The 914,903-nt window shown below is 66.6% G+C and carries 816 protein-coding genes, 6 tRNA genes, 1 other RNA gene, 4 pseudogenes and 4 riboswitches (2 of these 831 cut by a window edge); of the genes and pseudogenes, 477 read left to right on the top strand and 350 right to left on the bottom strand.

Features of this window, described 5'->3' with window-relative positions:
• Nucleotides 1–460, top strand: the 3' portion of a protein-coding gene (locus AB1281_RS18715) for an SCO family protein (RefSeq protein ID WP_164114987.1). 221 nt of this gene lie to the left of the window's left edge; only the last 460 of its 681 coding nucleotides appear in the window; its start codon lies off the left edge, out of view; the stop codon is at nt 458–460.
• 130 nt (nt 461–590) lie between these two features.
• Here the strand turns inward: AB1281_RS18715 and AB1281_RS18710 are convergent, their stop codons facing one another.
• Nucleotides 591–1,169, bottom strand: a complete 579-nt coding sequence (locus AB1281_RS18710) for a DNA breaking-rejoining protein (RefSeq protein WP_430346659.1) — start codon at nt 1,167–1,169, stop codon at nt 591–593.
• Nucleotides 1,169–2,935: a S8 family serine peptidase gene (locus AB1281_RS18705; protein WP_430346658.1), complete on the bottom strand. Its 1,767-nt coding sequence runs from the start codon at nt 2,933–2,935 to the stop codon at nt 1,169–1,171. The genes AB1281_RS18710 and AB1281_RS18705 overlap by 1 nt, the downstream gene beginning before the upstream one ends.
• A 241-nt stretch (nt 2,936–3,176) precedes the next feature.
• Here AB1281_RS18705 and AB1281_RS18700 point away from each other — a divergent pair, with 241 nt between their 5' ends.
• The 4 genes from AB1281_RS18700 to AB1281_RS18685 all read left to right on the top strand — a co-directional run bounded on the left by AB1281_RS18700 (nt 3,177) and on the right by AB1281_RS18685 (nt 5,777).
• Nucleotides 3,177–3,536, top strand: a complete 360-nt coding sequence (locus AB1281_RS18700; RefSeq protein WP_110714013.1) for a DUF7668 domain-containing protein — start codon at nt 3,177–3,179, stop codon at nt 3,534–3,536.
• 9 nt (nt 3,537–3,545) lie between these two features.
• Nucleotides 3,546–3,872 (top strand): DUF2185 domain-containing protein, encoded by a 327-nt coding sequence (locus AB1281_RS18695; protein WP_164114983.1) that lies wholly within the window; start codon nt 3,546–3,548, stop codon nt 3,870–3,872.
• A gap of 161 nt (nt 3,873–4,033) precedes the next feature.
• Nucleotides 4,034–4,474: a DUF2231 domain-containing protein gene (locus AB1281_RS18690; RefSeq protein WP_430346657.1), complete on the top strand. Its 441-nt coding sequence runs from the start codon at nt 4,034–4,036 to the stop codon at nt 4,472–4,474.
• A complete protein-coding gene (locus tag AB1281_RS18685) occupies nt 4,467–5,777 on the top strand; it encodes a PQQ-dependent sugar dehydrogenase (protein ID WP_430346656.1) in 1,311 nt (436 codons plus the stop codon). The genes AB1281_RS18690 and AB1281_RS18685 overlap by 8 nt, the downstream gene beginning before the upstream one ends.
• A gap of 140 nt (nt 5,778–5,917) precedes the next feature.
• Here the strand turns inward: AB1281_RS18685 and AB1281_RS18680 are convergent, their stop codons facing one another.
• Nucleotides 5,918–6,580 carry an exopolysaccharide biosynthesis protein gene (locus tag AB1281_RS18680; protein ID WP_014038795.1) on the bottom strand — a complete coding sequence of 221 codons (663 nt, stop codon included), beginning with the start codon at nt 6,578–6,580 and terminating at the stop codon, nt 5,918–5,920.
• Nucleotides 6,581–6,729: 149 nt separating this feature from the next.
• Between AB1281_RS18680 and yidA the strand changes: the two genes are divergently transcribed.
• The 3 genes from yidA (at nt 6,730) to AB1281_RS18665 (ending at nt 10,748) form a co-directional block, all read left to right on the top strand.
• Nucleotides 6,730–7,563 (top strand): sugar-phosphatase, encoded by an 834-nt coding sequence (yidA, locus tag AB1281_RS18675; protein WP_075675948.1) that lies wholly within the window; start codon nt 6,730–6,732, stop codon nt 7,561–7,563.
• A gap of 360 nt (nt 7,564–7,923) precedes the next feature.
• A complete protein-coding gene (locus AB1281_RS18670) occupies nt 7,924–10,242 on the top strand; it encodes a TonB-dependent receptor (RefSeq protein ID WP_430346655.1) in 2,319 nt (772 codons plus the stop codon).
• A 119-nt stretch (nt 10,243–10,361) separates the two neighbouring features.
• Nucleotides 10,362–10,748, top strand: coding sequence for a hypothetical protein (locus AB1281_RS18665; RefSeq protein WP_049444080.1), 387 nt, complete (start codon nt 10,362–10,364; stop codon nt 10,746–10,748).
• A 240-nt stretch (nt 10,749–10,988) separates the two neighbouring features.
• Here AB1281_RS18665 and AB1281_RS18660 read toward each other — a convergent pair.
• From AB1281_RS18660 to AB1281_RS18630, 7 genes and pseudogenes are all read right to left on the bottom strand, one after another.
• Nucleotides 10,989–11,588: pseudogene (locus tag AB1281_RS18660) on the bottom strand (ATP-binding protein); the annotation flags it as partial.
• Nucleotides 11,589–11,645: 57 nt separating this feature from the next.
• Nucleotides 11,646–11,831, bottom strand: coding sequence for a hypothetical protein (locus AB1281_RS18655; RefSeq protein WP_430346654.1), 186 nt, complete (start codon nt 11,829–11,831; stop codon nt 11,646–11,648).
• A gap of 463 nt (nt 11,832–12,294) precedes the next feature.
• Entirely contained in the window at nt 12,295–13,785 is a 1,491-nt protein-coding gene (locus tag AB1281_RS18650) for a hypothetical protein (RefSeq protein ID WP_430346653.1), read from the bottom strand.
• Nucleotides 13,769–14,806: a nucleoid-associated protein gene (locus AB1281_RS18645; protein ID WP_430346652.1), complete on the bottom strand. Its 1,038-nt coding sequence runs from the start codon at nt 14,804–14,806 to the stop codon at nt 13,769–13,771. The genes AB1281_RS18650 and AB1281_RS18645 overlap by 17 nt, the downstream gene beginning before the upstream one ends.
• 1,063 nt (nt 14,807–15,869) lie before the next feature.
• Nucleotides 15,870–16,643, bottom strand: a complete 774-nt coding sequence (locus AB1281_RS18640) for an SDR family oxidoreductase (protein ID WP_430346651.1) — start codon at nt 16,641–16,643, stop codon at nt 15,870–15,872.
• Nucleotides 16,644–16,771: 128 nt separating this feature from the next.
• Nucleotides 16,772–17,803 (bottom strand): LysR substrate-binding domain-containing protein, encoded by a 1,032-nt coding sequence (locus AB1281_RS18635; protein ID WP_430346650.1) that lies wholly within the window; start codon nt 17,801–17,803, stop codon nt 16,772–16,774.
• A complete protein-coding gene (locus tag AB1281_RS18630) occupies nt 17,803–18,054 on the bottom strand; it encodes a sigma factor-like helix-turn-helix DNA-binding protein (protein ID WP_430346649.1) in 252 nt (83 codons plus the stop codon). The genes AB1281_RS18635 and AB1281_RS18630 overlap by 1 nt, the downstream gene beginning before the upstream one ends.
• Nucleotides 18,055–18,199: 145 nt before the next feature.
• Between AB1281_RS18630 and AB1281_RS18625 the strand changes: the two genes are divergently transcribed.
• From AB1281_RS18625 to AB1281_RS18615, 3 genes are all read left to right on the top strand, one after another.
• Nucleotides 18,200–18,679, top strand: coding sequence for a carboxymuconolactone decarboxylase family protein (locus AB1281_RS18625; RefSeq protein WP_430346648.1), 480 nt, complete (start codon nt 18,200–18,202; stop codon nt 18,677–18,679).
• A gap of 54 nt (nt 18,680–18,733) precedes the next feature.
• Entirely contained in the window at nt 18,734–19,141 is a 408-nt protein-coding gene (locus AB1281_RS18620) for a cupin domain-containing protein (protein ID WP_430346647.1), read from the top strand.
• Between the two features lie 74 nt (nt 19,142–19,215).
• Entirely contained in the window at nt 19,216–20,097 is an 882-nt protein-coding gene (locus AB1281_RS18615; RefSeq protein WP_430346646.1) for an RNA polymerase sigma-70 factor, read from the top strand.
• A 62-nt stretch (nt 20,098–20,159) separates the two neighbouring features.
• Here the strand turns inward: AB1281_RS18615 and AB1281_RS18610 are convergent, their stop codons facing one another.
• From AB1281_RS18610 to AB1281_RS18570, 9 genes are all read right to left on the bottom strand, one after another.
• Nucleotides 20,160–21,065, bottom strand: a complete 906-nt coding sequence (locus AB1281_RS18610) for a bestrophin family ion channel (RefSeq protein ID WP_430346645.1) — start codon at nt 21,063–21,065, stop codon at nt 20,160–20,162.
• A gap of 67 nt (nt 21,066–21,132) precedes the next feature.
• Nucleotides 21,133–22,086 carry an alpha/beta fold hydrolase gene (locus tag AB1281_RS18605; RefSeq protein WP_430346644.1) on the bottom strand — a complete coding sequence of 318 codons (954 nt, stop codon included), beginning with the start codon at nt 22,084–22,086 and terminating at the stop codon, nt 21,133–21,135.
• Between the two features lie 92 nt (nt 22,087–22,178).
• A complete protein-coding gene (locus AB1281_RS18600; RefSeq protein WP_430346643.1) occupies nt 22,179–23,099 on the bottom strand; it encodes an MBL fold metallo-hydrolase in 921 nt (306 codons plus the stop codon).
• Between the two features lie 814 nt (nt 23,100–23,913).
• Complete coding sequence (locus AB1281_RS18595; RefSeq protein WP_430346642.1) at nt 23,914–24,411, bottom strand: Ohr family peroxiredoxin; 498 nt, start codon at nt 24,409–24,411, stop codon at nt 23,914–23,916.
• Between the two features lie 893 nt (nt 24,412–25,304).
• Nucleotides 25,305–27,512 (bottom strand): TonB-dependent siderophore receptor, encoded by a 2,208-nt coding sequence (locus tag AB1281_RS18590; protein ID WP_430346641.1) that lies wholly within the window; start codon nt 27,510–27,512, stop codon nt 25,305–25,307.
• Between the two features lie 17 nt (nt 27,513–27,529).
• Nucleotides 27,530–27,829, bottom strand: coding sequence for a DUF3325 domain-containing protein (locus AB1281_RS18585; RefSeq protein WP_430346640.1), 300 nt, complete (start codon nt 27,827–27,829; stop codon nt 27,530–27,532).
• The gene (locus AB1281_RS18580; RefSeq protein WP_430346639.1) at nt 27,826–29,400 is read right to left on the bottom strand and encodes a PepSY-associated TM helix domain-containing protein; all 1,575 of its coding nucleotides are present in this window, start codon (nt 29,398–29,400) and stop codon (nt 27,826–27,828) included. The genes AB1281_RS18585 and AB1281_RS18580 overlap by 4 nt, the downstream gene beginning before the upstream one ends.
• Entirely contained in the window at nt 29,397–29,669 is a 273-nt protein-coding gene (locus AB1281_RS18575) for a hypothetical protein (protein ID WP_430346638.1), read from the bottom strand. Before AB1281_RS18575 ends, AB1281_RS18580 begins: the two co-directional genes overlap by 4 nt.
• 1,172 nt (nt 29,670–30,841) lie before the next feature.
• The gene (locus AB1281_RS18570; protein ID WP_430347016.1) at nt 30,842–31,249 is read right to left on the bottom strand and encodes a nucleotide triphosphate diphosphatase NUDT15; all 408 of its coding nucleotides are present in this window, start codon (nt 31,247–31,249) and stop codon (nt 30,842–30,844) included.
• Nucleotides 31,250–31,755: 506 nt separating this feature from the next.
• Here AB1281_RS18570 and AB1281_RS18565 point away from each other — a divergent pair.
• From AB1281_RS18565 to AB1281_RS18555, 3 genes are all read left to right on the top strand, one after another.
• On the top strand, nt 31,756–32,712 hold the full coding sequence (locus AB1281_RS18565) for an SDR family NAD(P)-dependent oxidoreductase (protein WP_430346637.1): 957 nt from the start codon (nt 31,756–31,758) through the stop codon (nt 32,710–32,712).
• Between the two features lie 72 nt (nt 32,713–32,784).
• Complete coding sequence (locus tag AB1281_RS18560; protein ID WP_430346636.1) at nt 32,785–32,961, top strand: transposase; 177 nt, start codon at nt 32,785–32,787, stop codon at nt 32,959–32,961.
• Between the two features lie 273 nt (nt 32,962–33,234).
• Entirely contained in the window at nt 33,235–33,483 is a 249-nt protein-coding gene (locus tag AB1281_RS18555; RefSeq protein WP_430346635.1) for an integrase core domain-containing protein, read from the top strand.
• A 206-nt stretch (nt 33,484–33,689) separates the two neighbouring features.
• Here the strand turns inward: AB1281_RS18555 and AB1281_RS18550 are convergent, their stop codons facing one another.
• The 3 genes from AB1281_RS18550 to AB1281_RS18540 form a co-directional block, all read right to left on the bottom strand.
• A complete protein-coding gene (locus tag AB1281_RS18550) occupies nt 33,690–35,900 on the bottom strand; it encodes an AAA family ATPase (RefSeq protein ID WP_430346634.1) in 2,211 nt (736 codons plus the stop codon).
• Nucleotides 35,901–36,134: 234 nt separating this feature from the next.
• Complete coding sequence (locus AB1281_RS18545) at nt 36,135–36,326, bottom strand: antitoxin Xre/MbcA/ParS toxin-binding domain-containing protein (protein WP_430347015.1); 192 nt, start codon at nt 36,324–36,326, stop codon at nt 36,135–36,137.
• Between the two features lie 41 nt (nt 36,327–36,367).
• A complete protein-coding gene (locus AB1281_RS18540; protein ID WP_430346633.1) occupies nt 36,368–36,553 on the bottom strand; it encodes a hypothetical protein in 186 nt (61 codons plus the stop codon).
• 406 nt (nt 36,554–36,959) lie between these two features.
• Between AB1281_RS18540 and AB1281_RS18535 the strand changes: the two genes are divergently transcribed.
• From AB1281_RS18535 to AB1281_RS18525, 3 genes are all read left to right on the top strand, one after another.
• Nucleotides 36,960–37,430 carry an NIF family HAD-type phosphatase gene (locus AB1281_RS18535; RefSeq protein WP_430346632.1) on the top strand — a complete coding sequence of 157 codons (471 nt, stop codon included), beginning with the start codon at nt 36,960–36,962 and terminating at the stop codon, nt 37,428–37,430.
• An 87-nt stretch (nt 37,431–37,517) separates the two neighbouring features.
• Nucleotides 37,518–37,862 (top strand): helix-turn-helix transcriptional regulator, encoded by a 345-nt coding sequence (locus AB1281_RS18530; RefSeq protein ID WP_430346631.1) that lies wholly within the window; start codon nt 37,518–37,520, stop codon nt 37,860–37,862.
• A 685-nt stretch (nt 37,863–38,547) separates the two neighbouring features.
• Complete coding sequence (locus AB1281_RS18525; protein ID WP_430346630.1) at nt 38,548–38,844, top strand: hypothetical protein; 297 nt, start codon at nt 38,548–38,550, stop codon at nt 38,842–38,844.
• Nucleotides 38,845–39,039: 195 nt separating this feature from the next.
• Here AB1281_RS18525 and AB1281_RS18520 read toward each other — a convergent pair whose 3' ends face one another.
• On the bottom strand, nt 39,040–39,363 hold the full coding sequence (locus AB1281_RS18520; protein WP_430346629.1) for a hypothetical protein: 324 nt from the start codon (nt 39,361–39,363) through the stop codon (nt 39,040–39,042).
• Between the two features lie 124 nt (nt 39,364–39,487).
• Between AB1281_RS18520 and AB1281_RS18515 the strand changes: the two genes are divergently transcribed.
• Nucleotides 39,488–39,712: a helix-turn-helix domain-containing protein gene (locus tag AB1281_RS18515; RefSeq protein WP_430346628.1), complete on the top strand. Its 225-nt coding sequence runs from the start codon at nt 39,488–39,490 to the stop codon at nt 39,710–39,712.
• A gap of 35 nt (nt 39,713–39,747) precedes the next feature.
• Here the strand turns inward: AB1281_RS18515 and AB1281_RS18510 are convergent, their stop codons facing one another.
• The 4 genes and pseudogenes from AB1281_RS18510 to AB1281_RS18495 all read right to left on the bottom strand — a co-directional run.
• Nucleotides 39,748–40,878, bottom strand: coding sequence for a tyrosine-type recombinase/integrase (locus AB1281_RS18510; RefSeq protein WP_430346627.1), 1,131 nt, complete (start codon nt 40,876–40,878; stop codon nt 39,748–39,750).
• Nucleotides 40,879–41,729: 851 nt separating this feature from the next.
• Entirely contained in the window at nt 41,730–43,694 is a 1,965-nt protein-coding gene (locus AB1281_RS18505) for a hypothetical protein (protein ID WP_430346626.1), read from the bottom strand.
• A gap of 97 nt (nt 43,695–43,791) precedes the next feature.
• Entirely contained in the window at nt 43,792–46,032 is a 2,241-nt protein-coding gene (locus AB1281_RS18500; RefSeq protein ID WP_430346625.1) for a hypothetical protein, read from the bottom strand.
• A gap of 88 nt (nt 46,033–46,120) precedes the next feature.
• A pseudogene (locus tag AB1281_RS18495) lies at nt 46,121–47,026 on the bottom strand (YifB family Mg chelatase-like AAA ATPase); the annotation flags it as partial.
• An 812-nt stretch (nt 47,027–47,838) separates the two neighbouring features.
• Here AB1281_RS18495 and AB1281_RS18490 point away from each other — a divergent pair.
• From AB1281_RS18490 to AB1281_RS18460, 7 genes are all read left to right on the top strand, one after another.
• Nucleotides 47,839–49,350: a serine hydrolase domain-containing protein gene (locus tag AB1281_RS18490; protein ID WP_430346624.1), complete on the top strand. Its 1,512-nt coding sequence runs from the start codon at nt 47,839–47,841 to the stop codon at nt 49,348–49,350.
• A gap of 717 nt (nt 49,351–50,067) precedes the next feature.
• Nucleotides 50,068–50,682, top strand: coding sequence for a hypothetical protein (locus AB1281_RS18485; protein WP_430346623.1), 615 nt, complete (start codon nt 50,068–50,070; stop codon nt 50,680–50,682).
• 76 nt (nt 50,683–50,758) lie between these two features.
• The gene (locus tag AB1281_RS18480) at nt 50,759–51,157 is read left to right on the top strand and encodes an Imm10 family immunity protein (RefSeq protein WP_430346622.1); all 399 of its coding nucleotides are present in this window, start codon (nt 50,759–50,761) and stop codon (nt 51,155–51,157) included.
• Nucleotides 51,158–51,267: 110 nt separating this feature from the next.
• Nucleotides 51,268–51,606, top strand: a complete 339-nt coding sequence (locus AB1281_RS18475; protein WP_430346621.1) for a hypothetical protein — start codon at nt 51,268–51,270, stop codon at nt 51,604–51,606.
• Nucleotides 51,607–51,648: 42 nt separating this feature from the next.
• On the top strand, nt 51,649–52,089 hold the full coding sequence (locus AB1281_RS18470; protein WP_430346620.1) for a hypothetical protein: 441 nt from the start codon (nt 51,649–51,651) through the stop codon (nt 52,087–52,089).
• A 61-nt stretch (nt 52,090–52,150) separates the two neighbouring features.
• Complete coding sequence (locus AB1281_RS18465; protein ID WP_241884483.1) at nt 52,151–52,522, top strand: hypothetical protein; 372 nt, start codon at nt 52,151–52,153, stop codon at nt 52,520–52,522.
• A gap of 84 nt (nt 52,523–52,606) precedes the next feature.
• Entirely contained in the window at nt 52,607–53,164 is a 558-nt protein-coding gene (locus tag AB1281_RS18460; protein WP_430346619.1) for a hypothetical protein, read from the top strand.
• 52 nt (nt 53,165–53,216) lie between these two features.
• Here the strand turns inward: AB1281_RS18460 and AB1281_RS18455 are convergent, their stop codons facing one another.
• A complete protein-coding gene (locus tag AB1281_RS18455; protein WP_430346618.1) occupies nt 53,217–53,747 on the bottom strand; it encodes a cold-shock protein in 531 nt (176 codons plus the stop codon).
• Between the two features lie 45 nt (nt 53,748–53,792).
• Complete coding sequence (locus AB1281_RS18450; RefSeq protein WP_049444003.1) at nt 53,793–54,149, bottom strand: hypothetical protein; 357 nt, start codon at nt 54,147–54,149, stop codon at nt 53,793–53,795.
• 670 nt (nt 54,150–54,819) lie between these two features.
• Here AB1281_RS18450 and AB1281_RS18445 point away from each other — a divergent pair.
• Together AB1281_RS18445 and AB1281_RS18440 are read left to right on the top strand one after the other, a co-directional pair.
• Entirely contained in the window at nt 54,820–55,422 is a 603-nt protein-coding gene (locus AB1281_RS18445; protein WP_401745673.1) for a DUF998 domain-containing protein, read from the top strand.
• 56 nt (nt 55,423–55,478) lie between these two features.
• A complete protein-coding gene (locus AB1281_RS18440) occupies nt 55,479–55,844 on the top strand; it encodes a hypothetical protein (protein ID WP_430346617.1) in 366 nt (121 codons plus the stop codon).
• Nucleotides 55,845–56,151: 307 nt separating this feature from the next.
• Here the strand turns inward: AB1281_RS18440 and avs3b are convergent, their stop codons facing one another.
• Together avs3b and AB1281_RS18430 are read right to left on the bottom strand one after the other, a co-directional pair.
• Nucleotides 56,152–56,838, bottom strand: coding sequence for an AVAST type 3 anti-phage proein Avs3b (avs3b, locus tag AB1281_RS18435; RefSeq protein ID WP_430346616.1), 687 nt, complete (start codon nt 56,836–56,838; stop codon nt 56,152–56,154).
• Nucleotides 56,819–62,989, bottom strand: a complete 6,171-nt coding sequence (locus tag AB1281_RS18430) for an NACHT domain-containing protein (protein WP_430346615.1) — start codon at nt 62,987–62,989, stop codon at nt 56,819–56,821. Before AB1281_RS18430 ends, avs3b begins: the two co-directional genes overlap by 20 nt.
• Nucleotides 62,990–63,338: 349 nt before the next feature.
• On the opposite strand from AB1281_RS18430, the gene AB1281_RS18425 reads away from it, so the two are divergent.
• Nucleotides 63,339–63,785 carry a DUF4279 domain-containing protein gene (locus AB1281_RS18425; RefSeq protein WP_430346614.1) on the top strand — a complete coding sequence of 149 codons (447 nt, stop codon included), beginning with the start codon at nt 63,339–63,341 and terminating at the stop codon, nt 63,783–63,785.
• Here the strand turns inward: AB1281_RS18425 and arr are convergent.
• Together arr and ubiK are read right to left on the bottom strand one after the other, a co-directional pair.
• Nucleotides 63,778–64,212, bottom strand: a complete 435-nt coding sequence (arr, locus tag AB1281_RS18420; RefSeq protein ID WP_430346613.1) for an NAD(+)--rifampin ADP-ribosyltransferase — start codon at nt 64,210–64,212, stop codon at nt 63,778–63,780. The genes AB1281_RS18425 and arr overlap by 8 nt on opposite strands.
• Nucleotides 64,213–64,337: 125 nt before the next feature.
• Entirely contained in the window at nt 64,338–64,589 is a 252-nt protein-coding gene (ubiK, locus tag AB1281_RS18415) for a ubiquinone biosynthesis accessory factor UbiK (RefSeq protein ID WP_005419983.1), read from the bottom strand.
• Nucleotides 64,590–64,745: 156 nt separating this feature from the next.
• Here ubiK and AB1281_RS18410 point away from each other — a divergent pair, with 156 nt between their 5' ends.
• Entirely contained in the window at nt 64,746–65,084 is a 339-nt protein-coding gene (locus AB1281_RS18410) for a P-II family nitrogen regulator (RefSeq protein ID WP_005411374.1), read from the top strand.
• An 89-nt stretch (nt 65,085–65,173) separates the two neighbouring features.
• Here AB1281_RS18410 and AB1281_RS18405 read toward each other — a convergent pair whose 3' ends face one another.
• Nucleotides 65,174–65,833: an RIO1 family regulatory kinase/ATPase gene (locus tag AB1281_RS18405; protein ID WP_014038781.1), complete on the bottom strand. Its 660-nt coding sequence runs from the start codon at nt 65,831–65,833 to the stop codon at nt 65,174–65,176.
• A 436-nt stretch (nt 65,834–66,269) separates the two neighbouring features.
• Here AB1281_RS18405 and AB1281_RS18400 point away from each other — a divergent pair, with 436 nt between their 5' ends.
• Nucleotides 66,270–67,175 carry an aspartyl/asparaginyl beta-hydroxylase domain-containing protein gene (locus tag AB1281_RS18400; protein ID WP_024957655.1) on the top strand — a complete coding sequence of 302 codons (906 nt, stop codon included), beginning with the start codon at nt 66,270–66,272 and terminating at the stop codon, nt 67,173–67,175.
• A 118-nt stretch (nt 67,176–67,293) separates the two neighbouring features.
• On the opposite strand, the gene speE is transcribed toward AB1281_RS18400, so the two are convergent.
• Nucleotides 67,294–68,145: a polyamine aminopropyltransferase gene (speE, locus tag AB1281_RS18395; RefSeq protein ID WP_032127130.1), complete on the bottom strand. Its 852-nt coding sequence runs from the start codon at nt 68,143–68,145 to the stop codon at nt 67,294–67,296.
• 191 nt (nt 68,146–68,336) lie between these two features.
• On the opposite strand from speE, the gene speA reads away from it, so the two are divergent.
• The gene (gene speA, locus AB1281_RS18390; protein ID WP_197587319.1) at nt 68,337–70,226 is read left to right on the top strand and encodes an arginine decarboxylase; all 1,890 of its coding nucleotides are present in this window, start codon (nt 68,337–68,339) and stop codon (nt 70,224–70,226) included.
• A gap of 44 nt (nt 70,227–70,270) precedes the next feature.
• A complete protein-coding gene (locus tag AB1281_RS18385; RefSeq protein WP_430346612.1) occupies nt 70,271–70,591 on the top strand; it encodes a DUF6122 family protein in 321 nt (106 codons plus the stop codon).
• A 304-nt stretch (nt 70,592–70,895) separates the two neighbouring features.
• Here AB1281_RS18385 and AB1281_RS18380 read toward each other — a convergent pair whose 3' ends face one another.
• The 3 genes from AB1281_RS18380 to AB1281_RS18370 are packed head-to-tail and all read right to left on the bottom strand — an operon-like array spanning nt 70,896 to nt 73,161.
• Complete coding sequence (locus AB1281_RS18380) at nt 70,896–72,215, bottom strand: sensor histidine kinase (protein ID WP_430346611.1); 1,320 nt, start codon at nt 72,213–72,215, stop codon at nt 70,896–70,898.
• The gene (locus AB1281_RS18375) at nt 72,212–72,871 is read right to left on the bottom strand and encodes a response regulator transcription factor (protein WP_430346610.1); all 660 of its coding nucleotides are present in this window, start codon (nt 72,869–72,871) and stop codon (nt 72,212–72,214) included. Before AB1281_RS18375 ends, AB1281_RS18380 begins: the two co-directional genes overlap by 4 nt.
• Entirely contained in the window at nt 72,871–73,161 is a 291-nt protein-coding gene (locus tag AB1281_RS18370; RefSeq protein ID WP_049403791.1) for a PepSY domain-containing protein, read from the bottom strand. The genes AB1281_RS18375 and AB1281_RS18370 overlap by 1 nt, the downstream gene beginning before the upstream one ends.
• Before the next feature lie 145 nt (nt 73,162–73,306).
• Between AB1281_RS18370 and AB1281_RS18365 the strand changes: the two genes are divergently transcribed.
• The gene (locus AB1281_RS18365) at nt 73,307–73,741 is read left to right on the top strand and encodes a PepSY domain-containing protein (RefSeq protein ID WP_065178854.1); all 435 of its coding nucleotides are present in this window, start codon (nt 73,307–73,309) and stop codon (nt 73,739–73,741) included.
• Nucleotides 73,742–73,868: 127 nt separating this feature from the next.
• On the opposite strand, the gene AB1281_RS18360 is transcribed toward AB1281_RS18365, so the two are convergent.
• The 4 genes from AB1281_RS18360 to AB1281_RS18345 form a co-directional block, all read right to left on the bottom strand.
• Nucleotides 73,869–74,348, bottom strand: coding sequence for a hypothetical protein (locus tag AB1281_RS18360; RefSeq protein WP_014038776.1), 480 nt, complete (start codon nt 74,346–74,348; stop codon nt 73,869–73,871).
• A 126-nt stretch (nt 74,349–74,474) separates the two neighbouring features.
• Nucleotides 74,475–75,683, bottom strand: a complete 1,209-nt coding sequence (locus AB1281_RS18355; RefSeq protein ID WP_430346609.1) for an NAD(P)/FAD-dependent oxidoreductase — start codon at nt 75,681–75,683, stop codon at nt 74,475–74,477.
• A gap of 3 nt (nt 75,684–75,686) precedes the next feature.
• Nucleotides 75,687–76,115: an SMI1/KNR4 family protein gene (locus AB1281_RS18350; RefSeq protein ID WP_430346608.1), complete on the bottom strand. Its 429-nt coding sequence runs from the start codon at nt 76,113–76,115 to the stop codon at nt 75,687–75,689.
• A 121-nt stretch (nt 76,116–76,236) separates the two neighbouring features.
• Nucleotides 76,237–76,731, bottom strand: coding sequence for a lipocalin family protein (locus AB1281_RS18345; protein ID WP_053497449.1), 495 nt, complete (start codon nt 76,729–76,731; stop codon nt 76,237–76,239).
• Between the two features lie 182 nt (nt 76,732–76,913).
• Between AB1281_RS18345 and AB1281_RS18340 the strand changes: the two genes are divergently transcribed.
• Both AB1281_RS18340 and AB1281_RS18335 read left to right on the top strand, forming a co-directional pair.
• On the top strand, nt 76,914–77,162 hold the full coding sequence (locus tag AB1281_RS18340; RefSeq protein WP_006399378.1) for a hypothetical protein: 249 nt from the start codon (nt 76,914–76,916) through the stop codon (nt 77,160–77,162).
• A 95-nt stretch (nt 77,163–77,257) separates the two neighbouring features.
• Nucleotides 77,258–79,678 carry a DUF3772 domain-containing protein gene (locus tag AB1281_RS18335; protein ID WP_430346607.1) on the top strand — a complete coding sequence of 807 codons (2,421 nt, stop codon included), beginning with the start codon at nt 77,258–77,260 and terminating at the stop codon, nt 79,676–79,678.
• A 533-nt stretch (nt 79,679–80,211) separates the two neighbouring features.
• On the opposite strand, the gene AB1281_RS18330 is transcribed toward AB1281_RS18335, so the two are convergent.
• A complete protein-coding gene (locus AB1281_RS18330) occupies nt 80,212–82,317 on the bottom strand; it encodes a phosphoglycerol transferase I (RefSeq protein ID WP_430346606.1) in 2,106 nt (701 codons plus the stop codon).
• A gap of 244 nt (nt 82,318–82,561) precedes the next feature.
• Nucleotides 82,562–84,208: pseudogene (locus AB1281_RS18325) on the bottom strand (ABC1 kinase family protein); the annotation flags it as partial.
• 208 nt (nt 84,209–84,416) lie between these two features.
• Here AB1281_RS18325 and AB1281_RS18320 point away from each other — a divergent pair.
• The gene (locus tag AB1281_RS18320) at nt 84,417–85,343 is read left to right on the top strand and encodes a DUF808 domain-containing protein (protein ID WP_430346605.1); all 927 of its coding nucleotides are present in this window, start codon (nt 84,417–84,419) and stop codon (nt 85,341–85,343) included.
• A gap of 64 nt (nt 85,344–85,407) precedes the next feature.
• On the opposite strand, the gene AB1281_RS18315 is transcribed toward AB1281_RS18320, so the two are convergent.
• A complete protein-coding gene (locus AB1281_RS18315; protein ID WP_049440020.1) occupies nt 85,408–86,946 on the bottom strand; it encodes a GGDEF domain-containing protein in 1,539 nt (512 codons plus the stop codon).
• 105 nt (nt 86,947–87,051) lie between these two features.
• On the opposite strand from AB1281_RS18315, the gene AB1281_RS18310 reads away from it, so the two are divergent.
• The 3 genes from AB1281_RS18310 (at nt 87,052) to AB1281_RS18300 (ending at nt 89,024) form a co-directional block, all read left to right on the top strand.
• Nucleotides 87,052–87,687 carry an NAD-dependent dehydratase gene (locus AB1281_RS18310; protein WP_430346604.1) on the top strand — a complete coding sequence of 212 codons (636 nt, stop codon included), beginning with the start codon at nt 87,052–87,054 and terminating at the stop codon, nt 87,685–87,687.
• Nucleotides 87,687–88,394: a helix-turn-helix transcriptional regulator gene (locus AB1281_RS18305; RefSeq protein ID WP_430346603.1), complete on the top strand. Its 708-nt coding sequence runs from the start codon at nt 87,687–87,689 to the stop codon at nt 88,392–88,394. The genes AB1281_RS18310 and AB1281_RS18305 overlap by 1 nt, the downstream gene beginning before the upstream one ends.
• A 243-nt stretch (nt 88,395–88,637) precedes the next feature.
• Complete coding sequence (locus AB1281_RS18300; protein WP_430346602.1) at nt 88,638–89,024, top strand: VOC family protein; 387 nt, start codon at nt 88,638–88,640, stop codon at nt 89,022–89,024.
• A gap of 113 nt (nt 89,025–89,137) precedes the next feature.
• Here the strand turns inward: AB1281_RS18300 and AB1281_RS18295 are convergent, their stop codons facing one another.
• From AB1281_RS18295 to pdhA, 4 genes are read right to left on the bottom strand one after another with little or no spacing between them, the layout of a single operon-like run.
• Nucleotides 89,138–90,526: a dihydrolipoamide acetyltransferase family protein gene (locus tag AB1281_RS18295; RefSeq protein WP_430346601.1), complete on the bottom strand. Its 1,389-nt coding sequence runs from the start codon at nt 90,524–90,526 to the stop codon at nt 89,138–89,140.
• The gene (locus AB1281_RS18290) at nt 90,523–90,876 is read right to left on the bottom strand and encodes an SH3 domain-containing protein (RefSeq protein WP_005411349.1); all 354 of its coding nucleotides are present in this window, start codon (nt 90,874–90,876) and stop codon (nt 90,523–90,525) included. Before AB1281_RS18290 ends, AB1281_RS18295 begins: the two co-directional genes overlap by 4 nt.
• A 1-nt stretch (nt 90,877) precedes the next feature.
• Nucleotides 90,878–91,945 (bottom strand): alpha-ketoacid dehydrogenase subunit beta, encoded by a 1,068-nt coding sequence (locus AB1281_RS18285; RefSeq protein WP_019338598.1) that lies wholly within the window; start codon nt 91,943–91,945, stop codon nt 90,878–90,880.
• Entirely contained in the window at nt 91,938–93,020 is a 1,083-nt protein-coding gene (gene pdhA / locus AB1281_RS18280) for a pyruvate dehydrogenase (acetyl-transferring) E1 component subunit alpha (protein WP_430346600.1), read from the bottom strand. The genes AB1281_RS18285 and pdhA overlap by 8 nt, the downstream gene beginning before the upstream one ends.
• A gap of 335 nt (nt 93,021–93,355) precedes the next feature.
• On the opposite strand from pdhA, the gene AB1281_RS18275 reads away from it, so the two are divergent.
• The 4 genes from AB1281_RS18275 (at nt 93,356) to AB1281_RS18260 (ending at nt 97,893) form a co-directional block, all read left to right on the top strand.
• The gene (locus AB1281_RS18275; protein ID WP_430346599.1) at nt 93,356–94,231 is read left to right on the top strand and encodes a tryptophan 2,3-dioxygenase; all 876 of its coding nucleotides are present in this window, start codon (nt 93,356–93,358) and stop codon (nt 94,229–94,231) included.
• Between the two features lie 181 nt (nt 94,232–94,412).
• Entirely contained in the window at nt 94,413–95,912 is a 1,500-nt protein-coding gene (locus tag AB1281_RS18270; RefSeq protein ID WP_087923848.1) for a peptide MFS transporter, read from the top strand.
• Nucleotides 95,913–95,931: 19 nt separating this feature from the next.
• Nucleotides 95,932–96,531, top strand: coding sequence for a thioredoxin family protein (locus AB1281_RS18265; protein ID WP_430346598.1), 600 nt, complete (start codon nt 95,932–95,934; stop codon nt 96,529–96,531).
• Between the two features lie 222 nt (nt 96,532–96,753).
• Nucleotides 96,754–97,893, top strand: a complete 1,140-nt coding sequence (locus tag AB1281_RS18260) for a hypothetical protein (protein ID WP_430346597.1) — start codon at nt 96,754–96,756, stop codon at nt 97,891–97,893.
• Nucleotides 97,894–97,973: 80 nt separating this feature from the next.
• Here AB1281_RS18260 and AB1281_RS18255 read toward each other — a convergent pair whose 3' ends face one another.
• Nucleotides 97,974–98,468, bottom strand: coding sequence for a MarR family winged helix-turn-helix transcriptional regulator (locus AB1281_RS18255; protein WP_042359011.1), 495 nt, complete (start codon nt 98,466–98,468; stop codon nt 97,974–97,976).
• Nucleotides 98,469–98,597: 129 nt separating this feature from the next.
• On the opposite strand from AB1281_RS18255, the gene hppD reads away from it, so the two are divergent.
• Together hppD and hmgA are read left to right on the top strand one after the other, a co-directional pair.
• On the top strand, nt 98,598–99,710 hold the full coding sequence (gene hppD, locus AB1281_RS18250; protein ID WP_014038757.1) for a 4-hydroxyphenylpyruvate dioxygenase: 1,113 nt from the start codon (nt 98,598–98,600) through the stop codon (nt 99,708–99,710).
• Nucleotides 99,711–99,813: 103 nt separating this feature from the next.
• Nucleotides 99,814–101,112 (top strand): homogentisate 1,2-dioxygenase, encoded by a 1,299-nt coding sequence (hmgA, locus tag AB1281_RS18245; protein WP_430346596.1) that lies wholly within the window; start codon nt 99,814–99,816, stop codon nt 101,110–101,112.
• An 83-nt stretch (nt 101,113–101,195) separates the two neighbouring features.
• On the opposite strand, the gene AB1281_RS18240 is transcribed toward hmgA, so the two are convergent.
• Nucleotides 101,196–101,744, bottom strand: a complete 549-nt coding sequence (locus AB1281_RS18240) for a hypothetical protein (protein WP_430346595.1) — start codon at nt 101,742–101,744, stop codon at nt 101,196–101,198.
• A 125-nt stretch (nt 101,745–101,869) separates the two neighbouring features.
• Between AB1281_RS18240 and AB1281_RS18235 the strand changes: the two genes are divergently transcribed.
• Nucleotides 101,870–102,484, top strand: a complete 615-nt coding sequence (locus AB1281_RS18235) for a hypothetical protein (protein WP_430346594.1) — start codon at nt 101,870–101,872, stop codon at nt 102,482–102,484.
• A 73-nt stretch (nt 102,485–102,557) separates the two neighbouring features.
• Entirely contained in the window at nt 102,558–103,523 is a 966-nt protein-coding gene (locus AB1281_RS18230; RefSeq protein ID WP_430346593.1) for a sodium:calcium antiporter, read from the top strand.
• An 87-nt stretch (nt 103,524–103,610) separates the two neighbouring features.
• On the opposite strand, the gene AB1281_RS18225 is transcribed toward AB1281_RS18230, so the two are convergent.
• From AB1281_RS18225 to AB1281_RS18190, 8 genes are all read right to left on the bottom strand, one after another.
• Nucleotides 103,611–104,000: a Na+/H+ antiporter subunit G gene (locus AB1281_RS18225; protein ID WP_049443927.1), complete on the bottom strand. Its 390-nt coding sequence runs from the start codon at nt 103,998–104,000 to the stop codon at nt 103,611–103,613.
• Nucleotides 103,997–104,281: a K+/H+ antiporter subunit F gene (locus tag AB1281_RS18220; protein ID WP_006399171.1), complete on the bottom strand. Its 285-nt coding sequence runs from the start codon at nt 104,279–104,281 to the stop codon at nt 103,997–103,999. The genes AB1281_RS18225 and AB1281_RS18220 overlap by 4 nt, the downstream gene beginning before the upstream one ends.
• Nucleotides 104,278–104,784, bottom strand: a complete 507-nt coding sequence (locus tag AB1281_RS18215; protein ID WP_014038751.1) for a Na+/H+ antiporter subunit E — start codon at nt 104,782–104,784, stop codon at nt 104,278–104,280. Before AB1281_RS18215 ends, AB1281_RS18220 begins: the two co-directional genes overlap by 4 nt.
• A complete protein-coding gene (locus tag AB1281_RS18210; RefSeq protein WP_430346592.1) occupies nt 104,781–106,316 on the bottom strand; it encodes a monovalent cation/H+ antiporter subunit D in 1,536 nt (511 codons plus the stop codon). The genes AB1281_RS18215 and AB1281_RS18210 overlap by 4 nt, the downstream gene beginning before the upstream one ends.
• Nucleotides 106,313–106,705, bottom strand: a complete 393-nt coding sequence (locus tag AB1281_RS18205; protein WP_430346591.1) for a Na+/H+ antiporter subunit C — start codon at nt 106,703–106,705, stop codon at nt 106,313–106,315. Before AB1281_RS18205 ends, AB1281_RS18210 begins: the two co-directional genes overlap by 4 nt.
• A complete protein-coding gene (locus tag AB1281_RS18200) occupies nt 106,705–109,536 on the bottom strand; it encodes a monovalent cation/H+ antiporter subunit A (protein WP_430346590.1) in 2,832 nt (943 codons plus the stop codon). Before AB1281_RS18200 ends, AB1281_RS18205 begins: the two co-directional genes overlap by 1 nt.
• A 333-nt stretch (nt 109,537–109,869) precedes the next feature.
• Nucleotides 109,870–110,355, bottom strand: coding sequence for a DUF962 domain-containing protein (locus AB1281_RS18195; protein WP_014038747.1), 486 nt, complete (start codon nt 110,353–110,355; stop codon nt 109,870–109,872).
• A 216-nt stretch (nt 110,356–110,571) separates the two neighbouring features.
• Nucleotides 110,572–111,498: a phosphoribosylaminoimidazolesuccinocarboxamide synthase gene (locus AB1281_RS18190; protein ID WP_014648673.1), complete on the bottom strand. Its 927-nt coding sequence runs from the start codon at nt 111,496–111,498 to the stop codon at nt 110,572–110,574.
• Between the two features lie 144 nt (nt 111,499–111,642).
• On the opposite strand from AB1281_RS18190, the gene AB1281_RS18185 reads away from it, so the two are divergent.
• From AB1281_RS18185 to AB1281_RS18140, 10 genes are all read left to right on the top strand, one after another.
• Nucleotides 111,643–111,972, top strand: coding sequence for a J domain-containing protein (locus tag AB1281_RS18185; RefSeq protein WP_014038745.1), 330 nt, complete (start codon nt 111,643–111,645; stop codon nt 111,970–111,972).
• A gap of 57 nt (nt 111,973–112,029) precedes the next feature.
• Nucleotides 112,030–112,704, top strand: coding sequence for a ribulose-phosphate 3-epimerase (gene rpe, locus AB1281_RS18180; protein WP_014038744.1), 675 nt, complete (start codon nt 112,030–112,032; stop codon nt 112,702–112,704).
• A gap of 58 nt (nt 112,705–112,762) precedes the next feature.
• On the top strand, nt 112,763–113,245 hold the full coding sequence (locus tag AB1281_RS18175) for an N-acetyltransferase family protein (protein ID WP_430346589.1): 483 nt from the start codon (nt 112,763–112,765) through the stop codon (nt 113,243–113,245).
• A gap of 203 nt (nt 113,246–113,448) precedes the next feature.
• Nucleotides 113,449–114,402: a lipid kinase YegS gene (yegS, locus tag AB1281_RS18170; RefSeq protein WP_430346588.1), complete on the top strand. Its 954-nt coding sequence runs from the start codon at nt 113,449–113,451 to the stop codon at nt 114,400–114,402.
• Nucleotides 114,403–114,599: 197 nt separating this feature from the next.
• Nucleotides 114,600–116,075 (top strand): anthranilate synthase component I, encoded by a 1,476-nt coding sequence (gene trpE / locus AB1281_RS18165; protein WP_430346587.1) that lies wholly within the window; start codon nt 114,600–114,602, stop codon nt 116,073–116,075.
• A 67-nt stretch (nt 116,076–116,142) separates the two neighbouring features.
• Nucleotides 116,143–116,922 carry an SIMPL domain-containing protein gene (locus AB1281_RS18160; protein ID WP_101766199.1) on the top strand — a complete coding sequence of 260 codons (780 nt, stop codon included), beginning with the start codon at nt 116,143–116,145 and terminating at the stop codon, nt 116,920–116,922.
• A gap of 2 nt (nt 116,923–116,924) precedes the next feature.
• A complete protein-coding gene (locus AB1281_RS18155) occupies nt 116,925–117,512 on the top strand; it encodes an anthranilate synthase component II (RefSeq protein ID WP_014038739.1) in 588 nt (195 codons plus the stop codon).
• A gap of 16 nt (nt 117,513–117,528) precedes the next feature.
• Nucleotides 117,529–118,560: an anthranilate phosphoribosyltransferase gene (gene trpD / locus AB1281_RS18150; RefSeq protein ID WP_014038738.1), complete on the top strand. Its 1,032-nt coding sequence runs from the start codon at nt 117,529–117,531 to the stop codon at nt 118,558–118,560.
• A 74-nt stretch (nt 118,561–118,634) separates the two neighbouring features.
• Entirely contained in the window at nt 118,635–119,429 is a 795-nt protein-coding gene (gene trpC / locus AB1281_RS18145; protein WP_014038737.1) for an indole-3-glycerol phosphate synthase TrpC, read from the top strand.
• Nucleotides 119,426–120,142, top strand: coding sequence for a haloacid dehalogenase-like hydrolase (locus AB1281_RS18140; protein WP_430346586.1), 717 nt, complete (start codon nt 119,426–119,428; stop codon nt 120,140–120,142). Before trpC ends, AB1281_RS18140 begins: the two co-directional genes overlap by 4 nt.
• A gap of 160 nt (nt 120,143–120,302) precedes the next feature.
• Here AB1281_RS18140 and AB1281_RS18135 read toward each other — a convergent pair whose 3' ends face one another.
• Together AB1281_RS18135 and crp are read right to left on the bottom strand one after the other, a co-directional pair.
• The gene (locus AB1281_RS18135; RefSeq protein WP_014038735.1) at nt 120,303–121,064 is read right to left on the bottom strand and encodes a sulfite exporter TauE/SafE family protein; all 762 of its coding nucleotides are present in this window, start codon (nt 121,062–121,064) and stop codon (nt 120,303–120,305) included.
• A 62-nt stretch (nt 121,065–121,126) separates the two neighbouring features.
• Nucleotides 121,127–121,816 (bottom strand): cAMP-activated global transcriptional regulator CRP, encoded by a 690-nt coding sequence (crp, locus tag AB1281_RS18130; protein ID WP_010482649.1) that lies wholly within the window; start codon nt 121,814–121,816, stop codon nt 121,127–121,129.
• A 149-nt stretch (nt 121,817–121,965) separates the two neighbouring features.
• Between crp and speD the strand changes: the two genes are divergently transcribed.
• Both speD and AB1281_RS18120 read left to right on the top strand, forming a co-directional pair.
• Entirely contained in the window at nt 121,966–122,760 is a 795-nt protein-coding gene (speD, locus tag AB1281_RS18125; protein ID WP_006473908.1) for an adenosylmethionine decarboxylase, read from the top strand.
• Between the two features lie 167 nt (nt 122,761–122,927).
• Nucleotides 122,928–123,248 (top strand): DMT family transporter, encoded by a 321-nt coding sequence (locus AB1281_RS18120; RefSeq protein ID WP_005419816.1) that lies wholly within the window; start codon nt 122,928–122,930, stop codon nt 123,246–123,248.
• A gap of 87 nt (nt 123,249–123,335) precedes the next feature.
• On the opposite strand, the gene coq7 is transcribed toward AB1281_RS18120, so the two are convergent.
• Complete coding sequence (coq7, locus tag AB1281_RS18115; protein ID WP_430346585.1) at nt 123,336–123,980, bottom strand: 2-polyprenyl-3-methyl-6-methoxy-1,4-benzoquinone monooxygenase; 645 nt, start codon at nt 123,978–123,980, stop codon at nt 123,336–123,338.
• A 196-nt stretch (nt 123,981–124,176) separates the two neighbouring features.
• On the opposite strand from coq7, the gene rplM reads away from it, so the two are divergent.
• Both rplM and rpsI read left to right on the top strand, forming a co-directional pair.
• On the top strand, nt 124,177–124,605 hold the full coding sequence (gene rplM, locus AB1281_RS18110; protein ID WP_005414692.1) for a 50S ribosomal protein L13: 429 nt from the start codon (nt 124,177–124,179) through the stop codon (nt 124,603–124,605).
• Nucleotides 124,606–124,607: 2 nt separating this feature from the next.
• Entirely contained in the window at nt 124,608–125,000 is a 393-nt protein-coding gene (gene rpsI / locus AB1281_RS18105; RefSeq protein WP_005411311.1) for a 30S ribosomal protein S9, read from the top strand.
• Nucleotides 125,001–125,311: 311 nt separating this feature from the next.
• On the opposite strand, the gene AB1281_RS18100 is transcribed toward rpsI, so the two are convergent.
• Nucleotides 125,312–125,386 (bottom strand) — tRNA-Gln (locus AB1281_RS18100).
• A gap of 55 nt (nt 125,387–125,441) precedes the next feature.
• Nucleotides 125,442–125,518: transfer RNA gene (locus tag AB1281_RS18095), tRNA-Met, on the bottom strand.
• 120 nt (nt 125,519–125,638) lie between these two features.
• Here AB1281_RS18095 and AB1281_RS18090 point away from each other — a divergent pair.
• From AB1281_RS18090 to bfr, 3 genes are all read left to right on the top strand, one after another.
• Nucleotides 125,639–126,259, top strand: coding sequence for an RNA pyrophosphohydrolase (locus AB1281_RS18090; protein WP_430346584.1), 621 nt, complete (start codon nt 125,639–125,641; stop codon nt 126,257–126,259).
• A 108-nt stretch (nt 126,260–126,367) separates the two neighbouring features.
• On the top strand, nt 126,368–126,577 hold the full coding sequence (locus AB1281_RS18085) for a (2Fe-2S)-binding protein (protein WP_005411309.1): 210 nt from the start codon (nt 126,368–126,370) through the stop codon (nt 126,575–126,577).
• Nucleotides 126,578–126,719: 142 nt separating this feature from the next.
• Entirely contained in the window at nt 126,720–127,190 is a 471-nt protein-coding gene (bfr, locus tag AB1281_RS18080) for a bacterioferritin (protein WP_005419804.1), read from the top strand.
• 1 nt (nt 127,191) lies between these two features.
• Here bfr and AB1281_RS18075 read toward each other — a convergent pair whose 3' ends face one another.
• Genes AB1281_RS18075 through AB1281_RS18065 form a run of 3 tightly spaced genes read right to left on the bottom strand, consistent with a single transcriptional unit; the run spans nt 127,192 to nt 131,976 of the window.
• Complete coding sequence (locus AB1281_RS18075) at nt 127,192–129,423, bottom strand: ATP-binding protein (protein WP_430346583.1); 2,232 nt, start codon at nt 129,421–129,423, stop codon at nt 127,192–127,194.
• A 1-nt stretch (nt 129,424) separates the two neighbouring features.
• The gene (locus AB1281_RS18070; RefSeq protein WP_430346582.1) at nt 129,425–131,314 is read right to left on the bottom strand and encodes an EAL domain-containing protein; all 1,890 of its coding nucleotides are present in this window, start codon (nt 131,312–131,314) and stop codon (nt 129,425–129,427) included.
• 44 nt (nt 131,315–131,358) lie between these two features.
• On the bottom strand, nt 131,359–131,976 hold the full coding sequence (locus AB1281_RS18065; RefSeq protein ID WP_430346581.1) for a DUF4126 domain-containing protein: 618 nt from the start codon (nt 131,974–131,976) through the stop codon (nt 131,359–131,361).
• A 179-nt stretch (nt 131,977–132,155) separates the two neighbouring features.
• Between AB1281_RS18065 and AB1281_RS18060 the strand changes: the two genes are divergently transcribed.
• The 5 genes from AB1281_RS18060 to ampE all read left to right on the top strand — a co-directional run bounded on the left by AB1281_RS18060 (nt 132,156) and on the right by ampE (nt 135,836).
• Nucleotides 132,156–132,899: a DUF6776 family protein gene (locus AB1281_RS18060; RefSeq protein ID WP_430346580.1), complete on the top strand. Its 744-nt coding sequence runs from the start codon at nt 132,156–132,158 to the stop codon at nt 132,897–132,899.
• Between the two features lie 4 nt (nt 132,900–132,903).
• Nucleotides 132,904–133,368, top strand: a complete 465-nt coding sequence (locus tag AB1281_RS18055; protein ID WP_014038728.1) for a bactofilin family protein — start codon at nt 132,904–132,906, stop codon at nt 133,366–133,368.
• Nucleotides 133,369–133,399: 31 nt separating this feature from the next.
• Entirely contained in the window at nt 133,400–133,792 is a 393-nt protein-coding gene (gene erpA, locus AB1281_RS18050; protein WP_005419789.1) for an iron-sulfur cluster insertion protein ErpA, read from the top strand.
• 116 nt (nt 133,793–133,908) lie between these two features.
• Nucleotides 133,909–134,814 carry an NAD(+) diphosphatase gene (nudC, locus tag AB1281_RS18045; RefSeq protein ID WP_430346579.1) on the top strand — a complete coding sequence of 302 codons (906 nt, stop codon included), beginning with the start codon at nt 133,909–133,911 and terminating at the stop codon, nt 134,812–134,814.
• 134 nt (nt 134,815–134,948) lie between these two features.
• Nucleotides 134,949–135,836 (top strand): regulatory signaling modulator protein AmpE, encoded by an 888-nt coding sequence (ampE, locus tag AB1281_RS18040; RefSeq protein ID WP_430346578.1) that lies wholly within the window; start codon nt 134,949–134,951, stop codon nt 135,834–135,836.
• 514 nt (nt 135,837–136,350) lie between these two features.
• Here the strand turns inward: ampE and AB1281_RS18035 are convergent.
• The 9 genes from AB1281_RS18035 to AB1281_RS17995 form a co-directional block, all read right to left on the bottom strand.
• On the bottom strand, nt 136,351–136,776 hold the full coding sequence (locus tag AB1281_RS18035; protein ID WP_430346577.1) for a DUF2752 domain-containing protein: 426 nt from the start codon (nt 136,774–136,776) through the stop codon (nt 136,351–136,353).
• A 44-nt stretch (nt 136,777–136,820) separates the two neighbouring features.
• On the bottom strand, nt 136,821–137,099 hold the full coding sequence (locus AB1281_RS18030) for a CD225/dispanin family protein (protein ID WP_014648653.1): 279 nt from the start codon (nt 137,097–137,099) through the stop codon (nt 136,821–136,823).
• Nucleotides 137,100–137,133: 34 nt separating this feature from the next.
• Nucleotides 137,134–137,421 carry a CD225/dispanin family protein gene (locus AB1281_RS18025; protein ID WP_005419784.1) on the bottom strand — a complete coding sequence of 96 codons (288 nt, stop codon included), beginning with the start codon at nt 137,419–137,421 and terminating at the stop codon, nt 137,134–137,136.
• 181 nt (nt 137,422–137,602) lie between these two features.
• Nucleotides 137,603–139,501, bottom strand: a complete 1,899-nt coding sequence (locus tag AB1281_RS18020) for an MFS transporter (protein WP_430346576.1) — start codon at nt 139,499–139,501, stop codon at nt 137,603–137,605.
• A gap of 185 nt (nt 139,502–139,686) precedes the next feature.
• Nucleotides 139,687–140,481, bottom strand: a complete 795-nt coding sequence (locus tag AB1281_RS18015) for an SDR family NAD(P)-dependent oxidoreductase (protein ID WP_430346575.1) — start codon at nt 140,479–140,481, stop codon at nt 139,687–139,689.
• Nucleotides 140,482–140,623: 142 nt separating this feature from the next.
• Nucleotides 140,624–142,801: a YccS family putative transporter gene (gene yccS / locus AB1281_RS18010; protein ID WP_430346574.1), complete on the bottom strand. Its 2,178-nt coding sequence runs from the start codon at nt 142,799–142,801 to the stop codon at nt 140,624–140,626.
• Nucleotides 142,802–142,940: 139 nt separating this feature from the next.
• Nucleotides 142,941–146,063: an efflux RND transporter permease subunit gene (locus AB1281_RS18005; protein ID WP_014038720.1), complete on the bottom strand. Its 3,123-nt coding sequence runs from the start codon at nt 146,061–146,063 to the stop codon at nt 142,941–142,943.
• Nucleotides 146,064–146,094: 31 nt separating this feature from the next.
• Nucleotides 146,095–149,328, bottom strand: coding sequence for an efflux RND transporter permease subunit (locus tag AB1281_RS18000; protein WP_430346573.1), 3,234 nt, complete (start codon nt 149,326–149,328; stop codon nt 146,095–146,097).
• Nucleotides 149,329–149,402: 74 nt separating this feature from the next.
• Nucleotides 149,403–150,647 carry an efflux RND transporter periplasmic adaptor subunit gene (locus tag AB1281_RS17995; RefSeq protein WP_014038718.1) on the bottom strand — a complete coding sequence of 415 codons (1,245 nt, stop codon included), beginning with the start codon at nt 150,645–150,647 and terminating at the stop codon, nt 149,403–149,405.
• A 186-nt stretch (nt 150,648–150,833) separates the two neighbouring features.
• On the opposite strand from AB1281_RS17995, the gene AB1281_RS17990 reads away from it, so the two are divergent.
• From AB1281_RS17990 to AB1281_RS17950, 9 genes are all read left to right on the top strand, one after another.
• Nucleotides 150,834–152,153: a M20 family metallopeptidase gene (locus AB1281_RS17990; protein WP_430346572.1), complete on the top strand. Its 1,320-nt coding sequence runs from the start codon at nt 150,834–150,836 to the stop codon at nt 152,151–152,153.
• Nucleotides 152,154–152,703: 550 nt separating this feature from the next.
• The gene (gene queF, locus AB1281_RS17985; RefSeq protein WP_430346571.1) at nt 152,704–153,522 is read left to right on the top strand and encodes an NADPH-dependent 7-cyano-7-deazaguanine reductase QueF; all 819 of its coding nucleotides are present in this window, start codon (nt 152,704–152,706) and stop codon (nt 153,520–153,522) included.
• Nucleotides 153,523–153,740: 218 nt separating this feature from the next.
• Nucleotides 153,741–154,034: a LysM peptidoglycan-binding domain-containing protein gene (locus AB1281_RS17980; protein WP_005419771.1), complete on the top strand. Its 294-nt coding sequence runs from the start codon at nt 153,741–153,743 to the stop codon at nt 154,032–154,034.
• Between the two features lie 45 nt (nt 154,035–154,079).
• Entirely contained in the window at nt 154,080–154,592 is a 513-nt protein-coding gene (locus tag AB1281_RS17975) for a hypothetical protein (RefSeq protein WP_430346570.1), read from the top strand.
• A 361-nt stretch (nt 154,593–154,953) separates the two neighbouring features.
• Nucleotides 154,954–157,176 carry an NADP-dependent isocitrate dehydrogenase gene (locus AB1281_RS17970; protein ID WP_430346569.1) on the top strand — a complete coding sequence of 741 codons (2,223 nt, stop codon included), beginning with the start codon at nt 154,954–154,956 and terminating at the stop codon, nt 157,174–157,176.
• A gap of 313 nt (nt 157,177–157,489) precedes the next feature.
• A complete protein-coding gene (locus AB1281_RS17965) occupies nt 157,490–158,455 on the top strand; it encodes a hypothetical protein (RefSeq protein WP_430346568.1) in 966 nt (321 codons plus the stop codon).
• Nucleotides 158,448–158,996 (top strand): GTP-binding protein, encoded by a 549-nt coding sequence (locus AB1281_RS17960; RefSeq protein ID WP_164118781.1) that lies wholly within the window; start codon nt 158,448–158,450, stop codon nt 158,994–158,996. The genes AB1281_RS17965 and AB1281_RS17960 overlap by 8 nt, the downstream gene beginning before the upstream one ends.
• Entirely contained in the window at nt 158,989–159,405 is a 417-nt protein-coding gene (locus tag AB1281_RS17955) for a roadblock/LC7 domain-containing protein (protein WP_019336717.1), read from the top strand. Before AB1281_RS17960 ends, AB1281_RS17955 begins: the two co-directional genes overlap by 8 nt.
• 53 nt (nt 159,406–159,458) lie before the next feature.
• On the top strand, nt 159,459–159,818 hold the full coding sequence (locus tag AB1281_RS17950) for a hypothetical protein (protein WP_005419760.1): 360 nt from the start codon (nt 159,459–159,461) through the stop codon (nt 159,816–159,818).
• A gap of 111 nt (nt 159,819–159,929) precedes the next feature.
• Here AB1281_RS17950 and AB1281_RS17945 read toward each other — a convergent pair whose 3' ends face one another.
• Nucleotides 159,930–160,667 (bottom strand): KilA-N domain-containing protein, encoded by a 738-nt coding sequence (locus AB1281_RS17945; protein WP_430346567.1) that lies wholly within the window; start codon nt 160,665–160,667, stop codon nt 159,930–159,932.
• Nucleotides 160,668–160,831: 164 nt separating this feature from the next.
• On the opposite strand from AB1281_RS17945, the gene aceK reads away from it, so the two are divergent.
• Together aceK and AB1281_RS17935 are read left to right on the top strand one after the other, a co-directional pair.
• A complete protein-coding gene (gene aceK / locus AB1281_RS17940; protein WP_430346566.1) occupies nt 160,832–162,562 on the top strand; it encodes a bifunctional isocitrate dehydrogenase kinase/phosphatase in 1,731 nt (576 codons plus the stop codon).
• An 80-nt stretch (nt 162,563–162,642) separates the two neighbouring features.
• Entirely contained in the window at nt 162,643–163,533 is an 891-nt protein-coding gene (locus AB1281_RS17935; protein WP_075676021.1) for an energy transducer TonB, read from the top strand.
• A 39-nt stretch (nt 163,534–163,572) separates the two neighbouring features.
• Here AB1281_RS17935 and AB1281_RS17930 read toward each other — a convergent pair whose 3' ends face one another.
• The 3 genes from AB1281_RS17930 to trxA all read right to left on the bottom strand — a co-directional run bounded on the left by AB1281_RS17930 (nt 163,573) and on the right by trxA (nt 167,659).
• Nucleotides 163,573–165,147, bottom strand: coding sequence for a sensor domain-containing diguanylate cyclase (locus AB1281_RS17930; RefSeq protein ID WP_075676022.1), 1,575 nt, complete (start codon nt 165,145–165,147; stop codon nt 163,573–163,575).
• Between the two features lie 209 nt (nt 165,148–165,356).
• Nucleotides 165,357–167,102 (bottom strand): transcription termination factor Rho, encoded by a 1,746-nt coding sequence (gene rho / locus AB1281_RS17925; RefSeq protein WP_119006834.1) that lies wholly within the window; start codon nt 167,100–167,102, stop codon nt 165,357–165,359.
• A gap of 227 nt (nt 167,103–167,329) precedes the next feature.
• Entirely contained in the window at nt 167,330–167,659 is a 330-nt protein-coding gene (gene trxA / locus AB1281_RS17920; protein WP_005411275.1) for a thioredoxin, read from the bottom strand.
• A gap of 509 nt (nt 167,660–168,168) precedes the next feature.
• Here trxA and rhlB point away from each other — a divergent pair.
• From rhlB to AB1281_RS17875, 9 genes are all read left to right on the top strand, one after another.
• Nucleotides 168,169–169,890, top strand: coding sequence for an ATP-dependent RNA helicase RhlB (gene rhlB, locus AB1281_RS17915; RefSeq protein ID WP_053461559.1), 1,722 nt, complete (start codon nt 168,169–168,171; stop codon nt 169,888–169,890).
• Nucleotides 169,891–170,218: 328 nt separating this feature from the next.
• A complete protein-coding gene (locus AB1281_RS17910) occupies nt 170,219–170,962 on the top strand; it encodes a class I SAM-dependent methyltransferase (protein WP_430346565.1) in 744 nt (247 codons plus the stop codon).
• Nucleotides 170,963–171,061: 99 nt separating this feature from the next.
• Nucleotides 171,062–171,748, top strand: a complete 687-nt coding sequence (gene ftsE, locus AB1281_RS17905) for a cell division ATP-binding protein FtsE (RefSeq protein ID WP_014038704.1) — start codon at nt 171,062–171,064, stop codon at nt 171,746–171,748.
• A 2-nt stretch (nt 171,749–171,750) separates the two neighbouring features.
• Nucleotides 171,751–172,698, top strand: coding sequence for a permease-like cell division protein FtsX (ftsX, locus tag AB1281_RS17900; protein ID WP_430346564.1), 948 nt, complete (start codon nt 171,751–171,753; stop codon nt 172,696–172,698).
• A 7-nt stretch (nt 172,699–172,705) separates the two neighbouring features.
• Nucleotides 172,706–173,548: a response regulator gene (locus AB1281_RS17895; RefSeq protein ID WP_049424094.1), complete on the top strand. Its 843-nt coding sequence runs from the start codon at nt 172,706–172,708 to the stop codon at nt 173,546–173,548.
• The gene (gene ung / locus AB1281_RS17890) at nt 173,545–174,258 is read left to right on the top strand and encodes a uracil-DNA glycosylase (RefSeq protein WP_430346563.1); all 714 of its coding nucleotides are present in this window, start codon (nt 173,545–173,547) and stop codon (nt 174,256–174,258) included. The genes AB1281_RS17895 and ung overlap by 4 nt, the downstream gene beginning before the upstream one ends.
• Before the next feature lie 278 nt (nt 174,259–174,536).
• Nucleotides 174,537–175,412 (top strand): RNA polymerase sigma factor RpoH, encoded by an 876-nt coding sequence (gene rpoH / locus AB1281_RS17885; protein ID WP_006473441.1) that lies wholly within the window; start codon nt 174,537–174,539, stop codon nt 175,410–175,412.
• Between the two features lie 171 nt (nt 175,413–175,583).
• Nucleotides 175,584–175,973: a type II toxin-antitoxin system RelE/ParE family toxin gene (locus tag AB1281_RS17880; RefSeq protein WP_430346562.1), complete on the top strand. Its 390-nt coding sequence runs from the start codon at nt 175,584–175,586 to the stop codon at nt 175,971–175,973.
• Entirely contained in the window at nt 175,957–176,289 is a 333-nt protein-coding gene (locus AB1281_RS17875) for a helix-turn-helix domain-containing protein (protein WP_014038700.1), read from the top strand. Before AB1281_RS17880 ends, AB1281_RS17875 begins: the two co-directional genes overlap by 17 nt.
• A 123-nt stretch (nt 176,290–176,412) precedes the next feature.
• On the opposite strand, the gene purD is transcribed toward AB1281_RS17875, so the two are convergent.
• From purD to purH, 3 genes are read right to left on the bottom strand one after another with little or no spacing between them, the layout of a single operon-like run.
• Nucleotides 176,413–177,696 (bottom strand): phosphoribosylamine--glycine ligase, encoded by a 1,284-nt coding sequence (gene purD / locus AB1281_RS17870; protein WP_430346561.1) that lies wholly within the window; start codon nt 177,694–177,696, stop codon nt 176,413–176,415.
• 58 nt (nt 177,697–177,754) lie between these two features.
• Nucleotides 177,755–178,633: a hypothetical protein gene (locus tag AB1281_RS17865; RefSeq protein WP_430346560.1), complete on the bottom strand. Its 879-nt coding sequence runs from the start codon at nt 178,631–178,633 to the stop codon at nt 177,755–177,757.
• Between the two features lie 16 nt (nt 178,634–178,649).
• Entirely contained in the window at nt 178,650–180,233 is a 1,584-nt protein-coding gene (gene purH / locus AB1281_RS17860) for a bifunctional phosphoribosylaminoimidazolecarboxamide formyltransferase/IMP cyclohydrolase (protein ID WP_430346559.1), read from the bottom strand.
• Nucleotides 180,234–180,442: 209 nt separating this feature from the next.
• Between purH and AB1281_RS17855 the strand changes: the two genes are divergently transcribed.
• Genes AB1281_RS17855 through AB1281_RS17830 form a run of 6 tightly spaced genes read left to right on the top strand, consistent with a single transcriptional unit; the run spans nt 180,443 to nt 186,243 of the window.
• Nucleotides 180,443–181,060 carry a CDP-alcohol phosphatidyltransferase family protein gene (locus tag AB1281_RS17855; RefSeq protein ID WP_430346558.1) on the top strand — a complete coding sequence of 206 codons (618 nt, stop codon included), beginning with the start codon at nt 180,443–180,445 and terminating at the stop codon, nt 181,058–181,060.
• A 34-nt stretch (nt 181,061–181,094) separates the two neighbouring features.
• Entirely contained in the window at nt 181,095–182,846 is a 1,752-nt protein-coding gene (locus AB1281_RS17850; protein WP_430346557.1) for a bifunctional alpha/beta hydrolase/class I SAM-dependent methyltransferase, read from the top strand.
• Nucleotides 182,846–184,174 (top strand): phosphatase PAP2/dual specificity phosphatase family protein, encoded by a 1,329-nt coding sequence (locus AB1281_RS17845; protein ID WP_430346556.1) that lies wholly within the window; start codon nt 182,846–182,848, stop codon nt 184,172–184,174. The genes AB1281_RS17850 and AB1281_RS17845 overlap by 1 nt, the downstream gene beginning before the upstream one ends.
• Entirely contained in the window at nt 184,171–184,608 is a 438-nt protein-coding gene (locus tag AB1281_RS17840) for a hypothetical protein (RefSeq protein ID WP_430346555.1), read from the top strand. The genes AB1281_RS17845 and AB1281_RS17840 overlap by 4 nt, the downstream gene beginning before the upstream one ends.
• 13 nt (nt 184,609–184,621) lie before the next feature.
• Entirely contained in the window at nt 184,622–185,251 is a 630-nt protein-coding gene (locus AB1281_RS17835; RefSeq protein ID WP_014038692.1) for a lysophospholipid acyltransferase family protein, read from the top strand.
• Nucleotides 185,248–186,243, top strand: a complete 996-nt coding sequence (locus AB1281_RS17830) for a phosphatidate cytidylyltransferase (RefSeq protein WP_430346554.1) — start codon at nt 185,248–185,250, stop codon at nt 186,241–186,243. Before AB1281_RS17835 ends, AB1281_RS17830 begins: the two co-directional genes overlap by 4 nt.
• 299 nt (nt 186,244–186,542) lie before the next feature.
• Here AB1281_RS17830 and fis read toward each other — a convergent pair whose 3' ends face one another.
• The 3 genes from fis to prmA form a co-directional block, all read right to left on the bottom strand.
• On the bottom strand, nt 186,543–186,818 hold the full coding sequence (fis, locus tag AB1281_RS17825) for a DNA-binding transcriptional regulator Fis (RefSeq protein WP_005419706.1): 276 nt from the start codon (nt 186,816–186,818) through the stop codon (nt 186,543–186,545).
• Between the two features lie 115 nt (nt 186,819–186,933).
• Complete coding sequence (locus tag AB1281_RS17820) at nt 186,934–187,701, bottom strand: DUF3426 domain-containing protein (protein ID WP_430346553.1); 768 nt, start codon at nt 187,699–187,701, stop codon at nt 186,934–186,936.
• Between the two features lie 42 nt (nt 187,702–187,743).
• Entirely contained in the window at nt 187,744–188,664 is a 921-nt protein-coding gene (gene prmA, locus AB1281_RS17815; protein WP_075676036.1) for a 50S ribosomal protein L11 methyltransferase, read from the bottom strand.
• 164 nt (nt 188,665–188,828) lie between these two features.
• Between prmA and AB1281_RS17810 the strand changes: the two genes are divergently transcribed.
• Nucleotides 188,829–189,800, top strand: coding sequence for a hypothetical protein (locus tag AB1281_RS17810; protein ID WP_430346552.1), 972 nt, complete (start codon nt 188,829–188,831; stop codon nt 189,798–189,800).
• On the top strand, nt 189,797–190,171 hold the full coding sequence (locus tag AB1281_RS17805; protein ID WP_014038687.1) for a hypothetical protein: 375 nt from the start codon (nt 189,797–189,799) through the stop codon (nt 190,169–190,171). Before AB1281_RS17810 ends, AB1281_RS17805 begins: the two co-directional genes overlap by 4 nt.
• Before the next feature lie 128 nt (nt 190,172–190,299).
• Here AB1281_RS17805 and accC read toward each other — a convergent pair whose 3' ends face one another.
• The 5 genes from accC to AB1281_RS17780 form a co-directional block, all read right to left on the bottom strand.
• Complete coding sequence (gene accC, locus AB1281_RS17800) at nt 190,300–191,667, bottom strand: acetyl-CoA carboxylase biotin carboxylase subunit (RefSeq protein WP_006473295.1); 1,368 nt, start codon at nt 191,665–191,667, stop codon at nt 190,300–190,302.
• 10 nt (nt 191,668–191,677) lie between these two features.
• Entirely contained in the window at nt 191,678–192,157 is a 480-nt protein-coding gene (gene accB / locus AB1281_RS17795) for an acetyl-CoA carboxylase biotin carboxyl carrier protein (protein WP_049443248.1), read from the bottom strand.
• 54 nt (nt 192,158–192,211) lie between these two features.
• Nucleotides 192,212–192,637 (bottom strand): lysozyme inhibitor LprI family protein, encoded by a 426-nt coding sequence (locus AB1281_RS17790; protein WP_430346551.1) that lies wholly within the window; start codon nt 192,635–192,637, stop codon nt 192,212–192,214.
• Nucleotides 192,634–193,083 carry a type II 3-dehydroquinate dehydratase gene (aroQ, locus tag AB1281_RS17785; protein ID WP_164118801.1) on the bottom strand — a complete coding sequence of 150 codons (450 nt, stop codon included), beginning with the start codon at nt 193,081–193,083 and terminating at the stop codon, nt 192,634–192,636. Before aroQ ends, AB1281_RS17790 begins: the two co-directional genes overlap by 4 nt.
• 351 nt (nt 193,084–193,434) lie before the next feature.
• Nucleotides 193,435–194,163 (bottom strand): DOPA 4,5-dioxygenase family protein, encoded by a 729-nt coding sequence (locus AB1281_RS17780; protein WP_430346550.1) that lies wholly within the window; start codon nt 194,161–194,163, stop codon nt 193,435–193,437.
• Between the two features lie 166 nt (nt 194,164–194,329).
• On the opposite strand from AB1281_RS17780, the gene AB1281_RS17775 reads away from it, so the two are divergent.
• On the top strand, nt 194,330–195,157 hold the full coding sequence (locus AB1281_RS17775; protein ID WP_430346549.1) for an isocitrate lyase/PEP mutase family protein: 828 nt from the start codon (nt 194,330–194,332) through the stop codon (nt 195,155–195,157).
• 73 nt (nt 195,158–195,230) lie between these two features.
• Here AB1281_RS17775 and AB1281_RS17770 read toward each other — a convergent pair whose 3' ends face one another.
• Nucleotides 195,231–195,764 (bottom strand): hypothetical protein, encoded by a 534-nt coding sequence (locus AB1281_RS17770; protein ID WP_430346548.1) that lies wholly within the window; start codon nt 195,762–195,764, stop codon nt 195,231–195,233.
• 125 nt (nt 195,765–195,889) lie between these two features.
• Here AB1281_RS17770 and AB1281_RS17765 point away from each other — a divergent pair, with 125 nt between their 5' ends.
• Together AB1281_RS17765 and AB1281_RS17760 are read left to right on the top strand one after the other, a co-directional pair.
• Complete coding sequence (locus tag AB1281_RS17765) at nt 195,890–196,486, top strand: NAD(P)H-dependent oxidoreductase (protein WP_430346547.1); 597 nt, start codon at nt 195,890–195,892, stop codon at nt 196,484–196,486.
• A gap of 16 nt (nt 196,487–196,502) precedes the next feature.
• Nucleotides 196,503–197,096 carry a TetR/AcrR family transcriptional regulator gene (locus tag AB1281_RS17760; RefSeq protein ID WP_430346546.1) on the top strand — a complete coding sequence of 198 codons (594 nt, stop codon included), beginning with the start codon at nt 196,503–196,505 and terminating at the stop codon, nt 197,094–197,096.
• A 5-nt stretch (nt 197,097–197,101) separates the two neighbouring features.
• Here AB1281_RS17760 and AB1281_RS17755 read toward each other — a convergent pair whose 3' ends face one another.
• Nucleotides 197,102–197,887 carry a D-alanyl-D-alanine carboxypeptidase family protein gene (locus AB1281_RS17755; protein ID WP_430346545.1) on the bottom strand — a complete coding sequence of 262 codons (786 nt, stop codon included), beginning with the start codon at nt 197,885–197,887 and terminating at the stop codon, nt 197,102–197,104.
• Nucleotides 197,888–198,062: 175 nt separating this feature from the next.
• Here AB1281_RS17755 and AB1281_RS17750 point away from each other — a divergent pair, with 175 nt between their 5' ends.
• Nucleotides 198,063–198,812, top strand: a complete 750-nt coding sequence (locus AB1281_RS17750; RefSeq protein WP_430346544.1) for a hypothetical protein — start codon at nt 198,063–198,065, stop codon at nt 198,810–198,812.
• Between the two features lie 136 nt (nt 198,813–198,948).
• A complete protein-coding gene (locus tag AB1281_RS17745) occupies nt 198,949–200,496 on the top strand; it encodes an alkaline phosphatase (RefSeq protein ID WP_430346543.1) in 1,548 nt (515 codons plus the stop codon).
• Here AB1281_RS17745 and AB1281_RS17740 read toward each other — a convergent pair.
• Entirely contained in the window at nt 200,493–200,672 is a 180-nt protein-coding gene (locus AB1281_RS17740; RefSeq protein WP_075676046.1) for a hypothetical protein, read from the bottom strand. The genes AB1281_RS17745 and AB1281_RS17740 overlap by 4 nt on opposite strands.
• A 98-nt stretch (nt 200,673–200,770) precedes the next feature.
• On the opposite strand from AB1281_RS17740, the gene AB1281_RS17735 reads away from it, so the two are divergent.
• The gene (locus tag AB1281_RS17735) at nt 200,771–201,670 is read left to right on the top strand and encodes a LysR substrate-binding domain-containing protein (RefSeq protein WP_014038675.1); all 900 of its coding nucleotides are present in this window, start codon (nt 200,771–200,773) and stop codon (nt 201,668–201,670) included.
• 34 nt (nt 201,671–201,704) lie between these two features.
• Here AB1281_RS17735 and AB1281_RS17730 read toward each other — a convergent pair whose 3' ends face one another.
• A complete protein-coding gene (locus tag AB1281_RS17730; protein ID WP_430346542.1) occupies nt 201,705–202,421 on the bottom strand; it encodes a transporter substrate-binding domain-containing protein in 717 nt (238 codons plus the stop codon).
• 82 nt (nt 202,422–202,503) lie between these two features.
• Between AB1281_RS17730 and AB1281_RS17725 the strand changes: the two genes are divergently transcribed.
• Nucleotides 202,504–202,875: a VOC family protein gene (locus tag AB1281_RS17725; RefSeq protein ID WP_430346541.1), complete on the top strand. Its 372-nt coding sequence runs from the start codon at nt 202,504–202,506 to the stop codon at nt 202,873–202,875.
• Between the two features lie 128 nt (nt 202,876–203,003).
• Here AB1281_RS17725 and AB1281_RS17720 read toward each other — a convergent pair whose 3' ends face one another.
• A complete protein-coding gene (locus AB1281_RS17720) occupies nt 203,004–203,846 on the bottom strand; it encodes an arylamine N-acetyltransferase family protein (protein WP_430346540.1) in 843 nt (280 codons plus the stop codon).
• 203 nt (nt 203,847–204,049) lie between these two features.
• Here AB1281_RS17720 and AB1281_RS17715 point away from each other — a divergent pair, with 203 nt between their 5' ends.
• Nucleotides 204,050–206,587: a methyl-accepting chemotaxis protein gene (locus AB1281_RS17715; protein WP_430346539.1), complete on the top strand. Its 2,538-nt coding sequence runs from the start codon at nt 204,050–204,052 to the stop codon at nt 206,585–206,587.
• Between the two features lie 46 nt (nt 206,588–206,633).
• Here AB1281_RS17715 and AB1281_RS17710 read toward each other — a convergent pair whose 3' ends face one another.
• The 5 genes from AB1281_RS17710 to AB1281_RS17690 form a co-directional block, all read right to left on the bottom strand.
• Entirely contained in the window at nt 206,634–209,156 is a 2,523-nt protein-coding gene (locus AB1281_RS17710) for a PepSY domain-containing protein (protein ID WP_430346538.1), read from the bottom strand.
• 661 nt (nt 209,157–209,817) lie between these two features.
• Nucleotides 209,818–210,381: a TlpA family protein disulfide reductase gene (locus AB1281_RS17705; RefSeq protein ID WP_075676059.1), complete on the bottom strand. Its 564-nt coding sequence runs from the start codon at nt 210,379–210,381 to the stop codon at nt 209,818–209,820.
• The gene (locus AB1281_RS17700; protein ID WP_430346537.1) at nt 210,378–212,759 is read right to left on the bottom strand and encodes a protein-disulfide reductase DsbD domain-containing protein; all 2,382 of its coding nucleotides are present in this window, start codon (nt 212,757–212,759) and stop codon (nt 210,378–210,380) included. Before AB1281_RS17700 ends, AB1281_RS17705 begins: the two co-directional genes overlap by 4 nt.
• The gene (cutA, locus tag AB1281_RS17695; protein WP_010481118.1) at nt 212,756–213,094 is read right to left on the bottom strand and encodes a divalent-cation tolerance protein CutA; all 339 of its coding nucleotides are present in this window, start codon (nt 213,092–213,094) and stop codon (nt 212,756–212,758) included. Before cutA ends, AB1281_RS17700 begins: the two co-directional genes overlap by 4 nt.
• A gap of 68 nt (nt 213,095–213,162) precedes the next feature.
• Nucleotides 213,163–214,953 carry an endonuclease gene (locus tag AB1281_RS17690; RefSeq protein ID WP_014038667.1) on the bottom strand — a complete coding sequence of 597 codons (1,791 nt, stop codon included), beginning with the start codon at nt 214,951–214,953 and terminating at the stop codon, nt 213,163–213,165.
• Nucleotides 214,954–215,310: 357 nt separating this feature from the next.
• Here AB1281_RS17690 and AB1281_RS17685 point away from each other — a divergent pair, with 357 nt between their 5' ends.
• The 3 genes from AB1281_RS17685 (at nt 215,311) to AB1281_RS17675 (ending at nt 218,073) form a co-directional block, all read left to right on the top strand.
• The gene (locus tag AB1281_RS17685) at nt 215,311–215,598 is read left to right on the top strand and encodes a co-chaperone GroES (RefSeq protein WP_006396661.1); all 288 of its coding nucleotides are present in this window, start codon (nt 215,311–215,313) and stop codon (nt 215,596–215,598) included.
• 81 nt (nt 215,599–215,679) lie between these two features.
• Nucleotides 215,680–217,329 carry a chaperonin GroEL gene (gene groL, locus AB1281_RS17680; protein ID WP_014038666.1) on the top strand — a complete coding sequence of 550 codons (1,650 nt, stop codon included), beginning with the start codon at nt 215,680–215,682 and terminating at the stop codon, nt 217,327–217,329.
• Between the two features lie 132 nt (nt 217,330–217,461).
• Nucleotides 217,462–218,073: a DUF6445 family protein gene (locus AB1281_RS17675; RefSeq protein ID WP_430346536.1), complete on the top strand. Its 612-nt coding sequence runs from the start codon at nt 217,462–217,464 to the stop codon at nt 218,071–218,073.
• A 49-nt stretch (nt 218,074–218,122) separates the two neighbouring features.
• Here the strand turns inward: AB1281_RS17675 and AB1281_RS17670 are convergent, their stop codons facing one another.
• On the bottom strand, nt 218,123–219,286 hold the full coding sequence (locus AB1281_RS17670; RefSeq protein ID WP_430346535.1) for a serine hydrolase domain-containing protein: 1,164 nt from the start codon (nt 219,284–219,286) through the stop codon (nt 218,123–218,125).
• A 32-nt stretch (nt 219,287–219,318) separates the two neighbouring features.
• Nucleotides 219,319–220,284 (bottom strand): aspartyl protease family protein, encoded by a 966-nt coding sequence (locus AB1281_RS17665; protein ID WP_430346534.1) that lies wholly within the window; start codon nt 220,282–220,284, stop codon nt 219,319–219,321.
• A gap of 106 nt (nt 220,285–220,390) precedes the next feature.
• Between AB1281_RS17665 and AB1281_RS17660 the strand changes: the two genes are divergently transcribed.
• The 7 genes from AB1281_RS17660 to AB1281_RS17630 all read left to right on the top strand — a co-directional run bounded on the left by AB1281_RS17660 (nt 220,391) and on the right by AB1281_RS17630 (nt 225,871).
• Nucleotides 220,391–221,098 carry a response regulator gene (locus AB1281_RS17660; protein ID WP_430346533.1) on the top strand — a complete coding sequence of 236 codons (708 nt, stop codon included), beginning with the start codon at nt 220,391–220,393 and terminating at the stop codon, nt 221,096–221,098.
• A 32-nt stretch (nt 221,099–221,130) separates the two neighbouring features.
• Nucleotides 221,131–222,429, top strand: a complete 1,299-nt coding sequence (locus AB1281_RS17655) for a sensor histidine kinase (protein WP_430346532.1) — start codon at nt 221,131–221,133, stop codon at nt 222,427–222,429.
• A 71-nt stretch (nt 222,430–222,500) separates the two neighbouring features.
• A complete protein-coding gene (locus AB1281_RS17650; RefSeq protein WP_430346531.1) occupies nt 222,501–223,001 on the top strand; it encodes a MarR family winged helix-turn-helix transcriptional regulator in 501 nt (166 codons plus the stop codon).
• Nucleotides 222,998–223,738 carry a DNA alkylation repair protein gene (locus AB1281_RS17645; RefSeq protein WP_430346530.1) on the top strand — a complete coding sequence of 247 codons (741 nt, stop codon included), beginning with the start codon at nt 222,998–223,000 and terminating at the stop codon, nt 223,736–223,738. The genes AB1281_RS17650 and AB1281_RS17645 overlap by 4 nt, the downstream gene beginning before the upstream one ends.
• 55 nt (nt 223,739–223,793) lie before the next feature.
• Complete coding sequence (locus AB1281_RS17640) at nt 223,794–224,132, top strand: DUF6616 family protein (protein ID WP_430346529.1); 339 nt, start codon at nt 223,794–223,796, stop codon at nt 224,130–224,132.
• A gap of 112 nt (nt 224,133–224,244) precedes the next feature.
• Nucleotides 224,245–224,502 (top strand): hypothetical protein, encoded by a 258-nt coding sequence (locus tag AB1281_RS17635; protein WP_430346528.1) that lies wholly within the window; start codon nt 224,245–224,247, stop codon nt 224,500–224,502.
• A gap of 295 nt (nt 224,503–224,797) precedes the next feature.
• Complete coding sequence (locus tag AB1281_RS17630) at nt 224,798–225,871, top strand: 3-deoxy-7-phosphoheptulonate synthase (RefSeq protein WP_430346527.1); 1,074 nt, start codon at nt 224,798–224,800, stop codon at nt 225,869–225,871.
• 248 nt (nt 225,872–226,119) lie between these two features.
• Here the strand turns inward: AB1281_RS17630 and AB1281_RS17625 are convergent, their stop codons facing one another.
• Complete coding sequence (locus tag AB1281_RS17625) at nt 226,120–226,737, bottom strand: trimeric intracellular cation channel family protein (protein ID WP_005411215.1); 618 nt, start codon at nt 226,735–226,737, stop codon at nt 226,120–226,122.
• Nucleotides 226,738–226,821: 84 nt separating this feature from the next.
• Nucleotides 226,822–226,925, bottom strand: a riboswitch (glycine riboswitch).
• A gap of 13 nt (nt 226,926–226,938) precedes the next feature.
• Nucleotides 226,939–227,028, bottom strand: a riboswitch (glycine riboswitch).
• A gap of 40 nt (nt 227,029–227,068) precedes the next feature.
• Here AB1281_RS17625 and AB1281_RS17620 point away from each other — a divergent pair.
• From AB1281_RS17620 to AB1281_RS17610, 3 genes are all read left to right on the top strand, one after another.
• On the top strand, nt 227,069–227,344 hold the full coding sequence (locus AB1281_RS17620) for a GIY-YIG nuclease family protein (protein ID WP_430346526.1): 276 nt from the start codon (nt 227,069–227,071) through the stop codon (nt 227,342–227,344).
• Nucleotides 227,345–227,464: 120 nt separating this feature from the next.
• Nucleotides 227,465–227,896 (top strand): nuclear transport factor 2 family protein, encoded by a 432-nt coding sequence (locus tag AB1281_RS17615; RefSeq protein ID WP_197583009.1) that lies wholly within the window; start codon nt 227,465–227,467, stop codon nt 227,894–227,896.
• A 3-nt stretch (nt 227,897–227,899) separates the two neighbouring features.
• Nucleotides 227,900–228,355, top strand: coding sequence for a hypothetical protein (locus AB1281_RS17610; protein WP_430346525.1), 456 nt, complete (start codon nt 227,900–227,902; stop codon nt 228,353–228,355).
• An 81-nt stretch (nt 228,356–228,436) separates the two neighbouring features.
• On the opposite strand, the gene AB1281_RS17605 is transcribed toward AB1281_RS17610, so the two are convergent.
• Nucleotides 228,437–229,717, bottom strand: a complete 1,281-nt coding sequence (locus tag AB1281_RS17605) for an NAD(P)/FAD-dependent oxidoreductase (protein ID WP_164115603.1) — start codon at nt 229,715–229,717, stop codon at nt 228,437–228,439.
• A 123-nt stretch (nt 229,718–229,840) separates the two neighbouring features.
• Here AB1281_RS17605 and AB1281_RS17600 point away from each other — a divergent pair, with 123 nt between their 5' ends.
• Nucleotides 229,841–230,620, top strand: coding sequence for an NYN domain-containing protein (locus AB1281_RS17600; RefSeq protein WP_075676070.1), 780 nt, complete (start codon nt 229,841–229,843; stop codon nt 230,618–230,620).
• Nucleotides 230,621–230,762: 142 nt separating this feature from the next.
• Nucleotides 230,763–231,383 (top strand): glutathione S-transferase family protein, encoded by a 621-nt coding sequence (locus AB1281_RS17595; protein WP_014038651.1) that lies wholly within the window; start codon nt 230,763–230,765, stop codon nt 231,381–231,383.
• Nucleotides 231,384–231,480: 97 nt separating this feature from the next.
• Here the strand turns inward: AB1281_RS17595 and AB1281_RS17590 are convergent, their stop codons facing one another.
• Nucleotides 231,481–233,658, bottom strand: a complete 2,178-nt coding sequence (locus AB1281_RS17590) for a primosomal protein N' (RefSeq protein ID WP_430347014.1) — start codon at nt 233,656–233,658, stop codon at nt 231,481–231,483.
• 412 nt (nt 233,659–234,070) lie between these two features.
• Here AB1281_RS17590 and AB1281_RS17585 point away from each other — a divergent pair, with 412 nt between their 5' ends.
• From AB1281_RS17585 to sppA, 4 genes are all read left to right on the top strand, one after another.
• Nucleotides 234,071–235,075, top strand: a complete 1,005-nt coding sequence (locus tag AB1281_RS17585; RefSeq protein ID WP_430346524.1) for a hypothetical protein — start codon at nt 234,071–234,073, stop codon at nt 235,073–235,075.
• A complete protein-coding gene (locus AB1281_RS17580; RefSeq protein ID WP_430346523.1) occupies nt 235,068–235,649 on the top strand; it encodes a DUF3106 domain-containing protein in 582 nt (193 codons plus the stop codon). Before AB1281_RS17585 ends, AB1281_RS17580 begins: the two co-directional genes overlap by 8 nt.
• Nucleotides 235,650–235,856: 207 nt before the next feature.
• Nucleotides 235,857–237,221 carry an MATE family efflux transporter gene (locus AB1281_RS17575; RefSeq protein ID WP_014038646.1) on the top strand — a complete coding sequence of 455 codons (1,365 nt, stop codon included), beginning with the start codon at nt 235,857–235,859 and terminating at the stop codon, nt 237,219–237,221.
• Between the two features lie 115 nt (nt 237,222–237,336).
• A complete protein-coding gene (gene sppA, locus AB1281_RS17570; RefSeq protein WP_075676073.1) occupies nt 237,337–239,259 on the top strand; it encodes a signal peptide peptidase SppA in 1,923 nt (640 codons plus the stop codon).
• Nucleotides 239,260–239,357: 98 nt separating this feature from the next.
• On the opposite strand, the gene AB1281_RS17565 is transcribed toward sppA, so the two are convergent.
• A complete protein-coding gene (locus AB1281_RS17565; protein WP_014038644.1) occupies nt 239,358–239,570 on the bottom strand; it encodes a hypothetical protein in 213 nt (70 codons plus the stop codon).
• 112 nt (nt 239,571–239,682) lie between these two features.
• On the opposite strand from AB1281_RS17565, the gene AB1281_RS17560 reads away from it, so the two are divergent.
• Entirely contained in the window at nt 239,683–240,459 is a 777-nt protein-coding gene (locus AB1281_RS17560; protein WP_014038643.1) for an SDR family oxidoreductase, read from the top strand.
• Between the two features lie 92 nt (nt 240,460–240,551).
• On the opposite strand, the gene AB1281_RS17555 is transcribed toward AB1281_RS17560, so the two are convergent.
• The 9 genes from AB1281_RS17555 to AB1281_RS17515 all read right to left on the bottom strand — a co-directional run bounded on the left by AB1281_RS17555 (nt 240,552) and on the right by AB1281_RS17515 (nt 250,097).
• Nucleotides 240,552–241,271: a hypothetical protein gene (locus tag AB1281_RS17555; protein WP_075676742.1), complete on the bottom strand. Its 720-nt coding sequence runs from the start codon at nt 241,269–241,271 to the stop codon at nt 240,552–240,554.
• Nucleotides 241,272–241,305: 34 nt separating this feature from the next.
• Nucleotides 241,306–241,995, bottom strand: coding sequence for a DUF4124 domain-containing protein (locus AB1281_RS17550; protein WP_430346522.1), 690 nt, complete (start codon nt 241,993–241,995; stop codon nt 241,306–241,308).
• A 43-nt stretch (nt 241,996–242,038) separates the two neighbouring features.
• Nucleotides 242,039–242,629, bottom strand: coding sequence for a Sua5/YciO/YrdC/YwlC family protein (locus AB1281_RS17545; protein WP_430346521.1), 591 nt, complete (start codon nt 242,627–242,629; stop codon nt 242,039–242,041).
• Nucleotides 242,630–242,726: 97 nt separating this feature from the next.
• The gene (locus tag AB1281_RS17540) at nt 242,727–245,213 is read right to left on the bottom strand and encodes a DNA topoisomerase I (RefSeq protein WP_430346520.1); all 2,487 of its coding nucleotides are present in this window, start codon (nt 245,211–245,213) and stop codon (nt 242,727–242,729) included.
• 193 nt (nt 245,214–245,406) lie between these two features.
• Nucleotides 245,407–246,336: an RDD family protein gene (locus AB1281_RS17535; RefSeq protein ID WP_430346519.1), complete on the bottom strand. Its 930-nt coding sequence runs from the start codon at nt 246,334–246,336 to the stop codon at nt 245,407–245,409.
• Between the two features lie 49 nt (nt 246,337–246,385).
• Nucleotides 246,386–247,150, bottom strand: a complete 765-nt coding sequence (locus AB1281_RS17530; protein ID WP_075676079.1) for a pilin — start codon at nt 247,148–247,150, stop codon at nt 246,386–246,388.
• 39 nt (nt 247,151–247,189) lie between these two features.
• Nucleotides 247,190–247,663, bottom strand: coding sequence for a DUF494 family protein (locus AB1281_RS17525; protein ID WP_005419622.1), 474 nt, complete (start codon nt 247,661–247,663; stop codon nt 247,190–247,192).
• A gap of 43 nt (nt 247,664–247,706) precedes the next feature.
• A complete protein-coding gene (gene dprA / locus AB1281_RS17520; protein WP_430346518.1) occupies nt 247,707–248,834 on the bottom strand; it encodes a DNA-processing protein DprA in 1,128 nt (375 codons plus the stop codon).
• A 132-nt stretch (nt 248,835–248,966) separates the two neighbouring features.
• A complete protein-coding gene (locus AB1281_RS17515; RefSeq protein ID WP_014038635.1) occupies nt 248,967–250,097 on the bottom strand; it encodes a LysM peptidoglycan-binding domain-containing protein in 1,131 nt (376 codons plus the stop codon).
• A 126-nt stretch (nt 250,098–250,223) separates the two neighbouring features.
• Between AB1281_RS17515 and def the strand changes: the two genes are divergently transcribed.
• From def to AB1281_RS17490, 5 genes are all read left to right on the top strand, one after another.
• A complete protein-coding gene (gene def / locus AB1281_RS17510) occupies nt 250,224–250,736 on the top strand; it encodes a peptide deformylase (RefSeq protein ID WP_008267110.1) in 513 nt (170 codons plus the stop codon).
• A gap of 120 nt (nt 250,737–250,856) precedes the next feature.
• A complete protein-coding gene (gene fmt, locus AB1281_RS17505; RefSeq protein WP_075676082.1) occupies nt 250,857–251,780 on the top strand; it encodes a methionyl-tRNA formyltransferase in 924 nt (307 codons plus the stop codon).
• Between the two features lie 3 nt (nt 251,781–251,783).
• Nucleotides 251,784–253,115: a 16S rRNA (cytosine(967)-C(5))-methyltransferase RsmB gene (rsmB, locus tag AB1281_RS17500; protein ID WP_049443285.1), complete on the top strand. Its 1,332-nt coding sequence runs from the start codon at nt 251,784–251,786 to the stop codon at nt 253,113–253,115.
• Between the two features lie 23 nt (nt 253,116–253,138).
• A complete protein-coding gene (locus AB1281_RS17495) occupies nt 253,139–254,848 on the top strand; it encodes an ArnT family glycosyltransferase (protein ID WP_014038632.1) in 1,710 nt (569 codons plus the stop codon).
• A gap of 152 nt (nt 254,849–255,000) precedes the next feature.
• The gene (locus AB1281_RS17490; protein WP_075676084.1) at nt 255,001–256,257 is read left to right on the top strand and encodes an O-antigen ligase family protein; all 1,257 of its coding nucleotides are present in this window, start codon (nt 255,001–255,003) and stop codon (nt 256,255–256,257) included.
• Nucleotides 256,258–256,287: 30 nt separating this feature from the next.
• On the opposite strand, the gene AB1281_RS17485 is transcribed toward AB1281_RS17490, so the two are convergent.
• The gene (locus AB1281_RS17485; protein WP_014038630.1) at nt 256,288–257,094 is read right to left on the bottom strand and encodes a glycosyltransferase family 2 protein; all 807 of its coding nucleotides are present in this window, start codon (nt 257,092–257,094) and stop codon (nt 256,288–256,290) included.
• Here AB1281_RS17485 and AB1281_RS17480 point away from each other — a divergent pair.
• Nucleotides 257,093–258,151 (top strand): CDP-glycerol glycerophosphotransferase family protein, encoded by a 1,059-nt coding sequence (locus AB1281_RS17480; RefSeq protein WP_430346517.1) that lies wholly within the window; start codon nt 257,093–257,095, stop codon nt 258,149–258,151. The two genes, AB1281_RS17485 and AB1281_RS17480, sit on opposite strands and share 2 nt — an antisense overlap.
• Before the next feature lie 125 nt (nt 258,152–258,276).
• On the opposite strand, the gene AB1281_RS17475 is transcribed toward AB1281_RS17480, so the two are convergent.
• From AB1281_RS17475 to AB1281_RS17460, 4 genes are all read right to left on the bottom strand, one after another.
• The gene (locus tag AB1281_RS17475) at nt 258,277–259,815 is read right to left on the bottom strand and encodes a PH domain-containing protein (protein ID WP_430346516.1); all 1,539 of its coding nucleotides are present in this window, start codon (nt 259,813–259,815) and stop codon (nt 258,277–258,279) included.
• Nucleotides 259,812–260,312, bottom strand: a complete 501-nt coding sequence (locus AB1281_RS17470) for a PH domain-containing protein (protein ID WP_430346515.1) — start codon at nt 260,310–260,312, stop codon at nt 259,812–259,814. The genes AB1281_RS17475 and AB1281_RS17470 overlap by 4 nt, the downstream gene beginning before the upstream one ends.
• Before the next feature lie 75 nt (nt 260,313–260,387).
• A complete protein-coding gene (gene ribA / locus AB1281_RS17465) occupies nt 260,388–261,524 on the bottom strand; it encodes a GTP cyclohydrolase II RibA (protein ID WP_164115634.1) in 1,137 nt (378 codons plus the stop codon).
• A 73-nt stretch (nt 261,525–261,597) separates the two neighbouring features.
• Complete coding sequence (locus AB1281_RS17460) at nt 261,598–262,518, bottom strand: lauroyl acyltransferase (protein ID WP_430346514.1); 921 nt, start codon at nt 262,516–262,518, stop codon at nt 261,598–261,600.
• Between the two features lie 61 nt (nt 262,519–262,579).
• Here AB1281_RS17460 and dtd point away from each other — a divergent pair, with 61 nt between their 5' ends.
• The 4 genes from dtd to AB1281_RS17440 all read left to right on the top strand — a co-directional run bounded on the left by dtd (nt 262,580) and on the right by AB1281_RS17440 (nt 265,915).
• Nucleotides 262,580–263,020, top strand: coding sequence for a D-aminoacyl-tRNA deacylase (gene dtd / locus AB1281_RS17455; protein WP_075676091.1), 441 nt, complete (start codon nt 262,580–262,582; stop codon nt 263,018–263,020).
• 90 nt (nt 263,021–263,110) lie between these two features.
• On the top strand, nt 263,111–264,964 hold the full coding sequence (gene rpoD / locus AB1281_RS17450; protein ID WP_032128565.1) for an RNA polymerase sigma factor RpoD: 1,854 nt from the start codon (nt 263,111–263,113) through the stop codon (nt 264,962–264,964).
• Nucleotides 264,965–265,100: 136 nt separating this feature from the next.
• A complete protein-coding gene (locus AB1281_RS17445; protein ID WP_430346513.1) occupies nt 265,101–265,769 on the top strand; it encodes a hypothetical protein in 669 nt (222 codons plus the stop codon).
• Nucleotides 265,770–265,839: 70 nt separating this feature from the next.
• Nucleotides 265,840–265,915: transfer RNA gene (locus AB1281_RS17440), tRNA-Ile, on the top strand.
• Nucleotides 265,916–266,727: 812 nt separating this feature from the next.
• On the opposite strand, the gene AB1281_RS17435 is transcribed toward AB1281_RS17440, so the two are convergent.
• Nucleotides 266,728–267,630, bottom strand: coding sequence for a hypothetical protein (locus tag AB1281_RS17435; RefSeq protein ID WP_430346512.1), 903 nt, complete (start codon nt 267,628–267,630; stop codon nt 266,728–266,730).
• Nucleotides 267,631–268,439: 809 nt separating this feature from the next.
• Between AB1281_RS17435 and AB1281_RS17430 the strand changes: the two genes are divergently transcribed.
• Nucleotides 268,440–269,000, top strand: coding sequence for an AAA family ATPase (locus tag AB1281_RS17430; protein ID WP_430346511.1), 561 nt, complete (start codon nt 268,440–268,442; stop codon nt 268,998–269,000).
• Between the two features lie 145 nt (nt 269,001–269,145).
• Here the strand turns inward: AB1281_RS17430 and AB1281_RS17425 are convergent, their stop codons facing one another.
• The 3 genes from AB1281_RS17425 to AB1281_RS17415 all read right to left on the bottom strand — a co-directional run bounded on the left by AB1281_RS17425 (nt 269,146) and on the right by AB1281_RS17415 (nt 270,473).
• Nucleotides 269,146–269,706 (bottom strand): fasciclin domain-containing protein, encoded by a 561-nt coding sequence (locus tag AB1281_RS17425; RefSeq protein ID WP_430346510.1) that lies wholly within the window; start codon nt 269,704–269,706, stop codon nt 269,146–269,148.
• Nucleotides 269,707–269,883: 177 nt separating this feature from the next.
• Nucleotides 269,884–270,135, bottom strand: a complete 252-nt coding sequence (locus AB1281_RS17420) for a hypothetical protein (RefSeq protein WP_430346509.1) — start codon at nt 270,133–270,135, stop codon at nt 269,884–269,886.
• Between the two features lie 92 nt (nt 270,136–270,227).
• Complete coding sequence (locus AB1281_RS17415) at nt 270,228–270,473, bottom strand: hypothetical protein (protein ID WP_030002866.1); 246 nt, start codon at nt 270,471–270,473, stop codon at nt 270,228–270,230.
• A gap of 180 nt (nt 270,474–270,653) precedes the next feature.
• Between AB1281_RS17415 and AB1281_RS17410 the strand changes: the two genes are divergently transcribed.
• Nucleotides 270,654–271,085: a BLUF domain-containing protein gene (locus AB1281_RS17410; protein WP_430346508.1), complete on the top strand. Its 432-nt coding sequence runs from the start codon at nt 270,654–270,656 to the stop codon at nt 271,083–271,085.
• A 319-nt stretch (nt 271,086–271,404) separates the two neighbouring features.
• Nucleotides 271,405–272,094 (top strand): hypothetical protein, encoded by a 690-nt coding sequence (locus AB1281_RS17405; RefSeq protein WP_430346507.1) that lies wholly within the window; start codon nt 271,405–271,407, stop codon nt 272,092–272,094.
• A 24-nt stretch (nt 272,095–272,118) separates the two neighbouring features.
• Here the strand turns inward: AB1281_RS17405 and AB1281_RS17400 are convergent, their stop codons facing one another.
• Nucleotides 272,119–272,511: a DoxX family protein gene (locus AB1281_RS17400; protein WP_430346506.1), complete on the bottom strand. Its 393-nt coding sequence runs from the start codon at nt 272,509–272,511 to the stop codon at nt 272,119–272,121.
• Nucleotides 272,512–272,629: 118 nt separating this feature from the next.
• Here AB1281_RS17400 and AB1281_RS17395 point away from each other — a divergent pair, with 118 nt between their 5' ends.
• Together AB1281_RS17395 and AB1281_RS17390 are read left to right on the top strand one after the other, a co-directional pair.
• Nucleotides 272,630–273,049, top strand: a complete 420-nt coding sequence (locus tag AB1281_RS17395; RefSeq protein ID WP_014038614.1) for an H-NS family nucleoid-associated regulatory protein — start codon at nt 272,630–272,632, stop codon at nt 273,047–273,049.
• Between the two features lie 49 nt (nt 273,050–273,098).
• On the top strand, nt 273,099–273,506 hold the full coding sequence (locus AB1281_RS17390; RefSeq protein WP_430346505.1) for a hypothetical protein: 408 nt from the start codon (nt 273,099–273,101) through the stop codon (nt 273,504–273,506).
• A 22-nt stretch (nt 273,507–273,528) separates the two neighbouring features.
• On the opposite strand, the gene AB1281_RS17385 is transcribed toward AB1281_RS17390, so the two are convergent.
• Nucleotides 273,529–274,170, bottom strand: coding sequence for a glutathione S-transferase family protein (locus AB1281_RS17385; RefSeq protein WP_430346504.1), 642 nt, complete (start codon nt 274,168–274,170; stop codon nt 273,529–273,531).
• 86 nt (nt 274,171–274,256) lie between these two features.
• Here AB1281_RS17385 and AB1281_RS17380 point away from each other — a divergent pair, with 86 nt between their 5' ends.
• The gene (locus tag AB1281_RS17380) at nt 274,257–274,595 is read left to right on the top strand and encodes a hypothetical protein (protein WP_430346503.1); all 339 of its coding nucleotides are present in this window, start codon (nt 274,257–274,259) and stop codon (nt 274,593–274,595) included.
• Nucleotides 274,596–274,603: 8 nt separating this feature from the next.
• On the opposite strand, the gene AB1281_RS17375 is transcribed toward AB1281_RS17380, so the two are convergent.
• Entirely contained in the window at nt 274,604–275,407 is an 804-nt protein-coding gene (locus AB1281_RS17375) for an AraC family transcriptional regulator (protein ID WP_164115715.1), read from the bottom strand.
• Between the two features lie 7 nt (nt 275,408–275,414).
• Here AB1281_RS17375 and AB1281_RS17370 point away from each other — a divergent pair, with 7 nt between their 5' ends.
• Nucleotides 275,415–276,365, top strand: a complete 951-nt coding sequence (locus AB1281_RS17370) for a DMT family transporter (protein ID WP_430346502.1) — start codon at nt 275,415–275,417, stop codon at nt 276,363–276,365.
• 413 nt (nt 276,366–276,778) lie between these two features.
• Nucleotides 276,779–277,231 (top strand): PA2169 family four-helix-bundle protein, encoded by a 453-nt coding sequence (locus tag AB1281_RS17365; protein ID WP_430346501.1) that lies wholly within the window; start codon nt 276,779–276,781, stop codon nt 277,229–277,231.
• A 91-nt stretch (nt 277,232–277,322) separates the two neighbouring features.
• Here the strand turns inward: AB1281_RS17365 and AB1281_RS17360 are convergent, their stop codons facing one another.
• Both AB1281_RS17360 and AB1281_RS17355 read right to left on the bottom strand, forming a co-directional pair.
• A complete protein-coding gene (locus AB1281_RS17360; RefSeq protein WP_075676156.1) occupies nt 277,323–277,994 on the bottom strand; it encodes a response regulator transcription factor in 672 nt (223 codons plus the stop codon).
• A 315-nt stretch (nt 277,995–278,309) separates the two neighbouring features.
• Complete coding sequence (locus tag AB1281_RS17355) at nt 278,310–278,411, bottom strand: class III lanthipeptide (protein WP_206120592.1); 102 nt, start codon at nt 278,409–278,411, stop codon at nt 278,310–278,312.
• A 377-nt stretch (nt 278,412–278,788) separates the two neighbouring features.
• Here AB1281_RS17355 and lanKC point away from each other — a divergent pair, with 377 nt between their 5' ends.
• From lanKC to AB1281_RS17330, 5 genes are read left to right on the top strand one after another with little or no spacing between them, the layout of a single operon-like run.
• Nucleotides 278,789–281,575 carry a class III lanthionine synthetase LanKC gene (lanKC, locus tag AB1281_RS17350; protein WP_430346500.1) on the top strand — a complete coding sequence of 929 codons (2,787 nt, stop codon included), beginning with the start codon at nt 278,789–278,791 and terminating at the stop codon, nt 281,573–281,575.
• Entirely contained in the window at nt 281,572–283,215 is a 1,644-nt protein-coding gene (locus tag AB1281_RS17345; RefSeq protein WP_430346499.1) for an ABC transporter transmembrane domain-containing protein, read from the top strand. The genes lanKC and AB1281_RS17345 overlap by 4 nt, the downstream gene beginning before the upstream one ends.
• Nucleotide 283,216: 1 nt before the next feature.
• Nucleotides 283,217–284,578: an ABC transporter permease gene (locus tag AB1281_RS17340; RefSeq protein ID WP_430346498.1), complete on the top strand. Its 1,362-nt coding sequence runs from the start codon at nt 283,217–283,219 to the stop codon at nt 284,576–284,578.
• A 10-nt stretch (nt 284,579–284,588) separates the two neighbouring features.
• The gene (locus AB1281_RS17335) at nt 284,589–285,803 is read left to right on the top strand and encodes an FtsX-like permease family protein (RefSeq protein ID WP_014038601.1); all 1,215 of its coding nucleotides are present in this window, start codon (nt 284,589–284,591) and stop codon (nt 285,801–285,803) included.
• Between the two features lie 53 nt (nt 285,804–285,856).
• Nucleotides 285,857–286,552, top strand: coding sequence for an ABC transporter ATP-binding protein (locus tag AB1281_RS17330; protein WP_430346497.1), 696 nt, complete (start codon nt 285,857–285,859; stop codon nt 286,550–286,552).
• A 79-nt stretch (nt 286,553–286,631) separates the two neighbouring features.
• On the opposite strand, the gene AB1281_RS17325 is transcribed toward AB1281_RS17330, so the two are convergent.
• Entirely contained in the window at nt 286,632–289,982 is a 3,351-nt protein-coding gene (locus tag AB1281_RS17325) for an autotransporter domain-containing protein (protein WP_430346496.1), read from the bottom strand.
• 174 nt (nt 289,983–290,156) lie between these two features.
• Between AB1281_RS17325 and AB1281_RS17320 the strand changes: the two genes are divergently transcribed.
• From AB1281_RS17320 to AB1281_RS17310, 3 genes are all read left to right on the top strand, one after another.
• Nucleotides 290,157–290,675 carry a Rossmann fold nucleotide-binding protein gene (locus AB1281_RS17320; protein WP_430346495.1) on the top strand — a complete coding sequence of 173 codons (519 nt, stop codon included), beginning with the start codon at nt 290,157–290,159 and terminating at the stop codon, nt 290,673–290,675.
• Between the two features lie 91 nt (nt 290,676–290,766).
• Entirely contained in the window at nt 290,767–290,967 is a 201-nt protein-coding gene (locus AB1281_RS17315) for a hypothetical protein (protein WP_430347013.1), read from the top strand.
• 104 nt (nt 290,968–291,071) lie between these two features.
• A complete protein-coding gene (locus tag AB1281_RS17310) occupies nt 291,072–291,422 on the top strand; it encodes a VOC family protein (RefSeq protein WP_164118236.1) in 351 nt (116 codons plus the stop codon).
• Nucleotides 291,423–291,437: 15 nt separating this feature from the next.
• Here AB1281_RS17310 and AB1281_RS17305 read toward each other — a convergent pair whose 3' ends face one another.
• Nucleotides 291,438–292,067 (bottom strand): TetR/AcrR family transcriptional regulator, encoded by a 630-nt coding sequence (locus tag AB1281_RS17305; RefSeq protein WP_430346494.1) that lies wholly within the window; start codon nt 292,065–292,067, stop codon nt 291,438–291,440.
• Nucleotides 292,068–292,191: 124 nt separating this feature from the next.
• Between AB1281_RS17305 and AB1281_RS17300 the strand changes: the two genes are divergently transcribed.
• Nucleotides 292,192–293,664 (top strand): MFS transporter, encoded by a 1,473-nt coding sequence (locus AB1281_RS17300; RefSeq protein ID WP_430346493.1) that lies wholly within the window; start codon nt 292,192–292,194, stop codon nt 293,662–293,664.
• An 11-nt stretch (nt 293,665–293,675) separates the two neighbouring features.
• On the opposite strand, the gene AB1281_RS17295 is transcribed toward AB1281_RS17300, so the two are convergent.
• Nucleotides 293,676–293,987, bottom strand: coding sequence for a KGG domain-containing protein (locus AB1281_RS17295; protein ID WP_430346492.1), 312 nt, complete (start codon nt 293,985–293,987; stop codon nt 293,676–293,678).
• Nucleotides 293,988–294,181: 194 nt separating this feature from the next.
• Here AB1281_RS17295 and AB1281_RS17290 point away from each other — a divergent pair, with 194 nt between their 5' ends.
• Nucleotides 294,182–295,666: a DUF4434 domain-containing protein gene (locus AB1281_RS17290; protein ID WP_430346491.1), complete on the top strand. Its 1,485-nt coding sequence runs from the start codon at nt 294,182–294,184 to the stop codon at nt 295,664–295,666.
• Nucleotides 295,667–295,670: 4 nt separating this feature from the next.
• Here AB1281_RS17290 and AB1281_RS17285 read toward each other — a convergent pair whose 3' ends face one another.
• Nucleotides 295,671–296,135, bottom strand: a complete 465-nt coding sequence (locus tag AB1281_RS17285; protein ID WP_430346490.1) for a MarR family winged helix-turn-helix transcriptional regulator — start codon at nt 296,133–296,135, stop codon at nt 295,671–295,673.
• 49 nt (nt 296,136–296,184) lie between these two features.
• Between AB1281_RS17285 and AB1281_RS17280 the strand changes: the two genes are divergently transcribed.
• From AB1281_RS17280 to AB1281_RS17270, 3 genes are all read left to right on the top strand, one after another.
• On the top strand, nt 296,185–297,096 hold the full coding sequence (locus AB1281_RS17280) for a S41 family peptidase (RefSeq protein WP_430347012.1): 912 nt from the start codon (nt 296,185–296,187) through the stop codon (nt 297,094–297,096).
• A 98-nt stretch (nt 297,097–297,194) separates the two neighbouring features.
• A complete protein-coding gene (locus tag AB1281_RS17275; RefSeq protein ID WP_430346489.1) occupies nt 297,195–298,088 on the top strand; it encodes an NAD-dependent epimerase/dehydratase family protein in 894 nt (297 codons plus the stop codon).
• 213 nt (nt 298,089–298,301) lie between these two features.
• A complete protein-coding gene (locus AB1281_RS17270; RefSeq protein WP_430346488.1) occupies nt 298,302–300,833 on the top strand; it encodes a methyl-accepting chemotaxis protein in 2,532 nt (843 codons plus the stop codon).
• A 90-nt stretch (nt 300,834–300,923) separates the two neighbouring features.
• Here AB1281_RS17270 and AB1281_RS17265 read toward each other — a convergent pair whose 3' ends face one another.
• Nucleotides 300,924–301,310, bottom strand: a complete 387-nt coding sequence (locus AB1281_RS17265) for a DUF2628 domain-containing protein (protein WP_088027308.1) — start codon at nt 301,308–301,310, stop codon at nt 300,924–300,926.
• A 216-nt stretch (nt 301,311–301,526) separates the two neighbouring features.
• On the opposite strand from AB1281_RS17265, the gene AB1281_RS17260 reads away from it, so the two are divergent.
• Nucleotides 301,527–301,697 (top strand): hypothetical protein, encoded by a 171-nt coding sequence (locus tag AB1281_RS17260; RefSeq protein WP_005419553.1) that lies wholly within the window; start codon nt 301,527–301,529, stop codon nt 301,695–301,697.
• 60 nt (nt 301,698–301,757) lie between these two features.
• Here the strand turns inward: AB1281_RS17260 and AB1281_RS17255 are convergent, their stop codons facing one another.
• On the bottom strand, nt 301,758–303,803 hold the full coding sequence (locus tag AB1281_RS17255) for a TonB-dependent receptor domain-containing protein (protein WP_430346487.1): 2,046 nt from the start codon (nt 303,801–303,803) through the stop codon (nt 301,758–301,760).
• 495 nt (nt 303,804–304,298) lie between these two features.
• Here AB1281_RS17255 and mdoH point away from each other — a divergent pair, with 495 nt between their 5' ends.
• From mdoH to hemC, 5 genes are all read left to right on the top strand, one after another.
• On the top strand, nt 304,299–306,224 hold the full coding sequence (gene mdoH / locus AB1281_RS17250) for a glucans biosynthesis glucosyltransferase MdoH (protein WP_430346486.1): 1,926 nt from the start codon (nt 304,299–304,301) through the stop codon (nt 306,222–306,224).
• Between the two features lie 50 nt (nt 306,225–306,274).
• Entirely contained in the window at nt 306,275–306,934 is a 660-nt protein-coding gene (locus tag AB1281_RS17245) for an alpha/beta hydrolase (RefSeq protein WP_430346485.1), read from the top strand.
• A 3-nt stretch (nt 306,935–306,937) separates the two neighbouring features.
• On the top strand, nt 306,938–307,981 hold the full coding sequence (locus tag AB1281_RS17240) for a sensor histidine kinase (RefSeq protein ID WP_049443311.1): 1,044 nt from the start codon (nt 306,938–306,940) through the stop codon (nt 307,979–307,981).
• Between the two features lie 10 nt (nt 307,982–307,991).
• Nucleotides 307,992–308,723, top strand: a complete 732-nt coding sequence (locus AB1281_RS17235) for a LytR/AlgR family response regulator transcription factor (protein WP_049443312.1) — start codon at nt 307,992–307,994, stop codon at nt 308,721–308,723.
• A gap of 565 nt (nt 308,724–309,288) precedes the next feature.
• Nucleotides 309,289–310,200 (top strand): hydroxymethylbilane synthase, encoded by a 912-nt coding sequence (hemC, locus tag AB1281_RS17230; protein ID WP_075676175.1) that lies wholly within the window; start codon nt 309,289–309,291, stop codon nt 310,198–310,200.
• A 116-nt stretch (nt 310,201–310,316) separates the two neighbouring features.
• Here hemC and AB1281_RS17225 read toward each other — a convergent pair whose 3' ends face one another.
• Both AB1281_RS17225 and AB1281_RS17220 read right to left on the bottom strand, forming a co-directional pair.
• On the bottom strand, nt 310,317–311,093 hold the full coding sequence (locus AB1281_RS17225) for a DUF481 domain-containing protein (protein ID WP_049445907.1): 777 nt from the start codon (nt 311,091–311,093) through the stop codon (nt 310,317–310,319).
• 106 nt (nt 311,094–311,199) lie between these two features.
• Entirely contained in the window at nt 311,200–311,802 is a 603-nt protein-coding gene (locus AB1281_RS17220; protein WP_430346484.1) for a LolA family protein, read from the bottom strand.
• An 81-nt stretch (nt 311,803–311,883) separates the two neighbouring features.
• On the opposite strand from AB1281_RS17220, the gene AB1281_RS17215 reads away from it, so the two are divergent.
• Together AB1281_RS17215 and AB1281_RS17210 are read left to right on the top strand one after the other, a co-directional pair.
• Entirely contained in the window at nt 311,884–312,855 is a 972-nt protein-coding gene (locus tag AB1281_RS17215) for a helix-turn-helix transcriptional regulator (protein WP_014038578.1), read from the top strand.
• Between the two features lie 26 nt (nt 312,856–312,881).
• Nucleotides 312,882–313,676, top strand: coding sequence for a MetQ/NlpA family ABC transporter substrate-binding protein (locus AB1281_RS17210; protein WP_014038577.1), 795 nt, complete (start codon nt 312,882–312,884; stop codon nt 313,674–313,676).
• A 97-nt stretch (nt 313,677–313,773) separates the two neighbouring features.
• Here AB1281_RS17210 and glpK read toward each other — a convergent pair whose 3' ends face one another.
• From glpK to AB1281_RS17195, 3 genes are all read right to left on the bottom strand, one after another.
• Entirely contained in the window at nt 313,774–315,273 is a 1,500-nt protein-coding gene (glpK, locus tag AB1281_RS17205; RefSeq protein ID WP_164116908.1) for a glycerol kinase GlpK, read from the bottom strand.
• Between the two features lie 102 nt (nt 315,274–315,375).
• Nucleotides 315,376–316,863 (bottom strand): glycerol-3-phosphate dehydrogenase, encoded by a 1,488-nt coding sequence (glpD, locus tag AB1281_RS17200; RefSeq protein ID WP_430346483.1) that lies wholly within the window; start codon nt 316,861–316,863, stop codon nt 315,376–315,378.
• 216 nt (nt 316,864–317,079) lie between these two features.
• Entirely contained in the window at nt 317,080–317,715 is a 636-nt protein-coding gene (locus AB1281_RS17195; RefSeq protein WP_014038574.1) for an OmpW/AlkL family protein, read from the bottom strand.
• A gap of 186 nt (nt 317,716–317,901) precedes the next feature.
• Between AB1281_RS17195 and AB1281_RS17190 the strand changes: the two genes are divergently transcribed.
• The 3 genes from AB1281_RS17190 to lpdA all read left to right on the top strand — a co-directional run bounded on the left by AB1281_RS17190 (nt 317,902) and on the right by lpdA (nt 322,198).
• The gene (locus tag AB1281_RS17190; RefSeq protein WP_075676179.1) at nt 317,902–318,417 is read left to right on the top strand and encodes a DNA-deoxyinosine glycosylase; all 516 of its coding nucleotides are present in this window, start codon (nt 317,902–317,904) and stop codon (nt 318,415–318,417) included.
• A 167-nt stretch (nt 318,418–318,584) separates the two neighbouring features.
• Nucleotides 318,585–320,288 carry a dihydrolipoyllysine-residue acetyltransferase gene (aceF, locus tag AB1281_RS17185; RefSeq protein WP_430346482.1) on the top strand — a complete coding sequence of 568 codons (1,704 nt, stop codon included), beginning with the start codon at nt 318,585–318,587 and terminating at the stop codon, nt 320,286–320,288.
• A 107-nt stretch (nt 320,289–320,395) separates the two neighbouring features.
• On the top strand, nt 320,396–322,198 hold the full coding sequence (gene lpdA / locus AB1281_RS17180; RefSeq protein ID WP_430346481.1) for a dihydrolipoyl dehydrogenase: 1,803 nt from the start codon (nt 320,396–320,398) through the stop codon (nt 322,196–322,198).
• Between the two features lie 458 nt (nt 322,199–322,656).
• Here the strand turns inward: lpdA and AB1281_RS17175 are convergent, their stop codons facing one another.
• A complete protein-coding gene (locus AB1281_RS17175; protein ID WP_049445989.1) occupies nt 322,657–323,475 on the bottom strand; it encodes a hypothetical protein in 819 nt (272 codons plus the stop codon).
• A gap of 458 nt (nt 323,476–323,933) precedes the next feature.
• Here AB1281_RS17175 and AB1281_RS17170 point away from each other — a divergent pair, with 458 nt between their 5' ends.
• The 9 genes from AB1281_RS17170 (at nt 323,934) to AB1281_RS17130 (ending at nt 331,151) form a co-directional block, all read left to right on the top strand.
• Complete coding sequence (locus AB1281_RS17170; protein ID WP_014648497.1) at nt 323,934–324,299, top strand: hypothetical protein; 366 nt, start codon at nt 323,934–323,936, stop codon at nt 324,297–324,299.
• Nucleotides 324,300–324,330: 31 nt separating this feature from the next.
• A complete protein-coding gene (gene atpB / locus AB1281_RS17165) occupies nt 324,331–325,131 on the top strand; it encodes a F0F1 ATP synthase subunit A (RefSeq protein WP_014038569.1) in 801 nt (266 codons plus the stop codon).
• Nucleotides 325,132–325,204: 73 nt separating this feature from the next.
• Nucleotides 325,205–325,510, top strand: a complete 306-nt coding sequence (atpE, locus tag AB1281_RS17160; protein ID WP_005411133.1) for a F0F1 ATP synthase subunit C — start codon at nt 325,205–325,207, stop codon at nt 325,508–325,510.
• A gap of 106 nt (nt 325,511–325,616) precedes the next feature.
• The gene (locus tag AB1281_RS17155) at nt 325,617–326,087 is read left to right on the top strand and encodes a F0F1 ATP synthase subunit B (RefSeq protein WP_430347011.1); all 471 of its coding nucleotides are present in this window, start codon (nt 325,617–325,619) and stop codon (nt 326,085–326,087) included.
• 2 nt (nt 326,088–326,089) lie between these two features.
• Nucleotides 326,090–326,617 (top strand): F0F1 ATP synthase subunit delta, encoded by a 528-nt coding sequence (locus AB1281_RS17150; RefSeq protein ID WP_075676182.1) that lies wholly within the window; start codon nt 326,090–326,092, stop codon nt 326,615–326,617.
• A gap of 44 nt (nt 326,618–326,661) precedes the next feature.
• Nucleotides 326,662–328,209, top strand: coding sequence for a F0F1 ATP synthase subunit alpha (gene atpA, locus AB1281_RS17145; protein ID WP_014038567.1), 1,548 nt, complete (start codon nt 326,662–326,664; stop codon nt 328,207–328,209).
• A gap of 97 nt (nt 328,210–328,306) precedes the next feature.
• The gene (atpG, locus tag AB1281_RS17140; RefSeq protein WP_049435859.1) at nt 328,307–329,170 is read left to right on the top strand and encodes a F0F1 ATP synthase subunit gamma; all 864 of its coding nucleotides are present in this window, start codon (nt 328,307–328,309) and stop codon (nt 329,168–329,170) included.
• A 38-nt stretch (nt 329,171–329,208) separates the two neighbouring features.
• Nucleotides 329,209–330,615, top strand: a complete 1,407-nt coding sequence (gene atpD / locus AB1281_RS17135) for a F0F1 ATP synthase subunit beta (protein WP_430346480.1) — start codon at nt 329,209–329,211, stop codon at nt 330,613–330,615.
• 113 nt (nt 330,616–330,728) lie between these two features.
• Nucleotides 330,729–331,151: a F0F1 ATP synthase subunit epsilon gene (locus AB1281_RS17130; protein ID WP_005419509.1), complete on the top strand. Its 423-nt coding sequence runs from the start codon at nt 330,729–330,731 to the stop codon at nt 331,149–331,151.
• A 124-nt stretch (nt 331,152–331,275) separates the two neighbouring features.
• Here the strand turns inward: AB1281_RS17130 and AB1281_RS17125 are convergent, their stop codons facing one another.
• The gene (locus AB1281_RS17125) at nt 331,276–331,659 is read right to left on the bottom strand and encodes a GtrA family protein (protein ID WP_101766119.1); all 384 of its coding nucleotides are present in this window, start codon (nt 331,657–331,659) and stop codon (nt 331,276–331,278) included.
• 83 nt (nt 331,660–331,742) lie between these two features.
• On the opposite strand from AB1281_RS17125, the gene glmU reads away from it, so the two are divergent.
• Both glmU and AB1281_RS17115 read left to right on the top strand, forming a co-directional pair.
• A complete protein-coding gene (gene glmU / locus AB1281_RS17120; RefSeq protein ID WP_430346479.1) occupies nt 331,743–333,110 on the top strand; it encodes a bifunctional UDP-N-acetylglucosamine diphosphorylase/glucosamine-1-phosphate N-acetyltransferase GlmU in 1,368 nt (455 codons plus the stop codon).
• Nucleotides 333,079–333,612: a GNAT family N-acetyltransferase gene (locus tag AB1281_RS17115; RefSeq protein ID WP_075676185.1), complete on the top strand. Its 534-nt coding sequence runs from the start codon at nt 333,079–333,081 to the stop codon at nt 333,610–333,612. The genes glmU and AB1281_RS17115 overlap by 32 nt, the downstream gene beginning before the upstream one ends.
• A 56-nt stretch (nt 333,613–333,668) precedes the next feature.
• Here AB1281_RS17115 and AB1281_RS17110 read toward each other — a convergent pair whose 3' ends face one another.
• The 7 genes from AB1281_RS17110 to AB1281_RS17080 form a co-directional block, all read right to left on the bottom strand.
• A complete protein-coding gene (locus AB1281_RS17110) occupies nt 333,669–335,021 on the bottom strand; it encodes a sensor histidine kinase (RefSeq protein WP_014648489.1) in 1,353 nt (450 codons plus the stop codon).
• On the bottom strand, nt 335,018–336,364 hold the full coding sequence (locus AB1281_RS17105) for a sigma-54-dependent transcriptional regulator (protein ID WP_430346478.1): 1,347 nt from the start codon (nt 336,362–336,364) through the stop codon (nt 335,018–335,020). The genes AB1281_RS17110 and AB1281_RS17105 overlap by 4 nt, the downstream gene beginning before the upstream one ends.
• Nucleotides 336,365–336,485: 121 nt before the next feature.
• On the bottom strand, nt 336,486–336,857 hold the full coding sequence (locus AB1281_RS17100; protein ID WP_430347010.1) for a PDZ domain-containing protein: 372 nt from the start codon (nt 336,855–336,857) through the stop codon (nt 336,486–336,488).
• 16 nt (nt 336,858–336,873) lie between these two features.
• The gene (locus tag AB1281_RS17095) at nt 336,874–338,091 is read right to left on the bottom strand and encodes an ABC transporter permease (RefSeq protein WP_430346477.1); all 1,218 of its coding nucleotides are present in this window, start codon (nt 338,089–338,091) and stop codon (nt 336,874–336,876) included.
• A 20-nt stretch (nt 338,092–338,111) separates the two neighbouring features.
• The gene (locus tag AB1281_RS17090; RefSeq protein WP_430346476.1) at nt 338,112–339,410 is read right to left on the bottom strand and encodes an ABC transporter permease; all 1,299 of its coding nucleotides are present in this window, start codon (nt 339,408–339,410) and stop codon (nt 338,112–338,114) included.
• Nucleotides 339,411–339,420: 10 nt separating this feature from the next.
• Nucleotides 339,421–340,146 (bottom strand): ABC transporter ATP-binding protein, encoded by a 726-nt coding sequence (locus AB1281_RS17085; protein WP_014038558.1) that lies wholly within the window; start codon nt 340,144–340,146, stop codon nt 339,421–339,423.
• Nucleotides 340,147–340,181: 35 nt separating this feature from the next.
• A complete protein-coding gene (locus AB1281_RS17080) occupies nt 340,182–341,459 on the bottom strand; it encodes an efflux RND transporter periplasmic adaptor subunit (protein ID WP_430346475.1) in 1,278 nt (425 codons plus the stop codon).
• 203 nt (nt 341,460–341,662) lie between these two features.
• Here AB1281_RS17080 and glmS point away from each other — a divergent pair, with 203 nt between their 5' ends.
• Together glmS and AB1281_RS17070 are read left to right on the top strand one after the other, a co-directional pair.
• The gene (gene glmS, locus AB1281_RS17075; RefSeq protein ID WP_430346474.1) at nt 341,663–343,501 is read left to right on the top strand and encodes a glutamine--fructose-6-phosphate transaminase (isomerizing); all 1,839 of its coding nucleotides are present in this window, start codon (nt 341,663–341,665) and stop codon (nt 343,499–343,501) included.
• A 446-nt stretch (nt 343,502–343,947) separates the two neighbouring features.
• Nucleotides 343,948–344,379, top strand: coding sequence for a CBS domain-containing protein (locus tag AB1281_RS17070; RefSeq protein ID WP_005411115.1), 432 nt, complete (start codon nt 343,948–343,950; stop codon nt 344,377–344,379).
• A 67-nt stretch (nt 344,380–344,446) separates the two neighbouring features.
• Here the strand turns inward: AB1281_RS17070 and AB1281_RS17065 are convergent, their stop codons facing one another.
• Together AB1281_RS17065 and gloA are read right to left on the bottom strand one after the other, a co-directional pair.
• Nucleotides 344,447–344,875: a VOC family protein gene (locus AB1281_RS17065; protein ID WP_100440047.1), complete on the bottom strand. Its 429-nt coding sequence runs from the start codon at nt 344,873–344,875 to the stop codon at nt 344,447–344,449.
• Between the two features lie 91 nt (nt 344,876–344,966).
• On the bottom strand, nt 344,967–345,482 hold the full coding sequence (gloA, locus tag AB1281_RS17060) for a lactoylglutathione lyase (protein WP_430346473.1): 516 nt from the start codon (nt 345,480–345,482) through the stop codon (nt 344,967–344,969).
• A 125-nt stretch (nt 345,483–345,607) separates the two neighbouring features.
• Here gloA and AB1281_RS17055 point away from each other — a divergent pair, with 125 nt between their 5' ends.
• Complete coding sequence (locus AB1281_RS17055; protein ID WP_075676195.1) at nt 345,608–346,720, top strand: PLP-dependent cysteine synthase family protein; 1,113 nt, start codon at nt 345,608–345,610, stop codon at nt 346,718–346,720.
• Between the two features lie 69 nt (nt 346,721–346,789).
• Here AB1281_RS17055 and AB1281_RS17050 read toward each other — a convergent pair whose 3' ends face one another.
• Nucleotides 346,790–347,194, bottom strand: coding sequence for a hypothetical protein (locus tag AB1281_RS17050; RefSeq protein ID WP_014038551.1), 405 nt, complete (start codon nt 347,192–347,194; stop codon nt 346,790–346,792).
• Between the two features lie 165 nt (nt 347,195–347,359).
• Here AB1281_RS17050 and AB1281_RS17045 point away from each other — a divergent pair, with 165 nt between their 5' ends.
• Nucleotides 347,360–349,390 carry a M3 family metallopeptidase gene (locus AB1281_RS17045; RefSeq protein ID WP_430346472.1) on the top strand — a complete coding sequence of 677 codons (2,031 nt, stop codon included), beginning with the start codon at nt 347,360–347,362 and terminating at the stop codon, nt 349,388–349,390.
• 71 nt (nt 349,391–349,461) lie between these two features.
• Here AB1281_RS17045 and AB1281_RS17040 read toward each other — a convergent pair whose 3' ends face one another.
• The 3 genes from AB1281_RS17040 to AB1281_RS17030 all read right to left on the bottom strand — a co-directional run bounded on the left by AB1281_RS17040 (nt 349,462) and on the right by AB1281_RS17030 (nt 351,412).
• Complete coding sequence (locus AB1281_RS17040) at nt 349,462–350,265, bottom strand: SDR family oxidoreductase (RefSeq protein ID WP_430346471.1); 804 nt, start codon at nt 350,263–350,265, stop codon at nt 349,462–349,464.
• Nucleotides 350,262–350,828, bottom strand: coding sequence for a DUF1415 domain-containing protein (locus AB1281_RS17035; RefSeq protein ID WP_032129027.1), 567 nt, complete (start codon nt 350,826–350,828; stop codon nt 350,262–350,264). The genes AB1281_RS17040 and AB1281_RS17035 overlap by 4 nt, the downstream gene beginning before the upstream one ends.
• A gap of 101 nt (nt 350,829–350,929) precedes the next feature.
• Complete coding sequence (locus tag AB1281_RS17030) at nt 350,930–351,412, bottom strand: YajQ family cyclic di-GMP-binding protein (protein WP_014038547.1); 483 nt, start codon at nt 351,410–351,412, stop codon at nt 350,930–350,932.
• Nucleotides 351,413–351,597: 185 nt separating this feature from the next.
• Between AB1281_RS17030 and AB1281_RS17025 the strand changes: the two genes are divergently transcribed.
• From AB1281_RS17025 to AB1281_RS17015, 3 genes are all read left to right on the top strand, one after another.
• The gene (locus tag AB1281_RS17025) at nt 351,598–352,494 is read left to right on the top strand and encodes a DMT family transporter (protein ID WP_049444938.1); all 897 of its coding nucleotides are present in this window, start codon (nt 351,598–351,600) and stop codon (nt 352,492–352,494) included.
• Nucleotides 352,495–352,704: 210 nt separating this feature from the next.
• Nucleotides 352,705–353,712: a methionine ABC transporter ATP-binding protein gene (locus AB1281_RS17020; RefSeq protein WP_430346470.1), complete on the top strand. Its 1,008-nt coding sequence runs from the start codon at nt 352,705–352,707 to the stop codon at nt 353,710–353,712.
• Complete coding sequence (locus AB1281_RS17015) at nt 353,709–354,398, top strand: methionine ABC transporter permease (RefSeq protein ID WP_014038544.1); 690 nt, start codon at nt 353,709–353,711, stop codon at nt 354,396–354,398. The genes AB1281_RS17020 and AB1281_RS17015 overlap by 4 nt, the downstream gene beginning before the upstream one ends.
• Nucleotides 354,399–354,467: 69 nt before the next feature.
• Here AB1281_RS17015 and AB1281_RS17010 read toward each other — a convergent pair whose 3' ends face one another.
• Nucleotides 354,468–355,070 (bottom strand): lipocalin family protein, encoded by a 603-nt coding sequence (locus AB1281_RS17010; protein ID WP_014038542.1) that lies wholly within the window; start codon nt 355,068–355,070, stop codon nt 354,468–354,470.
• A 127-nt stretch (nt 355,071–355,197) separates the two neighbouring features.
• Between AB1281_RS17010 and AB1281_RS17005 the strand changes: the two genes are divergently transcribed.
• Together AB1281_RS17005 and AB1281_RS17000 are read left to right on the top strand one after the other, a co-directional pair.
• Entirely contained in the window at nt 355,198–355,521 is a 324-nt protein-coding gene (locus AB1281_RS17005; protein WP_164116866.1) for a hypothetical protein, read from the top strand.
• Between the two features lie 69 nt (nt 355,522–355,590).
• Nucleotides 355,591–357,687, top strand: a complete 2,097-nt coding sequence (locus AB1281_RS17000; protein ID WP_430346469.1) for a prolyl oligopeptidase family serine peptidase — start codon at nt 355,591–355,593, stop codon at nt 357,685–357,687.
• Between the two features lie 165 nt (nt 357,688–357,852).
• Here the strand turns inward: AB1281_RS17000 and AB1281_RS16995 are convergent, their stop codons facing one another.
• Nucleotides 357,853–359,040 carry a pyridoxal phosphate-dependent aminotransferase gene (locus AB1281_RS16995; protein WP_430346468.1) on the bottom strand — a complete coding sequence of 396 codons (1,188 nt, stop codon included), beginning with the start codon at nt 359,038–359,040 and terminating at the stop codon, nt 357,853–357,855.
• A 196-nt stretch (nt 359,041–359,236) separates the two neighbouring features.
• On the opposite strand from AB1281_RS16995, the gene AB1281_RS16990 reads away from it, so the two are divergent.
• From AB1281_RS16990 to hslU, 9 genes are all read left to right on the top strand, one after another.
• Nucleotides 359,237–361,348 carry a S9 family peptidase gene (locus AB1281_RS16990; RefSeq protein WP_430346467.1) on the top strand — a complete coding sequence of 704 codons (2,112 nt, stop codon included), beginning with the start codon at nt 359,237–359,239 and terminating at the stop codon, nt 361,346–361,348.
• A 54-nt stretch (nt 361,349–361,402) separates the two neighbouring features.
• On the top strand, nt 361,403–361,828 hold the full coding sequence (locus AB1281_RS16985) for a YbaN family protein (protein ID WP_087923676.1): 426 nt from the start codon (nt 361,403–361,405) through the stop codon (nt 361,826–361,828).
• An 82-nt stretch (nt 361,829–361,910) separates the two neighbouring features.
• The gene (gene lptM, locus AB1281_RS16980) at nt 361,911–362,177 is read left to right on the top strand and encodes an LPS translocon maturation chaperone LptM (protein ID WP_430346466.1); all 267 of its coding nucleotides are present in this window, start codon (nt 361,911–361,913) and stop codon (nt 362,175–362,177) included.
• The gene (gene dapF, locus AB1281_RS16975) at nt 362,170–363,021 is read left to right on the top strand and encodes a diaminopimelate epimerase (RefSeq protein ID WP_075676208.1); all 852 of its coding nucleotides are present in this window, start codon (nt 362,170–362,172) and stop codon (nt 363,019–363,021) included. The genes lptM and dapF overlap by 8 nt, the downstream gene beginning before the upstream one ends.
• On the top strand, nt 363,018–363,692 hold the full coding sequence (locus AB1281_RS16970) for a DUF484 family protein (protein WP_049443709.1): 675 nt from the start codon (nt 363,018–363,020) through the stop codon (nt 363,690–363,692). Before dapF ends, AB1281_RS16970 begins: the two co-directional genes overlap by 4 nt.
• A 16-nt stretch (nt 363,693–363,708) precedes the next feature.
• Nucleotides 363,709–364,599: a tyrosine recombinase XerC gene (gene xerC / locus AB1281_RS16965; RefSeq protein ID WP_014038533.1), complete on the top strand. Its 891-nt coding sequence runs from the start codon at nt 363,709–363,711 to the stop codon at nt 364,597–364,599.
• A 77-nt stretch (nt 364,600–364,676) separates the two neighbouring features.
• Complete coding sequence (locus AB1281_RS16960) at nt 364,677–364,877, top strand: DUF3079 domain-containing protein (protein WP_049421394.1); 201 nt, start codon at nt 364,677–364,679, stop codon at nt 364,875–364,877.
• 172 nt (nt 364,878–365,049) lie between these two features.
• Nucleotides 365,050–365,601 carry an ATP-dependent protease subunit HslV gene (hslV, locus tag AB1281_RS16955; protein ID WP_005411093.1) on the top strand — a complete coding sequence of 184 codons (552 nt, stop codon included), beginning with the start codon at nt 365,050–365,052 and terminating at the stop codon, nt 365,599–365,601.
• Nucleotides 365,602–365,704: 103 nt separating this feature from the next.
• Complete coding sequence (hslU, locus tag AB1281_RS16950) at nt 365,705–367,078, top strand: ATP-dependent protease ATPase subunit HslU (protein WP_014038532.1); 1,374 nt, start codon at nt 365,705–365,707, stop codon at nt 367,076–367,078.
• A 95-nt stretch (nt 367,079–367,173) separates the two neighbouring features.
• Here the strand turns inward: hslU and AB1281_RS16945 are convergent, their stop codons facing one another.
• The 3 genes from AB1281_RS16945 to smeT are packed head-to-tail and all read right to left on the bottom strand — an operon-like array spanning nt 367,174 to nt 369,367.
• Entirely contained in the window at nt 367,174–368,166 is a 993-nt protein-coding gene (locus AB1281_RS16945) for a Gfo/Idh/MocA family protein (protein WP_430346465.1), read from the bottom strand.
• A 35-nt stretch (nt 368,167–368,201) separates the two neighbouring features.
• Nucleotides 368,202–368,711, bottom strand: coding sequence for a MepB family protein (locus tag AB1281_RS16940; RefSeq protein ID WP_430346464.1), 510 nt, complete (start codon nt 368,709–368,711; stop codon nt 368,202–368,204).
• Nucleotides 368,708–369,367, bottom strand: a complete 660-nt coding sequence (gene smeT, locus AB1281_RS16935; RefSeq protein WP_005419430.1) for an efflux transporter SmeDEF transcriptional repressor SmeT — start codon at nt 369,365–369,367, stop codon at nt 368,708–368,710. The genes AB1281_RS16940 and smeT overlap by 4 nt, the downstream gene beginning before the upstream one ends.
• 227 nt (nt 369,368–369,594) lie before the next feature.
• Between smeT and smeD the strand changes: the two genes are divergently transcribed.
• Genes smeD through smeF form a run of 3 tightly spaced genes read left to right on the top strand, consistent with a single transcriptional unit; the run spans nt 369,595 to nt 375,372 of the window.
• Nucleotides 369,595–370,779 (top strand): multidrug efflux RND transporter periplasmic adaptor subunit SmeD, encoded by a 1,185-nt coding sequence (gene smeD, locus AB1281_RS16930; RefSeq protein WP_135967709.1) that lies wholly within the window; start codon nt 369,595–369,597, stop codon nt 370,777–370,779.
• Nucleotides 370,780–370,791: 12 nt separating this feature from the next.
• Entirely contained in the window at nt 370,792–373,914 is a 3,123-nt protein-coding gene (smeE, locus tag AB1281_RS16925; RefSeq protein WP_049443696.1) for a multidrug efflux RND transporter permease subunit SmeE, read from the top strand.
• A gap of 57 nt (nt 373,915–373,971) precedes the next feature.
• A complete protein-coding gene (gene smeF, locus AB1281_RS16920; RefSeq protein ID WP_430346463.1) occupies nt 373,972–375,372 on the top strand; it encodes a multidrug efflux RND transporter outer membrane subunit SmeF in 1,401 nt (466 codons plus the stop codon).
• A gap of 83 nt (nt 375,373–375,455) precedes the next feature.
• On the opposite strand, the gene AB1281_RS16915 is transcribed toward smeF, so the two are convergent.
• The 4 genes from AB1281_RS16915 to AB1281_RS16900 form a co-directional block, all read right to left on the bottom strand.
• Nucleotides 375,456–375,878 carry a low affinity iron permease family protein gene (locus tag AB1281_RS16915; RefSeq protein ID WP_014038527.1) on the bottom strand — a complete coding sequence of 141 codons (423 nt, stop codon included), beginning with the start codon at nt 375,876–375,878 and terminating at the stop codon, nt 375,456–375,458.
• 76 nt (nt 375,879–375,954) lie between these two features.
• Entirely contained in the window at nt 375,955–376,281 is a 327-nt protein-coding gene (locus AB1281_RS16910; RefSeq protein WP_014038526.1) for a hypothetical protein, read from the bottom strand.
• 74 nt (nt 376,282–376,355) lie between these two features.
• Entirely contained in the window at nt 376,356–376,616 is a 261-nt protein-coding gene (locus AB1281_RS16905; RefSeq protein WP_430346462.1) for a hypothetical protein, read from the bottom strand.
• Nucleotides 376,617–376,815: 199 nt separating this feature from the next.
• Nucleotides 376,816–377,268, bottom strand: coding sequence for a nucleoside deaminase (locus AB1281_RS16900; protein ID WP_005419409.1), 453 nt, complete (start codon nt 377,266–377,268; stop codon nt 376,816–376,818).
• A gap of 81 nt (nt 377,269–377,349) precedes the next feature.
• Here AB1281_RS16900 and ubiE point away from each other — a divergent pair, with 81 nt between their 5' ends.
• The 4 genes from ubiE to AB1281_RS16880 all read left to right on the top strand — a co-directional run bounded on the left by ubiE (nt 377,350) and on the right by AB1281_RS16880 (nt 381,790).
• Nucleotides 377,350–378,111, top strand: a complete 762-nt coding sequence (gene ubiE, locus AB1281_RS16895) for a bifunctional demethylmenaquinone methyltransferase/2-methoxy-6-polyprenyl-1,4-benzoquinol methylase UbiE (protein WP_006471026.1) — start codon at nt 377,350–377,352, stop codon at nt 378,109–378,111.
• A 272-nt stretch (nt 378,112–378,383) separates the two neighbouring features.
• Nucleotides 378,384–380,312, top strand: a complete 1,929-nt coding sequence (locus AB1281_RS16890) for a M1 family metallopeptidase (protein WP_014038524.1) — start codon at nt 378,384–378,386, stop codon at nt 380,310–380,312.
• A gap of 123 nt (nt 380,313–380,435) precedes the next feature.
• Nucleotides 380,436–381,167, top strand: coding sequence for a hypothetical protein (locus AB1281_RS16885; protein ID WP_164119388.1), 732 nt, complete (start codon nt 380,436–380,438; stop codon nt 381,165–381,167).
• Nucleotides 381,167–381,790 carry an HAD family hydrolase gene (locus AB1281_RS16880; protein WP_430346461.1) on the top strand — a complete coding sequence of 208 codons (624 nt, stop codon included), beginning with the start codon at nt 381,167–381,169 and terminating at the stop codon, nt 381,788–381,790. The genes AB1281_RS16885 and AB1281_RS16880 overlap by 1 nt, the downstream gene beginning before the upstream one ends.
• Before the next feature lie 102 nt (nt 381,791–381,892).
• On the opposite strand, the gene AB1281_RS16875 is transcribed toward AB1281_RS16880, so the two are convergent.
• On the bottom strand, nt 381,893–382,831 hold the full coding sequence (locus AB1281_RS16875) for a carbohydrate kinase family protein (RefSeq protein WP_014038522.1): 939 nt from the start codon (nt 382,829–382,831) through the stop codon (nt 381,893–381,895).
• Nucleotides 382,832–383,114: 283 nt separating this feature from the next.
• On the opposite strand from AB1281_RS16875, the gene AB1281_RS16870 reads away from it, so the two are divergent.
• The 9 genes from AB1281_RS16870 to AB1281_RS16830 all read left to right on the top strand — a co-directional run bounded on the left by AB1281_RS16870 (nt 383,115) and on the right by AB1281_RS16830 (nt 395,155).
• Nucleotides 383,115–384,161, top strand: coding sequence for a rod shape-determining protein (locus tag AB1281_RS16870; RefSeq protein WP_005419402.1), 1,047 nt, complete (start codon nt 383,115–383,117; stop codon nt 384,159–384,161).
• Between the two features lie 121 nt (nt 384,162–384,282).
• Nucleotides 384,283–385,446, top strand: a complete 1,164-nt coding sequence (mreC, locus tag AB1281_RS16865; protein WP_430346460.1) for a rod shape-determining protein MreC — start codon at nt 384,283–384,285, stop codon at nt 385,444–385,446.
• On the top strand, nt 385,443–385,928 hold the full coding sequence (gene mreD / locus AB1281_RS16860) for a rod shape-determining protein MreD (RefSeq protein ID WP_005419400.1): 486 nt from the start codon (nt 385,443–385,445) through the stop codon (nt 385,926–385,928). The genes mreC and mreD overlap by 4 nt, the downstream gene beginning before the upstream one ends.
• 3 nt (nt 385,929–385,931) lie before the next feature.
• The gene (gene mrdA / locus AB1281_RS16855; RefSeq protein ID WP_430346459.1) at nt 385,932–388,007 is read left to right on the top strand and encodes a penicillin-binding protein 2; all 2,076 of its coding nucleotides are present in this window, start codon (nt 385,932–385,934) and stop codon (nt 388,005–388,007) included.
• Entirely contained in the window at nt 388,004–389,116 is a 1,113-nt protein-coding gene (rodA, locus tag AB1281_RS16850; protein ID WP_014038519.1) for a rod shape-determining protein RodA, read from the top strand. The genes mrdA and rodA (AB1281_RS16850) overlap by 4 nt, the downstream gene beginning before the upstream one ends.
• 141 nt (nt 389,117–389,257) lie before the next feature.
• Nucleotides 389,258–390,352, top strand: a complete 1,095-nt coding sequence (gene rodA / locus AB1281_RS16845; protein ID WP_170871752.1) for a rod shape-determining protein RodA — start codon at nt 389,258–389,260, stop codon at nt 390,350–390,352.
• Nucleotides 390,353–391,420: 1,068 nt separating this feature from the next.
• A complete protein-coding gene (gene mltB, locus AB1281_RS16840; RefSeq protein ID WP_049480366.1) occupies nt 391,421–392,566 on the top strand; it encodes a lytic murein transglycosylase B in 1,146 nt (381 codons plus the stop codon).
• On the top strand, nt 392,563–393,834 hold the full coding sequence (locus tag AB1281_RS16835; protein ID WP_430346458.1) for a septal ring lytic transglycosylase RlpA family protein: 1,272 nt from the start codon (nt 392,563–392,565) through the stop codon (nt 393,832–393,834). Before mltB ends, AB1281_RS16835 begins: the two co-directional genes overlap by 4 nt.
• A 100-nt stretch (nt 393,835–393,934) precedes the next feature.
• Complete coding sequence (locus tag AB1281_RS16830) at nt 393,935–395,155, top strand: D-alanyl-D-alanine carboxypeptidase family protein (RefSeq protein ID WP_049447834.1); 1,221 nt, start codon at nt 393,935–393,937, stop codon at nt 395,153–395,155.
• A gap of 178 nt (nt 395,156–395,333) precedes the next feature.
• On the opposite strand, the gene AB1281_RS16825 is transcribed toward AB1281_RS16830, so the two are convergent.
• A complete protein-coding gene (locus tag AB1281_RS16825) occupies nt 395,334–396,392 on the bottom strand; it encodes a lipid A deacylase LpxR family protein (RefSeq protein WP_197622230.1) in 1,059 nt (352 codons plus the stop codon).
• A 351-nt stretch (nt 396,393–396,743) separates the two neighbouring features.
• Between AB1281_RS16825 and AB1281_RS16820 the strand changes: the two genes are divergently transcribed.
• From AB1281_RS16820 to gnd, 7 genes are all read left to right on the top strand, one after another.
• Complete coding sequence (locus tag AB1281_RS16820; RefSeq protein WP_005411067.1) at nt 396,744–397,022, top strand: YbeD family protein; 279 nt, start codon at nt 396,744–396,746, stop codon at nt 397,020–397,022.
• Nucleotides 397,010–397,720 (top strand): lipoyl(octanoyl) transferase LipB, encoded by a 711-nt coding sequence (lipB, locus tag AB1281_RS16815; RefSeq protein WP_014038512.1) that lies wholly within the window; start codon nt 397,010–397,012, stop codon nt 397,718–397,720. The genes AB1281_RS16820 and lipB overlap by 13 nt, the downstream gene beginning before the upstream one ends.
• An 18-nt stretch (nt 397,721–397,738) precedes the next feature.
• The gene (lipA, locus tag AB1281_RS16810; protein WP_014038511.1) at nt 397,739–398,749 is read left to right on the top strand and encodes a lipoyl synthase; all 1,011 of its coding nucleotides are present in this window, start codon (nt 397,739–397,741) and stop codon (nt 398,747–398,749) included.
• Nucleotides 398,750–399,043: 294 nt separating this feature from the next.
• On the top strand, nt 399,044–401,221 hold the full coding sequence (locus tag AB1281_RS16805) for a carboxy terminal-processing peptidase (RefSeq protein ID WP_430346457.1): 2,178 nt from the start codon (nt 399,044–399,046) through the stop codon (nt 401,219–401,221).
• 225 nt (nt 401,222–401,446) lie between these two features.
• A complete protein-coding gene (locus AB1281_RS16800) occupies nt 401,447–402,055 on the top strand; it encodes a DUF2242 domain-containing protein (protein WP_430346456.1) in 609 nt (202 codons plus the stop codon).
• Between the two features lie 23 nt (nt 402,056–402,078).
• Nucleotides 402,079–403,311, top strand: a complete 1,233-nt coding sequence (locus AB1281_RS16795; RefSeq protein WP_430346455.1) for a hypothetical protein — start codon at nt 402,079–402,081, stop codon at nt 403,309–403,311.
• A gap of 10 nt (nt 403,312–403,321) precedes the next feature.
• On the top strand, nt 403,322–404,227 hold the full coding sequence (gene gnd / locus AB1281_RS16790; RefSeq protein ID WP_006470430.1) for a phosphogluconate dehydrogenase (NAD(+)-dependent, decarboxylating): 906 nt from the start codon (nt 403,322–403,324) through the stop codon (nt 404,225–404,227).
• Between the two features lie 434 nt (nt 404,228–404,661).
• Here gnd and AB1281_RS16785 read toward each other — a convergent pair whose 3' ends face one another.
• On the bottom strand, nt 404,662–405,705 hold the full coding sequence (locus AB1281_RS16785; RefSeq protein WP_430346454.1) for an oxidoreductase: 1,044 nt from the start codon (nt 405,703–405,705) through the stop codon (nt 404,662–404,664).
• Nucleotides 405,706–405,875: 170 nt separating this feature from the next.
• Between AB1281_RS16785 and AB1281_RS16780 the strand changes: the two genes are divergently transcribed.
• The 6 genes from AB1281_RS16780 to AB1281_RS16755 all read left to right on the top strand — a co-directional run bounded on the left by AB1281_RS16780 (nt 405,876) and on the right by AB1281_RS16755 (nt 410,568).
• Nucleotides 405,876–406,259: a BON domain-containing protein gene (locus AB1281_RS16780; protein WP_430346453.1), complete on the top strand. Its 384-nt coding sequence runs from the start codon at nt 405,876–405,878 to the stop codon at nt 406,257–406,259.
• 200 nt (nt 406,260–406,459) lie between these two features.
• On the top strand, nt 406,460–408,277 hold the full coding sequence (locus tag AB1281_RS16775) for a sensor histidine kinase (RefSeq protein WP_075676233.1): 1,818 nt from the start codon (nt 406,460–406,462) through the stop codon (nt 408,275–408,277).
• Entirely contained in the window at nt 408,274–408,714 is a 441-nt protein-coding gene (locus AB1281_RS16770; protein WP_005411057.1) for a response regulator, read from the top strand. Before AB1281_RS16775 ends, AB1281_RS16770 begins: the two co-directional genes overlap by 4 nt.
• Before the next feature lie 4 nt (nt 408,715–408,718).
• Nucleotides 408,719–410,230 carry a hybrid sensor histidine kinase/response regulator gene (locus tag AB1281_RS16765; protein WP_075676234.1) on the top strand — a complete coding sequence of 504 codons (1,512 nt, stop codon included), beginning with the start codon at nt 408,719–408,721 and terminating at the stop codon, nt 410,228–410,230.
• A gap of 40 nt (nt 410,231–410,270) precedes the next feature.
• Nucleotides 410,271–410,399, top strand: coding sequence for a hypothetical protein (locus AB1281_RS16760; protein ID WP_430346452.1), 129 nt, complete (start codon nt 410,271–410,273; stop codon nt 410,397–410,399).
• Nucleotides 410,400–410,439: 40 nt separating this feature from the next.
• Nucleotides 410,440–410,568, top strand: coding sequence for a hypothetical protein (locus AB1281_RS16755; RefSeq protein ID WP_430346451.1), 129 nt, complete (start codon nt 410,440–410,442; stop codon nt 410,566–410,568).
• A 244-nt stretch (nt 410,569–410,812) separates the two neighbouring features.
• Here AB1281_RS16755 and AB1281_RS16750 read toward each other — a convergent pair whose 3' ends face one another.
• Nucleotides 410,813–411,556 (bottom strand): 20S proteasome subunits A and B, encoded by a 744-nt coding sequence (locus AB1281_RS16750; protein WP_014038503.1) that lies wholly within the window; start codon nt 411,554–411,556, stop codon nt 410,813–410,815.
• A gap of 89 nt (nt 411,557–411,645) precedes the next feature.
• On the opposite strand from AB1281_RS16750, the gene folK reads away from it, so the two are divergent.
• A complete protein-coding gene (gene folK / locus AB1281_RS16745) occupies nt 411,646–412,131 on the top strand; it encodes a 2-amino-4-hydroxy-6-hydroxymethyldihydropteridine diphosphokinase (RefSeq protein ID WP_075676236.1) in 486 nt (161 codons plus the stop codon).
• A gap of 31 nt (nt 412,132–412,162) precedes the next feature.
• Here folK and AB1281_RS16740 read toward each other — a convergent pair whose 3' ends face one another.
• Entirely contained in the window at nt 412,163–412,900 is a 738-nt protein-coding gene (locus tag AB1281_RS16740; RefSeq protein WP_430346450.1) for a pteridine reductase, read from the bottom strand.
• 59 nt (nt 412,901–412,959) lie between these two features.
• On the opposite strand from AB1281_RS16740, the gene AB1281_RS16735 reads away from it, so the two are divergent.
• A complete protein-coding gene (locus tag AB1281_RS16735; protein ID WP_049442845.1) occupies nt 412,960–414,144 on the top strand; it encodes a class I SAM-dependent methyltransferase in 1,185 nt (394 codons plus the stop codon).
• A complete protein-coding gene (locus AB1281_RS16730) occupies nt 414,141–414,533 on the top strand; it encodes a VanZ family protein (protein WP_430346449.1) in 393 nt (130 codons plus the stop codon). Before AB1281_RS16735 ends, AB1281_RS16730 begins: the two co-directional genes overlap by 4 nt.
• Nucleotides 414,534–414,668: 135 nt before the next feature.
• On the opposite strand, the gene AB1281_RS16725 is transcribed toward AB1281_RS16730, so the two are convergent.
• The 3 genes from AB1281_RS16725 to AB1281_RS16715 all read right to left on the bottom strand — a co-directional run bounded on the left by AB1281_RS16725 (nt 414,669) and on the right by AB1281_RS16715 (nt 420,985).
• Nucleotides 414,669–417,026 carry a beta-N-acetylhexosaminidase gene (locus AB1281_RS16725; RefSeq protein WP_430346448.1) on the bottom strand — a complete coding sequence of 786 codons (2,358 nt, stop codon included), beginning with the start codon at nt 417,024–417,026 and terminating at the stop codon, nt 414,669–414,671.
• Nucleotides 417,027–417,137: 111 nt separating this feature from the next.
• Nucleotides 417,138–419,825 (bottom strand): TonB-dependent receptor, encoded by a 2,688-nt coding sequence (locus AB1281_RS16720; protein ID WP_430346447.1) that lies wholly within the window; start codon nt 419,823–419,825, stop codon nt 417,138–417,140.
• A 143-nt stretch (nt 419,826–419,968) separates the two neighbouring features.
• Complete coding sequence (locus tag AB1281_RS16715) at nt 419,969–420,985, bottom strand: glucokinase family protein (protein WP_014038497.1); 1,017 nt, start codon at nt 420,983–420,985, stop codon at nt 419,969–419,971.
• 376 nt (nt 420,986–421,361) lie between these two features.
• Between AB1281_RS16715 and AB1281_RS16710 the strand changes: the two genes are divergently transcribed.
• Genes AB1281_RS16710 through AB1281_RS16690 form a run of 5 tightly spaced genes read left to right on the top strand, consistent with a single transcriptional unit; the run spans nt 421,362 to nt 427,024 of the window.
• Nucleotides 421,362–422,651: a sugar MFS transporter gene (locus AB1281_RS16710; RefSeq protein WP_430346446.1), complete on the top strand. Its 1,290-nt coding sequence runs from the start codon at nt 421,362–421,364 to the stop codon at nt 422,649–422,651.
• Between the two features lie 39 nt (nt 422,652–422,690).
• A complete protein-coding gene (locus AB1281_RS16705; protein ID WP_006391719.1) occupies nt 422,691–423,758 on the top strand; it encodes a LacI family DNA-binding transcriptional regulator in 1,068 nt (355 codons plus the stop codon).
• Nucleotides 423,759–423,765: 7 nt separating this feature from the next.
• Entirely contained in the window at nt 423,766–424,794 is a 1,029-nt protein-coding gene (locus tag AB1281_RS16700) for an SIS domain-containing protein (RefSeq protein ID WP_430346445.1), read from the top strand.
• A complete protein-coding gene (gene nagA, locus AB1281_RS16695) occupies nt 424,794–425,942 on the top strand; it encodes an N-acetylglucosamine-6-phosphate deacetylase (protein ID WP_430346444.1) in 1,149 nt (382 codons plus the stop codon). The genes AB1281_RS16700 and nagA overlap by 1 nt, the downstream gene beginning before the upstream one ends.
• On the top strand, nt 425,942–427,024 hold the full coding sequence (locus AB1281_RS16690; protein ID WP_430346443.1) for an acyltransferase family protein: 1,083 nt from the start codon (nt 425,942–425,944) through the stop codon (nt 427,022–427,024). Before nagA ends, AB1281_RS16690 begins: the two co-directional genes overlap by 1 nt.
• Here AB1281_RS16690 and AB1281_RS16685 read toward each other — a convergent pair.
• On the bottom strand, nt 427,009–427,434 hold the full coding sequence (locus AB1281_RS16685) for a hypothetical protein (RefSeq protein WP_430346442.1): 426 nt from the start codon (nt 427,432–427,434) through the stop codon (nt 427,009–427,011). The two genes, AB1281_RS16690 and AB1281_RS16685, sit on opposite strands and share 16 nt — an antisense overlap.
• Nucleotides 427,435–427,518: 84 nt before the next feature.
• Between AB1281_RS16685 and AB1281_RS16680 the strand changes: the two genes are divergently transcribed.
• Nucleotides 427,519–430,545 (top strand): autotransporter outer membrane beta-barrel domain-containing protein, encoded by a 3,027-nt coding sequence (locus AB1281_RS16680; RefSeq protein WP_430346441.1) that lies wholly within the window; start codon nt 427,519–427,521, stop codon nt 430,543–430,545.
• Between the two features lie 105 nt (nt 430,546–430,650).
• Here the strand turns inward: AB1281_RS16680 and AB1281_RS16675 are convergent, their stop codons facing one another.
• Nucleotides 430,651–431,082: a hypothetical protein gene (locus tag AB1281_RS16675; RefSeq protein ID WP_430346440.1), complete on the bottom strand. Its 432-nt coding sequence runs from the start codon at nt 431,080–431,082 to the stop codon at nt 430,651–430,653.
• A gap of 414 nt (nt 431,083–431,496) precedes the next feature.
• On the opposite strand from AB1281_RS16675, the gene AB1281_RS16670 reads away from it, so the two are divergent.
• The 6 genes from AB1281_RS16670 to AB1281_RS16645 all read left to right on the top strand — a co-directional run bounded on the left by AB1281_RS16670 (nt 431,497) and on the right by AB1281_RS16645 (nt 434,405).
• Nucleotides 431,497–432,540: a S41 family peptidase gene (locus tag AB1281_RS16670; protein WP_430346439.1), complete on the top strand. Its 1,044-nt coding sequence runs from the start codon at nt 431,497–431,499 to the stop codon at nt 432,538–432,540.
• A complete protein-coding gene (locus AB1281_RS16665) occupies nt 432,537–432,875 on the top strand; it encodes a hypothetical protein (protein ID WP_097048883.1) in 339 nt (112 codons plus the stop codon). Before AB1281_RS16670 ends, AB1281_RS16665 begins: the two co-directional genes overlap by 4 nt.
• Nucleotides 432,876–432,924: 49 nt before the next feature.
• A complete protein-coding gene (locus AB1281_RS16660) occupies nt 432,925–433,227 on the top strand; it encodes a type II toxin-antitoxin system HigB family toxin (RefSeq protein WP_065178056.1) in 303 nt (100 codons plus the stop codon).
• Complete coding sequence (locus AB1281_RS16655; protein ID WP_097048884.1) at nt 433,224–433,583, top strand: helix-turn-helix domain-containing protein; 360 nt, start codon at nt 433,224–433,226, stop codon at nt 433,581–433,583. The genes AB1281_RS16660 and AB1281_RS16655 overlap by 4 nt, the downstream gene beginning before the upstream one ends.
• 87 nt (nt 433,584–433,670) lie before the next feature.
• A complete protein-coding gene (locus AB1281_RS16650) occupies nt 433,671–434,105 on the top strand; it encodes an SseB family protein (RefSeq protein WP_005419309.1) in 435 nt (144 codons plus the stop codon).
• A 102-nt stretch (nt 434,106–434,207) separates the two neighbouring features.
• The gene (locus AB1281_RS16645; RefSeq protein WP_430346438.1) at nt 434,208–434,405 is read left to right on the top strand and encodes a hypothetical protein; all 198 of its coding nucleotides are present in this window, start codon (nt 434,208–434,210) and stop codon (nt 434,403–434,405) included.
• A 47-nt stretch (nt 434,406–434,452) separates the two neighbouring features.
• Here the strand turns inward: AB1281_RS16645 and AB1281_RS16640 are convergent, their stop codons facing one another.
• The 3 genes from AB1281_RS16640 to AB1281_RS16630 form a co-directional block, all read right to left on the bottom strand.
• Nucleotides 434,453–435,673: a multifunctional CCA addition/repair protein gene (locus AB1281_RS16640; protein WP_075676247.1), complete on the bottom strand. Its 1,221-nt coding sequence runs from the start codon at nt 435,671–435,673 to the stop codon at nt 434,453–434,455.
• A 113-nt stretch (nt 435,674–435,786) separates the two neighbouring features.
• A complete protein-coding gene (locus AB1281_RS16635) occupies nt 435,787–436,023 on the bottom strand; it encodes a hypothetical protein (RefSeq protein ID WP_008267778.1) in 237 nt (78 codons plus the stop codon).
• 67 nt (nt 436,024–436,090) lie between these two features.
• The gene (locus tag AB1281_RS16630; protein WP_197587849.1) at nt 436,091–438,076 is read right to left on the bottom strand and encodes a transglycosylase SLT domain-containing protein; all 1,986 of its coding nucleotides are present in this window, start codon (nt 438,074–438,076) and stop codon (nt 436,091–436,093) included.
• A gap of 151 nt (nt 438,077–438,227) precedes the next feature.
• Here AB1281_RS16630 and AB1281_RS16625 point away from each other — a divergent pair, with 151 nt between their 5' ends.
• Nucleotides 438,228–438,635 (top strand): ExbD/TolR family protein, encoded by a 408-nt coding sequence (locus tag AB1281_RS16625; protein ID WP_014038483.1) that lies wholly within the window; start codon nt 438,228–438,230, stop codon nt 438,633–438,635.
• Nucleotides 438,636–438,691: 56 nt separating this feature from the next.
• Here the strand turns inward: AB1281_RS16625 and AB1281_RS16620 are convergent, their stop codons facing one another.
• Nucleotides 438,692–439,579 carry a hypothetical protein gene (locus tag AB1281_RS16620; RefSeq protein WP_430346437.1) on the bottom strand — a complete coding sequence of 296 codons (888 nt, stop codon included), beginning with the start codon at nt 439,577–439,579 and terminating at the stop codon, nt 438,692–438,694.
• A 134-nt stretch (nt 439,580–439,713) separates the two neighbouring features.
• Between AB1281_RS16620 and AB1281_RS16615 the strand changes: the two genes are divergently transcribed.
• Complete coding sequence (locus tag AB1281_RS16615; protein ID WP_087923620.1) at nt 439,714–439,905, top strand: hypothetical protein; 192 nt, start codon at nt 439,714–439,716, stop codon at nt 439,903–439,905.
• Nucleotides 439,906–440,130: 225 nt separating this feature from the next.
• Complete coding sequence (locus AB1281_RS16610; RefSeq protein WP_430346436.1) at nt 440,131–442,992, top strand: TonB-dependent receptor; 2,862 nt, start codon at nt 440,131–440,133, stop codon at nt 442,990–442,992.
• A gap of 49 nt (nt 442,993–443,041) precedes the next feature.
• Here AB1281_RS16610 and AB1281_RS16605 read toward each other — a convergent pair whose 3' ends face one another.
• The 4 genes from AB1281_RS16605 to AB1281_RS16590 all read right to left on the bottom strand — a co-directional run bounded on the left by AB1281_RS16605 (nt 443,042) and on the right by AB1281_RS16590 (nt 447,103).
• Complete coding sequence (locus AB1281_RS16605; protein WP_430346435.1) at nt 443,042–443,491, bottom strand: hypothetical protein; 450 nt, start codon at nt 443,489–443,491, stop codon at nt 443,042–443,044.
• A gap of 143 nt (nt 443,492–443,634) precedes the next feature.
• The gene (gene fhuE, locus AB1281_RS16600; RefSeq protein ID WP_430346434.1) at nt 443,635–445,794 is read right to left on the bottom strand and encodes a ferric-rhodotorulic acid/ferric-coprogen receptor FhuE; all 2,160 of its coding nucleotides are present in this window, start codon (nt 445,792–445,794) and stop codon (nt 443,635–443,637) included.
• Between the two features lie 197 nt (nt 445,795–445,991).
• Nucleotides 445,992–446,543, bottom strand: a complete 552-nt coding sequence (locus tag AB1281_RS16595) for a M23 family metallopeptidase (protein ID WP_430346433.1) — start codon at nt 446,541–446,543, stop codon at nt 445,992–445,994.
• A gap of 77 nt (nt 446,544–446,620) precedes the next feature.
• The gene (locus AB1281_RS16590; protein ID WP_014038477.1) at nt 446,621–447,103 is read right to left on the bottom strand and encodes an Lrp/AsnC family transcriptional regulator; all 483 of its coding nucleotides are present in this window, start codon (nt 447,101–447,103) and stop codon (nt 446,621–446,623) included.
• 72 nt (nt 447,104–447,175) lie between these two features.
• Here AB1281_RS16590 and AB1281_RS16585 point away from each other — a divergent pair, with 72 nt between their 5' ends.
• Nucleotides 447,176–448,045 (top strand): EamA family transporter, encoded by an 870-nt coding sequence (locus tag AB1281_RS16585; RefSeq protein WP_430346432.1) that lies wholly within the window; start codon nt 447,176–447,178, stop codon nt 448,043–448,045.
• A 68-nt stretch (nt 448,046–448,113) separates the two neighbouring features.
• Here the strand turns inward: AB1281_RS16585 and AB1281_RS16580 are convergent, their stop codons facing one another.
• From AB1281_RS16580 to AB1281_RS16565, 4 genes are all read right to left on the bottom strand, one after another.
• Nucleotides 448,114–448,851, bottom strand: a complete 738-nt coding sequence (locus tag AB1281_RS16580; RefSeq protein ID WP_170871753.1) for an endonuclease/exonuclease/phosphatase family protein — start codon at nt 448,849–448,851, stop codon at nt 448,114–448,116.
• 53 nt (nt 448,852–448,904) lie between these two features.
• Complete coding sequence (locus tag AB1281_RS16575) at nt 448,905–449,741, bottom strand: thiol:disulfide interchange protein DsbA/DsbL (protein WP_430346431.1); 837 nt, start codon at nt 449,739–449,741, stop codon at nt 448,905–448,907.
• 106 nt (nt 449,742–449,847) lie between these two features.
• Nucleotides 449,848–450,498 (bottom strand): thiol:disulfide interchange protein DsbA/DsbL, encoded by a 651-nt coding sequence (locus AB1281_RS16570; RefSeq protein ID WP_097048895.1) that lies wholly within the window; start codon nt 450,496–450,498, stop codon nt 449,848–449,850.
• 106 nt (nt 450,499–450,604) lie between these two features.
• Nucleotides 450,605–451,405 carry a c-type cytochrome gene (locus AB1281_RS16565; RefSeq protein WP_430346430.1) on the bottom strand — a complete coding sequence of 267 codons (801 nt, stop codon included), beginning with the start codon at nt 451,403–451,405 and terminating at the stop codon, nt 450,605–450,607.
• A gap of 156 nt (nt 451,406–451,561) precedes the next feature.
• On the opposite strand from AB1281_RS16565, the gene yihA reads away from it, so the two are divergent.
• Together yihA and AB1281_RS16555 are read left to right on the top strand one after the other, a co-directional pair.
• Nucleotides 451,562–452,164 (top strand): ribosome biogenesis GTP-binding protein YihA/YsxC, encoded by a 603-nt coding sequence (yihA, locus tag AB1281_RS16560; RefSeq protein ID WP_041864681.1) that lies wholly within the window; start codon nt 451,562–451,564, stop codon nt 452,162–452,164.
• A 40-nt stretch (nt 452,165–452,204) separates the two neighbouring features.
• Nucleotides 452,205–452,636, top strand: a complete 432-nt coding sequence (locus tag AB1281_RS16555; RefSeq protein ID WP_065724691.1) for a hypothetical protein — start codon at nt 452,205–452,207, stop codon at nt 452,634–452,636.
• 65 nt (nt 452,637–452,701) lie between these two features.
• Here the strand turns inward: AB1281_RS16555 and AB1281_RS16550 are convergent, their stop codons facing one another.
• From AB1281_RS16550 to AB1281_RS16540, 3 genes are all read right to left on the bottom strand, one after another.
• Nucleotides 452,702–453,676: an MBL fold metallo-hydrolase gene (locus tag AB1281_RS16550; protein WP_430346429.1), complete on the bottom strand. Its 975-nt coding sequence runs from the start codon at nt 453,674–453,676 to the stop codon at nt 452,702–452,704.
• A 622-nt stretch (nt 453,677–454,298) separates the two neighbouring features.
• Nucleotides 454,299–455,123, bottom strand: coding sequence for a helix-turn-helix transcriptional regulator (locus AB1281_RS16545; protein WP_080011119.1), 825 nt, complete (start codon nt 455,121–455,123; stop codon nt 454,299–454,301).
• Entirely contained in the window at nt 455,120–455,824 is a 705-nt protein-coding gene (locus tag AB1281_RS16540) for a VIT1/CCC1 transporter family protein (protein ID WP_430346428.1), read from the bottom strand. The genes AB1281_RS16545 and AB1281_RS16540 overlap by 4 nt, the downstream gene beginning before the upstream one ends.
• A 152-nt stretch (nt 455,825–455,976) precedes the next feature.
• Between AB1281_RS16540 and AB1281_RS16535 the strand changes: the two genes are divergently transcribed.
• Nucleotides 455,977–457,341 carry a glutamate--cysteine ligase gene (locus AB1281_RS16535; RefSeq protein ID WP_014038468.1) on the top strand — a complete coding sequence of 455 codons (1,365 nt, stop codon included), beginning with the start codon at nt 455,977–455,979 and terminating at the stop codon, nt 457,339–457,341.
• 91 nt (nt 457,342–457,432) lie between these two features.
• Here AB1281_RS16535 and AB1281_RS16530 read toward each other — a convergent pair whose 3' ends face one another.
• Nucleotides 457,433–458,491 carry an NAD(P)-dependent alcohol dehydrogenase gene (locus AB1281_RS16530; protein WP_005419275.1) on the bottom strand — a complete coding sequence of 353 codons (1,059 nt, stop codon included), beginning with the start codon at nt 458,489–458,491 and terminating at the stop codon, nt 457,433–457,435.
• 107 nt (nt 458,492–458,598) lie between these two features.
• On the opposite strand from AB1281_RS16530, the gene AB1281_RS16525 reads away from it, so the two are divergent.
• On the top strand, nt 458,599–459,483 hold the full coding sequence (locus AB1281_RS16525) for a LysR family transcriptional regulator (RefSeq protein ID WP_014038466.1): 885 nt from the start codon (nt 458,599–458,601) through the stop codon (nt 459,481–459,483).
• A gap of 109 nt (nt 459,484–459,592) precedes the next feature.
• Here the strand turns inward: AB1281_RS16525 and AB1281_RS16520 are convergent, their stop codons facing one another.
• Nucleotides 459,593–460,255, bottom strand: coding sequence for a TetR/AcrR family transcriptional regulator (locus AB1281_RS16520; RefSeq protein WP_075676262.1), 663 nt, complete (start codon nt 460,253–460,255; stop codon nt 459,593–459,595).
• A gap of 77 nt (nt 460,256–460,332) precedes the next feature.
• On the opposite strand from AB1281_RS16520, the gene AB1281_RS16515 reads away from it, so the two are divergent.
• Nucleotides 460,333–461,028, top strand: coding sequence for a DAPG hydrolase family protein (locus AB1281_RS16515; protein WP_101766066.1), 696 nt, complete (start codon nt 460,333–460,335; stop codon nt 461,026–461,028).
• Nucleotides 461,029–461,040: 12 nt separating this feature from the next.
• Here the strand turns inward: AB1281_RS16515 and AB1281_RS16510 are convergent, their stop codons facing one another.
• Both AB1281_RS16510 and AB1281_RS16505 read right to left on the bottom strand, forming a co-directional pair.
• Nucleotides 461,041–461,457 carry a VOC family protein gene (locus AB1281_RS16510; protein WP_075676264.1) on the bottom strand — a complete coding sequence of 139 codons (417 nt, stop codon included), beginning with the start codon at nt 461,455–461,457 and terminating at the stop codon, nt 461,041–461,043.
• Between the two features lie 59 nt (nt 461,458–461,516).
• Nucleotides 461,517–462,620: an alkene reductase gene (locus AB1281_RS16505; RefSeq protein WP_430346427.1), complete on the bottom strand. Its 1,104-nt coding sequence runs from the start codon at nt 462,618–462,620 to the stop codon at nt 461,517–461,519.
• A 130-nt stretch (nt 462,621–462,750) separates the two neighbouring features.
• On the opposite strand from AB1281_RS16505, the gene AB1281_RS16500 reads away from it, so the two are divergent.
• From AB1281_RS16500 to AB1281_RS16480, 5 genes are all read left to right on the top strand, one after another.
• On the top strand, nt 462,751–463,656 hold the full coding sequence (locus AB1281_RS16500; RefSeq protein ID WP_430347009.1) for a LysR family transcriptional regulator: 906 nt from the start codon (nt 462,751–462,753) through the stop codon (nt 463,654–463,656).
• Between the two features lie 71 nt (nt 463,657–463,727).
• On the top strand, nt 463,728–464,003 hold the full coding sequence (gene frmR / locus AB1281_RS16495; RefSeq protein ID WP_005411009.1) for a formaldehyde-responsive transcriptional repressor FrmR: 276 nt from the start codon (nt 463,728–463,730) through the stop codon (nt 464,001–464,003).
• 58 nt (nt 464,004–464,061) lie between these two features.
• Nucleotides 464,062–465,171, top strand: coding sequence for an S-(hydroxymethyl)glutathione dehydrogenase/class III alcohol dehydrogenase (locus AB1281_RS16490; RefSeq protein WP_180854357.1), 1,110 nt, complete (start codon nt 464,062–464,064; stop codon nt 465,169–465,171).
• Nucleotides 465,172–465,220: 49 nt separating this feature from the next.
• Complete coding sequence (gene fghA / locus AB1281_RS16485) at nt 465,221–466,051, top strand: S-formylglutathione hydrolase (RefSeq protein ID WP_430346426.1); 831 nt, start codon at nt 465,221–465,223, stop codon at nt 466,049–466,051.
• Between the two features lie 146 nt (nt 466,052–466,197).
• Entirely contained in the window at nt 466,198–467,643 is a 1,446-nt protein-coding gene (locus tag AB1281_RS16480; protein ID WP_014038456.1) for a GGDEF domain-containing protein, read from the top strand.
• Between the two features lie 53 nt (nt 467,644–467,696).
• Here AB1281_RS16480 and AB1281_RS16475 read toward each other — a convergent pair whose 3' ends face one another.
• Together AB1281_RS16475 and AB1281_RS16470 are read right to left on the bottom strand one after the other, a co-directional pair.
• Nucleotides 467,697–468,167 carry a hypothetical protein gene (locus AB1281_RS16475; RefSeq protein ID WP_075676269.1) on the bottom strand — a complete coding sequence of 157 codons (471 nt, stop codon included), beginning with the start codon at nt 468,165–468,167 and terminating at the stop codon, nt 467,697–467,699.
• Nucleotides 468,168–468,172: 5 nt separating this feature from the next.
• Nucleotides 468,173–468,619: a universal stress protein gene (locus AB1281_RS16470; RefSeq protein ID WP_188485952.1), complete on the bottom strand. Its 447-nt coding sequence runs from the start codon at nt 468,617–468,619 to the stop codon at nt 468,173–468,175.
• 156 nt (nt 468,620–468,775) lie between these two features.
• Here AB1281_RS16470 and AB1281_RS16465 point away from each other — a divergent pair, with 156 nt between their 5' ends.
• The 4 genes from AB1281_RS16465 (at nt 468,776) to AB1281_RS16450 (ending at nt 473,888) form a co-directional block, all read left to right on the top strand.
• Nucleotides 468,776–469,693 (top strand): LysR family transcriptional regulator, encoded by a 918-nt coding sequence (locus tag AB1281_RS16465; RefSeq protein ID WP_430346425.1) that lies wholly within the window; start codon nt 468,776–468,778, stop codon nt 469,691–469,693.
• Nucleotides 469,694–469,845: 152 nt separating this feature from the next.
• Complete coding sequence (locus AB1281_RS16460) at nt 469,846–471,375, top strand: MFS transporter (RefSeq protein ID WP_430346424.1); 1,530 nt, start codon at nt 469,846–469,848, stop codon at nt 471,373–471,375.
• Between the two features lie 21 nt (nt 471,376–471,396).
• Nucleotides 471,397–472,479 (top strand): HlyD family secretion protein, encoded by a 1,083-nt coding sequence (locus tag AB1281_RS16455; RefSeq protein ID WP_430346423.1) that lies wholly within the window; start codon nt 471,397–471,399, stop codon nt 472,477–472,479.
• On the top strand, nt 472,476–473,888 hold the full coding sequence (locus AB1281_RS16450) for an efflux transporter outer membrane subunit (RefSeq protein ID WP_430346422.1): 1,413 nt from the start codon (nt 472,476–472,478) through the stop codon (nt 473,886–473,888). The genes AB1281_RS16455 and AB1281_RS16450 overlap by 4 nt, the downstream gene beginning before the upstream one ends.
• A 216-nt stretch (nt 473,889–474,104) precedes the next feature.
• Here AB1281_RS16450 and AB1281_RS16445 read toward each other — a convergent pair whose 3' ends face one another.
• The 5 genes from AB1281_RS16445 to AB1281_RS16425 form a co-directional block, all read right to left on the bottom strand.
• Nucleotides 474,105–474,443: a hypothetical protein gene (locus tag AB1281_RS16445; protein WP_430346421.1), complete on the bottom strand. Its 339-nt coding sequence runs from the start codon at nt 474,441–474,443 to the stop codon at nt 474,105–474,107.
• A 77-nt stretch (nt 474,444–474,520) separates the two neighbouring features.
• Nucleotides 474,521–475,462 carry a DegV family protein gene (locus AB1281_RS16440; RefSeq protein WP_049442888.1) on the bottom strand — a complete coding sequence of 314 codons (942 nt, stop codon included), beginning with the start codon at nt 475,460–475,462 and terminating at the stop codon, nt 474,521–474,523.
• 95 nt (nt 475,463–475,557) lie between these two features.
• Entirely contained in the window at nt 475,558–476,190 is a 633-nt protein-coding gene (locus AB1281_RS16435; RefSeq protein WP_430346420.1) for a 2-hydroxychromene-2-carboxylate isomerase, read from the bottom strand.
• Between the two features lie 20 nt (nt 476,191–476,210).
• Entirely contained in the window at nt 476,211–477,473 is a 1,263-nt protein-coding gene (locus AB1281_RS16430; protein ID WP_430346419.1) for an amidohydrolase family protein, read from the bottom strand.
• Nucleotides 477,473–478,882 (bottom strand): amidohydrolase, encoded by a 1,410-nt coding sequence (locus tag AB1281_RS16425; RefSeq protein WP_164118459.1) that lies wholly within the window; start codon nt 478,880–478,882, stop codon nt 477,473–477,475. The genes AB1281_RS16430 and AB1281_RS16425 overlap by 1 nt, the downstream gene beginning before the upstream one ends.
• A gap of 158 nt (nt 478,883–479,040) precedes the next feature.
• On the opposite strand from AB1281_RS16425, the gene AB1281_RS16420 reads away from it, so the two are divergent.
• Nucleotides 479,041–479,817, top strand: coding sequence for an AMP nucleosidase (locus AB1281_RS16420; RefSeq protein ID WP_005414446.1), 777 nt, complete (start codon nt 479,041–479,043; stop codon nt 479,815–479,817).
• Nucleotides 479,818–479,860: 43 nt separating this feature from the next.
• The gene (locus AB1281_RS16415; protein WP_014038444.1) at nt 479,861–480,400 is read left to right on the top strand and encodes a DUF924 family protein; all 540 of its coding nucleotides are present in this window, start codon (nt 479,861–479,863) and stop codon (nt 480,398–480,400) included.
• Nucleotides 480,401–480,477: 77 nt separating this feature from the next.
• Here the strand turns inward: AB1281_RS16415 and grxD are convergent, their stop codons facing one another.
• Nucleotides 480,478–481,404, bottom strand: coding sequence for a Grx4 family monothiol glutaredoxin (grxD, locus tag AB1281_RS16410; protein WP_042358958.1), 927 nt, complete (start codon nt 481,402–481,404; stop codon nt 480,478–480,480).
• A 59-nt stretch (nt 481,405–481,463) separates the two neighbouring features.
• Between grxD and AB1281_RS16405 the strand changes: the two genes are divergently transcribed.
• Nucleotides 481,464–482,243 (top strand): polysaccharide deacetylase family protein, encoded by a 780-nt coding sequence (locus AB1281_RS16405; RefSeq protein WP_430346418.1) that lies wholly within the window; start codon nt 481,464–481,466, stop codon nt 482,241–482,243.
• Between the two features lie 163 nt (nt 482,244–482,406).
• On the opposite strand, the gene AB1281_RS16400 is transcribed toward AB1281_RS16405, so the two are convergent.
• The 3 genes from AB1281_RS16400 to AB1281_RS16390 are packed head-to-tail and all read right to left on the bottom strand — an operon-like array spanning nt 482,407 to nt 485,026.
• The gene (locus AB1281_RS16400; RefSeq protein WP_430346417.1) at nt 482,407–483,126 is read right to left on the bottom strand and encodes a class I SAM-dependent methyltransferase; all 720 of its coding nucleotides are present in this window, start codon (nt 483,124–483,126) and stop codon (nt 482,407–482,409) included.
• A 4-nt stretch (nt 483,127–483,130) separates the two neighbouring features.
• Complete coding sequence (locus AB1281_RS16395; RefSeq protein WP_430346416.1) at nt 483,131–483,748, bottom strand: SGNH/GDSL hydrolase family protein; 618 nt, start codon at nt 483,746–483,748, stop codon at nt 483,131–483,133.
• Between the two features lie 3 nt (nt 483,749–483,751).
• The gene (locus tag AB1281_RS16390) at nt 483,752–485,026 is read right to left on the bottom strand and encodes a pyridoxal phosphate-dependent aminotransferase (protein ID WP_032956570.1); all 1,275 of its coding nucleotides are present in this window, start codon (nt 485,024–485,026) and stop codon (nt 483,752–483,754) included.
• 114 nt (nt 485,027–485,140) lie between these two features.
• Between AB1281_RS16390 and rsgA the strand changes: the two genes are divergently transcribed.
• Nucleotides 485,141–486,250, top strand: a complete 1,110-nt coding sequence (gene rsgA, locus AB1281_RS16385) for a ribosome small subunit-dependent GTPase A (protein WP_049442897.1) — start codon at nt 485,141–485,143, stop codon at nt 486,248–486,250.
• A 212-nt stretch (nt 486,251–486,462) separates the two neighbouring features.
• Entirely contained in the window at nt 486,463–487,716 is a 1,254-nt protein-coding gene (locus AB1281_RS16380) for a flavohemoglobin expression-modulating QEGLA motif protein (protein ID WP_430346415.1), read from the top strand.
• A gap of 317 nt (nt 487,717–488,033) precedes the next feature.
• Here AB1281_RS16380 and AB1281_RS16375 read toward each other — a convergent pair whose 3' ends face one another.
• The 4 genes from AB1281_RS16375 to AB1281_RS16360 form a co-directional block, all read right to left on the bottom strand.
• Nucleotides 488,034–490,331 (bottom strand): TonB-dependent receptor, encoded by a 2,298-nt coding sequence (locus AB1281_RS16375; protein WP_430346414.1) that lies wholly within the window; start codon nt 490,329–490,331, stop codon nt 488,034–488,036.
• A gap of 227 nt (nt 490,332–490,558) precedes the next feature.
• On the bottom strand, nt 490,559–491,299 hold the full coding sequence (gene phbB / locus AB1281_RS16370; protein WP_005419193.1) for an acetoacetyl-CoA reductase: 741 nt from the start codon (nt 491,297–491,299) through the stop codon (nt 490,559–490,561).
• A gap of 23 nt (nt 491,300–491,322) precedes the next feature.
• On the bottom strand, nt 491,323–492,651 hold the full coding sequence (locus AB1281_RS16365) for a CitMHS family transporter (RefSeq protein WP_032130486.1): 1,329 nt from the start codon (nt 492,649–492,651) through the stop codon (nt 491,323–491,325).
• 75 nt (nt 492,652–492,726) lie between these two features.
• Nucleotides 492,727–493,866, bottom strand: a complete 1,140-nt coding sequence (locus AB1281_RS16360) for an OprO/OprP family phosphate-selective porin (RefSeq protein WP_097048922.1) — start codon at nt 493,864–493,866, stop codon at nt 492,727–492,729.
• Nucleotides 493,867–494,108: 242 nt separating this feature from the next.
• Here AB1281_RS16360 and AB1281_RS16355 point away from each other — a divergent pair, with 242 nt between their 5' ends.
• From AB1281_RS16355 to AB1281_RS16340, 4 genes are read left to right on the top strand one after another with little or no spacing between them, the layout of a single operon-like run.
• Complete coding sequence (locus AB1281_RS16355) at nt 494,109–494,798, top strand: response regulator transcription factor (RefSeq protein ID WP_014038433.1); 690 nt, start codon at nt 494,109–494,111, stop codon at nt 494,796–494,798.
• The gene (locus AB1281_RS16350; protein ID WP_430346413.1) at nt 494,791–496,182 is read left to right on the top strand and encodes a sensor histidine kinase N-terminal domain-containing protein; all 1,392 of its coding nucleotides are present in this window, start codon (nt 494,791–494,793) and stop codon (nt 496,180–496,182) included. Before AB1281_RS16355 ends, AB1281_RS16350 begins: the two co-directional genes overlap by 8 nt.
• Complete coding sequence (locus AB1281_RS16345; RefSeq protein ID WP_014038431.1) at nt 496,179–497,234, top strand: ABC transporter substrate-binding protein; 1,056 nt, start codon at nt 496,179–496,181, stop codon at nt 497,232–497,234. Before AB1281_RS16350 ends, AB1281_RS16345 begins: the two co-directional genes overlap by 4 nt.
• Nucleotides 497,235–497,262: 28 nt before the next feature.
• Nucleotides 497,263–497,919, top strand: a complete 657-nt coding sequence (locus AB1281_RS16340) for a response regulator (RefSeq protein WP_430346412.1) — start codon at nt 497,263–497,265, stop codon at nt 497,917–497,919.
• 45 nt (nt 497,920–497,964) lie between these two features.
• On the opposite strand, the gene AB1281_RS16335 is transcribed toward AB1281_RS16340, so the two are convergent.
• From AB1281_RS16335 to AB1281_RS16320, 4 genes are all read right to left on the bottom strand, one after another.
• Nucleotides 497,965–499,323, bottom strand: a complete 1,359-nt coding sequence (locus tag AB1281_RS16335) for a GlcNAc-transferase family protein (protein WP_430346411.1) — start codon at nt 499,321–499,323, stop codon at nt 497,965–497,967.
• 58 nt (nt 499,324–499,381) lie between these two features.
• Nucleotides 499,382–500,044, bottom strand: a complete 663-nt coding sequence (locus AB1281_RS16330; protein ID WP_197587812.1) for a hypothetical protein — start codon at nt 500,042–500,044, stop codon at nt 499,382–499,384.
• A 513-nt stretch (nt 500,045–500,557) separates the two neighbouring features.
• A complete protein-coding gene (locus AB1281_RS16325; RefSeq protein WP_430346410.1) occupies nt 500,558–503,206 on the bottom strand; it encodes a hybrid sensor histidine kinase/response regulator in 2,649 nt (882 codons plus the stop codon).
• Nucleotides 503,207–503,272: 66 nt separating this feature from the next.
• Nucleotides 503,273–504,442 (bottom strand): OprO/OprP family phosphate-selective porin, encoded by a 1,170-nt coding sequence (locus tag AB1281_RS16320; RefSeq protein WP_075676289.1) that lies wholly within the window; start codon nt 504,440–504,442, stop codon nt 503,273–503,275.
• 332 nt (nt 504,443–504,774) lie between these two features.
• On the opposite strand from AB1281_RS16320, the gene AB1281_RS16315 reads away from it, so the two are divergent.
• Together AB1281_RS16315 and AB1281_RS16310 are read left to right on the top strand one after the other, a co-directional pair.
• The gene (locus AB1281_RS16315; RefSeq protein WP_014038427.1) at nt 504,775–506,118 is read left to right on the top strand and encodes a dicarboxylate/amino acid:cation symporter; all 1,344 of its coding nucleotides are present in this window, start codon (nt 504,775–504,777) and stop codon (nt 506,116–506,118) included.
• A gap of 230 nt (nt 506,119–506,348) precedes the next feature.
• The gene (locus tag AB1281_RS16310) at nt 506,349–508,640 is read left to right on the top strand and encodes an NADP-dependent malic enzyme (RefSeq protein WP_014038426.1); all 2,292 of its coding nucleotides are present in this window, start codon (nt 506,349–506,351) and stop codon (nt 508,638–508,640) included.
• A gap of 425 nt (nt 508,641–509,065) precedes the next feature.
• Here the strand turns inward: AB1281_RS16310 and AB1281_RS16305 are convergent, their stop codons facing one another.
• Entirely contained in the window at nt 509,066–509,809 is a 744-nt protein-coding gene (locus AB1281_RS16305) for a basic secretory protein-like protein (RefSeq protein WP_049442907.1), read from the bottom strand.
• Nucleotides 509,806–513,150, bottom strand: coding sequence for a GH92 family glycosyl hydrolase (locus tag AB1281_RS16300; RefSeq protein WP_430346409.1), 3,345 nt, complete (start codon nt 513,148–513,150; stop codon nt 509,806–509,808). Before AB1281_RS16300 ends, AB1281_RS16305 begins: the two co-directional genes overlap by 4 nt.
• A 420-nt stretch (nt 513,151–513,570) precedes the next feature.
• On the opposite strand from AB1281_RS16300, the gene AB1281_RS16295 reads away from it, so the two are divergent.
• From AB1281_RS16295 to AB1281_RS16280, 4 genes are all read left to right on the top strand, one after another.
• Nucleotides 513,571–513,768: a zinc-finger domain-containing protein gene (locus AB1281_RS16295; protein WP_005410967.1), complete on the top strand. Its 198-nt coding sequence runs from the start codon at nt 513,571–513,573 to the stop codon at nt 513,766–513,768.
• 15 nt (nt 513,769–513,783) lie between these two features.
• Nucleotides 513,784–514,899 carry a glycosyltransferase gene (locus AB1281_RS16290; protein WP_430346408.1) on the top strand — a complete coding sequence of 372 codons (1,116 nt, stop codon included), beginning with the start codon at nt 513,784–513,786 and terminating at the stop codon, nt 514,897–514,899.
• Entirely contained in the window at nt 514,880–516,211 is a 1,332-nt protein-coding gene (locus tag AB1281_RS16285) for an O-antigen ligase family protein (RefSeq protein ID WP_430346407.1), read from the top strand. The genes AB1281_RS16290 and AB1281_RS16285 overlap by 20 nt, the downstream gene beginning before the upstream one ends.
• 137 nt (nt 516,212–516,348) lie before the next feature.
• Nucleotides 516,349–516,798 (top strand): REP-associated tyrosine transposase, encoded by a 450-nt coding sequence (locus AB1281_RS16280; protein ID WP_049442911.1) that lies wholly within the window; start codon nt 516,349–516,351, stop codon nt 516,796–516,798.
• Between the two features lie 147 nt (nt 516,799–516,945).
• Here the strand turns inward: AB1281_RS16280 and AB1281_RS16275 are convergent, their stop codons facing one another.
• Nucleotides 516,946–517,863, bottom strand: coding sequence for an LpxL/LpxP family Kdo(2)-lipid IV(A) lauroyl/palmitoleoyl acyltransferase (locus AB1281_RS16275; RefSeq protein WP_049442912.1), 918 nt, complete (start codon nt 517,861–517,863; stop codon nt 516,946–516,948).
• A gap of 60 nt (nt 517,864–517,923) precedes the next feature.
• Between AB1281_RS16275 and waaA the strand changes: the two genes are divergently transcribed.
• Together waaA and AB1281_RS16265 are read left to right on the top strand one after the other, a co-directional pair.
• On the top strand, nt 517,924–519,222 hold the full coding sequence (waaA, locus tag AB1281_RS16270) for a lipid IV(A) 3-deoxy-D-manno-octulosonic acid transferase (protein ID WP_049442913.1): 1,299 nt from the start codon (nt 517,924–517,926) through the stop codon (nt 519,220–519,222).
• Between the two features lie 223 nt (nt 519,223–519,445).
• On the top strand, nt 519,446–520,690 hold the full coding sequence (locus tag AB1281_RS16265) for an amino acid transporter (protein WP_430346406.1): 1,245 nt from the start codon (nt 519,446–519,448) through the stop codon (nt 520,688–520,690).
• 100 nt (nt 520,691–520,790) lie between these two features.
• Here AB1281_RS16265 and AB1281_RS16260 read toward each other — a convergent pair whose 3' ends face one another.
• The 3 genes from AB1281_RS16260 to AB1281_RS16250 all read right to left on the bottom strand — a co-directional run bounded on the left by AB1281_RS16260 (nt 520,791) and on the right by AB1281_RS16250 (nt 523,630).
• Nucleotides 520,791–522,149 (bottom strand): TolC family outer membrane protein, encoded by a 1,359-nt coding sequence (locus tag AB1281_RS16260; RefSeq protein WP_014038417.1) that lies wholly within the window; start codon nt 522,147–522,149, stop codon nt 520,791–520,793.
• Nucleotides 522,150–522,165: 16 nt separating this feature from the next.
• Nucleotides 522,166–522,813 carry a protein-L-isoaspartate O-methyltransferase family protein gene (locus AB1281_RS16255; RefSeq protein WP_006390984.1) on the bottom strand — a complete coding sequence of 216 codons (648 nt, stop codon included), beginning with the start codon at nt 522,811–522,813 and terminating at the stop codon, nt 522,166–522,168.
• 136 nt (nt 522,814–522,949) lie between these two features.
• Nucleotides 522,950–523,630: a TetR/AcrR family transcriptional regulator gene (locus AB1281_RS16250; RefSeq protein ID WP_014038415.1), complete on the bottom strand. Its 681-nt coding sequence runs from the start codon at nt 523,628–523,630 to the stop codon at nt 522,950–522,952.
• Between the two features lie 119 nt (nt 523,631–523,749).
• Here AB1281_RS16250 and AB1281_RS16245 point away from each other — a divergent pair, with 119 nt between their 5' ends.
• A complete protein-coding gene (locus AB1281_RS16245) occupies nt 523,750–524,880 on the top strand; it encodes an efflux RND transporter periplasmic adaptor subunit (RefSeq protein ID WP_430346405.1) in 1,131 nt (376 codons plus the stop codon).
• 4 nt (nt 524,881–524,884) lie between these two features.
• Nucleotides 524,885–528,046, top strand: coding sequence for an efflux RND transporter permease subunit (locus AB1281_RS16240; RefSeq protein WP_430346404.1), 3,162 nt, complete (start codon nt 524,885–524,887; stop codon nt 528,044–528,046).
• Between the two features lie 164 nt (nt 528,047–528,210).
• Here the strand turns inward: AB1281_RS16240 and AB1281_RS16235 are convergent, their stop codons facing one another.
• Entirely contained in the window at nt 528,211–529,116 is a 906-nt protein-coding gene (locus tag AB1281_RS16235; RefSeq protein WP_430346403.1) for a LysR family transcriptional regulator, read from the bottom strand.
• Between the two features lie 117 nt (nt 529,117–529,233).
• Here AB1281_RS16235 and AB1281_RS16230 point away from each other — a divergent pair, with 117 nt between their 5' ends.
• On the top strand, nt 529,234–530,007 hold the full coding sequence (locus AB1281_RS16230; protein WP_430346402.1) for an SDR family oxidoreductase: 774 nt from the start codon (nt 529,234–529,236) through the stop codon (nt 530,005–530,007).
• Nucleotides 530,008–530,113: 106 nt separating this feature from the next.
• Here AB1281_RS16230 and leuB read toward each other — a convergent pair whose 3' ends face one another.
• From leuB to ilvC, 9 genes are all read right to left on the bottom strand, one after another.
• On the bottom strand, nt 530,114–531,175 hold the full coding sequence (gene leuB, locus AB1281_RS16225; protein WP_197612217.1) for a 3-isopropylmalate dehydrogenase: 1,062 nt from the start codon (nt 531,173–531,175) through the stop codon (nt 530,114–530,116).
• Nucleotides 531,165–531,743 carry a 3-isopropylmalate dehydratase small subunit gene (gene leuD, locus AB1281_RS16220; protein WP_075676301.1) on the bottom strand — a complete coding sequence of 193 codons (579 nt, stop codon included), beginning with the start codon at nt 531,741–531,743 and terminating at the stop codon, nt 531,165–531,167. Before leuD ends, leuB begins: the two co-directional genes overlap by 11 nt.
• Nucleotides 531,743–533,161 carry a 3-isopropylmalate dehydratase large subunit gene (gene leuC, locus AB1281_RS16215; RefSeq protein ID WP_430346401.1) on the bottom strand — a complete coding sequence of 473 codons (1,419 nt, stop codon included), beginning with the start codon at nt 533,159–533,161 and terminating at the stop codon, nt 531,743–531,745. The genes leuD and leuC overlap by 1 nt, the downstream gene beginning before the upstream one ends.
• A 60-nt stretch (nt 533,162–533,221) precedes the next feature.
• Complete coding sequence (locus AB1281_RS16210) at nt 533,222–534,001, bottom strand: class I SAM-dependent methyltransferase (protein ID WP_430346400.1); 780 nt, start codon at nt 533,999–534,001, stop codon at nt 533,222–533,224.
• Nucleotides 534,002–534,011: 10 nt separating this feature from the next.
• On the bottom strand, nt 534,012–535,598 hold the full coding sequence (locus AB1281_RS16205; RefSeq protein ID WP_075676302.1) for a 2-isopropylmalate synthase: 1,587 nt from the start codon (nt 535,596–535,598) through the stop codon (nt 534,012–534,014).
• Nucleotides 535,595–536,686: a threonine dehydratase gene (locus AB1281_RS16200; protein WP_430346399.1), complete on the bottom strand. Its 1,092-nt coding sequence runs from the start codon at nt 536,684–536,686 to the stop codon at nt 535,595–535,597. The genes AB1281_RS16205 and AB1281_RS16200 overlap by 4 nt, the downstream gene beginning before the upstream one ends.
• A gap of 96 nt (nt 536,687–536,782) precedes the next feature.
• Complete coding sequence (locus AB1281_RS16195) at nt 536,783–537,034, bottom strand: ACT domain-containing protein (protein WP_014038403.1); 252 nt, start codon at nt 537,032–537,034, stop codon at nt 536,783–536,785.
• Nucleotides 537,018–538,754: an acetolactate synthase 2 catalytic subunit gene (ilvG, locus tag AB1281_RS16190; protein ID WP_430346398.1), complete on the bottom strand. Its 1,737-nt coding sequence runs from the start codon at nt 538,752–538,754 to the stop codon at nt 537,018–537,020. Before ilvG ends, AB1281_RS16195 begins: the two co-directional genes overlap by 17 nt.
• 38 nt (nt 538,755–538,792) lie before the next feature.
• The gene (gene ilvC / locus AB1281_RS16185) at nt 538,793–539,767 is read right to left on the bottom strand and encodes a ketol-acid reductoisomerase (protein ID WP_014038401.1); all 975 of its coding nucleotides are present in this window, start codon (nt 539,765–539,767) and stop codon (nt 538,793–538,795) included.
• Nucleotides 539,768–540,379: 612 nt separating this feature from the next.
• Here ilvC and ggt point away from each other — a divergent pair.
• Complete coding sequence (ggt, locus tag AB1281_RS16180) at nt 540,380–542,173, top strand: gamma-glutamyltransferase (RefSeq protein ID WP_430346397.1); 1,794 nt, start codon at nt 540,380–540,382, stop codon at nt 542,171–542,173.
• 632 nt (nt 542,174–542,805) lie between these two features.
• On the opposite strand, the gene AB1281_RS16175 is transcribed toward ggt, so the two are convergent.
• Nucleotides 542,806–544,383 (bottom strand): BCCT family transporter, encoded by a 1,578-nt coding sequence (locus AB1281_RS16175; protein ID WP_014038399.1) that lies wholly within the window; start codon nt 544,381–544,383, stop codon nt 542,806–542,808.
• A 246-nt stretch (nt 544,384–544,629) separates the two neighbouring features.
• Nucleotides 544,630–544,731, top strand: a riboswitch (TPP riboswitch).
• Nucleotides 544,732–544,813: 82 nt separating this feature from the next.
• Between AB1281_RS16175 and thiC the strand changes: the two genes are divergently transcribed.
• From thiC to AB1281_RS16145, 6 genes are all read left to right on the top strand, one after another.
• A complete protein-coding gene (thiC, locus tag AB1281_RS16170) occupies nt 544,814–546,658 on the top strand; it encodes a phosphomethylpyrimidine synthase ThiC (protein WP_430346396.1) in 1,845 nt (614 codons plus the stop codon).
• Nucleotides 546,659–546,751: 93 nt separating this feature from the next.
• Nucleotides 546,752–547,423, top strand: coding sequence for an ion channel (locus AB1281_RS16165; RefSeq protein WP_014038397.1), 672 nt, complete (start codon nt 546,752–546,754; stop codon nt 547,421–547,423).
• 259 nt (nt 547,424–547,682) lie between these two features.
• Nucleotides 547,683–550,007, top strand: coding sequence for a winged helix-turn-helix domain-containing protein (locus AB1281_RS16160; RefSeq protein WP_430346395.1), 2,325 nt, complete (start codon nt 547,683–547,685; stop codon nt 550,005–550,007).
• Nucleotides 550,008–550,122: 115 nt separating this feature from the next.
• The gene (locus tag AB1281_RS16155) at nt 550,123–551,022 is read left to right on the top strand and encodes a helix-turn-helix transcriptional regulator (protein ID WP_049446610.1); all 900 of its coding nucleotides are present in this window, start codon (nt 550,123–550,125) and stop codon (nt 551,020–551,022) included.
• Between the two features lie 49 nt (nt 551,023–551,071).
• Nucleotides 551,072–553,918 carry a TonB-dependent receptor gene (locus tag AB1281_RS16150; RefSeq protein ID WP_430346394.1) on the top strand — a complete coding sequence of 949 codons (2,847 nt, stop codon included), beginning with the start codon at nt 551,072–551,074 and terminating at the stop codon, nt 553,916–553,918.
• Between the two features lie 170 nt (nt 553,919–554,088).
• Entirely contained in the window at nt 554,089–554,298 is a 210-nt protein-coding gene (locus AB1281_RS16145) for a hypothetical protein (protein WP_430346393.1), read from the top strand.
• 59 nt (nt 554,299–554,357) lie between these two features.
• Here the strand turns inward: AB1281_RS16145 and AB1281_RS16140 are convergent, their stop codons facing one another.
• On the bottom strand, nt 554,358–555,479 hold the full coding sequence (locus AB1281_RS16140) for an HDOD domain-containing protein (protein WP_014038392.1): 1,122 nt from the start codon (nt 555,477–555,479) through the stop codon (nt 554,358–554,360).
• Nucleotides 555,480–555,631: 152 nt separating this feature from the next.
• The gene (gene ppa / locus AB1281_RS16135) at nt 555,632–556,168 is read right to left on the bottom strand and encodes an inorganic diphosphatase (protein WP_005410935.1); all 537 of its coding nucleotides are present in this window, start codon (nt 556,166–556,168) and stop codon (nt 555,632–555,634) included.
• A 184-nt stretch (nt 556,169–556,352) separates the two neighbouring features.
• Here ppa and AB1281_RS16130 point away from each other — a divergent pair, with 184 nt between their 5' ends.
• From AB1281_RS16130 to AB1281_RS16110, 5 genes are all read left to right on the top strand, one after another.
• The gene (locus AB1281_RS16130; protein ID WP_430346392.1) at nt 556,353–556,844 is read left to right on the top strand and encodes a hypothetical protein; all 492 of its coding nucleotides are present in this window, start codon (nt 556,353–556,355) and stop codon (nt 556,842–556,844) included.
• Nucleotides 556,844–557,320: a hypothetical protein gene (locus tag AB1281_RS16125; protein WP_430346391.1), complete on the top strand. Its 477-nt coding sequence runs from the start codon at nt 556,844–556,846 to the stop codon at nt 557,318–557,320. Before AB1281_RS16130 ends, AB1281_RS16125 begins: the two co-directional genes overlap by 1 nt.
• 84 nt (nt 557,321–557,404) lie before the next feature.
• Nucleotides 557,405–557,905 carry an RNA polymerase sigma factor gene (locus AB1281_RS16120; RefSeq protein WP_430346390.1) on the top strand — a complete coding sequence of 167 codons (501 nt, stop codon included), beginning with the start codon at nt 557,405–557,407 and terminating at the stop codon, nt 557,903–557,905.
• Nucleotides 557,906–558,009: 104 nt separating this feature from the next.
• Nucleotides 558,010–558,945 carry a FecR family protein gene (locus tag AB1281_RS16115; RefSeq protein WP_430346389.1) on the top strand — a complete coding sequence of 312 codons (936 nt, stop codon included), beginning with the start codon at nt 558,010–558,012 and terminating at the stop codon, nt 558,943–558,945.
• A gap of 290 nt (nt 558,946–559,235) precedes the next feature.
• Nucleotides 559,236–562,154 carry a TonB-dependent receptor domain-containing protein gene (locus tag AB1281_RS16110; protein WP_430346388.1) on the top strand — a complete coding sequence of 973 codons (2,919 nt, stop codon included), beginning with the start codon at nt 559,236–559,238 and terminating at the stop codon, nt 562,152–562,154.
• A gap of 78 nt (nt 562,155–562,232) precedes the next feature.
• Here AB1281_RS16110 and AB1281_RS16105 read toward each other — a convergent pair whose 3' ends face one another.
• On the bottom strand, nt 562,233–562,490 hold the full coding sequence (locus AB1281_RS16105) for a DUF2789 domain-containing protein (RefSeq protein ID WP_010483993.1): 258 nt from the start codon (nt 562,488–562,490) through the stop codon (nt 562,233–562,235).
• A gap of 106 nt (nt 562,491–562,596) precedes the next feature.
• On the opposite strand from AB1281_RS16105, the gene AB1281_RS16100 reads away from it, so the two are divergent.
• The 5 genes from AB1281_RS16100 to AB1281_RS16080 are packed head-to-tail and all read left to right on the top strand — an operon-like array spanning nt 562,597 to nt 565,549.
• Nucleotides 562,597–563,184 (top strand): biliverdin-producing heme oxygenase, encoded by a 588-nt coding sequence (locus AB1281_RS16100; RefSeq protein ID WP_049400694.1) that lies wholly within the window; start codon nt 562,597–562,599, stop codon nt 563,182–563,184.
• A 31-nt stretch (nt 563,185–563,215) separates the two neighbouring features.
• On the top strand, nt 563,216–563,683 hold the full coding sequence (locus AB1281_RS16095; RefSeq protein WP_430346387.1) for a YbaN family protein: 468 nt from the start codon (nt 563,216–563,218) through the stop codon (nt 563,681–563,683).
• Nucleotides 563,670–564,398: a tonB-system energizer ExbB gene (gene exbB / locus AB1281_RS16090; protein WP_430346386.1), complete on the top strand. Its 729-nt coding sequence runs from the start codon at nt 563,670–563,672 to the stop codon at nt 564,396–564,398. Before AB1281_RS16095 ends, exbB begins: the two co-directional genes overlap by 14 nt.
• A 9-nt stretch (nt 564,399–564,407) precedes the next feature.
• Complete coding sequence (gene exbD / locus AB1281_RS16085; protein WP_188485848.1) at nt 564,408–564,833, top strand: TonB system transport protein ExbD; 426 nt, start codon at nt 564,408–564,410, stop codon at nt 564,831–564,833.
• Complete coding sequence (locus AB1281_RS16080) at nt 564,830–565,549, top strand: TonB family protein (RefSeq protein ID WP_430346385.1); 720 nt, start codon at nt 564,830–564,832, stop codon at nt 565,547–565,549. The genes exbD and AB1281_RS16080 overlap by 4 nt, the downstream gene beginning before the upstream one ends.
• A gap of 78 nt (nt 565,550–565,627) precedes the next feature.
• Here the strand turns inward: AB1281_RS16080 and AB1281_RS16075 are convergent, their stop codons facing one another.
• Nucleotides 565,628–567,655 carry a sodium-translocating pyrophosphatase gene (locus AB1281_RS16075; RefSeq protein ID WP_100440196.1) on the bottom strand — a complete coding sequence of 676 codons (2,028 nt, stop codon included), beginning with the start codon at nt 567,653–567,655 and terminating at the stop codon, nt 565,628–565,630.
• Between the two features lie 381 nt (nt 567,656–568,036).
• Between AB1281_RS16075 and AB1281_RS16070 the strand changes: the two genes are divergently transcribed.
• Nucleotides 568,037–568,540 carry a hypothetical protein gene (locus tag AB1281_RS16070; RefSeq protein ID WP_430346384.1) on the top strand — a complete coding sequence of 168 codons (504 nt, stop codon included), beginning with the start codon at nt 568,037–568,039 and terminating at the stop codon, nt 568,538–568,540.
• 100 nt (nt 568,541–568,640) lie between these two features.
• On the opposite strand, the gene AB1281_RS16065 is transcribed toward AB1281_RS16070, so the two are convergent.
• The 3 genes from AB1281_RS16065 to AB1281_RS16055 form a co-directional block, all read right to left on the bottom strand.
• Entirely contained in the window at nt 568,641–569,030 is a 390-nt protein-coding gene (locus AB1281_RS16065; RefSeq protein ID WP_430346383.1) for a DUF488 domain-containing protein, read from the bottom strand.
• Nucleotides 569,031–569,151: 121 nt separating this feature from the next.
• Nucleotides 569,152–569,946 (bottom strand): hypothetical protein, encoded by a 795-nt coding sequence (locus AB1281_RS16060; RefSeq protein ID WP_430346382.1) that lies wholly within the window; start codon nt 569,944–569,946, stop codon nt 569,152–569,154.
• A 165-nt stretch (nt 569,947–570,111) separates the two neighbouring features.
• The gene (locus AB1281_RS16055) at nt 570,112–571,368 is read right to left on the bottom strand and encodes a 6-phosphofructokinase (protein WP_100473828.1); all 1,257 of its coding nucleotides are present in this window, start codon (nt 571,366–571,368) and stop codon (nt 570,112–570,114) included.
• A gap of 136 nt (nt 571,369–571,504) precedes the next feature.
• Here AB1281_RS16055 and AB1281_RS16050 point away from each other — a divergent pair, with 136 nt between their 5' ends.
• From AB1281_RS16050 to AB1281_RS16040, 3 genes are all read left to right on the top strand, one after another.
• On the top strand, nt 571,505–572,068 hold the full coding sequence (locus tag AB1281_RS16050; RefSeq protein ID WP_014038375.1) for an adenylate kinase: 564 nt from the start codon (nt 571,505–571,507) through the stop codon (nt 572,066–572,068).
• A gap of 329 nt (nt 572,069–572,397) precedes the next feature.
• Nucleotides 572,398–573,762 carry a UDP-N-acetylmuramate:L-alanyl-gamma-D-glutamyl-meso-diaminopimelate ligase gene (mpl, locus tag AB1281_RS16045; protein ID WP_430346381.1) on the top strand — a complete coding sequence of 455 codons (1,365 nt, stop codon included), beginning with the start codon at nt 572,398–572,400 and terminating at the stop codon, nt 573,760–573,762.
• Nucleotides 573,759–574,337 carry an LON peptidase substrate-binding domain-containing protein gene (locus AB1281_RS16040; RefSeq protein WP_430346380.1) on the top strand — a complete coding sequence of 193 codons (579 nt, stop codon included), beginning with the start codon at nt 573,759–573,761 and terminating at the stop codon, nt 574,335–574,337. The genes mpl and AB1281_RS16040 overlap by 4 nt, the downstream gene beginning before the upstream one ends.
• Nucleotides 574,338–574,484: 147 nt before the next feature.
• Here the strand turns inward: AB1281_RS16040 and AB1281_RS16035 are convergent, their stop codons facing one another.
• Entirely contained in the window at nt 574,485–576,482 is a 1,998-nt protein-coding gene (locus tag AB1281_RS16035) for a VTT domain-containing protein (RefSeq protein WP_430346379.1), read from the bottom strand.
• Between the two features lie 85 nt (nt 576,483–576,567).
• Here AB1281_RS16035 and AB1281_RS16030 point away from each other — a divergent pair, with 85 nt between their 5' ends.
• Together AB1281_RS16030 and AB1281_RS16025 are read left to right on the top strand one after the other, a co-directional pair.
• On the top strand, nt 576,568–577,230 hold the full coding sequence (locus tag AB1281_RS16030) for a serine/threonine-protein kinase (RefSeq protein WP_032956028.1): 663 nt from the start codon (nt 576,568–576,570) through the stop codon (nt 577,228–577,230).
• On the top strand, nt 577,227–577,733 hold the full coding sequence (locus AB1281_RS16025; RefSeq protein WP_430346378.1) for a DUF2867 domain-containing protein: 507 nt from the start codon (nt 577,227–577,229) through the stop codon (nt 577,731–577,733). The genes AB1281_RS16030 and AB1281_RS16025 overlap by 4 nt, the downstream gene beginning before the upstream one ends.
• Nucleotides 577,734–577,813: 80 nt before the next feature.
• Here the strand turns inward: AB1281_RS16025 and AB1281_RS16020 are convergent, their stop codons facing one another.
• Entirely contained in the window at nt 577,814–578,497 is a 684-nt protein-coding gene (locus AB1281_RS16020; RefSeq protein WP_430346377.1) for a hypothetical protein, read from the bottom strand.
• A 108-nt stretch (nt 578,498–578,605) separates the two neighbouring features.
• On the opposite strand from AB1281_RS16020, the gene AB1281_RS16015 reads away from it, so the two are divergent.
• The 3 genes from AB1281_RS16015 to AB1281_RS16005 all read left to right on the top strand — a co-directional run bounded on the left by AB1281_RS16015 (nt 578,606) and on the right by AB1281_RS16005 (nt 581,612).
• Entirely contained in the window at nt 578,606–579,424 is an 819-nt protein-coding gene (locus tag AB1281_RS16015; protein ID WP_430346376.1) for an SDR family oxidoreductase, read from the top strand.
• 92 nt (nt 579,425–579,516) lie between these two features.
• Nucleotides 579,517–580,509 carry a YiiG family protein gene (locus AB1281_RS16010; RefSeq protein ID WP_430346375.1) on the top strand — a complete coding sequence of 331 codons (993 nt, stop codon included), beginning with the start codon at nt 579,517–579,519 and terminating at the stop codon, nt 580,507–580,509.
• A 161-nt stretch (nt 580,510–580,670) separates the two neighbouring features.
• Nucleotides 580,671–581,612 carry a YiiG family protein gene (locus AB1281_RS16005; RefSeq protein ID WP_430346374.1) on the top strand — a complete coding sequence of 314 codons (942 nt, stop codon included), beginning with the start codon at nt 580,671–580,673 and terminating at the stop codon, nt 581,610–581,612.
• 62 nt (nt 581,613–581,674) lie between these two features.
• Here AB1281_RS16005 and AB1281_RS16000 read toward each other — a convergent pair whose 3' ends face one another.
• Nucleotides 581,675–582,547: an ion transporter gene (locus AB1281_RS16000; RefSeq protein ID WP_197587777.1), complete on the bottom strand. Its 873-nt coding sequence runs from the start codon at nt 582,545–582,547 to the stop codon at nt 581,675–581,677.
• Nucleotides 582,548–582,610: 63 nt separating this feature from the next.
• Between AB1281_RS16000 and AB1281_RS15995 the strand changes: the two genes are divergently transcribed.
• A complete protein-coding gene (locus tag AB1281_RS15995) occupies nt 582,611–583,837 on the top strand; it encodes an acetylornithine transaminase (protein ID WP_006467246.1) in 1,227 nt (408 codons plus the stop codon).
• 53 nt (nt 583,838–583,890) lie between these two features.
• Here the strand turns inward: AB1281_RS15995 and AB1281_RS15990 are convergent, their stop codons facing one another.
• A complete protein-coding gene (locus AB1281_RS15990) occupies nt 583,891–584,493 on the bottom strand; it encodes an HAD-IA family hydrolase (protein ID WP_430346373.1) in 603 nt (200 codons plus the stop codon).
• Nucleotides 584,494–584,616: 123 nt separating this feature from the next.
• Between AB1281_RS15990 and azu the strand changes: the two genes are divergently transcribed.
• Nucleotides 584,617–585,066, top strand: a complete 450-nt coding sequence (gene azu, locus AB1281_RS15985) for an azurin (protein ID WP_142806678.1) — start codon at nt 584,617–584,619, stop codon at nt 585,064–585,066.
• A 152-nt stretch (nt 585,067–585,218) separates the two neighbouring features.
• On the opposite strand, the gene hemL is transcribed toward azu, so the two are convergent.
• Both hemL and thiE read right to left on the bottom strand, forming a co-directional pair.
• Nucleotides 585,219–586,508 carry a glutamate-1-semialdehyde 2,1-aminomutase gene (hemL, locus tag AB1281_RS15980; RefSeq protein WP_164115865.1) on the bottom strand — a complete coding sequence of 430 codons (1,290 nt, stop codon included), beginning with the start codon at nt 586,506–586,508 and terminating at the stop codon, nt 585,219–585,221.
• Nucleotides 586,509–586,524: 16 nt separating this feature from the next.
• Entirely contained in the window at nt 586,525–587,151 is a 627-nt protein-coding gene (gene thiE / locus AB1281_RS15975) for a thiamine phosphate synthase (protein ID WP_430346372.1), read from the bottom strand.
• A 34-nt stretch (nt 587,152–587,185) separates the two neighbouring features.
• Here thiE and AB1281_RS15970 point away from each other — a divergent pair, with 34 nt between their 5' ends.
• The gene (locus AB1281_RS15970) at nt 587,186–587,410 is read left to right on the top strand and encodes a rubredoxin (protein ID WP_014038358.1); all 225 of its coding nucleotides are present in this window, start codon (nt 587,186–587,188) and stop codon (nt 587,408–587,410) included.
• Nucleotides 587,411–587,500: 90 nt separating this feature from the next.
• On the opposite strand, the gene AB1281_RS15965 is transcribed toward AB1281_RS15970, so the two are convergent.
• From AB1281_RS15965 to AB1281_RS15930, 8 genes are all read right to left on the bottom strand, one after another.
• Complete coding sequence (locus AB1281_RS15965) at nt 587,501–588,346, bottom strand: SirB1 family protein (protein WP_430346371.1); 846 nt, start codon at nt 588,344–588,346, stop codon at nt 587,501–587,503.
• A 163-nt stretch (nt 588,347–588,509) separates the two neighbouring features.
• Nucleotides 588,510–588,953, bottom strand: a complete 444-nt coding sequence (locus tag AB1281_RS15960) for a DUF192 domain-containing protein (RefSeq protein ID WP_014038356.1) — start codon at nt 588,951–588,953, stop codon at nt 588,510–588,512.
• A 21-nt stretch (nt 588,954–588,974) separates the two neighbouring features.
• Entirely contained in the window at nt 588,975–589,622 is a 648-nt protein-coding gene (rpiA, locus tag AB1281_RS15955; RefSeq protein WP_014038355.1) for a ribose-5-phosphate isomerase RpiA, read from the bottom strand.
• Between the two features lie 22 nt (nt 589,623–589,644).
• Entirely contained in the window at nt 589,645–590,124 is a 480-nt protein-coding gene (locus AB1281_RS15950; protein WP_014038354.1) for an EVE domain-containing protein, read from the bottom strand.
• Nucleotides 590,121–590,714 carry a 5-formyltetrahydrofolate cyclo-ligase gene (locus AB1281_RS15945; protein WP_430346370.1) on the bottom strand — a complete coding sequence of 198 codons (594 nt, stop codon included), beginning with the start codon at nt 590,712–590,714 and terminating at the stop codon, nt 590,121–590,123. The genes AB1281_RS15950 and AB1281_RS15945 overlap by 4 nt, the downstream gene beginning before the upstream one ends.
• An 83-nt stretch (nt 590,715–590,797) precedes the next feature.
• Nucleotides 590,798–590,983, bottom strand: a non-coding RNA gene (gene ssrS, locus AB1281_RS15940) — 6S RNA.
• A 153-nt stretch (nt 590,984–591,136) separates the two neighbouring features.
• Nucleotides 591,137–591,433 carry a cell division protein ZapA gene (locus AB1281_RS15935; RefSeq protein ID WP_006467013.1) on the bottom strand — a complete coding sequence of 99 codons (297 nt, stop codon included), beginning with the start codon at nt 591,431–591,433 and terminating at the stop codon, nt 591,137–591,139.
• Nucleotides 591,430–591,651 (bottom strand): TIGR02449 family protein, encoded by a 222-nt coding sequence (locus AB1281_RS15930; protein WP_005410898.1) that lies wholly within the window; start codon nt 591,649–591,651, stop codon nt 591,430–591,432. The genes AB1281_RS15935 and AB1281_RS15930 overlap by 4 nt, the downstream gene beginning before the upstream one ends.
• A gap of 153 nt (nt 591,652–591,804) precedes the next feature.
• Here AB1281_RS15930 and AB1281_RS15925 point away from each other — a divergent pair, with 153 nt between their 5' ends.
• The gene (locus tag AB1281_RS15925) at nt 591,805–592,353 is read left to right on the top strand and encodes a YecA family protein (RefSeq protein WP_430346369.1); all 549 of its coding nucleotides are present in this window, start codon (nt 591,805–591,807) and stop codon (nt 592,351–592,353) included.
• 5 nt (nt 592,354–592,358) lie between these two features.
• On the top strand, nt 592,359–593,681 hold the full coding sequence (locus AB1281_RS15920; protein WP_430347008.1) for an aminopeptidase P N-terminal domain-containing protein: 1,323 nt from the start codon (nt 592,359–592,361) through the stop codon (nt 593,679–593,681).
• A 581-nt stretch (nt 593,682–594,262) separates the two neighbouring features.
• Here the strand turns inward: AB1281_RS15920 and pepQ are convergent.
• The 7 genes from pepQ to rph all read right to left on the bottom strand — a co-directional run bounded on the left by pepQ (nt 594,263) and on the right by rph (nt 601,509).
• Complete coding sequence (gene pepQ / locus AB1281_RS15915) at nt 594,263–595,594, bottom strand: Xaa-Pro dipeptidase (RefSeq protein ID WP_430346368.1); 1,332 nt, start codon at nt 595,592–595,594, stop codon at nt 594,263–594,265.
• A 75-nt stretch (nt 595,595–595,669) separates the two neighbouring features.
• Nucleotides 595,670–596,044, bottom strand: a complete 375-nt coding sequence (locus AB1281_RS15910; RefSeq protein WP_014038349.1) for a PilZ domain-containing protein — start codon at nt 596,042–596,044, stop codon at nt 595,670–595,672.
• Nucleotides 596,041–598,320, bottom strand: coding sequence for a DUF1631 family protein (locus AB1281_RS15905; protein ID WP_430346367.1), 2,280 nt, complete (start codon nt 598,318–598,320; stop codon nt 596,041–596,043). Before AB1281_RS15905 ends, AB1281_RS15910 begins: the two co-directional genes overlap by 4 nt.
• Nucleotides 598,321–598,521: 201 nt before the next feature.
• Complete coding sequence (gene hemW, locus AB1281_RS15900; RefSeq protein ID WP_164115852.1) at nt 598,522–599,748, bottom strand: radical SAM family heme chaperone HemW; 1,227 nt, start codon at nt 599,746–599,748, stop codon at nt 598,522–598,524.
• Between the two features lie 56 nt (nt 599,749–599,804).
• The gene (gene rdgB, locus AB1281_RS15895) at nt 599,805–600,401 is read right to left on the bottom strand and encodes an RdgB/HAM1 family non-canonical purine NTP pyrophosphatase (RefSeq protein ID WP_197587771.1); all 597 of its coding nucleotides are present in this window, start codon (nt 600,399–600,401) and stop codon (nt 599,805–599,807) included.
• Nucleotides 600,398–600,787 (bottom strand): VOC family protein, encoded by a 390-nt coding sequence (locus tag AB1281_RS15890; protein ID WP_049400723.1) that lies wholly within the window; start codon nt 600,785–600,787, stop codon nt 600,398–600,400. The genes rdgB and AB1281_RS15890 overlap by 4 nt, the downstream gene beginning before the upstream one ends.
• Entirely contained in the window at nt 600,784–601,509 is a 726-nt protein-coding gene (rph, locus tag AB1281_RS15885) for a ribonuclease PH (RefSeq protein WP_012512000.1), read from the bottom strand. Before rph ends, AB1281_RS15890 begins: the two co-directional genes overlap by 4 nt.
• Nucleotides 601,510–601,633: 124 nt before the next feature.
• Here rph and AB1281_RS15880 point away from each other — a divergent pair, with 124 nt between their 5' ends.
• Entirely contained in the window at nt 601,634–602,494 is an 861-nt protein-coding gene (locus AB1281_RS15880) for a YicC/YloC family endoribonuclease (RefSeq protein WP_019661992.1), read from the top strand.
• Nucleotides 602,495–602,551: 57 nt separating this feature from the next.
• On the opposite strand, the gene selD is transcribed toward AB1281_RS15880, so the two are convergent.
• From selD to fdnG, 8 genes are all read right to left on the bottom strand, one after another.
• Nucleotides 602,552–603,631 (bottom strand): selenide, water dikinase SelD, encoded by a 1,080-nt coding sequence (selD, locus tag AB1281_RS15875; protein ID WP_430346366.1) that lies wholly within the window; start codon nt 603,629–603,631, stop codon nt 602,552–602,554.
• Between the two features lie 26 nt (nt 603,632–603,657).
• A tRNA-Sec gene (locus AB1281_RS15870) sits at nt 603,658–603,753 on the bottom strand.
• 24 nt (nt 603,754–603,777) lie between these two features.
• Complete coding sequence (selB, locus tag AB1281_RS15865; RefSeq protein WP_430346365.1) at nt 603,778–605,709, bottom strand: selenocysteine-specific translation elongation factor; 1,932 nt, start codon at nt 605,707–605,709, stop codon at nt 603,778–603,780.
• Complete coding sequence (gene selA, locus AB1281_RS15860; protein ID WP_430346364.1) at nt 605,706–607,130, bottom strand: L-seryl-tRNA(Sec) selenium transferase; 1,425 nt, start codon at nt 607,128–607,130, stop codon at nt 605,706–605,708. The genes selB and selA overlap by 4 nt, the downstream gene beginning before the upstream one ends.
• A gap of 4 nt (nt 607,131–607,134) precedes the next feature.
• Nucleotides 607,135–608,118, bottom strand: coding sequence for a formate dehydrogenase accessory protein FdhE (gene fdhE / locus AB1281_RS15855; RefSeq protein WP_430346363.1), 984 nt, complete (start codon nt 608,116–608,118; stop codon nt 607,135–607,137).
• A gap of 347 nt (nt 608,119–608,465) precedes the next feature.
• A complete protein-coding gene (locus AB1281_RS15850; RefSeq protein ID WP_164119395.1) occupies nt 608,466–609,113 on the bottom strand; it encodes a formate dehydrogenase subunit gamma in 648 nt (215 codons plus the stop codon).
• Nucleotides 609,110–610,024 carry a formate dehydrogenase subunit beta gene (gene fdxH / locus AB1281_RS15845; protein WP_412704440.1) on the bottom strand — a complete coding sequence of 305 codons (915 nt, stop codon included), beginning with the start codon at nt 610,022–610,024 and terminating at the stop codon, nt 609,110–609,112. The genes AB1281_RS15850 and fdxH overlap by 4 nt, the downstream gene beginning before the upstream one ends.
• 10 nt (nt 610,025–610,034) lie before the next feature.
• A complete protein-coding gene (gene fdnG, locus AB1281_RS15840; RefSeq protein WP_430346362.1) occupies nt 610,035–613,103 on the bottom strand; it encodes a formate dehydrogenase-N subunit alpha in 3,069 nt (1,022 codons plus the stop codon).
• A 290-nt stretch (nt 613,104–613,393) separates the two neighbouring features.
• Between fdnG and gmk the strand changes: the two genes are divergently transcribed.
• The 8 genes from gmk (at nt 613,394) to AB1281_RS15800 (ending at nt 622,697) form a co-directional block, all read left to right on the top strand.
• Nucleotides 613,394–614,059, top strand: a complete 666-nt coding sequence (gene gmk, locus AB1281_RS15835; RefSeq protein ID WP_014038334.1) for a guanylate kinase — start codon at nt 613,394–613,396, stop codon at nt 614,057–614,059.
• 110 nt (nt 614,060–614,169) lie between these two features.
• Nucleotides 614,170–614,469 carry a DNA-directed RNA polymerase subunit omega gene (gene rpoZ, locus AB1281_RS15830; protein WP_005410877.1) on the top strand — a complete coding sequence of 100 codons (300 nt, stop codon included), beginning with the start codon at nt 614,170–614,172 and terminating at the stop codon, nt 614,467–614,469.
• A 106-nt stretch (nt 614,470–614,575) separates the two neighbouring features.
• On the top strand, nt 614,576–616,738 hold the full coding sequence (locus tag AB1281_RS15825) for a RelA/SpoT family protein (protein ID WP_075676355.1): 2,163 nt from the start codon (nt 614,576–614,578) through the stop codon (nt 616,736–616,738).
• Between the two features lie 142 nt (nt 616,739–616,880).
• Nucleotides 616,881–617,267, top strand: a complete 387-nt coding sequence (locus tag AB1281_RS15820; protein WP_005410875.1) for a RidA family protein — start codon at nt 616,881–616,883, stop codon at nt 617,265–617,267.
• A gap of 7 nt (nt 617,268–617,274) precedes the next feature.
• The gene (recG, locus tag AB1281_RS15815; protein WP_430346361.1) at nt 617,275–619,386 is read left to right on the top strand and encodes an ATP-dependent DNA helicase RecG; all 2,112 of its coding nucleotides are present in this window, start codon (nt 617,275–617,277) and stop codon (nt 619,384–619,386) included.
• A gap of 467 nt (nt 619,387–619,853) precedes the next feature.
• The gene (locus AB1281_RS15810) at nt 619,854–620,792 is read left to right on the top strand and encodes a nucleoside hydrolase (RefSeq protein WP_014038332.1); all 939 of its coding nucleotides are present in this window, start codon (nt 619,854–619,856) and stop codon (nt 620,790–620,792) included.
• Between the two features lie 88 nt (nt 620,793–620,880).
• Complete coding sequence (locus AB1281_RS15805) at nt 620,881–621,123, top strand: type B 50S ribosomal protein L31 (RefSeq protein WP_010484049.1); 243 nt, start codon at nt 620,881–620,883, stop codon at nt 621,121–621,123.
• Nucleotides 621,124–621,419: 296 nt separating this feature from the next.
• Complete coding sequence (locus AB1281_RS15800; protein WP_014038331.1) at nt 621,420–622,697, top strand: citrate synthase; 1,278 nt, start codon at nt 621,420–621,422, stop codon at nt 622,695–622,697.
• A 175-nt stretch (nt 622,698–622,872) separates the two neighbouring features.
• Here AB1281_RS15800 and AB1281_RS15795 read toward each other — a convergent pair whose 3' ends face one another.
• Nucleotides 622,873–623,646 carry an AraC family transcriptional regulator gene (locus AB1281_RS15795; RefSeq protein ID WP_430346360.1) on the bottom strand — a complete coding sequence of 258 codons (774 nt, stop codon included), beginning with the start codon at nt 623,644–623,646 and terminating at the stop codon, nt 622,873–622,875.
• A gap of 93 nt (nt 623,647–623,739) precedes the next feature.
• On the opposite strand from AB1281_RS15795, the gene AB1281_RS15790 reads away from it, so the two are divergent.
• From AB1281_RS15790 to AB1281_RS15760, 7 genes are all read left to right on the top strand, one after another.
• On the top strand, nt 623,740–624,504 hold the full coding sequence (locus AB1281_RS15790; protein WP_430346359.1) for an alpha/beta fold hydrolase: 765 nt from the start codon (nt 623,740–623,742) through the stop codon (nt 624,502–624,504).
• A 330-nt stretch (nt 624,505–624,834) separates the two neighbouring features.
• Nucleotides 624,835–625,335 (top strand): CS1 type fimbrial major subunit, encoded by a 501-nt coding sequence (locus tag AB1281_RS15785; protein ID WP_087923508.1) that lies wholly within the window; start codon nt 624,835–624,837, stop codon nt 625,333–625,335.
• A 61-nt stretch (nt 625,336–625,396) separates the two neighbouring features.
• Nucleotides 625,397–628,129 (top strand): TcfC E-set like domain-containing protein, encoded by a 2,733-nt coding sequence (locus AB1281_RS15780; protein WP_430346358.1) that lies wholly within the window; start codon nt 625,397–625,399, stop codon nt 628,127–628,129.
• Nucleotides 628,126–629,271 (top strand): CfaE/CblD family pilus tip adhesin, encoded by a 1,146-nt coding sequence (locus tag AB1281_RS15775; protein WP_430346357.1) that lies wholly within the window; start codon nt 628,126–628,128, stop codon nt 629,269–629,271. Before AB1281_RS15780 ends, AB1281_RS15775 begins: the two co-directional genes overlap by 4 nt.
• Nucleotides 629,272–629,289: 18 nt before the next feature.
• Complete coding sequence (locus AB1281_RS15770) at nt 629,290–629,997, top strand: pilus assembly protein (protein WP_430346356.1); 708 nt, start codon at nt 629,290–629,292, stop codon at nt 629,995–629,997.
• Nucleotides 629,998–630,055: 58 nt separating this feature from the next.
• Nucleotides 630,056–634,531, top strand: a complete 4,476-nt coding sequence (locus AB1281_RS15765; RefSeq protein WP_430346355.1) for an ESPR-type extended signal peptide-containing protein — start codon at nt 630,056–630,058, stop codon at nt 634,529–634,531.
• 69 nt (nt 634,532–634,600) lie between these two features.
• On the top strand, nt 634,601–635,344 hold the full coding sequence (locus AB1281_RS15760) for a hypothetical protein (RefSeq protein WP_430346354.1): 744 nt from the start codon (nt 634,601–634,603) through the stop codon (nt 635,342–635,344).
• A gap of 310 nt (nt 635,345–635,654) precedes the next feature.
• On the opposite strand, the gene AB1281_RS15755 is transcribed toward AB1281_RS15760, so the two are convergent.
• Together AB1281_RS15755 and AB1281_RS15750 are read right to left on the bottom strand one after the other, a co-directional pair.
• A complete protein-coding gene (locus AB1281_RS15755) occupies nt 635,655–636,299 on the bottom strand; it encodes a hypothetical protein (protein WP_012511978.1) in 645 nt (214 codons plus the stop codon).
• 184 nt (nt 636,300–636,483) lie between these two features.
• Nucleotides 636,484–638,907 (bottom strand): penicillin-binding protein 1A, encoded by a 2,424-nt coding sequence (locus tag AB1281_RS15750; protein WP_119006729.1) that lies wholly within the window; start codon nt 638,905–638,907, stop codon nt 636,484–636,486.
• A 219-nt stretch (nt 638,908–639,126) separates the two neighbouring features.
• Between AB1281_RS15750 and AB1281_RS15745 the strand changes: the two genes are divergently transcribed.
• From AB1281_RS15745 to AB1281_RS15675, 15 genes are all read left to right on the top strand, one after another.
• Complete coding sequence (locus tag AB1281_RS15745) at nt 639,127–640,185, top strand: pilus assembly protein PilM (protein ID WP_014038321.1); 1,059 nt, start codon at nt 639,127–639,129, stop codon at nt 640,183–640,185.
• The gene (locus tag AB1281_RS15740; RefSeq protein ID WP_014038320.1) at nt 640,185–641,078 is read left to right on the top strand and encodes a PilN domain-containing protein; all 894 of its coding nucleotides are present in this window, start codon (nt 640,185–640,187) and stop codon (nt 641,076–641,078) included. The genes AB1281_RS15745 and AB1281_RS15740 overlap by 1 nt, the downstream gene beginning before the upstream one ends.
• A complete protein-coding gene (locus tag AB1281_RS15735) occupies nt 641,075–641,731 on the top strand; it encodes a type 4a pilus biogenesis protein PilO (protein WP_005418916.1) in 657 nt (218 codons plus the stop codon). The genes AB1281_RS15740 and AB1281_RS15735 overlap by 4 nt, the downstream gene beginning before the upstream one ends.
• Nucleotides 641,731–642,264, top strand: coding sequence for a pilus assembly protein PilP (locus tag AB1281_RS15730; protein ID WP_005418914.1), 534 nt, complete (start codon nt 641,731–641,733; stop codon nt 642,262–642,264). The genes AB1281_RS15735 and AB1281_RS15730 overlap by 1 nt, the downstream gene beginning before the upstream one ends.
• 21 nt (nt 642,265–642,285) lie before the next feature.
• Entirely contained in the window at nt 642,286–644,256 is a 1,971-nt protein-coding gene (locus tag AB1281_RS15725; RefSeq protein WP_430346353.1) for a type IV pilus secretin PilQ, read from the top strand.
• Between the two features lie 186 nt (nt 644,257–644,442).
• Nucleotides 644,443–645,468: an AAA family ATPase gene (locus tag AB1281_RS15720; RefSeq protein WP_430346352.1), complete on the top strand. Its 1,026-nt coding sequence runs from the start codon at nt 644,443–644,445 to the stop codon at nt 645,466–645,468.
• Nucleotides 645,469–645,476: 8 nt separating this feature from the next.
• Nucleotides 645,477–646,406, top strand: a complete 930-nt coding sequence (locus AB1281_RS15715; protein ID WP_430346351.1) for a DUF58 domain-containing protein — start codon at nt 645,477–645,479, stop codon at nt 646,404–646,406.
• Complete coding sequence (locus tag AB1281_RS15710) at nt 646,403–646,852, top strand: DUF4381 family protein (RefSeq protein ID WP_430346350.1); 450 nt, start codon at nt 646,403–646,405, stop codon at nt 646,850–646,852. The genes AB1281_RS15715 and AB1281_RS15710 overlap by 4 nt, the downstream gene beginning before the upstream one ends.
• On the top strand, nt 646,849–647,853 hold the full coding sequence (locus AB1281_RS15705) for a vWA domain-containing protein (RefSeq protein WP_430346349.1): 1,005 nt from the start codon (nt 646,849–646,851) through the stop codon (nt 647,851–647,853). Before AB1281_RS15710 ends, AB1281_RS15705 begins: the two co-directional genes overlap by 4 nt.
• On the top strand, nt 647,850–649,688 hold the full coding sequence (locus tag AB1281_RS15700; RefSeq protein WP_430346348.1) for a VWA domain-containing protein: 1,839 nt from the start codon (nt 647,850–647,852) through the stop codon (nt 649,686–649,688). The genes AB1281_RS15705 and AB1281_RS15700 overlap by 4 nt, the downstream gene beginning before the upstream one ends.
• Nucleotides 649,685–651,400, top strand: a complete 1,716-nt coding sequence (locus tag AB1281_RS15695) for a BatD family protein (protein ID WP_430346347.1) — start codon at nt 649,685–649,687, stop codon at nt 651,398–651,400. Before AB1281_RS15700 ends, AB1281_RS15695 begins: the two co-directional genes overlap by 4 nt.
• A 57-nt stretch (nt 651,401–651,457) precedes the next feature.
• Nucleotides 651,458–652,777, top strand: a complete 1,320-nt coding sequence (locus AB1281_RS15690; RefSeq protein WP_430346346.1) for a dicarboxylate/amino acid:cation symporter — start codon at nt 651,458–651,460, stop codon at nt 652,775–652,777.
• Nucleotides 652,778–652,991: 214 nt separating this feature from the next.
• Nucleotides 652,992–654,989 (top strand): transketolase, encoded by a 1,998-nt coding sequence (tkt, locus tag AB1281_RS15685; protein ID WP_032127859.1) that lies wholly within the window; start codon nt 652,992–652,994, stop codon nt 654,987–654,989.
• Between the two features lie 315 nt (nt 654,990–655,304).
• Entirely contained in the window at nt 655,305–655,583 is a 279-nt protein-coding gene (locus AB1281_RS15680; RefSeq protein WP_430346345.1) for a type II toxin-antitoxin system RelE/ParE family toxin, read from the top strand.
• 11 nt (nt 655,584–655,594) lie between these two features.
• On the top strand, nt 655,595–655,900 hold the full coding sequence (locus AB1281_RS15675; RefSeq protein WP_075676379.1) for a HigA family addiction module antitoxin: 306 nt from the start codon (nt 655,595–655,597) through the stop codon (nt 655,898–655,900).
• Between the two features lie 89 nt (nt 655,901–655,989).
• Here AB1281_RS15675 and AB1281_RS15670 read toward each other — a convergent pair whose 3' ends face one another.
• Nucleotides 655,990–657,942, bottom strand: a complete 1,953-nt coding sequence (locus tag AB1281_RS15670) for an acetyl-CoA hydrolase/transferase C-terminal domain-containing protein (RefSeq protein ID WP_430346344.1) — start codon at nt 657,940–657,942, stop codon at nt 655,990–655,992.
• Between the two features lie 34 nt (nt 657,943–657,976).
• Complete coding sequence (locus tag AB1281_RS15665; protein ID WP_430346343.1) at nt 657,977–658,534, bottom strand: flavin reductase family protein; 558 nt, start codon at nt 658,532–658,534, stop codon at nt 657,977–657,979.
• Nucleotides 658,535–658,654: 120 nt separating this feature from the next.
• Here AB1281_RS15665 and AB1281_RS15660 point away from each other — a divergent pair, with 120 nt between their 5' ends.
• Genes AB1281_RS15660 through AB1281_RS15650 form a run of 3 tightly spaced genes read left to right on the top strand, consistent with a single transcriptional unit; the run spans nt 658,655 to nt 660,814 of the window.
• Nucleotides 658,655–659,020 carry a BlaI/MecI/CopY family transcriptional regulator gene (locus AB1281_RS15660; RefSeq protein WP_012481135.1) on the top strand — a complete coding sequence of 122 codons (366 nt, stop codon included), beginning with the start codon at nt 658,655–658,657 and terminating at the stop codon, nt 659,018–659,020.
• The gene (locus AB1281_RS15655) at nt 659,013–660,254 is read left to right on the top strand and encodes a M56 family metallopeptidase (protein WP_430346342.1); all 1,242 of its coding nucleotides are present in this window, start codon (nt 659,013–659,015) and stop codon (nt 660,252–660,254) included. The genes AB1281_RS15660 and AB1281_RS15655 overlap by 8 nt, the downstream gene beginning before the upstream one ends.
• Nucleotides 660,251–660,814 (top strand): hypothetical protein, encoded by a 564-nt coding sequence (locus AB1281_RS15650; protein WP_430346341.1) that lies wholly within the window; start codon nt 660,251–660,253, stop codon nt 660,812–660,814. The genes AB1281_RS15655 and AB1281_RS15650 overlap by 4 nt, the downstream gene beginning before the upstream one ends.
• Nucleotides 660,815–660,879: 65 nt before the next feature.
• Here AB1281_RS15650 and AB1281_RS15645 read toward each other — a convergent pair whose 3' ends face one another.
• The 3 genes from AB1281_RS15645 to AB1281_RS15635 form a co-directional block, all read right to left on the bottom strand.
• Nucleotides 660,880–661,680: an MBL fold metallo-hydrolase gene (locus tag AB1281_RS15645; RefSeq protein ID WP_430346340.1), complete on the bottom strand. Its 801-nt coding sequence runs from the start codon at nt 661,678–661,680 to the stop codon at nt 660,880–660,882.
• 11 nt (nt 661,681–661,691) lie between these two features.
• Nucleotides 661,692–662,510, bottom strand: coding sequence for a S1/P1 nuclease (locus AB1281_RS15640; RefSeq protein ID WP_430346339.1), 819 nt, complete (start codon nt 662,508–662,510; stop codon nt 661,692–661,694).
• A gap of 564 nt (nt 662,511–663,074) precedes the next feature.
• On the bottom strand, nt 663,075–663,704 hold the full coding sequence (locus AB1281_RS15635; protein ID WP_014038302.1) for an OmpW/AlkL family protein: 630 nt from the start codon (nt 663,702–663,704) through the stop codon (nt 663,075–663,077).
• 193 nt (nt 663,705–663,897) lie between these two features.
• On the opposite strand from AB1281_RS15635, the gene gap reads away from it, so the two are divergent.
• From gap to AB1281_RS15595, 8 genes are all read left to right on the top strand, one after another.
• A complete protein-coding gene (gene gap / locus AB1281_RS15630; RefSeq protein ID WP_005414333.1) occupies nt 663,898–664,902 on the top strand; it encodes a type I glyceraldehyde-3-phosphate dehydrogenase in 1,005 nt (334 codons plus the stop codon).
• 125 nt (nt 664,903–665,027) lie between these two features.
• Nucleotides 665,028–667,706 carry a DUF2339 domain-containing protein gene (locus tag AB1281_RS15625; RefSeq protein WP_430346338.1) on the top strand — a complete coding sequence of 893 codons (2,679 nt, stop codon included), beginning with the start codon at nt 665,028–665,030 and terminating at the stop codon, nt 667,704–667,706.
• On the top strand, nt 667,703–669,079 hold the full coding sequence (locus tag AB1281_RS15620; protein ID WP_430346337.1) for a DUF3999 domain-containing protein: 1,377 nt from the start codon (nt 667,703–667,705) through the stop codon (nt 669,077–669,079). Before AB1281_RS15625 ends, AB1281_RS15620 begins: the two co-directional genes overlap by 4 nt.
• A gap of 691 nt (nt 669,080–669,770) precedes the next feature.
• On the top strand, nt 669,771–670,946 hold the full coding sequence (locus AB1281_RS15615) for a phosphoglycerate kinase (protein ID WP_014038299.1): 1,176 nt from the start codon (nt 669,771–669,773) through the stop codon (nt 670,944–670,946).
• Nucleotides 670,943–671,596, top strand: a complete 654-nt coding sequence (locus AB1281_RS15610; RefSeq protein WP_014038298.1) for an HAD hydrolase-like protein — start codon at nt 670,943–670,945, stop codon at nt 671,594–671,596. The genes AB1281_RS15615 and AB1281_RS15610 overlap by 4 nt, the downstream gene beginning before the upstream one ends.
• A gap of 174 nt (nt 671,597–671,770) precedes the next feature.
• Nucleotides 671,771–673,237 carry a pyruvate kinase gene (gene pyk, locus AB1281_RS15605; RefSeq protein ID WP_014038297.1) on the top strand — a complete coding sequence of 489 codons (1,467 nt, stop codon included), beginning with the start codon at nt 671,771–671,773 and terminating at the stop codon, nt 673,235–673,237.
• 167 nt (nt 673,238–673,404) lie between these two features.
• A complete protein-coding gene (locus AB1281_RS15600) occupies nt 673,405–674,409 on the top strand; it encodes a class I fructose-bisphosphate aldolase (RefSeq protein ID WP_006465625.1) in 1,005 nt (334 codons plus the stop codon).
• A 129-nt stretch (nt 674,410–674,538) separates the two neighbouring features.
• The gene (locus AB1281_RS15595) at nt 674,539–675,660 is read left to right on the top strand and encodes an ABC transporter substrate-binding protein (RefSeq protein WP_430346336.1); all 1,122 of its coding nucleotides are present in this window, start codon (nt 674,539–674,541) and stop codon (nt 675,658–675,660) included.
• A gap of 92 nt (nt 675,661–675,752) precedes the next feature.
• On the opposite strand, the gene AB1281_RS15590 is transcribed toward AB1281_RS15595, so the two are convergent.
• Both AB1281_RS15590 and cysK read right to left on the bottom strand, forming a co-directional pair.
• Complete coding sequence (locus tag AB1281_RS15590; protein WP_430346335.1) at nt 675,753–676,352, bottom strand: O-acetyl-ADP-ribose deacetylase; 600 nt, start codon at nt 676,350–676,352, stop codon at nt 675,753–675,755.
• Between the two features lie 210 nt (nt 676,353–676,562).
• Nucleotides 676,563–677,522 carry a cysteine synthase A gene (gene cysK, locus AB1281_RS15585; RefSeq protein WP_014038293.1) on the bottom strand — a complete coding sequence of 320 codons (960 nt, stop codon included), beginning with the start codon at nt 677,520–677,522 and terminating at the stop codon, nt 676,563–676,565.
• A 207-nt stretch (nt 677,523–677,729) separates the two neighbouring features.
• Here cysK and AB1281_RS15580 point away from each other — a divergent pair, with 207 nt between their 5' ends.
• The 10 genes from AB1281_RS15580 (at nt 677,730) to AB1281_RS15535 (ending at nt 692,273) form a co-directional block, all read left to right on the top strand.
• The gene (locus tag AB1281_RS15580; protein ID WP_010481448.1) at nt 677,730–678,713 is read left to right on the top strand and encodes a LysR family transcriptional regulator; all 984 of its coding nucleotides are present in this window, start codon (nt 677,730–677,732) and stop codon (nt 678,711–678,713) included.
• 643 nt (nt 678,714–679,356) lie between these two features.
• A complete protein-coding gene (locus tag AB1281_RS15575) occupies nt 679,357–679,764 on the top strand; it encodes a DUF2946 domain-containing protein (RefSeq protein ID WP_430346334.1) in 408 nt (135 codons plus the stop codon).
• Nucleotides 679,765–679,836: 72 nt separating this feature from the next.
• Nucleotides 679,837–681,900, top strand: coding sequence for a TonB-dependent copper receptor (locus AB1281_RS15570; protein ID WP_430346333.1), 2,064 nt, complete (start codon nt 679,837–679,839; stop codon nt 681,898–681,900).
• A gap of 271 nt (nt 681,901–682,171) precedes the next feature.
• A complete protein-coding gene (locus AB1281_RS15565; RefSeq protein ID WP_188485713.1) occupies nt 682,172–683,278 on the top strand; it encodes an efflux RND transporter periplasmic adaptor subunit in 1,107 nt (368 codons plus the stop codon).
• Nucleotides 683,275–686,400 (top strand): efflux RND transporter permease subunit, encoded by a 3,126-nt coding sequence (locus AB1281_RS15560; protein ID WP_430346332.1) that lies wholly within the window; start codon nt 683,275–683,277, stop codon nt 686,398–686,400. The genes AB1281_RS15565 and AB1281_RS15560 overlap by 4 nt, the downstream gene beginning before the upstream one ends.
• Entirely contained in the window at nt 686,393–686,989 is a 597-nt protein-coding gene (locus AB1281_RS15555) for a GNAT family N-acetyltransferase (protein ID WP_430346331.1), read from the top strand. Before AB1281_RS15560 ends, AB1281_RS15555 begins: the two co-directional genes overlap by 8 nt.
• A gap of 225 nt (nt 686,990–687,214) precedes the next feature.
• Entirely contained in the window at nt 687,215–688,726 is a 1,512-nt protein-coding gene (locus AB1281_RS15550) for an alanine/glycine:cation symporter family protein (protein ID WP_430346330.1), read from the top strand.
• Nucleotides 688,727–689,563, top strand: coding sequence for a TrmH family RNA methyltransferase (locus AB1281_RS15545; protein WP_430346329.1), 837 nt, complete (start codon nt 688,727–688,729; stop codon nt 689,561–689,563).
• Between the two features lie 255 nt (nt 689,564–689,818).
• Nucleotides 689,819–690,811, top strand: coding sequence for a hypothetical protein (locus AB1281_RS15540; protein WP_430346328.1), 993 nt, complete (start codon nt 689,819–689,821; stop codon nt 690,809–690,811).
• 10 nt (nt 690,812–690,821) lie between these two features.
• Complete coding sequence (locus tag AB1281_RS15535) at nt 690,822–692,273, top strand: alanine/glycine:cation symporter family protein (protein ID WP_430346327.1); 1,452 nt, start codon at nt 690,822–690,824, stop codon at nt 692,271–692,273.
• 60 nt (nt 692,274–692,333) lie between these two features.
• On the opposite strand, the gene AB1281_RS15530 is transcribed toward AB1281_RS15535, so the two are convergent.
• The 4 genes from AB1281_RS15530 to AB1281_RS15515 all read right to left on the bottom strand — a co-directional run bounded on the left by AB1281_RS15530 (nt 692,334) and on the right by AB1281_RS15515 (nt 695,514).
• Nucleotides 692,334–693,755, bottom strand: coding sequence for a M28 family peptidase (locus AB1281_RS15530; protein WP_075676401.1), 1,422 nt, complete (start codon nt 693,753–693,755; stop codon nt 692,334–692,336).
• 225 nt (nt 693,756–693,980) lie between these two features.
• A complete protein-coding gene (mscL, locus tag AB1281_RS15525; protein ID WP_014038282.1) occupies nt 693,981–694,385 on the bottom strand; it encodes a large-conductance mechanosensitive channel protein MscL in 405 nt (134 codons plus the stop codon).
• Between the two features lie 55 nt (nt 694,386–694,440).
• Nucleotides 694,441–695,157 carry a fumarylacetoacetate hydrolase family protein gene (locus tag AB1281_RS15520; protein ID WP_430346326.1) on the bottom strand — a complete coding sequence of 239 codons (717 nt, stop codon included), beginning with the start codon at nt 695,155–695,157 and terminating at the stop codon, nt 694,441–694,443.
• A 75-nt stretch (nt 695,158–695,232) separates the two neighbouring features.
• Nucleotides 695,233–695,514, bottom strand: a complete 282-nt coding sequence (locus AB1281_RS15515; protein WP_005410817.1) for a hypothetical protein — start codon at nt 695,512–695,514, stop codon at nt 695,233–695,235.
• A gap of 178 nt (nt 695,515–695,692) precedes the next feature.
• On the opposite strand from AB1281_RS15515, the gene AB1281_RS15510 reads away from it, so the two are divergent.
• Nucleotides 695,693–696,028, top strand: a complete 336-nt coding sequence (locus tag AB1281_RS15510) for a Rieske (2Fe-2S) protein (protein WP_012511947.1) — start codon at nt 695,693–695,695, stop codon at nt 696,026–696,028.
• Between the two features lie 318 nt (nt 696,029–696,346).
• Here the strand turns inward: AB1281_RS15510 and AB1281_RS15505 are convergent, their stop codons facing one another.
• From AB1281_RS15505 to thiS, 4 genes are all read right to left on the bottom strand, one after another.
• Nucleotides 696,347–698,194 (bottom strand): SLC13 family permease, encoded by a 1,848-nt coding sequence (locus AB1281_RS15505; protein WP_430346325.1) that lies wholly within the window; start codon nt 698,192–698,194, stop codon nt 696,347–696,349.
• A 27-nt stretch (nt 698,195–698,221) separates the two neighbouring features.
• A complete protein-coding gene (gene trmB / locus AB1281_RS15500) occupies nt 698,222–698,956 on the bottom strand; it encodes a tRNA (guanosine(46)-N7)-methyltransferase TrmB (protein ID WP_008268324.1) in 735 nt (244 codons plus the stop codon).
• Nucleotides 698,956–699,750 carry a thiazole synthase gene (locus AB1281_RS15495; RefSeq protein WP_005418798.1) on the bottom strand — a complete coding sequence of 265 codons (795 nt, stop codon included), beginning with the start codon at nt 699,748–699,750 and terminating at the stop codon, nt 698,956–698,958. The genes trmB and AB1281_RS15495 overlap by 1 nt, the downstream gene beginning before the upstream one ends.
• 118 nt (nt 699,751–699,868) lie before the next feature.
• Nucleotides 699,869–700,069 carry a sulfur carrier protein ThiS gene (thiS, locus tag AB1281_RS15490; RefSeq protein ID WP_430346324.1) on the bottom strand — a complete coding sequence of 67 codons (201 nt, stop codon included), beginning with the start codon at nt 700,067–700,069 and terminating at the stop codon, nt 699,869–699,871.
• Between the two features lie 207 nt (nt 700,070–700,276).
• Here thiS and AB1281_RS15485 point away from each other — a divergent pair, with 207 nt between their 5' ends.
• From AB1281_RS15485 to AB1281_RS15475, 3 genes are all read left to right on the top strand, one after another.
• Nucleotides 700,277–702,112, top strand: coding sequence for an autotransporter outer membrane beta-barrel domain-containing protein (locus AB1281_RS15485; RefSeq protein WP_135967214.1), 1,836 nt, complete (start codon nt 700,277–700,279; stop codon nt 702,110–702,112).
• A 115-nt stretch (nt 702,113–702,227) separates the two neighbouring features.
• Nucleotides 702,228–702,301 (top strand) — tRNA-Gly (locus tag AB1281_RS15480).
• Nucleotides 702,302–702,544: 243 nt separating this feature from the next.
• Nucleotides 702,545–702,925: a DUF805 domain-containing protein gene (locus AB1281_RS15475; RefSeq protein ID WP_430346323.1), complete on the top strand. Its 381-nt coding sequence runs from the start codon at nt 702,545–702,547 to the stop codon at nt 702,923–702,925.
• Nucleotides 702,926–702,957: 32 nt separating this feature from the next.
• Here AB1281_RS15475 and AB1281_RS15470 read toward each other — a convergent pair whose 3' ends face one another.
• A complete protein-coding gene (locus AB1281_RS15470; protein ID WP_430346322.1) occupies nt 702,958–703,176 on the bottom strand; it encodes a hypothetical protein in 219 nt (72 codons plus the stop codon).
• A 3-nt stretch (nt 703,177–703,179) separates the two neighbouring features.
• On the bottom strand, nt 703,180–703,776 hold the full coding sequence (locus tag AB1281_RS15465) for an ArsR/SmtB family transcription factor (protein WP_430346321.1): 597 nt from the start codon (nt 703,774–703,776) through the stop codon (nt 703,180–703,182).
• A 43-nt stretch (nt 703,777–703,819) separates the two neighbouring features.
• Between AB1281_RS15465 and AB1281_RS15460 the strand changes: the two genes are divergently transcribed.
• From AB1281_RS15460 to AB1281_RS15420, 9 genes are all read left to right on the top strand, one after another.
• Complete coding sequence (locus tag AB1281_RS15460) at nt 703,820–705,298, top strand: serine hydrolase domain-containing protein (RefSeq protein WP_430346320.1); 1,479 nt, start codon at nt 703,820–703,822, stop codon at nt 705,296–705,298.
• A gap of 136 nt (nt 705,299–705,434) precedes the next feature.
• Nucleotides 705,435–705,653 carry a hypothetical protein gene (locus AB1281_RS15455; RefSeq protein WP_041863763.1) on the top strand — a complete coding sequence of 73 codons (219 nt, stop codon included), beginning with the start codon at nt 705,435–705,437 and terminating at the stop codon, nt 705,651–705,653.
• Between the two features lie 177 nt (nt 705,654–705,830).
• Complete coding sequence (gene rimK, locus AB1281_RS15450) at nt 705,831–706,709, top strand: 30S ribosomal protein S6--L-glutamate ligase (protein ID WP_005418651.1); 879 nt, start codon at nt 705,831–705,833, stop codon at nt 706,707–706,709.
• 258 nt (nt 706,710–706,967) lie between these two features.
• A complete protein-coding gene (locus AB1281_RS15445) occupies nt 706,968–707,447 on the top strand; it encodes a hypothetical protein (protein WP_430346319.1) in 480 nt (159 codons plus the stop codon).
• Nucleotides 707,448–707,542: 95 nt separating this feature from the next.
• Nucleotides 707,543–708,013 carry a hypothetical protein gene (locus AB1281_RS15440; RefSeq protein WP_430346318.1) on the top strand — a complete coding sequence of 157 codons (471 nt, stop codon included), beginning with the start codon at nt 707,543–707,545 and terminating at the stop codon, nt 708,011–708,013.
• Between the two features lie 115 nt (nt 708,014–708,128).
• Nucleotides 708,129–708,590: a hypothetical protein gene (locus tag AB1281_RS15435; protein ID WP_430346317.1), complete on the top strand. Its 462-nt coding sequence runs from the start codon at nt 708,129–708,131 to the stop codon at nt 708,588–708,590.
• A 163-nt stretch (nt 708,591–708,753) separates the two neighbouring features.
• Nucleotides 708,754–709,431 (top strand): response regulator transcription factor, encoded by a 678-nt coding sequence (locus AB1281_RS15430; protein ID WP_005410804.1) that lies wholly within the window; start codon nt 708,754–708,756, stop codon nt 709,429–709,431.
• Nucleotides 709,394–710,764, top strand: coding sequence for a sensor histidine kinase (locus tag AB1281_RS15425; RefSeq protein WP_032957212.1), 1,371 nt, complete (start codon nt 709,394–709,396; stop codon nt 710,762–710,764). The genes AB1281_RS15430 and AB1281_RS15425 overlap by 38 nt, the downstream gene beginning before the upstream one ends.
• 492 nt (nt 710,765–711,256) lie before the next feature.
• Nucleotides 711,257–711,643 carry a hypothetical protein gene (locus AB1281_RS15420; RefSeq protein WP_430346316.1) on the top strand — a complete coding sequence of 129 codons (387 nt, stop codon included), beginning with the start codon at nt 711,257–711,259 and terminating at the stop codon, nt 711,641–711,643.
• Between the two features lie 58 nt (nt 711,644–711,701).
• Here AB1281_RS15420 and AB1281_RS15415 read toward each other — a convergent pair.
• Nucleotides 711,702–711,830: pseudogene (locus tag AB1281_RS15415) on the bottom strand (dephospho-CoA kinase); the annotation flags it as partial.
• A 556-nt stretch (nt 711,831–712,386) separates the two neighbouring features.
• Here AB1281_RS15415 and AB1281_RS15410 point away from each other — a divergent pair.
• The 4 genes from AB1281_RS15410 (at nt 712,387) to AB1281_RS15395 (ending at nt 719,846) form a co-directional block, all read left to right on the top strand.
• Nucleotides 712,387–716,781 carry an RHS repeat-associated core domain-containing protein gene (locus AB1281_RS15410; RefSeq protein WP_430347007.1) on the top strand — a complete coding sequence of 1,465 codons (4,395 nt, stop codon included), beginning with the start codon at nt 712,387–712,389 and terminating at the stop codon, nt 716,779–716,781.
• Entirely contained in the window at nt 716,768–717,157 is a 390-nt protein-coding gene (locus AB1281_RS15405) for an ankyrin repeat domain-containing protein (RefSeq protein ID WP_430346315.1), read from the top strand. Before AB1281_RS15410 ends, AB1281_RS15405 begins: the two co-directional genes overlap by 14 nt.
• A 1,008-nt stretch (nt 717,158–718,165) precedes the next feature.
• Nucleotides 718,166–718,810: a hypothetical protein gene (locus AB1281_RS15400; RefSeq protein ID WP_430346314.1), complete on the top strand. Its 645-nt coding sequence runs from the start codon at nt 718,166–718,168 to the stop codon at nt 718,808–718,810.
• 748 nt (nt 718,811–719,558) lie between these two features.
• The gene (locus tag AB1281_RS15395) at nt 719,559–719,846 is read left to right on the top strand and encodes a hypothetical protein (protein ID WP_430346313.1); all 288 of its coding nucleotides are present in this window, start codon (nt 719,559–719,561) and stop codon (nt 719,844–719,846) included.
• 1,299 nt (nt 719,847–721,145) lie between these two features.
• Here the strand turns inward: AB1281_RS15395 and coaE are convergent.
• Genes coaE through AB1281_RS15380 form a run of 3 tightly spaced genes read right to left on the bottom strand, consistent with a single transcriptional unit; the run spans nt 721,146 to nt 723,899 of the window.
• Nucleotides 721,146–721,757 carry a dephospho-CoA kinase gene (coaE, locus tag AB1281_RS15390; protein ID WP_430346312.1) on the bottom strand — a complete coding sequence of 204 codons (612 nt, stop codon included), beginning with the start codon at nt 721,755–721,757 and terminating at the stop codon, nt 721,146–721,148.
• A gap of 11 nt (nt 721,758–721,768) precedes the next feature.
• On the bottom strand, nt 721,769–722,632 hold the full coding sequence (locus AB1281_RS15385) for a prepilin peptidase (RefSeq protein ID WP_005418626.1): 864 nt from the start codon (nt 722,630–722,632) through the stop codon (nt 721,769–721,771).
• Nucleotides 722,633–722,639: 7 nt separating this feature from the next.
• Nucleotides 722,640–723,899: a type II secretion system F family protein gene (locus AB1281_RS15380; protein WP_134970879.1), complete on the bottom strand. Its 1,260-nt coding sequence runs from the start codon at nt 723,897–723,899 to the stop codon at nt 722,640–722,642.
• 355 nt (nt 723,900–724,254) lie between these two features.
• Between AB1281_RS15380 and AB1281_RS15375 the strand changes: the two genes are divergently transcribed.
• The 3 genes from AB1281_RS15375 to pilB all read left to right on the top strand — a co-directional run bounded on the left by AB1281_RS15375 (nt 724,255) and on the right by pilB (nt 727,150).
• Nucleotides 724,255–724,671, top strand: a complete 417-nt coding sequence (locus tag AB1281_RS15375; RefSeq protein WP_134970873.1) for a pilin — start codon at nt 724,255–724,257, stop codon at nt 724,669–724,671.
• A 116-nt stretch (nt 724,672–724,787) separates the two neighbouring features.
• Nucleotides 724,788–725,195 carry a pilin gene (locus AB1281_RS15370; RefSeq protein WP_430347006.1) on the top strand — a complete coding sequence of 136 codons (408 nt, stop codon included), beginning with the start codon at nt 724,788–724,790 and terminating at the stop codon, nt 725,193–725,195.
• A 224-nt stretch (nt 725,196–725,419) separates the two neighbouring features.
• A complete protein-coding gene (pilB, locus tag AB1281_RS15365; protein WP_430346311.1) occupies nt 725,420–727,150 on the top strand; it encodes a type IV-A pilus assembly ATPase PilB in 1,731 nt (576 codons plus the stop codon).
• Between the two features lie 199 nt (nt 727,151–727,349).
• Here the strand turns inward: pilB and AB1281_RS15360 are convergent, their stop codons facing one another.
• Together AB1281_RS15360 and AB1281_RS15355 are read right to left on the bottom strand one after the other, a co-directional pair.
• Nucleotides 727,350–728,723, bottom strand: coding sequence for a sigma-54-dependent transcriptional regulator (locus tag AB1281_RS15360; protein ID WP_014038262.1), 1,374 nt, complete (start codon nt 728,721–728,723; stop codon nt 727,350–727,352).
• Between the two features lie 60 nt (nt 728,724–728,783).
• Complete coding sequence (locus AB1281_RS15355) at nt 728,784–730,397, bottom strand: sensor histidine kinase (protein ID WP_049444876.1); 1,614 nt, start codon at nt 730,395–730,397, stop codon at nt 728,784–728,786.
• Between the two features lie 405 nt (nt 730,398–730,802).
• Between AB1281_RS15355 and sucC the strand changes: the two genes are divergently transcribed.
• From sucC to AB1281_RS15340, 3 genes are all read left to right on the top strand, one after another.
• A complete protein-coding gene (gene sucC, locus AB1281_RS15350) occupies nt 730,803–731,972 on the top strand; it encodes an ADP-forming succinate--CoA ligase subunit beta (protein WP_004154430.1) in 1,170 nt (389 codons plus the stop codon).
• Nucleotides 731,973–731,992: 20 nt separating this feature from the next.
• Nucleotides 731,993–732,868 carry a succinate--CoA ligase subunit alpha gene (gene sucD, locus AB1281_RS15345; protein WP_005410793.1) on the top strand — a complete coding sequence of 292 codons (876 nt, stop codon included), beginning with the start codon at nt 731,993–731,995 and terminating at the stop codon, nt 732,866–732,868.
• A 209-nt stretch (nt 732,869–733,077) separates the two neighbouring features.
• On the top strand, nt 733,078–734,712 hold the full coding sequence (locus AB1281_RS15340; protein WP_430346310.1) for an NAD+ synthase: 1,635 nt from the start codon (nt 733,078–733,080) through the stop codon (nt 734,710–734,712).
• Between the two features lie 283 nt (nt 734,713–734,995).
• On the opposite strand, the gene AB1281_RS15335 is transcribed toward AB1281_RS15340, so the two are convergent.
• Complete coding sequence (locus AB1281_RS15335) at nt 734,996–736,198, bottom strand: lipase family protein (protein ID WP_430346309.1); 1,203 nt, start codon at nt 736,196–736,198, stop codon at nt 734,996–734,998.
• Between the two features lie 206 nt (nt 736,199–736,404).
• On the bottom strand, nt 736,405–737,292 hold the full coding sequence (locus AB1281_RS15330) for an outer membrane protein assembly factor BamD (protein ID WP_042358918.1): 888 nt from the start codon (nt 737,290–737,292) through the stop codon (nt 736,405–736,407).
• Nucleotides 737,293–737,405: 113 nt separating this feature from the next.
• Here AB1281_RS15330 and rluD point away from each other — a divergent pair, with 113 nt between their 5' ends.
• Genes rluD through AB1281_RS15310 form a run of 4 tightly spaced genes read left to right on the top strand, consistent with a single transcriptional unit; the run spans nt 737,406 to nt 740,104 of the window.
• Complete coding sequence (gene rluD / locus AB1281_RS15325; protein ID WP_014038257.1) at nt 737,406–738,395, top strand: 23S rRNA pseudouridine(1911/1915/1917) synthase RluD; 990 nt, start codon at nt 737,406–737,408, stop codon at nt 738,393–738,395.
• A complete protein-coding gene (gene pgeF, locus AB1281_RS15320; RefSeq protein ID WP_430346308.1) occupies nt 738,395–739,165 on the top strand; it encodes a peptidoglycan editing factor PgeF in 771 nt (256 codons plus the stop codon). Before rluD ends, pgeF begins: the two co-directional genes overlap by 1 nt.
• Before the next feature lie 20 nt (nt 739,166–739,185).
• Nucleotides 739,186–739,692, top strand: a complete 507-nt coding sequence (locus AB1281_RS15315; protein WP_430346307.1) for a DUF4166 domain-containing protein — start codon at nt 739,186–739,188, stop codon at nt 739,690–739,692.
• Nucleotides 739,667–740,104: a thiol-disulfide oxidoreductase DCC family protein gene (locus AB1281_RS15310; protein ID WP_430346306.1), complete on the top strand. Its 438-nt coding sequence runs from the start codon at nt 739,667–739,669 to the stop codon at nt 740,102–740,104. The genes AB1281_RS15315 and AB1281_RS15310 overlap by 26 nt, the downstream gene beginning before the upstream one ends.
• A 70-nt stretch (nt 740,105–740,174) precedes the next feature.
• Here AB1281_RS15310 and otsA read toward each other — a convergent pair whose 3' ends face one another.
• The 4 genes from otsA to AB1281_RS15290 form a co-directional block, all read right to left on the bottom strand.
• Nucleotides 740,175–741,539, bottom strand: coding sequence for an alpha,alpha-trehalose-phosphate synthase (UDP-forming) (gene otsA, locus AB1281_RS15305; RefSeq protein ID WP_430346305.1), 1,365 nt, complete (start codon nt 741,537–741,539; stop codon nt 740,175–740,177).
• On the bottom strand, nt 741,536–743,317 hold the full coding sequence (locus AB1281_RS15300) for a glycoside hydrolase family 15 protein (protein WP_164116290.1): 1,782 nt from the start codon (nt 743,315–743,317) through the stop codon (nt 741,536–741,538). Before AB1281_RS15300 ends, otsA begins: the two co-directional genes overlap by 4 nt.
• 41 nt (nt 743,318–743,358) lie before the next feature.
• The gene (gene otsB / locus AB1281_RS15295) at nt 743,359–744,117 is read right to left on the bottom strand and encodes a trehalose-phosphatase (RefSeq protein ID WP_101765975.1); all 759 of its coding nucleotides are present in this window, start codon (nt 744,115–744,117) and stop codon (nt 743,359–743,361) included.
• Between the two features lie 248 nt (nt 744,118–744,365).
• Nucleotides 744,366–746,801, bottom strand: coding sequence for a TonB-dependent receptor plug domain-containing protein (locus AB1281_RS15290; protein WP_135967235.1), 2,436 nt, complete (start codon nt 746,799–746,801; stop codon nt 744,366–744,368).
• A gap of 214 nt (nt 746,802–747,015) precedes the next feature.
• Between AB1281_RS15290 and AB1281_RS15285 the strand changes: the two genes are divergently transcribed.
• The 4 genes from AB1281_RS15285 (at nt 747,016) to AB1281_RS15270 (ending at nt 752,493) form a co-directional block, all read left to right on the top strand.
• Nucleotides 747,016–747,498: a DUF3574 domain-containing protein gene (locus tag AB1281_RS15285; RefSeq protein WP_430346304.1), complete on the top strand. Its 483-nt coding sequence runs from the start codon at nt 747,016–747,018 to the stop codon at nt 747,496–747,498.
• Between the two features lie 36 nt (nt 747,499–747,534).
• Nucleotides 747,535–748,392: an XAC2610-related protein gene (locus AB1281_RS15280; protein ID WP_430346303.1), complete on the top strand. Its 858-nt coding sequence runs from the start codon at nt 747,535–747,537 to the stop codon at nt 748,390–748,392.
• A 134-nt stretch (nt 748,393–748,526) separates the two neighbouring features.
• Entirely contained in the window at nt 748,527–750,245 is a 1,719-nt protein-coding gene (locus tag AB1281_RS15275) for a thiamine pyrophosphate-dependent enzyme (protein WP_430346302.1), read from the top strand.
• A gap of 643 nt (nt 750,246–750,888) precedes the next feature.
• The gene (locus tag AB1281_RS15270; RefSeq protein ID WP_075676438.1) at nt 750,889–752,493 is read left to right on the top strand and encodes a hypothetical protein; all 1,605 of its coding nucleotides are present in this window, start codon (nt 750,889–750,891) and stop codon (nt 752,491–752,493) included.
• A 79-nt stretch (nt 752,494–752,572) separates the two neighbouring features.
• Here AB1281_RS15270 and AB1281_RS15265 read toward each other — a convergent pair whose 3' ends face one another.
• Complete coding sequence (locus AB1281_RS15265; protein ID WP_101765969.1) at nt 752,573–753,283, bottom strand: glutathione S-transferase; 711 nt, start codon at nt 753,281–753,283, stop codon at nt 752,573–752,575.
• A gap of 170 nt (nt 753,284–753,453) precedes the next feature.
• Here AB1281_RS15265 and AB1281_RS15260 point away from each other — a divergent pair, with 170 nt between their 5' ends.
• A complete protein-coding gene (locus AB1281_RS15260) occupies nt 753,454–754,275 on the top strand; it encodes a DUF3014 domain-containing protein (protein WP_430346301.1) in 822 nt (273 codons plus the stop codon).
• A 181-nt stretch (nt 754,276–754,456) separates the two neighbouring features.
• Nucleotides 754,457–757,042 carry an ATP-dependent chaperone ClpB gene (gene clpB / locus AB1281_RS15255; protein WP_430346300.1) on the top strand — a complete coding sequence of 862 codons (2,586 nt, stop codon included), beginning with the start codon at nt 754,457–754,459 and terminating at the stop codon, nt 757,040–757,042.
• A 72-nt stretch (nt 757,043–757,114) separates the two neighbouring features.
• On the opposite strand, the gene AB1281_RS15250 is transcribed toward clpB, so the two are convergent.
• The 3 genes from AB1281_RS15250 to AB1281_RS15240 all read right to left on the bottom strand — a co-directional run bounded on the left by AB1281_RS15250 (nt 757,115) and on the right by AB1281_RS15240 (nt 760,079).
• Nucleotides 757,115–757,915 carry a MipA/OmpV family protein gene (locus tag AB1281_RS15250; protein WP_164116304.1) on the bottom strand — a complete coding sequence of 267 codons (801 nt, stop codon included), beginning with the start codon at nt 757,913–757,915 and terminating at the stop codon, nt 757,115–757,117.
• 140 nt (nt 757,916–758,055) lie between these two features.
• On the bottom strand, nt 758,056–759,345 hold the full coding sequence (locus AB1281_RS15245; protein ID WP_430346299.1) for an ATP-binding protein: 1,290 nt from the start codon (nt 759,343–759,345) through the stop codon (nt 758,056–758,058).
• Nucleotides 759,342–760,079, bottom strand: a complete 738-nt coding sequence (locus tag AB1281_RS15240) for a response regulator transcription factor (protein ID WP_075676450.1) — start codon at nt 760,077–760,079, stop codon at nt 759,342–759,344. The genes AB1281_RS15245 and AB1281_RS15240 overlap by 4 nt, the downstream gene beginning before the upstream one ends.
• 180 nt (nt 760,080–760,259) lie before the next feature.
• On the opposite strand from AB1281_RS15240, the gene AB1281_RS15235 reads away from it, so the two are divergent.
• On the top strand, nt 760,260–761,546 hold the full coding sequence (locus tag AB1281_RS15235) for an O-acetylhomoserine aminocarboxypropyltransferase/cysteine synthase family protein (RefSeq protein ID WP_430346298.1): 1,287 nt from the start codon (nt 760,260–760,262) through the stop codon (nt 761,544–761,546).
• Nucleotides 761,547–762,020: 474 nt separating this feature from the next.
• On the opposite strand, the gene ybaL is transcribed toward AB1281_RS15235, so the two are convergent.
• Both ybaL and AB1281_RS15225 read right to left on the bottom strand, forming a co-directional pair.
• Nucleotides 762,021–763,718, bottom strand: coding sequence for a YbaL family putative K(+) efflux transporter (ybaL, locus tag AB1281_RS15230; RefSeq protein ID WP_049443065.1), 1,698 nt, complete (start codon nt 763,716–763,718; stop codon nt 762,021–762,023).
• Nucleotides 763,719–763,870: 152 nt separating this feature from the next.
• Entirely contained in the window at nt 763,871–766,258 is a 2,388-nt protein-coding gene (locus tag AB1281_RS15225; RefSeq protein ID WP_075676454.1) for a TonB-dependent receptor plug domain-containing protein, read from the bottom strand.
• A 335-nt stretch (nt 766,259–766,593) separates the two neighbouring features.
• On the opposite strand from AB1281_RS15225, the gene AB1281_RS15220 reads away from it, so the two are divergent.
• A complete protein-coding gene (locus AB1281_RS15220) occupies nt 766,594–768,459 on the top strand; it encodes an ABC-F family ATP-binding cassette domain-containing protein (protein ID WP_075676456.1) in 1,866 nt (621 codons plus the stop codon).
• Between the two features lie 74 nt (nt 768,460–768,533).
• Here the strand turns inward: AB1281_RS15220 and ampR are convergent, their stop codons facing one another.
• Nucleotides 768,534–769,400, bottom strand: a complete 867-nt coding sequence (gene ampR, locus AB1281_RS15215; RefSeq protein ID WP_049465574.1) for a LysR family transcriptional regulator AmpR — start codon at nt 769,398–769,400, stop codon at nt 768,534–768,536.
• Nucleotides 769,401–769,575: 175 nt separating this feature from the next.
• On the opposite strand from ampR, the gene blaL2 reads away from it, so the two are divergent.
• The 4 genes from blaL2 (at nt 769,576) to AB1281_RS15195 (ending at nt 774,145) form a co-directional block, all read left to right on the top strand.
• Nucleotides 769,576–770,481: a L2 family extended-spectrum class A beta-lactamase gene (blaL2, locus tag AB1281_RS15210; RefSeq protein WP_430346297.1), complete on the top strand. Its 906-nt coding sequence runs from the start codon at nt 769,576–769,578 to the stop codon at nt 770,479–770,481.
• A gap of 85 nt (nt 770,482–770,566) precedes the next feature.
• Complete coding sequence (locus tag AB1281_RS15205) at nt 770,567–771,796, top strand: cation:proton antiporter (RefSeq protein ID WP_101765961.1); 1,230 nt, start codon at nt 770,567–770,569, stop codon at nt 771,794–771,796.
• A 91-nt stretch (nt 771,797–771,887) separates the two neighbouring features.
• The gene (locus tag AB1281_RS15200) at nt 771,888–773,444 is read left to right on the top strand and encodes an ArnT family glycosyltransferase (RefSeq protein ID WP_430346296.1); all 1,557 of its coding nucleotides are present in this window, start codon (nt 771,888–771,890) and stop codon (nt 773,442–773,444) included.
• Between the two features lie 59 nt (nt 773,445–773,503).
• Entirely contained in the window at nt 773,504–774,145 is a 642-nt protein-coding gene (locus AB1281_RS15195) for a hypothetical protein (RefSeq protein WP_430346295.1), read from the top strand.
• Between the two features lie 133 nt (nt 774,146–774,278).
• Here AB1281_RS15195 and AB1281_RS15190 read toward each other — a convergent pair whose 3' ends face one another.
• Complete coding sequence (locus AB1281_RS15190; protein WP_430346294.1) at nt 774,279–775,025, bottom strand: DUF3011 domain-containing protein; 747 nt, start codon at nt 775,023–775,025, stop codon at nt 774,279–774,281.
• Nucleotides 775,026–775,182: 157 nt separating this feature from the next.
• Between AB1281_RS15190 and aspS the strand changes: the two genes are divergently transcribed.
• The 18 genes from aspS to queC all read left to right on the top strand — a co-directional run bounded on the left by aspS (nt 775,183) and on the right by queC (nt 791,500).
• Nucleotides 775,183–776,934 carry an aspartate--tRNA ligase gene (gene aspS / locus AB1281_RS15185; protein ID WP_049442644.1) on the top strand — a complete coding sequence of 584 codons (1,752 nt, stop codon included), beginning with the start codon at nt 775,183–775,185 and terminating at the stop codon, nt 776,932–776,934.
• Nucleotides 776,935–776,950: 16 nt separating this feature from the next.
• Nucleotides 776,951–777,271: a hypothetical protein gene (locus tag AB1281_RS15180; RefSeq protein ID WP_014038230.1), complete on the top strand. Its 321-nt coding sequence runs from the start codon at nt 776,951–776,953 to the stop codon at nt 777,269–777,271.
• A gap of 31 nt (nt 777,272–777,302) precedes the next feature.
• A complete protein-coding gene (locus AB1281_RS15175; RefSeq protein WP_014038229.1) occupies nt 777,303–777,824 on the top strand; it encodes a GNAT family N-acetyltransferase in 522 nt (173 codons plus the stop codon).
• Nucleotides 777,825–777,899: 75 nt separating this feature from the next.
• On the top strand, nt 777,900–778,532 hold the full coding sequence (locus AB1281_RS15170; protein ID WP_014038228.1) for an esterase/lipase family protein: 633 nt from the start codon (nt 777,900–777,902) through the stop codon (nt 778,530–778,532).
• A 162-nt stretch (nt 778,533–778,694) separates the two neighbouring features.
• On the top strand, nt 778,695–779,426 hold the full coding sequence (locus tag AB1281_RS15165) for a YebC/PmpR family DNA-binding transcriptional regulator (RefSeq protein WP_135967256.1): 732 nt from the start codon (nt 778,695–778,697) through the stop codon (nt 779,424–779,426).
• A 105-nt stretch (nt 779,427–779,531) separates the two neighbouring features.
• Nucleotides 779,532–780,053 carry a crossover junction endodeoxyribonuclease RuvC gene (gene ruvC, locus AB1281_RS15160; RefSeq protein WP_008268142.1) on the top strand — a complete coding sequence of 174 codons (522 nt, stop codon included), beginning with the start codon at nt 779,532–779,534 and terminating at the stop codon, nt 780,051–780,053.
• A 13-nt stretch (nt 780,054–780,066) separates the two neighbouring features.
• Nucleotides 780,067–780,660: a Holliday junction branch migration protein RuvA gene (ruvA, locus tag AB1281_RS15155; protein ID WP_005410756.1), complete on the top strand. Its 594-nt coding sequence runs from the start codon at nt 780,067–780,069 to the stop codon at nt 780,658–780,660.
• Nucleotides 780,661–780,709: 49 nt separating this feature from the next.
• Complete coding sequence (locus tag AB1281_RS15150) at nt 780,710–782,629, top strand: potassium transporter Kup (RefSeq protein ID WP_006438676.1); 1,920 nt, start codon at nt 780,710–780,712, stop codon at nt 782,627–782,629.
• Between the two features lie 370 nt (nt 782,630–782,999).
• Nucleotides 783,000–784,040: a Holliday junction branch migration DNA helicase RuvB gene (gene ruvB, locus AB1281_RS15145; protein ID WP_014038223.1), complete on the top strand. Its 1,041-nt coding sequence runs from the start codon at nt 783,000–783,002 to the stop codon at nt 784,038–784,040.
• Nucleotides 784,030–784,461 (top strand): tol-pal system-associated acyl-CoA thioesterase, encoded by a 432-nt coding sequence (gene ybgC / locus AB1281_RS15140; protein WP_014038222.1) that lies wholly within the window; start codon nt 784,030–784,032, stop codon nt 784,459–784,461. Before ruvB ends, ybgC begins: the two co-directional genes overlap by 11 nt.
• 10 nt (nt 784,462–784,471) lie before the next feature.
• The gene (tolQ, locus tag AB1281_RS15135; protein WP_006438802.1) at nt 784,472–785,251 is read left to right on the top strand and encodes a protein TolQ; all 780 of its coding nucleotides are present in this window, start codon (nt 784,472–784,474) and stop codon (nt 785,249–785,251) included.
• Between the two features lie 24 nt (nt 785,252–785,275).
• Complete coding sequence (tolR, locus tag AB1281_RS15130) at nt 785,276–785,704, top strand: protein TolR (RefSeq protein ID WP_006438804.1); 429 nt, start codon at nt 785,276–785,278, stop codon at nt 785,702–785,704.
• On the top strand, nt 785,694–786,746 hold the full coding sequence (tolA, locus tag AB1281_RS15125) for a cell envelope integrity protein TolA (protein ID WP_075676472.1): 1,053 nt from the start codon (nt 785,694–785,696) through the stop codon (nt 786,744–786,746). Before tolR ends, tolA begins: the two co-directional genes overlap by 11 nt.
• Before the next feature lie 283 nt (nt 786,747–787,029).
• The gene (tolB, locus tag AB1281_RS15120) at nt 787,030–788,349 is read left to right on the top strand and encodes a Tol-Pal system beta propeller repeat protein TolB (protein WP_014038220.1); all 1,320 of its coding nucleotides are present in this window, start codon (nt 787,030–787,032) and stop codon (nt 788,347–788,349) included.
• A 64-nt stretch (nt 788,350–788,413) separates the two neighbouring features.
• The gene (pal, locus tag AB1281_RS15115; protein WP_005410748.1) at nt 788,414–788,932 is read left to right on the top strand and encodes a peptidoglycan-associated lipoprotein Pal; all 519 of its coding nucleotides are present in this window, start codon (nt 788,414–788,416) and stop codon (nt 788,930–788,932) included.
• Between the two features lie 3 nt (nt 788,933–788,935).
• Nucleotides 788,936–789,754 carry a tol-pal system protein YbgF gene (gene ybgF, locus AB1281_RS15110; protein WP_430346293.1) on the top strand — a complete coding sequence of 273 codons (819 nt, stop codon included), beginning with the start codon at nt 788,936–788,938 and terminating at the stop codon, nt 789,752–789,754.
• A 300-nt stretch (nt 789,755–790,054) separates the two neighbouring features.
• Complete coding sequence (gene queE / locus AB1281_RS15105) at nt 790,055–790,756, top strand: 7-carboxy-7-deazaguanine synthase QueE (protein ID WP_014038217.1); 702 nt, start codon at nt 790,055–790,057, stop codon at nt 790,754–790,756.
• 78 nt (nt 790,757–790,834) lie between these two features.
• Nucleotides 790,835–791,500, top strand: coding sequence for a 7-cyano-7-deazaguanine synthase QueC (gene queC / locus AB1281_RS15100; protein WP_014038216.1), 666 nt, complete (start codon nt 790,835–790,837; stop codon nt 791,498–791,500).
• Nucleotides 791,501–791,590: 90 nt separating this feature from the next.
• On the opposite strand, the gene AB1281_RS15095 is transcribed toward queC, so the two are convergent.
• A complete protein-coding gene (locus AB1281_RS15095; RefSeq protein WP_430346292.1) occupies nt 791,591–792,547 on the bottom strand; it encodes a DUF2268 domain-containing putative Zn-dependent protease in 957 nt (318 codons plus the stop codon).
• A gap of 178 nt (nt 792,548–792,725) precedes the next feature.
• Between AB1281_RS15095 and AB1281_RS15090 the strand changes: the two genes are divergently transcribed.
• Nucleotides 792,726–792,801: transfer RNA gene (locus AB1281_RS15090), tRNA-Lys, on the top strand.
• Nucleotides 792,802–793,112: 311 nt separating this feature from the next.
• On the opposite strand, the gene AB1281_RS15085 is transcribed toward AB1281_RS15090, so the two are convergent.
• Both AB1281_RS15085 and AB1281_RS15080 read right to left on the bottom strand, forming a co-directional pair.
• Nucleotides 793,113–793,346 carry a hypothetical protein gene (locus tag AB1281_RS15085; RefSeq protein WP_032958956.1) on the bottom strand — a complete coding sequence of 78 codons (234 nt, stop codon included), beginning with the start codon at nt 793,344–793,346 and terminating at the stop codon, nt 793,113–793,115.
• An 88-nt stretch (nt 793,347–793,434) separates the two neighbouring features.
• A complete protein-coding gene (locus AB1281_RS15080) occupies nt 793,435–793,941 on the bottom strand; it encodes a hypothetical protein (protein WP_014038213.1) in 507 nt (168 codons plus the stop codon).
• Nucleotides 793,942–794,026: 85 nt separating this feature from the next.
• Between AB1281_RS15080 and AB1281_RS15075 the strand changes: the two genes are divergently transcribed.
• The 7 genes from AB1281_RS15075 to AB1281_RS15045 all read left to right on the top strand — a co-directional run bounded on the left by AB1281_RS15075 (nt 794,027) and on the right by AB1281_RS15045 (nt 797,965).
• Nucleotides 794,027–794,287, top strand: a complete 261-nt coding sequence (locus AB1281_RS15075) for a YdaS family helix-turn-helix protein (RefSeq protein ID WP_075676490.1) — start codon at nt 794,027–794,029, stop codon at nt 794,285–794,287.
• Nucleotides 794,277–794,705 (top strand): hypothetical protein, encoded by a 429-nt coding sequence (locus AB1281_RS15070; protein ID WP_430346291.1) that lies wholly within the window; start codon nt 794,277–794,279, stop codon nt 794,703–794,705. The genes AB1281_RS15075 and AB1281_RS15070 overlap by 11 nt, the downstream gene beginning before the upstream one ends.
• Nucleotides 794,706–794,830: 125 nt before the next feature.
• Nucleotides 794,831–795,028 carry a hypothetical protein gene (locus AB1281_RS15065; RefSeq protein ID WP_014038210.1) on the top strand — a complete coding sequence of 66 codons (198 nt, stop codon included), beginning with the start codon at nt 794,831–794,833 and terminating at the stop codon, nt 795,026–795,028.
• Nucleotides 795,025–795,561 (top strand): glycoside hydrolase family protein, encoded by a 537-nt coding sequence (locus AB1281_RS15060; RefSeq protein WP_430346290.1) that lies wholly within the window; start codon nt 795,025–795,027, stop codon nt 795,559–795,561. Before AB1281_RS15065 ends, AB1281_RS15060 begins: the two co-directional genes overlap by 4 nt.
• Before the next feature lie 24 nt (nt 795,562–795,585).
• A complete protein-coding gene (locus tag AB1281_RS15055; RefSeq protein WP_430346289.1) occupies nt 795,586–796,029 on the top strand; it encodes a lysozyme in 444 nt (147 codons plus the stop codon).
• A gap of 49 nt (nt 796,030–796,078) precedes the next feature.
• Nucleotides 796,079–796,942 (top strand): alpha/beta hydrolase, encoded by an 864-nt coding sequence (locus AB1281_RS15050; RefSeq protein WP_430346288.1) that lies wholly within the window; start codon nt 796,079–796,081, stop codon nt 796,940–796,942.
• A gap of 84 nt (nt 796,943–797,026) precedes the next feature.
• Nucleotides 797,027–797,965: an alpha/beta hydrolase gene (locus AB1281_RS15045; protein WP_430346287.1), complete on the top strand. Its 939-nt coding sequence runs from the start codon at nt 797,027–797,029 to the stop codon at nt 797,963–797,965.
• Between the two features lie 49 nt (nt 797,966–798,014).
• Here the strand turns inward: AB1281_RS15045 and AB1281_RS15040 are convergent, their stop codons facing one another.
• A complete protein-coding gene (locus AB1281_RS15040) occupies nt 798,015–798,440 on the bottom strand; it encodes a response regulator (protein WP_014038205.1) in 426 nt (141 codons plus the stop codon).
• Nucleotides 798,441–798,534: 94 nt separating this feature from the next.
• Entirely contained in the window at nt 798,535–799,302 is a 768-nt protein-coding gene (locus tag AB1281_RS15035; RefSeq protein WP_430346286.1) for a CPBP family glutamic-type intramembrane protease, read from the bottom strand.
• A gap of 149 nt (nt 799,303–799,451) precedes the next feature.
• Between AB1281_RS15035 and AB1281_RS15030 the strand changes: the two genes are divergently transcribed.
• Nucleotides 799,452–799,760, top strand: a complete 309-nt coding sequence (locus tag AB1281_RS15030; protein ID WP_014038203.1) for a zf-TFIIB domain-containing protein — start codon at nt 799,452–799,454, stop codon at nt 799,758–799,760.
• A 112-nt stretch (nt 799,761–799,872) separates the two neighbouring features.
• Here the strand turns inward: AB1281_RS15030 and AB1281_RS15025 are convergent, their stop codons facing one another.
• The 6 genes from AB1281_RS15025 to AB1281_RS15000 form a co-directional block, all read right to left on the bottom strand.
• A complete protein-coding gene (locus AB1281_RS15025) occupies nt 799,873–800,385 on the bottom strand; it encodes an N-acetyltransferase family protein (protein WP_430346285.1) in 513 nt (170 codons plus the stop codon).
• 81 nt (nt 800,386–800,466) lie between these two features.
• On the bottom strand, nt 800,467–801,432 hold the full coding sequence (locus AB1281_RS15020) for a copper resistance protein B (RefSeq protein ID WP_430346284.1): 966 nt from the start codon (nt 801,430–801,432) through the stop codon (nt 800,467–800,469).
• Nucleotides 801,429–803,255 (bottom strand): copper resistance system multicopper oxidase, encoded by a 1,827-nt coding sequence (locus tag AB1281_RS15015; RefSeq protein ID WP_014038200.1) that lies wholly within the window; start codon nt 803,253–803,255, stop codon nt 801,429–801,431. Before AB1281_RS15015 ends, AB1281_RS15020 begins: the two co-directional genes overlap by 4 nt.
• A gap of 75 nt (nt 803,256–803,330) precedes the next feature.
• Complete coding sequence (locus AB1281_RS15010; protein WP_049442964.1) at nt 803,331–803,714, bottom strand: CopL family metal-binding regulatory protein; 384 nt, start codon at nt 803,712–803,714, stop codon at nt 803,331–803,333.
• Nucleotides 803,715–803,868: 154 nt separating this feature from the next.
• Nucleotides 803,869–805,674 (bottom strand): DNA helicase RecQ, encoded by a 1,806-nt coding sequence (gene recQ, locus AB1281_RS15005; RefSeq protein WP_430346283.1) that lies wholly within the window; start codon nt 805,672–805,674, stop codon nt 803,869–803,871.
• Nucleotides 805,675–806,183: 509 nt separating this feature from the next.
• Nucleotides 806,184–806,732, bottom strand: a complete 549-nt coding sequence (locus AB1281_RS15000; RefSeq protein ID WP_006439098.1) for a Dps family protein — start codon at nt 806,730–806,732, stop codon at nt 806,184–806,186.
• A gap of 86 nt (nt 806,733–806,818) precedes the next feature.
• On the opposite strand from AB1281_RS15000, the gene hrpA reads away from it, so the two are divergent.
• On the top strand, nt 806,819–810,901 hold the full coding sequence (hrpA, locus tag AB1281_RS14995) for an ATP-dependent RNA helicase HrpA (protein WP_430346282.1): 4,083 nt from the start codon (nt 806,819–806,821) through the stop codon (nt 810,899–810,901).
• 75 nt (nt 810,902–810,976) lie between these two features.
• On the opposite strand, the gene AB1281_RS14990 is transcribed toward hrpA, so the two are convergent.
• Entirely contained in the window at nt 810,977–811,501 is a 525-nt protein-coding gene (locus AB1281_RS14990; RefSeq protein ID WP_430346281.1) for a hypothetical protein, read from the bottom strand.
• A 130-nt stretch (nt 811,502–811,631) separates the two neighbouring features.
• Between AB1281_RS14990 and AB1281_RS14985 the strand changes: the two genes are divergently transcribed.
• Nucleotides 811,632–813,788 (top strand): RelA/SpoT family protein, encoded by a 2,157-nt coding sequence (locus AB1281_RS14985; protein WP_075676820.1) that lies wholly within the window; start codon nt 811,632–811,634, stop codon nt 813,786–813,788.
• Nucleotides 813,789–813,818: 30 nt separating this feature from the next.
• Nucleotides 813,819–815,384, top strand: a complete 1,566-nt coding sequence (locus AB1281_RS14980) for a hypothetical protein (protein ID WP_430346280.1) — start codon at nt 813,819–813,821, stop codon at nt 815,382–815,384.
• Here the strand turns inward: AB1281_RS14980 and AB1281_RS14975 are convergent.
• Nucleotides 815,381–817,480 (bottom strand): glycosyltransferase, encoded by a 2,100-nt coding sequence (locus AB1281_RS14975; RefSeq protein ID WP_430346279.1) that lies wholly within the window; start codon nt 817,478–817,480, stop codon nt 815,381–815,383. The genes AB1281_RS14980 and AB1281_RS14975 overlap by 4 nt on opposite strands.
• Nucleotides 817,481–817,576: 96 nt before the next feature.
• On the opposite strand from AB1281_RS14975, the gene mrcB reads away from it, so the two are divergent.
• The 4 genes from mrcB (at nt 817,577) to tsaB (ending at nt 823,881) form a co-directional block, all read left to right on the top strand.
• On the top strand, nt 817,577–820,018 hold the full coding sequence (gene mrcB / locus AB1281_RS14970) for a penicillin-binding protein 1B (RefSeq protein ID WP_075676826.1): 2,442 nt from the start codon (nt 817,577–817,579) through the stop codon (nt 820,016–820,018).
• Nucleotides 820,015–820,551 carry a hypothetical protein gene (locus AB1281_RS14965; RefSeq protein WP_042358910.1) on the top strand — a complete coding sequence of 179 codons (537 nt, stop codon included), beginning with the start codon at nt 820,015–820,017 and terminating at the stop codon, nt 820,549–820,551. The genes mrcB and AB1281_RS14965 overlap by 4 nt, the downstream gene beginning before the upstream one ends.
• 558 nt (nt 820,552–821,109) lie before the next feature.
• Complete coding sequence (locus AB1281_RS14960; RefSeq protein ID WP_430346278.1) at nt 821,110–823,158, top strand: ATP-dependent DNA helicase; 2,049 nt, start codon at nt 821,110–821,112, stop codon at nt 823,156–823,158.
• Between the two features lie 9 nt (nt 823,159–823,167).
• The gene (gene tsaB / locus AB1281_RS14955) at nt 823,168–823,881 is read left to right on the top strand and encodes a tRNA (adenosine(37)-N6)-threonylcarbamoyltransferase complex dimerization subunit type 1 TsaB (protein ID WP_430346277.1); all 714 of its coding nucleotides are present in this window, start codon (nt 823,168–823,170) and stop codon (nt 823,879–823,881) included.
• Between the two features lie 576 nt (nt 823,882–824,457).
• Here tsaB and AB1281_RS14950 read toward each other — a convergent pair.
• Nucleotides 824,458–825,342, bottom strand: a complete 885-nt coding sequence (locus AB1281_RS14950) for an energy transducer TonB (RefSeq protein ID WP_075676830.1) — start codon at nt 825,340–825,342, stop codon at nt 824,458–824,460.
• A complete protein-coding gene (gene gshB / locus AB1281_RS14945) occupies nt 825,342–826,289 on the bottom strand; it encodes a glutathione synthase (RefSeq protein ID WP_014038187.1) in 948 nt (315 codons plus the stop codon). Before gshB ends, AB1281_RS14950 begins: the two co-directional genes overlap by 1 nt.
• 240 nt (nt 826,290–826,529) lie before the next feature.
• Here gshB and pilG point away from each other — a divergent pair, with 240 nt between their 5' ends.
• The 7 genes from pilG to AB1281_RS14910 all read left to right on the top strand — a co-directional run bounded on the left by pilG (nt 826,530) and on the right by AB1281_RS14910 (nt 838,537).
• Complete coding sequence (gene pilG / locus AB1281_RS14940) at nt 826,530–826,931, top strand: twitching motility response regulator PilG (RefSeq protein WP_005418455.1); 402 nt, start codon at nt 826,530–826,532, stop codon at nt 826,929–826,931.
• An 18-nt stretch (nt 826,932–826,949) separates the two neighbouring features.
• Nucleotides 826,950–827,312, top strand: a complete 363-nt coding sequence (locus tag AB1281_RS14935) for a response regulator (RefSeq protein ID WP_005410717.1) — start codon at nt 826,950–826,952, stop codon at nt 827,310–827,312.
• Nucleotides 827,312–827,842 (top strand): chemotaxis protein CheW, encoded by a 531-nt coding sequence (locus AB1281_RS14930; protein ID WP_430346276.1) that lies wholly within the window; start codon nt 827,312–827,314, stop codon nt 827,840–827,842. The genes AB1281_RS14935 and AB1281_RS14930 overlap by 1 nt, the downstream gene beginning before the upstream one ends.
• A gap of 41 nt (nt 827,843–827,883) precedes the next feature.
• The gene (locus AB1281_RS14925) at nt 827,884–829,920 is read left to right on the top strand and encodes a methyl-accepting chemotaxis protein (protein WP_014038185.1); all 2,037 of its coding nucleotides are present in this window, start codon (nt 827,884–827,886) and stop codon (nt 829,918–829,920) included.
• A 100-nt stretch (nt 829,921–830,020) separates the two neighbouring features.
• Nucleotides 830,021–836,749, top strand: coding sequence for an Hpt domain-containing protein (locus tag AB1281_RS14920; protein WP_430346275.1), 6,729 nt, complete (start codon nt 830,021–830,023; stop codon nt 836,747–836,749).
• Nucleotides 836,736–838,076, top strand: coding sequence for a chemotaxis protein CheB (locus AB1281_RS14915; protein WP_430346274.1), 1,341 nt, complete (start codon nt 836,736–836,738; stop codon nt 838,074–838,076). The genes AB1281_RS14920 and AB1281_RS14915 overlap by 14 nt, the downstream gene beginning before the upstream one ends.
• The gene (locus tag AB1281_RS14910; RefSeq protein ID WP_014648089.1) at nt 838,073–838,537 is read left to right on the top strand and encodes a chemotaxis protein CheW; all 465 of its coding nucleotides are present in this window, start codon (nt 838,073–838,075) and stop codon (nt 838,535–838,537) included. Before AB1281_RS14915 ends, AB1281_RS14910 begins: the two co-directional genes overlap by 4 nt.
• 102 nt (nt 838,538–838,639) lie before the next feature.
• On the opposite strand, the gene AB1281_RS14905 is transcribed toward AB1281_RS14910, so the two are convergent.
• Nucleotides 838,640–839,377 (bottom strand): 16S rRNA (uracil(1498)-N(3))-methyltransferase, encoded by a 738-nt coding sequence (locus tag AB1281_RS14905; RefSeq protein WP_430346273.1) that lies wholly within the window; start codon nt 839,375–839,377, stop codon nt 838,640–838,642.
• Entirely contained in the window at nt 839,368–840,759 is a 1,392-nt protein-coding gene (gene bioA / locus AB1281_RS14900) for an adenosylmethionine--8-amino-7-oxononanoate transaminase (RefSeq protein ID WP_430346272.1), read from the bottom strand. Before bioA ends, AB1281_RS14905 begins: the two co-directional genes overlap by 10 nt.
• A gap of 77 nt (nt 840,760–840,836) precedes the next feature.
• Here bioA and nudE point away from each other — a divergent pair, with 77 nt between their 5' ends.
• The 9 genes from nudE (at nt 840,837) to gcvH (ending at nt 847,109) form a co-directional block, all read left to right on the top strand.
• Complete coding sequence (gene nudE / locus AB1281_RS14895) at nt 840,837–841,400, top strand: ADP compounds hydrolase NudE (RefSeq protein WP_005418435.1); 564 nt, start codon at nt 840,837–840,839, stop codon at nt 841,398–841,400.
• Nucleotides 841,397–842,200 carry a 3'(2'),5'-bisphosphate nucleotidase CysQ gene (cysQ, locus tag AB1281_RS14890; RefSeq protein WP_014038179.1) on the top strand — a complete coding sequence of 268 codons (804 nt, stop codon included), beginning with the start codon at nt 841,397–841,399 and terminating at the stop codon, nt 842,198–842,200. Before nudE ends, cysQ begins: the two co-directional genes overlap by 4 nt.
• A gap of 13 nt (nt 842,201–842,213) precedes the next feature.
• Nucleotides 842,214–843,053, top strand: coding sequence for a nucleoside triphosphate pyrophosphohydrolase (gene mazG, locus AB1281_RS14885; RefSeq protein WP_164119052.1), 840 nt, complete (start codon nt 842,214–842,216; stop codon nt 843,051–843,053).
• Nucleotides 843,050–843,379: a YnfA family protein gene (locus AB1281_RS14880; protein ID WP_075676844.1), complete on the top strand. Its 330-nt coding sequence runs from the start codon at nt 843,050–843,052 to the stop codon at nt 843,377–843,379. Before mazG ends, AB1281_RS14880 begins: the two co-directional genes overlap by 4 nt.
• Before the next feature lie 210 nt (nt 843,380–843,589).
• Nucleotides 843,590–843,892 carry a DUF962 domain-containing protein gene (locus tag AB1281_RS14875; RefSeq protein WP_164119056.1) on the top strand — a complete coding sequence of 101 codons (303 nt, stop codon included), beginning with the start codon at nt 843,590–843,592 and terminating at the stop codon, nt 843,890–843,892.
• A 66-nt stretch (nt 843,893–843,958) separates the two neighbouring features.
• Complete coding sequence (locus tag AB1281_RS14870) at nt 843,959–844,918, top strand: SPFH domain-containing protein (RefSeq protein WP_430346271.1); 960 nt, start codon at nt 843,959–843,961, stop codon at nt 844,916–844,918.
• Between the two features lies 1 nt (nt 844,919).
• Nucleotides 844,920–845,363 (top strand): NfeD family protein, encoded by a 444-nt coding sequence (locus AB1281_RS14865; RefSeq protein WP_164119060.1) that lies wholly within the window; start codon nt 844,920–844,922, stop codon nt 845,361–845,363.
• A 144-nt stretch (nt 845,364–845,507) separates the two neighbouring features.
• Nucleotides 845,508–846,620 carry a glycine cleavage system aminomethyltransferase GcvT gene (gene gcvT, locus AB1281_RS14860; RefSeq protein ID WP_014038175.1) on the top strand — a complete coding sequence of 371 codons (1,113 nt, stop codon included), beginning with the start codon at nt 845,508–845,510 and terminating at the stop codon, nt 846,618–846,620.
• A 93-nt stretch (nt 846,621–846,713) separates the two neighbouring features.
• Entirely contained in the window at nt 846,714–847,109 is a 396-nt protein-coding gene (gcvH, locus tag AB1281_RS14855; protein WP_006464497.1) for a glycine cleavage system protein GcvH, read from the top strand.
• Between the two features lie 292 nt (nt 847,110–847,401).
• Here the strand turns inward: gcvH and AB1281_RS14850 are convergent, their stop codons facing one another.
• On the bottom strand, nt 847,402–847,701 hold the full coding sequence (locus tag AB1281_RS14850) for a hypothetical protein (RefSeq protein WP_430346270.1): 300 nt from the start codon (nt 847,699–847,701) through the stop codon (nt 847,402–847,404).
• Nucleotides 847,702–847,884: 183 nt separating this feature from the next.
• On the opposite strand from AB1281_RS14850, the gene AB1281_RS14845 reads away from it, so the two are divergent.
• Entirely contained in the window at nt 847,885–848,403 is a 519-nt protein-coding gene (locus AB1281_RS14845) for a hypothetical protein (protein ID WP_032130057.1), read from the top strand.
• 119 nt (nt 848,404–848,522) lie between these two features.
• On the opposite strand, the gene AB1281_RS14840 is transcribed toward AB1281_RS14845, so the two are convergent.
• Nucleotides 848,523–849,416 (bottom strand): LysR family transcriptional regulator, encoded by an 894-nt coding sequence (locus tag AB1281_RS14840; protein ID WP_075676846.1) that lies wholly within the window; start codon nt 849,414–849,416, stop codon nt 848,523–848,525.
• A gap of 111 nt (nt 849,417–849,527) precedes the next feature.
• Between AB1281_RS14840 and AB1281_RS14835 the strand changes: the two genes are divergently transcribed.
• Nucleotides 849,528–850,286, top strand: coding sequence for an SDR family NAD(P)-dependent oxidoreductase (locus AB1281_RS14835; RefSeq protein WP_430346269.1), 759 nt, complete (start codon nt 849,528–849,530; stop codon nt 850,284–850,286).
• 167 nt (nt 850,287–850,453) lie between these two features.
• On the opposite strand, the gene AB1281_RS14830 is transcribed toward AB1281_RS14835, so the two are convergent.
• A complete protein-coding gene (locus AB1281_RS14830; protein ID WP_075676850.1) occupies nt 850,454–851,854 on the bottom strand; it encodes a serine hydrolase domain-containing protein in 1,401 nt (466 codons plus the stop codon).
• 284 nt (nt 851,855–852,138) lie between these two features.
• Here AB1281_RS14830 and AB1281_RS14825 point away from each other — a divergent pair, with 284 nt between their 5' ends.
• Together AB1281_RS14825 and AB1281_RS14820 are read left to right on the top strand one after the other, a co-directional pair.
• Nucleotides 852,139–853,467, top strand: a complete 1,329-nt coding sequence (locus tag AB1281_RS14825; protein ID WP_430346268.1) for an NTP/NDP exchange transporter — start codon at nt 852,139–852,141, stop codon at nt 853,465–853,467.
• Between the two features lie 79 nt (nt 853,468–853,546).
• On the top strand, nt 853,547–853,897 hold the full coding sequence (locus AB1281_RS14820; RefSeq protein ID WP_422347608.1) for a DUF1304 domain-containing protein: 351 nt from the start codon (nt 853,547–853,549) through the stop codon (nt 853,895–853,897).
• A gap of 498 nt (nt 853,898–854,395) precedes the next feature.
• Here AB1281_RS14820 and AB1281_RS14815 read toward each other — a convergent pair whose 3' ends face one another.
• The 3 genes from AB1281_RS14815 to AB1281_RS14805 all read right to left on the bottom strand — a co-directional run bounded on the left by AB1281_RS14815 (nt 854,396) and on the right by AB1281_RS14805 (nt 858,330).
• The gene (locus AB1281_RS14815; RefSeq protein WP_412704191.1) at nt 854,396–854,863 is read right to left on the bottom strand and encodes a hotdog fold domain-containing protein; all 468 of its coding nucleotides are present in this window, start codon (nt 854,861–854,863) and stop codon (nt 854,396–854,398) included.
• 75 nt (nt 854,864–854,938) lie between these two features.
• On the bottom strand, nt 854,939–857,416 hold the full coding sequence (locus tag AB1281_RS14810) for an acyl-CoA dehydrogenase (protein WP_014038165.1): 2,478 nt from the start codon (nt 857,414–857,416) through the stop codon (nt 854,939–854,941).
• Entirely contained in the window at nt 857,413–858,330 is a 918-nt protein-coding gene (locus AB1281_RS14805) for an alpha/beta fold hydrolase (protein ID WP_014038164.1), read from the bottom strand. Before AB1281_RS14805 ends, AB1281_RS14810 begins: the two co-directional genes overlap by 4 nt.
• A 153-nt stretch (nt 858,331–858,483) precedes the next feature.
• On the opposite strand from AB1281_RS14805, the gene AB1281_RS14800 reads away from it, so the two are divergent.
• Complete coding sequence (locus AB1281_RS14800; RefSeq protein ID WP_005418411.1) at nt 858,484–859,086, top strand: TetR/AcrR family transcriptional regulator; 603 nt, start codon at nt 858,484–858,486, stop codon at nt 859,084–859,086.
• 138 nt (nt 859,087–859,224) lie between these two features.
• Here the strand turns inward: AB1281_RS14800 and AB1281_RS14795 are convergent, their stop codons facing one another.
• From AB1281_RS14795 to AB1281_RS14785, 3 genes are all read right to left on the bottom strand, one after another.
• Nucleotides 859,225–862,101 (bottom strand): TonB-dependent receptor plug domain-containing protein, encoded by a 2,877-nt coding sequence (locus tag AB1281_RS14795; protein WP_430346267.1) that lies wholly within the window; start codon nt 862,099–862,101, stop codon nt 859,225–859,227.
• A gap of 383 nt (nt 862,102–862,484) precedes the next feature.
• Nucleotides 862,485–863,333, bottom strand: coding sequence for a hypothetical protein (locus AB1281_RS14790; protein ID WP_014038162.1), 849 nt, complete (start codon nt 863,331–863,333; stop codon nt 862,485–862,487).
• A gap of 116 nt (nt 863,334–863,449) precedes the next feature.
• The gene (locus AB1281_RS14785; RefSeq protein WP_430346266.1) at nt 863,450–864,343 is read right to left on the bottom strand and encodes an Hsp33 family molecular chaperone HslO; all 894 of its coding nucleotides are present in this window, start codon (nt 864,341–864,343) and stop codon (nt 863,450–863,452) included.
• Between the two features lie 77 nt (nt 864,344–864,420).
• Here AB1281_RS14785 and mtgA point away from each other — a divergent pair, with 77 nt between their 5' ends.
• The 3 genes from mtgA (at nt 864,421) to AB1281_RS14770 (ending at nt 866,645) form a co-directional block, all read left to right on the top strand.
• Entirely contained in the window at nt 864,421–865,170 is a 750-nt protein-coding gene (mtgA, locus tag AB1281_RS14780; RefSeq protein ID WP_430346265.1) for a monofunctional biosynthetic peptidoglycan transglycosylase, read from the top strand.
• Nucleotides 865,171–865,234: 64 nt separating this feature from the next.
• On the top strand, nt 865,235–866,254 hold the full coding sequence (locus AB1281_RS14775; RefSeq protein ID WP_075676864.1) for a glycosyltransferase family 2 protein: 1,020 nt from the start codon (nt 865,235–865,237) through the stop codon (nt 866,252–866,254).
• Nucleotides 866,214–866,645 carry a CBS domain-containing protein gene (locus AB1281_RS14770; RefSeq protein ID WP_014038158.1) on the top strand — a complete coding sequence of 144 codons (432 nt, stop codon included), beginning with the start codon at nt 866,214–866,216 and terminating at the stop codon, nt 866,643–866,645. The genes AB1281_RS14775 and AB1281_RS14770 overlap by 41 nt, the downstream gene beginning before the upstream one ends.
• Nucleotides 866,646–867,127: 482 nt before the next feature.
• On the opposite strand, the gene AB1281_RS14765 is transcribed toward AB1281_RS14770, so the two are convergent.
• The 4 genes from AB1281_RS14765 to AB1281_RS14750 form a co-directional block, all read right to left on the bottom strand.
• The gene (locus tag AB1281_RS14765) at nt 867,128–869,101 is read right to left on the bottom strand and encodes an AsmA family protein (protein ID WP_430346264.1); all 1,974 of its coding nucleotides are present in this window, start codon (nt 869,099–869,101) and stop codon (nt 867,128–867,130) included.
• A gap of 82 nt (nt 869,102–869,183) precedes the next feature.
• Nucleotides 869,184–869,822, bottom strand: coding sequence for a PAQR family membrane homeostasis protein TrhA (gene trhA, locus AB1281_RS14760; RefSeq protein ID WP_014038156.1), 639 nt, complete (start codon nt 869,820–869,822; stop codon nt 869,184–869,186).
• Between the two features lie 177 nt (nt 869,823–869,999).
• Nucleotides 870,000–871,604 carry a peptide chain release factor 3 gene (locus AB1281_RS14755; RefSeq protein WP_014038155.1) on the bottom strand — a complete coding sequence of 535 codons (1,605 nt, stop codon included), beginning with the start codon at nt 871,602–871,604 and terminating at the stop codon, nt 870,000–870,002.
• Between the two features lie 66 nt (nt 871,605–871,670).
• Nucleotides 871,671–872,555, bottom strand: coding sequence for a M23 family metallopeptidase (locus AB1281_RS14750; protein ID WP_430346263.1), 885 nt, complete (start codon nt 872,553–872,555; stop codon nt 871,671–871,673).
• 148 nt (nt 872,556–872,703) lie between these two features.
• Nucleotides 872,704–872,822: riboswitch (SAM riboswitch) on the top strand.
• Nucleotides 872,823–872,899: 77 nt separating this feature from the next.
• Between AB1281_RS14750 and metX the strand changes: the two genes are divergently transcribed.
• From metX to AB1281_RS14735, 3 genes are read left to right on the top strand one after another with little or no spacing between them, the layout of a single operon-like run.
• A complete protein-coding gene (gene metX / locus AB1281_RS14745) occupies nt 872,900–873,931 on the top strand; it encodes a homoserine O-succinyltransferase MetX (RefSeq protein WP_430346262.1) in 1,032 nt (343 codons plus the stop codon).
• Complete coding sequence (locus tag AB1281_RS14740) at nt 873,928–875,163, top strand: O-succinylhomoserine (thiol)-lyase (RefSeq protein WP_430346261.1); 1,236 nt, start codon at nt 873,928–873,930, stop codon at nt 875,161–875,163. Before metX ends, AB1281_RS14740 begins: the two co-directional genes overlap by 4 nt.
• Complete coding sequence (locus AB1281_RS14735) at nt 875,160–876,227, top strand: homoserine dehydrogenase (RefSeq protein ID WP_430346260.1); 1,068 nt, start codon at nt 875,160–875,162, stop codon at nt 876,225–876,227. The genes AB1281_RS14740 and AB1281_RS14735 overlap by 4 nt, the downstream gene beginning before the upstream one ends.
• A 56-nt stretch (nt 876,228–876,283) precedes the next feature.
• Here the strand turns inward: AB1281_RS14735 and AB1281_RS14730 are convergent, their stop codons facing one another.
• Nucleotides 876,284–877,279: an alpha/beta fold hydrolase gene (locus tag AB1281_RS14730; RefSeq protein ID WP_430346259.1), complete on the bottom strand. Its 996-nt coding sequence runs from the start codon at nt 877,277–877,279 to the stop codon at nt 876,284–876,286.
• Nucleotides 877,280–877,406: 127 nt separating this feature from the next.
• Complete coding sequence (locus AB1281_RS14725; protein ID WP_049456519.1) at nt 877,407–878,789, bottom strand: L-serine ammonia-lyase; 1,383 nt, start codon at nt 878,787–878,789, stop codon at nt 877,407–877,409.
• 99 nt (nt 878,790–878,888) lie between these two features.
• Between AB1281_RS14725 and AB1281_RS14720 the strand changes: the two genes are divergently transcribed.
• Nucleotides 878,889–879,161 carry a glutaredoxin family protein gene (locus tag AB1281_RS14720; protein ID WP_083663126.1) on the top strand — a complete coding sequence of 91 codons (273 nt, stop codon included), beginning with the start codon at nt 878,889–878,891 and terminating at the stop codon, nt 879,159–879,161.
• A 33-nt stretch (nt 879,162–879,194) separates the two neighbouring features.
• Here the strand turns inward: AB1281_RS14720 and AB1281_RS14715 are convergent, their stop codons facing one another.
• From AB1281_RS14715 to AB1281_RS14705, 3 genes are read right to left on the bottom strand one after another with little or no spacing between them, the layout of a single operon-like run.
• Nucleotides 879,195–879,767: a YceI family protein gene (locus AB1281_RS14715; protein WP_014038147.1), complete on the bottom strand. Its 573-nt coding sequence runs from the start codon at nt 879,765–879,767 to the stop codon at nt 879,195–879,197.
• Nucleotides 879,768–879,770: 3 nt separating this feature from the next.
• A complete protein-coding gene (locus tag AB1281_RS14710) occupies nt 879,771–880,343 on the bottom strand; it encodes a cytochrome b (protein ID WP_430346258.1) in 573 nt (190 codons plus the stop codon).
• Nucleotides 880,340–880,984: a YceI family protein gene (locus AB1281_RS14705; RefSeq protein ID WP_014038146.1), complete on the bottom strand. Its 645-nt coding sequence runs from the start codon at nt 880,982–880,984 to the stop codon at nt 880,340–880,342. Before AB1281_RS14705 ends, AB1281_RS14710 begins: the two co-directional genes overlap by 4 nt.
• A gap of 164 nt (nt 880,985–881,148) precedes the next feature.
• On the opposite strand from AB1281_RS14705, the gene AB1281_RS14700 reads away from it, so the two are divergent.
• Both AB1281_RS14700 and AB1281_RS14695 read left to right on the top strand, forming a co-directional pair.
• The gene (locus tag AB1281_RS14700; protein ID WP_164118839.1) at nt 881,149–884,691 is read left to right on the top strand and encodes a sensor histidine kinase; all 3,543 of its coding nucleotides are present in this window, start codon (nt 881,149–881,151) and stop codon (nt 884,689–884,691) included.
• Between the two features lie 96 nt (nt 884,692–884,787).
• Nucleotides 884,788–888,315: an ATP-binding protein gene (locus tag AB1281_RS14695; RefSeq protein ID WP_430346257.1), complete on the top strand. Its 3,528-nt coding sequence runs from the start codon at nt 884,788–884,790 to the stop codon at nt 888,313–888,315.
• A 598-nt stretch (nt 888,316–888,913) separates the two neighbouring features.
• Here the strand turns inward: AB1281_RS14695 and mdtD are convergent.
• The 5 genes from mdtD to AB1281_RS14670 form a co-directional block, all read right to left on the bottom strand.
• Complete coding sequence (gene mdtD, locus AB1281_RS14690; protein WP_101766438.1) at nt 888,914–890,323, bottom strand: multidrug transporter subunit MdtD; 1,410 nt, start codon at nt 890,321–890,323, stop codon at nt 888,914–888,916.
• A gap of 92 nt (nt 890,324–890,415) precedes the next feature.
• The gene (hemE, locus tag AB1281_RS14685) at nt 890,416–891,498 is read right to left on the bottom strand and encodes a uroporphyrinogen decarboxylase (protein ID WP_049443006.1); all 1,083 of its coding nucleotides are present in this window, start codon (nt 891,496–891,498) and stop codon (nt 890,416–890,418) included.
• Between the two features lie 25 nt (nt 891,499–891,523).
• On the bottom strand, nt 891,524–891,763 hold the full coding sequence (locus tag AB1281_RS14680; protein ID WP_014038141.1) for a WGR domain-containing protein: 240 nt from the start codon (nt 891,761–891,763) through the stop codon (nt 891,524–891,526).
• Nucleotides 891,764–891,865: 102 nt separating this feature from the next.
• Nucleotides 891,866–892,978, bottom strand: coding sequence for a 3-dehydroquinate synthase (gene aroB, locus AB1281_RS14675; RefSeq protein WP_430346256.1), 1,113 nt, complete (start codon nt 892,976–892,978; stop codon nt 891,866–891,868).
• Nucleotides 892,975–893,517 carry a shikimate kinase gene (locus AB1281_RS14670; RefSeq protein WP_430346255.1) on the bottom strand — a complete coding sequence of 181 codons (543 nt, stop codon included), beginning with the start codon at nt 893,515–893,517 and terminating at the stop codon, nt 892,975–892,977. The genes aroB and AB1281_RS14670 overlap by 4 nt, the downstream gene beginning before the upstream one ends.
• A 98-nt stretch (nt 893,518–893,615) precedes the next feature.
• Here AB1281_RS14670 and AB1281_RS14665 point away from each other — a divergent pair, with 98 nt between their 5' ends.
• Complete coding sequence (locus AB1281_RS14665; protein ID WP_005410663.1) at nt 893,616–893,819, top strand: dodecin family protein; 204 nt, start codon at nt 893,616–893,618, stop codon at nt 893,817–893,819.
• A 6-nt stretch (nt 893,820–893,825) separates the two neighbouring features.
• Here AB1281_RS14665 and AB1281_RS14660 read toward each other — a convergent pair whose 3' ends face one another.
• The gene (locus tag AB1281_RS14660; protein ID WP_430346254.1) at nt 893,826–894,653 is read right to left on the bottom strand and encodes a kinase; all 828 of its coding nucleotides are present in this window, start codon (nt 894,651–894,653) and stop codon (nt 893,826–893,828) included.
• A gap of 40 nt (nt 894,654–894,693) precedes the next feature.
• Between AB1281_RS14660 and pdxH the strand changes: the two genes are divergently transcribed.
• The 3 genes from pdxH to AB1281_RS14645 all read left to right on the top strand — a co-directional run bounded on the left by pdxH (nt 894,694) and on the right by AB1281_RS14645 (nt 896,298).
• Nucleotides 894,694–895,293 carry a pyridoxamine 5'-phosphate oxidase gene (gene pdxH, locus AB1281_RS14655; RefSeq protein WP_180847988.1) on the top strand — a complete coding sequence of 200 codons (600 nt, stop codon included), beginning with the start codon at nt 894,694–894,696 and terminating at the stop codon, nt 895,291–895,293.
• 9 nt (nt 895,294–895,302) lie between these two features.
• Nucleotides 895,303–895,662, top strand: a complete 360-nt coding sequence (locus AB1281_RS14650) for a hypothetical protein (RefSeq protein ID WP_430346253.1) — start codon at nt 895,303–895,305, stop codon at nt 895,660–895,662.
• A gap of 162 nt (nt 895,663–895,824) precedes the next feature.
• Nucleotides 895,825–896,298 (top strand): DoxX family protein, encoded by a 474-nt coding sequence (locus AB1281_RS14645; RefSeq protein WP_430346252.1) that lies wholly within the window; start codon nt 895,825–895,827, stop codon nt 896,296–896,298.
• Between the two features lie 47 nt (nt 896,299–896,345).
• Here the strand turns inward: AB1281_RS14645 and prpR are convergent, their stop codons facing one another.
• Complete coding sequence (gene prpR, locus AB1281_RS14640) at nt 896,346–897,929, bottom strand: propionate catabolism operon regulatory protein PrpR (protein ID WP_430346251.1); 1,584 nt, start codon at nt 897,927–897,929, stop codon at nt 896,346–896,348.
• A gap of 154 nt (nt 897,930–898,083) precedes the next feature.
• On the opposite strand from prpR, the gene prpB reads away from it, so the two are divergent.
• The 9 genes from prpB (at nt 898,084) to pbpC (ending at nt 913,951) form a co-directional block, all read left to right on the top strand.
• The gene (gene prpB / locus AB1281_RS14635; protein ID WP_005418360.1) at nt 898,084–898,977 is read left to right on the top strand and encodes a methylisocitrate lyase; all 894 of its coding nucleotides are present in this window, start codon (nt 898,084–898,086) and stop codon (nt 898,975–898,977) included.
• Between the two features lie 36 nt (nt 898,978–899,013).
• Nucleotides 899,014–900,171 carry a bifunctional 2-methylcitrate synthase/citrate synthase gene (gene prpC / locus AB1281_RS14630; RefSeq protein ID WP_014038133.1) on the top strand — a complete coding sequence of 386 codons (1,158 nt, stop codon included), beginning with the start codon at nt 899,014–899,016 and terminating at the stop codon, nt 900,169–900,171.
• A 97-nt stretch (nt 900,172–900,268) separates the two neighbouring features.
• Nucleotides 900,269–902,887, top strand: coding sequence for a Fe/S-dependent 2-methylisocitrate dehydratase AcnD (gene acnD, locus AB1281_RS14625; protein WP_430346250.1), 2,619 nt, complete (start codon nt 900,269–900,271; stop codon nt 902,885–902,887).
• A 100-nt stretch (nt 902,888–902,987) separates the two neighbouring features.
• On the top strand, nt 902,988–903,245 hold the full coding sequence (locus AB1281_RS14620) for a type II toxin-antitoxin system ParD family antitoxin (protein ID WP_032127809.1): 258 nt from the start codon (nt 902,988–902,990) through the stop codon (nt 903,243–903,245).
• Nucleotides 903,232–903,558: a type II toxin-antitoxin system RelE/ParE family toxin gene (locus AB1281_RS14615; RefSeq protein WP_049443014.1), complete on the top strand. Its 327-nt coding sequence runs from the start codon at nt 903,232–903,234 to the stop codon at nt 903,556–903,558. Before AB1281_RS14620 ends, AB1281_RS14615 begins: the two co-directional genes overlap by 14 nt.
• A 23-nt stretch (nt 903,559–903,581) precedes the next feature.
• Nucleotides 903,582–904,760, top strand: coding sequence for a 2-methylaconitate cis-trans isomerase PrpF (gene prpF / locus AB1281_RS14610; protein ID WP_430346249.1), 1,179 nt, complete (start codon nt 903,582–903,584; stop codon nt 904,758–904,760).
• Between the two features lie 152 nt (nt 904,761–904,912).
• Nucleotides 904,913–906,373, top strand: coding sequence for a bifunctional 2-methylcitrate dehydratase/aconitate hydratase (locus tag AB1281_RS14605; protein ID WP_430346248.1), 1,461 nt, complete (start codon nt 904,913–904,915; stop codon nt 906,371–906,373).
• Nucleotides 906,374–906,597: 224 nt separating this feature from the next.
• Complete coding sequence (locus AB1281_RS14600; RefSeq protein WP_430346247.1) at nt 906,598–911,505, top strand: alpha-2-macroglobulin family protein; 4,908 nt, start codon at nt 906,598–906,600, stop codon at nt 911,503–911,505.
• A gap of 64 nt (nt 911,506–911,569) precedes the next feature.
• The gene (pbpC, locus tag AB1281_RS14595) at nt 911,570–913,951 is read left to right on the top strand and encodes a penicillin-binding protein 1C (protein ID WP_430346246.1); all 2,382 of its coding nucleotides are present in this window, start codon (nt 911,570–911,572) and stop codon (nt 913,949–913,951) included.
• A gap of 84 nt (nt 913,952–914,035) precedes the next feature.
• Here the strand turns inward: pbpC and AB1281_RS14590 are convergent, their stop codons facing one another.
• Both AB1281_RS14590 and AB1281_RS14585 read right to left on the bottom strand, forming a co-directional pair.
• Nucleotides 914,036–914,611: a ferritin-like domain-containing protein gene (locus AB1281_RS14590; RefSeq protein WP_164117788.1), complete on the bottom strand. Its 576-nt coding sequence runs from the start codon at nt 914,609–914,611 to the stop codon at nt 914,036–914,038.
• Nucleotides 914,612–914,640: 29 nt separating this feature from the next.
• Nucleotides 914,641–914,903 carry the 3' portion of a peroxiredoxin gene (locus AB1281_RS14585; RefSeq protein WP_032127816.1) on the bottom strand. It continues 220 nt past the right edge of the window, so only the last 263 of its 483 coding nucleotides appear in the window; its start codon lies beyond the right edge, outside the window; the stop codon is at nt 914,641–914,643.

The following is a 914,903-nucleotide window of genomic DNA, read 5'->3' as shown; positions in this document are numbered from 1 at the left end:
CAGCTGCCCGGACGTGTGCCCGACCACGATGGTCGAGCTGAGCCAGGTGAAGCACCTGATGGGCAAGGATGCCGATCAGCTGCAGGTGGTGTTCGTCAGCGTCGACCCGGCCCGCGACACGCCGGAGGTCGCGCGCACCTATGTGGAAGCGTTCGACCCCAAGGCGATCGCGCTGGTCGGCAACGAAGCACAGCTGGCAGCGATGGCCAGCGACTTCAAGGCGTTCTACGAGAAAGAGCCCGGCCAGGTGCCGGATACCTACACCATGAGCCACATCGCCGGCGGCTACGTGTTTGACCGCCAGGGCCGCCTGCGCCTGTTCGCGCCATACGGCATGCCAGTGGACAAGCTGTTCTCGGACGTGCAGCGCCTGCTGCTCGAACCCGGCCACCCGGCCGCCGGCAACGGTCCGCTGGCCAGCTGCAGCCCAAGGCACAGCGACACACTCGCCGCCCGGTGACGCCACCTCTGCCCCGGTGGGGGCCGACATAGGAAAACTGGTGGGTGCCGACCGTTGGTCGGCACACCCCCACATACCAATCCCCCGGCCGGCCAGGAGAGCCAACCGGCCAGGGGCACCACTCAACGCCTTACTTGGTCTCTTCCCACTGCACCACGTCCGGCTCGGTGGCGCGGATACCGGCGGTGGACAGCAGCTTGGTGCTCGCATCCAGCGCCGCGTTCACCGACGGGTACTCCACGATGGCCTGGCCCGAAGCCTTCGACACCTTCACCACGGTGCCACCGGTGGCGGTTGCCGCGCGCTGGGCCGAGGCTGCATCGGTGAAGAACACCTTGACCCGCGACGTCGCTACCACCGGCGCTCCGTCACGGGAGACCGCCGCCGCGAACTTGCCGGCACCGGCATCAGCAGGCGCGGCCGCCGCACTATCCAGCGAACGCTTGGTACGCGAGCTGGTGGTCGCCGCCGCCTGCGGGGTGATCGTGAACTGGCCGCCGCTGGCCTGCTTCACCGTGGTCGAGGGGGACAGCTGGAAGCGCGTGCCGCCCACATCGAACGAGCGGCCGGTAGCGGACGCCCTCAGTTCCTGCGCATCCACGGTCGACAGGGTCCTGGCCGGAGGAGTCTGCCCCGAGCTCTGTGCCCAGGCAGGGGAGGTCATCGCCGCGAAGGCGAGCGTGCTCAACAGAATGGTCGTCTTCATCATCAGTGCCCCAGAACGCGGATCTTGAAGAATTCGAGGTTGCCGCGCGATGCAGCGGTCGCGGCCTGCCCCATGTCGGTCACTTCCAGCGTCCAGGTGCCGCTGGCATTCTCATCCAGGAAGGCATTGCTGGACAGCAGGTCCCAGCTGGTGAAGTTGCTCTGCGCGCCACCCGTGCCCGAACCGATCGCGGTGAACGCCGGCTGCACCACGCTGCGGGTACCGCTGGGCGACACCAGCACGAACTGCAGCTGGCGCGTGTTGCGGTGGTTGACCCGGAAGCCCAGCTGCACGCTTTCGATGTTGCGCGCGCCGTTGGCCAACTGGAAGGTCAGGCGTGCGGCGGCAGCCGAGGTGTTGCCGATGGCCACGGTACGCGTCGTGTTGCGCCAGCCACTGTCGACCAGCGGTCCCAGCGACTGGAAGTTCTCGGCGACCTGCACTGCACGCGCAGCATTGACCACACCGAAGCCGTACCAGTTGCTGTAGGCACGGTTGGCTGCATTCACCGTCCAGCCCGGCACCAGCGTGCGCCCGTCGGCCAGCGTCACCGCCGGCTGGTTCGGGTGGTTGCGGGTGGCGGTGGTGGCCAGGATGTACTTCACATCGCGATAGGACAGGTTCGGATTGGCTTCCAGCACCAGTGCCGCCACGCCCGAGACCATCGGCGCCGACGCCGAGGTGCCGTTCATCTTGGCGGTGTAGTTGCAGGTGCTGTCGATGGCCGACAGGTTGCTGTCCAGCGTGTTCTGGCGGTTGGTGTTCTTGTTGCTGCCCTGCGCGCACCCGGTCACGTCGGTGGTGACGATGGCCGGGTCGTAGGCGCGTGCCACCAGGCCGGGGGCGTACTGCGCCTGCAGGCCGTACTCGCCGCCAAAGGCCGACACCCACAGGGCCGAGCCGGTGGAGGAGTACGACGAGCGCACGCCATCGGCGCGCACCGCGCCTACGGTGATCACGTTGAACAGGTTGTTGCGCGGATCGCGGCCGGCCGGCACGCAGCCGGTGTTGCGGTTCTTGGTGTCGGTGGTGCAGACATCCTGGGTCTGGCTGATCGAGGCATTGTTGAAGTTGTTGCCGGCCGACTTCACGTAGATGCCGCCGCGGCCACCACGCGTGCCCGACAGGGCCTGCTCATACGAACGAATCGTGTTTTCGCTGTACGCCAGCGGCAGGTTCGGATTGCCCGGGCCGGCGCCCCAGCTGTTGTTGAACACCTGCACGTCGGCCGATTCCGCGCCATCCCACCAGGCGTACTCGATGTTGCTCTGCTGGTTGCCCAGGGCTGAGCGCGAAATCGGATTGAAGCCCTTCAGCGTCGCCGCCGGAGCCACGCCGCGCACGCCCAGGTTGTTGGCGCCCACCGCACCGGCGATGCCGCCGACCATGGTGCCGTGGTTGTCGACATCCGGGTTGGTGGGAGTGGGGTTGTTCGAACCGTTGGTGAAGTTCTTGCCGGCCACCGCCGCCACGTTGGCCGCCAGGTCCGGATGCGCGATCTGCAGGCCGTCATCGACGATGGCGATGGTGACGCCCTGGCCGCGGATGCCGTTGCGGAACAGGCCATCTACGTTCAGATCGTTGCCGGCCACCGGCAGCGTGTCGGCCGGTACCGTCTGCCCGGTGTTGAGCAGGTGCCACTGGATGCCCGCCAGTGGATCGGCCTGTTGGGCCTGGGCGCTGGCGGCCAGGCTGCCCAGCACCAGGGCAGTGGCAAGGGCCAGGCGCGCGGAGCGCGGTGGCGCGGAGCGTTGCGTGTGTCGCTTCATACACGAATCCTTCTGTTGTGAATCGGCATGGCAGGACGGCGGGGCGGGACTGCCCCATCGCAACGAGCCAAACGCGACACAACGAACAACCCCCTACCTCTTCACACAGGCAATCTGCAGATGTGCCAATTGCGTCACAAACGCTTATGCCGCCGAGGAATAAAAGCCGGCGGTCGCGGCCCTCCTGCCCGTGCCATCATCGTTGGGCCGTCTCTCGCGGCCCCTTGCACAAGGAAGACCGATGGTCAGGAAAGGCCCGGACACCGAAACCCCCGTGGACGAGGCCTTCCGTCCCACCCTGGCCTGGATGGCAAACGAGATCGCGGCCGGCCGTGCGCCCCACGCAGTGAACGTGCCCGCGTGCAGCGCCGACACCTGGGATGTCATCACTGGCATCATCGCGGACTATGGGGAAACCCTGGTGCAGCTCCCCGAGGCCAGCTGGGAAACTTCGGTCAGCCAGTGGCATGGCGAGCGCTGGAAGGTCCTGGTCGACCTGTACACGGCTGTGGAAGGGCGAAGTGATCTGGTAATGGATGTGGATATCGCCGAAACCGAAACCGGCTTCGAATACAGTCTGCACTTGGTCTACGTTCCCTGAGGAGGCACGATGAAGCCGAAGCAATTCCGTCTCACCGCCGAGCAGATCAAGCCTCTGCTGGAGGGCTATGGCGGATGCATCGCCACCGATCGCATCACCGTTGATGGCCAGCCCGTGGGCTACTGCTACCGCGAGGCGCCCGACAACGAGTTGGACAGTGGCTGGCGATTTCTTGCCGGTGACGAAACCGAAGATTACCTGGACGAGCCGGGAAACTCCGGCGTGTACGACGTGAACACCATCGCCAACTGCGATCATGCCGTCCTGGCAGTGGTGGACGCGCCGGCGGGTACCGAGTTCGAACGCACTGAAGACGGCAGGTTGCTGCCCGTCTGATCGGTGATGCCACGTGTTCGGCGGCATCCATCCTGGTGGGTGCCGACCGTTGGTCGGCACATCCATCCAAGCTTGCCGTCACTCCCACCGGTCATCATCGCGCGCCCTCACATCCGGCTGTGCTACTACAGCCCGTGCACCCTTCCGCACGGAGCACGATGATGGTCAATCCGCTCGCCCAGGCCCATCGCGGCCTCGGCACCACGCTGTTCAGCCTGTTGAACCCGATACCCTTCGGCTTCTTCGTCGGTGCCCTGATCTTCGACGCGATCTACCTCAACAGCGCCGAGGTGATGTGGGGCAAGGCCGCCGCCTGGCTGATCACCTTCGGTCTGCTGATCGCCATCATTCCGCGCCTGATCAACCTGTTCGCGGTCTGGCGCCGCAACGGCACCGGCACCCGCATCGACCGCATCGACTTCTTCCTCAACCTGGTCGCGGTCGTGCTGGCCATCTGGAACGCCTTCGTGCACAGCCGCGATGCCTATGCCGTCGCGGTGCCGGGCACGATCCTGTCCGCGCTGACCGTGGCCCTGATCGCACTGGGCCTGATCCTGCTGTCGATGCAGCCGCCGGTGCTGCAGGGAGGTCGTCATGGCTAGGCACATCCTGCCCACCGTGGGCGCCCTGGCGCTGGCCGTGATGCTGTCGGCCTGTGCCGGCAAGGCCGAATACCATCCCGCTGACCAGTCCGGTGCACAACCGCCGTTGCCGGCACCGAAGAACTTCCTGATGCCGCCGATGCAGGTGCCCACGGGCGTCGGCTGGGCCGAGGGGCAGTCGCCCACGGTGGCCGAGGGCCTGAAGATCGAGCGCATCGCCGCCAACCTGCTGCATCCACGGCGCCTGTTGACCCTGCCCAATGGCGATGTGCTGGTGGTGGAAGGCAACGGCCCCGGTGAAGAACCGGTCACCACGCCCAAGCAGTGGATCGCCGGCAAGGTGAAGGCGCGCTCGGGCAAGGCCGGCAAGGGCGGCAACCGGGTCACCCTGCTGCGCCGCTCGCCGGGAACGAACACCTGGACCCAGCATGTCTACATCGAGGGCCTGCATTCGCCGTTCGGCATCCAGCTGATCGGCGACACGCTGTACGTGGCCAACACCGGCAACATCGTGCAGTACCACTACGTGCCCGGTGAAACCCGCATGTCCGACAAGGGCCGCGAGTTCACCGACCTGCCCAGCACCATCAACCACCACTGGACCAAGGAACTGCTGGCCAGCCGTGATGGCAGCAAGCTGTATGTGGGCGTGGGCTCCAACAGCAACATCACCGAGAACGGCCTGGCCGTCGAATACCGCCGCGCGGTGGTGCTGGAAGTGGACGTGGCCACGCGTGGCAGCCGCATCTTTGCGTCGGGCATCCGCAACCCGACCGGGCTGGACTGGGAGCCGAGTACCGGGAAGCTGTGGGCGGTGGCAAACGAGCGCGACGAGATCGGTGCCGACCTGGTGCCGGACTACCTCACCTCGGTGAAGGAGGATGGCTTCTACGGCTGGCCCTACAGCTACTACGGCCAGCACGTGGACGAGCGCGTGCAGCCGCAGCGGCCGGACCTGGTGGCCAAGGCCATCGTGCCCGACTACGCCATCGGCTCGCACGTGGCACCGTTGGGCCTGCTGTTCTACACCGGCCAGGCATTGCCTGCGCAGTACCACGGCGGCGCCTTCATCGGCGAGCACGGCAGCTGGGACCGCTCGCCGCTGAGCGGCTACGAAGTGGTCTACGTGCCGTTCAAGGACGGCAAGCCGACCGGGCGGCCGCAGACTGTGGTCAGCGGCTTCGCCTCGAAGGACGAGAAGACCCTGATGGGTGCGCCGGTGGGCATGGCGATGGACGCCGAAGGCGCGCTGCTGGTCGCCGACGACGTGGGCGACGTGGTGTGGCGGGTGTCTGCGAAATAGCTTTGTAGCGTCGAGCCACGCTCGACTGCTGTGGGTCCGGCCTTTGTAGAGTCGAGCCATGCTCGACTGCTTTTGCCAGCAGCAGTCGAGCATGGCTCGACTCTACAAAAGGCCGGAAGCAGCCGAGCATGGGCTCGGCGCTACACTTCCGAAGGCGCCGCGCGCAGCCCGCTGAACACCGATTCCGCAGCAAACCCCACGCCACCCAGCAGCACGCCGAAATACACCACCGTGGCCACCACGAAACCGTAACCGGCGGCCACCGCCGCGCCATCGCGCTGGATGAAGCCAATCGCAAAGGACATCAGCGCCAGCGCCGGCAGCGTATTGCTGAACGGAATCGGCCCGGCCGGCGCCATCAGCAGCAGGGTCGCGAACACCAGCATCAGGTTGTTCAGGCGCATCATCTTCCTCGAGCGCACCATCACCGCCAGCCGCATCGGCCGCGACAACCGCTCCATGCGGTGCACCCACTTCAGCGCACGACCCAGGTTGGCCTTCAGCTTGTCGGTGGCGATCTCGCGGCGCGCCAGCTTCTGCGGCACCCACAGCGGGCGGTTGCGCACCCGGCTCAGGCCGATCAGCAGGATAGAGGCACCAAACACCGTACTCAGCCCGGGAATCGACACCGGGATGATGAAGATGGCCGAGAGCAGGATCACGATCAGCAGCAGGCCCTCATCGCCCAGCGCGCTGAGCAGGGTGCCGACGCTCACCTGGTCGCCGGGCAGCTCGTCGATCATCTGCTCGATCTGCTGGGCCAGGGGCGCGCTGTCGTTGGTTTCGGGGGCACGGTAGGTCATGCGTCGCAAGGTTCTCCAGGGAAGGGCGGTCAATGGGCCGTCCTGCGGTGGGGGACGCACAGGCTCCCGCAGTATCCCGGCCAACGTGGGCAAAGAGGTGAACCGGGCATGAGGGGTTAAACTGGCATGCCCCGCACGAGTTGAACGCAATGGACATGGGCCGCAGGCAATCGACCATCGAACTGGTCGCCATCGACATGGATGGCACCCTGCTGGACCCCACCCACACGCTCACCGCGCGGGCCAAGCAGGCCATCGCGCAGGCGCGCGCGCTGGGCGTGCACATCGTGCTGACCAGTGGCCGCCCGGTTCCCGGCCTGGCACCGTTCCTGCACGAGCTGGGCATCACCGGCGACGACGACTACTGCATCGCCTGCAATGGCGGCCTGGTGCAGCGCATCGGCACACGCGAAACCGTGGTCGAGTATCCGCTCAGCTTCGACGACTTCCTGTTCTGCGAGCAGGTGGCCCGCGACCTGGGCGTGCACTTCCAGGCACTGGACAGCCAGCGCATGTACACGCCCAACCAGGACATCAGCTACTACACCGTGGCCGACTCGCATCTTTCGCGGATGCCGCTGTCCTACCGCCGCGTGGCCGACATGGACCCGTCCATGTCCTTCATCAAGCTGATGATGATCGACGCGCCCGACGTGCTGGATGCCGCCATCGCGCGCCTGCCCGCCGAACTGACCGAGCGCTTCGCGGTGCTGAAGAGCGCACCGTTCTTCCTGGAAGTGTTCGATCATCGCGCCGGCAAGGGGCCAAGCCTGCAGAAGCTGGCCGAGCACCTCGGCATCGACCGCACCAACGTGATGGCCATCGGTGACCAGGAGAACGACCTGACCATGCTGCAGTACGCCGGTACCAGTGTGGCGATGGGCAATGCCATTGACGCGGTGAAGGCGGTGGCGCGGTTTGAAACCACCAGCAACGCCGACGAAGGCGTGGCGCGCGCCATTGAGCGTTTCGTCCTGCAGTAACCGCGCGCCCATCCGCCCCGGTAGGTGCCAACCTTGGTTGGCACACGCAAACGGCAAGCGCGGGCCAAGGTCAGCCTCCACCACGCCGGGGCTATACCTACGTATAGCCCGCCCATCCCCATCGCCATCGGCGCTGTACCACGGCGCAATGGCGAATGCGGCAGTGCGATGCAAGAATTTCGCACGTCGAAATCACCCCACCGAATCCCACGGCAGATGATCGCCTTCGTCTGCTGACCGGCGCGCACCGCGCCGTCACTCCTTCAACGCAATCGCATCGCCAGCCAGGGCGCCGATACCGGTGCTGCAACGCGCTGGGCGTGTGCCTGCGCCGCTCTCTCCCTGCACCTGGATCTGCCGATGAACACCCCACCCACGACGCGCCTCGCCCTGGCCATCATCACGGCCATCACCGCACCTGTGTACGCCGCCGAGACTCACGACGCAGCACATGACACCCCCACCACCTTGAACGCCCTGCAGGTCATCGCCACCCCGCGCGGTGCGGCCGTTGCGCCCACCCAGGTGGTCGGTCCAAACCGCTACATCATCAAGGCCGAAGACCTCGACGCGATGGTCACCGGCAACAATGGCCTGGCCATGCTGAAGCAGGTGCCGGGCGCCAGCTACACCGCCACCGACGGGCTTGGCCTGGATATCTCCGCCACCAGCCTGTTCGTGCGCGGCTTCCGCATGAACGAAATGGGCATCACCTTCGAGGGCGTGCCGCTGAACGACAACGGCTTCCTCTCGCTGACCGGCACCAGCGTGGTGAACGTAGGCGTGCCCGATGGCATCGGCGCGATCACGGTCAGCCCCGGCGGCGCACCGGTCAGCGTGTTCTCCAGCAGCGTCAACGGCGGCAGCCTGGAATACCGTCTGCGCGAGCTGCAGGAAACGCCCAACCTGCGCGTGAAGCAGGGCGTGGGCAGCAACAACACGCTGGTCACCACCGTATCCGGGCAGAGCGGCCAGCTCGGTGAGCACGGCCCGAAGGTGCTGGTCGACCTGCAGCGCGTGTCCGCCGACAAGTACCAGGGCGAGGGCACCCAGAACTTCCTGCGCGGCGACCTGAAGCTGCAGCAGGACGTTGCCTGGGGCGACTTCACCGTGTTCCTGTCCGACAGCAAGGCCAAGGTCTGGGGTTACAACAACATTTCCTTCGACATGATCCGCAAGCTGGGCTGGAAGGCCGACATCTTCTATCCCGATTATGCGTGGGCGTGGTACGTGGCCTCGCCGGAGAATGCGGACAAGTCCTGCGGCGCCTACACCTGCGGTGAGCTGTCCGAACTGATCCCGTACGACACCGGCCAGATCACCCGCGATCGCGTGTCCTCGATCAACCATCGCTTCCAGATCACCCCGGCGCTGAGCGGCAACGTGCAGCTGTACAACGCCAACAGCCACACCCAGGCCACGCTCACCGACCCGACCGTGCCGTCGCCCAACGGCGCGCCGTTCTCCGAACAGGTGCAGACGCCGCGTGTGAATCGGCTGGGCGGCATGCTCAACCTGCAGTTCGAGACCGGCGCGCACACCTTCACCGCCGGCTTCTGGCAGGAGAAGAGCAAGGCCGCAGCCAAGACCGAGTGGTACCAGCAGCCGCTGCTGGGCGAGGGCCCGCCGCTGAAGGCCACCGGTCCGTTCGATGTGTACGGTCCCGCGTTCAAGACCGACAACGCATCGAGCTGGGTGACCCGCTCGCGCCAGTTCTACCTGCAGGACGACATCGTGTTGAACGACACGCTGAAGCTGGGCGTCGGTTTCAAGGCCGTGGACTTCCGCACCAGCGGCGGCGGCCTCGGTGACGCCAAGGACCGGCCGGTGAACGGCACGCTGCGCGCGAAGAGCAACTTCCTGCCGCATGTCTCCCTGTTCTGGAGCCCGACCGAATCCACCGATGCCTTCTTCGACCTGGCCAATACCATGAACGGCTACCGCGTGGCCCAGCGCGGCAACATCGGCTACACCGCCTCGGCGTGGACCATCACCGACCAGGAAGAGTTCGACCGCGTGGCCGGCACGCTGCGCCCGGAGAAGAACTGGAATCTGACCGTGGGCGCGTCGCATCGCTTCGACCGGCTGACGATCACCGGCGACGTGTTCTACAACGACATCCGCAATCGCCTGCTATCGGCCGCCATCGGCACCCAGTTCGCACAGATCAATACCGTGCGGTTGATGCCGAAGATGCACGTGATTGGTGCCGACCTGGGCATCACCGCCGACCTGACCGACCACCTGCAGTTCTACCAGGGCGTGGCCGTGGCCCGTTCGTACTACGACAGTGATTTCGTGGTGGGCGACACGGTGTACCCGATCAAGGGCAACGCGCAGCCGGGCTATCCGCAGATCTCGCTGGTCAGTGACCTGTCGGCGCATTTCGGTGACTGGCGCTTCGGTGCCACCAGTACCTCCTACCTGCGCCAGCCTTTCACCTACGAGAATGACATCCGCGTGCCGACCTTCTGGCAGGTCAACACCTATGCCGCCTACCGCTTCGGTGCGGACAGCGCCGTGCCCGGCCTGGAGCTGCGGCTGGACGTGAGCAACCTGTTCAACCGCCACAACATCGGCACCGCCACCATCGCCGGCTCGTCGTTCTCGGGGGACTACCAGACCCTGCAGCGCAGCGCGCCCCGGCAGCTGATGTTCAGTACCTCGATGACCTTTTAAGTAGATCCACGCCATGCGTGGATGCACTTGGCGGTCCCCAAGCAGGTGCCCAGATCCGTCCAGAAACCCGCCTTGCGCAAACAACAGGGGTTTTCTGGCAGCGACGCAAGGTTCCCACAATGTTGCTGGGTCATGCTGTCGGCATGGCACAGCACAACCCGCGAACCCCGCTGTTCGGCATCCGGGGCCCAGGACGGCCCCGGCAGGCGCTGTCCGTGGCGCCTGCAATCGACCTGCGGGCCGAGTACCAGTTCTGGCAGGTCTACGAACGCGTGGTCCGCCCGCTGCCCGGTGGTGGGCTGCCGCAGGCGTGGCTGGTGTGCCAGAAGGTCTATCGCGACCGCTGGCAGCACCCGGAGGACAGCGAGGCGGCGGGGCTGTCGCGGGTGCTGTTCGGCGACAACATGACGGCTGGCCGGGCGTCGGAGCTGGCGGAGCTGCACGCGCTGGTCAGCCGTCGGGTGGCGTTGCTGGCGAAGCGGGGGCGGGTGGATTCCGCAGCGTGATGCGCGCCCTTGGTGGGGTCGACTGTCAGTCGACCCCTCTTCGTGCCCAACTGTAGGTAGAAGGCCGTGCGTGGTAGATGTACCTGCCGCATCCACTGCGGCGGATTGCAATGCTTGTCTCCCGTGCGGTAGCGTGGTCAGGTACACCCCGGTACCGTCTCTGTCCTTCTGGGCATGCGGCCGGGGTATTTTTTTGATTGTTGCTGCTCGCGTGCAGACGAGGGCTCCCGGCAATCAGGCTCATGCATTTCCCCGATCCAACTGCCGGTAACCAATCGCCTCAGCCAGATGCGCCGTCTGGATCACCTCGCAACCCGCCAGATCCGCAATCGTGCGCGCCACGCGCAGAATCCGGTGCATCGCCCGCGCAGAAAGCTGCAGCCGTTCGATGGCCTGCTCCAACAGATCCTGATCGGCCTCGCTCAGTTTCGTACAGGCACGCAGCGCCGCCGGTGGCAGATGGGCATTCAGCCCGCCACGCGCCTGCTGCCGGGTATGCGCGGCTTCCACCCGTGCACGTACCGCAGCACTGGGCTCACCCAGCGGCGTACTCTCCCGCAGCTCCACCGCGTCCATACGCGCCACACTGATATGTAGGTCGATGCGGTCCAGCAATGGGCCGGACACCCGCGCGCGATAGCGGTTGATACGTTCGTCGCTGCACAGGCAGCGGTTGCTACGGTCCCCGGCCCAGCCACACGGGCAAGGGTTCATCGCTGCCACCAGTTGGAACCGTGCGGGATACTGCACGCTCCGCGCCGCACGGGCGATGCGGATGTGGCCGGACTCCAGCGGCTCGCGCAGGGTTTCCAACGCGCTGCGGTTCCACTCCGGAATTTTGCACTATGCACCCACGATATCGTCAAAATTTCCCTTTGGGCCTTTCCATCCCAGCGTTCAGAAGGAGTAGACGCTCCAAGGGAGCGATGCCGCCTTGCCCGCGTACTCCTGATCGACAAAGGCCAACATCAGGGTCAGACCCCTGCCGCGCTGGACTTTCTTCGCCAGAGCGTCGACCTGGGCACGCACCTGCCCATTTGCCATCGCCACCTGTACGGCCAACAGGTGACCGAGCGTGTCCATGGCCATGTGCTCCTTGCCCCACTTCTTCCGCTTGTAGCCATCGTAGCCACAGCGCGGGCCACTTTTGTACCGCTTTTCAGGGTGAAGATTCGTGCGGCATCAATCGTCAAGCGGCATCCAACACAGTGCACTGGACATCAAGCGCAAATCGCCTTGGGCTTTCGTGCTCCAGGATCCATCAAGGTCAGATACGTTGTAGCAAACATCCATTCCTCATCGGTCACGACTGTTCGGTAAGGACGGTGCGCTGTCATCCCACTACGGTAGCGGGACTACGCCAGAGTTCGTAACACGCTCTAGGTATCAGCGCATAGCGCGCTCATACGGCAGGTCATACTTAGTCTGTGGACGGACGTCAGTCTCCACGGCAATGCTGAGATTAGCCCGAACACCTCTACGGGCTGGCTAGTCATGTCACTTGCGCAGGTCGTTTAGGCTGCCAAATAAATTGAATTTTGTACGCCTATTGCTTAAGGCTGCGAGCGTCAGATTCGACCTTGATCGTCTCAGACTTTTCCTGACCAAGTCCTGTGAGTTTACAGGGCTCATTGATGCCGCATTCATGATTGATATCTCTTGGCAAGCGGCGATCAGGTTCGTTACTGGAGGTTGAACTCACCTCTTGTTTGGGCTTGGTCACTACGTCATTCTGCGGCGAGAGAGCAAACCATGCGCATGCCAGACTTAGAATCATGACGGCAGCTCCACCTAGGTAGGCTGTCATTCGGAAGGAGCTCTCAGCCTGCTTCGTGGGCGCAGTCACCAGTGTGGTGTACTCACTGGCAGGTAGAAAGCGATATAGACGGTGCTGCCATTCGCCACGCAAGGAACTTTGCAACCTCATGTAGCGCAGTCCGGAGAAGATGATCATGGCTATGTAGACGAGTACAACGCCGATGACCGCCATGATCAGAAGTGTGGGCGCGTTTGCAGCCACACGCGCTGCGATCAAACCGATGCCAGTCGCTACTGCTGCAGAAACCGCGCCGGTCAACTGACGGCTCATATCGGCAATCTTTGCTGTCTCATCTGAGACCGTTCTTCGTAGCTCTCCAAGGATCTTCATTGTGTCGCGACCAGTCTCCGAGAGCGTCATCTGATAAGCGATCTCGGCACTCTCTAAAGAATGTTCCAGATGGGTGCGCAAGAACACGACAACATCTTCGCTGGATGGGCCGGACCGGGCTAGCTCGCCAGCAAGAAGAGTGTGCTTTAGCTCTGCTTCACGCTCATTCTCGAAGGTCCATCTCAGTGCTTTTACCAAACTATTAAAAAGTGCACGCTCCACCGCAACTTCGGCTGGTCGGAACCGGCTAAGCTCTAGTCTGGGTGGGCCTCGGAACTTCAGCGTCCCCTCATCCGGATCAATTTCGTTGGGAATACAAGCTGTGAGTGCCGCCATGGCAGACTGAACCCAAATTTGCGCCACTGGCTGATTGAATGTTGCTTCGTCCAGCTCCGTCGGAAGCCACAAACGAAGGTCAATTGGAACCTTCCGAGCCTGCGTGTACTCGCGAACCAGGCGACGCGGTGACTTCGTTGGCGGCTCTTCCTTTGGGGGTGTCGCGTCATCCCAACCTTGAAGTGCACGCAAGCCTGTCACGATCCGACCAGTGAAGCCAGCAATTGCCCAAATCGGTGCTTGAGCTTCATCTCGCAGGGCATTGCGGAAACCTGAAAGCGTGAGGAGACGGAGTACGCCACCCTCTGCCTCCGGCTTCTTCACTTGTAACCGATATGGTCCCAGCCCTTCAGGGGTCGGCTGGACGCCGTCGACTTGCTCGCCGGCAGCATCCAACACTACATACTCCCACTTGAGCTCCCTGCAGAGTGCCCGCAAAGCATCCGTATCGCGCTCGCCAAGGCCCGACACCATTGCACTGTCGGCAACTTCCCGCACGTACACCCCGCCCGCATCAACGAGGTGATCAATGGCGTCAGCGAGAGCCTTCACGGACAATAGTCTCCTCAACGATCCTATCGGTGGTGATAGTGATGACCTCCCCCGGACCATCTTCGCGCTGCACGCGGGCAACCATTACGCCGTCTGGATAAGTGACGGTCACGCCCTCGGTGGTACGCAGCTTGCGCAGCGGAGGTCGGCGAAGCACCTGTCGATCAGGTGGGAAGGCCAATCCCGTGAGGCGTTGTGACTGGAGTTTGCGAGTAGTTCGATGACGCAGTACGAGTTGCACTTCCTCATTTGGGTGCCCTGCTGCCGCAAAGACAGACTCGATGATTGCCTCCTGGTCGATCTGCTGCCTATCGCGCAAGTGGGCCTTGGCGGCACTTAGCGCGGCGGCGGCATCGTTGTTAGGGAGATAATCGGTCGAAGCAACCATGACTTGGCGCAATGCCTCCAGAAGTGCACGATTTAGCTCTTCGTCACTACGGGCACGATCCACCTCCAGAAAGGCGGAAAAGTAGTCGGCAATGTCTGGCGACGTCTTGGTTCGATCCCGTGCAGACACCTGCGACTCTGCAGCGCCGCTCGTAATGCGAATGAGTGCCGACTTTTGAATTGCCTTCTTGTCATCAATGAAGGCGTGGACGATCTGACGCAGGCGCTGCTGCCCATCCTCCTCCACTGCCTGCTCTATCGCTTCGCGGTAGTCGTACTTGATGAGGCTGTAGATCCGGACGGCCGGATCGTCAACTCGTAGCTCAAAAATAAAGAAGGCACCGTCGCGAGCGGTGTTACGATGCTGCCCAGAGAATGAATCCGAAATCGCTTGAGCCCCTGCCTCAAATTCGACCGCGCCAACTGCAATTTCCGCCAGTGCATCACGGGTTCTGGACCGTTGCCGGAACTCGTGTACCGCAGCAGCATCAGTATCCCGAATACGCGACAGGAAAAACGGCGCGTGTTCGACTGCCCGTGCGGGTTGCGGCTCAAACTCACCGTCACCGACCACATGCAGAATCATATTGTGGATACGCAGCTGCTGACGTTCATCTTCAGTGAAAAATCCCATCTTGCTAACTCCCTGTTCCCCTGGTCCTTTCCGCGCGTCTGAGCAAGAGATGGATTTACATTAGACTCAGCGCGTCGCACTGGCAGAGACTACCCTGTTTTACACAGCCATAGTGTCTCGGGCAGGCGCCCTCCATTGGGCTGGCTCCGCCTGGCTTGGCACCTTCCGTCCGCTTCCTGGGCCCTTTGGGAGCCGAACACGACCTAGCAGCATGCTGCACGTCGAGTTTAGTCCGCAGTGCCAGGCCAATTGCGCGCAAAGAAGCCGCTCCAAGGCTCCGCGCAGGGTCTATGGTGGTCAATCCATCCCCTCCGAAAGCGGCCCTTCCAATAGCTGTCCAGTCAAAGCTTGTGCCAACCGGGCCAATCGGCTGTGTGAGTGAGCTTACGGAGCTCTTCCGCTTGGCACCTGCAAACGTCAACAAAAGACAACGTCCCCACCATTCGACGGACGCAAGAACTCCTTCAAAGCTCAATGTTGGAATGGCCATCCTTTCCCTACAGAAGCGAAACCTGCTGGCGGGTGGCAGAGCGTTTCATGAGCGATCTTCAGCAGCCCCTGAAGACTACCCCTACTTGTCGCAGTGGCAAGAGAGGACAGCCATAGGTGATATGGCCCTGGGGCGCATTCCCGAGAGCTTCACGTGAGTAGTGGTCGGGGTAGCCCATGCTCGCCGGCGTACGCTTCTAGCTTGAAGAGGAGATAGGGGCAGTCATCGACCCAACACACGTTAATCTGCGTGCTTAGGGCAGTGGGACTGGGCTAGAAGCCAGGCTTGAACCTCCATGTAGCGGCAGTTGGCCCTATGACCATATTCAAAGCCAGATGATTGTGCGATGCATCTGGCTGGCGAACTCTGAACTACGCGCTTGAGTAGAGGCATATGTGCTCGATGGTCGCGCCTCGAAACTATCGTCGCCGAACCAAGTAGCCTGATTCGCAAGCCGTTTACCCGCCAACGCGTGCCCAAATTGCTCGGGGCACGCCTTAGGGCGAACTTCCGCTTAGCCCCGCACCGCTCCCCGCACCCCTCACAAAGTGCTCATGAGGGCAGCAACGCGATTCACTGCTCAGTTGGCTCTACAGGCATCAAGCCCGACTGCTGCAGCCAAGCATCGAAGCCGATGCTACCCGTCCAAGCACGCCCAGCCGGGACCAGCGTGTCCACATGGAGTGGTGCACCAAAGTAGAGCGACTGTGCGTCGCCCACCACTCGCCTTGAGTCGCCGGTCAGGGACAGGAAGCGATTGGCGAGCTCGGCCATCGGTACGCGCTCAGGGCCAGCGATTTCCACCACGCCATTGGCCGGCGGCTGCTGAGCGATGCGGGCCACCGCATCGGCCACGTCCTCGGCAGCGATCGGCTGCACATCCGCCGCGGGCAGCTTCAGTGTGGGGCCATCGCCAGCGGACTGGATGATACCGGGCAGGAACTCGAAGAACTGGGTAGAGTGAATGATTGTGTACGGCAGCCCAGAATCGCGGATCAGACGTTCCTGGGCGATCTTGCCGCGGAAGTAGCCACTGGCGACCAGCTTGTCGGTTCCGACCACCGACAGGGCGACATGGTGGCCTACGCCGGCGCGGCTTGCTGCAGCAAGAATATTGTGACCGGCAGTCACGAAGAACGACAGCACTGCGGCGTCTTCAAACGACGGTGAATTGGCCAGATCCACCACCACATCAGTACCTGCCATTGCCGTGTCCAAGCCTTCACCGGTCAGCACATCGATGCCAGTGGATGGCGCGGCCACCACGATGTCATGGCCTGCCGTACGTAGGCGCTCTACCACCTTGCTGCCGATGCGGCCGGTACCACCGATGACGAGGATTTTCATGGCATGTCTCCTTGAATGTGGAAGGGGCACCCTGGCCTACCGGGTACTGTCGAAGCTTAGAGAGGCCACGTTCACCATGGTAGGCGCACGCGGGGACGTACGCTGTTGCTGGCCACGCATCAATCTGTTCAGACCTTGACCGGCGTGCCTGGCGAATCTTGTGCAGCGACCTGGTGACTCGCCTCCCAATGCGAAAGGATATCCAGATCCATTGCGCGTATCCGCTGCGTGCTGAAGTCGATGAATGCCCGCACCCGCTTGGGTAACTGCCGCCGGCTGAGGTAACACAGGTAATGGCCGCGATCGAATGGCGCATAGCGATCCAGGCATGTCACCACTCTGCCTGTGCGCAGTGCCTCGCGTAGTTGGTAGCTGGGCAACTGGGCGATGCCCAAACCATCGATGACGGCCTGCAGCGCCAGATCGGTATCATTGAACATCAACGCAGTTTCCGGCTGCAGATGCACTTCACCACCATCGACGCGGAACTCCCAGCGCTGCATGCGCCCACCCGGCAAGCGCCTGCCGATGCAGGCATGGTCGGCCAGTGCCTCAACGGTTGCTGGCTGGCCGTGCGCCTGCACGTATGACGGTGACGCGCAGACGACCAATTGCATCGGCACCAGCTGTTTGGCAACTACCTGGCTGTCTTCCAGCACACCATCGCGGAAGGCCACGTCGATACGATCGGCCACCAGGTTTGGCACCTGCTCGTCCAGAAGCAGTTCCACCGAGACCTGGGGATATTCGGCTCGGAACGCCGACAGCAGCCGTGCAATCACGCAACGCCCGAAACCATGACTGGCGCTTATGCGCAGGTGGCCACGTGGCGGCCCTTCACGCAGGTCGCGCATCTCTTCCAGCGCCCGCTGAATGCATGCTACACCCGGTTGGCAGCCCTCAAGGAACAGCTCGCCCTCGCGGGTCAGCGAAGTCGAACGCGTGGTACGCAGGAACAAGCGCACGCCGAGCTGTGATTCCAGCTTCTGCACGCTGCGGCTGACCGCCGAACGACCCACGCCGAGCCGATCCGCTGCACGGGCGAAGCTGCCCTCTGCGGCAACCGCGATGAAGGCGAGCACTCCGGCATAGCTGGTTGAGAAAGACGCATTGATCGCATCATGACCATCATTGGCCGGGCAGGACGGCGTGGCATTCATTAGTCTTTACGCTCCAAAGTGCTTTGTCGTGCAAGCAGGTGGGCTCGAGCCAGGTCCAAGCGCTGTAGACACGTCGATACGTCCAGTCCCAGCAGTGGCACGATGTCTTCAAAGCCAGCGCCCAACACGTCGTGCAGCAGCAGGATGGCGCGTGCATCCGGCGGCAGCTCATTGAGCCCGGCAAGAAAGGCCTGCCAGACCTGCTCGCTGGCAGAGTGGTTTGCGGCAAGCGGATCCGTGGGAGTGTCCATGCCCGGAAGACGGCTGAGCCGCTTCGGCTGTGACAGTTCATTGGTGATTTTCCTTCAACACCGTGCGGCCCGATTCCGGCCTACCTGCGTCGATAGTCAGAACGTAGGCTCGCTTCGTCCCCAATGCTTCCGAAGGAGCACCGCAATGACCGCCCGCCTGGATTACGCCGCACAGTCGCCGGACCTGTTCAAAAAGCTCGGCCTGTTCTCGCACGCCGCCCACACCGCGTCGATCGAAGCCGGCATCATCGATCTGGTCAACATCCGCGCCTCGCAGCTCAATGGCTGCGGCTTCTGCCTGGACATGCACGTGAAGGAAGCCACGATCCACGGCGAGCGTGCGCTGCGCCTCCACCACCTGGCCGCATGGCGCGAATCGACGCTGTTCAGCCCGCGTGAACGCGCCTGCCTGGCCTGGACCGAAGTGCTGACCCAGCTGCCGACGCAGGGTGTACCCGATGACGTCTACGAGCGCGTACGCGGCCAGTTGTCCGAACAGGAAATCGTCGACCTGACCTACGCCGTGATGGCGATCAACGCCTGGAACCGCGCCAACGTCGCCTTCCGTACCCCCCCCGGCACTCTGGACAAGGCCTTCGGCCTGGACAAGGCCAACCTGGCCTGAGCGCCCAGCGCTGCTGCCTCGCGGGGGCGTCCCGCATCCGTACAGGAGACCTGCATGCGTTCCCTTCCCACCCTGGCCCTGCTCGCCCTGCTGCCTCTGGGCAGCACCGCTGCCGCACCGGCCGCTGCAGCGCCCGAACCCATCGTGCGCGAAGTCATGACCCGCGCCTTGCCGGATCAGCCCGGCAAGGAAGCGTTGATTCTCACCGTGGAATACCCACCCGGCGGTGCCGATCCGGTACACCGCCACGACGCGCATGGCTTCGTCTATGTACTGGAAGGGCAGATCGTGATGGGCGTGGCCGGCGGGCCCGAAGTCACCCTCGGCCCCGGCGAGGCCTTCCATGAAGGCCCGGATGACCTGCATACGGTCGGCCGCAACGCCAGCAGCACCAAGCCGGCGAAATTCGTGGTCTTCCTGATCAAAGACATCGGCAAACCGGCCGTACTGCCTCCGCACTGATCGCAACCCGCCGCCAGCTCCCTGGATGGGTCTCCGGATGTCACAATCCGGAGACCTGTCCCGTCTACGCTGGCATGGACGATTCGACCGCCCTGTTCACCCGCCTCCGCCCACGCCTATTCGGCGTGGCTTATCGCATGCTCGGTTCTTCACACGAGGCGGAAGACGTCGTTCAGGACGTATGGCTGCGCTGGCATGGTGCCAACCAGGCGCAGATCGAGAATCCAGAAGCCTGGCTGGTGGCCACCACGACCCGGCGCGCCATCGATGCCCTACGCCTGGCCCGCCATGCACGAGAACACTATGTCGGCATGTGGCTGCCCGAACCTTTGCTGACCGACGACAGCAGCACACCCGAGTATGTACTGGAAACTGCCAGCGACCTCTCGCTGGCCTTTCTCAACGTTCTCGAACGACTGGCCCCGGACGCACGTGCGGCTTTCCTGCTGCACGATGTGTTCGACCAGGATTATGACGTGGTGGCCCGGACGCTGGACAAGACCGAGGCGGCCTGTCGCCAGATCGTACATCGTGCACGCCTGCAGTTGCGCCAGGAGCGACCACGCTACAACGTGCCTCAGGAGGTGCATCAGAAACTGATGCGCCGCTTCGCCGAGGCCGCATCCAGCGGTGATCTCAAGGCAATGAAGGCGTTGATGGCCGAGTCAGCCGTGCTGATCGGCGATGGCGGGGGGATCGTTACCAGCTTCCCGAAGCCGATGGTGGGTGGGGCACGCATCGCACAGCTCCTGTATGCCCCACACCTGAGACGCAGAGAACAACTGCGGATGGTGCCCACCATGCTCAACGGACGGCTGGGGCTTCTGCGCTATTTCGAAGACGTATTGGAGTCAGCCATGGCCTTCGATACTGATGGCGAACGAATCATCGAGATCCTGGTACAGCGCAACCCGCACAAGCTTCTCGGCCTTGGCCAGCCCACTTCCATCCAGTAGATGGATTCTGCACGTGATTGCAGCTGAGGCGACCGGCGACGCGCATCCAGTGGCGCGCGGATCTACTCCATCGCCTCATCGAACAGACGGCCGCTGAATTGCGCCACCCAGGCCAGTCCGCAGAACGCGGCAACGAGTAAAGCCGACAGTGGCACGATGATCCAGCACGCCAGCATACCCACCATGTGGTCGTCGAACAGTACCAGCGGTCCCATCGCATCCAGCAGCCCGAAAGGCAGCAGCAACGCGAACAGGCACAGCAGCACCCCTTCGGCCAACACCTGGGCACGGGTGTCGGGCCCCACTCTCATGCGCTCAGCCTGTGCCTGCAGGCCCCGCAGTTCATGCAGCAGGCGATGAAGTTGCAGGAACGCCGCCGGGTGCAGCTGGTCAGCCAGCAACAGTGACTTCAATGCCTCGCCCTGCAGTGCCAGCACCTCGTTCCCCGGGCTATCGGCAGCCAGAATGCGAGCCAGTTCGCCTGCATCTACATACCGGGCCAGCGCGTGGCGGAACAGCGTTGGCTTCTCTGGAGGCTGGTAACTCAATCCATATTCCAGACTGCGGTTGCGATCATGCCTGCGCTGTTCCCATGCCTCATCGAAATACAGCTGGTAGCGCAATGCCATCTGCCACGCCAGGTGTCGCTGGCCCAGCTGCTGCGCGGCAGGCCTATCATTCAGCGCGGTATCTCCGAGCAAGAGCCAACTGCGACTGGCCGCAGTGATAGCCGCCTGCAGTCGCCGCACCTCACCAGTGCGTTCAGCACTGCGCGCCGCCTTGAAGCCAAAGGTGATGGCCAAGGCCGCACCGAGCAGTACCAGAAGACTGGCCGGCAGTCGGATCCATGCGCCGTCGGTCCAGCGATACAGGGCGATGATCGCCGCTGAATAGGCAATGACCTGCACCACAGGGCGTCTAATGCCGTATATCAATCCGTGGACCGCGTGAAGTGTTCCGCTGTTCATGGCCACCTCCTTCCCGCCTGCCGGCGGTCATGGCAGAGGCCCCGGTGCGTCACCGGGGCCCTTGCGTTTACTTCTGCTGCAGGAAGGCCAACAGGTCCTGGTTGACCTTGTCCTTGTGCGTTTCGGTCAGGCCATGCGGCGCACCCGGGTAGACGATCAGCTTGGCACCCTTGATCAGCTTGGCCGACATGCGACCAGCAACGTCGATCGGTACGATCTGATCATCGTCGCCATGGATCACCAGCGTCGGCACGTCGAACTTCGCCAGGTCCTGGCGGAAATCGGTCGCCGAGAACGCGGCGATCGAATCGTAGGTATTCTTGTGGCCACCCAGCATGCCCTGCGCCCACCAAGCGTCGATCATGGCCTGGGACATCTTCGCACCCGGGCGGTTGAAGCCATAGAACGGCCCGGAGGGAATGTCCCGGTACAGCTGCGAACGATTTTCCAGCTGTGCCTTGCGGATGCCATCGAACACCTCGATCGGCACGCCACCGGGGTTGTCGGCGGTCTTGAGCATGAACGGCGGCACCGAGCTGATCAGCACGGCCTTCTTCACCCGGCCAGTGCCGTGGCGGCCGATGTAGCGCGCCACTTCGCCACCGCCGGTGGAGAAGCCCACCAGGGTCACGTCGTGCAGATCCAGAGTGCTGATCACCGTGGCGAGGTCATCGGCATAGTGGTCCATGTCGTTGCCTTCCCACGGCTGGCTGGAGCGCCCGTGGCCACGGCGGTCATGCGCAATCACGCGGTAGCCATGGTTTGCCAGGAAGATCATCTGTGATTCCCAGCTGTCCGAGTCCAGCGGCCACCCGTGGCTGAAGGTAACCACCGGGCCATCCTTCGGGCCCCAATCTTTGTAGTAGAGCTGCACGCCATCGGCAGTAGTGATGATGCTGGCAGTGTGGGCAATGCTGGTGACGGCGACCTGACGCGCCGGCTCGGCCGCCTGCGCCGAAATGCCAGCCTGAGAGCTCAGGGCCAACGCAGTGGCAGCCAGGGTACGGGTTACGGTGTTCATGGTGGAACCTCCTATGGAGTGAATGGGTTTCGACACGGCTACTGTGCGCCCTTGCGGAGGACGATAAGCAACACGGAGTACTGGAAACTTGATCAGAAATCCCAATAGACCGGAACCCACCGGAAAGCCTCCCCATCCCGAGACACGCGACCAACCGAGGGAAATGGCAGATGGGTGGCGACCAACATCTCTCCGGTGCCGGCGAGCTGGCTCAGCAGTTCAATACGCACCCGCGCGGAGTCCTCCGGGTCATGCTCGAAGCCGTTGTGCCAGTTCGGCTGATCGAATCCCACCGTGAAGACCGCATCACCGGCAAAGGTCAGTGCCTGCCCTTGGGATGCCACACGCACCACGCAGTGGCCAGGGGTATGCCCTCCAGTGCGGCGAGCGACCACACCCGGTGCGATCTCATGCTCGTCTTCAAAGGTGCGCACGTACCCGCTGTATTCGCCCCAGAAATGCTTGGCCGTCGCACGCAGCGCATCCGGGAAGCCTTGCGGCATGTTGGTCTGGCTGAAATCCGGCGACTTCCAGAACTCTACTTCCGCCGCAGCCACATGGATCTTCAGGTCAGGCCGCAACTGCTCCTTAACCCCTTCCACCAGCAAGCCACCGATATGGTCCATGTGCATGTGGGTGATCACCACGTCGGTGATCTCGCCCAGTTCGATACCGGCCGCACCCAGACGGCGGATCAGTTGGCCGGCGCGCGGCAACTGCAGGTCCGGGTCCATGCCCAGGCCAGCATCGATGAGGATGGTGCGGTCGCCACTGTGCACCACCATCACGTTCAACGCCCAGTCGAACGCGTCCTGCGGCAGGTACATTTCTTCGAACCATTCAGCACGTTCCGATGCCGGCACGTTATGGCCGAGCATCTGCGTCGGCAATGGCAGAACGCCATCACTGATCACGAGGACCTCGACATCACCTACCTTCAGGGCATAACGCGAGGGCACCAGCTCGTCGCGTGCTGGGGCAACGGGAACAGTAGTACTTTCAAGGCTGAACATGAGGGAATCTCCACGATAGGTTGGCTGGCGGACAGCAATACGAGGCTGGCGCGAGAATCCGGGCGCTTTCGCACAGCGCAAGGCATTGCGTTGCCACGGCGGAACTGTCCGACAGGACAACACTGCTTGCTTCGCTCAAAGGCGAAGATCACTACCCGGAACACGGCATTGGCCGTGTGATTGCAGCCTAGGCATTACTTTGCGCGGGCAGTAGGCCCTCGCGCGGAGATGTAATGTTGCCTGTTTGGAAGCAGTCGAACCGCTAGTTCACAAGCTACGCAAGGTGCTACTTGGAACAACATCCACGCACCAAGTGGCGCCCGATTGCGCATCGCGCAATTGATAATTTATTCGCCAAAGCGAGTTGCCCAAGCTCGCTCGCACGGTCTGCCAGGCGAGCGGGCGGTATCGCGACTTCCACTCCTTGAAGATCATCGCCCTGTACTCAAGAACATTCCAAGAGAATTTCTAAGCGCGCGACTCGGCGCGCTCTCTCCTTCGTGTTCTCGAACCAGGAGCGCGCAGAGCCCTCCCGGTCAACTAGCAGCAAGGAGATCGCTGATATGCAAGAGAGGTCTATTGAAAGCCTGATCATCGCCGCATTAGCTCAGCGGAAGGCTGGGCATCAGTACGCAATCTGCCCTCATCGAGGGAGGGGCAACGAAGGCCTTAAGGTTGAGGGGCTGGACATAAGAATCATCCCAAAAATATCGGGAAACTCGGACGAGCGGGGGAGTAGCTGGCAGACTCCATCATCCGGCGCAGTCCCTCAACAGCGAGCCACGGCCACAGCTAATGCAATCGCCTCCAGCGATCACTCAACGACCACCCGAACCCCATGCCCGATGCCGCGATGAAACATCTTCGCATACGGGCACACGCGCTCAGTATTACGTACCAATTCTTCAGCCTGAACAGGATCCATCCCAGGCAATGACACAACGATCTGTGCCTGCAGCAAGTAGAGTCCATCGACTGGATCGCGAGCAAAAGTGACCGCAACATCAACACACGGGTTCGGAAGTTCCAAGCCCGCCCGCGCAGCAACGAGCACCAAAGCGCCGTGAAAACAGCCCGCATAACCTGCAGCTAGCAGCTGTTCCGGGTTCGTCCCTCCGCCCGGACCTCCAAGATCAGGTGGCAGGCGCAAGTCCAGCGCTAACTCCCCATCGTCCGATCGCACAACGCCGGAAGCTCGCCCGTGCTTGCTCACACCTCCGCTAACCCGTACGCGCCCGGTGTACAAAGGCTGCGCCTCATCTCCATAGTATTTATCCAGAACTGCAAGCGAAGGTCGATTAATTTCGCTCATAGAAGCTCCAAAAAACGTGTGATGACAAATGCCAGCTAACTCGCCTAGGGTGAGGCACCGTAGTGTCCTGCAGCTACAGCACCGCCCTGCACCAATCCCTTCAGGATCAACTACACGAAGCCGATCGCGCACCTGTCACCGGTGCATGCGGTCTACGATCACTTGGCAGACCCATAGCAACTTCGACCATGCCTGCGCGATTGCCAACATATTCAAGAACTCTACATGCGCAGCACAAGGATACAAAGAAGAACGCGAATTCAGTACGCTGGGGTTGGGACTCACTCCGTTTCCTCACCCACATCAATTGGTCAAACCGGCTGCATACTCTAACTAAGCACCGAAACTAAGCGAGAATCACGGCGGGGCAGCATGACTATTTTCCTATGGCGAGGCTTGAAGCATCTGCTTGCCCTTGAATCGGGCTACTTAGCGGGAAAGTGCACCTGACTGAGGTGTTCGAAAATATCAGGGATACCTATACGCCACAGCGCCAACGCTTACGTTGAACACAGTGGGCATGGGTCACAAAGCCCGGCTGTAAGTCTTCGATAGTCAGCGGCCAGAAGGATCTCTGCCCCCCCCCATATCTGGCCTGGTTCGACACACTTGAACCGACAGCGCATTCTGAATGACGGCGCGATATCCGGATTAGAGCACGCGTAGTCGATGACCTCTTGTACCGTTCTCCTTGCAGTCGCGAGCGCTCACCACAATCCTCGCTATACAGCCCGCTCCCCGAATGAGCGGACCACCAAGGAGGTCAATAGAATGAACGGCGCAGTCACCATTTTTCCATTGGTATGTGGCGATCCTTTAGCGAGCGCATCGGTAACGCGTAGCGAAGCGGTGTACCTTCATTCCTTTCGGCGCTATTACAAAACCTCGTCAGCTCAGAAGGTCGCGCGCAGGTTGAACAGCACGCGGCGCGGTTCGCCCCAATAGCCGGAGTTGAAGAAGCCGACGTTCCGGTAGTAGACCTTGTCAAACAGGTTGGTGACCGTCACGCCCACGCTCAGGTTGTCGTTGATGCGGTAGCGGCCCATCAGATCGAACAGCACATAGCCGCCCTGGCTCATCCGGCCGGTGGCCGTGACCGGCGTGCCGTTGGCATTGAAGCGACCGGTGGGAATGGGCTGCATCTGGTAGATCCCGCTCTGCACGCTGACACCGCCGCCCAGCGTCCACTGGCCATGGGTCCAGGTGGTATTGAAGCGGGCCAGGTGCATCGGGCTGGTGCTGGCGAAGCGGCTGCCATCGGGGTTGCTGCTGTAGCTGTAGGTGTAGCCGCCGGTCATGCTCAAGTGGTCGTTGATCGAACCGGAGACTTCGAACTCGCCACCCTTTGTGGTGATGCCGCGGCTGGCGATGTACGGCGAACTGCCATCAGGCAGCTTGATCTCACCGCCGTTCGGGTCCAGCTCTGCCACGTTGTCCTGCTTCATGTAGAAGCCGTTCAATGCGGCGTACAGGCGGCCGCCGAAGAAGTCGGCCTTCAGTCCGTACTCGTAGTTGCCACCGGTGGTCGGGTCCAGCAGCTGGTTGTTGATGTCGCGCCGGGCGGTGGCCTGGAACACGTCCGAATAGCTGGCAAAGGCGGTGATGCTGCTGCTCAGGTCGTACAGCACGCCCACGTAAGGGGTCAGCTCATGGGCGGTGGTGCGCGCGCTGCGGCTGGTGAACACGCCGTCGGTGTTGTAGTTGTCGGTGGTGGTGCGGTAATCGGAATAGCGCGCGCCGGCGATGATCTTCAGCGGGTCGATCGGGTTCAGGCGCACGGCGGCGTAGTAGCCGGTCTCGGTGGTGTTCACCGTGCTGGACGGAATGCCGTCGTTGTAGGTGGTCGGTCTGCCGATGTTGCCGTCCCAGCTGTAGATGCTGGGGAAGGCGGCCACGTTGTACGGGCGCGAGGTGATGCCGGCGCGGATGGTGTCCAGGTCACGATCGTAATGATTGATGCCCACCACCAGCTCGTGCGAACGACCGAACAGCTGGAATGGACCGGACGCGTACAGGTCGAAGGCATCTTCGCGGGTTTCCGACACCGAATAGGTATCGGCAATGCGCAGACCCAGGCCGGTGACCGGGTCGGCCCAGTTGCCGGTGTTGGATCCGGCCAGCAGCAACGAATCGGTATCGGTGGCGCGGTGGTTGTAGGCCAGGCGCCCACTCCAGCCGGCGCCGAACTGCTGTTCCAGGGTGGCGAAGTAGTTGGTGCTTTGGCGGTTCCATTCGTTCCAGCGCGCTGCCGCGCTGTAGGAACGCGGCATCTGCGCGCGGCTGCCATCGCGGAAGTACAGCGGCGAGGCGCTCCAGGCGCCGCCATCGGAACCGGTCTTCAGGTAATCGATGCCCGCGCGCAGGCGGGTGCTGTCGGTCAGGTCCGCTTCGATCACCCCGTACAGGCTGGGGGACTTGTCATGCTGGAAGCGCACCCAGCTTTCCTTGTCGGTGTAGGCGCCGACGAAGCGACCCCGTACGCGGCCACTCTTGCTGAGCGGGCCGGACACATCCAGTTCGGCCCGCTTGTAATCCCACGACCCGGCGCTGAGGCTGGTGCTGGCCTGGAAGGTTTCGGTCGGGCGCTTGCGCACCATGTTCACCGTGGCCGACGGGTTGCCCGAGCCGGTGACCAGGCCGCTGGCACCGCGCACCACTTCAATGCGCTCATAGATGGAGGTGTCGCTGAGGATCGAGTTGCCGCCGGCACCGGTGGTGTAGTTGGTGGGAATGCCATCGAACATGAAGTTGTTGATGGCAAAGCCACGCGCGTTGAACAGCGTGCGGTTGCTGTCATACGACTGGATGGTCACGCCGGGCGTCTGCTGCAGCACCTCGGAGATCGTGATGAGGTTGAAATCCTCGATGCGCTGGCGGGTGAACACGGTCAGCGACTGCGGGGTTTCGCGCAGGGTCAGCGGCAGCTTGGTGGCGGTGTTGGTGCCATAGACCTGGTAGCCCTCGGTGCGCTGGGTCACCATCACCCGATCCAGTTCGGTGGTGGTCGGCGTACTGTCCTGGGCGAATGCCGGCGCGGCGGCGCAGGCGAGCGACAAGGCGAGGGCGTTCCGGCGCAGGGCGCCAGAGTGCGTGTGCTTCATGGAATGACCTTTCTAGTTCAGGAACGGGAAGACGGGCGTGGCGCCGGCTTGGCCGGGCTGCGGAAACTGAGCCAGAGCACCATCGCCCCGGCACCGGCGGCGAGCACGCCGCACCAACCAACAAAACCCTGTGCAATGCCCCAGGCAGCGATGCTGGCCAGCAGGCTGGCGAGCAGCCCGAGCACGCCCAGCCCCTGCAGCAGGCGACGGCGCGGCGTCGGTGGCGCATGGCCGACCACATCGCGGTGGTGGCGTTCCATTGCCATGGCCAGGCAGGCGGAGGCGGCGGCCGCCAACAGCAGTGCGAGCACGCTCATGCGCCCGCCTCGGCCGGCGTGGTGGTGCGTGCGGCGCGGGGCTTGCGCTGCGCCGGCACGAAACGGTGCACCTTGCGCGCGGCCCACAGCAGGCCGGCGCCGATCAGCAGCAGGCCGATGTCGATGCCGGCCTTGGCGCCATCCCCGGCAGCAAGCGCGGACAGCGCGCCACCGTGCCAGGCCACCAGGTTGTACAGCGGCAGGCCCAGCGCCAATACGCCGGCCAATGCCAGCTGTTCCACCCAGCCGCGACGGGCGGGGCGCAGCAGCGCGTGCAGAAGGCAGGCCGCCCATGCGTAGAAGAACACCTTCACTTCGGCATCGCTGCGGTTGGCCAGTTCCACCGGCAGCAGGCGGTTGCCCCACAGGAAGGCCAGCATGGCCACCGGCAGGCCACTGACGAAGCCGATGTTCAGGCGTTCCACGATGCGGAAACCCAGATGCGGACGCGCAGGATCGGGCAGCTGGGTGCGACGCTTCACCGTCCACAGTACCAGCCCGGTGGCGACCATCAGCGTGCCGCCCACGCCGGACAGGAAGAATAGCCAGCGCATGAGGGTGGGCGCAAAGCGCGCTGCATGGAGACCGATCATACCGTCGCGCGCGATGACCACGGGCGAACGTGGCACAGTTGCCTGCAGCAGACCCCCTTCTGCATCGAACACGAGCAGGCCAGGGGAGCTGGCGATCCTATCGCCCTGATCTTGGCTCAGAACAATCCGCATCGCGGCATCGGCGGGATGGTCGATCCGCAATGACATGGCACGGCCACCATCCCACTGCGATTCAGCATAATGCAGCAATTCAGCGAGCTCCGGCGGCTTTGCAAAGATCCCACTAGGCGAGACTTTCTCTACCCTCGGAGAGATTTCGGCGAAGAGTGCGCTACGTCCCCCGGGATAGCCAGCCATAACCGCCCAAGGCATGTACAACGTCATCAGGGTGATCAGACCGGTGTAGGTGATCATCAGGTGGAACGGCAGTGAAAGAACGGCCAGCGCGTTGTGACCATCCAGCCAGGTGCGTTGACCCTTGCCGCGGCGGAAGGTGAAGAAGTCTATGAAGATCTTCTTGTGGGTGATGACTCCGCTGATGATCGCCACCAGCATCAGCATGGAGCAGGCACTGATGAACCAGCGTGCCCAAAGCGCCGGAACGTAGTGCAGATCGAAATGCAGTCGGTAAAAGAAGTCGCCGCCACGTGTTTCGCGTACCTGCACAGGCGTACCGTTGGCATCCAGCGTAGCCTGGTTGAGATTGCGTTGGCCCCGGGGGCGTTCCTTTTCGCCCTTCGGCTGCCAATTGACGGTGGTGGCGCTGCTGCGCGAATCGGGCAGCTCGATGCTCCAGCGCAGCGCGTCGGGTGCGGTGCGCGCCAGGAACTGCTGGGCCTGTTTCGCTGCGGTGGTGGCATCGGCGGGCAGGCCGACTTCCGGCTGCATCCAGCGGGTCAGTTCTTCTCTCCAGTATGCCGCCGTACCGGCAATGAAAATCAGGAATAGCACCCAGCCGACTATCAGACCCGACCACGTGTGCAGAATCCTTTGAGAGTCGCGAAATCCACCCATCATTGCGCGGAAATCCAAATAATCACGCCGGCCATGCCTGAAGTCAGGATCAACATCAGCAGTACGCGGACCAAATTACACGCGGCAAACGCGTAGACCGCGGTTGCAGCATGGATTGGAAAGGAAGCCATCGTTGCAAAGAGCGACGCATCGACGGCGCTCCAGGGCAAAATACGAGCAACCGCTGCAGAACAAACTCCTGCCACCGCATAGCCACCCAGCAAGGCGACAAAACCGCGCACGACCACCCCACGCTCCAGTTTCGGCTTCACTTTTCCTCTCCCGTAAGCGCCGCGCCAATCGCTATAGGGACGGACACCAAGTCAGCACCAAATACAAATGGCAATCATTCCCGTTAGTCTCAATCATAGACGCCAGAGTGGTATGTGTCGGTACAGAACGAGGAACTTCACCGTTTCTGATAAGGAACCAATTCGCATCACAACAAGGCGAGTCCCTAGCGATCAATGTCAGGCCCCCCAATGGCCTGAGCACCAGCATTGAACCCAACCCAAACGGCACACAAAGACGGTCTAACGGGCCGCCCCTTGGGCGGAGACAAGCGACGACGGAAATCTGCCGTCGCTAGTTCACACAGGCGCTCGAAATAGCCCTCGAAGGAGATTCTGACCATAAGGCTGAGCGCAATCGAAGCGACACGCTCATGTATGCGCAAGAAGCGCGGATCTCCGGCCTGGTCGCCAACGAAACAGCTTCAGGGAATTAAAATATTCACTCCCGCGCGGAGGCGGAAGGCTAGATACTGAGAACGTCGGCCTCAGTTCTGCTGACGTGCGCTAACCAGGTGAGGCCTGCGGTAAGAAGAACAAGGATTTGTAGGATCACATGGACTACTAACGTCGCCTGAGGCCTCGCCGCGGCCGGGTCACGACGATTGCACTGAATCATCTGGATCGCAATTCAACGTGCCGCGCCAAAGTGCAGTAGGTCGACGAAATCAGAGATATCCCCATGCGCGCGAGCTGGTCGTGCCTTACGTTGGTGTTGACATCGCGCTCTCGCCAGACGCTGGATTGGTCTAGGCACGGGCGGAGCATGTCAATTGAGTGCTGCAGGTAATTTGGCGATACCGCAGCAGCGGAAGCCAGGTCAACGGCGTCGAGTGCAGGACCTTCCCGAGGGATCCGAGGCCATCCGCAGCATTACATGGAGCTGCAATTGTTGTGACAGCGCACTAGCGGAGGGCTTGGGCAGTTGCTCAAACGCATGCGGATCAGGGGAAAGACCAATCTAACTGGGAACGCAGCGCATAACGCCACGCTCGACCTCATCGAGCTACTCAATAGCCCCAAACACTGTCGCTGACAGAGACGGATCTCCAACGAAATGGGAATAGCGCTTTAAATTCAGGATCAAAAGTGCGCATGAAAACCAAGGCAGCTCAATACGCAGCTCGTTCATAGCTCGCACCACGTTTCTTCAATCAAGGGCGAAATCCACCGAGAACAAAGCTCCGGAAAGGGGCAAAGAGAGGCTCCGGAAGATCATCCCAACTGAACCAACGCCATTCAGAACACTTGTCCCGCTCCATGAGCGTGACCTCACCCTCAAAGCGACGCGCGATCAAAAACAACGTGACATAGTGCCGTTCGATGTCGGCAAGGACATCGTTTGTATATGGACCAGACTCGATCGACAGCAACCTCAATCCGGTTTCCTCTTCAACTTCGCGCATCGCACACGAAACAACATCCTCTCCATACTCTAGGTGGCCACCGGGTGGCCCCCATTCACCAGAGCCATGCGAACCGCGACGCAGCCCCAGTAGGACATTGTGGCCCCTGCAGACAAGTACCCCGACGCCCACTTGAACCTGCCTCTCATCAGTCATAAAACTACTCCAAATAACCAACACAAAACCTATATCAATCATTGTCAAGCAAGCCGAAGCGCTTGCGATAGCTCATGATCATACTCGCACTGGATCGCGCCAGCGGCCAGCATTGATCAACACTTTGCTTCACAAAACGCACGCCACGCACCCATGGCGCATGAACTATAACTAGACACTCTTTCGATAAGGCCATGCCGCTACACGACAAAGGGATGGATAGCCAAACTCGGCGCGGCACCAAAGACAACTGCACTGCAGAGTCCGACGCAGCACCTAACGCTCAACGTACGCGCAGCTGAGCTTTGGCAATGGAAAGGGCTTCAACAGGAAGAGCTCGGATGCCTCAAAGGACGATCTCAAATAGTTCCCATATTTTTGATCGGCCGCCCAAGACCCAAGAGTACATCTAGGCGCGCCATAGGGGCGGGCCATCAATACGAGATTAACAAGTGATAACAGCACAGGAACCTTTAAATTCTGGCTACAACGCGCATAGCACATCTATGGATGTTGCTAGAGGCATCGACCTCACCGGCAAGCTGGCAATCGTGACTGGTGGCTACGCAGGCCTCGGGCTCGAGACCGCCCGAACGCTGGCTTCAGCTGGCGCACGAGTAATAGTTCCTGCGCGCGACATCTCCAAAGCGAAGCGAGCCATTGCTAACGTTGGCGCATGCATTGAGGTACAGTCGATGGATCTAACCGACCCAGATTCCATTCGAAATTTTTCGAGAAATATGGTGCGGTCAGGCCTTGCGCTCCACATCCTCATCAACAATGCGGGGATAATGGCATCCCCTGACCTCGAGCGAGACAGCAGGGGAAACGAGCTTCAGCTCTCAACAAACCACCTTGGCCACTTCCAGCTTACTCTGGGGCTATGGCAAGCACTGCGGCGTGCAGAGGGTGCGCGAGTAGTATCAGTGTCATCCATGGGCCATCGACTGGCCGACATTGACTATGACGACATCAACTTTATCCGCCGTGAATACGATGGCTGGATAGCCTATGGGCAATCCAAGACGGCAAATATACTCTTCGCGACTGAACTTGATAGAAGAGGAATTCAGTTTGGAATCCGAGCTTTCTCATTACACCCCGGCGGAATTGTCACAGGTCTTGCGAAGCACATCCCGACGGAGCAGTTGATCGCGTCAGGAAACATTACTTCCGACGGCGCCCCTGTTATTGATCCGGGCCGAGATATGAAGTCCATACCACAGGGTGCCGCAACCCATGTATGGTGCGCTGCGCACCCCACTCTTTCCGGAAGAGGAGGGGTGTTTTGTGTAAACTCCGATATTGCGGAGGTCGAGATCACCTCAAGCGATACGACTAACCCCGGTCCCAGTCGGAAGAACTACGGCGTCGCTCCATACGCCATTGACAGCAGCTCAGCACAACGGCTGTGGGCATTGAGCGAAGAGCTTACATGCACCCAGGCTCAGGATAGCCTCTAGGACAAGAGGATTGAGACTTTCTGCATTCCTCATTTCCAGTGATTAGATACTTCGTGTCTTACGGTCGGTGAGGTGTGCTGCAAGATGGGCATTGCGGAGGCGACGATCCACGTATGGCGCAAGAAGTACGGCGGGTGTGGGGCGTCCGAGCTCAAGCGGTTGCGATTGCTGGAGGAGGAAAATCGCAAGCTCAAGCAGTTGGTGGCTGAGCTGAGCCTGGACAAGGCGATGGTCACAAGAAAGCTCTGAGGTCTGCCCAGAAGCGCGCCTGGGTGGGTCGACTGCAAGAGCGATTTGGTAACAGTGAGCGGCATGTGCTGCGGATCGTGTCCATGTCGCGCTCGGCGTTCTCGTACATGCCCAAGGCGCGTGACAGTCGTGGATCAGTCCTTGCACGCGGACGATGTGGCCGACGCGGTGGCACATTTGGTCGCTCAATGGGGCACGCCGGATGCGATTAAGGTGGGCAACGGCAGTGAGTTTGCCAGCAGGGTCATGGGCCGTTGGGCCTATTAAAGCGGCGTGGAGTTGAATTTCTTCCGACGCGGAATGCCGACGGACAACGCGACGGAGGAAAGCTTCAATGGTTGGCTTCGGCAGGAATGCATGAACGAGTATTGGTTCTTGTTGTTGGCCGATGCGAGGAGCAAAATCGAAGCGTGGCGGGCGTTCTATTACGGGGAGCGCCTCCACCGTGAACTAGCATGGAACGCCCCTGCGGGATCCGCACGAGAACACGGGACTCAAGCGAATTTCCAGTCGCCAGAATGAGGGCGAAATCTATGTCCTACCGGCTGATTGCCCTGCTATCGGGGGAGGGGCAGGCTCACTGTCGCTACTGGCGATCGGCTGACTGTGTAGGTGGGCGATGCTCGCAGATCGCAGTTCCCATGGGATCTCTAGGAAGCTTCAAGGGCCGCCTGGTGAAATCTGAAGTCGATGTCAGGCCGTAGCGGGAGGCTGCACTGTCTACTACGCTACGCCTCCGGCAGTCCTGCCATGAGACGATGGTGTTCTGGGAAGCCTAGTTCATCAAAGACCGCTTTGAACTTCATGAGGCAGTAGCTGACATCGTACTCGCCGAAGTCAGTCAACGTATTGGCATCACCGTGAGAGTGGTGGGCGAGGTAGCGGCTCAGGGCAAGGAATGAGCGATCCTGCGCTGCAAGCTTATCCATCACAGTTCTGAACGACTCCTGCCGCTTCGTGAAGTAGAAGAACCGTTCCAGGATGCACCGCATTGCATTCGCGACAGTGGCAGTACTCACTTGGTCCTGATACGCATCCTTGACCACCTGCCACCAGGATTCGTAGTCATTCCTAAGGTCTTCGATTTTCATCGGCGCAATCGCCGTGTAACGCTTTTTGATGACGCGCTGCAGTTGCGGGGGATCTGCCTTTGTGCCGACCTTGATGAGTTCATTGAGGAAGAAGAGGCTGTGTGTAAGCACAATCACCTGCTTCACCCCCCTATTGTGCGCGTTCTTCAGGCCAATGATGTCTCTAGAGATCGTGGCGGCAATGTCGTATACAAAATTGTGCGAAAGACTAGAGATCGGATCATCAATAACAACAATCTTCCGTTCCAAGGGGGACGACGTATTTGAAACGAACGATCCAGTGATTAGCTCTACGAAGTAGAGAAATGTGATGAGCGTCTTCTCTCCCTCACTCAATGATCCGTACGTATCCGGCCCCTTACCCGGGCGCACCAGGTGGTACAGATCACCCTCACCGCGCTCGATCTTGAAAGAGTCGACACCCAGCGACTGCAGCCTGGCGTTGATCGCAACAACGGCCTCTTCTGTACCACCGCTAGTCGCGCGAAGCTCAACAAGGCGCAGCTCAGCTAGACTAATCTGCCGACGAAGGTTGGCCTTCGACTCGCGGATGGCCTCAAGTGCGTCGGCTGTGCTCTTTAATGTTGTCTTGTAAAGGGTTAGGACGCCCTCATTGTTCGCGCAAAGACGCATCCAGAAGCCGTTCTCGATTCGCGTAAGCTCGGACTGCCGTCGGCTCAGGCGTCGATTGTGTTCATCGACACGTCTGGACACCTCATCGATCGCATCATCAAGCAGGGCCATCAACGCCTTGGTGGAGTGCAATTCTATGATCCTCTGGGGCGATCCGGATTTGGTGGCCATGCGCTGAGCGTTCTCGCTTAGAAGATGACTTATGTTTGCCCAGGCGAGACGGATTGCACTGGTTTCTGAAGCGTACGGTTCCGTCTCAAGAAGGTTGTTGATCGCCTGTTCAAGGCTAGTAACGTCGGAGGCATAGGAGGACGCGAGCAATCTTGCTCGTTCCACGCGCCTTTCAAAGCTTGCATCGAATAGCTTGGCAAGCTCCTGGGGGAACGCCGGGGGAAGACTCTGCTGGCAGAACGGACAGAGATCGTGGCTTCGCTCAACGTACGGTCGCCCTTGACTGACCCAGTCGAAGTTTTCGATGTCCTTGATAAGCGCCGAAAGAGCACTGTCGCTTGAGCCAATGATCGGGTCGGGCCAGATCTCATCGTGTTCGATGCGATCGAAATTGGGAAAGTCGACAACAACCCGAGGCTTGGGCATCGAATGGCTGTCGCCAAGCTCGGTGAGCAGCTGCTCAAGCTTCTCCAGTTCCGGCGGTTCCCCCTCATAGGTAAGCCTCGACCTGGCTTGGAGCGCGTCAAAGAAGCGCTGTTTGGAATTCCCGTATGGCAACCAGCGCTTGAACGGGCCATCCTTCAGCAACGCGTAGCTTTTCCACACTCCCCTGATCGCACTATCATGGGCACTGTCTGCCTCGATCTGGCGCAGCTGCTCTTGCTCTGCCAGGCTTTCATGTTGATCACGCCAAGTAGCGATCTCGTGCTCCAAGCCCTCAGCAGCTTCCAAAGCAGACGATTCAGGGTCACCAATGGTGAAGATCCCTGGCATATCGCCCCGGTTGCGAAAATTGGCTTCGACGAATTGGTCGTTGTAAACCAGATAATCATACTTTGCGTCCTGCGGAAATACGCTCAGTACGCAATTGGGTATGGGATTCTGGCCCATCCCATAGCCCTGGATGACCTGGCCGATCGCAGACTTCCCCGTGCCATTGAGGCCATAGAAGTAGGCGACACGCTTACTTGGCTCGAAAGAAATTGCAGTGCTCGATGCTGGATCGAAGCTGCGGAAACCCTGAATGCTGATGGTTCGTATCATGCCTCTCCCCCAGAGGTCGCCCTTCCCATGGCTGACGCACAGCGGTAGCCACCGCCAGCGTTCTTTACGTAGGCGCCTACATTACAACGGGAAGGCGCACCATGCATGTCAGCTATAGTTATGCGGACTAATCCACGCGCATTCACACTTCTGGCCGAGCCGATTCGCTCCGGGCTGGCTCAACACCAGTATGGTTAAGGCGGTATCAGCCCAGGCCGCAGCTGCTACGCGCGCCTAAGCATCGACTGTTCCACCAGCCTCCAGGTACTGTCGTACCGTAGAGAGTCCAGCGACTCCCCCGCTGCACATCAGGGCTACTGCGGTGTCTCCTTTGAAGGGTGCGGCAGCGTTGGCTCGACGAATCCATGCGTTTGCCTGTTGCCGATTGGGAAAGATGGTGCGTAGCGCGCGATAGATGCCAATCACGTAGCTGATTCGCTCAAGCAATTGGGGGGGGGCGCCGAAGGTCACAGCGTCCAACGAGCATGGCGTCCCCCGATAGGCAGTCCAAGAATGGAAAGCTGCTCGTGGATGGTAAGTGACCAAGCCTCAGCGATTTCCACAAAGGCCTTCAGTGCCGGCTCCACGAGGCGCGGATCGCTATCGAAGAATTGGATGCTCATGACTTGATACCCTGACAGCGTCTGGCTCATCCTGTTCCCTAATACAACGTGGGACGCTGCGGGTTAGGAACATGGCTCAACGAGTTGATCCAGCCCGTCCTTCGGAAGCTTGCCTAGTTGCACCGCCTCAAAGTCCAATCTGCGTAGGCGGGAGCCTACAAGTGTGGCTGTCCGTCGCGCGCCAAGAGTACGATCATCATGGAAGATCACGGTCCATGGGGCAGGATGTATGCTTACCTCTAACCGAACTGGCTAGTTCATGCAGCCGTTCGTGCCACTTGCGCGGGTATAGGGCACGCTCAATGCGCTGTACAAGCTTGCCGCATTGCCAGCCCATCCGGCCACCCCATTAGCGGCGTACCAGTAGGCTCACGGGATGGACAGATGCCTGGCCGCGGCGCAAGGTAGTGGCTCGTAGTAGCAGCCGAGACCCTATATGAAGCCAACCATTTTGGCGCTGGACCTAGAGGGAACGCTGATCTCCAACGCAATCAGTCAGATCCCCAGGCCGGGTTTGTACTCGTTCCTCACAGGCGTGCAATCGCAGTTCGATCAGTTGGTTCTCTTCACGACGGTCCCTGAGGGCCGGGTGCGCAGCATTGCTGAGCTTTTGGTTCGCGAAGGCAGCGCTCCAGTTTGGTTCGCAGAGCTTCTGTACGTTCGTTGGTCTGGTGGGACCAAAGACCTGGCTTTCGTTTCTCCGCGAATTGGGGAGGCTTTGCTGGTAGACGACCATGGCCCCTACGTGAAATCTGGGCAGGAACATCTCTGGGTTGAGGTTCCGCTGTATTGCTCTCCTTACCCTCCTGAAGACGATGGTCTGAAGGTCGCATATCGAAGATTGACCGAGCGCGTGGCCGCTCTAGCCGGCGGGGACGGATCGGCAGCTACGACGGGACCGATGTAGACACCAGGTTCCGGTCTTCTTCGAGCGAATGGCGGGGCCTAGTGCCCAGTGCTTCGGACTTAGTCTGTCCATTTCTAATGTGCAGATATGCGCACACAACGGGCCGGAAAGCCGGCTAGTGAGCGTATTTCCGCTCACAAGAAACATATGATCATTCACTCACCATCAGAGCTCTTAGAAATGCTGGGATCTCGGATACGAGACCGCAGACTCGCCGCCAACATTTCCCAAGCCACGCTAGCGGACAAGGCAGGGATTTCTCGACGCGCGTTGATTGAGCTAGAGGCAGGGCGCGGCTCGACATTACTTACGCTGGCTTCCGTTCTTAAGGCACTGGGGCTTCAGGATGAACTGATTCGGCTTGTTCCCGTGCCTTCAGTGAGCCCAATGGCGATGCTGAAGCTCAAGACGCCTAGAAAGCGTGCTCGCTAGAGCAGCAATGAGTTTTGACCTAGCCGCGCTACCTTAGTGGGATGATAGCGCGCCGTTCTTAACCGACAGGTGTGTCCGTTGAGGAATGGGTGTTTGCTGCAGCGTATCTGACCCCGGTGGATCCTGAAGCACGACAACGCAAGGCGATTTGCGTTTGATGTTCAATGCCCTGTGTTGCATGTCGCGAGCGGGGGCTCCTTGACGATGGATCCTGCACGAATGTCTGCGATGGAAAGCGGTGTATCAGTTAGCGCAGCGCTGGCTGCAGTGTGTAGTCCTGGGTGTGCGCAGGCTGCAGTCGACGTGCGAAAGCGGCCCGCGCGCCGGCTACGACGGCTGAAGCGGAAGAGGGGGCAAGGTGCACATGGCCGTGGACACGCTCGGTCGCCTGTTAGCGGCGCAGGTGACGCCGGCAGATGGGCAGGAGCGTGCCCAAGTGGGCGCTCTGGCGAGGTAAATCCGGCACGTCATGGGGCAGACCAGGATGTTGGCCTTTGTCGATCGGGGGGTATACGGGTAAGAATCCTCCTGTGGCTGCTCTTGAAGAAGGTATCGAGCTGCATGTGGTCGTGCTGTCGAGAGCGAAGAGGGGCTATTGTGCTGCTTCCGTGCCGCTGGGTGGTTGAGCGTAGCTCCGGTCGGCTCAACTGCTTCTCCGCCGAGTGGTTTGCCGGATCTCGCGGTGGTGGCGTACCTCCAGAAGAACGGATACAGCGCCGCCATTACTGAAAGCGGTGAGCAGACGGTGGATGCTTGCACCTATGATTCCGCCCTGCCGTCTTCGCCAATGCGCTCCAACCAGTTCACCGCGGAGTCGGACCGAGTCGGGCGACTGTACCGATCCGCAATTCCATTGCCCACGTGGGAGAACGACCTGCTGGACGGCCTGAGGTTCACCAGGCCCCTGCGTGATCAGTACTTCGGTGAACTGGAAGCCGGCCACTACGCCTCGATGATCAAGGGGCGGCATCCGCGGTCGTGAGGCGTGCTGTCTTGGCTCACCACGTGAAACGATGCCCGCACACTTGCAGAATGGGGCAAGCCCGGATTGGGTACCGACATCATCATGGCTTGGCCCGAATCCCCTGAACCAACGGATCGATGCCTCAGAGGTTGCGACAATGTGAGATCTGGTCGCAAATGGGGAAATGACGGCGCACAGCTAAGGACAACATGGCTAGCCGCCAGACTTTCCTCGCGATGCAATGAAGATGTGCATCGTGTGCCTGGATTCCAAAGCTTCTTCTGGCAGGGCGATCTTCAATCGGTAGCAGATGGAGCGCGCGTAGGCGATCTGCGCCTTGGTGGGTCTCTTTACGTCCCAATCCAGCATCTCAGGCACCAGGCGAGAAAGCTCCATGGCGAGTCGCCTAGATAGACTGGAGCCGTCGGCGCCGCTCTGGAGCTTCTCGATCTGGCGGCGGAGGTCGACTGCGGTCTCGGGGCTAAGAGTGAGCTCAAGGGTGAACTCGGAGTCAGCGTCTACCAAGAAGAAGCTCATCATCATCACCTTGGAGGGAATGCAATCTCAGCTCTACGGGAAAGAAGGGCTGGCAAGGCCAGCGGGGCGAATGCTACCGTAAGTACTGTAGACCCAAAGTACTACAGAGCGAAAGCTTTGGAGTGTGAACACTCCTCTGCCCCAGCAAGCTCTCGGTGCCGCCATCAAGGCCGCACGGCAGACGCTTGGGGTCTCGCAGGAGGACTTTGCGGACCGTCTGGGCATGCATCGCACCCAGCTCGGACACATCGAGCAAGGGAGAAAGGATTGTCGGCTAAGTACCTTGGTGCGACTAGCGGAAGCCTTGGGGATTCCGCTCTCGAGTTTGCTTAAGTCGGCCAAACTCTAGTAAGCGGGATACTGACCTTACAGTAGAAGATGTGGCTAGTCGGCAGACATCGCGTCAACGAGTTCGCGGTGCAGGGTGCCAACAACCTCCAGCAAGACCGATGATTTGGAGCCGGTGATCCCATCTTTCGGCAGTTCCATCATCAAAGTCTTCACTTGCCTGAGGGTTGATTCAACGGCTAGGCGAAGTCGTGCCGCAGCATTCCTATCAACAGCCGATGGGCCTTCATCGAAGCCAAGATCAATGTATCCAGCAAAAGACTCTCGATCCTTATGGCCGGTCCATTGCATGAGGTGGACGAGAAGTGTTCCAGAATCCATGATCGTCCGCCGGAAGGCACTTCTATTCTGCGTAATGTTCCGATCTACGATCAGTTGGACGGCCTTCGTAATGAACCTATGTCTGAATAGATGCGGGCAGCACTGCGTTTCCAAATTCGCGGCCTTCGCAATGAAGCCGATCTCATTTGTGATTGTGTTCGCCTTTAGGCCTTTTCCCGTAGTGGCGCTAATCAATAGATGATTTTCATCTTGGGCGGCAACGCCAAGGTTGGCAAGTAGAGGGCGCCTGTTCTTCTCGATGTACTCGATGATGAGTCGAAGATCCGAGGCTGACACTGGCACCTCTCGTGCAGCATTCTGGTCGGATTTGAGCGTCTTGAGACGCAACATTGGATCTCGCATTGCGGCCGCAGCATAGATATCGCGGCAGCACAGCAATTCTATTTCTCCTCGTCGGGCGCCGGTCATCTCCAAAAGCCGGAGCATCACAAGTCGGCGCTTGCGAAGAAATGAGCTGGTAGACACGCGCACGGTTGCTTCGCGCAGCTTCTCTATGTCACTTGATGATATTGGTTTGCGAGACTTCTTGGCGCTCGGTTTAGGCAGGCAGCTGTGCGTCCAGTGCATCGAAACTTTTGGGTTGCCCCCCTTCTTCCTCGGCATCCGGACAGATCGGTGCTCGACGATATTAATCCGCCCTCCAGGGCCAATCAAACCTGGGTCACTGGTGGATTCCGCTACGCACTTCAAAAATCCTATTGCCGTGCGCGCGATATCCAGAACACTGCTATTGCTACGATTGACAGCAGATCGGCTTGAGCTGAAACGATCTTCTTCGCATGTCTTTAGTGAGGCGACGAACGCCCTGAATTCGTTGTCAGTCAACTCCCCGAAACCTAGTGCGTGCGAATAGCAGAATCGAATCAGGTGCGATAAGTGGGCGGCGTAAGTTGACAGAGTGCCGCCGCGCTGACGCCTCGACTTGCCACGCTCAAACAACGCGAGCATGTAGTCGTTCGCATGGTGGCACCACCGTCCGTCAGGCCAACGAATCATGGGTATGAACGCTGCCTCTCGGGTCTTTAGCGTGCCGTCACTCTCGACGTAGAGCGGCAGCTCAAAGTCAGGTCTGGTCAAAATTCGGGCAGATGATGTCATAGTCCGGCTTCGATAGGGTGCACGTTGGGTGCGCGATTCGCCTCGGCTACAAGATCCTGCCTTGAGGCCAAACTGAGGCCGAGATCCGACTGGCGTTGTTCAGCGTCGCATCGAGCTACGATGGAGGGGTTGTTCGACTCCAGTGCATACGAGCGCGCTTGCTTGCAACGAATTCGGTAGGCGCGCTGCAGCAGAAGCAGGTCCTGAAGCGCAATCTGCAGTTCCTTCCGAACAGCTTGGATCTGCGCTTGAAGGGCAACTCTAGCAGTGGAAGTCCGCTTGGGTGCGATGGCGTGCTGGCTTAGCTGTATTGCCTGGTAGGCCTTTATTCGTGCCATGTTCACTGTATCGAATCCGCCATCCAAAAGAAATTTGGCTGTTGACTTCATCGTGTTTAGTGAGCAAGCGCTTATGCCTCGATTCGGGTCGTCGAATCGGGCCAGATCTCCTTGAGTCTCCAAATGAGAGGCTATCGAGTCATTTACGTGGCGTGAAGGTTCGGAAACGCACTCATACAGAAGCGCTAGGAGTGCCTGGAGAGAAGCTGAGCGTTGCTGCATCGTGGGCCTTGGCATGCACTACTTCCTTCGAACAAGAAAAACCACTTCATAGCTTGTGCCATCCTCGCTTGTCGCGAAGTCCGGCTCGATGCTAACCCGGTCGTCTTCTTGAAGGTAATCGAGGTATGCGACGAGTTCGTCCTTTGCAAGGACTGAAACATCTCGCGTAGCGTACTTCTCCTCGATAAGATCAATGAACGCTGGGTAGGCGGACGCATTGTCAAAGGTGGTCTCAACAATGAACTGAGATTTCACGCTCCTAAGTACAGTACCTGGTGTTGCTTCTGTGATGTAGTGATAGACGTGCTCAACATCAGTATGGCCTAGGAACCATCGAAGTACATCAAGGTTGCCGAGCCCCGATGACCAAAAGAAGAGCATGGCAAAGGCTCGTCTGAAACAGTGCTGCCTCAGATAGTAGCGCCGCCCTTGCTCGTCGGTAGGTGCTTGGAAGTAGTCAGCGAACAGATCAAGTCCTCGATGGGCTGCTGCGGTGAATGATCTTGACGACGTCGATCCATTCATTCCTGGAGTCTTTAGAAGGGGGAAATAGTCGGAGACGATTCCTTCCGCTATAAGGCTGTCCTGGAACTTCCGAACCTGCTCGATCAAGCGAATTGCTATGGGAGGCAAGGGCCGTTCGACGACTTCTCTCCTGTCACCCATGCCGCTCTTGCCTTGTTTGAATCGAAGGGACGTGCCATCTGCGCCGACACAGTTTTGCGGATAAAGTGCCTGCAACTCAGCTTGGCGCCTAGCGGCCAAGACGCCGATGACGATCTGGAGGCTGGCGAAGTAGATGCGCAGAAGCTCATAGAGAGATGCGTTACTACGAAGTTTTGAGGTAAACTCCGCGACACTTATTTTCTCCCTTCCTGTAGGTGCGATACGCCATCGCGTAACTCCCAACTGCAGCAGCGACTGGGGCAGCACATGCTTTATGCCTACCCTATCTATGTACCGTGAAGCGCGCATGCCCCGCGCCTTTGCTGCGGTGATGAGCCGCGTATAGGCATTGAGAAGGTCCTCACCGTAGGTCAGTGTGAACTCTAAGGCGTGGCGGAGGTAAAACAGAACTACGGGGTAGGGAATCGTCGCAAACCTGCCTGACGGTCGGTAAGGGCCGGCTGGCTGGTGTTCTGCGAGATCTATCATGGCGCTTGGTGACGGGGTGTTGAACCCCGCGTCATTCAGCAGGAGAAGCTGCCCTAGCTTGCCGGTATACTTACTGACTCTTCTCTTTAAGATCCCGTCGTCAGTATCCGAGTAGATAGGTGCTCGTGCGAGCTCTACGTCACCACCGATATCTGTGTGTAACCTGAACTCGTCAAGCCTCTGCAGCGTTCTCTTCCTTCGGAGGAGGTTTGGGTAAACGGCCGCAAACAGAGCGCCCACTTGAAGTCTAGGAATGCCATAGATAGTTGGGCTGGAGATGAAGCCGTTCTGTTGGAGCCAAGCCCGTGCCATTATGACTTCTTCAGTTGAAAGTCCTAGTGTCCATGAGTCTTGGTCCAACAGTACTGTGCTTAAGGATGGAGTTGAATCGAGCGTTTCATCCGCTACAAAGGTGGGTGCTGAAATTTTCTCCCGCAGGAACGCAGCCAGAACTATTGGCCAGTTGTACAGGCTCGAACCGATGTGCTCTTCAGAACTAATCTGGTGTATTGCTTTTACAAGGTCCTCTTTTGTCACCGCTTCGAGCCCGTACTCGCATAGTTTGAAATCTTCTGCATTGAGTAGGAAGAAATCAATCAGCTGCAGAACTTCCCTCACAGAGTTTGCAATGGTTAGAGAGGCGGGAGCACTGCCTCCGGTGACATCCACATGTGTCTGAATACAGATCCATGACTTGAATGTCTCGCAGACAGCGATGTGTTTGGGGGACGCGAGGCTGTGACCGTCCGAAAGCACTACATCGAAGTCGACCTCAATCCGGTCGCCGTTTGGCAGCTCCAAGGACCATCGGGAACTCTTATAGTCCACACCGAGATGCCTCGACTGGCGATATGACTCGCCTCTGTCTTGCATGTATGGTGCTAGGAATGAAAGCTCCTCATGCAGTGGATCTGTGTGTGATCGCCTACTCACGGCCTAGCTCCGGGTCGTTTTTACAAAGAATTTCTATCAGGTCAGGCCTATCTTTCATCCCGAGCACCACTGACTTCAGTTTTGCGTAGAAGGCTGCCCATGCAATCAAGATTCCCGGTGATTCTGGTCTGTTCGCCTCGACCCGGCTCTCAATGCTGGAGAGAACCCGTACGACCTCGGGTGAGATGCAAACAAGAGCTTCTGAGTCATTCTTTGCTCCGGAGGGATCGATTGACGGTTTCCCGGTGGGGATGTTTAGCGCGTGATTGTTCAAGAACTCATCAAGTTGGCCTAGATCCGATAGACCACTCGCTTCGAGCAACAAGGGGCTCTCCCGCATGGCTTCAATAATGATTCCCGTCTGGAAGATCCTTATCCACCTCATCCGCAGAAAGTCGTGAAGCGGCTCAGGGACGTAGTAATCCATGAGCTTTGGCAGCGGGGCCTTATGACCTATGGCCTCTGCAGTCTGCTCCAGGCTTCCGGTATCTCGAAGATGTAGCACTGCCATCGTGGCCCGGACAGAGCGCACGCTCAGGAGCTTGGCGAGTCTTTCTGCCCGCGATGCATCGACCCCGGTTCTACGTGCTATATCCCGAGCAATTCCGGGCGTATTGAAGCTGGCAATCGACGCGAATCCGACTGCGCTAGGCAAGCTTCTTATCGTCTTAGAGCGATGAGCAAGAAAAAGGCGCCGACCGTGTGCGCCTCCGTTTAGGTTGGCAATTTCCCTGAGTGGGGTGGTGAGAGATATGACGTCCTCGACGAGCTCGAGGCTTGTAGAGTTGAGCTTGACCCTTTGCTCTGCGTGTATAGCGCCTCGCCGCATCTTGTAGCCTGTGAGATAGCTTCCCCCATCGAGGTGGGCAAGTCCCGTCAGGTTTCCATTCTTGTCATACAACTCAAGATCGTCTAGAAACACCTTGGTGATATTGGGGTGCTCAATCGTGATCAGGATGGCAAATGGAAGGAGTGCTAGGCCGCTAACTATCCCAAGTCTCTGAGGGTGTTCACGGCAGTATCCTGCAGCTCTTCTTGGGGGGTTCCCGCTCTCTACGAACTTCTCATACTGATATGCCGTGCGCGCCAAAAAAGTATCTTCATCCAGAAAGTCCTTGCTAAGATGGCGAGAGGCGAGATCGCGCCGCCAATTTTGCAGCCTGACAATCTCATCCTTTGCTGACAGCGCCCATGACCTTATTACTTCCAAGTCGGATTCGAGCTGCTTGAAAATTACTTCTGCAGCCTCTACGTCGGTGAGGTTCAGAGGGACTTCTGTAATTAGGTTCGCCTTGACCTCATCTTCTCGACCTGGCTGGAGAGACTTTCTGATCCTAGTCTTTCTGCCGTCAGTTGCGCTGGCAATCGGTATGGGAAGCGGAACTTCTGGCGCTGCGATTAGTCCAGATGGAAAGATGTGGCCCTCCAGGAAGCGGACGAAGTTTCGCCAGCTAGACTTGAGATATCTGATAGAGACGCCATCGGTGTGACGATCGATGAAGTAGTCGCGCATGAAGCTCACGATTAGCTTCTGCGAGAAATAGCTGTTGCTCAACCGTTGTAGGAGTTGCGGCTCTGAGTCGTTCGCCAGGTAGTTCGCAAAACGGCCATAGATGTTGCTGGTATACGTGGACCTGGATGTTGAGTATTCATCATTCACTGCCTTGCAGTAGGCTCTCGCGAATGCTGCACCCAGGCGTGTATGCAGGGAATACAGATCCATTGCTGAAACACGCCCCGATTGGGACTTCACGGGCCAGCCGGCCCACATGTCGATTACATCGAGATTGAGTTCCAGATCATTAGATGAAGCAGCGAGTTCGGTTGCGCTCTGTTCAACTTTAATGCCGAGGCCACGCCTAGCGTTACGCGCGATGTCCATCAGCATCGGGTCACCAAAAACCCCATAGAGCGCGGAGAACATGGGCATCAAGTACTGATAGGCGCTGTCGGAGGTGTCCAGCTTCAGTAGCCGTCCTGATTTGAAAGTCGCTACGAAGTGGACTAGCAAATCGAGCTCGCCCTCGGTAATGACGTCCGAGGGAGCAAATCGCTGATCTGTCACCTGCAGATAGCATTCGAGCACCTGCAGAGCCTTATCTAGCGCGGGGCCATGCCAGCTCGGGGCCTTGGGCATTCCTTCCCGCTCTTGACGAAGCCTTCCCTCAAGAGCTGCAGAGATCCTCGTCCTGGGAATGCAGCGAACTAGGTGTAGGGATTTGATAATTGTCATCTATGACCCTAGGTCCGAAAGACAATAAATCACTGGTACGAAAGGCATATTCAGTCACTTTGACGACTGGCGTCAAGGGCTAAACCAGGAGCTCGTCCAGGAACAGCACGCCGTGATGGGCCAGCGAGATCTCGCCGGGGCAGGGCGGATTGCCGCCACCCACCAGCGCCGCCGCACTGGCACTGTGATGTGGGGATCGGAAAGGCCGTTGCCGCCAGCGCCGTGGGTCCAGCCCTTCACCACTCACCGAGGCAATCGCGGCCAGCTGCAACGCCTCGGCTTCCTCGGTGTCCGGCAGCAGGCTGGGCAGGCGCGAAGCCAACAGCGTCTTGCCGCAACCAGGGCTACCGATCAGTAATAGGTGGTGTCCACCCGCAGCGGCGACCTCCAACGCGCGCCGTGCATGCGCCTGGCCGCGCACATCGGCCAGATCCGGCAGCGGCAACGGCGTCGTGTCCACACGCTCTACTGGCGGCAGCAAGCGTGGGTTCCCCAACCCAGCGCAGCACTCCAGCAACGTACGCGCTACCCGCACATCAGCGTGCTCGGCCAGCGCAGCCTCGGCGGCATTGCCCGGCGGCACCACCAGGATGCGCCCGGCTTCGGCCGCCGCAATCGCCGCCGGCAGCGCGCCAGCCACCGGGCGCAGCTCGCCGGTCAGGCCCAGCTCACCCAGAAATTCGTACTGCAGCAGCGACTGTGGATCGACCTGGCCGCTGGCCGCCAGAATGCCCAGTGCGATCGCCAGGTCGTAACGCCCACCTTCTTTGGGCAGGTCGGCGGGCGCGAGGTTCAGGGTGATGCGCCGCTGCGGAAAGTCGAAGCGCGCGCAGAGCAGGGCGGCACGCACGCGCTCGCGCGATTCGCGCACGCTGGTCTCGGCCAGGCCGACAATCTGGGTGGCAGGCAGGCCGCCAGAGAGGTGCACTTCCACCCGCACCAGCGGGGCGTCGACCCCGGCGCGGGCACGGCTGTGGACCAGCGCCAGGCTCATGTGTGGATTCCTGCAGAAAGACGCCTGATGGTGCGGCAGGTAATCTGCGTGGGACTATCGGGGTTTGCCGGCAATGCGTCTCGGGGTATTTCTGCCTGCAAAGGGTGCAGCGTGCGCATCGAGGGCAAATGATCTTTGCAGCGCGGCTCTGGGATGGCGGTCTCGCAGGTCTTGCGTCAGACAAGGTGTACTACAGGGCAGTGAAGGAAAGGAGCGCGCTGAAATGCAGTGCATTCGAGTACTGATGGCCCTCTCGCTCGCCATGGGCCTGCCGGGGTGCCGGGATGAGGTGGAGAGTTCAACGTATCCCATTGGCCAGACGGGAGAGACGTGCACAGCCTACAAGGGCTTCGAGCGCCAGCCTCCTGGAGTCGTTGTGGCCGAGCTTGCCAAGCGAGGGTTGGATAGCAGCCGTTTGGTGCATAGGACAGTCTGCGGCCCGATCACAAGTTGGGACATTCTCCCCGCAGGGGCGTCGATCGATCGGATACCTCCGCCAGACGCATATGTAAGCGTCCACCTGCTGGAAGACGGCTCGGTTTCCGTCAGTACAGACCGCCCCTGACGTTGGCGCCGCCCTTGATGATCGAGCGGCGGGCGAACAGACAAAAGTACGGATGGGCTCGCAGGCGGGGCGTGTGGCGCCCAGTCAACGCCATGGACTCGCCCCAATACCGTGGCAGAATCGGCGCTGGCCGACCCCGTGCCCATCTACGGCGCCAGGCAGACCCACAACGCGACGCAGTGTCCTCCGCCGTCAGTGCCCAGGAGATCCCGTGCGATATTCGATACGACTCGTTGCTGCGTGCGTCATGTCCGTGGTGGCCTCCGGCTACGCAGGCATTCCCGATGCAGCGGCGCAGGAAACCTACTGGCCGACGCAGGAATGGCGCCATTCCTCCCCGGAAGCGCAAGGGATGGATTCGGAGGTACTGGCCAACGCCTTCGACTACGTGCGCGAGCACCGGACGCCCATCCACAGCCTGACCATCATCCGCAATGGCCATGTGGTGGTGGATGCCTATTTCTGGCCGTTCCAGAAAGGGCAGTACCACGATGTTGCGTCGGTGACGAAGAGTGTCACCACCACGCTGGCGGGCATCGCGATCGGCAAGCACGCGCTGGAACTGCACCAGCCGCTGACGTCGGTCTTCGGCGCCCAGGGCATCGCGAATCTGGACGAGCGGAAGAAGCACGTGACCCTCGAGCATCTGATGACGATGTCCTCGGGGTTGGACTGCGATGCCAGCCAGGGCGAAATCACGTTGTCGCGGATGAGGCAGAGCAGCGATTGGAGCCGGTTCATGCTGGACCTGCCGATGCGCGACGAGCCCGGGAGCCATTTCGAATATTGCTCCGGCGGCATGCATCTGCTCTCTGCGGCGATCACCAAGGCGACCGGCCAGAGTGCGTTCGACTTCGCCCGTCGCGAGTTGTTTGGCCCACTTGGAATCAACCATGCGGCCTGGCCAGCCGATAGCCACGGGGTTTCGTATGGGTGGGGCGATCTGCACCTTGAGCCCCTGGACATGGCGAAGCTGGGCTACCTCTGGTTGAACGATGGCCGTTGGGAAGGCCGGCAACTCGTCCCCGCAGCATGGATGCGTGCTGCGGTTCGGCCGCAGGCACAGCTGGAAGCCAGCGACGAGAAGTACGGGTACGGTCTATGGTTGCAGCCGAACAGGAAGCCGTCGCTGTTCGAGGCCAATGGCCGCGGTGGACAACGTATCAGTGTAAGTCCAGAGAAGAATATCGTCGTCGTGTTCACCGGCGGGACGTTCGAACCCGGCGATATCGGGACCTTCATTCTTGCATCGCTCACGTCTGACCAACCCTTGCCGGAGAATCCATCGGCGGTGGCGCGGTTGGAGGCCGCTGTGAGCGACGCGGCAGCTCCACCTCCGCCGGTATCGTTCATGCCGCCACTGGCACGCACGGTGTCAGGCAAGCGGTACGTGCTGGGGGAGAACCCGCTTGGCGCGAAGTCGTTGATGCTCACGTTCTCGGGTGCAGAAGTGGCGCAGCTTCAGCTTGAATTGGACAGCCGCCACGAACCATCCCGGCCGGTTGGGTTGGATGGCACTCCGCGCGTGTCGGGCAACGGCAATTTTGGTTTGCCTGTAGCAGTAGGTGGAAGGTGGGAGAGCAGCAACACCTTTGTCTTCGACTACAACGAGATCGGAAACATCAACGCGTACCGGTTCCGGCTGACGTTCTCAGGTGACGACATCGTTGTGGACCTGAGCGAGCGATCACAGGTGATTCAACCTACGCGATTCCGCGGCACGTCGGGTAACCGGGTGGCGCCTGCGCAGGTTCACTGATGGAAGGCTGGCATGGAGAAGGGGAGATAAGAGGAGTGGTAATGGTTCCTGTATCTATCTCGAGTGTTACCCGGTACGGGGCCGATTCTCGGACACGGAGCGGTTCCATACGTGCTGCTGTATGCGTCGCCCTCGCTGTTTGGCTTGGCCTGGTTGGCCCGGTCAGTGCGAGTAGCGACGACGGTGATGGTCACAGGATCGAGGCTGGTTCTGCTTCGACCTCGGCCATTCGCCAAGTGAGGGGATGCGATCTTGATGTTGGTCACGTGGATGTGGACCGGCATGTCGTCCAGCAGGTTCGCGAGCTGAAAGCACAGCCGAATGCGGATCGAAGGGCCCTGGCCATGAGAGCCTTGCTTGAATGTCTGTCGAGTCTCGGGAAACGACAGCTTGATGAAGCCAGTCCTTCCAGCGTGCGAGAGATCGCCTCTCTGTTGGAGATAGATGGGGATGTGGGCCGGTTCTACGCCTCCAGGATGCTGGCGATCCTGAGGTGTCGAGCTCGTCCAGTGCTGCCACTTTTTCATGATGCGCTGGACAAGACGGCGCCCATTGAATCCAACCTCGGCCCAATGGTCCTGTCGCCAGCAGTAAGCCCCCGCGAAGAAGTGGCAAGGGCGATCAGAGCGATTGAAACTGCGCATCCGTGTAGAACGCAGTGGGAATGATGTGCTGGCGTCGTCTGCTGGGCCGCTGCTTCCTTCGAGAGATCAACGCATGAGCGAACGTATCACCGCCTCACAGCTGATGGACAGGCTGATGTCCGATCCGGAGTTCGTACGGCGTGAGCAGGAAAGAGAGGCACAACGGATGAAAGCCGCCGGGATCCTCGCGGAAGCGGAGGCCGGACTGGTCCGGGAGCTTCGCGGGTCCGGAATGAATGTCGATTCCGTATGGGACCTTGTGGGCTGGAAGGGTGACAACGATGCGGCCCTGCGTGTGCTTCTCGCGCATGCACTGATCCCGTATCCAGAGCGCGTGCGCGAGGGAATTCTGCGCGCCCTGGCTACACCCGGCGCGCGAACGTGGTGGCCATACCTGGTTGAAATGTATGAAAGTGACACGCTGGCGCTACCGCCACAGATCGACTATCTGACCGCTGGCATCCTGTCCGCTGCAGCCGACGACACCGTCATTGATGATGTCATCAGGCTGGCGAGTGATCCCAACGCTGGTTCCAAGCGTGTGCTACTGCTGCTCGCCCTGAAGAAGTCCCGCAGCCCCAGGGCGAAGATGCTGCTGAACGAGCTGCGATCCGACCCTGTGATAGGCAGGGAAGTAAAGCGGATGCGGCGGCTGGAGCGACTGCAACATCGGTCGGATGGTCAGTGACGGGCAACCTGAGAGCTGCACCACGACAGCGGCAGAGTAGACATCGATTTTTCCACATATCGGGAGTACCCGGGGAATGTACAGATTCACGGCCGAAGTCGTTTCCATAGAGGAAGATGACTACTGCATCGTAGTTGGCTTGGCCGACAGCTCAACGAATCCGTCTCGTTACGTGATACTGCAGAGCGCGAAGGCGTATGACGATCAGGACGAAGAGCTGGGCATGGCGCACGCCCATATCGAGGTCGGTGGAGGTCTTGAGCCTTGCTATGGCGGTCTGGTGCATATCTCTCTGCAGCGCATGGAATTTGAGCTATCTCTCTCCGAAGGTGCACAGAGGAAGCTTGGGATCACTGGTGGGATTGCAGTGACACTGAAAACGTTGGACAACGGCAGCAAGCTGGAGGCGGCGTTGCGGAAAATCTGTGTTGCGGAGAGTATTCCGTTTGATCTGAACTCGTCTGGGCGGGATTGAGTTCATGCTGTGCCGCACTGCCTGCGAGAGCCGGGCTGAGCAGGGACAAGAGGCAGCAGGTCCGGACAGGCGAATGTGTTCTGGCTCATTTTCAAAGCCGAGGGAGTGGCATGAAAGCTGACGAATTTGTATCCGCTATCCAGCGCTATGTGCTTGAGTCATCCGTGGAAAGCACGATCTCGAACCTGGCGCATCCACCGGGCCGTCGGGTGGCCCCAGACCTGTTGGCACGGTCTGAATGGTTCAGCAGCTTGTCCGCTGTGGAAGCCGACATGTTGCGCGACGTTGCCGGTGAAGCTGCCCGTTCGGCGGTCTTCGGGTTTCTGGCGGTGCTTGATGGCACCCGTGTCATCGATTCAGAGAAAGGCACCTTCGAGCTTCACCATGTGGGTCGCGAGAAGCGCCTGGTGAATCCGTCTGGCATCGATCTGCACGACCTGCTCGAATAGGTGCGGGATGCGCGCGCAGCACTGACATGGAGCGTGGGACTGATGAAACTGAACTTCGTGGCGGACTGCGACTGGGAGTCGCATGTTGGCAGGATCAAGAGTCATTACGTAGAGCGCTCCGCCACATTCGAGTCCAGGAGCTACGGGAACGAAGTGGCTTGCGTGGCATTGCTTTTCGTCTGTCGAGATCCCGAGCTGGATTTCAAGCGAAGAGTGCAGTTTCGACGAAAGAAGGCGGAGTTCTATACCGATGTAATGCTTGACCTGCCGACCATCGTTCCGCTCTCGATGAAAGAGAAGATGCGGTATGTATCCCGCGAATTGCGTGAGCAGTTGGCCGAGCAACTGGGCAGGGTGAAGTTCAAGGACTTCGACCATGCAAGGTTTCTGCTGGATCTGAAGGTATGGCTGGAGGACATCGATAGCCGTTACGACGGCCAATCGTCGGGTGCATGGCACTATGCCTCGGGCGAGGCGTCCTAGTCGCTCCGGAAGTCACCGATGCTTGTTGGCTGGTCAGTTTTCTCAACGGAATGGGGGGCCATTGCAGCGCTATCTTTGTGTTCTGGATGTAACAGGCAATCTTTCGGCGGGCCGCGATGTCGAGCAGCTGCTCCCCGATCGATATGAGTTGGATCAGCGTGTGATTCGCTTTGTCTCCATTGAGCAGGCCAATCTGAACGCCTGGAGGGTTCGTCTTTGCGAAGTGTTTGACAATGGAGCGCCTGGCTTCATCGACGTGTACGAGTTCGAGGCGGTGGATCCGGATCATCCCTTTGGTACCGAGTGGACGTTTGATTCGGTTGACGGTGCCTTGAGGTTCGCGCGGGACGTGCTGAGGACCAGTCAGGGGCGCTATGTGAACCAAGGACTGATTCAAGACGAGTACAAGGACTGCTATCACCCGGAATGGTGATACGCCTCTGGAACGAATGGGCTATCCGCGCATGAGTCACCAATGTCCTGTGATCATTCCTTCAGATGGATGGACGAAGTTGTCATGAAGACACGCAGATTCATTTTGATTGCGCTGGGTATGTTGCCTGCAGCTGCAGGCTTTCCCGCAGGAAGTCCACGTGTGGACTTTGTATCGAAAGCCTTCCGCGATGGAAGTTTCATCCCGCATGTCTACAGCGAGCGGGATGTCCTGCGCCGCTATGGTGATGGCGAGATGGTCGTGGACACGGCAGGACTGATGCGGCGCAGGTACCTGGATCCCACCACCCGATGGGAGGTGCTGATGACCTCCAACCCTGACGTCGCTCCGGGGTTCCGAACCATCGATGAGATCCGCGTTTCATCGATCAGCGCGGGGCAACCCGCTGCAGGCAGAACCGAGAGCTTGCGCGGCGTGAAGCTGAAAGGCGTTGCCATGGGTGACCCGGCGTCCAAGGCTGCCAGCGCAGCAGGCGGGTATGGCCCGAGGGACACAGAGCAGGCAACGCTGGGGGGCTTCAAGGTCGAGCGCACCTGTGGGTTCTCGGAAGGTGGATCGAGCATTTGCTTCTACGTCCGGGATGGAAAAGTGGTTGCGATGGCACTGGGGTTTGGCCCTTGACCAGTTGCTGCGCCCCTTGCGGTGCAGGCACAGCGCAACTGTGAGCGTCAGCCTACGATGGCACTTCAGCGCTGAAGTAGTTGGTGGGATCGGGCTGGCGGCGGCCTGGGGCCCCAAGCAGGCACCGCTGCTCATCCAGCACCAACCCATTGAAGCGCCCAAACCGCGTCTCAACCCACGAAGGCCCCGCACTTTCCACCAGCAACCGCCCCTGGCTCTGGTGCAGATCCAGCCAGCGCTCGAAGCTGATGCGCAGACGTTCGATATCCGGTGCCCGCCAGTGGGCATCGGCAGGCATGCGGATCAGCACGCGCGAGGGTGCGTTCTCCACGTCCATCACCAGCACGCCCTTGCACCGGATCTCGAAGGACGTCGCTCCGGCATGGCGCGCATACAGTTCAAAGCCCTCGTATGCCTTCGCGGTAACGAAGCCGAGCGCATCACTGTGCAGCAGGCGGTAATCGGCCGGCCGCAGCTTCTGGTACGCCCAGACCTGATCGCCCGCTGGCTCGGGCCACTCCACCCACATCGCGCCGATCACCGCGATGCACACCACCGCAGCGGCAAGGCCGTGCATCTTCATTCGTCACCCCGCACACAGGCAGAAAGGTCCGCGCCATAAGCGCGCTCAGTCCTTGGGTCGCATCCGCTCGTGGATGAAGGCAGTCAGCGCGAGATCGGCCATCACCAGCCCCTCCATCACCCGGTCGCCCACGTACTGCTCCGGCTCGCCGTTCTGGCGCGTGCGCTCGGCCGCCAGCAGGATCTCCTGCACGATGCGCTGGCCGGTGAGTGCGCAGTCGGCGTCGGATAGCGCCATCTGCCGGCTGCGTAGATGGTGCCGCTCGGGCCAGGGCTGGCCGTCGGCCGCAGCGCCCGCGCCGATGGCGTGCAGGATGGCGATGAGGCTGTTGGGGTCCGGGGCCGGAGCGGTCGAGGGCGCTTCCTGGATGGGGCGCGGGGGCGGGGAGTGCGGTGTGGTCATGGCGGGCTCCGTGCATGCAGGCGGACGCCGCCACCGATAAAGGTGGCGGGCAGAGCGTGGCTCGAAAACCGGGCTACTAGGAAGAAACCGGCGGGCACGAGGCCCCCACGCCCCGCCCGCCATAGCCGGCAGACGGAATGCCAGCCGGCACCACGCAAGGTGATGCCGGCTGGCAAGTGCAAACAACATCCTAATAGCTCGGGTTTTCGAGGCCCGGCCACCCGTTTTCGGTGGCGATACCAGAGTTGCCTGACGTAGTTGGGAATGCCAAGGGGGAGGGGTCAATGCCGCCAAAACCCGAGACGCTTTTGGCATTGTCGCATAGCGTTGGAAGAGGCGAGAGCCTTGGCGTGCTAGGCGGAGCGGCACTTCTGGGACGGAGTCGACAGAACATTCCGTCAGAGATGCAGGGCGCGGCAAATGCGACAGCACTCGCCCATCGGACATGTGTGATCGCTCATGCAACCGAACCGCTGCGACGGCCGTTGATGGATGCCGTGTACTTCGCCTCTATGCGTGAGTGACTTTCTGCCTATTGACCCCGTGGGGCGTCACGCAGAATCTGACTACCGCTGTAGTCATACGGAGCTGTCCTGCCCACAACAGGAAGGTTCTGCGGCGCTTGAACGGATTCCACCCACTGGCGCAGGCCAAACAAGGACCACTATACGTGTCACACCGCAGCCGACTGCTTCTCTGTGCGGGTCTGGTCCCGCTTCCGTGGTTCCTGTTCTGGACCAGCGTTGCCGCCCTGTTCGCGCCGGGCTACAACCCGCTTGCGCAGCACGCCAGCGAGCTGCTGCAGGCGCCAACGCTCGCAAGCATCTGCGGCAGGATCGCGGCTATCGGCTCAGGTATGGGCTTTGTGGCGTTCTCCATCGGGGTATGGCGGGAGTCCGGCCGCCGGATTGCCGTAGGCGCGATCTGCTGGTTGGTATTTGGCATCTCCATGCTGACCAACGGGCTCTGGCCCATGGGCCATCCGATGCACGGCTTCTACACCATCGGCATCGCAAACATCATTGCACCGGCGATGTCGCACATCGAATTGAGCGCGTGGTCTGCCAACCGAAGGGCGTATGCCGTGACCGCTGTGGTGAGCATCGCGAGCATCGTCTATCTCTGGTTGAACGTGGTGGGAGCGGATCCGGAGGGGTTCAGGGGGCTGACACAGCGTTTGTTCTCGTCGATCAACTCGTTGTGGCCATTCCTGGTGGCGCTGTATCTGCTGCGCAGGGGTTCCACTGGGTTGAAGACGCTTTCCGCGCATTGATCGGTGAGTACGACAGAGACATGGCTGGTCGTCGAGCGTGTGGAGCTGAGAATGTGATGAAGATCTTTCGCCGTCAGCTGATCTACGTTCGAGTGCACCAGGACCACTTCATTGCGCGCGTGGTGGGTGGAGACAAGACCATCCGTCGCCAGTGTCATGCCCTTGGCAATCGCGCGGGTCCGATCAAGGACTTCTCTACCCTCCAGCCCCAGCTCAAGGCGATCTTCTCGGAACTCCTGCCTGGGTTCTCACTCCAAAAGCCATGGGCGATTCTGCACTTTGATCCGGTTGAGTATCCGATCACGAAGGAGGAACTCGCCGGGTTTCAAAAGGCTGCCATGCAAAGCGGCGTGAGCTTCTGCTTTCTCTCCACGTGGGAGCAGCGGCATGAAGACAAGGATCTGTTGGAGATGTTCAAGTAGGGTTCGGCCCGAAACTTCGTTCTAGGTCACACAGATTCTTGGGCCGGTTCGAGGCACTGTGAGAGTCCGCTCTTGGCCGGTAGCGGACATTGGAGGGCAGGGGCCGGAGGTGTCTATCGCGGGTAGGGAGGCGCAGCTCTCGCCCCAAAGCGGGCATTAGCTTGCCCGGATTTCTCAATACTCTGACCGCGCGCTCGGCCCGGCCACTTCTGATTCACGGTGTTTTACACGGCAGGCGGCAGCTTCCTGACACCGAACTGCTTACACAAAATATGGAACACACTCCTCCGACAGCTTGCTAGCTTTGCTAAATTGGTTCGTTCTCTACGTCATCCAATACTGATAGGCGAACGCGCAACTCATCAGCAATCACGGTTGCAAGTCTCATGAACTCTTCAAGCTTGGCGAGTTTGTCTTTAATTTTATTAATCGCTAAATATGATTCCGAATCAATCCGCTCATCCGGATCAAGAACGAATCTGATCAAGGGTTCTTCGACATCTTCTTGTATGCCTGCCTCTTGCGCCAGAGTAACCCATGGAATAGCGTTGGTTGCTGCCGTCGCGGCGGCCTCCCGTAGGGAAAATGCAATTAATATTCGGGCGGTGTGATCAAGGCCGATCGCGAGAGAAAGCCATGTGCGCGCAGGTTCGTCGGGTTCAATATCTTCGGCCGCGCGAAGATGGTTGGGAAAGTAGAGGCTTTCCTTTCGATCAATATCCAGCGAGGCCAGAGTGCGGAGAGCGGGCTCCAGCTCCCTGAATGGCCGAAATCTTCTTGGCAGTGATTCGCGATACTCCCACAGCATTAGGATAGCCTTGGCGCATGCCGTTTCGGCAGCCGTCTTGGCCTTGCCTTTCGCGGTCTCGGTGGCAGCGATCTTCTCCGCGATGTCGTGTGCCATCCAGGAGGCTAGGAGGTCCTCGTCCGTACTCAGTTCCGCGACCAAGCGCTTGCCGAGCTCCACAATTGCATCAGAGCGAGTGAGCGACACCGTCTTCTCCCATTAAGTAGTAGCGGCTGTACGGGGCATAGTGGAACTGTTCGCTTTCCCAATCATCGTGGTCCCGCTTGGGGTGGCGGCGGACCTCGACACTCAGAATAAGCAGCATCCCGCAGTTGGCTTTGAGTAGCTCGCGGATGAATGCCAGATTGCAACTCATGCGCCAGCCGGCCTCGCTCTCCTTGTTGTCGCCATAACCGGTCGTGTCCGACCATGTTTCAGTGTGTAGAACTCCACCCGCAGGGGCAACCCATCGGCGACTGTCCGGAGAACCAGCCAGACCTAACCCCTCAACAACGCTGTCGAACGGCGCTGGCCCCGGAAAGCGGAGGCCCTCACCCCAAGGATCGGCCTCATCGAGTCGGAGTGGCGTGCTGTGCTCAGTGATCCAGCCAATTAGCTTCTTTGTACCGACGTCTATATCACGTTCCTCATCCTCGCCGGCCAATCTGAACCTGCCAAGTTCGGGCGCTGTCTGCAGGGCAGACACCAATGCTTCGGCTCCGTCCTTTGTTACGAGGGCACTACGGATGGATACGTCCTCCTTGGCTCTGATGATGCGTCCAGTCCAGTTTCCGGAAACTACTGTCATTCCGTTTTCCGCTGTAAGCTGCTGATCTAGGTAGTCCGCGGTGACGCTCCAGCACCATTCCCCTTCTGTGTATTCACTAGGGACTGCTAGTTCTCCAATCGGCCGGGGATCCCGACGGTCAGACACCCATCTTCCCGATGGATCGGTAAGTTGATATTTGGATATCCATTCCTCGAATTCGTTTGTCGGCGAATCGGGGTCTCGCAGAATAGGCTTCTCGCGGAGAAGTTCCGCAGCCGAGAACATCAAGGCGTGGAACGCATGATATGCACGCAGATCATCGGTATCCGGACTGCCGCCGTGGGAATGGTATGTCTCTCTGTCGCGGAACACCTTTCGGACATGCCTAGCGTCATGGCTCCAGTCGCTGTTCTTCGTCCATCGCATATGTTGTCGTATCGCGCGTAGCGCGCGCTTCTCGACCGACTCCTCCGACAGTCTGAACGCCCTTCCGAGAGGGGCGAGCCAATAGGGGCCAATGTCAATTCCGAAGTAATATCTATCTTCATCATCCGAGGCCCGGGCATCGGGCTCATCGTCTTCTTCATCTCGGCCTCCCCATTTGCCTGTGATGATCTCCGGCAGCTTTGGTTGGTTGACTTCCATGACCGACTCCAGGAACTCTTCGCCTACGATCTGCGCATGGACTAGCGACCGGAGCGTACGTGCGGCGAAGTCCCGGATGAGCACGTGATCCATTTCCAGGCAATCTCGAATGCCAATGGCAAAGGGTCGTAGGCTCTCCGGATTCTCCATTGCGCCACGGGCGACTCCAATCAGGAACCAGAGCCGGGCATGCCATCCGTAGAACTCGAGTCCGCGATCGGTGAATGGAACGGCATCCGTTCGCTTTAGCCACGCAAACAACAGTTCGAGGAGTTCGGTCCACCCTAGCTCAACTAGCGAGCGGACAACATGGGCATACTCCCACCGCTTAGCGGTTTCCGGGGATGCAAGTCCCGCCCAGATGAAGCCCGCGAAGGCGCCGATGACCGACTCGGGAGGGGCCAGATCGGCTTGCCACGGGCCGTCTCCGTCGTCCGGCCTGAGTATATCGTCCAGTAGCTTCAGGCCGTAATTGAGAACCTCATCGGCTTCCTCAGGTGTGATTGATAGGGAAAGCGGCTCCAGCATCTGGAACAGATCGCTCGCATCCATCGAATCCGCGTACGCCGTGAATCCCTCGAGTGCAGCCTTAATGACGTCGCCATCTGACACGATGCCCGCTTCATGGAGCTCGTGGAAGTCGATACTTGATCCCCAGCGGCCCCACCTAACGCGGGTCGGATCATTCCGACAGGCTACCAGCACCGCCGACCGCAGGGCTGCACGTAGGGACTGTAACGTCGGGAAGGGTCGGCCGACTGCATTTAAGAGGTAACTTAATTCGAACAACCCAAAGTCCGGCCACTTTACGACCGCGTTGATGAAGTCGGGTCGATGACCCACCTTGATTCTGGAGAGTCCTTCTCGAAAGAACCTCTCTAGCTCGAGTGGTGGATCGAAGTCGCGAAGGTCGGCATAGGCAAGCCTGAGCGCATCTGGATCGGTCAAATCGACACCTTGGAAGTAGGTGTTCCAATTCGGACGATGTCTCGTATCTGTCGCCTCATTGGGCGGCGATCCCAAGTACGCTCGACTAGCGCGCTTTTTCAAGGCTTCTTGAAGCGCCTCGTCCCTTTCACTCTTGGCAAGGAGTCGTTCGAGATCAGGGAAATCGAGGTCGTATTCCTTCGCGATCTCACCAAGTTTAGACCAGGACCTGGCTTTTCGGCCTCTCAGGCGAATGTAGCGATAGGAAACGCCCGCGATTCGTTGCCGTACCTCGGGGCGACCTTCCTGACCAAGCGCGCGCAGAAGGTCTTTGCGCCTGCGCCAATAGGCGTCCACTCCCGAAAGCGCGATGGAGGCGATGGAAGGCATTTGATCGCTATCCATCAATCGATAAACCACTTCGGGCAGCAGGCGGCTCATGTCACCGAACCCTCTGTCGCGCCAGCGACTTAATATCGCGAATGCAGAGGGCGGGCAAAGATCAGTCAGTGCCTGGACCGTGTTATCCCAGGCGAAATGCTTGTCGCGAGCGACGTATTCGTACGTCAGTTCCGCCGCCCGCGATAAGTGATATGCCGTTTCTGGCCGTCGTGTGGTACCGGATCCTGCCGATTGGGCCAGATTGAGCAAGGCATCCCACCTGTACAGGTTCTCCTCGCCGATTCGATTGGAGATTTCGATCGCCTGGTTGAAGCAGGCGCTAGCCTCCGCTGGACTGACGTTCAGTATGGAGCGCGCCAGGCTCACATAGGACGCGGCGCGCGTTTCCGCATGGTCCCGTGACCCGTCAAGGTCTCGGTACACACTACCGGCAAGATAGAGAGCAAAGTCGTCAAATCCCTCGATGTGACCCGCCAGACGGCAAAGCGAAATAAGCGTGTCGGTCCAAAGCGGTTGCTCAAGCTTGGAAATCCACTCCCTCAGGGCAGTGGGGTCTGGGGGGGCGCTGGCAGACAGGTCCCGCAGGATGCACAGCCATTCGATAGCAGCCGTCTGCCGCAGCGTGTGCTCCTGTCCGTATACCCGTGCTTCAGCACGACTCGTCGCCATGCACGCCTCGTCGATTGCCTCATCCACATTTGCGGGCCTGCGACCACACGCTATGTCTGCGGCAAGAACGAACCAAGGAAGGAGACCTCCAACTTCCCGGTCGAAGACCTCCCGCTCCTGACTTTTTCTGTGCGCGCTCTTCTCTTCGCTGTTCTTGTCGATGGAAGGCGGTAACAGGCGATCCAAGGTCACGATCTCGCCTCGAAGCGCTGCCTCGAGGGCATAGGCACGCAAGAGCTGCGATCGCCCATTGTTGAATCTGCTGGTCAGGTCATTGGGTGGAGTGGCTGGCAGGTATCGGCGGATTGTTCTGGCCCATTTCTCATGCTCCGCTGGCAGTATCTTGATGGCGATCTCGATGGTGGAGCAGACCGCTCGCAGGATGGGCCAAGGGTCGTTCCATTGGCTGTCCAGTCCATCCAGCTTAATGCGCCGGTCGGTAAGTAGGCGGAGCGCCCTTGCAATCGGCTCTGCCGGGAGCAGGTGGCCAATCTCCCGCGCTTCAATTGCCAGGCCTAGAACCAGCCAGACGTTCCTCGATGCCGCCATGCAGAATGAATCGAGTTGGTCCAATCGACCGATATCGGCAAGGCCACGAGCGATGCGCCTTCCTGCGGCAAGGGCATGTGGTCGCCATGTCCAACGCCTGAGGAACCATACGGCCTCGGCAGGGCTTTTGATCCTGAGGGTTGCTAGTGCAAATTCGGCTCGGTCGGCATCCGTGACCATTTCATATTGCCGCTCCTCTTCCGGAAGGGAAGCCCAGGTCTTCAGCCATTCGGTTGCCATCCGGAGCTTGCTCGCTGCCTCCGCATTGAATTCCTCACGTGCGGAAAGAAAGCCCGCGTCGTACACGTGGTGCGATCCCATCCAGGTTGACCCGAAGACCCGCCTGGATACGATCTCCTCGATTCGATCGGCCGCCATGATGGCGCCGGCAATATCGGTGTTCTCCTGGATAAGCTTGTACTGTCGGTCTTCGCCGGCGCACTCGCCACCGGCCTTCAGTGCCAGCTTGGCAGCGGCGACGTTGTTGCCTTGCATCAAGCACGCTTTCAAAGCAAATGTGAGCCTCTGGGTCTCAACGTCGCGTCTTTCAATGGGATTGTCGGCCGGCAGGCTCTTTCCGGACAATGCTAGCTCGACAAGCTCTTTCAAAAGACCTGCCTGAAGCATCAACTGCGGCAGTGCAGAAGCGGCATATGAGCTATGCGCGGCGATTGGTTGTAGCCGATCTAGAAACTGCCTGAAGCCCGTGGCATCGGGTCTGAAACGTTCCTGAAACCACGTTTCGGCAGGTTCGTCCAGGAAGTGGACACCGTTGCCTTTGATGACCAAGGGTCGTCCGAGATCGGTGACGAAGCTGCGGATCGCGCCTTCGGGCGATCCGGAGAGTGTGGCCAGCACCGATATCGGCACCAGCGGGCGGAGCACGGCAAGCGCTTGGCAGATCGCCTCGATCTGGGATGCTTCGACCGTGCCGACCCTGTCCCGCAAGCGAACGATGGCCTTCTCAAGCACTTCGCCAAGTGCCGTTTGTACGGTACTCGGGTTAGGTCCAAGCTCCTTCAGCATCTTGGGTAATGGAAGGGCCTGGGATAGCGCCAATGCCTGCAGGCGCGGATTGGAGCTGCTCAGGAATGCAAATTCCTTGACTTCGCTTTCTGTCGCCTTTGGATAAACGCTCCTGAGGTGTCGGGCCGTTTCATCCTCGGAGAATGGGAGAAGTTCGATCAGCTTCGCGTGCGGGGGCGCGTTCAGTCTGGACAGCCGATGCGTACGGCAGGTCATGACCAGTCTGACACCAGGGGGCAGGCTGGTCCGAATAAGGTCTCGCACGAAACTAGAAGGCTCTCCTTGCTCCTCGGCAGCCATTTCGGCGTTGTCTGCGGCATCAATGATGATGCACAGGCTCGAATCGGGATCCCGCGCGCGAAGCAAGTCGACGGCTTGGGAGAGCCTGCTGACGAAGGCCCTCATGTACGCCTTTCCGTCCGCCCGGGTACTTGGGATAAGTGGGTAACAGAGGCCGCGCGCGGCCAGCTCGTTGGCAATTTGGACGAGCGCATCCCGGAACCGATGTCGGAAATGCAGGACGGATCGACCAAGTCCTTCGCCATAGCAGTCGTAAAGCACGGCCTCCGATCCGGGGGGAATCAGGTGCGATATGCGGGAGGCGATTACCGACTTCCCGACGCCTCCATCGGCATGGATCACGAAAGGCACATCTGTCGTTCGGACCGTCGACAGAATCTCGGGTTCCTGTCTCCGGGGAAACATTCCCGACGTGTCAGGGATATGCGATTCGGCTGGACGTAGATCCTCCTCGGAGGTCTTCAGTGCCCGCAGGACATCCCGACGGCGAATTGCGGGGTCTCGCTCGAACTCTGCCGTGGCCTTGCGGGTCACGAGTTCCTTCAGCTGAACGGGTGCATCCATGTCGGCGTCTGGCAGGAATGCGCAGACATCTTGGGTCAATAGGTTTCGCTGGACCCAGAGATCGTCTTCGTTAGGCTGGAGCCTGAAAAGCTGGAAGAATTCTTGTATTTGTGCCTCGTCCAGTGCCGCGCCGCCAACAAGCGTTTTCCTGACGGCCGGATGGCGATCCTTTGCGCCATTAGCTAGGTCGTCGAGCGCTTCCATTACCTTTGAATCAGCGGGTCTGGTCGCAATGAATTCGAAACTTAACTTGTTCGCGAGGTCGTCGACAGAGAAATGGGAGAGAAGTCCAACGTACTTGGCGATGAAACCGGCGATGGTTCCCTTCAGGTCGCTGGCCTTCAGTTCCCTGTCGCCGCGCTTCGTCGAATGCTTCAACTGGATGTAATGGACCCGGCGGGATGCCGGGATATCCTCGCTTCCAAAGTACAAGGCAACGTCGATGACCTCGTCACCATCAGGAGAAGCGTCCGTGGCTTCCTGATTCGAGGCGCCTTCGATAGTCACCGCGACTAGGTCTGTAGCTCCAGGAAGGAGTTTCAAGCATTGGCGCGCAGCCCAGTGGTAGTGAAACTGGTCGCCACTCCTGCTGGGTCGCACAGAGCTGTTCCCGGCCATTCCATACACCCCCAATCCTTTTGATTCGCTAGAGTAGCGTCAATCCACATGTCCAGTCTCCCCGCCTAGTACGGGATGCAAGAAGTAGCGGAGTAATGTGCTGGCAGCTATCCGAGAGATTGGGATGGTGCCGATGTTGAAGGCTAGCTCACCTGGAGAACGTCTGCTCATGACCGCTAGCTGACATCGAAGAGGTTTGCAGAATGAAAGAGATTCCCAAAGGCGAAACTGAGTTCCAATGGCCGCATTCGATGATTCCCTAGTGACCCTCCAATTCTTCGGGGACGACCTTCTGCCCGAAGAAGTCAGTGCCTTGCTCGGAGCGACCCCGACCGCATCGCATCACAAGGGCCAGCAACTCAAGGGCAGCCAATCCGGCGCCGTGCGTATCGCCAAGATCGGAAGCTGGCGGCTCAGTGCGGCTCGGCGTGAGCCTGAAGATCTGGAAGCGCAGATCTTCGAGATCCTCGATCAACTCACCGGCGATCTCGCCGTATGGCAGTCACTGGCACGCTTTCGGCCTGATCTGTTCTGCGGCCTTTTCATGGGCAGCAGCAACGATGGTGTCTCGCTTTCGCCGCGTGCGCTGCTTGCCTTGGGGCAGCGCGGCATCGAGCTGGGGCTGGATATCTACGATGCCGACGAAGAAGAGCGCAACGCTCCGCGCCCGGAGGCCATCAGTTGATGATCTCCCCACTCCCCGAAGCAACAAACGCCTTCAACTGCCGAACGAACTCCGCGTCGTAGGCTTCCCACTCCCTAATCTCCCCAACCACCCGCAACGGCTGCGCACTCCGATACGAGCGCGTCGGGTTCCCGGGAAACTTCTTGTTGGTCACGTTCGGGTCGTCTTCAAACGGCCCGGTCGGCTCCACCACATACACGCGCGGTCGCCCCTCACCCCGGGCCATCTCCGCAGCCAGCCCGGCGCCCTTGGCAATGGTGGTGAAGTAGATGTGGTTCATCACCACGTTGTCGCGATAGTTGGAGCGGAAGCCCGCGCTTAGCAGCTCGCCCACCGCGAGGTCAGCGCGGGTGCCGTGATAGAACGGCCCGGCGACCTGGTCGCAGGTGTCATGCGAAACGGGTGTCCATTCGGTGTCCTGCGCCATCGGCACTGCCCCTGCGTGTCCTGCCGGATCGACAGGCCGGCGAGTCTAGGGCGCCCGGTGGGCCTTGCTGCAAGGCCCCATCCGGGGAATACTCTGTAGTGGGAGGCGCGGTGCGCCTCCTTTTTTCATTCTGCGGCGCCGCGCCCTTCCAGCTCGCGCACGGCGGTTTCCAGCGCGTCCAGCTTCTGGCGGGTCTTCAGCAGCACGGCGCGCTGCACTTCGAACTCCTCGCGGGTGACCAGGTCGAGCTTGGCCAGGCCGGCCTGCAGCGCGCTCTTGAAGGTGGCCTGCAGTTCCTCGCGCGATTCGCGCAGGCCCGGCGGCACCAGGTCGCTGAGGCGACGGGCGAGGTCATCGATTTGATTCAGGTCGATCATGGGGTGCTCCGTGGGGGTAGGGCCCGTGCATCCGGCGCGGGCAGGCCGATCGGGCACAAGGATACTGCTGGCACCCATCGCCCGGACAGGCGGCAGCGGCTTCGCACGGGCCGCGTTCAGGCGCTATCCTCCACGCCGGAAGACAGGAGATAGACGATGAAGATGGTCATGGCGGTGATCAAGCCGTTCAAGCTCGACGACGTGCGCGAAGCGCTGGCCGAGCGTGGGGTCACCGGGATCACGGTGACGGAAGTGAAGGGCTTTGGTCGCCAGAAGGGCCACACCGAGCTGTACCGTGGCGCCGAGTATGTGGTCGATTTCCTGCCGAAGGTGAAGCTGGAAGTGGCGGTGACCGATGACCAGGTTGAGGCCGTGGTTGAGGCCATCGTGAAGGCGGCCGGCACCGGCAAGATTGGCGACGGCAAGGTGTTCGTATACGACCTGGGCAGCGTGGTGCGTATTCGTACCGGGGAACTGGACGCGGACGCGTTGTAATCTGGTTTTTGTAGAGTCGAGCCATGCTCGACTGCGTTTCGCGCGATGCTGGAAGAGCAGTCGAGCATGGCTCGACTCTACAAAAGCAGTTACCGGCGCTTCGCCCACTTATAGAACCGCTTCCAGCCCTGGCGCACGGCGGCGACCCAGCCCGGGTCGGCCACCAGTGCGGCCTGCGCGGCACTCGGGGCCTGGCCAGTCACGCGCTGGCGGATCTTCAGCAGGTTCTTCATGTCGCTGCGGCGCATCTGCCGGCTCAGCGGGCCGCGCCGCAGCCAGCGGGGTACGCGCCAGGCGGAGGTGAAGTCCAGCAGCACCGGCACGCCACCGCTGACCACCACGTTGGTGCCATGCAGGTCGTTGTGGGTGATGCCGGCGGCGTGCAGGCGGCTGAGCGCGTGCTGCAGCTGCTCGAACACGTCGTTGCCGACGGCCTGCGCGGTGCTCAGGGTCTGGCCGGGGATGAATTCCATGCCCAGCGCCAGGCCACCGAGGGTGCCGAGCAGTGCGGGGGCATGCTTCCAGCCGCCGAGGCGCTGCAGCATGCGGGCTTCACGGCGCACCATCAGCCGCGCGATCAGCGAAACGGGGGTGCCGCGGTAGCGGGAGTAGTCCTTGATGACCGCCTCGCGCCCGTCCAGGCAGGTGCGGTAGACGTCGGGGGCCAGGAAACGCTCGCCGCGCTTGAGCAGCAGCGGGGAGGCGGCGTCATTGCCGCAGGAGGAGGGGGGAAGAGCAGGAAGATACATGTCGGGGTCTCGGACGACCCGGTGGGTGGCGCAAAGCGTCAAGCGAACCGGTGTTACAGGGAGTTACTAAGTTTTCGTTAATTTTAGTACTCGCCAGTTCGCTATTCCACGATTTGTCGGAGAAATGTCGGGGTCGTGGCTGGAACAGTTCGTCATGCAGAATCGGACAATTCCGTCTCACTTATGAGGCTCGCCCTGCTGGATCAAGGAGTTGGGCGCGCTTCCGGCCCATTCATCGGCGCCGCGCTGAACGCCACGCACGTCCGGCTTGACCCCGGCGCACGCCCTGCCGACCATAAGCTGTTAACCCGCGACATCGGCGGCCGCCCCCCTCCGGCACGTCCCCGTCCCCTGCCGCGTTCCCAACCGGTGCTGGCCGCCAGGCCGTGCATCGCCCCGTTTCCCGTTCCGGCTGCGGCTGGAGGAAAGTGCTTTGATCATCAAAATCGTCATTGCAGCGCTGTTCGTGGCCTGCGTGCTGTACATCCACTTCCGTGGCAAGGTGCGCGCGCGCTGGTCGCGCCAGCTGCTGGACCACTCCAGTTTCATGGCCCCGATCAACGTGGTCATGTACATGTTCTCGAAGGTGCCGACCACGCCGTTCCTGGACCCGGCCAAGGAGTTCCCGCAGCTGGAGCCGCTGCGCCAGAACTGGCAGATGATCCGCGACGAGGCGCTGGCGCTGCGCGATGCACAGAAGATCGCTGCGTCCAGCACGTTCAACGACGCCGGCTTCAACTCGTTCTTCCGCCGTGGCTGGAAGCGCTTCTACCTGAAGTGGTACGGCCCGTCGCACCCGTCGGCGAAGGCGATGTGCCCGAAGACCACGGCGCTGCTGGAGTCGCTGCCGGATGTGCGCGCGGCGATGTTCGCCCAGCTGCCGTCGGGCAGCGAACTGCGCCCGCACCGCGACCCGTTCGCCGGTTCGCTGCGCCTGCACCTGGGCCTGGCCACGCCCAACAATGACGGCTGCTACATCGAAGTGGACGGCATCAAGAAGAGCTGGCGCGACGGCGAGTGGATGATGTTCGACGAGACCTACATCCACCATGCGCACAACGAGACGCCCGATGACCGGGTGATCCTGTTCTGCGACATCGCCCGCCCGCTGCGCTTCGGCCTGCCGGGGCTGTTCAACCGCGCGGTGGCGGCCACGCTGCTGGCCGGTGGTGCCTCGCCGAACCTGCCGGGTGACCCGACCGGTGGCGTCAACAAGGCGTTCGGCAGCGTCTACAAGGTGCGCCTGAAGGCCAAGGCGCTGCGCGAGCGCAGCGTGGTGGCCTACCAGCTGATCAAGTGGGGCCTGGTGGTGGCGGTGATCGCCGGTATCTGGGCGCTTTGATCGTTACATGCGGTTGCCGGCCAGCGGCCGGCACTACCGGAACATGAAAAAACCCGCGCTGGCGACAGCGCGGGTTTTTCTTTTGCATGGATGGGTGCCGACCGTTGGTCGGCACGCCTTACTTCAGCGCCGCCTGCACGAACGGCGGGGTCACCAGCACGCCGGTGTGCAGCGCGGCGGTGTAGTACAGGGTGTTGAAGGTCTTGGCGGCCGAGTCGGCCTGGCGGAAGTCGAAGCTGCTGTCGCCCTTGCGCGCCATGGTCACGCTCCACCAGCCGGTGGGGTAGCACGGCTGCGGGAACGGCAGGGTCTTGAACGAACCGAAGCCGGCCTTGCCCATCTCGGTGCGCATTTCGTTGATCAGGTCCAGCTGCATCAGCGGCGATTCGGACTGCTGCACCAGGATGCCGTCGTCCTTCAGGGCCTTGAAGCAGCTCTCGTAGAAGGCCTTGTTGAACAGGCCTTCGCCGGGGCCGACCGGGTCGGTCGAATCGACGATCACCACGTCCACGCTGCCCGCCGGGCAGTTGGCCATGTAGGCCACGCCGTCGTCGAACAGCAGCTCGGCGCGGGCGTCATCGTTGGAATCGCACAGTTCCGGGAAGTGCTTGCGCGCCATCACGGTGACCTGCTCGTCGATATCGCACTGGGTCACGCTCTCCACGCCGGTGTGCTTGAGCACTTCCCGCAGGGTGCCGCAGTCGCCGCCACCGATGATCACCACGCGCTTGGGTGCGGCGTGGGTGAACAGCACCGGGTGGCTGATCATCTCGTGGTAGAAGAAGTTGTCCTTGCTGGTCAGCATGATGGCCCCGTCGATGGTCATCAGGTTGCCCCAGTCGGTGGTCTGGAAGATCTCGATCTTCTGGAACGGCGACTGCACCTCGTCCAGCTTGCCGGTGATGCGGTAGCCGATGGCCGAGCCGGTGCGCTCGAAGTGTTCGATGTACCAGTTGTTGCTGTCAGTCATTGGAAAACAGTCCTGTTCGGAGGGGTGGAGCCGGGCTGGCGGGCGGGGCCGCGTGGCACAGATGCCACATCCGGACGGATCGGCCCGTTCAGGTTGAAACCTGTCACGGGCGCGGGCGCGCATGATAACGAACCTGTGGGCATATAGGCGTTATCATGCCCCCCCTTTTATTGCCAACAAGGCCGACTGAAATGACCGATTGGTCCCTCGACCAAGCCCGCAAGACCTACTCGATCCCGCATTGGGCGGACGGTTACTTCGACGTGGATCAGGCCGGGCACATGGTGGTGAGACCGACCGGGGCGGACGGCCCGGTGGTGTCGCTGCCCAAGGTGGTGGACGCGGCCCGTGCGGCCGGCGCCAAGCTGCCGCTGCTGGTGCGCTTCCCGGACATCCTCGGCCAGCGCCTGGGCAAGCTGCAGGCGGCCTTCGGGCAGGCCCAGCAGGACTGGGAGTACAGCGGCGGCTACACCGCCGTGTACCCGATCAAGGTCAACCAGACCCGCGGCGTGGCCGGCACCCTGGCCAGCCACCACGGCGAGGGCTTCGGCCTGGAAGCGGGCAGCAAGCCCGAGCTGATGGCGGTGCTGGCGCTGTCGCGCCCGGGTGGCCTGATCGTCTGCAACGGCTACAAGGACCGCGAGTACATCCGCCTGGCCCTGATCGGCCGCAAGCTGGGCCTGCAGACCTTCATCGTCATCGAGAAGCCGTCCGAGCTGAAGCTGGTGCTGGAAGAGTCCAAGGCGCTGGACGTGAAGCCGGGCCTGGGCGTGCGCATGCGCCTGGCCTCGCTGGGCGCCGGCAAGTGGCAGAACAGCGGTGGCGACAAGGCCAAGTTCGGCCTGTCCCCGCGCCAGCTGCTGGACCTGTGGAAGTCGCTGCGTGACACCGAGTACGCCGACTGCCTGAACCTGCTGCACTTCCACATGGGCTCGCAGATCTCCAACGTGCGCGACATCGCCAACGGCATGCGCGAAGCCACCCGCTACTTCGTGGAACTGTCGCGCCTGGGCGCGAAGATCACCCACGTCGATGTGGGCGGTGGCCTGGGCGTGGACTATGAAGGCACCCGTTCGCGCAGCTTCTGCTCGATCAACTACGGCCTGCACTCCTATGCCAGCAACATCGTGCAGCCGCTGGCCAATGCCTGCGAAGAATTCGGCCTGACCCCGCCGCGCATCGTCACCGAGTGCGGCCGCGCGATGACCGCGCACCACGCGGTGCTGATCGCCAACGTGTCGGAAGTGGAAGAAGCGCAGGAAGGCCGCGTGCCGGACCAGCACGACGACGAGCCGGCCGCGATCCGCCACCTACGCGAGATCCACGACGAGCTGGACGTGCGCCCGGCGGTGGAGCTGTTCCAGGAAGCACAGCACTTCCACGCCGAAGGCCTGGCCAGCTACGCGCTGGGCCAGATCGATCTGCCGCAGCGTGCGCGCATCGACGATCTGTTCTACGCCATCGCCCACGGCGTGCGTGCGCGCCTGAGCTACGACGAGAAGAGCCATCGCCCGGTGCTGGACGAACTGAACGAGCGCCTGGTCGACAAGTATTTCGTCAACTTCAGCGTGTTCGAATCGATCCCGGACGTGTGGGCGATCGACCAGGTGTTCCCGATCGTGCCGATCGAGCGCCTGGACGAAACCCCGGACCGTCGCGGCATCATCGCCGACATGACCTGCGACTCGGACGGCATGGTGGAAACCTATGTCGAGAACGAGAGCCTGGACAGCTCGCTGCCGCTGCACAAGATGAAGCCGGGTGAGAGCTATCGCATCGGCTTCTTCATGGTCGGCGCCTACCAGGAAATCCTGGGCGACATCCACAACCTGTTCGGCGATACCGACGCGGTGGAAGTGCTGGCCGATGCCGATGGCTACGCCATCACCCAGCAGCGCCGTGGTGACACCACCGACGTGATGCTGGATTACGTGGGTTACCGCCTGGACGAACTGCGCGCGACCTATGCGCAGCGCGTGGCCGAGGCCCAGCTGTCGCCGGAACGCGCGCGGGAGCTGTCGGAGGCGCTGGAAGCCGGCCTGACCGGTTACACCTACCTGTCCGACGAACCGCTGGTCTGAGGTAAACGGGAACGCCGGGCATAGGCCCGGCGCTACCGGCCCCGATGAGCGCGCGCGCGATCTTCCACCTGTTCCTGCATGCCGCCGTGCCAGCGCTGCTGGCATGGCTGTTCTGGCGTAAGCGCTTCGCCTCGGCGTGGGTGCTGATGCTGCTGGGCTGGATCATTGATCTGGACCACCTGCTGGCGGATCCGATCTACGCACCGAACCGCTGCAGCATCGGTTTTCATCCGCTGCACACCGCACCGGCCATCGCGGTCTACGCGGGGCTGTGCGTGCCGAAGAAGACGCGGTTGGTAGGCATCGGTTTGATGATCCACATCGTGCTGGACGCGATTGATTGCTGGTGGATGCATCACCGTTGATGCTGGGTGCGTGTCGACCAAGGTCGACACCTACCGGGGGCACGGCGACCGGCTGGGTTGCCGCTTGGTAGAGCCGGCCGCTGGCCGGCTTTCGCAGGGTGTTCCCGATGACCGCGTGGTTGCCGGCCAGCGGCCGGCACTACCGACCGTTAGGCTGGCCGAGGTCGACAGCTACCGGGTGCACGGCGACCGGTCGGATTACCGCTCGGTAGAGCCGGCCGCTGGCCGGCTTCCGCAGGGTGTTCCCGGTGACCACTTGGTTGCCGGCCAGCGGCCGGCACTACCCACCGTTGGGTTGGCCGCTTCACGCCACCGGCAACCACAACGTCGCACGCAGGCCGGGCTGCGCATTTTCCAGCGCCACGCGTCCGCCATAACTGGCGGCGATATCACCTACGATCGCCAACCCCAATCCACTGCTGCCCTCGCGCTCATCCAGCCGCACACCACGCTGGGTGACCCGTTCCAGCGCGTCTGCAGCCAGGCCGGGGCCGTCGTCGCGCACTTCGATGCGCAGCTGCCCTTCGCTGCTTTCCGCTTCGACAGTGACCTGCTGTTGCGCCCAGCGCCCGGCATTGTCCAGCAGGTTGCCCAGCATCTCCTCCAGGTCCGCACTGGCGCCGGCGAACTGCAGCGCCGGATCGATGCCTGCCGCCGTGAACGTGATGCCACGTTCGCCATGCACGCGTGCCATCAGCCGGCACATCGCCTGTGCGACGGCCGCCACGTCGGTGCGCTGGCGATGGTCGGCGGCCAGTCCTGCAGCCAGGTAACGGTCGACACTGGCCTGCATGCGCGCACTCTGCTCGCGCACGGTGGCACGCCAGTGCGTACCGTCGCTGTCGGCCTCGGTGGCCAATACGCTCAGCGGGGTCTTCAGCGCGTGCGCCAGATCCTGTGCACTGGTGCGCGCGCGCGCGACCATGCGTTGCTGGTGGTCCAGCAGCGCGTTGAGTTCCTCACCCAGTGGTGCGACTTCCGCTCCCAGTTCCTGTGTGTCGATGCGCTGCGCATCGCCGCGACGTACCCGTTCCAGCTGCGCACCGAGGCGATGCAGCGGGCGCAGGCCGAAGTGCACCTGGCTGGCCAGCACCGCCAGCCACGCCGCGACCAGCACGCCCAGTGCGATGGCGGTGCGCTTGCGGAACGCGGCAACATCCGCATCCAGCGCGCTGCGGTCGGTGGCGACCACGGCCACGAACGGTTCGCTGGCGCGTGGCAGGCGCACCTGCTGCACGCGTGCACGCAGGGATTGCTGCAGCGGTCCGGGCAGATCGCGCGTGGCCGGCCCGGCAGCCGGCGCCGGCAGGGTTTCATCCCACAGCGAGCGCGACTGCAGCAGCACGCGGCCATCGGCACCGGCGATCTGCCAATAGGCCCCGGAGAACACGCGCTGGAAGCGCGCGTCATTCGGTTCCTGGCGCAGGCGCAGCTGCCCCTCCGGGTCCACTTCGGCCTGTGCCAGCAGGGTCAGCATGTCCTGCTGCAGTTCGTGATCGAGGCGGTCGCGCGCGCTGCGCTTGAACAGCTCGCCCAGCAGTGCGCTGGCCAGCAGCGAGACCAGCAGCAGGCCAACGCCCCCGGCCAGCAGCAGGCGCCGCCGCAGCGACGGTTGCCGGTTCATGGCTCGGCCAGCCGCCAGCCCTGGCCGCGCACGGTCTGGATCAGGTCGATGCCGAGCTTGCGGCGCACGCGCCCCAGCAGCACGTCCAGTGCATTGGAGTCCGGGTCATGGCCGCCGTCGAACACCTGTTCGCCCAGCCGGTCGCGGCCGATCACCTGACCGCTGTGGTGGATGAAGTAGCTGAGCAGGCGGAACTCCTGCGGGCTCAGCGCCAGCGCCTGCCCATCCAGTTCGAAGCGGCCGGCGTTGACGTCCAGCTGCAGCGGGCCGCAGTGCAGGCGCGGGCTGGCGTGGCCGTGGCTGCGTCGGATCAGGGCGCGCAGGCGCAGCACCAGTTCGTCGGCCTGGAACGGTTTGGTGAGGTAATCGTCGGCACCGGCATCGAAGCCGGCCAGCTTGTCGTGCCAGCGCCCGCGCGCGGTCAGTACCAGCACCGGGAAGCTGCGGCCGTTGCCGCGCCAGCGCTCGATCACGCTCAGTCCGTCCAATCCGGGCAGGCCGAGATCGACGATGGCGGCCTGCAGGTCTTCGATCTGGCCGATCTCTTCGGCCTCGCGGCCATCGGCGACCACGTGCACCACATAGCCGGCCTGTTCCAGCAGGGGCACCAGGCGCTGTGCCAGTGCGGCATCGTCTTCGGCCAACAGGATGCGCATCAGTCGTCGAGCTCCGTCTTCAGCAGCTTTCCGCTGCGCGCATCATAGTCCAGCTCCACCACTACGCCGTCGCCGCGCAGGATCTCCACTTCGTAGACGCCGTCGTCCAGCTCCACTTCCAGCAGCTGGCCCGGGTAGCGCTTGAGCGCATCGCGCACCACGCTCTCCAGCGGCACGTAGCGGCCCTGCTGCACGGCGCGACGCGCGACCTGCTGCGCCGGGTCCTGCAGGGGCGCGGCGGCGGTCGGGGCGTTGGCCAGGGCCAGCAGCAGGGGCAGGGTGGCGAGCATGCGGGTAAGGAAAGAGAGAGGGGTACAGGCGCGAGTGTGGCGGGGATGACTAACAGCCGGCTAACAGCCACGGCTAAGGCGCTGTTAACCGGGCCATGCATCGTGGCGTTGCCGGGATGGTCCGGCCACGAACAGGAGAACCCCCATGTTGAAGTCGCTCACCCTCGCCACTGTTGCCCTGCTTGCCGTCGCGCCGGCCGTACAGGCCGCGCCGCTGGGCATGGCCCAGGTTGAACAGACCCTGCGCAAGGCCGGCTACACCCAGATCCATGAGATCGAACGCGATGATGGCCTGTGGGAAGCTGACGTGAGCCGCGCCGATGGCCGCTTCAGCGAGGTCTACGTGGACCCGAAGACCGGCGAGATCTTCGATGAGCACAGCGGCCGCGCGCTGCTGACCACCGAGCAGGTGCTGGCACGGGCGCAGTCGCACGGCCTGCGCGAGATCCACTCGCTGGAACGCGATGGTGCGACCTGGTCGCTGGAAGCGCGCAATGCCCGCAACCAGAAGGTGGAAGTGCGCCTGAGCGGCTATGACGGCCGCATCCTGCACAGCGAGCGCGATGGCTGGCTGGATTGACCTGCTGGTAGTGCCGGCCGCTGGCCGGCAACCCATGATCGCTTCCAGCCCCGCGAGTCGCCGGCCAGCGGCCGGCGCTACCGCGCGGTTACCAACCGGGCATGGACTCGGCTCTACGGGAGCGGCGTTACCAGCCGTACGGCGGCGGGTAATCCCAGCCCGGGCCACGCCCGTAGTAGCCGCCATACGGGCCGAAGAAGCCCGGGCCCTTGCCTTCACTCACGTGGATGTTGAGGTTGACCCCGTGGGTCTTGCCTTCATCGGTGGTGTAGTTCTTGCTCAGGTTCAGCGTGGCCGCGTTGTAGTGGCTGTTGCCGCCGTTCTTCGAATAGCCGATGCCGGTGGTGAAGCTGCCGGACACCTTGACCTTGTCGTCGGTCACGTCGGCGATCTTGGCGTCGTCGTGCACGCGCGGGCCGCTCTTGTCACCGTAATAGGTGCCGGGCGGGTCCTGCTGCAGGGCCGGGTCGTTGAGGTAGCGCATCGGCGCCTGCGGCAGCGTCAGGTCCAGGCCGGCAGCCTGCGGCGCGGTGGCGCCAGCGGCGGACTGGGCCAGCACGGTTCCCGGCAGGGCCAGGCACAGCAGCAGGGTCAGGGGGCGGATCATGACGGCGCTCCAGCGGACAGGTGGCCGCGCAACACGCGGCGGTACAGGCCGACGCTAGCAGGGGTTGCTTGAATGATGCCTGTCGGCGCCGGATTGGGGTAGAGCCAAGCCATGCCTGGCTGCAGGTCACAACCGGCCGAACCCGAACAGCCCTTCCAGCGCATGCCTGCGCCGCTCGATCCGGGCCCGCAGCAGCTGGGCGCCGATCATCGAATAGGTGATGCCGTTGCCGCCGTAGGCCATGGCGAAATGCACCCGCGGGCCCCACTGCGCGTGGGGGCCGAAGAACGGCAGGCCGTCGGCGGTTTCGGCGAAGGTCCCGGCCCAGGAGAAGGCGGGTACCGGGTCCAGCCGCGGGAACCAATGCAGCAGCTGTTTCATCAGCTGGTCGGCCTTGCGCTGCACGCGCCGGTCGCGGCGGGCGGGGATATCGATGGCGTCGTCCAACCCGCCCACCAGCAGGCGGCGGTCGCCGGTGGCGCGCAGGTACAGGTAGGGGCGTGCGCTCTCCCACACCATCGTGTTGCGCAGCCGGCCCAGCACGTCCGCATCGATGGGATCGGTGATGAAGGCATAGCTGCTGCGGTTGCGTGCGACCCGCTGCTGAAGCCACGCCTGGTTGGCATAGCCCATTGCCAGCACCACGTGGCGGGCGTGGATGCTGGCGCCGCCCTCGGTGACCGCGCTCACGCCGCGCGCGGTGGGTGTCAGCGTGTGCAGCACCGTGCGGTCATGCACATTGCCACCGCGCCGGCGCACGCGTTGCAGCAGCGCATAGGTCAGGCGGTAGGGATCGACCCGCGCGGCCTGCCGGGTCAGCAGGGCACCCCCACCGTCCACATCGAAGCGCTCCTGCAGTGCCTCCGGGCCCAGCCAGCGGGCATCCAGGCCGATGCTGCGCCGCGCCTCGCCCTCGGCCATCAGGCGCGGCACGTCGCGATGGCGGCTGGCCAGGTACAGGCTGTCCATGCGCTGGAAGTCCACGTCCTTCACCCCGCGCGCCACCTCGGCCAGTGCCGGGATTGCCTCCGCACAGGCCCGGTACGCCAGTGCAGCGGCGTCCTGCCCGTAGCGCTCGGTCAGTTCCAGCAGATGGGTATCGATCTCGTACTGCAGCAGGGCGGTGCTGGCAGCGGTGCTGCCCCAGCCGATGTCACGCTGTTCGATCACTGCAACGTCGTGGCCGTGATGGGACAGCTCGTCGGCGATCAGCGCACCGGTGATGCCGCCGCCGACCACCAGCACGTCGCAGCGCAGGTCCCTTTCCAGCGGTGGGAAGGCGTGGACCAGGCCGTTGCGCACCGCCCACCACGGGTAGCCACTCTTCAGGTCCATGCGTCAATTCGCCGGATCGATTTCATGCTCGTCCGCAGGCTGATCTACAAGCAATCGAGCGAACAGGTCGGGAAGGTCACTCGCTACCGGGATGGCGTACTGACGTTCCATGCCAATGAATGGAATCCGCACTACCGGCATTGCTGCGTCCAGTGTGTCGAATCCATAGCCCTCCCCGCCGCCGTCCGAAGCGAACAGGAATATGCCCGGCGCGTATGATTCAACCTCATACTCGCGATTGAAGTCGATGACCTCTTCTGCTTCCCAGAAGACAATGTAGTTGTCGCCAATAAATCCTTCGCCACCGTTGTGCACCCTAAGGAATTCAAGGTAACTCTCGGGAAGTGCCACTCCCACGCGGGCTGACAGACCAGCAATGGCCGACATTTCAGCCGGGCCATTGAGCTGTCCCGCTGTCAGTTGATATTCCATGGCTGCTCTTCCATGTCTCTCGGGGACTGGTTAAACCAGAAGTTTGCCTGCTGCTGATGAATGTCGCGATGGGCGATAACGTCATTGGCGGAGTCGGTTGGCGTCCACCATTGCCCGTAGATCAGGCCGTGGGCTGGCCGGTATGTGGGGTCTGGATCAGTTCGGACAGATCGAAGCCCTGCAGGCGGGCCGCCGCCAGATAATGGTCCTGCACGGTCGCGTCCAGGCGCGGCTCGCGCGCCAGCAGCCACAGGTACTTGCGGTCCGGGCTGCCGACCAGCGACACGCTGTAGTCCGGGGCAACCTGGATCACCCAGTAGTCGCCCTTGGCGAACGGCAACCAGCGCAGGCCCTTGGGCAGGAAACTCACCTCCAGGCGCGCGCTGTCGTTGTCGACGGCGCAGGCCTCGCCGGTGGCTTCCTCGATCTCGCCGTCCATGCGGCAGCGGTTGGTGACGCCGACGTTGCCGTTGTCGAGCAGGGTGTAGTGCGCCGACACGTCGGTGCAGCCCTCCGGCTCGTGGCGCATCGGCAGGCGCGCGATCTCGTACCAGGTGCCCAGGTAGCGGGGCAGCTTGAGGTCGGCGACGGTCTTCAGCGGCGGGTGCTCGGTCATCGGTCATCGTGGCAGGGGTGGGCCTCCACGATGCCGATGGCCTTGCCATGGGCGGGTGAAGCCGGGGCGATGGCCGTGTCCAGAACGTTCCGTCGCCCCGGCGGAGCGCCCGTTGTCACCGGCGTGGCGGTATCCTGCCGCCAGCGCCGTGTTTTCCTGATCCAACCGAGGTGGAGGTGCCGATGTACCAGGTGATCCTGTTGAAGAGTGAATCCGCGTTCGCGCGCGAGCAGTGGCCGCAGGTCGACGACCTGGTCGACTACGAGGGCGTGGCCTACAGCCTGCGTGCCGGCCCGCGGCAGCCGCTACCGACCGACCACGACTGGCACCCGGTGGCGGTGTACGCGCCCGATGAGATCACCGAGGAAGAGTTCCAGGACTGGTACGCGCTGCAGCAGCCGACGGTGGAAGAGCTGCGCCTGAAGTACTGATGCGCGGCGCTGGCGGGGTCGCCCATCCGGCCTTGACCGGCTCTGCCGTATAGTCGCGCGCAGGCGCGGTGGTCCGCGCGAACCGGTGTGGCTGCGTGTCTTCTTTCCTGCAATCGATCCGTGCACGGGGCCCTTGGCTGGTCCTGCTGCTGTGCAGCGTCTTCCTGCTGTCCGCGCCGGTGCTGGCACAGGATGAGGACCCCACGCCCAAGCAGCAGCTGGCGGATATCGATGCGAAGCTGAAGGAGGTCGATCGCAAGCGGGGTGATGCGGCCGCCATCGAGACGCTGGCGATGCTGTCCGAGAATGCCTCGCAGGCACGGCGCGATGCCGAGGCGCTGGAAAAGGCGCTGCAGCCACAGCTGGATCGACTCAACGAACAGCTGGCGCAGCTGGGGACGCCTGCCGAGGGCACCACCGAGCCGCCCGAACTGGCGGCACAACGGCGCACCATCAACAAGCAGCGCGACGGCCTGGCCGCGTCCGTAGCGCAGGCCAAGACGAGTGCCGTGCGTGCCCAGCAGCTGGCAGCCGACATCGACCAGCAGCGCACTGCGCAACGCGCCGAAGACATGGGGAAGAAGGTCGCCTCGCCGTTGTCTCCGGCACTGTGGAGCAAGGTTGCCGAACGCCTGCCGATCGATATCGCGCGGGTTGCGCCGTTGGCCGAGCAGGGCCGCGATGCGCTGGTCACCGGTATCCGCACGAATGGCTGGGGCACGCCGTTGCTGGGCCTGGTGGCCGCGCTGGTGATGATGTTCCCGCTGCGGCTGTGGCTGCGCAGGCTGGGACGCCGCTTTGCCGCGTCCGAGCGCGCGCCCGATGGTCGCCTGCGCCGGTCCGGCCTGGCCATGTGGCTGCTGCTGGTGGGCACGCTGCTGCCGGGCTATGCGGTGGTGGTGTTCATTGCCTCGCTCAACGCCGTCGATGCGATCGCCCCGCGCCTGCAGAACGTGGCCGACGGCGTGCAGCAGGCGACCTTCGCCGCTGCGTTCATCGCCGCGCTCAGCGCCTGCCTGCTGGTGCCCAATCGCCCGTCGTGGCGGTTGTTGAACCTGGATGACACCGCCGCGCTGAAGCTGCGCAAATATGCGTGGGGCGCCGCAGCGCTGGCCTGGTTGAGCACGGTGCTGGTCGCCCTCGACCAGGCCACGCGCACCAGCGATGTGACCACCGTGGCGCTGGACGGAGTGATCGCGCTGACCTACCTGGGTCTGATCATGGCGATGCTGGTGACGCTGGCGCGCCTGCACCGACGGCAGACCGCCGAGGCCGAGGCCAAGCTGGAGGCACAGGCCGACGGGCTGACGGCGAGCACGCCGGTGCGGCGCAGCAGCTGGCTGGTGCTGGCGCGCGTGGCGGGCAACATCGCGGTGGTGGCTGCGATCATCGCCACCCTGCTGGGCTACGTGAATTTCGCCAAGTTCGTGAACCAGCAGCTCATCGGCGGCAGCATTGTGGTGATGGCCGCGATGCTGTTGTTCAAGTTCGTCGATGACTTCAGCACGTGGCTGCTCAACGCGGACAGCAAGGTCGGCCAGACCATCCTGCTCAGCACTGGCCTGAGCGTGTCGAGGCTGGAGCAGGCGGGTGTTCTGCTGTCTGCGATGTTGCGTACACTGGTGGTGCTGGTCGCGCTGCTGGCCCTGGCCGCACCGTTCGGCAACGTCGGCACGATCGTCGAACGCGTCGCCTCGCTGGCCAACGGCATCGAGATCAACAAGGACCTGACGCTACAACCCGGCCGTATCGTCACCGGCGTGCTGGTGCTGCTGGTGGGCATGGGGCTGACCCAGCTGTTGCAGCGCTGGCTGACCGACACCTATCTGCCCAAGACCGAGCTGGATCTCGGCGCCCGCAACTCGATCAGCACGATTGCCGGCTACGTCGGCATCATCCTGGTGGGGCTGTGGGCGCTGACCGCGATGGGCCTGAACCTGAAGAACCTTGCGCTGCTGGTCAGCGCGTTGTCAGTGGGTATCGGTTTCGGCCTGCAGGCGATCATCCAGAACTTCGTATCGGGCCTGATCCTGCTGGCAGAGCGTCCGGTGAAGATCGGCGACTGGGTGAAGCTGGGTGACCAGGAAGGCGACATCCGCCGCATCAACGTGCGTTCGACCGAGATCCAGGTCGGCGACAAGTCGACCCTGATCGTGCCCAACTCCGAGCTGATCACCAAGACCATCCGCAACATGACGATGGGCAACAACCAGGGCCGCATCCAGATCCAGTTCGCGGTACCGCCCAGCACCGATGTCGGCAACCTGCGGCAGGCGCTGCTGGATGCGTACACCGCGCACACCAACGTGCTGCAGCAGCCGGCGCCAACGGTCTACATCGACAGCATTGCCGGCGGGCAGATCACCATCAACAGTTTCGCGTACGTGGCCAGCCCGCGGCAGGTGTACGGAACCCGCAGCGATCTGTACTTCAGCCTGTTGCAGATCCTGGCGGAGCGGAACATCCCGCTGTCGACCCCGACCGACATCCACATCACCCGCGATCCGCAGGAGTAGGAGTGTTCTGCAGGGCTGCGCCCTGCACCCGCAGAGGCCAAGGCAACAGCAACGGCAACGGCAACGGCAAAAGCTGATTTCCTGTGGGATGGCGGGGTGGGTCCGGTTGCGGGAGACGCCGTAAACCCGTCCCTGGGGGCTTGGCCGCGGCATCCATGCCGCGGACACTCCCGCAACCGGACCCACCCCGCCTTCGACAGATTTCCGTGATCTGCTGGACATGCTCTTGGGGTCAGATCCGTTTTCCGGAGGAAAACGGATCTGACCCCGGAAATTCATTCGATATCTGACAGATGTGTCGACCAAGGTCGACACCTACCGGCGGCCGCAGGAATCTGTCAGAGGTGGGGCGGTGTCGGAGTGCGGGGTGTCAGCCGCATGGATGCGGCTGCCAAGCCCCCAGGGATGGGTTCACGGCGTCCCCGCACTCCGACACCGCCCCACCAAACCACAGAATGCACGCTGTTGCTTCTGAGGTTGCCGGCCAGCGGCCGGCACTACCGCGGGTGCAGGGCGCAGCCCTGCAAAGAACCCTATCCTCGTGGTCGGCTGCGCGACGGCACCAGTGCGAACGTGTCCACCGCCAGCTTCTCGGCGTGGTTCAACCACGCGCGGATCTCCAGATCATCCACTTCGTGGTCCAGCCCGAACGACACGTTGATCTTGCCGTTGGCATCGGGCTGCACCCACTGCTGGGCCAGCACCACCTTGCGCTGCGAGGACACCGCCTCGATCCAGAAACCACGATCCGGTCGCGTGCTCGCCACCAGCTGCAGCATGTACTGGCCGGCACGGGTGCGGCGGCCCTTCTGGGTGATCATGTGTGCCTGGCGCACGCTCGGGCGCGGGCCCTGGAACGCATCCAGCGGTGCATCCACCGCGATGCCGCCGCGCAGGTCGTTGTCGCGGTACAGCTTGATGCCGTTGTCGCGGTTGACGAGGAGGGCGCACCAGTCGCCGTCGGCCGAGCCATCCTCGAATGCGGTGCAGCGGTCGACGTAGGCCAGGGTGTTGTCCGGATTGGCATCATCGAACTGGCGCGAGGTGTTCTCCAGGTACACCGACTTCAACCCCCAGTCCTTGTCGTACTCCAGCAGTACCGGTGGCTGCACGTGCTGCAGGCCGACCACCACCTGGTCATCACCATCGATCTTCAGCTCGCGGGTCGGTTCGCCCAGCCACAGTGAACGCGCGAAGGCCAGGTACTGCGGATAGTCACGGCCACCATCGCGCTGGGTTGCCACGCTGGCGCTGGGCGCGCGCTGGCTGTCGATCAGCGAACGGCCGAAGCCCATCGTCTTCAGGTTCGGGTCCAGCAGGCTGAGCAGGGTCGCACCCGAATCCAGGGTGGTGCCGGCGTCGGCGCTGAGCTGCTGCGGGGCAATGCCATCGCCGAGGAACAGCAGCAGGTTCTCGCGCTTCTGCCGGGTCAGGATGTGGGTCAGATCGTTGGGCATCGCCAGGTGGTCGGAGGCGATCACGATCAGCGTGTCCTTGCCGTACGGGCTGGCCTGGATGCGCTGCACCAGCTGCGAGATCAGCCGGTCGCTGCACTTGAGCGCGTTGAGCATGTTGATGTTGCCGTACTGGCTCTGGTAGCGCTCGCCCTTGCACGACACCGGCAGGTGGCCGGCCGGATGGTGGGTGTCCATGGTCAACGTGGTGAGCATGAACGGTGAGCCCGCACGCGAGAGCTGTTCGAAGCGCTGGTAGGCGGTGTCCAGCAGCACGTCGTCGTGCACGCCCCAGGCCGAGTAGTGGATGCGGCCGATCTTCTTCTGCTGCTTGAACCACGCCAGGTCATGCACTTCATCGAAACCATGGCTGGCCAGGAACTGGCCCTTGCCGGCGAACTGGCCGTTGGCACCACCCAGATAGTGGTTGGTGTAGCCCTGCTGCTTGAGGTAGTCGCCCAGGCAGACCGCCTTGGGCAGGAAGCTGCCCATGCGGTCCATGCTGTTCTCATCGCCCTGCGAGGTGGTCAGCGGCACGCCGCACATCGACGAGACCAGCCCGGCGATGGTCCAGCCGCTGCCCTCGGCCGAAGCCAGGCCACGTACGTCCAGCGACTTGGACGCCAGGCGGTTGAGGTTGGGCATCAGGCCGGGAAACACGGCCTCGTCCAGATAGGTGCGTTCCAGGCTTTCGCCGTAGATCCAGACGATGTTGCGCGGGCGCTGTAGCGGCTGCGTCGGCACCTCGTACTCAGGGGCAATGCGGGCGAAGTCGACCGGGCGCAGCTGCTGGTACAGGCGTTGGCCGTCGCGGGCCAGCGGGCTGATCAGGATCGTGGCCACCCACACGGCCGCGAAACCGGCGAACAACGCGCCACCGTGGCCGGGCCGGCGCCAGCGCTTCACCCGTGTGGCGAACAGCGGCAGCAGCGAGACCAGCGCCAGTACGATGAAGCCGGCGATATAGCCCTTGAAATCGGAGACACCGGCGCCTTCCATGTCGGCGCCCAGGTGGTACAGGGTGGCGGCATTGAGCCCATCACCGGAGAGCTTGTCGATCAGCCACCACGCGCTGAGCATCAGCAGCAGCAGCGAGAACGCACCGGCCTTCCACCACACCCACTTGTCGGACGCGAGGAACAACCAGCACAGCAGCAACAACGACAGCAGCAGTATCCAGAGCATAGGCAGCTTCGGCAGTGACGGGGTGGTGGTGATGGACGTCGTACCGACGCGTGTCGATCCGACCGGCGCTGCCACAAGCACATGCACATGACAGGCCGATGACCTGATAGTGCATGCACGAACCTGACTGAAATGTTTGTTGAAATGACGCGCGCGCAATCGCGCTCAGAAGGTAAAACGAGCGTGAAAGGCTTCGTTGGATTGCATTAAAAACCGCATGAATACGGGTGTTTTCGTCGATGTGCTAGCGATGTCCGCGTTCTTCGCGTGCCCGCGCACGACGGTCGAACAGCAAGGCACTGGTCACGATGCCCAGGCCGAGCACCACGCCGATGAACAGCAGTATCAGGGCGATGAGCGGGTAGCCGAACAGGTGCCAGCCGGTGTCGATCTTCATCATCATCGCGGCGGCCATGATCAATGCGGCGCTGATGATGCCGGCCGCCACGCGGTTGGCAATCTTCTGCAGGTTCTCCATCAACCGTGATTCTTCCAGGCCGGTGACCTTCATCTGCAGGCGGTTTTCGGCCAGCAGCGCCATGATGTCCGACAGCTTGCGCGGCCCATCGCGCAGCAGCTGCTGCAGCTCCATCGCCTCGCTGGCGATGTTGGCGGCCGACAGCGATTTCTTCAGGCGTGCGCGCATCACGTGCTGCAGCTGGCGCTCGACGATGCGGCGGGTTTCCAGCTCGGGTGCAAGCAGCCGGCACACGGTTTCCAGGTTGAGCAGGGCCTTGCCCAGCAGGCTCAGTTCCGGCGGCGTGCGCAGGCCACAGGCGGTGGCGATGCGCACCATGTCCAGCACCACGCGGCCTTCGGAGAAACTGCCGCTGGCGGCGTAGCGCGCGATCAGCTGGCCGGTCTCGCGCAGGTAGCGCTCTTCATCGAACGCCTCCAGCCGCGTGCTGATGCTGATCAGGTCGTCGGCCACTTCTTCGCCGCGGCCATCGACGGCAGCGAACAGGATCTTCAGCAGGCGCTCGCGCAGGCGCGGCGGCATGTGCGCGACCATGCCCAGGTCGAAGATCGCCAGCCGTCCATCGGGCATCACCCGCAGGTTGCCGGGGTGCGGGTCGGCATGGATCTCGCCATGCACGAAGATCTGGTCCAGGTAGCCCCGGATCAGCGCCGCCGCCAGCGGGTCCATCGATTGCTCGGTGCGGCGCACATCGGGAATCGCATCCACGCGCACGCCGGTGGCCAGTTCCATGGTCAGCACGCGCTGGCTGCTGTAATCCCACAGCGGCTGCGGAATCCACAGCCGCCGGAACGGCTTCAGGTGCCGGCCGAAACGGGCCAGGTTCTCGGCCTCGGCGTGATAGTCCAGCTCCTGCATCAGGGTCTTGGCGAACTCGTTGAGCCAGTCGCGCAGGCGCACGCGTCGACCGACCTGGGTCAGGTGGTCGGCGGCCAGGGCGAAGCTGCGCAGCGCCTCCAGGTCCGAACGCAGTTGCGCGGCGACCTCGGGCTTCTGCACTTTCACCGCCACCTGGCGGCCATCGTGCAGCACCGCGCGATGCACCTGCGCGATCGAGGCACAGCCCAGCGGCTCGGGATCGAACGCAGCGAACAGCTTGTTCACCGGCGCGCCCAGTTCCTGCTCGACGATGGCGTGGATGCGCTCGACCGGGATCTCGGCCACCTTTTCCTGCATGCGCTCCAGCGCGGTGGCGAACTCCACCGGCACCATGTCCGGGCGGGTGGACAGCATCTGGCCCAGCTTGACGAAGGTCGGCCCCAGCGCTTCCAGGTCGCTGACGAACTGTTCCGGGTTGCCATCGGCGGGCACGTCGGCCTGGTTGCTGGCCGCGTCCAGGTTCATGCCCGAGAACACGCCCGAATGGCGGTAGCGCATCAGCAGGCGCAGGATCTGGCTGCGCCGGTTCATGCCTTTGACCAGCGGAGGGTTGCCATTGGCGGTGGGCGGATTGCTCAAGCGACACTCCCATGCGACGAATACAGGTAGTGCCGGCCGCTGGCCGGCAATGTCCGGATTACGCAGTGTCGCCGGGGGGCGGTAGGCACGCGGTGAATCCGACCGCTTCCGCAGCTGCCCCGCTATCGGTCAGAATCCGCTCATTCCCTTTCTTGGACGCCCCATGGCCGGTGCCAGCCTGTTTGCCCTGCTCGACGATATCGCCTCCCTGCTCGACGATGTCTCGGTGCTGACCAAGGTCGCCGCGAAGAAGACCGCCGGCGTGCTCGGCGACGATCTGGCGCTGAACGCGCAGCAGGTGACCGGGGTCAACGCCAACCGCGAGCTGCCGGTGGTGTGGGCGGTGGCCAAGGGCTCGCTGGTCAACAAGGTGATCCTGGTGCCGGCGGCCCTGGCGATCAGTGCGCTGGAAGCCTGGCTGCACAGCCGCGGCTGGAACGTGCCGCTGATCGTGCCGCTGATGATGATCGGTGGTGCCTTCCTCTGCTTCGAGGGCGTAGAGAAGCTGGCGCACCGCTTCCTGCATTCGGCTGACGACGATGCCGAGCGCCTGGCCGAGCGTCGCAAGGCGCTGGCCGACGGGCAGGTGGACATGGTCGCGTGGGAGAAGGACAAGGTGAAGGGTGCGATCCGCACCGACTTCATCCTCTCGGCCGAGATCATCGTGCTGACCCTGGGCGTGGTCGCCACCGCACCGTTCGCCAACCAGGTGATTACCCTGGCGGTGGTGGCGCTGGCGATGACGGTCTTCGTCTACGGACTGGTGGCGGGCATCGTCAAGCTCGATGACGTGGGCCTGTACCTGTCGCGCAAGGGTGGGGCCATCGCCGCCTTCGGTCGCGGCCTGGTCGCCTCGGCACCGTGGCTGATGAAGTTCCTGTCGGTGGCCGGCACCATCGCCATGTTCCTGGTCGGTGGCGGCATCCTGGTGCACAACGTACCGGCGCTGCACCACGCGGTGCAGGCGCTGGGCGGCGAGGGGCAGTGGGGTTGGCTGATCAGCGCCGTGGCCAACATGGTGGTGGGCATCATCGCCGGTGCCATCGTGCTGGCGGCGGTGACTGGATTCCAGAAGCTGCGCGGGAAGTAATCTCGCTGATCGTCGGGGTCAGATCCCTTTTCCTGTGGAAAAGGGATCTGACCCCACGCCACGATCAGCCCGCCTGCACCCGGTTCTTGCCCTGCCGCTTGGCCGCATACAGCGCATCATCCGCGCGACGCAGCAGGGCCTCGGTATCGTCGCCGGGCTGCCATTGCGCCAACCCGGCACTGAAGTGCACCGGCACGCGCCGGTCCTGCACGGTCAGCACGCGATGCGCCAGTGAACGCTGCAGGCGCTGCACGGTGGCCATGCTGTCGGCGCCCTGGGTCTCCGGCAGCACCAGCACGAACTCGTCGCCACCCAGCCGCGCGATGCCGTCGGTGGCGCGCAGCAGCAGCTTGCAGACGGCCACCAGGTGCTGCAGCAGTGCATCACCACCGGCATGGCCGTGTGCATCGTTGGTCTGGTGGAAATCATCCAGATCGATCACTGCCACGCCCAGCGGCGAGTTGTTGCGTGCGGCACGGGCCAGCTCGCGTTGCAGCAGTTCGTCCAGGCCGCGGCGGTTCAGCGCTTGGGTCAGCGGGTCGATGCGCGCCAGGTCACCGGCCGCGCGCAGTTCCTGCTCCAGCTCGGCGATGCGCTGCTCTGCACGCTCCACTTCCTGGCGCGCGTTGGCCAGGTGATCGCGCGCCTGTGCAGCCTGTTGCTGCACCTTGCCGGTGTCGCGCATCACGTCCTGCAGCAGTTGATTGAGGTCGGCGATGCTGCGTGCCTCGCGCAGCTGCAGCGCGTAGCTGCCGATGCGGTCGTGGTACTCACCGGTGCTGGTGGCCATGCCATCCATGCGCTCGATGAACTCGCCCATCAGCCCGCGCATCGCCGCCTTCGAATCGTCGATGCCCTGGCGCAGCAACCCCTGCTTGTAGATCACTTCGCGCAATTCGGCACGGGTGCGCTCGACCGCTTCAGCTTCCAGCGGCCCGTCCAGCAGCTGACGCACCGCGGCGATCTGGCCCTGCAGCCAGCTGCGGTCATCCAGCAGCTCGCTCACGTTCTCCAGCAGCAACGCAAAAAGTTCCAGCAGCAATGCCTGCTGCTCCTGCCAGCTCTCGGCACGCACGCCGACCTGGTGGCCGAGTTCGCGCACGCCCTGTTCGATCGGTTCCAGCGCCGTACCCGGCTGCCACTGGCGCAGGTGCATGGCCAGTGCCTGTGCCTGTTCGCGCAGATCGGGGTCGTGCTGCAGCAGGGCCACCACCGCGCCGCCCAGCAGCAGCCGCAGCTGCTCGGACAGGCGCAGGCTTTCCGGCTGCCCATCCGGCGAATGCTGTTCGATGGTGCGGATGTACTTGTCGATCAGCTGCCGCATTGCGCGCCCATAGCGCGGCCAATCGGCGCTGGCCTGCGCCGACTGCAGGCGGTCGCCCATGTCGCCCAGTTCGCCGGGCAGGGTGGCCATGCCATTGGCGAACGCGGCCAGCAGCGGCTCCGGTGCGTCGGCCCCGGCGAACAGCTGCTGCAGGGCCACGCCACCGCCACCCTGCAGCACCACGCGGTCGCCCAGCCCATCGTCCACCACCGCGCGCACGCGTGCCGGCGGCCCAAGGGCGGTACCGGGGGCAGGGCGGTGGTCGGGCTGGTCCGTCATGGAGCAAATCCTGGGGCTGGCAGGGACTGGTTCCAGCATATCGGCGCGGCCGCCGACGGCTTGAACGGCTAGGATGGGCGACAGGATGCCGCAGTGGAGGTGGTGATGCGCGTGATGTTGCTGGGGGCGACCGGGCTGGTCGGCGGGCTGACCCTGTCCAGGCTGCTGGACGACCCGCGCTGCAGCGCCGTGATCGCGCCGACCCGCCGCCCGTTGGCTGTGGCCCACGCCAAGCTGGAGAACCCGGTGCTGGCCTTCGATGCGCTGTCTGCCTCGCCCGAGTGGACGCGCGTGGACGCGGTCATCTGCGCGCTCGGCAGCACCATTGCCCAAGCCGGCAGCCGCGAGGCCTTCCACCGTATCGACCATGACTACCCGCTGGCGTTCGCCCGCCTGGCGCAGGCGCAGGGTGCGCAGACCTATGTGCTGAATTCCGCAGCCGGCGCCAACCCGCAGTCGTCGATCTTCTACAGCCGGGTGAAGGGCGAGCTGGAGCGTGATCTGCGCGCGTTGGGCTTCGCCTCCTTGACGCTGGTTCGCCCGGGGCTGATCGGGGGTGAGCGCAACGAGGTGCGACGTGGTGAGCGCCTGGCCCTGACGGTGCTTGGTGCGCTGGGGCCGGTGTTGCCACGCGCGTGGCGGATCAATCCGGCCAGCGAGATCGCCAAAGCACTGGTCGAAGCCGCGCTGGCCCCGCAACCGGGCGAGCACGTGGTGACTTCCAGCGCACTGGTCGGCTGATGTCGCGTGCGCTGCGCCTGACCCAGCTTCAACAGTTGCTGCGCCGCCATCGGCGGCCGGTCGCGGGGCAGGTGCTGGCCGAAGCGCTGGGCATCAGCCTGCGCACGCTGTACCGCGATATCGAGACCCTGCGCGAGCAAGGCGCCGACCTGCGTGGTGAGGCCGGCGTCGGCTACCAGCTGGCACCGAGCGATACCCTGCCGCCGATGACCCTGCCACCCGCCGAGATCGATGCGCTGGTGCTGGGCCTGCGCTGGGTTGCGGCGCGCACCGAGCCTGCGCTGGCCGAGGCCGCGCGTGATGCCCTGGCGCGCATCGCGCATGTATTGCCTGCCGCGCGGCGCGAGGCATTGCGTGACAGTGGCCTGCGCGTGGGTCCCTCGCGTGCGGCAGCCAAGGTGCCGCCTGCACGCCTGCAGGCCGTGCGCGAAGCGGTGAGCGCGCAACAACGATTGCAGTTCGGCTACCAGGATGCGCAGGGCCAACGTACCGAGCGCATTGTCTGGCCGTTCGCGCTGGGCTACTTCGATGAAGTGCCGATGCTGGCGGCGTGGTGCGAGAGCCGCGAGGATTTCCGTCATTTCCGCCTGGATCGCATCCGCCAGGTGCGTGTGCTGGAGGATCACTACCTCGTGCCACGCGCCACCCTTCTGCGGCGCTGGCAGAAGGCGCAGGGCATCGCACCGGACTGGCTGGACCGTTCTTAGCGTCGAGCTTGCTCGACTGCTTCTGTGCTTCGCTTCCTGCTTCTGGGGGAGGGCGGCCTTCGCTCTTTGCTCCTGGTAGGGGGCGAGTTTGCTCGACCGCCTTTGATCTTCGCAAACAGCAGTCGAGCAAGCTCGACCTCTACCAAGGCAGGGGCAACAGCAGTCGATCACGCTCGAGGCTACTGACAGAATCTGTCAGCAGGGCCGTACCACCATGAACGCTCCCAACAACGGAGGTTCCCCATGTTCACGCCCAGCACCCTGCTGCAGTACGTGCGCGACGTCGCCACCAGCGCCACTTTCTACAGTGGCATTCTCGGCAAGCCACCGGTCGAGCAGTCGCCCGGCTTTGCCTTGTTCCTGCTCGGCGATGGCGCCGCACTGGGCCTGTGGCAACGCGACGACGTGCAGCCGCCGGTGTCCGCACAGGCCGGTGCCGCCGAACTGGCGATGGTGGTCGCCAACCCGGAGACCGTGCAGCAGATGCACGATGCGTGGCGCGGCCTCGGCGTGCAGATTCTGCAGGCACCGGTGACACTGGAGTTCGGCCACACCTTCGTCGGTGCCGACCCTGATGGTCACCGCCTGCGCGTGTACAGCCGCGCCGAGGGCATGGTCGCGCGCGATTGATCGCCTACATTGTGTAGATCCACGCCATGCGTGGATGCAGGCATAAAAAAACGCCGGGCAGTGCCCGGCGTTCTTTTCAATTCATGTGCCAACCAAGGTTGGCACCCACCTGATCAGCTGGCCAGCGCCAGGTCGTCCATCATCGCGCGCAGGAAGCGTGCGGCTTCGCCGCCGGTGGCTGCGCGGTGGTCGAAGGTGACCGACAGCGGGATCACCTTGTGCGCTTCCACGCCGCCCATCACCGGGGTCATCTGGTGGCGGGCACGGCCGGCACCGACGATGGCCACGCATGGCGGCACCACGACCGGGGTCGCGTAGCGGCCGGCGAACATGCCGAAGTTGGACAGCGAGATGGTGTAGCCGCTCAGTTCCGAGGCGGCGATCGAACGCGATTCCACCTGCTCGCGCAGGCGGTTGACGCCTTCGCGGATGCCGCGTGCGTCGAGCATGTCGGCGTTGCGCAGTGCCGGCACGAACAGGCCGTCGTCGGTGTCCACGGCGATGCCGATGTCCACCTGCGCGTGCAGGGTACGGGTCAGCGCCTCACCGTCGAACCAGGCGTTCATCGCCGGCACCTTCTGCGCGGCGACCACGATCGAGCGCACCAGGCGCGCGGTGACGTCGTTGCCCGGCAGCCAGGCGTGGATGTCGGCGTCGTCGTTCAGCGTGGTCGGCACGACCTTGCTGTGCGCATCGGCCATCACGCGCGCCATGTTGCGGCGCACGCCCTTCAGCGGTTCCGGCTGGCCCTTGGCGACCACGCCCGGTGGCTGGGTGCGCATCGGCTTGCCGGCGGCAGACAGCGGGGTGCGCGCTTCGCTCTGCACCGGGGCCGACACCTGCACCGGGGCCGGCGCGGCATACGCAGCAGCGGCAACCGGTGCCGGCGCGGCGCCGAGCTTGGCGGTGCCGTTGGCGGCGGCCTGCTTGACGTCGGCCATGGTGACCGCGCCATCGGTACCGGTAGCGGCCACGCGGCTCAGGTCCACGCCCAGCTTGCGCGCCATCGCACGCACGGCCGGCACGGCCTTGACGCCACCGACGGCCAGCGCCTGTTCGGCGTGCACGGCATTGGAGCTCTGCATCGCGCCGACCACGGTACCGGCGTCATCACGCTCGGCAGCGGCCGGCTTGGCGGCTTCGGCGGCCACCGGTGCAGCGGCGGCCGGCAGCGGCGGCGGGGTCGGTGCGGCCGCCGGTGCAGCGTGGCCATGGCTGTGGCCGGTGTCCTGGCCATCGGCTCGCTGCGGCAGGTTCGGGTCCAGCGCGAAGCTGGCCAGCACCGAGCCGGTCGGGATGATGTCGCCTGCGGCGCCGGACAGCTTCAGCACCTTGCCGGAGAACGGCGAGGGCACTTCGACGACGGCCTTGGCGGTCTCCATCGAGACCAGCGGCTCGTCCAGCTTGATCACATCGCCTTCCTTGACGAACCACTCGACGATGGTCGCGTCCGGCAGGCCTTCGCCCAGGTCGGGCAGGTTGAAGTTCTTGGTCTGGCTCATTTGCAGTTCTCTTCCAGCAGTTCCAGTTCGCGGGCCGGCAGCCAACCCGTCGCGCCATTGGCGCGCTCGGACCACCACCACCCGCCGTGTTCGTGATGAAGCTTCACCATCTCGCCGCTTTCCACATCCAGCTCGCGGGCGTCGTAGTCGCACAGCGCTTCGGCGCGACCCTCGTCCAGCAGCTGCAACCAGGCGATGGGCGCCCATCCAGCGCGCCCATCGTTGGTGCGTACCCAGGCAAACGCCGGCCATTCCTCGTCACGGACACCTACTTCGACGATCTGGCCGGTGTGGAACCGGAGCGGGTTGGGATACTGGCTGCGGTAAGCCCCCAGAAGGCGGGCCCGCATGTCAGCCGGCCGCCACCGCGCGCTTGGCCGCAGCCACGATCCGCTCAACGCTCGGCAGGTACTTCATTTCCAGGCGGAACAGCGGAATGTGGGTGTCGTAGCCAGTGACGCGCTCGACCGGGGCCAGCAGGTCGTAGATCGATTCCTCGGCCAGGCGCGCGGCGATCTCGGCGCCGAAGCCCGCGGTCTTCGGGGCCTCCTGCACGATCACGCAGCGGCCGGTCTTGGCCACCGATTCGGCGATGGTGGCGAAGTCCAGCGGACGCAGCGTGGCCACGTCGATGACTTCGGCACTGATGCCTTCGCCGGCCAGCTTGTCGGCCGCTTCCAGCGCTTCCTTCACCTGCGCGCCCCAGGTCACCAGGGTCACGTCGGTGCCGTCGCGCAGCACGAAGCAGACGTCCAGCGGCAAGGCTTCGCCGTCGTTGACCACCACTTCCTTGTACTGGCGGTAGATGCGCTTGGGCTCCATGTAGATCACCGGATCCGGCTCGCGGATCGCGGCCAGCAGCAGGCCGTAGGCGCGCTGCGGCGACGACGGCAGCACCACGCGCAGGCCCGGCACGTTGGTGAAGATCGCCTCGTTGGCTTCGCTGTGGTGTTCCGGCGCGCGGATGCCACCGCCCCACGGCACGCGCAGCACCATCGGGCAGTGCAGGCGGCCACGCGTGCGGTAACGCAGGCGTGCGGCGTGGCAGACGATATGGTCGACCATCGGGTACATGAAACCGTCGAACTGGGCCTCGGCCACCGGCTTCATGCCCTGCGCGGCCAGGCCGATGGTCAGGCCGGCGATGGTGGTTTCATCCAGCGGGGTGTCGAGGATGCGTTCGGAGCCGAAGCGCTGCTGCAGGCCGGCGGTGGCGCGGAACACGCCGCCGTTGACGCCCACGTCCTCGCCCAGCACCAGCACCGACGGGTCGTGCTCCAGCTCCCAGGCCAGTGCCTGGGTGATGGCTTCGATCAGGGTGATGGGGGTGGTGGTCATGCTCTCTTCTCCGCGCGCGACGGCGGCGCTGTCGGCGGCGTTGGTGTGCGCGCCGGGCGCGCCGTTCTTGATCTCATCCATGGCGCTTCTCCAGGGCGATCGCCTGGGCACGCTGGGCCAGCAGGTCCGGCGGCGGATCGGCATACAGGAAGTCGAACATCGCCTCGACCGGCTGCACCGGCGTGTTGAGGTACAGGTTCACTTCCTCGTCCACGCGCGCGCCGCACTCGGCGGTCCAGGCGCCTTCTTCTTCCTCGCTCCACACGCCGGCGTTGATCAGGTACTTGCGCAGGCGCAGCATCGGCTCGCGCTGCCAGGCATCCTTCACTTCGGCGTCGTCGCGGTAGCGGCGTGCGTCATCGGCGGTGGTGTGGTCGGACAGGCGGTAGGTCATCAGTTCCAGCACGGTGCCGCCGTCGCCGGCCAGCGCACGTTCGCGCGCCTGCTCCATGGCGGCCAGCACCGCGATCAGGTCGTTGCCGTCCACCTGCAGGCAATGCAGGCCGCCGGCCAGGCCCTTCTGCGCCAGCGTCTCGGCGCCGGTCTGGGCCGAACGCGGAACCGAGATGGCCCAGCCGTTGTTGACGATGCACAGGATCAGCGGCAGCTTGTAGGCGCCGGCCGAATTCAGTGCCGCGTAGAAGTCGGTCTTGGAGCTGCCGCCGTCGCCGCACACCGCCACGGCGATCTGCGGTTCCTTGTTGAGCTTGAACTTCAGCGCGGCGCCTGCGGCATGCAGGCACTGGGTGGAGATCGGCACGCAGAACGGGAAGTCCTTGGCCGCGTTGCCACCGTAGTCGTTGCCGCGCTCGTCGCCGCCCCAGTACATCAGCACGTCGTGCGGGCGCACGCCACGCATGAACATCGCGCCATACTCGCGGTACGAAGGCGCGAATACGTCGTCCTTCTGCATCGCAGCGCCGATACCCACGTGCGCGGCTTCATGGCCCAGGCAGGCGGCATAGGTGCCCAGCTTGCCGGTGCGCTGCAGCGCAATGGATTTGCTGTCGAACGTACGTACGAACAGCATCTGCTTGAACAGCGGTACCAGGACCTTGGGGTCGCGCAGCGACGCGGGCAGGTCATCGCGGACGAGCTTGCCGTCCGCGTCCAGGTACTGCAGGTATTCGATCTTGAATTCAGCGGCAACCGTCATTGCGTACTGCACCTTCGACAGAGAAGTTACAAATGATATGAATCGCCATGTTAAGGAACGCGTACGGAATAGCCTTCCTGCGCCGCAACACGGCGATTCCCCGTTTTACCCCTGCCGGCGGGTGGGGGGCCAATAACAACAACGTATTCAGTCGTTGCTGCAAAGCATCAGAATACGCCTCTGGCTGACCGCCAGTACAACGGCCTGGACGGTTCCACGCGCAGGCCCGGCATCGGCCGATGCTCCACGACCAACCGCACGCCCCGGTATGGACCCGGCGGCTGCCAGCGCGGCGGCAACGCGCTACCCTTGCCGCCCCCGATCTGGTCCCGCCCATGTCCGTCGACAACAACCAACGCGATCTCGAAGCCGGCATCCACACCGACCTGCAGGGACGCCTGACCTACGGCGGCTACCTGCGGCTGGACCAGCTGCTCAGCGCGCAGCAGCCGCTGTCCAGCCCGCCGCACCACGACGAGATGCTCTTCATCATCCAGCACCAGACCTCGGAGCTGTGGCTGAAGCTGCTCGGCCACGAACTGCGCGCGGCGATCGGCTTCCTGCAGCGCGATGAAGTCTGGCAGTGCCGCAAGGTGCTGGCGCGCAGCAAGCAGGTGCTGCGCCAGCTCACCGAGCAGTGGTCGGTGCTGGAAACGCTGACCCCGTCCGAATACATGGGTTTCCGCGACGTGCTGGGCCCGTCTTCGGGCTTCCAGTCGCTGCAGTACCGCTACATCGAGTTCCTGCTGGGCAACAAGAACGCGCAGATGCTGCAGGTGTTCGAGCATGACCCGGCCGGGCAGGCGCAGCTGCGCATCGTGCTGGAAGCGCCCAGCCTGTACGAGGAATTCCTGAAGTACCTGGCCCGCTTCGGCCATGCCGTGCCGGCGGTGTACGAATCCCACGACTGGACCCAGCCGCATGTGGCCGACGACGCACTGCAGCCGGTCTTCGAGCGCATCTACCAGGACACCGACCGCTACTGGCGCGAGTATTCGCTGTGCGAGGACCTGGTGGACCTGGAGACCGCCTTCCAGCTGTGGCGATTCCGACACATGCGCACGGTGATGCGGGTGATCGGCTTCAAGCGCGGGACCGGTGGCTCATCCGGCGTGGGCTTCCTGGCCAAGGCGCTGGAGCTGACCTTCTTCCCCGAACTGTTCCAGGTGCGCACCAGCCTGCAGGCAGCGCCCCCGGCAGATCTGGGCTGACCCCCATTCAGCTTTGACCCCGGCGATTGGCTGGATCGTTTCAGATGCAAGTTCAGCGAGCAGGCCGTGACCTGCCTCAAACGGCGTGTATTTGACGTGAACGCCAGAAGTCGGTGATCCTCGCGCGTTGCTCCAACTGCACATCGGACGTGCTCGTCATCCACCGAACCAGGAAATCCGCATGAGCGTAAACGCCACTGCGAACACCCCAGAGCCGGCGCTGCCGGACTTCAAGACCACGCTGGGCCACCCGCGCCCGTTGTGGATGCTGTTCATGACCGAGTTCTGGGAGCGCTTTGCGTTCTACGGCATCCGCTGGGCCTTGGTGCTGTACATCGTCGCCCAGTTCTACAACGGCAGCGCTGCCGGTGAAGGCGACGCCAGCCGCATCTATGGCGCCTACCTGGCCCTGGTGTACGCCGCGGCGATCTTCGGTGGCTACGTGGCCGACCGGGTACTGGGTTACCAGCGCTCGATCCTGACCGGCGCGATCATCATGGCCGCCGGCCTGTTCATGATCTCGCTGCCGCAGGAGCACATCTTCAAGCTCGGCCTGGCCACGATCATCGTCGGCAACGGCCTGTTCAAGCCCAACATCTCGACCATGGTCGGCAAGCTGTACGGCCTGAAGGATGAGCGCCGCGACTCGGGCTTCACCATCTTCTACATGGGCATCAACATCGGCGCGATGATCGCACCGGTGCTGACCGAGTACCTGGCCCGCAAGGTCTTCGGTACCGACGCGATGCCGTCCTACAAGGTCGTGTTCATCGCTTCGGGCGTGGGCATGCTGATCTCGCTGGTGTGGTTCTACATCGGTCGTGCCGGCCTGAAGGGCATCGGTGCACCGCCGGCCGGCGCTGAAGGCTTCGGCCGCATCATCATGGTGCTGGCCGGTGCCGTGGTCGCCATCCCGGTTGCGTACTTCCTGCTGGCTACCGGCGCCACCGCGCTGGCCTGGATCCTGGGTGCGATGTTCACCGCCCTGGCCATCCTGCTGCTGGTCGAGGGCGTCCGCGAGGGCAAGGTACAGCGCGACCGCGTGATCGCCATGCTGATCATCTTCGCCTTCAACGTGATGTTCTGGATGTTCTTCGAACAGGCCGGCAGCTCGTTCACCTTCCTGGCCGAGAACATCGTCAACCGCCAGTTCGGTGACTGGACCTTCCCGACCGCGTGGTTCCAGTCGGTCAACTCGGTGGCCATCATCACCCTGGCGCCGATCATCGCCTGGATCTGGGTGGCCATGGGCCGCGCCAATCCGTCCATTCCGCGCAAGTTCGGCCTGGGCCTGCTGTTCAACGGCGCTGCCTTCGCGCTGCTGATGTTCGCCCTGTCGCAGATGGTCGTGGACGGCAAGATCCCGTTCTGGACCCTGTTCATGGTCTACGTCATCCAGTCCGTGGGTGAGCTGTGCCTGTCGCCGATCGGCCTGTCGATGGTGACCAAGCTGGCCCCGGTGCGCCTGGTCGGCTTCGGCATGGGTGGCTGGTTCCTGTCCACCGGCATCGGCAACAACCTGTCGGGCATCTTCGCTGGCGTGGTCAGTGGTGAAGGCGGCATGACGGTCGAGTCGGCCCTGAAGGGGTATACCTTCGGGTTCTGGGCCCTGATCGGCTCCGGCGTGGTGCTGTTCCTGGTCGCCCCGCTGATCAACAAGCTGATGCACGGCGTCAAATGATGATGAGAGGGTAGAAGGCATGCGTAGCAAGCTCGGTAGTGCAGTGGTGGTGGTCTGTGCGGCGCTGATCGGCGCCTGTTCCCAACCGCAACCGCCTGCCGCTGCCGAGCCTACGCAGCCCCTGGATACCCGACCCACCGAGCCACCGGTCGCTGACCCCAGCGAACCGGTGGCCTCGGGCAACACCCCGGTGGCGGCGGACATCGCCGCCATCGCCGGGCTCGGCGCGCAGTTCGACCCGGCCCGCGACCCCGCCGACGATCTGGCCACCGCCAAGGTGGAAGCCCAGCGCGGCAAGAAGCGCATCCTGCTGGAGGTCGGCAACGCCGCCTGTGATCGCTGCCAGGCGCTGGACGAGATGGTGGAAGGCAACGGCGACCTGCGCCGCTTCCGCGATGCCCACTACGTGTGGGTGAAGGTCAACGCCAGCGACGAACAGCCCAACGCCGCCTTCTTCGGCCAGTACCCGGTGATGGAACGCGACTACCCGTACCTGCTGGTGCTCGACGCCGATGGCGGCCTGCTGGTGTCGCAGGCGACCAGCGAGCTGCGCAAGGGCGAAGCCTTCCAGGCCGCACGGGTGACCGCCTTCCTCAAGCAGTGGGCGCCTGACCGGTAGTGCCGGCCGCTGGCCGGCAACCTCGATGGGTGCCGCCTGCTGGTCAGCATGCTCTGGTGGGTGCCGACCGTTGGTCGGCACTGAGGCACATCCGCGCATGGCGTGGCTCTACTGCGCGCGCCGTCACACTCTCTGAATCGGCGTCTCAACTTCACCGTGAGCACGCCGTTACCGGCAAGGACCTCAGTCGACGCCCCGTCGACGCAACCTACCGGAACGCCCATGCACAGCGACCACGCCGAACGATTGCCCGAACCTGCCAGCGACCTGGCCGAGGGTGGGGCAGGCGAGGGCGTGACCCTGCCGCCGCAGGAGGCGCTGCTGGATGACGCCGGTACCGGCGAGGACACCGTCGAACTGGCGCCGCCGCGTCACCGCCTGCCGCAGATCGCGCTGCCCGACAACGTGGTGCTGAAGGGCGCGGTGCAGAAGCTGGTCGAGCAGAAATCGAGGCTCGATGCATTGGCTGCCGAAGGCCAGCTGGCCGGGTTGCTGCCGCCGGAATGGCAGGGGCATGGCGTACGCGCGATCGAACTGTCCACCTTCATCCAGGGCGTGTTGCCGTTCCTGCAGCCGGGCGAGCGTGGTGAGACCGCACCGGCGCGGCTGCCGGTACGCCACGTGCTCGGTGACGACAGCCGCTGGGGCCTGGACGATGTCGCCGAACCGAAATCGCTGGCGTGGTACCTGGCCAGTGACGAACGCGCCACTGCCGGCAGCAAGGACGTCGCAGAAGCCTACCTGGTGGGTGCACTCGGCCTGGCGTGGATGCAGGAAGGGCGCAGCCGCCCCGGCTTCCTGCGTGAGATGGGCCAGGACAGCCTGGCCGCGCGGGTGACCATGCTCGGCTACCCGCCGGCCAACGAACTGGCGCTGTACAGCGTCACTGCGCACGGCCAGGCGCAGATCTGGTGCGTGCACGGTCGCCGCCGCATGCGCCCGCTGGTGGCGCCGTGGCTGAGCGTGCCGCTGCTGACCGCCTACGGCGTGCCGGCGCCGGCCGCGTGGCCATCCAGCTTCCCGCCGGTGGAGGCGGTTGCGGAGCTGCTGGCGACCGCTCGCCTGGGACGCGCGCTGCCGGAAGTGGACCTGGGCAAGGTCGTGGCGAAGATCGCCGAAGATGCCGCGTCGGATGCCTGGCAACCGGTCAGTCTGCTGCAGCTCAACACCTGGTCACCGCGCTGGCATTTCTTCCTGGGCACCTTCGTCGGCCTGCCGTCGCTGCTACTGGTGGCTGCCGCGCTGGCGCTGCCGGGGGCGGTCGAAGCCGCCACCGTCGCGGCCTCGCTCGGCTTCGCCGGCGGTGCCATCGCCGCGCTGGCGGTGCCGTGGATCCATGCGCGGCGCAAGCACCTGAGCTGAAAAAAGGGACGGAGGGGATTAAGTCGTATCAGGCACACATGTGCTGATTGCGACTTAATCCCCTCCGTCCCCTTTTTCCTTCAGACCCCTTCGCCCATCCGCTCCAGGCCTTCGCCGGCCAGGCGCAGGATCAGCTTCTCCAGTACCTGCTCTTCCTCGTCGCTCAGCACCGACATCAGCTTGCGGGTGATCTCGATCACCATCGGCGCGATGGTCTCGTACACCTCGAAACCGGCCGCCGACAGCGCCAGCACCGAGCGGCGGCGGTCGTCGCCGTGGGTCTCGCGCTTGATGAAACCGCGTTCCAGCAGGCGGGCCACGGCGCGGCTGACCGCCACCTTGTCCATCGCCGTGCGGTCGGAGACCTCGCTGGCCGAGGAGCCCGGGTACAGCGCCAGGATGGTGATCACCCGCCACTCGGGGATCGCCAGACCGTAACGATCGCCGTATAGCTTGGCGATGTTGCCGCTGACCCGGTTGGACAGCACGCTCAGCCGGTACGGCAGGAACTGTTCCAGGTCGAGCAGGACGTGCGAGGCACGCAGGCGGGTCGAAACGGGATCGGCGGGGCTCATGTTGCGGTGCACCTTGCTGGTGGTTTCAAGTGTAACTATAAGGGGTGGGTCCAGACCCTGCATTCTCGCCGGGTCCCTACCTGCCCGCACCTGGTTTGTACCGATGCGGTACCGATTCGGAGCCACGCCATGAATACCGCAGTCCCGACCGCCTCGCACCCCAACCCCGGCATGCAGGTCACCACCTTCGAGAACCCGATGGGCATCGACGGCTTCGAGTTCGTCGAATTCGCCGCCCCGGCCGGCCGTGGCCAGGAGCTGCACGAGTACTTCCGGAAGATGGGCTTCAGCGCGGTGCTCAAGCACAAGCAGCGTCCGATTACCGTCTATCGCCAGGGCGACGTCAACTTCCTGGTCAATGAAGACCCCGATTCGTTCGCCTCGGACTTCGCCGAAAAGCATGGCCCGTGCGCCTGCGGCTTTGCCATCCGCTTCAAGAAGCCGGGCGCGGAGGTCTACCAGACCGCGCTGGGCAACGGCGCCGAAGCCATCGCCTTCAAGCCGGACAGCAAGGCGGTCAGCGCGCCGGTCATCAAGGGCATCGGCGACTGCATGCTGTACCTGGTCGATCGCTATGGCAGCGCCGGCAGCATCTTCGACGGCGACTACGAGCCGATCGCCGGCGCCGACCTGCACCCGGTGGGCTTCGGCCTGACCTTCATCGACCACCTGACCCACAACCTGTACTTCGGCAACATGCAGCAGTGGTCGGATTACTACGAGCGTCTGTTCAACTTCCGCGAGATCCGCTACTTCGACATCAAGGGCCTGAAGACCGGCCTGGTGTCCAAGGCGATGACCGCACCGGACGGCATCGTGCGCATTCCGCTGAACGAATCGTCTGACCCGAAGAGCCAGATCAACGAGTACCTGGACGCATACAAGGGCGAGGGCATCCAGCACATCGCCTGCTTCACCGAGAACATCTACGAGACCGTCGAAGCGATGCGCGCGCAGGGCGTGGACTTCCTCGACACGCCGGAAACCTACTTCGACGTGATCGACCAGCGCGTGCCGAACCACGGTGAAGACGTGGCGCGCCTGGCGAAGAACAAGATCCTGATCGACGCCGATCCGGAAACCCACCAGCGCAAGCTGCTGCAGATCTTCACCCAGAACTGCATCGGCCCGATCTTCTTCGAGATCATCCAGCGCAAGGGCAACGAAGGCTTCGGCGAAGGCAACTTCACCGCGCTGTTCGAAAGCATCGAGCGCGACCAGATCCGCCGCGGCGTGCTGTAACGTTCAACGGTAGCGCCGGGTCATGCCCGGCGCCTGCTCATCTGTAGAGCCGAGCCATGCTCGGCTGCTTTCCGTTCCGGTCTCGCCGTACCCAGGAGCCCCCATGTCAACCGCCATCACCGCCCGCGGCTACCAGTCCGGTTTCGGCAACGAATTCGCCACCGAGGCCGTCGCCGGCGCGCTGCCGGTCGGGCAGAACTCGCCACAGAAGGTGGCCCACGGCCTGTACGCCGAACAGTTGACCGGCACCGCCTTCACCGCGCCGCGTGGCAGCAATCGCCGCAGCTGGCTGTACCGGATCCGTCCGGCGGTGACCCATGGTGAGTTCACCCCGTTCGCGCAGTCGCAGCTGCAGTGTGATTTCGGCGCACAGCCGGCCTCGCCGAACCAGCTGCGCTGGAGCCCGCTGCCGCTGCCGGAGCTGCCGACCGACTTCGTCGAGGGCCTGTACACGATGGGCGGCAACGGCTCGCCCGACGCGCATGCCGGCGTGGGCATCCACCTCTACGCGGCCAACCGCGACATGGTCGGCCGCTACTTCTACGACGCCGACGGTGAACTGCTGATCGTGCCGCAGCTGGGCGCGCTGCGCCTGCTGACCGAGCTGGGCGTGATCGAGATCGAACCGCAGCAGATCGCGGTGATCCCGCGCGGCGTGCGCTTCCGCGTCGAACTGCCCGATGGCCCGAGCCGCGGCTACATCTGCGAGAACTACGGCGCGCTGCTGAAGCTGCCCGACCTCGGCCCGATCGGTTCCAACGGCCTGGCCAACCCGCGCGACTTCGAGACCCCGCATGCGGCGTTCGAGGATGTCGATGGCGATTTCGAACTGATCGCCAAGTTCGAGGGCCGCCTGTGGCGTGCGCCGATCGACCATTCGCCGCTGGACGTGGTGGCCTGGCACGGCAATTACGCGCCGTACCGCTACGACCTGCGCCGCTTCAACACCATCGGTTCGATCAGCTACGACCATCCGGACCCATCGATCTTCCTGGTGCTGCATTCGCCCAGCGACACGCCTGGCACCAGCAACATGGACTTCGCGATTTTCCCACCGCGCTGGCTGGTGGCGCAGAACACGTTCCGCCCGCCGTGGTTCCACCGCAACATCGCCAGCGAGTTCATGGGCCTGGTGCATGGTGCGTATGACGCCAAGGCAGAGGGCTTCGTGCCGGGTGGCGCATCGCTGCACAACTGCATGAGCGGCCACGGCCCGGATGCGCCCACGTTCGACAAGGCGTCCAATGCGGACCTGTCAAAGGCGGACGTGATCAAGGACACGATGGCCTTCATGTTCGAGACCCGTGCGGTGATCCGTCCGACCGCGCAGGCGTTGGCCGCTGGCCATCGCCAGGGCGATTACCAGCAGTGCTGGAACGGCCTGCGCAACAACTTCCGCTGACCCGAAAAAGGGGACGGAGGGGATTAAGTCGCAATCAGCACACGTGTGCTGATTGCGACTTAATCCCCTCCGTCCCTTTTTCTTCAGGCGGCTTCGGCGAACGCGTCGCAATGCTCCAGCGGCAGCGCTTCCAGCAGGCGTTGGCGCACGCGCTGGCAATAGCCCTCCGAGGTCAGCCCGGGCAGCATCTGCATCGCCGAGTGCAGCACCTGCAGTACTTCACTTTCGGCGCGTGCCTGCTGCAGGTCGCGGAACAGCGCCGCCGCCTGCGGATGGCGCTGCATTTCCAGGATGCCCAGCACGTAGATGCGCGCAGCTACCAGCGAGCGGCGGCGCTCCACTGCGGTGGCCGGGGTTGCCGCAGGTGCCGGGGATGGTGGTGCGGGCGGAACCGGCGCTGCCGCGGGTGCCGGCGACGGCGGTGGGGCCGCGGCGGCGGTACCGGTGCTCAGGTAGCCGGCCTGCACCAGCTGGATGACCATGGCCGGCGCGTCCTGGCCGAGCAGGCCGGTCAGGTCGGCAATGCTGCGCTGGCCGTCGCACAGGATCAGCAACCGGCGCTGGCGCATGTCCAGCGGCGCGCGGTGGGCCTGCAGCGCGGTTCGGGCGAGATCGGTCTTGCGCGGTTGCATGGAAGGGACAGCCAAGTCGGTGCACGCCGAGCCTGAACGAGGGCGATGAAACGGCGATGACAATGCAGCATCTGCACGTGTGCTGCGCTAGCGTGCAGCTACCTTCGTGCCAGGGAACCGCACCGATGAAGCACCTTCCGATTGCCGGTCTTTTGCTGCTGTCGCTCACCGCCTGCAACCGCAGTGCCGAGGCCCCGTCGCCGACCACCGCTGCCCCTGGTACGGGCACCGCAGCCACGTCTGCGCCGATGGCCCCGGCCGCCGAGCAGGGCCCGGCACGCCTGGACGGATTCGCCGGCGCAACGCTGGGCGCCGGTATCGCCGAGGTCCGCAGTGGTTTTGGCACGCCGCTGCAGGGCCTGGGCACCGACGCCAGTGGCAAGCCGTTGCCGGCCGACGACGGTAACGACGGCTGTTACTTCCTGCGCCCGCAGGATGCCGAAGACCCGCGCCTGATGATCGAAGGCCGCAAGCTGGTGCGCTACGACGTGCGCAGCGCGGCCATCGCCGCACCGGGCGGCGGCAAGGTCGGCATGACCCTGGGCGAGCTGCAGGTGCTGTACCCCGAGCGCGGTGACGTCGGCCCCGACAAGTACGACGAGAAGGCCCAGCACCTGCGCGTGCGTCCGGCGCAGGAGGGTGGGGCGGTGATCGACTTCGCGCTCGGTGCCGATGGCCGGGTCAATGCCTGGCGCGTCGGGCAGACCCCGCAGGTCGATTATGTGGAAGGCTGTGGCTGATCCTTGATCCACGGCCCAGCCATGCGCGCGGGGCCAGCGTAGAATCGCGCCACCACTGCTGGGGGAGTGCTCGATGATCGCCATTGCCATTGCCTGGTTCCTGCTCGGCCTGCTGTTGCTGGCGCTGGGCGGGGACTCCATCGTCAAGGCCGTGTCCGGCCTGGCCCAGCGCTTCGGGGCCAGCCCGTTCACTGCCGGGCTGCTGCTGCTCGGGGTGACCACCTCGTTGCCGGAACTGGCGGTCAACGCGCGCGCGTTGGCGGTCGGCCAACCCGAGCTGGCGCTGGGCAATGCCGTCGGCAGCAGCATCGTCAACCTGGGCTTGACCCTGGCGCTGGCGGCGATTGCCGCGCCGCTGCTGCTGCGCGCGCGCCTGCAGACGGTGCTGTGGTGGTCGCTGCTGGCAGCCGGCGGCGTGCTGATCCTGTTCGGGCTGGATGGTCGCCTGGCGCGCTGGGAAGGCGGCGTGCTGGTGGCAGGCTTCATCGTCGTGCAGGTACTGCTGCTGCGTCGTGGCCGCAGCGAGAGCGCCGTGGTGCAGGCGGCCATCGCCGAATCCGCGCTGAGCCGCACCAGCCTGCCGTTGAACGTGCTGCGGGTGCTGATTGCGGCGCTGACGCTGTACTGGGGCGCGCGCCTGGTGGTGGGTGCGGCAGCGGACTTCGGTGCCGCGTTGGGCTGGACGCCGCTGCTGGTCGGCCTGCTGCCGGTGGCAATCGGCACCGCATTGCCGGAGGTCGCCACCGCCATCGCCGCCGCGCGTCGCGGTCACGGCGACATGGTGCTGGGCCACGTGCTGGGCTCAAGCGTAGTCAACCTGCTGCTGGTGATCGGTGCGATGGCGATGCTGCAGCCGTTGGCGTTGCCGGCCTCGTTCGTGCGCCTGGAACTGCCGGCGCTGCTGGCGTTCGCGCTGGTGCTGTACCCGATGCTGCGTGGCGACCTGAAGATCAGCCGCAGCGAAGGCGGAATCCTGCTGGTCGCCTTCGTCGGCTGGTTCGTGCTGGAACTGCTGCTGGTGGGCGCACCGGCGTTGTAGATCCATGCCATGCGTGGATGCGGTCGATTTCGTGCCGACCAACGGTCGGCACCCACCGGGCGTCACCCTGCCGGCCAGCGGCCGGCCCTACCGGTTCTGCGCGTGCTCTTCTTCCCGCACCGGTTCCGGCGGCGGCAGCTGCTCTTCGGCGGCCGGTTCGTTGCCCGGCAGGCTGGGGCGGGTTTCCATCAGCAGCGACAGCGCGGCCTTGGCCATCATGTGGGCGCTGATCGGCGCGGTGATGAACAGGAACACGGTGATCAGCAGCTCGCGCGGCTGCGGGTCCTGGCCGAGGAAGATGTGGTAGCACACCGAACACACCAGCACGCAGCCCACGCCCAGCGTGCTGGCCTTGGTCGGTGCATGCAGGCGCTTGAAGAAGGTGGACAGCTTCACCAGCCCCAGTGCGCCGACCAGGATGAAGAAGCAGCCGAACAGCAGCAGGATCGACAGGCCGATCTGGATCGCGGTGATCATTCGACGATATCCCGGCGCAGCACGAATTTGCTCAGCACCACGGTGCTGCCGAAGCCGAGCATGGCGATGACCAGTGCGGCTTCGAAGTAGATCGCGGAGTTGAGGTACATGCCGAACAGCATCAGCTCGGCGATGGCGGTCACCGACAGGGTGTCCAGTGCGAGGATGCGGTCGGGCACGGTCGGCCCGCGCAGCAGGCGCCAGGTGGCCAGCAGCATGGCCAGGCCGACCACGTGCATGCACACCACCAGCGTGGTCTGGATGATCTGGAATCCAGTCATGGGAAGATCTCCATCAACGGCGCCTCGTAGCGGCGCTTGATCGTATCGATCAGGTCCTGTGGGTCCTCCAGGTGCAGCACGTGCACCAGCAGGAACTTCCGGTCGTCGCTGAGCGCGGCCGAGACCGTGCCCGGGGTCAGGGTGATCATGCTGGTCAGCGCGGCGATGCCGTGGATGTTGGCGATGTCCAGCGGCAGCCAGATGAAACCCGGGTGGATGTTCTTCTCAGGGCCCAGTACCTGGATCGCCACGCGGATGTTGGACATCAGGATGTCCCACAGGGTCACGCACAGCAGTTTCGGCAACGGGCGCAGGGTGCCGATGCGGGCGAACTCGCGGTCGAGGCGTGCGGCGAACAGCGGCACTACCACGCCCAGCAGCAGGCCCAGCACGATCTGGCCGAGGGTGAAGCTGTCGGACATCAGCAGCCAGAACGCCACCACCATGATGCTGAGCATCGGCGAGGGAATCAGGCGACGGAACAGGGAGCGCTGGGCGGTCATGGCTGGCGGATCTCCGGTGCGGTCGCGCGCAGCTGCTGCACGTACTCGCTGGGTTGCAGCAGCTGTGCAGCGGTGGCGTCGGTGTAGCGCATCAGCGGCGCGGCGGCGAGGGTCATGCCGATACCGTAGGCCAGCAGGACGCAGGCGGCGTACAGCTCGACCCGGCGCAGGCGTGCCTTGCGCGGCTTCGGTGCATCGGCCTCGACCGGCGGAACGCGCCAGAACAGGCGGATGCCGCCGCGTGTCAGGCCCATGATCACCAGCAGGCTGCTGACCAGCACCGCGGTCCACACCGGCCCGGTGTACTGCGCCGGCATGCCGGCCAGCAGCGCGGCCTTGGCCAGGAAGCCGGACAGCGGCGGCAGGCCAGCCACCGACACCGCGCCGATCAGGAACAGCACCGCCGGGGTTTCCTTGCCCGGCATCGGTGCCACCACTTCCTTGCGGTCGCTGGCGCCACCGCGGCGGCGGCGGATCAGGTCGGCAATCAGGAACAGCGCGGCGGCGACGAAGCTGCTGTGCGGCAGGTAGTACAGGCCGGCCGAGAGCACCTTGGGCGTACCCACCGAGAAGGCGATGAACAGCGTGGCCGCCGACACGATCACCAGGTACGAGATCAGCACGCGCAGGCGGGTCGCGGCCAGAGCGCCGAGGCCACCCAGCACCAGCGTCGCCACGCCGGCCCACAGCAGCCAGTCGCGGCCGTAGCCGGCCATCGCGCCGGCGTCGTCGCCGAACCACAGCATCTGGATGCGCAGCACCGAATACAGGCCGACCTTGGTCATGATCGCGAACAGCGCGGCCACGGCCGCCGGTGCACGCGAATAGGCCTCCGGCAGCCACAGGTACAGCGGCATCAGTGCGGCCTTGGCGCAGAACACCAGCAGCAACAGGCCCATCGTCGCCTTCACCAGGGTCAGCTGCGCCGGCGGCACTTCGGCGATGCGCTGCGACAGCTCGGCCATGTTCAGCGAACCCAGCGAGGCGTACAGCAGGCCCAGCGCGATCAGGAACAACGTCGAGGCGGTGACGTTGAACACCACGTAATGCAGGCCGATGCGCATGCGCAGGCCGCGGCCACCACTGAGCAGCAGGCCGTAGGAGGCGATCAGCATCACCTCGAAGAACACGAACAGGTTGAAGATGTCGCCGGTCAGGAACGCACCGTTGAGGCCGACCAGCTGGAACTGGAACAGTGCATGGAAGTGCGGCGCGCGGCGGTCCCAGCCAGAGCAGGCATGCAGCAGGCAGGGAATGGCCAGCAGCAGGGTGGTCAGCAGCATCCATGCCGACAGCCGGTCGGCCACCAGCGCGATGCCCAGCCGCGACGGCCAGTCGCCCAGCAGGTAGACGCTGATGTCACCGCTGGCGGTGGTGGCGAACAGCAGGCTCACCGCCAGCGCCAGCGCCGACAGCGAGGTCCAGGCCACCGCGCGCTGCACCCTGGGGCCATAGCGGCGGTGTTCGACGAACAGCGACAGCGCAGCACCCAGCAGCGGAATCAGGATCGGCAGGATCACCAGGTGGTTCATGCGCGGTCCTCGCCCTGGCGCGGCGGCACACCCTCATCCTGCAGGTCGTCATCCGGCTCGTGGGCGTCCACGTGGTCGCTGTGGTTGTCGCTGCGGCTGCGCATGGCCAGCACGATGCTCACGGCGGTCATCGCGAAGGCGATCACGATCGCGGTCAGCACCAGCGCCTGCGGCAGCGGATCGGTGTAGTTGCCCAGGTGGCTGTCCACGCCCTCCTGCAGCACGGGTGCCTTGCCCAGCACCACGCGGCCACCGGCGAAGATCAGCAGGTTGGTCGCATAGGACAGGAAGGTCATGCCGAGGATCACATCGAAGCTGCGCGCACGCAGCAGCAGGTAGATGCCGATGGCGGTCAGCACGCCGATCGCGGAGGCCAGGGCCAGTTCCATCAGTGCATCTCCCCGGTACGTGCCGAGCGGCGTTGCAGGTCGATCTCGCCCTTGCGTGCGGTGCGGGTACGAGAGGGTTTCACGGTGGCCATCATCGACAGCATCAGCATCGCGCCACCGAACACCACCAGATACACGCCGATATCGAAGCCGATCGCGCTGGCCAGCGGCACGTCGCCGATCAGCGGCAGGTACAGGTCGAGGTGGCCGCTGGTCAGGAACGGCACGCCGAACAGCATCGAGGCGCTGCCGCTGAGGATGGCGATCAGCAGGCCCATGCCGATGCAGCGGATGTAGTCGAAGCCGAAGCGCGATTCCACCGACGCGGTGCCCTGGATCACGTACTGGATCAGCAGCGGCACCGCCAGCACCAGGCCGGCGATGAAGCCACCGCCCGGCGCGTTGTGGCCGCGCAGGAACAGGAAGATCGACACGGTCAGGGTCAGCGGGAACATGATCTGCGCCAGGTCGGCCGGCACCGGCAGCTTGATCGGCGGGCCGGGCATGATCTGCTCCGGTGCCATCCGCGTGCGCCGCAGCAGTGCGTGTACCACCAGCGCGGCAATGCCGAACACGGTGATCTCGCCGAAGGTATCGAAGCCGCGGAAGTCGACCAGGATCACGTTGACCACGTTCTGGCCGTAGGCCTCGGGCAGCGCCCGGCCCAGCAGCTCGCCGGCCATCGTGTTCGGCGGCAGGGTCATCGCGGAATAGGCCAGCGCGCCAAGGCCGGCACCGGCGATGATCGCGATCACTGCGTCACGGCGCTTGCGCCAGCGCGGCCGCTCCGGCCCGGACTGCGCAGGCAGGTAGTTCATGCCCAGCAGCATCAGCACCAGGGTCACCATCTCCACCAGCAGCTGGGTCAGCGCCAGGTCCGGCGCGGACAGGAACACGAAGGTCAGCGCCACCATCAGGCCGACGCCACCGACCAGCAGCACCGCCAGCAGGCGCTGCTTGTAGACGCGCAGCGTGGCGACCGCGCAGGCCATCATCACCAGCCACAGTGCCCAGCCCAGCAGCGGAATCGGCTGCGGCGCGGTCCAGTTCGGCGACGCCGGGTTGGCCACGAACGGCGCGGCGGCGACCACGATCGCCACCAGCACCAGGCCCAGCAGCATGCGCTGCAGGCTGCCGTTGGCGATGCCATTGGTCAGGCGCATGGCCAGCGCGGAGATCGCATCCAGCTGCGCATGGAACACGTTGCGGCCGGTAGTGCGGGTTTCCACGCCGTGCAGGTTGATCAGCTTGCGCAGGCCGAAGTACAGCGCCACGCCGCCCACCACGCCGATCGCGCTCATCGCCAGCGGCAGGTTGAAGCCGTGCCACACCGCCAGGCTGTACTCGGGCATGGCATTGCCGAGGATCGAGGCCGCGGCGGCATGCAGTACCGGCGCCACGGTCAGCGCCGGGGCCACGCCCACCGCAATGCAGATCACCACCAGCAGTTCCACCGGCACCTTCATCCAGCGCGGCGGCTCATGCGGCACGCGGTCGAGGTCGTGCGGGCCGGGGCCGAAGAAGGTGTCGTGCACGAAGCGCAGGCTGTAGGCCACGCCGAACACACCGGCCAGCAGCGCCGCGATCGATACGGCCGTGCGCATCGCGCCCGGGCCGCCGCCGGCGGTCAGCGCTTCGGCGAACAGCATTTCCTTGGACAGGAAACCGTTGAGCAACGGGATGCCGGCCATCGCCAGCGAGGCGATGATCGCCAGCGCGCTGGTGAACGGCATCAGCCTGCGCAGGCCCCCCAGCTTGCGCATGTCACGGGTGCCGGTCTCGTGGTCGATGATGCCGGCGGCCATGAACAGCGAGGCCTTGAAGGTGGCGTGGTTGAGGATGTGGAACACGCCGGCCACGACTGCCATCGGCGTGGACAGGCCGAACAGCAGGGTGATCAGGCCCAGATGGGAAATGGTCGAGTACGCCAGCAGGCCTTTCAGGTCGTGCTGGAAGATCGCGTTCCAGGCACCGATCAGCAGGGTCAGCGCGCCGATGCCGCTGACCGTGTAGAAGAACAGGTCGCTGCCCGCCAGTGCCGGATGCAGGCGCGCCAGCAGGAACACGCCGGCCTTCACCATGGTGGCCGAGTGCAGGTAGGCCGAGACCGGGGTCGGCGCCGCCATCGCGTGCGGCAGCCAGAAGTGGAACGGGAACTGCGCGCTCTTGGTGAAGATGCCGGCCAGCACCAGGAACAGCGCGTAGGGGTACAGCGCGCTGGCGCGGATCTGCTCGCCGGCGGCCAGCACCACGTCCAGGTCGAAGCTGCCGACGATGCGGCCGATCAGCAGCACGCCACCGAGCAGGGCCAGGCCGCCGCCACCGGTGATCACCAGCGCCATGCGCGCGCCTTCGCGGGCGTCCTGGCGGTGCGACCAGAAGCCGATCAGCAGGAACGAGCTGATGCTGGTCATTTCCCAGAAGATCATCAGCAACAGCAGGTTGCCCGACAGCACCATGCCCAGCATGGCGCCCATGAACAGCAGCAGGTAGCAGTAGAAGCGGTGCGCGTTGTCCTGCTGGCTCAGGTAGTAGCGCGCATACAGCACCACCAGCGCGCCGATGCCGAGCACCAGCCCGGCGAACATCCAGGCCAGTCCGTCCAGGCGCAGGGTGAAGTCCAGGCCGATCTGCGGCAGCCAGGGCACCAGGGTGCGGACCACCTGGCCATCGAGTACCGACGGGGTCAGCCAGCCGAGGATGGCGAGCCCGCCCAACGGCGCCAGCGCCGCCAGCCAGGCAGCAGTCGAGCGCGAACTACGGGGGAAGGCCGCAACAGCCGCTGCCATCAGGAACGGCAGGGCCAGCAGCAGGGGCAGGCTGGGGAGCATGCAGGGAATCCATGATTCACGAGCAGGTCAGGGAGGATAACAGGCTGCGAAATGTCGCCGAAACCCATCGAACAGCGATCAATTGCATGTAACGTTCGCTGATTCATTTTTTCTGCGGCGCAACATTGCGTTCCTGCATCACTTCCCTGGTTGCCCTCGGGGGACACCCTACGCCCACGCAGGGAGACCGCAGGCCCTGTCGCACAGGGGCTGCCGTCGACGGGCGGGCGATGGGGAGCGGATCACCGGCGCAGGCTGGCAGGGCTCCCGTGGACTACGGGTGACGGAATCCGCCCGTTCAGGAAACGACGGCCGCTGTCGGCCGCCGCCAGGTCAGTAGCGCCAGTCGAGCTTGCGGTAGAACTTGGCCATCACCCAGGCCGGTCCGATCAGCAGATAGGTCAGGTCGGTCAGGAAGCTGGGCTTGCGGCCCTCGAACTTGTGGCCGATGAACTGCGCGATCCAGGCCACCACGAACACGCCCACTGCCAGCCAGCGCAGGGCTTGGATGCCGATCTCGGCCTCCAGCAGCCGGCACAGGCAGCCGAACACGAAGAACTGGATGAGCATGCCGATGCCCAGCGGGCGCGACAGTTTGTTGTAGAAGCACCAGGCGCTGAACATCGCGAATGCCGACCAGATGCCGTACTGGAACCAGGTGATCAGCGGCGGCAGGCACCACAGCAGAGCCACCACCGACCACAGGATCGCCGGGACCGCCACCACGTGGATGCGCTGGTTGATCACATTGCGGTGGTCGTCGGAGTAGCTGGCGAAATAGCGGTCGATCGGCCGCGCAAGCTCGGTGGATGTCTGCATGCGGCCAGCATACTCCCGCCGGAGCCGTCAGTAGAGCCAGGCCATGCCTGGCTGCAGGTTCGCGAGGTTGCCGGCCAGCGGCCGGCACTACCCCCAGGCAACCTGTAGTAGAGCCAGGCCATGCCTGGCTGCAGGCAACCGCGAGGTTGCCGGCCAGCGGCCGGCACTACCGCATTCAGAACGCCCCCCGCCTTTCCGGCTGGGGGGCGCAGGGGATCAGTCGACGCTGATCCCGGCCAGGCGCTGCAGCGCCTCGGCGTACTTGGCGCGGGTGCGCTCGATGATCTCGGCCGGGATGCTCGGGCCCGGGGCGGTCTTGCCCCAGTCCAGCGTCTCCAGGTAATCACGCACGAACTGCTTGTCGTAGCTCGGTGGGCTGGTGCCCACTTCGTACTCGTCGGCCGGCCAGTAACGCGAGGAATCCGGCGTCAGCATCTCGTCCATGATGTACAGGCGGCCATCGGCATCGGTACCGAATTCGAACTTGGTATCGGCCAGGATGATGCCGCGCTCGCGGGCGTAATCGGCGGCGAACTTGTAGATGCGCAGGGTGGCGTCGCGCACGCGCTCGGCCAGCTCGGCACCGACCTGCTTCACCATCGCATCGAAATCGATGTTCTCGTCATGGTCGCCGACGGCGGCCTTGGTCGAGGGGGTGAAGATCGGCTCCGGCAGCTGCTCGGCCTGGCGCAGGCCATCGGGCAGGTCGATGCCGCTGACCTTGCCGGTGCGCTGGTAGTCCTTCCAGCCGCTGCCGATCAGGTAGCCGCGGGCGATCGCTTCCACCGGCACCGGCTTCAGCTTGCGGGTGACCACCGCGCGCTTGGCGTACAGGGCCGGGTCCACGCCTTCGGGCAGCACGCTGGCCACGTCGATGCCGGTCAGGTGGTTGGGCATCAGGTGCGCGGTCTTGGCGAACCAGAAGTTGGAGACCTGGCAGAGCATCTCGCCCTTGCCCGGGATCGGGTCGGGCAGGACCACGTCGAACGCCGACAGGCGATCGGTGGCCACCATCAGCAGGTACTCGCCCGGCGGGGTTCCGGCTGGCAGCCGCTCGCGCGGGATATCGAACACATCACGCACCTTGCCGCGATGGCGCAAGGGCAGGCCGGGGAGATCGGATTGCAACAGCGTGGTTGGCACGGGCACTCCTAGGGCGTTGTCGATACGGCTGCTGCCCAACGGACCCGGCGGGCCCGCTGACCAGCGGGCGGCCTAGTGTAAAGCGGTCCGGGCCCGCTGTGACGTAAAATGAGCGTCCATTTCGTCGGTCGACCCCGGAGCGCCATGCGCTGGTACGGAAAACTGCTCGGATTCATTGCCGGCGCCCTGCTGTTCCGGCCCAATCCGCTGTTCGGCGCGGTGGTCGGCCTGTTGATCGGCCACGCCTTCGATTCGGACTGGTTCCGCCTGAACAAGGAGAACCCGTACCGGGAGCTGGGGCTGACCTCCGAGGCCACCGATGCCGAGGTCGAGCGCGCCTACCGCAGGCTGATCTCGCAGTACCACCCCGACAAGCTTGGCGGCGCCGCCCCCGAGCTTCAGCAGCAGGCCGAGCAGAAGTCGCGGCGGATCAATGCCGCCTACGACCGCATCAAGACCCTGCGCAAGCGCTGATTCCAGAGTCCCGCCTGCGGGCGGGAGAACCTTTTCCCCGTTCCGAAGGCCCCGGCCATGTCCAACTGCCTCATCGCCCCGTCCATCCTGTCCGCCAACTTCGCCCGCCTCGGCGAGGAAGTCGACAACGTCCTCGCCGCCGGCGCGGACTGGGTCCACTTCGACGTGATGGACAACCACTACGTGCCGAACCTGACCATCGGCCCGATGGTCTGCCAGGCGCTGCGCAAGCACGGCGTCACCGCGCCGATCGACGTGCACCTGATGGTCGAGCCGGTGGACCGCATCATCCCGGACTTCGCCGAAGCCGGTGCCACCTACATCAGCTTCCACCCGGAAGCGAGCCGCCACGTGCACCGCACCATCCAGCTGATCCGCTCGCTGGGCTGCAAGCCGGGCATCGTGCTCAATCCGGCCACCCCGGTGGACATCCTCGACTGGGTGCTGGATGACCTGGACCTGGTGCTGCTGATGTCGGTCAACCCGGGCTTCGGCGGCCAGGCCTTCATTCCCTCGGCGCTGGACAAGCTGAAGGTGGTGCGCAAGATGATCGATGCCAGCGGCAAGGACATCCGCCTGGAGATCGACGGCGGCGTGAAGGCCGACAACATCGGCGAGATCGCCGCTGCCGGCGCCGACACCTTCGTCGCCGGTTCGGCCATCTTCAACGCCAAGACCAGCTACCAGGATGTGATCGCGCAGATGCGCGCCAACGTCGCCGCGGCACGCTGACAAAAAGGGGGCGGAGGGGATTAAGCTCGCTTGGTCCCCTCCGTCCCCTTTCTTGCCCATGGCTCTGTTGAATATCCGCCCGGCCACCGTCGCCGATGCGGGCCTGATCCTGCATTTCATCCGCGAGCTGGCCATCTACGAGAAGGCCGAGCATTCGGTGCAGACCGACGAGATCGGCATCGCCGAAAGCCTGTTCGGTGCCGATGCCACGGCGCGCGCGCTGATCTGCGAAGCCGACGGCGAGGCCATTGGTTATGCCGTGTATTTCTACAACTACTCGACCTGGCTGGGCCGCAAGGGTATCTACCTGGAAGACCTGTATGTCAGCCAGGAAAAGCGTGGTGTGGGCGCTGGAAAGGCGCTGCTGAAGTACATCGCACGCCAGGCCGTGGCCGAAGGTTGCGGTCGTTTCGAATGGTCGGTGCTGGACTGGAATACCCCGGCCATCGAGTTCTACACCGCCGCTGGCGCCACGCCGCAGGACGAGTGGACCGTGTACCGGTTGCAGGGCCAGGCGCTGCACGAGTTCGCCAACGGTTGAGGCGCACTCCCAGCACACCGCAAAAAAAAGCCACGCCAATCACTGGCGTGGCCTCGCTGCATGCGTGGGAGGCTGATCCTGCCTCCATCCGTCGTCCCTGCTATGGCCTTCCATTCTCCAGCAGCTGAATGACACCTGCGTGACATTCACTGCGGACAAACAGCGCATTGCTAGCCTGTGCCGCCCCCTCCTGGAAGCTCCGCATGACCGCACCGCGCTGGCGCCTGATCCTCAATGGCAAATCCGCAGGCAACGAGGAACTGCGCGAGGCTGTCGGCCATTGGCGCGGGCAGGGCGTGCAGCTGGAGGTGCGGGTGACCTGGGAGGACGGTGACGCCGAGCGCTACGTCGCTGAGGCCATCGATCACGGCGTGGACGTGATCGTTGCCGCCGGTGGTGACGGCACGCTCAGCGCGGTGGCCGAAACCCTGGCGCATCGTGAGGAAGCGGCGGATGCGCTGCCCTCGCTGGCGCTGATCCCGATGGGGACCGCCAACGATTTCGCCACGGCTGCGGGTATTCCGACCGAGCCGAAGGCGGCCTTTGCGTTGATCGGACAGGCCACGCCGCATGCCATCGATCTGCTGCGCGTGGACGCTGATGGCACGCCCTGGTGGTGCGCCAATCTCGCCAGCGGTGGCTTCGGCACGCAGGTGACGGTGGAGACCGATGCCGGCCTGAAGAAGATGCTGGGCGGGCTGGCCTACGTGATTACCGGCATCGCCAAGCTGGGGCGGATCGAGCCGATCCATGCACGCCTGTCGGGTCCGGATTTCGCATGGGAAGGCGACTTCATCGCGCTCGGCATCGGCAATGGCCGGCAGGCCGGCGGTGGCCAGCAGCTGTGCCCGCAGGCACTGATCGACGATGGGCTGCTGGATGTAACCGTGCTCCCGGAGCTGGAAGGTGAGGTCACCGCTACCCTCGGCCAGATGCTGAAGTCCGGCACCCAGGCGGCGCTCGAACAGCTGGCCACGCGCGCGCGGTTGCCGTGGCTGCAGGTGGAATCCGAGCGCCCGTTGACGCTCAACCTGGACGGCGAACCGGTACAGGCCCGCCAGTTCCGCATCGCGTGCGTGCCGGGCAGGGTGCGGATGCATCTGCCGGCCAGCTGTCCGCTGCTGGGTGGGGTCTCCGCTGCGAACGCCCCGGTGTAGCGCCGGTCTCTGCGGCCGCCCCGGACGTGCCGTGGTTCAGTTTGGCGGGGTTCCCCTCCCGCCCCGGCTGCGATACAGTCAAGGGGTGTCCAGCCTGACGACCCCGCATACCCTTTCTTCCGCACGCCGTTGGTGGCGATGGTGGCCCGTTGCCGTCGTCCGCCCCCATAACGCTGTGTCCCGGAAGGAAAGTCGTCTTGAACTCGCACGCTCAGTTTCAGCTGCAGGCCGCTGAAGGCCACACCCATATTCCCGTCGTCCGTGAAGTGCTGTCCGACCTGGACACGCCGCTTTCGGTCTATCTGAAGCTCGCCGACGGCCCCAATACCTACCTGTTTGAATCCGTCGAAGGCGGCGAGCGCTTTGGTCGTTACTCGATCATCGGCCTGCCGGCGCGCCGCGTGTATGCCTTCCATGGCCACACGCTGACCGTGCGCGAAGACGGCCAGGTGGTGGACACCCGCGAGGTGGCCGACCCGTTCGCCGAAGTCGAGGCGCTGCGCAGCGCCCACTCGGTGCCCAAGCTGGAAGGCCTGCCGGGCTTCACCGGTGGCCTGGTCGGCTGGTTCGGTTTCGAGTGCATCGGCTACATCGAACCGCGCCTGGCACCGCCGGCCGGCCGCGATGAACTGGGCACGCCGGACATCCTGCTGCTGGACTCCAACGAACTGGCGGTGTTCGACAATCTCAAGGGCCGGCTGTACCTGATCGTGCATGCCGACCCGCGTGTCGAGGGGGCGTTCCAGCAGGCCCAGGCACGCCTGGATGCGTTGACCGCCAAGCTGCGCGCACCGGGGGCCGGCTATCCGGCACCGCTCAACAGCGACGTGCTGGACGAGTCCGATTTCGTCTCCGGGTTCACCCGCGAAGGCTTCGTCGATGCGGTCCAGCGCAGCAAGGAATACATCCGTGCCGGCGACATCTTCCAGGTGGTGCTCAGCCAGCGCCTGAGCGTGCCGTTCAAGGCGCGCCCGGTGGATGTGTACCGCGCGCTGCGCGCATTGAATCCCTCGCCGTACATGTATTTCCTCGATGTCGGCGACCTGCAGGTGGTCGGTTCCTCGCCGGAAATCCTGGTGCGCCTGCAGGATGGCGAAGTCACCGTGCGCCCGATCGCCGGCACGCGTCCGCGCGGTGCCACCGTCGAGCAGGACCTGGCGCTGGAAGCCGAGCTGCTGGCCGATCCGAAGGAGCGCGCCGAGCATCTGATGCTGATCGACCTCGGCCGCAACGACGCCGGTCGCGTATCGAAGGCCGGCACCGTGGAAGTGGGCGAGCAGTTCGTGATCGAACGCTACAGCCACGTCATGCACATCGTCAGCGAAGTGACCGGGCAGCTGCAGCCCGGCCTGAGCTATGCCGATGTGCTGCGTGCCACGTTCCCGGCCGGCACCGTCAGCGGCGCGCCGAAGATCCGCGCGCTGGAAGTGATCCGCGAGCTGGAACCGATCAAGCGCAATGTCTACGCCGGCAGCATCGGCTACATCGGCTGGCACGGCGATGCCGATACCGCGATCGCGATCCGCACTGCGGTGATCAAGGACGGCCGCCTGTACGTGCAGGCCGGCGCCGGCATCGTCTACGACTCGGACCCGGACAAGGAATGGGACGAGACGATGAACAAGGGCCGCGCGCTGTTCCGCGCCGTCGCCCAGGCCGCCAAGGGCCTGTGAAGTTCCCCGTGCCGTGGCCTGCGCCGCGGCACCCTCCGCTGTTCCCATTCAAGACAAGGAGTACCGCATGAAGCTGCTGAGCGCATTGCTGTGGTCGTCACTGCTGGCCACGATGGCCCCGTCTGCGTGGGCGCAGGCCAACACCATTCCCTCGCAGCCGCATCTGCTGGTGAAGGGCGAGGCGCGCCGCGAGGTGATGCCTGACCGGTTCGGCCTGCAGTTGAACATCGAAGAGACCGACATGGACGCAGATGCGGCGCGGCGCCGCGTGCAGGACAACGTTGCCCGCGCGCTGGCGCTGTTCAAGCAGAACAAGGCGGTGGAGGGCAGCGTGCGTGCGGACAACCTGCGGATCGGCCCGGCGACGCGCTATGAGCAGAACCGGCAGGTCTTCATCGGCACCCGCGTGTCGCGCCAGTTGCGTGCCAGCTTCGCCAGCGTGAAGGCGATGCAGGACGTGCTGGGCGCGCTGAAGGCCAACGAGAACGTGCAGGTCAGCAGCGTGGCCCCGATCTACTCGGGTGAAGTGGCGCTGCGACGTGAACTCAAGGGCGAGGCCGCGGCCAAGACCCGCGAGTCCGCGCAGGGGCTGGCCAAGGCCTATGGAACGAAAGTGCGTGGCCTGTACAGCATCTCCGACGTGGCGCCGGACTTCGCCTACGGCATCCAGGCCGGGCAATGGCCGCAGCCGGGCGAGGATGGTGAGTATCTGGACAGGATCTCGGTGACCGGCAGCTATGCACCGGCCTCGGCACCTGCGCCCGGTGCACCGGAGTCCATCGAAGCCGGCCCCATCACCTACACCGAAAACGTATACGCCATTTTCCTGATAAGCGACGGAACCTGACCATGTTGTGGATGATCGACAACTACGACAGCTTCACCTACAACCTCGTGCAGTACCTGCAGACGCTGGGCGCCGAGGTGAAGGTGGTGCGCAACGATGCGATGAGCGTGGACGAGATCGCCGCGCAGAAGCCCGAGCGCATCGTCATTTCGCCCGGCCCGTGCACGCCCAACGAAGCGGGCGTGTCGCTGGAGCTGATCCAGCGCCTGGGCCCGACCACGCCGATCCTCGGCGTCTGTCTGGGCCACCAGGGCATCGGCCAGGTCTACGGCGGCACCGTGATCCGTGCCGGCAACATCATGCACGGCAAGACCTCGCCCATCCGCCATGAAGGCAAGGGCGTGTTCGCGGGCCTGCCGGACCGTTACCAGGCCACCCGCTACCACTCGCTGGTGGTGGACAAGAACAGCCTGCCCGATGTGCTGGAAGTGACCGCCTGGACCGAGAACGACGACGGCTCGATCGAAGAGATCATGGGCCTGCGCCACCGCCAGTTCCCGGTGGAAGGCGTGCAGTTCCATCCCGAATCCATCCTCACCGAACACGGCCACGCCCTGCTGCGCAATTTCCTGCAGCGCCCGGCGGCCTGATCCAAGGAGCATTCCCATGAGCTTCTCCCCCCAGGAAGCCCTGCAACGCACCATCGAGCACCGCGAAATCTTCTTCGACGAAATGGTCGACCTGATGCGGCAGATCATGCGCGGCGATGTATCGCCGATGATGACCGCCGCCATCCTCACCGGCCTGCGCGTGAAGAAGGAAACCATCGACGAGATCGCTGCGGCGGCCACGGTCATGCGCGAATTCGCGCTGGCGGTGCCGGTGGCCGACAGCACCCACCTGGTCGACATCGTCGGCACCGGTGGCGATGGCTCGCACACCTTCAACATCTCCACCTGCGCGATGTTCGTCGCCGCCGCAGCCGGTGCGCGCGTGGCCAAGCATGGCAACCGCAGCGTGTCGTCCAAGTCCGGCAGTGCCGATGCGGTGGAAGCACTGGGCGCGGCCATCGAGCTGCAGCCGGCACAGGTGGCCGCGGCGATCGAACAGACTGGCATCGGCTTCATGTTCGCGCCGATCCATCATCCGTCGATGAAGGTGGTCGCGCCTGTACGCCGCGAGATGGGCGTGCGCACCATCTTCAACATCCTCGGCCCGCTGACCAACCCGGCCAGCGCGCCGTCGGTGCTGATGGGCGTGTTCCATCCCGATCTGGTGGGCATCCAGGCGCGCGTGCTGCGCGAACTGGGCACCGAGCGCGCCATGGTGGTCTGGGGCCGCGACAACATGGACGAGATCTCGCTGGGTGCCGGCACGCTGGTCGGCGAGCTGCGCGACGGCAAGGTGCGCGAGTACGAGATCCACCCGGAGGACTTCGGCATCGCCATGTCGGCCAGCCGCAACCTGCGCGTGGACAGCCCGGAGCAGTCCATCGCGATGCTGCGCGCGGTGCTGGACAACGAGCCCGGCCCGGCGCTGGACATTGTGGCCCTGAACGCCGGTGCCGCGCTGTACGTGGCCGGCGTGGCCAGCGACATCGGCGACGGCCTGGCCCGCGCCCGTGCCGCCATCGCCAACGGCAGCGCCCGCCAGCGCCTGCAGCAGTATGTGGAGACCACCCGCGCGCTGGTTGCCTGAGCGCGCGGTTCAGCCTGACCCCCTTGATGGCCGATAATGGCCGTCCTCACCGCCCCCGCACTGAACCGAAGACGATGAGCGACATCCTGCAGACGATCCTGGCCCGCAAGGCCGAAGAAGTAGCCCAGCGCCGCGCCCAGCGCCCGCTCGAGGAGCTGCAGGCCGCCCTGGCCAGTGCCCCGCCGGTACGTGGCTTCGTGCGCGCCTTGCAGGCGGCGGTAGCCAACGGCGACCCGGCGGTGATCGCCGAGGTGAAGAAGGCCAGCCCGTCCAAGGGCGTCATCCGCCCCGACTTCCGCCCGGCCGACATCGCGGTCAGCTACGAGTTCGGTGGCGCCAGCTGCCTGTCGGTGCTGACCGACGTGGACTTCTTCCAGGGCGCCGACGCCTACCTGCAGCAGGCGCGCGAGGCGTGCACGCTGCCGGTGCTGCGCAAGGACTTCGTCATCGACGCCTACCAGGTGTACGAGGCACGCGTGCTGGGCGCCGACTGCATCCTGCTGATCGTCGCTGCGCTGGACGACACCCAGCTGGCCACGCTGTCCGAACTGGCGCTGTCGCTGGGCATGGACGTGCTGGTGGAAGTGCACGACATCGATGAACTGGAGCGCGCGCTGCAGGTGCCGGCGCCGATGATCGGCATCAACAACCGCAACCTGCGCACGTTCGAGGTGTCGCTGCAGACCACGTTGGACATGCAGAACGCCGTGCCGCGTGACCGCCTGCTGGTCACCGAGAGCGGCATCCTCGGCCCGCAGGACGTGGCGCTGATGCGTGACGCCGGCATCCATGCGTTCCTGGTGGGCGAGGCCTTCATGCGCGTGGAAGAGCCGGGCGAGGGCCTGCGTCAGCTATTCTTCGCGGCATGACAACGCACTATCCAACGCCGCGCGAGGATGCGCAGCTGGTGGTCTTCGACTTCGACCACACCCTCTACGACGGCGATTCAGGCACCCACCTGTTCGCCTCGCTGATCAAGCGCAACCCGCTGCGGATGCTGGCGGCGCTGCTGGTCACGCCGATTGCCGGGCCGATGGTGGCGATGCTGCCGACCCGTCGCGCGGGCATCTCGGTCTATGTGTGGATCGGCAGCTTCGGCCTGCACCGTGCGCGTGACTTCAACAAGGTGATCGACGCCTACGTGCTGCGCAACCAGGCGCAGATGCGCGCCAAGCTGCTGCCGCAGGCGCTGGAAGTGTTCGCCGCGCACCGCGCCAAGGGCGACCGCGTGGTGGTTGCCACGGGTGCGCCGCCGGAGCTGGCGCGCGCGATCCTGGCTTTCGTCGCCCACCAGGACGTGCCGGTGATCGGCACCGAGGTCGGCCCGCGGCTGGGCGGCGTCGGCCCGACCCGGCACTGCCACAACGAAGAGAAGATGCGCATGCTGCGCGAGCGCGGCTACGGCGATATCGATATCGCGTATTCCGACAGTACTGCCGACCTGCCGCTGCTGCTGGCCGCCAAGGCGCCGGTGGTGGTTAACCCGAAGCCGGGGCGCGTGGACTTCTTCCGCCGCGTGCTGCCGGCCGGCACCCGCATCCTCAACTGGGGCTGCGTGGACCGCGGCGGCGACAAGGCGTAACGCGCGGAATCCGCCGGGCATGGGATGACGGAGTGCCCGGCTGCGACCCGGTAGTGCCGGCCGCTGGCCGGCAACTTCATGATCTGCGGAAGGGCATGTGGGATTGCCGGCCAGCGGCCGGCACTACCGAGCGTAGCGAAGGGCCATGCCCCGCAAACGCTCAGCGCGCCAGATACCCGGTCAGTGCGTGGCCGATCTGGAACAGGCTGATGCCCAGTACCAGCACGCCGACGGCCACCAGTACCCAACGCTCCTTCAGGCGCTTCACCAGCAGGGCGGCCACCGGTGCGGCCATCATGCCGCCGATCAGCAGGCCGGCCACGATCTGCAGGTGATGCAGCCCCATCGACAGCAGGAACGTTGCTGAAACCGTCAGGGTGACCACGAACTCGGCCGCGTTCACCGTGCCGATGGTGGTGCGCGCCTGGCCGCCGCGGGCGAGCAGGGTGGAGGTGGCCACCGGCCCCCAGCCGCCCCCGCCGCTGGCATCCAGGAAGCCGGCCACGAAGCCCAGCACGGGCACCCGCTTGACCTCGCCCTTGGGCATCAGGCGCCCGGCGGCACGTGCCAGGATGATGATGGCCAGCACCAGCAGGTAGAGATAGATGAGCGGGCGGATCACCTCGCCGGGCAGCTGGGTCAGGCCGTAGGCACCTACGGCGCCGCCCACAGCGCCGGGCAGCGCCAGGCGCAGGAACAAGCGCTTATCGACATTGCCGGCGACCAGATGCGACACGCCGGAGGCGCCGGTGGTGAACACCTCGGCGGTGTGGATGGCGGCGCTGGCCTGCGCGGGCGGAATGCCCATGGCCAGCATCACCGACGACGACACCAGGCCGAACGCCATGCCCAGCGCGCCGTCGACCAGCTGGGCGCCGAGGCCGATGAGGATGAACCACCAGAATGCGCTGCTCAGTTCCATGTACCGAGCCTAGCGCGCGAAGGAGTGCGGACCAAGGTCCGCACCCACCGGGTGCTCAACGGTCAACGGGTGCCGTACAGCACCACGGTCTTGCCGCGGGCATGCAGCAGGCCGTCGGTCTGCAGCTTCTTCAGCACACGGCCGGCCATTTCACGCGAGCAGCCGACCAGGCGTGCCAGCTCCTGGCGAGAGACGCGCAACTGGCTGCCCTGCGGATGGCTCATCGCCTCCGGTTCCTGCGCCAGGTCGTGCAGGGTGCGCACGATCCGGTCGGTAACGTCCAGGAATGCCAGGCGGCTGGCCTTGCGGCTGGTGTCGAGCAGGCGCTTGGAGATCTGCTGGCCCAGCGCGTACAGCAGGCGCGGGGCATCGGCCGACAGCGGGCCGAGGAACAGCTGATGCAGGCGCTCGTAGCTGATTTCAGCCAGCTCGCAGGCGGTACGGGTCCGCAGGATCACCTCGCGGCGGTCCGATTCGACGAACAGGCCCATCTCGCCGACGAACTCGCCGGCACCGAAGTAGCCCAGCACAAGCTCGCGATCGTCATCTTCCTCGGCCATGATCGAAACCGAGCCGCTGATGACGTAATACAGGGTTCCCGCCGGGTCACCGGGTCGGAAGACGTCGGTACGGGTGGGATATCGCCGCCTGTGGCTGTGCGCCAGGAAACGATCGATTGTGGCGATATCCAGGGCCAGTGGACTGCTAGCTAGGCGCACGGTTGACACGATAGGGGCGCTCCCTCTGCGCATGAACGGATTCACGGGGTCGATAGCGGAGCTTAACCAGCGCAATTGTTAAGGGCAAACAGTGTGCCAGAACTCTTGCGTCTTCACGTTCCCCCCGAGGGCAGTTTGCCCCATAATTCCTCCTTTCCCTTCTTACACAGGAATCGACCGCCGTGGTCAAGCCGTTGCCTCGCCTGAGGCTGCAGGGTTTCAACAACCTCACCAAGGCGCTGAGCTTCAACATCTATGACGTGTGTTACGCGCGCACCGAAGAGGAGCGTCAGCGTTACATTGAATACATCGATGAAGAGTACAACGCCGACAGGCTGACTCAAATCTTGACCGATGTCGCCGAGATCATCGGCGCCAACATCCTGAACGTGGCCCGCCAGGACTACGACCCGCAGGGTGCCTCGGTGACCATCCTGATCTCCGAAGAACCGGTGATCGACAAGAAGCAGGCCGGCAAGGAGCTGATCTCCGACGCCGTGGTCGCGCACATGGACAAGAGCCACATCACCGTCCATACCTACCCGGAAACCCATCCGCAGGAAGGTATCGCGACGTTCCGCGCGGACATCGACGTGGCCACCTGTGGCGTCATTTCGCCGCTGAAGGCCCTGAACTACCTGATCGAGAGCCTGGAATCGGACATCGTGATCATGGACTACCGTGTCCGTGGTTTCACCCGCGATGTGAAGGGCAAGAAGCACTATATCGATCACAAGATCAACTCGATCCAGAACTTCCTGGCCAAGAACATCAAGTCGCGCTACGAGATGTTCGACGTCAACGTCTACCAGGAAAACATCTTCCACACGAAGATGCACCTGAAGGACTTCGACCTGGACCAGTACCTGTTCGAGGAAAAGGCCAAGAACCTGTCGTTCAAGGAACGCATGAAGATCGAAGCGCTGCTCAAGCGCGAGATCGAAGAGCTGTTCCACGGCCGGAACCTGTCCGAGTAAGCCCCATGCGCGATGCCCGCAGGCATCGCCGCCCAGGCGGGACGACCCGCCCCGTGGAACCAGTGCCCCGCACGCGTTACAGTTCCACGGTGATGTACCGACCCACGGCCCGGTGTGAAAACACCGGGCCGTTTCGTTTTTTCAAAAAAGGTAAGGAGCCCCCACCCATGCCCTGGATCTACCTGCTGCTGGCCGGCCTGTTCGAGATCGGTTTCGCCCTTGGAATGAAGTACTCCGAAGGCTTCAGCAAACCCCTGCCCACCGTTGCCACGGTGGTGTCCGCCCTGATCAGCCTGTACCTGATGAGCCAGGCGATGAAGAGCATCCCGGTCGGCACCGCCTATGCGATCTGGACCGGTATCGGCGCCATGGGCGTGGCGGTGCTGGGCATCTACCTGTTCAACGACAGTGCGTCGCCGGCCCGCCTGGCCTGCGTGGGCCTGATCGTGGCCGGCGTGATCGGCCTGAAGCTGGTCTCGCCCAATTAATCGGTAGTGCCGGCCGCTGGCCGGCAACCCCGCAGGCACTGCCGAAGATCAGGAGGTTGCCGGCCAGCGGCCGGCACTACCTGGCGGTCACAGCCGGTAGGCGATGGCCTTCATGACCTTGGAGGCCAGCGCCATCGCGCCCGGGATCGGGAACGGCAGGCGGCGTGCGCCGGCCTGCTCGGCGTGCTCCGCGTGGCGGGCCTCGTCTTCCTTCATCACCTGGATGACCGCGCGGCTGCGCAGGTCGCCGGCCGGCAGGTCGACCAGGTGCTCGTCCAGGTGGGCTTCCACCTGGCGCTCGGTTTCGACCACGAAGCCCAGGTTCCAGCCGTCGCCGCGCAGCCCGGCCAGGGTGCCGATGGTGTAACTGCCGGCGTACCACAGCGGGTTGAACAGGCTGGGGCGGCTGTCCAGTTCACCCAGCCGGGTGGCGCACCAGGCCAGGTGGTCGGTCTCCTCCTGGGCCGCTTCCAGCAGGTGTTCACGGGTGGCCGGGTCGCGGGCCACGGCCGCCTGGCCGAAGTACAGGCCCTGTGCGCAGACTTCGCCGACGTGGTTGATCCGCATCAGGCCCGCCGCGTGGCGGCGCTCGGCGCTGTCCATGCCCGGCTCGCCGGTGTCCGCGGCCGGGTAGGGGCGGGCCGCCGGTGGGTTGCCGAACACCGTGTCCAGGGCGCGCTGCGCCTCGGTCAGCAGGTGGTCCAGCGGGGTGATCTGGCGGAGCACGGTCATGGCGGTACGCGGTGGGGCGGAAGACCCGCCGATTCTCGCCCGCCCCCGTCCCCCTGCCAACCCGGGGCAGGGCCAGCTTGCACCGGGGGCTTGACCTGCGTACAATCCCGCCTCTTACGCTTCACCTTTCACAACGCGTGGCAGAGTTCCGGCGAGTCGTTCGCCGCAATGAGCCCGACCTAACCTAGAGTTCTTCATGAGCACTTTCACTGCCAAGAACGAGACCGTCCAGCGCGACTGGTACCTCGTCGACGCCGAGGGCAAGACCCTGGGCCGTCTCGCCACCGAGCTGGCCCGCCGTCTGCGCGGCAAGCACAAGCCGGTCTACACCCCCCACGTTGATACCGGCGACTACCTGGTCGTCATCAATGCAGAAAAGATTGCCGTCACCGGCAAGAAGCTGCAGGACAAGATGTATCACCGTTTCACCGGCTACATCGGCAACCTGAAGACCGAGTCCCTGGCACAGGCGCTGGAGCGCCACCCGGAGCGCGTGATCGAGATCGCCGTCAAGGGCATGCTGCCGAAGGGCCCGCTGGGTCGCCAGATGTACCGCAAGCTCAAGGTCTACGCCGGCACTGAGCATCCGCACGCCGCACAGCAGCCGCAGGTTCTGGATATCTAATCATGGCTATCACTCAAAACTACGGCACTGGCCGCCGCAAGTCCTCCACCGCTCGCGTGTTCCTGCGCAAGGGTTCGGGCAACATCACCGTCAATGGTCGTCCGCTGGACGAGTTCTTCGGTCGTGAGACCGCGCGCATGATCGTGCGCCAGCCGCTCGAGCTGACCAAGAACACCGAAAGCTTCGACATCCTGGTCACCGCCGCTGGCGGCGGCACCACCGGCCAGGCCGGTGCGATCCGTCTGGGCATCGCCCGTGCTCTGGTCGAGTACGACGAAACCCTGAAGTCCGAGCTGCGCAAGGCTGGCTTCATGACCCGTGACGCCCGTGAAGTCGAGCGTAAGAAGGTCGGTCTGCACAAGGCCCGCCGCGCCACCCAGTTCTCCAAGCGCTGATTCACCGCGCCTGGTTGGGCTCCTTCGGGAGCCCGCTGGTTGGAAAAGCAAAAGCCCGGCTTCGGCCGGGCTTTTGTCGTTTCGGGGTGGGGCATTTCCGGATTGCCGGCCAGCGGCCGGCACTACCCGGGGCGTCGCATGTCAGCAGGGTGGGGTCGTGCAGAAAAGGATCCGACCCACGGCTCCTCTCTGGAGAAGAGCCCCCTTGATGTTCAAGGGGGTGCGCCGACAGGCGCGGGGATAAGGTGGAATGCGCGACCAAATTAAAAGCAAAAGGCCAGATCTTTCGATCTGGCCTTTTGCTTTTAATTTGGCTGCCCCGGATGGATTCGAACCACCGAATGCCTGAGTCAGAGTCAGGTGCCTTACCGCTTGGCGACGGGGCAAAACGTGCAACTATTTTCTCACTTTTCACACTGAAAAACAACTTGATTTTCAGTGTGGTGGCTATGGGTGGACTCGAACCACCGACCCCAGCATTATGAGTGCTGTGCTCTAACCGGCTGAGCTACATAGCCTTGGTGAGCCCGCTATTCTGCGGATGTGTATCGCCCCTGTCAACACTTTTGTGTCGTGCTTGTGGGCCGACAGAGGGCATGGGATAGTCCCGACCAGTAGATTTTTTAGGAGTCCGCATCGTGATCGATCCGGACGGCTATCGACCGAACGTCGGCATCGTGCTGATGCGGCAGGATGGTCAGGTGTTCTGGGCACGACGCGTGCGCCGGGACGGCTGGCAGTTCCCGCAGGGTGGCATGAATACTGACGAGACGCCTGTCGAGGCCATGTATCGTGAACTGCAGGAAGAGACCGGCCTGCTGCCTGAGCATGTGGAAGTGCTCGGGGCGACACCCGGCTGGCTGCGCTACAAGCTGCCGGCGCGGGCCATCCGCCGCAACGAGCGGCAGGTCTGCATCGGCCAGAAGCAGGTCTGGTTCCTGCTGCGCCTGACCGGCGACGAATCCTACGTGAAGCTGGACCACACCGACTCGCCCGAGTTCGACCACTGGCGCTGGGTGGACTTTTGGTACCCGGTAGAGCACGTGGTGATGTTCAAACGCGGCGTCTATGCGCGTGCCCTGCGACACCTGGCGCCACTGGCGCGCGGTGTGGCCGGGCAGGGCGTCACCGCCATGCCCAAGAGCGCCGCCGAGGCCTGGATGCCGGGCCACACGGCCGGGCACGACCGCCCGCGCAAGCGCCCGCGGACCCGGGGCTACTGGCCGAAGAAGGCCACGGGCGACGGCCCGGCCAGCTGACCGGCTGAACGGTATCGAGAATGGTTCAGGTCTCTGATTGACAACCATTCTCGTTTCCATTGGAATAGCCAACAGGCCACTTCTGGCCTGTCAGCCCGGTTCCCGCCTGTGTACGTCTGCATCTGCAACGGAGTCACCGACCACCAGATCCGCGAAGCCGCCAGCCATGGCGTCAGCACGGTGGCCGAACTAACCATGCGTACCGGTTGTGGTGCCACCTGCGGTTCCTGCCTGGACATGGCCGGCGACCTGCTGGCCAAGGCACGTGCGACCCATGATCTGCCGCTGCCGGTATTGGGCCTGGCCCAGGTCGCCTGATCGCCTTTTCGCGGCGCGTTGACGCCGCGCTTTCGCATTCTTCACGTGCGGCCGCGCAGGCCAATGCGCACGATTCGCGTTCCTTCACGACTGCACGCAAGGCGCTAAAGTGCCTGCGTTTTCAGCGTGCAGGAGCACCCCCATGAAGGGCGACACCAAAGTCATCGAATTCCTCAACAAGGTCCTCTACAACGAGCTGACCGCGATCAACCAGTACTTCCTGCACGCCAAGATGCTGAAGAACTGGGGCATCAAGGAACTGGCCGAACACGAGTACAAGGAATCGATCGACGAGATGAAGCATGCCGACATGCTCGCCGACCGCATCCTGTTCCTTGAAGGCCTGCCGAATTTCCAGGCGCTGGGCAAGCTGCGCATCGGCGAGAACCCGACCGAGATCCTGCAGTGCGACCTGTCGCTGGAACGCGATGGCGTGGTCACCCTGCGCGAGGCGGTGGCCTATTCCGATTCGGTTGGCGACTACGTCAGCCGCCAGCTGTTCGTGAAGATCCTCGACTCGGAAGAAGAGCACATCGACTGGCTGGAAACCCAGCTGGACCTGATCGAGCGCATCGGCGAGCCGAAGTACCTGCTGAGCAAGCTGGAAGAGTGAGTCAGCCGCCCTGGCCGGCGCGATGCTGTGCCAGGTAGCCCGTCAGCGCCACGCGCGCGCGGGCGAATTCCGCAACCAGCAGCGCCACTGCCACGGCGGGGCGCTGCAGGCTGCCGCTGCGGGCTTCATGCTCGATCCGCTGCGCGATCGCCGACAGCGACAACGCACCCACGTTCGCACTCGATGACTTCAGGCTGTGCGCAGTGGCCTGCAAGCGTGGCTCATCGCCGTTCTGCGCGGCCAGCTGCAACTGCTGCACCATCACCGGCGCATCTTCAAGAAAGACCATGACGATCTGGGTGGCAGCGTCGCCGATCACGGCGTGCAGTTCATCCAGCACGTCGCGGTCGAGCACCGGTTTCGGCATCGCGCCGACCCGGCTGTCATCGCCTGGTAGAGCCGAGCCATGCTCGGCTGGCAGGACCCGACGGGCCACGGGTGTGTCGCCATCGAGCAAGCGCGATGCTGCGACATCGCGCGATCGCTGCACCCAACGCTGCAACAGCGCATGCAACGTGGCGCGCGCGATCGGCTTGGACAGGTAATCGTCCATGCCCGCCTGCAGGCAGCGCTCGCGGTCACCGGCCATGGCGTTGGCGGTCATTGCGATGATCGGCAGCCGCGCGCGCCCGTTCTCTGCTTCTTCGGCGCGCCAGCGACGCGTGGCGGCATAGCCGTCCAGCACCGGCATCTGGCAATCCATCAGCACGATGTCCACGTCGCCTTCGCGGAGCGCGGCCAGTGCCTGCTCGCCATCGGCGGCGTTGCGCACTTCGCACTGGAACACGCGCAGCAGCTGTTCGGCCACCATCCGGTTGACCGTATTGTCCTCCACCAGCAGCACACGCAGATGCAACGGCGGCAGCGTGGCAGCCGGTTGCTCGTTGTCCGCGCTGGCCAGCAGCGCAGCGGGGCGGGCGGGGGCAACCGGTGCAGCCAGCAGTGCATGCAGGGCCGCATCGTCGAAGTGCGGGGGCAGCTGGCGCTGGCGCGGGCGTTGCGGAAGTGCGCCCTCCTGCAGCCAGAGCACCTGCAGTGCATCGTCGTCACCGCGATCATTCAGCGCCAGCTGCAGCGTGGCTTCACCGTTGCGGCGTGCGCGGGCATCGACCAGCAACCATGCCGGTGCCGGTTGCCCGGGCCGCGCGGGAGCGCGCAGGCGCTCGACCACGGCATCCAGCTGCGCCAGCACCTGCACCTGCAGCCCATGGTGGGCGGCGATGCGCTCGATACGTGCCTGCAGCGTTGCGTCGGCACTGAACAGCAGCAGTGGTGCCGGCGCGCGCGCCATCGCCGGCAGGTCGCCAGGGACCTTCAGCAGCGGGATCTCGAACCAGAAGGTCGCGCCCTGGCCCGGCGTGGACTGCACGCCGATGTGCCCGTGCATCAGGTCGATGATGCGCTTGCAGATGGCCAGGCCCAGGCCGGTGCCGCCATAGAGGCGGGTGGTGGATGCGTCGGCCTGGCTGAAGGACTGGAACAGGCGTGCCTGCAGCGCGTCGTCGATGCCGATGCCGGTATCGATGATCTCGAAGCGCAGCTGGTGCTGCGCGGCACCTTCGCCCAGGCGCAGCACGCGCAGCTGCACCTGGCCGCGGGCGGTGAACTTGATGGCGTTGGCCAGCAGGTTGCTCAGCACCTGGCGCAGGCGCACCGGGTCGCCGCGCACCGGCAGGCGCACCGATGGATCCAGTTGCAGGCCCAGGGCCAGGCCCTTGGCGTCGGCGGCCCGCTGCATCAGCTGCACCACGCCGTCGAGCAGGTCGCGCAGGTTGAAGCTGGTGATCTCCAGCTCAAGTGCCTGCGCTTCCAGCCGGGAGTAGTCGAGGATGTCGTCGACGATGCGCAGCAGCTGCTGCGAGCTGGCCGAAGCGGTGGCCAGCATCTGCCGCTGGTCTTCGCCCAGCGGTCCGCGCGCGATCAGCTCCAGCATCGGCAGGATGCCGTTGAGCGGGGTGCGGATCTCGTGGCTCATCGTGGCCAGAAACTCGCCCTTGGCCAGCACGGCCGCCTCGGCGGCCTGCTTGGCCTGCAGCAGTTGCTGTTCCAGCTGGCCCTGGCGTTCAGTGGTACGGCGAAGCTGGTCGCGTTCGGCGGCCAGCGCAGTGTGCGTGCGCTGCAGCTGGGCCAGTGCATGGTTGCGCGCGCGCAGGCGCAGGCCCAACACGATCAGCGCGATCAGCGCGATAGCGGCCGCGGCAAGGGCAACCAGCAGCACGCCCCCCAGCGGCACGTCAGAGCACCGCGTTGTGGAAGTCGAAGTTCAGGTCGCTGCCGGCCGATTGCACCATGTTGCCCTGGATGTAGTCGACGCCGCCGACCCACATCGCGGCTGCAGCCTGCGGATCCTCGATCTGCTGGCCGATGATCTGCAGCCCGGCGGCATGGGCCTGTTCGATCGCCTTGCGCAGCTCCTCGCGCGTGGCCGGATTGGAATGGCTGCTGGAGAAGCGCGCAGCCATGCGCACGAACGACAGCGGCAGCTGGGTCAGCAGTGCATCGGCCTCGCCGCTGGGTTCGAACTGGCTCAGGCAGAAGCGCACCCCGGCACTGGCCATGCGCTGGCAGAACTGCTGCAGCGGCACGGTGTGGATCAGTGCGTCGGGCAGGCGCACGTCGATCACCAGCGCACTGCCGGGCAGGTCACGCTGCTGCAGTGATTCCAGCAGCCAGTCGGCGAAGGCATCGCGCTGCAAGGTACGCAGCGACTGCGAGACGAACAGGTTCAGCGGCTGCGTCGCGTGCCGGTACAGATCCAGCAGGCCCAGTGCGTGGTCCATCACCTGCTGGTCGAGGTCGGCAATGCGTCCGGCGGCTTCCGCGGCCGGGATCACCTGGCCGGCCGCCAGCACCGTGCCATCGGCCTGGCGCAGGCGCAGCAGCAGCTGGTATTGCGCGGTGTTGCCACCTGCCACGGCGACGATCGGCTGGTAGGCCAGTTCCAGCTGGCCTTCCAGCAGCGCCAGGTGTTCCTGTTCGGTGACCGCCTGGCGATGCACGTGGCCCGCCACGCCGGCGCTGAGCAGGCGTGCCTGCAGGGTGGTGCGCTCAACCGCCTCCAGCGCACTGTTGGCATCCTCGAAACCCGGCGACAGCGGCGCATAGCCGACTACGCCGCGCAGGTGCACGGATTCGTCGTCGCGGATCACGAAGGCGCGTGCCGACAGCTGCTCGCGCAGGGTGGCGGCGATGCCTTCGAGGGCGTCCTCGTCGGCGTTGCGGGCCAGCAGCAGGAAGCTGTTGTCGTTCAGGCGAGCCAGCAGGTGCGGATGGCCGGCTTCGGCCAGGCGCTGCCCGGCCTGCACCATCAGCCGTTCAAATGCGGCGTAGCCATAGCGTTCGCGCAGGCCCAGCGCACTGGCCACTTCGATGAAGAACACGCCGCCCTGATCGCGGTGGGCGAGTGCGGTGTTGAGCTGCTGCAGCACGTGGTGGCGCGTCGGCAGGCCGGTTTCCGGATTGCTGGTGGCCGGTGCGCCGGTAGCGCCCGGCAGGGTCGCGGCCTGGGCACGTGCGCGGCGGATGCGGTTGGCCACCGCTGCGATCAGGTGGCGGGGCCGGATCGGCTTGCTCAGGTAGTCGTCGGCGCCGCTGTCGAGCACCTCGAACTGCCGTTCCGGATCCGGATCGCCGCTGAGGAACACGATCGGCAGCAGCTGCAGACCAGGCTGCTGGCGGATCAGCGCGGTCAGGCGCATGCCGTCCAGCCCGGGCAGGTGCAGGTCCATCAGGATCAGGTCGGGGCGATGCTCCTTGATCGCCTGCAGCGCGGCATCGGCATCGCTGTGCACGATTGCCTGCATGCCGGCGCCGTGCAGCACGCTCTGCGCGAACAGCGCCTGCGCGCGATCGTCTTCAACGATCAGCACGCGGTAGGGCGAGTCCGATGGCGGTGGGGCCAGATCGTTGTTGCCGGCTTCGGCCAGTGCGATCGGGCCGGGCAGCGGCGGCGGTGCGCTGTTGATCGGCGCAGGCGCAGCGGCCGCGACCGGCGATGGCATCGCAACCATCGGTGCAGCCGCGACGGGGGCTGCTGCCTCGGCGGTCCAGCGTTGCCAATGATCGGCCGGAGGGGTTTCAGCGCGTCCCGGGCGGGCGCCCGCGGGGGATTCGTTTGCGGCCATCGGTGCTCCTGGTGTTCGCGTCCATTATGCGACAAGCCCGGTGCTCAACCGGTACCGGTGTGCCCCGGCGGCGGTGCCGATGCACCGCGCGCCAGCCAGCGCACGCCCTTCCAGAGTGCGCGCCAGACCAGCCACACCAGCAGTGCGCCGGCCAGGCTGCAGGCCAGCACCACCACCAGCGCGATCCACGGATGCGCCAGGGCCAGCGCCAGTCCGCCGATCACTACGGTGTCTTCGGCGGCGGAGGCGACCCAGTTGCTGGCCGGTTCCGGCGAGGTGTTGAGCAGGGCGCGGGTACCGGCCTTCAGGCCATGGCTGGCCAGGGCGACGCCGGCACCGGCGGCGAGCGCACCGGTGCCCAGCTGGCCATCCGGCGACAGCGTGGCCGCCGCGAGGAATGCGCCGGCGGGTACGCGTGCGAGGGTCTGCACCAGGTCCCAGACCGAGTCCACGCCGGGGATCTTGTCGGCGAAGAACTCGGCAACGGCCAGCGCCGCCGATGTGCCCAGCACCCACCACGATTCAGTGGCCTGCAGGGCGGGCGGCAGGTCGACCCAGCCGAGCAGGCCGGCCAGGCCGACGCCGAACACGGTGAGGTAGACGCGGATGCCGGCCAGCCAGGCCAGCAGGATGCCGATCACGAACAGGTGGGCTTCGGTCATGGCGGTGCTCCGGCGACGGAACTGTGCAGGGGGCCACACTATCGACGATGGCGTGCCTGAACGCCACAGACCGTGGCCGGCCACTGCGCAGGAAACCCACCCGTCCTGTCATACACTAGCCCGTCGTTTGCCACAGGGGCCGTACCGGTGTCGCCCTCGCGATACCCCGGAAACCACCCATGACCAACCGTCCTCCCATGCGCGTGCAGGTCCGCCTGCCCGGCGCGCCGCAACCGCCTGCCGACCGCCGCCGCCTGCTGGTGATCGGCGGCATCTGGCTGCTCAGCCTGGTGCTGGCGGTGCTCGGCGGCTGCTGGATGGCCACGCCGCGCGATGCCCAGGGCCAGCGCCTGCAGGCCGCCGAGAAGCGTGCCGGGACGCTGCAGGCGCAGCTGACCGAACTGCGCCAGAAGCAGGCCACGCTGGAAGCCTCCGACCGCATCAGCCGCGCCGCCAACACCGAGGTGCAATCCTCGCTGGCCGAGCGCGATGAGGAAATCGCCGGCCTGCGCGCCGACGTCGCCTTCTATGAGCGCCTGGTCGGTTCGACCAGCCAGCGCAAGGGCCTGAACACCCACTCGATCGAGTTCAGCCCGGAAGCGGCCGGCACCTGGCAGTACACCGCCGTGCTGACCCAGAACCTCAACCGTGGTGCCATCAGCCAGGGGCAGATGCGCTTCACCGTGGAAGGCGTGAAGAACGGCAAGCTGGCCACGATCAGCTGGGATGATCTGCACCAGCGCAGCAAGGTACCGGGACAGGATTATTCGTTCCGGTACTTCCAGCAGATCACCGGCAGCGTGATGCTGCCGGCTGACTTCACCCCGCAACGCGTGCGGGTGACATTGGGGAGTGGTACGGGGGGTACCACCCAGGTATTCGACTGGAAACAGGCCGGCGCGCCGGCCAGCAAAGGGGAGTAGGCAGATGTTCGGAAGCAGCAAATCCAACCGTGAAGGCCAGCTGGTGGTGGATGCCCTGATCGGCAACCAGGTGGTGATCCGCGGTGATGTGGAATTCAGTGGGGGCCTGTATGTGGAAGGCCGCATCCACGGCAAGGTGATTGCCGCCGAAGGCGCCAGTGGCGCGACCCTGACGGTCGCCGAGCATGGCGTGATCGAGGGTGAGATCCGCGCCCAGGTGGTGGTCATCAGTGGCCGCCTGGACGGCGACGTGCACGCCACCGAGAAGGTCGAGCTGACCCCGAGCGCACGGGTCAATGGCAACGTCCACTACCAGGTGGTGGAGATGAATGCGGGTGCCCAGCTGAACGGCCGCCTGATCCATGCCAGCGCGCCGATGGCGGCCCTGCCAGCGCCGGAAGGCGACGACGCCAATGATGGCAAGGGCGACACCGCTGCACGCCGCAAGCTGGCCGAGGCGATGGCTTGAAAGCCATCGTCGGCACCCCCATGCTGACACCATGAGCACGCTAGTCTCCCTGCCCGGCGCCACCCCGGTTGCCGCGCCCGATTACCAGTCGCTGGAGCGCCCGCTGAACTTCACCGAGTCGGCGGCCGCCAAGGTCAAATCCCTGATCCAGGAAGAGGGCAACCCCGACCTGGCCCTGCGTGTGTACATCGAGGGAGGCGGCTGTTCGGGCTTCCAGTACGGGTTCGAGTTCGACGAGAACCGTGCCGAGGACGACCTGGCGGTACAGACCAGCGGGGTGACCCTGCTGGTCGACCCGCTGAGCCTGCAGTACCTGATGGGCGCCGAGGTGGACTACACCGAGAGCCTGACCGGTGCCCAGTTCGTGATCCGCAACCCGAACGCGAAGACCACCTGCGGCTGCGGCAGCAGCTTCAGCATGTAGTAGATCCACGCCATGCGTGGATGCGTGGTGCCCGCAACCTCGCCCGTGGAGCACACGGGCAAACTGCGCACAGCGCCGACCTTGCCACCCGCATCGATTGGCGGCACGCTTGCCGGATGCCCAATACTCCTTCGCCGCTTTCCGGTTTCGCCTTCGTTGGCGAACCGCTGGAGCGCGCCGATGCCCTGCGCGAAGATGCCGATGCACTGGCGCGCCTGTGGCCGGGTGCGCGCATTCTCGTGCTCGATCATGACGGCAGCGCCTTCACCGGCGATGACGATCAGCCACTGACGCTGACAGGTGCCGACATTGGCGGTGGTCCCGGTGCCGCGATCTTCCTCGGCCTGCGCGGGGAGCAGGCGTGGTTCTCGGTTGAAGCCGCCAACGTCACCATCAGCGCACCACGCCGGCTTGATCTGCGCCAGGCCGCACTGCTGTGGTCGATGGCCGATGCGACCGCTTTCAGCTATGCCCGCGGCATGTCGTACTGGCATTCGCGCACCCGCTTCTGCGGCGTGTGCGGCGGCGCCGTGGCGTTTGCTCGTGGTGGCTTCGTCGGCCGCTGCGGGCAATGCGCCACCGAGCACTATCCGCGTGTCGATCCCGCCGTGATCGTGGCCGTGGAGAACCAGGGCCGGTTGCTGCTGGGCCGGCAGTCGAACTGGGCACCGCGTCGCTACTCGGTGCTGGCCGGCTTCGTCGAACCGGGCGAGACCTTCGAGCAGACCGTGGTGCGCGAAGTCCATGAGGAGAGCAAAGTGCGGGTGACCGCCTGCCAGTACCTCGGTTCGCAGCCGTGGCCGTTCCCCGGCGCGCTGATGGTCGGCTTCCGTGCACAGGCGCAGGATGACCTGCCGACCGTGGATGGCGAGCTGGAGGATGCGCGCTGGTTCAGTGCCGAAGAGGTGGGCGCTGCGTTGGCACGTGATGTCGAGGACGATGGCCAGGGCATCCGCCTGTCGCCGCCGATCTCGATTTCGCGGGGCCTGATCGAACACTGGTACCGCCAGCACAAGGGCTGAGGCCGGCCGGCTGCGGCGCCTGTATTGCCGCCACCTGAACACGGCCCGGGTTACAGTGCGGGTCATCGCGGAGGGCGCCGCTGCGACAGGTAAGGTAGCGGCGCCGAGCGTTCTGTTTCGTAGGGAGACCTGCCATGTTCACCACTCTGGCCGCCGTGCTGGTGGCACTGGCCCTGGGCCATGTTGCCCCGGCCGCTGCCGCCTCGCTGCGCCGTTTCGACGGCTTCCGGCGATGGCTGGGCTGGCTGGACGCGCATGGCGGCAAGGCCTGGCAGGGCGCGGCAGGCGTGGCGCTGGCGCTGTTGCCGCCGTTGCTGCTGATGGGGGTGTTGGCGTGGCTGCTGCGCGGAGTGCTGTTCGGCCTGCCGTCGCTGCTGCTGGGCGTGGCGGTGCTGGCCTGGTGCTGGGGGCCGCGCGACCTGGATCGTGATATCGAAGCGATCATCGATGCGGACGACGCCGCGACGCGGCAGGCCGCCGTGCGCAACCTGCAGGCCGCCGGTGGCAGCCTGCGCGAGGACGTGCCGTCGCTGGTCGAGGCGACCGTGCTCAACGCGCTGCGTCGCTGGTTCGCGGTGCTGTTCTGGTTCCTGCTGCTGGGCCCGGCCGGTGCGCTGGGTTACCGGCTGCTGGCGCTGATGGCGGAGAGCCCGATGCGCGCACGCGTGCCGGTGGAGCCGCTGGCGCTGGCGCAGCGCCTGCTGGGCTGGATCGAGTGGCCGGTGGCGCAGCTGATGGCATTCTCGATGGCGCTGGTGGGCAATTTCGATACGGCGTGGAAGGCTTGGCGCCAGGCCCATGGCGAACGCCTGGCGGGCGGCATCGGTTTCCTCGGCGCGGTGGCGCGGGCCAGTGTCAACGCCGAGCTGCGCGAGGATGCGCACGATTACACCGAGGCCGGGTTGCTGCCGGTGTGGCAGCGGCTGCCGGACCTGCGTGATGCGATGAGCCTGGTGTGGCGGATGCTGCTGCTGTGGCTGGCGATCCTGGCCCTGCTGGTGATTGCAGGCTGGGTGACGTAGTTGTATTGCAGGGCTTGCAGCCCTGCACCTGCAGAAGCAACGGCAACGGCAACGGCAGCTCTGGATTGCTGATGGTTGGGCGGGGCGGTGTGGGGCTGCAGGACACGCCGTAAACCCGTCCTTGGGGGCTCGATGGCGCCATCCATGGCGCCAACGGTCCTGCAGCCCCACACCGCCCCACCCCGACAGTTTCCCGGTGACGGTGGGTGAACTGCGATTGCCGGTAGGTGTCGACCTTGGTCGACACCGTAGATCCACGCCATGCGTGGATGCAGAGCGAAGCGATCCGCTTCCGCTTTTGATCTTCTCTTTCTTTTCCGTGGTGGACGCACACGGAAACTGTCCGTGGCCGGGCGGGATGGGTTTGCGGGGGTGTCCGCGGCATGGATGCCGCGGCCAAGCCTCCACGGACGGATTCACGGCGTCCCCCGCAAACCCATCCCGCCCGGCCAACCCCAGGGCTTCTGCTTTCAAACGCCGCCCACCACGAGGGGCTGCGCCGTTGGCTGGAAACCTAGATCGGTGCCAGTGCGGTGAACGGTGCCCACGGCAGGTTGCGCAGCAGCGCATACCCGGGCAGCACCCAGAGCCAGAACGTGGGATTGGCCAGTACCCGCATCAGCGGGTCGAGCACGCGCGGACGGATGCCGGCGACGTTCAGCAGCATCAGCAGCAGGAAGGGCAGGCTGATGACCAGCAGCGGGTTCATTGCCATCGCGCCGGGCAGGTCGAAATGGACCAGCGAATACAGGCAGCGGGTGCTGCCACAGCCCGGGCAGTACAGGCCGGTCAGCGCGTACAGCGGGCAGCTCGGCAAGGGATTGCCGGCGACATACGGATTGACGTTGCGCAGCACCACCGCGGCACCGGCGGCCAGTCCGGTGGCGGCCAGCAGCGGTGCCCAGCGGGCGAGTCGGGAGCGGGCGGGAAGTGCGGACATTGCAGCAACGGATCCGGCGCGGGCGCCGGATCCGTCCACGCGGATCAGTAGCCGCTGTTGTTCATTGCACCCATGCCGCCGACAGCGACGATCAGGATGCCGTACAGCACGCCGACCACGACGGCGGCGATGGCCGACCAGATGGCCCACTTCTTGGCCTTGGCGGCGGAGTCCTGGGCACCGGCGATGTCGCCAGCGGCCAGCTTGCCGTTGACCTGGGCGGCGTAGACGATCGACACGATGCCGGCCGGCAGGCAGCAGAACAGGGTGCTCAGGATGGCCCAGACCAGATTGTTCGGGACCTGCGGAGTGGCGGTGTTCATGGGTTCAAGCTCCTTGATGGGTGGTGGTGGTGAATCATTGGTCGGAAAGAGCGCCCAGTACGGCCAAGCCGCCGAACAGCCCGAACCACAACAGCAACAGGACCGGCAGGGCCACGGCCGAAGCCACCGCCCACCAGCCCGCCTTGCGCGACGCGCTGTAGGCCCCCGGCAGGTCGCCGGCCGCGCGGCGGCCATCGACCTGGGAGGCATAGACGATCGACACCACGCCCAACGGCAGGCAGCAGAACAGCGTCGTCAGGATCGCCCAGACCAGATGGTTGGGGATGTAGACCGGACGGCTGAGCGGTGGCGGTTGATTCAAAGCGAGACTCCATTCCTTGGTGGCCGGCCATGTTGAAACGGCCGAACCTCCCCCCTGTGGGTGCGTAATCTACCTCAACCCGCGTTGCATGTATGCGTTTACAGCCACGGCATGCCGTGTTCGCCACTGGACGCTGGCGTATGTGGAGAGGTCACCCGGCCCGCCGGACGGGCCGGTTCTGTCAGGCGTGATCACCACGCAGGGCCCGCACCTGGGCCTCCAGCACCGGGGCGCTGGTGGTGTGGCCATCCACGGCCGGTGCCGCCACGACCTCGACCGTGGCGCGGAACCGGCGCGGTACGCGCATGCGGCCGAGGCGGCTGTCGCGGCGGCTCCACATGCTCGACCACATGCCGCGCAGCGCCATCGGCACCACCGGCACCACCGGCACCGGCCGCCGCTCGAGGATCTTCTCGACGCCGGACTTGAACGGCGCCATCTGCCCGTCGCGGGTCAGGGCGCCCTCGGGGAAGATGCAGACCAGTTCGCCTTCGGCCAGCGCGGCGTCGATCTCATCGAACGCGCGCTGCATCAGCGCTGGGTCTTCGCGCGCCCCGGCAATCGGGATCGCCTTGGCGGTCCGGAAGATCCAGCGCATCACCGGGATGTTGAAGATCTTGTAGTACATGACGAAGCGCACCGGGCGCGGGATGGTCGCCGACAGGATCAGCGCGTCCATGTAGCTGACGTGGTTGCAGACCAGCAACGCGGCGCCTTCGTCCGGCACGTTGGCCTCGATGCCATGCGGGCGCAGCCGGTACAGGGTGCGCACCATCAGCCAGCTGAGGAAGCGCATCAGGAATTCGGGGACGATGGTGAAGATGTAGATCGCCACCAGTGCGTTGGCGATGGCCAGCGCCAGGAACTGCTGCGGGATGGTCCAGTGCAGCAGCTTGTGGGCGGCCAGCGACAGCAGCGCCGCAGCGACGATGAAGCCCGAGTTCTGGATGTTCAGTGCGGCGAACACGCGCGACATCTGCGCCTTCGGGGTGCGGCTCTGGATCAGCGCGAACAGTGGCACCACGAAGATGCCGGTGAACAGGCCGATGCCGATCAGGTCGATGACGATGCGGATGCTGCCGGGCTGCTGCAGGAAGGGTCCTATGGTCAGCCCATGGACCGTCGCTTCGCCGCTGCGGGCAAAGTACAGGTCGAGCAGGAATGCGGTCATGCCGAACGCGCCCAGCGGTACCAGGCCGATTTCCACCGTACGGGCCGACAGCTTCTCGCACAGCAGCGAGCCGACGCCGGTGCCGACCGAGAACAGGGCCAGCGCGAAGATGTACAGGGTCGGCTCACCGCCGAGGTTGGTCACCGCGTAGGCCGGCAACTGCGAGGTCAGCACGGTGCCAACGAACCAGAACCAGGACACGCCCAGGATCGAGTTGCGTACGGCTTTCTGCTGGCGCGCCATGCGCAGTACCGCCAGCGATTCCGGCAACGGGTTCCAGTTGATCTTCAGGTTCGGGTCGCCGGCATCGACCTTGGGAATCAGGCGGGCGGCGATGTTGCCGCAGATCGCCAGGGCGATGATCGCGCACGCCGCCACCACCGTGCCGTGGCTGCCGGCCACGGTGAACACCAGGCCGCCGACGATCATGCCGGAGAGGATCGACATCGAGGTGCCCATCTCGACCAGGCCATTGCCACCGGTCAGCTCTTCGGGCCTGAGCACCGACGGCAGCACCGAATACTTCACCGGCCCGAACAGGGTTGACTGCATGCCGGTACAGAACAGTGCGACCAGCAGCACCGGCAGGCTCTGGGTGAGGAAGCCGGTGGCCGCCAGCGACATGATCACGATCTCCATGGTGGTGGTGATCACGATCAGCCGCGATTTTTCCAGCTTGTCGGCGATCTGCCCGGCCAGCGCCGAGAACAGGAAGTACGGCAGGATGAAGATGGCCGGTGCCAACGTGGCATACAGCCCCAGTTCTTCCTCCGGCACGGCCATGAACAGCAACATGCTGATGATCGCCTGCCGGTACACGTTGTCGTTGAACGCACCGAGCGCCTGGACCACGAAGAACGGCAGGAAACGGCGCTGGCGCAGCAGGGCGAACTGGTTGTGACCGGACATGGAACCTCCTTGACCGGCGCAGCCTAGCATTCCTGCCCACCCGTCGGGACCATGGCGGGATGCATCCACGCATGGCGTGGATCTACTGAAGCCCCACGACTGTGGGTGCGGACCTGTGGGTGCGGACCGATGTGGGTGCGGACCGATGTGGGTGCGGACCGTTGGTCCGCACACCTCCAGCCGCCTCAGACGATATCGTCGACCACGCCGCCATCCACGCGCAGCGCGGCACCCGAGGTCGCCGAGGCCTGCGGCGAGGCCAGGTACACCACCATGTTGGCCACTTCTTCGACTGTGGCAGTACGCTGGATCACCGAGGAAGGCCGGTGCGCCATCACGAACTCACGGCCGATCTGCTCCAGCGGCTTGCCGCTGCGCTGGCGTTCATCCTCGAACATCGCCGCGAAACCATCGGAGAGGGTCGGGCCGGGCAGCACCGCGTTGACGGTGACGCCACTGCCGGCCACGCGCTTGGCCAGGCCGCGCGACAACGACAGCTGCGCGGTCTTGCTGACCCCGTAATGGATCATGTCGGCGGGGATGTTGCGCGCCGATTCGGAGGAAATGAACAGCACGCGGCCCCAGCCAGCATCGACCATCGCCGGCAGCAGCGCACGCGACAGGCGCACGCCGGACATCACATTGGTCTGCCAGTAGCGCTCCCAGGTCGCGTCATCGGTCTCGAAGAAGTCCTGTGGGCCGAAGATGCCGGCGTTGTTGACCAGGATGTCGACCTTGGGCAGGCCGGCCAACAGTGCTTCGACACCGGCCGCATCAGAGAGGTCGGCGGCGACGCCGAGCACGTCGGCTCCAGGCACGGTGGCGAGCAGGTGCTGGCGGGCGCGCTCGACGCTGTTGGTGCTGCGGCCATTGAGAATGACGCGCGCGCCTGCGGCGGCCAGGCCCTGGGCGATGGCCAGGCCGATGCCGGCGGTGGAGGCGGTCACCAGCGCGGTGCGGTCGCTGAGTTCGATTTTCATGGCGATGATCCGGAGCGGGGGATTGCCCAGTATCCGCGTGGCCGCGTGATCGAACTGCAGCGCTGGATGCAACGCGCCGTTGCACACGGCGCAGCGGATCCACGCCACGCGCGGATGGCGTGCCTGATTCAGCGGTGAGGGATCAGGTCAGGCTGGTTACCGCTTCATTGGCCGCTGCCCGCACCTTCGGCAGCAGGCGCAGCACCAGCGCCATCTGCGTACGGATCAGCTGCAGTTTCGGCGGCATTGCCTCGTCGATCTGCTCCAGCTCGGCCGCCACCGCGCGGTCGGCGTCGTTGTCATCTTCCGCGACCGGCTGCCGCGCGGTCAGGGCCGAGGCCAGCTGCTGCAGTGCCTTGCGCACGCGCTCACCGGCCGCCAATGCCAGTGGGTCGCCAGCATAGCTGTCCACCTGGTCGCGATGCGCGCCCAGCGCCGACAGATGGCCGAGCAGCGTGTTGGACAGCGCCAGGAAGTGGAAGCCAGCATCCAGATTGCGGCGCACATGGCCGGGTTCACGCAGCATGTTCGACAGTGCGGTGGATAGCGCGGCATCGGCGTTGTGCATGTCGCGCCGCGCGATGCGGTAGGCCAGGTCGTCGCGCATGCCGCTGCGGTACTGGTCCAGCACCGAATCCAGGTAGCGAGCGGCAGTGTCCAGCACGCGTGCCAGGACGAGATGCAGCTGCCGGCCCTGCCAGTCAGGCAGGATCAGGAATGCTGCCGCCGCTGCGATCGCGCAGCCCAGCACGGTGTCGACCATGCGCGGCACGATCAGCACGAAGCCATCGCCGATCAGGTTGAAGCAGGTCAGTGCCATCACCGTGATCGCCGCCGACGCCACCAGGTAGCGGTCGGTGCGGGTGAAGAAGAACAGCAGCGCAGAGAGCAGGGCGATCAGCAGCTGCACGTGCAGCTGCGGGAACAGCTGCAGCAGTGCCCAGGTCAGTACCAGGCCGGCCAAGGTGCCGACAATACGCTGGGCAAGGCGCTGGCGGGTGGCGCCGAAGTTGGGCCGGCACACGAACACGATGGTCAGCAGCACCCACGAACCGTTCTGCGCATTGAACAGGCGGATCGCTGCAAAGCCGGCGATCAGCGCCAGCGCCATGCGCAGGCCATGCCGGAACAGCACCGAGCCGGGCGTGAGCTGCTGGCGGATGCGCACGCCCATCTCGCGCAGGGTGTGTGGGTTGCTGTCGCGCAGGCGGGTATCGACGTTGTCCAGGCTCGCTTCGGAGCGTTCAGCATCCAGCAGGCGCCGTTCGATGCTGCGCAGGTTGTGCACCAGCAGGTCCAACGAGCCCAGCAGGCGCTGCCATTGCGGCCGCTGCTGGTCGCGCAGGTAGGCCAGCGCATCGGCCAGGTCGCGCCCGGCCTGCTGGTTGCTTTCGCCGTATACGAACGGACGGCGCAGGCGGATCGCTTCGCCCAGGCGGGCACAGGCCTGGCCCTGCAGGTCGAGCAGGCGCTGGCAGCGGTACAGCACATCGCTGTGGAAGAACGCGTCCACCAGCGCGCCATACGGGTAGTGCGAGGAACTGGCACGCTCGTGGAAATCCTGCGCCATGTAGTACAGGCGCAGGTAAAGGCCGGAGTTCACCCCGGGGCGTCCGGAGCGGCCGAAGCGGGCCAGGATCGCGGTCTTGGCTTCGTTCAGTGCACCGACCACGCGGCGGTTCTGTTCGGCCAGGTCGAGCTGGCGACGTTGCAGGTCGGCTTCGCGCACCGGTTCGAACAGCGCGGCCTTCAGCTGCAGGTAGCGGCCCAGTTCCTGGTAGAGCCGTGCCACGCGCTCACGTACCGGCCGGTTGGCGAACAGCGCGGTCCACAGGATCGACAGCAGGCCGTACCAGACTGCGCCGGCCAGCAGGTGGCTGACCGCTTCCAGCGCGCTGTGCAGGTCGCTGGCACCGTGCTGTTCCAGGCCGATCATGGTGTAGATCGCCAGGGTCACCGTGGCCTGGGCAATGGACGCATAGCGCTCGCCGAGCGCACCGAGCAGGGTCAGGCCGAAGGTGGACAGCGCCAGCGCGCCGATGAAGATCCACGGCCACGGGAACAGCCAGATCACCGAGGCCGCAGCAATGCAGAAGCACAGCAGCGACAGCGCCACGGCCTTGGTCCGGCCCCACCAGTTGTCGTCGGTCTCAGCGATGGCGCTGGCGATGATGCCCAGGAACACACCGGGCAGGGCGGTCAGCGCATCGAACTGCCAGCACACGGCAACGGCCGTGGCCAGCGCGATGAACACGCGCAGGCCGTAGCTGGCCTTCTCGTGGGCCCAGAGGCGGCTGAGGCGGGATTGTCGGGCGGGCATGCAGGCTCGGTGGAAGGATCTGCCACCATTATTGCGGGGCGCGCGTGAAATATGGAGGGCGGACCACCACGGTAGTGCCGGCCGCTGGCCGGCAGATTCGTTGTACGGAGGAAGCCGGCCAGCGGCCGGCTCTACCGAGCTAGGCCCGCTGCGCGCGCTTGAGCAGCTTCGCCTCGCGCCTGCGTGCGCGGCGTGCCCGCCAGCGTTCGGCCAGGCACGAGAAGATCACGTACAGCGCCGGCGTGCTGAGCAGGGTCAGGCTCTGCGAGAACAGCAGGCCGCCGATCATCGCGATGCCCAGCGGTCGGCGCAGTTCGGACCCTTCACCCAGGCCGATCGCCAGCGGCACCGCCGCCAGGATGGCCACCATCGTGGTCATCATGATCGGGCGGAAGCGCACGATGCTGGCCTCGCGCGCAGCGTCGCGCGGTGCCAGCCCATGCTCGCGCTGCGCCACCAGCGCGAAGTCGATCATCATGATCGCGTTCTTCTTGACGATGCCGATCAGCAGTACCAGCGCGATCATCGAGATCACCGACAGCTCGGTGTTGGTGCCGAACAGCGCCAGCAGCGCACCGACGCCCGCCGCCGGCAGCGTGGACAGGATGGTGACCGGGTGGATCAGGCTCTCGTAGAGCATGCCCAGCACCAGGTACACGGTCAGGATCGCGGCCAGCACCAGGATCAGCATGTCGCTGGGATCGGAATTGAAGCCGAAGCCCGCATCGTCGGCCAGGCGGATGTCGCCGGGCATGCGCATGCCGGCAACGGTGGCATCGATGATCGCCTTGGCCTCACCCATGCTCACGTTCGGAGCCAGGTTGTAGCTGAGGTCCATCGTCGTGTACTGGTTTTCGTGGGTGATCTGCGACGGCGCCAGGCCGGGCATCTGCGTGGCCACCGCGGTGATCGGTACCATGTCGCCGTTGCGCGCACGCACGTACACCTCATCCAGCGCCGCCGGGGTGGCGGTCTGCGAGGGCAGTGCATTGACCACCACGCTGTACTGGTTGATGTCCGAATAGATGGTGGAGATCTGGCGCTGGCCGAACGCACCGTACAGCGCGCCATCGATGGCACCCACGGTGATGCCCAGGCGCGCGGCCTTGGCGCGGTCGATCTGGATGTTCTGGCGCAGCCCGGCATTGTCCACGTCGGTGCCGACGTCGCGCAGCTTCGGGTTCTTCTTCAGTTCCGCCTGCAGCTTGGGCAGCCATTCCTGCAGTGCGGCCAGGTCGTTGCCCTGCAGGGAAATGCGGTACTGCGCGCCCTGGCTGGAACCGCCGCCATCGTTGCTGGGCAGGTCCTGGATCGCGCGCAGGCGCAGCTGCAGGTCCGGGTAGCGGTCGGCCTTGGCACTGAGTCGCGCCAACGCATGTGCGGTGGTTTCGCGGCGGCCGTCGCTGCGCGACTTCAGCTCGATGTTGAACTGTGCGCTGGAGCCCTGGCGGCCGCTGCCCAGGCGCACACCCACGGTCTTCACGGCCGGGTCGGCCATCAGCATGTCGGTGATGCGGCGCTGGCGGGCGACCATGTCCTCGAAGGACACCGTGGCGCTGGAGTTGGCGCGGCCCCAGATCAGGCCGGTGTCCTGCGGCGGGAACGCACCCTTCTTCACCGCCCCGAACAGGAACACGGTGACGCCGATCAGGATCAACGGGGTCAGCGACATCAGCAGCGCGTGGCGCAGCGAGAAGTCGAGGAACACGGTGTAGATGCGCAGCATGCGCTCGTGGCCTGCATCCAGCCAGCGACCGAAGCGCGACGGCGGCGCGCTGTGGTCGTGCGCACTGAGGAAGCGGCTGCACAGCGCCGGGGTCAGCGTCAGCGAGACGATCATCGAGACCACGATGGCCGCGACCAGGGTGACGGTGAACTCGCGGAAGAACGCGCCCATCATGCCGCTGGCGAACAGCAGCGGGATGAACACCGCCACCAGCGAGGCAGTGATCGAGACGATGGTGAAGCCGATCTCGCGGGCACCGGTCAGCGCCGCCTGCATGCGCGGCATGCCCTCGTCGAGGTGGCGCATGATGTTCTCGATCACCACGATCGCATCGTCGACCACGAAGCCGATCGCGATCACCAGCGCCAGCAGGCTCAGGTTGTTCAGGGTGAAGCCCATCACGTACATCACCAGCGCGGCGCCGGCCAGCGACAGCGGCACGGTCACTGCGGCGATCAGCGTCGGTGCCAGCCGGCGCAGGAACAGCGCCATGGTCAGCACCACCATCGCCAGGCTGATCAGCAGGGTGATCTGTACTTCATGCAGCGACGAACGGATGGTCGGCGTACGGTCGAAGTACGGCGTCATCGTGGTGCCCGGCTGCAGGTAGTCGCGCAGGGTCGGGATCTGTGCCTTGACCCGGTCCACGGTCTCCACGATGTTGGCGCCGGCACGGGTGAACACGTACATCACCACCGCCGGTTTGTGGTCGAACCACGCGGCCTGGTAGGCATCCTGCTGGCCGTCGTAGACGTTGGCGATGTCCTTCAGGCGGATCACCCGGCCGTCGCCCTGGGTCTTGACCACCAGGTCGGCGAAGTCGGCGGCACGCGCGACCGAGTCGTTGGCGATGATCGCAGTGGTGGTGTTGCCATCGCTGAGGAAGCCGGTGGGCGAGGTCACGTTGGCCGCGCGCACGGCGTTGCGCAGGTCATCGGCGGTCAGGCCCAGCGCGTTCATCAGGCGCAGGTTGACGTCCACGCGCACCGCCGGCGTCGAAGCGCCAGCGATGTCGACCGAAGCAACGCCGCTGATCTGGCGGATGCGCTGCGCCAGCAGCGAATCGGCGACGTTGTACAGCTCGTCGGCCGACTGCGTCTGCGAGGTCAGCGCGATGGCGATCACCGGGTCGTCGTTCGGGTTCGCCTTCTGGTACATCGGCGAGCCCATGCCCGAGGGCAGGTCGGCCTGTGCCGAGTTGATCGCGGTCTGTACGTCCAGCGCCGCCGAATCGATGTTGTGGCCGCTCTGGAAGATCATGAACACCAGCGAGCTGCCTTCCGAGCTCGACGAGCGCATGCGGTCGATGCCCGGCAGCTGGCCGAGATGGCGTTCCAGCGGCGCGGTGACCGTGGAGGCCATGGTCGCCGCGTCGGCGCCGGACTGGCTGGCATGCACGAAGATCACCGGGATCTCGATGTTCGGCAATGCCGACACGCCCAGCCGCAGGTAGCAGATCAGGCCGACCATGAACAGGCCGATGGCCAGCAGCGCGGTGCCGATCGGGCGGCGGATGAAGGGGCCGGACAGGTTCATCGTGCGGCCCCCCGCAGCAGCGGGGCGTGGATCATGCCTGCGGCTCCTGCAGCGAACCGTTGCGCAGCGCACGCTGTTCGCGGCGGCGGGCAAGCCACTCGGAGAAGCGCTCCATGTACAGGTAGATCACCGGCGTGGTGTACAGGGTCACCAGCTGCGACAGCAGCAGGCCACCGACGATGGCGATGCCCAGCGGGCGACGCAGTTCCGAGCCGATGCCGGTGCCCAGCGCCAGCGGCAGCGCGCCCAGCATGGCCGCGGCGGTGGTCATCATGATCGGGCGGAAGCGCAGCAGGCAGGCACGGCGGATCGCTTCATGCGCGTTGGCACCGGCGCGGCGCGCCTCGATCGCGAAGTCGACCATCATGATGCCGTTCTTCTTGACGATGCCGATCAGCAGCACGATGCCGACGATGCCGTCCACCGACAGGCTCAGGCCGCACAGCATCAGCGCCAGCAGCGCGCCGACACCGGCCGGCGGCAGCGTGGAGATGATCGTGATCGGGTGGATGTAGCTCTCGTACAGCACGCCCAGCACGATGTAGATCACCACCAGCGAGGCCAGCAGCAGCCACACCACATCGGTCTGGCTGCCGGTGAATTCGGCGGCCTTGCCGATGAACTCGGCATGCAGGTGGGTCGGCATGTCCAGGCTGTCCTTGGTTTCCTGGATCGCACGCACGGCTTCGGACAGCGAATAGCCCGGTGCCACGTTGAACGACACCGTCACCGCCGGCAGCTGCTGCTGGTGGCTGACCACCAGCGGCGCGCTGCTGACCTTGCCTTCGGCCAGCGCCGACAGCGGGATGATGTTGCCGGCGCCGACAGTGATGCCGGTGTTCTGCGCGCCGATGCCGGTGGCGGTCGACGAGTTCGACGAGGTGACCTGGCCGAAGCTGGTGGCGTTGGTGCCGGTCAGTGCGCCGGCACCGTTGGAGGCCACGGCCAGCTGCTCCATCAGGGCGGTGCTGGTGCGGAACTCCGGCGCCACTTCCAGCACGACCCTGTACTGGTTGAGCTCGGTGAAGATGGTCGAGATCTGGCGCTGGCCGAACGCATCGTAGAGCGTGTCATCGATGGTCTGCATCGGCACGCCCAGCACGCTGGCCTTGTCGCGGTCGATGTTCAGCTCCAGGGCGCGGCCCTGGTTGGACAGGTTGTTGTCGACGTCCGCCAGTTCCGGACGCTTGCGCAGCGCTTCGGTCAGGCGCGTGGCCTGGGTCGCCACCGTCGCCGAATCCACGTCGGACAGCGAGTACTGGTACTCGGTGGCGGCCACGCGGGTATCCAGGGTCACGTCCTGCACTGGCTTCAGGTACAGCGCCACGCCCGGAATGCCGGCCACCGCCTTCTGCAGGCGCGGCAGGATCGCGTCCAGGCCATCGCGCTGGCTGCGCTCCTTCAGCACGATCGACAGCTGGCCCTGGTTGAGCGTGGGGTTCATGCTGCCGGCACCGATGAACGCCGACACGCCGGTCACATCCGGATCGTGCCGCAGTGCCTCGGCGACCTGCTTGGTGCGCTGCTCCATCTGCGGGAAGGCGATGTTCTGGTCGGCCTGCACCACGCCGGTGATCAGGCCGGTGTCCTGCTCGGGCAGCAGGCCCTTGGGAATCAGCACGTACAGCAGCACGGTCAGCACCAGTGCGCCGCCGGCCACGGCCAGGGTCAGGCGCTGGTGGCCCAGCACCCAGTCCAGGCTGTGTTCGTACAGGCCGACGGTGCGCGTCCACAGGTTCTGCTTGCCGGCGGCTGCCGCGCGCTCATGCGCGTCCTCGCCCTCGGGCAGGGCGTCAGGCTTGAGCAGGTAGGCGCACATCATCGGGGTGAGCGTCAGCGAGATCAGCATCGACAGCACCACGGCGATGCTCAGCACCCACGCGAACTCGTGGAACAGGCGGCCGGTGACGCCGGGCATCAGCAGCAGCGGCAGGAACACCGCCACCAGCGAGACCGTCAGCGACAGCACGGTGAAGCCGATCTGGCGCGCGCCGATCTCGGCCGCTTCCTTGCCACTCTTGCCCTGCTCGATGTAGCGCACGATGTTCTCGATCATCACGATCGCATCGTCGACCACGAAGCCGGTGGCCACCACCAGCGCCATCAGCGAGAGGTTGTCCAGCGACATGCCGGCGAAGGCCATCACCGCGAAGGTGCCGGCCAGCGACAAAGGCACAGCCACCGACGGGATGATCGTGGCCCACAACCGGCGCAGGAACACGAAGATCACCGCCACCACCAGGCCGATGGTCAGGATCAGGGTGAACTGCACTTCATGCACCGAGGCGCGGATGGTCTCGGTGCGGTCGTTGAAGATCTCCAGGTGCACGTCGGCCGGCAGCACGCCCTGCAGCTGCGGCAGGATCGCGCGGATGCGCTCGACGGTCTGCACGATGTTGGCACCGGGCTGGCGGCGCACTTCCAGCAGTACCGCCGGCTTGCCGTCGGCCCAGGCGGCAAGCTGGTCGTTCTCCACGCCATCGATCACCTCGGCCACGTCCGACAGCCGCACCGGGCGGCCGTTCTTGTAGCTGATGATGGTGTCGCGGTACTCGGCGGCGCTGGCCAGCTGGTCGTTGGTGCCGATGCTGTAGGACTGCGTCTTGCCGTTCAACGAGCCCTTCGGCGCATTGACGTTGGCCTGGGTCAGCGCGCTGCGCAGCTGCTCCAGGGTCAGGCCCATGTTCGACAGCTGCGCCGGATTGACCTGGATGCGCACGGCCGGGCGCACATTGCCGGCGATCGAAACCAGACCGACGCCCTGCACCTGCGACAGGCGCTGGGCCAGGATGGAATCGGCGTAATTGTTGACGTCGCGCAGCGGGCGCGTGTCAGAGGTCAGTTTCAGGGTGACGATGGCCGCGTCGGCCGGGTTCACCCGGTTGTAGACCGGCTGGTAGGGCAGCGACGAGGGCAGGGTGGCCTGGCGGATCGCCGCCTGCACGTCCTGCGCGGCGATGTCGATGTCGCGGTCCATCGAGAACTGCAGGATGATCGTCGACAACCCGGCCGACGAGTCGGAGGTCATCAGCTCCAGCCCGGAAATCTGCCCGAACTGGCGCTCCAGCGGGGTGGTGACCAGCGACGCCATGGTGGTGGCGTTGGCGCCGGGGTACTGGGTGGTGACCACCAGGCTGGGCGCATCGATTTCCGGCAGCGCCGACACCGGCAGCTTGCGGTAACCGAGGATGCCGAGCAGCAACAGGCCCGCCATCAACAGCGAGGTGGCGATCGGGCGGCGGATGAAGATCGTCGAAAAGCCCACGGACTGATCCTTGCTGGCACTTCAATGTCGGCGCCGGCAGGGTCGCCGGCGCGAGGGAGATCAGTGGCCTGCGCTCAGCGCGGGCCACCACCGCGACGGCCACCGCCGCCCGCGTTTTTCTGCTCGGCCGCCTTCAGTTCGGCCTCGGTCGGTGCGGCCGGGGTCTCGCCCGGCTTCAGCGCGGTGACCTTGCTGCCTGGCTTCAGGCGGAACTGGCCTTCACTGACCACCCGCTCGCCGCCCTTCAGGCCTTCGGCGATCTGCACCTGGCTGTCGCCCACTTCCACGCCGCTGCGCACGGTCTGCATCTTTACCGTGTTGTCGCCCTGCACGATGTAGACGTACTCGCCGTCCGGGCCACGCAGCACGGCCTGGGTGGGGATGACCACTCCGCCGGCAATCGTGCGCAGCTGCATGCGCACATTGACGAACTGGCCCGGCCACAGGCCGTTGTCGGTGTTGTCGAACAGGGCACGCGCCTTGAACGTGCCGCTGTCGGCACTGATCAGGTTGTCGACCACGTCGAGCTTGCCGTCGCCGGACAACACGTGCGAATCGGCACGGTCCAGCGCGGCCACCGGCACCGTGCCGGCGGCCTGCGCCTGGCGCACGTCGCCGAGCTGGCGCTCGGGCAGGTTGAACAGCACGTGGATCGGATGGATCTGGGTCAGCGTGACCAGCGCGGTGCCGGCGTTGACCACGTTGCCAGCATCGACCGCGCGGATGCCGGCGATGCCGGTGATCGGTGCGGTGACCTTGGTGTACTGCAGCTGCACCTGCGCCGAGCGCATGCTGGCCTCGTTCGCTGCGACCGCGCTTTCGTACTGTGCCACTTGGTTTCGCTGTGTATCCAAATCGGTCTTGGCGACGTACTGGCGATACTCCGGCGCGTTCGAACGCTGGAAGTTGGAGCGCGCGGTGGCCAGCAGGGCTTCGTTCTGGCGCTTGGCCGCAGCGGCCTGGTCATAGCTGGCCTGGGCCGTGCGCGGATCAATCACCGCCAGCACATCACCCTGCTTCACTTCCTGGCCTTCGCGGAAATTCAGGCTCATCAGCTGGCCGCCGACCTGCGGGCTGACGGTAACGGTGTTCATCGCGGTCACCGTGCCCAGCGCGCTGGCATACACCGGCACGTCCTGGCGCGTGGCATCCACCACGGTCACCGGTACTGGACCGGCATTCGGATCCTCGCCGCCCTGGCGCGCGCCCGCCGCTGCGCCACCGGCCTTGTCCTTGCCCCCGCCCATGACGCGCAGGCCGACCACGGCCAGCACCAGCACTGCCACGACCAGCAGCACGATCTTCCAAACACGTGACATTACGAGGACTCCGAGAGGGCTGGACCAGGCGGGACGCCGGGGCAATGCGCAAAGCATACCTGTGCCACATCACGTTTCCTGCATGACGGATGGGACGGGCGCTAAGACCGGATCCAGCGCCGGAGGTTCCCGTGGCGGCGGTGTTGCCCTACATTCAGCTGGAACCCTTCTGCTGTGGAGATTGCGATGCGCCGTTCGCTGCTGCTGTCCGCCCTGCTGCTGGCCCTGCCGGCCCTTGCCCACGCCCAGGACGGGCAGCGCCCGGAGGTGACCGCCGCCGCGCAGCGGCTGCAGGCCAAGGTGGTCGAATGGCGCCGCGACTTCCACCAGCATCCGGAGTTGTCCAACCGCGAGGCACGCACCTCGGCCGAGGTCGCCAAGCGCCTTCGTGCGATGGGCCTGAAGCCGAAGACCGGCATCGCCCATCACGGCGTGGTGGCGATCATCGAAGGCGGCAAGCCAGGTCCGAAGATCGCGCTGCGCGCGGACATGGACGCGTTGCCGGTGACCGAGCAGACCGGCCTGCCGTTCGCCTCCAAGGCCACGGACCAGTACCGCGGACAGACGGTGGGCGTGATGCATGCCTGCGGCCATGACGCGCATACCGCCACCCTGCTCGGCGTGGCCGAAGCACTGGTCGCGATGAAGAAGGACCTGCCGGGCCAGGTGATGCTGATCTTCCAGCCGGCCGAGGAGGGCGCACCGCCGCCGGAAGAGGGTGGCGCCGCGCTGATGCTGAAGGAAGGCCTGTTCGCCGATTTCAAGCCGGAAGCGGTGTTCGGCCTGCACGTGTTCTCCAGCGTGCAGGTGGGGCAGATCGCCGTGCGCGGCGGCCCGTTGATGGCCGCCTCGGACCGGTTCGGGATCAAGGTGATCGGGCGCCAGACGCACGGTTCGGCGCCGTGGAACGGTGTCGATCCGATCGTCGCCACCGCTGATCTGGTCGGCACCGCGCAGACCATCGTCAGCCGCCGCGCCAACCTGTCCAAGCAGCCGGCGGTGCTGACCTTCGGCGCGATCAACGGTGGCATCCGCTACAACATCATTCCCGATGAAGTGGAGATGGTCGGTACCATCCGCACCTTCGACGAAGGCATGCGCCAGCAGATCTTCGCCGATCTGCGCAACGTGGCCGAGCACACAGCTGCCGCGCACGGCGCGAAGGCGGTAACCGAGATCTACGAGGCCGATGGCAACCCGGCCACGGTGAACAATCCGGCACTGACCGCGAAGATGCTGCCGAGCCTGCAGGCGGTGGTGGGCAAGGACAATGTGTACGAGCCGCCGTTGCAGATGGGTGCGGAGGATTTCTCGCTGTACGCGAAGGAAGTGCCGGGCATGTTCTTCTTCGTGGGTTCGACCAGCGTGGGCATCGACCCCGCAACGGCGCCGGCCAACCATTCGCCGAAGTTCCTGCTGGATGAGAAGGCGCTGGATGTTGGATTCCGCGCGCTGCTGCAGGTGAGCCTGGATTACTTGAACGGTGCGGGCACCCCCGCTGGCTGAGGGTTTCAGGCAGGGCTTGCAGCCCTGCACCCACCGAAGCAACGGCAACGGCAACGTCAAAAGCGGGCATTCCGTGGGATGGCGGGGTGGGTCCGGTTGAGGGGGGCGCCGTAAACCCGTCCCTGGGGGCTTGGCCGCGGCATCCATGCCGCGGACACCCCCTCAACCGGACCCACCCCGCCTTCAACAGTTGTCCGCGGCTGTTGGTGCCCGCTGCTGTTGGTGGGTGCCGACCGTTGGTCGGCACGGCGGACGTCATGAACGTCTGAAGGATCGGATTCTGATTTTGATTTTCTGATCTTTCCCGTGGTGGCGGCCGCGCGTAGGGAACTGTCAGGGGCCGGGTGGGTAGGCGGGGCGTGGGTGTCCGCGGCATGGATGCCGCGGCCAAGCCCCCAAGGACGGGTTTACGGCGTCCCCCGACCCGCCTACCCACCCGGCCAAGCCGATAGACCGCCTTCCGCGACCAACCAACACACCCACCACGGAGGGGCTCCGCCGTTGGCCGGCCCGGCCGAAGGCCCGCTTCTGGCGCGATACAATGACCCCCATGAACACCCCACAGGATTCCAGCCTCGGTCGCGAGGTCAGTTACCCGTCGCAGTACGATCCCGGCCTGCTGTTTCCCATCCCGCGCATCGGCGCCCGCGCCGAGATCGGCCTCGATGACGCTGCGCTGCCGTTCGTCGGCCATGACCGCTGGCATGCCTTCGAGCTGAGCTGGCTCGACCCGCGTGGCAAGCCGCAGGTCGCCGTCGCCACCGTGCAGGTGCCGTGCACCTCGCCGCGGCTGATCGAGTCGAAGTCGTTCAAGCTGTACCTCAACTCCCTCAACAGCACCCGCATCGACAGCGCCCAGGCACTGCGCGAGCGCCTGGTGGCTGACCTGTCAGCCTGCGCCGGTGCGCCGGTCCAGGTCGAGTTCGGCCTGCCGGGCCTGCGTGAGACGCCGCTCGGCGAATCCATCGACGGGCTGGACGTGGAGATCGACTGCTACGGTCCGCCGCAGGCGGACTTCCTCGCGGCCGACACTGGCGAGGTGGTGGAGGAGACCCTGGTCTCGGCGCTGCTGAAGTCCAACTGCCCGGTCACCGGCCAGCCGGACTGGGCGACCGTCAGCCTGCGTTACCGCGGGCCGAAGATCGACCGCGCGGGCCTGCTGCGCTACCTGGTCAGCTACCGCGAGCACGCCGAGTTCCACGAGCAGTGCGTTGAGCGGATCTTCAGCGAAGTGTCCGCGCGCTGCCAGCCGCAGTGGCTGGAAGTGGAGGCCCGCTATACCCGCCGTGGTGGCCTGGATATCAATCCCTGGCGGGCCAGCCCCGGCATCGCTGCCCCGGCCGCGACCTACCGCGAACTGCGGCAATAACCGCCGCAGGCGATTACGGGTAGTGCCGGCCGCTGGCCGGCAACCGCAAGGAACCCGCGTCCAGGCCAGGGCAGGCCGGCCAGCGGCCGGCACTACCGGGCACCGGCTCTCCCGATTGTTCAGCCGCCCCCGGGGGCGGCTTCACATCTGCACCATCCCCATTTAACAACCGCCATGGCAACGTGCGAACCACGTAGTCATGCAGACGGGAGTTGTGGATGAGTACCGAGAAGAAAGCCGATTTCTCCGGCGTCAGTGGCAGCGTCGACAGTACCGCCGAGCAGGTGCCGAAGGCGGACTTCTCCGGCGTCAGCGCTTCGGTGGACAGCACCGCCGACGTTGTGAGCGGCGGCACCTACACCGTGCAGAAGGGTGACTCGCTGTCGAAGATCGCCAAGCAGCATCTGGGCGACGCCAATGCCTGGAAGAAGATCTTCGAAGCCAACCGCGATGTGCTTGATGACCCGGACAAGATCTTCCCGGGCCAGACCCTGAAACTGCCGCCGAAGTAAGCCGGCGATCGAACGCCGTCCGACAATCCCTGGGAGGAACCCCGAATGATCAAGACCACCCCGCTCCAGACCGCCCTGATCGCCGCCCTGCTGGGCAGCGTTGCCTTGGTCGGTTGCAAGAAGAAGGAAGAGTCGACCGACAGCAACGCCGCACCGGCAGCCACTGCCCCGGCCGAGCCGGCGGCACCGGCCCCGATGACCGGCGCACCGCCGCCGATGGCCGAAGCCGCTGCGGTCAGCGTGTCCGCTGTCACCGTGGGCAAGACCGCCGCCGCCGACAAGTCGGTTGCACCGGCGGCACTGTTCGCACCGAAGGATGACGTCATCGTCTCGGTCAAGACCGACGGCGCCGCCAACAATGTCAACGTCGGTGCCAAGCTGACCTTCCAGGACGGCCAGGTGGCCGGCGAACAGAACGCGACCCTGAACACCAGCGGCGCGGAAACCACCAACGTCACGTTCAAGAATGCAAAGGGCTGGCCGGCCGGCAAGTACCGCGCCGAGGTCACCGTCGATGGCAAGGCGGCTGGAACGCCGCAGGAGTTCGAGGTCAAGTAAGTCCTGCCGACTCTCTCCCGGCAGGGCTCACGATGGACGCAGCCGCGAGGCTGCGTCCTTTTTTATTGGGTGGCGGTTGGCCCCATCACGCATGGCGTGGATCTAGTTACAACCGGGCCGCGCTTCATCCACACCGGGCGTGGATGGATCACAGCGTTGCCGGCATGCAGTACCGCCGCGTATGGCACGGCTTTGCCCCGCGCGGCTGAAAACGCGACAATACAGCGGTTTCCCCGCCGCGCGCCCACCCTGACGGCGACGGGGAAAGCGCGGGGCCCGGCCCCGCGCGCGACACGGTTGCACGTGGCCCGGCGCTGGCGCCGGCCTTCCCCTGAGCATTGCTACAGAGTCCAAGTCCCCCATGTCCAAGATCCTCTACACGCTGACCGACGAAGCACCGTTCCTGGCCACCCAGTCGCTGCTGCCGATCGTTGGTGCCTACACCGCCACTGCCGGCATCGTGGTGGAAACCCGTGACATCTCGCTGTCCGGCCGCATCCTGTCACTGTTCCCGGAACTGCTCAGCGACGCGCAGAAGGTCAGCGACGACCTGGCTGAGCTGGGCCAGCTGGCGACCACCCCGGACGCCAACATCATCAAGCTGCCGAACATCTCCGCTTCGGTGCCGCAGCTGAAGGCGGCCATCAAGGAACTGCAGGACCAGGGCTATCCGCTGCCGGATTACCCGGAAACCCCGGCCGACGACCAGCAGCGCGACTACAAGGCGCGCTATGACAAGGTCAAGGGCAGCGCGGTGAACCCGGTGCTGCGCGAAGGCAACTCCGACCGCCGCGCACCGCTGTCGGTGAAGAACTATGCGCGCAAGCACCCGCACCGCATGGGCGCCTGGGCGTCGGATTCGAAGTCGCACGTCGCGCACATGGCCGCCGGTGATTTCTACGGCAGCGAAAAGTCGGCCACCCTGGCCAACGCCGGTTCGCTGAAGATCACCTTCCACGGCAAGGACGGCAGCACCGTCGTGCTGAAGGAAAAGACCGCGGTCAAGGCCGGCGAAATCGTCGACGCCGCCGTCATGAGCCGCAAGGCGCTGGCCGCGTTCATCGCTGAGCAGATCGCCGATGCCAAGGCCCAGGGCGTGCTGTTCTCGCTGCACCTGAAGGCGACCATGATGAAGGTCTCCGACCCGATCATGTTCGGCGTGGCGGTCAACGAGTTCTACAAGGACGTGCTGGCCAAGCACGCCGACGTGCTCAAGCAGGCGGGTTTCGATGCCAACAACGGCATCGGTGACCTGGCTGTGCGCCTGCCGTCGCTACCTGAAGCCACCCGTGCTGCGATCGAAGCCGACCTGGCGGCCGAGTACGCGCAGCGCCCGGGCGTGGCCATGGTCAACTCGGACAAGGGCATCACCAACCTGCACGTGCCGAGCGACGTGATCGTCGACGCCTCGATGCCGGCGATGATCCGCGACTCCGGCAAGATGTGGAACGCCGAAGGCAAGCTGCAGGACACCAAGGCGGTCATTCCGGACCGCTGCTACGCCGGCGTGTACCAGGCCGTCATCGACGACTGCAAGGCGCACGGCGCCTTCGACCCGGCCACCATGGGTTCGGTGCCGAATGTCGGCCTGATGGCGCAGAAGGCCGAAGAGTACGGCTCGCACGACAAGACCTTCCAGATCGCCGCCGATGGCGTGGTCAAGGTCACCGACGATGCCGGCACGGTTGTGTTCGAGCACGCTGTGGAAGCGGGTGATATCTGGCGCATGTGCCAGACCAAGGACGCGCCGATCCAGGACTGGGTCAAGCTGGCCGTCGAACGCGCCCGCCTGAGCAGCACCCCGGCCGTGTTCTGGCTGGACGCCGCCCGCGCCCACGACGCGCAGGTCATCGCCAAGGTCGAAACCTACCTGAAGAACCATGACACCAATGGCCTGGATATCCGCATCCTGCCGCCGGTGGAAGCCACCGCATTCTCGCTGGACCGCATCCGCAAGGGCGAGGACACCATCTCGGTGACCGGCAATGTGCTGCGCGATTACCTCACCGACCTGTTCCCGATCATGGAGCTGGGCACCAGCGCCAAGATGCTGTCGATCGTGCCGCTGATGGCCGGTGGTGGCCTGTTCGAGACCGGCGCCGGTGGTTCGGCCCCGAAGCACGTGCAGCAGTTCGTCGAAGAGGACTACCTGCGCTGGGATTCGCTGGGCGAATTCCTGGCCCTGGCCGCGTCGCTGGAACACCTGGGCAACCGCTACGACAACGCCGCAGCCCGCGTGCTGGCCAAGGCACTGGACGAAGCCAACGGCCAGTTCCTGGACAACGACAAGTCGCCGTCGCGCAAGCTGGGTGGCATCGACAACCGCGGCAGCCACTTCTACATCGCGCTGTACTGGGCCCAGGCCCTGGCCGCGCAGAATGAAGATGCCGCGCTGAAGGCACGCTTCGCCCCGCTGGCCAAGGCGCTGACCGACAACGAGCAGAAGATCGTTGAAGAACTGATCGCGGTGCAGGGCAAGGCCGTGGACATCGGCGGCTACTACCGCCCAGACGTGGCCAAGGCCAGCAAGGCGATGCGCCCGAGCGCGACCTTCAACGCCGCGCTGGAGCAGCTGCGCGGCTGATCCAGCGCAGCTCGGCCGTGACACCGGAACCCGCGCTTCGGCGCGGGTTTCTTTTTTTGCGGCCTCGGGGGTCAGATCCCTGTTGCCATGCAAAAGGGATCTGACCCCCAAGCGATGAAACCGTGACATCCGTCGGCTGTCGGAATGTCGTCAAAGGGGCATGAAACTTGCCCGCGATGGCCGTCGCAGAACGGATAGGAGACAGTCTGCAGCCGCCCTCAATCTGAGCAGTCGATCACGACGGCCTCCGTCGGCAATGCCCTAGCCTTGGCGACGCGAGACCACCGGGGAGGTGGTCGCTCGGGGAACACGGATGGCACGCGTGCTGGTAGTGGGAACCGATATCCAGGGCGAGCAGGCCCTGCTGCAACGGCTGCGCCTGGCCTCGGCACTGCCGGATGGCCAGGTCCGGCGCAGCCAGGATCTGGACGATTGCGATCTGCTGGTCATCCGCGATACCCCAGCGCTGCGCAACGCCGCCCAGCGCATGCGACAGCAACGACCGCGCCTGCAGTGCTGGATCGAGGACATCGGCGGCCAGCTGCGTGATGGCGACGGGCATCAGGACTTGCTTGATGACGGTGCCATCGGTCGCGCGCTGCGCCGCATGCAGTTGGCACCGGAGCCCCTGGCCATGCAGACACCTGCACCGATCCGCCTGGCAGATGGCGCACACGCCATCACCCGCCTGCTGCGCGAGCGGCTGCCGCTGCGACAGGGCCAGGCACTGCTGGGTGATGCGGGCGAGCCTCTGCTGCTGATGGATCTGGAGCACGATCAGGCCGTGCTGTTGCAGGAACCGGCTGCGGCGCTGGTGGAGCGCCTGGCCGATGCCTTTGAGCGCCTGCAGCTGGATGCGCTGACACCCGCGCGCCTGCAGGCCCTGGCCGGCGAGCGGCCACGCCAGCCGCTGCGGCCGCTGTTGTGGCAATGGGCGCAACGCAGCCGCCATTGGCAGGCGCTGGACGAACGCCTGCGCGGCGCCTCGGTGAAGCTGCTGCGCTGGCCGGATTTCCGCGTGCTGGGCCATGACCACGATGGCTTCCGCCTGTGCTCGTTGCTGCTCAAGCGTGCGTGCACGGTTGAAGAATGCGCGATGCTGCTCGAACTACCGGCGGCGGCCGTTCGCGATTTCATCCATGCCGCCTACCTGTGTGGCTACGCGCAGCTGCAGGCCGCCCCGGCGACGCCGATGATGGCGACAGGCGGCACCCGCACCGACAACGGATTGCTTGCCCGCCTGTGGCGGCACCTGCGCGGGAGCGAGCGCAATGCGTGAGCACAAGGTGGTCGTGCTGGGCGGCATGGGCAGCGGCAAGTCGACCCTGGTACGCAGCATCGCGACTGGCGCGGTGGTCGACACGGATGTGGCCAACAGTGATCGCTTCGGCGCCGACAAGGCCTCCACCACCGTAGCGCTGGACTACGCAGACATCGACCTGCCCAACGGCGAACGCCTGCGTCTCTACGGCACACCCGGCCAGCAGCGTTTCGACTTCCTGTGGCCGATCCTGCTGCAGGGCGCGCGTGGCGCGGTGCTGCTGCTGGATGCGCGCCGCGCCGGTCTGGCCAGCGAGCTGGAAGGCTACCTGCAGGTGCTGCAGCCGTTCGCTTCATCCCTGGCACTGGTCGTGGCGGTCACCCACCTGGACCAGGCACCGCAGGCCGCACTGGACGACTGGGCCGCCCGTGCCTGCCTTGACGACCAGCCGCTACCGCTGCTGGCCGTGGATGCCCGTGACCGCGAACAGGGACTGCTGCTGATGGATGTACTGATGAGCGAAATGGAAGCGCACGCACTGGTAGCTGCACATGGCTGACGGGCAGATGGCGGTACTGCCCGATGCCGGTCAGCGTGAGCGCCTGCAGCCCCTGCTGCAGGACCTGCAGCAGCGGGTCGAAGGCGTGCGCACGGTAGTGCTGGCCAGCGTCGATGGCTTTGCCCTGGTCAGCGCCGGCGCCGAAGGGCGCGGCGAGCGGCTGGCGGCGATGACCAGCGCGATGCTGGCGTTGGCTGCGGCGGTCGGGCGCGAACTGGTACTGGGCGATCTGCAGACACTGATGCTGGAAGCGGCGGGCGGCAAGGTGCTGATGCTGGCGATCCAGGCCGAAGGGCGCGCACCGCTGCTGCTGATGGCGGCCTGCGACCAGCGCAGCGTGATCGGCCAGGTGCTGTGGCAGAGCAGGGAATGTGGCCAGGCGATCCTGGCCGAACTCGGCGGATCGTGAGCCCGGCCGCAGGGGAACGAGGGGCTCGAACCAACATCGACAAGAGGTGCGACGTGGCTGGATTGAATGAATCGTTGAACGCACTGATGGGCATCGACGGCGCGCAGGCAGTGGCGCTGGTCGACTATGAAAGCGGCATGCTGCTGGGCGAAGCCGGTGCCGGCATGGACATGGAAGTGGCCGCCGCCGGCAACACCGAAGTGATCCGCGCCAAGATGAAAACCGCCGCGTCGTTGAACCTCAACGACAGCATCGAGGACATCCTGATCTCGCTGGGCAAGGCGTACCACATCATGCGCCCGGTGGCGAAGAAGAAGGGCCTGTTCTTCTACATCGTGCTGGACCGTACCAAGTCCAACCTGGCATTGGCCCGGCGCAAGGTACAGGACGTGGAGGCTGAACTGGCGATCTGAGCCACCGGCTCCTGTAGAGCCGAGCCATGCTCGGCTGCTCATTGCCACTGTAGAGCCGAGCCATGCTCGGCTGCTTTCGGCCGAAGCAGCCGAGCACGTTCGGCGCTGCTTTCACTGCGGTGGAAGCAGCAGCGTGGTCACGAACGAAAGCGCTTTGCTGTCGCGCTTGGCGAAGTAGGTGTGCGCCTTCTGGGGCAGCCACACTTCGTTGAAATGACGGCGGAAGTCCTCGTAGAACTCGTTGGGATACAGCTTGGCCTGCACCGTGCGGCCGTCCGGGTAGGTGTGGTCATACGTGGGCAGTGCATCGGTGTCGACGCCGCGATGATCCCTCAGCCATTTGCAGAACAGGCGGCCTTCGGAGATGTCCGGAACCAGCGCCTGCGGAAGCGTGTATCCGGCCTGCTCAAGCGGTGCGATCAGGTTCAGGGTCAGCTCGTTGAGCATCGAGAAATGGGTGTACGGCACCTTGGCACGGTTCTGCATGTAGCGATCGATGTGCACGGGCAGCAACGCATTGGCGCGACCCTGCTGCCATTCCACCACCCACTGCGAGACCTTCACTGCGAACTTGCGCGACAGCCACTGGCCGAGGTGGATGGCGAGGTACGGGTGGATCCAGGTGCCCTGCATCGCCGGGTTTCCACCGGATACCACGTGGATCAGCTCATTCTCGGACAGCTTCGTCTGCGCCATGAGCTCCTGCAGGAACTCCTCCGTCGATTTCAGCGCCCGGTAATCGGACCAGCGCTTGCCGACGGACTGGCAGAGGGCGGTGGCGCTGATGTAGCCGTCGCGGGCGCGCTGCGGGATTACGTTGCCTTCCTCCACGCGTGGGATAAAGGTCATTTGCTGCATGCGTCACCTCGTGCCGTTGTTGGGTCTGAAAGGGTAGGCAGCGGGGAGGCATCGGGTCTGTAGGAATCGTTGCGTTTGTCACGGCGCGCGGTGGCGCTACACAAGCCACCCCATGCCAGCGTATGGTGAGGCCGGTCCTCCCGGGTGAGCCCTGCATGTCCGAGCCTGACATCGCTGCCGAGCTGGCGTCGCGCATCGCCGGCGCCATCCACGCCGGCTTCGAGCAGTATCACGCCCGCTTTGCGGCGATCACCGCCCGTGCGCGGCAGCGCTTCGAGCAGCGCGACTGGGCGGGCGCGCGCCAGGATGCAGTCGAACGCATCGCGTTGTACGACCTGTGCATCGCCGAACAGATGGATGCGCTGCGGCGCCTTGCCGGCGAAGCGATCGGGGAGCGCGCGCTGTGGCTGCAGGTGCATGCGCGTTACAGCGCACTGCTGCGGGGGCTGATCGACGCCGAGCTGTACAAGACCTTCTACAACACGCTGTCGCGGCGCTTGTTCTCCACCCGTGGCGTGGACCCGGAACTGGAGTTCATCGCCTTCGATGTCGAGCCGTCCGATGCGATCACCCACCCGGTCGCACGGCATACCTATGCGGTCTCGCCGACGCGGCCGGTGGAGGCCCTGCAGCGCGTGCTGGCCGATTACCGCTTCGACATTCCCTATGCGCACCAGCTGCGCTGCGCGGCGGCCATCGCCGTGCGCCTGCAGGATGATCTGGCCCACTGGGGCGATACGCCGGTGCGCAGCATCGAGCTGCTCGACACCGTGTTCTATCGCGAGCGCCGCGCCTACCTGGTGGGTCGCGTGTTCGGCGAGCATCGCTTCTCACCGTGCGTGATCGCACTGGTCAACGATGGGCAGGGCCTGCGTGCCGATGCGGTGCTGACCCGGCGCCGCGACGTCGCCCACCTGTTCGGCGTGTCGCGCAGCTATTTCCAGGCCGACCTCGCGACGGTGGGCGATGCGGTGGTGTTCCTGCGCAGCCTGTTGCCAGGCAAGCCCATCGATGAGATCTACACCGTTCTGGGCCGGGCCAAGCAAGGCAAGACCGAGCGCTACCGCACCTTCTTCCGCCACTTCAACGAACATCCGCAGGAGCGGCTGGTGCCCGCCGAAGGTACGCCGGGCATGGTCATGGCGGTGTTCACCCTGCCCAGCTATCCGCTGGTATTCAAGCTGATCCGCGACCGCTTCGTGTGGCCGAAGTCGATGTCGCGCCAGCAGGTGGAAGAGAAGTACGCGCTGGTGTTCAACCTCGACCGTGTCGGTCGCCTGCTTGATGCGCAGCCGTACCGCCATCTGCGTTTCCCGCGCGACCGCTTCGCACCGGCCTTGCTGGAAGAGCTGCTCGAGCAGTGCGCGCAGAGCGTGCGCGTCGATGGCGACCAGGTGGAAGTTGCACTGTGCTACGTGCAGCGTCGCTTCCGTCCATTGAACCTGTACCTGCGCGAGCAGGGCGGCGATGCGGTGCGTGCGGCGGTCCTTGACTACGCACAGGCGATCACCGACATGGCGCGCAACAACATCTTCCCAGGCGACATGCTGCCGAAGAACTTCGGCGTATCGCGGCATGGCCGGGCCGTGTTCTACGACTATGACGAGCTGTGCCTGGTCAGCGACTGCGTGTTCCGCGCCTGGCCGCAGCCGCGTACGCCGGAGGAAGCCATGGCCGACGAACCCTGGTTCCATGTCGGGCCACGCGATGTGTTTCCCGAGCGCTTCGGCCCGTTCATGGGCCTGCCGGCGGGCGAGCTGGCCGCGGTGCGCGAACAGTACCGGCACCTGTTCGACCCCGCGTGGTGGCAGGGCCTGCAGGCGCGCTTCGCCGGCGGTGACTATCCGGATACGCCGCCCTACGCGGTGGCCCATCGCCTGGCCTGAACGGATTGGCGTGAATCGCCTGCCGGTCCCGTCCAGACTGGGGTACGCTCGGGGTTCACCTCATCACCATGGATCCGGCAATGATGCGCTCCCCCCTGTTCCTTGCCCTGGCCCTGGCGTTCACCGCCGGTGCTCCCCTGCTGCCGGCCGATGCCGTTGCCCAGAACGCGCGCGCCGTGCGCGCCACTGCCGAGATGAGCATGGCGCTGTCGGGCAGTATCGATGTGGCGGCCGACGGATCGGTCAGCAAGCTGACCCTGGACCAGCAGGCGATGCTCGCACCGGGCATCGCATCGTTCGTGGAAGGCACCATCCGTGGCTGGCAGTTCGAGCCGACGCTGCGCGACGGCAAGCCGGTGGCCACCCACGCGCCGCTGCGGGTGCGGCTGCGTGGCAAGGAGCAGGACGACGGCAGCTACCAGATCAGCATGACCAGTGTCGATTTCAGTGAATATGATCCGAAGGCTACCGATTCGGTCACCCAGAAGCGCATGCCGCCACCGCGCTACCCCGAGGATGCCTTCCGCAATGGTGGGCAGGGTGACGTGCTGCTGCTGGTCCGGGTTGCGCGCGATGGCACCGTCGCCGATGTCGTTGCCGAACAGGTGAACATGACGGTGGTCGCACCGGAACGGACCATGTCCAAGATGCGCGACATCCTCGCCAAGGCCAGTATCAGTGCGGCCCGCAAGTGGACCTTCGTGCCGCCGACCACCGGCGAGGACAGTACGCGTGACTCCTGGACCGTGCGCGTGCCGGTCACCTTCGCCCTGAACAACAGCGACAACGGCCAGCCGGAACGCTATGGCCGCTGGCGTGCCTTCATCCCCGGCCCGCGCCAGGCCGCACCGTGGCGCAAGCCGGATGCTGCCGAGCAGGCAGGCAGTGATCTGCTGCCCGCCGGCGGTGTGTACATGGTCGACGGCACCCAGCGTGGCCTGCGCCTGCTGACGCCGCTGGCCCAGCGCTGAGCCTGGCGCGGTGAAGCGGTCGGCCAGGCTGGCCGCTTCTCAGTCCGCGTACGGGTAGACCACCACCCGGTTGCGGCCCTGTTCCTTGGCCATGTACAGAGCCTTGTCGGCCAGCCGCAGGGCCTGCTCGGCATCGACATGGAAGCTGGGGAAGTGGGCCACGCCCAGCGACACGGTGATGGTGCCCACCGGCTCGAATGGATGATCGGCGATGTGCTGGCGCAGGCGCTCGCCGGCCTGGCGTGCCGAGTCGGTACTGATGCCCGGCAACAGCAGCAGGAATTCCTCGCCACCGGCGCGGCAGAGGATGTCGCTGTCACGCGAGTAGCGGCGCATCTGGTCGGCGATATGGACGATGGCGGCGTCGCCGACGTCATGGCCGTGGCTGTCGTTGATCGATTTGAAGCGATCGATGTCCAGCGCCAGGATCGCGAACGGAATGCCCTGCACCTGCAGCGCATCCAGCGCCTGCTGCAGGCCGCGGCGATTGAGCAGGCCGGTCAGCGGGTCGGTGCGGTTGGCGCGGTTGAGCGTACCGATGCGGTCCTGCAGGGCGTTGAAGCTGTGCAGGACCGCCTGCTTCAGCTGGGCAACCTCGAAGTACCACGCGCGGATGCCGCTGACGTGGTTGATCGCGTTGCCGGTGTCCTCGCCGCCCTGCACGTTGCGCGCCAGCTGCCACAGCGGCATCGAGATGCGCCGGGCGAACCACCAGGTGATCAGCAGTGACAGCAGGCCGAGCGGGATCGCGTTCCAGATCACCGCGGTCATCAACCGCGACAACGGCTGCAACGTGGCCTCGGTCGGCCGCTGGGCGATGATGCCCCAGCCGGTGGCCGGTACCGGCGCATAACCGGCCAGCATCGACACGCCCAGGTTGTTGCGGACCTGCTGCGCGCCGCGTTCGCCGCGCACCACCGCTTTCACCGCCGGGTTGCCGACCACGTAGTCGCCGACCCGCTTGCCGTCGGCGTGGTACAGCAGGCGGCCATGGCGGTCGACTACGTACAGGTAGGAGCCGTCGCGATAGTAGTGCTTGCCCAGCAGCGTATGCAGCGCGCTGCGCTGGCGCAGGTACAGGGTGCCGCTGACGTAGCCGCGATAGCGGCCCTGGCGGTCGAAGATCGGGTGCGACAGCGAGACCAGCAGCTTGCCCGTGGCCGACTGGTAGGGATCGCTGATCATCGGCTGGCGCGCGGCCAGCGCGGCGTTGTTGCCGACGCTGTGCAGGATCTCGCCCTGCAGTTGCAGGGTCTGCGGCGAGGTGGCGATCACCAGGCCGTCGGCGTCGACCACCAGCGAGGAGTTGAAGCTGTTGGTCTGCAGCTGCAGGCGGCTGGCTTCATCCTGGGCCTGCTTCGGATCCAGGTCGCTCTGGCCGAGCCGGGTGGCGGCGTAGGCCAGCTCCTGCTGTGCGGCCAGCAGGAAGTTCTGGGTGGTCTCGGCCAGCTTGGTGGCATAGACGCGGTTGGCTTCCAGGGTATTGCCGACCAGCTGGTCGCGCTGCACGCGGTAGCTGGCCAGCAGGGTATTGGCCAGGGCGATGATGGCGCTGAGCAGGGCCAGGGCGAGGATCAGCTTGCCCAGGTTGAGGCGGGGAGACAGCGTTCGCATGCGTCGACGGATCCGGCAGGAGGCTGGACCCGACCGGTTCTCCGGAAGGGGCGACAGCGGGAATCGGTGGCCACGCCCGCAGGGCCGGGCAGGGTATCGGGCGAATTATCGCCAAAAGTCGGCGGCGGCAAAGTGAAGTGGGTCGCCCTGCAGGCAAAAAAAAACCTGCCGCAGCGAGCGGCAGGTTCTTTTCGATGCAATGCCGTGGATCAGCGCTTCATCGAACCGAAGAACTCGTCGTTGGACTTGGTGTTCTTCATCTTGTCCAGCAGGAACTCCATCGCGGCCATTTCATCCATCGGATGCAGCAGCTTGCGCAGGATCCAGATCTTCTGCAGCAGCTCCGGCTCGATCAGCAGGTCTTCGCGGCGGGTGCCGGAACGGTTGATGTCGATGGCCGGGAACACGCGCTTTTCAGCGATACGACGGCTCAGGTGCACTTCGCTGTTGCCGGTGCCCTTGAACTCTTCGTAGATCACCTCGTCCATCTTCGAGCCGGTGTCGACCAGCGCGGTGGCGATGATGGTCAGGCTGCCGCCTTCTTCCACGTTGCGCGCGGCACCGAAGAAGCGCTTCGGGCGGTGCAGGGCGTTGGCGTCCACACCACCGGTCAGCACCTTGCCCGAGCTCGGCACCACGTTGTTGTAGGCGCGGGCCAGGCGGGTGATCGAATCGAGCAGGATCACCACGTCCTTCTTGTGCTCGACCAGGCGCTTGGCGCGCTCGATGACCATTTCGGCCACCTGCACGTGGCGCGCGGCGGGCTCGTCGAAGGTCGAGCTGATGACCTCGCCGCGCACGGTGCGCTGCATTTCGGTCACTTCTTCCGGGCGCTCATCGATCAGCAGCACGATCAGGTGCACGTCCGGGTGGTTGGTGGTGATGGCCGTGGCGACCTGCTGCATCATCATCGTCTTGCCGGCCTTCGGCTGCGACACGATGAGCGAACGCTGGCCCTTGCCCTGCGGCGCCATCAGATCGAGGATGCGGCCGGTGATGTCTTCCGACGAACCGTTGCCACGCTCCAGGGTGAAGCGGCGGCGCGGGAACAGCGCGGTCAGGTTCTCGAACAGCACCTTGTTCTTCGACGCTTCGATCGGCTCGCCGTTGATGGTGTCGACGATGTTCAGCGCGAAGTAGCGCTCGCCGTCCTTCGGGAAGCGGATGCGGCCGGAGATGTGGTCGCCGGTGCGCAGGTTGAAGCGGCGGATCTGGCTGGGCGAGATGTAGGTGTCGTCCGGGCCGGCCAGGTAGCTGGCTTCGGCCGCGCGCAGGAAGCCGAAGCCGTCCGGCAGGATTTCCAGCACGCCATCGGCGGCAACGCCGTCGCCGTGGCGGGTCAGCACCTTCAGCAGGGCGAAGATCACGTCCTGCTTGCGGGCACGGGCCACGCCTTCGGAGATCTGCAGCTGCTCGGCGATTTCCAGCAGCTTCTGTGCCGGCATGCGCTTGAGGTCGCTCAGCGAGTAGACCGGGAAGCCTTCCGGCACGTTGGCGTGCGGGCGCGGCACGAAGGGCTGCTGCTCGCCGCCGTCCTGCGGCATGCCGTCATCACGGCCACCGCGGTTGCGGTCACGGTCGCGACGATTGCGGAAACGGTCGCGGCGATTGCCCTGGCCCTGCTGGCCGTTCTGGTTGTACGGGTTGTTGTTCTGACCCTGGCCCTGGTTCTGGCCACCGCCCTGGTGGTTCTGCTGGCGCTGTCCGGATTCGCGGCCTTCGCCACCCTCACCGCCGCCGGAGGCGGGGGCTTCAGTGGCAGGCGCGCTCGGCGCGGGGGCGGCTGCAGCCGGTGCCGGCGCTTCGGGCGCGGCTGCCAGCGGCAGGGTCGGTTGCGCCGGAGCGGCGCTGGTTTCGGCGGCTGCCGGAGCGGCGGCCTTGCTCACGCGGGGCTTGCGCACGCGCTTTTCGGCGGGCGCATCGGCGCTGCCGGTTTCGGAAGTGTTATCGGACAAGAGCGTTATTCCTCGCTTGAAGGTGCGAGCGCCCGGCTGGGGCGGCGAACGTTGGGAATGGGTCTGGAAGAAACTGCGTCCAGAGGGTGCGGCACGCGAACGCGGCCGGATATGCCGACACTATCATCGGCCTGCGGCGGCTTGCAAGGGTCGCCGGGAACAGCATTCATGATGGACGCTGGGCGCCCGCCGGCAGCCGCGGGCGGCGGCTGCCGGGAACAACGGGATCAGGCCAGGGCCTTGTCCAGCAGGCCGGCCAGCTGGGCCTTGCCCACCGCACCGATCTGCTCGCCAACCTTCTCGCCGTCCTTGAACACGACCAGGTACGGAATCGAACGCACGTGGTACTTGGCGGCCAGCGCGCGGTTGTGGTCGACGTTGACCTTGGCGATCTTGGCGCGGCCCTGGTAGGCATCGGCCAGTTCGTCCAGCGCCGGGGCGATCATCTTGCAGGGGCCACACCACTCGGCCCAGAAATCGACCAGCACCGGTTCCTTGGAATTCAGCACTGCGCTATCAAAGTCGGCGTCGCCGACATGTACAACCTTGTCGCTCATCTTGGTTTCTCGTCTTGGATTGCACCCGGCCATGCCGGAGGTGGGTGAACTGGGCCATGCCCGGTGGCGCGACCCTCGTCGTTGCCTCGCGGCGCACTGCCGCGGTGCGTTCGGCGGGATGCCTGGACGCTCACGGCCGGCAGTGTACCCCTATCGCAGGGCAGGGACAGGCGCCGGCTGGAACCCAGCGTATCGTGATCGCTTCGATGGCCGGTATGTGTCGGATTTCACTGTCTTCCTGTACATGGGGCTGGCAGTGGGCGACACCAGCGACCCCGGGCGGGCCGTTCAAGTCCGGTGTGGCTGGGTGAAGGCGGTGTCTCCCGGGGCTGTGAGACGACGCATTCCGGTTTGCCTGCCCGAGTGCGTTAAACTGGGGCATTGTGCGGCGCGCGGACCAGGTGGTCCCAGCCTGCCAACCCGCCGCAGGGGCCGCAGTTTGCGACGGTGCCCCTAGACGATGAAGTGCCAGCCGCCCCACGGGCCGGCGGCCATACCAAGACGGACTCATGAGCGACAAACCGCTGACCGATTTGACCTTCTCCTCCTTCGAGCTGCATCCGGCCCTGCAGGCCGGCCTTGAAGGAGCCGGATTCACCCGCTGCACCCCGATCCAGGCGCTGACCCTGCCGGTCGCGCTGCCCGGTGGTGATGTTGCCGGCCAGGCCCAGACCGGCACCGGCAAGACCCTGGCGTTCCTGGTCGCTGTCGTGAACCGCCTGCTGACCCGCCCGGCCCTGGCCGACCGCAAGCCGGAAGATCCGCGCGCGCTGATCCTTGCCCCGACCCGCGAACTGGCCATCCAGATCCACAAGGATGCGGTGAAGTTCGGTTCCGACCTGGGCCTGCGTTTCGCGCTGGTCTACGGCGGCGTGGATTACGACAAGCAGCGGGAGCTGCTGCAGCAGGGCGTGGACGTGATCATCGCCACCCCGGGCCGCCTGATCGACTACGTCAAGCAGCACAAGGTGGTTTCGCTGCACGCCTGCGAGATCTGCGTGCTGGACGAAGCCGACCGCATGTTCGATCTGGGCTTCATCAAGGACATCCGCTTCCTGCTGCGCCGCATGCCGGAACGCACCATCCGCCAGACCCTGCTGTTCAGCGCCACCCTCAGCCATCGCGTGCTGGAGCTGGCCTACGAGCACATGAACGAGCCGCAGAAGCTGGTGGTCGAAGCCGAGACCATCACCGCCGCCCGCGTGCGCCAGCGCATCTACTTCCCGGCCGACGACGAGAAGATCCCGCTGCTGCTGGGCCTGCTGTCGCGCAGCGAAGGCGCGCGCACCATGGTGTTCGTCAATACCAAGGTGTTCGTCGAGCGCGTCGCCCGTTCGCTGGAAAAGGCCGGCTACCGCGTCGGCGTGCTGTCCGGCGACGTGCCGCAGAAGAAGCGCGAGAGCCTGCTCAACCGCTTCCAGAAGGGCCAGCTGGAGATCCTGGTGGCCACCGACGTCGCCGCGCGCGGCCTGCATATCGACGGCATCAAGTACGTCTACAACTACGACCTGCCGTTCGACGCCGAAGACTACGTGCACCGCATCGGTCGTACCGCGCGCCTGGGCGAAGAGGGTGATGCGATCAGCTTCGCCTGCGAACGCTACGCCATGGGCCTGCCGGACATCGAGGCCTACATCGAGCAGAAGATCCCGTCCGAGCCGGTCACCAAGGAACTGCTGACCCCGCTGCCGCGCCCGGAACGCCCGGCCCCGGCCGCTGGCGAGGAAGGTGAGGAGAACGAGAGCGTCGGCCAGATCTTCCGTGAAGCGCGCGAAGCCCGCGCCGCCGAAGAAGAGCGTCGTGGTGGTGGTCGCAGTGGCGGCCGCTCCGGCGGTGGCCGTGGCGAGCGTCGCGACGGTGAGCGCAGCGGCGAGCGCCGTTCGCGTGGCCCGCGCAAGCCGCGCGTGGAAGGCGAGCAGGCCGCAGCTGCCCCGGCCGAAGGTGCCGAAGCCGCTGTCGCCCAGGCCCCGCGTCCGCCGCGCCCGCCGCGTGCCGAGGGTGCACCGGAAGGTGCCGTGGATGGCGAGCGCAAGCCGCGCAAGCGCCGTCGTCGTCGCCACGGCCGTCCGGTCGAGGGTGGCGAGGGCGTGCAGGCCAACGCCGGCAATGGCGCCAGCCCGGTGACCCCGGTGCAGGTGGTGGCCAAGCCGGTCCGTACCGCGGCCGATACCGGTGATTCGTTCCTGACCCGCATCGGCCGCAAGATCCGCCGGATGCTGTCGGGCAGCTGATCGGTACTGCCGATCAGCGGGTAGCACCCGACCGTTGGTCGGGTGGCATTGAAAGGTGTGCCGACCAACGGTCGGCACCCACCAAGCCGGACCGGTAGCGCCCGACCGTTGGTCGGGCGACATCAGGGGTGTGCCGACCAACGGTCGGCACCCACCAAGCCGGGCCGGTAGCACCCGACCGTTGGTCGGGTGGCTTTGAAGGGTAGTGCCGGCCGCTGGCCGGCATGCCGCGCAGCCGCCGGCCACGCAACCCTGTCGCATCTGACTCTGGCCGCGCCTGACGGCCTCCAGCCAAGCTGATGCCTCCCGCATCCGGAGGCGTCACGCGATGGCATCCGTCCCCTGTTACGACGCATTCGATCTGCATTACGCGCAGCACGTGGCGGCTTCTGCATCGCGTCCGCTGGAACGCCGGACACTGCTGGAACTGGCCGGCCCACTGCAGGGGCGGGATGTGATCGATCTCGCCTGCGGCTCCGGCGATTTCGGCCGCCACCTTCTGTTGCACGGGGCACGTAGTGCCCTCGGTGTCGATCTGTCCGCCGCGATGATCGAGCAGGCGCGCCGGCTTTCCGGGCAAGGCGGTGACGCCATGCAGTTCCTGCACGGCGACGCGACCCGCCTGGACCTGCCGGCCCGCTTCGATATTGCCGTGGCGGTCTGGCTGTTCAACCACGCCGATACGCTGCAGGAACTGGAGCGCATGTACCGGGCGGCAGCCCACGTCCTCAGGCCGGGCGGACGGCTGCTGGGGATCGTCACCCATCCGGCCTTCCGCTTGGCCCGGGGCGACTTCTCGCGCTACGGCGCACGCATCGTCCGGCAGCAGGCGCTGGAGGATCATCACTTGGTGGAGGTCGCGTTCGCCGAGGCCGCCGTGGCCCGCGTCACCGACCATCAATGGCGCGCGGACCAGCATGAGCAGGCGGCCGCCCGCGCGGGGCTGCCCGGGCTGCAGTGGCAGGTGCCGGCGCCGACAGCGGCGGAGTGCGAGGGCCGGCCTGCCGGCTTCTGGGATGAATACCGCGACAACAACGCGCTGGTGGTCCTGCACGCCCGCAGGGAAGGGTAGCGCCCCGGCAGACACGGCGGGCACAGCCGCGGATCGAAGATTCCGCCGGGCAGGGCCGGGCGCTACCGATCGGTGGCGCCGCTCCTGCATAATCGGGGCATGAGTGTCCTGCGCTTCGACAATGTCAGCAAACAGTACGCCGGTGGCCACGAGGCGCTGATCGATGTCAGCTTCGAGGTCGCGCCGGGCGAAATGCTGTTCGTCACCGGCCATTCCGGTGCGGGCAAGAGTACCCTGCTCAAGTTGATCCACCTCGATGAGCGGCCCAGTCGCGGCGCGGTGATGTTCGACGAGCGCAACCTGCTGAAGGTGCGCGGCGGCGACGTGCCCCGCCACCGACGTGCGGTGGGCGCGGTCTACCAGGACCACCGCTTGCTGATGGACCGCTCGATCGCCGAGAACGTGGCGCTGCCGCTGATCCTGCGTGGCACCCGCCGTGGCGACATCAGCAAGCGCGTGCGCTCGGTGCTGGAACGGATGGGCCTGGGCCATCGCGAGAAGGCGCTGCCCTCGCAGCTGTCGGCCGGCGAGCAGCAGCGCGTCGGCATCGCCCGCGCGATCGTCGGTGAGCCCAAGCTGCTGGTGGCCGATGAGCCGACCGGCAACCTCGACCCGACCCTGGCGGCGGAGATCATGGCCCTGTTCGCTGAGCTGCCTTCGCGCGGCACCAGCGTGCTGGTGGTCAGCCATGACCTGCCGCTGCTGCGCCGCATGCGCAAGCGCGTGCTGATCCTCGACCACGGCCGGCTGGTGGATGACATCTCGCCGCAGGACCTGGCGGAGTAACCATGGCGAAGAACGAAAACAGCGAAGCCGCCGCCCCCTCGCGCGTGGGTGTGTGGTTCCAGCACCACGTGCACAGCGTGGTGTTCAGCCTTGGCCGCGCCTGCCGCAAGCCGTGGGCGACCCTGCTGACGGTGATGGTCATGGCACTGGCGCTGGCGTTGCCTCTGGGCCTGTCGATCGCGCTGGACAACCTCAAGCAGTTCGCCGGCAGCGTGCAGCAGTCGCGCGACATCAACGTGTTCCTGAAGAGCAACGTCGATGGTCCCGGCGCGCTGCGCCTGGCGGGCCAGCTGCGCGACCGCGACGACGTGGCCGAAGTGAACGTGCGCACGCCCGAGCAGGGCCTGCAGGAACTGCGCGATGCCGGCCTCGGTGAGGCGATCGACGCACTCAACGACAATCCGCTGCCCTCGCTGCTGGTGATCACCCCCGGCCAGGGCAAGGATGACGCACGCCTGGCGCGCGCGCTGGAAAGCCTGCCCGAGGCCGACCTGGTGCAGCACGATGCGCTGTGGCGCCAGCGCCTGGATGCCTGGCTGGCCTTCGGCGCGCGGCTGGTGCAGGTGCTGTCGGTACTGCTCGGCGTGGGTGCCGCGCTGGTGGTCGGCAACACGGTACGCCTGGACATCCAGGCCCGCCGCGAAGAGATCGGCGTGCTGCAGCTGCTCGGCGCCAGCGATGGCTTCATCCGCCGCCCGTTCCTGTACCTGGGCGCGTGGTACGGCCTGGGCGCCGGCGCGGTGGCGCTGGCCCTGATCGGCGCCGCCGGTGCCGCCCTGCGCATGCCGCTGGCCGAACTCTCGCGCAGCTACGGCAGCCCGTTCGTACTGCACGGCCTGGACCTGCTGCATGGCGGCCTGGTCCTGCTCGGCACGCTGCTGCTGGGTTGGCTGGGCGCCTGGCTGGTCACCGGCCACTTCCTCCGCCAGACCCGCCCGACCGACACCTGAGACCGGCATGCAACCGCAAGCGCTGAAGCACCTTGAAGGGCCCGCGACGCGGGTGATGGTGGTCGATGGTTCGAAGCTGGTGCGCAAGCTGATCGCCGACGTCCTGCAGCGTGACCTGCCGGGCGTGGAGGTGATCGGCTGCGACAGCATCGAGGATGCGCAGCAGGCGCTGGCGCAGGGCCCGGTGGACCTGGTGACGACCTCGCTGACCCTGCGCGATGGCGACGGCCTGGCGCTGGCGCGGATGGTGCGCGAAGCGGCCGGCCAGGCCTATGTGCCGGTGATCGTGGTCTCCGGCGATGCCCAGCAGCACCTGGAGCAGCGCCGCTTCACCGAATACGTCACCGACTATTTCGACAAGGCGCTGGGCCACGAGGCACTGGCGACCTTCATCCGCGGCTACGTGCAGCCGCAGACCATTCCCGGCGCCACCATCCTCTATATCGAGGACAGCCGCGTGGTGGCCGAGGCCACCAAACGCATGCTCGAGCGCCAGCAGTTGAACGTGCTGCACGTGGTCAGCGCCGAAGAAGCGTTCACCCTGCTCACCGCCGAGTCGCTGGGCCGCAGTCGCCACCGCATCGACCTGGTGCTGACCGACGTCACCCTGAAGGGCGAACTGAGCGGTCGCGACGTGGTGCAGCGCGTGCGCGTGGACTTCGGTTACGGCAAGCGCCGCCTGCCGGTGCTGGTGATGACCGGTGATGGCAATCCGCACAACCAGACCGGGCTGCTGCAGTCCGGTGCCAACGACCTGGTGCTCAAGCCGATCGAAGAACGGCTGCTGGTCACCAAGGTGCTGTTCCAGCTGCGGCTGGCCCGATTGAACGATGGACCCCTGTTGCGATGATGGATGAAGTAGCCGACACCCCGACGATCCAGCTGGAACCGAGCTGGAAGCAGCATGTCGGCGATTACCTGTTGCAGCCGCAGATGCGCGAGCTGTCCAGCTTCCTGCGCCAGCGCAAGGCCAGTGGCGCGGCGGTGTTCCCGCCCGGCCCGCAGATCTTCGCCGCGTTCGACGCCACGCCGTTCGAGCAGGTGAAGGTGGTCATCCTCGGGCAGGACCCGTACCACGGCCGCGGGCAGGCGCATGGCCTGAGTTTTTCGGTTCCGCCGGGCGTGCCGATGCCACCGTCGCTGCTGAACATCTACAAGGAGATCGAGAGCGATCTCGGTATCCCGCGCCCGGACCACGGCTGCCTGATCCCGTGGGCGCAGCGTGGCGTGCTGCTGCTCAATGCGGTGCTGACGGTGGAGGAGGGCAAGGCCGGTGCGCACCAGGGGCGTGGCTGGGAAGGCTTCACCGACCACGTGGTGGACGTGCTCAACCGCGAGCGCGAAGGGCTGGTGTTCATGCTCTGGGGCGCCTATGCGCAGCAGAAGGGCAAGGTCATCGATACCCGCCGCCATCGCGTGCTGAAGTCGCCGCATCCGTCGCCGCTGTCGGCCCACCGTGGCTTCCTCGGCTGCCGGCATTTCTCGATGGCCAACGAGTACCTGCAGCGCCGCAGCCAGGCCCCGATCGACTGGTCGCTGCCACCACGCTCGGCGCTCTGACCGCCGGCGGGTGACCGGGGCTGAACGCCGGGCAACGTTTTCGGGCCTGAATGGGTCCTGCGGACGGCCCGTTCAGCTCCGCTTGACCGGAATCGGCCGGTTTCCAGTAGGTAATTGCTTGAATTCCAAGGGATTGTGAATCCCGAAAAGCATGCTCGCCACTGTCATCAAATCGCGCTACGGTAGGGCTCTGTTTGGGACCAGTGTTGCATCAATGGGACGCTGGAACTTTTTCCTCCTTTAGCAGTCCAAATGCCGGACTGCTAAGATGGGTGCCTATGAGCCAGAACACCTCTACTGCCCTTGTGGCAAACAATCTCCCGATTCCCAGTGCGCTCGGTTCGCTGGACGCCTACATCGGTGCCGTGCACCAGATCCCGGTGCTGTCGGTCGATGACGAACAGGACCTGGCCCGTCGCTTCCGCGACGGCAACGATCTGGACGCCGCCCGCGAGCTGGTGCATTCGCACCTGCGCTTCGTGGTGCACGTGGCCCGCGGCTACAACGGCTACGGCCTTGCGCTGGGCGATCTGATCCAGGAAGGCAACATCGGCCTGATGAAGGCGGTCAAGCGTTTCGACCCGGACATGGGCGTGCGCCTGGTCTCCTTCGCCGTGCACTGGATCCGTGCCGAGATGCACGAGTTCATCCTGAAGAACTGGCGCATCGTGAAGGTCGCCACCACCAAGGCGCAGCGCAAGCTGTTCTTCAACCTGCGCAAGTCGAAGACGCGCCTGGGCTGGATGAACGCGGCTGAAGTGAGCGCGGTGGCCAAGGACCTGAACGTGTCCGAGCGCGAGGTCATGGAAATGGAGTCGCGCCTGTCCGGTCGCGATATCGGTTTCGATGCGCCGACCGACGAGGACAACGAGCACGCGCCGCCGTCGCCGGCCGCGTTCCTTGTCGCCAACGACGAAGACCCGTCGATGGCGTATGAGCGTGCTGACAGCGAAGACAACCAGATGCAGCTGCTGCGCGAAGGCCTGGCCGAGCTGGACGCCCGCTCGCGCGACATCATCCGCCGTCGCTGGCTGGACGCGGACAGCAAGGTGACGCTGCAGGAGCTGGCCGATGAGTACGGCGTGTCGGCCGAGCGCATCCGCCAGGTTGAAGCGAATGCGCTGAAGAAGATGAAGGCGCTGTTCACCGCGTAAGCGGGGTGGCGTTGAAGCGATGAAAAGGCCCGGCACTGCCGGGCTTTTTCTTTTTGGTGGCGTTCTCATCTACGCATGGCGTGGCTCTACTCTGACGCCAGGGCGGTGATTGCGCCGACCGGATCATGTGCTGGATGCTGATGTTCACGCCGTACCACGCAGTGGCACGGTATGATCATGCCACGCGTCTTCCGCACACGAAGTTTCAATCGCAGCATGCGCAGGACCACCCTGTCCGACGCTGCGCTGTACCGGTCGGTACGTGAAATGGAAGCGGGTCTGGTGGATGCTGATCTTGGCGGCGGAATCTTCAAGAAGCGCGTTGCCTTGCCGGGGCGAGGAAAGCGTGGGAGCGTCCGAACCATCGTCGCCACACAGCGAGGCGGGCATTGGTTCTTCCTTTTCGGCTACGAGAAGAATGAACGTGCTGCAATCACGAATGCGGAACGCGATGCGCTGCAGCTGTACGCATCGGAGTTCTTGAAAATGAGTACGGCGCAGCTGAATCGTGCCGTGCAGTACGGGGATCTACAGGAGATCAGCCATGACGAAGACCCCTGAGCGACGGCGCGCGAAAAGTGCGCTTCTTGAGGCGGTGCATGATGCGGCTGTGAGTCTGCACGCACATGGCTTCATCGATAAACGTCGGTTGAGCAGCTACGAAGCGCTTTGCCTTGAGCCGGTCCCTGAATACAGCAGTGCCCAGATCCGTGCCCTGCGTGCGTCATTACAGCTCAGTCAGCCGGTCTTTGCTGGAGTTCTCAATACCAGCGTTTCCACCGTACGCAGCTGGGAACAGGGCGAGAAGAAGCCCAGCGGACCATCACTGAAGTTGCTGAACCTGATTGATCGGAAGGGACTCGAAGCAGTCCTGTAAAGCAAAGGCCCGGTTCTGCCGGGCCTTTGCTTTTCCGAGGTGTTCAATCCACGCATGGCGTGGATCTACCCAAGCTGTGCAGTATCAGTAGAGCCACGCCATGCGTGGCGGCGGCGCCGGACCTCAGCCCTCGCGTGCGATCGCGCGCCAGCCGATGTCGTTGCGGTGGAACTCGTTGGCCCAGCTGACCTTGGCCACGCCGGCATAGGCGTTGGCCTGCGCGTCGCGCACGCTGTTGCCCAGCGCCGCCACGCACAGCACGCGACCACCCGCACTGAGCACCTGGCCCTGCGCGTCCAGCGCGGTGCCGGCATGGAACACCTTGGCACTGGCCGGCACGTCGTCCAGGCCGGAAATCACGTCGCCGGTGATCGGCGATTCCGGGTATGGCCTGGCGGCCAGCACCACGCCCAGCGACGGACGCGCATCCCACTGTGCTTCCACCTGGTCCAGGCGGCCGTCGATGGCGGCTTCCACCAGCTCGACCAGGTCCGACTGCAGGCGCAGCATCACCGGCTGGGTTTCCGGGTCGCCGAAGCGCACGTTGAACTCGATCACCTTCGGCGCGCCGCTGGCGTCGATCATCAGGCCGGCATAGAGGAAGCCGGTGAAGGGGATGCCGTCGGCGATCATGCCCTGCACGGTGGGGTTCACCACCTCACGCATCACGCGTGCATGCACCTCCGGGGTCACCACCGGCGCCGGCGAATAGGCGCCCATGCCGCCGGTGTTCGGGCCGGTATCGCCGTCGCCGACGCGCTTGTGGTCCTGCGAGGTGGCCATCGGCAGCGCATGCACACCGTCCACCATCGAAATGAAGCTGGCTTCCTCGCCGTCGAGGAATTCCTCGATCACCACGCGTGCGCCGGCATCGCCGAACGCGTTGCCGGAGAGCATGTCTCGCACCGCGTCTTCGGCTTCGGTCAACGTCATTGCGACGATCACGCCCTTGCCGGCGGCGAGGCCATCGGCCTTGACCACGATCGGTGCGCCCTTCTCGCGCACGTAGGCCAGCGCAGCGTCCACGTCGCTGTGCACGGCGTAGAACGCGGTAGGGATGTTGTGGCGGGCCAGAAAGTCCTTGGCGTAGGCCTTGCTGCCTTCCAGCTGCGCGGCAGCGGCGGTCGGCCCGAAGATGCGCAGGCCGGCGGCGCGGAAGCGGTCGACCACGCCGGCCACCAGCGGTACTTCCGGGCCGACCACGGTCAGTGCCACGCCTTCTGCCTGGGCCAGCGCCAGCAGACCGTCGATATCGGTGACCTTGACCGCCACGTTGCGGCACTTGTCTTCGCTGGCGGTGCCGGCGTTGCCGGGCGCCACGATCACTTCAGTGACACGGGAGGACTGGGCCAGCTTCCATGCCAGGGCGTGTTCGCGGCCGCCAGAGCCGATGACAAGTACGTTCATCACGAGATTCCAGATTGCGTGGGAAGGGAAGATCGATATCCCCGGCGGCGCGCGTGGTTCACTCGCAGCCTTCGCGTCGCAGCGATTCGGGGAAGGAGTAGGCCCAGGTCTTCGGGTCCAGGGTAAAGCGGTGTTCCTGCCGGACCTGCTTGCCGCCACAGGTGGTTCCGGTTTCGTCGATCAGCAGCGGCCAGACGCGCGCGCTGCGGTCGCTGTCGTCGAAACGCAGGGCGAAGTCGATGCTGAAGCGGCGGGTGCGGCAGTCGTTGGTCGTGTCGGGGTCGGTGCTGGCATCGACCGTGTCGCACTCGTACTGCGCGTCATTGTCGATATGGCTGCGCACGCTGCCACTGGCCACCAGGCCGTTCGGGCCCGGCAGGATCAGCGACTGCGAGAGCAGCGAGAAGCCCTGCCCGAACCAGCCGTCCTCGACGCGGAAACCATAGAAGTCGCTGCCGGCGCGGATGATACTGGCGGTGCCGGGCTGGCCACCACTGCCGAAGCGCTCGCCGGTCAGTTCGCTGGTCACCTCGAAGCCATCGCCTTTGGGGCGCAGCACGAAGAACTCGATGGTGCCCGGGTCGATGTGCGCGCCATCGACCAGCGCACCGCACACGGCCAGCAGCTGTTGCCAGCTGTCACCGCTCACCACCGGTTGTTCCGCGCAGACCTGCCAGTCCATCGCATGGGTGTCGCCATCGTCGGTCCAGCTGCCGCGCCATTCACCGGAGAGCCTGGCGTTGCTGCCGTAGCGCTGGACCAGGAACGCCTGCAGCCGCGCGGTGCGGCTGACGTGCTGTGCCGGTGAGGCGGGGGCCACCGCCGGCGCTTCTGCCTTCGGGCCCGCGCTGGGCTCGGCAGCAGGCTTGCAGCCTGCCAGTACGGCCGCACCCGCGAGGGCGAGGGCGGCCAGCGATTTCATTGAAACTGTGGACATCCGTGTCGCTCCAGGATCAGTGGCGGAAGTGGCGCACGCCGGTGAACACCATGGCCAGGCCATGTTCGTCGGCGGCGGCGATCACTTCGGAATCGCGCATCGAACCGCCCGGCTGGATGACCGCCTTGATGCCGGCGGCAGCGGCGGCGTCGATGCCGTCGCGGAACGGGAAGAACGCGTCGGAGGCCATCACCGAGCCCTCGACCACCAGGTTCGCATCGGCGGCCTTGATGCCGGCGATGCGGGCCGAGTACACGCGGCTCATCTGGCCGGCACCGACACCGATGGTGCGGTTGTCCTTGGCATAGACGATCGCGTTGGACTTCACGAACTTGGCCACCTTCCAGGCGAACAGCAGGTCGGTGAACTGCTTGTCGGTCGGCGCCAGCTTGCTGACCACCTTCAGTTCATCACGGGTCATGCCGCGGTTGTCCGACGACTGCAGCAGCAGGCCCGAGCCGACGCGCTTGCTGTCGAAGTTGTTCAGGCCGTCGCCGTGCGGGATGCGCAGTACGCGCACGTTGGCCTTCTTCTGCGCGTACTCCAGCGCGGCCGGCTCGTAGTCCGGGGCGATCAGCACTTCGACGAACTGGCGGTCCAGGATCACCTTGGCGGTGGCGGCGTCCAGCGGTTTGTTGAAGGCGATGATGCCGCCGAAGGCGCTGGTCGGGTCGGTGGCGTAGGCCAGCTCGTAGGCATCGCCGTTGCCGGCACCGACCGCAACGCCGCACGGGTTGGCGTGCTTGACGATGACGCAGGCCGGCGCGTCGAACTGGCGCACGCACTCCCACGCCGCATCGGCATCGGCCAGGTTGTTGTAGCTCAGCTCCTTGCCCTGCAGCTGCTGGAAGGTGGCCAGCGTGCCCGGCACCGGGTACAGGTCGCGGTAGAACGCGCCGCTCTGGTGCGGGTTCTCGCCGTAGCGCAGGTCCATCACCTTCACGAAGGTGGAATTCATCTGCGCCGGGTACTCGGCACGGGCCGGCACCGCGGCGTCGGTGGCGGTGACCGCCGACAGGTAGTTGCTGATCGCCGCATCGTACTGGGCGACGCGGTTGAACGCGGCCACCGAGAACGCGAAGCGGGTGGCAGCCGTCAGCTGGCCGTTGTTGGCCTCCAGCGAGGCCAGCAGCTCGGCGTACTGCGACGGGTCGGTGGCCACTGCCACGCGGGCAAAGTTCTTGGCCGCCGAGCGCAGCATGGCCGGGCCGCCGATGTCGATGTTCTCGACCGCGTCGGCCAGGGTGCAGTCGGCCTTGGCGGTGACCGACTCGAACGGGTACAGGTTCAGCACCAGCAGGTCGATGGCACCGATGCCGTGCTCGGCCATCACTGCATCATCCAGGCCCGAACGGCCCAGCAGGCCGCCGTGCACCATCGGGTGCAGGGTCTTGACCCGGCCGTCCATCATTTCCGGGAAGCCGGTGACGTCGGCCACGTCCTTCACGGCCAGGCCCGCATCGCGGATCGCCTTGGCAGTGCCGCCGGTGGACAGCAGCTCCACGCCGCGTGCCGCCAGCGCAGTGGCCAGCTCGACCAGACCGGTCTTGTCGGAAACGGAGAGGAGGGCCCGGCGGACGGGCAACAGATCAGCAGTCATGGGACAGAATCGGCAGCGGAGCGGGGCCGATATTGTAGGCGGTGGGGGCCGGTGGCGGGCGCCGACGGGAAAAATCGACCCGCACCGATGGCCCTGCGGCCGCCTTCAGCACAGCCTGGCCGGGGGCGGTCCGCAAGCAATTCGATGGGGCGCGCTGCCCCAATCGGGTAGGCTGTGCCGGAACTGCCAAGGATCAGCGGGTTCGGATCGTGTCGATCTATGCATTGAAAGGACGTTTTCAGGACCTGTTGCGTCCGGCCGTACGCGGTCTGTACCGCATGGGAATCACCGCCAACGCGGTGACCGTGGCCGCCGCCGTGGTCTCGCTGCTGGTGGCCGCCGCCGTCTGGTGCTGCGCGCCCGCCCAGCCCCTGCTGTACCTGCTGCTGCCGCTGTGGATGCTGCTGCGCATGGCGCTCAACGCCGTGGACGGCATGCTGGCCCGCGAGTTCGGCCAGCAGTCGCGGCTGGGCGCCTACCTGAACGAGCTGTGCGATGTGATCGCCGACGCGGCGCTGTACCTGAGCCTGCTCAGCGTGCCGGGCGTGCGTCCGGAAGTGCTGTGGCTGCTGGCCTGGACGGCGGCGCTGAGCGAGTACGCCGGGGTGCTGGGGCTGATGGTCGGTGCCAGCCGCCGCTACGACGGCCCGATGGGCAAGAGCGACCGCGCGTTCGTGATCGGTGCGCTGGGCCTGCTGCTGGCGCTTGAGTGGGGTGGCGCAATGACGGTCACTGGCGTGGCCGCGGCCATGGCGGCGCTGTGCATGCTGACCATGATCAACCGCGTCCGTCGCGGACTGCGGGAAGCGGCGGTTTCGCCGAATTAATCAAGCAGATACAAAAAGACAATCAGGAGATTGCATGCGTCAGGCGCAGGAACGGGAATTCCACAGCTTCGACCAGGTACCGCTGTTCTACCGGTACTGGGCGGGCACCACCGCAACGCCGGCCACCAAGGCCATCGTGCTGCTGCACCGCGGCCACGAGCACTCCGGGCGTGTCACCCACCTGGTCGATGAGCTGGACCTGCCCGACACCGCCTTCTTCGCCTGGGATGCGCGCGGCAATGGCCGTTCGCCGGGTGCGCGTGGCGATGCACCAGGCTTCCCGGCGCTGGTGCGCGATCTGGACAGCTTCATCGCCCATATCGGCGCCGAGCACGGCATCGCGGTGCAGGACATCGTGGTGATCGCACAGAGCGTGGGGGCGGTGGTCGCCGCGACCTGGGTGCACGACTACGCACCACGCCTGCGCGCGCTGGTGATGGCTTCGCCGGCGTTCAAGGTGAAGCTGTACGTGCCGTTCGCGCGGCCGGGCCTGGCCTTGATGCAGAAGCTGCGTGGCAATTTCTTCGTCAACAGCTACGTCAAGCCGCAGTGGCTGACCCATGACCCGGCGCGGGTGGAGAGCTACCGCACCGATCCGTTGATCACCCGGCCGATCTCGGTGCGCGTGCTGCTGGGCCTGTACGAAGCGGCCGACCGCATCGTGGCCGATGCGCAGGCGATCAGTGTGCCGGTGCAGCTGCTGGTGTCCGGCTCCGACTTCGTCGTGCATCGTGGCCCGCAGGACCGCTTCTACGAGCACCTGTCCAGCCCGATCAAGGAGCGCGTGCACCTGCCGGGCTTCTTCCACGACACGCTGGGCGAGCGCGATCGGGCGCCTGCGCTGGCACGCATCCGCAGTTTCATCCAGGCGCGTTTCGCCGAGCCGCTGCGCGAGCTGTCACGGCGCGACGCGCATCGCCATGGGCCGACCTTCGAGGAATCGGAGATCCTGGCGTGGCCACCGGAGCGTAACAGCCTGGCCGACCTGCGCTGGCGCGTGGTACGTGGCGGCCTGCGTTTCGGCGGAACGTTGTCCGAAGGCATCGCGCTGGGACTTCAGACCGGTTTCGATTCCGGCAGCACGCTGGACTACATCTACCGCGACGAAGCGCGTGGCAAGGGCCCGCTGGGTCGGATGGTCGACCGCAACTATCTGGATGCGATCGGTTGGCGCGGCATCCGCGTGCGTGGCCAGCACCTGCAGGAACTGCTGCGCGACGCTGCCCAGCGCCTGCGCGGGCAGGGCACGCCGGTGCGCGTGCTGGACGTGGCCGCCGGCCATGGTCGCTACGTGCTGGAAGCGCTGGGCCAGGGCGAACAGCGCGCCGAGCGCATCGTGCTGCGCGACTTCAGCGATCTGAACGTCACCCAGGGCCAGGCACTGATCGAGCGCCTGGGGGCGGCTGACATCGCCCGCTTCGAACAGGGCGATGCGTTCGATCCCTCGCAGCTGGCAGCGGTGGACCCTGCACCGACGCTGGCGGTGGTATCCGGCCTGTACGAACTGTTCCCCGACAACGATGCGGTGCTGCGTTCGCTGCAGGGCATTGCCGCGACGGTGCCGGTAGGCGGCTACCTGGCCTATACCGGCCAGCCCTGGCACCCGCAGCTGGAGTTCATCGCACGCGCACTGACCAGCCACCGGGGGGGCGCAGCGTGGGTGATGCGCCGCCGTACCCAGCAGGAAATGGACGAGCTGGTGCGCCTGGCCGGGTTCGAGAAGGTGGCGCAGCGTATCGACGACTTCGGCATTTTCACCGTGTCGCTGGCGCGCCGGACCGCGTGATGGCGACGCTCGCCGCATCCCCGCTGGCCGCAGAGGGGCGCCCCTGGCGGCGCGCCCTGTTGTGGCTGGCCCTGCTGGGCCCGTTCTTCTTCGCCAGCTATGGCTTCGCCAACTGGATGGCTGGCCGCCATGCCGAACTGCCGGTGATGGCGTTCGGATGGGAAACGCAGATTCCGTTCGTGCCGTGGACGATCGTGCCGTACTGGTCGATCGACCTGTTCTACGCGATCTCGTTCTTCCTGTGCCGGCGTCGGCTGGAACTGGACCGGCACGCGCTGCGGCTGTTCAGTGCACAGCTGATCGCCGTGAGCTGCTTCCTGCTGTGGCCGCTGCGCTTCAGCTTCGAGCGGCCGGAGATCGGCGGCGTGTTCGGCTGGCTGTTCGACGTGCTGCTGGGCTTCGACAAGCCGTTCAACCAGGCGCCGTCTCTGCACATCGTGCTGCTGATCGTGCTGTGGGTGAAGTTCGCGCAGTACCTGCACGGTGTGTGGCGCTGGGTGCTGCACGTGTGGGCGCTGCTGATCGGCGTCTCGGTGCTGACCACGTTCCAGCACCACTTCATCGATATCCCGACCGGCTTGCTGGCCGGCTGGCTGTGCGTCTGGCTGTGGCCGGAGCAGGGCACGCCACCGCTGCGTGCATGGCGCACGGCACGTGATGCCAAGCGCTGGCGCCTGGCGGGGTTGTACCTGCTGGGGGCCGCTGTGCTGCTGGTGCCGGTGATCCTGCTGCGGGGGGCGGCGTTGTGGCTGCTGTGGCCGGTGGTGTCGTTGCTGCTGGTGGCGCTGGCCTATGCCGGGCTGGGCACGGCGGTGTTCCAGAAGCGCGCTGATGGGCGCCTGACCATGGCGGCGCGCTGGTTGCTGGCGCCGTACCTGGGCGCGGCCTGGATCAATTCGCGGCTGTGGACGCGGCGTGCGCCGCAGCCGGTGCCGGTGATGGATGGCGTGTGGCTGGGGCGTATTCCCGGTGCTGCGTTGCCAACACCCCTGGTCGGCGTGGTCGATACCTGTGCTGAACTGTCCGGTCGTGCACCGGGCGCGACTTATGCCAGCGTGCCGATGCTGGACCTGGCGGTGCCCACGCCGGAACAGCTGCGCGAGGCGACCGAGGCGATCGAGCGCCTGCGCATGCAGGGGCCGCTGCTGGTGTGTTGCGCGCTGGGCTATTCGCGCAGTGCCGCCAGTGTGGCGGCCTGGCTGTTGCGCAGTGGACGCGCCGCCGATACCGATGCCGCGGTGGCGATCGTGCGCGCGGCACGTCCCGGCATCGTGCTGGGCGCGGCGCATCTGCATGCCATCACCGCTGCAGCGGGAGCACGCACGTGAGTACGGTTCCCGATCTGGCGACCATGCAGCTGCTGCTGCGGCAGGGCCGTTGGCCGGCGTTGCTGTCGCTGGGCCTGTTGCTGGTGGCGTTGCTGCTGCTTGGCACCGAGCCGGGCCTGGCGATGGTTGCTGCCGGCCTGCTGCTGGCCAGCGTCGTCGCCGGGCTCGCACAGGCCTACCACGCATGGCGGGTCGGGCTGGATGCCAGCCTGCTGCAGCTGCTGCGCGATGAAGGCCTGGAGGGTGACGCCGCTGCGCGCCGTACCGACCAGCTGCTGCACGACAGTGGCCTGCGCCGCGCAGCGCCCGACGCGTCGTTGCGCGGCTGGGACCTGCGCTGGGCCGGCATGCGCCGCCTGCTGCTGCGCCAGTACCTGCTGACAGCGGTGCAGGTGGTGCTGCTGGTGCTGGCCGTGGTGTGGCCGCAGACGTGAACGGGAGGAGCCGATGTTCGCCGAACTGATTGCCCGCGCCTGCAGTGGCGCGATCCACGTGGTGACCGGTGCACGCGCGCTGTGGATCGGCTGTGCGCCGTCCAGCGAGCGCCGCGTGTATTACGGCAACCACGCCAGCCATGGTGACTTCGTGCTGATCTGGTCGTCGATGCCACCGGCATTGCGGCGCCAGGTGCGCCCGGTTGCCGCAGCCGAGTACTGGCAGCGCGACGGCCTGCGCCGCTACCTGATCGATGCGGTGTTCAACGGTGTGCTGGTCGAGCGCGAGGCCGGCCATCGCCAGCAGGACCCGTTGCAGGTACTGCGCGATGCCGTGGATGAAGACTGCTCGCTGATCCTGTTCCCGGAAGGCACGCGCAACGTCGGCGATGAACCGCTGTTGCCGTTCAAGAGCGGCATCTACCACCTCGCGCGGCAACGGCCGGAGCTGGAGTTCGTACCGGTGTGGATCGACAACCTGAAGCGGGTGATGCCGAAGGGCCGGTTCCTGCCATTGCCGCTGCTGTGCACGGCCACCTTCGGCACGCCGCTGCGTTTGCAGGCTGACGAGGACAAGGCGGCGTTCCTGGCGCGCAGCCGGCAGGCGCTGCTGGACCTGGCGCCGAATGGAGGGCGCGCATGAGTTACCTGATGGATGTGTCCGGCGACCTGGCCGCGCGCAGCGTGGGCCAGCAGACCGGCCTGCTGTTCGCTGGCGTGGGCGCGGTGCTGGTGCTGGCCACGCTGGTGGCCGAGACCCTGCGCTGGCGCCAGCGCGGTCGGCCCAGCGCGGTGATCGCCAACCTCGTGTCGCGCATCCGCGCGTGGTGGGTGATGGCGATCGTGGTCGGGCTGGCGCTGTTCTTCGGCCGTGCCGGGGTGATCGTGCTGTTCGCGATCATCTCGCTGTTCGCGCTGCGTGAGTTCATCACCCTGGCGCCGACCCGTTCCGGCGACTACTACGCGCTGCTGGCCGCGTTCTACATCGTGCTGCCCTGGCAGTACTACCTGGTGTGGATCGACTGGTACGGCATGTACACGCTGCTGATCCCGGTCTATGCGTTCCTGTTCCTGCCGATCCTGTCGACCATCGGTGGCGATACCACGCACTACCTGGAGCGCACGGCGAAGGTGCAGTGGGGGTTGATGATCTGCGTGTTCTGCATCTCGCACGTGCCGTTGCTGCTGAACCTGCACGTGCCCGGTCTTGATCCGTCGCGCAACGTGCTGCTGTTCGCCTTCCTGGTGATCGTGGTGCAGTCCTCGGACGTGCTGCAGTACATCTGGGGCAAGCTGCTGGGAAGGCACCTGATCGCGCCGAAGCTGTCGCCGTCGAAGACGGTGGAGGGCTTCGTGGGTGGCGTGCTGAGCGCCAGCGCGCTGGGGGCGGCGCTGTGGTGGATCACCCCGTTCACGCCGCTGCAGGCATTCGGCCTGTCGCTGCTGATCAACCTGATGGGATTCTGGGGCGGCCTGGTGATGTCGGCGATCAAGCGCGACCGCGGCATCAAGGACTGGGGCCACATGATCGAGGGGCATGGCGGCATGCTCGACCGGCTCGATTCGGTGTGCTTCGCCGCGCCGGTGTTCTTCCATGTGGTGCGGTACTACTGGAAGGCGGGCGGCGGCGGCTGATTCCGCGGGGACGGCATCCACGCATGGCGTGGATCTACTGGACGGGGCGGGGCGGTTGATCGCCGGGGCTTCGTCCACGCATGGCGTGGATCTACTGGACGGGGCGGGGCGGTTGATCGCTGGGGCTTCATCCACGCATGGCGTGGATCTACTGGACGGGGCGGGGCGGTTGATCGCTGGGGCTTCATCCACGCATGGCGTGGATCTACCGGTAGTGCCGGCCGCTGGCCGGCAACGGCAACATCCTGCCATCGTTCATGGGGTTGCCGGCCAGCGGCCGGCACTACCCACGCGCGCGCTTATGCGCTGATGCCGTATTCCTTCAGCTTCTTGCGCAGGGTGGCGCGGTGGATGCCCAGCATCGCGGCGGCTCGGCTCTGGTTGCCTTCGCAGTGGTTGAGCACTTCCACGAACAACGGGATTTCCATCTCGCGCAGCACGATCTCGTAGACATCGTCCGCGTCGCAGCCATCGAGGTCACGCAGGTAGCGGCGCACGGACTGGGCGACGTGTTCACGCAGCGGTGGCCGGGGAGCGCCACGACTGTTGTCAGGACGAGAGAGGACAGCGTTCAAGGGGGTTCCCGATCTGGTTGGCCCGTGCGCGCGGAGCGCGCGGCCGGACGAGGTGGTGGCGGCCAGTCTAGCGCGAGCGTGCCCGACCTGCCACGGCTGGTCGCCTCTACCCTGGTCAGAGGAAGTCGAAGGTGAATGCGACGGTGGACGCGGCAGGCTCCTGCACGCGGAACGCGATGCGCGCACTCTGGCCCGGTTCCAGCAGGGCGGCGCCGGGGGCTTCGCCGAGATACTGCGCCGGTGCGAACACGCCGCTGCCGATCACCCGGCCATCGGCATCGGACAGCGACAGGCGCAGGTCCGGCCAGGCCTGTGCCCAGCGCGCATCGTTGCGGATGCTGGCCTGCACCTGCAGTACGCCGGCCTGGCCCGGCAGCGGACGGATCTCACGGCTGGTCATGGTGAACGCGGTGGGCTCGTGCCAGGCCGGCAGGCTGCAGCGCAGTGCGCCGCACAACGCGCCCAGCCAGGCGCGGTTGCCGGCGTCGGCGGCCAGCCGCGCACGATCGGCCAGCACGCTCTGCAGTACCAGCAACAGTGCCAGCCCGGCGACCAGCACCCAGTGCCAGCGCGGCGTCGGCAGCGTGCGCGGCCGCGAAGTGCCCAGGAAGCTCGGCGCATCCCCGGCCACGGCCTGCGCGGCCGGGACGGCAAGGACGGGTTCGGTCATGGCCGCTTCGTCGAGGATGACGGTGTCATCGCTCTGTCGCGCCTCCGCCATCGGCGGCAACGTCGCGTCGATCGAGTCGCCGGCCTCCGCGGCAGGGATGTCACGCACCGCCGGGTCGGGCGTGCGCGCATCGGTTGCAGGTGCGGCCTCGCCTTCCGACGCGGGGCGCAGGAAGGTGGCCAAAGGGCGGCGCGGCGGGTTCGGCTCGGACATGCTCAGGGCGCGGGCTCGGATCCAGCGGTCATTCAATCACGATCAGGCGCGGCGTACGCCGGTGATGCGCATCCAGTCGCCATCCTGGGTGGCCTGCAGATCGTCGAACCACGCGGCATAGCGCTGCAGCAGTTCGCCTTCCTGGCCATGCAGGATGCCCGACAGGGCGATGCGACCGCCGGCGGCGACGCGTGCGGCCAGCAGCTCGGCCAGCGCATCCAGCGCCGAGGCAAGGATGTTGGCGACCACGATCGGATAGGTGGCGACCGGTTCGTCCTGCGGCAGGTACACATGCATGCGGGCCTGCTCGCCATTGCGCTCGGCATTGTCGGCGGTGGCGACCAACGCCTGCGGATCGTTGTCCACGCCGATCGCTTCGGCGGCGCCCAGCTTCAGCGCGGCCAGCGCGAGGATGCCCGAGCCGCAGCCGAAGTCGAGCACGCGCTGGCCTTGCAGTTGGCCGTCCACGGCCAGCTGGTCCAGCCAGCGCAGGCACAGAGCGGTGGTCGGGTGGGTGCCCGAGCCGAACGCCAGGCCCGGGTCCAGCCGCACCACGGCGGCATCGGCGGCCTGTGCAGCGTCCGGCAGTTCATGGTTCCACGGCACGATCCAGGTACGGCTGCCGAAATCCATCGGCTGGAACTGGTCCAGCCAGGCGCGTTCCCAGTCTTCGTCTTCGACCGCGCGGAAGCTGCCATTGCTCCAGTCCAGCTCCGGGTCGAACGATTCCAGTGCGGCCAGCAGCAGCAGCGCATTGCTGTCGGCGGGGAACAGCGCGCTCAGCACCAGGGTGTCCCACAGCGGCGTTTCACCCACGCCGGGTTCGAGGATGGCCTGTTCGTTGCTGGTGTCGGCTTCGGCATCGAGCAGGGTCACGGCCAGTGCGCCGACGTCCTCCAGCGCATTTTCATAGCGGGGCTGGGTGGCTTCGGTGCAGCGCAGGGTCAGTTCCAGGAACGGCATGGCGGTGGGGGCAATCGCGGGAAAGGGGGCCATGCTAGACCATCGGGGCGTCTCCGTATTGCCTGAGATGCCGCCTTGAGCTGAACGGGGGCAGTTCAGACAGGCCTGTCAGGCCTTGCTAAACTCCGCGCTTTCCTGTGTGCCGTGAACGCTCACACCCGCCTATGGCCTTCGCTCCGACCCTGAAAACCTGGTTGCTCGTGCTGCCGGCGGTGGCCGTGCTGGGCGTGGCCGGGTATCGGGCCAGCGGCCATGCTGCGGGCGTGGGATCGCCGTCGGCGTCGCCGGACCTGCCGCTGGCCGTGGCCAGCCGTGACAGCGGAGCGCCGCTGCCGGTGGTGCCGGAAGCACTGGCGCGACGGCTGGCGGCCTTCGAGCGCGGCAACATGCTGCCGTCGGGCCTGCCGCTGGACCTGCGCGCCGACATCGAAGACGCCAGCGACCTGTATGCCTACGCCCAGCGCCTGCGCGCACAGGCCGACAACGGCAATCACGAGGCGCGCTGGATGCTCAGCCGCGTCTATGACTATTGCGCGCAGTACGCACTCGATCCGGGCGGCTACCGCCTGGACAACAACGTGCTGAGCGGGTTGGGCCTGACGGCGGCGCCGGCGATGATCGAGGCGCGCGAGCGCGTGGCGCAGCGCTGCGGCGGATTCGTGCCGGGCGACAAGCTGGGTGCGGCGCTGGTGCTGTCCGAGCGCCGCAAAGCGGCCGCACAGGGCAACCTGGCCGCGGAAGCAGCGCTGTTCGCCGAAGGTGAGCCGCTGCACGACAGTGCCGAGTACCGCCGCGACCTGGTCGAGCGCGTGCGCACCTCGCGCGACCCGGAAGCCTACATGGCCATCGCGCCGGGCATGGGCGTGCGTGCTGCCGGTGACCGCGCGCTTGACGGGCTGGTGGCGGGCGAGCAGCTCAGTGAACTTGCATGGCGGCTTGCGGCCTGTGAACTCGGTCTAGCCTGTGGAGCGGACAGCGTGCTGGTCAACAATTTTTGTGCGAACGGAGGGATCTGTTCGCAGGATGGAGCGCAGGATTTCCGGGATTTCGTGTATGACGCTGCGGTATCGCGGCAAGGTGCTGGGAAAATGAAGGAATGGATCAAGCGATTGGTTGGAAAGAGGGACGGGCGATGAATTACCGTCGATTCCTGCATGGGGCCAAGTTCTGGTTCTGGGTGGCGCTGTTCGTGGCCTACTCGGCCGGCGCGGTCGGCCTGTTGATGATCGATACCTACGAGGACCGCTACCGGCATCTGTCGAAGGTGGAGCTGACCACGGTGAAGGCGCAGGAAGACGTGCGCCGCGCCGGTGCCAGCCAGGTCGCTGCGGTCTATCGCGCGCAGAGTGGCATGCCATTCGCTTCACTGCCGGCCGGCAGCACCTTCCAGGTGGTGTGGCCCGATGGTTCCACCGAAACCATGGTGATCGTCGACCCGACCTCGCCCAATGGCGTGCGGCCGCTGGCCAACTCGCAGATCCCGGCGACGGCGGCGGACGCGCGCTGAGCCTGCCTGGGTAGAGCCGGGCAGGCCCCGGCTGTGCTTTCCGGCAAGCCGGGCATGGGCTCGGCTCTACAGAAACAGAAAAGGGCGGGGAGATCCCCGCCCTTTTCATGTCCAGCACCTGGCGCCGATCAGGTCAGTGCGATCGGCTTGTTCTTGCGCTCGGCAAGGCGCTTTTCCAGGTAGTGGATGTTCTGGCCACCGGCCTGGAAGCCCTTGTCACGCATGATCCGCTGCTGCAGGGCGATGTTGGTCTTGATGCCATCGACCACCATTTCGCTCAGCGCCACCCGCATGCGGGCGATGGCGGTTTCGCGGTCCGGGCCGTGCACGATCAGCTTGCCGATCATCGAGTCGTAGTTCGACGGCACGCGGTAGCCACTGTAGATGTGGGTGTCCACGCGCACGCCGGGGCCACCCGGCGGATGGAAGCCGGTGATGGTGCCCGGGCTCGGCACGAAGGTCTCGGCGTCTTCGGCGTTGATGCGGCATTCGATGGCATGGCCGGTCAGCACCACGTCGCTCTGCTTGATCGACAGCTTCTGGCCGGCGGCGATCTTCAGCTGCTCGGCCACCAGGTCGATGCCGGTGACCATCTCGGTGACCGGATGCTCCACCTGGATGCGGGTGTTCATTTCGATGAAGTAGAAGCGGCCGTCCTCGTACAGGAACTCGAACGTGCCGGCACCGCGGTAGCCGATGCGCACGCAGGCTTCGGTGCACACCTTGCCGATCTGCTCGCGCTGCTCGGCGCTGATGCCCGGTGCCGGTGCTTCTTCCACCACCTTCTGGTGGCGGCGCTGCATCGAGCAGTCGCGCTCACCCAGGTGGATGGCGTTGCCCTGGCCGTCGGCCAGCACCTGGATCTCCACGTGGCGCGGATTCTCCAGGAACTTCTCCATGTAGACCTCGCCATTGCCGAACGCGGCCTTGGCCTCGCTCTTGGTGGTTTCGATCGAGGTTTTCAGCGAGGCTTCGGCGTGCACGACGCGCATGCCGCGGCCACCGCCGCCACCGGCCGCCTTGATGATGACCGGGTAGCCGATCTCACGGGCGATCTTGGTGTTGGCGACGATGTCCTCGCCCAGCGGGCCGCCCGAGCCGGGCACGCACGGCACGCCGGCGGACTTCATCGCGCGGATGGCTTCGACCTTGTCACCCATCATGCGGATGGTGTCGGCCTTGGGGCCGATGAAGATGAAGCCGGACTCTTCCACGCGTTCGGCGAAGTCGGCGTTCTCCGACAGGAAGCCGTAACCCGGGTGGATGGCCTGGGCGTCGGTGACTTCCGCCGCGGCGATCAGCGCCGGGATGTTGAGGTAGCTCTGCGGCGACGGCGCCGGACCGATGCAGACCGACTCGTCGGCCATGGCCACGTGCTTGAGGTTGCGGTCGACCGTGGAGTGCACGGCCACCGTGCGGATGCCGAGGGTATGGCACGCGCGCAGGATGCGCAGCGCGATCTCCCCTCGGTTGGCGATGACGACTTTGTCGAGCATGGCGTGCCCCTCAGCCGATCACGAACAGCGGCTGGTCGAATTCCACCGGCTGGCCGTTCTCGCCGAGGATGGCGACGATGGTGCCGGACTTGTCGGCTTCGATCGGGTTGAACATCTTCATCGCTTCGATGATGGCCAGGGTTTCGCCTTCCTTGACCTGCTGGCCAACGGTGACGAAGGCCGGCTTGTCCGGGGCGGACGAGGCGTAGAAGGTGCCGACCATCGGCGAGCGCAGCACGTGGCCTTCCGGCAGCGCCGGGCCCGGCTTGGCGGTGCCGCCGGTGGAGGCTTCGGTCGGCGACTGCATCGGCATCGCCTGCGGCGCCGGAGCGGCCGGAGCGGCGTACACCGGGGCTGCAATCGGGGCGGCATAGCCGGCCACCGGGGCGCGCGACAGGCGCACCGACTCTTCGCCTTCCTTGATTTCGATTTCAGCCAGGTTCGACTCTTCCAGCAGGTCGATCAGCTTCTTGATTTTGCGGAGATCCATGGTGGCCTCTTTGCTCTTGATGTCAGTGTGGTGGGGAGTGCGGTTGCACTCGGGTCAAAGCAGTTCGTAGAACTCGCGCAGCTGCCGCGTACGGTCGCGCGTCTGGGTGATCAGGCACTGCATCTTCGCGGGATTGCGCGAGGTGCCGTCTGCGTTGAAGGCGTACACCGCCTCGCAGTCTGCATCGCGCAGGGTGATCCAGATGCGCTGGGCCTTCACCAGCTGCTGTTCGGCCTCTGCGCAGCGGCTGCAGCTGCCATCGGCCGCCTGTGCCTTCAGTTCGCCGCGCGCCTGGATGTAGATGGCGTTCAATGCGCTGTCGGCATCATCCAGGCGATCGGAATCGCACATGTCGCGCTCGTAGCCGCCGGTGGCCTGCGCGCAGTCAATGCCTGCGGCCGCGCGCTCGGCGGCGACGCTGGCGCCGCAGATGGCGGCCCACAGCACGATGCTGGCCAGCACTCTTGGCAGCATCTTCACGCGCTGGCCGCCTGCACGCGCAGCAGTGCCGCGTCCATCGCGTAGCGGTAGCTGTCGGCACCGAAGCCGCATACCACGCCCACTGCCTTGTCACTGAAGTAGCTGTGCTGGCGGAACGGCTCGCGGGTATGCGGGTTGGACAGGTGGATCTCGATGAACGGCACCGCCACCGCCGCCAGCGCATCGCGCAGGGCGACCGAGGTGTGGGTGAAGGCGGCGGGGTTGATCAGGATGAAAGCGGTTCCGTCACTGCGCGCGGCCTGCACGCGGTCCACCAGCACATGCTCGGCGTTGGACTGGAGGCTTTGCACGGTGTGCCCGGCGGCCGATGCCTGGGCGGCCAGGGCCTGGTCGATGTCGGCCAGCGTGGTGTGGCCGTAGACCTCCGGCTCGCGGGTGCCGAGCAGGTTGAGGTTGGGGCCGTGCAGGACCAGCAGCTTCGCCATGGGATCCGGAAGACGGGAAAGGGCGGCAGTCTGGCGGAACCGGCGGATGCTGTCCAGTTCGGCGAAGTTTGCAGCGTTTCAATCGATTGTTTGAAATCTGCCGGAGTGCCTGTGGCCGTATGGCGGGCGCTGGATCAAGGCGCGCTGAACGTGGTGCTGGCCGGGGATGCTGGCACGTAGGCCGACGATGCCGGCAAGGCCGGGCGATGACCGACCCCGCAACGGGCCGTGATGCGGTAGATCCACGCCATGCGTGGATGAAGGAAGTTCGGTGCGCAGCAAGCTACGCACCCACCGAGGGGCGGCCCAAGGTGCGCTGCACGCCACCCACCGCCCCCGCCACGCACCCGCTCAGGTCTCCAGCGGCACCGTCGGCACCACGTTCGGGAACACCTCCTCCAGCGGCTCCCGTTCCCCCGGCTTCGGCGCCGGCCAGTTGTAGGCATTCACCGGCTGCGCGCGATTCACCCACAACGCGTAATGCAGATGGTCGGCGCGGCCATCGCCGGTATTGGGGTGGATCAGGATGGTCAGGCCCAGGCTGTTGAGCTGCAGCCAGGGCACCAGCACCGGCAGCAGGTCGTTGGTGAAGCCGAAATAGAACGACGGGGTGACGTGTGGTCCGCGCGGCTCAAGGTTCCAGTTGCCCAGCTCCACCGGGAAGCGCTCGGCGGCCCAGCGCCGCAGCAGCGCGGCCTTCTCGAAGCTGTCCTCATCGAAGTAGATGTGCGCGTGATAGCTCTTGATGGCGGTGTAGGCGCGTGGCCGGGTGGGCAGCGTGGCCTCGCCGGGGCGCACGCTGGCCGGGCGCGGGGTGGGTTCGCTGGCCGTGGCCTGGCCCCAGGGGCTGCGGCCCTCGGGCGCTGGCGGAACGATGGCGCGGAAGCCGGGCCGCCCGGGTTCGGTGATGTTCACGCCGCTGTCGCTGCGTACGGCCGCGGTGGCGGTCGAGGCACTGGCCAGGCCACCGGCGGCCAGTCCGGCCGACGCGATCAGGCGTCGGCGGGTGGGTGAGAGCAGGTCGGCCCAGTGGGCGTCATCGTCGCCGGCGTCGACGAGGGGCTGCGGGTCCGGGTGCATGGAGGGCTCCGTGGCGGCACTGTGTGGGCAGGCAAGCACGCTCGGGCAGCGCGCACGGTGGTGTCCAATAAGCAGCCGGTATCACCTCATGCACGGCCGCCTTCATCGCCATTGAGTGCGACCGGGTGGCGGGCTAGGGTGCAGGTCTGCCGCCCCGGAGCCCGCCATGACCTCGCCCGATGCCGATACCCAACGCAAGCGCGCGGCCTTCCGCCAGCTGCATGCAGCAGGGTGCTTCGTACTGCCCAATCCGTGGGACGTGGGCAGTGCCCGCTACCTGCAGCGGCAGGGCTTCCAGGCACTGGCCACGACCAGTGCCGGCTGCGCCTGGAGTGAAGGGCGGCCGGATGGGGCGGTTTCGCTGCAGGCCACGCTGGAACATCTGCGGCTGATGGCGGCAGCGACACCGCTGCCGTTGAACGCCGATTTCGGTGATGGCTTCGGTGATACGCCGCAGGCGGTGCAGGAGGCGGTGGCGGCGGCGATCGATACCGGCATCGCGGCGTTGTCGATCGAGGATGCCAGTGGCGTAGCCGATGCGCCGCTGCGGCCGATCGGGCAGGCGGTCGAGCGACTGCGTGCGGCACGTGCGGCCATCGACCACGCGGGGGGCGATGTGCTGCTGGTCGGGCGGGCCGAGAATTTCTTCGTTGGCGTACCGGATCTGCAGGACACCCTGCAGCGCCTGCGCGCCTATGCCGAGGCCGGCGCCGATGTGCTGTATGCACCGGGCATCAGCACGCGCGAACAGATCAGCGCGGTGGTCGCCGCTGCGGGGCCGAAGCCGGTGAACCTGCTGGTCGGTGGACCGACACCGCTGAGCCTGCAGGACATCGCCGCACTCGGCGTGCGCCGGGTCAGCCTGGGCGGTGCGCTGGCGCGCGCGGCGTGGGGTGGGCTGATGCAGGCGACCCAGCCGATCCTGCAGGACGGCCGCTTCGATGGCCTGCAGCAGGCGGCTTCCGGGGCCGCGTTGAACGCGCTGTTCCGCTGAGGGAAACCCCGGTGCGGACTCTGGCCAGCAGGGACAGTGGATCCACGCCATGCGTGGATGGATGCGCCTGCGGCTACAGCGCCTCCGTCTCACTCTCGGGCAGGACCACGTCCGGTTCCAGGTCGGGCAGCAGCAACTGCAACAGCCCGGGGTTGTCCGGCAGCGCGGCGCCATCCAGATAGCGCCATTGCGTGGTACCGACGCGCCGCACAGCGACCATGAATGACGTGCTGCGCATCGGCGCTTCGCGCACGCGCAGCAGTGACTGGCGCGGTACGAAGCAGACTTCCTCGTCACCGGCCGCATAGGTGCGGCCCGGTACGCCCGCCTCGTCGCTGATGATGGTGACGCCGGCCTTGCGCAGTTCCTTTACCGTGTCGCGGGTCGCCCGCGCATAGGCCTCGTCGCCGCCGGCCAGCTGCTTCAGGCTGGGATGGGTGCGCGCGATGATCAGCTCGGTATCGCCCCGGGCGAAGGCGTCCATCATCGCCTGCACCTCCTTGCGCAATGCGGCCGAGTCTTCCGGACTGAGCTCACCGGCCAGCGCGGGCGCAACGGCCATTGCCATGGGCAGGGCCAGCAGAAGGGCAAGCAGATATCGGTGCATCGTCGGGTATCTCAGCGGGAACCGCCGCACTATACGGTGGATGCGGAAACAGCGTCCCACGCATGGAGCTGGTATCCCGGGCGTCGCTACTTACTATTGGTAGGTAGTGAATTCCGGACATCCCCATGCACACCCTCATCGTTACCGCCCATCCTGAATCCGCCGCGTTGACCCATGCCATCGCCAGGCGCATCGGCGAAGCCATCACCGCGTCGGACGCCGCCAACCGCGTGACCCACGCCGATCTGATGGCCGAAGGCTTCGATCCGCGCTTCAACATGCAGGACCAGGCGCTGTTTCGTGGCACCGGCGCAACGCCGGCCGACGTCGCCGCCGAGCAGGCGCGGCTGGAGGCTGCCGACACGTTGGTACTGGTCTACCCGTTGTACTGGTGGTCGTTCCCCGCGCTGCTGAAGGGCTGGATCGATCGTGTGTTCACCCAGGGCTGGGCCTACCAGGACGGTGCCGATGGCAAGGTGCAGAAAAAGCTGCAGCGGTTGCGCGTGCACCTGGTCGGCATCGGCGGGGCCGGCGCGGACATGATCGAACGGCGCGGCTACGGTGCGGCGATGAAGACCCAGATCGACATGGGCATCTTCGACTACTGCGGCGCGCGCGTGCTGTCGTCCCACCTGCTGCTGGACGCCGATTCCGGTACAGCCGAAGCGCATCTGCAGACCGCGCTGGCGATCGGCCGTAAAATCGGTACTCCGATGCGCTGACCGCCGTGCTCCACCGATGCCTGCCAACGCCGCACCCACGCGCCGCCGATTGACCCGTGAGCAACGCGCCCGCCAGTTGCTGGACGTGGCCTGGGCGCTGGTCGGCGACGAAGGTACCGATGCGCTGACGCTGGGGCGGCTGGCCGAGGCTGCGGGTGTGACCAAGCCGGTGGCCTACGATCACTTCGTGACCCGCAATGGGCTGCTGGCCGCGCTCTACGATGACTACGACGGCCGCCAGACGATGGTCTTCAACGAGCGCATCGGCCGCGCGCGGGCGCAGTTGGCCGATCGTGCGGCGGCAATCGCCTCCGGCTACATCGACTGCATCCTCAGCCAGGGCAGTGAAGTGCAGGGCATCCTTGCCGCGTTGGTCGGTGCACCTGAACTGCACGAGGTGCGGCGGCGCTACCAGCAGGACTTCATCGACAACTGCGACACCTGGCTGGGCCCATTTGTGGCCGATGGCACGGTGCCACTGGCCGGACGCTGGGCGATTCTCGGTGCGGCCGAGGCCCTGTCCGAAGCCGTGGCGGCAGGCGCGCTGGACAAGACCGGCGCCGAGGCAGAGCTGCAGCGCTTGATCGTGGCGACGGTCAAGCGGCGCTGAGCCGCTCAGGCGTCGGCAGTGTTGCCGGCCAGCGCCGCGAACCCGGCGGCCAGACGCTCGCGCACAAGGGCATCGCGTGCGTCGCGGCTTTCAGAACCCAGCACCACGGTGATCAGGCGAACCGGCTGATCCCGCCCGGGCACCGACCGGCATGCGGTGGCGGCCAGGCAGAAGCCTGCTGCCTGGGTGTAGCCGGTCTTCAATCCATCCACGCCGTTTTCGCCAAGCAGGGCGTTCTGGTTGCTGCGGCTGAAGCTGCCATGCGCGAACGCGCGCTGCGCGGTGATTGCCAGTATCTGCGGGTGGTCATTCAGCAGGCAGGCGGCGAGCACGGCCATGTCGCGCGCGCTGGACGCATGGTGCGCGGTGGTGATGCCGGACACGCTGGCGAACCACGTGCTGCGCAGGCCAAGCTGGCGCGCGTGCCGGTTCATGCGGTCCAGGAACGCAGGCTGTGATCCGTCCAGATGGCGCGCGATGGCCAGCGCCGCATCATTGCCGGAGACGATCATCAGCCCTTCCAGCAGGCGTGCCAGGCTGACCGTTTCGCCGGGCACCAGGCCCATGCGCGTTTCATCATCGGCCACCGCATGCACATCTTCGGCGACGATGGTGACCACTTCGTCCCACGCACGAGCGTTCTCTTCGACGCATTCGTAAGCGGCGTAGGCGGCCATCAGCTTGGTCAGCGAGGCCGGCTGCCGCGCGATGTCCGCGTTGTGCTGGTGGATCACCGCGAAGGTGCTGGCTTCGATGGTGATGGAGGAGTGCGCAGTCGGCGATGGCGACATGTCGGGAAGGCTGTGCTGGGATGCCGCACGAGGATAGCGGATCGCGGGTGTGCGGACCGGCTTCCGGCATGAATCTTGCCTCTGCATCGACCCGTACGAATGTGCCGGCAAGTACGCTAACGTTGCGCCTCCGCCGGGCCGGAAAGCCCGATTTTTCAGTAGCGAAGGGACATCCATGAAGAAGCGTCTGATCGTCACCGGCCTGGCCTGCTTGATGCTGGTGGCATGCGCCAACCCGAAGAACACCGTGATTCCGCAGGACGTGGACCAGTTGGCCACGATCAAGCCCGAGCTGGAGAAGCTCACCCCTGAAGAACAGCAGTTGGCTGCCGCCTACATCGTGCGTGTGACCCTGACGTCGAAGATGGCCGGCGTGTTCGGTGGCAAGGAAGGCCAGGGCATTCCGCCGGGCATGACGCTGGGCAAGGCCGTGGAAGAGCAGCGCCGCTTTGTCGAAGAGCGGAAGGCCGAGGAAGCGCGCCAGGCCGCGTTGAAGGCGGAACTTGAAGCGCGTCGCGAAGCGGCGATGAAGCCGCTGCGCGAGGCGGTCACCGTCACCGTGGTGTCCAAGGACATCGAAGTGCAGCGTTCGCACGGCATCACCACCGACGAATTGCTGGTCGTGGATTTTGGGTACCAGAACAACACCGGCAAGGACATCGCCGGCGTGAAGGGCTATGTGTCGGTACGCGATCTGTTTGGCGAGGAGATTTCTGGATTCGCCATCACCAATGACGTGACCATTCCGGCTGGCCAGAGCGTGATCTGGCAGGGTAGTCGCTCGGTGCGCTTCTCGCAGACCAAGAGCAATGACCGCAAGCTGGCCAGCCTGGATGAGAGCAAGTACACGGTGGTGTGGACGCCGGAAGCCGTGGTGTTCGTTGATGGCAGCTCGCTGACCTTGCCGCAGGACGCGGCGTCCTGAGGCCGTCGGCCGGACCTGATGGCGGGTCCGGCCCCTTGGGCGCTGCCGCGGTGGCGCCCGCACACTCCTGCAATATAGCAATGCTATAACGTTGCAAAAGCGGCGCGATCCGCCGCTGAGCCGTCTGCAGGAGCCCATGACCCGACCCGTTGCGCGACGTTGGCTGTGCCCGTCGATCCTGGCCGTACTGGCCGCGCTGAGCGGCTGCCAGCCGAATCTGCGCACCGATGCTGTTCCCATCGCCGAAGCGCGCCCGCACAACGTGATCGTGATGATCAACGACGGTGCCGGTTGGGGCACCTGGGATGCCGCCGCCTACTGGCAATACGGCAGCCGCGAAGGCGCGCCGTATGCGGATTTCCCGCAGCGCCTGGCGGTAACCACCTTCCCGTTGAACGCCAGCAGCCAGCCGACCCGCGACAACGCGCAGACCCTGGGCTACGACGCAGGCAAGGCCTGGGACAGCGAACCGGTGCCGGCGCAGGACCTGCCGTTCGTCGGCTACCAGTACCTGGCGGCAGTCGCGACCGACAGTGCTGCGGCCGGTACGGCGTTGTCCTCGGGCATCAAGACCTACAACAACGCCATCAATTACAACAACGATGGCAATCCGGTCGAGTTCAATACGCTGCGCGCCAAGCGGCTGGGCATGGCGACCGGTGTGGTGACCTCGGTGCCGTTCGCGCACGCCACGCCGGCAGCGTTCGCGGCGCAGAACGAGTCGCGCAACAACTATCACGCGATTGCGCACCAGATGCTGGCGCAGGGCCACATGGACCTGGTGATGGGCACCGGAGGTCCCGGCTACAGCGTTGATGGTCGCGCCTGTGACGAAGGTGCCGGCGCGGCGAAGGCCGAGGGCTGCGCGAACCCGTGGGAATGGGTCTCCCCGCAGGACTGGCAGCAGCTGGAAGCGGGCAGCACCATTGCCGGCAATCCATCGGGGCCGTGGCGCCTGATCCGCAGCAAGGAGGCGTTCGCCGCGCTGGCGCAGGGACGGCTGCCGGCCGACCGGCCGCTGATCGGCGTGCCGCGCGTGGCCAATACGCTCCAGCAGGCGCGCCAGCTGCAGGTGCTGGGCAAGGATGCGGCCACGCCTTCCGGGGTAAGGAAGATCGACAGCGTGCCCGATCTTGCGACCATGACGCGTGGCGCGCTGCAGTTCCTGCAGCAGCGTTCGGCCAAGGGCCTGTTCCTGATGGTGGAAGGCGGCGCCACCGACTGGGCCGCGCATACCAGCGCCTGCGGCACCGAGTGGCACTACGGCCAATGCAGCGACCAGCCGCAGTACGGCCGCCTGATCGAGGAAACCGTTGAGTTCAACGACGCAGTGGCGGCAGTGGTTGAATGGATCGAGCGCAACGGTGGTTGGGAGCGCAACCTGCTGATCGTCACCACCGACCACGACAACAGCATGCCGATGGGCCCGGATGCACAGAACGTTGCCTTCGCGCCGGTACGCAACAACGGCCGCGGACGCATGCCGGGGATGAGCTTCCGGCCCACCGGCAACCACTCCAATGCGCTGGTGCCGCTGTGGGCCAAGGGCGCAGGTGCGGAGCTGCTTGGAAAGCGCGTGCGGGGTGTCGATGCCGGTTACCGCCAGCACGTGCGCTGGAATGACGGCAGCTACATCGACAACACCGACGTGGCTGCGGCGGTGCAGGAGGCGCTGCAGCGCTAGGGGCGTGCCGGCCAGCGGCCGGCCGCTGCAGGCTGCCCGGTTGGCGAGGTTGCTGGCCAACGGCCGGCGCTACCGGGAGTGCTGCTGGGCGGCGGGACCGGACTGGCCAGCTGCCGTGCCAGCTCGGCGTTGGCCACGTGGCCGTGCAGGAACAACAGGCTGCCGTAGATGTTCATGAGCGTGCCTCCACTTGAGTGGATTGCACGATACGGGCAGCATGGACGGGCAAAAAGCGACATTTCCGCAAGCATGCCTTGAGAGGAATTCAAGCCTCATGTCCCGTCCGCCCCTCCATGCCCTGCAGGGCTTCGTGGCTGCCGCCCGGCTCGGCAACCTGTCACGCGCAGCGGCGTCGATGAGCCTGACCGTCAGTGCGCTCAGCCATCAGATGCGCCAGTTGGAAGAGCGGCTGGGGCAGCCGCTGCTGGTCCGCCAGCCGCGTGGCGTCACCCTCACCCTGGAAGGGCAGCGCCTGCTCGACCAGGTCGGCCCGCATCTGGATGCGATCAACGAAGCCTTCCAACCCTATGCGGCACGCGCCGAGCACGTGCTGACGATCAGCGCGGTACCGTCGATGGCGTCGGCGTGGCTGGTGCCGCGGCTGGGGCATTTCGTGGCTGAGCACCCGCAGATCGAGATCAACCTGCAGTCGAGTGAGCGCCTGGTTGATTTCGAGCGGCAGCGCCAGTTCGATGCCGCGCTGCGGCTGGGCAGCGGGCAGTGGCCGGGCCTGGTGGTGGAGCCGCTGTTCGACGAGTGGCTGCTGCCGATGGCCAGCCCGGCGTTGATCGAACGCATGGGAGGGATCGACCGCGTGCCGCTGAACCAGTGGCCGCTGCTGGGGGATCCCGACGGTGCGTGGGGTGCCTGGTTCGCGCTGAGTGGACAGAACCCGCCGCCGCGCTTCGTGGCGGTGCTGGATGATTCGGAGGCGCACCACCGCGCGGCGCTGGACGGGGTAGGCGTGGCGCTGGGACGGGTGACGCGGGCGCGCCTGCTGCTGGATTCCGGCCAACTGGTGGCGCTGTCCAGCCTGCGACTGAAAACCGCCTGGCCGCATTGGCTGGTCTACCCGCAGCGCTCGGCTCGCCATCGCGGCTTCCTGGCCTTCCGCGACTGGCTGCACGCTCAGGCCGCCGAGCACGTTCGGCACATGGCAGACGCGCATTTGTAGCGTCGAGCCATGCTCGACTGCGTGTGCGCGGCATTCACCGTACCAACGTAACCGCCTGCCCGGCACGGGCGAAGGCTTCGCCCAGCAACGAGCCTGCCTTGATCGCCTCCACGTCCTCGAACAGCGCCTGCAATGCATCGGCCGGGCGTGAGGCCGGCGCCGCGACCGCCTGCTGGATCGCGGTGAAGCGGTCGGCCAGTACGCGGTGGCCGGGATGGACCTGTGCCCATGCCGCCAACGGTTGGCGCACGCCGGCGGCGGCATCCAGGCGCTGCTGCTCGAACAGGGTGATCGCCGCCGCCGACGTCTCGGCCCGCTCGATCTTGGCGTGGCGCAGTTCGCGGCTGAGGAACAGGTCGTAGGCCGCGCCACGACCGACCGCGATGCGCAGGCCATCGCGGTCCAGGTCGGCCACCTGCTGCGCAGGGCTGTCCTCGCGCACCAGGTAGGTGCCTTCGATCTCCACATAGGGGGCGCTGAAGGCGATGCGGTCGGTGCGCGCCGGATCGATGGCCAGGAAGGCCAGGTCCCAGGCATCCTCGCTGGCCGCAGCGACTACCGAGGCCGCGGCGTCGTGGCAGGTGAAGCGTGCCTGCACGCCCATGCGCTGCGCCAATGCCGTGGCCAGTTCCAGCGACGGCCCGCGCGGTGAGCGCGCGTCCCCCTGCGCCAGTACCGGATTGCCCAGGTTGATGGCCACGCGCAGGAAGCCCAGCGGTGCCAGCGCACTACGATGATCGGCCAGGGACATGCAGGACTCCGCGGGGAAAGGGCGGTCCAGCATGCCAGTGCCGCCCTGCAAGGCCGTGTCAGTATCCGGTTATCCTGCGGACATGAACCCCATCCTGCACGTTGAGATACCGGTCACTGACCTGGCCCGGGCCATCACGTTCTACCAGCAATGGCTGCAGGTGGCGGTGGACGAACCGATCCTGCTGCACGACTGCAGGATGGCGTACCTGCCGTTTGCCGATGAGGCCGCCGGCGCCAGCATGTCGCTGGTGCAGGGTGCGGACTACCGGCCCTCCGAACAGGGCGCGCGCATCTATATCGGCGTCGATGACCTGGATGCCAGCCTCGAGCGTGCGCTGCAGGCCGGGGCCGAGCTGCGCTTCGGCCCGGCCGATGCCGGCGACTGGCGCGTGGCCGAGATCCGCGACAGCGAAGGCAACCGGATCGCATTGCAGGCGCGCGGGGTTCTGTAGCGTCGAGCCATGCTCGGCTGCTGTTGATTTCGCTGTCAATGCACCAGTCGAGCATGGCTCGACTCTACAAATGCACCAGTCGAGCATGGCTCGACTCTACAAAGGCGTCAGTCGAGCATGGCTCGACGCTACACGTGGGTCGCGGCACGCGAGCGCTGCAGCCAGTCGTTGATCGCTGGATCCAGCCGTGGGTCGTCCGGCAACTGCATGCCGAAGCGTTGCTGCAATACCTCGCGCACGTCGCCAACATCATGCAGCGGGCGCTTGTCCGGTGCCTGGCCGGGGCGGTACTCGGTGTAGTTGCCGCTGCCGATGGTGCGTCGCCAGTCCGGCCCGGTCAGTGACGCGCGCAGCTGGCCGGGGAAGCTGGAATCGGGATGGGTGCACACGTACCAGTTGCCCACCACGTTGTCGATCGGTGCCGGCGCGTGCAGGTCGAAGCGATACATCGCCCGCCAGCCATCGCTGGACTCGGCGGACAGCACGAAATCCGCCTCGCCGGGCAGGCGCTGCAGCAGGAAGCGCTCGTGAGGCGTGGCCTGCGGCTGTGGATCATGCAGGCGCAGCGGCACGGTCGGGGTCAGGCTGCCGAAACCGGCATCCACCAGCCAGTCATCGCCGTCCACCTGCACGCGCAGCAGCAGGTGGGTCCGTGCGGTCAGTTCGCCGTCCTGGGCGGCCAGCAGCACGCGCGCGCTCAACGGCTGCGCATCGAAGCCCAGCGCCTGCAGCAGCGCCAGCAGGCCGCCATTGAGTTCGAAGCAGTAGCCGCCACGGCGGTCGTCGAGCAGCTTGCGCTGCACGCTGTCCAGGTCGATCGGCACTGCATCGCGCAGCAGGCAGCTGAGGGTTTCGAACGGCAGCAGTGCGTTGTGGCGCTGCTGCAGCAGGGTCAGGCCCGCCAGCGTCAGCGGTGGCGGCGCATCCAGCTGCAGGCGTTGCAGGTAGCGGGGGACATCGAGCGTCGTCATGGGGGCACCGGGCGGGGGAGGGAGGTCCACTGTGCTCCCCCAACCGGGGTTGAGGTCAAGCACTGCGCGGGTGTCATCCCCCCGTCGCCTGTGCCGGGTACAAAGGCCGCGTCCGCCAGCAATCGGTGGGACTGAACCAAGAACGCCCTAAAGTTGCTCCATTTCCAGCCGATACAGGTGCGTCCTTCCGCCTGGAGCCTGTCATGTCGGCCGTTGTCCCCCACCTCCGGTCCCTGCGCATGCGGTTTGCCGCGCTGCGCTCGGCGTCCCCCGGCCTGCTGCTGTGGCTGCAGCCGCACCGGCTCAGCGTAGCCAACAAGCTCAAGGCGACCCTGTGGGTCTGTGGCCTGGGCCTGATCGCGATCGCTGCCGTCTACGCCTGGACCGGCCATGCCAGCACGCAGGCGGCGCGCAGCCAGGCCAGCTACCAGCACGGCCGCGATCTGGCCGCGAGCCTGGCCACGCGGGTGGCCGAGGCGCGTCGCCTGCAGACCCAGTATGCACGCAGTTTCGACGATGCCGACCGCGCGCAGCTGCTGGCGACGCAGAAGGCGCTGCAGGCCGATCTTCAGGCGCTGCGCGCGATACCGATGGATGCCGGCCGGCGCAAGGCGCTGCAGGCGCTGACCGAAGCCGCCGGTGCATTCTCGCAGGGGGTGGCCGCCCTGTTCGAACGCGTCGATGAGATGGGTCGTGGCGATGCCGGCCTCGCCGCGCAGCTGCAGCAGGCCGCCGACACCCTGCAGGTGCAGGTGGATGCGCTGCAGCGGCCCTCGTTGGCACTGTCCCTGCAGAAGATGCGCCGACAGGAGGCGCTGCTGCTGCTCGATGGCGATTCCACCCATGCCGACCGTGCGAGCGAAGAGAAACTGCCGTTCGATCTCGCGCTGGTGGGCCTGCCGACCGATGCGCAGGATGCCCTTCGCAACGGCATGGAGGCCTATCAGGTCGCCCTGCTGGGTTACACCGCCGCCCGCGTCGGCCTGGACGTGGAAGCGCAGTCGCTGCTGGATACCGCCGCGGGCGTAGCGCCGGCGCTGGCTGCCTTCCAGCAGGCCCAGGTAGAGGCGCTGGCCAAGGCACAGGCCCGCCAGCAGGCCGGCGCACGCACCATGAGCGTGCTGTTCGCAGTGACCCTGCTGCTGGTCGCCGGCGTGTTGATCACCAGCCTGGTGCTGGTGCGGCGTGCGGTGCGCCAGCCGATCCAGGACACCCTGCGTTTCGCCAGCGACATCGCCGACGATCGCCTCGACACTACCCTGCGCGTGTACAACGCCAACGACGAGATCGGCCAGCTGGCACAGCGCCTGGTCGACATGCAGCAGCGCCTGCGTGCGCGCATCGAGACCGAGCGTGCCGTTGCGCGCGGCAATACCCGCGTGCGCCAGGCGCTGGACAGCGCGCAGACCGGGCTGATGGTGATCGATGCCGAGGGCCAGGTGGCCTACGTCAATCCGGCACTGCTGCAGCAGCTCGAACGCCAGCTCGAAGACCTGGTGGGCAGCGATGCGGTGCGCCTGCATCCGGCGCTGGCCAGCCTGGCCGGCGTGCGACAACGCGAAGAACGCGAGATCGGTCATGCCGGTGTGCGCTACCAGCTGATTGCCAACCCCATCATCGACGAAGGGCAGTTCCTCGGCGTAGCGGTGGAATGGCGCAGTCGTGCGCTGGAGACGCTGCTGGAAACCGAAGTGGCTGCCCTGGTCGATGCGGCGGCACAGGGTGACCTGCATGGCCGTATCGCGCTGGAGGGCAAGCAGGGCTTCGTGCGCACGTTGTCGACCAGCATCAATCGCCTGCTGGCCACCTTTGAAACCAACCTCGGTGACCTGCAGGCACTGCTGGCCGCGCTGGCCCGCGGCGACCTCAGCGTGCGCATGGAGGGGGACCTGCAGGGCGTGTTCGCGCGCATGCGTGATGATGCCAATGCGACCGTCGCGCAGCTGGGCCGCATCGTCACCCGCATCCAGCAGGCCACGTCCAGCCTCGATACCGGTGTCGGTGAGATCGTTGCCGGCCATCACGATCTGTCGCAGCGCACCGAGCAACAGGCCGCCAACCTGGAAGAGACCGCAGCGTCGATGCATGAGCTGACCGACACCGTTGGCCGCAACGCCGATGCCGCCGGTCGCGCCGATGCCCTGGTGCAGGGTGCGGCAGCAGTGGCCCAGCGCGGAGGCGAGGCAGTCGGCCAGGTGGTGGCAACCATGCATGGCATCAGTGAAGCGTCACGGCGGATCGGTGACATCACCCAGCTGATCGATGGCATCGCCTTCCAGACCAACATCCTTGCGCTCAACGCGGCGGTGGAAGCGGCGCGCGCCGGCGAGCAGGGCCGCAGCTTCGCCGTGGTGGCTGCCGAAGTGCGCCTGCTGGCGCAGCGCAGTGCCGAGGCGGCCAAGCAGATCAAGGGCCTGATCGAGGATTCGGTGGCGCGCGTCGGGCAGGGCAACCGGCAGGCCGAGCAGGCCGGCACCACGATGGGCGAGATCGTTGGCAGCGTGCAGCAGCTGGCCGACCTGCTGGCTGGCATCCGCAGTGCGTCGCAGGACCAGCATGCCGGCATCGCCCAGGTGAACCAGACCATCGTGCAGATGGAAGCCAGCACCCAGCGCAATGCGAGCCTGGTGGAAGAGGCCGGTGCCTCGACTGCGCAGATGCAGGCGCAGGTACATGCCCTGGCCGAAGCGGTGGGCGCGTTCCGTCTGCAGTCGATGCCGCAGGCGCGCGCAGCAGCCTGAAGCTGCTCCGGTAGTGCCGGCCGCTGGCCGGCACCACTCTTGTGGCTCAATACACGTCGCGGCGGTAGCGCCCGTTTTCCAGCAGCGTTTCCACCACTTCATCGCCCAGCGCGGTACGCAGCACCTGGTCCACGCCCTCGGCCATGCCCTGCAGCGAGCCGCAGACATGGATCACCGCACCGCGCTGCATCCACTCGCGCAGCACATCGGTGGCCACCCGCAGGCAATCCTGCACGTAACCACCCTCGCCATCGCGCGAGAACGCCAGGTCCACCCGTGCAAGATGGCCGGCGGCCTGCCAGGCCTCGATCTCGTCGGCGAACAGGAAGTCGTGTGCGCGCTGGCGCTCACCGAACAGCAGCCAGTGCCCGTGCTCGCCTGCGTGGGCGGCTTCGCGCAGCAGGCTGCGCAGCCCGGCGATGCCGGTGCCGTTGCCGATCAGCACCATCGGGGCGCCACTGACACGATGGAAACCGGGGTTGCGATGCACACGGGCGACGATGCTGGCACCGATCGGCGCATGCAGCGACAGCCAGCCCGAGCCCAGCCCGGCTCGACCGGAGGCGTCATGCACCAGCCGCACCACCAGCTCCACCACGCCATCATCCGTGCAGGAAGCGATCGAATACTCGCGGCTGGGCAGCAGCGGCAGCCCGGCCAGCCACAGGCAGGCATCCTGCACCGCCAGCGCAGCATCGGCGTCGGGCAGCTCGCGTTCGCTGGCCAGCGCCAGCAGCGTGCGCGGATGGCCATCGACCAGCAGTGGCTGCAGCGGGTCCAGCCCATGTGCCTTCAACACGGCACCGGCATGCCGCGCGCTGTGGCGGGGCGCGATGTGCAGGATGTCACCCGCCTGCCACTGCACGTCGGCCGGTGCGGCAAGACGGATACGCCAGATGGCTCCGCCGACGCTGCCCGGGTTGAGGCGCTCGCGGCCGAGCAGGCGCCACTCATGCATCTGCGTCGCCGCAGGCAGCACGCTGTCATCGGTGGTGATGCCGGTCAGCGCACCCAGCTGCTGCTGCCACTGGCGCAGCGCCGGCACCGAAGCAGCATCGACATCGATGTGCTCGAACAGCGGACGCGCGCCGTTGCCGATCAGCCAGCCATCGAACTGGCGGCCGAAGCCGCAGTAGTGCGGATACTGGCGGTCACCCAGCGCGAGCAGGCCGAACTGCAGATGCGACAGGTTCAGGCGTTGCGCGAGCAGCAGCCGCGCCGCGCGGCGCGCCGCATCCGGCGGCTCGCCATCGCCGAACGTGCTCAACACGAGCAGGGCCTGGGAGGTGGCCTGCAGCTTCGCGGCATCGACGCGGGCCAGCGGCAGCACCTGCACCGCATGACCGGACGCCTGCAGCTGCGCGGCCGCACGCCACGCCAGTTGTTCGCCCAGTCCGCTCTGGCTGGCATGCACCACCAGCCACGGCGAACCACCGCCATCGGTGGTCGTTGTCGGCAGCGACCGGCGCAGCCCTCGCGCTGCACGCTGGCTGCGGCGGCGGTCCAGGTACAGCATCCAGCCGGTGATGAAGAACAGGCTCATGCCCAGGCTGCTGAGCATCACCACCACGCGCCCGGGCACACCGAAGTAGCTGCCCGAATGCAGCGCGAACACGCTGGTGGCCAGCTGTCCGCCCGCGCCCTGGCGTGCGTACGGGCGGGCATCGAGAATCGCACCGCTGGCCGGGTCGAGCTGCAGCAGGTCATGCGCACGATCGTGGTGGCCGCCGCGCTGCGACGGATCGCCGGCCATCACCCGCACGTTCAGCGCCTGCCCCGGCTTCTCCGGCAGGCGCAGGTCGATGAAGCCGGTGCGCACGCCGGGCAGCGCGTACAGCGTGGCCTCGATGCGATCGAGGTCCAGTGCCGCGTCGGCGGCCACCTTGTGCTTTGCCGCCGGCGCCACGCCCAGCAGCGTGTTGGCCGCGTTGCGGTACCAGTCGAACGACCACCACAGGCCGGTCAGTGCACTCATCAGGTAGATCAGCAGCACCCAGGTGCCGATCACCGAGTGCAGGCTCCACAGGAAGCCACGGCCGCTGCGCGTCCACTCCACCGCCAGCCAGCTGCGCCAGTGCCACCAGCGTCGTGGCCAGCGCAGGTAAAGACCGGACAGGGTGAAGAACAGCAGCGCGATCGCACAGCTGCCGGTGATCCACTTGCCGCGCTCACCGGCGGCGAGGTGGCGATGCAGGTCTTCGACGAAGTCGAAGAATGCCTGCCCGCGCAGGGCGCTGAAGCGCTCGCCGCTGTACGGATCGAAGTACACCCAGTGGTCCTTGCCGCCGGCAAAGCGCGCCACCGACGGCCGCTGTCCGGTGGCATCCACGCGCAGGCGTTGCAGGGGGCGCTCGCTGCCGGCCTGCAGCAACGGCACCAGTTCACTGAGTGCAAGGGGATGCTGGCCGTCCGCATGGTGCTCGGCGATTTCGGCGAAGCCGGGATTGGCCGCGCGCAGCAGTTCGTCCTCGAAGGACAGCACGGCGCCGCTGAGGCCCATCACGGCCAGGACGGCACCGGCGGTAATGCCCAGCAGCCAATGCAGTTGGAACAGGACGTTCTTGAACATCGAAGGAGAGGGGCCCGGGAGGCTGCCGCCCGCATCCTGCGCAACAGCAAATGAGAATTAGTCGCGGAATTCTCCGTGGCGCCCTGCCTGCGGTCAAGCGGAGGGATCGGCCGGGCGGCGCCCGGCACCCGCCGAGGCAACGTCAACGTCAAAAGCGGGCTATCCGTGGGTTGGCGGGGTGGGTCCGGTTGAGGGGGCGCTGCAAGTACGTCCATGTAAGCTCGGTCGCCGCATCCATGCGGCTCACGCCCCCTCAACCGGACCCACCCCGGCTTCGACAGATTCTCGCGACCTGCCGTAGATCCACGCCATGCGTGGATGCTTTTCGTTCAATTGTCGAAATGTTTGATTTCGATGGAGATTCATCCCCAACAGCCGCCGGAATCTGTCGGAGGTGGGGCGGTGTGGATGGGCAGGACCGTTGGCGCCATGGATGGCGCCATCGAGCCCCCATGGGTGAGGGCGCTTTGCTTGCGAAGCACTGCTTCGCAAGCGCCCGAACGTACAGCCGCCAGCGGCTGGGCCGGACCGCGGAGCGGGGTTTACGGCGTGTCCTGACCACCCACAGTGCCCCGCCATCCCACGGAATGCCCGCTTTTGCTTTGGCTGTTGCCGTTGCATTGAGCAGGGTGCAGGGCTGCAAGCCCTGCAAAAAACACCCTCACTTCACCCAGCCGTCGATCTCGCCGTGCGCGAACGGCCCCAGCTTTGCCTTCATCAGCCGGCCCTGCGCATCGAACAGCACGCTGTAGGGCAGCAGGCCCTGCGTATTGCCCAACTGCACGCTGGCATCGCGTGGCCCCGGCGTCTCGACCACGATCGGGTAGTCCACTGGCACCCGCAGCAGGAAAGCGCGCACGTCGTCCGGGGTATCCAGCGCAATGCCCAGCACCTGCACGCCGTTGTCGCCCTGGGCATCGGCGAAGCGCGCCAGTTCGGGCATCTCTTCCACACAGGGCGCACACCAGCTGGCCCAGACGTTGATCAGCAGCGGGCGGCCGGCGAAGCGAGCGCGCAGGTCCAGCGGCTGTCCCGCCAGGTCCGGCAGCGTCAGCGCCGGCAAGGGATCACCCACCTGCAGCGTGGGCGTCACGGCCGTCGCTGTGGAAGCCGTCGCTGGTGCGGCCGGTGCAGACGGGCCGGGTGACAATCGATGCCCGGCCCACAGGCCGAGGCCGGCGGCCAGCACCGCTGTCCACAGCAGCGCTGGCCGTTGCCACTTCATCGTGCGGTGCGCAGCAGCGCTTCCTCGACCACCGCCTGGGTCAGCAGGGTCGGCAGCACGGTCGGTGGCGCGCCGGGTCCGTACACCACGTACAGCGGCACGCCCACGGCCTTGTGTTCTTCCAGGAACGTGGTGATCTGCGGGTCGACATTGGTGTAGTCACCACGCATGTACACCGCGTTGGTGCGCTTGAGCAGTTCCTTGAACTCCGGCCGCGACAGCACGGCGCGTTCATTGGCCTTGCAGCTCACGCACCAGTCGGCGGTCATGTTGACGAACACCACGCGATTGTCGGCGCGCAGGCGGTCCAGCAACTGCGGCGAATACTCGACCACGTTCTCGCTGGCCGCCTGTGCGGCCCGTGCCGGCGGTGCCAGCTGGGTCACGCCCCAGGCAGGAACCAACGCACCAATCGCCAGCAGCACGCCGAGCAGGGTCACCGCACGCGAGCCGGTCCAGCGGTTGCGCTCGAACAGCCAAAGGCCGAAGGCGAACAGCAGCAGGCCGCCCAGCACCAGCGCCATGCCGTCCACGCCGCGCTGCTTGCCCAGCACCCACAGCAGCCACAGCGCGGTGGCATACATCGGGAAGGCCAGCACGTGCTTGAGCGTTTCCATCCACGGGCCGGGCTTGGGCAGGCGGCGTGCCAGCGCCGGCACGAAGCCGATCAGCAGGAACGGCAGCGCCAGGCCCAGGCCGAGGAACAGGAACACGGTCATCGCCTTCAGCGGCGGGGCAATGAAGGCATAGGCAATCGCCCCGCCCATGAACGGGCCGACACACGCGCTGCCGACCAGGCAGGCCAGCGCACCGGTGAAGAAATCACCGGCCGGGCCGCTGCGGCTGGCCAGCGACTGGCCGAGGTTGCCGATGCCACCGCCGAGGGTGAACACGCCGGACAGGCTCAGGCCCACCGCGAACATGATGTACGCCAGCGCGGCCACCACGCCCGGGTGCTGCAGCTGGAAGCCGATGCCGACCGCGTTGCCGATCGCGCGCAGGCCCACCATCAGCGCGCCGATCACCGCGAAGGCGACCAGCACGCCCAGCGTGTACCAGAGGGCATGGCTGCGCGCACGCTCGGGGCTTTCGCCACTCTGCGCCAGGCTCAGCACCTTCAGCGACAGGATCGGCAGCACGCAGGGCATCAGGTTCAGCACCAGGCCACCGGCCAGCGCCAGCAGCAGCACCCAGACGAACGAGCGGTCCGGATTCGGTGTGGTCACCGGTGGCCGCGTGCGCAGGGCGTTGCCATCGCGCGCGTCGGCGGCGAACTCATTGCGCGCGCCCTCACTGCCGCTGGCGGCGGGAGTGGCGTTGCCGTCGTTGGGCACGGTCGGCAGCAGGCGCAGCGGTGCGCCGTTGGCGGATTCACGTGGCGCGCCGGCGGCGCGCAGCGGGCTGATCACCTCGTTGCGCGCTGGCGCCTGGTCAGTGCTGGCGGAGAGCTTGCCCGCCGGAATCGACAGCTTCACCCGGCGGGTCATCGGCGGGTAGCAGATGCCATCGGTCTGGCAGCCCTGGAAGGTCACCACCAGGGTGCTGTCGACCGCATCAGTGACAGTGCGGCGCAGCGGCAGCGGCACTTCCACCTGGTTGAAGTAGACCGAGACATCGCCGAAGTGCTCGTCGCGATGCGATTGCGCGGCCGGCCAGCGTGGCTTGTCGGCCAGCACGCCGGCGCTGCCTTCCAGCTTCAGCGAGGTGCGGTCGCGATACAGGTAATAGCCGGGCGCTGGGCTGAAGCGCAGCAGCAGGGTGTTGCCGTCACTGGCGATCGCATCGAAGCCGAACGCCTGTTCCGACGGCAGCGGCAGGGCCTGGCTGTTGTTGGCCGTGCCCGGCAGGCGCAGGCCACCGCTGTTGCCGGCACCGGCCAGCGGGTTGTTGAACGGGCTGGCCGCACCCGCACGCGCGGCAGGCGGCGCGGACGCCGCACCGGCGCCCGGCAGGGTGACCTGCACCACGCGCTTCTGCGGCGGGTAGCAGACACCGGCATCGGCGCAGCCCTGGTAACGCACTTCCAGGCTGATGGTGCCGGCGGCCTCGGTCGGCGTGCCGGGCAGGGTCGCCTGCAGGCGCTCGCGATAGGTCTCGACCTCGCCGAAGAAATCGTCGTGGTGCCTGTCGCCCTTGGGCATCTGCAGCGCGCCGGCATTGAAGGCCGGGTCGGCCTTGACGCTGGTGCGGTGGCGATACAGGTAATAGCCCGGTGCGATCTTGAACTGCAGTTGCACCTGGCCCCGTTCGGGGGCACTGGCGGTCAGCGCGAACGCCTGGTCCACCGGCAGCAGGTCCTTCTCATCCAGCGCGAAGGCCGGCAGCGAGAGCCACAACAGGGCGCACAAGGCGGCGCCGCGCGCAAACAGAGTCTTCAATCAGTGTCCTCCCGGGTCTGTGCCCGGATCCAGTCCAGATACGCCGGCAGGCCGGCCCGGGTTTCGACCGCGATGCACTCCGGGAGTTCATACGGATGCAGTTCGACGATCCGGGCAATCGCGTCATCGACGCGGCTCGCGGTGGTTTTCACCAGCAGCTGCAGTTCGGCGTCGGTGGTCACCTCGCCCTGCCAGCGGTAGGTCGACTGCGCGCCATCGAGGCGGGTCACGCACGCGGCCAGGCGCTCGCCGACCAGCGCGTGCGCGATGCGCTCGGCACTGGCCCGGTCCGGGCAGGTGGTCAACAGCAGCAGGACGGGATCGACGGTCGACATGACCGTCGAGTATAGGGCCGCCGCCGGGTCAGGGCCCGGCGGCGGCGGTGGACCGCTGCGTTGCGCGGTCAGTTGGCCAGCTGGCAGGTGGCCGGCTTGGCCGAGGTGAACAGGGCCGGGGTTGCCCACTCGGGGTGGTCGACGAACGGGTTGCGGTTGCCCTGGAAGCTGTAGACCACGTCATTGCGCGCACGCTCGGCATCATCCGGCGGATCGGACAGGTGCCAGTCGATCAGCGTCGACAGCAGGCCCATGTAGGCCGGCGAACTGCTGGTCTTGACGATCTTGCTGCGGTCGTCGGTCAGCTCCAGGTCCGGCTCGGACTGTCCGGTGGCCGCATCCTTGCCGCCCTCGTAGCGGATCGCCATGTACATCACCGCACGCGCCATGTCGCCCTTGCGCTTGCCCCACACCTCGAAGGTGCCGGTGTTGCCGTCCGGCGTGCGCACCCAGTTGGAGTTGCCCGGATAGCCACCGCTGCCGCCGCCCTGGCCGTTGTTGGCCTCGGTGGCGCGCTCGCCGCAGTTGGCGTCGCACTTGCCGAACGGCTTGTTGCCACGGTCGGCGTTCCACTGCGCGTCGGTCAGGTACAGCATGTGGGTGTCGGTATACGGCGCGTACGGCAGGCCCTTGTCACCGGTGGTGCTGGCAAAGCCCAGCGAGTTCGGCCAGGTGTGCTCGCGGTTGTACTTCAGGCCACTGCCGCTGCCGGCGCGATCGGTCACCTTGGCGTAGCTGTGGTTGCGATACGCATCCAGGATCCTGCCGGAATTGTTCGGATCCTCGTCGGCGATTTCCAGGATGGTCCAGGTACTGGTGCCCGAGCCACTGTACGGATAGGCGGTGTGGCCCTTGATGGTGGCGTGCAGCGAGCAGCGCAGCTGGCTGGGGCTGCTGGTGTTCACCTTGGAGTAGTAGCCGGCCGGCACGCCCGGGTTGCCCGGGTCCGGATTGCCGCCGGTGCTGGCCACGGTGAAGGCGATGCGGCTGTCGGCGGCCGGGTGCGCGCCCTGCAGGTCGGTGATGCGCGCGGCGCGGATGTCGAAGCGGCAGGCTTCACCCGCCACCAGCGCGGTGTTGGTGGACAGCTTCACGCTGCGGCCGCTGGCCGGGAACGTCAGCGGCACGCTGCCGGAGGTGCCGCAGCTCAGGGCGAAGGCGCCACTGGCCAGGTTCACCGTCTCGCTGAACACCACTTCCAGGTCGGCGGCGGCCGGGAAGGTGCTGCTGCCCTGCGCCGGGGTGGTGGTGGAGACCGACGGCGGCGTGTTCGGGCCCGGGGTGCCACCGCCGCTGAAGGTCTGGCCGTTGTTGCAGCTGCCAAACGTCTGCTTGGCCGATTCGGCCCAGGTGAAGTGGGCGTACTGGCTGCCGCTGCCGGTCAGCTGCAGCGAGGTGCCCGGCGCCGTGCTGTTGGTCTCGGCCACCGGGATGTTCTGGCTGGTCATGCCGGCGGCAGGGCCGCCGGAGGCGGTGATGGCGCCCTCGTAGCTGAGGAACTGGACCACCTTGCCGCTGGCATCGACCAGGGCGATGCCGTCGTTGGGGCCGTTCTGGATGCCGTTGGTCGGGTAGTTGACCACGGCGATGGTCGCGCTGCCGCAGCCGGCGGCGCTGCCAGCCGGCACCGGCTTGTTGTCGTAGACCACGGCGGCCGAGGCGTTGGCGCCGTTGTACAGGTACAGGCGGTAGCCGGACAGGTCCTCACCGGCGGTGGCCACGACCTCGATCGCTTCGCCGACGTCACCGGCGGCGGTGCTGTCGTCGTAGTGCAGTTCGTTGATGAAGACCTCGGCCTGGGCCGGCGCGGCGGCCAGGGCCAGCAGGCAGGCGGCGGCAAGCGGGGACAGCAATCGCATCGACTACTCCTTGTGATTGGGAATGCGCGGCCGAGCCTAAGGCCGATCCAGTGACACTTTGTCGTAAATGAACGTCAGATATCTGACAGTGCGACGCGGGTCACCAAATGTCGAGGGTTTGGGACACGGGGTTGTCGCGCTGCACCGGCCTGAATGCCTTCACGCAGGGCGGGAATCCGCGCATCCGGGGCGGCGAAAATTTTTCCTCGCCCGGCCTTGAAAGGTCCGGGCGCAGCTCCATCTCTGTCCTGCTCCCGATTCATCGGGCTTTTTCGCGAGCAATGCTGGCAGTCACCTGGGGTGAGTGCTAACATCGCCAGACTTTTTCAGACCAATCAATAACTTAAGAGGTCTCTCATGAGCATCAAGCCGCTGCACGACCGCGTTGTGGTCAAGCCGATCGAAGCCGACGAAATCTCCGCCGGTGGCATCGTCATTCCGGATTCGGCCAAGGAAAAGTCCACCAAGGGTGAAGTCGTGGCCGTCGGCCCGGGCAAGCCGCTGGACAACGGCAGCGTGCGCGCTCCGTCGCTGAAGGTCGGCGACAAGGTCATCTACGGCCAGTACGCCGGCAGCTCGTACAAGAGCGAAGGCGTCGAGTACAAGGTCCTGCGCGAAGACGACGTGCTCGCCGTCATCGGCTGAGCCCCGGCGCGACCTGTTTCAACCTGATCCCCAAATCCCAGCCGCCGGGCCTCGTCCGGCGCTACCAATGAGGTAAATGCAATGGCTGCCAAGGATATTCGTTTCGGTGAAGACGCCCGTTCGCGCATGGTGCGCGGCGTCAACGTTCTCGCCAATGCCGTCAAGGCCACCCTGGGCCCGAAGGGCCGCAACGTCGTGCTGGAAAAGAGCTTCGGCGCGCCGACCATCACCAAGGACGGCGTCTCCGTCGCCAAGGAAATCGAACTGGCTGACAAGTTCGAGAACATGGGCGCGCAGATGGTGAAGGAAGTTGCTTCGCGCACCAACGATGACGCAGGCGACGGCACCACCACCGCCACCGTGCTGGCCCAGGCCCTGATCCGCGAAGGCGCCAAGGCGGTTGCCGCCGGCATGAACCCGATGGACCTGAAGCGTGGTATCGACAAGGCCGTCGTGGCCGCCGTTGCCGAGCTGAAGACCATCTCCAAGCCGACCGCTGACGACAAGGCGATTGCCCAGGTCGGCACCATCTCGGCCAACTCGGACGAGTCGATCGGCCAGATCATCGCTGACGCGATGAAGGAAGTCGGCAAGGAAGGCGTGATCACCGTTGAAGAAGGCTCGGGCCTGGACAACGAGCTGGACGTGGTCAAGGGCATGCAGTTCGACCGCGGCTACCTGTCCCCGTACTTCATCAACAACCAGCAGTCGCAGACCGCTGACCTGGATGACCCGTTCATCCTGCTGCACGACAAGAAGATCTCCAACGTCCGTGACCTGCTGCCGGTGCTGGAAGGCGTCGCCAAGGCCGGCAAGCCGCTGCTGATCGTGGCCGAGGAAGTCGAAGGCGAAGCGCTGGCGACCCTGGTGGTCAACACCATCCGTGGCATCGTCAAGGTCGTGGCCGTCAAGGCGCCGGGCTTCGGCGACCGTCGCAAGGCGATGCTGGAAGACATGGCCGTGCTGACCGGCGGCACCGTGATCTCCGAAGAAGTCGGCCTGTCGCTGGAAAAGGCCACCATCAAGGACCTGGGCCGCGCCAAGAAGGTGCAGGTTTCCAAGGAAAACACCACCATCATCGATGGCGTGGGTGACAAGGCTGCCGTCGATGCACGCGTCGGCCAGATCAAGACCCAGATCCAGGACACCTCCTCGGATTACGACCGCGAGAAGCTGCAGGAACGCGTGGCCAAGCTGGCCGGCGGCGTTGCCGTGATCAAGGTCGGCGCGTCGACCGAAATCGAAATGAAGGAAAAGAAGGATCGCGTCGACGACGCCCTGCACGCGACCCGTGCAGCCGTTGAAGAAGGCGTGGTCCCGGGCGGCGGCGTCGCCCTGGTCCGTGCGGTCACCGCACTGGCCGGCCTGAAGGGTGCCAACGAAGACCAGAACCACGGCATCCAGATCGCCCTGCGCGCGATGGAAGCCCCGCTGCGCGAAATCGTGGCCAACGCCGGTGAAGAGCCGTCGGTCATCATCAACAAGGTCAAGGAAGGCACCGGCAGCTTCGGCTACAACGCCGCCACCGGCGAGTTCGGCGACATGCTGCAGTTCGGCATCCTGGACCCGACCAAGGTGACCCGTTCGGCGCTGCAGAACGCCGCTTCGATTGCTGGCCTGATGATCACCACCGAAGCCATGGTTGCCGAAGCTCCGAAGAAGGACGAGCCGGCCATGGGTGGCGCCGGTGGCATGGGCGGCATGGGTGGCATGGGCGGCATGGACTTCTAAGTCCACGTCCCCGGCGGTCGTTGCCGACCCTGGTCGGCACGCCTTCCCGATGCAAAGAAGAACCCCGCCGCAAGGCGGGGTTTTTCGTTGCCCGGTTGCCGCCGCCGCAGCGCATCGCTACGCTCGGTGGCCATGCCTACCTCGTTCATCATCGTCGACGACTTCCTTTCTCCTGCCGATGCGCAGGGGTTGCGCCAGGCGGCGCTGGGCCTGACCTATCCCGTGCAGGAAGGCGCGTTCCCAGGGCGCAATTCGCAGCAGCGGCTGGATCTGGATGGACTGTCGGGCGCGGTCTCGCGGCTGGTCAACGAACCGCTGCGGCCGGTCAACCCGCTGCAGTCGCACGGCAAGTTCCGGATCACCCTGGCCGGTGATACCGGCCGCGCCAAGGTGCATGCCGATCACTCGCACTGGTCGGGCATCCTCTACCTGAGTGCACCGGAGCACTGCGAGGGCGGCACCGAGTTCTTCCGCCACCGCCGCACCGGCACCGAGCGCATGGCCCTGGATGCAGCGGAGCTGGCCGCATTGGGCTATGCCAACGGCGGCGACATGCATCGCGACATCATCGAGCGCGACAGCAACGACGACAGCCAGTGGGAAATGACCATGCGCATCCCGATGCGCTTCAACCGGCTGGTGCTGCTGCGGCCCTGGTTCTGGCACACCGCCGGGCCCGCGTTCGGCGACCGCCTGGGAAATGGCCGGCTGGTGTACCTGATGTTCTTCGAACAGGCGCGATAAGCGGGGCAGCCATCCGCGCCGCACTCGCCACGCAGGCGTCATCGCACCGTCATTCGACGAATGCCTTCGCCGCGCCGTATTCCCACTGCCATGGCACGCCGGTATCGCCCAGCACGAACGCCACCAGAGCGGGGAACGTGGCCTCCGCCCGCACGTCGTTGCCCAGGATCACCACGCAGCGTTTGTACCGCTCGATGCACACCAGCGTGTTGCCGACCGCATCATCGTGGCCGCCCTTGTAGAAGCCTGCGCCCTGCGAGCCGCGGAAGGTCACCACGCCCAGGCCCGCGGCCAGATCCCTGCGTTGCTGCGCCGCGGGCAGCTCCGGTTGCAGCGTGGGGAACTGGCTGGCGGTGGTGATCGGCAGCTGCGGCCGCACCAGCTCTTTGCGCATTGAAGCCGGTAGTCCTTCGCCGCGCACATAGCCGGCCGCGAAGCGGGCCATGTCGGCGATGGTGGTATCCATCGATCCTGCTGCACGTACCCGGCTGCGCTCGTCGTGCGGCTCGGCCGTGCCGTCCGCAGTCCAGCCATCGGCCAGGTTGCCGGCAAAATCGCTACGCCACGTCATGCTGGTCCGCGCCATGCCGAAGCGATCGAACACGCGCTGCTGCATCAAGGTGCCCACGTTCTGGCCCGGCCGCCCGCGTTCAATCACGAACTGCAGCAGGATCAGCCCATCACCGGAGTATGCGTAGCGGCTGCCGGGGTCGAAGTGGAACTTCAAGCGGCCATCCGGTTCGAGAAAGCCGAAGTTGGCGAAGCCGCTGGCGTGGTTCAGCAGCCGTCGCGGCGTGAGTTGGCGCCAGCGCGCATCACTGGCCAGCACGCTGTAGTCGGCGTACTTCTTCGGCTCGGGCGGGTAGTCCGGCAGCGGCATGTCCAGTGCGGCGGCGATGCTGGCATCCAGATCGATCACCCCGGCCTGGGCGAGCTGTGCGACCAGGTGGCCGAACGCCATCTTGGTCAGCGATGCGGCGTACATCACGGTGTCGGTGCGCAGGGGCTCGCCTGCGGCGTTGCGTTCACCGTAGGCGGCCACGTGCACCACCTTGCCGTCGTCGATCACCGCCAGCGCCATGCCGCGCACATGGGCCGCCTGCATCAGGCGCCGCGCTTCGGCATCGATGCGGGCGGGCGAGGGCACGGGAGGCGGTGCGGCCAGGACCGCCATCGGGAACAGGATCAGCAGGAACAGGGCAGCACGGCGCATGCGTGGAACTCCTGGCTGGACGTGGCGCGATGCTACGCCAGCCCGTTGCCGGCGTCATGGCCCACGGGTTGGCTGGGCACCGGCGGGCGCAGGCAGATCCGTGCGGCCCCCGTACCGATGTCCACCTGGCTGTCCCGCATGGCATCGGCACCGAGGATCAGCGCCGGCCGCGCCTCCAGGCCGATCGCCTTGAACACCGGCAGTTCGCTGATCCGGACCTCCATCGGCGGGTGCTGCCAGCCGCTGCCGGTCATCCCGGGCAGGGTGTACAGCCAGGTGGCCTGCGCGCCGCCGCCCAGCCCCTCGGTGCCCTTTTCGCGCATGCGTACCCGGGCGTCGCTGCCGTCGGTACGCAACCCCAGTGCGCGGGCCGCTGCGGCGTTGAGAACAGTCTGCGCCGCGCCGGTGTCGACTACGGCAATAGCCTCCACACCCGGCGTGCCCAGTGCCAGTGTGATGAAGCCGAACTGGCGCAGGCTGGCAGTGCGCTCGGGCAGCGCATTGGGCTGGCAACCCGGTCCTTCCAGGTTCAATCGGCCAGGCGTCCATAGCGCCAGGCGATTGCCGCCGAAGTCCCAGCGCGTGTCCCAGCGTCCGGTCAGGTCATTGCCGATCAAACCGTCGATGGCCGGATCATCGTCCTTGGCCAGCGAAGACAGGTCGACCTGCATGCCACGGGCCTGCAGCTGCCAGCTGCCCAGCTGCCAGGACGTGCTGCGGGTGCGCTGCAACCGCGCCGCCTTCGCACTTGCGCCCTGGGCGTGCGATACCGCCGCATCCGCATCCTCCAGGCCATAGCGCCTCGCCACGCGGGCATCGACCAGCGTTGCCCCGGCGGCACTGTCGACCACGAAGCGCAGCGGTTCGGCGCGTCCGTCCAGCAGGACGGCCACCGCCGGATGACCACCCTGCGTCCACATCGGCAGCACGTGTTCGGGGGCACCAGACGCCAGCGCAGGCAGCGGCGCAGCAAGCAGGGACAGGAGGATGAGGCGCAAGGGAAATCTCCGCAGTGATCATGGGCACCCATTGGCGCGCAGCGGCGTATCGCGGGAACATCGCTGTTGATACCGTCCTGATACAGACCGGCCCGATACTGCCCGCATGACGACTCCCGCCCGTGTCATCGTTGTCGATGACGACGCCAGCATCCGCGATGCCATCGCTGATTGCCTGCTGCTGCATGGCTTCCTGGTGCGGGTCGCGGCGGACGCGAGGGCGCTCGACGTGGTGCTGCAGAGTGAACGGCCCGACCTGATCATCCTCGACTGGATGATGCCCGGCGAGGACGGGCTTTCGGTCTGCCGCCGGCTTCAGGCACGGGCCATCCCGATCCTGATGCTGTCGGCGATGGGCAGCGCGCCGGATCGGGTGATCGGACTGGAGATGGGGGCGGACGACTACCTGGCCAAGCCGTTCGATCCGCGGGAACTGCTGGCACGGGTACGCGCTCTGCTGCGCCGCCAGCACAAGCTGCGCGCGCAGGTGGCCAGCGAACTGCGCTTTGCTGGTTGGCGGCTGCTGCCTGATCAACGTCGCCTGTTCGCGCCGGACGGAAACGAACTGATGCTCAGCCGCGGTGAGTTCAGCCTGCTGCTGGCGCTGGCCGAACGTCCCGGGCGGGTGCTGGGGCGTGAGCAGCTGCTGCAGCTGAGCCGCGGTGAACCCACCGACAGCGTCGATCGTGCGGTCGACCTGGCGATCAGCCGGCTGCGACGCAAGCTGGGGCAGGCCTCATCCGGTGCTGAAGCCCTGGTGCAGACCTTGCGCGGTGAAGGCTACCGCTTCGACGCCGGGGTACAGGTGCTGTGAGCAGCCGGTGGCCGACCGCGCGCTGGATTGCGATGCTGGCCCTGGCCAGCCTGTTGTTGGCGACCCTGGTCAGCGTGGCCGTGGTTGGCTGGATGCCCCGGCCCGCGCCTCCGCCGATGCGGTTGGACCAGGCCGTGCAGGTGCTGCGCGGGGAGCAGGCCGCAGCGCCATTGGGCCTGCATCTGGCGACACAGGACGCACCACCACAGGGCAGCGCCAGCGACTGGCTCACGCAGTTGGCGGCGCTGCAGATGGGTTTGCCGGCGAAGGAGGTACGCCTGGTCTGGAGTGGGCAGGGCAAGGCGCCGGACGTGCAGGTCATCGAGGGGGGTACCGTGCTCGATGCCACGGCGCGGGCCGGTGTACTGAAGGCGCAGGCGGCAGTACTGACCGCCATGCAATGGCCGCCGTTTGAACTGGGCGTACGCCAGGCCGATGGCCGTTGGCAGGTAGTCGGCAGCGATCACAGCGATCTGGCGGCCTGGCGCCGCCAGGTGGTGCTTGCCCTGCTGGGTGGTGCGGTCCTGCTGGCGCCGCTGGCGGCGTGGGCATCGATCCGGCTGGGACGCCCGCTGCAACGTCTGGCCGAAGCCAGCGCACGGGTGGACCTGCAGGCCGCAGCGCCCTTGCCGGATGACGGCCCACGCGAGGTGCAGATGCTGGCCGCTGCGATCAGCACCGGTCGCGATCGCCTGCATGCGCAGGCACAGGACATGACCCACATGCTGGCCGCCGTAGCGCATGACCTGCGCACGCCATTGACCGGGCTGCGCCTGCGCGCCGAGTTCGCCCCCGCGCCCCAGGCGGCGCGGATGGTGGCGGACATCGAGCGCATGGATACGATGATCGAGCAGGTGCTGGACTACGCACGCGGTGAACTGCAGCCGTTGCAGATGCGCAGTCTGGATCTGGCCGCACTGCTGGAGGACTGCGTGCAGGCGGCGCTGCTGCGCGGAGTCGGCATCTCCATCCAGGGGCCGGACACGCTGCGCTGGAACGGCGATGCGCTGCTGATCCGGCGCGCGGTCGACAATCTCATCGACAACGCCGAGCGCTACGCCGGGACTGTGGAGCTGCAGCTCGCCATGGCCGGCCACAGGGTGCAGCTGGATGTGATGGACCGCGGCCCGGGCATCGCCGAGGCCGACCGTGCACGCCTGCTGCAACCGTTCCAGCGCAGCGAGAGCTCGCGCAGCCGCGCCACCGGTGGCGCCGGGTTGGGGTTGGCTGTGGCCGCCAATGTAGCCAGGCGGCACGCAGGCGAACTGCAGCTGCTGCACCGTGAGGGCGGCGGGCTGATCGCGCGCCTGTTGCTGGGGACGTTCTCCTGAAAATCGGCGTGGTTCATGGATTATGTGTTTTTGTAATATGATTAGGCGGCTAATCACATTGCAGGGGCGCCATGATCGAAACCAAGCACCAGGCGTTGCTGGAGGAAGCGCAACGACGCGGTCACGCCAACATCGCGCAGCTGCGCCTGTGTTTCCAGCTGCTCTCGCTGGCCTCGTCGATCGATCGCGACTGCGCTGCCCGGCTTGCACCGCAAGGGCTCAGCGAGGGTCGCTTCATCGTACTGTTCCTGCTGCATGGCGCCGATGGCTCGCTGCCGCCCCATGAACTGGCAGAGCGTGCCGGCGTGACCCGCGCCACCATCAGCGGCCTGCTCGACGGCCTGCAGCGCGAAGGCCTGCTGCAGCGTCGCAGCGATGCCGAGGATGGCCGTCGCCTGCAGATCGTGTTGACCGCAAAGGGGGCGCGCCTGGCCGATGCGCTGTTCGAGCAGCACACACAGTGGATCGGCGGCCTGTTCAACGGCCTGGATGCGGATGAACAGCAGCAGCTGTCACGGCTGCTGCACAAGGTCTGGCAGCACACGGACGCCGGGCGGAAATCCGCAGCATGAGCACGCCCATTCCAGCGGAGCGGCGGCGTGCACTCAACAGCGGCAACGCCGCCGCCACTCATCTGGCCGAATGCCTGGCAGTGGATTTCGCCGAGCTGTTGCAAGGGGTAGCGCCAGCGCTTGAACCGGAAGCGCTGCAACGCATGCACGAAGCCTCAGGCCAGGGCATCACCCAGCGCATGGCCCTGGCCGCGCAGTTGCTGCGTAAGGCGGGGCAGGGCGCGCCTGCGCTCTGGCAGCATCACAGCTCCGATACCGTGCGCGGCTGGGCCTGTTATCTGATCGGCAGCGATGCTCGCGCAACGTTGGCAGAGAAGCTGCAGCAGATGCGCACGCTGGCCGATGACCCACACTTCGGAGTGCGCGAATGGGCGTGGCTGGCGCTACGCACGGACATTGTTTCCGCGCCGGAGCAGGCGCTCGGGTACCTGCAACCGTGGACACAGGAAGCATCGCCGTACCTGCGCCGCTTCGCCTGCGAAGCACTGCGCCCACGTGGTGTCTGGGCCACGCACATCGCCCTGTTCAAGCAACATCCGGAACATGCAGTGGCGCTGCTGGAAGCACTGGCCGATGACCCGGAGCGCTATGTGCAGGATTCCGTCGGCAACTGGCTCAATGATGCCGGCAAGACACAGCCGCAGTGGCTGCGCGAACTCTGCGTGCGCTGGCAGCGCGAGCACGACAGCACCGCCAACGCCTACATCCGCAAACGCGCGATGCGCTCGCTCCGGTAGTGCCGGCCGCTGGCCGGCAACCTCGCAGCCTCGTCAACCTCAAGGAAGAATCACCATGTCCCACACCTTCATCGAGCTCTATACCGCCACGTCTGCCTGGACCACACTCTCGCCCGAACAGCGCGCGGCCTTCTTCGCCCGGATCGGTGCCGGCATGCAGCAGTTCGATCCGGCCCGCATTGCCCCACTGGCGATGGGCCGCATCGCCACGGAGGTGCCGCACGGCAGCGGCGAGCAGTTCTATGCGGTCTGGCACTGCGCCAGCCGCGATGAGGCTGATGCGCTGGCGGCTGGCATTGCTGCTACCGGCTGGCATGCGTATTTCACCACCACCCATGCCATCGGTGCGGTGGACAGCATGGTCCAGCACTTGGCCGACCTGGCCGCGTTGTAGCGCTGCTGCGGAGGTGCCCAGACACCCGGCCAGCAGCAGGGCGGCACATGCGCCTGTCACCCGGACGCGGTAAACAGTGCATTGCCCATGTCCATCCGCAGGGAAGTTGATCATGCAGAGCACGCTCCAGGTCACGCTGTTCGGCCCGCTTGGCGACAGCCCGGCATTGCAGTTGCCGGGGCTGGAAGGGCCGTCGGTGGCCATCCCGGAAGCGGCCCTGCGGCTGTTGGTCTCCGACCTCTACACCGCCCGTTCCCTGCTCAACCCCGAGCAGCTGGACGAGGCCAGGCAGGAGCTGGATCGCGTGCTGGAGCGCTGGGCCGACATCCATGAAGGCCTGCTGCTGGATGTGGAAGTGCATGGCAAATGAGCGACTCTGCGTGGCTGCTGCCACATAGGCAGCGCTGGCGCGCACCTCGCTGAACCGGGTCCCCAGTTGCGGATGAAACATTTTGCACTGCGCAAAAGCTGTGCTATCAATACACCCCATGAACGCAGCCGCCACCCGCTTTTACTGGTATTACTTTCCGAAGCCACTGGCGGAGGAAGGACTGCGCTCACCCTGAAGAAAGCTTCAGACGCATTCCCGAAAGCCGCCAGCGAACCTGGCGGCTTTTTTCATGCCGCCACGCTGGGGACCCCCAACGTTCCGGAGATCTCCTGCAATGCCCCCGCACACCGACGACCTGCGTATCCGCACCATCGAACCGCTGACACCGCCCGCCCAGCTGCTGGCGATGCTGCCCTGTGACGATGAAGCCTCCGACACCGTCAGCGCCTCGCGCGCGGCCCTGCACCAGATCCTGCATGGCCGTGACGATCGCCTTGCGGTGGTGGTGGGCCCGTGCTCGATCCACGACCCGAAGGCCGCCATCGAGTACGCCCAGCGCCTGAAGCCGCTGCGCGATGCGCTGGCCGGCGAACTGGAAATCGTCATGCGCGTGTACTTCGAGAAGCCGCGCACCACGGTGGGCTGGAAAGGCCTGATCAACGATCCGGACCTGGATGGCAGCTTCAGGATCGACAAGGGCCTGCGCATCGCCCGCGGCCTGCTGCGCGACATCAACAAGCTCGGCCTGCCGGCCGGTGTCGAATTCCTCGATGTGATCTCGCCGCAGTACATCGCCGATCTGGTGGCATGGGGCGCGATCGGTGCACGCACCACCGAAAGCCAGGTGCATCGTGAGCTGGCGTCGGGGCTGTCGTGCCCGGTCGGCTTCAAGAACGGCACCGATGGCAACGTGAAGATCGCCGCTGACGCGGTGGGTGCAGCGTCCAATCCGCACCACTTCCTGTCGGTCACCAAGCAGGGTGGTACCGCCATCGTATCGACCACCGGCAATCCGGATTGCCATGTGATCCTGCGCGGCGGCAAGCAGCCGAACTACGACGCAGGCAGCGTCGCCGATGCCTGCCAGGTGCTGGCCAAGGCCAGGCTGCCGACGCGCCTGATGATCGACGCCAGCCATGCCAACAGCTTGAAGAACCCGGAAAACCAGCCGAAGGTGATCGAGGACATCGCCGTTCAGTTGGAAGACGGCGAACAGCGCATCGTTGGTGTGATGATCGAGAGCCATCTGGTTGGTGGCCGCCAGGAACTGGTGGAAGGCCAGTCGCTGGTCTACGGGCAGAGCATCACCGATGGCTGCATCGACTGGGACACCACCGTGACGGTGCTGGAGCGACTGGCTGCGGCCGTGCGCGCCCGTCGCGACGTGAAGGTGTCCGAAGCCGCCTGAGTGCGGCACGTGTGTGGATGGCGGCCAGCGCCTGCGGGGGTGCGGCCGCGATCAGGGCCGGCCGGAGTTGGAGACCGGCCCATCTGCACCGGCGATGCGCCTGGCGCTGCGCATGAGCGACAGCGCCAGGTACATCGCCGGGGTGGTGATGCCGGTTTTTGCAGCGTCGAGCCATGCTCGACGTGCGCGCGACGCGCGTTGGTTTCCTGCAAAGCGCAGTCGAGCATGGCTCGACGCTACGAAGAGGCTCAATGCACTTCGTCGTGGTACACGAACTTCGGCATTTCCCAGCGGTAGTGGATCGCCAGCAGGCGCAACGCGAAGCCGCCGCCCAGGCAGCACAGGATCGCGGTGGCGTCGGCCACGCCCCAATGCAGCAGCAACAGATACGCCGCGCCGGTCAGCAGCGCGATGATCGCGTACAGCTCCTTCTGGAAGATCAGCGGTACCTCGTTGCAGAGGATGTCGCGCAGCACGCCGCCGAACGCACCAGTCAGCATGCCGGCGATCAGCACGATCGGCATCGCATGGCCGGCCTCGCGCGCGATCGAGCAGCCGATCAGGGTGAAGGCGATCAGGCCCAGGCCATCGAGCACCAGGAAGGTGCGGCGGAAGTGGTGCATCCAGCGCGCCACCCAGGTGGCGATCAGCGCCGCGCACACGGTGAAACCCAGGTACTCGGGATGCTTCACCCAGCCCAGCGGGTAATGGCCGAGCAGGATGTCGCGCAGCGAGCCGCCGCCGAGGGCGGTGACGCAGGCGATCATGACCACGCCGAACAGGTCCATGCGGCGGCGGCCGGCGGACAGCGCGCCGGTCATGGCCTCGGCGGAAATGGCAATCAGGTAGATGATGGACAGCAGCATGGGACAGGCTCCGGGCGCGGTGGGGCCGGCCATGCGCGTACACCGCCACTGCCTGCGCAATGACGGGATGACGATGACCGGTGCCGCTCCCGCTGTCCTTTTGCCTGAGAGTTCAGCGGCGTAGGCCGCGTGCCCCTTCGGCGGATCGTCCCGGGCGTGCCCGGTGACCTCTCTCCAGCTCGGCGAGTCGAATGCATGGTTGGTGGGATTCCAGCCCACCGGCCTGAGCGATCATGGGAGCCTGCGCCTTCGGCGGGCGCCAGCGCGGCGCCTCTCTCCTGCATTCGGGCGCCAGTATATCCGCTGCAGTGCAGCACGGCATAATCCGGGCATGGCCCCGTCCCTCCGCCCGTGGTTCCTGTACCTGCTCGAATGCCGCGATGGCAGCTATTACGCCGGCATCAGCACCGACGTGGACGCGCGTTTCGCCGCCCACCAGGCCGGCAAGGGCGCGCGCTACACCCGGGCCCGGCCGCCGCTGCGGGTGCTGGCCGTGCGCGAGTACCCGGACCGGGCCGCCGCCTCACGCGCCGAGTGGCAGCTCAAGCAGCAGCCCCGCGAACGCAAGCTGGCCTGGCTGCGGGCACCGGCCGAGACGCTTCTGTAGATCCACGCCAGGCTCGGCTTCGGCCTGCCGACATCGCCGGTCCCAGTAGATCCACGCCATGCGTGGATGGGTTCTCCGGCCCATGCGATGATCGCCCCGCGCCCAGCCCTGGAGACCCGGATGTCCGCGATTGCCCTGCTGTTCGCTCTTTCCGCATCAACAAGTCCCGCCGCCGACCCGGCCACCATCGCGGCCATCGAAGCCACCTGCCACGACTACGTCGACGGCCAGCTGGAGGCCGACCCGCAGCGCGTCGCCCGCTCCCTGCACCCGGACCTGGCCAAGCGCGCGGTGCTCGGCGATACACCCGACGAGCGCCTGGGCCTGCGCCGCATGTCGAAGGAAGAGCTGGTCTCGTTGACGAAGCAGGGCGCGCTGAAGACCCCGAAGGACCAATGGGACCGCCGCTGCACGGTGCTGGACGTGACCGGCAACGCCGCCTCGGTGCGGCTGGAAACCCCGTGGTTCGTCGATTACTTCCACATGGGGCGCTTCGACCAGCGCTGGGTCATCGTCAACGCACTGTGGTACCCGAAACCAAAGGCGAAGTGAGCGATGGGTGCCGCAGGGAAAGCGTGGCTGTCAGTCATCGTGTTGGTCGCCGCCATCGCACTGCTGCCTGGCCTGCTGTACCTGCTCGGACTGGCGCTGGTGGAAGGCCGGCCGAAGCCGGCGGACCGCGCGCCCAGTGGTGTGGCTGCGTGCAGCAGTGAACCACGGGCGGGATACCAGCCGATGAACCCCTGGCGCTTCGCCGCGCAGTTCTTCGACAAGGACGTGATGCAGAAGAAGGTGCCGGAAGTGGAGCGGGAGGCTTACTGGATTGCCCGACGCCACCTGTGGCGGCAGCCTCGGCACGGCATGCTGCGCTGGCATCTGAGCAGCACCGCGTTGACGATCTGGATCACCCGGCATTGGAGTAGCACGCAGATTGCCGACACCGCGAGGAAGGAGGATTTCTGCCGCACCTGGTCGAAACGGCGGGTGCCCGGTGGTCCGATGAACCGGTAGATCCACGCCATGCGTGGAGGGTGTTGACGGGGTCAGAGCCCTTTCCTGCGGAAAGGGATCCGACCCCTTTGCAGGCCTTCCCTAGCGCTTCGGCCGCCGGTCATCCTGATCATCACCGAAGATGATGCGCGCGCTGCGCTGGTAGCTCCAGTACGCGACCGCCCAGTTCAGCAGCACCACGATGCGGTTGCGGAAGCCGATCAGGAAGAACACGTGCGCGGCCAGCCAGAACCACCAGGCCAGGATGCCCGACAACTGCAGCCGGCCCAGGTGCACGATCGCGGCCATGCGGCCGATGGTGGCGAGGTTGCCGTAGTCGGCGTACTTGAACGGCCCCGGTGCCGCCTTGCCATGCAGGCGCGCGCGGATCACCTCGGCCACGTACTTGCCCATCTGCTTGGCGGCAGGCGCTACGCCGGGCACCGGCTTGCCGTTGGCCTGGTTCAGTGCGGCCAGATCGCCAGCCACGAACAGCTCCGGGTGATCGGGCAGGGTCAGGTCCGGCTGCACCTGCACGCGCCCGGCGCGGTCCAACGGCACGTCCAGCGTGCGCGCCAGTGGTGAGGCGGCCACGCCGGCGGCCCAGACTACGGTGCGGGCCGGCACGAACTGCTCACCGAGCTTGAAGCCCTGGCTGTCGATGTCGCTCACCGGAGTACCCGTCAGCACTTCCACGCCCAGCTTTTCCAGCTGCCGGCGTGCCTTCAGCGAAAGCACTTCCGGGAACGAGGACAGCACGCGCGGGCCGGCCTCGACCAGCCGCACCTTGGCGCTGGCCGGGTCGATGTGGCGGAATTCGTTGCGCAGCGTATGCCGCGCGATCTCGGCCAGGGTGCCGGCCAGTTCAACACCGGTGGGACCGCCGCCGACCACCGCGAAGCTCAGCCATGCCGCCTTCTTCGCCGGGTCCGGTTCGGCCTCGGCGCGCTCGAATGCCAGCAGCAGCTTGCGGCGCAGCGCGATGGCATCGTCCAGCGTCTTCAGACCGGGTGCATCATCGGCCCACTGGTCGTTGCCGAAGTAGGCGTGGGTGGCGCCGGTGGCCAGCAGCAGGCTGTCGTAGTCCAGCGTGCTGCCATCGGCCATGCGGATCTGCCGGGCCTGTTTGTCGATGGCGACCACTTCGCCCAGGCGGACTTCCACGTTGCGCTGGTGGCCGAGAATGTGGCGCAGCGGCGCGGCGATATCCGGCGCGGACAGGCCGGCGGTGGCCACCTGGTACAGCAGCGGCTGGAACAGGTGATGGTTGCGGCGGTCGACCAGGGTGATGCGTATGCGCTCGCGGGCCAGGGCACGGGTGGCCCAGAGGCCGGCAAAACCGCCGCCGACAACAACCAGGTGGGGAACGCGCTCGCGACTCATCGACTCACTCCAGTGGGGGCATTGGGGGAAGCGCCTGGCATCTTCGCACGGCGGCTGCCTGTCACGTCAGCGCCCGCGTGGATCGGCGATACTCGGGTTCAGGCAACGGCACCTGAGGAGCCCATGAGCGAACCGGAAAAGCGCATCGCCCTGTTGATCGACGCCGACAACGCGCCGGCCTCGAAGATCGACGAGGTCCTGGCCGAAGTCGCCCGCTACGGCGTGGCCAACGTGCGCCGTGCCTATGGCAACTGGAAGAGCCCGCGGTTGAAGGGCTGGGAAGCGGTGCTGCACGAATATGCGATCCGCCCGATCCAGCAGTTCGCCTACAGCAAGGGCAAGAATGCCTCCGACATGGCGATGGTGATCGATGCCATGGACCTGCTGTACGCGCGCAATCTTGATGGGTTCGCCATCGTGTCCAGCGATGCCGATTTCACCCCGATGGTGATGCGCCTGCTGACCGATGGCGTGAAGGTGTATGGCTTCGGCGAAAAGAAGACGCCCGAACCGTTCGTCAACGCGTGCTCGAAGTTCACCTACCTGGAAGCGCTGGGCCAGACCCATGCCAGCGTGCCGGATGCCGAGCAGGCATCGAGCGAGCAGGCGTCGAGCGAGCCCGTCGCCAATGATGATGCACGCCCGCGCAAGAGCGGGGCGGAGATGCGCAGCGATACGCGGCTGGTGAAGATGCTGCGCCGCGCGGTGTCCTCGGCCGAGGGCGAGGATGGCTGGTCGCACCTGGGGCCGGTCGGCAGCCAGATCGGCAACCAGGCCTCGTTCGATCCGCGCAACTACGGCTACGGCAAGCTCAGTGATCTGCTGGCAGCAATCGGGCTGTTCGAGCTGAAGAAGGACGGCAAGTCGTCCTACGTGCGCGCGCTGCCAAAGAAGAACAGGTAGTGCCGGCCGCTGGCCAGAAAGAACCGGTAGTGCCGGCCGCTGGCCGGCAAGCCCCGGATGCCACATCCCGCATCCGGCACGCACATCTCCACTCCGATCAGGCGTATCGTTGCCGCTCGCATTGCCAGCAGGGAAAACCCGCATGTTGAAGATCTGGGGCCGCCGCAATTCCAGCAACGTCCGCAAGGTACTGTGGTGCGCCGAGGAGATCGGCCTGCCGTATGAATCCATCGAAGTCGGTGGCAGCCACGGCGGCACGCAGACGCCGGAGTACCAGGCGATGAATCCCAACAGCCTGGTGCCGGTGATCGAAGACCACGGCCTGCCGCTGTGGGAATCGAATGCCATCGTGCGCTACCTCAGTGCGCGCTACGCGCTGGGTACCCTGTACGCCGAAGATCCGATGGAACGCGCCCAGGCCGAGAAGTGGATGGACTGGAGCACGTCGCGGATGGCGCCGCTGTACAGCGACCTGGTCTGGGGCATCATGCGCACCGCGCCGGCCGACCGCGACGAAGCGCGCATCAGCGCCGCCATCGTCCGCGCCGGTGACTACCTGGCAATGGCCGATGCCACCCTGGCGAAACAGCCGTGGCTGTCGGGCGAGAAATTCGCGATGGGTGACATTCCACTGGGCTCGCTGATCTACGCCTGGTTCGAACTGCCGATCCAGCGCCCGGAGCTGCCGCATCTGGCTGACTGGTATGCGCGGCTGCGGGAGCGGCCGGCCTACCAGCGCGGCGTGATGTCGCCGTTGACGTAATCGGTGGCGTTCGGGGTCAGAGCCCTTTTCTGCGAAAAGGGATCCGACCCCCTGGCCATCGGGGTCGGATCCCACCCAGCGGGTGGGCTCCGACCCCTCAATACAGATCCGTCGGATCCACATCCAGCGACCAGCGCACCTTGCGTGCTTCCGGCAGTGCATACAGCTGCGGCACCAACTGCGAAAGCACACCATGCAGCGGCGGCCGCTGCATGGCCGACAGCAGCAGCTGCGTGCGCTGGTAGCCAGCACGCCGTGGCATCGGCGCCGGCATCGGGCCGTAGGCTTCGACCACGTTCTGCTCGCCCAGCAACTGCCGAGCGGCCAGCAGGAACGCGTTGGCATGCTCCACCTGCTGCGCTTCGGCGCGCATCAGCGCCAGATGCGCGAACGGCGGGAATCCGGCCGCCTGGCGCTGGTTCAATTCGGCCTGCGCGAACGGGTGGTAGCCACCGCTCACCAGGGTTTCCAGCAGCGGGTGCCCGGGGTGATGGGTCTGCAGCCAGACCTCGCCGGGGTCACGTGCACGTCCGGCGCGACCGGCCACCTGGATCAGCTGCTGGGCCAGTTTCTCGCTGGCGCGGAAGTCGGCGGAGAACAGACCTTCGTCGATGCCGACCACCACCACCAGCGTCAGCTTGGGCAGGTCGTGGCCCTTGGCCAGGATCTGCGTGCCGACCAGGATGCCGGGCTGGTCGCCCAGTTTCGCCAGCTGCTGTTCCAGCGCATCGCGGCGCGATGTGGTGCCGCGATCGATGCGCACCACCGGAAAGTCGGCGAAGGCGGCGGTGAGGTGTTCTTCCAGGCGTTCGGTGCCGATGCCCTGCGGCTGCAGCGCCAGGCTGCCGCAGGCCGGGCACGCCAGCGGCGCCGGTTGCCGCGCACCGCAGTGGTGGCACTGCAGGCGACGACCGCCACCATGCACCGTCATCGGCGCATCGCAGCGCTGGCATGGCGCGGTCCAGCCGCAGTCGTGGCAAAGCAGCACCGGCGCATAGCCGCGGCGGTTCTTGAAGACCAGTACCTGCTGGCCGCGCTGCAGGTGCTCGCCGATGCCGGCCAGCACATCGGCGGAGAGACCGTCATGCAGCGGGCGCTTGCGTACGTCCAGGATGCGCACGCGCGGTGGCCGCGCATCGCCGGCGCGCTGTTTCAGGCGCAGGTGGGTGTAACGCCCGGCGTAGGCGTTGTGCAGGGTTTCCAGCGAGGGCGTGGCACTGCCCAGTAGAACCGGAATGCCCAGCGACTTGGCCCGGACCAGGGCGAAATCGCGCGCGTGGTAACGGATGCCGTCCTGCTGCTTGTAGCTGCCGTCGTGTTCCTCGTCGACGATCAGCAGGCCGGCCTGGGGCAGCGGCGTGAACACTGCCGAGCGGGTGCCGACGATGACGCGTGCTTCGCCGCGTGAGGCCGCTGCCCAGACGCGCGCGCGCTCGTTGTCGTTCAACCCCGAATGCAGCGCATGCACGGCGATGCCGAGGCGGCCGCGGAAGCGTGCCAGGGTCTGCGGGGTCAGGCCGATTTCCGGCACCAGCACCAGCGCCTGCTTGCCCTGCGCCAGGCAATGGATGATCGCCTGCAGATAGACCTCGGTCTTGCCGCTGCCGGTCACGCCATCCAGCAGGAACGACTGGAAGCCGTCGGCGGCGTTGATCGCGGCCACGGCCTCGGCCTGGTCCGGGTTGAGCGTGGGGCCGGGCAGTGGCTGCGCGTGTTGGGGGGCCACGCTCAGCGCAACGCGCTCGGCCAGCCCGCGCTTGGCCAGGCTGCGTGCGGCGGTGCGCCAGTCCTCCATGCGTTCGCCCAGCACGTCCTCATCCACGATGGCTTCGGCCAGCAGTTCGGCCAGTTGCCGTGGGCGGCTGCCGGCGCGCAGCCTGTCGCGCTGATCGCGGCCTTCCGGGGTCAGCTGCCAGCCCCAGTGGTGGGTGTCCGGCAGGGCCTCGCCATGGCGCAGCGGGCCGGGAAGAGCGGTGCTCAGCACCTCGCCCAGGGGGGCGTGGGTGTAGCGCGCCAGCCATTGCAGGCTCTGCCACAGCTCACCCTGCAGCAGCGGCTGCGGGTCGCACCAGGCCAGGGCCTGGCGCAGTCCCTGGCCGTCGTCGGTCTGGCCGTGCCCCACCACCACACCGACCAGCTCCCGGTTGCCGAACGGCACCTTCAGGCGGCAGCCGACCGCGACCGCCGGGCCATCGCCCTCCGGCGACAGGTAGTCGAACAGGCGAGGCAGGGGGACGGGCAGGGCGACCTGCAGGGTCGGAATCGGTGAAAGCATCGGGCCAGTGTAACGGGCCATGCGCGCGCGAATGGCAGCAGAGGGAGCGGCCGGGCGGCGCCCGTTGAATCATAAATGTCACCTAAATATCGGTGTCCATTGGAGATTCAGTCTTATCCACATGTTCTGTGGATAACGTTGTGCGTTAACGGTCAGCGGAAACGCAGAAGGCCGATGGCGACGGCCTCACGCTTGGGTTGGTCAAAAAATCGCCACATAGTAAAAGCATTCAAAATCAACAAGTTAAGTGTGAAACAATGCTGAAACAGAGTGAATTCAGCTGGATGCCCCAGTTTTCCGCTGCGGGGGCGTGGTGCTGTGCACAACCTGCAGCACGAAGTGCCTGTGGGCGCAAGTCCTACGGGCGTCGATGGCCTGCCGCTATCATGCCGGCAGACCTTTGGAGTGACCGATGACGGCTGTGCCCGCCCCTGTTTCCTCGACCGCGGCCGGCGCGCTGTCGGCGTTCCTGCGTGGCGTCGAGCGCCGTGCCCTGGTGGTCGCTGAACTGCAGTGCGGCGATGCCGCGCGCGCCGAGCAGACCCTGGTGGCGGTGATGCGCGCCTTTGCCGCCGTTGCCAGCGATCTGCCGATGGCGCAGTGGCCGACCCGCTTCTGGACCCTGCTGGGCCAGCGCCAGGCGTTGCGCGAGCCGGCGGGCGGGCAGTGGGGGCCGCCGTTGGCCGCGCTGGGCGCGATGCCGCCGCTGCCGCGCCTGGCATTGCTGCTGCGGGTGGGCGGCAGCCTGGATGAGGGCATCGCCATGCGCGTGCTCGACCAGGACGAGGCCGGCTACCAGCATCTGCTGGCCGACGCCTGCCCGCGTGATGCCCACGGCCAGCCGGACGCCTCGGCCTGGCGCCAGTTGGCCGAACAGGTGCAGGCGCGCATCCGTGAGCTGCCGGCCGCGCGCCTGCAACAGCTGCAGCAACCCGCCGCACCGGCCGCCCACAACGAAGCCCCGACCTCGAGCTGGCGCGCACCGCAGCGCGATGAGCGTGCGGCCGCCCATGGCAAGCGCCGTCGCACGAACGCCAAGCCGCGCTGGCGCGGTCCGCTGATCCTGCTGGTCACCGTGGCGGTGCTGCTGGCCGCAGCGCTGGGCTGGCGCTACTGGCAGGGGCATTCCTTAGGCAGTGATGCACCGCTGCCGGAGGGTGTGGTGGGCGAAGCCGGTCCGGTGACGGTGGAAGCCCTGCCACCAAGCAAGGTCAACGCCACCCCGGATGCGACCACGGCCCAGGCCACGGACGACGCCACGATGCTGGCCGACCGCGACTACCCGCTGGTGGCCGATGCCGACCTGTACGCGTGGACTGCCGCGGGCGGTCCGCTGCCGGTAGACGAATCGCAATCCAAGCCGAGCCGGCCGGAGCCGGCCAGCGCCACGCTGGAAACCGCTGCTGCCGATGAATAAGTCCTGGTTCGCCAGCCTGTTGCTGGCCCTGCCGTTGTCGCTGTCCGCGGCACCGCAATCGTTGAACGTGCCGTTGCCGCCACCGTCGTCGCCGGCCACGCCGATGGCTTCGCCGGCATCGACGACGGCAGCACCCTCTGCCTTCGCCCAGCTCGATGCGCAGCAGCAGCGCCAGCGCCGCGCCGACTACGCCGCCTGGCGCGCGTTGCCTGAAGGAGAGCGCGAGCGTATCCGCCAGGCGGCTGCGCGATTCAATGCGCTGCCCGCGGACCAGCAGCAGCGCCTGCGCCAACAGTTCCGCGACCAGGACCAGGCGTTCCGCGACGGGTGGCGGCTGGGCCCGCAACTGGGCCTGGAATTCCCCAAACTGCATGGCCTGTTCGGCTTCGTGCCGCCGGAACAGCGCGAGACCGCGCTGGCCGTACTGCGCCAGCTCAGCCCGGCGCAGCTGGTCCAGCTGACCCTGGTCGCGCAGCGCACGCCACCGCAGGAACGCGACACCGTGCGCAGCGCCTTCCTCGCCGTGCCCGCCGCCGAGCGCGACAGCTGGCTCAAGCGCCAGGCCGGCCAGTAAAAAAAGGGGACGGAGGGGATTAAGTCGTTTCAGGCCCGCTAGTGCCGGATGCGACTTAATCCCCTCCGTCCCCTTTTTGTGTGGGGCGGCTGAAACCCAGCATTCACGCCATGTCATGGGAATGCACGCGCCGCCCGCGTAAGATGGGCGCCCGCAACCCGGTGCCTGTGCCCTTCGCGCGCAACCGCAGTTCGCGTCAAGCACCTTATGTCTACTGCAACCTCCACGCCGCGCTTCAGCAAGGAAGTCGGCGCCACCGGTCTGCTCGCCCTGCCGCTCGTGCTGGGTCATGTGTCCACCGGTCTGATCTCCTTCGTCGACAACGTGATTGCCGGCCACCACGCCACGGCCACACTGGCCGCCGTCACCATCGGTACGGCGCTGCTGTGGCTGCCGATGCTGATTCCGATCGGCACCCTGATCTCGCTCACCGCCTCGGTGTCGCAGCTGCATGGCGCCGGCCGCGAGCGCGAGATCGGCCCGCTGTTCCGCCAGGCACTGTGGCTGGCGCTGGGGCTGGGCCTGATCATGTTCACCTTCCTCACGGTGGTGCCGCCGCTGCTGCCGGCATTCGGCATCGCGCCGGACATCGTGCCGGGGGCCACCGCGTTCCTGCATGCGGTGCGCTGGGGCGGACCTGCGCTGACCCTGTATTTCTGCATGCGCTATCTCAGCGAGGGCATGCACTGGACGCTGCCGACCATGCTGCTCGGCTTCGGTGGCCTGCTGGTGCTGGCACCGATGGGCTATGTGCTGGCCAACGGCAAGCTCGGCTTCCCGGAAATGGGCGCCGAAGGCCTGGGCATCGCCTCGGCGGTGATGATGTGGCTGCAGGCGATCGCCTTCGCCACCTACCTGTGGTTCACCAAGCGCTTCGCCCACCTGCAGCTGTTCTCGCACTTCGAAGGACCGCGCTGGAAGGCGATCTGGGAGCTGCTGCGCACCGGCCTGCCGATCGGCATCACCGTGCTGATGGAAGGCGGCCTGTTCATCGTCACCGCGCTGCTGATCGGCCGCCTCGGTGCCAATGAAGCCGCAGCGCACCAGATCGCGATCAATGTCGCCCAGCTGTGCTTCATGATCCCGATGGGCGTGGCCGAGGCCACCACCGTGCGCGTCGGCCATGCGGTCGGCCGTGGTGACGGCTTCGGCGTGCGGCGCGCGGCCTGGGCCGGTTACGCGATCATCATGGGCACGCAGACGTTGTCGGCGGCGGTGCTGCTGTTCGGCCACGATGCCATCGTCGGTGTGTACACCAACGACCTGGCGGTGGCCGGCCTTGCCTCGACCCTGCTGCTGTACGCGGCCACCTTCCAGTTCCCGGACGGCATCCAGGTGCTGTCGGCCGGCGCGCTGCGCGGGCTGAAGGACACCCGCGTGCCGATGTTCATCGCCATGTTCGCGTACTGGGGCCTGGGCATGCCGCTCGGCGCCGGCCTCGGCCTGGGGCTGGGCATGGGTCCGCAGGGCATGTGGATCGGCCTGATCGTCGGCCTGACCGCCGCTGCCATCCTGATGGGCTGGCGCCTGCGCCGCAGCAGCCTGCGCATCGGCCAGTCGATGTTGTCCTGATCGTCCCGCCCGCCCTGCCGACCCATGGCGGGCGATCCCCTGACTTGTGTCCGATGCCGCATCACGCGGCACCGGCTATGCTGGTACCACGGCAAGAAGCCATCCGGAGCGTTCCATGAATCAACCCGTGCCCCCGTTGCCCCCGGCGCGTCGCAATCCCGTCGCCAGCTTCTTCATCGGGCTGTGGGACGTCATGAACTTCACCCGCCGGTTGATCCTCAACCTGGTGTTCTTCGGCCTGCTGTTCCTGCTGCTGGTGATGTTCGTCATCGCCGCCGGCATGGGCGCCGGTGCCAGCAAGTCGCTGCAGGACCGCACGACGCTCGTGATCGCGCCGGAAGGCCGCCTGGTCGAGCAGTTCAGTGCCGATCCGGTCAGCCGCGCGCTGGCCAAGGCGGTGGGTGACAACGGTGCCGAAGAGATCCAGCTGCGCGACCTGCTGCGGGTGATCGAGTCGGCCAAGGAAGACAAGAAGATCGAACGCGTGGTGCTGGAACTGGACAAGCTGCAGCCGTCCGGCTTCGCCTCGCTGCGTGAAGTGGCCGCCGCGCTGCAGGATCTGCGCGCGTCCGGCAAGCAGCTGGTGGCCTACAGCGAGAGCATGGGCCAGTCGCAGTACCTGCTGGCCGCGCAGGCCGACGAGGTCTACCTGGACCCGATGGGTTCGGTCGTGCTCGAAGGCCTCGGCCGCTACCGCCAGTACTTCCGCACCGGCCTGCAGGACAAGCTGGGCGTGGACGTGCACCTGTTCAAGGTGGGCGAGTACAAGTCCGCGGCCGAGCCGTACGTGCTCGACGCTGCGTCGCCGGCCTCCAAGGAAGCCGACCTGTTCTGGATGAACGATGTGTGGCAGCGCTACCTGGGCGACATCGCCAAGGCCCGCCGCCTGGATCCGGCACAGCTGGCCGCCGGCATCGACACGCTGCCGGAAGGCATCGCTGCCGCCGGTGGCGACCTGGCCAAGTTCGCCCTGCAGCAGAAGCTGGTGACCGCGCTGAAGACCCGCGAGGAATTCGAGGATCTGATGATCGAGCGCGGCGTGGCCGACGAGGATGCCGATGGCGGTTTCCGCAACGTCGACTTCGGCCGCTACCTGGCCCTGCTCGACGCGCGCCGCAACCCGGTGGACTCGCGTCCGCAGGTGGCCGTCGTGGTGGCCGCCGGCGAAATCAGTGGCGGTGACCTGCCGGCCGGTCGCATCGGTGGCGAGTCGACCTCGGCGCTGCTGCGCGCCGCGCGCGACGACGACAACGTGAAGGCAGTGGTGCTGCGCGTCGATTCGCCGGGTGGCGAAGTGTTCGCCTCCGAGCAGATCCGCCGCGAAGTGGTGGCACTGCAGGCCGCCGGCAAGCCGGTGGTGGTGTCGATGGGTGACCTGGCCGCCTCCGGTGGCTACTGGATCAGCATGAATGCCGATCGCATCTACGCCGATCCGTCGACCATCACCGGTTCGATCGGCATCTTCGGCATGGTGCCGAACTTCAGCCGCGCGCTGGACAAGATCGGCGTGCACACCGACGGCGTCGGCACCACCCGTTTCGCCGGTGCCTTCGACGTCACCCGCCCGATGGATCCGGCCGTGGGCCAGGTCATCCAGACGGTGATCAACAAGGGCTACGCCGACTTCACCGGTCGCGTCGCCGACGCCCGCAAGAAGCCGGTCGAGGCCGTGGACGAGGTCGCCCGCGGCCGCGTGTGGAGCGGTGCACAGGCCAAGGAACGCGGCCTGGTCGATGCCTTCGGTGGCCTGAAGGATGCGGTGGCCGATGCGGCCAGCCGCGCCAAGCTGGGCAAGGCCGATGCCTATCGCGTGCGCTACATCGAGAAGGCAGCCACGCCGTTCGCACAGTTCGTCAGCGGTTTCGCTGGCAGCCGCGCCGGTGCCTGGATGCTGTCCGATTCGGGCATGGCGCGGATGATGCTGGCGCGCACGATGCCGGAAGTGGATACGCAGCTGCGCTTCGTCGAGAACGCGGCCCGCGAGAAGGGCAATGGCGCACCGGTGAAGGCGCTGGCGTACTGCTTCTGCGGGTTCTGACCAGCAACGGTATCGAATGAAAACGCCCGGCTCAGGCCGGGCGTTTTCGTTCATGGGATCGGATCCCTTTGCAGCGCAAAGGGCTCTGGCCCCACCGGTCATTGCGTTGCGTCAGCCTCGGCCTTGCGCTCACGCGCCGCGGCATCATCGACGGTTTTCTGCACGTCCTTGGCGCGGTCCAGCGGTTCGTTGATCGCACGCGACATCGCTCGTGGCACCGGTGGCTTCTCCGGGTTCGGCGTGGGCGGCCGCTGGCAGGCCGCCAGCAGCAGGCTGGCCAGCAGCGACGTGGACAGGATCAGGATGCGCATGGCGGCTCTCCGCGGTGGGCGTATGGGCAAGTGTCGCATCCCCGGCCGAGCGCCGCCGTGAGCGCGTATCCTTGCGGCATCGAAATGCAGTGGGCGCGGCCCCGGAGGACACATGACCCAGCAACGGTGGCGCCTGGACGGCCAGACGGCCCTGATCACCGGCGCCAGCGCCGGCATCGGCCTGGCCATCGCGCATGAACTGGCGGGGCTCGGCGCCGATCTGATGATCGTCGGCCGCGATATCGACATGCTGGAGACCGCGCGCGACGAACTGCTGGATGTGTATCCGCAGCACCAGGTGCACGCGCTGGCCGCCGACGTCTCCGATGACGAGGACCGCCGCCAGATCCTGGACTGGGTGGAAGACCACAGCGATGGCCTGCACATCCTGGTCAACAATGCCGGTGGCAACGTCACCAAGGCAGCCACGGAGTATTCCGAGGACGAGTGGCGCAAGATCTTCGAGACCAACCTGTTCTCGGCCTTCGAGCTGTCGCGCTACGCGCATCCGCTGCTGGCCCGGCACGCGTCGTCGTCGATCGTCAATGTCGGCAGCGTGTCCGGGCTGACCCACGTGCGCAGCGGCGTGGTCTACGGCATGACCAAGGCGGCGATGCACCAGATGACCCGCAACCTGGCCGTCGAGTGGGCCGAGGATGGCATCCGGGTCAACGCGGTGGCGCCCTGGTACATCCGCACGCGGCGCACGTCCGGTCCATTGTCGGACCCGGACTACTACGAGGAAGTGATCAACCGCACGCCGATGCGCCGCATCGGCGAGCCGGAGGAAGTGGCCGCGGCCGTGGGCTTCCTGTGCCTGCCGGCGGCCAGCTATGTCACCGGCGAATGCATCGCAGTGGATGGCGGTTTCCTGCGTTACGGCTTCTGATCATGCGGTGGTAGTGCCGGCCGCTGGCCGGCAACCACAGGATCTTCAGATGATTGCAGTTGCCGGCCAGCGGCCGGCACTACCGGTGGGTGTCACCCCGGTACCGGGCAGTTGCTGGCCTCCAGCACGCCCTGCAGCCGTTCGCGTTCCCCACGGGCGTTGTCGCGGTTTTCCGGCGAGGCGAACCGTTCACGGCCGCGCGCGTCGCGGAAGCGTTGCTGCCAGCTGCTGCAGCGCTGCGCCTCCGGCAGTTCCTCGCAGCGGTCGCGCACCACTTCGCAGCCGGCGGCGTTGACCGGGGTGGCGCCGCCCAGACCCTGCACGGTCATCAGTTCGCAGCGGCCGGGAGCAGCTTCGTATTCGTGCAGATAGCCCCCGCCCTGGCTGTCGGTGCACTGGAAGATCGGTGGCAGCGGCGGTTTCGGCGGCGCATTGCTGTCCGGCGCGGCATCGGCCTGGCGTGGCAACGATGCACTGTCGAGTATCAGATCGCCGCCTTCGCGTTCGACCATGCCGGCTTCCATGATCGTGCGTCCTTCGCCCGGGCGGCGGGGGCTGGGCGTCGAAGCGGGCGGTGTACTCGCGGTCGCCGGTTCGGGCGGCGGCGGCGCAGGTGCTGCTGTGGCCGGCGCAGGTGGCGCGCTGGCGGCCGCCGGAATCCGCACCACCTGCTGCTTGCTGCCGGCAGGGCAGGGCGTACGTTGCAGGGTGGGCACATCGCTGCTGCTGGAAGTACAGCGGTAGATCACCCCGTCGTCGGCCAATGCATTGCCGGCGAACAGGCCCAGGGCCAGCCAGATCGGATTCTTCATGCGCACAGCGTACATGCCACGGCAGGTGCTGCGCTCAGCGTTCGCAGTCCCGCGACAGGCGTGCGTCGATGCCACGCTGTTCGTTGCTGATGGCAGTGCGCTCGCTCTGCAGCGCACTGTTGTAGCGGCGGTCCAGTTCCCAGCGGCGGTCGCGCAGGCGCGCGCAGACTTCCTGCGGCGGCAGCGCATGGCAGCTGTCGCGGACCAGCACGCTGCCGGCCGGAACCTGCACACCGACACCCACCGCAGGCGGCCGGTAGCCGGTTCCTTCACCGATGGGAGTGCCGACCGGCGTGCCGAAGGCGGGGCGTGGGCCAGGATGGACCGGGCCGTGGTGCCCGTGCGGGAGCCAGACGCTGGTCCACAACGGTACCCAGCGCGGATTGCCCTCGTTGTTGTCGCTGGTGTAGCGGCGACCGTCGTCGCTCACGCATTCGTACAACGGCTGTGGGGGCTGGATGTAGACGTGGCGGACTTCGCGATCGCGCATCACCGGAACCTCGTCGGGAGGCGCGGGCGTCGCATCGCTGCGTACCACCCGAGGCGCCGGGTCGCGCGGGCGCTGCAGGTCGCGCACTTCCTGCCGGCCGCTGCTGCAGGGCCTGTCCTGCAGGGCCACGGCGCCGTTGCTGGCGACGCAGCGATAGACGCGCACGTCCTTGGCGGCCGGTGCGGTCCATGGCAGCAGCAGGCACAGGCCCAGGGCGGTGCGCAGCAGGTTCATGGCGGCAGGGTGCGTGATTGTGCGTGGCAGTGCAATCGTCCGCTCAGGAGCGCAGCACGTTGCCGCTGAGCGCGTCGCGGATCGGGGTTGGTTGGGCCAGGCCGCCGGTCTCGCCATCGAGCAGGCCATCGAGCAGGCGCAGCAGGCGCGGATCCAGCTCGGCGCGACTGCGTGCCGGCGGTTCACCGGCCAGGTTGGCGCTGGTGGAGACCAGCGGGCCGCCCCAGGCGCGGCACAGCGCGGCGACCAGTGGGTGGGCGCTGATGCGTACGGCGATGCCGCTGTGCTCACCGGTGACCCACGATTTGGCGCGCGGACCGGCCGGCAGGATCCAGGTGTTGGCGCCCGGCCAGCTGGCCAGCACCGCGCGCTGGCGGGCGTCGGGCAGCGCCTGCAGGCGCACCCAGCCCTCCAGCTGCGACAGTTCGGCGGCGACCAGGATCATGCCCTTCTCGATCGGGCGCTGCTTCAGCCGCAGCACCATGTGCACCGCGGCTTCATGCGAGGGATCGCAGCCCAGGCCCCAGACCGCTTCGGTCGGATAGGCGATCACGCCGCCGGCGCGGAGCGTGGCGACAGCAGAGTCCAGGGTGAGTTCTTTCATGGCGGCGACCGGCCCGACGTGGGGCTTCATTATCCCCCTGCCGCGTGCAGAAGGGGTGGTGGGTGCGGATGGTAGGTGCGGACCGTTGGTCCGCACACCTTGACCCTCATCCACGCATGGCGTGGATCTACTTTTTGGCAGCGGCCTTCTTCGCCGGGGCCTTCTTCGCGGCCGCCTTCTTTACTGCTTTCTTGGCCGGGGCCTTCTTGGCAGGCGCTTTCTTTGCGGCGGCCTTCTTCGGCGCGGCTTCCTTCTTCACCGCAGCCTTCTTGGCCGGTGCCTTCTTCGCAGCGGCCTTCTTGGCGCCGAAGCCCTTGCGCACCGGCTTGCCGGTTTCTTCCATCAGCTGCTGCACTTCGGCCAGGGTCAGCGATGCCGGCTCGCGATCCTTGGGGATCTTGCCGTTCATCCTGCCGTCGCTGATGTACGGGCCGAAGCGGCCGTTCAGCACCTGGATGTCGCTGCCCTCGAACTCCTTGATGATCCGGTTGCGCGCGATCTCTTCCTTCTCTTCGATCAGGAACACGGCGCGGGCCAGGTCGATGGTGTACGGGTCGTCTTCCTTCTTCAGCGAGGCATAGGTGCTGCCGCGCTTGGCGAACGGGCCGAAGCGGCCGATGCCGACGCTGACCGGCTCGCCGTTGTCCTCGCCCAGCGCGCGTGGCATCAGGAACAGTTCCAGCGCGTCTTCCAGCGAGATGGTGTGCATCGATTGGCCGGGGCGCAGCGAGGCGAACTTCGGCTTCTCCTCGGCGTCCTCGGCGGTGCTGCCGATGGCGGCGTAAGGCCCGAAGCGGCCCAGCCGCACGCTGACCGGCTTGCCGGTCTTCGGGTCGGTGCCGAGCTCGCGCGCGCCACTGGCCTCGGCACGGTCAACCGATTCCTTCTTGTCTTCCACCAGCTCCTTGAACGGCTCCCAGAAGCGGGCCATCAGCGGGATCCACTCTTCTTCGCCACGCGAGACGGCGTCGAGCTCGTCTTCGAGCTTGGCGGTGAAGTCGTAGTCCACGTACCGGGTGAAGTGGCTGGACAGGAACTTGGACACCGCGCGGCCGACGTCGGACGGGCGGAAGCTGCGGCCTTCCATTTCCACGTACTTGCGGAACAGCAGGGTCTGGATGATCGAGGCGTAGGTCGAGGGACGGCCGATGCCGTACTCTTCCAGCGCCTTCACCAGCGCCGCTTCGGTGTAGCGCGGCGGCGGCTGGGTGAAATGCTGCTCGGCCTGGATGCGTTCCAGCGGCACGCGGTCGCCAGGCTTCATCGCCGGCAGCTTGCGGCCTTCGTCTTCGTCATCGGCGCTCTTGCTGTCCTTGCCTTCCTCGTACACGGCCAGGAAGCCGGGCACCACCACGGTGGTGCCGCTGGCACGGAACACGTGCTCGCTGCCAGCCGACAGGTCGACGCTGACCGTGTTGAGCGTGGCCGGAATCATCTGGCAGGCGACTGCGCGCTTCCAGATCAGTTCGTACAGGCGGCGCTCGTCGTCGGTCAGGAAGCGCGCCACCTGGGCCGGGGTGCGCAGGGCCGAGGTCGGGCGCACCGCTTCGTGCGCTTCCTGGGCGTTCTTCGACTTGGTCTGGTAGGTGTTCGGCTGGTCCGGCAGCGAGGCGATGCCGTAATCACGGGCGATCACGTCGCGGATTTCGGCCAGCGCGTCCTGCGACAGGTTCACCGAGTCGGTACGCATGTACGAGATCAGGCCGACAGTGCCTTCGTCACCGATCGCCACGCCTTCATACAGCTTCTGCGCCACCTGCATGGTCTTGCGGGTGGTGAAACCGAGCTTGCGCGAGGCTTCCTGCTGCAGGGTGGAGGTGGTGAACGGCGGCGCCGGGCGGCGCTTGCGCTCCTTGCTGGCCACGTCGGTGACATGCAGCGAGCCCTGCGCGGCCTGCTGGATGCGCAGGCGGGCGGCTTCGGCGGTGTCGCCGTCGGTGATGGTGAACTGTTCGAACTTCTGCCCGTCCAGCTTGATCAGCTTGGCGTTGAAGTGCTGCGACGGGTGTGCGCACTCGGCGGCGATCGACCAGTACTCGCGGGCGATGAAGGCTTCGATCTCTTCCTCGCGCTCGACGATCATGCGCAGCGCCGGGCTCTGCACGCGGCCGGCGGACAGGCCGCGCTGGACCTTGCGCCACAGCACCGGCGACAGGTTGAAGCCGACCAGGTAGTCCAGCGCGCGGCGCGCCTGCTGGGCATCGACCAGGTCGCTGGCGATCGCGCGCGGCTGGCTGATCGCTTCCTTGATGGCGCGCGGGGTGATCTCGGTGAACACCACGCGCTGCATCGGCTTGTCCTTGACCAGCCCGCGTTCCTTCAGGATCTCGGCGATGTGCCAGCTGATCGCTTCACCCTCGCGATCCGGGTCGGTCGCCAGCAGGATGTCGTCGGCGCCCTTGGCGGCCTTGGCGATCGCGTCGACATGCTTTTCGTTCTTGTCGATCACGTCGTAGTGCATGGCGAACCCGTTGTCCGGGTCGACCGCGCCTTCCTTCGGAATCAGGTCACGCACATGCCCATACGAGGCCAGGACGGTGTAGTCCTTGCCGAGGTATTTGTTGATCGTCTTGGCCTTGGCCGGCGATTCGACGATGAGCAGGTGCTTGGGCATGGCAGCAGTGTCTGTGGGGCGAGCCGCAGGGGAGGGGCCGCTAGGGTGGAGCAAACGGCCGCATTAGTGAAGCGGCCACGGACAAATCAATACGCTGAACGCCCGGTAGTGTGCCGGGCGTTCAGGTTTCACCTTATTAGAGGAATCACGCCCGGCCAGCCCCTGTCAAGCAGCCAGACGTGAGGATGGCCGTTCATGAGGCCATCTTGGCGATGAAGCCGACCGCGGCCACCAGCAGCACCAGGCCCGCCAGCGACAGCAGGCCGGTCAGCACCAGGATCACGATGGTGACCGTGCCCAGCTCATGGCGCTGCAGGTGCGGCTGGTCGGTGTAGGCCCAGCGGTCGACCACCAGGGTGTCGCAGATCATGTCGTGCAGGCCCTGCTTGCGCTCGGTGAAGGCGGCCATCAGGAAGCCGATGCCGAGGGTGAAGCTGCTCAGCAGCATGGCCCAGTAGCGACCGAAGGCGCGGCCCTTGGTCAGGCGGTCACCGTTGCTGCGCACGACCTTGATGCCGACCGCCATCTTGCCCAGCGTGGCGCCACCCTGCGAGGAATGGAACCAGGTGTAGTAGGCAACGCCGATGGCCATGTTGATCAGCGCGCTGGCCACCTGCGCGACGATTTCGATGGAGGTCTCGCCACTGCCCACCGCGCCCATGCTGGCGCCAAGCACCACGCCGATGATGGCGCCGATGATGCCGCCCGGAATGGCCAGCACGAAGTAGTCGATCATGTACGCCGCGACGCGCTTCCAGAAGCCGGCATAGACCACCTCGCCGCCGACCACCGGCTGCGGACCGCCGACACCGGCAGCGGCCGGCGCGCTGTAGGGCGAGCTGCTGAGCGCACCCGTGCCAGGCAGTGGTGCAGTGCCGTTGTCGATGGCGGCGTAGTCGTTGCGCAGGTCGAAGCCGCCACTGGCGGTGGCCGTGCTGGCGTCAGCCAGCGTCTGCAGGCCGAGCTCATCGACCACCTGGCGCAGTGCGGCCCACTGGGCCATGCCTTCGCGCCAGACCAGGGTGTCCAGGTTCAGTTCGCCGCGCTGGAAGCGCTGGCGGATCTCCTGGACCGGCAGCGGGCCCTGGCGTTGCTGTCCTTCGGCGTAGTACCACTCAGTCATTGCATGTTCCCTGTTGGATCGTCCTTGGAGGTGCTGCCGTGCGCGTGGCTCAGCCGCGGCACGACGGCGGCAGGTACTTGTCGTCGCTTTCACCGCTGCATTCCCAGCGGCCGCTGTCGCGATCATATTCCAGCCACAGCAGGTCGCCGTCGAGGCTCTTGCCGGGCACGGCCAGCGTTGCTTCGATGCCACAGTGGCCGTTGTTGAAGCGGCCGATGTTCACCGCCGACAGGCCAGCCTGGGTGAAGTCACCCGGGGCCGGGAAACCGGCATCGTTGGCACCGGGGCAGCGGCCTTCGTCGTCGGCGAAGTGCTGCACCTGCTGTTTCAGCGGCTGCAGGGCATTGACCGCGGTGGCGACCTTGGCACGCACGGTGTAGTCGTTATAGGCGGGCAGGGCGATCGCCGCGAGGATGGCCATGATCGGCACCAGCACCAGCAGCAGGCCGCCGCCGATGATCGCGGTCAGGGCGCAACCGGAGAGCTTCTTTTTCGGCGGCGGCAGCACCCCGGCCGGGGTCTGCGTGGCATAGGGCGTGGACGGTGGCAGCACCGGTGGCTGCGGCGGAGGTGGCGCCACCGGTTCCGGTTCGGGTTCCGGCTCGGGTTCCACGGCCGGCGCAGCGACGTCCAGCGCCGGCACGATCAGACCCAGCTCGTCGACGACGCTGCGCAACGGCTGCCATTGCGGCAGGCCGTCGCGCCAGACCAGGGTGTCCAGGGAGATCTGGTTGTTGCGGAACAACTCGACCAACTGTTCCGCCGGCAGCGGGCCTTGCTGCCGGTTGCCTTCTGCATGGAACCACTCGCTCACGGGGACGCTCCTGAATGCGCTATGCCCCCAAGTGTACGGTCAGTGCAGGGGTTCTGGCTCGTCCATGAACATCTGCGTCTCCATCCAGGCATAGGCCGCTTCGGAGCCGGGCTGGTTGAACAGCACCATCAGCACGACCCACTTCAGGTCGTCCAGGTCCAGTTCGTCCTGGTCCAGGGCCATCGCCCGGTCCAGCACCAGCTCGCGCTGGTCGGCGTCGAGGATGCCGTGCTGTTCCAGATACAGCAGGAAGCCGCGGCATTCCACGTCCAGTTTGTCCAGCTCGGGGCCATGGTAGATGCGCACGGGGCCATCGACCCGCGCCTGGGCCACGCTCGGCCGCTGCGCGGCCAGGGCATCGAGCCAGTCGAACGCCTTGTTGATCTCGGTGGGGCTGAAACCGGCCTGGATCAGGCCGTTCTGGAGCGAATCGCGGTCACGGATCAGGTCCGCATCTTCGCTGAAATAGTGTTCAAACAGGTACAGCAGTACATCCAGGATGCTCTCTTTCATTGCCCCTCGGCCTGCGTCGCGCGACGCTGTGGAGGTGAAGAAACTAGGGAGTTCGACAGTAGCGGCCGTGTACGCACACCACGATTCCCGCCAGTTCCATGGCCAGCAGCATGGAGGACACCTGTGACGCCGTCAATCCACAGCGCGTGATCAGTGAATCCATACCGCTTGGGTTGTGGTCCAGGGCCCGCCACAAGCACTGGTAGTCAGGGTCGTCGGCCCAGCGCGCCGGCAGGAGCGCCGGCGGTGCCTGTTCAGTGGGGGTGGCCAACCGCGATTGCAAGCCCGGCAGCTGCTGGCGAAGGGCGGGGGCGAGCAGTTCCAGGACCTCCTCGGGGCGCTCGACCAGCGCCGCGCCTTCACGGATCAGGCGGTGGCAGCCGGCCGCACGCGGGTTGAGCACCGACCCGGGCAGGGCACAGACCTCGCGGCCGGCCTCGGCGGCAAGGCGCGCGGTGATCAGCGCGCCCGAGCGCTGGGCGGCCTCGACCACCACCGTGGCCAGCGCCAGCCCGGCCACCAGCCGGTTGCGCGCGGGGAAGTGGCCGGGGCGGGCAGCAGTGCCCGGCAGGTACTCGCTGAGCACCACGCCTTCGGCGGCGATCCGCGCCTGTAGCCGGGCGTGGCTGTCCGGATAGGCCCGGTCAGGGCCGGTGCCGATCACTGCCACGGTGCAGCCGCCGGCCTCCAGCGTGGCCTGGTGTGCGGCCGCATCGATGCCTGCGGCCAGGCCACTGGTCACCGCCAGGCCTGCCTCGACGAAGCAGCCGGCAAAACGTGCGGCCAGTGCGCGCCCGCCCGGGGTGGGTGAGCGGCTGCCGACCAGCGCCACCGAGGGGCGCCAGGCCAGGCTCGGGTCGCCGGCCACGAACAGGGCCAGCGGCGGATTGGGTACCTCCAGCAGTGATGGCGGAAAGGCCGGATCGGTGCAGGGCAGCAGGTGATGGTTGTCCTGTTCCAGCCAGCGCCGGGCGGCTGTCCAGGCCCGGGTCTCGGGGCGTTCCAGGGCGGCGCACTGCTCCGGCGTGCAACCGTGCGCGCGCCAGGTCGCAGTGCCTTGCGCGATGGCGGCTTCCGCACCCCCCGCGGCCTGCAGCAGGGCCCGTCGGGGCGCCAGTGCGCCTCCCGCCATCAGCAGGCGCAGCAGCGCCTCATATGCATGCGTGGTCATCCCCCACTATCGGCCGCACGCAACAAAGGCGCCCTAGGGCGCCTTCGCGTGTGGCTGTCAGGTTTTGCCGGAGGGGCCTGCCGGCCCGCGGCCGGCACTCCCTGCGGTGGCCGGGGCAGCCCCCGACAACCGTTACTTCGCGTCCGGGTGCAGCGCGTTGTAGCCCACCCGCACCGGCTTCACGCCCTGCATCACCAGCGCGTAGCTGACGTTGTCGAAGGTGCGGAACACCATCGCATGCGCGGCGTATTCGTCCGGCAACGAGACCCGGCCCGCGCCGGTGCTGAGCGAGTCATCCATGCGCGAGGAGGTCGGGTACTTCATGCGGTGCGCCACATGGCGGCCCGGGCGCCACAGCGAGAACACGGTGCCGTTGTCCACGCCCTGGGCACGGCCGGCCGAGATCGCGATCACGTCGCGCGGGCCGCCGGCGGTGAACATGTCGGTGACCGCCAGCACGCGCACGTCCACGCCCTCGACACCCGCGGCGGGCACGTGGGGCACGAACTGCAGGTCGTACGGCCTGGCTTCGACCGGCACCAGGCGGTCGCCGGCGCGCACTTCGCGGCCGCCGACGTTCTTGTCCAGCACCAGCGTGGAGGCCTCGACCTTGCCGCCGGCGATCTGGGTGATCGTGCCGGTGGCGACCTGGGCCAGCTCGTAGCCGAGCACGCCACGGCGGGCGTTGGGCGCGTTGTAGGCCTTCCACAGGTTGCCGCTGCCCGGAGTGACATCGCCATTGGCGGTCAGGTCCTCGGTCGGCTTGGGCTGGGCGTAACGCACGGTCGGGCGTACCACGGCCCAGCGCTGGCCCACCTGGGCATCAGCCAGGCGCACGTAGACGGTGTCGCCGCCGGACACGCGCAGGCGGCTGTCCTCCAGGCCGACCACGTAGGGCAGCTGCTTGACGCTGTCGACAACGCTCAGCTGCTTCAGGAACGGCTCGACCTGGGCCAGCGGAATGGCGTCGATCGGGGCCTCCTGGCGCGGACCGGCCTGGGACACGGTCACCCGGTCCAGGTAGGCCAGGCTCAGCACGTCACCTGGATAGATCAGGTGCGGGTTGGCGATCTGCGGATTGGCTTGCCAGATCTCCGGCCACAGCCAAGGCTTCTGCAGGAAACGTGCGGCGATATCCCACAACGTATCCCCTTTTCGGACCACATAGGTGTCCGGGTGCCCGCCATTCACTTCCACGGCGGTAGCATAGGCAGCCACGGTCAGCATCGCCGCGGCGACGACCGTACGAAAACGAAGCAACATAGGTGTGAAGCCCTGATTCCCCAACAGGTCCGCGCACTATAGTCCAGAAACCGGGGCGCAAGGCAAGCGTTGGAGCTAGAATCTGCGACGTATGCCGGCGTGCCGGCCCCCTATCCGGAAACAGCCATGGCCCTTCTCCCCATTCTCGAGTTCCCCGATCCGCGCCTGCGTACCAAGGCTGCGTTGATCGAAGCCGCCGAAGTCACCACGCCGGCCTTCCAGGAACTGATCGACAACATGTTCCTGACCATGTACGACGCCCCGGGCATCGGCCTGGCCGCCACCCAGGTGGACGTGCACAAGCGCTTCATGGTCATCGATGTCAGCGAAGAGAAGAATGAACCGCATGTGTTCATCAACCCGGAAATCGTCGCCAAGGACGGGGGCCGGGTGTACCAGGAGGGCTGCCTGTCGGTCCCGGGCATCTTCGCCGACGTGACCCGCGCCGACACCATCACCGTGAAGTACCTGGACCGCAACGGCCAGGAGCAGCAGCTGGAGGCCGGCGAAGTGCTGGCCACCTGCATCCAGCACGAGATGGACCACCTGGACGGCAAGCTGTTCATCGACTATCTGTCGCCGCTGAAGCGCGAGATGGTCCGCAAGAAGCTGGCCAAGCAGCGCAAGCACGTGGCGTGATCGCCAATCCGGGCCGCCCTTCGGGGGGCCCGTGCCTGCGCGACGCGCGCGGGCTGTACGGCGCCGGCCGACGGCGCCGTTTTCTTTCCTGCACGAATCCATCCTGCAAGTGGGGTAGCCATGAGGATTGTCTTTGCCGGTACGCCGGAATTCGCGGTGTCGTCGCTGCGCGCTGCGGCGCGCCACCACGAGGTCGTGGCCGTCTATACCCAGCCTGATCGCCCGGCCGGCCGCGGCCGTGGCTTGGCGCCGTCGCCGGTCAAGCTGGAGGCCGTGGCCCGTGGCATTCCGGTCTACCAGCCCGAATCGCTGAAGGATGAGGCTGCCCAGCAGCAGCTGCGCGACCTGCAGCCGGACCTGATGGTGGTGGTCGCCTACGGCCTGATCCTGCCCAAGGCGGTACTGGCGATCCCGACCCACGGCTGCTGGAACGTGCATGCCTCGCTGCTGCCGCGCTGGCGCGGTGCCGCGCCGATCCAGCGCGCGATCCAGGCCGGTGACGCAAAGACCGGCGTGTGCCTGATGCAGATGGAAGCCGGCCTGGATACCGGCCCGGTGCTGCTGCACCAGGAGCTGCCGATCGCGGCCACCGATACCGGCGGCCAGCTGCATGACAAGCTGGCCGAATTGGGCGCACAGGTGCTGTCCGACGGCCTGGGCCTGCTGCGTGCCGGCATCAAGCCGATCGCGCGGCCGCAGCCCGAGCAGGGCGTGACCTACGCGCACAAGCTGGACAAGGCCGAAGCCCGCCTGGACTGGGCGCAGGACGCCGATGCACTGGCGCGCACCGTGCGTGCCTTCAATCCGTGGCCGATCGCCGAGGCCACGCTGGCCGGCGAGCGCGTGCGCATCCACGGCGCGGTCGCCCTTGACCTGGCCCATGGCCAGGCGCCGGGGACGGTGCTGGCGGCCAGCCGCGATGGCATCGACATCGCCTGCGGCCAGGGCGCGCTGCGCCTGCGTACGCTGCAGCGCGAAGGCGGCAAGGCGATCACCGCCGCCGACTACCTCAATGCCCGCCGCGACCTGCACGTGGGGGCATAAGCGGTGTCGAAGCAGAATGATTTCTCCGTCGCCAAGGCGGCGCCGGGCGCGGCCACCCGCATGCTGGCCGCACGCGTGCTGGCGCAGGTGTTCACCCGTGGCCGCTCGCTGAAGGCGGAACTGGCCTGGGCGCTGCCCAAGCTGGCCGACAGCCGCGATCGTGCGCTGCTGGAAGCGCTGTGCTTTGCAGTCCTGCGCCGCCGCAGTACCTATGACGCGGCCTTGCAGTCGTGGATGCAGAAGCCGCTGTCGGCACGCGACGCCGACCTGCGCACCCTGTTGATGGTGGGCTTCGCCCAGCTGGACGTGCTGGAACTGCCGGCGCATGCGGCGCTGTCGGCCACGGTCGACGCCGCCCGCGCGCTGGGCCGTGAGCGCCAGGCCGGCTTGGTCAACGCGATCCTGCGCCGCGCGCAGCGCGAGGGGTTCCCGGAACAGCCGGCGCGCGATGCCTTCCCGGAGTGGCTGGCCGATGCCGTCGAGCGCGACTGGCCGGCCCAGGCCGAGGCGATCTTCGCCGCCAGCCTGCAGCCGGCGCCGTTGTGGCTGCGGGCCAACCGCCAACAGGGGGGCCGTGACAAGGCGCTGGCCACGCTGGCCGAGGCCGGCATCGCCGCCGAAGCCAGCCCGCTCAGCGCCGACGCGCTGCGCCTGGCGGCGCCCATCGCAGTGAACCAGCTGCCGGGGTTCGCCGACGGTGCGCTGTCGGTGCAGGACCTGTCGGCGCAATGTGCGGCGGACGCGCTGGCCCCGGCGTCCGGCGCCCGCGTGCTGGACGCCTGCGCGGCACCGGGTGGCAAGTCGGCGCACCTGCTGGAACGTGACCCGAGCCTGCGCCTGCTGGCGCTGGATATCGATGCGCGCCGCCTGGCGCGTGCCCGCGATACCTACACCCGCACCGGTGTGGGTGACGGCGCGCAGACCCGGGTGGCCGATGCCAGCGACCCCGGTGCCTGGTGGGATGGCACCCCGTTCGACGCCATCCTCCTGGATGCGCCGTGTTCGGCCACCGGCGTGATCCGCCGCCAGCCGGACGTGATGTTCCATCGCCGCGCCGAGGACATCGATGCGCTGGTCGGCGTGCAGGCCCGCCTGCTGGAGGCCTGCTGGTCGATGCTGCGCCCGGGCGGCGTGCTGTTGTACGCCACCTGTTCGATCCTGCGCGCCGAGAACGTCGATCAGGTGCGGGCCTTCCTGAAGTGGCATCCGGATGCGGTGGCACAGCCTCTGGATGACACATTCGGCCTGGACTGCGAGGGGATCGCACGCCAGCGACTGCCGGGTGACAGCGATGCTGACGGTTTCTTTTACGCGCGTCTGCTAAAAACAGCCTGACCCCCGCTGACGTTCCGAGTCCCATGCTGAAATCCCGCGCGTCGCGCGAGACGTGGTTGTTCGTGGTGATGGCCCTGCTGGTGCTGGGGGCCGGGCTGGGCCTTCGTGATCCGTGGCCGTCGGACGAACCGCGCTTCGCGCTGGTGGCCAAGCAGATGTTCGACAGCGGCCACTGGCTGTTCCCGCACCGCGGGACCGAGCTGTACTCGGACAAGCCGCCGATGCTGATGTGGTGGCAGGCCACGCTGTACAGCCTGATCGGGCAGTGGCGCGTGGCCTTCCTGCTGCCGTCGCTGCTGGCGGCACTGGGCACGCTGTGGTGCGTGGTCGACCTGGGCCGGCGCCTGTGGACGCGGCGGGTGGGGCTGTATGCCGGCTGGGCGCTGCTGTTCGCGCTGCAGTTCACCTTCCAGGCGAAGAAGGCGCAGATCGATCCGCTGCTGCTGCTGTTCATCACCCTGGCCAACTACGGCCTGCTGCGCCACCTGCTGCTGGGGCCTGCCTGGCGCTGGTGGTGGCTGGGCTGGTTCTTCGCCGGCATCGGCGTGATCACCAAGGGCGTGGGCATGCTGGCGCTGCTGATGATCGTGCCCGCGGCAATCGCCGCGGCGCTGCAGTGGCCACGGGTGGGCCTGCACGCGCGCGACGCACGCTTCTGGCTGGCGCCGCTGGCCTTCCTGCTGGCGGTGTCGTTGTGGCTGGCGCCGATGCTGCTGGCCGGCTTTGCCACCGGCTCGGACGAGTACCGCGCCTACATGGACGACATCCTGTTCCAGCAGACGGCGCGACGCTACACCCATTCCTGGGACCACCACCAGCCCGCCTGGTACTTCCTGGCGACGATGCCGCTGATGTGGATCCCGGCGTTCCTGGCCCTGCCCTGGGCGATTCCAGCCTGGCGCCGCCGGCTGCAACGCCGCGACCCGCGCTATCTGCTGCCGCTGGCCTGGTGGCTGATGGTGGTGCTGTTCTTCTCGATTCCCGCTGGCAAGCGCGACGTCTACATCCTGCCGGCGCTGCCGATGTTCTGCCTGGTGCTGGCACCGCTGTTGCCAGGGTTGCTGAAGCGGCGCGATGTGCAGGCCGTGGTGGGGCTGTTCACCGGCCTGCTGTCACTGGGCCTGGCAGTGGCTGGCGCGATGGCGGTGCTGGGCGACCCGGCCTTCGAGCTGCGCCTGACCCACAGCCGCGGGCTCGCCCCCGGGGCCGTCGACGCGCTGGCGTGGACGATCCTGGCGATGGGCTTGTGGGGCGGATTGAGCCTGCTGGCCTGCGGCCGTCGCCGGCAGCTTGCGCTGGTGTCGACCCTGGCGATGGTCTGGGTGCTGTACAGCCTGGTCGGCTACCCGCTGCTGAACGATTCCAGTTCCGCCCGTGGCCTGATGCGCACGGTCGGTACCCGTCTGGGCCCCGATGCCGAGCTGGGGCTGGTGGCCTGGAAGGAGCAGCATCTGCTGCTGGCCGACCGTCCCGCGGCGACCTTCGGTTTCGAGACTGACTGGGACGAGCAGCTGGTGGCGGCCACGCGCTGGCAGCGGCTGGCGCCCGGACGCCGTTGGCTGCTGGTCCACGAGTACGCGATGCTGTCGTGCGTCGACCGCAACCGCTCTGAACTGGCCGGCGTGGCCAACCGGCGGCGCTGGTGGCTGGTGCCGGCGGCGGCGGTGACGGTGCCCTGCGTGGTCACTGCCGAGGAGCGGGAACGTGAACGGCGTTTGCAGGAACATGACTAGCCAGCACGATTTCCGCTTGTCCAGTCTGCCCAAGCGCGCCCAAAGGCAGTAAAACAGCAGGCTGGGACGGCCCCCGTTGGCCCGTCCCGTTCTTCCAGCAGATTGCAGCGATACTTCCCGACGTGCCAGCTTCACCGGACAACCTGAACCCCATGGCCGGCGACCCGCTGGGCGTTCCCGTCGGTGGGCGCCACGGGGTCGCGCATGCGCTGGCCCAGCTGGGCCTGTTCTGCCTGCCGGCACTGGTGCTGACCGTGCCGATCAACCTGTTGCCGTACGGTCTCCTGCTGCTGCTCAGCACCCTGCTGGCGCCGGAGCTGCTGTGGCGCGCGCGCGGCATGGCCGGCCAGCCGGTGAAAGTGCTGGCCTGGCTGATGCTGGCGGTGCTGGCGCTCGGCGTATTGTCGGTGGTGCTGTTCGAACAGGGCCTGCGTGACGTCGACAACCGTTCGCGGTTCGTGGTGATCCCATGGATCGCGCTGTGGGTCTGCGCGCTGCGTCCCAACCTGCGGTGGCTCTGGTACGGGTCTTTGGCCGGCCTGCTCGCCACCTTTGCGATGTCGCTGTGGCAGGTGCTGGGCGGCGCCCCGCGCGCGGAGCTGTTCACCAACGCCATCGTGCTGGCCGACATCGTGATGGTGTTGATGGTCCTGCTGGTGTTCTGTCGCCCATCGCGGCGCTGGTCGCTGGTGATCCTGGGCATGGCCGCCGGCTGCGGCACCATCGTGCTGACCGGCAGCCGCGGTGTGTTCGCCGCCTTGCTGGCGCTGCTGGTGGTGCTGGCGCTGAGCCTGCGCTGGCGCACCGGTGCGGCGCGCCTGTCGGTGCTGGCCGGCATGCTGGCGATTGGTGCGACGCTGCTGCTGTCGGTACCGGAGCTGCGCCACCAGGTCCGCCTGAGCGAGCTGCACAGCGACGTGCAGCGGATGGAGCTGGGCGACAGTGATTCTTCCGCCGGTGCCCGCGTCGAACGCCTGCAGGTGGCCTGGCAGACCTTCCTCGATCATCCGCTGGTGGGTGTTGGCATCGGTCATTTCGACAGTGCGATGCAGCGCGTGCCGGTCTGCCGGGAGAACCCGGAAGAATTGCGCTGCCACCTGGGGCATGCGCACAACGACGTGGCCGAATGGGCGGCGACCCAGGGCGTACCGGGCCTGCTGCTGTTGCTGGCGGTGTATGGCATCCCGCTGTGGTTGTTCGTGCGCCTGCATCGCCGCAGTGGACGGGCGACCTTCCGGGGGCCGGCCGCAGCCGGCGTCATGCTGGTGATCACCTACGCGCTGTGCGGGCTGACCCAATCGATGTTCGCGCACCAGATGACGGCCAGTTTCTACGTGACCCTGGTCGGCCTGCTGACCGGCCTGTCGATCGTCGAAGGCGCGCGCCACCGGGCGATCACCGGGTCGTGATGCCGCGTCGCGCCGGGCAGGGCCCGGCGATCAGGGGTTCGGTGGGTCGGCCACGGCCTGGCCGTTGCCCAGCATCCACAGCATGATGGTCTTCTGGCGCACGTAGTTGGCGCGCACATAGGCGTAGACCAGGCCGTGCCAGCCGTCGCGGAAGCCGCCACGGAACACGAAGCCGCGCCAGAACCGCCAGGCCGGGGCCAGCACCAGCTTGCCCAGCGTGGCCCGCTTGCCGCGTGCGAACTCGTGCTCGGCCATCATCCGCGCGTACTTCTCGGTCTTGGCCAGCTGCTGCTGCAGGGAGCGGTAGGGATAGTGGACCAGGTCACCGCGCAGGGTGCCGACACTGCCGTCGACGCTGGCCGCCTCGTGGATCTCGCGCTTGCCGCGCCAGCCGCCGCGGCGGCGGTCGAACAGGCGCATCACCCGGTCCGGGTAGGCATTGCCATGGCGCAGGAACTTGCCGAAGTACTCCGACAGGCGCGCGAAGCGATAGCCGGCATGGCCGGCGAAGCCACCGTCGCGGGCCTGTTCGATGGCCGCGCGCAGTTCCGGGCTGATCCGCTCATCGGCATCCAGGCACAGCACCCAGTCGTGGCGGGCCTGCTCGACGCAGTAGGCCTTCTGGCTGCGGAAACCATCGAACGCGCGCTGCAGCACGCGGGCGCCTGCAGCCTCGGCGATGGCCACGGTGGCATCGGTGGAGTACGAGTCCACGACGATGATCTCGTCGCAGAAGGCCAGCGATGCCAGGCAGTCGCCGATGCGGCCGGCCTCGTTGAACGCGATAATGCAGGCCGAGATGCGAGGCCGTTCGATGGGAGCGGTCGTGGAGGACATGATGGCCGGGTACCTGTTGTTTGCGACGGAGCGCTATGCGCTGCCTATTCTCGCCCCGTTGGTGCAGGCCTTGCACGCCTCCGGGCAGGAGGTGGCGGCCTGGTTCGAGGACGGCGCGGCCGGCAGCAGCCTGCCGGGCGTGCCCAACATCGGCCTGAAACAGGCCCTGGCGATGCGGCCGCGTGCCGTGTTCAGCGCCGCCAACTGGGTGCCGACCTTCCTGTCCGGCGCCAAGGTGCAGCTGTTCCATGGCTTCAACGTGGAGAAGCGGGACAGTGCGCGCGGCCACTTCCGGGTGCGCGGCATGTTCGACCTGTACTGCACGCAGGGGCCGGCCACCACCGGGCCGTTCCGTGAGATCGCCGCCCTGCAGGGCCACTTCGCGGTGGCCGAGACCGGCTGGCCGAAGCTGGACCCGTTGTTCCGCGACGACGGTGGCGAGAGCGCCGCGTTGCGCGCAGCGGCGGGCGGGCGTCCGGTGATCCTGTTCGGTTCGACCTTCACCGAGCGCCTGAGTGCAGCGCCACACCTGCATGCGCAGATCGCCGCCGACATCGCCGAGGGCAACCGCTACTGGCTGCTGACCCTGCACCCGAAGTGCCCACCGGAACTGTTCGAGCGCTACCGCGCGCTGGCCGGTGCCAATGCCCGCTTCATCGAGCCGGAGCAGGTGATGGCCGCGCAACGCGCCGCCGATGTGCTGGTGTCGGACACTTCGTCGATCGTTTCGGAGTTCATCGTCCAGCACAAGCCGGTGGTGACCTTCCGCAACCGCGTGCCCAAGCCGCACATGATCGACTTCGACGACCCGGCGCAGCTGCCGGCGATGCTGCAGCGTGCGCTGCATCCGGACGCTGCGCTGCAGGCGGAGATCGTGCGCTACGCCGACGCCATCCATCCATACCGCGATGGCCTGTCCAGCGAGCGGGTGATCGCGGCCACCGAGGATTTCCTGTCCGGTGAAATGGGTGTGTTGCGGCGCAAGCCATTCGGCAGCTGGGTGCGCGACATGCAGATCCGCAAGGACCTGGGGTACTGGGGCCCGTCGCAGCGCTGATCGGGTTGATGTGGATCCACGCCATGCGTGGATGCACGGCCCCGCTCGCGGTAGTGCCGGCCGCTGGCCGGCAACCTCGGGAATGTCTGCGGCTGCCGGCCAGCGGCCGGCACTACCTGTAATGCTTACCAGCGCAGCTTGCGCCGTGCCAGCGCCGCCGCCAGCTGCTCCATCACGTGTTGCGCCTGCGCCCGCGGCAGGTAGTGCAGGGTCAACGCCACATCACCGTGTGCACCCGCGGTATCCAGCTGCAGGCTGCTGGTGCCGAGCAGCTTGTCCAGCGGTGAACGCTGCAGGCGCAGGCCCTGCACCTTGTCCAGTTCGGCCCAGCGCCACCATCGCTTCCACCAGCCGCCGCGCACGGCCACGTAGTGGTCATCCAGGTACCAGCCCATGCGCGCCATCTGCCGATGTGCCACCAGCAGCGCCACCGGCAGCCAGGCCAGCACGACCAGCCCCCATGATCCCCAGCGCCAGTACGCGGCTGCTGCCAGCAACGGCACCAGCACCAGCGCGCCCAGGCACAGCCGCCACCAGCCACGCTGCGGAATGGACTGCCATCGCGCCGGCGGCCACTGCAGTTGTGGCAGCAGGTGCTGCACCAGCTGCGTGCAGCGCTCCTGGGTTGCCAGCGGCGCCAGCTCGCGCAGGGCGCGGTCCTCATCGCGCGAAGGGCCGCCGGCTGCGCTGTCGATCCGCAGCTGGCGCAGCCCGAACCAGCGATGCAGGGTGCTTTCGCGCAGCGTCCAGGCCTGGATGCGGCGACGCGCCACACTGCTGCGGGTGCGGCTGAGCAGGCCGGCCGACACGGTCAAGCGGCGATCCTGCTCGCTGAGCGTGAAGCCGTGATAGCGCAGCAGGGTCAGCACCACCGACAGCGCTCGCAGCGCCAGCCAGCCCAGCAGCAGTGCGGCAGCCAGCAGCAGGAAGGCGCCGGCCACGCCGGGATGCAGGTGGCTGGCATAGCCGAAGGCTTCCTGGCCGCCACGCTGGATGGCAGCGTCCATCACCGGCCGCGGCACGGTCTGGAACAGCACACCGAAGGCGGCGATCGCCAGTGCCCAACCGCGGTTGGAGAGCAGGCCCATGCGCACCACGTCCCAGCTCGACAGGCGCAACAGCACCTGTTCGGCGTCGGCCCCGGTGAGCGAGGGGGCGGCGACAGTGTCAGCGGCCTGCGGTGCCTGCCCACGCTGGCGCACCAGTCGTTCCAGCGCCAGCGCCTGGTCCAGCTTCAGCACGCGCATCTCCGCTTCCGGGCGCACGCCGCCGGCCGATTCCAGGCGCAGTTCGGCCACGCCGAACAGACGGTGCAGCGGGTTCTGCCGCACTTCCACGTTGTGGATGCGGGCGAACGGGATCTCGCGGCGGTTGCGCGCCAGCAGCCCGCTGCGCACGGTGATCGCATCGCTGCCGATGCGGTAGCGGTAGCTGAGGTACTGCAGAACCGAGACCAGCACCAGCGCGGCAATCGCAGACAGCGGAATCAGCTGCGCCCACATCGGGTCGCGGTCGCCGCGCTGGCCGAACACCAGCAGCGCGACCAGCGGCAGGAAGTAGTGGCGCAGCTGCATCAGCAGCACGAACAACCACGACCACGGGTGCAGGCGATGGTCCTCGCCACCGGCAGGCAGCGATGTGGGCAGGGGTGGCGGCAGGCTCACAGGGCGTCGGCGTCCTGGTCGAGCTGATGGGACAGGGTGTCACGCAGGCGCTCGGCGTCGGCCTCGTCCAGGCCGCTTACGGTCACTGCGCTCATGCGGGTCCCGGCGGTGTGCACGATCAGCGTGGCCAGGCCGGCACGGCGTTCCAGCGGGCCGCGACGCAGGTCCAGGTGCTGCACACGCGAAATGGGGATGCGCGTTTCCAGCTGCCACATCAGGTCGCGGCGCAGGCCCAGGCCCTGGGCATCCAGCCGCCAGCGGGTGCGGGTCAAGCGCCGGCGGCCGAGCCAGGCGCCGAAGACGATGCCGATCAGCAGCCCAAGGGCGGCCGTCCACAGGCCGCCGGGCAGATCGAAGAACCACGCGGCCGCGGCCAACGGAAGGCCCGGCACGAACAGGCCGCCGAAGGCGCCTTCCAGTGCAGCGAGGCGGGCAGAGCGTTGCGGCAGCGACTGCCAGGCATCGGTGGGCGGGGAGGGCAGGGGGACGTCGGTCACGCGGGCTCCGTCAGGCGGCAGGGCGGGCGATGGCGGCCGAGACCGCACCGCGCAGACGGTAGCAGGTCGGCTGCGTTACTGGGCAGCCTGGATCAGCGCATCCACATCCAGCATGTGGCCTGCACGATCGGCCTTGGTGCGCAGGTAATGCTCGTTCTCGGCGGTGATCTCGCCGGTGACCGGAATGCAGTCCAGCACCTCGATGCCAGCATTGCGCAGTCGCTGCGCCTTGGTCGGGTTGTTGCTGAGCAGGGCGACGCGCGAAATGCCCAGGCCATGCAGCATCGCCACCGCGCTGCCGTAGCGGCGCTCGTCGGCACCGAAGCCCAGCTGTGCATCGGCATCGATGGTGTCCAGACCGTCGTGCTGGTAGCCGTAGGCGCGCATCTTGGCGGCGATGCCGGTGCCGCGGCCTTCCTGGTCCAGGTACAGCAGCACACCGCCGCCCAGTTCCTTCAGCTTGCGCAGGCCGCGCCGCAGCTGGTCGCCGCAGTCGCACTTGAGTGAGCCGAACAGGTCGCCGGTCAGGCACGAGGAGTGCACGCGCACAGGCACCACCGCCGACAGGTCCGGTTCGCCGACGATGATCGCGACCTGGTCGCGCTGGGCCACGCCGCCGCGGAACACCGCGAAGGTGGTCATGCCGACGTCGCGCAGCGGCACCGGCGAGCGCGCCACCAGTTCGTAGTCGTGGGCGGCGTGGGCCGCGCCCTCGGCCAGATCGCAAAGCGCCACTTCGGCAGCGCCATTGAAGGTGCTGTCATCTGCATCCAGGCGCACGGCCACCATTGCCGGCAGCAGCAGGCCCAGGCGGGCCAGCTCCACCGCGCCGGCATCGAAGGCGTCACCAGCGCTCCAGCCGTCCGGCATCGGGCCGGGCTCGCGCAGGTAGCCCAGCGAGGGCAGGGCATCGAAGGCGACACCGGCCAGCGGCAGGCGCGCGCCTTCCGGGGCCTCCACGCCGAGCACGCGGGCGCGGGTGGCGGTCAGGAACAGGTAGTGGCGTTCGCGCGCGGCAGCGGCGAAGGCAGCGAAGCTGCTGGCGGTGGCGCTGTCCAGGGCGATCACCGCCAGGCGCTGGCCCTGGCCATCGTGGAGCAGCACCGGGCGGCCGGCACGCAGTTCGGCCACCGCGCGTTCGCAGCGGATCGCGGCGGGATCGCCGAACAGGGAAGAGGCAGCAGGCATGGCAGGACCGGGGGAGGCGGACATCGCAGTCTCTATGGGGGCGCCGGCGTCGTATTCAACGTGGTGCGGCCGCCGGTCGCAGGTGACCGGACAGCCGTCAGTGCGGATGCTCTTCGGTCGCGTACGGGTCTTCCTCGCCGCTGCCCGGTGGCCGCAGCGTATAGCGCTTGTAGGTCCACTGGTACTGCGTCGGGTCGCGGCGGGCGATGCGCTCGATGCCAGCATTGAGCGCGGTGGCCGCCACCTGCGGGTCCGGATCAGCAACAGTCGGGTCGGTCGGCTCGATGTGCAGGGCGAATTCCATGTCCGGCCCGATGCGCTCGCACCAGCCGTACAGCACGGTGGCGCCGGTACGCTCGGCCAGCCGGTTGACCAGGGTCATGGTCAGCGCCTGCACGCCGAAGAACGGCACGAACACGCCATCGCCGGCCTTGGGCTGCTGGTCGGGCAGGATGCCGGTGGCGCCGCCGTCCTTGAGTACCTTGAACAACTGGCGCACGGCCGGACCCTCGGCGCGCACCTGCTGCACGTTCTGGCCGCCCCGCACCAGCTGCAGGAAGGCATCGCTGGCCTCGTCTTCCGGTGGCTTGTAGACGATGGCGATCTGCCCGCGCGAGGCCAGCCACTGGTTCAGCAGCTCCCAGTTGCCGAAGTGCGGCGCGGCCACGATCACGCCCTTGCCGCTGGCCAGGGCCGCGTCGTACAGGGCTTCGCCGTGGCGCTGCTTCAGGTGCAGGCGAAGGTTGTCGGCCGGTTGCTGGCTCCACAGGCGTAGGGTCTCGATGGCCTGCAGCGCGGTGGAGCGCAGCAGTTCGCGGTGCAGGCGGTCGCGTGCAGGACCGTCCAGCTCCGGGTAGGCCAGTTCGAGGTTACGCCGGGTGACGCGGCTCTCACGAGCGTTGAGACGGACCCACGTCCACGCCAGGGCGTGCGCGAACCCCCGCAGCAGCGGCCAGGGCAGGCGGGCGAACAGGGTGGTGGCGCGGTAGACCAGCCGGGCTTTGCGTTGCGGATTCATCGGCGCCAGTTTAGCCAAGGGCGCTGCTATCGTGGCCGGCCCCGTTCATTGGAAGCCCACGATGCTCGTCCTGATCCAGCGTGTCAGCCAGGCCGCCGTCCATGTCGATGATGAAGCGGTGGGCCAGATCGGCCCCGGCCTGCTGGCCCTGGTCGGCATGGAACCGGGCGATACCGAGGCCCAGCTGCAGCGGATGGCCGAGCGCCTGCTGGGCTACCGGGTGTTCGCCGACGAGGCCGGAAAGATGAACCGGTCGCTGCGCGACACCGGCGGCGGCCTGCTGCTGGTCAGCCAGTTCACCCTGGCGGCCGATACCCGTTCGGGCATGCGGCCCAGCTTCACCAGCGCCGCGCCGCCGGACGAGGCTGAACGCGGGTTCAATCGATTTGTCGACATCTGCCGTGAAAATCACGCGCCAGGGGTGGAAACGGGCCGGTTTGGTGCCCATATGGTCGTCAGCCTGGTCAATGACGGTCCCGTGACCTTCCTTCTCAGGCCCTGAGCCTGCGGGACCACCGCCCGGCAGGCAGGGCCCCGGGCTGGTATAATGCTACGTTCCCTATTTCTCCCTAGCCGGTGGCGCGAGCACTACATGGCCAACGAACGTCCTGCCCAATCCGAAATCAAGCAACTGATCAGCAAGGGCCTGGAACAGGGCTACCTGACCTACGCCGAAGTCAATGACCATCTGCCGGACGACATGGTCGACCCGGAACAGATCGAAGACATCATCGGCATGATCAACGGCATGGGCATCGATGTCCATGAAGTTGCGCCGGATGTGGAAACCCTGCTTCTCAACGACGGCAACACCGGTAACCGCGAAGTCGATGACACCGCGGCCGAAGAAGCCGCCGCCGCGCTGAGCGCGCTCGACACCGAAGGTGGCCGTACCACCGACCCGGTGCGCATGTACATGCGCGAAATGGGCACCGTCGAGCTGCTGACCCGCGAAGGCGAAATCGCTATCGCCAAGCGCATCGAGGAAGGCCTTTCGCAGGTCCAGGCCGCCCTCGGCCAGTTCCCGGTTTCGGTCGAGTCGCTGCTGACCGATTACGAAGCCCACAAGGAAGGCAAGAAGCGCCTGGCCGAAGTGATCGTCGGCTTCAACGACCTGGCCGACGAAGTGCCTGCGCCGGCCGCTGCCGCGTCCGATGACAGCGACGATGCCGACGCCGAAGGCGACGAGGACGAGGACGATGATGTCGAGGGTGGCGAGGAAGAAGCCGCACCGACCGGTCCGGATCCGGAGGAAGTCGCTGCGCGCATGCAGGCGCTGAGCGATGCCTTCAATGCCTTCAAGAAGGCGGCGACCAAGGGCGACAAGAAGAACCTGCCGCGCCTGCGCGAAGAGATGTCGGCGGTGTTCGTCACCCTGAAGCTGCCGCTGCCGCTGACCGACGTGCTGACCAAGCAGCTGCGCGACACCATGGCGTCGATCAAGGCCCATGAGCGCCGCGTGCTGAACCTGGCGACCGTTACCGCCCGCATGCCGCGCAAGGACTTCATCCGCTCCTGGGAAGGCAACCAGACCAACCTGGAGTGGGTGGAAGACGCACTGAAGCGCAAGCAGAAGTGGTCTTCGGCCCTGCGCGAAGTGAAGGACCAGATCATCGCCGAACAGCAGGCGACGATCGACATCGAGAAGCTGACCCAGCTGGACCTGGAGGAGCTGAAGGAAATCAGCCGTGCCATGGCCTACGGTGAAGCCAAGGCGCGCAAGGCCAAGAAGGAAATGGTCGAGGCCAACCTGCGCCTGGTGATCTCGATCGCCAAGAAGTACACCAACCGTGGCCTGCAGTTCCTCGACCTGATCCAGGAAGGCAACATCGGCCTGATGAAGGCCGTGGACAAGTTCGAGTACCGCCGCGGTTACAAGTTCTCGACCTACGCCACCTGGTGGATCCGCCAGGCGATCACCCGCTCGATCGCCGACCAGGCGCGCACCATCCGTATTCCGGTGCACATGATCGAGACGATCAACAAGTTGAACCGCATTTCCCGCCAGATGCTCCAGCAGTACGGCCGCGAGGCTACGCCGGAGGAGCTGGCCAAGGAAATGGACATGCCGGAAGACAAGATCCGCAAGGTGATGAAGATCGCCAAGGAGCCGATCTCGATGGAAACCCCGATCGGCGACGACGAGGATTCCCATCTGGGCGACTTCATCGAGGACACCAACGTGGAGTCCCCGATCGAGAACACCACCAACATCAACCTGTCTGAAACCGTGCGCGACGTGCTGGCTGGCCTCACCCCGAGGGAAGCCAAGGTGCTGCGCATGCGCTTCGGCATCGACATGAACACCGACCACACGCTGGAAGAAGTCGGCAAGCAGTTCGACGTGACCCGCGAGCGCATCCGCCAGATCGAAGCGAAGGCCCTGCGCAAGCTGCGTCACCCGAGCCGCTCGGAGCAGCTGCGCAGCTTCCTGGATATCGATTGACGCGTATCCGCTGCACATGAAGCACCTGACAGACCCCGCGCAAGCGGGGTTTGTTTTTTTCTGCCTGCGATCATCCGCGTTGCAGGCGACGGGATAGGATACGTGTCCTGTTTTCGCCCTGGTCAATGGAATGCCGATGAAACTGCCGATCCTGCTGCTCTCGCTGTCACCGCTGGTTGCCTGGGCGGATACTCCGCAACCACCACCATGCAATGCCGAGAGTTTCTTCAGCAGCCAGTTCGACTATGCCGTGGGCCGCGTGGTCGATGCCGGGCAGGTGCTGCTGCTGGGCGAGGCAGAAGGCTGCCTGGACGAGGAGCGGGATGGGTGCCGCAGTGGCGAGGAGATGGAGCCGGGCACCGGCCTGGTGATCGGTGACCGCTGGAACAGCTACTACTGCGTGAAAGCACGTCCGCCGAGCAAGGAAGTGGTGGGCTGGGCGCCGGAGTCGCGCGTGATGAAAACCAGCAGCTACGTCGAGACCAGCCTGACCGACTGGGTCGCCCATTGGGAACGCAGCGACGGAAATGCCATCGACATCGCAGCCAAGGGGGACGCATTCGAGTTGAGCGTGCCCGGTAGCGACGAGGGGGCGGCGCCGCGGGTTCTGGGCCATGCTGCACCAGGGGAGGATGAGGACGTGCTGCATCTAGATCAGGGGCGCTGCACGACGCGAGTACTGCTGCGCGGCACCGACCTGGTGGTGGCCGACAACGGGCAGTGCGACGAGCGCGAACGCAGCCTGCGCGGGGAATACTACAACCGTGCGCCGTTGGAGCGGTTGATGCAGCGCCTGGGGCAATAGTGGCGTGAGGGCCCGGGGTGGCGCGCAGTGGAAACCCGATGGCGGCCTCACTACACTGTGAGGCTGCGCAGGGCCTATAGCTCAACGGTTAGAGCAGGGGACTCATAATCCCTTGGTTCCAGGTTCGAATCCTGGTGGGCCCACCAACTCATCCAATGGCTTACATCATTTCAAAGGCACCGCTATGCGGTGCCTTTTGCGTTCGATGTCTATGCGGTGTCTACATTTCAGTTGGTACCGATGCCGGTGCCTGGGAAGGGTCATTCGTTGCGCATCCTCTGCTGCACATCCGGGGCGCCTCGATGCGGAATCCGGTCGTCGCGCTTCCACTACTTCTCGCTGTTGCAGGATGAATGGTGATGTTCATGCAAGCGGGAGGTGCTGTTCCCGCTTGCATGACCTGTTCTGCGCTTCCAATGCTACTTCGGGCGAATAGGAGTAATCGGTTTGATCGTTACCTTTCCGCTGCCGCTGCCTCCGCAGTTGCCGTGGCAGCCTCCACCCAGACTGGCTCCGCCCGTGCCACCACTACCTCCTCCGCTGCCGCCGCCAGCGCCGCCGCGACTGGAGGGCGGACGCGTGATGGGCTCCTGGTTGGTTCCATTCCAGTCATTGCTGTCTGTCAACTCGTAGGTGGCGCAGTGCGTCGCGTTGCAGACGATGACTTTGGAGCCTGCCTGAATTGAGAATTCGAATCCCCCCTTTCTCTGCTCGTTTGTTACATCTCTATATCTATTCAGGAATGCCTTCGTGGCGTTGTCTGGAATTCGAGCCTGCAACTGACACGTACTACAGTTGACTGGGCCAAAGACGGTGGGGGCAGGATCAAAGGGCCAAATCGCATAAGCCATGGGGAGGGCTGCAATTGCGACGACCAGGGGAGTTGCAATCAACCATTTCTTCGAAATCATTGCTTTCATCGTGTGCCATGTTGGGTGAGCAGGAAATTTCTGTTGGATTACAAGCAGCAGGATCTGTATATAGCCTCAGACATTTCGTTGGATCGCTCTATCTGGTTGGGCTGTAACAGTTTGGAGAGCCTCGCAATGGACGCCGCCGATTGGCTGTTGGGTTGCGCGCGCTGATATGCGAGCCAGTATGCAAGGCTCTTTTCGGGGGATTTATCGGCAATGATCCCTCGGTCATGGATGTCAGCAAGGGCTTCAATCGAGTCAACGCTTCCCAGGGATACCGACTCATTAAGATAATCAATCGCATCCCTTCGATAATTGGTTATTCGCTCCGGATCCTTGAGTGCCTCAGTCAAGTCGCCAATGATGGCTTTCGGGTCCTTGGCGAAAATCAGTCTCGCTTCGACCGATCCTTGGGCGGCAGCAAGAGAGAGCCAATTCTCATCTCCGAGTTCCGTTCGCCCTATCAGCCCTTGGCACTGGTCAATCTCCTGTTCGATTTTCCTTGAGTACTGCTCCCCCAGGCCCACTGATGCGTAGGCCTTGTACTCATCGGCATCACCTGAGTTAAGCGCCCGCTTGCAACTGGCAATGCGGTTGTGGATCTCATAGCTCGACCGGGCATCGCCCGTCCGTGCAGCCGCGATGCGCCTGTCAATGTATTCCGATGCATCGCCTTCGTAGTGAGGTGCTTCGATCTTGAGCAGAAATGCCTTGCCACCCAAAGCTACTTTTGATTCGATGGATTGGGGTGGAGAACGCAAGGATTGATGAATGCTTGATTCAGATGCGACATCCGTTGGCGAAGTGCTTTTTTCACTGCGAGGAGCCTCATCTCCTTTGCTTCCTGTGACATCGGATGGCCTGCAGGCCAACCAGGAAATGGTTGCGACTGCGCCGATGACGACCATTCCATATACGAGACTTCTACTCATCTTCACCTGATTCATTTCCCTTGTCGTGGCAGAGGATTGCGATGGACTGGACCTCGGGCCGTGGTGATAACAGATTTTGGCGCTGATCCCCTGCCTCTCGATTCCCGGGGTTTCATATTGCGGGTTGATATTCACTGTCAACCAGAAATTTGTTGTGGCTGGCTACACTTGCTTCTTGCGTGTTCTCAGTCACGCATCACTGGACGTAAAGCGACAAATGCCCTTCTTCAGGAGGCAAGCGCATGAGTGGCAAAATGGCCATTCCGTGCCGCAGTAGCAATTGGCTTCGTTCGCTCGTTCGCCCGCCGGCGGCCGCCGCAGTTGCGATCTCATCGCGAAGGTTTCACCCTTCCTCCTGGTGCGGCCGCGACGCGATCGCGTTGGCCGTTGGCCTTGGTGTATCTGTAGCGGAACTTCAGCCCACCACGGGCGAGCTTCCGCACATCCGGGCAGCCCACACCATGCGACGCTGGATCCGAGGCCCATTTGACGATCGGCAAGGTGGCCAGTCCGTTCTCTCTGAGCATTCCCTTCATTGCGCCCATTGGCGACCGCTCGACACCTTTGGTCAGCGGAAGGAGGTGGACAATGATGAGCGAAGATGGTCGCGCGGCCTTGGAAAATTAGCCGCTTGGTTTACAGTCGGAACGTCTGTGGTGACGCGCGGAAGCCCTGTAGAATCCTCAAAATGCTTTGGTTCCAGGTTCCAATCCTGGTGCGACCAAAAAGGGAGGCACTAGGGCTTCGGTCTCAGTGCCTTTTTTGTGCCGCCGGCAGAATTCACGTGGGGCAGAAGCGCATGGCTGCCCGCGGTGTAGTCGAACATGATCGTCGATAACGCCATGAGGAATGGCTCAACCACTATGGCAAAGATTCGCCTGGTCGAAGGGCCCGTCGGTGCGGGCAAATCCACGTTTGTTGCCGAGCTGCGAAGTCTGCACACGGCGGCAGGATTCATTCTGGACGCGTGGTTCGTACGGCTGTACAGCCCGGACCGTCCCGCCGCCAACCTGATGGAATGGTATGCCGCAAGGAAGGCGCGTTGCATGGCGCAGATATGGATCACAGCCTGCGAAGTGCTCGATACGGGTCGCGACGTTGTACTCGAGCTGGGTCTGGTGGAGAGAGCCAGCCGCGAGAGCTTCTACGCGCAGGTCAGGGAGGCAGGCCACGATCTGGCCGTGTATCTCCTGGATGCCCCACGTGACGTTCGTCGTGATCGCGTCCGCCAGCGCAATCGGGAGAAAGGCCCAACGTTTTCCATGGATGTGCCGGATGCCTTCTTTGAGCTGGCGAGCGATCATTGGGAGCCCATGGACCAGACCGAGTGCGAGATCTACGACGTCCAGGTAATCACCTGGAATCCAGGGTCTGCTTCTGACTGACACGGGATACCAAGGACGCTGCACGCTCCTGGTGCATGAGGTGGCGCGTCATCTGCCCCGCAACCGCGATTCTGGTTCAAGCGGGGTGGCAACAGCGGCAGCCGCTATGCGACTGCCGCTCATGTGGAGGTCCTGCTGCATGCAACTACTTCGGCATCAACACGGTGTCGATCACGTGGATCACGCCATTGGACTGGCTGACGTCGGCAATGCTGATTCCCGCCTTGCCGCCCTTGGCATCGATGACCCACAGCTTGCCATCGTGCAGAGCGACGGTGAGGGATTCACCTTCAACGGTCTTCAGCATGGCCTTGCCGCCGTGCTTTCTGGCATCGGCCATCAGCTGCGCGGAACTGTAGTTGCCCGGCACCACGTGGTAGGTCAGGATTTTGGTCAGTTGTGCCTTGTTTTCAGGCTTCACCAGCGTATCGACCGTGCCGGCAGGCAGCTTGTTGAAGGCCGCATTGGTGGGCGCGAAAACGGTGAAGGGGCCGGCTCCATTGAGCGTATCGACCAGGCCTGCGGCCTTGACCGCCGCGACCAGGGTCGTGTGGTCCTTGGAGTTGATGGCGTTCTGGACGATGGTCCTGGTGGGATACATCTCCGCTCCGCCGACCATCACGGTGTTGGCGGCGAAGCTGGCTGAAGTGGCTGAAACGAGTACGGCGAAGCTTACGGTGGCGGCTATCCGCTGAAGAGCTTTCACGGCGCGTTCCTCTGTGGGATGCCCGCAAGGCGCGGGCATCCTACATACGCGCTGGCGCGGCCCTTGGATGCAGGGAGATGCATCGGGATGCTCCTTGGCCTGACGTTGCGGCGCGTTGTAAAAGCCGAGTGAACGACTGCTCCTGCCGGCGGTTACGCAGTACGAACTGCGCGTCAATCAGCGTCGCGGATGGCGGATGTCGGATGCGCAGCCAGAAAGGCGCGCGTTGCTGATGGCTTGGCGGACACCACAGGTGCGGCATGAGAGCACGGTTCCACCGGCGACGTGTTCCATCTCATGCTCGCCCCAGATGCTCGTGGATCCGCACGCGGTGCAGGTGGCGACGATCTGCAGTGCGCGGGCCAGCGTGCCCTGCTCTCCAGCCGTGTAGGTGAGATCGGTGATCTGAAAAATGCCGGTATGACTCATGGGAATGCCGGGATGGTGCCTGTTGACGAACGATAGAGCGAACCAGGTATCGGTCGTGTTGGTGCCGCGTTGATGGATGGTTGAAGTGCAGGCTATTCGTCGTTGCGTCGGTTGAGCTCTTCAAGCCGTGCGCGGCTGACTGACTGGTGATTGCCGCAGGTGGGGCAGCTGAGGGCCGCCGCACCGTCGAGATCGACCAGGCCATGGTTGGGAATGGCCCTGAACTGCCAGGAACACTTGATGCAGGAGCAATCGATCCGGGTGACCTGCAGCAGGGTGCCGTCTGCCCGCGTCACTCCCTCGACGCTGATTACGTAGAACTGTCCGATGTCACGCATGAAGATGAACGAAACCCCTGAATCCGTAGGGCGCCCATCATGCTGTTTTAAGGGCCATCTGGGACAAAGGTAGTTTGATCGAATTCTGAAGAGTTAAGAATTCGAGTGACGGTGCGGACTTGTTCCCGGTGCTAGGGTATGAATAGGTGCCGTCCCGGCACATCCTTCAAGGCAGAAGCCATGCCCCTTCGGGCTGTTGTTTACGCAAGTCAGGTTGCTGCGGATCTCTCCGCGGAAGGTTTGGAGTCGTTGGTAGCAGATGCCGCCAGGTTCAACAGGATGGCCGGGGTTACCGGTGTCCTGCTGCACGACGGCGATCGATTCGTGCAGTACTTCGAAGGGCCTGATGACGGCGTTGCGCGTGTCTACGAACGTGTGATGCAGTCGACGAGTCACACCGACATCGTTGAGCTGGCGCGAGGTCGCGTGTCTTCGCGGCAGTTTCCCTATTGGGCGATGCATCGGCTACCGGCAGATCAACTGCTGGTGGGGAAGCTGGCGAGGGCGGATTGGTCGCGCTTCAAGAAGAGCGGGCCAGACGACATCGTCGGGTCGATGTGGGGAATCGACGTGCTGGCCGTTGCAGTAGCGCCGTATGTTGAAGCTGCGTAGGGACTGACCTGGTTCCAGAAATGGGAGGGCCCACATTGCAGTTGGGCAAGTAGTCCAACGTCGCCCGAGTGAGAGTTGGGATTCCACGACTGAGTGCCTTCTAGAAGGCGTTCCAGGGCATTGTCCGCATGTCCCTGTCCACATGCCGGGATTTTTTCCGTACCCGGCGGCGTGCAAGGAGTGAATACCGACCGCGCGGGTGCGTGGTTGACGGGATGGTGTCGATCCGTCGCCAGCATGCTCGTGTCACCGCGCGGGGTCGTGGACCACAGGTATGCTGGGCGTGCAGATGTTGATTCCGATCCCGACAGGAGACCGCATGATGCGCAGTACTTGTACGTTCTTCGTTCTGGCTGCATTGCAATGCATTCCGGCATTCGCGTCCGACACTGGCGAATCACCCAGGCGCCCGTCTGTTGAAACCCTGCAACGCCTGATTGTCGACAAGGCACCGAAGACGCGCGTGCAGACACCGGACCATGAGCGGATCACTGCACGGCGCATCGACATCGTCGATGACACGGGCGTGATCCGCATGACGCTGTCCGGCAAGACGCCGGCGCCGATCATCGATGGCCTGCAGTACAAGCGCGCCTTCAACGTGGCCGGCATGGTGCTGTATGACGATAAGGGCAGCGAGCGCGGTGGTTTCGGTACTGCCGATGTTGACGGTGGGATGGCGGTGCTGGCACTGGATCATCCGGCGATGGATGCGATCGGCTGGCGGGTATCACCGGACGGCGCGGTGAGCTTTTCGATCAATCAGGCGCCGAAGCTGATCCGCGAGCCTGCACTGGGTAACAAGCTGATTCCCGGCGTACAGGCACCGACCCGGATCGGCCTGGTGGTCGGCTCTGACGGTACGCCGGCCATCGCGTTGAATGACAAGGCCGACCGTACGCGGTTGCGGCTGACCGTCACTACGGAAGGTTATGGTGCGATCGAGTTTCTGGATGCGCAGGGCAAGGTGATCCACACGCTGGCGCCAGAGGCCGAACTTCGCCGCTAGCGCGTGCACAGTACGGATCGAGGCTTACCCGCGCCGACCGCGCCCATCAATGCTGTAGCGCCCAGCCCCGGTACAGGCCAGCAGCAGGAACCCACCGGCCAGCCCCAGGTTCTTCAGGAACATGATCTGCTGGGTCTGATCGGCGAGGTTGTGGTGGAAGATGAAAGCCGTGACCAGGCTGAAACCCACCAGCACGACCGACACCAGCCGGGTCTGGAAGCCCAGCAGGATGCACAGGCCACTGCCGATCTCGAAGGCGATGGTCGGCCACAGCAGGATGCCGGGCACGCCCATCGCTTCCATGTAGGTCTGGGTGCCACTGAGATCGCCGAGCTTGCCCAGCCCGGACACCAGGAACAGCGCCATCAGCAGCACGCGTGCAAGCAGGTAGGCGAGCGAATGCGATGAGGTGCTCACAGGGATGTCCTCGGGGATGGCCGACGAAGGCGATCGGAGCCCACCGGCAGTGAAGCCCGTGTCTACGCCGGGGGCAGGCCGCCTTGACAGGCGCCGCGCGGCAGTAGACCTTTCCAGCATGACGATCGATATTGAATCGCTCAGCCTGCGGGAGCTGGGCGCCTTGGTGGTTGCCGCTGAACAGCGGAAGCAGCTGATTTCCAACCGCCGTCCTGCCAGCGCGGTGCGGCGGATGCTGAAGGCCGCCGCGGCCGAAGCGGGGTATACCCTCGAAGAGCTGTTCGGTGGAGAGGCCATCGAAGCGGACGCACCCAGCCGGAAACCGGCACGGCGCAGAACCGGGAAAGTAGCCGCCAAATACCGTGATCCGGAGTACAAGCGACTGACCTGGTCCGGCCGCGGGCGCATGCCGCGTTGGCTGGCCTCCAAGGTCCAGAAGGGCCACAAGGTCACCGACTTCCTGATTCCCGGCCTGGCCCGGCCCACGGCGCGCAAGAGCAGTCCGATCGGCAAGCGCACGGTCTTCAAGAAGGATTGAGCCTGCCACGCTGCTACCCTGCCGGGGTCTTTGAACGAAGGAGCGCGGGATGGCACACGATGGCAGCATGATGGTCTCGCCCAGAGTCCTCTACATCGCGGCAGGCGCTGCGGTGCTGGTCAGCGTGCTGGCCTGGGCGGTGGAATGGAGCGGCATGGCCTACGTCTGCCCGTACTGCCGCGTGCAGCGCACGGTCATCGGCGTGCTGGGTCTGCTGACGCTGTTCGCACGCCCGGGCGGTCTCATCGTGCCCTGGTTGTCGTACACCGCAGGTGGCTTCGCGTTCGTGGTCGCGGCGATGCAGCACTTCAACGGCTGGAAGCGCATTTCCGCCGGCGACTTCAGCTTCAACACACAGTGGTACATCGATCCGTGGTTGCTGTCAGGTTGCGCGATGCTGATCCTGGTGGCACAGCTGATGCTGGTGCAGGCCGCCTGCCGGCGCGGTCTGCGCTGATGCCTGCCCACGGGGCGTGGCGTCAGGCGTTCTGGAACACCGCCAGCTGCGCGGCGAAGGCGCGCTGGTAGGCAGGCCGCTGTGTCGCCTGGTTCATATAGGCGACCACGCGTGGATACGCGTCGAGCAGGCCACTGCTCTTCAGGCGCAGCAGTACCGAGACCATCATCAGGTCGCCCACGCTGAACTCGCCGTCCAGCCATTCCGCCTTGGCCAGCCACGTTGACAGTTGCGCCAGCCGCGTCCGGACCCGCTCATCGAGCATCGGCAGCCGTTGCGCGTACCACGGCTGCTCGCGCTCCAGCACCCAGGCCATGGAGCGTTCGACGATGGGGGGCTCTACCGTGTTCAGTGCAGCGAACAGCCACATGATCGCGCGCATGCGGGCGTCCGGGTCGCTGGGCAGCAGGCCGCGATGCTGTTCAGCCAGATGCAGGACGATGGCGCCGGATTCGAACAGGGTCCGGTCGCCCTCCTGCCAGGTGGGAATCTGCCCGAACGGATTCCGTGCCAGGTGCGCGGGCTGCTTCAGCTCGGCGAAGCTGAGCAGTTGCACGTCATAGGCTACGGCCAGTTCCTCCAGCGCCCAGCGCACGCGCATGTCGCGGGCCAGGCCCTGGCCGCGGTCGGGGGAAGTCGCGAAGGCGGTGAGGATCGGGGGCATTGGAGCGCTCCTGCAGGCCGGAGGGCCTGCTTTTCCTGTTCCGACGAACAACGGGGCGGGAATTCGACACTCGAGTCTGTGCCCGTGTGCAGGTCACGCCTACAATTGCCAGCTTCCTTCACCGGCAGGATGCCATGCGCGGTCATTCTCGTTTACCACCCTTCTGGATGCTGGCCTCGGCGCAACTGCTGATCGCGGTGATCCTGGCCTCATCGTGGTTCTACGTGAATGCGAAGGCTGTCCTGGCGGGTCCGCCGAACCCCGATCAGTACGTGAACACCTGGGACTTTCAGATGACGGTGTTCCTGTTCTACTGGCTACCCGCATTGCTTCTTTTCATGGGCATTCTGCTGGGCATCGAACGGTTGGCGCTGGCGCCTCGGTATGCACGCCAGAAGGCTGCTGCCAAGCAGGATGCCAACTGATGCCACCTCTACCCGGCCCGATGCTGCTTTCGGTACTGATCGGGCGTGCACTGCGCGTGCCGCTTGAACATTTCGGCAAACGCGCTGACGCCTGAGTAGCCCAGCTCCTCGGCGATGCGGCCGATCGGCTTGCGTGTGCACAGCGCCTCGGTGGCGCGCACGAACTTCACCCGCCCACGCCAGTCGCCGAGTGACATGCCCAGTTCACTGCGCGCCATGCGCTCAAGCTTGCGCACGCTCATGTGATGCCGCTGCGCGATCTCGGCCACGGATTCGGCCGTGGACAGGTGTTTCTCCACGTATGCCATCACCTGCTTCAACGCATCGCTGCTGGCGATCGGAAGGAAGCTGGGCAGCACGTCGGCGTTGACGATCTGGTCGATGACTACGGCCGCCATGCGGCGTTGCGCTGGTGATTGCGGATCGGTCACGCCCTGGCGCGCCAGCTCGTGCAGCAGTTCACGCAGCAGCGGGCTGACTTCCAGTGCACGGCAGCGATCGGGCAACCGGCGTGACAAGGCCGGCGACAGGTAGGCCGATCGATAGGCCAGCACCGAGCGGTTGCGCGAGTAGTGGGCCACGCCAGGCGGAATCCAGAGCGCATAGTGCGGCGGGGACACCATCCACTCGCCCTCGATCTTCATTTCCATTACGCCCTGCGCAACGAAGTTGAATTGTCCCCACGGATGGCTGTGCGTGCCCCAGTCGGTGGGTTCCATCGCACCCTGCCGGAAGTAGATCGGGCCGGGCAGCTGGCGGAAGGTGGGGATGGGCTCCATCGGTTGCCGCAAGCCCGGGTCGGAGTGGCGCATTTTCAGGATGTCCTTGATATGCGCCAAGCGTACGCTGGCCGTTCCCCTGCGTACACCTGCCGTCGTGAACTATCTCTTCCCGATCCTCGCCTGCCTGCTGTGGGGCGCCAACACCATTGTCACCAAGCTCGCCTCCGGCTCGGTCGGCCCCATCGACATCGGCTTCTTCCGCTGGCTGGTGGCCGCGATCATCCTGCTGCCCTTCGCGTGGCCACGGCTGCGCGGCCATTTGCCGATCGTGCGCGCCAATCTGGGGCGCCTCCTGGTGCTGGGCTGCCTGGGCGGGGTGATGTACCAGTGCCTGGCGTACTATGCGGCGCACTTCACCTCGGCCACCAACATGGGCGTGATCCAGGCGCTGATTCCGTTGATCGCGCTGGCGCTGTCACGCCTGTTCATGGGCCATCCGGTGCGTGGCACCGCCATCGTCGGTGCGGTGGTCTCCACGGTCGGTGTGGTGGCGGTGGTATCGCAGGGCGATCTGGCGCGGCTGGCCGCGCACGGCCTGAACCGCGGTGATGCGATCATGCTGGTCGGTGCGTTGGCATTTGCCGCCTACAACGTGCTGATGCAACGTTGGAAGATTCCGCTGTCGGTGCTGGAGTCGCTGTTCCTGCAGGCCATGGCGGCGTCGCTGATCCTGCTGCCAGTGCAGCTGCTGGTCGGCACCGGGGTGAACAACCTGACCGCGGTGGGCTGTATCGGTTTCGCTGCGGTGTGTGCGTCGATCCTTGCGCCCCTGACCTGGATGACCGGTCTTTCGCGGTTGGGCGCGGCGCGTGTTTCGGGCTTCTTCAACCTGGTGCCGATCGTGACGGCCGCACTGGCGGTGCTGCTGCTGGGCGAGTCACTCAGTGGATGGGTGCTGGGTGGCGGCCTGCTGGCGGTGTCGGGTGTGGTATTTGCCGAGTTCAGCGCCAGGCGCGCGACGGTGGTGCGCGAGGCCGAACCGGCCTGATGTCCCAGCATGTTCTGCACGAGGTGTGCACCTCGCGTCGACGTTCTCCCATGTCGTTGCGCTTCAGTCTGGCAGTTCCCTTCCCCGTCTGCACAGGAGGCCACCGATGAATACGCCTGGAAAGCCGAAACCCACCTGGAAGCAATGGCATGTGCTGTTGGCGATCCTGGTAATTGCGCTGGTGATCACCCTGATCATCGTCATCGCACCGTGGTGACCGGTGCATCGCACGCTCAGATTCCGTGAAGGCCGACGATGCTCGAAATGAAGAAGTCAGCACGTGTTCCGCATGGTGAGGCGTGCATCAATTCGTACTCACCTGGTTGGCACACGTGATTGCCCACAGTGGGGTCGAAGGCAATGCAGATGCACTGCCATTCTCCACTGACTTTCGAGCACACAGGAGCGACGCCATGAGCACCCAGTCCACCATCGAACATCGCCTCAACGACCTGATCGAAATCGCCCGCGATGGCAAGTCCTTCTATGAAGAAGCCGCCACCAAGGTCAAGGATGCCGAGCTGTCGGCATTGTTCACCCGCATTGCTGGCGTCAAGGGCCGCATCGTGGCGGCGCTGAGCGGCTCGGTGGCCGCCAGCGGTGGCAAGCCGGCCGAACATGGCACCGTGGTTGGTTCGATGCAGCAGTTCTACGGCAAGGTGCGTGCAGCCTTTGGTGATACCAACTATGGCTATGTGGCCGAGCTGGAAGAATCCGAAGACCGCCTGCTGGGCGCGTTCAAGGACGTGCTGAAGGACAACGAGCTGCCGCCCGCCGTGCGCCAGGAAGTGACCCAGCTGCTGACGGAAGTGCAGGAGTGCCACAACGTCATGCGGGCGCGCAAGCATGCGATGAAGGCCGCCTGATCGCATCAGCTGGCCCGATCAGCAGGATTCGCAGCCGGGGTGGTCTGCCGCCCCGGCTGTTTCATTTCCGGCGCGTGCCGATAGCCTGGGATCAGGCCGCGTCGTCGTTCAGCATGTAGCCCAGTCCACGCTTCGACTCGATGCTGACACTGGCCGAGCGCAGAGCACGGCGCAGGCGTGATACGTGCGGATCCAACACCGCGGTGCCGCCGTCGGCGCCGGCCAGGTGCACGGCAGCACTCAGCACTTCATGCCGGACGATCCGGCCTTGGCGGGCGCAGAGGGCTTCCAGCAGCAGGAGCTGGCTGCGCGGCAGGCTCAGGGGCGCACCGCCTACCAACGCCATGCGGTTGGAAAAATCGAACGTGAAATTGCCGATTCTCAGGATGTGGCCGGCATCAGCATCGAGGCGGCGGGTAATCGCGCGCAGTCGCGCGGCCAGCTCGTCGAACTCGAACGGCGTGGGCAGGTAGTCATCGGCGCCGGCATCCAGGCATGCGATGCAGTCGGCAGCGTGGTTGTGGCGCCCCAACAGCAGAATGGGCAGCCAGGTACGCAAGCCGCGCGCGATCTGCACCAGCTTCAGTGAATCGCCTTCGGGCAGCCAGCGGTCGAGAATGAGGGCGCGGTACTCCACAGCCTGTACTGCGGCCTTGGCCAGCGACCAGGTTGCCACAAGGTCCACCAGCATGTTGCGGCTCTGCAATACGTTGCGAAGCGCCTGTGCAAGTTCGGCGTCGTCCATGGCCACGAGGATGCGCATGCTGCGTCTTTTCCTGATTGCTGGATCCGGCGGGCGTGCAGGCGCACTGCGTAGCGTCCGTCATGGTGGTGAGGTCGCAGTGGGGTCGAGCAATGGTCACGGCTGCAGCACGTGCTGCAGCTGGCGGATCATCCCCCCCCCCGGGATGCCCGTCCTGGCATTGGCAGATGCAGGACGCGCAGCGCAGGCAGCGGACGGCTACCTGTCAAGCGATCTCTACGTCGTATGGAGGCTTGCCACGTGGCGGTGCATCACGCTCGTGGCAGTTGTCGAGGTGGTGGGCGCGCACCACCACCTCAGGCAAGCCGGAGAGGCTTAGCCGTTGCAGCAGTCGTGGTCGGAGCTGCTGCAGCTGTTGCCCAGGTTTTCCTGCTGGTTTTCGATCATCAGGCGCTGCAGATTCAGGACGCGATTCATATCAACTCTCCTTAGTCGTACATGGGATCGGGAGGCATGCGTGCCTCCCACGCGTTACGCAATGAAACGATTCACTGCGTGATTGCACCACGCAATCTCAAAGCCCTGTTGCAGTTGTTGAAGAACCCCGGTCTATACGTGGCGGATGGAAAATGGCATTGCCGATTGGAATGAGTCAAGTCAATTGTGGAATGAGAATCGCCTGCGCAATGTAGCGGCAAGGTACGGTGGCAATCATCGATCTGCAGGGACATTCCGGTTGACTGCATCGCAGTGATATCCGGCGATTTTCACGCCGTGCTTACGAATGAAGCGGGCGGGGAATCCGCATTCCGCGATGCCTGCAGGCCGGAGCGCCCGCAATGCATCCATCGCGCATGTGCGAGGCGTTCGCGGATGTGTGCACCGGGCAAACGAGCCGTGGAACCGACCAGGGAGAGACGATGTCAGCGCGTCAACGATCATTGCGTGAAGCACGCCACATGGACAAGGCCGCCTATGTGGGGGGCGACGAGCGGTTCTACGAATTTAGCTACAACCAGTACAGGCCCAGCGAGGATTTCCGCAATATCGTCGAAGCGGAGATCGAGGCGGCCGGCATAGCGTGGAAGATCCATCGCATAGGCGTCTGGTCGCACCTGACGACGCATGGCGACCCGGTCGCCGGCAACCTGCCGCCGCAAGGCTGGAAGATCCACGTTTCAGCCACGCAGGAGAGCTGCCAGCGAGTGCTGCGCACCGTCACCCGGATGGCCTTGGCCGAGCGCGTGAAGTTCAAGTTCGCCAATGACATGAACACGATGCGCATGATGAGCTCCAAGCGTTGGCCGCGGGGTGGCTCGGGCAAGTTCATCACGCTCTATCCGCTGGACCTTGCGGTCTTCACGCGCTTCATCGAGCAGCTGCATGGGGCGCTGAAGGACGAAGATGGCTCGTACATCCTGTCCGATCGACGCTACAAGGACTGCCGCTGCCTGTATTACCGCTATGGCGGCATGCGCCAGGTGTACCGGCTTGATTTCATCGGCCAGAAGGTGCCGATGCTGGTCGCGCCCGACGGCAGCCATGTTCCCGACCTGCGCAATCCCTATTTCGAGGTGCCTGCCTGGGAAACCGACCCGTTCCCCAGCGAGGATGATCCCGGCGAGATGACGTTGAAGGAGGGCCGCTATCAGGTGCAGGCCGCGCTTGGGTTCTCCAACACGGGCGGGGTCTACCTGGCGTTGGATCAGGTCACCGGGGAGGAAGTGGTCATCAAGGAAGCGCGGCCCCATGTGGAAATGCACGGGGAAGGGCTCGACGCCACCAGCCGCCTGGCACGCGAACGACGCAATCTGGAGTTGCTGGGCCCGGTGGGCGCCTCGCCGCGCTGCCTGGATGCATTCACCGATTGGGAAAACAGCTATCTGGTGGAAGAGCGTCTGGATGCATTCGATCTTCGCGAGCTGATGCTCAAGCATTCGCCGCTGATGAAGGCCCGTCCCAGCGCACGCGATGGTAGTGACTACTACGGGATGTGCGTGACCATCTTCACCGGTCTGCTGCGCGCGGTCGACCGCGCACACAAGGTGGGAGTGGTGATCGGTGATATCTCGCCGTCCAACATCATGGTCGACCGCAGCGACATGCGTGTGCGCCTGATCGATCTGGAGGCGGCATTCCTGGACGGCAGCGATGAATGGGATGACATCCACACGCCCGGATTCCGCCGGATCATGAAGGGTCGCAAGCGCGCCAGCTGTTTCAGGGATGACCGTTACGCGACCGCAGTGGTGATGTTCTACTGCCTGTTCCCGCTGATGGCCATGGCCTACATCCGCACCGACCTGTTCCAGAAGGTGCTGCCGGTGATGATGGAGGACATCGGCTGGCAGCACACACCAATGGCCGAGGTCATCCAGGCACTGGTGGACGACCGTATCGGCCTGGAGGAGGCTGCACAGTTGCTGCAGCAACCGGCGACCCTGCAGGCGCCGTTCTCGGCGCCGCAGCGCCCGTTGCCGGCGCCGCGCCAGTGCATCCGCCGGCTGCTCGCGTTCATGGACGCACACAGCCGCCTGCAGCCGGAGCGGACGCTGTTCCCTCTTGATCCATTCTCGCACTCCACCAACACGATGAGCCTCGGTCTGGGAGCCACCGGTGTGATCCACGCCTTCCACGCGGTGGGTCATCAGCCGCCATCGGCGGTGATGGAGCGCTATGCGCAGGAGCTGCAGGCCCTGGATCGCACGACGCTGCCACCGGGGTTCCTCACCGGCCTGGCCGGCATCGCCTGGTCGGCGCTGCTGCGTGGCGAGGTGGAACTGGCCCGCAGCCTGCTCGACAGCGCTGACAGCAGTAGCCTGCTGCATGCGCATCACTCGCTGTATCACGGCATGGCGGGTATCGGAATGGCGCACCTGGCCATGCATCACGCGACCGGCCTGCCCGGGCATCTCGACAAGGCGCTGTCGTTGGCGCGGCGGCTTGCAGAAACCGTCCACCATGGAGAGCGGGGCGCCTACTGGCAGGACGAAGGTGGTGTGCGCATTGGCATGGGCTACGGTCAGGCAGGCGTGGCGCTGTTCCTGCTGAGGCTGTCGCAGCTCAGTGGTGATCCGGCATGGCGCGTGCTTGGCGAGCAGGCACTGCGCCACGATCTCTCCTACGGCTTCGAGCTGGAGACCGGGGTGACCACCTTCCCCAGCTCACCGGAAGAGGTCAACACCTACGAACCCTATCTGGAGCAGGGAACCGCGGGCATTGCCAAAGTCGCGATCCGCTACGGCCTGTGGCAGGACGTGAATCGGCTGGTGGATGACTTCCATCGCAAGTATTCCGGCTTCTGCGGCCTGTTGTATGGCCTGTCGGGCATGCTGGATGTGTTCGTCGACGCCCATCTCTACTCCGGCGATGCGACGTACCTGCGGATGGCGGAACGACCGTACCAGGGCATCGTGGATCTGTATCTGTTCGAGGAGGAGGAGGGAATGGCGGCGGTGCCGGGCGAGAATCTGTTCCGCATTTCCTTCGACCACGGTACCGGCATCGCCGGGGTGATCCGCGCCCTGCACCGGTACGACACGCTGGCGCCGGATGAGTTCTTCCTGGATGCACTCGATGTGCATGGCCCGGTGGCACGGAAGGTGGACGGAGCCGGGGTGGGGCAGGTGGCGGTTGCATGAATGCGCACCCGCAGCCAGCCGGACAGCCACTTCAACGCGAGGAGACCGCGCAGCGGCACAGTGTGCGCGCCATCCTCGCCAGCTTTGCGATCCTGCTCGGCCCACTCCGTGGGCGCTACCTTGCGGTGGCCGCCACCACCGCGATGTTCGGCGGACTGGGCGGGCTGCTGCATCCGCTGCTGATCCGCGCGATCTTCGACGAGGCCGCCAGCCGCCAGGATTTCAACCGGTTCCTGCTGCTTACCGGTGCGTATCTGCTGCTGTGCCTGGTGACCAACCTGGGTAGCTACAGCTGCGCACTGTGGCAGCAGCGCGTGGACAACCGCATCGTGGAGCGGATCGGGACCTCGTTGCTGACCGCCTACTATGGCCGCAGTTATGACGAGGTGGTGCAGAAGGGGGCCGGCTACTATGTGGCGCGGATCCGCTCGGACGTGAAGGATGGCGTGGTGCCGATGCTCTCGGTCGCACGCACCACCCTGACCCAGGCGGTGACATTCGTCGCCTTGATCGCAGCCCTGCTGATCATCTCCTGGCGTGCGTTCCTGGTGCTGATGGCCATCATCCCCATCGCCACCACGGTCAGCGTGCTGGTCGGCCGACGCATCCGCGAGCTGACCGTGGTGGAGCGTGACCGCGAGGCCGAACTGGTTTCTTTGCTGACCCGGGCCGTGGCTGCCTTCAAGATGGTCTGTACGTTCGGCCTGGGCCCCAGGACGGTGCAGGCCCATGACCGCAGCCTGCGCGAGGTGCTGGATTCGACCTACCAGCGCTTCAGGGTGGTGAGGACCCTGCAGGGTGCGAGCGACCTGACGATGGTGATCTCGGATGTCTGCTCGATCTTCGTCGGCGCACTCTTCGTGTTCCGCCAACAGATGACACTGGGTTCGTTCATCGCCTTCATGAACGCCTTCTGGCGCTCAGCCACGACGCTCATCGGCATCTTCAAGAACATTGCCGAGATGCACAGCCATGGTGTGGTGGTGGTGCGGGTGGCGGAGTTCATGACCGCACCGGCAACCGCGGCGCCGGCCACGCACATTGATGGTGGTCTGCTGGCGACGTCGATCGGCTACGGGTATGGCGCCGCTCCGGTGTTCTCGGATTTCACCCTGGCCCTTTCACCCGGTGAACGTGCACTGGTGATTGGCGACAATGGCAGCGGCAAGACGACCCTGGCCAACGTCCTGGCCGGGTACTTCCAGCCCGTCGCCGGCCAGCTGCTGCGACCGGCGCGTATCCGCGCCATCACGCTTCCTCTGCAGTTCCCTCCGCTGAAGGTGCGCGAACTCGGAGCCGATCCGGTGCTGCTGGCGCGACTGGGGATGGACGGCGACGGGATCGCCGACAGCCTGCCGGAAACCCTGTCGGCAGGGCAGCAGCAGAAGATCGCCCTGGCGATGGTGCTGGGCGAGGACGCCGACCTCTACATCCTTGATGAGCCGGTCGCCAACCTCGATACCGCCAGCCGCGAGATTGCGATGGACGCGATCTTCGCACGCAGCCATGGCCGAATGCTGGTGATGATCATGCACGGCGCCGAGGCCTACCGCGCCCGATTCGATCACGTACACGAACTTGGCAGGTCCATGTGGCAACCGGCACGGGTCACGCCCGTGCACGTCCGGGGAGAGGCATGACATGAAGTCGATACAGGGTGCAGAAAAGGGTGCGGGCATGCGCAGGCTGGTCTACTGCGCGCAGGTGGCGCTGCACAATACACTGCGGAGCAAGGCCATCACCGCCCTGATGGTGCTGGCCATCGCGGTGGGAATTGGAGCCAGCATGACCACCTTGACCGTGGTCTACCTGCTGTCCGGTGATCCCTTGCCTGGGCGCAGCGGTGATCTCTACTACCCCCAGCTTGATGCCAATCCGAACTCGAAGGGCCGCGAGCCATACGACGTGCTGGACTATCGCTCGGCCTTCGACCTGTGGTCGTCCGGGCGCGCGGACCAGCAGACACTGGTGGTCACCAATCCGGTCAAGCTGCGGCCCGATCAGGGCAGCGCGCCACCGGTCATCCGCTCATCGATCTCCACCACCACCGACTTCGCGACGATGTTCGCGGTGCCGCTGGCGCATGGACGCTGGTGGTCGCGTGAGGAAGATGACGCGCGCGCACGTGTGGTGGTGATCTCGTCGGAGCTCAACGAGCAGATGTTCGGTGGGGGCGACAGTGTGGGGCAGACGCTGCGGGTCAAGGACACCGCGATGCGGATCGTGGGCGTGCTCGCACCCTGGCGGCCCTCGCCGCTGTTCTACAAGGTGCGAGGCGGCCGCTTCAGCGGCGGCAACACGTCGGGCTTCTTCGCCTCGGCCGATGACCTGTTCATGCCGCTGACCTCCAGCCTGGAGATCAACGACGGTGACTTCGTGCCGTTCACCTGCTGGTCCACGCCGGAGGAGCGCGGCCGGCTGCAGACCGCGCCGTGTGTCTGGGTACACCTGTGGGTCAAGCTGGACAGCGCAGCGAAGGTGGCCGCCTATCAGCGGTTCCTGCAGAACTATGCCGCTGAGCAGAAGGCCCTCGGCCGGATCAGCCACGCCGACAACACGCGGCTGCGCTCATTGATGCAATGGCTCGACTTCAACCAGGTGGTGCCCAGCGACGTGAAGCTGCAGGCCATCCTGGCCTTCGCCTTCCTCGGCATCTGCATTGCCAATGTGGTCGGTCTGCTGCTGGCGAAGTTCCTTCGCTACAGCGGCGAGATCGGCTTGCGCCGTGCGCTGGGCGCAAGCCGCGCTGCGATCTTCCTGCAATGCGTGGTCGAGGCCGCGCTGGTGGGTGCACTCGGTGGCGCGCTGGGCCTGTTGCTGACCTGGCTCGGCCTGAGCGCGGTGCGCAGCCAGCCGGTGGCCTATGCGGACCTGGCGCGGCTTGATACCACCATGTTGCTGTTCACCCTGGCGCTGTCGGTGCTGGCCAGCCTGCTGGCGAGCCTGATTCCCGCGATCCGTGCCAGTGCGGTCCAGCCCATCGCCCAACTGAAGCTTCTGTAGAGGAACCACCATGCAGATCGGCATCGTACTTTCGGCCCTGCGCCGGCACCGCCTGGCGACCTTCCTCATCGCGATGGAGATCGCATTGGCCTGCGCCGTGTTGTGCAACGCGATCTTCCTGATGATCGAGCGGAACGCTGCAATGCAGCTGGTCAGCGGCCTGGACGAGTCACGCCTGGGGGTCATCCAGCTCGACGGCATCGACGCCGAGCGCGCCAACGATGTCAACGCGCGGGTCGTTGGCGCATTGCGGGGGCTGAGTGGCGTGACGGCGGCCGGGCTGGTCAGTGCCATGCCGTTCGGCAGCCCGGGCGTGCGCGCCGGCGTCAACCTGGACGAGGACCAGCAGGTGCCCGGCGGCGTTCTGGATTTCTACCTGGCCGATGCCGTGGCCCTGGACGCGCTGCAGCTGCACCTGGTGGGGGGGCGCATGCCCGGTGCGGACGAGTTCGCACCGACCGATGAACTGGTGCCGGCCAATCCCCCGGCGCTGGTCACCCAGGAGCTGGCGCAACGTTACTGGCCCGGCGAAAGCGCCGTGGGCAAGAGCCTGTGGGCGATGGATACCCGGCTGCGGGTGATCGGCGTGGTCGAGCACATGGCTGTGTCCCGCCCCGGCCGCGGTGAAGCCAAGGGCTCGGACTGGTCGGTGATCGTGCCCGCATCGCAGGGCCCGCGCCTGACCGGCCGCTATCTGGTGCGCGCCGAGGCCGGCGACATGAACCGCGTGATGCGCGATGCGCAGCAGGCAATCCGCCGTGTCGCGCCGGACGTGGTGTTCGATGTCGAAGGCAGCCGGCGCATCTCCGAACTGCGCGAGCGCCATTTCGAAGGTGACCGGGTCATGATGGGGCTGCTGGGCGGTGTCATCATCGCGCTGCTGGCCGCCACCGCCCTGGGTATTGTTGGATTGGCCAGCTACTGGGTGGAACAACGACGCAAGCAGATCGGCATCCGCCGCGCGCTGGGGGCCACACGCACCGATGTGATGCGCTATTTCCAGATCGAGAACCTGCTGATCGTTTCCATCGGCATCGCCGCTGGGGCTCTGCTGGCCTACGCGATGAACCTGACCCTGATGCGTTTCTACGAACTGCCGCGCCTGCCACTGCTGTACCTGCCGGTCAGTGCGGTGATCCTGCTGCTGCTGGGTCAGGCAGCGGTACTGGTGCCGGCGCTGCGCGCCGCAGCCATCGCACCGGTGGCGGCCATCCGTTCGTTGTGAGTCCTGCAGCGGCCGTCACCGGTCGCTGCTTCCATCTGCAAGCGAGAATTCCCATGCTCAGGATGCAAGGCGTCAGCAAAGTGTTCCAGGTGGGTGAGGTCATGACCCATGCATTGCGCTCCATCGACCTGTCGGTGCAGGAGGGCGATTTCCTGTCGATTACCGGCCCTTCCGGCTCCGGCAAGTCCACACTGCTGAACATCCTCGGTCTGCTCGAGGGCTTTTCCGGCGGCCACTACGCGATCGGCGGCGTGGATGTTGGCGGCATGCGCGACGCGTCGCTCAGCGCGCTGCGCAACGAGAAGATCGGATTCGTGTTCCAGGCGTTCAACCTGATTCCGGACCTGACCATCCAGGCCAATGTGGAGGTACCGCTGCGCTACCGTGGCATGGCGGCCGCCGAATGCAGGCAGCGCGTGGTCTCGGCACTGGCCCAGGTCGGACTGGGCAGCCGCATGTCGCACTATCCCGGCGAACTGTCAGGTGGGCAGCAGCAGCGCGTGGCGATCGCCCGCGCCATTGCGGGTACTCCGGCCCTGCTGCTGGCCGACGAGCCGACCGGCAACCTGGACTCGCAGATGTCGCAGGGGGTCATGGAGATTCTGCGTGAGCTCAACCAGGGCGGCATGACCATCATCATGGTGACGCACGACAAGGAGCTGGCGGCGTGCGCTGGTCGCAGCGTCCACATCGTGGATGGGCAGATCGTCGAGGTCACGGCGCAGGCCATGCAGGCGCTGTGCGCCTGAGCTGAAAGGGAATCACCCGCAAGCAGAAGGGGCGGCCGAACGGCCGCCCCTTCTGGTTTCATCGCACGGCAGGCACAGGTCAGAAACGTACGGACCAGCGTGCATTCGCACCATGGTCACGACTCTCGCTGCCGAACTGGCCGCTGTAGCCCAGTTCCAGCTGCTGTCGTGGGGTCAGCCAGGCCGAAAGGCCCAGTTCGGCCACCACCGCGTTGTCGGCAATCGGTGCGCCGTTGACCGCGAACGTGGAGCTGCCGTTGGCAAAGGCAAGGTTGGCGACCTGGCTGCGATCCCCCGAGGCACGGCGATAGCCGACGCCACCGCGCAGGTGCAGCCAGCTCTCCTGCTGGAACGAAGCCTTCAGCCCCTTGTCGAAGCGCACGCCGGCGGTGGCGATCGTGGTTCCGGTGTCATCCACCTTGCCCTGCAGCGCCGCTGCTCCACCGCGTTCGTTGATGCGCTTGAGGTCCACTTCCACGCGCGCCACCTGCAGGTACGGTTCCAGCCCTGCTTCCGGGCCACCGAAGCGGTAACCGGCTTCGATGAAGGCTTGGCGGGTACGGGCGTCGTAGCGTGCGCTCAGGCTGTCACTGAAACCTGCGAAGGCAACATCACGCGTACTCTTCACCTCATGCTTGCTCCACGCCACACCACCGCGCAGGCCGAAACCGCCCCAGGTGTGGCTGGCATAGGCACCGAAGTGCGTGTTGTCGATCTTCGACTTGGCGCGGCGGTCCTGCTGCTTCACGTCGGTACGGCCGGTGCCGGCCAGCACGCCAACCTGCCAGCCGGAGAACTCGCGATCGATGCCGACCAGCAGGCCGTTGCTGTTGGCTTCGGTACGGGCGGTGTTGAAATCACCGTCCAGCTTGCTGTTGCCGCCGATGGCCTGCACCCATGCACCCGTCGCATCACCCGCGTCGGTGCCGGGGGCCGCAGCGCCGGCACGGCGTGACAATGCGGCATCGCGCACGTAGCGGCTGCCCTCGACCAGGGCGATGGCCGTGGCCGGATGCAGCTCGCCGCTGAGACCGTCGAGCACGCCACCCACCTGCTGCGGGAACAGCTGGGTCAGCGGTTTGGGCAGGCCCTGGGCGATCGGCAGCAGGTCGGCCGCCGCCGCCACTGCACGCTGGTTGGGGGTGTTGGCAGCGGTGGTCAGCGAGGCACCACGGGCGACATCGATACGCGTGCCATTGGCCCCGTAGGCCAGGCTGAACTGCAGGAAGGGCGAGAACGCGCTGAAGTCGGTCTTGGCGAACTGGCCGCTGATGCCACCGTCGGCACGCAGGAAGTTGAACTGTTCGCCGAGGTAGTACACGCCCGGTTCCGGCAGCGCGACCAGGGTGCCGCCGAGAGTGGCGGTGCCGGTCACATGCAGCTGGTCACTACGGCCACCCGGTGCCAGCTCCGCTGCATAGACGCCGGTAGCGCCCTGCACGTAGTTGCCGTTGATGGTCAGCGTGCCGATCGAGTTGCCCGGCGCGATGATGCCGTCCACGCGGGTGTTGCCGAGCGTGCCGACGCCCTTCAGCAGGCCATTGGCGCCGACCGTGGTGGTGCCACCGGTCTGCGTGCCGTTGAAGGACACCACGCCTCCGTTGACCACCAGGTTGCTGTTGTTCAGTACGCCGCTGGCGCTGACCGTGCTGACGCCACCGGTGGTGGTCAGGGCGGTGGAGACCAGGCTGCCGTTGAGCAGGAACTGGCCACCCTGGACCTCGACCGCCGACGTGAGCGTGTTGGTGCCGTTCAACTCCAGCATGCCGTCCTGCACCACGGCGCCGTTGAAGCTGTTGTTGCCGCTCAAGCGCAGCCAGCCGATGCCGGATTTGGTCAGTTTGCCGGGGCCGCCGATGTCGTTGGTCCAGTTGTCCCAGGCATCGCCTTCCCAGACCTTCAGGCCGCCGGCCTTCTGGTTCATCACAACGTTGGTATCCACGCGCAGCGAACCATAGCCTTCGATGGCCTTGCGCAGGTCGACCATGCCCCAGCCGTAGATCGCGTCGATACCCGGCGCGCCGAGATCGCGTGCGGTGGTCAGCAGCACGTCGCGGACCTGGGCGTTGTCCAGGTACGGGAAGCGCTCCATCAGCAGGCCAAGAGCGCCCGTGATGTGCGGCGCGGCCATCGACGTGCCGGTCTTGGTGCCGTAGACGTAGTTGGTTTTCTCGCTGTCGATGATCAGCCGCACGTAGGCGGAGGTGTTCTCGATGCGGCCCTGGATATCGCCGGAGACGATGGTGCTGAGGATGTCGGTGCCGGGGGCCGAGATGCACCAGTTGGCGGCAACGCCACAGATGCTGGAACTGCCATCGATCACGTAGTCGGTTTCACCTGCGGCGGCATTGGGCCGGCGGACATTGGCGACCGCCAGCCAGTACGGTTCCAGTTCGGGCTTCCAGCGCGGCATCGACGCGGTGATGCCGGCAACCGCACCGCTGCCGTTGCCGGCCGACCACACCTGGATGAGGGTGGAACCCGGGGTATCGCCGTTGCTGGTGTAGATGCTGCCGTACACGCCGTAGTCGGCACCGATGCTGGCGTACTGCTGGTCCAGCGCGGCGGCGGTCATGTTGCGGGTGGAAATGCCCCAGCTGTGGTTGATGGCGCGTACACCCTGCGCCTGGATCTGCGCATACATGTCCAGCGTGGCGGCATCATCCGGATCGGTGCGGTACACCGCGCGCGGCCGATAGAAATTGTCGGGGTCCAGGCGCCACTCGTAGTAGGTGTCACCGAACACGCGGGCGGCGGTGAGGTCCGCACCAAAGGCCACGCCATGCATGCCGGTGCCATTGCGGTTGGCGCCGATGGTGCCAAGCACATGTGTTCCGTGGTCGGCGTAGCTGAAGCCATAGGGCTGGCCGGCGGCGATCAGGCGTGCCGCCAGTGAGGCCGGAACGCCGGCGCCGAGGCCGTAGTAGTTGTAGCCCGGCTGTTCGCCGCGGGTCTGCCCGCAGGCGCCGGTACCGGCGACGACACCCGGCGTCGCGCAGTCGGCACCGATGGTGATGCTGGAGGTATTGCGTCCTGCAAACTCTGGATGCGCCAGTGCGGAGCCCGAGTCGAACAGCGCCAGGCGCACGCCCTTGCCGGTCAGGCCGCGTGCATAGGCGTAGTCGGCGCCCATCGCACCCAGGCCCCAATCGGCGTTGAATTCATCGCTGCGCCAGCTGGCCGGATCGCCCGGGTTGCCGAGAACGGCGGTGCTGCTGGCGGCAGGTGCAGTGGCCGTGGCTGCAGGTGCCGTGCTGGCAGCGGGCTGCGCCCACGCAGCCTGCAGCTGGCGCTGCTGCTGCCAGGCATCAAGTGATTCGCTGGCCATGGCCGGCAATGTGGCGGCCAGCAGCAGCGAACTGGCGACGGCAAGCGCCAGCGGGCGGTGCAACAGGGAGCGGGACGAACGGCCGTACAGCGGGTGATTCATCGGACAACTTCCTTGGTTGACGGACATCAAGGCCGTTAACGCCAAGGCGTGGCGATATCCCCCAGTAATGTGAAGGGATTTTTATGAACGTGTTAATGTTTTGTGATCGGTGCGTGGCGTGGCTCCGTCATACAGAGCACCGTGATCTTTCCTTCCGAGGCCTTGGAACCGTCCATGCGTACCGCATTCCGTAAACCACAGTTGGCGATATTGGGTAGTGCCGATCCTGGCAGTGACGCGTTCGAGCGCGCAGCTGAAGCAGGGCGTTTCCTGGCCATCCAGGGCATCACGGTGGTCAGTGGCTGCGGCAGCGCCGCTACGCGGGTAGCTGCCGAGCAGGCGATCGCCGCCGGTGGCCAGGTGCTCAGCGTCATCCCGGAAGGCAGCATGCCGCCGGACGATTGGCCGGCCACGGTGGTGGTGCCCTGTGGCATGGGGGATGCGCGCAACCTGATCATGGCCCTGGCCGGTGATGCCTGCATCGTCATCGGCGGGCGCGCCGGCACGATCTCGGAGGTTTGCCTGGCGTGGCTGCACAAGCGACCGCTGCTGCCGCTTGTGGGGGCGGGTGGCTGGTCCGACGCGCTGCCTGACAACCCGCCGGACGAGCGCGGCAATTCGCCGATCCTGCCATGGCGCAACATTGATGAACTGGCCGAGCAACTGCGTGTCCTGGGGATGCTGCAACACTGAGTCCAACCGCATCCGCCTTCACCCAACGTCCCGTGTGCAGCGCTAAGGTGGCCCGGCCTGGGCTCACCAGGCTTATCAAGGAGTGATGTCGATGCGTACTTTCAGGAAAGTGATCGCCGGTGCTGTGTTCGCGTTGGCCTGCAGCGGCTCGGTGGCCGTGGCCGGACCGGTCCAGCCCTGCGATTTTCCCTGCTGGAAGGCCTATCAGGCGTGTGTATCCGGCGGTGGTGATGCCATGGAATGCCAGTACGAATACGATCGATGCGTCATGGAGCGCTGCGGCGCGGTGTAAGCCCAGCCATGATCGGCTGATGACGGGCCCCGTCAGTGACGGGGCTCTTCTGTTTGTGCGCAGGGTCGAGCACTCTCGACGCATTCTTCCTGGTGGAGTGGAACATGGCCGTCAAGCGTGTCGTCGCCAACATCGCCACCCCCGATCCCGCGCGTGCCGCTGCGTTCTATGGCGAACTGCTCGGCATGCCGGTGGTGATGGACCATGGCTGGATCGTCACCCATGGCGGGCAGGGCAGTGCGCTGGCGCAGGTCAGCTTCGCCAGCGAAGGAGGTTCCGGCACACCGGTGCCGGACCTGTCGATCGAAGTGGACAACCTGCAGGAGGTGCTGGAGCGCATGCGCGCGGCCGGCATTGCGCTGGAATATGGCCCGGCCGACGAGCCCTGGGGCGTGCGGCGCTTCTTCGTCCGCGACCCGTTCGGTCGGTTGTTGAACATCCTCGCCCACGCCTGAGCGACGGCCAGCGCGTCAGCGACGCGTGCCGCCACGCTTCGGGGACGGCGACACGCCGACCATGCGCAGGCAATCGGCCACCACCGCCGCAATGAAGGTGTCGGCGTCCTGTGCCGGTGCCGCGATCAGATCGTCGGTGGCGCCGTGCACGCCGGCATAGATCAGCGAGGCCGTGACCTGCGGTGCCGGCAGCTGCCACAGGCCTGCACGGGTGCCCGCCTCGAGGATGTCGAGCAGCTGCTGCTGGATGGCGTTGCGCTCGGCATTGCCGCGCTGGAGGTGGTGATGGTTGGCGTAGACGACGTCGTGCAGCGCGTGCGTGCGCACATAGGTCTCGATGTTGGCGCGGATCCAGGCGCGCAGGCGCGCCACGACATCGTGGGCAGGCTGCTGCTGCACGGCGTGGTCGACCTCGGCCATGAACTGCTGCGTGTAGCGCTGTGCCAGCGCCTGCAGGATCTCGGTGCGCGAGGCGAAGTAGGTATAGAACGTGCCTTTGGCCACGTCGGCGGCGGCCACGATGTCGCTGATGGTGGTCGCTTCCACGCCCTGTGACAGGAACAGCGCCTGCGCGGCGTCCATCAGCTCTTCCTGGCGGGTTTCAGCGGGTTTGGTACGGGGCCTGGCGGCAGCGGGGATCTGCATGGGGCGGGGTCCGGGTGCGACGGTGCTTATTCTAGCCGTCCTCCCGCATTGACTGACCGCCAGTCATTGACCGACGGTCAGTCAGTCGGCTACGATTCGCCCACATCCTCCCCAGGATCCGTACATGCAACGCTTCCGACGGCCGGCTTTGGTGCTGGCGGCCTATCTGGGCACCTTCCTTGCCTCGCTGGACATCAGCATCGTCAACGTCGCGCTGCCGACACTGCAGCAGGCACTGCACACCGACATGGCGGGGCTGCAGTGGGTGATCAATGCGTATGCCATCGCCCTGTCGGCGCTGATGCTGTCGGCGGGACCGCTGGGTGACCGCTACGGCCATCGACGGATGTGGTTGCTCAGCGTGGCGACCTTCACCGTGGGCTCGCTGCTCTGCGCCTGCGCAGGCAGCCTGCCGGCACTGGTGGCGGGGCGGGCGGTGCAGGGTGTGGCCGGTGCCCTGCTGATTCCCAGTGCGATGCCGATTCTCAGTCATGCATTCCCTGATCCGCACCAGCGCGCGCGGGCGATCGGTGGCTGGTCGGCGTTCAGTGCGTTGGCCCTGGTGCTTGGGCCGTTGCTGGGCGGGGTGCTGGTACAGCGCGCTGGCTGGCCGAGCATCTTCCTGATCAACCTGCCGCTGGGCCTGCTGGCGCTCATGCTCGGTGCCTGGGGGATTCCCGAGCGGCGGCATCCAGAGCATGCCGCGCTGGATCCTGCCGGGCAGCTTCTCAGCATTTTCGCGCTGGGTACGCTGAGCTACGGCCTGATCGCGATCGGTGAGCACGGCCTACTGGCGCCACTGACCCTGTCGGTCATGGGCATCGCGGGCGCTGGCCTGATCCTGTTCGGTATCGTCGAACGCCGGGTAGCACGCCCACTGCTGCCGCTGGACCTGTTTGCCGATCGCCGCTTCGGCATGCTCAATCTGGCATCGTTCGTGCTGGGCTTCACCGCCTACGCGAGCCTGTTCTTCCTGTCACTGTTCTTCCAGCAGGCGCAGGGGCATAGCGCAGCCCTGGCAGGCGCACAGTTGGTTCCGCAGTTCCTGTTGATGGGCGTGGTCTCGTTGCTGTTCGGGCGCTTGGTGGTGCGCGTGGGGCTGCAGGCTGCGCTGGTCTCGGGCTATGGGCTGGCCGGCGTGGCGCTCTGTGCGATGGCCGCGTTTGAGCCGCTGACCTCGCGCGGATATGCCAGCGGCTTGCTGATGCTGCTCGGCGTTGGAATGGGGCTCGCGGTTCCCGCGACTGGTATGGCGGTCATGGCCAGCGTGCCGGCCGAGCGCGCAGGTATCGCTTCAGCCACGATGAATGCATTGCGCCAGGCGGGCATGAGCCTGGGCATCGCGCTGCTGGGCAGCCTGATGGGCCTGCGCGCGGTGCGGCAGTTCGCTGCGACCGCGCAGGCGGCAGGGCAACCCGCAGTGGCCGCACAGGCGCGCGCGTTGATCCTGCAGCCGTCGGCCTTGCTGCCAGGCGCGCAGACGCTGGCCTGGTACCGCGGCGCCATGGCCAGCGGTTTCGGCTGGGCGATGGCCGTCGCCGGCGTGCTGGCCCTGCTGGCGGCGCTGGGTCTGTACCGCCAGCGCCAGCGCGCTTGAGTGCGCTGCAGTCAGCCCTGCTGGCGTCGCAGCGCCTCCTCGGTGGTTGGCGAAGGCTCGGCCGCGTGCTGCTGTTGCTGCTGCCGTGCATTGGCGTGGCGCGCGTGCCCGCCTTCGCGGCCGATCGCTGCCATGTGCTGGCGATTGCGGCTGATCGCCTCGCCGCCCTTGCGGCCTGCCACGCGTGCCTCGGCCGGGCTGAACTCATGTGCATTACCGGACGCATGCGCGGCGCGTCCACCCTTTGCGGCGATCGCGCGCTGCTTGTCCTGGTCCATCGAAGCGAAGCCGCGATGGGAGGTGCCGTGATGCTGGTCAGCCATGTGAAGGCTCCCGGTGCATGGAAAGGAAGCTCATCCTTGCGCGTGCCCGGCTAAGGGAGTGTCCGCGCCGGCGGCGTGGTCTTCACGCCACACCGCACTGCCTTTCACGGCGCAGCTACGCTGCTGCGCGGCGGGCGTGGCTTGGCTAGGATGGGCCGGCATGCCGGACGGCAACCCAGACAGGAAAGGACACCATGAACAGATTCGGATGGCTCGCACTGCTGGCCTGCGCTGCGCCGGCCCATGCGGACAACGCATTGCTGAGCGGTAGTTTCGTGCACTTCGGTTACTCGTCCACCGATGAGCAGTTGCCGGCGGCACAGCTGCCGATGTTCCTCGATGAACTGCAGGACCTGGGCAATGACACGCTCATCATCGGCCAGACCCGCGCCACGCGTGCCGGCGTGGGCTGCGCCAGCAGCGCGCAGGATTTCGAATGGATCGCCGGCTTCCCGGCCAAGCTGGGAACGGTACTGGATGTCGCCGCGGCGCGCGGGATGAAGGTCGTGGTCGGCATCACCTACAGTTCGGGCCAGTGCGCGACGTTCTGGCAGGGGGCGAACGCCGCAGCGGTGGCGCAGGATGCAGCGCAGTCGATGGCGCTGCTGGCCCAGCACTACGCAGCGCATCCGGCATTCGGCGGCTGGTACATCACCGATGAGCCCGCGCAGGTGCCGGCGGACCGTGCGTCCTTCTACCGCGCGATCGTCTCCACACTGAAAACGGCGACGCCGTCCAGGCCGGTGATGGTGGCGCCCTACCTGGCGTCGTCCAGCGTCGATCCGGCCAGCGTGGCCAGTGCTGCGCTACGGTTCCGCTCCGCCACGGGGGTCGACGTGCAGATCTGGCAGGACGGCATCGGTGCGGCGTCGCACGCGAAACTGTTCCAGTGGGATCGACCGGGCTACTCCACCGAGCAGTACTACCAGGCGCTGTCGGCGCAGCTGGGCGCCAGCGCTGTGTGGGCCGACATCGAGCTGTTCAACCATGGCAGCCCGCTGTTCCTGGACACCGGCAACGGCCTGTCCGGTGCATACCGGTCGGCGTCGGTGCAGCGCATCAACCAGCAGTTGTGGAGCGCGCGTTCGGCTGGCAAACGCGTTGCCTGGCTCAACCAGTACCACATGTCCGAAGTGGTCGGCCCCGGCCAGGGCTACGGCGAGGCGCCGCGGATGATGAACACCTATCGCGGGTTGTACGGGTTGGGTGCCTCGTACCTCGTCGATCCGGCGCAGACCACCTATCACTACAGCGTGGCGCCGGCGGCCAGCTATCCCGACAGCAGCGGCCATGAGTTGTTCGACCGCCGTGTAGGTGACCCGCGCAATCCGATGGACGCGGGCTGGGTAGGCGTGCACGGCAACGTCAGCATCACCATCGACCTCGGCCAGCGCCGACGGGTGGACTGGATCGGCCTGCACACGATGACCCGCCCGGCCTGGGGCATCGTCACGCCGACGTCGGTGCAGGTGATGTGCGCCGAGCCGGGAACGACCGCCGTCCCGATCGGCACGCTGTCGGCACCCTTCACCCAGTCTGGCGTGATGGGCTCGACCGAAGAGGAGTACGTGCTCGGCAATGCAGCCCCCCTGGCTGCCCAATGCCGCACGCTGGAGCTGCGCGTGGCCAACGGCAGCTGGACCTTCCTCAGCGAGATCGAGATGGCCGCAGAGCAGTAGCGCTTCAGCGACGGCGGGCGTCCTGCAGGCGCTGTGCGAAGGGCCGTTGTTCGAGCGCCACCAGTGCTTCGCGTAGCACCTGCTCCAGCGACTGGCCCAGATCGGCATCGAGGCTGCGTGCCGCCACAGCGGTGGCCTGCCATTGCGCCTGCAACACTGGCATCGCGCGCTGCGCGCGTGGGCTCAACTGCAGGATGCGTTCGCGCCCGTCGTCACCGTTGGCTGTGTGCAGCCAACCATCGCGCACCATCGCTGCCACGGTCTGGCTGAGCGCCGAATGGCTGAGCCCGCAGGCCAGCGCGAGGTCCTTGATCCGGCAAGGGCCCTGCGCCATCAGCGTGCGCAGCACCGGCGTGTAGCGCGGCCGGTAGTCCAGTTGCAGATCCTGGTAGGCCTGCTCGACGGCCGGGTCCAGCTGGTCGAGCAGGGCGCGCAGCAGGGTACCCAGCGTGGCGTGTTGGAGATCCATGATCGGGATGATATATAAGCGCTTACATATCTTCAATGCGGGGTGGATGATGGCGGTCTCCTGGATGCTCGGCGCGTTGCTGGCGGCGGCCTGCCCCGCGCAGGACGGGGTCCTGCAGGCGGCCGCCAGCGCCGTGCAGGCGCAGTACCTGGACGAGGCGGAGGGCGCCCGCATCGCCGCCGCCCTGCGCAGCTGGTCGACGCAGCAGCGCTATGCGGACAGCTGCGCGGATCCTGCTGCATTCAGCGCACGCCTGAACCAGGACCTGGACATGTTCGATGGCCACTTCCACGTTGAACGCGTGGACGCCGCGGCCGGCCAGGACGACTGGTTGATGGCCTGGCGTGCCGATGCCCGCAGCAATGGTGCGGGCGTGCGCGAGGTACGGGTGCTGGAAGGCAACGTCGGCTACCTGCGGCTGAGTACGTTCTATCCGCTGGATCTGGCGCGGCCGAAGTTCGCTGCGGCCTTCACGCTGCTGGCCGACACCGATGGCCTGGTGCTGGACCTGCGCCAGAACGGCGGCGGCGACGATGCAAGTGCCGATCTGCTGGTACGGACGCTGCTGGACGCGAAGATCGGCACGGTGCAGCAGCTGGACCAGCGCGGCCGGCGCACGCCGGTACCGTTGCCGCCGGCGAGCCTGCCCGCCTACCTGAAACCGCTGGTGGTGCTGATCGACCGCCGCACCGGTTCGGCCGCCGAGTTCGTCGCCTATTCGCTGCAGGCACTGGGCCGCGCGCGCATTGTCGGCACGCGCAGCGGCGGCGCAGCGCATATGTTTGGTGATCCTGTGCTGCTGCCCGATGGCTATCAGATCAGCATTCCCGACCGGCAACCGATCAACCTGCGCACCGGCGGCAACTGGGAAGGCACCGGCGTGAGGCCTGATTTGGCCGGCGGCGACGATCCGCTGTTCATCGCGCGGCAACTGCTGGCGCCCGTGAAGTCGTCAAGATGAACGCACGATTGCATGGCTGTCCTATCGCAGATGCGCGAATGCATGCCTAGAATCGAAGCATCCCGGTAGTTCCCGGGCGCTTCGAGTGAATGGACTCAATGAAGATTCTGTTGACCGGCAGTTCCGGGCGCATCGGGCGCGCGATCTTCGGTGCGTTGGCGGCCGCCCACGAAGTGGTGGGGCTGGACCGCAGCCCGTTCGCCACTACGCGCATCATTGCCGATGTCACCGACCGCCAGGCCGTCGCACGTGCGGTAAAGGGCGTGGACGCGGTCATCCATACCGCGGCCCTGCATGCTCCGCATGTCGGCCTGGTGCCGGACGCGGTGTTCCAGCAGATCAACGTGGAGGCAACCGCGCACCTGCTGCAGGCCGCACGCGAAGCCGGCGCACGGCGTTTCGTGCTGACCAGTACCACGGCGCTGTACGGCCATGCCGTGGTAGCCGGTGGCTGCCGTTGGATCGACGAAGACACCGAGCCGCTGCCGCGCACGATCTACCATCGCACCAAGCTGCAGGCCGAGACCCTGGCTGAAGCTGCCGCCACGCCGGGCTTCAGCGTTCGCGTGCTGCGCATGGGCCGGTGCTTCCCGGAACCGCCCGAACGGATGGCGATGTTCCGCCTGCATCGCGGCATCGACGCCCGCGATGTGGCCAGCGCACATGCTGCACTGCTGCTCGACGAAGGCGCCCGTTTCGCCCGCTACCTCGCCTGCGCACCGACGCCGTTCCGGCGCGAGGACTGCCTGGAACTGGCCACCCACCCGCGCAGCGTGCTGGCGCGCCGCGCGCCGCAGCTGCTGGCCGAGTTCGAACGCCGTGGCTGGCCGCTGCCATTGAGCATCGACCGTGTCTACGACAGTGCCCGCCTGCGCAGCGAGCTGGGCTGGCAACCGTGCTTCGGGCCGGACGACGTGCTGCAGCAGTATGCCGTCGGCAGCATCGAGGTACTGCCGCGCGCGCAGTGGGTCAAGGACCGCGTGGCCGAGTGAGGCCATCGCGGGGGGGCGGGTAGCTGAGCCGACCCTGAGCGGATTCAGGAATGTGTAGGCGGGTCGCCTCAACCTCGTTGGCGGGCGGCCGCTAACCCGGTGCGCTTCCAGCGCCGGGACCACCCCGGCGGCCGGCGGCCTGCGCGACGGATCGCGCGCCTGCGCGGTGCCCTCGTGGTGCCGGTCGTCCTGAACTGCCTTGCGGACCCTCCCATGCCTTCTTCCCGCTCCGCCGCTGCCCGCCGCCCGGGCAGCATCGCCCACAAGCTGATGCTGGGCACCGCCGCGATCGCGCTGCTGTGCTTCGGCCTGACCGCGTTCCTGATCTACCGACAGGCCAGCGCCAGCCTGATCAGCGCCTCGCGCCAGACCATGACCAGCGAAGCCAACGCCGAAGCACGCCAGGTCTCGGCCGATCTGGGTACTGCCTTCGCCAGCAATGACGCCATGGTCGAGACCGTGCTGGCCCAGCGCGCCCGTGGCGATGTGCCCGATCGCGCCAGCCTGGCCGCCGTGCTGGGTGAGCAGCTGCGCACCCATCCGGAATGGCTGGGCAAGAGCACCATGTGGGAGGCCGACGCCTTCGACGGCAAGGATGCGGCGTTCGTCAATACCGAAGCGCACGACGCCACCGGCCGCTACATGAGCTACTGGGCCTGGCATGACGGCAAGCCGCAGCAGTCGGTCATGACCGACTACACCGAGACTGCCAGCGGTTCCGGTGACTGGTACATCGTGCCCAGCCGCGACAAGCTCCCCAAGGTCAGCGAGCCCTATGCCTATGACATCGCCGGGCAGCAGGTGCTGATGAGTACGCTGAGCACGCCGATCATCGAGAACGACAGGTTCCTCGGTGTATTCACCGTCGACTTCTCGCTGGCGGCACTGCAGAAGCACCTGGCCACGTTGAAGCCGATGGGCGCCGGCCGCGTCGAACTGCTGTCGCCGAAGGGCGTGGTGTTGGCCTCGGCCAACGCCGCCGAGATCGGCAAGCCGCGCAACGATGCACTGACCCGCAGCATGCTCGCCGAGATCGCCGCCGACCGTCCGTTCGAGGCCTTCAGCCCCGACGCGGCCGGCAACGTGCGCGTGTATGTGCCACTGCGCGTGGGCGATGCCCCGCAGCGCTTCGCGCTGGGCGTGGTGATGCCGCATGCGGTGATCGTGGCCGAAGCGCGCCAGCTGCTGTGGCTGACCCTGCTGGTCGGCGTGATCGCCGCGCTGACCCTCAGCGCCGGTGTCTATGTACTGCTGCGCCGCCTGGCGATCCGACCGCTGGCCGAAGCGGTGCGCGTGGCCGGTGACGTCGCCGCCGGCAAGCTGGACAGCACGCTGCCGGCGCGCAGCAACGACGAAGTGGGGCGCCTGCTGGACGCGATGCAGGGCATGCGCGGCCAGCTGCAAGCGGTGATGGCCGCGCAGGCCGAAATGGCGCGCCGCCACGATGCCGGTGAACTCAGCTACCGCATGGACGCCGCGGCGTTCCCGGGCGAGTACGGCCGCATGGTGGCCGACAGCAACCAGCTGGTGGCCTCCAGCAACGCGGTCACCCAGCGCCTGGTGGAAGTGATGCAGCGTTATGCCGTCGGCGACCTCAGCGTGGACATGGAAGCACTGCCGGGCGAGAAGGCGGTATTCACCGCTGCGATGGCGACCACCAAGAGCAACCTGGCCGCGATCAACGAGCAGATCCAGCAGCTGGCCGCCGCTGCCGCCGCCGGTGATTTCGCCGTGCGCGGTGATGCACTGCGCTTCGACCACGATTTCCGCCGCATGGTGGAGACCCTGAACACCATGATGCAGGTCAGCGACCGCAACCTGGCTGCACTGTCGACGCTGCTGCGCGCGATTGCCGCCGGTGACCTCAGCGCGCGCATGCAGGGCGACTTCCACGGGGTCTTCGCGGTGATGCGCGACGATGCCAACAGCACCGTGCAGCAGCTGACCCAGATCGTCGGCCAGATCCAGCAGTCGGCGGCCAGCATCCGCCTGGCCGCCGGCGAGATCGCCGCCGGCAACAGCGATCTGTCGCGGCGCACCGAACAGCAGGCCGCCAACCTGGAAGAGACGGCCGCGTCGATGGAAGAACTGACCTCCACCGTGCGCCAGAATGCCGACCATGCGCTGCAGGCCAACACGCTGGCCGGTTCCGCGGCGGGCGTGGCCAGCGAAGGCGGCCAGGTGGTCAGCCAGGTGGTGCACACCATGGAGCAGATCGAGGCGTCGTCGCAGCGCATCGCCGAGATCATCTCGGTGATCGATGGCATCGCGTTCCAGACCAACATCCTGGCGCTGAACGCGGCAGTGGAAGCGGCGCGCGCCGGTGAGCAGGGCCGCGGCTTCGCCGTGGTCGCCAGCGAAGTGCGCGCACTGGCGCAGCGCTCGGCCGGTGCGGCCAAGGAGATCAAGGAGCTGATCGACGCCTCGGTGGCGCAGGTGGGTGCCGGTGCGCAGCTGGTGCACGGTGCGGGCCGCACCATGCAGGAGATCGTCGGCCAGGTCGGCCGGGTCAACGAGATCATGGCCGAGATCTCGGCGGCCTCGCGCGAGCAGTCGGCCGGCATCGAGCAGGTCAACCAGACCGTGGTGCAGATGGACGAAACCACCCAGCAGAACGCCGCGCTGGTGGAGGAAGCCAGCGCCGCCGCGCGGGCGATGGAAGAGCAGGCCGAGCAGTTGGCGGTGGCGGTGTCGCGCTTCCGCCTGCAGGCCGAGCCGCAGGTGCCGTCACGCCGCGCAGCTTGAGGCACTGCATGAACGAGAACGCCCGGCCAGGGCCGGGCGTCATCGTTGCTCTCGCTGGTGCACCGGACCGGGTCCGGTGACTGCGGTGGCTTAGAACATGCCTTCGAACGGGTTCCAGCTGGCCTTGCCCTTCACCTGCTCCAGGTAGTAGCTGTAGTTGGTGCTGGAGGCGACCAGGAAGTTCATGGCGATGAAGACGGCACGGGCCACAACGTCTGGCAGGAACAGGGTGACGATGCCCAGCGCGATGTTGATGCCGAGCACCACCAGCGCCTTGCGCCACATGCCCAGGATGAGCAGGTAGATGAAGCCGAAGAAGAAGGCGAAGAAATTGATGTTGACCTTCAGCCGGTCGCCGAAGGACAGCGCCTTCCAGGCCTGCTTGAAGCCCGGCTCCTTGGGAGCGCCGTGCTGCTGGAAGAAGTTGAAGCGGAACTGCCACTTCGGGCTGAAGCGGGAGAGGTCGACTGCGTTCATTGACGAATACGTCCTTGTAGGAAAACGTTTACATGATACGGGGCGAACGGTTCAGGAAACCAGCCTCGGGCGTCAAAAATGTGACGGGTGGGGCGGTGTGGCGCTGCGGCCGGGCGCCGCACCGTCACCCGCCCGCCTTGTTTTTAGGATAGGGTGCGCAGTTCCGCTGCCGCCCCGGTTGGACCCGTGCGGCGGCGGGATGTCCATGGAGGTTGCATGACCACACCTGCTACACCGGAAAACGCACCGGGACCGGTGCTCCTGCCGACACCTGAAGTGGTGCAGGCACAACAACTGCTCGCACGCCAGCAACTGGCGGTGGCGATGGACCGTGCACGCACGGCCGCCACGCGGGACGCGGCACCGGCCGCGCTGGAAAGCGAGTAACCCGCAACACCGTCGATCGCGCTGGCATGTCGCCAGCGCGATCACGGCGCGCGCCGTCGGTCAGAACCGCGCGGTCATGCTGAGGAAGTAGCTGCGCCCGGCGACGAAGTAGTCGGTGGAGCCTTCGGCATACAGCTTCTTGTCGGCCAGGTTGCTGACCCCGCCGCGCAGGGTCAGCACCTCGTTGACGTTCCATGCGGCGGTCAGGTCATACAGCGTGTAGGCCTTGAGGAAGGTCGTGGCGGTGCCGGTCTGCTTGCCGGTGTACTGCGCCGACAGGCTGCTGGAGAACACCGTGTTCGGCGTCCAGTCCAGTGACGAGTAGCCGGAGAATTCCGGCGTATCGATCAGGTTGCGGCCGGTGGTCAGGTTCTTGGCTTCCTTCATCCAGGTGGCCGAGGTGCGCCAGCGCCACTGCTCGCCGAAACGGACATTGAAGTTGCCTTCCATGCCGCTGGTGCGCGCGCGCTGCACGTTGCTCATGCGCGTCCACCAGATGCCGTTGAACCGGCCCAGTGGTGCGTACTCGATCTTGTTCCGGAAGTCGGTGTGGAAATAGGTCACGCCGACATCGATCAGGTCATTGTCGAAGCTGATGCCGATCTCGCGGTTGGTGCTGGTTTCCGGATCCAGGTCCGGGTTGCCGGCCATGTAGCAGCCGCCGCGCGTATAGCCCAGCGGGATCAGCGAGGTGCAGCCGCGGCCGCCGGACTGGGTGGCAGCGGTGGCCGAATTCTCGGTCAGGCTGGGCGCCCGGAAGCCCTTGGAGACGCCACCGCGGATCGTCCACTGTTCGGCCGGATGCCAGACCAGGTACGCACGCGGGCTGACGTGGCCGCCGAACTTCTCATGGTGGTCCAGGCGCGCGCCCACGGTCAGGGCCAGGGTGCGGTGCAGCTTCAGTTCGTCTTCGACGAACAGCGCCCACGTATCCACTTCCAGGTTGGAGCCGCTGACGGCGTTGCCGGCGTAGTCGATCGGCGCGCGGCCGATGGTGTCGGTGTTGGTCAGCTCCTGGCGCTTCCATTGCCCACCCACGGCGAACTGGTGTTCAACGCCCAGTGTGAACGGCGTGGTCAGGCTGCCTTCGATGATCGTGTCGGTGGCCTCGGAGCGGCCGGTGGCACCGATGTCGTTCTTGTATTCGGTCCAGTACGCGCTGAGCTTGGAGGTGCCGAAGCTCCACGTGCCATCGTGGTTGAGCGCCAGCGAGCTGCGCTTGAGCTCACTGGCGCCCCAGGCGCCTTCGTCCTGCTTTTCCAGTGACGCATCGATGAAGGCCTGCTGCACGCCATGGCCGGCTTCCAGCGACAGTTCCTGTGCATCGCTCAGCTTCCACTGCAGCAGCGCATCGACATTGCGGTCCTTCTCGCCGGCGTAGGCATTGCCGTAGACACCGTTATTGGACTGGTCCGAATCACGGCGCATGCTGTTGGCACCGATGCGCAGGCCGAAGCGTTCGCCAAGCGGGCCAGAGAAGGTGGCGCCGATCTGCTGGGTATCGCCGCGCTTGCCATCACCGGGACGGGTGTAGCTGTGGGTGGCGCTGCCATTCCATTCGTCGCCGATGCGCCGGGTAATGATGTTGATCACGCCGCCCATCGCGTCAGAGCCGTACAGCGACGACATCGGGCCGCGCACCACTTCGATGCGTTCGATCTGGTCGGGCGAGATCCAGTTCAGGTCCTGGCGGCCGAGGTCGGGGCGATAGTTGGTCGCGGCCGAGCTGCCCATGCGCTTGCCGTCCACCAGCACCAGCGTGTAGTTGGACGGCATGCCGCGCAGCTTGATCTTGGACTGTTCGCCGACCGCGCTGAGACCGCCGGTCACGCCCGGCACGCGGCTGAGCAGGGTGGCCAGGTCGGGCACCGGCTGGCGCTCGATGTCCTCACGGCTGATCACGCTGATGCTGGCCGGGGCATCCTTGATCCATTGCTGGCTGCCCGAGGCGGTGACCACCACGGTATCCAGGTCCTTGGTGGAGGCATCGGCGCTGGCCTCTGCAGCGGCCAGGCCGGGCAGGGCCAGCAGGCAGGCGGAGGCCAGGGCGTGGGCCAGGCGGGTGCGCGGCAGGCGCGCGGAACGGTAACGGGACGACAGGGACATGACGGCTTCCATGGGAGGTGGGGAGACCCTGTGGAAGCAGCAGGCGCAGGCAGACAGCAGGCAGCCACCCTTCCGTGGGTCGTCGGGCGCGCGGTGTGGACCGGCGCAGCTGGGTGGGTCGCGGCCGTGCGGAAGACGGTGACCTGCCTGGTTAATGAAATGATAACCGTTCGCGTTTGTTACGATCCAGTACCGGGGGCGATGTAATGACATCTGGCCATTCCCCGGCGTGATCGCCTGCTATTTGCTGAATGGGGATAAATCCCGGCGTAGACCTTCGCGCGCGGCTTACATTCGGCGCCCTAGACTGGGCCGCATTTTCGATTCCGCCCCGTTGGAGATCGTGTGGGTTCCGGTAGTGACAGACATCGACTGTGCGGCCTGAGGCCGACACAGCCAGGACAAGTGCGGGCGCCGGGAAAGCGCGCCGGGAACCTTGGTGCATGCAGCCCGGCCGGGATGGCCGGCCGTGCCGACGGCGCGGAGTAGGCGGCGATGGGGGTGCAGACCATCCATGCGGAAGCAGAAACGCCCCGGCTCGATGCCGGCTGGGCGCTGCTGCCCGCTGAATCTCCGTTGCAGATGCCCGAACAGACCCTGCGCGAAGGCGCGCTGAAGGTCCGGCGGCACCGCACGTCGCCGCGCCTGATCGGCCTGCGCCGGCTGTACATCTTCGGTGGCACGCTCGGCATGACCGCCGTGGCCACGCGGATGATGTGGCGGGTGCTGTCGGCCAATGGCATCAGCGTGCTTGAAGCCTGCCTGCTGGTACTGTTCGTCGGCCTGTTTGCCTGGATCGCGCTGTCTTTCGCCAGCGCCCTGGCCGGCTTCCTGACCGCCGTGTTCGACCGTGGCTACCGCCTCGGCATCGACCCGGACAAGCCGCTGCCGACCGTGCACAGCCGCACCGCACTTCTGATGCCGACCTACAACGAAGACCCGCGCCGCCTGCTGGCGGGCCTGCAGGCGATCTACGAGTCGGTGGCGGCCACCGGCCAGCTCGACCGCTTCGATTTCTTCGTGCTCAGCGATACCCGTCGCGAGGATATCGCCGCTGCCGAGGAGCAGGTGTTCGCCGAGCTGCGCGAGCAGGTGCCGGACGGGCAGACCCGCCTGTTCTACCGTCGCCGTGGTGACAACAGCGGGCGCAAGGCCGGCAACATCGCCGACTGGGTCCGCCGCTTCGGCGGTGCCTACCCGCAGATGCTGATCCTCGACGCCGACAGCCTGATGACCGGCGACAGCATCGTGCGCCTGGTGGCCGGCATGGAGCACAACGCCGACGTCGGCCTGATCCAGACCCTGCCGTCGGTGATCGGCGGCCGCACCCTGTTCGCGCGCATGCAGCAGTTCGGCGGCCGCGTGTACGGGCCGGTGATTGCCCGTGGCGTGGCCTGGTGGCATGGCGCCGAGAGCAACTACTGGGGCCACAACGCCATCATCCGCACCCGCGCCTTCGCCGACCACGCCGGCCTGCCGGCGCTGCCGGGTCGCAAGCCGTTCGGCGGCCACGTGCTCAGCCATGACTTTGTCGAAGCGGCGTTGATGCGGCGTGGCGGCTGGGCCGCGCACATGGTGCCCTACCTCGGTGGCAGCTATGAAGAGGGCCCGCCGACGCTGACCGACCTGCTGGTGCGCGACCGTCGCTGGTGCCAGGGCAACCTGCAGCACGGCAAGGTCGTGGGCAGCCGCGGCCTGCACTGGATCAGCCGCACGCACATGCTGATCGGCATCGGCCACTATTTCACCGCACCGATGTGGGCAATGCTGATGCTGATCGGCATCGCCATCCCGCTGTTCCAGGAGGGCATCGATTTCAACGCCCTGCTGCACCTGTCGCCCAGCGTTTACTGGCGCGCACAGGACGAAGAGCAGGTGGTGCGCCTGTTCGCCGCCACCATGGCGGTGCTGCTGCTGCCCAAGGTGCTCGGTTACCTGGCGATGCTGCTGGACCCGGTCGACCGCCGTGGCTGCGGCGGTGCGATCCGTGCCTTCGTGTCGATGCTGGTGGAAACCGTGCTGGCCGCACTGATGGCGCCGGTGGTGATGTACGTGCAGTCGCGGGGCGTGGCCGAAGTGTTGTCCGGCCGCGATTCCGGCTGGGACGCGCAGCAGCGTGACGACGGTGGGATCTCGTGGCTGGCACTGATCCGCGGCTACGGTGGCCTGGGTGTGTTCGGCGCCTTCATGGGCGTGCTGGCCTGGGCAGTGTCGCCGTCGCTGGCGGCGTGGATGGCGCCGGTGGTGATCGGCATGGTGCTCGCCGTTCCGGTGGTGGCGTTGACGTCCTCGCGTGGCCCCGGCGCCTTCCTGCACCGTCTTGGCCTGCTCGATATCCCCGAGGAGAACATCCCGCCGCCGGTGCTGGTACGCGCCGCGCAGCTGCGCCGGGAAGCGGCCGCGCAACCGCCGCTGTACTGATTGCCCCGCGCCAGCGGCATAATGCGGCTCGAACTTGAAGGAGCCGCATCATGCTGCAAACGGTGGAACAGGAAACCGGCGCCTCGCCGCAGTGGTCGGTGATCTGGCTGCACGGCCTCGGCGCCGATGGCCATGATTTCGCGCCGATCGTGCCGGAGCTGGTGCGGCCGCATTGGCCGGCGCTGCGCTTCGTGTTCCCGCACGCACCGGTGCGGCCGATCACGATCAACAACGGCGTGCCGATGCGCGGCTGGTACGACATCGTCGGCATGGACTTCCGTTCGCGCGCCGACATGGCCGGCGTGCGGGAATCGGTGGTGCAGCTGGACGCGCTGATCGCGCGTGAGATCGAACGCGGCATCCCGGCGGAGAAGATCTTCCTGGCCGGCTTCTCGCAGGGTGGCGCGGTCATCCTGACCGCTGCGCTGTCGCGCACCGCGCCGCTGGCCGGCCTGATCGCGCTGTCCACCTACCTGCCCGAAGCGGAAAGTGCCACGCGTGTTGACGGTGCCGTGCAGGTGCCGGTGTTCATGGCCCATGGCAGCAGCGACCCGGTGATTCCGCAGGCGGTGGCCGTACACAGCGCGCAGGCGCTGCAGGCGCTGGGGCTGGAGGTGGAATGGCACAGCTACCCGATGGCCCACCAGGTCTGTGCCGAAGAGATCCAGGCACTGGGTGACTGGCTGCAGGAACGCCTGGGCGCGGGCTGAGTAATGTCCCCGGCCAGCACGCCGCCATGGATGCCGGAACTGTGCCGCCTGCCGCGGCTGGCGGCGATGCTGGGCCTGGCCGAGCTGGTGGTGGTGGTGCTGGCCCTGGCCCCGGATGGCAGCCGCCACTGGACCTTCGGCGAACTGCTGTCGGCCAGCGGATTCGCGCTGTGGCTGGCGTTGGCGGTGACCGCTTGCCTGTGCCTGCTGCGGCAGGCGCTGTCCAGGCTGCCGCAGGTGCTGGGGGCGGTCGCTGCCATCGCACTGGCGACCCTGATCGCGGTGGTCTGTGCCGGCATCGTGCACGCCTTGTACGCGGTGCTGGGTGACAGCTTCGCCAGCGGCATCAGCTTCTGGCGCTTCACCCTTGGGAGTGCAGCAACCACGGCGCTGATCACCGCGCTGGCGCTGCGCTACTTCTATGTCAGCGACCGCTGGGCCGCGCAGGTGCAGGCCAATGCACGCGCCCAGGCCGACGCGCTGCAGGCGCGGATCCGCCCGCACTTCCTGTTCAACAGCATGAACCTGATCGCCAGCCTGCTGCATCGCGATCCCGCGGTGGCCGAACGTGCCGTGCTCGATCTGTCCGATCTGTTCCGTGCTGCGCTCGGTGCAGGCGAGGGTGATTCCACCCTGCGCGACGAATGCGAGCTGGCCGAGCGCTACCTGTCGATCGAATCGCTGCGCCTGGGCGAACGCCTGCAGGTGCGCTGGCAGCGCGACGAGCCGCTGCCATGGGACCTGCCATTGCCGAGGCTGGTACTGCAGCCGCTGGTGGAAAACGCCGTGCTGCACGGCATCTCGCGCCTGCCCGACGGCGGCACCATCGAGCTGCAGCTGCTGTGCGAGGGCAACGAGCTGCAGATCCGCGTGCGCAATCCCGCGCCTGATCCGCAGGCGCCCGGGCTGGCCTTGGCGCGGGGGGCTGGCCATGCCCAGCACAGCATCGGCCATCGGCTGGCCTGGCGCTTCGGCAGCGCCGCGCGGATGACGGCTGGCTGGAGCGAAGGCTACTATGCCTGCCAGGTGACAGTGCCGATCCAGTGAGGGAACGATCGTGAGGGTAGTCATCGCCGATGACGAACCACTGGCGCGCGAGCGCCTGCGCAGCCTGTTGGCGGCGCAGGACGGCGTGGACGTGGTGGCCGAGGCCGGCAACGGCGAGCAGGCCCTGCATGCGTGCGCGGAGCTGCAGCCCGACCTGGTCCTGCTGGATATCGCGATGCCCGGGTTGGATGGCCTGGAAGCAGCCCGCCACCTGGCCAGCTTCGAACCGCGTCCGGCTGTGGTGTTCTGCACTGCCTACGATGCGCATGCGCTGTCGGCGTTCGAGGCCGCAGCGATCGACTACCTGATGAAGCCGGTGCGCGCAGAGCGCCTGGCCGCCGCGATCGCACGCGCACGCACGTTTCTGGCCGGCCGCGACGGCCAGCCGCAGGAACATGGCGGGCAGCAGGCACGCAGCGTGCTGTGTGCACGCCTGCGCGGCAGCCTGCGGCTGATTCCGCTGGACGATATCCACTACCTGCAGGCAGAGGAGAAGTACGTAGTGGTGCACCACGCGCGCGGCGAGGACCTGATCGAGGAATCGCTGAAGTCGCTGGAAGAAGAGTTCGCCAGCCGTTTCATCCGCATCCATCGCAACTGCCTGGTGGCGCGTCACGAGCTGGTGGAACTGCGCCGCGGCTCGGGCGGGCAGGTGCAGGCGGTGCTGCGGCATGGCAGGCAGCCGCTGGAAGTCAGCCGCCGCTGCGTGGCGACGCTGAAGCAGGAACTGCGGCATCTGTGAGGGTTCCGCGCGGCCTGCGGCCGCGACTGCTTCGAAATCAACAGCAACAGCAACAGCCGGCTGGTCGGCTCATTGTTCTTACCTGCTGGGTCGGGCCGGGGTGGGGTGACGGGACACGCCGTAAACCCATCCATGGGGGCTCGATGGCGCCATCCATGGCGCCAACGGTCCCGTCACCCCACCCCGGCCCAACCCTCTCGCTCTTCACTGCATCGGACAGCAAGAGCATTGGTGTTATCGGCTTGGAAAGAGGGGTCAGATCCCTTTTCCTGCGGAAAAGGGATCTGACCCCGGAAGCCCTGGGCTGTTGCTTTTGCTTCTGCTTTTTTCTTTTGATCTTCCGTGGCTGACGCGCACGGAAACTGTCAGAGGTCGGGCGGGATGGGCTGCGCAGGGGCGTGAGCCGCATGGATGCGGCGACCGAGCTTACATGGACGTACTTGCAGCGGCCCCTGCGCAGTCCATGCCGCCCGGCCAAGCACGGCTGTTGCTTTCACGCCCCCCAGCCAGCCACGAGGGGCTCCGCCGTTGGCCGTATCCCGCCGATAGGCGCGATAATGACCGGATGGAAACCGTCCGCATCGCCACCCGCAAGAGCCCGCTCGCCCTCTGGCAGAGCGAACACGTCGCCGACCGCCTGCGCCAGGCCCATCCCGGCCTGCATGTGGAACTGGTGCCGATGAGCACCCGCGGTGACGAGGTGCTGGACCGCTCGCTGGCCGCCATCGGTGGCAAGGGCCTGTTCCTGAAGGAACTGGAGCTGGCCATGCTGCGCGGTGAGGCCGACTGCGCCGTGCACTCGCTGAAGGATGTGCCGATGGAACTGGACGAACCCTTCGCGCTGCCGGCGATGCTGACCCGCCACGATCCGGCCGATGGTTTCGTCTCCAACCTGTACGCCTCGCTGGATGCGCTGCCGATCGGCGCGCGGGTCGGCACCTCGTCGCTGCGCCGCCAGGCCCAGTTGCGCGCGCTGCGCCCGGATCTGGAATTGCTGGACCTGCGCGGCAACGTCAACACCCGCCTGGCCAAGCTCGACAATGGTGGCTACGACGCCATCGTGCTGGCCGTGGCCGGCCTGGAGCGTCTGGGCCTGGGCGAGCGCATCGTCGCGCGCCTGCAACCGCCGCAGTGGCTGCCGGCACCGGCCCAGGGCGCGGTGGCGGTGGAGTGCGACGGTGGCAATACGCGCCTGATGGCGCTGTTCGCCACGCTTGATGACGCAGCTACGCGCGCCTGCGTGGAAGCCGAGCGGGCGATGAACCGTGCGTTGCATGGCAGCTGCCACGTGCCGGTGGCCGCCATCGCGCAGTGGCAGGGCGACGACCTGCACCTGCAGGGCCTGGTCGGCAGTGCCAGCGATGGTCGTGCGGTGCGCGCCGAGGCGCTGGGCCCGGCCCGGGATCCGGAGGCGCTGGGCCAGCGCGTGGCGAAGATGCTGCTGGATGCCGGTGCCGGCGAACTGCTGAACGTCTGAACCATCGCAGGTAGTGCCGGCCGCTGGCCGGCAACCTCGTGCCCCAGTTGAATGCAGTTGCCGGCCAGCGGCCGGCACTACCGGAAGAAGAACGGGCGCCTCGGCGCCCGTTCTGCTTATTTGAACTTGTAGACCACGTTCATCGTGGTCAGCGTATCGGTCTTGCGCTTGTCCACAGCAACGTCACTGTTGTAACGCGCCTGCCAGCCGGCCTTCAGTGCCAGGTGCTCGTTCATGCTCACCGAGACACCGAAGTCGTTCTGGCCGAAGGTGTTGTACGAACCGGATTCGACCAGCAGCGTGTTGACCAGGTCGGTGTTGTCGGTCAGCGAGTACTTCATGTCGAACAGGCCACGGCCGATCAGGCCGGTGCGGGTGCGGTCGTCCTCGGTGCTGTGGGTGCGGCGCACACCGGGGCCGATCTGCGCGTCGAACGAGAAGCGCTCGGTGTTCCACAGGCGGGTGCCGTAACCCAGACCGAACGAGCTCTGGCGGTCGTAGGTGGCGAAGTCGTCGCGCTCGGTACGCACCGTGGCGGTCAGCTGGCGGTGTTCGCCCAGCTGCAGCGCGCTGCCGGCACTGCCGGTGTAGCGGTTGGCGGTGGTGTTGTTGCGGCGGGTGGTGGTGCCGTCGTCGTTGGTTTCGGTCACCTTGGAGCTGGAACGCAGGCCGAACAGGTCCATGCTGTGCACCCAGTCGCCGTCGGTGTAGCGCAGGCGCAGGCGGCCGTTGAAGCTCTCGGTGCTGCTGTTGCCGCGTGCCGAGGCAAAGCCGAGCTCGCCACCGCTGCCGCTCCACGGCGAGGACATCGCCGCCAGCTCGGAGGCATCCTGTGCGTATGCGAGCGGCGCACACAGCAGCAGGGGGATCAGCAGGGACACGCGCAGGGACATCGAGGCTTCTCCGAAACGGTTAACAGCCGGTGATGATACTGGAAGCGTGATGGCGGTCCGAATCGATCCAATGCGCGCTTCAGCGAACGTTGCCGCGATCGCCTATTCAGGGCAGATCGACACGCAGTGCGGGGTCGTTGAAGCGCGAATAGCGCAGGCGCAGCTGGAAGCTGCGGCCATTGCTGCTGCCGCTGCGCACGATCTGGCGTGGCAGGCCCTGGGCATCCACCCAGTACTCCAGGCGTTCGCCGGGCTGGGCACCACGCAGCCGGTAGTGCCGGGTCTCGACCCCGTCCAGCGCCTGGCTGCCGAGGTCTTCGGCCTTCAGGTCGGCGGGCAGGGCATCGGCCGGCAGCGGGTTGCGCCACTGCTCGAGCAGGCCGGGCGGGGTCGGCACCTGGCGGATCGCGCCGTCGGCCTGCAGGAACATGGTGTCGCCGATGATGGTCTGGGGCCCCGCCGGCGTCTCCACCCGGAAACGATCGGGCGCGACGAAGTCCATGGCGCTGCGCACCGGCTGCGGTGCGCCCAGCACCTCCAGTTCGGCGTGGAAGCTGCGCAGGGCCGCGAAACGCTGGCTGGCGCCCAGCACCGCCTGCGCCGGATCGGCGACGGGTACCGGGGCGCCGGTGCTGGCCGGCGCCGGCGCGCGATCACAGGCGGCCAGCAGCAGGCAGGCCAGCAGGGACAGGGCAGGCAACCGGCGCATCGGGCATTCCATGGGGGTGGGGGCGACCACGATAGCCCAAACGTCCCACACAAGACCCGCGACTCGGACATAATCGGGGGTATGGACCGATACGAACGCATCACCGCCCTGCATCGTCTGCTCAAGTCCGCGCGCTATCCGGTGACGGTGGCGACCCTGCAGGACAAGCTCGGTTGTTCCCGCGCCACCGTCTATCGCGACCTGGCCTTCCTGCGCGATGCGCTGATGGCACCGATCGAGGGCGACGGCGAGGCGGGCTTCCGCTACCAGGCTGACGAGAGCGACCGTTTCGAGCTGCCCGGCCTGTGGCTCAGCTCGGAGGAGCTGCATGCCCTGCTGGCCTCGCAGCACCTGCTGGCGCGGACCGGCGGTGGTGTGCTGTCGTCGGTGCTGGCACCGCTGCAGCAACGCATCGAGAGCCTGCTGGCGGCCCAGGCCGGCGTGTCCAGCTGGCCGGTCGACCGCGTGCGGGTGATTCCGCACCGTGGCCGCAAGTTCGACGAAGGCAGCTTCCGCAGCGTCGCGTCGGCCGTGCTGGAGCGCCGCCAGCTGGCGTTCGAGTACCGCGCCCGTTCCACCGACGAGCCGACCAAGCGCACCGTCTCACCGCAGCGCCTGACCCACTATCGCGACAACTGGTACCTGGATGCCTGGGACCATGACCGCGACGCCCTGCGCAGTTTCGCGGTGGACCGCATCCACAAGGCGCGGGTGGTCGACAGCACCGCGCGCGATGTCGCCGACAGCGAGCTGGACGAGCAGCTCGGCGCCAGCTACGGCATCTTCTCTGGCGCGCCGAAGGGGTGGGCGACCATCCTGTTCAGCGCCAAGGCCGCGCGCTGGGTGGCCGACGAGCACTGGCATTCCAAGCAGCAGGGCCGCTTCCTGGCCGACGGCCGCTATGAGCTGAAGGTGCCGTACAGCGTCTCGCGCGAGCTGCTGATGGATGTGCTGCATTACGGCTCGGATGCCGAGATCGTCGAGCCGATGATGCTGCGCGAGCAGGCCAAGGCATTGCTTGAGCTGGCCCTGAGCAACTACGAAAAATCCTGACACTCCCCCCGAGAATCCAATCCCCCATGAAGAAGACCCTGTTGCTGCCCCTGCTCGCCGCTGCGCTGGCCCTGACCGCCTGCGGCAAGTCCGGCGAGCCCTCGCAGAAGCTGGTGGTGGCCGCCACGGCCGTGCCGCATGCCGAGATCCTCGAGGTGGTCAAGCCGATCCTCAAGCAGGAAGGCGTGGACCTGGACGTGCGCGTGTTCAATGACTACGTGCAGCCCAACGACCAGCTGGTGCAGAAGCAGGTGGATGCCAACTACTTCCAGACCGAGCCGTACCTGGATGCCTACAACCGTGACCGCAAGACCGACCTGGTGAAGGTGATCGGCGTGCACATCGAGCCGTTCGGTGCGTACTCGCGCAAGGTCAAGTCGCTGGCCGAGCTGCGCGAAGGCGCCGACGTGGTGATCCCGAACGACCCCAGCAACAACAGCCGCGCGCTGATCCTGCTGCACAAGGCCGGCGTGATCGAGCTGAAGGACCCGACCAACGCACTGTCGACCCAGCGCGACATCATCGCCAACCCGAAGAACCTGAAGTTCCGCGAGCTGGACTCGGCGATGCTGCCGCGCGTGCTGGACCAGGTCGATCTGGCCCTGATCAATACCAACTACGCGCTGGACGCCGGCCTCAACCCGACCAAGGATGCGCTGGCGATCGAGAGCAAGGACTCGCCGTACGTGAACTTCCTGGTCGCGCGCCCGGACAACAAGGACGATGCCCGCGTGCAGAAGCTGGCCAAGGCCCTGACCAGCCCGCAGGTGAAGGCCTTCATCGAGACCAAGTACAAGGGCGCGGTGCTGCCGGCGTTCTGACGGCCACTGGCCATGTGGTAGTGCCGGCCGCTGGCCGGCAATCTCCAGGCGCTCCCCCAGACATCATGGGGTTGCCGGCCAGCGGCCGGCACTACCCTCAGTCGACGTGGAAGGCGAGGGTGGCGGCCACCGCCTGCTGCCATCCCGCATACAGCTTCTCGCGCCGCGCCACCTCCATCTGTGGCTCGAAGCGCCGGTCCAGGCCCCACTGCGCGGCGATCTGTTCGCGGCTGGTCCAGAACCCCACCGCCAGGCCGGCCAGGTAGGCCGCACCCAGCGCGGTGGTCTCGGTTAGTCGCGGCCGCAGCAGCGGCACACCGAGGATGTCGGCCTGGAAACCGGCCAGGAAGTCATTGCCGATCGCACCGCCATCGGCGCGCAGCTCGGTCAGCGCGATACCGGCATCGGACTGCATCGCATCAAGCACGTCGCGGGTCTGGTAGGCCATCGCTTCCAGCGCAGCGCGCACGAAGTGCGCCTTGCGGGTGCCGCGGGTCAACCCGAACATCGCACCGCGTACGTCACTGCGCCAATAGGGCGCGCCGAGGCCGACAAATGCCGGCACCAGGTAAGCGCCGCCACTGTCGGGCACCTGCGCGGCCAGTGCCTGGCTGTCACTTGCGCGTTCGATCATGCGCAGCCCATCACGCAGCCACTGCACCACCGAGCCGGCGATGAAGATCGAGCCCTCCAGCGCGTACTCCACGCGCCCGTCCAGGCCCCAGGCAATGGTGGTCAGCAGGCCGTTGCGCGACCGCACCGCCTGCGCACCGGTATGCATCAGCATGAAACAGCCGGTGCCATAGGTGTTCTTGACCATGCCCGGCTGGAAGCAGGCCTGGCCGAACAGCGCTGCCTGCTGGTCACCGGCGATGCCAGCGATCGGGATCGGGTGGTCGAAGAAGAACTGCGGCCGGGTATGCGCGTATACCGCGCTGGAGTCGCGCACCTGCGGCAGCATCGCGCGTGGGATGTCGAGCAGGGCCAGCAGCTCGTCATCCCAGTCCAGCGTGTGGATGTTGAACAGCAGCGTGCGCGCCGCGTTGCTGTAGTCGGTCACATGCGCTTGGCCACCGCTCAGGTTCCACACCAGCCAGCTGTCGATGGTGCCGAACAGCAGCTCGCCACGTTCGGCGCGCTGCTGCGCGCCCTCCACGTGGTCGAGGATCCAGCGCACCTTGGTGGCGGAGAAATAGGCGTCGATCAGCAGGCCGGTCCGCTCGCGGATCAGCGCTTCATGCCCTTCCGATTTCAGCCGCTCGCAGATGGCGTGGCTCTGCCGCGATTGCCAGACGATGGCATTGTGGATCGGCTGGCCGGTGGCACGGTCCCAGACCACGGTGGTTTCGCGCTGGTTGGTGATGCCCAGTGCGGCGATATGACGCGGGTCGATCTGCCCGCGGCTGAGCAGTTCGGTCAACGTGGCATAGACGCTGGTAAGGATCTCGCGCGGGTCATGCTCGACCCAGCCGGGGTGCGGGAAGATCTGCGCGAACTCGCGCTGCGCGCTGCCGACGATGTCGCCGGCACGGTCGAACAGGATCGCGCGCGAACTGGTGGTGCCCTGGTCGATGGCCAGCACGTAGCGGGGCGTCATGCAGCGTCTCCGGTAGAGCAGTCAGGGTAACTTACCTTTCTCTCAGTGGAGCCGAGGCATGCTCGGCTGCATTTGCACAACGCAGCCGAGCATGGCTCGGCTCTACAGAGTGGAGTGTTCGATCCACGCCTGCAGCCGTGCCACCTGTGCAGCATCCAGCCGCAACCCCAGCTTGCTCCGGCGCCACAGGATATCGTCGCTGTCGCACGCCCACTCGCGTTCGCGCAGGAAGTCCACTTCGCGCGCATGCAGGCCGCCGCCAAAGTCCTCGCCCAGATCGTGCAGGCCCTGTACACCCTGCAGCAGTTCCGCGCTGCGACTGCCATAGGCCCCGGCCCAGCGTCGCGCGATACCTGCGGGCAACCACGGTGCCAGCGCCAGCAGGTGCGAGCCTGCCTGCGCGGCGTCGCCCCAGTCGCTGCCCGGCAGCGGGTCTCCGCGCGCCGTCCAGGCTGGTCCCATCTGTGGCAGGGCAGGGCGCAGCAGCTCCAGTGCCTCCTCGGCCAGCACCCGGTAGGTGGTCAGCTTGCCGCCCAGTACATGCAACGCCGGCGCCGGGTCCGCCTGCACCTGCAGGCGGTAGTCGCGGCTCAGCTTCGCTGCGCGTGGATCCGGGGCAGCCAGCAATGGACGGACACCGGCGAACGCCCAGACCACCTCCTCGGGGGCGATGGGGTCACGCAGGTAGCGATTGGCCGCTTCGCACAGGTAGGTCACCTCGGAAGGCAGCACGCTGCAGCGCGCCGGGTCACCGCGATAGTCGGTATCGGTGGTGCCCACCAGCAGGTGGTCGTGGGCGAAGGGCAGCAGGAACACCACGCGTCCGTCGGGCTGCTGCAGCAGGCAGGCGCTGTCATCGGGCCAGGGCCGGCGCAGCACGATGTGGCTGCCCTGCACCAGACGCAGCGCGGGGCCGCCGCTGCGCGCCTGCATCCGTTCCAGCAGGCCCCCTGCCCACGGGCCCGCCGCGTTGACCACGGCGCGGGCATTCACGGGGTGCGGCTGGCCATCGGCGGATTCCAGAACGGCCCGCCACCGGCCCTGCACGGGGTGCAGGTCGGTGCAGCGACTGCGCACCCGCACCTGTGCGCCCCGCTGCGCGGCATCCAGGGCGTTGAGCAGTACCAGTCGCGCGTCATCGACCTGTGCATCGGCGTAGCTGAAGGCCTGCCGCAGCGTCGGGGAGAGCCACTGGCCGAGCGGATCGCGTTGCAGCTCCAGTGCGCGTGACGCGGGGAGGGCGGGGCCGCGCCGGCCCAGATGGTCGTACAGCCACAGCCCCACGCGCAGCATCCAGCGCGGGCGCAGGTGCGGTTCCCACGGCAGCACGAAGCGCAGCGGATGGACCAGATGGGGCGCCTGCCGGCGGACCACCTCACGTTCGCCCAGCGCCTTGCGCACCAGGCCGAACTCGCCCTGTTCCAGGTAGCGCAGGCCGCCGTGGATCAGTTTGCTGCTGGCACTGGAGGTGTGCGCGGCCAGGTCGTGCTGTTCGCACAGCATCACGCGCAGGCCACGGCCACTGGCGTCACGGGCGATGCCGGCGCCATTGATGCCGCCACCGATCACCAGCAGGTCGACGTCGTCCATCGTGTCTCCGCATCCCGTGTCTGTAGAGTCGAGCCGCGCTCAACTCACTTTCCCAATAGTCGAGCATGGCTCGACTCTACAAAAAGCAGTCGGGCATGGCTCGACTCTACAAAAAGCAGTCGGGCATGGCTCGACTCTACAGAACGCAGGTGACGGAAACGACGACGGGCCCCGAAGGGCCCGTCGCGTTGCATCAGTGAAGCGGTGCTGCCTGGATCAGAAGCGGGCGCCGATGCCGAAGCCGACGGTCCACGGATCCATCTTGGCTTCGCCGATCTTCTCGCCGCCAACCTTGATGTCCGGGCGGGCACGCATGTAGCGGGCGTCAGCACGGGCGAACCAGGTGGAGTTGATGTTCATGTCGACGCCGACGGTGCCGATCACGCCCTTGGCATCCTTGAAGCGGATGTCGGTGTCAGCGCCGTTGCCCAGCTTCTCGTTGCTGAAGCTCGACTGGTAGTAGCCGACGCCCACGAACGGGCGGAACACGTTGTCAGCCTGGCCGAAGTGGTACTGGCCGCTCAGCGCGACCGGCTGCTGCTCGACCGAGCCCAGGCGGGCGTTGTTCGGGCCCTTGAACTTGTTGTCGAACTTGTCGGCAGCGCCCCACAGCTCAACGGCCCAGTTGTCGTTGATGTAGTAGCTGAAGCTGACGGTCGGCGCCGGGCCACCGTCGGTCTTCTTCACGCCGGTGATCGGGTCGTTCTTCGGCTGCAGCAGCGAGATGCCGCCAACAACGGCAAAATGCTTGCCCGAAGCGGTATCGGTGGTGCTGCTGTCCTGTGCGAAAGCGGCCGGTGCGAAGGCGGCGGAGGTCAGCAGGGCGAGACTCAGGATACGGATGGAGCGCATGGGGGTATCTCCTAATGTTTCTTGTTTTGGGCCCCCGGTTGCGGGGCGAGCACACCGTAGTCGCCCCAACATGAATCGAATCCGACGCACGTTAAAAAATAGTTTTCCTTGTTCAGCGACGGGTGCGGAATGCCTGTATTCATGGGGTTTTTGGCCGTCGCTGACATTCATGCAGTTGGAGAAGATGTGAGCACAGCAACGTTGTGCATTGGCCTGCAAGCGCAGGTGAACGTGGCATGCCGGGTACTGCTGCTGGGCTCGATGCCAGGCGTGGCATCCCTGCAGGAGCAGCGCTACTACGCGCATCCGCGCAACCGCTTCTGGCCGCTGATGGCCGATATCTGCGGTTTCGACGCGGGTCTGCCCTATGCGCAACGGCTGCAGGCGTTGAACGCCGCGGGCATCGGCCTGTGGGATGTGATCGGGCGCTGCGAGCGGCGCGGCAGCCTGGATGCCGACATCGTGCGTGGCACGGAAGTGGCCAATGCACTGCCGGAACTGATCGCCACGCTGCCTGAGCTGACGCTGATCGGCTGCAATGGTGGTGCGTCACTGCAGGCATTCCAGCGCTGGGTGCTGCCACGGCTGGAGGCTCCACCGAAGGTGGTCGCACTGCCGTCGACCAGCCCGGCCAATGCGGCGTGGTCGTTGCCGCGCCTGCGCCAGGCCTGGCAGCCGGTGGCCGACGCGCGGGCGACATGAAGCGGACATCGTCCGGACAATACGCTACCGACTGGTCGCAGCCGCGACCCATGGGCAACAGCCTGTCCCGGCTGCGTGCGTACTGAAAACACCTGTAACGGTTGGCGCTGGACCCCGCTGGCCGCACAATAGACGTTTCCCTACACCAGATTGCCGGAGTTATCCCCATGGCCGAAATCAAGGAAGCACTTGTCCCCGATATCGGTGACTACAGCGATATCCCGGTAATCGAGGTGCTTGTCGCCGTCGGCGACACGGTCAAGAAGGACCAGGGCCTGGTGACGCTGGAAAGCGACAAGGCGACCATGGAAGTGCCGTCCTCGGTGGCTGGCGTGGTCAAGGAGCTCAAGGTCAAGGTGGGCGACAGCCTGTCCGAAGGCAAGGTCGTGGCCCTGATCGAAGTGGCCGAAGGCGAAGCCGAAGCTGCCAAGCCGGCCGCTGCCGCACCGGCACCGGCCAAGGCCGCTGCACCGGCTGCCGCCACCCAGAGCGCGCCGGCCCCGGCCGCAGCTGCGCCGGCCGCCCCGGCTGCCAGCGGTGGCGCGGTTGAAGCGCTGGTGCCGGACATCGGCGACTACGCCGGCATTCCGGTCATCGAAGTGCTGGTCGCCGTGGGCGACACGGTCAAGAAGGACCAGGGCCTGGTCACGCTGGAAAGCGACAAGGCGACCATGGAAGTGCCGTCCTCGGTGGCAGGCGTGGTCAAGGAGATCAAGGTCAAGGTCGGCGACAACCTGTCGCAGGGCAACGTGGTTGCCATCATCGAAGCCGAGGGCGCTGCCGCGCCAGCACCGGCCAAGGCCGCTGCGCCGGCCCCGGCGGTTGCAGCCCAGGCCCCGCAGGCCGCTGCTCCGGTTGCCGCCGCCGCTCCGGTTGCTGCCGCGCCGTCGGCCGGTACTCCGGCCAGCCCGCCGGTGCAGTTCAATGCCGATGGCGTGCTGCCGGCCAAGGTGCCGTACGCCACCCCGGCGGTACGCGTGTTCGCCCGCGAGCTGGGCGTGGACCTGCTGCAGATCAACGGCACCGAGAAGGGTGGCCGCATCACCAAGGGTGACGTGCAGAAGTTCGTCAAGGCCGCGCTCAGCGGTGGCGTGCCGGCAGCTGCCGGTGGCGCCGTCGCCGCCGGTGGTGGCCTGAACCTGCTGCCGTGGCCGAAGGTCGACTTCAGCAAGTTCGGCGAAACCGAAGTCCAGCCGCTGTCGCGCATCAAGAAGATCTCGGGCGCGAACCTGGCCCGCAACTGGGCCATGATCCCGCACGTCACCCAGTTCGAGCAGGCCGACATCACCGACCTGGAAGGCCTGCGCGTGGCACTGAACAAGGAAAACGAGAAGGCCGGCATCAAGCTGACCATGCTTGCCTTCCTGATCAAGGCCAGCGCCGCGGCGCTGAAGAAGTTCCCGGAATTCAACGCCTCGCTCGATGCCAGCGGTGAAAACCTGACCCTGAAGAAGTACTTCCACATCGGCTTCGCCGCCGACACGCCGAACGGCCTGGTCGTGCCGGTCATCCGCGACGTGGACAAGAAGGGCGTGGTGCAGATCGCGCAGGAAACCGGCGAACTGGCCAAGAAGGCACGCGACGGCAAGCTGGGCCCGGCCGACATGAGCGGCGGCTGCTTCTCGATCAGCTCGCTGGGCGGCATCGGCGGCACCGCGTTCACCCCGATCGTCAACGCACCGGAAGTAGCGATCCTCGGCGTCTCCAAGTCGTCCATCCAGCCGGTCTGGAACGGCAAGGAATTCGCACCGAAGCTGATGCTGCCGCTGTCGCTGAGCTACGACCATCGCGTCATCGACGGCGCCCTGGCCGCACGCTTCACCACGTACCTGTCGCAGGTACTGGCCGACATGCGCCGCGTGCTGCTGTAAGGCACCGCTTCGCCCCCACCGTGCGGCCGCAGCCCCTGGCGCGGCCGCGTGAACAGATGCAGTGACAGCCCACCGGCACCGCCGGGCGGGCACGAGGAAAACCCACCATGGCCACGATTGAAGTCAAGGTTCCCGACATCGGCGATTACAGCGATGTGCCGGTGATCGAAGTGTTGGTCGCCGTCGGCGATACGGTGAAGAAGGATCAGGGTCTGGTGACCCTGGAGTCGGACAAGGCCACTCTGGAAGTGCCGTCCTCGGCCGCCGGTGTGGTCAAGGAAATCAAGGTCAAGCTGGGCGACACCCTGTCCGAAGGCGCCGTGGTCGTGGTGCTGGACGCTGAAGGCGCCGCCGAAGCCCCGGCCAAGGCCGCCGCGCCGGCTCCGGCCGCCCCGGCCAGCAAGCCGCCGGTGACCCCGTCGCACCGCGCCCCGGCCGAACCGGCTGCGCCGAAGCCGGCGCTGTCCAGTGGCAAGCCGGCCGACATCGAATGCGAGATGGTCGTGCTGGGCTCCGGCCCGGGCGGCTACACCGCCGCCTTCCGCGCCGCCGACGTCGGCCTGGATACGGTGCTGGTCGAGCGCTACGCCAGCCTCGGCGGCGTCTGCCTAAATGTCGGCTGCATTCCGTCCAAGGCGCTGCTGCACGCCGCCGCGGTGATCGACGAAGTGGCCCACGCCGGTGATTTCGGCGTCGAGTTCGGCAAGCCGACCATCACCCTGGACAAGCTGCGCGAGTACAAGGAAAAGGTCGTCAACCAGCTGACCAAGGGCCTGGCCGGCATGGCCAAGCAGCGCAAGGTCCGCAGCGTGCAGGGCGTCGGCAGGTTTGTTTCGGCCAACGAGCTGGAAATCACCGCGGCTGACGGCAGCACCCAGCTGCTGCGCTTCCAGAAGTGCATCATCGCCGCCGGTTCGCAGGCGGTGAAGCTGCCGAACTTCCCATGGGACGACAAGCGCGTGATGGATTCCACCGACGCGCTGGAGCTGGCCGAAGTGCCGGGCTCGCTGCTGGTCGTCGGCGGCGGCATCATCGGCCTGGAAATGGCCACCGTGTACAGCGCGCTGGGCAGCAAGGTCACCGTGGTCGAGTTCATGGACCAGCTGATGCCGGGCGCCGACAAGGACCTGGTCAAGCCGCTGGCCGACCGCCTGAAGAAGCAGGGCATCGAAGTGCACCTGAAGACCAAGGCCTCGGGCGTCACTGCCGATGCCAAGGGCATCACCGTGACCTTCGACGCTGCTGAGGAGGGCCAGACGCCTGCGCTGGCGCAGGGCACCTTCGACCGCGTGCTGGTGGCCGTGGGTCGCTCGCCGAACGGCAGGAAGATCGATGCAGAAAAGGCCGGCGTGCAGGTCACCGAGCGTGGCTTCATCCCGGTTGATCGCCAGATGCGCACCAACGTGCCGCACATCTTTGCCATCGGCGATATCGTCGGCAACCCGATGCTGGCCCACAAGGCCACGCACGAGGGCAAGCTGGCGGCTGAAGTGGCGGCCGGCCACAAGAAGGAATGGGTGGCCCGCGTGATTCCGTCGGTGGCCTACACCAACCCGGAAATCGCCTGGGTTGGCGTGACCGAGACCGAAGCCAAGGCCAAGGGCCTGAAGGTCGGGGTGGCCAAGTTCCCGTGGGCTGCCAGCGGCCGCGCGATCGGCATCGGTCGCACCGAGGGCTTCACCAAGCTGATCTTCGACGAAGAGACCCACCGCATCATCGGTGGTGCGATCGTCGGCGTGCATGCAGGCGACCTGCTGGCCGAGATCGGCCTGGCCATCGAGATGGGTGCGGAAGCCGAGGACATCGGCCACACCATCCACGCTCACCCGACGCTGAGCGAATCGGTGGCGATGGCCTCGGAAATCTACGACGGCACGATCACCGATCTGTACATGCCGAAGAAGAAGTAAGGCGCCCGCGCCGTTCCGAACGAAAAGCCCCGGCCTCTGCCGGGGTTTTTTGTTGGCTGTGGGGACGCCTTCGGCAGCACATCGCGAGGGTCTGGGCCGCTGCGCGGGTGGCAGGCGTTTGGACAAATGTCCCCCGTCGTCCGCCTGCGGCGGTCGCCTCCTCCTTTACTTTGTCCAAACGCCTGCCACCCGCGCAGCGGCTCTGCTTGCGGACAGTCGAGAGCCATTGCCTGGGCCGCCGTGATGCCTGACACGCGGAGGGAGCGGGGGTTGCGTGCGAAGTAAAGGAGGAGGTGCCGGCCGCAGGCCGGCGCCGGGGGACATTCGCACGCAGCCCCCGCTCCCTCCAGCGCTCGACCAACCCGCTTCTGCTCTCCTGTCAGGAACCCACAAAAAACGCGGCCCCGATGTTCCGGAGGCCGCGCCAGGAGAGAGGGTGCCGTGGAAGGGGCGGGGGATCAGAACACGAAGCTGATACCGGCCACCGGGCCCTTGAATTCCTGCTTCAGGCCGACAGTGCCGTCGCTGCCCTTCTTGTCCACGTCCAGCTTGAACCAGTCGTAGCCGGCGAACACGCCGAAGTTCTTGGTGAAGCGGTAATCGACGATGGCATTGGCGCGGCTCAGGTCGCCCTTGTAGTCATCGAAGCTGCCCCAACGCGTGTTCAGGTACTGGCCCTGCAGCGTGATCATCCAGCGCTCGCCCGGGGTGAAGGTCATGCGCGCACCCACCACCGGCGCGATGCCGTCGGCCTTCTCGTTGAGGAACTGGCCTTCGTACACGGTGCCCAGGTCGGCGTAGCCCTTGGTGCTGACCTTGGCGTACTCGCCACCGATCTGCAGGCCGAGGTCGAAGGTGTCGGTATCGACGACCGAGTAATCGTAGACCAGGCTGGCCACCTGGTACTTCAGTTCACCCTTCACGAAGCTGCCGGCCGGCACGTTCTCGCCGCCGAAGGAAATGCCCTGGTCGAGGGTCTCGCGGCGGTCCTTGTCGTACTTGAAGTAGTTGAACAGCAGGCGCTGGCGATTGCTGATGCGGAACATGCCATCGATGCGCGGCTCCCATTCCTTGCCCCCCAGCTTGAAGTCCTGGTTCAGGGAGACATCCTGGCCAGCCACATTGGTCTTGCCGCGGATCGTGTTGTCCGAATCGATGTTCATCGCACCCAGGCGGATGGCGAAGCGGTCATCGCCTTCGGCGGCATGGGCGGCAGTGGCGAACGAAGCACCGGCGGCGAGCAGGGAGAGGGCGAGCAGGGTGGGTACGGAGCGCATCGAAGAGTCCTTGCAGTGGTTCATCAGAATGAAAACCACTGTGCCGGACAGGCACGTCCACCATCCGTGAACGTATGGTCCACGAGGTGTGCACGGTTCAGCGCTGTCGCGACGATGCAAAAAGATGGCCCCGGAGCCGGGCTTCGGGGCCATCGTGGGACCTGCGGGGCGGAGCGTCGACGAGGTTGCTGCAGGCAGGTCGCAGGATCGGACCGGCGCATCCTGCGAAAGTTCCGCGCCTGCGACCAAAGTTCAATACTGCGGTGCAGCATCACGCGGACGTCATTGTCCCCTGGGTGGCACGCAAAAATGTAACCGTTACCGCAACTTGCGGCTTCCCGGGATGAACAGGGAGCGGTTGTCTCGCAAATTGTCCCATTGCTATAATTTGGCGGCTCGATGAGGCCCCCCTGCTGTAGCCGCCTCAGCCCTCCACTTGCAACCACGCGGGACGTCCTGTGCTGAACTCCGTTGATGCGGGTCGGCGACTGATGCTGCGCGCCGCGGTCTACCCGCTGGCCGCGGTCGCTGTCCTGGCCCTGGCCTTCCTGCTGGTGGGTCCGAAATATGCCCTCGGCGCGCTGGCGTCCGGTGTGGCCATTTCGGCCGGTGGCTGGGTTGCGGCACGGATGGCACTGGGTGGTGGCGCGGTGGCTGCAGGATCGGCGATGGCTCGCCTGATCATTGCGATCGTAGCCAAGTGGGTCGTGGTTTTCGGCGTCCTGCTGGTGGGGTTCCTGGTCTTCAAGCTGCCTGCATTGGCGCTGTTGGCCGGTATCGCCGTCGGCTTGATGTTCCAGGTCCTGGCGATGGCCAGGCGTTGACAGAATTCAATTAACTGAAGGTTCCGGACACATGGCGGGCGAGGCTCTAACCCCTACCAGCTACATCCAGCATCACCTGCACAACCTGACCGCACCGGTCGGCAAGGGTGAGGGTATGTTCTGGCATATCCACGTCGATACCTTCCTCACCGCCGTCCTGATGGGCCTGGTGATCGTTGTCGCGTTCTGGCTGGGGACCCGCAAGGCCACCGCCGGCGTGCCGGGCAAGTGGCAGGCCTTCGTCGAGATCTGCCTGGAGTTCGTCGACCGCCAGGCCAAGGACACCTACCACGGCAAGAGCAAGCTGGTCACGCCGATCGCCATCACGATCTTCTTCTGGATCCTGTTGATGAATCTGCTGAAGATGATCCCGGCCGATTTCATCGCCAAGCCGCTGGAATGGGTGGGCGTTCACTACTGGAAGCCGGTCCCGACCGCTGACGTCAATGCCACCCTCGGCATGGCCATCAGCGTGTTCTTCCTGATGCTGTTCTTCGCGCTCAAGTCCAAGGGCCTGGTCGGCTTTGTCAAGGAATTCCTGACGGCCCCGTTCGGCAAGTGGATGATGCCGTTCAACCTGATCCTCAACATCGTCGAGTGGCTGAGCAAGCCGATCTCGCTGGCGATGCGACTGTTCGGCAACATGTTCGGCGGCGAAATCGTGTTCCTGCTGATCTGGGTGCTGGGTGGTGCCGGTTTCTTCGGTGCCATCGCAGGTGGTGTGTTCGGCCTTGGCTGGATGCTGTTCCACCTGCTGGTGATCCCGCTGCAGGCCTTCATCTTCATGATGCTGTCGATCGTGTACCTGAGCCTGTCGGAAGACGCTCACTGAGTTTCAAGCTTCAACGCGTTTCAACCTTCATCCGTTTCATCACCCTTAGCAACTTAAGTTCCTGGAGATAACCATGTACTTCGCCGTCCTGACCAACTTCGCGCAGATTCAGAGCTCCACCGCCCTTGCCGTCGGCATCATGATCGGCCTGGCCGCGCTGGGCGCCGGTCTGGGTCTGGCCATCATGGCTGGTAAGTTCCTGGAGTCGGCCGCCCGCCAGCCGGAACTGATCCCGGTCCTGCAGGTCCGCATGTTCATCACCGCCGGCCTGATCGACGCCGCGTTCATCATCTCGGTCGCCGTTGGCCTGCTGCTGGCCTTCGCCAACCCGCTGTCGGCTGCCTTTGCTGGCGCCGTCACCAAGGCTCTGGCCGGCTGATACAGCGGTTTGAGACGACCGGGTGCTGATGCACCCGGTTTCGGATGAAGGCCGGATGCGCCGCTACGGCGGCGCGTCCACCCCGAAACCAGCGATCGAGCTAACCATGAATATCAATTTCACCCTTCTTGCGCAGGCGCTGGCCTTCGCTGGTCTGATCTGGATCATCGCGACCAAGATCTGGCCGCCGCTGATGAACGCGATCGAAGAGCGCCAGCAGAAGATTGCTGAAGGCCTCGCTGCTGCCGACCGCAGCCAGAAAGATCTGGCCCAGGCGCAGGAGAAGGTCAACGAAGCGCTGAAGGAAGCCCGCACCAAGGCCAACGAGATCATCGATCAGGCCCACGCGCGTGCCAACCAGATCGTTGATGCTGCCCGTAACGAAGCGATCACCGAAGCCACCCGTCACAAGGAACTGGCCCAGGCTGAAATCGACGCCGCCGCCAACCGTGCCCGTGAAGATCTGCGCAAGCAGGTGTCCGCGCTGGCCGTGACCGGTGCCGAAAAGCTGCTCAAGCGCGAAATCGACGTCAACGCCCACAAGGCGCTGCTCGACGAGCTGGCCTCGGAGATCTAAGGATGAGCCAGGCCCTCACGCTTGCCCGCCCGTACGCCCGCGCCGCGTTCGCGACCGCGCGCGACGAAGGCGCGTTCGCGCCGTGGTCGGACGCCCTGGCGTTCTCCGCCCACGTCGCCGCCGACCCGCGCGTGGCGGCCCTGCTCGCCAACCCGGAGCTGGGTCGTGACGACGCCGTCGCCCTGCTGGCGCCGGTGTCCCACGGCGAGACCTACTCGCGCTTCCTGGCCATCCTGGCCGAATCGCATCGTCTGCCGCTGCTGCCGGAAATCTCCGGCATGTTCGACGCCCTGCGCGCCGAAGCCGAGCACGTGGTCAAGGCCACGGTGACCTCGGCGGCCGAACTGTCGGCCGGCGAGCTGGACGCGATCAAGGCTGCGCTGCGCAAGCGCTTCAACCGCGAGGTCGAAGTGACCACCGCGGTGGATGCCTCGCTGATCGGCGGCGCCGTGATCGACGCCGGCGACGTGGTCATCGATGGTTCGCTGAAGGGCAAGCTGGCCCGTCTGCAGACCGCGCTCGCTAACTGAATTCATTTAACGTCCGGCCCCGCTGCCGGCACTAGGACTTGACGATGGCAACCACGCTCAACCCCTCCGAAATCAGCGAACTGATCAAGAACCGCATCGAGAAGGTCAAGCTGGCCGCGGAATCGCGCAACGAAGGCACCGTGACCAGCGTGTCCGACGGCATCGTGCGCATCTTCGGTCTGGCCGACGTGATGCAGGGCGAAATGATCGAACTGCCGAACAACACCTTCGCCCTGGCCCTGAACCTGGAGCGCGACTCGGTCGGCGCCGTGGTCCTGGGTGACTACGAGAACCTGCGCGAAGGCGACGTCGCCAAGACCACCGGCCGCATCCTGGAAGTGCCGGTCGGCCCGGAACTGCTGGGCCGCGTCGTGAACGCGCTGGGCGAGCCGATCGACGGCAAGGGCCCGCTGGGCACCGACCTGACCGCTCCGGTGGAGCGCGTTGCTCCGGGCGTGATCTGGCGCAAGTCGGTCGACCAGCCGGTGCAGACCGGTTACAAGTCGGTCGACTCGATGATCCCGATCGGCCGTGGCCAGCGCGAGCTGATCATCGGTGACCGCCAGACCGGCAAGACCGCCATGGCGATCGATGCGGTGATCAACCAGAAGGGCACCGGCATCAAGTGCGTGTACGTTGCGATCGGCCAGAAGGCTTCGACCATCGCCAACATCGTGCGCAAGCTGGAAGAGAACGGCGCGCTGGCCCACACCATCGTGGTGGCCGCGACCGCTTCCGAATCGGCTGCCATGCAGTACATCAGCGCCTACTCGGGCTGCACCATGGGTGAGTACTTCATGGACCGCGGCGAAGACGCGCTGATCGTGTACGACGATCTGTCCAAGCAGGCTGTCGCCTACCGCCAGATCTCGCTGCTGCTGAAGCGCCCGCCGGGCCGCGAAGCCTACCCGGGTGACGTGTTCTACCTGCACTCCCGTCTGCTCGAGCGCGCTGCCCGCGTGTCCGAGGAATACGTCGAGAAGTTCACCGAAGGCAAGGTCACCGGCAAGACCGGTTCGCTGACCGCGCTGCCGATCATCGAAACCCAGGCCGGCGACGTGTCCGCCTTCGTTCCGACCAACGTGATCTCGATCACCGACGGCCAGATCTTCCTGGAAACCGACCTGTTCAACGCCGGCATCCGCCCGGCCGTGAACGCCGGTATCTCGGTGTCGCGCGTCGGTGGCTCGGCCCAGACCAAGATCATCAAGAAGCTGTCGGGCGGCATCCGTATCTCGCTGGCCCAGTACCGCGAGCTGGCTGCGTTCGCGCAGTTCGCCTCGGACCTGGACGAAGCGACCCGCAAGCAGCTGGAGCGTGGCCAGCGCGTTACCGAGCTGATGAAGCAGAAGCAGTACGCGCCGATGTCGATCGCCAACCAGGCGCTGTCGATCTACGCCGTCAACGAGGGTTACCTCGACGACGTGCCGGTCAACAAGCTGCTGGCGTTCGAAGAAGGCCTGCACGCCCACTTCGCCAACACCCAGGGCGAGCTGATCAGCAAGGTCAACGCCACCGGCGGTTGGGACAACGACATCGAAGGTGCCTTCAAGAAGGGCATCGCCGAGTTCAAGACCACCGGCAGCTGGTAATCGCGGTCCTGTAGAGCGGAGCCGCTGGCTCCGCTGGACCAGATGACAAACGGTTGAACAACGCGGGGCATCAGCCCCGCGCCACGGGAAACAAGAGATGGCAAGCGGACGCGAAATCAAAACCAAGATCAAGAGCGTGCAGAACACCCGCAAGGTGACGCGCGCCCTGGAAATGGTCTCGGCCTCCAAGATCCGCAAGGCGCAGGATCGGATGAAGACCTCGCGTCCGTACGCGCAGGCGATGAAGCAGGTGATCGGCCACCTGGCCCAGGCCAGTACCGATTACCAGCATCCGTTCCTGGTCGAGCGCGAGCAGGTCAAGCGGGTCGGCTTCATCGTGATCTCCTCCGATCGCGGCCTGGCCGGCGGCCTGAACAACAACCTGTTCCGCAAGATGCTGGGCGAAGCCAAGGCATGGCAGGACAAGGGTGCCGAAGTGGACCTGGTGACCATCGGCCAGAAGGCATCGACCTTCTTCCGCCGCGTGAAGGTCAACATGGTCGGCAGCGTGACCCACATCGGCGACGTGCCGAAGCTGGAATCGCTGATCGGTGTGATCAAGGTCATGCTCGACGCCTTCACCGAAGGCAAGGTCGACCGCGTGTACCTGGTCTACAACCGCTTCGTGAACACCATGACGCAGAAGGCCAGCTTCGATCAGCTGCTGCCGCTGCCGCCGGCTGAGAAGCAGGTCGCTCACCACGACTGGGATTACCTGTACGAACCCGATGCCGCGACCGTGCTCGAGCACGTGATGACGCGTTACATCGAGTCGCTGGTGTACCAGGCACTGCTGGAAAACGTCGCCTCCGAGCATGCCGCACGCATGGTTGCGATGAAGGCGGCGAGCGACAACGCCAACAAGCTGATCGGCGAACTGCAGCTCGTCTACAACAAGGCGCGCCAGGCAGCGATCACCCAGGAAATCTCCGAAATCGTCGGCGGCGCGGCAGCAGTCTGACCGCGTTCGTTCAAAGCACACATTTAGAGGATGCAGCAATGAGTCAGGGCAAGATCGTTCAGATCATCGGCGCGGTCGTCGACGTCGAATTCCCGCGTGAGGCGGTGCCGAAGGTGTACGACGCACTGAAGGTCGACAACACCGAAATCACCCTCGAAGTCCAGCAGCAGCTGGGCGACGGCGTGGTGCGTACCATCGCCCTCGGTTCCACCGACGGCCTGAAGCGCAACCTGGTTGCCACCAACACCAACCGCGGCATCTCCGTGCCGGTCGGTGCTGGCACCCTGGGCCGCATCATGGACGTGCTCGGCCGTCCGATCGACGAAGCCGGCCCGGTGGCCGCCAGCGACAGCTGGGAAATCCACCGTGCGGCCCCGTCGTACGAAGACCAGTCCCCGGCCACCGAGCTGCTGGAAACCGGCATCAAGGTCATCGACCTGATGTGCCCGTTCGCCAAGGGCGGCAAGGTCGGCCTGTTCGGCGGCGCCGGCGTCGGCAAGACCGTCAACATGATGGAACTGATCAACAACATCGCCAAGGCGCACAGCGGTCTGTCCGTGTTCGCCGGCGTGGGTGAGCGTACCCGTGAGGGCAACGACTTCTACCACGAAATGAAGGACTCCAACGTCCTCGACAAGGTGGCGATGGTGTACGGCCAGATGAACGAGCCGCCGGGCAACCGTCTGCGCGTCGCCCTGACCGGCCTGACCATGGCCGAGTACTTCCGCGACGAGAAGGACGAAAACGGCAAGGGTAAGGACGTCCTGCTGTTCGTCGACAACATCTACCGCTACACCCTGGCCGGTACCGAAGTGTCGGCACTGCTGGGCCGCATGCCGTCCGCCGTGGGTTACCAGCCGACCCTGGCCGAGGAAATGGGCGTCCTGCAGGAGCGCATCACCTCGACCAAGAACGGTTCGATCACCTCGATCCAGGCCGTCTACGTTCCCGCGGACGATCTGACCGACCCGTCGCCGGCGACCACCTTCGCCCACCTGGACTCGACCGTCACCCTGTCGCGTTCGATCGCCTCGCTGGGTATCTACCCGGCCGTCGATCCGCTGGACTCCACCAGCCGCCAGATGGATCCGCTGGTCATCGGCCACGAGCACTACGACACCGCCCAGCGCGTCCAGCAGACCCTGCAGAAGTACAAGGAACTGAAGGACATCATCGCGATCCTGGGCATGGACGAGCTGTCCGAAGAGGACAAGCAGGCCGTGTCGCGCGCCCGTAAGATCGAGCGCTTCTTCAGCCAGCCGTTCCACGTGGCCGAAGTGTTCACCGGTTCGCCGGGCAAGTACGTGCCGCTGAAGGACACCATCCGTGGCTTCAAGGCCATCGTCGATGGCGAGTACGACCACCTGCCGGAGCAGGCGTTCTACATGGTCGGCGGCATCGAAGAAGCGGTCGAGAAGGCCAAGAAGATGGCCGAGAAGGCCTGATCCGGGACGGGCGGGAGCGATCCTGCCCGACCTGACGCCGGCGCCGGGCAACTGCCCGCGCCGGTGGACCCCCACGGTGGCATTGCGCCGCCGCGAACAGCGAAGAGATTTGCATGAGCACGATCCGTTGCGACATCGTCAGCGCCGAGCAGGAAATCTTCCGTGGCGAAGCGACCCTGGTCGTGGCCACCGGTGAGCTGGGCGAACTGGGCATCGCGCCCAAGCACGCGCCGCTGATCACCCGCCTGAAGCCGGGCAAGGTGGTGGTGACCACGCCGAACGGCGAGCAGCTGGATTTCGCCATTTCCGGCGGCATCCTGGAAGTGCAGCCGCAGGTGGTGACCGTGCTGGCCGACACCGCGATCCGCGCGCAGGACATCGACGAAGCCTCGGTCCGCAAGGCCAAGGAAGAAGCCGAGCGCATCCTGGCCAACCGCGGCGAAGCGATGGAAGTGGCTGAAGCCCAGCAGAAGCTGGCCGAAGCCGTCGTCCAGCTGCAGGCGCTGGAGCGCCTGCGCAAGAATCTCAAGCACTGAGGTTCGCGCTGCACCCACGAGAACGCCGGCCCTGTGCCGGCGTTTTTGTTTGGGGAGTGTGGCTGGGCCGATCGGGTAGCGTCGACTGTCAGCCGACGCTACCGATCCCGATCCCGACGTCGTTTCAGCGATACACCACGTAGCGCATCAACAGGAACGACACGCACGCCAGCCCGCCTTCCACCAGCGGCTTGGCCAGCCAGGTGTACTGCAGGCCCAGCGCATGGTCGACCAGGCTCACCAGCAATGTGCTTGCCGCGGTCAGCAGCAGCCACAGCCCGAAGAAGCGTGCGAAACGCCTCCAGCCCAGCTTGTGCGTGCCGGCCTCGGCAAAGGTGTAGCGGCCGTTGAGCCAGAAGCCCAGCAGCATGCCGGCCAGGCGTCCGGCGACGTTGGCCGGTGCGACCGGCATGCCCAGCGCGGTGGCGACCACGAACACCAGCCAGTCGACCAGCAGCTGCACGAGCCCGATGACGAGATAGGCGCTTCCCTGGCGGACAAGGCTCATCGGCATGGTGAAGGAGGAGGGATGCCCATGTTAACGGCCCACGCTCTAGAATCACCGGCAACGAACCACGGACTGCCGCTCCCATGACCCAAGCCCTGCACGTCATCATCCTCGCCGCCGGCGCTGGCAAGCGCATGAAGTCGGTGCTGCCGAAGGTGCTGCAGCCGATCGCCGGCCAACCGATGCTGGCGCACGTGATCGATGCAGCCCGCGAACTGCAGCCGGCGGCCATCCATGTGGTCTACGGCCATGGCGGTGAGGCAGTGCGGCAGCAGTTCGCCGACCAGCCCGACCTGCAGTGGGCTGAACAGGCCCAGCAGTTGGGTACTGGCCACGCGGTGGCACAGGCGATGCCGCAGGTGCCGGATGCCGCGCAGGTGCTGGTGCTGTATGGCGATGTACCGCTGATCCGCGCGCAGACCCTGCGCGATCTGCTGGCGCAGCCGGGGCGGTTGGCGGTGCTGGTCGCCGAGGTTGATGACCCGACCGGTTACGGCCGCGTGCTGCGCGATGCCGAAGGCAAGGTGGGAGCGATCGTCGAACAGAAGGATGCCACCGACGACCAGCTGCGCGTGCGCACGATCAACACCGGCATCATCGCCGCGGAGTCGACCGCGCTGCGCCGCTGGCTGTCGCAGCTCTCCAATCGCAATGCACAGGGCGAGTACTACCTGACCGACGTGTTCGCGTTTGCCGCGCATGAGTACACCCCGGCCGAAATGGCGCTGGTGGCCGACGCGCAGGAAGCCGAGGGGGCAAACGATCCCTGGCAGCTGTCGCAGCTGGAGCGCGCCTGGCAGCGCCGTGCGGTGCGTGCGCTGTGCGCACAGGGCGCACGCGTGCGCGACCCGGCACGACTCGACATCCGTGGCACCGTCACCGTGGGCAGTGACGTGCTGATCGATGTCGATGTCGTCCTTGAAGGCAACATCGTGCTCGGCGACGGCGTCACCATTGGTCCGTTCAACCGGCTGAAGGACGTCACTCTCGGCCCGGGCACCGAAGTGCGCGCACATTGTGATCTGGAAGGCGTGGTCACCGAAGGCGCGGCACTGGTCGGTCCGTTCGCGCGCCTGCGCCCAGGTACCGTGCTGGCCGATGGCGTGCACGTCGGCAACTTCGTCGAGACCAAGAAGGTCACCCTCGGTGTCGGCAGCAAGGCCAATCACCTCACCTATCTGGGTGATGCGGTGATCGGCAGCAGGGTGAACATCGGTGCCGGTACCATCACCTGCAACTACGACGGCGTGAACAAGTCGACCACCACCATCGGCGACAACGCGTTCATCGGTTCCAACAGCTCGCTGGTGGCGCCGCTGACGATCGGCGAAGGCGCAACCATCGCCGCCGGTTCGGTCATCACCCGCACCGCCCCGGACGGCAAGCTGACACTGGCCCGTGCACGACAGGAAACCATCGATGGCTGGAAGCGCCCGGTCAAGAAATCCTGAGCCACGCTTTCCGCACGCCGACGAACTCGGCGCGCTGCCGGCAATTGAACAACGTGCCGGCGAACTGCTGAAGGGCCACGAAGCCTATCCGGTGTTTGCCGGCCACGGCCTGGATCTGCCGACACTGCAGGACGGCCTTCAGCGTGGTCAGCTGTGGGTGGTCGATGCCGCTGAGGGCGGTATTGCGGGTTACCTGCTGGGCGGCGAGCTGAGTGGCGAGTTCCATGTCCTGCAGATGGATGTGGACCCGGCGCATGCGCGTCGTGGCCACGGCCGTGCATTGCTGCGCCATGCCTTGGCGCAGGCCAGGGCCGCCGGCTTTGCTGCAGCGGTGCTGACCACCTTGAGCGATGTGCCGTGGAATGCAGCCTTCTATGCCAGCGAAGGGTTCGACGTAGTGCCTGAGGCGGAGTGGAACGACGGCCTGCGCGCAGTCATGGCCGAAGAGGCCGCGCTCGGGTTTCCGATGCACCTGCGGGTAGTGATGCGGCGGGTCTGGTAGGTGCCGACCTTGGTCGGCGCATCCACGCATGGCGTGGATCTACGCGATCGGCCCGCTCAACCCACCGGCAACAGGATCGACACGCACAACCCGCCATCACCGCGGTTCTGCAGCGACACGCGGCCACCGTGCGCTTCCACGATCTCGCGGGTCAGCGCCAGTCCCAGACCGGTGCCGTTGCGCTTGGTCGAATAGAACGGCATCAAGGCGTTCTGCAGCACCTGCTCGTTCATGCCCTTGCCGCGGTCCAGTACATCCAGGCGCAGCCACTGCGGCAGCCGCGTCAGTTGCACCTGTACGTCATCATTGGGCGGATCGGCTTCGGCGCAGGCTTCATGCGCGTTCTTCAGAAGATTCAACAGTGCCTGCCCGAACTGCGCGATGTCGATGCGGCTGCTCAGGTCCTCGTCCGGCTCGCGTTCCATGGTGAACGGGATCTGCTGGCGCAGGCTGGACAGGAACGGCGCCCAGTGCACGGTCTGCAGTTGCGGCTGCGGCAGCTTGGCGAAGCGTGCATAGCCGCGGATGAAGCCTTCCAGGTGGCGTGCGCGGTCCTCGATGGTGGTGAAGATCTCCGGCAGCCGGTCGAAGCGTTCGCGCTGCACCAGCACGCCGCCGGAGTGGGCCAGCGAGGCGATCGGTGCCAGCGAATTGTTGAGCTCGTGGCTGATCACCCGGATCACCTTCTTCCACGTCTGCACTTCCTGGCGGCGCAGTTCGGCGGTGAGCAGGCGTACCAGCAGCAGGTCGTGCGGACGGCCGTTGAGCTGGAATGCGCGGCGCGACAGGTGGTAGACCTGCTCGTCATCCTCGTCGCCGTCCTCGCCCTCGGCATGCACCGCGAACAGGCTGTCGCCACCACGGGCGATGGCATCGCGCAGCTCCACCGGCACCTGTTCCAGCACCTCTTCCAGACGCTGGCCTTCCAGCTTCCAGCCGCCATGCAGCAGCTTGCGCGCAGCCAGGTTGGAGAACACCACGCGGGCGATGCCATCGCCGCCGGAGGCAATCAGCAGCATGGCCACCGGTGTGTTCTGCACCATGGTGTCCAGCAGCAGTTCGCGCTGCACCAGGCCCTGGCGCTGCTCGCGCAGCACATCGCCCAGTTCGCGGTGCGCCTGCACCAGGTCACCCAGTTCGTCATTGCCTGGCCAGTACACGCCGAAGTTGTACTCGCCGTCGCGGTAGCTGCTGGTGGTGCCGGACAGGGCGCGCATCAGCGAGCGTACCGGTGCGGTGGCACGGCGCAGTGTCCACCACATCAGCGCCAGCAGGATCACGGCCGACGCCGTGGTCACCACCCAGCCATGGTTCATCCAGTACGCCAGCAACCACGGCAGCGCAGCGGCCAGCGCCAGCACCGGCAGCAGGCGCAGGAACAGGCGGAAGGTGAACGAGCGCCGTTTCATTCGCGTGGGATGCCGTGGCGGTCCATGCGCCGGTACAGGGCCTGGCGGCTCAGGCCGAGTTCGGCGGCCGCCTGGGCGATGACGCCGTGGTTGCGTGCCAGCACGTCCTCGATGCGCTCGCGGTCGGGATCGTTGCCAGCGCTTGGTGCGGGTCGCGGCGCAGGTGCGGTACGCGGCAGGTTCAGGTCGGCCACCTCGATGCGGTTGCCGGTCGCCAGCAGTTCGGCTCGCTGGATCACGTTGCGCAGTTCGCGCACGTTGCCCGGCCACGGGTGCCGTTGCAGGGCGGCGCTGGCGGCGCTGGACAGTGGCTTGCCGGCCGTCAGGAAACGCTCGGCCAGTGGCACGATGTCGCCCGCGCGCTCGGCCAACGGCGGCAGCACCAGTTCCACCGTATTGAGGCGGTAATAGAGATCTTCGCGGAACGTGCCGTCGCGGATCATCGCCGGCAGGTCGGCATTGGTCGCGCTGACCACGCGGACTTTGACCTGGCGTTCGCGGTTGGAACCCAGGCGCTCGAAGCGGCCGGTTTCCAGCACGCGCAACAGCTTCATCTGCCCGCCCAGCGACAGGTTGCCGATCTCATCCAGGAACAGCGTGCCTCCGTCGGCGGCTTCGAACTTGCCCTCGCGCGCCTTGTTGGCGCCGGTGTAGGCGCCGGCCTCGGCACCGAACAGTTCGGCCTCGATCAGCTCCGACGGCAACGCGCCGCAGTTGACCGTGATGAACGGGCCTTTGGCCACCAGTGAATTGGCCTGGATGATCTGCGCGATCTTTTCCTTGCCGGCACCATTGGGGCCGGTGATCAGCACCGGCAGCTCGGAGCGCGCGACCTGGCAGGCCAGGGCGATGACGCGCTCGCTGGCCGGATCGGCGAACACTGCACCGCACAGGTCGTACTTTTCTTCCAGCGCATTGCGCTGGCGCAGCTCACGGCTGCGGCGGCGCTCCAATTCGCGCCGCGCCTCGGACAATTCCAGCAGGTTGTTGACCGTGGTCAGCAGCTTGCGGTCGTCCCAGGGCTTGGCCAGGTAGTCGGCGGCGCCGGCCTTGACCAGGTCCACCGCGCTGCTCAGGTGGGTCCAGGCGGTCAGCAGGATTACCGGCAGGTCCGGGTGGCGCGCGCGGATCTGTGCGAACAGGTCTTCGCCTTCCTCGCCAGAGGTGGTGTCCTCGCTGAAGTTCATGTCCTGGATCACCAGGTCGACCGGCTGCGACTCGAGCAATGCCAGCCCCTCGGCCGGGCTCTGCGCCTGCAGGGTGTCGATGTCGTGCAGGGAGAACAGCACGTCCAGTGCGGTGCCCACACTGGCGTTGTCGTCGATGATCAGGATCGAAGGCATCAAGCGGTTCTGCAGAAAGGGATGGGCGGCGCCGATGGAGCCGTGTTCGTGTCCATACGCCGGGAGAGCCCGGCGCCACCCATCAAGCATAGCCAAACCCGTAGCCGTCGGGGCGGCGGGCTCAGCGTCGGGACGGCGGCGGTGGTGGTGCTGGCGGCGGCGGAGCGACCAGCGCCATGCGCCAGGCAGCGGCATCCACCGGGACCGTCAGTTCCCGCCTGTCGCGCCGCAGCAGGAGATAGGCCTTGGTGGCGCTTGAACGCCGCAGGGCCTCAGCAAGATGCTCGATCCTGCGCACGGCCGTGTCATCCACCCGCAGGATGCGATCACCGCTGCGCACGCCGAAGCGGGCTTCCGGGCTGGCGGCTTCCACGCGCACCTGGCCTTCGGTCGAACGCAACGCCAGGCGTGCATCGTCCTGGCGCCACTCCAGAGTCTGCGAGCTGCCACCGCCGGCCAGTGCCGGCAGTGGCAGGAGCATCATCAGCAGCATCCAGCGGATGCGCATCTCACGCGCCCCGCGTGGCAACCGCGGGCGCTACTGCTGCTGCGCGCCGGGCCGGCCCGAACACCGCGATCTGGCCGAGCACCCAAAGCAGCAGCGCGCCCAGCGGCAGGTAGTGCAGCGGCATGCGCGGCAGCTCGTACATGTTCATCAGTGCGAGGTTGATCGCATAGGCGGCCAGCATGCCGAGCACGATACCCAGCGTGGCCAGCAGGAAGTTCTCGGTCTGGAAGTAGCGCAGGATCTGCCCGCGGGTGGCACCCAGTGCGCGGCGGATGCCGATCTGCTTGCTGCGCTGCTGCACCCAGAAGCTGGCCAGGCCGATGATGCCCAGCGCGGTGACCACCAGCAGCGAGATGCTGACGGTGATCAGCAGGCCAACCATCGCGCGGTCGTTCTTGAAGAAGTCCTTGCGCTGGTCTTCATAGGTGAGCTTGTCGCGCATCAGGCGGTTGGGATCGTTGCGCTCCAGCGCGGCGGCACCGGCGTCGAGCACGTCCTGGCGACGTTCCGGCGAGGTCCGCAGCACATACGTGCCACCCTTGTCGAAGGTGGTGCGGATCGGCAGCAGCATCGAGTTGGTCCAGTTATCACTCCAGCCATTGGGCGTGCTGAGGGTGTCGACGATGCCGACCACATGCAGCGACTGCTTGCCCATGTAGTAGGTCTTGCCCAGTGCGCTGCCGTTGGGCTCCATCTTGGCGGCAGTGGCCTGGGTGAAGATGACCGGGATGGCCTTCTCCTTGGCGCCGCCCTTGCTGACGTCTTCGAAGTTCTGGTACTCGTCGGGCAGGAAATCGCGGCCTGCGATCAGGTTGATGCCCATCGTCGCCAGCCCGTTCTCGGACAGGGTGTACATCGAGGCGTTGGTGGTCGGCCGTTCCTGGTCGATCACGCGCGAGATGCTGCTGCTGGAGGAGCCGTTGCGGAAGGGGACCTGGTTGATGATGGTGGCGTTGCTGACGCCGGGGATGGCGCGCAGTGATGCCAGGTCCTCGCGGGTGCGGGCCAGGGCGTCGGTCTGCTTGCCGATGCCACTGACGCGCAGCATCACCAGTTCGTTCTCGGCGATGCCGCTGGGCATGCTGATCTTCTCCACGCGCTGGCTGACCAGGAACAGCGCGTTGCAGACGATGGCGCAGGTCAGTGCGACTTCCAGCACGATCAGGGCAGCGGCGGTCTTGTGCCGGCGCAGCGTGCTGAGGATGGGGCGGATGTCCATGGTAGTCCTCGTTCTCGTGCTTACTGCGACTTGAGCTGGATGGCCGGAGTGACCTGCATCGCACGCCAGGCGGGCAGGAAACCTGCGGCGAGGCTGGCGAACAGGGTCAGACCCAATGCGAGCAGCAGCATGTTGCCGTCCAGGTGGGCGAGCTTGGCGTACTCCACTGGTTGCTGGCGCACCGCGAACAGGCCGAGCAGGGCCAGGCCGATGCCCAGCACGCCACCGACCACACCAACCGCGCCGGCCTCGACCAGGCACTGCAGGAAGATCTGGCCGCGGCTGGCACCGAGGGCGCGGCGCACGCCGATTTCACCGCTGCGGCGCAGGAACTTGGCCAGCAGCAGGCCCACCGTGTTGACCAGGCAGACGCCGAGGAAGCCCAGTGCCAGCCACAGCTGCAGGCGTACATCGCTGGGTACTGCGCCGTTGAAGTCCAGCCATTCCATCACGGTGCGCAGGCGCACGTTCGGCGGATGCTTGAAGCGGCCGGCCTCGCGCTGCTGGGTCGAATAGTTCTCCAGGTAGCGGCGGTAGTCGCCGGCCTTGGCCGGGTCCAACTCCACCCAGTACTGCAGCCACGCGCACGGTGCATTGAGCGAGTAGCTGTTGCCGTCGGGATTCTCGCCGAAGCAGTTCATGTTGCCGTTGTTGCCGAGCTTCAGGTCGAACGAGGTGGAGATTGGCAGCAGCAGGTCTTCGTTCTTGCCGTAGCTGCCGGTGGTGAGGTCATAGAAGTGAGGTTCGGGGCTCCATTCCTTCATCACGCCGACGATGCGGTAGCTCTGGCCTTCCATGCGCAGGTCGCGGCCGACGCTGTTGGCGCCCTGGTACAGCTTGTCGTTGAGGGCCTTGGAGATGACCACCACGCGTGCGCGGCCTTCATCGTCCTCCCGCGTCCACGGACGCCCGTACTGCATGGGCACCTCGAACATCGGGAAGAAGTCGGCCGAGGTCCAGCGGGTGTCGATGCTGAAGGGCTTGAGGGTGCTGTTGTCCGGCTCGATGGTGCCGCCGCCGCCGCTCATCAGTGCCTGGCGCTCGCCCTTGGCTTCGCGCAGCAGGGCTTCACCGTCGAAGCGGGTCAACTGGGTTTCCGGCTCTTCGCCGGCGACATAGGCGCCGGTCGCGGCGTCGAGCTGCACGTAGAACAGGCGGTCACTCTTGCCGGGAATCGGGTCGCCGGACAGCACGTGGAACACCGTCAGCGTGGTCATCGAGGCACCGATGCCGAGCGCGATGGCGACCACCATCAGTGCGGTCAGTACCTTGTTGCGGCGGAAGCTGCGCGCCGCCAATCGGGCGTAGTAGGCGAACATGGTCGGGCCCTCACTCGTTGACGGCGACGATGTGGCGCGGCGGGGTGGCCAGCACTGGTTCGCGCACCAGGTCGGTCACCTGGCCATCGACGATGTGCACGTTGCGCTGCGCGCGTGCGGCCAGTTCCGGGTCGTGGGTGACCATCACGATGGTGGTGCCGGCGGCATTGATCTCCTCCAGCAGTTCCATCACGCCGCGGGCCATCTGCGTATCCAGGTTGCCGGTCGGTTCGTCGGCCAGCAGCAGGCGCGGGCTGCCGGCCAGCGCACGCGCGATCGCCGCGCGCTGCTGCTGGCCACCGGACAGTTCATTCGGGTAGTGCTTCATGCGCGAACCGAGGCCGACCTGGGTCAGTGCCTTCTCGATGCGTTCGCGGCGCTCGTTGGCGCTCATCTTGCGGTAGCGCAGCGGCACGTCGACGTTGTCGAACAGGTTCAGGTCGGGGATCAGGTTGAAGCCCTGGAAGATGAAGCCGATCTTCTGGTTGCGCAGGCGGCTGCGGGCGTCATCGCCCAGCGTGCTCACGTCCTGGCCGTCCAGCATGTAGGTGCCGCTGGTGAAGGTTTCCAGCAGGCCGGCGATGTTGAGGAAGGTGGTCTTGCCGGAGCCGGACGGGCCGGTGACGGCGACGAACTCGCCTTCCTTGACCTGCAGTTCCAGCGAGCGCAACGCGTGGGTTTCCACCTGTTCGGTGCGGAAGACCTTGGCGACCGAACGCATTTCGAGCATGTACATGGGGTGTCCTCTCTCCAGGATTCAGGTATCAGGTATCAGTTGACGGAGACGCGTTCGGCGTCCTTGAACAGGTCGCTGCCGGAGACCACGATGCGGTCGCCTGGCTGCACACCCGACTTGATTTCCACTTCGCCCAGGCTGCTGACGCCCAGTTCCACCGGACGCCGCACCGCAGTGCGGCCATCCATCACGTAGGCGATGCCGTTGCCCTGTTCGACGAAGGGGCCGCGCTCGACCTTCAGCACGTCCTTGCGGGTATCGAGCAGCACGCGCACCGACATCCGCTGGCTCTGGCGCAGGCCTTCCGGCTGTTCACTGGCGAAGCGCACGCGGGCGTTGACCTCGCCGTTGACCACTTCCGGCGACACCGCGCTGATCTCGCCCGGGAACGGCTTGCCGTTGCCGCCGGTCAGCTGCGCCGGCATGCCGATTGCCAGGTCGCGGGCGAAGCTTTCCGGCACCTTGATCTCGACCTCGAACTTGGACAGGTCGACCACGCCCAGTACCGGCGCGTTGGCGGCCAGGTTGGTGGACTGGATCGCCTGCACCTGGCCGACCTGGCCGTCGAAGGGTGCGCGCAGGGTCAGTGCATCGACCTGGCGCTGTACTTCAGCCACCACGGCCTTTTGGCGGTCGGCCAGCAGGCGCTTGTTGCGGGCATCCAGGTCCGCGCCCTGGCTCTGCAGGCGCGCATCGGTGGTGGCGTTGGCCAGGGTGATGTCGGCCTTCTTCAGCGAGTCCTTGGCCTTGGCCAGGTCGATCTGCGGTACCGCACCGCCGTCGTAGCCACGCTGGTAGCGCTGCAGGTCGCGGTCGGCGGCCTGGCGCTCGATGGTGGCCTGGTCGGTTTCCTTGCGCGACTTGGCGCGGGCCAGGGTGGCGTCCAGCGCGGCGCGGCTGGCCTCGGCTTCCAGGCCGGCCAGGGTGGCCTGTTCCTGGGCGAGCTTGCTGCGCAGTTCCGGGCTGTCGATGACCGCCAGTTCCTGGCCCTTCTTGACTACGTCGCCGGCGACCACCTTCAGGTCCACGGTACCGGCCGAGATGGCGTACAGGATCGGGCTGTTGGCGGCGATCACCCGGCCGTCGGCGGCGATGTCGCGGACCAGGTCGCCACGCTTCACTTCGGCGATGCGCACGCGGCTGCTGTCGAAGGAGCGGCTGGCGTTGGACCAGGCATGCACGGCCCAGCCGATGCCGGCGAGCAGCACGATGGCGCCCACTGCCGGCCAGCGGTAACGCTGCCAGTTGGGGCGGGTGGCGCCGGCCGGGGCGGAGGAAACGATCTGGTCCTGTGCGGAAGTGTCGCGGATCATCGGGTGCGTGCCTGACGGTGGTAGCCAGTACCAAGCACGTAGCGTGCCAACTTTATTTTCTTTAACTTCAATAGGTTGGGCGGGCCGCTGGAGTGTCCGGGTGTCCGCGGACACCTTTCCGGACACTTTCATTAAGCGGACAGGAGGGGGAAACCGGACACGCAGGCTAGAATGCGCCGATCGTCTTCAAGGAAACGCGTGACATGTGTGGAATCGTGGGTGCAATCGCCGATCGCGACGTGGTGCCGGTACTGATCGAGGGCCTGAAGCGGCTTGAGTACCGTGGTTACGACTCATCGGGCATCGCGGTGATCGACCACGGCGAGCGCCCCGAGGTACGTCGTGTCCGTCGCACCGGTCGCGTGTCGGAAATGGCCACGGCGGCCGAGGCCGAAGGCTTCAATGCGGTGCTGGGCATCGGCCATACCCGCTGGGCCACCCATGGCGGCGTCACCGAGGCCAACGCGCATCCGCACATCAGCCAGGGCGTCGCGCTGGTGCACAACGGCATCATCGAGAACCACGAAGAGCAGCGCGAGAAGCTGCGTGCGATGGGCTACACCTTCGAGTCGCAGACCGATACCGAAGTCATCGCCCACCTCATCCATCACCATCTGAAGAGCGGTGACGATCTGCTGGTGGCGTTGCAGCACACGGTGAAGGAGCTGACCGGCGCCTACGCGCTGGCCGTGGTCAGCCGCGCCGAGCCGGAGCGCTTCGTCTGCGCGCGCATGGGTTGCCCGCTGCTGATCGGCCTGGGCGACGGCGAGAACTTCGTCGCCTCCGACGTGTCGGCGGTGATCTCGGCCACCCGCAAGGTGATCTTCCTGGAAGAGGGCGACACCGCCGAGATCCGCCGCGACGGCGTGCGCATCTTCGATGAGCATGACCAGCCGATCGAGCGTGACGTGCACCTGTCCGACGTGTCGCTGGCATCGCTGGAGCTGGGCCCGTACCGCCACTTCATGCAGAAGGAAATCCACGAGCAGCCGCGCGCGCTGGGCGACACCATCGAGGCGGCGATCGATGCCGGTGGTTTCCCGGCCGAACTGTTCGGCAAGAATGCCGAAGCGGTGCTGTCCGGCATCGAAGGCGTGCAGATCATCGCCTGCGGTACCAGCTATTACGCCGGCCTGACCGCGCGCTACTGGATCGAAGCCATCGCCGGGCTGCCGTGCAGCGTGGAGATCGCCAGCGAGTACCGCTACCGCGCCGCGTATGCCAACCCGAAGCACCTGATCGTCACCATTTCCCAGTCCGGCGAAACGCTGGATACGATGGAAGCGCTGAAGTACGCCAAGTCGCTTGGCCACAAGCACACGCTGTCGATCTGCAACGTGCCGGAAAGCGCGATTCCGCGCGCCAGCGAGCTAGTCTGCTACACCCGTGCCGGCGCCGAGATCGGCGTGGCGTCGACCAAGGCCTTCACCACCCAGCTGGCCGCACTGTTCCAGCTGACCGTGGTGCTGGGCAAGCTGCATGGCCGCATCGACGCGGCGCAGGAAGCGGACTACCTGGAGCAGCTGCGCTTCCTGCCGGGCAGCGTGCAGCACGCGCTGAACATGGAACCGCAGATCGCCGCCTGGGCCGAGCGTTTCGCGCGCAAGAGCAGCGCGCTGTTCCTCGGCCGCGGTCTGCATTACCCGATCGCGCTGGAAGGCTCGCTCAAGCTCAAGGAAATCTCCTACATCCACGCTGAGGCCTATCCGGCAGGCGAGCTGAAGCACGGCCCGCTGGCGCTGGTGGACGAGGACATGCCGGTGGTGGTGATCGCCCCCAACGACAGCCTGCTGGAGAAGGTGAAGTCGAACATGCAGGAAGTGCGCGCCCGTGGTGGCGAGCTGTTCGTGTTCGCCGACCAGGACAGCAACTTCAACGAGTCCGAGGGCGTGCACGTGATCCGCACGCCGCGCCATGCCGGCGTGCTCAGCCCGATCGTGCACACCATCCCGGTGCAGCTGCTGGCGTACCACACCGCACTGGCACGCGGCACCGACGTGGACAAACCGCGCAACCTGGCCAAGAGCGTGACGGTGGAGTAAGCCCGCCGTATCCATTGGATGCTGCATGCGAAGGGGCCCCACGTGGGCCCCTTTCGTTTGCGCCGGTAGCCGTGGCAAGTGGGACAGCGACCGGGTGTTCTGTCCGCCGGCGGCAGCAGGCAATCAATCTTTAACGCGCGGCATCGGCTGTATTCAGCGGCGGTTTCAGCCGCGGTGCCATTCTCTGGATCGTCAGTTGGTTCCCACGACGAACTGTCCTATCGATGCCGGTAGTGACCGATGGTCGCAGTCGTAGAATCGATTTGACCGAGGTCCGGGTTGAGCGGTTGAGCCCACCTCGTTCGCGTTGCAGCACGTCGTCTGCCGATCCATTCCACGCGGCAGCCGGGTGCGCCAGACGTGCGCTGAAAGGTCTGTTCCCGGGGAGGGGGCGTATCGGAAGAGCACACTTTTTTGACTTCAGTGACCTGCACCAGGAAACAAGAATGAACGTCCGCGAACTCCTGCAATCCAAGAAAGAAGCTGTCATCACCATCGACGCCGAAGACACCATCGGTGCCGCCGCCCACAAGATGAGCGCGAACAGGATCGCTGCGCTGGTGGTGATGAAGGACGATGCCCCGGTCGGCATCATTTCCGAGAAGGACATCGTGCGCACCCTGGCCGACGACGGCCCGCAGGCCGGCCGCCGGGTGATTTCCAGCCTGCCGTCCACCGGCCTGGAAGGCATTGCGCCGGAAGCGACCCTGAAGCAGGCCATGTCGTTGATGACGTACTCGCGGCGCCGTCATCTGATGGTCACCGAGGGCACCCGCCTGGTCGGCATCCTCAGCCTGGGCGATATCGTGAAGAACCTGCTGGGCGAGCTGGAACTGGAAAAGGCCGTGCTTCAGGACATCTACATGGCCGCCCACTGAGGGCTGCAGCGCTGGAAGCAGAGAAGCCGGGCATTGCCCGGCTTCTTCGTTCACGGCATCGGTGAAATCAGAAAGTGACCTTCACCGAGTCGGCGCTGTAGCGGGCCGGACCGTGATAGACCACTTCGATGTTGTTGCCGTCCGGATCGAGCACGAAGGCGCCGTAGTAGCCCGGATGGTAGGGGCGTTCGCCAGGAGCGCCGTTGTCGGTGCCGCCGGCGGCGATCGCGGCGGTATGGAAGGCATCGACGGTGGCGCTGTCGCGGGCCTGGAAGGCCAGATGGTGGCGGCCGGTCAGCTGGCCGGCGGCGGCCTCGCTGCTGGCGCTGGAAATGAACAGCTCGTCGGCCCAGAAGAAGTCCGGTCCCTCGCCGCCCAGCGGCACGCCGATGGTGTCGAACACCGCCTGGTAGAAGCGGCGGCTGGCGGCGAGGTCGCGTACGACCAGCTGGAGGTGGTCGATCAGTCGCCCGCGGTGCAGTTCCATCGTTTCCATACGAACCTCGCAAAAAAGGGGACGGAGGGGATTAAGTCGCTTCCGGCCCAATAGTGCCAGAAACGACTTAATCCCCTCCGTCCCCTTTTTGTCAGTTGGCGATGATCTCGACCCAGTAGCCGTCCGGGTCCTTGATGAAGGCCAGGTTCTTCATGCGGCCGTCGGTCAGGCGCTTCTGGAAGGCCACGCCGAGGTCTTCGAAGCGCTGGCAGGCGGCTTCGATGTCCGGCACCGACACGCAGATGTGGCCGAAACCGCGCGGGTCGCTGTTGCCGTCGTGGTAGACCGCGCCATCCTGGGCCTCGGTGCCATGGTTGTGGGTCAGTTCCAGCACGCCCGGCAGGCCGGCCATCCACGCGCGGCGCTGGGCATCGTCTTCCGGCACCACCGCGCCGGCCGGCACGTAGGCCAGGAAGTACAGGCTGAACTGGGCGTCCGGGAAGTCGCGCTTGTCGATCAGCTGGTAGCCGAGCACGCGGGTGTAGAAGTCCAGCGAGGCGGTGATGTCCTTCACCCGCAGCATGGTGTGGTTGAACACGAAGCCGCTGGTTTCGGCCGGGGCCTGGGCGGCGACGCCGGGGACATCGCGCAGGGCGGGAATGGTCATGGGGGAGGTCCTTCAGACGGGGCCGTTGCCGGCCGGATGGCTTCATTCTACCGGCCCGCACCTGACGGCACCGCGACGTACAATGGCCGGATCGCACCGTTCCGTCCTGATAACGATTGCCCGCCATGTCGCAGCGTGAATGGGTGGCCGCCGCCATCCGCAAGATCGAAGCCGATTTCAACCGTTCCGCCGATACCCACCTGATCCCGCTGGCGCTGCCCGGGTTCGAGGGCATCGACCTGTACCTGAAGGACGAGTCGAGCCATCCCACCGGCAGCCTCAAGCACCGGCTGGCGCGCTCGCTGTTCCTGTATGCGTTGACCAACGGCTGGTTGCGCGAGGGGCGGCCGGTGATCGAGGCCTCCAGTGGATCGACCGCCGTCTCTGAAGCCTATTTCGCCCGCCTGCTGGGCCTGCCGTTCATTGCGGTGATCCCGGCGACCACCTCGCCGGAAAAGATCGCCGCGATCGAGTTCCACGGGGGCCGCTGCCACCTGGTCGAGCGCGCCTGCGATCTCAACTGTGATTCGGAAAAGCTGGCCCGCGAAACCGGCGGTCACTTCATGGACCAGTTCACCTATGCCGAGCGCGCTACCGACTGGCGCGCCAACAACAACATCGCCGAATCCATCTTCAAGCAGATGGCCGAAGAGCCCAGCCCGGTTCCGGAGTGGATCGTCTGCAGCCCCGGCACCGGCGGTACCGCTGCCACGCTGGGGCGTTATGTCAGCTACCGCCGGCATGACACCCGCATCCTGTGCGCGGACCCGGAAGTGTCGGTGTTCTTCGACGGCTACAAGGCTGCCGTGGCCGGTGAACAGGACTGGCGCGGACTGACCTGCAGTGGTGGCTCGCGCGTGGAAGGCATCGGCCGGCCACGGGTGGAGCCGAGTTTCATCCCGACCAGCGTCGATGCGATGGTGAAGGTGCCCGACGCGCTGAGCCTGGCCGCGATGCGCCATGTCAGCCGCCAGCTCGGCCGCCGTGTCGGTGGCTCCACCGGCACCAATTTCATCGGCGTGCTGCAGGCGGCGCAATGGATGCGCGAGGCGGGCCACCAGGGCAGCATCGTCAGCATCCTGTGCGACAGCGGCGAGCGCTACGCGCAGAGCTATTACGACCCGGCGTGGTATGGGCGGCAGGGCATCGATGTCGACGGCGCCGATGCGCAGTTGGCAGCGGCGGTGGCCGGGCAGGGCTTGCCCGAACTGCCGTGGTGCAGCCTGGAAGCGTTGTAGCGCCCTTGTAGCGTCGAGCCATGCTCGACTCCCGGAAAGAGCCGTCGAGCATGGCTCGACGCTAGAGATTCAATACCCCGCCGCGGTGAACGCATCCAGCACCGCGTCGCGCAGCGCATCTGGCAAGGCCTCGATGTCCATCGCGCGGTCATCCAGGTGCAGGCTGGGGTCCAGGATGCTGGCACGGCCCTGGGCCAATGCCTGCAGCCACAGCAGCACGCAGATCACGAACTCGCGCTCGTGGCCCAGCTGCAGCTGGCTGGCGCCGCGCTCGACCACTTCGAACGGGTACCACTCCTGGGCGTCGTTGAAGGTGCCGCCCTGCTGCAGCACCGCCTGCAGCTGTTGCAGGTGGCGCGGGGCGTCATCGCCGGCGTCGCACAGCGCGGCGATCCAGGTCAGTTCGGCCGGGCTGGCAGACAGCGCCAGCGACCGCGCCGGTGAGGTGGATGCAACTGCAGCCAGACCTTCCATGTGGGGCCTCGTTTGGTACCTACCGCTGCGGACTCCCCCGCAGCCAGAGCTTCGGTGCGTGACCGTAAGGCCGATGTGAATGCCGCGCCCCCTTGTCAGCCACGCCTGCCAGCGCCATATCTACCGGGCTGCCCGCCCGCCGGGCCCGTTCCCTGGAGATCTGCCGTGACCGTTGCCAACCCCCTGCTCGATGTTTCCGGCCTGCCGCGCTTCGAGGCGATCCGCCCCGAGCACGTCGCACCGGCGCTGGATGTGCTGCTGGCCGAGGCCGAAGCTGCCGTCAGCAAGGCCGAGCAGGTGCAGCCGGTGCGCTGGGAGACCTTCGTCGCCCCGCTGGACGATGCCACCGAGCGCCTGTGGCGCGCCTGGGGCCTGGTCGGCCACCTGCAGGGCGTGGTCAACACCCCGGAACTGCGTGAGGCCTACAACAGCAACCTGCCGCGGGTGACCCGCTTCGCCAGCGCGCTGGGCCAGAACCTGGCGCTGTACCGCCAGTACCAGGCACTGGCCGCCAGCCCGGAGGCCGCGCACTTCGACGAGGCCCAGCGCAAGGTGCTGGACAACACGCTGCGTGATTTCCGCCTGGGGGGGGCCGAGCTGGCGCCCGAGGCGCAGCAGCGTTTTGCTGCGATCAAGGAAGAACTGTCGGCGCTGTCGGCGAAGTTCTCGCAGAACGTGCTCGATGCCACCGATGCGTGGTCGCTGATCATCGAGGACGAAGCGCGACTGAACGGCTTGCCGGAGGACGTGAAGGCCGCCGCGCACGCTGCGGCGGAAAAGGAGGGCAAGTCCGGCTGGAAGCTGACCCTGCAGATGCCGTGTTACCTGCCGGTGCAGACCTGGGCCGAAGACCGCGACCTGCGCGAGATCCTGTACCGCGCCAGCGCGCAGCGTGCATCCGAATTCGGTGATGACGCGCTGGACAACAGCAGCAACATCGACCGCATTCTCGCCCTGCGCGCGGAGCTGGCCGCGCTGCTCGGCTTCGCTTCGTACGGCGATTATTCGGTGGCGACCAAGATGGCGCAGGACCCGGCCGAAGTGCTGGGCTTCCTGCGCGACCTGGCCGCACGCGCCAAGCCGTTCGCCGCCAAGGATCGCGCCGAGCTGGAGCAGTTCGCGCGCGAACAGTTGGGCATCGAGACACTGCAGGCCTGGGACCTGGCATTCGCCGCCGACCGCCTGAAGCAGGCGCGCTACAGCTATTCCGAGCAGGAGGTGAAGCAGTACTTCACCGAACCGAAGGTGCTGGGCGGCCTGTTCTCGGTGATCGAGCAGCTGTACGGCCTGCAGGTGCAGGAGGACAGTGCGCCGGTCTGGCATGAAGACGTGCGCTTCTTCCGCCTGGTCGATGCACAGGGCGCGCTGGTGGGCCAGTTCTACCTGGACCTGTACGCACGCGAAGGCAAGCGCGGCGGTGCGTGGATGGACGATTGCCGCAACCGCCGCGAGCGTGCCGACGGCAGCGTGCAGACCCCGCTGGTCTACCTGGTGTGCAACTTCGGCCGTGGTGCCAACGGCAAGCCGGCCACCTTCAGCCACAACGAAGTGACCACGCTGTTCCATGAGATGGGCCACGGCCTGCACCAGTTGCTGACCCGCATCGGTGAGCTGGGCGTGGCCGGCATCAACGGCGTGGAATGGGACGCGGTGGAGCTGCCCAGCCAGTTCATGGAGAACTTCTGCTGGGAATGGGACCACCTGCAGGGCATGACCGCGCACGTGGACAGTGGCGAGCCGCTGCCGCGCGCGCTGTACGAGCGCATGCTGGCCGCGCGCAATTTCCACAGCGGCATGGCCACGGTGCGCCAGCTGGAGTTCGGCCTGTTCGACATGCTGCTGCACAGCCAGTTCGAACCGGCGCAGGACAGCGTGCTGGCACTGCTGGACCGCGTGCGCGCGGAAGTGGCCGTGAACCACCCGCCGGTCTGGAATCGCTTCCCGCACCAGTTCAGCCATATCTTCGCCGGTGGTTACGCCGCGGGTTACTACAGCTACAAGTGGGCCGAAGTGCTCAGCGCCGATGCCTACGCCGCGTTCGAGGAAGCGCCGCAGGCACTGGCTGAAACCGGTGCACGCTTCCGCGATGAGATCCTGTCGCGTGGTGGCAGCCGCCCGGCGGCGGAGAATTTCAAGGCCTTCCGCGGCCGCGCGCCGCAGATCGACGCGCTGCTGCGCCACTCGGGCATGGCGTAAGCGCAAAAAAGGGGACGGAGGGGATTAAGTCGTTTGTGCACAAACGACTTAATCCCCTCCGTCCCCTTTTTCTATTCGGCGTAGATCATCTTCCGGGTCATGCCGCCGTCGACGATGAAATCCTGGCCGGTGCTGAAACCGGACAGTGATGACAGCAGGTACACCGCCAGCGCGCCGATGTCCTCGGGACGGCCGACCCGGCCGACCGGGTGCTGCGCCTGGTCGATGGCCGAGTACTCCGGCGCGTGTCGGCGCGAGGGGGCCTGCCAGGCGGTGGTGCCGATCCAGCCCGGACTGATGCTGTTGACCCGCACCGCTGGGCCGGCACTGATCGCCAGTGCATGGGTGAACGCCACCAGCCCACCTTTGGCCGCAGCGTAGGCCTCGCTGTGCGCTTCGGATTGCCAGGCGCGGGTCGAGGCGATGTTGATGATCGCGCCGGCAGCACTGGCCGTCAGTGCCGGTAGTGCATGCTTGCTGCACAGAAAGGCACCGTGCAGCGAGGACAGGCGACGCTGCCACTCGTGCCAGTCCATGTCCTGCAGCAGCGTGCCATGCGGTCCGGCGATGCCCGCGTTGTTGACCAGCCCGTCGATGCGGCCGAAACGCTGCAAGGCGACGGCGATGAAGTCGCGCACGCTGGCTTCGTCGGTGATGTCCAGGCGCTGGAATGCGGCGTCGTCACCGCGCTGCCATTCCGCCAGACACGCATCGCCGGCCTCCACGTCCAGGTCGCCGATCAGCACGCGTCCGCCGGCACCGAGCACGGCCTGGGCGATGCCACGGCCGATGCCGTTGGCGCCGCCGGTGACCAGCACCACCTTGCCCGACAGCGGCGCGGCCGGCCATGCGGCAATCGGCGGCACCGTGCTCACGTCAGGTCTTCGCCACGCAGGCGGCGATGCCAGCCGTCCACGCCGATGCGGTCCAGGGTCTGGATGTTGCGCTCGACGATCACGTCCGGGTCCGGATAGACATCCACCGCGCGCGCCACGCTGTCTTCGCGCAGCAGGTGCAGGGTGGGGAAGGGCGCGCGATTGGTGTAGTTGCTGGCGTCGTCCGCTGCCACGCCGTCGAACTGGTAGTCCGGGTGGAAGCTGGCCACCTGCAGGATGCCCTGCAGGTCCAGCGCCTCGATCGCCGCGTCGGCGTTGTCGAGGAAATCGTTGTAGTCGAGGAAGTCGGTCAGCACCTGCGGATGCACGATCAGCGTGGTATCGATCTGCTCGGCCGGCGTATCGCGCAGCAGCACCAGTTCCTCGGCCAGCTGCTCAACCAGGGCTTCCGGCGTGGTCGCATCGCTGAGCACGATGCGGACCTGGTCCTTCACATACACCGCCTTGGCGAACGGGCACAGGTTCAGGCCGATGACGATGCGCTCCAGCCACAGGCGGGTGGCGGCGATCGGATCATCGGTGGGCAGGTGGGAATCGGTCATGGCGGGCACGTCGGCTGGCGGGGCCGCCATTGTAGGCGCGTCGCTGGCAACGCGCCGTCGTACCTGCCGCTGGCAGCGCCGGGCCATGCCCGGCGGATGCCTCAGTCGCGGAAGTTGTTGAACTGCAGCGGCAGCTCGAACTTGCCGGCCTTGAGCACGGCGATGGCGTCCTGCAGGTCGTCGCGCTTCTTGCCCTGCACGCGCAGCTTGTCGCCGTTGATCTGGCTTTCCACTTTCAGCTTGGCATCCTTCAGCGCTGCGGCGATCTTCTTGGCGATCTTCTGCTCGATCCCCTGCTTGACGGTGATCTTCTGCCGGGCTTGGGCCAGGTTGGTCTCGATGTCGCCGAACTCCAGGCTGAGCACGTCGATGCCGCGTGCGGCCAGGCGTGCGCGCAGGATGTCGTTCATCTGCTTGAGCTGGAACTCGGTCGGCGCGGTCTGGTTGATCACATCGCCGTCGCGCTCGAACTTGGCGTCCACGCCCTTGAAGTCGAAGCGGGTGCTCAGTTCGCGGTTGGCCTGGTCGATGGCGTTGGTCAGCTCGTGGGTGTCGACTTCGGACACGACGTCGAAGGAAGGCATGGGCGATGCTCCGCAGGATTCAGTGGTGGCCATTCTATCGCGAGGGCCCGCATGACTGCCTTCTGTAGAGTCGAGCCATGCTCGACCGCTGTGTGAAGAACAGTCGAGCATGGCTCGACTCTACAGAAGGGCGGCAGTCGAGCAAGCTCGACTCTACAATCCGGTGTGGTCGGCGATAATGGGCCATGAACGTGCAACGCTCCCCCTCGCGTGCGGTGGCCTGGATGGTCGCGGCAGTCGCCTGTTTCTCGCTGATGGACGCTGGCATGAAGCAGCTGTCGGCCAGCTATCCGACGCTGGAAGTGACCTTCCTGCGCGGCGCGGCCTCGTTGCCGTTCGTGCTGGTCTGGGTGCTGGCCAGCGCCGGGCCGCGCTCGCTGGTGCCGCGTCGCTGGGGCCTGCACCTGCTGCGTGGCGCGCTGGGCATGGCGATGATCGGCTGCTTCGTGTTCGCCCTGCGCGACCTGCCGCTGTCCACCGCCTACACCATCTATTTCGTCGCCCCGCTGCTGATCGCCGCACTGTCGGTGCCGCTGCTGGGCGAACGGGTCGGGCCGCGGCGCTGGGTCGCCATCGGCATTGGCCTGGTCGGCGTGCTGGTGGTGCTGCGGCCGGGCGTGGACGGTTTCATCTCGGTGCCCGGCCTGATGGTGCTGGCCGCGGCCACTGCCTATGCCGTGGCGGCGATCACGGTCAGCCTGCTGACCCGCACCGATACCTCGCAGTCGATGGTGGTCTGGTTCCTGGTGATCATGGCCATCGGCGCCGGCCTGCTGTCCCTTCCCGGCTGGGTGCCGCTGCAGCTGGCGCATGCGCCGCTGATCGCCGGCATGGGCCTGGCCGGGGCGCTGGGCCAGATCGCCCTGACCAAGGCGTTCCAGCTGGGCGAGGCTTCGATGATCGCGCCCTTGGAGTACAGCGGGCTGGTCTGGGTGATCGGCTGGGACCTGGCCTTCTGGGGCCAGCTGCCCGATGGCTATACCTGGGTGGGCGCGGCGATCATCGTCGCCTCTGGCCTGTACCTGCTGCACCGCGAGCGGGTGAACCGGCAGGAACCGCCGAAGCCGCTGGATCATCCCTGAGTCGGTTGGGCCAGGGAATGGGGTCAGAGCCCCTGCGGGGATCCGACCCCGGGGTCGGATCCCCGCAGGGGCTCTGACCCCAGCCAACGCGCCGGTGCGGGCGGCTTAGAACCAAAAGGAATAACATTCTGGCCCATGGCGCGGGCGCGCGACCGCCTGCGCTGGTAGGCTGCACGCCCCCTTCCGTCACCCAGCCGGTGAGCCACGCCCGTGATCGAGTTCCAGCGCCTGCACAAATCCTATGCCGTTGCCGGCCGCGAAGTCAGCGCGCTGCAACCGCTGGACCTGACCATCGAGGCCGGTGAGGTATTCGGCATCATCGGCCATTCCGGCGCTGGCAAGTCGACCCTGATCCGCATGATCAACCGCCTGGAAGAACCCAGCGGCGGCCGGCTGCTGATCGGTGGCGAGGATGTCACCGCACTGGACGCGGACGGCCTGCGCACGCTGCGCCGGCGCATCGGCATGATCTTCCAGCACTTCAACCTGCTGTCGTCGCGCACGGTGGCCGGGAATGTCGCCTTCCCGCTGGAGCTGGCCGGCACGCCGAAGGCGGAGATCGACGCGCGCGTGGCCGAGCTGTTGCAGACCGTGGGCCTGGAAGCGCACGCGCAGAAGTATCCGGCGCAGCTGTCCGGTGGCCAGAAGCAGCGTGTCGGCATCGCCCGTGCGCTGGCGACCCGCCCGCAGATCCTGCTGTGCGATGAGGCCACCAGCGCGCTGGATCCGCAGACCACGGCCTCGGTGTTGTCGCTGCTGTCGAAGATCAACCGCGAGCTGGGCCTGACCATCGTGCTGATCACCCACGAGATGGACGTGATCCGCCGTGTCTGCGACCGCGTTGCCGTGCTCGATGCCGGCCAGATGGTCGAGACCGGACCGGTCACCCGGGTCTTCCTGCACCCGCAGCACCCGACCACGCGTCGTTTCGTCAGCGAATCGGAGCACGTGGACGAAGGGTCGTTGCACCGCGATTTCGACGTGGTGGGCGGGCGCATCGTGCGCCTGACCTTCCTCGGTGGCGACACCTACGAACCCCTGCTCGGCAGCGTCGCGCGCCAGACCGGGGTCGACTACAACATCCTGTCCGGCCGTATCGACCGGATCAAGGACACCCCCTATGGCCAGCTGGTGGTCGCCCTGGTGGGCGGTGACCAGTCCGCCGCGCAGGCCGCCTTCGTGGCTGCCGGCGTGCATGTCGAGGAGCTGCGTCGATGATCATCGCCACTGCCGGCGGTTTCTTCCGCCACCTGGATGCGGGCAAGTGGGCCGACATCGGCCAGGCCACCATCGACACCCTGCTGATGCTGCTCGGTTCGCTGCCGCTGACCCTGGCCATCGGCCTGCCGCTGGGCGTGCTGCTGTACCTGTTCGGTGCGCCGCAGATGAAGCGCCGGCCGTTTGCCTATGGCGTGCTGGCGCTGGTGGTGAACCTGCTGCGCTCGGTGCCCTTCATCATCCTGATGATCGTGCTGATTCCGGTCACGCTGTTCCTGATGGGGACGTCGCTGGGCGTGCGCGGCGCGATCGTGCCACTGGTGATCGGCGCAGCGCCGTTCTACGCGCGCCTGGTCGAGACCGCGCTGCGCGAAGTGGACCGTGGCGTGATCGAGGCGACCCAGGCGATGGGCGCCACCACCTGGCAGCTGGTCACCCGCGTGCTGCTGCCGGAAGCGCGTCCTGGCCTGATTGCCGGTGCGACGGTCACCACCGTGGCCCTGATCGGCTTCACCGCGATGGGCGGTGCGATCGGTTCCGGCGGCCTTGGTGACCTGGCGTTCCGCGATGGCTACCAGCGTTCGCACACCGACGTGGCCCTGGTTACCGTGGTCCTGCTGCTGGTGCTGGTGCAGCTGCTGCAGATGCTCGGCGACCGCCTGGTCGCGCATTACAGCCGCAAGTAACGGGGCGCCGGGCGGCGCCCGGCATCGCTCGGGTAGTGCCGGCCGCTGGCCGGCAATCCCACGACCCGATCAACGCGCATTCGGCACTTCGTAGCCCAGCTTGCCGACCTGTTCCGGATGCTGCGGCACGCGCTTGAGCTTGTCGGTGTTCACGCCGTACTCGTCGCGCAGGCGCTCGGCCAGCTCCTTGTACAGGGCTTTGTCCATGTCCGGCTTGCGCGCGAAGATCCAGGCCATCTCGCGGCCCGGATAGCCGATCAGTGCCCATGAATAGTCCGGGGCGACTTCCAGTACCCGCGAATGGGTTGGCACCACGCGATAGAACCAGGTTCGCCAGCCATGGTTGCCGCTGTCGGGATCGACGCTGGCACGTGCGCGTATTTCCTGCAGCGGTTCGCCGAAGCCATCACGGTAGCGGTAGGTGATGCCGACCTTGTGCTCGTCGCGCAGCTCGTACTCGTTGACGCTGGCGACATGCCCGCGTTCGATGAAGTTCGGCACGCGGCCGATCACATACCAGGTGCCCATGAAGCGCTTCAGGTCGATCGGCGCCCCCGGGTCGGCCGCGTCGGTGGCGCTGGCGCGGGGCGACGGCGGCTCACTGGCGGCCATGGCAGGACCTGCCAGGGACAGAGCCAGCAGCACGGCGCAGAACGGGCGGATCGAAGTCATGCGGGAGCGGGCTCCAGTGGGCTTGCACGCGCATGGTCGACTGTGTGCACGCGATCCGTCAATGGTGTCGCATCCTGTGAGAAGGGGCTTGCCCAAGCTGTGTTGCATTGTCTACCGGAGAAGCCCCATGAACGCTCGTTCCGTCCGTCGTCCTGCAACTGAACGCGTCATCGAACGCGCCGACCCGCGCCTGCTGCGCGGCGTGCGGCAGCTGGCCCTGGCCGGGCTGGCGCTGGTACTGGTCTGGCCGGCGGCACGTGGCAGCAACGCGTGGTTGGGCTGGCTGCCGATGTGGCTGGTGGGCATGCCGCTCGCGGCCTGGTGGGCGCTGCTGCGCTTTCCGCTGCCGCGCCTGTCATGGCGGCGGCTGGCGCGGCGTACCGGTGGACAGGCGCGCCGTCGGCCGGCTCCCGCCGCACGCGGCAGGCGCAGTCCGGCGGCCACGGCCTGACCTTCGACACGGGGGAGGCTGCGACATTCCGTGCTAGCGTTCCACGGCTTATGACTGCCTGGAGCTGCAATGTCACGACTCGCTTCCGCCTGCCTGTTGGCCGGCATGATGACCGCTGCCTCGGTGGGGACCGCCGTGGCCGCTGAAGACACCGATCGCTACGCCTGGCTGGAGGACGTCACCGGCGACAAGCCGCTGTCCTGGGTCAAGGAACAGAATGCCAAGTCCGAGGCGCGCCTGGCGCAGACCCCGGCCTTCAAGCAGATGGAGACCAGCATCCGCGAGGTGCTCGACTCCGATGCCAAGATTCCCGGCGTGCAGAAGATCGGCGACTACTACTACAACTTCTGGAAGGATCAGCAGCACGAGCGCGGCCTGTGGCGCCGCACCACCCTGGCCGAGTACCGCAAGGCCTCGCCGCAGTGGGAGACCGTGCTCGACCTGGATGCATTGAACAAGGCCGAGGGTGAGAACTGGGTCTGGCACGGCGCCGATTGCCTGCGCCCGGATTACAGCCGCTGCCTGATCGCGCTGTCGCGCGGCGGCGCCGACGCCGACGTCACCCGGGAGTTCGACCTGGCCAACAAGACCTGGATCAAGGACGGCTTCTTCCGTCCGGAGTCGAAGGGTGGCCTCAACTGGGTCGACCGCGACACCGTGTTCGTCTACACCGACTTCGGTGCCGGCTCGATGACCACGTCCGGTTATCCGCGCGTGGCCAAGCTGTGGAAGCGTGGCACGCCGATGGCCTCGGCCACCGTGGTGTACGAAGGCAAGCCGGAAGACATGTACATCGCGGCGATGCACGATGACACTCCGGGCTTCGAGCGCAACCTGGTCAGCCGCACGCTGGCGTTCTACAACAACGAACTCTACCTGCGTGGCGACGACGGCACGCTGACCAAGATCGACGCGCCGAACTCGGCCGAGAAGGGCCTGCACAAGCAGTGGCTGACCCTGGAACTGCGCGATCCGTGGACCGTGGGCGGCAAGACGTACGCGTCCGGTTCGCTGCTGGCGACGAAGCTGGACGACTTCCTGGCCGGCAAGCGCGACTTCGAGGTGCTGTTCACCCCGACCGCGACCACCTCGCTGGCCAGCGCCACCTGGACCAAAAGCCACCTGGTGCTGAACGTGCTGGACGACGTCAAGAACCGCCTGTCGGTGCTGACCCCGGGCGCCACTGGCTGGCAGACCAGCCGCTTCGTCGGCGCGCCGGCCTTCGGCACGCTGGGCGTGGCTGCAGTGGACAGCAATGACAGCGACGCGGTGTGGCTGACCGCCACTGACTACCTGACCCCGACCACGCTGGCCTTGGCCGAGATCGGCCAGGCACCGGAAACGCTGAAGACCATGCCGGCCTTCTTCGATGCCAAGGGCAAGGTGATCGAGCAGCACTTCGCCACCAGCAAGGACGGCACCCGCGTGCCGTACTTCGTGGTGCACGACAGGGCGATGAAGCTCGATGGCTCCAATCCGACCCTGCTGTACGGCTACGGTGGTTTCGAGATCTCGCTGACCCCGAGCTATTCCGGTGGCATGGGTCGCGCCTGGCTGGAGAAGGGCGGCGTGTACGTGGTCGCCAACATCCGTGGCGGCGGCGAGTACGGCCCGCGCTGGCACCAGGCGGCGCTGAAGCAGAACCGCCACAAGGCCTATGAAGACATGGCCGCGGTGGCACGGGACCTGGTGAAGCGCAAGATCACCTCCGCCAAGCACCTGGGCGTGCAGGGCGGCAGCAACGGTGGCCTGCTGACCGGCAACATGCTGACCCAGTACCCGGAACTGTTCGGTGCGGTGGTGGTGCAGGTGCCGCTGCTGGACATGAAGCGCTACAGCCACCTGTTGGCCGGCGCCTCGTGGATGGCCGAGTACGGCAACCCGGATACCAGCGACTGGGAGTTCATCAAGACCTTCTCGCCGTACCACCTGTTCAACGCGAAGAAGAACTACCCGCCGGTGCTGTTCACCACCTCCACCCGCGATGACCGCGTGCACCCGGGCCACGCCCGCAAGATGGCGGCGAAGATGATCGACGCCGGCAAGGACGTGACCTACTACGAGAACATCGAAGGTGGCCACGGCGGCGCAGCCAACAACGCGCAGGCCGCGCATATGTCCGCGCTGGCCTACAGCTTCCTGTGGGAGCGGTTGGGCGGCAAATAAGCAGAACGGAAAACGCCGCCCCAGGGCGGCGTTTTTCTTTGGGGCCACATATCCACGCATGGCGTGGATCTACCCATGAACGTCACGCATGGCGTGGATCTACCTATGTACCGTGCGCTGGAACAGTAGATCCACGCCATGCGTGGATGCCGTTCGCGCGGACGATCAGCCGCTCCAGCGCTTCAACCCACGCGCGATCCGTGCCACGGCTTCCTGCAGCCGCGGTACTTCCTGGGTGTACGCCAGCCGCACATGCTGGTTGGCGCGGTGGAAGCCGAAGTCCAGGCCGGGGGTGAACGCCACGTGCTCGGTTTCCAGGAAGTGCGCGCAGAACGCCTGCGCGTCGTCGGTGAACGCGCTGACATCGGCGTACAGGTAGAACGCGCCCTGCGGCTCGACTTCAATGCGGAAGCCAAGCTCACGCAACGCGGGCAGCAGGAAGTCACGGCGCTGTCGGAACGCCTCGCGACGCTGTTCGAAGATCGCCATCGATTCCTCGCTGAAGCAGGCCAGTGCGGCGTGCTGGGCAATGCTCGACGCGCTGATGTACAGGTTCTGCGCCAGCTTCTCCAGATCGGGTACCGCTGACGGCGGTGCCACCAGCCAGCCCAGCCGCCAGCCGGTCATGCCGAAGTACTTGGAGAAGCTGTTCAGCACGAACGCGCTGTCGTCCACCTGCAGCACGCTGGGCGCGTCCAGGCCGTAGGTGAGGCCGTGGTAGATCTCGTCCACCACCAGATGGCCGCCGCGCGCGTGCAGGGTCTGCGACAGGGCGGCCAGTTCGTCGGCGGACAGCACGGTGCCGGTCGGGTTGGCTGGGGACGCGACCAGCGCGCCGACGCTGTCGGCATTCCAGTGCTGTTGCACCAGCGACGGGGTCAGCTGGTAGGCGGTGTCCGGGCCGACCGGCACCAGTTGTGCGCTGCCTTCGACGAGGCGAAGGAAGTGGCGGTTGCAGGGGTAGCCGGGGTCGGCCAGCAGCCAGTGGCGGCCGGGATCGACCAGCAGGCTGCTGGCCAGCAGCAACGCACCGGACCCACCCGGGGTGACCAGGATGCGTTCGGGATCGATATCCAGCCCATAGTGGCTGCGGTAGAAGCCGCTGATCGCCTGGCGCAGCGCCGGCAGGCCACGCGCGGCGGTGTAGCGGGTGTGGCCGGCGGCCAGTGCGGCCTGGCCGGCACGCACGACGGGTTCGGCGGTAGTGAAGTCCGGTTCGCCGATTTCCAGGTGGATCACATCGTGGCCCGCCTGTTCCAGCGCCTGCGCGCGGGCCAGCAGGGACATCACGTGGAACGGAGCGATTTCATGGCTGCGCCGGCTGTAGCCCGGCGTGTGGGGCAGGGTACTCATGTGCCCATGGTACGCCGCGCGCGGGGAGCATGCGTTCGGGTAGTGCCGGCCGCTGGCCGGCATTCCGACCCATTCCGGAGTTCATGAGGTTGCCGGCCAGCGGCCGGCACTACCGGCAGGGTTGCCGGCAGTCCTTCCGCGACCCAGACTCGGACACAAGGACGCCATTGCATTGCCGCTCAAGGAGCCTTATCTCATGAAATCCACCCTCTGCCTGTTACTCGCCAGCCTGATGACCACGACTGCTACCGCCGCCACGCCGCCCGTTCCGCCGGATGCCGCCAAGCATCCGCATGTGGTCAAGGCGCCGTTCGGCGCGACCCGCAACGATGACTATTACTGGCTGCGCGACGACAAGCGCGAGAACAAGGAGATGCTGGCCTACCTGCAGGCCGAGAATGCCTACGCCGACCAGCTGCTGGCACCACTGAAGCCGCTGGAAGACACCCTGTACAAGGAGATCGTCGGCCGCATCAAGCAGGACGATTCCAGCGTGCCGGCGCGCGAGCGCGGCTACTGGTACTACAGCCGCTTCGAGACCGGCCAGGACTACCCGATCCACGCGCGCCGCAAGGGCAGCATGGAGGCGGCCGAGGAAATCCTGCTGGACGTCAACGCGATGGCAGCCGGCAAGGGCTACTTCAGCGTCGGCTCGATGGAAGTGAGCCAGGACAACCAGCTGCTGGCCTGGGCCGATGACGATGTCGGCCGCCGCCAGTACACGATCCGCTTCAAGGACCTGGCCACCGGCCAGGTGCTGCCCGATGTGATCACCGGCAGTTCCGGCGACCTGGTCTGGGCCGACGACAACCGCACCGTGCTGTACGTCGAGAACGATCCGGAAACGCTGCTGACCGTGCGCGTGAAGAAGCATGTGCTGGGCACCCCGGCCAGCGCCGACACCATCGTTTATGAAGAGAAGGACGACAGCTTCTACATGGGCATCGGCCGCACCCGCGACGATCGCTTCATCACCATCGGCGTGCACAGCACCGTGTCTTCGGAAGAGCGCTACGCGCCGGCCAGCGACCCGACCACCTTCACCGTGCTGGCGCCGCGCCAGCGTGATGTCGAGTACGACGCCGACCACTACGACGGCCGCTGGGTGATCCGCACCAACGACGGTGCGAAGAACTTCAAGCTGGTTACCGCACCGACCGATGCGACCTCGCGTGCGCAATGGAAGGACTGGATCGCGCACGACGATGCGGTGTTCATCGAAGGCTTCGAACTGTTCGATGCGTATACCGCCATTGCCGAACGTTCCGAGGGCCTGGAGCGCATCCGCCTGCTGTTCAAGGATGGCCGCAGCGACTACGTGAAGGCCGATGAGCCGGCGTATTCGATGGGCCTGGGCGACAACACCGAGGCCGATACGCCGTGGCTGCGCTACGTCTACACCTCGATGACGACCCCGACCACGGTGTTCGAGCTGAACACCGCCACCGGCGAGCGTCGCCAGCTGAAGCAGCAGCCGGTGATCGGCTATGACGCCTCGAAGTACGAGACCGACCGCGTCTGGATCACCGCACGCGATGGCGTGAAGGTGCCGGTGTCGCTGGTCTACCGCAAGGGTTACCAGAAGGACGGCAAGGGCGCGCTGTTCCAGTACGCCTACGGCAGCTACGGAATGTCGATGGATCCGTACTTCAACCAGACTGCGGTAAGCCTGCTCGATCGTGGCGTGGTGTATGCCATCGCCCACATCCGTGGCGGCCAGGAGATGGGCCGCGACTGGTATGAGAACGGCAAGCTGCTGCACAAGCAGAACACCTTCAACGACTTCGTCGACGTCACCCGTGGCCTGGTGGCGCAGGGCTGGGCGGCGAAGGATCGCGTGGCCGCGTCCGGCGGCAGCGCCGGTGGCCTGCTGATGGGCGCGGTGGCCAACCAGGCCCCGCAGGATTACCGGGTGATGGTGGCGCAGGTGCCGTTCGTCGACGTGGTCACCACCATGCTCGACCCGACCATTCCGCTGACCACCAACGAATACGACGAGTGGGGCAACCCGGAGCAGAAGCAGTACTACGACTACATGCTGTCCTACTCGCCCTACGACAACGTGAAGCAGCAGGCCTACCCGGCGCTGTTCGTGGGCACCGGCCTGTGGGATTCGCAGGTGCAGTACTGGGAGCCGGCCAAGTGGGTGGCCAAGCTGCGTGATGACAACACCGGCCACTACCCGATCCTGTTCCGCACCAACATGGAAGCCGGCCACGGCGGCAAGTCGGGGCGCTTCCAGCGCTACCGCGAACTGTCCGAGTCGTACGCGTTCGTGCTGCAGCAGCTGGGCATCGCCCAGCCGTAACGGCAAAGGGGTGCCGGGCGCTGCCGGGCACCCCGAACCGGTATCCTTGCGGCCATGAGCCTGCCCGAGCCATCTGCACCCCGCGATACCGCCACGCCGCCGCGCGTGGTGCGTTTCCGTTGGGCGTGGTGGCTGCTGGCGTACGTCAGCCTCGGCACCGGCATCGTCGGCATCTTCGTTCCGGGCCTGCCGACCACCGTATTCATCCTGATCTCGGCCTGGGCTGCATCACGTGGGTCCGAACGCCTGCACAACTGGCTGCTGCAGCATCCGCGTTTCGGCCCGGCCATCGCCAACTGGCAGGCGCACGGTGCGGTCAGCCGCTACGGCAAGTGGATGGCCACGATCACCATGGCGGTGTGCGCCGCCATCATGCTGTGGTGCGTGCCGATTGCCTGGGTGAAGTGGTTCTCGATCGGCAGCATGACCGTGGTGGCGATCTGGCTGTGGACGCGGCCGCTGCCACCGCCCGCGGATTGAGCGCCTGCGGGAGTGCCGGCCGCTGGCCGGCAACCCGATCCCCTGCACGAACCGCTCAGCCGCCAATGGCTATACTCGGGGCATGAAGATCCCCCATCGAAACGCCATCCTGATTCCGCTGGCAGCGGCCTCGCTGCTGCTCCTCGCCGCCTGCGGCAACAAGGGCCCGCTGGTACTGCCGCAGAAGCCGGTGCCGGTGGAAGAAACCGTCGAACCCGCTGCCGAGCCCGCCACCGAGGCGACCCCGGCGCAGACCCAGGGCAGCGGCACCCCGGCCACGACCGTGGACCCGGCCGCACCGACCACCCAGCCGGTGCCTGCGAAGAAGGCGGGCAGCGGGAATGAGTAAGGCCGGTTCCAAGGCCCTGCGCTTCAGCAAGATGCATGGCGCGGGCAATGATTTCGTAGTGATCGACCTGCGTGACGGCAGTGCGCCGCCCACGCCCGAGCTGGCCGCGCGCCTGGCCGACCGCCACACCGGCGTTGGCTGCGACCAGATCCTGACCATCGAGGCGCCGCGTGCGGACGGTTCGGTGGCCTCGTATCGCATCTGGAATGCCGACGGTTCCAACTCCGAACAGTGCGGCAACGGCGCGCGCTGCATCGCCGCCTGGCTGGTGCGCGAGGGCAGTGCGCAGGGCGATGCATTCGTCATCGACAGTCCGCTGGCCAGCCATGAAGTGAAGGTGCTGGGCGAGGGGCAGTTTGCGGTGACGATGGGCGTGCCCGCCTTCGAGCCGGCCAACGTGCCGCTGATGGGGTTTGCGCACCCGCGCGAGGAATACCTGTTGCCGCTGCAGGGCGAGAGCGTACGCTTCGCCGCGGTGTCGATGGGCAACCCGCATGCGGTGATCGAAGTGGGCCTGATCGATGCTGCACCGGTCGAGCGCGTCGGTGCGCTGCTGCAGCAGCATGCGTCGTTCCCGCGCTCGGTGAACGTGGGCTTCGCCCAGGTGATGAGCCCGGCGCACGCCCGCCTGCGCGTGTTCGAGCGCGGCGTCGGCGAAACCCTGGCCTGCGGCAGTGGTGCCTGTGCCGCCGCGGTGACCCTGATGCAGCGTGGCCGCCTGCAGCGCGATGCGCGCATCAGCCTGCCCGGTGGCGACCTGCGCATCCAGTGGCCGGGCGATGGCCAGCCGGTGGTGATGGCCGGCCCGACCGCATTCGTCTTCGAAGGGGAGTGGATCGCATGACCGAAACCGTCGACAAGCTCGGGGCCCATGAAGTCGCTGCCTGGTTGCGGCGTCATCCCGGCTTCCTCAAGCAGTTCCCGGACCTGGCCCTGACCCTGGTGGTGCCGCGCGACGACGGCCCGACCGCGTCGTTGGCCAGCTACCAGCTGGAAGTGCTGCGCGAGAAGAACCGCGAGCTGGCACGACGGTTGGCCGATCTGGGCGCGACAGCCCAGGTCAATGAACGCCTGGCGGTGCGCACGCACCAGCTGACCCTTGCGCTGATGAAGCAGGACAACGCCGCCGACACCCTGCGTGCGATGGCCGCATCGCTGCAGGAAGACTTCGCCGGTGACCTGGTGCGGCTGGTGGTGCACGCGCCGGTGGCCGGGCTGGAGCAGGCCGACTGGCTGCAGGTGATTGCCGCTGACGATCCGCAGCTGGGCCCGTTCCGCGATTGCCTGAACGACGGCGAGCCGATCTGTGGCCGCCTGCAGCCGGAAAAGAATGCCGTGCTGTATGGCGTGCGCAGCGAAGAAGTGCAGACCACCGCGCTGCTGCCGCTGCCGGGCGTCGGCCTGATCGCGGTCGGCAGCCACGACCCGAACCGCTTCTACCCGGGCATGGGGACGTTGTTCCTGCGCATGATGGGCGACGCGCTGGTCACTGGCCTGAAGCGCTTCCCCGGCTGAGCAGGGCACGTCGACGATGAGCGCGGTACAGGCCTTCCTGCAGCACCTGCAGGTGGAGCGGCGGATGTCGGCCCATACGCTCGACGCCTACCGCCGCGACCTGGACGCGCTGTCGGTCTGGGCCGAGCCGCGTGGCATGGCAGTGGAGGCACTGGATGCCGACGCGGTGCGCCAGTTCGTCGCCGACGAGCACCGGCGCGGCCTGTCGGCCAAGAGCCTGCAACGCCGCTTGTCGGCCTGCCGCAGTTTCTACGCCTGGCTGCTCAAGCACGGGCGTATCGAGGTCAGTCCGGCAGCGACGCTGAAGGCACCGCGCGCGCCGCGCCGCTTGCCCCAGGTGCTTGATGCGGACGAAGCCGTGCAGCTGGTTGAGCTGGAGCCGGAAGGTGAACTCGGCCGCCGTGACCGCGCGCTGCTGGAATTGTTCTATTCCTCCGGCCTGCGCCTGAGCGAAGTCTGCGCGCTGACCTGGCGTGACCTGGATTTCGACAGTGGCCTGGTCAACGTGCTGGGCAAGGGCAACCGCCAGCGTCGGGTGCCGTTCGGCCGGCCCGCTCGCGAGGCGCTGCAGGCCTGGCGTGCGGAAAGTGGCGGCGGTCCGGCCTCGCCGGTGTTCCCCGGCCGCAACGGGCCGATCAGCCAACGCGCGGTGCAGATCCGCATCCGCCAGCTGGCGCAGCGCCAGGGCCTGTTCAAGCACGTGCACCCGCACATGCTGCGGCACAGTTTCGCCAGCCACATCCTGGAATCCTCCGGCGACCTGCGCGGTGTGCAGGAGCTGCTGGGCCACGCCGACATCGCCACCACGCAGATCTACACCCACCTCGATTTCCAGCACCTGGCCAAGGTCTACGACGCCGCGCATCCGCGCGCCAAGCGCCGCAGCAAGGACGACAAGGCTGAATAGCCCGCCCTTGATCTGGATCAGGGCAGGTCGGATGCAACTGGCGCACCGTGGCCGCAGGCCACGAGGACACCGCTGCCATGGCGAAGCCCATACCGTTGCATCCCAGACACCCCGAGCGCATCTGCTGGGGCTGCGACCGCTACTGCGCGGCCGACGCGCTGGCCTGCGGCAATGGCTCCGGCCGCACCCAGCATCCGATCGAGACGCAGGGTGAAGACTGGTACCTCGCCTGGGGCATCGAGCCGAATCCGGACCGGCCGTCGCAGGCCAAGCGCTGAACGGCAGGCGTTCCACGTTCGGGCGGCGGGGTCCGCGCGCATTGCGATGCGCTCGTTAAAAGGGCGCCCTCTTCCCATGGGGCGCCACCAAGCGCTGAACGGCAGCCATCCGCGCAGGCTTGATCGCACCCGGCGCTGTCCCCATGTCCCGTGAACAGCTATCGGAGGCCGCATGGACCCCAGTCAGAACCCCAACGTTTTCCACGCCACCACCATCGTCTGCGTCCGTCGCGGCGAGCACGTGGCCATTGCCGGCGACGGCCAGGTCACGCTGGGCCACACCGTGATGAAGGGCAATGCGCGCAAGGTGCGCCGCCTCGGCCGTGACGGCCAGGTACTGGCCGGCTTCGCCGGTGCCGCCGCCGATGCCTTCACCCTGTTCGAACTGTTCGAGGCCAAGCTGGAAAAGCACGGCCAGCTGCAGCGCGCTGCGGTCGAGCTGGCCAAGGATTGGCGCACCGAGCGTCGCCTCGGCAAGCTTGAGGCCCTGCTGGCGGTGGCCGACAAGGAAACCTCGCTGATCATCAGCGGCACCGGTGATGTGATCGAGCCGGAGGACGGCATCATCGCCATCGGTTCCGGTGGTTCCTACGCACTCTCGGCCGCGCGCGCACTGATGGCGCACACCGAACTGGATGCGCGCACCATCGCCAGCGAAGCGATCGGCATCGCCGGCGACATCTGCATCTACACCAACCGCAACGTGGTGGTCGAGGAGCTGTGAGGGTCGTGCTGGCCGCTGGCCGGCAACCTCATGAGCCCGGACACACGTGCCTGGTTGCCGGCCAGCGGCCGGCACGACCGACAACGCATTCGTGAGCACATCCATGTCGAAGATCGAAGTTTCCTCCGCCACCATGACCCCGCGCGAGATCGTGCAGGAACTGGACCGGCACATCGTCGGCCAGCACGACGCCAAGCGCGCCGTGGCGATCGCCCTGCGCAACCGCTGGCGCCGCATGCAGCTGGTGCCTGAGCTGCGCAATGAAGTGATGCCGAAGAACATCCTGATGATCGGCCCGACCGGCGTCGGCAAGACCGAGATCGCACGTCGCCTGGCCACGCTGGCCAACGCGCCGTTCGTGAAGGTCGAAGCGACCCGCTTCACCGAAGTCGGCTACGTCGGCAAGGACGTCGAGCAGATCATCCGCGACCTCGCCGATACCGCGGTCAAGCTGTACCGCGAGCAGGCCAAGGTGCGCGTGCGTACCCAGGCCGAAGAGCGTGCCGAAGACCGCATCCTCGATGCGCTGCTGCCGCGCCGCAGTGGTGGCATCGGTTTCGATCCGGAGGTTGCGCGCAACGAACCGTCGGCGCAGGACAACGAGACCCGCATCAAGTTCCGCAAGATGCTGCGCAATGGCGAGCTGGACGAGCGTGAGATCGAGCTCGACCTGGCTGCCAACGTCAGCATGGACATCATGACCCCGCCGGGCATGGAGGAAATGGGCCAGCAGCTGAAGTCGATGTTCGCCAACCTCGGCGGCGGCGCCAAGGCGCACAAGCGCACGCTGACCATCAAGGCTGCACGTCCGCTGCTGATCGAGGAAGAAGCCGGCAAGCTGGTCAACGAGGACGACATCCGCACCGCCGCGATCGAGGCCTGCGAGCAGCACGGCATCGTCTTCATCGACGAGATCGACAAGGTTGCCAAGCGTGGTGACAACGTGGGTGGTGGCGACGTGTCGCGCGAAGGCGTGCAGCGCGACCTGCTGCCGCTGGTGGAAGGCTCCAACGTGTCGACCAAGTACGGCACGATCAAGACCGACCACATCCTGTTCATTGCTTCGGGCGCGTTCCACCTGGCCAAGCCCAGCGACCTGATTCCGGAGCTGCAGGGCCGCTTTCCGATCCGCGTTGAACTGGGTGCGCTGAGCAAGGGGGATTTCGTGCGCATCCTGACCGAGCCGAAGGCCGCGCTGACCAAGCAGTACGAAGCACTGCTGGCCACCGAAGGCGTCAAGGTCAGCTTCACCGCCGACGCCATCGATCGCCTGGCCGAGATCGCCTTCCAGGTGAACGAGCGCCAGGAAAATATCGGTGCCCGTCGCCTGCATACGGTGCTGGAGCGCCTGCTGGATTCGCTCAGCTACGAAGCGCCGGACCGCGACGGCGAAACCCTGGCCATCGACAGCGCCTACGTCGATGCCCACCTGGGTGAGCTGGTGCAGGACCCGGACCTGAGCCGCTACATCCTGTAACGCCCGATGGGGTCGGATCCCTCTCCGTGGCGAGGGCTCTGACCCCGCTCGCTGCAACAGAAAAGGCCGCCGCAAGGCGGCCTTTTCTTGTGCGGTCAGCGCGATTGCCGCGTGCGGTAGGCCTGCAGCACCTGGTCGATCACCGCACTGGTGCGGGCGGCGCTGATGCCGTTCGAGGGCGAGCGCCCGTTGCCGCGCAGTTCGTCCACGAGGGAGGCAATCAACGGTTGCTGGATCGATGGCGGGTTCGGGATGTCGAACCTCTGCACGCCGGCTTCGGTTTCCAGCTCCACCGGAACGTCCTCGAAGGTGGCAAAGCGCAGCTGCCCACGGTCGCCGGTGATCTCGATCTCATCCTGGCGGCGAAACGCGCAGAAGCTCCATTGCGCGATGCCGTGCGCACCCGTCCCGGTGCGGAAGCACATCGAGACGCTGTCCTCGGCGGCGTAGGCGCCGGTCAACGAACTGGCCAGGCCACGCACATCGCTCAGCGGCCCCAGCAGATGGTCGAGCAGGTCCAGGGTGTGCGAGCCCAGATCGACGAACAGCCCGCCGCCGGCGATCGCCGGATTGGTCCGCCAGAAGTCCGGCGATGCGGCATTCGCCGAATGCGGCCGATGCAGGGTCGCGCGCACGCTGCGCGGCGTGCCGATCGCGCCGCTGTCCAGCAGCTGCTTCACCTGTGCGAAGCGGGGCAGGGCGCGGCGGTAGTAGGCCACGAACACCGGCACGCCGCTGCGGGCGCTGGCTTCAATGATGCGCTGGCACTCGCCGTGGTCCACGGCCATCGGCTTTTCGATATAGACCGGCTTGCCCGCGGCAATCGCCTGCAATGCGTACTGCATGTGCGTGGAGGGCGGTGTTGCGACGTACACCGCGTTCACCTCCGGATCGGCGATGAGTGCATCGGCGTCCGCGTACCAGCGGGGAATCGCATGGCGCCGCGCATAATCCTCGGCCAATGCCGCATTGCGGCGCATGACCGCCGCCACCCGTGAGCCCGGCGTGTTGGCCAGGGCCGGCCCGCTCTTCTTCTCGGTGACGCTGCCACAGCCGATGAAGCCCCACACCACGTTGTCCAGGATCATCACGATGCGTCCAGAAAAGGGAAGGTCCGCCGGGTTCAACCCAACAGTGAGCGTAATCGATCACCGGTGGAGGCGGAGACATCAGCACCGGTGGGCAGGAAGCAACGAAGCTGCCACTGCCGGGTCCGGATCGCGTCCTTTGCGGTCGGCGTGCTCCACGGCGGATAGACACGGAGGGCGCGCTTTCCGCCCTCGCCATCGCGCGACATCACGCCGCGCTCGATCAGCAGGTCACGACTGAAGATGAACTGCCCGCGCTGTGTTCCGTCGAAGACCGCGATCACCACGAAGTGCACAGCATCGGCTGCATCCAATGGAGCGATATCAGAACCGGGGGCGGGGCGCTTCCACAGGGTTACGAACTGGCCGGTCTTGGTGGGGGTGATCTTCGCGACGCGGAACACGATGCTGTGACCCTCAAGGGCAAAGCGGCAGGCACCGTACTCTGCGCTTTCCGCTTCCGCCACGATCGGTCCGGTCAACTGCAGCCCTACGGGCAGGTAGAGATCGTGCAGTGCCGCAGTGGCGGCAGCAATGCCGCTCATGCTTCCGGCAGCGGCTCGGGCACCGTTCCGGGAACGAACACACCGTCCTTCACGTAGGCGGCCAGGGTCATGTCCAGCGCGAGCATGCCGTCGCGCTTGAGGTCCATCAGTTCCGGTTCGACCATCGCGCCATGCAGTACGCCCAGCACGGTGGCGTGCAGCATGCGCGCGGCGATCTTGGGGTCGGCGCCTTCGCGCAGCTGGCCCAGATCGCGGGCGCGGCGCAGGGCGCGCTCCATCCGGTCCAGCGCATCGCGGAATCCGGCCTGCTGCATCTCGGTCAGCACCTTGGTATCGGCCGACGCATCGCTGCGCAGCATGATCTCCATGGTCTTGCGCAGGCGCTCGTCCTCGGACAGCTCGATGAACGAGTGGATCATCACCGCGCGCAGGTCGTGCACCGGGGTATCGCGCTGGTCGGTGGAGGTGCGCTCCAGTTCCTGCATGAAGGGCAGGTGCACGCGCTCGACGATCGCAGCCAGCACCTCGCTCTTGTTCTTGAAGTGCCAGTAGACCGCGCCACGGGTGTAGCCGGCGCGGGCACCGATCATCTCCAGCGTGGTACGGGCCACGCCGTGTTCATGGAAGCAGGCTTCGGCGGCGTCAAGGATGCCTTCCCGGGTTGCCTGGGTGTCCTCTTTGGTCTTGCGGGCCATGGGTGTGGGTACGAGTGCGGGTGAAACGTGGCTGAATTGTACCGGTTTACAAACAAACAAGCATGTATGTATATTTCGCACCCATCATTCCCGTCGTGTGCGTGGCAGGCCGGTCCGGCTCCCACTCCACCCGGGTGGGCGCGATCTGCGGGGCTTTCACCGGAACAAGGGGAAGTCCGTCGGTATCAGTCCTATCTGAGATTCCTTCCTCCAAGAGCCTTTCCGTCATGTTGCTGAGCCGAATCCGACCCTTTGCACTGTCGCTGGCAATCGCCGCGACCGTGGCTGCCTGCGGCGGCCAACCCCAGGCCCCCGAACAGGGCCCGGGTGACGTCACCGTGGTCACGCTGAAGTCCGAGACCGTGGGCCTGACCCGCGAACTGCCGGGCCGTACCAATGCCTTCCTGGTCGCCGAAGTGCGCCCGCAGGTCAACGGCATCGTCGCCAAGCGCCTGTTCACCGAGGGCGGCATGGTCAAGGCCGGCGAGCCGCTGTACCAGCTCGACGACGCCAGCTACCGGGCCCAGGCCAACAACGCGCGCGCCCAGCTGGCCCGCGCCGAAGCCACTGCCAATGCCGCCCGCCTGAGTGCCAAGCGCATCACCGAGCTGGCCAAGGTCGATGCGGTCAGCCAGCAGGATCTGGAAAACGCCGTGGCGGCGCAGAAGCAGGCCGAGGCTGACGTCGGGGCCGCCAAGGCTTCGCTGGATGCGGCCAACGTCACCCTGGGCTACGCCCGCATCACCGCGCCGATCAGCGGCCGCATCGGCAAGTCCAGCGTCACCCAGGGTGCGCTGGTCAGCGCCGGCCAGGCCAATGCGCTGGCCACCGTGCAGCAGCTGGACCCGATCTATGTCGACCTGACCCAGTCCTCGGCCGAGCTGCTGCAGCTGCGCCGCGAACTGGCCGCCGGCCGCCTGCAGGACAACCAGACCCTGCCGGTCAGCATCCTGATGGAAGACGGCAGCACCTTCGAGCACAAGGGCACGCTGGAGTTCTCCGAGGTCAGCGTCGATCCGACCACCGGCAGCTTCGGCCTGCGCGTGAAGGTGGACAACCCGGACGGCCTGCTGATGCCGGGCATGTACGTGCGTGCGGTGATCGGCGGCGGCGTGCGCAGCGACGCGGTGCTGGTGCCGATGCAGGGCATCGCCCGCGATCCGAAGGGCGACACCACGGCGATGGTGGTCGACAAGGACAACAAGGTCGAAGTGCGCCCGGTCAAGGTCAGCCGCACGGTCGGCGACAAGTGGCTGGTCGAGGACGGTCTGAAGGCCGGCGACAAGGTCATCGTCGAAGGCCTGCAGAAGATCGGCCCCGGCATGCCGGTCAAGGCCACCGAGAAGGGCGCTGCTCCGGCCAAGCCGGCAGCGGCCGCCCAGCCTGCCGCCCCGGCCGGCGACGCGAAGTAAGCGGAGAACCCCATGGCACGCTTTTTCATCGATCGACCCATCTTCGCGTGGGTGATCGCCATCATCATCATGCTCGCCGGCGGCCTGGCCCTGTTCAAGCTGCCGGTCTCGATGTACCCCAACGTCGCACCGCCGGCGGTGGAAATCAGCGCCACCTACCCGGGTGCATCGGCCAAGGTGGTCGAGGACTCGGTGACGCAGATCATCGAGCAGAACATGAAGGGCCTTGATGGCCTGATCTACTTCTCCTCCAACAGCTCGTCCAACGGCCAGGCCACCATCACCCTGACCTTCGAGAGCGGCACCAACCCGGACATCGCCCAGGTGCAGGTGCAGAACAAGCTGCAGCTGGCCATGCCGCTGCTGCCGCAGGAAGTGCAGCGGCAGGGCATCAACGTGGCCAAGTCCAGCTCGGGCTTCCTGAACGTCATCGCGTTCGTGTCCGAGAACGGCAGCATGGACGCCAACGACATCGCCGACTACGTCGGTTCCAATGTCGTCGACCGTCTGAGCCGCGTGCCGGGCGTGGGCAACATCCAGGTGTTCGGTGGCAAGTACGCCATGCGCATCTGGCTGGACCCGAACAAGCTGCACACCTATGGCCTGTCGGTGCCGGAAGTGACCGCCGCGATCAAGGCGCAGAACGCCCAGGTGGCGATCGGCCAGCTCGGCGGTGCGCCGTCGGTGAAGGGCCAGCAGCTCAACGCCACGATCAACGCGCAGTCGCGCCTGCAGACCCCGGAACAGTTCCGCAACATCATCGTGCGCGGTGCGCAGGACGGTGCCGAACTGCGCCTGGGCGATGTCGCCCGCGTCGAGCTGGGTGCCGAGTCCTACGATTTCGTCACCCGCTACAACGGCCAGCCGGCCAGCGGCCTGGCGGTCACCCTGGCCACCGGCGCCAACGCGCTGGATACCGCAGCCGGCGTGGATGCCGCGCTGCAGGACATGAAGAGCTTCTTCCCGGCCGGCCTGAAGGCCGAGATCCCATACGACACCACCCCGTTCGTGCGCGTGTCGATCAAGGGCGTGGTGCAGACCCTGATCGAAGCGATCGTGCTGGTGTTCGTGGTGATGTACCTGTTCCTGCAGAACTTCCGCGCCACCCTGATCCCGACCATCGCCGTGCCGGTGGTGCTGCTGGGTACCTTCGGCGTGCTGGCGATGCTGGGCTTCTCGGTGAACATGCTGACCATGTTCGCGATGGTGTTGGCGATCGGCCTGCTGGTGGACGATGCCATCGTGGTGGTGGAGAACGTCGAGCGCATCATGTCCGAGGAAGGGCTGTCGCCGCTCGAAGCGACCCGCAAGTCGATGGGCCAGATCACCGGTGCACTGGTGGGTATCGGCCTGGTGCTGTCGGCGGTGTTCGTGCCGATGGCCTTCATGAGCGGCTCCACCGGCGTGATCTATCGCCAGTTCTCGGCCACGATTGTCTCTGCGATGGCCTTGTCGGTGCTGGTGGCGATCGTGCTGACCCCGGCGCTGTGCGCGACCATGCTCAAGCCGCTGAAGAAGGGTGAGCACCACGTCGCACACAAGGGCTGGTCCGGTCGTTTCTTCAATGGCTTCAACCGCGGCTTCGACCGCACCAGCGAAAGCTACCAGCGCGGCGTGCGCGGCATCATCCACCGTCCGTGGCGCTTCATGGGCATCGTGGCGGCGCTGTTCGTGCTGATGGGCGTGCTGTTCGTGCGCCTGCCCAGCTCGTTCCTGCCCAATGAAGACCAGGGCGTGCTGATGGCGCTGGTGCAGGCCCCGGTCGGCGCCACCCAGGAACGTACGCTGGAATCGATCGCGGCACTGGAAAACCACTTCCTGCAGAACGAGAAGGATGCGGTGGACTCGGTGTTCTCGGTGCAGGGCTTCAGCTTCGCCGGCATGGGCCAGAACGCCGGCATGGCCTTCGTCAAGCTGAAGGACTGGAGCGAGCGTGATGCCAACAATGGCGTGATGCCGATCACCGGTCGCGCCATGGCGGCACTGGGCCAGATCAAGGATGCCTTCATCTTTGCCTTCCCGCCGCCGGCCATTCCGGAACTGGGTACCGCTTCGGGCTACACCTTCTTCCTGAAGGACAACAGCGGCCAGGGCCACGAGGCACTGGTCGCCGCGCGCAACCAGCTGCTGGGCCTCGCCGCCGGCAGCAAGAAGCTGGCCAACGTGCGCCCGAACGGCCAGGAAGACACGCCGCAGTTCCGCATCGATATCGACGCGGCCAAGGCGACCTCGCTGGGGCTGTCGATCGACCAGATCAACGGCACGCTGGCCGCCGCGTGGGGCAGCTCGTACATCGATGACTTCGTCGATCGCGGCCGCGTCAAGCGTGTGTTCGTGCAGGCCGACCAGGCGTTCCGCATGGTGCCGGAGGACTTCGATCTCTGGTCCGTGAAGAACGACAAGGGCGAGATGGTGCCGTTCAGTGCCTTCGCCACCAAGCACTGGGACTACGGCTCGCCGCGCCTGGAACGCTACAACGGCGTGTCGGCGATGGAAATCCAGGGCGAACCGGCCCCGGGTGTGGCCTCCGGTGATGCCATGGCCGAGATCGAACAGCTGGCCAAGCAGCTGCCGCAGGGCTTCGGCATCGAGTGGACGGCGATGTCCTACCAGGAACGCCAGGCCGGCTCGCAGACGCCGCTGCTGTACACGCTGTCGCTGATGATCGTGTTCCTGTGCCTGGCCGCGATGTACGAAAGCTGGAGCGTGCCGACCGCGGTGCTGCTGGCGGCCCCGCTGGGTATCCTCGGCGCGGTGCTGGCCAACACCTTCAAGGGCCTGGAGCGCGACATCTACTTCCAGGTGGCGATGCTGACCACGGTGGGCCTGACCAGCAAGAACGCGATCCTGATCGTCGAGTTCGCCAAGGAAAACCTGGAGAAGGGCGCCAGCCTGATCGAGTCGATCATGCACGCCGTGCGCGACCGCCTGCGCCCGATCGTGATGACCTCGCTGGCCTTCGGCATGGGCGTGGTACCGCTGGCGATCTCCACCGGTGCCGGCTCCGGCGCCAAGCAGGCGATCGGCACCGGCGTGCTCGGCGGCATGATCGTCGGCACCGTGCTCGGCGTGTTCTTCGTACCGCTGTTCTTCGTGGTGGTGCAGCGCCTGTTCAAGCGCAAATCCTCGACGTAAGCGAAACGGTCGTGCCGGCCGCTGGCCGGCACGACCTCCTGCCATCCGGCAGTACCGATGGAAGTCATTCCCATGAAAAGTGCATCCCTGTTCCTTTCCATCGCCGCCGCGCTCGCGCTGGGCGGCTGCTCCACCCTGGCACCGAAGGACACCGCCGTCGCTCCGGCCATTCCGGCGCAGTGGCCGGCCGAGGCCACGCAGGGCCAGGTGGCCGATGTTGCCGCCGTTGGCTGGCGCGACTTCTTCACCGACGCGCGCCTGCAGCAGGTGATCGACCAGTCGCTGCAGAACAACCGTGACCTGCGCGTGGCCGTGCTCAACGTTGAGCGCGCGCGCGGCCAGTACCGCGTGCAGCGCGCCGACCGCGTGCCCGGCGTGGCCGTCACCGGCCAGATGCAGCGCCAGGGCACCGACGCTGGCGTCACCGAGCAGTTCACTGTGGGTGTGGGCGTGGCCGAGTTCGAGCTCGACCTGTTCGGCCGCGTGCGCAACCTCAGCGAAGCAGCACTGCAGCAGTACTTCGCCGTGGCCGCCAACCGCCGCAACGCGCAGCTGAGCCTGGTGGCCGAGACCGCGACGGCGTGGCTGACCTATGGCGCTGATGCGCAGCGGCTGAAGATCGCCGATGCCACGCTGAAGACCTACGAGGATTCGCTGCGCCTGGCCGAGGCCCGCCATGAGCGTGGTGGCAGTTCGGCGCTGGAACTGACCCAGACCCGTACCCTGGTCGAGACCGCGCGCACCGATGCCGCGCGCCTGCGCGGGCAGCTGGCCCAGGACCGCAACGCGCTGGCGCTGCTGGCCGGTGGCCAGCTGGATCCGGCGCTGCTGCCGGACAGTATCGAGCCGCAGCTGCTGGCGCTGGCACCGCCGCCGGCCGGCCTGCCCAGCGACGTGCTGCTGCAGCGCCCGGACATCATGGCCGCCGAGCACCAGCTGCTGGCCGCCAATGCCAACATCGGCGCGGCACGTGCGGCGTTCTTCCCGAGCATCTCGCTGACCGGCAGTATCGGCAGCGGCTCGAGCGAACTGTCCAACCTGTTCGACAGCGGCACCCGCGTGTGGAGCTTCCTGCCGAAGATCACCCTGCCGATCTTCCAGGGTGGCAAGCTGCGCGCCAACCTGGCCATCGCCAACGCGGACCGTGACATCGCGCTGGCGCAGTACGAGAAGTCGATCCAGGTGGGCTTCCGCGAAACGGCCGATGCGCTGGCATTGAATGTCAGCCTGGATGAGCAGGTGAGTTCACAGCAGCGCCTGGTGGAAGCGGCCGAACAGGCCAACCGCCTGTCGCAGGCACGCTACGACGCGGGCCTGGACAGCTTCGTGACCCTGCTTGATGCGCGGCGTACCGCCTACAACGCGCAGCAGACCCAGCTGCAGGCGCAGCTGGCGCAGCAGGCCAACCGCATCACCCTGTACAAGGTGCTGGGCGGCGGCTGGCACGAGCGCGGGTGAAAGAAAGCCGGCCAGCGGCCGGCTCTACCTTGATGATCGATGGTAGTGCCGGCCGCTGGCCGGCATTGTCATTCCAGGGCCAGCTACACCGCTTCATCGTCGCGCCGCGCCACATGGCACGCGCGCACCCGTGCCAGTGCATCGCCGGCTTCGCGCGCCATCTGCTCGTACTCGCGGCGGATCTCTTCCAGCCGCTCTTCGTCCAGTTCTTCCAGATCCAACAGTTCGTTGTTGGCCTCTGCGGTGGCACGGATCAGCTCGTCGAGCTTGATCTGCATCGCGGCGGTATCCGCGTTCTGCGTGTGCTGGATCAGGAACACCATCAGGAAGGTGATGATGGTGGTACCGGTGTTGATCACCAGCTGCCAGGTGTCGTTGAAACCGAACACCGGACCGCTGATGCCCCAGATCACCACGATCGCTACCGCAGCCAGGAAGGTCCACGGCGAACCGGTGGCGGCCGCAGCCTTCTTGGCGATCGTATTGAACAGATTGCGTGCTTTCATCGTCGTCGTCCCACTCAGGTGACGAGGATGATCGGCAGTGGTTCGTGCAGGGGCCGTGCAGCCGTCGCGACGCAGCTCAGGCGCGCAGGCGCGGCGCGTCCTGCAGGCGCACCGGGCTGGTCTGGTAGACGTGCTGCCAGCAACGGTCGACGAATTCACGGGCCTGGGCTTCGCTCAGGCGCGGCATGATCTGCAGCGCGTACTGGGTCTGGAACATCTCGTCGCGCTGCGCATTGCTGGCGCGCGGCTGGGTGATCAGCGAATCGCAGGCAAACTTGATCCATGGCACGTACGAGCCGAACGAGTTGTGCGGCAGTGCGCCGTCGGCATGCTGGCGGCGCCAGTGGTCAAGCTCGGCGTCAACGTTGATGACCGGGGGAATGGTGGGGACTTCGGCGTGCATGTCGATCCAATCGGTTGAAGTGGATGGGAGTGGGGGTTCATCGCAGTGTGGCGTATGCGCCGGTGCAAGCCGTGTCAGCGCGGCGTGGAGCCGGCGTTGCGATTGCCTATCAATTGCGCATGCTCGACCGCACCGAGGTCTTCGGCGATGTCGGCCATCGCGTTGCACAGGCGCTCATGGTCGAGCGGATGGCCACGCACCAGCTCCAGCTGCAGGCCCTGGTAGGCGGTCCAGAACAGCGCGCCGCGCTGGTGCAGCGCGTACTGCTGCTGCAGGCGCTCGCGGATGGCATCGAGAATCGGGTCGGGCGTGGGGCGGACGGCGCGCGCGCACATGGCTGGCTCCGCCGGGGAGGGAAGGCCCCGGTAACCCCACCCTAGGCGCGTCGCCCGGGTGGGGTGTTACCGCAGTGTATGCACGCACCGCAGCTGACTGTGCACGGGTTCACGGCAATGGCCGCAAACGCTGCCGGCACAAGGGTGTGCCGGCACTGAAGCGTTCATTAAGCGGGTTCAACAGTATGCTGCGTGGTGCTCATTCACCAATGTCTTCGTTCCAGATGTCCGGATGGCGGCTGATGAAATCGCCGAGCAGGTCGACGCATTCCTGGTTGTCGAGGTCGATCACGTTGACGCCATTCTCGCGCAGCCAGTCGATGCCGCCCTGGAAGGTGCGCGATTCGCCCACCACCACGGTGCCGATGTTGAACTGGCGGACCAGGCCCGAGCAGTACCAGCACGGGGCCAGGGTGGTGACCATGATGGTGTCCTGGTAGCGGCGCTGGCGGCCGGCCTTGCGGAAGGCGTCGGTCTCGCCGTGCACCGACGGGTCGCCTTCCTGCACGCGGCGGTTGTGGCCACAGCCGAGCAGGCGGCCATCGTTGTGGTACAGCGCCGCGCCGATCGGCACGCCGCCTTCGGCCAGGCCCTGGCGGGCTTCGGCGATGGCGGTCTGCAGCAGGGCCTGGTAGTCGGGCGTGGTGATCATGCGGGGGCTCCGGTAAGTCGTGGCCCGCCATGATACGGGCAGGGGGTGCCGCTGGCCCCCGGCGGTGCGATAATCGGGGCCATGAGCGAATCCCCCTACAAAGCCGGTACCACCCATTTCGGGTTCCGCGACGTCGCCGCCAAGGACAAGCAGAAGCTGGTCGGCCAGGTGTTCACCTCGGTCGCGCGCAACTACGACCTGATGAACGACCTGATGAGCCTGGGCGTGCACCGGGCGTGGAAGCGCTACTACGTGGCGACCGCGCAGGTGAAGCCGGGCGACCGCGTGCTCGACCTGGCCGGCGGCACCGGCGACATCGCCGCCCTGCTGAAGGAGCGCGTCGGCGCCGAGGGCTCGGTGGTGCTGGGCGACATCAACGCTGGCATGCTGTCGGTCGGCCGTGACCGCCTGACCAACCGCGGCCTGGTGCTCGGCCTGGACTACGTGCAGTGCAACGCCGAAGCCCTGCCGTTCCCGGACAACAGCTTCGACCTGGTCACGATTGCCTTTGGCCTGCGCAACGTGACCGACAAGGACGCTGGCCTGCGCGAGATGTACCGCGTGCTGAAGGTGGGCGGCCAGGCTCGCGTGCTGGAGTTCTCCGAAGTCACTGCCGACTGGTTCAAGCCGATCTACGACTTCCACTCGTTCAGGATCCTGCCCAAGCTGGGTAAGCTGTTCGCCAATGATTCGGACAGCTACCAGTACCTGGCCGAAAGCATCCGCAAGCACCCGCCGCAGGACGAGCTGAAGGCGATGATGGGGCAGGCCGGTTTCGAGCGCTGCCACTACAAGAACCTGACCGGCGGCATCGTTTCGATCCACTCCGGCTACAAGCTCTAAGCCCTGCCTTGGTAGGTGCCAACCTTGGTTGGCACGCCCCGGCCGCGGTCATCCGCTCTGATAGGTGCCGACCTTGGTCGGCACGGGCCTGCTGCGAGCGATGAAGGATCCGTGCCAACCAAGGTTGGCACCTACCTGTAGAAGCGAACCTTGGTTGGCATGCGCCGGAGGCGCAGGATCGGCCCCGCACGCCATTACCCCGCACCGCGCAACGCCCGCGGGGCCGCAGGGAGGTACCATTGGCGGTCTGATCCCCGTAACGGTCCCGATTCATGCGTAATCCGCTGATGCTCCTTCCGCTGGCCGTGGCCCTGGCCGCCGGCTGCTCCCAGGAGGCGGCCGCGCCCGCCGCCGCCCCGACTGCCGCAAAGGCCCCCGCCGCCCCCGTGAACGCCGAGAACCGCAGCCACGACGAAAGCTCGTACGCCGAGCCGGACAAGGTCGTCATCAAGGACATCGCGCTGGATCTGAAGCTGGACTTCGACCAGAAGCAGATCGGTGGCACCGCCACCTACACCCTGGAATGGAAGCAGAAGGATGCCAAGCAGCTGGTGCTCGACACCCGCGAGCTGACCGTGTCCAAGGTCGAGGCCGTCGCCGCCGATGGCGCGCGCAGTGCGCTGAAGTTCGAGCTGGCCCCGGTCGACAAGGTGTTCGGCAGCAAGCTGACCATCGAGGCCCCGGAACAGCCGGCCAAGGTGGAAGTGACCTACCACACCGCACCGACCGCTTCGGGCCTGCAGTGGCTGGCGCCGTCGATGACCGAGGGCAAGAAGCTGCCCTTCATGTTCAGCCAGTCGCAGGCCATCCACGCCCGTTCCTGGGTGCCGCTGCAGGACACCCCGAGCGTGCGCTTCACCTACAGCGCGCACGTGGTCTCGCGCCCGGACGTGATGGTGCTGATGAGCGCCGACAACGATCCGAAGGCCGCGCGTGACGGTGACTACACCTTCAAGATGCCGCAGCCGATTCCGTCGTACCTGCTGGCCATCGCCGCCGGTGACCTGGTGTTCGAGCCGATCTCCGGCCGCTCCGGCGTCTGGGCCGAGCCGACCATGGTCAACAAGGCCGCCAAGGAATTCGAAGACACCGAGAAGATGATCGGTGCCGCCGAGAAGCTGTACGGCGAATACCGCTGGGGCCGCTACGACATGCTGGTGCTGCCGCCGTCGTTCCCGTTCGGCGGCATGGAGAACCCGCGCCTGACCTTCGCCACCCCGACCGTGATCGTCGGCGACAAGTCGCTGGTCTCGCTGGTCGCCCACGAACTGGCGCACAGCTGGTCGGGCAACCTGGTGACCAACGCCAGCTGGAAGGACATCTGGCTCAATGAAGGCTTCACCACCTACGTCCAGGGCCGCATCACCGAAGCCCTGTACGGCAAGGAGATGGCCGAGATGGAGAAGCAGATCGACCAGACCGACCTGCTGGCCGAAGTGAAGGACATGAGCCCGGCCGACCAGGCGCTGGCGCTGCCGCCGCTGAACGAGCGTGACCCCGACGAAGCCCTCAGCCAGGTGGCCTACGTCAAGGGCTCGTGGTTCCTGGAATTCCTGGAACAGCGCTTCGGCCGCGAGACCTTCGATCCGTTCCTGCGCGGCTGGTTCGATGACCACGCCTTCCAGAGCGCGAACACCGACCAGTTCGTCGAGTACATGAAGAAGAACCTGCTGCCGAAGAATCCGTCGGCAGTGACCGAGGCCGAACTGAAGGCGTGGCTGGACGAGCCGGGTATTCCGGCGTTCGCGGCCAAGGCGCAGTCGCGCAACTTCAGCAGCGTCGATACCGCGCGCATTGCCTTTGCCAGCGCCGGCACCGTGCCGAGCAGCCAGGTCATCGCCGACTGGAGCACGCAGGAATGGGTGCGCTTCATCGACGGCCTGGGCGCGACCCAGCCGCTGGACAAGCTGGCCACGCTGGACAAGGCGTTCCACTTCACCGGCACCCCGAATGGCGAGATCGCCATGCGCTGGTACCCGCTGGCGATCCGCAGCGGTTACGAGCAGGCCAATGAAGGTGCAGCCGCGTTCATCGAGCGCGTCGGTCGTCGCAAGCTGATCATGCCGATCTACGCCGAACTGGTGAAGACCCCGAAGGGGCTGGAGCTGGCCAAGCAGGCCTTCGAGAAGGCCAAGCCGGGCTACCACCCGATCACCACCGCCTCGGTCCAGGACATGTTGGCCAAGGCCGAAGCCAAGTAAGAAAACGCGCCGGGTATCCCCCGGCGCTTTTTTGTAGAGTCGAGCCATGCTCGACTGGCTCTTCAACAGCAGTCGAGCATGGCTCGACTCTACAAGAATGCGAAAACACCAAGGACCTCCGCCATGAAACGACTGATCCTGCTCACCGCCTGCACGCTGGCCCTGGCCGCCTGCAGCAACCCCGAGGAAGAGCGCAAGGCGCAGGAAGCCGCCGCGGCCGCCGTGCAGGCGCAGAAGGAAGCCAAGGCCGAGGACGTCGCCAAGCAGTACGACATGGCCGTGGCCGCGCAGGACTGGGAGCGTGCGCGCCTGCATGGCGCCTCGCTGCTGGACCAGTACAAGGACACCGCCGCCGCCGAGCGCATCGCCGCCGGCTTCGACGAGGTCAAGGCCAAGGGCGATGCCGCGCGCGACCTGCGCCGCATGCAGGCGCTGTGGCAGTACAACCAGATCCCGGTGGGCAGCAAGGGCAACCAGGTCTCGGCGCAGATCTACAGCAAGGAGCGGGTGGACGTGGATGGCAGCGGCGCCAAGCCGGTGCAGCTGGTGTTCCGCGATCACCCGGAATGGAAGCGGCACGCTTACCTGGTGCTGCAGGCCGGTGATTTCCGCTGCCCGCAGTGCACGGTGAAGGTGACCGTGGACGACGGCAAGCCGATTTCCATGGCGGCGTGGCGCCCGAAGACCGATGAAGCCATTGCCCTGTTCATCACCGACCAGAAGGCGCTGTGGAAGCTGGCGCGCAAGGGCAAGTCGATCAGCATCGAGTTCCCGGTCAAGGCTGGCGGCACGCGCACGGCGGTGTTCGAAACCGGCGGTGTCGACGCCAGCCGCATGCCGCAGTGGTGGCAGTGATGATCGCGACGGGCAGCGCAGTGCACGCGTTGTCCGCGATCCGGCACTGGGTGTTCGACATGGACGGCACGCTGACGGTAGCCGTGCATGATTTCGCCGCGATCCGCCGCGCACTGCAGATCGCCGCGGAGGAAGACATCCTCGACCATATCGCAGCGCTGCCGGACGCGCCGGCGCAGGCCAAGCGTGAGTGGCTGCTGGATCACGAACGCGCGCTGGCCGAGGACGCGCTGCCGGCGCCGGGGGCGGTGAAGCTGCTGCGTGCGCTGGCGGCCGACGGTTGCCGGCTGGGCATCCTGACCCGCAACGATCATGCGCTGGCGAAGCTGACGCTGGACGCGATCGGGGTCGGGGAACTGTTCGACGATGCCGACATCATCGGCCGCGATGAAGCGGTGCCCAAGCCCTCGCCGGATGGCCTGCAGCAGCACCTGCGGCGTTGGGGCATCGTGCCGGCAGAGGCGGTGATGGTGGGAGACCACGCTTACGACCTGGAGTGCGGCCGCGCCGCGGGCACCCACACTGTGCTGGTCAACCTGCCGGAGAACCCGTGGCCGGACCACGCCGACTGGCATTTCGCCGATTGCCGCGACCTGTTGGCCGCCTGGCAGCAGAAGGGGTAGTGCCGGCCGCTGGCCGGCAGTGTCGACCAAGGTCGACACCTACCAAGGCACAGGGTGTCGACCAAGGTCGACACCCACCGAGCGGGTGCGCGGGCAGTTCGTTTACGCGCCCAGCGCGTAACCGAACTGCTGCTTGAACTGCTCGTTGAACTCATCAAAGGTGAAGCGCTGGTTCTGCGTGCCCGGGTGCTCGACCTTCAGCGCGCCCATCAGGTTGCCCATGCGGCCGATGGTCAGCCAGTCGTAGCCCTTCTGGATGCCGTAGATCAGGCCGGCGCGGAAGGCGTCACCACAGCCGGTCGGGTCGACCACGCGGCGCTCGTGCGCCGGCGGGATGTCGTAGCTCTTTTCCGGGGTGTGGATGACCGCGCCCTTCGGGCCGCGGGTGGTGATGTAGGCCTTCACCCGGCTGACGATCTCCTTCTCGTCCCAGCCGGTGCGTTCCTGCAGCAGGTTCGACTCGTAGTCGTTGACCACCACGTAGTCGGCCTGCTCGATGAAGGCGCGCAGCTCCGGGCCGTTGAACAGCGGCATGGCCTGGCCCGGGTCGAAGATGAACGGGATACCGTCTTCGTGGAATTCCTGTGCGTTCTGGATCATGCCTTCGCGACCGTCCGGACCGACCAGGCCGAGGGTCACGCCCGGCACGCCACGCACGTGGTTCTCGTAGGAACGCATCATCGCGCCCGGGTGGAAGGCGGTGATCTGGTTGTTGTCGTGGTCGGTGGTGATGAACGCCTGCGGGGTGAACAGCTCATCGATCACGCGCACGCGCGACAGGTCGATGCCCAGGCCGTCGAAGTATTCGCGGTACGGGCCGAAGTCCGAACCCACGGTGCCCATCGGGATCGGCTGGCCGCCCAGCAGGTGCAGGTTGTAGGCGATGTTGCCGGCGCAGCCGCCGAACTCGCGGCGCATGCGCGGCACCAGGAAGGACACGTTCAGGATGTGCACCTTGTCCGGCAGGATGTGATTCTTGAACTGGTCCGGGAACACCATGATGGTGTCGAAGGCAAGAGAACCACAGATCAGAGCGGACATCGATGTAAGCCTATGCGGTGAATTTTGGGGTGGGCCGGCCCGGTTCGGCGGGCAAGCAAACGGCGCCCTTGGGCGCCCGACGGCGCAAAGGTTACCCGCTGGTGCCGCTCAGGGCCAGAACCGGGTGAGACCCGATCAGGCCGAAAGCCTGTGAAGACGCGGGTTCAGCTAGTTTTTTCCTTGCTCGGCGGCAGGCGGGTTGCTAGGCTTGTCGGCCTCGATTTCTGCCCATTTTTTCGCCATCCCGCGGCGGGCACGACACCCCTCAGGACTCCTTCCTCAGATGTTCAAGAAACTCCGTGGCATGTTCTCCAACGACCTGTCCATCGACCTGGGCACGGCCAACACCCTCATCTACGTGCGCGGGCAGGGGATCGTGCTGAACGAGCCGTCGGTCGTGGCCGTGCGCCAGGACCGTGCCATCGGTGGCACCCGCTCGGTGGCAGCCGTGGGCGCCGAAGCCAAGCAGATGCTGGGCCGTACCCCGGGCCACATCACCACCATCCGCCCGATGAAGGACGGCGTCATCGCCGACTTCACCTACACCGAGGCGATGCTCAAGCACTTCATCAAGAAGGTGCACAAGTCGCGCGTGCTGCGCCCGAGCCCGCGCGTGCTGGTCTGCGTGCCGGCCGGCTCGACCCAGGTCGAGCGCCGCGCGATCAAGGAATCGGCCGAGGAAGCCGGTGCCCGTGACGTGTTCCTGATCGAAGAGCCGATGGCGGCCGCGATCGGCGCCGGCATGCCGGTCACCGAAGCCCGTGGCTCGATGGTCATCGACATCGGTGGCGGCACCACCGAAGTGGCGGTGATCTCGCTCAACGGCATCGTCTATTCGGCCTCGGTCCGCATCGGCGGCGACCGCTTCGACGAGTCGATCACCAACTACGTGCGCCGCAACCACGGCATGCTGATCGGTGAAGCCACCGCCGAGCGCATCAAGGTCGAGCTGGGCTGCGCCTACCCGCAGGCGGAAGTGATCGAGATGGAAATCTCCGGCCGCAACCTCGCCGAGGGCGTGCCGAAGATGATCAAGATCAGCTCCAACGAAGTGCTCGAGGCCCTGCACGAGCCGCTGTCGGGCATCGTCAGCGCGGTCAAGCTGGCGCTGGAGCAGACCCCGCCGGAACTGTGCGCCGACGTCGCCGAGCGCGGCATCGTGCTGACCGGTGGTGGCGCCCTGCTGCGCGACCTGGACCGCCTGATCTCCGAGGAAACCGGCCTGCACGTGCAGGTGGCCGACGATCCGTTGACCTGCGTGGCCCGCGGTGGCGGCCGTGCGCTGGAGCTGGTGGACATGCACGGCAACGAGTTCTTTGCGCCGGAATAAGCCGTCTCGGCCGTTCCTGCCCGCCGCGCCCTTCCGGGGTGCGGCCCGCCGCGATGGCGGGCCGGCACCGGCGGGGCGCCCGCGTGTTTCCCTTCCGCCTTCTGCCAGTTGAATCGTTGCCGTGCCGCCCTACGCCGGTCCTCCCGTTGCCTCCCGATCCGGTGATGCCGCCAGCCCCCTGAGGTTGCTGGCTTACCTCGCATTGGCCATCACCCTGATCGTGCTCGACGACCAGGCCGGCTGGCTGGCGCGCCTGCGCGAGCAGGCCAACAGCCTGGTGCAGCCGGTATGGGCGCTGGCTGGCCTGCCCGGCAAGCTTGGCAACCAGGTCAAGGATTCCGCCGCCAGCCACACCCAGCTGGTGACCGAGAACCGCGAACTGCGCAACCAGCTGCTGCTGGCCAATGCGCGCCTGACCCGCCTGCAGACCGCCGCGCTGGACAACGCCCAGCTGCGCGAACTGCTGAACGTGGCCGAGCGCAGTGGCCTGGACGTGCAGCTGGCGCCGATCCTGGACATCGACCTGGACCCGGTGAAGCAGCGGCTGGTGCTTGATGCCGGCACCCGCGAGGGCGTGCATGTCGGCCAGGCGGTGATCGACGCCGGCGGCTTGATGGGGCAGGTGATCAGCGTTACCGGCGGCACCTCCACCGTGCTGCTGCTGACCGACCCCGACCACGCGGTGCCGGTCACCGTGGCCCGCAACGGCGTGCGCCTGATCGTCTACGGCCGCGGCGACAAGCTGGAGCTGCGCGACATTCCGCTAAGCGCCGGCGTGGAGGTGGGCGATGAGATCGTCACCTCCGGTCTCGGTGGGCGCTTCCCGGCCGGCTTCCCGGTCGGCACCATCACCGGCCTGCGCCCGGACGACACCCATGCCTTCCTGGTCGGCGAACTCAAGCCCGCGGCCCAGCTCGACCGCGGCCGCGACGTGCTGCTGCTGCGCCCGGGCGCGGCAATTCGCTTGCCTGTGGCCAGCGAATTGCTTCAGCCAAGTTTGCCTTCGGCAAACCAGGCTGCCGGGGGGGCATCCCACCTTACCCCCGCGCCTTCGGCGCGCCCCCCTCAACAAGAGGTGGGCTCTCCCCCAGCCGGGTCCACGGTAGTGCCGGCCGCTGGCCGGCAACAGCCCTCGTCGCAAACGAGGACTGTTGCTCCCGCATCCTCCCTTACTCCCGCGCCGTCGGCGCGCCCCCCTCAACAAGAGGGGGGCTCTCCCCCGGCCAGCTCCACGGTAGTGCCGGCCGCTGGCCGGCAACCGACCACGCCGGAGGCCCAGCGATGAGCCGCCTGCGCGACAACCCGTGGGTGCTGCCGGCCAGCCTGGTGGTGGCGCTGCTGCTGGGCCTGCTGCCGTTGCCGGCGCTGCTGCAGCCGCTGCGCCCGTACTGGCTGGCGCTGGTGCTGGCGTACTGGGTCATCGAAGCCCCCGAGCGTGTCGGCCTGGGCATCGCCTTCGCAAGCGGCGTGGTGGCCGACCTGCTGTACGGCGGCGTGCTGGGCGAACAGGCGCTGCGGCTGGTGATGCTGGCCTTCATCCTGCAGCGCTTCCGCGCCCGCATCCGCTTCTTCCCGATGTCGCAGCAGATGCTGGCCATCGGCGGCCTGCTGTTCAACGACCGCATCGTCAGCGCGCTGGTCCACATCGTGGTGGATGAGCCGACCCTGCCGTGGTCGTACTGGTGGGCACCGCTGCTGGGCATGGGCCTGTGGCCGCTGGTGTTCGTGCTGCTGGACGCGGTGCGTTTCGGCAAGCGCGGGCGCTGAGCCATGATCCCGCGCCGCCAGGTCAAGAATCCGCACGCCGAAGCCGAACAGTTCCGCCGTCGCGCGGCGCTGGGCTTCCTGGGCGTGCTGGTCTGCCTGCTGAGCCTGGGCGGCTGGTACTTCAAGCTGCAGGTGCTGGACCACGACGTCTACGCCACGCGCTCGGAAGCCAACCGCATCAAGCCGCGGCCGGTGGTGCCCGGGCGCGGCATGATCTACGACCGCAATGGCCGCCTGCTGGCCGAGAACGTGCCGGCGTTCCGCCTGGACGTCACCCCGGACAAGGTCAAGGACATGGACGCCACCCTGGAAGGGCTGGCGAAGATCATCAACATCAGCCCGGAAGAGCTGGAAGCGTTCAACAAGTCGCGCAAGGCGCGCCGCAGGTTCCTGCCGGTCACGCTGAAGCTGCGCATGAGCGACGAGGAAATGGCGCGCTTCGCGGTCGACCGCTGGCGCTTTCCCGGCGTCGAGCTGGAGCCCTACCTGACCCGCCGCTATCCCTACGGCGATCTGTTCGCGCACATCATCGGCTACGTTGGCCGCGTCGATGACAAGGACCTGGAGATCCTCGGCGAAGGCAATGCCGCGCTGACCCACATCGGCAAGTCCGGCCTGGAGCGCTATTACGAGCAGCAGCTGCGCGGCAAGGTCGGCTACGAGCAGGTCGAGACCAACGTGCAGGGGCGTGCGATCCGCACCATCGGCCGCGTCGCCGCGCAGTCCGGCGCCGACCTGCGGCTGTCGATCGACGCCGACCTGCAGCGTGCGATGGTCGCCGCCTTCGGTGACCAGGAAGGCTCGGCGGTGGCGATGGACCCGCGCACCGGCGAAGTGCTGGCGATGGTCAGCCTGCCGTCCTACGACCCCAACCTGTTCGTCAACGGCATCTCGCATGCCGACTTCAAGGCGCTGAACGAAAACCCGTCGCGGCCGCAGTTCAACCGCCTGGTGCTCGGTGGCGTCGCCCCCGGTTCCACGCTGAAGCCGCTGATCGGCCTGGCCGGCCTGGATTCGGGCGTGCGCCGCCCGGAAGACAAGGTGCTGTCCACCGGCATGTTCTACCTGCCGGGCACCTCGCGCGGCTGGGGTGACGCCCACCGTGGCGGCCATGGCTGGACCGACCTGCGCAAGTCCATCGCCGAGTCGGTCAACACCTACTACTACAAGCTGGCGCTGGACCTGGGCATCGAGCGCTTCGACCATTACATGGAGTACTACGGCTTCGGCCAGCCGACCGGCATCGACCTCACCGGCGAGATCGGCGGCATCCTGCCGTCGCCGGCCTACAAGCGGAAGAGCCGCAAGGAAGCCTGGTACCCCGGTGATACGGTCAACATCAGCATCGGCCAGGGCGACTGGAAGGTCACCCCGCTGCAGCTGGCGCGCGGCGTCAGCGCACTGGCTGACGGCCAGCTGCGCACCCCACACCTGGTGATCCAGCAGCGCGACGGTTTCGACAGCGACTGGTCGGCGATGCCGGCTGGCGAGAGCAAGCCGGTCAGCCCCAACCCCAACAACGTGCAGGCCGTGCGCGAGGGCATGATGGCGACCATGCGGCCCGGCGGCAGTGGCTGGCGCGTGGCGGTCGGTGCGCCGTACGTGATGGCCGGCAAGACCGGTACCGCGCAGGTCATCAGCCGAAAGGGCACGGCGGCGGTGAATCCCAAGAGCCTGCCGATGCACCTGCGCCACCGCGCGCTGTTCGTCGGCTTCGCGCCGGTCGAGAACCCGGTGATCGCGATCGCGGTGGCCGTGGAAGGCGGCGGCTACGGTGGTTCGGCGGCCGCGCCGATCGCGCGCAAGGTGTTCGACGCCTACCTGCTGGGCAAGATGCCCGAAGGCATGCAGCCGCTGGACAGCGAGCGCGGCACCACCGCCATCGGCGCCACCGCGTTCGACAACGAAGACGCCGGCGCGCGCCAGGCCGGCGACCTTGCCGCTGCACAGGTGGGAGAACATCCGGTGCTGGTCGGCGTGCCTGCGCCGGAACCGGCGCCTGTACCGCAGCCGGGTACGCCGGCCGCCGCCGCGCTGCCTGCCACGCCGCGCCCGACCCCCGCGGAGCCCGCACGATGAGAGTGTTCCTGCGCTGGGCCGGCGACATGCTGCGCCGCTTCTTCAGCACGCTGGACTGGGTGCTGTGCCTGGCCCTGGGCGCGCTGATGGTGATTGGCCTGGCCACACTGAAGAGCGCCGGTGGCGACGGCCTGGTGATGGCCCAGGGCGCACGTTTCGCGGTGGGCATGGCCGCACTGTGGGGTATCTCGCGGGTGCCGATCCTGCGCATCCGCTCGGCCACGCCGATGATCTACGCGATCTCGATGATCCCGTTGCTGGCGGTGTTCGTGCTGGGCACCGGCAAATACGGCCGGCAGTGGCTGGACCTGAAGTTCTTCTACCTGCAGCCGGCCGAGCTGCTGAAGGTCAGCCTGCCGATGATGGTGGCCTGGTACCTGCACAAGATGCCGTTGCCGCCGCGCTTCAGCACCGTGCTGACCGCGCTGGTCATCATCGGCGTGCCGACCGGCCTGGTGATGCTGCAGCCGGACTTCGGTACCGGCGTGCTGATCGCCGCCAGCGGCGTGTTCGTACTGCTGCTGGCGGGCCTGCCGTGGTGGTGGGTCGGCCTGGGCGTGGGCGGCGTGGCCGCGGTCGCGCCGGTGGCCTGGTTCTGGCTGCTGCGGCCGTACCAGAAGGACCGCATCATGATGTTCCTGGACCCGGAGATGGACGCACTGGGTGCCGGCTGGAACATCATCCAGTCGAAGATCGCGATCGGTTCCGGCGGCTTCGACGGCAAGGGCTGGGGCGAGGGCTCGCAGTCGCACCTGAACTTCATTCCCGAACAGACCACCGACTTCGCGTTCTCGGTGCTGAGCGAGGAGTTCGGCTGGATCGGCGTGGCCACCGTGCTGGCGCTGTACCTGGTGGTGATCGGGCGCTGCCTGTGGATCGCCAGCCAGTCGCGCGACTCCTATTCACGCCTGCTGGCCGGCGCCACCGGCTTGGCGTTCTTCGTCTACGTGCTGGTCAACGGCGGGATGATTTCCGGCCTGCTGCCGGTGGTGGGCGTGCCGATGCCGCTGATCAGCTACGGTGGTACCTCGGCAGTCTCGCTGCTGGCCGGCTTCGGCCTGGTGATGGCGGTGCGCAGCCACAATCCAGTGCACGGCGGCTACGGGTAACTCATGCCCGCGCTCTTCCGTAGAGTCGAGCCATGCTCGACTGCTTCTGCTGCATGAAATGCAGTCGAGCATGGCTCGACGCTACAAACGCAGGAGCACCCTGACAGCTTCACGCAAGCGCCCGTTGCTACCGTGGCCAGCGTGGAATGGAAACGACTGCTTGGCGGCTGCCGTGAGGTGGTGCGCACCATCGATCTGCCTTTGCTGGCCGCCTTGTTGATCCTGATGGGCGCGGGCCTGGCGGTGCTGCACAGCGTGTCCGGGCCGGTGGGTGGCCAGGCAGCGCGCTTTGCCGGTGGGCTGCTGGCCATGTGGCTGCTGTCGCGCGTGTCGCTGCTGCGCCTGCGTGCATGGACACCGGCGTTGTATGCGCTGTCGATGTTGCCGCTGATGGCGGTGTACGTGATCGGCACCGGCAAGTACGGGCAGCGCTGGCTCAACCTGGGCGTGTTCTACCTGCAGCCGTCCGAGCTGCTCAAGCTCAGCCTGCCGTTGATGATGGCGTGGTACCTGCACCGGCAACCACTGCCGCCGTCGCCGCGCACGGTACTGACCGCCGCAGTGCTGATCGGCGTGCCGGCGGTGCTGATCCTGATGCAGCCCAACCTCGGCACCGCCACCTTGGTCACCGCCAGCGGCGTGTTTGCATTGTTGCTGGCTGGACTGCACTGGGGCTGGGTGGCGACGGGTGCGGCAGGGCTGGCGGTGGCTGCACCCCTGGCCTGGTTCGGCCTGCTGCGGCAGTACCAGAAGGATCGCGTGCTGACCTTCCTCGACCCGGCGGCAGACCCGCTCGGCACCGGCTGGAACATCCTGCAGTCGCGCATCGCGATCGGTTCCGGTGGCTGGGAGGGGCGTGGCTGGGGGCAGGGCACCCAGGCCACGCTGGATTTTCTGCCCGAGTACACCACCGACTTCGCATTTTCGGTGCTGGCCGAAGAGTTCGGCTGGATCGGCGTGGCGACGCTGTTTGCGCTGTACCTGTTCGTGGTCGGGCGTTGCCTGTGGATCGCAGTGCACGCGCGCGACACGCATGCACGGTTGCTGGCCGGCAGCCTGGGGCTGGCGTTCTTCGTCTATGTGCTGGTGAACGGTGGAATGATTTCCGGCCTGCTGCCGGTGGTGGGCATTCCGATGCCGCTGATCAGCTACGGCGGGACATCGGCGGTCTCGCTGTTGGCAGGCATCGGGTTGGTGATGGCGGTACGCGGGCACCGGCCCGTGCACGGGGGATAGGGTTTCCAGCCAACGGCGCAGCCCCTCGTGGGTGGAGTTGGTCGCTGAAAGCCGGATTGCTGAGGGCTGGCCGGGTGGGTGGGCAGTGCGGGGACGCCGTGAACCCATCCATGGGGGCTTGGCCGCGGCATCCATGCCGCGGACACCCCGCACTGCCCACCCACCAGGCCGCTGGCAGATTCCGTGTTCGTCTACCCACGGAAAAGAAAAAGAAGATCAAAAGCAAAAGCAGCTTGGCCGCCCGCTTCATTGCTTGCTGTAGAGCCGAAGGCAGCGGCAGGAGCCGCTGCCAACGTCGCCCATGGCGACGGCCCGAAGGGTGCCGGTCAGGACGACCGGCATAGCCATGCTCGGCTCACGAGCAAGCGCAGCGTCGCGATCCGCTTTTGATCTTCTTTTTCTTCTCCGTGGGTGGCAGACCTCCGAAATCTGTCAGAGGCCGGTCGGGTTGGGTACGCGGGGGTGTCAGCCGCATGGATGCGGCTGCCAAGCCTCCAGGGACGGATTCACGGCGTCCCCCGCGTACCCAACCCGACCGGCCCACCCGCGACTTCTGCTTTCAGCGACCAACTCCACCCACGAGGGGCTGCGCCGTTGGCTGGAACCTTCCTGACTCTGCGCAACGTCCGTTGTGGAATCGTTCTCACAACGACGCACAGCAGCACGCGCTCTGACCAATTTCCAGAAAAAATGCTAGCTGGTTCACACTTTTACAGCGCGTTGATCTTGATCAATGGACTTGTCGTAATCGGCCTGCACAATGGCGGCCCGTTCGGCACGGCGCGCCGTCAATCGATGCAGCGCGAGGGGGCGTCGGGCGGGAAGCAGTACTGATCCAACGGGTACAGGGAGCGCGGGGTACTGCCACTGGGGAGCGGCAGCCGCGCAGGTACCGACCGGATCCGGTCGCCGGTTGCGTCTGCGGGGATGGGGACGCAACCGGCAACCTCTATCTGAATGGGGAAGGGTGATCACGACGTCTTCACATTTCCCGCTGAACGCGGGCAAATCGTTGTGATTCATGGTGTTAGGGGTTTTAATTCATCCATGACCTGCTAACCTGCGACGATGATTCGACGCACTCTGGCCTGCATGCTCACCCTCGGCCTGGTCGCCTGCGCGACCCAGCCGAAGTCCCCACCGTCTTCGCCCCAGGCCAGCAGTACGCCGCGCCAACCCGCCGCCAAGGCCCATGGCCCGGCCGAGGCTGCGCCCGAAGCCACCGCTGCCACCGCGCCGCCGGTCGATCTCACCCCGGTGCCGTTCGAGGTCGCGCGGGCCCGCTTCATTGCCGATACCGCCAAGCGCTATGGCCTGAAGCCGGAGCAGATCAGCAGCGTGCTCGACCAGGCGCAGGTGCGCCAGCCGATCATCGCCGCGATGTCGCGCCCGGCCGAGCGGGTGAAGCCGTGGAACGAATACCGGCCGATGTTCATCAGCAAGGCGCGCATCGATGGCGGCCGCGCGTTCCTGGCCCAGCACCGCGCCGAACTGGATCGCGTGCAGCAGCGCACCGGCGTGCCGGCCGAAGTGATCGTGGCGATCATCGGCGTGGAAACCAGCTACGGCAAGAATGCCGGCAGCCATCGCGTGCTCGATGCGCTGTACACGCTGGCGTTCTATTACCCGCGCAGCGGCGACCCGGCCAAGCTGGAACGCGAAGTGCGCCGCGAGCTGTTCTTCCGCGATGAGCTGGCCAAGCTGTTCGAGCTGGGCCGCGAAGAGAACCTGGACATCACCACGCTCAAGGGCAGCTATGCCGGCGCGATGGGCATGGGCCAGTTCATGCCGTCCAGCTATCTGGATTACGCCGTGGACGGAAACGGTGATGGCCGCCGCGACCTGTTCACCAGCTACGACGACGTGTTCTCGTCCATCGCCAACTACTTCGTGAAGAAGGGCGGCTGGGTACGCGGCGGGCAGGTGGCCGTGCCGGCCACGCTGGCGCCGGGACGCGAGGAGTTCAACCCGACCGAATGGATGCCGACCTGGTCGATGGCCGACCTGGCGCAGCGCGGCTACCAGCCGAGCGCGCCGGTACAGCCGGGCGCCACCGCCACGCCGATCACGCTTGAAGGCAGCACCGGCAAGCAGTACTGGCTGGGCTTCCAGAACTACTACGCGATCACCCGCTACAACCTCTCGAAGATGTACGCGATGGCCGTGTTCCAGTTGTCCCAGGCCATCGCCGGACAGGAGCTGCCCCCGGCATGAACATCAGATGGCTGGTCCCAGGCTTGATCGTCCTCGCGTTGGCTGCCTGCAGCAGCGCGCCGAAGAAGCCGGCCACGGCCGGCCATGGTGGCAAGTCCAGCGGCACCCTGGTGCAGGGGCGCGGCTCGCGGCCGGCACACTGCCCGGAAGGCTCGCCGTACGCGGCGGCCAAGGAAGACCTGAGCACCCGTGGCAACTACACCGCCGGTGGCCTGTACAAGCCGGGCGTGCGTGACAGCACGCCGGACTACATTCCCAACGTGGCCTGCATTCCCGAGCCGGAAGTGACCGCCGAGGAGCGCTCGGCGATCGGCAACAAGTCGCCGTACGTGGTGCTGGGCAAGTCCTACAAGGTGCTCGACGACACCCGCAACTATGTCGAGCGCGGCACCGCGTCGTACTACGGCGCCAAGTTCCATGGCCGCCTGACCTCCAACCGCGAGGTCTACGACATGTACCAGTTCACCGCCGCGCACAAGACGCTGCCGCTGCCCAGCTTCGCCCGCGTGACCAACCTCGACAACGGCGAGTCGGTGATCGTGCGCGTCAACGACCGGGGGCCGTTCCATGATGGCCGCGTGGTTGATCTGAGCTATGCCGCCGCCGTGCGCCTGGGCATCACCCAGCGCGGCACCGGCAACGTCGAAGTGCGCGCGCTGCAGCCGGGCGAGAGCAACCTGCTGGCGCAGAAGCCGTCGCGCCGCGAGCGTCGTGCCGCCGAAGCGGCAGCCGCGGTGGCCAGTGCGCGCCCGGCACCGACCGCACGCGCAACCGCCGACAGCGATATCGATCGCTTGGTCAAGGGCCTGCCGGCCGATGGCATGCCGGCGCGTGGCCAGCCGGCCACCACCCAGGGCGTGGCCAGCACCGTGCCGGACGTGGCGGTCAGCAGCCTGCCGCCGAGTGCGCCGCCGGTGCGCAGCACTGCACCGGCAACGGTCGCCACCGCCAGCACCGCGCCGCGTGCCGTCGCACCGGCACCCGTGCGTACCGTCGCCGCCACGCCGGCGGCACCCAGCCTGTCGCAGCAGGTGGTGGGCGCGGTGATGGTGCAGGTCGCCAGCTTCTCCAGCCGCGACAACGCCAACCGCGCGATGGGCCAGCTCAATGCCGCCGGCATCGTCGGCGCGACCATCAGCGATATCGCCGCCGGTGGCCGCACGCTGTTCCGCCTGCGCGTTCCCGCCAACGACCATGCCAGTGCCGCGGAACTTGTCGGCCGCATCGCCGGTCTGGGCCTGGGTTCGCCGCAGATCGTCAAGGATTGATCCGCCCGGGCCGGTGCTGCCGGCCCATGCTCCCCCGGCCTTACAATGGCCGTTACGTTCCACCCTCCATTCCCGGCCGTCCCCTGGAGCCTGCTGTCCCATGAATTTCCGTTCCGCCGCCACCGCCCTGGCCGCCACCCTGGTGGTGGGCCTGGCTTCCGCCCAGACGCCGCTGCCGACCCCGGCCACGCCGGCGCCTGCCGCCGCTGCCGCTGCCCCGGCCACCGTCGCCACTCCGCCGGCCCCGGCGCCGAGCGTGTCCAAGGCCTGGGTCCTGATGGATTACGCCACCGGCCAGGTGCTGGCCGGCGAGAACGTCCACGAGCAGCTGGCCCCGGCCAGCATCACCAAGGTGATGACGTCCTACGTGATCGCCGCCGAGGTCAAGAACGGCAAGGTCCGTGCGGATGACCAGGTGATGATGAGCGAGCGCGCCTGGCGCGAAGGTGGCGCCGGCACCGACGGCAGCTACAGCGGCTTCCCGGTCAACCAGACCGCACGCCTGGAAGACATGGAAAAGGGCATGGCGATCCAGTCCGGCAATGACGCCGCGATTGCCCTGGCCGAGCACGTGGCCGGCAGCGAAGAAGCCTTTGCGTCGCTGATGAACAGCTACGCCGCCAAGATCGGCATGAAGGACTCGCACTTCGTCAACGCCCACGGCCTGACCGCACAGGGCCACCACAGCACCGCCTACGACCTGGCGCTGCTGGGCCGCGCGATGGTGCGTGATTACCCGGAAACCTACGCGTACAACAAGATCAAGGAATTCCAGGTCGGCAACATCAAGCAGCCGAACCGCAACCTGCTGCTGTGGCGCGATGGCAGCGTGGACGGCATCAAGACCGGCCACACTTCCGAAGCCGGCTACTGCCTGATGAGCTCGGCCCAGCGTGGCGACCAGCGCCTGATCGCCGTGGTGCTGGGTGGCGCGTCGGAGAAGCAGCGTGCCGACGACAGCCTGGCCCTGCTGAACTGGGGCTTCCGCTTCTTTGAGACCCACCGCCTGTACGAACCGGGCAAGGCCGTGGCCGAGCACAAGGTCTGGAAGGGCACCACCGACAAGGTGCAGCTGGGCGTGGCCCAGCCGATGCTGGTGAGCGTGCCGCGCGGCCGCTACAACGACCTGAAGCCGAGCATCGACGTGCCCAAGACCCTGGAAGCACCGTTCACCGCCGGCCAGCAGATCGGCACCGTGAAGGTCACCCTGGATGGCAAGGTCATCGCCGAGGCACCGCTGGTGGCCGTGGCCGCCGTCGAGCAGGCCGGCTTCTTCAAGCGCCTGTGGGACAGCTTCTGGATGTGGTGGGAATCGGAATGATCCACGCCCCGGCGTGGTGAACGAAAAGGCCGGCGAATGCCGGCCTTTTCTGTTTCGGGATGCCGCTTGCGCATGAATCCCGCCGGATGTGGGTAGTGCCGGCCGCTGGCCGGCTCCTCATGAACCCATCCGGATATGCCGGCAGCCGGCCAGGGGTGTGCCGACCAACGGTCGGCACCTACAGCGAGCGGCTGATGGTGAAGCTGCCGAACACCGGCGACTGGCGCTGGCCATCGAATTCGCGGGTGCTGTGGTAGCGCGCGACTGCGAATTTCCAGCGCCCACGCATCACCGCGATGCCGTAGCCGCCCTGGGCCACGACGTGGCGCTTGTCAACGCTGTGGCTGCTGCGGAACGTGTTGCCGTCCAGGGTGATGTCGCGGATCATCCACGCCGCGTCGGTGGTCACGAACAGGTGCCATGACCAGCCGTTGGGACGACCACCACGGGTCGGTGCGGTGTTCTCGCCGGCCGGACGCAACGGTGTGCTGCCGAAATCATCGGGCAGCTTCCAGCCGAAACGCACTTCGCCACCGGCATTGGCCTTGGTTTCCAGGTTGCCGATCGCACCACCGTAGTGGCTGATCGCATCCCAGCCCCAGCCGCCGGCATTGACGCTGGCATCGGCCGGCCAGCGGCGCATGCGCTCGTGGGTCAGCATGAACACCGGTTCGTTGTGCAGCTGGTTGTCCCAGCCCTCGAACTTCTTGTCGCCCAGGAGGTTGTGCACCGCGTCCTGCACCTGCTTGCCCTGTGCCCACGGGCCGACCACGCCCAGCGTCAGCTGGGTGGTCTGCAGGCGGTCGCCACTGCGCGCGTTGAAGCCGAAGCTGGCGATCAGCACGCCGGCATACGGGCGGTCATCCTTGATCAGATCGCGGCGGGCCGGGTCGGTCGGGGTGAAGATGCCCTGGCCGATGCTGAAGATCATGTTCTGCTGTTCGAACCTGCCGGGGTGCAGGCCTTCCAGGTACTGGTTCACCCAGCGCGCCATGCGCGGCAGGCAGGGGTCGTCGGTGTAGTCGACCAGGTTCGGCGAGACCAGGGTCAGCTGCGCGCCGTTGGTGTAGCCCTGGTCCTGGTGGCGGCCACCGAACAGGTCGTTGTCGACGCGGAAATTGATCTGCGGCGGGTGGTCGCGCATGGCGTCCGGGCCACATTGTTCGGCCGCCTGGGCGGCAAGGGGAAGGGTAGCGGCCAGCAGGCCGGCCAGCCCGAGGGCTGCGACACTACGCATGGGTGGAATGCTCATGGGGAAGGGGGCGGTTTTCTGTCGTTTTCTGCAACGCCACGGTACTCGCGCCCGCGCGCCAGAACGAGCGCGTTGGGATCACTTGTCTGTTCCGAAAACAACATTGTCCGGCGGACACAATTTGTTACTCGATCAGGCGCCGGTACCGTTCCACGCAGGCGCCGCAGTTCGCCTTGCGGGTGCTGTGGCCCGGCCGCAGCGGGGGATTGCAGTCAGCTGCCGTTGGGCCTCGGGCCCGGGCGGCTGGGCCGCCTGCAACGCAGCAGGCCGCCCGTGCTGTCTTTGACGTTGATGAATACTCTTGGGTTTGTTGCCCTGCGGCCCGATAATGGGGCCATGGAAATCAAGTCCGACAACCCCGACCACGGCTTCCAGTTCCCCGGCCAGTTCGAGCTCAGCGCCATGGGCCCGGCCAACCGCGGCCTGGAGCATGAGCTTCCCCGTCTGCTGCTGGCTGCCGGCATCGATGTGGTGAACGAACGCATCAGCTGGAAGCATTCGTCCAACGGCAAGTACGTGTCCGTCCGCATCGTGTTCAAGGCCGAGAGCCGCGAGCAGTACGACCTGGCGCACCAGGCACTGCGTGACCACCCGGAAGTGAAGTGGACGCTGTAGCCGACAGCTGCCCGGCCGAAGCCGCCCCGGAAGACCGCGCGCCGCGTCCGGCGGTGGTCCGTGACCTCGGCCGCCAGGCCTATGAACCGGTGTGGCGCGCCATGCAGCGCTTCACCGACCAGCGCAGCGACGCCGATGCCGACGAGCTGTGGGTGGTGGAGCACGACCCGGTGTTCACCTTGGGCCAGGCCGGCAAGGACGAGCATGTGCTGGCGCCGGGCGATATCCCCGTGCTGCACGTGGACCGCGGCGGCCAGGTGACCTATCACGGCCCCGGCCAGATCGTGGTCTATCCGTTGCTGCGCCTGCCGCGGCTGGGCATCGGCGTGCGCGACTACGTGTGCCGCATCGAGCAGGCGCTCATCGATACCCTGGCCGAGTGGAACATCGGCGCCGAACGCCGCGAGGGCGCCCCGGGCGTCTACGTCGGTGGCGCCAAGATCGCCGCGCTCGGCATCCGCGTGCGCCGCGGCTGCACCTTCCATGGCCTGGCCTTCAACGTGGCCATGGACCTGGAACCCTTCCACCGCATCAACCCCTGTGGCTATCAGGGGTTGCAGGTGACCTCGGTGGTAGACTTGGGCGGCCCCTCCGGGATGGATGCCGTCAAGCCGGTGCTGCTGGACCACCTGGCCCGCCAGTTCGGCCTGCTGCTGCAGCACACGCCGGAACTGCCCGATCTTTCTGCGGCCGCCTGACCGCCCCCCGGAACTGCCATGACTGAAACCACCGCCCGTTCCATTCCCCTGCAGATCGTGCAGGGCGACTCTCCGTCCGCCGCGCCGTTGCAGGCCGGGGTCAAGCAGCTGGGCGGTGACAAGATCAACCGTTCGCCGGTGCAGTTCGCCGACGCGCCGGTGCTGCGCAAGCCGTCCTGGATCCGCGTGCGCATTCCCTCGGGCAATGCCGTGCAGAACCTGAAGGCCAAGCTGCGCGAGAACCGCCTGGTGACGGTGTGCGAGGAAGCCAGCTGCCCGAACATCCACGAGTGCTTCGGCCATGGCACGGCAACGTTCATGATCCTCGGCGAGGTCTGTACCCGTCGCTGCTCGTTCTGCGACGTGGCCCACGGCCGCCCGAAGCCGCCGGATGCCAACGAGCCGGCCAGCCTTGGCCAGACCGTGGCCGACATGGGCCTGAAGTACGTGGTGGTGACCAGCGTCGACCGCGATGACCTGCGCGATGGCGGTGCCCAGCACTTCGTCGACTGCATCACCGCCATCCGCGCGAAGTCGCCGGGTACCCGCATCGAAGTGCTGACCCCGGACTTCCGCGGCAAGGGCCGCATGGAGCGCGCGCTGGAGATCCTGGCGCAGAACCCGCCGGACGTGTTCAACCACAACATCGAAACCGTGCCGGACCTGTACCGCAACGTGCGTCCGGGTGCGGACTACCAGTGGTCGCTGAACCTGCTGAAGAACTTCAAGGCGCAGCACCCGGACGTGCCGACCAAGAGCGGCATCATGCTGGGCCTGGGCGAAGAGTTCGAACAGATCAAGGCCACCATGCGCGACCTGCGCGCGCATGACGTGGACATGATCACCATCGGCCAGTACCTGCAGCCGACCGCGCACCACCACCCGGTGCTGAAGTACTGGACCCCCGAGGACTACAAGGCGCTGGAAGACTACGGCTACGAGCTGGGCTTCAGCCACGTGGCCTCCGGCCCGATGGTGCGCTCGTCGTACCACGCCGACGTCCAAGCCAAGGGCGCGGGCGTCTCCTGACACCCTGCCGGTGGGTGGGAGCTACTTCTCCTGTGGGTGCGGACCGTTGGTCCGCACACCTCCGCACACCTCTGCCTGCTGTAGAGCCGAGCCCATGCTCGGCTGCTTGCTGGCGGCCTGCCGAGCAAGGGCTCGGCCACGCCTTCGCCTGCATTCACAATTTGCTACACCGGCCCCGCTAGGCTGGTTTTCCACCGAGCGCGGCCGGGTGACAAACCCGGCAACTTTCGGCACTGTCGTGGTGTCTGAACACCCTGCAGTCTCCCCCTTGGCAAGGCGCCTTCGAGCACGTCAATGAAATTCAAAGCCCCCGCATTCCTGATGGCCCTGGCGCTGGTCGCGCCGCTGGCGCTGGCGGCCAAGGCCGACTCGCCCGCATTGCCCGCGGCGGCCACCGCCGATCAGGTGACCACCTCCAAGCTGGTGTACGGCCTGTTGTCCGACAGCCGCTACGCCTACCGTCCGCGTGCGCTGGACGAGGCCACCTCCAAGGACGTGTTCAAGCGCTACCTGGAGACCCTGGACGGCGGCAAGCAGTACTTCACCCAGGCCGACGTGGCGCGCTTCGCGCCGTTCGAAGCCAATATTTCCTCGGCCATCCGTGGCGGCGAGCTGGAGCCGGCGTTCCAGGTGTTCGCGGTCTACAAGCAGCGCGTCGGCGAGCGCGTGGCCTATGCGCGCAAGCTGCTCAAGCAGGAGCCGGACTTCACCACCGACGAGCGTTTTGAGTACGACCGCAAGAAGGTGCCGTGGGCGGCCAGCAGCGCCGAGCTGGACGAGCTGTGGCGCAAGTCGGTGAAGAACGACTGGCTGCGCCTGAAGCTGGCCGGCAAGAAGCCGGATGACATCCGCAAGACGCTGGACAAGCGCTACGCGACGCTGGAGAAGTCGGTCAACGAGCTGAAGGGCGAAGACGTCTTCCAGTTCTTCATGAACTCGTACACCAGCGCGGTTGATCCGCACACCGATTACTTCACGCCGCGCACCGCCGAGAACTTCAACCAGGCGATGTCGCTGTCGCTGGAAGGCATCGGTGCGCAGCTGCAGCGCCAGGACGACGTGGTGGTGATCCGCGAGATCATCGCCGGTGGTCCGGCCGCGGTGGACGGCACGCTGAAGCCGGGTGACCGCATCGTCGGCGTTGGCCAGGGCAAGTCCGGCCTTGTCGAGGACGTGATCGGCTGGCGCATCGACGATGTCGTGGCCAAGATCCGCGGCGCCAAGGACACCCAGGTCAAGCTGGAATTCATTCCGGCCGCTGAAGGTGCCGACGGCAAGCACCACACCCTGCTGCTGACCCGGCAGAAGGTGCGCCTGGCCGAACAGGCCGCCAAGGGCGAGACCATGACCATTCCGGCCGCCAACGGCGAGCCGGCACGGAAGATCGGCGTGATCAAGCTGCCGACCTTCTACCAGGACTTCGAAGGCCGCCGCCGCAATGCCGCCGACTATGCCTCGGCCACCCGCGACGTGGCCAAGCTGCTGGCCGGTTTCAAGAACGACAAGCTGGACGGCGTGGTGCTGGACCTGCGCAACAACGGTGGTGGCTCGCTGGATGAAGCGATCGAACTGACTGGCCTGTTCATCGAGCAGGGCCCGGTGGTGCAGGTGCGCGAGTCCGGTGGCCGCGTCACCGTCAACAGCGACCGCAACCAGGGCGTGGCGTGGGACGGCCCGCTGGCGGTGCTGATCAACCGTGGTTCGGCCTCGGCCTCGGAGATCTTCGCCGGTGCCATCCAGGATTACGGTCGTGGCCTGGTGATCGGTGAGACCAGCTTCGGCAAGGGCACCGTGCAGAACATCGTCGACCTCGACCGTTGGCCGAGCGGCGAGACCCAGCGCTTCGGCCAGGTCAAGCTGACCATCGCCCAGTTCTTCCGCATCAGCGGCAGCAGCACCCAGCACAAGGGTGTGGTGCCGGACCTGGCCTTCCCGGCCAGCGTCGATGCCACCGAATTCGGCGAAAGCACCTACGACAACGCGCTGCCGTGGACCCGCATCGCTGCCGTGCCGCACACCCAGTACGGCAACTTCGCGCCGCTGCTGCCGAAACTGGAGACCCGTCACGACGCGCGTATCGCCACCGACAAGGAATTCCAGTGGTGGAACGAGGACGTGCAGCAGTTCCGCACCGAGGCCGCGAAGAAGTACATCTCGCTCAACGAGGCCACCCGTCGCGCCGAGCGTGAGCGCCAGGACACCCAGCGCAAGGAGCGCCAGGTGCAGCGCAAGGAACTGGGCCTGGCCCTGGACCCGCTGGCCGATGACAGCAGCGACGATGGCCTGACCGGCAACGAGCGCGACATCGTGAAGGATGCCGCCCGCGAGAAGGCTGCCGAAAAGCGTCCGGACCCGCTGCTGCGCGAGTCGGCCTCGATCCTGGCTGATGCAGTGAACCTGCTGGCCAACGACCGCCCGCTGTCGGCGCAGGTGCTGCCGCAGTCCACCGGCGCCGGCCGCTGGGCGGACTGAGCGGAGACGGCATGTGATACCCGAGGGGCCGGCATTGCCGGCCCCTCTGCGTAAAAGGGGACCGCAAAAGGGGACGGAGGGAATTAAGTCGTTTGTGGCACAAACGACTTAATTCCCTCCGTCCCCTTTTCGTGCATGAACCGGGAGCAACGTGGGGGGGCATGTCGACCTGCCGCACACGGGGGCGGGACTACCCTTGGTGCTTCCGTTCTCGCAGGAGTACCCATGCGGGCCTCCCGTCTTTCCAGCGCTGCCGTGGCGCTCACCAGCGCCCTGATCCTCTCGGCCTGTGGGGGCCGTGCCGCCGACAGCACCGTGCTGCGCGAGTCCTTCGATTCCGGCGATACCTTTTCGCGCACCGTTGAGGGACGCCCAGGCGACGCCTGCGAGGCGGCGCGCCGCACCCTGCTCAGCCAGGGCTATGCCATCGCCCGTTCCGATGATGCACAGGTGGAGGGCAACAAGAATTTCCAGCCGCGCGAGGATGACCATGAGCAACTGGTGCTGCGCATCTCCTGCGCCCCGCGTGGCAGCCAGACGCTGGTGTTCGTCAGCGCCGTGCAGGATCGCTACGCGCTGAAGAAGAGCCCGACCTCGGCCAGTGTCGGTGTGGGCGCGCTGGGCTCGGTGTCGCTGCCGTTCGGCAGCAACGACGACTCGCTGGTGAAGGTGGCCAGCAGCACGGTCACCGACGCTGAGTTCTATCGTCGCTTCTTCCAGCGCCTGCAGCAGTACCTGCCGGCTGCGGCGGGTAAATCTGCGCCATCGCCATCGCCATCGCCATCGCCGGCAGCGGCGCCGGAGCCCGCACCGGCGGTCACGGACCAGGGCTGAGCGTGCGCGGCAAGTGGCTGGGTATGGCCCTGCTGCTGGTGCCAGCGTGGGGCGCCACAGCGTCATCCGTGGACTGTGCGCAGGGCCTGCTGCAACGGCTGGGGTGGCGCTTCGAGGACGCGGATCTTCGTGCGCCGCAGGTACACAAGGGGCCGGTGTGTACGCGTGCCTCGCTCGCCGCGGCGCAGGCAGCCGGTGATCTGCGCGTACGCTGGCCCGCGGATCTGCCTGCAGGCGAACGACAGGCACTGCTGCAGCAGCTGCTGGAAGACCCTGCCACGGTCTGCGCCTATGCCTTCGAGCTTGGGGCGGCCACGCGGCGCGCGACCTCGGCATTGCAGGGCAATGCCACGTTCCGTTTCTCCGGCCCGCAGCTGGGCTGGATCGGCTTCGGTCTGGGTGGCGCATCGGCACAAGGCTGGCAGCGTACGCGCAGTTTCGGTCGTGGTTTCGTGCCCAGTGCGGGCAACAGCCATGCGCTGCAGACGTTCTACAGCGGTAGCGTGCGTGCCGAATGCGGTGTCGGCCGCCAGGTCGCGCAGCTGGCCACCCAGCGCGAGCTGTATGGCGATGCCGCGTTCGATACGGAGTTCGCAGCAGATGAACTGTCGATTGGCACCTTCCTCGCGCTGCACGATACCGACAGCATCCTGCTCGGCGCACATGCTGGCGATTTCTTCGCCGACGGCAAGGCGGTGCGCACGTCGGTGATGGGGCGGCAGGCGTTCGTCGGCGTGCCTGGTTTCATCGAACATGTGTACGACAAGGGCATGCTGGACGACCTGAGCAACCAGGCCGAGAACTTCGTGGTGGTCGAGGTGGGTGAGGGCGCTGCGCAGGCGTTACAGCTGCACGGCGGCCTGGCCTGGTACGACCAGCGCAATGCTGAGCTGTGGAAACTGGCGCAGGACATCCCGCGCATCGGCCAGCGCTACTTCGAGCGCCTGCTGTTCGAGCGCGATCCACACCTGCGCGCACGGCTGGCGCCGCGCTACCACAACACGCTGGCACGCATGGACCAGCTGCTGGACGATCCGTTCTACCAGCAGTTCGTGATCTATGTGCATCCGCGCGGTATACGTCCCATCGGCTACCACATCGCCCGCCTGCTCGATCGTAATCCGCGCACGCCGTTTTCGATCGACCTGGCGGTGCACAATCTGCATACCACGCTCTACCGGCGTTGGCGCGAGGCGCAGCTGCGCCACTGCGCGGCTACCGGCAGGCCAGGCAGCCTGACCCTAGACCCCAACTGAAGGTGAAACAATGGACATTGCAATGATCGGCCTCGGCCGCATGGGCGCCAACATGGCCCAGCGCCTGCATCGCGGCGGCCACCGCGTGGTCGGCTACGACCCGGGCGAAGGCGCCCGCCAGCGCGCCGCCGAGGCCGGCCTGGAGGTGGTTGATTCGCTGGCCGCCGCCGTGGCCGCGCTGCCGGTACCGCGCGTGGTGTGGCTGATGGTGCCGGCCGGCGAAACCGTCGACCAGACGCTGGGCCAGCTGACTCCGCACCTGGCCGAGGGGGACATCGTCATCGACGGCGGCAACTCCAACTACCAGGACTCGATCCGCCGCGCCAAGGCGCTGGCCGAGGACGACCTGGGCTACGTCGACTGCGGCACCAGCGGTGGCGTGTGGGGCCTGCAGGAAGGCTACAGCCTGATGGTCGGTGGCGAAGCATCGGTGGTGGAGCAGATCGCACCGCTGCTGCGCACGCTGGCCCCGGCCGAAGACCGCGGCTGGGCGCGTGTCGGCCCGTCCGGCGCCGGCCATTTCACCAAGATGGTCCACAACGGCATCGAGTACGGAATGATGCAGGCCTATGCCGAAGGCTTCGCGCTGATGGAGCGCAAGCAGGAGATGGAGCTGGACCTGGCGCAGGTGGCCGAGGTGTGGCGCCACGGCAGCGTGGTGCGTTCCTGGCTGCTGGACCTGAGTACCGAAGCCCTCAAGCGCAATCCCTCGCTGGATGGCATCGCGCCGTACGTGGAGGACTCCGGTGAAGGCCGCTGGACCGTCGCCGAAGCCATCGCGCTGGACGTGCCGGCGCCGGTGATCACGCTGTCGCTGCTGGAACGCCTGCGTTCGCGTGAATCGAATTCGTTCACCGATCGCCTGCTGTCGGCGATGCGCAATGAATTCGGCGGCCACGCCATCAAGAAGTCGTAAGCACTGCGGTGGGGTCGGATCCCTTTCCGCAGGAAAGGGCTCTGACCCCATGCAGCCAGTCGAGCATGGCTCGACTCTACAAAAGCATTCTCCGATCGTTGCCACGTCATCCACGCATGGCGTGGATGTGTCGACCAAGGTCGACACCTACCGTCGGGCGCGGGAATCTGTCGAAGGCGGGGTGGGTCCGGTTGCGGGGGCGTGAGCGCCATGGGCCCGAGGCATGCCTCGGGCGGGTTGGGCAGGACGCCCAACCCCGGTCTTGCCGTGTGCGCAGGACAGCGCACACGAGCAAGGCGCGACCGAGCCTACAGGGACGCATTTTCGGCGTCCCCCGCAACCGGGCCCACCCCGCCGTCTCACGGACAGCTTGCTTTTGACGTTGGCGTTGACGTTGCCGTCGATTCGGCAGGTGCAGGGCGCAGCCCTGCCGGTCATCCCAACTGCACCCGCCGTCCTTCGCGTGCGCTGTCCATGCCGGCCTGCAGCAACCGCATCAGCTGCAGCGCCTGCACCGGGCTGACTGTCGCTTCGCCATCGCCGTGCATTGCCGCCGCGAACTGTGCATACAACCGCCGGTAGTCGCCCGGCAGGTTGTCGACCGTCGTGCGCTGCACGTTGTCCTCGGCGTCGCAGCGCAACAGCTCGCCATGCCGCGGATCAATGCCCCAGCCCGGCGCGCCTGGCGCCACACCCCGGCGCAGCTGCGCTTCCTGCACATCCAGTCCGTGCTTGATCCAGCTGCCATCGCGGCCATGCACTGCGAAGTGCGGCGTGGGCGCCGCCACCAGTGAACCGGCGTGCACGATCGCGCGGTGTCGCGGGTAGTGCAGCACCGCGTGGAAGTAATCGATGCCGCTGCCGCCTTCGCGCTGCACGGCCAGATCGGCATCGATCGCCTCGGGCCAGCCGAACAGCACCAGCATCTGGTCGAGCAGGTGCGGGCCGAGGTCGTACCACAGGCCACTACCCGGCCCGTCCTGCTCGCGCCAGCGGTCGCGCACCTGCGGGCGGTAACGATCAAAGTGTGCATGGCACTCGGCCACGTCACCGAGCGCGCCTTCGGCCAGCAGCGCCTGCAGGGTGAGGAAGTCGGCATCGAAGCGCCGGTTCTGGAACACGGTCGCGATGCGTCCGGCATCGCGCGCCGCAGCCAGCACCGTTTCCGCTTCGGCCACATCCAGCGCGAACGGCTTGTCGACCAGCACGTGCTTGCCTGCCGCCAGCGCGGCGATCGCCAGCGGCGCGTGCTGTTCGTTCGGCGTGGCGATCACCACCGCATCCACCGCTGGATCGTCGAATACATCCTGCGGCGTGGTGCGCACGTGCACGTCGCTGAACGCGCGCAGCAGGGTGTCGCGTTGCGAACTGACGATGCTGTGCAGCACCAGCCCGGGCGTGTGCTGGATCAGTGGCGCATGGAAGACGCGGCCGGCGAGGCCGTAGCCGATCAGGGCCAGTTGCAGGTCGGGGCGCATGGCAGGGCTCCGGCAGTGGGAAGGGCAGGGTAAACGACGGGTGCTGGCCGTCCAAAACTGAACCGTTGCCTTTGGAAACGTTTCGATTCACGGCGGCATGACCGCAACGCCACGCCTGCTCTACGGTGGCTTGTCCAGACTGGCAGCACATCCCGAAGGAGTACGACACGATGAGCAGTACCACCCGCACGCTGATTGCTTCCGCCCTGACCCTGGGCCTGGCGCTGTCCTCCTCGGCCGCATTCGCCAAGGACCCGGCCGCGAAGAGCCCGCCGACCAGCACCCATCCGACGACCCATGCCGATCGCCATGACTCCAACGAGCCGGTGACCGATACCTGGATCACCACCAAAGTGAAGGCCGATCTGCTGGCCAGCAGCAACGTTCCGGGCACTGAAATCAAGGTGGAAACCGTGAATGGCGTGGTCAGCCTGAGCGGTGCCGTGGCCACCCAGGCCGAGAAGGACAAGGCGGTCACCACCGCCAAGGGCATCAAGGGCGTGACCCGCGTCGATGCCGCCGCATTGAAGGTCAGCGCCGCTGCCAAGCGCTGACCCCGGTGGGCGCCCCGGCATGGGGCGCCCGCTGCTGTGTAGCGCCGAGCGTGGGCTCGGCGCTACAGCACCGGATTCCGAACCCGTTCAGGCAACGCCGCTGGAAACCCCAGAGTTGTGACCGCCTGCGCTATATTGCCGGTTCCGCCGCAGCCGGGCTCGCCCCGGACCACGCTTCGCGGCTGTGCTGACGAGGAACTATGGCGCTGGTTTTCAGTGACGACATCTGGGACCGCTGGCGGTTGCCGGCCCTGGCGCTGGCCGCTGCCGCGATCATCGTGGTGCCGTGGTTGACCCTGCGAAAACTGCAGCAGGACAGCGAACAGGCGATGGCGTGGGTCAACCACACCCAGGCCGTCGGCGTGGCGCTGCAGCAACTGCAGGCCGACGTGCGCGATGTCGAATCGGCAGCGTTGACCTTGTCCAAGGGTGTGGATGCCCCCGGCCTGCGCGAGCGCATGGCCAAGGCCAACGAGATTCCCGGGCGCCTGGCCGAACTGGGCCGGATGACCCGCGACAATCCGGATCAGCTGATCCGCATCGGCCGCATCGAATCGATGCTGGACGGACGCTTGGCCGTGGCCCGCGAGCTGGCCAGGTCCGAACCGAACTCCGACCAGCGTGAGCTGGTACAGGATCTGAGCACGCGTTATCCGATCCGCGGCCTGGTGGAAGAGCTGCAGGCCAGCGAGCAGAAGCTGCTGGCGCTGCGTGCCGAGCAGGCCGCGCGCCAGCGCAAGCAGACCGAACTGGTGTCGTGGAGTTCGCTGCTGATCCAGCTGGCGCTGCTCGGCCTGGTGCTGTGGCTGCTGCAGCGGCAGATCGGCCGCCGCCTGCATGCGGAGCGGCAATCGCTGCGCTCGGCTGCACGCGCGGCGTCGGTGCTGCAGACCGTACGCGAACCAATCGTGCTGCTCGACCGCGACCTGCGCGTGCAGCTGCACAACCCGGCATTCGCCGAACTGTACGGCCTGCAGGACGAGCGCGCCGATGGCCTGCTGCTGGAGACGGTCGGCGACAACGCCTGGCAGGATCCGGTGGTGCGGCAGCGCCTGTCCGACGTGCTGTCGCGCGGTCGCGAACTCTGGGACTTCGAGCACGAGCAGCGCACCGCCGATGGCATGGTGCGCTACATGCTGCTCAACGCACGGCGCATGCCGCTGCCCGACACCGATGACGAAGTGGTGCTGCTGACCATCAGCGACGTCACCATGCAGCGCGCAGTGCAGCTGCGCGTGGAAGAGCTGAACCGGCAGCTGGAAGGCAAGGTCGCGCAGGTGTCCGAGGTCAACCGCGAGCTGGAGGCCTTCAGCTACTCGGTTTCGCACGACCTGCGTGCGCCGCTTCGCCACGTCGCCGGATTCTCCGACAAGCTGTCGCGCCACCTCGGCGACGCCGCCGATGACAAGAGCCGCCATTACCTGGAGGTGATCTCCAGTTCGGCCCGGCGCATGGCGGCGCTGATCGACGACCTGCTGGTCTACTCGCGGCTGGGCCGCGCGGCGATGCGGCAGCAGGCGGTGGACATGCAGTCGCTGGTGGCCGATACCCGCGCCATGCTCGATTCCAACCTGCAGGCCGAGGCCGAGAGCAGCGGCCATGCGCACCAGGTGGAGTGGAGCATCGCGCCGCTACCGATCGTGGTGGGCGACGAGAACATGATCCGCCAGGTCTGGCTGAACCTGCTCGGCAACGCGGTGAAGTACTCGGGCAACCGCGAGCCGGCGAAGATCCGCGTGGATTACCAGCAGCAGCCTGATGGCGGCCATCAGTTCACGGTCAGCGACAATGGTGCAGGCTTTGACATGGCCTACGCCGGCAAGCTGTTTGGTGTGTTCCAGCGCCTGCACAAGGCCAGTGACTACCCGGGTACCGGCATCGGCCTGGCCAGCGTGCGTCGCGTGCTGACCCGTCATGGCGGCCGTATCTGGGCCGAGGCCGAACCGGACGTCGGCGCCACCTTCCACTTCTACCTGCCTCCCGCTATCGACGCGGACAAACAAGGGCCTTCTGCATGACCACTCTGCGCACCATTCTTCTCGCCGAAGACAGCCCGGCTGATGCCGAAATGGCGATCGACGCCCTGGAAGAGGCGCGTCTGGCCAATCCCATCGTGCACGTCGAAGACGGCGTGGAAGTGATGGACTACCTGCTGCGCCGCGGCGCCTTCGCCAATCGCGAGGAAGGCCTGCCGGCGGTGCTGCTGCTGGACATCAAGATGCCGCGCATGGATGGCCTGGAAGTGCTGCGGCAGATCCGCGAGCACGAAGAACTCAAGCGCCTGCCGGTGGTGATCCTGTCGTCCTCGCGCGAGGAAAGCGATCTGGCCCGCAGCTGGGACATGGGCGTGAACGCCTACGTGGTCAAGCCGGTGGACGTGGACCAGTTCTTCGGCGCGGTGCAGACCCTGGGCAAGTTCTGGGCGTTGATCAACCAGGCACCGGAACTCGAGTGAGCCCATGCCCCTGACCGGTCCCGCCCTGGGGGCGCTGCGCATCCTGCTGGTGGAAGACTCACCGGAAGATGCCGAGCTGATGTCCGAACAGATGCTCGACGCGGGCCTGGAAGCCCGCTTCGAGCGTGTCGAGAGCGAGGCGGAACTGCGCCAGGCACTGGCTGCGTTCCAGCCGGACATTGTGCTGTCCGACCTGAGCATGCCGGGGTTCTCCGGTGATGACGCGCTGCGCATCGTGCGCGAGACCTCGCCGGAAGTGCCCTTCATCTTCGTCTCCGGCACCATGGGTGAGGAGAACGCGGTGGCGGCGCTGCAGAAGGGCGCCAATGACTACATCATCAAGCATCTGCCGGCGCGCCTGCCGTCGGCGGTGGCGCGTGCGATCCGCGATGCACGCAGCGCGGTGGAGCGTGCACGGGTGGAAACCGAACTGATGCGCGCGCAGCGCCTGGAAAGCCTGTCGCTGCTTGCCGCCGGCCTCAGCCACGACCTGCGCAACATCCTGCAGCCATTGCTGATCATGCCGGACCTGCTGAAGGCCCGCACCGACGATCCGCAGCTGCACCACCTGGCCGACGTCATCGCCGAGTGCGGCCGCCGTGGCCACGAGATGGCCGAATCGATGCTGTCGTTCGTGCGCGGTTCGCGCAAGCCGAGCGAGCGCATCGAGATCGATGGCCTGTTCGATGCGGTGGCACTGCTGTTGCGCAGCAACGTGCCCGATGCCGTGCGCCTGGAACTGCAGGTGCAGGACGAAGGACTGGTGGTCGATGCCAACTACACCGAGTTGCAGCAGGTGATGTTGAACCTGGCGCTCAACGCGATCCAGGCGATGCCCAACGGCGGCCGACTGAGCCTGACCGCCAGCCATGCCGGCGAGCGCGATGGCGTGGACTGGATGCAGATCTGCGTGGCCGATGAAGGCATCGGCATGGATGCGGACACGCTGTCGCACCTGTTCAATCCGTTCTTCACCACCAAGGCCGATGGCACCGGCCTGGGCCTGATTTCCTGCAAGCGCATCGTCGAAGGTGCCGGTGGCAGCATCCATGTCAGCAGCCAGCCGGGGCAGGGCACCTGCTTCGAACTGCGACTGCCGATGCATGAGGCCATTGATGGCAGCGAGCCGGTCGAGCAGCTGGTGGCCCTGGGCAGTGGCCAGTCGATCCTGGTGGTCGACGGCGAGGCCACGCGCCTGTCGCTGCTTGGCAATGCGCTCTCCAGCCAGGGGTATCAGCTGCAGCTGGCCTCCGATGGCCCGGCGGCGCTGCGCTGGATGCAGCAGGAGGCCTTGCCGGCACTGGTGATCGCCGATGCCGGTTCCAAGCTGCTGCCGGCCAGCCAGCTGCTGGGCGAAATGGCCACGCTGGGCTATCGCGGCCCGGCGCTGGTGCTGGAGGACGCAACGGTGGATGTATCGGCCGATGCATTCCCCGCTGGCGTGGAAGTGCACGTGCTGCGCAAGCCGCTGCAGATGCAGCAGGTGTTCCGCGCGGTGGCCGAAGCGCTGGGCTGACGCCGCGGTAGTGCCGGCCGCTGGCCGGCATCGCCGTGCGGTGGGATCACTGCGGTTGCCGGCCAGCGGCCGGCACTACCGGTCCCCGGTTTCCCTGGCGATGCGTGGCTGGTATTGGCCGCTGCCGATGCAGCAGGTGTTCCGCGCGGTGGCTGAAGCGCTGGGCTGATGCCGCGGTAGTGCCGGCCGCTGGCCGGCATCGCCGTGCGATGGGATCACTGCGGTTGCCGGCCAGCGGCCGGCACTACCGGTCCCCGGTTTCCCTGGCGATGCGTGGCTGGTGTTGGCCGCTGCAGATGCAGCAGGTGTTCCGCGCGGTGGCCGAAGCGCTGGGCTGATGCTGCGGTAGTGCCGGCCGCTGGCCGGCATCCGCGTGCGGTGGGATCACTGCGGTTGCCGGCCAGCGGCCGGCACTACCGGTCCCCGGCTTCCCTGGAGATGCGTGGCTGGTGTTGGCCGCTGCAGATGCAGCAGGTGTTCCGCGCGGTGGCCGAAGCGCTGGGCTGATGCTGCGGTAGTGCCGGCCGCTGGCCGGCATCCGCGTGCGGTGGGATCACTGCGGTTGCCGGCCAGCGGCCGGCACTACCGTTCGGTGGTTTCCCACGGGAAGCGCGGCAGGGCGTCCACCGCCTGTTCCAGCCGCCGTGACCAGTTCTGGTGGATGTCCGCATACAGCGCTGAATCCGCGCCCAGCCGCAGCTGCTGGCCGATGCGCAGTTCACCGTCGCGCAGCAGCGCGAGGTCGATCGGCAGGCCCACCGACAGGTTGGAACGGATGGTGGAGTCCAACGAGACGATGGCGGTGCGCGCCGCATCTTCCAGGTGCGTGGCCGGGCTGAGGATGCGGTCGAGGATCGGCTTGCCGTACTTGGACTCACCGATCTGCAGGTACGGCGTCTCCGGCGAGGCGGCGATGGCGTTGCCGAGCGGGTAGATCATGTACAGCCCGGGGCGCTCGCCGGCGATCTGGCCGCCGAAGATCAGCGTGGCCTGGGTATTGACCCCGTCATGGCCATGTTCGCTGTGGTTGCTGTGTACCTGGCTGTCCACCAGCAGCTGGCCGACGTACTCGGCGGCTTCGAACAGGTGGGTCATGTCGCGCAGGTTGGGCGCGCGCCGTTCGTCGGCATCGCGCCCCAGGCGCGACACCAGCAGCTGGGTGGTGGCCAGGTTGCCAGCCGCCATCAGCACGTAGGCTGCCTGGCCGGGATACTCGAACACGTGCAGCTTGCGGTGCACGCGCACATCGTCCAGCGAGGCATTGGTCCGGGTGTCGGCAGCGAAGACCAGGCCCTCGTCCACCTCGATTCCAACGCAATAGGTCATGTCGGTGCCCTATCATGTGCGTCCCGGATTGTAGGCAGGCCGCCGTGACGACGGCATGTCCACGCCCCCATCGCTGCCACCTGAACCGCATGACGACCGTGCTCCTGAGCTTGGGCAGCAATGTCCAGCCCCGCCGCTACCTCCACGCCGCGGTGGCGGCCCTGCGCGAGCGCTTCGGCGCGCTGCAGGTATCGCCGGCCTACCGTACCGCCGCGGTCGGCTTCGACGGCCCGGCCTTCCTCAACAATGCGGTGGCGATCGAGACCGATCTGCCGCTGCAGGAGCTGGACGACTGGCTGCATGCGCTGGAAGACGCGCACGGCCGCGACCGCAGCGGGCCGCGCTTCTCCGACAGGACCCTGGACATCGACGTGGTGTTCTACGGCGACCTGGTGGTGGAAGGCCCCGGCCACCTGCGCATTCCGCGCCCGGAGCTGAAGCATGCCTTCGTGCTGAAGCCGCTGGCTGACATCGCGCCGGGCTTCATCGACCCGGTCAGCGGGCTGGACCTGGCTACGCTGTGGCGCGCGCATAAGCAGTTTGGCGAGGCGTTCGAGGTGGTGGACCTCGGATGACGGAGGTTGCCGGCCAGCGGCCGGCACTACCTCAACTGACCGTACGCCCGCCATCCACGCGCAGGGTGTGGCCGGTGACGAAACTGGCTTCGGCCACCAGCCAGTACACCGCCTCGGCGATCTCCTCGATGGTGCCGATCCGCGCCAGCGGCGTGCGTGCCAGCAGCGCCTCGCGGGCGAAATCGTCCTTGCCCTGTTCCGGCCACAGGATCGCACCGGGCGCCACCGCATTGACCCGCACCTTCGGCGCCAGCTCCAGCGCCAGCGAGCGCGTGGCCATCTCCAGCGCGGCCTTGGCCATGGTGTAGGCGATGTGGTCGCGCATCGGGTCGGTGCCGTGCAGGTCGGTCAGGTTGACGATGCAGCCCTGCTGGCGGCGCAGGTAGGGCGCCGCCGCCTGTGACAGCAGCAGCGGCGCGCGTGCATTGACCGCATACAGCTCGTCCATCGCTTCGGCGGTGACCTGGCCGAGCGGGGTGGGGAAGAAGTTGGAGGCGTTGTTGACCAGCGCATCCAGCCGGCCGAAGTGGGTGACGGCCTGTTCCACCAGGTCGGGCAGGGCGTCGGCGTCACGCAGGTCGGCCTGCAGGGCCAGCACGCTGCCGGGGCGCACGTTGTCGAAATCGAACGCGGCCTGCTGCAGCTCGGCGCTGGAGGTGTTGGCATGCAGCACCACCGACCAGCCGCAGGCGTGGAACTGGCGGGCAATGGCCGCACCGATCCGGCGCGCGCTGCCGGTGATCAGGACCACGGGGTGGGTGTCGCTCATCGAGGGTCCTCCAAGGCTCGGCTATCCTGTGCACCATTGTCACCGCATTCGAAGACGCCATGCAGCCCACCTTCCCCCTGCCCGAAGCCGATGCCCTGGCTCACAGCGACCAGCTGGCGGCCGCCCTGCGCGCCGAAATCCTTGCGCAGGGCGGGGCGATGCCGTTCTCCCGCTTCATGGAGCTGTGCCTGTACACCCCCGGCTGGGGCTATTACAGCGCCGGCGCCAGCAAGTTTGGTGGCAGCGGTGACTTCACCACCGCACCCGAGCTCGGCAGCCTGTTCGCCGGCAGCGTGGCCAATGCGCTGGCCCCGGTGTTCGCCCAGTTGGGTGCGCAGGCGCGGATGCTGGAACTGGGCGGGGGTACCGGCGCCTTCGCCGAAGCCGTGCTGCTGCGCCTGGCCGAGCTCGACGCACTGCCGTCGCGGTACGCGATCCTCGAACCCAGCGCCGACCTGCGTGAGCGCCAGCAGCAGCGCCTGCAGCAGAACCTGCCGGCCGAGCTGGCCGCACGCGTGGACTGGGTCGACCGCCCGTTCGAAGAGGACTGGGAGGGCGTGGTGTTCGCCAACGAGGTGATCGACGCATTGCCGACCCCGCGCTTCCTGATCCGGGATGGCGAGGTCTACGAGGAAACCGTGGAGCTGGATGCCGAAGGCAACTTCATCCGCGGCGCGCAGCCGGCCGACATCCTGCTCAACGGCGCAGTGCGGCATATCGAGCGCTACCTGGAAAAACCCTTCGCCGAGGGCTACCGTTCCGAGGTGCTGCCGCAGCTGCCGTACTGGCTGCAGGCGGTGGCTGGCGGCCTGCAGCGCGGCGCGATGCTGTTCGTCGATTACGGCTACAACCGCGGCGAGTTCTACCAGCACGACCGCGATGATGGCACCGTGCGCGCCTTCTACCGCCATCACGTGCACAACGACGTGCATCGTTGGCCGGGGCTGCAGGACATCACCGCGTCGGTGGATTTCACCGCGATGGCCGAGGCCGGCGCGCACGGTGGTTTTGAACTGGCCGGCTACTGCAGCCAGGCCAGTTTCCTGCTCGGCAACGGCCTGGACCAGGTGCTGCTGCTGGCCGAGGAACGCACCGACGAGGTCGGCCGCATCCAGCTGCGCGACCAGGTGAAGAAGCTGACCCTGCCGACCGAAATGGGCGAGCGCTTCCAGGCGATCGGCCTGCAGCGTGGCGTCGACTTCGAGCCGGCCTTCGAGCTGGGTGACCTGAGCTGGCGCCTGTGAACCACGCGTTGCCGGTGATCAAGCCGCTGCGTCGGCCGCGGTTGTGGACCGTACTGTGGGCGACGGCGGTGCTGCTGGTGATCGTGGTCTGCCTGATTCCGCCGCCGCCGATTCCGCTGCCGGAAAACAGCGACAAGGGCGAGCACTTCCTCGCCTACTTCATCCTGGCGGGCAGCGCGGTGCAGCTGTTCCGGCGCGGACGTCCGCTGCTGTGGGTGGGCGTGGGTCTGGTGCTGATGGGGATCGGCATCGAGTTCGCGCAGGGCGCGCTGACCAGCAACCGCACTGCTGACCCGATGGATGCGCTGGCCAACACGATCGGCGTGCTGGCCGGCATGGCCACGGCACTGACCCCGCTGCGCGACCTGCTGCTGCGCTGGCGCGGGTAAAGGCATGCCAACCAAGGTTGGCACCTACCGGTAGATCCACGCCGCGCGTGGATGGAATCAGTAGATCCACGCCATGCGTGGATGAACTGCCCGAGGTGCCGACCAAGGTCGACACCCACCAGGACAGACCTGCCGTCATTTCCCCAGCGTGACCTCATCCAGCACCCACATCGCCGGGCGCGTATCGCCGGTGAAGTTGATGCACAGGTCACTGGTGCCCTGGGTGCCCTTCGGCAACGTCGCACGCAGGGTCACGAAGCCATCGGCATCCGGCTTGGCCGGCAGCGGCACTTCGGCCAGCACCTTGCCGCTGCAGTCGCCGCGCCGCACCAGCATCTCGCCATGCGCGCGCTTGGCCTTCTCGAAACGGCGCTTGGGTTCGTCGTGGGCCAACTGGAAGTAGTACGGGATGCGACCTGCACGCACTTCCACGCTGCCGATGCCGTCCAGCTGCGCCTGCGGCCAGCGCCAGCACGGCTGGAAGATGTCCACGTTGAACACTGCACGGGCGCCCTCGCGCGGGCCATCGTCTTCCAGGCGCAGCACCAGCCCCTTCTTGCCTACGCAGCTGAGCAGTTCATCACTGCGGCGGCTGAGCAGCGATTGCGCAGTGAAGTCTGCGACCGTCGGCTTCGCGGCCAGCATCTGGCCCTGGTAGAACGCGGCGGCCTGCACGGCGGCGGGCAGCTGCGCCGTCAGCGGCTGCTGGTACAGCGCGGACTGCGCGGTCACCGGCTGGCCATCGGTGCTGTAGCGCACTTCATAGCCCAGCGGATTGGCCAGCGACACGGTCACGGTGTTCTTCGCGCGATCATCGGTGTAGTCCACGCCTACTTCGAACGGGGTCTGCGCATAGGCCAGGCCCCAGGCACGGTAGCGCTGCAGCTGTGCCGGCAGGCGTGCGAGGAAATCGCGGAAATCGCGGTGTTCCGGCGTGCTCCAGCCGGTCTCGGCCACGGCGGCCAGGCGCGGGAACAGGTTGTGCTGCAGGCGTGCATAGCTGCGCGTGTGTTCGGTGAACATGTTGGCCTGCAGGCCGAGGATGTGCCCCCGCTTGTCGGCGGCCAGTTCGGCCGGCACCGGCTCGAAGTTGTAGAGCTTGCCGAGATTGACCTGGGTCGGACGGCCCGGCGGTTCGTTCGGTGAGGCCGTCTGCAGGTAGTCCAGGTACAGGTAGCCGACCGGCGACATGATCACGTCATGCCCGGCGCTGGCCGCAGCCAGGCCGCCTTCGGTGCCCTGCCACGACATCACCGTGGCCTGCGGCGGCAGGCCCCCTTCGAGGATTTCATCCCAGCCGATCAGGCGCCGGTCGTGTTCCTCCAGGAACGTCTCCAGGCGCTTGATGATGTGGCTCTGCATGGCCATTTCATCCTTGATGCCCAGTGCACGCATGCGCTGCTGCACCTGCCTGGAGGCTTCCCACTGGTCCTTCACCGCCTCGTCGCCACCCACGTGCACGTACTTGGCCGGGAACAGCTCGATCACTTCCTCCAGCACGTTCTCGAGGAAGGTGACGGTGCTGTCTTCCACGTTGAACAGGTTCGGGAACACGCCCCATTCGCTGATCGGCTTCAGCGGGGTGTTGATCGAACCCAGTTCCGGATACGCGGCGATCGCTGCGGTCGCGTGCCCCGGCACATCGATTTCCGGAATCACCTGGATATGCAGCTTCGCGGCATAGGCGATCACTTCGCGGATCTGGTCCTGCGTGTAGAAACCGCAGTACGGATGCTCCTGGCCGCTGGCCGGATCGATGCCGCCATCGCCGGCCGGCAGGCGGCAGCTGCCCACTTCGGTCAGCTTCGGGTAGCGCTTGATCTCCATGCGCCAGCCCTGGTCATCGGTGAGGTGCCAATGGAAGGTGTTGAGCTTGTGCGCAGCCATTGCGTCGAGCACGCGCTTGATCTCGTCCAGGCTCTGGAAATGCCGTGCCGAGTCGAGCATGAAACCGCGCCAGCTGAAGCGCGGCGCATCCTGGATCTGCACCGCTGGCAGTACCCCGTTGCTGCCGCCGGTGGCGAGCTGGGCGAGCGTGGTCGCGCCATAGAACAGGCCGGTTTCGTTGCCGGCCTGCACCAGCACGCCCTGCGCGGTGCTTTCCAGCGTGTAGCTTTCGCCGCTGTCGCGGAAGGTCGGGACGATCTCAAAACGGATGCCGCCGCTCCTGGATGCGGCCTTGCCCTTGGCCAGTGCCAGTCGCGGGCCACCGCTGCGGGCCAGCAGATCGGCGAACTGGGTGGCGACCCGCTGTGCGGCCTCGCCTTCGGCGCGCAGCACGGTATCGGCGCGCACGGTGATGCCGCTGCCCTGGCCGGGCTGCACCGTGGCCGGGGCGGGAATCAGCATCAGGCTGCCGGCACGCAGCTGCGGACCGGGTGCTTCGGCGGCGGGCGTGGGATCGGCGGCGAGCGCCGGCATCGCCGGCAGCAGGGCGAGCAGGCTGCCCAGCAGCACTGCGCTGCGCATCCGGGCGCGGGAAGGCTTGACCATCGGAACGACTCCTTGGAACGGTGCGATGAACGCTATACATGAAAAACGCCGGGCCCGGAATGACCCAGGCCCGGCGTGCGTGCACGACTCGGCGATGTTGCCGCCGCTGGATCAGTACTTGAAGCGGAAGTTGAGGTAGTACTGGCGACCGTTGCTGTAGAACGAGGTCGGGATGGCCGCGGTCTGGTAGTACTTGTAGGTCGGGTTGTTGAGGTTCAGGCCATCCAGGGTGATGCTCAGCCAGTCGGTGGCCTTGTAGCTCAGCGAGGCCGACAGCGTGCCGAAGTCATCCTGGTAGTACGGGTTGGTGCCCGACAGGCTGATCAGGAACGAGGAACGGCGGGTGTAGCTGACGCGGGCACCAAAGCGCTCGTTCTCGAAGTAGGCACCCACGTTGTAGGTGTTCTTCGAGGTGCCCAGCAGGTTGTGCGAACCATCCGACCAGGTGTGCGAGGTGGTGCCGTTGGCGTAGGTGTAGTTGGCATTGATGCCGAAGTACTCGCCGATCGGCTGCTCGTAGGCCACTTCCACGCCGGTGACCTTGCCGTCGGCATTGATCGGGGTGGAGATCTGGTAGGTCTCAAGCTGGTTGGTCAGTTCGCTGTACAGCTGGCGCGAGACCACGTCGAAGGCGATGTAGTCCTTCAGGTTCATGTGGTACGCGCCCACCGACAGCAGGCCGCGCGGCATGAAGTACCACTCCAGGTTGGCATCCAGGTTGGTCGACAGGGTCGGCTTGAGGTTCGGATTGCCACCGCCGCCGGTGCGGTTCAGGTCCGAACCGTACGAGGAGGCGCCCAGTGCCGAGTAGTCCGGCAGGGTCTGGGTCTGCGAGGCGGCGACGCGCAGCACCAGCGAGTCGTCCAGGTCGAACTTGATGTTGGCGCTGGGCAGCACACGGTTGCGCTTGTTCTGGAAGGCCAGGCGCTCCCACATGCCGAACAGGCTGCTGACATCGGCGTCGGCAGCCTTGCTGACGGCGTTGTAGGTGTCGATGTCCTGCTTGATGTTGACGTAGCGCAGGCCGACGTTGCCGCTCCACCAGTCGCCGCGGAAGTTGGCCTGCACGTAGCCGGCGAAGTTCTTTTCCTTCACCTTCCACTCGGCGCCATAGTTGTGGCGACCGGTCGGGCCATCATTGCCGGCCAGCCAGGTGGAGTTGTTGGTCACGGCGTCCTTCAGCGCACCCGGAGTGAAGTACCAGAGGTTGCGCGGGAAGGTGCCGCCGATGTCACCGGCAAAGCCACTCGGATAGTTGGCCGTGGCACCGTTCTTCAGCGCGCTCCAGATGTCACCCGGGGTTGCACCTTCCGGCGACAGCGCTTCGCGCTTGTGGTCGGCGAAACGCAGGCCGAAGTCGATCGAGCTCAGCACGCCGCCATCATTGAAGTACTGGTTGAAGTCGAGCGTGGCCCACTTCTCCTTGTCTTCAGCCGTGACCTGCTGGTTGCCCCAGGTGCCGAAGCTGGTCACGCCGTTGGGCGAGATATCGCCGCCGACATTCCAGTCGATCGGCGAGCCATTGCCGTGGGTGGTCCAGCCGACGCCGCCGCCGTTGCCCAGGGTGACCTCGGCGATGTACTGGCGCGGCGTCTCGCCGGTGCCCTTGGTGCTGCCGGCCTGGAACTTGGCGGTCAGGCTGTCGTTGATCTGCCAGTCGGCATCGAAGGTGACATAGCTCGACTTGGCCTTCGACTCGCGGTAGATCATGTCGTACACCGCATAGTCGGTGCCCGGCACGCCCTTGTAGGTGGCGTTGGTCAGCACGCCATCCTTGATCACATAGCCCGGATCCGGCGCCTGCGACTTGGCGAAGCTGTTGCCGAACATCATGAAGTTGCGGTTGTAGTTGTTCGCCTTCAGCTCGGAACTGAAACCGTTCAGGCCGAGGGTGAGATTGTCGCTCGGCTTGAACTGCAGCGAGACCAGGCCACCCTTGCGCTCGCGGGTCTGCTCGAACAGGGTCGAGCCCAGCAGGCCGGGAACTTCCACGCCATTGAGATCGGGATGCGGCGCAACGCCCTTTGCCGCGTTGCCCTTCACCACGTCGTCGTTCGGGCCGAGGGTGAAGAAGCCACCCGGGATTTCCTGCGCTTCACGGCGCAGTTCGCGCTTCTGGCTGAAGCCCTGCACCATCACGCCGAAGGTGCCTTCGTCGTTCTTGTAGTTGAACAGTGCCGAGTACTGCGGGTCGTTCGACTTGGCCTGGTCCGAACGCACCATGCCGATCGAGCCTTCAGCGGTGAACTGCTTGGAGAATTCCAGCGGCTTGCGGGTGATGATGTTGACGGTACCGGTGGTGCCGCCGTCCTGCAGCTTGGCCTGCGAGGACTTGTTCACTTCCACCGAGCTGACCAGTTCCGACGGCAGCAGCGAGTAGCTGACGCTGCGGCCGACGTTGTTGCCCTGGCTGAGCACGAACCAGTCGGCCGAGCCCACGGTGTGGCCGTTGATCAGGGTCTGGGTCAGGCTCGGGCTGGTGCCGCGCAGGCTGACACGGTCGGCTTCGTCGAAGCCGCCTTCATCGGCGCTGGACGAGCTGATGTTGACGCCCGGCAGGCGCTGCAGGGTGTCGGCGACGTTGTGCGCCGGCAGCTTGCCCACGTCCTCGGCGGTGACCACTTCCACGCGCGCATTGGCTTCGCGCTTGGTGTCCAGCGACTTTTCCATCGAGCCACGGATACCGGTAACCGTCACGGTGTCCAGGTCGGTGGCGGTCGGGGCGGCCTGCTGCGCGTGCGCACTGAAGGCGATGCAGCTGACGATGGCGGCCGAAAGCAGGGTCTTGCGGGTGTTCATGATGTCTCTCCTCATCACTCGATTGGATGCCGGCGGCGGTGTTCGGTTACGGTTGCGAAGACATGCGCGGGGCGGCGGCGAAGTCCCGTGCGTTGGCGTGCCACGTACAGCGTGCTGCGATTGCGTTGAAGCCTGTTGCGGTGTCAGGCGGCCGACTGCTGCAGATACCAGCTGGCAGCGCCGACCACGCCCAGCTGGCCGTGCTCGACGACCTTCACCGGGATGCGTGCCAGCGCTTCGCCCATCGGCCCCTTCTGCAGGTAGCGTTCGACGAAGGTGCTGGCGTGCAGGTATTCGCGGATCTGCGGCAGGATGCCGCCGGCCAGGTAGACGCCACCGTGGGCGCCATAGAACAGCGCCATGTCGCCGATGGTGCTGCCGAGCAGGCCGCAGAACACATCCAGCGCCTGGCGCGCGTGCGCATCGGTATCGGCCATGGCAGCGGCGGTGACCGCGTCGGGGCTGGCCAGCGTCGGTGCCTGGCCCTGCAGCGCACACACTGCGCGGTACAGGTTCATCAGGCCCGGGCCGGAGATCGCATGCTCGATCGACACGTGGGCGCGGTCGCGCTGCATGTGGCGGACGATGGCCATTTCCAGTTCGGTGCTGGCCGCCAGGGTCGGCTGGCCGGCTTCGGTCGGCAGGACCACCGGACCATGCGCGGTGGGAATCCACAGCGCGGCGCCGAGACCGGTGCCAGGGCCGACCACCAGGGTCGGGCCACGCGCGGCGGTGTCCGGCCCGCACAGGTGCAGCACGCCGCTGGCGTCCACCTGGGCGGCGGCATAGGCCACCGCTTCGAAGTCGTTGACGATGTAGACCCGCTGCAGGCCGACGTCCGCTTCCACCTGGCGTGCCGACAGCGGCCACGGCAGGTTGGCGGTGATCACCGTGCCGTCCTCGCGGGCGTAGCCGGCGCTGGCAACCACGCAATGCGTGGGCCGCGGGCCTTCGCCAAGGAAGTCGGACAGGATCGCGCTGAGGCCGGCATGGTCGGCATTGCGGTACTTGCGGTACTCCAGCACCTGCACCGGGTGGGCGGCATCACCGCTGGCCTGGACCCGGGCCACGCGCACATGGGTGCCACCGACGTCGGCGGCCAGGAACGAGGGCGCGACTCGGGACAGGACATGGGCCGGGGCGGGGTGGCTGGCGGTCACGCGGGCTCCTGCTGCAGGTGAGGCCGGCCCCGGGATCGGGGGCGGCGATTGGGGCGGAGTCTGTAACCGTGCTGACAACGATGTCAACGAGTTCGTGACACTTTCGTTGCTGCGCCGCAACGAATGCGGCAGGCGGTAAACGTTTACATGACGTGAGTGCTGGATTCACACGGGAACCGTTGCAGCACGGGGCTCAAGGCCAATGGCGCATTCAGCGCGGTGCACAGCAATCGGCTTGCGCAGTGCAGCATGAGGTTCACAAGGGCGTGCATGGAAGTTGACAAACCGCCGTTGTCCATCGAAAGAATGTGACAACGTTGTTCCCAGCCACTCTCCGACGCCGCGTTCTGCGGCCGTCGCCGCAGGAGCCCTCCTGATGTCCGCCGTCCCCGCTGCAAGCGCGCGCCCGAACGTGGCCACCTCCATCGCCATCGTTGGCGTGTTGTTCTTCCTGATCGGCTTCTTCACCTGGCTCAACGGCCCGCTGATCACCTTCGTCAAGTTGGCCTTCGAACTCAGCGAGGTCGGCGCCTTCCTGGTGCTGATGGTGTTCTACCTGTCCTACTTCTTCCTGGCCCTGCCGGCGTCGTGGATCCTGCGCCGCACCGGCATGAAGAAGGGCCTCAGCCTGAGCCTGCTGGTGATGGCCGGTGGTGCCGCGTTGTTCGGTGAATTCGCCACCCAGCGCTGGTACCCGGGTGCGCTCGGCGGCCTGTTCGTGATCGGCAGCGGCCTGGCGCTGCTGCAGACCGCGATCAACCCCTACATCTCCATCCTCGGCCCGATCGAGACGGCGGCACGCCGCATCGCGCTGATGGGCATCTGCAACAAGATCGCTGGCATGCTGGCGCCGGTGCTGATCGGCACCGTAGTGCTGCACGGCATCGGCGATCTCTCGGCCACGGTGGCCGCTGCGGATGAAGCCACCAAGGCGCAGTTGTTGAACGAATTCGCCGCCAAGATCCATGCGCCGTACCTGGCGATGGCCGGCCTGCTGGTGCTGCTGGCGGTGGCCGTGCTGTTCTCGCCGCTGCCGGAAATCAAGTCGTCCGAAGCCAACGCCACGCCGGTCGCGGCCGGTGCCGCCGAACGCCGCAGCATCTTCCAGTTCCCGCACCTGTGGCTGGGCGTGCTGTGCCTGTTCGTCTACGTGGGTGTGGAGGTGATGGCCGGTGATGCGATCGGTACCTACGGCCATGGTTTCGACCTGCCGCTGGACCAGACCAAGATGTTCACCTCGCTCACCCTGGGCGCGATGCTGGTCGGCTACGTGGTCGGCCTGCTGGTGATTCCCACCGTGGTGTCGCAGTCGCGCTACCTGACCTTCTCGGCGGTGCTGGGCGTGGTGTTCTGCCTCGGCGCCTGGGCTACCCACGGCTACGTATCGGTGGCCTTCGTGGCCCTGCTGGGCTTCGCCAACGCCATGATGTGGCCGGCGATCTTCCCGCTGGCCATCCGCGGCCTGGGCCGCTTCACCGAGACTGGCTCGGCCCTGCTGGTGATGGGCATCGCCGGCGGCGCGATCATTCCGCAGCTGTTCGCCGTGCTCAAGCAGCACATCGACTTCCAGCTGGTGTTCGTGCTGCTGATGGTGCCCTGCTACCTGTACATCCTGTTCTACTCGGTGATCGGCCACCGCGCCGGCCTGCCGCAGGACAAGGCCTGATCGGCGATGATGGACGGCAGCCAACCCCAGGGAAAACCCATGCGCAGAGCGACCATCAAGGACGTTGCGGAGAAGGCCAAGGTCTCGCTGAAGACGGTCTCGCGGGTGATCAACAACGAGCCCTCGGTCATGCAGGCCACCCGTGCGCGGGTGCTGCGTGCCATCGCCGAGCTCGACTACGAACCCGATCCGTCGGCGCGCAACCTGCGCAGCGGCACCACCTTCGTGATCGGGCTGGTCTACGACAACCCGAATCCGTACCACATCATCGGCGTGCAGAACGGCGTGCTGGCCGCCTGCCGCGAGACCGGCTTCGGCCTGCAGATCCATCCCTGTGATTCCAGCTCGCCGCTGCTGGCCGATGAACTGGCCGACTGGGTGCAGCGTTCGCGCCTGGCCGGGCTGGTGCTGACGGCGCCGATGTCCGAACGCCGCGACCTGATCCAGGCGTTGACCGCGCGTGGCATCAAGCTCGTGCGCATCATCGCCGCCACCGAAGACCCGGCCGACGGTGCCTGCGTGTTCGTCGACGACCGCGAGGCGGCCTACGAGATCACCGAGCACCTGATCCAGCTGGGCCACCAGCGCATCGGCTTCCTCTGGGGCGGCATTTCGCACCGATCCTCGGGCGAGCGCTATGCCGGTTACGAAGCCGCGCTGAAGGACTACGGCATGACCGTGGACAAGCACCTGGTGGTGCAGGGCGACTACACCTTCGACGATGGCTTCCGCGGTGCACGCCGCCTGCTGGCGCTGCGCGAACCGCCCACCGCCATCTTCGGTTCCAACGACGAAATAGCCGCCGGTGTGCTGGCCGCCGCGAAGTCAGCCGGCATGAACGTGCCGTACGACCTGTCCATCGCCGGTTTCGAGGACAGCCCGTTCTCGCGCCAGTCGTGGCCGCCGCTGACCACCGCCAAGCAGGCCACCGAAGACATCGCTCGCCATGCCGCGCGCCTGCTGATCGCGCAGCTGCGCAGCGACGCCTATGACGACGCGCCCGCGCCGCTGCACAACCAGGGCTTCGTGCCGCAGCTGGTGGTGCGCGGTTCGACCGCGCCGATGCGCCCGGCCGGCGCACGCCCCCTTCCTTCCGATCCTGCCTGAGCCTGCCATGTCGCTGTCAGACCCCACGTCCACCCTGATGTTCGCCGAGGCCGCGGAAGCGGCCGACGTGGTCGCGCGCCAGTTCTCGCGCAACCACGCCACCATGGAAACCCTGGCCGCCAGCCTGCGCGCCGCGCCGCCGCCGTTCGTGGTCACCTGCGCACGCGGCAGCTCCGATCATGCCGCCACCTATGGCAAATACCTGCTGGAAACCCAGCTGGGCCTGGTGGTCGCATCGGCTTCGCCGTCGGTGGGCTCGGTCTATGCCGCGCCGCTTCAGTTGCGCGGTGCGCTGTTCATCGTCATTTCGCAGTCGGGCAAGAGCCCGGACCTGCTGCGCAACGCGGAAGCTGCCAAGGCCGCCGGTGCGCGCGTGATCGCGCTGGTCAACGTCGAGGATTCGCCGCTGGCGCAGCTGGCCGACACGGTCATTCCGCTGCATGCCGGTGCCGAAAAGAGCGTGGCGGCCACCAAGAGCTACCTGGCCTCGCTGGCCGCACTGCTGCAGCTGGCCGCGTACTGGAAGCAGGACAGCAGCCTGCGTGCGGCGCTGGACCTGCTGCCGGACGCGATGCGCGAGGCCTGGCAGTGCGACTGGAGCGTGGTGACCGAAGGCCTGGTCGATGCCACCAACCTGTTCGTGCTCGGCCGTGGCCTGGGCCTGGGCGCGGCGCAGGAAGCGGCGCTGAAGTTCAAGGAAACCTGCAGCCTGCACGCCGAAGCCTACAGCTCGGCCGAGGTCAAGCATGGCCCGATGGCGCTGGTCGGCCGTGGTTTCCCGGTGCTGGCCTTCGCCCAGCCGGACGAAACTGGTGCCGGAACCCGTGCGGTGGTCGATGAGTTCACCACGCGCGGCGCGCAGGTGTGGATGGCCGGTGCCGGTGGCAACCTGCCGGTGGCCGCCGCGCCGCACCCGCTGTGCGCACCACTGCTGACCGTGCAGAGCTTCTATCGCGCGATCAACGCGTTGGCGCTGCGTCGTGGCTTCAACCCGGACCTGCCGCCGCATCTGAACAAGGTTACGGAGACGGTGTGATGGCAACGGTGCTGCGCAACGCCCGCATTCTTGCCGGCGATGAGTTCCGCGACGATCTGGCGGTCGTGATCGAGGACGGTCGCATCAGCGCGCTGCTGCCTGACGCTGCGCCGCAGCTCGGCCAGGCCGCCGAGCAGGTGGACCTGGGCGGGGGCTGGCTGTTGCCCGGTTTCATCGATGTGCAGGTCAACGGTGGTGGCGGTGCGCTGTTCAACAACACGCCGGACGTGGCGGCACTGCGCACCATCGCGCAGGCGCACCGTCGTTTCGGTACCACCGCGATGCTGCCGACGCTGATCAGCGATGACGTGGGCGTGATGCGTGAGGCGATCAGTGCGATGCGCGAGGCAATCGCGCAGGGCGTGCCGGGCGTGATCGGCATCCATCTGGAAGGCCCGTACATCGCGCCGGCGCGCAAGGGCACGCACGATGCCAGCAAGTTCCGCGTGCCGGACGAAGAAGAGATCGCGCTGGCCGCATCGCTGGACAACGGCGTGACCCTGCTGACCCTGGCGCCGGAACGCGTGCCGCTGGAGACCATCCGTGCGCTGGTCGAGCGCGGCGTGATCGTCGCTGCTGGGCACACCGCAGGCACCTATGAAGAGATCCGCGCCGGCCTGGATGCCGGTGTGCGTGGCTTCACCCATCTGTACAACGCGATGTCGCCGCTGCAGGGCCGTGAGCCCGGCGCGGTGGGCGCTGCGCTGGAAGACCGCGACAGCTGGATCGGCATCATCGTCGATGGCGTGCATGTGCATCCGGCCAGCCTGCGCGTGGCGCTGGCGGCCAAGCCGCGCGGCCGCCTGCTGCTGGTGACCGATGCGATGCCGCCGGTCGGCGCCGACGATCCCAGCTACGTGCTGTATGGCGAAATCATCACCGCCATCGATGGCGTGGTGCGCAATGCCGCCGGTTCGCTGGCCGGTTCGGCGCTGGACATGGCCACCGCCGTGCGCAATACCGTGCAGCTGCTCGGCCAACCGCTGGCCGAAGCGGCGCGCATGGCCTCGACCTATCCGGCGCAGTTCCTCAACGTCGACGACCGCCTCGGCCACATCGCCGAGGGCTACCAGGCCGACCTAGTCCTGCTGGATGACGCCCTGCAGGTGCGTGGTACCTGGATTGCCGGACAGTACGAGGCCGCCTGATGGCCGATCCCTTGAAGGGAAGCATGCCGCCGCGCCGCCTGGGCTCGATCGATGCCCTGCGCGGCATCACCGTGGCGGCAATGCTGCTGGTCAACAACCCGGGTGACTGGAGCGCGGTGTTCGCACCGCTGCGCCATTCGGAATGGCATGGCTGCACGCCCACCGATCTGGTGTTCCCGTTCTTCCTGTTCCTGATCGGCGTGTCGATGGCCTTCAGCGTGGCACCGCGCGCGCGGGATGCGGCGGCGCGACCGGCATTGGCGCGCGGCGTGCTGGAACGCGCGCTGCGCATCCTGGTGGCCGGTGCGCTGCTGCACCTGCTGATCTGGTGGGCGCTGCATACCCCTCACTTCCGCATCTGGGGCGTGCTGCAGCGGATTGCCGTATGTGCGGCGCTGGTGGGGGTGTTGGCCGTGTATGCGCGGCCGCGCATGCAGGCCGGCGTGCTGGTCGCGCTGTTGGTGGGCTACACCGTGCTGTTGCTGGGCATCGGCGACCTGGCGCCGTGGACCAACCCGGCCAGCCGCCTGGATACCACGCTGTTCGCACCGTGGATCTACCAGTGGCACGCCGATACCGGGCTCGGACATGACCCGGAAGGATTGCTGAGCACGCTGGGCGCGCTGGCCAGCACGGTGCTCGGCCTGATTGCCGGTGGCCTGCTGCGCAACGGGCGTTCGGCGGCATTGGCCGGCCTGGGTGTGGCAACCGCCGTGCTGGGCCTGCTGCTGGCTACGGTGCTGCCGCTGAACAAGCAGCTGTGGACGCCCAGCTATGTGCTGTGGACCGGCGGGCTGGCCGCGCTGGCGCTGTGGCTGGGCCACGTGCTGATCGACCAGAAGGGCTGGCCGGCGCTGGGCCGGCGCTTCGGGGTCAACGCGATCACCGCGTACCTGGGGGCATCGGTGATGTCGGTGGCGCTGATGGCGACCGGCGCCTGGGGCTGGATCGGGCAGCAGCTGGCCAATGCGATGCCGCAGGCGCTGGAACTGGCGTCGATGCTGCAGGCGCTGGTGTTCGTCGCGCTGTGGTGGGGCGTGGCGTGGTGGCTGGACCGGCGGAAGATCTATCTGAAGATCTGACCCCCGGCGGCGCGCCACATCCACGCATGGCGTGGATCTACTGGCGTATCGGGGTTCATCCACGCATGGCGTGGATCTACTGGCGTATCGGGGTTCATCCACGCATGGCGTGGATCTACTGGCGTATCGGGGTTCATCCACGCATGGCGTGGATCTACTGGCGTATCGGGGTTCATCCACGCATGGCGTGGATCTACTGGCGTATCGGGGTTCATCCACGCATGGCGTGGATCTACTGGCCAATCCGCCTCCATCGCGTTCGCCCCTCGCCCGGTAGATCCACGCCATGCGTGGATGCTCTCCGCGTGGCGCGCGATCACCGCCATGATGAACGGTTTCAGCCACGTAGAGGCGAGGTGATGCCCGATCAAGTTCGCATCTGAACTGTGATAACCGGCACGCAATTTCACCTATCGAAACCATTCACCACGCGGCAGACTGCCTTCGCAGTACCGCATGCCCGCAGTTCCTGATCCCCTGTCCAGGAGTGCTGTATGTCCCGTGCCGCCCCGCGCGCTTTCCGTCCCCGCCGCCTCACTGTTTCCGTGTTGCAGGCCTTGGCTGTCCCGTCCGTCATGCTGTTGACCGCCAGTGTCGCCTGGGCCGGCTGTGACAATGCCGCCCCGGCCGCAGGCCAGACGGTCACCTGCGATGCCAGCGCGCCGAATCCGCAGACCGTTCCCATCGCTGCCACTGGTGCGGCGGGTATCACCGTCAATGTCGCCAGCACGGCACAACTGCAACAGAGCGGTGGTGGCAGTGCGATTTCGCTGGTCGGGGCCGGCGGGCACCTGCTGTCCAACCTCGGCACGATCAGTTCGGTGGGGGGCGTGGCTGTCCAGCTTGGCGGTGGCAGCCGCGTCGAAAACGCCGGCAGCATCAGCACCGGCAACAACACGGCCCTGCAGTTCGTTGGCGCCGGCGACAGCGTGCTGGTCAACAGCGGAACGATCAGCGGGCGCACCGGCGTGCAGTTCGGCGCCGGCAATGATCGCCTGGAAATGCAGGCCGGCAGCATCACCGGCGGCGTCCTGCAGGGCGACGGCAACGACGTGCTGCTGCTGAGCAATGGCACCATCGACAGCGTCGACCAGGGCAGCGGCGATGACCAGATGACCGTCACGGGCGGCACTGTCACCGGCGTGGTGGCGCAGGGCAGTGGCCGCGATGATTTCGTCATGAGTGGCGGCACGATCGGCGCGCTGCAGCAGGGCGACAACATCGATACGTTCCGCATGAGCGGTGGCCGCATCATCGGCGCGTTCGAGGATGGCGACCAGGCGTGGATGACCGGTGGTCGCATCGGCCGCGTCAACATGAAGCTGGACAAGAACCTGTGGGACCAGTCCGGCGGCACCGTGGACGGCAACGTGGTGACCGGCTTCGACACCGACACCATCATCATCTCGGGTACGGCCTACATCGGTGGCAACATCAGCGTCAGCGGCGGCAATGACAGCGTGACCATCAGCGATGGCACCGTGCGTGGCCAGGTGCTGCTCAGTACCGGCAATGACACCTTCAACTGGAACGGCGGCGGCATCGTCTACGGCGCGATCGACATGGGGCCGGACAACGACGTGGCCAACCTCAGCAACCTCAACCAGGGCAACCTCGGTGCGGTACCGCTGTTCGATGGCGGCAGCGGCATCGACCAGCTCAACCTCAGCAACGTCAAGACCGCGGGCGTGGGCCGCTTCCAGAACTGGGAGACGATCAGCCTGGCCAACAGCACAGAGCTGACCTTCGATGGTGATCTGGTGCTGGGCGACAGCGGGACCGGCACCGGCACGCTCACGGTGGATGACACCAGTACCGTCTACGCGGGCAGTGGGGGGCATGCCATCCGCCCGTTCAACAGTGGTGCACTGGTGGAGATGGTCAATGCCGGGCGCATCGACCTGACCGGTACCGGTGCTGGCGACGTGTTCACCGTGCGTGGCAACTACCGCGGTGACGGCGGTGGCCTGTACCTGCGTACCGTGCTCGGCGCGGACAATTCCACCAGCGACCGCCTGGTGATAGATGGCGGCACTGCCACCGGCACCACCGGCATCGGCGTGCTCAATGCCGGCGGCAGCGGCGCGGCCACGCTGGCCGATGGCATCCTGGTGGTGCAGGCATTGAATGGTGGCCGTACCGCGCCGGGCGCGTTCTCGCTGTTCGCACCGGTCGCGGCCGGTGCCTACGAGTACTTCCTGTTCAAGGGCGGCGTCAGTGCCGGTACCAGCGAAAACTGGTACCTGCGCTCGACGCTGGTGACCGGGCCGACGCCAGCACCCAACGGCGGCGGCAGTGCCACGCCACCGCCACTGACGCCGCCTGTGGCACCGCCACCACCGATCACCCCGGCGCCGCCACCGCCGCCGGAAGGCGCTACCGATCCGGACCTGACCGCGGGCGAGACCGCGCCGCCACCGCCGCCACCGGAACCGACGCCGGTGGCACCGCCCAGCGATCCGGCGGTGCCGGACGTGCCGGTGGCCGGTGGTGCATTGCCCGGTACCGGTGCGCCGCCGACGCCGGGTGCACGCCCGGCCGAAGGGGCGGTGGTACCGCTGTACCGCGTGGAGACCGCCGCCTACGCCGTGGTGCCGCCGCTGCTGCGCGAGACCTCGCTGGCCAGCCTCGGCACGTTCCATGAGCGGCAGGGCGAGCAGCGCCTGCTGTACAACCAGGGTGCGTTCCGCACCGCGTGGGGCCGGTTGGTGGGACAGAGCAGCGAGATCCACTGGAAGGGGGATGCGCAGCCGGGCTTCGATGGCGATGTGATGGGCCTGCAGGCCGGTCTGGATGTGTGGGCCGCAGCGTCTGACAATCATCGCAACCAGATCGGCGTATTCGTCGGCCGCACCCGCGCGCAGGGCAAGACCACCGGCCTGGCGCTGGGCTGGGAGAATGTGCAGGTGGGCCAGAACCGCCTGGATGACAAGCACGTGGGCCTGTACTGGACGTTCACCGACAGCACGGGCGGCTATATCGACGCCGTGGCGATGCAGAGCCGCTACGACGGCCGTGTACGTTCCTCGCGCGGGCTTGGCTTCGGCATCAAGGGCGATGGCACCAGCGTATCGGTGGAAGCCGGCAAGCCGCTGCTGCACTTCGGTCAATCCGCTTGGTGGCTGGAACCGCAGGTGCAGGTGATCTGGCAGCGCACCTCCCTGGACGACCGGCGCGATGAAGTGTCGAGCGTGCGTTTCGACAACGACAATGCCTGGACCGGCCGCATCGGCCTGCGCCTGGCCGGCGACTACCAGTTGGCCGACAACGGCTGGCAGCCGTATTTCAAGCTCAATTACTGGCATGGCCGTTCCGGCGAGGATCGCATCGGCTTCGACGATGACGTGATCGTCAACTCGCAGCGCTCGCGCGCACTGGAAGCCGGCGTGGGTGTGGTCGGGCGCTTCAATCGCACCATCAGCGCCTATGCCGTGGCCGACTACACGCGCGAACTGGGTGGCGACCGCAACGAGAAGCGCCGCATCATTGAAGGCAACATCGGCCTGCGCGCGGATTGGTGACAACCGCAGGCTTGGGTAGGTGCCGACCTGGGTCGGCACTCATCCCGTCACGGCCACGATCCGCTCTGGTAGGTGTCGACCTTGGTCGACACGAATCCAACGACGTCACGCTCCCGCGCCTGCACCCGGCGCCACCAATCCACCCGCGTGATCGGCCAGCACCACCACCGCATGCAGCAACCCTTCCTCCACCTGCGGCGGGCACTGCGCCGCCGCATCGTCCATCTCGCGTGCCGACTGTGCGGCCAGCAACACACCCCCACACGCAGACAACGCCGCCAGACAGCGCGTGGCCTCGGCCAGTTCCCGACCGCGCGCCTCGCTGAGTTGCCGCTCGCGCCACGGCTGCTCATCGGCCGCTTGGTTGTGCGCAATACCACGCAACCGCGCGAAGAATGCCGATGGCGGCGCCTGTTCGTGGACTTCGGCGAGCGCATCTTCCAACGCTTCGGCGGCGGTAGTGGACAGCTGCAGGCCGGGCAATGCTGCGCCGAGCAGTGCCTGCAGGCGTGGATAGGTGGGGTAGGGCGTGTTCATGGCGGCAACCTCACAAGGCAAGGCCACCTGCGGGATGCGAGGTGGCGGGCGGTGCGGGTTGGCGTGCCGGTGAAGCTCTTCACGAGGAATGACGCCGGCGGATCCGGGGATCCCCACGCACCGCCCGCCGCAGAACGACGGACGGTGCATTGTTCGGGCCGGCAACGACGTTGCAAGCCCGCTCGTGAAAAGCTTCCTTCAGGACGCCAATCCCGGCCAGCGCAGGAGGCGCCGACGGGGCCACCTTGGCGCGTTGTACGCCGCGATGACATGGGCAAAGTTGCAGTGTTCTGATCGCCTGGCGCCTGCTTTACCGCAGGTCGCGGCAGGGTCAGATACGACAGTTCGCGCGTGGCGAAAGCGCTCCTCTCCCGGTTATCCTGCGCGCCTGACCCAACGACAAGGAAACGTCGCATGCAGGTTCGCAAGGGAGTGCGTCGCATCGGCGCGCTGATGCTCGTATTGCTGGCGACCGGCGCCATGGCCGATACGCCAAGCGCGGTCGAGATACCCTCGCCGGAGGCCCAGGCCGAGATCCTCAACCTGCTTGAACGGCAGGCGCTGTATCGCGACCGGGTGGACTGGCCTGCCACCCGCACACGACTGCAATCGGTGCAGGGTGACCCCGCGCAACGGCTGGCCGTTCTGCGCGAAGCCATTGCGCTCAGCACCGGCCACCATGGTGCATGGACCACGCCCCAGCGCCAGCGCGAATCCCTTGCGCGTGCGCAGCAGGCCGGCGCTGCCGCCGTGGACCGGGCCAGGGCCGCCGATGCGGTGGATGCGCGTATCGGCTGGGTGGTCGTCGAGGGCTATGCCTCCACGCCCGGTGCGACGCCGCAGGAAAAATTCCGTCAGGACATCCAGCGTGCCGCGCGCTGGCAGCAGGTCATCCGCAGCAAGGACGATGGCGCGCGCTGTGGCTGGATCGTCGACCTGCGGGATAACGGCGGTGGCGCCATGTGGCCGATGCTGCTGGGCATGGCCCCGCTGCTGCGTACCTCGGTGGTGAACAACGAGGACGTGGGCTCGTTCGAAACCGCGCACGGGCCGCAGCGCTGGACGTTGACGGCGACCGCCGTGCAGCTGGCGGGCAAGCCATTGCTGGATTTCGGCCAGTCCGGCCATGTGCTGCGGCAGCCCGGCGCACCGGTGGCGGTGCTGTTCGGGCCCCGCACCGGCAGTTCGGGCGAGGCCGCGGTGCTGGCGTGGCGTGGCCGCCCGCAGGCGCGGAGTTTCGGCCAGCCGACCGCGGGTGTCTCCACCGGCAATGTCGCGCACACCCTTGCCGATGGCAGTCGCCTGCTGCTGACCACCAGCGTGATGCGGGACCGCAATGATCGTGGCGATGGGTTGAGGATCGAACCCGACCAGCGCGTCCAGGGTGACGCCGCCACCGTCGCCGCCGCCCAGGCCTGGCTGCTGGCCCAGCCCGCTTGCCAAGGCAACCGGACATGATCCTGATCGGCCAACAGGAACGGGTGGTGATCGTCGGCCCCACCGAAGCGCATCACTGCCTGCGCTGCCAGACGGAAACCGAGTTCGCCCCGCAGCTGCGCTACAAGATGGCGCGCATCGACCTGCTGTTTGGCTTCACCTACCAGCGCCGCTACGAACTGGCCTGCACCCGGTGCGAGCACGGCTGGGTGCTGGATACCGAGTCCATGGACCAGCAGCTGGGCGGGGTACCGATCCCGTGGCGGCACCGCTTTGGCCTGCCGTTGATGCTGGTGGGGGTGGCCGGGCTGGCCGCGCTTGGCTGGCTGTGGCGGCACGGGTACATCGGCCGCTGATGAAGATGAAACTGTTGCTTATGTCCCATATTGGGACTAGGATGTCCGAATGAAAGTGGTTGCTTTGGCGACGCTGAAACGATTCTGGGAACGCCACCCTGATTCGGAAGCAGCGCTGAGGTCCTGGTACGACGAAGTCAGGCACGCCGTATGGGACACGCCGCACGACGTACGCCAACGTTATGCAAGCGCAAGTTTCGTGGCGAACAGTCGTGTGGTGTTCAACATAAAGGGCAACAGCTACAGGCTCATCGTCGCTGTGGGTTACAGGTTTCAAGTGGTCTACATCAAGTTCATTGGCACCCACGCCGAATACGACCGGATCGACGCCGACACTGTGGAGCTTCTATGAACATCCAGCCCATCCGTACGGAAAGCGACTACGAGAACGCTCTGCGCGAGATTTCGGCCTATGTAGACAACGAGCCGGAGCCGGGAAGCGAGGATGGCGATCGATTCGAAATTCTCGTAACGCTGGTTGAAGCCTACGAAGCGAAGCACTACCCGATCGAACCGCCAGATCCCATCGACGCAATCCGCTTCCGCATGGAGCAGGGCGGTCTGACAGTGAAGGATCTGGTGCCGTCCATCGGCCAGCTCAACCGTGTCTATGAGGTGTTGAATCGCAAGCGCGGCCTGACTCTGGAAATGATCCGGAAGCTCCACCGCAACCTGGGCATTCCCGCGGAAAGTCTCATCGGCCGCTGAAGCCCTGCGAGTCCCTGCCGATGCGCTGCCGTGCCTCACCCCCGGCCTGCTAAAGTTGCAGCCTGCAATCACGTACCGGAACCGACCATGGACCACGACACCCCGTTCGAACCCCTCAACGACCTCGAGGTGCGCCTGCTGCAGGCCCAGGACGGCACGCTGACCGCAGCGCAGTTCCTCGACGGCCTGCTGACCTCGACGGCGTTCGTGCTGCTGGACAAGGCCATTGGTGAAGATGGCGCCTGGGACGAGAGCATCTCGCCGCTGGTGCTGACCAGCGAGAGCGGCGAGCCGATGTTCGCGGTGTTCACCGCCCCCGAACGCGCGGGCCTGTGGCACGAGCAGCTGCCGCAGTTTGCCCATGCCATGCCGATCGCGGTGCACGCGCTGCTGGCCGGTATCGGCGACGGCGTCGGCCTGGTGCTGAACCCGGGCCTGGACGTGGGCATGGAGATGATTCCCGATGCCGTGGCCCAGCTGAAGCAGCGTGCGGCGGCGATCACCCGCGGCATGGCGCACTGAATCCAGGGAGTGTCTGGTTGCCGGCCAGCGGCCGGCACTACCCGTGGTGCCGGACGGCCGCGATGGCTTGCAAGTGCGTCCTGTTCAATGGAGAGGAGCATCGTGGGCAAGCGTTCCAACCGATCGCTGTGGGTCCATGAGATCGGCCTTCTTGCGGGTTTGGCACTGGCAGCTGCGTTCATCACCCGGTTCAATCCGGTGGAGACGCTCCGGTTGGGTGGATGGCTGTTCCTCTTGATGCAACCCGTCTTGTTGGGTGCTCATGCTGTCGACCACTTCTCGCGCAAGCGCCGTCGATAGACGGGCGACGTGAAGCTGCCGGCCAGCGGCCGGCACTACCAGGTGCTTCAGCGGGCGGCGGCGATGGCTTTCACCCGCGCCTTGGCCAGTGCTTCACCTATGGCCGGGCCCTTCAGATGCGTGGTATCCAGATCCCGCGCCTGCACTGACAGCGCCGCCTGGTGCAGGCGCTTGAGCGTTTCGCCCTGTGGGTAGTCGGCGTCCTCGAAGCCGAGCCGGCCGCGCTTGTCGGCCTCGCAGCACAGTGCGATGCGCGCCACGCGTTCTGGCCTGCGCAATGCATCACAGCGGCCCAGCAGTTCCAGCACAGTGGCATCGCGCAGTTCGTCGATGCGGTGCACGTTCAAGTGCTCGCGGCAGACCGCTTCGGCCAGCTGCTGGTGCTCGGTGGGAATCTTCAACCGCGCGCACAGTGCCTTCAGCGGCTTGATGCCGCGCTGCTCGTGCATGATGTGGCGCGGCCATTCCTCCGGCGGGGTCAGGCCCTTGCCGAGATCGTGGGTGAGGGCAGCGAAGCCGACCAGGTCATCACCCGGCGCCAGTTTCGCGGCCATGTCGCTGACCATTTCCTGATGGATGCCGGTGTCGACTTCCGGGTGGAATTCGGCACGCTGCGGTACGCCATACAGCGCTTCCAGTTCGGGCAGGATCGGGCCCAGTGCCTGCGCATCGTGCAGCGTGCGCAGGAAGGCGGAGGGCCGTTCACTGACCAGCGCCTTGCGCAGTTCCTGCCAGACGCGTTCCGGCACCAGCGCGTCCAGCTCGCCACTGGCGGCGACCTCGCGCATCAGCGCCATGGTCTCTTCGGCGACGGTGAATCCCAGTGGCGCGAAGCGCGCCATGAAGCGCGCCGCGCGCAGCACGCGCAGTGGATCTTCCACGAACGCAGGGCCGACGTGGCGCAGCACGCGCTGCTCAAGATCGCGAACGCCACCGTAAGGATCGACCAGCGTGCCGGTCTCCTCATCGCAGGCGATCGCGTTGATGGTGAAGTCGCGGCGCTGCAGATCCTCTTCCAGCGTCACCGCCGGATCGGCATCGACCACGAAGCCGCGATAGCCGCGGCCGGATTTGCGCTCGGTGCGCGCCAGCGCGTATTCCTCGCCGGTCTTCGGGTGCAGGAACACCGGGAAATCGCGGCCGACGGCGGTGTAGCCCTGCGCTTCCATCTGCGCGGGCGTGGCACCGACCACCACCCAGTCACGGTCGCCGGCAGGGCGCTGCAGCAGGCGGTCGCGTACGGCGCCGCCGACAAGATAGATCTTCATGGGGGGATGATCGCATGCCCGGCGCAGATGCACCGGTAGTGCCGGCCGCTGGCCGGCAACCGCAGTCACCCCGAAGCTGCCGGCCAGCGGCCGGCACTACCGATGCAGTGGCGTTACGGCAAACCGCGCCACTCCGGCACGAACAGGCCGGCGAGGAACCACAGGCCGTAGACGATCCACAGGCAGAGAAAGTAGAGCTTGATCTGCGCTTCGTCCCACAGGCTGCCCCAGCTGTCGACGAAGGCCAGCGACTTCCAGCCTTCCATCCAGGCCGCGCCACCCCAGCGCAGCACCCAGGTGGCGAACAGGCTCCAGGCGGCGAACATCCCGATCCAGGCCAGCAGGCTCATTGCGTTCCCTCCCCAGGGAATGGATACCGGGTCGTGCCGGCCAGCGGCCGGCACGACCGTGGTGCGATCAATCGCCGCCCTGGTCAGCGTTGGCGGCGCAGCTGAAGCTCTTGCGCTTGTCCACCAGGCGGCCCATCAGGCGGTCGCTCAGCGGCAGCGCATCACCATTGAGGCGCCAGTCGTAGATCACGCTGAAGGCCAGCACGCGGGCGACGTACTCGCGGGTTTCCTTGTAGCTGATGGTCTCGATCCACAGGTCCGGATCAAAGCCCGGGCGCTGGCCCTGCCAACGCGCGGTCGGGGTCGGGCCGGCGTTGTAGGCGGCGATGGTCACGTACGGCAGACCGTCGTACTTGTTCATCAGCTGGCGCAGGTAGGCGGTACCGATGGCGATGTTGGTGTCCGGGTCGTACAGGCTGTCGGCACCGCCGTAGCCGGTCAGGCCGATCGACTTGGCCACGCCGGCACCGGTGGCCGGCAGCACCTGCATCAGGCCCATGGCGTTGGCAGGCGAGCGCGCGCGCGGGGTGAAGGTGCTCTCGGCGCGGATCTCCGCGGCCACCCAGGCCGGATCGATCGCGTTGCGCGCCGATTCGCGGCGGATGGTGGCGTCGTGGTGCAGCGGGAAGCGCAGGTCGTACAGGCGCTGCTCCTGCGGCTGCTTGCCGAGCGCGAACACGGCGCGGTCGAACCAGCCGTTGTCCTGCGCCACGCGCACGGCGAGGCGGCGCTGGGTGTCATCGAAGCGGGACAGCGCGCTGTTCCATTCGGCCACGGCCCAGCCAGCGCGATCGATCTGGTACAGCGCCATCGCACGCTGGATGGCCGGATCGCGCGCGATCACCGCCTGCGCCTGCGCGCTGTCATTCGGCTTCCAGGGGCAGAGGGTATAGCCCTGCTGCAGCTTGTCGGCGGCCAGGAAGCCGTGGAAGGTGGGTGCACGTGCCGCATCGCGGAACAGCGGCTGCGCCTGCTGGGCCTGGCCGGTCTTCTCCAGCATGCGGCCTTCGAAGTAGCGCCAGCGCGGGTCGCTGCGCTGCTTGCTGCCCATCTTGCGGATCGCGGCCAGCGCCGCCGGCCAGTCACCGCGCGACATCGCTTCGCGTACGCGCCATTCGTGCAGGCGCTCGTCATACGCCGATTCGGGTACCGCGTTGAGGCGGCGCGCCGAATCGGGCAGGTAGGACGCTACCGTCCACAATGCGATCTGGTACAGCACCTGGCCCTGCTGGTCGGCACTCAGGCCCAGTGCCTGCGCATATTGCGGCAGCTGCTGTTCGGTGGCGCCGGGATCGGCCTTGGCCAGCTTGGCCAGGCCATCGGTGGCGATGCGCCGGCTGCGCTCGTTGCGCGGCCAGTTCAACGCGCTGGCGTTGGGCTTGTCGACAAAGGCAGCGTAATTGTTGGCCAGTGCCAGGTCGGTGGCGGGCAGGCCGCGTGCGGCGCTGCGCATCACTGCCGGCTGTTGCGCGTCGGCGGCGGCATCGATGCGTTCCCAGCGCAGGGCGTCGCTCAGCCCACCCTGGGCCTGCAGTACGGCGAAAACGGCATCACAGCCGTCCGGCAGCGACTTGCCGTTCTTGCGCCACAGATCCTGCGCTTCACTGATCCACTGCGGATCAACCTTGCCCGTCACCTGGCGCGCGGTCAGCTGCGCACAGCGCAGGCCGGCGTTGTCGGTGGGCACCCAGTTGGCGAGCAGGGTCGGCCAGTCCTGGCGGCGTGCGACCGAGGGCAGCCACACGCTGCGGAAGGTATTGGCCACCGCCTGGCCGTCATAGCGCTTGAGGAAAGCCTGGGCCTGCGCGGTATCGACGGTGTCGATGTTGCGGCGCAGGTTGGCGTACTCCAGCCAGCCATAAGCCGGATGGCGGCTGAGTGCAGCGGCCTGGCCGGGATCGAACTGGCCGCGCTCGGCGGCTGCGATCGCGGCCTTGAGCTGCGCGTTCTGGGCATCGAGGGACTGGGCATTGGCGCAGCCGATCAGCAGCGTGGTGGCCAAGGGCAGCAGGGACAGGGCGGTCGAAGAGCGTCGGGTCATGGCGGGCAGCATAGCGGGCAATGGCTGAATTCAGTTTCGCACTGCGTGCACGCCGGGCGTCGGCAACGACAGCTGAATGAACCCGCGCAGGCCACTGCCGCAGGTGATCGCAAGCGTCGTAACGTCGGCCTTGGGCGAACGGCCCGGCTGCAGGGAGCGGCACATGGCGTTCAGTAGCGCAGGAAGAAGCGGCCCGCTGGCGGACATCAATGTCACGCCACTGGTGGATGTGATGCTGGTGCTGTTGATCATCTTCATCGTGACCGCGCCGATCGTGGCCCGGCCGATTGCCGTGCAGTTGCCACAGGCCACCGATCGCACGATCGATCGCCCCGAACCGCCGCCACCGATCGAGCTGCGCCTGGATGCGTCGAACCAGCTGAGCTGGGATGGCCAGCCGATGGCCATCGGCGATCTGCAGGCGCGCCTGCAGGCGCAGGCCGGCGAGCATGCCGGCAACCTGCCGGAGCTGCGCATCGCCACCGATCCGTCGGCCGAGTACGAAGGCATGGCGCGGATCCTGGCTGCGGCCGAGGCCACCGGCATGGAACGCATCGCCTTCGTGCGGTAGCGCTACCCGAACTGCCGCTCATGCAGGCCATTGCGACATGAGCGGCGGATGAGGGGTCAATATTGCTGGCAGTAGACCGTGCGACCATCCCAACTGCACGAGATGCGGCTGCTGCCTCCGCGCTGGACGGGAACTCCATACATCTGGGCGGATCTGACCCAGTTGTCCAGGTCGCCATGCTGGCCGAAGTAATACTGCCCGGCGTATGAAGGCGCGGAGATCGGGTCGGCGATGGATTCGTCAGGAACCTTGTTGCCTGTGCTGTCGCGACTTTCGCCCTTCTGATACTTGGCTTCGGCGACATTGTCCGGTGTTACCCGATAAAGCGTCCTTGACCCGTCACGCCAAGTGATCATTATTGTTATCGATCCACCGCCCTTGAGGCCTGCCCAGTTCAGGGCTGCTTGTTGAATCGAAAGCGCAATGCCGTTCCACGTTGGGCTTCCCGTATTGGCTCCTGCCAGTTCTGTGGCCAGATACTGGCCAAGTCGGGTTCTCAGCGTGGCTGATGCGACGATGTCAAAGGTATTGGAGGACGTGTAGGATTCGGGGAACCTTATTCCATTGGAGTTTCCAGGATTATCGGGATGCAGTGCGACCACTGATCCGCCTCCTTGCATTGCGTGGGCGTCTTCATGTGGCCCGCGAAAGGCTGACGTCGCATCCAGAACCCGTAGGAAGGCCATTTGAATCTGTGCGGGAACCGGCGTTGAAAGTGCGCGCCACTTTCTGATTTCGCGATCATATTCGACGTCGAAGGCGCTCAGTCGGGCTCTCTCGAAGTCCATTACAACCGCCAATCCGGAGCCCGACAGCAGGGCTGCATCCTTCGGAGACGCGCAGTTGTTGCATTCGATCAGGCCAGCCGCTTTCGATTCGTTTGTCCAGAGCAGAAACAATGCCGTGATAATCGCAGCATGAATCATGACGGTGATTGTTTTCACAATTGAGCCTCATGAGAACGACTGGGCTGTCAGTCTCGCCTTGGCGGCCTCCGGAAATTCGTCCGAATGGGCAGTTTTCAAACCATTCCTAAGCGTGGTCTGGAGTTGCTTCGTGAACCAATGCAAATCGATGCATGGAACTCCGCTACCGCAAGGGTGCCTTGCTGTGGGTTGAGCGCTGCCAGCGTATGAAATCCCGGCTCGATAACGATCTGTTCGGCATCAGCAAGCTGACCGCGGTGGAGACCATCATGGTGCTGATGGCGCAGGCGTATGGTCCCTGGACGGACCGGAAAGAGTGCTTGCTCAACGGCATAACGCTGTGAGATCGACGTCGCAATCGGCATCAAGCTTGCTTGCGGTGAACAGTACCGTCCGGTCTTGTTTCGCTCCCATCTGACGTAAATCGCCGTCAATCGCGTCAATTCCGCGTGAAAGAGTGTCGATCATCACGCCGTGATTTTTACCGCTTGTTTACAAAGGAGACGCTGCCGCCATGCAGGGGGGAGCGCGGCAGCCCATGTCCCGACATTCCTTTGGAGAGAGAGCGAATGAAGCACCTGCACCACCGCCCGTTGGCGGTTGCCGTCACGCTGTGCGTGATGGCCTTGGCACCCCTGGGTGCCGCTGCACAATCCACCACCAACCTGGATGCGGTGGAAGTCACCGGTACCCGCATCAAGCGCGCTGAAGTCGAGGGCCAGGTCCCGATCCAGACGCTGACCCGCGGCGACATCGAACGCACCGGCCTGAACTCGATCAGCGAGGTGCTGCAGCAGCTCACCGGTTCCGGTTCGGCGCTCAATGCCAAGTTCAATTCATCCGGCAACTTCGGCTTCCCGCCGGATGGCAGCGGCGTGGGTGCGGGTTCGGCACAGGTCGACCTGCGCCACCTCGGTGCCAAGCGCGTGCTGGTGCTGGTCGATGGCATCCGCTGGGTCAACGAGTCGTCCGCATCGGGCGTGGGTGCGGCTACCGATCTCAACACCATTCCGCTGGCCATCGTCGAGCGTATCGAGGTGCTGGAAGACGGCGCGTCGTCGCTGTACGGCTCCGACGCCATCGCCGGCGTGGTCAACATCATCACCCGCCGCGACTTCGATGGCGGCCAGGTGACCCTGAACTACGGCGAATACAGCAAGGGCGACGGCACGCAGAAGGGCGTGGACCTGGCGTGGGGCAAGAGTGGCGATCGCTACAGCCTGTTCCTGGGCGCCAGCTGGACCAAGCAGGACCCGGTGTTCGCCCGCGACCGCGAGCAGTCGCGCTTCCCGATTCCGGGCACCGGCCTGGCCTTTGGTAGTGGCGGCATTCCGCAGGGCCGCTTCGCCTTCGTCGACCCCAACACCGGCGCCGAGCAGGACATCGTGCCCAATACCGGCGTGAGCAGCCCGCGCTACGACGGCAGCGCCGGCTGCAACCGCACCGACGACTACCACTGCTTCACCAGCGCCGACCGCTTCAACTTCGCCGAATACAACATGGTGCTGACCCCGTCCGAGCGTAAGGGCCTGTTCGGCCAGTTCCGCTTCGACATCACCGACAACGTGCAGTGGTACATCAAGGCGCTGGGCAACCGCCGCGAGTCGACCAACCAGGCCGGCCCCGAGCCGCTGTTCTTCGGCCCCGATGGTGCGACCGGCAACCCGCTGGCCGACAACATCGTGGTCTCGCGCCTGAACCCGTACAACCCGTTCGGCTTCGATCTGGTGTCCTCGGGCAACATGAGCCTGATCGGCCGCCGCCCGGTGGAAGGTGGCGCGCGCGTGTTCAAGCAGGAGGTCAACACGACCTACGTGGCCACCGGCCTGGTCGGCAACTTCCATGCCGCCGACCGCAGCTGGTACTGGGACGTCAACGGCATGTACAGCAAGAACAAGGCCGAACAGACCAACTACGGCAGCTACAACATCTACAACGTCAACATGGCGCTGGGTGATCCGGCGGTGTGCGCGGCAACGCCGGGCTGCGTGCCGCTGAACATCTTCGGCGGCGTCGGCTCGATCACCCCGGACATGCTGAAGTGGATCCAGCCGGTGGTGCGCGACCGCAGCCAGAACGAGCTGAGCCTGTTCACCGCCAACCTCTCCAGCGACCTGTTCACCCTGCCGGCCGGTCCGGTGTCGTTCGCCAGCGGCTACGAGTACCGCAAGTACAAGGGCTGGTACCAGCCTGATCCGCTGACGGTGATCGGCCACTACAACGGCGTGCCATCACAGCCGACGTCCGGCTCGTATGATGTCAACGAAGCGTACCTGGAGTTGAGCGTCCCGATCTTCGCCGACTCGCCGCTGGGCAAGAAGCTGGACCTGAGCCTGGCCGGCCGCTACTCGGACTACTCCACTTTCGGTGGCGAGTTCACGCCCAAGTACGGCCTGCGCTGGCAGGTGACCGACGACTTCGTGCTGCGCACCACCTATGCCGAAGGCTTCCGTGCGCCGTCGATCGGCGAACTGTACGGCTCAGCCGCGCGCGCCGACCTGCAGCTGTTCGACCCGTGCTCGGTGGGCCTGGGCGGTACGCCGCCGCGTGGCAGCGCCGCCAACTGTGCCGCGCTGGGCGTGCCGGCCGGCTTCCAGCAGGCCAATTCGCAGATCTCGGTGACCACCGGCGGCAACCGCGAGCTGGAACCTGAGCGCTCGCGCAGCTTCAGCGCCGGCTTCGTGTGGAGCCCGTGGTTCGGTAACAACGCATCGTGGTCGGAGCGCTTCGACGTGGAAGTGACCTTCTACCGCCACGCCATCGATGGTGCGATCCAGGCCATCAACGCGCAGACCCAGCTGGACCTGTGCGTGGACACGCTCGACCCGGTGTACTGCGATGGCATCACCCGCGCCAGCACCGGCGCGGTCAGCAGCTTCAACAACCGCCTCACCAACCTGGGCTCGATCAAGACCGACGGCTGGGACGTGGACCTGTTCTGGACGTTGCCGCAGAGCTCCATCGGCCAGTTCAAGCTGGCCTGGAAGAACACCTTCGTCGGCCGTTACGAAGCCACCGGCGCGGCGGGGCAGAAGCAGCCGCAGAAGCCGGGCGTGGAAGTGGCCGACAGCTCCATTCCGGAGTGGACCAGCAACGCCAGCATCGCCTGGACGATGGACCGCTGGAGCGCGAACTGGACGGTGCGGCACATCTCCGAGCTGACCGAGAACTGCGGCGATGCCGTTGCATTCCCGGTGTGCAGCAACCAGGCCGCCGGCACCAACACGCTCTCGGCCACCACCTTCCACGACATGCAGGTGGGCTACAAGATCGACTGGATGAAGGGGCTGCAGCTGACCGCGGGCCTGAACAACGTGTTCGACAAGGATCCGCCGATCTGCCTGTCGTGCTCGTTGAACGGCTACGACGCGTCGACCTACGACATCCCGCGTGGCCGATACTGGTACCTGCGCGCGGACCTGCGCTTCTGATGCAAGCGGCCGGTGCCGGGATGTTCCCGGCACCGGTCATCATCGGCAGTCAATCCGGAATGTCCTGGTCCGGAGCCTCCTGTTCGACACTGTCATGCTGGGGCGCCACGCGGCGAAACGCGGTGCGGGCCCAACCCAGCCCAATCACGATCATCATCGGACCGACTGCGAACCCGGGCAGTGACGGAACGCGGAAGTGCGGCAGGGATTCGATCAACAGGTTGTACAGGATCCAGATCACCAGGATCAGGCCGATTCCCGCGCACGACAGCCCGAACAGCACCTGCGGAACGCCCATTGCCAGGCCCAGCGCCCGCTCAGCGCGGCTGGGTGCGGGGAGGGCCCGCAGTTCCCGGCCGAGGTCGAACCAGAACAGGATCGCGGCAGGTAGTCCGACCAACAGCAGCAGGATGAAATAGCCATTGCCCGTGATGATCATCAGGGGCAGCGACAGGAACAGTGCCGTGAGCGAGAGACCGAGTTTCGTGCCGGTACGCATGGCCGGTCGTCCTTGAGGGTGGAAGCGCGTCATGTGTCCGCATGGCACGGGGCAGGACTGCGAGCCACCGTGTGCGCGAAGCTACACCCGCAAGGTCGCCGCCGCAACGCGATGGCGCCGGGGCAGGCCCGGCGCCATTTCCATCAGAACGCCCAGGTGAACGTCAGCGAGCCGTTGCGGCCATCACCGAACGCACCGTAGCCGTTGATCTGCGACAGGTACTTCTTGTCCAGCAGGTTGTTGAGGTTGGCCTGCACGCTGAACTCCGGCGAGATGCGGTAGCGCACGAAGGCGCTGACCAGTGCGTAGCCGCTCTGCTCGATGCGGCCGTAGGCCGGTACCGGGTAGTAGATGCGGTTCTGCCAGTTGGCACCGCCACCGACGGTCAGTTCCTGCAGCGACTGCGGGGTGTAGCTGGTGAACAGCTTCAGTGCGGTCTGTGGCAGGTTGGTGTTGATGTCGGCGCCGTTGATGTCCTTGGCCACATAGCGCGAAGCACCGAAAGTCGCGTTCCAGCCCGGTGCCAGCTCGCCGTTCAGCTCGAACTCGAAGCCACGGCTGACCGTGCCACGCGCGGCGCGATAGGCGAACTCGTTCTGGCTGCCCTGTACGGGTTCCCCCGTGGCCTGGCCGACGTTGTCCTGTTCGATGCGGAACACGGCCAGCGAGGCGTTCAGGCGATTGTCGAACCATGCGCCCTTGACGCCCACTTCGTAGCTCTTGCCATCGACCGGATCGAGGTAGCTGCCGTTGCGGTCCTTCAGCGTCTGCGGCTGGAAGATCTCGGTGTAGCTGGCATAGGTGGAGTACGTGCCGTTGATGTCGAACACCAGGCCGGCGTAGGGCGTGGTGACCTTGTGCGCGCGGTCGGCGCCTTCGCCCTCGCTCTTCCAGTCGGTGTAGCGGGCGCCGATGATCAGCTTCAGCGGGTCGGCCAGTGACAGGCGTGCGGCCGCGTAGCCGGCCTTCTGGGTGATGGTGCCCTCGCTGGCCAGTGCCAGCGGGTTCCAGTTCGGTTCGCTGATGTTCCCCGTCCAGTTCAGATAGCTGGCGAACGGGTCCCAGGTCTGGCCCGCGCCACCGACCTGGTAGTCGCCGTAGTTGGCGTACTCGCGCTTGTTGTAGCTCAGGCCGGCCATGAACTGGTGCTCGCGGCCGAACAGCTGGAACGGACCATCAACGTAGCCGTCGACGCCGGTGACCTTGCGCTCGGTGTTGTAGAAACCCGCGGACGGCGAGATGCCCGTGCCGGTGGCCTTGTCGAAGTTCGATGCGCCCGTGGTCCAGTCGTTGTAGGCCGGGTAGAACAGCTTGTCGTCGGCCTTGGTCTCATCGTGCGTGGCACCCACCTTGAACTTCCAGCCGTTGCTGAAGGCGTGCTGCAGGGTGGCGAAGGCACGCTTGCTGGTGGTATCCCAGTAGGTCCAGTTCGGGCTGGCGTTGAACGATTCGTCGTAGCCCGTGCGCGAGCCATCGGAGTACAGCATCGGGAAGCCGCCCCAGGTCGCGCCATTGGCGCGCTTCTGCTGGTAGTCGTAGCCCACGCTCAGCTGGGTATCCGGGGTCAGGTCGGCGTCGATGACGGCGTAGCCCAGCGTCTTGCGCTGGTTGTAGCGGTCCATCTGGCCGTCGGTGTCCAGGTAGCTGCCGATCACGCGGCCGCGCACCGTGCCACTGGCGTTCAGTGCGCTGCCCACGTCCACCGTGGTGCGGGTGCGGCCCCAGCTGCCCACGTTCACCGAGACGCTGCCGGCCAGCTCGGCGCTGTCGGCATGCTTGCGCACCAGGTTCACCGATGCCGACGGATTGCCGGCACCGCTGAGCAGGCCGGTGGCGCCACGCACCACTTCCACGCGGTCGTACAGGGCCAGATCGAGGCCGGAGTCACCGTAGCTCCAGTTCTGCACCATCTGCGTGGGCAGGCCATCGAACTGGTAGGCGTCGATGTAGAACCCGCGCGCGTAGAACTCGGTGCGCTCGCTGTCGGACTGGGTGCTGGTCACGCCGGTGGTGTTGGCCAGCACGTCGATGATGTCGTCCAGGTTCTGATCTTCGATGCGCTGGTGGCTGATGATGCTGATCGACTGCGGGATCTCGCGCGGCGCCAGGTCGAAGCGGGTACCGGCCGAGGTGCGGCGCACCGAATAGCCTTCGGCGCGTTCGCCCTTGACCACCACCTTGTCGAGCGTCGTCGGGTCGGCGGCGGTGTCGGCGAAGGCGGCCGGGGCCAGGGCGCAGAGTGCAACGAGCACGGCAACGGACAGCCGCTGCGGCTGCGGGGTACGGATGGCGGAACGGGTCATGGGGGTCCTGGACGAGCACGCGCGCTCGGCCGGCATCCAGAAGGCGAGGCGCTACGGGTGGGAAACGGGCGGGCAGGCCGTCCTGGCACCACCGGAAACGAAAGAAATGGTAATACGAACTATTTCTATTTACAAATCGTGAACGAATGGGCCCGCTGCCCAGGGGTATCGAGCTGGATTGACGCTACAAACCGGGTTCAGTGCAGCAGCGGCAGTGGATCGCGCGCGCCGTCGGCGCCGTAGATGCCCCAGTGCAGGTGCGGCGGCGTGCCCTTGGCGTTGCCGCTGTCGCCGACGTTGCCAAGCAGGTCGCCGGCCTGGACCACCTGGCCGCGTGACAGGCCCTCGGCCCAGTCCTCCAGATGCGCGTAGTAGTAGCGTTCGCGCCCGGGCCCGATCACCCACACCTGGCGGCCACCGAGGCCGCGGTCGCTGACATCCACGACGACGCCGGCCGTGGCACTGCGCACCGGGGTACCGCGCTTGGCGAAGATGTCGATGCCGGCGTGGGAACGGTCACGGCCACGCGGCGCGCCGAAGGTATCGGCGATCTGGCGGGGGCGCACGCCGTCCACCGGCACCGGCAGCTGCGTGGCGGCCGGCATCCGCGAGAGTGTCCACAGCAGCTTCGGTACAGCGGCCCATGGGCTGTTCCACAGCATCAACGCGGCGACGATGGCGATGGCCAGCCATAGGCCACGCAGCAGCCAGCGGCGCAGGCGACGGGCGGGGGAGGGCGATGTGTTCATGGTCTCCGACTGTAGCGTCGAGCCCTGCTCGACGGCTGTTGCTTTGCGGTCAAAAAGCAGTCGAGCATGGCTCGACGCTACAGAACCGGCAGCAGCGGCACTTCGAAACTGCGTTTCAACGTGCCCAGCGCGACCGACGTTCTGAAGCGTTCGATGTTGTCATCGCCACCGAACAACCGCTCTGTGATCGCCTCGTATTCCTCCATCGACGCCGCCGAAAGCAGCAGCAGGAAATCGCCGTCACCGGTGATCGAGTAGCACTGCTGCACGGCAGGATCGTCCTGCACGCGGCGCTTGAACGGCGCCACGCGCTCGCGCTGCTCGCTGACCACGCGCACCTCGACGATGATGGTCAGCGGCCGGCCGATCTTTGCGGCATCGATCACTGCCACATTGGCGGCGATCACGCCGCTGTCCTGTAGCCGCTTGATGCGGCGCTGCACGGCCGGGGTGGACAGGTGCACGGCCTCGGCAATTTCGCGCTGCGGCAGGGTGTTGTCCCGCTGCAGCAGGTCGAGGATGGCGCGGTCGAAGCTGTCGAGCACGGGGGCGGTGGCCATGGCGAGCAGAAATTGCACGAACGGGCTGTCAATTGAGCCAAGTGCTCGGCGCTGGCGCAATAGACTTTGCCCATGCAGACCTCACGACTTGCGCCGATGTTGCCGGCGCTGGCGGTGCTTGGCTCGGTCACCTCGCTGGCCATCGGCACCTCCTACGCAAAACACCTGTTCCCGCTGATCGGCGCCCAGGGCACCAGCGCGCTGCGCGTGGGCTTCTCGGCGCTGTTGCTGCTGCTGTTCTGGCGGCCGTGGCGCTGGAAGACCAGCCGCGTGGATGCGATCACCATCCTGCGCTACGGGCTCACCCTGGGCCTGATGAACCTGCTGTTCTACATGGCCCTGCGCACGATTCCCTTCGGCATCGCGGTGGCCATCGAGTTCACAGGGCCGCTGACGGTGGCGATGCTGTCGTCACGACGACCGATCGACTTCGTCTGGGTGGGCTGTGCGGTGGTGGGGCTGTTGCTGCTGCTGCCGCTGGGCGGCGGCCCCGCGTTGGACCCGGCCGGCGTGCTGTATGCGATCGGCGCAGCGGCGTGCTGGGGCCTGTACATCGTATTCGGCAAGCGCGCCGGCCACCTGCACGCCGGCCATTCGGTGTCGCTGGGGTTGCTGGCGGCCTCGCTGGTGGTGGTGCCGGTGGGCGTGGTGCATGCCGGCGCCGCGCTGCTCGACCCGAAGATCCTGGCGGCCGGCCTGCTGGTGGCGCTGGTGTCCAGTGCGATCCCGATGTCGCTGGAGATGATGGCGCTCAAGCGCCTGCCGAAGGAGACCTTCGGCATCCTGATCAGCATGGAGCCGGCGGTGGCCGCACTGTGGGCGATGCTGCTGCTGCACGAGCACCTGCACGGGCTGCAGTGGCTGGCGATCGGCTGCACGGTGCTGGCCTCGGTGGGCAGCACGATGACCGCGCGGCGGTTGAAGGTACCGGTCACCGCATGAAAAAGGGGACGGAGGGGATTAAGTCGTTTATGCATAAACGACTTAATCCCCTCCGTCCCCTTTTGGGTTCAGCGCAGGGCGTTGGCCGGGACGTCGATCGCCATCGCCAGCGCGAGGTGATCGGAGAACGCGGCCGGTACGGCTTCCACGGTGCGGGTCTGCAGGCCGCTGCTGACCAGGATATGGTCGATGGCGCGGTCGGGGCGCCAGCTGGGGAAGGTCGGCACGATGCAGCCGGGGGGCTGCAGCCGGGTCTTCTGGTACAGCACCTGCATTTCCGGGCGTTCGGCCAGGCAGTTGAAGTCGCCCATCAACACGGCGTTGGGATGGTCGGACAGCAGCTCGGCGATGAAACCCAGCTGCGACATCCGCGATCCTGCGCCCAGCGACAGATGGGCCACCGCCACCGCCAGGCCATCGGCACCGTCGCCGAACTTGGCCAGCAGCACGCCGCGCCCGCCGATGCGGCCGGGCAGGGCGTGGTCCTGCACTTCCACCGGTTCCAGCTTGCTCAGCAGGCCATTGGCGCTGGAGGCGACCCCGCCCATGCGCCGGTTCGGCTGATGGCTCCAGTAGTTGAAGCCGGCGCGCTGGGCCAGGTAGTGGGTCTGGTTGGTGAAGCCCGAGCGCAGGCTGCCCGGGTCGGCCTCCTGCAGGCCGACGATGTCATGTTCGCGCGCCAGGGTGGCGATCGCGTCCAGGCTGCTGCGCTTGCGACCCGCCGGCAGCGCATGTGACCAGCTGCGGGTCACATAGTCGCTGTAGCGGCGGGTACTTGAGCCGGCCTGGATGTTGGCCGTCAGCAAGCGCAGGGTCCGTGTACGGGGGGAATTCACGGCCGGGAAACGCTTCTCTTGGATCAGTGAGCCTGGGCCGCACCGCGTTCGCGGGCGATCAGGTGGTCGGCGATGCGCAGCATGTCCGGGAAGCTCTTGCCCTTCACCAGGTACTTGCCGTTGACGATGATCGACGGGGTGCCGCTGATCTGGCTGCGCTGGGCGAACTGCTTGGCCGAGTTGGTCTTGGCGTTCACCGCGAAGCTGCCCATGGTGGCGGCGAACTGCTTCGGATCCACGCCGTAGGCGGTGTAGAACTTGGCGATGTCTTCCACCGAGTCACGGCCGCGCTCGCCCTTCAGGGTCTTCTGCGAGTGGATGGCGGCGTACAGCGCTTCGTGGGTCTTTTCCTGCACGCCCAGGGTCTGCGCGGCGTAGAAGGCACGGGCGTAGTCATCCCAGGTGCCGCCGAACATGGCCGGCACGTAGACGAAGTTCACGTCGCTCGGCAGGCCGGCCTTCCACGGGCCGACCAGCGGCTGGAACGCGGCGCAGGCCGGGCAGACGTAGCCGAAGATCTCGGTCACTTCGATCTTGCCGGCAGCCGGCTGGAACGGCTGGCCGTTCGGGATCACCTGGTAATCGGCGCCTTCCACCGGGGCCGGGCCGGTCAGCGCGGCGGTGGTCGGGGCCGGCGCCGCGGCGGGGGCGGCTTCGGCCGGGGCCTTCTCGCCTTCGGCGGCAGCCGGCGCGGCGCCTTCACTGCCCGCAGCCGGTGCAGCGGCCGGTTCAGTGGTGGCGGCCGGGGTCGCTGCCGGTTCGGCCGGAGCCGTAGTGGTGTTGGTGCTGCCGTCGTCGGCCTTGCAGGCGGCCAGGATCGGCAGCAGCGCTGCGAGGGCGAGGGCGTAACGGATCTTCATGGAAACGTCTCCAGCATCTGGAATGGTGGGGCCGGCGGCAGGCGCCGGCCAGAGGGAAATGATGACACGCGGCGGCGACAGCGCCGTGTCGGTGGTGGGGCTGGGTTCAGCGGCCGCGGGCTGCGCGGGCCTGGGCGATCAGCGCCGAGGCGATGCGCAGCTGGTCGTCGAAGCTGTTGCCACGCACCAGGTACTGGCCGTTGATGATGATGGCCGGGGTGCCCGGAATCTTGGTGCGCTGGGCGAACGCGCGGGCGGCATCGACCTTCTTCTGCACGGCATCGCCGCGCAGGGCCTGCAGATAACGGTCCGGGGTCACGCCGTAGGCCTTGTAGAAGGTGGCGAGCTCATCGGCCGAGACGTTCTGCATCGGCAGCGAGCCCTGTTCGTGCAGGGCCTTGAACACGGCGGCATGGCTGCGCTTGGCCACGCCGACTTCGTCGGCGGCGTAGTAGGCCAGTGCCCAGGCATCCCAGGCGCCGCCGAAGGCCGCCGGCACCGGGGTGAAGCGCACGTCGGCCGGCAGCTTGGCCGCCCAGGCTTCCAGCTGCGGTTCGAAATGGGCGCAGTGCGGGCAGGTGTAGCCGAAGACCTCGACCACCTCGATCTTGCCGGCCAGCGGCTGGAACGGGCCCGGCTGGGCGATGCGCTCGTAGTCTTTGCCCTCGACCAGCGGGGCATTGGCGGGGGTGGCGGCGCAGGCTACCAGCGGCAGCAGTACCAGCACGGACAACAGCAGGCGGGAAATCAACCTCATCGACACGCATCTCCGTTGAAAAAAGCAACGCCGGCGCAGCCGCCGGCGTGAAGGAAACATACCGCAGCCGCGGGCCGAGGTGGCGGCCCGGGCCGACCAGTGGTGGTCAGGGGGCGGCAGCCGGTTGCGTCGGCGTGGCTGCAGTGGCCACATCGTCGGCCTTGTTGTGCAGGCCCTGCAGGTAGCTGGACAGCGCCTGCACCTCCTGCTCGCTGAGCTTCTGCGCGACCGTGGCCATGATCTGGAAGTGCGCCTTGTCGGTCTCGCTGGTCTGGCCGGCCTGGTACTCCTGCAGGCGGCGCGCGACATAACTGGCGTGCTGCCCACCGAGGTGCGGATAGGCCGGGCCCGGATTGCCGGCGCCACTGGGGCCGTGGCAGGCCATGCAGGCCGGCAGGCCGCGCTTGGCGTCGCCGCCACGGTACAGCTGCTGGCCGATCTCGTAGAACTTTATGCCCTTGTAGGGGCCCTCGGTCACCGCCGTGTCATCGGCGATACCAGCGGTGGCTTTCTGCGTGGCGAAGAACGCGCCGATGTCGCGCATGTCCTGCGGGGTGAGGTTCTGCACGAACGGCACCATCGCCACCGCCGCGCCGGAACTGCGCTGGCCGTTGGCGATCAGGGCCATCTGCTGGGCCACGTAGCGTTCGCTCTGGCCGGCGATGGACGGGTACATCTCCACCGTGGAATTGCCGTCGGCACCATGGCAGGCCGCGCAGGCCGTCGCCTTGGTCTGGCCGGCCTTGGCATCGCCCCAGTGGGTCTTGCTGAAATCCACCTCCAGCGAGGCGGTACGGATCGGCCCGTTGTCGGGTAGCGGGGTCAACGTGGTCTGCGCGAACGCAGCAGCGGCAACGACTACAGCAGTGGCAAGGGCGGATACGGCAAGAACGCGAGCGTGGCGCATGCTAAAGCTCCGTATGGACCGGGCCGGGCGGTGGCCGCCGGCATCGCCCGGATTATCAACGCCGTTTCCGCGCACGGTCAACGCAGCAGTGCAGCATTTTCCCGGCAGAGGGCCCTGGGCCGGGCGCGCGGTGCCGCAACATGCGATCCTATGCACATGTCATTGCTCATCGAACGCGCTCAATACCACCTCTCTGCCCACAACATGGGGCAGCTGCCGCCCGATGAGGGGGCCGAAGTGGCCTTTGCGGGCCGCTCCAACGCCGGCAAGTCCAGTGCTCTCAACGCATTGACCCGCCAGAACAGCCTGGCCCGGGTCTCCAAGACCCCCGGCCGCACCCAGCAGCTGGTGTTCTTCCAGGTGACCCCGGAAGCCCATCTGGTCGATCTGCCCGGTTACGGCTACGCCAAGGTGCCGCTGGACCTGCAGGCGCACTGGCAGGCCTTCATCGACCGCTACTTCCGCACCCGCAATGCGCTGAGGGGCCTGGTGGTGGTGATGGATATCCGCCACCCGCTGAAGGACTACGACCGGCAGATGCTGGCCTATGCCGTGCAGCGTGGCCTGCCGGCGCATGCGTTGCTGACCAAGGCCGACAAGCTGAGCCGCAGCCAGCAGATGCAGACCCTGCAGAAGGTGCGCAAGGAACTGCACTCCTCCTTCGGTGATACGGTCAGCGTGCAGGTGTTCTCCGGCGCCGCCCGCACCGGTGTGGACGAAGCCCGCGGCATCATCGGCGGCTGGCTGGGGCTGGAATAAGGCGGCCAGCGGTCGCCTGCCTTTTCATCGGGGTGTACGGATGGAAGGATTTGCAGCAACGTTCTGGCAATGGCACGGGGCGGGTGACGGTGCCCGCGTCGAAGCGGCCTGCACCTTGCTCTCTGCCCTCGATTTCCTCCAGCAGGACGCATTGGGCCAAGCGGCAAAGCTGCCGCAGTGTCTTGCCTGTGAGGTCCAGTCGTCGGTCCTGATGCCTCTGGTGGCCGTCATGGACGGTCTGGCCGATCAGGTGCCGCCATTGGGCCAGCAGGCGCTGCTGAGGCTTCGCGCATCCTGCGCTGAGCTTGATGCGACCTCGCTCAGCTGTTCTGATGACGGGATCTTCGAACACGCGCAGTGGCAGGCGATCCGGATGGACGCGCGGCAAGCGGGTTTGTACTTGGCGCTGCAGGAACTGTTGCCGTACCTGGACGAACTACGGGACGCGCAGCGCTCGGCACCCGGCCGGTAGGGCCGGGCATGGCCCGGCGCGACCGGTCTGCTTCCGGGTAGTACCGGCCGCTGGTCGGCGATACCTCATTTCAACGGCGAATACTCCGCCGGCACCCACGCATAGGCCTTGCCCTCGCCACGCACATGGCCCAGACCGGGGAACGGCAGGTGCGCACCGGCCACCCACCAACCGTTGGCGGTGGCCTGCTGCAGCAGGCCGCGACGGCTGGCGATGGCCGCCTTGCGGTCCGAATCAGCCTCGAATGCCGCCTCCGGGTGCGCGAACTGCACCGCATGGAAGTGCAGCACATCACCCCATACCAGCAGTGACTGGCCCTGGCTGTCGAACCGGTAGGAGACATGGCCGGGGGTATGGCCATGGGTGTCCATCGCCACTGCGCCACCGGGCAGCGCATCGCCGGGGCTGAAAGTGCGCAGGTGGCCGCTGGCCTGGTACGGCGCGACCGCGTTGCGCGCCAGCGGGAAGGCGAAGCGCACGCCCTTCGGCGCCGTGGCCTCGCTGGCCGGGTTGAGCCAGTAATCGGCATCGGCCTTGGACAGCCACACGGTGGCATTCGGGTAGGCCGGCTTGCCCTGCGCGTCGAGCACCCCGCACAGGTGGTCCGGATGGGCGTGGGTCAACAGCACTTCGTCCACCTCGGCCGGGTCCACGCCGGAGGCACGCAGGTTGCCCAGCACCTGGCCCAGGCCGGGGCCGAAGCACTGTGCGGTGCCGGTATCGACCAGGGTCAGGTGGTTGCCCTGGCGCACCAGGAAGGCGTTGATCGCGGTCTGCAGGCCCTTCTTGTCTTCGGGTACGTAGCGGCCTTCCAACAGGCGGCTGACCAGCGTTGGCGGCACGTCGACCACTTCCTGCCGGCCCAATGCGACCACGCCGTCGAACAGGGCGGTGACCTGCAGCGCACCGACGCGCTGGTGATAGACGCCGGGGACCTGCTGGGTGGGGGCGGGCGAAGTGGCTTCGGCCAGCGCGGCCAGCGGCAGGGACGACAGGGCCAGCAGCAGGGCGCCGCGTAGCGGCAGGGGACGCAGGGTCATGGCGGTTCTCGGTGGATGACGGGCGATTCCGTTGTGCCCAGCGTGCCGTGGCCGGCGTGTGCACGGCGCTCAAACCACTGCGCGGAATGCTCAGGGAGGGGGGGTGTCTGCAGGGCTGCGCCCTGCACCTGCAGAGGCAACAGCAACGGCAACGGCCGAAGCAACACCGGCTATCCGTGGGATGGCGGGGTGGGTCCGGTTGCGGGGGACGCCGTAAATACGTCCTTGTAGGCTCGGTCGCGCCATCCATGGCGCTCACGCCCCCGCAACCGGACCCACCCCGCCTTCGACAGTTTTCTGCGATCTGTTGGAAATGCTCTTGGGGTCAGATCCGTTTTCCGGAGGAAAACGGATCTGACCCGGGAATTTCATTCGATATCTGACAGATGTGTCGACCAAGGTCGACACCTACCAACAGCCGCCGGAATCTGTCGAAGGCGGGGCACTGTGGGTTTGCGGGGTGTGAGCGGCATGGATGCCGCGACCAAGCCCCCATGGACGGGTTTACGGCGTCCCCGCAAACCCACAGTGCCCCGCCATCCCACGGAATGCACGCTGTTGCTGTTGCTCCGGCTCTTGCACTCGCTTCTGCGGGTGCAGGGCGCAGCCCTGCCGAACCCCCTCAAATGTCTGTGGGAGCCAGCCCGTACTGCTCGGCGAAGCGCTTGCTGAAACTGGCCGCAGACCGGTAGCCCGCGCGTGCCGCGACGGTCTTCAACGGCAGGTCGGTGGTGTAGAGCAGCTGCATGCCATGCGCCAGCCGGGCCTCGGTGAGCAGCTGGCGCAGGCTGGTGTCCTCGGCCGCCAGGCGACGGCGCAGGGTCGCACCGCTCAGCGCGAACTGTTCTTCCACATCACGCGATTGCCAGTCGCGTGCTGGTTCGGCGGCGATGCGGTCGCGGATCTGTTCGCCCAGGCTCGGTGCCTGCGGCAGCAGCAGGTTGCCGTGGCCCTGCCGGCACAGGGTCAGCACCAGCGAGGCCAGGGCCAGCCGCGCGTCGCTGTAACGACCGTCCTGCAGCGATTGGCGCCACTGGCGCAGCACCGCGCCATGGTCGATCAACGGCAGTCGCGCCATCGCCTGCCCAGGGGCGGGAAGTTCCTCGCTCCACAGCGTGCGTGCGGCCGCCAGCACTTCGGCACACAGCGGCACGATGGCACTGAGGTAGCGGCCACTGCGCGGGTCGGGGCTGTTGACCACATCGATGCGGCAGCGCTGGGTCAGCAGCAGGATGTCGCCGGGGAAGAATTCCAGTGACTGGTGTGCGGTGCGCACCTGCTTGCGGCCTTCCAGCAGGATCGCGAACTGCGGCTGCGGAATTTCCACCGAACTGGCGCCATGTTCCCGGCGAGCGGTGATGCACGCATAGCCCTCGGCGCGCGCGCAGCCGGCCAGGCTGGCCATCTCGGCCAGCAGCGCGGTGGCCGGGGGCAGCATGCCGGTCACGAGACGTGGGCACCGAGCAGGCGACCGACGCCTGCGGCCGCGGCCATCGCCAACGCGCCCCAGAACATCACCCGGATTGCGCCGCGAACAGGCGGGGCGCCCCCGGCCTGCGCCGCCATCGCGCCGGTCAGGCACAGGCCGAGCAGGGTACTGGCGGTGGTCAGCAGTGCGACCTTGTCGACCGGCGCGAGCAGGGCGGTCAGCACCGGCAGTGCCGCGCCACAGGTGAACGCACCGGCCGAGGCCAGCGCCGCCTGCAACGGGCGCGCGCGCAGGGTATCGGTGATGCCGAGTTCGTCGCGGGCATGGGCGCCCAGCGCGTCGTGGGCGGTGAGCTGTTCGGCCACCTGCCGTGCCAGGGCAGGCTCCAGGCCGCGGTGGCGGTAGATCGCGGCCAGCTCTTCCAGCTCGCTGTGCGGGTCTTCGTGCAGTTCGCGCTTCTCCATCGCCAGGTCGGCGTCTTCGGTGTCGGCCTGGGTCTGCACCGAGACATACTCGCCGGCGGCCATCGACATCGCGCCGGCCACGGTGCCAGCCACGCCGGTGGCCAGGATGGTCGCCGCGGAGGCGCCGCTGGCGGCCACGCCGACTACCAGGCCGGCCACCGAGACGATGCCATCGTTTGCCCCCAGCACGGCGGCACGCAGCCAGCCGACACGCTCGGAGCGGTGCAGTTCGGGGTGTCGTGAATGACGGCTCATGGCTCTGAGTGTACGAGGGTCAAGAGGGCGTCGGTAGGATGCTGAAACCTGCCACCGTCGCATGACGCAACGGGTCGCCACGCTATAGTGCGCCCTTGCGATGGAAGGCCCCGGGCCCCACATCCCCCGCCACTGTCCAGCGAGCCTTCCCCTTGTCGAGCCCCAGCCACGTCGCCGATACCCCCATTACCGACCGCTCGCAGCTGGTGGAGGTGATCGCCTCCGGCGAGAAGCCCCGCGCGCAGTGGCGCATCGGTACCGAGCACGAGAAGTTCGGGTTCCGCCTGGATGACCTGCGACCGCCGACCTTCGAGGGCGAGCGCGGCATCGAGGCGCTGCTCAATGGCCTGGTCCGCTTTGGCTGGGAGCCGGTGCAGGAGAACGGCAACACCATCGCCCTGCTGCGCGATGGCGCCTCGGTGACACTGGAACCGGCCGGTCAGCTGGAACTGTCCGGCGCGGCGCTGGAGACCATCCACCAGACCTGCGTGGAGACCGGCACCCATCTGAACGAAGTGGCGCAGGTGGCCGGCGAACTGCAGCTGGGCTTCCTCGGCATGGGTTTCCAGCCGAAGTGGAAGCGCGATGAAATGCCGTGGATGCCGAAGGGCCGCTACAAGATCATGCGCGCGTACATGCCCAAGGTCGGCTCGCTGGGCCTGGACATGATGACCCGCACCTGCACGGTGCAGGTGAACCTGGATTACGCCACCGAAGCGGACATGGTGAAGAAGTTCCGCGTGTCGCTGGCGCTGCAGCCGATCGCCACCGCGCTGTTCGCCGATTCGCCGTTCACCGAAGGCAAGCCGAACGGCTACCTGAGCTACCGCTCGCACATCTGGACCGACACCGACGCCGACCGCACCGGCATGCTCGACTTCGTGTTCGAGGATGGCTTCGGTTACGAGCGCTATGTCGACTACCTGCTCGACGTGCCGATGTATTTCTCCTACCGCGATGGCATCTACCACGACGCGAGCGGGCAGAGCTTCCGCGATTTCATGCAGGCCAGGCTGCCGGTGCTGCCGGGCGCGCTGCCGACGCTGCGCGACTGGTCGGACCACATGACCACCGCGTTCCCGGAAGTGCGCCTGAAGAAGTACCTGGAAATGCGCGGCGCCGATGGTGGCCCGTGGAGCCGCCTGTGTGCGCTGCCGGCATTCTGGGTGGGCCTGCTGTACGACGACACCGCACTGGATGCCGCCTGGGACCTGGTGCGTGACTTCACCCTGGCCGAGCGCCATGCACTGCGCGACGGCGTGCCGAAGCATGCGATGAACCTGCCGTTCCGTAATGGCAGCGTGCGCGACCTGGCCCGCGAAGCGGTGAAGATTTCCGTTGAAGGCCTCAAGCGCCGCGCGGCGCGCAATGCCGACGGCCAGGACGAGAGCAAGTTCCTGGACGTGCTGCAGGAAATCGTCGAATCCGGCCTGACCCCGGCCGAGCGCAAGCTGGCGCTGTTCCATGGCCGCTGGCACGGCGACGTCGATCCGGTGTTCCGCGAGTTCGCGTACTGACCGCCATGCGGGGTTGCCGGCCAGCGGCCGGCACTACCCGAAGAAAAACCCCGGCATTGCCGGGGTTTTTCTTTTTCACATCGGCCCTGGATCAGGCGGCGTTCTTCATCGTCGCCATGTCGATCACGAAGCGGTAGCGCACATCGTTCTTCGCCATGCGTTCCCAGGCTTCGTTGACGTTCTTGATGTCGATCATCTCGACGTCGCTGACGATGCCGTGCTCGGCACAGAAGTCCATCATTTCCTGGGTTTCGGCCATGCCGCCGATCGCCGAGCCGGTCAGGTGCTTGCGGCCGAAGATCACGCTGCCGCCGGTCAGCGGCGGGTCCAGTTCGGTCAGCACGCCGACCAGGCACATGGTGGCCTCGCGCTTGAGCAGGCCCATGTACGGGTTGGTGTCATGGCCGACCGGAATGGTGTTGAGCAGGAAGTCGAAGCTGCCGGCGTGCGCTTTCATCTGCGCGGCATCGCGCGAGACCAGCACTTCATCGGCGCCCAGGCGCTTGGCGTCGGCACCCTTTTCCGGCGTGGTGGTGATCATCACCACATGCGCGCCGAGTGCCTTGGCGAACTTCACGCCCATGTGGCCGAGGCCACCGAGGCCGATCACGCCGACCTTCTGGCCCGGGCCGACCTTCCAGTGGCGCAGCGGCGACCAGGTGGTGATGCCGGCGCACAGCAGCGGCGCGGCCGCCTTCAGGTCGAGCGTGTCGGACACCTTCACCACGAAGCGCTGCTCGACCACCACGTGGTCGGAATAGCCGCCGTAGGTCGGCGCACCGCTTTCGCGTTCACGGCCGTTGTAGGTCCAGGTCGCGCCTTCGGCACAGTACTGCTCCAGATCGTGCTCGCAGGCGTCGCAGTGGCGGCACGAGTCGACCATGCAGCCCACGCCGGCGTGGTCGCCGACCTTGAAGCGGGTGACGTTGCTGCCGACCTCGGTCACGCGGCCGATGATCTCGTGGCCCGGCACCATCGGGTAGATCGAGCCACCCCAGTCGTCGCGGGCCTGGTGCAGGTCGGAGTGGCAGATGCCGCTGTAGAGGATCTCGATACGCACATCGTCCGGGCCGACCGCGCGGCGTTCGAACTCGTACGGGATCAGCGGGTCGGTATGTGAATGGGCGGCGTAACCACGGGCGAGGGACATGGGGAATCCTTGGCAGGGTTTGTCGAAAGGCGTTTTACAATACGCCCCGTACCCAGCGGCAAGAAGCCCGGATATCGGCATGATTCATCAAGTGAAACTGCACAATCATGGCCACTGACAACCTCTCCCACCTGGCCGCGTTCGCGGCGGTCGCCCGCCACCGCAGCTTCCGCCGCGCCGGCGCCGAGCTGGCGCTGTCGACCTCGGCGGTGAGCTATGCGATCCGCGCCCTGGAAGAACGCCTGGGCGTGGGCCTGTTCCATCGAACCACCCGCAGCGTGGCACTGACCGAGGCCGGGCAGCGCCTGCTCGAGCGCCTGCAACCGGCACTGGGGCAGGTGCATGACGCGCTGGAAGAGATGAACCAGTTCCGCGCCGCCCCGGCCGGCCTGCTGCGCATCAACGCCACCCGTGCGGCGGTGGCGACCCAGCTGGGGCCGCGGCTGGCGCGCTTCCTGCACGCCCATCCCGACGTGCGGGTGGAGCTGACCGAGAACGATGGCCTGGTCGACATCGTCGCCGAGGGTTACGACGCCGGCGTGCGCCTGCATGAGTTCATCCCCGAGGACATGGTGGCGGTGCCGATGGGGCCGCCGCTGCGTGGGCTGATCGTCGGCTCGCCGGACTACCTGCGCAGACGCTCTGCGCCGCAGCATCCACGCGACCTGGCCACGCACGAGTGCATCCGCTTCCGCTTCGCCAGCGGCCATCTGTACAAGTGGCAGTTCGAACGCGAGGGGCAGGCGCTGGAGATCGACGTGCCGGGGCGGTTGACCCTGGGCGAGCAGGGCACCGTGGTCAGTGCCGTGCTCGATGGCATCGGCCTGGCCTATGTGCTGGAAGACACCGCGCGGCCGTACATCGATTCAGGGCAGATGGTGGCGGTGCTGGAAGACTGGAGCGAACCGTTCGCCGGCTTTGCGCTGTACTACCCGAAGCAGCGGCAGATGCCCGGTGCGCTGCGCGCGTTCGTGGATATGCTGCGCGAGTGAGTCGTGGCAGGAGTGCCGACCAACGGTCGGCACCCACCGCAGCAGGCCATTGCCGACCGACGAATCGGGATCGGCCGGTAGATCCACGCCATGCGTGGATGGCACCACGCTACGGCCCCTGCAGCACCGGCGCCAACAACACCAGGCAATCACGCAGGTGCACCTCCACCGGCGCATCCTCGGCCACCACGCCGATCACACGTTCGCGCAGTGGCTCGGCAACGGCCATCGCCAGGATCAGCCGCGCCATGCACGCGGCATCTCCCTCGCGCAGCAGCCCACGCTGCTGCTGACGCGCCAGCCAGTCGGCCAGCAATGCACGGCCGCGTTCGATGCCGTTGTCCAGATAGGCCTGCAGCAGCGCGTCCTTGCCGGGAAAGTCGGTGGCGAGCAGGCGGAACACCTGCACCGCCTGCGCCGACAGCGCCTGTGCGCACACCGCCTGCAGGATCGCCTGCAGCAGCGGCAGCACTTCGTCGGCGTGGCGGGCATCACGCTGCAACTGTGGCGCGAAGCCGTCGGTCCACTCGCGCACCGCCAATCCGACCAGTTCCTCGCGGTTGCTGGCATGGCGGTACACGGTCTTCTTCGCCACCCCGGCGTGCGCCGCCACCGCTTCGATGGTGGTGGCCTCGTAACCCTGTGCCAGCAACAGCGCCAGCGTGGCCTGCAGCACCGCGTGGCGGACTTCGGCTTCCGGTCGCGCAGGGCGGCCGCGGCGGCGGGTCGGCGTTGTGGGCTCGGGCAGGGCGGTGCTGTTCATTGCGCCCATCTTACCGCATTGGGTTAATGGCGAAACGTTGAACGTTTCCGTATTGTCGGGCCTCCCAACCCCGCAGGAAACCCCCGATGGATACCGCTGTGAACGCCCGCGCCTGGTTGGACCACCACGATCTGCTGGACCCGGCGCCGATGCACCTGGAAACCGGCATCCAGCGCCGCGAAGACGGCACCCTGCTGGTGGCGGTGCGCACCGATCTGCACGGCTGCAAGGGCCGCATGCTGGACTGGTGGTTCACCTTCTTCGAGACCACCCAGCACATCCGCTGGTGGCACCCGGTCGACCATGTCGAGCATCGCGGCTGGGACGCGGCCTGGCAGCGCGGGCGCAGCTACCACGGCGCCAGTATCCATGCGGTGGAATCGCTGGCTGACATTCCGCCGGTGGCGGCGCGGCTGAAGTTCCATGACCCGCGCACGCTGCTGGTGCCCGAGCGCCTGCAGGTGGCACAGGATGCCGGTGATGTGTCGGCAGTGATCGCCGCACGCATCGGCTTCGGCGATCACGTGCGCCTGGATGCGCACGGTGATCCCTGCGACGGGCAGATGCTGCACGTGGCGCGCGATACGCCGTTTGGCTGCGTGCTGCGCAGCCGCTTCGTACTCGGCCTGGACAGCGCCGATCCGCAGCGCGATGCCGGCGATGCCGTCGGCCTGGGCCTGCTCAGGCACTGCTACACGGAGTTCAGTTTCCTCTCGCGCCTGCTGCCGTCGCTGTACTACGGCGAGCGTGCCAACGGCGAAGCGGTGCCGTTGCCGTGGTGAACGATGCGCCGGTCATTCGACCAGCGCGTCGTAGCCTTCGCCGCTGAACTGGATCAGGCAGAAGCCATGCCCGAACGGATCGGCCAGCACGGCGATGCGGCCCCAGCGACGCTCGCGCACAGGCTGTTCGAGCGTCGCCCCGGCCGCAATCGCACGTGCCAGTGCGGCCTCGATGTCATCCACCACCCAGTCCAGGTGCAGCGGCGTCCAGTGACGCTCGTAGTCGCGTACGTCGCCATCCTCGGTGGCGGCGCTGCCGGCTTCGTTCTGCAGCAGGTAGAGCGGGGTTGGCCCACCGAGCAGCTCCACGGCGCCCGGGCCGAGGCGGCGGCCGATGCGCAGGCCGAAGGCTGTGGTGTAGAAGGCTTCGGCTGCGGCGAGATCGGGGACGTCGAGGTTGACGATGAATGATGCGGTGGGCGTATCCATGGGCAGATCCGGTGGATGCGGGTGGGCAGTGTACGCCCGCATCCACGCAGGGCGTGGGTCTACTGCGCGCGCGGGTAGTCGAGGTAGCCCGCTTCGCCGCCACCGTAGTAGCTGCTGCGGTCCGGAGTGGCCAGCGCGATGTCGCGCTGCAGGCGCTCGACCAGATCCGGGTTGGCGATGAACGGCTGGCCGAACGCGGCCAGGTCGATGGTGCCGGCCTCGACCAGCTGCAGGGCGCGCTCGCGGGTCATGCCACCGGCCAGGATCACGGTGCCACCGTAGGCCTGCCTGAACTGCCGCAGGAAGGCCGGGCCCAGCACCGACTGCCCCGCCTGCAGATTGTCGTTGAGATGCACATAGGCCAGCCCGCGCTTGCCCAGTTCCTCGGCCAGGTACAGATAGGTGGCCTCGTTGTCGGGGTAGTACGGCATGTCGAAGGTGAGGTTGTTTGGCGCCAGGCGCACGCCGATGCGGTGCGCGCCGATGCGCTCGGCCATCGCATCGACCGTCTCCAGGATCAACCGCGCACGGTTTGGCAGCGAGCCGCCGTAGCGGTCCTCGCGCTGGTTGATGAGCGGGTTGAGGAACTGCTCGAACAGGTAGCCGTTGGCGGCATGCAGTTCGATGCCATCGAAACCGGCGGCGATGGCGTTGTCGGCGCCGCGCGCGAAGTCGGCAATGATGCCGGGGATCTCTTCGGTGGCCAGCGCACGCGCCGGGGTGGGATCGGCATGGCCGCGGCTGCCGTCTTCCAGATAGACGAACGAGGTGTTCTTCGGTGCGCTGGCGACCGGCCGGGTACCGGCGCTGACCGGTTGCCCACCCCCGGGCTGCAGCGAGGAATGCGACATGCGGCCGACGTGCCAGAGCTGGGCGAAGATCGCGCCCTGCGCGGCATGCACCGCCTCGGTGACCAGCTTCCACCCGGCCACCTGCTCGGCCGACCAGATGCCCGGCACGTCGATGTAGCCCTGGCCCTGCGGCGAGACCGGCGTGCCTTCGCTGATGATCAGGCCGGCGCTGGCGCGCTGCCGGTAGTACTGCGCGGTGAGCTCATTGGCGACCGAGCCGGGGTTGCGGGCACGGGTCATCGGGGCCATCGCGATGCGGTTGCGCAGGGCGATGCCTGTCAGGTCGAACGGACGGAACAGGGCGGCGGTCATGTTGGTCATCTCGGTGCGGGGAAGAGCGCCAGCGGCGCGATGCACACAGGATGGAGTTGACATGCGGGCGCATAAAGCGCTTCGATCTCCCTTGGTGCGGGACTATTTGTCCCCAATGTGGGATGAGATGATGCTGCCGCTGGAATCGTTGAATGGCCTGGTGACCTTCGTCACTACGGCCCGCTCGGGCAGCTTCACCGAGGCTGCCGACGCGCTGGGCATCTCGCGCTCGGCGGTGGGCAAGGCCATCGCCCGGCTGGAAGCGCGGCTGGGCGTGCGCCTGTTCCACCGCACCACGCGGCGCATCGCGCTGACCACCGATGGCGAGGCGTACTACGCGTCGTGTGCGGCGGCACTGGAAGAAATCTCCGCGGCCGAGGCCTGCCTGGGGTCGGCTGGCCTGCCCAGCGGGCGGCTGCGCATCGACATGCCGTCCTCGTTCGGGCGGCTGGTGGTGCTGCCGGTGCTGTTGCGCCTGTGCCGGCAGTACCCGGACCTGCAGCTGACGATGACCTTCACCGATCACTTCGTCGATCCGGTCGAAGAGGGCATCGACCTGCTGATCCGCTTCGGCGGATTGCACCAGGCCGAGCATCTGGTCGCGCGCCGGCTGGGTCGCCAGCGCCTGGTCACCTGCGCATCGCCGGAGTACCTGCAGGCGCACGGCGTGCCGGCTATCGTCGAGGAACTGGCGCAGCATCGCAGCATCGTTGGTTTCCGCCACGGGCAACCGGTGGCGTGGCGGGTCGGCAGCGACGATGCAGAGGCCACCTTCATTCCGAACGCGGCCTACCAGCTCAACGACGGCGATGCGGTCATCGAAGGCGCCATCGCTGGCCTGGGCATCTGCCAGATGCCCATTTCACTGGTACGCCGCCACCTGCAATCCGGCGCGCTGCGATCGGTACTGGACGCGCACATGCAGCGGCACATCGACATCCACGCGCTATGGCCGCCAACCCGCCACCTGCGGCCTAAGGTACGCTATGTGGTGGATGAACTGACGCGGTTGGCGGGCGAGGGATTGTTCGATTGAGCCGGCCGGGATTGAGTCCGTGGCTGCGGCTTGTATACTATCCCCCAGTATAGTTCCGAGGTGGCCCCGCCATGCCGCACTCCCCCGAAGAGAAGAAGAAGGTCCTGGCCCGCGTGCGCCGCATCCGTGGCCAGTGCGATGCGCTGGACCGCGCGCTGGAAGCCGGCGCCGACTGCGGGCCGGTGCTGCAGCAGATCGCCGCCATCCGTGGCGCGGTCAACGGCCTGATGTCCGAGGTGATGGAGGCCCATCTGCGCGAGGAATTCGGCCAGCCCGCAGCCTCCGACGAACAACGCGCCGAGCGCGTGCGCGACATGAGCGCGTTGATCCGTTCGTACCTGAAATAAACGACGGCGCAACAGTGCGCCGCCCATCCTGTTACTGCCTGTCTCTGGAGAAGCCATCATGAAGTCCCGTGCCGCCGTCGCCTTTGGTCCCGGCCAGCCGCTGCAGATCGTCGAGATCGACGTCGCCCCGCCGAAGAAGGGCGAGGTGCTGGTGAAGATCACCCACACCGGTGTCTGCCACACCGATGCGTTCACCCTGTCCGGCGATGATCCGGAAGGCCTGTTCCCGGTGGTGCTGGGCCATGAAGGCGCCGGCATCGTGGTGGAAGTGGGCGAGGGCGTGACCAGCGTCAAGCCGGGCGACCACGTGATCCCGCTGTACACCGCCGAGTGCGGCGAGTGCCTGTTCTGCAAGAGTGGCAAGACCAACCTGTGCGTGTCGGTGCGCGCCACCCAGGGCAAGGGCGTGATGCCCGACGGCACCAGTCGCTTCAGCTACAACGGCGAACCGCTGTACCACTACATGGGCTGCTCGACCTTCAGCGAGTACACCGTGGTGGCCGAAGTCTCGCTGGCCAAGATCAATCCGGACGCGAACCCGGAGCATGTCTGCCTGCTCGGCTGCGGCGTCACCACCGGCATTGGGGCGGTACACAACACCGCCAAGGTGCAGGAAGGCGACAGCGTGGCCGTGTTCGGCCTCGGTGGCATCGGCCTGGCGGTGATCCAGGGTGCGCGCCAGGCCAAGGCCGGTCGCATCATCGCGGTGGACACCAATCCGTCCAAGTTCGAACTGGCGCGCGAATTCGGCGCCACCGACTGCATCAACCCGAAGGACTTCGACAAGCCGATCCAGCAGGTCATCGTTGAAATGACCACCTGGGGCGTGGACCACAGCTTCGAGTGCATCGGCAACGTCAACGTGATGCGTGCGGCGCTGGAGTGCGCGCATCGTGGCTGGGGCCAGAGCGTGGTGATCGGCGTGGCCGGCTCGGGCCAGGAGATCTCCACCCGGCCGTTCCAGCTGGTGACCGGCCGCAAGTGGATGGGCACCGCCTTCGGTGGCGTGAAGGGCCGCAGCCAGCTGCCGGGCATGGTCGAGGACGCGATGAAGGGCGATATCGAACTGGCCCCGTTCGTCACCCACACCATGGACCTGGACAAGATCAACGAAGCCTTCGACCTGATGCATGAAGGCAAGTCGATCCGTTCGGTGGTCCATTACTGATCCACGCCGGGCGGCAGGCTGCCGTGCCTGCCGCCCCCGGGAGGAACCCATGGAACGCATTGAACACCGCGCCTGTTTCGGCGGCTGGCAGGATGTCTATCGCCATCGTTCGACCACGCTGGGCTGCGACATGCAGTTCGCCGTGTACCTGCCGCCACAGGCGGAAACGCAGGAACTGCCGGTGCTGTACTGGCTGAGCGGGCTGACCTGCACCGAGCAGAATTTCATCACCAAGGCCGGGGCGCAGCGTTATGCGGCCGAGCACGGTGTGATCATCGTCGCGCCCGACACCAGCCCGCGCGGTGATGACGTGGCCGATGCCGAAGGCTACGACCTGGGCAAGGGGGCAGGCTTCTACCTCAATGCCACCCGCGCACCGTGGGCGAAGCACTACCGCATGCACGACTACGTGGCGCAGGAACTGCCGGCGCTGATCGAGGCGAACTTCGCGGTGACCGATGCACGCGCGATCAGTGGCCATTCGATGGGTGGCCATGGCGCGCTGGTGATCGCGCTGCGCAACCCGGGGCGCTACCGCAGCGCGTCGGCGTTCTCGCCGATCGTCGCGCCCAGCCACGTGCCGTGGGGGCAGAAGGCGTTCACCGCCTATCTGGGCGACAACCCGGCCGACTGGACGCAGTGGGATACCTGCGCGCTGCTGGCGACGGCCAGTGAGCGCCTGCCGTTGCTGGTCGACCAGGGCGAGGCGGACGAGTTCCTGCAGACCCAGCTGCAGCCGCAGCGCCTGCAGGAGGCCTGCGATGCCGCCGGCCATCCGCTGACCCTGCGCCTGCAGCCCGGTTACGACCACAGCTACTATTTCATCGCCAGCTTCATCGGCGAGCACGTCGCGCACCACGCCCGCGCCCTGCGCAGCTGACCGCCTGAAAAGGGGACGGAGGGGATTAAGTCGCTTTTGCCGCCGTGCCGCAAACGACTTAATCCCCTCCGTCCCCTTTTTTTTACGTGGCCGTGGCGCGGGCGGGGCTATGGTGCGCGCGTACGGCCTTGTGGATCGGGGGATGCATGCCGGTAGTGCTGGCGCTGCTGTATGTGCTGTGCCATGGCCTGGTGCTGACCCTGTGGCCGGGCCCCGCCGGGGTGGGATCGTTCGTGTTCCTGACCGGTGCACCGTTGCTGGCGGCGGCCGCCTGCCTGTGGCGGGCGCGCCGCGACCGGGCGGCCCTGGGCTGGCGCGCCACCGCGCTGGCGCTGCTGCTGTGGGCGGGCGGCATGGCCTTCAACATGATCGATGCGCTGGGGGCCGGCCGTGCCGATATCACCCCGCAGGCAAGCCTGTTCCTCTACGTGCTGTACGGCGTGCCGCTGGTGTTCATCCTCGCCCGCGCGCGGCGCGAGCGGCTCAGCATCAGCCTGATCGATGCGGCGATGGCGGCGCTGCTGGGCGTGCTGTTCTTCGTGCACACGCAGTCCTTCGCCGACCGGGTGGAGGTCGACCCGATGGCGATGGTCAGCATGCAGCGCATGTTCGACATCCAGAACCTGTGCATTGCCGGTTTCGCGGTGGTGCGCTGGCTGGCCGGCGATGTGCCCGAGCGGCGCAGCGTGTTCCGCGCGCTGGCGCTGTACGCGCTGGCGTACCTGGTGGTGGCGTTCTACATCAACCACTACACCTCGGGGGATGCATTCGGCGCCTACAACGACCTGCTGATCGACCTGCCATTCCTGCTGCTGGCGTTGCTGGCGCTGAGCCAGGCGCCCGCGCCGGTGTTCGTGCCGCACCCGCGGATGGCGCGCACCGTGCAGGCGGCGGGCCCGATGATCCTGCCGTTGCTGCTGCTGGTGGTCGGCACCCTGGTGGTCGACCATGCACGCCCCCTGGCGGTGGCCGGATTCGTGGTGGCGACGCTCGGTTTCGGCCTGCGCAGCATCCTGCTGCAGACCGACCTGCTGGAACGGCAGGCGGCGCTGGACCAGCTGGCGCGACGGGACGGTCTGACCGGGGTGGCCAACCGCCGCGAGTTCGATGCCCTGCTGTTGGCCGAGTGGAACCGCGCTCGGCGCAGTGGTACCGAGCTGGGCCTGCTGCTGCTGGATATCGATCATTTCAAGGTCTTCAACGACCGCTACGGTCATCCCGCTGGCGACCGCTGCCTGCAGGCCGTGGCTGCGGTGCTGAAGGCGAGTGCCGGCCGCGCCGGTGACAGTGTTGCGCGCTATGGCGGCGAGGAATTCGCGGTGATCGTGCCCGGAAGCGCGCTGTCGGGCGTGCTGGCGTTGGCCGAGCGCCTGCGCGAGGCGGTGGAAGCGCTGCCGTTGCCGGAAGGATCGGTCAGTATCAGCATTGGCGTCGGCTACCTGCATCCACCTGCCCTGGCCAGTGCGGATCAGTTGCTGGCCGACGCCGATGCCGGCCTGTATGCCGCCAAACGTGCCGGCCGCAACCAGGTGATCCTGCATGCGCACGTGCTGGACGACGAAGGCAGCGCACACGGCAGGATGGACTGCTGAGCGCGCCAGGTGCCCGGGCCTGCGTGTGATTGCGCATGGGGGCCGCGACCGGGTCATCGCTGCCGCACCCAGCCGCTGGGATCGAGCAGCCTCAGCCCGACCGGGGACAATGAGCGCTGCCGCAACGGCAGATGTGCTGCTTGCACGGCCATCGCACAGCGCGCCAACTGCTGGCGCAATGGTGCCAGCGTGTCGTCTTCGCGGGGCCGTGCATGCCGCCATTGCGCGATGCGCAGCAGGCAGACCAGCAGGTCCAGTTCGCTGGCGGCAATGAACGGCGAGCCAGCCGGCAGCAGATCGATGGGGGCGGCGGGCGTGGCCAGCAGCGGCACCAGGCCGATGAAGGCGTCGCAGCCCTCCGGGTCGAGCCCGAGCGCGCTCAGCTGGGCGACGCCGTCGGGCTGCAGATCGGGATCGTGCAGCTGGCGGAGCGCGCCCAGCAGCGCCTGCTCGCCGCGGCCGAACTGGCGGCCGAAGGCGCGATAGCTGACGCGGGTAGGAAACAACGGGGATCGTGAGGCCATGGGGGCTAGGGTTGCGGGTCGCGGGTTTCCACCAGCACGGGGCAGGGCGCGTGGTCGATGGTCCATTGCCCGATCGAGGGTTCGAACAGGCGTTCCAGCCGGGACAGGTGACGATGACCGATGACGATGAGGTCGCACTTCAGGCGCCGCGCCTGCTCGCTGATCACTTCGCCGGGGTCGCCGGAGGGAATCTGTGCGATGGCATCGACGCCGCGCTCGCGCAGCTCGGCCAGGGCTTCAGCCAGCACCGCCTCGGCCTGCGATCGCTGCCGCGCGGCTTCCGGATACTCGCGGCGGTCGGCTTCGCTGGCATCGGCGGCCAGCGCGAATTCGGGGTCGAGCACGCACAGCAGGTGCAGGCGGCTGCGCGGGCCGGCGATGGCCGCGGCCAGGTCCAGCACGCGTGCGTGCTGGGGGCCGCCGTCCAGGGCGACCAGCAGGGTGTTGAACATGGATGTCTCCTTGGCAGGCCGGGGATGGTCGCCGATGTCTCCGCGCGCACCCATGCCGTGCGCGGCAGTCAATGAATGCGCCAGACGCAATCCATGTGAACCACAAGTGCCTTAGAGTCATCCGGATTACTGAAGAACGTTCCACTGGAGACTGCCATGCCCCTGCCGGACCTGAACCTGTTGCTGGCACTGGACGTGCTGATCGACGAATGCAGCGTGGCCGCCGCCGCGCGGCGGATGAACCTGAGCGCGCCGGCGATGAGCCGCACCCTGGGCCGGATCCGTGTGGCGCTGGGCGACCCGGTGCTGGTGCGCGCCGGTCGCGGGTTGGCACCGACGCCGCGCGCGCTGCAGCTGCGCGAGCAGGTGCGCGACGTCATCGAACAGGCCCACCGAGTTTTCCATGCGGGCCGCGAGATCGACGTGGGTACCCTGGAGCGAACCTTCAACGTGCGTGCCAACGACGTCTTCATCGGTGGCTTTGGCGGTCGCCTGCGCGAGATATTCCGCCAGCAGGCACCGCGCGCGATGCTGCGTTTCGTGCCCGAAGGCGATACCGATGACGATGCGATGGCGCAGGGCCGGATCGATCTGTACATCAGCACCGCCGGCAAGCACGCACCCGACACCAAGGTGCAGAACCTGTTCAGTACCTCGTTCATGGGCGCCGCACGCGAGGACCATCCGTTGTTCGATGAAGAGATCAGCGCCGAGCGCTTTGCCGCGTGCGATCACATCGCGGTGTCCCGGCGCGGGCTGCCACGCGGACCGATCGATGACGACCTGGCCACTCTGGGCCTGCAACGGCGGGTGGCACTGATCAGTCCGACCTTCCACGGTGCGATTTTCGCCGCTGCCGAATCGGACCTGATCCTGCCGCAGATGCCGAGCGTGATGCTGGAGCGCATCGTCAGCATGCGCCTGCCCCTGCGCTTGTTCCCGCTGCCGATTCCGGTGCGCACGGCGGCGATCGTGCAGGCCTGGCATCCACGCCTGGACAACGACGCCGCCCACCAGTGGCTGCGGCGTTCGATCAAGACCATGTGCGAAAGCGTCGAGGACACCCGTCGCTGAGGTTCCGGGCGTGCGTCCGGCGCACGCCTGCGATGCCGGTCACGCCATTTTTTGCACGGTACCGGCTCCCTAGACTGCGCTCCCCGGAGTTTCACTGAGCGCATTCCAATGACCCCCAACATGCCGTGCACTGCACGGATCGGTGCCCGGCGATGAGTACGCCGGCTGCCACTGTCCCGGCCGCCGCAGCGCCCCGTCCTGCCGCCGCCCCCGGGCTCGACCGCCGCGTTCTGGTCGGCCTGTGTGGCGTGCTGCTGGCGGTGCTGGTGTCGGGCTTCAACGAGAACATCACCAAGGTCGCCCTGGCCGACATCCGCGGTGCGATGGGTTTCAGCGTCGACGACGGCAGCTGGATCGTCGCCCTCTACAGCGCGATGTCGGTCAGCGCAATGGCCTTCGCCCCGTGGTGTGCCGCCACCTTCTCGCTGCGCCGTTTCGCGCTGGCGATGATCGGTGGTTTCATGGTGCTGGGCGTGCTCTGCCCGCTTGCCCCGAACCTGCAGGTGTTCCTGCTGCTGCGCGCGCTGCAGGGGCTGTGTGGTGGTGCGCTGCCGCCGCTGCTGATGAGCGTGGCACTGCGCTTCCTGCCGCCGGGCATCAAGTTGTATGGCCTGGCCGGCTACGCGTTGACCGCCACCTTCGGCCCGAGCATGGGCACGCCGCTGGCCGCGTTCTGGGTCGAGCAGGTGGGCTGGCACTGGGCGTTCTGGCAGATCGTGCCGTACTGCCTGGCTGCCATGGCGATGGTCAGCTGGGGCCTGCCGCAGGACCCGCTGCGGCTGGAGCGTTTTGCCCAGTTCGATGGCGTGGGCCTGGCGCTGGGCCTGCCGGCGCTGGTGCTGCTGGTGCTGGGCCTGGTGCAGGGCCCGCGCCTGAACTGGTTCGACTCGCCGATGATCACCCTGATGATCGGTGGCGGCGCCGGCCTGATGGTGCTGTTCATGATCAATGAATGGTTCCACCCGCTGCCGTTCTTCAAGCTGCAGCTGCTGGCCAACCGCAACCTCAGCTACTCGCTGGTGACGCTGGGCGGCGTGCTGTTCGTGCTGCTGGCAGTGATCTCGATTCCCTCCGGTTTCCTGGCCAGCGTGCAGGGCTACCGGCCATTGCAGACCGCACCGATGCTGCTGTGGGTGGCGCTGCCACAGGTGATCGCACTGCCGTTGGTGGCGGCGTTGTTGAACATCCGCGCAGTGGATTGCCGCTGGGTGCAGGCCACCGGCCTGGCGATGCTGGCGCTGGCCTGCTGGCTGGGCTCGCACCTGGATGTGGCCTGGATCCGCGACAACTTCCTGTGGGTACAGCTGCTGCAGGTATTCGCCCAGCCGATGGCGGTGTTGCCGCTGCTGATGCTGGCCACTGGCGGGCTGGCACCGCAGGACGGTCCGTTCGCCTCGGCGTGGTTCAACACGGTCAAGGGCTTTGCTGCCGTGCTCGCCAGCGGCGTGCTGGATGCCGTCGCCCAGGGCCGCCGTCATTTCCATTCCACCGTGCTGGTCGATCGCCTTGGCGAGCAACCGTGGCTGGCCGATGGCCCGCAGCTGGGTGCGCGCCTGCATGCACAGGTGCAGGCGCTGACTTCAGCCGACCTGTACTGGGTGGTCGCGCTGGTGGCGCTGGCCTTCATTCCCCTCATTGCCTGGATGCCCACCCGCATCCATCCGCCACGTGCCGTGGCCTGAACCTTTCGCAGGAATTCCCTCATGACGATCAATCGAACCACTCTCAACACCGGGCTGGGCCTGGGCGTGCTGGCCCTGGCCATCGGCGCCTGGCTGCTGCTGCGCGATGGCGGCCACCAGAGCACCAACAATGCGTATGTGGTGGCCGACTACACCCTGGTAGCGCCGAAGATTCCCGGCTTCGTCAGTGCCGTGGAGGTGGAAGACAACCAGTCGGTGAAGGCCGGCGACGTGCTCGCCCGCATCGACGACCGCGACTACCAGGTGGCCCTGCAGGCAGCCCGCGCCGACCTCGCCAATGCCCGTGCACAGCTGGCCAACGCACAGGCTGCACTGGCCCAGCAGGACTCGCTGATCGAGCAGGCCAGGGCCAGTGTCGATGTCAGCCGGTCCGAACTGACCCTGGCCAGCGCCGACCAGCAGCGTTACCGCGAGCTGGCCCGTGATGGCGCCGGCACCGTGCAGAACGCACAGCAGGCGCAATCGAAGCAGGCCGTGGCCAGTGCCCACCTGCAGCAGGGCCAGGCCGCGCTGTCGACCGCACGCCAGCGCACCGACATCCTCAGCGCTGGCGTGCAGGCCGCACAGGCGGCGGTACAGCGTGCAGAAGCGGCGCAGGCGCGTGCCGAACTGGACCTGTCGCACACCGTGCTGCGCGCGCCGATCGACGGCATGGTCGGCCGTCGTGCGGTACGCGTGGGCGCCTACCTGACCCCGGGTACGCCGGTGGCTGCGGTGGTACCGCTGAAGCGCGCCTTCGTGGTCGCCAACTTCCAGGAAACGCAGATGACCCGCATGCAGGCCGGCCAACAGGTCGAGCTGAAGGTGGACGTGTTCCCGGGCAAGCCGCTGCGCGGGCACATCGACAGCATCGCACCGGCCACCGGCGTCACCTTCGCCGCCGTCGCACCGGAAAACGCCACCGGCAACTTCACCAAGGTGGTGCAGCGCATTCCCGTCAAGATCGTGCTGGAACCCGGCCAGCCACTGCTGGACCAGCTGCGTGCCGGCATGTCGGTGGAAGCCAGTGTTGACCTGGGCAGCCGCGCCCGCGCGCAGAGCGTGCAGCACAGTCCGGGCCACAAGAGCGGGGAGGGTGCATGAGCGCAGTCACCCTGTTCCGCACCTTCGTTGCGGCCAGCCTGTGCACGGCCCTGGCTGCCTGCACGATGGGTCCGGACTTCGTACGCCCGCAGGCGGAACTGCCCAGCCACTGGCAGGGTGAGGCGGTCGCCGGCAACGCCATCGACCAGGACGCGGCCTGGTGGGCCGGCTTCGACGATCCATTGCTGGGGCAGCTTGCCGGCCAGGTGCTCGCGGCCAACCTGGACCTGCAGCTGGCCGCGAACCGCGTGCAGCAGAGCCGCGCCGCGCGTGGCATCACCGCCGCCGATCGCCTGCCCGGCGTCAGCGCGAGCGCCAGTGGCGTGCGTGCACGCAACAGCGAGGTGGGCCTGAATGATCCGTCCGGCAACGGCGGCCGTGATGACTACGGGCTGTTCCAGGCCGGCATCGGCCTGAGCTGGGAGCTGGACCTGTGGGGGCGTGTGCGCCGCCAGGTGGAAGCGGCCGACGCACGCGTGCAGATCGCCGAGGAGGATGCACACGCGGTGCGCATCGCGCTGCTGGCGGAAACCGCGCGTGATTACCTGCAGCTGCGCGCGACGCGGCAGCTGCTGGCGATCACCGAGGACAACCTCAGCATCGCCCTCGACATCAAGCGCCTGACCGAGGCACGCCAGCAACAGGGCGTGGCCAGCACGCTGCAGGTGTCCAGCGCGTCCGCGCAGGTGGCATCGCTGCAGGCCCGCATCGCGCCGCTGCGGCATCGTGAATCGCAGCTGCGCAATGCGCTGGCGTTCCTGCTGGCGCAGCCGCCGCAGGCGCTGGACGCGCAGCTGCAGGATGCACGCCGTGACTGGCCGGCGCTGCCGGCCGTAGCGGTGGGGTTGCCCAGCGAACTGGCCGAGCGTCGCCCGGACATCCGTCGTGCCGAAGCGGCACTGCATGCGGCAACGGCCGGCATCGGCGTGGCCAAGGCCAGTTTCCTGCCGCGCATCACCTTGAATGGCGACGCTGGGTTCCAGGCCAAGCAGCTGGATGATCTGGATGGCTGGAACGCGCACCGCTTCAGCATCGGGCCGTCCATCAGCGTACCGATCTTCCAGGGCGGGCGGCTGAAGGCCAACCTCGCGCTGAGCCGGCTGCAGCAGCAACAATCGGCGCTGCAGTTCCGCCGCACCGTGCTGCAGGCCTGGCATGAGGTGGACGACGCCATCGATGGCTACGCAGCGGAGCAGCAGCGCATCGTGCAGCTGCACGTGGCGGTGGACGAGAGCGAGACCGCACTGGGTGCCGCGCGCCGGCAGTACCAGGCCGGTGTGGTCGACATGCTGGATGTGCTGAGTACCCAGCGCATTGCGCTGGACAACCAGGCCGCGCTGGCCAACAGCCAGGCCACGGCCGCGATCGCACGGGTGGAGCTGTACCGCGCGCTGGGCGGTGGCTGGTAGGGAAATGGAAACGCCGGGCCATGCCCGGCGGTTCGTCGGTAGTTGCCAACCTTGGTTGGCAGCCTTTTGCGAAGCGCCAACCAAGGTTGGCGTCTACCAGAGCACGGCCTTGGGCGGCGGCTGGTAGGAAATCGTCGGGGTAGTGCCGGCCGCTGGCCGGCACCGTCATGGCTGCTGCAGTTGCCGGCCAGCGGCCGGCACTACCAGAACGGGGCCTCAACGCACGTCGCGCAGTTCCCAGTGGTGGCCGGCCAGCAGGCGCAGGCGCTGCTTGAACACGTCACTGTCGATGCGGGTGATGGCGACCAGGTTGATGCGCAGGTCCTTCTGCTCGCCGGTCACGGTGGCATCCGGGTCGGTCACGCCCCACTGCGGTTCCACCGCGTCCGGGTCAGGCTGCTTGGCCTTCCAGCGCTCGAACAGCGTGCCGCTGCGCAGGGCATCCTGCAGCTCTTCGGCGAAACCGGCGGCGCCCTGCGAGTGGAAGGACAGGTCGGGGTCGTTGCCGCGGGCCTTGGACGGGTCGGGCAGGCTGATGTGGTACTGCGCAGGCATGGAGTTCTCCTTGAAGTGCGGCAAGGCTGGCACAACCGCGGTGGAATCGATGTGCAGATTCCAGCCGTGGCCAGCGCTCATTCGAACCGATGCGGCCCATCGGCAAAGCCCACGGTGACCGCGCCCTTGCCGACGTTGACCATGCCGGTCAGGCTCATCACCGATTCGTACACGGTCACGCCGTGGCCGGCGCAGACCTCCTTCATCTGTGCATAGCCGGGCAGGGTGCGCAGCTCGTCCAGTTCGCCGCCGTAGCTGACGCACACCGTCGGCGTCATCAGCCCGGCACGCACGCGCTGGCCGACCACCGCGAACAGCTTCTGCACGGCACTGTCGAAGCCCTTGATCTTGGCCACCGGCCCGGTCTCGCCCCGGTAGCCGTGCAGCACCGGTTTGATGTCCAGCGCGCTGCCCAGCGCCGCGCTGAGCAGGCCGACACTGCGGTCGCCCTTGTGCCGTGCACGTGCGCGCATGTAGTACAGGTCGCGGGTGATCATGTAGCCGTGCACGTTGCCGGCCAGTTCTTCCAGCCGTTCGCGGATCTGCTGCACGCTGGCGCCGCTGTCACGCAGGCGCACCGCCTCCACTGCGGTCACGGCCTGCGCGGCGAACAGGTTCTGGGTATCGAGTACGCGCAGCGCAAACGGCGAGTTGTAGCCCGCTGCCTGCCGCACCGGCTTGTAATCATTGAGGATGGCGAAGCTGGCCTGCAGCGCATTGTCGTGGATCGGGCTGCGGGTCTTGGTGATGGTCATGCAGAACACGTGGTCGTAATCGATCACCAGCTGCTGCAGGAACAGGTCGCGGATCTGGTTGACGCTGAAGGGGATGGTCTCCGCTTCAGCGCCATGTTCGGCCACATGCGCGTGCAGGAAGCTCAGGGTGGCCTGCTCATCGCGATGATCGGCCAGCACGGCTTCGCCGATGCGTACGGTGATCGGCAGCAGCACGATGTTGTGCTCGGCAATGAAGTCCTGCGGCAGATCGCAGGCCGAGTCGACGACGATTCCGATGCGCATCCGCGGCTCCCCCTCCAGGGCGGTTGTAGGTTCGGAAACGTGAAATCTATCTCAAATCCTGGCGTGGCGCGCGAGGGAAACGCGCCACGCCCTGTTCAGCGACTGCGCTGCACCGCTACCGGCAGGCTGGCCAGGCGCTGCCATTCGGGTTGCTGCAGCAGGCCTGGATCGGCCAGCACCGCCGCCATCAGCGGGTGGGCGTCGTTGCCCCAGAACAGTTCGTCATCGATGGCCAGGGTCGGCACGCCGAACACGCCGGTAGCAATTGCCGCCTCGGTGTTGCGCCGCAGTTGCTCCTTGACCGCCGGGTCGGCGATGGCACTGGCGACATCCTCGATACCCAGCTGCGCAGCCGGTTCGCGCAGGGCCTCGGCGCTGTCGGCGGCATTGCCGTCGCGCCAGATCCAGTCGAACAGCACGTCCACCGCCTGCACGCTGCCACCGGCGGCCAGGCACAGGCGCAGGGCGGACAGCGGATTGAAAGGGTGGCCCGGCGGGAACCGCAGCGGTGTGCCCTCGGCCTGCGCAGTCCACTGCAGCTGGCGGTAGATGAAGCGGCGCTTGGCTGGAATCTCGGCCGGCCCGAGGTTGCCCAGGTGGTGCAGCACGGCACCGAAGGCAATCGGCACGGTCTGGATCTGGACAAACTGTGGCAACCGCTTCAGCTTCTGCCAGTGCAGGTAGGAATAGGGCGAGACGAAGTCGAAGTACCAGCGCAGCGTGGCCATTGGCGGTTCCTTGCAAGAGGTCAGGGCTGCGCGTTGCGCAGCAGGTAGCGGTCCCGCAGTTCAGTCTGGCGCGAGCGCATCGGCATCGCCCGGCCGCCCAGCCAGACCTGTTCGGCATAGTGCGCCACGTCGAGCGGGTCACCTTCCCACAGCACCAGGTCGGCGCGCTTGCCCGGTTCGATGCTGCCGATCTGGTCGCCCACGCCGAACGCCTGCGCCGGCACCCGGGTCAGGCCGGCCAGGCCGTCGGCCCAGGGCAGGCCATTGGCCACGGCATTGCCCGCCAGCTGGCGCATCTTGCGTGCATTGTGCGAGGCGTCGCCACGCTGCACGAACGAGATGGCCACGCCGGAACGTTGCAGGCGTGCCGCGTTTTCCAGCGTTGCCCCGATCTGGTCGAAGCTGGCCGGCAGGTTGGACAGCACGTCGACGAACACCGGCACCTGCGCAGCTGCCAGCTCCGGCGCCAGCTGCCAGGCTTCGCTGCCACCGGCAATGGCGATCTTCACCTTCTCGCGGGTGGCCCAGCGCAGCAGCTGGCGGATGTCCGCCGCGCGGTCCACCTCCACCACGATGCGGCCCTGGCCTGCCAGGTAGCGGCCCAGCGTGCGGCGCCCGGCCGGCGTCAGCAGTGCATGCGGTGAGTCTGCGGCGACCTGGCCGCGCGCCTCGTCCACCATCTGCTGCAGCAGCATCCATTGCGCCGCACGCGAATGCCCGGTCAGCTCCACTGCGGCCGACCCCAGGCGCAGGAACAGCGCGCGCGGCCCGAGGGGATCGGCGCTGCCGTCCAGCCGCATCACGCCGCCCTGGCCTGCAACGAAGCCGCCACCGGTGGCGGCCCCCAGGGCGGTGAAGCCGATCCCGTCCAGGCGTGCCACCGGGATCAGCACCGAGGCCGGGTTGTAGGCCAGGGTGACATCGAATTCGGGGCGCAACGGTTGTTCGCCGATCTTCAACGTGCTGTCGACCGTGCTCGCTTCGCCGGAGACCTCTTCGATGCCGATCTCGGTGATGCCGCCGAACAGCGCCGGTGTCAGCGGGCGGCCATCGGCCTCGACCACGCTGGCACCGGCCGGTGCGGACAGCCCGCTGCCGACTGCGCGGATGATGCCGCCCTGCACCAGCACATCGGTGTGCTGCAGGCTGCCGCGCGTGCCGGCGGTATGCACGGTGGCGTTGCGGACCAGCAGGTCCTGCGCCTGCGCGGATGCGGAGATGCAGGCCAGCACCACGGCCGCAGCGCCGAGCCATGCCCGGCGACGCTTGTTCAACGCGCCCATCAGTGCACCTCCTGGCCGAGCTGGAAATCGGAACGCGGCGTCGCTGCCGGCGCACTGCGGTCGTACAGGCGGCGGCCGTCGATGAAGACCTGTTCGGCCAGCGCGTAGGAACTGAAGGGGTTGCCGTTCCAGACCACCACGTCGGCCATCTTGCCGGCCTCCAGGGTGCCGGTCTGGCCCTCGATGCCCAGCGCTTTGGCGGCGTTGGCGGTCATCCAGGTGATGGCGTGTTCAGGGCTGATCTCCGGCATGTGCGCGCGGCGCGCAGCGGCGATCACCTTGGCCGCTTCCTGGTTCAGGCGCTGGATGCCTTCGGGTGAATCGGAATGGACGATGGCGCAGCTGTTCTTCGGCCGGTCGACCAGTGCGATGTTTTCCGGGATGCCGTCGAAGGCTTCCATCTTGAAGCCCCACCAGTCAGCCCACAGCGCACCGCAGACGCCGTCGGCGGCCAGCCGGTCGGCCAGCTTGTAGGCCTCCACACCGTGGTGGAACGCGGCTACCTTGAAGCCGAACTCCTTGGCCAGGTCGAGCATGGTGGCCATCTCGTCGGCGCGGTAGCAGTGGATGTGCACGCGGATGTCGCCTTCGATCGCGCCGGCCAGCGTGTCCAGCTTGAGATCGCGCTTGCCGCCGGCATCACCGGCACTGTCGCCCTTGTCGCTGCCGAACCAGCCCTTGCGCTTGGCCGGCTTGGGTTTGTTCTTGGCGATGTAGTCGGCGGCATCGATGAAGGCCGCGCGATAGCCGGCGACGTTGCCCATCCGCGTGGCCGGGGCGACGCCCTTGCCTTCGCCGTAGACCCGTTTCGGGTTCTCGCCGCAGGCCATCTTCAGCCCCCACGGAGCACCCGGGAACTTCATCGCCTGGTAGGTGATGGCCGGTACGTTCTTCAGGGTCACGCCCCGGCCACCGACCAGGTTGGCCGAGCCGGGCAGCACCTGCATGCTGGTCACGCCACCGGCCAATGCGGTGGCGAAGCCCGGGTCCTGCGGCCACACCGAGTGCTCGGCCCAGACGTTGGCGGTGACCGGTGCTGTCATCTCGTTGCCGTCACTGTGCGCGCCGACGCCCGGGCTGGGGTACACGCCCAGGTGCGAATGCACGTCGATCAGGCCCGGGGTGACCCACTTGCCCTGCGCATCGATGCGGGTGACGCCGGCATCGGCCTGCAGCTGGCGCCCCACGGCGACGATGCGGCCCTCGCGCAGCAGCACGTCGGCGTTGTCCAGGCGCTGGCCGGTGCCGGTCAGCACGGTGGCGTTCTGGATCAGCACCGGCGCATCGGGATGGGCCTGGTAGGTGCTGGGGTAGGGATCGGCCACGAAGCGCGAGGCACCCACTGCGGGCGCAGTGCTCAATGAAAGCAGCGCCAGTGCCACCCCGGCGCGCAACAACGTCGATGCCATGCAGTTCCCCTCGCAGCGTAGTCCAGCCGCCGACGCTAGCCGGACGGCGGCGTGCTTGCCAAGTGACCTTCTTCACACGCGTGCCGGCAATGCCTCGACGGGGCCGCCCGGCTGGCTGAAAATAGCCGGTCCCCACGCCGTACACCGGACCACCGCCCATGAAGAGCAAGCAGGAAATCGTCGACAACTGGCTGCCGCGCTACACCGGCGTGCCCCTGGACCAGTTCGGCCAGCACATCCTGCTGACCAACTTCGGGGGCTACCTGCATACCTTTTCCGAGCTGACCGGCGCCCCCGTCATCGGCCTGGACCGGCCGATGGCCAGTGCCACCATCGATGGCATCACCATGATCAACTTCGGCATGGGCAGCCCCAATGCCGCGATCATCATGGACCTGCTGTCGGCGGTGATGCCCAAGGCGGTGCTGTTCCTGGGCAAGTGCGGTGGCCTCAAGCGCAAGAACCAGCTGGGTGACCTGGTGCTGCCGATCGCGGCGATCCGTGGCGAGGGCACCTCGGGCGACTACCTGCCGCCGGAAGTGCCGGCCTTGCCGGCGTTCGCGCTGCAGCGTGCGGTCTCGACCATGATCCGCGACCTCGGCCACGATTACTGGACCGGCACCGTCTACACCACCAACCGCCGGGTCTGGGAGCACGACGAGGCGTTCAAGGAGCGGCTGCGGGCGATGCGCTGCATGGCCATCGACATGGAAACCGCCACCGTGTTCGCCGCCGGCTTCGCCAACCACATCCCCAGCGGTGCGCTGCTGCTGGTGTCGGACCAGCCGATGATCCCCGACGGGGTCAAGACCGAGGCCTCCGATGCCAAGGTCAGCTCCCAGTTCGTGGAAAACCATATCCAGATCGGTATCGAGGCGCTTAAGCTTATCCGGCGCAACGGCAAGTCGGTCCGCCACCTGCGCTTCGACGAATGATGATGATGGCCTGGCGCGGCGCGCCGGCCCTGGGGAGTAGGTGATGGACGTTGCCGCGCAAGTGGTGGAATTCTGGAAAGAGGCGGGCCCTGCGAAGTGGTTCGCCCGCGACGACGCGTTCGACGCGCAGTTCCGCCAGTTGTTCCTGGATGAGCATTTCGCAGCCGCTTCGCGCGCGCGCGAACACTGGCTGGGCAGTGCCGAGGGCGCACTGGCGCTGATGCTGCTGCTGGACCAGTTCCCGCGCAACTGCTTCCGCGGTAGCGCCCATTCCTATGCCACCGACGGCCTGGCCCGGCACTACGCCATGCGCGCCATCGAGGAAGGCCTGGACCTGCAGCTGGTGCCCAAGCTGCGCGCCTTCATCTACCTGCCGTTCGAACACTCCGAGGATCCGCTGGACCAGGACCGCTCGGTGGCGATGTTCGATGTGCTGGGCGACAAGGAATACCTGCAGTACGCCGAGCTGCACCGCGACATCATCCGCCGCTTCGGTCGCTTCCCGCACCGTAACGCCGTGCTGGGCCGCATTCCCTCGCCGGAAGAGCTGGACTACCTGGCCGAAGGCGGGTTCGCAGGCTAAGAAAAAGGGGACGGAGGGGATTAAGTCGTTTTTGCCACAAACGACTTAATCCCCTCCGTCCCCTTTTTCAGTGCCGATCAGTACTTCGGCACGCCGTTGTCGACGTCTTCCGACCAGGCGTTGATGCCGCCGGTGACGTTGAACACCTTGGTGAAGCCCAGGGCGCGGAACTGCTCGGCGGCCTGCGCGCTGCGGCCACCGTGGTGGCACATGAAGGCCAGCGCGGTGTCCTTGGGCAGGGCTTCCAGCGCGGCACGGCCGGTGCCGTCGAAGGTCTTGAACGGCACGCCCACGGCGGCGATTTCACGCTCGTCGGCCGGGCGCACGTCCACCAGGGTGATGTTGCCGGCACGCACCAGGTCGTCGGCATCGCGCACGCTGATTTCCTGCACCGGCTTGGGCGCATTCGGGTTGTCGATGGCCAGGCCCTTGCCGCGGATGTCGTCCACCCAGTCGATGGTGATGCCGTTGGCGCGACGGGCGCTGGCAAGGTCGAACTGCACGCGCAGGCCGTTGGACTCGGCGGCGATGGCGCCTTCGTCGTGCGGGGCCAGCTGGAAGTTCGGCTGGAAACCGGCGTCGATGGACAGCTGCAGGGCAGCGCCCGGGGCATCGGCCAGCGCGCCCTTGAGCATTTCCACGGCCGCCGGGGTGACGGTGATGCTCGGCGGGGTACGGTCCGGCGCGGCCAGGCCCAGCACGCTGCTCAGCTCGCCGCTGGCCGCCATCTGCAGCACGATGTCGCTGCCGCCGACCAGTTCGCCGTCGATGTACAGCTGCGGGATGGTCGGCCAGTCGCCATAGGCCTTGATGCCTTCACGGATTTCCTGGTCGGCCAGCACGTTGACGTGGGCGAACTCGACGCCGAGGTCCTGCAGGGCGCCCACGGCCTTGGCCGAGAAACCACACTGCGGCATCGACGGCTGGCCCTTCATGAACAGCACGACGCGGTTGGCGTTGAGGATGGATTCGATGCGCGAACGCAGGGCGGGATCGAGGGACATGGACGTCGGGGTTCCGGGAATTCGAATCATCAATTCTAACCCTCATGGCATCATGGGGGATGAGCAACGCAGGAACATTGCATCGCATCCCGACCCGGCCCTGGCGCTGGCTGCCCTGGCTGGTGGCGTCGCAGCTGGCCGTGATCCTGGCCTGGGCGTTGGCCGGCTGGCACTGGGGACTGCCGTTGATGGTGGCCAGCCACGCACTGTTCATGGTGCCGGTGTTCCTGCCCAACAGCCGCTTCTACGCGCCGGTGCTGAGCCGGATGCCGGAGGCCGGCAACAGCGTCTGGTTGACCATCGATGACGGTCCTGGCCCGGAAACCCGTGCCGTGCTCGACCTGCTGGACCGCCACCAGGCCCGTGCCACCTTCTTCCTGGTGGGCGAGCGCGCGCTGGCGCAGCCGGACCTGGTGCAGGAGATCCTGCGCCGCGGCCACGACCTGGGCAACCACAGCCACAGCCATCCGCAGGCGCGCTTCTGGCGGCTGGGCCCGGCGGCGATGCGCGCCGAGATCGAGGGCTGCCAGCATGCCCTGCAGGCGGTAAGCGGCCGCCCGGTGCGCTGGTACCGTTCGGTGGTGGGCATGACCAATCCGTTCGTGGCACCGGTGCTGCAGCGGCTGGGCCTGGTCCGGGTCGGCTGGAGCGCGCGCGGCTTTGACGGCATCGGCTGCACGGCGCAGGGCGTGCTCGACCGCCTGCTGCCGGACCTGCGCCCGGGCGCCATCGTGCTACTGCATGAGGGGGCCGCCCACGGCCACAACCTGGCGATCATCGAGCGCGTGCTGCAGGCGCTGGACGAGCGCGGGTTGAAGGCGCAGCTGCCGGCCCTGTAACCCAGGGTTCTGGTCGCTTGGGGCAGCCGAGCGCGGGCTCGGCGCTACAGGAATGGTCGCGGGAAACACATCGTAGCGTCGAGCCATGCTCGACTCCGCCATGCATGCCATCCACGCATGGCGTGGATCTACCGCAACAGCACAGCCGGGCGTCGGCTCGGCGCTACAGCACAGGGCGTTCGCCCACCAGCAACCAGCTGTTGAACGGGGTGCGCCCGTGCAGCGGCCGGGGCGCCGTCACCTGCAATCCGGCCTCGATCAATGTCGCCTGCAGCACCTGCGGGTCGGGGTAATGACGCGGCCGCGTGCCCATCCAGCCGACCAGCCAGGCCAGCCGGTCGGCCACCCGCGTGGTGCGGTCGCGGCCATCGCCGGTGGCCAGTGGCGTGCGCAGCAGCAGGCGGCCACCGGGAGCGACCCGTGCACCGGCCGCGCGCAGCAGTGCCTGCTGTGGGCCCGCATCCAGGTACTGCAGTACATCCAGCAGCAGGACATGCCCGGCCTGCGCCGGCAGCGGTGCCTGCACGTCCAGGCAGTCGAAGCGCACATCGTGCAGGCCGGTGGCGGCACGCTGGGCGCGGGTGATCTTGCCGGCGTCCACGTCCACGCCGAGGTAGCGCTGGGTACTGCCGCGCTGGCGCAGCACATGGGCGAACAGACCCAGCCCGCAGCCCAGGTCCAGCAGTGGATGCCCGTCGTCAGGCAGATGCTGCAGCACGCCGTCGTACAACGGGTCGCTGCCGAGTTTGCCGCGGGTGTAGTAGTAGTCGCGGCGGCTGCCCCAGGCCTGTGCCGGGCGGAACGCCTCGGCGATCGCGCGGGCCTGCGCTGCGCTCAGGGGTGTGCAGGGCAGGGGCGGGCCGTTCCGTGGCGTGCCATCCATCGTCTCAGTCCGTTCCGCCGAGCAAGTGTGCGGCGACCGGCAGCGCGCGCGCGCTCCACAGCGCGTACATCCGCGCCGAAGGGTGCAGGCCGTCTTCGGCGATCATCGCCGGGTCGTCACCCTGGTCGCGGCTGATGTCGGTGATGTCGACGAAGGCCACGCCCTGCTGGGTGCTGATCACCTCGGCAGCCGCATTGAATTCGTCGGTTTCGATCTCGATGGTGGCCAGGTCCCGGCCACTGCCGGCACCGAACGGCGTCGCGCCCCAGTCGGGGAAGGACAGCACCAGCACGCGCCCGGGGCGGCCGCCGGCGAAGCCGATCGCCCGCTGCAGCAGGGCCTCGAACTGCACGCGGTACTCGTCCAGCGGACGGCCGCGGTACTGGTTGTTGACGCCGATCAGCAGGCTGACGAAATCGAACGGGCCCTGTGGTGCGGCCGCATCGATGCCGGCGTCCAGCTCGTCGGTCGTCCAGCCGGTGGTGGCGATGGTCTGCGGGTCGGCCAGCGCCACCTCCTGCGCACGCAGTGCGGCGGCCAGCTGGTGCGGCCAGCGGCCTTCGACTGCAACCGCTTCACCGATGGTGTACGAGTCGCCCAGCGCCAGGTAGGACAGTGCCACGGCTCAGGCCACCGAACGGCGTGGCTTCAGCGGCACGACCTTGGTGGCGTCCTCGGCACGGCGGGCCAGCACGCGGTCGATGCGGGCGAACACATCGCGCATCACCGAGGCTTCCGGCAGCAGGGTCACGCGGAAATGATGGCGGTAGGGCACGTTGAAGCTGGAACCCGGTACCACCAGCACGCCTTCGTTGTTCATCAGGTCCAGCGCGAAGTTGTGGTCGTCGAAGCCCTTGGCGGCGGCACCGACCACGGCCGGGAACGCGTACAGCGCACCGGCCGGCGCAACCAGCGACAGGTGCTCGCTGGCTTCGCAGGCTTCGATCACCGCGCGGCGGGTTTCATACAGGCGGCCACCCGGGGTGCACAGCTCGGAGATGGTGTCCGGGCCGTTCACTGCGGCCTCGATGGCGTACTGGCCCGGCACGTTGGCGCACAGGCGCAGCGCGCCGAGCAGGTCCAGCGCGGCGCGGAAGTCGCCCAGGCGCGCATCGTCGCCGCTGAGGTGGGCCCAGCCCACGCGCCAGCCGCAGGCACGGTGCACCTTGCTCAGGCCGCTGAAGGTCAGGCACGGGTGGTCGCCGGCCAGCGGCGCGACCGGCTGGAACACCGCATCGTCGTACAGGATCTGGTCGTAGATCTCATCGACCAGCAGCAGCAGGTTGTGGCGGCGTGCGATCTCGACCACGCGCTCGAGCAGTTCACGCGGGTAGCTGGCGCCGCTGGGGTTGTTCGGGTTGATCAGCACGATGGCGCGGGTGCGCGAGGACACCAGCGTCTCGATCTCGCTCGGGTCCGGCTGGAAGCCGTTCTCGGCGGCGCAGCGGTAGTACACCGGGCGGCCATCGTTGAGGATGGTCGAGGCCGACCACAGCGGGTAGTCCGGCGAGGGCACCAGGACTTCGTCGCCCGGGTTGAGCAGTGCGCGCAGCGACAGGTCGATCAGTTCGCTGACGCCGTTGCCGACGAACACACGGTCGGGGTGCGCATCCGGTGCGCCACGGCGGGCGTAGTACGCCGCGATGGCTTCGCGTGCGACCGGCAGGCCCTGCTGGTGGGTGTACGGGTCGGTGCGTCCCATGTCGTCGGCGATCGCGCGCTGCAGGTGCTCGGGCGCGCGGAAACCGAAGTTGCCCGGGTTGCCGATGTTGAGCTTGATCAGCTTGCGGCCCTGCGCCTCCAGCTCCCGGGCTCGCCGCGCCAGTTCTCCGCGGATTTCGTAGCGCACTTCGGAAAGGCGCTCGCGGATGGCCAGGGGCTTGGGCGAGATGGTGGACATGGGGGCTGGGCCGTCAGAAGGCATGGGGATTCCATCCTACCGGAATTGCTGCAGTGCATGGCAAGGGCTCCGGGCTTGTCATTGCTGGGCTGGCAGGGCGCCGTCACAGGTAGAATGGCGGCGATGACCCAGACCCCCGATTTCATCGCCCTGCAGACCATCGGCTGGCCCTGGCCGGGCCCGGCTCAGCAGGCCGACTGGCAGGCCGTGATGGCCGCGCACCCGCAGGCCCGCCCGGCGCGGGTGATCGAACAGCATCGAACGCACTATGTCGTGGCCGATGGCCCGGATGCGGCGATCAAGGCCGAGTCGCTGCCGGAATGGCAGCGCCCGCGCTTCCCCAGCCATGAGCGGCCGGCCGTGGGTGATTGGGTGCTGCTGGACGGCATCCGCATCGTCGCGCTGCTGCCGCGTCGCACCGCGATCAAGCGTGGCGCCGCCGGTGAGCACTACCACCAGCAGGTGATCGCGGCCAACATCGACACGGTGTTCATCGTCTGTGGCCTGGATGCCGACTTCAATCCGCGCCGCATCGAACGCTACCTGCTGCTGGTCGGCGGTGGCGGTGCAGAACCGGTGGTGGTGTTGACCAAGGCCGACCAGACCGAGTACAGCGAGGATGCGCTGGCGGTGCTGGAAGAGCTGGAGATGCAGGGCATCGCGCTGCATGCGATCAACGGCCTGGATGCCGACAGCGTGGCGGTGCTGCAACCGTGGCTGGGCCCGGGCCGCACGGTGGTGCTGGTCGGTTCCTCCGGTGCCGGCAAGTCCACATTGACCAACACCCTGCTCGGCGAGCAGCGGATGAAGACCAACGCGGTGCGAGCCAATGATTCGCGCGGCCGCCACACCACCACCCATCGCGCGTTGATGCCGCTGCCGACCGGCGCCTGCCTGATCGACACCCCCGGCATGCGCGAGCTGAAGCCGACCGGCGAAGAAACGCTGTCCGAAGGTGGCTTCGCCGACATCGAAGCGCTGGCCGCACAGTGCCGCTTCAACGACTGCAAGCACCAGCAGGAACCGGGCTGTGCCGTGCGTGCAGCGATCGAGGCGGGCGAAATCGAAGAAAGCCGGCTGCTGAACTACTTCAAGCTGAAGGAAGAAGTGGCCGCCGCTGCCGCCAAGCTGGCAGTACGCCAGGCCGAGACCGCGCAGGAGCGCGGCGGCAAGAAGGGCAAGGGCCAGCAGTTCCGCCCGGCAGGCAAGCCGCGCCGGCGCTGATCGGTATCGCGGGGTCGGAGCCCATTGCACCGCAATGGGCTCTGACCCCTGCAATGAACTCGCGTCTGCCTGCTTCGGGTGGGTGCTAACTGCCCGCTCCTGGTAGGTGCCAACCTTGGTTGGCACGAATCTGTCCGCAGCCCGCCCTCGGCGGACGCCAACGGTCAAGCTTGGCACCTACCAACGTGCGGGCAGAGCGCTATAGTCCGCGCATGGAACCGACCGCGACGCTGGACCGTGAGGTGGCCCACCATGCAGCGCTCGATGCGCGCTTGGTCGAGGCCGTTGGAGGTATCCGTCTGCTGGGGCTGACCAGCTGGCCGGCAACGGTGCAGGCGCCGTTCCTGGCCAGCGTGGCGCGTGGCCAGCCGGTACTGCCGAAGGTGGATTACCCGAAGCTGGACTTCAGCGAAGAACGCCGCGCACTGGCCGCGATCGCCGCCGACTGCGACGACAGCCATCCGCTGGGTCACTACGTGCGGCAGTCGGCGCAGAGCTGGGACCTGGCCGCGCAGCTGCTGGAAGGGCTGGGCACTGCCGCCGTCGATACCTGTTCGGTGCAGCTGTTCGGCGCCCCCGAGCAACCATTGCCGGGCAATGGCCCGAGCACGCGCGAAGCGGCGCGGCACTTCATCCAGATCGCCGCCGAGCTGGACCACGAACTGCTGGCACCGGAAGAGCAGGTGCCGGTCTCGGCCATCGCGCTGCAACTGCAGCTGCAGAACGATCTGGACGCCTTCTTCGAATCACGCATCATCCAGGTGCAGCTCGATCCGGAACTGGTGTCCAAGGCCGCTGCCGGCCCGACCCGCATCCGCCTGCGCACCAGTGCGCGCTTCAGCGCCTACGACCGCGCGCAGCTGTTCCACCATGAAGCGCTGGTGCATTCGCTGACCGCGTTGAACGGGCGCGAACAGCCGGTGCTGCCGAGCCTGGCGCTGTCGTCGCCGCGGGTGACGGCAACCCAGGAAGGGCTGGCCACCTTCGCCGAACAGATCACCGGCAGCATCGACATCGAGCGCCTGAAGCGCATCAGCCTGCGTACCGAAGCGATTGCGATGGCACGCGAAGGCGCCGATTTCATCGAAGTGTTCCGCTATTTCTGCGATGCCGGGCAGAACGCGGAAGAGAGTTTCGCCTCGGCCCAGCGCGTGTTCCGCGGCGTGCCGCCGAGTGGCGGCCTGGCGTTCACCAAGGACACGGTGTACCTGCGTGGCCTGGTGTCGGTGCATACCTTCTTCCGCCACATGCTGGCCGAGGATCGCCTGCAGGTCTGCCGCTGGTTGTTCGCCGGCAAGATGAGCCTGACCGATGCGATCGCGTTCGCACCGTTGTTCGAGGCGGGTGTGCTGAAGCCACCGCGCTGGCTGCCGCACTGGGTGAGCCGGGCGAATGGCCTGGCCGGCATGCTGGCGTTCTCGCTGTTCGCCAACCGGATACGGATGGACCAGCTGGCGCCGGAATGAAATGCGTTGGCGGCCCCTCGAGCGCCCGCCTCCTCCAGACAGTTTTCTGCGGGCGCGGTAGCAGGTCCACCAGAGGGATTGCGCTTGAAAAGCAAAGAGCCGGGCAATGCCCGGCTCTTTGCTTTTGCTTTTGCTTTTCATTGCCTCCGCGCCGGCGCAGGAAATTGTCCAGCGAGGTGGGACGGGTTGAGGCAGGACCGTGAGGCGCATGGATGCGCCGATCGAGCCTACATGGACGTACTTGCGGCGTGTCCTGCCTCAGCCCGTCCCACCGCGCCCCGGTGCGGTACTGATGCGCCGCAGCGCCCGCTTCTGACTTAGAACTCCGCCGCCACCGTCATGAACAACTGCCGCGGTGCGCTCGCATGGATCGCATAGCGCGTGCCCTTCGGATCGGTCGGTGCGAACGAGCTCAGCTGGCCGGCGTAGCGCTTGTTGGTCAGGTTGGTCGCGTTCAACGACACCCGCACGTTGCGCAGGCCCAGGCCCGGGCCGAAGTCGTAGCCCGCACCGGCGTCGAAGGTGGTCACGCCCGGCACCGACTGGTCGTTGGTGTAGGTGTAGTAGCGCTTGCCGGTGTACTTCGCACGCAGGCTGGCGAAGAAGCCGTCGCGGTTCCAGCTGATTTCGCTGGAGGCCATGCGCTGCGGCGTATCCACCGTGATCTTGCCGGCCACCGGAACGATCGCGCCGCCCGAGGTGTAGTCATCCTCGTAGGTGGTCTTGTTCCAGGACAGCGCGTTGTACCACTGCAGGCCGTCGATCGGCTTGAAGATGAAGGTCAGTTCCGCACCGTAGCTCTTCACCGAACCGACGTTGATGAAGCGCGTCACGCACTCCGGGCGCGTGCCGACTTCGATGCTCGAGCACGGGTTCAGCGACAGCAGGCGGTTGTCGAACTTCACGTTGTAGGCCGCGATCGAGGCCTGGTACTTCTCGCCGAAGGTACGGAAGCCGGCTTCCAGGCTCTTGGACTTCTCCGGTTCCAGCCCGGCGCTGGCCGCGAACGATTCCGGCGACACCTGCAGCGGGCCGCCGCTGCCACCGCCGACGAAGGCGGCGATGTTCTCGGCGTAGGAGGCGAACAACTCGTTGTTGGCGTTGAGCTTGAAGCCCACGCCCACCTGCGGCAGCACCGATTCCTTGGCGGTCAGCGTGCCCGAGGCGATGCTGGTTTCCACGCCCGGCTTGGCAGTGGCGCGCATGCGGGTGTTGGGGCTCTTGATGCCAACGTCCACGGTCAGGCGCTGATCCAGGAAGCGCATGCGGTCCTGCACGTAGAACTGGCGCGTGCGGATGTCGAAGTCCTGGTTGAACAGCAGGCGGTCCGGGTTCTTCAGGTACAGGTCGTCCAGGAACGGGCCGCTGATGTAGTAGAAGTTGCGCGAGACGTTGTGGTCGTTCTGCTCGTACCACAGGCCGGCTTCCAGTTCGTGGATGCCCACCGTCCACGACAGCGCGGCGGTCAGGCCATCGCGGTTGATCGTGTAGTTGGTGCTGCGGATCGAGATCGGCAGCATCTTGTCGGTGCCCGGGTAGGACGGCTGGCCCGGTGCCCACCAGTGGCCCTGGCCACGGTTGTCGTGATGGTAGGCCAGCAGCTTCAGGCGGCCCTGCTCGCCCAGGCGCAGGTCGGCATCCACCGAGTACAGGTTGTCGTCACGCAGCGCGCGGCTCTGGTAGTACGCATCATCGATGCTGTTGACGCCGCCGCTGAATGCGCAGCGCGCCTTGTTGTAGGTGCCCGGCGCGCAGTACGCGGCGGCGACGGCGCGATCCCAGTCCGGTGCATAGATGTTCCAGTCATAGCCCAGGCCGCGGGCCAGCATGTCCTTGGACAGGTAGGCGTAGTTGGCCTGGCTGGCGCGCGAGGTGGCCACGAACGCACCGAAGCGGTGGTCGCCGACATTCCACACCGCCTTGGCATTGAACTGGCGGGTGGTCTGGTTCTGGTACGGCGCGGCCCACATGTCCTGGTCCTGGTGCACGCCGGACACATAGGCCGAGAAGCCGTTGATGTCGCCGGTATCCACGCGCAGGTAGCCACGGCGCTGGTTGTTGTCGCCGACGGTGACGCTGGCGCGACCACCGAATTCGGTGGACGGGTCCATCGAGAAGTACTGGATGGTGCCGCCGAGGTTGCTGGTCGAGGCCACGCCCAGCGAACCGATGCCCTGCGACAGCTCGGCACCGGCCAGGTTCTCGGCGATGATCGCGCGGGCGATGCTCAGGCCGTTGTAGTTGCCGTAGCTGTTGTCGCCCAGCGGGATGCCGTCCAGCGTGTAGCCGAGGCGGCTCTTGTCGAAGCCACGCAGGCTGATGGTCTGCGATTCCTCGTTGGCGCCGAAGGCATCGTTGGACTGCACCGACACGCCCGGCAGGCGATCGAGGATCTTCTGGCCGCTGGTGCCCGGCGGCAGCACCTGCTTGTCGACGGCGGTGATGCGCTGCACCTGGCGGGTCTCGCCCTGGCCGATCACGGAGACGGTATCCAGCGTCTGCGCGCTCAGCGCGGCCTCGGTGCTGGCGCCGGTATCGGCGGCGGTGGCGGCATGGGCGCTGGCGGCGGCGGAGAGCGCGATCGCCACGGCGATCGTCAGGTGTCGGGTCTGCATGGTGGTCCGTTGCATTGGGGGTGGTCACCGGCACGCGTGCCCGGTGCATGGCAACTATGCGAACGGAACATGAAACCTTCTTTACGAAAAACCAACGGACGGTGCAGGGCACCCGTGCATGTGCCGCCGCCGAATGAAAAAGGGGCCGGATCCCCCTCGGGAACGAAGGTTCACCGGCCCCGCGCACTCCGTGGGGGAGGCGCTCCACGCGTCGCGTGGAGGAGGGCTCAACCCATGTACAGGCCACCGTTGACCGGATAGTCGGCACCGGTCACATACGAGGCCTCATCCGACGCCAGCCAGGCGCACAGGCCGGCCACTTCCTCGGGACGGCCCAAGCGACGCACCGGCACCGAAGCGGCCAGCCGATCCAGTACATCCGGCGGGAAGCTGCTGATCGCCTGGCTGGCGATGTAGCCCGGCGACAGCGTGTTGACGGTCACCCCGCGCGAGGCCACTTCCGCGGCCAGCGCACGGCTGAATCCATGCATCGCGGCCTTGGCGGTGGCGTAGTTCACCTGGCCGATCTGGCCCTTGTGGGCGCTGACCGAGCCGATGTTGATGATGCGGCCCCAGCCACGCGTGGCCATCCCATCGACCACCTGCTTGGTCAGGTTGAACAGCGCATTGAGGTTGGAGGCGATCACCGCGTTCCAGTCCTCCACCGTCATCTGCCGGAACAGCAGGTCGCGGCTGCCGCCGGAGTTGTTGACCAGCACGTCCACCTCGCCGACTTCAGCGCGGACCTTGGCGAACGCGGCGCTGGTCGAGGCCCAGTCGGTCGCGTTGCCTTCGGAGGCGATGAAGTCGAAGCCCTGTTCGCGCTGCTCGCGCAGCCAGTTGGCCTTGCGCGGCGAATTCGGCGCGCAACCGGCGACCACGGTGTGGCCGCTGCGGGCCAGGCTCTGGCAGATGGCAGTACCGACACTGCCCATGCCGCTGGTGACGTAAGCGATTCGAAGCGTCATTGCAGAAGGCTCCTAGGTAAGGGTCAGGCGGCGAGCGGGTACAGGCCGAACAGCAGGCTGCCTACCATCAGCAGCATCGAGATGGCGATGGCCCACTTCAGGGTGAACTTCTGGTGGTCGGCGAATTCGACCTTGGCCAGGCCCACCAGCAGGTAGGTGGACGGCACCAGCGGGCTGAGCAGGTGCACTGGCTGGCCTGCCAGCGAGGCGCGCGCCATTTCCACCGGGGTGATGCCGTAGTTGCCGGCGGCCTCGGACAGGATCGGCAGCACGCCGAAGTAGAACGCGTCGTTGGACATGAAGAAGGTGAACGGCATCGATGCCACTGCGGTGATCACCGCCAGGTACGGGCCCCACGATTCCGGGATCACCGCCAGGAAGCTGTGCGACATGGCTTCGACCATGCCGGTGTTGTTGAGGATGCCGGTGAAGATGCCTGCAGCGAAGATCAGCGACACCACCGACAGCACGTTGCCGGCGTGGTTGACCACGCGGCGGCGCTGCTCGGCCAGGTTCGGATAGTTGATCACCAGGGCGATGGCGAAGCCGACCATGAACAGCACCGGCATCGGCAGCACGCCGATGATCAGCGCGGTCATCAGCGCTACGGTCAGGGCCAGGTTGACCCACAGCAGCTTCGGACGCTTGATGTCCTCGGCGTCTTCCACCGTCGGCAGCGGGTTGCTGTCGTCGGACACGCTGTTGTCCATCCAGCTGCCGCCCTTGGGCAGGGTCACCACGCCGAGGCGACGGCGTTCCTTCAGGCCCAGGTACCAGGCCAGCAGCAGCACGCCGGCACAGGCGATCACCATCGACGGGATCAGCGGCACGAACACATCGGCCGGGTCCACGTGCAGCGCGGTGGCCGCGCGTGCGGTCGGGCCGCCCCACGGGGTCAGGTTCATCACGCCGCCGGCGAGGATGGTCACGCAGGTCATGTTCAGTGCGTTCATGCCCAGCCGCTGGTACAGCGGCAGCATGGCCGAGACGGTGATCATGTAGGTGGTCGAGCCGTCGCCGTCCAGCGAGATCAGCATCGCCAGCACGGCGGTGCCGAGCACGATCTTCATCGGATCGCCCTTGACGAAGCGCAGGATCACCCGCACCAGCGGATCGAACAGGCCCGCATCGATCATCACCCCGAAGTAGAGGATGGCGAACATCAGCATCACGCCGGTGGGCGCGATCTTCTTGATGCCCTCCAGCATCATCTCGTCGATGTTGGCGCCGAAGCCGCCGATCAGCGCGAACAGGATGGGGATGGTGATCAGGGCGACGAGCGGCGACAGGCGTTTGCTCATGATCAAGTACATGAACGTAATGACCATGCCAAAGCCGAGGATGCTCAGCATCATCTGCGGACTCCTTGCGAATACAGGACGTGGGGGAGTGGAAGGGGCCCGGGCGGCATGCCCGGAACATCAGGTCTAGAAGTCGTACTGCAGGCGCCCGGTGACCGCGCGCGTGCGGTCCACCGTGACCCCGGCCAGGCGGTCGCGGTTACGGCTTTCGATCACGTTGAGCATGAAGCGCAGGTTGTCGCGCAGGTACCAGTTGCCGCCCAGCGTCCACGCTTCGGTGCTGCCGCGGCGCAGGTCGGGTGCACCGTCGAGGTGCTGTGCACCCCACATCTGGTCGTAGCGCAGCGCCACTTCGAAGGCACCGGCCTTGTGGCGGATGTCCTTGATCCGCGCGAAGCGGCCGGTCTTGCGGTCGTAGGCGCGGCTTTCGCCGGTGACGAACCAGCTGAGCATGCCGTAGGCCGCCATCACGTCGCCACGCTGGGCGCCGTCATCGAAGGTGGCGCCACTGAATTCGCCCTGCCACGACAGCGGGCCGCGCACCTGCGCGTATTCCAGCGACCACTTGTTGACGTCGGTATCGCGGCCGGCGGAGAAGTCGACCAGGGTCAGGCGGCTCTCGTCGGACAGGTGGCCGGCCGGGCGTGGGCGGATCTTCAGGCCCGGAACGCCATTCGCGCCCGGGTTGTCATAGGCCTCGCGGGCCAGCGACAGGCCCAGGTGCAGCACGTCGCCGTCGCTGGGCGAGGGTGCCCAGGTGACGCGGCCACCGGCGGCGCGGCCCTTCACCTGCCAGGCGTCGATGCTTTCCAGGCTGTAGATGCTGGCCGCCCAGGTGAAGTCCCCCGGGTTGGCCTGCCACGACGCACCCAGGCGGTACAGCGGCGCCAGCGTGGTGCCGGCGTTGCCGCGCTCCAGGAAGCTGCCGTAGTTGGAGCTGGTGCGGTCATCCAGCGAGAAGTACTGCTTGAACTGGCCGACGGTCAGCTTGCCGGCCTTGCCGAAGCTGCGTGCCAGGTACACGTCCTTGGCCTCGACGCGGTCGCCGGAGAAGTCGGCTTCCAGCTTGTAGTCGACCACGAAGAACTTGCCGGACACATCGACCCAGGCACGGCGGATCTCGGTGTCGTCCTTGTTCGGCGTGCCGCGGTTGTCGTTGTCGAAGGTGGCGAAGTCCAGGTGCAGGCGGCCACCGAGGGTGGCGGTGACCGGACGGTCGTCTTCGGCGGCGAAGGCCGGCGCCGACAGGGCAGCCAGAGCCATCATGGCGGCAGGACGCCGCCAGGCAAACGTGAATTCCACAAACCCTCCCAGGTGCGCGCCAGGCGCGCGGCAATCGTGGGCACCGGACGGTGCGCGGCCGCAGTCTGGGTCGGGCAAGCTGTCATCGTCCTGTCAACGATTTGTGCGGTGCAGCGTAAAACCGGCCGCTGCGCTCACGGGGCCACGCCCGGCAAGGTCAGCGGCGGCATGCGGTAGCATTCGTTTCCCCTCCCACCCGTGTGCCCATGCGCCTGCTGCTGGTCGAAGACAACCCGGATCTGGCCGATGCGATCATCCGCCGCATGCGCCGCAGCGGGCACGCCGTGGACTGGCAGGCCGATGGCCTGGCCGCCGCCAGCGTGCTGCGCTACCAGAGCTTCGACCTGGTGGTACTGGATATCGGCCTGCCCAAGCTCGATGGCCTGCGCGTGCTGGCCGGCATGCGCGAGCGCGGCGACAGCACGCCGGTGCTGATGCTGACCGCGCGCGATGGCATCGAAGATCGCGTGCAGGCGCTGGACGTCGGCGCCGACGACTACCTGGGCAAGCCGTTCGATTTCCGCGAGTTCGAAGCGCGCTGCCGCGTGCTGCTGCGGCGTGCGCGCGGCCAGGCCAGCGAAGTGGTGCAGATCGGCGGCTTCCAGTTCGACAATGCTGCGCACCGGGTCAGCCTCGACGGGGAGCCGATCGAACTGCCCAACCGCGAATACCGCCTGCTGGAGATCCTGGTCGGCCGCCTTGGCCAGGTGGTCGGCAAGGACGAGATCGGCAACGGCCTGTTCGGCTTCGATGACGAAGCGGGCCCGAATGCCATCGAGTTGTACGTTGGCCGCCTGAGAAAGAAGCTGGCCGGCGCACCGCTGCGTATCACTACGGTGCGTGGCGTGGGCTATCTGCTGGAAGCCAGCGACGCCAGTGCCGACGCCGATGGCTGACATGCGCGCTGCAACGGCCGCGCCGGGCTCGCTGCGGCGCACGCTGCTGCTCTACCTCGGCGTGCTGCTGGCGGTGTTCGCAGTGGCCCTGCTGTTCGCCGCGCGCGATTACGGCCAGCGCGCCGCCAACCGATCCTACGATCACCTGCTGGTGTCCTCGGCGCTGTCCATTGCCGATTCGGTGGCCCTGGTCGATGGCCAGTGGCAGGTCGATCTGCCGTATGCGGCGCTGGACCTGCTGGCGATGGCGCCGGAAGACCGTGTGTTCTATCGGGTGGCCGACAACCGCGGCAACCTGATCACCGGCTACGGCGATCTGCCGGCACCGCCGCGCCGGCCTGGTACGCAACCGCAGCTGTTTGATGCGGCGTACAGCGGTGAGACCGTGCGCTTCGTGGTGGTCGGCCGCAGTTTCGCCGCCGCGTCGGCGCAGGGCGAGGTACAGGTCCAGGTGGGCCAGACCCGGCGTGCACGGGAAGCCGTCGCGCAGGACATGGTCAATCGCGCGTTGTTGGCGATCGGTGTGTTGTCCGGCCTGCTGCTGGCGCTGGTGGCCTTCGGCGTGCATCGCGCATTCCGGCCGCTGGTGCGGGTGGAGCGCGAGCTGTCGCGACGGGAACCGTCCGACCTGAAGCCGCTGGATGCCCGCGTGCCGCGTGAGATGGATCAGATGGTGGCCGCGTTGAACCGCTTCATGGAACGCCTGTCCAGCAGCAACGAGACACTGCGCGCGTTCATGGCCGAGGCCGCACACCAGATGCGTACGCCACTGGCGGCATTGCGTGCACAGGCGCAGTTGGCGCTGGACGACGACGATCCTGAGGACATGCGGCGCAGCCTGCAGGCGATCGAGCGCAACGCCACCCACATGAGCCGGCTGCTCAACCAGCTGCTCAGCGATGCCAGCGTGATCCATCGTTCGCACCTGCAGCGCTTTGCTGCCGTGGATCTGGCCGAGACCGTGCACCAGGCCCTGCATGAAGCGCTGCCGCAGGCCGGCCCTGCGCCGCGTGTGCAACTGGCGATGACCGCCGAACCTGTGCAGGTGCATGGTGACGCGCTGCTGCTGCGCGAGGCGATCAAGAACCTGGTCGACAACGCATTGAAGTACGGCGGCGAGGGACCGTTGCAGATCGCGCTGACCGTGGAGGGTGGGCAGGCCGTGCTGACCATCGCTGATCACGGTGCAGGCATCGCACCGGCCGATGCCGAGCGCGTGTTCGAACGCTTCGCCCGTGGCGAAGGCGCGCCGTCCGGTGGTGCCGGGCTCGGCCTGGCCATCGTCAAGCGCGTGGTCGACAGCCATGGCGGCCGCATCGACCTCAGCAACCGCCCGCAGGGCGGGCTGATCGCCACCATCCGCCTGCCACGGAGCAGTTCATGATCCGCCTGTTCGCCACGGCCGTTGCCCTGCTGCTGGCCCTGCCGGTGCTGGCCGCACCGGGCGATGTGCGCCGCTTTCCTGCGCAGGGAGCCGCCACCGCGCAGCTGCGCATCCACGGCACCACCGACATCGAAGTGTTCGCGGTGGTCATCGCCGACTACCAGCGCCTGCACCCGGGCACTGAGGTGGTGTACGAGGACATCATCACCCAGGACCTGTACGCGCGGTACCTGCACGACCGCGTCGGGCCGGCATCGCCGGACCTGCTGATCTCCAGTGGCATGGACCTGCAGACCAAGCTGGTCAACGATGGCCACGCGCTGCCGCACCGTTCGGCGCAGACCGCTGCGCTGCCGGCCTGGGCACAGTGGCGCAACGAGGCGTTCGGCATCAGCTATGAGCCGGTGGTGATGGTCTACAACACCCGCGCGATGCCTTCGGCAAAGGTGCCGCACACGCGCCGCCAGCTGCTGGACCGGCTGCGTGCCGAGGGCGCGCCGCTGCGCGGGAAGGTCGGCACCTATGACATCGAGCGCAGCAGTGTCGGCTACCTGCTGGCGACCCAGGATGCGCAGCGTGGCAGCATCGCCGGCGCGTTGCTGGGTGCGCTCGGCGACAACGACGTGGTCCGCGAGGAGCGCACCGGCGTACTGCTGGACAAGGTGGCCAGCGGCCAGCTGTCGCTGGTCTACAACGTGCTCGGCTCCTATGCGCAGGCACGCGTCGATGCCGGCGCGCCGCTGGCCATCGTCGAGCCCGAGGACTACACGTTGGTAGTGCTGCGCACCGCCGTGATTCCGCGTACCGGCCCGCATCCGGAGGAGGCCCGGCGCTTCCTCGATTACCTGCTGTCACCGCGTGGCCAGCAGGTGCTGTCGCGCGAGGCACGGCTGATGCCGATCGTGACCGGCAACGCACGTGGCGACGATGCGCCCGGCCGCAGCCGTCGTCCGATCCAGCTCGGCCCGGGCCTGCTGGTGTACCTGGACGCGCTCAAGCGCCGCCAGTTCCTTGATGCCTGGCGCAGCAGCGTGGAGCCGGCAGGGCGCTGACGCGGCGGCCTGCCCGTACAATGGCGGCATGAGCGAATACACCATCCTGATCGCCGACGACCACCCGCTGCTGCGTTCGGCGGTGGTGCAGTCATTGCGGCAGAGCCTGCCGCTGGCGCAGGTGCGCGAGGTCGCCAGCGCCGATGCCCTGGCCGAAGCCCTCGACGCGCACCCGGATGTGGACCTGGTGCTGCTCGACCTGACCATGCCCGGTGCACACGGTTTTTCCGCGCTGCTGCACGTGCGTGGCTCGCATCCGGACATCCCGGTGGTGATCCTCTCGTCCAACGACCACCCGCGGGTGATCCGCCGCGCGCAGCAGTTCGGTGCCGCCGGCTTCATCCCGAAGTCGGCCCCGGCCGAGACCATCGGCGAGGCCGTGCAGGCGGTGCTGGATGGTGGCCTGTGGTTCCCGGCGATGGCCGCCGAACGCTCGGAGGCCGACGCACTGCTGGCCAGCCGCCTGGCGCAGCTGACCCCGCAGCAGTTCCGCGTGCTGCTGTGCCTGGCCGATGGCCTGCTCAACAAGCAGATTGCTTATGAATTGGGCCTGGCCGAGAACACGGTGAAGGTGCATGTGACCGCCATTCTGAAGAAGCTCGAATGCCATAGCCGCACGCAGGCGGCGGTGCTGGTGAAGGCGCTGGAACCGGAAGGCGACGCAAAGGCAGGGATGGACGGCTGACCTGGGCAGGGCGTTAAGGTAGAGATTCTTCGTTTGTTGCTGTGGTCAGAGAAGGACTTCTTCAACGAAGATCGAAAGCTGATGGTCCGCCGGCGCATCAGCGCAGCGCATATGTACTGCATAGCGAACCGGTAGTTGGTTTAGCGGTGCCCTGAGTGTGTCGACATACTGGACTTGACCTTCTCTTGAAAGAGCTTTCAGTTCGGGCCTGGACAACTCGCGGGTGGACCGCCTTACGCCATCTGACGAGTAGGAAGAGACGAGCACCGGGCCCGGGAATGAAGAGCAGCGAGTGGTGTAGGTAATGTGGACTCGCATTGTGCGGAAGTAGATGAGACTCCGCTCCCATTCATTCTCATCAATGATCTCTGGCGAGCTTACTGGTTCGTGGGCAGAAAGGGATTGCTTGTGAACTGCCCGGAGTCGAAAGCTGATTCCAGCGTATCGCTCATATTGATGCACTGTACGCTGTGAGCCCGGACCAAAGATTCCAAAGTCTTCTATGTCAGATCCGACGGGGAGGCCGATCAAGGCGAGTGTCTTTCGTAGCGCCGCGTCGGAGCGATCTTCGGGTGTCAGGGAGGTGGCGGAACTGGCCGCTGGCAGTGCTGACTGGTCGTCCCAGACCTTTCGGGCATGGTTGTCGTACTGATGCCATAGCAGGGGCAGATATGGGTGGTAGAACTCATATCCCTTTGTGAACGCCCGTATGGATGTTGCGATCTCTTCCGTGCAGAAGAAATGATCGGGATCGCTCATTACTTCCTGTATGAAGCTCCCATCAGAGAAGATGAATCCGCCGGCTACGAATTTCGCCTTAAATGCGATCTCACCATGAGCTGGAGAGGGGAGCCGGACAGATCGAAATCTGACCACGCCGGTGGATGAGAATGAGTCGAAGATGATGGCAGCTGTGTACTCCTGCCTTCCCAAAGGATAGGTGTCGGGATCGAAGCTGGGGGGATATCCCGTTAGAAGTGGCTTTGGTGAGCTTGCCTTCAGAAGTTCGAGCAGGGTCTTCATCTTGACGTCCCATTCACCTGAAAATCGGTGGTGCGAGTCGATTTGAAGGTTGTAGTGCTCACCTCGGTAGCGCCGCTGGGCTAGGTTTCTGGCCCAGCCGCATCCCTTAGAGTTGACGTAGTCCATGTCGATCAACTCGATGTTTGCACCATGCAATTGTAAGAAGTGGACTGTCGCGCCTTCTTCGCTTGCTGTATGGATAAATTCAAATCCATTCGCGTTGAAGGTCTGGATATCCTGCTCGGCTCCATGTTGCCAGCAGACAACAATTCGCAACAGGAATGGCGAGGTAGCGTTTCCTATCATGTCCTTCAGTGTTGGTAATAACTGAGGGTCTCGATAGCTTGGTACCTGTACAAAGATGGTTCTTTCCAGATTCATCAGTGATGCGTACCTTTTGTGGCCTGATGCAATGGGGGGCTTCAGGCTGCTCCAAGGATTAGTTGCCGCTGATCGAATTAATCGCTGGATCTGTGGCGAATATGAATCTGTTCTCGTACCCTGCGCCGAGATTTTCAGATGCTTCGGCATAGCTGTAGGTGGGGGAGGACGTGTCTGATGCAAGTCTTTGACCCCAGGCTTCATGGTCTGCATTGCTCCTGGCTCGAGCGATGCCGATGCAGATGCTAAGGCCGCATGATAGACGCTCAAGTAAAGCCTCCTCACCCATTGCGCGGGCTATTGAAGATCGATAGTGCTTGGCTAGATCCTGTGCTTCGGCGCTGGAAGCAGCGTCCACGGTCAAGCGGTCGATCGCGTCTGAAGTGCTTCTGCCGGAGCGTAGGAGCTGTTCGGACACCTGGCTTGAGATTCCGCCCTCGAATATGAATGCGGATTCTGACTGAAGATGCTCGAGTGATGATGCTGCGCGACGTAAGGTTGCTGCCGAGATGTCAGTTTCTGGTCGCGTAACCGGCGGCTGTGTGCTGGGATTGCTCGATATCACTTGATTGATTTGTGCGTCTTCCTCGGTTCTATCAAGGATGGTGTTGGTATTTGGCGCTCTGTATTCGGTACATCCTGCGCAGGACATGCATAGCAGTACTGCGGTGATCAGGCGTGAGGGTTGCATGATGGAACTGGGTAAATGATTGGAGCTCACGGTGGATCCTCGGTCTCGGGCGGTCGCTGTCAATCAATAGGGCAATCAAACGGACCATTGCAGTCCGGCGGTCGGGTTGTCTGGAACACTGTCTTCACGCGTCCGCCACAGCAGTCGGTGACCTTCCAAGCTCCGGTAGTGTCAACATTGACGACACAGCTGTTTGTGCAGCGGTACCTGACGCCATTGAAGGTCGTTTCACTTTCTGCATTTGCTTCGCCGGTTGCCAGTGTCAGGCCAGCTGCAAGAAAAACGCCTCCAAGAGAACGCTTGTCCATTCTTTCGCCTACGATGTGATCGGCCGATCGGCCGGGAACTAGATATTCCTCACTTCGGCAGCGTCGGTCTGTCAGGAGACCGCTTGTCTTTACTCAGAGCTTGTCCATTCCTTACGCATCTACGCCGCGCATCTCGCTCTTTTCACTCTGCGGATCTCACGTGAAGGGACGAGGGGATTCGCTATGGGATCAGCTGGGCGCAAACCCACCCGTGCACTGATGCGGCGGAGTCGTCCTACCCCCGATGCCGCAACAACATCTGCGTCATCAATGCCCGCAACGCGGGCGGTCGCACCGGCTTGAGCAGGAAGCCCCAGCCGTTCTCGGCGGCATGCGCCTTCAGTGCATCATCACGCTCGGCGGTCACCAGGATCACCGGCGGTCGCGCCTTCCACAGCGTGCACAGCGCTTCATACAGGTCCGGTCCGTGCCATTGCCCCATGCGCACGTCCAGCAGCAGCAACTGCGGTACGTTCAGCGCACTGGCGATTTCCAGTGCACCCTGCGGACCGTCGGCAAGTTCCACCTGGCAGCCCCAGCGTTCCAGCAGCGCGCGGGTCGCCGCACAGACGTGGGGATCATCGTCGATGCTCCACACTCGGCATTGTCGCAGTGGGCTGTCATCGGAGGGTTCGCTCGCGATGACAGGCGCTGCGGCAGGTGCGATCACGTCGTCGGCGCGTCCGAGTGCCACGCTCACAGCGAATACGCTGCCCTTGCCCAGTGTGGAGCGCAGGCTGATGCGGTGGCCGAGCAGGCGGCCGATGCGTTCGACGATGGCCAGGCCCAGGCCGGCGCCACGTTCCTGCTCCACACCATCGTTCAGGCGACGGAACTCTTCGAAGATCTCACCCTGCAGGCTTTCCGGAATGCCCGGGCCCTGGTCATGCACCTCAATGCGCAGCTGGTCGCCCGCACGCCGACAGCCGATCAGCACGCGTCCCTGTGGTGTGTAACGCAGCGCGTTGGACAGGAAATTCTGCAGGATACGGCGCAGCAGCGCTTCATCACTGACCACCACCGCGTGGGTGTCCACCCAATCAAGCTGCAGGCTGCGGCTCTGCGCGGCGATGCCGAACTCACGCGCCAGAGTCTCCAGTAGCGGCGAAATCGCGAAAGCGCGCACGCGTAGCTGCAATGATCCTGATTCCAACCGCGAGATATCCAGCAGGCTGTTGAGAATCGCATCCTGCGCGGCCAATGCAGCGTCGATGTGATCGCTGGTCTGCTGCTGCGCCGGGTCGCTCAGTTTGCCGCGCAGCACCGAGACAAACATGCGCGCCGCATTGAGCGGTTGCAGCAGGTCGTGCACCGCCGAGGCCACGAAGCGGGTCTTGTAGCGGTTGGCCTGTTCGGCTTCGCGGCGTGCTTCGTCCAGATCGTGGGTGCGTTCGGCAATACGGTGTTCCAGTGCATCGGCCAGCGAGCGCAGTTCACGCGCAGCGTTCTTGTAGCTGGTGATGTCGGCGTAGCTGGTGACAAAGCCGCCGTCAGGCAGCGGATTGCCGCGGATTTCCAGTACCGTGCCGTCGTCCTTCTCGCTCTCGCGCATGTGCGGGCGGCCGCTGCGCAGGTGGTTCAGGCGGCGCTCGATGGCCTCGTCCACCGGGCCGGGACCGAGCAGGCCACGGCGTGCGTTGAAGCGGAACAGGTCTTCGATCGGCCGGCCCACGCGTACCAGGTCCAGCGGGAAGCGGAACAGTTCCAGGTAGCGCGAATTCCACGCGACCAGGCGCAGTTCGCGGTCGATCACCACCACGCCCTGGGGCAGGTGTTCGAGGCTGCGGCTGAGGCCGCTGTCGGCATCGGTGGCGGCCTGCAGCAGGCCATCCTGCGCGGTGCGCAGTTCCTGTGCATGCTGCTTGAGCAGGGTTTCCAGCTCGCGGCGGCTGCGCAGGCGATGCTTGGCCAGGCGCCGGCGCTGCTGCACGAACAGCACCAGGAAGCCCAACGCCAGCCATGCGGCACCACCGGTGAGTGCCGCGGCGCGGCCGGCGCCGGTGGCGGCACTGGCGTCGTGCAGCAGGTGCAGGTTCCAGCCTTCGGCGGGCAGCGGCAGGCTTTGCCACAGCATTGGCTGCGGAAGCGCAGGGTCCAGCAGGCGCACCATGCGGCCGCCGTCGGCCAGCACGTCTTCGGTGCGTGCGCGCAGCGGCTGCAATGTGCGGTCGGCGTACTGGCGGGCGTCCAGCATCTCGCGGCGTTCATCGGTGCCCAGCGGGCGCAGCAGCCGGTAGCGCCAGCTGTCACGGTTGGCCAGGAACACCACGTCGTGGTCGTCGCTGGCCAGCACCACGTCCGGGCTGCTCAACCATTCCTGTTCCAGCGCCGACAGCTCGACCTTGATCACCACCACGCCCAGCCGCTTGCCGTCTTCCTCGATCGCCTGCGACAGGTAATAGCCCGGCACACCAGTGGTCATGCCGATGCCGTAGAAGCGGCCACGGCCCTGTGCCAGCGCCTGGCGATAGTAGGGGCGGTAGCTGTAGTTCTCGCCGACATTGGTGGTTGGCTGGTCCCAGTTGCTGGCCGCCACCGCCACGCCGTCGTGGCCGACCAGGGTCAGCGTCGAAGCACGGGTGACTTCATTGGCGCGTTGCAGCTTGAGGTTCAGCCGCTGCCGTTCGGTGGGCGAGGGCGGCACGCGCAGTGCGTGCAGAAGATCCGGGTCCAGCGCCAGCACCTGCGGCAAGGTGCCGAAGCGGTCGATGCGCTGCTGCAGGCCCTGGCCGTACAACTGCAGCTGGCGCTGCACCTGGCTGCTTTCCTCGCCGAGCGCGCGGCGCCAGGCGTAGTGGCCGGCGGCGACCGCGCACAGCACGGTGCCACCGACCATCACCAGGATCGTCAGCAACAGCATCCGGTGGCGGCTGAGCCAGTACATGGCGGCAGTCTACGCAGGGCCGGCGGGCGTGGCGTGCACGCCCGCCGGGGTCTGACGTGGAAGGGGTCAGAAGTGCATCTGCGCGCGCAGTTCGAAGATCTCCGGCGTGCTGTGCACACCACGACGGCTGGCGTCGACCTTCACGTAGTTGGCCTGGAACTTGAAGTGGCTGGTCAGATACCAGTTCGCACCCAGGGTGAGGTCATGCTGGCGGCCACCGAGGATGTCGCCGTCATCGAGATCCAGGCGGCTGTAGCGGGCCACCAGTTCGACCGCGCCGTAGTTGTGCGCAGGCTTGATGTTGGCCACCGCGCCGGCGTTGTACGGGCGCGATTCGCCGGTCAGCACCCAGCTGGCCATCGCGTACTGGCCACTGCCGGTGTAGTCGGGCTTGCCGTCATGACGGGTGACCGTGGCGCGCAGCGCTTCGGCCTGCAGCGAGAACGGGCCGCGGATCCAGATGCCTTCCAGGCCGGTGCGGCGGATCTGGTCGGCGGTGACCAGCGCACCGGAATCGACGTAGCGGATGTCGGTCAGGCCGGCTTCCGGGCGCGCGCGCAGGCGGGCGCTGGCCTCGTGATGCACGTCGCGGCCATCGCTGTAGCCACGCGGATTCTCCTGAGAGTAGGCCAGGCCCAGGTGGATCACATCACCCGGTGCCTTCACCGGCGTCCACACCGCACGCACGGCCTGGGTGGTGCCGGGGTTGTCGCCCTGCAGGTCCTTGCCGCCATAGGCGCCGGCCTGCAGCAGGTACTGCGGGCGCTCCAGCACCCACTCCACACCGGTGCGGCGGCCTTCGTAGAAGGCCTGCACCGGCAGCGAGGTTTCCAGGAAGCTGCCGGCACGCGAAGAGGTGTTCGCATCCAGGCCGACCGGGGTCTTCATGTAGCCGAAGCGGAAGCGGCCGACGTCACGGCCGAAGAAGGCCTTGCTCTCGAAGCGCACGAACACGTCCAGCCAGGTGTCGGCCTGGAAGTCGTAGTAGACCATCGCATCGTAGACGCCCTTCTTTTTCAGCGTCGCGCCGAATTCCTTGCGGCGCACGGCATCGTCGTCCTCGAGGCCACTGGCCGAGGAGAAGTCGTTGTAGTCGTAGGCGATGTTGGCGGTGGCCGCCAGCTCGGTGCCATCACCGAAGGTGTACTTGGTCGGCCAGTTGTCGAAATCGGCGGCCGAGGCGAAGGCGGGAAGGGCGGCCAGCGACAGGGCCAGCAAGGTGGGATTCGGGCGCATGTTGGGTGCGGCTCTCTCAGATTGCGTGTGGACAGGACATCAACGGCCGCGAGGGCCGGAACTTTCGCAAAGACTCGCCCAGCCGTTCAGCCCGGGCCACCAGCCTCCCCAGGATCGGGCGGTGCGGCGCCAGTGTAGGCACCTGTGCCACCTGAACCGGGGGGCTAGTACCAATAGGTTATCTGCGCCGGCGTGCCTGGCGCGTACAAAGGCGTCCATTGGTCGCACCCCCTGTGCGTGCTGCACAGGGCCTGCGAGCAGTTTCCACGGTAACGGTTCCCGTGCAGTCCCGGGGCCGTACGTGCCTGAAAACGCCCCTTCCGGAGTCCGCCATGCACATCCCGACCGCAGCACCGGTGCCTGCAAAGCCGTTGCCGATCTATCGCCAGCTGTACTTCCAGGTGATCGTGGCGATCGTCCTGGGCGCCATCCTCGGCCACTACGAGCCGCTGATCGGCGAGAAGATGAAGCCGCTCGGTGATGCCTTCATCAACCTGGTGAAGATGATCATCGCGCCGGTGATCTTCCTCACCATCGTCACCGGCATCGCCAGCATGACCCACCTGCGCACGGTGGGCCGGGTGTTCGCCAAGGCGATGGCGTACTTCCTGTTCTTCTCCACGCTGGCGTTGATCGTCGGCATGATCGTGGCGCACGTGGTGCAGCCCGGCGCCGGCATGAACATCAACCCGGCCGAGCTGGACCAGACCGCGGTGCACAGCTACGTCGAGAAGTCGCACGACCTGACCCTGGTCGGCTTCCTGATGGACATCATCCCGAAGACGCTGCTCAGCGCCTTCGTCGATGGCAACATCCTGCAGGTGCTGTTCGTGGCCGTGCTGTTCGGCATCGCGCTGGCGATGGTGGGCGAGAAGGGCAAGCCGGTGCTGAACTTCCTGGAGGCGCTGGTCGCCCCGGTGTTCAAGCTGGTGCACATCCTGATGAAGGCCGCCCCGATCGGTGCCTTCGGTGCGATCGCCTTCACCATCGGCAAGTACGGCGTCGGCTCGCTGATCAACCTGGCCTGGCTGGTGGGCTCGTTCTACCTCACCGCGTTCCTGTTCGTCGCGGTGATCCTGGGCCTGGTCTGCCGCCTGTGCGGTTTCTCGGTGTTCAAGCTGGCGCGCTACCTGAAGGCCGAGCTGCTGCTGGTGCTGGGCACGTCCTCGTCGGAGTCGGCGCTGCCGTCGCTGATGGAGAAGATGGAACGCGCCGGCTGCAGCAAGTCGGTGGTGGGCCTGGTGGTCCCGACCGGCTACTCGTTCAACCTGGACGGCACCAACATCTACATGACCCTGGCGGCACTGTTCATCGCCCAGGCCACCAACACCGAACTGACCCTGGGCCACCAGATCGCCCTGCTGCTGGTCGCCATGCTCAGCTCCAAGGGCGCGGCCGGCGTCACCGGTGCCGGCTTCATCACCCTGGCCGCCACCCTGGCTGTGGTGCCGGAAGTGCCGGTGGCCGGCATGGCGCTGATCCTGGGCGTGGACCGCTTCATGAGCGAGTGCCGCTCGCTGACCAACTTCATCGGCAATGCCGTGGCCACCGTGGTGGTCTCGCGCTGGGAAGGCGCGCTGGACCGCAACCGCCTGAAACTGGCGCTGGATGGCCGCGAAAGCGAACTGCCGCCGCCGGTCGATGCGCTGCCCGAGGCACTGCCGGCCAAGGGCTGATCCAGGTGTGTGGTACCGCGGGGCCGGTCACGACAGTGGTACGGCCCCGCGGCGTTTCAGGGCGTCCCATGGCTGTCATGGGCAGCGCCGAAGCTGGTGTCGCGGTACCGTCGCATACGGCACGGAATTGTGCGGTCGCAGCATGCCTGCGACAGGATAGCGACAGGTCCAGACGCTCCAACGGGGGTATCATCCCCTGTCCCTTCTGCCCATTCATGTAACCCACATCGATGTCCAACGAAGATTTCAAACAGGCCGCCCTCGATTACCACCGGATGTCCCCGCCGGGAAAGATCAAGGTTTCCGCTACCAAGCCCATGCTGACCCAGCGCGACCTGTCGCTGGCGTATTCGCCGGGCGTGGCGTACGCCTGTGAAGCGATCAAGGCCGACCCGCAGCAGGCCAGCGAGCTGACCGCCCGCGGCAACCTGGTGGCGGTGATCTCCAACGGCACCGCGGTGCTGGGCCTGGGCAACATCGGCGCGCTGGCCGGCAAGCCGGTGATGGAAGGCAAGGGCGTGCTGTTCCAGAAGTTCGCCGGCATCGATGTGTTCGACATCGAAGTCGATGAGACCGACCCGGACAAGCTGGTCGACATCATCGCCTCGCTGGAGCCGACCTTCGGCGGCATCAACCTGGAAGACATCAAGGCGCCGGAATGCTTCGTGGTCGAGCGCAAGCTGCGCGAGCGCATGAAGATCCCGGTGTTCCATGACGACCAGCACGGCACGGCGATCATCGTCGGCGCGGCGGTGCTCAACGCCATGGCGATCACCGGCAAGAAGATCGAGGAAGTGAAGCTGGCGACCACGGGCATGGGCGCGGCCGGCATTTCCTGCGTGAACATGCTGGTGCAGCTGGGCCTGAAGCCGGAGAACATCCTGGCCTTCGACCGCGAGGGCGTGATCCACACCGGTCGTACCGACCTGGACCCGGAAAAGCAGCGCTATGCGCGCGATACCGACAAGCGCACCCTGGCCGAGATCGTCGACGGCGCGGACATCTTCCTGGGCCTGTCGGCGCCGGGCATCCTGACTGCCGACATGGTCAAGACCATGGCGCCGGATCCGGTGATCTTCGCGCTGGCCAACCCGACCCCGGAAATCATGCCGGAACTGGCGCGCGCCGCGCGTCCGGACGCGATCATCGGCACCGGCCGTTCGGACTACCCGAACCAGGTCAACAACGTGCTGTGCTTCCCGTACCTGTTCCGTGGTGCGCTGGACGTGGGCGCCACCGCGATCAACGAGGAAATGAAGATCGCCTGCGTGCGTGCCATCGCTGCACTGGCCCGCCGCGCCGCCACCGACATGGGCTCGGCCTACGGCGGCGACACCCCGAGCTTCGGCCGTGAATACCTGATTCCGCGTCCGTTCGACCGGCGCCTGCTGGTGGAGCTGTCGGCCGCCGTGGCCCAGGCCGCGATGGACTCGGGCGTGGCCTCGCGCCCGATCGACGACATGGGCGCCTACCGCGACAAGCTGGCCCAGTTCGTCTACCGCACCAGCCTGATGATGAAGCCGGTCTACGACCGCGCGCGCAGCGACAAGCAGCGCGTGGTGTACGCCGAAGGCGAAGAGGAAGTGGTGCTGCAGGCGGTGCAGAACGTGGTCGATGACGGCCTGGCGCACCCGATCCTGATCGGTCGCCCGGAAGTGATCGAGTCGCGCATCGAGCGCCTCGGCCTGCGCCTGAAGATCGGCGAGAACGTTGAAGTCACCAACATCAACGACGACCCGCGCTTCAACGAGTACTGGCAGTACTACCACGGCCTGACCGGCCGTCGTGGCGTGACCGTGGCCGCGGCGAAGAACCTGATGCGTTCGCGCCCGACCCTGATCGCGGCGGTGATGGTCGCCCGTGGCGAAGCCGATGCGATGCTGACCGGCATCGTCGGCCGCTTCCACAAGAAGCTGGGCTACGTGCGCAGCGTGCTGCCGCTGGAGCCGAAGGTCACCTCGACCTCGGCGATGACCGGCGTGATCAACCAGCAGGGCGTGTTCTTCTTCGTCGATACCCACGTGCAGGAAGACCCGACCGCCGAGCAGCTGTGCGAAGCGACCCTGCAGGCGGCCTACCGCATGAAGCTGTTCGGCATCGAGCCGAAGGTCGCGTTGCTGTCGCACTCCAACTTCGGCAGCCATGATTCGAAGGACGCGCTGAAGATGCGCCAGGTGCGCGAGCTGCTGCTCAAGCGCAACCCGCGTCTGAACGTGGATGGCGAAATGCAGGGCGACACCGCGTGGGATGAAGCGCTGCGCCAGAAGCTGCTGCCGGGCTCGACCCTGCAGGGCCGCGCCAACCTGTTCGTGCTGCCGAACCTGGAAGCGGCCAACATCGCCTACAACCTGGTGCGCGTGTTCACCGACGGCGTGGCGATCGGCCCGATCCTGATGGGTGTGAACAAGCCGGTGCACATCCTGACCACCAGCGCGACCTCGCGCCGGATCCTGAACATGACCGCGATTGCGGCGGTCGATGCGCAGATCCGCAAGCAGCTGGAAGCGGAAAAGAAGGCGTAAGCCTTCTTTCCGATTCCAGCTGCAGAAGCGCGCCCTCCGGGGCGCGTTTCTGTTTCCGCGCAGCGGAAACGGGTAGTGCCGGCCGCTGTCCGGCAACCCCGATGACGTCCAGGCGCACGACGGCAGCCGGCCAGCGGCCGGCTCTACCACCGGGCTGTGCCACACGCGCTACGCAACCCGGTCATTTCCCTGCAACGCCGTTGCGGCCCAATACGCCCACGCGGCCCGGCCGTGGGAAGGGACCGGACCGGCCTTCCCACCCTGGGCCCGACCACCTCCCCATCGGCGAAAGTGTCATGCGCAATCGAGTGACCCGGCGGTATTTCCAGCAGCTGTTCGCGCTGTACGCAGGTTTCGTGCAGTCGCGCTGAGGCCGCGATGCGGTAGCGCCGGGCAATACCCGGCGAACGTGCAATGCGTGGGTGTCAGTGCCGCTTGCCGCGGCGTGCCGGGGCCGGCGGTGGTGCGTCGGAACGCGGCTTGGCGTACTGCGCCCACAGCGCCGGCAGTGCCTTGCCGGTGTGCTTCTGCCACAGCGCCGGTGCATAGCGGCCATCGCGCAGGGCCTTGTCCAGTGCCAGCACCAGGCCCGGGTGTTCGGTGTCGGCCCACTTCAGGAACGCGCCGGTGACACGGTAGCCGCTGTCGAAGTTCTGGCCCTTCTCGACCTTGCCCGGCAGTGCCCAGCCGGCCGCGGCATTGTCCATGCCGTAGCGGTCGCGTGCGTAGTCGGCGATGCCTTCCACCAGCCAACCCGGCACCCGCGCGTCGCCATAGCCCGGATAGCCCTGCACGATGTGCATGGCCTCATGGGTGACCAGGTCGATGTCGTTCGGGTGCTGCGCCAGCCAGCCCGGGTTGATGGTGATCGTCGCCGCCTGGTCCTTGTCACCGACGAAGGCGATGCCGGTGTAGGCCGGATCGATCACGATGCGCACCATCGACGGCGCGGCCGGGTGGAAGTCCGCACGTTCGCGCAGGTAGGCGAAGTAGAACGTATCGATCACCCGCTTGCGCTGCGGCGCGGCCAGGGCGCCACGGGCGTCCTGGTAGTTCAGCGTCACGCCGTCGCGGGTCAGCTGCGCATCAAAGGCCTGGGTCTGGCCGAAGCTGGAGAAGGAAAGGGCAACGAGGGCCAGAGGCAACAGACGGTAGCGCATGGGGCTCATTGTACGGCGCTGGGCGCCAACAGTTCGATCTCCGCCAGCGGCAGCCGGCCCGGTGCGGCCAGGCGCAGCCGGTACTCGCTGTAACGACCGGGTTTGGCGATGCGGAACGGACGGGTCTGGCGGGCGGATTCGAAGGCTTCGCCGCTGCGCTGGTCGAGCACGATCCAGCGGCCGCTGCCGTTGCGCGCTTCCAGCGCCCACTCACCGCCCTGGATGCGGCCGTCACCGCTGGTCAGCGTGTACATCGTCGGCGTGCCGTCGGCCAGACCGGTCAGCGCGATGGTTGCGCCGCCGCCCAGGCCGACGGTGGTGGCCGCATCGTCATCGAGCAGCGCCGGCAGGGCGCGGCCATCGGCCAGCGTTGCCTTCGCGCCGCTGCCAAGCAGGTCGTGCAGCAGCTGCGGACGCTGGCCACGCGCGGTCAGCGAGCGCGGCAGGTCATCCACGCCGCTGCCCCAGCGCGACGGCTGCGGCCCCATCACGAAGTCCAGCGTCGCACCCTTGGCAATCAGGGCGTGCGGCACCCAGGTCTTCGTCCAGGGCTGGCCGTTGATCTTCAGCGACTGCACGTAGACGTTCTCACGCGAGTTGTTGGCCGCGTTCACGGTCAGCACCGCGCCGCCCTGCAGTTCCACCCGTGCGTGCCGGAAGGCCGGCGAACCGATCACGTACTCCGGCGCGCCCATGCGCAGCGGATACAGGCCCAGCGAGGCCAGCACGTACCACGCCGAGGTCTCGCCGTTGTCCTCGTCGCCTGGATAACCCTGGCCGATCTCGCTGCCGACATACAGCCGCGACAGGATCTCGCGCACATGCTGCTGGGTCTTCCACGGCTGCCCGGCGTACAGGTACATCCACGGGATGTGATGCGCCGGCTGGTTGCTGTGCGCGTACATGCCCATGCGCACGTCGCGCGCTTCGGTCATCTCGTGGATGGTGCCGCCGTAGGAGCCGGCCAGTGCCGGGTCCGCGGTTTCCGGCGTGGCGAAGAAGGCATCCAGCTTCGCCGCCAGCTTGTCGCGGCCACCGTACAGCGCGGCCAGGCCTTCGCCATCGTGGGCGGCGGTGAAGGCGAAGGTCCAGCCATTGGATTCGGTGTAGTCATGGCCCCACACGCGCGGGTCATAGTCCTTGGCGTCCACGCGCCAATGGCCATCGGCAGTGCGGCCCTGGAAGAAGCCGGCCGCCGGATCGAACATCGTTGCGTAGCTGGCGGCGCGGTAGCGGAAGTAGTCGGCCTCGGTGCTGTAGCGCTCGCGTGCGGCCGGCGTGGTCGCGCGCTTGGCCAGCGCATCTGCCATGTTGGCGATGCCGAAATCGTTGAGCGCCCCTTCCATCGTCCACGACATGCCTTCGTGCACGTCCGCGCTGGCGTAGCCACGGAAGGTCGAACGGTCCATGCCCTTGCGGCCGACATGGCGGTCGGGCGGGACCACGGTCGCGTTCTTCAGTGCGGCGGCATAGGCCTCGGCCGGATCGAAGCCGCCGATGCCCTTCAGCCATGCATCGGCGAAGGCCACGTCCGAGCTGGTGCCGACCATCAGGTCGGCGTAGCCCGGCGACGACCAGCGCGCGATCCAGCCACCGGCGCGGTACTGCTCGATGAAGCCCTGCACCATCTGCCCGGCATCGTCGGGCGTGAACAGGGCATAGGCCGGCCAGGTGGTGCGGAAGGTGTCCCAGAAGCCGTTGTTGACGAACACCCTGCCATCGCGCACGCCGGTGAAGCTGCGGTTTGCGCTGCCTTCGGTGTTGTCATCGCTGGCGCTGGCCTGGTTGGCGTAGCGCCAGTCCGGTGCGGCCGCGCTGCCGGCATTCTCGTGGCCGGAATTGGGGTACAGGTACAGCCGGTACAGGCTGGAGTACAGCGTGGTCTTCTGGTCGTCGCTGGCATCGCCGATGTCGAAGCGGGCCAGGCGCGCGTCCCATGCATCCTGCGCGCGGCCGGCCACGCTCTCCAGCGTATCGGCGGCGGCGATCTCCAGTGCCATGTTGTGCCGCGCCTGCTCCACCGAGATCAGCGAGGTGGCGATGCGCATCGTCACCCGCCGGTCGCTGCCGGCGTCGAACTTGATGTAGCCGGTCGGGCGCCCGGTGTCGAGGCGGCCGCTGCTGCGCCAGGGCTTGTCGAAGCTGGCGACCACGTACATGCGGCTGGCGCCGTTGGACAGGCCGCTGCGCGTATCGGTGTAGCCGGACAGCGTCTGCGTGGTGGCGTCCAGGGTCAGGCCGCCGCGCGCATCGACATTGTCGAACAGCAGGTTGGCATCGCCGCCTTCGGGGAAGTCGAAGCGGAACAGTGCGGCATGGTCGGTCGGCGCGATGGCGGCGGCGATGCCAGTGTCGAAGCGCACGTCGTAGCGGTAGGGGCGCGCGCTTTCATGGCTGCGGTCGAACGACAGCGCGCGCTTGCGGCGGTCGGCCTCCGGCACGCCACGGCTGGCCGAGGGCATCACCTGGAAGGTCTGGCGGTCGCCCATCCACGGGCTGGGCTGGTGGCTCAGTGCAAGCGCCTGCAGTTGCGGGCGGTTCTGCGCATCGTTCTGCTCGTTCCAGCGGTACAGCCAGTTCAGTGCGCCGGCATCGGTCACCGGGGTCCAGAAGTTGAAGCCGTGCGGCATCGCCGTGGCCGGGAAATTGTTGCCGCGCGAGAAGGTGCCGTTGGCCTGGGTGCCGCGGGTGGTCAGCACCCAGTCGGAGACGCGCTGTGGCTGCTGCTTCGGCTGTGCGTCCAGGCGCACATCGTCGATCCAACCTGAGACCGGCGCGCCCTCGGCACTGGCCACCTCCAGCTCGATCGCCACCACGCGGCGACCCTTCAGCGCGGGTACGTCGCCCAGCCGCACCGCCTTGCGTGCCCACTGCTGCGGGTACAGCGTCTTCGACTCGCCCTGCGCGCGTGCGCCGATCGCCACGCCATGCTGGTCCCGCGCGGCACCGGCCGAAACGCGGCTGCCATCGTCCAGCAGCAGGTCCAGCGAGACATAGGTCGAAGCGACGGTGTCCTTGCCGACGATCTCCGGCAGCACCAGCCACGACAGGGTGGTATCGGCCTCGATGGGCAGGTCGGCCCTGAACAGTTCGCGCCGCGCGCTGCCGCCCTCGCTGCTGTAGTGCAGTGCATGCAGGCCGCTGTAGCCGGCGTTGCGCTTGGCGGTGTAGGGGGCGGCCGGTCCATTGCCGATCGTGACCTGAAGTGCACCCGCGGCCTGCGTCGGGGCAGGTTCGCCCGGTTCGAACGAGGTCTGCAGCCCCTGTGCCAGCACCGGCATCGCAGTGGTCGCACAGGCCAGGGCCAGGGCGAGTGGAAGCAGGGCGCGGCGCGGATCGGACAGGGTCATGCAAGGGTCTCCCGGAAGGGCTGGCGGCGGGCAGAACCCGCATCGGCGGACACCACGGACAGCATCGCTCCGCCCGCCAGGCTGGCAGTGGAAGAGGCGATGCCGGTCCGGTGGGGGCGGGCCATGCGATCGGGTCGGATTGGAGGGGTCGGGGTGCGACCTGGCCCGATCCTGCAACAGCCGCCGCGCGCTGACAAGTGCCATTTAGTTCGATCCAAATGCGGGAAATATCGCTGGAGGCGATTCCGGCGAGCGAACCTGCCGGAACCAGCACGGAATCCCCGGCGCCGCCGCCGCCCGGCGTGTGGCGGGGAGGTGCGCGGCATCGGCGGGCGCGCGCAACGTCCCGTTGCGGCGCAATGTCGGTGCGGCCCAGATGCTAGAATCACAGGCCTCGCAACCCGTTCTCCGACATCCGCCATGAGCCATACCGCCACCGCGCCCGCCAACGCCGAGAAGCGCTACACCGTGCACCGCAGCGATCTGCCGCTGAGCTGCCCGACCCCGGAAATGGCGCTGTGGAACTCGCATCCGCGCGTGTACCTGCCGATCGAAGACGAGCCCAACGGCGAAGCGCAGTGCCCGTACTGCGGTTCCGTGTTCGTGCTGGCCGACTAAACGGCGGCCCCTTCGATGCGCCGATTGACCGTGGTGCAGTTGCTGCCGGCGCTGCACTCCGGCGGTGTCGAGCGCTCGACCCTGGAAATCGCTGCGGCCCTGGTCGCCGCCGGCCATCGCGCGCTGGTGGTGTCCGCCGGTGGCCGCCTGGTGCAGCCGCTGCTGGACAGCGGTGCCGAGCACCTCACCCTGGACATCGGCCGCAAGTCGCTGCTGACCCTGCGCCACCTGCCGACCCTGCGCCGGCTGTTTGCCGAGGTTGGCGCGGACATCGTGCATGCCCGTTCGCGGCTGCCGGCCTGGCTGGGCCTGTACGCGATCCGCGCCATGCCCGCCGCACAGCGCCCGCATTGGGTGACCACCGTGCACGGGTTGAATTCGCCCAGCCGCTACAGCGCGGTGATGACCAGCGGCGAACGCGTGATCTGCGTGTCCAATACCGTGCGCGCCTACGTGCAACGCCATTACCCGACGGTGCCGGAAGAAAAACTGCAGGTCATTCCCCGCGGTGTCGATGTCGGCCAGTTCCCGCGTGTGGCGCGTGCCGACCGTCGCCCGCGGCTGGCCCTGGCGGCCGATTACCCGTGGCTGGCCCAGGTGGAAGGACCGTTGCTGCTGCTGCCAGGGCGCGGCACCCGGCTGAAGGGCCACGCCCACGCGCTGCAGCTGCTGGCCGACGTGCGTGCCGCCGGCGTGCCTGCGCAGTTGTGGATGCTGGGCACCGAGGAACCCGGGCGCGAGGCCTATGTGGCCGACCTGCGCCGCCAGGCCGCGGCATTGGGCGTGGCCGGGGCCGTACAGATCAGCACGCCGACCGCACGCATCGCCCAGGCCTACGCCGCCAGCGATCTGGTGCTGCAGCTGTCGGACAAGCCGGAAGCCTTTGGCCGCACCGTGGTCGAGGCGCTGTCGGTCGGCCGCCCGGTGCTGGGCTGGGACCACGGTGGCGTCGGCGAACTGCTGCAGCAGCTGCAGCCCAGCGGCGCGGTGCCGCTCGGTGATGCGCGCGCGCTGGGTGAACGTGCGCTGGCCCTGCTGGCGCAGCCGCCGTCCTTGCCGACCCGCATCCCGTTTACCCTGCAGGCCATGCAGCGCGATACCCTCCGCCTCTATGCCGATCTCGCCGGCTGACCCCGCTGCCATCGTGCGCGACGACCGTGCCGGGCGCTGGGCGCCCTGGTGGGTGCTGGCGTACGTGGCGATGTGGCCGTTGCCGGGCATCGCCGAAACCGTGCTGGGCCTTGGCGCGCTCTATGCCGCCGCGCGCATGGTCATGCGCCGGCTGCAGCGCCGCCCGCACCTGTTGAGCACGGCAGCCTGGGCGCTGACCTCGATCCTGTTCCTTGGCTACTGGCTGCCGCAGGCGTTCTCGGCCATCGATGCCATCGATCCGTCGGCCTCGTGGACCAAGGCTGCGGCCGGACTGCGCTACCTGCCCTTCATGTGGCTGGTGGCGATTGCGGTAGCTACGCCGGAACGGCGGCGGCTGACCTTCGGTGGCCTGGCACTGATCACCGGCGCGTGGACGCTGGACGCACTGGTGCAGGCGCTGGCTGGCACCAGCCCATGGTTCTGGTCGCTGGAGCACCTGAAGCTGGCAGTGAGTGGCCACGCGCTGTGCCCGGCCGACGAAGCCGCGCTGGCCGACCGCCTCAGTGGCGCGCTCGGGCCGTGCAACCTGAAATTCGGCCAGGTGCTGGCCAGCCTGTCACCGTTCCTGCTGCTGCCGATGGCGCGACGGTTCGGCAGCGCCGGGTGGCTGCTGGCCGCTGCCGCACTGGGATGCGTATTGCTGTTGGCCGGTTCGCGCGCCTCTTGGATCACCTTTGCACTGGTGCTGGCCTACAGCGGCGTGCGCCAGTTTGGTTGGAAGCGGCTGCTCCTGCTTGCCCTGGTGGCGGCGATGGGCACGGCCGCACTGACAGCGGGCGTGCCGCAGCTGCGCGAGCGTGTTGCGCGCACGGCCCAGGCATGGAACGAAGACGGGCAGGGCGTTGATGAGGCACTGTCGGGGCGCGCGCGCATCTGGACCGCAGCCGTGTGCATGATCGAGGAACATCCGGTCAACGGTGTCGGTGCGCGTGGCTTCCGCGATGCGTATCCCGCCTGCGTGGCCGAAGACGGCCCCGCCGTGTGGGGCAATCAACCGGCATTGCACGCCCATCAGATCGTGCTGGAAATCCTGGCGGAGACCGGTGTGCTCGGCCTGCTGCTGTGGCTGGCGGCGGTTGCCCAAGCCTGGCGGGCATGGCGCTATGCACCGCCGGGCGCGCGTGACCGCGCCCGCCCGGCGATGCTGGCGCTGGCAGTCACGGTGTTCCCGCTCAACACGCACCTGGCGTTCTATTCCGCGTTCTGGGGTGGCCTGACCGTGTTGCTGGCGGCCCTGTTCGCCGGCAGCCTGCTGGCCCGCGACGCAGATGATTCCCTGCCGCTGAAGTGACCGCGCACCCGCGCATGGCAGGGATCAACCATGGAGCCGATCAGTAGATCCACGCCATGCGTGGATGGGGCTTTCCCGACCCGAACACGGCGACATCTCCACTATCGGTGTCCCCACCGGTCGCGCACGCTGGAGGCATGGCCAGCCCCAGACTCCGCTACGGTCGATTTTCCCGATCCGGGAACGTGTATTCACTGACCACGGCAACCCTCGGCCGCGAACCGCTCTTCGCCGACGCCGCCAACGTGGCGATCCTGGTTGACTGCCTGCGCTTCGTTGAGCGCCGCGGTATCAGCCATAGCCTCGCCTGGGTGGTGATGCCCGACCATCTGCACTGGCTGATGGAGCTGCGCAGCGAAACCTTGGCCGAGTGCATGGCCCTGCTGAAGTCGCGCAGCAGCCGGCTGCTGAACCGACGATTGGAGCGGCGAGGGGCGCTGTGGCAGCACGGGTACCACGATCACGCCGTACGCAGTGATGAATCCCTTCATGAGAAGGCGATGTACATCCTGGCCAATCCGGTCCGTGCGGGCCTGGCCAGCGCGTTGGGTGAGTACCCGCACGCATGGTGCCGTTGGCCGTTGTAGGTGCCCGCATCGGAATGGAGAGCATCCACGCATGGCGTGGATCTACTTCAGAGTGCCCTCGCGTCATCAAATCCACGCCATGCGTGGATGAAGCCGCACGGGCAGTAGATCCACGCCATGCGTGGATGAAACCCTCCCGTCCCACCGTTACTTGTAGAAATCGCTCCGGCCGCCGGGCTGGCGCTTGAAACGGCGGTGGATCCACAGGTACTGGTCGGGGGCCTCGCGCACCATTTCCTCGATGGCCTGGTTGACCCGCGTGGTATCGGCTTCCACGTCTTCGCTGGGGAAATTCTCCAGCGGCGCACCAATCTTCAGGATGTACTTCCCGCCTTCGCGGCGGTGGAAGTACGGAATCACCGCACAACCGGTCATCCGCGCCAGCTGGTGGGTCGCGGTGATGGTCGAGGCGGTGTGGCCGAAGAACGGCACGAACACGGTGTCCTTGCCACGCATGTCCTGGTCCGGCGCGTACCAGAGGAAACCGCCCTTCTTCAGATGGCGCACGGTCGCGCGGATGTCCTCGTTGGCGAACATCGCCTTGGCATAGCGCAGGCGGCCGAACTTCACCGCCCACTCGTACACCGGGTTCTTGTGCTTGCGGTACATGCCGGACAGGTCGACGTAGTCGCACAGCAGGCGTCCGCACATCTCCAGGGTCATGAAGTGGCCGGAGACCAGCAGCACGCCGCGGCCTTCGGCCTGCATCTGCCGCAGGTGTTCCAGGCCTTCGATCCGCACCTGCGGGCGGATGCGGTCGATGCTGCCCCACCAGGCGCGGATGCACTCGAACACGCCGACGCCCAGCGCATCGAAACTGTCGCGCACAAGGCGCTGGCGCCAGGCTTCGTCCTTCTCGGGGAAGCACAGCTGCAGGTTGACCTCGGCGGCGCGGCGGCGGCTGCCGAGCAGACGCCAGGTGATCCAGCCGACGCCCCGGCCCAGCGCGCGCTGCAGCATCCATGGCAGGCGGGCGATGGCGAAGGCGCCGAACATGGCGGCGAACATCGGCCAGTTGCGCGGATCGCGCAGCGATGGGCGGACGGCGGTGGAGGCATCTGACATGGGGCCATTCTACCAAGGCGGCCGCGTGTCTTTCCCCGGGGGCTCCCGTATCCTTGCCGCATGCGTAAAGACCCTGTCGAATGGATCCTGCGCGGCCTGTATTCGGTCGTGCTCTACATCCTGCTGCCGATCACCGTGTACCACCTGGTCTGGCGCGGCTTCCGGGTCCGTGAATACTTCCGGCGCTGGGATGAACGCTACGCCTCCTATCCGCAGCCGACCGGCCAGCCGCGGGTATGGCTGCACGCGGTCTCGGTAGGCGAGGTCAATGCCGCCGCGCCGCTGGTCAATGCCCTGCGCCAGCAGCGCCCGGACATCCGCTGGGTGATCACCACCATCACCCCGACCGGCTCCGAGCGCGTGCGTGCGCTGTGGGGCGACGCCCTGGACCACGTCTACCTGCCGTACGACGTGCCGGGCAGCGTCAACCGCTTCCTCGGCCATTTCCAGCCCAGCCTGGCGCTGATCCTGGAAACCGAGCTGTGGCCGAACATGTTGTTCGGCTGCCGTGACCGCGGTATTCCGGTGTACATCCTCAATGCCCGGTTGTCGGCGCGTTCGCTGCGCGGCTACCGGTTGCTGGCCGCACTGATCCGCCGCGCGCTGCGCACCGTCACCTGCGTGGCCGCGCAGTCGCAGGACGATGCCGAGCGCTTCGTGCAGCTGGGGGCGGAGCCCGGCCAGGTGCAGGCGCTGGGCAACCTGAAGTTCGACATCGCCACGCCGGATGTGCAGGGCTTCGTCGAACAGTTCCATGCGCGGGTACCGGCCGCTCGCCCGGTATGGATCGCCGCCAGTACCCATGATGGCGAAGAGCAGGCGGTGATCGACCTGCACCGGCGTCTGCGCCAGCAGCATCCGGACCTGCTGCTGCTGTGGGCACCGCGCCATCCCGAGCGCTTCCCGAAGGTGGAAGCGCTGGCGCGCGAACAGGGCTGGAGCGTGGCGACCCGCCGCGTGGACCAGTGGCCGCACGCGGCCACAGATGTGTTCGTCATCGATACCCTCGGCGAGCTGATGCCGTTCTACGCCTGCGCCCAGGTCGCCTTTGTCGGCGGCAGCCTGCAGGCCATCGGCGGCCACAATCTGCTGGAGCCGGCCGCCATGGGAACGGCGGCGGTGACCGGTCCGCACCTGCACAATTTCGCGGAAATTTCCCGGCGCATGCGCGAGGCCGGTGCGCTGCTGATCGGCGAGGACGCGCAGGCGGTGGGCGATCTGCTGCAGCACCTGCTCGACGATGCCCAGGCCCGCGAGGACATGGCACGCGCCGGTTGCACGCTGGTCAGCAACGGCCGCGGCGCGCTGCAGCGCACGCTTGCCCTGGTCGCGCCGCACCTGCCACCGCCGCGCGAGTGATCCCGGCAGCGCGGCGTCAGCGGCGCTGTCGAGCACTGTCGTGATCAACTTCATCAATTCTGCTTAGCAACGATTTTTCTGTCGTTGCTGGACCGACCCCGCCAATGGCAGCGTGCCTGCCATCACATCGTGGCGCACACAGCACCGATTCTGATTCCGCAGGGCGACGCAGGCTGCCAGCCTGCTATCGACCGCGCTTGGGCGGATATCAAGGGAACTTGCGATGGACGGCGACAGGGGCAGGGACGGCACCGGTGGAGCCCGGCTGGGCATGGACCATCTGGCGGTGGTGGCGCTGACGCTGCTGGTGGGCGGCAGCGTGATCGCGCTGGTGGGCCAGCACACGGCGGCGCAGGCCGGCCCGGCCATCGTGCTGAGCCTGTTGCTGGCCGCACTGGGGGCTGGCCTGGTGCTGTGCTGCCTGCAGGATCTGGTGCTGCGGCTGCCGGCGGCCGAGGGCCTGCATGGGCTGCTGGCCACCAGCTGGGGGCCGCGGGTGGCTGGCGTGTTGGGCGTGGCCCTGCTGCTGGAGCTGGTGGCGACCGCGGCGGGCGTGGCGCAGTCCATGGCCCACCATGTACACGCGGTGCCGGCCGCGGAAGGCCTCCAGGCCAGCAACTGGTTGCCGGAACAGGTGACGGCGGCGGTGGGTCTGCTGGTGCTGGGCGCGCTGGCGTTGCTGCCGCCACGGCGTGTGGCGCTGGTGGCCTGCGCCCTGCTGACGGTGAAGATCGGTGTGGGGGTGTTGCTGCTGGCGCTGGCGGCACGTCACGTGCACTACGCGCACTGGATTCCCTGGCTGCCACCGGCGACCGCGCCGTATCGCTTCGGGCTGGGCGGGGTGCTGGCGGCTGCAGTGCCGCTGCTGGGGGTATTTGCCAGCGTTGGCTTGGCACTGGGCTTTCCTGCGCTGCGCCGCCAGGGCGCAATGTGGCAGCCGGCCGTGCTGGCGCTGGTCTCGTTGCTGGCGATGTTGCTGCTGATCGTGCTGGCGGCACTGCAGGCCGGGCTGGTCGAGTTTTCCGCGCTGGCCAGCACCCGGCCCCTGTCGGTGGCGCTGCAGATGCATCCGCAGCTGCAGTGGATGCTGCCGTTGTTGCCCCTGGCGGGGGCCGCGGGCCTGGCTGCCCTGCAGCTGGTGCTGCTGATGCTGGCCGTGCGGCTGGCAACGTCGCTGTGGCCAGGGGTGGGAGATGCGATGGGGCGCTCCCGTGGCCTGATCGCGGCGGCGGTCGGGCTGCCGGCGGTGATGCTGGTGCTGTGGCTGCCGTTGGGCACTCTGCCGGCGCTGCCGGGTCCGGCAACCCTGCTGGTGATGGCGGCGCTGTGCCTGGCGGTGCTGCGGCGACGGAATGGCACGGGGCAGGGCGCCACCGGTCGCGAGCTGGTGATGCCGATGTTGGCCCCATTGGCAGCAGCACTGTGCGTCCTTGCGGCGTTGGAACGCCTGCGGGGATGGCCGGGCTGACGTTTCGCGGGGCCACGCAACAGATAGGTGCATGTGGATGCACCGGCTACAAAGAAGCCACCCTTGCGGGTGGCTTCTTCGTTGCCGGCAGGGCGACGGATCAGTGCGTGGTCGTCGCCGGGTTGCCCGCGTCCTGGGTCAGCAGGCGGTTGACGTCCTGCAGCTCGGCCACGTCCAGCGCACCCAGCGACTGGCTCAGCAGCAGGCGGTTCTGCAGGAAGGTGTAGCGGGCCTGGGCGTAATCCAGCTGCGCCGAGAACAGGATGCGCTGGTTCTGGATCACGTCCAGCACGGTACGGGTACCGACTTCCAGGCCGACCTGCGAGGCGTCGTACGCGCTCTGCGCCGAGACCACCGCCAGGCGGCGTGCTTCCACTTCGCTGATGCCCTGAACCAGCGTCTGGTAGGCATTGCGGGTGTTGCGGTCCAGGGCGCGCTTCTGCTGCTCGTAGCCGTCCTGGGCGATGTCACGCTGGGCCAGCGCCTGGCGCACGCCGGACTGGGTGGCACCACCGGAGAAGATCGGCACGCTCAGGGTCAGGCCGATGCTGTTGGTGCGGGCGTCCGGCGACAGCGAACCGGAACCGGTGCTGTCACCCCAGGTCGCGCTCTTGCCCCAGCTGCCGCCCAGCGACAGGGTCGGGTAATGGCCACCGCGGGCAGCCTGCACGCCGGCTTCGGCGGCGCTGACCTTCAGTTCCTGCGCCTTCAGCGCCGGATTCTGGTTGGTGGCCTGGTGCACCAGCTCATCGATATTGCCGCGGTTGGCCGGCACTTCCGGACGGAAGTCGGCCGGCAGGCCACGCAGGTTGACCACCGGCTGGCCGGTCAGTTCGGTCAGGGCCTGGTAGTTATCGGCCAGGGTGTTCTGCGCAACGATGGTGTTGGCACGCGCCTGGTCATACTGGGCGCGTGCTTCGTGCACGTCGGTGATCGGCGCCAGGCCCACTTCCAGGCGCTTGTCGGCGAAGTCGAACTGCTTCTTCGCGGCCGCTTCATTGGTCTGTGCGGCGTTCAGCGATTCGATCGCCACCAGCACGTTGAAGTAGGCCGCCGAGGTGCGCACGATCAGGCTGTCGTTGGCCGAATCGAGGGTGAAGTCCGCCGCCTTGCTCAGCTCACGCTGCGAGCGCAGGTTGTTGATCTGGGTCCAGTTGAACAGCGTCTGGCTGCCGTCGATCGTGTAGGTGCGGCGCTTGCTGGTGAACGAGCCGGAGTTGGCGTCGGCATTGGGCTCGCTGCGCGTGCGGTTCAGCTGGGCCTGGCCGTTGATCTGCGGCAGCAGGGCAGCGCGGGCCTGCACGGCGCCTTCCTTGTCGTACAGCCGGGTCGATTCGGCGGCGGACAGCTGCGGATCGCCATTGCGCGCCATTTCGTAGACCTGCAGCAGGTCGGCGGCATGGGCGGACAACGGCAGCAGGGCAGTGGCCAGCGCAACAGCGAGGGATCGGCGGATCATTGCGGCTTCCTTGGACTCAGAGGTGGAACTGGGGGGCCGGGGCGGCACCACGCAGGTAATCGATATCGGTCTCGAACAGGGACTCGCTGCTGCCGTCGGCCTTGACCAGCAGGGCCTCCATCGCCGGCGAACGGCCATGGATCACGAACAGGCGACCACCCGGACGCAGCCACGAAGCGAACTGTGACGGCACCACGTCGACCGCACCAGTGACACAGATCACGTCAAAGCGGCGTTCGGTCTGCCAGGCCAGGGCGTCGGCCACTTCCACGCGGACGTTGGTGCCCAGGCCGGAGGCGTCCAGGCGGGCGCGCGCGGCGGCGGCCAGTTCCGGGTCGATTTCCAGGCTCAGCACGTCGCGCGCCAGCGCGCCGATGCAGGCCGACAGGAAGCCGCTGCCGGTGCCGATTTCCAGCACTTCGTCACCTGGCTGCAGGTCCAGCGCCTGCAGGGTACGGCCCTCGATGACCGGCTTCATCATCTTCTGGCCATGGCCGATCGGCAGTTCGACATCGGCGTAGGCCAGTGCCCGGTGTGCATCGGCGACAAAGGCCTCGCGCGGCAGGCGGGCCAGGACGTCGAGCACCTTGATGTCCAGCACGTCCCAGGGACGGATCTGCTGTTCCACCATCAGTTCGCGGGCGTGGGCGTAATCAATCGTCATGAGGTTCAAATCCAGCGCAGTGGGCCGGCCATTTTACCGGTGCCGGAGGCCGGCGGCGCGCCCAGAGCATCAGCTGCCGGGGGGCCGGGGTCGCAGTGCCGGAAGTCATCGCGACCTCCGGTTCGTTCAGTTTTGGTTATTCAGCCGTCCCGGCCCCTCGCGGCGCATAGGCGCGCAGGAAGAAGTCGATGCTGGCGGTCACGTGGGTGAGAGGGTCGCACTCCACCGGTGACAGTGGCATGCCGCACATCATATGCATGTGCACTTCGCCCTTGACCAGGGTCAGGAACTGCTGGCCGGCCAGGTAATAGTCGGGGATCTCCAGCTCGCCGCGTTCGCCGCGGGCGCGCAGGAAGTCGGCCAGGGCCTCGCAGGTACGCTCCGGGCCAGCCTGCCAGAACAGCTCGCGCAGGCGCTCATCGGTCTCCGGCGCCATCATCATGCGCTGGATCGAGATCGCCGCATCGGAGGTGATCAGCTCGAAGAAGGCCAGGCCGATGCCGATCAGCTGGTCGCGCAGCGGACCATCCGCGTCGGCCACGAACAGCGCATCGGGCAGCATTTCGATGCACTTTGACTGCACGGCCTCGGAGAACAGGGTCTCCTTGTCGCCGAAGTGGCTGTACACAGTCAGCTTCGAGACGCCGGCCTGAGCGGCGATGGTGTCCATGCTCACGCCGGTATAGCCCTGTTCGATGAACAGTGCCTTGGCTGCTTCAAGGATCGCCGCGCGCTTGCCGAGGTCCTTGGGGCGCCCGGGTCCGGCGGCCTTGGCAGCGGGCTTGGCCGACGGCTTGCGGGAAGTGTGAGAACTCATCACGACAATACTAGACCAAGCGGTTCGATATTTATACTATACCGGCCGGTTTATTAAATTGGGCCGGCAGTCGCGGCTCCTCCCTTAGTTGCAACCCTGCGTTTTCAGGACGTTGACCGATGAAGATCGTGCGCTGGATGGGCGGTATGGTGTGGATGGCTGCGCTGGCAGCCTGTTCGGGACAGGAACAGGCGCCCCAGGCGGCCGTGCCGGTGCTGGTGGTTCACCCCGGCGAGCAGGCCGGGCAGGCGCCGGCGGCGTTCCCGGGCACGGTGCGTGCGCGGCAGGAAAGTCCGCTGTCGTTCCGCGTCGGCGGCAACCTGGTCAAGCGCCACGTCGATGCCGGGCAACGGGTGAAGAAGGGCGACGTGCTGGCCGAGCTGGACGTGGCCGACTTCGCGCTGCAGGCGCGCGCCTCGCAGGCGCAGCTGGCGGCGGCCGAAGCCGATCTGGTGCGTGCCCGCGATGACCTCAAGCGCTACCAGGTGCTGGCCGACCAGCAACTGGTCAGCCGTTCGCAGCTGGACCAGCAATCCGCCGCTTTCAAGGCCGCGCAGGGGCAGGCCAACGCGGCCCGCGCCAACCTCGATGTGCTGCGCAACCAGGCCGACTACGCACAGCTGCGCGCGCCGTCCGACGGCGTGATCGCCAGCCGCGAGGCCGAAGCCGGACAGGTGGTGTCGGCCGGCCAGACCATCTTCAACCTGGCCGCCGATGGCGGGCGCGAAGTGCTGATCGACCTGCCCGAGGCCACCATCCGCGACTATGCGGTGGGCCAGCCGGTCGAGGTGGAGCTGTGGAACCGCCCCGGCCAGCGCCTGCCGGGCACGATCCGCGAGATCGCTGCCGCCGCCGATCCGCAGGCACGTACCTATGCAACCCGGGTCAGCCTGCCCGCCGATGCGCTGGCCGACGTCGAACTGGGCCAGAGCGCGCGCGTCTACAGCAGCGCCGGCCGCCACGGCACCCTGCAGCTGCCGCTCGGCGCGCTGCAGCGCGGTGCCAACGGTGCCGCCAGCGTATGGGTGGTCGATCCGGCCAACAGCACGCTGAAGGCCGCAGCAGTCACCACCGGTGCCTACGGCAGCGAGACGGTGCCGGTGCTGTCCGGCGTGGGCGCTGCTGACTGGGTGGTCGCTGCCGGCGGACACCTGTTGCGCGCCGGCCAGTCGGTGATCGCCGTGGACCGCCAGAACCGCCCGGTGCTGAAGCCGGCCACGCCGGCCGCTGCCGCCAAGGCCAAGGAGTAAGCCGGTGCGCCGCTTCAATCTTTCCGAGTGGGCGTTGTCCAACCGCCCGCTGGTGCTGTTCGCGATGCTTGCCTTCGCGCTGATCGGCGCATGGTCGTACAAGCATCTGGGCCAGTCCGAGGATCCGCCATTCACCTTCAAGGCGATGGTGGTGCGCACGCTGTGGCCGGGCGCCACCGCCGAACAGGTCTCGCGGCAGGTGACCGAGCCGATCGAGAAGGCGCTGATGAACACCGGCGAGTACGAGTTCATCCGCTCGTATTCGCGCCCCGGCGAATCGCAGGTCATCTTCATGGCGCGCGACAGCCTGCGTTCCAGGCAGATCCCGGACCTGTGGTACCAGGTACGCAAGCGCGTGGGCGACATCCGTGCGACGCTGCCGCGCGAGATTGTCGGCCCGTTCTTCAACGATGAGTTCGGCGACACCTACGGCAACATCTATGCGTTGACCGGCAAGGGCTTCGACTACGCGGTGATGCGCGACTACGCCGATCGCATCCAGCTGGAACTGCAGCGCGTGCCCGACGTCGGCAAGATCGACCTGGTCGGCCTGCAGGACGAGAAGGTATGGATCGAGCTGTCCAACACCCGGCTGGCGACGCTGGGTGTGTCGATGCAGCAGGTACAGCAGGCGCTGGCCGACCAGAATGCGATCACCGGCACCAGTTTCTTCGAGACCGCCACCGATCGCGTGCAGTTGCGCGTGACCGGCCAGTTCAACGATATCGATGCGATCCGCCAGTTCCCGATCCGTGCTGGCGACCGCACCGTGCACCTGGGCGACATCGCCGAGGTCAAGCGTGGCTTCGCCGACCCGGCATCGCCGAAGATGCGCTTCATGGGCGAGGAGGCGATCGGCCTGGCGGTGGCGATGAAGGATGGCGGTGACATCCTCAAGCTGGGCGCCAACCTCGATGCCGAGTTCGAGCGCCTGCAGAAGACCCTGCCGGCCGGCATGCAGCTGCGCAAGGTGTCCGACCAGCCGCAGTCGGTGGAGGAGTCGGTCGGCGAGTTCGTGCAGGTGCTGACCGAAGCGGTGGTGATCGTGCTGCTGGTCAGCTTCTTCTCGCTGGGCCTGCGCACCGGCCTGGTGGTGGGCGTGACCATTCCGCTGGTGCTGGCGATGACCTTCTTCGTCATGCACTACTTCGACATCGGCCTGCACAAGATCTCGCTGGGCGCGCTGGTGCTGGCGCTGGGCCTGCTGGTGGACGATGCGATCATCGCGGTGGAGATGATGGCCACCAAGATGGAGCAGGGCTTCGATCGCCTGCGCGCGGCCAGTTTCGCCTGGGAATCGACCGCATTCCCGATGCTGACCGGTACATTGATCACGGCGGCCGGCTTCCTGCCGATCGCCACGGCGGCATCGAGCACCGGTGAATACACCCGTTCGCTGTTCCAGGTGGTGACCATCGCGCTGGTGGTGTCGTGGATCGCGGCGGTGCTGTTCATCCCGTACCTGGGCGACAAGATGCTGCCGGACCTGTTCAATCCGCAGCCGCCGAAGCCGGGCAGCCTGTCCGCGCGCTGGCTGGCCAAGCGCCAGCAGTGGGCCGACCGCTATCCGGCGCTGGCCAACCTGATCGCACCGCCGCAGCATGGGCACGACCACGATCCCTACCAGCGCCCGTTCTACCGCAGCTTCCGGCGCTTCCTCGACGCCTGCCTGCGCCGCCGCTGGTGGGTGATCGCCGCGACCATCGCGCTGTTCGTGTTCTCGCTGATGATGTTCCGCTTCGTGCCGCAGCAGTTCTTCCCGGACTCGACCCGGCCGGAACTGATGGTGGACATCGAGCTGGCCGAGGGGGCGTCGCTGCGCTCGACCCAGGCCCAGGCCGAGAAGCTGGAGAAGCTGCTGTCCAGCCGCGAGGGCATCGCCAACTACGTGTCCTACGTGGGCACCGGTTCGCCGCGCTTCTACCTGCCGCTGGACCAGCAGCTGCCGGCGACCAACTTCGCCCAGTTCGTGGTGCTGGCCAAGGACATCAAATCGCGCGAAAGCACCCGTGACTGGCTGCTGCACGAGGTGATCCCGGAGTTCCCGGACGTGCAGATGCGCGTGACCCGCCTGGAGAACGGCCCGCCTGTCGGTTATCCGGTGCAGATGCGCATCTCCGGCGAGCACATCGAGAAGGTGCAGGCGATCGCGCGCCAGGTCGAGGCCAAGGTGCGTGAGAACCCGCACGTGATGAACGTCAACCTGGACTGGAGCGAGCCGAGCAAGGTGGTGCGGCTGGTGATCGACCAGGAGCGTGCCCGCGCGCTGGGCGTGAGCAGTGCCCAGGTCAGCCAGTTCCTGGCCAGTTCGCTGGCCGGCCAGTCGGTGAGCGTGTATCGCGAAGGCAACCGCCAGATCGAGATGCTGCTGCGTGGACCGGCCGATGAACGCAACCAGCTGGAGCTGCTGTCCAGCCTGTCGATGCCGACCGCCAACGGCGGCAGCATCACGCTGTCGCAGGTGGCGACGATGGAGTACGGCTTCGAGGACGGCATCATCTGGCATCGCAACCGGTTGCCGACCGTGACCGTGCGCGCCGACATCAGCGATGGCATGCAGGCGCTGGACGTGGTGCACCAGATCGTGCCCACGCTGGATGGCATCCGTGCCGAGCTGCCCAGCGGCTACCTGCTGGAAACCGGCGGCACCGTGGAGGATTCGGCGCGTGGCCAGAACTCGATCAAGGCCGGCATGCCGCTGTTCCTGGTGGTGGTGGCCACGCTGCTGATGCTGCAGCTGCGCAGCTTCTCGCGTGCAGCGATGGTGCTGGTGACCGCGCCGCTGGGCATCATCGGTGCGACCCTGTTCCTGCTGCTGTTCCGCGCGCCGTTCGGCTTCGTCGCGCTGCTGGGCACGATCGCACTGGCCGGCATGATCATGCGCAACTCGGTGATCCTGATCGACCAGATCCAGCAGGACATCGATGCCGGGCATGACCGCTGGCATTCGATCATCGATGCCACCGTGCGCCGTTTCCGCCCGATCGTGCTGACCGCGCTGGCGGCCGTGCTGGCGATGATTCCGCTGTCGCGCAGTGCGTTCTACGGCTCGATGGCGATCTCGATCATGGGTGGCCTGATCGTGGGCACGGTGCTGACCCTGGTGTTCCTGCCGGCGCTGTACGCGGCATGGTTCCGGGTCAAGCCGGATGAATCCGGGGCGTGATGCCCCGGGCTCTGCGGCCGGGGTCGGATCCTTTTCCCGCTGGGAAAGGGCTCTGACCCCATCCACGTTGTGCGCATCCACGCATGGCGTGGATCTACCGCGGTGGGCCTGGTGGGTGCCAGCCTTGGTTGGCACTGATGCGTGCATCCACGCGTGGTGTGGATCTACTGCAGCTGCAGGCCGCTCCGCAGCACTGGCAGCAGCCATTCAATGAACACCTGCACGCGCTGTGCGCGGTGTTGCCGATGCGGCTGCAGCAGGGTCACCGGCAGCGGTTGCGCCACGTGCTGTGGCATCACTTCCACCAGCGCACCGGATTGCAGTTCGGCCTGCACGTCGTAGCGCGGAATCTGCAGCAGGCCGAGCCCCGCCACGCAGCACGCGATCGAGGCCTCGGCGCTGTTCACCCTTACCCAGCCGGGCATCTGCAGCGTGCGCAGCTGGCCACCGTCCTGCCATTCCCACGGTTCCACCCGCGCCGTGGTCGGCGATGCATAGTTCACCGCGCGGTGCTGCTGCAGGTCGGCAGGATGCTGCGGTACGCCGTGCTCGCGAAGGTAGGCCGGCGCGGCGACGTTGACGAAGTCGAGCTGTCCCAACATGCGGGCCACCAGGCTGGAATCACCCAGCTGGCCGACCCGCAGCACCGCATCACAGCCGTCTTCGATCAGGTTCACCGCACGGTCGGTCATGCCCAGGTCCACTTCAACCTGCGGATGGCGCGCGAAGAAGTCGGGCAGCGCCGGGGCGAGGATGCGGCGGCCGATGCGGCTGGGCACATCGATCTTCAGCAGGCCCACCGGCTGCGCGTCGTCCTGCCGGAACAACGACTCGGCGTCTTCAACTTCGGCGATCAGGCGTAGGCAGCGGGCATGGAACACGTCGCCGTCGTGGGTGGTGGAGACCCGCCGGGTCGAGCGCTGCAGCAGGCGGGTGCCGAGCCGCTGCTCCAGCTCGGCTACTGCCGCGGAAACGGTGGAGCGGGGCAGGCCGAGCTGGTCGGCGGCGCGGGTGAAGCTGGCGCATTCCACCACCCGGGTGAAGATGCGGAAGCGATCGATCCGGTCCATTGTTCGTCTGCTCTGGAAAGTTAAGTCAATGTGGCAGGCTTTATCCGCATTTTCTGCACGATATCGTCGTCAGGGCAGGGTTGCCACCCCGGGCAGCCCCCTCCTGAGACAGACGCCATGACCGACCATTCCCTCAAGGGCAAGACCGTGCTGATCGCCGGTGGCGCCAAGAACCTGGGCGGCCTGCTGGCCCGCGACTTCGCCAGCCAGGGCGCCAAAGCCATCGTCATCCACTACAACAGCGCCGCCACCCAGGCCGATGCAGAGGCGACCGTCGCCGCCGTGCAGGCCGCCGGCAGCACGGCCGTTGCCTTGCAGGGTGACCTGACCTCGGCCGCAGCGATGGAGCGCCTGTTCGCCGATGCCGTGGCAGCGGCCGGCCGTCCCGACATCGCCATCAACACGGTCGGCAAGGTACTGAAGAAGCCGCTGCTGGACATCAGCGAAGCGGAGTACGACGAAATGAGTGCGGTCAACGCCAAGGCTGCCTTCTTCTTCCTGAAGGAGGCCGGCCGCCACGTCAACGACGGTGGCCGCATCTGCACCCTGGTCACCTCACTGCTGGGCGCGTTCACGCCGTTCTATTCCAGCTACGCCGGCACCAAGGCCCCGGTCGAGCACTTCACCCGCGCGGCGTCGAAGGAGTTCGGTGAGCGTGGCATCTCGGTGACCGCGATCGGCCCGGGTCCGATGGACACGCCGTTCTTCTATCCGGCCGAGAGTGCTGATGCGCAGGCGTATCACAAGACCGCGGCGGCGCTATCGGCGTTCACTCGCACTGGCCTGACCGACATCGCCGACATCGTGCCGTGGATCCGTTTCCTGGTCACCGATGGCTGGTGGATGACTGGCCAGACCATCCTGGTCAATGGTGGCTACACCACCAAGTAACGCAGCCACGCAGGGCGTGGCCGCGAGGTCCCTGTAGAGTCGAGCCATGCTCGACTGCTGTTGCCTGAGTCGAGCATGGCTCGACTCTACAGGTTTGCCGGATAGGTCAGCCCAGCTTCGCCAGCACCGCATCCGTGGCGGCGGCGGTACTCACCGCCTGGCCCTTGGCGGCCAGATCGGCAGTGAACACGCCATCGTCCAGCACGGCGTGCACCGCAGCTTCCACCGCAGCGGCTTCCGCTTCCAGCCCCAGCGAATGGCGCAGCAGCATCGCCGCGCTGAAGATCGTCGCGTACGGATTGGCGATGCCCTTGCCGGCGATGTCCGGGGCCGAACCATGGATCGGTTCGTAGATGCCGACCGCACCGGGTTCGCCCAGAGAGGCCGAGGGCAGCAGGCCCAGCGAGCCGGCCAGCATCGACGCCTCATCGGTGAGGATGTCGCCGAACATGTTCTCGGTGACGATCACGTCGTACTCGCGCGGCTTGGCCAGCAGGTGCATCGCCATCGAATCGACCAGCTGGTGTTCCAGTGCTACGTCCGGGAACTCCTCGCGGCCGATGCGTGCCGCCACGTCACGCCACAGGCGCGAGGTTTCCAGCACGTTGGCCTTGTCCACCGAGGTGACCTTGCCGCGGCGCTGTTGCGCCAGGCGGAACGCACTGCGCAGCACGCGCTCGATCTCGGCCACGGTGTAGCGGCACAGGTCGCTGGCGCTGTCGGCATCGCGGGTCTTGTCGCCGAAGTAGATGCCGCCGGTCAGTTCACGCACCACCACGAAGTCCACCCCCTGCAGCAACTCGGCCTTGATCGGCGAGGCGTGCAGGGCGGCTTCATGGGTACGCACCGGGCGCAGGTTGGCATACAGGCCCAGCGCCTTGCGGATCGCCAGCAGGCCCTGCTCTGGGCGCACCTTGGCGTTCGGATCGGACCACTTCGGGCCGCCGACCGCGCCCAGCAGCACCGCATTTGCGGCCTGGCAGGCCGCCAGGGTCGACGCCGGCAGCGGTTCGCCGTGGCGGTCGATGGCGATGCCGCCGATATCGTGCTCGCTGAAGGTGAAGGTGTGGTTGAAGCGTTCGGCGACCGCCTTCAGGACGGCAACCGCGGCGGCGGCGACTTCCGGGCCGATGCCATCACCGGGCAGGACAACAATTTCAGCGTGCATGCTCACTCTCGTAGCGTTCGATTTCAGGGACACGGCCCAACAGATACCCCAACTGGTCGACACCTTCCAGCAGGCAGGTCTGCGAGAAGCCATCCAGCGGGAAGGAATAGACGCGACCGTCAGGCGTGCGCAGTTCGCGCGTGGCCACGTCGATGGTCAGCTCGTCGTCCGGGAGCTGCATCAGCGCCTGCACGTCGGCCTCGTCCAGCACGATCGGCAGCAGGCCGTTCTTCAGCGCGTTGCCGCGGAAGATGTCGGCGATCTCGCTGCTGACGATGGCGCGCAGGCCCAGGTCGGTCAGCGCCCAGGGCGCATGCTCGCGCGAGGAACCGCAGCCGAAGTTGCGGCCCGCCAGCAGGATGCTGCGGCCGGCGTTGTGGGGCTGGTTGAAGGCGAAGTCGGCCACCGGTGCGCCATCGGCCTGCCAGCGCCAGTCATTGAACGCGTTGCGGCCGAGGCCGGCGCGCTCGGTGGTGGACAGGAACCGCGCCGGAATGATCTGGTCGGTGTCGATGTTGGTCTGGCGCAGCACCACGCTGGCCGAGGTCAGGGTACGGAAGCCGGCCATCACGCCACCTCCTGTGCGAACAGTTCGCGGGTATCGGCAACGTGCCCGTTCACCGCGGCCCACGCCGCGCTCATCGGCGAGGCCAGCAGCGTGCGTGAACCGGGGCCCTGGCGGCCCTCGAAGTTGCGGTTACTGGTACTCACGGCCAGCTGGCCGGGCGCGACCAGATCGCCGTTCATGGCGATGCACATCGAGCAGCCCGGCTCGCGCCACTCGGCACCGGCCGCGCGCACGATCTCGTCGATGCCCTCGGCCTCGGCCTCGCGCTTGACGATCTCCGAGCCCGGCACCACCAGCATGCGCACCCGGTCAGCGACGCGACGGCCGCGCAGCACCTGCGCCACTTCGCGCATGTCGCTCAGGCGGCCATTGGTGCACGAACCGACGAACACCACGTCCACCGGCGTACCCGCCAGCGCCCTGCCGGCCTGGAAGTGCATGTAGTCCAGGCCCTTCTGTGCGGCGGCATCGTTGGCCGCCGGAATCGGCGCATCCACTGCGATGGCGGTGCCCGGATGGGTGCCCCAGGTCAGGGTCGGGCGGATATCAGCGGCGTCGATGTGCACTTCGCTGTCGAAGCGCGCGCCGTCATCGCTGCGCAGCTGCTGCCAGCGGGCCACGGCGGCGTCGAAGTCGGCCCCCTTGGGACCACGCGGGGTCGCGGCGACGAAATCGAAGGTGACCTGGTCCGGCGCCACCATGCCGGCGCGTGCGCCGGCCTCGATCGACATGTTGCACAGGGTCATGCGCTGTTCCATGTCCATCGCTTCGATGGTGCTGCCACGGAATTCGATCACGTGGCCGGTGCCACCGTTGACGCCGATCACGCCGATGATGTGCAGGACCACGTCCTTGGCGCCGACGCCGGGTGCCAGTGAGCCATCGACGGTGATGGCGAACGTCTTCGCCTTGCGCTGCAGCAGGCACTGCGTGGCCAGCACGTGGCCGACTTCACTGGTGCCGATGCCGAACGCCAGCGAGCCGAACGCACCATGGGTGGAGGTGTGGCTGTCGCCACAGACGATGGTCATGCCGGGTTGGGTAAAGCCCTGTTCCGGCGCGATCACGTGGACGATGCCGCGGTTGTCCGAGGCCATGTCGAACAGTTCGATGCCGTGCTCGGCACAGTTGCGCGCCAGCGTGGCGACCTGCGCCTCGGAGGCGGCGCTGGCATAGGGCAGCGTGCCGTCCGCGGCGGCCGGCAGGGTCGGCGTGGAGTGGTCCATCGTCGCCTTGGTGCGGTCCGGCCGGCGCGGCGACAGGCCGCGTTCGCGCAGTTCGGTGAACGCCTGCGGCGAGGTCACCTCGTGGATCAGGTGCAGGTCGATGTACAGCACGGCGGGCGCGCTGTCGGATTCGGGAACCACCACGTGGGCGTCCCACAGTTTGTCGTACAGGGTGCGGGGTGCGGAAGTCATGCGTGTGCCTGGCAGAAGTACGAAGTTGCGGACATCAGGAAAGATAACGAATGGATCATGTCAGCGGCGACGGGCAAGTACCCGCAGCCGCACGTAGTCGGCCAGCGGCTGGCCAGCAGCATTGCGCGGCAGATCGGCCAGCAGTGCGGTGGCGGCCTCGCGCACGGTGGCGCGTGCCTCGGCCGGCAGATCGTCCAGCAGCGGTGCGGCGAACACCCGCAGCCAGCCGGCCACGCCGGTCGGCAGTGCAGTCGGGCGCGGCGTGCACTCGATCAGCTGCACCTGGAAGCCATGCTGGCGCAGGCGGTCGGCGTAGGCATCGGCAGTGGGGAAGTACCACTGGAAGGCGCTGGCACCATGGCCGTGGGCCACGCGCGCGGCCTGCACCGCCGCGATGATCGTGGCCACGTTGCCGTGGCCGCCGAACTCGGCGACGAAGCGGCCGCCGGGGCGCAGGGCGTGGCGCACGCCTTCCAGCACGCGGTCCGGGGTGGCCATCCAATGCAGTGCCGCGTTGCTGAACACCGCATCGAACTCAGCGTTGAAGGTCAGCGCGTGGCCATCCATCACCTGCGCATCGACACCGCGCGCACGCGCGGCGATCACCAGTTCCGGTGAGGCATCCACACCGTGGATGCGTGCGCCGCTGAGCGCCAGCTCGGTGCTGAGCACGCCATCGCCACAGCCCAGGTCGAGGATGCGTTCACCGGCGCGCGGGTCGAGCAGGCGCGATACCGCGCCGCCGAGCAGCGGCACGAAGCCGGCGTCGATCGCATAGTCCTGGGCGTTCCACTGCTGGCCAGCGGCGCTGGCCGGGGTGGGGGTGTCGAAGGCGCTCATGTCGGGTTCCTCAGGCGGTGGCAGGGGTGGGAACGTCGGTGCTGCTGTGGGTGGTGGCCTGGCGCTGGCGCAGCAGGCGGTTGGCCACATCCAGCCAGGCCAGCGCGGAGGCTTCGATGATGTCCTTGCTGGTGCCGGTGCCGTCGTACTCCACGCCCTCGTGGCGCACGCTCAGATTGGCTTCGCCGCGCGCATCGGCGCCGATGCCGACGCTGTGCACGTGGTAGCTGTCCAGCATCAGCTGCACGCCGGTGGCAGCCGACAGCGCGCCGAACAGCGCATCGACCGGGCCGTCGCCCTGCGCGGTCTCGGCCACGCGGTTGCCGTCCGGGTCGGACAGTTCGACCAGTGCATTGGCGCGGCTGCCGACGTCGCTGATGGTCATCGACGCCAGGCGATAGCCCTGCGCGTTGGAGCCGCCCTGCATCAAGGTTTGCAGGTCGGCATCGGTGACCACGCGCTGCTGTTCGCACAGGCCCTTGAACTGCTCGAACACCAGCTTCAGTTCGTCTTCGTCCAGCCAGAAGCCCAGTGCACGCAGGCGTGCTTCGACGGCGGCGCGGCCACTGTGGCGGCCCAGCACCATCTGCGAATCTTCCCAGCCCACGTCTTCCGGACGCATGATTTCGTAGGTGCCGCGATGGCGCAGCATGCCGTGCTGGTGGATGCCCGATTCGTGGGCGAAGGCATTGGCACCGACGATGGCCTTGTTGCGCTGTACCGGCATGCCGACCAGGCGCTGCAGCAGCTGCGAGGTGCCGACGATGCGCGGGGTGTTGATCGAGCTGTCCTGCTCGTAGAAGGCCTGGCGCACCTTCAGCACCATCGCGATCTCTTCCAGCGAACAGTTGCCGGCGCGCTCGCCGATGCCGTTGACGGTGCACTCGACCTGGCGTGCACCGCCTTCGATGGCGGCCAGCGAGTTGGCCACCGCCAGGCCCAGGTCGTTGTGGCAGTGCGCGCTGAAGATCACATTGGCGGCATTCGGCACGTCGGCGACGCCGGCGATGACCTGCTGGAACATCGCGCGGATCTCCTCCGGCGTGGTGAAGCCGACGGTGTCGGGCAGGTTGATGGTGGTGGCGCCGGCGGCAATGGCCACGCGAGAAACCTCGATCAGGTAGTCCAGCTCGGTGCGGGTGGCGTCCTCGGCCGAGAACTCGACATCGTCGATGTAGGAGCGGGCCAGCGAGACGTGCTTGCGTACCGACTCCAGTACCTGCTCGCGGGTCATCCGCAGCTTGTGCTCGCGGTGCAGCGGGCTGGTCGACAGGAACACGTGCAGGCGCGGGTTGGCTGCGGCCTCCAGGGCACGTGCGGAGGTCTCGATGTCGGTCTGCAGGCAGCGCGACAGCACCGCCAGGCTCAGGCTCGGGCGGCGCAGTTCGCGGCCGATCAGTGCCATCGCCTCACGGTCGGACTGCGAGCTGGCCGGGAAGCCGGTCTCGATGATGTCCACGCCCAGTTCGTCCAGCGCACGCGCCATCACCAGCTTCTGCGGCGGGCTCATGCTGCAGCCGGGGGACTGCTCGCCGTCACGCAGGGTGGTGTCGAAGATGCGGATGCGCGGGGTGGTAATTCGTTCGATGGTGGTCACAGGGAAATCTCCTCGACAGCGGGTGCGACGGCTTGCAGGGGGGAAGGGGAAGACGTGGGGGATGCGGGAGCGCTGGCCTTGGCCGGCGAGCGCGGGGTTTCACTGCGCCGTCGCCGCGGTTTGCGTGGCGGGCGCGGACGGATGTCGGTGAGCAGGCCGGCCAGGACACCGGCATCGATGTTGCCGCCGGAGACCACCGCGCACTTGCGGCGGCCGGCGACGCGGCGGCCGGCCGCCAGCGCCAACGCACCCGCGCCCTCGGCGATGATGTGTTCCTCCAGCGCCAGCCGGACCAGGGTTTCGCGCAGTTCTGCCTCGCGCACGATCACCACATCGTCCAGCAGCGAGGTGCACAGGCGGCGGGTCAGGAAGCCGGGAATCTTCACCCGGACGCCATCGGCCAGCGAGGCGACGGGGGCGATCTCGCGCACGTCGCCACGGATCGCACGCGCCATCGAATCCACGCCCTCCACCTGCGCGCCGACCACGCGCACGCCCTGTGATTTCAGTGCCAATGCAACGCCGGAGGCCAGACCGCCGCCGCCGATCGGCACGATCACCACGTCCGGCGCGTGTGCGGCCAGCTCGATGCCGACCGTGCCCTGGCCGGCGATCACATCGGCATCGTCGAACGCGGACAGGAAGCGGTAGCCGTGGCGTTGTGCCAGTTCAACCGCGAAGGCGTAGGCCTCGTCATAGCTGGTGCCGTGCTGGCGCACGGTCGCGCCCCAGTGGGCGACGCCGGCGATCTTGGTGGCGGGCGCGCCATGCGGCATCACGGTGATGGCCGGCACGTCCAGGCGGTAGGCCGCCCACGCCACGCCCTGGGCATGGTTGCCGGCCGAGGCGCAGATCACCGGCCGGGTATCGCCGCGCTCGCGGCCGGCCAGCAGCGCGTTCAACGCGCCGCGCACTTTGTAGGACCCGGTGCGCTGCAGGTTCTCCAGCTTCAGCCAGGTGCCGAAGCGCTCGGCATGGTGCAGCGGGGTAGGCGGCAGGAAGCGGCGCAGTCGGGCCTGCGCTGCCAGTACGTCGGCGACGCTTACGTCGCCGACATCGCTTTCCTGGCTGGTGTCAGCGGCCGGCATGGGCCACCAGCGGGGTGCAGGCGACCGCCGCATGCGGGCACGGGCGGCGAAGAAGACGCCTCCGTACCGGCACCGTGGTCACTACGGTACGGGTGTTCATACGGATGCTCCTTCCACGGCGGTGACCTGCACGGACACGCAGTCGTAGATCTTCTCGATCTGCCGGCACAGCGTTTCCGCCGGGCGCTGGCCATCCACCACCAGCTGCAGGTGCCAGCGGCCATCGTCGGCGGCCACCGGCGCACCGCTGATCGCACGCGGTGCGAAGCCACGGCGTTCGGCCATGCCGATCACGCGCAGCAGCGCGCCTTCGGCCGGGTGCAGCACCAGGTCAAGCCGGTATTGCATTGGGGGTCTCCTGGCGGGCATGGGCAGGGTTGCTTTCCAGCATCGTGCTGTTGGCGGTGTTCGGCGGCACCAGCGGCCACACGTTGGCGCGTGCATCGATGGCCACGTGCAGCAGCGCCGGGCCGGGCTCGGCCAGCAGCGCGGCCAGCCCGCCCTCGACGTCATCGCGTGCATCGATGCGGGTCGCGGCAATGCCGAACACCTGCGCCAGCGCCACGAAGTCCGGGTTGTCGGACAGGTCGATCTCGCTGTAACGCTCGGCGAAGAACAGCTCCTGCCACTGCCGCACCATGCCCAGCGAACTGTTGTCCAGCAGCACGATCTTCACCGGCAGGCGGCAACGCGCGATGGTCGCCAGCTCCTGCACGTTCATCATGAAGCTGCCGTCGCCGGACACCAGCACCACGGTGCGATCGGGGCAGGCGAACTGCGCACCCATCGCTGCCGGCAGGCCGAAGCCCATGGTGCCCAGCGCGCCACTGGTCAGGTGGTTGCGCGGGTGGTTGAAGCGGCAGTGCTGCGCCACCCACATCTGGTGCTGGCCGACATCGCAGGCGATCACCGCATCGGCCGGTGCCAGCTCGCTCAGGCGCTTCAGCAGCGCCGGGGCGTAGATGTGCTGGCCCGGTGCGTCGTAGCGCGCTGCGAAACGATCGCGATGCTGTGCACAGCGCTTGCGCCATGCGTCCTGGTGGGCCTTGGGGGAGGGGAAGGCCGCACGCAGGGCGCGGATGGCATGGCCGACATTGCCGGGTACGGCGACATCGGCGCTGCGCAGCTTGGAGATCTCGTAAGCGTCGGCATCGATGTGGACGACACGGGCGAACGGTGCGAACTCGGCCAGCTTGCCGGTGGCGCGGTCGTCGAAGCGAGCACCCAGCACCAGCAGCAGGTCGCTTTCCTGCACCGCCATGTTGGCCGCGCGGGTGCCGTGCATGCCCAGCATGCCCAGCGACTGCGGGTGGTTGGCCGGCAGCGCGCCCAGCCCGCGCAGGGTCATCACGGTGGGGATGGCGCTGGCCTCGACGAAATCGCGCAGGTCCTGCACCGCATCGCCCAGCGCGATGCCGCCACCGGCGTAGACCACCGGCTTTTCGGCGGCCGCCAGTGCGGCGATGGCTTCGGCGATGGCGGCCTCGGCCGGAGACGGCGGCGGTTCGACGCTGCTCGGCACGTGCGCCGGCAGATGGCTGGCATCGGCCAGCTGCACGTCCTTGGGCAGGTCGATCAGCACCGGGCCGGGCCGGCCCTCGCGGGCGATGCGGAACGCATCGGCAACCACGCGCGGCAGGTCGTCGACGCTGCGCACCAGCCAGCTGTGCTTGACGATCGGCAGGGTCAGGCCGAACACATCCAGTTCCTGGAAGGCGTCAGTGCCCAGCAGCGGCGTGGCGACCTGGCCGGTGATGCAGACCATCGGCACCGAATCCAGCATCGCGTCGGCGATGCCGGTGACCAGGTTGGAGGCGCCCGGGCCGGAGGTGGCCACGCAGACGCCCACCTGGTTGCTGGCGCGGGCAAAGCCATTGGCGGCCAGTGCCGCGCCCTGCTCATGGCGCACCAGGACGTGCTTCAGCGACGAATCCACCAGCGCGTCGTAGAACGGCATGATGGTGCCGCCGGGATAGCCGAACAGCGTGTGGACGCCCTCGGCCTCCAGCGCCTGGGTCAGCCAGCGCGCGCCGTTGGGCGGCGCGCTGCGATGTGTGGAAGAGTTCATGGGGGAACCTTGCAAAGCGGGTGGGGGAGGCCGCGCGGTTACGCGGCCTGTCCTTGCAACCAGACCATCTTGGCGCGCAGTTCCTTGCCCACCTTTTCGATCGGGTGCTCCAGGTCGGCCTGCTTGAACCTGTTGTAGTTCGGCAGGCCCGCTTCGTACTCGGCCACCCAGTTCTTGGTGAAGGTGCCGTCCTGGATGTCCTTCAGCACTTCCTTCATGCGCGCCTTGGTGCCGGCGTCGATCACGCGCGGGCCGCTGACGTAGTCGCCGTACTGCGCGGTCTCGGAGATGAACTCCAACATGCGCGAGATGCCGCCTTCATAGAACAGGTCGACGATCAGCTTCAGTTCGTGCAGCACTTCGTAATAGGCGATCTCCGGCTGGTAGCCAGCTTCGACCAGGGTCTCGAATCCGGCCTGCACCAGTGCCGAGGCACCGCCGCACAGCACCGCCTGCTCGCCGAACAGATCGGTCTCGGTCTCTTCCTTGAAGGTGGTCTGGATCAGGTTGGCGCGAGCGCCGCCGAGGCCGGCCGCATAGGCCAGGGCGTACTCGGCCGCCTTGCCGCTCTTGTCCTGGTAGACCGCCCAGATGCACGGCACGCCACGGCCGATTTCATACTCGCGGCGCACCAGCGCGCCGGGGCCCTTGGGTGCGACCAGCACGACATCCAGGTCCTCGCGCGGCTTGATCATGTCGAAGTGCACGTTCAGGCCGTGCGCGAACAACAGCACCGCACCCTGTTTCATGTTCGCGGCCAGCACGTCGTCGTAGAGCTTCTTCTGCACCATGTCCGGGGTCAGCACGGCGACCAGGTCGGCATCCTTCACCGCGTCGGCCGGTGCTTTCACGGTGAAGCCATCGGCCTGTGCCTTGACCTCGGTCGGGCCACCCGGACGCAGGCCTACCACCACGTCGAAGCCGGATTCGCGCAGGTTCAGTGCGTGGGCGCGGCCCTGGCTGCCGTAGCCGATGACGGCGATCTTGGTCTGGGGCAGGTCGTTGGTGCTCATGGGGGAGGTTCCTTGCGGTGGGAAGAAAAAAGAACGGCCGGTCGTCGAGGTGACGTGCCGGCCGGTCAGGGGAAAGCGGTGGAGGAGGCGCCGCGCATCGCACAGGCACAGCCACCACGAGGCATCGTGGTGGTGTGGGTCCGGGTTTTGCGTTGGGCGATGTGCATGGTGGTTGCGTCTGAAACCAGGTCCTGAAATGAAAAAACCCGCACCGGGGCGGGTGCGGGTTTTTGAAGAGTTCCGGTGTGTTTGTTGCTTACACGCTGGCTCGTCCCGCACCTGTTGGTTGGGTAATAAGTACGAGCACAAGAATCGAACGCAGCGAGGCGGCGCCGGTGTCGGCGGCTTCGATGTGGGTTCGCGGTGGCGTGTTGTGATGCAACATGTGATCGAGAGAAACACAGCCGTTTTGGTGATGTCAACCCTCGTGACGGAATTTTTATCGGTTTCCGCTGCATCCAGCGCAATCGCTTGCGGCACAAGGATGGTTGCCGCTGAAAGTGTTTCGGTGAACCCGAATTCACTCCTTTCAGCGCGGTTTTTGCGCGGAATCCGGCGGGTTTTCGCCTTGGCGGGTGCGGACCTTCCGCACCCACCCCAGGATCAACGTCCATGACCTCTGCCCGATACCGCATGAAGGCCGCAGCGGCGAAGATCGAGGGACCACCCTTCCATCGGAACCCGACCGTGTCCCGACGCCTTGCCCGTTCCCTGCTGGCCGCTGCTCTACTGGCCGCTGTGCCTGCACTGTCTTCTGCCGCCGACCGCATCACCGGCCACACCTTTGCCACCCGTTCGGAGGTGATCGCCCCGCATGCGATGGCCGCCACCTCGCAGCCGCTGGCCACCCAGATCGCACTGGACGTGATGAAGGGCGGTGGCTCGGCGGTGGACGCGGCGATTGCCGCCAATGCCGCGCTTGGCCTGATGGAGCCCACCGGCAACGGCATCGGCGGCGACCTGTTCGCCATCGTCTGGGACCCGAAGACGCAGAAGCTCTATGGCTACAACGGTTCGGGCCGTTCGCCGAAGTCGTTGACCCTGGCCGAGTTCCAGCGCCGTGGCCTGAAGGACATCCCGGCGACCGGCCCGCTGCCGGTCTCCGTGCCCGGCGCAGTCGACGGCTGGTTCGCGCTGCACGACCGCTTCGGCCGCAAGCCGATGGCCGACAACCTGGCGCCGGCCATCCGTTACGCCCGCGAGGGCCATCCGGTGGCCGAGGTGATCGCCTACTACTGGGACCGCTCGGTGCCCAAGCTGTCGCAGTACCCGGGTTTCAAGGAACAGTTCACGATCAACGGCCACGCCCCGCGCAAGGGCGAGATGTGGAAAAACCCGAATCTGGCCAGCACGCTGCAGAAGATCGCCGACGGCGGCCGCGATGCCTTCTACAAGGGCGATATCGCCCGCACCATCGGCGACTACTTCAAGGCCAACGGTGGCTACCTGAGCTACCAGGACATGGCCGACCACCACGGTGAGTGGGTTGAACCGGTCAGCAGCAATTACCGTGGCTACGACGTGTGGGAGCTGCCGCCGAACAGCCAGGGCATCGCCGCGCTGCAGATCCTCAACGTGCTGGAAGGCTACGACTTCTCGAAGATCCCGTTCGGATCACCGGAACACGTGCACCTGTTCGTCGAAGCGAAGAAGCTGGCCTTCGCCGACCGTGCGCGCTTCTATGCCGACATGGCGTTCCAGCCGGCGCCGGTGCAGAAGCTGATCTCCAAGGAGTACGCCGCGCAACGTCGCGCGTTGATCTCGATGGACAAGGCGCTGAAGGAAGTGCAGCCGGGCACGCCGAAGCAGCTGGAAGAGGGCGACACCATCTACATGACCGTGGCCGACGCCGACGGCATGATGGTGTCGCTGATCCAGTCCAATTACCGCGGCATGGGCAGCGGCATGGCGCCGCCGGGGCTGGGCTTCATCCTGCAGGATCGTGGCGAGATGTTCGTGCTGCAGAAGAATCATCCCAACGGCTATGCACCGGGCAAGCGCCCGTTCCAGACCATCATCCCGGCGTTCATCACCAAGGGCGGCAAGCCGTACGCCAGCTTCGGCGTGATGGGCGGCGCGATGCAGCCGCAGGGCCACGCGCAGATCGTGATGAACCTGGTGGATTTCGGCATGAACCTGCAGGAAGCCGGAGATGCACCGCGCATCCAGCACGAAGGCTCGACCGAACCGACCGGGCAGGCCACGGCGATGACCGATGGCGGCGAAGTGAATCTGGAAACCGGGTTCCCGTACGAGACGGTGCGTGCGCTGATGCGCAAGGGGCATCGCATCGTGTTCGCCGATGGCCCGTATGGCGGGTACCAGGCGATCATGCGTGATCCCGAAACCGGGGTTTACTATGGTGCTTCGGAGAGCCGCAAGGATGGGCAGGCGGCGGGGTATTGAGGTTTCACGGCCACCGGGCGCAGCCCCCTCTGCGGTGATGGTTGGTGGAAGCGGGATCATGTGATTGGGCCGGGCGGGTGGGCTGGTCGGGGGACGCCGTGAATCCGTCCCTGGAGGCTTGGCCGCGGCATCCATGCCGCGGACACCCCCGCCCAGCCCACCCGCCCGGCCCCTGACAGTTTCCGTGGCCGTCACCGCAGGAAAAGAAAAAAGAAGAGCAAGAGCAAAGGCAACAGCCGCGTGCTGTGGGTTGGGGTCGGATCCGTTTTCCACAGGAAAACGGATCCGACCCCTTCTTGTTTTCCGATACACCTCATCCACGCATGGCGTGGAAAACCCACCGTCACACGGAAACTGTCGGGGGTGGGTCGGTGTGGGCTGGCAGGACCGTTGGCGCCATGGATGGCGCCATCGAGCCCCCATGGGTGAGGGCGCTTTGATTGCGAAGCACTGCTTCGCAAGCGCCCGAACGCACAGCCGCCAGCGGCTGGGCCGGTCTGGGGGTTTACGGCGTGTCCTGCCAGCCCACACCGACCCGCCAAACCAGCAGCAACCCAGAGCCGCAGTTGAAGTTGCTGTTGCTGTTGCCGTTGCCTGAAAGAAGCAGTGCAGCCGCAGGCTGCAAAACATCCTCAATCCGAATCCTGCGCGCGCGCCGCCTCCGCTTGGGTCTCCTCCTGCGCCGCCATCTCGCGCGCGATCCACGCATCGATCATGTGCCGCTGGCGCTGCGCCTGCCGCCGCTCGCGCGTGTACTCCTGGTCCAGCACCCGGTACAGCGACACCATCACCAGCACCATCAGCAGCGCGAATGGCAACGCCGCAATCGTGATCATGCCCTGCAGTGCATCCAGACCACCGGCCAGCAGCAACGCCGCTGCGATCAACGCCACCGCGATGCCCCAGGCCAGCTTGCGCTTCAACGGAGGATCGCCTGCTTCGTCAGTGGACATGCTGGCCAGCACCAGCACAGCCGAGTCGGCCGAGGTCACGAAGAAGATCATCAGCAGCACCAGTGCGATGCACGACAGCAGCAGCGGCAGCGGCATGCTGTCGAACAGCGTGAACAGCACCGTCTCGTAGCCATTGCCCAGCGCCTGCACCAGGTCGGCATGGCCGAAGATCTGCGCCCACAGCGCGGTGCCGCCGAATACCGCGAACCAGAAGAAGCCCAGCAGTGTCGGCGCGAGCACTACGCCGATAACGAACTCGCGCACGCTGCGGCCACGCGAGATGCGTGCGATGAACGACCCCACGAACGGTGCCCACGAGATCCACCAGGCCCAGTAGAAGATCGTCCAGTCCGCCACCCAGGTGCTGCCGGAGAACGGTGACATGCGCAGGCTCATTGTCACCAGCTGGTTGAGGTAGGAGCCCAGCGTGGTGGTGAACGTATCGAAGATGAAGCCGGTCGGCCCCAGCACCAGCAGGATGGCTGCCAGCAGGGCAGCCAATGCCAGGTTGAAGTTGGACAGCCACTTCACACCTCGCTCCACGCCACTGGCGGTGGACGCCATGTACAGCACGAAGGCGACGGCAATGATGGTCATCTGCACTGCGACGGTAGCCTGCACGCCGAACACGCGCTCGATGCCGGCGGCGATCTGGATGGTGCCGAAGCCCAGCGTAGTTGCGACACCGATCGCGGTGGCGACCACTGCAGCGATGTTGACCACCCGACCGATCCAGCCGCGATGGTGGCGGCCGATGATCGGCTGCAGCATGTCGCTGACCAGGCCGCGGCCGTTGCGGTTGAACTGGAACCAGGCCATCGCCAGGCCGATCAGCGCATAGATGGCCCACGGGTGCAGGCCCCAGTGGAAGAATGCATAGCGCATCGAGGCGCGTGCCGCATCCAGGCTCTGCGGAGCAAGCCCTTCCGGCGGCTTGCTGAAGTGCGAAATGGGTTCGGCGGCACCCCAGAACACCAGGCCGATGCCCATGCCGGCAGCGAACAGCATCGACATCCAGCTGGCCCGCGAGAACTCGGGCTCGGCGTCTTCGCCACCGATGCGCAGGTTGCCGAAGCGGCCGAAGGCCAGGTACATCAGGAACACCAGGGCCAGGAACACCACCAGCAGGTACAGCCAGCCGACGCTGCGGATGACTTCTGCCAGCATCGACTGCACCACGGCATTGAAGGGGCCCGGTGCAATACCGGCAAGCAGCACCAGCAGCAGAACCAGTGCGATGGAAACGCGAAACACCATGAAGGAGCTTCTCCGATCAAGGGATTGAGGGGAGCGAGCAGAGCTTGCAGCGAAGGGCCGGTGGCATGCAGCGCGAACCGGGCAGGGGCCGCGAAGGCGGCGAAGGACGCATCGGTCGCTGGAACGCGACGGATGTGCACGTTACTGAACGCGATGTCACGGTTCTGTTAATACAGAAACCGCGGATCCACGCGATGCGCGGCTGCAACTGCCAGGAGCTGCAGTGCTTTCTATGCTCTAATGCACGCCAAGAAGCGGGGGTACCGCGGCCATGTGGCCACGGTTGAGACAGTCCCTTGGAACCTGATCCGGCTCATACCGGCGTAGGGAAGCTTTGCAGTGCAGCCGTGCCCGGACTCCGCCCAAGGACCGTCCGCGCGCGGGCGCAGTGCGCCGCCGCTTCGTCCCTGACCTTCCTGGACGATGCCCGATGAACGCACAGCTCTCCGCCCTGCAGCAACAGGCCCAGCAACTCTCCGAATCCGTGACCCGGCCGATTCCCGGTTCACGCAAGATCCACGTACCCGGTTCGCGTCCGGATCTGCAGGTGCCGATGCGCGAGATCGCGTTGACCCGCACGCCGACACTGTTCGGCGGCGAAGAGAATGCACCGGTCACGGTCTACGACACGTCGGGCCCCTATACCGATCCGGATGTGCGTATCGATCTCTCGGCAGGCCTGCCGGCGCTGCGTCGTGGCTGGGTGGAAGAGCGCGGCGATACCGAGCAGCTCGACGGCCTGAGTTCATCGTTCGGCCGCGACCGCGAGCATGATCCGAAACTCGATGCCGTGCGTTTCCCTGCGCGCAGCCTGCCGCGCCGTGCACGTGCAGGCGCCAACGTCACCCAGATGCACTACGCGCGCCGCGGCATCATCACGCCGGAAATGGAATTCGTCGCCATCCGCGAGAACCAGCGGCTGGAAGCGATCCGCGATGCCGGCCTGCTGCAGCAGCACCCGGGCGAGGCGTTCGGGGCTTCGATCCAGAAGATCATCACGCCGGAGTTCGTGCGCGATGAAATCGCGCGCGGCCGCGCGGTGCTGCCCAACAACATCAACCATCCGGAAAGCGAGCCGATGATCATCGGCCGCAATTTCCTGACCAAGATCAATGCCAACATCGGCAACAGCGCCGTGTCCTCGGGCATTGCCGAGGAAGTGGAGAAGCTGGTGTGGGCGATCCGCTGGGGCGGTGACACGGTGATGGACCTGTCCACCGGCAAGCACATCCACGAAACCCGCGAATGGATCATCCGCAATTCGCCGGTGGCGATCGGTACCGTCCCGATCTACCAGGCGCTGGAGAAGGTCGATGGCCGTGCCGAAGCACTCACCTGGGAGATCTTCCGCGACACGCTGATCGAGCAGGCCGAACAGGGCGTGGACTACTTCACCATTCACGCCGGCGTGCTGCTGCGCTATGTGCCGCTCACCGCCAAGCGGGTCACCGGCATCGTCAGCCGCGGTGGCTCGATCATGGCCAAGTGGTGCCTGGCGCACCACAAGGAGAACTTCCTCTACACGCACTTCGAAGAGATCTGCGAGATCATGAAGGCCTACGACGTGACCTTCTCGCTGGGTGACGGCCTGCGCCCGGGCTGCATCGCCGATGCCAACGACGCGGCGCAGTTCGGTGAGCTGGAGACGCTGGGTGAGCTGACGAAGATCGCCTGGAAGCATGATGTGCAGACCATGATCGAAGGTCCCGGCCACGTGCCGATGCAGCTGATCAAGGAGAACATGGACAAGCAGCTGCGCGAATGCGGCGAAGCGCCGTTCTATACGCTGGGGCCGCTGACCACCGATATCGCACCGGGCTACGACCACATCACCAGCGCGATCGGTGCGGCGATGATCGGTTGGTTCGGCACGGCGATGCTCTGCTACGTGACGCCGAAGGAGCACCTCGGCCTGCCCAATCGCCAGGACGTGCGCGACGGCATCATGGCCTACCGCATCGCCGCGCATGCGGCCGACCTGGCCAAGGGCCATCCGGGTGCGCAGGTGCGCGACAACGCGCTGAGCAAGGCGCGCTTCGAGTTCCGCTGGGAAGACCAGTTCCACCTTGGCCTGGATCCGGAGAAAGCCAAGGAGTTCCATGACGAGACGCTGCCGAAGGATGCGCACAAGCTGGCGCACTTCTGCTCGATGTGCGGCCCGCACTTCTGTTCGATGAAGATCACCCAGGACGTGCGTGACTACGCCGAGGCCGGCATGAAGGAGAAGTCGGAGGAGTTCCGCGCCGCCGGCGCCGAGGTCTACCGCCAGGGCTGATGCGGAAACGGTCGTGCCGGCCAACGGCCGGCACGACCGTTCATCACGCCGTGCCCGGCTATGCTGCGTCCATCGCCCAGGGGAAAGGACGCCATGCCCGTTGCCATGACCACCCGTTGGCTGGCCATCGCCCGCCGTCATCCTTCGGCCTGGTTGCTGGGCGCGCAGCTGCTGGCGGTGCTGCTGTATCCCGCGCTGGATGACACCGCTGCGGGCCGCGCCGCACTGGGCATGTTCGGCATGGCGGTACTCGGCCTGGCGCTGTGGGTGGTCCAGCGCAGCCCGCTGGGCACCTGGCTGGCGCTGTTGCTGGCCATTCCTTCGGTGGTGTTCTCGTTGGCAGGCGCATTGCTCGACCGCACCGCATTGCTGACCACCGCGCAGCTGCTGGAGAGCCTGCTGTACTTCTATACGGCCGGCGCCCTGATCGCCTACATGCTCCAGGACCACAAAGTCACCCGCGACGAACTGTTCGCCGCAGGCGCAACCTTCACCCTGCTGGCGTGGGCTTTCGCCTTCGCGTTCGCGGTGTGCCAGCAGTGGTATCCGGGCAGTTTCCAAGGCACCGGCGGGGGTGCTCAGCGCAGTTGGATGGAGCTGCTTTATCTCAGCTTCAGCTTGCTGTCTGGAGTCGGCTTGAGTGACGTCGTACCCCTGCATCCACAGGCACGCGCATTGGTCATGCTGGAGCAGTTTTCCGGCGTGATGTACGTGGCTTTGGTGGTTTCGCGACTGGTCGGATTGACCATGTTGCGGCGCATGTGAAAATGAACGCCAGATAAAAATTTCGCGCCCAAAAGGGCGCGAATGGTGTCGCGAATTATGTGAATGCGTCGGCGAGAGAGAGCCTGATGTCGACCACGCGATAGGCGAGGTAACTTGCATAGGCTAGTATTCGCGCGCTCGATTGTTTTTGCGGTATGCGCCGATGCTTTGTGCGGAGTCTGGCTTTTCGCTGTTCCCAGGACGGGACCGTAACGAAGGCAAACACTGCCCGGGACCTGTCTCTACTGTGTAGCAGAAAATGAACAGCAGCGAAATCCAGCCCCCCGTATCCGATCGGATACGGATAGGAGAGTGCATCGTCACTCTGTCCTCGCGCGAGGTCGAGGTCGTCGGTGCGCGTCGCCCGCGCCGGCTGACGCCGAAGGCGTTGGGCGTGCTGCGCGTGCTGCTGCGGCAGCCGGGCCGCGTTGTCACCCGCGACGAGTTGTTCGCCGAGGTGTGGCCGGACACGCTGCCGACCAACGATGTGCTGACCCAGGCCGTCACCCAGTTGCGCAAGGCGTTCAGCAACGACGACGACAACGGCCAGGCCTACATCGAAACCATCGCCAAGACCGGCTATCGGCTTCTGGTCCCGGTACAGGCGCTGGACGATGCGGAGCCATCGGCTGCGGGGTTGCCTGACGACGAAGGCGTGGATGCGCAGCCGGCACCCGCCGACGCCGCGGTGCTACCCCCGCGCGCGCAGGAATCGCGCCGCCGCTGGCGCCATGTCCGCCGCCGCGTGCTGCTGGCGCTGGGCGTGTTGATGCTGGCCACGCTGCTGGTGATGACCACGCTGCTGCTGCGCCGCGCGCCGACCAGCAGCTCGCCGGTGGAGGCCGCCGTGGAGAACGGCACGCGGGTGATCGGCAGCCCACAGCGTCCCTATCGGTTGATCACCGCGACCAGCGGCTTTGAAACCTATCCCACGCTGTCACCGGATGGTTCGCTGGTGGCCTATGAAGGCGCCAACGAAGAGGGCAACGGCGGTGGTGCGATCAAGGTGCAGACCTCCGGCAACGCGCCGGCACGCCAGTTGCTGGTGCCGCCGGCCGGTGCCGTCGATCGATTCCCGAACTGGTCGCCGGATGGTCGTGAGATCGCCTTCGCACGGTTCTCTGCTGACGGTGGCTGCCAGGTGCTGATCGCCAGCGCTACCGGTGGCGCACTGCGCCAGGCCACGCGCTGCGATGGCACCGAGCTGCTCAGCTTCGACTGGACGCCCGATGGTCGTGGCCTGGTGTTCGGCAGCATGGTCGGGCGCTACGCCCACCGTGGCATCCGCGTGCTGGACCTGGCCAGTGGCGAATGGCGCGCGCTGGCCTACGGCGTCGACCAGGATGACTTCGACTACGCACCGCGTTATTCGCCCGACGGGCAATGGCTGGTGTTCGTGCGCAACCCGCAGCTGGGCGATCTGTGGCGGGTGCCGGCCGCGGGCGGTACGCCCGAGCAGTTGACCAACGAGGCGGCAGAGCTGCGCGGCTGGGCCTGGCTGGACGATGGCCGCACCATCGTGTTCGGCCGCCGCGTCGACAGCGAGGCGCGGCTCTATTACCTGGACGTCGAGCGGCACACGCTGCGCGATGCCGGCCTGGATGATGCGCAGTGGCCCGCCGTGTCGCGACGTGGTGGCATGCTGGCCTTCGTCCACCGGCGCGCGCAGTTCGGCGTGTTCAAGGTGCCGATGCAGGGCAACGGCGCGCCCGAGCGCCTGTTTGCCTCCAGTGGCCGCGATGGGCAGCCGATGGCAGCGCCGGATGGCCGCCAGCTGGTCTTCACCTCGGATCGCTCCGGCAGCTTCGCCCTGTGGTGGGCGGACATGCAGCGGCCGGATTCGCTGCGCCCCATCGAAGGGCTGCGGCCGGAAGCGCGACAGGCACCGGACTGGTCCGCCGACAGCCGTCAGCTGCTCGTGGTCGGCCGCGACGCGCACGGGCGCACGGTGGTCTACGAGATCGCGCCACGCGATGAACGCCTGCAACCTTTGCCGATCCCGGCCGAACAGCCGCTGCAGGCGCTGTATGGCGCGTCGCCGGAGCAGTTGTTTGTGGTCGAACGCGATGCCGACCAGCGCACCCGGTTGAGCCTGTTCGACCGCAGCACCCAGCCCTGGCGCCGGTTGGCCAGCATCGATGGGGTGTCGCAGGCGCGCTTCGACCGCAGCAGTGGCCGCGTGTTGTTCACCCGCCTGGCCGCCGGTGGCCTGTGGTCGGCCGATGCCGCGTTGTCGTCGGGCAGCGTGCAGCAGATCAGCGACGACCGGCCCAGCCGCTGGCGATACCGGGCCTGGACCGTGGCCGGCAACAGCGGCATCGGTTACCTCGGCACCTCGACCACGTGTGGCACCACCTTGGTGCGCATCCTGCCCGGCCGCGAGGAGCCGGAACGCTGCCTGGACGCGGAACGGCTCAGCGCCGGCAACGGACTCAGCGCCAGCGCTGACGGACATGACCTGTTCGTGGCGATGGCGGTCAGCGATGGTGCCGACATCGGCGTGATGCGGTTGCCCGAACGCCCACCCGCGCTGTTTCCGGCGTTCTCCAAGTTGTTGTTGTTCAAGGGAAATGGGCCTTCGTAATTTCTTCGTCGGGATCTCGTCGCGAATTCGTGGCGATCTCGTCGGACTTTCCTGACGCGGTACCGCCTGATTAGGCAAAACGGAGTCCTGTACTAGGCAAATCCGTGGTGCCCCCATGCGTCAACTCTCGCTGGCCGATCGCGGCCAAACCGTCTCCCTGGACCGGTCGCTCGACGATGTCGCGCCGACCTGCCTGGGCGTGGCCCGGCTGGGCAGCCTGCAGACCGCCGGCTCCAGCTTCACCGTCTGGATGCAGGTGCGTGGCAGTTCGTGGGTGGAGGCCAAGGAAGGGCGCTTCCGCCTGCGCCAGGGCGAGTGGATCGCCTTCGAGAAGGAATCGCGGCCGCTGGTGCAGGCCGGTCGCAACGGGCTGTGCGTCGGCCTGAACCTGAACGTCGAAGCGCTTCGCGTGCTGACCGAGATGGCCGACTGCGGCCTGTATGCCGGTCGTGGCCGCATGAACCGCAGTGACGCCCGCGTGGCGCTGCGCCTGTGGCGCGATGCGCTGGCCAGCGGCCAGCCGGCACAGGCCCTGCGTCCGCTGCTGCTGCACCTGGCTGGCCTGCAGCGTGGCCTGGCCGACAACGTGCAGCGCTGCCCGGGCCGTTCGCGCAGCCGCAAGCGCCAGGTGTTTGGCCGCATGCAGCGTGCGCGCCTCTATCTGGAAGGCAACAGTCACCGTGTGGTCCGCATCGGCGAACTGGCCGAGCTGACCAACTTCTCCAGCTGGTACCTCTCCAAGACCTTCCAGAGCCTGTACGAGGAAAGCCCGCAGTCGCTTTCGGCACGACTGCGGCTCGAACGCGCTGCTGACCTGCTGCGCGACACCGACATGATGGTGGGCGAGGTCGCCGCCGCCAGTGGCTTCGACAACTGCTGCAGCTTCGCGCGTGCGTTCCGCGCCCGCTACGGCCAGTCCGCATCGCGCTTCAGGGAGAACGGTGGCTTGCTCCCGCCACAATCCGCAAAGTCTCCGGTTGGTTCGCGCAAATACAGCGCTGCAACGCAATCGTAACGTGCTGGGGTGTTTTAACACGCTGCTAACACGTACCTTGGAGAGATAGATGAACGTTCGTAATCCCGCAGTGCGGTTCGGCTTGCTGCCGGCCGGCATTGCGCTGGCGCTGGCGCCGGCCTTTGCTTCGGCTCAGGAAGCAAAGGGCACCACCGATCTGGACCGCATTTCGGTCACCGGCTCGCGCATCCGCGGCGCCTCGGTGGAGACCCAGCAGCCGATCCTGACGATGACCCGCGAATCCCTGGAAAAGCAGGGCTTCTCGAGCGTCGCCGACGTGCTGAACAACCTGACCTCGGCCGGCTCCCCGGCCATCTCGCGCTCGGAATCGCTGGCTTCGGGCGAGAACGTGGGCGGCTACTACGTCGACATCCGTAACCTGGGCGCCCAGCGCACCCTGGTGCTGATGAACGGCAAGCGCCTGGGCGCAACCACCGCCGGCTACCAGGATCTCAGCCAGATCCCGATGTCGGCCGTTGAGCGCATCGAAATCCTGAAGGACGGCGCGTCCTCGATCTATGGTTCCGACGCCATCGCCGGCGTGGTCAACGTGATCACCCGCAAGAACTTCGACGGCGGCGAAGCCAATGTCTACGTCGGCCAGTACGGCAAGGGCGACGGCGACACCGAAACCTATTCGATGACCCTCGGTGCCCGCGGCGAGCGCGGCAGCCTGACCCTGTCGGCCGAGTACTCGAAGCAGGATCCGGTGTGGGCCAAGGACCGCTGGTACAGCCGTGACGGCTCGCTGGGTCCGAACTCGACCTCGGCCACCTGGAGCCCGATCAGCCAGAACGGCAGCTGGTGCAACCCGACCCAGGTCGATTGCAGCGACTCCAAGAAGGCTGTCTGGAAGACCCTGAACGCCGGCGGCAACCCGAAGAACCCTAATGACTACCACGTCATTACGGCGGATGAGTTCGCCAACTCCAACGAGCAGATGACCCTGCTCACCGGTGTGAAGCGCAAGTCGGTCTACATCAACGGCACCTACGACTTCACCGACTCGATCAGCCTGAACACCGACGTGCTCTACAACGAGCGCCAGACCTTCCAGCAGATCGCCGGCTATCCGTTCCAGTCGAACTCCTTCGGCACCCCGCTGGAGGGCTCGAGCGCCTTCAACCCGGTCGGCCAGGACGTCAACTTCCGCCGTCGCCTGTGGGAAGTGCCGCGTACCACTGACAGCCAGCTGAAGACCCTGCGCTTCGCTCCGACCCTGACCGGCTTCTTCGAGCTGGGCGGCAAGACCTTCGACTGGGATGTCGGCGCGCTGTGGAACCGCAACGAGTCGATCAAGACCAACCGCGGTGACATGAGCCTGATCGCTGCAGGCCAGGCCCTGGGCCCGTCGTTCATCGATGCCGGCGGCGTTGCCCGCTGCGGTACCGCTGCCAAGCCGATCCTGGGCGACTGCCGCCCGTGGAACCCGCTGCTGCCGTACGGCGTTGATGGCCAGGGTTCGCTGGCGAACCAGGAGCTGCAGGACTTCCTGTTCCCGACCTTCACCACCCGTGGCGTCACCAAGACCACCAGCTTCACCGCCAACCTGTCGGGCGCCATCGTGACCCTGCCGGCCGGCGACCTGGGCTTCGCCCTGGGTGTCGAGCACCGCAAGGAAGAAGGCAACTACGTGCCGGACGCCTTCGCACAGTCGGGCCAGTCCACCGGTCTGGGCCAGAAGCCGACCCGCGGCCAGTACGATCTGAACGAGGTCTACCTCGAACTGAACGTGCCGCTGCTGGCCGACATGGCCTTCGCCAAGGAACTGACCCTGAACGTTGCCAGCCGTTACTCGGACTACAGCAACTTCGGTGGCACCACCAACAGCAAGTTCGGCCTGACCTGGCGTCCGCTGGATGAACTGCTGGTCCGCGGCACCTACGCCCAGGGCTTCCGTGCTCCGACCATCAGCGACCTGTACGGTGGCCTGAGCTCGAGCTTCGAGTCGTACATCGATCCGTGCGGCGTGAAGGCTCCGGGCAGTGTTGCCGGCAATGCCGCGTGCACCGCCGGTGGCGCTCCGGCCAACTACGTGCAGCTGGGCCAGGGCAACCTGCCGTGCTCGACCCTGCCGTGCCAGTCGGGTGACCAGTTCGTCTCGGGTGCCAACCCGAACCTGAAGCCGGAAACCTCCAAGAGCACCACCTTCGGTCTGGTGTGGAGCCCGCGTTGGGTGCAGGGCCTGGACCTGTCGCTGGATTGGTACAAGTACGAAATCAGCGACATGATCATCGCTGACAGCGTCGACCGCATCCTGCGTGACTGCTACGTGCTGGGTAATGCCGCGCGTTGCTCGAGCGTGACCCGTGCGGCTGACGGCCACGTCAGTGCGATCACCTACGGCACCGCCAACCTCGGCAAGATGAAGACCGAAGGTTACGACCTGGGCGTCAAGTACCGCCTGCCGGAACTGGCCATCGGTCAGTTCAGCATCGACTGGCAGACCAGCTACACCGCCAAGTACGACGAAGCCGGCCAGAACAGCGCGGGTGACAACATCATGATCGGCCGCGTCGGCGAGCCGGGCCTGTTCCGCGTGCGTTCGAACCTGGGTGTCAACTGGCAGTACGGCGATTTCGGTGTGAACTACACCGCGCGCTACTACTCGGGCATGAAGGAAAGCTGCATCTCGCTGGCTGACGGCTGGTGCGATGCTCCGAACCACATGGCCAACGGTGAGACCGATCCGCTGCGTCACACCGGTTCCAACACCTTCCACGACCTGCAGGTCAGCTGGAAGGCACCGTGGGATGCGACCATCGCCCTGGGCGCGAACAACGTGTTCGACCACAAGGGTCCGCTGCAGTACTCGGCTCCGAACTCGGCGTTCGCCTACTACGGCGGCTTCGACGTGGGTCGCTTCCTGTACATGAAGTACACCCAGCGCTTCTGATCCATCGAAGTGCGGTAGCAACAGAAGGAGGGCGGACCGCAAGGTCCGCCCTCTTTTTTTGTAGGGGAATTCCGGAAACTGTTGGAAGGTGAGCGCAGTCACGGTCCCGTCGTGTCGTAATCAACACAGTCAGGAGGTCCACTACCGGACGCTTGCATGTGGAGAGGGATATGAAGAACGCGTTGTTGCGCCAGGCATCTGCCGCTGCATTGATCTATGCAACGCTGGTGGGCGCGGTGTTCGCGCAGGGTCTCGGGGTCTGTGGTGGGGGACTCTATTGCGAAGAGTTCCGCCAGCAGTGCCTGGCCAGTGGCAAGTCAGCGGTCATCTGCGAGTCGCAGTACCGTCGCTGCGTGCAGGACGCCTGCGGTACCCGCTGACGTAGAAAGGGCGCACCTTGCGGGTGCGCCCCCTGTCATCCGGAAATCATGCAACGCGCTCAGGCGTCGCTGGGCACCAGACCCATCAGTGCATTGGCGTGCTCGCGCCATTGCGGCAGTTTGTTCAGCACGCCTGCGCGCTGCAGGTAGTCCTCGTCCACCGGATCGCCATTGACCAGCGCCAGCGCCACGTGCACCGCGCCGGTCACCCAGAAGCTGCGGGTGTTGGCGCGCTGTGGCTGCAGGTGGAATGCCACCGCTTCGATGATCGGCATCGGCAGGCCCCACAGGCCCAGCAGGTAGGCGCCGGCCTCGGCATGGCCGGGGCGGGTGTCACCGGCCAGCGAAGGCTCGCTGCGCTCGTTGCGCACACCCGGCAGCAGCAGGCCGATGTCGGCCAGCAGCGCAGCGGTCGCTCCCAGTTCGGCACTGGATTCGGGCAGCAGGCGTGCGGCCAGCCGCGAGGCCAGCAGTGCGCGCTGCTGCAGCGAGTTGCGCTCGGCGGCCGACAGCGTCGGTGCGGAGAACACTTCGCTGGCCAGCACCAGGTCACGCAGCGTGGCCAGGCCCAGCCGGGTCACTGCGGTGCGCAGGTCGGCAATGGTGCGGCCCTGGCTGAAGAAGGCCGAGTTCGACAGTTGCAGTACCTTGGCCGCGATCGCCGGATCGGCGGCGACCAGCTTGGCTACGTCGGCACTGTCGGCGTCGTCGTCATGTTCCAGGGCCTGGGTCAGGCTCAGGTACAGGTGCGGCGGCGAGGGGAGTTTCTCGATACGGCCGATGGCATCGCGCAGGCGCGGGCTGTCCAGCACTTCGCGCAGTTCTTCCAGGCTGGTCAGCGCCTCCAGCAGCACTTCCGGCGCCAGCGGCAGCGGCAGGAAGCGGTGGGCGACACCGATCAGGCGCGCCGGCGGCGGCCGGTTGCCGTGCTGTGCATCGACCAGCGCGATGCGGATGGTCTCCGGGCGCAACGTCCGGATCTGCCCCAGCAGCGTGGTGGCATTGAGATCTGGCAATTGCGGGCAGACGATCACCGCGTCCACGCCCTGCGTGGCCACCGCGGTCATCGCGGCCTGGCCATCGGTGGCGGTCAACGGCTGCCAGTCTTCCCCAAGATCGGCAATGAATTCGGTCAGCTCGGCCGGCAGGCTGGCTGCATCCCCAACAAGCAGAATACGCACGACACATTCCCCTGGCTGTCTCGACGATGGATGTCGATGACGTGTGAAGTGACGCAATTTACCTAATACGGCAGCAAGAGTGATGTGCCGTCGTCATGAAACGTGACCCGCATCGCTCCGGCAGGGTACCGCCGGAGCGATCCGGTTCAGGCTCAGGCCTTGCTGTCGAGATGGCGCTGGTGCGCCTCGATCAGGATCTGCTTGGCCTCAGCGGCGCCGCCCCAACCGTCCAGCTTGACCCACTTGCCCTTCTCCAGGTCCTTGTAGTGCTCGAAGAAGTGGCCGATGCGCTCCAGCCAGTGGCTCGAGACCTGGGCGATGTCTTCGACGTGGGCGTAGCCGCTGAAGATCTTCGAGACCGGCACGGCCAGGATCTTCTCGTCGCTGCCCGCCTCATCGCTCATCTTCAGCACGCCGACCGGACGGCAGCGCACGACCGAGCCCGGCACCAGCGGCAGCGGCAGCACCACCAGCACGTCGGCCGGATCGCCGTCGCCACACAGGGTGCTCGGCACGTAGCCGTAGTTGCACGGGTAGCGCATCGGGGTGGAGAGGATGCGGTCGACGAAGATCGCGCCGGTTTCCTTGTCCACTTCGTACTTCACCGGCTCCGAGTCCTTCGGGATCTCGATGATGACGTTGATTTCTTCCGGCGGGTTCTTGCCGGGCGAGACGAGTTCCAGACCCATGGTGTGCTCCAGGTGGGGGATGTAGACGGATAGCTCACCATTTTATGCCTTTGCCGGGCGCTGTGCAGGGGGAGGGCGCCCACCCACCCGCGCGGCAAGGCCTGACGGAGCGCCACGGCCTGGGCTGATGGGGCCGGGTGGCGCGCTGGCGCAGGCTGGATGCCCATTCCCAAGGAGTCCCGCCATGTCCTGGTATGCCCGATGCATCGGGGCCGTGCTGTTGCTGGTGTCCCTGCCTGTCCTCGCCCGCGGCCTGCACGTGGACCTGATCGATTACCCCACACCCGAGGCCAACTGGGAACGCGCCTATGGGTTGGAGGCCGCCCTCGCGCGTGAATTCGACAGGCTCTGCGCCGATACCTGGTGCGAGGGGGAGTACAGCAACTACCGGGTGATGGAATTCCGCTGCGCGGTGCTGGCGCATCGTGGAACGGTGCAGCGATGCGCCTGGGTGGTGGCGGCCAGCGAGCTGGTCGTGCAGGCCGACACGGGTGAGGTGCAGGTCGACAATGGCCGCTGGGCCTGTCCGGTGGAGCTGCAGCCGGGCGTGCCTGTAGAAGCCTTCCACGCTTCGCTGGAAGCGCCCGATGGTCTGACCGCCGCTCTGCCTGGCCTCGACCATGGCCTGTTCGACGCGCTGCCTGACTGCATCCGGAAGACCGGGAGAGAGGGCTGATGGCTATCTTCCCGGCACGGTGGCTGGCTTGCGGGCTGCTGATGGCAAGCAGCGCCCAGGCAACCCCTCAATTTGTCGATGCCCGTGACCATCCCGATCCGGCGGCCGGCCGCGAGCGCTTCCTCGCCGCTGAGCGCCTGTTGGTGCGCGGCTTCGACGATATCTGCGGCGACACCTTCTGCGAAGGGCAGTACTACAACCTCCGGCCCATGCGCCTGCGCTGTTCGGTGCATCGAGCCACCGGCGTCGTGGGTAGCTGCATCTGGACCTTCGCTGGAAGCTACACCCGGGTGCAACAGACCGGGCAGATCGACGTCGACCATGGAACCTATGCCTGCGTGCTCCCGCTTGCACCGGGAACCCGTCTGGCCGAGCTGCTGGGTGTGTGGGATGCAGCAACCGGGTACGACGCCCTGCATGCGACGCTGCCCGGCACCCGGACCCATGTCTATGACGGGTTGACCGAATGCCTATGATCCTGTGGATGATGCGAACGTGACTGATTCGCATTAACGGAGTAGCATGCGCGGCGCCTTCCGTCTGTCGTCCCGGCTCCGCGCATGTCCTCCAATGCTGCCTCCCTCACCGAACTGCTGATCCGCGAGCGGCCAGCGCTGCTGCGTCGGGTACAACGCATCCTGGGGGGCGACAACGGCGCCGAGGACGTGATCCAGGCGGTGTGGTTCAAGGCCCGCGGGGTCGATGACAGCCAGGCCATCGACAATCCGCGCGCCTATCTGTTCCGGCTGGCCGCCAACCTGGCCACCGACCACGGCCGCGAATCGACCCGCCGCAACCGGCTGCTGGCCGACCACTACCTATGGGGCCCGGACGAGGTGATCTCCACCGAGGAGCAGGCCATGGCGCAGGACGAGCTGCAGCGGGTACTCGACGCGGCCGGCCATCTGCCGGAGCCGACCCGCACCATCTTCCGGCTCAACCGCCTCCAGGGCCTGACCCAGGCCGAGATCGCGCGTCGCCTTGGAGTATCGGTGACCACGGTGGAGAATCACGTACGCGCCGCGCTGCAACGCCTGGCCTGGGCGCGCAGCGGTCGATGACCGCGCCAGCTTGGGGCTGGCCTTCGCACAAACGTCTTGATCACTGGACCGTGGATGCGGTCTAGTTCCCCCGCCCGCGCTTGAATGCGCCTGTCCGCCAGCCGATGAGCCCGCCGAACATGCTGCCCGCCGCCAATGACGATGCCCTGGCCGAACAGGCCCGGGGCTGGATCGCGTGGCTGGCCTCGGGCGATATCAGCGACGCGCGCATGCAGGCGTTCGAACACTGGCTGCAACAGCCGGGGCACCGCAGGGCCTTCGAGCACGAGCGCGCGCTGTGGCGCAGCGTCGGGCCGCGAGCGCAGCCCGCGCGCGTGGATCGTCGGCGCCCGCGCCGACTGCGTTGGGCCATGGCTGCGGCAGCAATGCTGGCGATGCTGGTGGCATGGCCGGAGGCGTGGCTGCGCCTGCAGTCCGATCACCGCAGCACGCATCAGGTGCAGAACGTGCTGCTGCCCGATGGCAGCCGTGCGGTGCTGGATGCCGACAGTGCGATTGCGGTGCGCTTTGATGCGAACGCCCGCCAGGTCGAGCTGCTGCGCGGGCGTGCCTGGTTCGAGGTCAGTCCGGATGCGCAGCGACGTTTCAGCGTGCGCGCCGGCAATGGCGTGGTCGAGGACATCTCGACCGCCTTCACCGTGGCGCGGGGCCATGACCAGGTGGAAACCCAGGTCGGGCAGGGCAGGGTACGGATGGCCAGCCCGGTTGACGGTGGCTGGACCTACCTGCAGCAGGGCCAGCGTGCGGCCTACGGTGAAAACAGCGGTGTGAAGCGATTGGCGGACGTGGCGGCCGACAGCGTCGGCGCCTGGCGTCAGGGCGAGCTGCTGCTGGAACAGGCCCGCGTCGCCGACGCAGTGCAGTGGGTGGGGCGCTATCGGGCTGGCCCGACCTTCGTGCGTGGTGATCTGTCGCACCTGCCGGCGGTCAGTGCGGCATTGCGCATCGACCGCCCGGAACAGGCGCTGGATGCGCTGGCCGCGACGGCCGGATTGCAGGTAACCCGGCTGCCGCTCGGCGTCGCCATCGTCCATCGGTAGATCCACGCCATTCCCCCTGTGCCGACCAACGGTCGGCACCCACCGCTGCAAGCAGCCGACCAACGGTCGGCACCCACCGCTGCAAGCAGCCGACCAACGTTGGGCACCCACCGCTACAACCGGCCGAGCATCCGTCGGCACCTGCCGCGGCTGCAATTCCCCTTGGGGTTGCCACGCTTTCATCCGTCTTACTCCGCGAACGTACCCGCCGCCGCCACGTACGTCGCCGTGTCCGCCCGTGTTGCGGATGACGCCGCGTTCGCGGCACCGATTACCTGACAGGTTCCCCCATGTTCGACTCCCATCGTCCGGGCCGCGCGCTGCGCCCGTCCCGCCTGTGCATCGCGTTGCTCGCGGCCGGCCTGGCCAGTGCTGCGCCGTCCGTACTGGCGCAGAGCGCCAGCGGCGACCACGCTGCCGTGCAACGCTTCGATATTCCGGCGCAATCGCTGGATGACGCGCTGCGCAGCTACATGCGCCAGTCCGGCGTGCAGGTGGTGTACCCCGCATCGCTGGCGCGTGGCGTAACCTCGCGCGCGGTCAGCGGCAGCCTGTCGGCCAACGAGGCGTTGCAGCACCTGCTGCAGGGCAGTGGCCTGGCAGTGCGCCGGGTGAGCGCCGATGCGGTCACTCTGGAGGCCGCAACACCGGTGCAGGCCGACAGCGGCGTGATCGTCACCGATACGCTGAGCGTGGCCGGAGATCGCGTCGACAGTGGTGCGACCAGTGATGAAGCGCGCCTGCTCGACAGCTACCGCAGCGTGGGCTCCACCACCACGCTCAACCGCACGCACCTGGAGCGTTTCCGTGGTACCTCCAACGGCGACATCGTCAAGGGCGTGGCCGGTGTCACCGCCGGTGATCCGCGCGTGGGCAACGGCTTCGACGTCAACATCCGCGGCATCCAGGGCCAGGGCCGCGTGCCGGTGATCATCGACGGTGGCCAGTCCAGCATGGACACCTACCGAGGCTACGCCGGCCAGTCACAGCGCACCTACCTCGACCCGGACCTGATCTCCAGCCTGACCATCACCAAGGGCCCGAGCCTGCAGGCCAATGCCTCCGGCGGCATCGGCGGCGTGGTCGAGATGGAAACGCTGAAGATCGGTGACGTGCTGCGCGAGGGCCGCGACTTCGGCGTGCGCGTGCGCGGTGGCCTGGCCAATGGCAGCGCCAACAACCTGCCGTCCTACAGTGCCGCGCCGCGTACCGATCGCGGTGCTACCGGCAGCCAGTTCTTCAACGTGGCCGCCGCAGGGCACTGGGACCGCTTCGATCTGGTCGCCGCCTACGCCTACCGCGACAACGGCAACTATTTCTCCGGCCGCCATGGCTACGACGATTTTCCGCAGGACCGACGCACGCTGGCACCGCTGAATCCGCCGCGCACCGAGGTGTTCAACACCTCCTCGCGCTCGAAGTCGGCGCTGCTCAAGGGCACCTGGCGCATCGACGACGCGCAGACGCTGGAGGCCGGTTACCGCCGTTATGAAGGCACTGCCGGCGAGATCATGGCCTCGCAGATCATCCGCGTGGATCGTGACCGCATTCCGCAATGGGATCCGGGCCATGTCGACATGGACAGCTACAGCCTGCGCTACCGCTTCAACCCGGACAGCGAGCTGGTCGACCTGCGCGTCAATGCCGCGTACACCGACACCGACAGCGTGATGTACAACAGCCTGACCGGCATCACGCCGTGGTATTTCGACCGCCGCACCGAGTGGTATGACGCGCCCAGCTTCAGCGGTGACCCCGGCTACAAGGATGCCTACCGCAATCCGCTGCGGCAGAAGCGCTTCGGTCTGGATGCCAGCAACACGTCCAGGTTCGATACCCGCGCCGGTGCGTTCACCCTCGACTACGGCCTGTCCTACAGCGACGAAGACATCGCGCCGGGCAGCTCGGGGCCGGTCATGCACGACGACCTGGTCAACAACCGTTTCCTGCGCAACGCCGAGCGCAAGGAATACAGTGCCGTGGCATCACTGAAGTGGCAGCCCGACGAGCATTGGGAACTGCTGGCCGGTGGTCGCTGGAACCGCGTGGATGTGCATGACCGCAACCGCCTGGCCACGCCCGATGCCTATGAAGTGCAGGGCCAGTACCGCTACACCGAACTGCTCAACGGCAACCCGGCGCTGCCGTCGTGGCGGGCCAAGCGCATCGCGCTGCTGAACTGGTACCCGGATGCCAACGGCAACTTCACCCAGGCCTCGCTGCTGGCCTCGCCGTACAAGAAGGGCACGGTGGGCGACATCGCCGGCTGGAACTTCTACGACGCCGGCAAGGCGCAGGACCTGGAAGTGCCGGTCAGCTGGAGCTGGTCGCAGCCGATCCGGCGCCGCGACAGCGCGTTCTCGCCGACCGCCAGCGTGGCCTACCGCTTCAACGAAGACACCATGGTCTACGTGAAGTACGCCGAAGGCACCAAGCTGCCGAGCCTGTTCGAGACCACGCTGGGCCTGTTCACCGCCGCCAAACCGGTGGGCGAGCTGAAGCCGGAGCGCGCGCGCAGCTGGGAAATCGGCGCCAGCACCATCCGCTATGACCTGTTCACTGCAGGCGACCGCCTGGCGCTGAAGCTGGCGTACTTCGATACCCGCATCGACGACCTGATCACCCGTGACTACCGCACGCTGTCGGCCGGCCTGATCCGCAACGTTGACCAGTTCAAGGTCTCGGGCATGGAGTTCCAGTCCAGCTATGACAGCGGCAAGGTGTTTGCCGATCTGTCCGCGCACTACTACTTCAAGGCCAAGACCTGCGCGCCGGACATCGCCGCCGAGCGCCGCGCCTATGGGGCGCAGCGCAAGAATGGCGAGCTGGCCAACACGCCCAACTGCGTGGACGGCGGCTTCGAGGGTTCGTACACCAATACCCAGAATCCGCCGCGCTACATGGTCAACCTGACCCTGGGCTCGCGCCTGTTCGACGAGCGCCTGACCTTCGGCACCCGCGTGGTCCACAACGCCGGTCCGATCAGCAAGCTGGACAAGGACTGGAACGTGGGACTGTCGGCGATCCAGCAGCTGTACCGGCCGAACACGCTGGTGGATCTGTTCGCCAGCTGGAGCTTCAACGAACAGCTGTCGGTGGAAGCGGGCGTGGACAACCTGACCGACCGTTACTACCTGGACCCGCTGGCCCTGGGCGTGATGCCGGCCCCGGGCCGCACCGCGCGGTTGGCGTTGACCTGGAAGTACTGATCGATCGCGGATGAGCGGTGGGGTCGGATCCCTTTCCTGCGGAAAGGGCTCTGACCCCAGCGAGCCTGCTTAGCCCGCTTACAGCCCGGTCGCCGCCTTCACCGCATCTTCGTGCAGCGACTCGTTCAGCTCATCCACCACGGTGCTCCATGCCGCATCGGCCTGCAGCGATTCGGACAGGAACTGGCGCTGGGCATCGTTCCAGTACGGCGCTTCGACCACTTCCACATCGGTGGCCAACTGGTGTTCGCGGATGAAGCGGGCGATGCCCTCGGCGCTGGCGTCCAGGCCCAGCTGCAGGAACAGGTTGGTCATGCGCGGTTCGGTGGTGATCATCGTCGGTTCCTGCGGGAAGAAGGGATGCCCCATTATCGGGGCACATGGCCTTGGGGAAAGCCCCATGGCGAACGTCTACAGCAGGACGACCCCCTTGGCATCCCCCATGAACGCACACATCGCCCCTGAAGACAGCCGCAGCCTGCGGCTCAAGGCCGCCACCCGCGACAGCCATGGCGCGCTGGACAAGCGCATCATGGCCGGCGACATCTTCGCCGACCGCAGCAACTTCGCCCGTTTCCTGCGCGTGCAGTATCGCTTCCACCGCAGTATCGATGCGCTGTATGCCAACCCTGCGCTGGATGCACTGCTGCCCGACCTGGGCGAACGCCGCCGCCTGACCCAGGTGGCGCGCGACCTGCAGGACCTGGAGCAGACCCTGCCGGGGGCCGACATCGCGGCGTTGCCGTCCGATCTGGAACTGCCCGCCGCATTGGGGTGGCTGTATGTGGCCGAGGGATCCAATCTCGGCGGCACCATTCTGTACAAGATGGCCGCCAAGCTCGGCCTGGACCGCGATTTTGGTGCCCGTCACCTGGCCGCACACCCGGATGGCGCGGCGCGCCACTGGCGTGAATTCACTGCTGCGCTGGACGCGGTGCCGCTGAGCGCCGAGCAGGAGCAGCAGGTGATCGATGCGGCCGATGCTGCGTTCCGCAGCGTGCACGGCCACGTTGAAGTGGAATTCGCCTGATGCACGCCTCCCGCCTATCGGCGCAACGCTGATGCGCTGGCTCTGGTTCGTGCTGGGCTGGCTGATGGTCGCCCTCGGGGTGATCGGCGCGCTGCTGCCGGTGATGCCGACCACCATCTTCCTGATCCTGGCTGTGGGCTGTTTCGCGCGCAGCTCGCCGAAGTTCGAGCAGCGCCTGCTGGCGCATCCGCGCTACGGCCCGTCGCTGCGGCTGTGGCGCGAACAGGGCGCGGTGTCGCGCAAGGGCAAGGCGTTCGCCAGCGCCGGCATGGCGGTGGGCTTCGCGCTGTTCTGCTGGGGCGCACACCCGTCGTGGCGCCTGCTGCTGGGCGTGGGCCTGTTCTTCGCGGTCAGCGCCGGCTACGTGCTCAGCCGCCCGGCACCGCGGCTGGAGCCCAATCCGGTCGTGGAAGTGGACGACGCCAATGATCCGCGCGCGGCCCGTCGTCGCGCCGCGACCCCTGATGCTGATGGAAACCGAGACGATGCTGCCTGCTGACCTGGCCCCCGTGGCTGCTCCTGCACTGACCCCGTGGGGCATGTACCTGGCCGCCGACGTGGTGGTGAAGACGGTGATGATCGCGCTGGCACTTGCCTCGCTGGCCACCTGGACCGTGCTGCTGGCCAAGGGCTGGGAGCTGGCTCGTCAGGGTCGGCAGCTGCGTGCAGCGCGTGCGCTGTTGCTGCAGGCGCCAAGCCTGCCCGGCGGGAGCGCGGAGGCCAGCCTGCAGCAGGGCACCGCACTCGCCATGCTGGACGCGACGCGAACCGAGCTGCGCCTGTCGCAGGATCTGGATAGTCGCGACGGCATCAAGGAACGCGTTGCTTCGCGCCTGGACCGCATCGAACTGGAAACTGCGCGCGTGCAGCGGCGCGGTATCGGCGTGCTCGCCAGCATCGGCGCAGTGGCGCCGTTCGTCGGCCTGTTCGGTACGGTGTGGGGGATCATGAACAGTTTCATCGGCATCGCGCACAGCAACACCACCAACCTGGCGGTGGTTGCTCCCGGCATTGCCGAGGCCCTGCTGGCGACCGCGCTCGGCCTGGTGGCGGCGATTCCTGCGGTACTGGTCTACAACCACTTCAGCCGCGTGCTGGCCAGCCTGCGTGGGCTGCTCGGCGATCTGTCGGCGGCCGTGCAGCAGCTGGTCTCGCGTGATCTCGATCGCACCGCTCCGCGTACCGCGGCAACACCGCTGCGCGCGGTGCACTGAGGCACGACGATGGCGATCAGGACCGCCTCCGACCGCGAAGATACCCCCGAAGAAGCGCACGAGATCAACGTCACGCCCTTCATCGATGTGATGCTGGTGCTGCTGATCATCTTCATGGTGGCCGCACCGCTGGCCACCGTGTCGGTGCCCGTGCAGCTGCCGGCCAGCAGTGCCGGTGCCACGCCGCCGGAACAGGCGCCGGTGTATGTGACCGTGCAGGCCGACCTGTCGCTGCGCGTCGGCGAGCAGGCGGTGGCGCGCGACGGGCTGGCCGCTGCATTGCAGGCGGCGACCCACGGCGATACCGCGCAGCGCATCTTCCTGCGTGCCGATACCCACGTGCCCTACGGCGAACTGATGGCAACGCTGGATGCGCTGCGTGCGGCGGGCTACCTGAAGGTGGCGCTGGTTGGCCTGGAGCAGGGCGCACGATGAGTGGACTGCGGCGCTGGGCGACCAGCCTGGCGATCGTGCTGTTGGTGCACGCGCTGCTGATCGGCGCGGCCTGCTGGTGGGTGGCCCGCGCAACGGTGCAGGCGGCAACAGCACCACCTGCGGCGCTGATGCTGGAGCTGGCACCGATGGCACAGGCACCGCCGGTGCCGCCGCGCGAGGTCGCGACCGGGCCGCTGCAGCAGCAACAGCAGCGGCAGGCGCCGACGCCAGCCGTGCGTGAGCAACCGAAGGCACCGGTGCAGCCGCAGGGCGAGCTGCCTCCGCCAGAAGCGCGGGAACCAACGCCCTCGCCGGACAGCGCCGATGCCAATGTCGCGCAGACCAGCGCACCGCCGCAGGTGGCCGCCGACGCGGCCGCGCGCTACACCGCACCGCAGACCACGGCGGGTGAGCGCAGTCGTGCCGAAGCGACCTGGGAAGGACGCCTGCTCGGGCACCTGCAGAAGCACCGGCGCTATCCACGCCAGGCCGAGCGGCTGCGCCAGCAGGGCGTGGTCTACGTGCGCTTTGCCGTGGCCCGCGATGGCGCCGTCTCCGCACTGACGCTGGGCCGCAGCAGTGGCTTCGCGCTGCTCGACCAGGAGACGCTGGACACCGTGCAGCGGGCAAGCCCGGTACCGGCGCCGCCGGCCGAGGTGGCCGGCGACCCGGTGGAAGTGATGGTGCCGGTGTCGTTCTTCCTGCGTGGGCGTTGACCAGCCGTGGGGTCGGATCCCTTTCCGGAGGAAAGGGCTCTGACCCCATCGGGCATCTCATCCACGCATGGCGTGGATCTACAGCAGCGGCACCAGCAGCAGCGCCACGATGTTGATGATCTTGATCAGCGGATTGATTGCCGGGCCGGCGGTGTCCTTGTACGGGTCACCGACGGTATCGCCGGTCACCGCGGCCTTGTGCGCTTCGCTGCCCTTGCCGCCGAAGTGCCCATCCTCGATGTACTTCTTGGCGTTGTCCCAGGCGCCGCCACCGGTGGTCATCGAGATGGCCACGAACAGGCCGGTCACGATCGTGCCGATCAGCAGGCCGCCGAGTGCGCGCGGCCCCAGCAGCAGGCCGACCACCACCGGCACGGCGACCGGCAGCAGCGACGGCACGATCATTTCGCGGATCGCCGAGCGGGTCAGCATGTCCACCGCTTTGTCGTACTGTGGCTTGCCGGTGCCCTGCATGATGCCGGGGATCTCGCGGAACTGGCGGCGAACCTCTTCCACCACCGCACCGGCCGCGCGGCCGACCGCTTCCATCGCCATCGCACCGAACAGGTACGGAATCAGGCCGCCGATCAGCAGGCCGATGATCACCGTGTGGTCGCTGAGGTCGAAGCGGAATTCCTGCCCCGGATGTGCTGCCTGCAGGTTGTGGGTGTAGTCGGCGAACAGCACCAGTGCGGCCAGCGCCGCCGATCCGATCGCGTAACCCTTGGTCACCGCCTTGGTGGTGTTGCCCACCGCATCCAGTGGATCGGTGATGTCGCGGATCTCCGAGGGCAGCTCGGCCATCTCGGCGATGCCACCGGCGTTGTCAGTGATCGGTCCATAGGCATCGAGGGCGACGATCATGCCGGCCATCGACAGCATCGCGGTGGCGGCAATGGCGATGCCGTACAGGCCGCCCAGCGCAAACGCGCCCCAGATGGCCGCACACACCGCCACCACCGGCAGTGCGGTGGACTTCATCGAGATGCCAAGGCCAGCGATGATGTTGGTGCCGTGGCCGGTGGTCGACGCCTGCGCCACGTGCTGCACCGGCTTGTACTGGGTGCCGGTGTAGTACTCGGTGATCCACACGATCAGACCGGTCAGGACCAGGCCGATCAACGCGCAGCCATACAGCGCCATCGGCCCATGCACGTTGTCGGACATCAGCCCGGTGGTGATCGGATAGAAGGCGATGGCGGCCAGCACGCCGGAGACGATCACGCCCTTGTACAGCGCGCCCATGATCGAGCCGCCGGGCTTCACCTTGACGAACAGTGCGCCGATGATCGAAGCGATGATCGATACGCCGCCCAGCACCAGCGGATACAGCACTGCATTGGCGCCGGCCTCGGCCAGCATCAGGCTGCCCAGCAGCATGGTGGCGATCACGGTCACCGCGTAGGTCTCGAACAGGTCGGCGGCCATGCCGGCGCAGTCGCCGACGTTGTCACCGACGTTGTCGGCGATCACCGCCGGATTGCGCGGGTCGTCCTCGGGAATGCCGGCTTCGACCTTGCCGACCAGATCGGCGCCGACGTCGGCGCCCTTGGTGAAGATGCCGCCGCCCAGGCGCGCGAAGATCGAGATCAGCGAGGAGCCGAAGGCCAGGCCGACCAGCGCGTGCAGCGCCTGTTCCATCGGCAGGCCCATGCGCAGCAGGAGCGCGTAGTAGCCGGCCACGCCCAGCAGGCCCAGCCCGACCACCAGCATGCCGGTGATGGCGCCGCCGCGGAAGGCGACGTCCATCGCCGCGCTGATGCCGTGGCGCGCCGCCTCTGCGGTGCGCACGTTGGCGCGTACCGACACGTTCATGCCGATGTAGCCGGCGGCGCCGGACAGCACCGCGCCGACCGCGAAACCAATCGCGGTGTACCAGCTGAGGAAGATGCCGACCAGCACGAACAGCACCACGCCGGCGATGCCGATGGTCAGGTACTGGCGGTTGAGGTAGGCACGCGCACCTTCCTGGATCGCGGTGGCGATCGCGATCATGCGCTCATTGCCGGTGGGTTGGCGCAGGATCCAGCGCGCCGAGACGATTCCGAACAGGATCGCGAGAATGGCGCAGCCCAGCGCCAGTGAAAGCCCGTGACGTTCCAGCATTAGACCCCTCCGCAGAATGGATGTAGGCATCCAGTGGCGATGAACGGCACCACGAGGGGGACGACGGGCTGCAGCCTGGAACCAACCCGTACCGACCTTGGTGGTCGTCCGACGTATGGCGGTGTTCAGCATTCCCTGGTGCCCGCAGTATGCGTTCAGCGCTTTGTAGAGTCGAGCCATGCTCGACTGGCTTCTGGAGGCCGTGCTCGACTGGCTTCTGCGAGCCGCGCCGCCCGATCCGTGGGCGCCCTTCCGATGAGCGCATCGCCATGCGCGCGGAACCCGCCGCCGGACCGAGGGCATGATTCGCGAGCCGCCGGCCTTTGCACCACGTTAAGCCAGTCTCTGCAAGCCTGCGCGGAGTCCTGAAGGAGATCCCCCATGCGCCTGTCCCTGTTGATGCTTGCCGCCCTGGTCCCGGCCGTGCCGGCACTCGCCGCGGAAACCCCGGAGCTGCAGCGCGCCGTGGGTGCCCCCCAGGCGGTGGGCGCGGTGCATACCCTGCGCCAGATCCCCGAGGCCTGCGCGCGCCTGGAAGGCGTGTTCACTGGCGACGCCGCGGAGCCGTACCGCTTCTCGGCCGTGCGTACCAGCGAGCAGTGCCAGCCGCGCGCACGTTTCGTCGATTACACCAAGGCACAGCCGAGTGCCGACAAGGGCTGGAAGCTCAATGATGTGATCCGCGTGCCCAATGCCGCGTGCCCGGCGCAGCAGGCGGTGGTGCGGGTGTGGCGCCTGCCGTCGAGCAACAAGGTCGAGCTGGATGGGCAGGGCCAGTCGCGCATCTACCTGGAAGAGGCGAAGAAGCAGGCGGCGGCCGGCCAGATTCCGCAGGTGACGATGTTCGCCGCGCAGCTGCAGATGGATGGCAAGGGCTGCAACTGAGGTCGTCGGGCAGCGCGGATCCACGCATGGCGTGGATCTACTGAGACCAGCCGGCACGGTACGCGGTAGTGCCGGCCGCTGGCCGGCAACCCTGTAACCATCACTCCGCCAGCATGGCCCCGCGTGCCACCAGCAGCTCGCGCAATGCCCTGCGGTGGCAGTGCGCTTCATCCTCGCAGTAACAGCCTACGCTGATGTCGCTGTGCTGCGACATCGCGGCCAGAAGGTCCAGCGCGTGAGCGGCATCGGGTGCCTTCATCTCGGCCTTGTAGTGGCGGAAGAACGCAGTCCAGTCGGCGGCGGTCTTCGCTTCATGGGCCTGCTTCACCAGCTCCGCGCTGGGTGACAGGGTCGGGAACCAGACGTCGTACCAGTCCTGCTTGGCGAATTCGCTGCGTGGCACGCCGCGCGGTGGTCGCCGCACGGTGCCGATGCGCAGCCCTTCGCCGGGGTGGCGCGGCGTACCCAGTCGAACAACACGCAGTGCCATGATGACCTCCAGGTGGAGGCATCCATCATCCTGCGATGCACGTGCGCCAGGCGTGAACCGCTGTGGAAACGAAAAGGCCCGGGCACCTGCGCACCCGGGCCTTTTCCCATGCCGGCAGCGATCAGTTGCCGCGGCAGTCCTTCAGCCACAGCACGCGGCCGATCTGGTCGTAACTGTCGACCACGCCGGTCAGCGTGACTTTCTCGCGCGGGCGCAGGGCCAGCGCATACGCGGCCTGGTTGGCTGCGAACGAGCAGGAAATGGCCACGCGCTCAAAGTCGATGCTGCCATCGCTGGGCAGGTCGAAGCTGGTGTTGTAGGTGCCGCCACTGCGTAGCACGGTGGTGATGCGACCGGTGATGGCGTAGGTCTTGCCCTTGTAGCGCGGTTCGACCGCGGCCGGGTTGTCCTTGTTCTGGTTGCGCAGCTGGAAGCCGAAGCGGTCGGCGGCAATCGTTACCACCGACGCCTGTGGAGTGGCCTTGGCCGCTTGTTCGCCAGCCTTGCCCGGCTTGATCTGGTTGAGCAGCTTGCACATTTCTTCGCGCACGCCGTCGGCCGAGGCGATGGCGCCCTTGTTGACCTTCACCACCATGCCGACGGTGCCCTGGCCGCCTTCGGCGGTAGCACTGATGATCATCGGAATCGGCTTGTGGGCCATGGTTTCCGGTTCTTCGATCAGCATCGAGCCGCCTTCCACGTCCTCGCTGAGGACATCCATGTTGGCGTTCTTGGCGATCACCCGCATCTGGCCGATGGCGCTGGCCACGGTCAGGTCCGGGTGGGTGACCGATGAAGTGAAGGTCGTGCCGACGAAGGGATTGCCCTTCTTCTGGAAGTTGCTTTCGCAGGTCGCAGCGAAGGCCGGCGCGGCAGCACCGCACAGCAGCGCGGCGATCAGGATCGGGTGCTTCATGGTTACAGTCCTTGTGAAATGGCAGCACAGGCCCGGGCCTTATAGGCCGGGCGGCGTCGAATCTGGCTTGCGGCGGCCCCTTTGCCCCGGGCCGGAGCCCGATTGTGGGGTGCTTCGGCGGCTACCGCAATGCGCCCTGTGCTCCACACAGGGCGCGGGTGCATCTCAGCCCTCGAAGGCCGGCAGCTTCTGCTTCACTGCCACGTTCTTCAGCGTCACGTACTTCGGCAGGCCGTCGGTGCCGTACGGCAGCGGTGCTTCGCCCTTGATCAGCGGCGACAGGTAGGCGCGTGCCTTGGCGGTGATGCCGAAGCCATCGCGGCGGATGAAACCGGCCGGCATCTTCTTCTCGTGGTTGGCGATCTTCGACAGCGGCGCGGCTTCGATCTTCCAGCGATACGGCGCATCGCTGCTGCGCACGATCACCGGCATCACGCCGTTCTGGCCCTTCAACGCCAGCTGCACGGCGGCCTTGCCGACTGCCTGCGCCTGCTCCCAGTCGGTCCTGCTGGCCAGGTGGCGGGCCGAGCGCTGCAGGTAGTCGGGCAGGGCCCAATGCACCTTCAGGCCGAGCTGGTCCTTGACCCGTCCCGCAAGGTGGGCCGCCACGCCGCCCAGCTGCGAGTGACCGAAGGAGTCCTTGCCGCCGCCAGCATCGGCGACGAAGCGGCCATCGGCGGTGGCGATGCCTTCCGACGCCACCACCACGCAGTAGCCGACCCGCTCGACCACGGCCTTCACCTTGGCCAGGAACGCGGCCTCGTCGTAGGCGCGCTCGGGCAGCAGGATGATGTGCGGCGCTTCGTCATCACCGTTGCCAGCCAGGCCGGCGGCCGCGGCCAGCCAGCCGGCGTGGCGGCCCATCGCTTCGTAGATGAACACGCGGGTGGAGGTCTCGGCCATCGCCGCGACGTCCAGCGCCGCCTCGCGCACCGAGACGGCGGTGTACTTGGCTGCCGAGCCGAAGCCGGGGCAGGTGTCGGTCACCGCCAGATCGTTGTCGATGGTCTTGGGCACGCCGATGCAGGTCAGGTCGTAGCCGGAGGCCTTGGCCAGCTGCGAGACCTTCAGCGCGGTATCGGCCGAGTCGTTGCCGCCGTTGTAGAGGAACCAGCGCACGTCGTGCGCGCGCAGCACCTCCAGCAGGCGGTCGTAGCGGGCACGGTCGGCGTCCAGCGATTTCAGCTTGACCCGGCACGAGCCGAAGGCGCCGCCCGGGGTATGGGCGAGGGCGCGGATCGCGGCAGCGCTCTCCTTGCTGGTGTCGATCAGCTCCTCGCGCAGGGCGCCGAGGATGCCGTTGCGGGCGGCCAGGACCTTGATGCCCTTGGCCCGGGCCTGCTCGATCACCGCTGCCGCCGTGGCATTGATGACGGCGGTGACACCGCCGGACTGGGCATAAAGGAGAGTACCGTTGCGCATGCTTCTACCTGCTCGGGGGAGGGGACATTGCAGGGACATTACCCGGATGCGGTAAAGTGGCGCTATTGCGGTGCAGCGATACCGGACCGTCCGGGACGCGAACCTTCTTTGTTTTCAACACGTTGGAGTCAGGTCAATGCGATTGGTTCTGTTGGGACCGCCCGGTTCGGGCAAGGGGACACAGGCGACGCGCCTGAAGGAAAAGCTGGGGATCGCCCACATTTCGACCGGTGACATGCTGCGCGCGGAAATCGCCGCCGGCACGGAGCTGGGCAAGCAGGCCAAGACGGTGATGGATGCCGGCAACCTGGTGTCGGACGACATCCTGCTGGGCATGCTGGAGTCGCGCCTGACCCAGGCTGATGTCGCCAAGGGCTTCATCCTCGATGGCTACCCGCGCAATGTGGCCCAGGCCAATGCGATGGACGGCCTGCTGGCCAAGATCGGCCAGCCGCTGGACGCCGTGGTGCAGCTGGACGTGGCCACCGAGCTGCTGGTCGATCGCATCGCTGGTCGTGCCAAGGAGCAGGGCCGCGCCGATGACAATCCGGAAGCGGTGCGCCAGCGCCTGCAGGTCTACAACGACCAGACCGCCCCGGTGGTCGACTTCTACGCCGGCCGTGGCACCCTGGCCCGCGTCGATGGCGTCGGCGAGCTGGACGAGATCGAAGCCCGCATCCTGGCAGCGATCAAGGCCTGATCCGTCAGGGCCGGCATGCGTCCGGCCCTTCGGGCATAAAAAAACACAGGCCTGGTCCGCGAGGATCAGGCCTGTGTCGTTTGATAGGCGCCAGCGAAGGGCTTGCTCAGGGCCCCGCAGCATGAGCTCCCTTGGGGATGGCCTCTTGGGGAGTAGGACCGGTTCGGGTACTGCGGCTGGCAGTTCGAATTGTGTCCGGGTTCACAGAACATCGCTATCGGGAATTCCCTGACAGCTGATTGGAGTTTTCTCACATCCCGTGTAGGGGTTGTCTTACCCGGGATCGGACATTGGCCCTATACAGCCGTCATCGGTCACAATCCTCGGTCATGAGCAGCGTACATATCCTTGCAATCGCCGGTACCTTCATGGGCGGCGTGGCCGCCCTGGCGCGGGAACTGGGCCACTCGGTCAGCGGCAGCGACCAGGCCATCTACCCACCGATGTCGACCCAGCTCGAACAGCTGGGCATCACCCTGGACCAGGGCTACCGTGCCGACAGCGTGCCGGCCGGCACCGACGAGGTGGTGATCGGCAACGCGCTGTCGCGCGGCAATGCCGCGGTCGAGGCCGTGCTCGATGCCGGCCAGCGCTACATTTCCGGCGCCCAGTGGCTGTCCGAGCAGGTGCTGCCGGGGCGCGACACGCTGGCCGTGGCCGGCACCCACGGCAAGACCACCACCACCACCATCCTTACCTGGCTGCTGGAAAGCGCCGGGCGATCGCCGGGCTTCCTGATCGGCGGCGTCGCCGAGGATTTCGGTGTCTCCGCCCGCGTGGGCCAGGGCCGCGAGTTCGTGGTCGAGGCCGATGAGTACGACACTGCCTTCTTCGACAAGCGCAGCAAGTTCGTGCACTACCGGCCGCTGGTGGCCATCCTCAACAACCTTGAATACGATCACGCCGACATCTTCCCGGACGTGGCCGCGATCCAGCGCCAGTTCCATCACCTGGTGCGGACGGTGCCGGCGCGTGGCCGCCTGATCGTCAACGGTGAGGATCAGCACCTGGCCGAAGTGCTGGCGATGGGCTGCTGGACCCCGGTCGAGCGCTTCGGATTCGATCCGTCGCTGGAATGGCATGCCGAACTGCTGGCCGCCGATGGCAGCGCGTTCCGCGTGCACCATCGTGGGCAGGCGCTGGGCGACGTGCAGTGGTCGCTGCTGGGCCGCCACAACGTGCTCAACGGGCTGGCCGCGCTGGCCGCCGCGCATGCAGTGGGCGTGGCGCCGGCCGAGGTGATTCCGGCGCTGGCGCGCTTCCGCAGCGTCAAGCGCCGCATGGAAGTGATCGGCAGCCATGACGGCATCACCGTCTACGACGATTTCGCCCATCACCCGACCGCAATCGCCACCACGCTGGAAGGCCTGCGTGCCAAGGTGGGCGATGCGCGCATCGTGGTCGCGATGGAACCGCGCAGCAACTCGATGCGGCTGGGTGCACATGCGCAGGCGCTGGCACCGTCGCTGGCGCTGGCCGATGAAGTGGTGTTCCTGCATCGTCCGGAACTGGCCTGGGACGCCGCTGCGGTGATCGCGGCGGTACGTGGTGAAGCCCACGCGGTGCCGGATACCCACGCATTGCTGGCACAGCTGCAGTCCAGCGCGCGCAGCGGCGACCACGTGGTGTTCATGTCCAACGGTGGCTTCGACGGCGCCCCGCGCCGCTTCCTCGCCGCGCTGCAGGCCCGATGAGCGGCGACAGCCTGCTGCCGCTGTTTCCGCTGCACACCACGCTGGTACCGGGTGCGGCGGTGGGCCTGCGCGTATTCGAGCGCCGTTATCTGGATCTGGTCCGCGACAGCGGCCGCAGTGGTGAGGGGTTTGGCGTCTGCCTGATCCTCGATGGCGAGGAAGTCGGCGCACCAGCGACACCGGCGGCCTATGGCGTGCAGGTACGCATCGAAGACTTCGATGTCGGCGCCGATGGCGTGCTCCAGCTGCGCCTGCGCGGTACCCGCCGCTTCCATGTGGAGCGTACCCGCGTGCGCGACAACGGCCTGGTGGTGGCCGACGTGCGCTGGTGCGAGGAAGACCCCGACGACGAACTGCGGCCGCAGCACGCGCTGCTGGCCACGGTGCTGGGGCACATCATCGAACAGGCCGGCGAGGCCTATGCGCCGGCCAACCCGGCGTTGCTGGACCAGGCCAGCTGGGTCGGCTGGCGGCTGGCCGAGCTGTTGCCGCTGAGCGAGCAGCAGCGCCTGCAGCTGCTGCAGATGGACGACCCGCACCAGCGTCTGCAGCAGTTGCTGGGCTGGATGCCGTAACCGGTCAACGCAGCCTGCCTTGGGTGGGTGTGCACCTTGGTGCACACGCTGGGGCATGCGTGGAATCCCATCCACGCATGGCGTGGATCTACTGTAGAGCCGAGCCTGTGCTCGGCTCTACAGTGAGTGATCGCGCACCGGTGCCGGTCAGGGCGTGGTGGTCTTCAACCGCAGCACCGGCAGCCCGGTTTCGCTGTGCACGTCCTCGCGCTGCGGCAGGTTCTGCACGGCGTCCTTCACCGCGTTCAGCGCCGGATCGACGCCACGCAGTGGGTGCCACATGCCGATCCACTCGAAATGACGCTCGTAGCGCAGGGTCTGCGCGCTGCCCAGCCATAGTGGCGTGTTGCCCGGTTGCAGCTGGGCCGGCGCCGGCCACAGGCGCAGCACATAGCGCTCATCCGGCTGCGCGCCCTGGCGCACCATCAGCAGCGCTTCCACCCGTGTTTCCAGCGTGGCCGGCAGCACCGGCAGTTCGTCGGCACCGGTGTTCTTGTCCAGCATCAGCAGCGCTTCCTGCCAGCCGGCCTGTTCCTGCCGCTTCCAGCCGCGTGCTTCCAGCTGCGCCTGCAGCGGCGCCAGCGGGCCCGCCACCTGCACGTCCAGCGGCCAGCGCTGGTCGTCGTCGAACTCGTTGCGGCGCGCCGGCAGCTTCGCCCAGTCGTGCTGCCACCAGGCCTGCATGTCCATCGCCTGCGGGGCCGGCAGGGTCGGCTCGAAGCGTTCCAGCTTCACCGGAATATGGCGCGGTGCGTACCACATCGCGGCGACGGCGAAGACGCCGTAGAACAGCCATGCCACCGGCTTCACCCAGAACGAGCGGTTGAAGCGGCGGCGGTAGGCGATGCCCAGCACCAGCAGCCAGAACGTGCCGAACAGCATGCCGCCGATCACATCGCTCAGCCAATGCGCGCCAAGGTACAGGCGCGAGAAACCGATCAGGCTGACCACGATGCCCGACACCAGGTACGGCCAGACGCGGGTGCGGCCGGGCATCTCGCGGGCGATCAGCACCGCGAAGAAGCCGAAGGTGATGGTGGCCATGGTCACCGACACCGACGGGAAGCCGAAGCCACTGCTGGCATCGACCGGTCGCACCACATCGACGGTGGCGCCGAGCAGCATGGTCAACGCCAGGCCGAAGGCGAGGGCGGCCAGCCAGTGCGCGGCCGCCATCCAGCGCCGGCGCCAGATCAGGTAGCCCATCGCCGCCGCCGTGGCCGGCAGCAGCACCTGCCAGGCACCCAGCGACGCCAGCGCGGCCATCGGGTAGTCGGCCAGCGGGTTGCGCAGCGCCAGCATGGCCTGGTGCACCAGCAGGTCGATGGCCAGCGGTTCACCGTGCGCGACCACCACGGTCAGCAGCGCGAACCAGCCCCAGCCCAGCACCAGCAGCATCAGCGCCAGCATTGCCAGCGGCACCGACTCACGCCGCTTCGGGTCCAGCACACCGACGGTATAGCGGCCCAGCGTCGGGTGGCGGTTGGACCAGTCCAGCAGGCGCGCCAGCCAGTTGTCCATGCGTGCGGCCGACCAGCGGTAGCCGTAAAGCACGATGGCCCAGACCAGGCCGAGGATCACCGCCAGCAGGCCCACCACCACCACCAGCCGCCCGGCCACTGCAGCCACCGCGTCGTAGGCCTCGCCAAGCACCCAGCCCGGTGCCAGGAACAGCACCGCCCACGAAATGCTGGCGATACCACTGGCCTGCATGTAGCGGCTGGCGGGCATCTTCATCATGCCGGCGATGGCCGGCACGAACGGGCGGATGGCGCCCACGTAGCGTGCGATCAGGATGCTCTTGAAGGCATTGCGGCGGAACAGGTTCTCGCCGCGGTCGAGCAGCTGCGGGTAGCGGCTGAACGGCCACACGCCACGCAGGCGGTCGCCCCAGCGGCGGCCGATCCAGTAACTGATGCCATCACCGGCGAACGCACCCAGCGCCGCCGCCGCCACCGCGTACGGCCCGGAGATCTGGCCCAGGCCGATGAACACGCCCACCGCGAACAGCAGCGGCAGGGCCGGCACGATGGCACCGAGAATGATCACCGCATCGCAGAAGGCGATGAGGAAGATAACGGCACCCGCCAGCACGGGGTGAGCGGCAATCCACGCAAGCGTGGCGTCGATCCATGAAGAGTCCATTGCCCGATTATAGGGGCGTGAAGGTGACTGGTTCCCAGCCGCTTCGTGACCGTTTGCAACCGGCACCATCGCCTAGAATGGGCATATGCCGCATTCGCCAGACACGCCCTCGCACGCCCTGAAGGCCGACAGCTTCGGTCGCATCCTCCTTGTGGAAGGGCCTGCCGGCCCCTTCGTACGCCGTGATCTGGGCGCGACGCCGCTGTGGTTGCGGCTGCCGGCCTGGTGGTTGGCTCGCCGCGAAGCACGCGCGCTGCGCCACATCCACGGCATGGCCGATGTGCCGCAGCTGCTGGCGTGGGATGGCCGTCATCTCGACCGCAGCTTCATGGCCGGCGATGCCATGTACCAGCGTCCGCCACGCGGTGACCTGGCCTGGTTCCGCGCCGCGCGTCGCCTGCTGCAGCAGCTGCATCGCAATGGCGTGGCCCACAACGACCTGGCCAAGGAAGCCAACTGGCTGGTCACCGACGATGGCCGCCCGGCGTTGATCGATTTCCAGCTGGCGGTGATCGGCAACCCGCGCTCGCGCTGGATGCGCCTGCTGGCCCGCGAGGACCTGCGCCACCTGCTCAAGCACAAGCGCATGTACTGCCGCGAGTCGCTCACCCCGGTGGAGAAGCGCGTGCTCAAGCGCACCTCGTGGGTACGCGAACTGTGGTTCGCCACCGGCAAGCCGGTCTACCGCTTCGTCACCCGCCGCATCCTGCATTGGGAAGACAACGAGGGGCAGGGGCCGAAGCCGTGAGCCCTGCGCAGGTGGTGACCGGCCCGCCGAGCGCGGGCAGCGTCCTGCGCCCACAGCTGGTCGGCGCCGACTTCGTGCACGCCTGCCAGGCGACGACCCGTCGCGATGGGCGCTCGGCCTTGCAGGCCTATCGCGACATGGCGGCGACCATTCCCGGCTGGTTCGATGGGCTGATGGCGCTGCGCAATCGCGGCATGCGCCTGCTTGGCATGAAGCACCTGGGCTCGTTGCGTGCGGTACAGGACATCGCGCAGCCACGTCCGGGGCAACGGCTGGGCATCTTCACTCTGCAGTCGTTGGACGACGATGCCATCGTGCTGGAAGACGACGACCGCCACCTGCGTGTGCAGCTGGCCCTGCAGTGGCAGGGCGACGTGCTGGAAGTGGCGACGGTGGTGCATACGCACAACGCGTTCGGGCGCGTGTACATGCTGCCGGTTGCACCCGTGCATCGGCTGATCGTGCCGCATCTGCTGGAGAAGCAGGTGCAGTTGTACCGGTAGATCCACGCCATGCGTGGATGCGCCGGGCAGAACCGTGTTGTAGAGCCGAGCCATGCCCGGCTCTGCAGACGCCGGTGACCTTATGGCGTTGCTGGCACCACCTGCTGGCCGATGAAGTTGCGCTTGGCGTCGAAGTCGTAGGCGATCTGCAGCTGGCCTACATCCGGGCAGGCGTGGCAGTCGCGCAGCGGCGTGCGGTACAGCAGGCGGATGCCGCCGTTATCCAGTGGCGTGGCCCCGGCCGACTGCGCCGGTGCGAACGGCGTGGCCTGCGGGTTGGCCTTCAACAGCTCCTGCACGGTGGGGTCGGCGCGCAGGGCGTCGTCCAGCTGCACGGCATCCACGTCGATGCGCTTGCCGCTGGCGTCGACCAGGCGGGTGCCCTCGTTGGTGTTGGCGCGGAACGGGTATTCGACCGTGGCCACGCCCAGGCCGCCGTTCTCGTGCCAGGCGGTCACATAGGCCAGCTCGCCGCCGGTGGACAACTGTTCGGCGGCGGTGATCGCATCGGCGCTGGCGCCACCGGCGCGCATCGCATCGCGCAGACACTCGCGGGTGGCCGCATTCTCGCCCTGGCGGCAGGCGTTGAGGTCGCCATCCCACACCACTGCCTCGCTCCAGCGCAGCTTGCCGTCGGCGGCGGCCTTCTCTGCGCTCGGCGCGTCACCGGCAGGCGGCTCCTTGCCGGGTTCCGGCGAACGGCCCTGGCAGGCGGTCAGCAGGGCAAGCCCCAGGGCAGGCAGCAGCAGGCGGGAACGGCGCATGGCGTGGACCTCGTGCGTTGACTGGAGGTCCGAGTATCGTCAAGGCCGGGTGAACTCCGCGTCGGCGCGGCATACTAGCGGCTCATTGCATACGCTGGAGTGTGGAACGTGGGCAGTCTGCAGGGCAAAACCCTTTTCATCACCGGTGCCTCGCGCGGCATCGGCCTGGCCATCGCACTGCGCGCTGCGCGCGACGGGGCCAACGTGGCGATCGCGGCCAAGTCGTCGGTGCCAAACCCGAAGCTGCCGGGCACCATCCACACCGCAGCCGAGGCCGTTACGGCGGCCGGCGGCCAGGGGCTGGCGCTGAAGTGCGACATCCGCGAGGAGGAGCAGGTACAGGCCGCAGTTGCGGCCACGGTCGACACCTTCGGTGGCATCGACATCCTGATCAACAACGCCAGTGCGATCTGGCTGCGCGGCACGCTGGATACGCCGATGAAGCGCTTCGACCTGATGCAGCAGGTCAATTCGCGTGGCAGCTTCCTGTGCGCGCAGGCCTGCCTGCCGTACCTGCTGCAGGCGCCGAACCCGCACATCCTCACCCTGGCGCCGCCGCCGAGCCTGGAGCCGAAGTGGTGGGGCGCGCATACCGGCTACACGCTGGCCAAGATGGGCATGAGCTTCGTCACGCTCGGCCTGGCCGCGGAATTCGGCCCGCAGGGGGTGGCGGTGAACGCGCTGTGGCCGCGCACGGTGATCGCCACGGATGCGATCAACATGATTCCCGGCGTGGATGCGGCCGGCTGCCGTACGCCGCAGATCATGGCCGACGCCGCGCACGCGGTGCTGGTGCGTGAAGCGGCCGGCTTCCACGGCCAGTTCCTGATCGACGATGAAGTGCTGGCGCAGGCGGGCGTCACCGATCTGTCCGGCTATGCGGTGAATCCGTCGCGGCCGTTGCTGCCGGATCTGTTCCTGGATTGACCGCGCGTCGCGGATGAGGCCGAGGGCTGCGACCCTCGGCCTGCTGCGCTAGAATGCGCGGCTGTAATCGTTTTCAACAGGGATGTGAACTCATGTCACGCACACTTTCCGTCGCGGCACTGGCCGCTTCGCTGTCGTTGATCCTGACCGCCTGCGGTGGCAAGGCCCCCGCAGCTGCGGGCGGCGTCGCTGCCTCCGGCACGCCGGACGCCAGCGCGGCGCCGTCTGACGCACAACAGCAGTTGACCGCAAAGCTCAACGCTTACATCGGTTGCTTCAACGCGCTGGATTCGAAAACCCATGGCAGCATCCAGTCCTACACGCGCTGGATCAAGGACGTGGAGGCCGGCCCGACCGGTCGCGAGACGCATGTGTACGGGCCGTTCGAGATCAGCGACTACGACATGAAGCAGTGCGACGCCCCGGTGACCGAGGCGATTGCTGCCAAGCCGGCGCTGGCCGATCTCGATGCCGCTGCCAGCCATTACCAGCAGGTGCTGAAGGCGCTGGTGCCGCTCAGCAAGGACGCCCACGACTACTACGATCGCCAGGACTACGAAGACGACCAGTTTGCCAAGGGCAAGCAGCTGCACGCGCCCTTGATGGCCGCCTTCAAGGATTTCGTGGCTGCCAGCGAAACGTTCAATGCCGAGCTGGAGCGCCAGAACGATGCTGCCCAGCGCGAGCAGCTCAAGGCGCTGGAGCAGGCCGAGGGGCGCACGCGCGAGTACTACCGTCTGGCAATGATGCTGGAAGCCAAGGCCATCGTGGAGCTGATGACCGAGGACGCGTTTGATCAGGCCAAGGCCCGCGAGCGCCTGGATGCCTTCAACCGCATTTCCGATGAAGCGCACGCCAAGGTTGCCGACCAGGAACCGGGCAAGTCGGACTGGGAAGGCTTCGAACGTGGGGCCGAGAATTTCCGGCGCGAGGGCAAGGAGCGGCTGCAGCGCGTCAGTGAGAAAAAGCCTTACAGCGATTTCGAACGACGCATGCTTGATTCGCCGTCGATGGCGCCGCGCGGCTCTGCCAACAAGCTGATGCAGGAATACAACACGCTCGTTTTCCAGAGCAACCGCCAGTAAGCGGAGTGTTCAGCAATTCATTTTTTGTCGCAATCGAGCAGGTTGATTGCGGCATGACGCATCGCGTGGCCCTGAATGCCAGCACCTTGGCGAGGTGCTGGAGCGCGTTCTTGCGCCATGCATGACGATGCCTGCAGTTTTCACTTGTGCAAGGAACTGATTTGAACGCATCCACACGCCTGATTCCTGTCCTCATGCTCGGCGCGCTGGCCGGCTGCAACAACCCGGCAGGCCTGGCTGTTGCCGATCCGGGGTTGGAAAAGATCAACGCCTACATCGAGTGCTACAACGGCGTCGAACAGCCCATCCACGAAGGTTTCCAGACCTACACGGGCTGGATGAAGGACCCCAAGGCGGGGCCGACCGGCAAGGAAGCGCAGCCGCGCTCACCTGGCAAGGTGTTGTCGCACCGCGTCGAGTACTGCGGCCAGCCGCTGACCGATGCGTTGGCAAAGACGCCTGCCACCTCGCTGGATGCGCCCGCGCGGCAGTACCAGCAGGCGTTCCAGGCACTGAACACCCTGGTCGAGCGCGCTGATGGCTATTTCACCCGCGAAGATTATCGTCGCGATGGTGGTGAAGGGATGCGCAGCCAGCATGCTCCGCTGATGCAGGCCTATGCTGAGTTCTTCAAGGCCAGCGAGGCGATGGATGCGGCGCTGGAAAAGAACGAGAACGATCGTCGCGCCGCGCAGCTGAAGCAGATCGAGGAACGCGAGGGCCACTCGCTGGCGTATTACCACCTGCGCCTTGTCGGTGACGGCAAGCAGCTGGCGATGGCGTTCCAGGGCGACGCACCGGACGTGGCGGCACTGCGCACGCAGCTGGCGGACTATCAGGCGCTGGTGACGGAAATCCAGAATGGTGGTGTCGGCAAGGACGACCCGATGTGGGGCCATGTGCAGCGCTCGGCGGACAAGCTGGTGCGCACGGCCGGGCGCGGTCTCGAGCGCCTGGAGCAGGGCAAGCCGATCACCGCCGATGCGCTGGCGGCCGAGCGCAAGGCATCGGGCAGCTGGCTCACCACCGATCCTGAGGGGGCGCAGTCGACGATTCTGGATGCCTACAACGACCTGGTGACCACCAGCAACCGCATGCGTTGAGGAGGATCCACGCATGGCGTGGATCTACCGAGGGTAGTGCCGGCCGCTGGCCGGCATCTGCCTCAATGGCTGAACGCATCCGGCAGTTCACCACCGCATTTGCGGCAGTGGCGCGCATCCGGTTCATGCCCCTCCAACCCGCAGTGCGGGCAGCCGCGCGAATCCCGGCGTGCGGCCAGCTCGGCTTCGCGCATGGTGCTGGCCAGTTCGGCGGTGTAGATGCCGGTGGGCACGGCGATGATGCTGTAGCCGATCAGGATCAGCACCGAAGTGACGAAGCGGCCGAGCACGGTCTGCGGCACGATGTCGCCAAAGCCGACCGTGGCCATGGTCACCACCGCCCAGTACATGCTGGCCGGGATGTTGGTGAAGCCGTGTTCGGGGCCCTCGATCACGTACATCAGCGCACCGGCGATGATGGTGATGGTGATCACCGTGAAAAGGAACACCAGCACTTTGCGCCGGCTGCGCCACAGCGACGTCATCAACACGCCGCTTTCCTCGATGTAGCGGGTCAGCTTGAGGATGCGGAACACGCGCAGGATGCGCAGCGCGCGCACCACCAGCAGGCTCTGCGCGCCGGGGATGAACATCGACAGATAGGCGGGCAGGATCGACAGCAGGTCGATGATGCCCCAGATGCTCACCGCGTAACGCAGCGGGCGCTTGACCACCGCCAGCCGCAGCAGGTACTCGGCGGTGAAGATGATCGTGAAGCCCCATTCCAGGATGTACAGGCCGGTGGACCATTCGGCATGCAGGTGCTGCACGCTGTCGATCATCACCACCAGGATGCTGGCGATGATCGCCACCACCAGGATCAGGTCGAAATTGCGCGAGGGCCGCGAATCGTGGCGGTAGATGATGTCGAACCACCGGCGGCGCCAGCCGGTCTCGGTGGCGGGGTTCAGCTGGGGGGCAGAAAACGGTCGCATGGGCGCATTGTGCCGCAGGGGTTCCGGCGCGAGAATGGGGATTCCTGAACCCTGCCGACTGCCATGACCGCCGCTACCGATCCGCTGATCTCCCTTTCGCACTACTACCTGCCGGTCTACAAGCCCCGCCAGGTGGTTCTGGAGCGAGGCCAGGGCGCCCGCGTGTGGGACAGCCAGGGCCGTGAGTTCATCGACCTGGCCGCCGGCATCGCCGTGTGTGGCCTGGGCCACAACGATCCGGACCTGGTGGCCGCACTGGTCGAGCAGGCCGGCAAGCTCTGGCACACCAGCAACGTGTTCTACAGTGCGCCGCCGCTGCACCTGGCCGAGGAGCTGGTGAAGGCCAGCCGCTTCGCCGAGCGCGTGTTCCTGTGCAATTCCGGCGCCGAAGCCAACGAAGTGGCGATCAAGATGGTCCGCAAGTGGGCCTCCAGCCAGGGCCGCCCGGCCGACAAGCGGGTGATCATCACCTTCCGTGGCAGCTTCCACGGCCGCACCATGGGCGCGGTGACCGCTACCGCCCAGCCGAAGTACCAGGAGGGCTACGAGCCGCTGCCCGGTGGCTTCCGCTACATCGATTTCAACGATGAGGTGCAGCTGGAAACCGCGATGGCCGCCGGCGACGTGGCGGCGGTGATGCTGGAGCCGATCCAGGGCGAGGGCGGCGTGATGCCGGCCAAGTCCGGCTTCCTCAAGCGCGTGCGCGAACTGTGCGACCAGCACAACGCACTGCTGGTGCTGGACGAGATCCAGGCCGGCATGGGCCGCACCGGCACGCTGTTCGCGCACTGGCAGGACGACGTGGTGCCGGACATGGTCACCCTGGCCAAGGCACTCGGCGGTGGCTTCCCGATCGGTGCGATGCTGGCTGGCCCGAAGGTGGCCGAGACCATGCAGTTCGGCGCGCACGGCACCACCTTTGGTGGCAATCCGCTGGCTGCTGCAGTGGCCCGCGTGGCACTGCGCAAGCTGGCCTCGGCGGAGATCGCCGCCAACGTCAGCCGCCAGTCGAAGGCGCTGCGCGATGGCTTCGCCCGCATCAACGACGAGTTCGGCGTGTTCAGCGACGTGCGTGGCCGTGGCCTGATGCTGGGCGCGGTGCTGAGCAAGGACTTCGCCGGCCAGGCCGGTGCGATCCTCGACCATGCCGCCGAGCAGGGCCTGCTGACCCTGCAGGCCGGCCCGGACGTGCTGCGCTTCGTGCCGTCGCTGAACATCACCGACGAAGAAGTGGCCGAAGGCCTGAAGCGCCTGCGCGCGGCAATTGCCGCGTTCATCGCCGCGCGCTGAAGCCCCGGCGCTGGGGTCGGATCCCTCTCCTGCGGAGAGGGCTCTGACCCCGATCAGCCCACCGCGTAACGCTTCAACACCTTGCCCAGCCCACGGCCATCGCGCACGGTTTCCGCGTGCAGGCCGGCAGCGCGCGCGCCACGCACATTGGCGAACAGGTCATCGACGAACAGCGTGCGCGAAGGCGCCACACCCAGCGCTTCCAGCGTGCGCAGGAATACCGCGGGCGCAGGTTTGCGCAGGCCGAAATCGGCGCTGCAGAACACGCGTCCCTGCAGGGCAGGGAACAGTTCCGGCAGCAGGGTGGGCAGCGCCTGCACCATCAGCGCGCCATTGTTGGTCAGCACTGCGATTGGCAGTTGCAGGGCCTGCAGCCGCTGCAGCACCGCGTGCTGCGGATGGCTGGCGGCCTGGCGCGCGGCGGTCCATGTCGTCACATCGACGGGTCTGCCCAGCAGCGCGCCCAGCCGTGCCAGGTAGGCCGGACCGTCCAGCGTGCCATTGTCGTGCGCGGCTTCCAGCCCGCTGTCGTACAGCGCGGCCTGCACGGCCGGCGTAGGAACCTCCAGCGCCTGCGCCAGGTGCAGCACGCGCTGCGCGCGCTGGTACTGCACCAGCACGCCATCCACATCCAGCAGCAACAGGTCGATCCGCATCGGCCGAGCATGCCATTGCAGTGAGTGCGCGGGAAACCCTGGAGTTGGCATGCGACAGACGGTCGCAGACGGCGCCGCAGGGGGCTGCCTAGAATGGCGCTTGAATCCGCAGGAGATGCAGCGATGAAGGCTTGGATGGTGGCAGTGGGACTGGGTGCGCTGATGCTGGCGCCGTCGGCGATGGCACGGGTGTGTGCGGTGAGCATCGACAGCACCGACCAGATGAGTTTCAGCAGCCGCGAGATCAAGGTTGCCGCCGATTGCAGTGCGGTGGACCTGACCCTGCGCCACACCGGCAAGCTGGCCGCCACCGCGATGGGCCACAACTGGGTGTTGACCCGCAGCGCGGATTACCAGCCGGTGGCGATGGCGGGCATGCGCATGACCCTGGCCGACAGCTACCTGCCGAAGGCCGACAAGCGCGTGCTGGCGCACACCAAGGTGATCGGCGGCGGCGAGACCACGCGCGTGCGCTTCTCTACCCAGGGCCTGCAGAAGGGCGGCGATTACACCTTCTTCTGCTCGTTCCCCGGCCACTTCGCGATGATGAAGGGCAAATTCGTCTTCGGTTGAGCAGCCACGCCTGGCGTGGCTCTACCAGTAGATCCACGCCATGCGTGGATGAAAAAGGGGACGGAGGGGATTAAGTCGTAAGTGCACAAACGACTTAATCCCCTCCGTCCCCTTTTTGTGCCAACCAAGGTTGGCACCTGCCAAGGTGTGCCTCAGCCCTTGGCGGCCTTGAATGCCACGCGTGCAGCGGCGAGGGTGGCCTCGATCACCGCATCGTCGTGCGCGCTGGACAGGAAGCCGGCCTCGTACGCCGACGGCGCCAGGAACACGCCCTGGTCCAGCATCGCGTGGAAGAAGCGGTTGAACGCCGGGATGTCACAGGCAGTGGCCTGCGCGTAGGTCTCCACCTTCTCACTGGTGAAGAACAGGCCGAACATCGCGCCCACGCGGGTGGTGGTCACGGCCACGCCGGCTTCGGCAGCGGCCGCTTCCAGGCCGGCACACAGGCGCGCGGTGCGCTCGGCCAGGTCGGCGTGGAAACCCGGTTGCTGGATCAGCTCCAGCATCGCCAGGCCAGCAGCCATTGCCACCGGGTTGCCGCTCAGCGTGCCGGCCTGGTAGATCGGGCCGGCCGGCGCGATCTGCTGCATCAGTTCGCGACGACCGCCGTAGGCACCCACCGGCATGCCGCCGCCGATGATCTTGCCGAAGGTGGTCAGGTCCGGGGTGATGCCGTAGTGCGCCTGCGCACCGCCGAGGGCGACGCGGAAGCCGGTCATCACCTCGTCGAAGATCAGCAGCGCGCCATGCTTCGTGCACAGTTCGCGCAGGTGCTGCAGGTAGCCCTCGCGCGGCGGGATGCAGTTGGCATTGCCGACCACCGGCTCGATGATCAGGCCGGCGATGTCGTCACCCTGCTGTTCGAACAGCGCCGTGGCCGCTTCGAAGTCGTTGTAGGGCAGGGTCAGGGTCAGTTCGCTCAGGCCGGCCGGCACGCCCGGCGAGGTCGGCACGCCCAGGGTCAGCATGCCGCTGCCGGCCTTGACCAGGAACGAGTCGCCATGGCCGTGGTAGCAGCCTTCGAACTTCACGATGCGGTTGCGGCCGGTGGCACCACGCGCCAGGCGGATCGCCGACAGCGTGGCCTCGGTGCCGGAGTTGACCATGCGCACCATCTCGCACGACGGCACCAGGCGGGTGATGGTCTCGGCCATGGTCACTTCAGCCGCGCACGGCGCGCCGAAGGACAGGCCGTTGTCGATCGCCTTCTTCACCGCCTGGCGCACGGCCGGGTGGTTGTGGCCGACGATCATCGGGCCCCAGGAACCGACGTAGTCGATGTAGCGGTTGCCGTCGACGTCGTACAGGTAGGCGCCGTCGGCGCGCTCGACGAAGAACGGTTCGCCACCGACCGACTTGAACGCGCGTACCGGCGAATTGACGCCGCCCGGCAGCAGCTGCTGGGCGCGGGAGAACAGGGCGTGGGACTGGTCGTGGTTCATGGGGCTTTCCTGGGCATTACGCGAACTGGGCGAGGTAGGCGCGCTGGACCGCAACCGGGTCTTCGGCAGCGAACACGCTGCTGACCACGGCGACCAGATCGGCGCCGGCGTCGATGATGGGACCGACATTGTCCGGCGTCAGGCCGCCGATCGCCACCCGCGGCACGCCCAGTGCGGCGCTTTGCCGCAGCAGGTCGGTATGGGCGCGGCTGGTGGTGATCTTGGTGGTGGTCGGGAAGAACGCGCCGAAGGCCACGTAGCTGGCGCCGGCGGCCACGGCCTTCTCGGCATTGGCCAGCTGGTCGTAGCAGGAGGCGCCGATGATGGCCTCGGCACCGAGCAGGGCGCGCGCGCTGGGGATGTCGCCGTCGGTGCCGCCCAGGTGCACGCCGGCCGCGCCGACCGTCTTGGCCAGCGCCGGGTCGTCGTTGACGATCAGCGGCACGCCGTGTTCCACGCACAGTGCCTGCAGGGCGGTGGCCTGTTCGCGCCGCAGCGCGTCACTGGCGGTCTTGTTGCGGTACTGCAGCCAGGTGGCGCCCGCGGCCAGCAGCGGCGCGGTGCGGGCCAGCAGGCGTGCGGTATCGGGCTCGTCCGGGGTGATCAGGTAGACGCCGCGGGGCGCCGGGGAAGCAGAAGTCATCGATGGCTACCGGTGAGTGGACCGCGATGGGACAATGGCGGCCCGTGAATCCAGCCCTGATTATCCGATGAGCGATGCCACCCCCACCACCTTGCGCACCTGGATGTGCGTGGTCTGCGGCTTCCTTTACAGCGAAGCGGAAGGCTTGCCGGAGGAGGGCATCGCGCCGGGGACGCGCTGGGAGGACATTCCCGAGACCTGGACCTGCCCGGACTGTGGCGTGACCAAGGCCGATTTCGAGATGGTCGAGGTCGATTGATCGCAATGGCCGCCGGGCATGGCCCGGCGCTAGCGGTGGGTGCGGACCGTTGGGGTGGGTGCGGACCGTTGGTCCGCACACCTGACAGAATCAATGCAGCCGTGGCACCGGCCCGCCGAGGTCGATCAGCTTCTCGCGCAGCCACTGCGCATCGCTGGCTTCCGGGTTGCGCTTCAGGTACTGCCCCAGATCGTGGCGGGCACCGGCCAGGTACTCCAGCTGCAGGTAGGCCAGGCCGCGGTCACGCAGCGCATCGTCCTGCTCCGGGGCGAGCTTCAGCAGGCGGTCGGCACTGCGCGCGGCGCGGTCCCATTCGCCGGCCTCGGCATACACGCCGTGCAGGTTGCGCAGCATGCGCATCAGGATCGCGCGCGCTGGCGCCGGGTCAAGGATCTGCGCCAGCACCTGGTCGTCGGGCATCTGCCCGCCCAGGTGTGACTTGGCCCGCTCGCGCAGTTCGTCCACGTCCAGCGGGCGGCCGCCATTGAACGGGTCCATCACCAGCACGCCGTCGTCCACCGGCAGGCGCACCAGGAAATGGCCGGGGAAGGACACGCCGTCGAGCGGAATGCCCAGCCGGCGCGCGACTTCCATCTGCACCAGCGCCAGCGAGATCGGGTTGCCCAGGCGGCGCTCGAATACCTGGTTGAGGTAGCTGTTGCGGGGGTCGTAGTACTCGTCGTGGTCGCCGCTGTAGCCCAGCTCGTCGAACAGGTGGCGGTTGATGGCCGCCATCTTCAACGGGCTGTTGTCGATGCTGTCCACTTCCGAACGGAGGTGCTCGACATGGCTCTGGATCAGCGCGTCGTAGGTGGCCGGCTGCAGATCGGGGTATTCATCGCGCGCGATCAGCAGCGCGGTCGGCAACAGTGGCAGCGCCTCGTCTTCGAGGTCGGCCAGTGCATCCCAGTCGGGGAGTGTGATCCGGTCCTGCATGGCCACAGACTGGCGTCATTCGCAGGCGGTTTCAAGCGGTGTCGCGTGAAAAATTCAGGGGTCAGATCCCTTTCGCACGCGAAAGGGATCTGACCCCTGCAGGGTTGCCGGCCAGCGGCCGGCACTACCGCAGGTGCCGGCCGCTGGCCGGCCGCATCGTTTACTACTCGATGCCCGGGCCGAAGGTCAGCTGGGTGCCGTCCTTCAGCTGCAGCTTCTCGGCCTGGCCGGCGTTGAGCTCCAGCACGTAGCGCGCCGGGCCGCCGCTGGGATAGGGCGGGCACATGTCGCCGGCCGAGCACGGCGGTACGTCGCGCTGCTGGCTGACAAGCTTGCGCTGGCTGTCGAAGTACAGGATGTCCAGCGCGATCTTGGTGTTCTTCATCCAGTACGCCTGCATTTCTTCGCGGTCGTGGATGAACAGCATGCCGTGGTCGGCCGACATCTGGTCGCGGAACATCAGCCCGCGCGCGCGGGTTTCATCGTTGGTGGCCAGCTCCACCTGGTAGCGGGCGCCATCCAGCTCGACCCAATGGCGGGCCGCGTCGGTGGCACAGCCGGCCAGGGCCAGCAGCGGAAGCATCAGCAGCGAACGCAACAGCGACATCGTCAGGATCCTTCGGAAGGGTCAGAGCACGATCGGCGGCTCGCCGCCGACGATCACCACGTCGGCGCGACGGCGCGCGAACAGGCCGACGCAGACCACGCCCGGCAGCTGGTTGAGCTCGCGCTCCAGCTTTTCCGGATCGGTGATCTGCAGGTTGTGGATGTCCAGGATCTGGTTGCCGTTGTCGGTGACCACGCCTTCGCGCCAGGTCGGCTGGCCGCCGGTCATGTCGCGGATCTGGCGGGCGACCAGGCTGCGCGCCATCGGGATCACTTCCACCGGCAGCGGGAATTTGCCCAGCACCGGCACCTGCTTGCTCGGGTCGACGATGCAGATGAAGCGCTCGCTGGCCTCGGCGATGATCTTCTCGCGGGTCAGTGCGGCGCCGCCGCCCTTGATCAGGCACTTGTTGGCGTCGCACTCATCGGCGCCGTCCACGTACAGCGACAGGTTGCCGCTGTGGTTCAGCTCGATCACCTCGATGCCGTGCTGCTTCAGGCGCGCGGTGCTCTGCTCGGAGCTGGACACGGCACCCTTGATGCGGTGCTGGATGCGGGCCAGGGCATCGATGAAATAGGCCACGGTGGAACCGGTGCCGACACCGACGATCATGCCGTCTTCAACGTACTCGATGGCTTTCTCGGCGGCCAGGCGCTTGGCTTCGGACATGGGAGAACTCTCAGGCAGGGAATCAGGATTTCTTTTCCAGCGACAGCAGCAGCTTCCACTGCGCGGCGGTCACCGGGAACACCGACAGGCGGTTGCCCTTGGCAACCAGCGGGAAGCCTTCGCCCAGCGCTTCGGCGTGCAGCTTGATCTCGTCCAGCGCGATCACCTGCTTGAGCTTGCGGTCGAAGGCCACGTCCACCAGCATCCAGCGCGGGTTCTCGCGCGTGCTCTTGGGGTCGTGGTAGTCGGATTTCGGGTCGAACTGGGTGTCGTCCGGATAGGCCGGGCTGGCGACGGTGGCCAGGCCGACGATGCCGGGCACCTTGGTATTGGAGTGGTAGAACAGGATGCCGTCGCCCACCTGCATGCCATCGCGCATGAAGTTGCGCGCCTGGTAGTTGCGCACCCCGTTCCAGGGTTCGACCTTGACCTTGGCCAGGTCATCGATGGAGAAGGCGTCCGGTTCGGACTTCATCAGCCAATAGCGCTTGCGGGCGGTCATGCGTTCACGGGGGCAGCGGAGGGGAACAGGGTGCCGTCTTCGGTGCAGATCGCATCCACCGGCACGTCCCACGACGCCACCGGCAAGGACTCGACCTGCTGCACCGCGAATGCAGCACCGACCAGCCAGGGCGGCGCCGGCCGGTCGTGGCGGAAGGCGAAGCTGCGATCATACCAGCCGCCCCCCATGCCCAGCCGCCGGCACTGTGTGTCGAAGCCCACCAGCGGGGTCACCACCAGCGCCATCTGCGCCGGTTCCAGGGTGTCTTCCACGGCCACGTCCGGCTCGGGAATGCCGTAGCGGTTGCTGGTCAATGCTTGCCCCGGCCGCCACGGTGCGAAGCGCAGCACGTCGCCGGCCAGTACCGGCAGGCAGTAGGTGAGTCCTTCGGGCAGCTGCAGTTGCCAGCGATGCAGGGCGATTTCGCCATCCAGCGCCCAGTAGCCGGCCACGGCGCCTTCGCGCGGGGCGAACGGCAGGGCCAGCAGGGCATCGGCAAGCGATTCGGCGGCGGCGATGCGCTCACCGGCGGAAAGGTCGCGGCGGCGTTGCCGCAGGTCGTGGCGCAGGGCCTGGCGCGGGTCGGTCATGGCAGCGTGCGGCAAGGATCAGCCGCCATTGTGCCGGAAAGAACAAGGGCGACGCCCGAAGACGCCGCCCTTGCTGGAATATTGCATTCTCCGCAATGTCGATGCATGCGAAACGACCTTGAACCCGGGGGCTCAAGTGGGAACGCTGGAGAACCATCGGGCTTCCCGCTACAAGGCGGACCTGCACTCCCGGCGCTGTCGCGCTCCCGGTGTCGTTCTTAAGGGACAAGGCGAATGTTTGCACATGCCGTCGAGTACCGCAGAGAACGCGTGGCCATTATAGCCAGCACGCAGGATCTGGATAGGCCGTTCGTCGGCAACAGTCCGTGCCAATTCAGATACGCGAAAAGGGGACGGAGGGAATTAAGGCGTTTCCGGCACGGAAGGGGCGAATGCGCCTTAATTCCCTCCGTCCCCTTTTTCTACGCGCCGCCGTCGATCGCGCGGTCCAGGCGCCGGTTCAGGTCGGCCAGCGTCTGCTGCAGGGCCACGGCCTGGCGGGCGTTCTCGTCGCGCAGCAGCTGCAGTTCGTGGGCCAGGTTCAGTGCGGCCAGCACGGCGACGCGGTCGACGGCGGCCATGCGGTTGCTGCCGCGGATTTCGCGCATGCGTGCATCGAGCAGGCGCGCGGCGGCCATCAGGCTGTCGCGTTCATCGCCGCCGACACCCACGGTGTATTCACGATCGAGGATGCGGACACTGACCGGTTCGGCGCTCATGTGTGCTGCTCCAGGGATTTGAGCCGGCTGATCATTGCTTCCACCCGCGAGCGTGCCTGCTCGTTCTTGGCCAGCAGCGTGGAACGCTCGGCCACCAGCTGTTCCTGCTGGTGGCGCAGGCTGCGGTTCTCCTCGGCCAGGCGCTGGTTGCGTTCAAGCAACGCTTCCACGCGGGCGGCGAAGTCCTGCAGCTGGGCAAGGGGATCGGCGGGTTCCATGCGGGCACGATAGGCAAGCCGGGTAAGGGCGGTCAAGCGTTGTCGCAGCAAGGCCTGACGGCCGCAGAGAGGATGCCGTGGGGTTGCTACACTACGGGGTCTCACGGGCGCGCGCGTGCGCGCCCCGGGTTTCCTTTCCGAACGAGCCGCACGATGACCGAACTTCCCTCCGTCGACGACGTTACCCGCGCCAGCCAGGAACTGGGCCTGGGCGCCACCGCTGCCGAGCTGCATGGCGCGCTGTGTGGCTGGCTGGCCGCCGGTGGCGCCCCCGGCAACGACTGGCCGGCGCGCGTGCTGGCCGACGACAACCTGCCGCCGGTGGCCGCCGACAGCGTGCTGGGGCAGCTGCTGCAGGCGACCATCAAGCAGCTGGAAGACCGCGACTTCGCCTTCGAACTGCTGTTGAGCGACGGCGACGACGTGTCCGCGCAGGCCGATGCCATGTTCAGCTGGACCCGCTCGTTCCTGGGCGGCTTCGGCCTGGGCAGCGGCGGCCGCCGCCCGGCCCTGTCCGAAGAGGGCGAGGAAGCGCTGACCGACATGGCTAGCCTGGCCCGTGCCTCCAGCGAGGATTTCGAGGCTGGCGGCGATGACGATGACGAAGCCCTGTCGGAGATCGAGGAATTCATCCGCGTGGCGGTGCTGCTGCTGCACGGTGACGTGGTGCTGGCCTCGCGCCATCGGCAGCGCCTGAACTGATGGACATCAAGCAGCGCACCGGCATCGCGGCCGGCGAGTACAAGCGTCGGCGCCGCCAGCTGATGGACATGGCCGGCGAGGACGCGATCCTGGTGCTGCCGGCCGCCGCCGAGAAGGTGCGCAGCCTCGATACCCATTACCCGTTCCGGCAGGATTCGGACTTCCAGTACCTGAGCGGCTTCCCGGAGCCGGAAGCAGTGCTGGTGCTGATCCCGGGGCGACGCCACGGCGAGGCCATCCTGTTCTGCCGCGAGCGCGATGCCGAGCGCGAGGCCTGGGACGGCAGCCGCGCCGGCCAGGAAGGCGCGGTGGCGCAGTACGGCATGGACGATGCGTACCCGATCGATGATCTGGACGACATCCTGCCGGGCCTGCTGGAAGGGCGTTCGCGCGTCTATTACCACTTTGGCCGTGACGCCGATTTCGACCTGAAGCTGATCGGCTGGGTCAACCGCGTGCGTTCGCAGGTGCGCCACGGCGCGCAGCCGCCGCATGAGTTCCTGGAGCTGGGCCACCTGCTGCACGAGCAGCGCCTGTTCAAGTCCGGTTCGGAAGTGGCGCTGATGCACCACGCCGCGCAGATCAGCGTGCGCGCACATCTGGCGGCGATGAAAGCGGCGAAGGCCGGCATCCACGAATACGAACTGCAGGCCGAACTGGAACGCGTGTTCCGCGCCAACGATGCCGTGCCGGCCTACTGCAGCATCGTCGGTGCGGGCCGCAACGGCTGCATCCTGCATTACCGCGACAACAACGCACGTTCGCGTGACGGCGAGCTGGTGCTGATCGATGCCGGCGCAGAATATCGCGGCTATGCCAGCGACATCACCCGCACCTTCCCGGTGAATGGCCGCTTCAGTGCCGAGCAGCGCGCGCTGCACGACCTGGTCGGCGATGCGCAGGCTGCGGCGCTGGCCCAGGCCAAGCCGGGCGTGCCGTACGAGGCCGGCCACCTGGCGGCGGTGCAGACCCTGACCGAGGGCCTGCTGCGGCTGGGCCTGCTGAAGGGCACGCTGGAAAAAAACCTGTCCGAAGGCCAGTACCAGCGTTTCTACCGGCACAAGACCGGGCACTGGATCGGGCTGGACGTGCACGATGTGGGCGATTACCGCCTGGCGGGCGATTCGCGCCTGCTGGAGCCGGGCATGGCGTTCACCATCGAGCCGGGGCTGTACATCGGCGTGGACGACACGACGGTGGAACCGCGCTGGCGCGGTATCGGCATCCGTACCGAGGATGACGTGCTGATCACCGATGACGGCCATCGCGTGCTGACCGAGGGCCTGGCGCGCAGCGCCGACGAGATCGAAGCGGTGATGGCGGGGTAAGGGGTTTCGGCAGGGCTTGCAGCCCTGCACCTGCTGCAATCAACGTCAACGTCAACTTCAACGTCAACTTCAACGTCAACAGCAAGAGCGGCTTTCCGTGGGATGGCGGGGCACTGTGGGTTTGCGGGGACGGCGCAAGTACGTCCATGTAGCCTTGGTCGCGGCATCCATGCCGCTCACACCCCGCAAACCCACAGTGCCCCGCCTTCGACAGGTTCACGCGGCTGTTGGTGGGTGCCGACCGTTGGTCGGCACATCTGTCAGATATCGAATGAATCATCCACGCATGGCGTGGATCTACTGGCGACTGCGGCCGTTGGAATGCGCGACTGTTGGTAGGTGTCGACCTTGGTCGACACAGAGCGAGCGCAGCGAGCGACCCGCTTTTGCTTTTCCTTTTTCTTTTCCGTGGTTGGACGCGTGCAGGAAACTGTCAAAGGTGGGGCGGGTGGGCCATGCAGGGGCGTTGGCGCCATGGATGGCGCCATCGAGCTTACAGGGACGTACTTGCAGCGTCCCCTGCATGGCCCACCCGCACCGCCAAGCGCGGCTTTTGCTCTAAGCGCCCAACCACGAGGGGCTCAGCCGTTCGCCGCCGCAAACTCCGGCCGCGTCAGGTTGTCCGCTTCGCCCTCGGTGCACAGCACTTCGTCTTCGATGCGGATACCGCCATACGGACGGAAGAAGTCCACGCGGTCCCAGTTGATCGCATCGCCATGGCCGGCGTCCTTCACTTCGTTCAACAGCATGTCGATGAAGTACAGGCCCGGTTCGATGGTCACCACCATGCCCGGTTCCAGTACGCGGGTCAGGCGCAGGTACGGATGGCCCGCCGGGCGCTCGATGCGGCCGCCTTCGTCGCTGGCCGCGAAGCCGGCCACGTCGTGCACCTGCAGGCCGATCAGATGGCCGATGCCGTGCGGGAAGAACGCGGCGCTGACGCCGGTCTCCACTGCGGTCTGCGGCGACACCTTGATCACGCCGAAGTCCTTCAGCACGCCCATCAGCGAAAGATGCGCGTCCACGTGCAGCTGCTTGTAGTCGAAGCCCGGGCGCACCGCCGCGCACATCTGCTGCTGGGCGGCGTCGACGGCGGCGATCATCGCAGCGAATTCGTCGTGGCCCTGCGCGGCGTAGGTACGGGTGATGTCGCTGGCATAGCCGTGCGCGCTTGCGCCGGCATCGATCAGGAAGCTGCGCAGCGGCTGCGGTGCCTTGCGGCCCAGCTCGGTGTAATGCAGCACGGCGGCATGTTCATTCAGTGCCACGATGTTGCCGTAGGGCAGCTCGTTGGCGTCCTGGCCCACCGCCTGGCAGTACGCCATGTGGATGCTGAACTCGTCGGCGCCGTTGCGGAACGCGGCTTCGGCGGCGCGGTGGCCGCGCACGCCCAGCACCTGCGCCTGGCGCATCAGCGCGATTTCATACGGCGTCTTGCTGCCGCGGTGCCATTCCAGGTAATTCACCACCGCCGCCGGGTTGTTGGGCACGTAGTTGCCCAGCGCGCTCTGCGGCTCGCCGAGAATCGCGCAGCGCGACGGATCGGCCGGCAGCAGGGCCAGCGCGTCTTCGGGCTTGCGGATGATGTGGATGTCGAAGTGCTCCACCCACCAGCCGCTCGGCGCATCCGGCACCACGTGCCAGTAGTCGAAGGGCTGGTGGAAGATCACCGCCGGGCGCTTGCCGGGGGTGAACACGATCCAGCTGTTGGGCACCCGGGTCAGCGGCAGCCAGGCCTTGAACTGCGGATTGACCGCGTACGGGTAGTCGCGATCGTCGAACACCTGGTAATGCAGGGTGCCACTGGGCACCACCAGGTGATCGAAGCCGCCGCGGGCCAGCGCCTGTTCGGCACGTCGGCACAGCACGGCCAGGTGGTCGGGATACAGGGCGCCGGGGTCTTGCTGGATCATTGCGGTGGCTCGACACGGAAAACGGCCCTAGATTCTGCCGCATACCGGGAAAAACCGCTGTGCTGGAACCGGCACTCAGGCCGTCGAAACCGGTCCCTCGTCGCTGTCTTCGCCTACCCACTGGCGCAGCAGCTGCCGATGCTCGCGTGACAGGGTGAGGAAACGGAAGCCGGTCCAGCTCTGGCCCGGCGCATGCGCCGGTTCGCTCCACAGCAGGTGCACGCCCACATCGATGGCCTCGTGGCGACCGTCGCCCATCGGCAACGGGAAGCGGAACTGGTACAGCGCATCCTCGCGCAGCGGCGTGCTGGCCAGCATCAGCATGCCGGTCTCGGAGACATTGCCGAGCCGGCCCACCACGCTTTCGCGCATCTGGTCGGTGACCGGCACCAGGTCCGAGACCTGGCGGCGCGGCGCGCGGCGGGTGTCCTGCGGCGGTTGCGTGTTCAAGCGGACGTCTCCTTGGAACGGCCGCCGGCCAGCGCACGCAGCGCGCCGAGGCTGGCCTGCCATGCGCGATCGACCAGCCGGCCCTTGTCTTCGGTGACCAGCTGCGCGCGTCCGGCGCTGATCTGCCGGGCCAGCGTATCGAGGTCGGTATCGGCGATCTTCTGCCCTCGCGGATTGACGAACAGGGCGTGGCCGGTCAGCAGGCTGTACCAGGACAGGCGCTGCCGGCGCAGGGTGCCGTCACCGCTGTCGATGTCGAACCAGCTGCCAAAGGGCAGGGTGGCCAGCTGCTGGTAGGCGGCCTCTTCGGCGCTGCTACGCGGTGCGGGCGGGGCATTGCCGCTGCCGCTGGCGGCATGTTCGCCCAACCGTGCACGCGCCTTCAGCCGTGCACTGAGTTCAGTGCGCGAGGTGCTTTCGTCCTCGCCACCGGGCGTGGCCAGGCGGCGGGCAACGGCGGCTGCTTCTTCGGCGTGATAGCCGACCTGCACGAGCGCGGACTCGACATCGCTGGCCAGCGATGCATCGGTACCGCCGGGCGCATCGACCGCCTGCGCGGTTACCGCAGCGATGCGTTCGGTCTGGTGCAGGCGCTCCTGCCACTGTGGTGAATCGTCGCCATGGCGCAGGCGGGTGAGGGTGAGTGCATCGGCCCAGGCCTGGCGCAGCAGGGTCTGCACGAAGCGCGGCGGTTCCTGTGCGTCGCAGCACTGGTCGATCTGTGCATTGGCCTGGCGACGCGCCAGTTCCAGCCGTTCCTTGCCACGCGCGGCCTCGACATGGCGGCGCTCGGCCAGCTCGGCGCGATGGGCCGCCGCGCGCTGGTGCTGCTGCACGTCTTCGTTGGCGGTGGCGAAGGCTTCGGGCGAGCGCGCATCCTGGCCGAGCAGGCCCTGCACGCTCTGCGCCATGCGCTGCAGCAGCTGGGGGTCCACATCATCGTCGCCCAGCCAGTTGGCGCCGACTTCGGCAATCTGGTTGAGCAGTTCGCGTGCAGGGTGTTCGTCGCGCACGAAGAAGCCGGGGTCGGCCATCGCCGCGCGCGCCAGCGGTACCTGCAGGCGCGCCAGCAGGGCGGCCGGCACCGGGTCGGGGCGCTGCTGTTGCTGCACCTGCTGCATCAGCATGCGCAGCAGGTCGAGGTTGTCGCGGTCGTGGCTGCCCAACTGGGCCTGCGCGCCGTGCTCGCTGCGCAGCTGGGCGACTACCGCAGCCTGCAGGTCGGCGACGCCGGTGGCCGCGCTGGACTGGGCCTGCAGCCGCGCGAGGACCGCATCGACGGCCGCACTGGGCACGGCAGCGGCATCTGCGGGGGGGGCCGTGGCGTGGCGCGCCTGTTGCAGCAGCTCATGCAGCGCACTGCCGGTGGACGTGGTCACGCCCGGGGCTGTGGCACCCGGGGCGACCGCATCATTGAAGGCGTCCTGCACCAGGTTCGACCAGGAACCGGCCGGAGCGGAGCCGTTCCAGCCGGTCAACGGCGCGGCGGCACGCTTGGCAGGCTGGGTTGTGCGGCCGCCGCCCACCGACTGGGTGATGATCCGCCGGGTGCTCGACGAGCGCGCCAGGTACGGGGTGTAGACCAGCCCCGGCAGCACGCCGTGCTGGGCCAGCAGCGCATTGGCGCGGTCCAGCACATCGCCCAGGCGCTCCAGCACCTGCCGCTCGAAGCTGCGGTACAGCGCAAGCTGCACCTCCACGCCGAGTGCGTCCTGTTCGGCGATCCGGCGCACCATCGCGCACAGGGCCTGCGGTGCCAGTGGCAGGGTGTCGGCCTCGAACGCCGGCGCCGCCGCGAGCACGCCCAGGCGCTGGCCCAGCAGGTTCAGCGTGTTGGTCGAGCGCAGCGTCTCGCGCCGGATCATTTCGGTCAGCAGCAGGTCGCGATCCACCTCATGCTCATCGACCAGCGACAGGCCGAGCATGCCCGGCAGCGGCGGCGGCGAAGCATGGGCCGCCGCCGTGGTGGACGGCGCACGCAGGCCCACCAGCGCCTCGGCCACGGCATCGAGCATGCGGTCGGCGAAGTGGCCGGCGAAGGCATGCAGCTGGCCACGCTGGGCCATCAGGTCCGCCTGCTGCATCGGATTGCGTGCGCGGTCGGCGTCGTGCAGCAGCGTCTGCTCCAGCGCTTCGACGGTCAGGATCAGGGGCGCGGCCAGCGTTTGCCGGCACAGGCCGATCAACGCACCCAGCAGCTCACGCACCCGCGGTGGCAGGTCGCTGGCGGCCAGGCGGGCTTTGTCGGCAGAGGTGATGGAAAAGACAGCTGACATCGGCGAGCGGTACCCGGATTCCCGCGGATCGATCCTGTGAATCTACCGTGTCGGCCGCAGTCGGCGCTACTTTAGGGTGAACGTGTCTCACCTTCGCTGGGCAGCGCCGACGGATGAACGGTAGTGCCCGCCGCTGGCCGGCAGCGCTGTCTTCACCGGAGTGCCGGCCAGCGGCCGGCACTACCGGCTACGGCGGAAGCCTTATTCCTCCAGGAACAGGCTCACCACATCGTTGGTGAAACGGCGGCCCAGCTCGGTCGGCTGCACATGGCCATCCGTCACGTCCAGCCAGCCGCGCTGAACGGCCTCGGCCAGGGGGGCATCCAGCACGCTGCGTGGCAGCCCGGTACGCGACTCGAAATCGCGCAGGCCGAAACCTTCGTGCAGGCGCAGCAGGTTGAGCATGTACTCGAACGGCAGGCGCTCGGGCGCGATCACATCGTCACCACCGAACGAGGCCGGGGTGCCCGCGCTGTCCAGGTAAGCCTGCGGATGCTTCAGCTTCCAGCGACGCAGCACGTGTTCTTCGGCACCCGAGCTGATCTTGCCGTGCGCGCCGGCACCGATGCCCAGGTAGTCGCCGAAACGCCAGTAGTTCAGGTTGTGCGCGCTCTGCCGGCCGGGGCGTGCGTAGGCGCTGACCTCGTACTGGCCGAAGCCGGCCTGTGCCAGCAGTGCCTGGCAGTGTTCCTGCATGTCCCAGGCGTTGTCTTCATCGGGAATACCCTGCGGCGGCCGCGCGAAGAACACCGTGTTCGGTTCCAGGGTCAGCTGGTAGTGCGAGATATGCGCCGGCTGCAGCGCGAACGCACGTTCCAGATCGGCCTCGGCGCCGGCCAGGGTCTGTTCCGGCAGCGCGTACATCAGGTCGATGTTGAAGTTGTCATAGCCCGCGTCCTGCGCCATCTTCACCGCGCGCTCGGCTTCGCCACTGTCGTGGATGCGGCCCAGGCGCTTGAGCATGGCGTCGTCGAAACTCTGGATGCCGAAGCTGAGGCGGTTCACGCCGGCCGCGCGGTAGCGGTCGAAACGGCCATGCTCGGCGGTACCCGGGTTGGTTTCCAGGGTGATTTCGGCGTTGGGCGCGAAGCGCAGGCGCGCGCTGGCCTGCTGCAGGAAGCGGTCGATCGCTTCCGGAGGGAACAGGCTGGGCGTGCCGCCACCGAAGAACACGCTGTGCACCACCCGGCCCCAGACCAGCGGCAGGTCCTGGTCGAGGTCGCGCAGCAGGGCATCGATGTAGGCATCGAACGGCAGTTCGCCCTTGGCCTGGTGCGAATTGAAATCGCAGTACGGGCACTTGCGCACGCACCACGGCAGGTGCACGTACAGCGACAGCGGTGGTGGCACGAGCCGCGGCGGGGTGTCGTGGTCAGCGGAGCAGGCTTCGCCGGGCAGGTGGTTGCAGTGGTCGTGGGCGTGCGGCATGGGCTTCATCGGTAGTGCCGGCCGCTGGCCGGCTTCCCTGGTTCGATCGGGTGGCGTCAGTACAGCGTCGCCAGCTGCTGCTTGAGCTGTTGCAGGGCAATGGCACGGTGGCTGATGGCGTTTTTCAGGGCCGGCTCCATCTCCGCGGCAGTCAGGCCGTGGGTGGTGTCCAGGAACACCGGGTTGTAGCCGAAACCATTCGTGCCACGCAGTTCGCGGATGATCCGCCCTTCCCAGCGACCTTCGCAGATCAGCGGCTGCGGATCGGTGGCGTGGCGCAGCAGCACGATCACCGCATAGAAGCGGGCGCCGCGCTGGCCATCGGGAATGTCGGCCATCGCCTCCAGCAGCTTGGCATTGTTGGCTGCGGCGTTGGTCGGGTGGCCGGCATAACGCGCGCTGTACAGGCCCGGCGCACCGCCGAGGGCATCGACGATCAGGCCCGAATCATCGGCCAGCGCCGGCAGGCCGGTCGCTTCGCAGGCCGCGCGCGCCTTCAGCAGCGCGTTCTCGACGAAGGTCAGGCCGGTCTCTTCCACGTCGCCCAGGCCCAGCTCGGCGGCCGACGTGATCTGCAGCGGCAGGTCGGCGAGGATCTCCTGCATCTCCACCAGCTTGCCGGCGTTGTGGCTGGCCAGTACCAGTTTCTTCATTGACGGGGCTCCAGCAGGTCCCAGGTGTTGCCATACAGATCGCGGAACACCGCGACCGTTGCATAGGGTTCTTCGCGCGGCGCTTCCAGGAACTCGACCCCGGCGGCCAGCATCGCCGTGTGGTCGCGGTGGAAGTCGTCGGTGTTGAGGAAGAAGGCGACGCGGCCACCGGTCTGGTTGCCGATGCGGCTGCGCTGTTCCTCATCGCTGGCACGGGCCAGCAGCAGGGCGGCAGCGCTGCCGTCGGTCGGCCCCACCACCACCCAGCGCTTGTGGCCCTGGTCGATGTCCTCCAGCAGTGCGAAGCCGAGCTTGCCGGTGTACCAGGCAATGGCTTCGTCATAGTCGGCCACCACCAGGGTGGTCAGGGCGATGCGGCGGTTCATGCCGACAGCGCCGCCTGCTGTGCGTCCAGCAGCTCGCGCACGCCCTTTTCAGCCAGGCCCAGCAGCGCGTCCAGCTCGTCGCGACGGAAGGCATGGCCTTCGGCGGTGCCCTGCAGTTCGATGAAGCCACCGCCGTCGTTCATCACCACGTTCATGTCGGTGTCGCAGTCGCTGTCTTCGGCGTAGTCCAGGTCCAGCACCGGGGTGCCGCGGTACACGCCCACCGACACCGCTGCCACTGCGCCCAGGATCGGGTTGCGCTTGATGTCGCCACGCTTCATCAGCACGTTCACCGCATCGACCAGGGCCACATAGGCGCCGGTGATGGCAGCGGTGCGGGTGCCACCGTCGGCCTGCAGCACGTCGCAGTCGAGGGTGATGGTGCGCTCGCCCAGCGCATTGCGGTCCACGCAGGCACGCAGGCTGCGGCCGATCAGACGCTGGATCTCCAGCGTGCGGCCGCCCTGCTTGCCACGGGCCGCTTCGCGGTCGCTGCGGGTGTGGGTGGCGCGCGGCAGCATGCCGTACTCGGCGGTCACCCAGCCTTCGCCCTTGCCGCGCAGGAAGCCCGGCACGCGGTTCTCGACGCTGGCGGTGCACAGCACGCGGGTTTCACCGAAGCAGACCAGTACCGAACCTTCGGCGTGGCGGGTGAAGCCGCGTTGGATGACGACCGGGCGGAGCTGGTCGGGCTGGCGGCCGCTGGGGCGGGAATCGGACATGGTGCGGGTTCCGTAATGGCGAGGGAGTACGCCGCCACGCCCGCGGCCTTCACGGGGCGGACAAGGGGGCTCTGGTGAGGGCGCTAGGGTACCATTCCCCCTTTGCACGCACCGGACACAATCCATGATTCGAAGCATGACCGCCTACGCCGGCGGCGAGCGGGTCACCCCGTGGGGCACGCTGGGCTGCGAGCTGCGCTCGGTCAACCACCGCTTCCTGGAGGTCGGCACCCGCCTGCCCGAGGAACTGCGGGCGCTCGAGCCACAGCTGCGCGAGCGTATCGCCGCGCGCCTGAGCCGCGGCAAGCTGGATCTGGTGATGCGCCTGCGCGCGCCGGAAGCGGCCGCCAACCTGCAGGTGGACGAGGCCCTGCTGGGCCAGCTGGGCCGCCTGGCCCACCGCCTGACCTCCGATTTCCCCAACCTGCAGGTCAGCTTCACCGATCTGCTGCAGTTGCCGGGCGTGACCCGCGGCGAGGCCACGGATGCCGCCGCCCTGCAGGTCGAGGCGTTGGCCCTGCTGGACCAAGTACTGGACGGCTTCGTCGAGGCCCGTGAGCGCGAAGGCGGCAAGTTGTCGGCTGCCATCAGCGAACGCGTGGACGGCATCGAACGCATCGCTACCGAAGTGCGCACCTTGATTCCGGCCATTCGCGACGGCCAGCGCGCCAAGCTGGCCGCACGCCTGGCTGACCTGCCGCACCCGGTCGACCCCGGCCGCGCCGAGCAGGAGCTGGTGCTGTGGCTGCAGAAGCTGGACGTGGATGAAGAACTGGACCGCCTCGGCAGCCACATCGTCGAGATCCGCCGCGTGCTCAAGCAGCGCGAGCCGGTCGGCCGCCGCCTGGACTTCCTGCTGCAGGAGTTCAACCGCGAAGCCAATACGCTGGGGTCGAAGTCGGTGGACAGCCGTACGTCCAATGCCGCGGTTGAGCTGAAGGTGCTGATCGACCAGATCCGCGAACAGGTGCAGAACATCGAGTGATGTTGCATCCAGCGATACAGCAGGGGCGCCTTCGGGCGCCCTTGTCGTTTCAGTGCATCAGCGCACGTTGACGCCCGCCGCTCCCTCGCCCAAGCGCCCCACCACGGCGGCCTGGCCGAATCCGGCATCATGGAAGCAGGCCAGCACCGCATCCACTGCCTCCGGGGCACAGGACACCAGCAGGCCGCCGCTGGTCTGCGGGTCGGTCAGCAGTGGCTGCCAGTGGGCGGCCAAGCCCTCGGCGAAGCGCACCTCGGTGCCATACGAGGCCCAGTTGCGGTTGGAGGCGCCAGTCACGCAGCCGCGTTGCAGCAGGTCCAGGGTCTGCGGCAGCAGCGGCACCTGTGCACTGTCCACTTCGGCGGCGACGCCGCTGGCACGGCACACTTCCAGCAGGTGGCCGAGCAGGCCGAAGCCGGTGACGTCGGTCATGGCATGCACGCCGTCCAGCGCGGCCAGCGGCACGCCTACGCTGTTCAGGCGGGTGGTCGACTCGATCATCTGCCGGTAGCCCTCGGCATCCAGCACTTCTTTCTTCAGCGCCGACGAATACACGCCCACGCCCAACGGCTTGCCCAGCACCAGCACATCGCCGGCGCGGGCATCGGCATTGCGCTTGAGCCGCTGCGGATCGAGCACGCCGATCGCGGCCAGGCCGTAGATGGGTTCCACCGAGTCAATGCTGTGGCCACCGGCCACCACGATGCCGGCATCGGCGCAGGCGCGTTCGCCACCCTGCAGGATGCCGCGGATGGTGTCCTGCGGCAGGCTGTTGATCGGCATGCCGACGATGGCCAGTGCGAACAGTGGCCGGGCACCCATCGCGTACAGATCCGACAAGGCATTGGTGGCGGCGATGCGGCCGAAGTCGAACGGGTCGTCGACGATCGGCATGAAGAAATCGGTGGTGGCGACGATCGCCTGTCGGTCATCGAGGCGGTACACCGCCGCGTCGTCGCTGGTCTCACGGCCGACCAGCAGCTCAGCCGGTGCCGGAAGCGCTGGAGCGCCGCGCAGCAGTTCGGACAGCACGCCCGGGGCGATCTTGCAGCCGCAGCCGCCACCGTGGGCCAGCGAGGTCAGTCGTTGCGGGGCATCGGCCGTTGAAGGAGCGGGGGACTGCGCGTGCGTGGCCATGCCGACATCTCCTGCGGAAACACGAATGGCGGAAGGCAGCAGGAGTCGAACCTACCAGGGAACGATCGACGCCCCCTACTGGGTTTGAAGCCCAGCCGCATGCCCGGATGCGCATGCCTTCCGAAAGTACGGCGGTACCGGTGGGCTCAGTCGCGGGCTGCGTTCCACTGCAGGTCGCCGCGCGGCCGATGCTGGTCACCGACGCGTCGAGTGTAGCCAACGCGATTGAAGAACTCCAAGATCTGGATGCTGCGTTTGCGGCCCAGGCCGATGGCATCGCGGAAGGCCGCCGCGTCCACCGTGCCGGTGGCCTGTGACAGCTGCGCGACGATCGCGGCCAGCTCGGTGATGCGGGCCGGTGCATAGAACAGGTCCGGTACCACCTGGAATAGATCGCCGCGCGCTGCGGCCCGGCGCAGGACCGCCCGGACATCCTCCTCGGCCAGGCCGATATCGGCGGCCAGGGTGCGCACCCACGGCGGATCGAAACCACCGGCGTGCAGCTGCGGCAGCACACGTTCCAGCAGAAGACGTTCGCGCTCCGGTGGTGCATGGTTGTGACCGGGCAGGCGCCACCAGGCGCCCACGCGCTGCAGCGTGCCATCGGCCAGCAGGTCCTGCAGCAGGGCATTCCAGAGGCCCGCTGCAAGCGAGGGCAGGGTGCTGCGCTGCAGGCGGCCGCTGTCGACACCGGGTTCGTCCGGGCGTCGCTCGTGCCAGCCGCGCAGCGAGGCGATCACCTGCTCGCGCAATGCCTGCCAGTGCGAGGCGAGAATGATCACCGTGTCATCGCTGCTGACGATACGCTGTGCGTCTGCAGGCAGATCGATCTGGCCGGCGGCACGCCGGCAGTAGCGCTGCAACGCGGCCATCGGAATGCCGAAGGGAGCCTGCTGCAACAGCGGGCCGATTCCCGCACCCGCGGCCAGCTGCTCCAGCGCCCCAAGCCATGCGAGCCGTGCCGGGCTGCGCCGACGCCGCTGTGGCGGGTCCGGGTCGAGCACGACGCCACCGCCCAGCGTGTGGGTCGCGGCGGAATCGCGGGCGATGAAGCGATCACCACACATCGCACAGGCCGGCGTCTCGAACACCAGCTGCACGAGCTGCCCATTGCCGTGATCGTCGTCCTCCAGCAGAACCACATGGGCCTGCCGGTGCATCGTGCCCCAGTGGATGTGCAGGGGTGCCCAGTCGCGCAGTGGTGCCGCCCGTGCGGACAGCCGCAGGCGCACATCGATGCGGGTGGTGGCCAGCAGCGCGCGCGGGTCGGCGATCCAGTCGCCACGATGAATCTCGTCGCGGGCGATGGCGGCCAGGTTCAACGCACAGCGCTGCCCGGCCATGGCGTGTTCGCTGGGCTGGCTCTGCGCGTGGATGCTGCGCACGCGGACATCGGTGGCGGCGGGCATCAGTTGCAGGTGCTCGCCCACCGTGGCGACGCCGCCATGCACCGCGCCGGTCACCAATGTGCCGTGGCCCGCCAACGAGAACACGCGGTCCACCGGCATGCGGAACAGCTCGCTGCGCAGCGCGGCCTGGCGCGCGTTGGCATCGCCCGCGGCCCATGCGTGCAGGTGGGCGCGCAAGGCGTTGATGCCGGCGTCATTGGCTGAAGTGCTGTTGCAGGCGAATACGGGGGAATCCTGCAGCGGCGTCGCGGCCAGCAGTGCGGCGATCTCGATCTCGACCCGGGCGATGCGCGCGGCGTCCACGCGGTCGATCTTGGTCAGCGCCACCGCGCCGCGATCCACGCCCAGCAACTGCAGGATCGCCAGATGCTCGCGGGTCTGCGGCATCACGCCGTCGTCGGCGGCGACGACCAGCAGGGCGACATCGATGCCGGTGGCGCCGGCCACCATCGTGTGCACGAAGCGCTCATGGCCCGGCACGTCGACGAAGCCCAGCATCGCCTCGGCACTCCCGTCGCCCGTGCCTTCCACCGGGACATAGGCATAGCCCAGTTCGATGGAGATGCCGCGCGTACGTTCTTCCTGCAGGCGGTCGGTCTCGATGCCGGTCAGTGCCCGCACCAGGCTCGTCTTGCCATGGTCGATATGCCCGGCGGTGCCGACGATCATGCCTGCAGCGTGCTCCATTGGGCGAGGAAGTCCGCTTCGTCGGCCGGTTCCAGGCAGCGCAGGTCCAGCCACAGCGCGTCATCGGCGACGCGCCCCAGCACGGGTCGCGGCAGCTGGCGCAAGCGCTTGGCCAGGCGATCCAGTCCGCCACGGCGCGCGCTGGTAATGCGCAGCCCGGCACTGGCCAGCTGCGCCTGTGGCTGCGCACCGCTGCCGATCTGGCTGTGCATCGATGCCCGTTCAAGATCGTAGTCGGCCGCGAGCGCAGAACGCATCGGCTGCAGCAGGCGCTGGGCCTGCACATCAATGCCCTCCTGCGTGCGCGACAGGGTACGCAGGGTCGGCAGCCGTTGCGCCAGCAGCTCCGGTTCGCGGTACAGCGCCAGCACCGCTTCCAGCGCGGCCAGGCCCATCTTGTCCATGCGCAGTGCGCGCTTGAGCGGGTTGCGGTTGATCCGTGCGATCAGGTCGGCGCGACCGGCGATGATGCCGGCCTGTGGCCCGCCCAGCAGCTTGTCGCCACTGAATGAGACCAGGTCAGCGCCGGCCGCCAGTGTTTCCTGCACGGTCGGCCCGTGTGGCAGGCCGAACGTGGCCAGATCGCACAGGCTGCCGCTGCCCAGGTCCACCACCAGCGGCAGGCTGTGCTCGTGCGCGATGGCGGCCATTGCCGCCGTGTCGACCTTGGCGGTGAAGCCGGTGATCGCGTAGTTGCTGGCATGCACTTCCATCAGCAGCGCCGTGCGGGTGCCGATGGCGTGGGCGAAGTCGGCCGGGTGGGTGCGGTTGGTGGTGCCCACTTCCAGCAGCCGCGCGCCGGCACTGCGCATCACATCGGGAATACGGAAGGCACCGCCGATCTCCACCAGTTCGCCGCGCGACACCACCACCTCGCGGCGATTGGCCAGGCTGTTGAGCAGCAGCAGCACCGCCGCCGCATTGTTGTTGACCACGGTGGCGGCTTCAGCGCCGGTCAGCTCGCAGATCAATGCCTGCACCCGCGCATCGCGATCGCCGCGGCGGCCGCGGGTGATATCGAATTCCAGGTCAACCGGTGCGGTCATCGCGCGGGTGACGGCGTGCACAGCGGCATCGGGCAGCAATGCGCGGCCGAGGTTGGTGTGCAGCACGGTGCCGGTCAGGTTGAACATCGGTTGCAGGTCCAGCCGTGCATCGGCGGTGAGTGCGGCGTCGAGCGCCGCGACCAGTGCCGGGCCTTCAATGGCCTGGTGCAACTGCTCGGCCGAGAGCTGCGCGGCACTGATGCGTTCACGCAGCGCCTGCAGATGTACGCGCAACAACTGGGTGATGCGGCTGCGGCCGTGGCCCTCGATCAGTGCTGCCAAGGCAGGCAGGCGCAGCAACCGGTCCAGCGAGGGCAGGGCTGACACCGATGCCGGGGTGGGGGGCGTGGCTGTCATCGCCTCACTCGCCGTCGGACTGCCACAGCAGCGGATTCTGGCTGGCGCGTGCATACCCTTCCTCGCCCAGCAGCAGGTCCAGCGCCAGCGTGCCGAGGTCGTCGGCCACCGGTTCCAGTGACGGGTCCTTTTCCAGGTACAGGATCTTGCGGTAGCTGTGGCAGTGGTCGCAGGTTTCGGCACGTACCGCGCTCTCGCGCACGGCCTGACCGGTATCGCCGTCGGCATCAGCCAGGGCGCGATAGGCGATGTCCTTGCCGGCGGCACCACACTGGCTGCACTGCACGCGCACGTAGTGCCACTGGCAGGCGCACAGCGAGCACGACAGGTAGCGGTAGGACGCATAGGGCGGCCGGGCCTGCACCACACTGGCCACAGGCAACGTGCCGCACAGCGGGCACAGGCCCGGTGCATCGGCCAACGGTCTAAGGTCGGTGGGGCGGAAGCTGTCCGCCAGCACGGCCCAGTACACCTGCAGCGCGTTCATCACCAGCAGCGCAGCGACTGCGTCGACCGCGGGCGCGTCGTCGCGTTCCAGTACGGCGTGGGCCTGCGCATCCAACCAGGTGTCATTGGCGGCGGCGACGCGCAGCAGTTCCTGCCGCGTTTCCGCCGGCAGCCCCGTTTCGTCGGCGCAGTGCCGGCACAGCGTGCGCAGCCAGTCGCGCCAGCGCCCATCCAGATGAAGTGTGTTGGCCGGCCGCAACGGCATGCCGGCACTGGCGGCCGCACTCGACTGCTGCGCGCGCGCGTGGTCCTGCAGCGCCTCGCGTAGCTGCGGTGTCAGCTCCTCCACCAGCGCCTGCTGTGCATCGGCCAGCGCCGCCAGCAGCTGCAGGTAACCGCCGATGGCGCTGTGTGCCGCCAGACTGCGCAGCCGGTCCGCACGTGCGGCGAACAGCGACTCGGTATCGGGCAGGATGATGCGCGGAACATCGCGCGAGGCCAGCGTCTCGATCTCACCGGGTTCAAGGATGCGTTGCGCCATGCAGGGCCAGCCAGAAGAACCAGCCTCCATCCTCGCCGTTGTCAGCGCTGGCGTCCAGCGTGTTCCAGGCAAAGCAGTCGAGCATGGCTCGACTCTACAAAAACCGGATTCGGTTGTTGCCGTGTTCATCGTGTCAACCAAGGTCGACACCCACAAACAGTACCGGGGAACTGTCGAAGGCGGGGCACTGTGGGTTTGCGGGGTGTCCGCGGCATGGATGCCGCGGCCAAGCCCCCAGGGACGGGTTCACGGCGTCCCCGCAAATCCACAGTGCCCCGCCATCCCACGGATAGCCGCTGTTGCTGTTGCCTTGGCTTGAGGCGGGTGCAGGGCCGCAGGCCCTGCCGCTAACCCTGTTCCCGCCGCCCGCGCAGGATGTCCCGGAACCACTGCCGGTGATGCTTGTACGCCCACCCGTAGGTCACCTTGCCCTGGGTCATCGCCCGCACCGAGCCCTTGATCCAGATCGCCGCATAGATGTGCACCACGATCGCGCACACCAGCACCCAGCCGAACAACGCATGGGCGAGCACCGAGAAGCGGATCACCCCGATCGGGAAGAAGTGGCTGAAGTACTGCCGCCAGATCACGAAGCCGGTCAGCAGCAGCGCTGACAGGCAGCCAATGATCGCCCAGAACAGCAGTTTCTGGCCGGCATTGAAGCGGCCCACCGGCGGCAGCTTCTCATCCTCGTTGCGCAGTACATCGCGCATGCCGCGCATCCACGCACGATCGTCCGCGCTGAGGAAGTTGTCACGCCACATCCGCAGCGCCAGCAGTGCAAAGCCGATCACCATGGCCAGGCCGATGAACGGGTGCAGGATGCGCGTCCACGGTCCACCGCCAAACAACTGGGTCAGTGGGAACAGGGCCGGGTGGAACAGCGCCAACCCGGACAGCGCGGTCAGCACGAAGCAGATCGCCACGATCCAGTGGTTGATGCGGGTCGGTGCACGGTAGCGGATGATCTCGCGGGGGCGTGGGGCGCGGCTCATGACCGGTCCTCCTCGATCTTCTCGGCTTCACGCTCGGCGTGTTCTTCCTCTTCCTCGTTCACCGTGTTGCGGCCGATGCCGATGTAGTGCAGGAAGCCGGCGAAGGCGGTGGCGGCAATCGCAAGCACGCCCAGCGGCTTGGCAACGCCCTTCCAGACTTCCACCATCGGGCTGATACGCGGGTCCTTGGGCAGGTCGGCGTACAGCTCCGGCTTGTCCACGTGCTGCAGCACGTACATCACGTGGGTGCCGCCGACGCCCTGCGGGTCGTACAGGCCGGCGTTCTCGTAGCCACGCGATTTCAGGTCCTCCACGCGGCCGGCCGCGTGCTCGGTCATCGCCTGCTTGCTGCCGAAGGTGATCGCGCCGGTCGGGCAGGTCTTCACGCAGGCCGGTTCCTGGCCCACCGCCACCCGGTCCGAACACAACGTGCACTTGTAGGCCTTGTGGTCCTTCTTGGAAATGCGCGGCACATCGAACGGGCAACCGGTCACGCAGTAGCCGCAACCGATGCAGTTCTCTTCCTGGAAGTCGACGATGCCGTTGGCGTACTGGATGATCGCACCGGGCGACGGGCAGGCCTTCAGGCAGCCCGGGTCGCTGCAGTGCATGCAGCCTTCCTTGCGGATCAGCCACTCCAGCTTGCCCTTCTCGTCTTCGTACTCGCGGAACTTCATCACCGTCCACGACTGTTCGCTCAGGTCGGGCGGGTTGTCATAGCTGCCGACACAGCTGCCGACCTCGTCGCGCAGGTCGTTCCATTCCATGCAGGCGACCTGGCAGGCCTTGCAGCCGATGCACTTGCTCACATCGATCAGCTTGGCGACCTGGCCGGTGTGCGCGCCGCGCGCCTCCGGCGAGGGCGTGGTGGTGGCCGAGCGGCGGATGATGTCCAGGGATTGCAGTGACATGGCGTGTCTCCTACACCTTCTCGACCTTGACCAGGATGCACTTCGATTCGGGCGTCTGCGAGTTGCCGTCACCGATGGCGTTGGTCAGCGTATTGGCGATGTATCCGGGCTTGGCCGCACCCAGGAAGCCCCAGTGGATCGGCACCCCCACCTGGTGCACGGTTTTGCCATCGATCTGCAGGGCCTTGATGCGCTTGGTCACCATCGCCACCGCTTCGATATGCCCGCGCTTGGAGCTGACCCGCACGCGGCTGCCGTTGTTGATGCCCAGCTCGTCGGCCAACGCCGCGCCGATCTCGACGAACTGCTCGGGCTGGATGATGGCGTTCAACTTGCCGTGCTTGGTCCAGAAGTGGAAATGCTCGGTCAGGCGGTAGGTGGTGGCCACATGCGGGAACTCGTCCGGCGAGCCGATCTGTGCGCGATCGCTGGCGAACACGCGTGCCGCCGGGTTGTTCAGCGTCAGTGCCTGCCCTGGGCTGAGCGGATTGCTGCGCAGCGGGGTATCGAACGGTTCGTAATGCTCCGGGAACGGGCCCTCGGCCATGCCGGCCTTGGCGAAGAAGCGGGCGATGCCTTCCGGGTTCATGATGAACGGGCCCATGCCGCCGGCGGGATCTTCGTCGGCCTTGAAGTCCGGCACGTCCACGTTGCCCCAGTTCTTGCCGTTCCAGGCCAGCAGCGTGCGGCGCGGGTCGAACGGTTTGCCGGCCACGTCGCACGACGCGCGGTTGTACATCACGCGCCGGTTGGCCGGCCACGCCCAGGCCCAGCCCAGCGTGTTGCCGATGCCGGTGGGGTCGCTGTTGTCACGCCGCGCCATCATGTTGCCGGTCGGGCCCCAGGCGCCGATGTAGATCCAGCAGCCGGATGACGTGCTGCCGTCGTCGCGCAGGTCGCCGAATGCGGCCAGCTGCTCGCCAGCCTTGCGCACCAGCTTGGTCGGGTCCTTCGGATCGAACACGTCGGCCAGCGCCTTGCCGTTGTATTCCATCGCCAGTTCTTCCGGCGTCGGCAGTTCCGGGTTGGAATACTTCCAGGCCAGGTCGCGCACCGGCTCCCACCATGCACCGCCGTCCTTCTCGTACATCGCCTTGATGCGATGGAACAGCTCGGACATGATCTCGATGTCGCTGCGCGCCTCGCCCGGCGGATTGGCCCCCTTCCAGTGCCACTGCAGCCAGCGCGAGGAGTTCACCACCGCGCCGTTCTCCTCGGCGAAGGAGGTGGTCGGCAGGCGGAATACTTCGGTCTGGATCGTGCTCGGGTCGACGTCGTTCAGTGCGCCATGGTTCTGCCAGAAGGCAATCGTCTCGGTTTCCAGCGGGTCCATGCTGACCATGAACTTCAGCTTGGAGAACGCACTGATCAGCTTGCCCTTGTTCGGCGCCGAGGCCAGCGGGTTGAAGCCCTGGCAGATGTAGCCGTGGATCTTGCCCTCGTTCATCAGCTCGTACGCCTGCAGCATGTCGTACGGCTTGTCGAGCTTGGGCAGGTGGTCGAAGCACCAGTTGTTGTCCGCGGTGGCGGCGTCGCCCCACCACGACTTCATCAGGCTGACGTGGAACTTCGGGTAGTTCTGCCAGAACGACATCTGGTTGGCGCGCAGCGGCTTCTGCGTGCGCTTGGCGATGTAGGCGTCGTAGTCCTGCTCGTCCTGCTTCGGCAACGTCAGGTAGCCGGGCAGCAGGTCCGACATCAGGCCGATGTCGGTCAGGCCCTGGATGTTGGAATGCCCGCGCAGGGCGTTCATGCCACCACCGGCCACGCCGATGTTGCCCAGCAGCAGCTGCACCATGGTGCCGGCACGCACGTTCTGCGCACCGATCGAGTGCTGCGTCCAGCCCAGCGCGTACAGGATGGTCATCGCCTTGTCCTTGCCGGCGGTGGACGCGATCATCTCCCACACCTGGCGGATGCTGTCGGCCGGCGTGCCGCAGATGCGTTCGACCATCTCCACGGTGTAGCGCGCATAGTGCTGCTTGAGCAGGGTGTAGACGCAGCGTGGGTCCTTCAGCGTCGGGTCGCTGCGCACGAAGCCATCGTCACCGTACGCGTAGTCCCAGCTGGAGCGGTCGTAGCTGCGCTTCTCTTTGTTGTAGCCCGAATACAGGCCGTCCTTGAAGGCGAATTCGTCCTTCACCAGGAACGACATGTCGGTGTAGTTCAGCACGTACTCGTGCTGGATGCGGTCCTCGGTCAACAGGTAGTTGATCAGGCCGCCCAGGAACACGATGTCGGTGCCGGTACGGATCGGCGCGTACACGTCGGCCACCGCGGCCGAGCGGTTGAAGCGCGGATCGACCACGATCAGCCGGGCCTTGTTGTGTGCCTTGGCCTCGGTCACCCATTTGAACCCGCACGGGTGTGCCTCGGCGGCATTGCCACCCATGATCAGGATCAGGTCGGCATTCTTGATGTCGACCCAGTGATTCGTCATCGCACCACGGCCTAGCGTCGGGGCAAGACCTGCCACCGTCGGGCCGTGTCAGACACGTGCCTGGTTGTCGAATGCCAACATGCCAAGGGAGCGGACGACCTTGTGGGTCAGCACCGCGGTTTCATTGCTGGTGGCCGAGGCGGCCAGCATGCCGGTGGTCAGCCAGCGGTTGACCGTCTGCCCGGCCTCGTTCTTCTGCACGAAGTTGGCATCGCGGTCTTCCTTCATCAGCCGCGCGATGCGGTCCAGCGCATCGTCCCAGCTCAGCCGCTTCCACTCGTTCGAGCCCGGTGCCCGGTACTCGGGGTAGAGCAGGCGCGACTTGCTGTGGATGATGTCGGCCAGGCCGGCACCCTTCGGGCACAGCGTGCCGCGGTTGACCGGGTGGTCCGGGTCGCCCTCGATGTGGAAGATGCTCGGCTCGGCGTTCTTGGCACCGTCGCCGAGGCTGTACATCAGGATGCCGCAGGCCACCGAACAGTACGTACAGGTGTTGCGGGTCTCGGTCGCGCGGGTCAGCTTGTACTGCCTGACCTCCGCGAGCGCGATGCCGGGCGCGAAGCCCATCAATGCCAGGCTGGAGCCGACCAGGGTTGTCCCGGTCACTTTCAGGAACTGGCGGCGGCTCATCGATGGCATGCCGTTCTCCTGGGATGGCGGGGAGGCGCAGGCCTCCGGGCTGTCGTTGGGTACGGCCCGGTTATAGCACAGGCCCCCGGATGCTCATGTGGCACAAGGCCCGGCGCCTGCCGGACGGGCGCGCAACGGGGCCGCTCTGGTAAAGTTGCGTGCCCGCCCCCCGGGGAAGCGTCTGCCGGGCCTGGTTCCAGGATGTTCCGCGCAGCCCCCGCCGTCCTGGCGCGATCCTCCGCGCCGGATCTGGAACATCGAGGAAAAATTTTGCGAAATCAACCCGTTGGATCCCGCGCATGAGCGCCCCGTCGAAGCCGTCGGACGCCGTTGCGCGCGGCACGCTGTACATCGTTGCCGCCCCCTCCGGTGCCGGCAAGAGCAGCATCGTCAATGCCACCCTGGCGCGTGACCCGCAGATCGCCCTGTCGATCTCCTTCACATCGCGCGCGATGCGCCCGGGTGAGGTGAACGGCCAGCACTACCATTTCGTCTCTGCGGAGAAGTTCGAGGAAATGATCGCCGCCGGCGACTTCTTCGAGCATGCCTGGGTGCACGGCGACTGGAAGGGCACCGCCCGCCAGTCGGTGGAGCCGCAGCTGGCCGCCGGCCAGGACGTGCTGCTGGAGATCGACTGGCAGGGCGCGCAGCAGGTGCGCCAGCTGGTGCCGGGCACGGTCACCGTGTTCATCCTGCCGCCGTCCAAGCAGGCCCTGCAGGACCGCATGCGCAAGCGCGGCCAGGACAGCGAGGCGGTCATCGCCCAGCGCCTGGGCGCCGCCCGCGATGAAATGCTGCACTTCAACGAGTTCGACTACGTCATCGTCAACGAGGTGTTCGACACCGCGGTAGACGAGCTGTGCGCCATCTTCACCGCCAGCCGCCTGCGCCGGGAGGCCCAGAAGGTCCGCCACGCCGGCCTGATCCAGGCCCTGTTGACCCCCGATCCGGGCGCAACTGACTGATTCCAAAAGAATCGGGTAGGGGTTGGCTTGATTTTGTCCAGCCCCTGCCAGTACACTCCGTCCCCTTTCCCTCATTCGACTGAGCGGCCGACCGGTCGCCGGGAGCCCGTATGGCCCGCATCACCGTAGAAGATTGCCTGGAAGTCGTTAACAACCGTTTCGAACTGGTCATGATGGCTTCCAAGCGTGCCCGCCAGCTCGCCAACGGCGTGCAGGCCACGCTGGACAACAGCGAGACCGAGGACAAGCCGACCGTGCTGGCGCTGCGCGAAATCGCCGCCCGCAAGATCGACAACGCGCTGATCGACGAAGTCGAGAAGGCCGAGCGTGAGCGTGCCGAGCGCGAAGCGCTGGAGTGGGCCGCCGCGGAAGTGGTCGCCGACGAAGACATGTCCAAGAACGACGATTGATCGCATCGATCAACGTAATCGTTGGATGTGCCGAACAGCCCGCCCCGTGCGGGCTGTTTCGCATTCAGGATTTGCCGTAAACGTCGCGCTGGAATAGGCTGCGGGCATGAACCCAGGCCCCACTGCCAAGGTCGCCGCAGCCCCCACTGCCGCCGTACCCGACTACGTCCTCCAGCTTGAACGCGCCGCCCATTACCTGCCGCCGGAACAGCTGCCGCTGTTGCGCCGTGCCTGGGAAGTCGGAGCCGCCGCACACGCTGGGCAGACGCGCAAGTCGGGCGAGCCCTATATCACCCATCCGGTGGCCGTGGCCCAGGTGCTGGCCGAGCTCGGTCTGGACGTGGAAGCGCTGATCGCCGCGATCCTGCACGACACCATCGAAGACACCCCGCTGACCCGTGAGGCGCTGGCCGCCGAGTTCGGCGAAGCCGTGGCCGAACTGGTCGACGGCGTCACCAAGCTGGACAAGCTGAAGTTCCGCGACCGCCAGGAAGCGGCTGCCGAGAGCTTCCGCAAGATGCTGCTGGCGATGTCGCGCGACCTGCGCGTGATCATGATCAAGCTGGCCGACCGCCTGCACAACATGCGCACGCTGGGCGCGCAGAGCCGCGAAGCACGAGGCCGCATCGCCCGCGAAACGCTGGAGATCTACGCGCCCATTGCCCAGCGCCTGGGCATGAGCCTGGTCAAGAGCGAGCTGCAGAACCTCGGTTTCAAGGCGCTGTACCCGTGGCGCCACGCCATCATCGAAAAACACATCCGCAGCCAGCCGGTGGTGCGCCGCGAGGCGATGGCGCAGGTGGAAGTGCAGCTGTCACAGCGCCTGGCCAAGGAGGGGATCGAGCATCGGCTGATCAGCCGCATCAAGACCCCGTGGAGCATCTACAACAAGATGCGCGACGAGAACAAATCCTTCGACCAGGTGATGGATGTGTTCGGCTTCCGCCTGGTCGTGCGCAGCGTGCCCAGCTGCTACCACGCGCTGGGCTCGGTGCATGCCACCTTCAAGCCGCTGGATGGTCGCTTCCGCGACTTCATCGCCATTCCCAAGGCCAACGGTTACCAGTCGCTGCACACGGTGCTGTTCGGGCCGTATGGCTCGCCGATCGAAGTGCAGATCCGTACCGAGGAAATGGACCTGATCGCTGAACGCGGCGTGGCCGCGCACTGGACCTACAAGTTCGGTGGCGATTCACCCAACAGTGCACAGAGCCGCGCCCACGCCTGGATCGTCGAGCTGATCGACTCGCAGCGCGCCGCCGGTTCCTCGCTGGAATTCCTCGACAACGTCAAGGTCGACCTGTTCCCGGACGAGGTCTACCTGTTCACCCCGAAGGGCAAGATCCTGGCCCTGCCGCGCAACTCCACCGCGCTGGACTTCGCCTACGCCGTGCACACCGACGTCGGCAACATGGCGGTGGCTTCGCGCGTGGACAAGAAACTGGTGCCACTGCGCACCAAGCTGGTGTCGGGCCAGTCGGTGGAGATCATCACCGCGCGCTCGGCCACGCCGAAACCGCAGTGGCTGGAATTCGTGGTCACCAGCAAGGCACGCACCGCCATCCGCCACCAGCTCAAGCAGCTGGAGCACGAAGACGCCGTGCAGCTGGGCCACCGCATGCTCGACCGTGCGCTGGAAGCGATGGATTCGTCGCTGGAGCGCCTGCCGAAGGGGCGCCTGGATGCGTTCCTGGCCGAACACCGCTTCCCGCGCCTGGAGGCGCTGCTGGCCGAGGTCGCACTGGGCAACTGGATGCCGACCCAGGCCGCGCAGGCGCTGATGGCCTACGCCGAACTGCGTGGCGGCCCGCATTCGCGCCACCATTCGCAGGAAAAGATCCTGATCAACGGCAGCGAGCGTGGCGTGGTCACCTTCGCCGGCTGCTGCCAGCCGATTCCCGGCGACGAGATCATGGGCTACCACACCGCCGGCAAGGGCATCGTGGTGCACCGGATGGACTGCCCGAACCTGGCCGAGCTGCGCAAGTCGCCCGAGCGCTGGGTGCCGATCGGCTGGGACACTACCGTCTCCGGCGACTACGACACTTCGCTGGTGGTGGAAGTGGAAAACGGCACCGGCGTGCTGGCGCAGCTGGCCGCCGCCATCGCGCAGAGCCACTCCAACATCGAGCGCGTGGACTACCTGGACCGCGACTTCAACGCCGCCGTGCTGGCGTTCAACATCCAAGTACGCGACCGCAACCACCTGGCCGAAGTGATGCGCCGCCTGCGCCGCCTGTCGGTCGTGCAGTCGGTACGCCGCCAGTAGATCCACGCCATGCGTGGATGATGTCCCGCGGACACATGGGGTCGGATCCATTTCCCGCCGGGAAACGGATCCGACCCCAGCCGATACCGCCCCCACCCGGTACAATCACCGCTCTGTTTTCCCCCAAGCACCGGAGCGACCCATGTCCCGCCAGATCATCAACACCGAAAAGGCCCCCGCCGCCATCGGCCCGTACTCGCAGGCCGTGCGCGCCGGCAACACCGTGTACTTCTCCGGCCAGATCCCGCTCGACCCGGCCACCGGCGACATCGTCGGCGCCGGCGACGTCGAAGCACAGGCCCGCCGCGCCTTCGACAACCTCAAGGCCGTGGCCGAAGCCGCCGGCGGCTCGCTGGACAAGGTCGTGCGTCTGGGCCTGTACCTGACCGACCTGGGCGAGTTCGCCAAGGTCAACGCGGTCATGCAGGACTACTTCCAGGCCCCGTACCCGGCCCGTTCCACCATCGAAGTCTCCGGCCTGCCGAAGGGCGCCAACTTCGAGGTCGACGCGGTGATGGTCATCGACTGACCGCCACGTGGCACGCAAGGCGGCGGTCACCCCGGTCCTGTCACCGTCCGGCGAAGCATCCCTGGCGATGCTTGCGGGCGTGGGCCCGGCCGTGGCCGCCAAACTGCAGGCGCGTGGCCTGGCCACCCTGCAGGATCTCTGGCTTCATCTGCCGCTGCGCTATGAAGACCGGACCCGGCTGACCCGCATCGAAGACCTGCGCAACGGCGTGCCGGCGCAGGTGGAAGGGCGGGTGGTCGCGGTCGAACACGGCATGCGCTACCGGCCGATGCTGAAGGTCGCCGTGGAGGATGAAGGGCAGGGCACCCTGGTGCTGCGCTTCTTCCATTTCCGCCAGCAGCAGGTCGGCCAGTTCGCGGTCGGCAACCGGTTGCGCTGCTTCGGCACCCCCAAACCCGGCCATCTCGGCCTGGAAATCGTCCATCCCAGCTACCAGGTGCTGGGCCGCAACGACGATCCCGAACTCGGCGACCGCCTCGACCCGGTGTATCCCACCGTCGAAGGCGTTGGCCCGATGACGATGCGCAAGCTGATCGGCCAGGCCCTGGATCGCCTGCCCGAGGAAAGCACGCTGGAACTGCTGCCCAGCGGTTGGCTGGATGGCCTCGGCCTGCCGTCGCTGCGCAGCGCGTTGCTGACCGTGCACCGGCCGCCGCCGGATGCCGATCTGGTTGCCTTGGCAGCAGGCACCCACCCGGCGCAGCGTCGCCTGGCGATGGAAGAACTGCTGGCCCATCACCTCAGCCTGCGTCGCCAGCGCATTGCCTTGCAGGCGCACCACGCGCCGCCGCTGGCCGGCCCCGGCAAGCTGGCCAAGGCGCTGCTGAAGCAGCTGCCGTTCGCCCTGACCGGCGCACAGGCGCGCGTGTTCAAGCAGATCCGTGAAGACCTCGCGCGCCCCAGCCCGATGCTGCGGCTGGTGCAGGGCGACGTCGGTTCCGGCAAGACCGTGGTGGCCGCACTGGCGGCGATGCTGGCGGTGGAGCAGGGCAAGCAGGTCGCATTGGCCGCCCCCACCGAACTGCTGGCCGAGCAGCATCTCAACAACCTGCGCGGCTGGCTGGAACCGCTCGGCGTGCGTATCGCCTGGCTGGCCGGCAAGGTCACCGGCAAGGCGCGCGCCAAGGTGATGGAACAGGTCGCCAACGGCGAAGCGCAGGTGGTGGTCGGCACCCACGCGCTGATGCAGGAAGCGGTGGTGTTCCAGGATCTGGCCCTGGCCATCGTCGATGAGCAGCACCGCTTCGGCGTGCACCAGCGTCTGGCCCTGCGCGACAAGGGCGCGGGCGGCAACAGCGTGCCGCACCAGCTGGTGATGACCGCCACGCCGATTCCGCGCACGCTGGCGATGTCCGAATACGCCGACCTGGATGTCTCGGCCATCGACGAACTGCCGCCCGGCCGCACACCGGTGCAGACCGTGGCACTCAACAACGACCGCCGTCCCGAACTGATCGAGCGCATCGCGCTGGCCTGCCAGGAAGGGCGGCAGGTGTACTGGGTGTGCACGCTCATCGAGGAAAGCGAAGAGCTGGATGCCACCCCGGCACAGGCCACCTATGAGTCGCTGCAGGCACTGCTGCCCGGCGTGCGCGTCGGGTTGGTGCATGGCCGCCTGAAGGCCGCCGAGAAGCTGGCGACGATGGTGGCGTTCAAGGCCGGTGAGATCGACCTGCTGGTGGCGACCACCGTGATTGAAGTGGGCGTGGACGTACCGAATGCCTCGCTGATGGTGATCGAGAACGCCGAACGCCTCGGCCTGGCGCAGCTGCACCAGCTGCGTGGCCGCGTGGGCCGTGGTTCGGCCGTGTCGCGCTGCGTGCTGCTGTACCAGGCACCGCTCTCGCAGATGGCGCGCGAGCGCCTGCAGACCATGCGTGAAACCAACGATGGTTTCGTCATCGCCGAGAAGGATCTGGAGCTGCGTGGCCCCGGCGAACTGCTGGGCACCCGCCAGACCGGCCTGGCCGGTTTCCGCATTGCTGATCTCGCGCGCGACGCCGGCCTGCTGCCTGGCGTGCATGACCTGGCCGAGCGCCTGCTGGACCAGCAGCCCGCGTTGGCCGACCGCGTGGTGCAGCGCTGGATCGGCACCGCCGTGCGCTACGCCTCGGCGTAATGCCGCCTTGGTGGGTGTGGTCCTTGGTCCACACATCCACGCATGGCGTGGATCTACTGTAGAGCCGAGCCCACGCTCGGCTGCTTTTCGCGCTGCGCGCGTGAGTCGAGCATGGCTCGACTCTACAGAGAGCCGATTCGATCAATCCGTGGATGTGTCGACCAAGGTCGACACCTACCAGAGCAGAACGCCGTTCCGACAGACCGCGGGAAATTGTCGAAGGCGGGGTGGGTCCGGTGGCGGGGGCGTGAGCGCCATGGATGGCGCGACCGAGGCTACATGGATGTATTCACGCCGTCCCCCGCCATCGGACCCACCCCGCCATCCCACGGATAGCCAGCTTTTGCTCTTGCCGTTGCTCCTGCCTCGGCGGGTGCAGGGCGCAGCCCTGCCAGAACCCCCACCCCCGTACTTGCAACGGTCATCATCCCGGTCCACACTTCGTTGCCGATCTGAAGACGGCAACGATGACCCACAAGATCCCCCTGTTGATCGACACCGACCCCGGTGTGGACGACGCCCTGGCCCTGCTGATGGCCTTTGCCGATGAACGGCATGACGTGGTCGCCCTGACCATCGCCGCCGGCAATGTCGGCCTGCAGTACACCGTCCGCAACGCCCTCAAGCTCTGCGACATCGTCGGCCGCGCCGACGTGCCGGTGTTTGCCGGAAGCCCGGATCCGCTGCTGCATCCCTCCGTCGACGCTGCCCACGTGCATGGCCGTGATGGTTACGGCGACGTGGACCTGCCACCGCCGAGCCGCCAGGCTGAAGCCGAGCACGCTGCGCTGGCCATCCTGCGCCTGTCGCACGAGCATGCCGGCGAACTGATGCTGGTGATGCTTGGCCCGCTGACCAACCTGGCGCTGGCACTGAAGCTGGACCCGACCCTGCCCCAGCGCATCAAGCGCATCGTGGTGATGGGCGGGGCGGTCACCTGCCACGGCAACATCACCCCGGCGGCCGAGTTCAACATCGCCTTCGATCCGGAAGCGGCGCATGTGGTGTTCACCTCGTTCAAGCACCTGCTGGTGTCGGACTGGGAGGCCACCGTCGCCCACGGCCTGCCGCTGGAAGAAGCCGAGAAGTGGCTGCGGGCCGACTCCGATCGTGCCCGCTTCTACGAGCTGATCTCGCGCAAGACCCGTGGCCTGTCCGAAGACAGCAAGGGCGGCCGCTGGTACACCGCCGACGCGGTCGCCATGGCCTGGGCGCTGAACCCGGAAGGGCAGCTGCAGGTCGAATCGCGGCCGCTGAACGTGGAGCTGAACGGAACGTTCAGCCGCGGCGCCACCATCGTCGACTGGAACCGCCAGACCGGCCAGCCGGACAACTGCGATCTGCTGATGGCCTACGACCAGCAGCGTTTCGAGGCCCTGGTGCGCCAGGCCCTGGGCGCGGACTGAAGCCGATTGACCGGCACCGGTTGCCCCGGGCGGCAACCGGTGCTTATAATGCCGCTCTTGACCACCAGCCCATTTACGGTGTGAGCCCATGAAGGCCGATATCCATCCGAACTACCGCGACGTCGTCTTCCATGACGTCACCTCCGATTTCAAGATCCTGACCCGCTCGACCATGGCGACGAAGGAAACCATCAAGTGGGAAGACGGCAACGACTACCCGCTGGTGAAGGTTGAAATTTCCTCTGCTTCGCACCCGTTCTACACGGGCAAGCACAAGGTCATCGACACCTCGGGCCGCATCGACAAGTTCCAGAAGCGCTACGCGCGCTGATCTGTCGATCCAGCTTCGAACCGACGGCCGCGCTCTGCGCGGCCGTTTGTTTTTCCCCAACGCCAACCCAACGGGCGTTTGGATGGACGGAACACTGCGTTCGTGTGACAACGCTTTTGCCGATCCGGGCCGCTTGCTGGCCGGGTTCTGGCCGCCTGCCGTCTACGACTTCTGTCTAGCGCCGGGCAAATGCTGCTGTGCGATAATGGCGTGATCCCCGGCACAGGCCGAGGACGTCATTCACGTGCCTGACCAATGCGCTTGGGCAGGCGCCTTCCCATGAAGGAGCGCACACAGTGTCCGATCTTGATCAGGTCACGCTCAACGCCGGCGATAAGTCCGTCGTTCTGCCCGTCATCAAACCCACCCTTGGCAACGACTGCGTCGACATCGCGAAGCTGACCAAGGAAACGGGGTTCTTCACCTACGATTCCGGCTTCACCGCGACGGCCAGCTGCAAGTCCGCCATCACTTACATCGACGGCGACAAGGGCGTGCTGCTGTACCGCGGCTACCCGATCGAACAGCTGTCGGAAAAGTCGAGCTACGTCGAAGTGGCCTACCTGCTGATCAACGGCGAGCGCCCGAGCGCCGAGCAGCTGAAGGCCTTCACCGATGAGCTGACCGCCGAAGCCAACGTCGATGATTCGATCAACACGCTGATCGGCAGCTTCGCCAAGGATGCCCACCCGATGGCCATCCTGGCAGCCGCGATCGCGCAGCTGTCGGCCATCTACCACGACTCGCTGGACCTGTCCGACGCCGAACAGCGCCGCCAGGCCGCCGTGCGCCTGATCGCCAAGGTGCCGACCCTGTCGGCGCTGATCTACCGCCACGGCAAGGGCCTGCCGGCCAACAAGCCGGACACCTCGCTGGACTACGTCAGCCGCTTCCTGAAGCAGACCTTCGAGTCGGCTGACGGCCAGTACGATCTGAACCCGGACGTGGTCAAGGCGCTGGACCTGCTGTTCATCCTGCACGCCGACCACGAGCAGAACGCCTCGACCTCGACCGTGCGCCTGGTCGGCTCGACCGGTGCCAACCCGTACGCGTCGGTCGCCGCTGGCGTCACCGCGCTGTGGGGTCCGGCCCACGGCGGTGCCAACGAAGCCGTGCTGAAGATGCTGGAAGAGATCGGCAGCGCCGACAACGTCGAGTCCGCCGTGGTCAAGGCCAAGGACAAGACCTCCGGCTTCCGCCTGATGGGCTTCGGCCACCGCGTCTACAAGAACTTCGATCCGCGCGCCAAGGTCATCGGCGAGATGACCAGCAAGGTGCTCAAGCAGCTGGGCGTGCAGGATCCGCTGCTGGACGTGGCCGTGAAGCTGGAACAGGCCGCGCTGCAGGACGAGTACTTCGTCGCCCGCAAGCTGTACCCGAACGTCGATTTCTACAGCGGCATCATCTACAAGGCGCTGCAGATCCCGACCGAAATGTTCACCGTCATGTTCGCCCTGGGCCGTACCTCCGGCTGGGTGTCGCATTGGCTGGAACAGCAGGTTGACCCGGAAATGAAGATCGGCCGTCCGCGCCAGGTCTACACCGGCAGCGACGTGCGCGACTACCAGGGCTGATCGCCCCGCGTAGGTTGTGCCGAGAACGCCCCGCATCCGCGGGGCGTTTTTTTTTGCTTCGGCTCTGGTAGCTGCCAACCTTGGTTGGCACGCTTCTGTAGAGTCGAGCCATGCTCGACTGCTCTTGCCGAGTCGAGCATGGCTCAGAGCACGGCAGCCAAACCCGGACCCGGTACTACACCTCTGAATACCGGCTCGGCGAACACCCCAGCTCGCGCCGGAACGCGGCAGAAAACGCGCTGGGACTCGCATACCCCAGGTCCAGTGCCACGCGTGTCACTGCCTGCCCCTGGCCCAGCCGTTCGATGGCCGCCATCAGGCACACCTGCTGCCGCCACTCGGCGAAACTCACTCCGGTATACGCGCGGAACGTCCGCGTGAACGTGCGCCGGCTCATGCCCGCATCCGCAGCCACCTCATCAAGCCCGATGGCGAGCGAGGGCGCATCAAACAGCGCCCGGCAGACGCGCGCGAGGCGTGCATCGGCAGGCAAAGGCGCATGCAGGGAAAGCATCGGCATCGACGCGATCTCCGCTACCAGCAACTGCATCAGCTTGCCCGCACGCCCGTCCTCGTCGTACAGCGCGGGCAGGTTCACTGCGCCCTCCAGCAGCTGCCGCAACAGCGGCGAAACGGCATACACGTGGCACTGTGCCGGCATCGCCACCGCAGCGGCGGCCTCGATGGAAAGGAATGCGTTGAGCATCGTCACCGGCCCTCGCATCGTCATCTCGTGGACCAGCCCGGCGGGAACCCAGCAGGCGCGCTGTGGCGGCACCAGCCAGCGCCCCTGCGGTGTCGTCACGCTGATGGTGCCGCGCGCGGCGAACGCGAACTGCCCGCGCCGATGGGCATGGCGCGGAAAGGTGGACGCTGCCGCGTAGTCGTTCGAGGTGACCACGACATCGCGCGGCAGGTCTTCGTAGGGATCGAGCAGCGAATTGCGCATGGCCCGGATTCTATAGCGGTTGACCTGTCATCGACGGTGGGCCGGGCCTGCGTTGCCTAGCATCAATACTCCTTCTGACTGTGGCGATCTCTCGTGGCCAACACTTTTCACCGCGTGGGGCAGGGCCCTCACTCCGTCCTGGTCCTGCATGGCTGGTTCGGCGACGCCCACGCGTTCGGACCGATCGAGCCGTGGCTGTCACACGATCACTTCAGCTACTTCTTCATGGACTGCCGTGGCTACGGCGGCATGCGTGATGTGGCGGGGCAGTACAGCATCGACGAAATCGCCCGTGACGCACTCTCGCTCGCCGATGCACTTCAGCTGGCGACATTCAGTGTGGCGGGGCATTCCATGGGCGGCATGGCGATCGAGCGCATTGCCGTGATCGCACCCCAGCGGGTGCGGTCCATGCTGGCCATCGCACCCGTTCCCTGCGGCGGCATCGCCTATGACGCACCCACGCGGCGCCTGCTGGAGAACGCTGCCGGCAGCGTGGCCAGCCGAAGGGCCGTCATCGATCGCAGTACTGGCGGCAGACTGCCTGCGGCCTGGCTGGATTGGAAGGCCCGCTATTCAATGGAGCAGTCCACGCCTGATGCGTTTGCTGCCTATCTCCCCGCGTGGGCAGACACGGATTTCAGCAATGAGATCATCGGCGAGCACCGGTTGAAGGTGGTGGTTGGCGGGCACGATCCCACCTTCAATCGAACACTGATGGAGCGCACCTATCTGCGCCGCTACCGGCAGGCCACGCTGGAGGTCCTGGAGGATGCAGGGCACTACCCGATGAATGAGACACCCTTGGCCCTGGTGGCGGCCATGGAGTCCTTTCTGTTGCCATTGCCCAGGAGGTAGAGTCGACTGTCAGGCGACTCGCGCGCGCAGCGCTGGCGTTTCGCGCAGTGTCAGAAAGGCAGTCGACTAGCAGTCGACTCTACAAAGGCAAGGCAATGAGGCTTTTTGCATTTACCGAATGAGGGAAATTGCATAACCCTCAAACATTGAACGCCTTCAAGGATTCTCCTTAACGTTGAATGTTTTAGGAAAGCTTGAATGGCCTGCACAACAAGGGATTCCTAACATTCTCTCCGTCGCCCGCACCCATCCCCGCGGGCGGCGCTTCCCTCCCTTTTCTCCTTGGGGAGGGGAGCTTTCATATTCCCCCTTGTCCGAGAGAGACAACCCATGCACGCCATTATCAAGAAGGCCGCGCTCGCTGCAGCGCTGGCCACGGCTTCGCTGTCCGCGCACGCCGTGGAAACCAAGATCTCCGTCTATGCCGACGTCGACCCGACCCTGGCCCTGCTGCGTGATGACGGCAGCGCGCTGCCGGACGCCGTCACCCTGACCCACGATCCGCTGCGTGGCCTGATTCCGGACACCCAGCACGTGCGCATCCACTCCAACGATGACACCGCCGATATCGAAGCCAAGATTGGCGGTGCATTCGTGCTGGCCAATGGTGACGGCAAGATCACTGTGCCGATGACGGTCAGCCTCAACAACCGCGCACTGGGCCTCACTGCTGTCGAATTCAAGGCAGCCGATCTGTTCACCGGTGCCGGTTCGACCCCGGGCGCGTCGATCTCGATGCCGCTGGTCATCGCCCAGACCGCTCCGGCGCCGCTGACCACCCAGGGTCGCTACTCGGGCGTCGTCAACATCGTGCTGAGCCAGAAGCCCTGATTCAACGCGGTTCCTGCGCCGGCCCCTGACTCGGGCCGGCCGTTTCTCCAGCGGTGCCCCCATGACCCCACACGCCCCCGCCGTCACCCGGCTGGCGGTCGCGCTCGCCCTGGCATTGTCCACTCCACTGGTGGCCGCACGCGGCGTCCCGCCCGGCTTCGAGGATCTGGTCGAAGGCCAGACCGAACAACTCGATATCCAGCTGTTCGGCCGCTCGGCCGGGCTGTCGCCGGTGCACGTGACCCTGGAACACGTGCAACTGGAAGAGCCCGCAAGCGTGCTGCAGGCGCTGGATCTGCCCGCCGAGGCGCAGGCCGCACTGCTGCCCGCGTTGTCGCAGCCCATGCCGCGCAACAGCCATCTGGCCTGCCGCTTCGGTGGCGCCACCGCCGGCTGCGGCTATCTCGATCCACCAGAAGACCCCACCGCCGTGCGCGCGCTGTACGACGAAGGCGAGGGCGCGGTGCGCCTGTTCGTCGCCCGCCAGTGGATTCCCGGCAAGCCGGCTGCCGAGCGCTTCCACCGCGTCAGCGCCAACGCCGAGAACGCCTTCCTGCACCAGCAGGTGATCAATATGAGTGGCAGCCGCGATTACCAGACGCTGTCCGCGCGTGGCACCGGCGTGCTGGGCCTGTTCGACCGTGGGCATGTCTCCGCCGAATGGAACTTCAACCAGCAGCGCTACCGCAGCCGCGGCAGTGACAGCGCGTTCGAGTTCGACAACGTCTACTACCGCCACGACCTGGGGCAGGCGCACTACCTGCAGGCCGGGCGCATGGACCGCCGCAACCTGTCCAGCCCGCAGGGCGGTACCTTCAGTTTCAGCATGCTGCCGCTGGACCGCCTGCAGGGCCTGCGCGTGGGCACCACCCAGGCCTATGTGGATGCCGATGCCGCCGTGCAGGCCACGCCGCTGACCGTACTGCTGGCGCGCGACGCACGCGTGGATGCCTACGACGGCACGCGCCTGCTGCAGACCTCCTACCTGCAGGCCGGCATCAACCAGATCGATACCCGCAACTTCCCGTTCGGCAACTACAGCGTCACGCTGCGCATCTACGAAGACGGCGTGCTGGTGCGCAGCGAAGACGCGCCGTTCGACAAGGGTGGCGACTGGACCAACAGCCAGTGGCAGTGGTTCGTGCAGGGCGGCAAGCGCAACGAGCGCCGCAGTGACCGCTTCGATGGCGAACGCGTGGCGGTGGCCGGCATGCGCGTGCCGCTGGGCCGCGACGTGGCGGTGGTGGCCGGCGCCGCCGACCTCGGCGGCTTCCGCTACGGCGAGCTGCGCGTGGACCTGCGCCGCCTGTATGCCACCCAGGAGCTGCGCGCCAGCTTCGGCGGCATGCGCGGCAACGATGGCAGCACCGGCCAGCAGCACCAGCTGTCGTACCGCCGCACCGCATCCTGGAACATCTACCAGCAGCGCATGCGCGGCAAGGCCTGCCAGTTCGAGGCCGACGCGCGCGATCAGCTGGGCTGCACCAATTCGCTCAGTGCCTCGATGGCGCTGCCGCTGGCCGGTGGCAGCGCCTATGTGGGCTACACGCGGCGCCAGACCTGGCGCGCAGGACGCATCCTGCCGGGCGCAGAAGACGATCCGCTGGCCGGGCTGGACCCGCTGCTGCCGCCGTCGGCGCCATGGCAGCCTCGCCGCGAGCCGCAGCTCAGTCGCACCTGGCAGGCCAGCTTCAGTCGCAGCCATCGCTGGCAGGATTTCAGCGTCTCCACCCGCGTGGGTGTGTGGCAGCAGCGTGCCAGCGACAGCCTGCGCGGCAGCGACCAACGCGACCGCGGCATCTACTTCAACCTGAGCCTGACCCGCCTGCTGCGCGGCACTGCCGGCAGCGGCCAGCGCCGCTACAGCGTGGACGTGCGCCAGCCGCAGCATCAGCGCCCGGACATCAACTACAGCGTTGGCCAAAGCCTGCGCCAGGAAGCCGATGCGCAGTACCGCGAGCTGTCAGCCGAACTGCGCGCCAACAACAGCGACCGCTACAGCGCCACGCTCAGCGGCCAGCTGCAGAGCAGCCTGGGCCAGAGCGGCGCCACACTGGCGCACTACCAGCAGCGCGGTCGCAGCGAGACCGCCTACAGCGGCATGCACAGCTCCGGCTTTGCACTGGGCAAGCGCGGCTTCTACTGGAGCGGCAGCAACGGCGCTGACGCCGGCCTGGCCGTGCAGGTGGCCGACACCGACGATGTCGACCTGCGTGGCGTGGCGGCCGAACTGCAGGTGGGCGGCCTGCGCCGTCAACGCCTGCAGATCGGTGAGCGCCGGTTGCTGCCGTTGTCGTCGTACCAGTCGCACCGTGCCGAAGTGCAGGACGCCAGCACGCTGGACAGCATCGCCGCCATCCGCGTGACCGGCGTGGGTGGCGCACGGCCGATGTTCCTCAGCCCCGGGCGGTTGATGCGCATGCCGGTGCCGATCGAGGTGACCTACACCTTCATCGGCAACGCCAAGGATCTTGCCGGGGCGCCGCTGGGTGGCGCACGCATCCTCAACGCGCCGGTGCCCGGTACCAGCGCCAACGGCGGCTTCGTCGCCGATTTCCCGCGTCGCGAGACAACGCTGTACCTGCTGCAGGACGACCGCCTGCTGCACTGCCCGCTGCAGGTGCGCGAGCGCCGCCAGGTGGTGCTGCTGGTCGGCGCCGTGCACTGCGAGCCGCTGGCCGTGGCCCAGCTGCCGGCACAGATCCGCCAGCAGGCCCGCGTGACCCGGCTGCTGCAGGAACGCGCGCTGATTGCCGCCACGCCCCAGACCGCTGCTGCAGGAGGAACGCCATGAACCGGCGTGTGTTGTTGGTGTTGATGCTGGTGTGTGTGCTGGTGGTGCTGGCGCCGAGGGCGTGGGCGCAGTGGCCGCCGGAAACGCATCCGGCGGATCAGACCCGGGACATCGTGATGTCGTGGGATCGCTCGGCTATGCCGGGTGATGTGGAGTTGTGGGCGCCTCGGACGGTGTTGGGGTTCAGTCACGACCTGACGATGAAGTATGGGCAGATCCATGTGGTTTGTGGGTCTGCTTCTGATAGTGAATCTGGGCGTTGCCCGACGGAAGGTGAGCCGAGCATGTCAGTGGGAACTACGGAGATAGCGTTGCGTCTCATTGATCCTAGGACTGGACTGCATGTAGAGATTCGTGCGGTAGGAAGCCTTCAGCGGATTATGTCGGGCTATCGCTGTAGTTTGGACTACTGGGACGCGGAGCGGCGCATTCTGAATGAAGCACACTGGTACAAGTGTGGTTTCGGGAGTGGGGCAGATGAGCCGCTTGGAACCGGCGTCGAGTTGATCTTGCCCCAGCACGAAATCTCGCGCCTCGTCGCCGGCCACTGGAAGGCCACGATGCGCCTGAACATCAAGGCCGACCCAGCCGCAGCGCCGGTCGCCACCGCCGTCTTCAACTTCGACTTCACCGTCACCGACTACGACGCGATCTCGATCTACTTCCCAGGTTTCGACGGTGTCGCCCCCCTGGTCAACATGGACCTGCGCTACGACCCCATCCGCAAGGTCGTCGCCGGGCGCAAGGACGTGGACATGTGCCTCTACGACGGCGTGGGTTCGCAGAGCGAATTCCTCGGCGTCACGGTGCGCGACAGCGGGCCGCGGCCACCGCCGGGGCGGGACTTCGCGGTCTGGCATAAGGACGGCGGCAGCGATGATACCCAGCGCCTCGACTACCAGGTCGGCCTGAACTACGGCGGCAATCTGCTGGCGATGAAGCACGGCGAGGAACAGCTGCTGCGCGGCATCGACAGCGTACAGCTTCGCATGGTGCTGCTGCCGGGCATCAGCCAACCCGTGTACTGCGTGCCCACCCCGCTGACGCTGGAAACACCGCCCACACCCATCGCCAGCAAACGCCCCGGTCTCTACGACGGCGAACTGACGGTAGAGCTGCGTGTGCCGACCGCCAAACCCTGATCCCCACGGAGGCTCATCATGAAGAAGCTGCTGTTCTGCCTGTTGCCGTTGAGTGCACTGCTGGCCCCGCCAGCACAGGCCAATCTGTCCATTCATCCGATGCGCGCGGCGGTGGACGCCAAGCACGGCACGAAGATCCGCGTGTACTCGCAATCTACCCAGCCGCAGTACGTGCAGGCGCGGTTGCTGCGCATCAACAACCCGGCGCAGGTGGGTGAGGAAGAGATTGAGGTGGAAGCTGCCGATGCGGCGATTGCCATCACGCCTGGCAAGTTCGCACTCAGCGGTGGTGGCAATCGCTTGATCCGGGTGATTCCACTGCAGACGGTGGAGAAAGAGGCGGCCTATCGCATCTACTTCGAGGGCGTGAAGGGCCCCGAAGGCACGATCCTGGAAGGCGACGAGCAGGAGGCGCAGGCCAACGTCGGCGTGAGCCTGGTCTGGGGCGCGCTGGTGAATGTAGTGCCCGCCAAAGGCAGCGTGGATCTGCAACTGCAGGGCAACACCCTGCGCAACACCGGCACGCTGCGTGTGGGCATCACTGGCGCTGCCGAGTGCAGTGCCGGTGGCGTGTGCACACCGCGCGAGCTGTCGAAGAGCCTCTACCCCGACGCTGCGCTGACCCTGCCGTTCCAACTCCAGCCCGGTAACACCCTGCAGCTGCAGTACCGCCTGTCGAACGACAGTTACCGAGATCACGTAACGACCCTGGCGCCGAGCGCCTGACCTTCATTGCCCCGCGCTCGTGCGGGGCTTCATTTCCGTTGTCCTGTTAAGGAAGACCATGAACAAGATCTATCGTCGTATCTGGAATGCAGCCAGAAAGTGCTGGACTGTGGCAAGCGAGCTGGCCTCGGCACGAGGGCGCCAGGATGCACGGCCCCGCCTCCGCAATTCCGGCGTACTGCTGGCCGCGGCCCTGCTTTCAGCTCCCTACGCACACGCGCGGGACATCGAGGAATGCACCGAGAGCGTTGATGATGCACGTCAGTGCAGTCGCGGAATCGTCGAATCGAGGGAAACGCATGCCGGTTCAGGGTGGATGTCCGCGTACTCGGGCATCGGGATTCTGGATGGCAGTGAGTCCGTCAGCTATGGCAAATACTCATCCGCCGCAGGCAAGTACAGCGCTGCGTTCGGAGTCAATGCGGCAGCCATTGGCGACCGCAGCGTGGCCCTTGGTTTTGGCGCCACTGCTGGCAACGCTGGATATGCGACGGCGGTTGGCTCCCTATCTTTTGCCCAAGATATTGGTAGCGTAGCAGTAGGGCAGAATGCAAGAGCGATATCGCACAACTCCATCGCCATTGGCAGCGGCTCCAAGACGGTGGAAAGTACGGCCGGTGTGTCCAGAATTGCCATCGGCGGAGACGCGTTTGCGGGGACGGCGGGTTACTCGGGGGCTATCGCGCTGGGAGGAAGCTCGCGTGCTGAGTACAGTGGAGTGGCGTTGGGGCACCACGCCAAGGCGCTTGCACACAATTCGGCGGCCATCGGTGCATCCTCCGAGGCAAACGAATCAAACTCGGTTTCTGTTGGTAGCTCATCAATCAAGCGACGCGTTACCAATGTCGCTGATGCCCGCTTGAGCGCCACCAGCACGGACGCGGTCACCGGCAAGCAGCTTCATGCCACCAGTACCAAGCTGGGCGTCGTCGAGGAGACTGCAGATGCTGCGAAAATGGACGCGGCAGCGGTACGGGCCATTGCCCAGGCTGCCACGAATCGCATCGATGCGACGACCCTGGCTTTGGGCAGAGGCGCTACCGCAGAGAACGGCAGCTACGGCATCAGCACCGCACTCGGTAACAACGCAAAGGCGTACAACGGCCGCAGCGTAGCGCTGGGCGACGACGCGCGCGCTGGCGTGGATGCGGACGGCAACAAGGTGGCCAATCAGAACGCGGGTGTCTCGGTCGGCGCCGGAACCCGTAGCGCCAACGGCGCCGTTGCAACCGGCTTCCGTGCAAACGCAAGCGGCAACTTCTCTATTGCCGTAGGCGGCGACGCCAAGGCCGAGGCAGAGCACGCTACGGCGGTTGGTTATCTGAGCAAGGCCAGTGCCAGCCAGGCCACCGCACTGGGGCGTGGCAGTGAGGCGACGGCGCAATTCGCCAGCGCATTGGGCAATCTGGCCAAGGCTACGAACACCAGCTCCGTGGCGCTGGGCGACCGCGCTCAGGCCTCGCATGAGAATGCCGTTGCGCTGGGTGCAGGTGCAGTAACCGCCTCAGCCAATTCGGTATCGGTTGGCAGCGCCAGCAGGAAGCGGAAGATCCAGTACATCGCCGATGGTGTGGTGGGGGCCGGCAGCACCGATGCCATCACTGGCAACCAGCTTCATACCACCAACCAGGCCGTGACCAAGGCCCAGACAGCAGCTGACGGAGCGACCACCACTGCCAATGCCGCAAAGGTGGAATCGGGCAAGGCACTGGCTGACACCGGAGTGCTGAAGGGTCTTGTCGGTCAAGCCGCTGTCAACGGCAACGTTCGTGTTGGCGAGAAGAACAGCGGCACCGTTTTGGATGTGCGCAACAGCGCGAACGCGTACCGGAAGCTGACTGGTGTGGCTGATGGTGCGGTCGGCGCCAGCAGCTACGAGGCCGTCAACGGCAAGCAGCTCAATGCTACCAATGACAAGGTGGCGGCGGTGGAGGGTATTGCCAGGTCTGCGGGCACGGAGGCTGCCGCGGCAAAGACAGATGCCGCCAAGGCGCTGGCCGAGACAGTGGCGCTGGGTGGACTGGTGGCGCAGGTATCTGCTTCTGGCAATGTGCGATTGGGCGAGAAGAACAGCGGAACGACCTTGGACGTGCGCAATAGCGCCAATGCCAGTCGGAAGATCAGTGGTGTGGCGGATGGAGCCTTGAACGCCAGCAGTGCCGAAGCTGTGTCTGGTAGGCAGCTGTACTCAACTAATTCACGCGTCTCAGATCTTGAGGGTGTCGCGCAGTTTGTGAGTATCGGGTCAGCTCCATTCAGTGAACGCGCAGAAGCGGGCGTGGCGGGTACTGCGGTCGGAAATTCAGCAAAGACGGGGCTGGAGGGAGGAACTGCGGTAGGCACGTTTGCGGAGGCGATGGGAAAGAACTCCACGGCAATCGGTAGAGGGGCAGCCGTCTCTGTGGATTCCGAGAGTGGATTCGCAATGGGGGCCGGTGCACAGGTCGGTGGAGATGCTGGCGGCGCGCGTGGTGGTGTGGCGATGGGTGCAGGCGCAAGGGTTGCAAGCGGGGCTCACGGCTCGCTAGCACTAGGAAATGGTTCCCAAGCAGATGAAGATGGGGTTGCGTCATTTGGCGGTGTTGGCATTCAGCGCCGCCTTGTAAACATCGCGCGCGGTACTGCTGACCACAACGCCACCACCGTTGCCCAGCTGAAGGATTCCCTCGCCACGCTCGGCGGCGCCGCAGGCATGGATGCCAATGGCAACATCATCGCCCCGACCTACACGGTGCAGGGCGGAACGCAGAGCACCGTCGAGGATGCGCTGACGGCACTCGATGGCGCCGTCATCACCGCCGGCCGTCGCGCGGACAAGGTGGAAGGTCAGCTCAGCTCGATCTTCCAGGATTCACCTTCGGCTCGTGCCGACGGCACGAGCCAGATCGCGCTGAATGGCGTGAATGGCATGGTGCTGACCAATCTTGCCGACGGCCAAGTGGCCCCAGGAAGCCGCGATGCCGTTACGGGCAACCAGCTGTACGCCGCAGAACAGAAGATCTCGCAGAATCGGGATGATCTGGACGCGATGCGCAAGGAGCGGGAGATGGGGCAGCAGGCAATGCGAGGGTTGGATGTAAACGGCCCAATCGACTTCGGTGGTGCGCGTTTGACTGGCGTGGCCGAGGGGAAGCTTTCGGCTGATAGCTCGGACGTTGTGCGGGGCAGTCAGCTCTATAAGACCAATAGCCGTGTGTCGGCCTTGGAAGGCATCGGTCAATACCTCAGCGTGGGCACGGCTCCTGAATATGGTCAGGCTCAGGCTGGTCCGGCTGGTCTCGCCATTGGAAACTTGGCAAAGACGGGCATTGAGGGTGGCACGGCGATTGGAACATTCGCCAAAGCAATGGGAAGAAACTCAATTGCCCTCGGACGAGCATCTACTGTCTACGAAGGCTCAGATTCCAGCTTTGCCATCGGGACTGGAGCTGAGGTTGGTAGGGCTGGCGAGCCGGGTGCAATCGGAGCCATTGCGTTCGGCGTTGGATCAAGGGTCGAACCCGGAGCCCACGGTTCTATCGCGTTCGGAACCAGCTCTCATGCGACCGAGGCAGGAGTTGTATCGTTTGGTAATGTTGGAACGAAGCGCCGCCTCGTAAACATCGCCAACGGCACCGCCAATCACAACGCCGCCACCGTCGGCCAGCTGCGCGGTGCGCTCTCCGCCCTTGGCGGCGAGGTGGATGCCAACGGCAACATCGTTGGCCCGAGCTTCAACGTCCAGAGCCAGGCGCAGTCCACGTTGAATGGTGCACTGGAGGCGCTGGATGGTGCGGTCGTCACCAACACGTCGCGCGTGGACAGGGTCGAAACCCAGCTCCGCTCCGTCTTCCAGGACGTTCCCTCGGTCCGCGCCGACGGTGTCAACCAGCTCACCCTCGCAGGCGCCAACGGCATGGTCATCTCCAACGTGGCCAACGGCCTGATCGCGGCCGGCAGCCGTGATGCGGTCAACGGCGGCCAGCTGCATTCGATGCAGCAGCAGCTCAACGGCCGCATGGACGGTCTGGAGCAGCGCATCGACGATGCCCCGGTACCGCGTGCGCTGGCGACGTCCTCGGTGCCGAAGCCGCAGGCCGAGGAAACTCCTGTGGTGCCGGAAGGCAAGGACTCCCAGCAGGTCGCTTCGGTAGGCGAGGGTGACAAGCCCACGCCGCAGCCGAAGGCCAAGCAGGACGACACGCCGAAGCCGCAGGTGGACACCGCCGAGCTGGAGAAGATGCTGGCCCGCGCCAACGAGTACACCGATGGTGCGATCAGCAACGTCGAGCGCCGCCTGGACAAGATGGACAAGCGTTTCAACCGCATGGCGGCGATGAGCAGTGCGCAGACAGCGATGGCGATGAACACCGCCGGCCTGGCCACCTACAACCGCCTCGGTGCGGGTGTGGGCTATAGCGAGGGTGAGTCGGCGATGGCCGTGGGCTACCAGCGTGTGCTCAACGAGAAGGGCTCGGCCACCTTCAGCCTCAATGGTGCGTTCACCAACAGCGGCGAGCGCAGCATGGGCGTGGGTGTGGGCATCGGCTGGTAAGCCATGGAGCCCTGGCGTGACGCGCGTAATCCACCCCGTCGCGCCGGGGTCCTTGCCGAGGAAATGGCCATGTACCGATGGGTAAGCCGGTTCATCAGCTACCGCACGTTCTATCTGTGGCGGGCGCGGTACTTCTACTACACCCGGAATCTGGACAGCTGGGTGCTGTTCACCCTGTTGTGCCTGACCGGCATGGTGCTGGTGCTCTGGTACCACTGGCGGGTGGTGAGCGTCCCGCCCCCGCGCGTCCACCCGGAGGTGGCAGCGCTGCGCGTGGAGAACATCACCGGCGAGGCGATCCATCGCATCGTGCTGGTGCAGCATGGCGGCACCACGCCCGGCGAGCCGTTCACCACGCCAGAAGAAGTCCGGGCCGGTACGCTGCGCACGATGCGGGTACGGGAGCTGCTGGACAGTGCGATGGTGTGGCAGCTGAAAGCCCATATGCTGGCCGACATGGCGGCGTACATCGAGGCCACGGGAAGCTGCTTCCCATACCCGTGCTGGCAGCTGAAGCATCGGCTGTCACTGCTCCGCGCAGCGCAGGCGGAAAACACGGCCATCAACGAGGCGCTGGCGCCGGTGCTGGAGGTGCCGCTGGACAGGATGCCCAACCTCAATGGAGGGGAGCGCGCGCGGATACAGACGGCCTGGTCCGACGCGTTCGGCGACGTCTACAACCAGACCTGGCTGTTGGCTGATCTGCAGGACATGCACGCCCGGATGATGGTGGAGTACCCACGGCGCGCGGGTGCGCCGTGGCTGGCGCGGCTGCTGACCGGTGATGCAAAGGAGCCGCATGAGCTGCGGTAGGCAGGGTGAGCGCGCTTACATGTAGAGTCGAGCCATGCTCGACTGCTCTTCGGTCAGGCGTACGGACGCCTGAAGCACCGTGCGGACCAACGGTCCGCACCCACCAAAGGAGAGGCCATGCTCTCTGTAGAGTCGAACCGCGCCGAAGGATCTGTGGGCGCACTCCTGATGAACGCATCGCCATGCGCGCGGAACCTGCCGCCGGGCCCAGGGCATGATTCGCGCTCGGCTGCTCTTCGGTCAGGTATCCGGACGCCTGAAGGACCGTGCGGACCAACGGTCCGCACCTACCAAAAGACCGGAGCTACCGTCATCCGCCGATGTACGCGGTGATCTCCGCCTCGGCCAGCACCTGCCGCAACTGCGCCACCGACGCGCGCCGCATCGGCTTCTCATCCACCGGTGACAGCGGCGCCTGGCGCAGGGCGTCATACGGCAACACCGCCAGGTCGAAGGTCAGCTCTTCGGCACTGAACACCCACACTGGCACGTCCAGGCAGCGCTCACGGTCCATGCGCAGGCGACGCGTCCGCGACTCGGCGGGAATGCCGTGTTCGTCCAGGAAGCGGTGCACGGCTTCCGGGTCGTCGCTGTGCAGGTGCAGCTGCACGGGGCTGTTGGCGTCGGCGGTGCCGTCCAGTACGGGACCGGCCAGGCGCGGGGCGAAGCCGTGCAGGAACTCCAGAGCACGCATGGCGGCTTCGCGCCGGCGCTGCAGTTCGTTGCCGTGCTGGGGCCCGGAGAACAGCCGCTGGTACTCGCGCAGGGCGTCCTCGATCTCGGTATTGCGGGGCAGGGAGGCATCATCGTGGATGCCGAGCCGGCTGGCGGCCTTCAACTTGGCCTGGTGATAGTCGCGGATGCCGCCTTCGGCCATCAGGCGGGCGGCTTCGTGGGCGAGGCGGTGGCGCCGCTCGCGGGTCTGGCTGGCAGCATGCTGACGGGCGCGATGCATGCGATGACTCCCTGTTGCGACCTGGCTACAGACTAGCGCACGGATGTGACATCTGCGTGGGTATGGCGGATGCAACCGCTTTGGTAGGTGCCGACCTTGGTCGGCGCGGGGCGCCAACCAAGGTTGGCGGCTACCAGGGGCAGCATCGATGCCAACCCGCGGTTGGCACCCACCGCACCCTTCCTCAGAAGATATCGAACGCGGCGGCGTCGGCCTGCGGCGTATTGAGGTTCAGGTCGTAGTCGGTCAGGCGGTCCATGTCTTCCACCTTCACCCACTCGGTGGCGCCGTTGAGCGTGGCCTGGACCATGCCGCTGGGCGGGTCGTTCTGCGCGATCGGGGTGTCCTTCAGCGCGGTGCGCATGTAGTCGATCCAGATCGGCAGGGCGGCCTTGCCACCGTATTCGCGGTAACCCAGCGAGCGGAAGTCGTCGCGGCCCACCCACACGGTGGTCACGTACGGCCCGCCGAAGCCGGAGAACCAGGCGTCGCGGTGGTCGTTGGTGGAGCCGGTCTTGCCGCCCACGTCCTCGCGGCCGAGCACCTTGGCCTGCACGCCGGTACCGCGCTGGACCACGTCGCGCATCATCGACACCAGCTGGTAGGCGGTGCGTGCATCGATCGCGCGCGGGGCGGTGCGGGCATCCGGGTTGGCCGGTGCCGCCGGGGTTTCGACCTTGGCTTCGGCCTTGGCCGCGGCGGCCGGGTCCACCTTCGGGGCCGGAGCGCCGAAGTTGAAGCCGTCCACCACCTGGTTGACCGGCTGGTCGCTGCTGCCGGCGCAGTCGCGGCAGGCCAGCGCCGGGTTTTCCTTGAACACCAGGTTGCCGTCGCGGTCGTTGACCTGGTCGATCAGCCAGGTGTCCACGCGCGAGCCGCCGTTGGCGAACACGGCGTAGCCACGCGCCACCGACAGCGGGGTCAGCGAGGCGGTGCCCAGCGACATCGACAGGTTCGGCGGCAGCTCCGATTCGGCAAAGCCAAACTCGCTGATGTACTTGCGCGCGTAGTCCACGCCCATGCCATCGAGCAGGCGCACCGAGACCAGGTTGCGCGACTGCACCAGCGCTTCGCGCAGGCGCATCGGGCCACGGAAGCCGCCGCCGTCGTTCTGCGGGGCCCAGGTCTTGCCGCGGCGGTCGCGGAACACGACCGGGGCGTCGAGCACGATCGAGGCCGGGTTGTAGCCCTTGTCGAAGGCCGCCGCATAGACGAACGGCTTGAAGCTCGAACCCGGCTGGCGACGGGCCTGGGTGGCGCGGTTGAACTTGTTGCCGGAGAAGCTGAAGCCACCCACCAGCGCCTTCAACGCGCCGTTGTGGGCATCCAGCGAGACCAGCGCGGACTGGCCGCGCGGGATCTGGTCCAGCAGCCACTCACCTTCCTTGGCACCGGCGCGCACGCGCACGATGTCACCGCGCTGCACCAGCTTGCCCGGGGTCTTGTTGGTCCACTTGGCGGCACCGGCCGGCAGCACGATCTCGGTACGGTTGGCCAGCACCACGGTGGCGCTGCCGTCGGCACCGGTGCTGGCGACGATCGCCGGCAGCAGGCCGGCCTGGCCGAACATGCCACGCAGGTGCTCGGCGAGGGCGGCGGTGTCGTCACCGGCACCCAGCTGCACCTGCTTCTCCACGCCGTGCCAGCCGTGGCGGTGGTCGTACAGCAGCAGGCCGTCGCGCACCGACTGGTTCGCGGCGGTCTGCAGGGTGGAGTCGATGGTGGTGGTGACGTGATAGCCCTTGTTGACCACGTCGCCGCCGAAGCGGGCGATCATTTCCTGGCGGACCAGCTCGGCCACGTAGGGCGCATCGACCTGTACCGGCGGCTCATGCGCGGTGGCGTGCATCGGCACGGCCTTGGCCGCGTCGGCCTCGGCCTGGCTGACGAACTTCAGGTCGGCCATGCGCTGCAGCACGTAGTTGTCGCGGCGCTGGCGGGCACGTTCCGGGTTGGAGATCGGGTTGCCCGACGAGGGGAACTTGGGGATGCCGGCCAGCGAGGCCATCTCGTCCAGGTCCAGCTCGTTCAGCTTCTTGCCGTAGTAGAACTCGGCGGCAGCGGCCACGCCGTAGGCGCGGTTGCCGAAGAAACTCTTGTTCAGGTACAGCTCGAAGATCTCGTCCTTGCTCAGCTCGGACTCGATCTTCCGCGCCAGCAGGATCTCGGCCAGCTTGCGGGTGTAGCTGTACTCGGAGCTGAGAAAGAACTGGCGGGCGACCTGCTGGGTGATGGTGGAACCACCCGGCACGCGCTTGTCGTTGGTGGTGGCCAGCAGCCACACCGCGCGGCCGATACCCATGTAGTCCACACCGCCATGCTCGTAGAAGCGGGCATCCTCGGTGGCCAGGAACGCCTGTTTCAGCTTCTCGGGCACGTCCTTCATGGTGATCGGGGTACGCCGGGTCTCGCCGAACACCGCCATCAGCTTGCCGTCGGCAGCATAGACGTACATCGGCTCCTGCATTTCCACGTCGCGCAGGGTCTGCACGTCGGGAAGCTTGGAGGAAACGGCATAGTACAGACCGCCCACGGCGGCCGCGCCGATCAGCGCCAGGACCAGGACAATCAGGAAGATCCAGCGCAGCCAGCGGCGGAGTCGAGTCATCGGGTTCAGATTCCGATTGCGAATTTCGTGGTCGCAGAGTATAGATTACGCAAGGTGGCGGCTGGGGTCGGCACCGGGGAGCGCAAGGGGAATTGCCAGGGGCTGCATCGTGAATCCGTGAGGGATTTCACAGCAGGGCGGTTGCCATTTGCTAAGAATACGTTATTAATGCGCGGACGCAGCTCTTGCGTCCAAGTGCCCGTCGGCAGGGGAGAAACCGTGGGGCTCATCCCAAAAAGTCAGTCGCCGCTTGTTGGCGTCGACATCAGTTCGACTGCGGTAAAGCTTTTGCAGCTGTCCCGCAGCGGCAATCGTTTCCGCGTGGAACATTACGCTGTGGAACCTCTTCCGCCGAATGCGGTGGTGGAGAAGAACATCGTTGAAGTGGAGGCCGTGGGTGAGGCCATCCGCCGGGCGATGAACCGTTCAGGCAGCAAGGCCAAACTGGCCGCTGCCGCCGTCGCGGGGTCGGCGGTGATCACCAAGGTGATCCCGATGCCGGCCGATCTCGACGAAAACGACATGGAAGCCCAGATCGAGCTGGAAGCGGTCAACTACATTCCGTATCCGATCGAGGAAGTGAACCTGGACTTCGAGGTGATCGGGTCGATCCCGAACAACCCGGAGATGGTCCAGGTGCTGCTGGCCGCGTCGCGCTCGGAGAATGTCGAGCTGCGCCAGTCCGCGCTGGAACTCGGTGGCCTGCAGGCCAAGGTGATGGACGTGGAGGCCTTCGCGGTCGAGAACGCCTACGCCCTGGTCGCCAGCGAGCTGCCGGTGTCCATCGACGGCGTGGTCGCGCTGGTCGACATCGGCGCCACCATGACCACCCTCAATGTCCTGCGCGGCGGCCGTAGCCTCTACAGCCGCGAGCAGGTGTTCGGTGGCAAGCAGCTGACCGACGAGATCATGCGCCGCTACGGCCTGAGCTACGAGGAAGCCGGGCTGGCCAAGCGCCAGGGCGGCCTGCCGGAAAGCTACGAGATGGAAGTGCTGGAGCCGTTCAAGGAAGCCACGGTCCAGCAGATCAGCCGCCTGCTGCAGTTCTTCTATGCAGGCAGCGAATTCAACCGCGTCGATCACATCGTGCTGGCCGGCGGTTGCGCTGTGCTTGGCGGCCTGCCGGAGATGGTCGAGGAACAGCTGGGCGTGCCGACCGTGGTCGCCAACCCGCTGGCGCAGATGACCCTGGGGCCGAAGGTGAACGCGCATGCGTTGGCCCAGGATGCCCCCGCGCTGATGATCGCGACCGGTCTGGCGCTGAGGAGCTTTGACTGATGGCACGCATCAATCTATTGCCCTGGCGCGCCGAGCGGCGCAAGCAACGCCAGCGCGAGTTCTACGCAATGCTGGGCATGGCCGCTGTCGGTGGCCTGCTGCTGTCGCTGATGATCTGGTTCTATTACGACCGCCAGGTGAGCGGCCAGATGGACCGCAACGCCTATCTGGAAGCCGAGATCGAGAAGGTCAAGGAACAGAACAAGGAGATTGATCGTCTCGACGCGCAGAAGGAACGCCTGCTGGCCCGCAAGAAGGTGATCGAGGAACTGCAGGCCAAGCGCTCGCAGATGGTCCACCTGTTCGACGCGCTGGTGCGCACCATTCCCGACGGCGTGGTGCTGACCGCGCTGAAGCAGGAAGGGGATGTGCTGACGCTGGAAGGCCGCACCCAGTCCAACGCCCGCGTTTCGGCTTATATGCGCAACCTTGAGACGTCCGGCTGGATGACCAACCCGGAGCTGTCGATCATCGAAGCGCGTGACCCGGAGAAGGACAAGGACGGCAAGGCCGGCCCGCTGGCCGACATCAAGGCGCTGCCCTACGTGTTCGTGGTCAAGGTGAAGCTGCCGGCACAGAGTGAAGAGGTTTCGGCGACGCCGGGCCTGAACGCCGATGGCTCGGTGGCGACGGCTGCGCCGGCACCGGTGGCTCCATTGGCCGCAGGTCCGGATGCCGCGACGCCTGCGGCTCCGGCAGCGGGCCAGCCGGCAGCGGCTCCCGCCGCACCGGCCGCTGCACCCTCGGCCACTCCGGCCACTCCGGCCAAGCCCAACCAGCCGGCCGCACCGGCCGCCGCGCCGGCCCCGGCACCTGCCCCGAAGCCTGAGGGCAGCCGCCTGGCGCAGCCGCCGCAGGCCTTCAATGCGCTGCTGCAGGGGGACCGCGCATGAGCCAGAAGATCGACATCAAGAACCTGGATTTCAACGACATCGGCAACTGGCCGCAGAAGGCCAAGATTGTCTTCTGCTCATTGCTGGCGCTGGTCATCATGTTCGTGGCGTGGATGCTGCTGATCAGCGGCAAGCGCGAAGAACTGGCCGGCCTGGAATCGAAGGAAGTCGAGCTGCGCACCGAGTTCACCAAGCAGCAGGAACGCGCGGTGAACCTGGGGCCGCTGAAGCAGCAGCTGGCGCAGATGGAGCAGGTGCTGCAGCAGATGCTGCGGCAGCTGCCGAGCAAGACCGAAATGCCCGACCTGATCATCGACATCTCGCAGACCGCGCTGTCCAGCGGCCTGACCAACGAGCTGTTCGAGCCGGAGCAGGAGCAGATCAAGGAGTTCTACGCCGAGAAGCCGATCAAGCTGCGCATGGTGGGCAGTTACCACCAGTTCGGCGCGTTCGTCAGTGGCGTGGCCTCGCTGCCGCGGGTGGTGATCCTGACCATGCATGACATCAACCTCAAGCCCAAGGAAAAGACCGGCGGCAACGTTCGCAGCGGTGCACTGGAACTGTCCGGTACGGTCAAGACCTACCGCTACCTGGACGAGACCGAAGTGCAGGCGCAGCAGGCGGCCGACGCTGGCAAGGAGGGCAAGAAGTGATGCGCGCGCAGACCGTACGTGGTGCGATGGTGCTGGCTGTGCTGCTGCTGGCCGGTTGCGGCCGTGGCGTGACCAGCACGCCTGGCGACGCACCTAACCTTGAGAAGTGGGTGGAAGGCGAGCGTGCGCGACCGGCGCAGCCGCTGGAGCCGCTGCCGGTGATGCAGCAGTTCGAGACCTTTGAATACTCCGCGCAGGGCATGCGCGATCCGTTCACCGATGCCTGGACCAATCCGCAGCAGGGGAATGGCGGATTGCGACCGGACCCGAACCGGCGCAAGGAGCCGTTGGAAGGCTTCCCGCTGGATGCGCTGGACATGGTCGGCACCATCGGCACCGGTGCAGGCACCGTGGCGCTGGTGATGGGGCCGGACAAGGTCACCTACCGGGTTCGCCCGGGTGGTTACCTGGGGCAGAGCGACGGGCGGGTCACGGCGGTCTTCGAAGACCGCGTGGAGCTGATCGAACTGGTGCCGGATGGCGCGGGTGGCTGGCTGGAACGGCCGGCAACGCTCTCGCTTGAAGATCAATGATCGTTTACTGGGGATAGCACGATGACCTTTCACCAAGCCAAGGGGCTGCGTCCCATCCGGCGCTCTACCTTGAACCGTGTCAGCGCGCTGGGAGTCGCGCTGATGCTGGCCTGCGCTCCGGCGCTGGCTGCCGCACCGGCGGAAAAGCCGGCGGGCGCCACCGTGGCACCGGCCGCCGCGCCGGCTGGCCTGTCGGTGGCCAAGATCGATTTCAAGCGTGGCGATGACGGCGCCGGGCGCCTGATCGTGCAGTTCGACGGGCAGGGCGCGATCCCTGACCTGCGCACGCAGGGCAACAGCGTTGTGGTCGACGTCGGCAATGCCCGACTGCCGGCCAACCTGCAGAAGCCGATGAACGTCACCGACTTCGCCACGCCGGTGCAGCGCATCGACGCCAAGCCGTCCGGTGCCGGCACCCAGCTGGTGCTGAGCACCGGTGGCGCCGTGGAATCGCTGGCCTACCAGAGCGGCAACGAGTACGTGGTCGAGATTAGCCCGCGGCAGGCCCAGGCCGCCGTCGGCGCGGTCACCGCCGGCAGCGTCACCCAGGCGGCCAAGGCCGTCGGCCAGCGCGGCTTCACCGGCAAGCCGGTGACCTTCAACTTCCAGGACGTGCCGGTGCGCACCGTGCTGCAGTTGATCGCCGAGGAGTCCAACCTGAACGTGGTTGCGTCCGACTCGGTGCAGGGCAATGTGACCCTGCGCCTGGTCAATGTGCCGTGGGACCAGGCGCTGGACATCGTGCTGCGCGCCAAGGGCTTGGACAAGCGTCGCGACGGCAGCGTGATCTGGGTGGCGCCGCAGGCCGAACTGGCCAAGTTCGAGCAGGAGAAGGAAGACGCGCGCATCGCCATCGAGAACCGCGAAGACCTGCAGACCGACTACATCCAGATCAACTACCACAGCGCCACGCAGATCTTCAAAGCGCTGACCGAGGCCAAGGGCATCGGCGGCAGTGGTGGTGGCGGCAGTGGCGGCGGCGGCGGTGGTTCCTCGCAGGAAGACAGTGGCTTCCTGTCCTCGCGCGGCCGCATCGTGGCCGACGAGCGCACCAACACGCTGATGATCAGCGACATTCCGAAGAAGATCGCGCGCATGCGCGAGCTGATCAACGTGATCGACCGCCCGGTCGACCAGGTGCTGATCGAAAGCCGCATCGTCATCGCCACCGATACCTTCGCCCGCGAGCTGGGCGCGAAGTTCGGTGTCAGCGGCAGCCGTGACAACGTGTACTTCAGCGGCAGCCTGGATGCCAACGCCGAGACCCGCAAGTCGCAGGTTGCGACCGACCTGGCCAATGCCAAGGCCGAGCGTGACTGGGAAGCCGGTGGCCGGGTCGGCCCGCCGCCGGTGAAATCCGGCTCGGCGATCACCCGTGGCCTGAACTGGAACCTGCCGGTGGCCGCCGCCAGCAACCCGGGTTCGCTGGCGCTGTCGATCCTCAATGCCGGTTACCTGCTGGACGTGGAGCTGTCGGCCATGCAGCAGGAATCGCGAGGCGAGGTGATCTCCAACCCGCGCGTGGTCACCACCAACCAGCGCGAAGCGATGATCAAGCAGGGCAAGGAAATCGGCTACGTCACCATCAGCGGTGGTACCGCTGGCGGCGTGGCAACGCCGAACGTGCAGTTCAAGGAAGTGGTGCTGGAGCTGAAGGTCACCCCGACCATCACCAACGACAACCGCGTGTTCCTCAACATGCAGGTGAAGAAGGACGAAGTCGACCAGCTGATCCAGCTGGAAGGCTACGGCACCGTGCCGTCGATCAACCGCCGCGAAGTCAACACCGCGGTGCTGGTCGAGGATGGGCAGACCGTGGTGATCGGTGGCGTCTACGAGTTCACCGATCGCAACAGCATCAGCAAGGTGCCGTTCCTGGGCGACGTGCCGTTCCTGGGCAACCTGTTCAAGAAGCGCGGCCGCAACAAGGACAAGGCTGAGCTGCTGGTGTTCGTCACCCCGAAGGTGCTGCGCGTGGCCAAGCAGAACTGAGCCAACGCACTCAGGTGTTCGAAGAAGGGCCGCCTCGTGCGGCCCTTTTTAGTTTGGGCTGGCGGCATGCACGAAGCAGATCCACGCCCTGCGTGGAGGGCTGTTCAGCCGTTCTTGATGCCAATCGCAGGGCACCCTGCGATGATGTCGGGAACCCGTGCCGTCCTGCGCCGGTCAAAGGCCCCCATGAACCTGCCACCGCCGATGCCCGAATCCGTCTCGCCGCCGCCCGCGCCGGCAACCTCCCGCCTGCATGCGGCATTCACCCAGCTGCGCGATGCGTTGTCGGCCGAGATCGTCGGCCAGGCGGCACTGGTCGAACGCCTGCTGATCGCGCTGTTGGCCGACGGCCACCTGCTGGTGGAGGGCGCGCCGGGCCTGGCCAAGACCACGGCGATCCGTGCACTGGCCTCGCGCCTGGAAGCGGACTTTGCCCGCGTGCAGTTCACCCCCGACCTGCTGCCGGCCGACCTGACCGGCACCGAGATCTGGCGCCCGCAGGAGGGCCGCTTCGAGTTCGTGCCCGGCCCGATCTTCCACCCGATCCTGCTGGCCGACGAGATCAACCGCGCGCCGGCCAAGGTGCAGTCGGCACTGCTGGAAGCCATGGGTGAGCGCCAGGTCACCGTTGGCCGCCATACCTATGCGCTGCCGCCGCTGTTCCTGGTGATGGCCACGCAGAACCCGATCGAGCAGGAAGGCACCTTCCCGCTGCCGGATGCGCAGCTGGACCGCTTCCTGATGCATGTGCGCATCGGCTACCCGGACCAGGCGGCCGAATCGGAAATCCTGCGGCTGGCCCGCGAGCGCGCCCGTGGCGCATTGGGCGAGGCCGCGCCTGCGCCGGACAAGATGCCGATGCAGGACGTGTTCGACGCCCGCCGCGAAGTGCTGGACCTGCACATGGCGCCGGCGCTGGAGCGTTACCTGATCGAACTGGTGCTGGCCTCGCGCGATCCATCGCGCTACGACGCCGGCCTCGGCCGCCGCATCGCCTGGGGTGCCAGCCCACGTGGCTCCATCGCACTGGAACGCTGCGCACGTGCGCGCGCCTGGCTGGCCGGCCGCGACTTCGTCACCCCCGATGACGTGCGTGCGGTGGCCGCCGATGTGCTGCGCCATCGCGTGCTGCCCAGCTATGAAGCCACCGCCGAGGGCTGGGACGGCGAGCGCCTGGTGCAGGAGCTGCTGGCCCGGGTGCCGGCACCCTGAGCCTGCGCATGACCGATCCATCCCTGGAACAGGCACCGTCTGCGCTCGAAGGTGACGGGCTGCGCCCGCAGCTGGCCGAACTGGTCGCGTTGCGCCGGCTGGCGCAGCGTCCACCGCCGCCGCGACGTGGACGCACCGGCAACGCGGGGCAGGCGCCATCCCCGCTGCGCGGCCGCGGCATGGAGTACGCCGAGTCGCGTGAGTACGTGGCCGGCGATGACGCGCGCCACATCGACTGGCGCGTGACCGCGCGCACCGGTCGCGCCCACACCAAACTGTTCCAGGCCGAACGCGAGCGGGTCAGCCTGATCGTGGCCGATACCTCGCCGGCGCTGTACTTCGGCACTCGCGTGCGCTTCAAATCAGTGCAGGCCGCACGCGCCGGTGCTGTTGCGGCATGGTCGGCGCAGCGCCGTGGCGACCGCGTGGGCGCGCTGCGTGGCAGCGACCGCGAAGCGCCGATCGCGCCTGCCGGTGGGCCACGCGGCGTGTTGCGCGTGCTCGACGCGCTGACCCGCTGGTATGCACAGCCGCCGGCCGACGATCTGGGCCTGGAGCGCGCGCTGGATCATGCCGCTCGCGTGCTGCGTCCCGGGGCACGCATGCTGGTGCTGGCCGATCCGCAGCAGGCCATCCGCATTCCACCGGCGCGCTGGAGTGCGCTGGCCCAGCATCACGACCTCAGCCTGGTGCTGCTGGTCGATCCCCTGGAACTGCATCCCCCCTCGGCGGCGCTGCAGTTCCAGACCGCACAGCAGCGTATCGGTCTCGACCTGCGCCGCAGCGAAGTGCAGGCACACTGGCAGGCGCATTTTGTCGAGCCGCTGCAGGAACTGCGGCGCCAGCTCGGCGCGCGCCGCGTCGACGTGCAGGTGCTGTCCTCCGATGCGCCCAGCGACGCGTGGCTGGCGCCGTCGCCGACCGAGGTGCCGGCATGAGCGCCGCTCTGCCGTTGCGCGATGTGCAGCTGCCGCCGGCACCATCATGGTGGCCGCCAGCCCCCGGTTACCTGCTGATCGGCGCGGTGGTCGTGCTGGTGCTGCTGGTGATCGCCGTGGTGATGTGGCGACGTCGCCGCCGTCGCCAGCGCTGGTTGCAGCTGTTCGACCAGGAGCTGGCAGCGACCACCGACGCTGCAGCAGAACTGGCGGCGATCGCAGGGCTGCTGCGCCGTGCCGCGCGTCATGCAGTGCCGGGCAGTGAATCGTTGCGCGATGACGCCTGGTGGCAGCGTGTGGACCCGCAGGGCACGCTGCCCGCTGCACGTCGCAGCCTGCTGGCCGAAGGCGCCTATCGACCGCGCGTCGACAGCAACGACGTGGCCGCTGTGCGCAGCTGGGCCCGCGAACGCTATCTGGCGATGCTGCTGGAGCGCCGCCGATGAACCTGTGGACGACCTACTGGCCATGGCCGGACCTGCAGCTGGCATGGCCATTGGCTTTGCTGGCGCTGCCGTTGCCGCTGCTGATGCGCTGGTGGAAGCGCTGTGCAGAACCGGGCGCCGCACTGCGTGTGCCTTATGCGGCTGCCGAACTGGAAGCGCTGTCTGGTGGTGGCCGTGTTGACGTGTCGTGGCTGCGCACGCTGCTGCTGTGGCTGGGCTGGTGTGCACTGTGCATCGCGCTGGCACGACCGCAGCAGCTTGGCGAAGCCATCACGCCGCCGCAGCAGGGGCGGCAGATGATGCTGGCGATGGATGTGTCCGGCAGCATGGGCGAGGGCGACATGGTGCTGGGCGGCCAGGCGGTCGATCGCCTCACCGCGGCCAAGGCCGTGCTGGCCGACTTCCTGGATCGTCGTGCCGGCGACCGCGTCGGCCTGCTGATCTTCGGCGACCGTGCCTACACGCTCACGCCGCTGACCGCGGACCTGGCCAGCGTGCGTGACCAGCTGCGCGACAGCGTGGTCGGCCTGGCCGGGCGCGAGACCGCCATCGGTGATGCCATCGGCCTGGCGGTGAAGCGCCTGCGCAGCCAGCCAGAGGGACAGCGCGTACTGATCCTGTTGACCGATGGTGTCAGCAATGCCGGTGTGCTGGAGCCGCTGCGCGCCGCGGAAGTGGCGCGCGCCGAGGGCGTGCGCATCCACACGGTCGCATTTGGCGGCGATGGCAGCATGCGGTTGTTCGGCATTCCGATTTCCACCGACCAGGATCCGGTCGATGAGGCCACCCTGAAGAAGATCGCCAGCATGACCGGCGGCCAGTTCTTCCGTGCGCGGGACACCGCGCAGCTGGCCGGCATCTATGCCGAGCTCGATCGCCTGGAGCCAGTGGCCGCAAAGGGCCCGAGCCTGCGCCCGCGCGAGGAGCGCTATGCGTGGCCGTTGGGCCTGGCGTTGCTGCTGGGCGCATTGGCATGGCTGTGGCCGGAGCGTCGCCGATGATCGCGTTTGCTTCGAATCTTCCCGACTGGAACGCGCTGCACTTCCTGCGGCCCGAGTGGTTGTGGGCGCTGCTGGCGCTGCCGCTGATCATCGCGTTGGCGCTGTACTGGCAACGGCGCAGTGATGTGTGGCGGCAGGCGGTGGACGCGCACCTGTTGCCGCACCTGCTGGCCGCCGGTGCAAGGCGGCGGGCACGTTTGCCCTGGGCGTTGCTGCTCGGCTGGACACTGGCATCGCTGGCCATGGCCGGGCCGAGCTGGCGCCAGCAGGCACAGCCGATGTTCCAGGCCAGCGCACCGCTGCTGGTGGTGCTGGACCTGTCCAGCCGGATCACCGCAACCGATCTGCCACCGTCGCGCCTGCTGCAGGCGCGGGCGAAAGTGGGCGAGCTGCTGCGCGCGCGCCAGGGCGGGCAGGTGGGGCTGGTGGTGTATGCCGATGATGCCTACACCGTGGCGCCGCTGACCGACGACGGCAGCAACGTCGCGCTGTATCTGGATGCGCTGTCGCCGGACGTGATGCCGCGCGATGGCCAGCGTGCCGACCGCGGCATCGACTGGGCGACACGCTTGATGCGGCAGATCGGTGCGTTGCAGGGGCAGATCCTGCTGGTCAGCGATCAGGCGGACAGCGAAGCTGCACTGGCGGCGGCGCAGGCGCGCAGCCTGGGTCTGCAGGTGTCGGTGCTGGGACTGGGCACGCCTGCCGGTGCGGCCTACCGCGATGGCAGCGGGCAGATCCGCCAGGCTGCGCTGGATGAGGGCAGCCTGCGTGCAGTCGCCACTGCAGGGGGAGGGCGCTATGCACGCATCTCCGCCGATGACAGCGATCTGCGTGCGCTCGGTGTACTCGACGCGCGCGAAGGCACGGCGGCGCAGCGGCCGGGCGAAGGCAAGCAGTGGCGTGACGAAGGCTTCTGGCTGCTGCCGCCGGTGATGCTGCTGGCATTGCTGGCCTTCCGTCGTCGCGCGGTGCTGGCCGCGGTGCTCACGGTCGGCCTGCTGCCGTGGATGAATGACGTGCAGGCGCAGGCCCCTGCGACGCCTGCCTCGCAGCCGGCGCAGGGCACGCTGTGGAAGCGTAGCGACCAGGTGCAGCACCAGCGCCTGGCCGAGGGGGTTCAGGCTTACCGCAACGGCGACTTCGCCACTGCACGCAGACAGTTCGAAGGCATCGACAACGATGCCGGTTGGTACAACCTGGCCAACACGCTGGCACGCGAAGGCAACTACGACGACGCGATTGCTGCCTACGACCGTGCGCTGGCACTGCATCCGGGCATGGCCGATGCGGTGGCCAACCGCGCCGTGGTCGATGCCGCGCGCAAGCGCAAGCAATCCGGTGGCGGCCAGGGCCAGGACCAGCAGAAGCCGCCGCAGAACGGGCAGCAGAAGCAGCCGCAGAGCTCGCAGGGCCAGCAGAACCCACAGGGGCAGCCGCAGCAGGGCCAGCAGAATCCCGGCCAGGGCCAGCCGTCGTCAGGCCAGCAAGGGCAACCCAAGCCTGGCGATGACACCTCGCAGTCGAAGCCTCAGCCTGGCGAGCGTGGCCGCGATGGCCAGCAGGCACCGCCACAGGTGGAGGATGCCAAGGCGCAGGCGCAGGCCGATGAGCAGCAGCGCCAGCGCATGCAGCAGGCAATGCAGCAGGCACGTGAGGGCAAGGGCGAACAGGACGGCAAGCCCGTGCCAGGCAGCGAGGGCACCACCCCGCGCCAGCGTGAGGAGCAACAGGCCGTGGAGGCGTGGATGCGACGTGTGCCGGATGATCCGGGCGCATTGCTGCGGGCCAAGTTCCAGCTGGAAAACGAACGCAGGAAGAGGGAAGGGCGATGACGCGGGCGATCAACATGCACGGACGCTGGCCACTACAGGTACTGGCGGCACTGCTGCTGTGGCTGCCGCTCCTTGCCTGGGCGCAGCCGCGCGCGTGGCTGGACCGCGACCGCATCGCGATGGGCGATACGGTCACCCTCAATGTCGAGAGCGATCAGGGCGCCCCGGACTTCACGCCATTGCGTACCGACTTCGACCTGAGCGGGCAGACCAGCAGCCGCCAGGTGGAGTGGAGCAATGGCAGCATGCAGCAGCGCAATCTGTATGGCGTGGCGCTCACGCCGCGGCGCAGCGGTGCGCTGGTGGTGCCGGGCCTGCAGGTGGGCAACGTGCGCACCGCGCCGCTGACGCTGCAGGTGGACGCGGCCGCAGTGGCCGGGCCGGACAGCAATGCGATGGCCTTCATCGAAACCGTTGTCGATGACGATACGCCGTATGTGCAGCAGAGCGTGGGCGTGGTGGTGCGCCTGTATTTCGCCTCGCAGCTGGCCTCCGGCGAACTGGTGCTGGATACCCCCGAGGGCGCGTCGTTGCAGCGCGTAGGCGACGACCGCACCGATGTGCGCCAGGTCAACGGGCGCCGCTACAACGTGGTCGAACGGCGTTTCCTGCTGATCCCCGAGCGCAGTGGCGCGTTGAAGCTGGCCGGTGCGCGTTTCAGTGGCCGCAGCGCCGGTGGCTTCTTCGATGATTTCTTCGGCGGTGGCGACGGTCGAATGAATGCCACCAGTGCCGACCGCACGCTGCAGGTGCAGGCACAGCCGGCGCAGGCGCCGCAGCCGTGGCTGCCCCTGCAGAGCCTGCAGCTGCGCTACACCAGTGCACCGACCAGTGCCCGCACAGGTGAGGCCGCCAACGTGGTGGTCGAAGCGGTTGCCGAAGGCGCGACGCGCGCGCAGTTCACCGACCTGCCGGTGCCGGATGTCGGCGCCAATGCGCAGGTGTTCGCCGAACCGGCGCAGTACGAAGAGACCTTCAACGGCAGTACGCCGCGCCTGAAGATCACCCGCCGCTATTCGATCGTGCCGCGCCAGCCGGGTTCGCTGGTGGTGCCGGGGCCGCGCCTGCCGTGGTGGGATGTGCGTAACGGCAAGCCCCAGGAGGCGAAGCTGCCGGACCTGACGCTGGCCGTCGCGGCCGGCACCGGTCCTGGCACTGCCTCACCGGCGCCGTTGCCGCCGATCGACACCGACGCCGCGCTGCCCGGCACCGATGGCCAGGACAGCCGCATCGCGGCGACCGATCCGCGTGCCAGCGGCCTGTCCGAGCGTCCGTGGCCATGGATGGCGGCGGCCATCGGCCTGGCGTTGCTGTGGCTGTTGACCCTGCTGTGGGGCTGGCAGCGCGGTCGCCGCCCGCGTGCGGCGGCACCTGCAGGCGGCAAACCCTCGGTGCCGACTGTGGCGAGCGGGCGTGCCGGCCTGGCCGAACTGCGCCGCGCGCTGGATGGCGAGGGCTTCGACCAGGTGGAAGCACAGCTGTGTGCGATGGCCGGCGTTGAACGCATCGAGCAGGTCATCGCGCGGCTTGGGGATGCAGCCCAGCGCCAGGTGCTGCAGGACCTGCAGCAGGCACGCTGGGGCGGGCAGGGTGATCTGGCGCCGCTGCGTTCGCGCCTGCGCGAGGTCTTCCGTGACGGACCGCACTGGTCGGCGGCCGCAGGCACCGCCGACACTGGCCTGGCGCCGCTGTATCCACCGCGGCGAACCTGAACCGGCGCCGCTTGCGCGCTTTGTTAGAGTGCATTCATTTTTCGAGGAAACCCGCGTATGACAGCAGCTGCTGCCGACAAGAAGAAGTTGCCCCTGCATTGGAAGATGGGCATCGGCTTTGCGATCGGCCTGGTCCTGGGACTGATCGTGCACGCCCTGGGCGGCAGCGTCGATGGTCTGCAGGCCGGTGCCAAGTGGGTAATGGACTACGTCACCACCCCGGCGTCGGGCCTGTTCCTCAACCTGATCTTCATGCTGATCGTGCCGCTGATCTTCTCGGCGCTGATCATGGGCGTGTCGGAGATGGGCGACATCCGCGCCCTCGGCCGCATCGGCTGGAAGACGCTGGCCTACACCGTGCTGCTGTCCGGCATCGCGGTGGGCATCGGCCTGGTGCTGGTCAACGTGCTCAAGCCGGGCGCCGGTGTCGACCCGCAGGTCGCCGCGATGATGCTGTCGGAGAACGCCGAGCGCAGCAAGGAAATCGTCGCGGGCATCCATGGCACGCCGAAGGGCATGGACATGCTGCTGTCGATCGTGCCGAGCAACGTGCTGCAGGCGGCGTCGGACAACGGCGCGATCCTGTCGCTGATGTTCTTCGCGCTGATGTTCGGCATCGGCATGGTGCTGACCGACAACGAGAAGGTCGCTCCGCTGCGCCGCGCCATCGAAGGCGTGTTCGAAATCTCGATGACCCTGATCAACCTGGTCATCCGCCTGGCCCCGTATGCCGTGGCCTGCTTCATGTTCAACCTGGCCGCGCTGTTCGGTTTCGAGCTGATCATCCGCCTCGGCGCCTACGTGGGCGTGGTGGTGCTGGCGCTGGGCCTGCACATGATCGTGACCTACGGCACCGCGGTGTGGCTGTCCGGGCGTTCGCCGCTGTCGTTCTTCCGCGATACCCAGGAAGCGACGGTGATGGCGTTCTCCACCGCGTCCAGCAATGCCACCCTGCCGACCGCACTGCGCGTGGCCGACCAGATGGGCCTGCCGCAGCGCGTGTCGCGCTTCGTGCTGACCGTCGGCGCCACCGCCAACCAGAACGGCACCGCGCTGTTCGAGGGCGTGACGGTGATTTTCCTGGCCCAGTTCTTCGGTGTGGACCTGAGCATCGGCCAGCAGTTCATGGTGATGGCGGTCTGCATCCTCGGTGGCATCGGTACCGCCGGTGTGCCTTCGGGCTCGCTGCCGGTGGTGGCGATGATCTGTGCGATGGTCGGCGTGAACCCGCTGGGCATCGGCCTGATCCTGGGCGTGAACCACTTCCTGGACATGTGCCGCACCGCGCTGAACGTGACCGGCGACCTGGCCCTGACCACGCTGGTGGCCAAGGGCGAGTCCAATGACGGCCCGGCGCTGGGCCCGCAGCAGGACTGAGTCCGGGGCCACTGCTGGCGACCTGATCGGGGTCGGATTCCTTTCCGCAGGGAAAGGGCTCCGACCCCGTTTCACATGCGGAATCCGGCGGAGATCATGAAGTGCCGACCAGCGGCCGGCACGACCGGGCAAGGTGAACCGACCCCCTGCCCGGCGACTATGGGACAATAGGCCGCCCGCACGTCCGCGGCCGCCTCCCGATTCCGACAGAACCATGACGCAGCCTACCCGTCGCCAGTTGGCCAACGCCATCCGCTTCCTTGCCGCCGATGCGGTTGAAACCGCAAAGTCCGGCCACCCCGGCATGCCCATGGGCATGGCCGACATCGCCGAAGTCCTCTGGAACGACTACCTCCGCCATAACCCGAGCAATCCGCACTGGTTCAACCGCGACCGTTTCGTGCTGTCCAACGGCCACGGTTCGATGCTGCAGTACGCGTTGCTGCACCTGAGCGGTTACGACCTGCCGATCGAGCAGCTGAAGCTGTTCCGCCAGCTGGGCAGCCACACCGCCGGTCACCCGGAACGCCACGAGACCCCGGGCGTGGAAACCACCACCGGCCCGCTGGGCCAGGGTTTCGCCAACGCCGTGGGCTTCGCCCTGGCCGAGAAGCTGCTGGCACAGCGCTTCAACCGCCCGGAGCTGGAAGTGGTCGACCACCGCACCTGGGTGTTCATGGGCGATGGCTGCCTGATGGAAGGCGTGTCGCATGAAGCGGCCTCGCTGGCCGGTACCTGGGGCCTGCACAAGCTGGTCTGCTTCTGGGACAACAACCACATCTCCATCGACGGCAACGTCGAGGGCTGGTTCACCGACAACACTCCGGAGCGTTTCGAGGCCTACGGCTGGAACGTGGTGCGCGACGTCGATGGCCACGACCCGGAGAGCATCAAGGCCGGCATCGAGGCCGCGCTGTCGCAGAGCGACAAGCCGACCCTGATCTGCTGCCGCACCACCATTGGTTTCGGTTCGCCGAACAAGGCGGGCAAGGAATCCAGCCACGGCGCACCGCTGGGCAAGGACGAGCTGGAAGCCACCCGCAAGCAGCTGGGCTGGGAATACGGCCCGTTCGAGATCCCGCAGGCGATCTACGACGGCTGGCGCGCCAATGGCGCCGGCACCCTGCGCCAGGCCGAGTGGGAACAGCTGTTCGACAAGTACGCCAGCCAGTACCCGGCTGAAGCGTCCGAGCTGACCCGCCGTTCGCACGGCGAGCTGCCGGCCGACTTCGTTGCCAAGGCCGATGCCTACATCGCCCAGGTGGCCGCTGAAGGCCCGACGATCGCCTCGCGCAAGGCCTCGCAGCTGGCCATCGAAGCCTACGCCCCGCTGCTGCCGGAAATCGTCGGCGGCTCGGCCGACCTGGCGCACTCCAACCTGACCCTGTGGAAGGGCAGCAAGTCGGTTGCCAGCGACGACGCCAACGCCAACTACGTGTACTACGGCGTGCGCGAGTTCGGCATGACCGCGATCGCCAATGGCCTGGCCCTGCACGGTGGTTTCATTCCGTTCGACGCCACCTTCCTGGTGTTCAGCGACTACGCCCGCAATGGCGTGCGCATGAGCGCGCTGATCCCGGCCCACGCCATCCACGTCTACACCCACGACTCGATCGGCCTGGGCGAAGACGGCCCGACCCACCAGCCGGTGGAGCACCTGGCCTCGCTGCGCTACATCCCGAACAACGACGTGTGGCGTCCGTGCGATGCGGTCGAGTCGGCGGTGAGCTGGAAGGCCGCGATTACCCGCCAGGACGGCCCGAGCTGCCTGGTGTTCAGCCGCCAGAACCTGCCGCACCAGCCGCGCAACGCCGAGCAGATCGCCCAGATCGAGCGCGGTGGCTACGTGCTGGCCGATGCCGCCGGTACCCCGGACGTGATCCTGATCGCCACCGGTTCGGAAGTTTCGCTGGCCACCGAGGCCAAGGCCCAGCTGGACGCGGCCGGCCTCAAGACCCGCGTGGTCTCGATGCCGTCCACCGACGTGTTCCTGCGCCAGGATGCGGCCTACCGTGAATCGGTGCTGCCGAACGCCGTGCGCAAGCGCGTGGCCGTGGAAGCCGGCGTCACCGGTTTCTGGCGCCAGTTCGTCGGCCTGGACGGTGCGGTGATCGGTATCGACACCTTCGGTGCCTCGGCCCCGGCCGACCAGCTGTACAAGCACTTCGGCATCACCACCGCCCACGTGGTAGAAGCCGCCAAGGCGCTGTAAGCAGCCTCTCGGCGCAACAAAGGAAAGGCCGGCGCAAGCCGGCCTTTCTCGTTCTCCAGAGTAGAGAAAAAGGGGACGGAGGGGATTAAGTCGTTTGTGCACATGCGACTTAATCCCCTCCGTCCCCTTTTCCTTTGCCCGGAATGTTCCACCCGGCGGCACCAGTGTCGCGTTGGCCTCTTCATCTGACCTGCATTCCTTGCGAAAAGGAGGACCTGCCGAGGCACCCTCAGAAGTGGTCATGGACAAGAAGATCGGGGCAGAAACCCATGGTGGATTTGCGAGGTGTAAGGTGATGCCTTACACTGGAGCCGCATGATCGTCAGCTTCAGGCATAAGGGCCTGAAGGCGCTCTATGAGCGGAGCGACATGTCCGGAGTCCGTGCCGATCATGTGGCCCGGTTGCGGCGTTTGCTTCTGCAGCTGGATCAGGCTCGCGTGCCTGGGGACATGGGGCTGCCCGGAAATCGCCTGCACCCGCTGCGCGGGAGCTATAGCGGCTACTGGGCTGTGAGTGTCTCGGCGAGTTGGCGACTGGTGTTCCGCTTTCGTGGGCTCGACGTCGAATTGGTCAATTACCTTGATTACCACTAGGAGTCTGCCCGATGCCGTTGCATGATCCGCCGCATCCCGGGGAATCGCTGCGCGAAGACATCCTGCCAGCAATCCGTATGTCGATCAGTGCGCTGGCGCAGCATCTTGGCTACTCGCGCGGACAGTTGTCGACGATCATCAACGGGCACGCCGGCATCTCTGCGGAACTCGCATTCCGTCTTGAGCTTGCAGGTCTGGGCAATGCCCGCATGTGGCTGGCGATGCAGGCGGCATACGACCTGTGGCAGGTCGAGCATCGATCGCATCCACCGATTGCCCGTCTGTATCTTGAGGATGCAGTGAGGATAGAGCGGTAGATCCACGCCATGCGTGGATGAGAAAAAGGGGACGGAGGGGATTAAGTCGTTTGTACACATGCGACTTAATCCCCTCCGTCCCCTTTTTCTCAGGCGGTGCGTGCCAGTGCGAGGCGCAGCAGTCGCGCGTCCAGGCGCTCTGCGAAATCCTTCGGCGCCTGCAGGCCCATGCGCTGCAGGTACACCGCATCGCCGTCGCCGGCAGGTTGGCGCAGCGCCGCCCAGACCGTACGCAGCTTGTCGCCGCGGGTCTGCGTGTTGGCCTTCAGCCAACCCAGCGCCTTCACCAGCACCTGCTCGATCTCGTTGAAATCGCTGCCCAGTGGATAGTCGGGCAGGCTGCCATCGGCGCGGAATGGGGCCAGTGCCGTCGCCAGTGCCTGCGGCGTGTTGCGCTGCTGGCGCTGCGGATCCGGTTGCGTGGCCGCGAGCAGCTTGCGCGAGGCGTGTGCCTGCTGCAGCAGGCCGCCCTGGAACGGGGCCTCGGTGATCGCGGTCATTGCATGCACGCAGTCCTCGTCGGTCAGGCCGCGCAGATCGGCGATGCCGTATTCGTTGAGGTAGATGTCGCGCAGGTGACGCGGAATAGTGGTGTGGCCGTAGTTCCAGCGCACATTGGATTCACGCTGGCCCTTGTCATCGCGCGCGGCGCGGAACATCAGCACACTGCGGGCTTCCGGCAGCGCATGCGCCATCGCCACGAAGTTGTACTGGCCGCCCACACCGGATACCACGCGTCCATCGTCCAGCGCGTCCGACACCGCCGCGCCCAGCGCGGTGGCCATCATGCAGGAGTTGAAGAAGCGCGCGTGCCGGCGCTGCAGGCGCTCCAGCGTCTCGTTGCCGCCGTACAGCTGGTTGATCTCGCTGATCCGGCGCATGCCGATCGCGCGACACTCGTCCTCCGGCAACGTGCGCAGCCACTCGTAGAACTCGGGTGAGCCCAGGTAGAACGCGCCGTGCAGGTACTCGCCTTCGGCGGCGAGGGTGGCATGGTCGATGGACAGCGTGCTGCCATTCTCGATGCGCTGCATCAGCGCCAGGTCGTCGTGCACCTTGCGCTTGATCACCCCGGTCTGCACCAGCCTGCGGAAGCCCTCGTTGAGCATCTCGCTGCAGCCGTACAGGCCCACTTCGAACGGGTCCACGCCGCCGATTTCCTGCACCAGCGGGTGATTGGCCAGCTGCGGATCCAGCGCGTGCAGCACGCGGCGGTAGCGTGCGTTGTCGGTGTGGCGCAGCACCAGCGCATGGCTGAGCGCGTCGGCCAGCGTGCCGATGCCGATCTGCAGAGTGCCGCCGTCGCGCACCAGCGTGCTGGCGTACAGGCCGATGGCGTAGTCGGCGTCGCCGACCGGCTGCCGCGGCAGCCCGAACAGCGCCGGATACGGCGGCGGCGGGGTAATCACCAGATCGAAGAACGACACATCGACCGTGGCCGAGCCCCCCATGTAAGGCAGCTGCGGATCGATTTCGGCGATCAGCAGCGGGCGCGGCAGACCACGTGCGGTCATTGCATCCAGCGTGTCCTGGGTGATGTCGTTGTTGCACGACAGCGAAAGTCGACGGTCATCCGGCCGCATCGCCACTTTCTGCACGATCACCTGCGGCGCGCGCTGCGCCACCGCATCGGCGGCGTGGGTGTAGTTCAGGCTGGTATAGCTGGACTGCGCCTGCCGCGAACCGAGCAGGGCGCCGGACTGCATGTAGAACTCTTCCACCTGCACATGCGCTGGCAGCGCGTCGCGCGCGATCGCATCGGCATAGGCCAGGCGCGGGAAATCGTCGCCGAAGTGACGCTGCGCGAACGGGGCCATGAAGCGTGCTTCCAGGCCGTTGCCGCGCGCCTTCGGTGGATTCAGTGACAACGCGGTATACAGCTGCAGCGGCCGCGAAGGGTCGTGCTCGACACGTGCGTAGAGGGCATTGAGCAACCGATGCGGCTTGCCCAGTGCCAGCGGTGCCCCGATCCGCAGCGGCCCGTCCACGCGCGCAAACAACCAGTCGACGGCGGCGTCCAGGTCGGTGAGGTGTTCGGTCATGCGCGGCGGTCCTGCGTCTGGGGGAGTGCGGGCATTACAGCATGTCGGGCTTGAACCGCCGTCGACGCGAGACTTCCGCGCCGGACACCATGAACTGCCCATCGCCGCGGTAATGCATCGTGCGCGGCAGTTTCGGCCGGGGCGCAACATGGGCGCGCACGATTTCCCATATGAACAGGTTGCTCGACGCCACCTGGCTGTCGTCGTACAGGCGGCATTCGAAGCACGAATGGCATTGCCCGACCAGCGGCGCGCCGACCTCATGCGCAGGCAGTGCGTCGAGCCCGAAGCGCGCGAACTTGTCGACCTCGCGGCCGCTGCAGTTGCCGATGTCCACCACGGCATCGAGCAGCTCCACGCCGGGCACGTTGATCACGCACTCGCGGCTGCCACGCGCCAGCGCATGGCTGTGGTTCTCGTGCCACAGGTAGGTGGCGACCAGTGAAGGCGAGAAGCCCATCACCATGTGCCAGCCCATCGTCATCAGGTTGCGCTGGCCGCGCCAGGCCGTGCTGACCAGCACGATCGGGCCGGGTTCGAGGAAGCGGCGGACCTGCTCGACCGGGAAATCCTTCTTGGGCAGCGCTTTCATCCGGGGCCGGGGGGGCGGGAGGAACCGATGCTGGCGCAGCCGGGATGAACCTGGAGTCGAGGGGCTTGACAGGGAGTCTGATTACGCGCGTAATCGAATCGTCGATTACGGATGTAAACCATGACCCCGATCAGCGAAGCCGAAGCCGTTGTGATGGAGGTGCTGTGGCAGCAGGCACCGCGTAGCGCCGACGAGGTGGTGGCCGCACTGGCCCACCGCGACTGGGCCGAGCCGACCATCAAGACCCTGCTCAACCGTCTGCTGACCAAGGGCGCGATCGCCGCCGAACGTGATGGCCGGCGCTATCTGTACCGGCCGCTGCTGCAGCGACAGGCGTGGGTGGAGGCGCAGAGCCAGGACTTCATCGGCCGTGTCTTCGAAGGACGCGTCGCGCCGCTGGTCGCGCACTTCAGCGAACGGGGCCAGTTGAGTGCGCAGGACATCGCCGAACTGAAGAAGCTGATCCAGGAGCTGGACCATGACTGAGCTGCTCGACGGACTGTGGCGGGCCAGCCTGTGGCTGGCGGTGGGCGTGGTCCTGCTGGCGGTGCTGCGACCGCTGCTGGTGCGGTTGGGGGGCGCTGGGCTGGCCTACCGCAGCTGGTGGCTGCTGCCGCTGCTGCTGGTGGCCCTGCTATTGCCGCTGCCACAGGTTGCGCTGTTGCAGCATGTGCCGACGTTGCCGTTGAAAGTGGTGCCGGGGGCCACTGACGATGTGGCTGCACGGTCGTTGCCTGGGGCGTGGCTGTTGCTGATGGCCTGGGTGCTGGGCGTGGGCATCTGCCTGCTGCGCGACCTGCGCGCGCAGCGTCGCTTTGAACGCTGCATGGGGCCACTGAAGCCGCGCGTCGATGGCAGTTGGCAGGCCAGTGGCGATCCCGGCTTGCCCGCACTGGTTGGTCTGTGGCGCCCCCGCATCGTGGTTGGCCCCGACTTCGACCAGCAGTTCACCGCACAGGAACAGAGCCTGATCCTGCAGCACGAGCGCAGCCATCGTCGTCATGGCGATCACTGGGCCAACGGTGCGCTGCTGCTGGTGCGCGCGGTGTTCTGGTTCCACCCGCTTCTGCCGTGGGCATCGGGCCGCTTCCTGCGCGACCAGGAACTGGCCTGCGACGCCCGCACCATGGCCCCGCAGCCGGCGCTGCGCGGCCTCTACGCCAGCACGCTGCTGAAGGCGCAGCTGGTCCACCCGGTTGCGCCCGCAGTCTGCCATTGGCGCAGCCAACCCGTGTTGAAGGAGCGTATCGCCATGTTGAAGCAGTCCAAGCGGAAGGCATTGCCGTGGGTGTCCGGGCAGGTGCTGGTGGTCGGGTTGTGCCTGGGCATGGGGGCGGTGGCGTGGGCCAGCCAGGGCGGCGCGGCCGGGAGCCCGAGGATCGGTGTCGAGCCGTTCGAGCACGCTGAAGAAGATGCGGCCAAGGCAGGGCTGGACCGTCCGATCCAGGTCGACAAGATGCCACCGCCGTCCTACCCGAAGTCTGCGATCGAGCAGCGCCAGGTGGGCGTGGTGAACCTGCGCGTGGAGGTGGATGCGCAGGGGCGTCCCGCCGATGTCCAGGTGCTCAGCGCTACCAATCCCGGCGTGTTCGATGCGGTGTCGGTGGCGGCTGCGCGCAGCTGGACCTATCGTCCGGCAATGAAGAACGGCAAGCCGGTGGCTGCTGCCGTACGTATTCCAATCACCTTTGCCATGGACGACACCGAGGACGCGAAGTGAAGTGCGCGCCGCTGTGGATGACGGCGGCGCTGTTGGCCGGATGTGCCAGCCAGGAGCGGCTGACCACGGTGGATACCCGCAGCGAGAATGTCGGTCACCAGCGCCTGCGGCCGCAGACCGGCGACGGCGATGGACAGGTGCAGGCGTACTCGCTGGGCGCGAGCGAGGGCTACCGGATGCCGCAGCTTTACGCGGCACCGGACCCGGAGGTCGGTGATCGTGATCCGCGCGCGGAACTGGCGCCGACTACGATCTGCCTGCAGGTGGTGGTGGATGCGCAGGGCAGCGTCGAACGCAGCATGCCGCTGACCGATCGCCAGGACTGTGCCGCAGGGGCTGCACGCGAGAATGCGCCCCTGCTGCAGGCTGCGCAGGACGCCGTGGCGATGTGGAAGTACTCGTCCGCAGCGGTCTGCCACTTCGAGGCTGGCAAGGTGCCTGCCGACCGCGGTGACTGTCGCGGCGCCGAACGGGTCGAGCCGGTGGCGGTCACCCTGCAGTACGCCTTTACCTTCGAGATCGTGAAGGGCCGGCATGTAGTGCGGACGCAGGGAAAATGAACGTCCGTGGTCCGTGATGGAAACCGATAGCGCCGGGCTTTGCCCGGCGAGCGCAGCCGCGTGCTTCAGGCCCCGCCCTGGATGTTGGCCTTCACCGCCGGTTGCATCAGCTTGGGTTCTTCCAACGTGGCATCGCGTGCCTGGCGCACGCTGACGAACTCCGCCTCGGCCACGCCGTCATGCACGTGGATGTTGTGCGTGCGCTGTTCACCGATGGTGGTTTCGTTGGCGAAATCACGGCCGCCCGGGCCGTAGTCGTGGCAGACGAACACGCGGGTGGCATCGGGCAGCGCCAGCAGGCGCTGGATCGAGCGGTACAGCTGTGCGGCATCACCGCCGGGGAAGTCGCAGCGGGCGGTGCCGCCGTCGGGCATGAACAGCGAGTCGCCGGTGAACAGCGCATCGCCGATCAGGTAGGCGATGCTGTCGCTGGTGTGGCCGGGCACGGCGATCACCTGGCCATGCAGTTCGCCAATGGCAAAGGTCTCGCCATCGCTGAACAGGTGGTCGAAGATCTCATCCGCACCTGGAAGCTGCAGGCCATAGCGTGGCGCGAAGGTCGCCTGCACCGCGCGGATGCCTTCACCGATGGCCAGCGTGGCCTGCGGAAAGCGCTGCTTGAGCCGGCGCCCGGCCGACACATGGTCGGCGTGGGCATGCGTCTCCAGCAGCCAGCGCAGCTGCAGGCCCTGTTGTTCGATGGCCTGCAACGCCGCGCGCAGCGGTGATTCGCTGCTGGCGTCGGTGTCCGGGTCGTAGTCCAGGACCGGGTCGATCAGCGCCGCCTCGCCGCTGGCCGGGTCGCTGACCAAGTAGCTGAAGGTATTGCTGTCACAGTGGAAGAACGACTGCACCTGGACCGGCATCGGAACCCTCCTCAGCGCGTGCCGAGCACGCGGTTCAGCAACTGCGCCAGGTTTTCACCGGCCAGTCGCAGCTGCGCTTCGGCCAGCGGCCGGTAGCGCTCGGTGTATTCGTCACCGATTTTATGCGAGGCCGGATAAACGCCAGCTTGCATGGAGATGCGGCAGCTGGCTTCGGCCCACGTCTGCGGGTCGCGCTGCGGGTTGGACTGGCGCGCCAGCTTCGGTGCGCGCTGGCTCTGCAGCAGCGGCAGGTAGCCGGCATCGTCCAGCTTGCGGGTGTTGAGCATGCCGCTGTCCCACAGTGAATGCAGGTTGGTACCACGGTTGCCGAACTGCAGCTGGAAATCGTTGCCGCCCTTGTCGTGGGCGTAACCGGCATGCATCGGCTGGTGGATGTCGCCGACCAGATGCACGACGAACTTCAGTGCCTGCAGGCGCTCGCCGTCGGTCAGGCTGCGGTCGCCGAGGATGGCGCTCTGTGCCTTCAGCGCCTCGACGATGCAGTTGCCGTTCTTGCAGTGCTTCGGTGCTTCGTAATGGCAGTTGTCTTCGGCGATGTTGACGTAGTGCCAGCCGGCCGAACGACGGCCCAGGCCCGGGTCCTTGGCGCGCAGCTGGTCGGCCCACGGCGCGATGCTGGCGAGGGTGGCGTCCGGTTCGGTGGCCAGCAGGCGGTCCACTTCGGCGCGGGCGGTGGGGTTGAGGCGGGCGTCGGCGACTTCGGCAACAAGGCGGTGGCCTTGCGCGCCCCAGGCATGAGCGGGGGCGGAGACGGACAGCAGGGCCGGCGCCAGGGCGGCGGCGAGGAAGAGGGAGTGCAGGGCTTTCATGCGCACATTCTAGCGGGGTAGGTGGATTGAAGAGCGGCGCGTTCCTGTTCCGAAGTGGGAGCGCAGCGGGAGGGGCAGCGGGACACGCCGTAAACCCATCCATGGGGGCTCGATGGCGCCATCCATGGCGCCAACGGTCCCACCGCCCCTCCCGCTGCGCTCCCCTCCAGACAGTGCCGCGGAGGCGGATGCAAAGGTCAAAGGCAACATCAGAATCAAATGCAGGATCAAAACCTGCCTCCTGCAATTGCAGGCAACCACTACGCCTCGGATGCACAGGTTCTGCTTCTGCTCTTGCCTTTGCTTGAGCTGGCACGCGCGCGCAGATCGGAGGGGTGGAGAGGGTGAGGTGATCGGGACCGTTCGCCGCATGGATGCGGCGATCGAGCCTACAGGGACGTATTTACGGCGTGTCCCGATCACCTCACCCTCTCCGCCCAGTTCCAGAAGCCGGTGCCTTTCGCACAAACAAAAAAAGCCCCGGCAATCACCGGGGCAACATGCTGCGAGGGTTTTGCATGTAACGGGGGAGCGGGGGCGAAGCCCCTGCGCTCAACACACCGCTTAGAACTTGAAGACGTAGGACGCGCCGTAGACCAGCGGATCGATGTTGACCGTGCCGATCTTCTCGCCGTTCAACTTCACCTTGCTGTCGATGTCGATCCAGCGCATGTCCACGCGCAGCGCGCCCTTTTCGCCGATCGCGAAGTCCACGCCGGCGTGTGCGGCCAGGCCCCACGAATCCTGCAGCTTCAGCTTGCTGCCAGCCAGCGCACCGGTGGTGTCTTCGCTGAAGAAGGTGGTGTAGTTCACGCCCGCGCCGACGAACGGCGACACCTTGCCCTTGCTGTTGAAGTGGTACTGCAGGGTCACCACCGGCGGCAGCTGCTTGGTGCTGCCCACGCGGCCCAGGCCGTTGATGTTGATGTCGTGCTTGAACGGCAGCGCGGCCAGCACTTCGATGCCCAGGTTGTCGGCGATGAAGTACTCACCGGTGATGGTCGGCTTGACGTCATTGTCGACGTCGACCTTCAGGGTGCCGCCGGCCAGCCAGCCGTTGTTCGACTTCGGCGCCACCTGGTGCACGCCGGCCGAGATGGTCCAGTCGCCCTTGGACTGGGCCATGGCCGGGGCGGCGGCGAGCGACAGGGCGGCGGCCAGGCTGGCCACGATCAGGGGGGAGCTCTTGCGCATGGGGGTGTTCTCGTTGCTGGGTGGATGGGGCCAGTGTCGGCCTCACGCCGCGCTAACGCTTTGATCCGGATCAAATCCTGTCCGCCGGCCTGCTGCCGGCCCCGGCCGGCCCACGGTGGCCAGCCCCGGTTTGCTAGACTTGTGGGCCCTATCCATCCCGCCGCACCTGTCGCGGCCGCAGGAGCTTGAGAACATGGCAATCAAGGTTGGTATCAACGGTTTCGGTCGCATCGGGCGTAACGTCCTGCGCTCGGCGGTGCTGAACTTCGGCGACGACATCGAAATCGTGGCCATCAACGATCTGCTGGAGCCGGACTATCTGGCGTACATGCTCAAGTACGACTCCGTGCACGGCCGCTTCAAGGCCGACGTGGCGGTGCAGGGCAACGACCTGCTGGTCAACGGCAAGAAGATCCGCCTGACCCAGGAACGCGACCCGGCCAACCTGAAGTGGGACGAAGTCGGCGCCGACGTGGTGCTGGAAGCCACCGGCCTGTTCCTGACCAAGGAAACCGCGCAGAAGCACATCGATGCCGGTGCCAAGAAGGTCATCATGTCGGCCCCGTCGAAGGACGACACGCCGATGTTCGTGTACGGCGTGAACGACAAGACCTACGCCGGCCAGGCGATCATCTCCAACGCCTCGTGCACCACCAACTGCCTGGCCCCGCTGGCCAAGGTCATCAACGACAAGTGGGGCATCAAGCGCGGCCTGATGACCACCGTGCACGCGGCCACTGCCACCCAGAAGACCGTCGATGGCCCGTCCAACAAGGACTGGCGCGGCGGCCGTGGCATCCTGGAAAACATCATTCCCTCGTCCACCGGTGCGGCCAAGGCCGTCGGCGTGGTCATCCCGGAACTGAACAAGAAGCTGACCGGCATGAGCTTCCGCGTCCCGACCTCGGACGTGTCGGTGGTCGACCTGACCGTCGAGCTGGAAAAGGAAGCCACCTACGCCGAGATCTGCGCTGAAGTGAAGGCACAGAGCGAAGGCCCGCTGAAGGGCATCCTGGGCTACACCGAAGACAAGGTCGTGGCCACCGATTTCCGCGGCGAAACCTGCACCTCGGTGTTCGACGCCGATGCCGGCATCGCCCTCGACGGCACCTTCGTCAAGCTTGTGACCTGGTACGACAACGAGTGGGGCTACTCGAACAAGTGCCTGGAAATGGCCAAGGTCATCGCCGCCAAGTAAGGCCGGCGCAGATCGCAGACGGACCCCGGCCTGGCCGGGGTTCGTCGTTTATGGAGGCCACCCTGTCGTAGCATGGGGCGGTCGACCGCTGCCGCTGGGGCGCGGGAACGCAATGGAAGCACGCAATGGAAGCACTGATCGCCCTGGTCGTACTGGTCCTGTTGGCCATCCCGCTGCTGCTGGTGGTGGCGCTGGTGATGATCGCCGGCCTGCGCCGCCGCGTCGCTGCGCTGGAAAGCGCCATGGCCGCCGCGCCTGCCACCGCCAGGCCGGCCGCTACCGCGCCCGCGCCTGAACGGCCTGTGGCCACGCCTGCGGCCGGCGCCGATCCACCGTTCCTGCGGCCGGTCGCTGCTGCTGCGCCGCAACCCCCGCAGCCACCGGTGCGCGAAGCAGCGCCGACCGAGGCGCCTGTTCCCCGACCTGCTGCGCCACCGCCGGTACCACCCGTTCCGGTGCAGCCGCCGCTGCCTTCCGAACCGGCACTGCCCAACGTCATCGAGCGCGGTATCGGTGCGGCCAAGCGCTGGTTCACCGAAGGCAACGTGCCGGTCAAGATCGGCATGCTGGTGCTGCTGGCCGGTGTCGCGGCACTGCTGAAGTACGTCAGCGACCAGGGCTGGCTGGTGTTGCCGATCGAGCTGCGCCTGGCCGGCATCACCGTGGGTGCGCTGGGCCTGCTGGCCTTCGGCTGGCACCAGCGCGAGCGCCGGCGCCTGTTCGCGCTGGCGTTGCAGGGCGGTGCCATCGGCGTGCTGCTGCTGACCATCTTCGCGGCCTTCAAGCGCTTCGACCTGATTCCCCCGGGCTTTGCCTTCGTCAGCTCCATTGCACTGGTGGCCGGGCTGTGCGTGCTGGCGGTGGTGCAGAACTCGCGCACGCTGGCCGTGCTGGGCATCCTGGCCGGCTTCATGGCACCGCTGTGGCTGTCCACCGGCAGTGGCAACCACGTGGGGCTGTTCAGCTATTACGCCGTACTCAATGCGGGCATCTTCGCCATTGCCTGGTTCCGCCCATGGCGCGCGCTGAACCTGCTGGGCTTCGCCTTCACCTTCGGCATCGGCACCTTCTGGGGCGTGCTGCAGTACGCACCGGACAAGTTCAGCAGCACCGAGCCGTTCCTGGTGCTGTTCTTCGTGTTCTACCTGTTGATTCCGCTGCTGTATGCGCGCCGCCAGCCGGCCGGTCGACGCGACCTGATCGATGGCAGCCTGGTGTTCGGCACGCCGCTGGTCGCGTTCTCGCTGCAGGCGGGCATGCTGCACGAGCAGCCGATGACGCTGGCACTGTGCGCGCTGGGCCTGGCCGCGATCTACGCGGTGCTGGCGCGTGCGCTGATCGCGCGTGCTTCGTACACCATGCTGGCGCAGTCGCATGCCGTGCTTGCGGTGGGCTTCGCCACGCTGGCGGTGCCGCTGGCACTGTCGGCGCGCGCCACCGGTGCGGTGTTCGCGTTGGAAGGTGCCGGCCTGGCCTGGCTGGGCCTGCGCCAGAAGCGCTGGCTGCCGCAGGTATCCGGCGCGTTGCTGCAGATCGGCGCCGCATTCGCCTTCGTTGCCGGTGGCGATCACTGGCACGAAGACCTGCGCTTCCTGATCAACCCGACCGCCATTGGCGCGTTGTTGCTGGCCCTGGCCGGCTTCGCGTCGGCGTGGAGCTACCAGCGCAGGCCGCGTCATGAGGTCGCACTGGTGTATTACCTGTGGGGCCTGCTGTGGTGGCTGGGCGGCCTGGTCCATGAGATCACCCGCTTCTTCCCCTACCGCACCGAAGTGGACGCGTTGCTGGTGCTGGCTGCGGTCACTGCCTGGCTGGCCGCCGAAGTGCAGCGTCGCCAGCCGGCGCGTGCGCTGGGCGTGACCGCACTGGCCATGCTCGCGCTGGGCTTCCCGCTGGCGCTGATGCAGAGCGATGCGCACCACCAGCCGTTCGCCGGCTACGGCGCGCTGGCCTGGGCGGTGTTCGCGGTGCTGGGCGTGCGTACCCTGCTGTGCCTGCGCCAGGGCGGCGACACCGTGGCCCGCATCGCGCAGTTCCTGTGGTGGCTGCTGTGGCCGTCGCTGCTTTCGCTGCTGGCCCTGTGGGGCGGTGGCGAAGCCGATCTGGCGCAGGGCTGGACGACCCTGCTGGTGACCTTGCCGTGGCTGCTGATGGCGGCGCTGTCGCTGTGGCGCTGGAACGCGCTGCGCTGGCCGCTGGGGCAGGCCTTCGACAGCGCGCGCGTGCCGCTGCAATGCGTGCTGTTCGGCCTGTTGTCGATCGGTTGGCTGTTCGGCCAGCTGCTGCCGGGCGACGCCGCGCCGCTGATGTGGCTGCCGGTGCTGAATCCGGCCGAGATCGGCCAGTGGTTGAGCCTGCTTCTGCTGGCGCGCTGGTTGTATGGCGATCAGCGACCGCAGGCGCCGCAGGCATTGCTGAACATCCGCATGCCGCTGCTGGCACTGGCGGCCTTCGTCGCACTGACCAGCCTGGTGCTGCATGGCGTGCACCAGTGGGGTGGCCTGACGTGGAACGCGTCGATGATGCGCTTCAGCCTGGCGCAGACCAGCCTGACCGTGTTGTGGAGCGTGCTGGGCGTGATTGCCTGGGTGTGGGGTTCGCGTCGTGGCCAGCGTGTGTTGTGGATGGTCGGTGCCGTGCTGATGGGCGTGGTGCTGGCCAAGCTGGTTGTCGTCGATCGCCAGCACCTGGGCAATCTGCTTGGCATCGCATCGTTCATCGCCTACGGCCTGCTGTGCACGGTCGTGGGTTATCTGGCACCGGCACCGCCGAGCGCGGCGCCGTCCGTGGAGGAAAAACAATGAGGAAGTGGAGCAGGGCGCTGCTGCCGGCGATATTCGGCATGCTGGCCGCCGTCGTGGTGCAGGCGGCCGATTACCGCACGCAATATGCTGAGCAATGGCCGCTGACGTTGTCCAGTGCGCAGTCCGGTGCCTATCGCATCGTGCTGGAGCCGGCGATCTACCGCCGTGCCGTGAGCCCCGACCTCAGCGATCTGCAGGTGTTCAACGCGGCCAGCCAGTTGCTGCCGTCGGCGCTGCTGGCACCGGACCAGCCGCTGGCGCAACCGCCGGTGCAGCGTGAACTGCCGTGGTTCGCGTTGCCGCCGCTGGCCGATGCACAGCGCAACGACCTGCAGCTGCTGACCGAGCGCGATACCGATGGACGCGTGCGCCGGGTCGAAGCACGGGTGAGTGGTGGGGCGGTGGTGAACGGGCAGGGCGGTTGGCTGATCGACGCCAGCATGCTCGACCAGCAGCCGTTGGCAGCGCTGGTGCTGGACTGGGCCGACAGCGGCCAGCCACTGCAGGCACAGGTGCAGCTGGACGCCAGCGACGACCTGCAGCACTGGCGCTCGATTGGCAGCGATGTGCCCCTGGTGGATCTGCAGCGCGCCGGCAAGCGCCTGCTGCAGCGCCGCCTGCAGGTGGACGGCGCCGCACGCTACCTGCGCATCCTGGCGCAGGGCGATTCGCGCCTGCCGACCCTGCGCGGCGTACTGGCGGAATTGCCGCCAGCGCCGGCGACGCTGCCGTGGGAATGGCTGTCGCTGGAGCCGACGTCGAAGGGCAAGGGCGAGTACACCTTCGAGATGGATGGCCGGTTCCCGGTGGCGCGCGCCGATGTGGCCAGCACCGACAACAGCCTGGTGCAATGGACGCTGTTCAGTCGCGATGATGAGAGTGCGGAGTGGCAGCGCCGCAGTGCGCCGTGGATCGCCTACCAGGTGCAACAGGGCACGCAGGGCCAGCGCCAGCAGTCGGCGGCGCAGCCGCTGGGCGGCGTGCACCGCGACCGCTACTGGAAGCTGGTGGCGAATCCGGCGGAAACCGCCACCGCGCCGATGCTGCGCCTGGGCTACCAGCCGGAAGTACTGGTGTTCCTGAGCCAGGGGGCAGCGCCCTACGCACTGGCGGTGGGCAGCGCGACCGCGCGCCGCACGGACGCGCCGATCGGGGTGCTGATCGAAGAGCTGCGGCAGCGCAATGATCCATCGTGGCAGCCGACGCTGGCGCGACTGGAAGGCAGCCCGGAACCGCTGGCGGGCGATGCGGCGCTGAAGCCGCAGCACGATTGGAAGGCGTGGTTGCTGTGGGCGCTGCTGGGGCTGGGCGTGCTGGTGGTGGGTGGGCTGGCGCTCAGCCTGCTTCGGCAGAAGCCTGCGCCTTCGGAATAGGTTCCAGCGAACGGCGCAGCCCCTCGTGGGTGGGGTTGGGCGTGCAAAGCAAAAGCCGCGCTTGGCCGGGCGGGTGGGCTGGGCAGGGGACGCCGTGAATCCGTCCCTGGAGGCTTAGCCGCGCCATCCATGGCGCGGATACCCCTGCCCAGCCCACCCGCCCGGCCTCTGACAATTTCCGGTTGCTTCCACCCACGGAAGAGAAAAAAGAAGAGCAAAAGCAAAAACAGCTTGGCTGCGCGCTTCTTGTAGAGCCGAGCCCACGCTCGGCTGCTGTTCGCGGAGACGGCCATCGGGGTCAGATCCGTTTTCCGCAGGAAAACGGATCTGACCCCTTCTTTCTCCTTCCGACATCAGAAACCGCTCTTGCTTCCGCCTTTGCCACCCGCGTCACCTCATGAACCTGTCGAGGCCGGGGCGGTATGGGCTGGCAGGGGTATCCGCGCCATGGATGGCGCGGCTAAGCCTCCAGGGACGGATTCACGGCGTCCCCTGCCAGCCCACACCACCCCGGCCCATCCACAGCACCACGAAGCGCCAGCGCTTTGGCTTCGGCCGTTGCTGTTGCTGTTGCCGTTGCTGTCGCCCTGCGCCTCTGCCTGCCGCAGGCATCGGCCCTCCCACCACCCGCACCCGATACAATGGCCGTCTGCCGTACCCGGCATCCCGTCCCTGAGCCAAAGAGTTGCCCATGTCCATCGTCCGCATGACCGACCTCGACCTCTCCGGCAAGCGCGTGCTGATCCGCCAGGATCTGAACGTGCCGATCGAGAATGGCCGCATCACCTCCGAACAGCGCATCACCGCTTCGCTGCCGACGCTCAAGCGCGCGCTGGAGCAGGGTGCGGCGGTGATGGTCACCTCGCACCTGGGGCGCCCGAAGGAAGGCGTGTGGAGCGAGGCTGACTCGCTGGCGCCGGTCGCGCAGCGCCTGTCCGAGCTGCTGGGCCGCGAGGTTCCGCTGGTGCGTGACTGGGTCGACGGTGTCGACGTGCAGCCGGGCCAGTTGGTGCTGCTGGAAAACTGCCGCATGAATGTCGGCGAGGGCAAGGACGACGAAGCCCTGTCGAAGAAGTACGCCGCCCTGTGCGATGTGTTCGTGATGGATGCCTTCGGTACCGCACACCGCGCGCAGGCCTCGACCCATGGCGTCATCCGCTTCGCCCCGGTGGCGGCCGGTGGCCCGTTGCTGATGGCCGAGCTGGACGCGCTGGCGCAGGCGTTGGACGCACCGGCCAAGCCGCTGCTGGCCATCGTCGCTGGCAGCAAGGTCAGCACCAAGCTGGAACTGCTGGCCAACCTGGTCGGCAAGGTCGACCAGCTGATCGTCGGTGGCGGCATCGCCAACACCTTCATCGCTGCCGCCGGCTACAACGTAGGCAAGTCGTTGTACGAGCCGGACCTGCTGGACACCGCGAAGAAGATCGTGGCCGACGCCAAGGCGCGTGGCGCCGATATCCCGCTGCCGGTCGACGTGGTCACCGCCAAGCAGTTCATGCCGGACGCTGTTGCCGAAGTGAAGGCGGTCGACGCCGTCGCCGAGGACGATCTGATCCTGGACATCGGCCCGCAGACCGCTGCGCAGTACGCGCAGCTGATCGGGAAGGCCGGCACCGTGGTCTGGAACGGCCCGGTGGGGGTGTTCGAGTTCGAAGCCTTCAGCAAGGGCACCGAAGCGCTGGCCCGCGCCATCGCCAGCTCGCCGGCATTCTCCATCGCCGGCGGTGGTGACACCCTGGCGGCGGTGGACAAGTTCGATATCGCCAAACAGGTCAGCTACATCTCCACCGGCGGTGGTGCGTTCCTGGAGTTCCTGGAAGGCAAGACCCTGCCGGCCGTCGCCGCGCTCGACGCGCGCGGCGCATGAGTGCCGACCGCAGCAAGGATGTCCTGTTCTTCGACCTCGACGGCACGCTGATCGATTCGCAGGTGGGCATCACCGCCTGCATCGCCTATGCGCTGCAGAAGATGGACCATCCGGTGCCGCCGCAGGAAACGCTGCTGGGCTGGATCGGTCCATCGCTGCGCACCACCTTCGCGCCGCTGTTCGTCGAGCCAGCGCGGGTGGAACAGGCGGTGGGCTACTACCGTGAGCGCTTCGACGCCGAAGGCTGGCGCGAACACACGGTGTACCCGCAGGTGGAAGACACCCTGCGCACGCTGCATGGCCGTGGCCACCGCCTGGCGGTGGTCACCGCCAAGAACGAGCCGCACGCGCGCCGCATCCTCGCCCACCTGCCGTTCGGCGGGCTGTTCGAGGAGATCGTCGGTTCGACCCTGGATGGCTCGCGCAGCCACAAGCCGGAACTGGTCGGCGAAGCATTGCGTCGGTTGCAGGTGCAGCCTGCGCAGTGCTGGATGATCGGCGACCGCCGCATGGACATCGAAGGCGCACGCCACCACGGCCTGCGCAGTGTCGGCGTGCTGTGGGGCTTTGGTGGTGAGGAGGAACTCACTGCCGCCGGTGCTGGCCAGCTCGCCCGTGAGCCGGTACAGCTGGAAACGCTGCTGGCCTAGCCTCCTGTGGAGCCGAGCCCATGCTCGGCCCTACAGAACTCCCTGCGCCAGCGTATGTCCGGACCATGTCCGTTCCATGACCCGCGGAGTCAGGCAGCACAAGGCTGTAACCGTATACATGCGGCGTGAAGGATGTGCTAATTTCCGTTCTTTAACGGGAGAGGCCCATCCACCATGTTCGAGCGTCAGCGTCGCACCAAGATCCTTGCCACCCTCGGTCCGGCCACTGATCCGCCGGGCGTGCTGGAGGATCTGTTCCGCGCCGGCGTCAATGTGGTGCGCCTGAACTTCAGCCATGGCGATCCGTCCGGCCAGGCCAAGCGTGCCGCCGAAGTGCGTGCTGCTGCGGCCCGCGTGGGCGTGGAAGTGGGCATCCTGGCCGACCTGCCGGGCCCGAAGATCCGCATCGAGCGCTTCGCCGAAGGCAAGGTGCAGCTGAAGGCGGGCGACCGCTTCGACCTGATCGCCAGCGAGAACGCCGGCCCGGGCACGACCAGCCAGGTGGGCGTGAGCTACCTCGGCCTGCCGCAGGACGTGGGCCCGGGTGATGTGCTGCTGCTCGACGACGGCCTGATGCAGTTGCAGGTGGTGGAGGTGCAGGGCGACCGCATCGTCAACACCGTGCTCAACGATGGCGTGCTGTCCGACCGCAAGGGCCTGAACAAGCAGGGCGGTGGCCTGTCGCTGGGCGCGCTGACCGAGCGCGACAAGGAACTGATCGGCATCGTTGCCAAGATCGGCGTCGACTTCATTGCCGTGTCGTTCTGCCGCAACGCGCAGGACATGAACGACGCGCGTGACATCGCCCGCTCGCACGGCTGCGATGCCGCGCTGGTGTCGAAGATCGAACGTACCGAAGCGATCGAGAACCTGGAAGAAATCGTCGAGGCCAGCGACGTGGTGATGGTCGCCCGTGGCGACCTCGGCGTGGAAATCGGCGATGCCGAGCTGCCGGGCCTGCAGAAGAAGATCATCAAGGCCTCGCTGGCGCAGAACAAGGTGGTGATCACCGCCACCCAGATGCTGCAGTCGATGGTGGAAAGCCCGATCCCGACCCGTGCCGAAGTGCTGGACGTGGCGAACTCGGTCATCGACGGCACCGATGCGGTGATGCTGTCGGCGGAAACCGCCGCTGGTGCCTATCCGGTCAAGGCCGTGGAAGCGATGGCGCGCATCTGCCTGGGGGCCGAGCGCCAGTTCCAGACCGAGACCGACTTCAACGCCTCGCCGCGCAACCTGGAACGTGCCGACCAGGCGATTGCCATGGCCACCATGTTCCTGTCGCAGCACGTGGGCGTGCGTGCGATCGTGGCGATGACCGAATCCGGCGGCACCGCGCGCTACCTGTCGCGTTTCCGCGCCAAGGCGCCGGTGTTCGCGGTGACCCGCCATGACGGCGCGCGTCGCCAGATGGCGCTGATGCGCGATGTCTATCCGATCAACTTCGACAGCCGCGGCCTGACCCCGCGCGAAGCCGCGCGCGGCAGCATCCGCCTGCTGGTCGAATCCGAGCTGCTGCAGGCCGGCGACCGTGTCGTGTTCACCAGCGGCGAGCACATGGAAACCCTGGGTGCGACCAACACCCTCCGCCTGCTGGAAGTGGGCGAAGATGGCCGCGCCAGCGGCCTGGGCGACCTGTAAGGAGTTTTGACCCCCAGGGTCAGAGCCCCTACGGGGATCTGACCCCATGCCGCAGGACATCTTTTGTCCTGCGCCGGCGTGGAAGCGTTTCCATCCTGTCCTCCACGGCGAGGCAACGGGCAGCAGGGCTATACTTACGTTTTTCCCGCACCCGCCACAGGAAATACATGAGCATCGAACAGCTGGCTGAAACCGCCCAGGCCATGGTCGCCCCGGGCAAGGGCATCATCGCGATCGACGAATCCACCGCTACCATCGCCAAGCGTTTCGCTGGCGTCGGTATCGAGAACACCGAGGAGAACCGTCGCGCCTACCGCGAGCTGCTGCTGACCACGCCGAAGCTCAACGAGCACATTTCCGGCGCCATCCTGTACGACGAAACCATCCGCCAGTCGACCAAGGACGGCGTGCCGTTCGCCAAGTACATGGCCGACCACGGCATGATTCCGGGCATCAAGGTGGACAAGGGTGCGCACCCGCTGGCCGGCTGCCCGGGCGAGCTGGTGACCGAAGGCCTCGACGGCCTGCGCGAGCGCCTGCAGGAGTACTACAAGCTGGGTGCGCGCTTCGCCAAGTGGCGTGCGGTCATCAACATCGGCGAGAGCATCCCGTCGGGTACCTGCATCGAGTCCAACGCCCACGCGCTGGCCCGCTATGCGGCGCTGTGCCAGGAATGCGGCCTGGTGCCGATGGTCGAGCCGGAAGTGATCATGGACGGCGACCACGACATCGAAACCTGCTACGAAGTCACCGAAGCCACCCTGCGTTCGCTGTTCGACGCCCTGTACCAGCAGAACGTGCTGCTGGAAGGCACCATCCTGAAGGCGTCGATGGTCATCTCCGGCAAGGGCTGCGATGAGCAGGCCGACGTCGAGGAAGTGGCCGAGTCGACCGTGATGTGCCTGAAGAGCACCGTGCCGGCGATCCTGCCGGGCGTGGTGTTCCTGTCCGGTGGCCAGAGCGACGAGCAGTCCACCGAGCACCTGAATGCGATGAACCAGCTGGGCAACCTGCCGTGGCCGCTGAGCTTCTCCTACGGCCGCGCCATGCAGCAGGCCGCGCTGAAGCTGTGGGCCAAGGACATGAAGGGCAACTACGCTGCTGCCCAGAAGACCGTGTACGAGCGCGCCAAGGACAACGGCCTGGCCGCGCTGGGCAAGTGGAACGGTTGATCCGTTTCCTTGCAGGATGAACAGGGCAACGCCGGCTTTACGCCGGCGTTTGCTTTTGCGGGTATCTTTTCCGCCCCCGCGTGCCCGGCCGGCATGCGGGAACCACATGGAAGGCCAAGGAGAAACAACATGCGTTTGGCAGCAATCACACTGGCCGTTGCCACGGTCCTGGTCGCCGGCGGTTGCAACCGCATCGGCGGCGGCGCGGATGCGGGCAAGGCCGCGTCGCTCGATTTCGACAAGCCGGTGTCCGGCGAGATCACATCGCGCAGCGGCATCAACTACAACGACGGCAGCCACCACCAGCTCTACCAGATCAAGCTGGAAGACAAGCAGCTGGTCGGGCTGAAGCTGACCGGTTCGCTGAGCGGCTCGATCGCCGTGTTCAGCAACGGCAGCCTGGTGGCCAGCAGCAACACCGGCTACGAGCGCGAAGGCGACGTCTCGCTGGCGTTCCGTGCCAACGGTGGCGGTACCTACCAGGTGGCGGTCAACGCCAACGGCTCGACCGATTACGGTCCGTACCGCCTGCGCGCCGAGAAGCTGGTGCCGTACGATGGCAGGCCGCTGGCGGGCAGTGGCGAGATCGTCGACATGCTGGCCGGTGGTTCCCAGGACTACACCCTGCAGGTGGACAAGGCCGGTCTGTACGAGATCCGCCTGGTGTCGGACGTCTTCGATCCGGTGCTGAAGCTGTCGGGCCAGGGCGTGGATGCAGAGAATGACGATGGTGGCGACAGCACCAACTCGCGCCTGACCCTGTCACTGAAGCCGGGCAAGTACATCCTGACCGCGCGTGGCCTCGGCGACGGCGTCACGGGCATGTTCACCCTGTCGGCCAACCGCATCGAGCTGCCGGGCAATCTGGTCGAGCGCGATGGCACGGCGCTGCCGAAGTCGGGCAGCGTGTACACGATGCTCGACAATGATGGCCGCCGCCGCTTCCTGCTGTCCCTGGACCGTCCGGCCGATGTGCGCCTGGATGCGATCTCCAGCCAGGTCGATACCCTGCTGCGCGTGGTCGGTGGCGATGTCGAGCTGACCGATGATGACGGTGGCAACGGTACCAATTCGCGCCTGGAAGAGACCCTGCCGGCCGGTCACTACACGGTCGACGTGTCCAGCCTGAACAATGGCGCGGGCATGGTGGAAGTGCGCGTGCAGGTGGATGGCGCCAGCGCCGATGGGGCTGCGGCCTCCGCGGCACGTGCGGCCGCCGACGCGGCCGCGGTGGAAGCCGCCAGCCGTTGAGCGTGATCCACGCCGCGCGTGGATGAGGACAATGGTGCAACGGAAAAGGCCGGGCAATGCCCGGCCTTTTCCTTTACGTCGCGCACTGGAATTCAGTGCGCGGCGGCAAAGCCTGCATCACCCAGGGGCGGCAGCATCGACGCGCGCGGTTCGCTGTCCGCGCTTTGCCCGGCGGCGCTCAACGCCTGCTGGTAGGCCTTGGCCGTAGCGGTATTGAACGCCACCAGCACGATGCGCATCGGTTGTGCGTGGCTGCGCTGCCACGCCAGTGTTTCCGTCACTGCGATCTGCGCCGCCTGGTACAGCGGGTAGCCATACACGCCGCAGCTGATCGCGGGGAACGCGATCGACTGCACGCCCAGCGATTCGGCCAGCTGCAGCGATTTCCAGTAGCAGTTGGCCAGCAAGGCCGGTTCGTCGCGCTGGCCGTCGTGCCAGACCGGGCCCACCGTATGCAGTACATGCCGCGCCGGCAATGCATAAGCGGCGGTCGCGCGCACTTCGCCGGTCGGGCAACGCACGCCCGGGCGCAGCTCCGGCAACTGCTCGCACTCGGCCAGCAGTGCGGGGCCGGCTGCGCGATGGATCGCGCCGTCGACACCACCGCCACCGAGCAGTGTTTCATTGGCCGCGTTGACGATCGCATCCACCGCCAGGGTCGTGATGTCGCCCTGCCAAACTTCGATCTTCATGCGTCCGTCTCCTGCCTGTGAGGTGATCCGCGCAGCATCTGCGCCGGCTGTTCCCACGGTAGGGGACAGGGCATCGATACTGCGTCATGACCGTCTCACGCGCTGCGATCCGACGGCCTTCACGCACGATGGCGGGCGACGCCTTCACGCAGGCTGAAGCGGAAAGGGGTCAGATCCTTTTCCGAACGGAAAAGGCTCTGACCCCGGGTGTCACGGCAGGCCGGCCAGCCAGTCGTCGTCGGAGCCTTCGTTCACATCGGCGAACAGCGGCGTGGAGAAATAGCGTTCACCGGTGTCCGGCAGCATCGCCAGGATCACCGAGCCCGGTTCAGCGCGCGCGGCCACGTCCAGCGCACTGGCGACGGTGGCGCCGGCGGAGATGCCGACGAAGATGCCTTCCTCGGCGGCCAGGCGGCGCGCGGTGGCGATCGCGCGGTCATCTTCGACCGAGACCAGTTCGTCCACCACATCGCGGTTGAGCACATCCGGCACGAAGTCCGGCGTCCAGCCCTGGATCTTGTGCGGCTTCCAGTCATCGCCCTTGAGCAGGGCGGCGCCGGCCGGCTCGGTGGCGATGATGCGGGTCTGCGGGCGCGCGACCTTCAGCACTTCGCCAACACCGGTGAGCGTGCCGCCGGTGCCCCAGCCGCTGACGAAATAGTCCAGCCGCTTGCCGGCGAAGTCGCGCAGGATTTCGGCGGCGGTGGTGTTGCGGTGATAGGCCGGGTTGGCCGGGTTGGCGAACTGGCTGGCCAGGAACCAACCGTGCTGTTCGGCCAGCTCGGCTGCCTTGCGCACCATGCCGCTGCCGCGCTCGGCGGCCGGGGTCAGGATCACCTTGGCACCATAGGCGCGCATCAACTTGCGGCGCTCGACCGAGAAGGTCTCGACCATGGTCGCCACGAACTTGTAGCCACGCGCGGCGGCGACCATCGCCAGTGCCACGCCGGTGTTGCCCGAGGTGGCCTCCACGATGGTGTCGCCCGGCTTGAGCAGGCCACGCGCTTCGGCGTCGAGGATGATCGCCAGCGCCAGGCGGTCCTTCACCGAGCCACCCGGGTTGAATGACTCGACCTTGGCGTAGACGCTGACCTGTGGCGGTGCCAGGCGCTGCAGCCTGACGATGGGGGTGTTGCCGACGGTATCGAGGATGGAGTCGTACAGGGCCATGGAAGCGCTCCGGAAACGGGGCCGCGCCGGGCTTCGGCGGGCGAAGGGGGAGGGCTGGCTGTTCAGGCCAGCGGCTGCCGGCTGACCGTAGCGCCGGCATATGACGCCCGGAAATGACCAGATACCTTTCTTAAACAACCTTTGGTTATAAGCTGGTGACGGCAATTGACCCTAGAGTGGACCTCCGCCCCACGCCGCCTGCCTCCCATGACGCTGACCCAGCTGCGCTACCTGGTTGCCATCGCCGACGCCGAGCTGAACATCACGCTGGCCGCCTCGCGCGTGCACGCCACCCAGCCCGGCCTGTCCAAGCAGCTCAAGCAGCTGGAGGATGAGCTGGGTTTCCTGTTGTTTGTGCGCAAGGGCCGCAGCCTGGAGTCGGTCACCCCGGCCGGCACCGAGGTCATCGCCCGCGCCCGCGCGGTGCTGGCCGAGGCCAACAACATCCGCACCTACGCGGCCAACCAGCGGCGCGAGAGCCAGGGCCAGCTGATCCTGACCACCACCCACACCCAGGCGCGCTTCGTGCTGCCGCCGGCGGTGGCGGCGATCAAGCAGGCCTACCCACAGGTGAGCGTGCACCTGCAGCAGGCCGGTGAAGCCGACGCGCTGGATCGCTTGAACCAGGGTGATGCCGATATTGCGATCATCAGCACCGCTGGCGGTGAGCCCACCGATGGCATTGCCGTGCCGCTGTTCCGCTGGCGGCGGCTGGTGGTGGTACCGAAGGGCCACCCGCTGGACCGCGCCGGCCGCGCACCGGACCTGGCCGCGCTGGCCCGCCAGCCATTGATCAGCTACGAATCCTCGACCCGCCCGAATTCGTCGCTGCAGCGCGCCTTCGCCGCCAATGGGCTGGTGCCGGATCTGGCACTGACCGCGCTTGATGCCGATCTGATCAAGACCTATGTGCGTACCGGCCTGGGTGTGGGCCTGCTGGCTGAGATGGCGGTCAGTTCCAACGACGAAGACCTGAGATCGTGGCCGGCGCCGGACCCGATCAGCGAGTGCATCGCCTGGGCGGTGCTGCCACGCGACCGCGTGCTGCGTGATTACGCGTTGGAGCTGGTGCATGTGCTGGCACCGCAGATTGATCCGCGCGACCTGCGGCGGGTGCTGGATGGCAATCAGGCGGCGGCGTGGCCGGTGCCACCGACCTGGGAGTCGCTGACCCAGACCATCACGGTGTGAGGTGGGTCGAGCAGGGCTTGCAGCCCTGCACCCGCGGTAGTGCCGGCCGCTGGCCGGCAACCTCAACAGCAACAGCAGAAGCGGCATTCCGTGGGATGGCGGGGCGGTGTCGGAGTGCGGGGACGCCGTAAACCCGTCCCTGGGGGCTTGGCCGCGGCATCCATGCCGCGGACACCCCGCACTCCGACACCGCCCCACCTCTGACAGATTCCGATGGCTGTTGGTAGGTGTCGACCTTGGTCGACACGGTAGATCCACGCCATGCGTGGATGAAATCTGTCAGATATCGAAATACATCTGGGGTCAGATCCGTTTTCCTGCGGAAAACGGATCTGACCCCGAGAGTCGTTCCGACAGATTGCGGAAAACTGTCGAAGGCGGGGTGGGTCCGGTTGCGGGGGCGTGAGCGCCATGGATGGCGCGACCGAGCCTACATGGACGTATTTACGGCGTCCCCCGCAACCGGACCCACCCCGCCATCCCTCAGGAAACCAGCTTCTGCTGTTGCTTCGGTTCTTGCAGTGGACGTGGCATCTGCGGGTGCAGGGCGCAGCCCTGCCGAACACCCCCGCGACGGGGTGTCGTAAATGCCTGCGACGGTTCGTCGCACGGGTAACTCTGGACCCGGCTCTACACTAGCGGGGTGACCCGCCTGTCCCGCCCGCAGCGTCTCCTGCTCCAGCTCGCCGTCCTGGCGACGCTGCTGATGGTGCTTGCGCCGCTGGTCAGCCGCGCGCTGCAGGCGTCGCCGATGGACCACGCTGCGATGGGCCATGACATGCACGACATGGCCATGGCCGGGCACGATCAGCACGGCACCGCGCCGGCAGAGCGCAGCCGCCCGGCCGACCCCCACGCCATGCACGGCGAAGCCTGCGAGTACTGCGTACTGGCAATGCGCCTGCTGCCGTGGCTGGCCGTGCTGGTGCTGCTGTTGCCGCTGCTGTGGCGGCCGCGGCTGGTATTCCCGTGGTCACAGCAGGTACTGCCCGCGCTGCGCTGGCCGGCGCATGCCGCGCGCGGGCCGCCGCGTTTCTCCATCGTTCGCTGATGTCCCTATCGAATCTGCCGCACGTCGCCTGACCGGGCGCCGTGCGCGCGTGCGTACCTTGGAGCTGTTCCGATGAAAATGACTTCCCGCCCCGCGGGCGCCTGTGCGCGCCTGCCGGTCGCCCTTGGCCTGGCCGTGGCCGCATCACTGGCCCACGCCGCGCCCGCCGAAGAGGCGCGCACCCTCGACACGCTGGTGGTGACCGCCGCCGCACCGTCCTCGCCGCTGCACTGGGTGACCGACCCACGCCTGCCGCGGCAGCCGGTGCCCGCCAGTGATGGCGCCGATTACCTGAAGACCGTTCCCGGTTTTTCCGCCATCCGCAACGGTGGCACCAACGGTGACCCGGTGCTGCGCGGCATGTTCGGTTCGCGCCTGAACATCCTCAGCAATGATGGCAACCTGATCGGTGCCTGCCCGTCGCGCATGGACAATCCGTTGTCCTACATCGCGCCGGAAAGCTTCGATCGATTGACCATCATCAAGGGCCCGCAGAGCGTGCGCTGGGGGGCAGGTGCCTCGGCCGGCACCGTGCGCTTCGAGCGCGATACACCGCGCTTCGAAGAGCCGGGCCTGCGTGCCGATGCCAGTGCGCTGGTCGGTTCGCGCAACCGCAACGACCAGGTGCTGGACCTGACCCTGGGCAACCCGACCGGTTACGTACGTGCCAGTGGCAACCGTTCCGAAGCCGATGACTACAAGGACGGCCACGGCGATGTGGTGCCATCGAAGTGGCGCAAGTGGAACGGTGACGTGGCCATCGGCTGGACGCCGGATGCCGACACGCTGCTGGAAATTTCTGCCGGTGCCGGTGATGCCATCGCACGCTACGCGGGACGCGGCATGGACGGGGCTGCGTTCGAACGCACCAGCTATGCCGCGCGCTTCGAGAAGCGCAACCTGCCGGGGGCGTGGGACACGGTGCAGGCCAACGTGTACTACAACGAGGCCGACCACGTGATGGACAACTACACGCTGCGCACACCGAACCCGAACAGCATGATGCCGATGCCGATGGCGTCAAACGTGGATCGCCGTACCCAGGGCGGCCGGGTCAGTTCCGAGTGGCGCTGGCAGGACGTGCAGCTGGTGGCGGGCGTGGATGGCGAAGACAGCCGCCATCGCGGGCGCATGGGCATGGGTCGCGGCACCTATCGCCAGGCGGCGTGGGAGACCGATGCCAACTTCCGTCGCTATGGCGTGTTCACCGAGTTGACCCTCGGTGCCGGCACCGACCAGCGCTGGATCAGCGGTCTGCGCATTGATCGCGCCAGCGTGCGCGACGAGCGGCAGTCGATCCGCGGAATGATGGGCAACATGCCCAATCCGACCGCGGGCCAGCGTCGCAAGGAATGGCTCGGCAGTGGTTTCCTGCGCTACGAGCAGGATCTGGCCGACGGCCTGACCTGGTATGCCGGCCTCGGCCACAGTGAACGCATGCCCGACTACTGGGAGCTGTTCTCGCCCAACCACGGCCCGGCCGGTGCGGTGAACGCGTTTGCCGGTATCCAGCCCGAGCGCACCACCCAGCTCGACGTCGGCCTGCAGTACCAGGGGCCGCGCGTGCAGGCGTGGGTCTCGGCGTATGCCGGGCAGATCCAGGACTACATCCTGTTCACCTACCACGGCAGCGGCATGATGGGCATGAGCCAGGCCAGCAATGTCGACGCGCGCATTGCCGGTGCCGAGGCGGGGCTGGAAGTGAGCGTGGCCGAACAGTGGAAGCTGGGTGGCACGCTGGCCTATGCCTGGGGCGAGAACCGCGACCAGCAGCGTCCGCTGCCGCAGATGCCGCCGCTGGAAGCGCGCCTGAGTGCGAACTGGGAAGGCCAGCGCTGGAGCGCCGGTGCACTGCTGCGCGCGGTGACCCACCAGCATCGTGTCGCAGATGGCCAAGGCAACGTGGTCGCACAGGATCTCGGACCGAGCGCTGGCTTTGCCACCTTCGCGCTCAATGCCGCGTACCGTTTCAGTTCGCAGCTGCAGCTCAGCGCGGGTGTCGACAACCTGTTCGACCGTGCCTACAGCGAGCACCTGAATCTGGCGGGCAGCGCCGACTTCGGCTTCCCCGCCGATCCGGTGCGCATCAATGAGCCGGGGCGCAGCGTCTGGATGAAGCTGAATTACCGGTACTGAGGCAACGGGCAAAAAAACGGGGCCGGATCCCCGCCAGGATCCGTCCCCGCCCGACGCCCTCCGTCGGGCAGATTCGACTCTACGATGACGGCCCGGGCGGTGCACGGCTGGATACACCCCGACACACGCCGACACCGCCCGTGGCAGCCTTGCACGGAACGGGTTCAAGGCGCTATCGCAGCCTTGGTTCCACGCCGGTAAACGCTTGGCACATACCGCTTTTATGGGCACTTGCCTACACTCGGCGGCCGTGGATCAATCAGGACCGTTCATGTTGGCTCGTATCGCTTCGACCCTGGCCCTTGGCCTCAGCCTGGCCGTGCTGGCCGGGTGCGCAGGCAAACAGGAGGCCGCCGCACGTCGGCAGGGAGAAGCGGTGCCGGTCACCGCGCAGGTCGTGCAGTCCCGGCAGTGGAGCGACACCCTGCAGGCGCTGGGCACGGCCAAGGCGCGCGAATCGATCAGCGTGACCGCCAAGGTCAGCGAGATCGTCGAGAAAGTGCACTTCGAAAGCGGCCAGCACATCGCCGCTGGTGCACCGATCGTGACCCTGCGCGGGCAGGCCCAGGAGGCCGCGCTGGTGCAGGCGCAGGCCACCTTCCATGAAGCTGATCAGCTGTACAAGCGCCAGCGCGAACTGGCCACCCAGCGGCTGGTGTCCAGCGCCACGCTGGATACGCAGAAGTCGATCCGCGATGCCGCCGAGGCGCGCGTGGCGCAGATGCAGTCGGACATCGGTGACCGCCGCGTGCGTGCGCCGTTCGCCGGTGTGCTCGGCATCCGCCAGGTCAGCCCAGGCACGCTGCTGACGCCGACCACCGTGATTGCCACGCTCGATGACATCGAGCACATGCACATCGATTTCCAGGTGCCGGAAGTGGAACTGGCCGCGCTCGGCGTCGGTGACAAGGTCAGTGCCACCAGCGTGGCGTGGCCGGGCCGCACCTTCGAAGGCGTGGTCAGCACCATCGATGCGCGCATCGATCCGGCCACCCGTGCGGTGACCGTGCGCGCCGACTTCGCCAATGGCGACCACGCGCTGCGCCCGGGCATGCTGCTGGACGTGCGCTTGTTCCGCCCCGAGCGCCCGGCACTGGTGGTTCCGGAAATCGCCGTGGTGCAGGTCGGTCGCGATACCTTCGTGTACCGCATCAAGGCCGACGACAGCGTCGAGCGTGTGGACGTGGTCACCGGCGCGCGCCGTGCCGGCGTGGTCGAGATCAGGCAGGGCCTGGAAGCGGGACAGCGCATCGTGGTCGATGGCACCGGCAAGCTGCGCCCGGGCCTGAAGGTCGCCGCCAAGGACGCAGCGCCCGCCAGTGGTGCCAAGCCGGCTGATGCGCCGGCGCCGGTCGCGGCCGAGGGCCACGGCGGATGAAGCTGTCCGATATCTCCATCCAGCGGCCGGTGTTCGCCGTGGTGATGAGCCTGTTGCTGCTGGTGCTGGGCGTGATGTCCTTCACCCGCCTGACCCTGCGCGAACTGCCGGCCATCGACCCGCCGATCGTGTCGGTGTCGGTGGACTACACCGGCGCCTCGGCGGCGGTCATCGAAAGCCGCATCACCCAGGTGCTGGAAGACGCGCTGGCCGGCATCGAAGGCATCGATACGATCAACGCGCGCAGCACCAACGGCCGCTCGCAGGTCAGCATCGAGTTCACCTCCAACCGCGATATCGAAGCGGCCGCCAACGACGTGCGCGATGCGGTCAGCCGCGTGGCCGACCGCATGCCGGAAGAGGCGCGGCCACCGGAGATCGCCAAGGTCGAGAGCGATGCCGACCCCATCATCTGGTTCAACATGGTCTCCTCGACCATGGACACGCTGGAGCTGAGCGACTACGCCGACCGTTACGTGGTCGATCGCTTTTCCAGCCTCGATGGCGTGGCCCAGGTCCGCATCGGCGGCCGCCAGCGCTATGCGATGCGCATCTGGCTGGACCGTGACCAGCTGGCCGCACGCGGCCTGACCACCGGCGACGTGGAAACCGCGCTGCGCAACGAGAACGTGGAACTGCCGGCTGGCCGCATTGAGTCGACCGACCGCGATTTCACCCTGCGCGTGGAGCGCAACTACATCAAGCCCGAAGACTTCGCGACCATCCCGCTGGGCAAGGGCCGCGACGGCTACGTAGTGCGCATGGGCGACGTGGCGAAGATCGAGCTGGCCTCGGCCGAACGCCGCGCGTACTACCGCAGCAACGGCGAGCCGGGCATCGGCCTGGGCATCGTCAAGACCTCCACCGCCAACTCGCTGGACGTGGCGCGTACCGCGCGCGCTGAAGCCGAGCGGGTGGCGCTGACCCTGCCCAAGGGCACGCAGATCTTCGTCGCCTTCGACAACACCACCTTCATCGAAGCCGCGGTGGACCGCGTCTACGCCACGCTGGTGGAAGCGATGATCCTGGTGCTGGCGGTGATCTGGCTGTTCCTCGGCAGTTTCCGCGCCGCGTTGATTCCGGCGGTGACGGTGCCGGTCTGCCTGGTCGCGGCGTTCATCGCGCTGTATGCGTTCGACTTCTCGATCAACCTGCTGACCCTGCTGGCGCTGGTGCTGTGCATCGGCCTGGTGGTGGACGATGCGATCGTGGTGGTGGAAAACGTACAGCGCCGCATCGACCTGGGCGAACCCCCGCTGGTGGCGTCCAAGCGCGGCACTGCGCAGGTCGCCTTCGCGGTGATCGCCACCACCGCCGTGCTGGTGGCGGTGTTCCTGCCGGTCGGCTTCCTGGAAGGCAACACCGGGCGCCTGTTCCGCGAACTGGCAGTGGCGCTGGCCGCCGCCGTGGCGTTGTCCGCGTTCGTGGCGCTCACACTGACGCCGATGATGGCCTCCAAGCTGCTCAAGCCGCACACCGGTCAGGCCCCGCGGGGCTTGCACGGCTTCATCAACCGCAACCTGGAACGCCTGGCGGGTGCCTATGGGCGGGTGCTCGATCACCATGTCGACCGCACCTGGATCTACCTGCTGGTGATGGTCGCTGCACTGGCTGCCAGCTGGGGCCTGCTCAAGCTGCTGCCGTCGGAACTGGCGCCGGCCGAAGACCGCGGTTCGTTCCAGATCATGATCGACGGCCCGGAAGGCGCCGGCTACGACTACACCGTGCAGCAGGTGCAGCAGGTGGAAGCGCTGCTGGCACCACATGTCGGCTCGGACAAGCCGATCGTGCGTGCCAACCCGCGCGTGCCCGGTGGCTTCGGCGCCAGCGAAGAGATGCATACCGGCCGCGTCAGCATCTTCCTGCAGCCGTGGCGCCAGCGCAGCGAGGGCACGCCAGAGGTGGCCAATGAGCTGCAGAAGGAACTGGACACCATCCGTGGCGTGCGCGTGCGTACCCAGGTCGGTGGCGGCCTCGTGCGCAGTGGCGGCCAACCGTTCCAGATCGTGCTGGGCGGGCCGGAATACGCGGAGATCGCGCAGTGGCGCGACCGCATCCTGCTGCGCATGGCGGACAACCCCGGCCTGGTCGGCCCGGACTCGGACTACAAGGAAACCCGGCCGCAGATGCGGGTGAACATCGACCGCCAGCGTGCGGCCGACCTCGGCGTGCCGGTCACCGCGATCGGTTCGGCGCTGGAAACCATGATGGGCTCGCGTCGCGTCACCACCTTCGTCGACAACGGCGAGGAATACGACGTGCTGGTGCAGGCCGGTCGTGACGGTCGCACCAGCCCGGCCGACTTGGCCGCGATCCGCGTGCGCGCCACTTCCGGCGAGCTGGTACCGCTGTCCAACCTGGTCACGCTGAGCGAAGTGGCCGAGGCCGGCACGCTGAACCGCTTCAACCGTCTGCGCTCGATCACCATCAGTGCTGGGCTGGCACCGGGCTATCCGCTGGGCGAGGCCATTGCCTGGGCACAGAACGTGGCCCAGGAAGAACTGCCGCAGTACGCGCAGGTGAACTGGAAGGGCGAATCGCGCGAGTACCAGAGCGCCGGCGGCGCCGTGCTGCTCACCTTCGCCATGGCCCTGCTGGTGGTGTACCTGGTGCTGGCTGCGCAGTTCGAGAGCTTCATTCATCCGCTGACCATCATGCTGACCGTGCCACTGGGCGTGCTCGGTGCGCTGGTCGGATTGTGGGTGAGCGGCGGCACGGTGAACCTGTTCAGCCAGATCGGCATCGTGATGCTGGTCGGCCTGGCCGCGAAGAACGGCATCCTCATCGTCGAATTCGCCAACCAGCTGCGCGACGACGGCCGCAGCGTGCGCGAGGCGATCATCGAATCGGCGATGGTGCGACTGCGCCCGATCCTGATGACCTCGATCGCCACCGTGGTTGGCGCCATTCCGCTGGTGGTGGCCGGTGGCCCCGGTTCGGCCAGCCGTGGCACGATCGGCATCGTGATCATCTTCGGCGTAACCCTCTCGACGTTCCTGTCGCTGTTCGTGGTGCCGGCGTTCTACGCGCGGTTGGCGCCGTATACCCGCTCGCCGGAAGCGGTGAAGCGCGAGCTGGAGAAGCAGGAAGCGGAATCGCCGTCGGTGGGCGGTCATGCCTGACCAGCCTGCCGACGGGGTCGGACCAGGGGTCGGATCCCTTTCCGGAACGGAAAGGGCTCTGACCCCGCCACTACAGGGTGAAGGTTTCCTCCTGCGTCCCTGGCGCCCTGACGACCTCGACTCCCTGCTGCGCCACGCCAACGACGCCGAGGTGTCGCGCGGCCTGCGCGACCGCTTCCCGTACCCGTACACGCGCGAGGATGGCGAGGCCTTCCTCGCCGGCCGCGTGCTGGCCCCGGGCACCCTGAACCTGGCCATCGAGATCGACGGCCAGGCCTGCGGCAGCGTCGGTGCCCAGCAGGGCGTGGCCGAGCGCGGACACATGGCCGAGCTGGGCTACTGGTTGGGCCAGGCCTACTGGGGCCAAGGAGTGATGACCCGGGTGGTCGGCCTGTTCGCCCCCTGGGTGATGGACGAACTTCGCCTGTTCAGGCTGCAGGCCGGGGTGGTCGACTTCAACCTCGGCTCGGCCCGGGTGCTGGAAAAGAACGGCTTCCAGGAGGAGGGCGTGGACCGCTGTGCGGTCTACAAGCGCGGCGTGCTGCACGACCTGCGCCGTTTCGCCCGGGTACGCACGCAGCTGCCCTGAACAGGCGCGGGGTCGGATCCCTTTTCGCCAGAAAAGGGCTCTGACCCCCAACCCGTTCCCGAACCCGCCAAACCGGAGAACCGGGGTCAGAGTCCTTGCGCAGCGCGCAAGGGATCCGACCCCATCCTTCTGGCGCTACCGCAGCGGCCTTCGATCAGGGAGAATCGACCGGTCCCTTCCAGCCGACGGGACGTCCTTACAACCCGCCGACTGGAGAGAGCGCGCGTGGAAGCAACCGTACACTTCATCAACAGCATTATCTGGAGCAAGGCACTGATCTTCGTGTGCCTGGGCGCCGGCCTGTTCTTCAGCCTGCGCACGCGCTTCATGCAGATCCGCGGCTTCCTCGAGATGTGCCGCCTCACCGTCAAGGGTGAGAAATCCGACGCTGGCGTGTCCTCGTTCCAGGCGCTGGCCATGTCGATGGCCGGCCGCATGGGCATCGGCAACATCGCCGGCGTGGCCACCGCCATCGCCTTCGGCGGCCCCGGTGCGATCTTCTGGATGTGGGTGATGGGCTTCCTCGGCGCGTCCACCTCATACGTGGAATGCACCCTGGCGCAGATCTACAAGACCAAGGATGCCGAAGGCCGTTACCGCGGTGGCCCGGCGTACTACATCGAAAAGGCCATGGGCCTGAAGTGGTACGCGCTGGCCTTCGCCTTCGCCACGATCATCGCCGCCGGCTTCCTGATGCCGGGCGTGCAGGCCAACGCCATCGCCGACAGCATCATCAATGCCTGCCGTGGCACCGCGCTGTGCGGTCCGCTCGATGGCCAGGCTTTCGGCATGGAATCGGTGCAGGCGCTGAAGCTGGGCATCGGCATCGTGGTCGCGTTGCTGCTGGGCGTGGTGATCTTCGGCGGCGTCAAGCGCATCGCCAATTTCGCCGAAGTGGTGGTGCCGTTCATGGCCGCCGGCTTCATCCTGATGGCTATCGTCATCATGATCATCAACTACGACCGCGTGCCGGAGATGTTCAACATCATCTTCAGCAGTGCGTTCGGTACCCACGCTGCGTTCGGCGCGATGATGGGCCTGGCGGTGGAGTGGGGCATCAAGCGCGGCATCTACGCCAACGAGGCTGGCCAGGGCTCGGGCCCGCATGCGGCGGCCGCCTCGGAAGTCTCGCACCCGGCCAAGCAGGGTTACGTGCAGGCCTTCGCCATCTACTTCGACACCATGATGGTGTGCACCGCCACCGCGTTCCTGATCCTGGCCAGCGGCACCTACAACGTGTACTCGGCGGCAGGCGCCAGCGCGCCGCCGATCTTCCAGGGCCTGGCCGGTATTCCGGAAGGCGCGGGCTACGCGCAGGCCGGTGTGGAAGCGGTGCTGCCGGGCTGGGGTTCGGCGTTCGTGTCCATCGCCATCTTCTTCTTCGCCTTCACCACCATCATGGCGTACTACTACATGGCCGAGACCAATCTCAGCTATGTGAACCACAACAAGAAACGCCCGCTGACCGTGCTGGTGCTGCGCCTGGGCATCATCGCCATGGTGGTGTTCGGCGCGTTCCATAATGCGACCCTGGCCTGGGCGCTGGGTGACATCGGCGTCGGCCTGATGGCCTGGTTGAACATCATCGCCATCCTCATCATCCAGAAGCCGGCAATGCTGGCCCTGCGTGACTACGAACGACAGAAGAAGCTGGGCCTGGATCCGGTGTTCGACCCTGATGCCCTGGGCATCAAGAACGCTGATTTCTGGCGCCAGCGCAAGCAGGAGAATGTGTAAGTGAACAACCCTTGGAACAACCGCCGCCCGTCCGCCCGTCCGCCGCGCGCAACGCCGTTGCCGCGCCCGGAGGTGCCGGCCACGGGCGGTGGCGGGCGTGGTGGCAGCGACGAGCTGCGCCTGTACGGCCTGAATGCCGTGCTGGCCGCGTTCGAAGCGCGGCCGCAGGCGCTGCGCAAGCTGTACCTGCTGGAGGCGCGCATTCCGCGCCTGCAGCCGTTGCTGAAGTGGTGCGTGGCCAACCGCGTGGGATACCGCGTGGTTGAGGACGGCGATCTGAACAAGCTCGCCGGTACCACCCATCACGAAGGCGTGGTGGCCGATGTGCTGCGTGCGCCGGCACTGCCGCTGGCGCAGTGGCTGGAGCAGGTCGGCGACGGCCCGGCACTGGCGCTGTGGCTGGATGGCGTGGGCAACCCGCACAACCTCGGTGCGATCCTGCGCTCGGCGGCGCACTTTGGCGCCAAGGCGCTGCTGCTGCCGGCCGGCAGCACGCTGGCGCTGTCCGGTGCCGCCGCGCGCGTGGCCGAGGGCGGTGCCGAAGCGGTGCCGCTGGTGCAGCTGCCGGAGACCACCCAGGCGATGGCGCAGCTGCGTGCGGCCGGCTTCGGCCTGGCGGCGACCCTGGTGGAAGGCGGTGACGACGTGTTCCGCACCTCGCTGCCGGCCCGCCTGGTGTATGTGATGGGCGCCGAAGGCGAGGGCATGGACCGCAGCCTGGCGGGTGCGTGCGACCTGCAGGTCTCGATTCCCGGCAGCGGCGCGGTGGAGAGCCTGAACGTCGCCTCGGCCACGGCCGTGCTGCTGGCGCAGTGGGCGAGCCGCCGCGGCGATTGACGCGGCTGTTTCATCGCGTGGTGACCTGGAACCCGGCCTCGTGGCCGGGTTTTTTGCGCGGATTCCGCAACGCTCGGCGTGATCGTGCGGATCGCACGCGGGATGCCGCCTGCAAAGCATGCTGATTGCGACCGATCACGATGCATCAAGCATGCTTGATGCATGAGTACGCATTTTTAGAATTTGTCTCATTGTTGGGCCGCATCCTGCATCGCACGGTGGACCTCCATCCAACGTCGAACAGGAGTGGTTCCCATGCATCGAATCCAACACCACGCAATGCGCGCATCCCTGCTGCTGGTGCTGTGCGCGCTTGCGGCCCCCGCGGTGCAGGCCGAAGAGCGCAGCCTGGACGGGGTCAATTTCACCGGGCCGTTGATCACCCCCAATCCGGCCGGCCTGCCGCAGGGCAACTGGTACATCGAACCCTATCTGGTGCGCGTCGACAGCCGCGCCCACTACGACAACAACGGTGATCGCCGCCGCAGTGCCGAGCACAGCGGTGCATGGGCCACGGTGGTCCCGATCATCTACGGCTTCAGCGACCGCGTGATGGGCCAGGTCAATCTCAGTGCATCGCGCTCGGAGTCCGGCAGTGCGCGCAGCAGCGGCTTCCGTGCCGGTGACACCACCGCGCGGCTGCAGTACCTGCTGCAGGCGCCGAATGCCGATGGCACCCGTCCGGCCATCTCGGTCGCGCTGGTGCAGCGATTCAGCACCGGCAGCCACGATCGCATCACCGGCAATCCGCTCGATGCGCAGGGCGACGGCGTGCAGCGCACCACCGCCGCGTTGGGCGTGCAGCAGGTGGTGTGGCTGGGCAATGACCGCCCCGTGCGCTGGCGCGCCCAGCTCAGTGCCGGGCCGGCACCATCGCGCACCGCCATTTCCGGCACCAGCGTCTACGGCACCGATGACAGCTTCCAGGGACATATCTCCCGCGGGTCGGTGCTGGGCCTGTCGGTCGGCGCCGAGTACAGCTTCAATTCGCGCTGGGTGGGCGTGATGGAGGTGGCCGCCAGCCGCGAAACCGGCCAGCGCCTGAGCGGCTTCGCACGCAACAGCAGCGGTGCGATCGAACGGATCGAAGAGCATCGCCCGGCCAGCCGCAGCGTCACCCTGGCGCCGGCCGTGGAGTACCACTTCAGCCCGTCACTGGGCCTGATCGCGGGCGTGGAGTTCAGCGTGGCCGGCCGCAACACCAGCCGCATCATCAGCCCCCAGGTCGCCCTGGGCATGTTCTTCTGAGGGGCCGCCGATGAACATCGAATTCATCGTCAACGCGATCCTCGGCGTCGTCTGGAGCCCTTATCTGGTGGTGCTGTGCCTGCTCACCGGCCTGTACTTCAGCGTGCGCACGCGCTTCATCCAGTTGCGGGCATTGCCCGACATGCTGCGCCTGATGTTCCGCCATGAGCGCTCGGATGCCGGCGTCTCGCCGTTCCAGGCGTTGTCGCTTTCGCTGTCCAGCCGCGTGGGTGTCGGCAACATCGCCGGCGTCGCCATGGCCATCGCCTTCGGTGGCCCCGGCGCGATCTTCTGGATGTGGATCGTCGCCTTCCTCGGTGCGTCCAGTGCCTTCATCGAATCCACGCTGGCGCAGATCTACAAGGATCGCGATGCCAAGGGGCAGTACCGCGGCGGCCCGGCCTACTACATCGAAAAAGGCCTCGGCCAGCGCTGGTACGCGGTGCTGTTCGCACTGGTGACCGTGCTGGCCGGCGCGATGCTGGCCGGCACGCAGTCCAACGCCATCACCAGTGCGGTGAACGAAGCCTGGGATGTGCCGGTGATGACGACCACTGCCGTCCTGCTGGTAGTGCTGGGCGCCATCCTCATCGGCGGCGTGCGCCGCATCGCGCGGGTTGCCGAATGGGTGGTGCCGCTGATGGCCGTGGCCTACCTGCTGGTCGCGGCGCTGGTGATGGTGCTCAACGCGGAGAAAGTGCCGGAGGTGATCATGCTGGTGCTGCGTAGCGCCTTCGGTGTGGATGCAGCGTTCGGTGCAATGATCGGCACCGCCATCCAGTGGGGCGTGCGCCGTGGCGTACTGTCCAACGAGGCCGGCATGGGCAGCGGCGCGCATCCGGCCGCCGCCGCCGAAGTTTCGCATCCGGTCAAGCAGGGCCTGGTGCAGTCGTTCTCGGTCTACATCGACACCATGGTGGTGTGCAGCGCCACCGCGTTCCTGATCCTGTCCACCGGCCTGTACAACGTCTACGACCCGGCAGTGAATGGCATTCCGGATGAGGCGCGCCTGCTGCTGGGCAACCTGCCCGGCGTCGAGGCCGGGCCGCGCTTCGTGCAGCATGCGGTGGAATCCGCGTTGCCGGGCTTCGGCCGCTCGTTCGTGGCGCTGGCGATCCTGCCGTTCGCGTTCACCACCATCCTGGCGCTGTACTACATGGCGGAGACCAACATCAGCTACCTGTGCCGTGATCGTCCGGCGCCGTGGGCGATGGGCGGGTTCCAGCTGCTGTTCCTGGCCGCGACCGGTTACTCAGCGGTGAACAGTGCAACGATCGCGTGGTCGTTAGGCGATATCGGCGTCGGCCTGATGAGCTGGTTGAATATCATCGCCATCCTGCTGCTGCAAAGGCCTGCCCTGGCCGCACTGCGCGACTACGAGGCGCAGAAGCGCAAGCAGCGTGATCCGCTGTTCAAGCCGCAGACGATCGGGGTAAGCAACACCCGGGTCTGGGAGAGCTAATACGATCAGGGGTCAGACCCCTCGCCAAGGGCGAGGGCTCTGACCCCCTGTGTCACCGCGTCACTCGTTCGGCGGCGTGGTCGCCTTGGCCTCGCTGCCGAAGCTGCCGTCGGCTTCCGCCGCCAGGTACGCGAACACGGTGTACGCGGCGACGTTCTGCGCCAGCGCCTTCGGGTCGATCTTGTCCAGCGTGTCGTCGGCGGTGTGGTGCAGGTGGAAGTAGTCCGAGCCATCCTGCGCCAGCCATGCCCACGCACCGCCCTTGGCGGCCAGGGGGCCGACGTCCGGGCCCGGGCCACCCTTGTCGGCCTGGTACTCGATGCCCAGCGGCTTCATCACCTCGGCAATCTGCTTCGTCGCTTCGCGCGAGCCTTCCGGGTTCGGCGAACCGGTGTTGAAGGCATAGATGCGGCCGGCACCGAAGTCGCTCTCGGCGGCCAACTGGTGCAGGGCCACGTCCTTGGCGTGTGCCTCGGCATAGGCCTTGCCGCCGTAGAGGCCCTGTTCCTCGTTGGCGAAGGCGATCACGCGGATGGTGCGCTTCGGTGCCTGCTTCAGCTGGCCGATCAGGTGGCCGGCGGCCATGGTGATGCCCACGCCGGCGCCGTCATCCACCGCGCCGGTGCCCAGGTCCCACGAATCCAGGTGACCGCCGATCACCACCACTTCCTTCGGCAGGCTGCGGCCGGTGATCTCGCCGATCACGTTGTACGAGGTGGCGGTGCCATCCCAGCCGCAGTCCAGCGCCACCTTCACCGTGGTGCTGCCACGCGCCAGCAGGCGGGCCAGCTGGTCGGCGTCGGGCACCGACAGCGCCGCCGACGGCACTGGCGTCAGGCCATCGTCGAAACGGGTGATGCCGGTGTGCGGCACGCGGTGCGAGTCGGTACCGGCCGAGCGCATCAGGAAGCCGACCGCGCCCTTGCGGATTGCCTCGGACGGGCCCTTGCTGCGGATCGCGCCGCCACGGCCGTAGTCGCGGCCATCGCGGAAGGGCAGCATCTGGTAATCGACGAAGGCGATCTTGCCCTTCAGCGAACCCGCCGGTGCCGCCTGCAGCGCGGCCAGGTCGGCGAAGCGAACCACTTCGGCCTCCACGGTGCCGCCCGGGCTGCCACCCAGTGCAGTGATCTGCAGCGGCTGCGGATTCTTGCCGGTCACGGCAGCGTGTTCACTGCGGCGCTCCCACTTCGGGAACGTCACCGGCTCCTTCCACACCTTGTCGAAGCCCAGGGCCTTGAACTTGGCTTCGGCCCAGGCCACGGCGCGGGCGTCGGCCTCGCTGCCGGCGATGCGCGGGCCGATCTCGGTGGTGAGCGATTCGACCACCTTCCAGCCGGTGTCATCGGCCAGCGCCTGGTCGCGCAGCTGCGCGGCGGTGGCCAGCGAGGCGGGGGGCAGGGTGGTGGTGTGCGGCGCCGCGAAGGCCGGGCCGGCCAGCAGGGCGAGGGAGGATGCGATGGCAAGGAGGCGGCGACGCATGGACAACTCCGGGAAGGGACCTAAGCCTTGGAGCTTAACAGTCGTTCAGCCCGGCGCATGGGCGGGAGGTCATGGCTGGCGCGAACGCTGTTTTCCGCCATGTCCGGCAAAACGAAAGCCCCGCCGGGGCGGGGCTTTCGTGCAGTCGCGGTAGTGCCGGCCGCTGGCCGGCTCCCGCATGTCCCGATGTTGCCGGCCAGCGGCCGGCACTACCGTTCTGCGGCCTTATTTCTTCAGGCTGTCGCGGATCTCGCGCAGCAGCACCACTTCCTCGGCCGGTGCGGCCGGGGCGGCTTCCTGCTTGCGCGACAGGCGGTTGATCGCCTTGACCACGATGAAGATGGCGAAGGCCACGATCACGAACTGGATGATCGTATTGATGAAGTCGCCGTAGCCAACCACCACGGCCGGAATCTCCTTGCCATCGGGACCCAGGTGAGCCGGCGACAGGGTCCAGGCCAGACTGGAGAAGTCCACGCGGCCGATCAGGTAGCCCAGCGGCGGCATGATGATCTTCTCGACCAGTGCGGTCACGATCTTGCCGAAGGCCGCGCCGATCACCACGCCGACGGCGAGGTCGATGACGTTGCCGCGCATCGCGAATTCCTTGAACTCGGTGAGCATTCCCATTGTTGTTTTTCTCCGGTGGGGGAAGTGGACAGCGCGCAGGGTAGCGCAGGTGATGTCAGCCGGCGATCACGCCGTGGCGCTCGGCCACGTTTTCCAGGCGGGCACTGAAGCGGTCGCCGGGCTTCAGTGCAGCCACCCCGGACGGGGTGCCCATGAACACCAGGTCGCCGGCACGCAGCTGCCACAGCTTGGACAGCTCATGCAGGATCTCCGGCACGTTCCAGATCATCTGGTCGAGCAGCGCCTGCTGGCGCACTTCGCCGTTGACTTCCAGCGACAGGTTCAGTGCGGCCAGGTCGCCGACTTCCTCGGCGTGGACGATCTCGCTGATCGGCGCGGAGGCATCGAAGCCCTTGGCCGCATCCCACGGGTGGCCCTTGTCCTTGGCGGCGGCCTGCAGGTCGCGGCGGGTCAGGTCCAGGCCGACGGCGTAGCCATAGACCAGTGCGTCGGCATCGGCCACCGCCAGCTCGCCGGCGGGCGCATCGCGGCCGATCGCCACCACCAGCTCCACTTCGTGGTGCAGGTTGGCGGTCGCCGGCGGGTAGGGGATGGCATCGTCGTGGCCGACCACGATCGCATCGGCCGGCTTGCTGAAGAACATCGGGCGGCCACGGTCATCGGCCGCCGGCACCGCCGCGCCCATTTCGCGGGCGTGGTCGGCGAAGTTGCGGCCGACGCAGTAGACGCGGTGCACGGGGAAACTGCCGCCACCGGCTACCGGCACACGCGGCAGGGCTACGGCAGGGATCACATCGGAGACATCGGACATGCGGGCATCCAGGAAGGGCGTGCCCGCAGTCTAGAACGCATGGCGCCCGCCGTCAGCGGGCTCGCAACAGGTGGATCAGCGCGAGGCCGGCAACACCGGCTTGCGCACCACGCGGTACTCGCCTTCGACCACGGTCGGGTCGACCGGACGGGCGACGCCCGGCTTGCGCGAGGCCAGCAGCTTCCACGCCAGGCCGACCAGGATCATTGCCGCACCGACGAATACACCGATGAACACCATCGCGGCCAGGATCGCCAGGCCAAGCAGGCCCACGGCAACGCGCACCAGCGGGTGGCGCGGCTTGCGCGGCGCGAACAGGGTGCGGAACTGGTTGAAGGCGGATGCGCGATTGAACATGGCGGCTCGATAGGCTGGGATCAGCGAAACCAGAGTATCGGGACGCGCCACTGTCATTGAGTGAAAAACTCGTTAAATATAGCGTGTGCTTATTACGGATCAATGACTTGTGTTCATGTCGCAGCCAGTCACCTGAGTGGGCGTGCGACAATGCCGGTTTACTGTCCGAGCCTTCGCCATGACTGCCGCTGCTGCCCTGATCGCCCTTGATGCCATTGCCGATGGCGCGTTTGCCGAGGTCGAAGCGGTGGTTGATGGCGATGCCGAATCGCTGGTGCTGTACCGCGACGGCGCGCAGGTGCGCGCGTTCCTGAACATCTGCCCGCACGCCGGCCGCCGCCTGGACTGGGCCCCGGGCCAGTTCCTGAAGAGCCGCGAGGGCCACCTGGTGTGCGCCGCGCACGGCGCCTCGTTCGCGCTGGACAGTGGCGACTGCATCGCCGGCCCGTGCAAGGGCGATCGCCTGCGCGCAGTGCCGGTGGACGTGCGCGACGGGCAGGTCTACCTGGCTTGAGGCCAGAAGCAGTCGAGCACGGCTCGACTCTACAAAAGCCGTGTCGACCAAGGTAGACAGCTACCAGAGCGAGATCCGTGCCGACCAACGGTCGGCACCCACCACCAGCCGCGTGAAACTGTCGAAGGCGGGGCACTGTGGGTTTGCGGGGTGTGAGCGGCATGGATGCCGCGACCAAGCCCCCATGGATGGGTTTACGGCGTCCCCGCAAACCCACAGTGCCTCGCCATCCCACGGAATGCCCGCTGTTGCTGTTGCTGTTGCTGTTGCTTCGGCTTCTGCGGGTGCAGGGCGCAGCCCTGCCAACAAACTCCAACCTCAGAACATCAGGTTGATCATCAACACCACCACCAGCGTGTAGATCAGCGACAACGGTCCGCCGACCCGCCACATCTCGCGTGGGGTGTAGTTGGCCGGCCCCGTGATCATCGAGATCACCGGGTTGGAGGCCGTCATCAGGTTGTTGGACGCCGACAGCGCCACGATCAGCGCGAACGCGGTCGGGTTGCCACCCGCCGCCAACGCCAGGTTCACCGCGATCGGCACCATCACGATGGTCGCGCCCACATGGCTGATCACCAGCGAGAACGCCGTGGTCAGCAGCGCCAGTGCCACCTCCAGCACCCACACCGGAATGCCAGTGGGCAGCTTGTCGATGGTGTGGCCGGCCACCCACGCCGCCGCGCCACTGGAGTCCATCGCCCAGCCGAGCGGAATCAGCCCGGCCATCATGAACACCGTCTTCCAGTTGATCGAGGCATAGGCCTCGTCCATGCGCAGCACGCCGGTCAGCAGCATGCCGGCCACGCCGGTCATCAGCGTCAGCGCCACCGGCAGCTTGCTGGTCAGCGCGATCAGGATGGTCAGCGCGAAGATCGCCATTGCGATCTTGAACTTGTGCGGGCGCTGCTCGCCGGTCGGGTAGTCGGTCACCACCACGAAGTCGCGGCTGCGGGCGGCCTGCGCCAGGTCGGTCCAGATGCTGTGGAACACCAGCATGTCACCGGCGCGCAGCTGCACGTCGCGCACGTCCTCGCGGATCACCTGCTTGTCGCGGTTGATCGCCAGCAGGCTGATGCCGCGCTCCTTGCGCAGGCGCAGGTCGGCCGCGCTCTTGCCGATCACGTTCGAGGTCGGTGGCACCACCGCCTCGGAAATGCCGGCGCGGCTGGGATTGAACAGGTCGCCCAGGTGCTTCAGGCGCGAGGACATACGCAGGAACTGGTTCTGCGCGAAGTCGCTGATCTGTTCGCGCGGGCCCATCGCACCGAGCACGCTGCCGACCCAGATGCGCATCTCCGCCGGTGGTGCCAGGCGGGTGTCGTTGCCGGTCTTCAGGGCCAGCAGCAGCGGTGCATCGTGCAGGGTCTCGGCCTCGCCCAGGGTCATGCCGACCAGCGGGCTTTCGGCGGTCACCACCAGCTCGAACACATCGCCTTCAATGCCATAGGTCTTGGCGAAGTAGCTCTCGGTGCGCGCCGGGGTGACCCCGTCGTTGACCAGGCTTTCCTCTTCGATCAGCTTGCGGTCGCCGTAGTAGCGGAAATACAGCAGCGAGGCGACCAGCAGCGCCACGCCGATCGGCAGCGGCGCGAACATGCGCAGCGGCTCGATGGTGGCCAGGCCGGAGGGAAGGTTGTTGTTGGCCGAGGCCAGCAGATCGTTCAGCAGGATCAGCGGCGAATTGCCGACCATGGTCAGCGCGCCGCCCATCACGATTGCCGCCGAGATCGGCAGCAGCAGGCGCTGCATCGTCAGGCCGGTGCGCGCCGCCAGTCGCGAGGCGACCGGCAGGTACAACGCCATCACCGACGGGTTCTGCATGAAGGACGAGTTCAGGCCAGCGATGGCCGTGGTCATCATCAGCAGCCGCTGCTCGACACCGTGGCCACGCCGCAGCAGCCAGGCGGCCAGCCGGTTCAGCGCCCCGGTGCGGTCCAGGCCCGCACCGAGGATGGTGGTGGCGATGATGCTCATCACCGCGTTACCGGAGAAACCGCCGAAGATCTCCTCCGGCGCGATCAGCCCGGTGACACCGAGCACCACCAGCACCACCAGCGCGACCACGTCGGCGCGGATGCGCTCGAACAGGAACATCGCCATCGTGAAGCCGACCAGCCCGAGCACGAGCTTCATGTCGTTGGTCAGCGTCAGCGCGGTATCCATGTGGGGCGCAGTGTCCTCAGGCGATCGTCAGGTGCGGTCGTACAGCAGGTCCCAGACGCCGTGGCCGAGCTTCTGGCCGCGGGTCTCGAAGTGGGTCTGCGGGCGCCAGTCCGGGCGCGGCACGCTGCCACGCGGGCCGGCGCGGTTGACCAGGCCGGCGGTGGCATCGAGCACGTCCCACATCTGTTCGGCGTAGTCTTCCCAGTCGGTCGCGCAGTGCAGGCGGCCACCCGGGCGCAGCTTGCGCACCAGCAGGTCGGCGAACGCCGGCTGCAGTAGGCGGCGCTTGTTGTGGCGCTTCTTGTGCCAGGGGTCCGGGAAGTAGATGCGCACTTCATCGAGCGCGCCGTCGGCGATCTCGTTCTGCAGCACTTCCACCGCATCGTGGTGGTACAGGCGCACGTGGTCGGCGTTGTCATCGGCCAGCGCGTTCAGCAGGCGACCCACGCCGGGCGCATGCACTTCGATGCCGATGTAGTCGCGCGACGGGTCGTGCTGGGCGGCGAAGCGCAGCGCGGCACCGTTGCCGAAGCCGATTTCCAGCACCTTGTGCGCCGGGCGGCCGAAGGTGGCGTCCAGGTCACGCGGCTGGCCGTTGTAGTCGATGCCGAAGCGCGGCCAGCGTTCGTCGAACGCGCGCTGCTGGGCGGGGGTGAAGCGTCCCTGGCGCAGCACGAAGCTGCGCACCTCGCGGCGGCCTTCGCTGACGGTGAAGGGCTTGGGCGGGGCCTTGGAACCGGCGCTGTCGAAAGGATTGGTCATCAGCCGATCAGCCCATCCACCGGGGAAGAGGCGCTGGCGTAGCGCTTGCGCGGAATGCGCCCGGCCAGGAAGGCCTCGCGGCCGGCCTCGACCGCCTTGCGCATTGCGCTGGCCATCAGCACCGGGCTGCGTGCGCCGGCGATGGCGGTGTTCATCAGCACGCCGTCGCAGCCCAGCTCCATCGCGATGGCCGCGTCCGACGCGGTGCCGACGCCGGCGTCGACGATGATCGGCACCTTGGCGTCTTCGATGATCTGCAGCAGGTTGTACTTGTTCTGGATGCCCAGGCCCGAACCGATCGGCGCGGCCAGCGGCATCACCGCAGCGCAGCCGATCTCTTCCAGGCGCTTGGCCAGGATCGGGTCGTCGGAGGTGTAGACCATCACCTCGAAGCCGTCCTTGACCAGCTGCTCGGCGGCCTTGAGGGTCTGCATCACGTCCGGGTACAGGGTCTTCTGGTCGCCCAGCACTTCCAGCTTGGTCAGGTTGTGGCCGTCCAGCAGCTCACGGGCCAGGCGGCAGGTGCGCACGGCGTCCTCGGCGGTGTAGCAGCCGGCGGTGTTGGGCAGGATGGTGAAGCGCTCCGGCGGCAGCACGTCCAGCAGGTTCGGCTCGCCCGGGTTCTGCCCGATGTTGGTGCGGCGGATGGCCACGGTGACGATCTGGGCGCCAGCGGCCTCGGTGGCCAGGCGGGTTTCTTCCAGGTCCTTGAACTTGCCGGTGCCGGTCAGCAGCCGCGAGCCATAGGTCTTGCCGGCGATCACCAGCGAATCGGGGGAGACATGAACGTTCATGGCGCGATTATCGCTTATCCGCCTGAAGATGGGGTCACGCAGAGGGCGGGGTCGAGCGTGGGGTCAGATCCCTTTGCCACCGGCAAAGGGATCTGACCCCTGAACACCCGTGTAGGCCTCAGCCCCCACCCAGCGCGTGCACGATCTCCACCACGTCGCCTTCGGCCAGGACGTGCTCGCCGTGGCGGCTGCGGCTGACGATCTCGCCGTTGACCTCCACCGCCACCCGGCGCTGCAGCAGCTGCTCGGCCAGCAGCAGGTCGTGGAGGGTCGCCGAAGTGGGCAGGGTACGGGGTTCGCCATTGAGCTGGATGTTCATCCGGTCATTGTCGCTGATAGCCCGCCGGGATCGGAACGTTTGCAATTTGAACCGGGCGCCAGCTCTGGCACAGCGTGTTTTCACGTGGTCAGGCGACAATCCATGCGGCGGCGCAGCGTGAGCAAAACGCGGCGCAGTGAAACCATTCACCGTGCGCCGGCGTACGTCCGCCGGGTCCTCAACGATTTCCCCACAGGAGTTTCTTACATGCTGCTCAGCAAACGCCCGATCCGCTCCCTGATGGCGGCCGCGATCGCGCTGGCCGCGCTTCCGGCCATGGCAGGCGAATCCCCATATTCCAAGGCCGTGTTCTTCGGTGACAGCCTCACCGATGCCGGCTATTTCCGCCCGCTGCTGCCGGCCGGCGTGCAGCCGGTCACCGGCCAGTTCACCACCAACCCGGGCTGGGTGTGGTCGCAGCAGGTCGCCAACTACTACGGCGTCAACGGCGCCGCCAACGGCAACGGCCAGAGCGGTGACAACTATGCAGTCGGCGGCGCGCGCGTCGGCGTGGACGTGCCGAGCGCGATGGGCACCATCCCGTCGCTGAAGTCGCAGGCGGCCCGTTACCTGGCCGCGAATGGCGGCAAGGCTGACGCCAACGTCCTTTACACGGTGTGGGGCGGTGCCAACGATCTGTTCGCCGCCGCTGCTGCGCCGGCGCAGGCACAGGCCATCATCGGCGCGGCCGTCACCGACCAGATCGCCCTGGTGGGCGCGCTGAAGCAGGCCGGTGCCGAATACGTGCTGGTGCCGAACCTGCCGAACGTCGGCCTGACCCCGGCCTTCCGCGGCCCGAATGCCGCCACCGCCACTGCGCTGTCGGCCGGTTACAACAAGGCCCTGTACGGCGGCCTGAAGCAGGCCGGCATCGAGTTCATCCCGCTCGATACCTTCACCGTGCTGGGTGAAGTGGCTGCCAACCCGGGCATGTACGGCTTCACCAACGTCACCAGCACCGGCTGCAAGATCGATCCGGCCAACTCGACGCAGAGCATCCTGACCTGCAACCCGACCAGCTACGTCAGCCCGGATGCGGCCAACACCTACCTGTTCGCCGATGGCGTGCACCCGACCACCGCCGGCCATCAGCTGCTGGGCCAGTACGCGGTCTCGGTGCTGGAAGCGCCGCGCCTGCAGCAGGTGCTGAGCCACTCGGCACAGACCATCGGCCGCTCGCGTGCCGACCAGGTCAGCATGCACCTGGGCGGTCGTCCGGCTGACGGCCTGTCCTGGTGGGGTGGCGTGCGTGGCGACCTGCAGCGCTACGACCACGCCGACCTGTACGACGGCCTGGCCCCGGCCGGCCTGTTCGGTATCGACTGGGCGCGCGATGGCATGGTGTTCGGCGGCTTCGCCGGCTTCGGCCGCCTCAATGCCGACTTCGGTAACAGCCGTGGCGACTTCACCCAGAAGGACACCACCGCCGGTCTGTTCGCCGGCTGGTATGGCGACCGCATCTGGGTGAACGGCCAGGTCAGCTACACCTGGCTGTCCTATGACGTGAACCGCAAGGTCCAGCTGGGCCCGGCCACCCGCGAGCACGGCGGTTCGCCGGACGGCAGCAACCTGACTGCCGCCCTGAACGCCGGTTACGAGTTCGGCACCGAAGGCGGCTTCCGCCACGGCCCGATCGCCTCGGTGATCTGGCAGAAGGTGAAGATCGACGGCTACACCGAAAGCGCTGCGGCCGGCACCCTGGCCACCGCGCTGGGCTACGACCGCCAGAACGTCGATTCGACCGTCGGCCGCATCGGCTGGCAGGCCCGCTTCGATGGCGGCACCGTCAAGCCGTACGCGCAGGTGACCTACGATCACGAGTTCGAGGACACCAAGCAGGCCAGTGCCTGGCTACAGACCCTGCCGGAACTGGGCAACTACCGCGTGCCGGGCCTGAACTTCGACAAGAACTACGCCACCGTCGTGCTGGGTGCCCGTACCGAACTGTTCGGCCTGCAGAGCAACTTCGGCCTGAGCGCATCGACCGGCCAGAAGCGCGCGCAGGACGCCACCCTGTTCGCCAACTTCAGCGGCACGTTCTAAGCAGCAACCGCCGGGGTCGGATCCCTTTCCGCAAGGAAAGGGCTCTGACCCCTCGCGGATGCGGCGGCCACCATTGCGCTGTACCGGCCGCTCCGCATAGACTTTCACCCGCGCTGCGGGCGTAGCTCAATGGTAGAGCTGTAGCTTCCCAAGCTACTGACGTGGGTTCGATTCCCATCGCCCGCTCCATGTCTCCCAACGGTTTGCGCCGTCTCAGGCGCTCCGTTCCCTCTGCGCTGCTTCACAGTCCATTGCACGGCAGTGGCGTTGCAAGCGCTCTTCTTCCGTACACGCATCCCGGTTGTAGTGGCCGATGGATGGCTTGCCGTATTCGCCGTTCTACCCCGCCGTCAGGTTCAGTCGTGGCTGGGTTTGAAAGTGCTAAAAGATCGTTAGCTGCTGGTTTCCATCACCACGTTGACTGGAGCGTCAATGATCGCTGCACTTGCGCCGTTCAGGCGGTGCCTTGATTTTTCAGGGCGCTCCGACCGCATCGAATTCTGGTCGTTTTCCCTGCTGGGCCTTCTGGTTGCGGGCCTCAGCTACAGCCTGATGAACATTGGCTACTGGCTGATTGGCACTGATCTGTTCGATTGGGAGCTGTCCCGGCAACTTGGGAAACTGGGACAGGTGTTGGCGATCATCGCGGTCCTCGTCTTCCTTCCCCCGATGCTGGCATTGGCCGTGCGTAGACTGCACGACATCGACGAGTCCGGCTGGTACGTAGTCATTGCCTTCATTCCATTGGGTGTGTTCGTTCTGTTCCCCGTCATGCTGCTTCCGGGCAGCGAAGAAGAGAATCGATTCGGCTGACGTCACGTCTGCCAGTGCCGGAATGAAACGCATCACGGCATCTTCTGCGCCAGTCGCTGCGCATAGCCCTCGGTAAAGAATTCCGCCAACGCCTGCTGCTGCGTTGTGTCGATCGCGCGCGAGTCGTTTGACGTGGGTTCGATTCCCATCGCCCGCTCCACTTCAATCTCCCCGTTCGCAACGGATTGACAGGATTGAAGATTCAGGCCGATTGATGAATTCGCGCTCATCCAGCGGGCCCCGCCGATCAAGACTCAGCTCTTGCGCTTATCCGGCACCGAGGCCAGCACCACCGTCAGCAGCAGAGGTTGGCCATCCCCGGCCGCTTCACTGCCTTCCTGGCTGGCCTGTTCGAGTTCGCCTATCAGCGCGTTGATGCGTGCCAACTGGGCAGCGTCGGCACGGAAAGCGAGATGGCGCACGGTGCAGTTGCGCTGGCTTCCCTCGAAGCACGCCGCCGCCTGCGTGGCGGCCGCCGCGAACGCGCGCAGGCTGGCGCCCACCACGCTGCTGGCCACCTTGATCAGGTTCCTGCGCCCACCCGGCGTGCGCAGTGCGTCGGCCGAAGACAGCTGCCGCGATACCACGGCATAGACCGCTTCGGGCCGGCGGCCGGTGCTGCGCCGTTCAACCACCTGCACCAGGCCCGCCGCTTCCAGCCGCTCCAGGTGGTGATAGAGCGCGGTGATCGGGCGCCCCAGGCGCTCGCTCAGCTCCCGCGCGGTGGCCTGGCCGTCGACATCCAGGCGCTGCAGGATCGCCAACCGCGGCGAAGACGCCATGGCGCCCAGCTGGTCCGGGGTCAGCTTCAGTGCGCGCGGGGCAGGGGGGCTTGCTGGGGATCTGCTCATAATTCAAACTATAGATCAAAATTGAATAAATGGCGGCCTGGACATGCGTACTGGATACCTGCGGATCCTCGTCAGTGGCCTTGCTGCCGCTATCGTCACCTGCGGCGGCGCCTCGGCCTCGCCCCCGATGGCATCCAGACCTGCCGGCGGCAGTGGCATTCATGCCACCGCCATCGACCCCGCCGTGGCTCGGCGGATCGATGCCGATATGCAGCAGGTCATGCAGCGCTTCCAGGTGCCCGGCGCGGCCATTGCGGTGACGGTTGACGGCAAGCCTGTCTATTCCAGCGCCTACGGCCTGCGCGATCGCGAGCGCGCGCTGCCGGTGCGTACCGATACACCGTTCGAGATCGGCTCGATCACCAAGCAGTTCACCGCCGCAGCCATCGTGCAGCTGCAGGAAGCGGGCAAGCTGCAGCTGGATGACCCGCTGGCGCGCTATCTGCCGCATGCGCCGCACGCCAGCGAGGTGACCCTGCGCCAGTTGTTGACCCATACCAGCGGGCTGCACGACTACTTCGACGGGCCGGATGCGGAAGTCGACGCTCTGGTGACCCAGCCCATCGACTTCGACCACCTGATCGCGCGCATTGCCGACCAGCCGCTGGACTTCCCGCCGGGCACGCGCTGGTCGTACTCGAATACCGGCTACGCACTGCTCGGCAAGGTGATCGAAACCGTATCGGGCGAGCGCTACCGTGACTATCTGCAGCGGCACCTGCTCGCGCCGCTGGGCATGACGCACACCTTTACCCTGGCCGACACCGACCGCCTGGCCGGCATGGCCGTTGGCTACCGGCATGAGCAAGGCACGCTGCAGCGCGCGCCGTACTTCCACCCGGACTGGAGCGGCGCGGCCGGCTTCCTGGTCAGTACCCTGGACGACCTGGCGCGCTGGGACGCCGGCCTGGGCAGTGGCACGGTGGTGTCCGCAGCCGGCTACGCGCAGATGAAGACCTCCTTCGCCACCGCCGATGGCAAGCCCGTGGGCTACGGCCTCGGCCTGTTCGTGGATTCGGTGTACGGGCAGGCGCGGGTCGGACACACCGGCGGCACGCAGGGCTTCACCACCGCTGACATGTACTTCCCGGACCTTGGCCTGCGCATCGTGGCCTTCAGCAACCTGGGCGACAAGAAACCCGAGGCCGGCATCACCATGACCAACCTGGTGTTCGCCGCACTGCATCCTGAGATCGTCGCGGCCTGGGAACGCCCTGTTGCCGGCGAGGTTGCCGCCATTGGCGAAAGCGCGAAGGCATCGTTCCGCCAGCTGCAGGACGGCACCGACTACAGCGCCTTCAGCGACGACCTGCGTGGCAAGCTGGTGGCCGGCATCGGTGCCGGCATGATGCGTTCCCTGGGCCCTTACGGCGCACCGACCGCCATGGTGTTCAAGGGAACACGCCAGGGTGAAAAAGGAACGCTGTACAGCTATGTGGCCGAGTTCGGCCCGGGGGCGTTCATCGGTTACACGGTACGGCTGGACGAGAAAGGCCGTGTTGCGGGATTCGCGATCGAATGACAGGGCCCAGTGCACAGACGCTTGGCGTGCCCAGCAAAGCCGCTCATCTGCGGCCTTCTTCATTTCTGATTAGTTTCATATCCACGGCCATCCGCGCCCGGTTAACGTTGCCGCATTTTCTACACGGAAAGCAGCGATGGAAACGAAGGACGACGTCGTCGGCAGTATTCACGAGATCTACAAGAACTCCGGTGCCGGCACCTCCCGGCAGCTGGAAGCGCTGCGTGCATTGGGTCGCGCCGGTGGGCCGAAGGCCGCGCAGCTGCTGTGGCAGATCTACAAGAGCACCTCGGCCGGATCGGCCACGCAGATGACCTGCATTGCGGCGCTGGGTGAATCCGCGCGCGGGTTCTGAAGCAGAGTCAGCCCGCATGGTGATGCGACCGTGTGGTGTATCCGTCGGCGGTTACTCCCTCGCCGGAATCGTCGCCGCAGGAGCCCACCACCGGCGGCGCAGGCAGCTCAGGCCAGGCATCATCCACCCGCCACACGCCCGCGCTATGCTTCGCGCCTGCCGACCGAACCCACCGCGATGAAGCTCGCCATCCTGTCCCGCAACAGCTCCCTGTATTCCACCCGTCGGCTGGTCGAGGCGGCGCGCGCGCGCGGCCACACCGTGCGCATCCTGGACCCGTTGCGCTGCTACATGCGCATCGCCGCCGATGGCTTTTCCATGCACTACAAGGGCCGGCCGATGACCGGCGTGGACATGGTCATCCCGCGCATCGGTGCCTCGATCACCCGCTACGGCACCGCGGTGCTGCGCCAGTTCGAGCTGATGGGCGCGCGCACGCCCAATCCGTCCGATGCCATCCTGCGTTCGCGCGACAAGCTGCGCGCGCACCAGCTGCTGGCGGCCAAGGGCATCGACATGCCGGTCACCGTGTTCGGCGACAACCCCGACGACACCGTCGATCTGTTGTCCATGCTCGGCCCGCCGCCGCATGTGGTGAAGCTCAATGAAGGCACCCAGGGGCGCGGCGTGATCCTGACCGAAAAGGCCAGTGCCTCACGCGGCATCGTCGAAGCGCTGCGCGGCCTGTACGCCAACTTCCTGATGCAGGAATTCATCGGCGAAGCCAAGGGCGCCGACCTGCGCTGCTTCGTGGTGGGCGATCAGGTGGTGGCGTCGATGCAGCGGCAGGCACCGGAGGGCGACTTCCGCTCCAACCTGCACGCCGGCGGTACCGCCGTGGCCGCCAAGGCCAGCCGTGCCGAGCAGCAGGTGGCGGTGCGTTCGGCCAAGGCGCTGGGCCTGTCGGTGTGCGGCGTGGACCTGATCCGCTCCGCACGCGGCCCGCTGGTGCTGGAGGTCAACTCCACGCCCGGGCTGGAAGGCATCGAAGCGGCCTGCGGGGTCGACGTGGCCACGCGCATCATCGAGCACGTGGAAAAGATCAAAAAACCCTGATTATTCAGTGCTTTATTAATCTCATGGGCAAATGATCCACGGCTTTAACGAGGCTTTAATCGGCCCCGGCGTAGGCTTCAGCGAACCGCAGCTCTGCCTCTCAGCAGGATCGGTATCGGGATACGACTTCAGGCCCAGGCGGGTGCACCGTCTGGGCCTTTTTTATGCCTGTCGGCCCTGTGCCCAAGGTCTCTTGTGGACGCCGCGTGACGGTCGTAGAGTTGGCCCTTCGTTCCGGGATGGATCGGGAGGTTGGCGATGTACCGCATCATGACGATCGCGTTGCTGCTGGGCCTGTCTGGCGCTGTTGCCGCCAAGCCGGAGAAGGTTGCTGTACAGATGGACCGGCAGGGGTCGGTCACAGAGCAGATGCGCCAGGTGGAAACCGCCCTGGCCGCCCCCGACTATGCCGAACTGTCTGCCGAGGATCGCGGCCAGGTACAGCAGTCGCTGTTGCGTATCCGCCAGCACATGGGCGAGCGCCAGACCGTGCAGGAGCTGCCGCCGCAGCTGCAGGCCGAGGTCTTCAACGAGCAGGAACGCATCAACACCCTGTTGGCGCGTGGCCATGAAGACAGCCGCCAGATCTGCAAGTACGAACGCACCACCGGCAGCAACATGCCCAAGAGCCGCTGCCTGACCGTGGCCGAACGGCGCCGGATCGAAGAGAAAGGCAAGGCGCTGATCAACGACCAGCGCAGCTACAACACGCTCAGCCCACCGCCCGCCGGGCGTTGACCGCACTGCCTTTCGGTCCACCGAGCGTGCGGTGATGGCGTATTGGTGGCACCGCAGGGTCGATGTTCCACTCATGGAAGAACCTGGAGGTAACGATGCAGCGCATGACCCCCGTCGCCCTGATGCTGGGCCTGGCACTGGCCACCACCGCCCACGCCAAGCCCGAGAAAGGGCAGGTGAAGTTCGACGCCAACGCCCCGGTGGCCGAACAGATCCGCAACGTTGAATCGGCGATCAACACCGAGGACTACAGCGAGATCGGGCTGGAAGACAAAAGCCGCGTGCAGCAGGCGCTGGGCCGCATCAAGATCAAGATGGGCGACCACGAGCGTGTGGAGCAGCTGAGCCCGCACGACCGCACCGAGATCTTCAACGACCAGGAAGTGATCAACACGATCATGACCCGCGCCCACGCCGACAGCCGCATGGTCTGCCGCCGCGAACGCACTACCGGCAGCAACATGCCGCAGAGCGTCTGCCTCACCGTGGCCCAGCGCCGCAAGGCGCAGGAAGACAGCCGCAAGGCGCTCAACGACAACCAGCGCTTCAACAACTACAAGCCCTGATCGCTGCCGGACCGATCGCATGCCGCCATCGGTCACCCTGCCGTGCGTCCCTTGTGGACGCATCGGCGGAACCGTAAAGTCGAGACCCTATTCATGGACGAACATGGAGCTCGTCATGTACCGCAAGACCACTCTCGCCCTGATGCTGTCGCTGGGCCTGGTTGCCACCGTGCAGGCCAAGGCGCAGAAGGACACCGTGCAGATGGATTCCTTCACCCCGGTGTCCGAACAGATCCGCCGCGTTGAAACGGCCATGGGCAGCGAGGATTACAGCGAGATCGGGCTGGAGGACAAGAGCCGCGTGCAGCAGGCCTTGAACCGGATCAGGGTCAAGATGAATGGCCGTGAGAAGGTTGACGAACTGGCGCCGCAGGAGCGCAACGACCTGTTCAACGAGCAGGAGATCGTCAACACCATCATGACCCGTGCCCAGGCCGACAGCCGCATGATCTGCCGCCGCGAGCGCCTCACCGGCAGCAACATGCCGACCAGCGTCTGCCTGACGGTCGCCCAGCGTCGCAAGACCCAGGAAGAAAGCCGCCAGGCGCTGACCGACCAGCAGCGCATCAGCCGCTGAACCGGCTGGCGCGGGGGCTTTTGCCGGTGTCGCGCCTTCGGTACGAAATGTTAAGAATGGAACCTGTATCGTTCAGCAGGTAGACGTCGCGTCCACCCGCACAGGGGCATCCTGAGCGGGTGGGCCTGGCCCCCCGACGACCCTTCAAGAACCAGAGGTCCCAGTGCGCATTCTCGTAATCGAAGACAACAGCGATATCGCCGCCAACCTTGGCGACTACCTTGAGGATCGTGGCCACACCGTGGACTTCGCTGCCGACGGCGTGACCGGCCTGCACCTGGCCGTGGTCCACGAGTTCGACGCCATCGTGCTGGACCTGAACCTGCCAGGCATGGATGGCATCGAAGTGTGCCGCAAGCTGCGCAACGAAGCGCGCAAGCAGACCCCGGTGCTGATGCTGACCGCCCGCGACTCGCTGGACAACAAGCTGGCCGGTTTCGATTCCGGCGCCGATGACTACCTGATCAAGCCGTTCGCGCTGCAGGAAGTGGAAGTGCGCTTGAACGCACTGTCGCGCCGCGGCAAGGGCGTGCAGACCCGCGTGCTGGAAACCGGCGATCTGGAATACAACCTGGACACGCTGGAAGTGCGCCGCCAGGGCAAGCTGCTGCAGCTCAACCCGACCGCGCTGAAGATCCTCCAGGCCCTGATGGAGGCCGCGCCGGCCGTGGTCACCCGCCAGGAGCTGGAAACCCGCGTCTGGGGCGAGGAGCTGCCCGACTCGGATTCGCTGCGCGTCCACATCCACGGCCTGCGTGCGGTGGTCGACAAGCCGTTTGAAGTGCCGCTGATCCAGACCCGCCATGGCATCGGATACCGCATCGCCACCCCGGAAGCCTGATTCCGTGGCAACCAAGGGGGAACGCCGGCGTTCGCCGTATCGGCGGCGCCTGCGCAGCCGCATCATCGTCTCGTTCGTGTTGTTGGGCTTCTGCCTGACAACACTGTTCGCGTTCGCCACCAACTGGGCCCGCATGCGCGTGGAAAACCAGCTGGTGGAAGACGTGATGAACCGCAACATCAACGAGTATGTGCGGCGGTTCTACGAGAGCCCGGATCGCAACCCCGACCTGCCCGTGCAGCAGATGCGCGCGCGCCTGATCAAACCTGACAAGTTTGATGCGCTGCGCGAGGAAGAGCCGGACTGGTACGAGTTCAAGGATGGCCTGTACAACATGGGCGGCGTGGACGAGCGTGGTCAGCGCTATTCCTACAAGCTGGCCGTGCGCAAGACGCCCGACGCCTGGGCGTTCCTGGCCTACGACATGACCGACAGCGTGCGCGGTGGGCAGCAGCTCAACCGCGCGCTGGTGCTGTCGGTGCTGGTGTTCAGCCTGTTGTCGCTGGTGCTGGGCTGGTGGTCGGCGTCGAAGGTGATGAAGCCGGTCTCGGACCTGGCCGCGCGGCTGCGCGCCTATCGCGGCGGCACCAGTGATCCCGAGCCGCTGGCACCGCGTTTCCCCGATGACGAAGTGGGGCAGCTGGCGCAGGCGCTGGATGATTATTCGTCGCGGTTGACCGAAGTGGTGCAGCGCGACCGTGAGTTCAATGCCGACGTCAGCCACGAGCTGCGCACGCCGCTGGCGGTGATCCGTGGTGCCACCGAACTGCTGCTGACCCGGCCCGGCCTGGATGAGAAGGTGCTGCAGCGCCTGCAGCGCATCCAGCGCGCCGAACAGCAGTGCAGCGACCTGATCGGCGCACTGCTGCTGCTGTCGCGCAACGAGCGCGGGCAGGGCACCAGCAACGTCGCCCGCGTGGCCGAACAGCTGCTGGATGCTCACCGCGCCCAGTTGGGTGGCAAGCCGCTGGAGCTGGCGCTGGAAGGCGAGCGCAACCTGGTGATCGATGCGCCCGAGGCGGCGTTGTCGGTGGCGCTGGGCAACCTGATCGGCAACGCAGTGAAGTACTCGCAGGATGGCGAAGTGCGCGTCTTTGTCGGCAGCAATTCGGTGTCGGTGACTGACAGTGGCCCGGGCCTGAGCGAAGAAGATGCCGCCAAGCTGTTCCAGCGTGGCTATCGCGGTACGCATGCTGGCCATTCGCAGGGCGGTGGCATCGGCCTGTCGATCGTCAGCCGCCTGTGCGATCTGTACGGCTGGCAGGTGAGCGTGCGCCCCGGCGGCGAGCGCGGCGTGATCGCCACACTGACGTTCTCGCCGAAGCCGTTGTAAGAGCCCCTGCATTGGTGGGTGCCGACCTTGGTCGGCACGAATCCAGCCAATGCTGCATCGCGCCCTCTGTCGCTTGTGCCACCGCATCACCCTCGCGGGAATGATCGGCCAGAAGCCCAACGCGACATCACCGTGATCGCCGCCACGCCGCGTGCGTGTCCGCATGCACGCATTCGTGCACCCAACTGCGGCTTGAGAATTTCCTTACAGATCACGGTGCTGCGGGATGGCCAGATGGGGCGGCTGGGGCAGGTGCCCTGGCCGGGATTGGCGTCCTGAAAAAAACCTTCAACTCAAGCGCTCCGGGTGTGCTGCGGCTCATCATGGAAAATGCATCGCCTGCCTCGTTTCGGCGGATGGTGCGTGGGGATTCATCAGAATCCGCTGGAGTCTTTTTCCTCGCGCTTGAGTTGTTGGGTCTCCGGTACGCCAACCCGCACCGTCCGCCACCTTGCATCCGCAGGTGGCCTGCCGACTGCGAGGAGCCTCACCATGTCCGCACGCCCAATGTTCCCCCAACTGCACGCCCTGATCGGCGAAGCCGCCGACCTGCTGCCGGCCGACGTCGCCGAGCGCATCGAAACCCTGCTCGATGATCCCAAGGATCTGCTGCCAGCCCTGCTGGCCCGCATGGATGGCCGCGATGCCGCCGACGGCCGGCGATTGGAAGCGCAGGGCCTCAGCCCGGCACAGGCGGCCACCATGGCCGGCCTCAGCCGCATCCTGGCCGGCTTGAATGCACTCATGCAGGTCCTGCACGCCGCCGAAGCCGCCCGCGAGCAGGGTGGTGCCCACCAGCAGCTCAGCCCGGATGTCGTCGACGGCCTGCTGCTCGGCGCCCGAGAACTGGCCCGCTATGCCCGCCTGCAGCTGGAGTAGATCCACGCCATGCGTGGATTCGCTTCGGTAGCGCCGGCCGCTGGCCGGCAGCCAGGCCTCAGCCCCCAGCCAACCCCAGATACCGCTCATGCAGCGCTTCCACCTGCGCCTGCAGGTCCTCGGGGTGGCCATCGTTGACCACCACATCATCGGCCAGTGCCAACCGCTGCGTGCGGCTGGCCTGGGCGATCGAGATCTGGTACGTATAAGTTGGGGGAAAAGCATCTGGGCGCGTTGCGCTCTTGCTACTTCCAGAAATGTCGTCGGCACTTGGGATTGGAGGGCGCGAGTTGCGCTGCGATCAGCTCAATTGCGCGAACTCAGTGTTTCTACAGGCGTGTTTAGTCCAGGGATTGGAGCGTATGTTCAAGAGCTATTTTTCGTTGCGCGGTTTCGTCTGCATGGGCGTAATGCTGTTTGTTGGGGCTGCATTCGCACAGACAACGCCTGCCGAAACCAGATACTGTTATCAGGGAAGCTGCTTCGACAATATTGGTGCAGCGGAGTCTCTGATGCGGTCGAAGTCGCGGTACGCAAGTGCACTTCGCAAAGAAAGGACCATTCGGGACAGTTGGTCTCCCGCCACTGGTGACGTGCTTAGAATTCTCTACCAAGCACCTGATCGGCAGCCTGAAGTTTGGTACGAGCCTGGCTATGGTCTGGGCAATGACGGCCCAGAGCTGGGTTACTGCCAAGCTGCGGCCGCAGGGCATGGAAAAAGCCACTGCAAGAGCGAGGACGAGATGGTCAGTGGTTATATGGCCTATATGCAAGCTGCCTCGCCGGAGTGCACCTACGTAAGTCACGGAGTGTCTGGAGAGCACTTGCGGCCGTACTCGAGCATAACGTCACACTACGGCTACGGGACTGCAATTTTTGACTCTCTCGCCAGTCCGCGTGAACTGCGCTATCAGGTCTACTGCCCTGGCTGGGGTACTGGTGTGCCTGATCAGAGAAAGAACAGCATTCGGAGATTTCAGTACTTTGACTGTCCGGTTGGCTATCGGGTCATCGATGGTGGGCATCCTCAGTACAATCCGAATTCAACGCTCATTGATTGGCCAAATGTATGCCGGGCCGTTGATGCACATGAATCCATCTACATCTACAACGTCACTCAGACTGAGTCGACTCCAGGCAACTGCAATCCCTGTTTTCCTGCAACGGGTGATAAGGCGCGATTTGAGGTGGACTTCCAGTTTGCCGGGAAGGACTTCGTTCGCTCCTATCACTCGCTGGGGCAGATTCAAATTTCGCCAGATGTAGGTGCCAACTGGTCGCATTCCTATATGGGTTCATTCACGTCCTCCTATGGGGAAGGGCGCTTCACGGAGCGAGGCTATCTTGAAGCCTACTCATCCGGACGTGGGGAGCGCGCTTCTGCGGAGACGCTCAAGAAGCTCCCTGGCGGTGAATTCGAGCTCGTTGAGGAGTCAGGTTCAACGCGGCGCTTCACCGCGCAGGGGCGCTTGATTGCGATCGGCGACCCGGATCCAAAGAACGGCGTTTCGCTCAGCTACGACGTGAATGGCAGACTGCAGCGAGCTGTTGATGGGTTGGGCCGGTCACTGGTCTTTGCCTACGAACGTGGCAGGCTGATCTCAATTACGCTCCCCGACGGCTCAGTGGCTACATACACCTACGATGACTTCGATAACCTCACAGGAGTCGTAAGGCCCGATGGCACTTCCCGACAGTATCTGTACGCGGAGCCTGGGCTGGCCCCAACGGGTGGCCGTAACCTGTTGACTGGCATCGTCGAAGGCGGCGCGCGGTACGCAACGTTCTCGTACAACGAGAAGGCCAAGGTCACGGGAAGTCATCTTTGGTCGGCGGGGCAGTCTGTGGACGCCATCACCATCAGCTACAACAGCGATGGCTCGGCGACGACGGTGAACAGCCTGGGTGAGGTCCGTCAGAACTTGATTGGCGGCGAGAAGTTCCGACAGATCACCCAAACCACGGACTCCAAGGGGAGCAAGTCGTTCGGGTTTACGCCGAATGGCCGGCCCTCCTATACGCAGGACGCGCTGGGGAATCGCACTTCGTACGCCTACGCTGACTCCAGCAGTGGCCCGGTTTCGCAGGTGCTGACGACGACAGAGGAATCATTGGGGCGGGTGACGCGGACAGTCCGTGATTCGGGCAACAGGGTGATTGAGCAGCGTGTGAGCCAGAGGAACGCTGGCAATGAACAGCTCGTTTCGCTTGATAGAGAAGTGCTGGACACAGCGGGACGTGCTCTCTATTCATGCCAGTACGATGCAACGCAGGGCACGGATTACGTATGTGGCTCCCTACCAGTTGCGCCTGGCAATGTCCGGCAGACAGCACGTGCGTATTGCACGGATGCAGATGTGGCCGCCAATGCACTGCTATGCCCCCTCGTGGGCCTTCAGCGCTCGATCAAGGATCCGGCGGGCAATGTGACGCAGTTTGAGTACTTCGCCGCAAATGATCCGGGCTGTGACGCAGGGGGCGCATGTTCCCATCGCAAGGGTGACCTGCGGGCAATCGTCAATGCGTTGGGTCAGCGCACCGAGTTGCTGGAGTATGACGCGCTCGGTAACCCGGTTCAGATCCGCGGCATCGATGGTTCTGTAGTCGAGCGGTTGTTCGATTCGATGGGGCGCGTTCTGACGGAGACGCTCAAGGGCGATGCGCCGGCCAGTGATCGCATCAGCCTTTATGAGTACAGCTCAACGGGCAAGCGGACTCGTGTCACCGGGCCAGATGGTGTGTGGGTTCGCATGGTCTATGACACGGCCGATCGACTGGTGGCCATCGAGGACGCGGCCGGCAATCGTGTCACCTACACCTTGGACGCTGCTGGCAACCGTATCCGCGAAGAGGTTCGGGACAGTAGTGGTGCGTTGAAGCGGTTCGGGGATCGTCAGTTCGACACCCATAGCCAGATGACCCGACAGGCGGGTGCTGACGGGCTGCCTTTCCTCTTCCGTCATGATGCAAATGGCAACGTGCTGGAAACGGAGAGTCCGCTGGGTGTCATCTCAAAGAGTACCTACGATGGTGCAGATCGCCCCAAAGTGCAGATTCAAGACGTGGGTGGGATCAATGCCGAAGTTCGGTATGCCTATTCCGCTAACGGGCAGGTAGAGCAAGTCGTCGATCCCAAGGGCCTTGCCACTGATTACGCATACGATGGCTTTGGTGCTCCCTTGGGCCAGCTCAGTCCGGATACTGGCAGTGACGGCTTCACGGTGGATGCTATGGGCAACCGCACCACGCGCACCGATGCGCGTGGTGTGAAAGCGGCCTACAGCTACGATGTGCTTAACCGCCTCAAGAGCATCACTTATGCGGACCCGAATCTGGATGTGGTCTACGCCTATGATGCTGCTCCTGCGGTCTGCCCAGCCGGTGAGCGCTTCGGCGAGGGGCGCGTGGGTCAGGCGCTGCATGCGGGTGGCGAGACGGCATACTGCTATGACCGTTTCGGTCAGTTGGTACGCAAGGTACAGACGGTCGATGGGGTTGTCTTGACTCTGCGCTACGCCTACACCAAGGCGGGGAGGCTGGAGCGGCTGACCTATCCGGATGGCAGTATCGCCGACTATGCCTACGACAATCTGGGCCGTGCCAGTGAGGTGGGATTGACGCTTCCAGGGCAGGTTCGGAAGGTGGTCGTCACCAATATCACGTACGCACCGTTTGGCCCGATGACGGGTTGGACGTACGGTAACGGCCGCCATCTGCTTCGGGAGTTGGATGCCGATTACCGTCCGGCACGGGTGTATGACGCGGCGCCGGGAGGCTTGTCCATCGGATTCGGCTACGACGCGGATGGGAATATTGTTGAAGTCAAGGATGGCGCCGGGACGACCACGCTGGCGCGATATAGCTACGATGCGCTGGGCCGCCTGACTCAGACCCGGGACGGTGCAACCGGCACGCCGATTGAAACCTATGTGTACGACGCGACCGGAAATCGCACCTCGCTGACCACGTCGGCGGGTACCGCCAGCTATACCTATCCAGCGACCAGCCACCGGCTGACCGCGGTGGATGGCGAAGTGCGTAATCATGACGCGGTGGGCAATACCACCAGCATCGGCAGCAAGACGTTCACCTACAACGATGCCAACCGCATGAATGCGGTGAAGCAGGACGATGCCGTACTGGAAAGCTACGGTTATAACCATCGCGGTGAGCGCGTGCTGCGAAGCCCGGCTAGTGGCGCAGCGCAGATCACTCTCTATGACGAGACAGGGCAATGGCTGGGCAACTACTCGGCCACGGGCCAGGCACAGCAGCAGGCCATCTGGCTGGACAACTATCCGGTGGCGCTGAGCAATGTGCCGGGTACCGGTGTTCCGGAGCTGGCCTATGTCCAGCCGGATCATCTGGGTACGCCGCGCGTGGTGATCGACCCGGTGCGCGATGTGGCGATCTGGGAGTGGAACAACAAGAGTGAGGTGTTCGGCAACCAGATTCCGAATGCCGATCCGGATGGAGACGGTGTGGCGTTCGAGCTGGCGCTGCGTTTCCCAGGGCAGCAGGCCACGGATACGAGTGGGTTGTTCTACAACTACCAGCGGGAATACGACCCGGCGGTGGGGCGGTATTCGCAGAGTGATCCGATTGGGTTGGATGGCGGGTTGTCCACATACGCCTATGTGAGTGGGCGGCCGGTTGAGCTGATTGATCCGTATGGATTGCGTGAGCTTCAACGATTGCTCAATAGCCGTGGCGACGAGGTCGGAAGCGGGCGGCAGTCCGGTGATGATCTGGCAGCCTTGATCGGTGCCAGCAGGACGTCGGCGCAATTCATGGATATGGGGGCTTGGCTCGATCCTGCTAGTGGTAACCTGTCAATGGCTACGGCAGTGATGAATGCCGCATGGCTCTCGGATCAAGAGCGAAGAAAGCTGGAGTATGACAAGTACAAGGATTTCCAGAAGCGTGGATATGATAAGGATCCAGACGATTGCAGGCGTCTAAAGAATAGAATTGAATTCACCAGGAAGTTGGTGCTGATGCGCCACGCTTGGGATATGAGATGGATGTCGCCAAAGTATCCAGGGGGGAGGCATGCGGCAGCGAATGCGAAGGACTGGGCTGAGCTGAAAGTTCTTGAGGAGAGACTTCGTCGGGAGTGTCCGCATGAATGTGAATGATGAAAATCTGAGAAGGGTTCTTGCAAGCTTTTCCGATGAGTACACTTTTGAGGGTTTCGAGCTAACGGCTCCTGAGAGTCATGGTGTTTGTGGTGACACCCCGCTGCATTCGGCGGCATTCGGTAATGATGTTGATATGCTGAAGAAATTGATGCCCTACGTGACTAACATCGATGTTGCGGGAGATCTTGGTCTTACTCCCATGGGCAGTGCTGCGCTTCATGGTAGCGTTGAGGCTGTGGAGTACCTTCTCGCATGTGGTGCCAATCCGTTCGTGCGAGATGAGGATGGTGCGACAGTGGTAGAGCTGATGCGAATCAGGCCCGGATTTGAGAGTTTGATAGAACGCATAATGTCAGGTTCGGGGGATGCGTGATCGCGGCGGTCTGGCGGTTTCAGAAAGCATAGGTCATCCAACTTTGATTCAATCAACCTGCGCTGTTTGTGCTGGATATGCCGCATGTCCACGGAGCTATTCCCGCTCGCGCGCTCCAGTTCAGCTGCGTTTGCGTAGTAGTTAACTGGGTCGGTGAATGAAGATGGGCCGAGTTGAGCCAATCTCTGGTCCAGTCTCGCTTGGGATCTTCAATTGATCTCGGGGAGACGTTGTGAATTGCTTGGATGGGGAGCGTGTGCTGCCTGGCGTCGTCGTTGGTTCTTGGAGGTGGCATGCGCGGGATCGTGGTTGCCGTGATCGATGATGAGTCTTATGTGGTTGGCTTTTCTGCGGAAGAATGGCGGCACCTCGGACGAAGTGCTCTGTTGCAGGCGCCTGAGTTCGGTCTACTGCAGTGTCCAAACGTTGAGCGCGACTTCACTTTGATCGAACGGTGGCGATCAGGATTTTCTAAATTGTAAGGCTGAGGAGCTTGATTCACTCGCCAAGAGATTGGGTCTTTCGCGCCGATAGCGGAGTCATTGGCGAAAACACAGGAAGACGGATGCTTGCCTTGCGTATTTTCGGGTGTCTCGTGGGTGTGCTGATGGTCGTCTATGGCGTGGCGGTCATGGACAATGCATTGATTGGAACGGGGCCTTGCCGGGCGAACTGCGGTCTGTACAGCGCCTTGATCCGTTTGTTCGGGCAGTCGGCCTATAACAAGCTGATGGGCCTTTCCTGGATTGTCGCGGGAGTGATGTTTATTTTTGTTTCCATCGTGGTTTGGCGCGGAACAGGAAGGGGGGATAGGCGTAGGCGGAAGACGGGACGCCGACGTCGATCAAGATGAGAGGATGAAGTGTCTCACTGGGTCCAAGTCATGCGTGGATGCGCTCCCACGCAAAACAACGTTGAACGCGATGCGCGCATGCCCAATTGCATCATTCTGGTGTTCGTATAATTCGCTGCTCTATTCGTGGAAGTTGCTAATCATCGGTGGGAGTGATGCATCCTGAGATTGAAGTGAAATTGACGGCTTCGGTAGCTGGCTGTGCGAGCTGTGACTTGATGGCGCAGCTGTCGCGCGAAGTGAATGAGCTGGATGCTGCGGATGTTCTGATCAGGGAAGTCATTGATTTTCGCGGAGCGGCGAGCCTGGCCGAGTCGACCCATCAGGCTCTTGAGGTCGATGTGCGAGTTCGAATTGGCGAGGGGGCGAGGGCGTGTCTGAACCTCTCTTCCGTAACCCTTGAAAAGATGGCGTCCATATCCGCTTCATTGAATTTCGATCCCGAGTTGACTGGAGACGACGGCGCAGATGGATTGGAATTGACGGAGGAAAGTGCCCCATCGACACGCCCTGAGCTGGTTGTCGTTCTCGTTGGTGACTCTCCTGTAAGTGGTGAAGAAGTCATCCTTTCCAGAATCGAGCACCAGCTATACAGAACCGGCGACATCCAGAGCGGAGTTCATGAAGCGTTGCAGCACGGCCTTGAGAGGGTGGAGGGTGAGGCAAAGGTGTGGGCGCTGCAGGTGGGAGTACAGCTATCGAGTCAACGCGGAGTGTGGCCGGGTTTCAACCTTTCTTGTGACGTGATCAGACTGATGGCGTCTGGTGGCGTCTCATTGGATTTCGATCCGTATGTCTAGCTCGGTTCCGTTGGTGGCCGACAACTGGAAATCCATATCGGTCGCCCCGTATGGCGCTATTCGAAGGCACGCTTCAGCTCGAAGCCAGCTCTTTCATATCGGAAGTGGATGACGGAATGGTGCTGGAGCTGATGCGGCCCGGGGCAGGATCTGGGGATATGATTCATCTGATCGAGCCGGATGATGTGGGGCGTGATCGGGGCGCACGCCGGTTTCGGGCCGGAATCGGCAGGCTGGGTCTATTCCTTGCTCTCTCGACATTCATGGACTTCCCTGAGTGCTTCCTATGAACTACCCGGATGGGGAAAAGGTACTGCTTGGCGACACCGTTGATCTTGGGGGCGGAACGCGCGGGATCGTGGTTGCCGTGATCGATGATGAGTCTTATGCAGTTGGCTTTTCCGCAGAAGAATGGCGGCACCTCGGACGAGGTACGTTGTTGCAAGCGCCTGAATTCGGTCTACTGTATTGTCCAGATACAGAGTGCGACTTCACTTTGATCGAGCGCGGTCGATCAGGAAGTCCTGAGTCGTAGAGCTGAGAGGCTTGATTCGATTGTTTGGCTTGATAAGCGGCGTCCCTTGCGTGCGGGCAGTACATGATCAAGTTGACTGCAGTGCAAATGGTTGGTGCACGGTCGTTTGCAAGTGAGTGCCGATCATGTCCGGTGTCATGCGAGGAGCTTATCGAGGGTGTTGGTCCGCCTTATTGGGGATGATTCATGGAAAGAAATGCGTATCTGGAAATAATGGAATTTCCGGCCAAGTGGCGGGAGTACAACTTGTTGCCGGCAGAGTTGATTGATCAGCTCATGGCTACATATCAGCCTGGGATGGAGAGCGCCTCCGAACACGATAGGAACAGTGTCTTCCATTGGTGGTTGAGGCAGTCGCCAAGTAAGGATTTGCTGATGAAGTTGGTTGAGCTTTCCTTTTTGGATCCTGATCAGGTAATGGCGGGTGATGTCAGAAAGTACATCGCCCAAAGCATCTTTTTTGATCAAGATGTAGCTCTGCTTATTCGTGGCGGCCGGTGATTTCCTGATTGATTGGGGATGTAGGTCTGGGCTCCAATGACCCGCCGGATGGAGGGGGCACGAAGGAGTCCCTTGCTGAAGCGGTCACCCCGGTGAGCTGATCTGGCTGCGTTCGAACAATTGTCTGATGTTCACCGACTGCACTTGATTGGTTTGCATCTACGACCTGATGCAGGAGCACATCAGCCCCTACTGCCGCCAGCGGATCGAAGTGACTGAACGAATGATTCGGGTGCAGGGAAGGCGACCAAGCTCATCTGGATGAGCGGTTGATCCGTCGAAGCGATGGCTTGACAGGCTTGAGCGGACCCTTGGTTCAAATGAGGCTACAGCCGATGGTGCGCTGATACTGTTGAGCGCATTTTCCTGTGGCTTGTGGAGGCTGAGTTGGTGATTCGAAATCCATTTGAGGCGACGGGACTTCATGACTCCTCTCTCGATTCAGTGCAGGTGTCGATCTTGGATAGATCCTGCCTGGTACGGGCTGTTGGCGTATGCGGTGACCTCGCTGAAGGCGCATTGGCTGACATTGGCTGCCATAGCCTTGAATCCTTCTTCCTGTTGATCGACAGTCAGGAGCTGTCAGACAACGCCTGGCCCGGGAACATTCAGGATGGTCATTTTGATGGGGAAGACTGCGCTGGCGTGCTTCGGCTTTATCTGGCCGGAGGCATGCTGGAGGCGGGTGGCAGTCCACTCAGGTCTGAGCTCCCTTCGCTGTCTGGACATTCTCCACGACCCAGCGTGTCCGCGGCCTCTGGAAGACGACTCGATGGAGTTGCTGCCGGGCGGCTGAGTTTCGCTGTCTTGACGGGGTTGAGCCATTCCGTAGGCAGCAAGCAGTTCTCAGTTCAGCTGTTGGTGCTGAAGGATACAGATGTCATTTGCTTGCCAGAGGTGCCTGAGCGCATTCCCGTGTCTGTCTGCTTCGAAGGCGTCAAGTCGTGCACGGTGAGGTTTGATGAAATCGTAATGGAGTGGAACGAGCGTCTCGGAAATGTTGCGAGCTGCCTCGTCGACGAAAGGCGAGGGGTCTGCTGGTTATACCTGCGGAACGGGATAGTTGTGATCGAGGCCCACGCCGCAGTGATGTTGTTCGATTAGGCCCAGTTGAAGGAGGCAAGGCAATTCGGCTGCGATCATCAAGCCGAGCATGGGCTCGGCTCTACAGTAGATCCAAGTCATGGGTGGATGCGCCTCGGTAGCGCCGGCCGCTGGCTGGCAGCCGAGTCGTCCAGTAGATCCACGCCATGCGTGGATTCGCTTCGGTAGTGCCGGCCGCTAGCCGACAACCAGACATCAGCCTCCAGCCAACCCCAGATACCGCTCATGCAGCGCTTCCACCTGCGCCTGCAGGTCCTCGGGCTGGCCATCGTTGACCACCACATCATCAGCCAGTGCCAACCGCTGTGTGCGGCTGGCCTGGGCGGCGATCATCTTGTCGGCCAGCGCGGCGTCGATGCCGTCGCGCTGCATCAGCCGGGCGTGCTGCACGGCTTCGGGCACATCCACCAGCAGTACCCGGTTCAACCACGGGTAGGCCTGCCGCCCACCGACCTCGGTCAGCAGTGGAATGGCGGCAATCGCATAGGGGCTGGCGGCCTGCTCGCACTGCTGTTGCATCAGCAAGCGGATGGCCGGGTGGGTGATCGCTTCCAGTGCCGCCCGTTCGGTCGGGTCGGCGAACACGTGGGCACGCAGGCGCGACCGGTCCAGGCTGCCGTCCGCCTGCAGCATGTCGGCGCCGAACCGCTCGGCGATGCGGCCCAGGGCGGGGCTGCCGGCGGCGACCACCGCGCGGGCGGCCAGATCGGCGTCAGCCACCACGATGCCCAGCGCCTCGAAGCGCCGGGTCACCTCGCTCTTGCCGGCGGCAATGCCGCCGGTCAGGCCAACCACATACCGGCTCATGGGGATTCCCCTCAGCGCAGTCCGCTCAGCACCAGGTACTGCTCCACCACGGGCGCGCCCCACATGAAGTACAGCCAGCCCGCGATGGCCAAGTAGGGGCCGAACGGGATCGGCGTGGCGCGGTCACGGCCCCGGGTGTACAGCCAGATCGAGCCGATGATGGCGCCCAGCACCGAGGACAGCAGGATGATCGGCAGGATGCCCTTCAGCCCGCACCAGGCGCCGAGGGCAGCCAGCAGCTTGAAATCGCCGTGACCCATGCCTTCCTTGCCGGTCAGCTGCTTGAACAGCCACCAGACCATCCACAGCGACAGATAGCCCACCGCCGCGCCGACCAATGCCGGCTTGGCCGGCATGTAGAGGTTGTCGATGTTGCCTATCAGGCCCAGCCACATCAGTGGCAGGGTCAACTGGTCGGGCAGCAGCTGGGTGCGCAGGTCGATGCCGGACAGGGCGATCAGGAAGCAGGTCAGCACGATGGCACCGAAGCCCTGCCAGCCGAATCCGAACTGCCAGACGCAGGCCAGCACCAGCACCGAAGTCAGGGCCTCGACCAGCGGGTACTGCAGCGAGATCGGCGCCTTGCAGTGGCGGCACTTGCCGCCCTGGATGATCCAGCTGAACAGCGGGATGTTCTCGTACCAGCTCAGCTTGTGCTTGCAGTGCGGGCAGTGCGAGGGCTCGACCACGATCCCCGGTGGCGGGGGCTCGTAGAAGTCCGGTTCTTCCAGGACCTCGCGCGCATCGCGCTTCCACTGCCACTCCAGCCGCTTGGGCAGGCGCAGGATGACGACGTTGAGGAAACTGCCCAGCAGCAGCCCCAGGGCGGCCGCGGCGGGGTAGCCGAGGCCGGGATGCTGGTCGAGAAATGCCATGTAGTGATTATCCGACGACGGAAGCGAGCTTGAAGATCGGCAGGTACATGCCGATGACCATGCCGCCGACGATGGTACCAATGATCACCATGATGATCGGCTCCAGCAGGCTGCTGAGGGCGTCAACGGCATTGTTGACCTCCTGCTCATAGTACTCGGCCACCTTGAACAGCATGGCGTCCAGGGCACCCGCCTCTTCACCGATGCCAGTCATCTGGATGACCATGTGCGGGAACAGGGCGGTCTGCTTCATGGCCATGTTGACCGGGTAACCGACCGACACGTCGTCGCGCATGCGCAATACGGCATGCTCGTAAACCGTATTGCCGGTGGCGCCGGCCACGATGCCCAGGGCCTCCACCAGCGGCACGCCGGCCTTGAAGGTCACAGCGGTTGTGCGGGCAAAGCGGGCGATCGAGCTGTTGTGCATGATCTGCCCGATGACCGGAACCTTGAGCACCAGTCGGTCCATGCTGTGCTGCATCTTGGGCGAGCGTTTGTAGGCCGCGATGAAGCCGACGATCGATCCGATGATGACCAGCAGGATCAGCCACCACCACGAGACCATGAAGCGGGACAGATTCACGATCATCTGGGTGAAGGCGGGCAGGTCCGCGCCGAAGCCCTTGAATACGTCCTCGAACTGCGGCACCACCCAGACCAGCAGGATGCCACTGACCAGCAGGGCAACCGCCAGCACCATGGCGGGATAGAACATCGCCTTCTTGATCTTGCCCTTCAGGGCTTCAATGTTCTCTTTGTAGTTGGCGACAGTGTCCAGCACTGTCTCCAGAACGCCGGCGCCCTCGCCCGCCTTGACCAGGTTGCGGTAGAGCTCGTCGAACTGCACCGGATACTTGCTGACCGCTTCGTAGAGCGATGACCCGCCCTCGATATCGGTGCGCAGGCCATCCACCATCTTCTTCATGCGCGGGTTCTTGTGCCCGCTGGCGATGATTTCCAGCGAACTGACGATAGGCACACCGGACTTCATCATGGTGGCCATCTGCCGGCTGAAGAACGCGATGTCCTTCGGCGAGATTCGGCTGCCAGAGCCGCCGAACAACGGCTTGGGCTTGAGTTTGACCGTGCCTGGCGTAATGCCTTGGCGGCGCAACTCAGCCCGCAGCAGGTTCGCATTTTTCGCGGCCTGCTCGCCTTTCATTTTCACACCCCGCTTGTCGGTCCCCACCCAGACAAACGGCTGCAGGTCCGTGGTGCTGCGCGCCACGGGCTCCTTCTTGATCGCACTGCGACTGACAGACATATCGGCTCCCCAAGACCCGCCATCCCCAGGCGGGCGTCTAGTCGTTGATGGTAGCGGGTTCATGCCCGTCTGGGCAGTTGCCAAGGGGCCCATGATGCGAATTCGTGCCGGGTGCCGACCAAAGGTGACGCACTGCGTCACATTGCCGCGTCCATCGCAGATTCGCATGCGGGGGGTTCCCATCCGTGAAATAGCTGCCATCATGGGCGCGGGGAAATCCAGGGGGAGGCGTGCCGGGGTTGGCACGCAACCTGCGTTGATCCACCCGCAGGGGGCAGGACCCGCTCAGCTGGCCGCTGGCCAGACCGATCCTGTCCTCTGAAATCAACCACCACTTATCTTGGGGATGTACCAAATGAAGAACCAGAAGGGCTTCACCCTTATCGAACTGATGATCGTCGTTGCGATCATTGCCATCCTGGCTGCCATCGCTCTGCCGATGTACCAGGACTATGTGGCCAAGTCGCAGGTCACTGCTGGCCTGGCTGAAATCACCCCCGGCAAGACCCAGTACGAAGTCGCCCTGAACGAAGGCAAGACCACCGTCGCCGATATTGCCGAGCTGGGTCTGAAGGACTCCGATCGTTGCAAGATCACCCCGATCACTGCGCTGAGCGCGACGGGCTCGATCGAGTGCACCCTTGCCGGCAACACCAAGATCGTCGGCAAGAAGATCCGTGTGGAACGTGCTGCTGATGGCACCTGGGCTTGCAAGACCGATATCACCGCAGCGGACAAGAAGTACATCCCGAGCGGCTGCGTCACCGGCTAATGTGACCTGCATCGGTTGATCAGAGGCCCCGCTCGTCGGGGCCTCTTTTTTGGGGCTGATTGCCTGGGCAGTCAGATTTGCTGGAGCAGGTCTGGAACCATTGGGGAGTGTTCCATATGAGCCGGGAGCGTGGGTTCACCTTGATTGAGTTAATGATCGTCGTGGCGATCATTGCGATCCTTGCGGCAATTGCATTGCCGATCTATCAGGACTATGTCGCGAGGGCGCAGTTGTCAGCAGCTTTCGCCGACATCCGTCCGGGCAAGACAACAATTGAAACGACAGTGCAGGACAATCGCGATAGTTCGTTGATCGACGCGACCTATGTGGGCTTGAGGCCTACTGTGCGCTGTTCGGATGTATCGGCAGAGCTCGCGGCCAGCGGCGTGGCCAGCATAAGCTGTACCGTCATTGGTGGCCCGGCTGTCAACGGCAAAGACCTCATCCTCCGCCGCGCAGCCGACGGCACTTGGACCTGCGACGGCAGCGCCTTCGAAGCGCGCTATCGCCCAAGCGGCTGTTGATCACACTTCGGCCTGCCAATGGGATGTTGGCGGGCCGTTGACGGGGCTATCATCCCCGGGGGAGTCAGGATCGTGCCTGCCGGGCTGGGAGTGCCGGGCGAGGCAGTCATGCTGAAGGATTGGCGTCGTCGTCGGCCATCGGGTCGCGGCAGGTTCTGCTGCCCTGTGCGGTGCCCCTGGAAGGCGCGCCGCACTGCCTGACCCATGATGAGCCAAGGATCCATATGAACGCCGTAACCACCGCCAATCTCGTCGGCATCACCGGCCTGGCCCGTCGCCTGGTCCAGGATGGTGCGCTGGACGAGGCTTCCGCCCGCGACGCGATGGCCAAGGCCGCTGCCGCCCGGCAGCCGCTGCCGACCTGGTTCGCGCAGAACAAGGTGGTTGGGGCGGCCCAGTTGGCGGCCGCCAACGCGGTCGAGTTCGGCATGCCGCTGTTCGACGTGTCCACGTTCGACGCCAGCCAGAACGCGATGAGCCTGGTCAGCGAGGAGCTGCTGCGCAAGCACAACGTGCTGCCGCTGTTCAAACGCGGCGGCAAGCTGTTCGTGGGCACCAGCAACCCGACCCATTCGCTGGACGAGATCAAGTTCCACACCAACCTGGTGGTGGAGCCGATCCTGGTCGACGAGGATCAGATCCGCCGCACGCTCGAGCAGTGGCATGCCAGCCACGACACGCTGGGCGACGCGCTGGGGGGCGATGACGATGGCATGGGCAACCTGGACGTTGCGACCGGAGACGAGGATCTCGGCGCCGGCGGTGACTCCGGCATCGACGCCAAGGGCGATGACACCCCGGTGGTGAAGTTCGTCAACAAGGTGCTGGTGGACGCGATCCGCAAGGGCGCCTCGGACATCCACTTCGAGCCCTATGAGGACGACTACCGCGTGCGCCTGCGCATCGACGGCCTGCTGAAGATGGTGGCGCGCACGCCGGTGAAGTTGAACCAGCGCATCGCCGCGCGCCTGAAGGTGATGGCACAGCTGGATATCGCCGAGAAGCGCGTGCCGCAGGACGGACGCATCAAGCTCAACCTGTCCAAGAGCAAGCAGATCGACTTCCGCGTGAGCACGCTGCCCACCCTGTTTGGCGAGAAGGTGGTGCTGCGTATCCTGGACGGCAGCGCGGCCAAGCTGGGCATCGACAAGCTGGGTTACGAGCCGGACCAGCAGAAGCTGTTCCTGGAAGCCATCCACAAGCCGTACGGCATGGTGCTGGTGACCGGCCCGACCGGTTCGGGCAAGACGGTGTCGCTGTATACGGCGCTGGGCATCCTCAACGACGAGACGCGCAACATCTCCACCGCCGAAGACCCGGTGGAAATCCGCCTGCCCGGCGTCAACCAGGTGCAGCAGAACAACAAGCGCGGCATGACCTTCGCCGCAGCGTTGCGCTCGTTCCTGCGACAGGATCCGGACATCATCATGGTCGGCGAAATCCGCGACCTGGAAACGGCCGAGATCGCGATCAAGGCGGCGCAGACCGGCCACATGGTGCTGTCCACGCTGCACACCAACGATGCGCCGCAGACCATCGCGCGCCTGATGAACATGGGCATCGCGCCGTACAACATCACCAGCTCGGTGACCCTGGTGATCGCCCAGCGCCTGGCGCGCCGGCTGTGCAACACCTGCAAGCGCCCATCCAACCTGCCCGAGCATGCGCTGCTGGCCGAAGGCTTCACCCAGGCGCAGCTGGATGCGGGTATCGAGCTGTACGAGGCGGTCGGCTGCGATGAGTGCACCGAGGGCTACAAGGGCCGTACCGGTCTGTACCAGGTGATGCCGATGACCGACGAGATTGCCACCATCGTGCTGGCCGGTGGCAATGCGTTGCAGATTGCCGAGGCGGCACAGCAGATCGGGGTGAACGATCTGCGCCAGTCGGCGTTGAAGAAGGCGGCTGCGGGTGTCACCAGTCTGGCCGAGATCAATCGTGTTACCAAGGATTGAGGTAGATCCACGCCATGCGTGGATGCCGCGATGCATGAGGTTGCCGGCCAGCGGCCGGCACTACCAGGTTGGTGGGTAGATCCACGCCGTGCGTGGATGCCGCGATGCATGAGGTTGCCGGCCAGCGGCCGGCACTACCAGGTTGGTGGCATGCGCCGGGTCAGAGCCCTTTCCTGCGGAAAGGGATCCGACCCTGTCCTTACTCCATCCCCAGCTTCTTCAGCTTGTAGCGCAGCGCGCGGAAGGTGATGCCCAGCTGCGCGGCGGTGCGGGTCTTGTTCCAGCGGTTCTCTTCCAGCGCGCGCTGGATGGCGCTGCGTTCGAGCTGTTCGATGTACGAGGGCAGGGCGGCGCTGCCGGGCTGCAGGTCCACCACGGCTTCGGCATGTGCTGCGCTGCCGGGCGTGCGCGGGGCGTGCTGCGGCAGGCGCAGGTCGTCGGCGCCGATGCGGTCTTCTTCGGCCAGCGCCAGCGCGCGTTCCAGAATGTTCTCCAGTTCGCGCACGTTGCCGGGGAAGGCGTACTGGGCCAGCGCGTCCAGCGCCGACGGGGCCAGCAGCGGCGTCGGGCGGCCGTGGCTGCGAGCCAGCCGTGCCAGCACCGACGCGGCCAGTTCCGGCAGGTCCTGGCGACGCTCGCGCAGCGGCGGCACCTTCAGTTCGATCACGTTGATGCGGTAGTAGAGGTCGTGGCGGAAGCGCCCGTCCTCGACCAGCTCGGCCAGGTCCTTGTGGGTGGCCGAGAGGATGCGCACGTCCACCGGCTCCTCGTTGGCGGCGCCGACCGCGCGCACCGATTTTTCCTGGATCGCGCGCAGCAGTTTCACCTGCATCTGCAGTGGCAGCTCGGCCACTTCGTCGAGGAACAGGGTGCCGCCATGCGCGGCCTGGAACAGCCCGGGCTTGTCGGCGTGGGCGCCGCTGAAGCTGCCCTTGCGGTGGCCGAAGAATTCGCTCTCCATCAGCTCGCCGGGAATGGCGCCGCAGTTGACCGGCACGAACGGGCCGGCCGCGCGGGCACCCTGGGCGTGGATGGTGCGTGCGACCAGCTCCTTGCCCACGCCGGATTCACCGAGGATGTAGACCGGCGCCTGGCTGCGCGCGACCTTGCCGATGGTGGTGCGCAGCACGTCCATGGCCGGCGAGTCGCCAAGCAGGCGCGCGCCCTGTTCGGCGGCGGGGCCGGGCGCGGGGCGTTCGGTGTTGTTGAGCTCCAGCGCATGCTTGACCAGGCCGCGCAGCACGGCGATGTCCACCGGCTTGCTGACGAAGTCGAAGGCGCCGGCCTTCAGCGCTTCCACGGCCAGGTCCATGCTGCCGAAGGCGGTGATCATCGCTACCGGCGTGCGCGGGTAGTGCTGGGCGATCTCGCTGACCAGCTCGATGCCATTGCCGTCCGGCAGGCGCATGTCGGTGATGCACAGGTCGTACGGATTGCTGGCCAGCAGTTCGCGCGCTTCGGCAAGGTTGGCTGCCGTACTGATGCGCAGCCCCATGCGGCCGAGCGTCAGTACCAGCAGTTCGCGGATGTCGCGTTCATCGTCGACGACGAGGGCGCTGCGGGTTTCGTTCATGGGCGGAGAAGATAAACGAGGGGGCTGGAAGCGACAAATGTTTGACGCACAGAATCGAGATCAGGTGGGCAACAACGTATGCGGGCCGGGCAGCACCAGGCGGAAGCAGGAGCCACCGGCGGGCACCGGGATGTAGTCCAGTCGTGCCTGGTTGGCGCGGCACAGCTCGCGGGCGATGTACAGGCCCAGCCCGGTGCCATGCTCGGACGTGGTGAAGAACGGCCGGAACAACTGTGCGGCCACGCTTTCGGGAATGCCGGGGCCGCGATCCATCACGTCGATGACCGCACTGCGCTCGTGCTGCGCCACGCGCAGGCGCACCCGCGCCGGTTGCTGGCCGATGCGGCCGTACTTCAGCGCGTTGTGCACCAGCACGGTCAGCACCTGGTAAAGGTGCTTGGTGTCGACCTGGGCCAGCACCGAGGTGTCGTTGATGATCGGTTCGATGCTGTCGGTCTCCAGCGTCTGCCCCTGCTTGTACTCCAGCACGAAGCGGCGCACGAAGGCGGCCAGGTCGACGTTCTCGGGCGTGGCGCGCTCGCGCCGGGCCAGGCCCAGCACGCTTTCGACGATGCCATTGGTGCGCTGGCACTGCTGGCGGATGATCTGCAGCAGGCGGCGGTCGCTTTCGTTGAAGCCGGTGCCTTCTTCCAGCAGCTGCACCGCGTAGTTGATCGCGGCCAGCGGATTGCGGATCTCGTGGGCGAGGCTGGCCGAGAAGCGCCCCATCGCCGACAGGGTGAGCGATTCGGCGCGACGCGAGACCACGCTGGAATCATCCAGGAACACCAGGGCCAGGTCGCTGCCGGCCAGCAGGCGCGCGAAGCGCGGCTGCACTTCAGGCTGATCGGGGTTGAGCTGCAGCGGCAGTTCGTCCTGCGCCCAGCCATTGCGCCAGCGCTGCAGGCGACGGGCGAGTTCCGGGGCGGCGCTGGCCAGATCCAGGCGGCCGCTTTCGCCGCTGCCGTCGCTGTCACCGAGCAGCATCGAGGCGGCCTCGTTGGCCAGGGTGACGCGGTTGTCGGCGTCGACCACCAGCACGCCGGTACGCATGCGGCGGATGATCAGCTCGTTGATCTGGAACAGGTTGGCCACTTCATCGCCGCGCTGGTTGGCCAGCTGCTGGTTGCGGCGCGCGCGGCTGCCGACCTGGTAACTGATGAAGGCCAGTGCCAGGTAGCTGGTGGCGAACATCGCCAGTTCGGCCAGGGTGCGGGTGGGATCGCCGCCTTCCAGCAGTTTCCAGGTGTATTCCACGCCGGTGGCGAGGCTGGCGGCCAGCGCCAGGCCCAGCCCCAGGCTGAGCGGCAGCAGGGTGGCGGCGGCGGCGATGTTGAACAGCAGCGACATCGAGATGCCGGCGCTGGCACCGGGCAGTGCATGCGACAGCAGGGTGGCGGCGATGATGTCCACCAGCACGCCGCTGACCACGATCGGGCGCAGCCAGCGTTCGTTGCGGCCGATCACCAGGGCCAGCAGCGACAGCACCAGGTAGATGGCGGCGACGGTGTCGGCCAGCCGTGGGTGGTGGGCTTCGCCGACCATGGCCGACAGCGGGCTGTAGAGCAGGGCGGCGATGACCGAGGCGATCAGCACCCGGTACAGCGCGAAGAAATACAGCTCACGCCGCGGAATCGATTCGATGCGGTCGATCAATGAAGCACTGGGTGACACGCCGGAACTCCCCTTCTGGCTGCCTGGGTCTGGAATCTGCGGCGGGCCAGCCCGGCGTCCCCTGAAGCCGGGCGGGTACGTCGCTTCGATGTGGCCTGCGGTGGAAGCCGTCGAGCACACCCGACTCTACACACCTTGGTTGACCAGTATAGGGCCCCCGGCACGGCGCCGCCGGAGCGGCCCGGATCGCGCATTTGGCCCGGGATGGATACCGGTGGCCAGTGCGCCCCCGGGCGCAACTGCCTGAATGGCGGCGGAAATCTGGCCGGGTCTGGCGTTTTGTACAGACTTCTTTGCGCCCCGGCGCTGGCTCGGCCACAATAGTGGGCCCGCCGCGGTCCATGCCGGCGCCCCGCCGGGGCCCTGAGGAATTGCGTGCGGTCGTTCCTATTCCCACGGTGACGCATGAATTTCCACGAATACCAGTCAAAACAACTGCTTGCCGAGTACGGCATCCCGGTCCCGGCCGGCAAGGTCGCTGCGACCCCGGACGAAGCGGTTGCCGCTGCCAACTCCCTGGGCCAGGGCCCCTGGATGGTCAAGGCGCAGATCCACGCTGGCGGCCGCGGCAAGGCTGGCGGCGTCAAGTTCTGCAAGACCACCGACGACGTGAAGGCCGCTGCGGCCAAGATGCTCGGCACCAAGATGGCCACCTACCAGACCGCTGGCGTTGAACTGCCGGTCAACCTGGTGCTGGTGACCACCGCCGGCGAGATCGTCAAGGAACTGTACCTGTCGGTGCTGGTCGACCGTGGCACCAAGACCATCACCTACATCGCCTCTTCGGAAGGCGGCGTGGAAATCGAGCAGGTCGCTGCTGAAACCCCGGAGCTGATCCACTCGCTGAACGTCGACTTCGTCGAAGGCGTGCAGGGTTACCACGGCCGTGATTTCGGCTTCAAGCTGGGCCTGACCGCCAAGCAGGCCGGCCAGTTCGCCAGCATCATGGTGAACCTGTACCGCCTGTTCAACGAAAAGGACCTGGCCCTGGTTGAAATCAACCCGCTGGCCATCCTGGACGACGGCAACCTGTACGCGCTGGACGGCAAGTTCGACAGCGACGACAACGCCGCGTTCCGCCAGAAGGCCCTGGTCGCCATGCGCGACAAGACCCAGGAAGATCCGACCGAAGTGATCGCTTCGGAGCTGGACATCAACTACGTCACCATGGACGGCAACATCGGCTGCATGGTGAACGGCGCCGGCCTGGCCATGGCCACCATGGACGTCATCAAGCTCAACGGCGGCGAGCCGGCGAACTTCCTGGACGTGGGCGGCGGTGCCAACAAGCAGCGCGTCATCGAAGCGTTCAAGCTGATCCTGTCCTCGGACAAGGTTGAAGGCATCTTCGTCAACATCTTCGGCGGCATCGTCCGCTGCGACATGATTGCCGAAGGCATCATCGCCGCCGTGAAGGAAGTGGGCGTCAAGGTTCCGGTCGTGGTGCGCCTGGAAGGCACCAACGTGGAAGAAGGCAAGCAGCTGCTGCGCGACAGCGGCATGGCCATCATCCCGGCTGACAACATCAACGATGGCGCCAAGAAGATCGTTGAAGCTGTCAAGAACGCTGCCTGATTCGACACCAAGGAATTCCCATGTCTGTTTTGATTAACAAGAACACCAAGGTGATCGTGCAGGGCTTCACCGGCCAGCAGGGCACCTTCCACGCCACTCAGATGATCGAGTACGGCACCCAGGTTGTTGGCGGCGTGACCCCGGGCAAGGGTGGCACCACCCACATCGACCTGCCGGTCTTCAACACCGTTGCCGACGCCGTGCAGAGCACCGGCGCCAACGCTTCGGTCATCTACGTGCCGCCGCCGTACGCGGCCGACGCGATCCTGGAAGCCGCTGCTGCCGGCATCAAGGTCATCGTCTGCATCACCGAAGGCATCCCGGTGCTGGACATGCTGCGCGTCAAGAACGTGCTGACCCGCTCGCATCCGGACACCGTGCTGATCGGGCCGAACTGCCCGGGCGTCATCACCCCGGGTGAGTGCAAGATCGGCATCATGCCGGGCCACATCCACCAGCCGGGCAAGATCGGCATCGTGTCGCGTTCGGGCACCCTGACCTATGAAGCGGTCAAGCAGACCACCGAAGTCGGCCTGGGCCAGTCCACCTGCATCGGCATCGGCGGTGACCCGATCAACGGCCTGAACTTCGTCGACTGCCTGAAGCTGTTCAACGAAGACCCGCAGACCGAAGGCATCATCATGGTTGGCGAAATCGGCGGTGACGCTGAAGAAGCCGGTGCCGAGTACATCAAGAACCACGTGAAGAAGCCGGTCGTTGGTTTCATCGCCGGTGCGTCGGCTCCGGCCGGCAAGCGCATGGGCCACGCCGGTGCGATTGCTTCGGGCGGCAAGGGCACCGCGGAAGGCAAGTTCGCCGCGATGGAAGCCGCTGGCGTCGTCACCGTCCGTTCGCCGGGCGACCTGGGCGCTGCCATCGCCAAGCTGGTGAAATAAGAGTGTTGCCGGCCCTCGGCCGGCACGCTCTTGTAGAGTCGAGCCATGCTCGACTTGCTCCAACAGAAAGGCCGCCTCCGGGCGGCCTTTCTGCGTCTGGTGCGGGGTCAGATCCCTTTCGCGCAGCAAAAGGGATCTGACCCCAGGTACCCGGCGCGCGCATGGCGCGGCGCTACAATGGCGGCATTGCAACCACAGGCTGGATTCCCATGGCTTCGATCCGCATCGCGATGGCGCAGTTCGACTTCCCGGTCGGCGATGTCGCCGGCAACACCGAGCGCATCATCGAGATGATCGGCCAGGCGCGCGATGAGTACGGCGCCGAGCTGGTGATGTTCCCCGAGCTGGCGGTGAGTGGTTATCCGCCGGAGGACCTGCTGCTGCGTCCGGGCTTCCTGTACGAGTGCGAGCAGGCGATGACCCGCATCGCTGCTGCCTGCCGTGGCATCACCGCCGTGGTCGGTTGGCCGCAGGCGGCTGGCGCGGTGGTCTACAACGCCGCCAGCGTGCTGCGTGACGGCCTGGTCGAGCAGACCTATCGCAAGCGCGAGCTGCCCAACTATGCGGTGTTCGACGAGCGCCGCTACTTCGATGTCGATCCGGACGGCGGCAGCTGCGTGTTCGAGGTCAATGGCATTCCGGTCGGCCTGCTGATCTGCGAGGACCTGTGGTTTGCCGAGCCGCTGGCCGACACCATGCGCGCCGGTGCGCAGCTGGTGGTGGTGCCCAATGCTTCGCCGTACGAGCGTGGCAAGCACGCCCAGCGCGATGCCGTGCTGGCGGCGCGCACCCGCGAAAGCGGGGCGGCGATTGCCTACCTCAACGTGGTCGGCGGCCAGGACGCGCTGGTGTTCGACGGCGCTTCGGTGGTGGCCGACGGTGACGGCACGGTGCACCCGGCCGCCGCCGCCTTCGTCGACCAGTGGCTGGTGGTGGAGTACGACGGTGAAACCCGCCGCTTCATGCCGCACGTGTGGATGGACGACGGCGACGAGAGCATGGACGCGCTGGCCTGGCGTGCGGTGACCCGTGGCATCCAGGATTACTGCCGCAAGAACGGCTTCAAGAAGGTGTGGCTGGGCCTGTCCGGCGGCATCGACTCGGCGATCGTGCTGGCCATGGCGGTGGACGCGATGGGTGCGGAGAACGTGACCGCCGTGCGCCTGCCCTCGCGCTATACCGCGGGCCTGTCCAACGACCTGGCGGCCGAGCAGTGCCAGGCGCTGGGCGTGAAGCTGGAGGCGGTGTCGATCGAGCCGGCATTCAAGGGCCTGATGGAAGCGTTGGCGCCGATGTTCGAGGGCACCGCGCCGGACGTGACCGAAGAGAACCTGCAGTCGCGCAGCCGTGGCGTGATCCTGATGGCGCTGGCCAACAAGTTCGGTGGCCTGCTGCTGACCACCGGCAACAAGAGCGAGTATGCGGTCGGCTACGCCACCATCTACGGCGACATGTGCGGTGGCTATGCGCCGCTGAAGGACCTCTACAAGACCGAGGTGTTCGGCCTGTCCAAGTGGCGCAACACGGTGGGCGGCGCACCGGTGATCCCGCCGGCGGTGATCAGCCGCCCGCCGTCGGCCGAGCTGCGCGAGAACCAGCTGGACCAGGATTCGTTGCCGGCTTATGACGTGCTGGACGGCATCCTGTACCGCTACATCGACCAGGAGCAGTCGCGCACGGAGATCGTGGCCGCCGGCTATGACGCGGCCGTGGTCGAGCGCGTGCTGCGGCTGGTGCGCATCAGCGAGTGGAAGCGGCACCAGGCCGCGCCGGGGCCGAAGGTCTCGCGCCGCGCCTTTGGCCGCGAGCGTCGTTACCCGATCAGCAACGGCTACAAGGGCTGAGGCAGCGGTTGGCGGGTAGTGCCGGCCGCTGGCCGGCAACCCCGTACACCGTGTATCCACGCATGGCGTGGATCTACCGGGATCGGTAGTGCCGGCCGCTGGCCGGCAACCCCGTACACCGCGTATCCACGCATGGCGTGGATCTACCGGGATCGGTAGTGCCGGCCGCTGGCCGGCAACCCCGTACACCGTGTATCCACGCATGGCGTGGATCTACCGGGATCGGTAGTGTCGGCCGCTGGCCGGCAACCCCGTACACCGCGTATCCACGCATGGCGTGGATCTACCGAACGTCGTCGAGCAGTTGTTCGAGGCCGGCGGTTTCGGTGGCTTCATCGAAGTGGCCGTCCCCCAGTCGTGCACGCACGAACGCCAGGCCATCGGCCGCTGCTGCGTCCAGCGTGCCGCGATGGTCGACCGGGTAGCGCCGGAACGCGACCGGCTCGCCACGCAGGGCCAGGCCTGCGGCATACAGCAGGGTGGTCAGATAGGGCACATCGCGATCCTCGCTGCCATGGCCGAGCATCAGCGGTTGGCTGAAGCCGCGGCGCGGTACGCCGAGATAGTCGTACAGCACCGCCCAGATGCCCGGCACGCTGGTCAGCGGTGCGGTGAACATGCTGCCGGTATCCGCGCCGTCCAGCGTGGCAGCCAGTTCGCCCAGGCACTGCTCGCGTGCCATTGCCACGCGGGCGCGGCCCGTGTCGCTGAGGGCGCGATCGATCTGCGGCGCGACCTGCAGCAGCCCGTCGAGCAGATACGCGTGATACGCATTGAGTGCGCCAGGATTGGCGGTGCGGTTGTCCGGCGTCATCACCAATGCGGTCAATTCAACCGCCGTGGGCGTGCCGGTGGTGAAGCTGCCACGGTACTGCAACGACGGCCCACCGTAGGTGGATGCGATGTGGCCTGCGGTGAGCGCGGCGGCACCGCCCTGCGAATGGCCGACCGAGACCCAGCGCGGCGACAGCGTTGCGTTGCCCAGGTACTGGCGGCTGGCCTTGACCAGATCGATGGCGTTGCGCGCGGCCGTGCGGACGTGCAGATAGGCATGGTCGCCCGGACTTCCGAGCCCCTGGTAGTCGGCGGCGACCACGGCGTAGCCCTGGGCCAGGAACTGATCGAGGAAGCGCCCATCGCGTTCGGGCTGGTAGGGGCCGGACACCGAGGGCGCGCAGCGATCCGCAATGCCCTGGGTGCCATGTGCCCAGGACACCACCGGCCACCCGCCTGCAGGCGCCGCGCCGGTGGGCAGGTACAGCAGGCCCGTGCCTTCGGCCAGCTGGCCGCGATGGTCCGGGGTGCGGTAGTGCAGCTTGTAGGCCTGCACGGCCTTGGACGGCACCCAGGTTGCGCGATAGGGGGCTGCAGACAGCAGGTCGCCCGGTGCGACCGGTGCAGCTGTCAGGGGGGCCGGGGACAGCGCCAGCAGGGCGGTGGCGATGACGCACGAGAGAGGCCGGAAACGCAGGGGCAGTGGGAACATGGGCGCTCCTTGACGGCCGGGATGGCCGTTGCGCCGCAGTGTGGAGGGCCTCGCCCGGGCGGGTTGCGACCGGCGTCGCATCCGCCGGGGATTCGTAGAACTCCTAGGCGGGCCCCGGGATGCCGTCGCGCGTTGAGCGTCCTGCAGGAAGCAGTCGAGCATGGCTCGACGCTACAAAAGGGAAGGGCCCCTTTCGGGGCCCTCTCTTACTTCTTTTCCAGTCGCGCGTTGCGCTGGCCGGTGCTGGCGGACTTCTCGCCGGCGAACGGGTTCAGCTTGCGGATCATCCACGGGTACTTCGGCCACTTGCCTTCCAGCCACGGGTGGTCCGGCTGGTTCAGCTGCAGGACGCGACGGGCGTCGTCGGCCAGGGTCTTGTTGCCCAGGTGGGTGTAGGAATCGGCCAGCACGGCCACGGCGTCGTACTGGAAGGCGCTCTGCGGGTAGGTTTCCAGCAGGTAGTTGGCGCGGCCCACGGCCGAGACCCAGGCGCCGCGGCGCATGTAGTACAGGGCGTTGTCCAGCTCGTGCTGGGCGAACACGTCACGCAGCTCCAGCATGCGCTGGCGCGCATCGGCGGCGTAGCGGCTGTTCGGGTAACGATCAACCACGATGTTGAAGTCCGAGTACGCCTGGTGCGGCGTGGACAGATCGCGGCGGCTGGCATCCAGCGACCATACGCGGCGCAGGAAAACCGTACTGCGGTTGGAGTTGGCCAGGCCGCGCAGGTAGTACAGGTAGGCGATGTTGCGGTGCGTCGGGTAGGTACGGATGAAGCGGTCGATGCTGGACACCGCGTCATCGTGCTTGCCGGCCTTGTACTGGGCGTAGGCGGTTTCGATCATCGCCTGCTCGGTGTAGGGGCCGTAGGGGTACTGGGCCACCAGGCGGCGGAAGCTGGCTTCGGCGCCGCTCCAGTTGCCGCCCTGCATCAGCTTGTGGCTTTTCTCGTACAGCTGTTCGACCGGCGTCCCTTCATCGGGGCGATCACCCTTCTTGGCGCCGCGATGGCAGCCGGTTGCGGCGATGACCAGCACCAGCAGCAGGGCGGTGAGGCGGACGGGCGCGGAGAGCATGGCGGAGCGTCGGATCATGGGGTCGAGGCGGGACGCGGCTGGAATACGAAGGGTCGATGATAGCCTAGTGTCCTGTCCAGCGACTGAAACCGGCCGCCGGGACCCCAAAATTTCAAAGAATGCCCCCTGCCATGTCTGAACAACCCTCTGAATCGGCCCGCCAGGCCATCGTCCCCGACACCGCTGCCGGCCGTCGTTTCGACGCCGTCGTGGCCGAACTGTTCCCCGAATACTCGCGTTCGCGCCTGACCGAGTGGATCAAGTCCGGTGACGTCCTGCTGGACGGCGCCCAGGTGCGCCCGCGCGATCCGCTGCGCGGCGGCGAGGTGGTGACCCTCCATGTGGTGCTGGAAACCCAGACCGACGCGCAGCCGGAGGACATCCCGCTGGACGTGCTGTTCGAAGACGAGCACGTGCTGGTGATCAACAAGCCGGTCGGCCTGGTGGTCCACCCCGGCGCCGGCAACCACAGCGGCACCCTGGTCAACGCCCTGCTGTTCCGCGACCCGTCGGTGGCGGTGCTGCCGCGCGCGGGCATCGTGCACCGCCTGGACAAGGACACCAGCGGCGTGATGGTGGTGGCCAAGACCCTGGAAGCGCAGACCGCGCTGGTCGAGCAGCTGGCGGCACGTGACGTGCACCGCCAGTACCTGGCCATCGTGATGGGCGCGCTGGTGGCGGGCGGTACCGCCGATGCCCCGATCGACCGCCACCCGCGCGACCGCTTGAAGATGGCGGTGCGCGAGGACGGCAAGGAAGCGGTGACCCACTACCGCCTGCGCGAGCGCTTCCGTGCGCACACCGCGCTGGAGTGCCGCCTGGAAACCGGCCGTACCCATCAGATCCGCGTGCACATGGCGCACGTGCGCCACCCGATCATCGGCGACCCGCTGTACGGCGGTGCGCTGAAGCTGCCCAAGGGCGCGAGCGACGAGCTGGTGGCCGCGCTTCGCGGCTTCAAGCGCCAGGCCCTGCACGCCGAGACCCTGGAGTTCATGCACCCAATCACCGGTGAGCCGGTGCGCAATACCGCGCCGGTGCCGGAGGACATGCTGCACCTGATGAAGGTGCTGCGCGAGGACAGCGAAGCCTTCGCTGCCCGCGAGCGGGACCGCTGGTGATGGCGGCCGCGCTGCCGTTGCTGCAGGCGGACTGGCCGGCGCCGGCAGGCGTCCATGCGCTGACCACGCGTCGGCATGGCGCGGGCATCTCGCCAGCGCCGTTCGCGCAGTTCAACCTGGGCAACCGGCACGCGGCCGATGGTGATACCCCGGCCAACGTGGAGCACAACCGCCAGCTGCTGCAGCAGGGACTGGCGCTGCCCTCGGCACCGCATTGGCTGCGCCAGGTGCACAGCAGCACCGTGCTGCGCTTCACCGCGCCGCCGGTGGCCGGCGCCAGCGAACCGGTGGCCGACGCCGCGGTGACTTCGGTACCGGGCGTGGTGCTGGCGATCCTGACCGCCGACTGCCTGCCGGTGGTGTTCGCCGCGGCCGATGGCAGCGAGGTGGGCGCGGCCCATGCCGGCTGGCGTGGGCTGGCCGACGGCATGCTGGAGGCCACGGTGGCCGCGATGCAGACGCCGCCTGCGCAGCTGCGCGCGTGGCTGGGGCCGGCCGCCGGGCCGGCCGACTACGAGATCGGCGAGGAGGTCTACCACGCCTTCGTCGGCCATGATCCGGCCGCCGAGGCGGCGTTCGTGGCTACCCGTCCGGGACACTGGAAGGTGGACCTGTTCGCGCTGGCGCGGCAGCGCTTGCAGGCGGCGGGAATGGACCCGGCGCAGGTGTATGGCGGCACGGTGTCGACCATGGCCGATCCTGACCTTTATTCGCACCGGCGCGACCGTCGTACCGGGCGCATGGCGACCCTGGCCTGGATCGCGCCCTGACGCCGCCACTGTTCGCGCGGGTGCTGGGGCCGGCCTTCGCCACCCTGGCAGCGCCGGTGCAGGCGCTGCATGCCACACCGTTGCCCTGCCGCTACGTGGGGCAGGCGCGCATCGAGCGTGGGCGGCACTGGCTGGTGCCGCTGCTGGCCGCGCTGGCGCGGTTGCCGAAAGACGGCGACGCGCTGCCCACCGAAGTGGCGTTCAGTGCACGCGGGCAGGGCGAGCAATGGGCGCGGCGGTTTGGCCGCTGGCCGATGGTGTCGCGATTGTGGGCGCACGAAGGGTATCTGCGCGAGCAATTGGGTGCAGTGCGTTTCGAGTTCGACCTGCAGGCCTGCGACGGTGGCATCGACTGGTCGGTGCGGCGGGTCTGGGCCTTCGGTCTGCTGCCGCTGCCGACGCGCTGGTTTGGCGGTGTGCGCTGCCGTGAAGCCTGGCAGGGTGAGCGTTACACTTTCCTGGTCGATGTGACGCTGCCCTGGGCTGGAGCCCTGATCCGCTATGAAGGCTGGCTCGAACCGCAGTGATGCTGCCGCCGAGGCGGGCAGCGCGGTGATCGTGTTCGATGGTGTGTGCGCGCTGTGCAACCGCTGGGTGCGCTTCCTGCTGCGTTTCGACCGCAAGGGGCGCTACCGCTTTGCGGCGATGCAGGGGCAGCAGGGCAGCGCGATGTTGCGCGCGCACGGGCTGGACCCGCAGGACCCGATGTCGTTCCTGCTGCTGGACGCACAGGGCGCCTGGACCGATACCGATGCCATCCTGCGCGTACTGACGGGCCTGGGCGGCGCCTGGCGCCTGAGCAGCGTACTGCGGATGGTGCCGCGTCGCTGGCGCGATGCGGCGTATCGGACGCTGGCGCGCAATCGCTATCGCTGGTTCGGACGGCATGACGCCTGCCATCTGCCTGCACCGGAGCAGGCTGCGCGGTTCCTGGATTGAAGAAAAGGGGACGGAGGGGATTAAGTCGTTTGTGCACAAACGACTTAATCCCCTCCGTCCCCTTTTTTCCTCAGCCTTCCAGCGCGTCCAAGTAGCTGCGGCGCCAGTGGTTGATGTCGTAGGTGCGCAGGTGTTCCATCATCGCGTGCCAGCGTTCCTTGCGCCGGCGCAGCGACATTGTTGCCGCGGTGGCGATGGCGTCGGCCACGCCGTCCAGGTCGTGCGGGTTCACCAGCAGCGCCTGCTTCAGTTCGTCGGCGGCGCCGGCCAGCAGCGAGAGCACCAGCACGCCGGGATCTTCCGGGTCCTGTGAGGCCACGTATTCCTTGGCCACCAGGTTCATGCCATCGCGCAGCGGCGTGACCAGGCCGACTGCCGCCGCACGGTAGAAACCGGTGAGGGTGGCATGGGTGAAGTTCTGGTTGACGTAGCGCAGCGGCGTCCAGTCCGGCTCGGCGTGGCCACCGTTGATGTGGCCGGCGATCTGCTCCAGCTGGCTGCGCAGCTGCCGGTACTCCGTGACATCGCCGCGCGAGACCGGGGCGATCTGCAGGTAGGTCAGCGAGCCGCGCTGGTCGGGATGGCGCTCAAGATACCGTTCGAAGCCGAGGAAGCGCTCGGGCAGGCCCTTGGAATAATCCAGGCGGTCCACGCCGATCGCCAGCTGGCGATCACGCAGGCTGGCGCGCAGGTTCTTTACGGCGGCCTTGGTGGCGGCGGTACCGGCCTGGCGCGCGATCAGCTCGGTGTCGATGCCGATCGGGAAGGCGGCCGCACGGAAGCGGCGGCCGCCCGGTGCTTCCAGCTCGCCGTTGTCGAGTACGCGACCGCCGCCGAACAGGCGCAGGTAGGTCTGGAAGCGATCCGCATCGCGCTGGGTCTGGAAGCCGACGAGGTCGTAGGCGTACAGCGCCGAGAACAACCGCAGGTGGTCGGGCATGGCCTGCAGCAGGTCGGCCGACGGCATCGGGATATGCAGGAAGAAGCCGATGCGGCAGCCGATACCACGCTCGCGCAGCAGCGCGCCGAGCGGGATCAGGTGGTAGTCGTGGATCCAGACGATGTCATCTTCGCGCAGCAGCGGCGCGAGCTTGTCGGCGAACAGCGCGTTGACCTTGTAGTAGGTCTCGCGGGTGCCCCGGTCGTAGTCGACCAGATCGAGGCGGAAGTGCAGCAGTGGCCACAGCGTGCGGTTGGCGAAGCCGTTGTAATAGCCATCGACCTCGCGCTTGCTCAGGTCCAGGGTGACGAACTCGATGTCGCCGTCCTTCTGCGTGTGCAGCGTGCCACTGCCGTCGCGCACGCTCTTGCCGCTCCAGCCGAACCACATGCCGCCGCGTTCCTTCAGCGCGGCCAGCAGGCCCACCGCCAGGCCGCCGGCACGGTTCTCGCCCGGTACGGCCACGCGGTTTGAAACCACAACCAGACGACTCACGATGCCTCCTGCCAGGACCGCGACAGGCGCATCGCGGCGGTGATCAGGCCGACGTGCGAATAGGTCTGCGGGAAGTTGCCCCAGGCTTCGCCGCTGTCGAAGGCCAGATCCTCCGACAGCAGGCCCAGATGGTTGCGCTGCTTCAACAGCAGTTCGAACATCCCGCGTGCCTCGTCGAGGCGCCCGATGGCGGCCAGCGCATCGATGTACCAGAACGTGCAGATGGTGAAGCTGGTTTCCGGTTCGCCGAAGTCATCTGGTGCGACATAGCGGTACAGCGAATTGCCATGCTTGAGGTCGCGCCCGATGGCTTCAACGGTGGCCACGAAGCGGGCATCCAGCGCGTCGATGAAGCCGATGTCGGCCAGCAGCAGCAGCGAGGCGTCCAGGCGATGGCCGCCGAAGGTATCGGTGAAGTGGCCCAGTTCTTCGCTCCAGGACTCGGCCATGATGCGCGCGTGGATGGTGTCGGCGCGCTCGCGCCAGTAATGGGCGCGGTCATCGCGCTTCAGGCGCACGGCGATCTTGCACAAGCGGTCGCACGCCGCCCAGCACATCGCGCTGGTGTAGGTATGTACTTCGGTGCGGCCGCGGAATTCCCACAGGCCGGCATCGGGTACGTCGTGCAGGGCGAATGCCTGCTCGCCCAAGGGTTCGAGGCGGGCGAAGGTGTGCGCATCCCCCGGGTCCTGCAGGCGGCGGTCGAAGAACAGCTGGGTGGAGGCCAGCACCACGCTGCCGTAGACATCGTGCTGGCGCTGCACCCACGCCAGGTTGCCGCGCCGCACCGGGCCCATGCCGCGGTAGCCGGACAGGCTGGGTACTTCGTCTTCGTCCAGCTTGGCCTCGAAGCCGATGCCATACAGCGGCTGCAGCGTGCCGTCGGTGGTGGCCAGGTTGAAGATGTAGCCGAGGAACTGTTCCATCGTGCGCGTTGCGCCGAGACGGTTCAGCGCACGCACCACGAACGCCGCATCACGCAGCCAGCAGTAGCGGTAGTCCCAGTTGCGCACGCTGCCGGGGGCTTCCGGTATGGAGGTGGTCATCGCCGCGATGATCGCGCCGCTGTCCTCGTACTGGCACAGCTTCAGGGTGATCGCGCTGCGGATCACCGCGTCCTGCCATTCCAGCGGAATGGACAGGTAGCGCACCCATTCGCGCCAGTAGTCGCGGGTGCGCTGGAAGGCTTCCTGCACGTAGCCGCTGATCGAGCGGTTGAGCGATTCATCCACGCCCAGGATCAGGTGGATGGGGTGGTTGAGCACGAACGGCAGGCCATCGCGGATGAAGCGCACCGGCACATCGGTGGTCAGCCGCAGCACGTGCTCGGGCAGGATCCAGCGCACATGGTTGCTGCCCCAGGTGGACTCGGGCACGCGCGCGCCCCAGTCCGCCAGCGGCCGTGCGCGCACGGTGATGCGTGGGCTGCCGGCCAGCGGGCGCACCTGGCGGATCAGGCTGACCGGGCGGTAGAAGCGGTCGTTCTGCCGCCAGCGCGGGGCGAAATCGAGGATTTCCAGTTCGCCGCCGTGCGCGTCGCGCAGCACGGTGCGCAGGATCGCGGTGTTGGTCAGGTATTCCTGCTCGCTGCTGGCAAAGTCCTCCAGCTCGATGGCGAAGTCGCCACCGGTCTGCTGGTTGGGGCCAAGCAGGGCACAGAAGGTGGGGTCGCCGTCGAAGGTGGGCAGGCAGCTCCAGACAACGCGGGCACGTTTGTCGACCAGGGCGCCGAAGCTGCCGTTGCCGACCACGCCCAGATCAAGATCGGGTTGGGTCATCACGCGGTACATCTCGGTTGCGGCCGTGGGGGTTGGCCGGGTCAATAGGCATTCTCTCGCAGCCAGGCGTGCACGCTGCGTATGTCGGGCAGCGCGAACACCGCCTTGCTGGGTTCACGTTCGCCCACCAGCACGCTCCAGCCATGCTGGCCGTTGGCGGCGTCGAAGCCGAACTCATCGGTCAGGTCATCGCCGAGGAACACCGGCAGGCGGCCACGGAACGGCAGGTACTGCATCATCCGCCGCACGGCGCGGCCCTTGTCGGTGCCGACGGGAACGAATTCAACGACGTGGTCGCCCGGTTGCAGGCGGTAGCTGGCACGGCCACGGACGTGGCGGTCGGCGAAGGCGCGCACATCACTTGCCGCGTGCGGCGCACCGCGCCAATGCAGCGCCAGGCCGACGCCCTTGTCTTCCACCAGCACGCCGGGATGGCCGTGGGCAAAGCGCATCGCCTGCTGGTGCAGCGCATGCAGCCATTCGGCGGTGTCGTCGTCGTGTTCGTCACGCAGCACACGACCGTCCTCGCCGCGCAGTTCATGCCCATGCAGGCCGGCGGCGGGAAGTTTCAACGGCGCGAACAGCTGGTCCAGCTGTGCAAGCGGGCGACCGCTGACCAGTGCCACGGCACCTTCCAGGCGGTCGCTGATGCGGCCGATGGCTTCACGCACATCCGGCAGCAGCTGCACGGCATCCGGGCGTGCAGCGAATTCGATCAGGGTGCCGTCGACATCGAGGAACAACGCGCAGGCGTCGTCCAGCAATGGCGGTGGCGGACGCAGGGGGAGCGGTTCAGCCATGACGCCCAGCTTGCCAGCGTGGGCGTGTACGTGGGGTCGAGGGCAGGCTACGACCCTGCTTCGGTGGGTGCCGACCGTTGGTCGGCACGGCAGGTCACCCTGCATCGAGCCCAGGCAGTGCGGACCAACGGTCCGCACCCACCCAAAGCAGATCCGCACCCGGATCATGAAGTTGCCGGCCAGCGGCCGGCACTACCGTGTGCGGACCAACGGTCCGCACCCACCCAAGGCAATCACACCCAATGCAATCAGAACGTATAGCGGACCCGACCGTAGTAGTACGCGCCGTTGCTGCCGATCGGCGACAGCACGTCGTACGGCAGGTTGCCGAAGTAGTGGATATCGCTGTTGGATCGATCCGGGTAGTTGTCGGTCAGGTTCTGGCCGCCGATGGCCACGCTCCAGCGCGGGGTGATGCGGTACTCCACTTCCGCATCCAGCTGCCATTCGGCCTGGTAGGTCTGGCGCGGGATGTAGCCATCACCGAAGTTGAACACGCGGGTGGCGCTGCCATAGCGGTTCACGCGGGTGCTCAGCGACCAGTGGTCGTTGCTCCATGCGGCCGAGAAGCTGCCACGCGTACGCGGCGTGGCATCGGTGAGGGTGTTGGTCTCTTCGATGCCGAACAGCACGTAGTCCGGGTTCAGCGCGCGCAGCTGCGCCGGCGTGGCCAGCACGTTCTTCAGCGTGGTCTTGGTGTACGCATAGGTGCCGGTCAGCAGCAGCTGGCCATCGCCCAGCGACTGGCGCCAGTTGCTCACCAGCTCGGCGCCGCGGGTGCGGGTATCGGCCGCGTTGACGAAGAAGCTTGCGCTCTGCAGGCCGCTGACGCCGTAGTTGGCCGCCACGTAGTCGGTCAGCGCATCGCCGGTGATGCTCTCCGACAGCGCGATGCGGTCATCGATGTCGATCTGGAAGAAGTCCAGCGAAAGGTCGAAGTGCTCACCGATGCGGCTGGTGAAGCCCAGCGAGGTGTTGATCGATTTTTCCGGCTTGAGGTTCTGCGCACCCAGGCCGCGTGCGATCGGATTGTTGACCGACAGCAGGCGGCCCTGCACCAGCTGTCCGCCGGCGTTGTAGCCGGTGGAGGTGGATTCGTAGCCGATCTGCGCCAGCGACGGCGCGCGGAAATTGTTGGAGATGGCACCGCGCAGCGCGAACGCCGGGGTGAATTCATAGCGCAGGCCGAGCTTGCCGGTCAGTTCACCGCCGAAGTCGTCGTTGTGCTCGTAGCGTGCGGCCAGATCGGTGGAGAATTTCTCGCCGAACTGGCTGGACAGGCTGGCGTAGGCACTGGCCACGTCGCGCGACAGGCGGGCCGCATCCTGCGGGGTCAGGCCGCCACCGGCCTGCGAGCCGGTCGGGCGATCGGTGTAGGGGCCGGCGGCGTAGCTGGCCGGGTCACCGGGACGGGTCTGGTAGCGCTCGTGGCGTGCTTCCACGCCCAGGCCCAGGGTGTGGCTGATGCTGTCGCTCTGGGTGAACACGCGGCTCAGGTCGAGGTTGCCCACGGTCTGTGCGTATTCGTAGTCGGCGGTCTTGAAGCGGGTCGGGCTGGTCGGGCCCAGCGACGCGTTGAGCGAATCACGCAGTCGGTAGGTGAAGTCGTTCTGGCCGTAATCCAGGCTGCCGTCGTAGCTCCATTCACCCCACTGGCCGCGCACACCGGCCACGGCCTGTACGTCGCGGTTCTCGCCTTCGGAGATCGGCCGGTAACCGTTCGGATAGACCTGCTTCCAGTTGGCATCGCCGTCGGGATAGCGGAAGTAGTTCGCGCCTTCGGTGTCACGCTGGTTGAAGGTGCCGAACGCGTAGAACGTCGACGTCTGGCCCACCGGAATCTCGGTGTTCAGCCACAGATTGATGTCCTTGCTCTTGCCATCGCCCAGCACATAGTTGCGCTTGCCCTGCAGCGCGAGGTTGTCCGGCGTCTGGTCCCACGGCGGAATCTGGTCGAAGCCGGCGCGGTTGGTGCCGTTGCGGTGCTTGTACTCCAGGCCGACGCGCAGGAAGCCGCCATCTTCGCCCAGCGAGGTGCCGACCTTGGCGCTGATGTTGCCGGTCTGGCCGTCGGTGAGAGTGCGGCCGATCGGCTTGAGGTCGGTGTGGTTGGCACCGTAGCTGGCCTCGATCTCGCCGCCGTCACCGCCGTTGTCGAGGATCACGTTGATCACGCCGGCCACCGCATCCGAGCCGTACAGCGCACCAGCGCCGTCACGCAGCACTTCGATGCGCTTGATCGCACTGACCGGAATCGAGTTGAAGTCGACCGGCGTGGTGCCCTTGCCGATCTTGCTGTCGGTGTTGACCAGCGCGGTGTGGTGGCGGCGCTTGCCATTGACCAGCACCAGCACCTGGTCCGGCGACAGGCCACGCAGCTGCGCCGCACGTACGTGGTCAGCGCCGCCGGAGTTGGACTGGCGCGGGAAGTTGAACGACGGCAACAACGCCTGCAGCGCGCTGCCCAGTTCACCATTGACCACGCCGGCCTTGCGGATGTCCTCGGCGGTGAGCACATCCACCGGCGAGGTGGATTCGAGCACGGTGCGGTCGGCGGCACGGGTGCCGGTGACGATCACGGTGTCCAGGTTGGTGGCGTCCTGGGCCAGGGCCGGGACGGCAGCGGAGGAAAGCGCGAGGGCGATGGCGAGGCCGAGCGGCGACGCGGGGAGGCGGGCGGACATGGGGGCTCCAGCAACAACGACGACGGGGAAGGGGGAGATGGTTTCACTTACATCCATCCGGATGAAGCGATATATTATCTTCGCGTGATGACCGGTGCGGATGCAAGTCCCTGCCGGTCCGGCATGAGCTGATGCCCTGTTGGCATCAGCACACCGGGCCGGTGGCGCTGTACGCTGCCGGCTCGCCTTGTCCCCCTTCCCCGGAGCTGTACCGATGAAACACCTTGGCCTCGTCTTCGCCGTGCTGCTGGCCACCAGTGGCTGCGCCAGCCTGTCCTCGCGGGCGCCCAGCGCCTATGCCACTGCCACCACCGCCGAACTGAAGGGCGATGCCGCACGGCCGTCCGCTGGCCACGGCTGGGTGCGCAGCGAGCTGTACTTCGGGGTGGGTGAAGAGCAGGGCGCCGGCAACCGCCCGCAGGCCGACACCATCAGCGAGGCGCAGTGGCGCACCTTCCTGGACAAGGAAGTCACCCCGCGCTTCCCGGATGGCCTGACCGTGTTCGATGCCTACGGCCAGTGGCTGTTCCGCGGCGATGCCTCGCCCAATCGCCTGCGCACCAAGGTGCTGGTGGTGCTGCACGAGGACACCCCGCAGCGCCGCGCCGATATCGAGGCGATCCGCCTGGCGTGGAAGCAGCAGACCAAGCATCAATCGGTGCTGTGGTCGCGGCAGCCGGTCGAGGTATCGTTCTGAGGTGAAGGTGCCAGCGCGGTGCCGCAGGGAGCAATGATGAACCACAGGGAATGCATGCTGGGCCTGGTGTTGGCAGGCCTGTGGCTGCCGACGGCGGAGGCGAATGAGGACGGCGGCGAGACGCTACGGTTCCAGGTCGCCGCTCACGTGCAGGCGCACGCCGATCCCCAGCAGGACGGCAGCATCGCGGTGCAGTTGTCGCCGTCGGGCAAGCGCCAGAGGCTGGAGGGTGCGGCGGATGCCGACGGCAATTCGCGATGGGGTCTGGAGGACGTCGATTTCGATGGCTACCCGGAACTGATTGCACGTGCATCGGTGGGCATGGTCAACGAAGCGGTGACGGTCTATCGCTTCGATCCGTCCAGTGCCGGGTTCCGCGCGCTGCAGGCCGACACCCACGGCAAGGACAGCTGCGGTGACCTGATGGGGCTGAGTGTCGACCGTCCGAGCCGCACCCTGACCAGCAGCTGCCGCAGCGGCCCGATGTGGTACACCGACCAGTACCGGTTTTCGGGTGCAACGCTCTACCTCTACCGCAGCGAGACTGTGCTGATGCTGGGCGACACGGTGAACGCCGCGCTGCATTGGGAACAGACCGACGAGCAGGGCCCGCTGGCGGTCTGGCGCACCTATGATCCCGCTGGTCGTGTGTTGGAGAGCGCCATCGGCGATGGCCTGGGCGCACCGCCGGATGGACCGCTGCGTGGCCAGCAGGCCACCGTGGTGCCCGCGCGGTTGTTCCTGTTCGATCGGCCCGGTGCTTCCAGTACGAAGCGCTATCTGGTGCAGGGCGACCGCGTGGAACTGCTGGATGAACAGGACGGCTGGCTGAAGCTGCGCTACCGCAACCCGAAGCAGGGCGCGGTGGAAGGTTGGATCAACGTCAACGATTGAAGAAAAAAAAGGGGACGGAGGGAATTAAGTCGTTTGTGCCGTTAACGACTTAATTCCCTCCGTCCCCTTTTTTTGCGGGGGCATCACTTCACCGGGTCTAGCCTCGGACGTTCCCCCGTTCGAGGATGTATCCGATGAGCAAGCGCGTGGCCGAAATCGTGGTGGACGCCCTGCAGCAGGCCGGTGTCCGCCGTTGCTACGGCATCGTGGGCGATACGCTCAACCATGTGACCGATGCGATGCATGGCAGCGAGATTGCGTGGGTGCATGTGCGCCATGAAGAAGTGGCAGCGTTCGCCGCCGGCGCCGATTCGCTGGTGAGCGGCGAGCTGACCGCGTGCGCCGGTTCCTGCGGCCCCGGCAGCCTGCATTTCATCAACGGCGTGTTCGAGAGCAACCGCAACCGCGCGCCGATGGTACTGATCGCCAGCCAGGTGGTGACCAGCGAACTGGGCATGGAATTCCCGCAGGAAGTGGACTTCAAAGCGGTGTACGCCAGTTGTTCGGTGTTCTGCGAGCAGGTGCACAGCGCCGAACAGGCGCGACGTGTGGTCACGCTGGCCTGCCAGGCCGCGATCAGCCGCCGCGGCGTGGCGGTGGTGATCCTGCCCGCCGATATCAGCCAGGCCGAGGTGAAGCACGATGTGCCGTTCTCGGTGCACTACACCCAGCCGGTGCTGCGCCCATCGGATGCCGAGCTGCAGCGCATCGCTGAGCTGCTGGGGCAGGGCAAGCGCATCGGCATCTATGCCGGTGCCGGTTGCAAGGGCGCACACCCGCAGTTGCTGGAGCTGGCCCGGCGCCTGCAGGCCCCGATCGCGCACACCTCGCGCGCCAAGGACTTCGTCGAGCCGGACAACCCTTACAACATGGGCATGACCGGCATCTTCGGCATCGAATCCGGCTTCCACACGCTGATGGAGTGCGACACGCTGCTGCTGCTCGGCGCCGATTTCGCGTGGGGCCAGTTCTACCCGGACAAGGCCACGATCATCCAGGTCGACCGCGATGGCAGCCACCTCGGCCGCCGCCATCCGGTGAACCTGGGCGTGGTCGGTGACATCGCACCGACGCTGGACGCCCTGCTGCCGATGCTGCCGCCGCGCGAGGACAGCAGTTTCCTGGACGAGTGCATCGAGCGCCGTGACAAGGCGCTGAAGAAGCGCGAACAGGAAGAACAACCGGGCGAAGGCGAGTTGATCCACCCGCAGCACCTGACCGCGCTGCTGTCGAAGTACGCGACAGACGACGCGCTGTTCACCGCCGACGGCGGCTCGCCGATGGTGTGGGTGCTGCGGCATATCCGGGTGAATGGTCGCCGCCGCACGCTGACCAGCCTGCTGCACGGCACGATGGCCAACGCGATGCCGCAGGCCCTCGGCCTGCAGAAGGCGTTCCCCGGCCGCCAGGTGATTTCGCTGTCCGGTGATGGTGGCCTGGCAATGCTGCTGGGCGACCTGCTGACGGCGGTACAGGAGAATCTGCCGATCAAGGTGGTGGTGTTCAACAACGGCTCGCTGAATTTCGTCGAGCTGGAGCAGAAGGTGGAGGGCCTTCTGGACAACTACACCGACCTGAAGAACCCGGACTTCGGCCGCCTGGCCGAGGTGATCGGCTTCCACGGCCGCACCGTGACCCGCAGCGAGGATCTGGAGGAAGCGGTGCAGGACTTCCTGTCCCAGCGTGGACCGGCGCTGCTGGACGTGCACACCAGCCGCGCCGAGCTGGTGATGCCGCCGCAGATCGAGGCGAAGCAGGTGGCCGGTACGGCGCTGTATGCGGCCAAGGCGGTGTTGAACGGCCGCTTCGACGACGTGAAGCATCTGCTGGTGGACAACTTCCTGAAGAAGTGAGGGGTTGGTCGACGCAGGGCGGCGCCCTGCACCCGCGGTAGTGCCGGCCGCTGGCCGGCAACACCAACAGCAGGAGCAGGTTTCTGAGGGATGGCGGGGTGGGTCCGGTTTCGGGGGCGCTGCAAGTACGTCCATGCAAGCTCGGTCGCCGCATCCATGCGGCTCACGCCCCCGCAACCGGACCCACCCCGCCTTCGACAGATCATCGCGATCTGCCGGTAGATCCACGCCATGCGTGGATAGCGTGGAAATGATCGAATTGTTCTTGTAGAGCCGAGCATGCTCGGCTCAGAGGCTTCGCGTACAGCAGCCGAGCATGGGCTCGGCTCTACAACGAGCGCCTGCCTTTGCTTTTGATCTTTTGATTCTCTTCCGTGGCTGGCACGCGCAGGAAACTGTCAGGGGCCGGGCGGGTAGGTGGCGCGGGGGTGTCCGCGGCATGGATGCCGCGGCCAAGCCCCCAGGGATGGGTTTACGGCGTCCCCCGCGCCATCTACCCGCCCGGCCCAGCCGAGGTCATCGCTGTTCGCGCCCAGCCACGAGGGGCTCCGCCGTTGGCTGGAACCCATCATTCCACGACGGAATTGGCGCGCTGGCCCCGCTGGGCCTACCATCGGCGGTCCCCACCCCCACCGCCCCTTCCATGTCCGCTCCCGCTTCCGCCGCACCGCGTCGCTGGTTCGTCGCCGGTGACTTCAACGGCTTCTTCGGCCTGGTCGTCGACAACCTCTCCATCCTCGGCTTCATCGCCATGGCCCTGGTCGGGATCTTCCAGTTCCCCGCCGACGTGGTGTTCGGCCGCATGTTCCCCGGCACCGCCTTCGGCGTGCTGGTCGGCAACCTGCTGTACACCCTGATGGCGCGCCGGCTGGCCGCGCGTACCGGCCGCGACGATGTCACCGCCATGCCGCTGGGCCTGGATGCACCCACCAGCATCGGCATGGCCCTGCTGGTGCTCGGCCCGGCCTTCATCGCCTTCAAGCAGCAGGGCATGGATCCGCATGCCGCGGGCATCGCTACCTGGCAGCTGGGCATGGCCGCGCTGGTGATCATGGGCGTGCTCAAGTTCGTGCTGTCGTTCTTCGGCGAAGCGGTTACCCGCGCACTGCCGCGTGCCGCACTGCTGGGTTCCATCGCCGGCATCGCGCTGGTGCTGATGGGCTTGCTGCCGCTGCTGGAAACGCTGCGCTCGCCGCTGGTCGGCTTCACCACGCTGGGCCTGCTGCTGTACGTGCTGATCGCCAAGGGCAAGCTGCCGGTGCGTGGCCCGGGCGTGCTGCTGGCCTTCGTGTTCGGCACCGTGCTGTATTACGGCCTCGGCCTGGCTGGCTTGGGCGCGCCGGGCTTCCATGTGCCGGCGTGGGTACCGCCGCAGGTGGTGCTGCCGCTGCCGACGCTGGGCTTCCTCGACGGCCTGCCCACCGCGATGACCTACCTGCCGCTGCTGCTGCCATTCGGCCTGCTGATGGTGGTCGGTGGCATCAACGTGTCCGAAAGCGCGCGCGCGGCCGGCGATGACTACCGCACCCGCGACATCCTGCTGGTGGAAGCGGTGGCCACGCTGGTGGCCGGTGTCTGCGGCGGCGTGGCGCAGACCACACCGTACATCGGCCAGCCGGCGTACAAGCACATGGGCGCCCGCAGCGGCTACACGCTGCTGACCGGCCTGTTCGTCGGCATCGGCGGCATGCTCGGCATCATCTCCGGGCTGGTGCAGTGGCTGCCGTTGGCGGTGCTGGCACCGATCATCGTGTACGTGGCCATCGACATCACCACCCAGGCCTTCCAGGCCACGCCGCGCCACCACACCGGCGCGATGGTGTTCGGTTTCCTGCCGTCGGTGGCCTACCTGCTGGCGATCAAGGCGCCGGGCTGGATCGCGCCGGACCAGCTGCCGCAACTGCTGACCAAACTGGATGGCCACGGATTGCCTGAGCTGGCGGTGATCTTCACCCTCGGCAACGGCTTCATCATCACCTCGATGCTGTGGATTTCGGCGGTAGCCGCGATGGTCGATGGCCGCCTGCGCCGTGCCTGCGGTTTCCTGCTGGTGGCCGCGGGTCTGACCCTGTTCGGCCTGATCCATTCGGTGGATCCGCGTGGTGGCATCTACCTGCCGTGGGATCTGGACGGGCTGGCGCGCATCATCAGCTGGCAGTTCGCCGGCGCCTACGTGGCACTGGCGCTGCTGCTGGGCCTGCTGTCACTGCAGAAGCAGGCGGTGAAACCGCTGGGTGAGAACAGCTGACCCCACGGTAGTGCCGGCCGCTGGCCGGCATGCTCATGGACCTCGGACGCATCGTGCGATTGCCGGCCAGCGGCCGGCACTACCGTTCCGCATCCAGCTCGGGGTAGTGGCGGAAGATGCCGTTGGTGTTGAACGGCAACCGCCGCGCCGAGGCCAGATAGGCGGCAATGTTGGGTCGTTTCGCCACCCGCTCCTGCAGCGCGCGCAGCCGGGGCAGGGTGGGGCCGAGCGCCTGCATGCGCCGCGGGAACATGTAGTCCAGCCCGCTCAGCAGCTGGAACAGCGACAGATCCACATACGAATGCTCGCGCAGTGCATGGCGGCCACCGTTGGCGGCCAGCACGTGTTCGAAGTAGCCCAGGAACTTCGGCAGTCGTTCGCTGCGCAGGGACGCGGCACGCGCTTTGGCTTCGGTCTTCTGTTCTTCGTAGTACTTCGATGCGGCGATCGGATGGTGGGTGTCGTGCACCTCGGCCACCAGGTCGGCGATGGTCAGCTGCAGTTGCAGCGCCTGCAGCCGGCGTGAGGCGGCCTGCGGCACCAGGTCCAGCGACGGGCCGAGGAAATCCAGGATGGCCGCGACCTGCGCGATGACCTGGCGGCCCGCTTTGAGGAACGGCGGTGCGAAGGGCTGCGGGCCCTCGCTGCTGCCATCCAGGAATGGCTGCATCACCGCATCGCCGTGCACCCGCGCCATGTCGATGTAGTCGGCGCCGGCATCTTCCAGCGCCAGGCGCACGAACTCGCCACGGCCCTGGATGCCGGTCCAGTAGTACAGCGCGTACTGCATGGGAGTGCCTCCACAGGACAGAACTCATAGCCTCGCGCGGGCAGTGCAAAGCAGGCGTGAGCGCGGTTCTGGTGCAGGCCTGAACCCGAACGGCAGCGGAACAGGCGGGGAACCGGCTGCAATCGATGGGGTCACACCTTTTCCATGCGTGTGAAACGAGGTGCTGCATCATGCAGAGTGGAAAGGCGGTTTGGCCCTGGGTGCTGGGCGTGGTGGTGATCGGTGGCGCGGGTGGTTGGTTGTTCCGCGATCAGCTGAAGAGCCTGGCAGACGGTGTTTCGGTGCCGGTGCAATCGACCCCCGCCAGTACCGGCGCACCGCCACAACCGACGGCAGCCGCAGAGCCCGCGTCGGCACCCCCATCGATCCGGCATCCGCTGGATACCGAGGCCGCCGCCGACCCGGCACTGCCGAAGCTGGCTGACAGCGATGCCGCTGCCTGGGGCGCGCTGAACCAGCTGTTCCAGGGCGAGGGTCCGCTGACCCTGCTGCTGCGCGATCATCTGATCCAGCGCCTGGTTACCCAGGTCGACAACCTGGACAAGCCCAGCGTGCCGCCGACCGCGCTGGCCGCGCGCCCGCTGCCGGGCAACCTGCAGGTCGAGCCGGGCGAAGGCGGTGAACGCATCGCCGCCAGCAATGCGGCGCGCTATGCGCCCTACGTGCAGGCGTTCACTGCGCTGGACCCGGTGGCAACGGCTACCGCTTACAAACGCTTCTATCCGCTGATCCAGCAGGCCTATGTCGACCTTGGGCGGCCCGAGGGCTATTTCAACGACCGCCTGGTCACGGTGATCGACCACCTGCTGGAGACCCCGGAACTGGCCCAGGCGCCGCTGGTGCAGCGCGATGAGCGCGGCCGCTATCGCTTCGTCGATCCCACCCTGCAGTCCCGCTCGATCGGGCAGAAGGCCCTGCTGCGCATGGACCCGGCGCAGGCGCGGGCGGTCAAGCAGCAGCTGCGGGCGATCCGCAGCGCGATCACCCGCTGAGTCCCTCCACTGCACGGAACTGATCGGGATCAACGCGCCGACCACACCCGTTCCGGCATGCTGGCCACAGGCTGACTGGCCTCGGGGTGCAGTCGCAGCCACCCTTGAAACGGGGTGGGGCAACCGCATCTTTCCAGCATCGCCGGCGCGGGCCGGCCCTGATGACCGATGAGGATTCGCAATGCGGATGGACAAGCTCACCTCGCGTTTCCAGCAGGCGCTGGCAGACGCACAGTCGCTGGCCGTGGGCCGCGACAACAGCATCATCGAACCGGTTCACCTGTTCAGCGCGTTGCTGGACCAGCAGGGCGGCAGCACGCGCCCGTTGCTGGCCCAGGCCGGGGTGAACGTGCCGGTGCTGCGCGAGCGCCTGACCGAGGCGCTGGACGCACTGCCCAAGGTGTCCGGGCAGGCCGGCAACGTTTCGATGGGCAATGACCTGGGGCGCCTGCTGAACCAGACCGACAAGCTGGCGCAGCAGAATGGCGATGCCTTTATCGCCAGCGAGTGGTTCGTGCTGGCGGCGCTGGACGACGGCGGCACGCTGGGCATGGCGCTGCGCGCCGCCGGTGCCGACAAGACCCGCCTGCAGGCCGCGATCGACAAGTTGCGTGGCGGCGAGAACGTGCAGTCGGAGAATGCCGAGGAACAGCGGCAGGCGCTGGAGAAGTACACCATCGACCTGACCGCGCGTGCCGAGAGCGGCAAGCTCGATCCGGTGATCGGCCGTGACGAGGAAATCCGCCGCACCATCCAGGTGCTGCAGCGCCGGACCAAGAACAACCCGGTGCTGATCGGCGAACCTGGCGTTGGCAAGACCGCGATCGTGGAAGGCCTGGCCCAGCGCATCATCAACGACGAAGTGCCCGAGGGCCTGCGCGGCAAGCGCGTGCTGTCGCTGGACATGGGCGCGCTGATCGCCGGCGCCAAGTTCCGTGGCGAATTCGAGGAACGCCTGAAGGGCGTGCTCAACGACCTCGCCAAGAGCGAAGGGCAGATCATCCTGTTCATCGATGAGCTGCACACCATGGTCGGCGCCGGCAAGGCCGACGGCGCGATGGATGCCGGCAACATGCTCAAGCCGGCGTTGGCACGTGGCGAGCTGCACTGCGTGGGCGCCACCACGCTGGATGAGTACCGCAAGTACATCGAAAAGGACGCTGCGCTGGAGCGCCGTTTCCAGAAGGTGTTCGTGGGTGAGCCGTCGGTGGAGGACACCATCGCCATCCTGCGCGGGCTGAAGGAAAAGTATGCGGTGCACCACGGGGTGGAGATCACCGACCCGGCCATCGTTGCCGCTGCGACGCTGTCCAACCGCTACATCACCGACCGCCAGCTGCCGGACAAGGCCATCGACCTGATGGACGAGGCGGCCTCGCGCCTGCGCATGGAGATCGACTCCAAGCCGGAAGAACTGGACCGCCTGGAACGCCGGGTGATCCAGCTGAAGATCCAGCGCGAGATGCTGAAGAAGGAAAAGGACGAAGCCTCGCGGCAGCGCTTGGCCGACCTGGAGAACGACATCGATGCGCTGGAGCGCGAGTTCTCCGACCTCAATGAAATCTGGAAGTCGGAGAAGGCCGCGCTGCAGGGTGCAACGAAGATCAAGGAGCAGGTCGAGCAGGCCAAGCTGGAGCTGGAATCGGCGCAGCGCCGCCAGGATTTCGCCAAGATGAGCGAGATCCAGTACGGCCTGCTGCCGCAGCTGGAAAAGCAGCTGGCCGCCGCCCAGGAAGCCGAGCACAAGGACTTCAAGCTGGTGCAGGACCGGGTCACCGACGAGGAAATCGCCGAGGTCGTGTCGCGCTGGACCGGCATCCCGGTCAACAAGATGCTCGAAGGCGAGCGCGACAAGCTGCTGCGCATGGAAGAGGTGCTGCACAACCGCGTGGTCGGCCAGGAGGAAGCGATCAGGGTTGTCTCCGATGCCGTGCGCCGTTCGCGCGCTGGCCTGTCCGATCCGAATCGCCCGGCCGGTTCGTTCCTGTTCCTCGGCCCGACCGGCGTCGGCAAGACCGAACTGTGCAAGTCGCTGGCCGAGTTCCTGTTCGACAGTGCCGACGCGATGATCCGCATCGACATGAGCGAGTTCATGGAGAAGCACAGCGTCGCCCGCCTGATCGGTGCCCCCCCGGGCTACGTCGGCTACGAGGAAGGCGGCTACCTGACCGAGGCCGTGCGTCGCCGTCCGTATTCGCTGATCCTGCTGGACGAAGTGGAGAAGGCGCATCCGGATGTGTTCAACATCCTGCTGCAGGTGCTGGACGACGGTCGCCTGACCGATGGCCAGGGCCGCACCGTGGACTTCCGCAACACCGTCATCGTGATGACCTCGAACCTGGGCTCGCACCAGATCCAGGACATGAGCGCCGACGACAGTCCGGAGGCCTACACGCAGATGAAGGCGGCGGTGATGGGCGTGGTGCAGGCGCACTTCCGCCCGGAGTTCATCAACCGCCTGGACGACATCGTGGTGTTCCACCCATTGGACAAGCAGCAGATCAAGCAGATCGCGCGCATCCAGATGCGTGGCCTGAAAAAGCGCCTGGCCGAGCGTGGCTTGAAGCTGATGGTGTCCGACGCAGCGTTCGACCTGCTCGGCAACGTCGGTTTCGATCCGGTGTATGGCGCGCGCCCGTTGAAGCGCGCGATCCAGGCGCAGCTGGAAAACCCGTTGGCGCAGAAGATCCTGTCCGGCGCCTTCGTCAACGGCGACACCATCGAAGTCGGCAACGACGGCGGCCATCTGGTGTTCGCCAAGGCGTGAGTCCATCGGGGCGCTGCCTGACCGCAGCGCCCCGTTTCCTGTGAGTAACGCCGGGCCCGGCCCGGCGCGCTCTCAGAAGCGGTGTGTGTACCCGCTCATCAGCCCGAACTGGTTGGGTTTCTGCACGATCGGGCTGTCGGCCGCATCGCCGAGCAGGCGCGTGCCTTCGGCCGAGATGTACCAGTTGCCGTTGCGGCCCGCGCGGTGGCTCCACTTCAGGCCGACACCGGCGCTGACCAGGCCGGCCTTCGGTTTGTGCTCGGCGAAGCCCGTGCGTTTGGCCTGTTCCGGGCTGACGCCGTACCAGGTCTGCATGTAGCCACGGTTGCCGTAGTCGGTGGACACGCTGCCGCTGACCACGCCTCCGGCCAGGTCGAACAGCGGCAGGGTCAGGTTCAGGTGGATCTGCTGGGTGGCCAGGCCGTTCTCGGCCTTGTCCTCGTCCTTGCGGGTGAACTGCCAGGAGCCGCTCAGCACGGCTTCGCCCAGCGTATAACCAGCCGAGACGCCGACCAGGGGACGGGTATCGATATCGCCCATGCCGCGCAGGAAGTCCGAACCGCCGAGCAGCGAGTCCTTGTCCTTGCGGATGCCGCTGGCGCCGACGTAGGCGCGCACGCGGGTGTGCTCGCCGAGGGCGGTGCCCCAGCCGATGCCACTGGTGCCCAGAAACCAGCCTCCCGGCGAGGTGACATCGAAAGACAGCGACGGCGTCGCACGATACTCCTCGCTGCCGCTGTAGCGCGGGGTCACGCCACCACCGGCGGCGAGCTCGAAGGTCCAGTGGTCATCCTTGGCGTGGGCGATCGGCGTGGCAAACAGCGGCAGCAGGGCCAGGCAGAGCAGGGTGGGGGAACGGCGAAGCTGGGACATGGAAACTCTCGGCAATGGGAGGAAAGCAGCGCGCGCATCCGGCGAGTGCTGCAGGGTCGCCAGCGTGGCGATACGCCGGCGACCGATCCGTCCGCAGTTGTGCGGGAGTTGTAATCAACTGTAATCGCGGCCCAGCGCGTTCAGCTGGCAGCCAGCGGCCAGTGCATTTCCAGGCGTGCGCCACCGAGGCTGGCGCGACTGATGCGCAGCTCGCCACCGTGGCGGGCCGCAATGCGGCCGACGATGGCCAGGCCCAGGCCGAAGCCGCCGGTATCACGGCTGCGGCTGTCATCCAGGCGGGTGAACGGGCGCATCACCTTTTCGTGGTCGGCCTCGGCGATGCCCGGGCCGTCATCATCCACGCGCAGGCAGGCGCGTCCGCCCACACCCACCAGCGACACTTCCACCTGCGAGCGCGCGTGGCGCAGCGCATTGCCGACCAGATTGCTCAGCGCCAGCTGCAGCAGGCGTGGCTCGGCATCCACCCGCGGCAGGGCGCTGGGCTGCACGCGCAGCACCAGGCCGGCACGTTCGGCATCGCGGCGGGCATCGGCCAGGCAGGCCTGCAGCCAGTCGTTGGCTTCAATCCGCTGCATCGGTTCGCCCTCACTCGGATGCTCCAGCCGTTCGTAGGCCAGCAGTTCGCTGACCAGCCGGTTGAGCTCGGCCAGGTCGCCGTGCAGGCCTTGTGCCAGCCGTACGCGGCGTTCGCGATCATCGCTGTCCTGCATCAGGTCCAGGCCGAAGGCCACGCGCGCGATGGGCGTGCGCAGTTCGTGCGAAATGGCGTGGGTGAGGTCGCGCTGGCGCTGCACCAGCTCGGCCACGCGTGCGGCCATGCGGTTGGAATGGTCGACGATGACGCGTATCTGCGAGCGTGGCGAAACCTGCGCGCGCGCCTGCAGATCGCCGGCACCGATGCGATCTGCGTGCCGGCGCAGGGCTTCCAGATCGCGCCAGAGCAGGCGTACCCAGGCATACAGGCTGGCGCCGACCAGCAGCAGGATGCTGAGGTAGGCCGCGATGGTCATGTACATCGTCATCTGCACCGCGCCGGGCAGGCGCAGGTGCAGCCAGCGGCCGCCGATGCCCTCGATGGGCAGCAGGACCTGCTGGTACTGATCGCGCACGATGAAGCCATCGGCCTGCACGGCCGCCTGTTCCTGCGGCGTGAGCGCGGGAGGATTGTCGAGCAGGGTCAGGGCGATGCCGTAGTGTGGTTGCAACTGCTGCAGGCGCTCACGCTGCTGGCCGGCGTCCAGGCCCGCAAGGTCCCTGCGCAGGGCGTACACCTGTCCGCGTACCTGCTCCACGAACACGCGATCCTGCACGGGCGTGTAGATGCCATCCAGGATGTGGTTGAGGAAGAACACCGAGGCCAGGAAGCAGGCGCCGGTGACGAACCACAGCCACAGGAACAGCCGCTTCATTCCGACCAGGCCGCAGGATTGAACTGGTAGCCGCGCCCCCACACGGTCTTGATCCGCCGTGGCTCGCGCGCATCATCGCCGAGCTTGCGGCGCAGCTTGCCGATGCAGACGTCAACGCTGCGGTCCAGGCCGTCGAAGCCGATGCCGCGCACCGCCTGCAGGATCTGGTCACGCGACAGGATCTGCCCCGGCTGGCTGGCCAGCAGCCACAGGATCTCGAACTCGGTGGTGCCCACATCCACCGCCGCGCCATGCAGGTGCACTTCACGCTGCATGCGATCGATCAGCAGTTGCCCGTGCATCAGCCGGCTGGGCGTGCCGGTGTTGCTGCTGCCGTGGCGGCGGCGCAGCAGGGCGCGCAGGCGGGCCAGCAGCAGGCGTGGTTCGATCGGCTTGTGCACATAGTCATCGGCACCCGATTCCAGGCCCAGCACCTGCTCGATGTCGTCCTCGCAGGCGGTCAGCATCAGGATCGGCACATCGGAGAAGCTGCGGATCTGCCGGCACACATCGATGCCCCCGAGGCCGGGCAGCATCAGGTCCAGCACCACCAGTTCCGGGGCATGCTGTCGGCAGGCCGCACCGGCAAGGTCACCACGGGGCACGTGCTGCACGGCGAAGCCATGTTCGTGCAGGTAGTCGCTCACCAGTTCGGCCAGGCGACGGTCGTCCTCCACCAGCAGGACCGACGTGGGCGAACTGCTGGCAGGGGGTGTCCAGGGGGATGGCTGCATGCGTGGGGCCTCCGTGCCCGGGCAGGAACGCCCGGCGGCGAAGCCTAGCAATGGCCCATGACGGCTGCCTGAATCGCGGCCAACCTGATAACCGCGGGTACGGACGTCATCGCCAGCGGCTTTCAGCGGCCGGCCCCGGCTGGCCTATGGTGGCGGTTTCCCCGGATGGAGCCTGGTGCAATGAGCGACCCGCAGTGGCAACTGGAAACCCTGGCCGTGCACGGCGGCTACCGTCCCGACCCGACCACCCGCGCGGTGGCGGTGCCGATCTATCAGACCGTGGCGTATGCGTTCGATGACACCCAGCACGGTGCCGACCTGTTCGACCTGAAGGTGCCCGGCAATATCTACACCCGCATCATGAACCCCACTACCGACGTGCTGGAGCAGCGCCTGGCCGCGCTGGAAGGCGGCATCGGTGCGCTGGCGCTGGCCTCGGGGCAGGCCGCGATCACCTATGCCATCCAGACCATTGCCGAGGCCGGCGACAACATCGTCGCCTCCAGTGCGCTGTATGGCGGCAGCCTCAACCTGCTGGCGCACACGCTGCCGCAGTACGGCATCCAGGCGCGCTTCGCCGACCCCGCCGATCCGTCTGCGTTCGCCGCGTTGATCGACGACCGCACCAAGGCGGTGTTCGTCGAATCCATCGGCAACCCGCGCGGCAACGTCACCGACATCGCCGCCATCGCCGAGGTCGCGCATGCCGCCGGCGTGCCGCTGATCGTCGACAACACGGTGGCCACGCCGTTCCTGCTGCGCCCGTTCGAGCACGGTGCCGACATCGTGGTGCATTCGCTGACCAAGTACCTCGGCGGCCACGGCACCAGCCTGGGCGGCGCCATCATCGATTCGGGCCGCTTCGACTGGGCCGCACAACCCGCGCGCTTCGCGCGGCTCAACCAGCCCGACCCGAGCTACCACGGCGTGGTCTATACCGAAGCGCTGGGACCGGCGGCCTACATCGGCCGCGCGCGTGTGGTGCCACTGCGCAATACCGGTGCGGCGCTGTCGCCGTTCAATGCCTTCCTGATCCTGCAGGGCATCGAGACCCTGGCCCTGCGCATGGAACGCATCAACGCCAACGCACTGGCCGTCGCGCAGTTCCTGAAGGCGCATGCCAAGGTGGCCTGGGTGCGCTACGCCGGACTGGCCGACGACCCGGAGCATGCCGCCGCGCAGCGCTACCTGGGCGGGCACGGCTCGGGCGTGTTGACCTTCGGCCTGCCCGGCGGGCGCGAGGCCGGCGCGCGCTTCCTCGATGCACTGAAGCTGTTCACCCGCCTGGTCAACCTGGGCGATGCGAAGTCACTGGCCACCCATCCGGCCTCGACCACCCACCGCCAGCTGGATGCAGCGGAGCTGGCAAAGGCCGGTGTCAGCGAGGACACCGTGCGGCTGTCGATCGGCATCGAACACATCGGCGACCTGCGCGCCGACCTGGAGCAGGCCCTGGCCGGCGCCTGATAGCCGCGCGCTTGGTGCATATCGCCACAGGCGATCACCACTGGCAGCGCGATGCGCTACGGTGCAATTGCCTCTCCAAGGCAGTGGCAACGTGGCGATCCAGATCCCCGGTCGATGCGGGTCGACCGGGGATTTTTCTGTTTCCCATGCACCGTTGGCCGGCATCCAACCCGGTAGATCCACGCCATGCGTGGATGTATCTCCATCGGAATCGAACATTCCGACATTTCATCGAACAGCATCCACGCATGGCGTGGATCTACTGCAGATCGCAGGAAACTGTCGAAGGCGGGGTGGGCCCGGTTGCAGGGGCGTGAGCGCCATGGATGGCGCGACCGAGCCTCCATGGACGGATTCACGGCGTCCCCTGCAACCGGACCCACCCCGTCATCCCACGGAATGCCCGCTTTTGCTTTTGTCGTTGACGTTGCTTCGGCAGGTAAAGGGCTGCAAGCCCTGCCGCACGCACACCCCTCACACCACCGGAATGCTGTGCTGCCCCAGATTCCGGTACGGCGGCGTGGACATGATCATCTCCGCCAGCGAATACGCCAGCTCGCGCTCGGCCATCACCGTGCCATCGGCGCCGTGCTCCAGCAGATGCTTCACTTCGGCATCGCTGTGCGCACGCGCCAGCAGGGTCAGCTCCGGGTTGATCGCACGCAGCTTGGCCAGCGCCTCGCCGGCTTCCAGCGGCTGCGGAATCGCCAGCACTGCGATCTTCGCGCGCTCGGGATGGGCCTCGGCCAGTACCCTGTCGGCGGCGGCGCTGCCACGGATCGCCGCAATGCCATTGGCATGCGCACGCTCCACATGGTCCTTGTTGTCATCGATCACCAGCACCGGCACGCCGCGATCGCGCAGCACCTGCGCCAGCTCGCTGCCGACCCGGCCGTAGCCGATCACGATGGCGTGCGCGTTCAGGTCACGCGACGGGCCGATGGCTTCTTCCGGCTCGGCCGGCTGCGGCTGCTGTTCCTGCTTGGCCTGCCAACGGTCGAGCAGGCCGAACACCAGCGGGTTGAGCATGATCGACACCAGCGCGCCGGCCAGCACCAGCGACTGGCCTTCCTTCGGCAGGATCTGCAGTGCCACGCCGAGGCCGGCGATGATGAAGGCGAATTCGCCGATCTGTGCCAGGCTGGCCGAGATGGTCAGCGCGGTGCTGGTCGGGTGGCCGAATGCACGCACGATGAAGAAGGCGGCGGCCGACTTGCCGAACATGATGATCAGCACGGTGGCCAGCACCTGCCACGGGTGCTGGATGAGGATGTTCGGGTCGAACAGCATGCCGACCGAGACGAAGAACAGCACCGCGAACGCATCGCGCAGCGGCAGCGAATCATGCGCGGCCTTGTGGCTCAGCTCCGATTCGTTGAGCAGCATGCCGGCGAAGAACGCGCCCAGCGCGAACGAGACGCCGAACAGCATCGCCGAGCCGAACGCCACGCCCAGCGCGATCGCCAGCACCGACAGGGTGAACAGTTCGCGCGAACCGGTACCGGCGATGCGTTCGAGGATCCACGGAATGACCCGGCGCCCGACCACCAGCATCACCGCCACGAACAGGCCCAGCTGCACGAAGGTCCAGCCGATGTCGGCCAGCACGCTGCCCAGCGAGTGCGATTCCTTGGCCGCGTCGGGCCCGAACACACCGGCCATCACCGGCATCATCACCAGCGCCAGCACACAGGCCAGGTCTTCCACGATCAGCCAGCCGACCGCGATCTTGCCGCGCATGGTCTCCAGCAGGCGGCGCTCCTCCATCGCCCGCAGCAGCACCACCGTACTGGCGGTGGCCAGCGAGAAGCCGAAGATGACGCCATGGATGGCCGGCCAGCCCATCAGCGAGGCCACGCCCCAGCCGAGCAGGGTGGCCACGGCGATCTGGCCGATGGCACCGGGGATGGCGATGGCCTTGACCGCCATCAGGTCCTTCAGCGAGAAGTGCAGGCCGACACCGAACATCAGCAGCATCACGCCCAGCTCGGCCAGCTGGTTGGCCAGCGCCTGGTCGGCAACGAAGCCGGGAGTGAACGGACCTACGCAGATGCCAGCAACCAGGTAACCGACCAGGGGAGACAAGCGGAGCTTGTTGGCCAGCGCGCCGAAGATGAAGGCGAGCCCGAGGCCAACGGCAACGATGTTGATCAGGTCGGTGTCATGGTGCATCGGCACTCGCAGGAAATCGGGGGTATCCCGATTTTCACCGATGAGGCCAGATACGGCAAACCCTAAATGCGAATGGGGTCAGATCCCTTTTCCCGAAGGAAACGGGATCTGACCCCACCAGGGGATTGCCGGCCAGCGGCCAGCACTACCGCTTACCAGGTGTACTTGATCCGCCCGTAGACATACGCGCCGTTGAAGCCGAACGGCGAGTAGTTGCTGTACGGCAGCATGCCGAAGGTGGAGTTCTGCAGGTCTTCGGTGCGGTCCGGGTACTCATTCAGCAGGTTGTCGGCACCGACGGTCAGCGTCCAGTTGCTGCTCGGCTTGTAGCTGGCCGAGGCATCCAGCACCCACTTGTCGCCGTAGGTCTGGTCGCGCAGCGCGGTGGCCGAGTTGCGCACGGTGAATTTGCCGTAGCGGGTGGCGGCCAGGCCCAGTTCCCAGTGGTCCGAACGCCAGGTGCCGCTCAGGATCGCCTTGTCGCGCGGGTAGCTGTCCTCGATGCGGCCGATCTCATCGCGGCCGATCAGCGACTGGTTCAGGCCCAGCGTGCCGAACACCGCCGGGGTGCCGCCGACGCGGCGCACTTCAGTGTCGTTGTAGCTGTACGCAGCGGTCAGTTCCAGGCTGCTGGCACTGAACGGCACCGTGTAGCTGGACACGAAGTCGACACCGCGGGTGCGCGTATCCAGGCCGTTGGTGAAGTACGAGAACGCGGTCACCTGCGGCAGGCCGAGCGTGGTCAGCAGCGCGCTGCTGGCGGCATTGGTGGTGATGCTCGACGACAGCGCGATGCGGTCGTCGATGTCGATCTGATACGCATCAACGGTGATGTACAGGCGGTCGACCGGCTGCAGCACCAGGCCCAGGCTGTAGGAGGTGGAGGTCTCGGCCTTCAGCGGCGAGGCGCCCAGTGCCTGTGCGGCCTGGCTGGTGGTCGGGAAGGTGCCGCGCTCGACGAACACGCCATTGGTGAACTGGCTGGTGACCGCCTGGTAGCCCTGCTGTGCCAGCGACGGTGCGCGGAAGCCGCTGGAGGCGGTGGCCCGCAGCGCGACCTTGTCGGTGAACGCATAGCGCGCCGACAGCTTGCCGGAGAAGCGGTCGCCGAAGTCCGAGTAGTCCTCGTAGCGGCCGGTGATGCCGGCCGAGAATTTCTCGGTCAGGTCGGCTTCCAGGCCGGCGTAGACCGCGTAGTTGTGGCGGTCGGCATGCACTTCATTGGTCGGGGTGAAGCCACCGAAGCCCTGCGCGCCACTGCCGGTGTACGAGTTCAGCTCGCCCGGCTTCTGGTCCCACTTCTCCTTGCGGTACTCACCGCCGAAGGACAGCGTGACCGGGTAGGCCAGGCCCCAGTCCAGCGACTTGGTCAGGTCGGCATTGAAGATGTCCTGCTGGTACTTCAGCGTACCGTCGTAGAACGAGCGCGGGCTGGTCGCCCCCAGGCTGTAGTTGATGCTGTTGCGGGTGTGGAAGTCGAGGGTGTTCTCGCCATGGTTCAGGCTCAGGTCCCAGGTCCAGCCGTTGTCGGTGCTGCCCTTGACCCCGGCCACCAGCGAGCGGTCCTTGGAGTACTGGTTGATCTCCGGCACGAAGCCGTCCGGATAGGTCTGCGCCAGCAGCGCGGTCTGCCCGTTGTGGTTGCGCGAGCGGTAGAACGCGAACGAGGTGATGTCGCGGTTGCTGAGCAGCGCACTGGCGTAGCCGGTCACGCGGTCGCTGAAGTCGAAGCTGGCATTGACCGAGGCGGCCGTGGCATCCACGCGCGGGTCGCCGACGATGAAGGTCTTCTGGCCGATGCTCGGGTAGTTGCCGGTGTTCGGGGTGGTGCCGCGGTACGGGCCCGCACGGTTGCTCTCGTCCTGCTGGCTGATCTGGCCGGCCACGTGCACGCGGCCACGGCCGTTGCCGAACTCGACGCCGGTATCGCCGGAAAGCTGGTACTTGTTGCCGTCACCGGCCGAGTACTGGCCGTAGTCCACCGCCAGGCTGCCGCCACTGCCGCTGCCCTTGAGCACGATGTTGATGACGCCGGCGATGGCGTCCGAACCGTACTGCGCCGACGCGCCGTCGCGCAGCACTTCCACGCGCTCGATGGCGGCGATCGGGATCGCGTTGATGTCCACCGCCGACGAGCCACGGCCGATGCTGCCGTTGACGTTGATCATCGCCGAGGTATGGCGGCGCTTGCCGTTGACCAGCACCAGCACCTGGTCCGGCGACAGGCCGCGCAGCTGCGCCGGGCGCACGCCGCTGGTGCCGTCGGTCAGGGCCGGGCGCGGGAAGTTCAGCGAGGGCAGCGCGCGCGACAGCGCGGTGGCCAGTTCGCTGGTGCCGGTGGACTGCAGGGCTTCGGGGGTGATGATGTCGATCGGCGACTGCGATTCGGCGACCGTGCGGTCGGCCACGCGGGTGCCGGTGACGATCACCGTGTCCAGGGTGTTGGCGGCGGTGCCGGTCTGCTGGGCAGCGGCGACGAACGGAGAGCCACCGAGTGCGACAGCGACGGCGGCGGCGATCAGGCTGGTCTTGCGGGTCATCGGGATGGGGCTCCGGTTGGCGGGGGCGGCACCGGAATCGACATCACGGGGGTGAGGCGGACGGCGGTTGTTGCGGTGCGCAAAGCAGGAATTAACGGGATATTCAGTGGCTGTCAAATGCCGGTCATCGGGAAAAACGTTGCAGCAGCAACCATTTAGCCCGGATCGGCACTTGCGGGGAGGGGGCCCGGGAGGCGCGCGGCGAGGACGTGGGAGAGAGGAACGCCGGCCGCCGCGCATCCCGGGGCGCGTCAAGTATTCGTTAACGCTAGAATTGCGTCGCAGGAACAGTGCTCACCAGCACATTCCATTCGGTTATATGGACGCCTTCCCCCATGATTTCGCTTCGTAATTTCGCCTTGCGCCGCGGCGAGCGGCTGCTGTTGTCCAATGTCGACCTGACCCTGCATGCCGGTTACCGGGTGGGTGTGGTCGGCCGCAACGGTGCTGGCAAGTCCAGCCTGTTCGCGGCGGTGAAGGGCGAGCTGGAGGCGGACAAGGGCGATGTCGACCTGCCCGGCAAGGTACGCATCGCCAGCGTTGCCCAGGAAACCCCGTCGCTGCCCGACCCGGCGCTGAGCTTCGTGCTCGGCGGTGACATCGAGGTGGCCGCGGTGCTGGCCGCCGAGGCTGACGCAACCGCCCGCGAAGACTGGGAAGCGGTGGCCGAGGCGCATACGAAGATGGCCGAGCTCAATGCCTACGACGCCGAAGCGCGCGCCGGCAAGCTGCTGCACGGCCTCGGTTTCCCGGCCGAGACCCACCACCGCGCGGTGTCCTCGTTCTCCGGCGGCTGGCGCGTGCGCCTGAACCTGGCGCGCGCGCTGATGATGCCCAGCGACCTGCTGCTGCTTGACGAACCGACCAACCACCTGGATCTGGACGCGGTGTACTGGCTGGAACAGTGGCTGCTGAAGTACCCGGGCACCCTGCTGCTGATCTCGCATGACCGCGAGTTCCTCGACAACGTTGCCACCCACACCCTGCACCTGCACGGCGGTGGCGCCAAGCTCTACCCGGGCGGCTACACCGACTTCGAGCGCCAGCGCGCCGAACAGCTGCGCCAGCAGCAGATCGCGCACGAGAAGGAGCAGGCCGAGCGCGCCCACCTGCAGAGCTTCATCGACCGCTTCAAGGCGCAGGCCAGCAAGGCGGCGCAGGCGCAGAGCCGCATGAAGCGCTTGGCCAAGCTGGCCGGCACCGAAGCGGTGCGTGCCGAGCGCGAGTTCCGCATCGAGTTCGCGCCGCCGGCCAAGCTGCCGTTCTCGCTGATCCGCCTGAACCACGTCGAGGCTGGCTACGGCAAGGACGCGGTGATCCTGCACAACGTCGGCTTCGGCCTGGAAGCGGGCCAGCGCATCGGCCTGCTCGGCCCGAACGGTGCCGGTAAGACCACCCTGGTGAAGACCCTGGTGGGCGAACTGGCGCCGATCGTCGGCGAGCGCATGGCCCATCCGGACCTGAAGATCGGCTACTTCGCCCAGCACACGGTGGAGTCGCTGCACGAAGGCCAGTCGCCGATGGAGCACTTCCGCGAGATCGCCCCTGACGCACCGAACCAGTCGTTCCGCGATTTCCTCGGCAAGTGGAACTTCCCGGGCGACCGTGCATTCGAGCCGGTCGATGGGTTCTCCGGTGGCGAGCGCGCGCGCCTGGCGCTGGCGCTGATCGCCTGGCAGCAGCCGAACGTGCTGCTGCTGGACGAACCGACCAACCACCTTGACCTTGAAATGCGCGAAGCGCTGGCCGAAGCACTGGCCACCTTCGAAGGCGCGATCGTGATGGTCTCGCATGACCGCCACCTGATCGGCCTGGTCTGCGATACCTACTGGCGCGTGGCCGATGGCGTGGTCGAGCCGTTCGACGGCGACCTGGACGCGTACGCCGCATGGCTGCGCACCCGTCCGCAGGCGCAGGGCACCAAGGCGCGCATGGAGCAGGTGGAAGAGCCGGTGGTGGTCAAGACCGCCCCGGTGGCGCAGGTGGTGCAGAAGAAGCCGGTGAACCCGCACAAGCTGGCTGCCGCCGAGGCCAAGGTGGCCGAGCTGGAAGGCGCAGTGGCCGAGCTGGACCGCCAGCTGGCCGACCCGGCCAACTACGCCGACGCCACCCGCATGGCAGTGATCGGCCGCGACCGCGAAACCGCCGCCGCGCAGCTGGAAAAGGCCGAAGCCGCCTGGATGGAGCTGCTGGAGTCCTGACTCCGCGAAAAAGGGGACGGAGGGGATTAAGTCGTATGTGCACATACGACTTAATCCCCTCCGTCCCCTTTTTGTTATGCGCCCTGCGCCTGCAGCCACTCGCGGAAGCGCTTGGCCGGCTCGCGCTCGGCGCGCGAGCGCAGCCGCGTCAGCCAGTAGCGGCCCAGCTCCAGGGTGGTGCCGAAGGGCTGCAGCAGCCGGCCTTCGGCCAGTTCCTGCTCGAACATGCGCAAGGGCAGCAAGGCCACGCCGGCACCCCCGGCGGCAGCCATCGCCACCGTCAGCGACGAATCAAACACCGGCCCGCGGGCTTCCACGCCGCTGACCCCGGCTGCCTGCAGCCAACGCGGCCATTCGTCGCTGCGGTAGGAACGCAACAACGGCAGTGTGGCGAGGTCGCGCGGTTGCTTCAGCCGCCGCGCCAATGCCGGGGCGCACAGCGGTGCAAAGGGCGCATCGAGGATCGCCGTGCAGGCCTGGCCCTGCCAGTCGCCATCGCCGAAGCGGATGGCCAGGTCCAGCCCTTCGCCGGCCAGGTCGATGCGGTTGTTGTGGGTCTGCAGGCGCAGCTCGATGTCCGGGTGCGCGGCCTCGAATGCAGCCAGCCGCGGCAGCAGCCAACCGGTGGCGAAGGTGCCGACCACGCCCAGTGTCAGTACCTCGCGGGCCGGTCCGCCGGTGTAGCGCGCGATGCTGGCCGAGATGCGCTCGAACGATTCGTTGAGTACCGGATACAGCGCCGCGCCCTCGTCGGTCAGCGCCACCCCGCGCGGCAGGCGATGGAACAGGCGGATGCCGAGCCGGTCCTCCAGGCCCCGGATCTGGTGGCTCAGCGCGGCCTGGCTGACGCACAGCTCCAGCGCGGCACGGGTGAAGTTCTGGTGGCGGGCGGCGGCTTCGAAAGCGCGCAGCGCGTTCAGCGGCAGGGTCGGGTGCAGCATCGGAAAGCCGTGAGCCAGGGTGATGGCTGATCCTACCCGTTCAATGAGGAATTTCGTAAATCTCAACAAGTTGATCACGAAAGGCATGAATTCAACTTATGGCTTGCCTTGATTTTTCGCGCTGGTCGGCTACATGGGAGGCGCCAATAATCGAGCGGTCACCAGGAGAACCCCTATGCTCGCCCGTCGCCGATTCCTGCAGTTCAGTGGTGCTGCCGTTGCTTCCTCGCTGCTTGCCCCGGCGTTGGCGCGGGCTGTTGCCCCTTCGTCCGGCACACCCGCCGCCATTGCCGGCGCCGCCGATTTCGCCGCGCTGGAGAAAGCCAGCGGTGGCCGCCTGGGCGTCACCGTGCTGAACACCGGTAATGGCCGTCGCATCGGCGGGCATCGGCAGGACGAGCGCTTCCCGATGTGCAGCACGTTCAAGTCGATGCTGGTTGCCCATGTGCTGAGCCTTGCCGATGCAGGCCGCGTTTCGCTCGACACCCGCGTGCCCATCGCCGAAAAGGATCTGCTGTCCTACGCCCCGGTGGCGCGCCGCCACGTGGGCAAGGACCTGACGGTGCGCGATCTGTGCCGGGGCACGCTGACCACCAGCGACAACACGGCGGCCAACCTGCTGCTGGAGGTGGTGGGCGGGCCGTCGGCGCTGACGGCATTCCTGCGCGGGCAGGGCGACAGCGTTACCCGCAATGACCGCAACGAGCCGGACGTGAATCTGTTCGCGAAGGGAGACCCGCGCGATACCACCAGCCCGGCCGCGATGGCCACCAGCCTGGCCCGCTTCGCGGTGGGCAATGGCCTGCAGCCGGCATCGCGCCAGCAGTTCGCCGATTGGCTCATCGACAACCAGACCGGCGATGCCTGCCTGCGCGCCGGGCTGGGCAAGCGCTGGCGGGTGGGGGACAAGACCGGCAGCAACGGTGAAGACACGCGCAACGACATCGCCGTGCTGTGGCCGCATGCGGGCGGCGCAGCGTGGGTGGTCACCGCTTATCTGCAGGGCGCGTCGGTCGATGAGGACCAACGCGGAGCGGTGCTTGCGCGGGTGGGGGCGCTGGCCGACGCGATGATCGGATGAGGTAACCGGGGTCATTCGAAAATGGCTTGCCGGATCGGTCGGGCACGCGCATCCTGCGCGCGTTCGAACCCCACGGAAGACCCTGATGAGCCATGAGTTGATCTACCTGCTGCTGATCTTCGCGCTGCTGGTGATCCCGCGCGCGCTGCAGCGCTTCAGCCTGCCGGCGCCGTTGACCTGCCTGCTGTTCGGCATCATCGGCATGCTCTGGCTGGGCGACCAGGCACACGATGCGGTGATCGGCCTGCTGGCCACGCTGGGCATTTCCTCGCTGTTCCTGTTTGCCGGCCTGGAAGTGGATCTGCAGGCGCTGCGCCGTGGCATGTGGCCGCTGCTGGCGCACCTGGTGATCCGTACCGGCACGCTGTTCGGCGTGGGCTGGCTGGCCTGGCGCTACGCGGGGCTGCCGTGGCAGGCCGCCGGGCTGCTGGCGCTGGCGCTGCTGACCCCCTCCACCGGCTTCATCATGGATTCGCTGTCGCGGCTGGGCCTGAGCGAAGACGAGCGGTTCTGGGTGACCAGCAAGGCCATCGCCGGCGAACTGCTGGCGCTGGCGGCGTTGTTCATCGTGCTGCAGGCCGGCGACCCGGGGCACATGGCGCTGTCCAGCCTGGCCCTGCTGGCGATGATGGTCGGCCTGCCGCTGCTGTTCATCGCGCTGGGCCGCTGGGTGGCGCCGCACGCGCCGGGTTCGGAGTTCTCGCTGCTGGTGATGGTCGGCATGGTCGCGGCGTACATCACCTATCTGCTGGGTGTGTATTACCTGGTCGGTGCCTTCATCGCCGGCCTGGTCGCGCGCCTGCTCCACCAGCGCATGCCGCTGCTGGCCTCGCACGAGAACCTGCATGCGCTGCGCCTGTTCGCCTCGTTCTTCGTGCCGTTCTACTTCTTCAACGCCGGCACCAAGGTGCCCAGCGAAGCACTGAGCTTCGAGGCGCTGGGGCTGGGCATCGTGATCACCCTGGTGGTGCTGCCGCTGCGCATCGGCGTGGTCTGGCTGCAGCGCCGGGTGATGTTCGGCGAGAGCTTCCGCAGCAGCCTGCGGGTCTCGCTGGCGCTGGCCCCGACCCTGATCTTCACCCTGGTGCTGGCGGCGATCATGCGCGAGCGCTTCCAGATTCCGGCGGTACTGTTCGGCGCGCTGCTGCTGTACGCCGCACTGACCACGCTGCTGCCGTCGCTGGTGTTCCGCACGCCGTTCGACGTCGATCCGGTGGAGCAGGAGCCGGCGGGCGAGGGCGAGTCAGCACCGGTAGCGGCCACCGAAGTCATCCACGCCGCGCCGCTGAAGGCGCCGCTGCCACCGCAGGGCTGAGCCGCAGCTTGCACTCGCGTGCGCCAACGCAGACACTGCGCGCCCGTGAAGCGCGCCCTGTTGTGGGCGGCCACAGTCAGGAGCAACAGGCGTGACCCAGGAAAGCAACCCAGACCGCAGCCTGTTGCCGGGCAAGATCCTGTTGTGGTTCTCGGCGGTCGCGCTGCTGATCCTGTTGGCCTGCAGCTGGTCGATGCCGCCGGTCGATGCCTCCGGATTCCGTCAGACGCAGACCGCGTTGTCGATCGACTGGCTGCTGCGCGGCGGCCCCTGGCTGGACTACGTGACCCCGGTGCTGGGTGCGCCCTGGTCGATTCCGTTCGAGTTCCCGTTCTACCAGTGGTTGGCGGCGTTGCTGTCCAGCATCACCGGCATGAGTGCCGACAACAGCGGGCGGCTGGTCTCCACCGTCTTCCATGTCGGCTGCATCTGGCTGGTCTACCGCACGCTGCTGGCGTGGCGCCCTGATCGAACGCTGGCGCTGTGTGTGACCGGTGCATTCGCCGTCTCGCCGTACGCGCAGTTCTGGGGGCGCTCGGTGATGATGGAGTCCAGCGCCGTGTTCTTCGGCCTGCTCTTCGTCTGGGCAATGGCACGCCTGCGCAGCCAGCCGCGCGCATGGGTAGGCCTGGTCGCCATTGTCGCAGCGGTGCTGTCGGCGGCCATCAAGGTCACCTCGTTCTTCGGCTTTGCCGCGTTCGTTGCGCTGGCCTTCCTGTGGCTGGCCCTGCGTGAGCATGGCTGGCGTCCGCAGTGGCTGCAGCAGCATTGGCGCCTGATGTTCTGGGGTGGCCTGTCCGCGCTTGCCGTGCTGGCCACGCTCAGCCTGTGGCTGCAGCACGCCGACGCGCTGAAGGCGCAGTCGGCGCTGGGCCGGCAGATCACCTCCGATGCACTGTCCACCTGGAACTACGGCACCCTGCAGCAGCGCCTGGACCCGGCCACCTGGTGGGGCACCGTGTTCAAGAAGCGCTTCTCCGGTGCGATCGGCTCCAACTGGATCTTCCTCATTTTCATCATCGCCGGGCTGTGGCAGAAGCGCACGCGCGTGGCGGTGGGGATCCTGCTGCTGGCCTACCTGGCGCCGTTCCTGGTCTTCACCAACCTGCACATCGCCCATCCCTACTACCAGGCGGCCAACATCGTGTTCGCCACTTCGATCATCGGCCTGGTGCTGTGGTCGACGGTGCTGGCGGCCGAAGCGGCGGGCAAGCCGCGCCGTGGCGTCGCCCTGGCGATCTTCCTGTGCGTCCTGTCGGTGGGCTTTGGCCTGGTGAAGTCGCTGAAGGACATCAAGGAAGCACGCCAGCCGACATCGGTTTCGCAGATCGCCGAGGCCATCCGCGCCGGTACGACGGCGCAGGGCGTGGTGGTCGCATTCGGACAGGACTGGTCCTCCGAACTGCCGTATCTCTCCGGCCGCCGCGCCGTGATGATTCCGGACTGGGCATCGGACGACGTGCTTGCATCGCTGGCTGCAGATGACGCAGCACTGGGTGGATTGCCGTTGGCCGCACTGGTCAACTGCCCCAACCAGCTGGGCAGCAGCCCCGAGCGCGTGCAATGGTTGGCCGAGATCACCCGCCGCTATGCCGCCGATGGCCAGAAGCAGGAGCTGGGTGGCTGCGAGGTCTGGCTGCACCCCTGAGGTGACATGGCCGGTCCGCGCGGTTTGCGTGCTCCGGCCCGGGTGGTTAGGGTTGGGGCATGAGTCTGCCTGCCGTTGTTACCGCTTCCGCCCTCCTGCTCAGCCTCGCTGCCTGCTCGCAGCGTTCCGATACGGTCGCGCATGATCTGGCGACCGCACCGGCCGATGCCTTCATGGCCGCCATCGCCGCGCATTGCGGCCAGGCCTATGAAGGCCGAGTGGTGGAGGACACGCCGGCACCGACCGGCAAGGACCCGTTCGCCGGCCAGCGCCTGGTCATGCATGTGCGTGGCTGTGCCGATCCTGCCCATGAATTGCGGATTCCTTTCCATGTGGGGGATGACCACTCGCGCACCTGGGTGCTGACCCGCACCCAAAACGGCCTGCGCCTGAAGCACGATCACCGCCATCAGGATGGCAGCGCGGATGCGATCACCCTCTACGGCGGTGACAGCACGCCACCGGGCACCGCCGAGCGCCAGCAGTTCCCGGCCGACTCCGATTCGGTGGCAATGTTCCGTCGTGCCGACATGCTGGCCTCCACGCACAACACCTGGGCGATGGAGATCGACCCCGACCAGACCTTCGTCTACGAACTGACGCGCCCGGAGGGCCGCCGTTTCCGCGTGAAGTTCGACCTGAGCAAGCCGGTCGACCTGCCACCCGCACCGTGGGGCGACGAGAAGGCGCCAGCACCCTGATCTTCGGGTTGGATCCCTCCCGCGGAGGGCTCCGACCCCAGAAAGATCCCCAGTAGATCCACGCCATGCGTGGATGCGGGATACCTGACCGGGGTCAGGGCCCTGGCCATCGGCCAGGGATCCGACCCCATGCTCAGCGCGTGCCGAAGCGTGCCCGGCAGCCGTTGCTCACCCACACCTGTCCGCGTGCATAGCCCCAGCTGCGGCCCTGCTGGCAGGCGCTGCCGGACAGCTGCTGCTGCAGCACCGGCCGACCCTGGCGATCATCCCAGTCGCAGTTCTGCGTGCGGTTGTTGTTGCTGCTGCAGGTGATCGAGTAGTTGCTGTTGCCGCCGCCCCAACCACCACCACCGCCACCGCCCCAGCCGCGGGCCTCGGCGAATTCGGCGCGGCAGCCGCCACTGACCCAGATCGCGCCATTGCGCACGCCCCAGGTGCGGCCTTCGTTGCAGGGGCTGCCGGACAGCTGGCGGACCAGGCGGGCATTGCGCCAGCCGACCGGGCAGCTGCGCTCGCGGTTGTTCTGGCTCTCGCAGCGGATGGTTTCGCCGGGCCGGCCATTGTTGCCTCCCCAGCCACCGCCATTGCCGCCGCCCCAGCCACCACGGGCCTCGACGAATTCGGCGCGGCAGCCGTTGGTGACCCAGATGCTGCCATTGCGGCTGCCCCAGGTGCGGCCTTCGTCGCAGGCGCTGCCGGACAGCTGGCGCACCAGCTGCGCATTGCGCCAGCCGGTGTTGCAGACCCGTTCGCGGTTGTTCTGGCTCTCGCAGCGGATCACCCCGTCCTGCGCGGCGGCCGGGGCGGAGGGCAGGGCGAGCGTGGCGATGGTGCCCAGGCTCAGGGTCACGGCCAGGCTGGCCAGGGACAGCGGTTTCATGGCGGCATCCCATACGGTGGCAGGTGCCTGACTATAGGGAAGGGGGCGATCAAGCCGGTGTGACTGGCCGGATTTGCCCCGGCCGGGGCCTCGGCCGCAGAATACGAGGCTTTCCGGCCCCCATCCGGTGCCGGCGTTCTCCAGCGGAGCTTCCCCCATGCGTACCCACTTCTGCGGCCTGGTCGACGAGACCCTGATTGGCCAGACTGTCACCCTCGCCGGCTGGACCGACGTGGCCCGTAATCAGGGCGGCGTCTGCTTCATCGATCTCCGGGATCATGAAGGCATCGTGCAGGTGACCGTGGAGGTCGACAACGCCGAAGTGTTCGCCGTGGCCGCGTCGCTGGGCTATGAGGACGTGCTGCAGGTGGAAGGCGTCGTGCGCGCCCGCCACGCGGTGAACGACAAGATGCGCACCGGCAAGGTGGAAGTGATCGCCACCGCCATCACCGTGCTGAACAAGGCCGCGCCGCTGCCGTTCCACGCCCACGAGAACCCGGGCGAGGAAACCCGCCTGAAGTACCGTTACCTGGACCTGCGCCGCCCGGAAATGCAGCGCATGCAGCGCACCCGCATCAAGCTCGTGCAGGCCCTGCGCCGCCATCTGGACGAGAAGGGCTTCCAGGACATCGAGACCCCGATCCTGACCAAGGCCACTCCGGAAGGCGCGCGCGACTTCCTGGTGCCGGCGCGCATGCACCCGGGCGAGTTCTACGCCCTGCCGCAGAGCCCGCAGCTGTTCAAGCAGATCCTGATGGTGGCCGGCTTCGACCGCTACTACCAGATCGCGCGCTGCTTCCGCGATGAAGCCCTGCGTGCCGACCGCCAGCTGGAATTCACCCAGCTGGACATGGAGTTCGCCTTCGTCCGCGAACGCGACGTGCAGGACTTCGTCGAGGACATGATCCGCGCCATCTTCAAGGAAGTGGTCGACGTGCAGCTGGATGCCAGCTTCCCGCGCATGACCTGGGCCGAGGCGATGCGTCGCTACGGTTCGGACAAGCCGGACCTGCGCATCGCGCTGGAACTGGTCGACGTGGCTGAGCTGGTCAAGGACAGCGAGTTCCCGGTGTTCACCGGTCCGGCCAATGATGCCGAAGGCCGCGTCGCCGCGCTGCGCATCCCGGGCGGTGCGTCGCTGAGCCGCAAGCAGATCGACGAGTACGCCGCGCATGCCGCCAAGTACGGCGCCAAGGGCCTGGCCTACATCAAGATCGCCGACAACGGCGAAGTCAGCTCGCCGATCCAGAAGTTCTTCAGCGAGGAATCCTTCGCTGCGCTGGTGGCCCACGTCGGCGCCGGCAACGGCGACATCGTGTTCTTCGGCGCAGGTGGCTACAACAAGGTCTCCGACTTCATGGGCGCGCTGCGCCTGAAGGCCGGCAAGGACTTCGGCCTGGTCGCCGACGGCTGGGCGCCGCTGTGGGTCACCGACTTCCCGATGTTCGAGTGGGACGAGGAAGAACAGCGCTACGTCGCCCTGCATCACCCCTTCACCGCACCGGCCGTGGACGACATCGCCGACCTGCGCGCCAATGCCCGTACCGCCGTCTCGCGCGGCTACGACATGGTGCTCAACGGCAATGAAATCGGCGGCGGTTCCATCCGTATCCACCGTCCGGACATGCAGAGCGCGGTGTTCGAGCTGCTCGGCATCGGTGCCGAGGAAGCCCGCGCCAAGTTCGGCTTCCTGCTCGACGCGCTGAACTACGGCGCGCCGCCGCACGGTGGCATTGCCTTCGGCATCGACCGCATCGCCGCGCTGATGGCCGGCACCGAGTCGATCCGCGACGTCATCCCGTTCCCGAAGACCACCGGTGCACAGGATCTGATGACCGACGCGCCGTCGCCGATCGTCGATACGCAGCTGGCCGAAGTGCACATCCAGGTTCGCCCCAAGACCAACTGATCAGGAGATCCAGGCAATGACCGAGTTTGCGTTTTCGCTGGAGTGGGAAAAGCTGGGCAATGAAGGCTCCGAGGCCACCCTGGTCACCGAGCGTGCACGCGTGTTCGGTGGTTGGCTGGTCCGCGTCGGTACCAATCCGGCGGCGATGGCCCTGACCTTCGTCGCCGACGGCGAAGGCCGTTGGGATGGTGAAGACTTCGGCGTCGAGGATTACGAGGACGACGAAGAGGAAGAGTACGACGAGGACGAGGAAGGCGAGGAAGAAGAGGACGAGGACGAAGAGGAATACGAGGAAGAGGACGAGGAAGAAGAAGCGGAATCGCCTGAAAAGGCTTGACCCGCGCTTCGCCCTGACGTCAACTTCCTGCATGTATTCGATCCGCCGCGCCACTGTGGACGACGCGCCGACCCTGTCGGCGCTGGCCGCACGCACGTTCACCGAAACCTTCGGCCATCTGTATCCGCCGCAGGACCTGCAGGCCTTCCTCGAGGAGGCCTACACGGTCGAGCGCCAGCGCGTGATCCTGGCCCACCCCGACTACGCGGTGTGGCTGCTGGAACTGGATGGGGAGGCGGTCGGCCACGCCGCCGCCGGCCCCTGTGGCCTGCCGCATCCGGATGTGAAACCCGGTGACGGCGAACTCAAGCGCCTGTACCTGATCAAGACGCAGCAGAGCTGCGGCTGGGGCAGCCGCCTGCTGGAAACCGCGCTGGCCTGGCTGGAACACGAAGGCCCGCGCACGTTGTGGCTGGGCGTGTGGTCGGAGAACTTCGGCGCGCAACGCTTCTACGCCCGCTACGGTTTCGAGAAGGCCGGCGAGTACCTGTTCCCGGTTGGTGACACCCAGGACCTCGAATTCATCCTGCGCCGCGCGCCGCGCGCGGCCTGACGTTCACCGCCGCTTGCTGCGCGCGCGTGTTCAATCACCTCACGTTCCTGCCCCGCTGACCGCCAGGCTGTTTGCATGACTCCCCCCGTATTGCTGCTGCATGGCATCTGGAATGCCCGTGCCTGGGTCGGGCCGCTGGCCTGGCGCCTGCGCGCGCGCGGTTTCCAGGTGCACGCGTTCGGCTATTCCTCGGTGTTCGGTGGCCCCGACGTGGCCGTGCCGCAGCTGCTGGAACGCCTGGCCGATGCCGGGCCGTTGTCGCTGGTCGGTCACAGCCTGGGCGGATTGCTCGCGCTGGAGGCCTTGCGCCGCCAACCGCAGCTGGACGTGCAGCGCGTGGTCTGCCTGGGCTCGCCGCTGCGCGGCAGCGGCACTGCGCGTTCGTTGTCCGAGCACGGGTGGGGCCTGGCGCTGGGCCGCAGCAGCGAACTGTTGCTCGATGGCCTGCCGGACTGGCAGGGCAAGGCCGAAGTCGGGCTGATCGCCGGCTCGGTGCCGCATGGGCTGGGCAGCCTGCTGGGGGCGATCGACGATGCCTCCGACGGCACGGTGGCTCTGGCCGAGACGCGCCTGCCGGGCCTGGCCGACCATTGCGTGGTGCGTACCAGCCACAGTGGCCTGGTGGTGTCGCCCGATGCCGCGCGGCAGACCGCGCATTTCCTGCGCCACGGCCAGTTCGACCACAGCCGCGACGCCGCCGCCGCATGATTGAGTAGGCGCGACCGGCCTGCCTGGGTGGGTGCGAACCGTTGGTTCGCACGCTCTCCGCCGGGCATGACCTGGCGGCATCCCTCCGCCCTAGACACGGTTGCCGCCCCCGATCAGGTAGAATCCGCGCCTTGATCCTGAAGCAGCCAGACGGTAGCACCCATGGGTAGAGGCCCCTCCATCGAAGCCCGCAAGAACGCGTCCGACGCGAAGCGCGGCAAGATTTTCACCAAGATCATCCGCGAGATTGGCGTTGCCGCGCGCGGCGGTGGAGGCGACCCCAACAACAACCCGCGCCTGCGCGTGGCCATGGACAAGGGTCTGGCCGTGAACATGTCCAAGGACGTGATCGAGCGCGCCATCAAGAAGGCCACCGGTGAACTGGAAGGTGTCGATTACGAGGAAATCCGCTATGAGGGCTACGCCCCGGGTGGCGTGGCCGTGATCGTCGACTGCCTGACCGACAACCGCGTGCGCACCGTGGCCGATGTCCGCCATGCGTTCAGCAAGTGCGGCGGCAACATGGGCACTGAAGGCTCGGTCGCCTTCATGTTCAAGCGCCTGGGCGTGCTCAGCTTCGCCCCGGGTGCCGACGAGGAAGCCATCACCGAAGCGGCCATCGAGGCCGGCGCCGATGACATCGTGGTCTACCCGGACGACGGCTCGATCGACGTGGTCACCAGCCCTGACGCGTTCAACGCGGTCAAGGACGCAATGGCCGCCGCCGGCCATGTCGCCGACCACGCCGAGGTTACCTTCCGCGCGGACAACGACATCAAGGTCGAAGGCGACGTCGCCCTGCAGGTCAAGAAGCTGCTGGACATGCTCGAAGACCTGGACGACGTGCAGGACGTGTATTCCAACGCCGAACTCGGCGCCGACGCCTACGCCTGAGCCGTCCTCGACGGCCTGGGCGCGGGCCGTTGAACGGTCACCGCGGACAGTCATGAGCCCATACGCCTGCCAGCGCACCCCGTTCCGCCCCGCCAGGAGTGCAGCATGACCCGCATCCTCGGCATCGACCCCGGTTCGCAGCGGACCGGGGTCGGCATCATCGATGTCGACGCCGCCGGCCGCGTCAGCCATGTGCACCACCAGCCGCTGGTGCTGCTGGGCGCCGACGACTTCCCGCAGCGCATGAAGCTGCTGGTGCTGGGCCTGGCCGACCTGTGCCGGGAATACCAGCCCAATGAAGTGGCCATCGAAAAGGTGTTCATGGCCCGCAATCCCGATTCGGCGCTGAAGCTGGGCCAGGCCCGGGGCGCGGCGATCTCGGCCGTGGTGCTGCGCGACCTGCCGGTGCACGAATACGCCGCCAGCGAGATCAAGCTCGCGGTGGTCGGGCGCGGTGGCGCCGAAAAGCAACAGGTTCAACACATGGTCGGGCTCATGCTCAACCTGAAAACCAAGCTGCAGGCCGACGCGGCCGACGCGTTGGCGGTGGCGATCACCCATGCCCACGTAAGGGCGACGGCCAACCGCCTGGGGCTCAGTGCCCGCCAGGCGTGGGGTCGCAAATGAGGAGCTGCACGCAATGATCGGTCGACTGCGCGGCATCGTCGCCTACAAGGCGCCGCCGTGGCTGGTGGTGGACGTGAACGGAGTGGGCTACGAACTGGAGGCGCCGATGAGCACCTTCTACGACCTGCCCGAGCTCGGCCGCGAGGTCACCCTGTACACCCATTACTCGCAGAAGGAAGACAGCGTCTCGCTGTACGGCTTCCTGCGCGAGGGTGAGCGGCGCCTGTTCCGCGACGTGCAGAAGGTCAGTGGCATCGGCGCGAAGATCGCGCTGGCCGTGCTGTCCGGTGTCACAGTCGAGGAGTTCGCGCGCATGGTCCAGGCCGGTGACATCACCGCGCTGACCCGCATCCCGGGCATCGGCAAGAAGACCGCCGAACGCATGGTGCTGGAGCTGCGTGACCGCGCCGCCCAGTTCGGTGCCGGCGGCGCGCTGCCGACCGGCAGTGGCCCGGCGCCGGCCGATCCGCTGTCCGATGCCACCGTGGCCCTGCAGCAGCTGGGCTACAAGCCGGCCGAAGCGGCACGCATGGCCCGCGACGCCTTCAATGAAGGCGACGAAGTGGCCACCGTGATCCGCAAGGCGCTGCAGTCGGCGCTGCGCTGACCCGCCTCCCTTTCCCTCAACGAACCGCCTGAGCTTCGCCAGGAGTCCCATGTCCAGCAGTCAAACCCCGCACGCAGCTGCCCCCGGCGGCCACGGTCACGCCCCTCCCGCCGGAGGCATGGCGCTGATCATCGGTGCGATCGGCGTGGTCTTCGGCGATATCGGTACCAGCCCGCTGTACACCCTGAAGGAGGCGTTCTCGCCGCACTACGGGCTCAACAGTGACCACGACACCGTGCTGGGCGTGCTGTCGCTGGCGTTCTGGGCACTGAACATCGTGGTCACGTTGAAGTACGTGACCATCATCATGCGCGCCGACAATGACGGCGAGGGCGGCATCATGGCGCTGATGGCGCTGACCCAGCGCACGCTGCGCAACGGGTCGCGCTCGGCTTACGTGGTCGGCATCCTCGGTATCTTCGGTGCCTCGCTGTTCTTCGGTGACGGCGTGATCACCCCGGCGATCTCCGTGCTTGGCGCGGTCGAGGGCCTGGAGGTGGCCGCGCCCGGCCTGCATGCCTTCATCGTGCCGATCACCGTGGTGGTGCTGCTGATGGTGTTTGCCGCGCAGCGCTTCGGTACCGAAAAGATCGGCAAGGCATTCGGCCCGATCACCTCGGTCTGGTTCATCTCGCTGGCCGCGATCGGCATCTACAACATCGTCGACGCGCCGGAAGTGCTGAAGGCCTTCAACCCGTGGTGGGCGATCCGCTTCTTCATGGAGCACAGCTGGCACGGCATCTTCATTCTTGGTGCGGTGGTGCTGGCGGTGACCGGTGGCGAGGCGCTGTACGCCGACATGGGCCACTTCGGCGCCAAGCCCATCCGCCACGCCTGGTATTTCTTCGTCCTGCCGTGCCTGGTGCTGAACTACCTGGGGCAGGGCGCACTGGTGCTCAACCACCCCGAGGCGCTGAAGAACCCGTTCTTCGAGGCGGTGCCGCCGTGGGCGCTGTACCCGATGATCATCCTGGCCACGATGGCGGCGGTGATCGCGTCGCAGTCGGTCATCACCGGTGCGTTCTCGGTCTCGCGCCAGGCCATGCAGCTGGGTTACATCCCGCGCATGCGCATCAAGCACACCTCGCACGACACCATCGGCCAGATATATATCCCGGGCATCAACTGGGGTATCGCGGTGATGGTGATCGGCCTGGTACTGGCCTTCCGCAGCTCGTCGAACCTGGCCGTGGCCTACGGCATCTCGGTGTCGGCCACCATGCTGATCGACACCCTGCTGCTGGCGCTGGTCGCGCGTTCGCTGTGGCCGAAGGCCCGCAACTGGATCCTGCCGTTGTGCGTGGTGTTCTTCATCATCGACCTCGGCTTCGTCATCGCCAATGGTGCCAAGCTGCTGCAGGGCGCCTGGTTCCCGGTGGTGCTGGGCATCTTCCTGTTCACCATGATGCGTACCTGGCGCCGTGGCCGCGAGCTGCTGCGCGATGAGATCCGCAAGGACGGCATCCGCCTGGATACCTTCCTGCCGGGCCTGATGCTGGCGCCGCCGGTACGCGTGCCGGGCACCGCGGTGTTCCTCACCGCCGACCCGACCGTGGCCCCGCACGCGCTGATGCACAACCTCAAGCACAACAAGGTGCTGCACGAGCGCAACGTGTTCCTGCACGTGGAAACCCTGCCGATCCCGTATGCGATGGAAGGGCAGCGACTGAAGATCGAATCGGTGGGCGACGAGTTCTACCGCGTCTACGTGCGCTTCGGCTTCATGGAGACCCCGGACGTGCCACTGGCGCTGATGCGCTCGTGCGACCACGGCGGCATCTACTTCGACCCGATGGACACCACCTTCTTCGCCAGCCGCGAGACCATCGTCGCCACCGCCAACCGTGGCATGCCGATCTGGCGTGACAAGCTGTTCGCGCTGATGCATCGCAACGCCGCCCCGGCCACCGGCTTCTTCCGGATTCCGGGCAACCGCCTGGTGGAACTGGGCGCGCAGGTGGAGATCTGACCGCGCGGGGTCGGATCCCCTTTTCCGCAGGAAAAGGGCTCTGACCCCGAGTTCGGTTCGTTCCATCCAGCGCCATCCACGCACGGTGTGGATCTACCGTGTCGACCAAGGTCGACACCCACCAAGAGCAGGCCATGCCATTCCGGCAGATTGCGCAGATCTGTCGAAGGCGGGGTGGGGCCGGTTGAGGGGGTGTGAGCGGCATGGATGCCGCGACCAAGCCCCCAGGGATGGGTTTACGGCGTCCCCCTCAACCGGACCCACCCCGCCATCACCAGTGGATTCGCATTTGACGTTGACGTTGACGTTGCCTCTGCGGGTGCCGGGCGCAGCCCGGCCGAAAGCCGCGCTTTTGCCGCATAATCAGCACATGACCGACGACCGCATCATCGGCGCCGGCGCCACCCGCGAGGATGACGCCGCCGACGCCAGCATCCGCCCCAAGCGCTTGGCCGACTACCTCGGCCAGGCCCCGGTGCGCGAGCAGCTGGAGATCTACATCGAAGCGGCCAAGGCCCGTGGCGACGCGCTCGACCACGTGCTGATCTTCGGCCCGCCCGGCCTGGGCAAGACCACCCTCAGCCACGTCATCGCCAACGAACTGGGCGTGGCCCTGCGGGTCACCTCCGGCCCGGTGATCGAGAAGGCCGGCGACCTCGCCGCACTGCTCACCAACCTGCAGCCGCACGACGTGCTGTTCGTGGACGAGATCCACCGCCTGTCGCCGGTGGTCGAGGAAGTGCTGTACCCGGCGATGGAAGATTTCCAGATCGACATCATGATCGGCGAAGGTCCCGCGGCCCGTTCGATCAAGATCGACCTGCCGCCGTTCACCCTGATCGGCGCCACCACCCGCGCCGGCCTGCTGACCGCGCCGCTGCGCGACCGCTTCGGCATCGTCCAGCGCCTGGAGTTCTACAGCGTCGAAGAGCTGACCCGGATCGTGCGCCGCTCGGCCACCATCCTCGGCATCGACTGCACCGCCGATGGCGCCGGCGAGATCGCGCGCCGCGCGCGTGGCACCCCGCGTATCGCCAACCGCCTGCTGCGCCGCGTGCGCGATTATGCGCAGGTGAAGGCGGGCGGCCACATCGACGAGGCCGTGGCACAGGCCGCGATGAAAATGCTCAAGGTTGATCCGGAGGGTTTCGACGAGCTCGACCGGCGCCTGCTCAAGACCATGGTCGACTACTTCGACGGCGGCCCGGTCGGCATCGAATCGCTGGCCGCGGCGCTGTCCGAAGAGCGCGGCACGCTGGAAGACGTGGTCGAGCCCTACCTGATCCAGCAGGGCTTCCTGGTGCGCACCGCGCGGGGCCGCATGGCCACCCACAAGGCCTACCGGCACATGGGCCTGAAGCCGAAAAACCCGCCGCAGGACCTGTTCGCGGAGGTTCCCGATGTCGGTTGAGCCCCGATTCAGTTGGCCGACACGCATTTACTGGGAAGATACCGACGCAGGTGGCGTGGTCTACCACGCCCGCTACGTGGCCTTCATGGAACGGGCCAGGACCGAATGGATGCGTGCGCTGGGTTACGGCCAGGAGCGCATGCGCGCCGAGCACGGGATGGTCTTCGCGGTGCGCTCGATGCAGATGGATTTCATCAGGCCGGCACGGCTGGATGACACCCTGCAGGTGAGCGCCCGCCTGGTCCAGCTGAAGAAGGCCAGCATGGTCTTCGACCAGCAGATCCTGCGCGACGGCGAGCTGCTGCTGTCGGCGCAGGTCCGCATTGCCGCACTGGAAGCGGCCAGTTTCCGCCCGCGTGGCATGGACGACGCCGTCCTTGCCGTGCTGCAACCCCACCTCCACCCCGAATCCGAACACTGAGGAACAACGGATGATCGCAACGCTCCTGGCCCTGCAGGCCACGGTCACCGAGGCACTGCCGGCCGACGTCAGCAACGCCGCGACACAGACCCTTGCCCAGGCCACCACCGGCGGCGGCATCAACTACCTCGAACTGATGGCCAAGGCCAGCCTGCCGGTGAAGATCATCGTGCTGCTGCTGCTGGTCGGCTCGTTCGTCAGCTGGGTGATCATTTTCCGCAAGGCCCGCGTGTTCAAGCAGGCCACCCGCGAAGCCGACGAGTTCGAGAACCGCTTCTGGTCCGGCGCCGACCTGGGCAAGCTGTACAGCTCGGCCACCGACCGCAGCCGCAATGTCGGCGGCCTGGAAGCCATCTTCGAAGCCGGTTTCCGCGAATACACCCGCCTGCGCGACAAGCGCCGGCTGGACGGTCGTGCGCAGCTTGAAGGCGCGCAGCGCGCGATGCGCACCACCTACACTCGCGAAGTGGACCAGCTCGAGCGCAACCTGGAGCTGCTGGCCAACATCGGCTCGACCGCGCCGTACGTGGGCCTGGTCGGTACCGTGTTCGGCATCATGGTGACCATGCACGACATGATCAGCAGCGGTGCGCAGGCCGGTATCGCCGCCGTCGCGCCGGGCATCTCCGAAGCGCTGTTCGCCACCGCCATCGGCCTGTTCGTGGCGATCCCGGCGGTGTGGGCCTACAACCGCTTCACCACCCGCGTGGAGCGCATGTCGGTGCGGTTCGAGACCTTCGCCGAAGAGTTCAGCTCCATCCTGCAGCGCCAGAGCGCTGGCGACGAGTAAGCGCCTGACCCGGGAGTCCAAGCCATGTCCGCTGCCATCGGTCGCCGCAAGCGCCGCAAGCTGAAATCGGAAATCAACGTCGTTCCCTACATCGACGTCATGCTGGTGCTGCTGATCATTTTCATGGTCACCGCACCGCTGCTCACCCTGAGCTTCGACGTCGACCTGCCGCAGTCCAACGCCAAGGCGCTGGAGAGCAAGCAGGACCCGGTGATCGTCTCGGTGCGCCAGGACGGCCAGCTCAGCCTGAAGCTGCCCGACGCCAAGGAACCGGCCGCCGTGTCGGCCGAGGAACTGGAAGGCCGCCTGGCCGGCATCGCCGCCCAGGACAAGGGCGTGCGCGTGATCGTTGCCGCCGACCGCGCCGTGGCCTATGAAAAGGTCATCGCCGCGATGGATGTGATCAAGCGCGCCAAGGTAGACAAGGTAGGCCTGGCCACCGATGCACGCTGACGCCCTGCCACCTCCGCATCAGCGCGAACCCGGCTGGGGCCTGCCCCTGGCGCTGGCGTTGCTGGTGCACCTGCTGGTCGCGCTGGTGTTCATCGTGGCCTGGTTCTGGTCGCCCGAGCGCAACACCGATGCCGCCGCCGGCGATCCCTCGGTCGAGGCCAGCCTGGCGCTGTCCGCGTCCGAGGCCTCCGCCGCACGCCAGGCCCTGCGCCAGTCGGAGAAGCTGGAAGACCTGCCGCCGCCGGTTGCCGAGCCGATCCCGGTGCCGGAAGACACCATCCCGCCGCCGCAGCCGATTCCCGAGCCGCGCCCGCAGGATGCCCCCACGCCCCAGCAGCAACAGGCGCAGGAGCGTGTCGCGCAGCCGGATACCAAGGACCAGGAAGCGGTGAGTGCGCTGGCCATCTCGCAGGAGAAGGCCAAGCAGGAACAGGAAGCCAAGCGCCGCCAGGAGCAGATCGACCTGACCGAACGCAAGCGCCAGGAAGAAGCGGAGCAGAAGCTGCGCCTGGCCAAGCAGCAGGAAGCGGACGAGAAGAAGAAGCAGGCCGAGCAGGAGCGCGTGGCCGCTGACAAGGCCGAGGCCGAGAAGCAGAAGAAGATCGCCGAGATCCGTGCCCGCCGCGAGCAGGCCGAGAAGGAAGCCAAGCTGGCCGAGCAGAAGCTGCGCCAGGTCGCCGCCGCGCGCAATGCCGCCGGCAGTGCGGCTGCCGGTGCCACTGGCGCCTCCCGGCCGGCCGCCGGTGGGGGTGGCAACAGCGATGATCTGACCGCCAAGTACGCTGCGGCGATCCAGGCCAAGGTGCGTGACACCTGGACCCGCCCGGACAGCGTGCCGCTGGGGCAGAAGTGCCAGGTGACCATCACCCAGATCCCGGGTGGACAGGTGTTGCAGGCCAAGGTCGGCGCGAACTGCCCCTATGACGAGGCCGGCAAGCGCTCGATCGAGGCCGCCGTGCTCAACGCCCAGCCGCTGCCATACCGGGGCTTCGAGTCGGTGTTCAACCGCACGCTCAACCTGACCTTTACCGCGCAGGATTGATCGAGCGGGGCAGGGCGGTCATCAGGCCGCCCGCGCCCACGGCTGTCGCGCTTGCCTCTGGTGCGCTCGGTTTCGACCGGGCAGGCTGTGGGCTGCTGTCGAACACCGTCCTGCAGGGCGGCGTGACCGGGGCAGACGGTGCGATGTTAGCCACGACGTTAACGGTGCGTGAGAGGACGGGCTGGAACTGACCCGGAATTCACGTACCCTTGGTTCATGATTGCGAAGCGGTTCACTCCCGCTTTGTTATCCCTCGTTCCGGTTTCCCCCTATTGAGCGCTCCATGAAAAAGATGCCTCGCTGGCTTGCCGTGTTTGCGGCCCTGTTGCTGCCCTTTGCTGCCGTCGCGCAGCAGAAGGGGCTGGATATCGACATCATCGGCGGCAATGCCTCCGCCCTGCCGATCACCATCGTGCCGATGCCCTACCAGGGTTCGTCGGCCGCTCCGCAGACCGACGTCGCCGGCGTGGTCCGCGCCGACCTGGAGCGCTCGGGCCAGTTCCGCACGCTGCCGGAAGCGCAGATCGTCGAGAAGCCCGTGCGTGGCGGTGACATCCAGTTCGCCACCTGGCGCGCGCTGAAGCAGAACTACATTGTGGTCGGCCGCGTGCTCGACGCCGGTGCCGGCGCCTATCGCGTCGAGTACGAACTGTTCGACGTGCCCAAGGGCGAGCGCCTGCTGGGCCTGGCGATGACCGCCCGTGGCAACGCCATGCGCGACGTTGCCCACCAGATGGCCGACGCCATCTACGAGAAGATCACCGGTGTGCGCGGCGCCTTCTGGACCCGCATCGCCTACGTGACCGCCAGCGGCAAGGGCGACGCCATGCGCTATGCGCTGATGGTGGCCGACTCCGACGGCTACAACCCGCAGACCATCGTGCGTTCGGCCGAGCCGCTGCTGTCGCCGTCGTGGAGCCCGGATGGCAGCAAGCTGGCCTACGTCAGCTTCGAGCGTGGCAATTCGGCGATCTACATCCAGAACATCGGCACCGGCGCGCGCGAGCTGGTCACCAGCTTCCGCGGCATCAACAGCGCCCCGGCGTTCTCGCCGGATGGCCGCAAGCTGGCCCTGACCCTGTCGCGTTCGGGCAACCCGGAAATCTACGTGATGGACCTGGGCAGCAAGCAGCTGACCCAGCTGACCAACCACTTCGCCATCGATACCGAGCCGACCTGGGCGCCGGACGGCAGCGCGGTGTACTTCACCTCCGACCGTGGCGGCCGTCCGCAGGTCTACAAGGTCGGTGCAGGTGGCGGCAGCGCCGAGCGCGTGACCTTCCAGGGCAACTACAATGCCAAGCCCTCGGTGTCCTACGACGGCAAGAAGATCGCCGTCGCGCAGGGCTCGGGCAACAGCTACAAGATCGCGATGATGGACAGCTCGCTGGGTTCGCCCCGCTGGAGCACGCTGTCCCCGGGTTCGCTGGATGAATCTCCGAGCTTTGCGCCCAACGCAAGCATGGTGTTGTACGCCGCCCGCGAGGGTGGCCGTGGTGTGCTGTACGCCGTTTCCGCCGATGCGCGCGTGCGCCAGCGGTTGGTTCTGGCTGACGGAGATGTGCGCGAACCGGCATGGTCCCCATACCGTACCCAGCGCTAAAAGAGTGTTAATATTTTCGCTGTCTTGAACCCCTCATCGGCCTAGGAGCCACAAAGGTATCGCCATGAACAAGTCCACCCGCGTTCTGCTTGTTTCCCTGCTGTCTGTGGCCGTCCTGGCCGGTTGCTCGAAGAAGGTGAAGGAAGAGCCGGCAGCCCCGGTTGACACCGGCACCTCGACCACCACCCCGACCGGTCCGTCGACCTCGGGCCTGTACGGCCCGGGCGACCTGGACACCGACGCTTGCCTGCGCCAGCGCGTTGTCTACTTCGACCTGGACAAGGAAGACGTGAAGCCGGAATTCCAGGCCATCATGGCTTGCCACGCCAAGTACCTGCGTGACCGTCCGTCCTCGCGCATCACCCTGCAGGGCCACACCGACGAGCGCGGTTCGCGCGCGTACAACCAGGCCCTGGGTGAGCGTCGTGGCAACGGCGTCAACTCGGCCCTGCAGGCCAACGGTGGCTCGGCTTCGCAGCTGACCGTCGTGTCCTACGGTGAAGAGCGTCCGGTCTGCACCGAGTCGAACGAGTCCTGCTGGTCGCAGAACCGTCGCGTCGAAATCGTCTACACCGCGCAGTAATCCATGCGCATTGGCATCAAATTGATGCTGGTCGTTGCGGCAGCCCTCGTGGCTGCCGCACCGGCGCATGCACAGCGACAGAGCCTGGCCGACCGTGTTGGCGCGCTCGAGCAGCAGATGTACAACAACAGTGCCAACCAGGACCTGTTGAACCAGATCAATCAGCTGCGGCAGCAGGTCACCAGCCTGCAGGCCTCGATCGAGCAGTTGCAGCACGATAACGCCCAGCTCAAGCAGTCCGCCCAGGACCAGTACCTGGATCTGGACAGCCGCCTGAACCGGTTGGAAGGGGGTAATGCCGCCCCGGCCCTGCCGCCTGTTCCGGCGAGCGCGCCGAAGGCCGCCCCGGCCCCGGCAAAACCCGCAGCGGCGGCCACTTCCGAGCGGCCGCCTTCCGTCCATGGTGATGCCGGCAGCCTTGCCGCCACCGGCGACGAGCGCACCTCCTACAACGTCGCCTTCGAATCGCTGAAGGCCGGCAAGTACGATGATTCGGCGCAGTTGTTCCTGAGCTTCCTGCAGCTGTACCCGAACGGCGTCTACGCGCCGAACGCGCTGTACTGGCTGGGCGAGAGCTACTACGCCACCCGCAATTTCCCGATGGCCGAGACCCAGTTCCGTGAACTGCTCTCGCGCTATCCGACCCACGACAAGGCCGCAGGCGGCCTGCTCAAGGTCGGCCTCTCGCAGTATGGCGAGGGCAAGGTCGACCAGGCCCAGCAGACGCTGGAGTCCGTCGTGGCGCAGTACCCCGGCTCGGACGCCGCGCGCACCGCGCAGGACCGCCTGCAGTCGATCCGCCTCGGCAAGCAGATCCGCTGATCCGCTGACCGGGCGTACAATACATGTCCTGTAGAGCCGAGCCCACGCTCGGCTGCTTTCGTTTCCGGCTCGGCAAACCCGCCCGGATCCGGCAGCGCCGGGCCATGCCCGACGGCTCGCATTACCGGCTGGGCCGCACCCGACCGGCTGCTGTTGCAGCGCCGGGCCATGCTCGGCTGCTTTCGTTACCGGATGGGTTCACCCGCCCGGTTGCTGTTGTAGAGCCGAGCCATGCTCGGCTGCTTTCGTTACCGGCCACGGTAGCTCCCCCGCCACGTGTCCCTCCAAGAAGTACCCGCCATGACCGCCGTTACCCCGTCCAGCGCCGCCGCCACGCCCAGTGAGATCGTGCAGTCGCCCCTGCCACGCCTGAAGATCACCGAGATCTTCACCTCGCTGCAGGGCGAAGCCGATACCGCCGGCTGGCCGACCGTGTTCGTGCGCCTGACTGGCTGCCCGCTGCGCTGCCAGTACTGCGACACCGCCTATGCCTTCCACGGCGGCACCTGGTGGGATATCGACGACATCGTGGCCGAGGTGCTGGCCCAGGGCGTGCGCCACGTCTGCGTGACCGGTGGCGAGCCGCTGGCACAGAAGCGTTGCCTGGTGCTGCTGCAGAAACTGTGCGACGCCGGCATGGACGTCTCGCTGGAAACCTCCGGCGCGCTGGACGTCAGCGCGGTGGACCCGCGCGTGTCGCGTGTGGTCGACATCAAGACGCCAGGCTCGGCCGAAGCCGCCCGCAACCGCCTGGAAAACCTGCCGCTGCTGACCGCACGCGACCAGATCAAGTTCGTCATCTGCAACCGTGAGGATTACGACTGGGCCAAGGCCATGGTCGCCGAGCACGGCCTGGTGAAGCGCTGCACCGTGTTCTTCTCGCCGAGCAAGGGCGAGATCACCGCGCGGCAGCTGGCCGACTGGATCGTCGAAGACCGGCTGCCGGTGCGCTTCCAGATGCAGTTGCATAAAATCCTGTGGAACGACGAGCCGGGCCGATGAGCCCGCGCAGCGTTCCCTGATGTAGCTCCGGCGCGGGACAGCGTGCTGGCTTTCCCCTCCCAACCGGATGTTTTTCCCATGAAGAAGGCAGTCGTGCTTCTCTCCGGCGGCATGGATTCAGCCGCCGTCATCGCCATGGCCCAGGAACAGGGATTTGCCGTGCATGCCCTGAGCGTGCGCTATGGCCAGCGCCATACCTCCGAACTGGATGCCGCCGCCCGCGTGGCGAAGGCCCAGGGCGTGGTCGCGCACAAGACCGTGGACGTGGACCTGCGCAGCATTGGTGGCTCGGCGCTGACCGACGACATCGACGTGCCCGAGGCCGGCGGTGCCGGCATCCCGGTCACCTACGTGCCGGCACGCAACACCATCATGCTGTCGCTGGCCCTGGGCTGGGCCGAAGTGCTCGGCGCCAACGACATCTTCTGCGGCGTCAACGCCGTGGACTATTCCGGCTACCCGGACTGCCGCCCCGAGTTCGTGGCGGCGTTCCAGGCGCTGGCCAACCTGGCCACCAAGTCGGGCGTGGAGGGTGCGGGCATCAAGGTGCACGCACCGCTGCAGTTCCTCAGCAAGGGCCAGATCGTCAGCGAAGGCGTGCGCCTGGGCGTGGACTTCGGCCTGACCGTGTCCTGCTACAACGCCGACGCCAACGGCGCCGCCTGCGGCCACTGCGACGCCTGCCGCCTGCGCGCGCAGGGCTTCGCCGAGGCCGGCGTCGCCGACCCGACGCTGTACGCCTGACCATGCGGTGGAGCCGGCCGCTGGCCGGCATTCCCGTGGGTGCGAATTGCTCTCCCGGTGGGTGCGAACCGTTGGTTCGCACTCCTTGACCTACCGGGCCTGCAACCACCCCGACGTCTCGATGAACGCCCGCACCGCCTCCGGATCGGCATAATCCAGCTCGATCATCCGCGCGATACCCGCCTTCTCGTCCGACTGCCGGCGCATGTACTCCTGCGCGATGCGATAGCCGGCGTAGTAGCCCACATCACTGACACCGAATGGATTACGGGCGCTGTTGTAGAGCCAGTTGTCCAGATCATCACCGTCCATCTCGGCGATGAAGCGCGCGCGGATCCCCGCCTCGTGGGTTGCACCGTACGTGTAGAACGGCAGCGCCGGCCGACGCCCGCTGATGCGCTCTGCCACGTACTCGGCCACGCCTTCGCGCACCGCGTACTGGGCCAGGTTGCCGGTGGTCTCGCGCTGCTGGGTATGCACGTACTCGTGCAGGTTGTTCTGCGCGTTGTTCGCACCGGGTCGGCTGTCGTAGAAGATCCGCAGCCGGCTGCGCATCGGCTCGGGCAGCTCGCTCACGTCCACACGCTCGTCGCCCAGCGCCATCTCCGCCCCGATCAGCACCTTGTCGCCCAGCGTGGTGCCGCCGGTACGCAGCACGCCGACCGCGTAGGTGATGGTGGCCGCGCGCAGGGCAGGGTAGAGCGTGCGGAAGGCGGCCAGGTCCCGCTCCAATGTAGCGCTGGCCTGCTGCGCGTTGGCGGTCAACGGGCGTACCGAAGACCAGAAGCGTGGCCAGGCGCGCATGGCCTCGGCGTATTCGCGGGCGGTGTAGTTGCGGACCTGCATCAGTGCATGCAGTCCCGGGCTGCCCGGATCGATGTAGCGCTGCTGCACCAGGGCCACCTGTTGGGCTGCATCGGGTTCGGCGCGCACCGCGTCATAGGTGGCCCAGAAGCGGGCGATGTCGTCAGTGACGACCTGGGACGGGGCGGCCAGAGCGCTGCAGGGCAACAGCAGGACGGCGAGCAGGTTGAAGGGCAGACGCATCCGAAGTTCCGCGGTGGGATCGCTGATGGGATGCGTAGAGCGGCCGGAAGGTTTAAGCGGGCTGGTCCGATCGGGTAGTGCCGGGCGCTGGCCGGCAGCTTCGACACACCGTGGTTTCGCGCGACCCAGCAAAGTAGGGTAGAATGCGGACCCCGCCGAAAGGCCGGGGCAATGCATCGGGCCGTTAGCTCAGTCGGTAGAGCAGAAGACTTTTAATCTTTTGGTCGAAGGTTCGAATCCTTCACGGCCCACCATTGCAGTGATGATCAAGGCGCCCATGGGGCGCCTTTTTTTATTGCCTCCTCGAAAGCACGTCTGCAATGCACGGACGTGCCGCAGCAACGAAGCAGTGCTGCAGGTGCCATAGGCTCCCGGGTACCGACCCGCTGGCAGCGTGCGGCATCAGGTCGGCAGTCGCGGGAAAGGGGCGCTTTGCGCGCGCTCCCATCACTGCTGGCGCCATGCCGTCTGCGTCAATCTCCTTGCCCAAATGGTAATGTTTAGGTAACTTTTGGTAATGAATGCGTGGCCTAAGCCGACCGTTGCCGGCCGGTCAGGGCCGCCGTCAGCCGTAATGCGCGCGCAGCAGCCCGGCGTCGTGGAAGGAAATACCCTCCCGGATGCACTCCTCCGCGCGTTCCATGTCCTTGTGCAACTGGATCAGTGCGTCGTCGGCGAGCTGCTCGATGTTGACCACACCGCAACAGGCCTGGTCGATCACATGCTGCATGGGCTCGCCCCAGCGCCGGCGTACGTTGCGGATCATGCGGCAATGCCACTCGCGCATGATCGCGTCCATGCGCCTCTCCCCGCGAACCACATGTGCGTCTCCCGCCACCACCCGCAGTGCCGGGGCCGGGGTGCGCTCGCCGCGCAGTTCCTGGGTCCTAGCGGCCAACCGCTGTGCGAGCTCCTCGAGTCGCGTGTGAGTCATCCTTTGCCTCCCTGATCCGTCTTGCCAGAAGCTTCGTCAGGTCGAGCACATTGTCCGGCGCAGAGGGCTGACCGAACTCGTCCACGACCATGAATGCGGTCTCCAGCAGCACGGGATCGTAGATCCATTCCGGTGGATCGCCGACCAGCTCCAGGTAGTGCGAAAGCACCTTGACCGCAGCGCTCATTTTCGCGAAATCCAGTCCCGTAGATTGAGACTGAAGCGACACGTCTCCGTCCTGATCGACGCGATCCAGCGTTCCATGCGGAAGCTGCATCACTGATTCAAGATCGCGCGCAAGACGATGGCCGATGCTCTTCGGGTTGCTCTCGGAAATCCACTGGCTGACCTGGGGCTGCGCCCAGCGGGTGCCACCGAACAGGCGGGCCCATTCGGCCGGGCCGCCAGCGGCGGCCACGCGGAGGCGCATGTTGAGGGTGCGAGCGGTACTGGCGTCCATCTGTAGATGGTGCGCTGCATTACCAATCCAGCAAATGACCAAAACGGTATTGACTGCGCATTACCTTGGCGGTAATGTGTGGGCCATGAACCTCATCGACTACGCCATCTCCCAAGGGGGCTACGGCACCCCCAGCTGCCCCGTCATGCGCCGCCTGGCCCACCAGACCGGTTGCGCGCTGCGGACCCTCTACCTGATCGCCCGCGGCCACAAGCTGCCCGGCGCGCGACTGTGCCGGCGCATCGAGCTGGCCACTGCGGGCGCCGTGCGCCGCGAATCCCTGCGCCCGGATGTGTTCGGTCCGGCCCCGTCGTCCCTCAAAGGAGAAGCCCCCCATGCAGCTTGATACGTTCGGTGAGTATGTCCGCAGCCGCCTGGAGCACTGGGGCGGCGAATATGCGCTGCATCGCGACTGCGAATACCTCGGCTTCCAGTCGCGCAACCTGCTGGCGGTGCTGATCGAGCATCGTGGTGACATGCCGGGGCGGGCCCAGGGCTACAAGCCTCTGGAAACCGATCAGCTGGCGCAGCAGATCGAAGACATCATCGCGGCGGTCGCGCGTGACAACGTGGCGATGGCCTGTGCGCTGCGCGGCTACTACTGCGGCCGTGGCCGACGCAAGGTCGAACGATTCGAAACGGCGAATCTGCTGCTGGCCAACAGCGGGCAGCGGCCGGTATCCAACCGGCATTACCTCAACCTGGTCGAACTTGGCTTCCAGCGCGTGCGCGGTTGGATGGAGGGTATCGCCCAGGCCGCATGAGCGGCGGATCCGATCTTTCGCCCGCCTCCCGACCGGAACAACCCTCGTGCCGAGCCGGCAGCGGGGCGGGCATCTCTTCGGGCCATGTCGATGCGACGCGGCCTGCATTCCCTCCAGGACCCATCATGAAAGAAGAAATCATCAGTACGGCCGGCGCGGCGGCCATCAAGTCGGCGCCGCCGGTCACCGTCGCCGGTGCGCTTGCAGCCGGCATCACCCTGGACCGCCTGGTCGTTGTCCTCACCATCATCTACCTGGCGGCGCAGATTGCCTATCTGGGCTGGCGCTGGCTGCGCGAATGGCGCCGCAGGGAGCGCGAATGAGCCGGCCCGGCAGCACATTGCCGGTACGCAGCCTGGTCGCCGCGCTTGCGCTGAGTGCTGCGGGCCTGATCGCCATCGTTGACCGCGAGGGATACACCGACGCTGCAGTAGTACCCACGCGCAATGACCGTCCAACCTATGGTTTCGGCTCGACCGTTCGCGAGGATGGCACCCCGGTGAGGATGGGCGACCGCACCACGCCGGTACGCGCGCTGCATACCGTGCAGGCCCACCTGGCCAGGGAGGAAGGGCAGTTCCGCGCGTCGCTGCCCGGCGTGGCGCTCAGCCAGGGCGAGTACGACGTCTATGTCGACTTCCTCTACCAGTACGGCATCGGCAACTGGCGCACGTCGTCGATGCGCCGGCATCTGCTGCAGGGTGAGTATCGCCAGGCCTGTGATGCGTTGCTGCTGTGGAAGCGGGCAGGGGGCTACGACTGTTCGGCCCGCATCGATGGCCGTCCCAACACCGTGTGCTGGGGCGTGTGGGAGCGCCAGCAGCAGCGCCATGCGCGTTGCCTGGCGGAGCAGTGACATATGCCACGCATGTTGATGGTGATGGCGTCGCTGCTGCTGTGGTCGCTGCTGATGTTCGTGGCCGGCTGGCGCTGGCGCGCTGATCGCAGTGATCTGGCGATGGTGCGGGCCGATGCGGCACGTCACGCGGGCGCGGTGCTGTCCGAACAGCGGTTGCGCCGGGAACAGGAAGAACGGAGCGAGGCGATGGCCTCACTGGGGGAACAACATGAACATGATCGTGAGCGCGCGGCGGCGGTGGATGCCGACGTGGTGGCTGCCCTGCGTGCTGGCACTCTCCGCCTGCGCGACGACCTCGCCGCGTGCCACACCGGCCGTCTGTCCGAAGCCGCCGCCCGCACCGGCGAACGTGATGCGGGCGCCCAGTTACGAGCAGAGGCTGCGGCAGCGCTTGTTCGAATCGGACGCGATGCCGACGACCAGCTCCGCGCGTGCCAGGCCGTGATCGAGCTGGATCGCCGTTGAGGGCACCGGTGCAGTTATGCTGGCCGTCCTCTCGAAAATGGAAGTTCGCATGCGCGTCGTCGCTCTCTCCGCCCTGATCCTGCTGGCCACCGCAGGGCCGGGCCTTGGCGCTGTCCCCGCCGCGCAGGCAGCGCCGCCGGCATCGTCCGCTGTGGCCGCACCACTGGTGATCGGGGAGACCTTCACCGTGCAGTCGAAGGTGCTGGGCGAGACCCGCCGTATCAATGTCTATCGACCGCAGCCCTGGGGCCTGGACCCGAAGGCGCCGCTGCCGGTGCTGTACATGGCCGATGGCGGTATCGGCGAGGACTTCCTGCATGTGGCAGGGCTGGTGCAGGTGCTGACCGGTAATGGCAGCATGCGTCCGTTCCTGCTGGTCGGCATCGAGAACACCGAGCGCCGCCGCGACATGACCGGCCCCAGCAGCGACCCGCAGGACCAGAAGATCGCGCCGCGCATCGGTGGCTCGGCGGCCTACCGCAGCTTCCTGCGCGATGAACTGATGCCGCAGGTACGCCAGCGCTACCCGACCACCGACGAGCGCGCGCTGATCGGTGAGTCGCTGGCCGGCCTGTTCGTGGTCGAGACGTTGCTGCAGGAGCCGACGCTGTTCAACAGCTATATCGCGCTGGACCCCAGCCTGTGGTGGAACCGTGGCGCGATGCTGGCCGGGGCGGCCAAGCAGCTACCGGCGGTGACGCGTACACAGCCGCACGTGTTCCTGGCCAGCAGCGGGCAGCCGGAACTGGCCGCCTCCACGGCACGACTGGCTGCGCTGCTGCAGCAGGCCTCGCCGTCGCCACTGGTGAAGTACCTGCCGCTGCCGGAGGAAACGCACGCGACCATCTATCACCCGGCCGCAATGCAGGCATTGCGCACGCTGTTCCCGGCACCACCGTCGGCCTCGCCCTGACCGCGCGTGGCGCGGCGCCGCGCGACGTGTGAGGATGCGGTAGCGACGCCACCCGGGTGCGTCGCCCGCAACGGGAGAGTGTGGATGCAGCGTGTGCGTGGATGGAGCGTGGCGGCCTGCCTGGCCGTGAGTGGCTGTGCGATGTCGGTGGCGCCACCGGCAACCCAGAATGAAGCGAAGGAAAGCGCGGCCACCGCCGCGCCGGGCGTGGTGCTGCCGGATACCGAGGCGCTGCGCGTGCACGATCCGGTCGGCCGCGATTACCCGATCTGGGTGGCGTTGCCGGCCGACTACGCCGCACATCCGGAAAAGCACTATCCGGTGCTGTACGTGACCGATGCGCTGTACAGCTTCCCGCTGGTACGCAGCGTGCGCAACATGGTCGGCCAGAAGGGCGTCAACATCGAGGATTTCATCCTGGTCGGGCTGCCGCCGCAGGAGGGCCTGACGTCCAAGCAGAGCCGCTCGCGGGATTACACGCCCAGCGATCCGGCGCGTACCGATCCGCGTGACTACAGCGATGATGTCAGCTACGGCGGCGCCGCGCATTACCGCGATTTCCTCGCTGAGCGCGTGCTGCCGATGATCGATGCGCGCTACCGCACCGATCCGGCACGGCGTGCCTATGCCGGCCATTCCTATGGCGGCCTGTTCGGTGCCTACGTGCTGACCACGCGTCCGGACATGTTCCGTACCTACATCCTGTCCAGCCCGTCGCTGTGGTTCGACAACCACCTTGTGCCGCGCCTGCAGGCCGAGGCCAAGGCGCCCACGCAGCCGACCACGGTGGTGTTGTCGATCGGCAGCTTTGAAACGGTCAAGCCGGAGCCGCGCTATTTCACCCGCAACGACATGCTGCGCCACAACGCCGAGTTCGCCGAGCAGCTGCGCGGCAGTGGCCGCTCGCTGACGGTGGACAACATGGTGATCAACGACGAGGACCACTTCACGGTGTACCCGGACATGATCACCCGCGCGCTGTTGAAGGTGTTCCCGGGTACGGGGCCGTACAGCAGCGGTTGATCACAGGTTCGACCCACGCATGGCGTGGATCTCCGTCAACAACCTCGGTTCAGGCCGCGGTGGCCTGCGGCGGCGGCATCAACGTGGCATCCGCTGCATGGCGGAAGCACAGGCGGATGGCATCGAGCAGTTCGCTCATGCTGTACGGCTTGGGCAGGAAGTGGATGCCGGCGCGCAGCTGCGGCAGCACGCGGTGCTGGTCCATGCCGGAGGTGACCAGGATCGGCAGCTGCGGCAGGTGCTCGCGCACGCGGTTGGCGGTTTCGATGCCGCTGATGCCGCCCAGGCAGACGTCGGTGAACAGCAGGTCGAACGGTTCACCGGCGTTGAGCAGGCCCAGCGCGGCCTCGGCGCTGCTGACAGCGGTGACCTGGCAGGCCTGGCTTTCCAGGGCGAGGCGACTGAGTTCCTGGGTTTCCTCGGCGTCCTCGATCAGCAGGACGCGTGGTTCCACAAAGCGCTTGGACAGCAACATGACGCGGCAACTCCGGACAACAGGGGGAGCAAAAGGCGCGCAAGTATGCGCAAGCCGGTAGTGAGCCCGGCGTGCACGGCAGGCTAAGTGGGCGTTACAGGTGTGTCTGGCGCCGACGTCGCACGTGCCAGGCCAGTACCGCGACCGCCAGCAGCGCGGTGCCGATGCGCAGGCTGGTGGCCTGCCAACCCAGTGCGACCGCGTCGTCGAGGCTGAACACGTTCCAGGCCAGGTTCATCGAAACATGCAGGACCAGGCCACACCACAGGGTGTCGCCGTCGAGGTGGTCGAGCCAGGCGAAGATGAAGCCGCCCAGCGCGATCACCGCGCCAATGAACAGTGCCATGCCGCCGCCATCGAACCCGCCGAAGCCGAGCCAATGCACCATGCCGAACAGCAGTGCCTGTGGCAGCGCGAGCAGCGGCCACGGACCACGCACGATCTTCACCAGCAGCACGAAGCCGAGGCCACGGAACAGCACTTCCTCGGCCAGCGGGAACAGCACGGCCAGCATCGTGGCATCCAGCGCGGTCAGCGCCGTGTTCGGAGTACCGAGCAGCGCCAGTCCCAGCCAGCAGGGCAGGCTGGCCAGCAGCACCCACAACGGTCCGGCCCAGCCGTTGCCGCACAGCCCGAGGCTGGCCAGCAGGCCCATGCCACGGGGGCGCAGCAGCGCGGCCAGCAGCAGTGCCACCAGCACGGCCAGTGCGTTGTCCAGCAGGCTGCCGCCGTAGGGCACGGGCAGGGCAGGAATCGGAGTCCCTGCGGCCGCGGCGATGTCGCGCAGGTTCAGGCCGAGTCCAACGCCCAGCAGGACCAGCAACAGGCGTGCGGCGGCAGGCAGGCGGGACAGCACTGTCATGTACGTACTTCCTGCGGGGGGAGGCCGCAGTGTGCTGCGCGGCATGCAGGCGGGCACGCGCCGGAAGTCCCTGTGCCTTCGGTCATGCGTTGCCGCACAGTCATCACTACGCAGGTACAGTCGAGGCCAGACCGACAGGAGCGACGCCGATGCTGTGCCCCGTGTGCAAGACCCAGACCCTGCAGATGGCCGAACGCCATGGCATCGAGATCGACTATTGCCCGGGCTGCCGAGGCGTGTGGCTGGATCGTGGCGAGCTGGACAAGATCATCGAGCGCGCCGGTGCCGGTGCGGCCGTGCCGCCGCCAGCGCCCGTGCAGGCCCAGCCGGCGTCCGCGCCGCCACCGGTGATGCACCGTGATACCCGCCACCTCGGCCAGCGCTACGAGGACAACCGGGGCCACGGCTACAAGAAAAAGAAGAAGGACAGCTTCCTGTCGGAGCTGTTCGATTTCTGATCTGTAGCGTCGAGCCATGCTCGACTGGCTGTTGCCGCCACTAGTCGAGCATGGCTCGACTCTACAGGTTAGGTGCAGTCGAGCATGGCTCGACGCTACATGGATCGCATGATCACGGCCGGCGCAGGATGAACTCGCGGTCGTGGGTGTCGCCGACGATGAAGTCGTACTCGCCGACCTTGTCGCAGCCATAGCGTGCATAGAAGCGCTGCGCACCGAAGTTCTCCTCCCATACGCCGACCCACAGGGTTCGGCGCTGCGGCTGGTCCAGCCAGGCCATGAACGCGTCCATCAGGCGCGCGCCGTGGCCGCCGTTCTGGTGCGTGGCCAGGATGTAGAACCGCTTCAGCTCGATGTCGCCTTCGCGTGCATCCGCATGCGGCAGGGTGTTGGCACCGGCCGCCAGATAGCCGACCACGGTTTCACCGTCCATCAGCAGCCAGATGGCACTGCGTGGGTCGGACAGTTCGATGCGCTGCGGTTCGCGGCTGTAGTGCGCCTGCAGGAAATCATGCAGCTCCTGCGCAGGGTACGAGTCGCCCCACGTTTCGTTGTAGGTGGTGATGGCGATCGCCGACAGGGCGTCGACATCGGCAAGGGTAGCGCGGCGGATCTGCAACGACATGGCGGGGCCTGCAATGGAGCGTGGCGCAGTGTAGCCGGCCCCGGCAGTTGCCGGGGCTGGCCATTGCTCACGAACCGCTGCTCAGAACCACATGCGCACGCCGGCCACCCAGCGTGTGTCGCGCGCGTGGTCACCGGCGTAGTCGGCGGTGTCGCCAAACGTGCGTTCGTGGCTGATGCCGATGTACGGCGCGAAGCGGCGGCTGAACTCATAGCGCAGGCGCAGACCGGCCTCCACCTTGTTCAGTCCGCGACCGATGCCGTACTCCGGTTCATCCTTGGCCGCGACGGTGGCTTCCAGCAGCGGTTGCAGGATCAAACGGTTGGTCAGCAGCACGTCATACTCGACCTCGGCCTTGGCCAGCACCTGGCCACCGGAGCCCATGTACAGCGTGGCCGAGCTTTCGAACTTGTAAGGCGCCAGGCCCTGGATGCCGACCGCTGCCCAGGTGCGCGAGTCGGCCGGGCGGAAGTCCTGGCGCACGCCGACCAGCACGTCCCACCACGGCGACACGCTGCGGCCGTACAGCGCTTCCAGTGACGACGATTCGGTGCGGCCACGACTGCGTTCGCCATCGGTGCGCAGCCACAGGCGGTTGATGTTGCCGCCGATCCAGCCGGTCGCCTCCCAGGCCTGGCCATTGCTGCTCTTGCCATCCCAGTGTTCGAGGCGGTCGATCAGCAGCAGGCTGTTGATCTCCGGCGCATGCTCCATCGCACCGTGGGCGATGGGCGGGAAGGCAGCGGCGCGGTCGGCATCGGTCGGCACCGGGATGGGTTCGCGCGGTTCGGTAGGCGCCGACGTGCCGTGACCCATCGCCGCATGATCCATCCTGGAAGGGTCCATTGCCGCCGGTTGCATCGTGCCATGGTCCATCTTCGAGTGATCCATCTTCGAATGATCGACCGTTTCGACCGGAGCCTTCACGGTCTTCACCGGCGGATCCATCGCGGTCATGTCATGGCCTTCGTGCGACTGCGCGAACACCGGCAGCGCGGCGGCCAGGCCTAGCGCCAGCAGGCTGGGGGAAAGCAGTGAGCGGCTCATTCTTCGATCCTCACTTCGCGCATCATGCCCGCTTCCATGTGGTACAGCAGATGGCAGTGGTAGGCCCAGCGGCCGAGCGCATCGGCGCGCACGCGATAGCTGCGGCGGGTGCCGGGTGGCATGTCGATGGTGTGCTTGCGCAGCTGGAACTCGCCCTGTGCGTTTTCCAGATCGCTCCACACGCCGTGCAGGTGGATCGGGTGCTGCATCATGGTGTCGTTGACCAGCACGATGCGCATGCGTTCGCCGTAGTTCAGCCGCAGCGGTTCGGCGCTGGCGAACGGAATGCCATCGAACGACCAGGAGAACTTCTCCATGTGGCCGGTCAGGTGCAGCTCGATCTCGCGGCTCGGCTCGCGGCCATCGGGATCCTCGAACAGGCTGCGCATCGCGCCGTAGGTCAGCACCTGGCGGCCGTTGTCGCGCAGGCCGATGCCGGGGTCGTCCAGCTTCGGTTCGGTGGCCGAACTCTGCATGTCCACCAGCGGGTTGTTGCGCTCGCTGGCCGGGTGCTTCGGCGCCTTGCTGGCGGCGTCGCCGCCGGCGGGCGCGCCGTGGCCCATGCTGGCGCCGCAGCCACCTTCCATGCCCTTCATCGCGGCCATGTCGTGGCCGCCGTGGCCACCACCGCCCATGTCGTGCCCCGACATGCCGTGGCCCATGTCGGCCATGGTCAGCAGCACGCGTGGGTCGCGCTCGGGAATCGGCGCCTGCAGGCCGTGGCGCACCGCCAGCGTGCCGGCGGCGTAGCCGGTGCGGCCCATGTCCTGGCAGAAGATGGTGTAGGCATCCTGGCCGCTCGGTTCCACCAGCACGTCGTAGGTCTCGGCCGGGGCGATGCGGAATTCATCGATGCTCACCGGATGGATGTACTGGCCATCGGCGGCGACCACGGTCATCTTCAAACCAGGAATGCGCACGTCGAAGTAGGTCATCGACCCGCCATTGATGAAGCGCAGCAGCACCTTCTCGCCACTGCGGAACAGGCCGGTCCAGTTGCCCGCCGGGGCAGTGCCGTTCATCAGGTAGGTATAGGTGTTGGCGTTGACGTCGGACAGGTCGGTCGGCGTCATCCGCATCCGTCCCCACATGCCGCGGTCGGACAGTGCTGCCGACCAGCCGTCGCGTTTCGCGTCGCGCAGGAAATCCGGCAGCGTGCGCATGTAGTAGTTGTCGTACGCCGCCAGCTTCTTCATGCGGCGGAACAGCGCGCCCGGGTCCATGTCGGTCCAGTCGGACAGCATGATCACGTGCTCGCGGTCGTGCCGGTACGGCGCCGGCTCGGCCGGGTCGATGATCAGCGCGCCGTACAGGCCGGCCTGCTCCTGGAACATCGAATGGCTGTGGTACCAGTAGGTGCCCGACTGCTTCAGCTCGAAGTGGTAGTGGTAGGTCTCACCGGGGCCGATGCCGTTGAAGCTCAGGCCCGGCACGCCGTCCATGTTGGCCGGCAGCAGGATGCCGTGCCAGTGGATCGAGGTCGGGTGGCGTTCCAGCGTGTTGCGCACGAACAGGTCCACGGTCTGGCCCTCGCGCCAGCGCAGGATCGGTGCTGGCAGCGAGCCGTTGACGGTGATCGCCGGGCGGGTGCGGCCGGTGAAGTTGGCCAGCGATTCGCCGATGGCCAGTTCGATGCGGGTGTCGCTGAGCACGGCGGGGGCGCCGGCCAGGCGTGGGGCGGCCGTGGCGGCAGCGAGCGCGCGCTGCGGCACACCGACAGCGGCGATGCCGGCAACCACGCCGCCGGCGGCCAGGCCCTGTACGAACAGGCGGCGCGACGGCATGGGCACAGCGCCCGGACCGGGGGGAATGCGGGTATTCATGGTGGTGACTCCAGACACGTAAAGACGCCGGCAGGCGGCCGGCTACGGTGCGCAGGGCGCACGGTGCGTGTGGAATCAGCCGATGGGAGGACGCGAGATCGGCGGCAGCGGCGGCGCCGGACGGCCAGTGGCCGGCATCGGCTGCGGTGCCAGTGACAGTGCTGGGCCGGCCATGACCGGCAGCGGCAGCACCACCAGCAGCGGGTGCTGGGCGCAGCTGCGCACGCAGTCCTTGATCTGGCAGTGGGCGTCGTGGGGCGGGGCCTTGGCCTGTGGGGCCGGGTCGGCCTGCATGCCGGCGTGGTGGTGGCAATCAGGGGTGCCGCCATCAACAGCAGCGGCTGCGGCGTGGGCCATCCGGCCCATTTCCTCGTGACCGCTGGCCATGGCCGCGTTCAGCCCGTTGAGCAACAGGCTGAGCATGAGCACGACACGGAGCAGGGTCGAGGCCAGGGACATGGCGCTAATCTAGCTGCAAGTGGGCGCGGATGCACTTCCGGCTGAATGGCCGGTTCAAGGTTGGAGCTGCACCAATGTGGAGCCGAGCCGGCGCTCGGCTGCTTCTGCGGCAACGGCAGCCAAGCGCGGCCCCGGCTCTACTGGAAGCCCGGCGTCAACCTTCTTCGCGCACGATCTCGACCAGGCGCGGGCCGTAGCGGCTCAGCTTGGTGCCACCGATGCCGCCGACCCGGGCCAGCGCATCCAGGCTGGTCGGGCGCTGTTCGGCGATGTTGCGCAGGGTGCTGTCGTGGAAGATCACGAACGCCGGCACGTTCTGTTCGCGGGCCAGTTCGGCACGCAGGCCGCGCAGGGCGTTGAACAGGGCCAGATCCTGCGGCAGCACCGACAAGCCGGTGCGCTGCGCACTGCGCTCGCGTCCACTGGTGCTGCTGGCCGGGTCGCGGCGCATGCTGATCTGGCGTCGCCCGGTCAGCACGTCGCGGCTGGCGTCGGTCAGGCGCAGGCCACCGTGGCCCTCGCTGTCCACTTCCAGCAGGCTGGCGGCGACCAGCTGGCGGAACACGCTGCGCCAGGTGCGTGCATCCAGGTCACGGCCGATCGCATAGGTGCTGAGCTTGTCATGGCCCTGCTGCCTTACCTTCTCGTTCTCGCTGCCACGCAGGATGTCGATCAGGTGGCCGACGCCGAAGCGCTGGCCGCTGCGGTAGACGCAGCTCAGCGCCTTCTGTGCCGGAATGGTGGCGTCCCAGGAGGCCGGCGGGGTGAGGCAGTTGTCGCAGTTGCCGCAGGGCTGCGGGTAGGTCTCGCCGAAGCCGGCCAGCAGCACCTGGCGGCGGCACTGCATGGATTCGCAGTAGCCCAGCAGGTGGTCGAGCTTGGCCCGCTCCAGCTGCTTGCGCTCTTCACCGGCTTCGGACTGCTCGATCATCTGCTTGAGCAGGACCACGTCGCCGAGGCCATAGCACAGCCAGGCTTCGGCGGCTTCACCATCGCGACCGGCGCGGCCGGTTTCCTGGTAGTAGCCTTCCATCGACTTCGGCAGGTCGGTATGCGCCACGAAGCGCACGTCCGGCTTGTCGATGCCCATGCCGAAGGCGATGGTGGCGCACATCACGATGCCGTCCTCGCGCAGGAAGCGGCGCTGGTTGTTCGCGCGCACGTCCGGCGGCAGGCCGGCATGGTAGGGCAGGGCGTTGAAGCCCTGTCCGCAGAGGAATTCGGCGGTCTCCTCGACCTTGCGCCGCGACATGCAGTAGACGATGCCGGCCTCGCCACGGTGGCCGCGCAGGAAATCGGTCAGCTGCTTGCGCGCGTTGTCCTTCTGCACCACGGTGTAGCGGATGTTGGGGCGGTCGAAGGAGCTGACGAAGTGGCGCGCTTCCTGCAGGTCGAGGCGCTCGGCGATCTCGCGCTGGGTCGGCGGATCGGCGGTCGCGGTCAGCGCGATGCGCGGGATCTGCGGCCAGCGCTCGTGCAGCACGGTCAGCTGGCGGTACTCGGGGCGGAAATCATGGCCCCACTGCGACACGCAGTGCGCTTCGTCGATGGCGAACAGGGCGATCTGGCTGCGCGACAGCAGCGACAGGAAGCGGCCGGTCAGCAGGCGCTCGGGGGCGACATAGAGCATGTCCAGCTCGCCCGCGAGCAGCTCGCGCTCGACGCGGCCGGCAGTCTCGGCGTCCAGGGTCGAGTTCAGGTATTCGGCACGCACGCCGAGCTGGCGCAGGGCTTCGACCTGGTCCTGCATCAGCGCGATCAGCGGCGAGATGACGATGCCGCAACCGTCACGCAGCAGGGCCGGGACCTGGTAGCACAGCGATTTGCCGCCGCCGGTGGGCATCAGCACGAGGGCATCGTGACCGGCAGCCACATGCTCCACGATGTCCTGCTGGGGACCACGGAAATCGTCGTAACCAAAGACGCGTTGGAGCAGGTCGTGCGCGGGACGGGAAGCCATCCGGCTAGTTTACCTCCCGGAGGCGGCGGCAGGGCTGCGCCCTGGGAACGCGCCATCGCATGCGCGCTGCCGCTCCCACGCTTCGCTGCGCGAAACGCGGGCCCCACTTACCAGCTCCCAGACCCCCGCCGCTTCGCGGCCGCCCCCTGACTCAGGGGGCTCTCCCCCAGACTTGGCCCGGTGGCCAGTAGATCCACGCGATGCGTGGATGAAATCTGTCAGATATCGACAAACAAAATGGGGTCAGAGCCGTTTTCCGAAGGAAAACGGCTCTGACTCCAAGCTTTGCCGGCAGTTCGCGGAAATCTGTCGAAGGCGGGGTGGGTCCGGTTGCGGGGGCGTGAGCGCCATGGATGGCGCGACCGAGCCTACATGGACGTATTTACGGCGTCCCCCGCAACCGGACCCACCCCGCCAACCCTCAGGAAACAAGCTTTTGACGTTGACGTTGCTCTGGCTTGAAGGCTTCGGCAGGTGCAGGGCGCAGCCCTGCCGAAGCCCCCCAACTCTTACTGGAGCAGGGAACGCAGCATCCAGGCGTACTTCTCGTGGGTCTGCAGGCGTTGGGTCATCAGATCCTCGGTCGGGGCGTCGTCACCCTTGGCCGCCACGTCCAGCACTTCACGTGCCGTACGGCAGACCGCTTCGTTGGCGACCACCAACTGGCGTACCATTTCACGCCAGTCCGCACTGTCGGTCAGGCCCGGTTCCTCGGCGATCGAGGTCAGCGCAGCGAATTCCCGGTAGGAGCCCGGGGCATTGAAGCCCAGCGCGCGGATGCGCTCGGCCACGTCGTCCAGTGCAGCCCACTGCTCGGTGTACTGCGTCTCGAACATGGTGTGCAGCGAGTTGAACATCGACCCGGTCACGTTCCAGTGGAAGTTGTGGGTTTTCAGGTAGAGCGTGAACGCATCGGCCTGGAAGCGCGACAGGCCGTCGGCGATCTTCTTGCGGTCGCCCTGGGTGATCCCGATATCGATGTTCGGCGCCGACGGTGCCGCCGCTGCAAGCTTCTGCTTGCCGGTCTTGGCCTTGGTCGTGCTCTTGGTCTTCGCCATGGGGTTCCTCCTTGTGGAATCGTTGGCCTTCACAATAAACCGGTCGTGATGACTGGTCGCTTTCAAAGTTTTGAACGAACCGATTGATGAACTCTATCGATAAAAATCCATCGCCCCGCCTGCGCCAACAGCGTGCCGCCATCGACGGCGCCATGAGCCGCGACCGGGGCCGTTTGCTGGGGATGCTCTCGCGTTGCCAGGCCAAGCCACAGGATGCGGCACTGGCCGCCACCTTCGAGCAGGCCTTGCAGGCGTCGGTGCAGCGCCGGATGACACGGGCGCTGCAGCAGCCGTCCATTACTCTGGACCCGCAGCTGCCGATTGCGCGTGAAGCCGACGCCATCATCGGGCTGATCCGCAACCACCAGGTCGTGGTGATCGCCGGTGAAACCGGCTCGGGCAAGACCACCCAGCTGCCGAAACTGTGCCTGGCCGCAGGCCGTGGCCAGGCCGGCATGATCGGCTGCACCCAGCCGCGACGGATTGCCGCACGTGCGGTGGCCAGCCGCGTGGCGCAGGAACTGCAGAGCGAACTGGGCCAGCTGGTCGGCTACCAGGTGCGCTTCAACGACAAGGTCAGCGAAGACAGCCGCATCAAGTTCATGACCGACGGCATCCTGCTGGCGGAGATCGCCAGCGACCGCTGGTTGTCGAACTACGACACGATCATCGTCGACGAGGCGCACGAACGCAGCCTCAACATCGACTTCCTGCTGGGCTACCTGAAGCAGCTGCTGCGCAAGCGCCCGGACCTGAAGCTGATCGTCACCTCGGCCACCATCGACACCGAACGCTTCGCCCAGCATTTCGACAACGCGCCGGTGATCAGCGTGGAAGGTCGCACCTACCCGGTGGAAGTGCGCTATCGCGCGCTGGAAGGCGAGGGCGAAGACCAGGGCGAACGCACCGTCAACGACGCCATCGTGTCGGCCATCGACGAGATCACCCGCCTGGATGCGCGCGGCGACGTGCTGATCTTCCTGCCGGGCGAACGCGAGATCCGCGATGCGCACCAGTCGCTGGAGCGCCGCAAGTACCGCAATACCGAGGTGCTGCCGCTGTACGCGCGCCTGTCCAACCAGGACCAGGACCGCGTGTTCAACCCTGGCCCGAACCGGCGCATCGTGCTGGCCACCAACGTGGCGGAAACCTCGCTGACGGTGCCGCGCATCCGCTACGTGGTCGATCCGGGCTTCGCCCGTGTCAAGCGCTACAGCCCGCGCAACAAACTCGATCGCCTGCACATCGAGCCGATCTCGCAGGCCAGCGCCAACCAGCGCAAGGGCCGCTGCGGCCGTATCGCCGAGGGCATCTGCTACCGCCTGTACGCCGAGGCCGACTTCCAGGCACGGCCGGAATTCACCGATCCGGAAATCCGCCGCTCCAGCCTGGCCGGGGTGATCCTGCGCATGCTGCAGCTGGGCCTGGGCCGCATCGAAGAGTTTCCGTTCCTGGAAGCGCCGGATGAGCGCGCGGTGGCCGATGGCTGGCAGCAACTGACCGAACTGGGCGCGATCGACGCCGAGCGGCGCATGACCACCATCGGCAAGCAGATGGCACGCCTGCCGGTGGACGTGAAGCTGGCGCGCATGCTGGTCGCCGCGCAGGCCGCCGGCTGCCTGCGGCCGATGCTGGTGATCGCCTCGTTCCTGGGCATCCAGGACCCGCGCGAACGCCCGCCTGAAGCGCGTGGCGCGGCCGACAGCGCGCATGCGCAGTTCGCCGATGGGCGGTCCGAGTTCGTCGGCGTGCTGCGCCTGTGGGACGCCTACCGGCAGGCCCACGAAGACCTGACCCAATCCAAGCTGCGCGACTGGTGCGGTCGTCACTTCCTCGGCTTCCTGCGCATGCGCGAGTGGCGCGAGCTGCACCGCCAGCTGCGCCTGCTGTGCGAGGAACTGGGCTGGAAGGAAGAAGCCAGTGATGCCTCGATGGCACCGCTGCTGGCCGGCAGCAGTGCACCGGCCCCGGCGCGTGATGATGCCGCCGCAGTGAAAGCCACCCGTGGCCAGCTGCACCGTGCCGCGCGCCTGGCCCGCGAAGGCAAGGCCGAAGCGGCGCCGGCGCCAGTGGCCGTGCGTGCACAGAAGGAACAGGCACCGGTGGGCGGCGGTTTCAGCGAGCGCGTGCGTGCCGCTGCATACCAGACCCTGCACCGGGCGCTGGTGGCGGGCCTGCCGACGCAGATCGGCCACCGCACCGAGAAGGGCGATTTCCAGGCGCCGCGCCAGCGTCGCTTCCTGCCGTTCCCGGGTTCGACGCTGTCCAAGCGGCCGCCGCCGTGGCTGCTGGTGGCCAACCTGCTGGATACGCAGAAGGTGTGGGGCATGACCCTGGCCGCGATCGAGCCGGACTGGGTCATCGCCGAGTTGCCGCACCTGCTGCTGCGCAAGCACTTCGACCCGCACTGGTCGCGCGCGCAGGGCCAGGTGCTGGCCTCCGAGCAGATCAGCCTGTTCGGCCTGGTGCTGGCGCCGAAAAAGCCGGTGCACTACGGCCGCATCGAACCGGGCGAAGCGCATGACATCTTCGTGCGCCAGGCGCTGGTGACCGGCGAGATCAACACCCGCGCCAGCTTCGTGGCCGACAACCAGAAAGTGCTGGAGATCGCCCGCGAGGAAGAAGCCAAGCTGCGCCGCGCCGGCATCGTTGCCGACGAGGACTGGCAGGCGCGCTGGTACCTGGACCGGGTGCCGCCACAGATCCATTCTGCCGCGGGTCTGGATACCTGGTGGAAGGGGCTGGCGCCGGAACAGCGCAAGACCCTGCACTGGTCGCTGGTCGACCTGTTGCCGGGTGAGGGCAGCGAACAGGAGCGCTACCCGAAGTACCTGCCACTGGGACAGGCACGCCTGCCGCTGCATTACCGCTTCGAGCCGGGAGCCGACGATGACGGCGTGACCCTGGACGTGCCGCTGCACCTGCTCAATGCGCTGGACCCGGTGCAGCTGGGCTGGCTGGCGCCGGGCTTCGTCGCCGACAAGGCCTCGGCACTGATCCGCAGCCTGCCCAAGGCGATGCGGCGCAACTACGTGCCGGCGCCGGACTTCGGCCGCGCGTTCTACGAGGCGTTCCCGCAGCCCAGCGCCGATGCCATCACCGGCGAACTGGCGCGCTTCCTGTCACGCGCCACCGGCGCCACGGTGACCGCGCTCGATTTCGAACCCGGTTCGATCGAACCGCACCTGCACATGAACCTGCGCCTGCGCGACGAACAGGGCAAGGTGCTGGCGACCTCGCGCGACCTCGATGTGTTGCGCGCGAAGTTCGGCGGCCGTGCCGGCGATGCCTTCGCTGCACGTGCCGGCCGCGAGATGGCGGCCGATGGCCTGCGCACGTTCCCGGCGACGCCGATTCCGTTGCAGGTGCCCGGTGAAGCCGGCGTGCCGGCCTATCCGGCGTTGCTGGATGAGGGCGACAGCGTGGCGCTGCGCATCTTTGCCGACCGCCAGCAGGCGCAGGAGGCCCACCCGCTGGGTGTGCGCCGCCTGCTGGAGATCGCGTTGGCCGAGAAGGTGAAGCAGGCACGCAAGCAGTTGCCGGTTGGGGCCAAGACCGGCCTGCTGTATGCCGCGATTGAATCGCAGGAGCGCCTGCGCGGTGACCTGGTCGATGCGGCGATGAACGCGGTGCTGGCCGAGGGCCTGGAAGACATCCGCGATGCGGCCGCCTTCGAGCAGCGCCGCGAGCATGCCGCCAAGGCCCTGTTCGGTGAGGCCATGTCGCGACTGAAGCTGGCCGAATCCATCCTGGCGCTGGTGGCGGAACTCAAGCCGATGCTGGAAGCACCGTTGATGGGCTGGGCGCGCGGCAACCTGGACGACATGGAAGCGCAGCTGGCCGGCCTGATCCATCCCGGCTTCCTGCGTGGTACGCCGGCCGATGCGCTGGCGCAGTACCCACGCTACCTGAAGGCGATGATCCTGCGCACCGAGCGTGCCAAGCGTGATCCGCCGCGCGACCAGGCGCGCATGCTGGAACTGCATCCGTTCCTGGAGGCGCTGGAGGTGGGTGAGCAGCAGGGGCTGCGCGAGCGGCCGCAGTGGCAGGCCCTGCGCTGGGATCTGGAAGAACTGCGGGTATCGCTGTTCGCGCAGGAGTTGGGCGCACGTACCGGCATCTCAGCGAAGAAGCTGGCGCAGCGGGTGACCGCATTGCGCCAGGCGTGACCGCGGGCCATGGTCGCCCCATCGGGCGACCATGGCCGCCGGGCATGGATCCGGCGCGGCCGGAATGCCCGGGTGTTACTTGGTGCGGCGAACCTTCGGCTGCACGTTCACCCCGTCCACCTTCATGTACCAGGCCCCCATCACGCCGGGGCGCATGCTGATGTTCGGCGCTTCCTTGCGGCCACCGGAATAGTGCGTGGCGTCTATCTGCTCCCACTCCTGGCCGTTCTGCAGCACGTAGCGGCGGCCCTGGCTGAAGCCACGGAATTCGCCCTGCAGGGTGCTTTCGATCGGTTCGCTGCTGCCGAAGTCCAGGAAGCCGCGGTTCTTCTTGATCACTTCCTGGCGGCCTTCTTCGCGCGCTGCGGCGACGGCCTGGGTGGTGGCCGCCTCCACTTTGCCCTGCAGCCAGCGATTGAGCGTGGCCAGTTCACCGGCGCTGAGCTTGTCCAGGCCGGCGGCCTTGAACTCGGCGGGCGACATCTGCTGCTGCAGGTCGCCCTCCACCACGCGCTGGGCCAGCGCTGGCGCGGAAAGGGACAGCAGCACGGCGGCACAGGCCAGCATCCGGGGACGGACGCGCAGGGCAATCGAAGGCATGGCAGGTCTCTCCTGGGTGTGCTGGCGAGTGTAGCGGCATGTCTTCATGCCGGGTGATGGTGGCCGCGGTGATTGTCCCTGAACGGCGCCGGCGCTAGTGTAGGGGCCTCTGTCTTGCCTGCTCGATGCTGTGAACCGCGCTTCCGTCCCTGGCCTGGATGCCTTGTTGAACCGTCCCTCGGCAGCCGTGCTGCCCGCTCCGCTGCGCCAGGCCCTGCGCGAGCATTGGGAAGCGCCGGACTGCGACCACCAGATGCGCGCCACCTGGTCGGTGCTGGGCGATACCCTCGATGCGCTGGCGATGCTCTCGGCCGACGAGGGGGCGGTGGTGGCAGCATTGCTGTTCGACCTGCCGGGCCTGCGCGCCAGCCTGGACCAGCTGCCGCTGGGCAGCCACAAGGCGGCGGTGATCGGTCTGCTCGATGGTCAGGATGCGGCCGACCCGGTGTGGGCGCTGCATGCCGGCCGTGAGGCTGGTCGCAACAGTGAGGGCCTGCGCCGGCTGCTGTTGGCGATCATCCGCGACCTGCGCGTGGTGCCGATCCTGCTGGCACGCCAGCTGGCGCGGATGCGCGCGGCCGACAAGCTGGACGAAGAGCAGCGTCGTGCGCTGGCCCAGTTGACCCGCGACATCCACGCGCCCCTGGCCAACCGCCTGGGCATCTGGCAGCTGAAGTGGGAGCTGGAGGACCTGGCATTCCGCCACCTGGAACCGGAGACCTACCGCCGCATCGCACGCGAGGTGGACGAAACCCGCATTGCCCGCGAGCGTTACGTCGAGAACGTCAAGAAGGTGTTGTCGCGCGAGCTGGTTGCCCAGGGCATCAAGGCCGAAGTCAGCGGCCGCCCGAAGCACATCTACAGCATCTGGCGAAAGATGCAGAAGAAGCGGCTGGCCTTCGACCAGCTGTATGACATCCGTGCGGTGCGGGTGATGGTGGACGACGTCGCCGCCTGCTACGCCGCGCTGGGCGTGGTGCACGCGCTGTGGGCGCCGGTGCCGAGCGAATTCGATGATTACATCGCCCGGCCCAAGGCCAATGATTATCGCTCGCTGCACACCGCCGTGGTCGGCCCGGAAGGGCGCACCATCGAAGTGCAGATCCGTACCCACGAGATGCACTCGCAGGCCGAGCTGGGCGTGGCCGCGCACTGGAAGTACAAGGAAGGTGGCAAGGGCGCGGAGAAGTCCTTCGACCGCAAGATCACCTGGATGCGCCAGCTGCTGGAACAGGCGCAGGACGGGCAGGGCAATGAACTGGCCGGGGCGCTCGATGCCGAGCTGACCGAGGACCGGGTCTATGCGCTGAGCCCGAAGGACGAGGTGCTGGACCTGCCGCAGGGTGCTACGCCGCTCGATTTCGCCTACCAGGTGCACACCATGGTCGGGCACCGCTGCCGCGGCGCCAAGGTCAACGGCCGTATCGTGCCGCTGACCTATCGGTTGCGCAGCGGCGACCGCGTCGAGATCCTGACCGGCAAGGAGGCCGACCCGCGCCGCGACTGGCTGATGCCGGCCAACGGCTTCCTGGCCAGCAACCGCTCGCGCGAGAAGGTACGCAGCTGGTTCCACAAGCTCGACCGCGCGCGCAACGTGCAGGCCGGTCGCGAGCTGCTCGAGCGCGAACTGAAGCGGCTGGGCCTGCAGCACTCGGACCTGGCCGTCGCTGCGAAGAAGTTCCATGCCGACAGTGTCGATGACCTGTACATCCAGGTGGCGCTGGGCGATACCGGCCCGAACCAGGTCAGCCGTACACTGCTGGAAGCGGAGCGTGCCGCCAGCCAGCCGGCGCCCGCGCCGAGCCTGCCGCGGCCGACCGCGCGCCGCGAGAACCTGGGCAAGTCCAAGTTCACCGTGCAGGGCGTGGGCAACCTGCTGGTGCAGCTGGCACGCTGCTGCCAGCCGGTAGCCGGCGAGCCGATCGTCGGTTACCTGACCCGTAGCCGTGGTGTCACCGTGCACCGTGCAGACTGTGCCGCGCTGGCCCGGCTGGCCGCCACCAGCCCGCAGCGCATCCTGCCGGTGGAATGGGGCCAGGCCGGTGGCGGCTACGAAGTGGACGTGGTGGTGACTGCCGTCGACCGCCGCTGGCTGCTGAAGGACATCACCAACCTGATCGCCCAGGAAGACGCCTACGTGCTCGACATCCACAGTGACAACGTGCGCAACAGTGGCCGTGCCCATCTGCGGCTGCGGCTGAAAGTCAGCGACTATGGGCAGTTGTCGACCCTGCTGGGCAAACTGGATGCGCTGCCGGGCGTGAGCGAGGCGCGTCGCCTCGGCTGAGCTTCACGCTGCCCCGGCTACCCTGCACGCATGGAACGCGAGCCCCCGCATCGCCCGCATGGCGCTGAACATCCTGCGCTGGACCGCGTCCGTCGCGAGGGCCGTTGGTGGTGGCTGCAGGCGCGCCATGCGCGCCGGATCTGGCGCTGGGCGCTGCTCGCCGCGCTGGCTGTGTTCGTGCTGCTGGTGCTGCTGCGCAAGCCGCTGGCTGACTGGTTCTGGGATGAGCCGCAGATCGAGCAGCTGCTGGCCGAGGGGGATCGTGCACTGGCCGCCGGTCGCCTGAGCGATGCCGATGGCAGTGGTGCGCGCGAGCGCTACCAGGCGGTGCTGGCGCTGGACGGTGATCGCCCGCAGGCGCGCCAGGGCCTGGCCAATACCGGTGCGGCAGCGCTGCAACAGGCGCGCGATCGCCTGCAGGCCGATGACCTGGACGGCAGCGCGCAGGCACTGGCACTGGCACGTGAGCTGCAGGTGCCGCAGGGCGAAGCCGATGCGGTCGCCCGTCAGCTGCAGGCGCGACGCAATGCCGGAGCGGGTATTGGTGCGTTGTTGGCACAGGCGCGCAACGCGTTCGCGGCCGGACGCCTGGATGACGGCGACAGCAGTGCGTTGCCCCTGTTCCAGCGCATCCTCGCCTTGCAGCCGGACAACCTGCCGGCGCTGGAAGGGCGCGAAGATGCGCTGAGCGATCTGCTGCTGCAGGCGCGCACGCTGGCGGGGCGCGGAGAGCTGGCCGAGGCGGCCGTGATCCTGCGTCGTGCCCGCCAGTTCGATGCTGGTCATGCCGATCTGCCGGCCAGCGAGGAAGCCCTGGCGCGCGCGGTGGACCAGCGCTTGCGGCAGGCGCAGCGGGCACTGCAACGGCAGCAGCTGGAAGCCGCGGCCAAGGGCTTCCTGGCAGTGCTTGCGGTGGCTGCCGATGATCCCAACGCCCAGCGCGGGCGTGAGCAGGCGCTGCAGGCGGTGGTGGCACGCAGCCAGAAATCCGCCGACGACTTCCAGTTCGATGCGGCCCAACGCGATGCGGCCCTGGCGGCGGAGCTGGGGGCTTCGCAGGGCATACGCCAACAACTGGCGCAGCGCCTGCAGCGTGCGCAGCAGGCGCAACAGGCCCTGCAGCAGCCCACGATCAGTACGGCGCAGCGCGAACGCCAGCTGCGCGACCATCTGCGCAGGATCGAGCGTGCCGAGCGTGCAGGGCAGTGGATCAGCCCACCGGGGCACAGCGCGTTCGACGCACTGCGCGAAGCCCAGTCACTGGCCCCCCGCGACGCGCGGGTGAAGGCCGCTGCAGCACGCCTGCTGCCCGCCAGTCGCCGCTGCTTCGACGACAATCTGCGGCAGAACCGGGTACAGGCGGCAGGCGCCTGCCTGCAGGCCTGGCAGACGCTGTCACCGACCGCAGCGGGCCTGCCCTCGGCGCGGCTGCGGTTGGCCCAGCGCTGGCTGGCGATCGGCAGCGAACGGCTCGGCAATGGCGACCTGGCCTTCGCTGCGCACGCCGCCGAACAGGCGCGGTTGCTGCAGCCGGATCTGGCCGAACTGCCGGCGTTCGAAGACCGCCTGCGTCGCGCCGGTGGACGGGCGGACTAGGCGAAGAACACCCGCTGCACGGTCGCGCGCGCGGCATCAAGCGAGAAATGCTGGGCGACGTTGGCCAGGCCGGCATCGGACAACTGCTGCCACAGCTGCGGGTCCTGGTACAGGCGGATCACCGCATCGGCGAAGCCCGCAGCGTCATCGGCCACCAGCACGTCCTGGCCCGGATCCAGGTGCATGCCTTCCACGGCACAGGTGGTACCGACCACCGGCTGGCCATGGGCCATGCTCAGGTTGATCTTGCCCTTCACGCCGGCGCCGAACCGCAGCGGCGCAATGGCGATGCGCGCGCCGTCCATGTAGGGCGTGATGTCTTCGACGAACCCGTGCATCTGCACGCCGGGCTGGCGTGCGGCCAGTGCCAGCAACGACTCCGGTGCCGCGGCGCCGATGCAGTGCAGGCGCACCTCCGGCAGCCGGGCGCGGATGCGGGCGAAGACCTCGCCGATGAACCATTCCATGCCATCCAGGTTCGGCGGATGGCGGAAGCCACCGACAAACACCAGGTCGCGCCGCTGCTCGAATACGGCGCCGGCACCGGCGACCTCGTGCAGGTTGGAGATCAGCTCCACCCGCACCCGCGGCGCATCGGACTGCAGCTGCTCCCGTTCGGCCGCACTGACCAGCACGGTGATGTCGCACTGCTCCATCACGGCCAGTTCGCTGCTGCGGGTACGTTCGGCTGCACGCAGCAGGGTTGCGTCGCCGGCCACTTCGGCACCGCGGCGTTCGCGCAGGTAGTGCAGGTCAACGGTGTCGAATACGGTGCGTGCCTGCGGTGCATAGCGCTTGAGCAGCGGCAGGCATTCGTGGGCGACGTGGTGACGCACCAGCATGGCCACGTCGAAACGCGATCCGTGGCTGCGCAGCCAGCCGGCCACGCCGTCCAGGAAGGGCGCGTACCAGACTTCCACGCCCATCCGTTGCAGCGCTTCGGTGGCCGCACCGGCATGCTCGCGCCGGGTCGGTACGAACACGACGTGGGCACCGCCCTGCAGCAGCAGGCGGATCAGATTGACCTGGCGCAGCGACCCGGAATCGCGATCCGGCTGCGGTACTTCCTCGTCCAGGATCAGCACCTGGCGCCGGCCGCGCAGCAGCAGCGCCGGAGACGGCACTTCGCCGACCGCCGGATGACGGCGCAGTTCGGTGGCCCAGCGGGCGGCGAAGATGGCCTGGTTGCGCACCTGGTAGGCCTTCACCCCGCTGCCGGTGTCGGTGCCGTTGCTGGTGCCTTCGTCATGGATCACCCGGCTGGCCGGCTGCACCAGCACGCGCAGGCCCTGTGCACGCACGCGGAAGGCCAGGTCGGTGTCCTCGTAGTAGGCCGGCTTGTAGCGGGTATCGAAGCCGTCCAGCTGCTGCCAGAGGGCGCGCGGCAGCATCAGCGCCGCGCCCGAGCAGTAGTCGACGTCGCGCAGGCTGGCAAAGCGCGGATCATCGGCGGCCTCGAAGCGGCCGTAGCTCCAGCCACTGCCGTCGGCGAAGATCACCCCGCCTGATTCCTGCAGGCGGCCATCCGGATACAGCAGCTGGCTGCCGACCAGGCCGGCGTCGGGCACGCTGCCGAAGGTGTCCAGCAGGGCGTCGAGCCAGCCCGGCTGCGGCACCGTATCGTTGTTCAGCAGTACCACGTAGCGGCCGCGCGCGCGCGATACACCGTCATTGCAGGCTTCAATGAAGCCGCCGTTGTTCTCGCGCACTTCATAGCGCAGCCCGGCCACCTGCGGCATCCACTGCACGGTGGCGTCGCTGCTGCCGTCATCCACCACCAGGATCTCGCACGCGGCCGCCGGTGGGTGCGCCGCCAGGGCGCGCAGGCAGGCCAGGGTGTGGTCGACGTGGTTGTAGACCGGGATGACGATGCTCACCTCCGGCGATTCGCTGAACGGCACCGTGAAGGGGGTGAAATCCTGGGCTGGCGGCAGGAACAGTGGCGTGCGCGGGGCGGGAACGGCGCGCTGGGTATGCACGCGGATGCGTTGCCAGGTGGCCCGCCACCCACGGGTGCGCAGGCTTGCCAGGCTCCGGCGGGCCAGGCCCGACAGGCGGTTGATCAGGTATCGGATCTCGGCCAGGGACATCGCCATCCGGTTGCAACTCCAGCTTAAGCAGGGGAACCCGGGAGAATTCGCCAGCCGCAGCGGCTGGGGTAGACTCGCCAGACCCTACATTCTCGCATTCCCGTGCCCCGACGCTACGATTCCGACGACATCGACGATTTCGACGACGACGACCAGCAGGACAACGGTCCGCTGTGGCGGCGCCGGCTGATCACCTGGAGCATGGCTGCGGTCGCGTTGGGATTGGGTTTCCTCATCCCCTATACGCTGTACCTGAACCAACAGGTGACCCAGCGTTTCGGTGAACTGCGCTGGCAGATCCCGACGCGCGTGTACGCGCGCCCGCTGGTGCTCACCCCCGGCAAGGCGATGGATGCGTCTACGCTGAAGACCGAGCTGGCCGCCTCTGCCTACCGCGATGACGGGCAGGGCAAGGAGCCGGCCACCTATGCGGTGAACGGCGGGCGCTTTGTCATCTCCAGCCGCGGCTACAACGACGTCGATGGCCGGGTGGCCCCGCGCCGGGTGGAGCTGTCGCTGGCCGATGGCGGCGTGGCCTCGCTGCGCGACGCTGACAACCGCAAGGCGCTGAAGGCCGCGCGGCTGGATCCGGCGCGCATCGCCACCCTGTACGGCCAGAAGCAGGAAGAGCGCCGCCTGATCCGCATGGACGAGGCGCCGGACCTGCTGGTGACCGGCCTGCAGGCAGTGGAAGACAAGGATTTCAACCGCCATCACGGCATCGACCTGTCCGGCATCGCGCGAGCGGTGTGGGTGACGATCCGTTCCGGTGGCCAGAGCCGCCAGGGCGCTTCGACGCTGACCCAGCAGCTGGCCCGCAGCGGCCTGCTCGGCATCGGCAAGGAGCAGACGGTCACCCGCAAGTTCAATGAGGTGCTGTACGCACTGATCATGGAAGCGCGTTATGACAAGCGCACCATCTTCGAGGCCTACCTCAACCAGGTCTACCTGGGCCAGCGCGGCAGCCAGGCGATCCATGGCATGTCCTCCGGCGCCGAGTTCTGGTTCGGCCGTGACCTGCAGTCGCTGGAGACCGAGCAGATCGCACTGCTGATCGGCCTGGTCAAGGGCCCCTCCTTCTACGACCCGCGGCGCAACCCGGAGCGCGCGCTGGATCGCCGCAACTTCGTGCTGGGCAAGCTGCACGAGGCCACGCTGATCGACGATGCCGAGTACCAGCGCGCACTGAAGGCACCGCTGGGCGTGCCCAAGACGCCGGGCCTGGTGGCGGCCAACCGCTTCCCCGCCTACGTTGACCTGGTCCGCCGCCAGCTCGGCCATGACTATCCGGAATCGGCGCTGCAGGGCGCGGGCCTGAGCGTGATGACCGGCATGTCGCCGTCCGCGCAGGCCTATGCCGAAGGCGCGGTGACCCGCACCATCAAGTCGCTGGAAAGCCAGCGCCGCCCTGAACTGCAGGCCGGCATGGTGCTGACCGACGTGCACAACGGTGACGTGCTGGCGGTGATCGGCAGCCGCGAGGTGTCCGAGGTCGGCTTCAACCGCGCGATCGAGGCACAGCGCCCGGTCGGTTCGCTGCTCAAGCCGTTCGTGTACCTGCTGGCCCTGGCGCAGCCGGACCGCTACTCGCTGGCCAGCTGGGTGGATGATTCGCCGGTGACGGTGCAGCTCGGCCGCGGCCGCAACTGGAACCCCGGCAATGCGGACAACCGCAGCCACGGCACGGTGCGCCTGATCGACGCACTGGCGCATTCCTACAACCAGGCCACGGTGCGCGTGGGCATGCAGGTCGGCCCCGAGCGCGTGACCCAGCTGATCCACGTACTGGCCGGCATCAAGGCCGAGGCCAACCCGGCGGTGATCCTCGGCTCGACCGACCAGAGCCCGTACGCGATGGCGCAGCTGTACCAGTTCCTCGCGTCCGGCGGCGAGATCCAGCCGCTGCACGCGGTGCGTGGCGTGCTCGATCCGCAGGGCAAGTTGCTCAAGCGATACGACAAGACCCCGGCACCGGCGCAGGAAGGCGATTCGATTGCCGCCAACCTGATCAGTGTCGGCCTGCAGCAGGTGGTCGCCAGCGGTACCGCGCAGCGGCTCAATGCTGATGGCCTCGGCCGCCTGCAGCCCGCCGGCAAGACCGGCACCACCAACGATGGCCGTGACAGCTGGTATGCCGGCTACACCGGTGATCATCTGGCGGTGATCTGGATCGGCAACGATCAGAACGAGCAGGCCGGTCTGTATGGCGCCACTGGCGCGATGCGGGTCTGGTCGGGCATCTTCCAGCGCCTGCCGAGCGCGCCGCTGCGGGTCAGCAACAAGGGCCTGGACTGGCAGTCGGTGGCGCCTACCGGCCTCAACAGCACCGATGAAGGCTGCCCCGGCGCGCGTCGTTTCCCGTTCGTGGTGGGCTATGCGCCGGCCTATGCGCCGTGCGCACCGGCGGTGTCGCCGGACGGGCAGGGCGGGGCCGAAGGCGAGGGCGGTGGCTGGCGCAGCTGGTTCGGCCTGGACCGCAAGCCGGAAGCACCTGCCGAACCTGCCGCGGCACCCGCCGCCGCTACTCCTCCCCCGAGCCGATGATGCCGATGAACATGCGATCCCTGCTGCAGCCCCTGGCCCTGACCGGCCTCAGCCTGGCCCTGGCCGCCTGCGTGAGCAGCGCACCGCCGGTGGTCAAGCCGGTCGACACCACCACGCCGGCGCAGCGTCTGGCTGCGGTGGATGCAGCCGCAGGCCCGGACGACAAGGAACTGTCGGTGCAGCCGCTGCGTGATTCGCAGGTGGAAGACCTGCGGTTGACCGCACAGGCGCAGCGCCAGGCAAACGATCTGGCCGGCGCGGCCAGCAGCCTGGACCACGCGCTGGAGATCGTGGCCGGCGACCCGGCGGTTTTGCAGGAACGTGCCGAGCTGGCACTGCTGCAGGGCCAGTGGGCACAGGCGGAGACGTTCGCGCGCAAGGCGGTGGATCTGGGTTCGAAGACCGGGCCGCTGTGCCGCCGGCACTGGGCGACGATCGAGCAGTCGCGCCTGGCGCGGGGCGAGAAGGAGAATGCGGTGTCGGCGCATGCGCAGATTGAAGGCTGCACCGTGCCGGGGATCAAGCGGTACTGAGTTTTCAGCCAACGGCGCAGCCCCTCGTGGCTGCCTGTTTGGCCGCGTGAAGCAAAAGCCGCGCTTGGCCGGGCGGGGTGGGTTCGCGGGGGACGCCGTGAACCCGTCCCTGGGGGCTTGGCCGCGGCATCCATGCCGCGGACACCCCCGCGAACCCACCCCGCCCGACCTCTGACAGTTTCCGTGTGCGTCCAGCCACGGAAAAGAAAAAGAAGATCAAAGCGGGTCGCGCGCTGCGCGCACTTGCCACTTTCCTTTTCCTTCCCCGTTCCACCAACCGCTTCTGAAATGGCAGTTGAGCAAGCTCGACGCTACGCCGTGCGTGCATCCGTCACTGGGAAACTGTCGAGGGTGGGGCGGGAGGGGCAGGCAGGACCGTTGGCGCCATGGATGGCGCCATCGAGCCCCCATGGATGGGTTTACGGCGTGTCCTGCCTGTCCCTCCCGCCCCGCCCAGCACGTAGCAACCCAGAGCCATGAACACCGCTGTTGCTGTTGCTGGTGCTCCGGCTTGAAACGGGTGCCGGGCAGCGCCCGGCCGGGTATCCTTTCCCTCTGATGTCCGACCTTGTCCATGCCAGCCGCGAAGCCCTCAGCGAAGGCGGCGCGCTCGCCTCGCACCTGGATGCCTTTGTCCCGCGTCCGGCACAGCTGCACCTGACCGAGGCCATCGCCGATGCGCTGCAGCAGCGGGACCTGCTGCTGGCCGAGGCCGGTACCGGCACCGGCAAGACCTTCGCCTATCTGGTGCCGGTGCTGCTGTCCGGGTTGCGCACCATCATCTCCACCGGCACCCGCGCGCTGCAGGACCAGCTCTACCACCGCGACCTGCCGCGCGTGCGCCAGGCGCTGGGCGTCGGCCTGCGCAGCGCGCTGCTGAAAGGGCGCGCGAATTACCTGTGCCGCTACCGACTGCAGCAGGCGCGGGGCGAACCGCGGTTTTCCAGTCCCGAGCAGGCCGCGCAGTTCCAGCGCATCCTGGCCTGGTCCGGCCGCTCGGAGTTCGGCGACATCGCCGAACTGGAAGGCCTGGCCGATGACTCGCCGCTGCTGCCGATGGTCACCTCCACCGTCGACAACTGCCTGGGTACCGATTGCCCGTTCTGGGATGACTGTTTCGTGGTGCGTGCGCGCCAGCGTGCGCAGGCGGCCGACGTGGTGGTGGTCAACCATCACCTGCTGCTGGCCGACCTGGCACTGAAGCAGGATGGCTTCGGTGAGTTGCTGCCGGGGGCGCAGGCCTTTGTCATCGACGAGGCGCATCAGCTGCCCGAGTTGGCCGCGCAGTTCTTCGGCGAAGGCTTTGGCATGCGCCCTTGGCAGGAACTGGGCCGCGACTGCCTGGCCGAAGCACGCGGCGTGGGCGGTGCGCAGTCGGCCCTGCAGGAACCGGTCGACCAGTTGCAGCAGGCATTGTTGGCGCTGCGTTCGGCGATGGACGGGCTGCCGCCACGTGGTACGCAGTGGCGCGCGCTGGCCATGCCACAGGTGCGCGATGGATTCGATACGGTGATGGCCGGCCTGGTGACGCTGGAGCAGGCATTGCAGCCGCTGCGCGAAGCGGCGGCGGGTCTTGATGCCTGTCATGCGCGGGCGCGCGAGGCGGTGTCGCGGCTCCAGCGCTGGCTGGGCGATGATGAGCCCACCCTCGATTTCGATACCGATCCGACGGAGACTCCCCGTGCGGCCGATGTGCTCTGGTATGAGCTCACCCCGCGGGGTTTCCGCTGCCAGCGCACGCCGATGGATGTGTCCGGCCCGCTGCGCGAGCATCGCGAGCGCAGCCGCGCGGCATGGATCTTCACCTCGGCCACGCTGACCGTGGGCGGTGGCTTCGACCACATCGCCACCCGCCTGGGCCTGGACGATCCGCACACGCTGGTCCAGCCGAGTCCGTTCAACTGGCCCGAGCAGGCGTTGTGTTACCTGCCCGAAGGCCTGCCCGATCCGGCGGCGCGCGGATTCGGCACTGCGCTGATCCAGACCTTGCGACCGGTGTTGCAGGCCTCGCAGGGCAGGGCGTTCCTGCTGTTCGCTTCGCACCGTGCACTGCGTGAGGCCGCCGAGGCACTGCGCGACGGGCCGTGGCCGTTGTTCGTGCAGGGTGAGGCGCCGCGTGCGACGCTGCTGCAGCGCTTCCGCGAATCGGGCAATGGCGTGCTGCTGGGCTCGGCCAGTTTCCGCGAGGGCGTGGACGTGGTCGGCGAAGCGCTGAGCGTGGTGATGATCGACAAGCTGCCGTTCGCGGCACCGGATGACCCGGTCTACGAGGCGCGGCTGGAAGCGATCCGCAGCCAGGGCGGCAACCCGTTCCGCGACGAGCAGTTGCCGCAGGCGGTGATCGCACTGAAGCAGGGCGTTGGTCGCCTGATCCGCAGCGAAAGCGACCGGGGCGTGCTGGTGCTGTGCGACCCGCGCCTGCTCAACCGCGGCTATGGCCGGATCTTCCTTGAGTCGCTGCCGCCGTTCCGGCGCACCCGCAGCCTGGCCGATGTGCAGGCCTTCTTTACGCCACAATGGCTACCCGTGGCCGATGATGCGGCTGCCCCGGCCGTCGTTGCGGCAGGGCCGGAGCCGGCTCCCGGTGCCACGTTCCCCTTGTTCTGACCTGATCCGATGAAACTGCTTGCCTTTGAAACCGCCACCGAAGCCTGTTCCGTTGCCCTGCATGTCGATGGGCAGGTGCTGGAACGCTTCGAGATCGCCCCGCGCCGGCACGCCGAACTGAGCCTGCCGTGGGCCGAGGCGCTGCTGGCCGACGCCGGCATCAGCCGTCGCCAGCTCGATGGCATCGCGCTCAGTCGCGGTCCGGGTGCGTTCACTGGCGTGCGCCTGGCGATTGCCATCGCCCAGGGCATCGCACTGGCACTGGACCGCCCGCTGCTGCCGGTCTCGACGCTGCAGGTGCTGGCGCTGCGGGCGCCGACGGAAGAAACGCAGATCCTGTCGGCGATCGATGCGCGGATGGGTGAACTCTACGTCGCACGTTTCGAGCGGGTGGACGGCCTGCCGGTCGCGCGCGATGCCGAGCGCGTATGCGCGCCTGCCGCGGTGGCGCTGCCGGAAGGGCTGTCCGCCTACGGTGTGGGTACCGGTTTCGGCGCAGCCGAGGGCGCACTGGTGGCGCAACTTGGGGCTGGCCTGCGTGGATTCGATGCAGCCGCATTGCCGCGTGCGTCGGACGTACTGGCACTGGCGGTGCCGGCCTTCGCGCGCGGTGAAGCCATCGCACCGGAGAAGGTCGAGCCGGCCTACCTGCGCGACAACGTGGCACTGACCCTGGTCGAGCAACAGGCCGCGCGCGAGGCGAAGGCGAAGGCCAACGGCTGAGCCCCTCGTGGCGGGGTTGGTTGATCGCGTAAATCAAAAGCCGCGCTTGGCCGGGCGGGGTGGGTTCGCGGGGGACGCCGTGAACCCCGCTCCGCGGTCCGGCCCAGCCGCTGGCGGCTGTGCGTTCGGGCGCTTGCGAAGCCGTGCTTCGCAAGCAAAGCGCCCTCACCCCTGGGGGCTTAGCCGCGCCATCCATGGCGCGGATACCCCCGCGAACCCACCCCGCCCGACCTCTGACAGTTTCCGTGTGCGTCCGCCACGGAAAATCAAAAGAAAATCAAAGTCAAAAGCGGATCGCTTCGCTCGCATCCACGCATAGCGTGGATGTGTGTCGACCAAGGTCGACACCTACCAACAGCGGAGCGGGACGCGATGCGCCGGGATCTGTCAGAGGTAGGGCGGGGTGGCTGGGCAGGACCGTTGGCGCCATGGATGGCGCCATCGAGCCCCCAAGGATGGGTTTACGGCGTGTCCTGCCCAGCCACCCCGCCACACCAAATCCACAGTCCAACCGCCGCCTTTGACGTTGACGTTGACGTTCAGCGGGTCCCGGGCCGCAGGCCCGGGCAACAAACCCTACCGGTCGTCGTGCAGGGTGCCACCGGGCAGGAACACCCACGTGCGGGTGACCTGCAGGATGTCGATCTCGTCCTCGGTCTTCGGCAGCGGCGGGAACGGCTGCGCCAGCTGCACCACCCGCAGCGCCGCCTCATCCAGCAACGGCGTCCCGCTTGAACGCAGGATCCGGCTGCTTTCCACGCTGCCATCGCGGCGCACACCCACGCTGATCACCACCTGGCCGCCGAGCCGGCGCTGCCGCGCCTCGTCCGGGTAGTTCAGGTTGCCCACGCGCTCGGCGCGGTCGACCCAGGCGCGCAGGTAGTTGGCATAGGCATATTCGCGCGTGCTGGCCGACACGAACTTGCGGTTCGGGCGCTTGGCGTACTGCGCGGAACGCAGATGCACCTCGGCCGCCAGCCGTGCCATCTCGGCGTCGCGCTGTTCGCGCGCGGTCAGCGGTGCATCCGCTTCGGGCTGCTCCGGTGTCGGCCGCGGCTGGGCCTGGGCCACCGTCTCTTCACCATTGCGGCTGCTCACCACGCGTGCCTGTGGCGGCGGAACCGGCGCGGCCGATTGCTGCTGTTGTGGCACTGGGCTCAGCCCCGCCTGCGCCTGCGGCACGATGCCGGCCTGGTTGTCGCGCGGGCGCTGCGCACGGTCGTGCTCGCCACCACCTTCCTGGCTGGCGGCGGCAAGGAAATCGGCCTGCTTCGGCGTCAGTGCGGTGCGGGTCTGGCTGAAGATCACTTCCAGCGTCGGCACCAGCGGTGCGTCGCCCTTCACCGCAAAGCCCACGCCCAGGATCAGCAGGGCGTGGACCAGCACCGACAGCGCGATGGTCGCGCCCAGCCGTTGCGCTTCGCGCGGCGGCGGGGGCAGGACGGCAGGTGCGGCCGCCATCAGCGCAGGCCGGCCTCGAGCGCGTCGAACAGGGTGCCGGCGATGTTCAGGCCGTACTGCGCGTCCAGCTCGCGCACGCAGGTCGGGCTGGTCACGTTGACCTCGGTCAGGTAATCGCCGATCACGTCCAGGCCGACGAAGCGCATGCCACGACGCTTCATCTCCGGGCCAACCTGGCCGGCGATCCAGCGGTCACGCTCGCTCAGCGGGCGCCCTTCGCCCCGGCCGCCGGCCGCCAGGTTGCCGCGGAACTCGTCACCCTGGGGAATGCGCGCCAGGCAGTAGTCGACCGGTTCGCCGTCGACCAGCAGGATGCGCTTGTCGCCGGCCGTGATGTCGGGAATGAACTTCTGGGCCAGCGCCAGCTTGCGGCCGCCGTCGGTCAGGGTTTCCAGGATCACGTTCAGGTTCGGATCGCCCTGGCCGCTGCGGAAGATCGAGCGGCCACCCATGCCATCCAGCGGCTTCAGCACGGCCTGGCCGTGTTCCAGGGCGAAGGCCTTCAACGCCTTGGCATCGCGGCTGACCAGGGTCGGCGGGCAGCACTGCGGGAACAGCAGGGCGGCCAGCTTCTCGTTGTAGTCGCGCAGGCCCTGCGGGTTGTTGACCACGCAGGCACCGGCAGCGGCGGCCACGTCCAGCACCTGGGTGTCGTAGATGTACTCGGCGTCGACCGGCGGGTCCTTGCGCATCAGCACGATCTGGCCGGGACCGAACTCGGTACGGCTGAACGCGCCCAGCTCATACCAGCCGGCCGGGTCGTCGCGAACCTGCAGCGGTGCGGTCTGGGCCACCGCCACGCCACCTTCCAGGGCCAGCCCGCCCGGCCGCACGTAGTGCAGGGCATGGCCGCGGCGCTGGGCTTCCAGCAGCATGGCGAAGGTGGTGTCCTTGGCGATCTTGATGTGGGCGATGGGGTCCATCACCACGATGACGTTCAACGGCATGGGCGCACCTGTCAGGCAAGGCGTTGATGGTAGCGGCAACGCCGGCCGCGCGCCTCCCCGCCGTACTGCAACGCAGCGTCCGCCTGCCGGCAGCGCAGTCATTGCGAACCCGGTCACGTTCAGCCGGGCGCCACCCCCTGCGCGGTAAGCCGGCCTTGAAGCGGGCGCGGAAAGTGCGATATAGATACGCTTTCGCAGCGGCTCCCGCCAGAGATTGGGCCGTGCGCTTGGGGATAGGCAATGACTGAAAACACGACTGCGGGCGGGGAACTCGCAGGACTCCGGGTGATGGTCATCGATGATTCGAAGACCATCCGCAGGACTGCGGAAACGCTGCTCAAGCGCGAAGGCTGCGAGGTGGTCACCGCCACCGACGGCTTCGAAGCGCTTGCCAAGATCGCAGACCAGCAGCCGCAGATCATCTTCGTCGACATCATGATGCCGCGCCTGGATGGCTACCAGACCTGTGCGCTGATCAAGGGCAACCAGCTGTTCAAGGCGACCCCGGTGATCATGCTGTCATCCAAGGATGGTCTGTTCGACAAGGCGCGGGGGCGCATCGTCGGCTCGGAGCAATACCTGACCAAGCCTTTCACGCGCGAAGAACTGCTGGGTGCCATCCGCACATACGTCAACGCCTGACCAGGGGGGAAAGGCACAATGGCTCGTATCGTCCTGATCGAGGATTCACCGACCGACCGCGCGGTGTTCACCCAGTGGCTGCGCCGTGCCGGCCACGAGGTGCTGGAAGCGGACAACGCCGAGGATGGCCTGCAGCTGGTCCGCGACCAGGTGCCGCAGCTGGTGCTGATGGACGTGGTCCTGCCCGGCATGAGCGGTTTCCAGGCCACCCGTGCAATGGCCCGTGATGCAGCGATCAAGCACATCCCGGTGATCATCGTCAGCACCAAGGCGATGGAAACCGACAAGGCCTGGGGCCTGCGCCAGGGCGCAGCCGATTACATCGTCAAGCCGCCGCGCGAGGATGAACTGATCGCGCGGATCAACGAACTGGTGGCCTGATGCGCTCGCCCTTCGACATCCTTGAAGCCTACGAACGGCGCAGCCTGGCCCACGCGGTGCAGCTGCCCGGGCGGCAGTTCGCCCAGGACCTGTGGCGTGGCGTCGGTTTCCGCGTCGGCCAGCGCCGGCTGGTGTCCGATTTCCGCGAAGTGGTGGAAATCGTGCCGATGCCGCCGGTGACCCCGGTGCCCTGCGCGCAGCCCTGGCTGCTGGGCGTGGGCAACCTGCGCGGCAACCTGTTCCCGGTGGTCGACCTGAAGTACTTCCTGGAAGGCACGCGCACCGTGCAGCAGGAAGGCCAGCGCGTGCTGATCATGCGCCAGGCCGGCGGCGACGTCGCACTGACCATCGATGAACTGTTCGGCCAGCGCAGCTTCGAGCAGGAACAGCAGATCGAGGCTGGCACCCTGGCCGAAGGTCGCTACGGCCATTTCGTTGACCGTGCCTTCCATGCCGACGGCCATGACTGGGGCGTGTTCTCGCTCTCGCTGCTGTCGCGCACCCCTGAATTCCGGCAAGCCGCGGCCTGAGGCCGGGCATCGCCCCCTGCATTGAAGATCGAGGTTGAACGATGAGTACTGCTTCGGACGCCACCAAGACCGGCAAGCTGCGGCTGGGCGGCAGCAACCTCTGGCTGTTCCTGCTGCTGGCATCGATGATCCTGTTCGGCGTCAACACCGGCGTCGCCACCTGGCAGGGCAGCCGCCTTGCCGACGCCGGCTCCAAGGCCGCCGACCTGCAGGTGCTGTCGCAGCAGCTGGCCAACCAGGGACGTGACGCGGTCGGCGGCAACGCCCAGGCCTTCACCGCCTTCAAGGCCACCCGCAACGCGATCGAACAGAACGTGTCGACGCTGCAGGGCCGCTATGGCAAGGAGCCGGGCGTGTCCGGTGCCATCGCCACCCTGGGCGAGACCTGGGCACCGTTGGGCAAGCAGGCCGGGCAGCTGGTGGCCAGCGAGCCCGCCGTGCTGGCGCTGGCCGGCAATGCCAACAACTTCACCGGCGCGGTGCCGGGCCTGCAGGCCCAGCTGAACGAGCTGGTGCGCGCGATGTCCGCCTCCGGCGCGCCGTCGTCGCAGGTGTACAGCGCACTGCAGCAGGTCGTGGTGGCCGGTTCGATGGCCCGCCGCGTGACCGAAATGCGTGCCGGTGGCAGCGCCGCGGCGACCTCCGGCGATGCGCTGGCGCGTGACATCACCGTGTTCTCGCAGGTGCTCGACGGCCTGCGCAACGGCAACGAGGAACTGGGCATCACCGCCGTGCGCGGTGCCGCCGCCGTGGCCGCGCTGGAGCAGTCGCAGCAGAAGTGGGAGGCGATGAAGCAGGATGCCGACGCGATCCTGGCCAGCTCGCGCCAGCTGTTCGCGGCGCAGTCCGCCGCCACCGCGCTGGGCCAGGGTTCGGCACACATGCTGGACGACAGCCGCAAGCTGTTCGATGCGTTCTCCTCGTTCGGCTCGGTGTCCGACACCCGCCTGTTCCCGAATTTCTGGATCGGCGTGGTGTCCGGTGCGCTGTCGCTGATCGCGATCATCGGCTTCGTCTCCACCAACGTGCGCAGCCGCTCGCGCGAGCAGGAACTGCGTTACCAGACCCAGGTGGAATTCAACAGCCGCAACCAGCAGGCGATCATGCGGCTGCTGGACGAAATCTCCTCGCTCGGTGAGGGTGACCTGACGGTGAAGGCCTCGGTGACCGAGGACATGACCGGCGCGATCGCCGACGCGATCAACTACGCGGTGGACGAGCTGCGCCACTTGGTGACCACCATCAACGACACCTCGGCCAAGGTCGCGATGTCCACCCAGGAAACGCAGGCCACCGCCATGCAGCTGGCAGAGGCGGCGGGCCACCAGGCCAACCAGATCACCTCGGCCTCGGACCGCATCGGCGAAATCGCGGCGAGCATCGAGCAGGTGTCGCGCAACTCGGCCGAGTCGGCCGACGTGGCGCAGCGCTCGGTGGTGATCGCCGCCGAAGGTGCCGGCGTGGTGCGCGAGACCATCCAGGGCATGGACCAGATCCGTGACCAGATCCAGGAAACCTCCAAGCGCATCAAGCGCCTGGGCGAGTCGTCGCAGGAAATCGGCTCGATCGTGGAGCTGATCAACGACATTTCCGAGCAGACCAACATCCTGGCGTTGAACGCGGCCGTGCAGGCGGCGTCGGCCGGTGAAGCGGGCCGCGGTTTCGCGGTCGTGGCCGACGAAGTGCAGCGCCTGGCAGAACGTACCTCGGGTGCGACCCGACGCATCGAAAACCTGGTCCAGGCCATTCAGGCCGACACCAACGAAGCGGTCACCTCGATGGAGCAGACCACGGCCGAAGTGGTGTCCGGTGCGCGCCTGGCCGAAGACGCCGGTACCGCGCTGACCGAGATCGAGCGCGTGTCCAACGCCTTGAACACCCTTATCAAGAACATCTCCATCGCCGCCCAGCAGCAGTCGGCCGCCGCCTCGGACATCACCCGCACCATGGGCGTGATCCGGCAGATCACCGGCCAGACCTCGCAGGGTGCCGGGCAGACGGCAGAGTCGATCGGCCACCTCGCGCAGCTGGCGGCGGACCTGCGCCGTTCGGTCGCCGACTTCAAGCTGCCGGCGTGACGCGGGCAGGGCGGCGAGCAAGGAACCAGTCGATGAAGCATTTCCATTCCCCACGCCAGAACTCGCGCGGCTTCCGCGCGGCGGCGAACGGAGCGCGTCCATGAGCAGTCTGCGCGATGCGATGAGCCACGCAGCGCTGGGCTGGGTCAAGCCCGAGCTGGACGAGACCCTGCGCCAGGTGCGCAACGAGGTCGAGTACTACGCGGAAGATCCGACCGATGCCAGCCGCATGCGCATCTGCGCCGGCTACCTGCATCAGGTGCAGGGCACCCTGCGCATGGTCGAGCTGTATGCCCCGGCGATGGTGGCCGAAGAGCTGGAACAGCTGGCCAACGCCATCGGCGCCGGCCGTGTGGCCGACCGTGATGAAGCCTGCGCGACCCTGATGCGCGGCAGCGTGCTGCTGCCGGACTATCTGGAACGCCTGCAGAACGGCCATCGCGACATTCCGATCGTACTGATGCCGCTGCTCAACGAGATCCGCGCGTCGCGTGGCGAAGAGGGCGTCAATGACAGCGTGCTGCTGGCCTTTGCGCCGGACAGCGTCACCGCCACCGAGGCCGAGCTGGACCATGCCCGTGGCAGCCTGAGCGGGCGCAACCGCGAGCTGCTCGACACGGTCGGCAGCGCGGTGAAGGAAGAACTGCTGCGCATCAAGGATGCGCTTGACCTGCACCTGCGCACCGGCGGTGCGCCGGAACAGCTGCAGACCCAGGCCAACGAGCTGGGCGCGGTGGCCGATACGCTGGGCATGATGGGCCTGGGCGTGGCCCGTGGCGTGGTCGTGCAGCAGCGCGACGCGCTGCGTGGCGTGGTCGAGGGCCGCCAGCAGATCGACGAGAACCTGCTGCTGGATATCGCCGGTGCGTTGCTGTACGTCGATGCCTCGCTGGACGACCAGGTCGCCCATCTGGGCGCCGGCGGCAGTGGCGAGGACGATCCGAGCGCGGTGGAGAACCGGCGCACGGTGGAAGTGCTGGCCCATGAAGCCATCGCCAACTTCTCCGCCGCCCGCGAGCATTTCGTCGCCTTCATCGAAACCAGCTGGAACCATGCCGAGCTGCAGGACGTGCCGCGCCTGCTGGGCGATGTGTCCGGCGCGCTGCGCATGCTCGACCTGGGCACCGCCGCCGATTACCTGCGTGGCGTGCAGCAGTACATCGAGGCCGAACTGATCGGCCGCCAGCGCGTGCCCAGCGGCCGCCAGCTGGACACCCTGGCCGATGCCATGGCCAGCCTGGAGTACTACCTGGAAGCCCTGCGCGACCGCCGCCCGGGCCGCGAGGACATCCTCGAAATCACCCGCAGCAGCCTCGAGGCGCTGCGCTACTGGCCGCTGCCCGAGCGCAATGCCGTCGCGCCGGATGCGCTGGCGGTACTGCAGGTCGAACCGGAGCCGGTTACCCTGCAGGCCGAACCGCTGCAGCCGGAACGCATCGAGATTCCGGTGCAGCCTGCCGCGCCTGCTGCCGGCGACGTGCCGACGCCGCTGCCGGACTTCACCTTTGATCCGCCGCCGGCCACCCCGGCGCCGATGGTGTCCGACAATCGCCTGATGTTCGGTGCATTGGGCACCGTGGCCGCCGTGGCCGCCGGCACCGGTGATGCCGATGCCTCGCCGTTGCCGACGCACGATGATGCGGAGGCACCGCTGGTCTTCGCGGCGTCCAGCGCACCTGCACCGGATGTCCCGCAGTGGGAGTTGGCGCCGTTCCATCCGGAGGCCGACGCGGTCGCGCCTGCCGATGACGAACGCAGCCCGACCTTCGCCAGTTTCGATCCGGTCAGTTTCGAACTGGCTGACAGCGGTCACTCCGATGCACCGCAGTGGTCGCTGTCCGAGGCGCCGCAGGTGCTTGAGGAAAGCGCAGCGCCTGCAATCGACGAGACGACGGACGCCGTGGTTTCGTCCGCGACCGGATTCGATGCTGCACCGGTGTTTGATCCGGTAGCGGCCGAGCAGGACGCGGTTGCCGAGGCCGACGACGTGGTGTTCCGCTTCGACGCCGATGCATTGGACAACGCTGACGACGTGCTGTCGCTGCATGCGATGGAAACGCTGTCGCTGGATGATGACGCCGGGTTGCATCCGTCGCTGGAGATCGTCGATGCCGTGGCGCTGTCGCCGGCCGATGCATCGCCTGCGGCGGAGGTCGAGGTGGACGAGGCTCCGGTTGACCTGCCGGCACCGTCGATCACGCCGCCGTCGATCGAAGCGCCAGCCCCAGCAGCGGAAACCTCGGCACCGGCCGTGTCGGTGATCGATATCGACACCATCGCGCCGATTGATTTCAGCGAGGCCGATGCCCAGTTCTTTGCCGAGCTGAGTGCAGCCGCTGCCGGCTTCAATCCGCAGGCGATGCCTGCCGCGGCGGCACCGGAGGCGGTGGTTGCGACCGACACCGACGCCAATGCCGACGCGAATGCGGGCTTCGACGCCGGCTTCGACGACGACGCCGAGAACATCGACGAGGACATCCGCGAGGTATTCCTGGAAGAGTTCGACGACGAGCTGGCCAATCTCGGCACGCTGCTGCCGGCGTGGCGCATGCAGCCGGACAACATGGACCGGCTGCGTCCGATCCGCCGCATCTTCCATACCCTCAAGGGCAGTGGCCGCCTGGTGGGCGCACGCACGCTGGGCGAGTTCGCGTGGAAGATCGAAGGCATGCTCAACCGCGTGCTGGATGGCAGCCGCGCCGCGTCGCCGGCGGTGCTGGCGATGGTCGACAACGCACATGCGGCGCTGCCACAGCTGAACGCAGCGCTGCGCCACGGCCAGCGCATCAGCGTCGACCTGCAGGCCATGCAGGCCATTGCCGATCGTGTCGGTGCAGGCGAGGAGACCTACTACGTACCGCTGCCGGGTGCGGCTGCGCCGGTTGTACCGGTTGCCGAAGCTGACGGCGAAGACGAGATCAGCCGCATTCTCGACGCCGAGGCTGCCGCTTCGGCGCCGACCGATACCGTCGTGGAGGCCGAAGTCGCCGGCACGCCGGCCAACATCGACAGCGTGCTGCGCGAGATTCTCGAGGCCGAGGTGGAAGTCCACCAGGCCACCCTGCAGGACTGGCTGCGTTCGGCGCAGCAGGCACCGCAACCGGTCAGCGATGCACTGCTGCGCGCGGTGCACACCATGAACGGCGCCTTCGCGATGACCGAAGTGCCCGAGATCACGGCTGTGACCGGCGGTGCGGAGTCCTACATCAAGCGCGCACTGGCCGCCGAGGTGGTCCCGGGTGATGAAGGCGTGGCCGCCCTGGATGCGACCGCGCAGGCGATCACCGCCACCATGGAAGCGTTGCAGGCCGAACAGCCGCGCATTGCGCCGCAACAGGTCCTGGCACAGCGCCTGCAGGCGCTTGCTGGCGAGCTGCCGGAAGCGCGCTGGCCGATGGTGGGCCTGGAAGACGAAGAAGACGATCTGGCGCTGGATGACCAACCCACAGCGGAATCGGATGTGGAAGCATCGACGGCCATCGCGTCCGGAACCGATGCTGTGCCGCTTTCGCTCGTCGCACCGGAGCAGGAACCTGAGGCACATGACGATGCTGCGCAAGCTCCGGTCGCCGACGTGGCGATCGAAGCCGGGCTGGAGGTCGGTGAGCTGACGGCCAGCGACGATCTTTCGCGCTACTTCGATGCCGGATGGCCGTCCGTGCCGGGTGAGGAGGAGGCGTCGCTGCCGGTGGTCGACTCGATCCAGGTGGCCGACGATGTGCCAGGCGTTGCCGTAGCCGGCGTCGAGGTGGAGTCCGAAAGCGTGCCGCCGTTGTCCGACGATGCCGGTTTGACCGTCGTGGATGATCTGTCGCCGTATCTGGATGCCAGTGCGCTGCCGGTCGACGACCGTGACGCCGAAGAGATCCCGGCCGCTGTCGAAGCCGTCGCATCTGACCTGAATGCGCCATCGGCCGATCACGCGCACGTCGCTGATGCCGTGGCGTTCGAAACGCCTGCTGCACTGCCACTCGACAGCGAGCTGTCGAGCCTGCAGGATGAAATGGCTGCGCCGGGGTTTGCAGAACCGGTCTCGCTGGAAGCCGCGCTCGAGGCCGGCCTGCACGTGATCGACGAAGAGCAGCCCCTGGCCGACGACGGGCAATGGCCCGTGCTCGGCCTGCAGGCCAGCGAACTCGCGCCGGGCGAGGCGGAAGCCTTTGCCGAGGATGCGGACGTCGGCGGGGAGGCGGCGATCGGTGAAGGAGAGAGCGCCGATCAGCCGTCCCCGGCGACGGTGAATGAGGAGATCGCGGAGGCGGCTGCGCCGGCCACCGCCGAACCGGTGCGCTTCTTCGAACTGGAAGACGCGCCGGGCCAGGCGGACGTCCACGCCGAAGCCGCCGACGTCGATGCGGTTGCGGTATCGGATGCCGTGGCAGCCGGTGCGCGCGAAGCCGACGTGCCTGAAGCCGTGACACCTGACGTCCTTGCCATGCCGGTGCTGGAAGACAGCGCCGATGCGCTCGACTTCAGCGTCTACGATCGCGAGCTGGTCGACATCTTCGTCGAGGAAGGCAAGGACCTGCTCGACCACTGCGATGGCCTGATCAGCGAGCTGCGCGATGCGCCGCAGGACCGCGAGGTGCTGGCCGGCCTGCAGCGTGACCTGCATACCCTGAAGGGTGGTGCACGCATGGCTGGCATCAACGCCATCGGCGATCTCGGCCACAGCATCGAATCGTTGCTGGAAGCCGTCGCCGCCGGTCGCACCGAGATCGAACGCCGCGATGTGCAGTTGCTGGAGCGCGGATTCGATCGCCTGCACCAGCTGCTGACCCGCACCGGTGAGCACCGCGTGGTGGAACCGGCGCAGGATCTGGTCGACGCGTTCGAAGTGCGTACCACGACCGATATCGCCGCTGCGGCGGCCGCGGCAGCGGCCGCCAACGTGGCGAGCGTCGCGGAAGCCGCGTCGGCACCGGTCGCCAGCCCGGCGCCGGCACTGCTCGATGCGCCGTTGTCGGCACCGTTGCCGGCTGAAGGCGTGGTCGATGAAGATCCGCTGGCGCGCCCGCAGCAGGAACAGGTGCGCGTGCGCGCGGATCTGCTCGACCGCCTGGTCAACCATGCCGGTGAAGTGGCGATCTACCGCTCGCGCCTGGAACAGCAGCTTGGCGCCTTCCGCGGCGCGATGGGCGAACTGGAGCGCACCAATGCGCGACTGCGCGACCAGCTGCGCCGCCTCGACCTGGAAACCGAAGCGCAGATCGTCGCCCGCTACCAGCGTGAGCAGGACCAGGCCGATCAGAAGTTCGATCCGCTGGAACTGGACCGCTTCTCCACCCTGCAGCAGCTCAGCCGTGCGCTGAACGAATCGGCGGCCGACCTTGGCGGCCTGCAGGGCGTGCTCGACGATCTGTCACGCCAGTACGACTCGCTGCTGCAGCAGCAGTCGCGCGTCAGCTCCGAGCTGCAGGACGGCCTGATGCGTGCGCGCATGGTGCCGTTCGATGGCCTGGTGCCGCGCCTGCGCCGCGTGGTCCGCCAGTCCGGCATGGATACCGGCAAACAGGTGCACCTGACCCTGGAAGGCACCCACGGCGAACTGGACCGCAACGTTCTCGACCGCATGGTCGCGCCGCTGGAGCACATGCTGCGCAACTCGGTGGCCCACGGCCTGGAAGCGCCGGAACAGCGTCGTGCCGCCGGCAAGCCGGAAGAGGGCGAAGTCGCCATCCGCCTGCACCGTGAAGGCTCGGAAATCGTGCTGGAAGTGGCCGATGACGGTGCCGGTCTGGACCGCGAAGCGATCCGCCGCCGTGCCATCGATCGTGGCCTGCTGGCCGCCGATGCGCAGCCGAACGAGCAGGAACTGGACAACCTGATCTTCGCCTCCGGTTTCTCCACCGCCGACCAGGTCAGCCAGCTGGCCGGTCGTGGCGTGGGCATGGACGTGGTGCGCAACGAAGTGCGCCAGCTCGGCGGCTCGGTCGACATCCAGTCGGTGCGTGGCCAGGGCGTGCGCTTCACCCTGCGCCTGCCGCAGACGCTGGCCGTCACCCAGGCGGTGTTCGTGCAGATCGGCGAAACCACCTTCGCCGTGCCGGTGGCCTCGGTCAGTGGTATCGGCCGCCTGTCGCGCGAGCGCTTCGAGGCCGCCGACAGCAGCTACCGCTACAGCGGCGAAGACTATCCGCTGTATGACCTCGGCAGCCTGGTCGGGCAGGCCCCGGCACGCGCCGATGGCCAGGACCAGGTGCCGCTGCTGCTGGTGCGTGCCGGTGACCTGCGTGCTGCCGTGGCGATCGACCAGGTGCTGGGCAACCGCGAAATCGTGGTCAAGCCGGTCGGCCTGCAGATCGCATCGGTACCGGGCATCTACGGTGCCACCATCACCGGCGATGGCCGCGTGGTGGTGATCCTGGACGTCGCGCCGCTGGTGCGCCGTTTCCTGGCCAATCCGACGGCACCGGTGCTGGCCAATGCGCCGCGCGACGAACGCCAGGTGCCGCTGGTGATGGTGGTCGATGACTCGCTGACCATGCGCAAAGTGACCGGCCGCATCCTGGAACGCCACAACTTCGAAGTCAGTGTCGCCCGCGATGGCGTGGAAGCACTGGAGCGGCTGGAAGAGCGCGTGCCGGACCTGATGCTGCTGGATATCGAGATGCCGCGCATGGATGGTTACGAGCTGGCCACCGCGATGCGTGCCGACCCGCGCTACAAGGATGTGCCGATCGTGATGATCACCTCGCGCAGCGGCGACAAGCACCGCCAGCGCGCCTTCGAGATCGGTGTCCAGCGTTATCTGGGCAAGCCGTACCAGGAACTGGACCTGATGCGTAACGTGTACGACCTGCTGGGGATCGCCCGTGTCCGTGAGTGAAACCCATCCGGCCCCGGCCGTCGCCCTGCTGGCCCGCCCCGGTGCGGCGCGCGAACGCCTGCGCGAGGCGCTGTCGCATGCAGATGTGCAGCTGGTCCTGGAAGATGATCCGAACGGCCTGGAGCCACAGGTCCTGCAGGCTGCGGATCCACAGTTTGTGGTGATCGCGCTGGAATCTGCCATCGAGGATGCACTGGAACGGCTGGAAGCCGTGCTCTCGGCACCGGGGTTGACCCTGGTGTTCGATGAGGCCGAGCTGGCCGCACGCCGCGACGGCTGGGAGGCCCAGCGTTGGGGGCGCCATCTGGCCGCCAAGCTGCATGGCCACCAGCAGGTGTTGCCGCCGGGTGCCGAGGAAGAGCCCAGCCTGCAGCTGGAGCCCGGCCATCCGGCGCCCGCGCCGGCGCCGCAGGAAGAAGCCCTGCAGCCGCACCTGGAGCAGGCGCTGAGCTGGGCCGATGAGGTTCCGGCAGACGGCCTGTATTCGCCGCCAGCACACCTGCACGAACCGATCGCGCTGGAGCAGGCCCTGGCGGCGCTGCAGCCGGTCGTGCCCGAACCCCTGGAGCCGCCTTTGCCGCCGCCGCAGGCGCTGGCCGAACCGGCGATGCCCGCGGCACCGCCGATCTCCTTCGATCACACTGCCTGGTCGCTGGTCGAGGAATCGATCGAAGCGCCGGTACCGGCAGAAGCCGTGGCCCCAGTCTCCGCGCCGCAGCCCTCCTTCGATACCGATCATCTGAGCCTGGTCGATCTGGATGCCGCCGCCCCGGCCGGTGCGCGCGCCGCGTCGCTGCTGGTGCTGGCCGGCATCGGTGGCCCGGATGCCTTGCGTCGCCTGCTCGGCGCACTGCCCGCGTCGTTGAGCGTGCCGGTGCTGGTGCACATGCGCCTGGATGGTGGCCGCTACGGCAACCTGGTCAAGCAGATGTCGCGCGTTTCGCCGTTGCCGGTGCAGCTGGCCGAGGCCGGCCAGCACGCCGTACCGGGCGAGGTCCACGTGCTGGCCGATGATATCGGCGTGCGCGCGGCCAGCGATGGCCTGCATTTCCAGAGCGATGCCACTGGTATCTCGCTCGCTGCATTGCCGGCCGAACACACCGCGCTGGTGCTGCTCAGCGGCGCCGACCTGGCCCACGTCGGCCCGGCGCTGGACCTGGCGGCTGCCGGTGCGTGGGTGGCCGGGCAGGTGGGCGAGGGCTGCTACGACCCGGCTGCAGCCACTGCGGTGGTTGCTGCCGGCATGGTGGCCGGTGAACCGCAGGAACTGGCGCAGGCGATTGCCGCGCGCTGGGGTGAGCAGGACGACAACGGAGAAGCACCATGAGCTACGCCAGCAATGACGAAATCCGCGGCGTCCTGATCCAGGCCGGCAACGAGCGCGTACTGCTGCCCAATGCCACCGTGGCCGAAATGATGTCGCGCGTGCCGGTGCAGCCGGTCTCCGATGCGCCGCGCTGGCTGGTTGGCGAAATCGGCTGGCACGGCTGGCAGGTGCCGCTGGTGTCGTTCGCACGCCTTTCCGGGCTGGGCGAGGAGACGGTGGCCGGCCACAACAAGGTGGTGGTGCTGAAGTCGCTCAGCGGCAACGCTCAGCGCCCGTACTACGCGCTGCTGACGCAGAACTTCCCGCAGCTGATCTCGGTGCCACGCGATGGCCTGCTGGCCGACGCGTCCGAAGAAACCCTGCCGCAGATCGTGCACATGCGCGTGCTGCTGGGTGAGCAGAGCGCGCTGCTGCCGAACCTGGACGCGCTGGAAGCGGCGCTGGATTCGCTGGCGGCCTGATCGGGCATCCGCCGGTCGGATTCCCGGTCGTGCCGGCCGCTGGCCGGCAATCTCATTATTCCCTGGATGCCGGGCAGCGGCCGGCACTACCACGAACCAGCCCTATCCCAGGTCGCCCAACCGCGCCTGCAACGCCGCGATCGCGGCCAGTCCGGCCGTTTCCGTGCGCAGGATCCGCGGCCCCAGTTGCAGCCCCTGGAATCCCGCCGCGGCCAGTTGATCGCGGTCGCGCGGCGACCAGCCGCCTTCCGGGCCGATCGCAATCACGATGCCGCCGGCGGGAGCGGCTTGCAGCGTCGACAGGCGATGCGCCCCCTGCGGATCCAGGGTCAGCCGCAGCGAATCGGCGGGCAGCGCCGCCGCAGCCTGCGCCAGCGACAGCGGGGATCCCACCTGTGGAATGCGCGCACGCCCGGATTGTCCGCAGGCCGAGGTCACCACGTTGTTCCAGTGCGCCACGCGCTTCTCGGCCCGTGCCGCATCCAGCTTCACCTCGGTGCGCTCGGCATTGACCGGAAGGATCGCGGCCACGCCCAGCTCGGTCGCCTTCTGCAGGATCAGGTCCATCTTCTCGCCACGGGCGATGCCCTGCAGCAGGGTGATCGCCAGCGGCGATTCGGTGTCGATGGCCTGCACCGCGTCGATGCGCACCTGCACCTCACGCTTGCCGGCCACGGTCAGCGTGGCGCTGTAGTCATGGCCGTCGCCGTTGAACAGCACGCAGGTGTCTCCCTCGCGCAGGCGCATCACCCGCACCAGATGGTTGGCGGTCTCTTCCGGCAGGGTCACGGTCTGGCCGCTGTGCAGCGCCAGGTCGATGGGGCAGCGGGTCACGCGCATGCAATCGCCTCGTCGATGGCCGCCAGCGTGGTGTGCGCCAGCAGTTCCAGTTGTTCGTCATCCACACAATAGGGTGGCATCCAGTACAGCACGTCGCCCAGTGGGCGCAGCACCACGCCGCGCTTGAGCGCGGCCTTGTAGGCCTGCAGGCCCAGCCGCAGGCCCGGATCGAACGGCGTGCGCTTGTCGCCGTCGCGCGACAGCTCGAAGGCCACCACCATGCCGGCCTGGCGCACGTCGGCCACGTGCGGGTGGTCGGCAAACGGTGCCGCCAGCTTGCCCATCACCGAGGCGATGCCCCGGTTGCGCGCGATCACATCGTCGTCGCGGAAGATGTCCAGCGTTGCCAGCGCTGCGGCGCAGGCCAGCGGGTTGCCGGTGTAACTGTGCGAATGCAGGAAGGCGCGCTCGCGCGAGTCGTCGAGGAAGGCGTCATACAGCGCCTGCGTCGCCAGTACGGCGGCCAGTGGCAGGAAGCCGCCGGTCAGTCCCTTGGACAGGCACATCAGGTCCGGCATCACCCCGGCCTGCTCGCAGGCGAACAGGGTGCCGGTGCGGCCGAAGCCGGTGGCGATCTCGTCGGCGATCATGAACGCGCCATGGGCATCGCACAGTTCGCGCACGCGCTGCAGGTAGACCGGGTCATGCATGCGCATGCCGCCGGCACACTGCAGGCGCGGTTCCAGGATCACCGCGCAGATCTCGCCCGGGTGCTGGTCGAACAGCGTGGCCAGGCCATCGGCTGCCTGCCGCGCGCGATCGGCCGCGCTCTGGCCGGGTTCGGCCAGGTAGGCATCGGGCGAGGGTGCGAACAGGCCTTCGGCCAGCAGCGGTGCATAGACGCGGCGATACAGCGGAATGTCGCCCAGCGCCAGCGCGCCCAGGGTTTCGCCGTGGTAGCCGTTTTCGAGCGCGATGAAGCGTGTGCGGCGCGGCTCTCCGCGGTTCTGGAAGTACTGGAAGGCCATCTTCAGCGCCACTTCCACGCCGGCTGAACCATTGTCGGCATAGAACACCTTGGCCAGCGGCTCGCGGCCGGGCTGGCGGGGGGCCAGCGCCAGCAGGCGTTCGGCCAGGGTGATCGCCGGCTCGTGGCCGAAGCCGGCCAGCATCACCTGTTCCAGCTGCCCGGCCTGGGCGGCGATGGCGCCACCGATGCGCGGTTCGGCGTGGCCGAACAGATTGGTCCACCAGCTGCTCACCGCATCCAGATAGCGGTTGCCGTCGTGGTCGATCAGCCAGGCACCTTCGCCACGGGCGATCGGCACCAGCGGCAGGGTGTCCGGATGCTCACGCATCTGCGTGCACGGGTGCCACAGCACCTGCAGGTCGCGCTGCCGCCAGTGGCGGGCCAGCGGGGAGGGGGTTGGGTCTGCTAGCATTTCGGGCTCATGAACATGTTGCTGCCTGCACATTCTATCGGCCCCGGCGCAGCCGCCGGTCGCCGCGGAGATTCCGCATGAACGATGACCGTGCCGGCCGTCGCTTGCCGATCATCCATCGGATCACCGATGAGGAGAACGGCCCCTTCCAGCGCCAGCACCTGGACCTGGAGTTCTCCAACGGTGAACGCCGCCGCTTCGAGCGCCTGGTCAGCCGTGGGCACGGTGCGGTGGTGGTGGTGCCGATGCTCGACGACGAAACCGTGCTGCTGGTACGTGAATACGCCGCCGGCATGCACCGTTACGAACTGGGGCTGGTGAAGGGCCGGATCGATGCCGGCGAGACGCCTGAGCAGGCGGCCGACCGCGAACTGAAGGAAGAAGCCGGTTATGGTGCGCGCCGGGTCGACGTGCTGCGCGCGATGACCCTGGCCCCGACCTACATGAGCCACCAGTCGTGGCTGGTGGTGGCGCGCGACCTGTACCCGGAAAAACTGGCCGGCGACGAGCCCGAAGAGCTGGAAGTGGTGCCGTGGAAGCTGGCCGAACTGGACCAGCTGATGCTCCGCGAGGACTTCTCCGAGGGACGCTCGCTGGCGGCGCTGTTCATTGCCCGCCAGTGGCTGCAGGGAACGCGATGATCAAGCTGACGACGGACCTGCGCGAGACCGCCATCGCCATCGCCCAGGAAGCCGGACAGGCCATCATGCAGGTGTATGCCGATGGCTTCGACGTGCAGATCAAGGACGACAACAGCCCGGTCACCGCCGCTGACCTGGCCGCCAACCAGGTCATTGAGCTGGGCCTGCGCCAGCTGACCCCGGACCTGCCGATCCTGTCCGAGGAATCGGCGCAGGTGGGCTGGGAGCAGCGCCGCCACTGGGGCGCCTATTGGCTGGTGGACCCACTCGACGGCACCCGCGAGTTCGTCAAGCGCAACGGTGAGTTCAGCGTCAACATCGCCTTGATCTACCAGGGCGCGCCGGCCTTCGGCGTGGTGCTGGCGCCGGTTACCGGCATCGTCTGGCATGCCATGCGCGGCGAACTGGCCTATCGGCGGCAGGGCCTGCACGACACCGTGCTGCGTACCCGCACGCCGGCCACTGCTCCGCTGCGCGTCGCCGCCAGCCGTTCGCACCGCTCGCCGGAAACCGAGGCGCTGCTGGCGCGCATGGGCCGCATCGAGACCATCGCGCAGGGCTCGTCGCTGAAATTCTGCCGGATTGCCGAAGGCGGCCTGGATGTCTATCCGCGGCTCGGCCCGACCTCCGAATGGGATACCGCCGCCGGCCAGTGCGTGCTGCATGCCGCCGGTGGCGCGGTGCTGTCGGCGGCGACCGGCAAGCCGTTCCGCTACAACCGCCGCGAGACCCTGTTGAACGGCGATTTCATTGCCCTTGGTGATACCAGCCTGCCGTGGCGCGACTGGTTGTCCGACTGAACCTGGAGGACGCATGAGCGCGCACGACACCCCTACCACCGGCAGCGCCGCCAGCAACGAACTCGAGCGCCTGCTGTCGATCATGGCGCGACTGCGCGATCCGCAGGGCGGCTGCCCGTGGGACCTGGAACAGGACTTCGCGACCATCGCGCCGTACACCATCGAGGAAGCCTACGAGGTCGCCGATGCGATCGACCGGGGAGACCTGGACGACCTCTGCGACGAGCTCGGCGACCTGCTGCTGCAGGTGGTGTTCCACGCACGCATGGCCGAGGAGCAGGGGGCATTTGCCTTCGCCGAGGTCGCCCGTGCGATCAGCGACAAGATGCAGCGCCGTCACCCGCACGTGTTTGCCGATGTCAGCGTCGACGATGCCGATGGGGTGATGCGCAACTGGGAGGCGATCAAGCGCGCAGAGCGTGCCGCCAAGGGCGAGCAGGACACCTCCGCACTGGCCGGTATCTCGCGTGGCCTGCCGGAATGGCAGCGCGCCGTGAAGCTGCAGTCGCGCGCGGCCAAGGTCGGTTTCGACTGGCCGGGCCCGCGGCCGGTGCTGGACAAGGCAGCCGAGGAGCTGCAGGAGCTGCGTGAGGAATTCGAGCGCGGCGATATCGCAGGCAACAAGGCGCGCCTGCAGGAAGAACTGGGCGACCTGCTGTTCGTCTGCGCCAACCTGGCCCGGCACGCCGATATCGATCTGGGCGCCGCACTGCGCGGGGCCAACCACAAGTTCGAGCGGCGCTTCCGCGCGATGGAAGCGCAGGCCGCCGCGCAGGGCGAGGCGCTGGCCGCACTGGACCTGGATGCGCAGGAAGCGCTGTGGCAGCACGCCAAGGCAGCGGAAAAGGCGTGAAGACGCTCGGCCTGTTCCTGCTGACCGCGCTCGCCGAGATCATCGGTTGCTATCTGCCGTGGCTGTGGCTGCGCAAGGGGGGCAGCGCCTGGCTGCTGCTGCCGGCGGCGGCCAGCCTGGCCCTGTTCGCGTGGTTGCTGACCCTGCACCCCACCGCCAGTGGACGGGTCTATGCCGCCTACGGTGGCGTCTACATCGGCACCGCGCTGTTCTGGTTGTGGCTGGTCGACGGCATCCGCCCCAGCCGCTGGGACCTGTTCGGTGCAGCCCTGTGCCTGGCCGGCATGGCGGTGATCATGTTCGGTCCGCGCGCGCCTTCGGTGTAGCGTCGAGCCAGACGCGACCGCTCCCGCTCTTCTGTAGCGTCGAGCCATGCTCGACTGCTTCCCTGAGGGCCAGCCGAGCATGGCTCGACGCTACAAAGGCAGTGCCACCGGATCATGCAATGCCTTGTCGAAATCGGCGAGGTCGCCCAGGCCGCTTTCCCTCCCGGGAAGGCGCATGATGGCGGTGACCACGGCCCCCGGAGCACGCATATGTCCCGCTTCGCCAGCTTCCGCGAGTTCTATCCGTTCTATCTCAGCGAGCACCGCCACCCGGTCTCGCGGCGGCTGCATTTCATCGGCAGCTGCGGGGTGCTGCTGCTGGTGGCTGCTGCCGTGTTGCGCGGCCAGCCGCTGCTCCTGCTGGGCGCTCTGTTCTGCGGTTACGGATTCGCCTGGGTCGGCCATTTCTTCTTCGAGAAGAACCGCCCGGCGACCTTCCGGCATCCGCTGTATTCATTCATGGGCGACTGGGTGATGTTCGCCGATATCTTGCGCGGGCGGGTGCCCTGGTAGCTTCGCTGTGCCGGCCGTCCTCACGCGCTATGCTGGGGCCTGGGCGACATAGATAAGGAAAGCGCGATGTTCCCGACCATGTTCTTTACCGTGGTACTGGCCTTCGTGGCCGTGGTGATCCTGTTCAAGGCGGTGCGGATGGTGCCGCAGGGGTATGAATGGACCGCTGAGCGCTTCGGCCGTTACACCCACACCATGACGCCGGGCCTGCACTTCCTGATCCCGATCGTCTACGGCGTCGGGCGCAAGGTGAACATGATGGAACAGGTACTGGATGTGCCCAGCCAGGAAGTGATCACCAAGGACAACGCCGCCGTGCGCGTGGATGGCGTGGTGTTCTTCCAGGTACTCGATGCGGCCAAGGCCGCCTATGAAGTGGCCAACCTGGAAGTGGCGATGATCGCCCTGGTGCAGACCAACATCCGGACCGTGATCGGTTCGATGGACCTGGATGAATCGCTCAGCCAGCGCGAGGTGATCAATGCGCAGTTGCTGAGCGTGGTCGACCATGCCACCAACCCGTGGGGCGTGAAGGTCAACCGCATCGAGATCCGTGACATCCAGCCGCCGCGAGACCTGTTGGATGCGATGGCGCGGCAGATGAAGGCCGAGCGCGAGAAGCGCGCACAGATCCTTGAGGCAGAGGGGTCAAGGCAGTCGGAGATCCTGCGCGCCGAAGGCGAGAAGCAGGCCACGGTGCTGGAGGCCGAAGGTCGCCGTGAAGCGGCGTTCCGGGACGCCGAGGCCCGCGAGCGCCTGGCCGAGGCCGAGGCCATGGCGACCAAAGTGGTGTCGGCGGCGATCGCCGAGGGTGACGTCCAGGCGATCAATTACTTCGTCGCCCAGAAATATGTGGAAGCCTTCAAGGAACTGGCCAGTTCGCCGAACCAGAAGCTGGTGCTGATGCCGATGGAGGCAAGCGGGGTGATCGGTTCGATTGCCGGCGTGGCTGAGCTGGCCAAGCAGGCGCTGGCCGACCAGGACAGCAAGGTCGCCAGCAAGCGGCCACCACCGATCGGAGGCTGACATGCGCTGGGAAGTCGTAGGCTGGGGCGCCTTGGCACTGCTGCTGTTCGCGGCCGAGGCGCTGGCACCGGGGGCGTTCATGCTGTGGATCGGCATCGGCGCGGCGGCGGTGTTCGTGCTGGTGGCGGTGTTCGGCGATATCCCGCTGCTGTGGCAGGTGGTTGCCTTCGTGCTGTTGAGCGTTGTCTCGATCCAATGCTACCGACGCTGGGGGCGGCCCCGCGCCCGGCCTAGCGATGCGCCGCTGCTCAACCGCCGCACGGAACAACTGATCGGCCGGGTCGTGGCACTGCAGCAGGGGATCGTTGATGGCCATGGACGGGTCAGCATCGACGACGCGTCCTGGCAGGTGAGCGGTCCGGAGTTGCCTGCGGGTACGTGGGTGCGGGTGCGCAGCGTGCAGGGCACGGTGCTGGTGGTCGAGGACGCAGGCCGCCCTCTGTAGAGCCGAGCCCACGCTCTGCTCCCACACGAAGAGCAGCCGGGCATGGGCTCGGCTCTACAGCTCCGGCGCTGCGCTGCGGCACGCCTGCGGGCGACCGATCTGGGATAATGGGGATTCTTGTTTCCTCTGCTGCCGGACCCGGTCATGACCCAGAAGACGCTGCTCAACGATACCCACCGCGCCCTTGGCGCCAAGATGGTCGATTTCGGGGGTTGGGACATGCCCATCCACTACGGCTCGCAGCTGGACGAACACCACCTGGTGCGCCGCGAGTCCGGTGTGTTCGACGTCAGCCACATGACCGTGGTCGACCTGCGCGGTGACCAGGTCAAGCCGTTCCTGCGCCGCCTGCTGGCCAACTCGGTCGACAAGCTGAAGGTGACCGGCAAGGCGCTGTACTCGTGCATGCTGAATCCGCGCGGCGGCGTCATCGATGACCTGATCGTCTACTACCTGGGCGACGATTTCTTCCGCATGGTGGTCAATGCCTCCACCCGCGAGAAGGACCTGGCGTGGCTGCGCGAGCAGGCGGCACCGTTCGGCGTTTCCGTCGAGCAGCGCCCGGACCTGGCCATCCTCGCCGTGCAGGGCCCGCAGGCGCGCGACATCGTGATCGGCCTGGCCCGCGAAGCCGACCGTGCAGCGCTGACCAAGCTGGGCCGCTTCGCCGCCCTGCAGGCGCAGTCCGACGACGGCGTCGAGCTGTTTGTCGCCCGCACCGGCTACACCGGTGAAGACGGTTTCGAGATCCTGCTGCCGCAGGATGCCGTGGTCGCCTTCTGGAACCGCCTGCTGGCGGCAGGCGTGAAGCCGGCCGGGCTCGGCGCGCGCGACACCCTGCGCCTGGAAGCCGGCATGAACCTGTACGGCCAGGACATGGACGAAGCGATCAGCCCGTATGAAGCGGCGCTGGCCTGGACCGTGTCGCTGGACGAAGGCCGCGACTTCATCGGCCGCGACGTGCTGGAGGCGCAGAAGGCAGCCGGCACCGCGCGCCAGATGATCGGCCTGGTGATGGACGAGAAGGGCGTGCTGCGCCACGGCCAGGCGGTGACCACCGCTGGCGGCCAGGGCGAGATCCTGTCCGGCACCTTCTCGCCGACTCTGGCCAAGGGCATCGCCTTCGCCCGCGTGCCGGCCGGTGAACTCGGCGAGGTCACCGTCGACATCCGCGGCCGGCAGGTGCCGGTGCGGGTGGTCAAGTTCCCGTTCGTGCGCGAAGGCCAGGCCCAGCCCGGCGTGCTCGCCGACGCCTGATCCGAACGTGCCGGTCGTCACTGACAGCAGTGGCGGCCGGTTGGTTACACTAGCCCCGTTTTTTCCACCCCTGCATATCTCTGGAGCAGTCCCATGAGCGAGATCCCCGGCGACCTCAAGTTCCTCAAGTCCCATGAGTGGGCCCGTGTCGAAGGCAATGGCCGCGTCACCGTCGGTATTTCCGACCACGCCCAGGGCCTGCTGGGTGACCTGGTCTACGTCGAACTGCCGGAAGTCGGCGCCGACGCCAAGGCCGGCGAGCAGATCGCCGTCGTCGAGTCGGTGAAGGCCGCCTCGGACGTCTACAGCCCGATCAGCGGCAAGGTCGTCGAGGTCAACTCGGCCCTGTCCGACAAGCCGGAAACCATCAACGAAGATGCCTACGGCGAAGGCTGGATGTTCGTGGTCGAACTGACCAACGCCGAAGAGGTCAACGAGCTGCTGGACCCGGACGCGTACGCTGAAGCCCTGGAGAACGAAGACCACTGAGTCGTCGTTTCCGGATTCTGGAACGGCCACCTTCGGGTGGCCGTTTTCGTTTTGGCGACCGCGTCGGACTCATGACGCGGGGTTCGCTGCGCACCCTCGGCGTGGCATCAGCCGATAGACGAACGGTGCCGATGGGCGTGCGCAGTTTTGCGCAAATCCGCGTTTCAGCCCCGCGCCGAAGCGTTCGAATGTGAAAACTTTTCGCCCCCCGTTGCGGCGCCGTTGTGCTGGCGTTGGCGGCGGTACCGGTGACCATCGACGATGCGCGCACGCTGTTGTGCCCAACCTTCGCCTATCTGCGCGGAGTGCTTATTTCAAGTGTTTTTTGATCAAGGCCTGCATTGGCATCGATGCAGGCAACGCGCGTGCGCGCCGCTTCGACGGTGGTTGCAGGCCGTGCAGAGTGGTGGCGCCGACGGCGCCCGGGAAGGCGCGGATGTGAAAATTTTTCGCGGGGGTTGTTGACAGTAAAAAAAACCGTGATTAGGTTTCGCCTCAGCAGACCTTGCCTGCCCAACCGAGTGCGCAGAATCAATCGTCCGATGCGAAGCAGCCCCTTCAAGACCACCGCGACCCTGATGACGGTGGACATGGCCCCGCTTCCCCCGGAGAAATGCAAGGCAACTCCCGTTCCGATGCCCGCTCCGCCGATCGAGGCGGGCATTGCCGCATCCGTAACGGCGCGCCTGACGCGCCGGCGGTCCCCGCACGCAGCATCCGCGGGTTTGATCCAACTGGGCGTTTCAACTCCCTATCACTGACGAGGAGCCATCCCATGGCAACCAAGAAAGCTGCGAAGAAGAAGCCCGCCGCCAAGAAAGCGGTGAAGAAGGTCGCGAAGAAGGCCGCTGCCAAGAAGGCAGTGAAGAAGGTCGCGAAGAAGGCGACCGCCAAGAAGGCAGTGAAGAAGGCTGCGAAGAAGGTCGCCAAGAAGACCACTGCGAAGAAGGCAGTGAAGAAGGCGGCGAAGAAGGTAGCCAAGAAGTCCACTGCCAAGAAGGCCGTCAAGAAGACCGCGAAGAAGGCCGTCAAGAAGGTAGCCAAGAAGGCCACCAAGAAGACTGCCAAGAAGGCCACGGCCCGCAAGCCGGCCAAGAAGGTCGCGAAGAAGGCGACTGCCAAGAAGGCCGTCAAGAAGACTGCCAAGAAGGCAGTAAAGAAGACCGCGAAGAAGGCCACCAAGAAGGCTGCCCCGAAGAAGGCAGCGAAGAAGGTTGCCAAGCGCAAGCCGGCCGCCCGCAAGAAGAAGGCCGCTCCGGTCGCTCTGCCGGCAACCCCGGCGCCGCTGATCTAAGTACTTCCCGATAGCCGCATCCTGAAACCCCCTTCCCTGGCTGCCCAGCGGGGAGGGGGTTTTTTTATGGGCCGTCTGTAGCGTCGAGCCAGGCTCGACTGTTTTGCTGACGGTCGGCGCTAGCCCTGCGGCGCCGCTGGAAAGCGCTCCACCAGGAAGTCGAGGAAGCTGCGCAGGCGGGTGGAGTGATAACGGTCGTGCGCATAGACCACGTGCATCGGCCGACCGGCCTGGCCGTGTTCTGGCAGCAGCTGCACCAGGCGCCCCGCCTCGACATCGGCGGCCAGCAGCAGCGCTGACTGCAGGACGATGCCCAGACCCTGCAGCGCCGCCGAACGCAGCGCTTCGCCATTGTTGATCTGCAGCCGGCCATCGGGCACGCGGTCGAGCCCGCCAGCATCGGCCCGCAGCCACTGTGCAAGTGCGCTGGGTTCGAACGACAGGCATTGATGGCCGGCAAGTGCCTGCACGCTGAGCGGCGTGCCATGCCTGGCCAGGTACGCCGGCGAGGCGCACATCATCAGGCGATAGGGGGTCAGCGCACGCGCCACCAGCATGCTGCTGTCGGCCAGCGTGCCGATGCGCAGCGCCGCTTCGAAGCCCTCTTCGGCAAGGTCGACCACGCGATCCGTCAACGTGGCGTCGACCCGGACATCCGGATGGCGCGCCATGTACTCGGCCAGTGCCGGTACCAGCGCATGCGTGCCGAAGATCACCGGTGCACTGATGCGCAGCGTGCCCGCCGGTGCCAGGTGCTGGTGCTGCGCCTGCGCGTCGGTTTCCTCCACCAGGCGCAGGATCTCCCGGCAGCGGGTGTAGTAGTCCTCGCCGAACGGCGTCATGTGCTGGCGGCGCGTGGTACGGCTCAACAGCTGCATGCCCAGCCGTGCTTCCAATGCTCGCAGGTGCTTGCCGGCCATCGTCGCCGAGATGTCCATCGCCGCGGCTGCGGCACTGAGGCTGCCCTTGTCCACGATCAGCACGTAGACCTGCATGCTTTCCAGCAGGTTCATCTGACACCCCGGGTGTTGAATGCTGAAACCTGCGCGGAGTTTATCAATCAGGGGTGATCAAACAGCATGTCGTGCACGGGCCGGACGTGCCGGCCATGACAGGAGAACACCATGGACTTGAATCTTGCAGGCCGTACCGCGTTGGTGACGGGCGCGGCCAGCGGCATCGGTGCCGCCGTCGCCAGGCAGCTGGCGGCCCAGGGCGTGCGCATTGCCATCACCTCGCGGCAGCGGGCACCCCTGCAGGCGCTGGCGGCGCGGATCGAAGCCGAAGGCGGCGCCACACCGGCCATCGTGGCCGGCGATGTCACGGTTGCCGGCGACGTCCGGCGCATCGCGGACGCATCCCGTGAGGCATTGCAACGTGTCGACATCCTGGTCAATGCCGCAGGCGGTTCCCGGCCGACCACGGTCGATGCCGATGACGATATCTGGGAGGAAGCGATCGCCCTGAACTTCTCCGCCGCGCGACGGCTGACCCAGGCGCTGTTGCCCGGCATGCAGGCGCAGGCTTGGGGACGGGTGATCAATTTCAGCGGTTCGATGGAACCGCGGGCGGTGAACGCCGCCACCGCGGCGAAGGCGGCATTGCACCTGTGGAGCAAGGGCCTGTCGTCGGAGGTGGCCGGGCAGGGCATCACGGTGAACGCGATTGCACCGGGGCGCATCAACAGCGCGCAGATCCTGGACCGCCTGCACCCCACCGAGGAAAGCCGACGCGCGTTCATCGCCCGCAACATCCCGATCGGACGCTTCGGTGAACCGGAGGAAGTGGCGCCGCTGGTGGCGTTCCTGGCCTCGCCGCTGGCCGCCTACATCACCGGTGCGGTGATTCCGGTGGACGGCGGCATGCACTACTTCGCGCACTAGTTCCGCATGTGTAGCGTCGAGCCATGCTCGACTGCTTCTTCGTGTCTGTAGAGTCGAGCCGTGCTCGACTGCTTTGCGCGAACAGTCGAGCACGGCTCGACTCTACAAGAGCCAACAAAAAGGCGGCCCATGGGCCGCCCTTCATGCTCACGGTCGAGCCCGCCTGATCAGCGCGGCGAGGCCACTGCGCGATTGCCCGAGGCGCCCTTGCCCTTGCGCTTGTCCTGCTGCGCCGGGCTGGCGCCCTCGGCCATCAGGTTGTCGCTGCCGAAGTCGGTGTCCACGTCCAGCCAGCGCTGCGCCGGCAGGCCGAGTGCCGAGTCGAGCACGGTCGGCAGCAGGCCGCTGGGCAGGCCGCTCTCGCCATTCCAGAGGATGGCGATACCGAGATCGCGTTCCGGCACCAGTGCCACCAGGCCACGATAGCCCTGCACGGCACCGGCATGGAACACCACGTCGTGGCCGGCGTAGTCGAAGGTACGCCAACCCAATGCGTAGCCGGCCGAGTGCAGGCGCTCACGGCGCCAGCCCGAACGCATTTCGCCCGGCGTGTTGATCAGGCTCGAATGCAGGGTGGCCAGCAGCGGTGCCGGCAGCACATCGGGGCGATGGCCGGTGTGGGCCAGCAGCCACTGCGCCATGTCGCTGGCGCTGGCATTGACGCCAGCCGCCGGAGCAACGCGGTAGTAGGTCGGCTTCGGCGTCAGCGAGACCCAGCCGTTGCGGCTGCGCACGTGCGGGCGCGCCCAGCGCGAGCTGGCCTGGATGCCGGCCAGGCCGAGGCTGGCATCATTCATGCCCAGCGGCTTGAAGATGCGACGCTCGACCGACTGCTCGTAGAAGCTGCCGGAGGCCGCATAGACAACGTCACCGATCAGGCTGAAGGCCACGTTCTGGTAGGCGTAGCAGTCGCCCGGCAGGCACTTCAGGCTGGTGTTGGCCAGCTTCTGGGTCAGCGAGTAGTACTCGGCGTTGCCTTCGATGTCGCGGTCGTAGGCGTTGTACGGCAGGCCGACGCGATGGCTGAGCACGTCGGCGACGGTCAGGCGGTCGGTGGCTTCCGGCGAGTTCAAGCGGAAGCCCGGCACGTAGTCGGTGACCTTGCTGTCCCAGCGCAGCGTGCCGTCGTTGACCAGCAGGCCGGCCATGGTGCCGGCGAAGGCCTTGGACAGCGAGGCCAGGCGGAACACGGTGTGCGCATCGACCGGCAGCGGGTTGTTGACGTCGGTGACGCCATAGCCGCGCGCGCTGAGGATGCGGCCGCCCTGCACGATCGCCACCGCCATGCCCGGCACGCGCTCGCCATAGGTCAGCTGCTGCGCCATCGATTCGATGTTGGCGACGTTGAAGCCGGCGGCCGGCGCCTGGACGTGCGGCACCAGGCCGGTGCGGTAGGCCGCAGGCTGGGTGTGGGCGACGGTGGGAGCCGTCGCGGATTCGATGTTGGTCGGCATCGGCGGCAATGCCGGCGGTGTCTGCGCGGTGGTGGACAAGGCAACGGGCATCAACATGCCCAGCAAACCGGTGGCCGCCGAACGGATCGGACGACGCAGGCTGTTCTTTTTCATCGGTTGGACCCGTGCGCGACTGCTGATGGCGATTCTAGCGCCGCTTTTCCCCTGTGCACAAACAAAGCGAAGATGAATGCGCATCTTGTTGAAAAAGTTGGAATTTTGACGCCCCGAAAGTGTGTGTCGGAACGTGTCATCGCGGCCCGTCGTCGCGCCCATCGGCAGGCGCGGGGGCGCGTCACGCTGGCGATGTTGCAGTGCATTGGCTAACGTACGCGCTTCACTGCCCCGGAGCCTGCCATGCTGCTGTCCAACCGCCGTCTGTGGGCGAGGGGCGCTGCGTGAGCGCTGCACCGGGCAAGGGGCCGCTGCAGGGCCTGACGGCGGCGCTGCGCGAGTCGCCGGCGCTTTGGTGGTCATTCCTGTACTTCTTCTGCCTGCTCAGCGGCTACTACGTGCTGCGCCCGGTGCGGGAGGCGATGGCCGCCTCGGCGGACCTGGAAACGGTGTTCCCGCCCGTGCTCATTGCCTGGTTCGCCAGCCACGGCATCGCATTGAAGGACTTCGTCCTGCAGTTCCTGTTCTCCTGCGTGTTCGTGATCATGCTGGCGCTGCAGCCGGTCTACGGCTGGCTGGTCAGCCGCTTCCCGCGGCGGGTGTTCCTGCCGGCGGTGTATGGCTTCTTCATCGTCACCCTGCTGGGGTTCTACGTGCTGTTCGACAGCGGCGTACCCGGCCGGGGCATGGCCTTCTTCTTCTGGGTCATGGTGTTCAACCTGTTTGCGGTGGCGGTGTTCTGGAGCTTCATGGCCGATGTGTTCTCCAATGCGCAGGCGCGTGCCTACTACGGCTACATCGGCGCCGCCGGTACCCTCGGTGCCTTCCTGGGCCCGTTGATCACCAGTGCGCTGGTGCAGCGCGTGGGCATCGCCAACCTGATGCTGGTCTCGGCAGGGTTCCTGGTCGTGTGCCTGTTGTGCATCTGGCGGCTGCGGCACTGGGCGGTGCTGCGCGAGCGCGAGCAGCAACTGGTCTCCGGCGAGCAGCCGATGGGCGGCAGCGTGCTCGACGGCCTGAAACTGATCGTGCGCGAGCCGCTGCTGCGTTGGCTGGCGGTGATGGTGGTGTTCGGCGTGGGCGTCGGCACGCTGCTGTACAACCAGCAGGCGAGCATCGTGCGCGCGTCCTTCACCGATCCGGCGGCCAGTACCGCGTTCTTCTCGCGCATCGACCTGGCGGTGAATGCATTGGCGCTGCTGATGCAGGTGGGCCTGACCCGCTGGCTGTTGTCACGCCATGGCATCGCGCCGGCGCTGCTGATTCCCGGTTTCGCGATCCTGATCGGCTTCTCGGTGCTGGCAGCCTCGCCGATGCCGTTGATGGTCGCGGTGGTGCAGGTGATGACCCGTGCCAGCGAGTTCGCGCTGGCCAAGCCGGCACGCGAGACGATCTACACGCGCGTGGACCGGCAGTGGCGCTACAAGGCCGGCGCGGCGATCGATACCGTGGTGTACCGCGGCGCGGACCTGGGGTTCACCTGGGTCCACAAGGCACTGACCCTGTTTGGTTCGCACGTGGTGTTCATCGGCGGCGTGCTGGTGGCCGGCTTCATGACCCTGGCTGCGTTCGGCGTGCTGCGTGAAGAAAAGAAACTTCCGCGCGACCGCTGAGCCACGCGGGGTCGGGATCCCTCTCCCACGGAGAGGGCTCTGACCCCATCACCCCATCCATCCATCCAAGGAACCGCCCATGTACTGGATCGCACTCGCCCTGACCCTGCTGGTCGCACTGCTGCACGTCTACTTCCTGGTGCTGGAGATGTTCCTGTGGACCCGCCCGCTGGGCCTGAAGACGTTCCGCAACACGCTGGAGAAGGCCGAGACCACGCGCGTGCTGGCGGCCAACCAGGGCCTGTACAACGGCTTCCTGGCGGCAGGCATCGTAGTGGGGCTGGTGATCGATCAGCCAGTGCTGGTGACGTTCTCGCTGGCCTGCGTGGTGGTGGCCGGGTGCTATGGCGCGTACAGCGTGAGTCGCCGTATTTTCATGATCCAGGCGGTGCCGGCGATCCTGGCGTTGGTGTTTCGCGCGGTAGCGTAGTTTCCAGCCAACGGCGCAGCCCCTCGTGGGTTGGTCGCGTGGAGCTTGTCATGGGGTTGGCCGGGCGGGTTGGGTTCGCGGGGGACGCCGCAAGTACGTCCCTGTAGGCTTGGCCGCGGCATCCATGCCGCGGACACCCCCGCGAACCCAACCCGCCCGGCCTCAGACAGGTTCCGTGCGCGGCCAGCCCACGGAGAAGAAAAAAGAAGATCAAGGGCAACAGCGGATCGCTGCGCTCGTGGGTTCTGCGTGCATGAAAAAAAGCGGCCGATGGGTCGCTTTTGCTTTTGCTCTTCTTTTTCTCTTCCGTGGGGGACGCCGCAGAGATCCGTCCGAGGCCGGAGGGGTGGGGCCGGGCGGGGTATCCGCGCCATGGATGGCGCGGCCAAGCCTACAGGGACGTACTTGCGGCGTCCCCGCATGGACCCAGCCCTCCGGCCCAACCGATAAACCGCTTTCGCCGTCCACCCACGAGGGGCTGCGCCGTTCGCGGGAACCTCACTTCGCCGGCGACATCCACATGTCGATGACCGCGCTGAACACCTCGGTGCCCGCACGGTCGCGCACGCTCACCGTCACCGGCAGCGCATAGCCCTCGGCCGCGACGACAATCGGCTGCGCCGGCAACGCCACCGCCCGCAGCGTGCCACGCGCCTTCGCCAGGTACTGCACCTGCATTCCCTTCGGGATCCAGCGCATGCCCTTTGGCAGCGAGGCATCGACCATCAGCCCGGCGGTCAGCTCGGCCAGGTTGCACATCGCGATCGCGTGCACCGTGCCGATGTGGTTGCGCACCTTGCGGCGGTCGGCCAGCGTGCCTTCACAGCGGCCGTGTTCCAGGCGGGTGATGCGCGGCGCGATGCTGGCGAAGTAGGGGGCCTTGAAGCACACCGCGCGCGAGAACAGCCAGTTGCCGGCGGGCCAGCGCTGCAGGCGGTGGTAAAGCGAGAGCAGGGGCGTGGACATGGTGGATATTCCGGTCGGCGGATAAAGCGACGGCGGGCCGAGGCCCGCCGTCGAGGCAACGCGTGTCGCGGGCGATCAGGCCGCCTGCGAGTGCGGATCCTTGTGCTGGCGGTCGTAGTAGCTGGCCGCGCGCAGTTCGTGGGTGTCGAAGTCGTCAACGGTAATGGTGTCCAGGGTCAGCGTACGCAGCTCTTCCAGCAGGCTGCGTTCGTCCTGGGTGATCACGCCCTCGGCCACGGCTTCGTCCAGCTGCGCCTTGAAGTCCAGCGCCTCGATGCCCTTGCTCTTCAGCGCCTTCAGGAACTTGCGCTCCACCGGCTCGGCCATGATCGCCTTGCTCAGGTAGCTGTTGATACGGCCGCCCGGGTTGTTCTCGCACGGGGTCAGGAACACGCCGCTGGCCAGACGGTCGCGGGCTTCATTCGGCGCCATCAGCAGGGCGGCGACACGGCGGCTCAGGCGATCGCCCGGAGCCTCGGCGCGACGGCCCAGCGGGAAGATCAGCGCCCACATCAGCCAGCCGATCGGACGGATCGGGAAGTTGCGCAGTGCGGCCGACAGCGACTCTTCGATCTTGTGCACGCTGTCATGGAAGGCCCAGGCCAGCAGCGGCTGGTCGGCCTGCGGTGCGCCTTCGTCGTGGTAGCGCTTGAGCATGGCGCTGGTCATGTAGACGTGGCTCAGCACATCGCCCAGGCGGCCGGACAGCGATTCCTTGAACTTCAGCTTGCCGCCGAGGGTCATCATCGAGATGTCGGCCATCAGCGCCAGGTTGGCCGAGTAGCGGTCCAGCTTGCGGAAGTAGCGGCGGGTATAGGCATCGCCCGGGGCGGCACCGAAGCGCGCGCCGGTCAGGCCGAACCAGAACGAACGCACGGCATTGGAGATGCCGAAGCGGATGTGGCCGAACAGGCTGCGGTCGAAGTCCTGCAGGCCGGCACGGGTATCCGGATCCTGCGCGGCCTTCATTTCCTTCAGCACCCACGGGTGGCAGAGGATCGCACCCTGGCCGAAGATCAGCAGGCTGCGGGTCATGATGTTGGCGCCTTCCACGGTGATCGCGATCGGCGCGGCCTGCCAGCTGCGGCCAGCGAAGTTGCGCGGGCCCAGGATGATGCCCTTGCCGCCGATCACGTCCATCATGTCCGAGATCACTTCACGGCTCATGTTGGTGCAGTGGTACTTGGCAATGGCGGACGGCACCGACGGCACATCGCCACGGTCGACCGCAGCTGCAGTGGCCTGCGACAGCGCACTGATCTTGTAGGCCTTGCCACCGATGCGGGCCAGCGCTTCTTCCACGCCCTCGAAGCGGCCGACCGACAGGCCGAACTGCTTGCGGATGCGCGCATAGGCGCCGGTCACGGCGGCACCGGCCTTGGCACCGCCGCTGGCGGTGGACGGCAGGGTGATCGAGCGGCCCACGGCCAGGCACTCGTTGAGCATGTTCCAGCCCTTGCCGGCCATGGCAGCGCCACCGATCAGCTGGGTCAGCGGAATGAACACGTCCTTGCCGCGGATCGGGCCGTTCTGGAAGGTCGAGTTCAGCGGGAAGTGGCGACGGCCGATTTCAACGCCGGCGGTGTCGCGCGGCAGCAGGCCCAGGGTGATGCCGATGTCGCGGGTTTCGCCGATCAGGCCATCCGGGTCGTACATGCGGAAGGCCAGGCCGATCAGCGAAGCGACCGGGGCCAGGGTGATGTAGCGCTTGTCGAAGGTCAGCTTGACGCCGAGCACCTGCTCGCCGTTCCACTCGCCCTTGCAGACGATGCCGTAGTCCGGGATCGAGGTGGCGTCGGAGCCGGCGAACGGACCGGTCAGGCCGAAGCAGGGCACTTCGCGGCCATCGGCCAGGCGTGGCAGGTACTGGTCCTTCTGTTCCTGGGTGCCGTAATGCACCAGCAGCTCACCCGGGCCCAGCGAGTTGGGCACACCGACGGTGGAGCTGACCACCGAAGACACCGAGGCCAGCTTCTGGATGACCTTGTGGTGGGCCAGCGCGGAGAAGCCCAGGCCGCCATATTCCTTCGGGATGATCATGCCGAAGAACTTGTTCTTCTTGATGAAGGCCCACAGTTCCGGCGGCAGGTCCGCGTGGACGTGGGTGATTTCCCAGTCGTTGACCATCGTGCACAGCTCTTCCACCGGGCCATCAAGGAAGGCCTGTTCTTCGGCGGTCAGCTGCGGCTTGGGATAGTTGAGCAGGATGTTCCAGTCCGGATCACCGGTGAACAGTTCGCCCTCGAAACCGACCGAACCGGTTTCCAGCGCGATGCGCTCGGTCTGCGACAGCGGCGGCAGCACCTTGCGGAACACCTTCATCATCGGGCCGGTCAGCAGCGGCTTGCGGATGAACGGCAGCAGCAGCGGCACGGCGATGACGGCCAACACGGCGGCCGCGACGATCGTGGCGGTCTGGTTGACGTAGGGAATGAACCAGCAGGCGGCCAGCAGGGCCACGCTGATCAGCGTCCAGGTAACCAGCCGCATGCGGTGGTAGGCGACGAACGCGCCTGCCAGCAGCAGGGCGAGGAAGGGAAGAACGATGCTCATGAGCGTGCTCCGGTGACGTGCTCGTTTGTGGCGGACGAAGCCGCAGCATCCGCTGCGGGCAACACGTCCAGATAGTCCAACACAGTAGCGGTAAAGGCGTCGTTGTCATCGCCGGCGACCATGTGCGTGGCCTGCGGCAGCTGTACATGGCGCGCATGCGGCGCCAACGCCAGGAATTCGGCCACGGTCTGCGGCGTGACCAGGTCACTGCGTCCGCCGCTGACCAGCAGCAGCGGGCACTTCACCTGGCGCGCGGCCTCGGCCAGCGCATCCTGGTGCTGTTCGCTGTCGCGGGCCAGCTCGGCCACCAGGCGCGGGTCCCAGTGCCAGCGCCAGCGTCCGTGGCCGTCCTCGCGCAGCAGGGCACGCAGCGACTGCTCGGATTTGCGCGGACGGTGCGGCATGTACGCCGAGATCACGTCGGCGGCCTGAGTCAGCGAGGCGAAGCCGTCGGGATGGGCGGTCATGAAGGCCAGGATGCGCTCGACGCCGGCGGTGTCCCAGCGCGGGGTAATGTCGACCAGCACCATCGCCGAGAACAGGCCCGGCCAGCGTGATTCGGCCAGCAGGCCGAACAGTCCGCCCATCGATGCTGCAACCAGTACCGGCGGGCGCGGCTGCTCGCCGGCCAGCACGATCAGGTCATCGGCGAACTGTTCGCCGTGATAGGGCAGGTCGGCGGCATTCCAGTCCGAATCGCCGTGGCCGCGGGCGTCATAGGCCAGCGTCTGCAGGCCGGCCGCGTTCAGTGCGCGGGCGGTGGCATTCCAGGCGTGGCGGGTCTGGCCGAAGCCATGCGCGAACAGCACCCGGCCGCGCCGGCCATGGTCGCTGGCGGTGGCTGCCAGGCGGGCGCCATGGGCGGCGTCCAGGCGCAGGTCATGGAACGCAGCGGGAGGTGGGGACGTAACCATACTTGCTAGTATGGATCGCTTCGGGGGGAAGTCAATACTGCACGGTATGGTGCGCTGCGGAACGCACCTGAATGGACCGTCCCGAGGGTCCTGCGACGGTTTCGACCGCAACCGCGTACTGCAACGAACCCCGGCGTATGGTTAAATCAGCCCATGAATCAACCTGACGCTTCCGCCGGCGAACCGCGCGCCGGCCGCAACAGCCGCCTGAGTGCCGAAGACTGGGCCCAGGCGGCCCTCGATCTGATTGCTGAACAAGGTGTCGGCGCCGTCGCGGTGGAGCCGCTGGCACGGCGGCTCGGCGTCACCAAGGGCAGTTTCTACTGGCATTTCCCTTCGCGCGATGCATTGCTGCAGGCGGCGCTGGAACGCTGGGAACTGTTCGAACAGGAACAGGTGTTCGGCAGCCTGGAAGACGTGCCGGATCCGCGCGTGCGCCTGCGCCAGCTGTTCCAGATGGTGGCGCATGAAGTGCAGCCGCACATCATCTACAGCGAGCTGCTGAAGGCACTGGATCATCCGATGGTGCGGCCGGTGATCGACCGCGTCTCGCAGCGCCGCCTTGATTATCTGGTCGCCTCGTTCCGCCAGGCCGGGCTCAGCTCGACCGATGCGCGTCATCGCGCACGTCTTGCCTATGCTGCCTACGTCGGCTTCCTGCAGTTGTCGCTGCAGCTGCAGCAGCCCAAGCAGGCGCGCGAGGATTTCGAAGCGTACGTCGAGCATCTGATCGAGACGCTCATTCCGAACGGATGAGCGCCCGGGAATGATGCCGAAGCAAGGCCGCGGCGATGCCGCGGCCTTTTTTGCACGCCGGCCAGCCTCCTTCCTTGGCGCACAAAGAACAACGGCCCCTTGCGGGGCCGTTGCTGCATCAGCTGATCAGGCTGCCGATCAGAACTTCTGCTTGTACTGCATGTACATGAAGCGACCGATGTCGTAGCCACCGTAGTAGGAGAACTGCGAGTTCGGTGCCGAGTACATCTGCGGGCCGTAGTGGTCGAACACGTTACGTGCGCCGACGGCGATGGTCGCATTCCACGGTGCGTTCCAGGAAACCTGGACGTCGTGGAACATGGTCGAACCACGCTTGTTCATCGGCTGGTCGCGCACCGGATCCGGCGAACCGAAGTCCGGCAGGCTGCACTCGTCGCTGTAGTAGCAACGCTCCTTGACGCTGGAGAAGTAACGGGTGCCCCAGGTCACGCCCCAGTCGCCACGCTCCCAGCCCAGCACCAGGTTCGAACGCAGGCGGAAGTTGCTGCCGAAGCCGTTGAGGATCGACACCGGCACCTGCTGGGCGTTGGTGGTCTTCAGCACGTTCTTGGTGACGTAGCTGTTCTGCAGGTTGGCGTTGAAGGTACCCCAGCTGTCGGTCTCGAAGCGGTACGCCACATCGAAGTCGAAGCCTTCGGTTTCCTGGTAACCGGCATTACGCGGTGCGTAGGTCAGGTTGGTCACGTTGTGACGGTTCGGATCACGGGTGAACGAGTTGCAGCGGTCGGCGATGCCGAGCACGTAGCAGTCGTTCAGCTGGTCATCCGGGCTGTCAACGACGATGGTGTTGGTGATCTTGATGTTCCACCAGTCCAGGCTCATGTTCAGGCCCTGGGCGAAGGTCGGGCTCCACACCAGGCCAACGGTCTTGGACTTCGACTTCTCCGGGGTCAGATCAGGATTGGAGACGGCATTGAACGGATCCGGCGTCTGCTCATCCGGACCGCTGGCCGGCACATAACCCTGGCGCAGCTGGCGGAAGGTGCCGGAGGTCGGGCCGATGGCCGCGGCACAACGGGCCGCCACGCCCGGCTGATCAGTGGAGCCGAACGAGGTGTCGCACGGATCGGTGAAGTACGCGAAGGTCTGCGAGCTGCCGCCGTACAGATTGTCGATGGTCGGCGCGCGGAAGCCTTCGGCGTAGGTCGCACGCACCAGCAGCTGATCGATCGGCTTCCACTTCAGGCCGAACTTGTTGTTGGTGGTGTTGCCGAAGGTGTTGTACTTCGAGTAGCGCGTCGCGGCGTTGAAGCTCAGTTCCTTGGCACCCGGCAGGTCGGCCAGGATCGGAACATTCAGCTCCAGATAGACTTCGTTGACGTTGTAGCCACCACCGGTCGGGCCGGCAGCCAGGTCGGTGGAGTAGCCGGTCTGCGACAGGGCGTCCGGATTGTACGAACCCTTGTCTTCGCGGTACTCGTAACCCAGCGCGAAGCCCAGGTCGCCGGCGGGCAGGGTGAACAGGCTGCCGGCGATGTTCGCGTAGTAGGTCTTGGTGGTGACTTCACCGGTGTTCTTGGTGGTCGGGAACAGGAACTGCTGCAGATCCGGGTTGCCGGTCAGGCCACCGTCACCGGTACGGCCGTACGGAATGGCCGGGTTCCACGGCAGGCAGCCGCCGGCACCCGGGCCGTAGATCGGATTGGAACCGTCAACCAGGCCTGCAGCGGTGCCGCACTCGACGCGACCGGTGGCCGGGTTGTAGAACGAGGGACCGGTGGCAGCATTGACCGCCAGCACGTTGTAGTTGCCGGTCTGGCTCTGCTGGTTCTCAGAGTTCTGGTAGATGTAGCCGGCTTCCCAGTCGAAGTACTTGTCATTGAACTGGAAGCTGCCCTGCAGGGCGCCGGTGAAGCGGAAGGTGGTCAGCTTGTTGGTCGACAGGCGCGGCACTTCCCAGCCACGGCGCATGAAGCCCATGTCCTTGCCGAAGGGGTTGTAGTAGCTGTCGGCATCCCACTTGGCACCCAGGCGCTCATACGACGCGGACTGCAACGGATAGCCGGCGACCTGGGCCTGCGACTCACGACGGGTGTACAGCAGGTCGGAGACGAAGCGGATGTTGTCGGTCAGGTCGTACTGCACGTTGGCGAACACCGAGCGACGCTTGGTCGGCGTCAGCAGGTGCATCTGCGTGTTCGAGTTGCTGGTATCGCCGGTGATGCCGTCGAAGTCCTGGTCGTGGTACTGGTTGACGTCGCGGTAGTCGCCACCACGGTTCAGCACCAGCCAGTCATCGGTATCCGGATCGATGATGGTGCCCCACTGGCTGACCGGGCTCCAGTTCTGGGCCGGGTGGAAGGTGGTGCGCGGATAACGGCTGAACCAGCGGTCCTTGGCCCACACTTCCTTTTCTTCGGCGTATTCGGCGCCGATGGTGATCGAGCCACGGTCACCGGTGAAGCCGGCCACGAAGTCGTAGCTGGTCTTCTGGCCGTCGCCTTCGCCGTACTGGCCGACGTAGGCGTTGGCTTCCAGGCCCTGGAAGTTCTTGCGGGTGATGATGTTGATCACGCCGGCGATCGCATCGGAGCCGTAGATCGACGACGCGCCGTCCTTCAGCACGTCGATGCGCTCGACGATGGCCGACGGGATCTGCGACACGTCCTGCAGGCCGCTGACGCTGGCGCCGAGGCGCTTGCCGTCGACCAGCACCAGCGTGCGCTCGGCACCGAGGTTGCGCAGGTCGATGTAGAAGCCACCGACGGCTTCACCGGAGGACAGCGGCTCGGAACGGCTGATGGCCGGGCTGCCGGCGGCAGAGATGTTCTGCAGGACGTCGGCAACCGTCTTGAAGCCGCTCTTCTCGATCGAAGCGCGGCTGATGCTCAGGACGGGCTGGGCGGTTTCGGTATCGACCTGGCGGATGCGCGAACCGGTGACCTCGATACGGTCGAGGTTGGTGGCTTCCTGGGCGTGGGCCGTCGCGGTGGTGGCACCGGCGACAAGCGCGATCACAACTGCGTCACGCAGCTGGCTGGACTTGAGTTTCATTGGCTCTCTCTCTCCAAGAAATCTTGGCTGGGGTTAATGCCCGGCGGGGGAGCGAAAAAGCGCTCCCAAATCGCGAGGCTGACCCGATAGTAACGGGCGTTCGCCAAGAATTAAAGCTGTGTTAATGAAGTCTGTGATTTTGGTAAAAATGAACTTTTTTCATGCCAATCAACAGGTTGCTGGTATGGTCATGACGTTCTGCCTCGTTTGTTAACGCAGAATGATGAAAAAAGTTTCGATTGAAATGTATCTCAGTATGTCGATTCGCATTGTTTCATCACCCAGCAGCGATACCGATTACGTAGGTGCGCGGCAGGCATGCATATGCAAAAGGCGCCTTTCGGCGCCTTTGGGAATATCGTTGCTGAGCCTGTTTACCGGGATCAGAGATCCTGTTCGTAACGCACATACGGCACGGTGCCGTCGTCGTTGCTTTCATTGCGCGGGGAGAACGGATTCTTGCCGCGGCTGATCACATTCTCGGCGCCGACGGTGAGCTGGCCGGACCACGGGGTACGCCAGGTCAGGCCGATGCCCAGGCCTTCCCACTTGCCGGGCTTGCCCGGGACGTCGACCACGCGGCCGATGATGCTGCCGGTGAAGTTGCCGTAACCGGCGCCGATGCTCAGGCTCTTGCTGTCCCAGCGATCGACGATGGCCGGCGAGGCGTCGGCCAGCGGAACCAGGCGCGCCTTGGCGTAGGTACCGGCAATGGAGACGAAGCCTTCGCGACCGATGTTCTTCTGCGCGAACACGGTCAGATCGTTCTGCTCGGCGCGCAGCGAGGGTGTCTTGTTCGGGCCCGACAACCAGGCGGGCAGGGTTTCACGGCCGGTGCCGGCGGTGATGCCCAGGCGGCTGTTGCCCCGGTTCAGCGCCGCGGTACCGCTGAAACGACGGCTGTTCAGATCATCCTCGTCGCCCAGGCTGGCCAGCATGCAATGGCTGGCCAGGCCGCTGATGCTGGTGCCGCTGCTGCTGTTGCAGAGCAGGCCCAGCGAATCGCCGGAGGACAGGCCAAAGGCCGCGTCCAGCGAATTGCGGCCGAAATGCCAGCGGGCGCCGGCCGCCTGTTCACCGGTCGGTTCCAGGTACAGCAGCGCCTCGACCTTGCCGCTGCCCTTGTTCCATACCGGCAGGACGGTGCGGGTGTCCTTGCTCTGCGCATGCACGCCCGTGATCGCGCCAAGGGCGATCAGCAGGGCCAGCGGTAGACGCAGGTAGGTACGCATCGGACCAGTTCAGACAGGGACGGACAACGGAAGTTCCCGTGGGGACGGGAACCTGATCCTAGGGTGTTTATGAATTCTTAACAAGCCTTGATCCTCCCCAGGTACAAGACTGCCGTTTACTGAAGTCGTTCAGGCGCCGGTACAACCCCCTGGGCGCCGTGGAACAGTATGCCGAACTCCGTCAATGGAAAGTGATACTCGCGCCCGCAGAATTCGCAACGCACCTCGACGGCGCCAGTATCCTCGGCGGCCGCGCGGGCCTCCTCTTCCCCCAGCGACTGCAGCATGCCGGCCACCCGCTCGCGCGAGCAGGAGCAGGCGAAGGACAGCGGCTTGTCGCCCAGCAGTTCCGGCCGCTCCTCGTGGAACAGGCGGTGCAGCAGCTGCTCGGCCGGGGTCGCCAGCAGCTCGGCCTTGCCCAGGGTCTCGAACAGGGCGCTGGCGCGGGCCCAGCCATCCTCGTCGCCTTCGCCGCCCGGCAGCTTCTGCAGCAGCAGGCCAGCGGCACCGTTGCGGTCGGCCGCCAGCAGCAGGCGGGTCGGCAGCTGCTCCGACTGGCGGAAGTAGTCCTCGAAGGCCTCGTCCAGTTCCGGCGCGGTCAGCGCGACCAGGCTCTGGTAGCGCTGCGGCTCGCGCGGGTCCAGGCCGGGGTTCTCGATGGTGATGGCCAGGATGGCGTCCTCGCCGAGGCTGGACAGGTCACGCGGCGCGTCGGCGCCCTCGCTGAGCTGGGCGATGCCGCGCAGGGTGCCGGCGGCGGTGCATTCGGCGAACAGGGTGCGTAGGGCGGTGCTGCTGCGCAGTTGCACCGACAGGCGGCCGTCGATCTTGGTGTGGCCGGTGAACAGTGCCGAGGCGACACAGGCCTCGCCGAGCAGCTCGGCAGCGGCGTCCGGGTACGCAGCGTGGGACAGGATTTCCTGCCAGGTGGCCTGCAGGTGCACATGCACGCCGCGGACGCCGGCGTCGGGGAGCAGGAAACGGATCAGGGAATCGGAGTTGGCGGTCATCGGCTCACATCGCGCGTAAACGGGGGCGGTTGCCGGATAATGCGCCGACAACCAGACAGAAGAAGGATGCACCAGTAATGGGGGCAGCGGGAGAGCAGCACAAGGTAGAGGCGGTGGTGGCCGCGCCGCGCCGGCGACGCTGGCGCTGGAAGCGGCTGCTGTGGCTGCCGGTGCTGCTGGCCGCCTTCAGCTGCCTGCAGGTGCTGGTGCTGCGGTTCATCGACCCGCCGGTGTCCACGGTGATGCTGTGGCGCTATGGCGAGGCGCTGGGCGAGGCCGACTGGTCCTATCGGCTGCATTACCAGTGGCGCGACCTCGACCAGATGGCCCCGAGCCTGCCGATCTCGCTGGTGGCGGCCGAGGACCAGCGCTTCCCCGACCACAATGGCTTCGACCTGCAGGCCATCGAAAAGGCCCGCGACCACAACGCCAGGGGCGGACGCCTGCGCGGCGCCAGCACGATCAGCCAGCAGGTGGCCAAGAACCTGTTCCTGTGGCAGGGCCGCAGCTGGATCCGCAAGGGCCTGGAAGTCTGGTACACGGTGCTGATCGAGGCGCTGTGGCCGAAGGAGCGCATCCTGGAGATGTACGCCAACATCGCCGAGTTCGGTGATGGTGTGTACGGCGCGCAGGCAGCAGCCCAGAAATACTGGGGCAAGGACGCGGTCCGGTTGAGCCCGGCCGAGAGCGCGCGACTGGCGGCGGTACTGCCGGCACCGCGACGCTACAACGCGGCCGCGCCGGGGCCGTATGTGCAGCGGCGTGCCGCATGGATCCAGCGCCAGGCGCGCCAGCTGGGGGGCGCGTCATACCTGTCGGAGGACTGAGACAGGCGCGGCGTGATCGACAGGCGACGGGCCGTGCGCCCGGCGGGCAACGTACAATCCGGGCATGACCCGCGAACGGCTCACTTTTGTCATCGCCGCCTACAACGAGGCCCTGGCGCTGCCGCTGCTGCATCCGCGGTTGTGCGCTGTGCTGGACGGCCTGCCCGACATCGACGGCCACATCCTCTATGTGGATGACGGCAGCCACGATCGCACCTGGGAGGTGATCGCCGGGCTGGCCCAGGCCGACGCGCGCGTCTCGGCGCTGAAGCTGTCGCGCAACTTCGGCAAGGAGGCGGCGCTGACCGCAGGCCTGGATCTGGTGCATGAGGGGGCTGCGATGATCCTCGATGCCGACGGTCAGGACCCGCCGGAGCTGGTGCCGCAGTTCGTCGCGCGTTGGCGCGAGGGCCATGACAACGTCTACGGCACGCGCATGGCCCGCGATGGCGAGGCCTGGATCAAGCGCGCCACGGCAGCGATGTTCTATCGGGTGATGGGCCGCCTGTCGCGTACGCCGATTCCGGCCGATACCGGAGATTTCCGCCTGCTGTCGCCGCGCGCGCTGAGTGCCCTGCGCGGGATGCGTGAGCGCCACCGCTTCATGAAGGGGCTTTTCAGCTGGGTAGGCTTCAAGCGGATTGCCGTGCCCTATCACCGCCACGCGCGCGTGGCCGGCACCAGCAAGTTCAGCCTGTGGCGGCTGTGGAATTTCGCCCTCGAAGGCATCACTGGGTTCTCGACCGTGCCGCTGCGGGCCGCCACCTACCTGGGCCTGGCAACCGCAGCGGTCGCGTTCGTGTTCGGCCTGTGGGTGATCGTGAAGGCGGCGCTGTATGGCGACCGGGTGGCGGGCTGGCCGACGATGATGGCGGTGATCCTGTTCCTCGGCGGGGTGCAGCTGATCGCGCTGGGCCTGATCGGCGAGTACCTGGGACGGCTGTACGAGGAGTCCAAGCAGCGGCCGTTGTACCTGGTTGACGCGTGGCTAGCATCCGCCGTGGCAGACTCGGCCCTGCAACCCACCCTCGGAGGGCAGGCAGATGACGACGGTACGGCAACTGTTGGACGGCAAGTCTCCTGAAGTACATGCGGTCGCGCCGGATGCGGCGGTGATTGATGCGATCCGGTTGATGGCGGAAAAGGGCATCGGTGCGGTGCTGGTGATGGACGGGCCGCGATTGGTCGGGATCCTGTCCGAGCGTGATTACGCGCGCAAGATCGTGCTGCGTGATCGTTCGTCGCGCGATACCGCGGTGGCGGAGATCATGACGGCGCAGGTGGTGACCGTGTCGCCGGGCGAGAAGGTGGAGCACTGCCTGCAACTGGTGACCGACTACCGCATCCGCCATCTGCCGGTGGTCGAGGGCGCACAGGTGCTGGGGGTGATCTCCATCGGCGACCTGGTGAAGTCGGTGATCGATGCGCAGCGGCGCGAGCTGGACCAGCTGCAGCAGTACATCGTGGCGGGATGAGTCTGTCGCTGGCGGGCCTGCGGCCCGCCGGCCCGCTTTTTGAAGCTCAAAGCCAAAGCCAAAGCAGCGCCTTCCTGATACGTCGGTAGGCTGAGGGCATGGGCGTGCAGGACACGCCGCAAGTACATCCCTGTAGGCTCGATGGCGCCATCCATGGCGCCAACGGTCCTGCACGCCCATGCCCTCAGCCTCTGGACAAGTCCCACGAGTGCGGTGGGTTGCAGCGTCGGTTGACTGCCTTTGGTAGCTGCCAACCTTGGTTGGCAACAGCTTTTGACTTTGCTTTTTTCTTTTGACTTTGAATTTCCGCTCTCGTTCCGCGCGAGCAGGAAACTGTCAGGAGGGGGACGGGTGACGCAGGCAGGACCGTTGGCGCCATGGATGGCGCCATCGAGCCTACAGGGATGTACTTGCGGCGTGTCCTGCCTGCGTCACCCGTCCCCCTCAAACCACGATCAATCCAGGCGCCGCGAACAATGCTCCTACTTCGCATACTGCCCGCCGCAGTCGGCATCCTTGCCCGGCCCGGGTTCGATGGTCGCCAGCAACGCCGCCGGCGGGGCGATGCTGCCCAATGCCAGGGCCACCGCGCCGCGGATGCCCAGCGCCTTGAAGTCCGGGCGGAATGACGGGTCCTTGAAGGTGCCGGCGATGTGCAGCGGCGAGCGCAGTACCAGGATGCTCTTGTCCTTCGGCCGTGGCTTCAACAGCAGGTCCAGGGTCTCATCGCGAAGGCTGACCGTGCCCTCGCCGATGATGATCGTGTCGGTGGTATCCACCGCCAGCGCCTGGCTGGTCATCAGGCCGTCGCGCACGCCGAAGTCGGCGAAGGCGCAGCGCAGGGGGATCTGCTTGTCGCCGGTCACCAGGAATTTCAGCGACTCGGTGATGTCCAGGCCGGCCAGCTCCATCACCAGGTTGCCGACATGGCCGCGGCCCATCGCCAGGCCGACCTTGCCGCTGCTGCTGCCGAGCATCGCGGCGATCGAATTGCCGCGGCCACTCAGGTCCACCTCGCCGCCGATGCCGCCCTTGGCCTGTTCGGCCAGCTTGGCGTCGGGGAACAACTGGCCGAGCTGCACGCCGCGCACGCTGGCCTTCAGCGCGGTACTGATCTGCGGCTGGCGCGCGTCCATGCGGATCGTGCTGCGGATGTCGCCGCCGGCGACGCCGAAGTTCAGCGGGTCCAGCCGCAGCACACCGTCATCCAGCAGCAGATGGGCATCCATGTCGTCCAATGGCAACGAGGGCGCGTTGATGCGATGGGCCTTCCAGCGCACGTCGGCATCCATCGCACGCAGCTTGCCGAGGTTGTAGGGCGTGTCGGGCAGCACGCGCGCACGGGCAGCCACCCGTGCGGCCTCGGCCTTCTGCTGCGCATTGGCGGTTTCGCCGCCGCCGGTTTTCGGTGGGGCGCCGACGAAGCCGGCCAGGTCATCGAAGTCCAGGCGTCTGGATTCCAGCGTGGCCGTCAGTCGCGGGCGCGCGCCGCCCACTTCGAACTGCAGGTTGCCGCCGAGGTCGCTGTCGCCGACCTTGCCGGTGAACTGCTCATAACGCCAGAGGTTGTGGTCACGCTTGAGCCGACCGTTCAACGCATAGGGCGGGGACGGCGGAATGGCGATGCCGAGCAAGGGGTAGAGGTCGGCCAGGTCCTGGCCGCTGAGCGCGAACTGCAGGTCGAATACGCGCAGCTGGAAGGGGTTGGTCAATGTGCCGCTGGCGACGGCGTGGGTGGCGCCGGCGCGGCCGTCGAGGTGGATGCGGAACGGGTGATCGCTGTCGGTCAGCTCCAGCGGTGATTCAGTGCCACCGCGCAGGGTGAATGGATTGCCCTGCCAGTGTCCCTTGCCCTGCACCAGCAGCGGTGGCGCGGCGTCGGCCTGCTTCGGCTGCCCGCTGCGCACGTCCACGCGGATATCGGTGCGGCCGAGTGCATCGAGGAACTGCAGGCGACCGTCATCGATGCGCAGCCGTTTGAGCTGCGGGCTTGCCCCGCCGGCGCTGTCACCGAGGAAATCCCAGTTGCCCGGTTCGCCCTTGCGCGGGGCGGTTTCCAGCAGCACGTCCGGCCGGGTCAGGCGCACTTCGGGCAGCTGCACGCTGCCGCGCAGCAGGGGCCAGACCCGCACGTCGATCTCGACGCGGTCGGCGCTGGCCATGTTCGGCTGCTTCGCCCAGCCTGCATTGGCGAAGGTGATCGCATCGGCGCGGATCGTACTGGTACGGCCGAGGTCGACATCCAGGTGGCCGATGTGCAGTGCGCGGCCGGTGCGGGCCTGCACTGCGCGCTCGACCGGGCCCTTGAACCAGTTCCAGTTCCACAGCGCGATCAGTACCAGCAGCGCGGCCAGCAGGAAGGTGAGCAGGGCCAACCAGCGCTGGCCTCGCGGGCCGGGGCGGCGGAGGCGCCAGCGGGGCGTGCGCGTTGCAGCAGGGGAGGCGGCAGCATTCACGCTGCCATGGTTGCCCCCTCATCGTGGACGGGGCGCGAAGCGTCCATGTGCGCGGCGTGCACACGCCACGCGCGGGCAGGTGCTACAGCACCTGCATGGTGACCGCGACGAAGTGGCAGACGCTGCCACCGATCACGAACAGGTGCCAGATGGCATGCGAGTAGGGGATCGATTCGCGGTGGTAGAAATAGGTGCCCAGCGTGTACGACAGGCCGCCGGCCAGCAGCCAACCCAGCGTCCAGCCGTCGATCGAGGCCAGCATCGGCTTGACCGCCACGATCACCAGCCAGCCCATGGCTACGTAGATGGCGGTGGACAGGCGCTTGAAACGGCCGGTGTAGAACAGCTTGAACACCACGCCGGCCAAGGCCAGGGTCCAGATCGCGGCGAACAGGCCCCAGCCCCACGGGCCGCGCAGGCCGATCAGGGTGAATGGGGTGTAGGTGCCGGCGATCAGCACGTAGATCGCGCAGTGGTCGAACACCTTGAGTCGCCCCTTGGCGACCGGGTGCTGGATGGCGTGGTAGAGGGTGGAGGCGGTGTACAGCAGCAGCAGCGCGATGCCGAACACAATGGCGCCGGCCAGCTGCCAGCCATCGCTGTAGATGGCGGCCAGGGTGATCAGCACCGCGCCGGCACCCAGCGCGAACACGGCACCGAGGCCGTGGGTCAGGGCGCTGGCGATTTCTTCGCGGATCGAAGCAACGGAAGTCGTGGACATGACGTAGGCATCGTTCGCGGGGAGGGGGACCCGCACCCCCCTATCATCGCCGCGATGGGCGACATGTGCACGCCCGTCACCGTATGGTCGGTGAATCCCTGCGTTGCGTGGATGAACCGCCCGCGACGGCTGGGGTCAGAGCCCTTTCCTGCCGGAAAGGGATCCGACCCCGTGGCATCAGCCGACCGAAACGGTATGCGCCGCTTCGCGGGTAGCCGAGAAGCGCACGTCCGGCGAGCGTTCCTGGGCCAGCTGCAGGTTGACCCGGGTCGGTGCCAGGTAGACCAGGTGGCCGGCCGCATCCAGCGCCAGGTTCAGCGCGTTCTTCTCGCGGAACTCTTCCAGCTTCTTCTCGTTGCTGCAGTGGACCCAACGCGCAGTGGTCACGCTGACCGGCTCGAAGGTGGCTTCCACGCCGTACTCGTCCTTCAGGCGGTAGGCGGCCACGTCGAACTGCAGCACGCCGACCGCACCCAGGATCAGGTCGTTGCTGGTGAGCGGGCGGAAGAACTGGGTCGCGCCTTCCTCGGACAGCTGGGCCAGGCCCTTCTGCAGCTGCTTGAGCTTGAGCGGATCGCGCAGGCGGGCGCGGCGGAACAGTTCCGGGGCGAAGTTGGGGATGCCGGTGAAGGTCACCGCTTCGCCTTCGGTGAAGGTGTCGCCGATGGAGATGGTGCCGTGGTTGTGGATACCGATCACATCGCCCGGCCACGCCTCGGCGGCGATCTCGCGGTCGCTGGCCATGAAGGTCAGCGCGTTGGCCAGCTTCATTTCCTTGCCGGTACGCACGTGGAAGGTCTTCATGCCGGCGCTGAAGCGGCCCGAGCAGACCCGCATGAAGGCCACGCGGTCGCGGTGCTGCGGGTCCATGTTGGCCTGGATCTTGAACACGAAGCCGGTCAGCTTGTTTTCTTCCGGGGCGATCTCGCGGCCGGTGGTGGAGCGTGCCTGCGGCGACGGTGCATGCTCGACGAAGAAGTCCAGCAGCGGCTGCACGCCGAAATTGTTCACGCCGGAACCGAAGAACACCGGGGTCTGCTTGCCGGCGCGGTAGGCGTCCAGGTCGAACGGGTGGCTGGCGCCCTGCACCAGTTCCAGTTCGTCGCGCAGGTCGGCCAGCATCTGTGCACCGATCTTCTCGGCCAGGCCCGGTGCATCGATGGACGGGAAGATGGTCGAGTCCTGGCGGGTGAAGTTGCGGCCCGGTTCGTACAGGTGCACTTCGCCGGTCAGCAGATGAACCACGCCCTTCAGGCGCTGGCCCATGCCGATCGGCCAGGTGACCGGCGCACACTGGATGCCGAGCACGGTTTCCACTTCATCCAGCAGCTCGATCGGGTCCTTGCCCTCGCGGTCGAGCTTGTTGATGAAGGTCATGATCGGGGTGTCGCGCAGGCGGCAGACTTCCATCAGCTTGATGGTGCGCTCTTCCACGCCCTTGGCCACGTCGATCACCATGAGCGCCGAGTCCACCGCGGTCAGCACGCGGTAGGTGTCTTCGCCGAAGTCGGCGTGGCCGGGGGTGTCGAGCAGGTTGACGATCTTGCCTTCGTACGGGAACTGCATCACCGAGGAGGTGACGGAGATGCCGCGCTCCTTTTCCAGCGCCATCCAGTCGGACGTGGCGTGGCGGGCGGCCTTGCGGCCCTTGACCGAACCGGCCATCTGGATCGCGCCTCCGAACAGCAGCAGCTTTTCGGTCAGCGTGGTCTTGCCGGCGTCAGGGTGGGAAATGATGGCGAAGGTGCGGCGACGCGACGCTTCGTTGGCGACTTCGGACATGGCAGTGGCGCCCGCCCGGGGCGCTTTTCAAAGAGATAAGCGCCCGATTATACCGGCCGGGGCCGGTCAGCGCCCGGTACCGCCTTCGGCCTCGCCCTGGCGGGCGAACTGCAGCTGGCCCTGCTCGGCGAAGATGCGCACCGGCACCGAGCGCAGGCCCATGCCGCGGTTGACCTGCACCACGAAGTGCAGATGCGGGGCACTGCTGTAGCCGCTGTTGCCGGACAGGCCGATCGGCTGTCCGGCCCCTATCGCCTGGCCGCGACGCACGCGCATGCCGCCGGCCTGCAGGTGGCCGTACAGGGCCATGCTGCCGTCGCTGTGCAGCACGCGGATGAAGTTGGCGCGGGTACCATCGCGTTCGCGGTCCTGGCCGTTGCCACGGAAGCCATCCTGGATCTGCATCACCGTGCCCTCGCGCGCGGCCAGCACCAGGGTGCCCTCCGGCAGCGCGAAGTCGACCGCGTCGCGGTTCTCCTCGTCGTCATGGCTGAAGCGCCCCTGCGGCGCCTGGTCCACGCGCAGGCGGGCCGCATCGAATGGCAGGCGGTAGGCGACATCTTCGGCCTGTGCGGCCGGGTTGCCCGGCACCGACTGCAGGCGCAGATCGAGCATGCGGCCATCGATCGGGGCGGGCAGGTGGCCGACCACCAGGCTGCTGTCGCCCTGGATCAGCGACTCGACCGGGAGGCCTTCGACCGGGTGTCCGGGGGCGGCGCGCAGCTGGATCTGCAGCGGCCCTGCCAGCCCGTTGTCGATCCGGGCCTGCCATTGCGTACCAACAGGCTGCAGGCGCAACTGGGCCATGGGGGCGGCGCCCCCGGCGCTGCCTGGGCGGGTTGCCGAGGCAGGCGAGGCAACCAGTCCCCAGCCCTGGCGCCAGTCGCCGGCGTGTGCGGTCGCGCTCGCCAGCAGGGGCAGCAGCAGGCAGGACAGGGGCAGGCGCGGCATCGGTGTTTCCAGCGAAAAGGACCGCCGGGACTGTAGCGGATCCTGAACCGAACGACCGGGACGGCCTTCGCATAGCGGCCCCAAAAATATTCATCGCTTTATCCGCATGAAGGGATTGACAGCGCCGGAAAGGGCTGGCATCGTGGCCCCACCATCGAGACCGGCAGAGGGACAGGCCCTTTGAAGCCGGGGCAGCCCGCAGGCGCGCAAGCGTCTGCGTAGGTGCCAAATCCTGCGGGGACCGTGGCGTCCACCGAAAGATGGTTCGAACCATGCACCACACGTGCATCTCGAACGCGGGCCCCGCGAAGGCTCGATGGCCGATTCCCCAACCGGATCCCGCCATGAGCTTCGCCGCCAGTACCGCGCTTCGCCCCGAACCCTTTGTCCCCGTCAGCGTGCCGGTCGAAGACCGCGTTCATGCCGAGCGCGGTGAGTTCGCCGCGGTGCTGTCGATGCGCCACGCCGGCCCCAGCCCGGTGCGCCTGCGCTATGAGTGGGTCGGCCCGGCCAATGCGCCGGTGGTGGTGCTGGCCGGTGGCATTTCCGCCCACCGCCATGTGGCGTCCAACGCACAGTTCAGCGAGAAGGGCTGGGCCGAGGACCTGGTCGGCAGCGGGCGCGCGCTGGATCCGCAGCAGCTGCGTGTACTGGCCTTCGATTTCATCGGGGCCGACGGTGCCTTGGACGTGCCGATCGATACCGCTGACCAGGCAGATGCACTGGCGCTGCTGCTGGATCACCTCGGTATCCGTGCGCTGAAGGCATTCGTGGGCTACTCCTATGGCGCGCTGGTCGGCCAGCAGTTCGCGATCCGCCACCGCGCCCGCGTGCGCCAGCTGGTGCTGGCCAGCGGTGCGCATCGCCCGCATCCGTATGCCGCCGCCTGGCGTGCGCTGCAGCGCCGCGCGGTCGCGCTCGGCCAGCTGCAGTGCGGCGAAGACCACGGCCTGGCCCTGGCCCGGCAGTTCGCCATGCTCAGCTATCGCACGCCGGAGGAATTCGGCGAGCGCTTCGATGCTGCGCCGGAGGTCATCAATGGCCGCGTGCGCGTGGCTGCCGAAGACTATCTCGACGCGGCCGGTGCGCAGTACGTCGCGCGCACGCCGGTGACCGCCTACCTGCGCCTGTCCGAATCGATCGACCTGCACCGCGTCGATCCCACCGCGATCCTGCCGCCGACCGTGGTGGTGGCCGTGGAGGGCGACCGCCTGGTGCCGCTGGCCGACCTGGTCGGCCTGGTCGAAGGGCTGGGCGCGCGTGGCAGCCTGCGTGTGCTGCGCTCGCCCTATGGCCACGACGCCTTCCTCAAAGAAACCGATCGCATCGACGCGATCCTCGCCACCGCCTTCCGCACTTCTGGAGAGTCCGCATGAGCCTGCACGCAAACGAACCGTCCTGTAGTCGCACCACTGCCGCCGTCCGTGCGGGCATCGATCGGGACACCGCACATGGCGCGGTCACGCCGCCGATCGTACTGTCGTCGAACTTCAGCTTTGAAGGCTTCGGCAACAAGCGCCAGTACGACTACACGCGCAGTGGCAACCCCACCCGCGATCTGCTGGGTGAAGCGCTGGCGGAACTGGAGGGCGGCGCCGGCGGCGTCATCACCGCGACCGGCATGGGCGCGATCAACCTGGTGCTGAACGCGCTGCTGCAGCCGGGCGACACCCTGGTGGTGCCGCACGATGCCTACGGCGGCAGCTGGCGGCTGTTCAATGCGCTGGCGAAGAAGGGCCACTTCGAACTGGTCACCGCTGACCTGACCGATCCGCGCGCGCTGGCACAGGCGCTGGCCGCGCAGCCGAAGCTGGTGCTGGTGGAAACGCCGTCCAACCCGCTGCTGCGCATCACCGACCTGCGCTTCGTCATCGATGCCGCGCACAAGGCCGGTGCACTCGTAGTGGTCGACAACACCTTCCTGTCGCCGGCGCTGCAGCAGCCGCTGTCGTTTGGTGCGGACCTGGTGCTGCATTCCACCACCAAGTACATCAATGGCCACAGCGATGTGGTCGGCGGTGCGGTGGTCGCGCGCGATCCGGCGCTGCACGAGCAGCTGGTGTGGTGGGGCAATGCGCTGGGCCTGACCGGTTCACCGTTCGATGCCTTCCTGACCCTGCGCGGCCTGCGCACGCTGGATGCGCGCCTGCGCGTGCACCAGGAAAACACGGCGTCGATCGTTGCCCTGCTGGACCAGCATCCGGCGGTCGGCGCGGTGTACTACCCGGGCCTGGCCGATCACCCCGGCCATGCCATCGCCGCGCGCCAGCAGGACGGCTTCGGCGCGATGCTGTCGTTCGAACTGGCCGACTGCGAAGGCGATGATCCGCACGCGGCAGTGCGTGCGTTTGTCGACGGGCTGCGCTGTTTCACCCTGGCCGAATCACTGGGCGGCGTCGAAAGCCTGATCGCGCATCCGGCCACCATGACCCATGCAGCGATGTCGGCCGAAGCACGCGCGGCGGCCGGCATCAGCGAAGGACTGCTGCGCCTGTCGGTCGGTATCGAGGCCGAACGTGACCTGCTGGCCGATCTCGGTGCCGCGCTGCAGCGCGCCGAAGCGGTGATCGATGCCGCCGCACGTCGCAAACAGGTAGTGGACGCATGAGCGCACTCGCCGCTGACATTCCTGCGCTGGGCGCGGGGCGCCTGGCACTGCTCGGCACCGGTACGGTCGGTTCGGCCTTCGTGCAGCGCTACCAGGCGCTGCAGGCACGCGGGTTGGAGCTGCCCAGCGTGCAGTGGCTGGCCAACTCGCGCACGGCGCTGGAGATTGATCGCGACCTGGCGCTGCCCCTGGAACTGGCACGCCGGGCACCGCGCGATGGCCACAGTTCGCCACCGTGGGCGAGCGCCGAAGGGCTGGAGCGTGGCGACGTGGTGGTCGATGCCACGGCCAGTGAAGACGTGGCCGCGCGCCACGTGCAATGGCTGGCGCGCGGCGTGCATGTGGTGACCGCCAACAAGCTGGGCAGAGGCGCGCAGCTCGCCCGCGCGCAGGCCATTGCCGAAAGCTGTGCCGACAGTGGTGCGCGTTATGGCGACAGCGCCACCGTGGGCGCCGGCCTGCCGCTGCTGAGCAGCCTGCGTGCGCTGGTGGCCGGTGGCGATCACATCCACGCCATCGAAGGCGTGCTGTCCGGTTCGCTGGCGTGGCTGTTCCATCGTTATGACGGCCAGTCGCCGTTTTCCGCTGCGGTGCGTGAGGCGCTGGCGGCCGGCTATACCGAACCGGACCCGCGCCTGGACCTGTCCGGCGAGGACGTGCGCCGCAAGCTGCTGATCCTGGCGCGCAGCAGCGGGCTGGCACTGGATGCGTCGCAGGTGCAGGTGGATTCGCTGGTGCCTGATGCGCTGGCGGCGTTGCCGCTGGAAGATGCCGTGGCTGCCTTGGAGCAGCTGGATGCGCCGCTGCAGGCGCGTTGGCAGCAGGCACGTGACAACGGTCGCGTGCTGCGTTTCGTTGGCCGTGTTGACGGCGAAGGTGCGCAGGTGGGCCTGCGCGAGCTGCCGGCCGATCATCCCTTGGCGCAGGGCGCGGGCACCGACAACCGCGTGGCCATCCACAGCGATCGCTACCGCCGCCAGCCGTTGTTGATCCAGGGACCGGGCGCCGGCGCGGAAGTCACTGCGGCCGCGTTGCTGGATGACGTGCTGCGGATCGTGGGCTGATCACACCGTTCTTGTAGAGCCGAGCCCATGCTCGGCTCTACAGAAGCGGCCGCCAGTCAGCGGGACTTCAACGCCTTCAACAACGCGGCGTTGAACTGCTTCGGGTCCTGCACCTGCGGCGAATGGCCCAGTTCGGCGAACTCGACCAGCGTCGCGCCGGGAATCGCTGCGGCCGCCGCCTTGCCGAGTACCGGATAGTTGCCCAGCGCCGCCTTCACCGCAGGCGGTGCCTGGTCACGGCCGATCGCGGTGCGGTCCTTCTGGCCGATGAACAGTGTGGTCGGCACCTGCAGGTGCTTCAGTTCGTACACCACCGGTTGGTTGAACACCATGTCCGAGGCCAGCGCCTGGCTCCATGCAACGGCCTGCTTGCCCGGGCCTTCGTACATGCCCGACTGCATCCGCGCCCACGGTTCGTAGGCCGGCTTCCATTTGCCGTCGTAGTACACCTCCAGCTGGTAGCGGCGGATGCTGTCATAGCTGATGTTCATTTCGCCGGCGTACCACGCGCCGACGCTGCGCCAGGGGACGCCCAGCGCCTTCCAGTCTTCCAGGCCGATCGGGTTGACCAGCGACAGGCTGCGCAGGTCCTGCGGGAACATCAGCGCGTAGCGCACCGCCAGCATGCCGCCCATCGAGTGCCCGACCAGGTGCACCGGTACATCACCCAGCTGCAGTTGCTGTAACAGGGCATGGGTGTTGGCGGCCAGCTGCGCGAACGTGTACTGATAGCGCTCCGGCTTGCTGGACTTGCAGAAACCCACCTGGTCCGGGGCGATCACCCGGTAGCCGGCGGCAACCAGTGGCTTGATCGATTCCTTCCAGGTGGCGGCACAGAAGTTCTTGCCGTGCAGCAGCACCACCACGCCGATGGGCGCCTTCTTCGGCGCGATGTCCAGGTAGGCCATCTCCAGCGGCTGCCGCTGCGACTCCAGCGCGAAGGTCTTCACCGGATAGCCGTAGTCGAAACCCTCAAGCCGCGGCCCGTAGGTGGGGGCGGCCAGGGCGGCCAGCGGAAGGCAGGCAAGCAGGGCGGCAGCGATCACGCGCATGGGGCAATCCGGGGTGGGGAAGCCCCGAGCCTAACCGGAACGTGGTGACGACGTCGTCCGATGTAGAGCCGGGCTCATGCCCGGCTACTCCCACCCGATCAGCCGAGCATGGGCTCGGCGCTACACCTCAGCACTCGATGACGTTCACCGCCAGGCCACCGCGGCTGGTTTCCTTGTACTTGTCCTGCATGTCGCGGCCGGTATCGCGCATGGTCTTGATGACCTTGTCCAGCGACACCTTGTGCTTGCCGTCGCCACGCATCGCCATGCGCGAGGCATTGATCGCCTTCACCGCGCCCATCGCATTGCGTTCGATGCACGGAATCTGCACCAGGCCGCCGATCGGGTCGCAGGTCAGGCCGAGGTTATGTTCCATGCCGATTTCCGCGGCGTTCTCGATCTGGCTGGGGTTGCCACCCAGCGCCGCGACCAGGCCACCGGCCGCCATCGAACAGGCCACGCCCACTTCGCCCTGGCAGCCCACTTCGGCGCCGGAAATCGAAGCGTTTTCCTTGTACAGGATGCCGATCGCCGCCGAGGTCAGCAGGAAGTCGAACACGCGCTGCTCGTTGGCGCCGGGGCAGAAGCGGTCGAAGTAATGCAGCACCGCCGGCAGCACGCCGGCGGCGCCGTTGGTCGGTGCGGTCACCACGCGACCACCGGCCGCGTTTTCCTCGTTCACCGCCAGTGCGTACAGGTTGACCCAGTCCAGCGTGGTCAGCGGATCGCGCATCGCCGCTTCCGGCTTCGACGACAGCTCACGGTACAGCGCCGGTGCGCGACGGCCGACCTTCAGTCCACCCGGCAGCACGCCTTCCTCGCGGATGCCACGCGCGACGCACGACTGCATCGCGCTCCAGATCTCACGCAGGTTGGCGCGGATCTCGTCTTCGCTGCGCCAGCACTTCTCATTCTCGAACATCAGCTGGGCGATGCTCAGGCCGCTGCGCGCGGTCTGCGCCAGCAGCTCGTCGCCGCTCTTGAACGGGTAGGGCAGCGGGGTCTCGTCGGGCACGATGCGGTCATCGGCCGCGTCGTCCTGGTTGACCACGAAGCCACCACCGACCGAGTAGTAATCGCGGGTGGCGATCACTTCATCGTCGGCGTTGTACGCGGTGAAGCGCATGCCGTTGGTGTGGTACGGCAGCTTCTGGCGCTTGTTCATGCCGAGGTCGCGCTTCTCGTCGAAGGCGATCTCGTGCTGGCCCATCAGCTGGATGCGCTTGCTGCTGCGGATGCGCTCCAGGGTGGCCGGGATGATGTCCGGGTCGATCAGGTTCGGCCGCTGGCCTTCCAGGCCCAGCAGGATCGCCTTGTCGGTGCCATGGCCGCGGCCTGTCAGCGCCAGCGAGCCATAGACATCGGCGCGGATGCGCGCGACCTCGTGCAGGCGGCCCGGATCGAGCAGCCAGCGGTGGATGAATCGCTCGGCGGCCTTCATCGGCCCGACGGTGTGCGAGGAACTCGGACCAATGCCGATCTTGAAAACGTCGAACGTGCTGACAGCCATGGATGCCAAACTGCGGGTACCGGACAAGCGGCTATTCTAGCGGCTTGCCGGGCCATCCGATGGCTGCGGCGCAGCATTTCCGCCACGGGAGCCTGACTGGTGTTGACCCTGATCCAGCGTGACGATTGCCACCTGTGCGACCTGGCCCTGGCTGAACTGGCCAAAGCGCGGGCGCCGGAGTTCGAATCGGTGTTCCTGGATGACCAGCCGGCGCTGGAAGCGCGCTATGGCGCGCGGGTGCCGGTGCTGCGCGACGAGCGCGGCGAGCGCGAGCTGGACTGGCCGTTCGATGCGGCCACGGTGCAGGCGTGGTTGGCCGAAGGCGGTCAGGTAGTGCCGGCCGCTGGCCGGCAACCACCCGATATCCGTTAATGCCGGCCAGCGGCCGGCACTACCGGAAGCGTCTTATTTCGCGTCGAACTTCACGATCGTGCTGATCGCGGTGTCGTCCGGAATGGTCTTGGTATCGGCCCAGTCACCGCCGCCGACGCCGAAGTCCAGGCGCTTGACCGTGGCCTTGCCGGTCAGCACCGGCTGGGTGCCCGGCTTCCAGGTGAAGGTGAGGGTCACCGGCTTGCTGACGCCGCGCAGTTCCAGGGTGCCATCGGCGGCGAACTGGTCGTTGCCCACGGCGCGGAAGCCCTTGGCGGTATAACGCGCGGTGGCGAACTTGCCGACATTGAAGAAGTCGGCGCCCTGCAGGGTCGAGTCACGGTCGCTGTTGCCGCTCTTGGCGCCTGCCAGCGGAATCACCACGTCCAGCGAGCCGGCGGCCGGGTTGGCCGGGTCGAAGCTGAGCTTGGTGGCGAAGCCCGGGAAGCTGCCGGTGAACACTTCGCCGTCGTATTTGGTGGCGAACACCAGGATCGAGCCGGCACCCGGGGCCTGCGCATAGTCCGCAGCGAGCGCCGGGGCGGTGGCCAGCATGCCGGCCAGGGCGGCGGCCACGGCGGCCGGAGTGGTCAGTTTCAGGTTCATCGGTCAGTCCTTCTGAGGGGAGGCGAGCCAGCCGCGCGGCAACATGCGGGACAGCGTTGCATCGCGCTGGAACAGGTGGTGGTAGAAAGCAGCGCCGGCATGCGCCAGCACCACCGCGATCAACAGCCAGAAGCCGTATTCGTGGAGGGCATGGGACACCGCGACGACCTGCGGGTCGGGGCCGCTCAGCTTGGGCACGTCGACCAGGCCGAACCAACGGAAGGGGCGCAGGCCACTGGCCGAATCGTACAGCCAGCCCGACAGCGGGATGGCGAACATCAGCACATACAGCAGCACGTGGGTGGCACTGGCGATGCGCTCCTGCCAGCTGGGCACGCCCGGCACCGGCTTCGGTGCACCGGCATACAGGCGCCAGCCGAGACGGAACAGCACCAGCGCCAGCACGGTGATGCCGATCGACTTGTGCGCGGTGTAGACCCAGAAGTACTTGGGCGTCTTGGGCAGTTCGCCCATGGTCAGGCCAACCACGCCCAAGGCGAGGATCAGCAGTGCAATCAACCAGTGCAGGATCTGGCTGACACTCCCCCAGGCGGCGGAGGTGTTCTTGGCGGTCATGAAGGGTCCTTGGGGGCCGTCGTGTGGTCGGAGTGTGGAACGGGAGCGGGAGTTCCCGGGGCGTCGCTGCGGTCGAGGGTGGCCTCAGCCTCGATCCGCACCTGTACCGCATCACCGATGACGCCCGGCCAAGCGGTGATGCCGAACGCGCGCCGGCTCAGCGTCGTGCTGGCGGAAAACCCGGCGGTGCGTCGGAAGGGAGGGAGCGGGTAGCGCTTGAGCGCGTTGAGGGTCACGTCCAGGGTGACTTCCTGGCTGACCCCGCGCAGGGTCAGCGTGCCGATCACATGCGCATGCTTGGCGTCGATCGGTTCGACCCGGCTGGAGACAAAACGCGCGGTCGGGAATCGCTCGCCGTCGAGCAGGCTGCGGGCCAGCGTGGCCTGGTTCCACTTGGCGTCGCCGAGGTCCAGGCGCGACACCGGGATGTCCACCTCCAGGGTGGCGTCGCGCCAGTTGTCGGGATCGAACAGCACGCGGCCTTCGCTGCCGGACACCGTGCCCATGGCCTGCGAGTAGCCCGCGTGGTCGATGGAGAACAGCACCCGCGTGTGCACCGGATCGAGGCGATAGGTGTCAGCGGCCGCCCAGGCAGGGGCGGTGGCGAGCAGCATCGGCAGCAGGGCCAGGCAGGGACGCATCGATGGCGGGCTCCGGAAGGGGACGCTGTGATCATACGCACAGCCCCCTGCCAACGTTGCGTGCATGGCTGCAACAGTTCGTGGTGGTGCCACCGCTGGAAACAGCCTGTTGCAGCCATGAACCCGGCCCTGTGTGACAATCGGCCCAGGACAGGGGGTTCAGGATGACGAGCGGCTGGCGCCGGTGGTGCCGTGGCATCGCAGGTATGGGACTGCTGCTGATGGCGATGGCCACGGCGGCTGCGACCCTGGACATGGCAGAAACACCACGCCTGCGCCGCTTCGGTGCCGCCGAAGGCTTGCCGTCGCGCATGGTGGTGGCGCTGGCCGAGGACCGCCAGGGCCACATCTGGGCCGCCACCGATGGTGGGCTCGCCCGTTATGACGGCAACAGCCTGCGGGTCTGGGAGCACGATCCGGAACAGCCGGGCTCGCTGCCTGGCAACGAGATCGAGACCCTGCTGATCGATCCGCTGGACCGGGTCTGGGTGGGCATCAACGGCAAGGGCGTGGCCCGCCTGGATGCCGACCGCGAGCGCTTCCGGACCTTCGACACGGTCAATTCCACCTGCCAGGGGCAGTTCTGGGCACTGGCCTATGTCGACGATGCCTTGTGGATCGGGACCAACAACCATGGCGTCTGCCGGCTTGGCGAAGACGGCAGCGTGCGCCTCTACACCCATGATCCAGCGCAGCCGGGTGGCCTGCCCAGCAACAGCATCTTCACCAGCCTGGTCGATACGCGGGGCCGCCTGTGGGTGGGCACCGAAGCCGGCGTGGCGCGTTGGAACGGCAGCGGGTTCGAGCCGGTGGCCGCGCGGGAACTGGGCACGCTGAGCGTGCTCCGGTTGAGCCGTGATGCGGAGGGTTCGATCTGGGTGGGCAGCCAGAACGATGGCCTGTACCGCATCGATGGGCAGGACCGGGTCAGTCGCCCGCGATGGGCCGACAGCGCCCAGCTGCGCTCGGCCCTGGTCCTGGCCGATCGCCAGGGGGGGTACTGGGCCGGCACCTCCGATGGTTTGTTGCGGGGGGATGCGGCGGCGCTGCGCCGGCTGGAGGGCGACCGCGGCAGCGGCTTCCTGACCGCGCACAGCGGTGTGCTCGATCTGCTGCAGGACCACGAGGGCGGATTGTGGGTGGCGCTGCTGACCCAGGGCCTGGCCTACCTGCCACCGGACTGGCGGCGCTTCTCGATCTGGAACCAGCTCGACGGCAAGCCGCTGGACAGCCAGTACCTGTTGAGCGCGGCCAGCGACGGGAAGAACTACTACGTCGGCTCGGCGCGAGGGGTGTACCAGCTCGATGCGCAGGGCACCCTGCGCCTGCTGGCCAGCGACCGGCAGCTGGGCAACGGCGTGGTGTGGTCGGTGCTGCCGCGCCCGGATGGTCGCCTGTGGCTGGGACGCGGCGGTCGCATCACCGTCTACGATCCGGCCACCGGCGCGCTGCGCGATCTGCGGATCGATGGCAGTGCCGACCTGCGCCAGCGCATCGACCTGATGCGGCAGGCGCCTGATGGCACGGTGTGGGTGTCGGTGATGGGCCTGGACCTGCAGCAGCGCGATGCAGAGGGCCGGCTGCTGCACAGCTATCCGCTGGAGCATTTCCGCGGGACCGCCGATGCGCCGATCGAGCAGATCCGCTTCGACGCCCATGGCCGGCCCTGGGTGATGGGCGACATGGGCATCTGGCGCGAACAGGCTGGACGCTTCGAGGCAGTACCGGGCGTTTCGCGCGGGCCCATCTACGACCTGGTGTGGATCGATCCGCAGCAGTTGTGGCTGGCGCGCCAAGGCGCCTTCGAGCGCTACCAGTGGGATGGCATGAGCCTGCGCCTGATCCAACGCATCGACGGCAGTGCAGGCGTGCCGCCGGTCACCATGGGCGGGCTGGCGCTGGCCGACAATGGCCAGCTGTGGGCGACGACGCCGCGCGGCCTGCTGCGTTGGGACCCGAAAACGCGGCGCCTGCAGCAGTTCAACGAGCGCGATGGACTGTCCGATGCGGAGTTCACCGGCCGGCCACCAGCAGTGAATGCCGATGGCCGCGTGCTGGCCGTCACCCAGACCGGGTTGGTTGCCTTCGATGTGAATGCCGATGACACGGTGCTGCCGTCTTCATCGCTGGTGATCGCCGAAGTGCGGGTACGACGCGACGACGCGCGCGGCTGGCAACCGTTGCCGCTCACCGGCACCCTGTTGCTGGGACCGGATGATCGCGATCTGCAGATCGATGCGCGGCTGCTGTCCTATGCCAGCCCGCAGGGCAACCGCTACCGCTTCCGCGTGCAGGGCTACGACCAGGACTGGGTGGAGCAGGGCGGCGATGGCCAGCGCACCCTGTCGCGGCTGCCGACCGGCAGCTACGTCATCGAGGTGCAGGCAGCGACTGCCCGGGGCGCATGGACGCCTTCGCAGCAGTTGCAGGTGAAGGTGCTGCCACCGTGGTGGCGCAGCGGCATGGCGATCTTCGGCTACATCCTGCTGGGGTCGCTGCTGCTGGTGGTCCTTGTCTGGTCGGTCCGCGCGCGGCTGCGCCGTCGTCAGCAATGGCAGCTGACGGTGCACAAGCAGCAGCTGGCCGAGCAGGCCTCGCAGGCCAAGAGCCGTTTCCTGGCCACGCTGGGCCACGAAGTGCGCACGCCGATGACCGGCGTGCTGGGCATGAGCGAGCTGCTGCTGGCGACCCCGCTGGATCCGGTGCAGCGCGGCTACGCGGGGTCGATCCAGCAGGCCGGCAGCCATCTGCTGCGGCTGGTCAACGATGCGCTGGACCTGGCCCGCATCGAAGCCGGGCGGCTTGAACTGGACCTGCGTCCGTTCGACCTGGGGGAGCTGCTCGACCAGGTGCAGGGCCTGATGCAGCCGATGGCGCAGCAGCGCCAGCTGGAATTCCAGCGCGGCGAAGACCCGCCTGGGCCGGTCAGTGTCAGCGGCGACGAGATGCGCGTGCGCCAGATCCTGCTGAACCTGCTCGGCAACGCCATCAAGTTCACCGAGCGTGGCCACGTCGGCCTGGCCGTGCGCCTGGAAGAAAAGGGCGGGCTGTGTTTCGAAGTGCATGACAGTGGCCCGGGCATCAATGCCGAGCAGCAGCAGCGCCTGTTCCATCGTTTTGAACAGGCCGACGGCCCGCGCACTGCGTCGCGCTACGGTGGCAGCGGGCTGGGGCTGGCGATCTGCCAGGAGCTGGCGATGGCGATGGGCGGATGCATCGAAGTGGACAGCCAGCCGGGCAAGGGCGCGCGGTTCCGCGTGCGCCTGCCGTTGCCCTGGACGCGCCAGGCCGCCAGCACCGCGGGCGAGGTGGCGGCCCTGCCGGAACTGCCGCCGCTGCGCATCCTGCTGGTCGAGGACGATGCCACGGTGGCCGAGGTCATCGCCGGCCTGCTGCGGGTGCGCGGGCATGAGGTGGTCCACGTGCTGCATGGCCTGGGCGCGCTGTCGGAGATCGCCACCGATGGTTTCGACGTCGGCCTGCTCGATCTCGATCTGCCCGCGCTGGACGGTACGGCCATCGCCCGCCAGCTGCGCACCATGGGCTATGAACTGCCGCTGGTGGCAGTGACTGCCCGTTCCGATGCCTACGCCGAAACCCAGGTGCTGGCCGCAGGCTTCGATGGTTTCCTGCGCAAGCCGGTGACCGGCGATCTGCTGGTGGCGGCCATCGCCCAGGCGCGTGCGAAACGGCAGGCGACTGCGTGACTGTGCCGGCGCCGGGCGTGAACGGCGCGACTTTCGGTTTACCATGCCGACGCCCGCAGCGCGGGAATCATCAGGACCAGCGTGAGGAGGCAATCGGTGGTGTATCTGCGGGCGGCGATGCTGCTGCTGGTCCTCCTGTGCTGCGCGTTGCCCGCTGCGGCACAGCCGGTGCCTCCGAGCCCGCGGCAGGTGACGGTGTTCGATGGCCTCCCGTCCAATACCGTCAACCGCATGGCCGAGGACCGGTACGGCTACCTGTGGATCGCCACCAACGATGGCCTGGCCCGCTATGACGGTCGCACCTACCGGGTGTGGCGCTCGGAGGACGGGCTGCGTGACAACCGCATCTGGACGGTGCTGGTCGATGCCCGCAACCAGCTGTGGATAGGCACCGAGAATGCCGGCCTGGTGCGGATGTCCGCCGACCGCCGGCAGCTGCACTTCTACGACCGCAGCAGCCAGCCGTTGATGGGCACCAACACAGTCTGGAGCCTGGCCAGCACACCCGATGGCTCGATCTGGTTCGGTACCCATGAGGGCGGCCTGTACCGCCTGGACAGCCAGGACCGCCTGCAGCGCTTCCTGCCCGAGCCGAACAATCCGCGCAGCCTGCCCTCGTCGTCGGTGCCCTACCTGGCCACGTTGGCCGATGGCAGCCTGTGGATTGGCACCAAGCATGGCGTGGCGCGCTGGACCGGGACCGACTTCGAGCGCGTCGGTACGGACATCATTCCCAGCCTGCTGATCAACGGCTTGACCGCCGAACCGGATGGCAGCCTGTGGATCAGCACGATGGCCGGGGCCACCGTGCGTCGCCCGGATGGCCGCTTCGAGGCACCCCCCTGGAAGCTGCCGCCGGGCGAGCAGGTACTGGGCATGATGCTGCGCGACGAGCAGGGCGGGCACTGGCTGGACACGCGCACCGGGCTGGGGCGCGCGGTCGATGGCCAGTACCAGACCGTGCCGCTGTACAGCGCGATCGCGCGCGGTCCGGTGCGGCCGAACTGGACCGGTGCCTACGAGGACCGCGAAGGTGGCATCTGGTTGGCCAGCACCAATGCCGGGCTGTGGCACCTGCTGCCACGCTGGTGGCAGTTCTCGGTGCTGTCGCGCCTGGAGGACGACCCCAGCTCGCTGCGCAATGCGCTCGTGCTGGGCACCAGCCCATCCAGCAATGGCGGCGTCTGGACGGTGGGCAGCCATGGCGCACTGGATCGCTTCGATCCGAAAACCGGCAAGATCGAGCAGCACCGTACCTGGGTCAACGGCATGCACTGGCTGTCGTCGGTGCGCGAGGACCGGCGTGGCCAGGTCTGGATCGGATCGACCGATGCACTGGTGCGCTACGACCCGCAACGGCGTGAGCTGCGTCGCTGGGGGCGTGACGCCGGTGCCGATGCAGCGATGGAAGGGGTCATCGAAGCGATGATGACCTGCGACGGCGACAGCCTCTGGCTGATGCTGCCCGCGGGCCTGCAGCAGCGCGACCTCGACGGGCGCGTGCGGCGCGAGCTGGACAATGGCCAGCGTGGCCTGCAGCAGGGCCAGCTCAACCTCGATGTGGAATGCGGTCCGCAGGACCATATCTGGCTGGCCAGCAGCCGTGGCCTGCTGCAGTGGCTGCCGGAAAGCGAGCGCTTCCAGCCGGTGCCGGGTGCGCCGGCAACGGCCATCCATGCGCTGCACGTGGGCCGCGATGGCCAGGTCTGGTTGTCCGAGGACGGGCGCCTGTCGCGATACCGCTGGAGCCAGGGGCGCCTGGAACGGCAGGCGGTGGTCGGTGCTGAACAGGGCTATCCGGCGATCTCCGCCTCTGGCCTGGTGGTGGATGCGCAGGGCGTGGCCTGGGCGACCAGCGCACGCGGCCTGGTCCGTGTCAGTGCCGATGGGCAGAGCGTGCGCCTGTACGGCGTGCACGATGGCCTGCCCAGCCAGGAATTCCGCGAACACACCTTGATCGCGGCGGCCGATGGCCACCTGGTGGCCGGAACGGCGGCAGGCGCAGTGGTGTTCGACCCGGAGCAGGTGCGGCCTTCAGTACGCCGCGCGCCACTGGTGATCGAACGGGTGGAAGTGCGCCGCAACGAGCAGGTGCTGGACATGACCCACGATGCACCGCTGCAGATCGCCGATGGCGACCGCGACCTGCGCATCGTCGCGCGATTGCTGTCCTTCGCCGACTCGGCGTCCAATACCTACCGTTACCGCCTGGCCGGCTACGACCCGGATTGGGTCGAAGTCGGCCCGGCCGGCGAGCGCCTGTTCTCGCGCCTGGCGCCGGGCAGCTACCGGCTGGAAGTGCAGGCACGCTCGGCCGACCATGTTTGGTCGCGGGTGCAGAGCCTGGAATTCCGCGTGCAACCGCCATGGTGGCGCAGCCTGTCCGGCCTGCTGGTGCTGGCGTCGGTCGGGTTGCTGCTGACCAGCTGGTTCGCTTGGTTGTACCGACGCCGCCTGCAGCGGCGCCACGCCTACCAACTGGCGCTGCACAAGCAGGAACTGGCCGAGCAGGCCTCGGCGGCCAAGACCCGCTTCCTGGCCAACCTTGGCCATGAGATCCGTACGCCGATGACCGGCGTGCTGGGCATGAGCGAGTTGCTGCTGGCATCGCCACTGGATCCGCAGCAGCGCGGCTACACGCAGTCGATCCGGCATGCTGGCGAACACCTGCTGCACCTGGTCAACGATGCGCTGGACCTGGCGCGGATCGAGTCCGGGCGCCTGGAACTGCAGTCGCAGTCGTTTGCGTTGAATGGCCTGTTGCAGGATCTGGCGGCGCTGATGGGCCCGCTGGCCGCCCAGAAGGGCCTGCGCTTCACCCTCGACAACCAGCTGCCGCCGGGCCTGCAGGCCACCGGTGATGCCATGCGCGTGCGGCAGATCCTGCTGAACCTGCTGTCGAACGCAGTGAAATTCACCAGCCGCGGCACCATCACCCTGCACGCACGTTGCGATGGCGAGCTGCGCGCGCTGCATTTCGAAGTGCGCGATACCGGCCCCGGCATCAGCCAGGAACAGCAGCAGCGCCTGTTCCGCCGCTTCGAGCAGGCCGATGGTGCACGTACCGCAGCGCAGTATGGTGGCAGCGGCCTCGGCCTGGCGATCTGCCGCGAACTGGCACATGCGATGCAGGGGCGGATCCAGGTGGAGAGTCAGCTGGGCCGAGGCACCTGTTTCGGCGTGACCCTGCCGTTGCCGCTGGTGGTGGACAGTGATGCCGAGGCGTCCGCCGAGGGGCATCGCGACGAGGCGGCGAACATGCCACCGCTGCGGGTGCTGCTGGTCGAGGACGATGCCACCGTGGCCGATGTGGTGCGGGGGCTGTTGAGCGCACGCGGCCACGAGGTGGTGCATGCCGGCCATGCGCTGGCGGCGCTGCGCGAGATCAGTGCCGGCGATTTCGACGTCGGCCTGCTGGATCTGGATCTGCCGGGCCTGAGCGGCTTCGAACTGGCCCAGCACCTGCGCAACCAGGGCTACATGCTGCCGTTGCTGGCGGTGACCGCGCGCACCGATCCAGACCTTCAGCAGCAGGTGGAAGCGGCCGGCATCGGCGGCTTCCTGCGCAAGCCGGTGACCGGCGAACTGCTGGTGGAAGCGATTGCCAGGGTGATGGGCAGGTAGGGATTATTGCAGGGCTTGCAGCCCTGCACCTGCAGAATCAACGTCAACGTCAAAAGCCTGCATTCCGTGGGATGGCGGGGTGGATCCGGTTGCGGGAGACGCCGTAAACCCCGCTCCGCGGTCCGGCCCAGCCGCTGGCGGCTGTGCGTTCGGGCGCTTTCGAAGCAGTGCTTCGCAAGCAAAGCACCCTCACCCATGGGGGCTTGGCCGCGGCATCCATGCCGCGGACACTCCCGCAACCGGACCCACCCCGCCTTCGACAGTTTTCCGCGATCTGTCGGAACGACGCTCGGGGTCAGATCCGTTTTCCGAAGGAAAACGGATCTGACCCCAGATGTATTTCGATATCTGACAGATGTGTCGACCAAGGTCGACACCCACCAACAGCAGCGACCATCTGTCAGAGGTGGGGCGGTGTCGCAGTGCGGGGTGTCAGCCGCATGGATGCGGCTGCCAAGCCTACAGGGACGTACTTGCGGCGTCCCCGCGCTGCGACACCGCCTCGCCAACCCACGGAATGCTCGCTGTTGCTGTTGCTGTTGCTGTTGCTTCGGCTTCGGCCTCTGCGGGTGCAGGGCCGCAGGCCCTGCCGAACCCCTCACTCCGCGACGTGCTCGACCTGCCGTGGCTCCGGCTTGGTATCGGGCAGCTGCCAGAAGATCATCGTCGAAGTCAGCGTGATCGCGCCCACGCACAGGAACGTGGCATGCAACGCCGCAGTGGCGTCGGTGCTGTCCAGGTGGGTGCCGAACGCGGCCAGCAGGCTGCCGGCGGCCGCGGCGCCGAAACCGGCGGCCAGCATCATCACCATCGACAGCAGGCTGTTGCCGGAACTGGCGAATTCGCGATCGAGATCGCGCAGGGTCACGGTGTTCATCACGGTGAACTGCAGGGAATTGACCGCACCGAAGAACGCCAGCTGCATCAGGCGCCAGGCCAGGTGCTGGCCGGGTGTCATCAGGATGAAGCTGGCCATCGCCAGGCCGACCAGCACGGTGTTGACCATCAGCACGCGGCGGTAACCGTAGCGCTCGACCAGCTTCACCGCCAGCTGCTTGGAGACCATGCCGGCGGCCGCCACCGGCACCATCATCAGGCCGGCATGCATCGGGCCCAGGCCGAGGCCGACCTGCAGCAGCAGCGGGATCAGCATCGGCATGGCGCTGCTGCCGATGCGCGAGAACAGGTTGCCGAGAATGCCGATGCGGTAGCTGGGCACGCGGAACAGGGCCAGCGAGAACAAGGGCGCGGTGGAGTTGGCGGCATGCAGCCAGTAGCCGACCAGCGCGGCCAGGCCGGCCACGGTCATCAGCATCACCAGTGCGTGTGGCGTGCCGAGCCCGGAGATGCCGTCCAGTGCCAGCGACAGCACCACCATCGCGAAGGCCAGCATGATGTAGCCGCGCAGGTCGAAACGGGTGCGATGGCTGGCGTAGTGGTCGGGCATGATCTTCATCGCGGCGATGAAACCGATCACGCCGATTGGCAGGTTGATCAGGAACACCCAGTGCCATGAGGCGATCTCGACCAGCCAGCCGCCGAGTGTCGGGCCGATCAGCGGGCCGACCAGCGCGGGGATGGCGATGAAGCTCATCGCGCGCAGGAAATCCTCGCGCGGCACCGAACGCATCACCGCCAGCCGGCCGACCGGCAGCAGCATCGCACCGCCGATGCCCTGCAGCACGCGCGCACCGACCAGCTGGTGCAGGTGCTGGGCCAGCGCGCAGGCCAGCGAGCCGAGGGTGAACAGGATGATCGCCACCAGGAAGGTGCGCCGGGTGCCGTAGCGGTCGGCGATCCAGCCCGAGGCGGGAATGAAGGTGGCGACCGCCAGCGCATAGCTGAACACCACCGATTGCATCTGCAGCGGGCTCTCGCCCAGGCTGGCCGCCATCGCCGGCAACGCCGTGTTGACGATGGTCGAGTCGAGCATCTGCATGAAAATCGCCAAGGACACCAGCCACAGCAGGGGGCGGTGGCGGTTGTAGGTCGATGACGATGTAGGCATGGCGTGCGGCCGGTGCAGCGTGGGGGCCGCCATGATCGCGCAATGCGGGTCACGGCGCGATCAAGGTCGCGCCGTACCTGCATGCGGAATGCTCAGCGTTGGCTGTGCGCGTGCACCGCGTCGACCAGCACCTGTACATGCGCAGGGTCCATGTCCGGCGACATGCCATGGCCGAGGTTGAACACATGGCCCTCGCGCGAACCGCCGTTGCCGGCCGCATAGGTGTCGAGCACGCGCGCGGCGGCCGCGGCGATCGCATCCGGTGAGGCGTACAGCGTGGTCGGGTCGAGGTTGCCCTGCAGGGCGACGCGGCCACCGGTGCGGCGCATCGCTTCGTCCAGGTCCAGCGTCCAGTCCAGGCCCAGTGCATCGGCGCCGGTCTGCGACAGGGCTTCTAGGTGCAGGCCGGTGCCCTTGCCGAACAGGATCAGCGGGGTGCGCTCGCTGCCCTCGCCACGGTCCAGGCCCTGCGCAATCCGCTGCAGGTAACGCAGCGAGAACTCGCGGTACATCGCCGGCGACAGCACGCCGCCCCAGGTGTCGAATACCTGCAGCGCCTGCGCACCGGCCGCGCGCTGCGCGCCGAGGTAGGCGATCACCGCGTCGGTGGTGACTTCCAGCAGGCGGTGCAGGGCCTGCGGATGGTTCAGCGCCATCGCCTTGATGCGCGCGAAATCCTTGCTGCCGCCGCCTTCCACCATGTAGCAGGCCAGCGTCCAGGGGCTGCCGGAGAAGCCGATCAGCGGCACCTGGCCGTCCAGCTCGCGGCGGATCAGGCGTACCGCATCCATCACGTAGCCCAGGTCCTGTTCCATGTCCGGCACCGCCAGCCTGGCGATGGCCGCTTCATCACGCACCGGATGGCGGAACTTCGGGCCTTCGCCTTCGACGAAGTACAGCTCCAGGCCCATCGCATCGGGAATGGTGAGGATGTCCGAGAACAGGATGGCCGCGTCCAGCGGGAACCGGCGCAGCGGCTGCAGGGTGACTTCGCAGGCGATCTCCGGGGTCTTGGCCATGGCCAGGAAACTGCCGGCCTTGGCCCGGGTTGCGCGGTATTCCGGCAGGTAGCGGCCGGCCTGGCGCATCAGCCAGACGGGGGTGCAGTCCACCGGTTCGCGGCGCAGGGCGCGCAGCAGGCGATCGTTGCGGAGAGGGCTGGTCACGATGGGCATTCCTTGGACGGGAGGAGCAGCGGCGTCAGTCGCCGTGCGAGAGGATCTGGAAGCCACGATGCAGTTCGGCATCGCGGGCCTTCTCGAAGGCGTGGCGGGCTTCGTCGGCCTGCAGGAACAGCTCGCGCCGCAGCTGCGAGCGGCTGCCGACGCGGCCGCTCTCGCGCAGCAGCTCCCAGCCGCCGAACAGGTCCGGCAGCAGGCTCAGGCGCAGGAAGCGCGGTGCCTGCGCACCGGCGTCGGGATGTTGCAGGTAGACGTGCATGGCGCCGATTGTAGCGGGGCACGGGTGACCCCTGCCGCAACGCGGTGGTGCCGGCCGCTGGCCGGCAACGTCATCAACGGGGAAGCCGGCCAGCGGCCGGCACTACCGGGCCGACAGCACCTTCAGCACCGCCGTTTCTTCCACGTCCGGTACCACTTCGGCGCGGCCCATGCCGCGCCACAGCACCAGGCGCAGGCGGCCGGCCACGTTCTTCTTGTCCAGGCGCATGCGGCCGAGCAGGGCCTGTGGGTCCAGCCCGGCCGGGATCGCCACCGGCAGGCCGAGGCGTTCCAGCAGCGCCTGCAGGCGCGCGCGGTCGGCATCGTCGGCCAGGCCCAGGTCGGTGGACAGCGTTGCCGCCAGCACCATGCCCACCGCCACCGCTTCGCCGTGGTTCAGCGCATCGCGGCCCGGGGCCGAGTAGCCCTGTTCGGTCTCGATGGCATGGCCGAAGGTATGGCCGAGGTTGAGCAGGGCACGCTCGCCCTTCTCGAACGGATCGCGCTCGACGATGGCGGCCTTGTGCCGGCAGCTGCGCGCGATGGCTTCGGCCAGTACCGCATCCTCGCCGGCCAGCAGCGCATCGGCATGCTGCTGCAGCCACTCGAAGAACACGGCATCGCCCAGCGCGCCGTACTTCACCACTTCGGCCAGGCCAGCACGCAGCTCGCGCGGCGGCAGCGTGGCCAGCACGCGGGTATCGGCGATGACCGCGCGCGGCGGATGGAACGCGCCGACCAGGTTCTTGCCGGCCGGAATGTCGACGGCGGTCTTGCCGCCCACCGACGAATCGACCATTGCCAGCAGGGTGGTCGGCAGCTGCACGCAGTCCACCCCGCGCATCCAGCAGGCGGCAGCGAAACCGGCAAGATCACCGACCACGCCGCCGCCGAGGGCGAACACGCAGGCGTCTCGGGTGGCGCCGAGCGCGGCCAGTGCTTCGATCGCGCGGCCGAATTCGGCCAGGGTCTTGGAGGCTTCGCCGGCGGCCAGCACGTGCTCGCCGACGATCAGGTCGGGGCGCGCAGCCAACAGCGTCTGCTTGATCGACGCCAGATAGCGCGGGGCCACTTCGCTGTCGCTGAGCAGCAGCACATGACGGCCGCGCACGTGCGAGGCCAGTGCGGTGCCGTCGGCCTGGGCACCGGCGCCGATGGTGATGGAGTAGGGGCGGTCGCCGCCAACGGCGACCTGCAGCAGGGCGGGGGAGGTCATGCGGTCAGGTCCTGGCGCTGCCATTGCGTGGCCAGCTTGACTACCAGCTGGGCGGTCGCATCGGCAGCGGTATACGGGTCGGTGTCGAGGGTGAGGTCGGCCAGTTGGCGGTACAGCGGGTCGCGGTGTGCGGCCAGATCGTGCAGCACCTGCTCGCGGTCCGGACGCTGCAGCAGCGGCCGGCCCTTGTCGCGGGCCAGGCGCTCGAGCTGTTCGGCCACGCTGACCCGCAGATAGACCACGAAGCCGCGCCGGGCGATCAGTGCACGGTTGTCCGGATCCAGTACGGCGCCACCACCGGTGGAGACCAGCTGGCCGCGGCCTTCCAGTACCCGCGCAAGCGCCTGGCGTTCATGGCTGCGGAAGCCGGCTTCGCCGGAGTGCTCGAAGAGGGTCGGAATGCTGGCGCCGGCGGCATCGACGATGGCCTGGTCGACATCGACGAAGTCCAGCGTGAAGCGCTCGGCCAGGCGGCGGCCGATGCAGGTTTTGCCGGCGCCCATCGGGCCGATCAGGATCAGGTTCGGAGCAGGATTCATGCCCTCTGATGCTAACACCTCCGTGCCCCGGCCTTTACGTTCTTCACGTCAGGGTAGGCGTTCCTGCGGGGTCTCCCGCGCCAGCCGGAGTACAGGCCATGACGGTCGCCAAGGTCATCGAAATCACCGCCTCCTCGCCGAAGAGCGTGGAGGACGCCGTACGCAGCGGGCTGAAGAAGGTCTCCGAGACGGTCAAGGGCATCCAGGGCGCCTGGGTGAACGAGACCAAGGTGGTCACCAACGGCAGCGGCGAGATCACCGAATGGCGGGTCAACCTGCGGGTGACCTTCCTGGTGGAATAGACGCGCTCAGCGCACGTCCTGCACCTGGCGCTGGCCGTCCAGCACCACCACATGGTCGGCGAGGGCGGGCAGGGCGTGCAGCGCCTGCCGGCTGACCCGCTCGTAGTACTGCACGAAACGCTCCAGCTGTGGCCGGCTCATGCCGTGCCGGCCCGGCTGCGCGGCCTGCAGGTTCTGCTCCTGCTGCCAGCGCCAGCGCGGTACCACCGAGAAGTCCGGTGGCTGCAGGAACCACAGGCGGTCGCAGCGCTGCCACAGCGCCGGGTAGTCGCGGGCCAGCGCCTGGTTGCACCAGCGCCGCCAACGGCCATCGGCGTCGGCTTCGCGTTCCAGTGCGTTCAGCGGGCTGTCCAGCGCGTCGTCATCCTGCGCAGGCGTGCCCAGGAACCAGCCTTCGAATACCAGCAGGTCCAGCGGTTGTTGCAACTGCGGCCATTGCGCTTCGGGCAGGCGTTCATCGGCGAGCTTGTCGAAGCGCGGCATCGCGAAAGGCTGGCGTGCGGCCACCGCGTCCAGCACGGCATGGGCCAGCGGGAGGTCATGGGTGCCCGGCGGGCCGCGGGTGATCAGCAGCGGGTGCACCTGGCGGGCCAGCCGTTGGCGCTGTGCGCGGGTCAGGTAGACATCATCGATCGACAGCGTGGCCGCGTTCAGGCCGCGCGCCTGGGCGCGCGCCACCACCTGCGCAGCCAGCGTCGATTTGCCGCTCCCCTGCAGGCCGCTGATCGCCAATACTGGAACCGCTGCACCGCTGGCCAGCGCATCGTCCAGCGCCTGTTCGGCCAATGTTTCGGGGAATCCTTTCACCTGGGGCATATACGCAGCAGCGACCATGCAGCCACAATAGCCCAATCCGTGTGAGAAGAACGCAATCATGAGCGACCTGTACGCCGAAGCCCTGTCCACGTTTGCCGGCCTGTTCGAAGAGGCCAAACAGAGCCGCGAGGTCGAGCCGAACGCGATGACCGTGGCCACCGCCGATACGCAGGGCCGACCCTCGGCGCGCACCGTGCTGCTGAAGGCCTTCGACGAGCGCGGCTTCGTCTTCTACACCCATCTGGATAGCCACAAGGGCCAGGAACTGCAGGCCAATCCACAGGCCGCACTGCTGTTCCTGTGGCGCAGCCTGCGCGAGGCTGGCATCCAGGTGCGCATCGAAGGCCGTGTCGAGCAAGTGGCAGACGCCGAGGCCGATGCCTATTTCGCCAGTCGTCCGCGCATGAGCCAGATCGGTGCGTGGGCCTCGCAGCAGTCGAAGACGCTGGCAACCCGCGAGGAATTCGACGCGCGCGTGGCCGAAATCGAGGCCCGTTTCGAGGGCAAGGACGTACCGCGACCGGACGGCTGGAGCGGCCTGCGCGTGGTGCCTGACCGCATCGAGTTCTGGTACGGCGCGCAGTTCCGCCTGCACGAGCGCTGGTGCTATGAAGCCGGTGCCGAAGGGCGCTGGAGCAAGCGCCTGCTGTATCCGTAAGGCTGCCCGATGCAACGCCTGCCGCTGTACCGCGTGGTGGTGTTCGTGCCATCGGCAGCACTGGATGCGGTGAAGCAGGGCATCCTCGCAGTGGACGCGCTGGCGGCCGGCGACTACGAGCACGGGATGTGGTGGTCGGCGCCGGGGTTCGAACAGTTCCGTCCGCGCGTGGGTGCGTCGCCCGTGCAGGGTGAGGCGGGTCGCACCGAGGTGGTCGACAGCGTGCGCCTGGAGTTCTGCCTGCCTCGTAATCTGCAGCGGCTGCAGCGCATCTTTGAACAGGGCATCGTGCCGCATCACCCGTGGCAGGTGCCGGTGGTGCAGGTGGAGGAAATCGAGCTGCTGCTGGCCGACGGGCGGCTGTTGTAGAGCCGAGCCATGCTCGGCTGCTTTTGCTCTGGCGCGTAAAGCAGTCGAGCATGGCTCGACGCTACAAGAGCGGATTGTCGCATTCGGACCCGTGCGTCTTCATCTGCCGGCAGGCAACCAACCGGCACACTCCGACGAATGCCCTCGACTTCCGGAGTTGCCATGCCCTCCTGGCGTTGCCTGTTTGCCGTGCCTCCACCACGCCGCGGCGTGGAAGCCTTCCTGCTGCTGCTTGCCCGCATCGTCGCCGGTGTGATGTTCTGCGTATCCGGCTGGAACAAGGTGTTCACCGACGCGGGGCGCGAGCGCATGGTGCATACGCTGGTGGATGCGGGCATTCCGTTCCCGGTGTTCAGTGCGCCGGTGCTCGGTGCGATCGAATGGATCGCCGGCGGCCTGCTGGTGCTGGGCCTGTTGAGTCGCCCCTCGGCGCTGCTGCTGGCGGGCATCTGTGCGGTGGCCGCAATGACTGATGGCATCGCGCGCATTCCTGCTGGATTGAGCGTGCCCGATTGGCTGAGCTGGTTCTTCTACCTGAGCGAAGTGCCGCTTGGGGTACTGCTGCTATGGGTTGCGGCGGTAGGGAGCGGTCGGTTCGCCATCGAGGCGCGTTGGGCGCGCTCGCGCAATCTGTAGAGTCGAGCCATGCTCGACTACAGAAAGCAGTCGAGCATGGCTCGACGCTACAGATTCTCCGCGCGCAGCCAGCGCCACAGCGTAGTGCGTGAGACGCCCAGCGCCTGCGCCATCCCCTCGCGATCATTGCGATGTTCCTGCAGCAGCGTCTGCAGCTGCGCACGCGGCGGGCGCTTGCCGTTGTTCTCCACCGGCAATGCTACAGCGCCCTCATTCACCAGTTCGGGGGCCAACTGCAGCAGTCGCGCAGCATCAATCAGGCCTTCTCCTGGCTGCCAGTGGATGCGCAGGCGATCCACCAGATTACGCAGTTCACGCACGTTGCCTGGCCACTCGGCTGCGGTCAGCACCGCCAGTGCATCCTCATCCAATGGCGCGTCGATGCCACGCAGCTGGCGGAAGAAATGCTGCGCCAGCAGCGGGATGTCGCCGCGTCGGGCGCGCAGCGAGGGCAGGGCAATCCGCAGCGCAGCCAAGCGGTAATACAAGTCTCGGCGGAAGCTGCCGACGGCCGCGCGCTGCTCCAGCGACTGCAGGGTGGCGGCGACCACGCGCAGGTCCACCGGCGTCGGTTCGGTGGCACCCACGCGCAGCACTTCACGTTCCTCCAGCACGCGCAGCAGGCGGGTCTGCAGCGGCAGCGGCAGTTCGCCGATTTCGTCCAGGAACAGGGTGCCGCCGTCTGCGGCTTCAACCAGGCCAACGCGGCCGCCACGGCGTGCGCCGGTGAAGGCGCCATCGCTGTAGCCGAACAGCTCCGCTTCCAGCAGTGATTCGCTGATCGCGCCGCAGTTCAGCGCCACGAAGCGTCCGCGACGACCGCTGGCGGCGTGCAGCTGGCGCGCCACCAGTTCCTTGCCGGTGCCGGTTTCGCCGCTGACCAGCACGGTGCTGTCATGTGGGGCGTAGAGCGCGATCTGCGCGCGCACCTGCGCCATCGCGTCGCTGCCGCCGAGCAGTTCATGCGCGTCGGCACGCGTTGCTGGGCGCCGGCGCGGGGCAGGGCGGTTGCTGCCGGAACGTGCCAGGGTCTGGGTCAGTTCCAGCGCATGTTCGAACGCCTGCCGCACCGAGTCAGCCGAATACAGCAGCACCCCGGGCAGGCCGGCCTGCTCGGCGTGGTCGATGGCCATGCCAGTGCCGACGATCACTTCGATGCCGTTGGCGCGCAGGTCGGCGATGCAGTCGCGTGCGTCCTCGCGGGTGACGAAGCGGCGATGCTCGATGTCCAGGCCGAAACTCTGCTGGAAGTTGCTGAACACCGGTACGTCGCTGGCGTGGGTGACCAGGCCGATGCGGCTGGCGATGCGGCGGGCGCGGGCCAGCGCCTCCATCAGGTCGAAGCCGTTGGCCTGGATCGGCACCAGCGGCAACTCCAGCCGGCCGCGCAGCCAGGCGGCGTTGGAGCCACCGGCGATCACCACGTCGCAGTGCTCGCGACGCAGGCGCTGGCCGATCACCTCCACCGCTTCCTCGAAGCCGAGGTTGATCTGCTCGATGCGCGCGCGGCGGTCGAACTCGGGAATGACGTCGCCGAGCAGGCCGGTCAGCCGCGAGACGCTGACCGTCCAGATCACCGGGCGGCCGGGGTCGGCATCGGCGTGGCGCAGGGGTGAGCGGGGCAGGTACATGACGGTAAGGGGCGATCAGGGTGTTTCATGATACATCTGTTTCAATGTTTCATTTGTTTCACTGCTGCATGCCGGTCATCCCCGTGAAATCAACTGCTTGCAGCTTGGCATGGTGCTTGCGCCTACCCATCCGTTCTTCAACCTGGATTGCCGCATGACTGCTTCCGCCCCTTTTTCCGCCGGTGCCCGTTTCCGTGAGGCGCTGGCTGCCGAATCGCCGCTGCAGGTGATCGGCGCGATCAACGCCAACCACGCCCTGCTGGCCAAGCGCGCCGGCTTCCGTGCCATCTACCTGTCGGGCGGCGGCGTTGCCGCGGGCTCACTGGGCCTGCCGGACCTGGGCATCAACACCCTGGAAGACGTGCTGGTGGACGTGCGCCGCATCACCGATGTCTGCGACCTGCCGCTGATGGTCGACATCGACACCGGCTTCGGCCCGAGCGCGTTCAACATCGCGCGCACCGTGAAGTCACTGATCAAGGCCGGCGCGGCCGCCTGCCACATCGAGGACCAGGTCGGCGCCAAGCGTTGCGGCCACCGTCCGGGCAAGGAGATCGTCTCGCAGGGTGAAATGGTCGACCGCGTGAAGGCTGCCGCCGATGCCAAGACCGATCCGGACTTCTTCCTGATCGCACGCACCGACGCCATCCAGGTGGATGGCGTGGACAAGGCCATCGAGCGCGCCATCGCCTGTGTCGAGGCCGGTGCCGATGGCATCTTCGCCGAGGCGGCCTACGACCTGGATACCTATCGCCGCTTCGTCGACGCGGTGAAGGTGCCGGTGCTGGCCAACATCACCGAATTCGGCGCCACCCCGCTGTTCAGCCGCGATGAACTGGCCTCGGCCGGCGTCGCCATCCAGCTGTTCCCGCTGTCGGCGTTCCGTGCCGCCAACAAGGCTGCCGAGAACGTCTACCAGGCGGTGCGCCGCGATGGCCACCAGCGCAACGTGGTGGAAACCATGCAGACCCGCGAAGAACTCTACGACCGCATCGGCTACCACGCCTTCGAGCAGCAGCTCGATGCACTGTTCGCCGCCAAGAAATAAGCAGTACCCTGCACCATCAAGTTTTCGGAGGGAAACATGAACGATACGACCGCAACCCCGACTTTCAAGCCGAAGAAGTCCGTCGCCCTGTCCGGCACCGCTGCCGGCAACACCGCGCTGTGCAGCGTGGGCCGCAGTGGCAACGATCTGCACTACCGTGGCTATGACATCCTGGACCTGGCCAACACCAGCGAGTTCGAGGAAATCGCCTACCTGCTGGTGCATGGCAAGCTGCCGACCCGCGCCGAGCTGGTTTCGTACAAGGCCAAGCTGAAGTCGCTGCGTGGCATCCCGGCCGCGGTGAAGGCGGCGCTGGAAGAACTGCCGCCGTCGGCGCACCCGATGGACGTGATGCGCACCGGCGTGTCCGTGCTCGGCTGCGTGGCGCCGGAGAAGGACGACCACAACCATCCGGGCGCGCGCGACATCGCCGACAAGCTGATGGCCTGCCTCGGTTCGATGCTGCTGTACTGGTACCACTGGAGCCACAACGGCCGCGCCATCGACGTGGAAACCGACGACGACTCGATCGGTGGCCACTTCCTGCACCTGCTGCACGGCGAGAAGCCGCAGGAGTCGTGGGTGAAGGCGATGCACACCTCGCTGATCCTGTACGCGGAACACGAGTTCAACGCCTCGACCTTTACCTGCCGCGTCATCGCCGGTACCGGCAGCGACATGTACAGCGCGATCTGCGGTGGCATCGGCGCGCTGCGCGGCCCGAAGCACGGCGGCGCCAACGAAGTGGCGTTCGAAGTGCAGAAGCGCTACGACAACCCGGATGAGGCTGAGGAAGACATCAAGGCCCGCGTCGAGCGCAAGGAAGTGGTGATCGGTTTCGGCCACCCGGTCTACACCGTCTCCGATCCGCGCAACAAGGTGATCAAGGACGTGGCCCGCGAGCTGTCCGAAGAACAGTCGAGCATGAAGATGTACGACATCGCCGAGCGCCTGGAATCGGTGATGTGGGACATCAAGAAGATGTTCCCGAACCTGGACTGGTTCAGCGCCGTCAGCTACCACATGATGGGCGTGCCGACCGCGATGTTCACCCCGCTGTTCGTGATCGCCCGCACCGCCGGCTGGAGCGCGCACATCGTCGAACAGCGCATCGACGGCAAGATCATCCGCCCGAGCGCCAACTACATCGGTCCGGAAGACCGCGACTTCGTCGCCATCGACAAGCGCGTCTGATCCACCTGCTGTACCCATCCGGCCGGCCGCGTGCCGGCCGGATGCTTTCGCCGCCGCACCGCCGGCACCCGGCCCGCCTCAAGCACTCCGCCAGCCCATGAATACCGATTACCGCAAGAACCTCCCCGGCAGCACGCTGGATTATTTCGACGCGCGTGCCGCTGTCGATGCGATCCAGCCCGGCGCCTATGCCACCCTGCCGTACACCTCGCGCGTGCTGGCCGAGAACCTGGTGCGCCGCTGCGATCCGGCCACGCTCGGCGATTCGCTGAAGCAGCTGATCGAGCGCCGCCGCGACCTCGATTTCCCGTGGTTCCCGGCGCGCGTTGTGTGCCACGACATCCTCGGCCAGACCGCACTGGTTGACCTGGCCGGCCTGCGTGATGCGATCGCCGACAAGGGCGGTGACCCGGCCAAGGTGAATCCGGTGGTGCCGGTGCAGCTGATCGTCGATCACTCGCTGGCGGTGGAGTGCGGTGGTTTCGATCCGCAGGCGTTCGAGAAGAACCGCGCCATCGAAGATCGCCGCAACGAAGATCGCTTCCACTTCATCGACTGGACCAAGCTGGCGTTCGAGAACGTGGATGTGATTCCGCCGGGCAACGGCATCATGCACCAGATCAACCTGGAGAAGATGTCGCCGGTGGTCTACGTGCAGGACGGCGTGGCCTTCCCGGATACCTGCGTGGGTACCGACAGCCATACGCCGCACGTGGATGCGCTGGGCGTGATCGCGATTGGTGTTGGCGGCCTGGAAGCCGAGAACGTGATGCTGGGCCGCGCGTCGTGGATGCGCCTGCCGGACATCATCGGTGTCGAGCTGACCGGCAGGCCGCAGCCGGGCATTACCGCCACCGACGTGGTGCTGGCGCTGACCGAGTTCCTGCGCAAGGAGCGCGTGGTCGGTGCGTATCTTGAATTCTTCGGCGAGGGTGCTGCGGCACTGACCATCGGTGACCGCGCCACCATTTCCAACATGTGCCCGGAGTACGGCGCGACCGCCGCGATGTTCTACATCGACGGGCAGACCATCGATTACCTGCGCCTGACCGGCCGCGAGGAATCGCAGGTGGCGCTGGTGGAGAACTATGCCCGCACCACCGGCCTGTGGGCTGACGATCTGGCCACCGCGCAGTATGAGCGCGTGCTGCGCTTCGACCTGTCCAGCGTGGTGCGCAACATGGCCGGCCCGTCCAACCCGCACAAGCGCGTGGCGACCGCCGAGCTGGCCGAGCGCGGCATCGCCGACGAAGCCAAGCTGGAAGCGGGCAAGGCCGAGCAGGCGCAGGGGCTGATGCCCGATGGCGCGGTGATCATCGCCGCCATTACCAGCTGCACCAATACGTCCAATCCGCGCAACGTGATCGCCGCCGCACTGCTGGCGCGCAAGGCCAACGAGCGTGGCCTGCTGCGCAAGCCGTGGGTGAAGTCGTCGCTGGCGCCGGGTTCGAAGGCGGTGCAGCTGTACCTGGAAGAGGCGGGCCTGCTGCCGGACCTGGAAAAGCTCGGCTTCGGCATCGTCGCCTTCGCCTGCACCACCTGCAACGGCATGAGTGGCGCGCTGGATCCGGCGATCCAGCAGGAAATCATCGACCGTGACCTGTATTCCACCGCCGTGTTGTCGGGCAACCGCAACTTCGATGGCCGCATCCACCCGTATGCGAAGCAGGCCTTCCTGGCTTCGCCGCCGCTGGTGATCGCCTATGCCATCGCCGGCACCGTGCGCTTCGACATCGAGAAGGACGTGCTGGGCGTGGATGCCGACGGCAACGAGGTGCGTCTGAAGGACATCTGGCCGAGCGACGCCGAGATCGATGCGGTGGTGAAGGCCTCGGTGAAGCCGGATCAGTTCCGCCGCGTCTACAACCCGATGTTCAACGTGCGCGTGGAGCACGGTGCGGCGGTCAGCCCGCTGTACGACTGGCGCCCGCAGAGCACCTACATCCGTCGCCCGCCGTACTGGGAGGGCGCACTGGCCGGTGAGCGCACGCTGTCTGGCATGCGCGCGCTGGCGGTGTTGCCGGACAACATCACCACCGACCACCTGTCGCCGTCCAACGCGATCCTGGCGTCCAGTGCCGCCGGTGAGTACCTGGCGAAAATGGGCCTGCCGGAAGAGGACTTCAACTCCTACGCCACTCACCGCGGTGACCACCTGACCGCGCAGCGCGCCACCTTCGCCAACCCGAAGCTGTTCAACGAGATGGTACGCAACGACGACGGCAGCGTGAAGCAGGGTTCGCTGGCGCGCGTGGAGCCGGAAGGCAAGGTGATGCGCATGTGGGAAGCGATCGAGACCTACATGGACCGCAAGCAGCCGCTGATCATCATTGCCGGTGCCGACTACGGCCAGGGCAGCTCGCGTGATTGGGCCGCCAAGGGCGTGCGCCTGGCCGGCGTGGAGGCGATCGTGGCCGAAGGCTTCGAGCGCATCCACCGCACCAACCTGATCGGCATGGGCGTGCTGCCGCTGGAGTTCAAGCCGGGCACCACCCGCCTGACCCTGGGCATCGACGGCACCGAGACCTTCGATGTGATCGGCGAGCGCACCCCACGCGCCGACCTGACCCTGGTCATTCACCGCCGCGACGGCCAGGACGTGATCGTGCCGGTCACCTGCCGCCTGGACAGCGACGAGGAAGTGGCGATCTACGAAGCCGGTGGCGTGCTGCAGCGCTTCGCCCAGGACTTCCTGGAAGGCGCCAAGGTGGCGTGATGCCGGGCTGAATGCCTGCCCCCGGCGGCCGGGGGCGGGCTTGTCCGACACCGGGGCAGGGCGCACACTGAATTGGCAAAAACTGCCAAAGGAGAGTTCCATGGCCACCATGAACATTTCGCTGACCGATCCGCTCAAGCAGTTCGTGGACGAGGAAGTGCGCGAAGGCGGCTACTCCAGTACGTCGGATTATGTGCGTGACCTGATCCGCCAGCGCCAGCGCAGCAAGGCTGAAGCGCTGCTCAAGCAGTTGATAGCCGAGGGGCTGGCGTCGGGGCCTGCCGTTCCGGTGACAGCGGCTACATTCGAGCGGATGCGTCGCGAACTGACCGAAAGGATGGAGCGTGAAGGCGATTGAATGGAGGCCCCGGGCCGAAGCCGACGCAGCCGATGCCGCGCTGTGGTTCGCACGGCAGGGTGGCCTGGTACTGGGTCGGCGCTTTCTCGCCGAGTTGGAGGCCACGCTTCAACGCATCGCGGTGTTTCCAGGCTCGGGTTCCACCCGGCACGCCGATCTTGCAGCGCAACTGCCGGTGCCTTTGCGCTTCATGCTGGTTCCGGGCTTCGAACGCTACCTCGTCTATTACCTCGATCTACCGGACCGCGTGGACATCATGCGTGTGTGGTGCGTTGATCGTGGCCTTGTCGCACTGATGCAAGACATTTCCTGAAATTCAAACGCGTGGATTCGACGATGACCTTCCTCCCGCAACTCCGTATTCCCGCCACCTACATGCGCGGCGGCACCAGCAAGGGCGTGTTCTTCCGCCTGCAGGACCTGCCCGAAGCCGCGCAGATGCCCGGCGCCGCGCGCGATGCGCTGCTGATGCGCGTGATCGGCTCGCCCGATCCATATGGCAAGCAGACCGATGGCATGGGCGGCGCTACCTCCAGCACCAGCAAGTGCGTGATCATTTCCACCGCCTCGGTGCCCGGCCACGACGTGGACTACCTGTATGGCCAGGTGTCGATCGACACCGCCTTCGTCGACTGGAGCGGCAACTGCGGCAACCTCAGTACCGCAGTGGGTCCGTTCGCGATCGCCAATGGGCTGATCGATCCGGCCCGCGTACCGCGCGATGGCCTGTGCACCGTGCGCATCTGGCAGGCCAACATCGGCAAGACCATCATCGCCCACGTGCCGATGCGCGATGGCGAAGTGCAGGAGATCGGCGATTTCGAGCTGGACGGGGTGACTTTCCCGGCGGCCGAGATCCAGCTGGAATTCATCGATCCGTCCGATGACGGCGATGCGGGCGCGATGTTCCCGACCGGCAACCTGGTGGACACGCTGGACGTACCGGGCGTGGGCAGTTTCGAGGTGACGATGATCACCGCAGGCATCCCGACCATCTTCCTCAACGCCGCCGACCTGGGCTACACCGGCACCGAGCTGCAGCCGGCGATCAACGAGGACAAGGCCGCACTGCAGAAATTCGAGACCATCCGCGCACATGGCGCGCTGCGCATGGGCCTGATCTCGAAACTTGAAGACGCAGCGACCCGCCAGCACACGCCGAAGGTGGCCTTCGTGGCGCCGGCGCAGGACTACGTGTCGTCCAGCGGCAAGTCGATCCCGGCCTCGGCCATCGACCTGCACGCACGTGCGCTGTCGATGGGCAAGCTGCACCACGCGATGATGGGCACCGCCGCCGTGGCGATCGGTACTGCGGCGGCGATTCCGGGCACCCTGGTCAATCGCGCGGCCGGTGGTGGTGAACGCGAGGCGGTGACCTTCGGCCACCCTTCCGGCACGTTGCGCGTGGGCGCGCAGGCCGGTCTCGTTGACGGCCAGTGGACGGTGACCAAGGCCATCATGAGCCGCAGCGCCCGCGTGCTGATGGAAGGCAAGGTGCGGGTGCCGGCCGAGTAACCAGGCGGTTGGCGCTGGCATCACACGCTTCGGTAGATGCCAACCTTGGTTGGCATGGCATCGGCACCGCCCGGGCAACGTCCAGCGCCAACCAAGGTTGGCGACTACCGGGATGCGCGGCCTGACCTGCTTTTCTGAAGAGGAGATCGACAATGTCCGACAACCACACCCCCTCCAACGAGCGTGCAGCGTGGGATGCGCTGCTGGTGGACATCGTCGACTACGTGCGCGACGCGCGCATCGACTCACCCCTGGCGTTCCAGACCGCGCACCGCTGCCTGCTCGACACCCTGGGCTGCGGCCTGGAAGCGCTGTCCTTCCCGGCCTGCAGCAAGCTGCTTGGTCCCCTGGTGCCGGGCATCAGTGTGGTCAATGGCGCGCGCGTTCCGGGCACGCACTACGTGCTGGACCCGGTGCAGGCCGCCTTCAACCTCGGTGCGATGGTGCGCTGGCTGGATTTCAACGACACCTGGCTGGCCGCTGAGTGGGGCCACCCGTCGGACAACCTGGGCGGCATCCTCGCCGTCTGCGATTGGCTGGGCCGCAACGCCCCGGCCCTGCGCCGCCCGCCGCCGACCATGCACGACGTGTTGCTGGCGATGATCAAGGCGCACGAGATCCAGGGCGTGCTGGCCCTGCAGAATTCCTTCAACCGGGTCGGGCTGGATCACGTGGTGCTGGTCAAGGTGGCCACTACCGCGGTGGTCGCGCAGCTGCTCGGGCTGGATCGCGAACGCATGCTCAATGCGCTGTCACTGGCATGGGTCGATGGCCAGTCGCTGCGCACCTACCGGCACGCGCCCAACACCGGCTCGCGCAAGAGCTGGGCGGCCGGCGACGCGACCAGCCGTGGCGTGCGCCTGGCGCTGATGGCGGCCAGTGGCGAGATGGGCTACCCCAGCGTGCTGAGTGCGCCGACCTGGGGTTTCGAAGCGGTATCCATGCATGGCCAGGCGCTGACGCTGGGGCGACCGCTGGGCAGCTACGTGATGGAGAACGTGCTGTTCAAGATCAGCTACCCGGCCGAGTTCCACGGCCAGACTGCGGTGGAGGCAGCGATCGCGCTGCACCAGCAATTGCGCGCGATGGGGCGGCAGGTCGAGGATATCGCGCACATCGCCATCCGCACCCAGGAAGCCTGCATCCGCATCATCGACAAGAGGGGCCCACTGCACAATCCGGCCGACCGCGACCACTGCGTGCAGTACATGATCGCCATCGCGCTGCTGCATGGGCGGCTGGTGGCCGAGGACTATGAGGACGACGTGGCGGCGGATCCACGCATCGACGCACTGCGCGCGAAGATGGCCTGCCATGAGGATCTGCAGCTCAGCGCCGACTACCTGGACCCGGACAAGCGCAGCATCGCCAACGGCCTGAGCGTGCGCTTCAACGATGGCACTGAGCTGCCGGAGGTGCTGGTGGAGTACCCGCTCGGCCATGCCCGCCGCCGCGAGGAAGGCATTCCGCTGCTGATGGACAAGTTCCGCCGGCACCTGGCCCACCGTTTCCCGACCGCCCAGCAGCAGCGCATCCTGGCGGCATCGCTGGACCCGGTGGCGCTGGCGGCGATGCCGGTGACCGACTACGTGGATCTGTACCTGCCGGGGTAGGGGGCTTCGCCGGATCTGGCGCTGCGCCTGCTTGCCGGGCACGTGGCTGCACCTGCTTTGGTAGGTGCCAACCTTGGTTGGCACGGCCGACGCCAACCAGGGTTGGCGGCTACCGGTCCAGCCGGCCAGCGGCCGGCACTACCCGCCCGGGGCAATTGCCGGATTCGCGTCAACACCTTGACGCGGCCTGCCTATAATGGCCGCCTCGATCAAGGAGTGACGACATGAGCGGTCCGGCACGGCGGAAGCGGTGGGGATGGGCGGCGGCGATACTGGCAGGAGGCCTGTTGCTGGGCCTGGCCGGCTGCCGCAACGACAGCGGGCAGCTGCCCAAGGCCAGTGGTGAAGCCATCACCACCAAGGCCGAGCAGGTGAAGGAGTTCACCCTGCTGCGCGCCTACCCGGACCAGAAGAATGACGGCCTGTCGCTGGCGCTGGAGTTCTCGCGCCCGCTGGTCGGCACCCAGGATTTCGACAAACTGGTGCGCTTCGAGGAGAAGGTCGGCACCGACGACAGCAGCTGGACGCTGTCCGATGACGGCCTGACCCTGCGTTACCCGTTCGTAGAGGCCGGCAAGGAGTTCAGCCTGGTGGTCTCGCCGGACCTGCTGGCCGCCGATGGCAGCCGCCTGGGCAAGGAACTGAAGCAGAAGGTGTTCAGTGGCGAACTGAAGCCGGTGGTTGGTTTCGCGTCGCAGGGCAGCGTGCTGCCGGCCAAGGACAGCCGCGGCCTGCCCGTGGTCTCGGTGAACGTGCCGGAAGTCGACGTCGAATTCCTGCGCGTGCGCGAGAAGGACCTGCCGACCTTCTTCAGCCAGTACCAGCGCGGCGGCCGCCGTGGCAGCTGGGAACTGAGCAGCGACTACGAACGCAGCCCGATCAACAAGCTGGCCGAGCCGGTCTACGTCAACCGCTTCATCCTCGGCGGCAAGAAGAACGAGCGGGTGCTGACTTACCTGCCGACCCAGGACATCAAGGAGCTGCAGGAGCCGGGCCTGTACTTCGCCCTGCTCAAGCGCACCGGTGATTACGAAGGCGAGTTCGATACCGCGTTCTTCTCGGTCAGCGACATCGGCCTGCATACCCGCGCCTACAAGGACAAGCTGTTCGTGCACACCGCCGGCCTCAAGGACGGCGCGCCACTGAAGGGCATCGACCTGCGCGTGCTCGACGCCAAGGGCGAGGTGGTACTGAAGGGCAGCACCGATGGCAATGGCAATGCGCTGCTGAACTACACCCTGGATGCCACCCACGTGCTGGTCGCCAGCAGTGGCAAGGACACCAGCTTCCTGCCGTTCAACCAGCCGGCGCTGGACCTGAGCGAATTCGCCGTGGCCGGCCGTGACAATGCCTGGTTCGACGTCTATGCCTGGTCCGGGCGCGACCTGTACCGCCCGGGCGAGACCGTGCGCCTGTCCGCGCTGCTGCGCGACAATGACGGCAAGCCGGTCAAGGCCCAGCCGGTGTTCCTGCGCCTGAAGCAGCCCGACGGCAAGACCTTCCGCGAGACCCGCCTGCAGCCGGGCGACCAGGGCTACATCAACTTCGAGCAGGTCATCCCCGCCGAGGCGCCGACCGGGCGCTGGCAGGTCGAGTTCCGCACCGACCCGGCCAGCAAGGAAGCGATCCAGGGCATGACCCTGCGCATCGAGGAGTTCCTGCCCGAGCGCATGAAGCTGGACCTGGACAGCGCGCAGAAGACGCTGAAGCCGGGTGAGGATCTGCGGCTGCAGGCCAATGGCGCCTATCTGTATGGCGCGCCGGCCGATGGCAACCGCTTCACCGCGCGCATGGCGGTGGCCGCCGAGCAGAAGCCGGTGGACGGCCTGCCGGGCTACTTCTTCGGTGACCCGACCCTGCAGCTGCCGCGCGAGGCCAAGGACGTGATCGATACCACGCTGCCGGCCAATGGCCAGCTGCGTGAGGACGTGGCGTTGCCGGAAGAGGCGGCCAAGGCCAAGGCACCGATCGCCGTGGTGCTGTCCGGCAGCCTGTATGAAACCGGTGGCCGCACGGTCACCCGTACCCTGAAGCGGGTGATCTGGCCGGCCAATGCGCTGGTCGGCGTGCGGCCGCTGTTCAACCCCGACGATGGTGCTGATTCCAATGGCAACGCACGCTTCGAACTGATGCGCGTGGATGCCGCCGGCACACCGCAACCGGCCAAGGGCCTGAAGATCACCCTGGTACGCGAACTGCGCGACTACCACTGGACCTTCAACGACAATCGCTGGGATTACGATTTCACCCGCCGTTTCGAGAACAAGGAAACCCGCACCGTCGATGCCGGCAGCAGCGCGGTCGCCTTTGATTTCCCGGTGGAGTGGGGCGAGTACCGGGTGGACGTGTTCGATCCGTCCACCGGCCTGACCAGCCGCTACCCGTTCCGCGCCGGCTGGAGCTGGGGCGATGACAACCGTGGCCTGGATGCACGCCCGGACAAGGTCAAGCTGGGCCTGGACAAGACCGGCTACAAGGCCGGTGACACCCTGGAGGTGACGGTGACCCCGCCGCACACCGGCAAGGGCATCCTGATGGTCGAGACCGACCGCATGCTGTACGTGCAGGACATCGAGGCCAAGCCGGGCTCGACCTTCAAGATTCCGGTCACCGCCGACTGGGAACGCCACGACGTCTACATCACCGCGCTGGTGTTCCGCGGCGGCAGTGCGCCGAGCAAGATCACCCCGGCCCGTGCGGTGGGCGTGGTGCATGTGCCGATGGACCGCAAGGGCCGCACCGTGGCCGTCGGCCTGGTCGCGCCCAAGCAGATGCGCCCGGAGCAGGACCTGCCGGTAACGGTCAGCGCACCGCAGCTGGCGGGCAAGACCGCCCACGTCACCGTGTCGGCGGTGGACGTGGGCATCCTCAACATCACCCGCTTCCCGGTGCCGGACGCCGGCGCGCACTTCTTCGCGCAGCGTCGTCTCGGCATTGATGCCTACGACATCTACAGCCGGGTGATCGAGAGCTTCGACGGTGGCGCGGGCAAGCTGAAGTTCGGCGGTGACATGGCCCTGCAGGCATTGCCGCAGGCCAAGCGCCCCACCGCGCGCGTGCAGACCGTGGACCTGTTCTCCGGCCCGGTGCAGCTCGATGCCAAGGGCAATGCCCGCATCCGCCTGAAGGTGCCGGACTTCAATGGCACCCTGCGCGTGTCGGCGCTGGTCTACAGCGATGACCAGTATGGCAAGCGCGATGTGGAAACCATCGTGCGCGCGCCGATCCTGGCCGAAGCCAGCATGCCACGCGTGCTGGCCCCGGGCGACCGCAGCACGGTGACCCTGGACGTGCAGAACTTCACCGGCAAGCCGGGCCAGTTCAACGTGAAGGTGGAAAGCGAAGGCCCGTTGAATCTGGGCGAGGGCAGCCGCAGCGTGCAGTTGAATGCCGATGCCAAGACCACGCTGAGCTTCCCGCTGTCGGCGCGCGAGGGCCACAGCGTGGCCAAGGTGCGCGTGCGGGTGGATGGCAACGGCTTCAAGGCCGATCGCCGCTACGACCTGCCGGTGCGTGCGGCGTGGCCGCAGGTGCTGCGTTCGCAGGTGCGCACGCTCGATCCGCTGGCCGCGGTCAGCCTCGACAACAGCCTGACCGATGGCCTGATGTCCGAGTCGGTGAATGCCCGCCTGCTGGTCAGCCCGCTGCCGCCGATCCCGTTCGCCAGTGCGCTGCAGGGCGCGCTGAACTACCCGTACGGCTGTGCCGAGCAGACCACCAGCAAGGGCTACGCCGCGCTGATCCTGGACCAGGCGACATCGTCGATGCTCGGTGCCGACGGCCTGGATGCCAAGACCCGTCGCGAACGCATGGAAGGTGCGTTCGGTCGCCTGGCGTCGATGCAGGTGGCCAACGGCAACTTCTCGATGTGGGGTGACGACGGCTACGTGAACCCGTGGCTGACCCCGTACATCACCGAGTTCCTGCTCGATGCCAAGGACGCCGGTTTCGCGGTGCCGGACAACGTGCTGCAGAAGGCACTGAACCGGCTCAGCGAGGACCTGCTGTCCGGTGGCAACCAGTTCTACGGCCAGGACGACCGCGAGAAGCTGAAGTTCGCCAACCAGGCGTATTCGGGCTACGTGCTGGCCCGGGTCAACCGTGCGCCGCTGGGTACCCTGCGCACGCTGTACGACAACGAGCGCAGCAAGGCGGTCGGTGGCCTGTCGCTGGTCCATCTGGGCGTGGCGCTGTCGTTGCAGGGCGATGCCAAGCGTGGCCAGGCCGCGCTGGCGGCGGCCTTCGCCAAGTCCAGCAGCGAACGCCCGTCGTACTTCGGCGACTACGGCAGCGCCATCCGTGATGACGCGCTGATGATCGCGCTGACCCACGAAAACAAGCTGGCCAAGCCCGCGTGGGACGCGCGTGCGGTCGATCTCGGCCGTGGCCTGGATGCCCGCCGCAATGCCGGCTGGATGTGGCTGAGCACGCAGGAACAGGTGGCGATTGCCCGCCTCGGCAAGGCGCTCGCCGCCAACCAGAAGGCGCTGGTGGCCGGTGAGCTGGTGATTGGTGGCAACACCGAAGCCATCGGCGAGCGCAAGCTGTTCGGCCGCAACTTCAGCGCCAGCGAACTGGCCAGCGGCGTACGCTTCACCCCGCAGGGCCAGCCGCCGATGTTCGCCAGCATCGACGTGGCGGGCATCCCGCGCAGCGCACCGGCGCCGGACAACAGTGTGCTGGGTGTCGAACGCAGCTACTACGGCACCGATGGCAAGCCGTGGTCGCCGCGCCCGCTGAAGGAAGGCGAAGCACTGATCGTGCGCGTGACCGTCACCGCCGACACCACGATGCCCGATGCACTGCTGACCGACCTGCTGCCGGCCGGCCTGGAGATCGAAAACTTCAACCTGGGCGACGCCAAGCAGTGGGCCGACGTGGTGGTCGATGGCATCACCATCAGCGACCGCGGAGAAGCTGCCGATACCAAGCACGAGGAGTTCCGCGACGACCGCTACGTGGCCGCGCTGAAGCTCTCGCGTGGCAGCAAGGCCAACGTGTTCTACCTGGTGCGTGCGGTGACGCCGGGAACCTACTCGGTGCCGCCGCCGCTGGTGGAGGACATGTACCGGCCGCAGCTGCGTGGCGTCGGCCGCAGCAACCCGACCACGATCACGGTGGTGCAGCCGTGACCGCGCGGACGGGCCGCGACGGCGCGGCCCGTCCCGCTGGCAAGCTCCAATCCGGCACGCTGCAATGAAGAACACGATGACGACCCGGCTGGCGGCCCTGCGCCGCCGGCTGCGGCCGCTGTGGCCGTGGCTGCGCTGGAGCACGGCCGCCGCGCTGGCGCTGCTGCTGGTGCTGGATTTCGCCTTCCCGCCGCCGCTGCCGAAGCAGCGTGATACCAGCACCCTGGTGGTGGCTGCCGACGGCACGCCATTACGCGCGTTTGCCGATGCCGAGGGCGTGTGGCGCTACCCAGCATCGATCGACAGTGTCTCGCCGCTGTACCTGCAGGCGCTGCTGACCTACGAAGACCGCTGGTTCTGGCGCCATCCGGGCATCAACCCGCTGGCGATCCTGCGTGCCAGCGGCCAGCTGCTGCGCGGCGGCCGCATTGTTTCCGGTGGCTCGACCCTGACCATGCAGGTCGCCCGCATCCTCGACCCGCATACGCGCACGCCCTGGGGAAAGCTCAAGCAGATGCTGCGCGCGGTGCAGCTGGAAGTGCACCTGAGCAAGCAGCAGATCCTGGCCCTGTATCTGGAGCGCGCGCCGTATGGCGGCACCATCGAGGGCGTGGAAGCGGCCAGCTGGGCCTATCTGGGCAAGCCGGCGGCGCAGCTGTCGCATGCCGAAGCCGCATTGCTGGCGGTGCTGCCACAGGCGCCGAGCCGGCTGCGCCCGGATCGTCACCCGGAAGCCGCGCAGAAGGCACGCGACAAGGTGCTGTCACGCATGGCCGAACTGGGCGCGTGGACACCGGAAGAGGTGGAGGACGCGCGCATCGAGAACGTGGTGGCGCGCTCGCTGCGGCCGCCACTGCATGCCGCACTGCTGGCGCAGCGACTGCACTCGGCGTACCCCGGCCAGGCACGCATCCAGAGCAGCATCGACATCGGCCTGCAGCGCACGCTGGAAGAACGCGTGGCCAGCTATTTCTCGACGCTGCCCGAGCGCACCTCGGCCGCCTTGCTGGTGGTCGACAACCAGACCCTGCAGGCGCGTGCCTATGTCGGCACCTTGGCGTTCGGTGACCGCCAGCGGCTGGGCCACGTGGACATGGTGCAGGCCTGGCGTTCGCCGGGTTCCACGCTCAAGCCGTTCCTGTATGCAATGGCGCTGGACGATGGCCTGATCCATTCGGAAAGCCTGCTGGTCGATGCGCCGCAGAGTTTCGGCAGCTACCGCCCCGGCAACTTCGACATGGCCTTCAACGGGCCGATTGGCGCCTCCAGCGCATTGCGGCTGTCGCTCAACGTGCCCTCGGTGGACCTGCTGCAGCGGGTTGGGGCCGCGCGCTTTGCTGCGCGGCTTTCGCACTCCGGCATCCAGCTGCGCTTCCCACCGGGCAGCACGCCCAACCTGTCGCTGATCCTGGGTGGCACCGGTGCGCGCCTGGAGGACCTGGTCGGCGCCTTCGCCGCGCTCAACCGCAACGGCATTGCCGGCCGCGTGCGCTACACCGACGACGAGCCGATGATCGAGCGGCGCCTGGCCTCGCCGGGCGCCAGCTGGATCGTGCGCGAGATGCTGGAATCGAACCCGCGCCCGGGCTACAGCGTCGGCACCTTCGATGTTGGTGGCCGCCCGCGCGTGGCGTGGAAGACCGGCACCAGCTATGGCTATCGCGATGCGTGGGCGATCGGCAGTACCCGCCATTACACCGTGGGCGTGTGGGTGGGCCGGCCGGACGGCACGCCGTTGCCGGGCCAGTACGGCGCGGTCACCGCACTGCCGCTGATGTTCGAGGTGGTGGACAGCCTGCCGCGCCAGCGCGGCGATTCTGCGGCCGCACCGATGCCGGCCAGTGTCAGCCAGGAAGACATCTGCTGGCCCACCGGCGAACGCGCCGAGGGCCTGCCGGCGGCGCTGTGCCAACGTCGGATGTCGGCCTATCTGCTGGACGGCGCGGCGCCGCCGACCTTCCCCGAGCGCGAGGCGCGGCGCTGGCAGCCGGGGCGGCAGCGTTACCTGGCCGACGCGCGAACCGGTCTGCGTGTATCCGCTGATTGCCGTTTGCCGCATGAGGAAGTCGCGCGAGAGATCGCGCGCTGGCCGGCGTTGTTGTCCCCGTGGCTGCCCAAGGCCACGCGCGAGGCTTCGCAGTTGCCGGCGCTGTCACCGGACTGCCGCGACGATGGGCGCGAAGCCAGTGTCGCGCTGCATGTGGACGGCCTCAATGATGGCGCCACGCTGGCGCGTGCGCCGAATTCGGAGCATGGCGTGCGCCTGCAACTGCGCGCGCTGGGCAGCGAGCAGGCAGTGGACTGGTTGCTGGACGGACGCTGGATCGCGCAGACCCACGGCGCGCAGCTGATGCAGCGCGAATTCGCCGAGCCGGGCGCACACACCCTTACCGCGCTGGCGGCAGATGGCGCGTGGACGCAGGTGCGGTTCAATGTCCTCCGCTAGCGCCAGGCCCTTGTAGAGTCGAGCCATGCTCGACTGCTTCTCCCGAGTCGAGCATGGCTCGACTCTACAGGGAGCGTTACAGGCCTATTCCCCGATCCACCCGTCCAGCAGGTCGGCGAACTCGTCAGCGTGCTCCTCTTCCTGCGCCAGGATCTCTTCAAGGATGCGCTTGGTGGTGGTATCACGGTCGCCGATGAAGTTGATCATCTCGCGGTAGCTGTCGATGGCAATCCGTTCGGCCACCAGGTTCTCGCGGACCATGTCGCGCAGGTCGCTGCCTTCCTTGTATTCGGCATGCGAGCGCGCGGTCAGCGTATCCGGGTTGAGGTCGGGCTCGCCGCCAAGCTGGACGATGCGCTCGGCCAGCTTGCCGGCGTGCGCCTGCTCCTGCTGTGCATGCTCGAGGAACTCGGCCTTGACCGCATCGGCCAGCATGCCCTTGGCCATGAAGTAATGCCGGTAGTAGCGCAGCACGCATACGTACTCGGTGGCCAGTGCATCGTTGAGCAGCTTGATCACTACCTTGCGGTCGGCGCTGTAGCTGTCGGTGATCGCACCGTCTTCGATGTTGCGCCGGGCGCGTTCGCGCAGGGTCTTGCGGTCGCTGATGCCGGGAACCCTGGCGGCGGGCTTTGTGGCTTTGGCTGGCTTGCTGGACATGGCTGGCCGTTTCCTCTTGCGGTGGGGAATCAGGTAGGCAGGTGCTCCAGCACGTACTCGGCGGAAGACACCTCGAACTGGCCCGGCTGCTCGATCCAGGCCGCACGCACCACGCCATCGACAACGTACAGCGCGAAGCGCCGCGAGCGGATGCCCATGCCCGAGGCGCTGGCGTCGAGCTCCAGGCCGAGCGCGCGGGTCAGTTCGGCATTGCCGTCGGACAGCATCAGCAGGCCGTCGGGCACGCTCTGGTCGGCAGCCCAGGCCTTCATCACGAACGGGTCGTTGACGG

This window comes from Stenotrophomonas sp. NRRL B-14846, from assembly GCF_050473585.1.
Taxonomy (GTDB): domain Bacteria; phylum Pseudomonadota; class Gammaproteobacteria; order Xanthomonadales; family Xanthomonadaceae; genus Stenotrophomonas.
This window is presented reverse-complemented; position numbering and strand designations above follow the sequence as displayed.

Coding starts and splice junctions, on each gene's coding strand:
- AB1281_RS18710 (WP_430346659.1), bottom strand. CDS start 1,169: ATGATGAAGACGACCATTCTGTTGAGCACGCTCGCCTTCGCGGCGATG.
- AB1281_RS18705 (WP_430346658.1), bottom strand. CDS start 2,935: ATGAAGCGACACACGCAACGCTCCGCGCCACCGCGCTCCGCGCGCCTG.
- AB1281_RS18700 (WP_110714013.1), top strand. CDS start 3,177: ATGGTCAGGAAAGGCCCGGACACCGAAACCCCCGTGGACGAGGCCTTC.
- AB1281_RS18695 (WP_164114983.1), top strand. CDS start 3,546: ATGAAGCCGAAGCAATTCCGTCTCACCGCCGAGCAGATCAAGCCTCTG.
- AB1281_RS18690 (WP_430346657.1), top strand. CDS start 4,034: ATGGTCAATCCGCTCGCCCAGGCCCATCGCGGCCTCGGCACCACGCTG.
- AB1281_RS18685 (WP_430346656.1), top strand. CDS start 4,467: ATGGCTAGGCACATCCTGCCCACCGTGGGCGCCCTGGCGCTGGCCGTG.
- AB1281_RS18680 (WP_014038795.1), bottom strand. CDS start 6,580: ATGACCTACCGTGCCCCCGAAACCAACGACAGCGCGCCCCTGGCCCAG.
- yidA (WP_075675948.1), top strand. CDS start 6,730: ATGGACATGGGCCGCAGGCAATCGACCATCGAACTGGTCGCCATCGAC.
- AB1281_RS18670 (WP_430346655.1), top strand. CDS start 7,924: ATGAACACCCCACCCACGACGCGCCTCGCCCTGGCCATCATCACGGCC.
- AB1281_RS18665 (WP_049444080.1), top strand. CDS start 10,362: ATGTTGCTGGGTCATGCTGTCGGCATGGCACAGCACAACCCGCGAACC.
- AB1281_RS18655 (WP_430346654.1), bottom strand. CDS start 11,831: ATGGACACGCTCGGTCACCTGTTGGCCGTACAGGTGGCGATGGCAAAT.
- AB1281_RS18645 (WP_430346652.1), bottom strand. CDS start 14,806: ATGGGATTTTTCACTGAAGATGAACGTCAGCAGCTGCGTATCCACAAT.
- AB1281_RS18640 (WP_430346651.1), bottom strand. CDS start 16,643: ATGAAAATCCTCGTCATCGGTGGTACCGGCCGCATCGGCAGCAAGGTG.
- AB1281_RS18635 (WP_430346650.1), bottom strand. CDS start 17,803: ATGAATGCCACGCCGTCCTGCCCGGCCAATGATGGTCATGATGCGATC.
- AB1281_RS18630 (WP_430346649.1), bottom strand. CDS start 18,054: ATGGACACTCCCACGGATCCGCTTGCCGCAAACCACTCTGCCAGCGAG.
- AB1281_RS18625 (WP_430346648.1), top strand. CDS start 18,200: ATGACCGCCCGCCTGGATTACGCCGCACAGTCGCCGGACCTGTTCAAA.
- AB1281_RS18620 (WP_430346647.1), top strand. CDS start 18,734: ATGCGTTCCCTTCCCACCCTGGCCCTGCTCGCCCTGCTGCCTCTGGGC.
- AB1281_RS18615 (WP_430346646.1), top strand. CDS start 19,216: ATGGACGATTCGACCGCCCTGTTCACCCGCCTCCGCCCACGCCTATTC.
- AB1281_RS18610 (WP_430346645.1), bottom strand. CDS start 21,065: ATGAACAGCGGAACACTTCACGCGGTCCACGGATTGATATACGGCATT.
- AB1281_RS18605 (WP_430346644.1), bottom strand. CDS start 22,086: ATGAACACCGTAACCCGTACCCTGGCTGCCACTGCGTTGGCCCTGAGC.
- AB1281_RS18600 (WP_430346643.1), bottom strand. CDS start 23,099: ATGTTCAGCCTTGAAAGTACTACTGTTCCCGTTGCCCCAGCACGCGAC.
- AB1281_RS18595 (WP_430346642.1), bottom strand. CDS start 24,411: ATGAGCGAAATTAATCGACCTTCGCTTGCAGTTCTGGATAAATACTAT.
- AB1281_RS18590 (WP_430346641.1), bottom strand. CDS start 27,512: ATGAAGCACACGCACTCTGGCGCCCTGCGCCGGAACGCCCTCGCCTTG.
- AB1281_RS18585 (WP_430346640.1), bottom strand. CDS start 27,829: ATGAGCGTGCTCGCACTGCTGTTGGCGGCCGCCGCCTCCGCCTGCCTG.
- AB1281_RS18580 (WP_430346639.1), bottom strand. CDS start 29,400: ATGATGGGTGGATTTCGCGACTCTCAAAGGATTCTGCACACGTGGTCG.
- AB1281_RS18570 (WP_430347016.1), bottom strand. CDS start 31,249: ATGACTGATGAGAGGCAGGTTCAAGTGGGCGTCGGGGTACTTGTCTGC.
- AB1281_RS18565 (WP_430346637.1), top strand. CDS start 31,756: ATGGATGTTGCTAGAGGCATCGACCTCACCGGCAAGCTGGCAATCGTG.
- AB1281_RS18550 (WP_430346634.1), bottom strand. CDS start 35,900: ATGATACGAACCATCAGCATTCAGGGTTTCCGCAGCTTCGATCCAGCA.
- AB1281_RS18540 (WP_430346633.1), bottom strand. CDS start 36,553: ATGAGCCAGACGCTGTCAGGGTATCAAGTCATGAGCATCCAATTCTTC.
- AB1281_RS18535 (WP_430346632.1), top strand. CDS start 36,960: ATGAAGCCAACCATTTTGGCGCTGGACCTAGAGGGAACGCTGATCTCC.
- AB1281_RS18530 (WP_430346631.1), top strand. CDS start 37,518: ATGCGCACACAACGGGCCGGAAAGCCGGCTAGTGAGCGTATTTCCGCT.
- AB1281_RS18520 (WP_430346629.1), bottom strand. CDS start 39,363: ATGAGCTTCTTCTTGGTAGACGCTGACTCCGAGTTCACCCTTGAGCTC.
- AB1281_RS18500 (WP_430346625.1), bottom strand. CDS start 46,032: ATGACAATTATCAAATCCCTACACCTAGTTCGCTGCATTCCCAGGACG.
- AB1281_RS18490 (WP_430346624.1), top strand. CDS start 47,839: ATGTCCGTGGTGGCCTCCGGCTACGCAGGCATTCCCGATGCAGCGGCG.
- AB1281_RS18485 (WP_430346623.1), top strand. CDS start 50,068: ATGAGCGAACGTATCACCGCCTCACAGCTGATGGACAGGCTGATGTCC.
- AB1281_RS18480 (WP_430346622.1), top strand. CDS start 50,759: ATGTACAGATTCACGGCCGAAGTCGTTTCCATAGAGGAAGATGACTAC.
- AB1281_RS18475 (WP_430346621.1), top strand. CDS start 51,268: ATGAAAGCTGACGAATTTGTATCCGCTATCCAGCGCTATGTGCTTGAG.
- AB1281_RS18470 (WP_430346620.1), top strand. CDS start 51,649: ATGAAACTGAACTTCGTGGCGGACTGCGACTGGGAGTCGCATGTTGGC.
- AB1281_RS18460 (WP_430346619.1), top strand. CDS start 52,607: ATGAAGACACGCAGATTCATTTTGATTGCGCTGGGTATGTTGCCTGCA.
- AB1281_RS18455 (WP_430346618.1), bottom strand. CDS start 53,747: ATGAAGATGCACGGCCTTGCCGCTGCGGTGGTGTGCATCGCGGTGATC.
- AB1281_RS18450 (WP_049444003.1), bottom strand. CDS start 54,149: ATGACCACACCGCACTCCCCGCCCCCGCGCCCCATCCAGGAAGCGCCC.
- AB1281_RS18440 (WP_430346617.1), top strand. CDS start 55,479: ATGAAGATCTTTCGCCGTCAGCTGATCTACGTTCGAGTGCACCAGGAC.
- AB1281_RS18425 (WP_430346614.1), top strand. CDS start 63,339: ATGGCCGCATTCGATGATTCCCTAGTGACCCTCCAATTCTTCGGGGAC.
- arr (WP_430346613.1), bottom strand. CDS start 64,212: ATGGCGCAGGACACCGAATGGACACCCGTTTCGCATGACACCTGCGAC.
- ubiK (WP_005419983.1), bottom strand. CDS start 64,589: ATGATCGACCTGAATCAAATCGATGACCTCGCCCGTCGCCTCAGCGAC.
- AB1281_RS18410 (WP_005411374.1), top strand. CDS start 64,746: ATGAAGATGGTCATGGCGGTGATCAAGCCGTTCAAGCTCGACGACGTG.
- AB1281_RS18405 (WP_014038781.1), bottom strand. CDS start 65,833: ATGTATCTTCCTGCTCTTCCCCCCTCCTCCTGCGGCAATGACGCCGCC.
- speE (WP_032127130.1), bottom strand. CDS start 68,145: ATGACTGACAGCAACAACTGGTACATCGAACACTTCGAGCGCACCGGC.
- speA (WP_197587319.1), top strand. CDS start 68,337: ATGACCGATTGGTCCCTCGACCAAGCCCGCAAGACCTACTCGATCCCG.
- AB1281_RS18385 (WP_430346612.1), top strand. CDS start 70,271: ATGAGCGCGCGCGCGATCTTCCACCTGTTCCTGCATGCCGCCGTGCCA.
- AB1281_RS18380 (WP_430346611.1), bottom strand. CDS start 72,215: ATGAACCGGCAACCGTCGCTGCGGCGGCGCCTGCTGCTGGCCGGGGGC.
- AB1281_RS18375 (WP_430346610.1), bottom strand. CDS start 72,871: ATGCGCATCCTGTTGGCCGAAGACGATGCCGCACTGGCACAGCGCCTG.
- AB1281_RS18370 (WP_049403791.1), bottom strand. CDS start 73,161: ATGCTCGCCACCCTGCCCCTGCTGCTGGCCCTGGCCAACGCCCCGACC.
- AB1281_RS18365 (WP_065178854.1), top strand. CDS start 73,307: ATGTTGAAGTCGCTCACCCTCGCCACTGTTGCCCTGCTTGCCGTCGCG.
- AB1281_RS18360 (WP_014038776.1), bottom strand. CDS start 74,348: ATGATCCGCCCCCTGACCCTGCTGCTGTGCCTGGCCCTGCCGGGAACC.
- AB1281_RS18355 (WP_430346609.1), bottom strand. CDS start 75,683: ATGGACCTGAAGAGTGGCTACCCGTGGTGGGCGGTGCGCAACGGCCTG.
- AB1281_RS18350 (WP_430346608.1), bottom strand. CDS start 76,115: ATGGAATATCAACTGACAGCGGGACAGCTCAATGGCCCGGCTGAAATG.
- AB1281_RS18345 (WP_053497449.1), bottom strand. CDS start 76,731: ATGACCGAGCACCCGCCGCTGAAGACCGTCGCCGACCTCAAGCTGCCC.
- AB1281_RS18340 (WP_006399378.1), top strand. CDS start 76,914: ATGTACCAGGTGATCCTGTTGAAGAGTGAATCCGCGTTCGCGCGCGAG.
- AB1281_RS18330 (WP_430346606.1), bottom strand. CDS start 82,317: ATGCTCTGGATACTGCTGCTGTCGTTGTTGCTGCTGTGCTGGTTGTTC.
- AB1281_RS18320 (WP_430346605.1), top strand. CDS start 84,417: ATGGCCGGTGCCAGCCTGTTTGCCCTGCTCGACGATATCGCCTCCCTG.
- AB1281_RS18315 (WP_049440020.1), bottom strand. CDS start 86,946: ATGACGGACCAGCCCGACCACCGCCCTGCCCCCGGTACCGCCCTTGGG.
- AB1281_RS18310 (WP_430346604.1), top strand. CDS start 87,052: ATGCGCGTGATGTTGCTGGGGGCGACCGGGCTGGTCGGCGGGCTGACC.
- AB1281_RS18305 (WP_430346603.1), top strand. CDS start 87,687: ATGTCGCGTGCGCTGCGCCTGACCCAGCTTCAACAGTTGCTGCGCCGC.
- AB1281_RS18300 (WP_430346602.1), top strand. CDS start 88,638: ATGTTCACGCCCAGCACCCTGCTGCAGTACGTGCGCGACGTCGCCACC.
- AB1281_RS18295 (WP_430346601.1), bottom strand. CDS start 90,526: ATGAGCCAGACCAAGAACTTCAACCTGCCCGACCTGGGCGAAGGCCTG.
- AB1281_RS18290 (WP_005411349.1), bottom strand. CDS start 90,876: ATGCGGGCCCGCCTTCTGGGGGCTTACCGCAGCCAGTATCCCAACCCG.
- AB1281_RS18285 (WP_019338598.1), bottom strand. CDS start 91,945: ATGGATGAGATCAAGAACGGCGCGCCCGGCGCGCACACCAACGCCGCC.
- pdhA (WP_430346600.1), bottom strand. CDS start 93,020: ATGACGGTTGCCGCTGAATTCAAGATCGAATACCTGCAGTACCTGGAC.
- AB1281_RS18275 (WP_430346599.1), top strand. CDS start 93,356: ATGTCCGTCGACAACAACCAACGCGATCTCGAAGCCGGCATCCACACC.
- AB1281_RS18270 (WP_087923848.1), top strand. CDS start 94,413: ATGAGCGTAAACGCCACTGCGAACACCCCAGAGCCGGCGCTGCCGGAC.
- AB1281_RS18265 (WP_430346598.1), top strand. CDS start 95,932: ATGCGTAGCAAGCTCGGTAGTGCAGTGGTGGTGGTCTGTGCGGCGCTG.
- AB1281_RS18260 (WP_430346597.1), top strand. CDS start 96,754: ATGCACAGCGACCACGCCGAACGATTGCCCGAACCTGCCAGCGACCTG.
- AB1281_RS18255 (WP_042359011.1), bottom strand. CDS start 98,468: ATGAGCCCCGCCGATCCCGTTTCGACCCGCCTGCGTGCCTCGCACGTC.
- hppD (WP_014038757.1), top strand. CDS start 98,598: ATGAATACCGCAGTCCCGACCGCCTCGCACCCCAACCCCGGCATGCAG.
- hmgA (WP_430346596.1), top strand. CDS start 99,814: ATGTCAACCGCCATCACCGCCCGCGGCTACCAGTCCGGTTTCGGCAAC.
- AB1281_RS18240 (WP_430346595.1), bottom strand. CDS start 101,744: ATGCAACCGCGCAAGACCGATCTCGCCCGAACCGCGCTGCAGGCCCAC.
- AB1281_RS18235 (WP_430346594.1), top strand. CDS start 101,870: ATGAAGCACCTTCCGATTGCCGGTCTTTTGCTGCTGTCGCTCACCGCC.
- AB1281_RS18230 (WP_430346593.1), top strand. CDS start 102,558: ATGATCGCCATTGCCATTGCCTGGTTCCTGCTCGGCCTGCTGTTGCTG.
- AB1281_RS18225 (WP_049443927.1), bottom strand. CDS start 104,000: ATGATCACCGCGATCCAGATCGGCCTGTCGATCCTGCTGCTGTTCGGC.
- AB1281_RS18220 (WP_006399171.1), bottom strand. CDS start 104,281: ATGACTGGATTCCAGATCATCCAGACCACGCTGGTGGTGTGCATGCAC.
- AB1281_RS18215 (WP_014038751.1), bottom strand. CDS start 104,784: ATGACCGCCCAGCGCTCCCTGTTCCGTCGCCTGATTCCCTCGCCGATG.
- AB1281_RS18210 (WP_430346592.1), bottom strand. CDS start 106,316: ATGAACCACCTGGTGATCCTGCCGATCCTGATTCCGCTGCTGGGTGCT.
- AB1281_RS18205 (WP_430346591.1), bottom strand. CDS start 106,705: ATGGAACTGGCCCTGGCCTCCGCGATCGGCGTGCTGACCGCCATCGGC.
- AB1281_RS18200 (WP_430346590.1), bottom strand. CDS start 109,536: ATGCTCCCCAGCCTGCCCCTGCTGCTGGCCCTGCCGTTCCTGATGGCA.
- AB1281_RS18195 (WP_014038747.1), bottom strand. CDS start 110,355: ATGCAGACATCCACCGAGCTTGCGCGGCCGATCGACCGCTATTTCGCC.
- AB1281_RS18185 (WP_014038745.1), top strand. CDS start 111,643: ATGCGCTGGTACGGAAAACTGCTCGGATTCATTGCCGGCGCCCTGCTG.
- rpe (WP_014038744.1), top strand. CDS start 112,030: ATGTCCAACTGCCTCATCGCCCCGTCCATCCTGTCCGCCAACTTCGCC.
- AB1281_RS18175 (WP_430346589.1), top strand. CDS start 112,763: ATGGCTCTGTTGAATATCCGCCCGGCCACCGTCGCCGATGCGGGCCTG.
- yegS (WP_430346588.1), top strand. CDS start 113,449: ATGACCGCACCGCGCTGGCGCCTGATCCTCAATGGCAAATCCGCAGGC.
- AB1281_RS18160 (WP_101766199.1), top strand. CDS start 116,143: ATGAAGCTGCTGAGCGCATTGCTGTGGTCGTCACTGCTGGCCACGATG.
- AB1281_RS18155 (WP_014038739.1), top strand. CDS start 116,925: ATGTTGTGGATGATCGACAACTACGACAGCTTCACCTACAACCTCGTG.
- trpD (WP_014038738.1), top strand. CDS start 117,529: ATGAGCTTCTCCCCCCAGGAAGCCCTGCAACGCACCATCGAGCACCGC.
- trpC (WP_014038737.1), top strand. CDS start 118,635: ATGAGCGACATCCTGCAGACGATCCTGGCCCGCAAGGCCGAAGAAGTA.
- AB1281_RS18140 (WP_430346586.1), top strand. CDS start 119,426: ATGACAACGCACTATCCAACGCCGCGCGAGGATGCGCAGCTGGTGGTC.
- AB1281_RS18135 (WP_014038735.1), bottom strand. CDS start 121,064: ATGGAACTGAGCAGCGCATTCTGGTGGTTCATCCTCATCGGCCTCGGC.
- crp (WP_010482649.1), bottom strand. CDS start 121,816: ATGCGCAGAGGGAGCGCCCCTATCGTGTCAACCGTGCGCCTAGCTAGC.
- AB1281_RS18120 (WP_005419816.1), top strand. CDS start 122,928: ATGCCCTGGATCTACCTGCTGCTGGCCGGCCTGTTCGAGATCGGTTTC.
- coq7 (WP_430346585.1), bottom strand. CDS start 123,980: ATGACCGTGCTCCGCCAGATCACCCCGCTGGACCACCTGCTGACCGAG.
- rplM (WP_005414692.1), top strand. CDS start 124,177: ATGAGCACTTTCACTGCCAAGAACGAGACCGTCCAGCGCGACTGGTAC.
- rpsI (WP_005411311.1), top strand. CDS start 124,608: ATGGCTATCACTCAAAACTACGGCACTGGCCGCCGCAAGTCCTCCACC.
- bfr (WP_005419804.1), top strand. CDS start 126,720: ATGAAGGGCGACACCAAAGTCATCGAATTCCTCAACAAGGTCCTCTAC.
- AB1281_RS18070 (WP_430346582.1), bottom strand. CDS start 131,314: ATGGCCGCAAACGAATCCCCCGCGGGCGCCCGCCCGGGACGCGCTGAA.
- AB1281_RS18065 (WP_430346581.1), bottom strand. CDS start 131,976: ATGACCGAAGCCCACCTGTTCGTGATCGGCATCCTGCTGGCCTGGCTG.
- AB1281_RS18060 (WP_430346580.1), top strand. CDS start 132,156: ATGACCAACCGTCCTCCCATGCGCGTGCAGGTCCGCCTGCCCGGCGCG.
- AB1281_RS18055 (WP_014038728.1), top strand. CDS start 132,904: ATGTTCGGAAGCAGCAAATCCAACCGTGAAGGCCAGCTGGTGGTGGAT.
- erpA (WP_005419789.1), top strand. CDS start 133,400: ATGAGCACGCTAGTCTCCCTGCCCGGCGCCACCCCGGTTGCCGCGCCC.
- nudC (WP_430346579.1), top strand. CDS start 133,909: ATGCCCAATACTCCTTCGCCGCTTTCCGGTTTCGCCTTCGTTGGCGAA.
- ampE (WP_430346578.1), top strand. CDS start 134,949: ATGTTCACCACTCTGGCCGCCGTGCTGGTGGCACTGGCCCTGGGCCAT.
- AB1281_RS18035 (WP_430346577.1), bottom strand. CDS start 136,776: ATGTCCGCACTTCCCGCCCGCTCCCGACTCGCCCGCTGGGCACCGCTG.
- AB1281_RS18030 (WP_014648653.1), bottom strand. CDS start 137,099: ATGAACACCGCCACTCCGCAGGTCCCGAACAATCTGGTCTGGGCCATC.
- AB1281_RS18020 (WP_430346576.1), bottom strand. CDS start 139,501: ATGTCCGGTCACAACCAGTTCGCCCTGCTGCGCCAGCGCCGTTTCCTG.
- AB1281_RS18015 (WP_430346575.1), bottom strand. CDS start 140,481: ATGAAAATCGAACTCAGCGACCGCACCGCGCTGGTGACCGCCTCCACC.
- yccS (WP_430346574.1), bottom strand. CDS start 142,801: ATGCCCGCCCGACAATCCCGCCTCAGCCGCCTCTGGGCCCACGAGAAG.
- AB1281_RS18005 (WP_014038720.1), bottom strand. CDS start 146,063: ATGAACCTGTCCGGCCCCTTCATCCGCCGCCCGATCGGCACCGCGCTG.
- AB1281_RS17995 (WP_014038718.1), bottom strand. CDS start 150,647: ATGTCACGTGTTTGGAAGATCGTGCTGCTGGTCGTGGCAGTGCTGGTG.
- AB1281_RS17990 (WP_430346572.1), top strand. CDS start 150,834: ATGCGCCGTTCGCTGCTGCTGTCCGCCCTGCTGCTGGCCCTGCCGGCC.
- queF (WP_430346571.1), top strand. CDS start 152,704: ATGAACACCCCACAGGATTCCAGCCTCGGTCGCGAGGTCAGTTACCCG.
- AB1281_RS17980 (WP_005419771.1), top strand. CDS start 153,741: ATGAGTACCGAGAAGAAAGCCGATTTCTCCGGCGTCAGTGGCAGCGTC.
- AB1281_RS17975 (WP_430346570.1), top strand. CDS start 154,080: ATGATCAAGACCACCCCGCTCCAGACCGCCCTGATCGCCGCCCTGCTG.
- AB1281_RS17970 (WP_430346569.1), top strand. CDS start 154,954: ATGTCCAAGATCCTCTACACGCTGACCGACGAAGCACCGTTCCTGGCC.
- AB1281_RS17965 (WP_430346568.1), top strand. CDS start 157,490: ATGGCACGCGTGCTGGTAGTGGGAACCGATATCCAGGGCGAGCAGGCC.
- AB1281_RS17960 (WP_164118781.1), top strand. CDS start 158,448: ATGCGTGAGCACAAGGTGGTCGTGCTGGGCGGCATGGGCAGCGGCAAG.
- AB1281_RS17955 (WP_019336717.1), top strand. CDS start 158,989: ATGGCTGACGGGCAGATGGCGGTACTGCCCGATGCCGGTCAGCGTGAG.
- AB1281_RS17945 (WP_430346567.1), bottom strand. CDS start 160,667: ATGACCTTTATCCCACGCGTGGAGGAAGGCAACGTAATCCCGCAGCGC.
- aceK (WP_430346566.1), top strand. CDS start 160,832: ATGTCCGAGCCTGACATCGCTGCCGAGCTGGCGTCGCGCATCGCCGGC.
- AB1281_RS17935 (WP_075676021.1), top strand. CDS start 162,643: ATGATGCGCTCCCCCCTGTTCCTTGCCCTGGCCCTGGCGTTCACCGCC.
- AB1281_RS17930 (WP_075676022.1), bottom strand. CDS start 165,147: ATGCGAACGCTGTCTCCCCGCCTCAACCTGGGCAAGCTGATCCTCGCC.
- trxA (WP_005411275.1), bottom strand. CDS start 167,659: ATGAGCGACAAGGTTGTACATGTCGGCGACGCCGACTTTGATAGCGCA.
- rhlB (WP_053461559.1), top strand. CDS start 168,169: ATGAGCGACAAACCGCTGACCGATTTGACCTTCTCCTCCTTCGAGCTG.
- AB1281_RS17910 (WP_430346565.1), top strand. CDS start 170,219: ATGGCATCCGTCCCCTGTTACGACGCATTCGATCTGCATTACGCGCAG.
- ftsE (WP_014038704.1), top strand. CDS start 171,062: ATGAGTGTCCTGCGCTTCGACAATGTCAGCAAACAGTACGCCGGTGGC.
- ftsX (WP_430346564.1), top strand. CDS start 171,751: ATGGCGAAGAACGAAAACAGCGAAGCCGCCGCCCCCTCGCGCGTGGGT.
- AB1281_RS17895 (WP_049424094.1), top strand. CDS start 172,706: ATGCAACCGCAAGCGCTGAAGCACCTTGAAGGGCCCGCGACGCGGGTG.
- ung (WP_430346563.1), top strand. CDS start 173,545: ATGATGGATGAAGTAGCCGACACCCCGACGATCCAGCTGGAACCGAGC.
- rpoH (WP_006473441.1), top strand. CDS start 174,537: ATGAGCCAGAACACCTCTACTGCCCTTGTGGCAAACAATCTCCCGATT.
- AB1281_RS17880 (WP_430346562.1), top strand. CDS start 175,584: ATGATCATGCCACGCGTCTTCCGCACACGAAGTTTCAATCGCAGCATG.
- AB1281_RS17875 (WP_014038700.1), top strand. CDS start 175,957: ATGACGAAGACCCCTGAGCGACGGCGCGCGAAAAGTGCGCTTCTTGAG.
- purD (WP_430346561.1), bottom strand. CDS start 177,696: ATGAACGTACTTGTCATCGGCTCTGGCGGCCGCGAACACGCCCTGGCA.
- AB1281_RS17865 (WP_430346560.1), bottom strand. CDS start 178,633: ATGTCCACAGTTTCAATGAAATCGCTGGCCGCCCTCGCCCTCGCGGGT.
- purH (WP_430346559.1), bottom strand. CDS start 180,233: ATGACTGCTGATCTGTTGCCCGTCCGCCGGGCCCTCCTCTCCGTTTCC.
- AB1281_RS17850 (WP_430346557.1), top strand. CDS start 181,095: ATGCGTCAGGCGCAGGAACGGGAATTCCACAGCTTCGACCAGGTACCG.
- AB1281_RS17845 (WP_430346556.1), top strand. CDS start 182,846: ATGGCGACGCTCGCCGCATCCCCGCTGGCCGCAGAGGGGCGCCCCTGG.
- AB1281_RS17835 (WP_014038692.1), top strand. CDS start 184,622: ATGTTCGCCGAACTGATTGCCCGCGCCTGCAGTGGCGCGATCCACGTG.
- AB1281_RS17830 (WP_430346554.1), top strand. CDS start 185,248: ATGAGTTACCTGATGGATGTGTCCGGCGACCTGGCCGCGCGCAGCGTG.
- AB1281_RS17820 (WP_430346553.1), bottom strand. CDS start 187,701: ATGTCCGAGCCGAACCCGCCGCGCCGCCCTTTGGCCACCTTCCTGCGC.
- prmA (WP_075676036.1), bottom strand. CDS start 188,664: ATGCCGTTCCTGGAACTGACCCTGCGCTGCACCGAAGCCACCCAGCCC.
- AB1281_RS17810 (WP_430346552.1), top strand. CDS start 188,829: ATGGCCTTCGCTCCGACCCTGAAAACCTGGTTGCTCGTGCTGCCGGCG.
- AB1281_RS17805 (WP_014038687.1), top strand. CDS start 189,797: ATGAATTACCGTCGATTCCTGCATGGGGCCAAGTTCTGGTTCTGGGTG.
- accC (WP_006473295.1), bottom strand. CDS start 191,667: ATGCTCGACAAAGTCGTCATCGCCAACCGAGGGGAGATCGCGCTGCGC.
- accB (WP_049443248.1), bottom strand. CDS start 192,157: ATGGATCTCCGCAAAATCAAGAAGCTGATCGACCTGCTGGAAGAGTCG.
- aroQ (WP_164118801.1), bottom strand. CDS start 193,083: ATGGCGAAGCTGCTGGTCCTGCACGGCCCCAACCTCAACCTGCTCGGC.
- AB1281_RS17780 (WP_430346550.1), bottom strand. CDS start 194,163: ATGCACCCGGACCCGCAGCCCCTCGTCGACGCCGGCGACGATGACGCC.
- AB1281_RS17775 (WP_430346549.1), top strand. CDS start 194,330: ATGACCTCGCCCGATGCCGATACCCAACGCAAGCGCGCGGCCTTCCGC.
- AB1281_RS17770 (WP_430346548.1), bottom strand. CDS start 195,764: ATGCACCGATATCTGCTTGCCCTTCTGCTGGCCCTGCCCATGGCAATG.
- AB1281_RS17765 (WP_430346547.1), top strand. CDS start 195,890: ATGCACACCCTCATCGTTACCGCCCATCCTGAATCCGCCGCGTTGACC.
- AB1281_RS17760 (WP_430346546.1), top strand. CDS start 196,503: ATGCCTGCCAACGCCGCACCCACGCGCCGCCGATTGACCCGTGAGCAA.
- AB1281_RS17755 (WP_430346545.1), bottom strand. CDS start 197,887: ATGTCGCCATCGCCGACTGCGCACTCCTCCATCACCATCGAAGCCAGC.
- AB1281_RS17750 (WP_430346544.1), top strand. CDS start 198,063: ATGAAGAAGCGTCTGATCGTCACCGGCCTGGCCTGCTTGATGCTGGTG.
- AB1281_RS17745 (WP_430346543.1), top strand. CDS start 198,949: ATGACCCGACCCGTTGCGCGACGTTGGCTGTGCCCGTCGATCCTGGCC.
- AB1281_RS17740 (WP_075676046.1), bottom strand. CDS start 200,672: ATGAACATCTACGGCAGCCTGTTGTTCCTGCACGGCCACGTGGCCAAC.
- AB1281_RS17735 (WP_014038675.1), top strand. CDS start 200,771: ATGTCCCGTCCGCCCCTCCATGCCCTGCAGGGCTTCGTGGCTGCCGCC.
- AB1281_RS17730 (WP_430346542.1), bottom strand. CDS start 202,421: ATGTCCCTGGCCGATCATCGTAGTGCGCTGGCACCGCTGGGCTTCCTG.
- AB1281_RS17725 (WP_430346541.1), top strand. CDS start 202,504: ATGAACCCCATCCTGCACGTTGAGATACCGGTCACTGACCTGGCCCGG.
- AB1281_RS17720 (WP_430346540.1), bottom strand. CDS start 203,846: ATGACGACGCTCGATGTCCCCCGCTACCTGCAACGCCTGCAGCTGGAT.
- AB1281_RS17715 (WP_430346539.1), top strand. CDS start 204,050: ATGTCGGCCGTTGTCCCCCACCTCCGGTCCCTGCGCATGCGGTTTGCC.
- AB1281_RS17710 (WP_430346538.1), bottom strand. CDS start 209,156: ATGTTCAAGAACGTCCTGTTCCAACTGCATTGGCTGCTGGGCATTACC.
- AB1281_RS17705 (WP_075676059.1), bottom strand. CDS start 210,381: ATGAAGTGGCAACGGCCAGCGCTGCTGTGGACAGCGGTGCTGGCCGCC.
- cutA (WP_010481118.1), bottom strand. CDS start 213,094: ATGTCGACCGTCGATCCCGTCCTGCTGCTGTTGACCACCTGCCCGGAC.
- AB1281_RS17690 (WP_014038667.1), bottom strand. CDS start 214,953: ATGCGATTGCTGTCCCCGCTTGCCGCCGCCTGCCTGCTGGCCCTGGCC.
- AB1281_RS17685 (WP_006396661.1), top strand. CDS start 215,311: ATGAGCATCAAGCCGCTGCACGACCGCGTTGTGGTCAAGCCGATCGAA.
- groL (WP_014038666.1), top strand. CDS start 215,680: ATGGCTGCCAAGGATATTCGTTTCGGTGAAGACGCCCGTTCGCGCATG.
- AB1281_RS17675 (WP_430346536.1), top strand. CDS start 217,462: ATGCCTACCTCGTTCATCATCGTCGACGACTTCCTTTCTCCTGCCGAT.
- AB1281_RS17670 (WP_430346535.1), bottom strand. CDS start 219,286: ATGCGCCGTGCTGCCCTGTTCCTGCTGATCCTGTTCCCGATGGCGGTC.
- AB1281_RS17660 (WP_430346533.1), top strand. CDS start 220,391: ATGACGACTCCCGCCCGTGTCATCGTTGTCGATGACGACGCCAGCATC.
- AB1281_RS17655 (WP_430346532.1), top strand. CDS start 221,131: ATGCTGGCCCTGGCCAGCCTGTTGTTGGCGACCCTGGTCAGCGTGGCC.
- AB1281_RS17650 (WP_430346531.1), top strand. CDS start 222,501: ATGATCGAAACCAAGCACCAGGCGTTGCTGGAGGAAGCGCAACGACGC.
- AB1281_RS17645 (WP_430346530.1), top strand. CDS start 222,998: ATGAGCACGCCCATTCCAGCGGAGCGGCGGCGTGCACTCAACAGCGGC.
- AB1281_RS17640 (WP_430346529.1), top strand. CDS start 223,794: ATGTCCCACACCTTCATCGAGCTCTATACCGCCACGTCTGCCTGGACC.
- AB1281_RS17635 (WP_430346528.1), top strand. CDS start 224,245: ATGCAGAGCACGCTCCAGGTCACGCTGTTCGGCCCGCTTGGCGACAGC.
- AB1281_RS17630 (WP_430346527.1), top strand. CDS start 224,798: ATGCCCCCGCACACCGACGACCTGCGTATCCGCACCATCGAACCGCTG.
- AB1281_RS17625 (WP_005411215.1), bottom strand. CDS start 226,737: ATGCTGCTGTCCATCATCTACCTGATTGCCATTTCCGCCGAGGCCATG.
- AB1281_RS17620 (WP_430346526.1), top strand. CDS start 227,069: ATGGCCCCGTCCCTCCGCCCGTGGTTCCTGTACCTGCTCGAATGCCGC.
- AB1281_RS17615 (WP_197583009.1), top strand. CDS start 227,465: ATGTCCGCGATTGCCCTGCTGTTCGCTCTTTCCGCATCAACAAGTCCC.
- AB1281_RS17610 (WP_430346525.1), top strand. CDS start 227,900: ATGGGTGCCGCAGGGAAAGCGTGGCTGTCAGTCATCGTGTTGGTCGCC.
- AB1281_RS17605 (WP_164115603.1), bottom strand. CDS start 229,717: ATGAGTCGCGAGCGCGTTCCCCACCTGGTTGTTGTCGGCGGCGGTTTT.
- AB1281_RS17600 (WP_075676070.1), top strand. CDS start 229,841: ATGAGCGAACCGGAAAAGCGCATCGCCCTGTTGATCGACGCCGACAAC.
- AB1281_RS17595 (WP_014038651.1), top strand. CDS start 230,763: ATGTTGAAGATCTGGGGCCGCCGCAATTCCAGCAACGTCCGCAAGGTA.
- AB1281_RS17590 (WP_430347014.1), bottom strand. CDS start 233,658: ATGCTTTCACCGATTCCGACCCTGCAGGTCGCCCTGCCCGTCCCCCTG.
- AB1281_RS17585 (WP_430346524.1), top strand. CDS start 234,071: ATGACGGCTGTGCCCGCCCCTGTTTCCTCGACCGCGGCCGGCGCGCTG.
- AB1281_RS17580 (WP_430346523.1), top strand. CDS start 235,068: ATGAATAAGTCCTGGTTCGCCAGCCTGTTGCTGGCCCTGCCGTTGTCG.
- AB1281_RS17575 (WP_014038646.1), top strand. CDS start 235,857: ATGTCTACTGCAACCTCCACGCCGCGCTTCAGCAAGGAAGTCGGCGCC.
- sppA (WP_075676073.1), top strand. CDS start 237,337: ATGAATCAACCCGTGCCCCCGTTGCCCCCGGCGCGTCGCAATCCCGTC.
- AB1281_RS17565 (WP_014038644.1), bottom strand. CDS start 239,570: ATGCGCATCCTGATCCTGTCCACGTCGCTGCTGGCCAGCCTGCTGCTG.
- AB1281_RS17560 (WP_014038643.1), top strand. CDS start 239,683: ATGACCCAGCAACGGTGGCGCCTGGACGGCCAGACGGCCCTGATCACC.
- AB1281_RS17555 (WP_075676742.1), bottom strand. CDS start 241,271: ATGAAGAATCCGATCTGGCTGGCCCTGGGCCTGTTCGCCGGCAATGCA.
- AB1281_RS17550 (WP_430346522.1), bottom strand. CDS start 241,995: ATGAACCTGCTGCGCACCGCCCTGGGCCTGTGCCTGCTGCTGCCATGG.
- AB1281_RS17545 (WP_430346521.1), bottom strand. CDS start 242,629: ATGAAGCCCCACGTCGGGCCGGTCGCCGCCATGAAAGAACTCACCCTG.
- AB1281_RS17540 (WP_430346520.1), bottom strand. CDS start 245,213: ATGCCCAAGCACCTGCTCATCGTCGAATCGCCGGCCAAGGCCAAGACG.
- AB1281_RS17535 (WP_430346519.1), bottom strand. CDS start 246,336: ATGACTGAGTGGTACTACGCCGAAGGACAGCAACGCCAGGGCCCGCTG.
- AB1281_RS17525 (WP_005419622.1), bottom strand. CDS start 247,663: ATGAAAGAGAGCATCCTGGATGTACTGCTGTACCTGTTTGAACACTAT.
- dprA (WP_430346518.1), bottom strand. CDS start 248,834: ATGACCACGCATGCATATGAGGCGCTGCTGCGCCTGCTGATGGCGGGA.
- AB1281_RS17515 (WP_014038635.1), bottom strand. CDS start 250,097: ATGTTGCTTCGTTTTCGTACGGTCGTCGCCGCGGCGATGCTGACCGTG.
- def (WP_008267110.1), top strand. CDS start 250,224: ATGGCCCTTCTCCCCATTCTCGAGTTCCCCGATCCGCGCCTGCGTACC.
- fmt (WP_075676082.1), top strand. CDS start 250,857: ATGAGGATTGTCTTTGCCGGTACGCCGGAATTCGCGGTGTCGTCGCTG.
- AB1281_RS17495 (WP_014038632.1), top strand. CDS start 253,139: ATGCTGAAATCCCGCGCGTCGCGCGAGACGTGGTTGTTCGTGGTGATG.
- AB1281_RS17490 (WP_075676084.1), top strand. CDS start 255,001: ATGGCCGGCGACCCGCTGGGCGTTCCCGTCGGTGGGCGCCACGGGGTC.
- AB1281_RS17480 (WP_430346517.1), top strand. CDS start 257,093: ATGATGGCCGGGTACCTGTTGTTTGCGACGGAGCGCTATGCGCTGCCT.
- AB1281_RS17485 (WP_014038630.1), bottom strand. CDS start 257,094: ATGTCCTCCACGACCGCTCCCATCGAACGGCCTCGCATCTCGGCCTGC.
- ribA (WP_164115634.1), bottom strand. CDS start 261,524: ATGTCCGCCTCCCCCGGTCCTGCCATGCCTGCTGCCTCTTCCCTGTTC.
- AB1281_RS17460 (WP_430346514.1), bottom strand. CDS start 262,518: ATGAATCCGCAACGCAAAGCCCGGCTGGTCTACCGCGCCACCACCCTG.
- dtd (WP_075676091.1), top strand. CDS start 262,580: ATGCTCGTCCTGATCCAGCGTGTCAGCCAGGCCGCCGTCCATGTCGAT.
- rpoD (WP_032128565.1), top strand. CDS start 263,111: ATGGCCAACGAACGTCCTGCCCAATCCGAAATCAAGCAACTGATCAGC.
- AB1281_RS17445 (WP_430346513.1), top strand. CDS start 265,101: ATGAAACTGCCGATCCTGCTGCTCTCGCTGTCACCGCTGGTTGCCTGG.
- AB1281_RS17435 (WP_430346512.1), bottom strand. CDS start 267,630: ATGAATCAGGTGAAGATGAGTAGAAGTCTCGTATATGGAATGGTCGTC.
- AB1281_RS17430 (WP_430346511.1), top strand. CDS start 268,440: ATGATCGTCGATAACGCCATGAGGAATGGCTCAACCACTATGGCAAAG.
- AB1281_RS17420 (WP_430346509.1), bottom strand. CDS start 270,135: ATGAGTCATACCGGCATTTTTCAGATCACCGATCTCACCTACACGGCT.
- AB1281_RS17415 (WP_030002866.1), bottom strand. CDS start 270,473: ATGCGTGACATCGGACAGTTCTACGTAATCAGCGTCGAGGGAGTGACG.
- AB1281_RS17410 (WP_430346508.1), top strand. CDS start 270,654: ATGCCCCTTCGGGCTGTTGTTTACGCAAGTCAGGTTGCTGCGGATCTC.
- AB1281_RS17405 (WP_430346507.1), top strand. CDS start 271,405: ATGATGCGCAGTACTTGTACGTTCTTCGTTCTGGCTGCATTGCAATGC.
- AB1281_RS17395 (WP_014038614.1), top strand. CDS start 272,630: ATGACGATCGATATTGAATCGCTCAGCCTGCGGGAGCTGGGCGCCTTG.
- AB1281_RS17390 (WP_430346505.1), top strand. CDS start 273,099: ATGGCACACGATGGCAGCATGATGGTCTCGCCCAGAGTCCTCTACATC.
- AB1281_RS17385 (WP_430346504.1), bottom strand. CDS start 274,170: ATGCCCCCGATCCTCACCGCCTTCGCGACTTCCCCCGACCGCGGCCAG.
- AB1281_RS17375 (WP_164115715.1), bottom strand. CDS start 275,407: ATGCGCCACTCCGACCCGGGCTTGCGGCAACCGATGGAGCCCATCCCC.
- AB1281_RS17370 (WP_430346502.1), top strand. CDS start 275,415: ATGTCCTTGATATGCGCCAAGCGTACGCTGGCCGTTCCCCTGCGTACA.
- AB1281_RS17365 (WP_430346501.1), top strand. CDS start 276,779: ATGAGCACCCAGTCCACCATCGAACATCGCCTCAACGACCTGATCGAA.
- AB1281_RS17360 (WP_075676156.1), bottom strand. CDS start 277,994: ATGCGCATCCTCGTGGCCATGGACGACGCCGAACTTGCACAGGCGCTT.
- AB1281_RS17355 (WP_206120592.1), bottom strand. CDS start 278,411: ATGAATCGCGTCCTGAATCTGCAGCGCCTGATGATCGAAAACCAGCAG.
- lanKC (WP_430346500.1), top strand. CDS start 278,789: ATGTGCGAGGCGTTCGCGGATGTGTGCACCGGGCAAACGAGCCGTGGA.
- AB1281_RS17345 (WP_430346499.1), top strand. CDS start 281,572: ATGAATGCGCACCCGCAGCCAGCCGGACAGCCACTTCAACGCGAGGAG.
- AB1281_RS17340 (WP_430346498.1), top strand. CDS start 283,217: ATGAAGTCGATACAGGGTGCAGAAAAGGGTGCGGGCATGCGCAGGCTG.
- AB1281_RS17335 (WP_014038601.1), top strand. CDS start 284,589: ATGCAGATCGGCATCGTACTTTCGGCCCTGCGCCGGCACCGCCTGGCG.
- AB1281_RS17330 (WP_430346497.1), top strand. CDS start 285,857: ATGCTCAGGATGCAAGGCGTCAGCAAAGTGTTCCAGGTGGGTGAGGTC.
- AB1281_RS17325 (WP_430346496.1), bottom strand. CDS start 289,982: ATGAATCACCCGCTGTACGGCCGTTCGTCCCGCTCCCTGTTGCACCGC.
- AB1281_RS17320 (WP_430346495.1), top strand. CDS start 290,157: ATGCGTACCGCATTCCGTAAACCACAGTTGGCGATATTGGGTAGTGCC.
- AB1281_RS17315 (WP_430347013.1), top strand. CDS start 290,767: ATGCGTACTTTCAGGAAAGTGATCGCCGGTGCTGTGTTCGCGTTGGCC.
- AB1281_RS17310 (WP_164118236.1), top strand. CDS start 291,072: ATGGCCGTCAAGCGTGTCGTCGCCAACATCGCCACCCCCGATCCCGCG.
- AB1281_RS17305 (WP_430346494.1), bottom strand. CDS start 292,067: ATGCAGATCCCCGCTGCCGCCAGGCCCCGTACCAAACCCGCTGAAACC.
- AB1281_RS17300 (WP_430346493.1), top strand. CDS start 292,192: ATGCAACGCTTCCGACGGCCGGCTTTGGTGCTGGCGGCCTATCTGGGC.
- AB1281_RS17295 (WP_430346492.1), bottom strand. CDS start 293,987: ATGGCTGACCAGCATCACGGCACCTCCCATCGCGGCTTCGCTTCGATG.
- AB1281_RS17290 (WP_430346491.1), top strand. CDS start 294,182: ATGAACAGATTCGGATGGCTCGCACTGCTGGCCTGCGCTGCGCCGGCC.
- AB1281_RS17285 (WP_430346490.1), bottom strand. CDS start 296,135: ATGGATCTCCAACACGCCACGCTGGGTACCCTGCTGCGCGCCCTGCTC.
- AB1281_RS17280 (WP_430347012.1), top strand. CDS start 296,185: ATGGCGGTCTCCTGGATGCTCGGCGCGTTGCTGGCGGCGGCCTGCCCC.
- AB1281_RS17275 (WP_430346489.1), top strand. CDS start 297,195: ATGAAGATTCTGTTGACCGGCAGTTCCGGGCGCATCGGGCGCGCGATC.
- AB1281_RS17270 (WP_430346488.1), top strand. CDS start 298,302: ATGCCTTCTTCCCGCTCCGCCGCTGCCCGCCGCCCGGGCAGCATCGCC.
- AB1281_RS17265 (WP_088027308.1), bottom strand. CDS start 301,310: ATGAACGCAGTCGACCTCTCCCGCTTCAGCCCGAAGTGGCAGTTCCGC.
- AB1281_RS17260 (WP_005419553.1), top strand. CDS start 301,527: ATGACCACACCTGCTACACCGGAAAACGCACCGGGACCGGTGCTCCTG.
- AB1281_RS17255 (WP_430346487.1), bottom strand. CDS start 303,803: ATGTCCCTGTCGTCCCGTTACCGTTCCGCGCGCCTGCCGCGCACCCGC.
- mdoH (WP_430346486.1), top strand. CDS start 304,299: ATGGGGGTGCAGACCATCCATGCGGAAGCAGAAACGCCCCGGCTCGAT.
- AB1281_RS17245 (WP_430346485.1), top strand. CDS start 306,275: ATGCTGCAAACGGTGGAACAGGAAACCGGCGCCTCGCCGCAGTGGTCG.
- AB1281_RS17240 (WP_049443311.1), top strand. CDS start 306,938: ATGTCCCCGGCCAGCACGCCGCCATGGATGCCGGAACTGTGCCGCCTG.
- hemC (WP_075676175.1), top strand. CDS start 309,289: ATGGAAACCGTCCGCATCGCCACCCGCAAGAGCCCGCTCGCCCTCTGG.
- AB1281_RS17225 (WP_049445907.1), bottom strand. CDS start 311,093: ATGTCCCTGCGCGTGTCCCTGCTGATCCCCCTGCTGCTGTGTGCGCCG.
- AB1281_RS17220 (WP_430346484.1), bottom strand. CDS start 311,802: ATGCGCCGGTTGCCTGCCCTGTCCCTGCTGGCCTGCCTGCTGCTGGCC.
- AB1281_RS17215 (WP_014038578.1), top strand. CDS start 311,884: ATGGACCGATACGAACGCATCACCGCCCTGCATCGTCTGCTCAAGTCC.
- AB1281_RS17210 (WP_014038577.1), top strand. CDS start 312,882: ATGAAGAAGACCCTGTTGCTGCCCCTGCTCGCCGCTGCGCTGGCCCTG.
- glpK (WP_164116908.1), bottom strand. CDS start 315,273: ATGACGCCCCGCTACGTGCTGGCCATCGACCAGGGCACCACCAGTTCG.
- glpD (WP_430346483.1), bottom strand. CDS start 316,863: ATGGACGACGTCGACCTGCTGGTGATCGGTGGCGGCATCAATGGCGCC.
- AB1281_RS17195 (WP_014038574.1), bottom strand. CDS start 317,715: ATGCGCTCCATCCGTATCCTGAGTCTCGCCCTGCTGACCTCCGCCGCC.
- aceF (WP_430346482.1), top strand. CDS start 318,585: ATGGCCGAAATCAAGGAAGCACTTGTCCCCGATATCGGTGACTACAGC.
- lpdA (WP_430346481.1), top strand. CDS start 320,396: ATGGCCACGATTGAAGTCAAGGTTCCCGACATCGGCGATTACAGCGAT.
- AB1281_RS17175 (WP_049445989.1), bottom strand. CDS start 323,475: ATGCGCTCCGTACCCACCCTGCTCGCCCTCTCCCTGCTCGCCGCCGGT.
- atpB (WP_014038569.1), top strand. CDS start 324,331: ATGGCGGGCGAGGCTCTAACCCCTACCAGCTACATCCAGCATCACCTG.
- atpE (WP_005411133.1), top strand. CDS start 325,205: ATGTACTTCGCCGTCCTGACCAACTTCGCGCAGATTCAGAGCTCCACC.
- AB1281_RS17155 (WP_430347011.1), top strand. CDS start 325,617: ATGAATATCAATTTCACCCTTCTTGCGCAGGCGCTGGCCTTCGCTGGT.
- AB1281_RS17150 (WP_075676182.1), top strand. CDS start 326,090: ATGAGCCAGGCCCTCACGCTTGCCCGCCCGTACGCCCGCGCCGCGTTC.
- atpA (WP_014038567.1), top strand. CDS start 326,662: ATGGCAACCACGCTCAACCCCTCCGAAATCAGCGAACTGATCAAGAAC.
- atpG (WP_049435859.1), top strand. CDS start 328,307: ATGGCAAGCGGACGCGAAATCAAAACCAAGATCAAGAGCGTGCAGAAC.
- atpD (WP_430346480.1), top strand. CDS start 329,209: ATGAGTCAGGGCAAGATCGTTCAGATCATCGGCGCGGTCGTCGACGTC.
- AB1281_RS17130 (WP_005419509.1), top strand. CDS start 330,729: ATGAGCACGATCCGTTGCGACATCGTCAGCGCCGAGCAGGAAATCTTC.
- AB1281_RS17125 (WP_101766119.1), bottom strand. CDS start 331,659: ATGAGCCTTGTCCGCCAGGGAAGCGCCTATCTCGTCATCGGGCTCGTG.
- glmU (WP_430346479.1), top strand. CDS start 331,743: ATGACCCAAGCCCTGCACGTCATCATCCTCGCCGCCGGCGCTGGCAAG.
- AB1281_RS17115 (WP_075676185.1), top strand. CDS start 333,079: ATGGCTGGAAGCGCCCGGTCAAGAAATCCTGAGCCACGCTTTCCGCAC.
- AB1281_RS17110 (WP_014648489.1), bottom strand. CDS start 335,021: ATGAAACGGCGCTCGTTCACCTTCCGCCTGTTCCTGCGCCTGCTGCCG.
- AB1281_RS17105 (WP_430346478.1), bottom strand. CDS start 336,364: ATGCCTTCGATCCTGATCATCGACGACAACGCCAGTGTGGGCACCGCA.
- AB1281_RS17100 (WP_430347010.1), bottom strand. CDS start 336,857: ATGCTGCTGATGATGCTCCTGCCACTGCCGGCACTGGCCGGCGGTGGC.
- AB1281_RS17095 (WP_430346477.1), bottom strand. CDS start 338,091: ATGGACATCCGCCCCATCCTCAGCACGCTGCGCCGGCACAAGACCGCC.
- AB1281_RS17090 (WP_430346476.1), bottom strand. CDS start 339,410: ATGTTCGCCTACTACGCCCGATTGGCGGCGCGCAGCTTCCGCCGCAAC.
- AB1281_RS17085 (WP_014038558.1), bottom strand. CDS start 340,146: ATGTACATGCTCGAAATGCGTTCGGTCGCCAAGGTCTTCCGCACCGAA.
- AB1281_RS17080 (WP_430346475.1), bottom strand. CDS start 341,459: ATGATCCGCGACACTTCCGCACAGGACCAGATCGTTTCCTCCGCCCCG.
- glmS (WP_430346474.1), top strand. CDS start 341,663: ATGTGTGGAATCGTGGGTGCAATCGCCGATCGCGACGTGGTGCCGGTA.
- AB1281_RS17070 (WP_005411115.1), top strand. CDS start 343,948: ATGAACGTCCGCGAACTCCTGCAATCCAAGAAAGAAGCTGTCATCACC.
- AB1281_RS17065 (WP_100440047.1), bottom strand. CDS start 344,875: ATGGAAACGATGGAACTGCACCGCGGGCGACTGATCGACCACCTCCAG.
- gloA (WP_430346473.1), bottom strand. CDS start 345,482: ATGACCATTCCCGCCCTGCGCGATGTCCCCGGCGTCGCCGCCCAGGCC.
- AB1281_RS17055 (WP_075676195.1), top strand. CDS start 345,608: ATGTCGCAGCGTGAATGGGTGGCCGCCGCCATCCGCAAGATCGAAGCC.
- AB1281_RS17050 (WP_014038551.1), bottom strand. CDS start 347,194: ATGGAAGGTCTGGCTGCAGTTGCATCCACCTCACCGGCGCGGTCGCTG.
- AB1281_RS17035 (WP_032129027.1), bottom strand. CDS start 350,828: ATGACCGATTCCCACCTGCCCACCGATGATCCGATCGCCGCCACCCGC.
- AB1281_RS17030 (WP_014038547.1), bottom strand. CDS start 351,412: ATGCCTTCCTTCGACGTCGTGTCCGAAGTCGACACCCACGAGCTGACC.
- AB1281_RS17025 (WP_049444938.1), top strand. CDS start 351,598: ATGAACGTGCAACGCTCCCCCTCGCGTGCGGTGGCCTGGATGGTCGCG.
- AB1281_RS17015 (WP_014038544.1), top strand. CDS start 353,709: ATGATCATCGCCACTGCCGGCGGTTTCTTCCGCCACCTGGATGCGGGC.
- AB1281_RS17010 (WP_014038542.1), bottom strand. CDS start 355,070: ATGACTTCGATCCGCCCGTTCTGCGCCGTGCTGCTGGCTCTGTCCCTG.
- AB1281_RS17005 (WP_164116866.1), top strand. CDS start 355,198: ATGAACGCTCGTTCCGTCCGTCGTCCTGCAACTGAACGCGTCATCGAA.
- AB1281_RS17000 (WP_430346469.1), top strand. CDS start 355,591: ATGTCACGACTCGCTTCCGCCTGCCTGTTGGCCGGCATGATGACCGCT.
- AB1281_RS16995 (WP_430346468.1), bottom strand. CDS start 359,040: ATGAGTACCCTGCCCCACACGCCGGGCTACAGCCGGCGCAGCCATGAA.
- AB1281_RS16990 (WP_430346467.1), top strand. CDS start 359,237: ATGAAATCCACCCTCTGCCTGTTACTCGCCAGCCTGATGACCACGACT.
- AB1281_RS16985 (WP_087923676.1), top strand. CDS start 361,403: ATGAGCCTGCCCGAGCCATCTGCACCCCGCGATACCGCCACGCCGCCG.
- lptM (WP_430346466.1), top strand. CDS start 361,911: ATGAAGATCCCCCATCGAAACGCCATCCTGATTCCGCTGGCAGCGGCC.
- dapF (WP_075676208.1), top strand. CDS start 362,170: ATGAGTAAGGCCGGTTCCAAGGCCCTGCGCTTCAGCAAGATGCATGGC.
- AB1281_RS16970 (WP_049443709.1), top strand. CDS start 363,018: ATGACCGAAACCGTCGACAAGCTCGGGGCCCATGAAGTCGCTGCCTGG.
- xerC (WP_014038533.1), top strand. CDS start 363,709: ATGAGCGCGGTACAGGCCTTCCTGCAGCACCTGCAGGTGGAGCGGCGG.
- AB1281_RS16960 (WP_049421394.1), top strand. CDS start 364,677: ATGGCGAAGCCCATACCGTTGCATCCCAGACACCCCGAGCGCATCTGC.
- hslV (WP_005411093.1), top strand. CDS start 365,050: ATGGACCCCAGTCAGAACCCCAACGTTTTCCACGCCACCACCATCGTC.
- hslU (WP_014038532.1), top strand. CDS start 365,705: ATGTCGAAGATCGAAGTTTCCTCCGCCACCATGACCCCGCGCGAGATC.
- AB1281_RS16945 (WP_430346465.1), bottom strand. CDS start 368,166: ATGATCCTGGACAACGTGGTGTGGGGCTTCATCGGCTGTGGCAGCGTC.
- AB1281_RS16940 (WP_430346464.1), bottom strand. CDS start 368,711: ATGAGCGGCATTGCTGCCGCCACTGCGGCACTGCACGATCTCTACCTG.
- smeT (WP_005419430.1), bottom strand. CDS start 369,367: ATGGCCCGCAAGACCAAAGAGGACACCCAGGCAACCCGGGAAGGCATC.
- smeD (WP_135967709.1), top strand. CDS start 369,595: ATGTTGCTGAGCCGAATCCGACCCTTTGCACTGTCGCTGGCAATCGCC.
- smeE (WP_049443696.1), top strand. CDS start 370,792: ATGGCACGCTTTTTCATCGATCGACCCATCTTCGCGTGGGTGATCGCC.
- smeF (WP_430346463.1), top strand. CDS start 373,972: ATGGAAGTCATTCCCATGAAAAGTGCATCCCTGTTCCTTTCCATCGCC.
- AB1281_RS16915 (WP_014038527.1), bottom strand. CDS start 375,878: ATGAAAGCACGCAATCTGTTCAATACGATCGCCAAGAAGGCTGCGGCC.
- AB1281_RS16910 (WP_014038526.1), bottom strand. CDS start 376,281: ATGCACGCCGAAGTCCCCACCATTCCCCCGGTCATCAACGTTGACGCC.
- AB1281_RS16905 (WP_430346462.1), bottom strand. CDS start 376,616: ATGTGCGCGCGCGCCGTCCGCCCCACGCCCGACCCGATTCTCGATGCC.
- AB1281_RS16900 (WP_005419409.1), bottom strand. CDS start 377,268: ATGATCACCACGCCCGACTACCAGGCCCTGCTGCAGACCGCCATCGCC.
- ubiE (WP_006471026.1), top strand. CDS start 377,350: ATGAGCGAATCCCCCTACAAAGCCGGTACCACCCATTTCGGGTTCCGC.
- AB1281_RS16890 (WP_014038524.1), top strand. CDS start 378,384: ATGCGTAATCCGCTGATGCTCCTTCCGCTGGCCGTGGCCCTGGCCGCC.
- AB1281_RS16885 (WP_164119388.1), top strand. CDS start 380,436: ATGAAACGACTGATCCTGCTCACCGCCTGCACGCTGGCCCTGGCCGCC.
- AB1281_RS16880 (WP_430346461.1), top strand. CDS start 381,167: ATGATCGCGACGGGCAGCGCAGTGCACGCGTTGTCCGCGATCCGGCAC.
- AB1281_RS16875 (WP_014038522.1), bottom strand. CDS start 382,831: ATGTCCGCTCTGATCTGTGGTTCTCTTGCCTTCGACACCATCATGGTG.
- AB1281_RS16870 (WP_005419402.1), top strand. CDS start 383,115: ATGTTCAAGAAACTCCGTGGCATGTTCTCCAACGACCTGTCCATCGAC.
- mreD (WP_005419400.1), top strand. CDS start 385,443: ATGAGCCGCCTGCGCGACAACCCGTGGGTGCTGCCGGCCAGCCTGGTG.
- mrdA (WP_430346459.1), top strand. CDS start 385,932: ATGATCCCGCGCCGCCAGGTCAAGAATCCGCACGCCGAAGCCGAACAG.
- rodA (WP_014038519.1), top strand. CDS start 388,004: ATGAGAGTGTTCCTGCGCTGGGCCGGCGACATGCTGCGCCGCTTCTTC.
- mltB (WP_049480366.1), top strand. CDS start 391,421: ATGATTCGACGCACTCTGGCCTGCATGCTCACCCTCGGCCTGGTCGCC.
- AB1281_RS16835 (WP_430346458.1), top strand. CDS start 392,563: ATGAACATCAGATGGCTGGTCCCAGGCTTGATCGTCCTCGCGTTGGCT.
- AB1281_RS16830 (WP_049447834.1), top strand. CDS start 393,935: ATGAATTTCCGTTCCGCCGCCACCGCCCTGGCCGCCACCCTGGTGGTG.
- AB1281_RS16825 (WP_197622230.1), bottom strand. CDS start 396,392: ATGCGTAGTGTCGCAGCCCTCGGGCTGGCCGGCCTGCTGGCCGCTACC.
- AB1281_RS16820 (WP_005411067.1), top strand. CDS start 396,744: ATGGAAATCAAGTCCGACAACCCCGACCACGGCTTCCAGTTCCCCGGC.
- lipA (WP_014038511.1), top strand. CDS start 397,739: ATGACTGAAACCACCGCCCGTTCCATTCCCCTGCAGATCGTGCAGGGC.
- AB1281_RS16805 (WP_430346457.1), top strand. CDS start 399,044: ATGAAATTCAAAGCCCCCGCATTCCTGATGGCCCTGGCGCTGGTCGCG.
- AB1281_RS16800 (WP_430346456.1), top strand. CDS start 401,447: ATGCGGGCCTCCCGTCTTTCCAGCGCTGCCGTGGCGCTCACCAGCGCC.
- AB1281_RS16795 (WP_430346455.1), top strand. CDS start 402,079: ATGGCCCTGCTGCTGGTGCCAGCGTGGGGCGCCACAGCGTCATCCGTG.
- gnd (WP_006470430.1), top strand. CDS start 403,322: ATGGACATTGCAATGATCGGCCTCGGCCGCATGGGCGCCAACATGGCC.
- AB1281_RS16785 (WP_430346454.1), bottom strand. CDS start 405,705: ATGCGCCCCGACCTGCAACTGGCCCTGATCGGCTACGGCCTCGCCGGC.
- AB1281_RS16780 (WP_430346453.1), top strand. CDS start 405,876: ATGAGCAGTACCACCCGCACGCTGATTGCTTCCGCCCTGACCCTGGGC.
- AB1281_RS16775 (WP_075676233.1), top strand. CDS start 406,460: ATGGCGCTGGTTTTCAGTGACGACATCTGGGACCGCTGGCGGTTGCCG.
- AB1281_RS16770 (WP_005411057.1), top strand. CDS start 408,274: ATGACCACTCTGCGCACCATTCTTCTCGCCGAAGACAGCCCGGCTGAT.
- AB1281_RS16765 (WP_075676234.1), top strand. CDS start 408,719: ATGCCCCTGACCGGTCCCGCCCTGGGGGCGCTGCGCATCCTGCTGGTG.
- AB1281_RS16755 (WP_430346451.1), top strand. CDS start 410,440: ATGGGATCACTGCGGTTGCCGGCCAGCGGCCGGCACTACCGGTCCCCG.
- AB1281_RS16750 (WP_014038503.1), bottom strand. CDS start 411,556: ATGACCTATTGCGTTGGAATCGAGGTGGACGAGGGCCTGGTCTTCGCT.
- folK (WP_075676236.1), top strand. CDS start 411,646: ATGACGACCGTGCTCCTGAGCTTGGGCAGCAATGTCCAGCCCCGCCGC.
- AB1281_RS16740 (WP_430346450.1), bottom strand. CDS start 412,900: ATGAGCGACACCCACCCCGTGGTCCTGATCACCGGCAGCGCGCGCCGG.
- AB1281_RS16735 (WP_049442845.1), top strand. CDS start 412,960: ATGCAGCCCACCTTCCCCCTGCCCGAAGCCGATGCCCTGGCTCACAGC.
- AB1281_RS16725 (WP_430346448.1), bottom strand. CDS start 417,026: ATGGTCAAGCCTTCCCGCGCCCGGATGCGCAGCGCAGTGCTGCTGGGC.
- AB1281_RS16720 (WP_430346447.1), bottom strand. CDS start 419,825: ATGAACACCCGCAAGACCCTGCTTTCGGCCGCCATCGTCAGCTGCATC.
- AB1281_RS16710 (WP_430346446.1), top strand. CDS start 421,362: ATGTCCGCCGTCCCCGCTGCAAGCGCGCGCCCGAACGTGGCCACCTCC.
- AB1281_RS16705 (WP_006391719.1), top strand. CDS start 422,691: ATGCGCAGAGCGACCATCAAGGACGTTGCGGAGAAGGCCAAGGTCTCG.
- AB1281_RS16700 (WP_430346445.1), top strand. CDS start 423,766: ATGTCGCTGTCAGACCCCACGTCCACCCTGATGTTCGCCGAGGCCGCG.
- nagA (WP_430346444.1), top strand. CDS start 424,794: ATGGCAACGGTGCTGCGCAACGCCCGCATTCTTGCCGGCGATGAGTTC.
- AB1281_RS16690 (WP_430346443.1), top strand. CDS start 425,942: ATGGCCGATCCCTTGAAGGGAAGCATGCCGCCGCGCCGCCTGGGCTCG.
- AB1281_RS16680 (WP_430346441.1), top strand. CDS start 427,519: ATGTCCCGTGCCGCCCCGCGCGCTTTCCGTCCCCGCCGCCTCACTGTT.
- AB1281_RS16675 (WP_430346440.1), bottom strand. CDS start 431,082: ATGAACACGCCCTACCCCACCTATCCACGCCTGCAGGCACTGCTCGGC.
- AB1281_RS16670 (WP_430346439.1), top strand. CDS start 431,497: ATGCAGGTTCGCAAGGGAGTGCGTCGCATCGGCGCGCTGATGCTCGTA.
- AB1281_RS16665 (WP_097048883.1), top strand. CDS start 432,537: ATGATCCTGATCGGCCAACAGGAACGGGTGGTGATCGTCGGCCCCACC.
- AB1281_RS16660 (WP_065178056.1), top strand. CDS start 432,925: ATGAAAGTGGTTGCTTTGGCGACGCTGAAACGATTCTGGGAACGCCAC.
- AB1281_RS16655 (WP_097048884.1), top strand. CDS start 433,224: ATGAACATCCAGCCCATCCGTACGGAAAGCGACTACGAGAACGCTCTG.
- AB1281_RS16650 (WP_005419309.1), top strand. CDS start 433,671: ATGGACCACGACACCCCGTTCGAACCCCTCAACGACCTCGAGGTGCGC.
- AB1281_RS16640 (WP_075676247.1), bottom strand. CDS start 435,673: ATGAAGATCTATCTTGTCGGCGGCGCCGTACGCGACCGCCTGCTGCAG.
- AB1281_RS16635 (WP_008267778.1), bottom strand. CDS start 436,023: ATGAGCCTGCTGGCCTGGATCGGGATGTTCGCCGCCTGGAGCCTGTTC.
- AB1281_RS16630 (WP_197587849.1), bottom strand. CDS start 438,076: ATGCTGCCCGCCATGACCCGACGCTCTTCGACCGCCCTGTCCCTGCTG.
- AB1281_RS16625 (WP_014038483.1), top strand. CDS start 438,228: ATGGCGTTCAGTAGCGCAGGAAGAAGCGGCCCGCTGGCGGACATCAAT.
- AB1281_RS16615 (WP_087923620.1), top strand. CDS start 439,714: ATGGAACTCCGCTACCGCAAGGGTGCCTTGCTGTGGGTTGAGCGCTGC.
- AB1281_RS16610 (WP_430346436.1), top strand. CDS start 440,131: ATGAAGCACCTGCACCACCGCCCGTTGGCGGTTGCCGTCACGCTGTGC.
- AB1281_RS16605 (WP_430346435.1), bottom strand. CDS start 443,491: ATGCGTACCGGCACGAAACTCGGTCTCTCGCTCACGGCACTGTTCCTG.
- fhuE (WP_430346434.1), bottom strand. CDS start 445,794: ATGACCCGTTCCGCCATCCGTACCCCGCAGCCGCAGCGGCTGTCCGTT.
- AB1281_RS16595 (WP_430346433.1), bottom strand. CDS start 446,543: ATGAACACATCGCCCTCCCCCGCCCGTCGCCTGCGCCGCTGGCTGCTG.
- AB1281_RS16590 (WP_014038477.1), bottom strand. CDS start 447,103: ATGGCCACCGCCCCCGTGCTCGACAGCTTCGACCGCGCCATCCTCGAC.
- AB1281_RS16585 (WP_430346432.1), top strand. CDS start 447,176: ATGCAGACCTCACGACTTGCGCCGATGTTGCCGGCGCTGGCGGTGCTT.
- AB1281_RS16575 (WP_430346431.1), bottom strand. CDS start 449,741: ATGAAGATCCGTTACGCCCTCGCCCTCGCAGCGCTGCTGCCGATCCTG.
- AB1281_RS16570 (WP_097048895.1), bottom strand. CDS start 450,498: ATGAGGTTGATTTCCCGCCTGCTGTTGTCCGTGCTGGTACTGCTGCCG.
- AB1281_RS16565 (WP_430346430.1), bottom strand. CDS start 451,405: ATGCGCCACGCTCGCGTTCTTGCCGTATCCGCCCTTGCCACTGCTGTA.
- yihA (WP_041864681.1), top strand. CDS start 451,562: ATGTCATTGCTCATCGAACGCGCTCAATACCACCTCTCTGCCCACAAC.
- AB1281_RS16555 (WP_065724691.1), top strand. CDS start 452,205: ATGGAAGGATTTGCAGCAACGTTCTGGCAATGGCACGGGGCGGGTGAC.
- AB1281_RS16550 (WP_430346429.1), bottom strand. CDS start 453,676: ATGACCCTGCGTCCCCTGCCGCTACGCGGCGCCCTGCTGCTGGCCCTG.
- AB1281_RS16540 (WP_430346428.1), bottom strand. CDS start 455,824: ATGAGCCGTCATTCACGACACCCCGAACTGCACCGCTCCGAGCGTGTC.
- AB1281_RS16530 (WP_005419275.1), bottom strand. CDS start 458,491: ATGTCCCTCGCCCGTGGTTACGCCGCCCATTCACATACCGACCCGCTG.
- AB1281_RS16525 (WP_014038466.1), top strand. CDS start 458,599: ATGGCCACTGACAACCTCTCCCACCTGGCCGCGTTCGCGGCGGTCGCC.
- AB1281_RS16520 (WP_075676262.1), bottom strand. CDS start 460,255: ATGGGCGCAATGAACAGCACCGCCCTGCCCGAGCCCACAACGCCGACC.
- AB1281_RS16515 (WP_101766066.1), top strand. CDS start 460,333: ATGGATACCGCTGTGAACGCCCGCGCCTGGTTGGACCACCACGATCTG.
- AB1281_RS16510 (WP_075676264.1), bottom strand. CDS start 461,457: ATGGATACGCCCACCGCATCATTCATCGTCAACCTCGACGTCCCCGAT.
- AB1281_RS16505 (WP_430346427.1), bottom strand. CDS start 462,620: ATGACCGCCGCCCTGTTCCGTCCGTTCGACCTGACAGGCATCGCCCTG.
- AB1281_RS16500 (WP_430347009.1), top strand. CDS start 462,751: ATGCTGCCGCTGGAATCGTTGAATGGCCTGGTGACCTTCGTCACTACG.
- frmR (WP_005411009.1), top strand. CDS start 463,728: ATGCCGCACTCCCCCGAAGAGAAGAAGAAGGTCCTGGCCCGCGTGCGC.
- AB1281_RS16490 (WP_180854357.1), top strand. CDS start 464,062: ATGAAGTCCCGTGCCGCCGTCGCCTTTGGTCCCGGCCAGCCGCTGCAG.
- fghA (WP_430346426.1), top strand. CDS start 465,221: ATGGAACGCATTGAACACCGCGCCTGTTTCGGCGGCTGGCAGGATGTC.
- AB1281_RS16480 (WP_014038456.1), top strand. CDS start 466,198: ATGCCGGTAGTGCTGGCGCTGCTGTATGTGCTGTGCCATGGCCTGGTG.
- AB1281_RS16475 (WP_075676269.1), bottom strand. CDS start 468,167: ATGGCCTCACGATCCCCGTTGTTTCCTACCCGCGTCAGCTATCGCGCC.
- AB1281_RS16470 (WP_188485952.1), bottom strand. CDS start 468,619: ATGTTCAACACCCTGCTGGTCGCCCTGGACGGCGGCCCCCAGCACGCA.
- AB1281_RS16465 (WP_430346425.1), top strand. CDS start 468,776: ATGCCCCTGCCGGACCTGAACCTGTTGCTGGCACTGGACGTGCTGATC.
- AB1281_RS16460 (WP_430346424.1), top strand. CDS start 469,846: ATGAGTACGCCGGCTGCCACTGTCCCGGCCGCCGCAGCGCCCCGTCCT.
- AB1281_RS16455 (WP_430346423.1), top strand. CDS start 471,397: ATGACGATCAATCGAACCACTCTCAACACCGGGCTGGGCCTGGGCGTG.
- AB1281_RS16450 (WP_430346422.1), top strand. CDS start 472,476: ATGAGCGCAGTCACCCTGTTCCGCACCTTCGTTGCGGCCAGCCTGTGC.
- AB1281_RS16445 (WP_430346421.1), bottom strand. CDS start 474,443: ATGCCTGCGCAGTACCACATCAGCCTGCCCGACCCGTCCAAGGCCCGC.
- AB1281_RS16440 (WP_049442888.1), bottom strand. CDS start 475,462: ATGCGCATCGGAATCGTCGTCGACTCGGCCTGCGATCTGCCGCAGGAC.
- AB1281_RS16435 (WP_430346420.1), bottom strand. CDS start 476,190: ATGGCCACGCTGCGCTGGTACTTCGACTTCGTCTCGCCCTATTCCTAC.
- AB1281_RS16430 (WP_430346419.1), bottom strand. CDS start 477,473: ATGGGCGCGTTGAACAAGCGTCGCCGGGCATGGCTCGGCGCTGCGGCC.
- AB1281_RS16425 (WP_164118459.1), bottom strand. CDS start 478,882: ATGGCATCGACGTTGTTGCGCGCCGGGGTGGCACTGGCGCTGCTTTCA.
- AB1281_RS16420 (WP_005414446.1), top strand. CDS start 479,041: ATGAAGAGCAAGCAGGAAATCGTCGACAACTGGCTGCCGCGCTACACC.
- AB1281_RS16415 (WP_014038444.1), top strand. CDS start 479,861: ATGGACGTTGCCGCGCAAGTGGTGGAATTCTGGAAAGAGGCGGGCCCT.
- grxD (WP_042358958.1), bottom strand. CDS start 481,404: ATGTCCCTCGATCCCGCCCTGCGTTCGCGCATCGAATCCATCCTCAAC.
- AB1281_RS16405 (WP_430346418.1), top strand. CDS start 481,464: ATGAGCAACGCAGGAACATTGCATCGCATCCCGACCCGGCCCTGGCGC.
- AB1281_RS16400 (WP_430346417.1), bottom strand. CDS start 483,126: ATGGATGGCACGCCACGGAACGGCCCGCCCCTGCCCTGCACACCCCTG.
- AB1281_RS16390 (WP_032956570.1), bottom strand. CDS start 485,026: ATGTCCACCATCTCGCCCAAGCCCCTGGCCATCCGCGAGCGCCTTTCC.
- rsgA (WP_049442897.1), top strand. CDS start 485,141: ATGGCGGCGATGACCCAGACCCCCGATTTCATCGCCCTGCAGACCATC.
- AB1281_RS16380 (WP_430346415.1), top strand. CDS start 486,463: ATGGAACCGACCGCGACGCTGGACCGTGAGGTGGCCCACCATGCAGCG.
- AB1281_RS16375 (WP_430346414.1), bottom strand. CDS start 490,331: ATGCAGACCCGACACCTGACGATCGCCGTGGCGATCGCGCTCTCCGCC.
- phbB (WP_005419193.1), bottom strand. CDS start 491,299: ATGACGCTTCGAATCGCTTACGTCACCAGCGGCATGGGCAGTGTCGGT.
- AB1281_RS16365 (WP_032130486.1), bottom strand. CDS start 492,651: ATGCTGAGCATCCTCGGCTTTGGCATGGTCATTACGTTCATGTACTTG.
- AB1281_RS16360 (WP_097048922.1), bottom strand. CDS start 493,866: ATGATGGCTCTGGCTGCCCTGTCGGCGCCGGCCTTCGCCGCCGAAGAC.
- AB1281_RS16355 (WP_014038433.1), top strand. CDS start 494,109: ATGCGCCTGCTGCTGGTCGAAGACAACCCGGATCTGGCCGATGCGATC.
- AB1281_RS16350 (WP_430346413.1), top strand. CDS start 494,791: ATGGCTGACATGCGCGCTGCAACGGCCGCGCCGGGCTCGCTGCGGCGC.
- AB1281_RS16345 (WP_014038431.1), top strand. CDS start 496,179: ATGATCCGCCTGTTCGCCACGGCCGTTGCCCTGCTGCTGGCCCTGCCG.
- AB1281_RS16340 (WP_430346412.1), top strand. CDS start 497,263: ATGAGCGAATACACCATCCTGATCGCCGACGACCACCCGCTGCTGCGT.
- AB1281_RS16335 (WP_430346411.1), bottom strand. CDS start 499,323: ATGAATCTGGAAAGAACCATCTTTGTACAGGTACCAAGCTATCGAGAC.
- AB1281_RS16325 (WP_430346410.1), bottom strand. CDS start 503,206: ATGTACTGGCTCAGCCGCCACCGGATGCTGTTGCTGACGATCCTGGTG.
- AB1281_RS16320 (WP_075676289.1), bottom strand. CDS start 504,442: ATGCGCCCGAATCCCACCTTGCTGGCCCTGTCGCTGGCCGCCCTTCCC.
- AB1281_RS16315 (WP_014038427.1), top strand. CDS start 504,775: ATGCACATCCCGACCGCAGCACCGGTGCCTGCAAAGCCGTTGCCGATC.
- AB1281_RS16310 (WP_014038426.1), top strand. CDS start 506,349: ATGTCCAACGAAGATTTCAAACAGGCCGCCCTCGATTACCACCGGATG.
- AB1281_RS16305 (WP_049442907.1), bottom strand. CDS start 509,809: ATGAGCCCCATGCGCTACCGTCTGTTGCCTCTGGCCCTCGTTGCCCTT.
- AB1281_RS16300 (WP_430346409.1), bottom strand. CDS start 513,150: ATGACCCTGTCCGATCCGCGCCGCGCCCTGCTTCCACTCGCCCTGGCC.
- AB1281_RS16295 (WP_005410967.1), top strand. CDS start 513,571: ATGAGCCATACCGCCACCGCGCCCGCCAACGCCGAGAAGCGCTACACC.
- AB1281_RS16290 (WP_430346408.1), top strand. CDS start 513,784: ATGCGCCGATTGACCGTGGTGCAGTTGCTGCCGGCGCTGCACTCCGGC.
- AB1281_RS16285 (WP_430346407.1), top strand. CDS start 514,880: ATGCCGATCTCGCCGGCTGACCCCGCTGCCATCGTGCGCGACGACCGT.
- AB1281_RS16280 (WP_049442911.1), top strand. CDS start 516,349: ATGGCCAGCCCCAGACTCCGCTACGGTCGATTTTCCCGATCCGGGAAC.
- AB1281_RS16275 (WP_049442912.1), bottom strand. CDS start 517,863: ATGTCAGATGCCTCCACCGCCGTCCGCCCATCGCTGCGCGATCCGCGC.
- waaA (WP_049442913.1), top strand. CDS start 517,924: ATGCGTAAAGACCCTGTCGAATGGATCCTGCGCGGCCTGTATTCGGTC.
- AB1281_RS16265 (WP_430346406.1), top strand. CDS start 519,446: ATGGACGGCGACAGGGGCAGGGACGGCACCGGTGGAGCCCGGCTGGGC.
- AB1281_RS16260 (WP_014038417.1), bottom strand. CDS start 522,149: ATGATCCGCCGATCCCTCGCTGTTGCGCTGGCCACTGCCCTGCTGCCG.
- AB1281_RS16255 (WP_006390984.1), bottom strand. CDS start 522,813: ATGACGATTGATTACGCCCACGCCCGCGAACTGATGGTGGAACAGCAG.
- AB1281_RS16250 (WP_014038415.1), bottom strand. CDS start 523,630: ATGAGTTCTCACACTTCCCGCAAGCCGTCGGCCAAGCCCGCTGCCAAG.
- AB1281_RS16245 (WP_430346405.1), top strand. CDS start 523,750: ATGAAGATCGTGCGCTGGATGGGCGGTATGGTGTGGATGGCTGCGCTG.
- AB1281_RS16235 (WP_430346403.1), bottom strand. CDS start 529,116: ATGGACCGGATCGATCGCTTCCGCATCTTCACCCGGGTGGTGGAATGC.
- AB1281_RS16230 (WP_430346402.1), top strand. CDS start 529,234: ATGACCGACCATTCCCTCAAGGGCAAGACCGTGCTGATCGCCGGTGGC.
- leuB (WP_197612217.1), bottom strand. CDS start 531,175: ATGCACGCTGAAATTGTTGTCCTGCCCGGTGATGGCATCGGCCCGGAA.
- leuD (WP_075676301.1), bottom strand. CDS start 531,743: ATGGCCGGCTTCCGTACCCTGACCTCGGCCAGCGTGGTGCTGCGCCAG.
- leuC (WP_430346401.1), bottom strand. CDS start 533,161: ATGACTTCCGCACCCCGCACCCTGTACGACAAACTGTGGGACGCCCAC.
- AB1281_RS16210 (WP_430346400.1), bottom strand. CDS start 534,001: ATGAGCGCCTTCGACACCCCCACCCCGGCCAGCGCCGCTGGCCAGCAG.
- AB1281_RS16200 (WP_430346399.1), bottom strand. CDS start 536,686: ATGCCGGCCGCTGACACCAGCCAGGAAAGCGATGTCGGCGACGTAAGC.
- AB1281_RS16195 (WP_014038403.1), bottom strand. CDS start 537,034: ATGCAATACCGGCTTGACCTGGTGCTGCACCCGGCCGAAGGCGCGCTG.
- ilvG (WP_430346398.1), bottom strand. CDS start 538,754: ATGAACTCTTCCACACATCGCAGCGCGCCGCCCAACGGCGCGCGCTGG.
- ilvC (WP_014038401.1), bottom strand. CDS start 539,767: ATGAGCACCAACGACCTGCCCCAGACCAAGATCGCCGTCATCGGCTAC.
- ggt (WP_430346397.1), top strand. CDS start 540,380: ATGACCTCTGCCCGATACCGCATGAAGGCCGCAGCGGCGAAGATCGAG.
- AB1281_RS16175 (WP_014038399.1), bottom strand. CDS start 544,383: ATGGTGTTTCGCGTTTCCATCGCACTGGTTCTGCTGCTGGTGCTGCTT.
- thiC (WP_430346396.1), top strand. CDS start 544,814: ATGAACGCACAGCTCTCCGCCCTGCAGCAACAGGCCCAGCAACTCTCC.
- AB1281_RS16165 (WP_014038397.1), top strand. CDS start 546,752: ATGCCCGTTGCCATGACCACCCGTTGGCTGGCCATCGCCCGCCGTCAT.
- AB1281_RS16160 (WP_430346395.1), top strand. CDS start 547,683: ATGAACAGCAGCGAAATCCAGCCCCCCGTATCCGATCGGATACGGATA.
- AB1281_RS16155 (WP_049446610.1), top strand. CDS start 550,123: ATGCGTCAACTCTCGCTGGCCGATCGCGGCCAAACCGTCTCCCTGGAC.
- AB1281_RS16150 (WP_430346394.1), top strand. CDS start 551,072: ATGAACGTTCGTAATCCCGCAGTGCGGTTCGGCTTGCTGCCGGCCGGC.
- AB1281_RS16145 (WP_430346393.1), top strand. CDS start 554,089: ATGAAGAACGCGTTGTTGCGCCAGGCATCTGCCGCTGCATTGATCTAT.
- ppa (WP_005410935.1), bottom strand. CDS start 556,168: ATGGGTCTGGAACTCGTCTCGCCCGGCAAGAACCCGCCGGAAGAAATC.
- AB1281_RS16130 (WP_430346392.1), top strand. CDS start 556,353: ATGTCCTGGTATGCCCGATGCATCGGGGCCGTGCTGTTGCTGGTGTCC.
- AB1281_RS16125 (WP_430346391.1), top strand. CDS start 556,844: ATGGCTATCTTCCCGGCACGGTGGCTGGCTTGCGGGCTGCTGATGGCA.
- AB1281_RS16120 (WP_430346390.1), top strand. CDS start 557,405: ATGTCCTCCAATGCTGCCTCCCTCACCGAACTGCTGATCCGCGAGCGG.
- AB1281_RS16115 (WP_430346389.1), top strand. CDS start 558,010: ATGAGCCCGCCGAACATGCTGCCCGCCGCCAATGACGATGCCCTGGCC.
- AB1281_RS16110 (WP_430346388.1), top strand. CDS start 559,236: ATGTTCGACTCCCATCGTCCGGGCCGCGCGCTGCGCCCGTCCCGCCTG.
- AB1281_RS16105 (WP_010483993.1), bottom strand. CDS start 562,490: ATGATCACCACCGAACCGCGCATGACCAACCTGTTCCTGCAGCTGGGC.
- AB1281_RS16100 (WP_049400694.1), top strand. CDS start 562,597: ATGAACGCACACATCGCCCCTGAAGACAGCCGCAGCCTGCGGCTCAAG.
- AB1281_RS16095 (WP_430346387.1), top strand. CDS start 563,216: ATGCGCTGGCTCTGGTTCGTGCTGGGCTGGCTGATGGTCGCCCTCGGG.
- exbB (WP_430346386.1), top strand. CDS start 563,670: ATGCTGCCTGCTGACCTGGCCCCCGTGGCTGCTCCTGCACTGACCCCG.
- exbD (WP_188485848.1), top strand. CDS start 564,408: ATGGCGATCAGGACCGCCTCCGACCGCGAAGATACCCCCGAAGAAGCG.
- AB1281_RS16080 (WP_430346385.1), top strand. CDS start 564,830: ATGAGTGGACTGCGGCGCTGGGCGACCAGCCTGGCGATCGTGCTGTTG.
- AB1281_RS16075 (WP_100440196.1), bottom strand. CDS start 567,655: ATGCTGGAACGTCACGGGCTTTCACTGGCGCTGGGCTGCGCCATTCTC.
- AB1281_RS16070 (WP_430346384.1), top strand. CDS start 568,037: ATGCGCCTGTCCCTGTTGATGCTTGCCGCCCTGGTCCCGGCCGTGCCG.
- AB1281_RS16065 (WP_430346383.1), bottom strand. CDS start 569,030: ATGGCACTGCGTGTTGTTCGACTGGGTACGCCGCGCCACCCCGGCGAA.
- AB1281_RS16060 (WP_430346382.1), bottom strand. CDS start 569,946: ATGAAGCACCCGATCCTGATCGCCGCGCTGCTGTGCGGTGCTGCCGCG.
- AB1281_RS16055 (WP_100473828.1), bottom strand. CDS start 571,368: ATGCGCAACGGTACTCTCCTTTATGCCCAGTCCGGCGGTGTCACCGCC.
- AB1281_RS16050 (WP_014038375.1), top strand. CDS start 571,505: ATGCGATTGGTTCTGTTGGGACCGCCCGGTTCGGGCAAGGGGACACAG.
- mpl (WP_430346381.1), top strand. CDS start 572,398: ATGAGCAGCGTACATATCCTTGCAATCGCCGGTACCTTCATGGGCGGC.
- AB1281_RS16040 (WP_430346380.1), top strand. CDS start 573,759: ATGAGCGGCGACAGCCTGCTGCCGCTGTTTCCGCTGCACACCACGCTG.
- AB1281_RS16035 (WP_430346379.1), bottom strand. CDS start 576,482: ATGGACTCTTCATGGATCGACGCCACGCTTGCGTGGATTGCCGCTCAC.
- AB1281_RS16030 (WP_032956028.1), top strand. CDS start 576,568: ATGCCGCATTCGCCAGACACGCCCTCGCACGCCCTGAAGGCCGACAGC.
- AB1281_RS16020 (WP_430346377.1), bottom strand. CDS start 578,497: ATGCGCCGTTCCCGCCTGCTGCTGCCTGCCCTGGGGCTTGCCCTGCTG.
- AB1281_RS16010 (WP_430346375.1), top strand. CDS start 579,517: ATGTCACGCACACTTTCCGTCGCGGCACTGGCCGCTTCGCTGTCGTTG.
- AB1281_RS16000 (WP_197587777.1), bottom strand. CDS start 582,547: ATGCGACCGTTTTCTGCCCCCCAGCTGAACCCCGCCACCGAGACCGGC.
- AB1281_RS15995 (WP_006467246.1), top strand. CDS start 582,611: ATGACCGCCGCTACCGATCCGCTGATCTCCCTTTCGCACTACTACCTG.
- AB1281_RS15990 (WP_430346373.1), bottom strand. CDS start 584,493: ATGCGGATCGACCTGTTGCTGCTGGATGTGGATGGCGTGCTGGTGCAG.
- azu (WP_142806678.1), top strand. CDS start 584,617: ATGAAGGCTTGGATGGTGGCAGTGGGACTGGGTGCGCTGATGCTGGCG.
- hemL (WP_164115865.1), bottom strand. CDS start 586,508: ATGAACCACGACCAGTCCCACGCCCTGTTCTCCCGCGCCCAGCAGCTG.
- thiE (WP_430346372.1), bottom strand. CDS start 587,151: ATGACTTCTGCTTCCCCGGCGCCCCGCGGCGTCTACCTGATCACCCCG.
- AB1281_RS15970 (WP_014038358.1), top strand. CDS start 587,186: ATGGCGGCCCGTGAATCCAGCCCTGATTATCCGATGAGCGATGCCACC.
- AB1281_RS15965 (WP_430346371.1), bottom strand. CDS start 588,346: ATGCAGGACCGGATCACACTCCCCGACTGGGATGCACTGGCCGACCTC.
- AB1281_RS15960 (WP_014038356.1), bottom strand. CDS start 588,953: ATGTCGCTGTTGCGTTCGCTGCTGATGCTTCCGCTGCTGGCCCTGGCC.
- rpiA (WP_014038355.1), bottom strand. CDS start 589,622: ATGTCCGAAGCCAAGCGCCTGGCCGCCGAGAAAGCCATCGAGTACGTT.
- AB1281_RS15950 (WP_014038354.1), bottom strand. CDS start 590,124: ATGACCGCCCGCAAGCGCTATTGGCTGATGAAGTCCGAACCGGACGCC.
- AB1281_RS15945 (WP_430346370.1), bottom strand. CDS start 590,714: ATGACCGACCCGCGCCAGGCCCTGCGCCACGACCTGCGGCAACGCCGC.
- AB1281_RS15935 (WP_006467013.1), bottom strand. CDS start 591,433: ATGAGCGCCGAACCGGTCAGTGTCCGCATCCTCGATCGTGAATACACC.
- AB1281_RS15930 (WP_005410898.1), bottom strand. CDS start 591,651: ATGGAACCCGCCGATCCCCTTGCCCAGCTGCAGGACTTCGCCGCCCGC.
- AB1281_RS15925 (WP_430346369.1), top strand. CDS start 591,805: ATGACCGAACTTCCCTCCGTCGACGACGTTACCCGCGCCAGCCAGGAA.
- pepQ (WP_430346368.1), bottom strand. CDS start 595,594: ATGATCCAGCAAGACCCCGGCGCCCTGTATCCCGACCACCTGGCCGTG.
- AB1281_RS15905 (WP_430346367.1), bottom strand. CDS start 598,320: ATGTCAGCTGTCTTTTCCATCACCTCTGCCGACAAAGCCCGCCTGGCC.
- hemW (WP_164115852.1), bottom strand. CDS start 599,748: ATGCCGCACGCCCACGACCACTGCAACCACCTGCCCGGCGAAGCCTGC.
- rdgB (WP_197587771.1), bottom strand. CDS start 600,401: ATGAAGAAACTGGTACTGGCCAGCCACAACGCCGGCAAGCTGGTGGAG.
- AB1281_RS15890 (WP_049400723.1), bottom strand. CDS start 600,787: ATGAACCGCCGCATCGCCCTGACCACCCTGGTGGTGGCCGACTATGAC.
- rph (WP_012512000.1), bottom strand. CDS start 601,509: ATGTCCGATTCCCGCCCCAGCGGCCGCCAGCCCGACCAGCTCCGCCCG.
- AB1281_RS15880 (WP_019661992.1), top strand. CDS start 601,634: ATGATTCGAAGCATGACCGCCTACGCCGGCGGCGAGCGGGTCACCCCG.
- selD (WP_430346366.1), bottom strand. CDS start 603,631: ATGGCCACGCACGCGCAGTCCCCCGCTCCTTCAACGGCCGATGCCCCG.
- selB (WP_430346365.1), bottom strand. CDS start 605,709: ATGATCGTCGGCACCGCCGGGCATATCGACCATGGCAAGACGAGCCTG.
- selA (WP_430346364.1), bottom strand. CDS start 607,130: ATGACAGCCACGCCCCCCACCCCGGCATCGGTGTCAGCCCTGCCCTCG.
- fdhE (WP_430346363.1), bottom strand. CDS start 608,118: ATGGCGCAACGCATCCTTGAACCCGGTGAGATCGAGACGCTGGCCTCG.
- AB1281_RS15850 (WP_164119395.1), bottom strand. CDS start 609,113: ATGAGCCGCGCCCCACGCCCCCGCGAGATCATCCGCTACCGTGCACCG.
- fdxH (WP_412704440.1), bottom strand. CDS start 610,024: ATGTCACTGCAATCCCTGGACATCATCCGCCGCTCGGCCACCACCACG.
- gmk (WP_014038334.1), top strand. CDS start 613,394: ATGAGCGCCCCGTCGAAGCCGTCGGACGCCGTTGCGCGCGGCACGCTG.
- rpoZ (WP_005410877.1), top strand. CDS start 614,170: ATGGCCCGCATCACCGTAGAAGATTGCCTGGAAGTCGTTAACAACCGT.
- AB1281_RS15825 (WP_075676355.1), top strand. CDS start 614,576: ATGAACCCAGGCCCCACTGCCAAGGTCGCCGCAGCCCCCACTGCCGCC.
- AB1281_RS15820 (WP_005410875.1), top strand. CDS start 616,881: ATGTCCCGCCAGATCATCAACACCGAAAAGGCCCCCGCCGCCATCGGC.
- AB1281_RS15810 (WP_014038332.1), top strand. CDS start 619,854: ATGACCCACAAGATCCCCCTGTTGATCGACACCGACCCCGGTGTGGAC.
- AB1281_RS15805 (WP_010484049.1), top strand. CDS start 620,881: ATGAAGGCCGATATCCATCCGAACTACCGCGACGTCGTCTTCCATGAC.
- AB1281_RS15795 (WP_430346360.1), bottom strand. CDS start 623,646: ATGCGCAATTCGCTGCTCGATCCCTACGAAGACCTGCCGCGCGATGTC.
- AB1281_RS15785 (WP_087923508.1), top strand. CDS start 624,835: ATGCACGCCATTATCAAGAAGGCCGCGCTCGCTGCAGCGCTGGCCACG.
- AB1281_RS15780 (WP_430346358.1), top strand. CDS start 625,397: ATGACCCCACACGCCCCCGCCGTCACCCGGCTGGCGGTCGCGCTCGCC.
- AB1281_RS15775 (WP_430346357.1), top strand. CDS start 628,126: ATGAACCGGCGTGTGTTGTTGGTGTTGATGCTGGTGTGTGTGCTGGTG.
- AB1281_RS15770 (WP_430346356.1), top strand. CDS start 629,290: ATGAAGAAGCTGCTGTTCTGCCTGTTGCCGTTGAGTGCACTGCTGGCC.
- AB1281_RS15765 (WP_430346355.1), top strand. CDS start 630,056: ATGAACAAGATCTATCGTCGTATCTGGAATGCAGCCAGAAAGTGCTGG.
- AB1281_RS15760 (WP_430346354.1), top strand. CDS start 634,601: ATGTACCGATGGGTAAGCCGGTTCATCAGCTACCGCACGTTCTATCTG.
- AB1281_RS15755 (WP_012511978.1), bottom strand. CDS start 636,299: ATGCATCGCGCCCGTCAGCATGCTGCCAGCCAGACCCGCGAGCGGCGC.
- AB1281_RS15750 (WP_119006729.1), bottom strand. CDS start 638,907: ATGACTCGACTCCGCCGCTGGCTGCGCTGGATCTTCCTGATTGTCCTG.
- AB1281_RS15740 (WP_014038320.1), top strand. CDS start 640,185: ATGGCACGCATCAATCTATTGCCCTGGCGCGCCGAGCGGCGCAAGCAA.
- AB1281_RS15735 (WP_005418916.1), top strand. CDS start 641,075: ATGAGCCAGAAGATCGACATCAAGAACCTGGATTTCAACGACATCGGC.
- AB1281_RS15730 (WP_005418914.1), top strand. CDS start 641,731: ATGCGCGCGCAGACCGTACGTGGTGCGATGGTGCTGGCTGTGCTGCTG.
- AB1281_RS15725 (WP_430346353.1), top strand. CDS start 642,286: ATGACCTTTCACCAAGCCAAGGGGCTGCGTCCCATCCGGCGCTCTACC.
- AB1281_RS15720 (WP_430346352.1), top strand. CDS start 644,443: ATGAACCTGCCACCGCCGATGCCCGAATCCGTCTCGCCGCCGCCCGCG.
- AB1281_RS15715 (WP_430346351.1), top strand. CDS start 645,477: ATGACCGATCCATCCCTGGAACAGGCACCGTCTGCGCTCGAAGGTGAC.
- AB1281_RS15710 (WP_430346350.1), top strand. CDS start 646,403: ATGAGCGCCGCTCTGCCGTTGCGCGATGTGCAGCTGCCGCCGGCACCA.
- AB1281_RS15705 (WP_430346349.1), top strand. CDS start 646,849: ATGAACCTGTGGACGACCTACTGGCCATGGCCGGACCTGCAGCTGGCA.
- AB1281_RS15700 (WP_430346348.1), top strand. CDS start 647,850: ATGATCGCGTTTGCTTCGAATCTTCCCGACTGGAACGCGCTGCACTTC.
- AB1281_RS15695 (WP_430346347.1), top strand. CDS start 649,685: ATGACGCGGGCGATCAACATGCACGGACGCTGGCCACTACAGGTACTG.
- AB1281_RS15690 (WP_430346346.1), top strand. CDS start 651,458: ATGACAGCAGCTGCTGCCGACAAGAAGAAGTTGCCCCTGCATTGGAAG.
- tkt (WP_032127859.1), top strand. CDS start 652,992: ATGACGCAGCCTACCCGTCGCCAGTTGGCCAACGCCATCCGCTTCCTT.
- AB1281_RS15680 (WP_430346345.1), top strand. CDS start 655,305: ATGATCGTCAGCTTCAGGCATAAGGGCCTGAAGGCGCTCTATGAGCGG.
- AB1281_RS15675 (WP_075676379.1), top strand. CDS start 655,595: ATGCCGTTGCATGATCCGCCGCATCCCGGGGAATCGCTGCGCGAAGAC.
- AB1281_RS15670 (WP_430346344.1), bottom strand. CDS start 657,942: ATGACCGAACACCTCACCGACCTGGACGCCGCCGTCGACTGGTTGTTT.
- AB1281_RS15665 (WP_430346343.1), bottom strand. CDS start 658,534: ATGAAAGCGCTGCCCAAGAAGGATTTCCCGGTCGAGCAGGTCCGCCGC.
- AB1281_RS15660 (WP_012481135.1), top strand. CDS start 658,655: ATGACCCCGATCAGCGAAGCCGAAGCCGTTGTGATGGAGGTGCTGTGG.
- AB1281_RS15655 (WP_430346342.1), top strand. CDS start 659,013: ATGACTGAGCTGCTCGACGGACTGTGGCGGGCCAGCCTGTGGCTGGCG.
- AB1281_RS15645 (WP_430346340.1), bottom strand. CDS start 661,680: ATGCCGGTCCAGGTGCAGTCGTTCTTCCACTGTGACAGCAATACCTTC.
- AB1281_RS15640 (WP_430346339.1), bottom strand. CDS start 662,510: ATGAAAGCCCTGCACTCCCTCTTCCTCGCCGCCGCCCTGGCGCCGGCC.
- AB1281_RS15635 (WP_014038302.1), bottom strand. CDS start 663,704: ATGCGCAAGAGCTCCCCCCTGATCGTGGCCAGCCTGGCCGCCGCCCTG.
- gap (WP_005414333.1), top strand. CDS start 663,898: ATGGCAATCAAGGTTGGTATCAACGGTTTCGGTCGCATCGGGCGTAAC.
- AB1281_RS15625 (WP_430346338.1), top strand. CDS start 665,028: ATGGAAGCACTGATCGCCCTGGTCGTACTGGTCCTGTTGGCCATCCCG.
- AB1281_RS15620 (WP_430346337.1), top strand. CDS start 667,703: ATGAGGAAGTGGAGCAGGGCGCTGCTGCCGGCGATATTCGGCATGCTG.
- AB1281_RS15615 (WP_014038299.1), top strand. CDS start 669,771: ATGTCCATCGTCCGCATGACCGACCTCGACCTCTCCGGCAAGCGCGTG.
- AB1281_RS15610 (WP_014038298.1), top strand. CDS start 670,943: ATGAGTGCCGACCGCAGCAAGGATGTCCTGTTCTTCGACCTCGACGGC.
- pyk (WP_014038297.1), top strand. CDS start 671,771: ATGTTCGAGCGTCAGCGTCGCACCAAGATCCTTGCCACCCTCGGTCCG.
- AB1281_RS15600 (WP_006465625.1), top strand. CDS start 673,405: ATGAGCATCGAACAGCTGGCTGAAACCGCCCAGGCCATGGTCGCCCCG.
- AB1281_RS15595 (WP_430346336.1), top strand. CDS start 674,539: ATGCGTTTGGCAGCAATCACACTGGCCGTTGCCACGGTCCTGGTCGCC.
- AB1281_RS15590 (WP_430346335.1), bottom strand. CDS start 676,352: ATGAAGATCGAAGTTTGGCAGGGCGACATCACGACCCTGGCGGTGGAT.
- cysK (WP_014038293.1), bottom strand. CDS start 677,522: ATGGCCCTGTACGACTCCATCCTCGATACCGTCGGCAACACCCCCATC.
- AB1281_RS15580 (WP_010481448.1), top strand. CDS start 677,730: ATGACGCTGACCCAGCTGCGCTACCTGGTTGCCATCGCCGACGCCGAG.
- AB1281_RS15570 (WP_430346333.1), top strand. CDS start 679,837: ATGAAAATGACTTCCCGCCCCGCGGGCGCCTGTGCGCGCCTGCCGGTC.
- AB1281_RS15565 (WP_188485713.1), top strand. CDS start 682,172: ATGTTGGCTCGTATCGCTTCGACCCTGGCCCTTGGCCTCAGCCTGGCC.
- AB1281_RS15560 (WP_430346332.1), top strand. CDS start 683,275: ATGAAGCTGTCCGATATCTCCATCCAGCGGCCGGTGTTCGCCGTGGTG.
- AB1281_RS15555 (WP_430346331.1), top strand. CDS start 686,393: ATGCCTGACCAGCCTGCCGACGGGGTCGGACCAGGGGTCGGATCCCTT.
- AB1281_RS15540 (WP_430346328.1), top strand. CDS start 689,819: ATGCATCGAATCCAACACCACGCAATGCGCGCATCCCTGCTGCTGGTG.
- AB1281_RS15535 (WP_430346327.1), top strand. CDS start 690,822: ATGAACATCGAATTCATCGTCAACGCGATCCTCGGCGTCGTCTGGAGC.
- AB1281_RS15530 (WP_075676401.1), bottom strand. CDS start 693,755: ATGCGTCGCCGCCTCCTTGCCATCGCATCCTCCCTCGCCCTGCTGGCC.
- mscL (WP_014038282.1), bottom strand. CDS start 694,385: ATGGGAATGCTCACCGAGTTCAAGGAATTCGCGATGCGCGGCAACGTC.
- AB1281_RS15520 (WP_430346326.1), bottom strand. CDS start 695,157: ATGTCCGATGTCTCCGATGTGATCCCTGCCGTAGCCCTGCCGCGTGTG.
- AB1281_RS15515 (WP_005410817.1), bottom strand. CDS start 695,514: ATGTTCAATCGCGCATCCGCCTTCAACCAGTTCCGCACCCTGTTCGCG.
- AB1281_RS15510 (WP_012511947.1), top strand. CDS start 695,693: ATGACTGCCGCTGCTGCCCTGATCGCCCTTGATGCCATTGCCGATGGC.
- AB1281_RS15505 (WP_430346325.1), bottom strand. CDS start 698,194: ATGGATACCGCGCTGACGCTGACCAACGACATGAAGCTCGTGCTCGGG.
- trmB (WP_008268324.1), bottom strand. CDS start 698,956: ATGACCAATCCTTTCGACAGCGCCGGTTCCAAGGCCCCGCCCAAGCCC.
- AB1281_RS15495 (WP_005418798.1), bottom strand. CDS start 699,750: ATGAACGTTCATGTCTCCCCCGATTCGCTGGTGATCGCCGGCAAGACC.
- thiS (WP_430346324.1), bottom strand. CDS start 700,069: ATGAACATCCAGCTCAATGGCGAACCCCGTACCCTGCCCACTTCGGCG.
- AB1281_RS15485 (WP_135967214.1), top strand. CDS start 700,277: ATGCTGCTCAGCAAACGCCCGATCCGCTCCCTGATGGCGGCCGCGATC.
- AB1281_RS15475 (WP_430346323.1), top strand. CDS start 702,545: ATGATCGCTGCACTTGCGCCGTTCAGGCGGTGCCTTGATTTTTCAGGG.
- AB1281_RS15465 (WP_430346321.1), bottom strand. CDS start 703,776: ATGAGCAGATCCCCAGCAAGCCCCCCTGCCCCGCGCGCACTGAAGCTG.
- AB1281_RS15460 (WP_430346320.1), top strand. CDS start 703,820: ATGCGTACTGGATACCTGCGGATCCTCGTCAGTGGCCTTGCTGCCGCT.
- AB1281_RS15455 (WP_041863763.1), top strand. CDS start 705,435: ATGGAAACGAAGGACGACGTCGTCGGCAGTATTCACGAGATCTACAAG.
- rimK (WP_005418651.1), top strand. CDS start 705,831: ATGAAGCTCGCCATCCTGTCCCGCAACAGCTCCCTGTATTCCACCCGT.
- AB1281_RS15445 (WP_430346319.1), top strand. CDS start 706,968: ATGTACCGCATCATGACGATCGCGTTGCTGCTGGGCCTGTCTGGCGCT.
- AB1281_RS15440 (WP_430346318.1), top strand. CDS start 707,543: ATGCAGCGCATGACCCCCGTCGCCCTGATGCTGGGCCTGGCACTGGCC.
- AB1281_RS15435 (WP_430346317.1), top strand. CDS start 708,129: ATGTACCGCAAGACCACTCTCGCCCTGATGCTGTCGCTGGGCCTGGTT.
- AB1281_RS15425 (WP_032957212.1), top strand. CDS start 709,394: ATGGCATCGGATACCGCATCGCCACCCCGGAAGCCTGATTCCGTGGCA.
- AB1281_RS15420 (WP_430346316.1), top strand. CDS start 711,257: ATGTCCGCACGCCCAATGTTCCCCCAACTGCACGCCCTGATCGGCGAA.
- AB1281_RS15410 (WP_430347007.1), top strand. CDS start 712,387: ATGGTCAGTGGTTATATGGCCTATATGCAAGCTGCCTCGCCGGAGTGC.
- AB1281_RS15405 (WP_430346315.1), top strand. CDS start 716,768: ATGAATGTGAATGATGAAAATCTGAGAAGGGTTCTTGCAAGCTTTTCC.
- AB1281_RS15400 (WP_430346314.1), top strand. CDS start 718,166: ATGCATCCTGAGATTGAAGTGAAATTGACGGCTTCGGTAGCTGGCTGT.
- AB1281_RS15395 (WP_430346313.1), top strand. CDS start 719,559: ATGGAATTTCCGGCCAAGTGGCGGGAGTACAACTTGTTGCCGGCAGAG.
- coaE (WP_430346312.1), bottom strand. CDS start 721,757: ATGAGCCGGTATGTGGTTGGCCTGACCGGCGGCATTGCCGCCGGCAAG.
- AB1281_RS15385 (WP_005418626.1), bottom strand. CDS start 722,632: ATGGCATTTCTCGACCAGCATCCCGGCCTCGGCTACCCCGCCGCGGCC.
- AB1281_RS15380 (WP_134970879.1), bottom strand. CDS start 723,899: ATGTCTGTCAGTCGCAGTGCGATCAAGAAGGAGCCCGTGGCGCGCAGC.
- AB1281_RS15375 (WP_134970873.1), top strand. CDS start 724,255: ATGAAGAACCAGAAGGGCTTCACCCTTATCGAACTGATGATCGTCGTT.
- AB1281_RS15370 (WP_430347006.1), top strand. CDS start 724,788: ATGAGCCGGGAGCGTGGGTTCACCTTGATTGAGTTAATGATCGTCGTG.
- pilB (WP_430346311.1), top strand. CDS start 725,420: ATGAACGCCGTAACCACCGCCAATCTCGTCGGCATCACCGGCCTGGCC.
- AB1281_RS15360 (WP_014038262.1), bottom strand. CDS start 728,723: ATGAACGAAACCCGCAGCGCCCTCGTCGTCGACGATGAACGCGACATC.
- sucC (WP_004154430.1), top strand. CDS start 730,803: ATGAATTTCCACGAATACCAGTCAAAACAACTGCTTGCCGAGTACGGC.
- sucD (WP_005410793.1), top strand. CDS start 731,993: ATGTCTGTTTTGATTAACAAGAACACCAAGGTGATCGTGCAGGGCTTC.
- AB1281_RS15340 (WP_430346310.1), top strand. CDS start 733,078: ATGGCTTCGATCCGCATCGCGATGGCGCAGTTCGACTTCCCGGTCGGC.
- AB1281_RS15335 (WP_430346309.1), bottom strand. CDS start 736,198: ATGTTCCCACTGCCCCTGCGTTTCCGGCCTCTCTCGTGCGTCATCGCC.
- AB1281_RS15330 (WP_042358918.1), bottom strand. CDS start 737,292: ATGATCCGACGCTCCGCCATGCTCTCCGCGCCCGTCCGCCTCACCGCC.
- rluD (WP_014038257.1), top strand. CDS start 737,406: ATGTCTGAACAACCCTCTGAATCGGCCCGCCAGGCCATCGTCCCCGAC.
- pgeF (WP_430346308.1), top strand. CDS start 738,395: ATGGCGGCCGCGCTGCCGTTGCTGCAGGCGGACTGGCCGGCGCCGGCA.
- AB1281_RS15310 (WP_430346306.1), top strand. CDS start 739,667: ATGAAGGCTGGCTCGAACCGCAGTGATGCTGCCGCCGAGGCGGGCAGC.
- AB1281_RS15300 (WP_164116290.1), bottom strand. CDS start 743,317: ATGACCCAACCCGATCTTGATCTGGGCGTGGTCGGCAACGGCAGCTTC.
- otsB (WP_101765975.1), bottom strand. CDS start 744,117: ATGGCTGAACCGCTCCCCCTGCGTCCGCCACCGCCATTGCTGGACGAC.
- AB1281_RS15290 (WP_135967235.1), bottom strand. CDS start 746,801: ATGTCCGCCCGCCTCCCCGCGTCGCCGCTCGGCCTCGCCATCGCCCTC.
- AB1281_RS15285 (WP_430346304.1), top strand. CDS start 747,016: ATGAAACACCTTGGCCTCGTCTTCGCCGTGCTGCTGGCCACCAGTGGC.
- AB1281_RS15280 (WP_430346303.1), top strand. CDS start 747,535: ATGAACCACAGGGAATGCATGCTGGGCCTGGTGTTGGCAGGCCTGTGG.
- AB1281_RS15275 (WP_430346302.1), top strand. CDS start 748,527: ATGAGCAAGCGCGTGGCCGAAATCGTGGTGGACGCCCTGCAGCAGGCC.
- AB1281_RS15270 (WP_075676438.1), top strand. CDS start 750,889: ATGTCCGCTCCCGCTTCCGCCGCACCGCGTCGCTGGTTCGTCGCCGGT.
- AB1281_RS15265 (WP_101765969.1), bottom strand. CDS start 753,283: ATGCAGTACGCGCTGTACTACTGGACCGGCATCCAGGGCCGTGGCGAG.
- AB1281_RS15260 (WP_430346301.1), top strand. CDS start 753,454: ATGCAGAGTGGAAAGGCGGTTTGGCCCTGGGTGCTGGGCGTGGTGGTG.
- clpB (WP_430346300.1), top strand. CDS start 754,457: ATGCGGATGGACAAGCTCACCTCGCGTTTCCAGCAGGCGCTGGCAGAC.
- AB1281_RS15250 (WP_164116304.1), bottom strand. CDS start 757,915: ATGTCCCAGCTTCGCCGTTCCCCCACCCTGCTCTGCCTGGCCCTGCTG.
- AB1281_RS15245 (WP_430346299.1), bottom strand. CDS start 759,345: ATGAAGCGGCTGTTCCTGTGGCTGTGGTTCGTCACCGGCGCCTGCTTC.
- AB1281_RS15240 (WP_075676450.1), bottom strand. CDS start 760,079: ATGCAGCCATCCCCCTGGACACCCCCTGCCAGCAGTTCGCCCACGTCG.
- AB1281_RS15235 (WP_430346298.1), top strand. CDS start 760,260: ATGAGCGACCCGCAGTGGCAACTGGAAACCCTGGCCGTGCACGGCGGC.
- ybaL (WP_049443065.1), bottom strand. CDS start 763,718: ATGCACCATGACACCGACCTGATCAACATCGTTGCCGTTGGCCTCGGG.
- AB1281_RS15225 (WP_075676454.1), bottom strand. CDS start 766,258: ATGACCCGCAAGACCAGCCTGATCGCCGCCGCCGTCGCTGTCGCACTC.
- AB1281_RS15220 (WP_075676456.1), top strand. CDS start 766,594: ATGATTTCGCTTCGTAATTTCGCCTTGCGCCGCGGCGAGCGGCTGCTG.
- ampR (WP_049465574.1), bottom strand. CDS start 769,400: ATGCTGCACCCGACCCTGCCGCTGAACGCGCTGCGCGCTTTCGAAGCC.
- blaL2 (WP_430346297.1), top strand. CDS start 769,576: ATGCTCGCCCGTCGCCGATTCCTGCAGTTCAGTGGTGCTGCCGTTGCT.
- AB1281_RS15205 (WP_101765961.1), top strand. CDS start 770,567: ATGAGCCATGAGTTGATCTACCTGCTGCTGATCTTCGCGCTGCTGGTG.
- AB1281_RS15195 (WP_430346295.1), top strand. CDS start 773,504: ATGAGTCTGCCTGCCGTTGTTACCGCTTCCGCCCTCCTGCTCAGCCTC.
- AB1281_RS15190 (WP_430346294.1), bottom strand. CDS start 775,025: ATGAAACCGCTGTCCCTGGCCAGCCTGGCCGTGACCCTGAGCCTGGGC.
- aspS (WP_049442644.1), top strand. CDS start 775,183: ATGCGTACCCACTTCTGCGGCCTGGTCGACGAGACCCTGATTGGCCAG.
- AB1281_RS15180 (WP_014038230.1), top strand. CDS start 776,951: ATGACCGAGTTTGCGTTTTCGCTGGAGTGGGAAAAGCTGGGCAATGAA.
- AB1281_RS15175 (WP_014038229.1), top strand. CDS start 777,303: ATGTATTCGATCCGCCGCGCCACTGTGGACGACGCGCCGACCCTGTCG.
- AB1281_RS15170 (WP_014038228.1), top strand. CDS start 777,900: ATGACTCCCCCCGTATTGCTGCTGCATGGCATCTGGAATGCCCGTGCC.
- AB1281_RS15165 (WP_135967256.1), top strand. CDS start 778,695: ATGGGTAGAGGCCCCTCCATCGAAGCCCGCAAGAACGCGTCCGACGCG.
- ruvC (WP_008268142.1), top strand. CDS start 779,532: ATGACCCGCATCCTCGGCATCGACCCCGGTTCGCAGCGGACCGGGGTC.
- ruvA (WP_005410756.1), top strand. CDS start 780,067: ATGATCGGTCGACTGCGCGGCATCGTCGCCTACAAGGCGCCGCCGTGG.
- AB1281_RS15150 (WP_006438676.1), top strand. CDS start 780,710: ATGTCCAGCAGTCAAACCCCGCACGCAGCTGCCCCCGGCGGCCACGGT.
- ruvB (WP_014038223.1), top strand. CDS start 783,000: ATGACCGACGACCGCATCATCGGCGCCGGCGCCACCCGCGAGGATGAC.
- ybgC (WP_014038222.1), top strand. CDS start 784,030: ATGTCGGTTGAGCCCCGATTCAGTTGGCCGACACGCATTTACTGGGAA.
- tolQ (WP_006438802.1), top strand. CDS start 784,472: ATGATCGCAACGCTCCTGGCCCTGCAGGCCACGGTCACCGAGGCACTG.
- tolR (WP_006438804.1), top strand. CDS start 785,276: ATGTCCGCTGCCATCGGTCGCCGCAAGCGCCGCAAGCTGAAATCGGAA.
- tolA (WP_075676472.1), top strand. CDS start 785,694: ATGCACGCTGACGCCCTGCCACCTCCGCATCAGCGCGAACCCGGCTGG.
- tolB (WP_014038220.1), top strand. CDS start 787,030: ATGAAAAAGATGCCTCGCTGGCTTGCCGTGTTTGCGGCCCTGTTGCTG.
- pal (WP_005410748.1), top strand. CDS start 788,414: ATGAACAAGTCCACCCGCGTTCTGCTTGTTTCCCTGCTGTCTGTGGCC.
- ybgF (WP_430346293.1), top strand. CDS start 788,936: ATGCGCATTGGCATCAAATTGATGCTGGTCGTTGCGGCAGCCCTCGTG.
- queE (WP_014038217.1), top strand. CDS start 790,055: ATGACCGCCGTTACCCCGTCCAGCGCCGCCGCCACGCCCAGTGAGATC.
- queC (WP_014038216.1), top strand. CDS start 790,835: ATGAAGAAGGCAGTCGTGCTTCTCTCCGGCGGCATGGATTCAGCCGCC.
- AB1281_RS15095 (WP_430346292.1), bottom strand. CDS start 792,547: ATGCGTCTGCCCTTCAACCTGCTCGCCGTCCTGCTGTTGCCCTGCAGC.
- AB1281_RS15085 (WP_032958956.1), bottom strand. CDS start 793,346: ATGGACGCGATCATGCGCGAGTGGCATTGCCGCATGATCCGCAACGTA.
- AB1281_RS15080 (WP_014038213.1), bottom strand. CDS start 793,941: ATGGACGCCAGTACCGCTCGCACCCTCAACATGCGCCTCCGCGTGGCC.
- AB1281_RS15075 (WP_075676490.1), top strand. CDS start 794,027: ATGAACCTCATCGACTACGCCATCTCCCAAGGGGGCTACGGCACCCCC.
- AB1281_RS15070 (WP_430346291.1), top strand. CDS start 794,277: ATGCAGCTTGATACGTTCGGTGAGTATGTCCGCAGCCGCCTGGAGCAC.
- AB1281_RS15065 (WP_014038210.1), top strand. CDS start 794,831: ATGAAAGAAGAAATCATCAGTACGGCCGGCGCGGCGGCCATCAAGTCG.
- AB1281_RS15060 (WP_430346290.1), top strand. CDS start 795,025: ATGAGCCGGCCCGGCAGCACATTGCCGGTACGCAGCCTGGTCGCCGCG.
- AB1281_RS15055 (WP_430346289.1), top strand. CDS start 795,586: ATGGCGTCGCTGCTGCTGTGGTCGCTGCTGATGTTCGTGGCCGGCTGG.
- AB1281_RS15050 (WP_430346288.1), top strand. CDS start 796,079: ATGCGCGTCGTCGCTCTCTCCGCCCTGATCCTGCTGGCCACCGCAGGG.
- AB1281_RS15045 (WP_430346287.1), top strand. CDS start 797,027: ATGCAGCGTGTGCGTGGATGGAGCGTGGCGGCCTGCCTGGCCGTGAGT.
- AB1281_RS15040 (WP_014038205.1), bottom strand. CDS start 798,440: ATGTTGCTGTCCAAGCGCTTTGTGGAACCACGCGTCCTGCTGATCGAG.
- AB1281_RS15035 (WP_430346286.1), bottom strand. CDS start 799,302: ATGACAGTGCTGTCCCGCCTGCCTGCCGCCGCACGCCTGTTGCTGGTC.
- AB1281_RS15030 (WP_014038203.1), top strand. CDS start 799,452: ATGCTGTGCCCCGTGTGCAAGACCCAGACCCTGCAGATGGCCGAACGC.
- AB1281_RS15025 (WP_430346285.1), bottom strand. CDS start 800,385: ATGTCGTTGCAGATCCGCCGCGCTACCCTTGCCGATGTCGACGCCCTG.
- AB1281_RS15020 (WP_430346284.1), bottom strand. CDS start 801,432: ATGAGCCGCTCACTGCTTTCCCCCAGCCTGCTGGCGCTAGGCCTGGCC.
- AB1281_RS15015 (WP_014038200.1), bottom strand. CDS start 803,255: ATGAATACCCGCATTCCCCCCGGTCCGGGCGCTGTGCCCATGCCGTCG.
- AB1281_RS15010 (WP_049442964.1), bottom strand. CDS start 803,714: ATGTCCCTGGCCTCGACCCTGCTCCGTGTCGTGCTCATGCTCAGCCTG.
- recQ (WP_430346283.1), bottom strand. CDS start 805,674: ATGGCTTCCCGTCCCGCGCACGACCTGCTCCAACGCGTCTTTGGTTAC.
- AB1281_RS15000 (WP_006439098.1), bottom strand. CDS start 806,732: ATGGCGAAGACCAAGAGCACGACCAAGGCCAAGACCGGCAAGCAGAAG.
- hrpA (WP_430346282.1), top strand. CDS start 806,819: ATGAACTCTATCGATAAAAATCCATCGCCCCGCCTGCGCCAACAGCGT.
- AB1281_RS14990 (WP_430346281.1), bottom strand. CDS start 811,501: ATGCCTTCGATTGCCCTGCGCGTCCGTCCCCGGATGCTGGCCTGTGCC.
- AB1281_RS14980 (WP_430346280.1), top strand. CDS start 813,819: ATGGAACGCGAGCCCCCGCATCGCCCGCATGGCGCTGAACATCCTGCG.
- AB1281_RS14975 (WP_430346279.1), bottom strand. CDS start 817,480: ATGGCGATGTCCCTGGCCGAGATCCGATACCTGATCAACCGCCTGTCG.
- AB1281_RS14965 (WP_042358910.1), top strand. CDS start 820,015: ATGATGCCGATGAACATGCGATCCCTGCTGCAGCCCCTGGCCCTGACC.
- AB1281_RS14960 (WP_430346278.1), top strand. CDS start 821,110: ATGTCCGACCTTGTCCATGCCAGCCGCGAAGCCCTCAGCGAAGGCGGC.
- tsaB (WP_430346277.1), top strand. CDS start 823,168: ATGAAACTGCTTGCCTTTGAAACCGCCACCGAAGCCTGTTCCGTTGCC.
- AB1281_RS14950 (WP_075676830.1), bottom strand. CDS start 825,342: ATGGCGGCCGCACCTGCCGTCCTGCCCCCGCCGCCGCGCGAAGCGCAA.
- gshB (WP_014038187.1), bottom strand. CDS start 826,289: ATGCCGTTGAACGTCATCGTGGTGATGGACCCCATCGCCCACATCAAG.
- pilG (WP_005418455.1), top strand. CDS start 826,530: ATGACTGAAAACACGACTGCGGGCGGGGAACTCGCAGGACTCCGGGTG.
- AB1281_RS14935 (WP_005410717.1), top strand. CDS start 826,950: ATGGCTCGTATCGTCCTGATCGAGGATTCACCGACCGACCGCGCGGTG.
- AB1281_RS14930 (WP_430346276.1), top strand. CDS start 827,312: ATGCGCTCGCCCTTCGACATCCTTGAAGCCTACGAACGGCGCAGCCTG.
- AB1281_RS14925 (WP_014038185.1), top strand. CDS start 827,884: ATGAGTACTGCTTCGGACGCCACCAAGACCGGCAAGCTGCGGCTGGGC.
- AB1281_RS14920 (WP_430346275.1), top strand. CDS start 830,021: ATGAGCAGTCTGCGCGATGCGATGAGCCACGCAGCGCTGGGCTGGGTC.
- AB1281_RS14910 (WP_014648089.1), top strand. CDS start 838,073: ATGAGCTACGCCAGCAATGACGAAATCCGCGGCGTCCTGATCCAGGCC.
- AB1281_RS14905 (WP_430346273.1), bottom strand. CDS start 839,377: ATGCGCGTGACCCGCTGCCCCATCGACCTGGCGCTGCACAGCGGCCAG.
- bioA (WP_430346272.1), bottom strand. CDS start 840,759: ATGCTAGCAGACCCAACCCCCTCCCCGCTGGCCCGCCACTGGCGGCAG.
- nudE (WP_005418435.1), top strand. CDS start 840,837: ATGAACGATGACCGTGCCGGCCGTCGCTTGCCGATCATCCATCGGATC.
- cysQ (WP_014038179.1), top strand. CDS start 841,397: ATGATCAAGCTGACGACGGACCTGCGCGAGACCGCCATCGCCATCGCC.
- mazG (WP_164119052.1), top strand. CDS start 842,214: ATGAGCGCGCACGACACCCCTACCACCGGCAGCGCCGCCAGCAACGAA.
- AB1281_RS14875 (WP_164119056.1), top strand. CDS start 843,590: ATGTCCCGCTTCGCCAGCTTCCGCGAGTTCTATCCGTTCTATCTCAGC.
- AB1281_RS14870 (WP_430346271.1), top strand. CDS start 843,959: ATGTTCCCGACCATGTTCTTTACCGTGGTACTGGCCTTCGTGGCCGTG.
- AB1281_RS14865 (WP_164119060.1), top strand. CDS start 844,920: ATGCGCTGGGAAGTCGTAGGCTGGGGCGCCTTGGCACTGCTGCTGTTC.
- gcvT (WP_014038175.1), top strand. CDS start 845,508: ATGACCCAGAAGACGCTGCTCAACGATACCCACCGCGCCCTTGGCGCC.
- gcvH (WP_006464497.1), top strand. CDS start 846,714: ATGAGCGAGATCCCCGGCGACCTCAAGTTCCTCAAGTCCCATGAGTGG.
- AB1281_RS14850 (WP_430346270.1), bottom strand. CDS start 847,701: ATGTCCACCGTCATCAGGGTCGCGGTGGTCTTGAAGGGGCTGCTTCGC.
- AB1281_RS14845 (WP_032130057.1), top strand. CDS start 847,885: ATGGCAACCAAGAAAGCTGCGAAGAAGAAGCCCGCCGCCAAGAAAGCG.
- AB1281_RS14840 (WP_075676846.1), bottom strand. CDS start 849,416: ATGAACCTGCTGGAAAGCATGCAGGTCTACGTGCTGATCGTGGACAAG.
- AB1281_RS14835 (WP_430346269.1), top strand. CDS start 849,528: ATGGACTTGAATCTTGCAGGCCGTACCGCGTTGGTGACGGGCGCGGCC.
- AB1281_RS14830 (WP_075676850.1), bottom strand. CDS start 851,854: ATGAAAAAGAACAGCCTGCGTCGTCCGATCCGTTCGGCGGCCACCGGT.
- AB1281_RS14820 (WP_422347608.1), top strand. CDS start 853,547: ATGTACTGGATCGCACTCGCCCTGACCCTGCTGGTCGCACTGCTGCAC.
- AB1281_RS14815 (WP_412704191.1), bottom strand. CDS start 854,863: ATGTCCACGCCCCTGCTCTCGCTTTACCACCGCCTGCAGCGCTGGCCC.
- AB1281_RS14810 (WP_014038165.1), bottom strand. CDS start 857,416: ATGAGCATCGTTCTTCCCTTCCTCGCCCTGCTGCTGGCAGGCGCGTTC.
- AB1281_RS14805 (WP_014038164.1), bottom strand. CDS start 858,330: ATGGTTACGTCCCCACCTCCCGCTGCGTTCCATGACCTGCGCCTGGAC.
- AB1281_RS14800 (WP_005418411.1), top strand. CDS start 858,484: ATGAATCAACCTGACGCTTCCGCCGGCGAACCGCGCGCCGGCCGCAAC.
- AB1281_RS14795 (WP_430346267.1), bottom strand. CDS start 862,101: ATGAAACTCAAGTCCAGCCAGCTGCGTGACGCAGTTGTGATCGCGCTT.
- AB1281_RS14790 (WP_014038162.1), bottom strand. CDS start 863,333: ATGCGTACCTACCTGCGTCTACCGCTGGCCCTGCTGATCGCCCTTGGC.
- AB1281_RS14785 (WP_430346266.1), bottom strand. CDS start 864,343: ATGACCGCCAACTCCGATTCCCTGATCCGTTTCCTGCTCCCCGACGCC.
- mtgA (WP_430346265.1), top strand. CDS start 864,421: ATGGGGGCAGCGGGAGAGCAGCACAAGGTAGAGGCGGTGGTGGCCGCG.
- AB1281_RS14775 (WP_075676864.1), top strand. CDS start 865,235: ATGACCCGCGAACGGCTCACTTTTGTCATCGCCGCCTACAACGAGGCC.
- AB1281_RS14770 (WP_014038158.1), top strand. CDS start 866,214: ATGACGACGGTACGGCAACTGTTGGACGGCAAGTCTCCTGAAGTACAT.
- trhA (WP_014038156.1), bottom strand. CDS start 869,822: ATGTCCACGACTTCCGTTGCTTCGATCCGCGAAGAAATCGCCAGCGCC.
- AB1281_RS14755 (WP_014038155.1), bottom strand. CDS start 871,604: ATGTCCGAAGTCGCCAACGAAGCGTCGCGTCGCCGCACCTTCGCCATC.
- AB1281_RS14750 (WP_430346263.1), bottom strand. CDS start 872,555: ATGCCGCGCCTGCCCCTGTCCTGCCTGCTGCTGCCCCTGCTGGCGAGC.
- metX (WP_430346262.1), top strand. CDS start 872,900: ATGAGCTTCGCCGCCAGTACCGCGCTTCGCCCCGAACCCTTTGTCCCC.
- AB1281_RS14740 (WP_430346261.1), top strand. CDS start 873,928: ATGAGCCTGCACGCAAACGAACCGTCCTGTAGTCGCACCACTGCCGCC.
- AB1281_RS14735 (WP_430346260.1), top strand. CDS start 875,160: ATGAGCGCACTCGCCGCTGACATTCCTGCGCTGGGCGCGGGGCGCCTG.
- AB1281_RS14730 (WP_430346259.1), bottom strand. CDS start 877,279: ATGCGCGTGATCGCTGCCGCCCTGCTTGCCTGCCTTCCGCTGGCCGCC.
- AB1281_RS14725 (WP_049456519.1), bottom strand. CDS start 878,789: ATGGCTGTCAGCACGTTCGACGTTTTCAAGATCGGCATTGGTCCGAGT.
- AB1281_RS14715 (WP_014038147.1), bottom strand. CDS start 879,767: ATGAACCTGAAACTGACCACTCCGGCCGCCGTGGCCGCCGCCCTGGCC.
- AB1281_RS14710 (WP_430346258.1), bottom strand. CDS start 880,343: ATGACCGCCAAGAACACCTCCGCCGCCTGGGGGAGTGTCAGCCAGATC.
- AB1281_RS14705 (WP_014038146.1), bottom strand. CDS start 880,984: ATGCGTCCCTGCCTGGCCCTGCTGCCGATGCTGCTCGCCACCGCCCCT.
- AB1281_RS14700 (WP_164118839.1), top strand. CDS start 881,149: ATGACGAGCGGCTGGCGCCGGTGGTGCCGTGGCATCGCAGGTATGGGA.
- mdtD (WP_101766438.1), bottom strand. CDS start 890,323: ATGCCTACATCGTCATCGACCTACAACCGCCACCGCCCCCTGCTGTGG.
- hemE (WP_049443006.1), bottom strand. CDS start 891,498: ATGCCCATCGTGACCAGCCCTCTCCGCAACGATCGCCTGCTGCGCGCC.
- AB1281_RS14680 (WP_014038141.1), bottom strand. CDS start 891,763: ATGCACGTCTACCTGCAACATCCCGACGCCGGTGCGCAGGCACCGCGC.
- aroB (WP_430346256.1), bottom strand. CDS start 892,978: ATGACCTCCCCCGCCCTGCTGCAGGTCGCCGTTGGCGGCGACCGCCCC.
- AB1281_RS14670 (WP_430346255.1), bottom strand. CDS start 893,517: ATGAATCCTGCTCCGAACCTGATCCTGATCGGCCCGATGGGCGCCGGC.
- AB1281_RS14665 (WP_005410663.1), top strand. CDS start 893,616: ATGACGGTCGCCAAGGTCATCGAAATCACCGCCTCCTCGCCGAAGAGC.
- AB1281_RS14660 (WP_430346254.1), bottom strand. CDS start 894,653: ATGGTCGCTGCTGCGTATATGCCCCAGGTGAAAGGATTCCCCGAAACA.
- pdxH (WP_180847988.1), top strand. CDS start 894,694: ATGAGCGACCTGTACGCCGAAGCCCTGTCCACGTTTGCCGGCCTGTTC.
- AB1281_RS14650 (WP_430346253.1), top strand. CDS start 895,303: ATGCAACGCCTGCCGCTGTACCGCGTGGTGGTGTTCGTGCCATCGGCA.
- AB1281_RS14645 (WP_430346252.1), top strand. CDS start 895,825: ATGCCCTCCTGGCGTTGCCTGTTTGCCGTGCCTCCACCACGCCGCGGC.
- prpR (WP_430346251.1), bottom strand. CDS start 897,929: ATGTACCTGCCCCGCTCACCCCTGCGCCACGCCGATGCCGACCCCGGC.
- prpB (WP_005418360.1), top strand. CDS start 898,084: ATGACTGCTTCCGCCCCTTTTTCCGCCGGTGCCCGTTTCCGTGAGGCG.
- prpC (WP_014038133.1), top strand. CDS start 899,014: ATGAACGATACGACCGCAACCCCGACTTTCAAGCCGAAGAAGTCCGTC.
- acnD (WP_430346250.1), top strand. CDS start 900,269: ATGAATACCGATTACCGCAAGAACCTCCCCGGCAGCACGCTGGATTAT.
- AB1281_RS14620 (WP_032127809.1), top strand. CDS start 902,988: ATGGCCACCATGAACATTTCGCTGACCGATCCGCTCAAGCAGTTCGTG.
- prpF (WP_430346249.1), top strand. CDS start 903,582: ATGACCTTCCTCCCGCAACTCCGTATTCCCGCCACCTACATGCGCGGC.
- AB1281_RS14605 (WP_430346248.1), top strand. CDS start 904,913: ATGTCCGACAACCACACCCCCTCCAACGAGCGTGCAGCGTGGGATGCG.
- AB1281_RS14600 (WP_430346247.1), top strand. CDS start 906,598: ATGAGCGGTCCGGCACGGCGGAAGCGGTGGGGATGGGCGGCGGCGATA.
- pbpC (WP_430346246.1), top strand. CDS start 911,570: ATGAAGAACACGATGACGACCCGGCTGGCGGCCCTGCGCCGCCGGCTG.
- AB1281_RS14590 (WP_164117788.1), bottom strand. CDS start 914,611: ATGTCCAGCAAGCCAGCCAAAGCCACAAAGCCCGCCGCCAGGGTTCCC.